This window comes from Thermococcus sibiricus MM 739 (assembly GCF_000022545.1).
GTDB lineage: Archaea > Methanobacteriota_B > Thermococci > Thermococcales > Thermococcaceae > Thermococcus_A > Thermococcus_A sibiricus.
The window spans coordinates 396090-1304030 of record NC_012883.1; the positions used below are offsets into that span (position 1 = coordinate 396090).

At 39.7% G+C, this 907941-nt stretch carries 992 protein-coding genes, 19 tRNA genes, 1 rRNA gene, 1 other RNA gene, 16 pseudogenes and 1 riboswitch (2 of these 1030 running past the window's edge); of the genes and pseudogenes, 524 read left to right on the forward strand and 505 right to left on the reverse strand.

Going from position 1 to position 907941, the window contains the following annotated elements:
• Together TSIB_RS02060 and rnhB are read left to right on the forward strand one after the other, a co-directional pair.
• Positions 1-578 carry the 3' portion of a metal ABC transporter permease gene (locus tag TSIB_RS02060; RefSeq protein ID WP_015848698.1) on the forward strand. It extends 244 nt beyond the left edge of the window, so the window shows 578 of its 822 coding nt (coding positions 245-822); its start codon lies off the left edge, out of view; it ends in the stop codon at positions 576-578.
• A gap of 4 nt (positions 579-582) precedes the next feature.
• The gene (gene rnhB, locus TSIB_RS02065) at positions 583-1257 is read left to right on the forward strand and encodes a ribonuclease HII (protein ID WP_015848699.1); all 675 of its coding nucleotides are present in this window, start codon (positions 583-585) and stop codon (positions 1255-1257) included.
• On the opposite strand, the gene TSIB_RS02070 is transcribed toward rnhB, so the two are convergent.
• Positions 1226-2800, reverse strand: coding sequence for a membrane-bound dolichyl-phosphate-mannose-protein mannosyltransferase (locus TSIB_RS02070; RefSeq protein WP_015848700.1), 1575 nt, complete (start codon positions 2798-2800; stop codon positions 1226-1228). The genes rnhB and TSIB_RS02070 overlap by 32 nt on opposite strands.
• 68 nt (positions 2801-2868) lie before the next feature.
• Between TSIB_RS02070 and TSIB_RS02075 the strand changes: the two genes are divergently transcribed.
• Positions 2869-4005: a class I SAM-dependent methyltransferase gene (locus TSIB_RS02075; protein WP_015848701.1), complete on the forward strand. Its 1137-nt coding sequence runs from the start codon at positions 2869-2871 to the stop codon at positions 4003-4005.
• On the opposite strand, the gene TSIB_RS02080 is transcribed toward TSIB_RS02075, so the two are convergent.
• Entirely contained in the window at positions 4002-4220 is a 219-nt protein-coding gene (locus TSIB_RS02080; protein WP_048160188.1) for a PCNA-inhibitor, read from the reverse strand. The two genes, TSIB_RS02075 and TSIB_RS02080, sit on opposite strands and share 4 nt — an antisense overlap.
• 294 nt (positions 4221-4514) lie before the next feature.
• Between TSIB_RS02080 and glmS the strand changes: the two genes are divergently transcribed.
• The 5 genes from glmS to TSIB_RS02105 all read left to right on the forward strand — a co-directional run bounded on the left by glmS (position 4515) and on the right by TSIB_RS02105 (position 10155).
• A complete protein-coding gene (gene glmS / locus TSIB_RS02085) occupies positions 4515-6320 on the forward strand; it encodes a glutamine--fructose-6-phosphate transaminase (isomerizing) (protein WP_015848703.1) in 1806 nt (601 codons plus the stop codon).
• Between the two features lie 10 nt (positions 6321-6330).
• Positions 6331-9186 (forward strand): peptide transporter, encoded by a 2856-nt coding sequence (locus TSIB_RS02090; protein WP_015848704.1) that lies wholly within the window; start codon positions 6331-6333, stop codon positions 9184-9186.
• A 107-nt stretch (positions 9187-9293) separates the two neighbouring features.
• Positions 9294-9665 carry a 50S ribosomal protein L7Ae gene (rpl7ae, locus tag TSIB_RS02095; RefSeq protein ID WP_048160189.1) on the forward strand — a complete coding sequence of 124 codons (372 nt, stop codon included), beginning with the start codon at positions 9294-9296 and terminating at the stop codon, positions 9663-9665.
• Positions 9666-9733: 68 nt separating this feature from the next.
• A complete protein-coding gene (locus TSIB_RS02100) occupies positions 9734-9946 on the forward strand; it encodes a 30S ribosomal protein S28e (protein ID WP_015848706.1) in 213 nt (70 codons plus the stop codon).
• A gap of 5 nt (positions 9947-9951) precedes the next feature.
• Positions 9952-10155 carry a 50S ribosomal protein L24e gene (locus TSIB_RS02105; protein WP_015848707.1) on the forward strand — a complete coding sequence of 68 codons (204 nt, stop codon included), beginning with the start codon at positions 9952-9954 and terminating at the stop codon, positions 10153-10155.
• 82 nt (positions 10156-10237) lie between these two features.
• Here TSIB_RS02105 and dnaG read toward each other — a convergent pair whose 3' ends face one another.
• Entirely contained in the window at positions 10238-11647 is a 1410-nt protein-coding gene (gene dnaG / locus TSIB_RS02110; RefSeq protein ID WP_048160190.1) for a DNA primase DnaG, read from the reverse strand.
• A 6-nt stretch (positions 11648-11653) separates the two neighbouring features.
• A pseudogene (locus TSIB_RS02115) lies at positions 11654-12050 on the reverse strand (toprim domain-containing protein); the annotation flags it as partial.
• A gap of 318 nt (positions 12051-12368) precedes the next feature.
• Here TSIB_RS02115 and trmBL2 point away from each other — a divergent pair.
• On the forward strand, positions 12369-13163 hold the full coding sequence (gene trmBL2 / locus TSIB_RS02120) for an HTH-type transcriptional regulator TrmBL2 (RefSeq protein WP_048160191.1): 795 nt from the start codon (positions 12369-12371) through the stop codon (positions 13161-13163).
• On the opposite strand, the gene TSIB_RS02125 is transcribed toward trmBL2, so the two are convergent.
• From TSIB_RS02125 to TSIB_RS02135, 3 genes are read right to left on the reverse strand one after another with little or no spacing between them, the layout of a single operon-like run.
• Complete coding sequence (locus TSIB_RS02125; RefSeq protein WP_015848711.1) at positions 13160-13372, reverse strand: hypothetical protein; 213 nt, start codon at positions 13370-13372, stop codon at positions 13160-13162. The two genes, trmBL2 and TSIB_RS02125, sit on opposite strands and share 4 nt — an antisense overlap.
• Positions 13362-13688, reverse strand: coding sequence for an Sjogren's syndrome/scleroderma autoantigen 1 family protein (locus TSIB_RS02130; RefSeq protein WP_015848712.1), 327 nt, complete (start codon positions 13686-13688; stop codon positions 13362-13364). Before TSIB_RS02130 ends, TSIB_RS02125 begins: the two co-directional genes overlap by 11 nt.
• Before the next feature lie 2 nt (positions 13689-13690).
• Complete coding sequence (locus TSIB_RS02135; RefSeq protein WP_048160192.1) at positions 13691-14419, reverse strand: arginase family protein; 729 nt, start codon at positions 14417-14419, stop codon at positions 13691-13693.
• A gap of 131 nt (positions 14420-14550) precedes the next feature.
• Between TSIB_RS02135 and hxlAB the strand changes: the two genes are divergently transcribed.
• The 12 genes from hxlAB (at position 14551) to TSIB_RS02195 (ending at position 25444) form a co-directional block, all read left to right on the forward strand.
• A complete protein-coding gene (gene hxlAB / locus TSIB_RS02140; protein WP_015848714.1) occupies positions 14551-15771 on the forward strand; it encodes a bifunctional 3-hexulose-6-phosphate synthase/6-phospho-3-hexuloisomerase in 1221 nt (406 codons plus the stop codon).
• Between the two features lie 5 nt (positions 15772-15776).
• Complete coding sequence (locus tag TSIB_RS02145; protein ID WP_015848715.1) at positions 15777-16532, forward strand: FtsZ/tubulin family protein; 756 nt, start codon at positions 15777-15779, stop codon at positions 16530-16532.
• A 1-nt stretch (position 16533) separates the two neighbouring features.
• Positions 16534-17193, forward strand: a complete 660-nt coding sequence (locus TSIB_RS02150) for an HAD family hydrolase (RefSeq protein ID WP_015848716.1) — start codon at positions 16534-16536, stop codon at positions 17191-17193.
• Positions 17177-17356, forward strand: coding sequence for a hypothetical protein (locus TSIB_RS02155; RefSeq protein ID WP_015848717.1), 180 nt, complete (start codon positions 17177-17179; stop codon positions 17354-17356). The genes TSIB_RS02150 and TSIB_RS02155 overlap by 17 nt, the downstream gene beginning before the upstream one ends.
• A gap of 3 nt (positions 17357-17359) precedes the next feature.
• Positions 17360-18169 (forward strand): DUF4392 domain-containing protein, encoded by an 810-nt coding sequence (locus tag TSIB_RS02160; RefSeq protein WP_015848718.1) that lies wholly within the window; start codon positions 17360-17362, stop codon positions 18167-18169.
• 5 nt (positions 18170-18174) lie between these two features.
• The gene (locus tag TSIB_RS02165; protein ID WP_048160193.1) at positions 18175-18789 is read left to right on the forward strand and encodes an HD domain-containing protein; all 615 of its coding nucleotides are present in this window, start codon (positions 18175-18177) and stop codon (positions 18787-18789) included.
• A gap of 203 nt (positions 18790-18992) precedes the next feature.
• Positions 18993-19502 carry a KH domain-containing protein gene (locus TSIB_RS02170; protein WP_015848720.1) on the forward strand — a complete coding sequence of 170 codons (510 nt, stop codon included), beginning with the start codon at positions 18993-18995 and terminating at the stop codon, positions 19500-19502.
• 21 nt (positions 19503-19523) lie between these two features.
• Positions 19524-20840, forward strand: coding sequence for an aspartate--tRNA(Asn) ligase (aspS, locus tag TSIB_RS02175; RefSeq protein ID WP_015848721.1), 1317 nt, complete (start codon positions 19524-19526; stop codon positions 20838-20840).
• 61 nt (positions 20841-20901) lie between these two features.
• On the forward strand, positions 20902-23037 hold the full coding sequence (locus tag TSIB_RS02180) for a COG1361 family protein (RefSeq protein ID WP_048160194.1): 2136 nt from the start codon (positions 20902-20904) through the stop codon (positions 23035-23037).
• A gap of 55 nt (positions 23038-23092) precedes the next feature.
• Complete coding sequence (gene pth2 / locus TSIB_RS02185; RefSeq protein WP_015848723.1) at positions 23093-23449, forward strand: peptidyl-tRNA hydrolase Pth2; 357 nt, start codon at positions 23093-23095, stop codon at positions 23447-23449.
• A gap of 10 nt (positions 23450-23459) precedes the next feature.
• Positions 23460-24728 carry a tRNA pseudouridine(13) synthase TruD gene (gene truD / locus TSIB_RS02190; RefSeq protein WP_015848724.1) on the forward strand — a complete coding sequence of 423 codons (1269 nt, stop codon included), beginning with the start codon at positions 23460-23462 and terminating at the stop codon, positions 24726-24728.
• Positions 24729-24739: 11 nt separating this feature from the next.
• Positions 24740-25444, forward strand: coding sequence for a phosphoglycolate phosphatase (locus TSIB_RS02195; RefSeq protein WP_015848725.1), 705 nt, complete (start codon positions 24740-24742; stop codon positions 25442-25444).
• Here the strand turns inward: TSIB_RS02195 and pyrF are convergent.
• Genes pyrF through pyrB form a run of 6 tightly spaced genes read right to left on the reverse strand, consistent with a single transcriptional unit; the run spans position 25441 to position 30441 of the window.
• Complete coding sequence (pyrF, locus tag TSIB_RS02200) at positions 25441-26193, reverse strand: orotidine-5'-phosphate decarboxylase (protein WP_015848726.1); 753 nt, start codon at positions 26191-26193, stop codon at positions 25441-25443. The genes TSIB_RS02195 and pyrF overlap by 4 nt on opposite strands.
• Complete coding sequence (locus TSIB_RS02205; RefSeq protein WP_015848727.1) at positions 26183-27112, reverse strand: dihydroorotate dehydrogenase; 930 nt, start codon at positions 27110-27112, stop codon at positions 26183-26185. The genes pyrF and TSIB_RS02205 overlap by 11 nt, the downstream gene beginning before the upstream one ends.
• Positions 27097-27804, reverse strand: a complete 708-nt coding sequence (locus TSIB_RS02210; protein ID WP_015848728.1) for an iron-sulfur cluster-binding protein — start codon at positions 27802-27804, stop codon at positions 27097-27099. The genes TSIB_RS02205 and TSIB_RS02210 overlap by 16 nt, the downstream gene beginning before the upstream one ends.
• A complete protein-coding gene (locus tag TSIB_RS02215; RefSeq protein ID WP_015848729.1) occupies positions 27797-29062 on the reverse strand; it encodes a dihydroorotase in 1266 nt (421 codons plus the stop codon). Before TSIB_RS02215 ends, TSIB_RS02210 begins: the two co-directional genes overlap by 8 nt.
• Before the next feature lie 9 nt (positions 29063-29071).
• Positions 29072-29524, reverse strand: coding sequence for an aspartate carbamoyltransferase regulatory subunit (gene pyrI, locus TSIB_RS02220; RefSeq protein WP_015848730.1), 453 nt, complete (start codon positions 29522-29524; stop codon positions 29072-29074).
• Entirely contained in the window at positions 29521-30441 is a 921-nt protein-coding gene (gene pyrB / locus TSIB_RS02225) for an aspartate carbamoyltransferase (RefSeq protein WP_015848731.1), read from the reverse strand. Before pyrB ends, pyrI begins: the two co-directional genes overlap by 4 nt.
• Before the next feature lie 84 nt (positions 30442-30525).
• Between pyrB and pyrE the strand changes: the two genes are divergently transcribed.
• Positions 30526-31080, forward strand: a complete 555-nt coding sequence (gene pyrE, locus TSIB_RS02230) for an orotate phosphoribosyltransferase (protein WP_394295182.1) — start codon at positions 30526-30528, stop codon at positions 31078-31080.
• A gap of 1 nt (position 31081) precedes the next feature.
• On the opposite strand, the gene TSIB_RS02235 is transcribed toward pyrE, so the two are convergent.
• Entirely contained in the window at positions 31082-31360 is a 279-nt protein-coding gene (locus tag TSIB_RS02235) for a hypothetical protein (protein ID WP_015848733.1), read from the reverse strand.
• Positions 31361-31415: 55 nt separating this feature from the next.
• Between TSIB_RS02235 and rlmD the strand changes: the two genes are divergently transcribed.
• The 3 genes from rlmD to TSIB_RS02250 all read left to right on the forward strand — a co-directional run bounded on the left by rlmD (position 31416) and on the right by TSIB_RS02250 (position 33265).
• Positions 31416-32675, forward strand: a complete 1260-nt coding sequence (gene rlmD, locus TSIB_RS02240; protein ID WP_015848734.1) for a 23S rRNA (uracil(1939)-C(5))-methyltransferase RlmD — start codon at positions 31416-31418, stop codon at positions 32673-32675.
• Between the two features lie 51 nt (positions 32676-32726).
• The gene (gene lrpA / locus TSIB_RS02245; RefSeq protein WP_015848735.1) at positions 32727-33152 is read left to right on the forward strand and encodes an HTH-type transcriptional regulator LrpA; all 426 of its coding nucleotides are present in this window, start codon (positions 32727-32729) and stop codon (positions 33150-33152) included.
• A gap of 35 nt (positions 33153-33187) precedes the next feature.
• Positions 33188-33265: transfer RNA gene (locus TSIB_RS02250), tRNA-Gly, on the forward strand.
• 264 nt (positions 33266-33529) lie between these two features.
• On the opposite strand, the gene TSIB_RS02255 is transcribed toward TSIB_RS02250, so the two are convergent.
• From TSIB_RS02255 to TSIB_RS02265, 3 genes are read right to left on the reverse strand one after another with little or no spacing between them, the layout of a single operon-like run.
• Complete coding sequence (locus TSIB_RS02255) at positions 33530-34654, reverse strand: cation:proton antiporter (protein ID WP_015848736.1); 1125 nt, start codon at positions 34652-34654, stop codon at positions 33530-33532.
• Between the two features lies 1 nt (position 34655).
• Positions 34656-35798 carry a cation:proton antiporter gene (locus TSIB_RS02260; RefSeq protein WP_015848737.1) on the reverse strand — a complete coding sequence of 381 codons (1143 nt, stop codon included), beginning with the start codon at positions 35796-35798 and terminating at the stop codon, positions 34656-34658.
• 18 nt (positions 35799-35816) lie between these two features.
• Positions 35817-36323 carry a CBS domain-containing protein gene (locus tag TSIB_RS02265; protein ID WP_048160790.1) on the reverse strand — a complete coding sequence of 169 codons (507 nt, stop codon included), beginning with the start codon at positions 36321-36323 and terminating at the stop codon, positions 35817-35819.
• 236 nt (positions 36324-36559) lie between these two features.
• Here TSIB_RS02265 and TSIB_RS02270 point away from each other — a divergent pair, with 236 nt between their 5' ends.
• Positions 36560-38014, forward strand: a complete 1455-nt coding sequence (locus TSIB_RS02270) for an NAD(P)/FAD-dependent oxidoreductase (protein WP_015848739.1) — start codon at positions 36560-36562, stop codon at positions 38012-38014.
• Between the two features lie 46 nt (positions 38015-38060).
• On the forward strand, positions 38061-38969 hold the full coding sequence (gene ttuA, locus TSIB_RS02275) for a tRNA-5-methyluridine(54) 2-sulfurtransferase (RefSeq protein ID WP_015848740.1): 909 nt from the start codon (positions 38061-38063) through the stop codon (positions 38967-38969).
• A gap of 11 nt (positions 38970-38980) precedes the next feature.
• Here the strand turns inward: ttuA and jtg are convergent, their stop codons facing one another.
• The 3 genes from jtg to TSIB_RS02290 form a co-directional block, all read right to left on the reverse strand.
• Positions 38981-40960 (reverse strand): 4-alpha-glucanotransferase, encoded by a 1980-nt coding sequence (gene jtg, locus TSIB_RS02280; RefSeq protein WP_015848741.1) that lies wholly within the window; start codon positions 40958-40960, stop codon positions 38981-38983.
• A 143-nt stretch (positions 40961-41103) separates the two neighbouring features.
• The gene (locus TSIB_RS02285; RefSeq protein ID WP_015848742.1) at positions 41104-41724 is read right to left on the reverse strand and encodes a diacylglycerol/polyprenol kinase family protein; all 621 of its coding nucleotides are present in this window, start codon (positions 41722-41724) and stop codon (positions 41104-41106) included.
• The gene (locus TSIB_RS02290) at positions 41702-42394 is read right to left on the reverse strand and encodes an HAD family hydrolase (protein WP_015848743.1); all 693 of its coding nucleotides are present in this window, start codon (positions 42392-42394) and stop codon (positions 41702-41704) included. The genes TSIB_RS02285 and TSIB_RS02290 overlap by 23 nt, the downstream gene beginning before the upstream one ends.
• A gap of 79 nt (positions 42395-42473) precedes the next feature.
• On the opposite strand from TSIB_RS02290, the gene TSIB_RS02295 reads away from it, so the two are divergent.
• From TSIB_RS02295 to mfnA, 3 genes are read left to right on the forward strand one after another with little or no spacing between them, the layout of a single operon-like run.
• Positions 42474-42719 (forward strand): TIGR00304 family membrane protein, encoded by a 246-nt coding sequence (locus tag TSIB_RS02295; protein WP_048160196.1) that lies wholly within the window; start codon positions 42474-42476, stop codon positions 42717-42719.
• 1 nt (position 42720) lies between these two features.
• Positions 42721-43899, forward strand: coding sequence for a cation:proton antiporter (locus TSIB_RS02300; RefSeq protein WP_015848745.1), 1179 nt, complete (start codon positions 42721-42723; stop codon positions 43897-43899).
• Between the two features lie 43 nt (positions 43900-43942).
• Positions 43943-45097 (forward strand): tyrosine decarboxylase MfnA, encoded by a 1155-nt coding sequence (gene mfnA / locus TSIB_RS02305; protein WP_048160197.1) that lies wholly within the window; start codon positions 43943-43945, stop codon positions 45095-45097.
• A gap of 118 nt (positions 45098-45215) precedes the next feature.
• Here the strand turns inward: mfnA and TSIB_RS10365 are convergent, their stop codons facing one another.
• The 9 genes from TSIB_RS10365 to TSIB_RS02350 form a co-directional block, all read right to left on the reverse strand.
• Entirely contained in the window at positions 45216-45380 is a 165-nt protein-coding gene (locus TSIB_RS10365; protein ID WP_187146413.1) for a hypothetical protein, read from the reverse strand.
• Positions 45381-45701: 321 nt separating this feature from the next.
• Positions 45702-47042 (reverse strand): bifunctional hydroxymethylpyrimidine kinase/phosphomethylpyrimidine kinase, encoded by a 1341-nt coding sequence (locus TSIB_RS02315; protein WP_015848748.1) that lies wholly within the window; start codon positions 47040-47042, stop codon positions 45702-45704.
• Positions 47039-47524 carry an energy coupling factor transporter S component ThiW gene (thiW, locus tag TSIB_RS02320; RefSeq protein ID WP_015848749.1) on the reverse strand — a complete coding sequence of 162 codons (486 nt, stop codon included), beginning with the start codon at positions 47522-47524 and terminating at the stop codon, positions 47039-47041. Before thiW ends, TSIB_RS02315 begins: the two co-directional genes overlap by 4 nt.
• The gene (thiE, locus tag TSIB_RS02325; RefSeq protein WP_048160198.1) at positions 47521-48144 is read right to left on the reverse strand and encodes a thiamine phosphate synthase; all 624 of its coding nucleotides are present in this window, start codon (positions 48142-48144) and stop codon (positions 47521-47523) included. Before thiE ends, thiW begins: the two co-directional genes overlap by 4 nt.
• The gene (gene thiM, locus TSIB_RS02330; RefSeq protein WP_015848751.1) at positions 48134-48940 is read right to left on the reverse strand and encodes a hydroxyethylthiazole kinase; all 807 of its coding nucleotides are present in this window, start codon (positions 48938-48940) and stop codon (positions 48134-48136) included. Before thiM ends, thiE begins: the two co-directional genes overlap by 11 nt.
• Positions 48937-49590, reverse strand: a complete 654-nt coding sequence (gene tenA, locus TSIB_RS02335; RefSeq protein ID WP_015848752.1) for a thiaminase II — start codon at positions 49588-49590, stop codon at positions 48937-48939. The genes thiM and tenA overlap by 4 nt, the downstream gene beginning before the upstream one ends.
• A gap of 6 nt (positions 49591-49596) precedes the next feature.
• Complete coding sequence (gene cytX, locus TSIB_RS02340; RefSeq protein ID WP_015848753.1) at positions 49597-50877, reverse strand: putative hydroxymethylpyrimidine transporter CytX; 1281 nt, start codon at positions 50875-50877, stop codon at positions 49597-49599.
• A gap of 188 nt (positions 50878-51065) precedes the next feature.
• Positions 51066-52067, reverse strand: coding sequence for a TIGR01177 family methyltransferase (locus tag TSIB_RS02345; protein WP_048160199.1), 1002 nt, complete (start codon positions 52065-52067; stop codon positions 51066-51068).
• Positions 52068-52091: 24 nt separating this feature from the next.
• On the reverse strand, positions 52092-52832 hold the full coding sequence (locus tag TSIB_RS02350) for an ATPase PP-loop superfamily (RefSeq protein ID WP_015848755.1): 741 nt from the start codon (positions 52830-52832) through the stop codon (positions 52092-52094).
• A 110-nt stretch (positions 52833-52942) separates the two neighbouring features.
• On the opposite strand from TSIB_RS02350, the gene TSIB_RS02355 reads away from it, so the two are divergent.
• Entirely contained in the window at positions 52943-53698 is a 756-nt protein-coding gene (locus TSIB_RS02355; protein ID WP_048160200.1) for a molybdopterin-binding protein, read from the forward strand.
• Here TSIB_RS02355 and pyk read toward each other — a convergent pair.
• A complete protein-coding gene (gene pyk / locus TSIB_RS02360) occupies positions 53695-55122 on the reverse strand; it encodes a pyruvate kinase (protein WP_048160201.1) in 1428 nt (475 codons plus the stop codon). The genes TSIB_RS02355 and pyk overlap by 4 nt on opposite strands.
• A gap of 91 nt (positions 55123-55213) precedes the next feature.
• Between pyk and TSIB_RS02365 the strand changes: the two genes are divergently transcribed.
• Positions 55214-55414, forward strand: coding sequence for a TIGR04140 family protein (locus tag TSIB_RS02365; RefSeq protein WP_015848758.1), 201 nt, complete (start codon positions 55214-55216; stop codon positions 55412-55414).
• Here the strand turns inward: TSIB_RS02365 and TSIB_RS10370 are convergent.
• On the reverse strand, positions 55411-55578 hold the full coding sequence (locus TSIB_RS10370) for a hypothetical protein (protein ID WP_015848759.1): 168 nt from the start codon (positions 55576-55578) through the stop codon (positions 55411-55413). The genes TSIB_RS02365 and TSIB_RS10370 overlap by 4 nt on opposite strands.
• Positions 55579-55699: 121 nt before the next feature.
• The gene (locus TSIB_RS02370; RefSeq protein WP_015848761.1) at positions 55700-56752 is read right to left on the reverse strand and encodes a radical SAM protein; all 1053 of its coding nucleotides are present in this window, start codon (positions 56750-56752) and stop codon (positions 55700-55702) included.
• A 271-nt stretch (positions 56753-57023) separates the two neighbouring features.
• Here TSIB_RS02370 and for point away from each other — a divergent pair, with 271 nt between their 5' ends.
• Positions 57024-58889, forward strand: coding sequence for a tungsten-containing formaldehyde ferredoxin oxidoreductase (gene for / locus TSIB_RS02375; RefSeq protein ID WP_015848762.1), 1866 nt, complete (start codon positions 57024-57026; stop codon positions 58887-58889).
• 26 nt (positions 58890-58915) lie between these two features.
• On the opposite strand, the gene TSIB_RS02380 is transcribed toward for, so the two are convergent.
• Both TSIB_RS02380 and TSIB_RS10375 read right to left on the reverse strand, forming a co-directional pair.
• Complete coding sequence (locus TSIB_RS02380; protein ID WP_048160203.1) at positions 58916-59257, reverse strand: hypothetical protein; 342 nt, start codon at positions 59255-59257, stop codon at positions 58916-58918.
• 73 nt (positions 59258-59330) lie between these two features.
• Positions 59331-59468, reverse strand: coding sequence for a hypothetical protein (locus TSIB_RS10375; RefSeq protein WP_015848764.1), 138 nt, complete (start codon positions 59466-59468; stop codon positions 59331-59333).
• A 247-nt stretch (positions 59469-59715) separates the two neighbouring features.
• On the opposite strand from TSIB_RS10375, the gene TSIB_RS02385 reads away from it, so the two are divergent.
• Positions 59716-59946, forward strand: coding sequence for a MoaD/ThiS family protein (locus TSIB_RS02385; protein WP_015848765.1), 231 nt, complete (start codon positions 59716-59718; stop codon positions 59944-59946).
• Here the strand turns inward: TSIB_RS02385 and TSIB_RS02390 are convergent, their stop codons facing one another.
• Together TSIB_RS02390 and TSIB_RS02395 are read right to left on the reverse strand one after the other, a co-directional pair.
• Entirely contained in the window at positions 59947-60597 is a 651-nt protein-coding gene (locus TSIB_RS02390; protein WP_015848766.1) for a glycosyltransferase family 2 protein, read from the reverse strand.
• Positions 60575-61228 (reverse strand): zinc metalloprotease, encoded by a 654-nt coding sequence (locus TSIB_RS02395; RefSeq protein WP_015848767.1) that lies wholly within the window; start codon positions 61226-61228, stop codon positions 60575-60577. Before TSIB_RS02395 ends, TSIB_RS02390 begins: the two co-directional genes overlap by 23 nt.
• Positions 61229-61298: 70 nt before the next feature.
• Positions 61299-61374, forward strand: a riboswitch (Fluoride riboswitch).
• A 23-nt stretch (positions 61375-61397) separates the two neighbouring features.
• Between TSIB_RS02395 and TSIB_RS02400 the strand changes: the two genes are divergently transcribed.
• The 6 genes from TSIB_RS02400 (at position 61398) to TSIB_RS02425 (ending at position 65840) form a co-directional block, all read left to right on the forward strand.
• The gene (locus TSIB_RS02400) at positions 61398-62243 is read left to right on the forward strand and encodes a prenyltransferase/squalene oxidase repeat-containing protein (protein ID WP_015848768.1); all 846 of its coding nucleotides are present in this window, start codon (positions 61398-61400) and stop codon (positions 62241-62243) included.
• Between the two features lie 24 nt (positions 62244-62267).
• Positions 62268-62639, forward strand: coding sequence for a fluoride efflux transporter CrcB (gene crcB / locus TSIB_RS02405; protein WP_048160204.1), 372 nt, complete (start codon positions 62268-62270; stop codon positions 62637-62639).
• Positions 62640-62643: 4 nt separating this feature from the next.
• Complete coding sequence (locus tag TSIB_RS02410) at positions 62644-63024, forward strand: DUF190 domain-containing protein (protein ID WP_015848770.1); 381 nt, start codon at positions 62644-62646, stop codon at positions 63022-63024.
• A gap of 97 nt (positions 63025-63121) precedes the next feature.
• Complete coding sequence (locus TSIB_RS02415; protein WP_015848771.1) at positions 63122-63697, forward strand: DUF835 domain-containing protein; 576 nt, start codon at positions 63122-63124, stop codon at positions 63695-63697.
• Between the two features lie 49 nt (positions 63698-63746).
• Entirely contained in the window at positions 63747-64964 is a 1218-nt protein-coding gene (coaBC, locus tag TSIB_RS02420; RefSeq protein WP_048160205.1) for a bifunctional phosphopantothenoylcysteine decarboxylase/phosphopantothenate--cysteine ligase CoaBC, read from the forward strand.
• 63 nt (positions 64965-65027) lie between these two features.
• Positions 65028-65840: a mechanosensitive ion channel family protein gene (locus TSIB_RS02425; protein WP_015848773.1), complete on the forward strand. Its 813-nt coding sequence runs from the start codon at positions 65028-65030 to the stop codon at positions 65838-65840.
• A 200-nt stretch (positions 65841-66040) separates the two neighbouring features.
• Here TSIB_RS02425 and TSIB_RS02430 read toward each other — a convergent pair whose 3' ends face one another.
• Positions 66041-66868: a translation initiation factor eIF-2B alpha/beta/delta subunit family protein gene (locus TSIB_RS02430; protein WP_015848774.1), complete on the reverse strand. Its 828-nt coding sequence runs from the start codon at positions 66866-66868 to the stop codon at positions 66041-66043.
• A gap of 122 nt (positions 66869-66990) precedes the next feature.
• On the opposite strand from TSIB_RS02430, the gene TSIB_RS02435 reads away from it, so the two are divergent.
• Positions 66991-67674 carry a TBP-interacting protein gene (locus TSIB_RS02435; RefSeq protein WP_015848775.1) on the forward strand — a complete coding sequence of 228 codons (684 nt, stop codon included), beginning with the start codon at positions 66991-66993 and terminating at the stop codon, positions 67672-67674.
• Positions 67675-67720: 46 nt separating this feature from the next.
• Here the strand turns inward: TSIB_RS02435 and TSIB_RS02440 are convergent, their stop codons facing one another.
• Positions 67721-69598 carry a threonine--tRNA ligase gene (locus TSIB_RS02440; RefSeq protein ID WP_015848776.1) on the reverse strand — a complete coding sequence of 626 codons (1878 nt, stop codon included), beginning with the start codon at positions 69596-69598 and terminating at the stop codon, positions 67721-67723.
• 243 nt (positions 69599-69841) lie between these two features.
• Here TSIB_RS02440 and TSIB_RS02445 point away from each other — a divergent pair, with 243 nt between their 5' ends.
• Genes TSIB_RS02445 through TSIB_RS02460 form a run of 4 tightly spaced genes read left to right on the forward strand, consistent with a single transcriptional unit; the run spans position 69842 to position 71784 of the window.
• The gene (locus TSIB_RS02445) at positions 69842-70441 is read left to right on the forward strand and encodes an exosome complex RNA-binding protein Csl4 (protein WP_015848778.1); all 600 of its coding nucleotides are present in this window, start codon (positions 69842-69844) and stop codon (positions 70439-70441) included.
• Between the two features lie 10 nt (positions 70442-70451).
• A complete protein-coding gene (locus TSIB_RS02450; protein ID WP_015848779.1) occupies positions 70452-71081 on the forward strand; it encodes a DUF2067 family protein in 630 nt (209 codons plus the stop codon).
• Complete coding sequence (locus TSIB_RS02455) at positions 71071-71358, forward strand: DNA-directed RNA polymerase subunit L (RefSeq protein WP_015848780.1); 288 nt, start codon at positions 71071-71073, stop codon at positions 71356-71358. Before TSIB_RS02450 ends, TSIB_RS02455 begins: the two co-directional genes overlap by 11 nt.
• Before the next feature lie 36 nt (positions 71359-71394).
• Complete coding sequence (locus TSIB_RS02460; RefSeq protein WP_015848781.1) at positions 71395-71784, forward strand: ribonuclease III family protein; 390 nt, start codon at positions 71395-71397, stop codon at positions 71782-71784.
• On the opposite strand, the gene TSIB_RS02465 is transcribed toward TSIB_RS02460, so the two are convergent.
• Entirely contained in the window at positions 71781-72587 is an 807-nt protein-coding gene (locus TSIB_RS02465) for a sugar phosphate isomerase/epimerase family protein (protein WP_015848782.1), read from the reverse strand. The two genes, TSIB_RS02460 and TSIB_RS02465, sit on opposite strands and share 4 nt — an antisense overlap.
• A gap of 86 nt (positions 72588-72673) precedes the next feature.
• On the opposite strand from TSIB_RS02465, the gene sppA reads away from it, so the two are divergent.
• From sppA to TSIB_RS02480, 3 genes are read left to right on the forward strand one after another with little or no spacing between them, the layout of a single operon-like run.
• Complete coding sequence (sppA, locus tag TSIB_RS02470; RefSeq protein WP_015848783.1) at positions 72674-73681, forward strand: signal peptide peptidase SppA; 1008 nt, start codon at positions 72674-72676, stop codon at positions 73679-73681.
• Positions 73682-73685: 4 nt separating this feature from the next.
• Positions 73686-74159: a PH1570 family protein gene (locus TSIB_RS02475; protein WP_048160206.1), complete on the forward strand. Its 474-nt coding sequence runs from the start codon at positions 73686-73688 to the stop codon at positions 74157-74159.
• Between the two features lies 1 nt (position 74160).
• Positions 74161-75150 carry an AI-2E family transporter gene (locus TSIB_RS02480; RefSeq protein ID WP_015848785.1) on the forward strand — a complete coding sequence of 330 codons (990 nt, stop codon included), beginning with the start codon at positions 74161-74163 and terminating at the stop codon, positions 75148-75150.
• Here the strand turns inward: TSIB_RS02480 and TSIB_RS02485 are convergent.
• Complete coding sequence (locus tag TSIB_RS02485; RefSeq protein ID WP_323145374.1) at positions 75147-75374, reverse strand: DUF4870 domain-containing protein; 228 nt, start codon at positions 75372-75374, stop codon at positions 75147-75149. The two genes, TSIB_RS02480 and TSIB_RS02485, sit on opposite strands and share 4 nt — an antisense overlap.
• A 333-nt stretch (positions 75375-75707) precedes the next feature.
• Here TSIB_RS02485 and TSIB_RS02490 point away from each other — a divergent pair, with 333 nt between their 5' ends.
• From TSIB_RS02490 to TSIB_RS02505, 4 genes are all read left to right on the forward strand, one after another.
• The gene (locus tag TSIB_RS02490; protein WP_048160207.1) at positions 75708-75938 is read left to right on the forward strand and encodes a FeoA family protein; all 231 of its coding nucleotides are present in this window, start codon (positions 75708-75710) and stop codon (positions 75936-75938) included.
• Positions 75938-77983: a ferrous iron transport protein B gene (gene feoB / locus TSIB_RS02495; protein WP_015848788.1), complete on the forward strand. Its 2046-nt coding sequence runs from the start codon at positions 75938-75940 to the stop codon at positions 77981-77983. The genes TSIB_RS02490 and feoB overlap by 1 nt, the downstream gene beginning before the upstream one ends.
• An 18-nt stretch (positions 77984-78001) precedes the next feature.
• Positions 78002-78241, forward strand: a complete 240-nt coding sequence (locus TSIB_RS02500) for a FeoC-like transcriptional regulator (RefSeq protein WP_015848789.1) — start codon at positions 78002-78004, stop codon at positions 78239-78241.
• A gap of 100 nt (positions 78242-78341) precedes the next feature.
• Entirely contained in the window at positions 78342-79583 is a 1242-nt protein-coding gene (locus TSIB_RS02505) for a sugar phosphate nucleotidyltransferase (RefSeq protein WP_015848790.1), read from the forward strand.
• An 11-nt stretch (positions 79584-79594) separates the two neighbouring features.
• Here the strand turns inward: TSIB_RS02505 and TSIB_RS02510 are convergent, their stop codons facing one another.
• Complete coding sequence (locus TSIB_RS02510) at positions 79595-80395, reverse strand: DNA integrity scanning protein DisA nucleotide-binding domain protein (RefSeq protein ID WP_015848791.1); 801 nt, start codon at positions 80393-80395, stop codon at positions 79595-79597.
• 132 nt (positions 80396-80527) lie between these two features.
• Here TSIB_RS02510 and TSIB_RS02515 point away from each other — a divergent pair, with 132 nt between their 5' ends.
• From TSIB_RS02515 to cyaB, 3 genes are read left to right on the forward strand one after another with little or no spacing between them, the layout of a single operon-like run.
• The gene (locus TSIB_RS02515; protein WP_015848792.1) at positions 80528-81061 is read left to right on the forward strand and encodes a UbiX family flavin prenyltransferase; all 534 of its coding nucleotides are present in this window, start codon (positions 80528-80530) and stop codon (positions 81059-81061) included.
• Position 81062: 1 nt separating this feature from the next.
• Positions 81063-81545: an Lrp/AsnC family transcriptional regulator gene (locus TSIB_RS02520; protein ID WP_015848793.1), complete on the forward strand. Its 483-nt coding sequence runs from the start codon at positions 81063-81065 to the stop codon at positions 81543-81545.
• 1 nt (position 81546) lies between these two features.
• Positions 81547-82065 (forward strand): class IV adenylate cyclase, encoded by a 519-nt coding sequence (cyaB, locus tag TSIB_RS02525; protein ID WP_015848794.1) that lies wholly within the window; start codon positions 81547-81549, stop codon positions 82063-82065.
• On the opposite strand, the gene TSIB_RS02530 is transcribed toward cyaB, so the two are convergent.
• Positions 82052-83245 carry a redox-regulated ATPase YchF gene (locus tag TSIB_RS02530; protein ID WP_015848795.1) on the reverse strand — a complete coding sequence of 398 codons (1194 nt, stop codon included), beginning with the start codon at positions 83243-83245 and terminating at the stop codon, positions 82052-82054. The genes cyaB and TSIB_RS02530 overlap by 14 nt on opposite strands.
• A 9-nt stretch (positions 83246-83254) precedes the next feature.
• Positions 83255-84307, reverse strand: a complete 1053-nt coding sequence (locus TSIB_RS02535; RefSeq protein WP_148206148.1) for an aminopeptidase — start codon at positions 84305-84307, stop codon at positions 83255-83257.
• Between the two features lie 130 nt (positions 84308-84437).
• Here TSIB_RS02535 and TSIB_RS02540 point away from each other — a divergent pair, with 130 nt between their 5' ends.
• The 4 genes from TSIB_RS02540 (at position 84438) to TSIB_RS02555 (ending at position 87403) form a co-directional block, all read left to right on the forward strand.
• Positions 84438-84668, forward strand: coding sequence for an LSm family protein (locus TSIB_RS02540; RefSeq protein WP_015848797.1), 231 nt, complete (start codon positions 84438-84440; stop codon positions 84666-84668).
• A 17-nt stretch (positions 84669-84685) separates the two neighbouring features.
• Positions 84686-84874 carry a 50S ribosomal protein L37e gene (locus tag TSIB_RS10145; RefSeq protein ID WP_081432773.1) on the forward strand — a complete coding sequence of 63 codons (189 nt, stop codon included), beginning with the start codon at positions 84686-84688 and terminating at the stop codon, positions 84872-84874.
• 96 nt (positions 84875-84970) lie between these two features.
• Positions 84971-85978: an ABC transporter substrate-binding protein gene (locus TSIB_RS02550; RefSeq protein WP_015848799.1), complete on the forward strand. Its 1008-nt coding sequence runs from the start codon at positions 84971-84973 to the stop codon at positions 85976-85978.
• 60 nt (positions 85979-86038) lie between these two features.
• Positions 86039-87403: an MATE family efflux transporter gene (locus TSIB_RS02555; protein ID WP_015848800.1), complete on the forward strand. Its 1365-nt coding sequence runs from the start codon at positions 86039-86041 to the stop codon at positions 87401-87403.
• On the opposite strand, the gene TSIB_RS02560 is transcribed toward TSIB_RS02555, so the two are convergent.
• From TSIB_RS02560 to TSIB_RS02580, 5 genes are all read right to left on the reverse strand, one after another.
• Entirely contained in the window at positions 87404-88543 is a 1140-nt protein-coding gene (locus tag TSIB_RS02560; protein WP_048160208.1) for a tRNA (guanine(10)-N(2))-dimethyltransferase, read from the reverse strand.
• Between the two features lie 32 nt (positions 88544-88575).
• Positions 88576-88839 carry a 50S ribosomal protein L35ae gene (locus tag TSIB_RS02565; protein ID WP_015848802.1) on the reverse strand — a complete coding sequence of 88 codons (264 nt, stop codon included), beginning with the start codon at positions 88837-88839 and terminating at the stop codon, positions 88576-88578.
• A gap of 62 nt (positions 88840-88901) precedes the next feature.
• A tRNA-Phe gene (locus TSIB_RS02570) sits at positions 88902-88978 on the reverse strand.
• A gap of 573 nt (positions 88979-89551) precedes the next feature.
• The gene (locus tag TSIB_RS02575) at positions 89552-90082 is read right to left on the reverse strand and encodes a flavin reductase family protein (protein ID WP_015848803.1); all 531 of its coding nucleotides are present in this window, start codon (positions 90080-90082) and stop codon (positions 89552-89554) included.
• 299 nt (positions 90083-90381) lie between these two features.
• On the reverse strand, positions 90382-91023 hold the full coding sequence (locus TSIB_RS02580) for a DUF257 family protein (RefSeq protein ID WP_015848805.1): 642 nt from the start codon (positions 91021-91023) through the stop codon (positions 90382-90384).
• A 281-nt stretch (positions 91024-91304) separates the two neighbouring features.
• On the opposite strand from TSIB_RS02580, the gene TSIB_RS02585 reads away from it, so the two are divergent.
• Positions 91305-91811 carry an Hsp20/alpha crystallin family protein gene (locus tag TSIB_RS02585; protein ID WP_048160209.1) on the forward strand — a complete coding sequence of 169 codons (507 nt, stop codon included), beginning with the start codon at positions 91305-91307 and terminating at the stop codon, positions 91809-91811.
• A 104-nt stretch (positions 91812-91915) separates the two neighbouring features.
• Positions 91916-94348 carry a CDC48 family AAA ATPase gene (locus tag TSIB_RS02590; RefSeq protein WP_015848807.1) on the forward strand — a complete coding sequence of 811 codons (2433 nt, stop codon included), beginning with the start codon at positions 91916-91918 and terminating at the stop codon, positions 94346-94348.
• Between the two features lie 76 nt (positions 94349-94424).
• Here TSIB_RS02590 and pfpI read toward each other — a convergent pair whose 3' ends face one another.
• Positions 94425-94925, reverse strand: coding sequence for a deglycase PfpI (pfpI, locus tag TSIB_RS02595; protein WP_048160210.1), 501 nt, complete (start codon positions 94923-94925; stop codon positions 94425-94427).
• Positions 94926-95071: 146 nt separating this feature from the next.
• On the opposite strand from pfpI, the gene TSIB_RS02600 reads away from it, so the two are divergent.
• The 5 genes from TSIB_RS02600 (at position 95072) to TSIB_RS02620 (ending at position 97579) form a co-directional block, all read left to right on the forward strand.
• The gene (locus TSIB_RS02600) at positions 95072-95488 is read left to right on the forward strand and encodes a YhbY family RNA-binding protein (protein ID WP_048160211.1); all 417 of its coding nucleotides are present in this window, start codon (positions 95072-95074) and stop codon (positions 95486-95488) included.
• Between the two features lie 2 nt (positions 95489-95490).
• On the forward strand, positions 95491-95943 hold the full coding sequence (locus TSIB_RS02605) for a 30S ribosomal protein S19e (RefSeq protein WP_015848810.1): 453 nt from the start codon (positions 95491-95493) through the stop codon (positions 95941-95943).
• A gap of 74 nt (positions 95944-96017) precedes the next feature.
• Complete coding sequence (locus TSIB_RS02610) at positions 96018-96356, forward strand: DNA-binding protein (protein WP_015848811.1); 339 nt, start codon at positions 96018-96020, stop codon at positions 96354-96356.
• A gap of 7 nt (positions 96357-96363) precedes the next feature.
• The gene (locus TSIB_RS02615; RefSeq protein WP_148206149.1) at positions 96364-96633 is read left to right on the forward strand and encodes a hypothetical protein; all 270 of its coding nucleotides are present in this window, start codon (positions 96364-96366) and stop codon (positions 96631-96633) included.
• A gap of 46 nt (positions 96634-96679) precedes the next feature.
• Positions 96680-97579, forward strand: coding sequence for a transcription initiation factor IIB (locus TSIB_RS02620; protein ID WP_015848813.1), 900 nt, complete (start codon positions 96680-96682; stop codon positions 97577-97579).
• A 31-nt stretch (positions 97580-97610) separates the two neighbouring features.
• Here TSIB_RS02620 and fen read toward each other — a convergent pair whose 3' ends face one another.
• A complete protein-coding gene (fen, locus tag TSIB_RS02625) occupies positions 97611-98633 on the reverse strand; it encodes a flap endonuclease-1 (RefSeq protein WP_015848814.1) in 1023 nt (340 codons plus the stop codon).
• 268 nt (positions 98634-98901) lie between these two features.
• On the opposite strand from fen, the gene acs reads away from it, so the two are divergent.
• On the forward strand, positions 98902-100290 hold the full coding sequence (gene acs, locus TSIB_RS02630) for an acetate--CoA ligase alpha subunit (RefSeq protein WP_048160212.1): 1389 nt from the start codon (positions 98902-98904) through the stop codon (positions 100288-100290).
• Between the two features lie 33 nt (positions 100291-100323).
• Here the strand turns inward: acs and rgy are convergent, their stop codons facing one another.
• Both rgy and TSIB_RS02640 read right to left on the reverse strand, forming a co-directional pair.
• Complete coding sequence (rgy, locus tag TSIB_RS02635; RefSeq protein ID WP_015848816.1) at positions 100324-103968, reverse strand: reverse gyrase; 3645 nt, start codon at positions 103966-103968, stop codon at positions 100324-100326.
• 163 nt (positions 103969-104131) lie between these two features.
• Positions 104132-104671, reverse strand: a complete 540-nt coding sequence (locus tag TSIB_RS02640; protein ID WP_048160213.1) for an SWIM zinc finger family protein — start codon at positions 104669-104671, stop codon at positions 104132-104134.
• A gap of 119 nt (positions 104672-104790) precedes the next feature.
• On the opposite strand from TSIB_RS02640, the gene infB reads away from it, so the two are divergent.
• Positions 104791-106584: a translation initiation factor IF-2 gene (gene infB, locus TSIB_RS02645; RefSeq protein WP_015848818.1), complete on the forward strand. Its 1794-nt coding sequence runs from the start codon at positions 104791-104793 to the stop codon at positions 106582-106584.
• A 20-nt stretch (positions 106585-106604) separates the two neighbouring features.
• Positions 106605-107216, forward strand: a complete 612-nt coding sequence (locus TSIB_RS02650; protein ID WP_015848819.1) for a DUF7411 family protein — start codon at positions 106605-106607, stop codon at positions 107214-107216.
• Here TSIB_RS02650 and TSIB_RS02655 read toward each other — a convergent pair.
• On the reverse strand, positions 107207-108928 hold the full coding sequence (locus TSIB_RS02655) for a glutamate--tRNA ligase (RefSeq protein WP_048160214.1): 1722 nt from the start codon (positions 108926-108928) through the stop codon (positions 107207-107209). The genes TSIB_RS02650 and TSIB_RS02655 overlap by 10 nt on opposite strands.
• 98 nt (positions 108929-109026) lie before the next feature.
• On the opposite strand from TSIB_RS02655, the gene ndk reads away from it, so the two are divergent.
• The 3 genes from ndk to TSIB_RS02670 all read left to right on the forward strand — a co-directional run bounded on the left by ndk (position 109027) and on the right by TSIB_RS02670 (position 111361).
• Positions 109027-109497, forward strand: a complete 471-nt coding sequence (gene ndk, locus TSIB_RS02660; protein ID WP_048160215.1) for a nucleoside-diphosphate kinase — start codon at positions 109027-109029, stop codon at positions 109495-109497.
• A gap of 104 nt (positions 109498-109601) precedes the next feature.
• Positions 109602-110852, forward strand: a complete 1251-nt coding sequence (locus tag TSIB_RS02665; protein ID WP_015848822.1) for a C69 family dipeptidase — start codon at positions 109602-109604, stop codon at positions 110850-110852.
• A 41-nt stretch (positions 110853-110893) separates the two neighbouring features.
• Positions 110894-111361, forward strand: a complete 468-nt coding sequence (locus tag TSIB_RS02670) for a COG2426 family protein (protein ID WP_048160216.1) — start codon at positions 110894-110896, stop codon at positions 111359-111361.
• Between the two features lie 12 nt (positions 111362-111373).
• On the opposite strand, the gene TSIB_RS02675 is transcribed toward TSIB_RS02670, so the two are convergent.
• The 4 genes from TSIB_RS02675 to TSIB_RS10380 form a co-directional block, all read right to left on the reverse strand.
• On the reverse strand, positions 111374-112699 hold the full coding sequence (locus tag TSIB_RS02675; RefSeq protein ID WP_048160796.1) for a TldD/PmbA family protein: 1326 nt from the start codon (positions 112697-112699) through the stop codon (positions 111374-111376).
• Positions 112700-112704: 5 nt separating this feature from the next.
• Complete coding sequence (locus TSIB_RS02680) at positions 112705-114123, reverse strand: TldD/PmbA family protein (RefSeq protein WP_048160217.1); 1419 nt, start codon at positions 114121-114123, stop codon at positions 112705-112707.
• 162 nt (positions 114124-114285) lie between these two features.
• Complete coding sequence (locus TSIB_RS02685) at positions 114286-116109, reverse strand: DUF4350 domain-containing protein (protein WP_052293217.1); 1824 nt, start codon at positions 116107-116109, stop codon at positions 114286-114288.
• Positions 116102-116260: a hypothetical protein gene (locus TSIB_RS10380; protein ID WP_187146414.1), complete on the reverse strand. Its 159-nt coding sequence runs from the start codon at positions 116258-116260 to the stop codon at positions 116102-116104. The genes TSIB_RS02685 and TSIB_RS10380 overlap by 8 nt, the downstream gene beginning before the upstream one ends.
• A gap of 127 nt (positions 116261-116387) precedes the next feature.
• Between TSIB_RS10380 and TSIB_RS02695 the strand changes: the two genes are divergently transcribed.
• Complete coding sequence (locus TSIB_RS02695; RefSeq protein ID WP_015848827.1) at positions 116388-116903, forward strand: cob(I)yrinic acid a,c-diamide adenosyltransferase; 516 nt, start codon at positions 116388-116390, stop codon at positions 116901-116903.
• A 5-nt stretch (positions 116904-116908) separates the two neighbouring features.
• Positions 116909-117595: a cysteate racemase gene (locus TSIB_RS02700; RefSeq protein ID WP_048160219.1), complete on the forward strand. Its 687-nt coding sequence runs from the start codon at positions 116909-116911 to the stop codon at positions 117593-117595.
• A 242-nt stretch (positions 117596-117837) separates the two neighbouring features.
• On the opposite strand, the gene TSIB_RS10385 is transcribed toward TSIB_RS02700, so the two are convergent.
• Positions 117838-117981: a hypothetical protein gene (locus tag TSIB_RS10385; RefSeq protein ID WP_015848829.1), complete on the reverse strand. Its 144-nt coding sequence runs from the start codon at positions 117979-117981 to the stop codon at positions 117838-117840.
• Positions 117982-118055: 74 nt separating this feature from the next.
• Between TSIB_RS10385 and TSIB_RS02705 the strand changes: the two genes are divergently transcribed.
• Both TSIB_RS02705 and TSIB_RS02710 read left to right on the forward strand, forming a co-directional pair.
• Positions 118056-118994, forward strand: coding sequence for a ribonuclease H-like domain-containing protein (locus TSIB_RS02705; protein WP_052293218.1), 939 nt, complete (start codon positions 118056-118058; stop codon positions 118992-118994).
• 69 nt (positions 118995-119063) lie between these two features.
• The gene (locus TSIB_RS02710; protein ID WP_015848831.1) at positions 119064-119648 is read left to right on the forward strand and encodes a hypothetical protein; all 585 of its coding nucleotides are present in this window, start codon (positions 119064-119066) and stop codon (positions 119646-119648) included.
• A gap of 130 nt (positions 119649-119778) precedes the next feature.
• On the opposite strand, the gene TSIB_RS02715 is transcribed toward TSIB_RS02710, so the two are convergent.
• Positions 119779-119855, reverse strand: a tRNA-His gene (locus TSIB_RS02715).
• 143 nt (positions 119856-119998) lie between these two features.
• Here TSIB_RS02715 and taw3 point away from each other — a divergent pair.
• Entirely contained in the window at positions 119999-120610 is a 612-nt protein-coding gene (taw3, locus tag TSIB_RS02720) for a tRNA(Phe) 7-((3-amino-3-carboxypropyl)-4-demethylwyosine(37)-N(4))-methyltransferase Taw3 (RefSeq protein ID WP_015848832.1), read from the forward strand.
• Here taw3 and TSIB_RS02725 read toward each other — a convergent pair.
• Positions 120607-121575 (reverse strand): ribose 1,5-bisphosphate isomerase, encoded by a 969-nt coding sequence (locus TSIB_RS02725; protein WP_015848833.1) that lies wholly within the window; start codon positions 121573-121575, stop codon positions 120607-120609. The two genes, taw3 and TSIB_RS02725, sit on opposite strands and share 4 nt — an antisense overlap.
• A gap of 265 nt (positions 121576-121840) precedes the next feature.
• On the opposite strand from TSIB_RS02725, the gene TSIB_RS02730 reads away from it, so the two are divergent.
• Together TSIB_RS02730 and TSIB_RS02735 are read left to right on the forward strand one after the other, a co-directional pair.
• Positions 121841-123094: an aminotransferase-like domain-containing protein gene (locus tag TSIB_RS02730; protein ID WP_015848834.1), complete on the forward strand. Its 1254-nt coding sequence runs from the start codon at positions 121841-121843 to the stop codon at positions 123092-123094.
• Between the two features lie 144 nt (positions 123095-123238).
• Positions 123239-123967, forward strand: coding sequence for a helix-turn-helix domain-containing protein (locus tag TSIB_RS02735; RefSeq protein WP_015848835.1), 729 nt, complete (start codon positions 123239-123241; stop codon positions 123965-123967).
• On the opposite strand, the gene TSIB_RS02740 is transcribed toward TSIB_RS02735, so the two are convergent.
• The 3 genes from TSIB_RS02740 to TSIB_RS02750 form a co-directional block, all read right to left on the reverse strand.
• The gene (locus tag TSIB_RS02740) at positions 123964-124752 is read right to left on the reverse strand and encodes a 4-phosphopantoate--beta-alanine ligase (RefSeq protein ID WP_048160220.1); all 789 of its coding nucleotides are present in this window, start codon (positions 124750-124752) and stop codon (positions 123964-123966) included. The genes TSIB_RS02735 and TSIB_RS02740 overlap by 4 nt on opposite strands.
• 45 nt (positions 124753-124797) lie before the next feature.
• Positions 124798-125259: a hypothetical protein gene (locus TSIB_RS02745; protein ID WP_015848837.1), complete on the reverse strand. Its 462-nt coding sequence runs from the start codon at positions 125257-125259 to the stop codon at positions 124798-124800.
• A gap of 265 nt (positions 125260-125524) precedes the next feature.
• On the reverse strand, positions 125525-126013 hold the full coding sequence (locus tag TSIB_RS02750; RefSeq protein WP_148206150.1) for a hypothetical protein: 489 nt from the start codon (positions 126011-126013) through the stop codon (positions 125525-125527).
• A gap of 123 nt (positions 126014-126136) precedes the next feature.
• Here TSIB_RS02750 and TSIB_RS02755 point away from each other — a divergent pair, with 123 nt between their 5' ends.
• Positions 126137-126514 (forward strand): hypothetical protein, encoded by a 378-nt coding sequence (locus tag TSIB_RS02755; protein ID WP_048160221.1) that lies wholly within the window; start codon positions 126137-126139, stop codon positions 126512-126514.
• Positions 126515-126622: 108 nt separating this feature from the next.
• On the opposite strand, the gene TSIB_RS02760 is transcribed toward TSIB_RS02755, so the two are convergent.
• From TSIB_RS02760 to TSIB_RS02790, 7 genes and pseudogenes are all read right to left on the reverse strand, one after another.
• Entirely contained in the window at positions 126623-129247 is a 2625-nt protein-coding gene (locus tag TSIB_RS02760) for an AAA family ATPase (protein ID WP_081432774.1), read from the reverse strand.
• Entirely contained in the window at positions 129244-130398 is a 1155-nt protein-coding gene (locus tag TSIB_RS02765) for a metallophosphoesterase family protein (RefSeq protein WP_015848841.1), read from the reverse strand. Before TSIB_RS02765 ends, TSIB_RS02760 begins: the two co-directional genes overlap by 4 nt.
• Complete coding sequence (locus TSIB_RS02770) at positions 130395-131027, reverse strand: hypothetical protein (RefSeq protein WP_015848842.1); 633 nt, start codon at positions 131025-131027, stop codon at positions 130395-130397. The genes TSIB_RS02765 and TSIB_RS02770 overlap by 4 nt, the downstream gene beginning before the upstream one ends.
• A 33-nt stretch (positions 131028-131060) precedes the next feature.
• On the reverse strand, positions 131061-132659 hold the full coding sequence (locus TSIB_RS02775) for a helicase HerA-like domain-containing protein (protein ID WP_015848843.1): 1599 nt from the start codon (positions 132657-132659) through the stop codon (positions 131061-131063).
• Positions 132625-133923, reverse strand: a complete 1299-nt coding sequence (locus TSIB_RS02780; RefSeq protein WP_228359822.1) for a DNA double-strand break repair nuclease NurA — start codon at positions 133921-133923, stop codon at positions 132625-132627. Before TSIB_RS02780 ends, TSIB_RS02775 begins: the two co-directional genes overlap by 35 nt.
• Before the next feature lie 96 nt (positions 133924-134019).
• Positions 134020-134169 (reverse strand): annotated as a pseudogene (locus TSIB_RS10390) (EVE domain-containing protein); the annotation flags it as partial.
• A gap of 110 nt (positions 134170-134279) precedes the next feature.
• Complete coding sequence (locus TSIB_RS02790) at positions 134280-134954, reverse strand: aspartate/glutamate racemase family protein (protein ID WP_015848846.1); 675 nt, start codon at positions 134952-134954, stop codon at positions 134280-134282.
• 231 nt (positions 134955-135185) lie between these two features.
• On the opposite strand from TSIB_RS02790, the gene TSIB_RS02795 reads away from it, so the two are divergent.
• The 17 genes from TSIB_RS02795 (at position 135186) to TSIB_RS02870 (ending at position 145788) form a co-directional block, all read left to right on the forward strand.
• Positions 135186-135545, forward strand: a complete 360-nt coding sequence (locus TSIB_RS02795) for an Lrp/AsnC family transcriptional regulator (RefSeq protein WP_015848847.1) — start codon at positions 135186-135188, stop codon at positions 135543-135545.
• A gap of 257 nt (positions 135546-135802) precedes the next feature.
• Positions 135803-136129, forward strand: a complete 327-nt coding sequence (locus TSIB_RS02800; RefSeq protein ID WP_015848848.1) for a transcription factor S — start codon at positions 135803-135805, stop codon at positions 136127-136129.
• A gap of 11 nt (positions 136130-136140) precedes the next feature.
• The gene (locus TSIB_RS10395; protein ID WP_187146415.1) at positions 136141-136311 is read left to right on the forward strand and encodes a hypothetical protein; all 171 of its coding nucleotides are present in this window, start codon (positions 136141-136143) and stop codon (positions 136309-136311) included.
• A gap of 2 nt (positions 136312-136313) precedes the next feature.
• A complete protein-coding gene (locus tag TSIB_RS02805; RefSeq protein ID WP_015848850.1) occupies positions 136314-137063 on the forward strand; it encodes a DNA polymerase sliding clamp in 750 nt (249 codons plus the stop codon).
• A gap of 28 nt (positions 137064-137091) precedes the next feature.
• A complete protein-coding gene (locus tag TSIB_RS02810) occupies positions 137092-137652 on the forward strand; it encodes a DNA replication complex subunit Gins51 (RefSeq protein WP_048160222.1) in 561 nt (186 codons plus the stop codon).
• 24 nt (positions 137653-137676) lie between these two features.
• Positions 137677-139560: a molybdopterin-dependent oxidoreductase gene (locus tag TSIB_RS02815; RefSeq protein ID WP_015848852.1), complete on the forward strand. Its 1884-nt coding sequence runs from the start codon at positions 137677-137679 to the stop codon at positions 139558-139560.
• A 49-nt stretch (positions 139561-139609) separates the two neighbouring features.
• On the forward strand, positions 139610-139942 hold the full coding sequence (locus TSIB_RS02820) for a hypothetical protein (protein WP_015848853.1): 333 nt from the start codon (positions 139610-139612) through the stop codon (positions 139940-139942).
• 5 nt (positions 139943-139947) lie between these two features.
• Entirely contained in the window at positions 139948-140319 is a 372-nt protein-coding gene (locus tag TSIB_RS02825) for an iron-sulfur cluster assembly protein (protein WP_015848854.1), read from the forward strand.
• A complete protein-coding gene (locus TSIB_RS02830) occupies positions 140297-141133 on the forward strand; it encodes an aldo/keto reductase (RefSeq protein ID WP_015848855.1) in 837 nt (278 codons plus the stop codon). The genes TSIB_RS02825 and TSIB_RS02830 overlap by 23 nt, the downstream gene beginning before the upstream one ends.
• A 38-nt stretch (positions 141134-141171) precedes the next feature.
• Complete coding sequence (locus TSIB_RS02835) at positions 141172-141411, forward strand: LysO family transporter (protein ID WP_015848856.1); 240 nt, start codon at positions 141172-141174, stop codon at positions 141409-141411.
• On the forward strand, positions 141408-141995 hold the full coding sequence (locus TSIB_RS02840) for a lysine exporter LysO family protein (protein ID WP_015848857.1): 588 nt from the start codon (positions 141408-141410) through the stop codon (positions 141993-141995). Before TSIB_RS02835 ends, TSIB_RS02840 begins: the two co-directional genes overlap by 4 nt.
• 140 nt (positions 141996-142135) lie before the next feature.
• On the forward strand, positions 142136-142414 hold the full coding sequence (locus tag TSIB_RS02845; RefSeq protein ID WP_048160224.1) for a 50S ribosomal protein L44e: 279 nt from the start codon (positions 142136-142138) through the stop codon (positions 142412-142414).
• A 17-nt stretch (positions 142415-142431) separates the two neighbouring features.
• The gene (locus TSIB_RS02850; protein WP_187146423.1) at positions 142432-142623 is read left to right on the forward strand and encodes a 30S ribosomal protein S27e; all 192 of its coding nucleotides are present in this window, start codon (positions 142432-142434) and stop codon (positions 142621-142623) included.
• A gap of 85 nt (positions 142624-142708) precedes the next feature.
• Positions 142709-143536: a translation initiation factor IF-2 subunit alpha gene (locus TSIB_RS02855; RefSeq protein WP_048160225.1), complete on the forward strand. Its 828-nt coding sequence runs from the start codon at positions 142709-142711 to the stop codon at positions 143534-143536.
• Complete coding sequence (locus tag TSIB_RS02860) at positions 143533-143712, forward strand: RNA-protein complex protein Nop10 (protein WP_015848861.1); 180 nt, start codon at positions 143533-143535, stop codon at positions 143710-143712. The genes TSIB_RS02855 and TSIB_RS02860 overlap by 4 nt, the downstream gene beginning before the upstream one ends.
• Entirely contained in the window at positions 143709-144494 is a 786-nt protein-coding gene (locus TSIB_RS02865; protein ID WP_015848862.1) for a proteasome assembly chaperone family protein, read from the forward strand. Before TSIB_RS02860 ends, TSIB_RS02865 begins: the two co-directional genes overlap by 4 nt.
• A 28-nt stretch (positions 144495-144522) precedes the next feature.
• A complete protein-coding gene (locus TSIB_RS02870; protein WP_015848863.1) occupies positions 144523-145788 on the forward strand; it encodes a TIGR00375 family protein in 1266 nt (421 codons plus the stop codon).
• Here the strand turns inward: TSIB_RS02870 and galT are convergent.
• A complete protein-coding gene (galT, locus tag TSIB_RS02875) occupies positions 145785-146765 on the reverse strand; it encodes a galactose-1-phosphate uridylyltransferase (protein WP_048160226.1) in 981 nt (326 codons plus the stop codon). The two genes, TSIB_RS02870 and galT, sit on opposite strands and share 4 nt — an antisense overlap.
• Positions 146766-146810: 45 nt before the next feature.
• Between galT and TSIB_RS02880 the strand changes: the two genes are divergently transcribed.
• The gene (locus tag TSIB_RS02880) at positions 146811-148082 is read left to right on the forward strand and encodes a glycoside hydrolase family 1 protein (protein WP_015848865.1); all 1272 of its coding nucleotides are present in this window, start codon (positions 146811-146813) and stop codon (positions 148080-148082) included.
• Here TSIB_RS02880 and TSIB_RS02885 read toward each other — a convergent pair.
• The 3 genes from TSIB_RS02885 to TSIB_RS02895 are packed head-to-tail and all read right to left on the reverse strand — an operon-like array spanning position 148068 to position 151542.
• Positions 148068-149396, reverse strand: a complete 1329-nt coding sequence (locus TSIB_RS02885) for an MFS transporter (protein WP_048160228.1) — start codon at positions 149394-149396, stop codon at positions 148068-148070. The two genes, TSIB_RS02880 and TSIB_RS02885, sit on opposite strands and share 15 nt — an antisense overlap.
• Positions 149383-150477 carry a glycoside hydrolase family 57 protein gene (locus tag TSIB_RS02890; protein WP_015848867.1) on the reverse strand — a complete coding sequence of 365 codons (1095 nt, stop codon included), beginning with the start codon at positions 150475-150477 and terminating at the stop codon, positions 149383-149385. Before TSIB_RS02890 ends, TSIB_RS02885 begins: the two co-directional genes overlap by 14 nt.
• Positions 150478-151542 carry a galactokinase gene (locus TSIB_RS02895; RefSeq protein ID WP_187146424.1) on the reverse strand — a complete coding sequence of 355 codons (1065 nt, stop codon included), beginning with the start codon at positions 151540-151542 and terminating at the stop codon, positions 150478-150480. It lies immediately after the preceding gene.
• Positions 151543-151617: 75 nt separating this feature from the next.
• On the opposite strand from TSIB_RS02895, the gene TSIB_RS02900 reads away from it, so the two are divergent.
• From TSIB_RS02900 to TSIB_RS02960, 16 genes are all read left to right on the forward strand, one after another.
• On the forward strand, positions 151618-152553 hold the full coding sequence (locus TSIB_RS02900; RefSeq protein ID WP_015848869.1) for a thiamine-phosphate kinase: 936 nt from the start codon (positions 151618-151620) through the stop codon (positions 152551-152553).
• A gap of 184 nt (positions 152554-152737) precedes the next feature.
• Positions 152738-153091, forward strand: coding sequence for a nucleotidyltransferase domain-containing protein (locus TSIB_RS10150; RefSeq protein ID WP_266105276.1), 354 nt, complete (start codon positions 152738-152740; stop codon positions 153089-153091).
• A gap of 103 nt (positions 153092-153194) precedes the next feature.
• Positions 153195-153329, forward strand: a complete 135-nt coding sequence (locus TSIB_RS10675; protein WP_266105284.1) for a hypothetical protein — start codon at positions 153195-153197, stop codon at positions 153327-153329.
• Positions 153287-153463, forward strand: a complete 177-nt coding sequence (locus tag TSIB_RS10540; RefSeq protein ID WP_266105277.1) for a HepT-like ribonuclease domain-containing protein — start codon at positions 153287-153289, stop codon at positions 153461-153463. The genes TSIB_RS10675 and TSIB_RS10540 overlap by 43 nt, the downstream gene beginning before the upstream one ends.
• Positions 153464-153511: 48 nt before the next feature.
• Positions 153512-154177: a helix-turn-helix domain-containing protein gene (locus TSIB_RS02910; RefSeq protein WP_015848872.1), complete on the forward strand. Its 666-nt coding sequence runs from the start codon at positions 153512-153514 to the stop codon at positions 154175-154177.
• Positions 154178-154233: 56 nt separating this feature from the next.
• Positions 154234-154503: a hypothetical protein gene (locus TSIB_RS02915; RefSeq protein WP_015848873.1), complete on the forward strand. Its 270-nt coding sequence runs from the start codon at positions 154234-154236 to the stop codon at positions 154501-154503.
• The gene (locus tag TSIB_RS02920; RefSeq protein ID WP_015848874.1) at positions 154472-154924 is read left to right on the forward strand and encodes a type II toxin-antitoxin system VapC family toxin; all 453 of its coding nucleotides are present in this window, start codon (positions 154472-154474) and stop codon (positions 154922-154924) included. The genes TSIB_RS02915 and TSIB_RS02920 overlap by 32 nt, the downstream gene beginning before the upstream one ends.
• 88 nt (positions 154925-155012) lie before the next feature.
• Positions 155013-155864 carry an ABC transporter ATP-binding protein gene (locus tag TSIB_RS02925; protein ID WP_015848875.1) on the forward strand — a complete coding sequence of 284 codons (852 nt, stop codon included), beginning with the start codon at positions 155013-155015 and terminating at the stop codon, positions 155862-155864.
• Positions 155861-156562, forward strand: coding sequence for a fluoroquinolone export ABC transporter permease subunit (locus TSIB_RS02930; RefSeq protein ID WP_015848876.1), 702 nt, complete (start codon positions 155861-155863; stop codon positions 156560-156562). The genes TSIB_RS02925 and TSIB_RS02930 overlap by 4 nt, the downstream gene beginning before the upstream one ends.
• Positions 156559-157263 (forward strand): permease, encoded by a 705-nt coding sequence (locus TSIB_RS02935; protein ID WP_015848877.1) that lies wholly within the window; start codon positions 156559-156561, stop codon positions 157261-157263. Before TSIB_RS02930 ends, TSIB_RS02935 begins: the two co-directional genes overlap by 4 nt.
• 64 nt (positions 157264-157327) lie before the next feature.
• Positions 157328-157471 (forward strand): antitoxin family protein, encoded by a 144-nt coding sequence (locus TSIB_RS10155; RefSeq protein ID WP_148206152.1) that lies wholly within the window; start codon positions 157328-157330, stop codon positions 157469-157471.
• Between the two features lie 52 nt (positions 157472-157523).
• Positions 157524-157721 (forward strand): hypothetical protein, encoded by a 198-nt coding sequence (locus TSIB_RS02940; RefSeq protein WP_015848879.1) that lies wholly within the window; start codon positions 157524-157526, stop codon positions 157719-157721.
• 38 nt (positions 157722-157759) lie between these two features.
• Positions 157760-157963, forward strand: coding sequence for a PIN domain-containing protein (locus tag TSIB_RS10545; protein WP_228359824.1), 204 nt, complete (start codon positions 157760-157762; stop codon positions 157961-157963).
• Positions 157964-157973: 10 nt separating this feature from the next.
• Positions 157974-159020, forward strand: coding sequence for an AmmeMemoRadiSam system radical SAM enzyme (gene amrS / locus TSIB_RS02950; protein ID WP_048160229.1), 1047 nt, complete (start codon positions 157974-157976; stop codon positions 159018-159020).
• A 1-nt stretch (position 159021) separates the two neighbouring features.
• The gene (locus tag TSIB_RS02955) at positions 159022-159846 is read left to right on the forward strand and encodes a hypothetical protein (RefSeq protein ID WP_015848882.1); all 825 of its coding nucleotides are present in this window, start codon (positions 159022-159024) and stop codon (positions 159844-159846) included.
• A 293-nt stretch (positions 159847-160139) separates the two neighbouring features.
• Entirely contained in the window at positions 160140-161639 is a 1500-nt protein-coding gene (locus tag TSIB_RS02960; protein WP_048160230.1) for a hypothetical protein, read from the forward strand.
• Positions 161640-161703: 64 nt separating this feature from the next.
• Here TSIB_RS02960 and TSIB_RS02965 read toward each other — a convergent pair whose 3' ends face one another.
• Entirely contained in the window at positions 161704-163449 is a 1746-nt protein-coding gene (locus TSIB_RS02965; RefSeq protein WP_048160804.1) for a radical SAM protein, read from the reverse strand.
• A gap of 90 nt (positions 163450-163539) precedes the next feature.
• Here TSIB_RS02965 and TSIB_RS02970 point away from each other — a divergent pair, with 90 nt between their 5' ends.
• Together TSIB_RS02970 and TSIB_RS02975 are read left to right on the forward strand one after the other, a co-directional pair.
• A complete protein-coding gene (locus tag TSIB_RS02970; RefSeq protein ID WP_015848885.1) occupies positions 163540-164088 on the forward strand; it encodes a ferritin-like domain-containing protein in 549 nt (182 codons plus the stop codon).
• 205 nt (positions 164089-164293) lie between these two features.
• Positions 164294-164833, forward strand: coding sequence for a ferritin-like domain-containing protein (locus TSIB_RS02975; RefSeq protein WP_015848886.1), 540 nt, complete (start codon positions 164294-164296; stop codon positions 164831-164833).
• Here TSIB_RS02975 and rsmA read toward each other — a convergent pair.
• The 5 genes from rsmA to TSIB_RS03000 all read right to left on the reverse strand — a co-directional run bounded on the left by rsmA (position 164823) and on the right by TSIB_RS03000 (position 168308).
• Complete coding sequence (rsmA, locus tag TSIB_RS02980) at positions 164823-165644, reverse strand: 16S rRNA (adenine(1518)-N(6)/adenine(1519)-N(6))-dimethyltransferase RsmA (protein ID WP_015848887.1); 822 nt, start codon at positions 165642-165644, stop codon at positions 164823-164825. The two genes, TSIB_RS02975 and rsmA, sit on opposite strands and share 11 nt — an antisense overlap.
• Positions 165645-165646: 2 nt before the next feature.
• Positions 165647-166273: a DUF655 domain-containing protein gene (locus TSIB_RS02985; RefSeq protein WP_048160231.1), complete on the reverse strand. Its 627-nt coding sequence runs from the start codon at positions 166271-166273 to the stop codon at positions 165647-165649.
• Positions 166274-166350: 77 nt separating this feature from the next.
• Complete coding sequence (locus tag TSIB_RS02990; protein ID WP_015848889.1) at positions 166351-166713, reverse strand: RNA polymerase Rpb4 family protein; 363 nt, start codon at positions 166711-166713, stop codon at positions 166351-166353.
• A 5-nt stretch (positions 166714-166718) separates the two neighbouring features.
• Positions 166719-167012, reverse strand: coding sequence for a 50S ribosomal protein L21e (locus tag TSIB_RS02995; protein ID WP_048160232.1), 294 nt, complete (start codon positions 167010-167012; stop codon positions 166719-166721).
• Positions 167013-167135: 123 nt separating this feature from the next.
• Positions 167136-168308, reverse strand: coding sequence for a tRNA pseudouridine(54/55) synthase Pus10 (locus TSIB_RS03000; RefSeq protein ID WP_015848891.1), 1173 nt, complete (start codon positions 168306-168308; stop codon positions 167136-167138).
• Between the two features lie 45 nt (positions 168309-168353).
• Between TSIB_RS03000 and TSIB_RS03005 the strand changes: the two genes are divergently transcribed.
• The 5 genes from TSIB_RS03005 (at position 168354) to TSIB_RS03025 (ending at position 173239) form a co-directional block, all read left to right on the forward strand.
• Positions 168354-168647, forward strand: coding sequence for a transcriptional regulator (locus TSIB_RS03005; RefSeq protein ID WP_015848892.1), 294 nt, complete (start codon positions 168354-168356; stop codon positions 168645-168647).
• A gap of 64 nt (positions 168648-168711) precedes the next feature.
• Entirely contained in the window at positions 168712-170031 is a 1320-nt protein-coding gene (gatD, locus tag TSIB_RS03010) for a Glu-tRNA(Gln) amidotransferase subunit GatD (RefSeq protein WP_048160233.1), read from the forward strand.
• Entirely contained in the window at positions 170031-171920 is a 1890-nt protein-coding gene (gene gatE / locus TSIB_RS03015; RefSeq protein WP_015848894.1) for a Glu-tRNA(Gln) amidotransferase subunit GatE, read from the forward strand. Before gatD ends, gatE begins: the two co-directional genes overlap by 1 nt.
• A gap of 57 nt (positions 171921-171977) precedes the next feature.
• On the forward strand, positions 171978-172601 hold the full coding sequence (locus tag TSIB_RS03020) for a hypothetical protein (RefSeq protein ID WP_015848895.1): 624 nt from the start codon (positions 171978-171980) through the stop codon (positions 172599-172601).
• Positions 172602-172666: 65 nt separating this feature from the next.
• Positions 172667-173239: a hypothetical protein gene (locus tag TSIB_RS03025; protein WP_228359825.1), complete on the forward strand. Its 573-nt coding sequence runs from the start codon at positions 172667-172669 to the stop codon at positions 173237-173239.
• Here the strand turns inward: TSIB_RS03025 and hmgA are convergent.
• The 3 genes from hmgA to TSIB_RS03040 all read right to left on the reverse strand — a co-directional run bounded on the left by hmgA (position 173236) and on the right by TSIB_RS03040 (position 175565).
• A complete protein-coding gene (hmgA, locus tag TSIB_RS03030; RefSeq protein ID WP_015848897.1) occupies positions 173236-174459 on the reverse strand; it encodes a hydroxymethylglutaryl-CoA reductase (NADPH) in 1224 nt (407 codons plus the stop codon). The two genes, TSIB_RS03025 and hmgA, sit on opposite strands and share 4 nt — an antisense overlap.
• A gap of 28 nt (positions 174460-174487) precedes the next feature.
• On the reverse strand, positions 174488-175246 hold the full coding sequence (locus TSIB_RS03035) for a MinD/ParA family ATP-binding protein (protein ID WP_015848898.1): 759 nt from the start codon (positions 175244-175246) through the stop codon (positions 174488-174490).
• 112 nt (positions 175247-175358) lie between these two features.
• Complete coding sequence (locus tag TSIB_RS03040; protein WP_048160806.1) at positions 175359-175565, reverse strand: TRAM domain-containing protein; 207 nt, start codon at positions 175563-175565, stop codon at positions 175359-175361.
• Positions 175566-175795: 230 nt separating this feature from the next.
• Here TSIB_RS03040 and tdh point away from each other — a divergent pair, with 230 nt between their 5' ends.
• From tdh to truA, 4 genes are all read left to right on the forward strand, one after another.
• Positions 175796-176839 carry an L-threonine 3-dehydrogenase gene (gene tdh / locus TSIB_RS03045; protein ID WP_048160234.1) on the forward strand — a complete coding sequence of 348 codons (1044 nt, stop codon included), beginning with the start codon at positions 175796-175798 and terminating at the stop codon, positions 176837-176839.
• Positions 176840-176927: 88 nt separating this feature from the next.
• Positions 176928-178439 carry a phenylalanine--tRNA ligase subunit alpha gene (gene pheS, locus TSIB_RS03050; RefSeq protein WP_015848901.1) on the forward strand — a complete coding sequence of 504 codons (1512 nt, stop codon included), beginning with the start codon at positions 176928-176930 and terminating at the stop codon, positions 178437-178439.
• A 6-nt stretch (positions 178440-178445) separates the two neighbouring features.
• Complete coding sequence (gene pheT / locus TSIB_RS03055; RefSeq protein ID WP_015848902.1) at positions 178446-180128, forward strand: phenylalanine--tRNA ligase subunit beta; 1683 nt, start codon at positions 178446-178448, stop codon at positions 180126-180128.
• 328 nt (positions 180129-180456) lie between these two features.
• Positions 180457-181257, forward strand: coding sequence for a tRNA pseudouridine(38-40) synthase TruA (truA, locus tag TSIB_RS03060; RefSeq protein WP_015848903.1), 801 nt, complete (start codon positions 180457-180459; stop codon positions 181255-181257).
• Here truA and TSIB_RS03065 read toward each other — a convergent pair.
• The gene (locus tag TSIB_RS03065) at positions 181244-182608 is read right to left on the reverse strand and encodes a DEAD/DEAH box helicase (protein WP_048160808.1); all 1365 of its coding nucleotides are present in this window, start codon (positions 182606-182608) and stop codon (positions 181244-181246) included. The two genes, truA and TSIB_RS03065, sit on opposite strands and share 14 nt — an antisense overlap.
• 156 nt (positions 182609-182764) lie before the next feature.
• On the opposite strand from TSIB_RS03065, the gene TSIB_RS03070 reads away from it, so the two are divergent.
• Complete coding sequence (locus TSIB_RS03070; RefSeq protein ID WP_015848905.1) at positions 182765-184033, forward strand: UbiD family decarboxylase; 1269 nt, start codon at positions 182765-182767, stop codon at positions 184031-184033.
• 11 nt (positions 184034-184044) lie between these two features.
• On the opposite strand, the gene proC is transcribed toward TSIB_RS03070, so the two are convergent.
• A complete protein-coding gene (proC, locus tag TSIB_RS03075; RefSeq protein WP_015848906.1) occupies positions 184045-184827 on the reverse strand; it encodes a pyrroline-5-carboxylate reductase in 783 nt (260 codons plus the stop codon).
• 219 nt (positions 184828-185046) lie between these two features.
• A complete protein-coding gene (glyA, locus tag TSIB_RS03080; protein ID WP_015848907.1) occupies positions 185047-186324 on the reverse strand; it encodes a serine hydroxymethyltransferase in 1278 nt (425 codons plus the stop codon).
• A gap of 109 nt (positions 186325-186433) precedes the next feature.
• On the opposite strand from glyA, the gene cobB reads away from it, so the two are divergent.
• The 4 genes from cobB to TSIB_RS03100 are packed head-to-tail and all read left to right on the forward strand — an operon-like array spanning position 186434 to position 188889.
• Positions 186434-187201, forward strand: a complete 768-nt coding sequence (gene cobB, locus TSIB_RS03085) for an NAD-dependent protein deacetylase (protein ID WP_015848908.1) — start codon at positions 186434-186436, stop codon at positions 187199-187201.
• 8 nt (positions 187202-187209) lie between these two features.
• A complete protein-coding gene (locus TSIB_RS03090; RefSeq protein WP_015848909.1) occupies positions 187210-187605 on the forward strand; it encodes a DUF3783 domain-containing protein in 396 nt (131 codons plus the stop codon).
• Positions 187606-187640: 35 nt separating this feature from the next.
• Entirely contained in the window at positions 187641-188360 is a 720-nt protein-coding gene (locus TSIB_RS03095; RefSeq protein ID WP_015848910.1) for a TIGR02253 family HAD-type hydrolase, read from the forward strand.
• Positions 188326-188889, forward strand: a complete 564-nt coding sequence (locus TSIB_RS03100; RefSeq protein WP_015848911.1) for an ASCH domain-containing protein — start codon at positions 188326-188328, stop codon at positions 188887-188889. The genes TSIB_RS03095 and TSIB_RS03100 overlap by 35 nt, the downstream gene beginning before the upstream one ends.
• Before the next feature lie 6 nt (positions 188890-188895).
• Here the strand turns inward: TSIB_RS03100 and TSIB_RS03105 are convergent, their stop codons facing one another.
• Positions 188896-189348 (reverse strand): Lrp/AsnC family transcriptional regulator, encoded by a 453-nt coding sequence (locus tag TSIB_RS03105; RefSeq protein ID WP_048160235.1) that lies wholly within the window; start codon positions 189346-189348, stop codon positions 188896-188898.
• A 120-nt stretch (positions 189349-189468) separates the two neighbouring features.
• On the opposite strand from TSIB_RS03105, the gene TSIB_RS03110 reads away from it, so the two are divergent.
• Positions 189469-190632, forward strand: coding sequence for an OBG GTPase family GTP-binding protein (locus TSIB_RS03110; RefSeq protein ID WP_015848913.1), 1164 nt, complete (start codon positions 189469-189471; stop codon positions 190630-190632).
• Here the strand turns inward: TSIB_RS03110 and TSIB_RS03115 are convergent, their stop codons facing one another.
• The 3 genes from TSIB_RS03115 to hypD (TSIB_RS03125) are packed head-to-tail and all read right to left on the reverse strand — an operon-like array spanning position 190633 to position 195106.
• Entirely contained in the window at positions 190633-191538 is a 906-nt protein-coding gene (locus TSIB_RS03115; RefSeq protein WP_015848914.1) for a glycyl-radical enzyme activating protein, read from the reverse strand.
• A gap of 11 nt (positions 191539-191549) precedes the next feature.
• Positions 191550-192596, reverse strand: coding sequence for a proline racemase family protein (locus TSIB_RS03120; RefSeq protein ID WP_048160236.1), 1047 nt, complete (start codon positions 192594-192596; stop codon positions 191550-191552).
• Positions 192597-192646: 50 nt separating this feature from the next.
• Positions 192647-195106, reverse strand: coding sequence for a trans-4-hydroxy-L-proline dehydratase (gene hypD, locus TSIB_RS03125; protein WP_048160237.1), 2460 nt, complete (start codon positions 195104-195106; stop codon positions 192647-192649).
• A gap of 184 nt (positions 195107-195290) precedes the next feature.
• Between hypD (TSIB_RS03125) and TSIB_RS03130 the strand changes: the two genes are divergently transcribed.
• Positions 195291-196856, forward strand: a complete 1566-nt coding sequence (locus tag TSIB_RS03130; protein WP_015848917.1) for a sodium-dependent transporter — start codon at positions 195291-195293, stop codon at positions 196854-196856.
• Positions 196857-196986: 130 nt separating this feature from the next.
• Here TSIB_RS03130 and TSIB_RS03135 read toward each other — a convergent pair whose 3' ends face one another.
• Together TSIB_RS03135 and TSIB_RS03140 are read right to left on the reverse strand one after the other, a co-directional pair.
• On the reverse strand, positions 196987-197982 hold the full coding sequence (locus tag TSIB_RS03135) for a proline racemase family protein (RefSeq protein WP_015848918.1): 996 nt from the start codon (positions 197980-197982) through the stop codon (positions 196987-196989).
• 45 nt (positions 197983-198027) lie between these two features.
• Positions 198028-199008: an ornithine cyclodeaminase family protein gene (locus TSIB_RS03140; protein WP_015848919.1), complete on the reverse strand. Its 981-nt coding sequence runs from the start codon at positions 199006-199008 to the stop codon at positions 198028-198030.
• A 187-nt stretch (positions 199009-199195) separates the two neighbouring features.
• Between TSIB_RS03140 and TSIB_RS03145 the strand changes: the two genes are divergently transcribed.
• The 12 genes from TSIB_RS03145 to pfdA all read left to right on the forward strand — a co-directional run bounded on the left by TSIB_RS03145 (position 199196) and on the right by pfdA (position 209317).
• Positions 199196-200680 (forward strand): FAD-dependent oxidoreductase, encoded by a 1485-nt coding sequence (locus TSIB_RS03145; RefSeq protein ID WP_015848920.1) that lies wholly within the window; start codon positions 199196-199198, stop codon positions 200678-200680.
• Between the two features lie 4 nt (positions 200681-200684).
• Positions 200685-201824, forward strand: a complete 1140-nt coding sequence (locus TSIB_RS03150; RefSeq protein ID WP_015848921.1) for an NAD(P)/FAD-dependent oxidoreductase — start codon at positions 200685-200687, stop codon at positions 201822-201824.
• Between the two features lie 170 nt (positions 201825-201994).
• The gene (locus TSIB_RS03155; protein WP_015848922.1) at positions 201995-203428 is read left to right on the forward strand and encodes an FAD-dependent oxidoreductase; all 1434 of its coding nucleotides are present in this window, start codon (positions 201995-201997) and stop codon (positions 203426-203428) included.
• Positions 203425-203931 (forward strand): 4Fe-4S binding protein, encoded by a 507-nt coding sequence (locus TSIB_RS03160; RefSeq protein WP_015848923.1) that lies wholly within the window; start codon positions 203425-203427, stop codon positions 203929-203931. The genes TSIB_RS03155 and TSIB_RS03160 overlap by 4 nt, the downstream gene beginning before the upstream one ends.
• Positions 203928-204209 (forward strand): (2Fe-2S)-binding protein, encoded by a 282-nt coding sequence (locus TSIB_RS03165; RefSeq protein WP_015848924.1) that lies wholly within the window; start codon positions 203928-203930, stop codon positions 204207-204209. The genes TSIB_RS03160 and TSIB_RS03165 overlap by 4 nt, the downstream gene beginning before the upstream one ends.
• Positions 204199-205362 (forward strand): NAD(P)/FAD-dependent oxidoreductase, encoded by a 1164-nt coding sequence (locus TSIB_RS03170; protein WP_015848925.1) that lies wholly within the window; start codon positions 204199-204201, stop codon positions 205360-205362. Before TSIB_RS03165 ends, TSIB_RS03170 begins: the two co-directional genes overlap by 11 nt.
• Before the next feature lie 351 nt (positions 205363-205713).
• Positions 205714-207189 (forward strand): sodium:solute symporter family protein, encoded by a 1476-nt coding sequence (locus tag TSIB_RS03175; RefSeq protein ID WP_015848927.1) that lies wholly within the window; start codon positions 205714-205716, stop codon positions 207187-207189.
• A gap of 225 nt (positions 207190-207414) precedes the next feature.
• Positions 207415-207570, forward strand: coding sequence for a 50S ribosomal protein L39e (locus tag TSIB_RS03180; protein ID WP_015848929.1), 156 nt, complete (start codon positions 207415-207417; stop codon positions 207568-207570).
• 6 nt (positions 207571-207576) lie between these two features.
• The gene (locus tag TSIB_RS03185) at positions 207577-207837 is read left to right on the forward strand and encodes a 50S ribosomal protein L31e (RefSeq protein ID WP_015848930.1); all 261 of its coding nucleotides are present in this window, start codon (positions 207577-207579) and stop codon (positions 207835-207837) included.
• A 41-nt stretch (positions 207838-207878) separates the two neighbouring features.
• Positions 207879-208565: a translation initiation factor IF-6 gene (locus TSIB_RS03190; protein ID WP_048160809.1), complete on the forward strand. Its 687-nt coding sequence runs from the start codon at positions 207879-207881 to the stop codon at positions 208563-208565.
• 6 nt (positions 208566-208571) lie between these two features.
• Positions 208572-208808, forward strand: coding sequence for a 50S ribosomal protein L18Ae (rpl18a, locus tag TSIB_RS03195; protein WP_015848932.1), 237 nt, complete (start codon positions 208572-208574; stop codon positions 208806-208808).
• A 62-nt stretch (positions 208809-208870) separates the two neighbouring features.
• Positions 208871-209317 (forward strand): prefoldin subunit alpha, encoded by a 447-nt coding sequence (gene pfdA / locus TSIB_RS03200; protein ID WP_048160238.1) that lies wholly within the window; start codon positions 208871-208873, stop codon positions 209315-209317.
• An 88-nt stretch (positions 209318-209405) separates the two neighbouring features.
• On the opposite strand, the gene TSIB_RS03205 is transcribed toward pfdA, so the two are convergent.
• A complete protein-coding gene (locus TSIB_RS03205; RefSeq protein WP_015848934.1) occupies positions 209406-210332 on the reverse strand; it encodes an SDR family oxidoreductase in 927 nt (308 codons plus the stop codon).
• Positions 210333-210583: 251 nt separating this feature from the next.
• Between TSIB_RS03205 and TSIB_RS03210 the strand changes: the two genes are divergently transcribed.
• Positions 210584-211603: an adenylosuccinate synthetase gene (locus TSIB_RS03210; RefSeq protein WP_015848935.1), complete on the forward strand. Its 1020-nt coding sequence runs from the start codon at positions 210584-210586 to the stop codon at positions 211601-211603.
• Here TSIB_RS03210 and TSIB_RS03215 read toward each other — a convergent pair.
• Positions 211600-212391, reverse strand: coding sequence for a DUF5700 domain-containing putative Zn-dependent protease (locus TSIB_RS03215; protein ID WP_048160239.1), 792 nt, complete (start codon positions 212389-212391; stop codon positions 211600-211602). The genes TSIB_RS03210 and TSIB_RS03215 overlap by 4 nt on opposite strands.
• A 207-nt stretch (positions 212392-212598) precedes the next feature.
• Positions 212599-212775 (reverse strand): annotated as a pseudogene (locus TSIB_RS03220) (alpha/beta fold hydrolase); the annotation flags it as partial.
• Between the two features lie 220 nt (positions 212776-212995).
• On the opposite strand from TSIB_RS03220, the gene TSIB_RS03225 reads away from it, so the two are divergent.
• The 5 genes from TSIB_RS03225 (at position 212996) to TSIB_RS10290 (ending at position 215479) form a co-directional block, all read left to right on the forward strand.
• Positions 212996-213319, forward strand: coding sequence for a hypothetical protein (locus tag TSIB_RS03225; RefSeq protein ID WP_015848938.1), 324 nt, complete (start codon positions 212996-212998; stop codon positions 213317-213319).
• Positions 213320-213533: 214 nt separating this feature from the next.
• Entirely contained in the window at positions 213534-214256 is a 723-nt protein-coding gene (locus TSIB_RS03230; RefSeq protein WP_015848939.1) for a hypothetical protein, read from the forward strand.
• Between the two features lie 10 nt (positions 214257-214266).
• Positions 214267-214611, forward strand: coding sequence for a hypothetical protein (locus tag TSIB_RS03235; RefSeq protein ID WP_015848940.1), 345 nt, complete (start codon positions 214267-214269; stop codon positions 214609-214611).
• Between the two features lie 2 nt (positions 214612-214613).
• Positions 214614-215015, forward strand: coding sequence for a hypothetical protein (locus TSIB_RS03240; protein WP_048160240.1), 402 nt, complete (start codon positions 214614-214616; stop codon positions 215013-215015).
• Positions 215016-215212: 197 nt separating this feature from the next.
• The gene (locus TSIB_RS10290; protein WP_148206153.1) at positions 215213-215479 is read left to right on the forward strand and encodes a hypothetical protein; all 267 of its coding nucleotides are present in this window, start codon (positions 215213-215215) and stop codon (positions 215477-215479) included.
• A 5-nt stretch (positions 215480-215484) separates the two neighbouring features.
• On the opposite strand, the gene TSIB_RS03250 is transcribed toward TSIB_RS10290, so the two are convergent.
• The gene (locus tag TSIB_RS03250) at positions 215485-216750 is read right to left on the reverse strand and encodes an adenosylhomocysteinase (RefSeq protein WP_015848944.1); all 1266 of its coding nucleotides are present in this window, start codon (positions 216748-216750) and stop codon (positions 215485-215487) included.
• A 69-nt stretch (positions 216751-216819) separates the two neighbouring features.
• Between TSIB_RS03250 and TSIB_RS03255 the strand changes: the two genes are divergently transcribed.
• A complete protein-coding gene (locus TSIB_RS03255; protein WP_048160242.1) occupies positions 216820-217392 on the forward strand; it encodes a cyclase family protein in 573 nt (190 codons plus the stop codon).
• A gap of 3 nt (positions 217393-217395) precedes the next feature.
• Here the strand turns inward: TSIB_RS03255 and gcvT are convergent, their stop codons facing one another.
• Positions 217396-218589 carry a glycine cleavage system aminomethyltransferase GcvT gene (gene gcvT / locus TSIB_RS03260; RefSeq protein ID WP_015848946.1) on the reverse strand — a complete coding sequence of 398 codons (1194 nt, stop codon included), beginning with the start codon at positions 218587-218589 and terminating at the stop codon, positions 217396-217398.
• A gap of 94 nt (positions 218590-218683) precedes the next feature.
• On the opposite strand from gcvT, the gene TSIB_RS03265 reads away from it, so the two are divergent.
• Positions 218684-219526 carry a universal stress protein gene (locus TSIB_RS03265; RefSeq protein WP_048160243.1) on the forward strand — a complete coding sequence of 281 codons (843 nt, stop codon included), beginning with the start codon at positions 218684-218686 and terminating at the stop codon, positions 219524-219526.
• A 145-nt stretch (positions 219527-219671) separates the two neighbouring features.
• On the opposite strand, the gene TSIB_RS03270 is transcribed toward TSIB_RS03265, so the two are convergent.
• Together TSIB_RS03270 and TSIB_RS03275 are read right to left on the reverse strand one after the other, a co-directional pair.
• Complete coding sequence (locus tag TSIB_RS03270; protein ID WP_015848948.1) at positions 219672-220541, reverse strand: type I restriction endonuclease; 870 nt, start codon at positions 220539-220541, stop codon at positions 219672-219674.
• A 118-nt stretch (positions 220542-220659) separates the two neighbouring features.
• A complete protein-coding gene (locus TSIB_RS03275; RefSeq protein ID WP_015848949.1) occupies positions 220660-221397 on the reverse strand; it encodes a Rossmann-like domain-containing protein in 738 nt (245 codons plus the stop codon).
• A gap of 56 nt (positions 221398-221453) precedes the next feature.
• Between TSIB_RS03275 and TSIB_RS03280 the strand changes: the two genes are divergently transcribed.
• The gene (locus TSIB_RS03280; RefSeq protein WP_048160244.1) at positions 221454-222248 is read left to right on the forward strand and encodes a class II glutamine amidotransferase; all 795 of its coding nucleotides are present in this window, start codon (positions 221454-221456) and stop codon (positions 222246-222248) included.
• On the opposite strand, the gene folP is transcribed toward TSIB_RS03280, so the two are convergent.
• Positions 222238-223062: a dihydropteroate synthase gene (gene folP / locus TSIB_RS03285; protein ID WP_015848951.1), complete on the reverse strand. Its 825-nt coding sequence runs from the start codon at positions 223060-223062 to the stop codon at positions 222238-222240. The two genes, TSIB_RS03280 and folP, sit on opposite strands and share 11 nt — an antisense overlap.
• A 54-nt stretch (positions 223063-223116) precedes the next feature.
• Between folP and TSIB_RS03290 the strand changes: the two genes are divergently transcribed.
• Complete coding sequence (locus TSIB_RS03290; RefSeq protein WP_015848952.1) at positions 223117-224088, forward strand: beta-ribofuranosylaminobenzene 5'-phosphate synthase family protein; 972 nt, start codon at positions 223117-223119, stop codon at positions 224086-224088.
• A 65-nt stretch (positions 224089-224153) separates the two neighbouring features.
• Here the strand turns inward: TSIB_RS03290 and TSIB_RS10055 are convergent, their stop codons facing one another.
• Both TSIB_RS10055 and TSIB_RS03300 read right to left on the reverse strand, forming a co-directional pair.
• On the reverse strand, positions 224154-225197 hold the full coding sequence (locus TSIB_RS10055) for a DUF835 domain-containing protein (RefSeq protein ID WP_015848953.1): 1044 nt from the start codon (positions 225195-225197) through the stop codon (positions 224154-224156).
• A gap of 144 nt (positions 225198-225341) precedes the next feature.
• Positions 225342-227117, reverse strand: coding sequence for a ribosome biogenesis/translation initiation ATPase RLI (locus TSIB_RS03300; protein WP_048160245.1), 1776 nt, complete (start codon positions 227115-227117; stop codon positions 225342-225344).
• A 467-nt stretch (positions 227118-227584) separates the two neighbouring features.
• Between TSIB_RS03300 and TSIB_RS03305 the strand changes: the two genes are divergently transcribed.
• On the forward strand, positions 227585-230269 hold the full coding sequence (locus tag TSIB_RS03305) for a DEAD/DEAH box helicase (RefSeq protein ID WP_015848956.1): 2685 nt from the start codon (positions 227585-227587) through the stop codon (positions 230267-230269).
• 29 nt (positions 230270-230298) lie between these two features.
• Here TSIB_RS03305 and TSIB_RS03310 read toward each other — a convergent pair whose 3' ends face one another.
• Genes TSIB_RS03310 through TSIB_RS03325 form a run of 4 tightly spaced genes read right to left on the reverse strand, consistent with a single transcriptional unit; the run spans position 230299 to position 232099 of the window.
• The gene (locus TSIB_RS03310) at positions 230299-230694 is read right to left on the reverse strand and encodes a hypothetical protein (protein ID WP_015848957.1); all 396 of its coding nucleotides are present in this window, start codon (positions 230692-230694) and stop codon (positions 230299-230301) included.
• Positions 230672-230998, reverse strand: coding sequence for a hypothetical protein (locus tag TSIB_RS03315; protein ID WP_015848958.1), 327 nt, complete (start codon positions 230996-230998; stop codon positions 230672-230674). Before TSIB_RS03315 ends, TSIB_RS03310 begins: the two co-directional genes overlap by 23 nt.
• Positions 230985-231824, reverse strand: coding sequence for a DNA-3-methyladenine glycosylase family protein (locus tag TSIB_RS03320; protein ID WP_015848959.1), 840 nt, complete (start codon positions 231822-231824; stop codon positions 230985-230987). The genes TSIB_RS03315 and TSIB_RS03320 overlap by 14 nt, the downstream gene beginning before the upstream one ends.
• Complete coding sequence (locus TSIB_RS03325; RefSeq protein WP_015848960.1) at positions 231812-232099, reverse strand: protein kinase family protein; 288 nt, start codon at positions 232097-232099, stop codon at positions 231812-231814. Before TSIB_RS03325 ends, TSIB_RS03320 begins: the two co-directional genes overlap by 13 nt.
• Before the next feature lie 97 nt (positions 232100-232196).
• On the opposite strand from TSIB_RS03325, the gene TSIB_RS03330 reads away from it, so the two are divergent.
• From TSIB_RS03330 to TSIB_RS03350, 5 genes are all read left to right on the forward strand, one after another.
• On the forward strand, positions 232197-233543 hold the full coding sequence (locus TSIB_RS03330; protein ID WP_048160246.1) for an NfeD family protein: 1347 nt from the start codon (positions 232197-232199) through the stop codon (positions 233541-233543).
• A gap of 5 nt (positions 233544-233548) precedes the next feature.
• Positions 233549-234346, forward strand: a complete 798-nt coding sequence (locus TSIB_RS03335) for a slipin family protein (protein WP_048160247.1) — start codon at positions 233549-233551, stop codon at positions 234344-234346.
• A 204-nt stretch (positions 234347-234550) separates the two neighbouring features.
• Positions 234551-235333, forward strand: a complete 783-nt coding sequence (gene minD, locus TSIB_RS03340; RefSeq protein WP_015848963.1) for a septum site-determining protein MinD — start codon at positions 234551-234553, stop codon at positions 235331-235333.
• Complete coding sequence (locus TSIB_RS03345) at positions 235330-235575, forward strand: hypothetical protein (RefSeq protein WP_015848964.1); 246 nt, start codon at positions 235330-235332, stop codon at positions 235573-235575. The genes minD (TSIB_RS03340) and TSIB_RS03345 overlap by 4 nt, the downstream gene beginning before the upstream one ends.
• 87 nt (positions 235576-235662) lie before the next feature.
• A complete protein-coding gene (locus TSIB_RS03350; RefSeq protein WP_015848965.1) occupies positions 235663-237174 on the forward strand; it encodes an AMP phosphorylase in 1512 nt (503 codons plus the stop codon).
• On the opposite strand, the gene TSIB_RS03355 is transcribed toward TSIB_RS03350, so the two are convergent.
• Positions 237171-237545, reverse strand: a complete 375-nt coding sequence (locus TSIB_RS03355; RefSeq protein WP_015848966.1) for a DUF2095 family protein — start codon at positions 237543-237545, stop codon at positions 237171-237173. The genes TSIB_RS03350 and TSIB_RS03355 overlap by 4 nt on opposite strands.
• A gap of 102 nt (positions 237546-237647) precedes the next feature.
• Here TSIB_RS03355 and TSIB_RS03360 point away from each other — a divergent pair, with 102 nt between their 5' ends.
• The 3 genes from TSIB_RS03360 (at position 237648) to TSIB_RS03370 (ending at position 239982) form a co-directional block, all read left to right on the forward strand.
• Complete coding sequence (locus tag TSIB_RS03360; RefSeq protein ID WP_015848967.1) at positions 237648-238112, forward strand: GIY-YIG nuclease family protein; 465 nt, start codon at positions 237648-237650, stop codon at positions 238110-238112.
• Positions 238090-238857 carry a geranylgeranylglyceryl/heptaprenylglyceryl phosphate synthase gene (locus TSIB_RS03365; RefSeq protein ID WP_015848968.1) on the forward strand — a complete coding sequence of 256 codons (768 nt, stop codon included), beginning with the start codon at positions 238090-238092 and terminating at the stop codon, positions 238855-238857. The genes TSIB_RS03360 and TSIB_RS03365 overlap by 23 nt, the downstream gene beginning before the upstream one ends.
• A 282-nt stretch (positions 238858-239139) precedes the next feature.
• A complete protein-coding gene (locus TSIB_RS03370) occupies positions 239140-239982 on the forward strand; it encodes a M55 family metallopeptidase (protein WP_048160248.1) in 843 nt (280 codons plus the stop codon).
• On the opposite strand, the gene TSIB_RS03375 is transcribed toward TSIB_RS03370, so the two are convergent.
• On the reverse strand, positions 239979-240218 hold the full coding sequence (locus tag TSIB_RS03375) for a hypothetical protein (protein ID WP_048160249.1): 240 nt from the start codon (positions 240216-240218) through the stop codon (positions 239979-239981). The genes TSIB_RS03370 and TSIB_RS03375 overlap by 4 nt on opposite strands.
• 252 nt (positions 240219-240470) lie before the next feature.
• Entirely contained in the window at positions 240471-242789 is a 2319-nt protein-coding gene (locus TSIB_RS03380) for a DEAD/DEAH box helicase (RefSeq protein WP_015848971.1), read from the reverse strand.
• Between the two features lie 96 nt (positions 242790-242885).
• On the opposite strand from TSIB_RS03380, the gene TSIB_RS03385 reads away from it, so the two are divergent.
• Positions 242886-243254: a DUF134 domain-containing protein gene (locus tag TSIB_RS03385; protein ID WP_048160250.1), complete on the forward strand. Its 369-nt coding sequence runs from the start codon at positions 242886-242888 to the stop codon at positions 243252-243254.
• Between the two features lie 329 nt (positions 243255-243583).
• Entirely contained in the window at positions 243584-243775 is a 192-nt protein-coding gene (locus tag TSIB_RS10400) for a Fe-S oxidoreductase (protein ID WP_015848974.1), read from the forward strand.
• Here the strand turns inward: TSIB_RS10400 and TSIB_RS03395 are convergent.
• On the reverse strand, positions 243767-244654 hold the full coding sequence (locus TSIB_RS03395) for a nucleotide-binding protein (RefSeq protein ID WP_015848975.1): 888 nt from the start codon (positions 244652-244654) through the stop codon (positions 243767-243769). The two genes, TSIB_RS10400 and TSIB_RS03395, sit on opposite strands and share 9 nt — an antisense overlap.
• Positions 244655-244659: 5 nt before the next feature.
• Complete coding sequence (locus TSIB_RS03400; RefSeq protein ID WP_048160251.1) at positions 244660-245520, reverse strand: P-loop NTPase; 861 nt, start codon at positions 245518-245520, stop codon at positions 244660-244662.
• A gap of 71 nt (positions 245521-245591) precedes the next feature.
• Here TSIB_RS03400 and TSIB_RS03405 point away from each other — a divergent pair.
• A pseudogene (locus TSIB_RS03405) lies at positions 245592-246001 on the forward strand (NifB/NifX family molybdenum-iron cluster-binding protein).
• A gap of 61 nt (positions 246002-246062) precedes the next feature.
• Here TSIB_RS03405 and TSIB_RS03410 read toward each other — a convergent pair.
• Positions 246063-246482, reverse strand: a pseudogene (locus tag TSIB_RS03410) (Rossmann-like domain-containing protein); the annotation flags it as partial.
• Positions 246483-246650: 168 nt separating this feature from the next.
• On the opposite strand from TSIB_RS03410, the gene TSIB_RS10405 reads away from it, so the two are divergent.
• The 3 genes from TSIB_RS10405 to TSIB_RS03420 all read left to right on the forward strand — a co-directional run bounded on the left by TSIB_RS10405 (position 246651) and on the right by TSIB_RS03420 (position 248700).
• Complete coding sequence (locus TSIB_RS10405; RefSeq protein ID WP_187146416.1) at positions 246651-246797, forward strand: phospholipase D-like domain-containing protein; 147 nt, start codon at positions 246651-246653, stop codon at positions 246795-246797.
• Positions 246798-246925: 128 nt separating this feature from the next.
• On the forward strand, positions 246926-248014 hold the full coding sequence (gene corA, locus TSIB_RS03415) for a magnesium/cobalt transporter CorA (RefSeq protein WP_015848978.1): 1089 nt from the start codon (positions 246926-246928) through the stop codon (positions 248012-248014).
• Between the two features lie 254 nt (positions 248015-248268).
• Positions 248269-248700, forward strand: coding sequence for a pyrimidine dimer DNA glycosylase/endonuclease V (locus TSIB_RS03420; protein ID WP_015848979.1), 432 nt, complete (start codon positions 248269-248271; stop codon positions 248698-248700).
• Positions 248701-248757: 57 nt separating this feature from the next.
• Here the strand turns inward: TSIB_RS03420 and TSIB_RS03425 are convergent, their stop codons facing one another.
• Complete coding sequence (locus TSIB_RS03425; protein WP_015848980.1) at positions 248758-249399, reverse strand: class I SAM-dependent methyltransferase; 642 nt, start codon at positions 249397-249399, stop codon at positions 248758-248760.
• Between the two features lie 132 nt (positions 249400-249531).
• Between TSIB_RS03425 and TSIB_RS03430 the strand changes: the two genes are divergently transcribed.
• The 13 genes from TSIB_RS03430 (at position 249532) to TSIB_RS03485 (ending at position 259070) form a co-directional block, all read left to right on the forward strand.
• Complete coding sequence (locus TSIB_RS03430; protein ID WP_048160252.1) at positions 249532-250485, forward strand: radical SAM protein; 954 nt, start codon at positions 249532-249534, stop codon at positions 250483-250485.
• A gap of 88 nt (positions 250486-250573) precedes the next feature.
• Positions 250574-251185 carry a NifB/NifX family molybdenum-iron cluster-binding protein gene (locus tag TSIB_RS03435; RefSeq protein WP_015848982.1) on the forward strand — a complete coding sequence of 204 codons (612 nt, stop codon included), beginning with the start codon at positions 250574-250576 and terminating at the stop codon, positions 251183-251185.
• Between the two features lie 31 nt (positions 251186-251216).
• Positions 251217-251423: a hypothetical protein gene (locus TSIB_RS03440; RefSeq protein WP_015848983.1), complete on the forward strand. Its 207-nt coding sequence runs from the start codon at positions 251217-251219 to the stop codon at positions 251421-251423.
• A gap of 54 nt (positions 251424-251477) precedes the next feature.
• A complete protein-coding gene (locus TSIB_RS03445) occupies positions 251478-251918 on the forward strand; it encodes a NifB/NifX family molybdenum-iron cluster-binding protein (RefSeq protein ID WP_015848984.1) in 441 nt (146 codons plus the stop codon).
• A gap of 62 nt (positions 251919-251980) precedes the next feature.
• Positions 251981-252889: a hypothetical protein gene (locus tag TSIB_RS03450; protein WP_048160253.1), complete on the forward strand. Its 909-nt coding sequence runs from the start codon at positions 251981-251983 to the stop codon at positions 252887-252889.
• A gap of 3 nt (positions 252890-252892) precedes the next feature.
• Positions 252893-253714, forward strand: coding sequence for an MBL fold metallo-hydrolase (locus TSIB_RS03455; RefSeq protein WP_015848986.1), 822 nt, complete (start codon positions 252893-252895; stop codon positions 253712-253714).
• Between the two features lie 42 nt (positions 253715-253756).
• Positions 253757-254548 carry an SDR family oxidoreductase gene (locus TSIB_RS03460; RefSeq protein ID WP_015848987.1) on the forward strand — a complete coding sequence of 264 codons (792 nt, stop codon included), beginning with the start codon at positions 253757-253759 and terminating at the stop codon, positions 254546-254548.
• Positions 254549-254995: 447 nt separating this feature from the next.
• Positions 254996-255430 (forward strand): transposase, encoded by a 435-nt coding sequence (locus tag TSIB_RS10550; RefSeq protein ID WP_228359826.1) that lies wholly within the window; start codon positions 254996-254998, stop codon positions 255428-255430.
• 90 nt (positions 255431-255520) lie between these two features.
• Positions 255521-256012, forward strand: coding sequence for a transposase (locus tag TSIB_RS10555; RefSeq protein WP_266105278.1), 492 nt, complete (start codon positions 255521-255523; stop codon positions 256010-256012).
• 133 nt (positions 256013-256145) lie between these two features.
• Positions 256146-256718 carry an SMC-Scp complex subunit ScpB gene (gene scpB, locus TSIB_RS03470; protein WP_048160254.1) on the forward strand — a complete coding sequence of 191 codons (573 nt, stop codon included), beginning with the start codon at positions 256146-256148 and terminating at the stop codon, positions 256716-256718.
• A 117-nt stretch (positions 256719-256835) separates the two neighbouring features.
• A complete protein-coding gene (locus tag TSIB_RS03475; RefSeq protein ID WP_015848990.1) occupies positions 256836-257897 on the forward strand; it encodes an OB-fold nucleic acid binding domain-containing protein in 1062 nt (353 codons plus the stop codon).
• Position 257898: 1 nt separating this feature from the next.
• Complete coding sequence (locus tag TSIB_RS03480; RefSeq protein ID WP_015848991.1) at positions 257899-258270, forward strand: Replication factor A complex, RPA14 subunit; 372 nt, start codon at positions 257899-257901, stop codon at positions 258268-258270.
• Positions 258267-259070 (forward strand): OB-fold nucleic acid binding domain-containing protein, encoded by an 804-nt coding sequence (locus tag TSIB_RS03485; RefSeq protein ID WP_015848992.1) that lies wholly within the window; start codon positions 258267-258269, stop codon positions 259068-259070. Before TSIB_RS03480 ends, TSIB_RS03485 begins: the two co-directional genes overlap by 4 nt.
• A gap of 25 nt (positions 259071-259095) precedes the next feature.
• On the opposite strand, the gene TSIB_RS03490 is transcribed toward TSIB_RS03485, so the two are convergent.
• From TSIB_RS03490 to TSIB_RS03500, 3 genes are read right to left on the reverse strand one after another with little or no spacing between them, the layout of a single operon-like run.
• Positions 259096-259476, reverse strand: coding sequence for a hypothetical protein (locus TSIB_RS03490; RefSeq protein ID WP_015848993.1), 381 nt, complete (start codon positions 259474-259476; stop codon positions 259096-259098).
• A 4-nt stretch (positions 259477-259480) separates the two neighbouring features.
• The gene (locus tag TSIB_RS03495) at positions 259481-260320 is read right to left on the reverse strand and encodes a geranylgeranylglycerol-phosphate geranylgeranyltransferase (RefSeq protein WP_015848994.1); all 840 of its coding nucleotides are present in this window, start codon (positions 260318-260320) and stop codon (positions 259481-259483) included.
• A gap of 47 nt (positions 260321-260367) precedes the next feature.
• A complete protein-coding gene (locus TSIB_RS03500; RefSeq protein WP_015848995.1) occupies positions 260368-261438 on the reverse strand; it encodes a Clp1/GlmU family protein in 1071 nt (356 codons plus the stop codon).
• A gap of 152 nt (positions 261439-261590) precedes the next feature.
• On the opposite strand from TSIB_RS03500, the gene TSIB_RS03505 reads away from it, so the two are divergent.
• A complete protein-coding gene (locus TSIB_RS03505) occupies positions 261591-262055 on the forward strand; it encodes an Lrp/AsnC ligand binding domain-containing protein (protein WP_015848996.1) in 465 nt (154 codons plus the stop codon).
• Here TSIB_RS03505 and engB read toward each other — a convergent pair.
• Positions 262027-262599: a GTP-binding protein EngB gene (gene engB, locus TSIB_RS03510; protein ID WP_015848997.1), complete on the reverse strand. Its 573-nt coding sequence runs from the start codon at positions 262597-262599 to the stop codon at positions 262027-262029. The two genes, TSIB_RS03505 and engB, sit on opposite strands and share 29 nt — an antisense overlap.
• A 73-nt stretch (positions 262600-262672) precedes the next feature.
• On the opposite strand from engB, the gene TSIB_RS03515 reads away from it, so the two are divergent.
• A complete protein-coding gene (locus tag TSIB_RS03515) occupies positions 262673-263332 on the forward strand; it encodes a hypothetical protein (protein WP_048160255.1) in 660 nt (219 codons plus the stop codon).
• On the opposite strand, the gene TSIB_RS03520 is transcribed toward TSIB_RS03515, so the two are convergent.
• Positions 263329-263499: a preprotein translocase subunit Sec61beta gene (locus TSIB_RS03520; protein ID WP_048160256.1), complete on the reverse strand. Its 171-nt coding sequence runs from the start codon at positions 263497-263499 to the stop codon at positions 263329-263331. The two genes, TSIB_RS03515 and TSIB_RS03520, sit on opposite strands and share 4 nt — an antisense overlap.
• Positions 263500-263961: 462 nt before the next feature.
• Between TSIB_RS03520 and TSIB_RS10560 the strand changes: the two genes are divergently transcribed.
• The 7 genes from TSIB_RS10560 to TSIB_RS03555 all read left to right on the forward strand — a co-directional run bounded on the left by TSIB_RS10560 (position 263962) and on the right by TSIB_RS03555 (position 272508).
• Entirely contained in the window at positions 263962-264153 is a 192-nt protein-coding gene (locus tag TSIB_RS10560; RefSeq protein ID WP_015849000.1) for a hypothetical protein, read from the forward strand.
• Positions 264154-264265: 112 nt separating this feature from the next.
• Complete coding sequence (locus tag TSIB_RS03530) at positions 264266-265657, forward strand: MFS transporter (RefSeq protein ID WP_015849001.1); 1392 nt, start codon at positions 264266-264268, stop codon at positions 265655-265657.
• Between the two features lie 376 nt (positions 265658-266033).
• On the forward strand, positions 266034-266414 hold the full coding sequence (locus TSIB_RS03535) for a 30S ribosomal protein S6e (protein WP_015849002.1): 381 nt from the start codon (positions 266034-266036) through the stop codon (positions 266412-266414).
• A gap of 145 nt (positions 266415-266559) precedes the next feature.
• Positions 266560-267792 carry a translation initiation factor IF-2 subunit gamma gene (locus TSIB_RS03540; protein ID WP_048160257.1) on the forward strand — a complete coding sequence of 411 codons (1233 nt, stop codon included), beginning with the start codon at positions 266560-266562 and terminating at the stop codon, positions 267790-267792.
• 29 nt (positions 267793-267821) lie between these two features.
• Positions 267822-268229, forward strand: a complete 408-nt coding sequence (locus tag TSIB_RS03545; RefSeq protein WP_148206154.1) for a type II toxin-antitoxin system VapC family toxin — start codon at positions 267822-267824, stop codon at positions 268227-268229.
• 75 nt (positions 268230-268304) lie between these two features.
• Positions 268305-271838, forward strand: coding sequence for a chromosome segregation protein SMC (gene smc / locus TSIB_RS03550; RefSeq protein ID WP_015849005.1), 3534 nt, complete (start codon positions 268305-268307; stop codon positions 271836-271838).
• A gap of 10 nt (positions 271839-271848) precedes the next feature.
• Positions 271849-272508, forward strand: coding sequence for a segregation and condensation protein A (locus tag TSIB_RS03555; RefSeq protein WP_015849006.1), 660 nt, complete (start codon positions 271849-271851; stop codon positions 272506-272508).
• A 150-nt stretch (positions 272509-272658) separates the two neighbouring features.
• On the opposite strand, the gene TSIB_RS03560 is transcribed toward TSIB_RS03555, so the two are convergent.
• From TSIB_RS03560 to TSIB_RS03570, 3 genes are all read right to left on the reverse strand, one after another.
• Positions 272659-272766: transfer RNA gene (locus TSIB_RS03560), tRNA-Met, on the reverse strand.
• A gap of 51 nt (positions 272767-272817) precedes the next feature.
• Entirely contained in the window at positions 272818-273573 is a 756-nt protein-coding gene (locus TSIB_RS03565) for a bifunctional fructose-bisphosphatase/inositol-phosphate phosphatase (RefSeq protein ID WP_015849007.1), read from the reverse strand.
• Positions 273574-273575: 2 nt separating this feature from the next.
• Positions 273576-274382 (reverse strand): DUF63 family protein, encoded by an 807-nt coding sequence (locus tag TSIB_RS03570; RefSeq protein WP_015849008.1) that lies wholly within the window; start codon positions 274380-274382, stop codon positions 273576-273578.
• A gap of 95 nt (positions 274383-274477) precedes the next feature.
• Here TSIB_RS03570 and TSIB_RS03575 point away from each other — a divergent pair, with 95 nt between their 5' ends.
• Entirely contained in the window at positions 274478-275518 is a 1041-nt protein-coding gene (locus TSIB_RS03575) for an NAD(P)-dependent glycerol-1-phosphate dehydrogenase (protein WP_048160258.1), read from the forward strand.
• A 24-nt stretch (positions 275519-275542) separates the two neighbouring features.
• Positions 275543-275971, forward strand: a complete 429-nt coding sequence (locus TSIB_RS03580) for a UPF0179 family protein (RefSeq protein ID WP_015849010.1) — start codon at positions 275543-275545, stop codon at positions 275969-275971.
• Here TSIB_RS03580 and TSIB_RS03585 read toward each other — a convergent pair whose 3' ends face one another.
• From TSIB_RS03585 to TSIB_RS03595, 3 genes are read right to left on the reverse strand one after another with little or no spacing between them, the layout of a single operon-like run.
• Entirely contained in the window at positions 275972-276973 is a 1002-nt protein-coding gene (locus TSIB_RS03585) for a 5-oxoprolinase subunit C family protein (protein ID WP_015849011.1), read from the reverse strand.
• The gene (pxpB, locus tag TSIB_RS03590; RefSeq protein ID WP_015849012.1) at positions 276970-277662 is read right to left on the reverse strand and encodes a 5-oxoprolinase subunit PxpB; all 693 of its coding nucleotides are present in this window, start codon (positions 277660-277662) and stop codon (positions 276970-276972) included. The genes TSIB_RS03585 and pxpB overlap by 4 nt, the downstream gene beginning before the upstream one ends.
• A gap of 4 nt (positions 277663-277666) precedes the next feature.
• Positions 277667-278434 (reverse strand): LamB/YcsF family protein, encoded by a 768-nt coding sequence (locus TSIB_RS03595; RefSeq protein WP_015849013.1) that lies wholly within the window; start codon positions 278432-278434, stop codon positions 277667-277669.
• A 62-nt stretch (positions 278435-278496) separates the two neighbouring features.
• Between TSIB_RS03595 and TSIB_RS03600 the strand changes: the two genes are divergently transcribed.
• Both TSIB_RS03600 and TSIB_RS03605 read left to right on the forward strand, forming a co-directional pair.
• Positions 278497-278982 (forward strand): type II toxin-antitoxin system VapC family toxin, encoded by a 486-nt coding sequence (locus TSIB_RS03600; RefSeq protein WP_015849014.1) that lies wholly within the window; start codon positions 278497-278499, stop codon positions 278980-278982.
• A 111-nt stretch (positions 278983-279093) separates the two neighbouring features.
• Complete coding sequence (locus TSIB_RS03605) at positions 279094-280203, forward strand: AAA family ATPase (RefSeq protein ID WP_015849015.1); 1110 nt, start codon at positions 279094-279096, stop codon at positions 280201-280203.
• On the opposite strand, the gene TSIB_RS03610 is transcribed toward TSIB_RS03605, so the two are convergent.
• Positions 280193-280639, reverse strand: coding sequence for an HAD family hydrolase (locus tag TSIB_RS03610; protein WP_015849016.1), 447 nt, complete (start codon positions 280637-280639; stop codon positions 280193-280195). The two genes, TSIB_RS03605 and TSIB_RS03610, sit on opposite strands and share 11 nt — an antisense overlap.
• Before the next feature lie 56 nt (positions 280640-280695).
• Between TSIB_RS03610 and TSIB_RS03615 the strand changes: the two genes are divergently transcribed.
• On the forward strand, positions 280696-281232 hold the full coding sequence (locus TSIB_RS03615) for a flavoprotein (RefSeq protein ID WP_015849017.1): 537 nt from the start codon (positions 280696-280698) through the stop codon (positions 281230-281232).
• Here TSIB_RS03615 and TSIB_RS03620 read toward each other — a convergent pair.
• The 3 genes from TSIB_RS03620 to TSIB_RS03630 all read right to left on the reverse strand — a co-directional run bounded on the left by TSIB_RS03620 (position 281196) and on the right by TSIB_RS03630 (position 283252).
• The gene (locus TSIB_RS03620) at positions 281196-281891 is read right to left on the reverse strand and encodes a hypothetical protein (protein ID WP_015849018.1); all 696 of its coding nucleotides are present in this window, start codon (positions 281889-281891) and stop codon (positions 281196-281198) included. The genes TSIB_RS03615 and TSIB_RS03620 overlap by 37 nt on opposite strands.
• 23 nt (positions 281892-281914) lie before the next feature.
• Complete coding sequence (locus tag TSIB_RS03625) at positions 281915-282850, reverse strand: hypothetical protein (protein WP_148206155.1); 936 nt, start codon at positions 282848-282850, stop codon at positions 281915-281917.
• A 66-nt stretch (positions 282851-282916) separates the two neighbouring features.
• Positions 282917-283252 carry a hypothetical protein gene (locus TSIB_RS03630; protein WP_015849020.1) on the reverse strand — a complete coding sequence of 112 codons (336 nt, stop codon included), beginning with the start codon at positions 283250-283252 and terminating at the stop codon, positions 282917-282919.
• An 88-nt stretch (positions 283253-283340) separates the two neighbouring features.
• Between TSIB_RS03630 and nikR the strand changes: the two genes are divergently transcribed.
• The 3 genes from nikR to TSIB_RS03645 all read left to right on the forward strand — a co-directional run bounded on the left by nikR (position 283341) and on the right by TSIB_RS03645 (position 286505).
• Positions 283341-283757, forward strand: a complete 417-nt coding sequence (nikR, locus tag TSIB_RS03635) for a nickel-responsive transcriptional regulator NikR (RefSeq protein WP_015849021.1) — start codon at positions 283341-283343, stop codon at positions 283755-283757.
• Between the two features lie 43 nt (positions 283758-283800).
• Positions 283801-283877 (forward strand) — tRNA-Thr (locus tag TSIB_RS03640).
• A gap of 765 nt (positions 283878-284642) precedes the next feature.
• Positions 284643-286505 carry a transglutaminase-like domain-containing protein gene (locus tag TSIB_RS03645; RefSeq protein ID WP_015849023.1) on the forward strand — a complete coding sequence of 621 codons (1863 nt, stop codon included), beginning with the start codon at positions 284643-284645 and terminating at the stop codon, positions 286503-286505.
• A 347-nt stretch (positions 286506-286852) separates the two neighbouring features.
• Here TSIB_RS03645 and TSIB_RS03650 read toward each other — a convergent pair whose 3' ends face one another.
• The gene (locus TSIB_RS03650) at positions 286853-287230 is read right to left on the reverse strand and encodes an integrase (protein ID WP_081432777.1); all 378 of its coding nucleotides are present in this window, start codon (positions 287228-287230) and stop codon (positions 286853-286855) included.
• A 149-nt stretch (positions 287231-287379) separates the two neighbouring features.
• Positions 287380-288912, reverse strand: a complete 1533-nt coding sequence (locus TSIB_RS03655; RefSeq protein WP_015849024.1) for a Kelch repeat-containing protein — start codon at positions 288910-288912, stop codon at positions 287380-287382.
• Positions 288913-289212: 300 nt separating this feature from the next.
• On the opposite strand from TSIB_RS03655, the gene TSIB_RS03660 reads away from it, so the two are divergent.
• Positions 289213-290448, forward strand: coding sequence for an Nre family DNA repair protein (locus TSIB_RS03660; RefSeq protein ID WP_048160262.1), 1236 nt, complete (start codon positions 289213-289215; stop codon positions 290446-290448).
• A gap of 207 nt (positions 290449-290655) precedes the next feature.
• Here the strand turns inward: TSIB_RS03660 and TSIB_RS03665 are convergent, their stop codons facing one another.
• On the reverse strand, positions 290656-290985 hold the full coding sequence (locus TSIB_RS03665; RefSeq protein WP_015849026.1) for a hypothetical protein: 330 nt from the start codon (positions 290983-290985) through the stop codon (positions 290656-290658).
• A complete protein-coding gene (locus TSIB_RS03670; protein ID WP_015849027.1) occupies positions 290975-291757 on the reverse strand; it encodes a ParA family protein in 783 nt (260 codons plus the stop codon). Before TSIB_RS03670 ends, TSIB_RS03665 begins: the two co-directional genes overlap by 11 nt.
• An 871-nt stretch (positions 291758-292628) precedes the next feature.
• Between TSIB_RS03670 and TSIB_RS03675 the strand changes: the two genes are divergently transcribed.
• The 6 genes from TSIB_RS03675 (at position 292629) to TSIB_RS03695 (ending at position 296176) form a co-directional block, all read left to right on the forward strand.
• Positions 292629-293030: a hypothetical protein gene (locus TSIB_RS03675; RefSeq protein WP_015849028.1), complete on the forward strand. Its 402-nt coding sequence runs from the start codon at positions 292629-292631 to the stop codon at positions 293028-293030.
• Positions 293031-293125: 95 nt separating this feature from the next.
• Positions 293126-293461 (forward strand): hypothetical protein, encoded by a 336-nt coding sequence (locus TSIB_RS03680; protein ID WP_148206158.1) that lies wholly within the window; start codon positions 293126-293128, stop codon positions 293459-293461.
• A gap of 649 nt (positions 293462-294110) precedes the next feature.
• Positions 294111-294284 (forward strand): hypothetical protein, encoded by a 174-nt coding sequence (locus TSIB_RS10410; protein WP_015849030.1) that lies wholly within the window; start codon positions 294111-294113, stop codon positions 294282-294284.
• A 36-nt stretch (positions 294285-294320) separates the two neighbouring features.
• Complete coding sequence (locus TSIB_RS03685) at positions 294321-294779, forward strand: 6-carboxytetrahydropterin synthase (protein ID WP_048160263.1); 459 nt, start codon at positions 294321-294323, stop codon at positions 294777-294779.
• A gap of 71 nt (positions 294780-294850) precedes the next feature.
• Positions 294851-295273 (forward strand): PPC domain-containing DNA-binding protein, encoded by a 423-nt coding sequence (locus tag TSIB_RS03690; RefSeq protein ID WP_015849032.1) that lies wholly within the window; start codon positions 294851-294853, stop codon positions 295271-295273.
• Positions 295274-295381: 108 nt separating this feature from the next.
• Positions 295382-296176, forward strand: coding sequence for a gamma-glutamyl-gamma-aminobutyrate hydrolase family protein (locus TSIB_RS03695; protein ID WP_015849033.1), 795 nt, complete (start codon positions 295382-295384; stop codon positions 296174-296176).
• 6 nt (positions 296177-296182) lie between these two features.
• Here TSIB_RS03695 and TSIB_RS03700 read toward each other — a convergent pair whose 3' ends face one another.
• On the reverse strand, positions 296183-297025 hold the full coding sequence (locus tag TSIB_RS03700) for an SPL family radical SAM protein (protein ID WP_015849034.1): 843 nt from the start codon (positions 297023-297025) through the stop codon (positions 296183-296185).
• Between the two features lie 59 nt (positions 297026-297084).
• On the opposite strand from TSIB_RS03700, the gene TSIB_RS03705 reads away from it, so the two are divergent.
• Positions 297085-297483: an OsmC family protein gene (locus tag TSIB_RS03705; RefSeq protein ID WP_015849035.1), complete on the forward strand. Its 399-nt coding sequence runs from the start codon at positions 297085-297087 to the stop codon at positions 297481-297483.
• Positions 297484-297516: 33 nt separating this feature from the next.
• The gene (locus tag TSIB_RS03710; RefSeq protein WP_015849036.1) at positions 297517-297801 is read left to right on the forward strand and encodes a family 4A encapsulin nanocompartment shell protein; all 285 of its coding nucleotides are present in this window, start codon (positions 297517-297519) and stop codon (positions 297799-297801) included.
• Here the strand turns inward: TSIB_RS03710 and TSIB_RS03715 are convergent.
• From TSIB_RS03715 to TSIB_RS10295, 5 genes are all read right to left on the reverse strand, one after another.
• On the reverse strand, positions 297791-298681 hold the full coding sequence (locus tag TSIB_RS03715; protein ID WP_048160819.1) for a triphosphoribosyl-dephospho-CoA synthase: 891 nt from the start codon (positions 298679-298681) through the stop codon (positions 297791-297793). The genes TSIB_RS03710 and TSIB_RS03715 overlap by 11 nt on opposite strands.
• Before the next feature lie 5 nt (positions 298682-298686).
• A complete protein-coding gene (locus TSIB_RS03720; RefSeq protein WP_015849038.1) occupies positions 298687-299559 on the reverse strand; it encodes a DUF4097 family beta strand repeat-containing protein in 873 nt (290 codons plus the stop codon).
• Between the two features lie 3 nt (positions 299560-299562).
• Positions 299563-300006, reverse strand: coding sequence for a PspC domain-containing protein (locus tag TSIB_RS03725; RefSeq protein ID WP_048160264.1), 444 nt, complete (start codon positions 300004-300006; stop codon positions 299563-299565).
• Positions 299981-300211 carry a PspC domain-containing protein gene (locus TSIB_RS03730; RefSeq protein ID WP_015849040.1) on the reverse strand — a complete coding sequence of 77 codons (231 nt, stop codon included), beginning with the start codon at positions 300209-300211 and terminating at the stop codon, positions 299981-299983. The genes TSIB_RS03725 and TSIB_RS03730 overlap by 26 nt, the downstream gene beginning before the upstream one ends.
• Positions 300212-300556: 345 nt before the next feature.
• On the reverse strand, positions 300557-300700 hold the full coding sequence (locus TSIB_RS10295; protein ID WP_187146417.1) for a hypothetical protein: 144 nt from the start codon (positions 300698-300700) through the stop codon (positions 300557-300559).
• Between the two features lie 139 nt (positions 300701-300839).
• Here TSIB_RS10295 and TSIB_RS03735 point away from each other — a divergent pair, with 139 nt between their 5' ends.
• Complete coding sequence (locus tag TSIB_RS03735; RefSeq protein ID WP_048160265.1) at positions 300840-301241, forward strand: M67 family metallopeptidase; 402 nt, start codon at positions 300840-300842, stop codon at positions 301239-301241.
• 2 nt (positions 301242-301243) lie between these two features.
• Here the strand turns inward: TSIB_RS03735 and mobB are convergent, their stop codons facing one another.
• Positions 301244-301981, reverse strand: coding sequence for a molybdopterin-guanine dinucleotide biosynthesis protein B (gene mobB, locus TSIB_RS03740; protein WP_015849044.1), 738 nt, complete (start codon positions 301979-301981; stop codon positions 301244-301246).
• A 5-nt stretch (positions 301982-301986) separates the two neighbouring features.
• Positions 301987-302208 carry an LSm family protein gene (locus TSIB_RS03745; RefSeq protein WP_015849045.1) on the reverse strand — a complete coding sequence of 74 codons (222 nt, stop codon included), beginning with the start codon at positions 302206-302208 and terminating at the stop codon, positions 301987-301989.
• A 59-nt stretch (positions 302209-302267) separates the two neighbouring features.
• Here TSIB_RS03745 and TSIB_RS03750 point away from each other — a divergent pair, with 59 nt between their 5' ends.
• Positions 302268-303089, forward strand: a complete 822-nt coding sequence (locus TSIB_RS03750; protein ID WP_015849046.1) for a hypothetical protein — start codon at positions 302268-302270, stop codon at positions 303087-303089.
• On the opposite strand, the gene TSIB_RS03755 is transcribed toward TSIB_RS03750, so the two are convergent.
• From TSIB_RS03755 to TSIB_RS03800, 10 genes are all read right to left on the reverse strand, one after another.
• Entirely contained in the window at positions 303073-303396 is a 324-nt protein-coding gene (locus TSIB_RS03755) for a hypothetical protein (RefSeq protein WP_048160266.1), read from the reverse strand. The two genes, TSIB_RS03750 and TSIB_RS03755, sit on opposite strands and share 17 nt — an antisense overlap.
• A 31-nt stretch (positions 303397-303427) precedes the next feature.
• The gene (locus TSIB_RS03760) at positions 303428-304417 is read right to left on the reverse strand and encodes an AIR synthase family protein (RefSeq protein ID WP_015849048.1); all 990 of its coding nucleotides are present in this window, start codon (positions 304415-304417) and stop codon (positions 303428-303430) included.
• Positions 304418-304462: 45 nt separating this feature from the next.
• Positions 304463-305968: a glycerol kinase 5 gene (locus TSIB_RS03765; RefSeq protein WP_015849049.1), complete on the reverse strand. Its 1506-nt coding sequence runs from the start codon at positions 305966-305968 to the stop codon at positions 304463-304465.
• A complete protein-coding gene (locus TSIB_RS03770; RefSeq protein ID WP_015849050.1) occupies positions 305969-306334 on the reverse strand; it encodes a DUF1667 domain-containing protein in 366 nt (121 codons plus the stop codon).
• Positions 306318-307574: an NAD(P)/FAD-dependent oxidoreductase gene (locus tag TSIB_RS03775; protein ID WP_015849051.1), complete on the reverse strand. Its 1257-nt coding sequence runs from the start codon at positions 307572-307574 to the stop codon at positions 306318-306320. The genes TSIB_RS03770 and TSIB_RS03775 overlap by 17 nt, the downstream gene beginning before the upstream one ends.
• Positions 307574-309280 carry an NAD(P)/FAD-dependent oxidoreductase gene (locus tag TSIB_RS03780; protein ID WP_228359828.1) on the reverse strand — a complete coding sequence of 569 codons (1707 nt, stop codon included), beginning with the start codon at positions 309278-309280 and terminating at the stop codon, positions 307574-307576. The genes TSIB_RS03775 and TSIB_RS03780 overlap by 1 nt, the downstream gene beginning before the upstream one ends.
• A gap of 56 nt (positions 309281-309336) precedes the next feature.
• Complete coding sequence (locus tag TSIB_RS03785; protein ID WP_015849053.1) at positions 309337-310491, reverse strand: (Fe-S)-binding protein; 1155 nt, start codon at positions 310489-310491, stop codon at positions 309337-309339.
• Positions 310492-310493: 2 nt separating this feature from the next.
• Complete coding sequence (locus TSIB_RS03790; protein WP_228359829.1) at positions 310494-311912, reverse strand: FAD-binding oxidoreductase; 1419 nt, start codon at positions 311910-311912, stop codon at positions 310494-310496.
• A 175-nt stretch (positions 311913-312087) separates the two neighbouring features.
• Positions 312088-313257: a pyridoxal phosphate-dependent aminotransferase gene (locus TSIB_RS03795; RefSeq protein ID WP_048160267.1), complete on the reverse strand. Its 1170-nt coding sequence runs from the start codon at positions 313255-313257 to the stop codon at positions 312088-312090.
• Positions 313258-313336: 79 nt separating this feature from the next.
• Complete coding sequence (locus TSIB_RS03800) at positions 313337-314938, reverse strand: carbamoyltransferase family protein (protein WP_015849056.1); 1602 nt, start codon at positions 314936-314938, stop codon at positions 313337-313339.
• A gap of 60 nt (positions 314939-314998) precedes the next feature.
• On the opposite strand from TSIB_RS03800, the gene TSIB_RS03805 reads away from it, so the two are divergent.
• Together TSIB_RS03805 and TSIB_RS03810 are read left to right on the forward strand one after the other, a co-directional pair.
• Positions 314999-315343 (forward strand): cupin domain-containing protein, encoded by a 345-nt coding sequence (locus TSIB_RS03805; RefSeq protein WP_048160268.1) that lies wholly within the window; start codon positions 314999-315001, stop codon positions 315341-315343.
• A 74-nt stretch (positions 315344-315417) separates the two neighbouring features.
• Complete coding sequence (locus TSIB_RS03810) at positions 315418-316293, forward strand: AEC family transporter (protein WP_015849058.1); 876 nt, start codon at positions 315418-315420, stop codon at positions 316291-316293.
• Here TSIB_RS03810 and TSIB_RS03815 read toward each other — a convergent pair.
• The 12 genes from TSIB_RS03815 to TSIB_RS03870 all read right to left on the reverse strand — a co-directional run bounded on the left by TSIB_RS03815 (position 316283) and on the right by TSIB_RS03870 (position 327399).
• Positions 316283-316921: a DUF257 family protein gene (locus TSIB_RS03815; RefSeq protein ID WP_015849059.1), complete on the reverse strand. Its 639-nt coding sequence runs from the start codon at positions 316919-316921 to the stop codon at positions 316283-316285. The genes TSIB_RS03810 and TSIB_RS03815 overlap by 11 nt on opposite strands.
• A 5-nt stretch (positions 316922-316926) precedes the next feature.
• The gene (locus TSIB_RS03820; RefSeq protein ID WP_015849060.1) at positions 316927-318864 is read right to left on the reverse strand and encodes a COG1470 family protein; all 1938 of its coding nucleotides are present in this window, start codon (positions 318862-318864) and stop codon (positions 316927-316929) included.
• Positions 318861-320573: an archaellar assembly protein FlaJ gene (gene flaJ, locus TSIB_RS03825; protein ID WP_015849061.1), complete on the reverse strand. Its 1713-nt coding sequence runs from the start codon at positions 320571-320573 to the stop codon at positions 318861-318863. The genes TSIB_RS03820 and flaJ overlap by 4 nt, the downstream gene beginning before the upstream one ends.
• 6 nt (positions 320574-320579) lie before the next feature.
• Positions 320580-322205, reverse strand: coding sequence for a type II/IV secretion system ATPase subunit (locus TSIB_RS03830; RefSeq protein WP_015849062.1), 1626 nt, complete (start codon positions 322203-322205; stop codon positions 320580-320582).
• A 1-nt stretch (position 322206) separates the two neighbouring features.
• Complete coding sequence (locus tag TSIB_RS03835; RefSeq protein ID WP_048160270.1) at positions 322207-322902, reverse strand: ATPase domain-containing protein; 696 nt, start codon at positions 322900-322902, stop codon at positions 322207-322209.
• Positions 322903-322912: 10 nt separating this feature from the next.
• Positions 322913-323350 carry a flagellar protein G gene (locus TSIB_RS03840; RefSeq protein ID WP_048160271.1) on the reverse strand — a complete coding sequence of 146 codons (438 nt, stop codon included), beginning with the start codon at positions 323348-323350 and terminating at the stop codon, positions 322913-322915.
• Positions 323351-323360: 10 nt separating this feature from the next.
• The gene (locus tag TSIB_RS03845; protein ID WP_048160272.1) at positions 323361-323876 is read right to left on the reverse strand and encodes a hypothetical protein; all 516 of its coding nucleotides are present in this window, start codon (positions 323874-323876) and stop codon (positions 323361-323363) included.
• An 11-nt stretch (positions 323877-323887) separates the two neighbouring features.
• Positions 323888-324712 (reverse strand): FlaD/FlaE family flagellar protein, encoded by an 825-nt coding sequence (locus tag TSIB_RS03850; protein WP_015849065.1) that lies wholly within the window; start codon positions 324710-324712, stop codon positions 323888-323890.
• On the reverse strand, positions 324709-325194 hold the full coding sequence (locus tag TSIB_RS03855) for a flagella accessory protein C (RefSeq protein WP_048160273.1): 486 nt from the start codon (positions 325192-325194) through the stop codon (positions 324709-324711). The genes TSIB_RS03850 and TSIB_RS03855 overlap by 4 nt, the downstream gene beginning before the upstream one ends.
• A gap of 54 nt (positions 325195-325248) precedes the next feature.
• Positions 325249-325905 (reverse strand): flagellin, encoded by a 657-nt coding sequence (locus TSIB_RS03860; RefSeq protein ID WP_015849067.1) that lies wholly within the window; start codon positions 325903-325905, stop codon positions 325249-325251.
• Between the two features lie 200 nt (positions 325906-326105).
• On the reverse strand, positions 326106-327068 hold the full coding sequence (locus tag TSIB_RS03865) for a class I SAM-dependent methyltransferase (protein ID WP_048160274.1): 963 nt from the start codon (positions 327066-327068) through the stop codon (positions 326106-326108).
• A gap of 10 nt (positions 327069-327078) precedes the next feature.
• On the reverse strand, positions 327079-327399 hold the full coding sequence (locus tag TSIB_RS03870) for a helix-turn-helix domain-containing protein (RefSeq protein WP_015849069.1): 321 nt from the start codon (positions 327397-327399) through the stop codon (positions 327079-327081).
• A gap of 328 nt (positions 327400-327727) precedes the next feature.
• On the opposite strand from TSIB_RS03870, the gene TSIB_RS03875 reads away from it, so the two are divergent.
• The 7 genes from TSIB_RS03875 (at position 327728) to TSIB_RS03900 (ending at position 333077) form a co-directional block, all read left to right on the forward strand.
• Positions 327728-327916: a hypothetical protein gene (locus tag TSIB_RS03875; protein ID WP_048160275.1), complete on the forward strand. Its 189-nt coding sequence runs from the start codon at positions 327728-327730 to the stop codon at positions 327914-327916.
• Entirely contained in the window at positions 327885-329177 is a 1293-nt protein-coding gene (locus TSIB_RS03880; protein WP_015849071.1) for a sodium:solute symporter family protein, read from the forward strand. Before TSIB_RS03875 ends, TSIB_RS03880 begins: the two co-directional genes overlap by 32 nt.
• Positions 329178-329278: 101 nt before the next feature.
• Positions 329279-329962, forward strand: a complete 684-nt coding sequence (locus tag TSIB_RS03885) for a DUF257 family protein (protein WP_015849072.1) — start codon at positions 329279-329281, stop codon at positions 329960-329962.
• A gap of 172 nt (positions 329963-330134) precedes the next feature.
• The gene (gene eno, locus TSIB_RS03890) at positions 330135-331427 is read left to right on the forward strand and encodes a phosphopyruvate hydratase (RefSeq protein WP_048160276.1); all 1293 of its coding nucleotides are present in this window, start codon (positions 330135-330137) and stop codon (positions 331425-331427) included.
• 79 nt (positions 331428-331506) lie between these two features.
• Entirely contained in the window at positions 331507-331638 is a 132-nt protein-coding gene (locus TSIB_RS10170; protein WP_015849074.1) for an AAA family ATPase, read from the forward strand.
• 313 nt (positions 331639-331951) lie between these two features.
• On the forward strand, positions 331952-332554 hold the full coding sequence (locus TSIB_RS03895) for an AAA family ATPase (protein WP_048160277.1): 603 nt from the start codon (positions 331952-331954) through the stop codon (positions 332552-332554).
• 10 nt (positions 332555-332564) lie between these two features.
• Complete coding sequence (locus tag TSIB_RS03900) at positions 332565-333077, forward strand: hypothetical protein (RefSeq protein WP_015849077.1); 513 nt, start codon at positions 332565-332567, stop codon at positions 333075-333077.
• Between the two features lie 2 nt (positions 333078-333079).
• Here the strand turns inward: TSIB_RS03900 and TSIB_RS03905 are convergent, their stop codons facing one another.
• Both TSIB_RS03905 and TSIB_RS03910 read right to left on the reverse strand, forming a co-directional pair.
• On the reverse strand, positions 333080-333760 hold the full coding sequence (locus TSIB_RS03905; protein ID WP_015849078.1) for a fibrillarin-like rRNA/tRNA 2'-O-methyltransferase: 681 nt from the start codon (positions 333758-333760) through the stop codon (positions 333080-333082).
• A gap of 5 nt (positions 333761-333765) precedes the next feature.
• Entirely contained in the window at positions 333766-335010 is a 1245-nt protein-coding gene (locus tag TSIB_RS03910; protein WP_048160278.1) for a C/D box methylation guide ribonucleoprotein complex aNOP56 subunit, read from the reverse strand.
• Positions 335011-335199: 189 nt separating this feature from the next.
• Between TSIB_RS03910 and TSIB_RS03915 the strand changes: the two genes are divergently transcribed.
• From TSIB_RS03915 to TSIB_RS10745, 4 genes are all read left to right on the forward strand, one after another.
• Positions 335200-336252: a hydroxymethylglutaryl-CoA synthase gene (locus TSIB_RS03915; protein ID WP_015849080.1), complete on the forward strand. Its 1053-nt coding sequence runs from the start codon at positions 335200-335202 to the stop codon at positions 336250-336252.
• Between the two features lie 10 nt (positions 336253-336262).
• A complete protein-coding gene (locus tag TSIB_RS03920) occupies positions 336263-337420 on the forward strand; it encodes a thiolase domain-containing protein (protein WP_048160279.1) in 1158 nt (385 codons plus the stop codon).
• A gap of 2 nt (positions 337421-337422) precedes the next feature.
• Positions 337423-337830, forward strand: a complete 408-nt coding sequence (locus tag TSIB_RS03925; RefSeq protein ID WP_015849082.1) for a Zn-ribbon domain-containing OB-fold protein — start codon at positions 337423-337425, stop codon at positions 337828-337830.
• Between the two features lie 66 nt (positions 337831-337896).
• Positions 337897-338226, forward strand: coding sequence for a DMT family transporter (locus tag TSIB_RS10745; RefSeq protein ID WP_353797151.1), 330 nt, complete (start codon positions 337897-337899; stop codon positions 338224-338226).
• Positions 338227-338338: 112 nt separating this feature from the next.
• Here the strand turns inward: TSIB_RS10745 and TSIB_RS03935 are convergent, their stop codons facing one another.
• Positions 338339-338899 (reverse strand): GNAT family N-acetyltransferase, encoded by a 561-nt coding sequence (locus tag TSIB_RS03935; protein WP_015849084.1) that lies wholly within the window; start codon positions 338897-338899, stop codon positions 338339-338341.
• 81 nt (positions 338900-338980) lie between these two features.
• Here TSIB_RS03935 and TSIB_RS03940 point away from each other — a divergent pair, with 81 nt between their 5' ends.
• On the forward strand, positions 338981-339511 hold the full coding sequence (locus TSIB_RS03940) for a multiprotein bridging factor aMBF1 (protein WP_048160281.1): 531 nt from the start codon (positions 338981-338983) through the stop codon (positions 339509-339511).
• On the opposite strand, the gene TSIB_RS03945 is transcribed toward TSIB_RS03940, so the two are convergent.
• Entirely contained in the window at positions 339512-339895 is a 384-nt protein-coding gene (locus TSIB_RS03945) for a DUF356 domain-containing protein (RefSeq protein WP_048160282.1), read from the reverse strand.
• Positions 339896-340009: 114 nt separating this feature from the next.
• Here TSIB_RS03945 and TSIB_RS03950 point away from each other — a divergent pair.
• The 4 genes from TSIB_RS03950 (at position 340010) to TSIB_RS03965 (ending at position 344841) form a co-directional block, all read left to right on the forward strand.
• Positions 340010-340087 (forward strand) — tRNA-Val (locus tag TSIB_RS03950).
• 877 nt (positions 340088-340964) lie between these two features.
• Complete coding sequence (locus TSIB_RS03955) at positions 340965-341903, forward strand: ABC transporter ATP-binding protein (protein ID WP_015849090.1); 939 nt, start codon at positions 340965-340967, stop codon at positions 341901-341903.
• The gene (locus TSIB_RS03960) at positions 341896-342684 is read left to right on the forward strand and encodes an ABC transporter permease (protein ID WP_048160283.1); all 789 of its coding nucleotides are present in this window, start codon (positions 341896-341898) and stop codon (positions 342682-342684) included. Before TSIB_RS03955 ends, TSIB_RS03960 begins: the two co-directional genes overlap by 8 nt.
• Positions 342685-342687: 3 nt before the next feature.
• Positions 342688-344841 carry a COG1470 family protein gene (locus tag TSIB_RS03965; RefSeq protein ID WP_015849092.1) on the forward strand — a complete coding sequence of 718 codons (2154 nt, stop codon included), beginning with the start codon at positions 342688-342690 and terminating at the stop codon, positions 344839-344841.
• 2 nt (positions 344842-344843) lie between these two features.
• On the opposite strand, the gene TSIB_RS03970 is transcribed toward TSIB_RS03965, so the two are convergent.
• The 7 genes from TSIB_RS03970 to TSIB_RS04000 form a co-directional block, all read right to left on the reverse strand.
• Entirely contained in the window at positions 344844-346529 is a 1686-nt protein-coding gene (locus tag TSIB_RS03970; RefSeq protein WP_015849093.1) for an acyl-CoA mutase large subunit family protein, read from the reverse strand.
• Positions 346530-346644: 115 nt separating this feature from the next.
• Positions 346645-347217, reverse strand: coding sequence for a glucose-6-phosphate isomerase (pgiA, locus tag TSIB_RS03975; protein ID WP_015849094.1), 573 nt, complete (start codon positions 347215-347217; stop codon positions 346645-346647).
• A 102-nt stretch (positions 347218-347319) separates the two neighbouring features.
• Positions 347320-347895: a site-2 protease family protein gene (locus TSIB_RS03980; RefSeq protein WP_015849095.1), complete on the reverse strand. Its 576-nt coding sequence runs from the start codon at positions 347893-347895 to the stop codon at positions 347320-347322.
• Between the two features lie 9 nt (positions 347896-347904).
• Positions 347905-348084 (reverse strand): KH domain-containing protein, encoded by a 180-nt coding sequence (locus tag TSIB_RS03985; protein ID WP_015849096.1) that lies wholly within the window; start codon positions 348082-348084, stop codon positions 347905-347907.
• Positions 348085-348140: 56 nt separating this feature from the next.
• The gene (locus tag TSIB_RS03990) at positions 348141-348602 is read right to left on the reverse strand and encodes an NYN domain-containing protein (RefSeq protein WP_015849097.1); all 462 of its coding nucleotides are present in this window, start codon (positions 348600-348602) and stop codon (positions 348141-348143) included.
• 113 nt (positions 348603-348715) lie between these two features.
• Positions 348716-348937, reverse strand: a complete 222-nt coding sequence (locus TSIB_RS03995; RefSeq protein ID WP_015849098.1) for a hypothetical protein — start codon at positions 348935-348937, stop codon at positions 348716-348718.
• Positions 348922-349281, reverse strand: coding sequence for a cupin domain-containing protein (locus tag TSIB_RS04000; RefSeq protein ID WP_015849099.1), 360 nt, complete (start codon positions 349279-349281; stop codon positions 348922-348924). The genes TSIB_RS03995 and TSIB_RS04000 overlap by 16 nt, the downstream gene beginning before the upstream one ends.
• Before the next feature lie 220 nt (positions 349282-349501).
• Here TSIB_RS04000 and TSIB_RS04005 point away from each other — a divergent pair, with 220 nt between their 5' ends.
• The 5 genes from TSIB_RS04005 (at position 349502) to TSIB_RS04025 (ending at position 356533) form a co-directional block, all read left to right on the forward strand.
• On the forward strand, positions 349502-351580 hold the full coding sequence (locus TSIB_RS04005) for a hydantoinase/oxoprolinase family protein (RefSeq protein ID WP_015849100.1): 2079 nt from the start codon (positions 349502-349504) through the stop codon (positions 351578-351580).
• 5 nt (positions 351581-351585) lie between these two features.
• Entirely contained in the window at positions 351586-353325 is a 1740-nt protein-coding gene (locus TSIB_RS04010) for a hydantoinase B/oxoprolinase family protein (RefSeq protein WP_048160285.1), read from the forward strand.
• Positions 353326-353329: 4 nt separating this feature from the next.
• On the forward strand, positions 353330-354427 hold the full coding sequence (locus tag TSIB_RS04015) for a M24 family metallopeptidase (RefSeq protein WP_015849102.1): 1098 nt from the start codon (positions 353330-353332) through the stop codon (positions 354425-354427).
• A 25-nt stretch (positions 354428-354452) separates the two neighbouring features.
• Positions 354453-355751, forward strand: a complete 1299-nt coding sequence (locus TSIB_RS04020; RefSeq protein WP_048160286.1) for a purine-cytosine permease family protein — start codon at positions 354453-354455, stop codon at positions 355749-355751.
• A gap of 257 nt (positions 355752-356008) precedes the next feature.
• Positions 356009-356533, forward strand: a complete 525-nt coding sequence (locus TSIB_RS04025; protein ID WP_015849105.1) for an Lrp/AsnC family transcriptional regulator — start codon at positions 356009-356011, stop codon at positions 356531-356533.
• Positions 356534-356569: 36 nt separating this feature from the next.
• Here the strand turns inward: TSIB_RS04025 and TSIB_RS10415 are convergent, their stop codons facing one another.
• The 4 genes from TSIB_RS10415 to TSIB_RS04040 form a co-directional block, all read right to left on the reverse strand.
• The gene (locus tag TSIB_RS10415) at positions 356570-356746 is read right to left on the reverse strand and encodes a hypothetical protein (protein ID WP_015849106.1); all 177 of its coding nucleotides are present in this window, start codon (positions 356744-356746) and stop codon (positions 356570-356572) included.
• A gap of 10 nt (positions 356747-356756) precedes the next feature.
• Entirely contained in the window at positions 356757-357458 is a 702-nt protein-coding gene (locus TSIB_RS04030) for a TraB domain-containing protein (protein ID WP_048160287.1), read from the reverse strand.
• Positions 357436-358356 carry a ribonuclease Z gene (locus TSIB_RS04035; RefSeq protein ID WP_015849108.1) on the reverse strand — a complete coding sequence of 307 codons (921 nt, stop codon included), beginning with the start codon at positions 358354-358356 and terminating at the stop codon, positions 357436-357438. Before TSIB_RS04035 ends, TSIB_RS04030 begins: the two co-directional genes overlap by 23 nt.
• 222 nt (positions 358357-358578) lie before the next feature.
• Positions 358579-359565 carry a hypothetical protein gene (locus tag TSIB_RS04040; RefSeq protein WP_148206160.1) on the reverse strand — a complete coding sequence of 329 codons (987 nt, stop codon included), beginning with the start codon at positions 359563-359565 and terminating at the stop codon, positions 358579-358581.
• 111 nt (positions 359566-359676) lie between these two features.
• Here TSIB_RS04040 and TSIB_RS04045 point away from each other — a divergent pair, with 111 nt between their 5' ends.
• Together TSIB_RS04045 and TSIB_RS04050 are read left to right on the forward strand one after the other, a co-directional pair.
• Entirely contained in the window at positions 359677-360636 is a 960-nt protein-coding gene (locus TSIB_RS04045; RefSeq protein WP_015849110.1) for a tetratricopeptide repeat protein, read from the forward strand.
• 23 nt (positions 360637-360659) lie between these two features.
• On the forward strand, positions 360660-361553 hold the full coding sequence (locus TSIB_RS04050) for a GNAT family N-acetyltransferase (RefSeq protein WP_015849111.1): 894 nt from the start codon (positions 360660-360662) through the stop codon (positions 361551-361553).
• Here the strand turns inward: TSIB_RS04050 and mobA (TSIB_RS04055) are convergent.
• From mobA (TSIB_RS04055) to TSIB_RS04075, 5 genes are all read right to left on the reverse strand, one after another.
• Complete coding sequence (gene mobA / locus TSIB_RS04055) at positions 361531-362118, reverse strand: molybdenum cofactor guanylyltransferase MobA (RefSeq protein WP_015849112.1); 588 nt, start codon at positions 362116-362118, stop codon at positions 361531-361533. The genes TSIB_RS04050 and mobA (TSIB_RS04055) overlap by 23 nt on opposite strands.
• Positions 362115-363236 carry an ATP-NAD kinase family protein gene (locus tag TSIB_RS04060; RefSeq protein WP_015849113.1) on the reverse strand — a complete coding sequence of 374 codons (1122 nt, stop codon included), beginning with the start codon at positions 363234-363236 and terminating at the stop codon, positions 362115-362117. Before TSIB_RS04060 ends, mobA (TSIB_RS04055) begins: the two co-directional genes overlap by 4 nt.
• Positions 363237-363275: 39 nt before the next feature.
• Positions 363276-364787 carry a potassium channel family protein gene (locus TSIB_RS04065; RefSeq protein WP_048160288.1) on the reverse strand — a complete coding sequence of 504 codons (1512 nt, stop codon included), beginning with the start codon at positions 364785-364787 and terminating at the stop codon, positions 363276-363278.
• A 14-nt stretch (positions 364788-364801) separates the two neighbouring features.
• Positions 364802-365200, reverse strand: a complete 399-nt coding sequence (locus tag TSIB_RS04070) for a ParB/RepB/Spo0J family partition protein (RefSeq protein ID WP_015849115.1) — start codon at positions 365198-365200, stop codon at positions 364802-364804.
• 243 nt (positions 365201-365443) lie between these two features.
• The gene (locus TSIB_RS04075) at positions 365444-366118 is read right to left on the reverse strand and encodes an adenylate kinase (protein ID WP_015849116.1); all 675 of its coding nucleotides are present in this window, start codon (positions 366116-366118) and stop codon (positions 365444-365446) included.
• A 58-nt stretch (positions 366119-366176) separates the two neighbouring features.
• Between TSIB_RS04075 and TSIB_RS04080 the strand changes: the two genes are divergently transcribed.
• The gene (locus TSIB_RS04080; RefSeq protein WP_015849117.1) at positions 366177-366626 is read left to right on the forward strand and encodes a single- stranded DNA-binding family protein; all 450 of its coding nucleotides are present in this window, start codon (positions 366177-366179) and stop codon (positions 366624-366626) included.
• A 5-nt stretch (positions 366627-366631) separates the two neighbouring features.
• Here TSIB_RS04080 and TSIB_RS04085 read toward each other — a convergent pair whose 3' ends face one another.
• Positions 366632-367156 (reverse strand): TIGR00288 family NYN domain-containing protein, encoded by a 525-nt coding sequence (locus TSIB_RS04085; protein WP_015849118.1) that lies wholly within the window; start codon positions 367154-367156, stop codon positions 366632-366634.
• A complete protein-coding gene (locus TSIB_RS04090; protein WP_048160289.1) occupies positions 367107-367658 on the reverse strand; it encodes a TIGR00288 family NYN domain-containing protein in 552 nt (183 codons plus the stop codon). The genes TSIB_RS04085 and TSIB_RS04090 overlap by 50 nt, the downstream gene beginning before the upstream one ends.
• Before the next feature lie 123 nt (positions 367659-367781).
• Here TSIB_RS04090 and TSIB_RS04095 point away from each other — a divergent pair, with 123 nt between their 5' ends.
• From TSIB_RS04095 to TSIB_RS04130, 8 genes are read left to right on the forward strand one after another with little or no spacing between them, the layout of a single operon-like run.
• On the forward strand, positions 367782-368387 hold the full coding sequence (locus TSIB_RS04095; RefSeq protein WP_015849120.1) for a monovalent cation/H+ antiporter subunit E: 606 nt from the start codon (positions 367782-367784) through the stop codon (positions 368385-368387).
• A complete protein-coding gene (locus tag TSIB_RS04100; protein WP_015849121.1) occupies positions 368363-368638 on the forward strand; it encodes a monovalent cation/H+ antiporter complex subunit F in 276 nt (91 codons plus the stop codon). The genes TSIB_RS04095 and TSIB_RS04100 overlap by 25 nt, the downstream gene beginning before the upstream one ends.
• The gene (mnhG, locus tag TSIB_RS04105) at positions 368635-368949 is read left to right on the forward strand and encodes a monovalent cation/H(+) antiporter subunit G (protein WP_015849122.1); all 315 of its coding nucleotides are present in this window, start codon (positions 368635-368637) and stop codon (positions 368947-368949) included. The genes TSIB_RS04100 and mnhG (TSIB_RS04105) overlap by 4 nt, the downstream gene beginning before the upstream one ends.
• Complete coding sequence (locus TSIB_RS04110) at positions 368930-369160, forward strand: hydrogenase subunit MbhD domain-containing protein (protein WP_048160290.1); 231 nt, start codon at positions 368930-368932, stop codon at positions 369158-369160. The genes mnhG (TSIB_RS04105) and TSIB_RS04110 overlap by 20 nt, the downstream gene beginning before the upstream one ends.
• On the forward strand, positions 369157-369402 hold the full coding sequence (locus TSIB_RS04115) for a hypothetical protein (RefSeq protein WP_015849124.1): 246 nt from the start codon (positions 369157-369159) through the stop codon (positions 369400-369402). Before TSIB_RS04110 ends, TSIB_RS04115 begins: the two co-directional genes overlap by 4 nt.
• Positions 369399-369821, forward strand: a complete 423-nt coding sequence (locus TSIB_RS04120; RefSeq protein ID WP_048160291.1) for a Na(+)/H(+) antiporter subunit B — start codon at positions 369399-369401, stop codon at positions 369819-369821. The genes TSIB_RS04115 and TSIB_RS04120 overlap by 4 nt, the downstream gene beginning before the upstream one ends.
• A complete protein-coding gene (locus TSIB_RS04125) occupies positions 369814-370107 on the forward strand; it encodes a cation:proton antiporter subunit C (RefSeq protein WP_015849126.1) in 294 nt (97 codons plus the stop codon). The genes TSIB_RS04120 and TSIB_RS04125 overlap by 8 nt, the downstream gene beginning before the upstream one ends.
• The gene (locus tag TSIB_RS04130) at positions 370104-371633 is read left to right on the forward strand and encodes a monovalent cation/H+ antiporter subunit D family protein (RefSeq protein WP_015849127.1); all 1530 of its coding nucleotides are present in this window, start codon (positions 370104-370106) and stop codon (positions 371631-371633) included. Before TSIB_RS04125 ends, TSIB_RS04130 begins: the two co-directional genes overlap by 4 nt.
• Here the strand turns inward: TSIB_RS04130 and TSIB_RS04135 are convergent.
• Positions 371613-372020: an ACT domain-containing protein gene (locus TSIB_RS04135; RefSeq protein ID WP_015849128.1), complete on the reverse strand. Its 408-nt coding sequence runs from the start codon at positions 372018-372020 to the stop codon at positions 371613-371615. The two genes, TSIB_RS04130 and TSIB_RS04135, sit on opposite strands and share 21 nt — an antisense overlap.
• A 92-nt stretch (positions 372021-372112) precedes the next feature.
• On the opposite strand from TSIB_RS04135, the gene TSIB_RS04140 reads away from it, so the two are divergent.
• The 4 genes from TSIB_RS04140 (at position 372113) to speE (ending at position 375315) form a co-directional block, all read left to right on the forward strand.
• Positions 372113-373249, forward strand: coding sequence for a cation:proton antiporter (locus TSIB_RS04140; RefSeq protein ID WP_148206161.1), 1137 nt, complete (start codon positions 372113-372115; stop codon positions 373247-373249).
• A gap of 205 nt (positions 373250-373454) precedes the next feature.
• Complete coding sequence (locus TSIB_RS04145) at positions 373455-373931, forward strand: pyruvoyl-dependent arginine decarboxylase (RefSeq protein ID WP_015849130.1); 477 nt, start codon at positions 373455-373457, stop codon at positions 373929-373931.
• Between the two features lie 61 nt (positions 373932-373992).
• On the forward strand, positions 373993-374367 hold the full coding sequence (gene speD, locus TSIB_RS04150; protein ID WP_015849131.1) for an adenosylmethionine decarboxylase: 375 nt from the start codon (positions 373993-373995) through the stop codon (positions 374365-374367).
• Between the two features lie 93 nt (positions 374368-374460).
• On the forward strand, positions 374461-375315 hold the full coding sequence (speE, locus tag TSIB_RS04155) for a polyamine aminopropyltransferase (RefSeq protein ID WP_015849132.1): 855 nt from the start codon (positions 374461-374463) through the stop codon (positions 375313-375315).
• On the opposite strand, the gene TSIB_RS04160 is transcribed toward speE, so the two are convergent.
• Entirely contained in the window at positions 375281-375634 is a 354-nt protein-coding gene (locus tag TSIB_RS04160; protein WP_015849133.1) for a helix-turn-helix domain-containing protein, read from the reverse strand. The two genes, speE and TSIB_RS04160, sit on opposite strands and share 35 nt — an antisense overlap.
• 96 nt (positions 375635-375730) lie before the next feature.
• Here TSIB_RS04160 and TSIB_RS04165 point away from each other — a divergent pair, with 96 nt between their 5' ends.
• The 7 genes from TSIB_RS04165 (at position 375731) to TSIB_RS04195 (ending at position 381039) form a co-directional block, all read left to right on the forward strand.
• On the forward strand, positions 375731-376534 hold the full coding sequence (locus tag TSIB_RS04165) for a UbiA prenyltransferase family protein (RefSeq protein ID WP_015849134.1): 804 nt from the start codon (positions 375731-375733) through the stop codon (positions 376532-376534).
• Position 376535: 1 nt separating this feature from the next.
• Complete coding sequence (locus tag TSIB_RS04170; RefSeq protein ID WP_228359831.1) at positions 376536-377459, forward strand: lysylphosphatidylglycerol synthase transmembrane domain-containing protein; 924 nt, start codon at positions 376536-376538, stop codon at positions 377457-377459.
• Positions 377440-378576, forward strand: coding sequence for a glycosyltransferase family 4 protein (locus TSIB_RS04175; protein ID WP_015849136.1), 1137 nt, complete (start codon positions 377440-377442; stop codon positions 378574-378576). Before TSIB_RS04170 ends, TSIB_RS04175 begins: the two co-directional genes overlap by 20 nt.
• A gap of 11 nt (positions 378577-378587) precedes the next feature.
• Positions 378588-379301, forward strand: coding sequence for a creatininase family protein (locus tag TSIB_RS04180; RefSeq protein WP_048160292.1), 714 nt, complete (start codon positions 378588-378590; stop codon positions 379299-379301).
• Positions 379298-379957, forward strand: a complete 660-nt coding sequence (locus tag TSIB_RS04185) for a hypothetical protein (protein ID WP_015849138.1) — start codon at positions 379298-379300, stop codon at positions 379955-379957. The genes TSIB_RS04180 and TSIB_RS04185 overlap by 4 nt, the downstream gene beginning before the upstream one ends.
• A 68-nt stretch (positions 379958-380025) precedes the next feature.
• Positions 380026-380838 (forward strand): hypothetical protein, encoded by an 813-nt coding sequence (locus TSIB_RS04190; protein WP_048160293.1) that lies wholly within the window; start codon positions 380026-380028, stop codon positions 380836-380838.
• Positions 380839-380892: 54 nt separating this feature from the next.
• Positions 380893-381039: a C2H2-type zinc finger protein gene (locus TSIB_RS04195; RefSeq protein WP_015849140.1), complete on the forward strand. Its 147-nt coding sequence runs from the start codon at positions 380893-380895 to the stop codon at positions 381037-381039.
• Positions 381040-381136: 97 nt separating this feature from the next.
• Here the strand turns inward: TSIB_RS04195 and TSIB_RS04200 are convergent, their stop codons facing one another.
• The gene (locus TSIB_RS04200; protein WP_015849141.1) at positions 381137-382162 is read right to left on the reverse strand and encodes a DUF7343 domain-containing protein; all 1026 of its coding nucleotides are present in this window, start codon (positions 382160-382162) and stop codon (positions 381137-381139) included.
• 33 nt (positions 382163-382195) lie between these two features.
• The gene (locus TSIB_RS04205) at positions 382196-382873 is read right to left on the reverse strand and encodes a metal-dependent hydrolase (RefSeq protein ID WP_015849142.1); all 678 of its coding nucleotides are present in this window, start codon (positions 382871-382873) and stop codon (positions 382196-382198) included.
• 274 nt (positions 382874-383147) lie between these two features.
• On the opposite strand from TSIB_RS04205, the gene TSIB_RS04210 reads away from it, so the two are divergent.
• Together TSIB_RS04210 and TSIB_RS04215 are read left to right on the forward strand one after the other, a co-directional pair.
• Positions 383148-384350, forward strand: coding sequence for a proteasome-activating nucleotidase (locus tag TSIB_RS04210; RefSeq protein WP_015849143.1), 1203 nt, complete (start codon positions 383148-383150; stop codon positions 384348-384350).
• A gap of 134 nt (positions 384351-384484) precedes the next feature.
• Entirely contained in the window at positions 384485-385024 is a 540-nt protein-coding gene (locus TSIB_RS04215) for a hypothetical protein (RefSeq protein WP_015849144.1), read from the forward strand.
• Positions 385025-385027: 3 nt separating this feature from the next.
• Here TSIB_RS04215 and TSIB_RS04220 read toward each other — a convergent pair whose 3' ends face one another.
• A complete protein-coding gene (locus TSIB_RS04220) occupies positions 385028-385588 on the reverse strand; it encodes a CBS domain-containing protein (protein WP_015849145.1) in 561 nt (186 codons plus the stop codon).
• A 172-nt stretch (positions 385589-385760) separates the two neighbouring features.
• Here TSIB_RS04220 and TSIB_RS04225 point away from each other — a divergent pair, with 172 nt between their 5' ends.
• Genes TSIB_RS04225 through TSIB_RS04235 form a run of 3 tightly spaced genes read left to right on the forward strand, consistent with a single transcriptional unit; the run spans position 385761 to position 387284 of the window.
• Positions 385761-386261, forward strand: a complete 501-nt coding sequence (locus tag TSIB_RS04225) for a hypothetical protein (protein ID WP_048160294.1) — start codon at positions 385761-385763, stop codon at positions 386259-386261.
• A 9-nt stretch (positions 386262-386270) separates the two neighbouring features.
• Positions 386271-386519, forward strand: coding sequence for a hypothetical protein (locus TSIB_RS04230; RefSeq protein WP_048160295.1), 249 nt, complete (start codon positions 386271-386273; stop codon positions 386517-386519).
• A 9-nt stretch (positions 386520-386528) separates the two neighbouring features.
• Entirely contained in the window at positions 386529-387284 is a 756-nt protein-coding gene (locus TSIB_RS04235; protein WP_015849148.1) for a 7-carboxy-7-deazaguanine synthase QueE, read from the forward strand.
• 411 nt (positions 387285-387695) lie between these two features.
• Here TSIB_RS04235 and TSIB_RS04240 read toward each other — a convergent pair whose 3' ends face one another.
• Positions 387696-390137 (reverse strand): tRNA(Met) cytidine acetyltransferase TmcA, encoded by a 2442-nt coding sequence (locus TSIB_RS04240; protein WP_015849150.1) that lies wholly within the window; start codon positions 390135-390137, stop codon positions 387696-387698.
• Between the two features lie 114 nt (positions 390138-390251).
• Between TSIB_RS04240 and TSIB_RS04245 the strand changes: the two are divergent.
• Positions 390252-392162: pseudogene (locus tag TSIB_RS04245) on the forward strand (S9 family peptidase).
• 82 nt (positions 392163-392244) lie between these two features.
• On the opposite strand, the gene TSIB_RS04250 reads toward TSIB_RS04245, so the two are convergent.
• Together TSIB_RS04250 and ppcA are read right to left on the reverse strand one after the other, a co-directional pair.
• Positions 392245-392706 carry a DUF1931 family protein gene (locus tag TSIB_RS04250; RefSeq protein ID WP_015849151.1) on the reverse strand — a complete coding sequence of 154 codons (462 nt, stop codon included), beginning with the start codon at positions 392704-392706 and terminating at the stop codon, positions 392245-392247.
• Between the two features lie 123 nt (positions 392707-392829).
• Entirely contained in the window at positions 392830-394260 is a 1431-nt protein-coding gene (gene ppcA / locus TSIB_RS04255) for a phosphoenolpyruvate carboxylase (RefSeq protein ID WP_048160296.1), read from the reverse strand.
• Between the two features lie 145 nt (positions 394261-394405).
• On the opposite strand from ppcA, the gene TSIB_RS04260 reads away from it, so the two are divergent.
• Positions 394406-395887, forward strand: a complete 1482-nt coding sequence (locus TSIB_RS04260) for a DUF2139 domain-containing protein (RefSeq protein WP_048160297.1) — start codon at positions 394406-394408, stop codon at positions 395885-395887.
• Between the two features lie 24 nt (positions 395888-395911).
• Here TSIB_RS04260 and TSIB_RS04265 read toward each other — a convergent pair whose 3' ends face one another.
• Positions 395912-396184 carry a DUF3213 domain-containing protein gene (locus TSIB_RS04265; protein WP_015849154.1) on the reverse strand — a complete coding sequence of 91 codons (273 nt, stop codon included), beginning with the start codon at positions 396182-396184 and terminating at the stop codon, positions 395912-395914.
• Complete coding sequence (tes, locus tag TSIB_RS04270) at positions 396181-397941, reverse strand: tetraether lipid synthase Tes (protein ID WP_015849155.1); 1761 nt, start codon at positions 397939-397941, stop codon at positions 396181-396183. The genes TSIB_RS04265 and tes overlap by 4 nt, the downstream gene beginning before the upstream one ends.
• Before the next feature lie 503 nt (positions 397942-398444).
• Between tes and TSIB_RS10565 the strand changes: the two genes are divergently transcribed.
• From TSIB_RS10565 to TSIB_RS04295, 6 genes are all read left to right on the forward strand, one after another.
• Positions 398445-398879, forward strand: coding sequence for a transposase (locus TSIB_RS10565; RefSeq protein ID WP_228359826.1), 435 nt, complete (start codon positions 398445-398447; stop codon positions 398877-398879).
• 90 nt (positions 398880-398969) lie between these two features.
• Positions 398970-399461, forward strand: coding sequence for a transposase (locus TSIB_RS10570; RefSeq protein WP_266105280.1), 492 nt, complete (start codon positions 398970-398972; stop codon positions 399459-399461).
• Between the two features lie 80 nt (positions 399462-399541).
• Positions 399542-399913 (forward strand): hypothetical protein, encoded by a 372-nt coding sequence (locus TSIB_RS04280; RefSeq protein ID WP_015849156.1) that lies wholly within the window; start codon positions 399542-399544, stop codon positions 399911-399913.
• A 4-nt stretch (positions 399914-399917) separates the two neighbouring features.
• Positions 399918-400481: a type-4 uracil-DNA glycosylase gene (udg, locus tag TSIB_RS04285; protein ID WP_048160831.1), complete on the forward strand. Its 564-nt coding sequence runs from the start codon at positions 399918-399920 to the stop codon at positions 400479-400481.
• A 332-nt stretch (positions 400482-400813) separates the two neighbouring features.
• Positions 400814-402412: a Na+/H+ antiporter NhaC family protein gene (locus TSIB_RS04290; RefSeq protein WP_015849158.1), complete on the forward strand. Its 1599-nt coding sequence runs from the start codon at positions 400814-400816 to the stop codon at positions 402410-402412.
• 70 nt (positions 402413-402482) lie between these two features.
• Positions 402483-403547, forward strand: coding sequence for a saccharopine dehydrogenase family protein (locus tag TSIB_RS04295; protein WP_015849159.1), 1065 nt, complete (start codon positions 402483-402485; stop codon positions 403545-403547).
• On the opposite strand, the gene TSIB_RS04300 is transcribed toward TSIB_RS04295, so the two are convergent.
• Entirely contained in the window at positions 403532-404323 is a 792-nt protein-coding gene (locus TSIB_RS04300) for a dimethylarginine dimethylaminohydrolase family protein (RefSeq protein WP_015849160.1), read from the reverse strand. The genes TSIB_RS04295 and TSIB_RS04300 overlap by 16 nt on opposite strands.
• A 108-nt stretch (positions 404324-404431) precedes the next feature.
• Between TSIB_RS04300 and TSIB_RS04305 the strand changes: the two genes are divergently transcribed.
• From TSIB_RS04305 to TSIB_RS04325, 5 genes are all read left to right on the forward strand, one after another.
• Positions 404432-405346 (forward strand): pantoate kinase, encoded by a 915-nt coding sequence (locus tag TSIB_RS04305; RefSeq protein ID WP_015849161.1) that lies wholly within the window; start codon positions 404432-404434, stop codon positions 405344-405346.
• Positions 405343-405576 (forward strand): hypothetical protein, encoded by a 234-nt coding sequence (locus tag TSIB_RS04310; protein ID WP_148206162.1) that lies wholly within the window; start codon positions 405343-405345, stop codon positions 405574-405576. The genes TSIB_RS04305 and TSIB_RS04310 overlap by 4 nt, the downstream gene beginning before the upstream one ends.
• A gap of 42 nt (positions 405577-405618) precedes the next feature.
• Positions 405619-407301, forward strand: a complete 1683-nt coding sequence (locus TSIB_RS04315) for an ATP-dependent DNA ligase (RefSeq protein ID WP_015849163.1) — start codon at positions 405619-405621, stop codon at positions 407299-407301.
• Between the two features lie 140 nt (positions 407302-407441).
• A tRNA-Ala gene (locus tag TSIB_RS04320) sits at positions 407442-407519 on the forward strand.
• Between the two features lie 13 nt (positions 407520-407532).
• A tRNA-Val gene (locus TSIB_RS04325) sits at positions 407533-407610 on the forward strand.
• 282 nt (positions 407611-407892) lie between these two features.
• Here the strand turns inward: TSIB_RS04325 and TSIB_RS04330 are convergent.
• From TSIB_RS04330 to serK, 9 genes are all read right to left on the reverse strand, one after another.
• Positions 407893-408468 carry a Holliday junction resolvase-like protein gene (locus TSIB_RS04330; RefSeq protein ID WP_015849164.1) on the reverse strand — a complete coding sequence of 192 codons (576 nt, stop codon included), beginning with the start codon at positions 408466-408468 and terminating at the stop codon, positions 407893-407895.
• 170 nt (positions 408469-408638) lie between these two features.
• A complete protein-coding gene (locus tag TSIB_RS04335; protein ID WP_015849165.1) occupies positions 408639-409103 on the reverse strand; it encodes a type II toxin-antitoxin system VapC family toxin in 465 nt (154 codons plus the stop codon).
• Complete coding sequence (locus tag TSIB_RS04340) at positions 409090-409287, reverse strand: antitoxin AF2212-like protein (protein ID WP_048160298.1); 198 nt, start codon at positions 409285-409287, stop codon at positions 409090-409092. Before TSIB_RS04340 ends, TSIB_RS04335 begins: the two co-directional genes overlap by 14 nt.
• A 164-nt stretch (positions 409288-409451) precedes the next feature.
• Positions 409452-409862, reverse strand: coding sequence for a hypothetical protein (locus TSIB_RS04345; protein WP_015849167.1), 411 nt, complete (start codon positions 409860-409862; stop codon positions 409452-409454).
• 56 nt (positions 409863-409918) lie between these two features.
• Entirely contained in the window at positions 409919-410065 is a 147-nt protein-coding gene (locus TSIB_RS10420) for a hypothetical protein (protein ID WP_015849168.1), read from the reverse strand.
• Positions 410066-410444: 379 nt separating this feature from the next.
• Complete coding sequence (locus tag TSIB_RS04355; protein WP_048160300.1) at positions 410445-411110, reverse strand: HAD family hydrolase; 666 nt, start codon at positions 411108-411110, stop codon at positions 410445-410447.
• Positions 411111-411364: 254 nt separating this feature from the next.
• The gene (locus TSIB_RS04360; protein ID WP_015849170.1) at positions 411365-412330 is read right to left on the reverse strand and encodes a threonine/serine dehydratase; all 966 of its coding nucleotides are present in this window, start codon (positions 412328-412330) and stop codon (positions 411365-411367) included.
• Positions 412331-413458 carry an aminotransferase class I/II-fold pyridoxal phosphate-dependent enzyme gene (locus TSIB_RS04365; protein WP_048160301.1) on the reverse strand — a complete coding sequence of 376 codons (1128 nt, stop codon included), beginning with the start codon at positions 413456-413458 and terminating at the stop codon, positions 412331-412333.
• A 109-nt stretch (positions 413459-413567) separates the two neighbouring features.
• The gene (gene serK, locus TSIB_RS04370; protein ID WP_015849172.1) at positions 413568-414299 is read right to left on the reverse strand and encodes an L-serine kinase SerK; all 732 of its coding nucleotides are present in this window, start codon (positions 414297-414299) and stop codon (positions 413568-413570) included.
• Positions 414300-414629: 330 nt separating this feature from the next.
• Between serK and psmB (TSIB_RS04375) the strand changes: the two genes are divergently transcribed.
• Genes psmB (TSIB_RS04375) through rpiA form a run of 5 tightly spaced genes read left to right on the forward strand, consistent with a single transcriptional unit; the run spans position 414630 to position 419640 of the window.
• Positions 414630-415253 carry an archaeal proteasome endopeptidase complex subunit beta gene (gene psmB / locus TSIB_RS04375; protein WP_015849173.1) on the forward strand — a complete coding sequence of 208 codons (624 nt, stop codon included), beginning with the start codon at positions 414630-414632 and terminating at the stop codon, positions 415251-415253.
• A gap of 18 nt (positions 415254-415271) precedes the next feature.
• A complete protein-coding gene (locus TSIB_RS04380; protein WP_015849174.1) occupies positions 415272-417218 on the forward strand; it encodes a beta-CASP ribonuclease aCPSF1 in 1947 nt (648 codons plus the stop codon).
• A 30-nt stretch (positions 417219-417248) separates the two neighbouring features.
• Complete coding sequence (locus TSIB_RS04385) at positions 417249-418580, forward strand: pyridoxal-phosphate dependent enzyme (protein ID WP_015849175.1); 1332 nt, start codon at positions 417249-417251, stop codon at positions 418578-418580.
• Between the two features lie 49 nt (positions 418581-418629).
• Positions 418630-418953: a hypothetical protein gene (locus TSIB_RS04390; RefSeq protein ID WP_015849176.1), complete on the forward strand. Its 324-nt coding sequence runs from the start codon at positions 418630-418632 to the stop codon at positions 418951-418953.
• Between the two features lie 3 nt (positions 418954-418956).
• Positions 418957-419640, forward strand: coding sequence for a ribose-5-phosphate isomerase RpiA (rpiA, locus tag TSIB_RS04395; protein ID WP_015849177.1), 684 nt, complete (start codon positions 418957-418959; stop codon positions 419638-419640).
• A gap of 27 nt (positions 419641-419667) precedes the next feature.
• On the opposite strand, the gene TSIB_RS04400 is transcribed toward rpiA, so the two are convergent.
• Positions 419668-420879, reverse strand: a complete 1212-nt coding sequence (locus TSIB_RS04400; RefSeq protein WP_015849178.1) for a transglutaminase-like domain-containing protein — start codon at positions 420877-420879, stop codon at positions 419668-419670.
• A 232-nt stretch (positions 420880-421111) separates the two neighbouring features.
• Between TSIB_RS04400 and TSIB_RS04405 the strand changes: the two genes are divergently transcribed.
• The 7 genes from TSIB_RS04405 to TSIB_RS04430 all read left to right on the forward strand — a co-directional run bounded on the left by TSIB_RS04405 (position 421112) and on the right by TSIB_RS04430 (position 425732).
• A tRNA-Leu gene (locus TSIB_RS04405) sits at positions 421112-421199 on the forward strand.
• Between the two features lie 312 nt (positions 421200-421511).
• Positions 421512-422105 carry a type 2 periplasmic-binding domain-containing protein gene (locus TSIB_RS10680; RefSeq protein ID WP_266105274.1) on the forward strand — a complete coding sequence of 198 codons (594 nt, stop codon included), beginning with the start codon at positions 421512-421514 and terminating at the stop codon, positions 422103-422105.
• Positions 422092-422667, forward strand: coding sequence for a TRAP transporter substrate-binding protein DctP (dctP, locus tag TSIB_RS10685; protein ID WP_052293223.1), 576 nt, complete (start codon positions 422092-422094; stop codon positions 422665-422667). Before TSIB_RS10680 ends, dctP begins: the two co-directional genes overlap by 14 nt.
• A 21-nt stretch (positions 422668-422688) precedes the next feature.
• Positions 422689-423171 (forward strand): TRAP transporter small permease subunit, encoded by a 483-nt coding sequence (locus tag TSIB_RS04415; RefSeq protein WP_148206163.1) that lies wholly within the window; start codon positions 422689-422691, stop codon positions 423169-423171.
• 6 nt (positions 423172-423177) lie between these two features.
• Positions 423178-424488, forward strand: coding sequence for a TRAP transporter large permease (locus TSIB_RS04420; RefSeq protein ID WP_048160302.1), 1311 nt, complete (start codon positions 423178-423180; stop codon positions 424486-424488).
• A 99-nt stretch (positions 424489-424587) separates the two neighbouring features.
• A complete protein-coding gene (locus TSIB_RS04425; RefSeq protein WP_015849183.1) occupies positions 424588-425172 on the forward strand; it encodes a hypothetical protein in 585 nt (194 codons plus the stop codon).
• Positions 425169-425732, forward strand: a complete 564-nt coding sequence (locus TSIB_RS04430) for an aldolase (protein ID WP_015849184.1) — start codon at positions 425169-425171, stop codon at positions 425730-425732. The genes TSIB_RS04425 and TSIB_RS04430 overlap by 4 nt, the downstream gene beginning before the upstream one ends.
• A 1-nt stretch (position 425733) precedes the next feature.
• On the opposite strand, the gene TSIB_RS04435 is transcribed toward TSIB_RS04430, so the two are convergent.
• Together TSIB_RS04435 and cobO are read right to left on the reverse strand one after the other, a co-directional pair.
• On the reverse strand, positions 425734-425994 hold the full coding sequence (locus TSIB_RS04435) for a UPF0147 family protein (protein ID WP_048160303.1): 261 nt from the start codon (positions 425992-425994) through the stop codon (positions 425734-425736).
• Between the two features lie 89 nt (positions 425995-426083).
• Entirely contained in the window at positions 426084-426623 is a 540-nt protein-coding gene (gene cobO / locus TSIB_RS04440; RefSeq protein ID WP_015849186.1) for a cob(I)yrinic acid a,c-diamide adenosyltransferase, read from the reverse strand.
• A 123-nt stretch (positions 426624-426746) separates the two neighbouring features.
• On the opposite strand from cobO, the gene TSIB_RS04445 reads away from it, so the two are divergent.
• A complete protein-coding gene (locus TSIB_RS04445; protein WP_015849187.1) occupies positions 426747-427835 on the forward strand; it encodes a DmpA family aminopeptidase in 1089 nt (362 codons plus the stop codon).
• 9 nt (positions 427836-427844) lie between these two features.
• Entirely contained in the window at positions 427845-429041 is a 1197-nt protein-coding gene (locus TSIB_RS04450; RefSeq protein WP_015849188.1) for an aminotransferase class V-fold PLP-dependent enzyme, read from the forward strand.
• Here TSIB_RS04450 and TSIB_RS04455 read toward each other — a convergent pair.
• From TSIB_RS04455 to TSIB_RS04470, 4 genes are read right to left on the reverse strand one after another with little or no spacing between them, the layout of a single operon-like run.
• Complete coding sequence (locus TSIB_RS04455) at positions 429031-429876, reverse strand: TIM barrel protein (RefSeq protein WP_015849189.1); 846 nt, start codon at positions 429874-429876, stop codon at positions 429031-429033. The two genes, TSIB_RS04450 and TSIB_RS04455, sit on opposite strands and share 11 nt — an antisense overlap.
• Positions 429877-429930: 54 nt before the next feature.
• A complete protein-coding gene (locus TSIB_RS04460; RefSeq protein ID WP_015849190.1) occupies positions 429931-430992 on the reverse strand; it encodes a coiled-coil domain-containing protein in 1062 nt (353 codons plus the stop codon).
• A complete protein-coding gene (locus tag TSIB_RS04465; protein ID WP_015849191.1) occupies positions 430967-432088 on the reverse strand; it encodes a DUF373 family protein in 1122 nt (373 codons plus the stop codon). Before TSIB_RS04465 ends, TSIB_RS04460 begins: the two co-directional genes overlap by 26 nt.
• A 13-nt stretch (positions 432089-432101) precedes the next feature.
• Positions 432102-432290: a thiamine-binding protein gene (locus tag TSIB_RS04470; protein ID WP_015849192.1), complete on the reverse strand. Its 189-nt coding sequence runs from the start codon at positions 432288-432290 to the stop codon at positions 432102-432104.
• A 213-nt stretch (positions 432291-432503) separates the two neighbouring features.
• Here TSIB_RS04470 and TSIB_RS04475 point away from each other — a divergent pair, with 213 nt between their 5' ends.
• Together TSIB_RS04475 and TSIB_RS04480 are read left to right on the forward strand one after the other, a co-directional pair.
• Positions 432504-433115 carry a TIGR00296 family protein gene (locus tag TSIB_RS04475; protein ID WP_048160304.1) on the forward strand — a complete coding sequence of 204 codons (612 nt, stop codon included), beginning with the start codon at positions 432504-432506 and terminating at the stop codon, positions 433113-433115.
• Positions 433116-433238: 123 nt separating this feature from the next.
• Positions 433239-434306, forward strand: coding sequence for a choice-of-anchor L domain-containing protein (locus TSIB_RS04480; RefSeq protein ID WP_015849194.1), 1068 nt, complete (start codon positions 433239-433241; stop codon positions 434304-434306).
• A gap of 4 nt (positions 434307-434310) precedes the next feature.
• Here the strand turns inward: TSIB_RS04480 and TSIB_RS04485 are convergent, their stop codons facing one another.
• The gene (locus TSIB_RS04485; RefSeq protein ID WP_015849195.1) at positions 434311-435663 is read right to left on the reverse strand and encodes an RsmB/NOP family class I SAM-dependent RNA methyltransferase; all 1353 of its coding nucleotides are present in this window, start codon (positions 435661-435663) and stop codon (positions 434311-434313) included.
• A 79-nt stretch (positions 435664-435742) separates the two neighbouring features.
• Here TSIB_RS04485 and TSIB_RS04490 point away from each other — a divergent pair, with 79 nt between their 5' ends.
• Positions 435743-440152: a DNA polymerase domain-containing protein gene (locus TSIB_RS04490; protein ID WP_015849196.1), complete on the forward strand. Its 4410-nt coding sequence runs from the start codon at positions 435743-435745 to the stop codon at positions 440150-440152.
• On the opposite strand, the gene TSIB_RS04495 is transcribed toward TSIB_RS04490, so the two are convergent.
• The gene (locus TSIB_RS04495; RefSeq protein WP_015849197.1) at positions 440142-440714 is read right to left on the reverse strand and encodes a dephospho-CoA kinase; all 573 of its coding nucleotides are present in this window, start codon (positions 440712-440714) and stop codon (positions 440142-440144) included. The genes TSIB_RS04490 and TSIB_RS04495 overlap by 11 nt on opposite strands.
• A 33-nt stretch (positions 440715-440747) precedes the next feature.
• Positions 440748-442922: an ATP-dependent DNA helicase gene (locus TSIB_RS04500; RefSeq protein WP_048160305.1), complete on the reverse strand. Its 2175-nt coding sequence runs from the start codon at positions 442920-442922 to the stop codon at positions 440748-440750.
• Positions 442923-442980: 58 nt separating this feature from the next.
• Here TSIB_RS04500 and TSIB_RS10750 point away from each other — a divergent pair, with 58 nt between their 5' ends.
• Positions 442981-443571, forward strand: a complete 591-nt coding sequence (locus TSIB_RS10750) for a hypothetical protein (protein WP_015849199.1) — start codon at positions 442981-442983, stop codon at positions 443569-443571.
• Here TSIB_RS10750 and TSIB_RS04510 read toward each other — a convergent pair.
• The 3 genes and pseudogenes from TSIB_RS04510 to TSIB_RS10425 form a co-directional block, all read right to left on the reverse strand.
• Positions 443535-444510, reverse strand: a pseudogene (locus TSIB_RS04510) (ABC transporter ATP-binding protein). The gene TSIB_RS10750 and the pseudogene TSIB_RS04510 sit on opposite strands and share 37 nt — an antisense overlap.
• Positions 444511-444519: 9 nt before the next feature.
• Positions 444520-445221 carry an ABC transporter ATP-binding protein gene (locus TSIB_RS10690; protein ID WP_394295183.1) on the reverse strand — a complete coding sequence of 234 codons (702 nt, stop codon included), beginning with the start codon at positions 445219-445221 and terminating at the stop codon, positions 444520-444522.
• Between the two features lie 75 nt (positions 445222-445296).
• On the reverse strand, positions 445297-445875 hold the full coding sequence (locus TSIB_RS10425; RefSeq protein ID WP_015849202.1) for a peptide ABC trsnaposrter substrate-binding protein: 579 nt from the start codon (positions 445873-445875) through the stop codon (positions 445297-445299).
• Between the two features lie 268 nt (positions 445876-446143).
• Here TSIB_RS10425 and TSIB_RS04525 point away from each other — a divergent pair, with 268 nt between their 5' ends.
• Positions 446144-446383, forward strand: coding sequence for an Lrp/AsnC ligand binding domain-containing protein (locus TSIB_RS04525; RefSeq protein WP_015849203.1), 240 nt, complete (start codon positions 446144-446146; stop codon positions 446381-446383).
• A 5-nt stretch (positions 446384-446388) separates the two neighbouring features.
• On the opposite strand, the gene TSIB_RS04530 is transcribed toward TSIB_RS04525, so the two are convergent.
• The gene (locus TSIB_RS04530) at positions 446389-446697 is read right to left on the reverse strand and encodes a signal recognition particle protein Srp19 (protein ID WP_048160307.1); all 309 of its coding nucleotides are present in this window, start codon (positions 446695-446697) and stop codon (positions 446389-446391) included.
• 55 nt (positions 446698-446752) lie between these two features.
• Between TSIB_RS04530 and TSIB_RS04535 the strand changes: the two genes are divergently transcribed.
• From TSIB_RS04535 to TSIB_RS04545, 3 genes are all read left to right on the forward strand, one after another.
• Positions 446753-447370, forward strand: a complete 618-nt coding sequence (locus TSIB_RS04535) for a DUF257 family protein (RefSeq protein WP_015849205.1) — start codon at positions 446753-446755, stop codon at positions 447368-447370.
• 13 nt (positions 447371-447383) lie between these two features.
• Entirely contained in the window at positions 447384-448145 is a 762-nt protein-coding gene (locus tag TSIB_RS04540) for a tRNA (adenine-N1)-methyltransferase (protein WP_015849206.1), read from the forward strand.
• Positions 448146-448353: 208 nt separating this feature from the next.
• Positions 448354-449106: a class I SAM-dependent methyltransferase gene (locus TSIB_RS04545; protein ID WP_015849207.1), complete on the forward strand. Its 753-nt coding sequence runs from the start codon at positions 448354-448356 to the stop codon at positions 449104-449106.
• On the opposite strand, the pseudogene TSIB_RS04550 reads toward TSIB_RS04545, so the two are convergent.
• The 5 genes and pseudogenes from TSIB_RS04550 to gcvPA form a co-directional block, all read right to left on the reverse strand.
• Positions 449096-449448: pseudogene (locus TSIB_RS04550) on the reverse strand (DUF7132 family protein). The gene TSIB_RS04545 and the pseudogene TSIB_RS04550 overlap by 11 nt on opposite strands.
• 46 nt (positions 449449-449494) lie before the next feature.
• Positions 449495-450796, reverse strand: a complete 1302-nt coding sequence (locus TSIB_RS04555) for a TldD/PmbA family protein (RefSeq protein WP_048160308.1) — start codon at positions 450794-450796, stop codon at positions 449495-449497.
• Between the two features lie 557 nt (positions 450797-451353).
• Entirely contained in the window at positions 451354-452721 is a 1368-nt protein-coding gene (locus TSIB_RS04560) for a TldD/PmbA family protein (RefSeq protein ID WP_015849212.1), read from the reverse strand.
• Positions 452722-452792: 71 nt separating this feature from the next.
• Positions 452793-454292 (reverse strand): aminomethyl-transferring glycine dehydrogenase subunit GcvPB, encoded by a 1500-nt coding sequence (gene gcvPB / locus TSIB_RS04565; protein WP_048160309.1) that lies wholly within the window; start codon positions 454290-454292, stop codon positions 452793-452795.
• A gap of 10 nt (positions 454293-454302) precedes the next feature.
• On the reverse strand, positions 454303-455658 hold the full coding sequence (gcvPA, locus tag TSIB_RS04570) for an aminomethyl-transferring glycine dehydrogenase subunit GcvPA (protein WP_048160310.1): 1356 nt from the start codon (positions 455656-455658) through the stop codon (positions 454303-454305).
• Between the two features lie 131 nt (positions 455659-455789).
• Between gcvPA and TSIB_RS04575 the strand changes: the two genes are divergently transcribed.
• From TSIB_RS04575 to TSIB_RS04610, 8 genes are all read left to right on the forward strand, one after another.
• Positions 455790-456461 carry an HAD family hydrolase gene (locus TSIB_RS04575; protein ID WP_015849215.1) on the forward strand — a complete coding sequence of 224 codons (672 nt, stop codon included), beginning with the start codon at positions 455790-455792 and terminating at the stop codon, positions 456459-456461.
• Positions 456462-456535: 74 nt separating this feature from the next.
• Positions 456536-457216 carry a metallophosphoesterase gene (locus TSIB_RS04580; protein ID WP_015849216.1) on the forward strand — a complete coding sequence of 227 codons (681 nt, stop codon included), beginning with the start codon at positions 456536-456538 and terminating at the stop codon, positions 457214-457216.
• 80 nt (positions 457217-457296) lie between these two features.
• Positions 457297-457995, forward strand: coding sequence for a PrsW family intramembrane metalloprotease (locus TSIB_RS04585; RefSeq protein ID WP_048160311.1), 699 nt, complete (start codon positions 457297-457299; stop codon positions 457993-457995).
• 4 nt (positions 457996-457999) lie between these two features.
• The gene (locus TSIB_RS04590; RefSeq protein WP_015849218.1) at positions 458000-458209 is read left to right on the forward strand and encodes a hypothetical protein; all 210 of its coding nucleotides are present in this window, start codon (positions 458000-458002) and stop codon (positions 458207-458209) included.
• Between the two features lie 342 nt (positions 458210-458551).
• The gene (locus tag TSIB_RS04595; protein ID WP_015849219.1) at positions 458552-460291 is read left to right on the forward strand and encodes an OPT family oligopeptide transporter; all 1740 of its coding nucleotides are present in this window, start codon (positions 458552-458554) and stop codon (positions 460289-460291) included.
• 10 nt (positions 460292-460301) lie between these two features.
• A complete protein-coding gene (locus tag TSIB_RS04600; protein ID WP_048160312.1) occupies positions 460302-460808 on the forward strand; it encodes a cell division protein in 507 nt (168 codons plus the stop codon).
• An 86-nt stretch (positions 460809-460894) separates the two neighbouring features.
• A complete protein-coding gene (locus tag TSIB_RS04605; RefSeq protein WP_048160313.1) occupies positions 460895-461773 on the forward strand; it encodes a hypothetical protein in 879 nt (292 codons plus the stop codon).
• An 87-nt stretch (positions 461774-461860) separates the two neighbouring features.
• Positions 461861-462643 carry a hypothetical protein gene (locus TSIB_RS04610; protein ID WP_148206165.1) on the forward strand — a complete coding sequence of 261 codons (783 nt, stop codon included), beginning with the start codon at positions 461861-461863 and terminating at the stop codon, positions 462641-462643.
• Positions 462644-462868: 225 nt separating this feature from the next.
• Here the strand turns inward: TSIB_RS04610 and TSIB_RS04615 are convergent, their stop codons facing one another.
• The 3 genes from TSIB_RS04615 to TSIB_RS04625 form a co-directional block, all read right to left on the reverse strand.
• On the reverse strand, positions 462869-463171 hold the full coding sequence (locus tag TSIB_RS04615; protein ID WP_015849223.1) for a hypothetical protein: 303 nt from the start codon (positions 463169-463171) through the stop codon (positions 462869-462871).
• Positions 463168-463917, reverse strand: a complete 750-nt coding sequence (locus tag TSIB_RS04620) for a ParA family protein (RefSeq protein ID WP_015849224.1) — start codon at positions 463915-463917, stop codon at positions 463168-463170. The genes TSIB_RS04615 and TSIB_RS04620 overlap by 4 nt, the downstream gene beginning before the upstream one ends.
• A gap of 209 nt (positions 463918-464126) precedes the next feature.
• Positions 464127-465854 (reverse strand): endonuclease/exonuclease/phosphatase family protein, encoded by a 1728-nt coding sequence (locus tag TSIB_RS04625; protein WP_015849225.1) that lies wholly within the window; start codon positions 465852-465854, stop codon positions 464127-464129.
• A gap of 145 nt (positions 465855-465999) precedes the next feature.
• Between TSIB_RS04625 and TSIB_RS04630 the strand changes: the two genes are divergently transcribed.
• From TSIB_RS04630 to TSIB_RS04640, 3 genes are read left to right on the forward strand one after another with little or no spacing between them, the layout of a single operon-like run.
• A complete protein-coding gene (locus tag TSIB_RS04630; protein ID WP_015849226.1) occupies positions 466000-467004 on the forward strand; it encodes a phosphorylating glyceraldehyde-3-phosphate dehydrogenase in 1005 nt (334 codons plus the stop codon).
• A 34-nt stretch (positions 467005-467038) separates the two neighbouring features.
• Entirely contained in the window at positions 467039-467869 is an 831-nt protein-coding gene (locus tag TSIB_RS04635; RefSeq protein WP_015849227.1) for a PhzF family phenazine biosynthesis protein, read from the forward strand.
• Between the two features lie 33 nt (positions 467870-467902).
• Positions 467903-468259: a hypothetical protein gene (locus tag TSIB_RS04640; protein ID WP_015849228.1), complete on the forward strand. Its 357-nt coding sequence runs from the start codon at positions 467903-467905 to the stop codon at positions 468257-468259.
• Here the strand turns inward: TSIB_RS04640 and TSIB_RS04645 are convergent.
• The 6 genes from TSIB_RS04645 to TSIB_RS04670 all read right to left on the reverse strand — a co-directional run bounded on the left by TSIB_RS04645 (position 468250) and on the right by TSIB_RS04670 (position 473560).
• Positions 468250-468534, reverse strand: coding sequence for a DUF167 domain-containing protein (locus TSIB_RS04645; RefSeq protein ID WP_015849229.1), 285 nt, complete (start codon positions 468532-468534; stop codon positions 468250-468252). The genes TSIB_RS04640 and TSIB_RS04645 overlap by 10 nt on opposite strands.
• A gap of 95 nt (positions 468535-468629) precedes the next feature.
• A complete protein-coding gene (locus tag TSIB_RS04650) occupies positions 468630-469139 on the reverse strand; it encodes a DUF402 domain-containing protein (RefSeq protein WP_015849230.1) in 510 nt (169 codons plus the stop codon).
• A gap of 65 nt (positions 469140-469204) precedes the next feature.
• The gene (glyS, locus tag TSIB_RS04655) at positions 469205-470911 is read right to left on the reverse strand and encodes a glycine--tRNA ligase (protein WP_187146426.1); all 1707 of its coding nucleotides are present in this window, start codon (positions 470909-470911) and stop codon (positions 469205-469207) included.
• A gap of 119 nt (positions 470912-471030) precedes the next feature.
• A complete protein-coding gene (locus TSIB_RS04660; protein ID WP_148206167.1) occupies positions 471031-472656 on the reverse strand; it encodes an acyl CoA:acetate/3-ketoacid CoA transferase in 1626 nt (541 codons plus the stop codon).
• A 124-nt stretch (positions 472657-472780) separates the two neighbouring features.
• Positions 472781-472857, reverse strand: a tRNA-Ala gene (locus TSIB_RS04665).
• Positions 472858-472903: 46 nt separating this feature from the next.
• Positions 472904-473560, reverse strand: a complete 657-nt coding sequence (locus TSIB_RS04670) for a metallophosphoesterase family protein (RefSeq protein WP_015849233.1) — start codon at positions 473558-473560, stop codon at positions 472904-472906.
• A gap of 81 nt (positions 473561-473641) precedes the next feature.
• Between TSIB_RS04670 and TSIB_RS04675 the strand changes: the two genes are divergently transcribed.
• Together TSIB_RS04675 and TSIB_RS04680 are read left to right on the forward strand one after the other, a co-directional pair.
• Positions 473642-473971, forward strand: coding sequence for a hypothetical protein (locus TSIB_RS04675; protein ID WP_015849234.1), 330 nt, complete (start codon positions 473642-473644; stop codon positions 473969-473971).
• A gap of 48 nt (positions 473972-474019) precedes the next feature.
• Positions 474020-475033, forward strand: coding sequence for a deoxyhypusine synthase (locus TSIB_RS04680; protein ID WP_048160317.1), 1014 nt, complete (start codon positions 474020-474022; stop codon positions 475031-475033).
• A 13-nt stretch (positions 475034-475046) separates the two neighbouring features.
• Here the strand turns inward: TSIB_RS04680 and TSIB_RS04685 are convergent, their stop codons facing one another.
• Both TSIB_RS04685 and TSIB_RS04690 read right to left on the reverse strand, forming a co-directional pair.
• A complete protein-coding gene (locus TSIB_RS04685; protein WP_015849236.1) occupies positions 475047-476387 on the reverse strand; it encodes an ATP-binding protein in 1341 nt (446 codons plus the stop codon).
• 119 nt (positions 476388-476506) lie between these two features.
• Complete coding sequence (locus tag TSIB_RS04690; RefSeq protein ID WP_015849238.1) at positions 476507-477613, reverse strand: hypothetical protein; 1107 nt, start codon at positions 477611-477613, stop codon at positions 476507-476509.
• A 47-nt stretch (positions 477614-477660) separates the two neighbouring features.
• On the opposite strand from TSIB_RS04690, the gene TSIB_RS04695 reads away from it, so the two are divergent.
• Complete coding sequence (locus TSIB_RS04695) at positions 477661-478506, forward strand: rhomboid family intramembrane serine protease (protein ID WP_015849239.1); 846 nt, start codon at positions 477661-477663, stop codon at positions 478504-478506.
• Positions 478507-478520: 14 nt separating this feature from the next.
• On the opposite strand, the gene TSIB_RS04700 is transcribed toward TSIB_RS04695, so the two are convergent.
• The 3 genes from TSIB_RS04700 to TSIB_RS04710 all read right to left on the reverse strand — a co-directional run bounded on the left by TSIB_RS04700 (position 478521) and on the right by TSIB_RS04710 (position 481742).
• Positions 478521-479711, reverse strand: coding sequence for a molybdopterin molybdotransferase MoeA (locus TSIB_RS04700; RefSeq protein WP_015849240.1), 1191 nt, complete (start codon positions 479709-479711; stop codon positions 478521-478523).
• A gap of 43 nt (positions 479712-479754) precedes the next feature.
• Positions 479755-480264, reverse strand: coding sequence for a MogA/MoaB family molybdenum cofactor biosynthesis protein (locus TSIB_RS04705; RefSeq protein ID WP_048160318.1), 510 nt, complete (start codon positions 480262-480264; stop codon positions 479755-479757).
• Between the two features lie 95 nt (positions 480265-480359).
• Positions 480360-481742: an ATP-binding protein gene (locus TSIB_RS04710; RefSeq protein ID WP_015849242.1), complete on the reverse strand. Its 1383-nt coding sequence runs from the start codon at positions 481740-481742 to the stop codon at positions 480360-480362.
• Between the two features lie 169 nt (positions 481743-481911).
• On the opposite strand from TSIB_RS04710, the gene TSIB_RS04715 reads away from it, so the two are divergent.
• Entirely contained in the window at positions 481912-482661 is a 750-nt protein-coding gene (locus TSIB_RS04715) for a class I SAM-dependent methyltransferase (protein WP_015849243.1), read from the forward strand.
• A 192-nt stretch (positions 482662-482853) separates the two neighbouring features.
• Positions 482854-485514, forward strand: coding sequence for a valine--tRNA ligase (locus TSIB_RS04720; protein ID WP_015849245.1), 2661 nt, complete (start codon positions 482854-482856; stop codon positions 485512-485514).
• A gap of 57 nt (positions 485515-485571) precedes the next feature.
• Here TSIB_RS04720 and TSIB_RS04725 read toward each other — a convergent pair whose 3' ends face one another.
• The 5 genes from TSIB_RS04725 to TSIB_RS04745 form a co-directional block, all read right to left on the reverse strand.
• Positions 485572-486624, reverse strand: a complete 1053-nt coding sequence (locus tag TSIB_RS04725) for an AAA family ATPase (protein ID WP_015849246.1) — start codon at positions 486622-486624, stop codon at positions 485572-485574.
• A gap of 62 nt (positions 486625-486686) precedes the next feature.
• On the reverse strand, positions 486687-487817 hold the full coding sequence (gene trm10 / locus TSIB_RS04730) for a tRNA (guanine(9)-/adenine(9)-N1)-methyltransferase (protein WP_048160843.1): 1131 nt from the start codon (positions 487815-487817) through the stop codon (positions 486687-486689).
• Between the two features lie 59 nt (positions 487818-487876).
• Positions 487877-488884 carry a hypothetical protein gene (locus tag TSIB_RS04735; RefSeq protein ID WP_015849248.1) on the reverse strand — a complete coding sequence of 336 codons (1008 nt, stop codon included), beginning with the start codon at positions 488882-488884 and terminating at the stop codon, positions 487877-487879.
• Positions 488885-488959: 75 nt separating this feature from the next.
• Positions 488960-489838, reverse strand: coding sequence for a zinc metalloprotease HtpX (htpX, locus tag TSIB_RS04740; protein ID WP_015849249.1), 879 nt, complete (start codon positions 489836-489838; stop codon positions 488960-488962).
• On the reverse strand, positions 489829-490383 hold the full coding sequence (locus TSIB_RS04745) for an adenylate kinase family protein (protein ID WP_048160319.1): 555 nt from the start codon (positions 490381-490383) through the stop codon (positions 489829-489831). Before TSIB_RS04745 ends, htpX begins: the two co-directional genes overlap by 10 nt.
• 137 nt (positions 490384-490520) lie before the next feature.
• On the opposite strand from TSIB_RS04745, the gene TSIB_RS10695 reads away from it, so the two are divergent.
• On the forward strand, positions 490521-490649 hold the full coding sequence (locus tag TSIB_RS10695; protein WP_015849251.1) for a hypothetical protein: 129 nt from the start codon (positions 490521-490523) through the stop codon (positions 490647-490649).
• 1 nt (position 490650) lies between these two features.
• Here TSIB_RS10695 and TSIB_RS04750 read toward each other — a convergent pair whose 3' ends face one another.
• On the reverse strand, positions 490651-491868 hold the full coding sequence (locus tag TSIB_RS04750; RefSeq protein ID WP_048160320.1) for a methionine adenosyltransferase: 1218 nt from the start codon (positions 491866-491868) through the stop codon (positions 490651-490653).
• A 293-nt stretch (positions 491869-492161) separates the two neighbouring features.
• On the opposite strand from TSIB_RS04750, the gene TSIB_RS04755 reads away from it, so the two are divergent.
• Genes TSIB_RS04755 through TSIB_RS04775 form a run of 5 tightly spaced genes read left to right on the forward strand, consistent with a single transcriptional unit; the run spans position 492162 to position 494722 of the window.
• Positions 492162-492782 (forward strand): translin family protein, encoded by a 621-nt coding sequence (locus tag TSIB_RS04755; RefSeq protein WP_048160321.1) that lies wholly within the window; start codon positions 492162-492164, stop codon positions 492780-492782.
• A complete protein-coding gene (locus TSIB_RS04760; RefSeq protein WP_015849254.1) occupies positions 492772-493335 on the forward strand; it encodes an endonuclease V in 564 nt (187 codons plus the stop codon). Before TSIB_RS04755 ends, TSIB_RS04760 begins: the two co-directional genes overlap by 11 nt.
• Positions 493322-493957 (forward strand): DUF120 domain-containing protein, encoded by a 636-nt coding sequence (locus TSIB_RS04765; protein WP_015849255.1) that lies wholly within the window; start codon positions 493322-493324, stop codon positions 493955-493957. Before TSIB_RS04760 ends, TSIB_RS04765 begins: the two co-directional genes overlap by 14 nt.
• Positions 493954-494478, forward strand: coding sequence for a hypothetical protein (locus TSIB_RS04770; protein ID WP_015849256.1), 525 nt, complete (start codon positions 493954-493956; stop codon positions 494476-494478). Before TSIB_RS04765 ends, TSIB_RS04770 begins: the two co-directional genes overlap by 4 nt.
• Positions 494479-494512: 34 nt before the next feature.
• On the forward strand, positions 494513-494722 hold the full coding sequence (locus TSIB_RS04775) for a PRC-barrel domain-containing protein (RefSeq protein ID WP_048160322.1): 210 nt from the start codon (positions 494513-494515) through the stop codon (positions 494720-494722).
• On the opposite strand, the gene TSIB_RS04780 is transcribed toward TSIB_RS04775, so the two are convergent.
• Positions 494719-496182 carry a DHH family phosphoesterase gene (locus TSIB_RS04780; RefSeq protein WP_048160323.1) on the reverse strand — a complete coding sequence of 488 codons (1464 nt, stop codon included), beginning with the start codon at positions 496180-496182 and terminating at the stop codon, positions 494719-494721. The two genes, TSIB_RS04775 and TSIB_RS04780, sit on opposite strands and share 4 nt — an antisense overlap.
• Before the next feature lie 117 nt (positions 496183-496299).
• On the opposite strand from TSIB_RS04780, the gene TSIB_RS04785 reads away from it, so the two are divergent.
• From TSIB_RS04785 to topA, 6 genes are all read left to right on the forward strand, one after another.
• Positions 496300-497976 carry a hypothetical protein gene (locus TSIB_RS04785; protein WP_015849259.1) on the forward strand — a complete coding sequence of 559 codons (1677 nt, stop codon included), beginning with the start codon at positions 496300-496302 and terminating at the stop codon, positions 497974-497976.
• Between the two features lie 195 nt (positions 497977-498171).
• Positions 498172-499041 carry a DMT family transporter gene (locus TSIB_RS04790; protein WP_015849260.1) on the forward strand — a complete coding sequence of 290 codons (870 nt, stop codon included), beginning with the start codon at positions 498172-498174 and terminating at the stop codon, positions 499039-499041.
• Between the two features lie 352 nt (positions 499042-499393).
• Entirely contained in the window at positions 499394-499873 is a 480-nt protein-coding gene (locus TSIB_RS04795) for an Lrp/AsnC family transcriptional regulator (protein WP_015849261.1), read from the forward strand.
• A 151-nt stretch (positions 499874-500024) separates the two neighbouring features.
• Positions 500025-501200, forward strand: coding sequence for a pyridoxal phosphate-dependent aminotransferase (locus TSIB_RS04800; RefSeq protein ID WP_015849262.1), 1176 nt, complete (start codon positions 500025-500027; stop codon positions 501198-501200).
• Between the two features lie 53 nt (positions 501201-501253).
• Positions 501254-502633, forward strand: a complete 1380-nt coding sequence (locus tag TSIB_RS04805; protein ID WP_015849263.1) for a sodium:solute symporter family protein — start codon at positions 501254-501256, stop codon at positions 502631-502633.
• A gap of 151 nt (positions 502634-502784) precedes the next feature.
• A complete protein-coding gene (topA, locus tag TSIB_RS04810) occupies positions 502785-506471 on the forward strand; it encodes a DNA topoisomerase I (RefSeq protein WP_015849264.1) in 3687 nt (1228 codons plus the stop codon).
• Between the two features lie 11 nt (positions 506472-506482).
• Here topA and TSIB_RS04815 read toward each other — a convergent pair whose 3' ends face one another.
• The 3 genes from TSIB_RS04815 to surR are packed head-to-tail and all read right to left on the reverse strand — an operon-like array spanning position 506483 to position 508575.
• Entirely contained in the window at positions 506483-507664 is a 1182-nt protein-coding gene (locus TSIB_RS04815; protein ID WP_148206207.1) for a geranylgeranyl reductase family protein, read from the reverse strand.
• Between the two features lie 8 nt (positions 507665-507672).
• Positions 507673-507876 (reverse strand): DUF362 domain-containing protein, encoded by a 204-nt coding sequence (locus tag TSIB_RS04820; RefSeq protein ID WP_015849266.1) that lies wholly within the window; start codon positions 507874-507876, stop codon positions 507673-507675.
• A 24-nt stretch (positions 507877-507900) separates the two neighbouring features.
• Positions 507901-508575 carry a sulfur metabolism transcriptional regulator SurR gene (gene surR, locus TSIB_RS04825; protein WP_015849267.1) on the reverse strand — a complete coding sequence of 225 codons (675 nt, stop codon included), beginning with the start codon at positions 508573-508575 and terminating at the stop codon, positions 507901-507903.
• Between the two features lie 150 nt (positions 508576-508725).
• On the opposite strand from surR, the gene pdo reads away from it, so the two are divergent.
• The gene (pdo, locus tag TSIB_RS04830; RefSeq protein WP_015849268.1) at positions 508726-509400 is read left to right on the forward strand and encodes a protein disulfide oxidoreductase; all 675 of its coding nucleotides are present in this window, start codon (positions 508726-508728) and stop codon (positions 509398-509400) included.
• A 65-nt stretch (positions 509401-509465) separates the two neighbouring features.
• Here the strand turns inward: pdo and TSIB_RS04835 are convergent, their stop codons facing one another.
• Positions 509466-510713, reverse strand: coding sequence for an amidohydrolase family protein (locus tag TSIB_RS04835; RefSeq protein WP_015849269.1), 1248 nt, complete (start codon positions 510711-510713; stop codon positions 509466-509468).
• Positions 510714-510961: 248 nt separating this feature from the next.
• Between TSIB_RS04835 and asnS the strand changes: the two genes are divergently transcribed.
• From asnS to TSIB_RS04865, 7 genes are all read left to right on the forward strand, one after another.
• Positions 510962-512254, forward strand: a complete 1293-nt coding sequence (gene asnS, locus TSIB_RS04840; protein WP_048160844.1) for an asparagine--tRNA ligase — start codon at positions 510962-510964, stop codon at positions 512252-512254.
• Between the two features lie 70 nt (positions 512255-512324).
• Positions 512325-512401, forward strand: a tRNA-Arg gene (locus tag TSIB_RS04845).
• Between the two features lie 277 nt (positions 512402-512678).
• Positions 512679-513113 (forward strand): DUF6544 family protein, encoded by a 435-nt coding sequence (locus TSIB_RS04850; RefSeq protein WP_015849272.1) that lies wholly within the window; start codon positions 512679-512681, stop codon positions 513111-513113.
• Positions 513110-513577 (forward strand): NUDIX domain-containing protein, encoded by a 468-nt coding sequence (locus tag TSIB_RS04855; protein ID WP_015849273.1) that lies wholly within the window; start codon positions 513110-513112, stop codon positions 513575-513577. Before TSIB_RS04850 ends, TSIB_RS04855 begins: the two co-directional genes overlap by 4 nt.
• Before the next feature lie 97 nt (positions 513578-513674).
• The gene (locus tag TSIB_RS10430; RefSeq protein WP_015849274.1) at positions 513675-513842 is read left to right on the forward strand and encodes a hypothetical protein; all 168 of its coding nucleotides are present in this window, start codon (positions 513675-513677) and stop codon (positions 513840-513842) included.
• A gap of 400 nt (positions 513843-514242) precedes the next feature.
• On the forward strand, positions 514243-514932 hold the full coding sequence (locus tag TSIB_RS04860) for a nucleotidyltransferase domain-containing protein (RefSeq protein ID WP_015849276.1): 690 nt from the start codon (positions 514243-514245) through the stop codon (positions 514930-514932).
• Between the two features lie 25 nt (positions 514933-514957).
• A complete protein-coding gene (locus TSIB_RS04865; RefSeq protein WP_048160324.1) occupies positions 514958-515743 on the forward strand; it encodes a TIM barrel protein in 786 nt (261 codons plus the stop codon).
• A 246-nt stretch (positions 515744-515989) separates the two neighbouring features.
• On the opposite strand, the gene hycI is transcribed toward TSIB_RS04865, so the two are convergent.
• The 9 genes and pseudogenes from hycI to TSIB_RS04910 all read right to left on the reverse strand — a co-directional run bounded on the left by hycI (position 515990) and on the right by TSIB_RS04910 (position 525503).
• Positions 515990-516463 (reverse strand): hydrogenase maturation peptidase HycI, encoded by a 474-nt coding sequence (hycI, locus tag TSIB_RS04870; protein ID WP_015849278.1) that lies wholly within the window; start codon positions 516461-516463, stop codon positions 515990-515992.
• Between the two features lie 21 nt (positions 516464-516484).
• Positions 516485-517210: an Mrp/NBP35 family ATP-binding protein gene (locus TSIB_RS04875; protein ID WP_015849279.1), complete on the reverse strand. Its 726-nt coding sequence runs from the start codon at positions 517208-517210 to the stop codon at positions 516485-516487.
• Positions 517207-517623, reverse strand: a complete 417-nt coding sequence (gene hypA, locus TSIB_RS04880; protein ID WP_015849280.1) for a hydrogenase nickel incorporation protein HypA — start codon at positions 517621-517623, stop codon at positions 517207-517209. The genes TSIB_RS04875 and hypA overlap by 4 nt, the downstream gene beginning before the upstream one ends.
• A gap of 78 nt (positions 517624-517701) precedes the next feature.
• The gene (locus TSIB_RS04885; RefSeq protein WP_015849281.1) at positions 517702-519078 is read right to left on the reverse strand and encodes an acetyl ornithine aminotransferase family protein; all 1377 of its coding nucleotides are present in this window, start codon (positions 519076-519078) and stop codon (positions 517702-517704) included.
• A 46-nt stretch (positions 519079-519124) separates the two neighbouring features.
• A pseudogene (locus tag TSIB_RS04890) lies at positions 519125-520671 on the reverse strand (alanine/glycine:cation symporter family protein).
• 166 nt (positions 520672-520837) lie between these two features.
• On the reverse strand, positions 520838-521956 hold the full coding sequence (locus TSIB_RS04895; protein ID WP_015849282.1) for a tungsten cofactor oxidoreductase radical SAM maturase: 1119 nt from the start codon (positions 521954-521956) through the stop codon (positions 520838-520840).
• Entirely contained in the window at positions 521957-522205 is a 249-nt protein-coding gene (locus TSIB_RS04900) for a ubiquitin-like small modifier protein 1 (RefSeq protein WP_015849283.1), read from the reverse strand. It lies immediately after the preceding gene.
• A 35-nt stretch (positions 522206-522240) separates the two neighbouring features.
• Positions 522241-524058: an aldehyde ferredoxin oxidoreductase family protein gene (locus TSIB_RS04905; RefSeq protein WP_015849284.1), complete on the reverse strand. Its 1818-nt coding sequence runs from the start codon at positions 524056-524058 to the stop codon at positions 522241-522243.
• A gap of 167 nt (positions 524059-524225) precedes the next feature.
• Positions 524226-525503 carry a bifunctional L-myo-inositol-1-phosphate cytidylyltransferase/CDP-L-myo-inositol myo-inositolphosphotransferase gene (locus TSIB_RS04910; RefSeq protein ID WP_015849285.1) on the reverse strand — a complete coding sequence of 426 codons (1278 nt, stop codon included), beginning with the start codon at positions 525501-525503 and terminating at the stop codon, positions 524226-524228.
• A 178-nt stretch (positions 525504-525681) separates the two neighbouring features.
• On the opposite strand from TSIB_RS04910, the gene TSIB_RS04915 reads away from it, so the two are divergent.
• Positions 525682-527187: a carboxypeptidase M32 gene (locus TSIB_RS04915; RefSeq protein WP_015849286.1), complete on the forward strand. Its 1506-nt coding sequence runs from the start codon at positions 525682-525684 to the stop codon at positions 527185-527187.
• A gap of 14 nt (positions 527188-527201) precedes the next feature.
• Here TSIB_RS04915 and TSIB_RS04920 read toward each other — a convergent pair whose 3' ends face one another.
• Both TSIB_RS04920 and TSIB_RS04925 read right to left on the reverse strand, forming a co-directional pair.
• Positions 527202-527534: an ASCH domain-containing protein gene (locus TSIB_RS04920; RefSeq protein ID WP_015849287.1), complete on the reverse strand. Its 333-nt coding sequence runs from the start codon at positions 527532-527534 to the stop codon at positions 527202-527204.
• 8 nt (positions 527535-527542) lie between these two features.
• Positions 527543-528670, reverse strand: a complete 1128-nt coding sequence (locus tag TSIB_RS04925; RefSeq protein ID WP_015849288.1) for a geranylgeranyl reductase family protein — start codon at positions 528668-528670, stop codon at positions 527543-527545.
• A gap of 51 nt (positions 528671-528721) precedes the next feature.
• On the opposite strand from TSIB_RS04925, the gene pcp reads away from it, so the two are divergent.
• Positions 528722-529324 (forward strand): pyroglutamyl-peptidase I, encoded by a 603-nt coding sequence (pcp, locus tag TSIB_RS04930; RefSeq protein ID WP_048160326.1) that lies wholly within the window; start codon positions 528722-528724, stop codon positions 529322-529324.
• Here the strand turns inward: pcp and proS are convergent.
• Positions 529321-530787 carry a proline--tRNA ligase gene (gene proS / locus TSIB_RS04935; RefSeq protein ID WP_015849290.1) on the reverse strand — a complete coding sequence of 489 codons (1467 nt, stop codon included), beginning with the start codon at positions 530785-530787 and terminating at the stop codon, positions 529321-529323. The genes pcp and proS overlap by 4 nt on opposite strands.
• Positions 530788-530895: 108 nt before the next feature.
• On the opposite strand from proS, the gene TSIB_RS04940 reads away from it, so the two are divergent.
• The gene (locus tag TSIB_RS04940; RefSeq protein ID WP_015849291.1) at positions 530896-531897 is read left to right on the forward strand and encodes an NAD(P)-dependent oxidoreductase; all 1002 of its coding nucleotides are present in this window, start codon (positions 530896-530898) and stop codon (positions 531895-531897) included.
• A 52-nt stretch (positions 531898-531949) separates the two neighbouring features.
• Here TSIB_RS04940 and TSIB_RS04945 read toward each other — a convergent pair whose 3' ends face one another.
• The 3 genes from TSIB_RS04945 to TSIB_RS04955 are packed head-to-tail and all read right to left on the reverse strand — an operon-like array spanning position 531950 to position 534451.
• On the reverse strand, positions 531950-532864 hold the full coding sequence (locus tag TSIB_RS04945; RefSeq protein WP_015849292.1) for a D-2-hydroxyacid dehydrogenase: 915 nt from the start codon (positions 532862-532864) through the stop codon (positions 531950-531952).
• A 2-nt stretch (positions 532865-532866) separates the two neighbouring features.
• Entirely contained in the window at positions 532867-533514 is a 648-nt protein-coding gene (locus tag TSIB_RS04950; RefSeq protein ID WP_015849293.1) for a TIGR00153 family protein, read from the reverse strand.
• Between the two features lie 34 nt (positions 533515-533548).
• The gene (locus TSIB_RS04955) at positions 533549-534451 is read right to left on the reverse strand and encodes a 2-dehydropantoate 2-reductase (protein WP_015849294.1); all 903 of its coding nucleotides are present in this window, start codon (positions 534449-534451) and stop codon (positions 533549-533551) included.
• A gap of 144 nt (positions 534452-534595) precedes the next feature.
• On the opposite strand from TSIB_RS04955, the gene TSIB_RS04960 reads away from it, so the two are divergent.
• The 5 genes from TSIB_RS04960 (at position 534596) to hflX (ending at position 538635) form a co-directional block, all read left to right on the forward strand.
• Positions 534596-535336, forward strand: coding sequence for an RNA methyltransferase (locus TSIB_RS04960; protein WP_015849295.1), 741 nt, complete (start codon positions 534596-534598; stop codon positions 535334-535336).
• Positions 535323-535850 carry a methylated-DNA--protein-cysteine methyltransferase gene (gene otg / locus TSIB_RS04965; protein WP_015849296.1) on the forward strand — a complete coding sequence of 176 codons (528 nt, stop codon included), beginning with the start codon at positions 535323-535325 and terminating at the stop codon, positions 535848-535850. The genes TSIB_RS04960 and otg overlap by 14 nt, the downstream gene beginning before the upstream one ends.
• A complete protein-coding gene (locus TSIB_RS04970; protein WP_015849297.1) occupies positions 535838-536869 on the forward strand; it encodes a tetratricopeptide repeat protein in 1032 nt (343 codons plus the stop codon). Before otg ends, TSIB_RS04970 begins: the two co-directional genes overlap by 13 nt.
• Before the next feature lie 63 nt (positions 536870-536932).
• Positions 536933-537274 (forward strand): nascent polypeptide-associated complex protein, encoded by a 342-nt coding sequence (locus TSIB_RS04975; RefSeq protein ID WP_015849298.1) that lies wholly within the window; start codon positions 536933-536935, stop codon positions 537272-537274.
• Between the two features lie 86 nt (positions 537275-537360).
• Positions 537361-538635 carry a GTPase HflX gene (gene hflX, locus TSIB_RS04980; RefSeq protein ID WP_015849299.1) on the forward strand — a complete coding sequence of 425 codons (1275 nt, stop codon included), beginning with the start codon at positions 537361-537363 and terminating at the stop codon, positions 538633-538635.
• On the opposite strand, the gene TSIB_RS04985 is transcribed toward hflX, so the two are convergent.
• Positions 538636-539043: an RNA-binding domain-containing protein gene (locus tag TSIB_RS04985; protein WP_048160327.1), complete on the reverse strand. Its 408-nt coding sequence runs from the start codon at positions 539041-539043 to the stop codon at positions 538636-538638.
• 93 nt (positions 539044-539136) lie between these two features.
• Between TSIB_RS04985 and pepQ the strand changes: the two genes are divergently transcribed.
• The gene (gene pepQ, locus TSIB_RS04990) at positions 539137-540180 is read left to right on the forward strand and encodes a Xaa-Pro dipeptidase PepQ (RefSeq protein ID WP_048160328.1); all 1044 of its coding nucleotides are present in this window, start codon (positions 539137-539139) and stop codon (positions 540178-540180) included.
• Positions 540181-540242: 62 nt separating this feature from the next.
• On the opposite strand, the gene TSIB_RS04995 is transcribed toward pepQ, so the two are convergent.
• The 4 genes from TSIB_RS04995 to TSIB_RS05010 all read right to left on the reverse strand — a co-directional run bounded on the left by TSIB_RS04995 (position 540243) and on the right by TSIB_RS05010 (position 543883).
• Positions 540243-541517: a tRNA (N(6)-L-threonylcarbamoyladenosine(37)-C(2))-methylthiotransferase gene (locus TSIB_RS04995; RefSeq protein WP_015849302.1), complete on the reverse strand. Its 1275-nt coding sequence runs from the start codon at positions 541515-541517 to the stop codon at positions 540243-540245.
• Positions 541518-541648: 131 nt separating this feature from the next.
• Positions 541649-541840, reverse strand: coding sequence for a hypothetical protein (locus TSIB_RS05000; protein WP_015849303.1), 192 nt, complete (start codon positions 541838-541840; stop codon positions 541649-541651).
• Positions 541837-542751 (reverse strand): MBL fold metallo-hydrolase, encoded by a 915-nt coding sequence (locus TSIB_RS05005; protein WP_015849304.1) that lies wholly within the window; start codon positions 542749-542751, stop codon positions 541837-541839. The genes TSIB_RS05000 and TSIB_RS05005 overlap by 4 nt, the downstream gene beginning before the upstream one ends.
• Before the next feature lie 67 nt (positions 542752-542818).
• Positions 542819-543883 (reverse strand): DUF835 domain-containing protein, encoded by a 1065-nt coding sequence (locus TSIB_RS05010; protein ID WP_015849305.1) that lies wholly within the window; start codon positions 543881-543883, stop codon positions 542819-542821.
• A gap of 113 nt (positions 543884-543996) precedes the next feature.
• Here TSIB_RS05010 and TSIB_RS05015 point away from each other — a divergent pair.
• Together TSIB_RS05015 and TSIB_RS05020 are read left to right on the forward strand one after the other, a co-directional pair.
• Positions 543997-544074, forward strand: a tRNA-Arg gene (locus TSIB_RS05015).
• A gap of 194 nt (positions 544075-544268) precedes the next feature.
• Entirely contained in the window at positions 544269-544523 is a 255-nt protein-coding gene (locus TSIB_RS05020) for a hypothetical protein (protein ID WP_015849306.1), read from the forward strand.
• Positions 544524-544824: 301 nt separating this feature from the next.
• On the opposite strand, the gene TSIB_RS05030 is transcribed toward TSIB_RS05020, so the two are convergent.
• Positions 544825-545925 (reverse strand): hypothetical protein, encoded by a 1101-nt coding sequence (locus TSIB_RS05030; protein WP_148206171.1) that lies wholly within the window; start codon positions 545923-545925, stop codon positions 544825-544827.
• 312 nt (positions 545926-546237) lie between these two features.
• Here TSIB_RS05030 and TSIB_RS05035 point away from each other — a divergent pair, with 312 nt between their 5' ends.
• From TSIB_RS05035 to TSIB_RS05060, 7 genes are all read left to right on the forward strand, one after another.
• Complete coding sequence (locus TSIB_RS05035; RefSeq protein ID WP_015849308.1) at positions 546238-546654, forward strand: hypothetical protein; 417 nt, start codon at positions 546238-546240, stop codon at positions 546652-546654.
• 52 nt (positions 546655-546706) lie between these two features.
• Positions 546707-547270 (forward strand): hypothetical protein, encoded by a 564-nt coding sequence (locus TSIB_RS05040; protein WP_048160333.1) that lies wholly within the window; start codon positions 546707-546709, stop codon positions 547268-547270.
• 102 nt (positions 547271-547372) lie between these two features.
• Positions 547373-547753, forward strand: coding sequence for a hypothetical protein (locus TSIB_RS05045; protein ID WP_015849310.1), 381 nt, complete (start codon positions 547373-547375; stop codon positions 547751-547753).
• A 56-nt stretch (positions 547754-547809) separates the two neighbouring features.
• On the forward strand, positions 547810-548499 hold the full coding sequence (locus TSIB_RS05050; RefSeq protein ID WP_048160334.1) for a hypothetical protein: 690 nt from the start codon (positions 547810-547812) through the stop codon (positions 548497-548499).
• A gap of 33 nt (positions 548500-548532) precedes the next feature.
• Positions 548533-549009: a hypothetical protein gene (locus TSIB_RS05055; protein ID WP_048160335.1), complete on the forward strand. Its 477-nt coding sequence runs from the start codon at positions 548533-548535 to the stop codon at positions 549007-549009.
• Positions 549010-549199: 190 nt separating this feature from the next.
• Positions 549200-549346: a hypothetical protein gene (locus TSIB_RS10435; RefSeq protein WP_187146397.1), complete on the forward strand. Its 147-nt coding sequence runs from the start codon at positions 549200-549202 to the stop codon at positions 549344-549346.
• Entirely contained in the window at positions 549333-549842 is a 510-nt protein-coding gene (locus TSIB_RS05060) for a DUF257 family protein (protein ID WP_015849313.1), read from the forward strand. Before TSIB_RS10435 ends, TSIB_RS05060 begins: the two co-directional genes overlap by 14 nt.
• Before the next feature lie 189 nt (positions 549843-550031).
• Here TSIB_RS05060 and TSIB_RS05065 read toward each other — a convergent pair whose 3' ends face one another.
• The 3 genes from TSIB_RS05065 to TSIB_RS05075 form a co-directional block, all read right to left on the reverse strand.
• Positions 550032-550211 (reverse strand): hypothetical protein, encoded by a 180-nt coding sequence (locus TSIB_RS05065; protein ID WP_015849314.1) that lies wholly within the window; start codon positions 550209-550211, stop codon positions 550032-550034.
• 3 nt (positions 550212-550214) lie between these two features.
• Positions 550215-550400: a hypothetical protein gene (locus TSIB_RS05070; RefSeq protein ID WP_015849315.1), complete on the reverse strand. Its 186-nt coding sequence runs from the start codon at positions 550398-550400 to the stop codon at positions 550215-550217.
• Between the two features lie 165 nt (positions 550401-550565).
• Positions 550566-551714 carry a DEAD/DEAH box helicase gene (locus TSIB_RS05075; RefSeq protein WP_015849316.1) on the reverse strand — a complete coding sequence of 383 codons (1149 nt, stop codon included), beginning with the start codon at positions 551712-551714 and terminating at the stop codon, positions 550566-550568.
• 261 nt (positions 551715-551975) lie between these two features.
• On the opposite strand from TSIB_RS05075, the gene TSIB_RS05080 reads away from it, so the two are divergent.
• The 3 genes from TSIB_RS05080 (at position 551976) to TSIB_RS05090 (ending at position 555730) form a co-directional block, all read left to right on the forward strand.
• Positions 551976-553706, forward strand: a complete 1731-nt coding sequence (locus TSIB_RS05080) for a metallophosphoesterase family protein (protein WP_015849317.1) — start codon at positions 551976-551978, stop codon at positions 553704-553706.
• Positions 553707-553811: 105 nt separating this feature from the next.
• On the forward strand, positions 553812-555038 hold the full coding sequence (locus TSIB_RS05085; RefSeq protein ID WP_048160336.1) for an inorganic phosphate transporter: 1227 nt from the start codon (positions 553812-553814) through the stop codon (positions 555036-555038).
• Positions 555039-555043: 5 nt separating this feature from the next.
• Complete coding sequence (locus TSIB_RS05090; RefSeq protein WP_048160337.1) at positions 555044-555730, forward strand: TIGR00153 family protein; 687 nt, start codon at positions 555044-555046, stop codon at positions 555728-555730.
• A 176-nt stretch (positions 555731-555906) separates the two neighbouring features.
• On the opposite strand, the gene TSIB_RS05095 is transcribed toward TSIB_RS05090, so the two are convergent.
• The gene (locus tag TSIB_RS05095; RefSeq protein ID WP_048160338.1) at positions 555907-556134 is read right to left on the reverse strand and encodes an Lrp/AsnC family transcriptional regulator; all 228 of its coding nucleotides are present in this window, start codon (positions 556132-556134) and stop codon (positions 555907-555909) included.
• A 409-nt stretch (positions 556135-556543) separates the two neighbouring features.
• Here TSIB_RS05095 and TSIB_RS05100 point away from each other — a divergent pair, with 409 nt between their 5' ends.
• Positions 556544-557194: a serine/threonine protein kinase gene (locus TSIB_RS05100; RefSeq protein ID WP_048160339.1), complete on the forward strand. Its 651-nt coding sequence runs from the start codon at positions 556544-556546 to the stop codon at positions 557192-557194.
• Here TSIB_RS05100 and TSIB_RS05105 read toward each other — a convergent pair.
• Complete coding sequence (locus TSIB_RS05105; protein ID WP_015849323.1) at positions 557180-557488, reverse strand: hypothetical protein; 309 nt, start codon at positions 557486-557488, stop codon at positions 557180-557182. The two genes, TSIB_RS05100 and TSIB_RS05105, sit on opposite strands and share 15 nt — an antisense overlap.
• Positions 557489-557551: 63 nt before the next feature.
• Here TSIB_RS05105 and TSIB_RS05110 point away from each other — a divergent pair, with 63 nt between their 5' ends.
• On the forward strand, positions 557552-559453 hold the full coding sequence (locus TSIB_RS05110; protein WP_015849324.1) for a S9 family peptidase: 1902 nt from the start codon (positions 557552-557554) through the stop codon (positions 559451-559453).
• A 68-nt stretch (positions 559454-559521) separates the two neighbouring features.
• Here the strand turns inward: TSIB_RS05110 and TSIB_RS05115 are convergent, their stop codons facing one another.
• Both TSIB_RS05115 and TSIB_RS05120 read right to left on the reverse strand, forming a co-directional pair.
• Positions 559522-560214 carry a 6-hydroxymethylpterin diphosphokinase MptE-like protein gene (locus TSIB_RS05115; RefSeq protein WP_015849325.1) on the reverse strand — a complete coding sequence of 231 codons (693 nt, stop codon included), beginning with the start codon at positions 560212-560214 and terminating at the stop codon, positions 559522-559524.
• A gap of 64 nt (positions 560215-560278) precedes the next feature.
• A pseudogene (locus TSIB_RS05120) lies at positions 560279-560539 on the reverse strand (RNA-guided endonuclease InsQ/TnpB family protein); the annotation flags it as partial.
• 169 nt (positions 560540-560708) lie between these two features.
• Between TSIB_RS05120 and TSIB_RS05125 the strand changes: the two are divergent.
• From TSIB_RS05125 to TSIB_RS05145, 5 genes are read left to right on the forward strand one after another with little or no spacing between them, the layout of a single operon-like run.
• The gene (locus tag TSIB_RS05125; RefSeq protein ID WP_015849327.1) at positions 560709-562280 is read left to right on the forward strand and encodes an ABC transporter substrate-binding protein; all 1572 of its coding nucleotides are present in this window, start codon (positions 560709-560711) and stop codon (positions 562278-562280) included.
• Positions 562281-562340: 60 nt separating this feature from the next.
• A complete protein-coding gene (locus TSIB_RS05130) occupies positions 562341-563360 on the forward strand; it encodes an ABC transporter permease (RefSeq protein WP_015849328.1) in 1020 nt (339 codons plus the stop codon).
• A gap of 10 nt (positions 563361-563370) precedes the next feature.
• The gene (locus tag TSIB_RS05135) at positions 563371-564219 is read left to right on the forward strand and encodes an ABC transporter permease (RefSeq protein ID WP_015849329.1); all 849 of its coding nucleotides are present in this window, start codon (positions 563371-563373) and stop codon (positions 564217-564219) included.
• A 5-nt stretch (positions 564220-564224) separates the two neighbouring features.
• On the forward strand, positions 564225-565184 hold the full coding sequence (locus TSIB_RS05140) for an ABC transporter ATP-binding protein (protein WP_048160340.1): 960 nt from the start codon (positions 564225-564227) through the stop codon (positions 565182-565184).
• Between the two features lie 5 nt (positions 565185-565189).
• Entirely contained in the window at positions 565190-566176 is a 987-nt protein-coding gene (locus TSIB_RS05145; protein ID WP_048160341.1) for an ABC transporter ATP-binding protein, read from the forward strand.
• Here TSIB_RS05145 and TSIB_RS05150 read toward each other — a convergent pair.
• A complete protein-coding gene (locus tag TSIB_RS05150; protein WP_015849332.1) occupies positions 566173-566646 on the reverse strand; it encodes a Mut7-C RNAse domain-containing protein in 474 nt (157 codons plus the stop codon). The two genes, TSIB_RS05145 and TSIB_RS05150, sit on opposite strands and share 4 nt — an antisense overlap.
• Before the next feature lie 84 nt (positions 566647-566730).
• On the opposite strand from TSIB_RS05150, the gene TSIB_RS05155 reads away from it, so the two are divergent.
• The gene (locus tag TSIB_RS05155; protein ID WP_048160342.1) at positions 566731-567477 is read left to right on the forward strand and encodes an MBL fold metallo-hydrolase; all 747 of its coding nucleotides are present in this window, start codon (positions 566731-566733) and stop codon (positions 567475-567477) included.
• Positions 567478-567486: 9 nt separating this feature from the next.
• On the forward strand, positions 567487-568062 hold the full coding sequence (locus TSIB_RS05160; protein WP_015849334.1) for a nitroreductase family protein: 576 nt from the start codon (positions 567487-567489) through the stop codon (positions 568060-568062).
• Positions 568063-568064: 2 nt separating this feature from the next.
• Here the strand turns inward: TSIB_RS05160 and TSIB_RS05165 are convergent, their stop codons facing one another.
• Complete coding sequence (locus TSIB_RS05165; RefSeq protein ID WP_015849335.1) at positions 568065-568514, reverse strand: protein-tyrosine phosphatase family protein; 450 nt, start codon at positions 568512-568514, stop codon at positions 568065-568067.
• Positions 568515-568586: 72 nt separating this feature from the next.
• Here TSIB_RS05165 and TSIB_RS05170 point away from each other — a divergent pair, with 72 nt between their 5' ends.
• The 3 genes from TSIB_RS05170 (at position 568587) to TSIB_RS05180 (ending at position 571571) form a co-directional block, all read left to right on the forward strand.
• Positions 568587-570173: a hypothetical protein gene (locus TSIB_RS05170; RefSeq protein ID WP_048160343.1), complete on the forward strand. Its 1587-nt coding sequence runs from the start codon at positions 568587-568589 to the stop codon at positions 570171-570173.
• Between the two features lie 170 nt (positions 570174-570343).
• Positions 570344-570733, forward strand: a complete 390-nt coding sequence (locus TSIB_RS05175) for a hypothetical protein (protein WP_228359793.1) — start codon at positions 570344-570346, stop codon at positions 570731-570733.
• Between the two features lie 40 nt (positions 570734-570773).
• Positions 570774-571571 carry a hypothetical protein gene (locus TSIB_RS05180; protein ID WP_015849339.1) on the forward strand — a complete coding sequence of 266 codons (798 nt, stop codon included), beginning with the start codon at positions 570774-570776 and terminating at the stop codon, positions 571569-571571.
• Position 571572: 1 nt separating this feature from the next.
• On the opposite strand, the gene TSIB_RS05185 is transcribed toward TSIB_RS05180, so the two are convergent.
• The 8 genes from TSIB_RS05185 to TSIB_RS10090 are packed head-to-tail and all read right to left on the reverse strand — an operon-like array spanning position 571573 to position 577076.
• Entirely contained in the window at positions 571573-572358 is a 786-nt protein-coding gene (locus TSIB_RS05185) for a DODA-type extradiol aromatic ring-opening family dioxygenase (RefSeq protein WP_048160850.1), read from the reverse strand.
• A 5-nt stretch (positions 572359-572363) separates the two neighbouring features.
• Complete coding sequence (gene thrC, locus TSIB_RS05190; protein WP_015849341.1) at positions 572364-573506, reverse strand: threonine synthase; 1143 nt, start codon at positions 573504-573506, stop codon at positions 572364-572366.
• Positions 573507-573509: 3 nt separating this feature from the next.
• Positions 573510-574367, reverse strand: coding sequence for an agmatinase (gene speB / locus TSIB_RS05195; RefSeq protein ID WP_015849342.1), 858 nt, complete (start codon positions 574365-574367; stop codon positions 573510-573512).
• Positions 574368-574697, reverse strand: a complete 330-nt coding sequence (gene metG / locus TSIB_RS05200; RefSeq protein ID WP_015849343.1) for a methionine--tRNA ligase subunit beta — start codon at positions 574695-574697, stop codon at positions 574368-574370.
• A gap of 46 nt (positions 574698-574743) precedes the next feature.
• Positions 574744-575136: a hypothetical protein gene (locus TSIB_RS10580; protein WP_228359794.1), complete on the reverse strand. Its 393-nt coding sequence runs from the start codon at positions 575134-575136 to the stop codon at positions 574744-574746.
• Positions 575137-575165: 29 nt separating this feature from the next.
• Positions 575166-576044, reverse strand: coding sequence for a hypothetical protein (locus tag TSIB_RS05205; protein ID WP_052293226.1), 879 nt, complete (start codon positions 576042-576044; stop codon positions 575166-575168).
• Positions 576045-576773, reverse strand: coding sequence for an ABC transporter permease subunit (locus TSIB_RS10080; protein WP_081432781.1), 729 nt, complete (start codon positions 576771-576773; stop codon positions 576045-576047).
• An 18-nt stretch (positions 576774-576791) separates the two neighbouring features.
• Positions 576792-577076 carry a hypothetical protein gene (locus tag TSIB_RS10090; protein WP_052293229.1) on the reverse strand — a complete coding sequence of 95 codons (285 nt, stop codon included), beginning with the start codon at positions 577074-577076 and terminating at the stop codon, positions 576792-576794.
• Positions 577077-577376: 300 nt separating this feature from the next.
• On the opposite strand from TSIB_RS10090, the gene TSIB_RS05215 reads away from it, so the two are divergent.
• The 8 genes and pseudogenes from TSIB_RS05215 to TSIB_RS05250 all read left to right on the forward strand — a co-directional run bounded on the left by TSIB_RS05215 (position 577377) and on the right by TSIB_RS05250 (position 585867).
• Complete coding sequence (locus TSIB_RS05215; protein ID WP_015849344.1) at positions 577377-577946, forward strand: flavodoxin family protein; 570 nt, start codon at positions 577377-577379, stop codon at positions 577944-577946.
• A gap of 35 nt (positions 577947-577981) precedes the next feature.
• A complete protein-coding gene (locus tag TSIB_RS05220; protein ID WP_015849345.1) occupies positions 577982-578803 on the forward strand; it encodes a GNAT family N-acetyltransferase in 822 nt (273 codons plus the stop codon).
• A 516-nt stretch (positions 578804-579319) separates the two neighbouring features.
• Complete coding sequence (locus tag TSIB_RS05225) at positions 579320-580258, forward strand: pyridoxal-phosphate dependent enzyme (protein WP_015849346.1); 939 nt, start codon at positions 579320-579322, stop codon at positions 580256-580258.
• On the forward strand, positions 580233-581324 hold the full coding sequence (locus TSIB_RS05230) for a DUF1611 domain-containing protein (RefSeq protein ID WP_015849347.1): 1092 nt from the start codon (positions 580233-580235) through the stop codon (positions 581322-581324). The genes TSIB_RS05225 and TSIB_RS05230 overlap by 26 nt, the downstream gene beginning before the upstream one ends.
• The gene (locus TSIB_RS05235; RefSeq protein WP_015849348.1) at positions 581302-582759 is read left to right on the forward strand and encodes a hypothetical protein; all 1458 of its coding nucleotides are present in this window, start codon (positions 581302-581304) and stop codon (positions 582757-582759) included. The genes TSIB_RS05230 and TSIB_RS05235 overlap by 23 nt, the downstream gene beginning before the upstream one ends.
• Entirely contained in the window at positions 582734-583180 is a 447-nt protein-coding gene (locus TSIB_RS05240) for a GNAT family N-acetyltransferase (RefSeq protein ID WP_015849349.1), read from the forward strand. Before TSIB_RS05235 ends, TSIB_RS05240 begins: the two co-directional genes overlap by 26 nt.
• A gap of 161 nt (positions 583181-583341) precedes the next feature.
• Positions 583342-584508, forward strand: coding sequence for an MFS transporter (locus TSIB_RS05245; protein ID WP_015849350.1), 1167 nt, complete (start codon positions 583342-583344; stop codon positions 584506-584508).
• Between the two features lie 173 nt (positions 584509-584681).
• Positions 584682-585867 (forward strand): annotated as a pseudogene (locus TSIB_RS05250) (MFS transporter).
• Here the strand turns inward: TSIB_RS05250 and TSIB_RS05255 are convergent.
• The 4 genes from TSIB_RS05255 to TSIB_RS05270 all read right to left on the reverse strand — a co-directional run bounded on the left by TSIB_RS05255 (position 585849) and on the right by TSIB_RS05270 (position 590915).
• Entirely contained in the window at positions 585849-587594 is a 1746-nt protein-coding gene (locus TSIB_RS05255) for an ABC transporter ATP-binding protein (RefSeq protein WP_015849352.1), read from the reverse strand. The pseudogene TSIB_RS05250 and the gene TSIB_RS05255 sit on opposite strands and share 19 nt — an antisense overlap.
• The gene (locus tag TSIB_RS05260; protein ID WP_015849354.1) at positions 587584-589323 is read right to left on the reverse strand and encodes an ABC transporter ATP-binding protein; all 1740 of its coding nucleotides are present in this window, start codon (positions 589321-589323) and stop codon (positions 587584-587586) included. Before TSIB_RS05260 ends, TSIB_RS05255 begins: the two co-directional genes overlap by 11 nt.
• 252 nt (positions 589324-589575) lie before the next feature.
• A complete protein-coding gene (locus tag TSIB_RS05265; RefSeq protein ID WP_015849355.1) occupies positions 589576-590136 on the reverse strand; it encodes a nicotinamide-nucleotide adenylyltransferase in 561 nt (186 codons plus the stop codon).
• Between the two features lie 2 nt (positions 590137-590138).
• On the reverse strand, positions 590139-590915 hold the full coding sequence (locus TSIB_RS05270) for an SAM hydrolase/SAM-dependent halogenase family protein (protein ID WP_015849356.1): 777 nt from the start codon (positions 590913-590915) through the stop codon (positions 590139-590141).
• Positions 590916-590970: 55 nt separating this feature from the next.
• On the opposite strand from TSIB_RS05270, the gene TSIB_RS05275 reads away from it, so the two are divergent.
• The 3 genes from TSIB_RS05275 to pgsA are packed head-to-tail and all read left to right on the forward strand — an operon-like array spanning position 590971 to position 593670.
• Complete coding sequence (locus TSIB_RS05275; protein ID WP_015849357.1) at positions 590971-592581, forward strand: transglutaminase-like domain-containing protein; 1611 nt, start codon at positions 590971-590973, stop codon at positions 592579-592581.
• Positions 592578-593120 (forward strand): tRNA (cytidine(56)-2'-O)-methyltransferase, encoded by a 543-nt coding sequence (locus TSIB_RS05280; RefSeq protein WP_015849358.1) that lies wholly within the window; start codon positions 592578-592580, stop codon positions 593118-593120. The genes TSIB_RS05275 and TSIB_RS05280 overlap by 4 nt, the downstream gene beginning before the upstream one ends.
• A complete protein-coding gene (gene pgsA / locus TSIB_RS05285; RefSeq protein WP_015849359.1) occupies positions 593110-593670 on the forward strand; it encodes an archaetidylinositol phosphate synthase in 561 nt (186 codons plus the stop codon). The genes TSIB_RS05280 and pgsA overlap by 11 nt, the downstream gene beginning before the upstream one ends.
• Positions 593671-593723: 53 nt before the next feature.
• On the opposite strand, the gene TSIB_RS05290 is transcribed toward pgsA, so the two are convergent.
• Positions 593724-594434 (reverse strand): TIGR02253 family HAD-type hydrolase, encoded by a 711-nt coding sequence (locus TSIB_RS05290; RefSeq protein ID WP_015849360.1) that lies wholly within the window; start codon positions 594432-594434, stop codon positions 593724-593726.
• Between the two features lie 180 nt (positions 594435-594614).
• Here TSIB_RS05290 and TSIB_RS05295 point away from each other — a divergent pair, with 180 nt between their 5' ends.
• On the forward strand, positions 594615-594893 hold the full coding sequence (locus TSIB_RS05295) for a hypothetical protein (RefSeq protein WP_187146398.1): 279 nt from the start codon (positions 594615-594617) through the stop codon (positions 594891-594893).
• Here the strand turns inward: TSIB_RS05295 and TSIB_RS05300 are convergent.
• Together TSIB_RS05300 and TSIB_RS05305 are read right to left on the reverse strand one after the other, a co-directional pair.
• Positions 594888-595457 carry an ASCH domain-containing protein gene (locus TSIB_RS05300; protein ID WP_015849362.1) on the reverse strand — a complete coding sequence of 190 codons (570 nt, stop codon included), beginning with the start codon at positions 595455-595457 and terminating at the stop codon, positions 594888-594890. The two genes, TSIB_RS05295 and TSIB_RS05300, sit on opposite strands and share 6 nt — an antisense overlap.
• Complete coding sequence (locus TSIB_RS05305) at positions 595438-595800, reverse strand: ASCH domain-containing protein (protein ID WP_015849363.1); 363 nt, start codon at positions 595798-595800, stop codon at positions 595438-595440. The genes TSIB_RS05300 and TSIB_RS05305 overlap by 20 nt, the downstream gene beginning before the upstream one ends.
• Before the next feature lie 101 nt (positions 595801-595901).
• Here TSIB_RS05305 and TSIB_RS10185 point away from each other — a divergent pair, with 101 nt between their 5' ends.
• Both TSIB_RS10185 and TSIB_RS05310 read left to right on the forward strand, forming a co-directional pair.
• A complete protein-coding gene (locus tag TSIB_RS10185; RefSeq protein ID WP_081432783.1) occupies positions 595902-596069 on the forward strand; it encodes a class III signal peptide-containing protein in 168 nt (55 codons plus the stop codon).
• A 9-nt stretch (positions 596070-596078) separates the two neighbouring features.
• On the forward strand, positions 596079-597206 hold the full coding sequence (locus tag TSIB_RS05310) for an A24 family peptidase C-terminal domain-containing protein (RefSeq protein ID WP_015849364.1): 1128 nt from the start codon (positions 596079-596081) through the stop codon (positions 597204-597206).
• A gap of 76 nt (positions 597207-597282) precedes the next feature.
• Here the strand turns inward: TSIB_RS05310 and TSIB_RS05315 are convergent, their stop codons facing one another.
• The 5 genes from TSIB_RS05315 to TSIB_RS05335 are packed head-to-tail and all read right to left on the reverse strand — an operon-like array spanning position 597283 to position 602054.
• The gene (locus tag TSIB_RS05315) at positions 597283-597915 is read right to left on the reverse strand and encodes an HAD-IB family phosphatase (RefSeq protein ID WP_015849365.1); all 633 of its coding nucleotides are present in this window, start codon (positions 597913-597915) and stop codon (positions 597283-597285) included.
• A 1-nt stretch (position 597916) separates the two neighbouring features.
• On the reverse strand, positions 597917-598582 hold the full coding sequence (locus TSIB_RS05320) for a protein-L-isoaspartate(D-aspartate) O-methyltransferase (RefSeq protein WP_015849366.1): 666 nt from the start codon (positions 598580-598582) through the stop codon (positions 597917-597919).
• 51 nt (positions 598583-598633) lie between these two features.
• Positions 598634-599239, reverse strand: a complete 606-nt coding sequence (locus TSIB_RS05325) for an HVO_0476 family zinc finger protein (RefSeq protein WP_048160345.1) — start codon at positions 599237-599239, stop codon at positions 598634-598636.
• Between the two features lie 47 nt (positions 599240-599286).
• Positions 599287-600216, reverse strand: a complete 930-nt coding sequence (locus tag TSIB_RS05330) for a helix-turn-helix transcriptional regulator (protein WP_048160346.1) — start codon at positions 600214-600216, stop codon at positions 599287-599289.
• Positions 600168-602054: a phosphoadenosine phosphosulfate reductase domain-containing protein gene (locus tag TSIB_RS05335; protein WP_015849369.1), complete on the reverse strand. Its 1887-nt coding sequence runs from the start codon at positions 602052-602054 to the stop codon at positions 600168-600170. Before TSIB_RS05335 ends, TSIB_RS05330 begins: the two co-directional genes overlap by 49 nt.
• 203 nt (positions 602055-602257) lie before the next feature.
• Between TSIB_RS05335 and TSIB_RS05340 the strand changes: the two genes are divergently transcribed.
• Together TSIB_RS05340 and TSIB_RS05345 are read left to right on the forward strand one after the other, a co-directional pair.
• Positions 602258-602335, forward strand: a tRNA-Lys gene (locus TSIB_RS05340).
• Between the two features lie 68 nt (positions 602336-602403).
• Positions 602404-602640 (forward strand): hypothetical protein, encoded by a 237-nt coding sequence (locus TSIB_RS05345; protein ID WP_015849370.1) that lies wholly within the window; start codon positions 602404-602406, stop codon positions 602638-602640.
• On the opposite strand, the gene TSIB_RS05350 is transcribed toward TSIB_RS05345, so the two are convergent.
• Complete coding sequence (locus TSIB_RS05350) at positions 602637-603959, reverse strand: DUF4139 domain-containing protein (RefSeq protein ID WP_048160347.1); 1323 nt, start codon at positions 603957-603959, stop codon at positions 602637-602639. The genes TSIB_RS05345 and TSIB_RS05350 overlap by 4 nt on opposite strands.
• Positions 603960-604092: 133 nt before the next feature.
• Between TSIB_RS05350 and TSIB_RS05355 the strand changes: the two genes are divergently transcribed.
• The gene (locus tag TSIB_RS05355) at positions 604093-604791 is read left to right on the forward strand and encodes an acetate--CoA ligase family protein (RefSeq protein ID WP_015849372.1); all 699 of its coding nucleotides are present in this window, start codon (positions 604093-604095) and stop codon (positions 604789-604791) included.
• A gap of 32 nt (positions 604792-604823) precedes the next feature.
• Here TSIB_RS05355 and TSIB_RS05360 read toward each other — a convergent pair whose 3' ends face one another.
• Genes TSIB_RS05360 through eif1A form a run of 9 tightly spaced genes read right to left on the reverse strand, consistent with a single transcriptional unit; the run spans position 604824 to position 612693 of the window.
• Positions 604824-605621, reverse strand: coding sequence for a GTP cyclohydrolase IV (locus tag TSIB_RS05360; RefSeq protein ID WP_015849373.1), 798 nt, complete (start codon positions 605619-605621; stop codon positions 604824-604826).
• Positions 605622-605663: 42 nt separating this feature from the next.
• On the reverse strand, positions 605664-606428 hold the full coding sequence (locus TSIB_RS05365) for a DUF4129 domain-containing protein (RefSeq protein WP_148206173.1): 765 nt from the start codon (positions 606426-606428) through the stop codon (positions 605664-605666).
• A 3-nt stretch (positions 606429-606431) separates the two neighbouring features.
• On the reverse strand, positions 606432-606821 hold the full coding sequence (locus TSIB_RS05370) for a DUF1699 family protein (protein ID WP_015849375.1): 390 nt from the start codon (positions 606819-606821) through the stop codon (positions 606432-606434).
• A 5-nt stretch (positions 606822-606826) separates the two neighbouring features.
• Positions 606827-608077, reverse strand: coding sequence for a DUF530 family protein (locus TSIB_RS05375; RefSeq protein WP_015849376.1), 1251 nt, complete (start codon positions 608075-608077; stop codon positions 606827-606829).
• Positions 608074-609219 (reverse strand): DNA topoisomerase IV subunit A, encoded by a 1146-nt coding sequence (locus TSIB_RS05380; RefSeq protein ID WP_015849377.1) that lies wholly within the window; start codon positions 609217-609219, stop codon positions 608074-608076. Before TSIB_RS05380 ends, TSIB_RS05375 begins: the two co-directional genes overlap by 4 nt.
• A complete protein-coding gene (gene top6B, locus TSIB_RS05385) occupies positions 609212-610912 on the reverse strand; it encodes a DNA topoisomerase VI subunit B (RefSeq protein WP_015849378.1) in 1701 nt (566 codons plus the stop codon). Before top6B ends, TSIB_RS05380 begins: the two co-directional genes overlap by 8 nt.
• Positions 610899-611561, reverse strand: a complete 663-nt coding sequence (locus tag TSIB_RS05390; RefSeq protein ID WP_015849379.1) for a KH domain-containing protein — start codon at positions 611559-611561, stop codon at positions 610899-610901. The genes top6B and TSIB_RS05390 overlap by 14 nt, the downstream gene beginning before the upstream one ends.
• 1 nt (position 611562) lies before the next feature.
• Positions 611563-612339, reverse strand: a complete 777-nt coding sequence (locus TSIB_RS05395) for a serine protein kinase RIO (RefSeq protein ID WP_015849380.1) — start codon at positions 612337-612339, stop codon at positions 611563-611565.
• Between the two features lie 6 nt (positions 612340-612345).
• The gene (gene eif1A, locus TSIB_RS05400; protein WP_394295178.1) at positions 612346-612693 is read right to left on the reverse strand and encodes a translation initiation factor eIF-1A; all 348 of its coding nucleotides are present in this window, start codon (positions 612691-612693) and stop codon (positions 612346-612348) included.
• A gap of 172 nt (positions 612694-612865) precedes the next feature.
• On the opposite strand from eif1A, the gene TSIB_RS05405 reads away from it, so the two are divergent.
• Complete coding sequence (locus tag TSIB_RS05405; RefSeq protein ID WP_015849382.1) at positions 612866-614029, forward strand: hypothetical protein; 1164 nt, start codon at positions 612866-612868, stop codon at positions 614027-614029.
• A 131-nt stretch (positions 614030-614160) separates the two neighbouring features.
• Here the strand turns inward: TSIB_RS05405 and gdhA are convergent, their stop codons facing one another.
• A complete protein-coding gene (gene gdhA, locus TSIB_RS05410) occupies positions 614161-615420 on the reverse strand; it encodes a glutamate dehydrogenase (protein ID WP_015849383.1) in 1260 nt (419 codons plus the stop codon).
• Positions 615421-616017: 597 nt separating this feature from the next.
• On the opposite strand from gdhA, the gene TSIB_RS05415 reads away from it, so the two are divergent.
• Together TSIB_RS05415 and TSIB_RS05420 are read left to right on the forward strand one after the other, a co-directional pair.
• Positions 616018-617586 carry a sodium-dependent transporter gene (locus TSIB_RS05415; RefSeq protein ID WP_015849384.1) on the forward strand — a complete coding sequence of 523 codons (1569 nt, stop codon included), beginning with the start codon at positions 616018-616020 and terminating at the stop codon, positions 617584-617586.
• Positions 617587-617743: 157 nt separating this feature from the next.
• Positions 617744-618472, forward strand: coding sequence for a hypothetical protein (locus tag TSIB_RS05420; RefSeq protein WP_015849386.1), 729 nt, complete (start codon positions 617744-617746; stop codon positions 618470-618472).
• A 15-nt stretch (positions 618473-618487) separates the two neighbouring features.
• On the opposite strand, the gene TSIB_RS05425 is transcribed toward TSIB_RS05420, so the two are convergent.
• The 7 genes and pseudogenes from TSIB_RS05425 to TSIB_RS05450 form a co-directional block, all read right to left on the reverse strand.
• Positions 618488-618805, reverse strand: a complete 318-nt coding sequence (locus TSIB_RS05425; protein WP_048160349.1) for a P-II family nitrogen regulator — start codon at positions 618803-618805, stop codon at positions 618488-618490.
• 49 nt (positions 618806-618854) lie between these two features.
• Positions 618855-620854 (reverse strand): annotated as a pseudogene (locus TSIB_RS05430) (1,4-alpha-glucan branching protein).
• Positions 620855-621060: 206 nt separating this feature from the next.
• Entirely contained in the window at positions 621061-621222 is a 162-nt protein-coding gene (locus tag TSIB_RS10445; RefSeq protein ID WP_187146400.1) for a hypothetical protein, read from the reverse strand.
• Positions 621223-621249: 27 nt separating this feature from the next.
• Positions 621250-622254, reverse strand: coding sequence for an aspartate-semialdehyde dehydrogenase (gene asd / locus TSIB_RS05435; RefSeq protein ID WP_015849389.1), 1005 nt, complete (start codon positions 622252-622254; stop codon positions 621250-621252).
• Entirely contained in the window at positions 622251-623429 is a 1179-nt protein-coding gene (gene thrC / locus TSIB_RS05440; protein WP_015849390.1) for a threonine synthase, read from the reverse strand. Before thrC (TSIB_RS05440) ends, asd begins: the two co-directional genes overlap by 4 nt.
• Complete coding sequence (locus TSIB_RS05445; RefSeq protein WP_015849391.1) at positions 623420-624298, reverse strand: homoserine kinase; 879 nt, start codon at positions 624296-624298, stop codon at positions 623420-623422. The genes thrC (TSIB_RS05440) and TSIB_RS05445 overlap by 10 nt, the downstream gene beginning before the upstream one ends.
• Complete coding sequence (locus TSIB_RS05450; protein WP_015849392.1) at positions 624267-625301, reverse strand: aspartate kinase; 1035 nt, start codon at positions 625299-625301, stop codon at positions 624267-624269. Before TSIB_RS05450 ends, TSIB_RS05445 begins: the two co-directional genes overlap by 32 nt.
• A 760-nt stretch (positions 625302-626061) precedes the next feature.
• Here TSIB_RS05450 and rqcH point away from each other — a divergent pair.
• From rqcH to TSIB_RS05465, 3 genes are read left to right on the forward strand one after another with little or no spacing between them, the layout of a single operon-like run.
• Positions 626062-628014 carry a ribosome rescue protein RqcH gene (gene rqcH, locus TSIB_RS05455; protein WP_015849394.1) on the forward strand — a complete coding sequence of 651 codons (1953 nt, stop codon included), beginning with the start codon at positions 626062-626064 and terminating at the stop codon, positions 628012-628014.
• Entirely contained in the window at positions 628011-628451 is a 441-nt protein-coding gene (locus tag TSIB_RS05460) for a hypothetical protein (protein ID WP_015849395.1), read from the forward strand. The genes rqcH and TSIB_RS05460 overlap by 4 nt, the downstream gene beginning before the upstream one ends.
• Positions 628452-628490: 39 nt before the next feature.
• Positions 628491-629573 carry a radical SAM protein gene (locus TSIB_RS05465; protein ID WP_048160351.1) on the forward strand — a complete coding sequence of 361 codons (1083 nt, stop codon included), beginning with the start codon at positions 628491-628493 and terminating at the stop codon, positions 629571-629573.
• A gap of 76 nt (positions 629574-629649) precedes the next feature.
• Here TSIB_RS05465 and ileS read toward each other — a convergent pair whose 3' ends face one another.
• Entirely contained in the window at positions 629650-632862 is a 3213-nt protein-coding gene (gene ileS / locus TSIB_RS05470; RefSeq protein ID WP_015849397.1) for an isoleucine--tRNA ligase, read from the reverse strand.
• Between the two features lie 318 nt (positions 632863-633180).
• Here ileS and TSIB_RS05475 point away from each other — a divergent pair, with 318 nt between their 5' ends.
• On the forward strand, positions 633181-634371 hold the full coding sequence (locus TSIB_RS05475) for a TIGR00529 family membrane protein (protein ID WP_015849399.1): 1191 nt from the start codon (positions 633181-633183) through the stop codon (positions 634369-634371).
• Between the two features lie 20 nt (positions 634372-634391).
• Here TSIB_RS05475 and TSIB_RS05480 read toward each other — a convergent pair whose 3' ends face one another.
• Both TSIB_RS05480 and TSIB_RS05485 read right to left on the reverse strand, forming a co-directional pair.
• Positions 634392-635459 carry a DUF1464 family protein gene (locus TSIB_RS05480; RefSeq protein WP_015849400.1) on the reverse strand — a complete coding sequence of 356 codons (1068 nt, stop codon included), beginning with the start codon at positions 635457-635459 and terminating at the stop codon, positions 634392-634394.
• Positions 635456-635725, reverse strand: a complete 270-nt coding sequence (locus tag TSIB_RS05485) for a hypothetical protein (protein WP_148206174.1) — start codon at positions 635723-635725, stop codon at positions 635456-635458. Before TSIB_RS05485 ends, TSIB_RS05480 begins: the two co-directional genes overlap by 4 nt.
• A gap of 72 nt (positions 635726-635797) precedes the next feature.
• Between TSIB_RS05485 and TSIB_RS05490 the strand changes: the two genes are divergently transcribed.
• Together TSIB_RS05490 and TSIB_RS05495 are read left to right on the forward strand one after the other, a co-directional pair.
• Positions 635798-636868: a DUF835 domain-containing protein gene (locus TSIB_RS05490; RefSeq protein ID WP_148206175.1), complete on the forward strand. Its 1071-nt coding sequence runs from the start codon at positions 635798-635800 to the stop codon at positions 636866-636868.
• Positions 636869-636917: 49 nt separating this feature from the next.
• Positions 636918-637532: a DUF116 domain-containing protein gene (locus TSIB_RS05495; RefSeq protein WP_015849403.1), complete on the forward strand. Its 615-nt coding sequence runs from the start codon at positions 636918-636920 to the stop codon at positions 637530-637532.
• Here the strand turns inward: TSIB_RS05495 and TSIB_RS05500 are convergent.
• Entirely contained in the window at positions 637529-638362 is an 834-nt protein-coding gene (locus TSIB_RS05500) for a DMT family transporter (RefSeq protein ID WP_048160854.1), read from the reverse strand. The genes TSIB_RS05495 and TSIB_RS05500 overlap by 4 nt on opposite strands.
• A 115-nt stretch (positions 638363-638477) precedes the next feature.
• On the opposite strand from TSIB_RS05500, the gene TSIB_RS05505 reads away from it, so the two are divergent.
• The 5 genes from TSIB_RS05505 to TSIB_RS05525 all read left to right on the forward strand — a co-directional run bounded on the left by TSIB_RS05505 (position 638478) and on the right by TSIB_RS05525 (position 641986).
• Complete coding sequence (locus tag TSIB_RS05505) at positions 638478-639029, forward strand: 4Fe-4S dicluster domain-containing protein (protein ID WP_015849405.1); 552 nt, start codon at positions 638478-638480, stop codon at positions 639027-639029.
• Positions 639030-639034: 5 nt separating this feature from the next.
• The gene (locus TSIB_RS05510) at positions 639035-640909 is read left to right on the forward strand and encodes an aldehyde ferredoxin oxidoreductase family protein (protein ID WP_048160352.1); all 1875 of its coding nucleotides are present in this window, start codon (positions 639035-639037) and stop codon (positions 640907-640909) included.
• Positions 640910-640980: 71 nt separating this feature from the next.
• Positions 640981-641412 (forward strand): OsmC family protein, encoded by a 432-nt coding sequence (locus TSIB_RS05515; protein WP_048160353.1) that lies wholly within the window; start codon positions 640981-640983, stop codon positions 641410-641412.
• Positions 641413-641454: 42 nt separating this feature from the next.
• On the forward strand, positions 641455-641781 hold the full coding sequence (locus TSIB_RS05520) for a hypothetical protein (RefSeq protein WP_015849408.1): 327 nt from the start codon (positions 641455-641457) through the stop codon (positions 641779-641781).
• A complete protein-coding gene (locus TSIB_RS05525) occupies positions 641765-641986 on the forward strand; it encodes a MoaD/ThiS family protein (protein WP_015849409.1) in 222 nt (73 codons plus the stop codon). Before TSIB_RS05520 ends, TSIB_RS05525 begins: the two co-directional genes overlap by 17 nt.
• Here the strand turns inward: TSIB_RS05525 and TSIB_RS05530 are convergent.
• Complete coding sequence (locus tag TSIB_RS05530; protein ID WP_015849410.1) at positions 641983-642267, reverse strand: hypothetical protein; 285 nt, start codon at positions 642265-642267, stop codon at positions 641983-641985. The two genes, TSIB_RS05525 and TSIB_RS05530, sit on opposite strands and share 4 nt — an antisense overlap.
• A gap of 55 nt (positions 642268-642322) precedes the next feature.
• Between TSIB_RS05530 and TSIB_RS05535 the strand changes: the two genes are divergently transcribed.
• Complete coding sequence (locus TSIB_RS05535; protein ID WP_015849411.1) at positions 642323-644122, forward strand: polysaccharide deacetylase family protein; 1800 nt, start codon at positions 642323-642325, stop codon at positions 644120-644122.
• Here the strand turns inward: TSIB_RS05535 and cca are convergent.
• The 6 genes from cca to TSIB_RS05565 form a co-directional block, all read right to left on the reverse strand.
• Positions 644119-645468 carry a CCA tRNA nucleotidyltransferase gene (gene cca / locus TSIB_RS05540; protein WP_015849412.1) on the reverse strand — a complete coding sequence of 450 codons (1350 nt, stop codon included), beginning with the start codon at positions 645466-645468 and terminating at the stop codon, positions 644119-644121. The genes TSIB_RS05535 and cca overlap by 4 nt on opposite strands.
• A gap of 11 nt (positions 645469-645479) precedes the next feature.
• Entirely contained in the window at positions 645480-646037 is a 558-nt protein-coding gene (gene thpR / locus TSIB_RS05545) for an RNA 2',3'-cyclic phosphodiesterase (RefSeq protein WP_015849413.1), read from the reverse strand.
• Complete coding sequence (locus tag TSIB_RS05550) at positions 646015-646494, reverse strand: phosphoribosyltransferase (protein ID WP_015849414.1); 480 nt, start codon at positions 646492-646494, stop codon at positions 646015-646017. The genes thpR and TSIB_RS05550 overlap by 23 nt, the downstream gene beginning before the upstream one ends.
• Positions 646495-646580: 86 nt before the next feature.
• Positions 646581-649274, reverse strand: a complete 2694-nt coding sequence (locus TSIB_RS05555) for an adenosylcobalamin-dependent ribonucleoside-diphosphate reductase (protein WP_015849415.1) — start codon at positions 649272-649274, stop codon at positions 646581-646583.
• Between the two features lie 185 nt (positions 649275-649459).
• Positions 649460-649900 carry a ferritin family protein gene (locus tag TSIB_RS05560; RefSeq protein ID WP_015849416.1) on the reverse strand — a complete coding sequence of 147 codons (441 nt, stop codon included), beginning with the start codon at positions 649898-649900 and terminating at the stop codon, positions 649460-649462.
• 7 nt (positions 649901-649907) lie between these two features.
• A complete protein-coding gene (locus TSIB_RS05565) occupies positions 649908-650768 on the reverse strand; it encodes a cation diffusion facilitator family transporter (RefSeq protein WP_015849417.1) in 861 nt (286 codons plus the stop codon).
• Positions 650769-650925: 157 nt separating this feature from the next.
• Here TSIB_RS05565 and TSIB_RS10450 point away from each other — a divergent pair, with 157 nt between their 5' ends.
• The gene (locus TSIB_RS10450) at positions 650926-651093 is read left to right on the forward strand and encodes a hypothetical protein (RefSeq protein ID WP_187146401.1); all 168 of its coding nucleotides are present in this window, start codon (positions 650926-650928) and stop codon (positions 651091-651093) included.
• Positions 651094-651121: 28 nt separating this feature from the next.
• On the forward strand, positions 651122-651949 hold the full coding sequence (locus TSIB_RS05570; protein ID WP_048160354.1) for a radical SAM protein: 828 nt from the start codon (positions 651122-651124) through the stop codon (positions 651947-651949).
• On the opposite strand, the gene TSIB_RS05575 is transcribed toward TSIB_RS05570, so the two are convergent.
• Positions 651942-652868, reverse strand: coding sequence for a calcium/sodium antiporter (locus TSIB_RS05575; protein WP_015849420.1), 927 nt, complete (start codon positions 652866-652868; stop codon positions 651942-651944). The genes TSIB_RS05570 and TSIB_RS05575 overlap by 8 nt on opposite strands.
• 95 nt (positions 652869-652963) lie before the next feature.
• Between TSIB_RS05575 and deoC the strand changes: the two genes are divergently transcribed.
• Positions 652964-653623, forward strand: coding sequence for a deoxyribose-phosphate aldolase (gene deoC / locus TSIB_RS05580; protein WP_015849421.1), 660 nt, complete (start codon positions 652964-652966; stop codon positions 653621-653623).
• 153 nt (positions 653624-653776) lie between these two features.
• Here deoC and TSIB_RS05585 read toward each other — a convergent pair whose 3' ends face one another.
• The 5 genes from TSIB_RS05585 to TSIB_RS05605 form a co-directional block, all read right to left on the reverse strand.
• Positions 653777-654379 carry an ECF transporter S component gene (locus TSIB_RS05585; RefSeq protein ID WP_015849422.1) on the reverse strand — a complete coding sequence of 201 codons (603 nt, stop codon included), beginning with the start codon at positions 654377-654379 and terminating at the stop codon, positions 653777-653779.
• 110 nt (positions 654380-654489) lie between these two features.
• Positions 654490-655833 carry an acetyl ornithine aminotransferase family protein gene (locus tag TSIB_RS05590; protein WP_015849423.1) on the reverse strand — a complete coding sequence of 448 codons (1344 nt, stop codon included), beginning with the start codon at positions 655831-655833 and terminating at the stop codon, positions 654490-654492.
• A 156-nt stretch (positions 655834-655989) separates the two neighbouring features.
• The gene (gene trxB, locus TSIB_RS05595; RefSeq protein ID WP_048160355.1) at positions 655990-656985 is read right to left on the reverse strand and encodes a thioredoxin-disulfide reductase; all 996 of its coding nucleotides are present in this window, start codon (positions 656983-656985) and stop codon (positions 655990-655992) included.
• A gap of 66 nt (positions 656986-657051) precedes the next feature.
• On the reverse strand, positions 657052-657585 hold the full coding sequence (locus tag TSIB_RS05600; protein WP_015849425.1) for a metal-dependent hydrolase: 534 nt from the start codon (positions 657583-657585) through the stop codon (positions 657052-657054).
• Complete coding sequence (locus tag TSIB_RS05605; protein ID WP_048160356.1) at positions 657585-658787, reverse strand: ATPase; 1203 nt, start codon at positions 658785-658787, stop codon at positions 657585-657587. Before TSIB_RS05605 ends, TSIB_RS05600 begins: the two co-directional genes overlap by 1 nt.
• 64 nt (positions 658788-658851) lie before the next feature.
• On the opposite strand from TSIB_RS05605, the gene TSIB_RS05610 reads away from it, so the two are divergent.
• Positions 658852-659346, forward strand: a complete 495-nt coding sequence (locus TSIB_RS05610; protein WP_048160357.1) for a THUMP domain-containing protein — start codon at positions 658852-658854, stop codon at positions 659344-659346.
• A gap of 166 nt (positions 659347-659512) precedes the next feature.
• On the opposite strand, the gene queC is transcribed toward TSIB_RS05610, so the two are convergent.
• Both queC and TSIB_RS05620 read right to left on the reverse strand, forming a co-directional pair.
• Positions 659513-660232 (reverse strand): 7-cyano-7-deazaguanine synthase QueC, encoded by a 720-nt coding sequence (gene queC, locus TSIB_RS05615; protein WP_048160358.1) that lies wholly within the window; start codon positions 660230-660232, stop codon positions 659513-659515.
• Positions 660233-660268: 36 nt separating this feature from the next.
• Positions 660269-660694 carry a hypothetical protein gene (locus tag TSIB_RS05620; RefSeq protein WP_048160359.1) on the reverse strand — a complete coding sequence of 142 codons (426 nt, stop codon included), beginning with the start codon at positions 660692-660694 and terminating at the stop codon, positions 660269-660271.
• 322 nt (positions 660695-661016) lie between these two features.
• Here TSIB_RS05620 and TSIB_RS05625 point away from each other — a divergent pair, with 322 nt between their 5' ends.
• The 3 genes from TSIB_RS05625 to TSIB_RS05635 all read left to right on the forward strand — a co-directional run bounded on the left by TSIB_RS05625 (position 661017) and on the right by TSIB_RS05635 (position 661925).
• Complete coding sequence (locus TSIB_RS05625; RefSeq protein ID WP_015849430.1) at positions 661017-661361, forward strand: hypothetical protein; 345 nt, start codon at positions 661017-661019, stop codon at positions 661359-661361.
• 94 nt (positions 661362-661455) lie between these two features.
• Positions 661456-661680 (forward strand): hypothetical protein, encoded by a 225-nt coding sequence (locus TSIB_RS05630; protein WP_015849431.1) that lies wholly within the window; start codon positions 661456-661458, stop codon positions 661678-661680.
• A gap of 35 nt (positions 661681-661715) precedes the next feature.
• Entirely contained in the window at positions 661716-661925 is a 210-nt protein-coding gene (locus tag TSIB_RS05635; protein ID WP_015849432.1) for a hypothetical protein, read from the forward strand.
• Positions 661926-661989: 64 nt separating this feature from the next.
• On the opposite strand, the gene ffs is transcribed toward TSIB_RS05635, so the two are convergent.
• From ffs to cutA, 3 genes are all read right to left on the reverse strand, one after another.
• Positions 661990-662302: signal recognition particle sRNA (ffs, locus tag TSIB_RS10195), an RNA gene on the reverse strand.
• Between the two features lie 97 nt (positions 662303-662399).
• Positions 662400-662987, reverse strand: coding sequence for an endonuclease dU (locus tag TSIB_RS05640; RefSeq protein ID WP_015849434.1), 588 nt, complete (start codon positions 662985-662987; stop codon positions 662400-662402).
• Positions 662984-663289, reverse strand: coding sequence for a divalent-cation tolerance protein CutA (cutA, locus tag TSIB_RS05645; RefSeq protein ID WP_048160858.1), 306 nt, complete (start codon positions 663287-663289; stop codon positions 662984-662986). Before cutA ends, TSIB_RS05640 begins: the two co-directional genes overlap by 4 nt.
• Before the next feature lie 82 nt (positions 663290-663371).
• On the opposite strand from cutA, the gene TSIB_RS05650 reads away from it, so the two are divergent.
• Complete coding sequence (locus TSIB_RS05650; protein ID WP_015849436.1) at positions 663372-663647, forward strand: acylphosphatase; 276 nt, start codon at positions 663372-663374, stop codon at positions 663645-663647.
• Here TSIB_RS05650 and TSIB_RS05655 read toward each other — a convergent pair.
• Complete coding sequence (locus TSIB_RS05655) at positions 663644-664237, reverse strand: hypothetical protein (RefSeq protein WP_015849437.1); 594 nt, start codon at positions 664235-664237, stop codon at positions 663644-663646. The genes TSIB_RS05650 and TSIB_RS05655 overlap by 4 nt on opposite strands.
• A 126-nt stretch (positions 664238-664363) precedes the next feature.
• On the opposite strand from TSIB_RS05655, the gene TSIB_RS05660 reads away from it, so the two are divergent.
• Entirely contained in the window at positions 664364-666352 is a 1989-nt protein-coding gene (locus TSIB_RS05660) for a DUF460 domain-containing protein (RefSeq protein ID WP_015849438.1), read from the forward strand.
• A 280-nt stretch (positions 666353-666632) separates the two neighbouring features.
• Positions 666633-667646 (forward strand): radical SAM protein, encoded by a 1014-nt coding sequence (locus TSIB_RS05665; protein WP_015849440.1) that lies wholly within the window; start codon positions 666633-666635, stop codon positions 667644-667646.
• On the opposite strand, the gene TSIB_RS05670 is transcribed toward TSIB_RS05665, so the two are convergent.
• The 6 genes from TSIB_RS05670 to TSIB_RS05695 all read right to left on the reverse strand — a co-directional run bounded on the left by TSIB_RS05670 (position 667633) and on the right by TSIB_RS05695 (position 671603).
• Positions 667633-668598 (reverse strand): TIGR00269 family protein, encoded by a 966-nt coding sequence (locus TSIB_RS05670; protein ID WP_048160360.1) that lies wholly within the window; start codon positions 668596-668598, stop codon positions 667633-667635. The genes TSIB_RS05665 and TSIB_RS05670 overlap by 14 nt on opposite strands.
• Positions 668599-668767: 169 nt before the next feature.
• On the reverse strand, positions 668768-668977 hold the full coding sequence (locus TSIB_RS05675) for a hypothetical protein (protein ID WP_225807886.1): 210 nt from the start codon (positions 668975-668977) through the stop codon (positions 668768-668770).
• A gap of 2 nt (positions 668978-668979) precedes the next feature.
• A complete protein-coding gene (locus TSIB_RS05680; protein ID WP_015849443.1) occupies positions 668980-669273 on the reverse strand; it encodes an ArsR/SmtB family transcription factor in 294 nt (97 codons plus the stop codon).
• 60 nt (positions 669274-669333) lie between these two features.
• Positions 669334-670008: a DUF2202 domain-containing protein gene (locus TSIB_RS05685; RefSeq protein ID WP_015849444.1), complete on the reverse strand. Its 675-nt coding sequence runs from the start codon at positions 670006-670008 to the stop codon at positions 669334-669336.
• Positions 670005-670634 (reverse strand): translation initiation factor IF-2 N-terminal domain-containing protein, encoded by a 630-nt coding sequence (locus TSIB_RS05690; protein ID WP_042699193.1) that lies wholly within the window; start codon positions 670632-670634, stop codon positions 670005-670007. Before TSIB_RS05690 ends, TSIB_RS05685 begins: the two co-directional genes overlap by 4 nt.
• A 96-nt stretch (positions 670635-670730) precedes the next feature.
• Positions 670731-671603, reverse strand: a complete 873-nt coding sequence (locus tag TSIB_RS05695; RefSeq protein WP_015849446.1) for a DUF2202 domain-containing protein — start codon at positions 671601-671603, stop codon at positions 670731-670733.
• 409 nt (positions 671604-672012) lie between these two features.
• On the opposite strand from TSIB_RS05695, the gene TSIB_RS05700 reads away from it, so the two are divergent.
• Complete coding sequence (locus TSIB_RS05700) at positions 672013-672747, forward strand: RAD55 family ATPase (RefSeq protein WP_048160361.1); 735 nt, start codon at positions 672013-672015, stop codon at positions 672745-672747.
• On the opposite strand, the gene TSIB_RS05705 is transcribed toward TSIB_RS05700, so the two are convergent.
• From TSIB_RS05705 to TSIB_RS05725, 5 genes are all read right to left on the reverse strand, one after another.
• The gene (locus TSIB_RS05705) at positions 672740-673252 is read right to left on the reverse strand and encodes a TIGR00725 family protein (protein WP_015849449.1); all 513 of its coding nucleotides are present in this window, start codon (positions 673250-673252) and stop codon (positions 672740-672742) included. The two genes, TSIB_RS05700 and TSIB_RS05705, sit on opposite strands and share 8 nt — an antisense overlap.
• Positions 673253-673256: 4 nt before the next feature.
• A complete protein-coding gene (locus TSIB_RS05710; RefSeq protein ID WP_048160362.1) occupies positions 673257-674390 on the reverse strand; it encodes a site-2 protease family protein in 1134 nt (377 codons plus the stop codon).
• Between the two features lie 139 nt (positions 674391-674529).
• Entirely contained in the window at positions 674530-675279 is a 750-nt protein-coding gene (locus TSIB_RS05715; protein WP_048160363.1) for a lipoate--protein ligase family protein, read from the reverse strand.
• 37 nt (positions 675280-675316) lie between these two features.
• Positions 675317-675829, reverse strand: a complete 513-nt coding sequence (locus TSIB_RS05720) for a signal peptidase I (RefSeq protein ID WP_015849452.1) — start codon at positions 675827-675829, stop codon at positions 675317-675319.
• Positions 675808-676359, reverse strand: a complete 552-nt coding sequence (locus TSIB_RS05725; protein WP_048160364.1) for a DUF531 domain-containing protein — start codon at positions 676357-676359, stop codon at positions 675808-675810. The genes TSIB_RS05720 and TSIB_RS05725 overlap by 22 nt, the downstream gene beginning before the upstream one ends.
• Positions 676360-676432: 73 nt before the next feature.
• Here TSIB_RS05725 and TSIB_RS05730 point away from each other — a divergent pair, with 73 nt between their 5' ends.
• The 4 genes from TSIB_RS05730 to TSIB_RS05745 all read left to right on the forward strand — a co-directional run bounded on the left by TSIB_RS05730 (position 676433) and on the right by TSIB_RS05745 (position 680455).
• Positions 676433-677503, forward strand: a complete 1071-nt coding sequence (locus TSIB_RS05730; RefSeq protein ID WP_015849454.1) for a hypothetical protein — start codon at positions 676433-676435, stop codon at positions 677501-677503.
• 15 nt (positions 677504-677518) lie between these two features.
• A complete protein-coding gene (locus tag TSIB_RS05735) occupies positions 677519-678454 on the forward strand; it encodes a dipeptidase (protein WP_015849455.1) in 936 nt (311 codons plus the stop codon).
• A 47-nt stretch (positions 678455-678501) separates the two neighbouring features.
• Entirely contained in the window at positions 678502-679341 is an 840-nt protein-coding gene (locus TSIB_RS05740) for a class I SAM-dependent methyltransferase (RefSeq protein ID WP_015849456.1), read from the forward strand.
• Positions 679342-679468: 127 nt separating this feature from the next.
• On the forward strand, positions 679469-680455 hold the full coding sequence (locus TSIB_RS05745) for an AIR synthase family protein (RefSeq protein ID WP_048160365.1): 987 nt from the start codon (positions 679469-679471) through the stop codon (positions 680453-680455).
• On the opposite strand, the gene TSIB_RS05750 is transcribed toward TSIB_RS05745, so the two are convergent.
• A complete protein-coding gene (locus TSIB_RS05750) occupies positions 680456-681550 on the reverse strand; it encodes an mRNA surveillance protein pelota (RefSeq protein WP_015849458.1) in 1095 nt (364 codons plus the stop codon).
• 131 nt (positions 681551-681681) lie between these two features.
• Here TSIB_RS05750 and TSIB_RS05755 point away from each other — a divergent pair, with 131 nt between their 5' ends.
• From TSIB_RS05755 to TSIB_RS05765, 3 genes are all read left to right on the forward strand, one after another.
• Positions 681682-682266 carry a 50S ribosomal protein L15e gene (locus TSIB_RS05755; protein ID WP_048160367.1) on the forward strand — a complete coding sequence of 195 codons (585 nt, stop codon included), beginning with the start codon at positions 681682-681684 and terminating at the stop codon, positions 682264-682266.
• Positions 682267-682475: 209 nt separating this feature from the next.
• Entirely contained in the window at positions 682476-683408 is a 933-nt protein-coding gene (locus TSIB_RS05760; RefSeq protein WP_148206176.1) for a hypothetical protein, read from the forward strand.
• A 2-nt stretch (positions 683409-683410) separates the two neighbouring features.
• Positions 683411-684925, forward strand: coding sequence for a hypothetical protein (locus tag TSIB_RS05765; protein WP_148206177.1), 1515 nt, complete (start codon positions 683411-683413; stop codon positions 684923-684925).
• A gap of 90 nt (positions 684926-685015) precedes the next feature.
• Here the strand turns inward: TSIB_RS05765 and TSIB_RS10200 are convergent.
• Positions 685016-685687 (reverse strand): annotated as a pseudogene (locus TSIB_RS10200) (DDE-type integrase/transposase/recombinase).
• Between the two features lie 204 nt (positions 685688-685891).
• On the opposite strand from TSIB_RS10200, the gene TSIB_RS05775 reads away from it, so the two are divergent.
• Both TSIB_RS05775 and TSIB_RS05780 read left to right on the forward strand, forming a co-directional pair.
• Positions 685892-686347, forward strand: coding sequence for an RNA-binding protein (locus TSIB_RS05775; protein WP_048160370.1), 456 nt, complete (start codon positions 685892-685894; stop codon positions 686345-686347).
• Positions 686344-686988 (forward strand): Ribonuclease P protein component 3, encoded by a 645-nt coding sequence (locus tag TSIB_RS05780; protein ID WP_015849464.1) that lies wholly within the window; start codon positions 686344-686346, stop codon positions 686986-686988. Before TSIB_RS05775 ends, TSIB_RS05780 begins: the two co-directional genes overlap by 4 nt.
• A 2-nt stretch (positions 686989-686990) precedes the next feature.
• Here TSIB_RS05780 and TSIB_RS05785 read toward each other — a convergent pair whose 3' ends face one another.
• Together TSIB_RS05785 and TSIB_RS05790 are read right to left on the reverse strand one after the other, a co-directional pair.
• On the reverse strand, positions 686991-688112 hold the full coding sequence (locus TSIB_RS05785) for a DUF835 domain-containing protein (protein WP_015849465.1): 1122 nt from the start codon (positions 688110-688112) through the stop codon (positions 686991-686993).
• A complete protein-coding gene (locus TSIB_RS05790; RefSeq protein WP_015849466.1) occupies positions 688113-689171 on the reverse strand; it encodes a hypothetical protein in 1059 nt (352 codons plus the stop codon).
• A gap of 130 nt (positions 689172-689301) precedes the next feature.
• Here TSIB_RS05790 and TSIB_RS05795 point away from each other — a divergent pair, with 130 nt between their 5' ends.
• The gene (locus tag TSIB_RS05795; RefSeq protein ID WP_015849467.1) at positions 689302-690573 is read left to right on the forward strand and encodes an AMP-binding protein; all 1272 of its coding nucleotides are present in this window, start codon (positions 689302-689304) and stop codon (positions 690571-690573) included.
• A gap of 355 nt (positions 690574-690928) precedes the next feature.
• Positions 690929-692179 (forward strand): HD domain-containing protein, encoded by a 1251-nt coding sequence (locus TSIB_RS05800; RefSeq protein WP_048160371.1) that lies wholly within the window; start codon positions 690929-690931, stop codon positions 692177-692179.
• Here TSIB_RS05800 and TSIB_RS05805 read toward each other — a convergent pair.
• On the reverse strand, positions 692172-693128 hold the full coding sequence (locus TSIB_RS05805) for a transcriptional regulator (protein ID WP_048160372.1): 957 nt from the start codon (positions 693126-693128) through the stop codon (positions 692172-692174). The genes TSIB_RS05800 and TSIB_RS05805 overlap by 8 nt on opposite strands.
• Positions 693129-693320: 192 nt before the next feature.
• On the opposite strand from TSIB_RS05805, the gene tiaS reads away from it, so the two are divergent.
• Positions 693321-694607, forward strand: coding sequence for a tRNA(Ile2) 2-agmatinylcytidine synthetase TiaS (gene tiaS, locus TSIB_RS05810; protein ID WP_048160863.1), 1287 nt, complete (start codon positions 693321-693323; stop codon positions 694605-694607).
• Between the two features lies 1 nt (position 694608).
• Here tiaS and purB read toward each other — a convergent pair whose 3' ends face one another.
• Positions 694609-695964 carry an adenylosuccinate lyase gene (gene purB, locus TSIB_RS05815; RefSeq protein WP_015849471.1) on the reverse strand — a complete coding sequence of 452 codons (1356 nt, stop codon included), beginning with the start codon at positions 695962-695964 and terminating at the stop codon, positions 694609-694611.
• 185 nt (positions 695965-696149) lie between these two features.
• Between purB and albA the strand changes: the two genes are divergently transcribed.
• The 8 genes from albA to TSIB_RS05855 all read left to right on the forward strand — a co-directional run bounded on the left by albA (position 696150) and on the right by TSIB_RS05855 (position 703566).
• A complete protein-coding gene (albA, locus tag TSIB_RS05820; RefSeq protein WP_048160373.1) occupies positions 696150-696425 on the forward strand; it encodes a DNA-binding protein Alba in 276 nt (91 codons plus the stop codon).
• 112 nt (positions 696426-696537) lie between these two features.
• The gene (locus TSIB_RS05825) at positions 696538-697137 is read left to right on the forward strand and encodes an ArsR/SmtB family transcription factor (RefSeq protein ID WP_015849473.1); all 600 of its coding nucleotides are present in this window, start codon (positions 696538-696540) and stop codon (positions 697135-697137) included.
• A gap of 57 nt (positions 697138-697194) precedes the next feature.
• Positions 697195-697731: a CBS domain-containing protein gene (locus tag TSIB_RS05830; RefSeq protein ID WP_048160374.1), complete on the forward strand. Its 537-nt coding sequence runs from the start codon at positions 697195-697197 to the stop codon at positions 697729-697731.
• Positions 697732-697827: 96 nt separating this feature from the next.
• The gene (psmB, locus tag TSIB_RS05835) at positions 697828-698427 is read left to right on the forward strand and encodes an archaeal proteasome endopeptidase complex subunit beta (protein ID WP_015849475.1); all 600 of its coding nucleotides are present in this window, start codon (positions 697828-697830) and stop codon (positions 698425-698427) included.
• Positions 698428-698456: 29 nt separating this feature from the next.
• A complete protein-coding gene (locus TSIB_RS05840) occupies positions 698457-699548 on the forward strand; it encodes an eCIS core domain-containing protein (RefSeq protein ID WP_048160375.1) in 1092 nt (363 codons plus the stop codon).
• Positions 699549-699715: 167 nt separating this feature from the next.
• Positions 699716-701059, forward strand: a complete 1344-nt coding sequence (locus TSIB_RS05845; RefSeq protein WP_048160376.1) for a cyclic 2,3-diphosphoglycerate synthase — start codon at positions 699716-699718, stop codon at positions 701057-701059.
• Positions 701060-701228: 169 nt separating this feature from the next.
• Positions 701229-702458 (forward strand): MFS transporter, encoded by a 1230-nt coding sequence (locus TSIB_RS05850; protein ID WP_015849478.1) that lies wholly within the window; start codon positions 701229-701231, stop codon positions 702456-702458.
• Between the two features lie 364 nt (positions 702459-702822).
• Positions 702823-703566 carry a CPBP family intramembrane glutamic endopeptidase gene (locus TSIB_RS05855; RefSeq protein WP_048160377.1) on the forward strand — a complete coding sequence of 248 codons (744 nt, stop codon included), beginning with the start codon at positions 702823-702825 and terminating at the stop codon, positions 703564-703566.
• A gap of 361 nt (positions 703567-703927) precedes the next feature.
• Here TSIB_RS05855 and TSIB_RS10205 read toward each other — a convergent pair.
• Positions 703928-704108: pseudogene (locus TSIB_RS10205) on the reverse strand (IS982 family transposase); the annotation flags it as partial.
• 77 nt (positions 704109-704185) lie between these two features.
• Between TSIB_RS10205 and TSIB_RS05860 the strand changes: the two are divergent.
• Entirely contained in the window at positions 704186-704464 is a 279-nt protein-coding gene (locus tag TSIB_RS05860) for a methyltransferase domain-containing protein (RefSeq protein WP_015849481.1), read from the forward strand.
• An 18-nt stretch (positions 704465-704482) separates the two neighbouring features.
• Positions 704483-705652, forward strand: a complete 1170-nt coding sequence (locus tag TSIB_RS05865) for an aldo/keto reductase (protein ID WP_048160378.1) — start codon at positions 704483-704485, stop codon at positions 705650-705652.
• Positions 705653-705690: 38 nt separating this feature from the next.
• Here the strand turns inward: TSIB_RS05865 and TSIB_RS05870 are convergent, their stop codons facing one another.
• Together TSIB_RS05870 and TSIB_RS05875 are read right to left on the reverse strand one after the other, a co-directional pair.
• Positions 705691-706467, reverse strand: a complete 777-nt coding sequence (locus TSIB_RS05870) for a GNAT family protein (protein ID WP_015849483.1) — start codon at positions 706465-706467, stop codon at positions 705691-705693.
• Positions 706467-707285 (reverse strand): hypothetical protein, encoded by an 819-nt coding sequence (locus TSIB_RS05875; protein ID WP_048160379.1) that lies wholly within the window; start codon positions 707283-707285, stop codon positions 706467-706469. Before TSIB_RS05875 ends, TSIB_RS05870 begins: the two co-directional genes overlap by 1 nt.
• Before the next feature lie 199 nt (positions 707286-707484).
• Between TSIB_RS05875 and TSIB_RS05880 the strand changes: the two genes are divergently transcribed.
• Entirely contained in the window at positions 707485-707670 is a 186-nt protein-coding gene (locus TSIB_RS05880) for a PLDc N-terminal domain-containing protein (protein WP_015849485.1), read from the forward strand.
• On the opposite strand, the gene TSIB_RS05885 is transcribed toward TSIB_RS05880, so the two are convergent.
• Positions 707667-709598: a helicase C-terminal domain-containing protein gene (locus TSIB_RS05885; RefSeq protein WP_015849486.1), complete on the reverse strand. Its 1932-nt coding sequence runs from the start codon at positions 709596-709598 to the stop codon at positions 707667-707669. The two genes, TSIB_RS05880 and TSIB_RS05885, sit on opposite strands and share 4 nt — an antisense overlap.
• A gap of 68 nt (positions 709599-709666) precedes the next feature.
• Between TSIB_RS05885 and TSIB_RS05890 the strand changes: the two genes are divergently transcribed.
• Positions 709667-709930 (forward strand): hypothetical protein, encoded by a 264-nt coding sequence (locus TSIB_RS05890; protein WP_015849487.1) that lies wholly within the window; start codon positions 709667-709669, stop codon positions 709928-709930.
• A gap of 3 nt (positions 709931-709933) precedes the next feature.
• Here TSIB_RS05890 and TSIB_RS05895 read toward each other — a convergent pair whose 3' ends face one another.
• The gene (locus tag TSIB_RS05895) at positions 709934-710980 is read right to left on the reverse strand and encodes a M42 family metallopeptidase (protein WP_015849488.1); all 1047 of its coding nucleotides are present in this window, start codon (positions 710978-710980) and stop codon (positions 709934-709936) included.
• Between the two features lie 87 nt (positions 710981-711067).
• Between TSIB_RS05895 and sfsA the strand changes: the two genes are divergently transcribed.
• Complete coding sequence (sfsA, locus tag TSIB_RS05900; RefSeq protein WP_015849489.1) at positions 711068-711760, forward strand: DNA/RNA nuclease SfsA; 693 nt, start codon at positions 711068-711070, stop codon at positions 711758-711760.
• Here sfsA and TSIB_RS05905 read toward each other — a convergent pair.
• Positions 711757-713007, reverse strand: a complete 1251-nt coding sequence (locus TSIB_RS05905; RefSeq protein ID WP_228359795.1) for a glycosyltransferase — start codon at positions 713005-713007, stop codon at positions 711757-711759. The two genes, sfsA and TSIB_RS05905, sit on opposite strands and share 4 nt — an antisense overlap.
• Before the next feature lie 150 nt (positions 713008-713157).
• Here TSIB_RS05905 and TSIB_RS05910 point away from each other — a divergent pair, with 150 nt between their 5' ends.
• Together TSIB_RS05910 and xerA are read left to right on the forward strand one after the other, a co-directional pair.
• Complete coding sequence (locus TSIB_RS05910) at positions 713158-714003, forward strand: toprim domain-containing protein (protein ID WP_048160380.1); 846 nt, start codon at positions 713158-713160, stop codon at positions 714001-714003.
• 28 nt (positions 714004-714031) lie between these two features.
• Positions 714032-714868, forward strand: coding sequence for a site-specific tyrosine recombinase/integron integrase (gene xerA / locus TSIB_RS05915; RefSeq protein ID WP_015849492.1), 837 nt, complete (start codon positions 714032-714034; stop codon positions 714866-714868).
• 80 nt (positions 714869-714948) lie between these two features.
• On the opposite strand, the gene pfkC is transcribed toward xerA, so the two are convergent.
• Both pfkC and TSIB_RS05925 read right to left on the reverse strand, forming a co-directional pair.
• Complete coding sequence (pfkC, locus tag TSIB_RS05920; RefSeq protein WP_015849493.1) at positions 714949-716334, reverse strand: ADP-specific phosphofructokinase; 1386 nt, start codon at positions 716332-716334, stop codon at positions 714949-714951.
• Positions 716335-716466: 132 nt separating this feature from the next.
• Positions 716467-717180, reverse strand: coding sequence for a maleate cis-trans isomerase family protein (locus TSIB_RS05925; protein ID WP_015849494.1), 714 nt, complete (start codon positions 717178-717180; stop codon positions 716467-716469).
• 96 nt (positions 717181-717276) lie between these two features.
• Between TSIB_RS05925 and TSIB_RS05930 the strand changes: the two genes are divergently transcribed.
• Complete coding sequence (locus TSIB_RS05930; protein WP_015849495.1) at positions 717277-718155, forward strand: MEMO1 family protein; 879 nt, start codon at positions 717277-717279, stop codon at positions 718153-718155.
• A 106-nt stretch (positions 718156-718261) separates the two neighbouring features.
• Here TSIB_RS05930 and TSIB_RS10300 read toward each other — a convergent pair whose 3' ends face one another.
• Positions 718262-718552 (reverse strand): hypothetical protein, encoded by a 291-nt coding sequence (locus TSIB_RS10300; RefSeq protein WP_148206178.1) that lies wholly within the window; start codon positions 718550-718552, stop codon positions 718262-718264.
• Between the two features lie 90 nt (positions 718553-718642).
• Between TSIB_RS10300 and TSIB_RS05935 the strand changes: the two genes are divergently transcribed.
• From TSIB_RS05935 to TSIB_RS05985, 11 genes are all read left to right on the forward strand, one after another.
• Positions 718643-719020 carry a nucleotidyltransferase domain-containing protein gene (locus TSIB_RS05935; RefSeq protein WP_015849497.1) on the forward strand — a complete coding sequence of 126 codons (378 nt, stop codon included), beginning with the start codon at positions 718643-718645 and terminating at the stop codon, positions 719018-719020.
• Positions 719017-719439 carry a type VII toxin-antitoxin system HepT family RNase toxin gene (hepT, locus tag TSIB_RS05940; RefSeq protein WP_015849498.1) on the forward strand — a complete coding sequence of 141 codons (423 nt, stop codon included), beginning with the start codon at positions 719017-719019 and terminating at the stop codon, positions 719437-719439. Before TSIB_RS05935 ends, hepT begins: the two co-directional genes overlap by 4 nt.
• Positions 719436-720437, forward strand: coding sequence for a mevalonate kinase (locus TSIB_RS05945; RefSeq protein WP_015849499.1), 1002 nt, complete (start codon positions 719436-719438; stop codon positions 720435-720437). The genes hepT and TSIB_RS05945 overlap by 4 nt, the downstream gene beginning before the upstream one ends.
• A gap of 171 nt (positions 720438-720608) precedes the next feature.
• Positions 720609-721373 carry a hypothetical protein gene (locus TSIB_RS05950; protein WP_148206179.1) on the forward strand — a complete coding sequence of 255 codons (765 nt, stop codon included), beginning with the start codon at positions 720609-720611 and terminating at the stop codon, positions 721371-721373.
• Between the two features lies 1 nt (position 721374).
• Positions 721375-723309 carry a prenyltransferase/squalene oxidase repeat-containing protein gene (locus TSIB_RS05955; RefSeq protein ID WP_015849502.1) on the forward strand — a complete coding sequence of 645 codons (1935 nt, stop codon included), beginning with the start codon at positions 721375-721377 and terminating at the stop codon, positions 723307-723309.
• Entirely contained in the window at positions 723248-724030 is a 783-nt protein-coding gene (locus TSIB_RS05960; RefSeq protein ID WP_015849503.1) for an isopentenyl phosphate kinase, read from the forward strand. The genes TSIB_RS05955 and TSIB_RS05960 overlap by 62 nt, the downstream gene beginning before the upstream one ends.
• A complete protein-coding gene (gene fni / locus TSIB_RS05965; RefSeq protein WP_015849504.1) occupies positions 724024-725148 on the forward strand; it encodes a type 2 isopentenyl-diphosphate Delta-isomerase in 1125 nt (374 codons plus the stop codon). Before TSIB_RS05960 ends, fni begins: the two co-directional genes overlap by 7 nt.
• A gap of 136 nt (positions 725149-725284) precedes the next feature.
• Complete coding sequence (locus TSIB_RS05970) at positions 725285-726607, forward strand: RNase J family beta-CASP ribonuclease (RefSeq protein ID WP_015849505.1); 1323 nt, start codon at positions 725285-725287, stop codon at positions 726605-726607.
• Between the two features lie 6 nt (positions 726608-726613).
• Positions 726614-727639, forward strand: a complete 1026-nt coding sequence (locus tag TSIB_RS05975) for a polyprenyl synthetase family protein (RefSeq protein ID WP_015849506.1) — start codon at positions 726614-726616, stop codon at positions 727637-727639.
• 201 nt (positions 727640-727840) lie between these two features.
• Positions 727841-727917: transfer RNA gene (locus tag TSIB_RS05980), tRNA-Thr, on the forward strand.
• A 268-nt stretch (positions 727918-728185) separates the two neighbouring features.
• Positions 728186-730081, forward strand: coding sequence for a S16 family serine protease (locus TSIB_RS05985; RefSeq protein ID WP_015849507.1), 1896 nt, complete (start codon positions 728186-728188; stop codon positions 730079-730081).
• 88 nt (positions 730082-730169) lie between these two features.
• On the opposite strand, the gene TSIB_RS05990 is transcribed toward TSIB_RS05985, so the two are convergent.
• Positions 730170-731297, reverse strand: coding sequence for an alanine racemase (locus tag TSIB_RS05990; protein WP_015849508.1), 1128 nt, complete (start codon positions 731295-731297; stop codon positions 730170-730172).
• Positions 731298-731418: 121 nt separating this feature from the next.
• Here TSIB_RS05990 and TSIB_RS05995 point away from each other — a divergent pair, with 121 nt between their 5' ends.
• From TSIB_RS05995 to TSIB_RS06025, 7 genes are all read left to right on the forward strand, one after another.
• Positions 731419-732117, forward strand: a complete 699-nt coding sequence (locus TSIB_RS05995) for a SagB/ThcOx family dehydrogenase (RefSeq protein WP_015849509.1) — start codon at positions 731419-731421, stop codon at positions 732115-732117.
• A 1-nt stretch (position 732118) separates the two neighbouring features.
• Positions 732119-732298, forward strand: coding sequence for a hypothetical protein (locus TSIB_RS06000; protein ID WP_015849510.1), 180 nt, complete (start codon positions 732119-732121; stop codon positions 732296-732298).
• A gap of 40 nt (positions 732299-732338) precedes the next feature.
• The gene (locus TSIB_RS06005) at positions 732339-732707 is read left to right on the forward strand and encodes a cupin domain-containing protein (protein WP_015849511.1); all 369 of its coding nucleotides are present in this window, start codon (positions 732339-732341) and stop codon (positions 732705-732707) included.
• 122 nt (positions 732708-732829) lie between these two features.
• On the forward strand, positions 732830-734113 hold the full coding sequence (locus TSIB_RS06010) for a uracil-xanthine permease family protein (RefSeq protein WP_015849512.1): 1284 nt from the start codon (positions 732830-732832) through the stop codon (positions 734111-734113).
• A gap of 6 nt (positions 734114-734119) precedes the next feature.
• Positions 734120-734818: a uracil phosphoribosyltransferase gene (upp, locus tag TSIB_RS06015; protein WP_015849513.1), complete on the forward strand. Its 699-nt coding sequence runs from the start codon at positions 734120-734122 to the stop codon at positions 734816-734818.
• 44 nt (positions 734819-734862) lie between these two features.
• Entirely contained in the window at positions 734863-735354 is a 492-nt protein-coding gene (locus tag TSIB_RS06020) for an Lrp/AsnC family transcriptional regulator (protein WP_015849514.1), read from the forward strand.
• Between the two features lie 6 nt (positions 735355-735360).
• Positions 735361-737865: a DUF5814 domain-containing protein gene (locus tag TSIB_RS06025; RefSeq protein WP_015849515.1), complete on the forward strand. Its 2505-nt coding sequence runs from the start codon at positions 735361-735363 to the stop codon at positions 737863-737865.
• 195 nt (positions 737866-738060) lie between these two features.
• Here TSIB_RS06025 and TSIB_RS06030 read toward each other — a convergent pair whose 3' ends face one another.
• From TSIB_RS06030 to TSIB_RS06040, 3 genes are all read right to left on the reverse strand, one after another.
• Positions 738061-739461 carry a hypothetical protein gene (locus TSIB_RS06030; RefSeq protein ID WP_015849516.1) on the reverse strand — a complete coding sequence of 467 codons (1401 nt, stop codon included), beginning with the start codon at positions 739459-739461 and terminating at the stop codon, positions 738061-738063.
• A 63-nt stretch (positions 739462-739524) separates the two neighbouring features.
• On the reverse strand, positions 739525-740625 hold the full coding sequence (locus tag TSIB_RS06035; RefSeq protein ID WP_015849517.1) for a radical SAM/SPASM domain-containing protein: 1101 nt from the start codon (positions 740623-740625) through the stop codon (positions 739525-739527).
• A gap of 289 nt (positions 740626-740914) precedes the next feature.
• Complete coding sequence (locus TSIB_RS06040; protein ID WP_048160382.1) at positions 740915-741706, reverse strand: DUF63 family protein; 792 nt, start codon at positions 741704-741706, stop codon at positions 740915-740917.
• Positions 741707-741810: 104 nt separating this feature from the next.
• On the opposite strand from TSIB_RS06040, the gene TSIB_RS06045 reads away from it, so the two are divergent.
• On the forward strand, positions 741811-742185 hold the full coding sequence (locus TSIB_RS06045) for a hypothetical protein (RefSeq protein ID WP_015849519.1): 375 nt from the start codon (positions 741811-741813) through the stop codon (positions 742183-742185).
• Between the two features lie 40 nt (positions 742186-742225).
• On the opposite strand, the gene TSIB_RS06050 is transcribed toward TSIB_RS06045, so the two are convergent.
• From TSIB_RS06050 to TSIB_RS06095, 10 genes are all read right to left on the reverse strand, one after another.
• Positions 742226-743257, reverse strand: coding sequence for a DUF5305 family protein (locus TSIB_RS06050; RefSeq protein ID WP_015849520.1), 1032 nt, complete (start codon positions 743255-743257; stop codon positions 742226-742228).
• Between the two features lie 55 nt (positions 743258-743312).
• The gene (locus TSIB_RS06055; protein ID WP_015849521.1) at positions 743313-744233 is read right to left on the reverse strand and encodes a COG1470 family protein; all 921 of its coding nucleotides are present in this window, start codon (positions 744231-744233) and stop codon (positions 743313-743315) included.
• On the reverse strand, positions 744230-745300 hold the full coding sequence (locus TSIB_RS06060; protein ID WP_015849522.1) for a signal peptidase I: 1071 nt from the start codon (positions 745298-745300) through the stop codon (positions 744230-744232). The genes TSIB_RS06055 and TSIB_RS06060 overlap by 4 nt, the downstream gene beginning before the upstream one ends.
• Entirely contained in the window at positions 745297-745803 is a 507-nt protein-coding gene (locus TSIB_RS06065) for a DUF1102 domain-containing protein (protein WP_015849523.1), read from the reverse strand. The genes TSIB_RS06060 and TSIB_RS06065 overlap by 4 nt, the downstream gene beginning before the upstream one ends.
• A 57-nt stretch (positions 745804-745860) precedes the next feature.
• On the reverse strand, positions 745861-746400 hold the full coding sequence (locus TSIB_RS06070) for a DUF1102 domain-containing protein (RefSeq protein WP_048160383.1): 540 nt from the start codon (positions 746398-746400) through the stop codon (positions 745861-745863).
• Positions 746397-747011, reverse strand: coding sequence for a DUF1102 domain-containing protein (locus TSIB_RS06075; RefSeq protein ID WP_048160870.1), 615 nt, complete (start codon positions 747009-747011; stop codon positions 746397-746399). Before TSIB_RS06075 ends, TSIB_RS06070 begins: the two co-directional genes overlap by 4 nt.
• A gap of 124 nt (positions 747012-747135) precedes the next feature.
• Positions 747136-747609 (reverse strand): DUF7344 domain-containing protein, encoded by a 474-nt coding sequence (locus TSIB_RS06080; protein WP_048160871.1) that lies wholly within the window; start codon positions 747607-747609, stop codon positions 747136-747138.
• Positions 747610-747635: 26 nt separating this feature from the next.
• On the reverse strand, positions 747636-747866 hold the full coding sequence (locus TSIB_RS06085; protein ID WP_015849527.1) for a hypothetical protein: 231 nt from the start codon (positions 747864-747866) through the stop codon (positions 747636-747638).
• A 415-nt stretch (positions 747867-748281) separates the two neighbouring features.
• Complete coding sequence (locus tag TSIB_RS06090; protein WP_048160384.1) at positions 748282-749040, reverse strand: energy-coupling factor transporter transmembrane component T family protein; 759 nt, start codon at positions 749038-749040, stop codon at positions 748282-748284.
• On the reverse strand, positions 749037-749825 hold the full coding sequence (locus tag TSIB_RS06095) for an energy-coupling factor ABC transporter ATP-binding protein (protein WP_015849530.1): 789 nt from the start codon (positions 749823-749825) through the stop codon (positions 749037-749039). The genes TSIB_RS06090 and TSIB_RS06095 overlap by 4 nt, the downstream gene beginning before the upstream one ends.
• Positions 749826-749965: 140 nt before the next feature.
• On the opposite strand from TSIB_RS06095, the gene TSIB_RS06100 reads away from it, so the two are divergent.
• A complete protein-coding gene (locus tag TSIB_RS06100) occupies positions 749966-750481 on the forward strand; it encodes a biotin transporter BioY (RefSeq protein WP_015849531.1) in 516 nt (171 codons plus the stop codon).
• Here the strand turns inward: TSIB_RS06100 and mobA (TSIB_RS06105) are convergent.
• On the reverse strand, positions 750478-751071 hold the full coding sequence (gene mobA, locus TSIB_RS06105; RefSeq protein ID WP_048160385.1) for a molybdenum cofactor guanylyltransferase: 594 nt from the start codon (positions 751069-751071) through the stop codon (positions 750478-750480). The two genes, TSIB_RS06100 and mobA (TSIB_RS06105), sit on opposite strands and share 4 nt — an antisense overlap.
• A gap of 123 nt (positions 751072-751194) precedes the next feature.
• On the opposite strand from mobA (TSIB_RS06105), the gene TSIB_RS06110 reads away from it, so the two are divergent.
• From TSIB_RS06110 to TSIB_RS06135, 6 genes are all read left to right on the forward strand, one after another.
• Positions 751195-751809 (forward strand): hypothetical protein, encoded by a 615-nt coding sequence (locus tag TSIB_RS06110; RefSeq protein ID WP_148206181.1) that lies wholly within the window; start codon positions 751195-751197, stop codon positions 751807-751809.
• Positions 751793-752161: a Mov34/MPN/PAD-1 family protein gene (locus TSIB_RS06115; RefSeq protein WP_015849535.1), complete on the forward strand. Its 369-nt coding sequence runs from the start codon at positions 751793-751795 to the stop codon at positions 752159-752161. The genes TSIB_RS06110 and TSIB_RS06115 overlap by 17 nt, the downstream gene beginning before the upstream one ends.
• Positions 752162-752272: 111 nt before the next feature.
• Entirely contained in the window at positions 752273-752599 is a 327-nt protein-coding gene (locus TSIB_RS06120; protein WP_015849536.1) for an ArsR/SmtB family transcription factor, read from the forward strand.
• Positions 752600-752628: 29 nt separating this feature from the next.
• The gene (locus TSIB_RS06125; protein WP_015849537.1) at positions 752629-752931 is read left to right on the forward strand and encodes a MazG nucleotide pyrophosphohydrolase domain-containing protein; all 303 of its coding nucleotides are present in this window, start codon (positions 752629-752631) and stop codon (positions 752929-752931) included.
• Positions 752932-753052: 121 nt separating this feature from the next.
• Entirely contained in the window at positions 753053-753502 is a 450-nt protein-coding gene (locus TSIB_RS06130) for an Lrp/AsnC family transcriptional regulator (RefSeq protein ID WP_015849538.1), read from the forward strand.
• 92 nt (positions 753503-753594) lie between these two features.
• Entirely contained in the window at positions 753595-754296 is a 702-nt protein-coding gene (locus TSIB_RS06135) for a DUF92 domain-containing protein (protein ID WP_015849539.1), read from the forward strand.
• Between the two features lie 77 nt (positions 754297-754373).
• Here TSIB_RS06135 and TSIB_RS06140 read toward each other — a convergent pair whose 3' ends face one another.
• Genes TSIB_RS06140 through TSIB_RS06155 form a run of 4 tightly spaced genes read right to left on the reverse strand, consistent with a single transcriptional unit; the run spans position 754374 to position 757142 of the window.
• Positions 754374-754976, reverse strand: a complete 603-nt coding sequence (locus TSIB_RS06140; RefSeq protein WP_015849540.1) for a 30S ribosomal protein S3ae — start codon at positions 754974-754976, stop codon at positions 754374-754376.
• A gap of 16 nt (positions 754977-754992) precedes the next feature.
• Positions 754993-755238 (reverse strand): KEOPS complex subunit Pcc1, encoded by a 246-nt coding sequence (locus TSIB_RS06145; protein WP_015849541.1) that lies wholly within the window; start codon positions 755236-755238, stop codon positions 754993-754995.
• Positions 755228-756655, reverse strand: a complete 1428-nt coding sequence (locus TSIB_RS06150; protein WP_048160386.1) for a DHHA1 domain-containing protein — start codon at positions 756653-756655, stop codon at positions 755228-755230. The genes TSIB_RS06145 and TSIB_RS06150 overlap by 11 nt, the downstream gene beginning before the upstream one ends.
• A 31-nt stretch (positions 756656-756686) precedes the next feature.
• The gene (locus TSIB_RS06155; RefSeq protein WP_015849543.1) at positions 756687-757142 is read right to left on the reverse strand and encodes a 30S ribosomal protein S15; all 456 of its coding nucleotides are present in this window, start codon (positions 757140-757142) and stop codon (positions 756687-756689) included.
• Positions 757143-757357: 215 nt separating this feature from the next.
• Between TSIB_RS06155 and cas6 the strand changes: the two genes are divergently transcribed.
• Positions 757358-758092: a CRISPR-associated endoribonuclease Cas6 gene (cas6, locus tag TSIB_RS06160; RefSeq protein WP_015849545.1), complete on the forward strand. Its 735-nt coding sequence runs from the start codon at positions 757358-757360 to the stop codon at positions 758090-758092.
• Here cas6 and TSIB_RS06165 read toward each other — a convergent pair.
• Entirely contained in the window at positions 758064-758960 is an 897-nt protein-coding gene (locus tag TSIB_RS06165; protein WP_015849546.1) for an MraY family glycosyltransferase, read from the reverse strand. The genes cas6 and TSIB_RS06165 overlap by 29 nt on opposite strands.
• Before the next feature lie 75 nt (positions 758961-759035).
• Between TSIB_RS06165 and TSIB_RS06170 the strand changes: the two genes are divergently transcribed.
• Together TSIB_RS06170 and TSIB_RS06175 are read left to right on the forward strand one after the other, a co-directional pair.
• On the forward strand, positions 759036-760358 hold the full coding sequence (locus TSIB_RS06170) for a glycosyltransferase (RefSeq protein ID WP_048160387.1): 1323 nt from the start codon (positions 759036-759038) through the stop codon (positions 760356-760358).
• A gap of 5 nt (positions 760359-760363) precedes the next feature.
• Positions 760364-760750, forward strand: a complete 387-nt coding sequence (locus TSIB_RS06175) for a DUF2304 domain-containing protein (protein ID WP_015849548.1) — start codon at positions 760364-760366, stop codon at positions 760748-760750.
• On the opposite strand, the gene TSIB_RS06180 is transcribed toward TSIB_RS06175, so the two are convergent.
• The 4 genes from TSIB_RS06180 to TSIB_RS06195 form a co-directional block, all read right to left on the reverse strand.
• A complete protein-coding gene (locus TSIB_RS06180) occupies positions 760725-761267 on the reverse strand; it encodes a deoxycytidylate deaminase (protein ID WP_015849549.1) in 543 nt (180 codons plus the stop codon). The two genes, TSIB_RS06175 and TSIB_RS06180, sit on opposite strands and share 26 nt — an antisense overlap.
• A gap of 123 nt (positions 761268-761390) precedes the next feature.
• Positions 761391-762173: a M48 family metallopeptidase gene (locus TSIB_RS06185; protein ID WP_015849550.1), complete on the reverse strand. Its 783-nt coding sequence runs from the start codon at positions 762171-762173 to the stop codon at positions 761391-761393.
• A 6-nt stretch (positions 762174-762179) separates the two neighbouring features.
• The gene (locus tag TSIB_RS06190) at positions 762180-762545 is read right to left on the reverse strand and encodes a BlaI/MecI/CopY family transcriptional regulator (RefSeq protein WP_015849551.1); all 366 of its coding nucleotides are present in this window, start codon (positions 762543-762545) and stop codon (positions 762180-762182) included.
• A gap of 103 nt (positions 762546-762648) precedes the next feature.
• Positions 762649-762726 (reverse strand) — tRNA-Lys (locus TSIB_RS06195).
• A gap of 102 nt (positions 762727-762828) precedes the next feature.
• Between TSIB_RS06195 and TSIB_RS06200 the strand changes: the two genes are divergently transcribed.
• Positions 762829-762916 (forward strand) — tRNA-Leu (locus tag TSIB_RS06200).
• Positions 762917-762964: 48 nt separating this feature from the next.
• Here the strand turns inward: TSIB_RS06200 and TSIB_RS06205 are convergent.
• Positions 762965-764188 carry an aminotransferase-like domain-containing protein gene (locus TSIB_RS06205; RefSeq protein WP_048160388.1) on the reverse strand — a complete coding sequence of 408 codons (1224 nt, stop codon included), beginning with the start codon at positions 764186-764188 and terminating at the stop codon, positions 762965-762967.
• A gap of 73 nt (positions 764189-764261) precedes the next feature.
• Here TSIB_RS06205 and gyaR point away from each other — a divergent pair, with 73 nt between their 5' ends.
• A complete protein-coding gene (gene gyaR, locus TSIB_RS06210) occupies positions 764262-765266 on the forward strand; it encodes a glyoxylate reductase (RefSeq protein WP_015849553.1) in 1005 nt (334 codons plus the stop codon).
• On the opposite strand, the gene TSIB_RS06215 is transcribed toward gyaR, so the two are convergent.
• The 29 genes from TSIB_RS06215 to TSIB_RS06355 all read right to left on the reverse strand — a co-directional run bounded on the left by TSIB_RS06215 (position 765244) and on the right by TSIB_RS06355 (position 782545).
• Entirely contained in the window at positions 765244-765963 is a 720-nt protein-coding gene (locus TSIB_RS06215; protein WP_015849554.1) for a DUF72 domain-containing protein, read from the reverse strand. The two genes, gyaR and TSIB_RS06215, sit on opposite strands and share 23 nt — an antisense overlap.
• A gap of 23 nt (positions 765964-765986) precedes the next feature.
• Positions 765987-766445 carry a 4Fe-4S dicluster domain-containing protein gene (locus TSIB_RS06220; protein ID WP_015849555.1) on the reverse strand — a complete coding sequence of 153 codons (459 nt, stop codon included), beginning with the start codon at positions 766443-766445 and terminating at the stop codon, positions 765987-765989.
• 1 nt (position 766446) lies between these two features.
• Positions 766447-767415 carry a respiratory chain complex I subunit 1 family protein gene (locus TSIB_RS06225; protein ID WP_015849556.1) on the reverse strand — a complete coding sequence of 323 codons (969 nt, stop codon included), beginning with the start codon at positions 767413-767415 and terminating at the stop codon, positions 766447-766449.
• Entirely contained in the window at positions 767412-768650 is a 1239-nt protein-coding gene (locus tag TSIB_RS06230; RefSeq protein WP_015849557.1) for a hydrogenase large subunit, read from the reverse strand. Before TSIB_RS06230 ends, TSIB_RS06225 begins: the two co-directional genes overlap by 4 nt.
• Positions 768643-769203: an NADH-quinone oxidoreductase subunit C gene (locus TSIB_RS06235; protein ID WP_015849558.1), complete on the reverse strand. Its 561-nt coding sequence runs from the start codon at positions 769201-769203 to the stop codon at positions 768643-768645. Before TSIB_RS06235 ends, TSIB_RS06230 begins: the two co-directional genes overlap by 8 nt.
• A complete protein-coding gene (locus TSIB_RS06240) occupies positions 769200-769646 on the reverse strand; it encodes an NADH-quinone oxidoreductase subunit B family protein (protein ID WP_015849559.1) in 447 nt (148 codons plus the stop codon). The genes TSIB_RS06235 and TSIB_RS06240 overlap by 4 nt, the downstream gene beginning before the upstream one ends.
• A 1-nt stretch (position 769647) precedes the next feature.
• Positions 769648-769989, reverse strand: coding sequence for a hypothetical protein (locus tag TSIB_RS06245; RefSeq protein WP_015849560.1), 342 nt, complete (start codon positions 769987-769989; stop codon positions 769648-769650).
• Positions 769986-771539 carry a proton-conducting transporter transmembrane domain-containing protein gene (locus TSIB_RS06250; protein ID WP_015849561.1) on the reverse strand — a complete coding sequence of 518 codons (1554 nt, stop codon included), beginning with the start codon at positions 771537-771539 and terminating at the stop codon, positions 769986-769988. Before TSIB_RS06250 ends, TSIB_RS06245 begins: the two co-directional genes overlap by 4 nt.
• Positions 771536-771901 (reverse strand): sodium:proton antiporter, encoded by a 366-nt coding sequence (locus TSIB_RS06255; protein WP_015849562.1) that lies wholly within the window; start codon positions 771899-771901, stop codon positions 771536-771538. Before TSIB_RS06255 ends, TSIB_RS06250 begins: the two co-directional genes overlap by 4 nt.
• Entirely contained in the window at positions 771891-772358 is a 468-nt protein-coding gene (locus TSIB_RS06260; RefSeq protein ID WP_015849563.1) for an MnhB domain-containing protein, read from the reverse strand. The genes TSIB_RS06255 and TSIB_RS06260 overlap by 11 nt, the downstream gene beginning before the upstream one ends.
• The gene (mbhE, locus tag TSIB_RS06265) at positions 772355-772630 is read right to left on the reverse strand and encodes a hydrogen gas-evolving membrane-bound hydrogenase subunit E (RefSeq protein ID WP_015849564.1); all 276 of its coding nucleotides are present in this window, start codon (positions 772628-772630) and stop codon (positions 772355-772357) included. The genes TSIB_RS06260 and mbhE (TSIB_RS06265) overlap by 4 nt, the downstream gene beginning before the upstream one ends.
• Complete coding sequence (locus TSIB_RS06270; protein ID WP_015849565.1) at positions 772627-772890, reverse strand: hydrogenase subunit MbhD domain-containing protein; 264 nt, start codon at positions 772888-772890, stop codon at positions 772627-772629. The genes mbhE (TSIB_RS06265) and TSIB_RS06270 overlap by 4 nt, the downstream gene beginning before the upstream one ends.
• Positions 772887-773237 carry a monovalent cation/H(+) antiporter subunit G gene (mnhG, locus tag TSIB_RS06275; protein WP_015849566.1) on the reverse strand — a complete coding sequence of 117 codons (351 nt, stop codon included), beginning with the start codon at positions 773235-773237 and terminating at the stop codon, positions 772887-772889. Before mnhG (TSIB_RS06275) ends, TSIB_RS06270 begins: the two co-directional genes overlap by 4 nt.
• Complete coding sequence (locus TSIB_RS06280; RefSeq protein WP_048160389.1) at positions 773234-773509, reverse strand: monovalent cation/H+ antiporter complex subunit F; 276 nt, start codon at positions 773507-773509, stop codon at positions 773234-773236. The genes mnhG (TSIB_RS06275) and TSIB_RS06280 overlap by 4 nt, the downstream gene beginning before the upstream one ends.
• Positions 773506-774009, reverse strand: coding sequence for a monovalent cation/H+ antiporter subunit E (locus TSIB_RS06285; RefSeq protein WP_015849568.1), 504 nt, complete (start codon positions 774007-774009; stop codon positions 773506-773508). The genes TSIB_RS06280 and TSIB_RS06285 overlap by 4 nt, the downstream gene beginning before the upstream one ends.
• A 280-nt stretch (positions 774010-774289) precedes the next feature.
• Complete coding sequence (locus tag TSIB_RS06290; RefSeq protein WP_015849569.1) at positions 774290-774859, reverse strand: 4Fe-4S binding protein; 570 nt, start codon at positions 774857-774859, stop codon at positions 774290-774292.
• Positions 774856-775845 (reverse strand): respiratory chain complex I subunit 1 family protein, encoded by a 990-nt coding sequence (locus TSIB_RS06295; protein ID WP_015849570.1) that lies wholly within the window; start codon positions 775843-775845, stop codon positions 774856-774858. The genes TSIB_RS06290 and TSIB_RS06295 overlap by 4 nt, the downstream gene beginning before the upstream one ends.
• Complete coding sequence (locus tag TSIB_RS06300) at positions 775842-777134, reverse strand: hydrogenase large subunit (RefSeq protein ID WP_015849571.1); 1293 nt, start codon at positions 777132-777134, stop codon at positions 775842-775844. The genes TSIB_RS06295 and TSIB_RS06300 overlap by 4 nt, the downstream gene beginning before the upstream one ends.
• Complete coding sequence (locus TSIB_RS06305; protein ID WP_015849572.1) at positions 777131-777655, reverse strand: NADH-quinone oxidoreductase subunit C; 525 nt, start codon at positions 777653-777655, stop codon at positions 777131-777133. Before TSIB_RS06305 ends, TSIB_RS06300 begins: the two co-directional genes overlap by 4 nt.
• Positions 777652-778122: an NADH-quinone oxidoreductase subunit B family protein gene (locus TSIB_RS06310; RefSeq protein WP_015849573.1), complete on the reverse strand. Its 471-nt coding sequence runs from the start codon at positions 778120-778122 to the stop codon at positions 777652-777654. The genes TSIB_RS06305 and TSIB_RS06310 overlap by 4 nt, the downstream gene beginning before the upstream one ends.
• 4 nt (positions 778123-778126) lie before the next feature.
• Positions 778127-778474 (reverse strand): hypothetical protein, encoded by a 348-nt coding sequence (locus tag TSIB_RS06315; RefSeq protein WP_015849574.1) that lies wholly within the window; start codon positions 778472-778474, stop codon positions 778127-778129.
• Position 778475: 1 nt separating this feature from the next.
• Positions 778476-780062, reverse strand: coding sequence for a proton-conducting transporter transmembrane domain-containing protein (locus TSIB_RS06320; protein ID WP_015849575.1), 1587 nt, complete (start codon positions 780060-780062; stop codon positions 778476-778478).
• Positions 780059-780421 carry an NADH-quinone oxidoreductase subunit K gene (locus tag TSIB_RS06325; protein ID WP_015849576.1) on the reverse strand — a complete coding sequence of 121 codons (363 nt, stop codon included), beginning with the start codon at positions 780419-780421 and terminating at the stop codon, positions 780059-780061. Before TSIB_RS06325 ends, TSIB_RS06320 begins: the two co-directional genes overlap by 4 nt.
• Complete coding sequence (locus TSIB_RS06330) at positions 780418-780873, reverse strand: Na(+)/H(+) antiporter subunit B (protein ID WP_015849577.1); 456 nt, start codon at positions 780871-780873, stop codon at positions 780418-780420. Before TSIB_RS06330 ends, TSIB_RS06325 begins: the two co-directional genes overlap by 4 nt.
• Positions 780870-781163, reverse strand: a complete 294-nt coding sequence (gene mbhE, locus TSIB_RS06335) for a hydrogen gas-evolving membrane-bound hydrogenase subunit E (protein WP_015849578.1) — start codon at positions 781161-781163, stop codon at positions 780870-780872. The genes TSIB_RS06330 and mbhE (TSIB_RS06335) overlap by 4 nt, the downstream gene beginning before the upstream one ends.
• Positions 781160-781426 (reverse strand): DUF4040 domain-containing protein, encoded by a 267-nt coding sequence (locus TSIB_RS06340; RefSeq protein WP_048160390.1) that lies wholly within the window; start codon positions 781424-781426, stop codon positions 781160-781162. Before TSIB_RS06340 ends, mbhE (TSIB_RS06335) begins: the two co-directional genes overlap by 4 nt.
• Entirely contained in the window at positions 781423-781788 is a 366-nt protein-coding gene (gene mnhG / locus TSIB_RS06345; protein WP_015849580.1) for a monovalent cation/H(+) antiporter subunit G, read from the reverse strand. The genes TSIB_RS06340 and mnhG (TSIB_RS06345) overlap by 4 nt, the downstream gene beginning before the upstream one ends.
• Positions 781785-782048 (reverse strand): cation:proton antiporter, encoded by a 264-nt coding sequence (locus tag TSIB_RS06350; protein WP_048160391.1) that lies wholly within the window; start codon positions 782046-782048, stop codon positions 781785-781787. Before TSIB_RS06350 ends, mnhG (TSIB_RS06345) begins: the two co-directional genes overlap by 4 nt.
• The gene (locus tag TSIB_RS06355; protein WP_048160392.1) at positions 782045-782545 is read right to left on the reverse strand and encodes a monovalent cation/H+ antiporter subunit E; all 501 of its coding nucleotides are present in this window, start codon (positions 782543-782545) and stop codon (positions 782045-782047) included. Before TSIB_RS06355 ends, TSIB_RS06350 begins: the two co-directional genes overlap by 4 nt.
• A gap of 386 nt (positions 782546-782931) precedes the next feature.
• On the opposite strand from TSIB_RS06355, the gene TSIB_RS06360 reads away from it, so the two are divergent.
• From TSIB_RS06360 to TSIB_RS06375, 4 genes are all read left to right on the forward strand, one after another.
• Positions 782932-783147: a TRAM domain-containing protein gene (locus tag TSIB_RS06360; protein WP_004066496.1), complete on the forward strand. Its 216-nt coding sequence runs from the start codon at positions 782932-782934 to the stop codon at positions 783145-783147.
• Between the two features lie 158 nt (positions 783148-783305).
• Positions 783306-784124 (forward strand): undecaprenyl-diphosphate phosphatase, encoded by an 819-nt coding sequence (locus tag TSIB_RS06365; protein WP_048160393.1) that lies wholly within the window; start codon positions 783306-783308, stop codon positions 784122-784124.
• Positions 784121-785383, forward strand: coding sequence for a bifunctional sugar-1-phosphate nucleotidylyltransferase/acetyltransferase (gene glmU / locus TSIB_RS06370; RefSeq protein WP_015849583.1), 1263 nt, complete (start codon positions 784121-784123; stop codon positions 785381-785383). The genes TSIB_RS06365 and glmU overlap by 4 nt, the downstream gene beginning before the upstream one ends.
• A 3-nt stretch (positions 785384-785386) precedes the next feature.
• On the forward strand, positions 785387-786493 hold the full coding sequence (locus TSIB_RS06375) for a DUF835 domain-containing protein (RefSeq protein ID WP_015849584.1): 1107 nt from the start codon (positions 785387-785389) through the stop codon (positions 786491-786493).
• A 6-nt stretch (positions 786494-786499) separates the two neighbouring features.
• Here the strand turns inward: TSIB_RS06375 and TSIB_RS06380 are convergent, their stop codons facing one another.
• The 4 genes and pseudogenes from TSIB_RS06380 to TSIB_RS10590 all read right to left on the reverse strand — a co-directional run bounded on the left by TSIB_RS06380 (position 786500) and on the right by TSIB_RS10590 (position 789723).
• A complete protein-coding gene (locus tag TSIB_RS06380) occupies positions 786500-787672 on the reverse strand; it encodes a CBS domain-containing protein (protein WP_015849585.1) in 1173 nt (390 codons plus the stop codon).
• A 97-nt stretch (positions 787673-787769) separates the two neighbouring features.
• Entirely contained in the window at positions 787770-788393 is a 624-nt protein-coding gene (locus TSIB_RS06385; protein ID WP_323145378.1) for a hypothetical protein, read from the reverse strand.
• Between the two features lie 55 nt (positions 788394-788448).
• A pseudogene (locus TSIB_RS10585) lies at positions 788449-789213 on the reverse strand (S8 family peptidase); the annotation flags it as partial.
• Between the two features lie 39 nt (positions 789214-789252).
• A complete protein-coding gene (locus tag TSIB_RS10590; RefSeq protein ID WP_228359796.1) occupies positions 789253-789723 on the reverse strand; it encodes a S8 family peptidase in 471 nt (156 codons plus the stop codon).
• A gap of 201 nt (positions 789724-789924) precedes the next feature.
• Between TSIB_RS10590 and TSIB_RS06395 the strand changes: the two genes are divergently transcribed.
• The 9 genes from TSIB_RS06395 to TSIB_RS06435 all read left to right on the forward strand — a co-directional run bounded on the left by TSIB_RS06395 (position 789925) and on the right by TSIB_RS06435 (position 799637).
• Positions 789925-790539 carry an energy-coupling factor ABC transporter permease gene (locus tag TSIB_RS06395; protein WP_015849587.1) on the forward strand — a complete coding sequence of 205 codons (615 nt, stop codon included), beginning with the start codon at positions 789925-789927 and terminating at the stop codon, positions 790537-790539.
• Entirely contained in the window at positions 790536-790784 is a 249-nt protein-coding gene (locus TSIB_RS06400; RefSeq protein WP_015849588.1) for a PDGLE domain-containing protein, read from the forward strand. Before TSIB_RS06395 ends, TSIB_RS06400 begins: the two co-directional genes overlap by 4 nt.
• Position 790785: 1 nt before the next feature.
• On the forward strand, positions 790786-791442 hold the full coding sequence (locus TSIB_RS06405; RefSeq protein WP_015849589.1) for an energy-coupling factor transporter transmembrane component T: 657 nt from the start codon (positions 790786-790788) through the stop codon (positions 791440-791442).
• Complete coding sequence (locus TSIB_RS06410) at positions 791439-792227, forward strand: energy-coupling factor ABC transporter ATP-binding protein (protein WP_015849590.1); 789 nt, start codon at positions 791439-791441, stop codon at positions 792225-792227. Before TSIB_RS06405 ends, TSIB_RS06410 begins: the two co-directional genes overlap by 4 nt.
• 90 nt (positions 792228-792317) lie before the next feature.
• A complete protein-coding gene (gene malP, locus TSIB_RS06415; RefSeq protein WP_015849591.1) occupies positions 792318-794813 on the forward strand; it encodes a maltodextrin phosphorylase in 2496 nt (831 codons plus the stop codon).
• A gap of 63 nt (positions 794814-794876) precedes the next feature.
• Positions 794877-795554 (forward strand): UMP kinase, encoded by a 678-nt coding sequence (pyrH, locus tag TSIB_RS06420; protein WP_015849592.1) that lies wholly within the window; start codon positions 794877-794879, stop codon positions 795552-795554.
• Positions 795555-795606: 52 nt separating this feature from the next.
• Positions 795607-796926, forward strand: coding sequence for an NAD(P)/FAD-dependent oxidoreductase (locus tag TSIB_RS06425; RefSeq protein ID WP_015849593.1), 1320 nt, complete (start codon positions 795607-795609; stop codon positions 796924-796926).
• A gap of 252 nt (positions 796927-797178) precedes the next feature.
• On the forward strand, positions 797179-798462 hold the full coding sequence (locus TSIB_RS06430) for a sodium-dependent transporter (protein ID WP_015849594.1): 1284 nt from the start codon (positions 797179-797181) through the stop codon (positions 798460-798462).
• Positions 798463-798587: 125 nt separating this feature from the next.
• Positions 798588-799637, forward strand: coding sequence for a pyridoxal phosphate-dependent aminotransferase (locus TSIB_RS06435; protein ID WP_015849596.1), 1050 nt, complete (start codon positions 798588-798590; stop codon positions 799635-799637).
• 43 nt (positions 799638-799680) lie between these two features.
• Here TSIB_RS06435 and TSIB_RS06440 read toward each other — a convergent pair whose 3' ends face one another.
• The 3 genes from TSIB_RS06440 to cgi121 all read right to left on the reverse strand — a co-directional run bounded on the left by TSIB_RS06440 (position 799681) and on the right by cgi121 (position 801707).
• On the reverse strand, positions 799681-799944 hold the full coding sequence (locus tag TSIB_RS06440; protein WP_015849597.1) for a TMEM165/GDT1 family protein: 264 nt from the start codon (positions 799942-799944) through the stop codon (positions 799681-799683).
• A 33-nt stretch (positions 799945-799977) separates the two neighbouring features.
• Positions 799978-801153, reverse strand: coding sequence for a pyridoxal phosphate-dependent aminotransferase (locus TSIB_RS06445; RefSeq protein WP_048160394.1), 1176 nt, complete (start codon positions 801151-801153; stop codon positions 799978-799980).
• Between the two features lie 131 nt (positions 801154-801284).
• Positions 801285-801707 (reverse strand): KEOPS complex subunit Cgi121, encoded by a 423-nt coding sequence (gene cgi121, locus TSIB_RS06450; protein WP_048160395.1) that lies wholly within the window; start codon positions 801705-801707, stop codon positions 801285-801287.
• A 210-nt stretch (positions 801708-801917) separates the two neighbouring features.
• Between cgi121 and TSIB_RS06455 the strand changes: the two genes are divergently transcribed.
• A complete protein-coding gene (locus TSIB_RS06455) occupies positions 801918-802109 on the forward strand; it encodes a ribbon-helix-helix domain-containing protein (RefSeq protein ID WP_015849600.1) in 192 nt (63 codons plus the stop codon).
• Between the two features lie 20 nt (positions 802110-802129).
• A complete protein-coding gene (gene ftsZ, locus TSIB_RS06460) occupies positions 802130-803374 on the forward strand; it encodes a cell division protein FtsZ (protein ID WP_015849601.1) in 1245 nt (414 codons plus the stop codon).
• Between the two features lie 52 nt (positions 803375-803426).
• Here ftsZ and TSIB_RS06465 read toward each other — a convergent pair whose 3' ends face one another.
• The 22 genes from TSIB_RS06465 to TSIB_RS06565 all read right to left on the reverse strand — a co-directional run bounded on the left by TSIB_RS06465 (position 803427) and on the right by TSIB_RS06565 (position 817201).
• Positions 803427-803873, reverse strand: coding sequence for an adenylyltransferase/cytidyltransferase family protein (locus TSIB_RS06465; protein ID WP_015849602.1), 447 nt, complete (start codon positions 803871-803873; stop codon positions 803427-803429).
• On the reverse strand, positions 803870-804382 hold the full coding sequence (locus tag TSIB_RS06470; RefSeq protein WP_015849603.1) for an RNA-binding protein: 513 nt from the start codon (positions 804380-804382) through the stop codon (positions 803870-803872). Before TSIB_RS06470 ends, TSIB_RS06465 begins: the two co-directional genes overlap by 4 nt.
• A gap of 18 nt (positions 804383-804400) precedes the next feature.
• A complete protein-coding gene (locus tag TSIB_RS06475; protein ID WP_015849604.1) occupies positions 804401-805000 on the reverse strand; it encodes a DUF4443 domain-containing protein in 600 nt (199 codons plus the stop codon).
• Positions 805001-805053: 53 nt separating this feature from the next.
• On the reverse strand, positions 805054-806196 hold the full coding sequence (locus TSIB_RS06480) for an RNA ligase (RefSeq protein ID WP_015849605.1): 1143 nt from the start codon (positions 806194-806196) through the stop codon (positions 805054-805056).
• 126 nt (positions 806197-806322) lie between these two features.
• A complete protein-coding gene (locus tag TSIB_RS06485) occupies positions 806323-807048 on the reverse strand; it encodes a tRNA-binding protein (RefSeq protein WP_015849606.1) in 726 nt (241 codons plus the stop codon).
• On the reverse strand, positions 807032-808102 hold the full coding sequence (locus TSIB_RS06490) for a hypothetical protein (protein ID WP_015849607.1): 1071 nt from the start codon (positions 808100-808102) through the stop codon (positions 807032-807034). Before TSIB_RS06490 ends, TSIB_RS06485 begins: the two co-directional genes overlap by 17 nt.
• A gap of 5 nt (positions 808103-808107) precedes the next feature.
• Positions 808108-808440 (reverse strand): hypothetical protein, encoded by a 333-nt coding sequence (locus tag TSIB_RS06495; protein ID WP_015849608.1) that lies wholly within the window; start codon positions 808438-808440, stop codon positions 808108-808110.
• Positions 808441-808444: 4 nt separating this feature from the next.
• Complete coding sequence (locus tag TSIB_RS06500) at positions 808445-809425, reverse strand: DHH family phosphoesterase (protein ID WP_015849609.1); 981 nt, start codon at positions 809423-809425, stop codon at positions 808445-808447.
• On the reverse strand, positions 809403-809711 hold the full coding sequence (locus TSIB_RS06505; RefSeq protein WP_015849610.1) for a DUF3194 domain-containing protein: 309 nt from the start codon (positions 809709-809711) through the stop codon (positions 809403-809405). Before TSIB_RS06505 ends, TSIB_RS06500 begins: the two co-directional genes overlap by 23 nt.
• Before the next feature lie 31 nt (positions 809712-809742).
• Positions 809743-810096: a prefoldin subunit beta gene (locus TSIB_RS06510; protein ID WP_048160396.1), complete on the reverse strand. Its 354-nt coding sequence runs from the start codon at positions 810094-810096 to the stop codon at positions 809743-809745.
• A gap of 60 nt (positions 810097-810156) precedes the next feature.
• The gene (gene pcc1 / locus TSIB_RS06515) at positions 810157-810399 is read right to left on the reverse strand and encodes a KEOPS complex subunit Pcc1 (protein WP_015849612.1); all 243 of its coding nucleotides are present in this window, start codon (positions 810397-810399) and stop codon (positions 810157-810159) included.
• Entirely contained in the window at positions 810396-811028 is a 633-nt protein-coding gene (locus TSIB_RS06520) for a ribosomal biogenesis protein (protein WP_015849613.1), read from the reverse strand. Before TSIB_RS06520 ends, pcc1 begins: the two co-directional genes overlap by 4 nt.
• Positions 811029-811096: 68 nt before the next feature.
• On the reverse strand, positions 811097-811246 hold the full coding sequence (locus TSIB_RS06525; RefSeq protein WP_048160397.1) for a DNA-directed RNA polymerase subunit P: 150 nt from the start codon (positions 811244-811246) through the stop codon (positions 811097-811099).
• 27 nt (positions 811247-811273) lie between these two features.
• Complete coding sequence (locus TSIB_RS06530; RefSeq protein WP_015849615.1) at positions 811274-811531, reverse strand: 50S ribosomal protein L37ae; 258 nt, start codon at positions 811529-811531, stop codon at positions 811274-811276.
• Positions 811532-811778: 247 nt separating this feature from the next.
• Complete coding sequence (locus TSIB_RS10595) at positions 811779-812138, reverse strand: DUF835 domain-containing protein (protein ID WP_266105269.1); 360 nt, start codon at positions 812136-812138, stop codon at positions 811779-811781.
• A gap of 16 nt (positions 812139-812154) precedes the next feature.
• Positions 812155-812745 (reverse strand): ferritin-like domain-containing protein, encoded by a 591-nt coding sequence (locus tag TSIB_RS10600; protein ID WP_015849617.1) that lies wholly within the window; start codon positions 812743-812745, stop codon positions 812155-812157.
• Between the two features lie 174 nt (positions 812746-812919).
• Positions 812920-813729, reverse strand: a complete 810-nt coding sequence (gene rrp42 / locus TSIB_RS06540; protein ID WP_015849618.1) for an exosome complex protein Rrp42 — start codon at positions 813727-813729, stop codon at positions 812920-812922.
• A 1-nt stretch (position 813730) separates the two neighbouring features.
• Positions 813731-814474, reverse strand: coding sequence for an exosome complex exonuclease Rrp41 (gene rrp41 / locus TSIB_RS06545; protein WP_048160398.1), 744 nt, complete (start codon positions 814472-814474; stop codon positions 813731-813733).
• Positions 814471-815226 (reverse strand): exosome complex RNA-binding protein Rrp4, encoded by a 756-nt coding sequence (gene rrp4, locus TSIB_RS06550; RefSeq protein WP_015849620.1) that lies wholly within the window; start codon positions 815224-815226, stop codon positions 814471-814473. Before rrp4 ends, rrp41 begins: the two co-directional genes overlap by 4 nt.
• Positions 815223-815933 carry a ribosome assembly factor SBDS gene (locus TSIB_RS06555; RefSeq protein ID WP_015849621.1) on the reverse strand — a complete coding sequence of 237 codons (711 nt, stop codon included), beginning with the start codon at positions 815931-815933 and terminating at the stop codon, positions 815223-815225. Before TSIB_RS06555 ends, rrp4 begins: the two co-directional genes overlap by 4 nt.
• An 11-nt stretch (positions 815934-815944) precedes the next feature.
• Positions 815945-816727 carry an archaeal proteasome endopeptidase complex subunit alpha gene (psmA, locus tag TSIB_RS06560; protein WP_015849622.1) on the reverse strand — a complete coding sequence of 261 codons (783 nt, stop codon included), beginning with the start codon at positions 816725-816727 and terminating at the stop codon, positions 815945-815947.
• A gap of 111 nt (positions 816728-816838) precedes the next feature.
• On the reverse strand, positions 816839-817201 hold the full coding sequence (locus TSIB_RS06565; RefSeq protein ID WP_015849623.1) for a ribonuclease P protein component 2: 363 nt from the start codon (positions 817199-817201) through the stop codon (positions 816839-816841).
• A gap of 73 nt (positions 817202-817274) precedes the next feature.
• Between TSIB_RS06565 and TSIB_RS06570 the strand changes: the two genes are divergently transcribed.
• The gene (locus TSIB_RS06570; protein ID WP_015849624.1) at positions 817275-818432 is read left to right on the forward strand and encodes a DUF763 domain-containing protein; all 1158 of its coding nucleotides are present in this window, start codon (positions 817275-817277) and stop codon (positions 818430-818432) included.
• A gap of 150 nt (positions 818433-818582) precedes the next feature.
• On the opposite strand, the gene TSIB_RS06575 is transcribed toward TSIB_RS06570, so the two are convergent.
• Positions 818583-819107: an HNH endonuclease gene (locus TSIB_RS06575; RefSeq protein ID WP_048160399.1), complete on the reverse strand. Its 525-nt coding sequence runs from the start codon at positions 819105-819107 to the stop codon at positions 818583-818585.
• A 165-nt stretch (positions 819108-819272) separates the two neighbouring features.
• Positions 819273-819350 (reverse strand) — tRNA-Val (locus TSIB_RS06580).
• Between the two features lie 153 nt (positions 819351-819503).
• Here TSIB_RS06580 and TSIB_RS06585 point away from each other — a divergent pair.
• From TSIB_RS06585 to pyrG, 3 genes are all read left to right on the forward strand, one after another.
• Positions 819504-819791 (forward strand): DUF357 domain-containing protein, encoded by a 288-nt coding sequence (locus tag TSIB_RS06585; protein WP_015849627.1) that lies wholly within the window; start codon positions 819504-819506, stop codon positions 819789-819791.
• A 5-nt stretch (positions 819792-819796) separates the two neighbouring features.
• A complete protein-coding gene (locus TSIB_RS06590) occupies positions 819797-820189 on the forward strand; it encodes a DUF555 domain-containing protein (RefSeq protein ID WP_015849628.1) in 393 nt (130 codons plus the stop codon).
• A 129-nt stretch (positions 820190-820318) separates the two neighbouring features.
• On the forward strand, positions 820319-821917 hold the full coding sequence (pyrG, locus tag TSIB_RS06595; protein ID WP_048160400.1) for a glutamine hydrolyzing CTP synthase: 1599 nt from the start codon (positions 820319-820321) through the stop codon (positions 821915-821917).
• Here pyrG and TSIB_RS06600 read toward each other — a convergent pair.
• Positions 821914-822810: a hypothetical protein gene (locus tag TSIB_RS06600; RefSeq protein WP_015849630.1), complete on the reverse strand. Its 897-nt coding sequence runs from the start codon at positions 822808-822810 to the stop codon at positions 821914-821916. The genes pyrG and TSIB_RS06600 overlap by 4 nt on opposite strands.
• A gap of 144 nt (positions 822811-822954) precedes the next feature.
• Complete coding sequence (locus tag TSIB_RS06605) at positions 822955-823989, reverse strand: PLP-dependent cysteine synthase family protein (RefSeq protein ID WP_015849631.1); 1035 nt, start codon at positions 823987-823989, stop codon at positions 822955-822957.
• Between the two features lie 648 nt (positions 823990-824637).
• Between TSIB_RS06605 and TSIB_RS10605 the strand changes: the two genes are divergently transcribed.
• From TSIB_RS10605 to TSIB_RS06620, 3 genes are all read left to right on the forward strand, one after another.
• Entirely contained in the window at positions 824638-825174 is a 537-nt protein-coding gene (locus tag TSIB_RS10605; protein WP_052293231.1) for an arginase family protein, read from the forward strand.
• 10 nt (positions 825175-825184) lie between these two features.
• Entirely contained in the window at positions 825185-825577 is a 393-nt protein-coding gene (locus TSIB_RS06615; protein ID WP_048160403.1) for a 30S ribosomal protein S8e, read from the forward strand.
• Between the two features lie 64 nt (positions 825578-825641).
• Positions 825642-826535: a zinc ribbon domain-containing protein gene (locus TSIB_RS06620; RefSeq protein ID WP_015849634.1), complete on the forward strand. Its 894-nt coding sequence runs from the start codon at positions 825642-825644 to the stop codon at positions 826533-826535.
• Here TSIB_RS06620 and TSIB_RS06625 read toward each other — a convergent pair.
• The 3 genes and pseudogenes from TSIB_RS06625 to TSIB_RS06635 form a co-directional block, all read right to left on the reverse strand.
• On the reverse strand, positions 826498-827553 hold the full coding sequence (locus tag TSIB_RS06625) for an NOG1 family protein (RefSeq protein WP_015849635.1): 1056 nt from the start codon (positions 827551-827553) through the stop codon (positions 826498-826500). The two genes, TSIB_RS06620 and TSIB_RS06625, sit on opposite strands and share 38 nt — an antisense overlap.
• 189 nt (positions 827554-827742) lie before the next feature.
• Entirely contained in the window at positions 827743-829062 is a 1320-nt protein-coding gene (locus tag TSIB_RS06630) for a TldD/PmbA family protein (protein WP_048160404.1), read from the reverse strand.
• Between the two features lie 5 nt (positions 829063-829067).
• Positions 829068-830416 (reverse strand): annotated as a pseudogene (locus TSIB_RS06635) (metallopeptidase TldD-related protein).
• A gap of 197 nt (positions 830417-830613) precedes the next feature.
• Here TSIB_RS06635 and TSIB_RS06640 point away from each other — a divergent pair.
• Complete coding sequence (locus TSIB_RS06640; protein ID WP_048160405.1) at positions 830614-831492, forward strand: ADP-dependent ribose-1-phosphate kinase; 879 nt, start codon at positions 830614-830616, stop codon at positions 831490-831492.
• Here TSIB_RS06640 and TSIB_RS06645 read toward each other — a convergent pair.
• Genes TSIB_RS06645 through TSIB_RS06655 form a run of 3 tightly spaced genes read right to left on the reverse strand, consistent with a single transcriptional unit; the run spans position 831489 to position 834062 of the window.
• Complete coding sequence (locus TSIB_RS06645; RefSeq protein ID WP_015849638.1) at positions 831489-832310, reverse strand: ABC transporter permease; 822 nt, start codon at positions 832308-832310, stop codon at positions 831489-831491. The two genes, TSIB_RS06640 and TSIB_RS06645, sit on opposite strands and share 4 nt — an antisense overlap.
• On the reverse strand, positions 832297-833100 hold the full coding sequence (locus tag TSIB_RS06650; RefSeq protein ID WP_015849639.1) for an ABC transporter permease: 804 nt from the start codon (positions 833098-833100) through the stop codon (positions 832297-832299). The genes TSIB_RS06645 and TSIB_RS06650 overlap by 14 nt, the downstream gene beginning before the upstream one ends.
• Positions 833097-834062, reverse strand: a complete 966-nt coding sequence (locus tag TSIB_RS06655; protein ID WP_048160406.1) for an ABC transporter ATP-binding protein — start codon at positions 834060-834062, stop codon at positions 833097-833099. Before TSIB_RS06655 ends, TSIB_RS06650 begins: the two co-directional genes overlap by 4 nt.
• Positions 834063-834325: 263 nt before the next feature.
• Between TSIB_RS06655 and TSIB_RS06665 the strand changes: the two genes are divergently transcribed.
• The 3 genes from TSIB_RS06665 to TSIB_RS06675 all read left to right on the forward strand — a co-directional run bounded on the left by TSIB_RS06665 (position 834326) and on the right by TSIB_RS06675 (position 836036).
• Positions 834326-834607, forward strand: a complete 282-nt coding sequence (locus tag TSIB_RS06665) for a hypothetical protein (RefSeq protein ID WP_015849642.1) — start codon at positions 834326-834328, stop codon at positions 834605-834607.
• Between the two features lie 147 nt (positions 834608-834754).
• Positions 834755-835270, forward strand: a complete 516-nt coding sequence (gene tfe, locus TSIB_RS06670; RefSeq protein ID WP_048160408.1) for a transcription factor E — start codon at positions 834755-834757, stop codon at positions 835268-835270.
• Positions 835271-835304: 34 nt separating this feature from the next.
• Positions 835305-836036 (forward strand): DUF2110 family protein, encoded by a 732-nt coding sequence (locus tag TSIB_RS06675; protein ID WP_015849644.1) that lies wholly within the window; start codon positions 835305-835307, stop codon positions 836034-836036.
• 24 nt (positions 836037-836060) lie between these two features.
• Here TSIB_RS06675 and TSIB_RS06680 read toward each other — a convergent pair whose 3' ends face one another.
• From TSIB_RS06680 to TSIB_RS06720, 9 genes are all read right to left on the reverse strand, one after another.
• Complete coding sequence (locus tag TSIB_RS06680; protein WP_015849645.1) at positions 836061-837440, reverse strand: hypothetical protein; 1380 nt, start codon at positions 837438-837440, stop codon at positions 836061-836063.
• Positions 837441-837670: 230 nt separating this feature from the next.
• Positions 837671-838552, reverse strand: a complete 882-nt coding sequence (locus tag TSIB_RS06685; RefSeq protein ID WP_015849646.1) for an Mrp/NBP35 family ATP-binding protein — start codon at positions 838550-838552, stop codon at positions 837671-837673.
• Positions 838553-838662: 110 nt separating this feature from the next.
• A complete protein-coding gene (gene porB / locus TSIB_RS06690) occupies positions 838663-839610 on the reverse strand; it encodes a pyruvate synthase subunit PorB (RefSeq protein WP_015849647.1) in 948 nt (315 codons plus the stop codon).
• Between the two features lie 10 nt (positions 839611-839620).
• Positions 839621-840805, reverse strand: a complete 1185-nt coding sequence (gene porA / locus TSIB_RS06695) for a pyruvate synthase subunit PorA (protein WP_015849648.1) — start codon at positions 840803-840805, stop codon at positions 839621-839623.
• A gap of 10 nt (positions 840806-840815) precedes the next feature.
• The gene (porD, locus tag TSIB_RS06700; protein WP_015849649.1) at positions 840816-841133 is read right to left on the reverse strand and encodes a pyruvate synthase subunit PorD; all 318 of its coding nucleotides are present in this window, start codon (positions 841131-841133) and stop codon (positions 840816-840818) included.
• Positions 841134-841196: 63 nt separating this feature from the next.
• Positions 841197-842132, reverse strand: a complete 936-nt coding sequence (locus TSIB_RS06705) for a 3-methyl-2-oxobutanoate dehydrogenase subunit beta (protein WP_015849650.1) — start codon at positions 842130-842132, stop codon at positions 841197-841199.
• Between the two features lie 5 nt (positions 842133-842137).
• Positions 842138-843319: a 2-ketoisovalerate ferredoxin oxidoreductase subunit alpha gene (porA, locus tag TSIB_RS06710; protein WP_015849651.1), complete on the reverse strand. Its 1182-nt coding sequence runs from the start codon at positions 843317-843319 to the stop codon at positions 842138-842140.
• A 9-nt stretch (positions 843320-843328) separates the two neighbouring features.
• The gene (locus tag TSIB_RS06715; RefSeq protein WP_015849652.1) at positions 843329-843646 is read right to left on the reverse strand and encodes a 3-methyl-2-oxobutanoate dehydrogenase subunit delta; all 318 of its coding nucleotides are present in this window, start codon (positions 843644-843646) and stop codon (positions 843329-843331) included.
• 40 nt (positions 843647-843686) lie between these two features.
• Positions 843687-844244: a pyruvate/ketoisovalerate ferredoxin oxidoreductase subunit gamma gene (locus TSIB_RS06720; protein ID WP_048160878.1), complete on the reverse strand. Its 558-nt coding sequence runs from the start codon at positions 844242-844244 to the stop codon at positions 843687-843689.
• A 299-nt stretch (positions 844245-844543) separates the two neighbouring features.
• Here TSIB_RS06720 and TSIB_RS06725 point away from each other — a divergent pair, with 299 nt between their 5' ends.
• Entirely contained in the window at positions 844544-845506 is a 963-nt protein-coding gene (locus TSIB_RS06725) for an inorganic phosphate transporter (protein WP_048160409.1), read from the forward strand.
• Between the two features lie 15 nt (positions 845507-845521).
• On the opposite strand, the gene TSIB_RS06730 is transcribed toward TSIB_RS06725, so the two are convergent.
• The 8 genes from TSIB_RS06730 to TSIB_RS06765 all read right to left on the reverse strand — a co-directional run bounded on the left by TSIB_RS06730 (position 845522) and on the right by TSIB_RS06765 (position 852363).
• Positions 845522-846799, reverse strand: coding sequence for an ABC transporter permease (locus tag TSIB_RS06730; protein WP_015849656.1), 1278 nt, complete (start codon positions 846797-846799; stop codon positions 845522-845524).
• Positions 846796-847545: an ABC transporter ATP-binding protein gene (locus TSIB_RS06735; protein WP_015849657.1), complete on the reverse strand. Its 750-nt coding sequence runs from the start codon at positions 847543-847545 to the stop codon at positions 846796-846798. Before TSIB_RS06735 ends, TSIB_RS06730 begins: the two co-directional genes overlap by 4 nt.
• A gap of 26 nt (positions 847546-847571) precedes the next feature.
• Positions 847572-847769 carry a helix-turn-helix transcriptional regulator gene (locus TSIB_RS06740; protein WP_015849658.1) on the reverse strand — a complete coding sequence of 66 codons (198 nt, stop codon included), beginning with the start codon at positions 847767-847769 and terminating at the stop codon, positions 847572-847574.
• Positions 847770-848138: a DUF2178 domain-containing protein gene (locus tag TSIB_RS06745; protein ID WP_228359798.1), complete on the reverse strand. Its 369-nt coding sequence runs from the start codon at positions 848136-848138 to the stop codon at positions 847770-847772.
• Between the two features lie 138 nt (positions 848139-848276).
• Positions 848277-848540: a hypothetical protein gene (locus TSIB_RS06750; RefSeq protein WP_015849660.1), complete on the reverse strand. Its 264-nt coding sequence runs from the start codon at positions 848538-848540 to the stop codon at positions 848277-848279.
• A 163-nt stretch (positions 848541-848703) separates the two neighbouring features.
• Positions 848704-849009 (reverse strand): PRC-barrel domain-containing protein, encoded by a 306-nt coding sequence (locus TSIB_RS06755; RefSeq protein WP_015849661.1) that lies wholly within the window; start codon positions 849007-849009, stop codon positions 848704-848706.
• A 73-nt stretch (positions 849010-849082) separates the two neighbouring features.
• Positions 849083-851593, reverse strand: a complete 2511-nt coding sequence (locus TSIB_RS06760; RefSeq protein ID WP_048160411.1) for a CDC48 family AAA ATPase — start codon at positions 851591-851593, stop codon at positions 849083-849085.
• Positions 851594-851598: 5 nt separating this feature from the next.
• Positions 851599-852363, reverse strand: a complete 765-nt coding sequence (locus tag TSIB_RS06765) for a hypothetical protein (protein WP_015849663.1) — start codon at positions 852361-852363, stop codon at positions 851599-851601.
• A 180-nt stretch (positions 852364-852543) separates the two neighbouring features.
• Between TSIB_RS06765 and TSIB_RS10455 the strand changes: the two genes are divergently transcribed.
• From TSIB_RS10455 to serS, 3 genes are all read left to right on the forward strand, one after another.
• Positions 852544-852708, forward strand: a complete 165-nt coding sequence (locus TSIB_RS10455) for a hypothetical protein (protein ID WP_187146404.1) — start codon at positions 852544-852546, stop codon at positions 852706-852708.
• Positions 852709-852788: 80 nt separating this feature from the next.
• Complete coding sequence (locus TSIB_RS06770) at positions 852789-853991, forward strand: molybdenum cofactor synthesis domain-containing protein (RefSeq protein ID WP_015849665.1); 1203 nt, start codon at positions 852789-852791, stop codon at positions 853989-853991.
• 77 nt (positions 853992-854068) lie between these two features.
• Positions 854069-855436: a serine--tRNA ligase gene (gene serS, locus TSIB_RS06775; protein ID WP_015849666.1), complete on the forward strand. Its 1368-nt coding sequence runs from the start codon at positions 854069-854071 to the stop codon at positions 855434-855436.
• Between the two features lie 2 nt (positions 855437-855438).
• Here the strand turns inward: serS and TSIB_RS06780 are convergent, their stop codons facing one another.
• Positions 855439-855801, reverse strand: a complete 363-nt coding sequence (locus TSIB_RS06780; RefSeq protein WP_015849667.1) for a ribonuclease P protein component 4 — start codon at positions 855799-855801, stop codon at positions 855439-855441.
• A 9-nt stretch (positions 855802-855810) separates the two neighbouring features.
• Positions 855811-857358 carry a hypothetical protein gene (locus tag TSIB_RS06785; RefSeq protein ID WP_015849668.1) on the reverse strand — a complete coding sequence of 516 codons (1548 nt, stop codon included), beginning with the start codon at positions 857356-857358 and terminating at the stop codon, positions 855811-855813.
• Between the two features lie 55 nt (positions 857359-857413).
• On the opposite strand from TSIB_RS06785, the gene rrf reads away from it, so the two are divergent.
• A 5S ribosomal RNA gene (gene rrf, locus TSIB_RS06790) occupies positions 857414-857535 on the forward strand.
• Between the two features lie 71 nt (positions 857536-857606).
• Here the strand turns inward: rrf and mce are convergent.
• Genes mce through TSIB_RS06805 form a run of 3 tightly spaced genes read right to left on the reverse strand, consistent with a single transcriptional unit; the run spans position 857607 to position 859443 of the window.
• A complete protein-coding gene (gene mce, locus TSIB_RS06795) occupies positions 857607-858008 on the reverse strand; it encodes a methylmalonyl-CoA epimerase (protein WP_015849669.1) in 402 nt (133 codons plus the stop codon).
• Positions 858005-858964, reverse strand: coding sequence for a methylmalonyl Co-A mutase-associated GTPase MeaB (meaB, locus tag TSIB_RS06800; RefSeq protein ID WP_048160412.1), 960 nt, complete (start codon positions 858962-858964; stop codon positions 858005-858007). The genes mce and meaB overlap by 4 nt, the downstream gene beginning before the upstream one ends.
• A 44-nt stretch (positions 858965-859008) precedes the next feature.
• Positions 859009-859443, reverse strand: coding sequence for a cobalamin B12-binding domain-containing protein (locus TSIB_RS06805; RefSeq protein ID WP_015849671.1), 435 nt, complete (start codon positions 859441-859443; stop codon positions 859009-859011).
• A 139-nt stretch (positions 859444-859582) separates the two neighbouring features.
• Between TSIB_RS06805 and TSIB_RS06810 the strand changes: the two genes are divergently transcribed.
• Positions 859583-860230 (forward strand): PHP domain-containing protein, encoded by a 648-nt coding sequence (locus TSIB_RS06810; protein ID WP_015849672.1) that lies wholly within the window; start codon positions 859583-859585, stop codon positions 860228-860230.
• Here the strand turns inward: TSIB_RS06810 and TSIB_RS06815 are convergent.
• Positions 860225-860782 carry a Maf-like protein gene (locus tag TSIB_RS06815; RefSeq protein ID WP_015849673.1) on the reverse strand — a complete coding sequence of 186 codons (558 nt, stop codon included), beginning with the start codon at positions 860780-860782 and terminating at the stop codon, positions 860225-860227. The two genes, TSIB_RS06810 and TSIB_RS06815, sit on opposite strands and share 6 nt — an antisense overlap.
• Before the next feature lie 101 nt (positions 860783-860883).
• Complete coding sequence (locus tag TSIB_RS06820; protein ID WP_048160414.1) at positions 860884-862692, reverse strand: PINc/VapC family ATPase; 1809 nt, start codon at positions 862690-862692, stop codon at positions 860884-860886.
• Between the two features lie 99 nt (positions 862693-862791).
• Here TSIB_RS06820 and minD (TSIB_RS06825) point away from each other — a divergent pair, with 99 nt between their 5' ends.
• From minD (TSIB_RS06825) to TSIB_RS06850, 6 genes are all read left to right on the forward strand, one after another.
• Positions 862792-863505: a cell division ATPase MinD gene (minD, locus tag TSIB_RS06825; protein WP_015849675.1), complete on the forward strand. Its 714-nt coding sequence runs from the start codon at positions 862792-862794 to the stop codon at positions 863503-863505.
• A gap of 168 nt (positions 863506-863673) precedes the next feature.
• On the forward strand, positions 863674-865119 hold the full coding sequence (gene asnB, locus TSIB_RS06830) for an asparagine synthase (glutamine-hydrolyzing) (RefSeq protein ID WP_048160415.1): 1446 nt from the start codon (positions 863674-863676) through the stop codon (positions 865117-865119).
• Positions 865120-865263: 144 nt separating this feature from the next.
• The gene (locus TSIB_RS06835; protein ID WP_015849677.1) at positions 865264-866427 is read left to right on the forward strand and encodes a cell wall-binding repeat-containing protein; all 1164 of its coding nucleotides are present in this window, start codon (positions 865264-865266) and stop codon (positions 866425-866427) included.
• A gap of 34 nt (positions 866428-866461) precedes the next feature.
• Positions 866462-867565: a glycosyltransferase family 4 protein gene (locus tag TSIB_RS06840; RefSeq protein WP_015849678.1), complete on the forward strand. Its 1104-nt coding sequence runs from the start codon at positions 866462-866464 to the stop codon at positions 867563-867565.
• Entirely contained in the window at positions 867495-868520 is a 1026-nt protein-coding gene (locus tag TSIB_RS06845) for an L-threonylcarbamoyladenylate synthase (RefSeq protein ID WP_015849679.1), read from the forward strand. Before TSIB_RS06840 ends, TSIB_RS06845 begins: the two co-directional genes overlap by 71 nt.
• A 114-nt stretch (positions 868521-868634) precedes the next feature.
• Positions 868635-869819, forward strand: coding sequence for a hypothetical protein (locus TSIB_RS06850; RefSeq protein WP_015849680.1), 1185 nt, complete (start codon positions 868635-868637; stop codon positions 869817-869819).
• On the opposite strand, the gene TSIB_RS06855 is transcribed toward TSIB_RS06850, so the two are convergent.
• From TSIB_RS06855 to TSIB_RS06870, 4 genes are all read right to left on the reverse strand, one after another.
• Complete coding sequence (locus TSIB_RS06855; RefSeq protein WP_015849681.1) at positions 869806-870012, reverse strand: winged helix-turn-helix domain-containing protein; 207 nt, start codon at positions 870010-870012, stop codon at positions 869806-869808. The two genes, TSIB_RS06850 and TSIB_RS06855, sit on opposite strands and share 14 nt — an antisense overlap.
• A gap of 384 nt (positions 870013-870396) precedes the next feature.
• Positions 870397-871107 carry a hypothetical protein gene (locus tag TSIB_RS06860; RefSeq protein ID WP_015849682.1) on the reverse strand — a complete coding sequence of 237 codons (711 nt, stop codon included), beginning with the start codon at positions 871105-871107 and terminating at the stop codon, positions 870397-870399.
• Positions 871100-871531: a DUF6884 domain-containing protein gene (locus TSIB_RS06865; protein WP_015849683.1), complete on the reverse strand. Its 432-nt coding sequence runs from the start codon at positions 871529-871531 to the stop codon at positions 871100-871102. The genes TSIB_RS06860 and TSIB_RS06865 overlap by 8 nt, the downstream gene beginning before the upstream one ends.
• 333 nt (positions 871532-871864) lie before the next feature.
• Positions 871865-872284 (reverse strand): hypothetical protein, encoded by a 420-nt coding sequence (locus TSIB_RS06870; protein WP_048160417.1) that lies wholly within the window; start codon positions 872282-872284, stop codon positions 871865-871867.
• An 84-nt stretch (positions 872285-872368) separates the two neighbouring features.
• On the opposite strand from TSIB_RS06870, the gene TSIB_RS06875 reads away from it, so the two are divergent.
• Positions 872369-873076: a nucleotidyltransferase domain-containing protein gene (locus TSIB_RS06875; protein WP_015849685.1), complete on the forward strand. Its 708-nt coding sequence runs from the start codon at positions 872369-872371 to the stop codon at positions 873074-873076.
• A 57-nt stretch (positions 873077-873133) separates the two neighbouring features.
• Positions 873134-873211, forward strand: a tRNA-Gly gene (locus TSIB_RS06880).
• 93 nt (positions 873212-873304) lie between these two features.
• Here the strand turns inward: TSIB_RS06880 and TSIB_RS06885 are convergent.
• The 6 genes from TSIB_RS06885 to TSIB_RS06910 form a co-directional block, all read right to left on the reverse strand.
• On the reverse strand, positions 873305-874813 hold the full coding sequence (locus TSIB_RS06885) for an NHL repeat-containing protein (RefSeq protein ID WP_015849686.1): 1509 nt from the start codon (positions 874811-874813) through the stop codon (positions 873305-873307).
• Positions 874814-875139: 326 nt separating this feature from the next.
• Entirely contained in the window at positions 875140-875466 is a 327-nt protein-coding gene (locus tag TSIB_RS06890) for a cupin domain-containing protein (RefSeq protein WP_015849687.1), read from the reverse strand.
• 45 nt (positions 875467-875511) lie between these two features.
• A complete protein-coding gene (gene mtnP / locus TSIB_RS06895) occupies positions 875512-876312 on the reverse strand; it encodes an S-methyl-5'-thioadenosine phosphorylase (RefSeq protein WP_048160418.1) in 801 nt (266 codons plus the stop codon).
• A gap of 42 nt (positions 876313-876354) precedes the next feature.
• Positions 876355-877401 carry a tetratricopeptide repeat protein gene (locus TSIB_RS06900; protein ID WP_015849689.1) on the reverse strand — a complete coding sequence of 349 codons (1047 nt, stop codon included), beginning with the start codon at positions 877399-877401 and terminating at the stop codon, positions 876355-876357.
• 141 nt (positions 877402-877542) lie between these two features.
• The gene (locus TSIB_RS06905; RefSeq protein ID WP_015849690.1) at positions 877543-877752 is read right to left on the reverse strand and encodes a hypothetical protein; all 210 of its coding nucleotides are present in this window, start codon (positions 877750-877752) and stop codon (positions 877543-877545) included.
• 82 nt (positions 877753-877834) lie between these two features.
• Positions 877835-878680, reverse strand: a complete 846-nt coding sequence (locus TSIB_RS06910) for a damage-control phosphatase (RefSeq protein ID WP_015849691.1) — start codon at positions 878678-878680, stop codon at positions 877835-877837.
• A 612-nt stretch (positions 878681-879292) separates the two neighbouring features.
• On the opposite strand from TSIB_RS06910, the gene TSIB_RS06915 reads away from it, so the two are divergent.
• The 5 genes from TSIB_RS06915 (at position 879293) to TSIB_RS06935 (ending at position 882566) form a co-directional block, all read left to right on the forward strand.
• Positions 879293-880639, forward strand: coding sequence for a signal recognition particle protein Srp54 (locus TSIB_RS06915; RefSeq protein ID WP_048160419.1), 1347 nt, complete (start codon positions 879293-879295; stop codon positions 880637-880639).
• Positions 880636-880875: an Lrp/AsnC ligand binding domain-containing protein gene (locus TSIB_RS06920; protein WP_015849694.1), complete on the forward strand. Its 240-nt coding sequence runs from the start codon at positions 880636-880638 to the stop codon at positions 880873-880875. Before TSIB_RS06915 ends, TSIB_RS06920 begins: the two co-directional genes overlap by 4 nt.
• A 12-nt stretch (positions 880876-880887) precedes the next feature.
• Positions 880888-881412, forward strand: coding sequence for a YkgJ family cysteine cluster protein (locus TSIB_RS06925; protein ID WP_015849695.1), 525 nt, complete (start codon positions 880888-880890; stop codon positions 881410-881412).
• A 63-nt stretch (positions 881413-881475) separates the two neighbouring features.
• Positions 881476-882189, forward strand: a complete 714-nt coding sequence (locus tag TSIB_RS06930; protein ID WP_015849696.1) for a phosphoribosyltransferase family protein — start codon at positions 881476-881478, stop codon at positions 882187-882189.
• 26 nt (positions 882190-882215) lie between these two features.
• Positions 882216-882566, forward strand: coding sequence for a hypothetical protein (locus tag TSIB_RS06935; protein WP_015849697.1), 351 nt, complete (start codon positions 882216-882218; stop codon positions 882564-882566).
• Here TSIB_RS06935 and TSIB_RS06940 read toward each other — a convergent pair.
• Entirely contained in the window at positions 882555-882998 is a 444-nt protein-coding gene (locus tag TSIB_RS06940) for an Lrp/AsnC family transcriptional regulator (protein ID WP_048160420.1), read from the reverse strand. The two genes, TSIB_RS06935 and TSIB_RS06940, sit on opposite strands and share 12 nt — an antisense overlap.
• Positions 882999-883115: 117 nt before the next feature.
• On the opposite strand from TSIB_RS06940, the gene TSIB_RS06945 reads away from it, so the two are divergent.
• Together TSIB_RS06945 and TSIB_RS06950 are read left to right on the forward strand one after the other, a co-directional pair.
• A tRNA-Arg gene (locus TSIB_RS06945) sits at positions 883116-883193 on the forward strand.
• A 108-nt stretch (positions 883194-883301) separates the two neighbouring features.
• Positions 883302-883505 (forward strand): MoaD/ThiS family protein, encoded by a 204-nt coding sequence (locus TSIB_RS06950; protein WP_048160421.1) that lies wholly within the window; start codon positions 883302-883304, stop codon positions 883503-883505.
• 93 nt (positions 883506-883598) lie between these two features.
• Here the strand turns inward: TSIB_RS06950 and TSIB_RS06955 are convergent, their stop codons facing one another.
• The 4 genes from TSIB_RS06955 to dapA all read right to left on the reverse strand — a co-directional run bounded on the left by TSIB_RS06955 (position 883599) and on the right by dapA (position 887373).
• Complete coding sequence (locus TSIB_RS06955; protein WP_048160422.1) at positions 883599-884792, reverse strand: pyridoxal phosphate-dependent aminotransferase; 1194 nt, start codon at positions 884790-884792, stop codon at positions 883599-883601.
• Positions 884793-885084: 292 nt separating this feature from the next.
• A complete protein-coding gene (hypD, locus tag TSIB_RS06960) occupies positions 885085-886194 on the reverse strand; it encodes a hydrogenase formation protein HypD (RefSeq protein WP_015849702.1) in 1110 nt (369 codons plus the stop codon).
• A 2-nt stretch (positions 886195-886196) separates the two neighbouring features.
• Entirely contained in the window at positions 886197-886421 is a 225-nt protein-coding gene (locus tag TSIB_RS06965; RefSeq protein ID WP_048160423.1) for a HypC/HybG/HupF family hydrogenase formation chaperone, read from the reverse strand.
• 76 nt (positions 886422-886497) lie between these two features.
• Complete coding sequence (gene dapA, locus TSIB_RS06970; protein ID WP_015849704.1) at positions 886498-887373, reverse strand: 4-hydroxy-tetrahydrodipicolinate synthase; 876 nt, start codon at positions 887371-887373, stop codon at positions 886498-886500.
• A gap of 54 nt (positions 887374-887427) precedes the next feature.
• On the opposite strand from dapA, the gene TSIB_RS06975 reads away from it, so the two are divergent.
• The 3 genes from TSIB_RS06975 to TSIB_RS06985 are packed head-to-tail and all read left to right on the forward strand — an operon-like array spanning position 887428 to position 889145.
• Positions 887428-888282, forward strand: a complete 855-nt coding sequence (locus TSIB_RS06975; protein WP_048160424.1) for a carbohydrate kinase family protein — start codon at positions 887428-887430, stop codon at positions 888280-888282.
• Positions 888275-888808, forward strand: a complete 534-nt coding sequence (locus TSIB_RS06980) for an NUDIX domain-containing protein (protein ID WP_048160425.1) — start codon at positions 888275-888277, stop codon at positions 888806-888808. The genes TSIB_RS06975 and TSIB_RS06980 overlap by 8 nt, the downstream gene beginning before the upstream one ends.
• The gene (locus tag TSIB_RS06985; protein ID WP_015849707.1) at positions 888792-889145 is read left to right on the forward strand and encodes an Mth938-like domain-containing protein; all 354 of its coding nucleotides are present in this window, start codon (positions 888792-888794) and stop codon (positions 889143-889145) included. The genes TSIB_RS06980 and TSIB_RS06985 overlap by 17 nt, the downstream gene beginning before the upstream one ends.
• Here TSIB_RS06985 and TSIB_RS06990 read toward each other — a convergent pair.
• Together TSIB_RS06990 and TSIB_RS06995 are read right to left on the reverse strand one after the other, a co-directional pair.
• Positions 889142-890617, reverse strand: coding sequence for a hypothetical protein (locus tag TSIB_RS06990; RefSeq protein WP_015849708.1), 1476 nt, complete (start codon positions 890615-890617; stop codon positions 889142-889144). The genes TSIB_RS06985 and TSIB_RS06990 overlap by 4 nt on opposite strands.
• 9 nt (positions 890618-890626) lie before the next feature.
• Positions 890627-891388 carry an ABC transporter ATP-binding protein gene (locus TSIB_RS06995; RefSeq protein WP_015849709.1) on the reverse strand — a complete coding sequence of 254 codons (762 nt, stop codon included), beginning with the start codon at positions 891386-891388 and terminating at the stop codon, positions 890627-890629.
• A 122-nt stretch (positions 891389-891510) separates the two neighbouring features.
• On the opposite strand from TSIB_RS06995, the gene TSIB_RS07000 reads away from it, so the two are divergent.
• Positions 891511-893025 carry a dihydropteroate synthase-like protein gene (locus TSIB_RS07000; RefSeq protein ID WP_048160882.1) on the forward strand — a complete coding sequence of 505 codons (1515 nt, stop codon included), beginning with the start codon at positions 891511-891513 and terminating at the stop codon, positions 893023-893025.
• Between the two features lie 29 nt (positions 893026-893054).
• Here TSIB_RS07000 and TSIB_RS07005 read toward each other — a convergent pair whose 3' ends face one another.
• From TSIB_RS07005 to TSIB_RS10700, 5 genes are all read right to left on the reverse strand, one after another.
• Positions 893055-893351: a DUF3216 domain-containing protein gene (locus TSIB_RS07005; protein ID WP_015849711.1), complete on the reverse strand. Its 297-nt coding sequence runs from the start codon at positions 893349-893351 to the stop codon at positions 893055-893057.
• A 6-nt stretch (positions 893352-893357) separates the two neighbouring features.
• Positions 893358-894119, reverse strand: coding sequence for a YchF/TatD family DNA exonuclease (locus TSIB_RS07010; RefSeq protein ID WP_048160426.1), 762 nt, complete (start codon positions 894117-894119; stop codon positions 893358-893360).
• Positions 894120-894191: 72 nt separating this feature from the next.
• Positions 894192-894455 (reverse strand): DUF504 domain-containing protein, encoded by a 264-nt coding sequence (locus TSIB_RS07015; RefSeq protein ID WP_015849713.1) that lies wholly within the window; start codon positions 894453-894455, stop codon positions 894192-894194.
• Complete coding sequence (locus TSIB_RS07020; RefSeq protein ID WP_048160427.1) at positions 894452-895141, reverse strand: MBL fold metallo-hydrolase; 690 nt, start codon at positions 895139-895141, stop codon at positions 894452-894454. The genes TSIB_RS07015 and TSIB_RS07020 overlap by 4 nt, the downstream gene beginning before the upstream one ends.
• A gap of 199 nt (positions 895142-895340) precedes the next feature.
• A complete protein-coding gene (locus tag TSIB_RS10700) occupies positions 895341-895472 on the reverse strand; it encodes a hypothetical protein (RefSeq protein WP_266105270.1) in 132 nt (43 codons plus the stop codon).
• 286 nt (positions 895473-895758) lie between these two features.
• Here TSIB_RS10700 and TSIB_RS10610 point away from each other — a divergent pair, with 286 nt between their 5' ends.
• The 7 genes from TSIB_RS10610 (at position 895759) to TSIB_RS07060 (ending at position 905191) form a co-directional block, all read left to right on the forward strand.
• Positions 895759-898683, forward strand: a complete 2925-nt coding sequence (locus TSIB_RS10610; protein WP_015849716.1) for an NHL repeat-containing protein — start codon at positions 895759-895761, stop codon at positions 898681-898683.
• 221 nt (positions 898684-898904) lie between these two features.
• Positions 898905-899294 (forward strand): hypothetical protein, encoded by a 390-nt coding sequence (locus TSIB_RS07035; RefSeq protein ID WP_148206183.1) that lies wholly within the window; start codon positions 898905-898907, stop codon positions 899292-899294.
• Between the two features lie 42 nt (positions 899295-899336).
• Entirely contained in the window at positions 899337-901406 is a 2070-nt protein-coding gene (locus tag TSIB_RS07040) for a hypothetical protein (protein ID WP_015849718.1), read from the forward strand.
• A complete protein-coding gene (locus tag TSIB_RS07045) occupies positions 901399-902607 on the forward strand; it encodes a hypothetical protein (RefSeq protein WP_015849719.1) in 1209 nt (402 codons plus the stop codon). Before TSIB_RS07040 ends, TSIB_RS07045 begins: the two co-directional genes overlap by 8 nt.
• Before the next feature lie 82 nt (positions 902608-902689).
• Positions 902690-903076 (forward strand): hypothetical protein, encoded by a 387-nt coding sequence (locus tag TSIB_RS07050; protein WP_048160887.1) that lies wholly within the window; start codon positions 902690-902692, stop codon positions 903074-903076.
• A gap of 126 nt (positions 903077-903202) precedes the next feature.
• A complete protein-coding gene (locus TSIB_RS07055; RefSeq protein WP_015849721.1) occupies positions 903203-904255 on the forward strand; it encodes a M20/M25/M40 family metallo-hydrolase in 1053 nt (350 codons plus the stop codon).
• A 6-nt stretch (positions 904256-904261) separates the two neighbouring features.
• Positions 904262-905191: an alpha/beta fold hydrolase gene (locus tag TSIB_RS07060; protein WP_015849722.1), complete on the forward strand. Its 930-nt coding sequence runs from the start codon at positions 904262-904264 to the stop codon at positions 905189-905191.
• On the opposite strand, the gene TSIB_RS07065 is transcribed toward TSIB_RS07060, so the two are convergent.
• Positions 905192-907941, reverse strand: the 3' portion of a protein-coding gene (locus TSIB_RS07065) for a DEAD/DEAH box helicase (RefSeq protein ID WP_015849723.1). Its footprint extends 1 nt past the window's final position; 2750 of the gene's 2751 nt are visible here — the last part of the coding sequence; only part of the start codon is in view: it crosses the right edge, with 2 bases visible at positions 907940-907941; the stop codon is at positions 905192-905194.

Here is a 907941-nt window from a genome sequence, read left to right on the forward strand (position 1 = left end):
AAGAAAAAGGTTTTAGTAGTGATACGGCAATAGGAATAATAGCGAGCTTCATAGCTGGATTTACAGTTTTGGCCTTTGGGATTTTGTATAAAGTCATGGCCACTAGGCCTTATTTTGCTCTCTCCCAAAGCATAGTTTCTTACCTCACAGGGGAGCTTTTCTTGATCACCATTAATGACCTTCTTTTCTTGGTTTTAGGAGGAGCATTGATATTTTTTGTCATGCTGTTGTTTTATAGGGATTTCTTATATGTGAGCTTTGATGCTGAGGGCCTTGAAAGTTATTCTGGAAATGCAAAGCTCTATCTTACTCTCCTTTACATAATAGTCGGAGCTACAGGAGCGTTGATAGTTAGGACTGTTGGATTAATTACCCTACAAGTTATCGCTGTTTTACCCGGTGCAATAGCGTTAATGCTTAGTAATGATCTTAGAAAGATTCTAGGAATTAGTTTAGCTTTAACACTCTCCATTCAAATACTTTCCATAATATTGGCATATCTTACAAACATTCCACCAAGCGGAATAGCTACAATAATGCTTGGATTTGTTTATGGGGGTTTGGTTCTCAGGAGGTAGGAATATGAAACTTGGAGGAATAGATGAAGCTGGGAGAGGGCCTGTAGTAGGGCCACTTGTTATAGCTGCTGTAGTTATTGATGAATCAAAAATTGAAAAGTTTGAGGCCTTGGGGGTTAAGGACTCAAAGAAGTTGAGCCCAAAGAAAAGGGAGGAACTCTTTGAGAAGATAATAGAACTTGTTGATGATTATTTCATACTTGAACTATCTCCGGAGGATATAGATAAGAGGGAAGGAACAATGAATGATTTTGAGGTTGAAAACTTTGCTAAAGTTTTGAACTCTCTTAAAATTAAGCCTGATCTTGTTTATATAGATGCAGCTGACGTGAACGAAGAGCGATTTGGGATTGTTGTAAGGGAAAAACTCTCTTTCTATCCAAAAATAATAGCGGAACATAAAGCAGATTCTAAGTACATCCCCGTAGCTGCTGCTTCAATACTCGCTAAAGTTACAAGAGACAAGGCAATAGAAAGACTCAAAGAAATTTATGGAAATATAGGTTCAGGGTACCCGAGTGATCCCATTACAAGAAAGTTTTTGGAAGAATACTACAAAGAACACGGAAGCTTCCCTCCTGTGGTGAGGAGAAGCTGGAAAACATTGAAAAAGATTGAAGAAAAGTTACAAAAAGAAAAGAATCAATCTAACCTCTTAAATTTCTTAAAAAAGTCCTAAAACTTCCAATCTTATCCCATAACCATATTAAGATCTCTTTTATCCACTCCCAGTAAATTCTGAGAGAGTTCTCAAAGTACTCCCATTTTATTATATCATAGGCCATTACTCCCAAAGTAACTGCTCCTGCTGGCACTAATGGCGTTGCATAGAAGCTAAATTGAGTTTTACCTCCCAAAAGCCATTGTAAACCATAAAAAGCTATTGTGCTCCAAAAGATTCCGAAGGGTATTAAGAGTTTTTTTCTTCTTATGGCGGCATATGGGATTGCAAATATGAACACTGCCATGGAGAGCATTAGGATAGGATCAGTGACTGCAAAGATATCTGGATTATAATGGAACGCAAAAGGCCTTAAGCTTATAAACCATTCCCAGAAGGGTGAATTTGCCGGATGACTGCCTTTGTAGCTCAGGTGCCATCCAAAACTTCCAATAAAATCTGAAAGCCAGGGAAAGAAGCCTATGCTAGCAATTATGGGAATCTGCGGAATTAAGAATCCTGTTACCGGGAGGAGAAATAGCGAGGTGAATAGCTTTTTAAGTTCGATTTTGGATTTTAAGGTTTTTATTAGTATAATTGGATAAGAAAATGCTCCATTCAATTTTGTAGCTGCTGCAAGGCCAATAGAAATACCACTGGAATTGTATTTTTCTGAAATTAAAAGATACATGAAAAGGGTTGTAAAGAATGCTACGTGAATATCAAGCATGCCTGTTAAAGATGTGGCATATAATAGAGGATCAAAAGCGGAGAATACTAATGCTATAAAACTTGCTAAATAGCTTCTTGCTATTCTGTAGGTTGCTAGGAGCACGAGTATATTTATTATGACATGTTCTATCAGGCCAGGCAAGCGCCAAAAAATGGGTTTGTCTTCTATGAGCATTCCCAACATTATAATATCTTTTCCTAGGAATGGGTGTTCTGTGTTGAGGTAGTTTTGGATGTTTTCTTTGTCTGGATAGCGAAAGCCCTTTACAATATCAACTCCATCAATCTTCTTCACTTCTTCTATAAAACTCTCAATATTCTCTTTTGGAATTTCATAATAAACCCCCGGAAAGTTAGAATATGGTTTATAGTAAGTATAATTGTATTTCCTAGCTATCGGTTCAATTTTAAACTTAATTTGATCAAAATCTGAGGCCTGAGTTCTGTTTAAGGGTATGAAATCAAGTTTTATCCCAAGTTTTGATAGAAGGGGAGGGGTTTGAGGATTCACATTTCTTGTATAGGGTCTTTCAAATTCGAATCCAAGTACACTAACTTTTACGTACCCTTTTATTATTGTTCCTGTCGATATGATGTTTATACCTTCTGAATTTGTTGTTTTGTTTACATAATGTAGCTCGATTCCAAGGCGGTGAAGGACGTTTCTAGCGGCTGGAATGTACCATACTTCGTCTCCGATATAATCATGAAGTTCTGTGCTTGAAGCTTTTTCATATGAATACCAGAAAGTTCCAAGTATTATTAGGGCCACCAATGCAAAGTAAAGCTTTTTCTTCATTCCCATCATTTTTATCCCACTAAATTTCATTCGAACCTCCTTAAATTCTTTTGCACAAATCTTTAAAAATTTAAGAGATAGGAAACAACGGTGGGAAAATGGAAGAATATATTGAGCAGACTGTAGAATTGATAAAGCGAGGGTTCGATGAGAAGAAAATAAGAGCGAGACTTCCGAGAGAGCAGGCTGATGAAATAATTGAAATAGCCAGAGCGAGAATAAAAGCAAAAAATAAGTTTTCAAGAAGTGATTTATGGATGGACTTAGAAGGACTTAGATACGCGACTCATGAAATAGTGGCTGATTATAGGGCAAAAAGAGTAAACCCTGAGAGCATAGCAGATGTAAGCTGTGGAATTGGGATTCAACTTATATTCTTCGCAAAATATGCTGATAGGGCTTATGCAGTAGACATTGATGAAAAGAAGCTTTTCTATGCAACGAAAAATGCGGAGAAGTATAGAGTTAAGGATAAGATAACTTTCATTCATGGGGATAGTTTGAGTAAAAATGTTGTTGATAGAATTGATGCTGATGTAATCTTCTCTGACCCTGCTCGACCACCAGAGATGCCTGAAAGAAGGCTTGAAGACCTTTTGCCGAGTCCACTTCAGATTTATGAAGCTTACAAACATAAAACCGATGCGTTTATCTTTGACTTGCCCCCTCAGATAAGAAGAGAAAAGGTACCGTGGAGCGGTGAATTTGAGTATATAGATCTCTATGGAGTACTTAACAGGTTAACCTTTTACTTTGGACCTCTCGCTAAATCAGAGCGTTCTGCAGTTATGTTGCCTAAAGGCCTTAGATTGGAAAGCAATCCTTCTCTTGAGGATATTGTGGAATGGTGTGAAACGCCTAAAAAGTATCTCTACGAAATTCCACAGAGCGTGGATTATGCCGATTTAATTAATGAGCTTTTTCACGAAGTTGATCAAAACATTTGGATGTTAATTAGGGAAAAAAGACGGACACTAGCTACTAGTGAGGAAGAGATAAAAAGCGATTATTTCAAGAGACGCTATATAGTTAGGGGTATCCTTGGGTTCCATCCGGTAAAGATTAATGATTTTCTAAAAAAGGAAGGCTATGGAAGGGTGACACTCAAGCTCTTTATACCTGATAATGAATACTGGAACTTTAGAAGAAAAGTTGAACAGGGTCTGAATGGTGATAAAAGGGCTTATCTTTTTAGATTTAAGGACAAAGCAATAGTGGCAGAGGGAATGGATTAATTCTTTCTCCTTTCGATTGGGATTTCGAGTATTTTCATTCTTTGCACTCTCTTTGAGCCTATGCGAAGGGCCTTGAAGTATTCAACTTGTTCATTGGGTAGGAATCGATCTAATCTTGTAGATTTGAGCTTTTTTTTACTGTTTTTGTGATTCGATGGCCCTTTTCCATTGATTTTAATACTCCCATTAATGAATTCATCAAGAGTCTTATTCATTAACCCACCCAAATTAATACCCACAAACCAATATATAGGTTTTTTGGAACTAAGTTTTCATGCACCTGAAGACTCGTTGGATAGTTAAGAGTAGCTTAAATGTTTTAAAAGGTGTTATTTAGAATGAAATATGCTTTTGAGGCCCAAAAAAGGAATTGAAATTGTTTTAAACTGTTAGGGCCAAAAAACAACTTTTTAAACTGAAATTACGCATACTATTTCAAAGATTTTAGGGAAACCCTTTTAATTTGTTTAGAATCTTACTATTTACAGTACAAACAAGGAGGCAGTAAAATGTGTGGAATAATAGGGTACATTGGGGAGAGAGATGCTGCTGAGGTTCTTGTTGATGGTCTCAAAAGACTTGAATATCGTGGTTATGATTCGGTTGGGTTAGTGACAGAAGAAGGAAAGCTCTTTATAAAGAAAGGGGCTGGGAAAATAAATGAGCTTAAAGAAAAATTGGGCCTCACCAATCTTCCTGGAAGGAGGGGAATTGGACATACAAGATGGGCAACTCACGGAATTCCCAACGACATCAATGCTCATCCGCACACTGATTGTAGTGGTAAGATAGCTATTGTCCATAACGGAATAATCGAAAATTATATCGAACTTAGGGAGAAACTCGAAGGGAGTGGTCATGAATTTAAGAGCGACACTGATACTGAAGTCATCGCTCATTTAATTGAAGAGGAGTTAAAAAGTTCAAAATTATTTGAAGACGCTTTGAGAAGGGCACTTCTACAACTTAAAGGTTCTTTTGCATTGGGAATTATATACACAGATGATAAGGAGCATTTATATTTTGTGAGAAATGAAAGCCCTCTAGTTCTTGGGGTTGGTAATGGGGAGATGTTTGCTGCTTCAGATATTCCTGCTTTCCTTCCATACACAAACAAAGTCGTTTTTTTGGATGATGGAGAATACGCAGTAGTGGGTAAAGATTCATTTTATGTGAAAGACCTGAAAACGGGAAATATAAAAGACAAGAAGATCCATGAAATCAACTGGACATTAGAGATGGCAGAAAAACAGGGTTATGCTCATTTTATGCTTAAAGAAATTCATGAACAAGCAAAAGCGGTAAAAGATGCAATATATGGGAATCTCAAGACGATAGACAAGGTAGCGGAGGAAATTGCAAATTATGAAAAAGTGTTTGTAGTGGCTATGGGGACATCTTATCATGCTGGAATTGCTGCCAAATACTTCCTTCAGCGATTGGTCAATAAAGTTGTTCTTGTAGAAGAGGCGAGCGAATTTAGATATGAGTTTGAGGATATAGTTGATGGGAATTCCCTCGTGATTGCCATAACTCAAAGTGGAGAGACGGCAGATACATTGGCAGCAATAAAACTTGCCAAAAGGAAAGGGGCAAAAGTTCTAAGTGTTGTAAACGTTGTTGGGAGCATGGCCACAAGACTGAGCGATCTTGTTTTATATACACATGCTGGGCCAGAAATAGGAGTAGCTGCTACTAAGACTTATACAACACAGCTCACGGTTTTAGCAATGCTCGCAATAGCGTTGGCGAAGAGACTGGGCACAGGGGATAAGGGGTATATCAACTTCCTTGAGGGTCAACTTCAGGATCTTCCGAAATATGTTGAGGCTGTTCTTGGATATGAAAATAAGATAAAAGCCCTTGCTGAAGAACTAGTGAATAAAAAAGACTTTTTCTACATAGGGAGAGGGGTTAGTGTTGCAACTGCTCTTGAGGGTGCTCTAAAACTTAAAGAGATAAGCTACATTCATGCAGAAGGGCTATCTGCTGGGGAACTCAAGCACGGGCCCTTGGCCCTAGTTGAAGATGGAGTTCCAGTAGTAGCGATTGTCCCAACAGGGAAAACTTTTGATAAGATGGTTTCTAATATTCAGGAAGTAAATGCTAGAAAGGGCCTTGTAATCAGTTTGGGAGATAATGAAGAGCTAGAAAAAGTTAGTCAAGTCTTTTTGAAAATGCCAAGAATAGATGAACTTTTAAGCCCCGTTGTGTATATAGTACCACTTCAATTGTTAGCATATTATTTAGCAGTACTTAGGGGTAACGACCCGGATAAGCCTAGAAACTTGGCAAAATCCGTTACTGTGGAGTGAGGTGATTAAGATGGTTGGGACTAAAGCTAAGGAGAAAAACAAAGAAAAATCTATATCCTCTTTTGATTTTTCGAAGATTAGAGTATATATACTTCCTTTAACAGTAATTCTCATCGCCATTATTGGTTACAAAATTAGGGCTGCAACTGGCCAGACTAGGTATTTTATAGATCCAGATACGTTTTATCACTTTGAAATTTATAAACAAGCAGTTCAAGAATGGGTTCCCAAGTATTATCCATTAGCCGATGCCCCATTTGGTTCTCTAATTGGTGAACCTTTGGGCCTTTACATAATCCCTGCTTTACTCTATAGGTTCTTATCTGTACTTGGGCTTGAAGCAATTGAAGTCTTTAAAATGTGGCCACCAATTGTTGGATTTTTCAGTATAATAGGAGCTTATTTCCTTGGAAGAAAACTCCACTCAGATTGGGCAGGAATCTGGGCAGCATTAGTTATGATGTTTTCAGTAGCTCATTGGACAAGAACTTTCTCTGGAAACGCTAGAGGAGACGGCCCATTCTTAATGTTCTTCCTCTATGCAGTGTTGTTCATGTTTTATTACCTTGAAATAAACGAAATCAAAAGGAAAGCAGTGTTTGGAAGTCTTTTTGTAATCTCGGGAGTACTAATGCTTTCAGTTTGGAATGGTTCACCATTTGGCCTCATGGTTTTGCTCGGATTTGCGAGCCTTTATGCAGTTGGAACATTTATCTTTGGAAAAGTTGAAGATGTTAAGAAGTTTGCCAAGGAATTTTATCCATCATATCTGGCAATATTGCTCATTGGGTATGCTCTCACTTCAAGTGGAATTGTAAAAGTTGGAGGACACATAAGATTTGCCTTTGAGGTTTTTTTAGGCCTAGCATTGCTTACCTTAATAATGCTCTATGGTGGCAAGTATCTTAACTACTCTGACAAAACCCATAGATTTGGAGTTGTCGCAGTTGTAGTTCTTTTGGGCTTTACTGGAGCTTACCTTTACGTGGGCCCCAAGCTATTCTCCCTCATGAGCGGCGCTTATCAATCAACACAGGTTTATGAGACTGTTCAGGAGCTTGCAAAAACCACATGGGAAGACGTGAAAAGATATTACTCAGTAAGAGGTACTGATGGTTTATTGTTCTTGCTTTCGCTTTTAGGGATTGCAATAGTAATATTTAGGTTTTTAAAAGCTCTAAGTCAGAATAAAGTTGATGCAAAGAACTTATTTCTCTTGGTATTCTATGGACTCTCAGTATACCTTATGTGGACAGCTGTTAGGTTTCTATTCCTTGCTTCGGGTGCAGTTTTGTTAACTTTTGGAATTTTTGTAGGGGAGTTGTTTGGAATAGTGGAAGCCATGCAAGAGAAAGTTTCAACAAAAGCTCTTTACGCCACATTGCTGATACTTCTCTTCATACCAATTCCAATAGTGGGAGCAAACACTACCTACAATTCAGCGAAAGTTAGCGGTGAGGCAGTAACCCCAAGCTGGGAAGAAACCCTCAAGTGGCTCAGGGAAAGCACAAATGAATACGACACTGCTACTTCTTGGTGGGATTATGGCTACTGGATTGAAAGTTCTCTCCTTGGAAACAGAAGGGCAAGTGCGGATGGAGGACATGCGAGAGATAGAGATTATATAATAGCTCGATTCCTTGCAAACGATGGAAATCATAGTGAAGTTGATTTTGAGAGCTGGCAGCTCAATTATTTCATCGCATGGATTCAAGACTGGGCTAAGTTTAACGCCATAAGCTATCTTGGTGGAGCAATAACAAGGTATGAAAGAGATAATCGGGGCATGATACTTCCCTTTGATCAAAAAATTGGAGAAAATTCGTATTACAGCAGATATGCTGGCATTCAATTCCACATAATTGAACAGGAAGGTAAGAAAATAGGAGTTATTGTAGCAGGAAACCAACAGGGAGAACCAGTCCAGACAATAAATATGCAAACAGGTGAAGTTATTCCTGGAAGCGGGAACTTCCCATATGTTGTTTATGCGTTCTCAAATTACGCAGTGGCAGTTTATTATAAAGTGGCAACGAGTAACTTCTTAAAGCTTGCTTTTGGCATCCCTATTAGTTCTGAAGCAGAGTTTAGTGGCAAGTTACGTTCAAACTTTAGAATAGTTAAGAGCACTGGAGATTTATCCACATACGAATTTGTTCCATTTGGACTTTATAGAATTGAAATTTATGAAAACAATACCTGGAAATCCGTCTCAAAGCTCATTCCCGGGAATTACAAAGCTAGGCTCTACATCTCGGCATTTGGAAGGGATGTTAAAGATGCAGTCATAAAGCTTAGGGCTTATGATGGAGATAGGATTGTAAGCGAGCAGGTTATAGCTCAAAATGTCAACATTAATCACTTAAATGAAATCCCTATAGAAGTAAGCCTTGAGGTTCCAAACGCTACAAGGTATCAGCTGGTCCTCATACAAGAAGGCCCGGTTGGAGCGCTTACAGAAGCTCCAAAGTTAAACGGTAATCTTGTTAGTCCAATAAGAATCTTGAACGATGGACAAAGCGGAGAGCTTGAATTGAAAGCCGGATTCAGAAGGGACTATTCCAAGATGGACCTTTATCTCAGAGCTACGGTTATATACTTGGTAAGAACCCAGGGAGAGAACAGAGATGATCCAAAAGCTGCGTTTGAGCCCCACATGGATATAATCCACTATGAAAAAGTTGCTGGTGGCTTAAGTACCACCAATAAGGAACTCTACTTTAAAGGTCAAGTTTCGTTCCCCGAAGTTATCCAGCCCTATATAGAGAAACTCAATGGCGAATACGGAGATAAAGTGGAGGTAAGGGGAATAAGGGTTGAGCCGGTGTTTATAGCAGATAAGGAATATATTCTTTATGAGGGGTGATGGGGTTCTCTTTTCTTTTCTCTCATTTCAAAAGGAAAGATTTAAAAAGCAAGCATCCTTCCCTAACTTGATGACTCGATGAACGATGAAGTTTGGAGGGATGTGAAATGGCAAAGCCAAGTTATGTAAAATTTGAAGTTCCAAAGGAACTTGCTGAGAAAGCCCTTGAGGCTGTTGAGATTGCAAGAGACACCGGAAAGGTAAGAAAAGGTACAAACGAGACAACAAAGGCCGTTGAGAGGGGTCAAGCTAAGCTTGTGGTAATTGCCGAGGATGTTGATCCTGAAGAGATTGTTGCTCACTTGCCACCCCTCTGTGAGGAGAAAGAGATACCCTACATTTATGTTTCAAGCAAAAAAGAGCTTGGAGCTGCTGCCGGTATTGAGGTTCCATCTGCAAGCGTTGCTATAATTGAGCCCGGTAAGGGTCGTGAGCTTGTTGAGGAAATTGCAATGAAAGTTAGGGAGCTTGCTAAGTGAGCTCCCTTTTCCACAACTCATTAAATTGGGCGAGCTTTTACATTTACAATCATTTAGAGGTGTGAGGAATGTCAGATGAGGGATATCCAGCAGAGGTTATTGAGATTGTAGGAAGAACAGGAGTTACTGGTGAGGTTACTCAGGTAAAGGTTCGTGTTCTTGAGGGAATGGACAAAGGGAGAGTTATCAGAAGAAACATCAAAGGCCCAGTTAGGCTTGGAGATATAGTAATCCTCAGAGAAACCGAAAGGGAAGCTAGAGAAATTAGAGCAAGAAGGTGAGGGACATGGCAAGGTGGAACGTTTGTTCATACTGTGGAAAAGAATTCGAGCCTGGAACGGGAAAAATGTATGTTAGAAATGATGGAAGAGTGTACTTCTTCTGTTCAAGGAAATGTGAAAAATACTTTTTCATGGGCAGAAATCCAAGAAAGCTTAAGTGGACAAAAGCATTTGAAGAAGCAAAGCTTCAAAGAGCAAAGAGGAAGTGACCTCTTTATTTTTTCTTTGCATGATTAGATTTACTCTACTTTTTGAAGATTAAGATTTAATAAGGAAATAAAGAATAGAAGTTTACTCAGCGAAGGTCAGTATTTTGAGATTTATTGGTCTTCTTACAACGTTGCTCTTTCTTGCCCCAATCAGGTATTTAACACCTTTCTCACTCACTGTATCAATGAGGCGCTGGGTTATTATTCCATTGAAGATTATTGCATGAATATTCTCTTTATTGTTTAACGAATTTGATAGGTCTCTTATTGGTATTTCTGCTAGGATGCTTTCGTTTTCATCTAGGAGGATTGCTTTTGGGTCTCGTTTAACTTCTTCAATCCATTTACTGAATTTATCAATCTCTGATAGTTTAGGGGGTCTTATCGGCTTTATAAACCTCTCTTCTTTTTTCTCAACTTCAACTTTTACCTCTTCTATTTTGGGTTCTTTTTCATGGATTTCTTCTTGTACTTCTGTTTTACTCTCCATTGGTACTTCTTCAACTTTTTCAATAGGCGTGGGGGGTTTTTGTTCTCTTTCTTTCATGAGTTCATAGAAGCTCTTCCCTTTTGCAAACAGCTCATTAATAACTTGTTCTGCAGGCACTTTACTTCTTAATGATTTGATTATTTCTTTCTTTGTAAGCTCCTCAACTTCCTTTCCTTCAGGCGCCCTAGCCACATAATCGATGTCGGCCACTTGAAGTAGCTCTTTAAGAATTAATTCTCCTCCCCTGTCCCCATCTGTGAATGCTGTAACGATTCTCTCTTTGCTAAGTTTTATTATGGTTTCTGGAATCGATGTACCTTCTACAGCTATGGCATTTTTTATTCCGTGTTTGAGGAGATTAAGTACATCAGCTCTTCCTTCTACTATGATTATTGAGTCTGAAAATGGAATATGTGGTCCGGCAGGGAGTTTTTCTGATCCATATTCGATTAGTTCTTTAGCTCTTACCTCTTTTTTGACTTCTTCAGTAATCTCTTGTGTTTCGGGAATTTCTTCTTCCATAAGGGTTTCTAGGATTTCTTTGGCTCTTTCAATGATGTATTTTCTCTTCGTTGCTCTGACATCCTCAATTCTCATTACATTTATCCTTGCTTCTGAAGGGCCTATTCTGTCTATGGTCTCTAAGGCCGCTGCTAAAATTGCCGTTTCAACTCTATCTAGGCTAGAAGGGATTGTTATAGTTCCATAACTCTTTCCAGCTCTTGTGTGAACATCAACCTTTATCCTTCCGATCCTCCCGGTTTTTTGGAGTTCTCTTAAATCTAAATCATCTCCGAGTAAACCTTCTGTTTGCCCAAAAATAGCACCAACCACATCTGGTCTTTCTACGATTCCACTTGCTTCAAATTCTGCGTGTATAACATATTTAGTCGTTCCAAAATCATCCTTTGCAGCCATGCTATCACCTTCTATCTCTTTCTTTTTTAACATTCTTTGCTTATCAAGCAAAATTTGCTGGATTGTAGTCTTTTTCCTCTTCAATCCATACCCCTCCTGTTGGGGGTCAGAAACGGAGACTTTTAAACCGCAAATATAGTCCATATAGATCTTCAATGCCTTTAATGTCCTTCTTTGCTATTTTTTTGAGTTCTCTTCTTGTGTTTGTATCTACTCTACACTTATATCCTTCTAAATACTGAGTTAATTTTTTTGCCAGATCTTCACCTTTTCTGTCGAAGTCTGTTAATATCATTATATCATGATAGTGAGAGGCTGTTAGAGCGATCTCCGCTAATGGAAAGCGGGAGAGCTTAATTATCTCCGTTTCGACCCCCAATTTTCGTAAAGCCACCTCGTCTCGCATTCCTTCTACAAGGATAACACCATTAAACTCTCGCAATTTGTCTATAAGTTGCTCAAGTCTTTTATAATTTTCGGCATACATCTTGCCTTCATAGGGATGGACGTAGAGGATATTATAAAGTTTTGGGAAAGTTTTTATTATGAATAAGTCCTATCTAGTTGAGGCATTTTATCCTCCTGGAAGACCCCTTCCGAAAGGGGGGTAGTTCACTTTAACAATTCGCATTATGAATAGCATGCTATATCAAACATGGCGGATTTTTAATCAACAGTAAGAGTAGCAAAATTGCACTATTATACATTTTAAATAAAATTGTCATGTAGAAAAAGAGCAACTAAGGATAATAAGAAAAATTTATATAGATGGTCAACTTTTTATAAATAAGTAGAGGTGGTTAGAATGGTAAAAGAGAAAATTGTAGAACTTCTACAGGAACACTTCGAGTTGAACCTATATGAAGCTAGGGCGTATGTTGCCTTAGTTGGTTTTGGGGTTCTCACACCAGCAGAGCTTGCTAGTGTCTCTGAAGTGCCGGCTCCAAGAACATATGATGTTTTGAGAAGTCTTGAAAAGAAAGGTTTTGCATTAAGCCAACCTGGAAAAGCCAATAAATATAGGCCAGTTCACCCCAAGAATATTCTTGAGAAATTCATAGAAGAATGGCAAGATAGAGTGAAAGAGGAGCTTGAGGCGAAGAAAAAAGCAAAAGAGGAACTCATAGAATTAATGACACCGTTGATAGAGACAGAGATCCCCAAGTATGGGGTTGAAAGAGTATGGATAGTAAGGGGTATCCGGAACTCTACGCTAAAAACTCAAGAAATGTTAGAAGGCGTTGAAAAGGAAATACTCCTCGCTGACAATGGATATGTTGCAGCAAATCTTGATACGGAGATAACGGCTGCAGTTGATAAAGGAGCTAAGGCAAAAATATTGGTCTTAAAACAGATCTTGCCTAGACTTGAAACATCAAAGATTATGGATTACTACAAAGCTGGAAAACTTGAACTTAAGACACTTGACAAAATAGAGTTGCCGATGTTAATTTGTGACGAGGAAGTATTTTTTGCTTTGGAAGATTTAGCAGCAAGATACTTTAATTATGAGACACAAGTTTGGGTCAAAGATTTCAGAGTTGTTGAATTATTCAAGAGCAAATTCAATGAATACTGGAAGAAAGGGAAAAAGGTTTAGAGATATTTGAACCTCTCTTCAGTTTTGTTCTTTTCTTTAATTTTCCAGAACAATTTTCCATCTTTTTCAAGACTCTCTATCTTTCCTTGGGCCAGGAGCCTTAACAAAAGCCTTTTCGTTTGAGCTAGGGTTATTTTTGTTTCATGTGCGATCTCTTCTGCTGTTTTCTCTTTAGTTCTTACAACATCTAAAATTTTCTCATGTTTCATTGGTTTTCTCCCTCCGTTTGTATTTTTCTAGCAAGGTTATTATCATGTCCATGACCTCTAAGTACTTCTTTAACTCATCAATGTCATCTGGAAGAGTGTTTGCAAGCATGTTAAGTTTTTCTATTAAGCTTTCTTCAACACCTTTTAGCTCAGATTTTCTAAGTTTTTTTCTATGTTCACATACAGGACAGAATATTTTCCCATTTAGTTTAAATAGGGGAGATCCACACTGGGGGCAGTGTCTATCGAGCATTTTTGCTCCAGAAAGCAAGAGTGGTGTTATTATTTCCTTGATTTCTTTGTCGCTGAGAGCCATTATTATCCCTCCGTGAGGGCAATATAAACCTCAATTAGGGCTTTTTTTCCAAGTTTAGAGCGCTTTATTTTATCTGAGACCTCAGCTATATCACAACCAATTATGTTGAAATTCTTTTTGATTTCGTTTATAATATCAAGCAGTTCACTTAAACTTAGTTCCCCGTGTTGGAATCGGGATATTTTGTATTCTGGCGATAGGACGTCTAGATCAACGGTTAAGTAGACATCTTTACCTAAATATTTCTTTATATCTTCAATGATTTTCTCAATGGAGGATGTTTTCAGGCTTTTATATGCTTTCCATGATCCTTTAACCCGTCTGCTTCTTGGGAGGGCAGGGAAAATTTTGACTCGTCTAGTCCATAAGCTAGTTCTTTCTGTTGTGGGTATCATCAAAACAGGCCCAACTATACTAGCTCTCTCAATGATCTTTTCTTCCAAAGTATATGCAAGCCATGAGCCGTGATCAAGATAGTCGTGCATCAAATCTGTATGGGCATCAATACTTATTAAAGACCTTGTTTTCACGCGTTTAAGCACACCGTAGGTTGCTAGGTGGTCGCCTATGATATAACACTTATCTATTGGAAGTCTGTCTGCTAGGAGTTCCACATTGCTTGATTCGACTATTACAAAATCTTCTATTATTCTATTCCTTTTGAGTAACTCAAGAGCGTACATCACACCATCTCTATTGGGTTTTTCTCCAAAGGGAATAAAAGTCACCATATTCTTCACGAAGCCTATTTTGAGGTTATTATTTTTAAATTTATAGGATGGACATATTCAAGAAGAAAGAGTTAAAGTTAAAAACAACCCTCTTGAAGTTAAGTTTGAGAGTTATTGGGGGGTAAATCAAGATGATCTTACAAGTAGCTCTTGATGTAACGGATATAGAACATGCTATTTCTATAGCGGAAAAAGTGGCACGTGGAGGAGCCCATTGGCTTGAAGTTGGAACTCCACTAATAAAGAAGGAAGGAATTAGGGCAGTAGAGCTTATGAAGAGGAGATTTCCGGATAGAAAAATAGTGGCTGATCTGAAGACAATGGATACTGGAGCTTTGGAAGTGGAAATGGCTGCAAGACATGGAGCTGATGTCGTTTCCATACTTGGAGTTGCCGATGATAAAACAATAAAAGATGCAGTTACCGTTGCTAAGAAGTATGGTATAAGAGTTATGGCGGATTTAATCGGGGTTAAGGATAAAGTAAAAAGAGCAAAAGAATTGGAAAATATGGGTGTTAATTACATTTTAGTCCATACGGGGATAGATGAGCAAGCTCAAGGAAGAAATCCTCTAGAAGATCTAGAAAAAGTAGTAAAAGCTGTAAAAATCCCGGTTGCAGTTGCCGGAGGTTTAAACTTAGAAACTATTCCGAAGGTTATAGAAGCAGGAGCTACAATTATTATCGTTGGAGGAGCAATAACTAAGGCAAAAGACCCTGAAAATATTACTAGGAGGATACTTGATCTATTCTGGGCCGAATATATGCAAACAATCGTAAAAGTTATTCAGGATATAACAGACCACATAAAAACAGTAGCTACATCACTAAAACTAGAGCAGGTTAGAGGGATGGTAGACGCAATGATTGGAGCAAATAAAATATTTATCTATGGCGCTGGAAGAAGTGGTTTAGTAGGGAAGGCATTTGCAATGCGTCTAATGCACCTTGATTTCAATGTTTATGTTGTTGGGGAAACCATAACTCCTGCTTTTGAAGAGGGGGACCTTCTAATTGCAATCAGTGGGAGTGGTGAAACTAGGACTATAGTTGACGCTGCGGAAATTGCTAAAAATCAGGGAGGAAAAGTCGTAGGAATAACCTCCTATAAGAATTCAACTCTTGGGAAACTTTCTGATGTTGTCGTAGAAATTCCGGGAAGAACAAAAGCAGACATTCCTACAGATTATATCGCTAGACAAATGCTCACCGAATACAAGTGGATGGCTCCAATGGGAACACTCTTTGAAGATTCAACAATGCTACTCTTGGATGGGGTTATAGCTCTATTAATGGCCACATTCCAGAAAAGCGAAAAAGATATGAAGCGGAAGCACGCTACACTAGAGTGATCTATATGCCCTCTTTTCCTCATATTTTTATTGGCATTGGCAGTAATGGGAACAGAGTTGTCCAAAATATTAATATAGAAAAGATTTCAAAACTTTCTATAAATCCCTCCTATTACCTACTTGGCAAATTCCCATTCCGTCAAAAACTTAGAGATCTTTTCCAGAAAGTTCCAAATGATGCAATATTATGGGTCGTGTTTGAGAATAAGCCAATAAATCTGGAAATACTGAGTGTCCTCTTGGAATATTTACCTGAGAACCCATTGAAACTTGCATACGTACTTAGTCCTGAAAAAGAATTGATTCACGACCAAAAACCACCATGGGCCCAAGAGTTTGATACAGTCTTTTATGATTCTCTCTGGGAATCCCTGCATGATTACAGGGATGCTTCATTGGAGATGGCTTTCCAAATGGCTACCCAAAACATAGGGACCATGTTTACTAGACTTCATTACTACCTTGAAAACCAAATGCTGGTGAATGTTGATTATGCAGATTTCTTCAACATGGTTAGGGGTAATAACATTGGGATTTTACGGTTACTATCCAAAGTTAACTTTGAATGGCATTGGGGGGTTTGGGATAAAGGCCTGATAAACATCTTAGTAGGAGAAAATGTGCCGTTAAGTGATGCTCATAGGATACTCTCTAATTTTCAGAAGTTTTTGAAGGAAAAGGATATAATATGGGGTATAAAAATGGAAGAAGGCCTAAATGATCACATTGAGATTCTCTCCCTTTTAGTGAAGAGGTGGTAATATGAAAGCTGTTTTTTTCGATATAGATGGAACCCTTCTGACAGAAAAGCCCTTAATAATGCTCCTTCTTCCCCAAGTATATGATAAGCTATCAAAAAAGTTCGGGATTTCTAAAGGCGACGCCCGATTAAGATTTCTTAGAGAAATATCTGAAAGAAAAAACACTTACGAATGGCATGATTGGGATTTCTTTTTTGAGAGTTTTGGGATTGATTTTAAATATGAGAATTTAATAAAGACATATCCACACAAGATTCAAGTATTTCCCGATGTGATTCCCACTTTAGAGTGGCTGAGAGGGGAGGGATATAAATTAGGAGTAATAACCAGTGGCCCCGAATATCAGAGATTAAAACTTCGAATAGCTAAGTTGGACAGGTACTTTGACGTGGTTGTGACGAGGGAAGATGTAAAAACTGTGAAACCTGATCCTAAGATATTTTTATATGCATGTGAGAAGGTAGGAGTAGAACCAAAAGAAAGTATAATGATAGGAGATGACTTAAATCAAGACGTTTATGGCCCTAGAAATGTAGGTATGCTACCAATTTGGATAAACCGGGAAGGAACGGAGGATTATAACTTTGCTGACTTTGAGATTAGAAGCCTTCATCAACTTAGAAGTATCTTAGGGGGGTTTAGAGATGAAAGAGATATTTAAGAGGGAAGGGGTTTTTGTAGAGTTTGAAGAAAAACGAGTGAGACTTGAGAATGGAGATGAAGTTGTTCACAAGCAAGAACACCCTACAGAACTCTGGTGGGGGCTTAAAGAGACTATAAAGGGCAAAAGAGTTAGATTAATTGTATACGAGATTGAGGAATGAAAAATGATCGGGCATTTGATTAATACTGATATCTATGGTAGGGATATCTTAAAAGTATATTTAGAGTACAGAGAGAAAAATTTCAATTTTTTGGAAAAGGCCAAGAACCTTTTCATAGAAAATCTTGATAATGTTCTTATTGTAACATGCTTTCCAATACCCCCGATGCAAATAGCAGAAACTGATGGTCCACCAGGAGCTGTGGCTTTATATAGGGCTATTGAGAGACTTGGGGGGAGAGCGGAGATACTAACATGTGAAAAAATAAGTTCTGCCCTTAGAGGATTTAAAATCAATTTTGCAAAGAAACCACGAGTTAATCAATATTCTTTGTTAATAAGTGTTGAAACACCAGGGAGAGCAAAAGATGGCAAGTATTATTCCATGAGCGGGTTAGAAATTGAAATGTCACCATTTGATGAGTTATTCTTCCAGGCTAAGGAACTTGGGGTTCCCACAATTGGTATCGGAGACGGAGGGAATGAGATAGGGATGGGGAATATTGCGGAGATCGTGAAGAAGTACGTTAAATTTGGGGATAAAATAACCAGCATTGTAAAGGTTGATGAGTTAATACTCTCAGCAGTCTCTAATTGGGGGGCTTATGGTCTGATTGCTCAAGCTTCCCTTGAAGTTGGAAAAAATCTCCTGAGAGATTGGGACGAAGAAAAGGTTCTAAGAGCTTTAGTCTCTGAGGGGGTTATAGATGGCGTCATTAAAAAACCTCAGCTTAGTGTTGATGGCATTCCACTTGAGGTTCACAAAAGGTTCCTAAACCTGCTTAATTCAATAATAGAAAGTAAAATTAGGTGAGAAGTATGAGGATTGAAGATTACATAACTGATGAAATTAGCCTAAAACTTATTAAAAAAGCAGAGGAGTTTGCTAGAAATTTTTTTGAACGAGAGGGAACCCATGGATTTTCACATGTAAAGAGGGTCTTCAACCTTTGTATGCATATTGGTAAGGCTGAGGGGGCGGATTTAGAAGTTTTAGCATTAGCGGCTTTTCTTCATGATGTTGCAAGGCCCTTGGAGGACAAAGGAATCGTTGAGGACCATGCTAAAGAGGGTGCAAAAATTGCCTACAGATTTTTGACTTCGCTCAAGTATTCCAAAGTAGACGAAGTGGTTCATGCAATAGAGGCCCACAGGTTTTCAAGGCCACCAGACCCAAGAACACTTGAAGCAAAGATTCTCAGCGACGCTGATAAGCTTGATGCAATAGGAGCTATTGGGGTTGCAAGGGTTTTCATGTACTCTGGAGAGCATGGGAGAGATATAGAGTTTTCAATTAAACATTTTGAAGAAAAAATTCTGAAACTTAGATATTTGATGTATACACATACGGCTAAAAAGCTTGCCGAGGGAAGAAACAAATTTGTAGAAGAGTTTATTGACAGACTGGTAAGGGAGATTGAGGGAGAGCTTTAGGAATGCTCTCTCTTTATCCTCTTGGAAGACCCCTTCCGAAAGGGTGGGGTAGTTCACGGTTGCCCATCCAATAGTGAAGTTCTCTCTTGGAGGAATTGTTAGCTCATTTTGTTCTTTTCTGGATAGGATAAGGTTTTTAAATAACCTCCTCAAAAGAATGTTAGCTTATGTTCATTTTTTGCAAATAACTGGGAGGTGAGCTAATGAAAGCGCCAATCTGTGAGGTGTGTTTAAAAACAGAGGATATTTTGTGCCCGGCGGATGAAAAGAAACTTCAAGATGGTGTGATTTCTGAGCTGGATGTTAAAATTTCGAGGATGCTTTACAAGCTCCTAGGCGATGCTGATGTAGAGTTCAAGAAAGCCGTCGAAGCCGGAGACCTGGTAGTCATAATGGTTGGGGAAGGGAATGTTCCGCTTGTAATTGGTAAGGGTGGTAAAAACATCAAGCTCCTTATGAGGGAGCTTGGCAAGAGAGTGAGAGTAATTGAAGGCTTGGAAATAAAAGGGACAGATGAAATCAAAAAACTTGCTACTGATCTCTTGTATCCAGCAAGTGTTTTTGGGGTTAACGTCGTATACGCACCAAGTGGCCAATATTACAAAGTCTTGGTAATTAGAAGGGATCAACAAAAGCTTCCTGCAAAACATGAAACTCTGGAGGACATTCTTTCCAAAATAATTGGTTCGGATGTAAAGATATCTTTTATTTAATTCCATTTTGGAGGTTTAAACATGTATAGAACGCACTATTCGGGCCAAATAACTGAGGAGTTAAATAATCAAAAGATAAGAGTTGCAGGATGGGTGCATGAAGTTAAGGATTTAGGCGGAATAAAATTTCTGTGGATACGGGACAGAGAGGGAATAGTTCAAGTAACCGCCCCAAAGAAAAAAGTCTCTGAGGAAGTTTTCAACCTCATCCCAAGTCTTCACAATGAGGATGTGGTATCTGTTGAAGGAATTGTCAACTTCACACCTAAGGCCAGATTAGGATTTGAACTTATACCGGAGAAAATAATACTCCTTTCGAAAGCCGAAACACCACTCCCCTTAGATCCCACAGGGAAGGTTAAAGCTGAACTGGATACAAGGCTTGATAACCGTTTTATGGATCTTAGAAGGCCTGAAATCATGGCAATATTTAAGATTCGTTCAAGTACTTTCAGAGCAGTTAGAGATTTCTTTCACAATGAAGGGTTTGTGGAAATCCATACACCCAAAATAATCGCTACAGCTACAGAGGGTGGAACTGAACTTTTCCCCATGAAGTATTTTGAAAAAGATGCATTTTTGGCTCAATCTCCCCAGCTTTATAAACAAATTATGATGGCCTCGGGGTTGGACAGAGTATTTGAGATAGCCCCAATATTCAGAGCTGAGGAACACAACACAACTAGACATCTAAATGAGGCTTGGAGTATTGATGGAGAAATGGCTTTTATAGAAGATGAAGATGAAGTAATGAAGCTTCTTGAACATCTTATAACTTATGCAGTCAATTATGTCCGAGAGAATAATGAAAAAGAACTTCAAACTCTCGGTTTTGAACTTGAAGAACCAAAACTTCCCTTTAGACGTGTTACATACACTGAAGCTCTGGAGATTTTGAGAGATCTTGGAAAAGAGATCTCTTGGGGGGAGGATATAGATACTGAAGGAGAAAAGCTCCTCGGCCAGTATATCAAAGAAAATTATGATGAGGATCTTTACTTTATATATCAGTATCCAAGCAGTGCAAAGCCCTTCTACATAATGAGGTATGACAACAAACCAGAAATCTCGAGGTCATTTGATCTTGAATACAGAGGGATAGAAATAACATCTGGAGGTCAAAGGGAGCACCGTTATGAGAAACTTAAGGCACAAATAGCAGAACAGGGATTAAATGTGGAAAGTTTCGACTTCTACCTAAAAGCATTCCGTTATGGTATGCCGCCGCATGGAGGTTTTGGTCTAGGGGCTGAGAGGCTCATCAAGCAGATGTTGAACTTGGGTAATATCCGAGAAGTTATGTTATTCCCAAGAGACAGAAGAAGGTTGGAACCATAAGAGCTTTATATTCTTTTACCTTTTTATGAATTTAGGAAACAAGTTGGTGGAGGAGAAAAAGATGAAAAAATTACCTCTGATTATGATGGGGTTGTTGATTTTATCATTTATGCCCTATGTGGAATCAGCTAGTGTTGGAAAAGCTAGTATTGATCAAATAATGCTTGGTTTAGGGGAATCAGTGACTTTTGGAGATTATAAGATCCAATTTGCCGATGTTGATCAAGCGTGGAGTCAGGCTTTAATAAAAGTGTATGCCAAGGATGGAAGTGTTGTGGCTAGTAAAGTACTTCCAACGGGTTATTCCCTCCCAGTTCCAGACAATCAAAACACTCTATTTTCAGTTAGACTTTCATGGATATTGGCAAGCAACCAGAAGATTTTAATCTCACTGGGGTCTGATCTTGAATTAGTCGAAGGCGATGTACAGATTAACAAAAATAATGCATATAGCCTGCCCTACAAGTTTAACGATGTGGTAATCCCTGCTATAAAGGTGAAGGTCACAAACACATATGAAAATAAAGCAGATGTTCAAATAACACTACCATATGAAACCGTAACTGCTACGATTTTTGAAGGTGATTATTATGCGGTCCCGTATAAGTTAACCACTGACTTTCAATACTCGCCCTACTTATATCTCTACCTAAAAAATGCAACCACAAGCTATGCAGTTTTTGATGTTTATCTTCCAAAGTATCCAACAACAGTTTTCCAATTGAGTGGGGGAGGCACTGGTGGCACTACACCAACAGAACCGATAGTTGAACCGACAAAACTTGTGTACAATACTCTTCCTGAACTTTATAAAGGAGAGGAGCTTTTAATCCATGTTAATGGAACAAAATATAAATTACTTCTTGGCAAAGTTGAAGGGAAAATTATTTCTGAGGATCTTGTTGAATACTCTGCATACTTTACTTTGTTTAGAGGAGATGGCTCAAATGAACCATTAGAAACATTTAAGGTGTCTGCTGGAGGCAGTTATCTCGTAAAAGGAATTCCAATTAGAGTAAAGATTCCAGTAGGTGGTATCAATTTAGATTATAACAAAACGAAGTTAGAGTTGTATGTTCCAGAAGATGTAGAAGTGGAGTTTCCTAAAAGGGAAGCAAATCTAATGATTAATTTTAGGATTAACTCTGATAAGATCTTGATAAACGAAGATCTAGTGGTCATGGTGGATGTGGAGAATAGAGGTAGAGGGGCAGCTATTGCAGCTAATGTTGAGTTGAAGTTTCCCGAATCGGGATTTAAGCCTTATAGCGGAACTTGGTCAGTTGATGTGATAGACCCATTTAAGAAATTGCCTACAATAATCTATATATTAAGAGCTACAGAAATTGGGACTTATGAGATTGGTCCAGTTAATGTGAGTTATTACAATCCCAATGATGAACTAACAGATAGTCCATCATCAATGTCCTCTAACCAATTGAAAGTGACAGTCTATGCAATTCCAAAGCTTTCTGTAATGGGAGAAGCCTTCAACGGAACTTGGAGTACTTATGTGCACACTCAAGAAAAAACTGCCAAATTAAAATTCACGATTTCTGCGGAAGGCAAAGATCCAAAGTATGAATTTATTAAAAATGCTACCCTCCAACTGATAATCCCTGATACTCTTGATGGAGAGACAAAACTTTACGTTGGAGATATCAAGGCAGGGGAAACGAAGACTCTTGAAAGTGATGAAAGTGATTATGCAATACTAAAAGCTAGCAATTCTATAATAAGTGCAAAACTCGTATATCAAGATCCCGTAGGAAACTGGCATGAAGAGAACTTTGAAAACCTTGTTGTAGTTAACTCACTTCCACCTGCAGTGGAAATCAAGGAAGTGAAAGTTTATCCAGAACCAGAAGAATTGCCATCCTATGTAAATACAACACTTGCTAACTTAGACAATGAAAGCAAGGTTGAACTCGCCGAGGCCCTAAAGAACATAAGTGTTTCATACCTACCACCCGAAACTGGTGTCAACTGGTGGCCAATCATTGCAATCCTCTTCATTTTAGTATCAGCAGTTTTAGGGTACAATTATGTGGGTCTAAAAGCAAAATACGATAAAGCCCTTAAAGAACTTGGAAGGAAGAAGAGGAGACCAGGAGGACTCCCAAAGAAAGAAGAACCCCAAGTACTAAAAGTCGAAGAGACAGAAACTACTGAAACCAAAGAAGAACAACAACTTTGATCATTTTCTTAACTTTTATATACTCTCTCTTCTTTTGCTTCTCTTGGGATGAAAGATGTTCAAGTATAAACAGGTCATGATAGTTAGGAGTGATTTAAAACTTAGTAAGGGAAAACTGGCTGTCCAGGTAGCTCATGGTGCAGTGACAGCAGCATTTAAAGCATACAAAGAAAAACCTGAATGGTTTAAAGGATGGTTCAATGAAGGCCAGAAAAAGGTCGTAGTTAAAGCGGAGAGTGAACGTGAGTTATTTGAACTAAAGGCAGAAGCAGAAAAACTTGGGATTCCTAATTCGTTAATAAGGGACGCTGGGTTGACGGAAATCCCTCCAGGGACGATAACATGCCTAGCGATAGGTCCGGGGCCAGAAGAAATTGTTAATAAGATCACTGGGAATCTAAAACTTGTGTGAGTGGGAGAAAATGGATTATAAACAATTTTTTTCGAATTTCAGGTACTTAAGTTCATCTAAGGGGATAGGGGGAAAAATCAAATCTAAACCAGAGGATTTTATTGTTAGAGAGGTTATTCCGAGGAGTGTGTTTAGGAGTGACCAATGTCTGATATATCTTATTAAAAAACAAAATTGGGAAACAATGGCAGCAATAAAAGAGATTGCTAAGCGTATAGGGATTGATTATAAGAATGTAGGATTTGCAGGGACAAAAGATAGGCATGCTATAACTTATCAGTACATAAGCATATGCTCTGAGAATTTGGAGAGTATAAAAGAGAGTATCGCATCGTTAAATATTGAGGGAATTTCTTTGAAGTTTGTTGGACGTGGTAAACCATTAAAACTTGGTATGCTCATTGGGAATCATTTTCAAATCATTTTGAGAGGTTTAGAGGATCCAGAAAGGGCCCTAGAGAGAACTAAAAAGATTTTGAAAGAACTGAAACTTAAAGGGGGATTTCCAAACTATTTTGGTTCCCAACGCTTTGGTGAAAGGAGAGTTATTAATCATGAAGTTGGAAAGCTTTTACTAAAAGGAGACTTCGAAGGAGCAGCTTTGAAGTTTTTGGGCGAGTATACCGGTGACATGACGGGAGATGAAGCCCGTAAAGACTTCTTAAAAACCGGAGATGTGGAAAAAGCTTTAGAGGAATTTCCTAATTTTCTGAGATATGAGAGGGCAATGCTCTACAAGTACAGAGAAACTAGAAGCTGGAAAAAAGCCTTTGCGGTTCTTCCAAGGCCTATAGTTAGGATATTCATACACTCTTATCAGTCTTACCTATTTAATAAAGCCCTTTCTAGGAGGATTGAGGAGGGCTTATCTCTTAACGAGGCCCTTTCAGGGGATATAGTTTGTCAAGTGAAAAAAGGACTTCCAATCAGAAACAAGACCTTTAAAGTAACAGAGAGGTCTTTGAAATTTGTCAACGAGAGAGTTAAAAGAGGAGAAGCCATGGTGACTGGCCCAGTTTTTGGTTTTGCTTCAAGATTGGCCGATGGGCCAATGGGGAAAATAGAGAGGGAGATCCTAGATGAAGAAGGAATAGATTTAAACGGATTTAAAATGAAGCAACTACCGATCTTGGCCGAAGCTGGCGGTAGAAGGGAGCTTCTGATCAAACCTAGAGGGTTTAAGTATAAATCATCTGAAGAAGGCCTGATATTTAGATTTTTCCTCCCGAAGGGAGTTTACGCCACAAGTGTTATGAGGGAAATAATGAAAGACCATTAAGGTGAGTTCTCATGATTAAGGCAATTTCAATAGATATAGATGGGACAATAACATATCCAAATAGGAGATTACAGGAAAATGCAGTAGAAGCTATAAGATTAGCAGAAAACCTTGGAATTCCTGTCATGCTTGTTACTGGAAATAGTGCATGTTTTGCTTATGCTGCCACCATTTTGATAGGTACTACCGGCCCATTCATCGCTGAAGATGGAGGAGTAATAGGAGATAAAAGCAACAATCGTATCTTTTTGGGTGATATGGGGGATTCAATGATTTTGTGGAGTGAGCTAAAAAAGCGTTATCCCAATGCTGAGATGAGTGATACAATGAAATATGGGGAGAGACGGGCAGGCTTAGTAATAAAAAGAACAGTGCCAGTGGAAGTGGTTAGGGGAATAATTGAGGAGTTAAATTTGGATTTGATTGCTGTGGATAGTGGATACGCGATCCACGTAAAGCAGCCTCACGTTAACAAAGGTGAAGGAATAAGAAATGCATGTCAGAAACTTGGAATAACTCCTGAACAAGTTGCACATATTGGAGATGGGGAAAATGATCTTGATGCGTTTAAAGTGGTTGGGTATAGGGTTGCAGTGGCTCAGGCCCCTGAAGTTTTAAAAAGAGAAGCAGACCATGTCACGACTAAACCCTACGGAGATGGAGGAGCTGAAGGGATTATTCATATTCTAAAAAAATTTGGATACTTAGAGATCTAACCGAAATAGTATTTATCTAAGAGATCCTTGAATTTTTCTGCGCTTTTTTTAATGTCTTCAGCAAAAATAATTGCTCGTGAGACATTTACCATAACATCTTTGCCTTTTAAGTCCCTAAGAATCTCTGGATTCCCTCCTTGGGCCCCGATTCCGGGGATTAACCACGAAAGGTGCCCACTTTTTTTGGATATCCCCTCTATAAACTCCTCTTTTGTGGCCCCAACTACGATACCAACTTTTTTAGGGTATGCGAGTTCAAGTTCCTTCGAAAGTTCAAGAACCCGAGAATACACTGGCACTTCAATTTCATTAGCCGATTTGTTGCTTGTTAAAAGAAGAATAAAAGCATGTCCTTTTTTTAAAAAGGGAATTATAGCATCTCTACCCATGTAGGGATTAACAGTTACAGAGTCTACCTTTAGTTTCTCAAAATATGCTTCTGCATAGGCCTTTGCGGTGTTCCCTATGTCTCCTCTTTTGGCATCTAAGATTATGGGCACGTTAGTTTTTTGTTTTATCAGTTCTATGGTTTCTTCCATGACTTTGTATCCCTTCCATCCAAGTTTCTCATAAAATGCAATGTTGATCTTATAGGCACAAACAAGATCTGCAGTTTCATGCACAATATGTTCATTGAATTCCAAAATATCCTTGAATCTCTTAGGAATCTTATCTATATCACTATCTAGTCCCACCACTAGGATTGAGTTGTTTTTTTCTCGGGATTTTCTATATTTATTAATGAACATTGAGGCCACCTTTGTGTGCTACCCCGATGATCTTATTAAAACTTTCAATTTTTTTACGCTCAAGAAATGCTTTAATTCCCTCTATGATTCTGACAGGAGCTTCTGGATCAACCATAACTGCTGTACCCAGCCCTAGAAGCGATGCGCCCGCCATAGCATACTCGATGGCATCTTGCCAGTTCATGATACCGCCAATTCCTATTATTGGAACGTCTAAGGCCTCTCTGGTTTTGAAAACTTTTGCAAGGGTTATGGGTTTTACTGCAGGCCCGCCAAGACCTCCCGTTTTGAGCTTGAGTATAGGTAATCCAGTTTCAACGTCTATTCTCATGGCTTGGGCCCCGTTTCCTATAGTTAGACCATCTGCACCAGCATCTACTGCGGTTTTTGCTATCTCTACTATATCTGTCACATCTGGTGCCAATTTTGCAATTATTGGTTTGCCTGTCAATTTTCTTACAATTTTCACGACTTTCTCTGTGAGTTTTGCATCCTCTGCCCACCTTCGTTTTCCTTTAACATTGGGACATGAGAGGTTGATCTCAATAATCTTGATTTCCTTTATTTTATCCATTTCTTCCCCTAAAATTTCCCATTCATCCATACTAAACCCCGCAATGCTCCCGATTTTGATGGTTTTGAGTTCCTTAAGGCGTGGAGCAATTTCCTCTACAAATCCTTCTATTCCGGGGTTTTGGAGTCCGATAGAGTTAATAACTCCCCCATGTGAATCTACCAGTCTTGGAGGGGGATTTCCTTCTCTTGGCTTGAGAGTAACTGTTTTCAAAGTTATTGCACCAATATTTGAAAAGTCAAGATAGGGCATGAGTTCAAAACCAAATCCAACAGGTCCAGAAGCCAGTATTATTGGATTCCTGAACTTTATTCCAAATACATCGATGCTTAAATCCACTCCCATATTATCTCCTCCTTTCTGAATAGTGGCCCATTTTTACAGACAAGCTTCACGCCTTTTTTGGTCTTTACAGCACAGCTTTTACAAGTACCTATTCCACATCCCATCATAGCCTCAAGCGATACATAGGAAGTTGCAGGCAGATTCTTTAACATCGGCACCGGCCCACATGCTAAAATTCCGATTTCTTCTGAATATACATCTTTTAAAACATCTACCACTGTTTTTTCACTTTCCTCTTCGATTATTAGATTCTTCTGTTCTTTTTCAGTAAATAGTTCCCGTATATAACTTCCTTTAAATCCATAGAGCTTTTCATAAACCATGGCCGGATGAAGTTCGGAGAAAAAGTTTAATGGGGCTACTCCACTTCCACCCCCAACGAGTATATATTGTTTTTCACCGTCTATTAAGTCAATATAGGGATTTCCGTGGGGCCCTCTTATGTAGAACATCTCCCCAATTGGGCTTGAGAAGATTTTGCCTGTTAATCTTCCCACTCGTTTTATAAATAATGTGAGTTCTCTGTTCTTGTAGGAGTAGATAGAAAATGGTTTCGCTAAAATTGGTTCATCTGAGGCTTTAAGCATCACAAATTGACCAGCCTCGGGATTTTCCAGATCTCCATAAAGTTTGAACGTGAAAAAACCATAATCCTTGGATATTTTTTTCTCTTTTAGTTCAGCTTCAATCAACGTTATCACCTCTGTATACTATTTTGCCATTTTTAATAGTTAATTCAACAACTCCTGGGAGAGTTCTGTTTAAAAATGGAGTGTTTTTTCCTTTAGAGAGGAGGCTCTTCTCAGTAACTTTCCATCTTTTGTTTGGGTCAACTATTACAATGTCCCCAACATAGCCTGGGGCAAAATCGCCTCGAAGGCCTAAATTAAAAATTTTTGCAGGCTTCCAAGTGACCTTCTCCAGAAGGGATACGAATGATATTTCATACATCTCTGCTATAAGAAATAAAGATGAGAGAAGGGTTTCAATACCACTTATCCCAAATGGAGCGCTCTCTATATCTGTAGACTTCTCTTCTTTTGAATAAGGCGCGTGATCTGTAACTATTATGTCTATTGTACCGTCTATGAGTCCTTTAACTAAGGCTTCTTGGTCCTCTTGTGTTGGCAGTGGAGGATTAACTTTTTTGAAAGGAGAGCGATCCTTTAAATCTTCATCAGTAAAGAGTAGGTGGTGGTGAGTTACTTCTCCCGTAACTGGAATTGTCCTTTTCTTTGCGTTTTTCAAAATCTCTACAGATGCCTTTGTAGATAAGTGCTGTATATGAATATGGGCCCCAGTATAGCGGGCAACTTCTATATCACGTGCAACGGCAATGGATTCAGCTATATCTGGGATTCCACTTACCCCATACCTCTTTGAGAATTGCCCCTCTCTCATACTTCCTCCTGAAAGTTCTTTTATTTCCGCATGATCGGCAATTGGCTTTCCAACTGCTCTGGCAAATTTTGCTGCCTCAAGGAATATTTTGAAACTTTGAGGAGTTGTGCCATCATCACTGAATGCTATCACATGGCTAGCTAAGCTTTTAAAATTTACAAGCTTATTTCCTTTCCGTCCTTCTGTTATTGCGCTTGTTGGAAAAATATCTATGAGCCCAACTTCATGGGCCCTTTGTTTTACATGTTCAATAATCCGCGGGCTATCTAAAGCAGGGTTTGTGTTGGGCATTACTGCCACAGTAGTGACGCCTCCATGAATGGCTGCTTTAGATCCACTCTCTATTGTTTCCCTATGTTCGTAGCCGGGTTCTCTGAAATGAGCATGCATATCTATTAAACCTGGAATTACAAGTTTATCCTCAGCATCTATATAGTCTTTTCCTTCTTTGGGTTTATCCTGTTGAACTTTTTTGATTAGCCCGTTTTTTAACACAATATACCCTTTTCCCTGGTAGCTATGTGAAAGTATTTCTCCCTTAATTATCATAATCGTTCCTCACAAAAGGTTCTTAACCACCATGTTCTCTTCCATAGTTCTTTCACAGTAGTGACATTTTAATTTTAGGGGTTTTTTAGAAATCACCTTGAATTTTGGCTTTACTTCTTCATAATTGGTTATGCAATTCGGATTTGCACATTTGATTATTCCCACTATTTCATCTGGCACTTCGACGTTTCTCTTCTCTACAACTTCCCACTTATCAATGATATTTACTGTGGCAGTAGGTGCTATGAGTGCTATTTTGTTTACTTCATCCTCGTTCAGGATTTTTCCTTCTACCTTTATGATGTCTTTTCTTCCCAGTTTTTGGCTCTTAACATTGATTGCAACAAGAATGGTATTATCCTCAGGTAAATTGAGAATTTCAAGAACCTTTAGCCCTTTTCCCGAAGGTATATGATCTATAACTGTTCCTTTGTTGATTGCTGAAACTTTGAGCTCTTTCATTCTACCACCCCCAACACAATGCCTAAGAGGGCCATTCTGACCGGAACTCCGCTCCATACCTGCCGGAAATATGCGGAGTATTGGGTCTTATCGACTTCATATGATATTTCATCAACTCTTGGCAGAGGGTGCATGATTTTAAGAGTCTCTTTTGCTCTCTCTAAAAGCTTTAAGTCGACTCTATAAGAGCCTTTGATTTTGTTATATTCTGCTGGATCAGGGAATCTCTCTTTCTGGATCCTTGTGGTGTATAATATATCAACTTCTGGAATAACACTTTCCAAATCATTGGTTTCTGTTATTTCTAACTTATCTGAGATTTCTTCAACAATATGTCTGGGCATTTCTAGGCCTTGAGGAGCTACAAAGTAAAGCTTGACATCATAATAAGAAAGCGCTTTTGCAAGGCTGTGTACAGTTCTTCCGTACTTTAGATCCCCCAAAAGGGCTATTTTAAGTCTATCAATTCTCCCAAACTCTTTCTTGATAGTATAAAGGTCAAGAAGTGTTTGAGTAGGGTGTTGATTTGCCCCATCTCCAGCATTTATTACTGGAATCTCTGCAATCTCTGCAGCTAGTCTTGCTGCCCCCTCTCTTGGATGCCTTATCACGATTACATCTGCATATTTTTCCACTGTTCTTATAGTATCCATGAGACTTTCGCCTTTTTTGACACTGCTACTCGAAGCCTCGGCAAACCCTATTACTGAGCCTCCGAGTCTGTGCATTGCACTTTCAAAGCTAAACCTCGTTCTGGTCGATGGCTCAAAGAAGAGGGTTGCTAGGATCTTCCCTTTTGCATATTGTAGTATTTTTCTTTCGTTAAGTTCGTTTTCAAGTCGTTTTGCAGTTTTTAAAACATATTCGATCTCTTCTTTCCCAAAATCGTTTATACTAATCACATCTTGGAACTTCATAAAGCCCGACCGAATTAAGTTCCCAAAGATTTATAAATTTTTTGTTAACATATCTGTGCGGATATAGAGGTGGTTTACATGAAAATGTCAAAGGAAAAGCAGCTTTTAATTGAACTTATCTTTGAGGAGAAAGCAATTGAGTTTGGGCATTTTATTCTCAGTTCTGGAAAAGAAAGTAACTATTACATTAACATTAAAAAACTTATAACGAATCCCAAAGCATTAAGGCTCATTGCGTCCCTTATGAAAATCAAGATAGATGAGTTTGCTCTTGAATATGACAAAATAGCAGGGCCGGAACTTGGAGCGGTCCCCATAGCAGTTTCTTTGGCTTTAGTGACTGATAAGCCTCTGCTAATAGTACGAAAGAAGAAAAAAGAATATGGAACAGGGAGGCAAATTGAGGGTGAAGTGAAAAAAGGTGAGAGAGTACTTCTTGTAGAAGATGTTACAACTACTGGTGGAAGTGTTCTCAGGGCAGCGAAAGCTTTGGAAGAGGAAGGTGCCAAAATAGTTGGGATAATGGTAGTAGTTGATCGGGAAGAAGGTGCTAAAGAAGCTTTAGGAAAAGAAGGTTACACCCTGATTCCGCTGGTAACAGTGGGAGATCTATTCAAATATAGAGAAAAGAGAGAATAAATCAAAAATAATCTTCAAGGGTTTTTGCTTTAACCATTATCATTGCCTTTTCGTTTCCATAGAAGATTTCAACAAGGCCTTCTGATTCTAACGTTTTTAACATGCGTAAAAGCCACGGCATTGGTGTTTCAAGCTCTTCACTTAACTTTTGTAAAGAAGTAGCCCTCTTTTTTGTTACCAAGAGTTTGTAGATAACATTTTTCCTAGCAACCATTCCAAGAACACCAAATGTTATATTGTCTTTGATTCTAATAAACGTTTCTTGGTATACTATTGACATTGTGACAAATCCACTTAACCAGCATCTTTTTATATGCTCCCTCTAAACATGACACATGCGAGTGGAGATAGAAAAACTAAGTTCTGAAGGTTTTGGAGAAGTAAAAATTAACGGTAAAAAGTTATTTATTCCATTCACGGCTCCTGGGGATATAGTTGAGGTTAGAAAGTGGCGTAAAGAAAAGAAGAAACGGGTGGCATATGAATATGCAATACTTGAGCCTTCCTCCATTAGGGTTAAACCAGAGTGTAAGCACTTTGGTGTATGTGGAGGATGTTTGCTTCAGCATATTCCTTATGAAGAACAACTAAAATTTAAGGAGCAAAAACTATCTGAACTTCTGGAAATGAACGTTGAAGTGCTTCCATCTCCAAAAATCTATGATTATAGGAACAGAATTGACGTGGCAATAACTACAGGGGGAATTGGCTTTAGGCGAAGGGGTACTTGGTGGGATGTTATAGATGTGAAAAACTGTAGAATCTTCGGTGATAAGAGTGAGAAAGCCCTAAGGTCAGTTAAAGACCTTATCGAAGATCTTAATCTAGTCCCATGGGACTTAAAGAAAAGTAATGGCTTTCTAAGGTATGTAGTCTTGCGGGAAGGCAAATTTACGGGAGAATTCATGGTGAATCTGGTAACATCTGAAGGCACCCTTTCCAAGGAAGTCACTGAATACTTTGATTTTGCAACTTCTCTCTACTGGAGTGTTAACAGCACTAAAAGCGATGTGTCATATGGGGCCCCTAGGAGATTTTGGGGGGCAGAATTTATTAGAGAAAAAATTGATGATGTTACTTATCTTATTCATCCGAATTCATTTTTTCAAACAAATTCTTATCAAGCCGTTAATCTTGTAAAAAAGGTTGGTGACTTTGTTGAAGGCGAGAAGGTTCTTGACCTTTACTCCGGTGTAGGGACTTTTGGAATATATTTGGCAAGAAGAGGATTTAAAGTGGAGGGAATTGAGGTAAATCCCTTTGCAGTAGAAATGGCGAATAGAAATGCAAGAATAAATGAAGTAAATGCGGAGTTTAAGGTGGGGGAAGATAGAGAGGTGAGGGACTTAGGGGTTTATGATACCCTCATTGTGGATCCTCCAAGAGCGGGTCTTCATCCGAAACTTATAAAGAAACTACTCAAGGATCCACCTGAAACGTTGGTATATGTATCCTGCAACCCAAGAACATTTTCAGAAAATTTGAAAAAACTTAAAGAGGGATATGCTATTGAGGAGATAGTGGCTCTTGATATGTTCCCCCATACTCCTCATATTGAAATTGTTGCAAAACTAGATTTGAAGAACAAAATATAGAGTTCAAAAAGTTAATATACTCGGTTAATAAAACAATTATGGGGTGAATGTATGTTAGACGAAAGAGACAGGATTATAATTGAGATGTTGACAAGAGATGCAAGAACGCCCTTTACTGAAATAGCAAAGGCTTTGGGCATAAGTGAGACAGCTGTAAGGAAAAGAGTCCGATCATTGGAAGAGAAAGGGATTTTAAAACAGTATACTATTAGAGTAGACCCTCAAAAGCTTGGTTACAATCTGGTAAGTATCACAGGGGTGGACACAACACCAGAAAGACTTTTTGAAGTTGCCAGTAAGTTAAAGGAGTTTGAATTTGTAAGAGAGCTCTATCTATCAAGTGGTGATCACATGATAATGGCAGAAATATGGGCAAGGGATGGTGGGGATTTAGCAGATATTATGTCAAATAAAATAGGAAAAATTGATGGTGTTACCAAGGTTTGCCCGGCTATAATTTTGGAACGGTTAAAGTAAAGCTTTTAAACCTTTTTTGTATTATCTTTCGTTGAGCGGTGGTAGTCTAGCCTGGTCTAGGACACCGGCCTCCCAAGCCGGTAACCCGGGTTCGAATCCCGGCCACCGCACCACAGATTTTTACACACTTATTAGTTAGATGTGTGATCTGAAAACCTTTTTTGTGATGGGGATGAAATTATTCAATTATTTCAATTGTAGGTTCTCAGTCTCAAATACACAATAATCGTAACTCAATGATTTTTTCGTTGTCATGTACAGTCCCTAAGCTTCATAAACCTTGTATTCTTCTCTTCTTTCTTTGAGAAGCTTCTTTGTGGCCTGTAATATTCACAATCGAAATACTAAGAAATGTATGTAAAGAAATGTTGTTTGTACTATCTTTTGTAAACCCATTTCAGTAGCGGAGGTGTCAGGATTGTGGTTGCAAATACCATAGAAATGGCTATTGTAAGGCCCTCTGGCCCAATTACACCACTTGAGAGAGCTATTGTAAGCATTGCAAGCTCAACACCGAGTCGTGGAATCATTCCAATACCAATCCTTAGAGATGATTTGAGATCAAAGCCAGCTAAATATGCTCCTGCTCCACACCCAAGGATTTTGCTTATTATTGCTGCAAGAGTGTATAAAATTGCAAAGAAACTTGCATGTAAGATATAGCTGATTTCGATTCTCATACCGACCTCTACAAAGAAGAGGGGAATAAAGATGGAGTAACCAAGGATGCTTATGTGATTTTCAACCTGTTTTCTGTAGCTAGTTTGTCCTATTGTTAGTCCTACCAAATATGCCCCTAGAATAGATGCGAGGTTTAGATGCTCTGCCATATAAGCAAAAATTATCAGAAAGATTATTGCAAATGATGTCGTGGACTCGGGCAAGTCTATGTGTGAAATTCTTTTGAATGCTTTCTCTGCAAGGACTGGCCCAAAATACAAGAAAACTGCAAGAAAACCACTCACTTCTACGAGAATCTCGAAGATTGTAATGTAATCTATGCTCCCTTCCCGAAGAAGGGAGATAATAACAGTTAAAAGAAGAATCCCCAAAACATCATCTACAACTGCGGCAGCTAAGATTGTTGTACCCTCCGTACTCCTAAGTTTTCTGAGTTCCATTAGTACCCTTACAGTTATACTAACACTTGTTGGTGTCATTATAGCACCATAAAGGAGGGCCTCATGAAAATCTACGAACGGATAAGCTACTAAAAACCCGAATACAAATGCAAATATTACACCAACACCAGCTACAGAAATACTTGGTTTTCCCACCCGTTTAAATTCTGTAAGATCACTTTCAATACCTGCCAGGAATAGAAGCAAAAGAACGCCGAGGTTTGAGAATTCTCTGATTATTTCGTTACTCTCCACAAAAAGCCCTATCATCAAACCTCCCAAAATTTGTCCAAGAACTACTGGCTGGTTGAGTTTTTCGAATACCCATCCCAGAAGCTTTGCCATTGCCAACATCATGGCTATCATGATAAGTGTTTCCATATTAATCCCTCGAGAATATCCATTTCAGTAGGGGAGGTGTTATAATAGTTGTGATTATTACCATAGTAACGGGGATCGAGAAAATTCCCTTATCAAACACATTTTCTGTAAGTGCGACGTTTGCCATAATTAGAGCCACTTCCATTCTGGGAATCATTCCAATACCAACTCTAAGTGCTTCTTTTGGTTTGAACCTGGCTAATAGCGCACCAACACCGCAACCTACTATTTTTCCTATTATCGCTATCACTGAATAGAGAATTGCAAAAGTTCCTGCATGGAGAATGATGCTTATGTCTGTTTTTATACCAATTCCAACAAGAAAAACAGGAACAAAGAGAGAATATGAGACGGTTATCATTCTGTTACTTATTCTTTTTGCTTCGTCTGTTTGTGCTATCAAAACTCCTGCTAGATATGCTCCGGTTATTCCAGCTATTCTAAACTGCTCGGCTATATACGCAAAGATAAGAGTTATAGCGAGGGCAAATGCTGTTAATGTCTCAGGCAAGTCAATTCTTTCAGAGAGAGATAAGAATTCTTTCACAATAGGTTTTCCAACAAGCCAGCTCACTACAAAGAATACAGCTACTTCTCCAATAAGAATTCCCACATCTTCTATGTAAACATGCCCTTTTCTATACATGGCAATTAGTGTTGTGAGAAGTATAATTCCAAGGATATCATCAACAACCGCACCGGCTAAAATGGCCGTTCCCTCTTTTGTGCGAAGTTTTTTCATTTCCATTAAGATACTTACGGTTAATCCAACGCTTGTGGCAGTTAAGATTCCTCCCAAAAACAAGGCTTCAGTTCGCTCATATCCAAACCATTCAGATAGGAAGTATCCCATCACAAAAGGGATTGCAACTCCCCCAAGAGCGATAAGAAAAGAGGGTACACCAACTCTTTTGAATTCTTCAACATCCGTTTCAAGGCCAGCAAGAAAAAGAAGTAAAACCACACCTATCTCGCTTATTAAATGAACTCCCTCAGAATAACTCACTATGTTTAGAATAGAGGGTCCAATAAGCATCCCTCCAATAAGCTGACCGAGAGCTCCAGGCATCTTCGCTTTTGTAGCAATATAACCAAATAGCTTAGCCACTATCAGGATCACTGCAAGTTCAAGGAATACATCCATGCTTTCATCTCCTGCTGATTATAGTGTCACAATTCTAATAAGCCGAATAATGTCATTGACCTCTAACAAGCCATGAACTTTTTTTTCGTCATCAATAACAGGAAGATGATGTTTTCCAGTTTCTATCATGAGTTTAATAGCATGTCCAAGGTTATCCTCTATGTGGATGGTTATTGGCTTTGTTACCATTATATCTTCTACCATTGAAGCACGAGTTATTGTGTATTTTTTTAATAAACCTAACCCCACAACAGAGTATCTTTTGGGAGTTGTGAAAAATTGAAGGAGGTCTTTCATTGTAATAAATCCTAAAAGTCTCCCTTCATCGTCAACTACTATGGCGGAGGTTTCCTCACTAGTAAATTTTCTTATAAGATGAGTTAGGGGATCCTGAGGATGAACGGTCAAGAAATCTTTGTCCATGACTATTTTCACAGGAACCTTTGAAATATACCTGATATTGTGACTTAGCTCTTCCTTCCTTTGAAGCATTAAATGGCGTTTTTTTCCGGTAATTATTGACATTTTTTTATGTTTTGCATTTTTGGGTTTATTTGGAGGTGGTAAATATTCCACGTTTATCCCCTATACTCTTTATCTAGTTTCCACTTAAATTTTTCTCTTATATGTAACGTTTTCAATTTGAGAGAAAGAAAATCTACATCTACATGGCAAAAATTGGAATGGTGATGTGATGCATTAAGCTTATATCAAGCAAAAACTTTATAAGAGAATTATGCCCAAACATCGGTAAGGGAAATATGGTTTTTGAAGAAAAATTTGATGTTGTTATAATTGGAGCAGGCCCTGCAGGTCTTTTTTCAGCCTATGAGCTCGCTGAAAAGAGTGATTTAAAAGTTGCAGTGATTGACGAGGGAGGAGACATTGAAAGCCGTGTATGCCCCATGGACGAACTTGGCTACTGTATTGAGTGCAAGCCTTGCCACATAATGAGTGGTGTTGGTGGGGCTGGTGGACTTAGTGATGGAACCATAAATCTAAGGCCGGATATTGGAGGAGACCTAACAAAACTTACAAGGGATGAGAATTATTCTTGGCAGCTTATTTGGGAAGTTGACCAGGTTTTTCTAACACATGGAGCTCCTAAAGGGGTTTACAAGGGGCACGAGGATGAGATACGGAAATGGGAAAGAAGAGCGGCCCAAGCAGGGGTGAAATTCATACCTATAATTCAGCGGCATATTGGCTCAGATCACACTAAAGGAGTTATAAAGAGTATTAAAGACTACTTGGAAAGCAAGGGTATCAAGTTTATCCTCTGGACAAAGGTTGAAGAGTTTAGAAAAGGAGAAGTTGTTGTTAGAAAAGGAGTTGATGTTTTCACGATAAAAGCACGTTATATAATAGTGGCACCAGGCAGAGGAGGAGCAGAATGGTTCCATGATGTTGCTCAAAAAATAGGTTTGAAGTCAAGTCATGGTCCTATTGATGTTGGAGTTAGGGTCGAGGTCCCTGCAATAATAATGGAGCAAATAACAAAAATAAATCATGATCCCAAGTTCCACATCTATACTGAAACTTACGATGATTTTGTGAGAACTTTCTGTGCCAATCCAAATGGATTTGTTGTTGAAGAGAAATATGATGGTTATGTGGGTGTAAACGGCCATTCAATGAGGGATAAAAAAAGCAACAACACCAATTTTGCATTCCTTACAAGGATTGAACTTACTGAACCAGTGGAAGATACCACAGCCTATGGTAGAAGCATTGCTCAGCTTGCAACTACAATTGGTGGAGGAAAGCCAATACTTCAAAGACTTGGAGACTTAAGAAGGGGAAGAAGGAGCACGTGGAGCAGGATAAAGAAGAGCGACGTCGAACCCACTTTAAAGCACGTTACTCCAGGAGACATAGCAATGGCACTTCCTCACAGAGTTGTTACAAACATTATTGAGGGCCTTGAAAAGCTTGACAGAGTAATTCCCGGAGTTGCAAGTGATCATACTCTCCTCTATGCTCCGGAGATAAAATATTATGCAATGCAAGTTGAGGTTAACAATCTCCTTGAAACCACAATCGAAAATATTTTCGCAGCTGGGGATGGAGCTGGATTGAGCAGGGATATTGTTAATGCTGCAGCAACAGGGCTTTTGGCTGCGAGGGGTATATTGATCAAAGAGGGCCTTTATCAGGAGAGGGATTTCAAAAAATCTGGCAATTGGAAAAAGGTCGTCGAGAGTTTGGAAGCATAAGGGTAAGATTTAAATTTTTTAGCCTTTTCTCATTTTTGGTGAGAGTATGAAGTGCAGGTTCTGCGAGAACAGGGCATATATAAAGCTCCACTACCCAAAAATGTATCTATGTTCCAATCACTTTATCGAATATTTCGAAAAAAAGGTCAAGAAAACGATTGATAAGTATAAACTTCTTAAAGCTAGTGAAAAAGTACTCGTAGTCATCAGTGGAGGGAAAGATTCTGCTGTAACAGCTTATGTCCTCAAAAAGCTTGGCTATGATGTAGAATGTCTGCATATAAATTTGGGTATTGGGGGATACTCAGAAAAGAGTGAAGAGTATGCAAAAAAGCAGTGTGAGTTAATGGGGGTTCCCCTTTATGTAGTTAGAGTTAGAGAGCTTTTAGGAGCTGGTATTGGGGAAGTAAGAACTAGAAGACCTGCTTGCTCTTATTGTGGCCTTACAAAGCGTTACATATTCAACAAATTTGCTTATGATAATGGATTTGGTGTTATTGCCACGGGACATAATTTGGATGATGAGGCCAGCTTTATCTTTTCTAACCTCATGAATTGGAATACAGAGTATCTGGCCAAGCAAGGCCCGGTTTTACCAGGAGAAGGTACCTTTGTAAAGAAAATTAAACCGCTTTATGGACTCACAGAGAGAGAAGTAGTGGCATATGCTCTTGCAGTTGGTTTGGAGTACATTATCAATGAATGCCCGCATGCGAGAGGAGCAACCACAATAGAATACAAAGAAATTTTAAATAAAATGGAAGAAAAGAGACCTGGAACGAAAATAAATTTTGTCAAAGGTTACTTGAGGAAAAAACACTTATTTGAAGCCGAACTAGAAGAAATAGAACTTAAAAAGTGTAAAATTTGTGGAATGCCGTCTCAAGACGAAAAATGTTCATTCTGCAGATTCTGGGGCTTGAAAGAGCCCTTGGTCTTCAAAGTGAAAAGTTAAAAGAGAGAAAATCAGAGTTCCTTGAATTTTATTTTAAATTTTATTTCCTTTTCAATGGGAAAGAGCAAGGTATAACTTACCCCTTGCTGTATAAAGTCCCATCCTGCTTCACTTTGGCTTAGAGTTTTTATCGGGAACTTCCAGATCTTTGCCTGTTTGTCAGTTTCAATCTTCACCCTTCCAAGTCCGTATGGATCATTTACCTCAAATTCCTTTTCATCAAATTCTCCTGGAGTTTCCATGACACTGTGCACCGCTAGGTTCAGCTCGACTCCAAAGAGAATCTTAAAGGGCTTTTCAAGTGAGACCCTGTAATGGGCTACAAAGCCTTCTTCATTTAATTCTATCTCCTTTTCAACTGTAGCAGGTATTTTTTCTTTTGCATAAATTCCTCCATTGCGCCATAGTTTGACTTTGTTACCCCTTAATATATATTCGTAAGGCTGATTAACAAAATCCCCGAATTCGTGATATTTTACGAGTCTGTAGTTATCGAGTGTTTCTTCCGGTTTAATGAAGTGATCTTGGAGGATTGCTCTTAACTGCCAATCATAAGCCAGTTCCCTCTTAATTTCCTCAGGGATTGCTTTTCCAAGCTCGTGTATGCTTGCAACCCCATCCTTGTTTTCTTCTTCTGGAACAGCTGCCTCAGGAACTTCATGGTAGTGTTCCCATCTCCTTGGAAGCACATCGTTGTAGTTGACAGCCTTTCTCTTTGAGCTAAGCTCGAAAATGCTTCCACCGTAGTGGGGTTTTAGGGTAGCTATAAAGTTGTCATTCTCTAACATTATCTCTTTTCTTCCATCAAAATCTATATCTAGGACTTTATTTTCTGGGTTCAAGTAGCTTTGTGCTTTTATGATATTTTCCCATACGGTTCTCCTTAGGTGGGGAAGGTAAACTCCTCCAAAGACACCATGCCAGTAAGCGTCATTACACTGGGCCTTGAGAATGTAGTGTCTTGCCTCCGGGTTTTCTCTCACAGCTTTGCTGATCATGAGCATTCTTTTGTGCATGAAGTTGCTCTCGGGATATTTAAAAAAGAAGTTTTTCCAAATGCCACCTCTTACAAAGACACGGTATTTCTCAAACTTGCCTTCCTTTTTCAGCTGTTCCGCAAATTCTACAAAGAGTTTTGCCTGTTTGGCCGGTAAGCTCCATTCGCTCATCTCAAAGTAAGAAGCAATTGGAAGATACACTAAGCCTCTTGGTGTGAATTTCCCTAGGTATTCTGTGTAGGTCATCAGGTTAATTTTCTCATTGCTTGTAATTTCATCAAAGAACTTTCTAAGCCATCCTTTCTCGTATACCCATTCGTGAGTTCCAGGCCATACTCCAAATTTCTCACCATCGTCGTGGAAAACAGCAACTTTAGAGGGGTTGTTATCTACGAGGCCTTCTAAATATTCGATAACCTTTTCCACCGGCCGGAAGGGGATTAGGTACCTTAGCTTTTCATCAATAGGAAATACTGTTACAATCTCTCCGCCATCTTCGGTGTAATACGGCCAGAAGAGCTCCTCTTTGCTCAACCCGGCGCTCATGAAATGATAATCATCAACAACCACATATTCAATTCCTAATTCTTTAAGGGATTTTACAAGTTCTGGTTGCCATACTCTTTCGGTGAGCCATACGCCCTTGGCTTCGAATCCTAACTTTCTTGCATATTCTTTAAGCATTTCTATTTGTGCTATTCTATCTTCCTTAGGGATGGCTGCTAGAACAGGTTCGTAAAATCCTGCGACTACTATTTCAAGCTGACCATTTTTTACAAGAGACTTTAAAAGATCAATATAATCGGGTTTATTTTCTTCAATCCACTCCAAAAGAGGGCCACTAAAGTGGGCATTTACTTTCATCATTGGGAATTCTTCAAGAATCTCCATGAATGGTCGATATGAATTGTTATAAGCCTCTTCAAAAACCCAGCCAAAGTTTCCAAGAGGTTGATGGTTGTGAATGCCAAATATGAAGTTGATTTTTTTCATTTTTACACCTCCATGAGCATTATCACTAAGAGTGATAGTAGTGAGGAGTATATAAATATTTTATGCATGGTACGTATATCAACTAGTAGTGAAAATATCACCGAGATTTCGTAAGAATCGAGTTAGATGAAGTCTCTTCCTGTTTAGAAGAAGATCTTTCTGAAAACGTATATTATAATAGCTACGGCCAATTGATTAGAGAAATTATCATCGGGGGGTAACTCATAGAATTCTGCCAACATCCCGGCTAAGGCCCCGATGAGGGCATGTGGTAAATCTATCAGCACGAGAAGTATTAGAAAGGCTGTTAGAAAATATGCCAAGCTGCCCTCAATACTTTTACCGTTTTTAAATCGATGCTTTCCAAAAGGTTTTCCTATTATCGCAGCTATAGCATCACCTAAAGTTGCAACGGTTATGGCACCTATTGCAATGTCTTTTGGGAAGAAGCTTATTATTATTAAAGCTCCGATTGTGAAGTATATGTGGGATCCGATAGAATACTTTTCATGTTCCCTAGATATGGCTTCAAGTTCTCGTTCGACAAGGGCAATTACATCTTCTCTTACATAAAGACCGAGTTTTTGTTTTAATTTATCTCTCAATTCTTCAACTATTCTAAAAGGTTCTAGTATTATAAAAACAATTAGCGCTGTTGCAACGAATCCTATTGTTACCTTTTGGCCAAAGAGAAGGTAAAGTAGTGGGACAGTCAATCCTGTTAAGTGCAGTGCTTTTCTCTTAACCTCGCTTTTTATGCTCATGCTTTATCACCTCTAAGGCCTCTTTAAGGTCTTTTACTATGTAATCGGCGTGTTTTGGCATGAGAGATTTGAAATAGCCCCTCCTGACTAGGATTGTTGTTGCACCTATTTCTTTTCCACCTCTCATATCGGTGTCGTCTCTATCTCCGACTACGTAAATTTCCCTCTCTTTTGGGAACATTCTTTTCGCCAGCATAAAGTTATAGGGCTCAAGTTTACTGTAACCGGTTTCTCCACTTATTATAAGGGAATCAAAGTAATTTTTCAGGTTTAGGTGTTCGAGTTTTTTCCTTTGCCACTCAGAGGAGGAATCGGTTATTAGCACTATTTTTGCTCCAATCTCTTTTAATCCCTTTAAAAAGTCAATTGCATCGGGATATACTCTTAAGTTTGAAAAGAATGTCGTGTCAACTAATTCGAACATCTCTTTCAGATCTTTTTCTGATGTGCTTTTATACACCCTTTCCATAAAGTTTCCCACGAGTTCATCCAAATTAAGTAAGTGAAGCTCTCTTGATTGTTCTAACTCTTTATACCGCTGTGTGAGGATATAAAGCAAAGCCTTGAATTTTCCTTTTCTGATTAAATGGGGCAGAAGACGAAGAACACTCCATCTAGCGGCCTCCCATGTGTTGCATAAGGTATCGTCTAAATCCACAAGTACAAGCATGTACTGAGTGTCTGTTTGGGTATTAATAACTTTAACGTTAAAGCTTTAAAACCTAGGATGTAGTTTTTCATGAGGAGCCATGAAGGGCGAATTGCTAGTATTCATGGGAATGGGTTTGATATTTATTGGTTTCATGTTGATCTTCTTGGGAACTTTAATGAGTGCATCAAGTGGGGAAACCAATGTAGAAAGTGGAGGGGTTATAATGATAGGCCCCATTCCAATAGTTTTTGGAACAAACAGAGGTGTCACTTTAGCAATGATATTAGCAGTTCTTTTAATGGTTCTTTGGATAGTTGGTGCTTTGATCAGCAGGAGGGTGTGAATTGGAGTACATTCTCGACCTTTCTATACTTCTCGTCCTTGCAAAGAGCCTGGAATGGCTTTTTGAGAAGAAGGAGATCCATCCGATAATTGCACATATACTTACTGGTATGATACTTGGGCCGTTTTTTCTTAATGTAGTGGTTCCTTCAGAGCCTTTAAAGGTTCTCTCCGAATTTGGTCTTTTGATGATGATGCTCTATATGGGACTTACGAGTAACTTTTCGTCCATAGCTTCCAATAAAAGCAAGGCAATTTTGGTAGCTGCTTTGGGCGTAATATTTTCCTTCATTCTTGGTTTTTTGACAGTTTATGCCTTCGGCAAAGGATTAGCAGCAGCAATTTTTGTTGGCGTGACTCTTGGAAATACTGCAATTGAAGTCACTAGTGGCGTGCTTCTAAAGGCTAGGATTCGGAAAGAACTCTCTTCAATATTAATGGGCGCTGCATTTGCAGATGATATCATGGCAGTTTATTTAATTGGTATAATAACTGCTATGACGAAGGGAGAGCTAGCATTCTCTCCCCTTGTTGTACTAACAATTAAGATCGTCCTTTTCATAACAGCGGTGCTCCTTGTCTCTGAGTATATCTTTAAACGCTCCTCACGCTTTTATAGTATTTTGAGGAACTTAAACATCTTCTTCACATTCACGATAGTCTTGACATTCTTCTTGGCCATGATTGCGGAAAGGGTAGGTCTTCATCAGATAATTGGAGCCTACCTTGCAGGTTTGACAATTAGCAGATTGAGAGAGAGAAGAGACCCCCTTGTAATTAGTAAAATAAAACTCAACGAACTTATAGGGGATTTGCAAGTAGTTTTAACAGAATTTTTCATTCCTTTGTTCTTTATATATGTAGGTTTGATGTTTAACCCCTCTTTAAATGAACTTAGCATTGTGTTGATAGGCCTTCTCTATTTGGCAGCAGTTATAGGGAAGTTTTTGGGCTGTGGGTTGGGGATGAAACTCTTTAAATTCGATTGGAAGTCAGCAGCACTAGTAGGCATTGGAATGGGGGGAAGAGGTAGCTTAGAGCTTGCTATCCTAAAATTTGGCATTGAGGAAGGGTTAATAGATCAAAGTCTCTTTGCAGCAGTGGTAATAGTTTCAATGTTAACAGCCGTGACAACACCACAATTCTTTAGGCTTTATTTGAGACACCTTCGAGAGGAATAACAAAAGCTTAAATTAGATGTGAACAACTTTGGCTGGTGAGAGCATGATACCAAATAAAGGGATAAGTGAAGAGGAGCTTTTTACTGAACTTGAGAAAAGGCTTAAAATCGATCTAACGTTTGATTCTGGTAAAATCTTAGGTTCTATGTGTACTTATCCACACCCTCTAGCTCAGAAAATAATCCAAAAGTACATAGATAGGAACTTGGGGGATCCAGGCTTGCATAGAGGGAGCAAAGAAATTGAGGAAGAAGCGGTCCAAATGTTGGGAGAGCTTTTGCACTTAAAAAGGGCTTATGGAAATATAGTAAGTGGAGGTACAGAAGCCAATGTTTTGGCCGTGAGGGCTTTTCGTAACGTCTCTAATGTTGAAAAACCGGAGTTAATCCTGCCAGAGAGTGCACATTTTTCTTTTTTAAAGGCGAGTGATTTGTTAAAAGTGAAATTGGTCTGGGCAGATCTTAATAGAGATTATTCTGTCAACGTAAAGGATGTAGAGAGTAAAATAACAGATAATACCATTGGAATTGTTGGAATTGCTGGAACAACTGGTTTGGGGGTTGTGGATGATATTCCTGCTCTTTCGGATATTGCTGTTGATTATGGAATTCCCCTACATATTGATGCTGCCTTCGGTGGTTTTGTAATCCCTTTTGCGAAGGCATTGGGTTATGAATTACCGGATTTTGACTTCAAGCTCAAAGGTGTACAAAGCATTACTATAGATCCCCACAAGATGGGAATGGCCCCAATACCCGCTGGAGGGATAGTTTTCAGAAAGAAAAAGTATATGGATGCCATTAATGTTTTGGCACCTTATTTGGCTGGGGGAAAGATATTTCAAGCTACAATCACAGGAACAAGGCTTGGAGCTAATGCAATAGCTGTATGGGCCCTTTTTAAACACCTTGGCTTTGAAGGATATAAGAATGTGGTCAAAGAAGCTATGGAGAACGCCCTATGGTTTGCAGAACAGATAAAGAGGTTGGATAGAGTGTACCTGATAAGGGAGCCCATGCTGAACATAGTTTCCTTTGGTTCTAAAAGGCTCAAGAAGATTGAGGCAGAACTTAAAGCAAGAGGATGGGGAATAAGTGCTCACAGGGGGTATATCAGGATAGTTATGATGCCACACGTGAAAAGAGAACATTTAATGAACTTTTTAAAAGATCTGAGAGAGATTTTAAGAAGAGTTTGAGATTTAATTTTGTATTTTTGTTTTCTGAATCTTTCAAGAGTCCTTTTGGATAATTAACTATGGGAGATAAACCGCTACATTCATGTTTTATTGGCTTTGTTTAAAAATTAAAGGATTTTTAAATCCAGCACTGGTGTTCCGGCTTGATATTACTGTAAAATCTTATAAATTTTCTATTTTCTTTTATTTCATAAAATCCTTCTGGTAGGTTTTGGAGCAACTTTTCTAAAACTTTGCCTCTCCTAACAATTTCGCCTGTAGATAAATTTATGACCTCGTACATTTTGATTACCTCACTATAAATATTCATCGGAGAAATATAAACTTTACTGAATATTTTTCGCTTATATCTGTTATTGACTGTAAATTTTTCCAAATTTAGATAACATAGTTCTAAATGCCACTATTAAGTGCCCTTTCAATTCTTTTAAAGTCTTATCTCTTTCTTTTGAAAGCCTCGTCCTTCAGGGCGGGGAGGAAGTCAGTTGATAGCAACTTCTGGTTTTTAAAGACTTCCAAATGCCAAGAAAAACCTTAAATTCAAAAACAAGAATTTTAAAAAGAGAAAACCAAAAAAACAACGCCTAAAAACGAGTACCGAGAATTATTCTATGAGCATCTTAAGCTTTCTCAACACAATCTCTGGATTTTCCCCGAATATCAAAAGCATTGGCTCTTTGCCCCAGTCTCCGAGGTGATATATTATATCTGGCTTGTCATTTATCCTCTCGATCGCGGTTTTTACTCCCCATGGAATGGTGCCGCCCTCTTTGGCTTTTATTTCTTCTGGTTCCTCCCTTCTATCGTAGAAGGACACTTTAAGCCCCAAGCTGGAAGCTTTTTTGATAAGCTCCTCACTGTATTTCAAATTCAATGCACTCCTGACTTCAGGAAAGAACTCCATGAACGTTAAAATCGCTCTCGTCAGATGATCGGAAGCTCCGAATTCTACCCATCCTACAGGTTTTATCTTATTTCCAAATTTTACTATCCTTCCTTTTACTCCAGCAACATCTTCTTTACTCCTTGCATAAAGTTTAGGTAAAGCGTAAATGAAGTTCATACCAACTTCTGGCGCGTGTTCATAAAGATTATCTATTGACATGAGCTCCTTTAAGGCATTACCTAAACTTTCATAAACTCTCCACTTTTCGGCTGGAATATCTATCCAGGCGTTCTGATTAACCGGGCAGTGGCCATGGCCGATTCTTGGTCCATAGTAAATTCCCATCGTTATAAATTCCTTTGCTATTCTAACGGCCTCTTCGAGCTTCTTCCCTTTTGCCAAATTCGCTGTTATCGCTGCAGAAAAAGAGCATCCTGTACCATGGGTGCAACCTTTTACAAAAGGTGCCCTATACTCCCTAAATTTTTCGTTAAAATATAACACATCCACGGCCTCACTTAGGCTGAGGTGTCCTCCCTTTACTATTGCCCCTTTAGCACCTAGCTCCTCAACTATGATTTTCGCAGCTTTTTTGGCGTCTTCAAGGCCTTCAATTTTCATTCCACTTAATTTCTCCGCTTCTGATTTGTTGGGTGTTACAAGTGTTGCTAAGGGAATTATCTTCTCAATCAAAGCCTCCATTGCATCTTCCCTTAGCAATGGAGCCCCGCTTTTGGCTATCATGACCGGGTCAACCACAAGAGGAAACTCATATTTCTTTACGGTCTTTGCAACGGCTTTGATTATTTTGGCATTACTCAACATTCCAGTCTTTGCCGCATCCACTCCAATATCTTCTACAACAGCCTCTATCTGTTTTGCAACAACCTCTGGAGAGATGTCATAAATGGCCCTAACCTCTTGGGTGTTTTGGGCTGTTACAGAGGTTATTGCAACCAATCCGTGAACCCCAAAAGCGGAGAAGGTCTTTAAATCCGCCTCTATTCCAGCTCCGCCCCCGCTATCGCTCCCGGCAATTGTTAAAGCTTTCCTAATCACTCTATCACCTCCATTCTTCTTAGGGCTTTGAGAATCAAGAAGCCAAGAGTTGTTCCAACAAGAGTGCTAGGAGCAAAAGCTACCCAAAACCACACAACTCCTTTTTGGATGTTTATCAAGGGGCCAAAAAGGAGGGAACTCAAAGTTCCTCCTATAAAAACTGTAGCCAATGGTTCGCTAAATGCTGCCCAGTCATTCTTTACTATTTTATACATTAGGCCAACTGTAAACGCTCCAGGAATTCCACCGGGAATTGAGAATATTGTGCCCACTCCTAGGGACATTCTTAGGGTTCCTATGAAAAGGGCCGTCAAAGAGGCCCACCAAGGGCCAAGCAAGACTCCAGTTATGACATTTATGAAGTGCTGGAAGGGTGCGACTTTTGTTGGACCAACTGGAAATGAAATTGTACCAAGAATGACCCCTAATGCCGTAAAAATACCGACATAAGCGAGCTTTTGCGTCCTTGTTTCGAGCTTCACCTGAGAACCTCCTCTATAATTTTTCTCATTTCTTCTGTGGCTCTTTTTACATCTTCTGCCCCCATTATTGCAGAAATTATTGCGATTCCATCTACACCAGTCTTAAGGACATCTCTAGCGTTTTTGTGATTTATTCCTCCTATTGCCACCACTGGAATTTTCACCGACTCTACTATTCTCTTAAGACCTTCTAGACCAATAACTTTGACATCTCTTTTTGTAGGCGTTGGAAAAACAGAACCTGCTCCTAAATAATCAGCTCCTTCTTTCTCTGCTTTTAACGCTTCCTCTAAACTGTAAACAGAGGCTCCGATGATGAGATTCGGTCCTATTTCTTTAGCAAGTGAGATGGGCATATCCTCTGGACCCAGCTGAACTCCATCTGCGTCTGTTGCCAAAGCCACATCTAATCGGTCATCCACGAAATAAAGGGCATCATATTCTTTTGTTAGCTCTCTAATCTCCTTACCAATCTTTATCATCTCCCCTGTTGGAGCATTTTTTATCCTAAGCTGAATTGAGGTTGCACCTCCCTCTAAGGCTTCTCTGACACTTTCAATCTCTGACTTTAGTCTTCTATCCGTTATCACATACAGCTTGAGCTTTTTTCTAAGGTTCAACTTCCCTCACCTTGGCTCTTTCTTTTATTATCTCCACATCTATTCTGTAGAGCCAGTCGTAAAGCTTTACATGGAAGGTCCCGGGGTAAGATGCTTCCTCTACTGCCTTTTCTGCCGCGATTTCAAATGTCGTTAGTCCAGCAATGGTGGCTCTAAGCGGTTTTTCGACTGCCAAGAAAGCTCCTATTATGGAAGTTACCATGCAACCAGTTCCCGTAACTCTCCCAAGCATTGGAGTTCCATTTGCTACTCCATAAACCCTTCTGCCATCACCAACGTAATCCACTGGGCCTGTAACTGCCACGACTGTGTTGAACTCCCGTGCAGCTTCTTTGGCTATTGTTTTTGCAATGTTCTCATCATATGTTGCTGAATCAACTCCTCTTGTTTTTCCATGTTCTCCAAGAAGAGCAGCAATTTCTCCAAAGTTGCCCCTGACAACGCTTATGCTTCCTAACTCCAGAAGCTTCAGTGATGTTTTAGTCCTCAATTTCGTTGCCCCAGCGCCAACTGGGTCAAGGATGACGGGCTTCCTGAGCTCCTTGGCAATCTCAACGGCCTTAAGCATTGAGTATATTTTGTGCTCATCTAGGGTTCCAATATTTATTACGAGCGCATCAGCTAAGCCAATCATCTCTTCGAGCTCCTCTATTGCGTGAGCCATAACAGGTGAAGCCCCTATAGCTAGGAGAGCATTTGCTGTGGTGTTCATGACAACATAATTGGTTATGTTGTGTATTAGAGGTCTTTTTTTTCTGAGCTTTTCTAATGCTTCTCCAACCCATTCTACGTTCATATGGGCCACCTCTCCATTTTATAGGCCATATCCCAAAACATGTATTCATATTTGCTTGCTCTTTCGAAAACGCTCTCTAGTCTATGAAATTCAGTGTTATTGGTTTTATCCAGCAGCTCTTTCAGGTTCTCCACTAGCTCGATATATTCCTTGGAGAGATACACCTCAGCCCAGTTTACATAGAGAGAATTTTCGTTGGTTTCCAATAACTTTTCATGGTGCCTGGCTATCTCCATATAACTCCAGAAGCATGGCATGATGGTAGCGAGGCCTTCATAAGGAGTTCCTAAAAATGCTGTGAGATTCATGAAGTTCATATATGCATAATTGGTGGGGCTGGGTTCTTCTTTGATTGCATCTTCGATTGTGAGTCCTAATTCTTCTAAGAGCCTTTCATAGTTGACAAGTTCAGTGCTGGCTTCCTCTTGGGCCAGTTTTAGGATCTTTCTCATGAGATCAAAATCGCTTTTAGAGGCAATTATCGTTAAAGTTCTCGTTAGTCCCACAAGATAGTTGTAGTCTTGGAGCACGTAGAATTTGAACTTTTCAATTGGCAATGTACCTTGATATAATTCGATTACAAAGGGATGGTTTAGTATTCTATGCCAGATATAATCTGCTTTTTGTCTTAAAGCATCGCTAATCTTCATTTTTCTTCACCTTCCGAATATGTAATAAAGAACGCTTACAAGGATGAACGTTGGAATGCTGGAACCTAATCTAAAGCCGAGTTCGCTTAATAGCGGGATATGGATTCCAAAAAGGCCTTCTATAGCTAGGCCCATGTAAAATATGAACCCTATACTCCAGATTATTATTGCTTTGGAATTATATCCAGCAAATGGGCCATTTTCATCGAAAAGTGCCTCTGCATTGTAGCCTTTTTTAACAAGGAAGTAGTCAGTTATCATTATTGCTGCTAGAGAGACAAAAGCTCCTCCAATAAGCAGTAAAAAGCTTTCATACTGTTCCATTGGAAATACTAAAGCTAGGATAACCCCTAATGCACCAACAAAAAGCACTTGTTTCTTTGCATCTGCCTTTGGAGAGATGTTTTTGTAGGTTATTGCGGCTGAGTAGACATCGAGGAAGGTTGTTGTGACTGTTGAGAATGTTATTATCAACATTGCTGGGATTCCTATACCATAAGCTGCTACAATTTCTATAGGATCTCCTTCTCCAATCGCCATGTTGGTGAGCGCTCCTACAAAGTAAAACAGGCTTGATGAAATGAAATAGCCTAAATAGGTTCCCCAGAAGGCTGAATTTTTATTTTTGGCAAATCTTGAGTAATCTGCTATCAATGGGGCCCATGAGAGGGGCATTGCTATCACTAGGTCTAGGGCCAACATAGCACCAATTTCTCCAGTGCCGGGTTTGGTGAGAAGATCACTTAAGGGAAATTTCTTGAGCGTAACATAAGTAAGCCATAGGCTTAGTGCAAGTAAGAGTAAAGCAGCGATCTTTTCTAGTTTCTCCCAGTTTTTTGGACCGATGTATGTCCATAATGTAACGAGAACACCTAGCAAGAGGACCCACAATGGATAACCCTCAAAACCAAAAGTTTTCGAGACTGCATTCATGGCATTGGCTCCAACTATAAGCATTATAGCTGTCCATCCTATGAGCTGGAGGTAATTCAAGATCGAAGGTAGAATTGAACCTTTAATTCCTAATGAGGCTCTTGAAAGTACCATAGTGGGTAGGCTCGTTTCCTCACCTTCGAGGGCTATCAGCCCCATGATGGCATTTCCTAGTAGATGTCCTACAATAATCACTAGTATTGCCATGCCCAATGAGAGTGCTGGAGTCAACAACGCTCCTGCCCAGAACTCCGCTATACTTATCCCTGCTCCAAACCATATTGCAAGTAGTGTTATAAGTGTAAAAGTTTTCTTGCTTTTCTCAACTGGCTTTATTTCGTATCCCTCATGCATTTCCTACACCCAGGCTAATTTCTATTGTGAAATTTTATAACTTTTTTGTTAAAAATAAAAACCAAGTTATAAGAAGTGATAATGTCCCTATTCAAGTGGAAAAGCAAAATCAAGTTAGAATCCTCCAAAAATACATCATACAGGTATCTTGGCCCTTATTGGTTTGGAAGTGTCTTTTAATGTGTTTGTTAATTACGCATAATGTAGAAATATCTATCCAGAGAAGAGTGAACTCTCTGGTAATATTTCTCCAAAACTTCAAATCCAATTCTTTCAGCTACTTTCTCAGCTTCAAAGCTTGTTGGGAATGCAATGCTCAAGTGGCCATCTAGGACTTCGTATATACTTTCTAATGCCTTTTCATAGAGTTCTTCTCTCACCTTTCCACCGAGCGTTGCAGAAGTCCCATAGGGAGGGTCCGTGACAATTGCTTCAAATTCTTTGTCTGGAAAAAGTTTCCCTAGTTTAGTGGCATCTCCTTTTTTTAACACATAGTTTTTTATTCCATAATGTTCGAGATTTTGTTTGGCTCCATCCACCATGTCTTTTCGGAGATCAACACCATAAACCTTCAAACCGAGAAGGCCAGCTTCAATAAGTATTCCACCGGTACCCATAAATGGATCAAGAACTTCTTTTTTTGCTCGTGCTAGATTTATCATTGCTCTTGCGAGCCGTGGAGGTAGAGCTATAGGTTTGAAAAATGGTCTTCTATCTGCTTTTCTTTTTTCAAATGATTTGGCCGGGAATGTTTGCTTTCTTATTCCAACCCAGAGTTTTTGCCCGCAATATACCCTGACTAATGTGTCAGGACTTGTTAGATTTACTTTGAAACCCTGTCTTACTATAATTGCTCCAAGTTCTCTTTCTAGGTTCTCTACATTGTAGCGGCAGTTCAACATTGTTTCTCTGTCTACTTTAAAGCTCCCTGCTATGAAGTTTCCCCATTCAAGATTCTCTGCCTTCAAATAGAGCTCTTCAAGGCTCTCACCAGAAAAAAGTAAGTTCCCATACTCATGGGCCATTCCAAGCCTTTTAAGGTAGGAAAAAGCGCTCTCATTCGCTTTTAATGCCAGAAACAGATAGTCTTTTTCAAGTATTGTGAATCCTGGATTACTAAGCTCTAGTAAAGCTTTAACCTCTCCTTCAGCCATTTCGGGTAAATTTCCAAGAATTTCGACATAAAGCAATTTGTTCCCCTCCATTCATCAGATTCAGTTCCTTAGTATATCTTTAATCAGGGCTTTTGCGATTTCCTTGTCTATTGCTCCTGCCCTGAGTTCTCTCAACACCCTTTGGATACCAAAGCGTTTTAAAATCGGTGTAGTTTTGGCGGCGCTTTTCCAGAGTGAGCAGCCAAATCCAAGGGCATATCTCTTTCCAAGCACTTTTATAGCTTCCCTTTTATCAAGGGCTAAAAAAGCTGGAAAGTTTAAGTTTATTAAATCTTCTTCTTTGTATATCGAGATACTCCCAATACTAAGGAGATCTCCAGAGGCTACAATTTTTATTCCTTCTTTCCTTGCATGCCCCTTTACGGCGTCCATTACCATAGAGTGGCATTTACCACATATAGGAGCTCTTTTCCGTATCTGGGAGTTTATAATCTCCATATACGCTGGAACTTCAACAAAAACCGCTCCATAACTCTTGGCCCTAAAAAAGACAACATCGTTCATTTGGGGAAGTTTTACCATTACTGGAACTACATCAAAGCCTGCCCATTTAAGGATTAAAAGTGAGGCCGTGCTATCACTCCCCATTGAAAAAGCTAAAGCTATTTTTTCATCAATTTTACTTCTCTCAAATTCTTCTCCGTAGAGTCGGTAGTGAATAAGGGCTTTTAATCTTTCATAGGTCTCTTCACTAATCTCTCCTCTGACCCTTTCAAGAGCTTCGAGACTTTGCTGCAAACGGTAAGTTTTAATGAAGTTGCCTTCTACTTTTTCTATCATCGAAGATGATTTGGAAATGAGTTTTAAAGGGTTTCTGTGAGGTTTATTAGAGATGGACTTTCCAGAAAGGTTAAATTTTTGACGATATTAATTATTTAGGGTGGGTGGGAATGTTCGCTGAGATAATAACAATAGGAGATGAACTTTTAACTGGTAACACTGTAGACAGCAACTCTGCTTTTATAGCTCAAAAGCTCACAGAGAAGGGTTATTGGGTGAGGAGGATAACAACCGTTGGAGATGATGTGGAAGAGATAAAAACTGTTGTAAGAGAAGTTCTCTCAAGAGAACCAGAGGTTTTGGTTATAGCCGGTGGATTAGGGCCAACACATGATGATGTAACAATGCTTGCAGTTGCCAGAGCTCTCAATCTCGAACTAGAACTTAGAGAAGATATCCTCAAGAGAATTGAAGAATTCTACTTAGAGTTATATAAAAAGGGTTTTGTGGATGATCCGAAAATTAATGAAGCACGGAAGAAGATGGCGTACATCCCAAGAGGGGTTGAAATTCTCAACAACACTGTTGGGGCAGCTCCAGGTGCTTTTTTAATCTATAAAAACACAAAAATCTTCGTTCTCCCTGGAATGCCAAGAGAAATGAAGGCAATGTTTGAAAATGAAGTGTCTCCCAAACTTGGAAAAGGAAAATTTATCCAGAGAAAACTTCTTGCAGAGATAACAGATGAATCAAAGCTTGCTCCTCTTTTAGTTGAGGCACTGAATAGATTCAACATAAAGATACACTCCTCCCCAAAGGGCTTTGGAAAATACATTGGGATAATACTCTTTGGGGAGTCTGAGGATGAAATTGAAAGGGCTAGAAGATTTATAGAAGAAAGAGGGATAAAATTTGAGGAAGTTTAAGGAATTTGGAAAATACGTATCGTATTTGTCCCTATAGTCTTTCCTATTGGTTTTCCTTCTGTTAAGAGAACTGTATCATCTTCTTTGACTATTCCCAACCCCTTTACTAACATTATCATGTCCTTTTCATTGAACTCTTCTTCCATGCAGAATGGGTAAACTCCATAGGAAAAGGCTAAGCTGTTACAGACTCTTTCGTTATTTGAAAAGGCTAAAATCCACTGTTTTGGTTTAAAACGTGAGATGAGCCTTGGAGTTAATCCTGTTCTTGTTGGGGTTAGGATGTATTTTATGTCTATGGCACAGAGGGCATCTATAACGCTCTGTGTTATTGCTTCTTTTATCGTGCTCCTTTTTGGCAGTAAGTCAATCCAAGCGCGTAATCTGGAGTGTCCTAGGGATTCTCTATATTCCTCTGTTGTCTTGGCTATTTTAGCCATCATCTCTACTGATTCCACAGGGTATTTCCCTATGGCAGTTTCTTCAGAGAGCATTACGGCATCTGTGCCATCAAGTATCGCATTTGCAACGTCTGTGACTTCTGCTCTCTTTGGTATTCTCTCTGTGGTCATTGAAACAAGCATCTGGGTGGCAGTTATTACAGGCTTTGCAGCTAAGTTGGCCTTTTTTATAAGTTGTTTCTGCATTATGGGGAGTTTTTCGATTGGCATTTCTACTCCTAGGTCTCCTCTAGCTACCATTATCCCATCAGCAGCATTTAGAATTTCATCAAAGTTCCTCACTGCATCCGGCCGTTCTATTTTTGCTATTATAAAATTATTGCCCTTTTTCTTTTCCAGGAAGCTCTTTACCTTGAGAACATCGTAGACAGAGCCTACAAAAGAGAGGCCTATAGCATCTATTCCCTGTTCAATTGCGAATTCGATTATCTCAAAGTCCCTTGGAGTTATTGCTTCGATTGGAAGGTTAGCCTTTGGGATGTTTATTCCTTTATGAGAGAACAATGTACCTCCGTTCACCACAACACATTCGACCTCGTTCTCCCTAACTTCCTCGACCCTTAACATTATGTAACCATCACTTAAGTATATTACATCTCCTTTTGACACCAGCTTTGGAAAATCTTTAAACTCGACGGGAATAGTTGTTTCATCTCCTTCAACGTCCCTTGTTGTGAGTACAACTTTATCTCCCTTTTTTAAGGTTATGGAGTCTCCTTTTATCTTTCCAACTCTCATTTTTACCCCTGGCAGATCGCCCAGAATTGCAACTATCTTTTCCAATTTCTCGGCGGTTTTTCTTATCAGCTCAATGGTCTTTGTGTGCTCCTCAAGGGTTCCGTGAGAAAAGTTTATCCTTGCAACGCTCATTCCAGCTTTTATCATCTTTTCTATAGTTCCCGCATGCCTTGAAGCCGGGCCGATTGTGGCAATTATTTTTGTTTTGTGATCGGGAAGCTCCATTTCTCTCACCATTTTGCTCCTTTCTTTCAAGATTAATTAACTTTTCTAGAAAATTCGAAAATATTTTAAACTTCTGCATTTACGTATTTTCATGAGAAAAAAGTTGATAACAGCGATTCCTCCAGATGAGGTTCTTAAAATCAAGGAAATCTCCAAAGCTAAGGTTGAGATAAAAATCCGAGAAGTGGGGCTCTATTTTGGGATGCCAAGATGGATGGTGGTTATTGATGGAAGTGATGAGGAAGTTGAAAAGTTTATGGGCGTTCTAATGAGATCCAGAGCGGGCGGCTAATAAAGCTCTCCGATATTTTCCTTTTCTTTGAGCTCCTCTTCTTTTTTCTCAAGGTATCTTGAATACCAGGTTGTGAAAACACGAATAAGCAGGTAACCGAATATTACGCTTATTATACTTCCAATGAATGTTTTATCGGTAATTCCTCTTGTGGGGATAGGCATTTTCGCCACCTTTTTTTCTTTCCAAATATTCTTCTACGAGCGTTTTTAAGCCAAAGAGTATAAAAAATAACAGAAACAAAACCAAAAGCCATTTTGTAGAGACTCCTGAAGTTACCTGCATCTATCCCACCAGCGCGTTTTTTAATCCAAACTCCTTTACAAGCTGGGCTGCTTTGAGCATTTCATCATTCGTAAGCCTTCTATCAATTTCGGGGTATTCATGAGCCCTGTACTCCGGCCGATATTGAAACATCACGTTAACCCTCACGTTCCTGCCAAGATTTTCGCTTATCCATTTCAAAATCGGCTTTGTACAACATTCCAGATGACCGGGGATTAGGAGGTGTCTTATTAAAAATTCTGCTTTGTAATGTTTTTTAGCAAGTAAAAAGTTCCTTGTAGTGATTTCCCAGTATTTTGGGGCACTGGAGTATTTTAGTGCATCTTCATCGTTGCCCCACTTGAAATCTGCGAGATAGAGATCGACAACTCCATCTAAAAGAGCCATGCTCTTCTCGCTCATGTACATGTTGGAGTTCCAGATCACGGGAATTGGAACCCTTACGTATCTCAAACTCTCGAGAATGAAGAGAAGGTTTGGAGTGGGTTCACCGCCGACGAGGTTAACGTTTTTAGCACCTTCCGCATAAGCTACCGCTATTTTAGCGGCCATATCTTTTGGAGAATACATTAGACCTACACGGTGTTGACTTATATCCCAATTTTGACAAAAGACGCACCTGAAATTGCACCCTGAGAAGAAAATCGTATAAGATGGAACTAGCTCCGGTTCTTCCCCTATGTGAAGGAAAGTGCTTGCAACTAAGCTCTCTTTAACCCTGCAGTAGCCCATTTCCTCAAAGCGGTTTGTGTGGCACTTGAACTCACACAGTTCACATCTTTCAAGCATTTTATGTGCTATTAGAGCTTTTAAGTCAAGAAGACTTTTTTCTGGATTCTCCTTTAAATTGTTTTTCCTCAGCCTTTCCATACCTTCTTTATGTATCTCCCACAACTCCTCAAGATCAGTATCTTCTTTGAAATTAACCTCTACCCGATTTGTGTAAAAGAAGTTGGGCCTTTCCTCTCCACTTAAAATTGAAAAATAATGCTGTAGAGCTTCTTTTGCCCTTTTAATCTCTTCAACTTCTACCCTTCTAAACCACATGATCATCAATTAAAATAGCACAGAAGATATTAAAAGTTTAAACCTTTTTGGAGTTAGGTACCTCTGGCATTGTAAATATTCCGTTCATTGAACAGGCAATTTTCGATAGTATTCAGCTCTTTTCAAAGATTCTTCGAAGAAACCTGCTAAATAAAAAAGCTTATTTCAACGATAGCCGTTAAATAAAGTTGTTTTCTTGCTTTATATCAATTAAACTATTTTATGAACCCAAAACCTTTATTAAAATTCAGACATTAATGAACTCTGGTGGTCTTTTATGAAAGGTTGGTGGGGAAGGATACTTAGAGTTGATTTAACGAACAACAAAGTATGGGTGCAAGAATACTCTGAAGAGGTCGCAAAGAACTTTATTGGTGGTAGAGGTTTAGCTGCATGGATTCTTTGGAATGAAGCCAAAAACGTAGATCCTCTCGGTCCTGATAACAAATTGATCTTTGCAAGCGGTCCGTTTAACGGTCTTCCAACCCCAAGCGGTGGAAAAATGGTTATCGCTGCTAAGAGCCCAATAACAGGTGGTTACGGCGATGGTAACCTTGGAACAATGGCCACTGTGCACCTGAGAAAAGCTGGTTATGATGCTCTTGTTGTTGAAGGAAAGGCCAAAAAGCCAGTCTACATCTATATTGAGGATGATAACGTTAGTATCTTAAGTGCTGAGGGCCTTTGGGGCAAGACTACCTTTGAAACTGAGAAAGAACTTAAAGAGGTCCATGGTAAAAATGTTGGTGTTCTCAGCATAGGTCCTGGTGGAGAGAATCTTGTCAAATACGCAGTAGTAATTTCTCAAGAAGGAAGGGCCGCTGGAAGGCCTGGTATGGGTGCAGTGATGGGAAGTAAGAAGTTAAAGGCAGTTGTGGTAAAGGGTACCAAAGAAATTCCTGTTGCTGATAAGGAGAAGCTTAGGGAGCTTTCACAAGAGGCCTACAATGCAATTCTTAACTCGCCAGGTTATCCATTCTGGCATAGACAAGGAACAATGGCTGCACTTGAATGGACCAATGAAAACTCGGCTCTTCCAACAAGAAACTTCAGTGACGGTAGTTTTGAGTTCGCTCGTTCTATTGATGGTTTTACAATGGAAGGTATGAAAGTTAAGCAAAGAGGCTGTCCATACTGTAACATGCCATGTGGAAACGTGGTTCTTGATGCAGATGGCCAAGAGAGTGAGCTTGACTATGAAAATGTTGCTCTATTAGGTTCAAACCTTGGACTTGGGAAGCTCAATGAAGTCTCAGTCCTTAATAGAATTGCCGACGAGATGGGCCTTGATACAATATCCCTTGGAGTATCGATCTCTTATGTGATGGAAGCCAAAGAGAAGGGTCTCATAAAAGATGAGAATGCTCCCGAATTTGGCGACTTCAAGAAAGCCAAGCAGCTTGCCTTGGATATAGCTTACAGAAGGGGAGAGCTTGGAAACCTTGCTGCTGAAGGTGTCAAAGGTATGAGTGAAAAACTCGGTGCTAAGGACTTCGCAATGCACGTAAAAGGTTTAGAAGTAAGCGGTTACAACTGTTTCATCTATCCAGCAATGGCTTTGGCATATGGAACAAGTGCCATTGGAGCTCACCACAAGGAAGCATGGGTCATCGCATGGGAAATTGGAACAGCTCCAATTGAGGGTGAAAAGGCTCAGAAGGTTGAATATAAAATCTCTTATGACCCAGAGAAGGCTGCAAAGGTCATTGAATTGCAGAGGCTCAGAGGTGGTCTCTTCGAGATGCTCACGGCATGTAGGCTTCCATGGGTTGAAGTGGGACTCAGCTTGGACTACTATCCCAAGCTTATTGAGGCTATCACAGGTGTTAAGTATACATGGGACGACTTATACAAAGCAGCTGATAGAGTTTATGCCCTCATGAGGGCCTACTGGGTAAGAGAATACAATAGCAACTGGAGCAGGGAGATGGACTACCCACCAGAGAGATGGTTCAAAGAAGGCCTTAAGAGTGGACCTTATAAGGGACAGCACCTTGATAAGGAGAAATATGACGTGCTACTCAACGAATACTACAAGCTCAGGAGCTGGGATGAGAGAGGTATTCCAAAGAAGGAGACCCTCAAAGACCTTGGCCTTGAATTCGTTATTCCAGAGCTTGAGAAGGTTACAAAGCTCGAGTGATTTTTCATTTAATACATTTTTAACTGCTATCTCCTTTTTCTTGAGTACACCCATACGTGGTATATGAAGGTTAACACTACAAAGCTCAGAGTTATTATAAATGGTTCCTTTGCAGTAGTTTTAGGGTTTTGCACCCAACAAAGTACCAAAATCCACAAAAGGAAGAATGTTACCAGTATCAGCGTTTTTAAAGATATTTTTCCAAGCTGGTGAAGGCTTTCAAGGATCATTATAGCACTCAAGAAATAATAGAAATAGGCCCATGATTTGGACACTCCCCATTCCATAAATGAGAACACTAAGGTGATTGTGGCCAAAGCGATAAGCCCCTTATAAAAATAAATGCGTAGAGTGACTGTTTCTTCCATTATTCTTCAGCCCTCCGCAGTATCTCTTTTACCAGTAATTCTTTCGAAATGCCTTCCAAAGAATTAATAGTTACTACTTGGCCACTAACTCCGCCACAGGGTTTTTTGAACTTCTCTCTAAAACTCCATACGAGTAGCCTGTTGCTCTGAAAGAGGTCACACCAACTAACAAAACTATAACAAATATGGCCAATAATGCTCGCTTCTTCATTCACCCTCCCCCGATTGGAGAATTACATGTTATATTAAGTCAATAGTTATATATAAAATTCTTTGATTAATTATGAAAAGATATTCAGCAATGACTTTTTAAAGTTAGTCCACTTTATTATTATTAAAATTTTTGTTTAAAATTAGTACACTTTAAAATAGTGAACAGAGGGTTTATGACCCTAAAACTTATTAGTAGTATGTACTATGAGAAAATAGCAAAATAAAAACCGAAAAAGGTGATTAAGATGGTGAAAATCAGGCTTATGGGGGCTTTTGCTCATCTGGCCAAGGCGAGAGAGCTCGAAGTTAAACTTGAAGGTCCAAAAACTGCTAACGAAATTCTCAGAGAAGTCATCCCACGATATGACGAATTCCATGATAAAATAATATTTATCAATGGCAAACCAGCGAAAGGGGAGGCAATTGTGGAAGAAAATGATGAAATAAAAGTTATGCCAGTTTTAAGTGGCGGCTGATTAGTACTTAAAAAGAACTTTCAAAAATCTTATAACATCCTCAAATCGGAAATGTCCAGTTTCAATCCCATATATCCTTTCTACAGGCACTTCTTTAACTCTTGCACCTTTTTTTACAGCTTTTATTAAGAGCTCGGTTTCTACTTCATATCTCTTGCTCTCAATTTCGGGTAAAAATTCACGTTTAAGAGCTCTAAATCCACTTTGTGTATCCTTCACGTTAATTCCAAGTTTTAGCCTTATTAGAGATGTACTTAGAAAGTTGCTGACCTTTCTAATAAGGGGCCTTTTACCTTGCACTTTTATTAATCTAGAACCTATCACGAAATCAGCTTCATCCTGTAGTATTGGTTTGAGAAGTTTAGTGATTTCCTCAGGGTTGTGTTGTCCATCAGCATCAATAAAGACTATGATATCTCCAGTGGCTTCTTTCATGCCTGTATTCATGGCAGCACCTTTGCCTTGGTTTTCTTTTAATCGTATAACTTTCGCTCCATATTTCTTTGCTACTTCGGCAGTGTTATCTTTGCTTCCATCATCTACCACTATAATTTCGTCAGCAAAATCAGGAATTTTTGAAAGGACATTACCAATTCTTCCTGCTTCGTTGTAGGCAGGGATTATGATACTAATCTTCTTTCCACTTAACATTTCTTTTCAGCTCCACAAAGCACCTTTCACAGAAGTCGTCTCTTCTCAAGTCCCATTCACCAATAACTTTTGGAGGATTCATTACGCAATCCTCTTGGCAATGATTTAATCCAAAGGCATGCCCTACCTCATGTAAGATTCCTTTAAAAAGCCTTTTTTCAAAAACTTTCTCGTCATTGTCTTCAAAAGGTTTGATGGATAGTACCATGACTTTTAGTTCATGGAAATCTTGTTGGATTCCTAAGAACTTCTCATAAAAGTCTAAATAGGGATTTCTGGAGACTATGGGAAAATTCAATATACCAAATATTTTGTTCATTTTTGATACGTTGTTGTTTTTATTTTCATTTTTTTCCTCACGTGTTTTTCTCTTTTCCATAATTTCCTCTTGGGTGTGAATGAGCTTTGCATGGAGAAGTTCAGTAACGCCCTCTAAAGGGTATCCTTTAACATTTCCATTTTCTGTTTGAATATTTACAAGATAACCGGGCCCTAGTTCAAGCTCTCCTAAATAAACTAGCCTTATTGGAAGGTTTTTTGATTTGAAATATGCATTAACCCTCTTATAGACTCTAGCTATTAATCTTTCATTGAACGTATTGCTCACATGAACAAATCCTACGAGCTCCATGTTAACTCACACTAGCTTAGTTGCTATTATTATCTTTCTAAAGGAAAAGCTTATAAAATTACCTAAAGATTTGCCGTTGGGCGATGGCGTCCGCCCGGGGCTTCGGGCCCGAACCGCCCACAAGGGCTGATGACGCCTGTTCTCCGCTAAAACTTTAGGAGGCGGTAGAATGGGCTCGAAGCTAGGAGATTATGTAAAGCTTAGAGAGATTTTAAAGTATATTGAAGAGAGGAGACATGAAGATGGAGGTTACTGCTTTGTTTCCCTCTTGAATGAGACAAACATAAATGACACTTACTATGCGGTTAAAATCTACGACCTCCTAGGCATGAAAGTTCCAGAGCAAGAGAAAACTATAGGATTCCTTTACGACTCATTAAAGCCACAACAAGCAGTTGTTGCGGTATCTATGGCAATTGAGGGGTTGGCGATTTTAGGGGCAAAAGACCTCGCAAAGGACGGCCTTTCGCTGGTCTTTGAAAAATATGATCCTCTCCAGGGTAAGTTTGCTGTAGGTCTTGGAGGGAGCGAGGAATTTGGGACTGCAACTCCACTTGAAGCAACTTACTGGATGCTTAGAGCACTCAAGGCAACAAATCACAAAATCTCTCCAGAAGAAAAAGAGAAAATAAAAGAGTTCATCGAAAGCTTTAGAAAAGGGGACGGCTACGGATTAAAACAAGCTACAACCACCATGACTTATCAGGCAATATATTCGCTCAATTCTTTGGACTACAAGATACCAAAAACAAGCCACTTTCATAGATGTGAGGTTTACGGGGGCTTCACAGAGGTGCCCTATTCTCTCCCACCCTATCTGGAGCCAACGTTTTATGCATTAAGAGGGCTAAAACTGCTCGGTGAGAGGCCGCGATATGTGAAGGAGCATATAAACTTCATAAGAGCCCTTCAAAACCCTAACGGGGGCTTTAGAAGGAGTCTTGAAATGGGCATCTCAAACTTTCAGAACACTTATAGAGCTTTGAGGGCACTTGATGACCTTTTGGGCTTTTAACGTCGGAATTTGGGGGCAGGAAAAATGAACGCTAAGGTTCTCCTGGCAGTTGGCGTTGGAGGAATGCTTGGTGCCATAATGCGCTACAGCATTGCAGGTCTGCTTCCCGTTTACAAAGACTTTCCTGTAGGAACCCTCTTGGTAAACAGCATAGCAAGTTTTCTGCTCGGCTATCTCTACGGCTTGGTTTTCTTTGGTTACGAGGTCTCTCCCAATTGGAGAGTTTTCTTCGGAACTGGATTCTGTGGGGGATTAAGCACGTTCTCGACTTTTTCATATGAAACGTTTAGCCTTTTGCGTGAGAGGGAGCATTTTCTTGCCCTTCTAAATATCTCGGCAAACATTATAATAACTGTAAGCTTAGTATTCTTAGGGTTTGTTCTTGCAAGGAGGTGAAAGTATGGTAGAAATCGAGCACTGGAATACTTTAAGAATGACAATTTATATAGGAGAAAACGATACTTGGCATGGAAGGCCGCTCTACAAAGCAATAGTCGAAAAACTGAGAGAAATGGGACTTGCTGGGGCAACTGTTTATAGGGGTATTTATGGGTTTGGAAAAAAGAGCAGAGTGCACTCAAGCGACGTTTTAAGGCTTTCCACGGATTTGCCAATAATAATTGAGACCGTTGATAGGGGTCATATGATAGAGAGAGCTATAAACGAAATAAAACCCATGATAAAGGATGGTATGATAACTGTCGAGCCGGTTATAGTGGTGTGGGTCGGGACTAAAGAAGAGATGAAGAAGTTCGAGGAAGATGCAGTAAGGGAAAAATGAGTATTGTTTGGTATTTGTTACTTCTTCAACTTGTTGGAAATTTATAAGCAATAATTTTATAAAGAACATACTTCAATAATACAAATGTGAGAGTGGCATGAGTTGGATTAATTTTATGAATCCACCTCTTGTTTTGGGGCAGAAACTTTTAGAAGGTTACTTTATTCTCTCTTCTCTTCCCTTTGCTTTGGGAGTATTAGGAAATTTTCTCGGGATTCTCAATACAAACAAAAAACCAAAACAACAAGAGGCTCCTCTTTCTCCTGGAGCATGGGCTTATCCATCGTTGGATGTGGATTATCTTATTGCTAATCTTTTAAAGGATAAAAAGCTTGTTGGTATTGTCAGAAATCATCATCTTTTTGAAAAACATGATTTCCCATGCTTGTGGATAAGCAAAATCGAAAAAGAGAATTCAGTTAGACCGACACATCTTGAGAAAATTCTTCATTGGGTGACCAAAACGATTACACATGATCATGGTCTAATTTTTGATGGAGTAGAGTATCTTATCTTAGAAAATGGGTTTGAGCCGACTTTTAAATTCCTTCTTAATTTGAAAGATCATATTTTGCTGAGGGATTCGATTCTTGTTCTTGTTGTGGATGAAAGGACTTTTGAGGAAAGACAGCTTTCTCTCTTGTATAGGGAGTTTAGGAGGATTTCCCCATAAAACAGCAACCTTAAATATTCTCTTTTCCAAGTCTACCTTGGTGAAGAAAATGCTTCATCATGTCAAGCTGATATATGCGACAAAGAGCAGGAAGCTTGTTGGGAAGAAAATAGTCCTTGCTATACCTGGAAGTATAGCGGCCGTTGAGTGTGTAAAGCTCGCAAGGGAGCTCATAAGACATGGAGCTGAAGTTCATGCCGTTATGAGCCCAAGTGCCCAAAAGATAATCCATCCCTATGCTATGGAATTTGCTACTGGCAATCCGGTTGTCACAGAGATCACGGGATTTGTAGAGCATGTTGAACTTGCTGGAGAGCACGAAAACAAAGTAGATTTGGTCTTGGTCTGTCCTGCAACGGCCAATACTATATCGAAAATAGCCTGTGGAATTGATGATACACCAGTTACAACTGTCGTAACGACTGCTTTTGCCCATACTCCAATAATGATTGCTCCAGCTATGCACTTCACAATGTATGAGCACCCGATAGTTAAGGAGAACATAGAGAAGCTCAAAAAGCTCGGAGTTGAATTTATCGGGTCTAGATTCGAGGAAGGAAAGGCAAAGGTGGCAAGCGTTGAAGAAATTGTTTATCACGTAATTAAAAAGCTCCACAGAAAAGATCTGGCTGGAAAGAGAGTCCTCGTAACTGCTGGAGCAACGAGAGAATACATTGACCCAATAAGGTTCATAACAAACAGGAGCAGCGGCAAGATGGGTGTAGCATTAGCAGAGGAGGCGGAATTCAGGGGGGCAGAGGTTACTTTGATAAGAACCAAGGGGAGTGTGCCAAGCTTTGTGGAGAACCAAGTTGAAGTTGAGACCGTTGAAGAAATGCTTGAGGTAATAGAGAACGAGCTGAATAGCAAGAAGTACGATATTGTTATTCTGGCTGCGGCCGTAAGCGATTTCCGTATTAAGGATAAGGTCAGTGTAAAGATAAAGAGCGGAAAAGCTTTAACGCTTGAGCTTGAACCTACGCCGAAGATAATAGACAGAGTTAAGGAACTTCAACCAGATGTTTTCCTCGTCGGTTTCAAAGCTGAAACAGGCCTCAGCGAGGATGAGCTAATTGAAGCCGCGAGGAAGCAAATCGAAAGGGCTGGAAGCGACATAGTCGTGGCAAACACACTCAAAGCCTTCGGCAGCGAGGAGAACGAGGCCATACTCGTTGGAAAAGACTTTACAAAGAAACTGCCGAGAATGAACAAGCGCGAGCTTGCGGAAAGACTCTTTGATGAAATAATTTCGATGATTTCCGGTTAGCCATAAACTTTTTATGCTTGTACTCCCTATATACATATTTAGAAACTCTCTGGAGGTGATTGCATGGTAGTCTTGGACAAGCCCTTGCCTTACGTGGGAATAACCCCTATGCAAATAATCACGGCTGTGTTAGTCCTGATAGTGGGCTTTATAGTGGCCAAAATAATCGTGGCCTCCTTCAAGAAGGGGTTAAAGAAGACAAAGCTCTCGGGGCTTGTCATTGAGTTCCTCGCAAGGTTCCTAAGTGCTCTTCTCTACGTGGCAGTAATCCTGCTGGCGGTCAGGGCACTCGGAGTGGAGGTCGGCTCCGTCGTCCTCGGACTCTCAGCTGTGATAGGCCTGATACTCGGCTTTGGAATGCAGGACACCCTCACAAACCTTGCGGCCGGAGTGTGGCTCGCCGCCTTGAGGCCCTTTGAAAAGGGGGACGTGGTAACCATTGCCGGCCAGACTGGAAAGGTCGAGGCCGTTGGAGTCATGAGCACCGAGCTCCTAACGCCAGACAACGTCCTCATAACGATACCGAACAAGCTCGTCTGGGGGAATGTCATAACCAACTACACTAGGATGCCAACTAGGAGGGTTAGCGTTGACGTTGGCGTGGCTTATGGCACTGACCTCGATAAAGCAGTAAAGCTCGCCATGGAGCTCATGAAAAACCATCCGAAGCTGCTGAATGACCCTGAGCCGAGCGTTATAATAACGGGCCTTGGAGATTCCTCTATCAACCTGCAGCTCCGCGCTTGGACCAAGACCGAGGACCACTGGGCAGTCAAGGTAGACCTGACGAAGGGCATCTACGAGCTGTACATGAAAGAGGGCATTGAGATACCGTTCCCGCAGATGGACGTCCACATTAAAGAGATGCCGAAGTAATTGCTCTTTGATCTTTTCTTTATTTATTAAACCATAAGGGGGTTCTTTTTTAAGAAAAAGGTTAGATCAATTGAAAAGCCCCAGCTCATGGGCAAAAGAGAGCTTGCGGAGAAGATATGGGATAAGAGTGTAGATATGCTAGGATGAAACTAACTCTCTCTGCCTTAACGAGTTAAACTTTTAAATGTTGTTTTTTATTTTTAGATCTCTTTTGGTGGCACCAAAATACCCAATTCTGTGATTATTCCCCTTATGTATTTCCAAGGTGTTGCATCAAAGAGATAGTTTCGTATTATTATATGATCTCTCTTGAATTTTCTTTCGATGATCTTAATGTCCTCTGCTCTTGCCTCTGGATGGATTTTAAAGGTCTCAGCGGCCACGTAAAACGGAATACCATTGTCATTACATGCCAGAGCTAGTAAATATGTCCCGGCTTTATTGAATACATAGCCGTCTTTGGTGATATTATCGGCTCCAACTAAAGCCAAAGTCGCATTCTTTGCAAAGAGGCCCAACTGTGCATCTGTTATAACTTCAAATGGAATTTCAAACTCTTCAAGTTTTTTGGCAAAAAATAGTCCCTCATAATCAGGTCCACTTTCGCTTATAATTACTTTAAAGGCCTTTCCTTTTTCTTTGGCTTTTTTTAAGATTTCAAGAACCGTTGAAGAATAAGAATGAGTGATTATAATTTCATTCTGGTCTATAAGTTCACTTCCAATGTTTCCGATCTCACGTTTTGCCTCTTCACTTAATCGTATGAACTCATTGGCTTTTGCAGCTACGAATTCAGGATTATCAATTATTGGAATGAATCTCACTAGATTGTAAAGGGATGCCATTGTTGGATTCACATTGAGGATCTCAACTCCGAGATCTTTTAATCCGTTAAGAAATTCTTCTCCTTCAAGAATCTCAGCAAGCCTTGCGTAAGCTTTAGCACCCATCTGTGCAAGGTAAGAAGCTCCCCGAATTCGCTCTTCACTCATTTCTCTTATGAGTTCTTCTACTTCTTGTGGAAGCATTGTATCACTCCATATCCTTCTATTCTTTAGACTTTAAAAGATTTTTTCGCTATTGTAACCCTTTTTAAATTTTTCCGGGAAAACTTATTAATTCTAAGGATGAAATCTTGACGGTGGTGTGAATGAAATACAGTGAGCTGAATGCAGATGTGAAAAGGGTTTATGCAAAAATAAGGGCATTAGATGATTACCACTGGCACATTTATGAAGACACGATTATAGGACATCACAGGAAAAGTGAGCTTCCTATAAGAATAAGTGTCGTAGGAAGCAAAGAGAAGGCTGAAAAACTAAGTGAACAAAAAAACGGGCCAGGAATCGATATTGCAGTTATCCCAAACAACAACACGTTTTATATTAAAAATGGTGTTTTCATACTTTCTGAGAGATTTTTAAAGGCCACTCTCATGGACATTAACGATCACATAGTATGGAGCGGGTTTAGAGTTATTGAGAGAGATGGAAGACTCGTGCAGGAGGACACCTATGAATATTTGGGGGGTCCTTTGATAAGACATCTCAAAAGCAACATGATGAATGGACAGGATTATGTATTCTGGCAGTTCTACAAATGTGAAAAATGCGGAAAATATATTGATATAGAGAGCGTTCCAGAGCATCTTGCCAAACATAACATCAGTGTTGCAAAAAAAGACAGTGAAGAGTACGAGATCTTTGAGCTGAATTTCCTTGAAGGGAAAATCTTCAACAAATTTGGAGAGGAAGTTTCCCAAAACAAGTTTGCCCCAGAAGCACAGACTTTTCTGAAGGAGATGCTCGGTGGGCCAAAGACTCAAGAGGAATAAATCTCTTCTTTTTCTCCTTAATTCAAAAATAAAATTAAGAGGGAGATCACCCCCTGAACTTTGGTCTCATACTTACCAGTGGAGGTAGGGGTCTTGGTTTGTATGGGAACCCTTCTGTCTTCTGTCTTATCTCTTTTATCAAATCTTCAACCTGTATCTCGTACTGCTTGTTGTCTTCCCTCTTTCTAACTGTGATAACTCCCATTCTTTTCTCGTTCTCCCCCACCACGATTATATATGGTATCCACTCCTTCTCGGCTTCTCTAATCTTCTTGTTGAGTCTCTCGTTTCTATCATCTACATCTGCTCTTATCTTTGCACCTTCCAGTTTCCCTGCAATGTAAAGGGCATAGTCCAGATACTTCTCACTCACCGGAATAATCCTTACTTGAATGGGGCTGAGCCATAGTGGATACATTGGTTTTTTGCCTTTTTTCATAATTTTTGCTTGTTTTTCTAGTATTGCATACATAACACGTTCTATTGCACCACTGGGGGAGCAGTGAAGGAGCAGTGGGTACTTTTCTTGCCCTTCCTCATCATAGTAGGTGATCCCAAATCTTTGAGAGTTTTCGACATCTATCTGGACTGTACTTAGGGCTGCAGCTTTGTCGAGATTGTCTACAAAGTTAAATTCAAATTTTAGTATGAAATAGAAAAATCTCTGTTTCCACATCTCTATAAGGACCGGTTTGCCAATTATTCCGGCGAGATCTACTATGAAATCCTTATTTTCATTCCAAAAGTCTTCTGTAAACCTTATTGCTACTTCATAATCCTCAGGTGTTAGTCCAACTCCTTTAAGCACTTCCATACTCAGTTTGTACTGCTTCTTAAACTCTTCCATGGCCTGCTGTAGGTTTTTAGCAACCGTATGCATATCGGGCATTGTAAAGGCTCTAAGTCTTCTAAGACCACTTAACTCTCCGCGTTTTTCTCTTCTAAATGAATATCTTGTGAGTTCATACATTCTAAGTGGCAGGTGGCGATAGCTGATTGTAGCGTCTTTCTTTATAAGGAACTGACCAAAGCAAGCTGCAAACCTTAAGAAGAATCTTTTGTCTCCGCTCTTAACTACATACTGTCTTGCAGGAAATCTGTTTAGATATTTCTCTAGGGCAGGATGTTCAAAATCATACATAATAGGTGTCTCTACTTCCATTGCGCCATATTCAATGACTTTATCTGTAACATAGTTTTCCAGAAGGGACTTGATTAGTCTTCCCTTTGGGTAGTACCTGAGGTTCCCTGGGTCACTTCCCTCTTCATAGTCCACAAGTTCCTGCTCAAGCATTATTTTTACGTGGGGAGGCTCTTCTGTAACGAGCCTGCTCTTATTTATCTCATAGTTTGCAAACTTTTTGAGATTTTCATATCCGGAAAAGTCAAACTTATCGACCTCTACAAGCTCCCCCTCAGGTGTCAATATATACCAATAACTAACGAGTTCTTCTTCCTTCTTAAGAGCTTCTGGGACTTCTTCTTCCTTCTTGGCTTCACCAGGAACAATTGTCCTTGAAAGCTCTGCTAGAGGATGGCCTTTGCAGCTAAGTTTGAATGCTTTATAATAACCAAATGGGGCCCTTCTAACGTTATAACCCTTGTTTTTGAGCTCATTTTCTATTTCTTTTAGTATCCTAAGGGCTACATCAGGAGAGCCAAGTTCACTGCTTAAATGAGCAAATGGGTACACAAAAATGTTGTTTGTTTTCACCTGAGAAACAACTTCCTCTATTTCTTTTACAGCTTTTTTCACGATTTCTTCAGGGTTTTGTTCATCAACTTTTTCAACACTCATAAATACAGCTAAAACCTCATCAAGCCTTCCCTTTTTTTGATTCTCGCTTATTTCTTCTGGTTTTTTTAAGGCCTTATCTTTAACTTCGTATTCAAGGTAGTCGCTATGTATCAGCAATATTCTCATTTATATCACCACCTAATCCTAACTTAGATAAGCTACATAAAAGTTACTATTAACCTTTTTATGTATTTTGAAAACCTCTCGTTTGAGTTAAGGAGAGAGCTAGTTGGTATTGCATACAGGTCTTGGATTTTACTTTTTCTTTTGAAAGCCTCGCCCTTCAGGGCGGGGAGGAGGTCAGTTGTGCCGTTTCCTTATCCATAAACTTAAAAGTTTAATTGGTTTAAGATTAGTGGTGGTGGAAGAATGGTTGAACCTAAAAAGAAAACGGTAGAAAATGGAGAATTGGTTCTTCCTGGTGATTATCTTGGTGTTATTGAGGAATTTCTTCCAGGTGAAGGGGTAATTGAAGAAAATGGAGAACTCTACGCCGCAAGAATGGGGAGAGTTAAGATAGATTTAGAAAAAATAGAGATTTCAGTAGAACCAGTAACTGATGTTCCCCCACTTCCGCAGGTGGGGGATATTGTGATAGCTAGAGTTCTGGAGGTAAAGTCTCAAGCAGCGATAGTTGAATTGCTTAAAATTGAAGGAAGGAAAGGATATAGAGAAATAGCGACTTCAAAATTGGCTGGGATTCATGTGTCTCAAGTTAAGGATGGGTATGTGGAGTCTATGAACAGTGAATTTAAAATTGGAGACATAGTAAGAGCGAAAGTTTTGACAAATAACAAGAGTCCAATACAGCTTACAACAAGAGAGCCTGATTTGGGTGTAATTTATGCGTTATGTTCTTCATGTAAGGTATCTCTGGTAAGAAAAGGAAATGCGCTTGTTTGTCCAAAATGTGGGAGAAGTGAATCTAGAAAATTATCAACTTATTATAGAAAACTGAGACTGGAATAGGGTGTGAGGTATGAGAGCTAAGAAAGTCATAGTCATTCATGTCAAAGATGATTTGGAAAAAGAAGAGCTAATGAAGGAGCTCCAAAAAATTGAGTTACCTGCCTTCATTTATGTTCATGGCAAACTGAACTCCCTTAAAATCAATATTCAGGGGACAAAAGATGAAATAAGAGAGGCTATGGAGAAAGTCAGGGAAATACATTACAGGGTTAGATCCCGTCTCTATCCTGATAGGAAGGGCTTCTACCAATACAATGTTAACGATATCTTCAGAGAGGCCGGAGTTAGCATTTCAATACCTACATTAACAAAAACCCTTGAGCTTTTAGGGGAACATGCTGATCTTAAAGGGGATAAGCTTATAAGCTCTCTTTCTTGGGGTGAGATAGTAAACCTGGTTAAAAAGCTTGGAGAGGTCTTAACTGATATCTCTCTCCAAACAACAAGACAAATAAGGGAGGTAATTGCCCCCATATCTGTTACTCTCAATATTGATCCACAGGAAGTTTTGGAATTAGCCGTTGATTTTGGTGTTGCAGAGTATAAAGAGGATAAATTTAAATATGAACTTGTGAAGAATAAGGAGCAAGCTATGGAAATTATGCTCAAAAAGTTGGAGGGTGGGGGAAATGAAGATTGAAGTTATAAAGCGTGATAAAAACTTGCTTGAGTTTTATCTGGTAGGAGAAGATCATACATTCGCCAATTTGCTTAGTGAGACACTTCATGAGAACAAACATGTTACATTTGCAGCATATACTATAGAACACCCAGTACTAATGGCAAGAAAACCAAGATTTAGGATATCCACGGATGGTAAAATAACTCCAGAAAAAGCTTTAGAAGAAGCAGCTCAAAAAATATTCGATAGGGCTAAAGATGTCCTCGAAGTTTGGGAAGGAGTCATAAAAAAATGATTTTTCATATTCTTATTTGTTCGGTAAGTGGTTGTTATGATAAAATATTCTAAAGATTTCACTGACAAAAATCTCTCTAGGTTCGGAGACTCTCTCGTCAACTTTATTTTTTCCCTGGCGTTAAGTAGATATCTTGGCTATCCAAATGCTGGTAGAGTTCCCAATGCTTCTCTCACAATAGGTCTTGAAAAGGCAGGCCTTTTGCATTGTGTTCCTCCAAGGACAGATAAACATGGGAAAGGGGATATAGCGGAGGCTATAATAGCTTATGCTTGGTTCGAGGGAGAGATGAGCATAGATGAAGCGGTAGATATTCTTTCGAAAAACTTCTCTTCTGATATTACCCATCCGTCCAGAAAAAAAGAAGTAATTGGGAATGCCTTTGGAGAGCTTTTAAAAATTATAAAAGAAAGATTAGCCCTTTAAATACTGGTCAATAGTTCTATTAATCCTCTTTTGGTTGGTAGGTTTGCGAAGGTCTCAGGATTCTTTATTTTTAGTAAAAGAGGGACATCTCCAAATAACCTAAGGGTTTTTCCAAATGGGATTTTTCCTTCTCCAGGCATTAGGTGAAGGTCCCCTACTCCGTAAGCTAATGCATCAATGGGGTCGACTTTTGGAAAGAACTTTCCAAAATTATCATGAATCATTAGAATTATTGTTTTTTCTGTTCCTAGTTTCACATCTTCTAAGAATTTGTTTTCATCACCTTGGGCACTAAGAAACGCATGACCAAGATCAAGTGCGAAACCCAAGTTTTCCTTGTTGATGCTTTCAACTACATAGAGGGTATCCTTAACACTATATGTGTTCTCTAAAGCAATTTTGATTCCAAAATTTTCTGCCATTTCAGCAAGTTGTTGGAGGGCCTCTATTTCCAAGTCTAATCTTCCAGTACGGCCACTCTGCATAACAACTATCTTAGCTCCAAGCTTTATCGCAACATCAATTACGGCTTTAGCTACATTGAAATGCCTGCTATAATAGGTATTATCTCTAAGATTCACTGAAGTGGGCATTCTAATAGTATACTTTACTCCCACTCCTTTTAGAGCATTTTCTATTGATCGAAGACCCTTTTCCACAACTTGACCATTTTTTATTAGTCCAAGCGCATGTGGGAATATCTGGACAAAATCGTAATCTTTAATTTTCAAATCTGCTAGAACGGATGGGAGGGTTTTCCCATTGTTTAAAAACTGTGGATATATGTTGACTCCTATCTCCATATTTTTACACCTTTCACTTTTTGATAAAGATTATGAAAACACCAAATTTAAAAGTTTCCAAAGTTATTTCATTTTAGGTGATTCTAGTGGAGAGGGAGATATGGAAATACCTGAGTTTTATTCTCACATTGCTTTTAGCATTAGCGATAATTGGAAATGTTCTCCTTTACATTAATAATAATGAGCTTCAGAAAGCCATACAAGAGAGAGGCAATGTCACAGTAGTTTATAATGGGACAGTAAAAGAGGTTGAGAGTAATGCCACTATAGCTCTTCAAGCAAAAATAGAAGAACTCCAAAAAGAGTTGGAATACATAAAAGGACAATTAAGAACCAATAGAACTGAGAAAGCAAATGTTACAATAGCTATTCTTCCTGTGGTGGGGCCTATTGATGAAACCGCAGCCTTTGATGTAATATCCAAAATAAGAGAAATAAGAAATGATGATAATATTGGGGGAGTTGTCCTCTGGATTGAAAGTCCTGGAGGGTACGTAGGGCCGGTGATAACCATTTACAAGGAATTAAAGAAACTTTCTTATGAAAAACCTATAGTGGCTTATACGGGGGGTATGGCAGCTTCTGGAGGATATTTGATAGCTTGTGCTGCAGATAAAATAATAGCAGACCCACTTGCAGAGGTAGGTAGTATAGGAGTTCTCTATGTCCACTATGATCTTGAGCAGAATTATGCTCAAAATGGAGTAAAAGTAAACGTCTTTAAAACCGGTAAATACAAAGATACTGGTGCTGAATGGAGAGATCTAACAGAAGAAGAAAGAGAGATGATAAAAAACGAAGTTAACACGTATTTTGAGTATTTCCTTCAAGTTGTGGGTGAAGGGAGGAATCTTGATCTGAACACCACAAGGAAATATGGAGATGGAAGAGTGTGGTTTGCAAGTGAGGTTAAAGGAACACTGGTGGATGATACTGGAGATTTGGACTTCACTATAAGTGCGCTGGAAGAAATTTTGAACGTAAAAAGTGCCAACGTTGTGTTATATAGCACGCAAAAAGTAGATTTTGGAATTTATCAGAGTTCCTCACTTTATATGCCTCCAAATTATGCCCTATCCTATATTAGGAGGTGAAGTGATGAAATGTGAAGAACATCTTAATATATTTGAAAATGGATTTGAAGATGGCAAGTTTAACCTGAAAATTGAATATTATGGAAAAAATGCTAGGAGAATATTGCTTGCTGTGATATTTGAGCTTTACTCTCCAATTTATGGTACTGAGTATGTTTATCCATTTGAATGTGCCAAAGAATTCTGGGGGGTCTATATGGAGTCCAGTGAAATTGTTCCAGAGAACCTGGATTTAAGTAGGCCCAAATTTATTACAAGAGCCTTAATAGATAAGGCAAAATCTTTGCTAAATGAAATAGAAGTCCCAGAAGAAATTAAAAGGTCACTTGATATAGAAACTTCTGAAATATACAAATTCAAGGACGGGTTGTTAGTAATTGGGAGAAACTTCCTGATTGATGGGGGCAAGAAAATCCTCTTTGTATTTAATAAGCCTCATGCAAGGGAGTTACTCATTAAGTATTTGGGGAGAGGATGATATGAGGACTGAACATGTTATATGGTTTGTGGTATCGATTATTATTCTTTTTGTAGTCTGGAAAACCGTTGAGCCATTAATAACATCGATCATTTTCGCCTTAACTGTTGCTTATATTCTTCACCCGGCTCATACAAGGCTTGCTCAGAAAATTGGATCAAGAGAGTCAGCAATTGTGTTTTCAGCTATTATGAGTCTTTTGCTCGTAGGGTTTATTTTTGGAGTAGCTTTGTGGTTCAGAGATGTTACGGGATCTCTTGTGAATTATATAAACGAATCCCTTGAATGGTTCATAAGTCTTGATCTTCCTCCTGATATAGCAAAATCAGCTACAATTTTATTTGAACGGGTTTCGGAGAAATTGAGTGAATATCTTTTGAGTTATACTCTTTCAATTCCAAAGTTACTCTTACAAGCGATTATTTTTATAGTGGTGTTTTATGGTATACTGATTCATTCTCATAGCCTTTCAGCTGAACTTTATAGCCTCCTTCCGGAAGAGAGGAGGGATCTTGGCATAGAGTTGATTGAAAAAGCAAGAGATACCTTAAATGCCATCTTGAGAACATGGCTCATGTTAAGTGTTTCTAAGGGCATTATATTAACATTGGGCTTTTATGTATTCAGGGTTGCAGATTTAAGCGGATCAATCGCTGCAGGTATTGTCTGTGTGGTGCTTGAACTTCTCCCTGTTATTGGTGGGTGGTTGGTATGGTTAGTGGGAGCAATATACCTCCTTACGCAAGGACAAATATTTGCAGGAATAATGTTTGCAATTTATGGAGCCCTTCTCATATCCCCCGGACCGGACATCACAATTAGGCCAAAATTAGTCGCAGAAGGGGCAAAAATGAACTCTGCACTTGCATTGATTGGAATCTTTGGAGGCATAATGGCATTTGGAATAAAAGGAATTGTCATTGGACCAGTAGCATTGGGTTTATTATTAACTTTGCTAGAAGAGTGGAAGGAGCAAAAGAGAGAAGGCTAGATGTTAAAGTTCTCTACTTGTTTTTCCGCTATTTCTCCTACTATTGGGAATTTGTAGTATTCACCTTGGTAAGCCTTTGCCATGCCGGGTATCCAAAAGATAAGTCCAACTAATGTTACTAGTGAACCTAGTATCCACCCAAAAAATGGAATTGCTCCAAATATTATATCAATTATTGTTATCGCAAGGAATGTAATTGTTGATTGCATTGCATGGAATCTCACAAAATAACTCTCCTTTTCAAGCAGGAGAAAGATTATTCCTGTCAGTCATCCCAGAAGATATGCAAGTGCTCCTTCAACATTTTTCATCAAAACCAAGAGATGTTTTCTTTTCTTCCTCCACTTTTTGTGTTCTCCTTTGAAATGATTTAATAACTTTTTGTATTTTATCCTTAAATGCTTTCTATTATGTAATAATGAGACCTTTTAAGAACAAACACTGGAACCATCTCTCTTTGATATTCAAACTTCTTTAGGATTTTAGACTCACCAAATCTTTTTAAGGCAATCTATGCATTTCATAAATGAAATTAGGTTTGCCTAATGGTGATGACCATGTATGTACGATTAAGTCAGATGCGAGAGGGGGAAAGGGGGACTGTTGTTAATGTTCAAGGGGGCCATAGGGTTAGACAGAGGCTTCTGGGAATGGGGATTGCTCCAGGGACAAAAATCGTAGTTATAAAGGCTGGTTTTTCAGGCCCGTATATTATTGCTCTTGGTAGTACAAGGCTTGCTTTGGGTAGAGGGATTGCAGAGAGAATAATTGTTAGGAGGGAGCGGTAATGAACGAGTGTCATGACTTCAAGGATATCTCTAAAAACAAGAAACAAGGGTTAAAAGTTATAGCCTTGGCAGGCAACCCTAATGTAGGGAAAACTACTATATTCAATGCTTTAACAGGGCTGAGACAACATGTAGGAAATTGGCCGGGTGTAACGGTCGAGAAGAAAGAGGGAATATTGAAGTATCACAATAAGGAATTTTTGGTTGTAGATTTGCCAGGTACTTATTCTCTTACTGCTAATTCTATTGATGAACTCATTGCAAGGAATTTCCTGCTTGGTGGTAACGCCAATGTGGTAGTTGATATTGTGGACTCATCATCTCTTATGAGGAATCTTTTCTTGACAATGGAAATTTTTGAAATGGGAATTAAAAATGTGATAATTGCTCTTAACAAAATAGATATTGCAAAAAAGAGAGGAATAAGCTTTGATGTAAAGAAAATGGAAAAAGTTATTGGGGTTCCAGTGATCCCTATGAATGCTAAAAATGGGGAAGGGATTGAGGAATTGAAAGCAATGATATCTGAAATGGCAGAGGGAAAAGCAACCACGAACCCAATTACTCCGATTTATGATGAACCTATAGAACGGGAGATAGGACATATATCTGGTATTTTAAATGAAACCCCTTTAGCTCAATGCTATAATGTTCGTTGGCTTGCCATAAAACTCCTTACAAGAGACCAAGAAGTAATAAAGCTTGTTTTGAATTATTTAGGCTCTAAAAAAATGGATGAAATACTTATCCACATAAGCGAGTTAGAGAAATATTACAAGCATCCTTTAGATATAGTCATTGCCAATCAAAAGTATGAATTCATTGACAAGTTAATGCACCAATTCGTTATTCATTTTGGAGAAGTTCATGAAACCTTTAGCGATTATATTGATAAGATCCTCACTCACCCATTATATGGTATTTTTAGTCTTTTTGGGGTATTTTATCTCTTATTCAGATTTGTATTCACTATCGGAACGCCTCTGCAAGAATTTTTAGATAACACCTTTGTTTCATTCGGTCAACTTATAGCTCCCCATATTGGAAATGAAGCCCTTAGAGGGCTTATTGTTGATGGAATTATAGGTGGAGTGGGCTCAGTGTTGAGCTTTTTCCCACTAGTCTTTCTACTGTTTGTTGCAATGTCAATACTTGAGGATAGTGGGTACATGGCAAGAGCTGCCACTGTTATGGAACGGATCATGCGTATATTCGGGCTTCCAGGTAAGAGTTTCATTCCAATGGTGCTTGCTTTTGGGTGTAATGTCCCAGCAATAATGTCTACACGGACACTGGAAGATGAAAGAGATAGAATACTCACCATGCTTGTTAATCCTCTCGTGCCTTGCAGTGCGAGGATGGTTGTAATAACTTTCTTGGCTGGAGCATTCTTTAGTGAGCATAAAGCATTGGTGGCCGTTGGAGTATATGCAATCTCACTTTTTCTTGCTCTACTCTCAGCACTAATACTTGGAAAGTTTGTTATTAAAGGAGAGGAAAATCCCTTTGTGATGGAACTTCCGGAATATGCTATACCATCTTGGAAAATTGCTTTAATTCACTCTTGGGAGAGAAGTAAGGAATTTTTGAGAAAAGCAGGGACAGTAATACTTTTTGGCTCAATTGCAATATGGTATCTTAGTAGTTATCCTCAGGCTATAGGAAGTGGATTAAGTTATGCAGAGAAACTTGGAAGAGTTTTTGAGCCCTTCACAATGCTTATGGGACTTGATTGGAAAGCAGCTGTGAGCCTGATTTTTGGAATAATTGCTAAAGAGAACGTTATTGCAACTTACGGTGTAATTTACGGTATAGGTGAAAATGAAGAAGCTTTGATAATGCTGATGCGCGCTGCAATGACATCGTTGCAGGCATTTGTATTAGCTTTAGTTACTACCCTTTATATTCCATGTATAGCTACTATTGGAGCAATAAGAGCTGAGGGAGGAAATAAATGGGCCACAGTAGCCGTGATCTATAACTTATTGCTCTCAAGCGTTATTGGAGTTTTAGTCTATAATATTGGGCTATTCCTGGATCTTTAATTATTGCTGGTGAGGTGTATGGGAAAGCTGGATGATGTCTTGGAGTTGATAAAAGAGGGTGTAAGAACCTCAAAAGAGATAGCTGAGAGGTTAGAGATGTCTGTAGAAGAAGTGGAGGGAATTATAAAGATTCTTGAGAGTTTGGGATATGTTGAAAAAATAGAAATAGGAGAATCATGTGGGAGTTGTCCTCTGAAAAAGATTTGTCCAGGGAGCTGTATTGTTTTTAAAGGCAATATATATCAGATGAAAAAATGAAGGTGTCTAATGTACATGGTTCAAAACATGTTCACTGAGGGTATATTTAATCCACGTAAAATATTTAAGGCCATGACTCTAATGTATTATTGGTGATAATATGAAGGCAGTTATTCTTGCTGGCGGTTTCGGAACAAGGTTAAGGCCACTCTCTTCAACTAGACCCAAACCAATGATCCCAGTTCTTGGTAGGCCGAATCTTCAGTATATCCTTGAAAATTTGCAAAAAATAAGTGAAATTGATGAGGTCATACTTTCAGTTCACTACATGAGGGGCGAGATTAGAGAATTTATTGAAGACAAGATGAGTGATTATCCCAAGGACATCCGTTTCATTAACGATCCAATGCCTCTGGAGACAGGCGGGGCGCTTAAAAATGTTGAAGACGTAGTAAGTGACGAATTTTTGGTAATTTATGGCGATGTGTTTACCAATTTTAACTTTGAAGAGCTTATAAAGGCACACAAAGCAAATGATGCCCTTATCACAGTAGCCCTCACAAAAGTCTACGATCCAGAAAAATACGGTGTGGTAGTAACTGATGAAGAAGGAAAAATAGTTGATTTTGAAGAAAAACCTTTAAGGCCCAAGAGCAATCTGATAGATGCTGGAATATACATGGTTAACAAAGAGATTCTTAACGAGATACCAAAAGGCAAAGAGATTTATTTTGAGAGGGAAGTTCTTCCGAAATTTGTTGCTCAGGGATTAGCACACGGTTATATGATGCCTAGAAATAATTACTGGGTAGACTTGGGAACTCCAGAGGATTTCTTCTATGCCCACCAGCTTATTCTAGACGAAATCGCTAAAAATAACGGGTATTATACGGTTAAAGAGGGTACTGAGGTTCCAGAGGATGTGGAGATCCAAGGGCCTGTCTATATAGATAGTGGAGTCAAAATAGGGCATGGTGTCAAGATTAAAGCGTATACATATATTGGTCCAAATACCGTTGTGGAGGACAAAGTGTATCTTAAAAGATCAATTCTCCTAGGTAATGATATAATAAAGGAGAGAAGCGAATTGAAGGATTCCATACTCGGAGAGGGCGTTGTAGTTGGAAAAAATGTTATTTTGAAAGAGAATGCAGTAGTTGGAGACTACGCTAAAATCTACGACAACCTTGTTATATATGGTGCAAAAGTGCTTCCATGGAAGAAAGTGGAGGAGTACGAGGCATATCTGAGGATAAAGCTCGATCCAACAAAAGTTAGACCGGAACTTACACCAGAGAGATGTCCTTTGGGACTTCCAGAGTGCATTTATACAAAGTTTAAAGCTATCGCAGCAGAAAAACCACCATGTGATGAATGTATTGAAAATCAATGGCTCTTCTGATCTTTTTTCTTTTAGTCCAACCTGGGATTGTATTCAAAAATGATTTTTCCGTTTTTAAATACTCTAACAACTCCACTTTCTGATACTGTGATTGCAATAGCTTTTGTTAACTTTGATATTCCTGCAGCTGCTAAATGTCGACTTCCTAAGCCCGAAGGGATTCTTACAGCTGTTTTTTTAAGATCAATATCTAAGTATCTTCCTGCACACAAGACTCTACCCGATTTATTTATAACAAAAGCTCCATCCAAGAAGGCAAATTCCTTTATTATTTCTCGCGTGCTTCGGTCCAAGATGTTTATCTTGTATCCTTTGAATGGATTTGGTACCATCTGGTAAGAGTGGCGGATAACATTCCTTGTGTCTCCTATTACAAATATTGTGCCCACGGGCTTACCTTCTCTTCCTTCTAGACTTAGTTCTATGGCTAACTCAAGGACTTCTCGGAATATATGTTCTATTTGTAAAAAGAATTCATCTTTAGCTTTAACTGTTTTTTCAGCTCTACGAATTCCTAAAGAAGAAGGAGTCACATAAACAAAAAGGTCTTTTTCATGAATTATCTCGTTGGTGATCATAAAGCTTGAGGCTAAGTTCACGAGATTTTTTGTTCCTAAAGAAAGGGGCAACCGGAGATAATGGAAATTAGCAGGTTTTTCTTCTGCTTCGTTTCCGATTATAACCACTGGAATCTTCATTTTAAGCAAATTTTTGGGTTGGATCCCAATTATGACTAGTGCTTTAGTATCTAACGTATTTATCAATTCTATAGCTTTCTTGAGTAGTATTGCACTGTATCCATTCTCTTTCATGCTTTTCCCTAATTAAAGTTATAAGCGGTGGATATTTATAAACATTTTTAAGTAATGGAGTAATTAGTGACGAGCTAATAAGTGTTTTAAACATTAAATTCAAACATCTTCTTAAGAGGAGAGGTGTAAAACATGAAAGTTGTCGTTGCAATTACTGGAGCAAGTGGTGCAATTTATGGCATCCGTTTAATAGAGGTTTTGAGAAGTTTGGGTCATGAGGTCGTCTCTATCGCATCGGGAACTGGTTTAAAAGTTGTTCAATATGAATTGGGCATCGAGTTTGAACCTGATTTTCATGAAAAGGATTTATCGGCCCCAATAGCCTCTGGTTCATACAAGTTTGATGCTGTTATAGTTGCCCCATGTTCAATGAAAACCTTAAGTGCCATAGCAAATGGATTTGCTGATAATTTAATCACACGAACAGCTGATGTGGCCTTAAAGGAACGCAGAAAATTAGTACTTTTAATTAGGGAGACGCCATTGAACTTAATCCACATCCAGAACATGTCGAAAGTTACCCAAGCTGGAGCAATAGTTATGCCAGCATCTCCAGCGTTTTACCCTCAACCTAAAAGTTTAGACGATATGATTAACTTTATAATTGGAAAAATTTTAGATATTCTTGGACTACCTCATAATTTGTACAAACGATGGGGGGAGTAAGGTGGTATATCTTGACGATTTAGATAGAGAAATTCTGAAGCTCCTTCGAGAAGATGCTCGTCTAACGATATCAGAAATGAGTGAAAGGTTAAATAAACCTGAGTCCACCATACATTTCAGAATAAAGAAACTTATAGAAAGGGGAGTTATAGAGAGGTATACAATTGTTCTGGGCAAAAGTGCGAGACCTAACGAGATAGCGTTTGTTGTCTTGGAATTAGAAAAACCAGTCATTGAAGACTTTTTAGATAAATACCTTGAATATGTTTCGAGAAATTTGGCCATGTTGCCCAATGTTCTTCTGGTTGGAAAAACTGAAGAGGAAAGAATAATTGCGTTAGTTGGGGCGGATAGTAAAGAGGAGCTTTTGAAATGCATTGAGGAAAACATTAAGAGCATACCCAGTGTAAAAAATGTTTCAGTTCACTATATCAAAGATTTTAAAAAGGGAGAAGAGATTAAAGGTCTTTTAATGGGGATCTAGAATGGAGGTTGAGGTTAAATTTAAAGTAGATTTTAATGAAATTGAAGGTAAAATAAAGGCTCTTGGAGCAACATTTATTGGAGAGGAAGTACAGGAGGATTTATATTTTGATCTTCCTCTTCCTGATCTTCTCCGCATTAGACATATTGTTAATCTCAATAAAGTAATTTTGGGATATAAAGAGATTAAAGACGAGAAGAATGAGGAATTTGATGAGATAGAGGTCGGAGTGGAAGATTTTAATAAAATGAAGGAAATTTTAGAGCGACTTGGTTTTAAAGAGGATGTCTGGGTTAAAAAGTATAGGCGAGTTTATAAACTTGGAAACATCACCTTTGAACTTAATACAGTAGAGGGGCTTGGTGATTTTTTGGATATTGAGGTTATAAGTGATAATGTTAATGAAGCCAAAGAGAGGATATGGGAAGTAGCGGGAAAGCTGGGATTAAAAGAGAAAGATATCGAATCAAGACTTTATCAAGAACTAATAAAGGAAAGGGAAAAAACTACCTTGCAGTAGCGACTATTTTTATTATATCGTTATACTGGAGCTCGTAATCTTCTCCTATCCTTCTATGAGTTTTTGCATTAACTGCATAGAGAAAGCTCTTACCTAGATCGGTGTGTACTTTATACGCTAGATCTCTGGGGGTTGCACCTTTTTTCATCAGGAATACATGAGGTAAAACATTTCCAAACTGGTCCGTAAGTTTATGCTCGTCTTCAACTGGATAAACAGGAACAAGTTGAAGAATGTCGAAAATGGCCCTGTTTATGACCTCTTGAACTCCAGTTGATCCGAATCTATCTAGAACCTTCTCTCTGATGAGATCAAGGCCGTGTTTTTGTTTTTCATTGAGGGGTTTTATCACTTTAAAATCCTTTGCGCCGGGAATATAATCAATGTAACCAGCGTTTGCTGCTTTTCTTAGAGTGAGTTCTGCAGCTGCAGAGGTTGGAATGACTGTATATCCCCTTTTCTTTCCTTCTTTTATAATACGTTCAATATCTTCATCACTTGCGGCATCGGCTTTGTTGGCAGCTATTATTAGCGGCTTGTTTATTTTTCTTAACTCTCTGACAAAATTAAATAAGTCATTGTCACTCCATTTGGTGGGGTCATCGCTTAGTTCGACTTTGTGCAGTGCTTGTAGCACGTCTTCTTCACTAACACCTATCCCCGTAAGTTGCTCTGCTATTGCTTTTGAGAGCTTCAAACCTTGTAGCTTTATTCTCTTTGAGAATTTGTCCCAATTTTTCTTGAGAATGCTATGGATCCAGTAATCTATCTCTTTTTCTAGGAATTCTATATCCTCCACAGGGTCGTGATACTCTGTGGGTTGTCCCTCAACGTCAGTTTTCCCTGTGACATCAATAATATGAATAAGGGCAGAGGCCATTCTTAAGTCGTCTAAGAACTTATTCCCTAGTCCTCTTCTTTCATGGGCCCCTGGAACAAGACCTGCAACATCTATCATTTTTATTGGAATCAATGACACTCCATTTCTATATTCATAGTTCTGTGGGTTAGGTACACATCCAATTTCTTTACAAGGATGGACTGCAGTTGCATAGCTCACTCCGATATTTGCATCTATGGTTGTGAAAGGATAATTAGCTATCTGAACGTCAACGAGAGTGGCCGCAGCAAAAAAGGTTGATTTTCCAACATTTGGTTTTCCTACAATACCTACTTCCATTTTATCACCTCAGAATATTGTGAAATTCCCCTTTTCCATAATCCTTTCTCCATCAACTTCTACAGTAGGATGCCATACAAGACAATCGTAGTGGTTTAATGCAGGGGCATCATTGTCATAATTAGCTCCAATGGCTATGTGGATGGTTTTTCGGATCTTCTCATCTTCTAAAAGTTTTCCTGACATTTGAGCTTTTGGATTTAACCCTATTCCAACCTCTCCAAGGTGCCACGAGTTTTTGGCCTCTTCTAACTTTCCTATCTCAATAGCCATTTTTTCTGCATCTTTTATTGCTTTTTCTAGCTTTTTTGCAGCTTCTCCACCTTCAATTCTGCTTAAAAAACCATTCTCTACGTAAACTTTAACGGGCTTTTCGGGAATAATATTCTCTCCACCTAGGCCCAAGGTTCCATCAAATACTATAACTCCTTCACTTTTTCCAACTGTGGGGGAGATGAAAACTTCTCCGGCAGGAATATTTCCACCACTTCCGGCCTTTCTAAAGTCACCATCATCTTTTAATGGCTTTCTATTTCGTATATCTACCATGAGATCTGTTCCCTTTTCCGTGGTTATATGGATTTCTTTCCCATGGTTTAGAATTTTGGAAATGATTGTGACCTCGTCTCTAAGTTTTGCGTAATTTATGGGAACACTGCGAAGGTAGATCTCTTTTGTAATTCCAGGGCTCCAAAATCCCCTGATTTTCTTGTCTCCTCTCAGAAGCTTTTCAAATATATGATTGTATTTTTTATGATCTCTACCAATATAACCGATATTGATACCATGAGCGTCTTTTCCAAGTTTTTGCTCACTAATGGAAATTACAATGTCCGGTTCTGACTTTATGGCTTCTATAACTGCTCGCTCAGCATAATCCAAAGTTCCCTTGGTCTCTTGAACAACTATTGTGGGCCTTGCTTTGAATTTCTTTGCAGCATTAAATAGACTTAAAGAGATTTCAAAGACCTCTCCTGGGTTGGTTATTATTAATATCTCCTCTCCATCTTCCACGCTTAATACATCTTTCATGACTATCACAGATGCATCAATTAAGTTCACTTTTCCACCCCTTAGTCCATTTATTTTCACCCCCTTAATTAGAGTTGTGCTTGGTAAGGGAAAGAGTTATAAAGCAAGCTTCCCGTTATCAATGTGAACTCTATCTTTGATTATTTAGGAGGGAAGAAAAATGGCGGAAAGACCACTTGATGTTATACACAAGTCACTTGACAAAGAGGTTTTGGTAATCCTCAAAAGAGGAGCTGAATATAGAGGAAAGCTCATTGGTTATGACATCCACTTAAATGTAGTCTTGGCTGATGCTCAGCTTATTGAAAATGGCGAGCCCAAGAAAAGTTATGGTAAGATCGTGATCAGAGGAGATAACGTGTTGGCTATCTCTCCAGTCGAGATAGAATGAGTGAGAGGTGAAGTTTCGTGGGAAGTGGAACAGCCCCTCATGGAAAAAGGAACAGGACTCCTACTCACATAAAATGCAGGAGATGTGGAAGGAAATCTTTTAACACTAGAAAGGGTTATTGTGCTGCATGTGGCTTTGGGAGAAGCAGAAGGCTTAGAAAATACAATTGGAGTCACAAGTGGAAGAAGGCAAGAAGTGTTCTTTAATTTTCTTCCTCTTTTCCCAAAGTATATGAACTACTCCCCTTTTGGAAAGAGTTTCCTACCCAAAAAAGATAAAATACATTGTTCTAATTAATTTTCATGAGTGCCAAAGAGAAGATTTTGGCTTATCTAAAAGAGAGGGGTCATGAAGGTGCTTTTCAAAGTGAGCTCTATAATCTTAATTATTCCAGATCTACGATAGCCGAGGCTATTGAAAGCTTAGAAAGAGATAGAAAGATTCTTAGGAGAGGACTTGGAAAGAAGACATATAGAGTTTGGATTGTTGAGGAAGCTCCATTTCCGATAGAGGGAACTCTTAGACTTGGTCTGTTGAAGGCTTTGGAGTATCCTCACGCTCTTTTAAGCGCCAAGGATCTTGAGGGCAAATATGATGTGAGGGTAGTAGTATATGATAGCGCTCTGGAACTTACAAATGCATTGAGTTTGGGAAAGGTGGATTTGGCCTGTTCCCCATTGATTACTCAAGTTCTTTTTGCACTACTCACTAAGAATTTGAAAATTGCTGCGGGATGTGGATTTGGGGGAGGCGGTGTTGTTGTAAGAGAAAACCTTAAAAAAGGTATAAAAATTGGTTCTTCGGAGCTTTCCACAATGGAGACTATGTTAAAACTATTTCTTGAAAAGCACAATCTTATAGGGAGGGTTCAGGTGGTTTATTTCAAAAAGCCCGAAGAAATTGTAAAAGCGTTTTTAAAGGGTGAAATAGATGCTTTGAGCATATGGGAACCATATTTGAGTGAATTAGAAAAATTAGGCTTTAAAACTTATAGATACGTACAAACGTTTGGTCTTTATCCATGTTGTACACTTGGAGTAAACTATGAATTTTTAAGACTTAACAAGGAACTTTTCTATAAATTCATAGAAAGTTATAAAGAGAACACTGAAAAACTTGAGCAACGGAGAGAAGAGGCTATCAAACTAATGGAGAAATTTTTTGGATTTAGTTCGGAACAGATAAGAAATGGCTTCGATGGATTTTTATATGATTATAAGCTTACTAAAGACCAAATAGAAGTGACTTTGAAGTTTTTTGGAGTAAAAGTATTTAATTTGGATTCTCTTCTTTTGACAAAAGGTTTTTAATATCTTGAGTTCTCTTATACTTTGCCTCTAATCGTTAAGACAATAATCTAAGTGAGAACTATGAACGGAGAGTTAAGAAGAAGACTCTGGGCTCTCGCATGGCCTGCAATTCTAGCTAATATAGGCCAAACGCTGGTTAACTTAGTGGACATGGTAATGGTAGGCCAGCTTGGATCCCTTGCTATAGCAAGCGTTGGTCTAGGTGGCCAGTTTTCCTGGTTTATGATGCCCCTTATGTTTGCAATCTCCACTGGAACCCTCGCGTTGGTCGCTAGATTTGTGGGGGCTAAGGACATTGATATGGCTGAGAAAGCTCTTGAGCAGAGTGTGTATCTTGCATTTTTCATGAGTATTCCAGTGATGTTATTTGGTATCTTCTTTGGGGATGATGCTCTTAAAATAATGGGGGCCAGTGAAGATGTCATAAAAATTGGATACTCATATATTAGGATGTTTTTCTTATTTTATCCCGTAAATTTTATGTCGTTTGCCGCTTTCAGCGCCCTTAGGGGTGCAGGAGACACAAAAACGCCAATGAAACTGACTCTACTTACAAACGGTGCAAACGTTTTGTTGAACTACGGTTTAATCTTTGGAAATTTTGGATTGCCGAGGTTAGAAGTAGTGGGAGCTGCTTTGGCTTCTGGACTTTCAATCCTAATTGCCTTTATTGTAGGGTTAGTATTATTCCTTAAAGGTGCACTGATTTTGAGATTTAGGCCTTCTTTTAAACCTGATTGGGAAGTCATAAAGAGAATTTTACGGATTGGTGTTCCAGCTACTGTTGAAAGAGTCATCTTTAGCTTTTATAACTTCCTCTACATAAGCATTGTCACACGTTTTGGAACTATAGCATTAGCTGCCCATCAGGTCGGTTTAAGGGTTGAAAGTATAGCATATATGCCTGCTTTTGGCTTTAATGTTGCTGCTTCAGCTTTAGTTGGTCAAAGTCTGGGAGAAGAAAATCCAGAAAAAGCCGAAAAAGTAGTCTACGAGGCCCTAAAAATGGTCTCCGTGTTCATGGGGATTATGGCAATAATTTTGGTGGTTTTTCCCAAATACCTTGTCATGCCATTCGTGACTAAGAGTGACCCCAATTATGCTGAGGTTCTCCGATTGGCCAGCATTTATCTTATAATCGTTGGTATAAGTGAGATTCCCCTTGGATGGACATTCGTGTTAAGTGGTTCCCTTAGAGGGGCTGGAGATACGAAAAGTCCAATGTACGTAACTGCCATAAGCAAGCTTTTATTTAGAATAATACCCTCGTATATCTTGGGCTTTGGATTTTCCTTCTGGATGATTCATATAGAAGGAATGGGAGTTGTAGCTGCATGGCTTGCGATGACGTTGGAAACTTTCACAACGGCAGCATTTTTCTGGTTTATTTTCAAACGAGGAAAGTGGAAGTATATAAAAGTATGATCACTGGAGAGCTTTTAAGGCCATTAATGCCTCTTCAAATGGAGCATCTGTTTTTATTGCAGTTGGGGAAAAATGAGTTCTGCTCACTTTGTAGCCCTTCTCTTGGAGTATTGCACCTATTTCAGAGAGTTTTCGTACTTCAAGAGAGTTTCTTCTTGCAAGAGCATGAGTATCGTAGAAGAATGGCTCATCTAGTTCCTTGAGGAGAGTATTCAAAAAGTTAAGAACTTTCTTCTTTTGGGCCAGCTCACATTCTTCACTTTTCAATATCATTTTTTCAATGAATTTTTGGTCTTTAAGTGGCCCTAACCACAACGGGCCGAAGGCATTGAGCTTACTTGGAAGGAATCTTTTTTCGATTTCGAATTTTCCATTTTTGGTATCGAAATAGACATAGCCCAAGTTCATAAGGGACTTGTCTCCTTCCTTTGCCCCATCTTTGAGTTGTAAGAATGCTCTGAAATAATGGTCTTTATAATATGCAACGAGAACTTTGATTCCTAGGTCATATTTTGCGGCATATCTTGCAACAGTCCCTATTAGAATTCTTAGCCCGCTTTCATGGCAGAGTTCTCCCCTCAAAGGTATTGAGTTATATCTTCTAACACATGCCTTTGAGTGCGCCCCACATAGAGGAGCAGTATCTGTAGCGGTAATTGCAATGGTTCCTTTCCTTTTAACACTCCTAAGCGCTGAATCGAGGAATTCCATTGGAGAACCAAAAGGATCAAGATCAATGAAATCAAAGTATCTAAACTTTTCAGTCATCAAGAGATTAGCGTCTTTGTTTGTTGCAATTATCTTTCTTTCTCTAGTTATTATTGCCATTTCCCTTTCTAGAATAGGTTTCTCACCAAAATTATTCTCCAGATTTTTAATAATAAGTTCAAAAGCACTTGGGTTTATGTCATTTAACCATGCTTCTTCAGCTTCAGTTTCGAGAGCATATCGTATTCCTCTTACCCCTGTTGCAGATAAAGCATCTAGAACTTTTTTAGAACCCAAGGCTTTCAAAACGAGAACACTCAGATCTCTATTAAGAGCCATGATGGGGTTATAAAAGACAGGGGCGTCATAAATACGCTCAGCTTTAGGTATGAAGATCTCAGCCATGCCTTCTTTGATTTTGGTAAGTTTCATCAAGTTACCTCCAAAAAGAAGAGAAAGGAGGATCACTTTATTTCAACATAACCGCCTATTGCTTGGCCAGGTAAGGCTTTTTTAAATATTGCTTTTACTTCTCCTCTAATTCCATGGGTTCTTGTAATTTTTCCCACAAGAAGCTTTCCACTTGGGCTTTTCCATAGAACTTTCTTGCCAATAAGAGTTGCAGCTTGTTCTTTGCTTTCAATTCCTAGTGGTTTGATAATCATGTGGTTGTTGTGTTGGTACTCTTTACTTCTCATGTAACTTAACACGATGCCCTTCATTATCATCACCGGAAATCACTATGGAAACTGGTTTTTAAACTTTTACGTTGTCGAAGAACAGGAAAACATGGTGGGGCGAGGGGGATTTGAACCCCCGACACCCGGATCTTCAGTCCGGCGCTCTCCCAGGCTGAGCTACCGCCCCACGCTGAATGAGGAATCACAACCAAATAAAGGGTTGGTTTGAGATTCTAAGGCACTTTAAGGAGTTTTTGCACTTATTCGTGAGGCCATATACGTATCATCTAATTTGGCTTAAAAACTTTACGCTCAAGTAACTCTTACTGTCAGGATAAGCATTAGGAGGTTAGGTTTAGGTTAAGTCTTGGGGCTTTTAACCCTGCTCTTAAATCCTTTAAGGACCTTAGCGTAAACGCTTAGAATATACACTCTAAGGATTTTTAACACTTTTTGAGAAAATGAAGAAAAAGATGGAAGAGGCCCTTAATAATTATGCTAAAGAATAAAATTAAAAAGTCAAATCCTCTAATAATATCCTCCCTTAAACTCTATAATTTCTCCAGTGTTTGGACTGGCTTTATTTAATGCTGCTATAAAACAATAAGAACAAAATAGGTGAGGAGGTCAATTTTCTATTTTTATTTTGGATGTCTAGAGTGTCCCTTTAATCATTATTCTTTTGAAAGCTTCACCTTCAGGATAGGGTAAGGTGTTGGTTTACTTAATGTTCTTAAGGGTGGATGTATTATGCAAGGTCTCATAAGTCTTTAGTATCCCATCTATAAATCTCTCTTCCAAATGTCACGAAATCATTTGTTCCAGGAGCCAAGTGAGCCATGAACTTGAACTCTATGTTAGGTTTATTATTTTTAAAAGCCTCTTCCTTTTGAGTGTAATCAACTACCTCCGCAACAAAGAATGTATAATTTCCGTAATTCCTCTCATCAATAACTTTGCATTCTAAATTAGCTAGAGCCTCTTTTATGCTTGGAGTCTGAATCCTTTTTGAAGGCAGTAGTGTTATGCTCATGTGTTTAAGCTTATCTGGCCCACTTTTTCTTCCAGCAATTAGTACATCTTTCAATATTTCAATGCTCGGAATACTAATTACGAACTCTTTGTATTTTTTGATCAAATCGTGAGTATAGCGGTGAGGGTTGATAGAGACGCCCACAATTATTGGTTTAGTTGATAAGTACGTTAGCCAATCGGCTGCCATTATGTTGACCTCTTCACCTTGGCCTGAAACTATTAAAAAAGTGCGCATCGGATATAGTAAGTGCCACATACCTTTCACCACCTGTATTAGACATGTTAATTTATAAAAATATACTTCAATATCCTCTAACTTCCTCGAAAATGGTTATTAACTCTACTTCTATCTTAACACCTTTAGATAGGTTAGCTATCATAACTAATGATATTACAGGCTTTTAATGCCAAAAGTGACCCTAATAGATCTTGTTAAACTTTCCGAAGTTGTATATATCATCCAAATAAACATTCACTTTAGTAACACTGTCCACAGTTGCTCCAGTTGTTATGACAGTATAAAATTTCCGAAGATAAGAAATAAGGATAGCCATCTCAAGGCAGAGTAAACTCGAGTCCCAAGAGGTTATTGTTCACGGACTTCACTACAGAGAACTTGTAGAGCTTTCCTTCTATATCAACCTTAAGTATCGTGCTTGCCAACTCTTCAAACAGTGGCAAAGCTTCTGGAGCAGTACTCTCCAACACGTCACTGTTGATGAAGTAAAGCGCAATCCTCGGTTTCTCGCCAACAAAAGAGAGAGTTTCATTCATGAGATTCAAAATGTCTGCCTTGGACTCTTGGAGCAAGAAGATCTTCTCAAAGCCCAAAACAGGATTAACTACTGTCTTCCCCTCCTCCAACAGAGGACCAAAAAACTCCTTATACTTCTGCTCTCGAATCTCCGGCCTTTCAATGTGAAGCCGCCCAAAAATTTGACCAACGTTGAACCGGCCGCCAAATTTTATGACTTTTAAGTCATTCAAGAAGCTCATGTTCGCGCCAACTAACTCCAGCTGTACCTTGTACAAGTAAAGCGTATCCAAAATGTCATCAACTACCGCTGAGTATCCTTTCTCTTTGGCCCAATCCACTAACTCAGAGAAGAACAAAATGGGTGCCACTTTGGAAGAGTATTCTATTAGCACGGTTTCGCCGAGTTGGATGTTATCCAAAATATCCCTAACACGAATCATTTCACACACCTTATAATAAAAATTCCCCTAATAAGATTTAAAGCTTATGTTAACTCATGGCTCCGTGAGTTAGTATGAATTAAATACTAAGTAAAATCGTGCCCAAACGATCCAAAACCTTGAATTCCAGACTTTGAGCTTTTTTAGGTCTATTATCAGCAGATTAAACCTGATTCCTTACTATGTGTCCTTTGAGTATGGGATACTAAAATCGAAAAGTTTATAAAGAAAGATTATTTTAATAACTATTGGTAACCAAAATATGTAAGGAGGTGATGAGAATGGTGAGAAGGTGGAGGAGAGATATTTGGGACCCCTTCGATATAATGAGAGAAATACAAGAAGAGATTGATGCAATGTTTGAAGACATATTCAGGGGGCCCAGACTATGGAGTTACAGAAGATTTAGCGAGCCAAGAGGAGAATTTGAGATGAGAAGTGAAGGAGTTTGGAGAGAGCCATTCGTTGACATCTTTGACACTGGTGAGGAGTTTGTTATTACCGCTGAGCTTCCAGGAGTCAAGAAAGAGGATATTAAAGTCAGAGTGCTTGAAGATGCAGTTTACATCGAAGCACAAGTCAAGAGAGAACAGGAACTTGAGGAGGAGGGCGCAATAAGAATTGAAAGATATTACAGTGGTTACAGAAGAGCCATTAGACTACCAGAGGAGGTTATCCCAGAAAAGGCAAAGGCCAAATACAATAACGGTGTTCTTGAAATAAGGGTTCCGAAGAAACATCCAACAAAGAAAGAAGAGAAGGGAGGATTTGAAGTTAAAATAGAGTGATTTCTTGATTTATTTTTATTTTTAAAGTTAAAAGGCCAAATTAAGTAAGCAATCTAACTTTACGATCATCTGCTGTTGATAATAAAAAATGGGGGTGGTTTATAATGGCAGATAAAAATGAAATCAAGCTTAAAGTCGCTTCCGCTTACCAGAGAGATGTTGGTAGGGGGATAGTCAGGGTTGATAGAAATGCAATGAGGAAAATCGGTGTCCAGACAGGGGATATTGTAGAAATTATTGGTACTAAAAACACGGCTGCGGTAGTTTGGCCAGCTTATCCAGAGGATGAGGGATTAGAAATTATCCGAATGGATGGCACGATAAGAAAGAATGCTGGTGTTGGTCTTGGAGATGAGGTAACCATAAGAAAAGCAGAAGTTAAAGAGGCCCAAAAAGTAGTTTTAGCCCCAACAGAGCCGATTAGATTTGGCCATGATTTTGTTGATTGGCTCCATTCAAGGTTAGTGGGTAGGCCAGTAGTTAGGGGAGATTACATTAGGATTGGTGTCCTCGGGCAAGAACTCACTTTTGTAGTCACTGCAACTACCCCTTCGGGGGTTGTTCAGATAACAGAATTCACAGAGTTCACGGTCTCAGAGAAAACGGTTAAGGAAGTGACTAAGACTCCAGCTCTTGGAGTCACCTATGAAGACATTGGTGGCCTGAAGGATGCAATTCAGAAGATTAGAGAAATGATAGAACTTCCATTGAAGCATCCAGAAGTATTTGAGAAGCTTGGCATTGAACCGCCTAAGGGTGTTTTGCTTTACGGACCTCCTGGTACTGGAAAGACTTTATTAGCTAAGGCCGTTGCTAATGAAGCTAACGCTCATTTTATTGCAATTAACGGGCCAGAAATCATGAGTAAGTATTATGGAGAAAGCGAAGAGAGACTTAGGGAGGTATTCAAGGAATCGGAAGAGAACGCTCCAAGTATTATATTCATCGACGAGATCGACGCTATAGCTCCAAAGAGAGGAGAAGTTACTGGAGAAGTTGAGAAAAGAGTAGTAGCTCAGCTATTAACCTTAATGGATGGTCTAAAAAGCAGAGGAAAAGTGATAGTCATAGGTGCAACTAACCGGCCTGATGCTTTAGATCCTGCCCTTAGAAGACCAGGTAGGTTTGATAGAGAGATAGAAATAGGAGTTCCAGACAAACAGGGAAGAAAAGAGATCCTCCAAATTCACACAAGGGGAATGCCTATTGAGCCGGATTTCAGAAAAGAGGAAGTTAAAAAAGTCCTTAAGGAACTTAAACAAGACGATAGATTTAGAGATGCTGCTGAAAGAGCTCTTTATAAGATAGAAGATCTTGCTGACAAGGAAGAGATTATCAGAAGAGCCATAAGAGATATCGATGATAAACTTTACGAAGAAGTGAAGCATAGGTTGATTGATCTTCTCCTTGAAGAACTTGCAGAGAAGACTCATGGATTTGTTGGAGCTGATTTGGCAGCATTGGCAAGAGAGGCAGCAATGGCTGCTTTAAGGAGGTTGATTGAAGAAGGCAAGATAGACTTTGAAGCAGAAAGCATTCCAAAAGAAGTGCTTGAAGAGCTCAAAGTAACCAGAAGGGACTTTTACGAAGCATTGAAGATGGTTGAACCATCCGCCCTTAGAGAAGTGCTTCTTGAGATTCCCAATGTTAGATGGAATGATATTGGAGGCCTTGAAGAGGTTAAACAGCAATTAAGAGAAGCTGTGGAATGGCCACTTAAATATCCAGAGGCATTTATGGCTATGGGTATTAATCCACCCAAGGGAATACTCCTATATGGCCCACCGGGTACTGGAAAGACTTTACTAGCAAAGGCCGTTGCTACTGAAAGTGAAGCTAATTTCATTGGTATTAGAGGTCCAGAAGTACTCAGCAAGTGGGTGGGAGAGAGTGAGAAAAACATAAGGGAAATATTTAGAAAAGCAAGGCAAGCAGCTCCTACAGTAATCTTTATTGATGAGATTGATGCTATAGCCCCAAGAAGAGGGAGTGATGTCAACCGAGTTACGGACAGACTTATCAACCAACTCCTCACAGAAATGGATGGTATTGAGGAGAATAGTGGTGTGGTTGTTATTGCAGCTACAAATAGACCAGATATTCTAGATCCAGCATTACTAAGGCCTGGAAGATTTGATAGGATAATCCTAGTTCCAGCACCAGATGTAAAAGCAAGATTGGAAATATTCAAAGTACATACGAGAAACGTTCCACTAGCTAAAGATGTTAACTTAGAAGAGCTTGCAAAGAGGACTGAGGGATATACAGGGGCAGATATTGAAGCAGTAGTCAGAGAGGCCGCATTTAATACCATGAGAAGAGCCATAAGTGAAGGAATAATAAAACCAGGTACGAGGGCAAGTGACATTAGGGAAAGAGTTAAGGTTACAATGAGGGATTTTGAGGAAGCTATGAAGAAAGTAGGTCCAAGTGTAAGCGAGGAAACTATGGAATATTACAAGAGAATTGAGGAGATGTTCATTAAAAAGAAATCTGAAGTAAAACCAACAGAGGGGAGAGATAGAACAATCTTGTGATCCCCTTTTAGTTTTATTTTTGTAGGGTTGCTTCCATTAGATAAGAAGCAAGAACGAATATCAAAAAATAAAAAACTCACTTCAAAAGTTTTACAAACTCTCTCATCCAAGCGTACAAATCTCCTGGATGTCTTGAACTTACCCAGTTTCCGTCTACAACAACTTCTTTATCAATGTACTCTGCTCCGGCGTTTATAAGGTCGTCTTTTATCGTTACAACACATGTTCCTTTTCTTCCTTTAAGAACCCTTGCAGATATCAAGATCTGAGGGCCGTGACATATACTTGCCACGGGTTTTCCAGCTTCAAACATCTTTTTAGCTATTTCCACTGCTTTGGGGTATATTCTTACAATTTCAGGTGCTCTTCCTCCAGGTAAAACTAGAGCATCGAATTCATCTGGATTCACTTCATCAAAGACTAGATCAACATTTACGGAATAATTGTGTTTTCCTACTATTGTACCCTTCTTATTGCTTGCAATATAAACCTCATGCCCCTCTTCTTTCATCCTGTAGAGTGGGTAAAAAAGTTCCAAATCTTCAAATGTATCTGCTGTTAAAAACAGTACTTTCATTGCAATCACCACTATATCAATAAAGACTAAAACTTAAAAGGATTTTTACTCAAAGGTGTGTAGCAATTAGGGAAAATTTAAAAAGCCCTTCTCCTAAAAACCTTCACGTCCGAAGTGGGGCGAGACTTTGGAAAGAGGTGAGAGAGATGGAGAAACGCTTACCCGGAAAGGTGAGAAGAGCCATAAGGGCCAAATATTATGATATTGAACCTAAAGCATGGGTTGGAAGAAAGGGGTTGGAAGAAAGTGTGATCAGTGAAATTGCTACCCAACTAAAAAAAGATGGTATACTAAAGGTAGAAATAAGAAAAGGGGCATTCACCTCTACAAATATGGATAGAGAATCCATAGCAGAAAAAGTTGCAGAACTTACTGATAGTGAGCTCATTGATGTAAGGGGCAAAAGGTTTATATTGTTCCGTCCCAGAGAGGGATGGGAAAAGTATTTAAAGAAGCTTAAGCTTAAGGAAGTCTCGAAAGAGAGACGGGAAGAAAAACCCGTTAAAAAGGTCAAGCTCGATATTGCTCAATTTAGAAAGAAGTTTAAGAAAGGGAGGGAGTGAAAATGGCGACAGTTTATGATGTTCCTGGTGATTTACTCGTTGAGAGGGTAGCCCAAAAATTAAAGGAATTTCCTGAAATAAAACCACCTGAGTGGACATTATTCGTTAAAACTGGCAGGCACAAAGAAAGAGTACCAGACCAAGATGATTGGTGGTATTATAGAGTTGCTTCAGTTTTCAGGAAGGTCTATGTTGATGGTCCAGTTGGTATTGAAAGATTAAGGACATGGTATGGTGGAAGGAAAAACAGGGGTCATGCACCTGAGCACTTTTACAAAGGGAGTGGAAGTATTGTTAGAAAGGCCCTTCAACAGCTGGAAGCTGCAGGACTCATCACAAAGATCCCCGGAGAGGGCAGGGTAGTCACACCAAAGGGGAGAAGCTTTCTTGACAAAGCTGCCACAGATCTCAAGAAAGAGCTTGAAGAGGCAATTCCAGAACTTAAGAAGTATTGATGTTCTCTCATCTTTTGCCTTTAATCAGTATTTTCCAATAACCTTTTAAAATAACTTTTGTTGAGGGTGATAGGATGGCTGAGGATATAGAGGAAATTAGGAGGAAAAAACTTTTAGAGCTTCAAAAGAAACTTGCTGAGCAAAAGAGAGCAGAAGAGGAACAAATAAGACAGGAGATGGAATTGGAGGCCCAATTACAGGCCATAATGAAACAAATTCTTACTTCAGAGGCGAGGGAAAGATTGACAAGGGTTAAGCTGGTTAGGCCAGAACTTGCAAGACAAGTGGAGTTAATACTTGTTCAACTTTACCAAGCTGGACAGATAACTGAAAGAATTACAGATGAAAAGCTTAAAAGGATTTTAGCCCAAATTGATGCTAGAACAAGAAAAGAGTTTAGAATTAAGTGGTGAAACAAAAGTGAAAATTAGAGAGATAATCAAGAAACTCAATGATAAGGGAGAAGTGAGTTTGGATATTTGGAAACCTTTATCAGCTAGAAAAAGTAGTGATGGAACCATTGACCTTCTTTACTGGAATCGTGTTGTTGGGAGCGAAAAAGATCCAGTATTCCTGTGGATTTATGTGAATATTGTTAATGAAGATGTCAAAGTCCTTGAGAAGATTACCTTTAAAAAAGAGCATGTAAAATGGATAATGAATTCAATCATTACGCTTGAAAAAACTTGAGGTTTATATATAGATTGACAAGGCTACTGACCGTGGGGGTGTAATTGTGACTAAGCATAGGGTTTGCCCAGTTTGCGGCTCCGATAAGTTTGTTTACGACCCGGAAAGGGGTGAAATAATCTGTGCAAACTGTGGATTTGTAATTCAAGAGAATATAATTGACATGGGCCCTGAATGGAGAGCTTTTGATGCTTCTCAAAGAGAAAAACGCTCCAGAACTGGTGCACCAGAAAGCATTTTGCTTCATGATAAAGGTCTTTCAACAGATATAGGCTATGACAGGAATGTTAAGGGGTTAATGAGAGAAAAAATATACCGTCTTAGGAAATGGCAGAGCAGACTTAGGGTTAGTGACGCCGCGGAGAGAAATCTTGCGTTTGCCTTAAGCGAGCTTGATAGACTTGGTGCGAGATTAAATCTCCCAAAACACGTTGAAGAAGAAGCAGCCCGTTTATATAGAGATGCCGTTAAAAAAGGCCTTATAAGGGGAAGGTCAATTGAGAGCGTTATCGCAGCTTGCGTTTACGCTGCTTGCAGGTTGCTAAAAATCCCCAGAACTCTAGACGAAATCGCTGACATGGCTAAAGTTGATAAAAAAGAGATTGGAAGGAGCTTTAGATTTATCGCGAGAAATCTCAATCTTACTCCAAAGAAACTTTTTGTCAAACCAACAGATTATGTGAACAAGTTTGCTGATGAGCTTGGTCTTAGTGAAAGAACTAGAAGAAGGGCAATTGAGCTTTTAGACCAAGTTTATAACATGGGTCTTACAAGTGGAAAGAGTCCTGCGGGGTTAGTTGCGGCTGCATTATATATTGCAGGACTTTTAGAGGGAGAAAAAAGGACTCAAAGAGAAGTTGCAGAGGCAGCAAGGGTAACTGAGGTAACAGTGAGAAATAGGTATAAGGAAATGGTTGAAAAGCTTGGATTAAAGCTTCCTATTTAGTCTTTTCATTTAAATTTTTAAAGAGAAAAAATCATTTTTTGAACCATGTATCTAACGTGAATTGTTTTCCAGTTTTTGTTACCTTTTTGAGCCTTTCTAGGCCATTCTTTACTCTTTCTTCGCTAAAGTCGTGTTCATCACAAAGGAATTTTATAATGCTCTCTTCGTCGGGTAACTTCCATTCCAATTTGTAATCATTTGTTGTAGGTGGGTTCAGAAAGAATTCTTTTATTGCATAGAGGTCAACCTCGCTAGTTTTTTGGTATTTTGATAGGGGGTCTTTGGAGTATTTCACTATTTCAAGGGCCTTTTTTGGTCCAAGTCCTTTTATCCCCCCTGGGTTGTAGTCAGTGCCAACAAGTATCGCTAATTCAATGAGTTTTTCTCTTGTTAGTTTCAGTTCTTTCAACACATCTTCAAGGAGTATTAGCTCAGGCTTGACTTCAATGTAAACATCTTTTCCGGGCAATTTTCTCTTTCCTGTGATGGTAAGGTTTCTCACAAGTTTTGGTGTTCCAAAGAGCAAAGAATCGTAATCTTGGCTTGCTGAGGCCCAAACATCTCCTTTTGAGGCCATATAGGCGGCTTGGGCCTCCCCTTCACTCGGGGCCTGCACCCAGGGAATTCCCATAAGTTCTAGAAGTTTTTTGGCGTCTTCAATTAGAATTTCATTTATCTTTGAGGCCCGTTGGGCGTATTTTTTGGCCTCTTCTAATTCCCCTCTGGCAAGGGCGATTTCCCATTTTTCTAGTGCTTCTTCTCTCGTCTCAGCTCTTTTTTCAAGCTCTTTTTTCTTGAACTCTGGAGGTTTTCCATCAAACACATACGCGGGCTTTATTCCGGCCTCCATTAGGTTTATGGTTCTATAAAAAAGTCCTGAGAGATGTGAGGTTATCCTGCCTTTGGAGTCCATTAGAGGAGTGCCATCTTTCTGTCTTATTGTTGAGAGGAACTGGTAAATAGCGTTAAAAGCATCTATTGCAACCTTTCTTCCATTCAGGTTTTCTAGCTCAAGCTCTTTTTTGGGTAAGAGTTCACCAATAGGGACTCCCATCACTTATCACCTATCCTAATATATATGAACCAATATAAAAAGCCTTTAGCAATCGTAAAGAGATTCTGAGACATCATCGTTGTCATTATATTGACGAGATATGATTTAAGCTTTTAGTTTAGTTGTATAATGTGAAGATTTCTGAATTTATGGTTCAAAACCATTGGTTTCTTTAACAAATGCCGATACCTAAGTCGTCAAATAGATAAGGGAAAAGTTATAACTTCTTTCTCGCATTAACCTTTGTAAAGTTCATGAGGTGGAGGAAATGAGCATAGAAGCACTTTTCAAACCTAGGAGTGTAGCTGTTGTAGGTGCTTCCGGAAAACCTGGAAAGATAGGATATGCAATTATGAAGAATCTCATTGAGTACGGCTATGAGGGCAAAATATACGCTGTTAATGTCAAAGGTGGAGAAATAGAGGTTAGTGGAAGGAAGTTCAAGGTTTACGAGAGTATTCTTGATGTCCCCGATGAAGTGGACATGGCTGTTGTAGTTGTTCCTGCTAAGTTTGTCTCACAAGTTGTGGAAGAGTGTGGAAAGAAAGGAGTCAAAGTTCTTCCAATTATCAGTTCAGGGTTTGGAGAGCTTGGAGAAGAAGGCAAAAAAGTTGAAGAGCAGTTAGTTGAGACAGCTCACAAGTATGGAATGAGGATTCTTGGACCTAATATCTTTGGTATTGTTTATACTCCAGCAAAGCTCAATGCCACATTTGGTCCAACTGATGTTCTGCCAGGAAAGCTCGCTTTAGTATCCCAGAGTGGTGCCCTTGGAATAGCTCTTATGGGATGGACAATTCTCGAAAAAGTCGGCCTCTCAGCTGTAGTTAGCATTGGAAACAAGAGCGATTTAGATGATGCTGATATGCTTGAGTACTTTGAGAACGATGAGAACACAGGTGCTATCTTAATTTACATGGAAGGTGTTAAAGACGGAAGAAAGTTCATGGAGACAGCAAAAAGGGTTTCAATGAAGAAGCCTATCATCATCATAAAGGCAGGCAGGAGTGAGAGAGGTGCAAAGGCAGCTGCATCCCACACTGGTTCACTTGCGGGCGCTGACAGTATTTATACAGCTGCATTCAAGCAAAGTGGTGTTTTAAGAGCCTTAACCATTGGTGAAGCTTTCGATTGGGCGAGAACTCTGAGCAATCTTCCAGAACCAGAAGGAGAAAACGTTGTCATAATCACAAATGGCGGTGGAATAGGCGTCATGGCTACAGATGCTGCAGAGGAAGAGGATCTAAAACTCTATGACAATTTGGAGGAACTTAAGGTCTTTGCAAACCACATGCCGCCTTTTGGTTCGTATAAGAATCCAGTTGATTTGACAGGTATGGCAGATGCTAAAGCCTATGAAGGGGCAGTTAGGGACGCACTTGCAAATCCAAACATGGATGCAGTAGCAGTTCTCTACTGTCAAACAGCTGTTCTTGATCCAAGAGACCTTGCAAAAATAGTTATTGAAGAATATGAAGCAAGTGGAAGGAAGAAACCACTCGTGGTTGCCATAGTTGGTGGAATTGAGGCTAAAGAAGCTATTGATCTGCTTAATGAAAGGGGCATTCCAGCATATCCAGAACCAGAAAGAGCAATTAAATCTCTATCAGCTCTCTACAGATGGCACAACTGGAAAATGAAACATAAGAAAGAGTGATTCTTTTTTTCTCTTTTAAAATTTAAAAAGAGTTCAAGCTGTATATTTTTTAATTTCCTTGTATAACTCAGTAAGAACCTCTTGATAGTCTATCTTGTCTTCTTCTATGAGACCCATAAGCTCTTCGAGCTGTTTTGTTCTTTCTTCACTTACAAGGTCTTTGTACTTGGTTATAAGATAGTGATAGACCTTGGTACCGAGTTCGGTAGGCACGAGTTTCTTCCTTCCCTTGGTTTCTATTACATAGTGTCTATCGAGAAGAGTTTTAACTATCTTTGCATACGTTGAGGGTCTTCCAATCTTGTGCTCTTTCATCAGTGCTATGATATCTCCTTGGCTGAAGAGTGGTACTTTTGGAGCCTTCCATTTTTTAGTTTCTTTGACTTTGATTTTTTGTCCCTTTTCGAGTTTTGGAAGTTTTTTCAAGGGCAGATTTCTGAGTTTTGTCCATCCTTCATAGAGAATCTCCACATAACCCTCTACTTCTGCTTTTGCGATTCTTGCATCGATTGTTGCTTTTTCATAAAGTACTTTTGTGGCTTTCATTTGAGAGGTCATAAATCGTTTGAACACCATATCATAAAGTCTAAAGTGGTCCCTTGTTAGACCTCTTGCAAGGGTGATGACACCATCTCTTAGGAGTTGCATTAATCTTCCGGTATCTATGGGCCTTGTGGGCCTTATACACTCGTGGGTCCCCTCTTCACCCCATTTCCGTGGGACGAAGTATTCTTCACCTATTTCATCGGTTATGTATTCTTTAGCCACCTCTATACCAACGTTGCTTACATGGGTTGAATCTGTTCTTATGTAGGTCAACAACCCGACTTCGAAAAGATCTTGGGCAAGCCTCATCGTATAGTCGGTTGAAAACTTTAAGAATCTCGAGGCGTCTTGGAGCATTGTGTCTGTGGTGTATGGGGGCAGGGGGTTGATTTCTTTTTCTTCGAGGTGCACATCTTCTACAACAACCTCTTCAACTCCATCTTTTACATCTTCCAATACCACACTTAGATCGTTCTCAAGGGTTAATTGGACAAAATTAATTTCACTTTCTACGAATTCTTTGTACCTTTGGATGATCCAGCTGAGTACAGGTGTTTGGACTCTTCCTGCCGAGAGATAAGGGTTCTCAAAAACTTCCCAAAGTTTTTGGCTTAATTCAAAACCTATCCATCTATCTTCGATTCTTCTCACAATTTGAGCGTTTACTCTTCCTTCATTTATATCTCTCGCTTCTTTTAGGGCCTTTAGAATAGCAGGCCTTGTAACTTCATGGAATTCAATTCTCTTTATTGTCGGAGTGTATGGAGATAGAACGTTCCTTATGTCCCACGCTATTTTTTCTCCCTCTGTATCAGGGTCGGTTCCAATTAGTATCTCATCAACTTCTTGAGCAATTTCTCTCATGGCTTTCACGTTTTCAAGGACGTCTCTCACATCGTTGGAACCACATCTTGGACACACTCCTTTACTCTCCCAATCCACAAACTGGTGTCCACATTCTCTACAGCGCTTTAAAGTGTCATATATTGGAATAAAATATAGTTTTCCCTCTTTTTCCTTTATTAAAACGCCGTGATAATTATCGTTAGTTATGAGATCAAACATATGGCCCCCGCTTGCGAGGATCGTTAACATCAACTCACCAATGCTCACTTCATAAGCAACCAAGTCCCCAATGCGTCTCTTACTCGGGTGTCCAAAGAAGTTTGCAATTGTTCTTGCTTTGTTTGGTGATTCAACTATCATAAGGGCAGATTTGACCAGGTCTTTTGTTTTTTCTGCTATTTTTCCTTCCAGGAGGAATTTAACCTTTTCTCTATCTGCATCAATTTCTTGAAGTAGTTTTTCCAATTCCAGTTCATGGAAAGGTCTCATTTCAAATTCAGCAAACCGCCACCGCATCTGTCTCTTCAAACCATTGAACACTTTTTCATTATCCACAATTATTACGCTTAGTCCTTTGGTTATACCACCAGCAAATAATCTTGAAGTCCTTCCGGTGGCCTGTATGTATGTTCTAACATCTGGTATTTCTATATACCATTTGTTTTCTTCTTTTTTCAGACTTATAAAGGGGTCCTCTTCAATTCTCTTGAGAACATCTTCTTTCTTTAGTATCATTCTTAAAAATTGAACAGCCTCTTTGAACACTTTAAGTACATGGTTTGAGAAGCCTTCTAGTGGTAATCCCTCTGCAAGTGCTTCCTCTATTTTCAAAATCTCAAACTGGGGAATGTTGCGTATAAGTCTCCTTATTTGGGCATGGAGCTTTTCTGCATTTTTTCTATCTTCATTTTCTAAAAAGTCCATGACTTCACTCATAAGGCCCAAAACTCTGTAAATCGTTGGTTGTTCTAGATCTATGCTAAAACGGAATTTAGGAATTCCTGTGAAAATAGCATATCTTATCAAATGTGGGATGTCTAGGCCTCTAACAATAGATCCATAGTATGTGGCAACACCTACCAGATAATCCACTTCCCCATTCTCAAACCTCTGGAGGCCCTTTTTGTTCCTTGCGGATATCAATTCTACCTTGAATCCTAGATCTTGGAGATAGTTTGTCAATCTTTCTGCATATGCTATCCCCTGATCGATTGGAACGAAAATAAGGCCCCCTGGCCCTAAAACTTTTAAAAGTTCTTTAACATGCTCTTCAATTGAATTTTCAGGAAATAAGTAACTATCTACGACGTTTCTTAATGCAGATCTTCCACTTCCAACTTCAAAGTCAAGGAGCTCACGATAAAGTTTTATTCTATCCCCTCTAGCACTCCCTGTTGCAGAGGCAATGATTAGAACACCAATTTTGTTTTTGTCTTTGAATTCTCTAATCTCCTTTTCAATTATATTTATTTGTTTGTTCAGTTCTTTTAGTTGCTCGTTCTTGTCTTTTCTATTCCCATTCAAGTACTTTGCCATCAGTTTTTTTAGTTTAATGATTTCCCATGCTTTTTGGATCATTTCTTCATTAAAGCCCAGTAAAATAAGGGAGCGGTCTATGTTTTTTGAAGCTTTTAAGAAAGCATCAACATCGTCTACAAAGATAAAATCAAATTTTTTATCCTTTATGAGGTCAAAATTTCTAGCCAAATACTGGCCAGATGTTATGAGGATGTCAAAATCTCCTGTTTGAATCTTTTGTATCATTTCTTCCTTTTCTTTTTTCTTCATGTTCCCATGATAGTATGCAAGATTTACATCTATTCCAGTGTTTTCAGCAAAGGTTTTAACTCTTTTTATTGTTTGGGTGACCAGAGGAGTCGTGGGTAAAATTATATACGATTTTTTACCATATTTGGCATAATAAATTGACATAAAAGCTCCAAAAACGCTCTTGCCCATACCAGTAGGAGCTATAATCGAAAAACTCTTCCCTTTCACAAGACGTTTTACCCATGTCTTTTGGGCACTCCAAAATGTGAACCCGGTGGCATTTTTGAAAAGTGTCTCCGCTTCAATAAGCTTCTTTTCAAGAGAATACACTCCTTCCCATTGTTTTATTCTGTTTCTAACCCTTAGGCCCTCACGTATCCCACTAATGAGATCAAAATAGGTATCGGAGGTGATTTCATCCTCCAGACATATCTCACATGGATGTTTTTTGTATAATCGTTCATCGCTTATTTTATCTTCACAATTTGGGCACATGCCCTTATATATTGCCTTCATTTTATTCACCCTCTAGTGTCTTTTTAGAGTATACGAACTTTATAAGGCTTTTTTTGAAATAGGTTTGATGCAATATAATAACAAAGAAGCTTAAAGTGAGCTCGAATTCCTCCTTTTAGGGCCTTGTTCTTTTAGTAGGGAGCATAATGCCTTGAGAGAAAACTCAAAGAGAGCAATCTTTTGTAGCCTCTTCAATCTCTTTTTCAAGGTCTTCTGTTAGATTGTAATCCGAAAATACTCTTTGAAACTCCTCAAAAATATCTCTGAGCTGGAAGCCAATTTCTTTTGAGGGGGAGAGTGGGAAAAGTTTTAGGACTTTCCTGATAAGTTTTGCAACTTCACTTCCACTTTCATCGTTGTTCATCTGATAATGAAGCTCTTTTAGTAGTGTTTCCAAACCGAGTTCGGGATTTTCTTCGAAGAAATATTTGTCGATAAAAGATTCAGGTGAAAATTCGGAAAGGGGGTTTGTACTTTCTACATAAAATCCCTCTTCAAATGCGCTCAAAGCGGCAGCGACATGTTTGCAGTCTTTTCCTTGAGGACATGTGCATTTATTAGAATTTTTGGCCAAATCTATCTCTACGTAGTAGGGATAAGTCCCCAAAACCTTGGAAAAGAGCTTTTCTTTATGTTTTAGAACCCACAAGACTTTACCTTTCTTGTAGTAGCTCCTTCCTTTCTGTAGGATTTTCTTCTCCATAATAACCACTGAATGTGGTAAGTGTAGGGATTTTTAAGGTTAACTCCCTAAACCTTTAAAAAGCAGGTGTTTTAGTTAATCCCGTAACGATTATCAAAAGTTTTGGGGAGAGTGAGAGCATGAAAAAGATTAGACAGCCAATTATAGCTGTTTTAGGTCACGTTGATCACGGTAAAACGAGTTTACTTGACCGTATACGTAATACTCACGTAGCGGAGAAAGAAGCGGGTGGGATTACCCAGCACATAGGAGCTACTGAAGTCCCTATCGATGTTGTTAAACAACTGGCTGGTCCTCTTTTAAGCCTTTGGAAAGGTGAGATCAAGCTTCCAGGACTGCTTTTTATTGATACTCCTGGTCACGAGGCCTTCACAAGTTTAAGAGCAAGAGGAGGAAGTCTGGCAGATTTAGCAATTCTTATTATAGATGTGAATGAAGGTTTCCAACCACAAACTTTGGAAAGTATAGAGATTTTGAGAAAGTACAAAACTCCCTTTGTTGTAGCTGCAAATAAGATCGATCGTATAAAGGGATGGAAAGTAGTAGAAAATGAACCTTTCTTAGTCAATATCAAAAAACAAGATCAAAGGGCCCAACAGGACCTTGAGACAAAACTTTGGGAGTTAATAGGTAAGTTTTATGAACTTGGTTTCCAGGTTAATAGGTTTGATCGTGTTAAGGATTTCAGGAAGGAACTTGCGATAATACCAATTTCAGCAAAGTATGGCATTGGGGTTCCAGAATTATTAGTCCTCATTTCGGGGTTGGCTCAAAAATATCTGGAGGAAAAGCTCAAAATAGAGGTTGAGGGGCCTGCAAGAGGGACCATACTTGAAGTTAGAGAGGAAATTGGCTTTGGAACAACAATAGATGTGATAATCTACGATGGAACTCTAAGGAAAGATGACACTATAGTAGTTGGTGGAAAAGATAAGGCCATCGTTACGAAGATAAGGGCCCTTCTTAAGCCTAAACCTTTAGATGAGATAAGAGATCCAAGATACAAGTTTGACCATGTGAATGAGGTTTCAGCATCAGCGGGTATTAAAATAGCAGCACCGGATCTGGAAGAGGCCCTTGCAGGTTCTCCTGTGATTGCAGTGAGAGATGAAGAAGAGTTGAAAAGGGCCAGAAGAGAGATTCTTGAACAGATAAAGAGTGTTATCATAAGCACGGATAAAGTGGGTGTTATAGTAAAGGCAGATACAATTGGGAGCTTAGAAGCCCTAAGCAAGGAGCTTCATGAAAAGAATATCCCCATTAGAAAAGCAGATGTAGGGAATATCAGCAAAACTGATGTTATGGAGGCCCTTAGTGTAAAAGAAGAGGAACCATTCTATGGCGTGGTTATTGGATTCAATGTAAAGGTTAATGAAGATGCGGAAGAAGTTGCAAAAGCGAAAAATATTCCGCTTTTTGTGAACAACATTATTTACAAACTAATTGAGGATTACGAGGCATGGATAAAAGCAGAGGAAGAGAAGAAAAAGAAAGAGATTCTAGCAAATACTAAGTTCCCTGGTGTTATTAAACTCTTCCCCGATGAGCGGTATGTTTTTAGAAGGAGCCATCCAGCTATAGTAGGAATAGAGGTGCTTGAAGGAAGAATAAAACCAGGATATCCTTTAATAAAGCAGAATGGAGATAAAGTAGGGGTAATAAAATCAATTAAGTCCAAAGAAGATTTTCTCCAAGAGGCTAAGAAAGGAGATCAAGTGGCTGTGGCAATAGAGGGAGCTATTGTGGGAAGACACATACATCCAGGGGAAATCCTTTATGTGGATATAAGCAAAGATGATGCAATAAGGTTAGTGAAGGAACTTAGAGACATGCTTGATGACACCGATATAGAAGCTTTGAAAAACACGGCAAAAGTAAAGGCCCAAAAAGATCCATTCTGGGGTGCCCTTTAATTTTTCTTTTGGTGGTATTTATGGAGGTTTATCATCTTTACAGCGGCGGAAAAGACTCTTCACTGGCAGCATATATTTTGAAAAGACTAGGTTATGAAGTTAAACTGGTCACTGTTAATTTTGGAGTGCTTGACAGCTGGAAATATGCTAGAGAAACTGCACAAAGCCTTGGGTTTGAACATGAGGTGCGTTTCTTAGACAGGAAAATCCTTGAAAAAGCTACTGAAATGTGTATCAAGGATAATCATCCAAACAATGCTATCCAGTTTATTCATGAAATGGCATTAGAGGAGATCGCCAGATGTGAAGATGTAGAAAGAATAAGTGATGGAACTAGAAGAGATGACAGAGTCCCATTACTGGATCAAAGGAAAACAAGAAGTCTTGAGGATAGATTTAACGTTCAGTACATACGGCCTCTTTTGGGCCTTGGATATAAGACAATAAGAGAACTTACAGATAGACTTTTCATAATTGAACTCAAAGAGAGTGAAAAGCTCGAAAAATCTGACTATGAAATGGAAATCAGATATCTCTTAAGAGAAAAAGGTATAGATCCACTTACAATTTTCCCGAAGAGACATTTACAGTCAAGAGTACTGGGATGGAAAAAAGAAAAAGCTCACTTATGAGCAAAGATTGCTGTTACTTTTTCTCCTTCTATATTATCTATTCTCACAAAGCCAAAGCGCTCAAATTGTACGATGTCATTGACTTTTAGGTTTGCATCCATTTCAAGAAGGCCGTTTTTCACAATAAGTTCGTCCCCTTCTGGTACTAAGACCTCACATGGCTTTCCTTCTGGAACCCAGTGTATCATTCTCCACCTGTTTTCTCTGGCCTTTTCATATTCAATGCTATCGAATTCGGCCGCAATTCTCTCTTCACTAACTTCTAGGATTTTTACATTGAAGAGATCCTTAAGTCTAACATATTCGCTGCTCTTTAGGAGTTCGAGATCGTCTCTTGATACATACACTGGTTTTTCAGGAGTGAATTTAAGCTTTCTAACACCTCTTTCAAGATGATCGGGATGGAGAGGTACTTCTGCTATGAACTCTTCATTGTAACCTCTAATCTCCATTGGTATTGGGTCGGCAACAAAGAAGTATCTGTTTGCAATAGGTTCAATTAGTCTTCTATTTATCGCTGCTAAGTTATCCCAGCTTATGGTTGTGTCGCTCTTCTTAAGACCAACTTCAATTATGAGCTCTTTTATAGCCTCTGGTTGAATTCCTCTTCTTCTCAGTGCTCTAATTGTTCCAAGTCTTGGATCATCCCAGCCGAGGTATTTGCCTTCTTCAACACCTTTTCTTGTCTTGGATTTACTTAGTATAACTCCTTCAATGCTCAACCTTCCGTGATGCACTGTTTCGGGGTATTCCCATCCAAGGTAGTCGTACATGTAGCGTTGTCTTGTTTCATTCTCTGCATGCTCTTGGCCTCGGAATATATGAGTCACTCCAAGTTCATGATCATCTACAGCTGAGGCGAAGTTATATAAGGGCCATACACGGTATTTGTTGCCGGTTCTTGGATGGTTTGGGTCATCTATTATTCTAAGAGCGGGCCAGTCTCTTACCGCTGGATTTGGATGCCTTAAATCAGTTTTAATCCTAACAACTGCTTCCCCCTCTTTGTATTCGCCGCTAAGCATTTTCTTCCATTCTTTGAGCTGAACTTCTGGTGGAAGCTCTCTGTGGGGGCAGGGTTTTCCTTCATCTCTGAGTTTTTTGTACTCTGCAGGATTACAAGTGCACACGTAGGCCTTTCCCATCTCGAGCAGTTTTTCTGCATAGGAATAATAAATCTCCAACCTGTCGCTTGCGTGGTGGATCTCGTCTATTTGAAAGCCAAGCCATTTTAAGTCCTCAATAATCCAGTCGTAGAATATCGGTTCAGGTCTTTTGACCTTTGGATCTGTGTCATCGAATCTCAAAATGAATTTCCCATCGTATATCCTCGCATACTCATGGCTTAAAATAGCAGCCCTAGCATTCCCAAGGTGGAAGGCCCCATCAGGGTTTGGAGCAAACCTTGTAACGACTTTTCCTTTCTCAGCTTTGGGTAGTGGTGGGAGGCCCTTCTTTTCTTCTTTTTTCCCTTTTTGCTCTTCAAAAAACTTGGGATATATCTCTCTAAGCTTTGCTTCCTGTTCATCCATACTCATAGAATTAACCTCTTTGACAATTTCATTAACGGCGGGTATAACTTCCTTAGCCTTTGGTCTAAGCTCCGGATTCTCACCAAGGATTTTCCCTATCACGGCCTTGGGACTCGCTTTTCCATCGTGCTGGATAGCATTGATGAGCGCATATTTGAGTATAGTCTCCCTTATCTCCATTTTCTTCACCAGAGTGAGAACGATAGGATGAGTTATAAATCTTGTGCGAGATTGAAAAGAATTTTAAATCTCTAATGTTATTCTTCTCGGTGTTGCCAATGAACAAGGTGGAGAGAACGCTGGTAATCATAAAGCCTGATGCTGTTGTTAGAGGTCTTATAGGCAAAATTATAAGCAGATTCGAGAAGAAGGGCCTTAAAATCATCGGAATGAAGATGATCCACATTGATAGAGAATTAGCTGAGAAGCACTATGAGGAACACAAGGGAAAGCCCTTCTTTGAGCCTTTGATAGATTACATAACAAAAGCTCCAAGTGTGGTAATGGTTCTTGAGGGGAGGTGTGCTATAGGCGTCGTTAGGAAGATGTGCGGTGCAACCGATCCAAAAGATGCAGAACCGGGGACTATAAGAGGTGACTACGGTCTTGATGTGGGAGATGCAATATATAACGTTATCCATGCCTCCGATAGTGAAGAAACCGCAAAGAGGGAAATAGCACTCTATTTCAAGGACGAAGAGCTCTTAGAATACTTTAAGGCAGCTGAATGGTTCTATCACTCTCATTGAAATAAGGAGATGTATACTTGAACTCTACAAACTGCCTGAATCTTTGATTCTTTTTTTCTAAATTGTTAAAAACTTAAACTCTCAATCTGTTTTAGGTGTTTAACATGTGTGATATTCTTGTTGCGACCCCCAAAGTGACTAGAGATAATACAATGCTGTTTGCTAAGAACAGTGACAGAGATCCAAATGAGGCTCAGATTCTTGAGGTTATTCCAAGACAAAAACACGAAGAGGAGAGTGTTAAATTAACGTATGTTGAGTTTCCTCAAGTTAAGGAAACCTATGCGGTAATTCTCTCGCGTCCTTGGTGGATCTGGGGAGCTGAAATGGGCGTTAACGAATTTAATCTTGCCATTGGGAACACAGCGGTTTTCACTAAAGAAAAAATCCCGGAGAGAGGTATATTGGGGATGGACATGATAAGACTTGCCTTGGAAAGAACAAAGACTGCAAAGGAAGCTATGGAATTCATAATTAATATAATCGAAAGTTATGGCCAAGGAGGAAATGGGAGTTATGAGCACAAAATGCTTTACAGCAACTCATTTATAGTTGCAGATCCAAAAGAGGCTTGGGTTTTAGAAACAGCAGGTAAAAACTGGGTTGCAAAGAAAGTTGAGAGCGTATACTCTATTTCAAATGCTCTAACTATTGAAGACGATTGGGATTTAGTCTCGGAGAGTGTTGAGAGGTTAGCTAAAAAATCAGATTTTAGCTTTGCAAGGCATTTTTCTGATTGGTTCTACACCCATTTTGCTCACGGAAGAGACAGGAGAGCTTTTACCTACCGGAAGCTTGAGGAGAATGAGGGAGAGATAACACTTGAATACATGATGGAAATCTTAAGATCTCATAGTTCTGAGCCTTATTCCCTAGAAAAAGGCTCCATGAAAGATATATGCATGCACTACGGTGGATTAACAAGACCCTCACAAACAGCATCTTCTCAAATATCGGAGCTTGGAAAAGGCATGCATTGGTTTACCGGAACTTCACTTCCATGTTTGAGCATCTTTAAGCCGATATTTTTTGAGACACCTCTCGAGTTAGGAGAAAGACCCACAAACAAATACAACCCAAAAAGTTACTGGTGGTGCATGGAGAGATTTCACAGAGTTTTCCAGACAAACTATAGGGAATACATAAGAGAGTTCTCAAAACAAAGAGATGATCTCCAGAGGGAGATAATAGAGAGAGCTAGAGGACTGCAAGAGAAGAAAGAGTTAGTAAAATGGGCCTTTGAAGTGGAAAAAGAGTTCGTGGAGAAATGGGAGAATTTAATTGTTCCTGGCAGGTTACCTTTCTTGTACGGTATGAAATGGAAAAAAGTTAATGAGAGTGCACGATTGGGATAAGTTTTTAACCTCTCTTCATTTTCTCTCTTCTGGTGCTTGGAATGGATGGAATGCTCGAAGTATTTTTGCTCTCACTCCTCCCAACCTTTGAGGGGAGGTATGCTATAGTCTATGGTATCGGCAGGGGGTATCCTATCTCCAGCACTTTGATTATGGCATCGATTGGAGTGGTCCTCCTTTCCCTGACTTTACCTCTTCTCTTACCTCTGATAGACTGGGTAATGCTCAAGCTTGAAAACACTTTTCTGGGGGATGTCGCCCGTCTCTATTTGAAATATGTTGAAAGGGTGAGAAAGAAAGCGCATCCGTATGTGGAGAAGTGGGGGTTTTTGGGCCTTGTAGTGTTTGTTGCAATTCCTCTTCCGGGAACGGGGGTATGGACCGGAAGCTTAGCCGCATATATCTTTGGGATAAAAAAAAGAAAGACAATTCTCGCTTTGATTATTGGGGGGCTCTTGAGTATTATGATAACTCTACTTCCAAGTTTAGGCTTGGTAAAAATAATTTAAAAAGAAGAGACTTTACTTTGTGGCTTTTGTTATTCCCACGTCTTTCACAAGCACGTAAGGAGTAAACACGGGTGTGTTAACCTCCCACCAGTGGATGTGGTAGAGATCTTTCCCTAATGCTTTAATGCTCTCCAAAATGTGCTGGAAGTTGTCACTTACCCTTATGTTTCTTATGGGCTTAACAATTTCACCGTTTTCAATTAGGAATGCTCCATCCCTTGGTATTGTTGAGAAATCTCCGGTAACGTAGTTCTGGAACCTTGTGTACCATACGTTGGTAATGTAGATACCGTGCTTAACTTCGCCAAATATTTCATCTTTTGAGTAATCACCGGGTTCGAGATAAATATTCCACGCTTCGGGCATTAGTAAACCAGCATTTGCTGTAGTCTCAGTCTTGTACTTTCTTGCAAAGCTCGTGTTGAGGAGGTAAGTTTTGAGTTCTCCATTTTCAATTATAGTGGTTTCTCTTGTCGGAACGCCCTCATCGTCAAATTTTCTCGTGCCATAGGCATTCGGCATGTTTCCAATGTCCTTAATTGTCACGTTCTCATTTGCAACTTTCTGCCCCAGCTTGCCCACTAAGAAGCTAAACCCTGCCTCAACTGCAAAGGCGGAGGTCATAAAGCTCATGTAACTGAGAAGGTTTGCAAATGCCAGCGGATCGAAGACAACCTCAAAAGTTCCTGCTTCTCCTTGTATTGGATTGGTAGCGAGTTTGGCTATTTCTCCCGCTTTTCTTCCAGCACTTTCGGGGTCAAACTCCTTGAGAATTCTTACGGAGTTTGTACCATGTCCACTTTCTTCGTCGCCTATGAATGCCCTAACACTTATCTCTATCCCAGTTCCTTCGTCAAAAGCTTCAACACCGTTGTTTGTGGTAAGGTAGAGCTTGTTATGCTCTGTGTAAAGAACTCCTGCAACCCTTTTAGCACCCTCCTCAAGCGCAGCGTTTATTGCAACCTCTACGTAGTCATTTGGCTTGTCTAATTTTACTATCGCTTCATCAAATGTCTCTGGAATATCTTTATACTTAAATGGGCCTTCTGCTATACCATAATAATCTTCTTTAGCCGCGAGGTTTTTAACACTCTTCATCAGCATCTGTAGAGTCTTTTCTATTGTGTTCTCATCTAGGGCAGTTAGTGTTGTGGATGCCAATCTTTTTTGATACTCGACGAAGAGCTCGACCTTTTGTGTGTGCCAGTTCTTTGCAACTGTTATCTCATTGTTGGCAAATCTCACCTGTCTTCTGTTTTGTTCATGGGCCAATACGACGACATCGCCAAAACCAAGTTCTTTTGCTTTTTTCAAGATTAATTCGTTAACTTCGAACATCATTTTCACCTCCTCAAAACGACCTCCCTAAGTCTCGCAGGTGCTCCACCCATCCATACTGGAACTCCCTGTCCAGGTTCTCCTTTTCCGCATGTACCGGGGTAGAATTCGATTTCTTTTCCAACAGCATCGACGCTGCTCCAGAGGCCTTTGGTGGTTATTTCAAGAATCGGTTTTCTTACGGGATGCTTTATTTCGCCGTTTTCAATGAGGTATGCCTCTCTCCCAATGTATCTCTGCTGGAATCTTCTGTCATCAATGTTCCATTCATTAAAGCTTACCATGTAAACACCCAACTTCACGTCTTCGATGAGTTCTTCGAAAGAATGATCTCCGGGAGCGAGGTATGTATTTGCCATTCTCACTATGGGCTCGCGGTTGTAATTTATTGCTCTAGCTGATGCGTTTGACTTCATTCCAAGGTATGCAGCATACTCTCTGTTCATTAAGAACTCATTTATTATCCCATTTTTAATGAGATATCTAGGCCTTGCCTTGACACCTTCATCGTCGTAGAGATAGAATCCCCAGCTGTTTGGAACAGTGGGATCTTCAATAACTGTCACTAATTCACTTCCAATCCTTTCTCCAAGCATTTCTGGTTTAACAAAGCTCTCTCCAGCTTGAGCAGCTTCTCTTCCCATTATTCTGTCTAGTTCGTATGGGTGTCCAACGCTCTCATGAACAGCTATTCCAGCTACTTCGGGACTTATTACGACATCAACCTTTCCTTCTGGTGGTTTTTGTCCCTCTTTTATTAGTTTTTGGAGAGCTTTAGCATCTTTGGCGGCCCATTCCCATGGTTGATCTTTCTCAATAAGTTCAAGACCTCCAGAAAAGGCCCTTTGAACGAAAGGAGCCTGTTCCATCTGTCCTTCTTCAAAGACAACGAGGTTATATGTTACGGAAACTCTTGGGATAAAACTCGCAACAAATGCACCTTCATTGTTCATGAAGATCTTGTGCCACATGAAATCTCCATACCTTAAAAAGCGCATTGGTGTGGTCACACCAGTTTCTTTTACTTTTTCTTCAATAAGTTTCAAATAATTCATCTTTTCCTCAGCACTGATGTCTCTAAAGTCTTTTTTCATTTTCACTTCATAGGAGACTTGGTGAAAGGTCTCCTCACTAAACTGAATTGGCTTGTTTCTTATTTTTGCGGCAGCTTTTGCAAGCTTCACAGCTTTTTTCACGGCTTCGCTCACGCTTTCTTTCGTTAACACGTTTGTGGAGGCAAAACCCATTCCCCCCTCTACAAGAACTCTGATCCCAATTCCCCTGTCGGCCAAAATTCCAAGCCCTTCAGGATTGCCATTTTTCATAACGATTTCAGTCCCATTTTTCTCCTCAAACCTTGCCTCGGCATAGCTGGCCCCCATTTCCTGGGCCTTCTCAATGGCAAACTCAACAAGCTCATGCATGTACATCACCTCGAATTAATGCATATTAAAGTCCTTCTTTGAAGTATAAAATCGTTTCGTTTCGATGGATGTTGAAGCGAAAATAATTGTCTTTTTATTTGAAATCTTATCCTTTAGATAAGGGATAGTGTCTGTTTTAAAAGAAGAGAAAGAGAAAAAAACTCAAATTTCCCCTGCCAACCATAGTAATACTCCTTTCAGGAATGGCCAGTTGCTATCTATGTATCTTCCATAGTAATCATCACTGATTGCTTTGCTTGATCCATAAGCCACAATTTTTCCGTTTTCAACTTCAACAGCAGCTGCTACGATTGGTTTTGAGCCTTTTTCTTTTGAAATCTCATTATTTTCACCCTCGGCATAGGAAGTTTCATATCCTCTAATGAGCCATATCGCGTTTCCGCTCACATCTAAGGTGTCGCCATTATAGTAGAGTTGAGAGCTCTCGTTGAGGAATTTCATTGCTGGATGGTTAAGATTGAATTCACCTACTAGTGGAAAGTAGGGTCTACCCGTATTTCTTTCATCGTCCATAAGTTCATCATCGTTGAATCTGATACCAAACTCCTCAGTAACCTTGTTGAGGCTTCTGTAATAAACGAAGGCGTACCAATCGCCGGTAATAAGTAACCCTCCTCCATTTTCAACCCATTCTTTGATTGCTTGGGCTTCTTCGTCCGTAATGTCGGATCTTGGATTTGTAATGATCAGCACATTATAGTAGGAGAGAGTTTCAGGTGTTAACTTCTCATTGTTCACATCCACCATCCATCCTAGCTCATCTTCCATTTTAGTTATTAGTTTTTGAAGTCTTTGGTCATTATAGTGCTGTCCGTGGCTCGAGTCAACAAGGACTCTCACTAAGGAGATTTGAGTCTGGTTTCCAGGTGATTCTTTAGCTCTAATAAGAGTCTCATTGAGAATAGGCATTATTTCATTTATTCTGTTAATGGTTTCTCTTGTCAATAAGAATGCATTTCGTATATATGACATCAGGGGGTAAGGATACAAGGGTCTTATGTACCTGCCTTTGATTTCTAGGTATTCTGAGTAATATTCTTCTATAAGCAGCATGCTGGCGTCTATAGCTCCTATCTTGTCTTTGAGCGGCCCAAGGTCAACCCCATATTCTTCTAACTCTGAAATGATATCTAAATATGAGGAATATTTCTCATCTAATAGAGGTTTGAGATAGGTGACGTATCTAATATCATAGAATGTTGTGAGTCTGCTCATTATATCCATTGGGTGTTCAACCACTTTTATAGTTGAGTACTTAGTGTCATAATCTCCTAGTTCGGCTTTTATCTGGTGTGTGCCAAGGGTTTGGAGTGTGTATTCATAAGAAAGTTCTTTTGATGAATTAGCCTTCATTAAGATGGTTTCATTCTTGAAAAGTTGGCCATCCACATAAATTAGAAAAGTGACATTTTCATCAAGGATTTTGTTATTTTGGAGTATTACCTTTATTTTGAATGGCTGGTTTCTAAAGGCAGACTTCGGGACATTAAGGCTGGATATACTGATAGGAGACCGGTAGACAATTTCAAGGTATGGTTTTTCATCTGTATATGATGTCTCCTTTGAGGCAAAATAGATGTAGTCTTTAATAGGTTCATGACTTAAGTTGGAATGAAGCATGAAACTAACTACTTTATCTCCCTCCATCTCACTCTTGACGAAATCTGTTACATTCCATGAATACCACTTGTATACACTCTTTCCTAACTGCCAATCCAGAGCATTAGTAAGGTTTTGAGGCTTATTGGTCCAATTTATGGTATACTCATTCCAGTTATCAGCGACCCCATAGACCGTTATATTGTGGGTTTTACTTCCCTCGTGATAATAGGCATACAAGTTAAGAGTTACACTTATAATAAATTCTGGTGGAATCCCGAGTTCACTTAAGTTGAACTTTAGATATGCTCTCTCCTCGCTTCCATAATATGTGCCCACTCTAAGCCTGTATGCCTTATTATCCACGTATCCCCCCCTCATCAATCCATCTATCGTCGGTGGGGGTTATGCTTACTGTATGTTGGAGCGAATTATCGCCTTTAACAAAGCCCATTGAAGTTCCTGGCACTAGACTTAGTAATAAAACTAGGATTAAAAAGAAGCTCCACTTCTTCATGATATCACCGAAATATGTAATGTACATCCATGTTATTAAATTTTCTCTATTAAACATGAGTGAACATGTATCATCCACGAGAACAAATTTAATTAGGTAAAATACCAAAGATAAAATTGGTGATTGCATGAGCATAACAACCAAAACCGGAGATAAAGGAACCACGGGAATATTCACTGGAGAGCGAATAGTCAAATTTTCCCCAATAATCGAGGCTAACGGCACTATAGATGAGTTGAGCTCATTCTTGGGAGAAGCGAAGCATTATGTTGATGATGAACTTAAGGAGATTCTGGAAAAAATCCAGGTTGAGCTTTATTCCCTCATGGCCGAAATTGCGAGTAAAGGGGAATACAAAAAGGTTGGAGAAAAGGAGATATCCCACTTGGAGGAGCTCATCAGAAAGTTTGAAGAGGACGTTAAGCTTGAAGGCTTTGTTATCCCGGGCTCGACACTGGCGAGCGCAAAACTTGACGTATGCCGGGCAGTGGCCAGAAGGGCAGAAAGGAAGGTTTCTAAGGTGGTTCTGGAATACGGAATTGCCGAGGATGCTCTAAAATATCTCAACCGTCTGAGCGACTTGCTTTTTGTAATGGCCCGTTATATTGAGCTCAAAGAGGGAAAAATCAAATATGCGAAGTGAGGGATATGGAAAAGATTATTGGCATACTAGGTGGAATGGGCCCGCTTGCAACAGTTGACCTATTTAGGAGAATAGTTATGAAAACACCAGCGAAAAAGGATCAGGATCATCCAAGAATCATAATTTACAATAACTCCAAAGTTCCGGATAGAACAGCATACATTCTCGGTAGAGGAAAAGATCCCCTTCCAGAGCTCTTAGATAGTGCGAGAAAGCTTGAGAAGTGGGGGGCTGACTTTATAATAATGCCATGCAATACGGCCCATTTCTTTGCAGAAGACATTCAAAAAGCCATTAATATACCCCTTATAAACATGATTGAAGAAGCTGCCGAGCACATAAAAAATTTGGGCCTAAAAAAAGCCGGACTTCTGGCAACAGAGGGAACTGTGAAAGGGTTGGTCTACCACAGAGCGCTCTTGAAGAGGGGGATTGAGATAGCAGTGCCAAATGAAAAAGATCAAAAGGCGCTGATGGATGCGATCTATGAGGGCATAAAAGCTGGAAATCTAGAATGGGGAAGGCAGAAGATGCTCGAAGTTGCCAAGAAGCTTGAAAAAAGGTGTGATGGGTTGATAGCAGGCTGTACTGAAGTAAGTGTAGCTTTAAGGCAAGAAGATTTTGAAGTTCCTTTCATAGACCCCATGGATGTTATAGCTGAAAAGGCTGTGAAACTTGCTTTAGGCCTATAGCCATTCTCTTTTAGGGACGACTTCTTCCGGGAGGGAGGGATCCAAACATTCTAAAGGTGAGCACCGAAAGGTTTAAATACTCTTGCTAGTAGTAATAAGTGGTTCGAAAATTTGAAAAGTAGCCTCCGATTCCGGGAGGATATGGGGTAGTGGCCGTGTGAACCGGCCGGTGAGAGTGAGGTTACTGGCAACAGGATGCCGGATGAACTCTCACGAAACCCCACCAGTAAGGTCGGGGTAGTTCACAGCCACTCTTTTCTTTTGAAGTAGTATAACATTCCGAGGGCTATTGCAAGCATTGCTAGGATGATAAGGGTTGACCTCCTCCCCGCCCTAAAGGGCGAGGCTTTCAAAAGAAAAAAGTAACCTATTAGTTTTTCATTCAAGGATAACCCTTGGAGGCATTTAGCAAAGCAAAGTATTTAACATCAATTGCTTTGTTTATTACTAGGTAATAATGTTGATAGAATGGAATGATTATTTTGTGAAGGAGCTCAAAAGGCGGTTTATGGAGAAGTATGGGGAGAAGCCCCTAGAGGAGGCCTTTCCTGTAAGAGATACGAAGAAGTGTTGTTTAATAGAAGAAAGGGAGAGAATTAAACTGGAGTTGCCAGATGTTGAGAAGGTAAAATGGAATCTTTTATCCTCCCTATCATTATTACCTGGAGTTGGACCTCGCACAGAGATGAAACTCAAGGAGAGAGGTTATTCCACTCTAAAGGACCTTATGAAGCACCCCAGATTTGAAAATGAGGCTTCTAGAATATTGAGGCTTTTAGAGGAACGCCGAATTCATGAAATTGTGGAATATATAGGGAGAAGGTTCAAAATGTCACATCCTCTCATTCTTCACTGTGCCGCTTTCCACGATCTAGAAAAGTTTCTTGTTGTTGATATCGAGACATTGGGCCTTTTTAATTGTCCAATAATTTTAATAGGAACAGGAGAGTTTAGAGGTAATGAATTCATCGTAAAACAGTATTTTGCGAGAAATCTGAGGGAGGAAGAATCTATAATTCGGATGTTTCTCGATGCAGTTAGAGAAAAGGAGGCCCTGATAACCTTCAATGGGAGGCGGTTTGATGTTCCATTCATTCAGGAGAGATTACAGCATTATGGAATTGAAGAGAAGCTTGAATTGCCGAACTATGATATTTATCTCTTTTCTAGGGGCCTGGTTGTGGGAGTTCCTGATCATAGGCTACAAACTCTTGAAAGGTATTTATTGGGGATTGAAAGAGAAGATGATGTTCCAAGTGCTCTAATACCTGATTTCTATTACTATTATTTAAAAACTGGAAAGGCTGCTCTGGCAATCCCAATAATAAAGCACAATGCTTTGGATATAATAACAACTGCAAGGCTTTTTGATATGTTGCTTAAGACAATTAGAGACTGATATATTCCGCCTTAAAGGGGCAAAGCTTTTAAATAGTAAAAATTTTAAACAACATAAGAGGTATAGAAGATGAAAAAATGGAAAATAGTGGCAATTTTTCTTGTGTTTATTCTATTAGCTTTCTACTTTGGAAGTTTTGGCTTCGGAAAATCAGAAATACACTCCTCAACACAGGTAGGAGCGGCATCCACAAAAAACGCTACTTTCAAAGAGGGGTTTTGTGTGTATCCCGATTCAAAGTTTGGAAGGGTTGTTGCTGAGGAGCTACAGAATAGGGGATACGAAATCTCGGTTATTGGGTCTCCTGCAGAATGCAATAGCCAGTTCCTCGCTGTTTGGGTTGAGGAGATAAACACAACTTATTCTCCTTTTGTGGCAAAGGGGGCAATTAAAGTGAAAGCAGTTTATTCAAGCCTCGGTAAGCCAGATCACTATCTTAAGTATTTGAACGCCACCGATAAAGAGCGGGAATTAATAACCTTTATTTCCAATGTCGACGGAGAAATGCAAGGATATCTAGTTGCCTATGTAACGGATTCTTCTAAAGGCCTTATGAGCTTTAGATGGTATCAGGAACATCTTATGGAGGAAGTCGCGAAGAACCTGATTAATTCTTTGGTTAGTGCTATTGAGAATGCCAAAATAAGGAAATGATGAAGTTGTAAAGAATCCCACAATTGCAGTTTTGTCTGGTACTCTATGATTATTCATGGGGAACTCCTAGTGGTTGTGAAACTGCTTGAGAAAGCTTTGGAAGTGTTTTATTTTGGGAGAAGTGTTGTTCTGGGGCCGGGGCCGGGATTTGAACCCGGGCTAGGGGATCCACAGTCCCCTGTGCTAACCAGGCTACACCACCCCGGCCATGTCCACTTTAGCTATCTGGGATATATTTATAAACTTTTCGCCAAAATACCTCCAAAAAAGGCTAATAAAGGGGCGTTAGTGGATTAATCAATTTAATTTCCTCCATATTCATCAACTTGATTTGAGGGGGTGAATAAACGATGAGGGCAAAGCGAGAATCATTAAAAATTCTCATCAATGCCATTAAAGAGAACAAGGTTGATGATGATATAATTGACCTGCTCTTTCTGATAAATTCCATAAATGGGGTTTATACTACAAGCTCATGTTCAGGAAGGATGGGTGTGATAGAAGAACCTGGGATAGGGGTCAAACCTCTCGCAAGATGGTTGCTTAAGGAGCACAGGCCCGTCACTTTTGAAGAGGTCAAAGAGAGCTTAAAAAACGCTCAAAACGGCATTATATTTCTAAAGGTTCAACCTCCAATCTTTCATGTCGTTGCGGAGAGCATGGAAATAGCAAAGAAGATTCATGAAATTGGATTGGCCTCTGGCTTTAAATACACCACCTTCAAAGCTCTCAATAAAGGAAGGATGCTTGTGGAGATAAATGGGACCGAATACCTAACAGTCCCTCTGGGAATGGATGGAAAGACTTTGATAAGCGATGAATACCTTGAGTTTTCGGTTAAATTGGGTAACAAAATGCTTGAGCGGAGTAAGTCTCGACTTCCAAGACTGGAAGAAAACTTCAAAAAATTAAAGGAAGTACTTGGGGAGGATGAGCTGTTCCACGAAATAGTGGAGGATTAATCCTCCCAGGGCTCTGTGTACTTAAGGGCCCATCCAAATTCTTCTTTTAGGATGTCTATAGCAGCATATGGGGGTATAACTGACTTTTCAGTGATTATCACATCTATATACTCTGGTGGAGTCACATCAAAGGCCGGATTCTTTACAACAATGTTTTTCGGCCATGTTTCGAGTTCTTCCTTTGGAACCACTTCATACGGATCTCTCTCTTCAATTTCTACTAACTGTCCCAGAAGAGTCTCTGGGTGGAATTTATATGTCTCAGCAGCGATCATTACCCAGACACGATGTTCTTTTGCTGTTAAGGCTAGTAAAGCTGTTCCTACCTTGTTAATCACCGCACCGTTGGCAGTTATTGAATCTGCACCCATTACCACTTTGTCCGTCATTTTCATATAGTGTCTTGCTGCACCATCCACAACATAGATGACAGGAATTCCAGCTTCTGCTAACTCTTTGGCGGTGAGTTTTCCTTGATAACGGGGCCTAGTCTCAGTAACGATTACTTTGATATCTTTGCCATCTTCCCAAGCTCTTCTCATCACACCAATTGCTGCTTTTGAGTGACAGTGTGTCATTATTATATCTCCATCTTCAATTCTCTTTGCTCCAAATTCTGCTATTCTTTTAACTGCGTTTTCCGAGTTGTGTATGAACTCCTTCGCAGAGTTCATGATTACAAACTTAAGTTCTTCTAAGCTTGCTCCGCCGCTATATGCGGCTTTTGCACGATAAGTGACATATCTTAGTGCATTTGGGAGAGAAACAGCGGTGGGTCGTGTATGGTATAATAGTCTAGCGGCCTCTTTAGTTTCATTCCAGAGTTCATCAGCAGTCTGTGCTTTGCTTTTTTCAGCTTGAATTTGTAAGGCTAAAGCTGCCGATCTAGCTATCTTCCCAGCACCTCTTATTTCCATTGTCTTTATTTTATCTGCGATATCTAAAACGTCTTTGACTATTTTCATCTTAGTCCCTCCTTAGACTGGTTTAATATTTGGATGTGAAGATTTATATATCTCACCCCTACATTGCGGAATTTCTGTGCATTGACGTTTTTATATGTCCTTTGATGTACATAAAATAATGTGGTATTGTGACTTTACAAATATAAAGGGCATTTCCGACCAACGCCGAAAGCTTTATATTTAATTGTCACAAAACTATCAATGCATAGAATAGACCATGTGTTCATTTCAGTACATTAAATAAAGGATTAGGGAGGAGAATAGGATGGAGCTTGAAAAAAGACTTAAAGAGAAATTAGAGGCCCCAACCTTGGATTATGAAAAATACTTCTCAAAAAAGGCGCTTGGAATGAAGGCTTCAGAGATTAGAGAGCTCTTGAAGCTTGTAGAAAGTTCAGATGTAATTTCGCTGGCGGGAGGACTCCCAGCACCTGAGACATTCCCTGTTGAAATAATCGAAGAGATTACAAAGGAGGTTCTTAAGGAGCATGCTGCTCAGGCTCTTCAGTACGGAACTACCAAGGGATTCACCCCATTAAGGCTCGCTTTGGCAGAGTGGATGAGGAAGAGATACGAAATCCCAATCTCAAAGGTTGATATAATGATTACTAGCGGTTCACAACAGGCCCTTGACCTTATTGGAAGAGTTTTCATAAATCCGGGAGACATTGTTGTTGTTGAAGGGCCCACTTATCTGGCAACTCTCCAGGCCTTCAAGTATTATGATCCAGAATTAGTCCAGATTCCCCTCGATGATGAAGGTATGAGGGTAGATCTCCTTGAAGAGAAATTGGAAGAGCTGGAAAAGGAGGGTAAGAGAGTAAAGGTAGTTTACACAATTCCAACGTTCCAGAATCCCGCTGGAGTCACCATGAGTGAGAAGAGGAGAAAGAGGCTCCTTGAACTAGCATCCCAATACGACTTCATAATAGTTGAGGACAATCCTTATGGAGAGCTTCGCTACTCTGGAGAACACATAAAGCCAATTAAAGCATGGGATGAAGGGGGAAGGGTACTTTATCTGGGAACCTTCTCAAAGATTCTGGCCCCAGGATTTAGAATTGGGTGGATAGCTGGAGAGCCCCACTTCATAAGAAAATTGGAGATAGCAAAGCAGAGTATTGATCTATGTACTAACACCTTCAGCCAAGTAATAGCTTGGAAATATGTTGAGGGAGGCCACTTGGATGCTCATATTCCAAGGATAGTTGATTTCTACAAGCCTAAGAGGGACGCCATGTTAAAAGCTTTGGAAGAGTTCATGCCCGAGGGAGTTAAGTGGACAAAGCCTGAGGGAGGAATGTTTGTCTGGGTCACACTACCAGAAAGCATTGACACAAAGGCAATGTTCGAAAAGGCTGTTAGTAAAGGCGTTGCATATGTCCCGGGAGAGGCATTCTTCGCTTATAGGGATGTGAAAAACGCCATGAGGCTTAACTTTACCTACGTTTCTGAAGAAAAGATTAGAGAAGGTATTAAACGTCTTGCAGAGGCCATAAAAGAGGAAATGAAGAAGTAGCAAAGGTTATTAAGAAGGACTTCCAACTCTCACTGCCCGGGGAGTACCGCCGAAGGCGGAGTCGATGAACTCGGGCGGGTTATTACCCCTTTTTTATAGTCAATTGCCGAAAAGCTTATAATGTATTGGTGTGAGGAATTAACTATGTTGGAAAAAGAGAAAGAAGCTCTGGCGAAAAGAATTGCTGGAGAAATTACGTTATCCTCTGACCCTGGAAAAACAATGAGAAAATGGAGAGAGATATTCGGTATAAGCCAAACTGAGCTCTCGAGCGAGTTAGGTGTTTCATCTTCGGTGATCAGCGATTATGAAGGTGGGCGAAGAAAGAGTCCGGGTGCTTCCACAATTAGAAAGTTTGTTGAGGCCCTTTTAGATATAGATGAAAAGAGAGGGGGCAATGTTATAAGAGCTTTTAGCAGGACTATTGGCAGTGATTTACCAACTAATGCTATTCTTGATATAAGAGAGTTTGCCTTTCCAGTCACGATTAAAGACCTTTTGGAAGCGATTAAAGGTGAAGTTACTGCCAATGAGGATTTGCTTAGTAGGAAAATTTACGGGTACACTGTAATAGATAGCATCCAGGCCATACTCGAGATGAGCAGTGAGGAATTCCTAAAACTCTACGGTTGGACTACAGAAAGAGCTTTGATATTCACAAAGGTAACCACTGGGAGAAGTCCAATGATAGCGATAAGAGTTCAGGGCCTGAAACCTGCAGTAGTTGTTCTTCATGGTGTGAAGAAACTTGATGAGCTTGCCGTAAAAATAGCCGAAAGAGAAAGGGTGCCATTGTTACTTTCGCATGCTAAAGATGAGAATGAGCTTATCTTAAGCTTAAGAATGCTTGTAGAAAAAAGTGAAAAAAGCTAAAATGGGAGTTCTTTTTTTCTCCAAATTCCTTCTTGAGATAATTTTTTTAGTCTGGAGTTTATATGTAGGAGTGTCTCACTTAAAATCTGACCGTTGTCGTACTCACTTATTATTTTTTCAAGCTCTTCTCTTGAGAGTTTTTTCATTTCTCTGGCAAGTTCGGTCATTCTGGGGTAGGCTCTAACGATATTGTCAACTATTGTTATATCGGCCATCCTTGCGCTTCTGGAGAGGGGATTGAGGTCAATCGTTATCACGAATTTGCCCATGGCAACCAATGCTTCAGTCCTATCGCCATCTTCAAGGGGGACAACCACGACATCCGCTTTCCATATGCCCTCTTCATCGACTTTTCCTCTCTCACTTTCCAGATTTGGAATCTTCTTGGTGGGATTTATGCCGAGAAGCTCTACATTAGGATCATATTTTTTCAATTCATCCGCTATTGCTTTAACTCTCTCCTCTGTTCTGTAGAAAAGGTTTATTTCCAATTTCGCATCCAAGGCTTTTGCAAGCTCCATGGTTTCCTTAGGGACAAGAGCCGCCACGTTACCATTTACTGAGACCACCGGATGTTTGGCTAGTAGGAGTTTTGCAATTGCTGCCTTCATGGCCTTCTCTGCGGGTTCTATAGTTTTTTCTCCAATTAAGTAGTCGAAGGCTTCTCCCCGTCCGTGGGCTATTAAACCTGCTTTGGCAGTCATTCCTTTTTCTAGGCCCTCAATGACCTTTTCTCGGTAATATAAGCTCCAGTATCTTGGATGACTTTTAGGTATTTTTACCATTTTTTCCACCAGTGGGAGAATAGACTGGAAGTATAATAAGGTTAACTACCATTGTTTTTTCCTATCTCCCAAAAATACTTTCATAAATCCGGAGAACTCCTCTCTTCTAAAATCTTCGTAGAGTTTGTTGGTTTCCTCCTCGTTCAGCCACTCTAAATCCTCTGGAATTCCTTCAAAAAAGTCGTAGTATATTTCTTCCCCTTTTCTGGCCACGTTTAGGGTGTATATTTTTTTCTTTAGTTCCTGAGCAGTTTTTATTTCTCTCACAACCAATGAAGTAAATTTACCAACTATGCCAATAGCGACAAAGATCTCGGCATCTTTTATCATATGCTGGGTAGGTTTTAGTCCATATTCAGAGGGTAGTATGAAATTGTTGGAGTTCAGTCTCTCCTCTATGATTTTTAAAATGGCTCTTTCGGTCTGGGTGTGATAAATAATGGTGGGCTCGCTTATATATATTGGAACTCCATGCTTTTCCTTCCTTCTTCTTAAAAACTCAAACATTGGATCACCTCAGGTGGGGATAAAACGTCGTCATCATTCGGCTGGGATGACACTCATCATCGGTTCGCAACTCAAAAAGCCCTATTAGGGCTTTGTTTCCGAAATTGGGCCCAATTACGTGACCGAATATCATCGGTTTATCCCCCATGTCATCCCCCACTTTTCAAACTTAATTTCAAAGGAGCCTTAATAAGCTTTTGCTCTCAAAATAAAGAAAATCCTAGAAAGTTTGGTTTATGTCATCGGTTTACCTGTCGAGATGAAACTATGTCTTTTCTGTTTTCATTAACTCGTGTTTCAACTGGACTTGCCTCTCAAGAATTTTAGTACTTAAGTCCTTAAACTGAGCTTCATCAATTAGAGATCTGTAGGCAAACAATAGATCCGTAGCCGCCTCAATGTGTCCATCATCTAACAAGATTTCGATAACATCAATAACAACCTTCCTCACGTTTTCATCTTTCGAAGATTTCCTTAGTATTTGTTCGCGATATTCCTCCACCAAAGAGTCCAAAATATTGACAGGCTCTCCTCGCTTTCTCTTGAGACGCAACATTTTAGCTGCATTGCCAATATTCCGCACAAGAATTGGATCTTGTTCTAAGAACACTTTTGTAAAGACCATCCCAACTGCTATTAGATCTGCATATGTTACTTTATCATTTCCGAATATTTTCTTCAAATTATCAAGATAATTGTATTCATCAATGTTAACTCTAATAATCTTGGACTTCTCTTCTCCCATAATAGTCACCAATTTCAGTTTACTCTATTACCTTAAAAGTTTACTCCTAATGACATACCCCGTTTAACTCAATATCCTTCGTCACTATGTTTTTAAATTGCGATTTACAATATTTTATTGGAGGGCATGAGCATGAAAATAATTGTTTGGTACGTTATGGAATCAAAAACCCTCCGGTACATAATTGCCGAGAACATTCAAATAACAAGAAGAAACAACATTGATTTGATTGAGCTTCCAAACGGGGCAAGCAGTGTGATAAGTTCTGGAAGAATACGCACAAATGCGAGAACAGAGGACGTTCTTATTGAGCTCTGCCTTGCTGGTGTTGGAGAGGTAGTACTTCTTCGTGAGGCAGGCATTGACAGAATAGCATTCATCTATGATGATTTCGAGCTAGATCGAGTGTTCACAGAGGTTCCAGAGCTGAGAACTATCGGTCTTGAAAATAAAGATATTGACCCAGTAGAACCAACGCCTCAAAAAAGTTCCTCGCCTATTGAACATTGAAACAAAGGGATTTTTGCCCGATAATCTTTTTGTTTGGGAAAATGAAAAAATAATGTAAGATTGGAGGATACATCAGGGAGAAAAAGAAATTTTGCAGAGGAATGGGCTTTAAAGCCTACTTTCCAAACTTTCCACTTCCTGCACTTGGGAAACACCGGCTACGTTTCTGATGAGATAAAGAGTGTCAGCTACTGTTTCAAGTTCTGGATGGTGAGTAACTATCACAACCTGTGGAATGGCTCCTTCCGACTTAAAGAACCTGTCCAGTATCTCCACAAGGTCTTTTCTACGCTCTTCGTCTAAGTGAGTTGTTGGTTCGTCCATTATGACTATCGATAGACTTTTCGAAAGGGCCCGAGCTATTGCTAGCCTTAACGCTAGTGCAACGGCGACTTTTTCACCACCACTTAAGGTAGATATTGGAACTTCCACAGAGTTCTTTACAACAGTTATGTCAAAATCTTCGCTTAAATAGATGTCTGTGATGTCCATATTAAAGTTCTCGATGTATCCCGTTGCTAACTCGGAGATAATTGGGGCTATTTTTTGCCGCAGGAGTCTTTGAACACCGTCACGATGATAGGCGCGCCTAATACGCTCTAAATCATTTAGGAGCTTTTTAATCTTATCTAGCTCTGCCTTGAGATTATTACGTTTTTCTTCGAGCTCTTTTATTTCCGCTTCCACTTCAGTTAGATCTTTTAAGTTCTTTTCTAATGATTTAGTCTTCTCTTCGAGTTCAGTTTTAGTACTCTCAAATTTTCTTAATAGTTCTTCGTGTTCTTTTCTAACTTTCTCATGGTGTTGCTTATCGTATCCAAGTTTTTTAATCTCTTCTTGGAGCTCATGTTTCTTATTTTCTAGTTTTCTTAGTTTTTCCTGTGCTTCTTTGATATCTTCGAGCAATTTTTCATATCTATCTGCGATTGGCTTTAGCCTATCATATTCTTCCTTTTTCTTTCTTAATTCCTTCAGTTCATTTTCCGGATCTTCGGGCTTCTCTCCGATCTCTTCAATAAGCTCATTGAGCCTCTCCTCAATCTCTTTTATCTCCGATTCGATCTCTGAAATTTTTGGTCTGATGTCATTTTCGAGATTATTAAGTTCCGTTATTATTCCTTCCAATTCTGTGTAATGCTTCGCAAGTTTTTCTTTCATCTCCTCTATCTCTTTTTGTAATTGCTCAATGCGCTCTACGTTTATTTTAGATACACGTTCAATTTCTTCTTTTATTGTCCTCTTTTGATTCTCCGCTTCCTCAATTTCTCTTCTAATTTGTTTCACTATTTCTTCTAAAGATTTTATTTCTTCCTCCATTTCATGCTTTACTCTATCTCTATGTTCCGGGGTTAGTTTTGTTTTACAAACGGGGCATGCCTCTGATTCACCGAGCATGTCCAATGCTTTTCTTAAGTCATTTATTCTTCCCGATACTTCACCGAGTTCTTTCCTTAGGCCAGATACAATATTTTCTAGCCTTTTCTCCTCCTCTTTAAGCTCCTTCAATTTCTTCTCTTTAGCTTCAATTGTTGGCTCGGGTAAAAACTTTAGAGCTTCAGAAATCAATTTTTCAAGCTCTTCTGTGTCCTTCTTTATTTGGGCTACAGTGCTTCTTACTAGTGTGGAAATTGTTGTAGTGGATTTTTCAATCTCTGATAAGTCTGTTGGTACCTCTATGAACTCCTCGCCAACTTCTATGTATTCAACATACACCTTACACGATTTCATTGCCTTATTAGCTTCCTCTCTTATGGCTGATATTTTGTTCAAATCCTTCTCTAACTGTTCTTTTTTTGTATTTAACTCCTTGAATTTGTTAAACTGTTTAATGTACTCCTCCAAAAGAGGTATTTTTCTTATTTCTCCCTCTAATTCCTTCAATTTCTCTTTGGCCTTTTTGGATTCATTTAGGTCTTCTTCGAGTTTCTTAATTTGTTCCTGTACTAATCTTATGCTTTCAATTATTTTGGTTAACTCTAGCATTAGCTCATTGTATCTCTTTTCTTTCGCATTTAATTCGTTCAACTCTCGTTCAATAGCACTAAGTTGTTGACTAAGGCTTTTTAATTTTTGTTTAAGCTCTTTTATTTGCCTGTTTAACTCTTGTATTTCTTGTTTGAGTTTGTCTCTCTGTTCATATTTACTCTTTAATTTTCCTTCAATTTCTGCGATCTCTTTTTCCAACTCATTTTTAACTTGTTCAAAGTAGTAAATTACTTCTCTCATAAACTGCCAGGCTTTCTCTAACTTTTCTAACCCTAGCAGTCTTCCGATGACCTCTTTTCTTTTTGCCGGTGCTTGGTCTAGTAAAGAAGTTATCTCTCCCTGCCTGATCAGAATGGAGTTAATTGCCGAATCTCTATCGAGGCCAGTTATTGCCTTGAGTTGTGTTTGGACTTCGTAGACCCCTTCGGCTATTAATATTCCCTCATCGGCTCTGTAAAGTTTGTAAACTGGAGCTCCATCTTTTTTTCTCTCCCAGAATATGCGGTAGGGGACTCCTCCCTCTTCGAACTCCAACTCAATTCTAGCGCGATCACGGCCTCTACGGATTACGTCATTCCAGTTTTCACCACGTGGCCTGTGATTGAACAGTGCCACAAAGATTCCATCAATTATTGAGGTTTTGCCAGCCCCATTCGGGCCCATAAAAACTGTAACTCCCAGTGGAAATTCAACTGTGGTGTTATTGTGTGAGAGGAAGTCGTTAAGAGAAATGCGTTTGAGTATCATTTGTCTTCCTCCTCCAAGTATTTTCTGCAAACCTCAATACTTCCCTCCAGATCATTTATCCAGAGATGAGAGTATAGTTCGAAAGCCAAATTACCAAGCTTCTCGTCTCCAAGATACTCAACGAAGAGCCTCCTAAGGTCTCCTATCTCCTTGATGTTATTTGGTGTTAAGTTTGTAGGAACATTAGTTCCAATAAAATGAATGTCGTATCGTAAGATCCTATAAGGAACAAGCTTTTCTAGTATCTCACGTATTTTCTCAATCAACTCGGCTTTCCTGATAATATCTCCTTGGACGTTTATTTTTAATATTGGCGCTTTTGTTACAGAGGTTCCTTCCCCAATAATGTCTTGGAGAAACGCTCCCAACTCATTGATAATATCTTTCTCTTGAGTGTAGGATACTTCAAATTGCGGTCGTATTGATTCTAGGTCTATTTTGTGAATTTCAGGCAGGTCCCCATCAAGGTCAACAATGTAAAACCCCTTACCTTTGTCTTTCCAAGAAGAAATTTCACTCTTTCTCATTATCTCTGTAGAACCAGAATACGCCAAGTAGCTTCTTCCAAATGATTCTACGGTTCTCGAATGTATGTGGCCGAATGCATAGTAGGAAATTTCCCGAGGTAGGTCAACCATTTCGAGCTCATAAGCTCCTTCAAAAGGCAAGAATTTCTTAATTGCTTGATGGGCAATTAGTACACTCTTGTTGTATTCCTTGGCGAGGTGATCAACTTTTGATAACTCTTCCTTCAGTAAATCAACTCTTCTTCCTTTGAGGTTAGATATTCCAAAGAACGCGACCCCGTTAAGAACCACTTTTTGAACTTTTCCAATCCCAAGGATGGGTAAATCCAAGAGCATTTGGGGAGGCATTGCTTTTCTCCGGGGTGTGTCGTGTTCTCCGAGCACTGTTAATATCTTTATGTTGTGTTCTCTCAATTTTCGGATCCCCTCTTTTGCCACATAGAGAGCCTTTATTGGAGGTCGGGGAGAATCAAAAAAATCGCCTGCATGGACAAAAACATCAACTCTTTCTTCAATCATTTTTTCAACGGCTTCATTGAATGCTTCGTAAATATCGTTTTCCCTCTCCTCGAGGTTGTATTGTCGGTAACCAAGATGAGTGTCGGCTATGTGTGCTATTCTCATCGGGTTCCCTCCACTGTAAATACAATTCGTGATGCAACTTCTTTAACATCAAATCTAACACCATTTCTATGCAAGAACTCTATGATGGATTCCTTGAGTCTTGGCTGTGCAACTATTACTCCTGAATAATATTCCTCTAAAAACTCTTTAATCGCATCAAGTGCATCTTCATATTCATCTCTTTGGAACTCCGGTACATCCAGAACTCCAAATTCTTTTTTTGGTAATTCATCCCCTGCTTTCCTTAGATCCTCTTTTATTCTTTCCTTCACGTACTCAATGGGAACTCCAACTCGTGGAAACTCATTGAATTCTCTTAGTTTTATTATCATCTTCTGAGTTTCTATTTCAAGTTTCTCGAGTAGTTCTCTAGCCTCAAAAACATACTTCTTTAAATCTTCTGCGATATCCTCTAACTCCTTCAATTGTTGTAGTGCTTCCTTTCTGGATATTAATCCTTTCTTGTAATCTATTATTATCTGATCTTTATCCTTTTTAAACATCCTAGCTATGCCCTCTTCTGTAAGGAGGGAAGGAACAATTTCCTCTAAGCCCCTTGACGTTCTTCTGATCTGGGCATTCATTTCTTCAAGCTCAATCAGATTTTTTACAAGAGTAGGCCTTCGCATTTGGTCTCACCTCCTACTCCTTCAGGCAAAAAGCTACATATCTAAAATATCTCTTATCTCTTTTATTTCTTCTCTTATTATTTCATCCTTACTTTCTTCATATTCTTTGGCTTCTTTCAAAGCTTCCGAAAGTCTTGTAACAATATCAATGTCTGCCCCACCTTCTTTGGTCTTTCTCTCTCTTATCTTGACCATGACGGGCATCTTGGTCATCTCCCCAACAATAACCGCCTCACCTACATTCAATCCAGGTAAGTCATTAAGTAAGTCCTCGCTTACTTGCTCTGCACTAGCTCTAACTGCCTTCTGGTCTTCTGGATTGGTCATTCTCATGATTATCTGGCTGTTACACTGGCTTAGAACGTCTTGGTCAATTTTCTGAGGTCTTTGGGTGAGTAGAATTAAGAATACTCCAAATTTTCTCCCTTCTGCAGCTATTCTCTTTGCTATGCGCTTTGATAGAGTGTTCTCCTTCTTGGGGATAAACCTATGAGCTTCCTCTACTAAAACAAATACGGGATACTTGTATTTTCCATGTTCTCTCTGATAATACACCTCAGACAAAATTTTGTATGCAATGTAATCCGCTACATGGTCACTTAACCCCGAGAGATCCATGACAGAGATGTGTTGTGGCTTAAGGAGGTTCTCTATTGGTGTGGTCACTTCTCCAAAGACTTTTAGCCCTTTGAGCTTTTCAATGTATTTTATGGCTCTTAATGAATCATTGCTATCCATAGACTCAAGTTTGTTTATTAAGTCTTCAACTGTGTATCTCCCGGGTTTTTCGTTCTTTAACTCCTTAACAGCATCTCTCACAGCTTTCTGAATATTTAACCACTCATCCCTAATGCCAGTAATTGTGAATATTTCGTCTGGAGAAAGATCTGAGAACTTAATCTCAAAAGTTTCCATGTGTCCAATATCTTCTTTCGTGTATCTTCCAGTACTCTCGCGAGTTCTGAAGACATCAACTCTTGGCAATATTCTTTTTCCGTCTTTACTCTGTGAGATGAAAACATAGTCTGCGTGGGGATCTAGAACTATTACGGTAGCACCTTTATCGTAAAGCTCCTCAAGCAACACTCCTGCAGTGTAACTCTTACCAGCTCCCGTTTGTGCGAGAATTGCGAGGTGTCTTCTGAATCCACGGATCGTCAACTGGACTTTAACTCTGGGTCTAGTTATTAGATGTCCTATGAAGAGTCCTTCTTCATCGGGATATGAGTAAACTTGGGAGAGAACGTCATCTGGGGCAAGGTAAACGTCTGTTCCGGGATAAATTGTGCGTCTTGGCATTAAGACTTTCCCACCCACTGTAAAACCAAGAACCTTAACTTGTGCGAAGTTTCGTGGTTCTATTATTTCAGCGTCTTTGAGCTTTTCTGCTACTGGATAGGGAGTGTACTCACTTAAACCTGGAGAGTATGAAGTTATTGCAACTATTTGGCCTAAGACTAGTACATCCTTCTCAGTTCCATCTACGACTTCTTTCGAGCGGACTACTACATAGTCCCATATTTGGGGTGTTTTTGTGTCCTCTATCGCAAAATAGAATTCCGAATGCGTTGTTTCGCCTACTACAACTCCAATTTTCTCAAACGAACCTAACTCTCCTGTAATCTCGGGCATTTAGGTTAACCCCCACAAGCTCTTTGAATTTAGAAAGGTACATTTCATCAAACTCCCTTCTGTGGAATTTTACCTCTCTGTCTACTTTCCATAGCCAGATATTATGGTAGTCCAGTCCTCCATATCCCGTGGCCACAATACTCAGCACTTCGGAAATGTCCTCGTCTATTGGTTCGGGCCATCCAACATCTTGGAACTTCGTTGACGATCCTATGCAAAACGCTGGCACGTCTATTCTGAGAGGGGAGTCTCTTTTATCTGGTAGGACGTGGAACGAGACTATTGCAGGGAGTTCTTTGAGGCGGTTTAGAACGACTTTTGCGTACTTCAAGAAGTCTTCATTATTTGAGAGGATAGGAAACTGAGTTTTCAGATAACCGATGGGGTCCATTTCTATCTGTTTTATTCTCCTAACCCACCTCGAAGATGGGCCGAGAAGTAGAGGGACTGTGTACCCCGGTTCAGTTATGGAGGCCTCGATTAGTTGATAATCCGGTCTAGGAGTCGTCAATTCCTTCAAAATTTCTTCTAATAAGCCAATATTAGAATACTTCAACTTTAATTGTTTCACATACTCAAAAGCTTCCCGTTTTCTATCCAGTGATGTTGAGATTAGTTTCTTCGCTTCTTCGTCAGAAACCTCACCCCGCACTTCTGGTAGGGTTATTATTTGTTTTATCAAAAAGTCGCGGAAGAACTTACTTCCACTTTCCTTACTGATTCCAATTACTAGAACATTGTTTTCTTTAGCCAGCTTGAAAAGCTTCATAACTTCTTGGTAATACTTAATGAAAAATTCTCTGTCATTACTTAGAGGACTTTCTATTATTAGGTGGGAGATTCTCCCGTACAGAGACCCATCGATAAGGACGACTCCATTAAATCCATCGGATATTGCTTTTCTTGCAAGTTTAATTTCAAGGTATTCCATCTTTCTCTGTATGATACTTGTTACTTCATGAGCAGAACCTTCAGTGTAATCAAAATCTGCTTCCAGTTCCCGATGTTCGTTTTTCCCATTTAGTCCCAATGCTCTGACCACATAAAAGAGTCCGCCGTTTTTTAGACGCTCCATTTGGTAACTGCTGTCTATTGCCAGAACATTGAAGTCATTAGGCTTTCTTTCATAAGTTTTAATAGAAACGGGGATCCACCACTTTTTATTTTTAATTTCTTGTTTAATCAATGATCCAATGCCGGCGGGTGGTTTGTGATATCGATTTATCCAAATATCTCGTTTCTCACTGATTTTCTTAGAGAACATATCATAAAATCGTGGCATAAGACATCAGAAGTTTTATCGCGGAAGTCATTAATAAATATTTCTTTTGACAAAGGATAAAAGTATGGATTCCCCCAACTAATTTAGCAAGCCCTCAATCAGATTGTAGTCCTCTTCTGGGATTTCTCTCATTGCTTTGCCCATCAAGTGGCCGCTCCACTTCTTCTTGTTCGTTATGAATTTTAATTTTGGAATTAATGGTTTGAAGTCAACTTCTCCAAGCTCGATAGCGAGTTTTGCATGCTTTAATCCGAGTTTTAGATCTCCTCCACCTCCACCACCAAAGAAAGCCCCACCAAGAACAGCAACTTCAGCAAGTTTTTCATCAACCTTTATTTTCATCTGACGTCACCCCATACGTCTAATCTTCTGAGAGCATGAAGAGTCACAGCCCCCGCCGCAATTACCGGGTCAATAACTGGGATGCCAACTTCTTTTTCGAGAATAGGAGCAATCATGATTGTGGACATCCCAGTACAGCCCAAAACTATTGCCTCGACTCCTTTTTCTTTTAATCTCCTTGCAGCGTTTATTGCTTCTTTTCGTCCCCAATCTGTCATCAAATCAAGAGTATTTGAGACTCCCTCCGGATGATCCTCGGCAATCAACTTGTCGCCAAGAACTTCTTTTATTACCCTTGGAGTTTCCTCAGTTAAATTAAGAACACCAATTTTCCTAGCATATGCTAAGGCCAGTGCAGAAGCAGAGGATCCAGCTCCAATCACTGGAACCGAAACTAATTTCCTAGCTTCTTCAACAGCAGGGTCTGCCGCACAGCTTATGATTATAGCATCAACCCCTTCGTTTTCAAATTCTTTTGCCAAGCGCAAAATTTTTGGTTTTGCTTCTTCCTCGGTTTTTTCATCATATATGCCCTTTGGCTGGTCTTCGATGCATCTGCTAATTACTTTCAGTTCTGGAAATGCCTTCTCGATTAATTTTCCATGGAGATTTAGGAGTTCTTCATCCTGGATTGTCAATACTCTTATTAGTCCAACTGTGTATTTCTTCATTCATGACACCCAAAAAGTTGAGATAAGTAGCAGTATATATCCATTGTTAAACCAAAATTGTAGTGATACACTGGTTACTTTGGATTGTGCTTAGGAAATATTTATGGTCTAATGAACTAAAAATTTATTAAGCTGTTTTCATGATAAACAAAAATTGAGGGGACAAAATGAAGAGAAGATTATCAAAAAAAAGATTGGCAAATTATAAGGCTTTTGAAAGAGAATGCTCGAATGAGTGACGCAGAGATTGGGAGAAGAATCGGGCTTTCAAAATCAGCCGTTAGATGGAGAAGAATAAACTTGCAAAAAAGAGGATGTCTCTTTATATCTGCCTATTTAAGGTTTGATAAACTTGGCTACAATTATGCGTTCGTACTTATTAAGCTAAAACCTGAAATTCCAAAGGAACAGATCATTCAATTTAAGAAGAAGCTCATGGAACATGAGCATACATTTGAAGTATACGAAATATGGGGAGATTACGACATCCTAGTAGGAACGTTTGGGGAAGATATCTCAGATCTTAGAAAAAGCGTTGTAGAGATAATACAAGGGGAAAATTGCATAATTATAAAGTACTATTTGATGTGAAAACCTTGAAAGGTCTCGAGGTATCTTTCAAGGACGCACTAACTGATTTTTGAAATGAAAACGAAAAATTGGTTTCGAATGCCCCTTTATCTGGAATTTTTGACACTTCTTTTTCGAAGAATCTACAGAATAGAACCCAAAGGGTTGAGGAGAGGCATCTTTTCGGTAACATACAGCCGATCACATGAACGAAGATAATGGCAAAGCTTTTTATTTTAATACCATCAACTCTGCCCTAGGCTGGAGGTGAGAGAAAAATGAAATTCTGTCCAAAATGCGGGAATATAATGCTTCCAGATAAGAAAAGGGGAGTTTTTGTATGCAGAAAATGTGGCTACGAGGAGCCTCTTGACCTAGAAACCGCAAGCAAGTATAAAATAACTCAAAAAATTAAACACGATAGAGAAGATATCCCGGTTATTGAACAGGATGTAGCTACACTTCCAAAAGTAAAAATAACCTGTCCAAAGTGCGGTAACGATGAGGCATACTGGTGGGAATTGCAAACAAGGGCTGGAGATGAACCATCAACCATCTTTTACAGATGCACAAAGTGCGGGTACACATGGAGAGGTTATGAATAATGGTGGAATTTATGAGTGAATTTGAGCTAGAAGTGCTTAAACGCCTTGCAGAAAAAGCTTTAAAGGAATTAGACGAAGCTTATAAGAGGGCACCTGATGTGGATAATGGAAAAACTTATTTATTGAGAGGTAAAGAAAGAGTTAGATTAATAGCTAAAATTCTCAATAATATGGAGGGGTGAAGATGCCATTTGAGATAGTTTTTGATGGGGCAAAAGAATTTGCGGACTTGATAGACACAGCAAGCAATTTAATTGATGAAGCTGCGTTCAAAATCGCTGAAGAAGGTATGTCAATGAGGGCAATGGACCCTAGTAGGGTGGTTTTACTTGACCTCAATCTTCCCGCTAGCATTTTTAGTAAATATGATATTGATGGGGAGGAAACGGTAGGAGTTAACATGGATCACTTCAAAAAGGTTCTTAAAAGAGGAAAGGGTAAGGATATCCTTGTTTTGAGGAAAGGTGAGGAGAACTTTCTTGAGATCACTCTAGAAGGCACTGCAAAAAGAACTTTCAGACTCCCATTGATTGAAGTCGAAGAGCTTGAACTCGATCTTCCAGAGCTTCCATTCACAGTGAGAGCAGTTATACTTGGAGAAGTTCTGAAAGAAGCTGTAAAAGATGCTTCTCTTGTTAGTGACAGCATAAAGTTCATTGCGAAGGAAAATGAGTTCATTATGAAAGCTGAAGGGGAAACCCAAGAAGTTGAGATTAAACTCACTCTTGAAGATGAGGGGTTACTTGATTTGAATGTTGAAGAAGAAACCAAGAGTGCATATGGTGTCAGTTACCTGGCTGATATGGCCAAGGGAATTGGAAAAGCGGATGAGGTTGTACTCAGGTTTGGAAATGAAATGCCCCTTCAAATGGATTATCCAATAAGGGATGAAGGAAGACTCACATTCTTGTTGGCTCCTCGTGTTGAGGAGTGATTTTTTAACATCTTTTTAGGTGGTCAGCTTGGATCTAGCGAAACTTAGAGAACTTCTAGAAATGGAACTATCTTCAAATGAATTAACGGACTTAGATGAGGAATTCTACGAGGAATTTGATAGCCTAATGAAAGCTTTAAAGATTAAGGCAGAGTCCTCTAAAGAAAGAGGGGAGGAGATTGAGCAGCAGTTGTACCTTTCAGAATTAGGCATTGCAGAAAAATTGGCTAGGGAAATCATTAGGGCCAGACTTCATAAAATAGTTGACATGGCCGTAGAAGGTCGTCCATTCAATCTTGTTGGGGATGAAAAGAAAATCTTTTCCATCATAGCAACGTTTATTCACAGAGAGGAAATACCTGTACTTGAGGAAGAGATTCAAGTGAAAGAAACGGAGGAAGTCGTTTTTAAGACCGATAAAAGAATCTTTACCGCTTATCTAATGCTTCAAGATATTCCAAAAATTTTGGATGAGCACCTGAGAGAATACGGTCCATTTAAGGCCGGTGACCTTGCAACCCTTCCCAGGACATTAGGGCATATCCTGACTCAGAGAGAAGCAGCTAGGCGAGTATCAATATCTTATTAGGTGGTTAGTATGTTTAACGTTTGTATGAGGGACTGTTATGATACCTGCTCGATAATAAGTGAACTTAAAGAGGGAGTGTTGAGGGTTAAAGGTAATCCTTCACACCCGATAACTCGGGGCTTTTTATGTCCCAAAGGGGCCCTGCTCTCTAAATGGTTCCACAGCGAGGAAAGATTGAAAACTCCCCTTGTTAGGGAGGATTTAAGGGAGGACTTTAAAGAAACCGGATGGAAGGAAGCAATAAATTTTGTTGCAGCTCGTCTAAGTGAAACCATCCAAAAACACGGGAGTGAAAGTGTTCTTGTGTATAACTATGCAGGTGATAGAGGTGTCGTTAATTACGCTTTTCCACTTCGGCTGTTTCATTATCTCAACGCTTCAATGCTCGATTATGGAATATGTGACAGGGCAGGCCAGGAGGCCCTGAGGGACGTTTATGGAACTGCTGTGGGCATGGATCCGGAAGATCTAAAGAATCAAAAGCTCATAGTTTACTGGGGTGTAAATCCTTTCTGGACGAATCTACATGGTTTCATGCTTGCCAAGAGGTATGGGCTTGAAAAATGGGTTGTTGACGTGGTGAAAACTGAAACCGCAAAGAAGAGTGAAAAATTCTTCCAAATAAGGCCCAACACAGATGTGCTCTTTGCTTTGGGAGTTGCAAGGGTCATTGTGGAAAGCAACATTTATGATAGGGAATTTGTTGAGAAAAATGTTTACGGGTTTGAGAAGTTTGTTGAATACCTTTCAACCATTGATCTGGATTTTGTGGCTAAAGAGACCGGAATCCAAGGAGAGAAGATTGAAGAATTTGCTTTTGAATACGCTGAGAAAAAAGGGGTTATACACATAGGATACGGCCTTCAGCGATCTTTTATGGGTGGGGAGGCAGTAAGAGCAATTGCAATACTTCCCACCCTTGTTGGTCATAAATTTGGCTTTATCTACGATATGAAAACCATAGATAAGAGTTATGCCGAGGGGGAGTTCCTCCGGACAAGGCCTGTTAAAAGAATACCCCAAATGAAGCTTGCAGAGTTCATTGAAAATGGAGATATTAAGTTCCTCTATATCTATAATGCAAACCCATTGGCGTCTCTCCCAAATCAAAACCGTTTGAGAAAGGCAATAATGAAAAATGATGTCTTTGTAGTGGTTCATGATATATTCCTTACTGACACGGCCCTTTATGCACATGTGGTTTTGCCTGCCAGCACATTCTTTGAACGCCTGGATATTGCGGATTCTTATTATCACCGCTACGTAGCTCTGAATGAGCCGGTAACACAGCTTTGTGGAAAAAGCAACAGTGAAGTAACAAGGTTGCTTGCCAAGGCTTTGGATATAAAAAACCCCTGTCTATACGAAAGCGATGAGGATGTCATTAGAAAAATCTTGGAGAAAAATGGGTTAAGTTTTGAAGAGCTTAAGGAGAGGGGATTTGTAAAAGTTGAGGAAAAGGAGAGGTTTTATAATACTCCAAGTGGAAAGGTGGAATTTTATTCGCAAAGGGCCGTTGGCAGAGGCCTGCCGCCCTTCCCGCAATATAATCCATTGAAGAGAAAAGGTCTTCAGCTCTTAAGCCCCACTTGGAAGTTAACCATAACCAGCCAGTATCACAACACATACAATATAATTGATCCTTATCTTCACATTAGCCCTCAAGATGCTGATGAAAGGGGAATAAAGGATAATGATGAAGTGGAAGTTTTCAATGAATATGGAAACATAAAAACAAGAGCAAAGGTGTCAGAAGATGTTCCAAGTGGAATTGTGGTCCTCTACAAAGCTTTCTGGCCAAAGCTCCTTGGGTGGAATGTAAACTTCCTCACAACGGATGAAACTGTAGAAAAGTACGGTAATGGATCGGCCTATCATTCAACTTGGGTAGAGGTTAGAAAGATTTAGTAGTCATATTTGTCCAAAAACGTTTTTATATGCTCCTTCCAACTTTAAAATGGTGAGTAAAATGAGAATTTACAGAAAGGATAGGGAATATCCGGAAGAATATAAAGATGTTCTTGAAGAGCTTAGCACTGTTATCGATCCAATAAGTACAATGAACATTTTAGATGCTGGCCTTTTAGCGGGATTTAACGTTGAGGAGGATAAGCTTGAGCTGTGGCTAGCCGTTGAGAGCAACGCTTACTACAACATGATTGGAGGGGCCGCAATAGCACATTCCAAAATAATAGGTGATATAATGGAGAAATTTGCATTGGTAAAGTTTTCAAAGGTTTATATATATGATATGAGGAATAACATACTTGCAAAATTTGAGAAGAAGTGAATAAGATGAAATTTTTAAACTTTCTTAAGGAAAAGGCCCCCGTAGGCACCAAAGAATTTCCACCTGAGGTTAGGAGAGTAGTGGAAGAGCTCAAAAAAGTTAAGGATCCTGAAACGGAACTCAACATTGTTGAAGAGGGCCTTGTTTATGGGGTAACGGTTGAAGGCAAAAAAGCTATGGTGTGGTTGCTTTTAGTTAAATCCACACCAAGCTGTCATTTTTGTCAGGCCTTAGCAATGAACGTTCAGAAAAGGATTGTTAGGGACATTATCAATGTTTTGAAGGAAAGTGGATTTGGCATTGTTCAGGTGTATAACGAAATGGGTCTTTTACTTGAAGAGTGGAGGGAGAAAAATGAAGAAAGTGCAACCTTTTAATGATTTTAAAAAAATTGGAGACGATAAAGTTACGGCAATAGGAATGGGAACCTGGGGAGTCGGAGGGCGGGAAACGCCGGACTACTCAAGAGACGAGGAAAGTATAGATGCCCTAAGATACGGACTTGAGCTTGGAATGAACCTTATAGACACAGCAGAATTCTATGCCTCTGGTCACAGTGAAGAACTTGTTGGTGAGGCGATTAAAGAGTTTGAGCGAGAAGATATTTTCATAGTAAGTAAAATCTGGCCCGTACACTTTGGATATGAAAGTGCCAAAAGGGCAGCAAGGGCAAGTGCGAAGAGACTTGGTACGTACATAGACCTTTATTTGCTCCACTGGCCTACTGACAATTTCGGAAGGATTAAGGATACACTTCACGCATTGGAGGATCTTGTGGATGAGGGCTTGATAAGATATATAGGCGTGAGTAACTTTGACTTGGAACTTCTAAAAAAGAGTCAGGAAGTTATGAGAAAATACGAAATTATGGTTAACCAGGTTAAATACTCTCTTAAAGACCGTAGGCCCGAACATAGTGGCCTCTTGGAGTACATGAGAAGAGAGAATGTAACCCTTATGGCATATACTCCGCTTGAAAAAGGAAGTCTCGCAAAGAATAGGTGTTTAAGCGAGATAGGGATTAAATATGGGAAAACTGCTGCACAAATTGCGTTGAACTGGCTAATATGGAAAGAAAATGTTGTTGCCATCCCTAAGGCCACCAATAAATATCACATAAAAGAAAACTTTGGTGCAATGGGATGGAGGTTAAGTGAAGAAGACTATGAAGCTGCTTTGAGGTGCATCTAGCGTTAACTTTATTACTATTATGTACTTTAGGTTAACTCATGAACATCTTCATACCACTCTTAGCAGGGGTTTTAACAGGTTATTTGCTTAAGAATAAGGCTAAAATTAGCATGGACAAACCTATGACTGTGGCCCTATTACTATTGATCTTTTTTATGGGAATAGAAGCAGGCAGGGTTGAAATAAATGCTTTTAAGCTTCTTTTATATTCCATAGTGTTCGCTTCTTTTACGATACTAGGGAGCTTGTTTGTGGCTCTGCTGGGGGTGAGGAGATGAGTCTTCTTTATCTTGTCCTGGTTACCTTGGTCTTGGGAATGCTGGTTGGAAAGACTACAACCTTTGACTTTGGGAACTTCTATGAGTTTATGCTTTACCTGTTGATATTTATAATTGGTGTTGATATAGGAAAGAGTAAAGGGCTTGGGGAGGAGCTTAGAAAGCTTGGTAAAATGGCCCTTTTGCTACCAGTAGCAACTATAATAGGTTCACTTATTGGGGGGTTTTTTGCCTCAATGCTTTTAGATGTGTCCTTAAAATGGGGATTGGGGATTGCGGCTGGTTTTGGATGGTATTCTCTTACAGGTCCACTTTTGGCAGCTTATTCACCTATTTATGGTGTTATTGGATTTCTTGCAAACTTAACCAGAGAAATTCTTACCATAATCTTTTATCCTATTGCCATAAAGAGAATTCCAAAGGAAGTCGGGATTGTAATGGGAGGGGCCACAACGATGGATACCACCCTCCCGATAATTGCAAAGTTTGGGGGAACTGAGATAACACTTTTGGCTTTTGTACACGGGTTTATTCTGACCGCTATAGCACCATTTTTGATTCCGTTGATCCTTCAATTCTTTTGAAATACTTTGGATGTTTGGGCCTTTAAGACCCTTCCAAAAACGTTTTAAAGGGTTCAACATAAGGGTTCTCGAACTGTCATGAGTTCATGCTCGGGGGTCTCCGTGAAGGAACCTACCGGGCGTACGAGGGAGGTGGAAAAATGAAATATCCAAAGCAGATAAGAACATACTGTCCATTTTGTAAGAAGCACACAGTTCACAAGGTCGAAAGGGTAAAGAAGAGGCCAAGAAGTGAGCTTAGCGCTGGTCAAAGAAGATTCAGGAGAATTCTTAAGGGTTACAAGGGTTTCCCAAGACCAAACCCAGCTGGAAGAGAGAAGCCAGTAAAGAAGCTTGATTTAAGATACAGATGTACAGAATGTGGAAAGGCCCACACAAGAGGCCAAGGATTCAGAGTAAAGAAATTTGAGCTTGTGTGAGGTGGGTTAAGATGACAATGCCAAAGGATTTAATCTCCATGCCAAAATCAAAGTTCCTTAGAGTCAAGTGTATTGACTGTGGAAATGAACAGATTGTTTTCAGCAACCCCGCTACAAAAGTCCGCTGTTTGGTCTGTGGCTCAACTTTAGTGGAACCTGCTGGCGGCCGAGGGATTATAAAGGCCAAAGTACTCGAGGTCTTAGAGTGATCTCTTTTCTAACTCTTTTCTCCAAAACCTTAAAAACTTATGACTTGTACCAATTAATAGGATAGAATTTAGGGAGATGATGAAAATGCCGAGGAGAGCTAGAGAATTTCCGGAAGAGGGGGAGTTTGTTGTTGCAACTGTTAAAGATATTCATAATTATGGAGCATTCTTGTCCCTTGACGAGTACCCAGGGAAAGATGGTTTCATGCATATAAGCGAAGTGGCCCCGACTTTTGTTAGAAACATTAGGGATTACCTAAAAGAAGGACAAAAAATCGTAGCCAAGGTCATAAGGGTTGACCCAACCAAAGGCCACATAGACTTGAGTCTCAAAAGGGTTAAGCAACAGGAGAGAAAGGCTAAGCTTCAGGAATTCAAGAGAGGCCAAAAAGCAGAGAATCTCTTAAGAATAGCCGCTGAAAGAGCGGGTAAGGATTTTGAAACTGCTTGGAAAGAAGTTTGGATCCCATTGGAAGAGGAGTATGGAGAAGTGTATGCAGCTTTTGAAGATGTTGCTCAAAATGGAATAGAAATCATTAAGGGCCTCATTCCAGATGAATGGCTCCCTGTTCTGGAGGAGATTATAAAGAGTTATGTTGAAATCCCCACGGTTACGATAGATGCGGAATTTGAGATCACAGTCCCCACTCCAAATGGTGTTGAAGTTATTAAGGAAGCCTTGATAAAAGCTAGGGATACAGCAAACGAAGAAAAAGGTGTTGATGTTAAATTCAGTTATCTTGGAGCTCCAAGATACCGCATAGACATCACGGCACCCGATTATTATAAGGCTGAGGCAGTATTAGAGAAAATTGCCGCTGAAATATTGAATGTTATAAAACAAGCTGATGGAGAGGCCTCTCTAATAAGGAAGGAAAGAAAAATAAGGAAAATTAAGAGGAGAGAGGCATGAGGTTTAAGATTAAAAAATGTCCAAAATGTGGAGAGTACACCTTAAAGGAAACCTGCCCACTATGTGGTGAAAAAACAAAGTTAGCTCATCCTCCAAAGTTTTCCCCCGAGGATCCTTATGGGGAGTACAGGAGGAGACTTAAAAAGGAAACGCTTGGTATAGGGGTGAAAAAATGAAAGAAAGTATGATAATTGTTTATGAAAAACCCGAGGTATATGATCCTATATTCATAGAGGGCTTACCAGGAATAGGATTGGTTGGTAAACTTGCTGCAGACCATTTGATTCAAGAACTTAAAGCAAAGAAATTTGCCGAGCTTTATTCCCCTCGTTTTATGCACCAAGTTATAGTAAAGAAAGACTCAACAGTAGATTTAATGAGAAATGAGTTCTACTACTGGAAAAGCCCGGATAAAGAGCATAGAGATTTGATAATTGTCACTGGAGATACTCAAGTTCCTCCAACTGACAGTTACGGCCACTTCGAAGTTGTTGGAAAAATGCTTGATTTCGTGGAGCAGTTTGGCACAAGAGACATAATAACAATGGGTGGTTATCAGGTCCCAGAACTGGATGGAGAACCCAAAGTATTGGCCTCATTTACAGATCTAGAGACAAAGGAAAAATACAAAGAATTACCGGTGGTCATCAGAGAAGATGAAGGAGGGGCTATTGTCGGAGCAGCAGGTCTTCTTCTAGGCATTGGGAAACTTAGGGGAATGAAGGGGGTTTGCTTCTTAGGAGAGAGTCTTGGTTATATTGTAGATGCCAAGGCTGCTAAGGCCGTTTTAAGTGTGGTTGCTAAAGTTCTCAACCTGGAGATTGACATGAGTGCTCTTGATGAGAGGGCCAAGGAGACTGAGGAAATACTGAAAAAGGTCCAAGAGATGCAGAGGGCCATGTTTGAACAGCAAGTGCCTCAAGCACCACATGAAGAAGAAGATAGAGGATACCTCTGATTTTATTTTTTCATTTTGAGGTGTTCTCATGTTCATTGATGCAGATCTGCATATTCATTCTCGATACTCTAAAGCAGTCTCAAAATTAATGACCTTTCCCATTCTGGCGGAGAACGCAAAGCTCAAGGGGCTTGGAATCGTTGGAACAGGAGATATTTTAAACCCGAAATGGGAAGGTGAACTCCTTAAATATAGTCAAAAAGTTGATGAGGGTACTTATGAAATAAAAGGAATAAAGTTTCTCCTTACAGCGGAGGTGGAGGATAATAAAAGGGTACATCATCTTCTTATTTTTCCCAACATTGAGACAGTAAGAGAGCTTAGAGAAAGGCTTAAACATTATTCTAAGGATGTTGAAAGTGAAGGGAGACCACATTTAAGTTTAAATGCATCCGAGATAGCAGACCTCTCCAATGAGTTTGATGTATTAATAGGCCCGAGTCATGCATTTACACCATGGACAGCCCTCTATAAAGAGTACAATTCCATAAAAGAGGCCTATGGTAATTACAAGATCCATTTTCTTGAGTTGGGACTTTCTGCTGATTCATATATGGCTGATAAGATTAAAGCTCATCACAACCTCGTGTATTTGTCAAATTCTGATGCTCATTCCCCACAGCCACATCGCCTTGGAAGAGAGTTTAACCGCTTTGAAGTAGAAGATGCAACTTTTGAAGAGATTAAGAAAGCTATCTTGAAACGGGGTGGAAGAAAGATTGTTCTTAACGCTGGTTTAGATCCAAGACTTGGAAAATATCACCTGACTGCATGTTCAAGGTGCTATACTAAATACCGTCTTGAAGATGCAAAGAGACTGGGATGGAGATGTGAACTCTGTGGGGGAGTTATAAAGAAGGGCGTTCACGATAGGATCCTTGAGCTTGCAGATACGGATGAAAGGCCCAAAGATAGGCCTCCTTACCTCCACCTTGCACCGCTGGCTGAAATAATTGCAATGGTTCTAAACAAAGGAGTTGAAACTAAGTCTGTAAAGAGTATATGGGAACGTCTTCTGAAAGAATTCGGGAGTGAGATCAGAGTTCTTGTCGATGCTCCTGTAGAGGCTATAGCAGAGCTTATTGGGGATGAAATAGCGAAAGCAATCTGGGCTTTCAGGAATGAGAAACTTATTATTGTTCCTGGTGGAGGAGGAAAATACGGAGAGATAAAACTACCTGAGGAAGTCAAAAGAGCAAGACTTGAAGATCTTGAGAGTATTGAGGTTAAGGGTGTGGAAGTGTATTATAGGCCCAAACAAAGTTCTTTGTTGAGTTTCATAAAAAGAGACTAAACACATTTCCCTCTCATGTCTATTTTGTCCTTAATCTTTTTGCAAGCATTTTTGAGTTTTCGAGCGTTCTCTTCTGGGATTCCATCGTAGGTGAAGTCCCATGTACCCATTTCTATCCCAGCAGCATATTTTAGTTTATCTTTTTCCCTGAGGAGTGGATAAAACTCAATGTGCAGATGATAGAAGGGGCACTCTCCTTTAAAGGGGGCCTGATACACGGTCATCACGTATGGCATTTGTCTTTCAAAAAGAGAATTAAGGGTGCCTGTAGTCACTCTTAGGATATCTGCTAAGTTGAGGATTTCTGCTTGGGTTAGTTGAGTGAGCCATTGGATGTGTCTTTTTGGATAAATATGTACTTCAAAAGGCCAGTTTGCAAAGAAAGGTAGGAAGAGAATAAAGTCATTATTTTCGTAGATCAACCGCTTTCCTTTTAGCTCTTCATCTAATATCTTGCAGAATAGACATTTCTTAAACCGATTATAGTACCTTCTAGAATTCTCCATCTTTAATCGAACCTTCAATGGTATGAAGGGCAGAGCGTACAATTGTCCATGGGGGTGGGTTAAACTCACACCTATTTCTTCACCCTTATTTCGAAAAATTGATAGATATGCAATATGGGGGTTGTTTTTTAATTCTTCTGTGATTTGCTTCCAGAGCTGGACAACCTTAGTCATCTGCTCTATGGAGAGTTCCTCCAAGTCTTTCAATCCATGCTCTGGGGTTTCCACTATAACACTGCATTGACCAAGAGCACGAGCTTTTTTATAAAAACCCTTACTTTCAGGTTTAGGGGCGTTGAAAGAAAACATTGGGAAACGATTAGGAAGTAAGAGCACTTCCCATCCATAACCAGTCTCTTCACCTCCTGGGCAGAAAGGGCAGAAATTTTTAGGCCTCCAAGGTCGGTTCTTTCTCACAGCAGAGACCATGATCCATTGTCCGGTTAAGGGGTTATATCGAAGTTCACGCATAACCATCACAATAGATTTAAGACATAACCACAAATAAATAATTTGGTGAATGCTGTGATTGTGTTTCCCAAGTCCTTTCTTTTTGGAACTGCCACATCCTCTCATCAGATTGAAGGCAATAACAAGTGGAATGACTGGTGGTACTACGAGCAAATAGGAAAGCTTCCCTACAAGTCTGGAAAGGCCTGCAACCACTGGGAACTTTATAAAGAAGATATATCACTGATGCATTCCCTTGGCTATGATGGATATCGTTTTTCTATAGAATGGAGCCGCATCTTTCCAAAGGAAAACGAGATTGATGAAAATGCATTAAACAGGTATCTGGAGATTATTGAGCTTCTAGTTAAGAGCGGCATAACCCCGAATGTAACATTGCATCATTTTACTTCCCCCATTTGGTTTATGCAGAGGGGAGGGTTTGCAAAAGAAGAGAACCTAAAATACTGGGAGCAATATGTTGAGACAGTTGCTGGGATTTTAAAGGATGTTAAACTTGTTGCAACTTTTAATGAACCCATGGTCTATGTTATGATGGGTTACTTAACTGCCTATTGGCCTCCTTTTGTAAAGAGTCCATTCAAAGCATTTAAAGTCGCTGCAAACCTTCTCAAGGCACATGCATTGGCGTATGAAATTCTTAGTAGCAGGCTTAAAGTTGGGATAGTAAAGAACATACCCATAATGCTCGCAGCAAGTTATATGGAAAGAGACAAAAAAGCAGCAGAAAAGGCTGATAATCTTTTTAATTGGAATTTCCTCGATGCAATATGGAGTGGCAAGCTTAAAGGTGTTCTCAGCACTTACACTGTTCCTGAGAGCGATGTCGATTTTATAGGGGTCAACTATTACACGGCTAGCGAGGTAAAGTACAGCTGGAACCCAATTAAATTCTTTTTTGAGGCGAAATTAGCAGATTTGAGTGAGAGAAAGACCCAAATGGGGTGGAGCGTTTATCCTGAGGGTATATACAAAGCAATAACTGCAGTTTCTCGTTATGAGAAGCCAATGTACATCACAGAAAATGGCATAGCAACACTGGACGACGAGTGGAGGAAAGAGTTTGTTGTCCAGCATCTTCAATACGTGCAAAAGGCCATAGATGAGGGGTATGATGTTAGAGGGTATTTCTACTGGTCTTTTATGGACAACTACGAGTGGAAAGAGGGATTTGAGCCCAGATTTGGACTGATTGAGATTGATTATAAGACATATGAAAGGAAACCGAGGGAAAGCGCTTATGTTTATGGAGAAATAGCTCAGAAGAAAGAAATAAGCGAAGAATTAATCAAAAAATATGGATTAAAAGGCCTTTGATAATTCAATGGCTCTCTTTTTTAATGTTTCTTTTACCATATCTCTATCTTCTGGATAGCTCTTCCTTATCCAAAGCCATACTGCTGCACAGGGTATCCAAAAGAGAGCTCCGATTAGAAGTGTGTATTCATATGCCAATGCATCTGAATAGCCAGCACTTCTCAGAGTTTCTATTAGAAAACCCCCGAATAGGGGCCCTGTGGCCTTTCCCACATTGTCCAGTATATTGAAAAGTCCAAAAACTGTCCCTCGATCTTCAGGGAGATTTACTTGAGATACTATTGCTCTCACGTTTGGGCCGGCATAGGAAACAAACTGAATTAAAACAAAGGAATATATCATTAAACCAATCCAGTGAATTAAAGTCAACTCGCTGGGGAGAGGGTAGATGATCATGCCTATAGCGGCTATCATGCCCAAGAAAATTGCCAGACCAGTTATAATGGCTCTTCCTCCTTTTTCTCGTGCTTCAAAGTAGTCTCCTGCGAATCCTCCTAGTAGGCTACCTATGACTGTGGAAAGGCCAACTAGCAGGAGTACAAAGGTAGCTGTGCTTTTTTCCATTCCCCTTGTAACTATAAAGAATGATACAAGCCAGTACATTATGATACCCCATGGAACTGTCCCTATTATTCCCTGGATGAATATGAGGATATTAGTTCTCGTTTTAAGGGATTTTTTGATAACTTCCTTATTCAGTCGATACGTGTACTCATAGCCTTTTTCCAGAACCTTCTTAAGCTCTTTTTCCCCTTCTCCTCTTCTTGGCTCTTCAGCCACGATATAGAAGAGCGGTGCAAGGATAAAGTTTGGTACAGCTGCAATTATGAAAGGTGGTCGCCAGCTGGTTATAAGCCCTGCCACTATCATACCGAAGAGAGTACCAAATCCAAAGGCTGTCTCGATATATGCATATCCCCTCCCTCTCTTTTCTTCCTCGAACATATCCGCTATTAGGGAGTACCCTATCGGAATTATGGAACCTATTCCGATACCAGTTAAAAACCGCATTGCCAGTAGCTGATAGTAGTTTTGAACATAGGCCGTTAAAAAGCATGGAATTTCTCCGAGAAGGACTCCAATAACAAGGAGCTTTTTTCTCTGTCCTATGTCAGATAAGAAACCCCAAACTATTGTTATCAGAGCACTTGTGGCCACAAAAATCGTTGAAACAAGGCCCATTTGAGTTTCAGTGATCCCGAATTCTGCCATTATCTGCTGATAATTTGGAGGTAGAAGATTCTGATCAGCCATTAAAAAAGCTGCCATCAGTACGAGCAATACAATTGAGATTTTCCTTCTAAGATTTCTCATCCTCACCCCTCCAAGACTTATAAATTGCTTTGAATGCATCTAACCTCCTCTCAGGAAGAGGTTCCCACCCTCTGGCGTCACTATTCTCTGCAAAGAATGCTAATTCTCCCTCCAATCCTATGGAAAGCATATTCAATCGTGCATTGCCTTCATCTTTGGTCCATATGTCCAAACTCTTGTCGGGGGCCCAGCTTGAGGTTCTTAGGTAGAGTCTTCTTCCGCTGTGCTTAAGTTCCGAAGGCAGGCATACTGTATCATTGAGATGATCAAGGAGCATTAAGAGACTATCAATATTCATTTTATAGCCTGCAATATCGCGGTAGCCAAGAAACTCTATGTCTGTGCCATACAGAAGTATTTCATCCTTTTCCTTTATCCAGGAGGCTGCTTTCTTTGGGTTCATTAATGGGAAGTTTCCAATTCCAAGCATTATGGTGGTATTTATGGCCACCCATACTGGAACTGCATCGATCTCTTTAACTGCTTCAAGGGCCACTTTACCGCTAAAAGCTAATTTAACTGCTCTTTTCAGCTCCCGAATACCAAGAAAATAATTTAGATACACAAACCCCTCTCCCCGTTGAGCTCGTATGAGGTGGGGATAAAGCGGTTTTATATGTCTTATTGCAGAATTTAGATGGTTTGAGAGCAACATTGCTTCACCGTCTGCAAATAGGTACTCATAACTATTGTCCTTTAATATAGCTGGAATCAGTGGATCATATGCTAACTCCGGAAGCCAGAAGCCTTTTGGAGAAGTGTCTAGGATTTTTTCCTTAACTTCTTTGTCTTTTTGCACCTGTGCTTCAACTCTGTTAAGAGGAAGAAGGGGCAAAATTGCATGCGTGTAACTGGTTCCAAGGATTTCAATTAAACCAACTTCAATGCCTTCTTTGATTAGAGAAATTATTTCATTGGGGAGGATTTCAAGGGTATAACCAGTTACATTAAGACCGAAGGGAATTTCAGCTTTAATTAACTTTGATATAACGGGAAAATATGCTTTCTCAATGACTGTTGGAATTTCATTTTTTGGAATCTCTGCATATTGTAAATTCCCGTGGAAAACCAATGCTCTCACTTACTTCACCCCATCGGAAGGCTTTACGATGAAGTATTTTGCATTCCATGAGAACTTCTTTTTGTATTCTTTTAGGATGACCTCTCCGAATTCTTTTGCTTTTTCCTCTTCAACTAAGGCTATTGCAGAACCTCCAAAACCAGCTCCTGTGAGCCTTGCACCATAGGCCCCGAGTTCGATAGCTTTATTTACAAAGAAATCAAGCTCTTCACAGCTTACACCATAATTTCTTGCAATATCTCTGTGGGCCCGTGTGAGAATTTCACCCACTTCAATAATATCTCCTTTTCTCAAAGCTCGTCTAACCTGTATAACTCGCCTGTTTTCTCGTATAATGTATCCAAAGAGGCGACGATAAAATGAGGGGAGGTGTGTTAGGTCGCTCTCATTAACTTCTTTGGAGGTTCTCTTGCCTAAAATCCGCAAAACCTCCTCTGCAATTTGTCTTCTTTCTGCATAGGCAGAAGAGACCAGTTCTCTTTTGATACCCGTGTAAAATACCACAACACTAACATCTTTCGGGAATGTAATGTACTCGTACTCTAAAGTGTCAGTGTCTAGAAAAATTACATGATCCCTTTTACCAAAAGTAATTGCAAACTGGTCCAATATTCCGCATGGGACTCCAACAAACTTGTTTTCTGCTTCTTGGGCCATTAATGCCATATCGCGCGGGGGAAGGTATAGGTCATATGCTCTGTTTAAAAAAGCCAGTGCTGCTAATTCAAAACTTGCAGAGGAACTTAAGCCAGCTCCAAGGGGCAAATTTCCATAAACTCGTCCTTTAACACCTTGAATTTCGTATTTTTTCTTCAGTAGTATCCAGTAGATTGCTTTGATATAATCTATCCAAGAATTTTCTTTTTTAAGCTCATTAAGTGTAAAAGAACGCCATTCTCTAAAATAATCCGAGTAAATGTTCACATTTTCGTCTCTTTTTCCTTCAAGAACAGTGTAAAGATTAACCGCCATAGGCATTGCGTAACCAAGTGTATAATCGGTGTGCTCTCCTATTAAATTAACCCTTCCTGGGGATTGTACCCGCAACATGGTTATCTTAGAGATTTGGTGATTCATCTATAAATCTCTTTCTCCGAAGGTTTTTAATGGGGATAGAATGTACTATCAAGGGGGATCGATGTGGAGCGTGAGATAATAGAACTCTTCATGAGACACCTTAAACTTCAGGGAGATTTACCTTTAGGAGACGATGCTGGTGCAATAAAATGGAAAAATGAATGGTTAGTGGTCACAAATGACATGTTGGTGCGAACTACAGATGTTCCTGATATAATGACACCTGAACAGGTAGGATTTAAGGTCTTCACAATGAATGTTAGTGATGTTGCAGCTATGGGTGCAACGCCAATAGGTTTTCTGTTTTCCATTGGAGTCCCAAGAGATTTTGAGAGGGATTATTTAGAAGGGATTTCAAGGGGAATTGCTAGGGCATCTGAGTTTTATAGAACGCCAATAATAAGTGCTGATACAAATGAAGCCTGTGACCTAATAATTGATGGAATAGCTGTTGGAAAGACTAAAAGATTACTTACGAGAAGCGGTGCAAAAATTGGGGACTTGGTCTGTGTTACTGGAGATATTGGGAGAGCTCTGGCCGGGCTTAAAGTGTATTTTAGGAATCTTAAGATAGGAGAGAGGACAAGAAAGGTGCTTTACGAGAAGCTTTTGGAGCCAAAGGCGAGGATTAAAGAGGGTCAGGTTTTAAGCAAATATGCAAATGCAGCGATAGACATAAGCGATGGCATGAGCAAAGAACTGCACTTAATAGCAGAAATGAGCAAAGTAAAGATAATAATCAATGCGGAAAAGCTCCCTATAAGGGAGGAGGTTTTTGAAGTTGCTGAGCTCTTGGGCTTAGACCCTATTGAGGTTGCCTTAGCTTCTGGAGAAGAGTTTGAGCTCATCTTTACGATTCCTGAGGAGCACTTGGATCAGCTTGACTTTGATTTCGCAGTGATTGGAAGAGTCGAAAAGGGAGAAGGAGTTTACCTAAGGAGGAATGGAAAACTCGAAAAAATGCCAGTTTTGGGGTGGGAGCATCTTTCGAAGTTTTAAAGCAATGTAGGGAACGCCTTTTTGCGCGCTAAATTTCCCTTCAGACTATGAGGAAGTTTAAATGCTTGCCCCTCTATACCAAAACTTTTTATCTCTTCTGATTTTATTTATCTAATGGTGAGGTTATGGACATTTTCCTCGACTGAAAAAGGACTTCAAAGATTTCAAAACCTCCTGCTTAGCCATAGTTCTTTATGGTTCATATGCTAAAGGCTCACCTACAAAAAGGAGTGATGTAGATATCTGCCTGATTAAACCAAAAGAAGGTGTATATGAGAGGGTACTGAAGAAGCTTGGCGAGAAATATGATATAAAAGTTTTTGAGGAACTTCCGCTTTATATTCAAATTGATATTATAAAAAACCATAAGGTAGTTTATGAGAATGAGCTTGAACTTTCCGAATACTTCTACCAATTTAGAAAGCTCTGGAAAGATATGGAGCATCGCATAAAAGAAAATCAGTTTTCAAGTGTTAGGGAAAAGATAGATTTGAGGAGGAGAGCAAATGAGAAGGCAAAGATACTTAGAAAAACTTGAAAAGTTTGAGGAAGAATATCGCTTTATTAAACGACATGAGATGAAGGATGAAGTGACTCAAAGAGCGCTCTTATATTCTCTCTAGCTCTGTGTGGACATAGCTATGGATGTTGTTGCAATGTTAACCAAAGATTTGGGAATAACTGTTGAAGATGACTATACAAACATTAAAGACTTTTGGAGAATGGAATTCTCTTGGAAAAGGAAGCAGGACTTCTTAGGCAATTTAACGCTGTAAGAAACGCAATTGTTCATAAATACGACAGACTAAATTTGAAAATCATAAACGAAGCCCTTAATAGGGTCGATGAGCTGTACAACATTGTTATAAAATTGATTGAGAGTTATGAATCTTTGGTCTCATTGCAATAACTGAGCGAAATCCTAATAACTTCCCTCCCCAACTATCTCTGATGCATTATGAAGAGGATAAAGTTTAGGATTCCGATTGACAAAGTTAATTATGAATTTTTCAATGCCTTTAAGTGGTTCATGGATCTGGTTGAGTGGGGCTATGGAGATACTTACTTCTTCCTCGGAAGCGACGTGGTGAAGCTTGTGGAGATTAAGTTCAAAGAAGACTTAAAAGCAGAAGAAATTGTTAAGAAACTCCTTGAAATCCCTCACGTTAGAGATGCCAAGCTTATTCCAAAGAACGACCACTATCTCCTCTACGTGAGAGCCAACATTTTTGAGGCACCTTTTCCCAAAAACGTCCTGGAGGTTTTTGATATTCAAAAGAAGGGCGTAGTGGTGTTCGAAAAGGGCACATTCACATCCAAAGAAATTTATTTATACGTGATCTGTGAGGATGAGCTTGTGGGGGACGTTATCTCAGTGGTAAAGAAAGTGTATGGCGGGGAGCTGGTAAGCATAGAGGAGTATTCTCCAGAAGATAATCCCCTCTCAAAGCTCACCGGAAAGCAGCTTGAAACATTGCTCCTGGCATATAAGAGCGGTTATTTCGATGATCCTAGGAGGATAACCCTTAGGGAGCTCGCCGAGATGCTGAACCTGAGCCCTTCAACTGTGAAGGAGCATTTGAGGAAAGCCCAGAGAAAAATCTTTGAGGAGCTTATAGGCTAATTTCTTACCGAAATCTTTAAATCATCTTTTCGGTAATTACCTATAGAGGGAGGCCTATGGGAAAAATCAAAACCAGCATTTATATTGATGCCGAACTATGGTGGGAATTAAAGAAAGATGCTGCTGAAGAGAAAAAGGATTTGAGTAAACTTCTTGAAGAGATTATTTCAGAGGAGCTTCTTTTAGGCGTGGAAGATTCTTTGAGAGGGATGATCAGAGAATTTGAGGAAAAAATTGAATTTGAACCTGTTATTGCGAAAGAAAGTGTTAGTGAACTCGTAAGGGCGATGCGGGATGAGCGGGAAGACAGTATACTTGGACAGTAATGCCATAATTAAACGCTACGTAAAGGAAAAGAACAGCGAAGAAATCATTAAACTCTACAGAAAAGCGTATAATGGAGAAGTTAAGCTCTCATTCAGTCTCTGGAATATAGGTGAGGTGTTAGGGGTTCTTGATAAAGCAAGAAGGCTTGAAAGGCTTGATATAGAGAGTTATGAGTTAGTTAGGGCCAGATTTCTCTCTGAAACTCTTAGAATGAAGCAATTAGGGATATTAAGGCTTATTCCTGTGCATGCGTCAATACTTGAAAAGAGCTGGCAGCTGATAGAAAAATATCACATATATCAAGCTGATGCCCTCCAGATCCTCTCATCAAAAAGGATAAATGTGGATGAATTTTATACCGGGGATAAAAGATTGAACGAAGTTGCTATCTCAGAGGGATTGAACTCGGTTATTGTTTGAGTTATATTATGTAACCTACTCAAATGTCCCGCACATGTGCGGGGTTAACTATAACTACTTCTAGCGCCTATTTTAAATTGGTGAAAGCATGCCTGTGATTGAAGTTAAGAATGTTAGGAAGTATTACGGCGATGTTAGGGGTGTAGAGAATTTAAGCTTCGAAGTTGAAGAAGGGGAAATCTACGGCTTTTTGGGGCCAAATGGAGCTGGAAAGACAACAACCGTTAAAATTCTTGTGAAGATCATCAAAGACTACACCGGGGAAGTCAAGGTTTTTGGCAAAGACTTGAGAAAATGGGGTAAAGATTACTACAACAAGATCGGTGTATCATTTGAGTTCCCTGCCGTCTATTCAAAGCTCACTGCTCTTGAAAACCTTCAGTTCTTTGCAAGCTTTTATAAGAAGCATCTCGATCCAATGAATGTCCTAAAGATGGTTGGTCTTGACAAAGAAGCAAATCAGCTCGTTGCCGGATTCTCCAAGGGTATGAAGAAGAAGCTCGATTTGGCAAGGGCCTTACTACCTGACCCCGAAGTATTCTTCTTAGATGAACCCCTTGAAGGTCTTGACCCTGCAAGTGCAAGAAAAATAAAAGATCTGCTCCTTGAAATGCGTGAAAACGGAAAAACAATCTTTTTGACCACTCATAACATGTATGTTGCAGATGAGCTGTGTGATAGGGTAGGGTTCATCGTTGATGGTGCTGTAAGACTGGTAGACAACCCAAGTGAGCTTAAGGTAAAAATGGGCAAACGGCTTGTTAGAGTGGAATACGTTGCTAATGGTGGCGTTGCAGTGAAGGAGTTTCCACTGGAGAACATCGGCCAGAACGAGAAGTTCCTCAAAATCATCCAGGAGCACGAGGTAAGAAGAATAAACACGGAGGAGCCTACATTGGAGGAGATATTCCTAAAAGTGACAGGGAGGAGGCTTGTATGATAGGGAACATAATCAGGACAAACCTTGTCATTGGAGTGAGAAGCTATGTTTACCCAGTATACATATTAATAGGATTAGCATATGGTCTCATGCTTATGGTCTTTCCCGAGCAGTACCTCCCGACAATGGTGCCGATCTTCCTCCTCTTTGAGCCGGGACTTGTTGGTTTTATGTTCGTAGGAACAGAGATATTCGCCGAAAAGAAGGACGGTGCGATAGGTGCTTTAGCAGTCACGCCGATAGAGTGGAGAAGCTATATCTTAGCTAAAACACTCCTTTTGAGCGTGCTATCAATCATCGGAGCCATACTTATAATGGCAATTGGTACCCGCTCCCTCAATGGACTTCCATATGTGATCGTGGGAGTCTTCTTAGTTTCCATAGTTTACACACTCCTCGGTATAGGAATCTCGGCAAAGTATCACGATTTGGATGACTACTTTGTTCCGATAATGGGGGTTCTGGTAATTTCACTCCTCCCATTTGTCCATTATCATGGCTATTTGACGAGTGAAATCTGGAAAGTCCTTTATGCAATCCCAAGTTATCCCGGGCTTTACTTCTTCAAGGCACCCTTCGAGGAAATCTCTAGGGACGCAATGACATGGTCCGCTGTGGCTTTAATTGTTTGGGCAGGTATAGCATATTACATAGCTAGAATAAGGTTTTACAAATATGCTGTGGAGGGATTGAGATGAGTTTTGTGAAAAAGTTTGGGGCTATCTACAAGACCGACCTTAAGCTTCTTCGCAGAGACCCCATGCTTCTTTACAGTGTGACAATGATACTAGTGCTCCTTCTCATTGTCCGCTACTTCAAGGATCGCATCGGCGTTTACTATCCGATACTGGCGCTCCTTGTAATGGTATTTATCCCCATGATACTGGGGATGATACCCGGATTCATGATGGCCGACGAGAAGGAGGACAAAACCATACAGGCCCTTCAAGTAATTCCTATCTCAAGTGAAGCTTTTTTGACATACAGGCTTACATGGACCTCCATCACTACCGCCGTACTAACAGTTATATCTCCAAAAATTCTCGCCATAGAGTTTTCGCAAAAGGGGTTTCTGGCTTTAGGGGTTCTCTTCGTCTTTGAGGTTTGGATTTATGGGTTGCTGATCACAGTGTTTTCAGAGTCTAGGATGCAGGCTTTGACGGTTTCCAAGGTTCTCGGATGGTTCTTAATGCTGCCACCGCTGATAAAGCTCGTCGTCGTCTGGAGAAACCTCTCAATGGACTGGAGCAAGTTCACGGCATTCTTGCCGACCTACTGGCTCTACAAAGTATTTGAAGGTATCCCACTTAACGACTACAGCGACTTTCCAATAGCAATTGGTGTCCACTTGGTGTGGCTTGTTCCGCTAGTCCTTCTTTTTAGAAAGAGAGTTCTTTGATCTTTTTTCTTTTTGAACCAAAAACTTAATTTATGTTCATACTTATTCTAGAATGGGGAGTAGAATGAGCGAGATAATTGAGGTAATTTATGAAAAAGGTGTTTTAAAACCTTTGAAAAAGCTCCCATTCAAGGATGGAGAAAAATTAATTGTTGAGATTAGAAAACGGGACAAAAAAAGCTCTTGGATGAGCTTGAGGGAAGCATAAGACTAAAAAAGAAGATAAAACTCGAGGAAATCCTGGAGCTGGAGGATGACCTATGGTTATCTACATAAATGTAATTGTCAGCTATCTGCTTTATACCGAGAGAACAAAAGAGGCTCGAAAAATTCTTGAGCAGGAGGAAGCATTTGCTACAACAATAAACACGCTAGAAGAGGCAATGTTTATTGGAATGAGATTGATTTTTGAAGAGCATTATGGAGATTATAAGCTAAAAAAGCTCAAAAAACCTTGAAGCGGGAATTCACAATTTATCAAAAATATTTGAACAACTTGAATAGATTAATTTCTGAACTGCCAGTTCTCCTTTTACCCCCTCCGTCAGACTTGAGTCAGTTAATTGAGATTATGGAAAGATATTCTCTCCTCCCTAATGATGCTTTAATTGTGCTCGCCTGCAAAGCCCATGGGATTAACAAAATAGCAACTTTCGACTCTGATTTTGAAAATGTTGAATTTCTTGAAAAACTTCCTTAGTGGTGGGATTATGAGAGAAGCAATGTATTGGGAGCCCCTTGAGGGGAATAGGGTGAGATGCCATTTGTGCCCTTTGAATTGCATTATTAGTGAAGGGCAAAGGGGATCATGTAAGATTAGAAAAAATATTAATGGGAAGCTGTATGCACTCAATTATGGGAAAATTTCTTCCATGGCTGCCGATCCAATAGAGAAAAAACCTCTTTATCATTTTCACCCCGGTTCATGTGCTTTTTCAATTGGCACGGTTGGTTGCAACATGCACTGTATTCACTGCCAGAACTGGGAGATAAGTCAGAGCAATGAGACTTTCCCCTACTTAGAGAATGCAACCTCTGAGGCCATAGTGAGATTGGCCAAACACTATGCGTGTGAGAGCATAGCCTACACTTACAACGAGCCCACGATATGGTATGAATTTGTTCTCGAGACTTCAAAACTTGCCAAAGAGGCCGGCCTTAAAAACATACTTGTAACAAACGGCTACATAAACGAAGAACCTTTTAGGGCCTTGGCCCCTTACATTGATGCCATGAACATCGATATAAAAGCATTCAGGGATGAGTTCTACAGGAAAATTTCAAAGGTTCCGGGGGTTGAGCCGAGCAAAAGAACGGCCATCATAGCCAAGAAAGAGTTTGGAATCCACGTAGAGTTGACTTACTTGATCATTCCAACTCTCAACGATAGTGAAGAAGAGATAAGTGCCTTTGTGAGATGGGTAGGGAAGGAGCTTGGTGATGATACACCAGTACACTTCTCCCGCTTCTTCCCGCACTATCAGCTTCTCTCTTTGCCACCAACACCAGTCGAAACCATTGAAAAAGCCTACCGCATAGCAAAGGAGGAAGGTCTAAAATTTGTTTACGTTGGCAACGTTCCCGGCCATAATGGAGAGTACACATACTGCCCAAAATGTGGAAAACCTTTAATAGTCCGGTGGGGGTTTACCATAGAGGAGTATCACATAAAGAATGGAAAATGCGAATACTGCGGTGAACCAATACCGATAATTGGGGAATATAAGAAAAAACATTACAGAGGGCTGTGGTGGTAATATGACGACAATGAAAGTTAGATTTTATATCGAAGGCCTTTCCAATGATAAGAAAGCTTTGGAAAGAGCTGTTGAGGAGATAGTAAAATCACTCAAAAACGAAGATACTCTCAAAGTTGAAAATATAAGGGCTGAGGAGATTCTAGAGAATCCTGATGATGACATGTTAAAATACTCAATGATGGTAGAGGCAGACCTCGAGGGTTCTTTTAAGGACATAGTAAAAGCAACAATGAAATATGCTCCAGTGGTTGTTGAAGTGATATCCCCCGCAAAAATGGAGATGGAAAGGAAAGAGTTAATGAAAATTCTGGGAGAGGTCTCTCTTTTCATAGGGGAGCTCATGAAGAATTTTGGCACTCTAGCTGTTTATCCTAGACTTGATGAACTCCCAGAACCAAGAATTGGTTATAGCAGAGAGGAAATAGAGGACTTTATAATAGATGACAGAGAAATTCTCTATCGCTTTGTCGTTGAGGTATTTGGAGAAGATCAGAAGGCTATTGAAGACGTTTTAAAGAAAGCATTTGACTATGAAGGTGCTAAAATAAACAAAATTGTCAGTAAAGTCCAAGAAGAAAAAAATGGAAAGCTTCGCATATTGGCTGCTGCAGAATTGATCTCTTCATTTGAGAACCTTTTCCAACTTACAGGAAAATTTGCTCCTGTTGCGATCTCTATAATGGAACCGGAAATGATTGACGTGAGTGCACCGGAACTTCAGAATGTCTTAACGGACTTGGCGAGTTTTGTTTATGAACTCATTCATAGACCCATCAAAAAGAAGCTCATTGAGCATGACACGTTTAAAATTAAACTTTCTTGATTTTTGGATCTTTTATTTTTAAAAATGGAAATGCTTATAAATTATTTTACATAGCAGAGGATTAATGAGCCACTTAACATTTAAATTTTGGTTAAGATATTATCGGCAAAAGGCGAATTGAGTGTAGGCATTAGGTAAATGCCATTTTTGGTCATTAGAGGAAAAAGAAGGCTTTTCTAATCGTTAGAAAGGGTCTGAAAGCGAAAAGTATATAAACCCCAAGGCACCTATAGGTAATGAAGAATACCATAGTTAGGGGTTTAACCCCTACGAGGTATTGGAGGTGTGAAGATATGAAAGCAAGAAAAATAATTGCACTGGGTGTCGGCGCCCTTGTAGCAGGGGGCCTTGGAGCAGTAGCTGCTCAAAACGAGAATGTATATGCTGGTCTTAATATTGAAAAAGCCGTAATTGCCTTCCCAACAACCGCAGAGGTTGACGGACAGGTTGTCCACGTTAAAGAAGATGGATTAGCAGCTGCAAGGCTCGCCTTGACACTATTCCAAGACTCAATCACATCAACAGAGGTAGAAGTAAAAGCCAAAGACACACACATGACAGAAGCATTTCAAGATGATGACAATGGATGGTGGTTCAATGCAGCTGAATACGTTCCAGACTTTGAAACATTCCCCTACTCAATAGAGGTTCCAAACACTACAACGCCTGCTGGTGAAAATATAACAATCTGGTTTGACTGGTCTAGGATAGATGCAAACACAACTGAAGAGACTTTCACAATTAACAGCACCACAGCAAACCCAGCAATAAAGATCTACTTTGGAGAAGATATAAGCCCATTCCCAGACTTCCCTGGAAGTGCCGTTTATTTAAATGATACTGCATACTTCTATGACTCAGACTCTTCAGAGCCACTCCAAACCTATGAAGTTGGCGTCCCCGTTACAGACATAGAGAGATGGGACATACAATTCATCGACTATGAGCTTACAACCCCACCAAGAGCTCTTGTACAAATCAAAGGCCCAGGTGCAGACAGTGCAGACCTCGTAATCATGAACAGGAGTGTTGACTACTTCTTGTACGTGGATGAAAATGGCAACAACGTGATTAAGACATTGAGTGAGTTAGAGAGTGACTACGGTGTCACAGGGGTAACAAACGTAACTAAGGAACTAGAAAAGGACAAAATTGAGAACTTCGTACACATGAGAATCGGTGATACATTCTTCGGTGTCCTTGGAAGCCAGTACATCTACGTTGACTGGGAACACTACTGGTTCACAGATGAAGTTGAAAAGGGAGAGCCAGTAGTAGACAACTGGTTGCTTAACTGGACAGGGGAAGGAGATTCAGTTTGGGTTTACTTTAACGGTACAGCAACCCTTGACTTTGGTGAAGGCTTTGAAATTGCAGATCTTGATGTCTTCCTCACTACAGAGGATGGAACAGACTACCGCCTTGTCTGGTACACAGAGAGAGTTGTTGACACCTACACCCAATACATGATCCCATCAATCGACCCATACGCAGTTGCAGTTCCAGACTATGAAGTTGACTTGACAGAGTTCAACGTTGCTGAAAACACCAAGGATGTCTACATCATCGGTGGATGGGTAAGCAACAAGGTCTGGGCTCAACTTGAAGAGGTCTTCGGCGAAGAGAAAGTTGCAGAGTGGAAAGAGGATGTCATGGACGAGGACGGCTACGCATTAATCGTTGAGCCACTTCCAAACGACCCAGACAACTACGTCATCATAGTTGCAGGACAAGACTACATGAAGACAGCCGAAGCAGTTGACGAACTCATAGACCTTATAGAATCAAACTGAAGGCTTTAGCCTTTTCTTAATTTCTTTTTAACTTTGTATTTTTATAGAACCCTGATTTGGATTTTTAGATTTTTGTAATCTTTTTGTAGAATTCCCTTTCTCTGGGATCTAACAGTTTTAGAAATTTTTCCTTGTTTTCAAAGGGCCTTTGTGCGAGAATCTTAATTATTTTCTTCTTGCCGAGTCCTGGAAGATAACCAAGCACTTTGGAACTTTCTCGATTCACGTTTATGGGAATCGGAATTCCCGTTATGCTTCTAAATCCATGACCAACTATCACAACATCGTAGAGCTTATTGAGCTCTATCTCCTTCGGAATTCCCACTATAAGGGGGTAACTTCCTATCTGCCGGCCGTAAGTTAAACCATTATCAAAAACTTCTGCCCTGACTTCTCCCAAAATCGTACCCACAGGAACCAAGCGTTTGAGCATTGGATAATCTATCTCATGTCTTATTTTGTATTTGTAGTGGTGGATGAGTTTTTTATGCTTTTCAGTCTTTATTTTTTCTCTCATGTTCCATAATGGAGTTCCTGGAAACACCACCACCTGTCGAATGTTTATCCTTCTTATTAGAAGACCATCATCAAGAATTTTCTTTAAAAACTCGTAGGTAAGCTCATAGGTTTTCTTAGTCTCTCCGGGCAGGCCAAAAAGAATGTTGATTCCCGGTAACAGCAAGGGCATGCCATTGTAACCCCTTTTTGCTCCCACTTTGTTTAAGATTTTCACAGCTTCGTAAGTTTCCTCAGGGGTTGAGTTTAGGTTATTAAGTCTTGCTACCTTTGGATCGGCAGTTTCAAGGCCAAAGGCAACAACATTCCCGGGGGTTCCATATTCAATCAGGGCCTTTGCTATCCTGATACTTTCCTTGGGATAATTTGCTATTATGGCCGGGTTTGCGTTATCAACGTGGAGTGTTTTTATTTTCGGTGCAACAGCCCTTATACCTTTAAAGAGTTTCTCAATGGCTTCAGGATTTGGGATGGGCACTCTGCTATCTGGCTTCGCCATATATGAAAAGATACAGCTCTGCCTTCCTATTCTGAAGTGCTTCACACCCAAATTGTAAAGAATCTCGACTTCTTTTACAATATCCTCAATTGGCCTATCTTCAATTGTTTTATATCTCACAGGCTCAGTGCAAAAACTGCATCCCCCTATGCCAGCGGCCTTTGGACATCCCCTTTGGCTCTCGATTTCCACTATAACAAACTCTGGATAGTCTGGGAACTGCTTTACGACCTCAGCTCCAAGGAGGGCGTAGTCCCTCAATTCCGAATAACTCCTGAAGCGGAAGGGGTTTGCATCTTTGGGATTTGTGAGGAAATCATAGAGGAAGGCCTCCAAGTCGCCGTAAACTATGTGATCGAAAACATTCTGGGCAAGCATGAGTTCTCTTGAGCTTATCCTAGTTCCTCCTTCATGAGCCGAACCCATAAAAGCCGGCCCTCCGAGGATTTTAACGCCTCTAAAGGGTTTTATGAACTTTGCAACCTCCTCTACCTGGGAAGGAACCGCAGAAAGGTATTTGCCCGGGGTGTGCAAGCCGCCAATGTAAACAATCACATCGGCCTTCTCGAGGATTTTACCTGCCTTTGCAACATTGGGAGTTTTGTTCTTGGTTTTTATCCCTTGCTCGCCCTCAAAGGTAAAGCGTAAGTCGTCGATTGTCAAGTAGAATACCCTAGCATCTTTTCTGGCCTTTTTTATTGCCCCATAAGCGTACCTAGGGTAGATTCCCAAATAGGGTGGCACTCCAAGCCCCGCTGGTTCATCAGTGTAGCCATCTATTATCGCAACTATCATCATGGATGAGTCTGCCATGTCTTTTAAAAACCAATCGCATGTCAAAAGGTATAAATGCTAGGACTACCATTATATACATAGGTGAACTATATGATGCACCAGCGTTTTAAAACCAAAGAAGAAAAGTCCAAATTCAAACAAATTTTGGAGGCTATATCAAAGCTCGGCACTAAGGAACTCCTTGTGTACTGGATGGATCAGGAGGTAAAGGAAGCGGAAATGTACCATAGGCTTTACGCAATAAGTAGTGAGGTTAACTGGGATGAGAAAGTTTCAAAGCTTTTCTTGGATATGTACAACGATTGTCTGGAACACGCTGAGACACTGCTAAAGCTTTATCGTACGATGTATCCAGATGAGGAAGTTATTAAGGTCGATCTCCCTGCCTTAGAGGTAGAGCTGTCCGAGAAACGCTTGAGGGATTTGGTGTATCAAGGGAGACTTCAAGAGATCCTCGAATACCTGATGGGTACGGAGAAAATCGCACACGACGTTTATGAATACTTGGCGAAACAAACTACCGATGAAGAAGTAAAGGCGATCCTCAAATGGCTGGCCGAAATTGAAAATGGACATTATGAAAGGCTGAGAAGCCTCTACGCGGAGCTTTTCGGAGAGAACCCTGAAGAAGAAAAGTGAGAGAGTTCACCGGATGATGTGTTTACCCTTTAGGTAAGCCTCTATTTCCTTAATCTCTTCAGGAGAGAGTTGAAAGACCCTTTTGTTGGCATGAGGGGTCCTCCCAATAAGAGGTTTAAGTTTCTTGAGCGTATCTTGGAGGATTCGTTATGTTTGGAAGCTTAATGTTTTTAAATTTCAAAATCCAATTTTTAAGGGTGATATAGTGTCGGAAGTATTTTCCTCTGTTAGTCGTATTCTCCAAAAGTGTCTCGAAAAGCTCCCACAAATGACCCCTGGAGAATTGCTCTCATACAAGATAAAAGCTGAAGTTGAAGAAGCTGAGGTATATTATCGGCTGTACGAGCTGAGTAAAGAAATGATCTGGAATGAAGAGATCCCTAAAATTTTCTACCAGCTCTATCAAGAGAACCTTGAACACGCAGAGAAGCTTCTTGAATTTTACAAAAAGATCTTTCCAGGAAAAGAACCTGTCCCAGTCGATCTTCCGTCCATAAAACCTGTTTTAACTGAAGAAACATTAAAAGATTTTCTTGAAAAGGCTAGGCTTGAACATCTTATTGAAATTCTGATGAAAAATGAAAAAATGGCTAAAGAAATTTGTGAATATGTCTCCACTACAGCAGAAAACCCAGAGGTAAGGGAACTTGCTCAATGGTTAGCGAAGAGAGAAGAAGAGCGCTACAACAGACTCAAAATAATTAAAAAATTATCCGCTGCTAAAAGGGAAGTTTCTAATCAATAAGGCTCTCATTTCGGAGGAATTCTTCAATGTCTTTTATATCTTCTATAGATAATTGGAAAACTCTCTTGTTGCTATGGGGGACGCGCTCAATAATGGGTTTGAATTTTTTGAAATCTTCCCTTGTTAGCCCCAGCATGTGATAGGAATCTTTCAAAGCTTTGCTTGCCAGTTTTCTTCTGTGCTGGAAGAGGGCTTTCACGAGGTTTTCATTTAGCTCGATCTGTTCATCTTTGGGTTTGGGCTCCATCACTATTACTGCAGAATCGACTTTTGGCTTTGGATAGAATGCTCCCCTGCCAATCCTCTCGACGAGATCAACGTTCACTTTGGCCTGCACCATAACTGAAAGGCGGGAATAATTTTTATCTCCCGGTTTTGCCACCATTCTCTGGGCAAATTCGAGCTGATAAATGAGCACAGCCCTCTCAAAATCATACTTCAAAAGCTTAAAGGTTATTGGAGACGAAATCTGATATGGTAGATTGGAGACCACCTTATTAAACTCTGGGAATTTAATTTTTAGAGCATCTCCTTGCATGATCTCCACATTACTCCAGTTGTACTCCTTCTTTAGGATTTCAATTATCCGCGAGTCCTTCTCTATGGCGTAAACTTTTCCAGCCCTTTTGGCAAGTTCGTCGGTAAGTACACCTAAGCCGGGCCCTATTTCAAGAATAGTTTCGCTATTTTTTATTTCTGCCCTTTCCACCTCTCTTTTGATGACATCTCCCACTATCAGAAAATTTTGCCCGAGATCAGAGTTCGGCTTTAGGTTGTATTTAGAAATTAAAGAAAAGACCTTGGAGTACATCTCTACTCCCTAAATATCCTTCTTGAACCAACAAAAAGTCTGTAGCGGTCCTTGTTTTCAAGTTCGTCCAATATTCTTTTCGCTATCATCTTCACTGGGTCTGCGAGTCCCTTTACTCTGTGTTTCAGATCATCAAAGCTTTTGAACGGCTCTCTTTGTCTCTCCTCTAAAATGTCCCACATATGCTTCTTTCCTATTCCCGGAAGCAGTTCCAAGCTGTGAAGTCTGTTAGTAATTGGTGGGGCAAGGTTGAAAAACTTCACAAAACGCTCCTCGTTGTTCTTTACAATCTCCTCAAGGATATATGGAAGTTCAGCCTTTGCAGTTGGAGTTAGATTATCGTAGTTAAGTTTTTTGGATATCATGAGCACCTTATCTCTCTCCCCCTTTCCAATGAACACCCTTTCGTAGAGCATGAGATCCGTTTTGGGTATAACTTCCAGAAGGGTAAAGGCTTTTTCCCCCACAACCTGAGCTATAGGTCGTTTCTCCCTAAAATTCTGATGTTCTAAGTCCAGATAGCCTGTGGGAAGATAATCTAATACATATGCATACTCCTCATACTCAATGTTATGTCTCTTTTTATCTACACTTGAAGCATAGGAATGCCTTTTATGATAATAATCCATTGTCTCTCCCCCCAAGAATATACGCTCTAAGGGTTTTTAACACTTTTTGAGAAAATGAAGAAAAAGATAGAAGAGGCTTACTCTCGGTATTTATCTAAAATCTCAAGTATTTTTTCTGCCTCTTCTTTTGTGGGTATGTGTTCTTCTTTGGCAAAAACTATTTTAATGTCGAAATAATCTTTCGGCATTATATCAATGATTTTTGTGGCGGTTCTTTCATCTAACCATTCAAATAAACCAATAAGCTTTTCTCTTAGTTCTTTTGCCTGATCTGCTGAAAGTTTTGAAAATCTTTCAGCATGCTCTAGACTAATCCTTGCTTCGTAAAATATGGGTTCCTCTGGGTTTTCTTTGGCACCTTCTTCTTTCCTTTTGAGTAGTAACTCCTTCGCTTCTGGAATTGAAATGTATTTTTCTTTTATCTTTTTACGGCCTATCATAATCCTCACTTCTGTGGCCTTAAATGAACGGGATGGATGAAGAATGTTTTTACTTTATCTCCATCTGCGAGCTGAACTATATAAGCGTCTCCTCTCTTGCCAATCACTGTCCCTGTTTTCCCGTGAAATCTAGGATCTGGCATCCCCTTCTGATAACTTGGCTCAATAACAATGTGAACCTTCTGTCCAGTTTCAAACTCTTGAAGGAACTTTGTGAGTGCAGGGAGTCCTTTTCTTCTTGGTGACTTGCTGAGTTTACCTCTAGTTTTTCTTCTAATAGTATGGGCTTTTTGAACCATCTCAATCACCTCTCAAAGCTTATATGGAACTTTTAATAAATCACGCGTTTAGGAACGATCTTTTTTCAACTACGGGTCTTTCCCAATATCATAAGCTCATGCGTGCTACCATTTATAAAGTTTTCACTCTCCATCTAGGATATTGAGAACATCAAGCTTTTCACACCATGCATTTTTCCTTAATACCTCTTTGACTGAGGGAATTGTCCTACCTCCATCTCCAGAAATTAGCTCTTTAATATAAAGCCCACCGTCAGTTATTAAACGAAGTTTAAAATGTTTTTCGTCTATCAGCTCTCCCTCAATCTCGTGGATCCTTCTTATTCTCACTAAATTGACTCTTCTACCCAGGACTCTTCTTGGCGTCATTTGATGTATCTCAGCTCTTTTTAACGCTTTAACAACGTTCTCAACTTCTTCTCTGCTAATACCCTCCTCAACACACACTAAGGCTTCATATTCTTTCTTATGGTTTGGTGTGAGAACCTTTTCGGCTTTTTTCGCGCTTATACATTCTAGATCTAAAACCTCTACCTTTCCACTTCTGTTAATCTCTTCAGCAATTTCTTTGAGGTTGATTTTTCTTTTTATCGGTCTTTTTACTTCTACGACAAAGGGTCTTCCATTTCCAAGCATCCTGACATCGATGTCTTCTCTCCCAGCGCCATGAAAAACACATTTTCCGCCTGTGGCCTTTGAGAAAGGCCTGCATATTATTGATGCAACGCTTTCTTTAAACCCTTTTAATGGGGTCTGAGGAATCCCCCTTACAAGCTTTCTATAGCGGCCATATACATGAAGCGGCTTTATTTGAAGCTCTATTCTCTCGGTATAAGGTTCAATTATAAAAACCACATCTGGATTTTCCTTGTTCACCTGTTTTTGTAGAATAATTTCTAGAATCTTTCCAATCTCTCGATTTAATTCTCTGTTGATGGGTTCAGCGTATTTTAAATCAAATTCATTCATTATCTTTTGTTCTTTTTCGAGTATCCCTTTTGGAAATCGTGAGCCTACTAGAAATGTCTCAAATTCCAATCCCATCTTTGAAGCCTTTTCATAGCACATTCTCGCGAGATGATCGACTTTTTTGAAAACCCCTTCACAAAGTTCACATTTTGGAGGTTCAAGAATTGGGCTCTCCCCATTAATTTCCCTCTCCATGTTTAAAATTAATCTTATGGATTTGCCCCTAATGTAGTTTTCACTTTTTCCAAGAAGTCCAAACATTCTCCCCAGGCAGTGATCACAGATTTCATGATTTTCAAGGAGTTGTTTCGCTTTTTCTATTATCATCCTTCGCACCCTTAAACTTTTTAATGCTCTTTCAAACTTCTCTCTATGATGACCAGAAGACAGAAGATAATAAAGCTTTTGGAAGAGCGGGATTATAGTGTGAGTGAACTGGCACTCATGCTTGAGATTAGGGGTAAGGGAAGCAAAAAAATTATTTTAGATGACATAAAAGCAATCGCAAACGTTGTAAAACGTGAAGGCAAAATCCTCTTAATCCAGCCAGCGCAGTGTAAAAAGTGTGGCTTTATATTTAAGCCAGAAATAAAGGTTCCGGGTAGATGCCCAAAATGTAAGTCGGAATGGATAGAAGAACCAAGGTTTAAGATTGGGCTTAAGTGAGAAGATTTATATCTACTATATCAAACTCTCCTTGGCTAACAATTATCAAATGGGAGGTTTCATAATGAGGAAAATTGATGTTTTTATGAAAGAAAAGGGATTAAACATTGGAGATTATGTTGAAGTCATTGAAAAAGAGAATGGGGTTGCAGTTACTCACAGAGGAATTTTGATGCCACCATATGAGCTTTCAAAAGGAGAAACCCTCACAATAAAACTGGATAACGGTTATAACATTGGTGTCCTTATCGATCAGATAGCAGAAATTAGAGTTCTTGAAAGGGCCAAGCCGAAGGAAGAGATTTCATTCAAAGAGGTTCTCCCTAAAAAGCCTGAGCTTCCAAATGTGACCATAATAGGAACAGGTGGAACAATAGCAAGCAAAATAGATTACAAAACCGGAGCAGTACATGCTGCTTTTACAGCTGAGGAGCTTGCAAAAGCTGTGCCGGAGATTTTTGAGATAGCAAACATAACGCCAAGACTTCTTTTCAACATAATGAGCGAAGACATGAAGCCCGAATACTGGAAAAGAATGGCCCATGAAGTTGCAAGGGCCTTGAACAGTGGAGAAGATGGGGTTATAATAGGACACGGAACCGATACTATGGGTTACTCGGCAGCAGCCTTAAGCTTCATGCTTCGCGACTTGGGAAAACCGGTGATTTTTGTTGGTTCTCAGAGAAGTAGCGATAGGCCGTCAAGCGATGCTGCCATGAATTTAATATGTTCCACTAGAATGGCGGTTGAGAATTTTGGAGAAGTTGCTATTGTCATGCATGGAGAGACTGGAGATACTTATTGTTTGGCCCATAGGGGGACAAAAGTTAGGAAAATGCACACCTCTCGGAGAGATGCCTTTAGGAGTATAAATGATGTTCCAATAGCCAAAATATGGCATGATGGGAGAGTTGAGTACTTGAGGGAGGACTATAGAAAGAGAAGCGATAGTGAAGTTTGGGTGGATGACAAGCTTGAAGAAAAAGTTGCACTCATAAAGGTCTACCCGGGTATAACTGGAGAAATCATAGACTTCTTTGTTGATAAAGGCTACAAAGGAATTGTTATAGAAGGTACTGGCTTGGGCCACGCGCCAAATGAAATAATTCCAACAATGGAAAGAGCAGTTGAAGAGGGAGCTATCATTTGTATGACAAGTCAGTGTCTCTATGGAAGGGTTAATCTCAATGTTTACTCCACTGGAAGAAAACTCCTTAAAGCCGGAGTTATCCCATGTGAAGACATGCTTCCAGAGACAGCTTATGTGAAACTTATGTGGGTGCTGGGACATACACAGAACCTTGAAGAGGTTAAGAAAATGATGCTTACAAATTATGCTGGGGAGATAACCCCTTACACAAGGTTTGACACTTATCTGGGGTGATGAAGGTGGAGTTTGATTACAAAAGCTTGGGACTTAAGGTTGGTCTTGAGATTCACAGACAGCTCGACACGAAAAAGCTCTTTTCTGCAGTACCTAGTCAACTTCACGATAACGTTGACTTCACATTTGAGAGACGATTGAGGCCCACTATGAGCGAACTTGGGGAGATTGATCAAGCTGCCCTGGAAGAGTTCAAAAGAGGCAGGGCTTTTGTCTATGAAGGCAATTATAAATATACTGATTTAGTGTATGTAGATGAAGAACCACCCCACATGCCAGATGAAGAGGCTCTAAAAGTGGCCCTTCAAATAACTTATCTTTTAAATGCTATTCCTGTTGATGAGGTTCATTTTATGAGGAAAATCGTTATAGATGGTTCCAACGTCTCCGGCTTCCAGAGAACTGCTATTGTGGGGATGAACGGTAAAGTGGATACTCCTTGGGGGAGTGTTGGAATTCCTACAATCTGTCTTGAGGAGGATGCATGTAGAATTATAGAACAGGGTGAGAGGAAGGCAATTTACAGGCTTGATCGTTTGGGAATACCTCTGATTGAAATTGCAACAACTCCGGATATCCATCACCCTGAGCAAGCAAAGATTGTGGCCAAGTTTATTGGAGATGCACTTAGAGCGACCCGTAAAGTGAAACGTGGCCTTGGAACTATAAGGCAGGATTTAAACGTCTCAATTAAAGGTGGGGCAAGAATTGAGATAAAGGGTGTGCAAGAGCTTGATATGATTCCAGTTATCATAGAACGTGAAGTCCAGAGGCAGCTGAATCTCTTGAAAATTAAAGAAGAACTCCAAAAGAGAGGAGTGAAAGAAGAGGATCTAAAGGAAGAATTCTATGATGTGACTGATATCTTCAGTGGCACTGGTTCTAAGATAATTGCTAGGACTTTAAAGAAAGGCGGGAAGATCTTGGCCATTAAGCTCCCCAAGTTTAGAGGCCTTATAGGCTTTGAGATTCAACCCGGAAGAAGACTTGGAACTGAAATGGCAGACCGGGCAAAGAAATACGTAAAGGGCATATTCCACATAGACGAACTCCCCAATTATGGAATAAGTCAAGAAGAAGTTGATAAGGTTGTTGAGAGGCTCAATCTTGGAGAATTTGATGCATTTGTTCTGGTTGCTGCGGAGGAAGAGATCGCTAAGAAGGCCCTTAGAGAAATTCTTCAAAGGGCCAGAGAGGCCATTAGTGGAGTGCCTGAGGAAACTAGAAGAGCTCTTCCGGATGGGAACACTCAATACATGCGTCCACTTCCTGGAAAAGCCAGGATGTACCCAGAAACGGATATCCCTCCAATATTCATGAGTGAAGAGTTAAAGAAAGAAATTCTCGAAAATCTTCCGGAATACCCACAAGCGAAAGTGAACCGGTATGTTAAAGAGTATAAGATCGATAAGAGTCTAGCACAGACGCTTGTTGATGATGAGAGAGATGAACTCTTCGAAGAACTAATAGCAATGGGTATTAAACCTTCTCTGGCAGCTTCAATTCTTGTGGTTGTGCTAAAAGGCCTCAAAAAAGAGGTCTCCACTGATAACATCACAGAGACTCACATAAAGGATGCCTTCAAACTGCTTCATGAGAATAAGATTGCAAAGGAAGCACTTGAAGAAATATTCAAGGAACTTGCATTACATCCAGAAAAAACAGCTCTACAGGTTGCAGAAGAAAAAGGCCTTACTCTTTTAAGCGAAGGAGAAGTTGAAAAAATAATCGAAGAGATCGTCAGGGAGAACATAGATGTAGTAAAAGAGAAAGGGATGGGAGCAATGGGAATGCTCATGGGAAGAGCAATGGCAAAACTTCGTGGTAAGGCCGATGGAAAACTTGTGAACCAGCTTGTAAGGAAGAAAATTCAAGAGTTTACCTCTTAATTTTCCTTTCTCAATAACTTTTTAAAATTCCATGTTGTATTCTAATCGGGAATCAACATGAGATTTATTCCAGGCCCTATAATAATACCCCGGAAATCCAGAAAGGAAAAACCTGAAAGGGAAAAGAAGACTAAGCCAGCTAAAAAAGAAAAGAAGTTAGTTTATGTATTAATCAAGGTAAAACCGGATCAGTTAATAAGCGAAAAGGCTAGAGAAGTTGAGGAAGTCTTCAAAGGAAAAACCTTCAATAGAGTAGTAAATCCGGATGGGTATACTCTTCTAATGAATGCCCAAAATTTATTTTCCAAGTCAAGTAGGGTTTATGTGGTTGAACTCACAGATGAGATGAATCGCTGGTTTTATTTAGTTCCAAGCGAGGAGAGGATCAAGTTCAAGAACAAGGATAAGTACATGGTATTTTTAATTAAGAAAGATTCTGCCCTTGAAGAAATTGCCAATAAAATTGTTGAGGGGAAGTTAACTAAGAAAAGTACGTTTGAATTGGTTCTAACAGCAATAGAAGTGGCTTTAGGTCTTTTAACCTTTGTAGCAGGATATTTGGCATTTGAAAACGTCATTGATATCTCACAGCTCAGCAACATTGTAGCCTTTGTGTTATTTTTCATCTTCGCACTTCAAAGCATTAAAAAGGGTTACAGAAAGAGGGATTGGGAGGATTGAGGGTCTTACCTCACTATTTCCCAAGCTCAAAGTCCGAAAAACCCACAAGATGTGTCTATTCTGTGGTGTCGACTTCTTCTCTTGCAGAAACCTCAAAAATTCTTGAAAAACGCTTCTCATCTCTCGGAATAAGGCCCGTTAGACTCATAGATCCGGAGTGTTATACTTTGGAAAGTCTTGCAGATTCTCTGTATGGAAGTGAGCATATTGGAATAGTGGAGGTGAAAGGAGAGCTGAACAGGGTGTTCTATCTTTTCCCGGAAAGGATCGAGCTTGAAGATGCTCTTGAGTTCGATGTTTTTGCCCCTGAAGGGTTAAAGTATCTCCTTAAGCTCATATGCAAAGGTAAAATAAATCCAAAAAAGCATAAGAGGTTTCCCGTGGTGACTTTTCTGATTTCTCTAGGCATTGGAGCAGTTGCACCCCTGTTTTTTGAAGCTAAGAGCTATTGGGATTACCTGCTGTCTTCAATCCTAATTGCAGCGCTGGTGCTCTTGGTGACACTCTTAATAGATTATCCTTTCCCAATTTTGTCGTTTAAAGGAGTTAAACCAGTAGAAAGGAAAAAGAAAATAATTACGAAAAATATCCTGCCCTCAGCTTTGGAATCGCTAAAAAAGAAGGAAATAAAACCCTAGCGTCCAAGCTCTTTGTGTGCTTTTGCTAAGTGCTTCGCTGCTATGGCTGCCAATAAAGAAAGTTCTCCTGCTAATACTGCACTCGCAACAATCTCTGCAAACTTCTTTGCATTAGTTCCCGGTGGATTTCCACCGCCAGCAACACCCATAATGCTCAATGCCTCCCTTTGCGTAGGAACTCTTGTTCCCCCACCAACTGTTCCAATTTCAAGGCTAGGCATTGTTATGCTTATGTAGAGATCTCCCTCTGGAGTGACCTCTGCGAGAGTTATTCCGTGGGAACCCTCGGTTATTTGAGCCTCATCTTGACCTGTTGCTAAGAATATAGCCCCCACAATATTCCCAAAGTGAGCGTTAAATCCATAGCTACCTGCTTGTGCTGATCCCACAAGGTTCTTCCTGTAGTTTACCTCCGCTATAAGTTCGGGTGTTGTCTTGAGCTTCCTTTCAACAATCTCCCTTGGAACAACAGCCTCAGCTATAACGGTTTTTCCCCTTCCGTTGATAAAGTTCATCGCATTGGGCTTCTTATCAACGCAGAGGTTGCCCGACAGGGCGAGGTACTTCACATCTGCGAAGTGCTCCTCTATTACCTTCATTATCTCTTCGCTCGCTATCGTGACCATGTTCATACCCATAGCATCTCCCGTTTCAAACTCAAAACGCAGGTAAAGGTTGTTGCCAATGATGTGGGGTTTAACCCTCCTAAGTTTTCCGTGTCTGGTCACTTTAGAAACTGCTTTTTCTTGGAGATATTCGAGGTTTTCTTCAACCCATTGGGCAACCTCTCTCGCTCTCCTTGCATCTGGACATTTCAATAGGGGTGCTCTTGTCATTTTATCATCAATTACTGTTGTTTTAACACCACCAGCAGCAGTCAAAGTAGAGCATCCTCTATTTACTGAAGCAACTAAAGCCCCTTCAGTTGTTGCCAATGGAATGTAAAACTCTCCTTTGGCATATTCCCCATTTATCTTGAGAGGCCCTGCAACCCCCATGGGTATCTGTACAGCCCCTATCATATTCTCAATGTTTTTTCCTATCACTTGGCTGGGGTCTATAGAATAGTGGCCAATGTTTTTTAGGCTTATATTGAATCTCTTTTCTAAGGCCTTTCTTCTAACTTCCGTGGCCAGATGTTTATCATTAGTATATTTTTCTACTTGGTGTAACTTAATCTCTCCTTTAGCGACTTTTTCAATGAGTTCTTCAATGTTCATATTATATCCCCTCCAAAAAGAGATTTTTTCAGACTTTTTTAATCTTTTTAAATATCCACTCTTCAAGGATTTCTCCAGTCTCATAAAACGCTAACGCTGCATCACTTTTTGGCTTGTATCCAAGAATAGGGATCCCCACGTTAATGGACTCGGGGACGTTTTCATCAAATGGGATGATACCTATAACAGGGAGACCAACATTCTGCTCAATCTCCTCCACTATATGCTCAATAATATCCCCTGATTCCATCACCTTATTTAAAACAACGCCAATTTTTAGTCCATATTCTTCTCCAATCATTCTGAGTTTGTTAATTTCATTTTCTACCATTGCTTCAAAGGAATGAATTGGTGATCTCTCAACTTCAACAACTATTATTTGATAATCAGCCACTTCAAATGTTGGTAACGTATCGAAGGGTATTCCTGTAGGGGAGTCAAGAAATAGTACAGGAAATTTGTATTTCATCAGTTCAACTATTTCTCTCAGACGTTTGGGAGAGATTCCTACAACATCTTGCAACCTAGTGCTACCGGGCATTACATTAACAGCAGTTTTTTCATGCTTGTATATTGCCCATTCAGGATCTACATCGGGATTTTTAAGAATGGAGTGGAGTGTGTAACTAACGTTTTCTAGGGCAAAATGAAAACCTAGATTGGGCAAAAAAAGGTCTCCATCTATTGCGAGGGTTCGGTAATCTTTTTGGCCAAAATATACACTTAAATTTGCAGTAGTTGTAGTTTTTCCGGCTCCACCTCTTCCGGTAACGATTATAACGGGCATTGTATTCACTCCTGTTATAGTAAATGCTGATGAGTTCAGTATACAAAGTACTTAACCTATGTATGTAAAGGAAGAAATATAAGATTTTCCATAAAATAGAATGAAGAAAAAATCAGCTTATGAGTTCCCCAAACGCAAATTTCTGTTTCACACTGTTAATGACGATTTCCACTTCATCCCCCACTTTTGTATTAGGGACAAAGACCACAAATCCCTTAATTCTAGCTATTCCATCTCCACCCTTCCCAAGAGCTTCGATTTTCACCTTGTATCTTTCCCCAACTTTTACTGGGGGAAGTTTTGGGGCCCTCCTATCCATTTTCCTCTTTCCAACCTTTCTATCTTCCAATTCAGACACCACCAAACAAGTATCTGCAATCTTATGGTGATAATAGGGGTACTTAAGGTTTTTGGTGTTTAGAACTTAATTTTCAAATCTTTTTATTGTTCAGGTGAGTTATCATACTCTAAAGGGCAAGGTTTTGACAAAAAATTTATATCAAAGATAACCGAGGTATTAATGTTAAAAAATTCATGGAGATGATAACTTTGAACGAAAAAATGCTTGGAATAATGAAGACTAAGCCAGCTTATGGTGCAGAACTTGTTGAAGTTGATGTTCCAAATCCAAAAGAGGGGGAAGTTCTTATTAAGGTTCTTGCGACAAGCATTTGCGGCACTGACCTACATATTTACGAGTGGAATGAATGGGCCCAAAGCAGGATCAAACCTCCCCAGATAATGGGACATGAAGTGGCGGGCGAGGTAGTGGAAGTAGGTCCAGGAGTTCATAATCTCAAAATAGGGGATTATATTTCTGCGGAGACCCACATAGTTTGTGGGGAGTGTTATCAATGTAGGACTGGCAATTACCATGTATGTCAGAATACGAAGATATTTGGTGTAGATAGCGATGGTGTTTTTGCCGAATATGCAATTGTTCCAGCACAAAATGCTTGGAAAAATCCAAAGAATATTCCACCAGAGTATGCAACTCTTCAAGAACCTCTTGGAAACGCTGTTGATACAGTTTTGGCCGGGTCTGTTGCTAGCAAGACTGTTCTAATTACTGGAGCTGGTCCATTGGGTCTTTTAGGAATCACTGTTGCAAAGGCAAGTGGGGCATCCCTTGTCATTGTGAGTGAGCCAAGTGAGTTTAGAAGAAACCTCGCAAAGAAAGTGGGTGCTGATGTTGTCATAAACCCAATGGAAGAGGATGTTGTCAGGGAAGTGAAGGATTTGACTAATGGTAACGGTGTAGATGTTTTTCTTGAATTTAGCGGTGCGCCAAGAGCCCTTGAGCAGGGCCTCCAAGCAGTAACACCTGCTGGTAGAGTCAGTCTTTTGGGATTATTCCCAAAAGAGGTTACTTTCGATATAAACAATTTAGTCATCTTCAAGGCCCTAGAGATCCATGGAATAACTGGAAGGCACTTATGGCAAACCTGGTATACAGTTTCAAATCTTTTGAAAAGTGGAAAGCTTAACTTGGATCCAGTCATAACTCACAAATACAAGGGATTTGATAAGTTTGAAGAGGCTTTTGAGTTAATGAGGGCCGGAAAAACAGGAAAAGTTGTTTTCATTCCATAAAGATATTGGTACGTTTTTATATTTTTTTGTTTATTTTCCACCGCAATTTTTAAGTAACTCTTGTAAGATTTCTCTCGGGGGGTTGATAATGGAGTTAAGTTACCAGGAAAAAGTCACTCTCATCAAGCTTAGAGAGTTGAAAAAAGCAAGCTTTGATGAATTAGTGAAAGAAACAGGTTTGGATCAAGTAGCAGTCATGAGGGCCATTCTATGGCTCCAGAGCAAGGGGCTTGCAAAGCTTCATGAGAAACAAAAGAGAGTTGTAAAAATTACTGAATTGGGAGAAAAATATGCAAAAATAGGCCTTCCAGAAAGAAGGGCCTTGAAACTTCTCGTAGAAAAAGGTAAGGTAACTTTAGAAGACCTAAGAGAAGTTCTTAGTGAAGATGAACTTAGACCTATAATTGGAATTCTTAGGAAGGAGGGTTGGGCAACTGTTAGGAAGGAAGACGATGTTCTTACCCTTGAGCTTACAGAGAAGGGTAAAGAGGCCCTTACCAAAGAAAGGCCCATTGATATTGCATTGAAAGTTCTTGCAGAAAAAAGAGAAGTAGAGGCCAGAGAAATTGAAGAATTGCTTTCATTAAAAGAACTAAAGACCAGAAAAATCGGTGAAGAAGATGCAAAAGCCGAAAGGGAAGTTGAAATTACAGATGAAGGGTTAAGAATTGCTAGTGAGGGACTTGAGCTTAAGGAAGAGGTTTCTATTCTAACTCCAGAGTTAATAAAGAGTGGTGGATGGAAGAATGTAGAATTCAAACATTTCAACATCCATGCTCCTGTAAAAAGACTTTATCCAGGTAAAAAGCAACCTTATAGAACTTTTCTTGATAAAATAAGAAGAAAACTTATAGAGATGGGCTTCATTGAAATGACAGTGGAGAGCTTAATAGAAACACAGTTCTGGAATTTTGATGCTTTATTTCAGCCTCAAAATCATCCTGCAAGGGACTGGACTGACACGTATCAACTTAAATATCCAAAATATGGGTTCCTTCCGGATGAGACACTCGTGGAGAGAGTTAAAGCTTCCCATGAGCACGGTTGGATTACAGGCTCAAGAGGATGGGGATATAAGTGGGATCCAAGAACCGCTATGTTGCTGATGCCAAGAGCTCACGCAACTGCATTAAGTGCAAGACAACTTGGAAAGGGCGTTCAAATTCCGGGGAAGTACTTTGCTATTCAAAGAGTCTTTAGGCCAGATGTTCTTGATAGAACACACTTAATAGAGTTTAACCAGGTGGATGGCTTTGTAGTTGGAGAAACTTTAACTTTCAAACATCTTCTTGGAATATTAAAACGATTTGCAGTCGAGATTGCTGGAGCGAAGAAAGTGAAATTCCTTCCTGATTACTATCCATTTACGGAGCCAAGCGTGCAGATGAGCGCTTACCATGAGGAGCTCGGATGGGTAGAATTTGGAGGAGCGGGTGTATTCAGAGAAGAAATGACCAAACCCCTTGGTATTGATGTTCCAGTAATAGCTTGGGGAATTGGAATTGACCGTTTAGCAATGTTCAAACTTGGGATAGATGATATAAGATACCTCTTTAGCTATGATTTGAAATGGTTAAGAGAAGCAAAGCTGGTGTGGTGATGAGAAATGCCGAAATTCGACGTTGCCAAGCATGATTTAGAGAGACTGGTTGGGAAGGAATTCACAGTAGATGAATGGGAGGATCTCTTCCTATACGCTAAGTGTGAACTTGATGATATATGGGAGCACGAAGGTAAAATCTACTTTAAGGCGGATGCTAAAGATACTAATAGGCCAGATCTATGGAGTGCTGAAGGAATAGCCAGACAGGTTCGGTGGGCTTTAGGGATGCTAAGGGGTTTACCAAGGTATAGCATTGAAGAAAGTAATGTCATGGTTTATGTTGATGAGAACCTCAAAGATATAAGACCATATGGTGTTTATGCCATAGTTGAGGATCTTGAATTAGATGAAGAGGCCTTAAAGCAGATAATTCAGCTTCAAGAAAAGGTAGCATTAACACTTGGCAGAAAAAGGAAAGAAGTTGCTATTGGAACATTTGACTTTGATAAGTTGAGTCCTCCTTTCTATTATAAAGCTGTTGAGCCTCAAAAAATAAAATTTATCCCCTTAAATTGTGAAAGAGAAATGAGTGCAGATGAAATACTTGAAGAACATGAAAAAGGAAAAGAGTATGGTCATCTAATTAAAGGCAGACCCTATTATCCGTTGCTTGTTGATAGTGAGGGGAACGTTCTATCAATGCCCCCAGTCATTAACTCCGAGACTCATGGAAAAGTTACAGAAGAAACAAAAAGCATTTTTATAGATATCACGGGATGGAATTTAGAAACAATTATGCTAGCGTTAAACGTGATCGTGACGGCCTTGGCTGAGAGAGGAGGAAAAATAAGGACTGTTAGAGTGATTTATAAGGATTTTGAATTAAAAACCCCGGATTTAACTCCCAAAGAGTTTGAGGTTGACCTCAACTACATTAAAAGGCTAGCAGGCGTTGAGCTTACAGATAAAGATATCAAAGATCTCCTTGAGCGCATGATGTATGAGGTCGATTTTGTCGATAGAAGAGTAAAACTAAGGTATCCAGCCTTTAGGAATGATATAATGCACCCGAGAGATGTTTTGGAAGATGTGCTTATTGCATATGGTTATAACAACATTGAACCAGAAGAACCAGAGTTAGCAGTTCAAGGAAAGGGGGACGACTTTGTAGATTTCGAAAATGCAATTAGAGATCTAATGGTAGGATTTGGTCTTCAAGAGGTCATGACTTTCAACTTAACTAATAGAGAAGCACAGTTTGATAAGATGAACATTCCAGAGGAGGATATAGTTGAAATAGAGAATCCAATAAGTCAAAAATGGAGTGCCCTTAGGAGATGGCTTCTACCAAGCTTAATGGAGTTTTTGAGCCAGAATACTCATGAGGAATATCCCCAAAGGATTTTTGAAGTTGGCAAAGCCACTTTGATTGATGAGAGCAGGGAAACTAAGACTATAAGTGAAAGCAAACTTGTAGTTGCTATAGCACACCCAAAAGTCACTTTCACTGAAGCTAAGGAAATTCTTGACAGCGTGCTTCGCCACTTGGGTGCAGAGTACACGATTAGAGAGATAGAGTATGGTTCTTTTATTCCAGGAAGAGCCGGAGAAATAATAGTGGAAGGGAAGAAAGTAGGTATAATAGGTGAAATCCATCCCCAAGTATTGGAGAATTGGGGGGTGGAGATGCCAGTAGCAGCATTTGAGATCTTTTTAAGGCCGTTCTATAAAGGGAGTTTTCTCTGATTTTTTCCTAATTATTCCTGTTATTGAGGCATTTTTGCATAATAAAGTTTAAATAGAAGAGTTCTCATTTAGGAATCTCTTTATAAGGATTAACATGATTTCAAAGTTGATTAGAGACTCTTGGATTTCGATATCCATTTCCATCATCATTTCATACCACCAATTTTTCTAAATGAATAAAGGGTTTTAGCCTTTACCCTTTTTTTGTTGTCAAAATTCCAAAAAGAAAGGGCCCAAAAATATCATAAATAGGCATATTGACTTTGCTATTTGTAAAGTAAGCCCAATCTCAAAATCCTTTTATATTCTCCTTTACAAAGTACTCAATATGAGAATAGCCCTAAAGATAGCGTACGATGGAACTAAGTTTTATGGATTCCAACGGCAGCCAGATCTTAGAACTGTAGAAGGAGAGTTAATCAAAGTATTAAAAAAGTTGGGAATAATTGAGGATGTTAAAGAGGCCAATTTTAAAGGTGCTTCAAGAACAGATAGAGGGGTTTCAGCTCTCGGAAATGTTATTGCATTTAATACTGCCAAGCCGGAGCTTGCTGAAGCACGAATTTTAAATCACCATCTCAGAGATATATGGATTCTAGGAAAGGCTGAGGTTCCTGAGGATTTTCATCCAAGATTTTGGGCGAAAAATAAAATATATCGTTACTATCTTTTTGATGAGGGAATTGATGTAATAAAGCTAAAAGCATGTGCTGAAGCGTTTTTGGGTAGACACGATTTTTCTAATTTCGCCCGTCTTGAGGAATTTAGAAAGCCTGTAAGAGAGATAAACAGAATTGATGTATTTTCTAGGGGTAGGATAATTGTAGTGGAAATTGAAGGGAAGAGTTTTCTGTGGGAGATGACAAGAAGAATAATTACAGCACTCAAGCTCTGTGGTTTGGGTGTTCTTTCAATTGGTGATGTAGAATTGATGTTGAAAGAAAAAGTTGATAAAAAACTTCCTCCTGCCCCCCCAGAAAACCTTGTATTGTGGGAGGTTGGATACGAGGGGATAAAGTTTGAGGTAGATGCTTATGCAATTGAAAAAGTCAAAAGAGAGTTTTTAGAAAGATTTAGAAAGTATTTAACAAAATCAGCTATTCTTGAAGACTGGCTTATTTCTTTATGATTTTTTCGAGCTCTTTATCATAGTACTTCCCATAATACTGCCTCAATGCTTTCTGCCTTTCTATAAAGTGAGTGAATAGTAGTGGATCATCGTCTTTGACGTCCACTATAACGGCATGACTACGTCCTTTGGGTCTTAAAGCTCTCCCTATAGTTTGAATTGTCATTATGTCACTTTTTCCTCCACCAGCAAGAATTATAGCAGAGATTTCGGGAATATCTACACCCTCCTTCAGGAGAGTGGATATGAGCACGTTAATTTCCCCATTTTTAAACTTTTCAAAAATTTCCCATCTATTTGGGCTTTGAGAGCTTAGAAATTCAGCCTTTATTCCTTTCTTTTTGAACATTTCTATTAATACATTTCCATGCTCAATCCGTTTTACATCAATTAATACTCGATGCCCTTGTTTTGCAAGTTTGTATGCAATTCTCACTATTGCTTTGTTTCTCTCTTTATTTTCCATTATTATCTCTTCATAAAGTTCCTTATATCGTTCTGCAAGTGGCGGCATTGATGATTCATATTCTATTATCATAAACCGAGGTTTTGCCAAAAACTTCTCCTTAATCAAATCTTCGGCTTTTATCTCATAAATAATCGGTCCGACGATCCCCTCAATTTTCAGTTCTTCTCCTCTTATCCTTCTCCAAGGAGTAGCGGAGAGACCAAACCTAAGTTTTTGGGTAAGACTAATTCCAAGCTCATAGAATTTTTCAGCAGCTGAGGTTCTGTGACACTCATCAAAAAGAAGCACAGCATATGGTTTCTGGAGTTTGTCAACTCCTCTTGAAAGCAAAGTTTGTATCATAGCCACGGTCACGGGTCTTTCGTCCCAATTGTTATCCCCAACAAGGCCGGGTTCTATTCCTAAAACTTCTCTTATATTATCGGCCCATTGATAAAGGAGCTCTTTTGTGTGTACTATTATTAAAGTGGATAGGTTAAGTTCGTAAATTAATCTCAGCCCAATTATCGTTTTTCCGCTTCCTACGGGAAGTGCTAAAACTCCCATATTTGTCTTTAAGGCTTTTTTCAATGTCTTTTGTTGATATTTCCTGAGTTGGTATTTTTCATTCCAAGTGGCATTTATTTCAATGCCTTCTATTTCCCTTTCATCAATAATCCTTACCCTATATCCTTTGGAGTTAAGGAGACTTTTCACTCTCGGGATTAGTCCTACAGGGAATGATTTTGTATGTGGATTGTAAAGGCTTTCTGGTTTTTCCCATTTACCAAAACTCTTCCTATAAGTTAGCTCTTCATATATCATAAAGTATACTCTGGGATCAGCTTTTTCCACATAAACCAATGCTGATTTATCTGGGATCCTCAATGTAACTACCTTCATTGCCATTCAAATAGAACTTTTGGAAGTTCTCCTTTATATCTTTTTCTTCCCAAACTTAACCCTTCAGGGCGAGGTAGGTAACAGCTTTTTCTCTATCTATCTGAAAATTCCAAAAAGTTTATCATAAGTCTGGGTCAATTTTGAAAGGGTGATAACATGCTTAGAGAGATACTCACTCAATTTCAAGATGAAGTGATTCTTATTGAGGAACCGGTAAGTAAGAAATTTGAGATAAGTCATTATATTCTCCAGTACAAGGATAGGCCCATTCTTTTTAAGGATGTGGATGGTTGGGAAGTTACGAGCAATGTGTGGAGTACGAGAGATAGAATAGCTAAATATCTTGGTATAAAAAAGGAAGAAATTACCCATTTCATGATGAATGCAATGGATAACCCAAAGCCATACATAAGTGTAGAGAAAGCTGGATTCTTTGAGAATTCCACAAGGGACTTTTCTCTCAAAGAACTTCCAATTCCCCAGTATTTCCCAAAGGATGGAGGGCCTTATTTTACTTCGGCTATATACATAGCAAAAGATGATAATGATTTTGTTAACTTATCATACCATAGAACCATGGTAAGAGATGAGAAAAGCGCAACGGTAAGACTTGTTCCCCGCCACTTATATGCAATGTGGAAAGAAAAGGTAGAACATGGAGAAGAGCTCGACGTTAGGATAATCGTTGGCAATCCAATCCATATCCTTTTAGCAGCGGCTACAAGTCCTCCCTATGGAGTGAGTGAGCTTAACATAGCTTCATCTATGAGCGAGATGGCCTTTGGAAAGGCCTTGGAAGTCGTTAATGTTAATGGTATTCCTGTACCAGCTGAAAGTGAGTTTGTCTTTGAGGCAAAAATTTTGCCGGAACTTGACAAGGAGGGTCCCTTCGTTGACATAACCGGAACTTATGATATCGTAAGAGAGCAACCAGTTGTTGTTTTTGAAAAGATGTATCATGTTGATAAGCCAATCTTCCATGCCCTCTTTTCAAGTGGTTATGAACACTACATGCTTATGGGCCTTCCTAAAGAACCTCAGATATACAAGAGCGTCAAGCAGGTGGTTCCAAAAGTACATGGGGTTCGCCTGACAGAAGGGGGATGTATGTGGCTTCATGCAGTGATTAGCATCACAAAACAACATGAGGGCGATGGGAAGAACGCTATTTTGGCCGCTTTCACCGGGCACCCAAGCTTAAAGCATGTGGCAGTGGTTGATGAGGACATTAACATTTATGATGATAGGGAAGTTGAATGGGCAATAGCTACGAGATTTCAAGCTGATAAGGACTTAATTGTTATTCCAAAAACCCGTGGGTCTTCTCTTGATTCCTCCGGGGAGAAAGGGTTTACAACCAAATGGGGCATTGATGCTACAAAGCCTTTGAATAGAAAGGAAGAATTTGAGAGGGCGAAAATTTAACTTCTTCTCTTTTATTTTATCTCAAGTGATAGAATCTTTGACTTCTTTGTTGCGGCCTCTACGGCTTTCATTATTGCTGTCCTGAACCGGCTATCTTCAAGCTCAAAGATACCGTCTATTGTGGTTCCTCCAGGAGTTGTTACCATCTCTCTTACTTGGGCCGGGTGGAAGTCAGTTTCAAGCAAAAGCTTTGCTGTACCTAAGAGAGTCTGAGCAGCTGCTAAGCGGGCAATATCCCTCGGAAGGCCTACTTTCAACCCACTATATATTAACGCTTCAAGAAACACAGAAGCATAAGCCGGCCCAGAACCGCTCAACCCAGTTATGGCATCCATATATTCTTCCTCAACTCTAATACACTTACCAAAAGCACCAAATATCCTCTCAACAAGTTCGATTTCTTCTTTATCTAAATCATCTGTTGTATACGCGGTAAAAGACTCTTTCACAAGAACCGCTATATTTGACATTGCTCTCACAATTTTTGCTCCTGTTAATCTCTTTAGAAAGTTTAGTGAGAGGCCCGCGGCAAAGGAAATAAGGATTTTTCCCTCAACAGCAGGTTTCACTTCTTCAAGAACTTTTTTGACTTTGTTTGGTTTTACTGCAAGAATAACTATATCCGCTTTTTCTGCAGCGGCTTTGTTGTCGTTTGAAACCTCCACCCCATAATCCTCAAGCCACATAACCTTGCTGGTTTTTCTCCTTGTCGCTACTACTTCATATCCCTCTTCAGCCAAGGCCTTTGCAACAGCACTCCCTATAGTCCCAGCACCTATCACTGCTATTCTCATGATTAATCACCCAGTATCAACTTAATGGTGGCATTTTGCTATAACTTATAATATTTTTCAAAATGCTTTTGAATTTTTGGCAATATTATAGAAATCTTCGTGCAAGATCTTGATAAAGTGCCAATTCTTTAAAACTTTTTGAATAATCAAAGAAAAAAGATTGACCTTCTCCCCATCGTAAACGGCGAGGCTTTCAAAAGAAAAAGTAAGGAAATGGAGTCACTCCTTCATTGGAAGACCATAGTCGAAGGAGTAATAAACCTTCTGGAACTGCTTCCTGAACTCGAAGACATCTTTCTCAACTTTCTTTGGATCCTCCTTGTCAAGGAGGACTCTTCTCATGAACCTTGCTATCTCTTTCATGTCGTCTTCCATCATTCCTACTCTTGTCATCTCTTGTACACCAATCCTTAGACCGCTAGGTGCATTGACCTTCTCAAGTGGATCCCACGGAAGGAGGTTCTTGTTGAGAATTATACCGGCCTCTTCCAAGAGTGGAGCGGCCCATCCTCCACCAGCTTCATGGAGTTCGCTTACGTCAACTATTACTTGGTGGCTCTTGGTGTATCCCTTGTCCTCACCAATGACTTTGAACCCTTCTTCTGCCATTGCTTCAGCTAGGGCCTTTGCGTTCTTGACTACCTGCTCTGCATAGGCTTTACCAAATTCAAGCATCTCTGCGGCAGTGACGACTTTTCCAGCCATGTGGTGCAAGTGGTGATTGCTCAGGACACCTGGGAAGATTGCCCATTGTAGTTTTGCTGTGGCCTCACCAAGGTCTTTGTAGAGTATAACTCCACCCTGTGGGCCTGGGAAGGTCTTATGGGTTGAGGAGGTTATTACATCGGCCCCTTCTCTAAGTGGGTCTTGGAACTGGCCTCCACCTATTAATCCCAAAACGTGTGCGGCATCGTACATTACGAAGGCTCCAACTTCCTTTGCCACGGGTGCGAGTTCCTTAACTGGGTGTGGGAATGGGAATAGTGAACCACCAAAAACAACTATCTTTGGCTCAAGTTCTCTAATCATCTGGGCTGCTTTCTCAACATCGATGTTAAATTCGTCGTTATCAAAAGGCCATGTGTGAACTTCTAGTCCCCTCATACCAGCAGCTCCAAATGGCATGTGGCTTATGTGCCCACCATGAGAAGTGTGGAGGACAATTGCTTTGTCACCAGCTTCAGTGAGGCCAAAAAATGCAGCTTGATTTGCATTAGTTCCGGATATAGGCCTTAAATCTGCAAAATCGCTCCGGAATAACTTACAGAAGAGGTCAACACCAATAAGCTCAACTTCATCAACATACTTACATCCTTGATAGTATCTTTGTTTTGGCCATCCCTCAGCATACTTATGCATAAAACCACTAGCTATGGCTCTTACAGTGCTTGGGGATGTTACATTTTCACTTGCAATCAAGTTTATTGTGGAGCTCCTCCACTTTTCATGTCCCTCAACAAATTCCAAAACTTTGTCCCTATACATTTGGTAGCTCATAGTATCACCTCATCGTATTTTGCGTGAGATATTTTATACTAATATAATTTAAATCTTGTCGTTGGAATAGTTTTAAAAATTTCAAGGGAGAAATAAAGGCTGATGTCCTATGATAGAGGAGGCACCAAGAATTATTGCTCACTCCCGCTTTTTAATAGCCTTTACTGGAGCCGGAGTTAGTGCAGAAAGTGGAATACCGACTTTTAGAGATCGAGGTGGCCTATGGGAAAATTACAGGATTGAAGAGGTTGCTACACCAGAAGCCTTTAGAAAGGATCCAAATCTTGTATGGAGCTTTTATAAAATGAGAATGAAGATTATGAAGGGTGCAAAACCTAATAATGCCCACTTAGCTTTAGCTGAACTTGAAAAGATGGGAATTCTAAAGGCCGTTATAACTCAAAACATCGATAACCTTCACAGAGAAGCAGGAAATCAGCATATCGTAGAACTTCATGGGAACATATATAGAGTCAAATGCACAAGATGTGATTACATGGAGAATCTTTTAGAATCTGGAAAGCTTGAGGACTTTTTAAAAGAAAAGAATTTACCAAAATGCCCTGAATGTGCTTCTTTACTTCGACCTGATGTAGTATGGTTTGGAGAGCCTCTCCCACAGGAAGCCCTTCAAAAGGCTTTCAAGCTCGCTGAGAGGGCAGATGTTTGTCTGGTAGTTGGTACTAGTGCTCAAGTTTTTCCGGCAGCCTATGTTCCTTATATTGTAAAGGATAATGGTGGCTCTGTAATAGAAATCAACACTAAAGAGAGTGGCATAACTCCAATAGCCGATGTATTTATTAGAGGTAAAGCAGGAGAAGTTATGCAGTCCCTTTTAGTAAAAGTTAAAAGGTGTTTAGAGAATAAAAAGTGTTAGGTGATTGCATGATACTTGTTATAGGTTTTGAAAAAGAGGAATTTTTTAAACTCAAGAACATTCTGAGTGAATTCAAAATCTACGGGGTACCTGAATACTGTCGTGATTGGGTAGTGGAGGAAGTGATTGAGAAAGCTCCCTCCTTCAAAGCAAATACCAACTGGCATTGGAGGAAATTTATCTTGATGCATGGAATTCCCAATGAAAAGGTAAAAGAAGTGATGAAAAGAATTAAGCTACTGGGGATTCCGGATGTTATTTTTGCCACTACAACCCCTACTTCTTTAACGTGGAAGCTTGAAGATCTTCTCAATGAACTTATTCGAGAGGATGAATATTTTCGAAAGCTGAAGGAAGAAAAACAGAAAATGAATACTTTTTACCTGAAGATAAGGAAAGATTAAATAACTTGTAATCCTTTAGTTGAGTGGGATGAGTGATGGTGGAAGTCATATTTTTTGATTTGGATGATACCCTTGTGGATACCTCTAGACTAGCGGAGCTTGCTAGGAAGAATGCTATAGATAACATGATCCAGCATGGGCTACCTGTTGATTTTGAAACCGCTTATAATGAACTTCTTGAACTTATAGCTGAATATGGGAGTAACTTTCCTCATCATTTTGACTATCTCTTGAGGAGACTGGACTTGAAATATAACCCGAAATGGGTAGCAGCGGGGGTGATAGCTTATCATAATACTAAATTTGCTCATCTGAGAGAAGTTAAAAATGCGAGAAAAGCTCTTATCAAACTAAGAGAAATGGGTTATAGACTTGGGATAATAACTGATGGAAATCCAATAAAACAGTGGGAGAAGGTTTTGAGGCTGGATATCGATGATTTCTTTGAGTATGTTGTAGTATCTGACTTTGAAGGTGTTAAAAAACCACATCCAAAGATTTATCAAAAAGCACTAAAAATATTTGGGGTAAAAGCTGAAGAAGCTGTTATGGTAGGAGATAGGCTGTATTCGGATATATTTGGTGCTAAGAGAGTTGGGATGCATACTGTATGGTTCCGTTATGGTAAATATGCCAATAGGGAGCTTGAATATGAGCAACATGCTGACTTTAAAATAGATGATCTTTTGGAGCTCCCCCATGTTGTAGAGGTGCTCAAAAATGGTTCAAATAAGGAGGTTCATACTAATAGATAATGTTTACAAATCGAAAATTCTCAAAGGAAAAAAGACGAGCACCATAAGATTTGGAAATTATGAGGCAAAGCCGGGTAGCGAAGTATATCTTGCTATAACTCCCAGTGATAGCGTTATTGCGAAAATTAAGATAACAGACATAAAGAAGAAACGGGTCAAGGAGCTCACTTTGGAGGATGCAAGGAAAGATGGTTTTAAGGAACTTAACGAGCTTATAAACGCTTTAAACAAAATATATGGGACACTTCATGGGGATGATGAGGTAACTATAATTGAATTTGATGTTATTGAGAAGTTTGAAGAGGCTATCCCTCTTAAATGGCTTAAAGCTCTCAACTATAGAAAACCGGAAGAGATAGCAAAGCTATATGTGGAGAATGATTTAAAAGAGTCTGCGGATGTGGATTTGATTATTAAAAGGATCTATTCTGAGGGTTTAAAGAGTGCTGTAAGGAAATATGGGCCAAAAAAGGTCAAAGATTCTCTTTTAAAAGCATATCATAAACTGTATGATGAAGGAAAAATATAGAAGAAATCAGATAGGGAGTTCTGTTGTCTCTTTGTGAGTTTTCAATACTACCATTGTATGAGTTGCCACGACGCCATCTATTTCTCCAATTTTATTGAGGAACTCATTTAGTTCTGTGCTGTTTCTGGTCCGTATTTTAAGTATCATATCATAGTCGCCTGTGTTTTCGTATATTTCAACAATTTCGGGATATTTAACAAGTTCTTTTGCGACATCTGCGTATTTTCCCGCTCTAGCTTTAATGAGAATAAAGGCCAATAAGTTAAAGCCAAGTGCTTCCGGATCTGGGATGATTGTGAACTTTTTTATCACTCCTTTTTCTTTTAGCTTTTTTATTCGTTCATATACTGTTGATTCGGCTAGACCAACACGCTTAGAGATCTCTCTTAGGGGGGTACGGCTATTTTTTTGAAGCACCTTTAAGATTTCTTTATCGGTCTCATCTAAAATCCCTCTCATACTCTCACCATCCAAAAATTTTTCGAGAAAGTATATAAATTTGATGACGCTTTCCTTACCATAAATTTATAAAATTCTTCTTTAACCTTAAAACGGCGAGAGAGGAAGAGGTGAGTAGAAATGCCAACTAACGTAACAGCAGAGTACTTAGCAGCAGAGGAAGAATATAGGCAAGCAAGAACTATACCAGAGAAAATTAGAGCTCTTGAAAAAATGTATGCTACTGTGCCAAAGCACAAAGGCACTGAAAAACTTAGACTTCAAATTAAACGTAAGATTTCAGAACTTAGAAAGGAATTTGAGAAACAGCAGAGTCAGAGAAAGGGTGGAGGTTATTCATTCAGTGTTAAGAAAGAAGGTGCATCACAAGTAGTTTTGGCTGGATTACCCAATGTTGGAAAGTCTTCCCTCTTAAAGGTTTTAGCTGATGTTGATATAGACATAGCTGATTATCCATTCACAACAGTTGAACCAATTCCCGGTATGATGAATCATAAAGATGTCCAGATTCAGCTCGTGGAAGTTCCGGGTTTAATTGAAGGGGCCGCATTAGGTAAAGGCATGGGAACACAGCTTTTGAGTGTTATAAGAAATGCCGATGCCATAGCTATCGTTGTTGACCTTTCTCAAGATCCAATAAAGCAGATGAAGATAATATTAAAGGAATTTGAACGTGCGGGGATAAAGATAAACAAAAGAAAGCCAAAGGTGGAAATAAAGAGAATGCCTATGGGCGGGATCGTAATCAACGGTCAGCATTTGATCCAGGGAGACATAGGTGAAGTTATGAAAATGCTCAGGGAAGAAGGTATTCATAGTGCAGAAATTACGGTAAAAGAACCTGTTACACTTGAAGATTTCTCAGATGCTTTGGATGATAGTCTCGTATGGAGAAAAGCAATAATAATAGCAAACAAAGGGGACATCCCAGGAAGTAGAGAAAACTATGAAAGACTCGTTAAGACATATAATGATAGATTTAAAATAATACCAGTATCTGCTAAAAAGAAAGCAAACATTGAGGTATTAAAAGAAGAACTATACCAACTGGTGGATATAATTAGGGTGTTTACAAAATCCCCAGGGGAAGACCCCGCTTATCCTCCGATTGCTCTTAAAAAAGGTTCGAAGGTTTTGGACGTGGCAGAGAGAATTCACAAAGACTTCGCAAAGAACTTCAAATATGCGAGAGTATGGGGAAAAAGTGCAAAATTCCCCGGACAGAGGGTAGGGCCTGATCACGTGCTTGAAGACGGGGATATAGTTGAAATCCACGCCCGTTAATTAACCCCCTATTTTAACTCTTAGGCCTATGCTCTCAAATTCCTCTTTTATCCATTTCAATATTTCATCTGGGGGCCTATGGTGAATTGTCATCTTATATTCTCTTCCTATCCTTCTAAACTTCTCTGATACATCATGAAAAGGAAGTAAGTCTATCTCGTTTATTCCTTTAATTTCTGAAATAAAATTTGTCCAGCCTTTGACATTCTTATCTGTATCTGTAATCCCTGGAATTATGGGAAAACGTAGTATGACCTCTTTTCCTTGCCCTGTGAGGAATTTTAGATTTTCTATTATGATATCATTAGGAACTCCAGTATATTTTTCATGTTCACCACTATCGTAGAGCTTAATATCATATAAAAATAGATCTGTGTGGGGTAAGATTTGCTTTAAAACCTCTTTGGGTGCATAACCCGAAGTATCTACAGTAGTATGAATGTATCGTTTTTTTAGTTCTTTTAAACTCTCTACTAAGAATTTGGGTTGGGATAATGGCTCCCCTCCTGAGAAGGTGACTCCACCGCCAGAATCATCGTAGAGTTTAATATCTTTCTCAATCTCAGTTAGAAGCTCTTCAACAGTTATAACTCTTCCCACAAGTCTTAAAGCGCTTGTTGGACAGGCGCTTGCACATACCCCACAGCCAGTACACTTTTCTCTGTCAATTTGCTGAGTCTCATTCTCATCAAAGCTTATTGCATTCTCCGGACACACTTTAACACAAGTGTGGCAGTGTATACATTTGAATTCAAAGTACATTAGTTCTGGTTTTGGGGAGACTCCTTCGGGATTGTGGCACCACCAGCAACTTAAAGGGCATCCTTTCATAAATATTGTAGTTCTAATTCCGGGGCCATCGTGAATTGCGTACCGTTTTATGTCAAATATGATTCCACTTATCAACTTTAGACCTCCTAACGAAGGAAAAATCCATATTTAAGCGGATCTTCAGGATCTATTATAAATGTGTTTTTGGCAGTTATGTGTGCAGTTCCTCCTACTTCAGGAACTATAGCCTTGTGGGGCCCATATTTGGTTTCTTCTACAACCTTTCCAGTGAATTTTGTACCTATTATACTCTCAATTGTGACTTCATCTCCAATGTCGATCTCTCCTTTTTCATATAGAATTGCAAGACGACCGCTTACTCCCGTCCCGGTTGGACTTCTGTCCACTTCACCATCTGCGAATATACAAACATGTCTGCTGTGTGAATCTTTGTCATGAGGGGGCCCTATAAATATTGTTCCATACAAAAAGCTTAAATCTTCTTCAAAAGGATGTTTTATTTCTTTTTCAGCTATTATTGCTCTCTTGATTTTCATTCCGACATCTATGAGCTTTCTGTAGTATTCGGGCGTACACTTTAAACCGAGGTCTTCAGCATTTACAAAAGCATAGAATGCTCCACCATAAGCAAGATCGTATTTTACTCTGCCCAATCCTGGCACTTCAATCTCTTCGTCTTTGTACAAAACAAAAGAAGGGACGTTGTGGAAATAAACTTTTTCTGCTTTTCCATTCTGTGTTTGCACATAAATTTTGATCAGGCCAGCTGGGCTGTCCATTTTTATCTCCGTTATAGGTTCTTTGGGTTCAACAAGTCCACACTCTACGGCGACCTTTCCAAGGGCTATAGTTGCATGGCCACACATGGTGCTGTACCCTTCATTGTGAAGGAATATTACCCCAAAGTCGGCATCTTCACTGATTGGTTCGGTTATTATGGCCCCATACATATCAGCGTGTCCTCTGGGTTCCCACATTAGAGCTGTTCTTAAATAATCCAAGTTTTCTCTTAAATACCTCCTTTTTTCGAGAATAGTTTTTCCTGGAATTTTAGGGAAACCACTGAATATGATTCTTAATGGTTCTCCGGCAGTGTGTGTATCGAGAGTTTTTATTACTCTCCAGTTTTGGGGAGGTTCCCATTTTTCCAATTTTTCGAGTTTTTTAAACATTTTTCTCACCCAAATAGCGATTCAGAAATAAATAGAAATTAAAAAAGAGATTAGACCTTTTTGTGTTCTGTTCTTGCTATAATTTCATCTTGTAGTCCTTTGGGGAGATTCACGAAGTAATCACTGTAACCTGCAACTCTAACCATCAAATCTTGAAATTCTTGGGGCCTTTTTTGAGCTTCCCTCAAAAGCTCAGCACTTATAACGTTAAACTGCACGTGATGCCCTCCAAGTCTGAAGAATGTCCTTATAAGCTGAGCTAACTTCTTGATGTTCTCCTCGTTGTCGAATAAGTCGGGGGTTAGCTTTTGGTTTAGGAGTGCTCCACCCGTTTTATCCCAATCACACTTCGCAACACTCCTGAAAACTGCGGCAATTCCTTTCCTATCCATCCCCTGCACTGGGGAAATACCCTCCGAAACTGGGAAGCCAGCATCTCTTCCATCGGGTGTTGCACCAGTGACCTTCCCAAAATAAACGTGAACTGTTGTTGGAAGGAAGTACGCCCTTTTTGAGGCCTTTCTTACTGGTGAAGGTGGATAGGCCTCAATTAGGTCAACAACAGTATCTACAACCTTTTTTGCTATTTCATCAACGTATTCATCATCGTTTCCAAACTTTGGAGTCTTTTCAGGATTGCGAAGAATCTCCCTCATCATCTCGTATCCTTTCCAATTATTCTTCAAGGCATTCAGGAGTTCTTCCATGACGAACGTTTTCTTGTCAAACACGTGGTATTTAATGGCTGCTAAGCTATCCGCTATTGTTCCCAACCCGACAACTTGAATGTACTGGGTGTTGTACCTTGTTCCTCCACCGTTGTAGTCCTTTGCATTCTTTACACAGTCCTCTATCCATAGTGACATGAAGGGAACCGGCAAGTACTTTGCGTAAAGCGTTTCAATAATGTCATTACCCTTCATTTTAATGTCCAAGAAGTGGTTGACCTGTTTAACAAATGCATTCCATAACTCTTCAAAACTCTTGAAATTCCGTGGATCACCAGTTTCAATTCCAATCTTCTTTCCAGTTCTTGGATCGATACCATTGTTGAGTGTTATCCCCAAAATCTTCGGCAAGTTGAAGTAGCCTGTTAGAATATAGGCTTCCTTTCCAAATGCTCCCGTTTCTACACAACCACTGACTCCAGAAGTTCTTGCATCCTCAAGAGTTTTTCCCTGTCTGAGCATTTTCACTATAACTCCATCAAAGTTAAAGAATGGCGGCTCGCCAAACCCCGGACCTACTACTTTTAAGGCTTCTATTAAAAACCTATCAGGGTTCTTATTGCTTATCAAAACAGCAGTGTTGGGTTGGAGGGTTCTCATCTCGCTGAGAACTTCCAATATAAGGTAAGAAAGTTCATTGACCCCATCAGAACCATCCTTTTTTAATCCACCAAGATTAAGCTTTGAAAAGTCATTGTATGTGAAACTCTCCTCGGCTGTTACTCCCACTTTTGGAACTGCTGGTTGATTGTTAAATTTAAGCCAGAAGCATTGTAAGAGTTCCTTCGCTTTCTCCCTAGTAAGTCTTCCCTCCTCAAGGTCTCTCTTATAGAAGGGGTATAAATGCTGGTCTATTCTCCCTGGATTGAAAGAGTCCCAGGGATTTGTCTCATAAGTTACTCCAACGTGAACGAACCAGTAATGTTGTAAAGCCTCCCAGAAGGTTCTTGGAGCGTGAGCTGGAACTCGTTTGCATATTTCTGCCATTTGTTTAAGTTCCTTTTTTCTCTTGGGATCTTTTTCCTCTTCGGCCATTTTTTCAAGCTTCTCAGCGTAACGCTTAGCATAAATCAGGATGGCTTCTGCTACAATATCCATTGCTTTTAGCTCTTCCATCTTTTCATAGTACTCCGGATTGCTTGGGTCGAGTTCTCCCATTTTCTTTTTGATCTCTTCTTTAATGTCAAGAACGCCCATTCTAAAAATTCTACCTCCTCCAGCTGTGTGTCCTGGAGATCTCTGCTCCATGAACTCTGTCCAAATTCCAGCTTCGTAAGCATCAATCCACTCTTGCGGGAGGGTTTCGAAGATCATGTCCCTCATTGCTCTCCCTTTCCAGAAGGGAATTATCTCATTTTTGTAGAGTTCTCTAGTCTCTTCATCAACTTTGTAAGGCATGTTTTGTCTGGAGTTAAGAATTTCAAGGTCTTCCATACTATGGACACAAATCTCAGGGTAAGTGGGCACTTCTTTAACCCCAGTACCCCTGAGCCCCACGATTAATTGACCTTCTTCAATTGGCAGACTGCAGTGTTCGAGAAGATATTTGAAGGCAAGAGCTCTTTGAACGGGGATTGATTTTCCTTTTGGAATTTCACTCTTGTAGAATTCAGTTATTAACCTAGCCCTTTCAGATGAAACTTTAACTTCAGTTTCCACACTCTCTTTTCTGAGATTTGCAACTCTCTCATTTATTGGTTTTATAGAAGACTTACGTCTCTCCAACTCCTTTTCTATTTTTTTCTTAACCTCGGGGCAGGATTGGGAAATAGCTTCACTCATTATAGTCACCATAAAAAGTGAGGGTTATATCTTTAAATATTATTCTATGTTATACTAGTTACTGCACTAGAGCACGGTAATAATCAGAAAAGTATAAATATGTGGAATGTTTACATTCCTATGTTATCTATTGCCCCATTGAGGGTTTGGTGTTTCGTTGGAGAACTTTGTCGGAGGTTTTAATATGGAAAGGACTGAAACCGGTGAACACTGGGGAACTCGATTGGGATTTATTTTTGCCATTATAGGTGCAATGGTCGGCAGTGGTAACATCTGGCGTTTTCCAAGAATGATGGCAATGTACGGGGGAGGAGCGTTTTTGATTCCCTACAGTATTGCACTGTTCACTGTTGCAATACCCCTCTTGATTTCGGAGGGAATAATCGGTAGAGAAACCGGAAACAGCACAATACTTGGATTTGCTAAATACGCAGGAAAGAAATATGCATGGCTTGGCGCTTGGGTCGCTTGGGTTAACATAGGTATAATGTTTTACTATGCTGTGGTTAACGGATGGGCACTTGCCTACTTCGTCAAGGGACTCACTGGCCTTTATGCAAGCTACGCACCAGGGAAGGGTCTGGAAACCTGGAATGCATTCATTGGTGGATGGCAGCCATTATTCTTTACATTGCTTGTTTGGGTATTTACATGGTATGTCATGGCAGTTGGTGTCAAGAGAATTGAGAAGGTCGCAACTTTTATGGTTCCATCGTTGATACTCTTCCTTGTAGTGGTTATCATAAGAGCGGTAACAATGCCAGGTGCTGATGTTGGACTTACTTACATGTTCAAATTTGATACAACAAAGCTCTCTAACGCAGAAGCATGGCTTCAGGCATATAGTCAGGTATTATGGAGCACTGGAGCAGGATGGGGTATTTACTTAACTTATTCATCCTACCTAAAGAAAAAGGATGACATTAACCTTAACTCCCACATTACAGGATTTGGTGACACAAGTGCGGCACTTTTAGGTGGTTTGGCAGTCATTACCACAGTAGCGGTTACCGCACCCCTTATCGGTCTTGATCCATTCAAAGTGTATGCAGAGGGTAACGTAGGATTGACATTCATATGGTTGACTGAGCTCTTCCCCAAGGTACCGGCTGGATTTGCAATAGGAACATTATTCTACTTGGCATTGTTCTTTGCAGCATTCACATCACAAATTGCAATTACTGACGTGTTTGTGAAGAACGTGGTAGACTTTGGAGTTCCAAGAAAGAAGGCTGCTACATACGTTGCTATTATTGGTTTGATTGCAGGTATTCCGGCTGCAATAAAGATTGGCTGGCTTGACAACCAAGATTGGGTTTGGGGTGTAGCCCTATTGGTTAGTGCAGTTGTGATATCATTCGTCATGCTCAAGACTGGCTTAGAGAAGAACAGAGAGGTTGCTAACAGAGGTTCAGATATCAAGATCGGCAAGTGGTGGGACATAATGATCGGTTATGTCGCTCCACTAAGCATCATAGTTGTCATGCTATGGTGGATCAAGCAATCAATTGACTGGTACCCAGAAACATGGTGGAAACCCACTGAGACCTTCAGTACTGGAACCGTTATATTCCAGTGGATCAAGCAATCAATTGACTGGTACCCAGAAACATGGTGGAAACCCACTGAGACCTTCAGTACTGGAACCGTTATATTCCAGTGGATCATAGCTGCCATTGCTATCTGGATTATAGTGAATAAGATGCTTATGCCAAAGATTGAAGCAAAACTTGCCGAGGAGGGAGCGTAAATGGAGGGTTCAGTTATAGCCTCAATGATAGTAGTTCTTGGGTTTTACTGGGGATTAACATTGTACTTTGTTAAACTGGCCTTGGAAAAGGAAAAAGAAAAGGCGCAAGCTTCCTGATTTCTTTTTCTTTTTACCTTAGCAAAAAGCCCTTCCAAAGAGGATCGTTTTTTGTGATTATGTCTTGAGAAATCTTTGTTATGTATGCACTTCCTGTTATCTCTGGCACTATTGCTGTGTAATCGCCGATTTTTGTTGTTCCAACGATTCTTATTTTAAACTGAGTCCCAAGTATACTCTCATGAACGAAGGTGTCCCCTTCTTTTAGAATTCCTTTTGAATATAGAGTAGCAACTCTAGAAGCACTCCCAGTTCCGCAGGGACTTCTATCTACACTCCCTTCTCCCCATATGACAACATTTTTGCCATCCGAATCCTCCCTTTCAGGCTCGTCAGTAAGCATTGCCAAGTTTATTCTGTTTTGAACACCTTTCCTTGGGTGTTGTACTTTTATCTGCTCATTAGCGACTTTAATGAGTTTTAACGCAGCTGGAATAAGCTCCTTTATGTATTCTTTTCTGACTCTGAGTCCCATCTGCCGAGCATCCGCTATTACGTAAAAGTTCCCTCCAAAAGCGACGTCTATCGTTATATTTTCGATATTAGGATAGTTAATTTCAAACTCTCCTACATGGAAGCTGGGTACATCTACAACTGTGACCTCTTTAACAACCCCGTCTTCTACTTTTGCCTTTGCCTCTACCGGACCAGCAGGGGTTTCGAGTTTTACTATAGTATAAGGCTCTTTAGCTTCCACAATTCCCAGCTCAATTAAGGCCGTGGCAACTCCCATGGTGGCATGACCGCACATATCCAGATACCCGGCGGTGTCCATATAGATAACTCCAAAGTCAGCCGTATCTGAAGGCACCAGAACAGCTCCAAACTGGTCTCCATGACCTCTAGGTTCCCATAAAAGGGCAGTTCTTATCCAATCATAGTGCTTTTTGAAATATTCTCTTTTTTCTATAATGTCATTCCCCTCTACTGGTAGACCAGAAAGTAGTATTCTAGTGGGTTCTCCTTCGGTGTGGGTGTCTACAACATAAAAAGTGTTTTTCACAAACATAAGTGTTCACCCATGAATATGAAAAAACAAATAAGTATATAATAGTTATTGAAGTTCCACTTTTGTTCCTATTCCCAGTTCCAAGGCCGTTTCATAGGCCAATTTAGCCGTAATTGCATCTTCTATTGCAAGTCCAACACTCTTAAAGAGTGTTATCTCATTATCATTTTCTCTTCCTCTCTTGATTCCAGCCACAATTTCGCTCAACTCTGCATAAATGTGAGTTTCGTCAATTACACCTTCTTTTATGGGGATCAGTATATCACCTGATTCATTTAGGACTCCTTCCTTTGAGTCAACGACCAGTTTGGACTTTCTTACTGTTTCGGAATCGAGTTCTCTGGCATCTTTTCCCATCCACCCTATAGAATTTATGTGCGTGCCTTCTTTGATCCATTCTCCCTTAATCACGGGTTCTTTTGCAGTAGTTGCCACAACTAGAACATCAGCATTCTCAGCAATCTCTTGGGCCGTGAGTGAAATATTTATTTCTATTCCAATCTTCTTAGCCATCTCCTCTGCAAAGACCTTCGCTCTTTCTTTATTCACGTCATACACTAAGGCCTTTTCGATATCTCTAACTTCAGAAATGGCCCATAACTGGGTTCTGGCTTGCACTCCAGCTCCTATTATTCCAACAATTTTTGCATCTTTTCTCGCAAGGTATTTTGTGGCGACTCCACTAGCAGCTCCAGTTCTCATTGCGGTTATATATGTCCCCTCCATAAGTGCTAAAGGTTTTCCAGTTTCGGGATCATTTATTAAGATAGTTGCCAATACACTGGGAAGGTCTTTTTTTGGATTTTGGGCATATAGAGAGACTACCTTAATTGCTAAGGCCTCGCTCTCTTTTAGGTAGCTTGGCATGTACAATAAAAAGCCATTGTGTTTTTCGATTTCTATTATTGTTCTTAAGGGAACCTCTGCTTTTTTATGATAAAACTCAAGAAAGGCTTTTTCTACTGCATCTATAGTTTCTCTCATGGACAAAACTTTCTTCAGGTCATTTCTGGTAAGGAGTAACATAGTAATCACCGTTTTTCTATTTTTGTGTTTTTGGTATAAATACTCTTTGCAAATTTCCTTAAATTTCTATAGGCTACCAAAATTTCTGAAACTTCAATAAAAGGTTTAAAACTTTCTTATTTAAACAAAAGATTTAAATATTTTACATACATAAAGGAACTGAGAAAATGTATACTTGGGTGATAAAATGCGGCCATTAGATCTTTATGAGAAAGACCCTTCTAAGAAAGTTACAATCTATTTTGAAGGCAAACCACTGGAAGCATACGAAGGGGAAAAACTGCCGGTTGCACTGCTTGCCAATGGGGTTTTCTGGATAACCACAAGCTTGCAGGGTAGAAAAAGAGGCGCCTTTACTTTTGGTCCATTACCTGTTGTGGTAAATGGAGTTAAGAATATAGATGGAAGAAAAACCCTTGTAAAAGATGGGATGAGAATAGAGCGACAGAACTATGGTGAATTTCAAGAAGCAGTGGAAATAGATGGAAGTAAGGAGGTTCTCAGGGAAGTCGTTGATGTGGCCATAATCGGTGGTGGCATAGCGGGCATCGGGGCGGCTCTTGAGCTCCAGGAGCACTTAACCGTTGCTTTAATCGAGGAGAAGGGATGGCTCGGAGGTCTGGTGTTCGTCGAAGGAACTCCTCAGGAAGGGTTTGAAGGAGAGCCCAAGAAGGTCATCAAGGAGCTGACCTCGAAGTTCAACGAGAACGTGAAGGTGTTTAAAGGGACTATGAACCTTGGTGTTTTTGATGAAGGAGAGTACTTCTTAGTTCCAGCTGTTAAAAAAGACCAGCTGATAGAGATAATGGCTAAAAGGGTAATACTCGCAACTGGAGCGGTAGAAAACATCCTCCTCTTCGAGAACAACGAATTTCCGGGTGTCTTTAGATTAGACTTTGCTCTCGAAGTAATGAATAAATGGGGAGTTGCTCCGGGTAAGAAGGTCGCAGTGGTTGGAAGGAAGCCTGAGAGGATAATTCCAGAGCTCGAAAAATGGGGCATCGAGTACATAGTGGTGCCAAACCCGAAGCGTGTTGAGGGTGAAGAAAAAGTTGAGAGACTAATAGACATGAACGGAAACGTCTACGAGGTCGATGCGGTCATAGTGAGCGATTACAGCCTGCCTGATATAAACCCGATCACACAGGCCGGAGGAAAGCTCAAGTTCAAACATGGCTATTACGTCCCGGTTCTCGACGAGCAAAACCGCATTAGGGATGGGATCTACGTGGCCGGAAGCTCGACTGGGATAAAATCTCACTACGCAAACTATCTCGAGGGCAAGCTCGTGGCGACTTACATCCTCAGGGAATTTGGCTATGAAGCCACTCCAGCCATTTACAAAGAAAAGCTTGGGGAATTTGAGCCCGAGGCAATGCCTATACAGAGGATAGAGTTCAAAGACATGAATTTAGAAGACGTGCAGATATGCGGTTGTGATGTTAACTTAAGGAAGGTGGACGATGTAGTAAAGAAGGGCATCACTGATTTGCAGATCGTGAAGCGTCTTACTCATTTGGCAATGGGGTTCTGTCAAGGAAGATTTTGCCTTTTCAATGGAGCACTGCTTGTTAGTCAAAGAACTGGAATAGACATGGGAAAAATAGATCTTCCAGTTGCAAGGCCACCTCTTAAGAATGTGAGAGTGAAGGCTCTTTCAAAGGGAGAGTGATACCATGAAAAGCGATATCGTTATTATTGGCGGAGGGATAGTTGGTATCTCCTTGGCTCATGAACTTGCCAAGAGAGGCGAAGATGTAACGGTTCTTGAAAAGAGGTTCATTGGCTCGGGTTCGACGTTTAGATGCGGTACTGGTATAAGACAGCAGTTTAATGATGAAGCCAATGTTCAAGTCATGAAACGTTCCGTAGAACTCTGGAAGAAATATAGTGAAGAATATGGCTTTCCATTTGAACAGACTGGTTATTTATTTTTGCTTTATAGCGAGGAAGAAGTCAAACAATTTAGAGAGAATATCTCCATCCAAAACAGATTTGGTGTTCCTACAAGGCTTATAACACCAGAAGAAGCAAAAGAAATAGTGCCTCTCCTAGATACAAGTGAGATTATAGCGGCTTCATGGAATCCTACTGATGGAAAGGCAGATCCCTTCCATGCTACAACGGCATTTGCTCTTCATGCTCAAGAGATGAGTGCCAAGATATTAGAATATACTGAGGCCAAGGATATAATTATTGTAGATAATGAGATTAAAGCGATAAAAACAAACAACGGTATTATTAAGACAGGTATAGTTATCAATGCCACAAATGCTTGGTCAAAGCTCATTAATGCAATGGTAAAGCTTCCAATAAGAATTCCAATTGAGCCTTATAGGCATCAGGCAATAATTACCCAGCCTATAAAGAAGAATGCAATAAATCCAATGGTAATTTCTTTCAAATACAAAGATTCCTACCTAACTCAAACTGATCATGGAGGGGTAATCGGGGGGATAGGATATGAAGTTGGACCAACATACGATTTGACCCCCGCATATGGATTTCTCCGTGAGGTCACAACATATCTTTCCAAGATAATTCCTGCGTTGAGAGAATTGCTAATATTGAGAACTTGGGCCGGGTATTATGCAAAGACTCCCGATAGTAATCCTGCAATAGGCAAGATAGAGGAGATAAGCGATTATTACATTGCAGCTGGCTTTAGTGGGCACGGCTTCATGATGGGACCAGCAGTGGGTGAGATGATGGCGGATTTAATCACTAAAGGCAAGACTAGTTTGCCTGTAGAGTGGTATGATCCATACCGTTTTGAAAGAGGAGACTTAAGACAAAAAGCTTTACAAATGGGTTGATTTTTGTAAACTTTATTTTTATTCCTTTTTGTTATAAGATTGAAGAATTTTAGGAAGCTCAAGAACTTTTTAGGCTTTTTCATGAAGTCAATTTCAACCAAAAGTGAATAACCTTTTTATAAAAAAATCTTTAAAGTGGAGGGCTCTTTATTTTACATTGGTGAAATTTCATGCGTCTTAGTGAACACCCTATTTTAAATTTCGAGAGGGTTCGTGGAAGAGAAGTTACAATCTATTTTGAAGGAAATCCAATAAAAGCACATGAGGGTGAAACAATTGCAATGGCACTCCATGCTGCAGGGATAAGAACATACCAATACTCAACAAAAAAACACAGACCTCGGGGGTTGTTTTGTGCAATTGGAAAGTGTTCCTCTTGCCTAATGAAGGTTAATGGTATTCCAAATGTCAGGACATGTATAACTCTCGTTGAAGATGGAATGCAAATAGAAATGCAGGAAGAAAAACCACTACTACCAGAAACTAAAAAGCCACCAAAGTGGAAAGAGCCGCCTAGAATTGAGGCAGATGTTATTGTGGTGGGTGGTGGCCCGGCTGGAATGATGGCAGCTATAAACGCAAGCGATGGTGGAGCTAAAGTAGTCCTCCTAGATGAAAATCCAATGCTCGGAGGACAGTTAGTTAAGCAGACGCACAAGTTCTTTGGAAAGAGAGAGCAGTTTGCTGGAGTTAGAGGAATTAAAATAGCTGATATACTTGAAGAAGAGCTGAGAAAACGAAACATTGAACTTTTCTTAGAGACCTCAGCAATAATGCTTCTTCAAAATGGGGAAGATAAGCTTGTGGTGGGGGTCAAGAAAAACAAGGAACTGATTGAATTTAAGGGGAAGGCTGTTGTGGTTGCAACAGGAGCAATGGAAAGGATGATCCCGTTTGAAAATAATGATTTACCAGGAGTATATGGGGCTGGTGCAATTCAAACCCTTATGAATACTTATGGAGTAAAACCCGGCGATAGAGTTCTGATCGTTGGAGCGGGCAACGTTGGATTGATCTTGGCTTATCAACTCTATCAAGCCGGAGTAAAAGTGGAAGCAATAGTGGAAGCAATGCCAAAGATTGGAGGCTACTTTGTTCACGCAGCCAAGGTTAGAAGGCTTGGAATTCCGATACTAACAAGACATACAATTCTTAGGGCTGAAGGGAATGAAAAAGTTGAGAAAGCGGTTGTGGCTCAGCTTGACGAGAAGTGGAATGTTATCCCCGGGACAGAGAAAGTCTTTGAAGTTGATGTGATTGCTTTGGCTGTTGGATTAAGGCCAAGTATAGAGCTTCTTCATCAAGTAGGATGTCAGATAAAGTATGTTCCCGAGCTTGGAGGGCATGTGGTGATAAGAGACTCAAGAATGGAAACGACGGTAAAGGGGATCTTTGTTGCCGGAGATTCGGCAGGAATTGAGGAAGCAACCACAGCAATGCTTGAGGGGAAGATAGCAGGGATTGGAGCCGCTTTGATTGCAGGAGTGGCCTCTCCGGAGTGGCTCAAAGAAATAGAAAAAGCTCAAAAGGAGCTTGAAGTGTTCAGAAGCGGTCCGTTTGGAAGGAAGGTTCTTGAAGGCCTCAGGAAGGTGGTGGTAAAATGAGTGAAATCCCCCAGTATTTGAAAGAGGGATTTTTAAGCGTTGAAGAACTAAAAGAATACGTTAAGTTACCGGATGAAGATAGGCTAAGGCAGCGGCCGGTAGCAATTCCGGAATGCCCGCAAGAAATTCCGTGCACGCCGTGTGCAGAAATTTGTCCAACAAACGCTGTTCTCATGGAGCATCCGAATGCTCTTCCCGTCGTTGAATATGAAAAATGCATTGGCTGTTCTCTCTGTGTTCAAATTTGCCCGGGATTGGCGTTTTTCATGGTGCATTACATTGGAGAAAAGGCAAGGGTAACAATGCCACATGAAATTCTCCCGGTTCCGAAAGTTGGAGAGGAAGTGATCTTGCTCAGTAGAGTAGGCGAAGAAGTTGGGAAAGGAAAGGTTGTAACAGTGATTCCAAGGGAGAAGAGCAAGGGGGACACGCCGATAATAACCGTGGAGATGCCTCGTGAACTGGCTTGGGATGTTAGGGCCGTAAAGGTGGTGAGAGAATGAACGAAAAAGGCGAGAAGATAATCTGCAGGTGCAATGAGGTAACTGTAGAAGAAATTGAAGCCCTTATTGAACAGGGAGTTGAGGACATTGAAATGATAAAAAGGCTTCTCAGAATAGGCATGGGGCCATGTCAAGGGAGAACCTGTCTTCCAATGGTAATCAGTATATTAGCAAGGAAAACCGGCAAAAGCCCAGATGAAATAAAGCTTCCTGCAACGAGAATCCCAATTAGACCTGTTCCAGCAGGAGTTTTGGTGGGTGAGATGGATGAAGAGTAAAGCGGAAGTAGTTGTTATAGGAGGAGGAAGCACAGGTACCTCAATAGCTTATCACCTAGCAAAGCTTGGAGTTGATGTTATTCTTGTTGAAAAGGGTTACATAGGAAGTGGTTCAACCTTTAGATGTGCTACTGGAATTAGACAGCAGTTCACTGATGAAGCCAACATAAGACTTCAAAAGTATAATGTTGAAAGATGGAAACGGCTAAGTGAAGAGTTGGAATATGATGTGAATTTCAAGCAAACTGGGTATCTTTTCCTTGCCACAACGGAGGAAGAAGTTGAAGCTTTTAAGCAAAATATAGAACTTCACAATAAGTTTTATGTCCCCACGAAGCTTATAACACCGGAAGAAGCGAAAGAAATAGTGCCCTTACTAAATGCTGATGAATTCTTAGCAGGTCAATGGAATCCTACAGATGGAAAGGCCAATCCATTTAAAACTGTTTTTGCCTTTGCAAAAAAGGCTAGGGAGTTGGGTGCCGAGATTTATGAATACACAGAAGTAACCGGTGTCATCGTTGAGAATAAAGAAGTCCAAGGAGTAAAAACTAACAAAGGTATTATAAAAGCGGATGTAATAGTAAATGCAGCCAACGCATGGGCCCCCATAATAAATGAAATGGTCGGTTTGGGTAAGGAATTCATTCCAATAAAACCCTATAAACACCAGCTTGTAAAGACTGAACCTCTTAAAGAAGGCCAAATTGAACCCTTAGTATGCCCACCAGCATGGAATGATTCTTATGTACTTCAAGACGGGGAAGATGGTGGAGTTCTCTGCGGAACAGGAATAGAATATGGCCCCACTTATGACATGACACCCACTTATGACTTTCTGAGAGGTGTGCTTAAATGGGCCACTCGTATAATCCCAGCACTTAAATATGTGCACATATTAAGACAGTGGGCAGGTTTTTATGCAAAAACGCCAGACAGCAACCCAGCAATAGGAAAAATTAACTACATAGATGGCTTTTACATTGCCGCTGGATTCAGTGGGCACGGCTTCATGATGGCGCCAGGAGTAGGCGAGGCCATGGCAGAACTTATAGTTAAAGGAAAAAGCAAGGTTCCTCTTGACTGGAACTGGTACGATCCACACCGCTTCGAGAGAGGGGAGCTTAGAAGTGCAGCTTTCCAGATAGGGTGATTTTTATTTTTTCTTTGAAACTTTTTAATTTAATTAGAAAAAGTGGTTTTCACATTTCTCTCTTGAAATTGAGGGGAATTTGATTGGTTATCACACGATTTTAATCCAAATCTGGAGATTAAGATCAACCTTAAAGTTTTCTCAACTAGAGTCTAATTTTCAGCCTTGTATATTCTTGTGAAATATTTTTGGAGTTTTCAATAATAAAAGTTGATTTTTTAAAGAAATTGGCAATTCTTCGAATTATCATAATGAAGAGAGCCATGATTAAAAAGAAAGACTTAAAATTTCTATTGTTCAACAATTATGGATAATTCAAAGAAATAAAGCGATAAACAAGGAGGTGCAAAAATGGAGATAACGATCCAGTTTATTATTGTAATTGTATATTTTGTTTTGATTATTGGTCTGGGAGTTTTTGCAAAGAAGTTTGTGAAGAGTTCAAGAGATATATTAGTTGCGGGCCGTAATTTAGGGTTAGCATTGACTACAGTAGCAATAGCGGCGGAGTGGCTTGGTGGAACAAGTACTGTTGCAGTTGGTCAGTGGGCCTTTAAATATGGTATTAGCCCAATTTGGTATAATATTTCGACTTCTTTTGGAATGTTTCTTTTTGGTTTAACTTGGGCTGCTTTATATCATAAAATGAAAGTTTATACAATTCCTGAGATGATTGAAAGAGTATATGACAGGAGAACAAGGTTAACTTCAGCAGCCTTTTTCATAATTGCCTACCTTTTGCTTTCGGCAGTCCAAATCGGAGCTATAGGTGCTTTGTTTAGTGGGGCACTGAGAATGGATATAAACACGGCTATTATAATTGCAGGTCTTGGAATTACGATCTATACCTTGGCTGGAGGAATGTATAGTGTTGCCTTAACTAACTTTGTCCATGTTTTTGTAATTTGGATTGGAATTGGTGCAGCTTATCTCTTTTATATGTCGAAGGTTGGGTGGTATGATGGAATTGCAAGGGCTTTAGACCAATGGGTTGCTCAGGGGGCAATAACACTAACAAGTGAGAAAGCGTTAGATCCCTTTGGTATGGGGTATTCAACAGTTCTTGCATGGATTCTAGGAGGAATAACAGGAACTTTCGCTGCTCAAGCAAGTGTACAGCCTATTTTTGCTGCTAAAGACTGGAAAACTGCCAAAAGAGCTGCTTTATTAACTCCCTTGATAGTAGCTCCCTTAGGGATTCTGGTTACAAGTATCGTTTTAGCCACAATAGCATTGCACGGGAATTATGTTGGAACTGATACGAGACTGGCCTTTCCATTAGCCTTGATGATGATTCCAAATCCGATTTTAAGTGGTATAACAATGGCGGGAGTTTTTGCCGCAATAGCTTCAACAGAAGCACCAATTCTTTTAGGAATGGCAACAATGTTTGTTAGGGATATCTATCATACAAAATTACGGCCAAAGGCAGATGATGATGAGATAGTGAAGGTTACTCGTTTAGGGACATTTATAGCTGGTATTATAAGCATAATTATGGCTTTGGCTATTAAGGAATTACCTATAGCGACCTATGTTAATTATGCAATGAGAGGCTCGGTCTTCATACTATTAGCTTTAGCAATTTACTGGGCAAAACCCTCACCAAAAGCTGCGATAATCTCAATTTATTCTGCCTTAATTACAGCAGGGATTTGGTATGCTTATTATATGCAAAACAAAGCATACCCATATGGAATTCACATTGTTTATGCCACTACAGTAATTTCATTCGTGGTTGCAATATTAGCTACGTACTTAGTTCCCGGAGGAAAGAGAGATACAACACCAGAAGAACTTTTGGTGCCACCAGAGGAAAATGTATAAAAATAAGGGTAAAAACCCTTTCTATTCTTCTTTGCTAGGGTTCTTTCTATCTTTCTGAAATTCCTCACTGACTTCAGAGAGTGGACTGGGGAAGAAAAGCATCAAAAGCTTTTTAACCTCATAATTTTTGAATGTGAGTGAAAGCAAAAATTTAAATAAGCTTGTGCCAAACCGGCCATTAGTCTGGCATATTTTCACGTTCACAAATTTAGGAGGGAGTTAAAAATGGCAAGGAACAAGCCTATAGCGAAAAAACTTCGTTTGGCAAAGGCAGCTAAACAAAATAGACGAATACCCGTCTGGGTTATTGTTAAAACTAATAGAAAGGTTTTAACTCACCCTAAGAGGAGATATTGGAGGAGAACAAAGCTTAAGGAGTGATGAGAGATGGCAGAAGAGAGAGTTTACGTTATCCCAATTAGAAAAATCATAAAGATAGTTCCAAGATGGAAAAGAGCACCAAGGGCCGCTCACTATGTTAAAGAGTTTATAGCAAGGCATACAAAAGCAGATGAAGTACTTGTGGGAACAGATGTTAACGAGAAGATCTGGGAACGAGGAATAGAAAAACCGCCCAGCAAACTTCGTGTTAAAGTTACTATCGAAGAAAGAGAAGGAATTAAGGTGGCTGAGGTCCACCTTGCTTGATTCTTATATTTTCCAATGAGGGAAAGACCGAGGGTGTGAAAATGCATATCGAGAGACTTGACTTTGAAAATTCACCGTACCTTGGAGTTTTTGGACTAGCCACTGATAAATTTGCACTGGTTAGGGAAGGCCTTCAAGAAAAGAAGCTCAATGTGCTGAGAGAAGTCCTGAAAGTCCCTCTTATAGAAACAAGCATAATGAAATCTAGGATAGTAGGCATATTTGCTGCAGCTAATTCGAGAGCAATTGTGGTGCCTTACTATATATGGGATGCAGAGCTTGATAAAATTAAGGCTTCCCTACAGGAAAATGGATTAGATGTCACCATTGAACCAGTCTTAAGCAAGTTAACGGCATTTGGGAATCTTATACTCGTAAATGATAAAGCAGCATTAGTCAGTGCAAAGTTCACAAGGGAGGAAGCAAAGCAGTTTGAGGACATCTTCGATGTTGAGGTAGAGAGAGGCATAATAGCAAATTATCATGCTGTTGGAAGTGTAGGAGTAGTTACTAACAAAGGTGGCTTGATTCACCCTGAAGCAACTGATGAAGAGCTTGAATGGCTCGAAAGTCTCTTTAAAGTTGATTTCTATGTAGGAACCGCCAACATGGGTGTGCCCTTTGTGGGTTCGTGTATGATTGCAAATTCATTTGGTGTTGTGGTTGGCCACCTTACGTCTGGTCCTGAGATAGTTAAGATCGAAGAAGCGCTTGGATTTTTGGGGTGAGGAGCAATGGAGGTTAAGATATTCCGTGTTAAAGGAACATTTGAAAAAGGAGGGAAAAAATTCAGGTTTACCAAAGAATACAGAGCTTTAAAGCCAGAAGACGTTAGGGAACTTGTTTTCTCAGACATTGGAAGTAAGCATCGTGTTAAGAGGGCAAAGATTTTCATTGAAAGCATTGAAGAGATAGAACCCGTGGAAGCCGAAAATCTCGTTGTTAAGAGGCTTAGCTTGGAACTCGCTTAGTTTTTTTCTTTTTTAACCAACACCCTTAAAAACTTCTTTAATTATTCTTTGTGGTGGTGGAAATGAGTGAAAGGAATGAGCAACTTGAGAGATTAGCTTATGAATATCAACTTTTACAGGGACAGGCCCAGCTCTTGGCTCAAAACCTCGAGCTTTTAAACCTCGGGAGAAACGAATTTCAAGCTGTTAAGGAAACTCTTGAAGGCCTTAAGGATGTCGAAGATGAAAAACCAGAGATTTTGGTACCTATAGGTGCAGGGTCTTTCTTAAAGGGAAGGGTAGAAGATAAGAACAATGCTATTGTTAGTGTCGGCGCTGGTTATGCAATTGAGAAGAGTTTAGATGACGCTATAGCCTACCTCGATGAGAGAATCAAGGAATATGAAAGTGCCATTGCCAAGACCCAAGAGGCACTTCATCAGCTAGAGCACAAGCTTCAGGATTTGGCGGAAAAAGCCCAAAAACTTCAACAACAGCAGGCCATGGGGTTTAAGGTTCCCAAGAAGTGATTTTGCTTTTCTCTTTTCTGAAAGTATTCCAATTTAATACTTTCTTTTATTACATGAAAGCTTGGAATCAGGAGCTAGGGTTATTTTTCTAATCGAGTTCTCCCCTATACCATTCCACCGTTTTCAGAAGACCTTCTTTAAGAGAATACTCCGGTTTAAAACCGAGCTTCATTATTTCGCTTATATCCGCTTGGCTGTGCCTTATATCTCCCGGCCTTGGTTTATCAAAGATGATTGAGCTTGAAGAACCTGTTATTTCAATGATTTTAAGGGCAAGCTCCAAAATGCTTGTTCTCTCTCCCTTTGCAACGTTGAAGACCTTACCGTTAGCTTTACTGCTCTCAGCTGCGAGTATATTGGCCTTGACAACATCCTTAACGTAGATGAAATCTCTAGTCTGCTTTCCATCACCGTAGATAATGAGAGGCTCTCCTTTAAGGGCCCGATTGATGAAGATGCTTATCACGCCGGCATACTGATTATACCCCTGTCTCTCCCCGAAGACGTTGAAGTATCTCAAGCTTACGGTTGGAACTCCATAGAGCTCATAAAAGACTTTGCAGTAATACTCAGCAGAGACTTTTGTTATCCCATAGGGTGAGAGAGGTTTAGGCTTTTCACTCTCTTTTAGGGGTAGGTTCTGGTTATCCCCATAGACAGCTGCGGAGGAGGCAAAGATAAACTTTCCATGCCCTTCACTCAGGGCTTTTAAAACATTTAATGTGCCTAGGACGTTTATTTCTTCTGTTAAGAGTGGCCTTTCCACACTCTCAACCACACTTACAAGGGCCGCTTCATGAAAGACGTAATCTGCTTGAGAAATCAGCTCTGCCATGCTTTTGTAATCCCTAATATCAGCTCGAATGAACTTTACATTTGGTGGAATATTCTCGATTTTACCAGCATAAAGATTATCAATAATGATAACATCATTATCTTTGCTAAGCTCCTCGGCAATGTGTGAACCTATAAAGCCAGCTCCTCCTGTGACAACAATGAGTTTGTTTTTTATCATGGCTTCCCCTCACTCTAAATTCTTCTTGGGGAATTTATAATTTATGGAACCTATCCAGATAGTTGTTAAATAAAATGAAAGGAGAAACATTTTTTTGTCTTCTGAAAACATTATCTTTAAGGGTGGGGTAGGTCACAATAGATCTTCAGAGGTATATTAGTGATTTTTTGACATATTTCTGTTAATTTTCACCATTTGTCTATCCGAAACTGTTTTAAAGATGTTATTCTCTTAACTATGGGTAAGGAGCCATGCCAAGCTACATAGTTGTTGGCGGTCAATGGGGAGATGAAGGAAAAGGTTCAATAATCGCTTATCTAGCGATACACGATAAACCGGAGGTCATAGCAAGGGGCGGAGTAGGAACAAATGCTGGACACAGCGTTTTTATAAACGGGAAAAAATATGCAGTAAGACAACTTCCTACGGGATTTATGAATGAAAACGCAAGACTTTTAGTTGGGGCTGGAGTTTTAGTTGATCCTGAGGTTTTCTTCCATGAACTTGAACACTTAAAAGACTTTAATGTCAGGGGAAGAATAGGCCTTGACTATCGTTGTACTGTAATTGAACCAGGGCATAAAGAGCTTGACCGGAGTAATGGTTATCTCCATGGGAAAATAGGAACTACCGGCTCTGGCTGTGGGCCTGCAAATGCAGATAGAGCATTAAGGAAAGCTAAGCAGGTAAAAGACCTTAAAGAACTTGAACCTTATCTAACAGACGTTGCTCAAGAGGTCAACGAGGCCCTTGACGAAGGCAAGCTTGTTTTGGTTGAAGGGACACAGGGATTTGGATTAAGTCTCTATTATGGAAGCTATCCCTATGTTACTTCTAAAGACACTTCGGCCTCGGCCATAGCAAGCGACGTTGGAATAGGGCCAACGAGGGTCGATGATGTAATAGTGGTCTTCAAGAGCTTTCCAACGAGGGTTGGTGCAGGGCCATTCCCCACAGAGATGAGTGAAGAAGAGGCAGAGCGCATGGGGCTGGTTGAATACGGCACTGTTACGGGAAGGAGAAGGAGAGTAGGATGGTTTGACTTTGAGTTTGCAAGGTACTCCGCAAGGATTAATGGTGCGACAATGCTGGCAGTAACGATGCTTGACAAATACGACAAGGAGGCTTTTGGAGTGACTGATTTTAACAAGCTCCCGCAAAAAGCAAAAGATTTCATTGCAGAAATAGAGGAAAAAGTTGGAGTGCCGGTGGCTCTCATAAAGACAGGGCCCGAGCTTGAGCACATAATTGACTTAAGAGAAAATATTTAGCAAAGAAACTCCAGAATTTTTCTTTTAACTACTTCTTTTTCTACTGCTGCAATATTTTCTAATGAATACTCCTGTTCAATCCAACGGATGAATTTGTATCCAAGATAGTAGCCCAAGTACTGCTTTCCAAAAAGGGTGTACCAGGAACCGAAGAATGGATTTAAAGGCTCGTTTTCTTTAACTCTTCTTAAAAATTCCCTTTTGATAATTCCTTCATTCCTTTCACACCACTCAAACCAACCCGGTTCTTCGAGATGCCAAGGTCTCCCGCTTATTAAGTCCTCAATCCTCTGGGCAAATCCTTCCGTGTAAATCCACATTATCTGCTCGTCTTCAAGCTTCTCTATATCCTCTCCCCTTAACAGCCAGTGAATTAAGTGACCAAACTCGTGGGCAATTAATCCCTTGAGTTTATTGTACCACTTAAGCTCGGCAATTGCTTCAAGGCCGAAGAGGATTGAAGGCTTTCCTTTAAATTCCGTGACCCATCCGGCCCCATTTTCAAGCCCGACATAGATGACAATGTTATACTCCGAAACATCAAATAGCTTCTTCACTTTTTCTTCCACCTTAGGAAGAACGTTCAGAAGATTCTCGTAGGCAAGCTTCAGTTCATCGACACTCCTTTTAGAGAGGAGTTCTAAATACTCACGCCAGTCTATCTTATAACGCTCATAGTCCCACTTTATTTTCTCGAAGAGTTCTGGGTAGTTTTTAATGTACTCAATCCATGAATCTTTACTCCCATCCCAGTACTTTAGGAAACAGGGAAAAGTGTCGATCAGCATTAGATTTCCCACCTTTCTCCCTCTTTAATCTCAGTTTTGAATTTATCTGGGGCTATTCTTATCTTATAGGTTTTGGTAGCTTAAATGTGGCCTCCGATTTATGTCACTGTTCTGCTAATTGAGAAGCCAGCAAACCTTCTTTATATTGGCTACGAGCTTGAAGTGTCTCATGTTTTGCATGTTGGACAAGCCATTCAACTATCGTCCTGTGGAACTTCTCTCCCCACTCTTTCCGTGTCCCGGCCAATCAAAAGTGTAGACGGCAAAGCCTTGCTCGTTTAACATCTTTATAAGCTTTCCATACCTTCCGCTATGCTCTCCAAGGCCATGAACCAGAACTACCCATCCTTTTTCAGGTGTTCCGAACTTGGCTCTGTATATCATGCCCAGCACCTTAAATAAATGGAAACGAAAACTTAAATCTTTCCTGGAAAGTTAGCTTTCGGCTTTTTGATTTTTAATAATCTTCGCGCTATAAATGGCAATGAGAGTTGTCCTTGAGCGAGTTGCAGAAGTTTGAAGCAACTTTTATATGTTTTGAAACTTTATATACTTTGAGTGCTTAATATTTGATGAAAGTTTCCTCATATTTGAGGGGGGGCGAATGAAGAGAAAAATTGCATTTGCAAGTTCGTTTGTATTAGTTCTAGTTTTAGGAATAGCAGGAATAACGGGGCACGTTAAGTACTCATTCTACACGCTTTACCTTGTGCTCTTTCTGATCACGCTGTCTGCAATCGTAAGGAAAAACATGCCCATCAGCACGGTTGGAGTCCTCTTGAGCATCCCCTTAACGTATTTGGCAGTTGAAAACGTCAAAAAGCTTCCTGCATTAACGGTGCTTTTAGTAGCATTTGAACTAGGCTTAATTGCCATGTACGTCAAAATGGTTTGGAAGATAAGATGGAGAACTCAATATGCCAAGTAATTTCATAGGGAGATTTATTCACACCATTTCAAGAACTTTGTTTTTAAAATGCCGCTTTCCCTTTTCCTGAGTGAAATTAAGATAACCGAGAAACTAAACACAATCCCAACTAACAATAACTAACCAAAAACATTAGAATAGAAGTAAGTTTTATATACTTTGAGTGCTTAATATTTGATGAAAGTTTCCTCATATTTGAGGGGGGGGGGGGCGAATGAAGAAGCATATGTTGAGCATGCTCATGGTTTTGCTTTTGATTGGAGCGTACGCAACTTATGCAGTAAGTCAGCCCAAACTTCCGGAAGTTAAGGGGTGCGTGAATCCTTTTAGGGAAGTTAAGCCCTTAGAAAGAAAAGCCGAGAACTGGTCTTCGGTGCACGTTTTTGCAAAAGTTCTGGCAAGCAAGGACATTAGGGGTTTAGCTAAGCCATGGGAGATTGATTATAAGAACGTGAAGGTTGCAAAGCATACTGTGGAATATAATGGTGAAAAGATTGAAATGCTTGCAATGGCTTTGCCACTTAAGGATGGCAAGCACTTGATAGCTTACTACGAATTCTCAAAACCGGTGCAGGGAGTTAAGACAAGAAGCTATTTGTTAGAATTCACAATTTCAGAGGACAACAAAAGAATAGCAACTAAAGCTATAGGTACAAATGGGGAAGTAACACCTTTAAGCACCTGTAAACACGAATGTTCCACTGCATCTGACTGTGGATATTTTGGGAGGTGTATATCTTATTGCTGTGATCGTGACTGGGGATGCGTAGTATATTGTTGCGGTGATTGTTTATTTTATTGCGGGAGTTGTGCAAGAGGCAGCTTAGGAGGATGTGCAGCTTGCTTGTATTGTGTTCTAGTATCTTGCCCATATTGTTCTGTAAATTGCTGTGAAGAAGAAGGTACGTACTGTGATTACTTAGATCCAGGGCCATGAGGTGATGTGAGTGCTACCCAAAGATAGAAAAATTTATTTCGTTTTTCTAATTTCTTTAATTCTCACGGGCTTAGCTGTATTCGATGGGACGCCTCTCTTTGTAGCCTTAGCAACAATTATGTTTCCTATTATTGCCAGTTATGGACTTATTGTTAAGTTTAAAATTTTTCCGGGAGTGATATTTGCGACAATTCTGTGGGCGTTATCTATCTTTGTGAGGGACTTGTTGATTGGTTCACTAACCTTTGAGACAGTAAAAACCGTGAGCGTGAAGTTATCGACAGTAATTATATTTGTAGTAGTCTATCTTTTTGATAAAATACGAAGAGGTGAGAGAAAATCAGCGGAGCAATAAAAATGTTCCCCAAGATACCTCCGAAGACAGCAGTCCTCAGCATGCCCTTCCTCCTTTCTGCTCCTGCTTGTTATGGGATCACAAACTCCACCAATATGAAGCTTCTGCTTCTTAGGGCGGTAGCTGTGTGGATTCCAACTATTAGAATAAAAAGAAATCCAATGTTAAATGAAAGAACTAAAAATGCTGATCTTTCGAGAATGATACTCAAAGTTTCTTTGCTGAGAATGCTTGTATTACGCGGGGCTTATCCACGGTGTTTTTTGTGGAGGATGCCTTTCTGGAAATATACCAGCTTGCTTAGCATGTCTTCTTGCTGCAGGGATTTCTCCTTGGAGATGTTGCGAAGAATGGGAGCAGAGATGTGGACAAAGAATGTTGTCTCCCGGTCCCTAAGGGGGTGAAAATGTGAAATCCCTCAAATATCTTAAATATTTAGTTTTTTTGGTGGGCCTTCTTTTGATCTTTTTCTCATTTTATCTCAAATGGAACAAAGTTTTGCTTAGATACTTTGGGATTGTACTTACTGTAGCAGGGGGATCAGATATTCTCTGGGAGCGTCTAAAGAAGACCCAGATCCATAATTAGGGAGGTGTTCACGGTGAAGTATTTAAACCGTATAGGAAGGTGTCTTCTTGCAGCAGGGATTCTCACACTGCTATTCAGAAGTACCCTATCTTTGGAACCTCCTTATTTATTTTTATGGTGGTTCTTTGTGTTTTTGCTCTTTGATCTGTCCATTTCCGGATTTCAAAAACTCTTTGAACTAAAATACCCCAAGCTCAGGACTGTTGGGGTACCAGTTGGTGTAGTTTTTAGTGCAGTTATTATCTGGATCATTGGGAGCTGGGTCTTTAGGACAAAATAAATTAACTAAGTCCCATGCTCCCAGCTTTCCAAATATTTCCTCTGCTCTTCGGTTAGCTGCTCAATCTCGATGCCCATGGATTTGAGCTTAATCTTGGCTACCATTTCGTCGATTTCTCTTGGCAAAACGTAAACTTTGGGCTCAAGCTTCTCGTGGTTGTCCTTGATGTATTCCGCCGCCTTAGCCTGTAAGGCAAAGCTCATGTCCATAATCTCAGCCGGATGGCCATCCGCTGCCGCCAAATTCACCAAGCGCCCTTCCGCAAGGAGGTACAATCTCCTTCCGTCTTTGAGCTTGTACTCCGTAATATTGGGTCTTGGATTGTTTATCTCAACAGCCAAGCTCTCCAAGTCTGGCTTGCTTATCTCTACGTCAAAATGTCCAGCATTTGCCATTAGCACTCCGTCTTTCATGACCTCGAAGTGTTCTCCCCTAATACAGTTTATGTTTCCTGTTGAAGTAACGAAGATGTCTCCCACCTTTGCAGCTTCTTTCATCGGCATAACCAAGAATCCGTCCATTCTCGCCTCTAAAGCCTTAATTGGGTCTACTTCAACCACTATTACTGTAGCACCCAATCCCCTAGCCCTCATGGCTATTCCTCTTCCGCACCAGCCGTAACCAACAACTACAACGTTCTTACCAGCAACGAGTAGATTTGTGCTTCTAATTATTCCGTCCCAAGTTGATTGACCCGTTCCGTAGCGGTTATCAAAGAGGTATTTTGTATAGCTGTCGTTTACCGCTATGATTGGGAACTTCAACACTCCATCCTTCTCCATCGCCCTTAATCTTATCACACCCGTCGTGGTTTCTTCACTCGCTCCCCATATTTCCGGAATGAGTTCTTGCCTCTCCTTTAAGACTGTTGAGACCATATCCGCACCATCGTCTATGATGATGTTCGGCTCAATATCGAGGGCTTTGTGCATGAATTCATAGTATTCCCCCCTGCTTTCCCCTCTTATGGCATAAACTTTCACTCCGTTTTTGGCTAAAGCGGCAACAACGTCATCTTGAGTGCTTAAGGGATTGCTTGCAGTTGTTGAAACTTCTGCTCCAGCAGCTTTGAGCGTCAAAAGTAAAAACGCAGTTTTCATTTCAAGATGCAACGTTGCGGCAATTTTAACTCCTTTGAAGGGCTTTCCCTTTTCAAATTCTTTTCTTATGTGTTGGAGAACAGGCATAAAACGAGAGACCCAATCTATCTTCTTCTCTCCTTCGGGTGCCAGATTAATGTCTTTTACGCAGTAATCCTTCGTGCAGTCCATATCATCACCGCTTAAGGATGGAATTAAAAGGTTAAAAATGTGAGCGTCCTATTGAAGGTGGTGAAAGAAATGATAATAGATCTAACTATGGAGCTTAGTGAGAAAACCCCTGTTTATCCTGGTGATCCCAAAATAGAAATAAAAGAATGGACTGACGTTGAAAAAGATGGGTATCAAATGAATACTCTCTTTCTTGGAGAGCACAGCGGAACGCATGTAGACGCTCCGGCCCATTTCATCCCGGGCGGAAGGACAATAGATGAAATGCCACTGGAGAAGTTTATTGGAAAGGGCATAGTGATAGATGTATCTCAATTGGATAGGAATATAGAACCCAGCGAAATGTTAAGAGTAGCCGAGATAGTGCTTTTCTATACTGGAGGGAAGGCTATTTATCTCAGCGAAGAAGGAGCCAGATATTTAATTGACCTTCGGGTTAAGGCTGTAGGGATTGATAACTCCACTATAGGGGACTTTAAAACGCATAAAGTATTGCTTTCCAATGAGATTTCAATTTTTGAGAACCTTACAAATCTTGAAAACCTCATTGGAAAAGAGTTTACTTTTATCGGAGTTCCATTAAAAATCAAAAACGGCTCGGGCAGTCCAGTTAGGGCTTTTGCAATAATAAAAGAAAAGTAGGAATCACTCCTCTCTAAATGTGCCATATTTCTTGGGATCATAGAATGGTGGAGCTACTGTTAAGGCCTTCTTCTTTTGTTCTCTTACTTCAATCTCAATCTCTACCCCCGGTTTAGCGTACTCTGGTTTAACAAATGCTACCCCTATTCCAATGCCCAATAGAGGCGAGAGGGTTCCACTTGTGACTTCACCGATTTCCTTGCCATCAGCATAAACTTTGTAACCTGCTCTTGGTACCCCTCTGTCAACCATTTTGAAGTGCACCATCTTGCTTGGAAGGCCCCTCTCCTTTTGCTTTAGAAGTGCTTCTTTCCCGATGAACTCCTTGTCCCAGAAGATCGCAAACTCGAGGTTTGCCTGCAGGGGAGTTACTTCATCAATGTCGGTACTCAAGAGTTGGAGCTCCTTCGTTTCATTGCCATAGAGGGTGTATCCAGCTTCAAGTCTTAGGGTGTCTCTTGCTCCCAATCCGGCGGGTTTTATACCGTATTTTTGTCCAGCTTCAAGAATCTTTTCCCATACGTAGAGGGCTTTCTCGGGCTTTCCGTGCTTGCTTTCATCGGGATGATACGGATTTACATCTTCGAAGTAAACCTCAAAGCCGTTCTCTCCAGTGTAACCGCTCCTTGAGAGAAGCATCTTTATGCCATCAAGCTCGACTTCTTTGGCTTGGAACCACCAGAGCTGGTTGATGTCAATTCCAAAGAGCTCCATGGCCAAATCTTTGGCCTTAGGACCTTGGATTGAGAACATAACATAGTCATAAGTTTTGTTCTCTATTTCCAAGTCAAGCTCGGTATACTGTTCAATTGCCCTTTTAATTGAGGTAAACCATGCATAGAGTTTTTCAAAAGCATCGCTGTCACATACCATCATATATGTATCGTTGCCCATATTAAACACGAGGGTCTCGTCCTTAACGGCCCCTCTTTCATTAAGAACAAGACTGTAGGTACCGCTTATTGCTGGTGGTCTTGAGATATCGTTTGTTGTAACATACTGGAGAAACTTGAGAGCGTCTTTTCCTTTAAAGAATACTTCCCCCATATGAGAAACATCAAAAATCCCTACACCATTTCTAACGGCCAAGTGTTCTTCTTTTATGCTTGAATACCAAATTGGCATTTCCCATCCTGCAAATTCTTCCACTTTTTTTGCGTGCTCTTTATGCCAGTCAAAAATGTGCACCCTCTTCATAGTACCACCACAGTAAAATATATCATTTTAAATATAATGTTTTCTTTCCTAAAGACCTAAATACTCTAAGGTACATAATATATTTGGTGGTCACATGTTTGAAAAGGTGTTGTTTCCAACGGACTTCTCTGAAGTGTCTATGCATGCCCTTAGGGAGTGTATTCCCCAGCTGTTTGAAGTAGGAGCTAAGAAATTATACTTGGTTCATATAGTTGACATAACTGCCACTGATATAGAGGCAGTGGAGTTAATGAAAATAGATGAAGAAGAGCTTAACCGTATTGCCGAGGAAATTAGGGCCAAAGGAATTGACGTTGAACCTATGGTAAAAATTGGTATCCCCTCACTTGAGATAGCGGAGATTGCTCAGGAAAACAATGTTGATCTAGTACTTGTTCCATCCAAGGGAGAAAATATTCTCAGACAGATGCTCCTTGGAAGTACAGCGTCAAATCTCGTTAGGGCTACTAAGAAGCCAGTTTTACTTGTCAAATATGAGTGGGATGAAGAGGAAGAAAAAATTAAGTGTCTTTCTAATTGTAGAGAGATTTTTAAGAGGCCTATAGTTGCACTGGACTTTTCAGAGTGCTCAGAAAAAGTTTTAAATGTTGTAAAGAAGTTTGAAGAACTCATTGAAGAGATTACACTTATTCACGTGGTTGATTATGGAAGAGCTGAAGAACTCGAAAAGAACATTGAGAATGCTAAGGCAAAATTAGAGGAATTTAGCAGGCTCTTTAAAGCACCGGTGAAAAGTGAGGTTCTTGCTGGAATTGCCTCTCGTTCAATTTTGGGCAGTGCGTTAGCTAGAGATTCATCAATCATAGTAATGGGTAAAAAAGGCAGGAGTGTCATAAAAGACCTTTTGCTCGGAAGTACGGCAGAAAGAGTTGTCAGGGACTCAAAGCTCCCTGTGTTATTAGTCCCATGTGAATAACCTCAGACTGGAACGGCTTCCACATCAAATTCGGTAGCTACCCTGTTGCCATCATCGGTCATTATTTCTTTTTTTCCTGAGTTTAAAAACCTTTAGAGTTATGAAAAATACACAAATAAATGGAAGAAAGACTTGAAAAATGACCTTATATCTCCAAGCCGATTTTAACTCCTTTTTCTTTTTCCAGTTCGCGGAGGAGGTGCATGATTTTATCCCTAGTTAGTGGAATGTTTCTTAGCTGTTTGTATGCTACAAGAATCTCATTTCTCTCTTTTTCAGATGCTTTTTCTGCTAGGTACAGGAGCAGGGAGAGTAAAACTCCTTTAAGGTTTTTCTCAATCAGTGGGACACCTTTCCAACCGTTGTCATACACATAGAGGCCTCTGGGGACTTCGCTTCCATCCAAATGATCCAAGAGGAGGAAATTTGATTTTGTTGGACCGGCTAAATATAAAATGAGAATATCCTTGGGATAACTTTTTTTGAGATTTTCAAAACCCCATGTAAAAGCTTTCAGATAGAGGGAGTAGTCTTCTAATCTTGTGATTTTATTCTTTGATAAGAAGCTCAGTTTCAGTGCAACACGTTCAAGAGGCTCATTTAGAAGGTCAATTCTTAACAAGATCCTATCTTCGAGAGTAGAATTTTCTTCAAAGGCCTTCACAATTTTCCATTGGGCCCCGTTTGTGATTATTCCATATTTAACTCCACGAGAAAAGCAGTATCTAGCAAGCTGCCTTAAAGCTCTCTCGTTTTTTAAGACATTAATTCCGAGATTCTTGGCTTCAACATAAGCAACAACCTTATCTTCAAGCACTAGGGCATAGTCAGCTCTTCCATCCTCTGTTCTTTCCTCTGGTCTAACCTCTCTTGGGTTTTCCCAGTCCCAGCCTAGTGTTCTAAAGATTTCACCTATCAGGTGTTGTTTTACAGCCTCTTCATTTTTTTCATAGAGCAGCCTGTGCTCACGCACTTTTCTGGTAACGCTTATTATAGTCTCCTGAAGTTTTAGCATTTTAGACCCCTTTGAAAGTTAAAAGGAGTCGATAAAAAGCTTACTGTATTGGGGCCTTTTAGCAGTGTATTTTCGTCCTGAATGTTCTGGATTTTATTGATTAAGGACAATAAGGGTTTTAGACTTCAATTATATATTTTCTGCTTTGTTCACCAAAGCCTCTGAAGATTCCCATTTTTAGGTTTAAAATGGCTTTTTCCACATCGATAACTTTTACTGAGGCCAGATGGGTTACTCCACTTCCCTTCAAGAATTCTGGAAGGACTTGAGCAGTTGCTCCGGTTAAAATGACTTTCTTGGCCTTTTTGCTTCTTTCAACTATCATGTCAAGGGTGCAGTTTATCAGAGCAGATCCGCTTACTATTACTGCGTCCATTTCTGGAAGCAGATAGTACTCGAGACTATCGCTTAGAGTCTCTCTATCCCACAATTTGGGATTTCTTTCGAATACAAAAATCTCTTTTCCTTTTTCTTTCAAGCTTCTAACTATTGGAGGCATATTTCCGATAACAGCTATCTTTTTGGCGTCATCTACGAGGTCAGTAGCATCTTGAGAAGTAGCTTTGCTTAAGTCAATATAGTATTGAGAAATAGCATTGATTGTTGCTATCCCAAGAGTTCTTTCTATAATGTTTAAGCTGTCTGTTTTATCAATGAACTCTTTTAAGCTAGGTGACTTAAAAGATGTCTTGTATTCTCCTATATCTTCAGGGAGTGTCATTGCTAGGCCAATAGCTTTTCCCTCGGGCCCTTCTAAGACAACATAAGTATAAGGCAACCCAAATGAAAAATCCACTATTCTAAAATCTTCTTTTATTTTCTTCATAGCTTTCTCTTTGAGTTGTTTAAGGATCACCTTTGTCCCTCCAATATTTTTAAAACTTCTTTGTCTAAAAAGATTTGGTGAGTAAAATGTGTAGAGTGCTTTTTGCAGTTGGGAATGGAAGTGAAATGAGGGAGTTTGTAAATGCCTTGGTAAAATCCTCCGAGAATGACATTTATAAAGTGGCATTTGGAAAAAATCCCTATCACAAGGATGGCTGGGGCTTTGTGTGGATTAGTAAGGATGGTTTAGACTATTATAAAACATCTAGGCCTATTTTTGAAGACACAAAAGGTGTAAGAAAGTTTTTAGAATCCCTTGATGGTTTTGGTGTTCTTCTAGCCCATACAAGAGCTGCTAGCCAAGGAACTGTTAATCTTTTCAATGCTCATCCTTTAGTCTATTCCTCTCCAGAGGGTTTTAATTTCTGGTTTTATCATAATGGAGATTTGGATAAGCAGATACTGATAGATATGGCTGGATTGGACAATGAAAAGCTTAAAGATATTTCTGACAGCTATGTACTCGGCCTCTATTTGCTGAGTTCATTGGGGTCTTTCTCGAAAGATATGATCTTAAAAAAATTCAGGGAAATTGTCCCTGTGGTTAGAACAACGCTTAACACTGCCAGCTTATTTATCACACCATCCGAAATAAAGGGCTTTGTAACTGCTTATATGGTGAGGGAAAGAGAAAGAGATTCATTATATAAACGGTATTCGCGCCTCTTAAAAGTAGAAAGAGAAAATCTCTTTGCGATAGTCTCATCAACATTTGAAGTTTATTCAGAATTAAGTTTTGAGGAAGTTAAAAATAGAACTGCTTTTTACTTGACTATAGACCTCGAAAATGAAAAATTTGAAATAGAAGAGCTTACTCTCTAAATCTTTTTATAAAGTGTGTAATCTTAATCGCGTCAAGGGTCTCCCTAACGTCATGGGTTCTTATTATATTTGCTCCATTCCAGACTGCTATAGCGGTTGCTCCCAAGCTTCCGGCTAGTCTTTCCGTTGGATCTCTTCTGCCTGTTATTGCACCTATAAATGATTTCCTTGAGACTCCAACAAGGATTGGAAGGCCAAACATCTTAAGCAAATTTAGATTGGCAATAACTTTTGAATCCCACTCGTACCATGGGGGATATTTGGGCCTTAAAAATCCAATTGCTGGGTCAATGGCAATTTTCTCTTTCTCAATGTTGTTTTTGTAGGCTATTTGTAGACTCTCTTGAAGGGCGTTAATTACTTCATGAACTGGGTCACTGAAATCTTTAACATCCTTATGAGCGCAAAGGATAAGAGGGACATCGTATTCTCTGGCAACTTCTACCATCTTTGGGTCTCCTTTAAGGCCGCTTATGTCATTTATTATATCTGCGCCAACTTTTATGGCCTCTTCCGCAACTTTTGCGTTTGTGGTGTCAATACTTATGGGAACATCAACGTTGTCTCTAAGAATGCTTAATGTCCAAACCGCTCTCCTTATTTCTTCTTCCACAGGTATTTGATTTTCCAAATATGGGGCGGTAGATTTGGCTCCAATATCTATGAAAGACGCACCATCTTCGAGCATCTTTAGGGCTGTTTCTATTATTTCATCCTCTCTTTGCCTGATGCTACCTTTAAAGAAGCTTTCCGGGGAAACATTAATTACTCCCATGATTCTAGGCTCTTCTAGACTGATGCCAGCGAACTTCATGCCACCACCGAAAAATGTTTTAATGCTTAGAATATAAAAAGTTGGGGTGAGAGGATGCTAATCGAAACACCAAAAAGACTTCATCTGGGATTGATAGACCCATCAGCCTCTTTAGGGAGACGTTTTGGGTCTTTAGGATTAGCTTTGGAGGAAGGTTACAGAATAAGGGTAATGCCGCATGATAAACTTGAAATAAAAGCGAATGAGGAGGATGCAAAGACAATAAGGTTTGTAATAGACAAAATGAATCAGGAATTTTTAACTGGTTTTAACTACTTGATTGATGTGGAAAATGCAATCCCTCGGCATGTGGGGTTGGGGTCAACCACTCAACTGACTCTCGGTGTAGGGTTGGCACTAGCCAAGCTTAATAACATTAGAGTAGAGATTGAAAGGCTTGCCTCTCTTCTTGGTAGAGGTAATAATTCTGGAGCCGGCATTTACGCATTCAAATATGGAGGATTTGTTATGGACAGTGGCGTTAAAGGAGGTATTCCCCAACTCATAATAAGAGAAGATTTCCCAGAAGATTGGGGATTTCTCTTGATAATCCCTCATGTCAAGCGAGGTTTTGATGAGGAGGAGGAAAAGCCTATAATGCAAAACTTACCAGGCAGGGTAGAAATTGCAGAGAAAATTTCCCATAGAATTCTCCTTGGCCTCTTGCCGGCACTTAAAGAGAGGAACATTGAAGAATTTGGAAAGCATCTAACTGAAATCCAGATGCTCGTTGGAAAGCACTTTGAGGAGTATCAGGGTGGAGAGTTTAGAGAAGATGTCAAGTTTATGTTGGAATTCTTGAAGGAGAATACCTATGGTCATGGCCAGAGCTCTTGGGGCCCAACTCTTTATGGGTTGATAAAGAAGGATGATTATGAAGTAATTAAAAGAAAGGCCCAGAACTTTTTGAAGGAATTGGGAATTAATGCTCATGTAGACATTGGAATTCCCAGGAATAACGGTGCCACAACTGTGGAGGAGAATACGTACATTCTAAGACTTATTAATAAAGTTGCCAAAAGTTAGTTTCCTTTATTTACTTGTTGGGGCCCTCTAGTTTTTCTTTTCATGCTATTGTCTATTTGGGATAGTTATTCTTCACCCAGAATTCGTCTTAAAGTTGCCCATTCTTTCTTATCCCAGGCACTTTCCTCCGCAAATACTATTAGAGTACCATTGTTAAGAGTCGCACAATCTCTCACATTGCTCAACATTTTTGCCACAGCATCGAAATCATTATACAGCTTTAGAAATTCTAGACCTTCTATTATTGCTATTCCTTTTGTACCTTTTTGTTGAGCCTCTTTAAAGTATTTAGTACTTATTTCGGTGATTTTATAGAGGTCAGTTGGATAAAGGGCTTTAGGCATCTCTACAGTGCTCAATAAGTAGGATATCCAACCTGGAAATGGTTTGAAGTTTCGAAGGAATGCAAGCGTTGGGTAGAGGCCTACTTTATCTTTAACATCTTCAAACTCACTTGGTGGGATAATGTGAGTGCCTTCGATTTTTAGGGCTGAAGTTTCCATACTTTGAGGCCATTTAAAAAAGCGCTCACTATATATAATTTTAGAATAGAACCAAAATTGTGGTACTATAATTAACCATGCTGCGATTGAGGTTATTAACATGTTGGGTGGTTTCTGGTAAAACATTGGGTAAAGAGTACTCATAATTCCAGAAAGTGCTAGGGAAATGCCCAATCCTTTTGCATTTCTCTTATAATAAGCGCTTAGGCTTTCAATAACTATCAAACCTGCAATGAATTCAAAAATGCCGTCTATTAGATACCCCTCATCAGGGATACTCTTAATGAGGCTTGTGCCTACTCCCGTAACAGCTAATGCAAGTGGCACTGCGATAGTAATACTCTTGGGTAGGGAGATTATACGTTCTTCTTGGATTAATCTAAAGACTGCGAGAAGTGTAAATGCATAGGCTAGGCTTATCATAGCGTTCTCAACTCTTATATCAACAGCGCCGAAAGTGGCAACAGGGATTGATAGGAACCAAGCGAATGAAATGAGGAGTGTGGAGAATCTTCTAGTCCTTAGATAAGCGATTAAGAACAAGAGCCCTGCTAAGAGCTTGATAAGGGTGATTGAAATTATGTAAACGCTAGGTCCGTATTCCATTACGTTCTCCTTTCTTAACTTGTATTTGTTCTATTTAAATTTTTAGTTGTTTTGTTATGTATCGCCTTTAAAATTTGGCGAATTTATATAAAAACATACAAAAAATTTGAAAAATTAGAAAATATTGTTAAAGATGTATAGAATTCACTCAATTGTATAATAGTACTCTCCGATCTCTTTTTGCTCTCTATCTTTGACGCTTCCCTCTTTGTTTGCCCTTGGTCTTCCAGTGTCTGGATCTCTTCTGAAGGTTATACCAACATTGGATAAAAACCGGTTCATTCCATCCCTCATTCCCATTGGGGGTAGGGCCTTACCATGTTTACCAGGTTCACCTTCGAAGACCATTATGCGATCGCTTATGTAGTCGATCATCAACACATCGTGTTCAACTACAAGAGCCGTCTTTTCATTCTTCTCCATGAGGTGTCTTATGGCCCTTGAAACGGCCAATCTTTGTTCAACATCTAGATAAGCGGAGGGTTCATCAAGGAGATATAAATCAGCGTCTCTTAGAAGGCAAGCTGCTATAGCCACTCTTTGTAATTCTCCCCCACTTAGATCATCTACTTTTCTCTCATAAAGATCTGGAAGGCCTAAGGGGTTAAGTAACTCTGTCTTGTAAAAGTTGCTCAAAAGTTTAGCAGGATCTACCTTGCTCAACAATTCATAAACGGTTCCTTCATAGTCCACCTTTATATATTGGGGTTTGTAGCTCACTTTAAGTTCCCACTCAACTTTTCCTTCACTTGGTTCTTCAACCCCAGCAAGCATCTTGACGAAAGTGGTCTTACCTATACCATTTGGTCCCACAATGCTGACGACTTCACTTTTGTAAATTTCTCCACTCTCGACTTCAAGTTTAAAGTTTCCATAATCCTTAATTAATGAGGGATATTCCACCAGCACATCTCCTGTCTGACTATGCCTTTCACTCAGTTTTGTGAATCTTATCTGATATGGCCTGAATCTAACGTTCTCTTCTGGTAAATAACCCTCTAGAAATACATTCACTCCTACTCTAGTACCTTTAGGCATGGAAAAGATACCGTAGGCCCCCGGTTTACCGTAAACCACATGAATAATATCACTTAAATAGTCAAGAACTGCCAAATCATGTTCCACAACCATAACTGATTTCCCTTCCTCAGCAAGCTTTCTAATGGCTTTTGCTACTTTAAGTCTCTGTCTTATGTCTAGATAGGATGAAGGTTCATCAAAGAAGTAGAAATCTGCATCTCTTGCCATGGCTGCTGCTATAGCCACTCTCTGCAATTCCCCGCCGCTCAAATGTTGAATCTCTCTATCCAAAATGTTTAGAAGTTCAAGTTCCTGAACAAGCTTTTCTAAAACTCCTTTTTCATCAGCCCTCGTGAGTAGATCTCTGACTTTGCCTTTCACCACTTTGGGGATGAGATCAACGTATTGAGGTTTCACCACTTTCTTTATATTGCCTTCTTTGAGCTTTTCAAAGTAATTCTGGAGTTCGTTTCCTCTAAACATTCTTATAACGTTATCCCAGTTATCATTGGAACCACAAAGGTTTGGTAAGATCTCTCCAGAAAGTATTCTAACTGCTGTAGTTTTACCGGTACCATTTGGCCCCAAAATACCAACAACCATTCCTTCCTTAAGTACGGGAAGTCTATAAAGAGCAAAACCATTAACTCCATATCTGTGCACGCATCCTTCTCTTAACTCTTCAGGCAGGTTTACTATGGTTATTGCGTTAAATGGACATTTATGAACACATATTCCGCATCCAGTACAGCTGGCCTCCTGGATTATTGGCTTGTACTTATCCTCATCAATAATTATAGCTTCTCCCCCCATTCTATTCACTGGACAAACTCTCTCACATAGGAAATGGCCACACTTATCAGGATTACACTTGTCATAATCGATGACCGCGATCCTCATAACCCTCACCGCAATACCCTTTTTGAAAGGTCTTTAAAAAGTTGTTGAAGGGTAGGAAGAAGTGTCCGTTTCAAAGTTCTAGGTATCTCTGTAAACTTGCTCTCTATTTGTTAGAATTGTTCATTTTTGACCAGTATTTCCTTGTAGTTTGAGCGTTCTATTAATTATTGGTGATGTGTGATGTTTGGTTTCGAGAGTTTGAGAAGGTTTTGGGAGAAGGAGAGGAAGCCTGAAATTCAGAGAGAGTACGCGAGATACGAGGCAATGAACTTCCAAAGAAGAAGCTGCTGATTATAGAATCGAAATAAGAGACAGCTAATAAAGTTGAAAAATGGATGCAGATATTTTTAGCTTTTTTGTTTTATTTTTATTTGGTGTTCCCCTCTTATAAAACTCATGTCTTTTCCAAAAAGGAGGTTTGATAGTACAAATAGAAAAACACTTTAACTCTAAAAGGTGAGGTTATCATGATGGAGATTTTCAAGGAGATAGCAAGTGAGATTGTAGTGGTGAAAGACTTCAGGCCTAAAAGGGGTAGACATGCTCATTTTGAGTTTAAAAATTCTGAAATAAATCGTCTTATTGAGGAAATGGGATTTAAACTCTACAAGCATCAGGTCGATGCTTTAGAGGCCCTTTACTCAGGGGAGAACATCGTAGTAACGACTCCAACGGCCTCTGGTAAAAGCGAAATTTTCAGGTTGGCAATATTTGATAACTATCTTTCAAATCCTCAAGACACCTATCTGCTTGTTTACCCAACAAGAGCCTTGATAAATAATCAATATGAAAAATTTAACATCGAAAACTTCCACTTTTTCCGGATAACTGAAAAGATGTTTAGCGCGAAGATTTTGACTGGAGATGTCGACTGGAGTGAGAGAAGAAAACTCATCCGGGAAAAGCCGAGGGTGGTTTTTACAACCCCTGACATGATTCACTATAACATTTTGAGAAACAAAAGAGACTATGATTGGCTTTTGAGAAATATTAAGTACCTTGTAGTTGATGAACTTCATATTTACAGGGGGGTTTTTGGTACAAATGCATCTTATCTCTTCAAGAGATTGCTAAAAGCCTTGGAACGCTGGGGCAAAAAGCCTCAAATAATAAGCTTATCTGCAACATTAAGGAATCCAAAAGAATTTGCTGAAACATTCTTTGGAAGGCCATTTAAAGCTATTGCAAAGTCCACAAATCCTTTTCCAAGAAGATACCTTGTAATGTTTGAGCCAAGAAGATTAAATGAAATGCAGCTCCTGAGAAAAATTGTTGAAAACCTTGCTGAGAAGGGCATAAAAACGCTGGTCTTTTTTGATTCTCGAAAAGGGACGGAAAAACTCATGAGATTCTTATTAACTTCTCCTGCTATATATAAGACGACAACTTACAAAGGAACTTTACCTAAAAACATTCGCTGGGAAATTGAGAAGGAGTTCAAAGAAGGAAAGCTTCTTGTCTTGTTAACTACTAATGCTCTAGAATTGGGTATTGACATTGGAGATTTAGACGCCGTTATAAATTATGGAATTCCACCAGATGGGTTATTCTCATTAATTCAACGTTTTGGAAGAGCAGGGAGAAAAAAGGAAAGGGAAGCGATAAATGCAGTAATTCTAAGAAAGAATGGTCTTGACTACTACTACAAAGAACATGTGGATGAGTTTGTAGAAAAACTTGAGAAGGGGATAATTGAATACATGCCGATAAACCTTAGAAATAGGCTTGTTGTGAAAAAACACCTTCACTACATGTTAAGTGAGCTTAAGATTCTTGATTGGGATGAGCTTAATGAGTTTGAGAAAGAGCTTGCAATGGAACTTGTAGAGGAAAAGAAGGCCAAAATCTATGACAATCCACTCACAAGTAAAAAAGAAATACGAATTTTGCGTCCATCTTTCAATTACTCCTCTATAAGAACAGCTAGCGATGAAAGTTACTTTTTAGTGCTTGATGAACCTTGGATAAGGTATAAACTTGGGGAAAAATCTAATATTGGAGAGCTCCTCCGTTTTATCAACTGGCTTAAGCTTAAAGGTTATGTGATAGAGGAGGTTGATAAGCCAGAGTACTATCGCTCCCTTCTACCTGGTATGGCGTATTTTTCGAGAGGGGGCCTTTACATTGCTAGAGACAAACTGAGTGTTGGAAAGTTTCATTTTGTATTTGCTAATCCTCTCAATAAGTTCTGGGAAGTTGATACCTTCCCATCTAAAAGGGAAGAGGTGGAGATACTTGACATTTATACTAAGAAAGAATACAAAGGTGTTGAGGTGTATATGGGTCGCTTGAGGGTTAAGCATCATTACTGGGGTTTTGCTGTTAAAGGAAAAGACACGCCTCTTTATTCCCAAGAGCTTTTAAAACTTAAAGAAGAGGGGATTTTGAAGGGGGGGATATATTACCCAACTTTGGAGATAAAAGGTGAGAAAGAGAATTTGGAAGAAGGGGAAGAATGGAGCATCCTCAGCTGGGAGAAGTTTGCAAAAGTGGAATTTGATGAGCCAGTAACGTGGGAATTTGAAACGGATGGCATCTGGCTTATTTTCCCAGAAAAGGTTAGAAAAGTATCTGATGAAGAGTTTCATGAGTTTTTTAAGGTTACAACGGAAAAGAATAATGAAGATGTTGCTTTTGCTCTTTACGAAAGATTGGAAAGAAGATCTCTTTTTCCAGAGCTCCTAGGGGCGACCACTCATTATTTAAGGAACTTTATAAAAGAGACCTTAAAATCTTCAAAGATAGAAGATGAAGAACTCGCGTTTGCAATAAAAAAGATGATAGACAGTAAGGATGGTATAGGCTCTGCCCTTCACGCAATAGAGCACAATATGATCAAAATAGCTCCAATTTTTACCTATGTGGACAGCAGAGAGCTTGGGGGATACAGTTATGAGAGTTTTCCAGGACCCCTTTTCATTGGAAAACCTATAGTATTCGTGTATGATGGAAATGAAGGTGGATCTGGCCTTGCAGAGATACTTTACACGAATGTTGAGACTCTTATGGAGAAGAGCATGGAACACTTAAAGAACTGTAATTGCAGCGATGGTTGCCCGTTGTGTGTTTATTCACCAAAGTGTGGGACTTTCAATGAGTTTCTTGATAAATGGCAGGCAATGAGAGTGTGGGAAAAGATATTTACCTCGTGAAAGCCCCGCCGTTCACGGTGGAGAGAATGTTAGCGGAGGTAATACTGAATAAGCTTTCTTAATTCTAGGTTTTTATCTATTTTTTTCCTTAAAAATCGTTTTAACTGTGAATTCTCGGCTAAAAGCCCACTGAGTTCAATGGCGAGAAGTTTATTGTCCTCACTAACTCCATATGCTTTGTATCTTAATGGGGCCCATTCTTTTTCCAAGATCCCTACTTTCTTTTTAAGTTCTTCAACACTATTTTCAAGAGCTTTCAAGTCACCTTTGGGTTCTTTGAAGTTCTCTGATATTGCTATTTCTAGGATTTTCTCTTCAGGAACCCTGTAGTGTTCACTGAGCTCCGCTATCTTTTCTAAGAGTTCTTGTGGAATTTCCACTTCTATTTTTCCAAAGCCCTTTTTAGGTTTTATTACTAATTTCAAGCTTTTTCTCCTCCAATTCCTTTTTGAGTTCTTCATTCTCTTCTCTTAGCTTTTCTCTAAGTGTAAGCATAAGTTCCTTATCTTCTGTGGCTTTTTGATAGAAGACTTTTAGTTCTTCTAATTCTCCCTCAATTTCCTTTAATTTTTCTTCAAGTTTTTTCTTTTTTTCAAGAAGAAATACTTCTCTATCGGCCTGTAGGGTTTTTTCGACTTTGGGAAGATTTTTCTCTATCAGTTTTATAACATCCATGTTTTTCAACGCTTTGAATGTTTCTCTTTCAATCTTTATTTCAATTTTTTCCACGTTTTTTCACCGTTTCCGTTTTTCTATCATAGCAAAGGATATAAAATGCCAATAATGACTTCCACTTTCCATAGGGTTCAATAATTTCTCGTACATCCTTTTCTTTTACTTCTTTGGGATTTTTTCCGAATATTTTGGCTATTCCCCTTTTCATGCCCAAGTCGCCAGCAGGGTAAACGTTTTTTCCAAGGCCATAGGCCAGAAATAGTTCTGCGCTCCATCTCCCGATTCCCTTAAATTTAGTTAAATACTTTATGGCCTCTTTTTCATCAAGCTCTTCGAGGTCCAAATTTAGGTTCCCTTCTAGGTATTCTTTAGTTAAATGTCTTATATAACCTGCTCTATATCCAAGTTTTGCCTCTCTAAACTTTTCTTCACTTAGATTCAAAATGCTCTGGGGGGTTGGGAAGATATAGAGGTTTTCTAGCTTTTTTCCAGCAAGTTTCACTAGGTTTCTAATGGTCTGCATTGCGAATTCAAAGCTTACCTGTTGCTGGGCTATGGTTTCAACTAGTGCCTGATATTTATCAGGAGCTTTGGGGATTGTTAGGCCATAAAACTCTTTGATCAAAAAGGCAAATTTTGAGTCTTCTATTTCTGAATAAAACTTCTCTAAGTCAGTGTTAAGGCCTAAAACAAATTCGAGCTTCTTTTTAGCTTCTTTCTGCTGTTTTCGGGAGAAATAGCCTGGGAAATAGAAATTTTCCCCATCAAAACCTATTATACCATCACCTAGGGCGTGTCTAAATACTCCGTTTTTAAATTCCCAAGTGCCATTTTTTATCATTTCGTGGGTTATTTTGTTAAGGTCTATTACTTTAACCATCGATCAAGCTTAATGGGATTGTCCTTTATATCTTTTAGTGTTGATACATACAACCTTTTTCCATCGATGGATCGGTGCAGTTCCAGTTCACCAGCTTCTTCTAAGAAACGCATGATTTCTTTAACATCCTTTTCTTTTATTCCGAAGTTCTCTTCCAAAAATTTCCAGAAGGGGCCACTATGGGAGAATTTGGCAATCTCCCTAATCAGCTTCCATGCAACTTTAACTCTTTCATCACCTTTTGTGATTTTGAACCTTTTTATCTCTGTTTTCATGGCTACCTGAATAGTTATGTTTCGAATTCTTATTAACTTTTCTTGCAAGAGAAAACTTAATTAGGATTAGGAACTATATTTATACAGGGTGGTAGTCATGAGGAAAATTCTCATTGCAGCCTTTCTTTTCATCTTTCTAACTCCTGCCTTAGCCCAAGCCAGTGTAGTGTATGTGGCTCAAATAAAAGGTGAGATAACCCCTTATACTTATGATCAGTTTGATAGATATATTTCTGAGGCAGAGAGAGCAAATGCAAATGCCATCATAATCCTTCTTGATACTCCTGGAGGCAGAGCGGATGCAATGCAAAATATCATAGAGAGAATAAAGTCGGCTGAAGTGCCAGTTATAACTTATGTATATCCTCCAGGAGGAATGGCGGCTTCTGCAGGTACTTATATTGCCCTAGGCTCTCATTTAATAGCTATGGCACCAGGGACAAGCATTGGTGCATGCAGGCCTATTCTAGGTTATTCCCAAAATGGAAGTATTATAGAAGCTCCTCCAAAAGTCGTTAATTTTTATGCATCATACATAAAGAGCCTTGCAAAGGCCAGTGGAAGAAATGAGACTATGGTGGAGAAGTTTATAACTGAGGACCTGGCAATAGATCCGGAGGAAGCATTGAACTCTGGTGTAATCGAGGTTATTGCAAATGACGTGAACGATCTTCTGGAAAAAGCACATGGGATGAAAACAAAAGTGCCGGTAAGGGGGGAATATGTGGCGTTGGATTTAGAAGATGCTGAAATCAGGTATCTAGAACCAAGCCTAAAAGACAGAGTGATACCATATTTAACTGATCCGGCAGTTGCATATGTTCTCCTCACACTAGGTATATGGGCCCTTGTTCTAGGATTCTTGAGTCCAGGTTGGCATGTTCCGGAGACTGTAGGAGCAATAATGATAGTTCTTGCCATAATAGGGCTCGGATACTTTGGTTATAGAAGTGCAGGATTGCTTTTAATTGTATTAGCAGTAATCTTCTTTATAGCAGAGGCTCTCACACCTACATTTGGGCTATTCACAGTAGCTGGCTTCATAACATTTGTCTTAGGAAGTATAATGCTATTTGGTGGAGGTGGTGAAGTGGACTATTTAGTTTCACGGGAGGTCTATTCCCAAATTAGGCTAATAATCATAACAATAGGAGCACTGCTTGCTCTGTTCTTCGCTTTTGGAATGGCTGCTGTAATAAAGGCACGTAGAAAAAAGGCCCAAACAGGAAAAGAGGAGATGATCGGACTCTTTGGGGAGGTAGTTGAACCACTGAGTCCAGAAGGCATGATTAGGGCCAGAGGAGAGTTATGGAGAGCAAGGAGTAAGGATGGAAAATCCATAGGAATTGGTGAAAAAGTGCGGATTGTTGAGATGGAAGGACTTAAACTTATTGTTGTTAGGGAAAAAGAAAAATACCCTAACGAAGAAAGTAAGATGAGGTGAAGGAAATGGCCTTTGAATGGATTATTTATATAGTAATTTTGGTTTTTGTGCTGGGGTTTTTGGCATCGGCCATAAAGATAGTGAAGGAATATGAAAGAGCAGTAATCTTTAGACTTGGTAGGGTTGTGGGAGCAAGAGGTCCTGGATTGTTCTTCATAATCCCTATTTTCGAAAAGGCAATAATAGTTGATCTAAGAACCCAAGTTTTGGATGTTCCAGTGCAGGAAACAATTACAAAGGACAACGTACCTGTAAGAGTCAACGCTGTTGTTTACTTTAGGGTTGTGGATCCAGTAAAAGCGGTGACTCAAGTCAAGAACTTTATCATGGCAACTTCTCAGATATCACAGACGACTTTGAGAAGCGTTATAGGTCAGGCACATTTGGATGAACTCCTTAGTGAAAGAGAAAAACTTAATCGAGAGTTGCAGAGGATAATAGACGAAGCAACGGATCCTTGGGGAATAAAAGTTACAGCAGTGGAGATTAAGGACGTTGAATTGCCCGCTGGAATGCAAAGGGCAATGGCAAGACAAGCAGAAGCAGAGAGAGAAAGGAGAGCTAGAATTACACTTTCGGAGGCAGAAAGACAGGCCGCTGAGAAACTTAGAGAGGCCGCTGAGATTATATCTGAACACCCAATGGCATTACAGCTTAGAACTCTCCAAACAATAAGTGATGTGGCAGGAGATAAGAGCAATGTCATAGTCCTGACACTTCCAATGGAAATGCTAAAATTGTTCAGAAGTTTGTCTGAAACTGCTGTGGCCTTTAAAAAGAAGGTAGAAGAGGAAGAGAAGTAATTTAGCCTTTTATTTTTTGAGTTCTCTTTTTGATATTTTTCTTTGTTAACTCTTGCTATCCATATTGGGAGTTCAATTTCTTAAAGCGGTTGGGATCACACAAATATTGAGTTAAATATAAAAGACTAGACATCGAAGATATAACAGTTGCGTTACTTATAGCTTTCAGACATTGTTGTCAAAAATTCAAATGGAGGGACAGAAGTGGGGAGATCTATTGTTTTTGCTTCTGGAAAAGGGGGTACTGGGAAAACAACAGCAATAGCTAATGTGGGTGTTGCTTTAGCACAATTTGGGAAAGAAGTTATAGTTATAGATGCAGATATTACAATGGCAAATTTGAGTTTAATTTTAGGAATGGAAGATATCCCAATAACGTTACATGATGTACTTTCAGGAGAAGCAGAACTTAGTGATGCAATATATGAGGGACCGGCAGGTGTTAAAGTAATACCCGGTGGGTTGAGCTTAGAAAAAATTAAAAAAGCAAAAAACCCTGAACGTTTGAAAGAGCTTATGAGAGAAATATCTTCATTGGCAGATTTTATTTTGATTGATGCTCCAGCAGGACTTGAAATGACTTCTATAACTGCATTACTTATAGGAAAAGAGCTTATTCTCGTTACCAATCCTGAGATATCCGCTATAACTGATTCTCTAAAAACAAAACTTGTTGCAGAAAAGCTTGGTACTCTTCCTTTGGGAGCTGTATTAAACAGAGTAACTAATGAAAAAACGGAATTGTCTAAGGAAGATATTGAAACGATTTTGGATGTTCCAGTGTTAATGATAATTCCAGAGGACCCAGAGGTAAAAAGGGCGAGTGCGTATGGTATTCCCCTTGTTATCAAAAATCCTACTTCTCCAGCAGCTATAGCATACAAACAACTTGCTGCTAAACTCGCTGGGATTAGGTATACCCCACCACAGCCTGAGAGTCCAATCAAAAGAGTGTTTAAAGCCTTATTTGGAGGGAGCAGAAGATGAGTCTTTTCACAACGATCCTTGTAATATTCCTTTTGTTCATGAATATCTTTCTAATAATACTATATCTATCCGAAAAGAGGTCCTCACGCTATGTAGCATACGATGAAGAAAGCAGAAGTACCCTCAAAAGGAGGGTGACCCACTTAAAAGAGGAGCTGGAGTCTGAGCTTGTAGATTTTGACATCGAAGAATGGGAAAAAGCTCTTGAAGAGTCCCTTGAAGAAGAGATAAAAAATCTTTAAACTCTTTTATTTATATTTCATGGTTTGGGAAAAGCTTAAGTATTTTTATAACATATTGCATTTTCCCCCAATTAAGAGGTGAAAAATATGAAGGCAAAAGTGAGAATACTTGATATTGAAACTGGCAGGTTCTTAGCTTTTATTAGCGAGGAGGATGCAAAAAATGCAAAACTTCATCCTGGAGACTTGGTTAAGATAGAAACAGCTAAGAGAACCATATATGGTGATGTTGTTATAAGCAAAACGATTAATCCGGGAGAAATTGGGGTTACAAAGGATATTTTGAGGTCTTATACTTTTTCTGAAGGAGAAGTAGTAAACTTGGTTCCTAGTGAAACTCCTGAGAGTGTTCGTTATATTAGGAGAAAAATGAATGGTCAAAAACTAAAAAAAGTTGAGATAGAAGCAATAGTAAAGGATATTGTAAATAGAAAGCTTAGAGACATCGAGATAAGTTCTTTTGTAACTTCACTTGAGATAAACGGTCTTGATATGGATGAAATAGCATGGTTGACCACTGCTATGGCAGAAACAGGTGATATGCTGGATATTGACAGGAAGCCCATTATGGATGTTCATAGTATCGGAGGCGTACCTGGAAATAAAACTAATATTCTTGTGGTTCCCATTGTGGCTGCTGCAGGGTTAACAATTCCAAAAACCTCCTCTAGGGCAATAACAAGCGCAGCTGGAACGGCCGATGTAGTGGAGGTCTTGGCCCCAGTAACACATTCTTTGGATGAAATCAAGAGAATTGTGGAGAAAATTGGGGCCTGTTTAGTGTGGGGAGGAGCTCTTAATTTAGCTCCTGCTGATGATTTGACAATAAAGGCCGAAAGAGCATTGAGCATTGATCCAAGAGGTCTTATGCTTGCAAGTATAATGTCAAAGAAGTACGCAATGGGCTCACAATATGTATTGATTGACATTCCAACTGGAGAGGGGGTTAAAGTTGAGAAAGTAGAAGATGCTAGGTCTTTGGCAAAAGATTTCATAGAATTAGGAAAACGACTTGGCCAGTATGTGGAGACTGCAATAACATATGGTGGGCAACCGATTGGGCATACTGTGGGACCAGCTTTAGAAGCTAAGGAGGCTCTAGAGACGATAATTGAGGGTAAAGGACCAGGAAGTCTTGTAGAAAAAGCGACCGGGTTAGCAGGAATATTGCTCGAGATGGGAGGTGTGGCTCCAGCAGGAATGGGCAAAAAAATGGCTAAAGAGATTCTAGAAAGTGGCAAGGCTTATGAAAAGCTTAAAGAGATAATAGAGGAGCAGGGTGGGGACCCTAATATAAAGCCAGAAGATATTCCTATAGGAGATAAAACCTACACATTTGTGGCCCAAACTTCAGGATATATAACTAGAATTGACAATAAGGCTATAACGGCAATAGCTAGAGCCGCCGGGGCCCCTGAGGATAAGGGGGCAGGAATAATGTTACATGTAAAGGTAGGAGAAAAAGTAAAAGAGAGAGATCCACTGTTCACGGTACATGCAGAAAGTGGAACCCGACTGGATCAAGCTATAATACAAGCAAGAAGGATGGAACCGATAAGAATAGAAGGAATGGTATTACAGAGAATTGGAAACATCTAACGTTTCCTATGTCTCTCATACCAACCCCATTCTTTCTTGCTTCCAAAACTCCTTACTCCTTCTTTGGTAAGTTTTATACGGAGTTCTTTGGCGAGTTCATGGGGGATCTCACCATGATCTTCCATCCAATTGATAATCTCTAGGGCTTCTTCATCAGTCTCACATCTTCTTATGAAATCTATTACAGTGGGATTGTAACCTGAAAAGTCCATAACTTCTTCCTCTTCTTCTTTATTTTTATATCCTTCAATAACAACTTCAGGTCCTTTTTCTAACTCTTTTGTAAGATTGGGGTATTTCTCTTCAAATTCTCTCTTGTCATATTCTTGCCAAGGAAATTCATCAATCGGACGTTTTTTCTTTTTGTCCATATTAAGCACCTCTCTTCGGATTTTTCTCTGAAAAGTTGTTTATATACTTTATCTTTTGCTCTTTACAAAGCGCTTATATAGTTGAGATTCTATTTTCTAACCATGAAGGGGGCGTATTTCTTGGTAGTCTTCTTGGAAAAGGATCAGGAGATAAAGACTAAAGCAAAGAAGTTCGTCTTGAAAAGAGGATATTATGTCTATGTAGGATCTGCCATGAATTCTCTTGAAGGGAGAATTTTGAGACATTTCAGACAAAAGAAAAGATTTCACTGGCATATAGATTATCTCCTCGATAAGGCTCGGATTATTGAGGCATACTTAATTCCAAGTAATGTAAAACTCGAAGAGGATCTTTCTATGACATTGGATTCTCAAGCAGTCGGAGTTGATGGTTTTGGAGCAAGTGATGTTTCTACAAAAACAAATTTATATTACTTTGGAAATAATCCGCCTGGTGAGATATTGTATACCCTCTTAAACTCAATGGGGCTTAAATGGAAAAGGATTAAAAACCCCCAAGAGATTATGGAGTGGAGGGAAAATGATGTTGAAAATTGGAAAAGTTGAATCATACATACATGAGAAGCTCAAAGAAGAAAAACTTCATTTCGTACTTCTCGATCCAGAGGACGTTTCACCTAGATTAGCTTCAAAACTTGCCAAAATAAGTGAGGAAGTAGGTGTTGATGCTATAATGGTGGGTGGGTCTACAGGTGCCGAAGGAGAAGTTCTTGATGGGGTTGTTAAGGCTATAAAAGAAAATTCAAGTTTGCCGGTGATACTCTTTCCAGGTTCTCATGGAGGCCTGAGCAAGTATGCTGATGCGGTATTTTTTATGAGTCTCCTAAACTCTCGTAATCCATTTTTTATCGCTGGTGCTCAAGCTCTTGGAGCCTTTAGGGTAAAACATTATGGAATTGAACCCATACCGATGGCATATCTTGTAGTTGAACCTGGGGAAACTGCTGGATGGGTAAGTGATGCAAACCTAATTCCAAGACACAAACCGAAGATAGCTGCTGCTTATGCTTTAGCTGGTCAGTATATGGGAATGAGGTTAGTTTATCTAGAAGCAGGAAGTGGAGCACCAGAGCACATCCCTAATGAGATGATTAAAGTTGTTAAAAGCGCTATTGATGTTCCGCTCATAGTGGGAGGAGGAATAAGAACATATGAAGATGCAAAAGAGGTTGTTCAAAGTGGGGCGGACATAATAGTGACTGGTACAGCAATAGAAAAGGCTGGTTCATTAGAAGAATCAAAGAAGCGCTTGGAAAGCATAATAAATGGAGTTAAAGAAGTTAGCCCTTGATGCTACTTTGTTTTTTCATTTGTCGTCTATAGGCCCTAAAAGGTCATTTACTAATTCTGAAAGGCCTTTCTAGAATCCTTGAAGAAACCATAGAATAAATATAATCACAATAATCCAGACTAAAATTCCTAGGATTATTTTTAGAAGCTCAATTATTGCACCCATTAGTTCTCCCTTATTTAAATGAGTACATTCAAGGTATTTATTATTTTTGAGTGGTTGCTTTTTTCATTCAAAAAAGCTATTTAAACATTGAGATCAAATTTTTAACTGGTGATTTCAATGCGCGCCTTTATTTCTGTGGATTTGGAAGGTATGCCGTTTGTGGTGAGTTTGGAACATTTGGTTGAAAAAGGGACTCTCTACAAGGAGGCTAGGAAGATAGCAACCGAAATAACCTTAACTGTCGTAGAGGCATTACACAATGCAGGATTTGGTGAGATCGTAATAGCAGATAGCCACGGCCCGATGGTTAACCTTCTTCCAGAAAAACTTCCAGAGTATACTTATCTTGTTAGAGGGTATCCACGGCCAATGGCAATGGTCGTTGGAGCTGAGAAATGTGACGTTGCTCTGTTTTTGGGATACCACGCAAAAGCTGGGACTCCATACGCCATTTTCGATCACACTTACAGCGGTGCAAACGTTGGCAAGCTTGAGTTAAATGGAATCGAGGTCAGCGAGTTTCTCTTGAACGGTTATGCAGTGGGTCATTATGACATCCCGGTTATTTTAGTGGGTGGGGATAAAAAACTGCTTGAAGAGGATGTGAAAAGGTTTACTCCTTGGGCAGAGAGAGTAACATTTAAGAAAGCATTCTCTCGGTATTCTGCTATAAGTCCAAGCTTAAGGAGAACGAAGAAGGATCTCGAAAATGCAGTTTTCAAGGCCGTTGAAAGGTACAAAAATGGGGGAACAAAACCTTTAAAGCTTGAATATCCGGTAAAAGTGAGGCTCACCTACAACAACAGTGGCATGGCCGATGTTGGAGAACTCCTTCCAGATGCAAGGAGAATAGATGGAAAAACGATAGAATTTGAAGCGAAAGATATAATAGAGGCATACAAGGCATTTCAACTTCTTGTATTTGCTGCCACAGGGGTTACTTCAATACTCAGGCGTTAAGCTTCGCTAAGGATTTTAAATGTTACTTTTTCGTCTTTTACTATTCTTTTGAGTTTTGTGAGAAGTTTTTGCACATTTTCCTCAACGACTTCCATTCTTATTTCACTAATTCCTTGGTTGGTGGGGGGTAGAAAATGGATGTCCTTAATTTTCCCTCTAACCTCATTCAGAATTTTCTTTAATATTTTTCCTCTTTTTTCATATGGCATTTTAATGTTGATTTCAACAATTTTCATAGTTTTCACCATCTTATTTTAGAAAACAAGCCCTATATAACCTTTTTCATGAACAGAAGTAATCCTTTGAATGAGCTTTTATTCCTCACAGTTATAGAAAAATTTTTGGTTTTCTGTCATAATGACTAATGCCCAAGGAAACCGGGGGAGATGAGCTGGAGGCGAGCTGTGAATCTCCTTCGCTCCCTTGGGCTACATTAATCTATTGGTAAATACAAGCATATTTAGTTTACAGATCTTTTTTATTTTTTGCTATTTTTCTTCTTCGTAGGGTGAGGTGATAACTCTTCGTATTTCTTTTGCTATTTTCTCTCCTATTCCTTCCACCTGTATCAATTCGCTCTCTTTTGCAGTAAATACTCGTTCAACATTTCCAAAATGTTTTAGGAGTCTTCTTGCAAGGACTGCAGAAACATTGGGTAAACCCTCCACTATCAAACGCTGCCTATCTGCTAGAGTTAGTGCCTTTTTCTCACTCCTAACGGCTACTTCTTTCTTTCTCTCCTCCTGTTCGCGTTTGGCTATTAGGTATATATAATTTGCAACTTCGGCAGCATCTTTGGCGAATAAAACTGGAATGTCCCAATCCACACTTAAAGCGGTCAAAGCCCCTCTAATTGCGTTGGGGTGGATATTTCTGATTCCATAAAGCTCTCCTTCAATAATGATTATTGGCTTCAAATATGCTTCTTTCAGGCGTCTCGCCTGGTCAAAGAGCCTTCCATCTATTATGGACTGGATGAAGTCGTTTGCTGCTTTTCTCTCTACGACAACATCCTCGCTCACTATGTAATCTCCAATGTCGAGAGTTTTAACTTCTAAATGTGCTCCAAGTTCTTTCAGGATTTTGGGGACTTGGCTTTTGAGCTCACGCGAGTCAACATAAATTACAATCCCATGAGGCCTTCTCACAAAAATTGGTTTTATGGGGAGCTTTTCATAAACTTCCTCTTTTGGAACTTCAACTTTCTCTTCAATTTTTTCTTTAATCTCTTTGATTTTTCCTTTCTCTTTCTCCTTTGACTTTACAAAACCGAGAAGAGAAGCTTGTTTTTCTTTTTTAACCATATCCTCCACCTTCTCTAAAATGGAAATCATTTGTTTTTCCTTATGGCGGGAACTCCAGTAGTAAATCTCATCACGCGTACCCTTGGCCATTAGAATGACAACTCTACCAGGTTTGTGTCTTCCTGTTCTCCCTTTTCTTTGGATGCTTCTTATGGCAGATGGTACAGGCTCATAAAAGATTACCAAGTCTACCTCGGGAACATCAAGGCCTTCTTCACCTACGCTAGTTGCTACCAAAACATTAAATTCTCCTTGGGAAAATAGGTTTAAAACCTGTTTTTGCTTTTTCTGGCTTAGGCCTTTATCGTTTTCTTTGCTTGCCTGACCAACAAATCTCACGGCCTTTATGTGATCTTCTAGGAGTTCTTTCACTATTTTCTTTGCAGTTTCCCTATAATTGGTAAAAACTATTATTTTTGAAGAGGGTTTCTTTTTTAACTGGGATCTTATAAGCTCTTTTAGCTTATCGAGCTTTGGGTGATCAAGACCAAGTTCTTTTGCCTGAACTAGAAGTGCTACTGCCTTTTTCATTCTTGGGTCTTGAATGAGTTCCTTTGTAGATTTCGCTCTTCCTTTCTTCGATTCTTCATAAAGTTTTTTCAAATAAGCTCTTAGTGCTGAAAGTCCTTGGGTTTCTAGGAGTTCTATTGCATGGTGAAGCTTTAATGCTTTTGCTTGGTAGAGCATGAGTTTTCCGATTTCGTAGTTCCCTTTGGCCATTTCAGCGTTTATCACTTGTCCTACTTTTAGGACATCTTTTTTTGGGATATCTGGAGAGGAGTCATCTATTAGTCCTGCCTCAGCAAGAGGCTTTAAAGAATCTCTAAGCATTTTACGTAAAAGCTTTCTAATCTCTTTATAGATTTCAGGAAGTTCAACTTTAATCCACTCAAACCTTATTCCCTGGACATAGGGCCGTACATCGGGAGAATTTTCATTTCTGACCTCAATGTGCTCAATGAAGAGATTTTTAACAATAGATCTTATTTTAGCCTCGTCACTTCCAGGAGAAGCAGTTAAGCCAAGGATAACTGGGTGTTTTGCCTGTCTCATATACTCTTTGGCAATGTAAACATATCCATAGTTCCCGACTGCCCTGTGGGCCTCATCGAATACTAATAAAACAACGTCTTCTAAGGTTATTCTGCCCACCACAAGGTCATTTTCTATTGTTTGGGGCGTTGCAGTTATTACAACGCTCTTTCTCCAAATTTCAGCCCTTTTTTCGGGTGGGATCTCACCAGTTAGTGTATTTATTCTCTCATCCGGGATGTTAAAAAGCTTCAAAAAACTCTCTCTATGTTGGAGCGCTAGGGGCTTTGTAGGAGCAAGCATCAATACTTTTCCGCCATATTTTGAGAGTCGATAATCTGCTATTAACTGGGCTATTAAAGTCTTTCCTAACCCTGTTGGTAGAACAACTAGGCTGTTTTTGTCTTTGCACTTTGCGTAGATTACCTCTTGATAAACTCTTGGTTGGATAAGGTCCTTTCGCAAATACATTGGGATATATTTAGATGATGAGGTTTATAAATCTAATAGAAGACACACATCGAAACTCCTATAAACTTCTTTAACAAAGGTCATTTAGGTGTTAAAATGCCACGTGGAATGGGATGGGGGAGAGGGAGAAGACGAAAAATGCGTTTTATAGGATTTATCCCCGAGGTTAGGCATTTTTATCCAGCTAAGCCACCATTTGGCCCGCCTCAACCCCCCATTTTCATGAGTTATGAAGAGTTTGAAGCATTAAGGCTGGTTGATTATGAGGGCCTGACTCAAGAGGAAGCTGGCCAGAGAATGGGTGTCTCAAGAGGAACAGTGTGGAGAGCATTAACATCAGCGAGGAAAAAAGTTGCTCAAATGCTTGTTGAAGGGAGGGAGCTCATAATCCTTGCTCAAGGGAATGAAATTCCTAAGGATAGTTCATCTGAGGAGCCAGGGGTTTCCAATAATGGAGAAGGATAGAAAGGTCTCATAAGGCCTTAAGACTTGATAAAATTCTTGAAGGAATGCTTGAGTTTAGAAAAGAGTTCAAAAGCAAGCATGTTATAGAAACAATGCTCATAGATAAGATAAATTATAGTGAATAATTCGAGAAAATTGCTCCTCTTTAAGGGAATTAAAGCCCGAAATCGCTTATATAGCAGTTCCCACCAGGCCCCCTGGGAAAAGTGGGTAAAGCCCACTAGAGAAGAAATTATTAACATGGCCTTTCAGGCCTTTGCTGAGGCCATTGGGAGGAGAAGGTTGAGTATCTAGGATATGAGGGAAACATCTTTGCTTTTACCGGAAACATGGAAGAGGACATACTGAGTATTACTGCGGTTTGTCCAATGCGTGAAGATGCTTTAAAAGAACTCTTGAAAAAAGCGAATGTTGATTGGGCCACTGTGGAAACGCTTATAGAGGAAGGAAAGTTGATAGAACTTGAATATGGTGAAAAGAGGTTTTATATGAGAAAACTAAAAAGCAGAGAATTACTTTAAAATCTGCTCTTTGACAACTTCTGCAATCCCTTTGAGGGCTTTTGAGGATTTTGACTCTGGGAATGCCTCTACTACAGGTTTAAGCATTGTCATACTCCTTGGAATTGTTCTGTCGTAGGGTATTTCGCCGATTATTGGTATGTCTTCCTCCTTTGCAAATTCATATAGGCCTTTGAATCCTGGGTTCAAGTCTAATTTATTGATAATTAAATAGGCAGGCTCTCTAAAGTGTTGGACAACTCTGTAAACCCTCTTTACATCGTTTAGGGAAGCTGGAGTCGGTTCTGCAACGAGGATTGCCACATCTGCACCACCAAGGCTTGCTATAACTTGACATCCAATGCCAGCAGCTGAATCAACTATCATGTGCTCTATTCCTTTCTCTTTCATGATTCTTTTGGCCCACTCTTTTTCTTCTGTAACAAGCTTTCCGCTGTTTGGTCTCCCTACGTCAAGCTGTGCTGAGATCAAGGGAAAGCCGTATTTAGTAGTTGTTTTTCTGATCACGCCGGAACGAACTTCTTCCAAGGTGATTACCCCATTTACAGGGCACACGAGTCTGCAAACTCCACAGCCTTCACATGTTAGCTCGTTAACTACATAGTTTTCGTCAAGAATCTTTATGCAGTCATAGGGGCATCTCTCGGCACATATGCCACACTTTATGCATGTTTCACTGTTTATTTTTGCGACTTTTGCACCTACGAGTTCTTTTTCTTCTTCCCATCTCTCAACACCGAAGAGAAGGTCAAGGTTTGGCGCATCGGCATCAGCGTCAACCGCTATTAAAGGATAATCATCTTTGAGTAGGTATATGAGCGCTGCAGCTACGCTTGATTTTCCAACGCCACCTTTTCCACTTGCTATTGCGATTTGCATCTTAATCACCTCAAATAATTGACTACTCTTTCGGCAAGCTCCTTGAAAATTCTCGCTTCTTTACTCTCACTTAAAATTATTGGCTCTCCTTTAATGTAGCTTCTGACGATATCTTCGCTGTAAGGAATTTCCGCAACTATCTCGGCATTGTATTTTTGTGCTATCTCCTTCACTCTCTTCTTTTCTCCAAGATCACTTCTGTTAATCACAACCCAAGCTTCTATGTTCATGAGCCTACCAAGCTCTAGGATGAGGGTTAAGTCATGGAGGCCCAATGGAGTCGGTTCAGTAACCGCTATGAGGAGCTTTGAATCTTCTAATGCTTTCGAGACGGTATTGCTTGTACCAGCGGCAGTGTCTACAAGCAGGAGTCTCCTGTCAAGGGATTTTGCTCTCTTTTTTGCCATGGTTACAATAGGCATGGCTCTTTCTTCTCCTTCTAACAGTTTTCCAGTAACTAAAGGAAACCCGTAAGGAGTCTCAGTAAGATATGTATGTCCCATGAGTTTTTGGCTCTCCAATATTGCCCCTGTAACAGGGCAAATTATCTCACAAGCCCTGCATCCAGAGCACAGAGTGGGTATTAGAAAAGGTGTTCCATCCTTCATTGTGATTATTGCCTTTTCTTCACAAACCTCTGCACATTTTTTGCACTTGGTGCACTTTGAATAGTCAAAGCTGGGCATGAACATCTTCACTGGTTCCTCGTTTTGTAATTCAATTCCAAGAAGGAGGTGATCATTTGGCGCCTCAACGTCCAAATCTGCCAAAGTTAAGTTGAAATAATCCTGTAAGGCTATTGCAAGGTTGATTGCTACCGTTGATTTTCCGGTTCCACCTTTACCCCCGCTCACGGCTATCTGCATCTCGTCACCACCAGAATTAGGGAAACCTAAAACTTTAAAAATTTTGTGCATATGCTACGATGGGGATAAAAATGAGGTGCCTCAAGGTTGCGTTCGGAATGGAGGACGATGAGACGCTCACAGATGCACACTATGGTGACTCTGAATTCTTCGTTATATACAAGGTCTGCGAAGACGGAAGCGTTAAACTCATAGAAAAGAGACCTAACAAGGCCAAGGACTTTGAGGAAAAAAAAACGATGACCACGGCGATCTGAGGAAGTTCAAGGTGGTTGTGGGCCAGCTCCTCGACGTTGACGTTTTAGCGGCATTTAGGATGGGCCCGAACTTTTTGAGGATCAGGGACAGGACAAACAAGGTGGCCTTCTTCACGAGGACGAGGGACTTAAAGCTCGCCCTCCAGAGGATCATCAAGAAATTCGACGACCTTTGGGGGCAGGTGCAGGCTAAGAAGGCCGAGAAGCCGCCGATTGAGGAGTGAGTTGGAAATTAAAATGGTAACACGCTCATTCCACCTCAACCACGTACTTCCTGTTCCCTTTTTAGAAGCCCCTGAAAGAGCCGAGCCTTAGACCGAGAATGGCCTTTTGAAAGTCGACCACCTTCATTGCGGCGAGGTGCGTAACGCGCGTGCCCTTGAGGAACTCTGGCAGGAGCTGTCCCGTCGGTCCAGTTAGAACGAAGAGCTTTGCCTTCTTTGCCCTGTCAATCAGCATGTTCACCGTGCCGTTCACAAGGCAGGTCGCGCTTGCTATGACCGCGTCCATCTCGGGGAGCAGGTGATACTCAAGGGCGTCGCTGTAGGTGTCCTTGTCCCAGAGCTTTGCGTTCCTCTCGAAGACGTACAGCTCGTAGCCCCTCCCGCGCAGGACCTCGGCCAGAGGGGGCATGTTGCCCACCACTGCGACCTTTCCAGCGTCTTCCGGGAGGAGCTCAAGCACCTCGACCCACTCCGCTTCGCTTCGTGACACACTGCGCTCTCCTCCTTTCAGTCGTCGGGAGACATAAAAGGGCTTAAATGGAAATGCCTCAGCTCGGCATTTTCCTAAATTGCTCGCCTTTGGCTCGCAACTTCGTTTAAGCCCGATGTTAGCAGAAATTCCACACGCCGCTCTTAGAAGGTGGATAACATGAATGATAAAATTGCACCAAACATAATAGATAATAGCTCAAATAGGGAATTAATCAGAGTATTGAAAAAATCAAAAGAAGCTAAATTTGCTATAGGATATTTCTTCCTGAGCGGACTTTCTCCTTTTAAAAATAATTTTTCATAATTTTTCAGAAAATTATAAAAGGGTAGCATTCTTAAAATTGTGACGGGATACGGAACTATATATAAAAAAAGAGGAAACGGTAAAAGGATATACTCTTATCGAAATATTTAAACAAAGAGGGATAAAAAATGACAAGATCTAAGAGAGGCAGGCGAACAAAACCTTATAGCAGCACGGATAAAGCAGGCCTACCCCCCGGGTCCATGATCTTCATCGGCGAACAAAAAATGGAATCTGCCCGTATTGATGTTATCGACTTTAACGAAACCGAATTGAACGAACTGCACAATGTTGCTATAGGCCGATGCGTGGAAATGGCTAGAACCCCCGACACTGTAACGTGGATTAACGTAACTGGTCTTCACGACATTAATTTAATCAAGAAGTTGGGTGAGCCCCTCGGTCTACATCCACTGACCCTGGAGGACATTGTCAATACCGCTCAGCGGCCAAAAATCGAGGAGTTTCCGGGCTATGTTTACATGGTGCTTAAGATGATACACTACGATCTTGCCACGAACCAGATAGAAATGGAGCATGTAAGTCTAATCATTGGTGAAAGCTATGTCGTATCCTTTCAGGAAAAGGAAGGGGATGTGTTTGATCCAGTGCGGGAGAGAATTAGGGCTTCAAAAGGCCGCATCCGCTCCATGAAGGCCGATTATCTCGCCTATGCGCTTATGGATGCTGTTGTAGATAATTATTTTTTAGTTGTTGAGCACATCGGCGACCAAATCGAAGACCTTGAAGATCGGGTCCTCGCTGACCCGAATCCCACCATTCTCCAAGAGTTGCACCGGCTCAAAAGAGACCTCTTGACTATTCGTAAAGCTGTCTGGCCTTTGCGTGAGGAAATTGGAGCTCTAATAAAGAGCGAATCTGCGTTGATCCGTGCAGAAACGAAGGTGTATTTACGCGATCTTTACGATCACATCATCCAGATCATCGACATGGTGGAGACTTTTAGGGACATTCTAGGTGGTATACATGATCTCTATCTGTCGAATATCAGCATCCGCATGAACGAAATCATGAAAGTCCTCACTATCATTGCCACCATCTTCATTCCGCTGACATTTATTGTCGGTGTGTACGGCATGAACTTCGAATACATGCCTGAGCTTAATTGGAGGTGGGGCTATTTTTCCGTTTGGGGGGTTATGATCGTCATTGCTATCGGCATGGTTATCTATTTCCGAAAAAAGAAATGGCTATAAATGCTGTGCCACAGTGTCAAATGTGAATTTAATGCAAGCAACAGGGTTCTCTATGAACCTGAACTTTTATTGGCGAGAGGTAAGATAAAATGATGCCGCCGATCTGAACTCCCCGCTTGCTACGGTGCTTCGGTCAACACGTGGATATGTGGCTTTGCCTTCGGCTACACCAAAATTTCGCCTTACGGCGAAACTTCACATCTCTCCAAAACATTATAATATGAGATTCCTATTCATAAGCTTGAGGTGTACTCATGAGGCTCTGGTCTCTTCACCCGCAATACTTAGATGCTAAGGGTTTAGTTGCCCTTTGGCGGGAAGGTTTGTTGGCTAAGGCCGTTCTTGAAGGGAAGACAAGAGGCTATACTGCCCACCCACAGCTCATACGATTTAAAAAGCAGGAGAGGCCGCTGGATGCCATCAATGTGTATCTGCAGGCAGTCCTTCAAGAAGCTCAAAGACGAGGTTATCACTTTGATTCGAGCAAGATCGACCTGAAGGCCACACATCCGAAGATTCCGGTAACCAGCGGTCAGCTCGCCTATGAATGGAAACACTTGCTCGGCAAGCTGAAGGTGCGAGCTCCTGAGAGATTTCAAAAACTGAAAGCCCTGGACGGGCTGGAGCCGCACCCTCTGTTTGTAAAGGTGAAAGGCCCCGTTGAGCCCTGGGAAGTGGTGAAATGAGCAATAGATTTGGAAGAGAGCATCGTCATCCTGTTCCCGGCCATTTAGGGTTTTCAATCAGGAGTGTGACCCCTTGAAGACCTTTATTACCACAAAGCTTCCCTTGCCGTAGCCCGGCTTGACGGGTTCGACTTCTTTGATCTCGTCAAGCTTGTGGAAGAGGGTCTGGATCATCTCAAACTTCCTGAAGCCGACTTTCCCGAGCAGTTCTAAGAGTTCATCCGTGGAGAAGAACCTCGCCTCGCGGTAGAAAACGCTTTTTTCTTTGTTTCGCTCGTATTCCTGCCCGATTGGACTGTTCCTGTCAACAAAGCCTATTATGAGTGCCCCTCCATGTTTTAGGACGCGGTATGCCTCGCGTAAAGCCTTTTCAGGGTCGTCAACGAAGCAGATGGTTGTAACCATCAGGAGGTAGTCGAGGCTTTCATCCGGGAAGGGGAGGCTTTCGGCAACCCCCTCGATGACCTCTATGCCCTTCTCTCGGGCTATCTCGGCCATTCCCTTGGACGGCTCAACCCCAAGTTTTATCCCGAGCGGTGCCGCAAAGCGGCCGGTTCCGACACCTATCTCTGCCCCCTCTCCTTCTTTTGGTAGGAGTTTTCTGATAGCTTCAAGCTCCGAAAGGTAGACATAGCGATGCCTCTCAAACCAATCCTCATATCTCTCCGTGAACTTCTCAAAGGGTTCGATTTTTGGCATTGTACTCCCCTAAAGATGTTTGGACACAATCTGTTATTAGGTTTTCCTTCAAGGAGGAACGCTGAAGGTTATCCTCCATGGTATATTCAAAAACCTTATACGCTTTTAGGCTTACCTAATTTCGGTGGTGACATGATAGCATTTGGACCGGTTCCCTCAAGAAGGCTCGGAAGGAGCCTCGGAGTGAACAATATCCCGAATAAAGTCTGCACATACGCCTGTGTTTACTGCCAAATTGGGAGAACTTTAAGGATGGAAATCGAGAGAAGGGCCTTCTACGATCCGGAGCTGGTATTTAGGGAGGTCTCTGCGAAAGTCAACGAAGCCATAGAAAGGGGAGAGGAAATTGATTACATAACCTTCGTCCCCGACGGAGAGCCAACGCTCGATGCTAACCTCGGAAAGGAGATAGACCTCCTTAGGCAACTCGGGATAAAGTTAGCCATCCTCACAAACTCCTCCCTAATCTGGCGCCAGGACGTGAGGGAAGACCTCCTAAAGCTGGATTTTGTTTCGTTGAAGGTGGATGCAGTCAGCGAGGCTTTGTGGAGAAAGATTGACAGACCCCACAAGAGCCTGAGTCTGGGGAAAATCCTTGAGGGGATGCTTGAGTTCAGGAAGGAGTTCAGAGGAAAGCTTGTTACTGAAACAATGTTAATCGACAACGTGGAATACGACGATGAGTTCGAGCGGATAGGGGACTTTTTAAGGGAACTAAAGCCGGACGTAGTTTACATAGCCATTCCCACCAGACCACCGGCCGAGCCCTGGGTGAGGCCCGCGAGAGAGGAACTCATTAACAGGGCCTTTCAGGCCTTCAGCAGGGCCCTCGGCGAAGACCGTGTGGAGTACCTCATAGGCTACGAGGGAAACGCGTTTGCATTTACTGGAAACGTTGAGGAAGATTTGCTTAGTATTACTGCCGTCCATCCTATGAGGGAAGACGCCGTGAAAGAATTTCTGCGGAAAGCGAACGCTGACTGGAACATTATCGAGAAACTGATTCGAGATAACAAGCTCATAGAGCTGGAATACGAAGGAAAGAAGTTCTATATAAGGCGGTTGAAGAGCAGAGAAACACAGTAAGGCAACCTCTTCTTAATGTTAGGGCAATCGAAAACTTTAAATATTGTGCATATGCACAAAATAATAGAGCAAAAGTGAGGTGGTTGGTATGAGGATCGCGATACCAACGAATGGCGGAGGAAGAAACGATACTGTGGCTCCAGTTTTTGCACGTGCTCCAGCGTTCTACATAGCTGATGTTGACGAGAACGGAAACATGATTAGTGAAAAGGTTATACAGAACACTGGCGCCATGGCAGGGGGTGGGGCCGGACCGATGGCCGTCCAGACCCTCATCAACGAGGGCGTCGAGGCAATAATAGCACCGCAGGTCGGTCCGAACGCACTCGGCACAATCCAGGCGGCTGGAATAAAGCTCTACCAGGTAGCGGCTGGGACTCCAGTTGAAGAAGCCATAAAGGCTGTGGTCAGCGGAAGTATTGGTCAATTCACGGCTCCAGTGCCACCTACCCCAACAACACCAACAGCACCGGCTCCTGCCTACGGACCGTACCCAGCAACACCTGCCTACCCTGCCTACCCCGCATACGGCTACGGCCCTGGTTGGGGTTGGGGCCGCGGTGGTGGTTGGGGAAGAGGCAGAGGCTTCGGCCGTGGAATGGGTGGCGGAAGAGGATGGGGAGCAAGATTAGGTTATTGTCCATGGACAGGAATGCCCAATAGAAGAAACTGGTTTGCGAGATTTTTCGGCTGGTGGTGAACTTTTCTTTTAAATTTTTGGAGGATTTAAAATGCCACGTGGATTTGGAAGAAACTATGGAAAGAGAAGCTTGCTAGGTTATCGGTTTGGAGGGTTTTATGGCCTCTTGGATGCACTCCTCCTAATCGGGATGCTCTATTTTTTAGTAAAACTCCTTTTAGTGGCTTTACCCTATGCGCTAGGTCTTTTGGTCATTTTTATTATCCGAGGGTTTTTGAGGCCAAGGATAGTTTTTTGAGCTTATGCAAAATTTTTTAAATTCGGTTTTCCTAATTTATTTGGAGGTGGGAATATGAGGATAGCTGTTGCAACCGTGAAAGGAGGTCTGGACGATTTTGTCAATCAACACTTTGGAAGAACTCCAACTTTCACCATAGTAGATGTTGAAAATGGGGAGATAAAGAATGTTAAAATAGTCTTAAACCCAAGTGCAAGCTCTCCCAGAGGTGCTGGGGTCCAGGCGGCTCAATTTTGCATAAACGAAGGAGTAGAAGTAGTAATAGCCGGTCAGTTCGGGCCCAACTCAGCGGGAGTACTTCAGGCCGCAGGCATAAGAATGATCTCGGCCCCGGCCACGATGACCGTCAGGGAAGCGGTTGAGACTTTCCTTAGGGGTGAGCTCACCCAAGCCGTTTTCAGCTCCGAGGGCGGTAGGAGCTACGGCGGAGGCATGGGTAGAGGCATGGGCCGTGGAATGGGTGGCAGAAGAGGAGAGGGAAGAGGTGAATGGTAAACTCTTTAATTTTGAGAGAAAACCGTTTATACTTCTTCCCCCTATTATTTTCGGTGGACTTTATGAAGTACAGCAAACTTGCTGTGAAGATTTTGAAATATGAAGAAAAAGAGATATACTATGACCCAGCCTATCATGGCAGAACTTTGAAGATTTTTGGCATCGATGATGACCCTGCGAGGGTTATCGAGTACATAGGAGACCAATTTCTTGAAAAGGACTACGGACTGATTTTCTTTGACACAAAGGGAAAGTATCCCAAGGAGAAATTTGACACTGTGATAAGAATAGAGGATAACAAGCCCACAGGCCTTGATCCCATAAAGATGGTCGAAAAGGGCCTCTTAAAGGACTTTTATACTGCAGCCACAATAATTCAAACTATATATGGATTGGATCGCTCTCTCACAAATAAGCTCTATGCTGACATTCTAGAGGGCAAAGTTAAGAGTGTAAAGGATGCAGCTAAGTCAGAAGAGCACTATGGAGAAGTCATAAGAGAAGCTTACACCTCACTCGACGATGTCTTCTTTGAGGGTGAACCTCCAGAACTCGGTAAGAGCATTTTAGTTGACTTTGGAAGAACATATAACATAAGTATTGCTGGAATGGCATTTTTAATTCTCGCAGCGGCTGTTAAAGATAGGAGAAGCACGTTGATTGGAATCGACGATGCAGCAGTTCTCTTCTACACAACTCCAGGGATTGCTGCTCTTCCCCTATTGACCCAGCCCATGAGGGGAAGGGTTACGGTTTTGGGCTCAAGATACGTTGTGGAGAATATTCTCAACATACCTGGGCCAACTTTAGTGCTGTACAACGATCCCGATTTGCAGAGCATGATCTACGAAGCGAACGGCGCTCCTCAGGGTGATATGAGAAAGCACGTTCTTAAGGGAGAGGGTGCGTTTATATGGAGAACAACGCAAACCTTAGAGGTCGAGTTTGGAAAGCTCCCGTTTGAGGGGTAAGGAATGAAAATTACCGTGCTTTTTGAAAATCACGCCGGGTTTAAGAAGGGCCTCTTTGGGGCCCATGGATTTTCAGTTTTAGTTGAACACAAAGGAAAGAATATTTTGGTAGATGCCGGAAGTGATGGAAAGGTTTTGCTCCATAATATAAAAGCCCTTAACATTTCACCCGAAGAAGTTGATGTAATATTCCTCACCCACGGCCATTACGACCACACTGGTGGGCTGGAAGAGTTTTTAAAGGCGAGAAAAAGCTCCATAGACATCTATGCTCATCCTGACGTATTCTTGAGAAGGATCGCATTGAAACCCAAACGCAGGGAAATTGGAATCCCCTTTTCGCAAGAACATTTGGAAAAAATTGGCGCGAACTTTATACTAAAAGAGAAGCCCGTTAGGATATTTGATGAAATTTATACGAGCGGTGAAATAGAAAGAAGAACTTGGGATAGAGCAGTTGGTTACATTATAAGCGGAAAAAAACTAGTAAAAGACCCGCTAAGAGATGATATGGCATTGTTCATTGAGCTTGGAGATAAAATAGCCGTTATAAGCGGATGCGGCCACAGCGGTATTCTAAACATAGCGGAGCACTCATGGAAGGTGATGAATAAGCCGATTTTTGCCTTGGTAGGCGGATTTCATTTAAGCGGGGCCAAGAAAAATATTTTGGAGGATGCAGTTAGAGGTATTAGAACTTTTGGAGTTGAAAAGCTCTACCCTGGCCATTGCACCGGGTTTGATGGAATTTGTGCATTTATGAATGTCTTTGGAGACAAAGTGGAGCCTCTATATGCGGGAAAAGAGGTCAAATTTGTCCAGTAATCTTTTTTATCCTTATCTTTCTATCTAATTATGGCGATTCGCATGTTGAGTATAGACCTATCTGGAAGGTTGGCCTTTACTACGGCATCGAGCAAGGGCATAGGCTTTGGTGTGGCTAGGGTTCTTGCTAGGGCTGGAGCTGATGTAATACTCCTTTCCAGAAACGAAGAAAATCTCAAAAAAGCCAGAGAGAAAATAAAAGAAGAAAGCAACGTTGATGTGAGCTATATAATTGCGGACCTTATGAAGAGAGAAGAGCTTGAGAAAACGGTTAAGGAGCTGCAAAACATAGGAGAGCCAGATATGTTCTTCTTCTCCACTGGTGGGCCTAAGCCGGGCTATTTCATGGAAATGAGCATGGAGGACTGGGAAGGGGCCGTTAAGTTGCTCCTTTACCCGGCTGTGTATCTAACCAAGGCACTCGTCCCCGCAATGGAGAAGAAAGGCTTTGGAAGAATAGTTTACTCCACAAGCGGAGCCATAAAAGAGCCTATCCCAAACATAGCCCTCAGCAACGTTGTGAGGATTTCAATGGCAGGTCTTGTAAGAACTTTGGCCAAGGAGCTTGGACCGAAGGGCATAACTGTTAATGGCATTATGCCCGGCATTATAAGAACAGATAGAATGGTCCAGCTTGCAAAAGATAGAGCGAAGAGAGAAGGAAAGAGTGTTGAAGAGGCCCTCCAAGAGTACGCAAAACCAATACCCCTCGGTCGTCTAGGAGAGCCAGAGGAGATAGGTTACCTTGTAGCTTTCCTTGCCAGCGACCTTGGAAGCTATATAAACGGTGCAATGATACCCGTTGATGGCGGGAGATTAAACTCTGTGTTCTGATGTTTTTTCTTTTTATAGTGGAACTGAGAAGTAGCTCTTGAAAGTGGTGTAATGAACTTGATGAAACGCTCTTTATCCTCTTGGAAGATCCCTTCTGAAAGGGAGGGGATGCAACCACTCTAAGGCAATATCGAAAGATTTAAAAGTTTTTACTATTGGTGTATGTAATGAGTGGCACAAATGCACCTCACTCAAAAGAACCACTTGCGAGTGGGCAAGAAGACTTACAAGCTCCTCCGCATACTCACTCACCTATCTAAAGACTTGTATAACTTCACCCTATACGTGATTAAACAACACTACGAGTTGAACGGTTCATTCCTCCCATATGCCAAAGCTTATCACTTGGTCAAAAACAGTGAACCTATAAACTATTACCAAGTCAAGTGGCGCAGCAAACCATGAAAATTGTCGAGAGGAACTATCACTCCTTCTTCAGGCTTCTAAATGAGAGAAAAAAAAGGTAATTACAACAAGCCGATTCACCCACCAAAGTTTTTACCAAAAGATGGTCACTTTGTCCTAATCTTCCCGTACCAATCCTTCAGGGTGAAGGAGGATAAGGTTATTCTCACTCTCGGGCGAAACTTTGCGAAAAAATTTGGTGTAATGCACCTTGAAATCCCCCTCCCCAAGAACATTAAAGGGCACAGGATAAAGGAAGTCCGAATTTTACCAAAGTATAATGCCCTCTGGTTCGAGGTTGAGTACGTTTACGAAGTGCAATCAGAGAAGAAGGATTTAGACCATTCAAAGTATTTGGCTATTGATTTGGGCGTTGATAATTTCGCCACTTGTGTAGAAACCATCGGGACGGCCTTCATTATTGAAGGCCGGTGGTTGAAGAGTTTTAACCGGTGGTGGAATAAAGAGAAGGCCTAAATTCAAAGCCAATACGATAGGCAAGGAATAAAGTTTGGGAAGAAAATGGCTTTGCTTTTGAGGAAGAGGAAAAATGTAATGAATAATTTCATGAATCAAGCCGTGAATTACATTATCAAGTACTGTTTGGAGAATAAAATCGGGAACATCGTGATTGGAGAGTTGAAGGAGGCGAAGCAAAGGGTTTTCCTAGGCAAGGTGAATAATCAGAACTTCCAATTCATCCCCTATGGGCTCTTCAAGCAAAAATTAAAGGCAAAGTGTGAATATTATGGGATTAACTTCATTGAAGTTAATGAAGCCTATACTAGCAAGGTTGATGCTTTGGCCTTGGAACCACTAGAGAAGAAGGAGGAGTATTGGGGGAGGAGGGTCTGTAGGGGTTTGTATCAATCCTCCACTGGAGTTTTGGTTAATGCTGACGTGAATGGTGCTTTAAACATTTTGCGTAAGGTAGCCGGCGATTCCTCCATTAGGGGGATAGCCGGTAGTGGCCGTGTGAACCGGCCAGTGAGAGTGAGGTTACTGGCAACAGGATGCCGAATGAACTCTCACGAAACCTCACCCGTTAGAGTGGGGTAGTTCACGAGAAATAACTAATGCGAAACCAATGTGGCCTACCCCACCCTAAAGGGTGAGGTTTTCGGAAGAAAATATATAAGAGGCAAAGGTTAATAATTCATAACTTAAAAATTATTTGCTTCGGGTGATGATCATGGGCTTAATTGAGGACAAGGCTCTAGTTGAGAGTGCTTTATTTGTATCTGGTAGGCCAATCAGTGTGAAAGAGATTTCAAAGGCTTTGGGAATAAAATCCCTTGATTATATCGAGAAGCTCATTGAGCTTATAGCAGCGGAATATGCAGAAAGGAACAGTGCTATAGAAATTGTGAGAGTTTTGGGGGACAAATATGTAATGCAGGTTAAGCAAGAGTATTCTCAAAGAGTAATTCAGTTAATGCCAAGGCCAGACCTGAGAACAGGGGAATTAAAGACTTTAGCCCTAATAGCTTACTTACAACCAATAGAACAGAGCAAACTTGTAAATCTTAGAGGGAGTCAGGTATATGAACATGTAAAACGTCTGCTGGAAATGGGCTTGGTATATGCGGAGCCCTATGAAAGAACAAAAATCCTTGGGACAACCCAAAAGTTTGCTGAGCTTTATGGGTTTCCCGAAAATGATCCATTGATAATAAAAGAGGCTTTCAAGAAAGTTGTACACGCAGAGTATTCTGATTTGATATCTAAAATTGAAAAGGAAAAAGAAAACAAAAACACTGGGTAGTAATCTTTTATGTTGCTTCTTTTTCCTTTTCAGTAATATAGAGAAATTTTAGAGGTTTATCGTGGATTCAAAAACTTTAAATACCTGTTCTATTAATTACTATTTAGGTGAGTGTATATGACGGTTATAACTAAAGAAGAGATTGTAGAAAGAATAAGGCAAAAAACAGGCATGAGTAAGGAGGAGATAGAGCATAAAATCAGAGAAATAGCAAAAGTTAATGAAATATCCGAGCATGCTGCTGCTCTTTTGTTAGCAGAGGAATTTGGAGTAAAAACAGATGATGAAGGAGCTCCACTTATGCATATCTCCGAATTAGTTCCAGGTATGAAGGGTATTAATATAGTCGGAAGAGTTCTTCGAAAATATCCAGTAAGAGAATATAAAAAGAAAGATGGATCTCAAGGCAGAGTTGCGGGTCTCTTAATCTATGATAATACAGGAAGGGCAAGGGTTGTTCTTTGGGATCCTGAGATTTCAAAATATTATGATGATATTCAAGTTGGAAGCGTGATCAAGATAATAAATGCGGATGTGCGGGAAAGTCTCAGAGGCCTTCCAGAGCTTCATGTGAGTTTCAGAAGTAGGTTAATAATAAATCCTGATGATCCAAGAGTAGAAGAGATTCCCCCAATTGAGGAAGTTAGGAGCTATAACTATACCAGGAAGAATATTGGAGAACTTATGGATGGAGAGAAGTTTGTTGAGATCAGGGGGACAATAGCCAAGCTTTATAGGATCATTGCTTATGATGCCTGCCCTCAATGTAGAAGAAAAGTTGACCATGATTCAGCAACAGACACTTGGATTTGCATAGAACATGGGGAAGTAAAACCAATAACAGCTACTATTCTTGATTTTGGGTTGGATGACTCAACCGGATATATTAGAGTTACTCTATTTGGAGATGATGTTGTGGAGATCCTCGGTGTTGAACTAGAAGAAATAAGTGAGAAATTTAAAGAACTTATAAAAATGGGCATGACAGCACGGGAGGCAGGAAGAAAGCTGGCAGAAGATGAGTTCTACCATGTTCTTGGCAGAGAAATTTTTGTTAGGGGAAATGTGGTTGAAGACAGGTTCTTGGGCTTAATACTGAAAGCATCTTCTTGGGATGAGGTGGATTATAAAAGGGAAATTGAAAGAGTTAGAAAAGAACTTTTAAGGGAGGTAGAGTGATATGGAAGAGGCACCTACTCAGATTAAAAGACGTAGACCTGCTGTAGAGAAGAAGATTTCTGAGATTGCCCCTGAGGATCTTAGAGTTTCGCTCATTGGCAAAGTGGTCAAAGTAGATAAAATAGATTACATCTTTTGGCTTGATGATGGAACAGGAGTTGTTGCAATAGAGTGCGAGGAGAACGTCTTACCAAAAGTTGGACAGGTTGTAAGGGTAATTGGCAGAGTTATTAAGAATGAGGAAATCCACATATATGGTGAAATAGTCCAGGATTTTGATACTGTGAATCTGGAATATCTTGAAGAGATTCAAGAACTTGAGAAAAAACTCCTCCCAAAAATTGAAAATGCTCTTGCGTGGTGGTTAGAATGAAAAAGAGGTTGCCTTCTACTAGGGTCTATATAAAAGACATACTCGAAGGATTTTACGTAAGAAGTGAGGGGGACTTTGAGCCCAATTATCTGATCACGAAAGATGCTAGGAGAGTTTACAGAGCAAAGATTGTAGGCACTGTAGTTAGAGAACCGACTATTGCAGAAGATGAAACTTATGGTAAATTTCAGATTGATGACGGAACTGGAGTAATATGGGTTCTTGGGTTTAGAGACGATACCAAGTTTATTCGACTGGTGAAAAGAGGAGACATTGTTCAGTTAATCGGTAAAGTTGGAGAGTGGAGAGATGATAAACAAGTACTTGTTGAAGGGGTCACAAAAGTAGACCCTGAGATGTGGATACTTCATCGATATGAGACTTTAAGAGATAAGCTAAACCACATTAAAAACGCAAAATTGGCATTTGAAATTTACAACACATATGGTATTACGGCAAAAGCAAAGGTAATAGCTAAGAACAAGGGGGTACCCGAGGATTTACTTACAGCTATTGATGAGCTTTATGCAGTAATAATGGAACAGAAAGCTGAAGAATCAGTGTTAGAAGAAGAATTATTTGAAGAAGAGACTAAGGAGGTTAAGGAAGGGATTGAAGAAGCTAAAAAAGCAGTTTTAGAAATTCTTAGATCAAAAGGAACAGCTGTATCTTTGAAATTCATTCAGAGAAAATTACAAGAGAAGTACGACCCTGAAACCATTGAAGAAGCCGTTAGAGCGCTTCTAACAGAAGGAGAGATTTTTGAACCTGAAATTGGTTATTATCAGACTCTTGAGTGACCTTTCTTTTAAAATTTTAAAAGGGTTAATACTGCCCTCTCATGGTTCTTATGATAGGATCATAGATCAGAGTTGATGTGATTCCATCCACTAACCGATAAAACTCACTTTTGCCCTTTTCTAGATCCATGTTTTCAATTCCGAGGAGTTCACATTTCCTTCCCAATATCCATCTACCTAAGACGATCTTTTCTTTTTCATCTTGCGTGATATCTATCCTAATTAGGCCATATGGGATGTCAGCAGTCCACCAGTTTGCTTTGAAAGTAACTGTCCAGCCTAGTTCTTCAAGGGTGGTTGCTAACTTGTCCATAGTTTCACCAGGCCCATAAGGAGTTTTAAATGTGATCACAGCCCAGAGTTTGGGATTATCTAATTCTTTCTTAATCTTGTCTTTAAACTCCATATTCTCACACTCCTTTCGTTATAGATCCCAATAAAAAACTAAATACTGCCAAGTATATAGCAATCTTCAACTTCTTTTGAACCCTTCCAGCAGTTTTAGGAGAAGGGTTTTTTAAAACTTCGTAAGCGGCCCATAAAATTATTCCATCAACGATTATTATAGGGAAATATCCAAGGCCGATTCCGGCTTTAACAGGAAGTAAGGATGCAATTATAGTGGCAACGCTGAATATAACCCCAATTTTAGAGGAGCTTTCAATACCCCATACAATGGGGAGAGTTTTTGCTCCTTGGGCTTTATCTCCCTCAATATCTTCAATATCCTTGAAGATTTCTCTGGCAACATTTACCAAAAATGCACATAGAGCAAGATATCCAGCAAGTCCGATTTTACCAACAGCAATTGCTCCATATATTGGAGTAATCCCAGTTAAGGTTGCCACAACTAGATTCCCAATAAATGGTTGGGGTTTGAGTTTTCGTGCATAGAGATACATTAACAAATAAGCACCCAAGGCAAAGATAAATGCTTCAAAATTTATTAGGTAAGCGATAAGAATGGCCACCCCTCCAAGAGAAATGCCATATACAAGAGCAATATTCTTGGAGAGGGCCCCTCGAGGTAGAGGCCTATTTGGCCGGTTGATTTTATCTATTTCATAATCAAAATAGTCGTTAATGATGTTTCCCCAACTACATTCCAAGAACACTACTAAAAAGATCAATAGGCTGGTTTTTATTGGGGGCAAATGGCCTAAAGCAACGGTAGCACCGAGAATACCAACTAAACCAGCGATGAGACAATTTATAGGTCTTAAAATCTCAATAAAGCATTTGAGTTCCATTCGGAACACCTAATACCTAAGAGCATTGGAAAGTTAAAAAGGTTTTCCTAAAGGGCTTCTCGAGAAAGCAAGCCAAGTTCTTCACCATCTTCTCTAACTCTAATTCTACCAAATCTTAGTTCCACGACATTTTCAAGATCTTCCTTTTTTAATGGGGTGATTATTTGGGCCGTAAACTCTCTGAAATTTATAAATTTAAGGATTCCTAACCCTAGGCAAAATCCCTCTTTATCGATAAATCCAACAATAAGATTGCTCAAATTCTCAAAGTCGCAAGTCAGCAATGTGTTCTTGTTAAAATTTCGTGGAAAGTTTCCTATATCAGCTTTTACCACAAAATACTTGTTGGAAACTTTTCTTCCATGAAAGATAATCCATTTAAAGAGGTTTTCCAACATTTCTTTTTCCTTTTTTGTAACTTCTTCACCTTGGAATATCCACGTACCACTTATCATCATATTCTGCAAGCTGATTGTGTATTCCTGAGCTTGTTCGAAGTATTTTCTCCATTTCTCCCTTCTTATTCGTCTTCTTTCTTCTCTTGTATGGAGTTTGGCGTTTTCACTGATCTTTAGTCGGAATACTTTTGCTTTCTTTTCAAATGGCCGAATTATATTTTCAAGTTCATCCTTTTTCTGAAGTGCAATGATGATTTCCGGCTGAATAACTTCGATTTTCATTCGTTTTAGCTCAACACCTGGGCCATGAATTAGGCCTGTAGTGTCGATAATCAAAACATCTGCTGTATCAAGGGCCTCATTTACCAGAAGTTTCACTCCCGTAATCATCTCTCCAAAAAATTGGTTTGGAGTAATAGTCCCAACAAAATAATGTTTTTCTGCTTTTATTTCTTCTAGTGAATTAAAAACTTTCTCAGGGAATCCAAGACTTATGAGACCCGGAGGAAGTATTCCTTTTTGCCCTACATCACTGTCAATTACTCCTACTTTAAAGCCATTTTTTAATAGTTCATTTGTTAAAAAAACTGCTAAAGTGGTCTTTCCACTGTCCACTCCACCTAGTATCATTACTTTAACTGGCTTCTTAACTTCTTCAATGACTTTGATAACTTCCCCTCTATCTTCTGGAATTTTGTTGGTATATCTTGCTTTGTTCATAGTTAAGATTAAAAAGGGATTAATTAAAAACCTAACCCTAGACGGCATTTGGAAATAGATTGAAGTATTGGTTTACAAAGACCAAAAGATTTATTAATGTTCTAAACATATAGGTTTACGATAGCAAAACAAGTACTAAGAGGTGGTAGGAAATGAATAATGAATCTAAGCTTACATCAAGACAAATGGATTTGCTTAGAAAACTATACCAAGAAGGAAAAACAATAGAAGTGCATACAGTTGAGAAAACTCAAGATGAAATTGCGGATGAGTTAAGCATAACTAGGCAAGCTTTGAGTAATCACCTTAAGACTCTCAAAGAGCTTGGATACATAAGAACTGGAAGAGGATTTATTGATCTTACAGATAAGGCATTAGAATTTTTAGGAGAAAAGAAGGGAGATGTCTTTATTTTTGTCAGAATTGAACCGACCAAGAGAAAGCAGGTTTATGAATCAATTAGAAAGCTTAAGATCAAGCGCATTCACAGAGTTACTGGAGACATTGATCTTATTGTTGAGGCTGACAAGACAAGGCTTGATGAGATACTTGAAGAAGTGGCTTCTCTTGATGGAGTCAGGGAAACTATCACTCATGTAGTTCTTGAGACTTTTTGATATTTTTTTCTATTAATTTTCTCAATTCTTGTATATTTGTGCCAAACTTTGCGGAAATTGGGACAAATATATCTTTGTAATCTTCCCAAGTACCCAAGAGTCCAAATTTTTCTATGAGTCTATTTATTGTAAGGTTGAGATTCTTTATTTTATCCATTTTGTTAACAGCTACAATAATAGGTATTTCCAATTCTTGAAGAAACTGGAAAAACTCAACGTCTATTGGAATTTCTCCCCTCTTTTCCCATCTTTCAATAATCTCTAAGGCACTCTTGCCATCTATAACAAGAACAGCAGTTTCTATTTTATCTGCATTATTCTCTATGAACTGCACTATTTCAGTCTTTATTTTCTCTTGGATATACTTTGGAACTCCACTCATGAACCCAAATCCAGGCATATCAACTATGGTTTTACCCCTCCAGCCAATTTCAATAGGTTTCCTAGTTATTCCGGGTCGTTTTCCCCTTTTAACATATTTCCCTGTGAGTCTAAATATTAGAGTACTTTTTCCGACATTTGAGCGACCGACAAAAATTATCATAAATTTCACCTTCTTTTAACCTCGAGAAAGGCTTAAGTATGTTAACCTCAAAAATCTTTCTTAGGTGAATGCCATGGCTGAGAGTCAACAGGCAAATCAACTTGTTAATAAGTTTGTGGTATCTTTGACCGATGGTCAGATACTTGGCTATGTCACAGATATCAACGTTGAAGTAGACCACGACCAGTTTTATTTTATCTTCAAAATCAAAGCCATTGAGAACCTAGCCAAGACAGGTGAAGTTCAGTCAGGGATGTTTTCAAGTGAGAAGAGAATAAAAATACGCCCTACAGATATAGTAAACGTTGGACCAGATGTTATAATTCTTGGAAATGGAAAAGTTCCGTCTCTACGAGAAATTGAGCAACTCCATAATATTGCTTCAGAGTATAACACTTTAGTGAAGGAACTTGAGCACAAGGAGAGGGTAATTACAGAAATGAAAGAAGAAAATTCAAAATTACTAAAACAGATAGATGAGCTTACAAGAGAGTTAAAGAGGCTTCAGATAATTAAAGAGGACTTTGAGCACTTGAAAGAGCAGTTAATAAAACAAGAAGGTCAACTTGAAATGGCAAGGGAGTATATCAAACTCCTTGAAGGACTAAGGCATGATATAGATCAAATAAAGGCAGATGTTGAGACCCTTCTCAAAGGCTACATAGAAGATGCTATTAAAAGAATAGTAAACGAAGAGTTAAATGCTAGGGGATTAAAGAAAACTCTCCTTTAGCCGAAGATTTGGGTGCCAAAGACATTTAGTAATATCTCAATGGCAATGAAGATTAGCACTATTGCTATTGCCCCCTTGGGGCTTATTTTTATTGCTCGTGTGTCCTCATCGAAAAACCTCATTAAACCTGCACCAGTTGGTGGTAGAGTTGTCCTTTCCTTTGCCATCTTTTTCACCTCTTGTTAAAAAGGTAAAGTGAAGGTATATAAAAAAGTTTTGATATTAAACTGAACCATTCGAGAGTTCTTGGTATTGTGTAAGTTTCTAAAGATTTAATAATGAATTTATTGCTATAAATAAAAATTTAATGTTACTTAACTCCTAATTTAATTATGAAAATCTTTAAATATAACAAAAGCACTATCCATAATTAAAAACTCAGTTAGGAAGGGGAGTAGGCAGTTAATTGGGGCATCAGAAAAATCTTGTACAATTCTTCCTCCCCTTGTATGCTCCCTATAACACGATGAGAGGTCTTAGGAAGTTATTTTGGAGGTGTAAAAAATGCCAATGTATGTTATAACCCACAAGTGGGCTCTTGAAGAGCTGAAAGCGCACTGAAGGAAGCCACCAGATTCTTTGAATCCGTTTTAGTTGATGGTGCAAAACTTCCCGACGGAGTAGAATTTTTGGCCAGTTATAACTTCGCTGATGGTATATACACTATTTGGAAAGCGCCAAACAAGGAAACACTTGAAAAAATAATGGAAGACTTTCCAGTTTTCAAAAAAGGGATAGTTGAAGTTGTTCAGAGTTACCCACCTACCACCGAGTATATTGTGAGGATGTGGGAGATGATTCTTGCCTTCGCTCAGAAGTGAGCCAGATTTTTGTTTTTCTTTTTATTTTCTTTAATTTTCGCAGTTATTATACTTTTTAATCATTGAAGAAAGTTTTATATTACTGAGGCAATTATAAGTTGTAGGGAGTCACATGGATAATAAGTCGAATAATGACAGCGACATTATAAATAAGAGGGTTGTCTTATTGATTGTTACACTCGCTTCTTTCCTCACACCCTTTATGAGTTCCTCAATGAATATTGCACTTCCCTCAATTGGGAAAGAATTTTCGATGAATGTCGTTCTGTTGAACTGGGTTGCCACTTCATATCTCCTGGCTGCAGCAATTTTTCTTGTCCCTTTTGGAAAGATAGCAGATATAAAGGGAAGGAAGAAGGTTTTTTCCTACGGAATATTGATTTATGCCCTTTCATCTTTTCTTTGTGCAATCTCAACATCTAGTGTCATGCTTATTTCTTTTAGAATTTTGCAGGGAATTGGAAGTGCAATGATATTCGGGACAGCTGTGGCGATTCTAACTTCCGTATTTCCCCCAAGAGAACGGGGTAAAGTCCTTGGAATAAATGCTGCGGCAGTTTATTTAGGACTATCTCTCGGGCCATTTTTAGGAGGGTCCCTGACCCAATACCTTGGCTGGAGAAGCATCTTTATTGCAAATGCAGTTCTTGGTTTAATAACAATAATTCTCGTTTTATGGAAATTAAAAGGAGATTGGGCTGAGGCAAAGGGGGAGAAGTTCGATTTTATTGGTTCCATAGTTTACAGCCTTTCTCTTGCGGCAATTATGTATGGCTTTTCTCTGATACCTGCAATGTCAGGCCTATGGTTGGTGCTAGTAGGCGTCTTCATGTTTTTGTTATTCGTTAGGTGGGAGATGAAGACAAAAAATCCCATTTTGGATATAAACCTTTTCAGGAACAACATAACATTTACCTTCTCTAATATAGCTGCTTTAATCAATTATAGTGCGACTTTTGCTGTAGCTTTTCTCTTAAGCCTTTACCTGCAATATATAAAAGGGTTTAGCCCTCAAAACGCTGGTTCGATTTTGGTTGCTCAGCCCGTTGTGATGGCTATTTTCTCACCGCTTGCAGGCAGACTTTCCGATAGAGTTGAGCCGGGAATAATAGCCTCAGCAGGTATGGCATTAACAACGGTGAGCCTTTCGCTCTTTACTTTTTTGAGCGAAAAAACAAGTTTGGAAGTTATTGTAGCCAGTTTAATTCTTCTTGGTTTTGGACTTGCTCTCTTTTCCTCTCCTAACACAAATGCGATTATGAGTTCCGTTGAGCGGAGATTTTATGGAGTAGCTTCAGCAACGCTTGCAACGATGCGGCTGACTGGACAGACGCTAAGCATGGGCATTGTAATGTTAATATTTGCCATATACATGGGGAATGTTCAAATTACGCCTCAATACTACCCAATTTTTTTAACCAGCATGAAAACAGTATTCATCATCTTCGCCCTTCTATGCTTTGGTGGCATATTTGCATCACTTGCAAGAGGAAAGGTTCAATAAGATGTTTGGCGGACTTCTGAACTCTCCGCTTAGCTTTGGTGCTTACGTCCTTGGACGACAGGAGATATATGAGTTGTTATTTTATAATCACCTTCTTTGCGGGCTGGAAGCCTCGTCTTTTACGGTGGGGAGGAGGGCAGCTGGAATAGTTACCTTAATTTGCTTGCTTTGATAAACCAACTAAGTATATAATAGTTTCAGCCTTCATACTTCTTTCTTTTCTGAAGTGCTGTGTGCAACTTAAGTCTGACACCCACTGCTTATCCTGAAAGTATCAACTAAAGCAAAGAAACCTTTTTAAATGAAGATGCTTAGCCCATGGTGGACAAGGGGTTTACCCAATGAATCCCGCTAATGAACGTGGAGGTGGGAGGAAATGGCCACATTTAAACTTGTAATATCTGACACAAAAACTGGTGTTGCAAAACAGATTGAGATTACTGGGGCTGAAGCAGATAAATTGATTGGTTTGAGAATAGGTGACGAGATAGAGGCCAAAGAATTAGGATTCAACTTGAGTGAAATCTTTGGAAGTGAAATTCCTGGCGATGTTAAACTCAAGATAACTGGCGGAACTGATAAAGATGGATTCCCCATGAGACCTGATGTTCATGGTCCAAGAAGAGTTAAAATTCTCATCTCGAGAGGACCAGGATTTAGGCCTCAGGAGAGAGGAGAGAGGCGAAAGAAAACCGTTAGAGGGAATACTATAAGTCCTGAAATCGCCCAAATAAATGTTAAGATAGTCTATCCATGAGGTTTTCTTCCTTTTTATTTTTTTCTCAAAAAACCGGCCTTTAGGAGGATAGGTCACTTAATTTGCTTCTTATCAATTAATTTTAAAAGCTCTTGTGGTAAGGTTAATAAGGGAAGATAAGTCCTTACTTTTGGAGGCGAGGAAAATGGTGAAGAAAAAGTTTAAACAAGCCGAGGTTAATATTGGTATGGTTGGTCACGTTGATCATGGCAAGACAACATTAACAAGAGCTTTAACTGGCATCTGGACTGATACTCACAGTGAAGAGCTCAGAAGAGGTATTACAATCAAGATAGGTTTTGCTGATGCTGAAATAAGAAAATGTCCGAGTTGTGGTAAATATTCTAATTCTCCAAAGTGCCCATACTGTGGAGCTGAAACTGAGTTTGAAAGAAGAGTTTCATTTATCGACTCCCCTGGTCACGAAGCTTTGATGACTACAATGCTTGCAGGGGCTTCTTTGATGGATGGGGCAGTTTTAGTTATTGCAGCAAATGAACCTTGTCCAAAGCCTCAAACAAGAGAGCACTTGATGGCCCTTCAGATTGTTGGTAATAGGAACATAATAATTGCTCAAAACAAGATTGAGCTTGTAACAAAAGAACAGGCTATAGAGAACTATAACCAAATTAAGGAGTTTGTTAAAGGTACCGTGGCAGAAAACGCTCCGATAATTCCAATATCAGCTCTTCATGGAGCCAACATTGACGTATTGATAAGTGCGATAGAGGAGATAATCCCAACTCCCAAGAGGGATCCAAATAAAGCTCCAAGAATGCTTGTTTTGAGGAGTTTTGATGTTAACAAACCTGGAACTCTCCCCGAGAAACTTGTAGGTGGGGTCATTGGAGGATCCATTATTCAAGGAAAACTAAAGGTTGGAGATGAAATAGAGATAAGACCTGGAGTTCCATATGAGGAGCACGGTAGAATAAAATATGAATCTATAACTACAGAGATTACTTCACTCCAAGCAGGCGGAAAATCTGTGAAAGAAGCGTATCCTGGGGGTTTAGTAGGCGTTGGAACTAAACTCGACCCCTTCTTGACTAAGGGGGACCTTATGGCAGGAAATGTTGTAGGAAAGCCTGGAAAACTCCCGCCGGTATGGCAAGAATTACGATTAGAGGTTCATTTATTGGAAAGGGTTGTAGGAACTGAAGAAGAACTCAAGGTGGAGCCCATAAAGAGAAGGGAAGTCCTCCTCCTTAACGTTGGAACAGCTAGGACAATGGGCCTTGTTACAGGCTTAGGAAAAGATGAAGTAGAGTTAAAGCTTCAAATTCCAATATGTGCAGAACCAGGAGAAAGAGTTGCAATAAGCAGACAAGTAGGTTCAAGGTGGAGACTCATTGGATATGGGTTTATAAAGGGATGATTTCTTCTTTAAATTTTGTGGTGAGTTTAATGAAAAAGTGGCTCGTTATCCCTGACACAAATTTCCTTTTGATTCCAGGGCAATTTGGAGTTAATATAGTTGGTGAGCTTCAGCGCATACTTGATGTAAATTTTGAAATAGCAATTCCAAATGTTGTAGTTGATGAATTAGAGGTTATAGAACGCAAAGTTAGAGGGAAGGACTTCATGGCTGTTAAAATGGCCAAAAAGCTTGCCAAGAAGTTTATTGTAATAGAGATTGGTAAATTTGGAGAAAAACCCATAGATCAACAAATACTTGAGTTTGCATCAAAAACATCAAATGTTATTGTATGCACTAATGACAGGGCGTTGAAGAAAAAACTTCGGGAAAATGGAATTCCTGTGGTTTATTTACGCCAAAAAAAGATTTTGGAACTTGAGGGCATGATTTCATAGACCTGGCTTAATGGAGGGATGTATAGAGAAAGATATATAACTATATTTAACCTTAATTCGGTCAGGTGTTTAAATATGCCTTATGTAGAGAAACTTGAAATGAGAGGCTTCAAATCATATGGAAGTAGAAAAATCGTAGTTCCTTTTTCTAGAGGATTCACAGCTATAGTGGGAGCCAATGGAAGTGGGAAGAGTAATATTGGTGATGCTATTCTATTTGTTCTTGGTGGGTTATCTGCGAAGGCCATGCGTGCTACTAGGATTGGTGATTTAATATTTGCAGGTACCAAAGAGGAAGCCCCAGCTAAATATGCAGAGGTTGCAATGTATTTTAATAATGAAGATCGGGGGTTTCCAATAGATGAGGATGAAGTTGTCATAAAGAGGCGTGTTTACCCAGATGGTAGGAGTGCTTATTGGTTGAATGGAAAAAGGACAAGTAGAAGTGATATTCTCGATGTTTTAAGTGCTGCAATGATTTCACCTGATGGGTATAATCTCGTCCTGCAGGGAGATATAACAAAGTTCATTAAAATGAGTCCAACAGAGAGAAGAATGATAATAGATGAAATTTCTGGGATTGCTGAGTACGATGAAAAAAAGAAAAAAGCAATGGAAGAACTTAAACAGGCAGAAGAGAACCTTGCGAGAGTAGATCTCCTGATTAGAGAAGTTAAAACCCAACTGGATAAGCTCGAAAAGGAAAGGAACGACGCATTAAGATATCTTGATCTAAAAGAAAAACTCGAAGTCGCAAGAACCACACTTCTTACAGGAGAAGTTAAGAGGTTGCAGAACCTTATTGCTGAGAGCAGGGCAAGAGATGAAGAAATTGAGGTGGAGATAGAGCGCATAAATGGAGAACTAGAGAATATAGCAAAAACGATAGTGGAAAAAGAGAAAACTCTGACCCAAATAGAGAGGGAACTTGAAGAAAAGAGTGAAGACGGCATACTAGATGTGACAAAGAAGATAAGTGAGGTAGCTTCTAAGATAGAGCTTGCTAAAAAGAACATTGAATTAGCTAAGAAAGAAATAAGTGAAAGCCAAAGACGACTTGCAAAGGCCAAAGAAGATTTGAAAAATGTTTCTGCAGAGATAGAAAAAGGCAAATCTACTATTGAAAGATGGAAAAAACGGAGAGAAAATCTTATCGCTGAAATCCAGAAAAAAGAAAAGGAGAAAAATGAATTAATTCTAAAGCTCGCTGAGATAGATAAGAACTTCACCATTGCAAAGCAAGAGTTGGACAAAGTTGAAGAAGAACTTGAAAATGCAAAGAAAACTCAGTACTTTAAGGAAAGTGAAATCACAAAAATTACAGAAGAAATAGAGCGAATTAAAAGTAAAATTTCCCAGCAATCTACTAGGCGGATTATTCTGAAGAGTAAACTTGAAGAACTTAAGGCGGAAATAAATGTTAAAAAATCTGAACTTTCAGAGATAGATTCAAAAATTGAGAAAGCAAGTGTAAGACTGAGAGAAATTGAAAAAGAACTTGAAAAAGGTCAGGAGAAATTGGAAAAAATTGTTCCAGAGATTAAAAAACTTAATGAAGAGCTCATCAAGGCCGAAGCTAGAAAAGAGGTACATCAAAATAAGACACTTGAAGCAATTAAAAACGCTAACATCCCTGGAATTTATGGTTCTTTAGCTGAGCTCATTAGAGTTAGAGATGATACCTATCTTACTGCTGTGGAAGTTGCTCTAGGATCTCATGCGGACAACGTCGTGGTGAAAGATGATAAGGTAGCGGAAGAGGCTATAAAGTTTTTAAAACGAAATAGGCTTGGAAGACTAACCTTTTTACCCCTTAATAAGATAAAACCGAGAAAATTGGATGGAGTTTCCAAAGGTATCCCAGTTATGGACGTCATTGAATATGATCCACAATTTAAGAACGCTGTTGCATTTGCTGTGGGTGATACCCTAATAGTTAATGATATGGAGGAAGCAAGGGATGTTGGTATTGGCAAAGTTAGGATGGTAACCCTTGAGGGAGAGCTTTTAGAGAGAAGTGGAGCCATTGTTGGGGGATATTACCGGCCAAGAACAAAACTTGCTATCAACACTGATGAGATAAAAATGGCATTAGCTTCTCGTGAGAAGGAGAAAGATGCTTTGGAATCTCAAATAAACGCCCTTAAACTTGAACAAAGGGGACTTGAGAGGGAATTGTTTGAACTTAGAGTGAGGAAGAGTGATGTTTCTAAAGATTTACAGATGCTTCAAAAAGAAATGGATAGGTTTTTGAACGAGGATAAGACCCTAAAGGAAGAGATTGAAACTGCAGAGAATAGGTTAAAGGAGCTTGAGTCCTTCATCCATCAAACAAAGGGAGATCTTGCAAAGCTTAGTGGAAGGGTGGAGCGACTTGAAAAGATAAGAAACAAACTCAGAAAGGCCCTAGACAACCCCGAAGCTAGAGAGCTCAACCAAAAGATAAGAGAGGTTGAACATGAGATAAGCAAGCTCAGAGAAGAGCTTAGTAAAGTTGAATCGAGACTTGAGAACCTTGACATAAGGATTAATGAGGAGCTTATTCCAAGAAAAGCTGACCTTGAAGAGGAAATTGAGGGTATTGTCAATAGAATAAATGCTTTCAAGGCCAGTATCAAACAAAATGAAGAGGACATAAAATCACTACAGGCCCAACTTGAAGAACTTCAAGAAAAGGAACAAGCTGTAAAAGATGAATTAAAAGCTTTAAGAGATGAGAGGGACAGACTTAGGGAAGAAATTTCTCAAATGAGAGAAGAGAAGGAGAAGTTGAGAGATGTCTTGCAGAAACTTAGATTGGAAGCTAACTCTCTCAAGATAAAAATGGCTCAATATGAATCCCAGCTCAGGGAAAAAGAGAGTGAATTAAAGCACCATGATGTTAAGGTTGTTAAAGAAATTCCAGAGGATCTTGAAAAGCTTAGGGAAGAAATTGAACAAATGGAAGATGAGATTCGGGAACTTGAGCCGGTGAACATGAAGGCTATTGAGGACTATGAGGTTGTTGAGAGGCGTTATCTGGAACTTAAATCAAAGAGGGAAAGACTTGAGGCTGAAAAAGACAGTATTATCGAGTTTATAAACGAAATAGAAAACCAAAAGAGAAATGTATTTATGCAAACGCTGAATGCAATAGCCAGAAACTTCTCAGAACTTTTTACAAAACTTTCTCCTGGAGGAGAAGCAAAACTTGTTCTCGAGAATGAGGAGGATCCCTTCAGTGGGGGTTTGGACATAGAAGCAAAGCCCGCTGGAAAAGAAGTGAAAAGAATCGAGGCTATGAGCGGTGGAGAAAAAGCATTGACGGCCTTGGCATTTGTGTTTGCCATACAACACTTTAAACCGGCTCCATTCTATCTCTTTGATGAAATTGATGCTCACCTTGACGATGCAAACGTTAAGAGGGTGGCAGATCTTATAAAAGAGGCCTCAAAAGACAGTCAGTTCATAGTTATTACACTTAGAGATGTTATGATGTCAAATGCAGACAAGATAATTGGTGTTTCAATGCGTAAAGGTGTCTCAAGGGTTGTTAGTTTAAGCCTTGAAAAGGCCATGGAATATTTGGAGAAAGCGAGGGCAAAAAATGCCAATGCCCTCGGTTTGTAGGTGAAATGAGATGGAATACAGGAGAGAAGAGGAGATCACACCAATTGATATCCTCTTACAGCTTGTAACAATGGGAAAAGTTGACCCCTGGAATATTGATATAGTGGATATTACAGAGAAATATATTGAGCGTATAAGGGAAATGCAGGATCTGGACTTGAGGATATCTGCAAGGGCTATTTTAGCTGCTTCAATTCTCCTTAGAATGAAGACCGAGGCCTTGCTTTATACCAAGGAGGACGATGGGGAAGAACAAGAAGAGGAAGAGAGAATAAGAGTAGATGTTGATCCTTACGTCCCACCCCTTAGAAGAGCAGAGCGTTATTACACTCTGGATGATTTGATAGAGGCCCTAATGGATGCTCTTGAAGAAACTGAGAAAAGAAAACCCAAGAAGAAAAAGGAGGTTAAAATTGAAGAGGAGATATTTGTTGTGGATGATTTTCGTGTAGATATAGAAAAGCATGTTAATAAGCTCTATGAAATAGTAAGGGAGCTTTACTCGAATACTAAGGATAAAATAGCTTTGTGGGAGCTTGTTTTTGATCCAAGTCCGAAAATAGTTGCAAGAACCTTCCTTTACCTTCTTTTCCTAGCGAATATGGGCAAAATTGAACTAATTCAAGAGGAACCCTTTGGAGAAATATTTGTTGTCCCCCTAGAGAATTGAGAAATCAGACTTCTTTCCTTCCTCTTGATCACTCGAAGAGTTATAGCTAGGAAGGGTAAAATCAAGTCTTCTTTGTTTAAAAAATCGGTTGACAGTTCTCTCTTTCGCGTGTTTAATGACCAGCATTAGGATACGTAAAAAAGTTTTTGATGGTGCCGGGGGCGGGCTTTGAACCCGCGACCTCCCGGTTTCTCAGGCTCCCCCGAAAGGGAGCGGCCCTATGAGCCGGGCGCTCTGACCAGGCTGAGCCACCCCGGCACTTTCGCATATACCTCTTTGTGTTTTATTTTTAAATCTTTCGCCGTTTTATTAAATGTTTTCAAGGATAAGCTTAAGAAGTTTCTCATCATTTACGGCTATTATGTTTAGCTTTTCAGATGCATTTAGATTGAACTTAAGTTCTCTCCCTTCATCATCGGTTATAATTGCTCCGGCTTCTTTTGCAATTATGTAACCTGCTGCTATGTCTGTAGGTCGAACATAATTTCTTATATCGATTACTCCATCTAAAGAACCCCTAGCAAGATATGCCAGCTCTATTGCAATGGCTCCTAATACCCTAGTTCTCCGAACTTTTTCAACGAGTTTTGCCCCTCTATTTCTGGTGTAAAAACTTATTGAGATAGAATCCTCATTTAAAGGCCTTGTTCTTATCATCTCCCCATTTAAATATGCTCCTTCATTGGGGATACCTTCGTAGACATTTTTTGTAATAAACTCATAAAGCATTGCATATAAAGGCTCATACCCCTTGAAAACTGCAAAACTGAAGCCAAAAACTGGAATGCCATGGATGAAGTTAAAAGAACCATCAATAGGATCCACAATGACACAGTATTCGTTTTCATTATTTATGCTGCCGATTTCCTCACTTATGATATTTACTCCAAGTGGTTTGAGATATTCTAAAACTATGTCTTCGGCCATTTTGTCAACGAGTTTTGTTTTGTCCCCACTGGGGCTAAACCCAATAAACTTTCCGGCCTTTTTTTGTCCGAATAGGGGCATGATTTCTCTTTCAATATCCTTTGCAAGGTTAAGGGCTATTTCATTCCATTCATACATCTTTAAACCCCCATAAGCATTCTTAAAAGGTTTCTAGTCCCCGGGGCAAAGCCAAGGATAAACATGACCATTTTGATAAAGTCCATAAGTTCTTTATCGCTTTCTGTCTCTTGCAAGTATTCCATGAGGTAAAGAGCTACCATTAGTACTGCAAACTTTAGAAAATACATCACGGCAGCGGTTCCTGTAATATCCATCAAGTATCTTGGAAGAACATGCTGTTCCCAATACCCCATGAAGTCAACACCAACAAAGGTTGTCGTTGCATCATAAAAGTGGGCGTAAAAGAGGTAAGAATTCTTTTTAACCAAATGAAGTTTTATTGAAAGCAGATAAATCGTCATGAGAGCTATTGTGGCGAAGGGAATGAAGTATTTTAGGGTATCGAAGTTGAACTGAACTTTTTCGAGATTAAATAGTAAAAGCAGAAGTTCTCCTCCTACAAGGGCCCATCCAAAATAAAGAAACACTTTCCTCCAGTCTTCAAAGAATTTATGGGTTATTAAGAGGGATGAGAAGGTGATCATAAACACAAGGAAATAAATTCCGGGAGTGACTGTGAGGTAACTTTGTGGGATTATAGTTGCGTCGGTCAAAGCTCTTCCAAAGGCCCCTAAAATCATGTATGGTATAAGGGCTCTGAAGAATGCATTATCATATTTTATGCCAAGCTTTTTCAAGACCTTATACACTACAAGGGCCGCTATACCCAAGATAATGGCATATGTAAGGGTGTTAACAATATTGTAGCCTTGATTATACCGTATCGGGTCTATGAAGTATTTTTGAAGAATTTCATAAATTCCCATTTAACCACCTAGGGAAATATTGTAGGAGTAGTTAAAGCTTTTTCTTCCAATTATTTTTTAAGCTTTGAGAACTTAAGAATAAAGTGGTGATGTTTATGCATTTAATGGAGTTACCCAGGGAAGTTCTTCTTGGGGAAGACCTGAAGGATAAAGTCAGTCAAGTGGCCAAAAGATTAAAATTGGGGGAAAATGTATTAATTCTCTATGGACCGAAAACAAAGGAGATTGCCGGAAAAGATATTGAAAAGCACTTGAAAGAGTTTTTCCATGTGAAAAACTTACTCATAAAAGAAGCTTCAATGAAAAATGTTCAAAAAGCCCTAGAAATTATTAGAAATGAGAATATAGACTGGCTTCTGGGAGTTGGAGGAGGGAGCATAATCGATGTGGCCAAACTGGCTTCATTTAAAGCTGATGTCCCCTTCATAAGCTTTCCTACAACAGCTTCTCATGATGGGATAGCAAGTGCAAATGCCTCCATAAGGGATCTTGGGGCCAAGACATCTATAAAGGCCCGGCCACCAGTAGCTGTTATTGCAGATGTTAATATTATAAAAACAGCACCTTATCGTTATCTTGCTGCAGGAGTTGGGGACATGGTAAGTAACCTTACTGCAGTAAAAGATTGGGAGCTTGCCCATAGAATAAGGGGGGAGTACTTCAGCGAATACGCTGCCTCATTGTCTCTTATGAGTGCCAAAATGGTTATCAAAAATGCGGACATTATAAGGTTGAGCAATGAAGAGAGTGTTCGGAAAGTGATAAAAGCTCTAATTTCAAGCGGCGTTGCCATGAGTATAGCAGGTTCATCAAGGCCTGCCAGCGGAGCTGAACATCTATTTAGCCATGCATTGGATGCAATAGCTCCAAAACCTGCATTACATGGAGAACAATGTGGGGTCGGAACAATAATAATGGCATACTTACATGGTCTCAACTGGAAGAAGATTAGAGAAACATTAAAGAGGGTTGGAGCACCAACTAATGCATATGAACTTGAGATCGATCCAGGGTTTATAATTGAAGCCTTGACTATTGCTCACACTATCCGGCCTGAGAGGTATACAATTTTAGGTAAGGACGGCCTAACAAAGGAGGCCGCTGAAAAGGCAGCTAAAATAACTGGAGTAATATGATCATATTTCATAGGAGGTGTTAAAATGACAATCACGTTGGTTGGGGAAAAGCTTGCAAAACCGGGAGTTGAATTCATTTATTATGGGCCAGCTGACCCATGTAAAAGTTGCAGGCTTGCAAGAGTTTGTGTAGGAAATTTGGAGCCAGGAAGGAGGTACAAGGTTGTCCGGGTTAGGAACATAGAGCACTCATGCCCACTGCACGAGGGTAAGGTTAGAGTGGTCGAGGTTATTGAGCCAGCAATAGAAGTAGCAATAGAACCACGGGTTGCAATAGTGGGTTCAAAAATAAAATTAAGTTTTGTTGAATGCAATGACCCTGAAAAACAGAGCCTTACTAGGCCAGAAGGCCTATTTGAGGGTGATATCGTCAAGATTCTTGAAATTTCAGATGATTTTGAATGTGATGAAAAGCACTACAAAGTTGCCCGTGTTATGCGGGAAAAGGAATAATTACTTCTTCTTTTCTATCTTTGTAAATGCTATTATCTCTTCTCCAAAAGTTTTCACTTTATATGCTCTCATCTCTCCACGGAGAAAGAATTTTATTGCTTTCATGAGCTTTTCTTGTCGTATCAAAGTTTCTTGAGCTTTTTCAATACTGATTGCTTTGAATCTAATTCTCTCTCCGGGTCTTTTTTGGGCAACTTTTGGAATATCCACTCTTGCCACGACTCCAATCTTTGCATATCCTCCAGTAGTCTGTCTATCTGCGAGCATTATGATCGGTTTTCCATTTTTTGGTACTTGAATCGAGCCAGGGGGAATTGCATCTGTTATTATGTCCGCTCCCTTGTCAGAGTGCTCTATCTTTGGCCCTTCCAGACGGTAACCCATTCTATCGGATTCGGAAGTCACGGTATATTCTGATGTTAGGAAGGTTTCTATCCCTCTTTTGGTGAAGTGTTCCTCTTGAGGACCAAGGATAACCCTAACTGTATTTTCCTTTTCATATTTTGGAACAAATTCTTTTGGTAGCTGTTTTCCTTCTTTACCAGTTAAAATTGCATAACCAAGTTTAAGCTTATCTCCAGAGCTCAAGGGTTTTCCAAAGTTTGCTCTTAAGTATGTAGAACAACTGCCTAAAATTGGTTCACATGCGATTCCTCCAGCAAACGCTATATACCCATACATTCCTGATTTGAGGATACCTATCTCAAGTATATCTCCTCTTTTTGCCCAATAGCTTTTCCATGCTTCTACTGGCTGGCCATTAAGCTTTACTTCTACATCTCCACCTATCGCAAAAACGGCCGAGGAATGGAACTTTATGGTGGGCCCGTGTAATACGAACTCTAGGAGTGGAGTGTTATCTTCATTACCTACAAGATAATTTGCTAGTCTTGCAGAAACCTCATCCATCACACCACTAACGGGAACTCCAAAACTCTGATAACTATATCTTCCCAAATCCTGAATAGTTGTTAGTGAAGGAACGTTAACAAGTTCTATCACTGCTCTTCACCCCACTCCTGCTTATAGATTTCCCAGAACTTCTCTTCGCCTATGGGTACAAACTTAACGTAATCACCTGCTTTGACTATGCTAGGTGGACTTTTTGTGGGGTCAAACGTTTTCAATGGAGTTCTTCCAATTAGCCTCCACCCTCCCGGGCTTTCTATTGCATACCACCCGGTCTGCCTTCCCGCTATGCCAACGCTGCCTGCTGGAACTTTTAAGCGTGGCTTCTCGAGCCTCGGTGTTGCAATTCTCTCGTTCATACCCCCCAAATACGCAAACCCGGGAAGAAATCCGAGCATATATACCCTATAGAGGGGTTTTGAGTGTATCTCTACGACTTCATCGATGGTGAGATTGTTATATTGAGCAACGAACTCTATGTCTGGGCCAAAGTCTCCTCCATAGACAACGGGTATTTTAACTATTCTTTTTTCCTCTTTCTTAGGTTCGGCTGATAAAAAAGGCTTCAGGGCCGCTACTATCTCAGAGTAGGAAATCTTAATAGGATTATAATACACATAAACGCTTGTGTATGTGGGAACAACTTCAACCAGCCATTCTGGGGAGGCATGTTCTATTGTTTCCGCCACGGCATGCACTTTTTTGTTTATCTCTTCGCTAATTTCACTGCCGAAGATTATAGCTATTGCTGAATCGCCAGCGGGTTTGAACTTAGGGAGCATTTGATCACCGTATCAACTCTCTCATCGAAACTATTTTAATTCCTTCTTCTTCGAGACGTTTTCGTAGATAGGCTGTTATCTCCACGGCTTTTGGATTGTCTCCATGGACGCATATTGTATCTGCTCTGAGCTCAACCCACTCTCCATTGATCGATTTTACTCCTCCATCCTTTACCATGGAGATAACCCTCTCAGCTATTTCCTCTTTATTATGGATTACCGCACCTGGTTTTCTTCGTGAAACGAGGGTTCCATCAGGGTTGTAAGCTCTATCGGCAAAAACTTCATGGGCAACTTTTAGCCCCATTTCTTCTGCAATTTCTAAGGGTTTTGACATAGAAAGTCCGACGAAGATTATGTTTTTATCAAAATCAGCTATTCCTTCGAGAACACCTATTGTAAGTTCCTCATCTCTAACGAGAGCATTATAAAGAGCTCCATGTGGTTTTACATGCTGTAATGTTAATCCTTCAGCTTTTACAAATGCGTATAAGGCCCCAATCTGATACAAGATATAGTTTCTGGCCTCTTCCTTTGTAAGGTCCATGTATCTTCTTCCAAATCCCATAAGATCAGGATATCCTGGATGAGCACCAACTTCAACATTCATGTCTTTTGCAAGTTTCACGGTCTTTCTCATTATTAAGGGATCTCCTGCGTGCCATCCGCAAGCAATGTTGGCTGAGGTTATGTACTTCATAACCTCCTCATCGAGACCTAACTTATATCTTCCAAAACTCTCCCCAAGGTCTGAATTAAGGTCAATTTTCATAGTTTTTCACCACTTCATAGATGAGACGATAAACCTTTAACTCTTTCTTCTAATTAAACCCCATGTTGATTATAGATGCAGCCATATTTATCCAAAGCATTGATGTGGAGGGCATTACAACCCCAAAAGTAATTGAGGAGGTTAAAGACCCAGAATCGAGGCTTTTACTGGAAAGTCTCATTAGTGCGGGCAAAGTTAGAGTCATGGTGCCCTCAAAGGATAGCATTGAAAAAGTTAAAGAAAAAGCTATTGAAACTGGTGAACTTGGAGAATTAAGTGATGCTGATATTGAAGTACTGGCTCTAGCCTATGAGCTTAGAGGAGAACTTTTTACTGATGATTACAACCTCCAAAATATTGCTGCTCTTCTGGGTCTAAAGTTCAGAACATTGAAAAGGGGAATAAAGAAAGTGATAAAATGGCGTTATGTCTGTGTAGGGTGTGGGAAGAAGTTTGAAACTCAGCCTTTGGATAATATCTGTCCCGATTGTGGAAGCAAAGTTAGATTGCTCCCCAAAAAGAAGAGAAAAAGGCGTCAGCGCTCATAGGGCTCTTCATCAATCAGGTTTGATTCATCATCATCCGCTATTGTATTATTCTCATCTTGCCTTTTAACTTTCCCTCAAAAACTTTATAAGTAATGGTACCATTACCAAGTAATGGGGGCATTACCTATGCTGTTTGATCCAAGACCAAAGGAAAAGAGGGAAGACATATTCGATAGGGAACAAGAGATAGAAATGATAAAGAATTCTGCTAAGGAATATCCGATTACCCTTATTCTGGGAATAAGGCGGGTAGGAAAATCCTCTTTACTCAAAGTTGTGTTGAATGAATTGAAAAGCGGTATATACATAGATGTGAGGAAGCTTCATTTTGATTCCGGAGGATGGATAACAAATGAGTCTCTGCTGAAGGCCTTTGAAAATGGATTAAACTCTCTCAGTCATCCCATAAAAAGGGAAGTCTTTCAGTACCTGAAAAGAGTGAAGGGAGTATCAATTGCAGGACTTCAATTAAACTTTGAACCTGAAGTCTCACTCTCAGAAATTTTGGAGGCATTAAATAAGCGCAGTAGGATTATCATAGCCTTTGATGAGGCCCAGTATTTGAGGTTCTATGGACGGAGAGGAGGAAAAGAGTTCTTAACCCTTGTGGCCTACGCATATGATAATCTGCCAAATATAAGTTTTATCTTTACAGGTTCTGAAATAGGGCTTTTGCATGATCTTATTGGCGTTTCAGATTATGAATCTCCCCTATACGGCAGGATATACAATGAGATTACCATCTCTCCTTTTTCCAAGGAACTCTCAATTGAATTCTTGAGACAAGGATTCGTTGAAGCAGGGATAAAAATACGAGAGGAAGAAATAGAACACGCTGCAGAACTTTTGGGTGGAATTCCAGGATGGTTAGTAGAGTTTGGGTACAATTACATAAAAACGAAAAGTTTTGAAAATGCCATAAAAGGGGTAATAAGAAAAGCAGAAAAATTCCTCGAAGGTGAGTTAAGAGAACTTGAAAAGCGGAGTCCTAGGTATATCTTGGTGTTAAGAGCTATTTCAATGGGATTTGATAGATGGGCACTCATAAAAGAATTTTTGGAATCTAGGAGTGGCAAAATACCAAATTCGCGATTGGCTGCCATCTTAGAGGGTCTTCAAAAGATGAGTTGGATTAATGCAGAATATAGAGATGGGGGGAAGAGATATAAAATAATTGATCCAGTTATTGAGAGGGTTATTAAAGAGCGTTTTAACCTCTAAGCGTTGCTATTAGTCGTTTTTCGTTCAGCAGCAGATTAATGGCATCTTTAACATCCTTAACCATCACATCACTCGCCAGCAAAGCCTCAACACTTGCTCCCTCTTCTCCTATTACACAAATAGCAAGTTCAGCGTTTTCAAGCATTCTAACGTCGTTGTTTCCATTGCCTACACCAATGTAAGGCTCATATTTAAGGGCCTTTTGAAGCTTTTCGTTGCCATCTTTTACCAGTTCTATCTTTACATCAAGTTCATTGAATTCATCTTTCAATGTTCCGAATGTATCGGAACTTAATACAACGATTTCATATTTTTCACTAAGTTTTCTCAAAAGTTCTTTAATGTTCTTTCTTACCTTTCCCTCAACTCCCAGAGTTCCATTCAAATCAAATATAACTGTCTTTGCTATTATCCTCCCATAGTTCGGGATCTCCATATTTTCACCACTTAAGGTTTGGCAAAAATACTTAAAACTTTGTTCTCGAACTTTGGATGGTGGCAGCGTTGAGAATTGCGTGGGGGTTCAGTGGTGCAGGACATTTGCTCCTGGAAAGTGTCGATGTACTGGAACACTTAAAGGATCACCATGAGGTTAAGGTGTTCCTTTCTTCAGCGGGTGAAGAAGTAGCCAGGATTTATGGGGTTCTTGAAAGAATAGGTAATTTTCCCCTTGTAAGGGAGTCGAAACAAGGACATGCATTTCCATCATGTGGTTCTTTCAATTTAGGTAAGTTTGACGTTTTTGTAATCTCTCCAGCGACATCTAATACGGTGGCCAAAATAAGACTTGGAATTGCGGATTCTCTTCTTTCATGCTGTGCTTCGCAGGCCTTAAAAAGCAAAGTTCCTTTGATAATGGTTCCTACAGATTCAAAACCTGTTGTCGAGACAAAGGCACCTAATGGTAAGGTTTTCAAAATATATCCGAGGAAAGTGGATCTTGAGCATATTAGGGCCTTGAAAGAGGAAGGAGTGGTAATATTAGAGCATCCCTACGAAGTAGAGAATATTTTGGAACGATTTCTGTGAACATAGTAAAATCTTCCATCTTTTGTAACTGTAACATAGTCTGGCGTGTATTTAGACCCATAATAGAGATTACGTCCATCGAGCCTGTACCATAAACTTCTTGCTGCTTCAAGTTTGTTTAAATCTTCAAGTACGCTTAGGTCCCCCTCTTGTATTTTTTCTAGGAGATCTTGTACATACTCTTTGCTTATGTTAAAAGTTACGTAAGAAGCAAAAAACTCGTAGCCGGTGATGAGTTCTTTCATGAGATTTTTATACGGATATGCAGGAGTTACGCGGAGGTTAAAATGTCTGTAGAATTCTTCAACGGAGACCATATCTGGCCTGTATGGAAGTATTCCAAGAACCAGCATCTCTACAGTGTCATCATAATATGTAGAAAACCAATCAGGATCATAAGGATAGAAGAGATTATCATTCTGGATATAGGGGTCTTTTCCCAATGCATAAATTCCTCTGTAATTGCTTCCTACCAGAAGGGGGATATCCCATATAACAATGACCTCTGAATGATCCAGTCGCCAGCCACTTATACTTGCGGGTACCTGAAGGGCCCATGCTTTTAGATTGAAGTCCAGGAAAAGGTTGTTCATAAGTACTACTTGTGTCTCTCCATCATATCCACAGATGGAGGAGCTCAGGGTTTTTATGTAAGGCATATCATATGAGTGCACATAGCTGTTTACAAAATACACAATATGAAGAGGGTTATTGAATAGAATGGGAGGGGTTTGTGGTAGAATTTGAAAAGATCTCTTTTTGCTTTCTCGTAAAAGAATTCCATTGCACCATCAAATTTCATTTTTCCATATCTGTCAAATCCCAAGTATGGATAAACGATCTTGTAAATCTGCAGAGGCTTGTATTTGGCCGCATAGCGCCACATCTTTGTGAGTTCTTCTTTAGTGTAAGGCTGGGCGTTCTGGAACTCTTCGCCACTCCCATCAAACTTTATTTCGAAGATTTCAGGGTAGTGGGAGAAGTCAATTTTTGCAGAGTGTTTGTTCCCTTTTGCATCCATACCTGTGACTGTTACATTGTATTCTCCCCATTCTTGTTCAAACTCTATGGCACCGATATATGTAAGGGAATTGGTGGAAATCGGAAGAGCAATTGTTTTTGCTCCTATTTTGATGACTATTTCCTTTGGAACATTTACATTGTCTTTTACCGTGAAACTTACTCTGATATTCTCTCCTTCACTTGTTACAACACCCCATATTTTTGGAGGCGTTGTGTCTTTTTGGCGTTCTTGTACAAATTTATCCCAGCTTGTTTCGATATTAGTTGCATCAAAGTGTCTTGAATTTTCAACGAACCATTCTCTAAACGTTTGGTTCATAAAGAATCTTTCTCTAACCGAGTTGAGGCTATCTAAAAACTCTTCTATCTCGTGGGGTTCAAAACCATCTAGAATGCCTTGAGCATTGTCTATTGCTATTATAATGTCGGGTGGAAGTTCATATAGGTTCATGTAGAGCAGCTTTACTATGGCTATATAGTCTTGGAGGCTTTTTACTTCGTAAATGTTTTTTGAGTTCTCTATCCCATTCTTAATTCTCGGGGGTAATTTCTCGTAGGTCTTGAGAAACTCATTTACCTGAGACTTAAATATCATCACCCTGTTTGAGAAGTCCTCAAGGGTATATGGACTCTCGGAGAACAGAAAGCGCACCATGTCATCTCAGAGAGGAAGGGGGACTTTTTCTAATATCTCACTAACTTGTTCGCTTAGATTTGCGAGGAGTAAGGGGTTGTCAGTCTCCACCTCATCAAAAAGACTTGTACGATACTTGTAAAGGGGATAAATCTTGAGCACCACGATTTTTTCCTCTTCGCTTAGCTTATTGTCATTGAGAAAACCAAGTTTTTCGGCAATAAGTATGTTCTCTTGCTCCTCTTCCGGTGGTAGATGGGGAGGTGGCTGAACTGCTCTCATACTCCAGAAGAGAAATACCAAGTATGCTAAAAACAGGATAATAATGAGTTTTCCAGCATCCAGTTTAAACTTTTTTTGCATGTATTACTTTTCCTTAACCTTCCTTATCTATTTTTCCTTTCTCAAAATTTAAATATTAGAGACGATTATTTTACAAAGGTGGTGAAGTATGAAAATAATCCGCTTTGGAGTTTCAATGCCAGAAGATTTATTGGAAAAATTTGACACGATAATGGAAGAGAAGGGATACGCTAACAGAAGTGAGGCCATAAGGGATTTAGTAAGGGATTTCATAGTTAGACATGAGTGGGAAGAGGGGGATAAAGAAGTGGCAGGCACTATAACGATAGTCTACAACCACGATGAGGCCGATGTTGTGAAGGAGCTTTTGGACATGCAGCATGATTATGTGAACGAGATTATATCAAGTCTTCACGTGCATATGGATGAACATAACTGTCTTGAAGTTATCGTTGTTAAAGGAAAGGGCAGCAGGGTGAAAACGATTGCTGAGAGACTAATCAGCTTAAAAGGGGTGAAGCATGGGAAGCTCGTCATGACCACCACTGGCAAAGAGCTGGTATGAAAAAGCTTATAAATTTCCCTATTATCAACACCTCTGGGTGTGTGCCGGGGTAGCCTAGCTCGGTAGGGCGGCGGACTCGTAATCCGCAGGTCCCGGGTTCAAATCCCGGTCCCGGCTCCACAAGTTTGTATTCCTCATAAACTTCACTTCTTCCCCAAAAATAAACCACCTGAGCAGGGCGTTAATAAGTCTGGACTTGTTAAAAGGAAAACTCTCAAGAGCTTCGAACACATCCTCATCTAGAGTCACGTGAGTGCGTGTCTTTCCCTTTTTCTTGTGTGAATCTCCCGAGTGAGAGCCTTTTTTATTAGTGGTCACTTGGTCATTTTTGCCCAGAAGGTGAATTAATAAGAGTTCTTTTTCTATTCCGCTCCTAACATGTACTTCTTCAACCTTGGAGAGACCTACAAATCCTCTATCCTCCACCAACCCTAAAGCGTTGGTCCTGACATTAGTAGTTATTTTCAACCCGCCATACCATTCATCTATAAAATAGACATAAGGGTTTATAACCCACGTTTTGTCCTGCCTCCCGGTACTCCTTGGACATCACCTTTGAGTGAGTTGCCTCTCCGTTAACTCACCAAGTTTTTCATTTCGAGGTCTTCTAGTAGTTGGTTTGGTCCAGCTCTCCTTCCCGAAAGAAGCCAAATACAGGGAGTTCAACTTTATGTGTAGGGAGGAAGTTTTTTGATGATGCGGAGACTTCATTAAACTTACCCTGATTTTTCTTTGTTTTTGATATAAAGTCATCTCCGGGGCGCAATGTTTAGTATTGATAAAGAGGATTAAAATGGCTTCACTATTTCCTTCCTAGGGTTTTGTGTTTAGTGGTTCAAGTTTTTAATGGCACAAAAGTTTAATATACATCTATGTCATTCCTACATGGTGGATATATTGAGGAAAAAACATGCTCTTTTTGTAATACTGCTCGTAACAATGACGCTTCTTAGCAGTGCATGCATCCAAAAACCTGGGGGAGAAGAACCTACGGTTTCTTCCTCAACAAACCCTGAGGATAACGATGGGCTGAGCTTTGATGAAGAGCAGAAATATGGAACTGATCCTTCTAATCCGGATACAGATGGAGACAAGATAATTGATGGGGATGAAGTCCACAAATATCATACAGATCCGCTCAAAGTTGACTCGGATGAAGATGGACTTACGGATTATGAGGAACTTTTTGAATACAACACAAATCCCCTTGACGTTGATACTGATGGTGATGGGCTTCGTGACAATGTTGAGGTAGAAAAAGGTACAGATCCCACCTTAGAAGATACTGATGGTGACAATATAGTGGATGCGGATGAAGTAAATACCTACTTCACAAACCCATTATCGCAGGACACGGATGGGGATGGACTCACAGACTATGCGGAAATATTCACCTACAACACGAGCCCAACAACAGAAGACAGTGACGGTGATGGGATGGATGATTCAGCAGAGCTTGAACTAAAAACGAATCCACTATTAGAAGATACGGACAATGATAGGTTATGGGATGGGGAGGAGCTTGTAAAATACCACACAGACCCGTTGAATCCCGATTCTGATGATGATGGTTTGCTAGATGGGCATGAAATAGTTTTTGAAACTAACCCCCTAAAAGTTGATAGTGACAGAAATTATCTGGTTGATAGCGATGGAGATTATCTACCTGACGGTTACGAGGTAAAGATTGGGACGAATCCAGCACATGATTGGAGGTATAAGTATGAGGAAGAAGCATTCAAAGCGGGATTGAGCAAACTTCTCAGAAAAGAAGTAAGTCCAGTGTCAAAACAATTTATGGAATACAACACCACTTTGGACAGGGCTTGGGCGATTCTTGAATGGATTGACGAGAACATACAATACAACTATACCAAACTTGACCTCATTGAAGAGATGGTATACAATTGGAGCACCCTTTCAGGGCATGAACGCGAGCTTTACAAGAAGCTGACGAGACTCCAAGCAGCCAACGATACTATTTATCGCAAAAGTGGGATTTGTGGTGATTATGCAATCCTGACAGCAGCTCTACTCCTTGAGTCAAATATAAGCCCAGTGTACATGCTGGATATCAACTATAAAGATAAAGAGGTCGGACATAACACCGTGGCAATAAAAATTGATAGCGAATACTTCGTCCTAGATCAGCACCTTCCAATGAAGCCTATTGGGAATTACTACTGGGATTCCTTAAGAGCAGAAATGGGAGAAATCGCCAATGTAACCTTTTACATAATTAAACTTGATGAAAATGGCGAACCGATAATTTACTCTAACTGGATTTGGACTGGGAAGTTCATGAAGAAAAAAGCATACACTATGACGGAGAAAGATATTGACTTCATTATAGAACTCACAAAACAAAAGTTCCTGGAGCTGTACCCTGACTATAGAGAGGATGAGAGGTTAAAACAAAACGCAGAAACACAGTTGAAGTCCATAAAATCGACCAATGAGACTACAAAAATGTCTTTACCCTCTGGTTTTACCAAAGGCTGGACATTGTGGCGGTATTACGAGTATTTTGCACTTTACTATCATCCAGCAATAGGGGAAAAGCTTATAGAGGACTACTGGCCAATTCCAGCATTTCTTAAGGATAACTGGAAAGAGGTAATTGAGCAATGTGACAAGTTTTACCTAATCATGGATGCTGATGAAAACAATGTGATCATTATTAAAGACTCTACGGGGGACGCGTTCAAAATCCCGAGGATTGTAATGGTGATGGAAATTGCAAAATAATCTTCTCCTTTTGTTTTCAATAATGTCCCAATTTTTCACGGTGATAACCCGATCCTAGATTTGAAGCAACTTAAGGAGCCCCACTCATTAGGCTGGAGTATCAAGTCGAGCCTAGACAATGTTATCAGTAGGATTATGATGTAGAACGCTAATCCGGCTGTGAAAAAAATCCAAACCCAAACTTAAACCCCATCGTATTAGCAAAAGCTAAGCCTGAGAATATCACATGAAAGTATGAGAAACTTGCACTAAAAAGATGTAAAGTGTGGCTTAAGGCCTCCCCTCCACAACTTTTTTCAATATCTTCACTATGCGGGACTGCGCTTCATCCGTAAGGGTTGTTTTGTCTAAATAGTGTTTCTCCCAATTCTTTCGGATGCACGACCTTGGATGTAGTCCGCCACGTCTTCAGGAACACCATTCCTTCTTAAGAATGTATAAAACCATTTGCGAATAGTATTTGAGGAGATTTTGCCAAAATAGGTTATCTTTTCTGCTCTGTAATAGTCAATATTAATTCTTTGAGGGTTCAAAGCAAAGTCCAATGGCATGTAGGCCCAAAAGGCCCTTTTCTTCCCTCTTGAGAACTCTTGCATTGGATAGCGAGCTGTCCTATTGTTTATCCTTTCGAGCTTTGTAGAGTCAAAGTTATTCAAGAGCCTCACCGCTTGAGAAAACCGTAAACCACTATAAACTAAGAGTTTGAAGAGGCTTACAAGTTCCATTGGGAGTATCTTTTCTTCACTCAAAAATGTTAAGAACGAGCGGAGGGCATTGGCATATTGAGTTAACTTTTAGTTGACTCACTCTTCTGGAGTTTTTGTTTAACTCACGTGCATAAGATAAAGAAATTAGAAAGGTAAGGGAGATCTTACTAGCATTTTTCACCTTTAATTCTGGTAACAACTCCACCAATGAGGACAAAGACAAGGAAAGTTGCTGGGCCGCAGATGTCACTGTTTTCTTCTTCGGTAGTTTCAGTGGCCTGCTCTTGGCTGGTAGTAGTCGTAGCCGTAGAAGTTGTAGTCTCAGTAGTGGTCGTTGTAGTTGTTGTTTTAAGAGTCTCCAGCTCTATTACTTTAGTGATAATGGCTTTAGAGTTCAACACAATAGCATTAGAATCCATTACTCTAGCTTCAGAATCAGATATTGTGGCATTTGAGTTGCTCTTTTGAATAGCCAAATTCCAGATGATGGCTTCAGAGTCCATCGAAAAACCGGGAATCAAACCATCTGGGGGGAATCTGAGAACCCAAAAATCATCTTTACCAGTGCCAGAGCTGTTAGTGATACCCGCTACGATAATGTCACTATTCAGAGCGAGGGCAATTGCAGTAGCTACATCAAGGTCACTTCCCCCATAGGCCTTCTGCCATTTCACATTTCCATTCTCATCAAGCCTAAGAACCCAAGCGTTTGGATAATCTGGAGTGCCAGTGCCGAAGCTTGCAGTGGCGCCTGCCACTATTATATCGCCATTTTCAGTGAGGATAACCGTGTTAGCCCCATCTAGGTAGCTCCCGCCATAAGTCTTCTGCCACTTGAGATTCCCCTCAGCGTCAAGCCTGAGAACCCAAACGTCACCTTTACCAGCACCGAAGCCAGCCATACCCGCTACGATAATGTCACCATTGTCAGCCACAACAACTGCATTAGCTACCTCAAAGTCACCCCCGCCGTAGGTTTTTTGCCACTTGAGATTACCGTTCTCGTCCAGTCTGAGAATCCAAAGATCTTGTGCACCACCACCAAAGCTCGCAGTGGATCCTGCTACAATTACGTCATTGTCTTCACTTACTGCAACTGTTGTAGCGTCGTCATAGCTACTCCCGCCGTACGTTTTCTGCCATTTCACGTTCCCATTCTCGTCCAAGCGGAGAACCCAAAAATCATTCTCACCAGCACCGAAGCTTTCAGTGTAGCCTGCCACTATAATGTCACCATTCGGAGCAATTGCAACCGCGGAAGTCACATCAATGAAACTTCCACCGTAGGTTTTTTGCCACTTGACATTCCCGTTCTCATCTAAGCGAAGAATCCAAGCGTCAGTTTTACCAGTGCCAAAACTCCAAGTCAAACCCGCCACTATAATGTCACCATTCGGAGCAACTGCAACTGCATGAGCTCCATCCCCGTCACTCCCGCCACACGTTTTTTGCCACTTAATATTTCCCTTCTCATCCAAGCGGAGAACCCAAACATCACCTTTACCAGCGCCAAAGCTTCCAGTAGCGCCTGCTACAATTACGTCACCGTTTGGAGCAACAGCAACTGCATTAGCTACATCAAAGTCACTTCCACCATAAGTTTTAACCCAGTAAAGGTGTTCCTCGATACTCACCTTTTCGGCTGGAATCAGCGTTCCAAGAAAGATGAGGAGCCAAAGGAGGATTAATATTCTCTTCATGGGACCACACCTGATACTAGTCCCTAGGTTATAATAAGTCATAATTCTTAATAATGGTTATGTAAAAGCCTCTCCTAACAGTGGGATGTAGGTGAGAAAGACATATATATGTAGGCTCCTCTTAGATATGTACTTCATTTAGCGTTTTTTGGATTTCTACAGTTTTTATGGAATATCAAAAGTCAATGATGGATTCAATTTCGTCCGATACCTATTGATGGTTTAAGTAAAGGCTTTTTGAGTGAGGAGGCAACCTTTAATTATCCCTTCAAACCTATGAATATATGGGTAATTGACTCGATGAAGTTAGATCCAAGTTTATGTATACTGTGCAGGGGCCGAGGATGGTGTGGCCTTGCGTATTGCCCCGTGATAGCCAGAGCTAGGGCCACTTTGAGAGTTAGGCGAAGTGTTTCATCAAAAACCATAGAGGGTTCCACTCCACCGTCGATTTTTATAGGTAGGGTAGGCTACCCCTACGTGAGGATAGGCCCTGCCACGCCACCTTTAATTGGAGACACAAAGATTTTTGATTTTCCGGAACTGTGGATTAATCATAAGATAGAGGATATCCTTGAGTATCGATGGAGCCTTATAACTGGCATTAAAATAGCAGATGTGAAAAAACCTGAAGATAAACTTATCGATGAGTTAAGGCTTTTGGCAATGAGCTCCAAACCTGTGGATGTTGAGATCATTCTAAAAAAGCCTCCACGGCCGTTTATGACGTTCAATGAGCATGAGCCGCCACAGGGCCCGCGCTCTCCACTCAACAACATGAAGATCCTTGGAAACCCATCCATTCCAAGGCCCGTGGAGAAGGCCCACGATGACACCGATTTACCAGCATTTGAAGCGGTTACGTATTTATATGAGTCTGGTGTGCCGGTTTCACATATACAGAAGGTATTTAGCACTGGTGCATTTGGTGTTAAAGGTAGGAGAAGACTTGTCCCCACAAGGTGGAGCATCACCGCAGTAGATAGTATGCTTTGCAGAAACCTGATCAAGGAGATAAAAGACTACGAGCCCTTGAACGAGATTTTAGTTTTCAGATATCGCCTTCATGATAATTTGTTTATCGCAATACTGTATCCGGCCAAATGGAGTTACGAATGGATGGAAGCATGGTGGCCTGGATCCACATGGAACCCAAGCGCAGACAACGTGGTTATCGAAGGTGACCATGAGGGGTATCACGGAAGGACAACTTACCCAGGTATAGGGGGATGTTATTATGCAAGCATGCTCGCAACACTTGAGTATTTAAAGAGAATAAAAAGACAAGCCACCGCTATACTCCTTAGGGAGATTTACCCCGGATTTAAAATTCCTGTAGGGGTTTGGTTTGTTAGAGAAAGTGTTAGGGCCATGTTTAATTCTCCACCAGTTTTAAAGACAGACACCTTGGACGAGGTCATGGAACTTTTAAACATGGAAACAAAGCTTGGTAGTGGTAAGTGGCTTTCATCTTCGGCCCTTTTGAGGAGGATAAAGTTTACAAAGACTATAGATGAGTTTCTGAAGAAGGAATGAGAGCTATAGCATATTCTTGGAGAAATTGCTCTGTGAACATGGGAGCAAAAAGCTAACTGATGAGGCCTGTAAGGCTTTCAATGATTATTTTATTATTGTATTATTTAGGCCCCTTGCCTTAATTTATAACAATTCTTTGTTAAAAAGGAGAATTGAGATCACTCCCAAAATTAAAACCAATGATAAAATAATTATTGCATTATTTAATCACTTAAACTCAAGCCGTCGCTTTATCTTTTCGATTTCCTCCTTCTCGGCCAGTTTTACCAATCTCCTAAACCCCTCCTCCGGTAAAACTTCCCGGAGGCTCCAATAAAGCCGTATGGCTTTCTCAAAGATTTCATTCTGCTTCCCTTCTCCCTCTGCATATAATGTTCTCAGTAGTCTATCTGCCTCTACGCTTATATAGAGAGTTTTCATCTTCTTTTCGGTCTCTTTCTTTATCTTTGGCCTGTTATTTGGTTCTTCCGTTAGGGTTTTCACGACCTCACTGCTCATGGACGGGAGTTTTGGTAAGCTTTTCTTTTTACCTGACATTTTTTATCACCTTCTCCGCAAGTTGTAGGAATGCTTTTGATACTTTGTTTTTGGGATCAAACTCAAACACTGGCTTACCTTCTCCTTGAGACTTCTCAACTGCAACTGCTCTCGGCAAAATGGCCACTACAGGTAAGTCGGGATAGGTCTCTTTCAGCTGATCCAACCTCACCTGGGGGACTTTGCTCTGGCGTGTAAATTTGTTTGCAACAATACCCATGATCTCTAAGTCTGGATTGAGTTCGGTGGATTTTATCTCCCTGATAACATCAAGTGTTAGCTGTACCCCCATGACACTGAAATACCCTAATTCAGTTGGGATCAAGACATAATCCGAGGCCCCAAGGGAGTTTATTAAGAATATTCCCAGGCTTGGAGGGTTATCGATGATTATAAAGTCATATTCGTCTTCAATTTTTTCTAAAACCCTTTTAAGTCGCTGTTCGCGCATGTATGCTGTCATAAGTAGCCTCTCAATTGCAGAAACTTTTAGATGAGAGGGTATGAGTGATAGGTTCTCCTCTATGGGTATAATAGCATTCTCGATTTGAGTCTTTTTCACTGCATTCTCTATTAGAAGTGTCCCGATGTTGTTGTCATTGCGTTTTATGATATCCATACCGATTAAAGCGAATGTGAGATTGAACTGAGGATCAGTATCAATTATTAGGGTATCATACCCCTTTTTGGCCAGTGCATAGGCCAAATTGAGGCTGATTGTAGTCTTTCCAACACCACCTTTTTGATTAGCAATACTGATTATAATCGCCATTTGATCACCATAATTAAATAATGCAATAATTATTTAATAACCTTACTGAATATTGGGCTTCTTTAAAAGACGTTTCTTTCTTGTCGGGGAGAATGTTGTCATGGGCCTGTTTTGTTGTTAATAACTATTAAAGGGCCTCTATTATTCAGTTAAAGGCTTAAAAGAGCGTATTTGTTTAGTCTGTTTAGATGGCTATCTAATCGTTTTATATTAATAAAATAGGTTGTGTTACTTTAACTCTCAAACTTTGACTTAATTTTTTACTAAAATGAATGGTCATGATATTATTACTAATAAAAATTTTTAATTACAAAATAGGATTTTTTCACGATTATTATATCTTATAATTTTATTTTCAAAAATAAACTAACATAATATTAATAATAAAATTGTAAATAGTAAAAAATGTCAAATTATTATGATATTAAATAGTAATATTATTTCACTGACTTTTAAATGATCTCAATAACAGGTAGGGCTCCAGCAGGGAAAGAGAGGTCACATAATTAAATAATTATTGTATTCTTTAATTATTTTATTAATTTATTATTTAAGAAAAAGAGCAAAAATGGTCGTTGAGAGGTGATTAAATAATAGATAATGGTCTTGATTGTAGATTCTATCCTTGAAATGTACATAGAGCCTTTTGTCGATAATATAAATCAATTTAGATCTATTTTAAATAACAGAAAATGCAATAATTATTTAATTATTTTATTAATTTATCCTCATGGTGATGGGAAGTAGTATATGATCCATTTTCGCCTGAGTAACAAGGTGCAATGATATTTTACTTTTCAGAAGGGACTTGAAGTATTAGATACTCTTTTAAACTTTGGTGTTGTTATTAGTAATATATGGTGATCAGCCAATGTTGGATGTTATAGGATTCCTGGTATATGTTGAGGCTTTCTTAACAACCCTACTTACAGCGATGTTTTCGGATGGCCCAGCGAGATTACTTGGATTTCTTGCGGCTTTTGGTTATTTGCTTTTGACTTTCTGGTCAATAGACCAAATAAGCTCGGATATAGTGCCAAAGAGAGATGCTGGGGGAGTTAGGGTTATGTTCTTTTTGAATATAATAGCATTTGTTTTTGGTGTGGTATCTTTTTACATGTATACTGAGAATGTTGTGGCACCTATAGTGCTCTTAGGACCAGGGTTTATCATTGGCTTCTGGAAATCTGTGAAATATGTCTGGGCTTTACGGACTTTCCATATTTTCGTTCTTGATATTTGTGGGGTTTATGATGTATGTTATTGTGCATGAGTTTTAGATATAAGGCTTATTATATGACAATTATGTATAGTGGTAAAATCAACACATTTAAAAACACGTGTGGTCCATTAATTTGGGGTTCAAATATGAGAGGAGAAGATACTATTAAATATCCTTCACTCCTGTCTCTTTCGAGGGAAATACTAATAGCAAAGCTCCAGCAGGCAGTTCTTGAGCGCAGTGATTTAAGGCCTTTTTTCAGGGAAAATCAGAAAAATGATAAATTGGAGTTTGTAATTCCCATTAATTGTCTCTCCATGCTGGAAAAATGTGTATTAGATGAACTTAATTATCCAAAAAAGTCTGTGAGGATTGAGAATAGGTTCGTTAAAGCGTTCGTAATAATCCCTGGGTATATTCAAAAAAGTGATCCCGGGTTAGCCGAAGATATGATTAAGGCCTATAATAAACTCCTGAAATAATAGTTTAATGAAGCTTAAACCGATAATAAAGGTGGTCTAATCTGATTAAAGCTTTGTAGATTTGATTCAATGAATATATCCGATTTTAAGAAAATATTTTGTCAAAATGTCCCCTCAGCTGTTCTTAATATTTTTTGATTTTGGATGAACTTGGGCTAGTTGAATATCCGAAATCCTCTTAATCTCCGCCGTAAGTTATATATCTCATCAAGAATATGGAATAACTGGCAACAAAGCATGGATATCCTTTCTAATTATTACCACCTAGGATTGTAATAGAAAAAATTGGTGCAGATGCCGGCTTATGCAACTACAACTCTTCAACTTTTGCAAGGATGGCTCTTATTGCGAAAACCTCTCAAAGGTCTTGATTGCCCATTTATACTACCTAATCTCGTAAAAAATGACAGTTTTATAATTTAGTATTATAGTAATTTTTACCATTATTATAACTTTTATAAATTAATATTTCTTTATTTTTAATAATGAGCAATTTCATTTAATATTAATATAAACGACATGAAATTTTAAATAACATAAATAGATTCTATCGTAATTAATTCAAGTAAAAGTTGAGAGATGGAATTGAGTACGTTGCACTATCCAATACTACTGGATAAAGTAAAAATATACAGAGAGTATTTATATCATGGCCACACTACATTCTTTTGGTGGAAGAAGCATGGAAAATGGTCAAACATTTGTATGCCCATTCTGTGGATACAAGGCAAAAAGCCTTGAAGAACTAAAACAGCACATACTGGAGAAACATACGTTAAATAGGGAAGATATAAAAGGTATAAGACATGGCCAAAAAGATTAATAAGCTTGTTTCGATTCTTATTTGGGGGTGAGGCCAATGAAGTTTAAGATTACTGAGAGAAAAATAGGGTGGCATAAAGAATTTGACAGCTCTCATTTTTTGGTCTTGCCATATGAGAGCAAATGTCTTAGGATTCACGGGCATACTTACAAGGTTGATGTTGAGGTTTGGGGAAAGCTAAACGAGAATGGAATGATTTTTGACTTTAATCACTTAAGCAACCTCATAAAGCTTCTTGATCACAAGATGCTAGTTAGTGAGGATTGGGTGAGTGTTAAAGGAGACGGGAGCGTGGTTGTTGAAAAGAATGGCAAGCATTTAGAGTTCCCTAGGGATGAGGTTGTCATTCTTAACAAACCCAATGTAACCGCTGAACTAATAGCCGAGTGGTTTGCAGAGAGAATAGCTGAAAAAGCCGGGCAAAATATTAAGAAAATCAGAGTAAAAATATGGGAAGATCCAAGGAGTTATGCAGAGATTACTTTAGAACGCTAAATCATTGTATTTTTGTAATGACCTAAAAGGTTAAATTATCCCCCGCTCATATTTAGTTTTAGGTGGTTAATATGAGGTTTTCCAAAGGTAGGACATTCCTCTTTAGAATACCCGAGGGAAAAGAATTCCTAAACTCTGTGACAGAGTTTGCTAAAAAGCACAATATCCTGATTGGCACCATTAGTGCGATAGGCACACTCAGAAATCCGAAGATAGGATATTTTGAAGAAGAGACGAAGCAATACAAAGTTATTGAACTTGAAGGGACTTATGAACTTATTTCTGCTATAGGCAACTTAAGTCTCAAAGACAACGAACCATTTGCCCATATCCACGTGAGCTTGGGTGATGAAGAAGGCAAAATGTTTGGAGGCCACTTGGTGGAAGGTGAAGTTTTCGTTGCAGAAGTGGTTGTTCAAGAACTATTAGGCGAATTGTTGGAGAGGAAACTCCAGGAAAATGGATTAGCATTGTGGGATGTGGAGGAGTTTTAGCTTGTATATCAATGTTTCTGTTCTTAGTCCCATTATCAGGATATTTGTTCAAGATTATTTAGAAAACTATTTAGGTGGTGTTGGCTACTTGAAACAGGGGTGTGAAATATGAAGGCGATTATTGGTATTGTTGCATCATTTAACTGGGAAACTGGTGCTCTCACAATAAACGATACTTACGTCAGGAGAGTCAAAGAGGTCGGGGGGATTCCTGTTGCAATCCCACCACTTTTAGAGATAGTAGATGTTTTGGAAGCTATAGATGGTATTATCCTCCCTGAAGGGCCAGATATTCACCCAAAGCACTATGGAGACACACTATCTGAAAAAATAGAGTGCCTTGATGTTGAAAGGGATGAATTTGAGCTGGCATTAGTCAAGGCTGCTTTAGAGAAAGACCTCCCAATATTGGGAATTGGGAGGGGAGCCCAAGCAATAAACGTGGCCCTTGGTGGGAGTCTTTATCAAGATGTTAACGAGATTCCAAAATCCATACAGCATAACTGGATTAGAAACGGAAAGTTTCTGGTCCATCCGTCAACAAGGGTTCATGAGGTGAGAATAAAGCAAGATTCTATGCTTTTTGAAATTCTCAAGGAGAATTTGAATTTAGAGGCTAATGGGGAGGCATTTATAGATGTGAATAGTTTTCATCATCAAGCGATTAAAAAATTGGGCAACGATATAAAACCTGTTGCTTATGCTGAGGATGGCATCATAGAGGCAGTGGAAGTTGAAGGGCGATTTGCCATTGGGGTTCAGTGGTGGGCAGAATATTTGGATGAAATGGAGCCACTTTTTAAGGCTCTTGTAGATAAAGCCTCTGAGTATAAAAAGAAAAAGTCCGGCTTGGATGATCCGGCAGAAGAGATTACAAAGAGCTTTCAAATCCATGAACTGTGAGTTCCTTTATACTGGGACCAGATGGGAGCCATCACAGCTTGGATATGAATAATAACCCTCTCTACAGGAACCAAAGGTTATTCCTCTCCCCTCGATTTTTTTACGTGCTTCTTCCAGGATTCTAAATCTCAAGCTTTTTAGTAAGTAATGGTAACCTCCAATTTTCTCTCCTCTTTTGTACAGTGGCTCAAGCTTCTTCATTAGTTCGGGGAATTTTAGTTCCATTCTTCTCCATGAATCTGGCCTCAGTTTTAATGTTGATACTGTTATGTGAGATACAAAACTCAGCTCTTCAAGCGTTTCATCAAACTCTTTCCAGGTGTAGAATGGGATTATTGGATCAATTCTGGCATACACAGGGATTCCCTCTTTCTTTGCTTTTTTCAGAGCTTTAATTCTCTCTTGTGGAGAGGGTGCATTAGGCTCTAGAAGACCTGCTTTTTCTTCATCTATGGTTGTAACTGTGATTCCAATGGCACATTTTAAATTCTTTAAAAGATCCAAATCTTGTTCAAATAGGTTGGATTTTGTTAGAATAAGACATCTGACATTGTATCTCTTAAAAAGTTCAAGCACTTTTCTGGTTATTCTCAAATCTTTGTCTATTGTGGGGTAAGGGTCGGAAGAATAGGAGAGGGCTATTATGAAGTTTTTATTGAATCTTTGGAGTTCTCTTTCTAAGTTTGGGAGAAGGTTCTCTTTTATTCGGATTTTAAAGGCTTTGGGAATGTAGGAGGTTATGTAACAGTAAACACACGCATGATCACATCCTGTATAGACGTTAAGGGTATACTTAAACGGGCATGTGCAGAGTTTGGATCTCCATGGATCAAAGGGTCTTAAGTACATACACCTTAGGTTCACAAAATACATTTAAAAATTTCCTGCCATTGTAAGATGGTGGTTTTATGAAGGGGACAGTTAAATGGATGGGCAATGAGAAATTTGAAGCGCTTACTGAAGAGGGTGGAAAAATAATCTTCGGTGAAAATGGCATATCACCAATGAAAACTCTACTCCTAAGCGTTGCGGGGTGCACATCCATAGATGTAGTCATGATACTGCAAAAAATGCGTGAGCCCATAGAGGGCCTGGATGTTGAAATAAGTGGTGAAAGGAGAGACGAGCATCCCAGAATTTATACAAAGATCCACTTACATTACAGGATATATGGAGATGTAAATGAAGAAAAGGTTAAAAGAGCTATAGAGCTTAGTCAAGAGAAATATTGTTCGGTAGGGGCTCATTTGAAGCTTAGCGGGGCTGAAGTAACTTATTCCTATGAAATTATTAGGGAAAAAGTTTAAGTCTCCCTTATCTATATTATATAGGTGATTTCGATGAGGGGAGAACTTATTAGGATTCTAGGTTCTGTTGAAGAAAAAGCTAATGAACTTAAGTTGGATGGCTTTGAGCCCGATGTTGTCTTGTTTGGGAAGGAGGCTTATGAGTTTTTGAAGAATCAGGTTAATCAAGAGTTTGGAGGAGAAGATTCTGTTTCCGAGATTTCTGGGCTTAGCATAAGAGTAGTGGATGAGTTTGGCAAAGATGCTGTTGTTGTCGACTCAAAAGTCTTGGGTCTTGGCCTTGGAGGGGCCAAAAGGCTTAAAGTGATCAAAGATTGAATTTATAGCCATCCAAGATAAGCAAACTCAGGGAGATTGCCATTATATCAGCCAAACTTCCTGGGTTTCTTGAGTCTTTCTTTTCTCTCAGGATTTTATCGAATTCCTTAAGATCAAGTTTTTCTGTTAATACTTCTTTTGCTTTCTTTTTGACAAGCTCTGCTTCCTCAAGGCCCGCTTTTCTTATAATTAAAGTGTCCAAATGGTTCGCTAAGACCTCAAGGAACATTTTTAAAGTGGCCTGTTCAAGAGGAAGGGAAGAGGTTAACTCTTTAAGTCTATGAAAAGTAGAGTAGCTCAATTTGTAACCGTTCAACCATTCCTTGAATATGAGTTCTCTCCCGCTTGAAATCTCAGCAAGCTTTTTTAGGTTTATGTTATCTCTTACAAGCTCATCAAAAGAAGAATCATCGTAAACGTCGTACGTTACTCCCTTCTTAACCCCTTTTGGATTTGCAATTCTTATGGCTTTGTAGAAGTCTATACTGTCATACGGGCTGGATGCCGAGATGAGAAGCTTAACTTTTTCTCGGGCCAGTTCGATATTATTCGCCCATCCAAATGCCACAGTGAGGGGAATTGCGAGGGTTATTATCCCAAAGTTGGGGTTTGAATTTTGGACTTTTTTGGAGTTTCCAACAGCTTTTTTTATAAGTTCTCCGAGTTTTGCCTCTTCTGGCTGAAGTTTTTCCTCTCTTATGAGCTCACCTCTATGAGTGGCTTCAAAGAGGACATCAATCACAGAAGTGTTGGCAAAGAGAAAATGGTAGAGGGTAAGATCCTCAAAGTCTCTATATCTGTTTACGTTGCCGGGCTTGGGTATTGCGACTTCAAGCAGAGATCCAAGGGTAAAGGCCTTTACGATCTCCCACTTGTCCATGTCCATCATTCCACGACTATTTTTCCGATGAAGCTTTTGACTGTTAGTTTTAATGTTTTCTCCCCAGTTTCAAACTCCTCATCAATGGTAACCGAAGTTAAAGAGCCTTCAATTTGAGGTGTTACCTTAACGTTTTCTGGGATGTGGATGTCAATATCTCCGCTTCCCCTATATATCTCAATTTGAGAGCAGTATCCGTCGATCTCTGTCTCGGGACAGTTTTCAAGGGTCACTTCCATGTCTCCTACAAAGTCTGTGACGATGAAAGAGCTGAATACCCCAGAGGCACTGATGTCCCCCACCACATTGTCTAAGGTAACTGATGCAACCTCTCCCAATTTGAGGTCAACGTCACTCGCACTGTTTCTTAAGGTTAAAGAAACAAGTTTAACCTCGTTTCCAACTTGTATTAGGAGTTTTCCGTTTTCGTATTTTTCACACTCGGAACATGAAAGCTTTAAAGTTTCGCCATCACTTACTTCCACTGGCAGATTGCTAAGGACGTTTATAGTATTTCCTGGTACTCGTTCTATGGTCACTTTTGCGGCAATATTTTCTATTGCTATCTCGGAAGCGCTGAAGTCACCGATTTCCTTTACCTCTCCAGCATCTCTGAAGGAAAACCTCCATGAAGAATATGAGCTCGGAGTTACAAGAAACAGCACTAAGTACAGGATGAAGATTACTGCTAGAGCAGTTCTTGCGGTTTTGTCTTTGATCAGCACGTATAGGCCTGCGATAATGAGGATTACTCCCCAGAAAGCTCTTCTAACGTAAGGTGCATAGGGGAGGAGGTAATCATATAGCTCTGGTCTAAGGCTTTTTAAAATGATCAGCAGCCCCAAAAATGTTAAAAAGAGACCGAGGAGTCTTTTCATTTTTCATCCCCTCGCCACTAAGTATAAGCCGAGCACAAGTATAAGGACGGCCACAATTTCCCTAAGCCCGAGGAATGGAAGTTTAATGAGGTCTTTTAAAAGCAACAGAGCTCCTAAAAGAACAAGGGCGATTCCAAAAAGCTTCGTGTCATCTTTCTTCTCAACTACCGGGGCTTTTTTGACAAGTTTCTCTACTTTTTCTCCGGCCTCTTCAGCTAACATTCCAACCTTTTCTGGAATCTTTTCTGCGGTTATCGTTTCTTCCTCTTCTTCTGGCATGACAATGGCCATCAAGAAATATGCTAGGATAAACACTGGTTCAACTAGACATAGCAGTATGAACAGGATCCTAATTATCGTGGGATCAATTTTCAGATATTCTGCAATTCCTCCCAGTACTCCTAAGAACACTTTATTCTTTTTACTCCTCTTGAGTCTCGTCTCCACTTGTTTCACCCCTTTCTTCAGGCTCTTCCGGCATTACAAGGGCCAGCAGGAGGTATAACAGCACTGCAGTTCCTACACTTGCTATGAGGAGTATTATGAACAATATCCTTACGAGAGTTGCATCTACGTTAAAGTACTCTGCAAATCCTCCACAGACACCAAATATTATTTTGTTTTTTCTACTTCTATACAACTTTTTTTCCATCTAAATTCACCTCTCCTTTGAATTAGTATTCTTTGTTACACTTAATATACTTTGCGTGTTTCAATATTTACTCTGCGGTCATGATATATCTTAGTGCCGATCATTTTTGGCCAGAAAATAGTGTTTTGCTTGAGGTTAAATTTTACAGAAAAAGAAAAGGAGTTCATTCTTTGGTGTCAATTCTCAGTTCTTTTATTACTCCTCTTTGGTTATTGTGGGATCTTGTAACCTTAGGGACTAAAAACAAGTTTTATCTGGAAAATATGTACTAATTGAGACATAAAAAGGGTAAACATAATAAAAGTTCGCTTATAGAATAAAAAAGGGAGAAGAAGGCAATCGCGACTAAATTTCCTCAATCTCAAATCCGATAGTGTCTCTACCTAAGTTTTTTCTCGCTATCTCAATAGCTTTTTCAATCTTATTAACAGCTATTATTTTTTCTTCAGGGATTGTACTGTTTTTGTAATAAACTATTCTTGCAAGCATTTTTGTCACCTCATCAAATTCAGTATGAGCGTACATCTTGGAGGTTTGACATTTGTAAATTAAAAATATAAGCTTTTTTGTACAACTAAGTACACCAATGAACAGAAAATATTTAAGGATAAAATGTAGAGAAGCCATTATGAAGTGTCTTTTTATAAAACATGTACATCTAAACAACATATTGAAAAGGGCTCGTGAAGAAAATATAGAGATATGTGGATTTTTAGTTGGTAGGGATGAGGGAGAGAAGGTTTTCGTAGACTACATTGTTTTCGAGAAAAATATATTAAAATCTTCTCATGAATTTGAAATAGACCCTTTAGAAACTCTTAAAGTCCTTGAAAGCGCTGAAAAAAAGAATAAAGATATAGTGGGTATCTTTCATTCTCACGTTAATTTTCCGCCCTATCCTTCACAAAAAGATTTGAAGGGAATGAAAGCTTGGCGCAATGTTTGGTTAATAGTGAATAATTTGGGCCAATATGCAGCTTTTATCCTTAAAGATGGAGGAGTTGAAAGAATAGAAGTGAAATTAGAGTGAACTCACTCATTTTTTATAACAATTTCAATGATTTTTCCTTCTTTATAACTCTTCATAGCAGAAAGCATACCTTTGATAGTTTTTTCTACAAGTTCCTGAACCCAATCTTTCATTGGAAGCTCTTTTCCATCTATCTTTACCATTACTCGGGGCTTTGAGTTTAAGACAGAACAGTCTTTGACACTCTTCTCGCCATTTACAATTAACTTCGCCATTTTATAGCAGTCAAATCCACACATACGACAGTTGATATTCGGCAATATAAACCCTTTTTCTTCCACTAAATCGGCGATTTTTTCTGGAGTTTTTAGAGCATTGATAACGGGGAGACCATTTATCTTTTCTATACCTTTGTTTGCAATGATTCCACTTATCCCTATGGCCAAACCATCATTAAGTTCCTTGACTTCATCTTCAATTTTGGCGCAGATTATTTTGGGGATGTGTTTAGCATCTTTGAATCCTTCTAGAAGGAGGAAATCAACTTCTGGCATCATTGAAAGGAGGGAATTTAGGTCTCTTGCGTCAAAAAGGAGCGCATCGGTTTCTTGGGCCCTCACAACTACATAATCCGCTATTTTTTTGAATTTCCATGTATCGCTATCTTTTTTGTCAAAGTTGACGTGCATGCTTTTTGCTATTCCAACCTTGTAACCTCGCTTTTTCAATTCTTTAGCAACATTCTCAACCACTGCAGTTTTTCCACTCTTTTTGAATCCAACAAAGGCCATGGCCCTCATTTTAATCACTCCAAGAGCATTATCCAGTTGATATCGTCTATTTTAACTATCAAAGACTTTCCTTTATTTCCAACAACATCCATAACGTTCTTAAGAAGAATAATCTCTTCATCAAATTCCTCGAGGATTCCTGTAAAGGAATGATCTCCTCCAACTGCAAGGGCAACCTTTTTCCCCTTCCAATTTTCTAGTGTTTTTTCAAGTAATGGGGGACTTTCTTCACTCATCTTTTCACCTATACAAAAAGACTATAAATGGCTTTTAGCTTTTTCCATCTGGTGATTGCATGAGGTTGATCACAAAGAATGAAATGATAAAAGAAGCATTTTTGGACGAGCTTAAAAGAGAAAAAATAAAATTCTCAGTTAAAGAAAGACTTGGATATGAGGCATTTGTAGGTTACATGATTGAGGGCACATTGGAAGAGATTGGAAACACTATAAATTCAATTCAAAGTGATGAAAAAGAGGTTATTCATCAGGGTTTTTTGGGATTTAAGGAGCAGATTAATCACGCTCTTGAACATCTTAAAGATGGGGAAGACATAAACAGGCTACTCCAAGAAGGATATTGGATGGGCGATGTGCTTGATCAGCTATTTAGAAATGATGTCATTGTTGTTGAGGAGAATAAAGCAAAACTAAAAGAGGATATCGATATTAAAAAGTTAAGATTCCAGTTCCGTTTTCCGTATCAACTTGCAAAGGATTTGGAGAGTATTGAGAAGATAGCGAAGCAGTTTGCTTTTGTAGATTTGCTTCCAGAATATGAGATCGAAATTAAAGAACTTGAAATAGAAAAGATCAACAGGGCCTTGCACATAGCGGCAAAATATTTTGAAGAAGACATGGTTATGGGGGTTTATTTTGCCTTGATTTCCCGAGGAATAGTGGCTAATGAGTTGCTGAATGCTGTTGCTAGTGATAAAGTTCCAAAAGATGAGCTACTTAAAGCCTTTCTTAAAGCCATGCCAATGGAAATACCAACGGAAAAGGGCAAGATGATAATAAATGTAACACATGCAAAGGCCCTTGAAGAGATCTTTAGAATGCTAGAAAAAGAGGGTCGTATTGACATAAAAGGTGGGAAGATCAGGAGGTTGAGGTAAGGTCTTTTGAGGGTAGTAATATCAAGCCAAGCAGCATTAAAATTCCCCCAACCCTGCTGGTTAAGATAAGGGCGATTATCGCTGGTATCAGAAGTTTGTCTTTTGCTTTTTTGTACTCTCCATTTTCAATGAATTCAGTACATTCTTCGGTTCTTTTGTATATCCAGTAGCCAAGGATTGCGAATGGTATTGCGAACAAAATTCCTATCACTGTGAGCAGAAGGAGAACTGCTATAACGAATGGCTCTATGACACTTAAAATCCCTCCAACTTTTATGAGGGTTCTTGCCATTTCCACATCGGCCATTATGACCACCATATATAGTAAGAAAAAAACTTTAAAAGAGCTTCCAAATTTCGTCCGTTTCAGGTCTTTTTAGAGGGATTTCTTTTCCATCTTTTACAATGACTTTTACATTATTGTCCTCCAAGAACTCTCCCACTATTGCAACTTCGATTCCTTTCCTTCTTATTGCCTCCACAACCTTTTCAGCTTTTTCTGGTGGCGCTGCAATTAAAAGGGAGCCCGAGCTTATTAGGGCGAGTGGATCTAGCTGGAAGTGTTCGCACAACTTTCTGGTTTCTTCTGCTATAGGAATTTTCTCATAGTAAACTCTAAAGCCAACTCCGGCAGCGTCGGCCATTTCGTGGAAACCATTTGCAATCCCCCCCTCTGTGGGATCATGCATAGCGTGAACTCCGATCTTCGCTGCTATTAGAGCTTCCTTTACAACACTAATCTTTTGTAAGAACCTTTTGGCATTTTCAACAAGCTCTTTTCCAAAGACTTTCTTTAGTTCTTCTTCATTTTCGGTTGCTATTATTGAAGTCCCTTCAATTCCAGCCCCTTTTGTGAGTATTATTACATCCCCTGGCTTGGCCCCATTTGAAGTTACAAGCTGGTCTTTTTTGACTTCCCCAAGCATCGTGCCTATGACTATTGGCCTGTTTAGGCCTACTGTAACTTCAGTGTGACCCCCCACTATGGAGATACCTAACCTTTCAGCACTTTTATGCATATCTTCCATGATTTTTTCGAGGAGCTCTTCATCTGCATTTTCAGGAAGAAGTATTGTCACTAAGAACCATTTCGGTTTGGCCCCAAAAGTTGCAACGTCATTTGCATTCACATTCACAGCGTAAAATCCAATATGCTTCTCAGCCCCGGTAATGGGGTCACTTGTGGCGACCAGAACACTGTCTCCGAAGTCGATTGCTGCAGCATCAATTCCCACACCAGATTTCATGATAACTCTCTCGTCATTAACTCCCAAACGGTCAAAGACGATTTTTTCGAGAACTTCTGGAGGAACTTTTCCCGGAAGCATTTTTCATCCCCGACTTTTTTTAGAAGGAGAAAATATAAAGGTTGCTCAATAAGCTTCGATCACAGTTTTTAATCTCTTTTTCCACTTTTTCTTGAATTCGCTTCTTTTATTCATGGGTCGGAAAATTTTCTCAATTTTGGGAGGTTTCCACGAGGCTATGACGTCTCTTTGGGAATAAACAGCTTCCGAAAGCAAATAAGCACCGTAAGCTGAGGCATTTAAATACTTTGGCCTCATTATATCCTTGGATGATAAGTCAGCCACACTTTGGAGGAACTCATCGCTTTTCGAAAGGCCTCCATCGGCTATTATCCTTTCAATCTTTATCCTGGAGTTTGATTCCATGTGGTCAATTATTTCTGCACACCTCATGGCTATTCCCTCTATCATCCCTTTGACTAAGTCAGTTCTTTTTGTCCCTCTTGTAATATCAAAGAGTGTTCCCTTAACATTTGGCCTGATATGGGGGGTGCCAAGACCAGAAAGTGCAGGTATGAATATCACTTCATTTTCACTCTCTGCAAAGGCAGTTGATATCTCAGAATAGTCTTTTATAAGGCCCACATCTACAAGCCACTCCACTGCAGAGCCGGAAGTTATTACAGATCCTTCAAGAAGATATAAAGTGTGTTCTTTTGTGCCCAAAGCAACCATTGGATAGAGGCCAAGAGCTCCTGGGAGAGGCTTTTCACCAACATTGATGTCGATGAAGGTTCCAGTTCCATTTGTCATTTTTGTTGTCCCTTTTGAAACTCCAGCTGCGTAAATAGAGGCTTGTTGGTCTGCTATTACAGTTAGTAGGGGAACATTGTAGTCTTTGATCTCTCCAATTGGAGTATCATTTGGCACTACTTGGGGAAGAATTTTCTTTGGTATTTCGACTATTTTAGTAATATTATCACTCCACTTTAAATAGAAGGGGTCAAAGAGTCCGGTAGCACTTGCGTTGGTGTAATCTGTAACATGTTTTCCAGTTAGATTCCATGAAATCCATGAGTCAACTGTCCCAAAAATTGCAGAATCTTTCTCCATGGCCTTTTTAGCTTCTGGAACATTTTCCATAAGCCACCGAAGGTGCATTGATGAATGCGTTGTTCCAAATTGGACATAGGCTAGGGTAATTATATATGCACCCTTTCGTGTATCTCGGATGAACGGAAGACCTTTGGAGAGAATATTAAGTACTTTTCCAAGCGTATTCCCAAATCTAACCATGAATTTTGAGGAGAACTTCTCAATAATATCTTCTGTCCTAGTATCCTGCCATGTAATCATATTATATAATGGTTCTCCGGTCTCTTTATCCCATAAAACAGTACTGCTTCGTTGGTTTGTGAGTGCAACGCCTAGGGGTTTGCCAAGCTCTTCTTCGGCCTTATCCAGAAGTTTGTAAACAATCTCAATGACCTCCTTGGGGTCTTCTTCCACCCATCCGGGGTGGGGGTAGTAGGGTTTAGGGCGTTCTTCAAAACTTGCTACCAGCTCTCCTTGGGAAAATGCTAACGCCTTTATATTGGTTGTTCCCACATCCAAAACGAGGAAATAATCCATTTATACCCTCTCCATATCTCTTTCAGCAATCACATCTACTCCTGTGTTTCCAACATTTTTTAGAATCACCTGGCCCATTTTAACAGGGGCCTCAACTACAACCTCTTTTAGAGCATTGATAACATCTTTTATTCTCTCTTTGGGTACTGGTTCAGCAGTTCTAACAGGTAATCGTGGGTATTTGGCATTTAGAATCCTAACGGTGGATGTTACTATTCTTTTTGGATTTTTAATTTCTTCAATTCCATATTTTTCCCCTACTGGGCAGTCATTCCCTTCTACAACTATTTCGTCGTCTCTGACTGTTACCGTGAGCATACAGCCTTTTGGGCATCTTATGCAGAGTATCTCAACTTTCTCCGACATCCAAGACCACCTTTTTAGTTCCTTTCAATATTTCTCGTGGGATTTCTATTCTCTCAAGTGTGGAAGGTCTTATGTACCGGCGGAAATATCGTTTGAGCAAGGTGCCCTTTTCATCTCTAAGCTCTACATATACATTTTCTTTTTCTAAACCGGGCCGGAAGAACGCGACAATATTTCTTTCATCTTTCCATTCAATCACATGTGGAGTGAGAGTCCTTATGCTCTTTCCGGGGGTTAACTCTATTCTTTCTCCCTTTGGCTCTGCATTTAGGTATTTTTCCACTCCTTCAGCAGCCATGAATGCGCTCTCAACTGCATCATCAACATAATCGAATATCTGAACAAGATTTCCTACGGCGAAAGTTCCATCTACAGTGGTTTCAAAGAACTCATTAACAACTGGCCCTTTAGTTTTTGGATCTATTTCCGCCCCGATATTTTTGAGTTTTCTTGAGTATGGAATGAGGCCGACGGAGAGTACTATAGTGTCGCATGGATAAAATTCATCTGTCCCAGGGATTGGTTGCCATTTTTCGTCGACTTTTGCCAGTATTGCCCCTTCGACTCTTTCTTTTCCAACTATCTCTTTTACAATTGTGCGGGGGCGGTAAGGGATTTTAAAATCCAGCACACACTGTTGCACGTTTCTTGGCAACCCAGCAAAGCGTTCTTCTGGGAATACTATGAGAATGCTTTCTGCTCCCTCCAGATGGAGGTGTCTTGCCACGATCATTCCCACGTCTCCGCCACCAACAATGAGAATATTTTTCCCCGGAAGGATTCCATAGAGATTGACAAGTCTTTGAACCATTCCTGCGGTATAAACCCCTGCAGGCCTTGTCCCACCGATTTTTATTTCGAATTGGTGCCTTTCTCTGCATCCCAAGGCGTATACTATAGCCTTTGCCTTAATTTTCTTTACTCCTTCGGGGCTTATGGTGAGTATTTCCTTTTTGTTTTTGTCAATTCTCATGTCCTTTACATAGGTGTTTAGGTGTGTCTCTATGTTGCTTGAGTGTACTTTTTGTATGAAAAATGCTGAGAATTCCAGGCCTGATAGTGTCTTTTTGAAGATCTTGGTTCCAAATCCATCATGAATGCACTGATCTAAAATACCCCCGAGTTCCTCTTTTCTCTCTACAAGACCCACAGAATAACCTTTTTCTGCAAGCTTCGTAGCTGCTGCGAGCCCTGATGGTCCACCCCCAATAACAATAACATCATACTCATAGGTTTTCATTAGTCTTCACCTCTAACGGGCCCGTTGAAGAGTTTGCCTTTCTCCTTTAGAACTTCTCGTAGAGGTACATTGAGTTCTCTTGCGAGAATCTCTGCTATCTTGATGGTGCAGTAGCTCCCTTGGCACGTTCCCATTCCGGCCCTTGTCCTTCTTTTTATGGCATCCACTGTTTGAGCGCCTCGTTTAATGGCTTCAACAATTTCTGCCTCAGAGACCGTTTCACAGGTACAGATAATGTTTCCCCACTTTGAATTCTCTTTAATCATTTTGTTGAGTTCTTCTACCGGCAGTTCTTCTGTTCGTGGTATTGAGCTTCTTTTTGGGTTGAATTGTGGCTTTTCTTTTAATTTTAGTCCCATTTTTCTGAGCTGTTCTATAGCATACTTGGCTATTGCCGGTGCTGAGGCAAGTCCCGGTGATTGTATCCCTGCAACGTGGAGGAAGTTTTTCACCCATTTAGCGGGTCTTATTATGAAATCCTCTGTAAATGTTGGAGCCCTCACTCCTGCGAAATAGCGTATAAGCTGATCTTTTGGAAATTCTGGGATTATAGTGGAGTATTTCTCTAAAATGAATTCTATTTCTTCTCTTGTTACTGAAACATCCTCTTTGTCTGGAACTTCAACTGCAGTTGGGCCCCACATTATGTTTCCATGAACAGTTGGGTTTAATCCTCCTCCCTTGGTGGTTGGGTGTTGAGGGTAGAAAAGCTCGGAGATGCAGTGGTTAACTAAATGACCAGTATCTTTATGGAACATCAGTTCCACACCTTTTCTTGGATGTATTGTGTATTCCCTCGCTCCAGCAAGCTCTGCTATCTCATCTGCATAAATCCCAGCCGCATTAACCACATATTTGCATAAAAAAGTCCCTCTATCTGTTACAACACCCTTTATTGAATTGTCCTCTTTTAAGAATCCAACAACCTCTGTTTTCAAGTGGATTTCTACTCCATTCTCTTGAGCATTCTCCGCAAGTGCTATTGCGACTTCATAGGGATCTACAATACCTGTAGAGGGTACATACACAGCTGCCACTGCATCCTTGGTGACATAAGGTTCCATGTCAAATATTGTTTTTCCGCGGATGATTTTAATCCCTTTTACACCATTCCTCATCCCTTTAATCTTTACGAGCCATGGGAAGATGTATTTTAGAGTCAAGGTGTAGAGTGGCCCGGGTAGGTATTTCCTATATTTTTTAAGGGTTCTGGGGGTTATCAACCATAAACTCCCAACTCTCCTGAATTTGAAGCCCAACTCGTCGGCCCACTTATCATAAAGTGCATTTCCTTTAATGTTGAGTTTTCGTTTTAGGGTGTTCTTTGGAGGGGCCACTCCGGGATGTATCATGCCGTTGTTAGCCTTTGTAGCCCCAGTAGCAACATCGGGCGCTTTTTCTAAGAGTGCTATTTTCAAATCATAGCGGGAGAGTTCTCTCGCAATGCCAGCACCTATAATTCCTCCCCCAATTATGACGACATCATATTCTCCGAGGATTTTTTCCTTGTTTTCCTTGAATATTCTTCTTCTGTGTTCTTCTTTTGCTTTGGTTTTCTCCTCTGGGAAGTCTTTCCACTTTATTTTGTTTACCACTCCTTCAACCTCTTTGATTTTGCCAATTGAAAGCCCTATTTCTACCCATTCTTCATATTTTTCCACTTCTCCATATAGAAAGACTATTTGGTCTTTTATTTCAAACGACAAGTTATAGGGATATTTTTTCAATATTTTATTCACTTTGGATTCGAGTGAGACCAAATTCACCCCTCCAGAGCTTCGTATAGGAGTTCCACAATATCAAGGACTTTGCCATCGTTGGAGTTAAAGGCAAGCTTACAAGTGGGGCATGCTGTCACTATGAGTTCGGCCTCCTCTTGAAGCTCTTTGAGGCGTTCCCGTGCTATTTCATCCGCGAGCTCAGACCTTAGGCGAGATACGGTACTTCCACCGTAACCACAGCAAAAAGTCTCTTTTCTTTTCCTCCGAGGTGCCTTAATCTCAAGTCCTTCTATCTTTGAAAGAATCTCTTCGAGAATTTCAGGTTTATTGAGCCCTATGGCCAGCTTACATGGCTCATGGAAAGTTATGGTATCTTTGAGTTTCAGGTTTTTCAGTTCATTTAATTTTTCTTTGACAAACTCTGTGATGTGTAGAACCTTGGGCTTGATCTTTACCCCATATTCTGGGTAAATAACTCTGTAAGCGTATGCACAGGAAGGGCATGAGGTCACGACAACTTCCGCTCCTGAGGAGTTTATTATCTCCGCCTGCTCTCGTGCTAGTTTCTTAAAGAGTTCGATGTTTCCAATATTATAAGCAGGAATTCCACAACACTTCTCATTTATAATAAATGCGTCTTCTCCAAGGCTGTTGAGCACTTTTATAGCTTTCTTTTCGAGTTCAGGATACTTCTCCCTAATGGTACAGCCCCTTAAGTACAGGATGTTCCCACTTTTTGCTTCCTCTTGGGATTGAGGTTTTCCATAAACGTATCCATAACGTTCAAGGTTCTCAAGAACGTCTTTAAACTCGTTAAATACCACTCCTTTTTGAATGGCTTCCTCTTTTATGGGTCTTATTAAATCAGCCACAGAGAAGTTGAAGGGACACCATTCGCTGCATGCATTACATGAAAGGCACATATAAAGTGGTTCAAGGTTTTCTAAATTTAGCTCTAACTTGCCTTCTCTTATGAAGAACGCAGTTCTGGTTTTTCCCGTTGGAGACGTGGTCTCTTTTCCATCCACGATACTTATGGGACATGCATGGCGGCACATATTGGGACAAAGGGCACATTTTATGAGATCATCTGGCCCTTTAAACTTCCCGCTTATGAATCTAAAGATTAACGGTGCACTTCTCAGCAGCTCAATTCCTTTAATTTCATCTCTTAACCAGTCCCACTTTCCGGGCATTTTCAAACCCCCATATTTCCGGGATTCATGATTCTTTTTTCATCAAGGGCATCTTTTATTCTTCTGAGAACTTCAAAGGCATTTCCAAGCTCTTCTTGGAGCCATTCTCTCCTCTGTCTCCCGATTCCGTGGTGGTGACTTATTGCACCGCCCACATTTAGCGTGGCTCTCATTGTAGCATCCCAGACTTTGTTGTAATATTCCGTTGGATCTCCTTTTGGAACACCTGCAAAGGTGAAGTAGAAACACACTCCTTGGGGGTAGAAGTGAGACGCATGAGCTGAGGCAAAAAGAGTCCCTTTTACAGAGCGCATAGCTTTAGAGACCTCGTTATACAATTGTGTTGCTTTACTCCAGTTAATTGAGACTTCGATGGTATCGAAAACTACCCCCAATGGGGCGAACTCTGAGGCCTCTTTAACGTTAAACCTTGTCTTTAACCAGTGGTCAACAGGACCCTCTCCTATAGGTGTCCCTTTAAACTCTTCCCCTACTATCTTTTCTTCTGCTTCCACTGTTCTAGTGTCTCCTTCGAGTATCATAACTGTGGCTACTTTTCCGTATGCTTTCTCAAAGTTATAAAAGTGCCTTTTAGTTTCTATGGTGTCGTATATTCTCACAACCGCTGGCTTGGCACCTCTCCTTAGTATTCTTCTCACTGAGTCTAGGGCATCATTAAGGTTCTCAGAGGCAAATGACAGGTTTACCCTCTTTTCTGGGTAGGGCCATATTTTAAGCCAGGCCTTTGTCACTATTCCAAGTGTTCCCTCACTTCCAATGAAGATTCCCTTTAAGTCAGGCCCGGTGGCACTTCTTGGGTGGGGTTTTAGCTCAATGCTCTCTCCCCAGGGGAGAACAACATCAAGACCTAGGACCATGTCTTCTATTCCACCATATTTTGTGGAGAACTGGCCGGTGGCTTTGGTTGCTATCCAACCGCCTACAGTTGATGGGTAGAGGGACTGTGGAAAATGGCCCAGTGTGTAGCCTTTCTTATTTAGGTATTTTTCTAGATAGTATCCGTTAGTCCCAGCCTCTACTTCCACTAGAAGGTCCTCTTCGTGGAGCTTGATAGAGCGCATTCTTTTCAGATCTACGATTATTCCTCCCTTTTCTGGGATTGTCCCTCCTAAAACTCCGGAGCCCCCTCCATAGGCATAGATAGGAATGGAGGTTTCGTGTGCTATCTTTACTATTTCCTCAACTTCTTCCTTATTTTCAGGCCAAACTACAGCATCTGGCAGTGCTGGTAGTTTTCCTTTGAGCATCCAGTGAAGGGTTATTGGCCAGTAATCTCTGCTATAAGTGAGAAGATCGACTTTTTTGGTGGATAGTCGGTCTCCCACCACTTGGCTTAAATGTGCCAGAACTTTTGATGAGAGTTTGTGATCATATTTCATTACGATATCAAAATCGGTCAAAGTATCACCTCTAAGTAAAAGTTTATACTCTTGAAATTAAAAAACTTTTTAAGGATCTTAAAAGCAGTTAGGAGTAATAAAACCCATCAAGGTCTGATAAAAGTTTGATCTTCTTGATTACATGTTCCAGTGAATGAGATTTTCAAAAGAAAATATAAGGGGAGAATGGGTAGTTTTAAACGAGTTTCTTTTCTTTTAGCACCTTTTCCATTCTGTCCATGGCTTCTTCAAGCTTTTCGTAACCTGTGGCATAGCTTATCCTAACATAGCCCTCTCCAGCCTTTCCGAAGGCACTCCCTGGGACTAAAACTACTTTTGCTTCTTTTATCATTAACTCACTAAACTCTCTGCTCGTTAGTCCAGTGTCTTTAATTCTTGGGATTATGTAGAACGCTCCCTTAGGCTTAACAGTCGGCAGTCCCATTTCGTTTAGCCTCTTCCAGACGAGGTTTCTTCTCCTTTCGTATTCCCTGCGCATCTCTTCCACAGCTTTCCAGCTCCTTTCGTCTCTTAGGGCCTTTGCAGCTGCGTATTGGATGAAAGTCACTGGACAAGTTGAGTTGTACATCTGGAAGCGAACCATCTTCTCCACTACCCATTCTGGAGCTGTTAGGAATCCTAAACGCCATCCAGTCATTGCAAAGGTCTTGGAGAAGCCATTCATTGTTATTGTCCTCTCAAACATGCCATCTAAAGAAGCAATGCTGTAATTTTTAACACCATCATAGACAAAGTATTCATAAACTTCATCGCTTAATACCATTAAGTCATGCTCAACTGCAAAGCTTGCTATCTCTTCGAGATCTTTCTTGGCTAAAACAGCACCGGTGGGATTGTTTGGTGTATTTATAATTAGTGCTCTTGTCTTGGGGGTGACATGCTTTTCCAGTTCCTCTACAGTTAATCGGAATTCATTCTCCTCGTATGTGGGTACTTCGATAGGTTTTCCTCCAGCTAAAACAACTGCTGGGGCATAGCTAACAAACATTGGGGATGGTATGAGGACCTCTTCATTATCTTTTAGAAATGTTGCAAGTCCCATCAAGATTTGCTGGTTAGTGCCGACAGTTATCATTATCTGGGTTTTTGGATCTGCCTCAATTCCGTTGTCTCTTTTAAATTTTTCTGCAACTGCTTCTCTGAGTTCCAAAACTCCGATGTTTGGACTATAATGAGTCAATCCCTTGTCAAGTGCTTCTTTTGCATACTCTTTTATATGTTCCGGTGTGTCAAAGTCAGGCTCTCCAATCCCAAGTGAAATTATTCCCTCAATGCCTTGAGCAAGGTCAAAAAGCTTTCTTATCTCAGAAGGGTTCACCATATCGAGTCTATCACTTAGGGCCATCAGCATCACCAAGGGGAGTACTCCTTGATGTTTATAATTTTACCTACATAAAATAGTTTACAATAGTGGATAAAAAAGATCATTGGTAGACAATAAAGTTCTCTAGAACTAAGAGATCAAGCTTGGCGGTTTTGAAGGTTTTTAAAGCGTCTTCTGGTGAACAAACTATTGGTTCCCCATGCATGTTGAATGATGTGTTAAGGATTGCTCCAATACCTGTCTCTTTCTCAAACCGCTTTATTATGTTATAATATCGTGGATTGTCCTCTTTCAGGAGTGTTTGGGGCCTTGTCGTCCCGTCAACATGAACAACTGCTGGAGCATCTTTTATCATTTTTTCCGTTGCCGTGTAGCTCATTGTCATGAACTTGTTTGGATAGGGGTCTTTAAGATACTCTCCAATTCTCTCCTCAAGTATTGAAGGAGCAAAGGGTTGGAAGACATCTCTATTTAATGTTGCATTTAATTTTTTGACCACTCTCTTGTCTCTGGGATCCGCAATAATTGACCTGTTACCTAAGGCTCTTGGGCCGTATTCCATTGCCCCTTGGAAAATCCCAAGTATTTTATTCTCTATTAGGCTCTCAGTGACAAAGCCTTCTATGTCCTCACGGTACTCAAAGTTGAGGCTGCTTTCTTTTAAGATATCTTCAATTTCGCTCTCATCATAGGAAGGGCCTAAATAGACATGTTTCAATTTGAAAGGTCTCCATTTTCCATCAAGTCTCTCAAACTGGGCCTTTACAAAAGCTGCAGCACCAAAGGCCAACCCGGAATCATCCATAGCGGGAAAAACCCATAAATCTGGGAAATGTTTCCTCAAGACTGCATTTGCCTTTACGTTCTGGGCCACTCCTCCAGCATAGGCGAGTTTTAAGTTGTAACTTCTAAGTTTTAATCCAAGCTCATTGACAATCTTTTCCAGATGTGTTTGGGCACTTGCAGCTATTTCTATTGCTTTTTGTGTTATTTCTCCATCCAATTTTCCTTTTTTCATTTGCAGGGCGATATCTTTGGCTTTTGAAAGAGGATAGTTAAAAAACTCTGCAAGCTTTTTTGTGGCTTCAAGCCCAACAACTCTTAGATTGTTTTCAAAGCTTAAACCGTTCAACTCTATTATATTTGACAGATCATAAGTTGGCCTGCCATAGGCAGCTAAGCTCATGACCTTCCCTTCGTGTCTCATTGGCCTAAAACCTAAAAGTTCAGTAATTGAGGCGTAAAAATCTCCAAGAGAGTCTAGATAAGTACTCTGTGCTATCCTTATCATCTCTCCATCTCTTCCGAGGTAGATGGAGGAGCTCAACCCATCTCCAGTGGCATCGATACTGAGGGCTAGGGCTTCTTTCCATCCTGAGGTGTAATAGGCCGAAGAGGCATGAGCAAGGTGATGTTCCACAAAGAGAACTTTTTTCTTAAAGTCTTTGCCGAAAACTGATTCAAGGCCTTTTTCAAGTTTTAACAATCGAGAATGCTTTCTAAAAAGTCCTGCTACTGCTATTACGTCGACTTCTTCTGGATTAGCATTCCCTCTTTTAAGGACTTCCCTTATGCTGAGCTCTGGAAATCCTCGGTACTTCTTTATTCTATTTAACCTCTCTTCATTTACAGCATAGATTTCTTCTCCCTTGAAGAGCACTGCTCCAGAGTCGTGTCCATCATGCACTCCGAGTATAATCATATGTGAGGATTGAGTGGATGATTTTTAAACATAACTTTGAAATACAAAATGGGGATTGAAATGAAAGGAAAGATTGAGGAGTTTGTTAATAAGGGAACATATAGAAAAGCACCGTTGTTTGAAGGTGACCTCCCGGAGAGAAGCTATGCTCAAATAGTGGAGATAAAGCCTAGACAGAGAGTTCCTAAACATTATCATGAAAAACAGTATGAGCTTTTTTACATAATTTCTGGGGAGGCCAAGCTTGGGATCGGTGAAGTCGAATATGATGCAAGGCCTGGAGACATTTATCTTGTAAAACCACAAACAATTCACTGGGTTATTAATGAGGGAGAAAAGCCATTTAGACTTTTTGTTGTTAAGTTGAACTACTTTGGTGATGATAGTGTATGGTTAGGCGATTGAGATGGGAGGAGCACGAAGTGGTTTAAAATTCAACTAAGCGAAAAATTATTTAATCCCCCATCTTATCTCAAAGCATGAACATCTATGAAATGTTGGCTCTAATCACCACCGGGTTTGCTTTGAAGAGGATAATAAAATCAGACAAGCCATTTATTTATCTTAATAAGATTGCAGTGGAAGCCCTCTTGACGTTTTACATCTTTTCAAGTGTGGCAGCGAAGGATCTTGAATACCTTATCGAAATAAGACTGGTTTTTATTTATGTCTTCTTGATCATCGGGCTGAATCTTCTATCTTCATATACTTATGCACGGTTTTTTGTGAATGATGATAGATGGAAAGGAGCCTTGATTATTCTTTCTACGTATCCGAACACTGTGGCCATGGGCTTCCCAATAGCCAGCTTATTTTTAGACGATCTAACTCCCGTATTACTCTATGCTAGCATACACACACTAATAATCATTCCGCTGGCCACATTTTTGGCTGCTCATTACTCCAGTGGAAAAGCTTCATTAAAAGACAGTCTTTTAAAGGCATTAAAGTTCCCACCCACGAGTGCTAATCTTCTTGCCCTTGCTTTTGTATTTTTGGGCATTAAATTACCCAATGCTCTGTTAACAGTTATGAATCAGGTTGGATGGTGGTGTATCCCTCTAACCTTGATCTACTTTGGTTCTCGGATAAACCTTCAGAAATTTGAGATAAGGAAGCTTTTAGAAGTCGCTACATTTAGAACAGTCTTGCCATTTATCTTTGTTTTTCTAACTTTAAAAGCTCCGTCAGACATATTTTATGCAGTTCTTGTAGAAGCAACAATGCCTCCTGCAATAATAGGTAATGCGATTTTGGCCCATTATAGGCTTAGAGAAGAAGAAGGGATAGGAGTTACGATTGTCTTAACTTTGATGGTTTTAATAATCTTTTTAGTCTTTAGAGTTATTGTTTGACCATTTGAAATGCTTTCCATAATCTATTGTTTGTAGATTTTATGATTTTGAAAGTTTTCTCGTCGTCTTTATAGATTTTGATCACAGTGCTGGCTAGTTCTTCCAATAATGGAATCACATAGGGGATGTTATTCATTAGTACATCAGTGTTAATGAAATAAAAGGCAGTTCTTTTCCTACTTCCAGCATATCTAGCAATTGTATTTACTAGGGCTAGAATCTCCAGCTTGGATTCAGCTAGTAAAAACAGTTTGTCGAGTCCAACTATGGGGACTGTTGCGTGTTCTATTCGAGAGAGGATATGCTCATAGTTCATTTCAAATTCTTTTGTTAATGATAGTATATCACTAACCTGAAACCGTGTTATGACGTTCCCTACTTCTAACCTTCCCCCAGTTTTAAGCACTTTTATGTTGTCTAATATTTTGGAGTCTATACCTGCAAGTTCCATCTGACTCTTGTATGTGTAGAGAGTATCGAGAATGTCTTCAATAACCAAAAAGTAACCTCTTTTTTTACTCCAAGCTGTTAACTCAGCAAGCTCTTTGTATGGAAACATCAGGGAGTCATGTTCTAGAAGCACAGTCTCTCCAAACTTTAGTGAATCCCAAATAATATCTGTTTTCATATCTCTTACCTCCTACTCCTTTCTTCAAGTTTTGCAGCAATCCAAGCAAGGAGGAGTATAAAGGCCATACCTCCTGTAAATCCAGCTCCACCAAAAAGAAGTTTCTGTTTTATTGGAAATACTGTTATTGTGGAGTTTAGGACTTTTGTGTGAGTCACTGTCGTTGTAATGGTTTCTTTAATAATTTTTGGTGCAGTGGAAGTAGAGGTTTCGTCTGTAGAATTCCCAAAGTTCTCTTTTTCTATGGGTGCTGGAGTGGTGAAAATCTCCACAACTGTAGAATTCTTGATAATATACTCTCCTTTTTTCAGTGCTGCTAGTATCTCGAATTCTCCTTCTTGGTTAGGTATGAAGATTAAGGAATATGTTTTGTTCTCCTTGAGGTTTAATGAATCTTCAAAATAAACAAATCTCCCTTGGAGGTTTATGTTTTCCCCGATTATGGCAGATCTTTCTGGAAGTGCTATTGTTATTGTAAACGGCCCTTTAGTGTTCCCCATGTTTACAACAGTAAGGTTAAGTTGAGTGCTACTACCTACTGTGCCATTTTGGCTGTTTAGAACAAGTTTGTATTTTGGAGTTGCATTGTCCACATTTATCCAACGGGTCTCCGAAGAAAATGAGATTCTAGCAAAACCATCACATGAAAGTTGGTATGGAACATTTGCCTGGATTTCAATGTTTCCCAGTTGTAGAAACCCTCCTTTCTTTGGTTCGATTCGGACGTTAAACTCTATCTTTTCCCCTACCCCAAGTTCTGGAATATATAGTGGATATGAGCTTATGATTTTGAATTCTTCAGAAAGCTTTGGGACTATTTCAATATGCTTCAAATCAATGTCTCCTGTGTTTTTTATTACAATAGTGCTGTTGAATGGTTCAAATTGAAGAGCCATTGAGGGAGTTAAAAAAGAAACATTTGCAAATGCGTATTCTCCGACTTTTGGTATTTCTTTTTCGTCTAAAAACCCTATTATTTTTGCTACTTTTTTGGTAGCCATGTTACTTATTTCAGTGACCCCTATATGCAAACCTCCGTGTGATACTAATGTTCCAATTTTCCCTAAACGTATCCACGCGCTCTTAAGGGTCATTCCACACGTGTTTTTAATAGATATATAGACACCATCAGAGAATATTTTTTCGAGTTTAACAATATAAGGCCCTATTTGAGTATCTTTGCCTTCTTCCAGCTCTTTATATAAACTCGGAGAAATAGAGAGGGACACGTAAGCTCCGTTTATTTTTATCGCTGTCTTCAAGTACATTGAACCAATCAACTCCTTAGTTTCAACAATAATTCCTTCGGCTTTCAACGTGTCCCCTACTTCTATCCAGTACTCCTTGTTGTTAATAGAGATCTTTGCAAATTCTTTGAGTTCTCCGTTGATTTCAGTAATATTATAATCTTCAAGCTTTATCTGCCAATCTTGAAGGTATTTGGTACTTCCTTTGTGAAGATACCCATCAAAAAGAAGGGGCATTATAGAAAGTTGGGCTGTTAATCCATTGAATTCTATCTTACCTCCATTATATATGAGTTCTTTTTCAATGTCATTATACCTAAGCCTAATTTTTGCCCTATTTTCTTCTATTGAGAGAAGTGTGAGGGCATAGTCTTCTGCTAAAAGAGTTTGGTTTTCTAGGAGATATGGAAAAGTAATGTTAAAAATAGCATAACCTCCATTTTCTTTTAAGAATACCGAATTCATGTAAACCGAATAAAAACTTGTGTTCAGTAGCGATTCTGGTTTCAGAATGTATTCTCTATTATTGAGTTCAACAAGCAAAGAACCTTCGGTTGGTGAAACGTCCCTGACCTCTAAGGGGTAATCTTTTATCCCAATTCTAGAGGGTATTTCTACCCATCCTGTTATGATAGAGTGTGCAGTTACATATGGGAGTAGAATTATTAGGAATAAGAGAGAGATTAACTTTTTCATGTTATCACCCCCAGCAGAGGAAGTAAAATGCTTGAAAACGTCATCATTTTACCCATTATGAATTCCCCAAGATAGATACCTATTGCGGACATCCATGTAAGCATAACAAAATAATAGAGGGCTATTCCTAGGTGCCCTCCATCTGCAATTTTTATTGAGAATGCTGAAATTAAGGAGTGAACTAGAAGAATAGAAATAAGGATGTAGTTTGTTAGTTGGAGCCCTTCTGGGCTTGGAACAAAAAGTATGTCTTGAATGAACTCTCCTTGTAGCTGGACACTTGAGAAAAGGTGAGTCATGTAAACTGCAACTTGAAATGCTGCTGCGACAGAAAAGGCAAAAGCTCCAGTAACTCCATAGATAACCCCTTTAAAACTGGCCACGTTCTGTTTTCTCTTTCTTCTAAGTCTTAGAAGTCTCTCAAAGTTACTAGAAATGACTTTTCCTACATAATCGGGGTCCGCTCCTAAGTGTAGACTCTTTCTAAAGATGTCTGAGAAGATATCTATGAGCCAGCTTCCGGTCTCTGAAACGAAGTATTTCCATGATTTGGTATCGTCTATCTTGAGGGAAATTCTTTTGTTCAAGTTTCGGATATCTTTAGTGAGGCTTCCAAAATCGTGAGAGCTCAAATATTTTAGAACTAGTGCCATAGATACTCCACTAGCTGCTAAAGACGAGCTTAAGCTCCTCATAAACGATGGAAAGCTCTCATCTTTTACCAAAATCTCTTCCTCTTCTTTTGAAAGAACGTATCCAATGTATGCTATCGGAGTCAAAAACAAAGCGATGGCGATTTCTATTGGCACATCAAATCTTACTCTTATTACAAAAAAGTATAAGATTCCAACAGCGGCCGTTCCAGCGATAGAGAGTAGGATAGCTCGTATTAATTTCTCTTTTCGTTCTGGATTCATTGCATTGTGGGCCCATATATTATCTTCCGGCATTTTATGTTTTATCAAAATCAAGACTCCCATTTCCACGACCATAACAAGTATAAATGTAAAAATTGTAAGGGTTACTAAATCTTGCCCGGTAATAATCGGCCCTATAATAATAAAGGTCACCATAAATACTACAGAAATTATTAGAGAGCTATATACCTCCTTAAAGACGTCCAAGTCGTAGAGTGCTCCCTCATAAAATGTCTGATAATCATCCATCACAATTTTCTGCTCTTGGAGTAGATATTCTCTTAGCTCCACACCACTATCCAATGAATATGCGAGTCTTTCTAGAAAGTCTGAGAAGACCTTACTTGGTGTTCTCTTAACCAAAAATCTAAACGCTTCAGGCATTCCACGATTAAACTTTGCTATTAAATGGTAGATTTTTTCCATATCTCTTGAAATAGGCTCTAAAACCTTCTCCTTTGCTAATGTGTGTATAAGCTCATTTCTTCCAACTTCACTAGTGGAAAGTACCGCAAAATAGGTTACAAAATAAGGGATTTTTGAATTTATTTTTACTTTTTTCCCACTTGCCATTGAGTAAGGGTGCATGATTGCGTAAACCAGAGGAAGAATGGGAATCGCATAGAGAGCAATCCGAATTATCCGTGAAATTGTAGTAAACCTGGGAACAAGTGAGAAAACTATGAAAAGAATGATACTCCCAGCTATGCTGGGCAATAATACTTTTCTTGCATACCTCTTCACATCCAAATCAGCTTGGATAAATATGCTGACTTTTTCTCTTGGCATCATATTCACCTACAATCTAAAGCTTAATCCTTGAATGCCCTTTTCATAGAAGTTCTTTATCTCTCTATAGACATCCCAATAGTTAGTTATTCCAAGTTCTGCCATTCTCTGGATTATCCTAGCTCTTAGAAATAGCTCGTTGTAAATGTCCTTTGGATCTTCATAACCAGCAACTTCAGCGATTTTCCTCTCAAGGATATATGAATTGTTCATACCTCTGAATATATGTTTATCACCCACAGAATCCCATTCAAACACACTCCTTGTTGCTACTCCTCCAAGCTCCTCATAATAACCTTCAATCTCAACAACGTTGAGGATCCTTCTCAGGAATCTTCCCTTAACATATACGGCCTGCTGAAAGAGAGCAATATTCAAATTATCTATAAAAGTCACAGGGACGTTTATTGGATGCCCGGTAAAACGTTGTATCATCTTCTTTATATCGCCGGCATGAAAAGTTGCCATGACTGGATGGCCCGTTTGCATGGCTTGAAAAGCAATTGCACCCTCTGCACCTCTGATCTCACCTACAATGATATAATTTGGTCTTGATCTCAGTGCCGCTTTCAAGAGATCAAAAAGTGTAACTCTGCTTTCCTCAGGTCCTCTTTCTCTTGTTGTAAGTCTTTGCCAAGTAGGATGAGGAACAACAACCTCTGGAGTGTCTTCAGCAGTAAAAATCTTTGATTGAGGCTTGATGAAAGGAACGATAGAGTTTAAAGTGGTGGTTTTTCCACTTGCTGTTTCTCCACATACGAAAACACTCATACCATATTCTAATGCAAGCCATAAATATGCCGCGACTTCTGCAGAAAATGTATTCCACTTTACAAGTTGGACAACACTTAGGGGAGTAGTGGAGAATTTTCTTATTGTAGCTGAGGATCCTTTTATACTAACATCTGGGCTGTATATTATGTTGATTCTTGATCCATCTGGAAGTGTTCCATCAACAATGGGGTTTTTGTCACTAGCAGGCCTTCCAATTCTTTCACTTAAGGCCTTGAGATAATCGGCCAATGTAATATTACTCTCAAATTTTATATTGGTGGGTAAAGCATCAAAGATCTTGTGAATTAAAGACACATATTCGGCACCCAATATGTGAATATCTTCAATATATGGATCTCTAATGAGAACCTCTAATGGCCCAATTCCTACAATATCTCTTTTTATGAGATATCTAAATTTCTCAATTTCTATTTTTGTTATTTTAACGTTTTTTCTAGAGAAAAAACCCCTATTGTTAATCTTCTGGAGGGCCTCATTATACAGTTGATCTAGGAATATTTCAAATTCCTCCCTGTTTTCGGGTATTGTCTTTGAAGGAGCAAGTTCAAGAATTTTTTCTTTGACTAGTTCGTATTTTACTCGCTCTTCTGTGTTCTGAATTCTGGGCTCTATTACTATGTATTTTCTCTCTGTTTTTGGGTCTCCGTAAATGTGAACAAAAAGAGGGTCTCCGACTGGATATACTATGTTGGGATACTTTATTTCTTTCAGATCTCTGCTCAGTTGAGTGTAGAATTCTGGAACTTTTCCATATTTTTTAGTAAACTTTTCAACGTATTCTCTTAAGTGTGGATTTCTTGCCATTGCGGTTTCTAAGGTTTCTCTGCTAATCTCAGCCATTCTACACCACCGCAGCTATCTCCACTATAAATCCTGCCTTGGGTTCTACTCTAAATGGAATTACCTTCTGAAAAACTCCCATAGCATTGTTATACTTCACGATAGTGGCAGAATTTTTCAAGTCTCCTCCGAATACTTTGACCTGCAATCTTATGAGCATTGTAGTTATTTCTTCTAAAATCGAGAGTACAGAAGAATCGAGATCACTTGGGTTTGCTGTTAATATTATGGCCTTGTTAAGAGCACTTAATTTTTTGAGATGTTCTGTAAACTTTCTCAAAGTCTCCTCATCTATTTTTGGAGGTAAAATGGAAGGCAGTGAATCTATGATAATAACATCTTTTTCCCACAATCGTTCCTCGCTCAAGAATCTTGGTAAAAACCTTCCTCTTTTAGAAACACTGCTCAAAAGAGGATATAACGACACAAAAAGAAGTTTTCGTTTTGTCAGAAAGGGGATTACGCTATATCCTAGTGATTCCATTTGATTTATAAATTCAGGGGTTGTGAGTTGGGTAGAAACATAACTAACTTGAATGTCATTTTTTAGAAATCCATAAGCAAGCCTCTGGGAGAATATAGACTTTCCAGTCCCTCTGTCTCCCTCTATAAATATTAAACTCCCAGAGGGTATTCCTCCACCTAATCGTCTGTGAAGCTCATCATTTGGGATTTGCATTTTAAGTAAGCGAGTCATGGTGTTCACCTCAGATTTTGAATATAAATTCACGCTGTTTTCCATTTTCAATGACCACAACAAGTTTGTGATAGCCGGAGGAAAGAGTAGTACTTATTCTCAACTCGCCGATATCATATGGATAAAGGGTAGATGGTGTCAGCGTGAGATTTGAAGGAGGAATGAGATTCCCGTCAATAAAGACAATAATAGTGCTGCTTGTAAAGGAGAATTCCTCACTCCCAGTGTTTTTGATATAGAACACATAAGCTCCACCCAAGAAAGGAATATTCTCTGGATCATTTATTATTGTGAAGTCCACTCTGAGATTTTGGGCTATTATTGTTCCTCTAGTGCTTATACTATCTGCTAAGTCCTGGGTCACTATATAAAGACCTCCAGCTATTGTTCCTGCGACAAGGAGGGAAACAATGAAAAGGATTATTTCTGAAATTACTGAGCTCGCCATTAGTATCACCTTAGGAGCAGTACCAAGCTTTTCCAACAATAGAAGGTTGACCAATCGTTTGATTTGGATCAAGCCATATCCATTTCCATTCTATTTTCAGAGAACACCCCGTTTCAGTTGCTACTATCAGACTGTGGATAATTTGATCCTTCACTTCAGTAGTTCGTATTAGTATGGATTCTCCGGGAAGTAAATACGCTTTATCCTCCACTATGAGTGTCGATCCATCGGGCTCCTTTAGTTGTCCATCACGAATAAAATCCCAATATCTAGGGGATAGGGTGGAGCCATTATTGCTAATATTGAAAGTTATTGTATAGATGGACACATCACTTCCAGGATTGATGTGAGAGACATCTTGTAGAGCAAGATATGACGTCTGGGATTTTATGAAAGTTTCTTTGTACGTTTCAACGGACTCAGCTATTGAAGTATAAGTATTCTCGAGAGAGATATAGAGAGTGCCAAATGCCATTATCGACGCAATGAATATCACTGCAAAGCTTGCTGAAACGCTGAATCCCATACCCTATCCCCTTAAACACCATATACATGTTCAAGAATCTTATTCATCATCTTGAGTTCTCTTTCTAGAGAGTTCAGGACTTCTGGGGTTATTTTAGTACCTCTTAGGCGCTCAATGAACAGGAGTGATATTAAGTGATCTTGAATCGTAAGTTTGTCATCTGGTTTCCAGTTTGGTTCTCTCTGGTGAGGTCTGGTCCCGTTTGCATACTTCAATAGGCTTTCCAATACTTCTTCGGAGATCCACCCTATTGTATAGTAAAACTCAAGGATGTTTTCTAGATTCAGCACTCCTGCTCTGTCGATGAGGAAACCTAGCCATTTTAGTGCTATCATTGTTGAGGCAGTGTCATTTGGGAGATGATCTAATCTTGCCCTCATTTTTGTTGGGTTTATTAGGGCTTCTCTCACATCTTTCGGAATTTGAAATTCTTCAGTCAAGATTTCTTCCTCCCCACTCATATTATTTTCAATTAATTCAATCTTCGGGGGATCATAACTTTTAATTCCCTCTTGGTGTTCAACTTCAGGAATTCTCTCTGGAACTCTCTCGGACTTTTCATTAAATTCTTTATGAAGTGTTGTTTTGTCCATTAAATGTCTTCTTATTTCCTCTAAGTATTTCCCAATCTCTTCTACTCTTTTGTCTAACCTTCTGAGCCTTTCTGCTTGACTTGAATAGTTCTCGAGGACCTTGTTTATGATTAGATCCACTTGCTCTGGTGTTAAGATGTCTATTTTTGAAACTAATTTGTTTTTTAAGTCCTTGATAAGGACATTAGGTACTTCCCCCTGTAGCTTCTGAAGTTTACTGTCTATCTCGTTCTCGGTTATCATGTTTCTCCCTCCGAGATTGCTTCGTATATTATCTTGTCGAGGTCTACCCCGTGATAGGCAAGGAGTTTCAAATCTCCTCTTATCTGTGCTATTTCTTTTCTAATATCTTCGAGATCTTGCTTTAGTTCATGTATTTCTTTTACTATTGGGTTTTCACTATCCAGATCCCTAAAGGGGTTTATCTCTTGTGATACTACTTCATAGAGCATCATGACATCTTTGATAGTTTTGTCAAGCTTTTCTATTTCATCTCTTAGTTCTTGGATTTGAGACTTCAAAGTGTCGATGTTGACCTTAATTCTTGGTAGCTCATTTTCGATTTCATTAATTCTGTTCATTATGAGGGTAATTTTTTCTTCATCTTCTTTCTGCTCTTTTGGGTTTTCTTGAGTGTTTCCTTCACTTAGAGCAAGTTCTAGTTGCTCGATTTCATCTTTTTCTGATTTTTTCTTGAACTTCTCTTTCAAATAACTGAACGACATCCCTGTCCCACCCAGGAGTTGATTGAAAATTGAAAAATAGAAAGAATTGAAGCATCACTTGAGCTCTATAATCTTGTAGGTTCCGTAGCTCGGTGGGGTTATGACCTTGGTGTAACCCGGTGCTCCAAATTCTGGCCTGACCTCAATAGCGATTTCCGTTCTTGTTGGGATTTCACTACCAAATACATCCTTTGCGTCTACGGTCAGAATCACTACATCTCCAGCGTTTATTGTTGGTGTGTCAGCGCTGAGTGAGTTATCAGCATCTTGAATCACAAGTATTCCAAAGTGAGTTCCATCGACGTTTGTGCTCCAAGCTCCTGATAATGTGGTATTGTCGAATATGTTGTTGGTGACTGTTTTGTTAAAGGCTCCAGATCCATACTCTAATACTGCGACTGTATTTCCATCGTTTAAGTAGAGTTTTGTCTGGGTGAGATCAATTGGTTCGCTTCCTGCATTGAGTGAGATATATATTGCAAGCATGTCTATTCCACTAGTACCTACATGACCAACTACCTTGTCTATCTTTAATCCGCTGGCAACTTCTTTTGTTGTTTGTCTTCCTGTGGCTTCTGCTCTTTGTTGCAAGTAGCCGCTGGTGTTGATGAGTACTGCTGCAGCTACTGCTGCCACTAGAACCATGGCTATAAACACAATCAGGGTACCAATACCAACAGCACCCCTCTTCTTACCAAAAATAGGCTTCACCTTTTGACACCTCCATTGGAAATTCTGCAATAGGATATAAGGTTCTTTGACTATAAATCAATTTTTTGTTTTTACATTAATCTTTACACATGTAAGTACATATGTAGGTATATACTAACATTTGGTAGTAATTTTTAGAATTTGAAGAAATATGATAAAATTGGAATAAAGCCAAGATAAGATAAAAGAACAACAAGATGTTACAATATTGGCTCAAGAACAAGAACAGATTTTCCATATTCACTTATTTTGGCATCCTTCCCATAGTATTCTAATGCATCAAGAATCTCAGATTTTTTTGGAAATCTTCTGAATTCTTTTGTGAGTTTTTCGAAAAATTCCCATGCAGCTATGTTTTCAAAATTCTCTCTAAATGGCTCTACGATTATTAGTTTCCCTCTTTCATCCACCAAATTCAGAGCCTTTATAATGTTTCTGTGTACTTCAGGAAGATACTCGAGAACAAAACTCATTATAACTAAGTCATACTTTCTTTTAGGTATGGCATTTGTTATGTCAAGCTCTCTTAGGAACACCCAATCCATACCAAGTTCTCTTATTCTTTGTTGGGCTATGCTTAGTAATCCTGGGGAAAAGTCAATGCCGATATACTCTCCATTTGGACCCACATGTTTTCCGAGTTCTATCGGTGAGACCGAGCCGCAACCAAGATCAAGGATCCTCATTCCATCTCTAAGTCCACCAACCCTAACGATTATTTCTCTATATAACTTGTTTAGGGGATTTGAAAGTCGAATGTCCCAAAAGTCCGAGTCTTTGTCAAAGTCCATCATCACTTTAGAATTCTCGAAAGATAAAAATGCATAATTTGCCATTCTGACGATCTCATCTTGTATGTCAATCCATTCTGGAATAATATCTCGTAATCTCTCATATTCAAGGGTAAAAGTACGTAAGAACCTTTTAGGGCTTAATTCAGTCCCCTTAGCTTCTAGAATTCCTAACTCATAATATGCACTTAGTAGTGCTCTTAAGTAGGCTTTATTTTTGACATCTATTAAGTTTAAAATATCTTCAAGGGTTTTAGTTTTGTCCAGTTCCTTAAAAACGCCTAATCCCAATCCAATTTTGACTGCATTAAAGAACGAAAAGTCAATAAGAGTTGAGAGATTGAAATCGAACTGTTTTATTAAGTCATCCATTTTTTGCACCTCACATAAATCTACTATAATATGATTGATAAGTTTTTAGGAATCCAACAACTTTTTCCCCGTGCTCAGTAAGTTTGTAATATTTAAACCCATTTTGAGTAATCTCCTCTACCAAGCCAAGATGAACTAAGGAACTATCTCCATTATAGCGGTTTCCCATGCCGACTAGGGCCCCTTTTACATTGGAAGGATCTGATCTGACGATTCTAGCAATCTCGGAAAGGTATGTAGGAGAGGGGTAAATCTCATGTAAGTAGAAAAGAATCTTTTTTCTTAGTTCGCTCCTGTGTAATGATCGTAAGATGTGAGGATCAATTACCAACCTTGTCCCCCCACAAAAATCTAGACATGTTAATCTAAAACTTAGTAATACTAGACGTTATATTATATTTAAATATTTCGGTTTTATGTTATAAATTATCTAGTTATTTGCGGTAGTTCTTATAAATTACACAGTTATGATTTACAATTGTTAATAAGTTTACATTATCCACTGGATATATATGCATAGAATCTATGATATTTTTCTAAAATGAATGAGTTCATTAGCCCTCTTTTATCGGATAGTTATCATTTTGACAAAAAATCTGTCAAAAACTTTAAATAGCATTCAAGATTTATTGGGTTGTACTTTCAAGAGGTGCAGAAAAATGGACGTAGTTTGGACTACACTTGTTTTATACATGGGAGCAATGCTAGGAATTTCAGTATATGCCAGAAAATACATTAAAACCTCGGCCGACTTTTTGGTGGCCGGGAGAAGACTAGGGTTAGCACTAACCACTGCAACTTTGGCAGCCACTCACTATGGTGGTGGCTTTCATCTTGGGAGGAGCTAGCTGGGGAGCCACCTATGGATTAGGAGGAATCTGGTACGGTTTTGCCTGTGGTCTGGGGCTTCTTCTCTTGGGTCTGACTCTTGCAAAGCCCATGCGCGCTTTAGCATTATACACAGTCCCAGATGTTTTGGAGATGCGTTACAAGAGTAAGGCAATAAGACTTCTAGCTGCAATGCTTTCGCTTCTGGCCCTTGTAGGTATACTTGGGGCGCAAGTATGGGCAGCATCAGCAGTCTTTGAAGCTATAGGCCTTCCTGGAACTGCAGGAGCGGTATTTGCCACGCTTATCTTCATAGCCTACACGGCCTTTTCTGGATTGTGGGCAGTAGCTTTGACGGACTTTATCCAGATAATACTTGGAAGCATTGGTGTTTTAGTTGCAGTAGTTCTCGGTTTGAATAAGGTGGGGGGCTTTGAAGGGCTTAGAACAAGCCTTTCAGCGATTCCAAACCTACCACAGGCAGGTGGAGAGTATTTCAACTTCATGTCTTTGGGCATTTCCCTATTTGCTCTAACGTTAGCAGCAACAGTAATGTACACTTTGATAGGCCAAGATTTCTACCAGAGGCTTTTTGCATCAAATGATGAGAAAACGGCCAGAAAAGGTGCGATTTACAGTGGGGTACTGCTTATGGTACTATCTTTCCTCCCAGCCCTTGCGGGAATGCTTGCATTAACCCTTTCTAGCGATCCACAGGCGATAATCGATTCACCAAAGACTGCAGTACCAAAATTGATAATCACAGTATTTGGAAGTGGTGTTGGAGCGATATTCGTGGCCGCAATCCTTGCGGCGGTAATGAGCACGGCCGATTCACTTTTATCAGCGGCAACTTCTCACGTGGTTAAGGACTTATACCAGAGCTTCATAGAACCTGAAGCAGAGGATAAAAAGTTACTGAATCTCTCAATAGGAACCACAGTAGCTATAGGGGTTTTAGCACTTGTAGCAGCACTTACTATTCAGGGGATAATTGAACTTCTCATATATTCCTACGACATCTATACTTCGGGGGTCTTTGTACCACTGTTGCTTGGAATCTACTGGAAGAGGGCCACAAAAGAGGGTGCTTTGCTGGGAATGATAGCGGGCTCATTGGTTGCTGTTGTAGGGATAACAGGGTTAGTGAGCTTCAGCTACTGGGAATACATATACGTAAGTGGAGCTCTTGTTTCGGCAGTGGTTATGGTGCTTGTTAGCCTTTTAACATCACCAGAGCCTATTGATAAAGAGCTTCAAAAGGTGTTTGAGCTCTCTTGAGCTTTTTTTCTTTTTCCAATTAATTTTGACTCAATATCGTATTTTCTATCCGAACATAAAACTTTAATAGATGAATTGCAAAAAAACAAAGGGGACCCTATATGAATGAAAGTAAGAGAGATCTAACACTTGACTCAATATTGCTTGGAATCAAGCCGGGGGAAACTGTACTGGTTGAATACACTCCCATATCATCTCCTGAAATCCTATTGTATCTTATGATAACTAAGTGCATGAAAAGAGGTGTTCCGGTTATAATTGATGATATCGCCGATACTTTTTCAGAGTATATCACAAGGCTTAAAATTTTGGGAGTTCCAACTGAGGATCTCTTAAACGCTCCAGTTATAAAAATCGGTGGAGATAAAAATGTTGGGAAAGTTCTAGGAAACGTTGAAATTAGAAGGTACTCTTTAGACTTTGTTGCGTATAGTGAAGTTTACGAGAAGGTCGCTCCAAAGGAGATTGTTTGTAATCCGGTTTTGGGGATCCACAAACTTTTTGTATCCCTTGATCTGCAGGATGCCAGAGGGCTTGTTCGCAATATTGCAAGCTTTGTGGGGAATGAAACTCGTTTTGCGGTGTACTTTATAAATCGGGAAATACTAAAAGAAAAATCGTTAGAAATCCTCGGTCTTCTTGAAGAGATCTCCACAAGCGTGTTTAGGTGGGAACTCCATAAGGAGGTTTACAAGCTAAGCGTCATCAAATCTCCCAATCCTGATATCTTAGGATCAGAGTTTTCTTTCTCAGCTGCAGATCTCTCTAAACTTATAAAGCGATAAAAAGAGAGGCCCCATTATTCTTTTCATTGAAGGGTTGTCTTATCGTGCTTTATCCCAAATGTAGCTTGGAAGCTTCTTTGTCATTTATAATTTTCTGCAAGCTTATCTCGGGTGTCTCCTCATGTGAAAAAGCTTTAAAGAGAAACCTCAAATATCACCCGAGGTGAAAGCAATGGAAAATCCCTTTGAAATTACCGGAATCTTTGCAAGGGAAATCTTGGATTCGAGGGGAAACCCAACAATTGAGGTTGATGTATACACTCCTGTCGCAATGGGGAGAGCAGCTGTTCCAAGTGGGGCTTCAACAGGAATTCACGAGGCCTTGGAGCTTAGAGACGGTGGAAAGAGATACCATGGAAAAGGCGTTAAGAGGGCCGTTGAGAACGTCAACAAGATAATTGCCCCGGAGCTTCTTGGTATGGATGTCACACTCCAGAGGGACATTGATATGTTCATGCTTGAGCTTGATGGCAGTGAAAACAAGAGCAATCTTGGTGCAAACGCTATTCTCGGAGTTTCATTAGCAGTTGCAAAAGCAGCAGCAAATGCTCTTGAAATACCACTTTACCGCTACTTGGGCGGGGCAAACGCTTACGTTTTGCCTGTTCCAATGAGCAACGTTATCAACGGTGGAGCCCATGCAGGCAACGATTTAGACTTCCAAGAGTTCATGATCATGCCGGTTGGTGCAAAGAGCTTTAGGGAAGCAATTCAGATGGTAAGCGAGACCTACCACACCCTAAAGAAGATTCTCATTGAGAAGTACGGCAAGTTAGCGGTCAACGTTGGTGACGAAGGCGGTTTTGCTCCCCCGATGAAAGAGGTCACTGAGCCTTTGGATGCTCTTGTGAAGGCAATTGAAGAGACCGGCTACAAGGTTGGAGATGAAATAGCATTCGCCCTTGATGTCGCTTCAAGCGAGTTCTATGAAGAAGAAAAGAATGTGTACATTGTTGGGGGCAAGGAATATACAAGAGAGGGGCTCATCGACCTTTACAAAGATCTTGTTTCAACATACCCAATAGTTTCTATTGAGGATCCAGTTCAGGAGGAAGACTTTGAGGGCTTTGCAATGGTTACAAAGGAGCTTGGAAAGAAGATTCAGCTTGTTGGCGATGACATCTTTGTTACAAACGTGAAGAGACTTAAGAAGGGCATTGAAATGGGGGCTGGAAATGCACTTCTCCTCAAGGTAAATCAGATCGGAACTTTAAGTGAAGCAATAGACGCTGCTTATCTGGCCTTTAGAGCAGGCTATGGAGTTGTTGTTTCTCACCGCTCAGGTGAAACGGAAGGTTCAACAATTGCCGACATAGCTGTTGCATTAAATGCTGGCCAGATCAAGACGGGAGCACCAGCAAGAAGCGATAGAAATGCTAAATATAACCAGCTCCTAAGAATTGAAGAGGAACTTGAGGGCGTGGCATACTATCCGGGTAAGAAGTTTAGAAATCCACTACTTTGATTTTTCTCTTCTTTGTGTATTCTTTCTCTGGAGATATCTTTAAATATTCTCATAACTTAGATAAAGATGGTGAAAACTTATGCTTACAAAAATGCTTATTAAGAATTATAAATCAATCAAAAAAGCAGAGCTGGAGTTCTCGAAAATTAATGTTCTCGTAGGCCCAAATGGAAGTGGAAAACATCTATTTTGGAATGTGCCGAGGTTCTGAGGAATCCATACATATACGCTAGACATATAACTCCTACTCCACCTATTTTTGAAAGAGACGTTCTTGAAAACTTATTTGAGATTAACTTCTTTGATGAAATAGTCCATGCCCACGATGTTTCTAAGACAATTCACATAAATGCTGATTTTAAAGACGTAGAAATACTAAAAGTTGAGGTCTCATTGTCAAAAGAAAAAGGTACTAGAAGACTAACTGGCAGTCATTCCTCCAACAGAGACTTAAAAATGGAACTTTCGCGAATACTTCATATTCTAAAAACTAACCGTAGAGTAGGGCGAAGATTGGGGGAGTTTTGGCAAATACATCCGCTGTTGATACATCAAATTCTCATGCAATTTTTTATTATGCTTGTTATCGTTCAGAATTCCAGGAAAATATTAGAATCATTCGTGAGTTTTATACAAAATATGGTCTCCAAAATCTCAGATGGGTGCCAACAGAAACACAAGGCCAGTACGAAATTATTGCAACGACTCCGGGAGGAGTTGACATAAATCTCACAGATGCAGGTGCAGGATTAAATGCGCTTTTCCCAATAGTAACAGCTCTGGCATTTTATCCCAAAGGAAGTACAATTTTCATTGAACATCCAGAAATGCATCTTCATCCAAAACTTCAGTATGAACTTGCTGAGTTCTTCTTAATGGTATCAAAGAAGAGAGAGTATCAACTGATAATTGAGACTCATTCGGAGCACTTGCTATATGGGTTGTTAAATGCCGTAGCCTCGAGACGTTTATCGCCAGAGGAACTCGTTATTTACTCATCACAGAAAGAGCAAGAAGAGTCAGTCTTTAATAGGCTTATTGTTCATGAAGACGGAAGTGTTGAAGGGGATCTTCAAGACTTTTTTGAAGCAGATATAGATGTATTCCTTGATTGGCTAAAAGCATGAGGGGAAGATAATGATTGTCATTGTGCTTGATACCAATGTGCTTAGAAGAGCTCTTGAAGAAGAAAAAGGTCTAAAAGGTGATGAGGGAACTAAACTTGCATATGAAATCATTACAGAGTTGATTAAAATTAAACATGAAGATACCATTTTTGTAATTAATGAAGATACCGCAAGTGAGTATTATCGTCATTTAGAGGCTCTTAAGAAGCGACTCAAGCAGTCAAGAATCACCCCACAGTCTTTCAAATTGCTTTCCTCAATACTACGAAAAATGAGAAAAGTTCCAACAGAAAATCATAAGTTTGAGATAGAAGGGGAAGCCATTGGGAGAAAGGACTATTATTTGCTAAATTCTGCAAAAACAGGGGCCTTAGAGTTCAAAGTTGAAGATGCATTCGTTTTAACTTTTGCCCAAGATGTTTATAGAAGCAAGAGGGCCAAAAATGGCCACGGGGTTACTATCTACTTAATCAATCTTAAAGATGAAAAAGAAAGAAAACTTCTTGCGCAAAGGATTACTTAAATTTAAGGCTTTCTGACAACTATCAAGGCGTGGTCTTTCTCGTAGGGCTCTAGTGAAATTCTTTCAACTACCTCAAAGTATTCACTGAGTTCTTTTTCAACTTCTCTAAAAACTTCTTCAGGTTCTTTTGTCACGTCTATGCTTCTGCTCTTAATTGAAATCATTCCATATCCGCCGCTCTTCAAGTAGGCCTTTGCGTTATCAATGAGTATTTTGGCTTGTGTTGGCTGGGCAACGTCCTCAAAAATTACATCCACTTTTGTAACAAGGGCCCTATACTCTTCAGGTTTTGTTGCGTCACCTAAGATGGGTACGATATTTCTTCTCTCTTCCACAAGGGGAACTAATTCTCTAAGGACTCTCGGTGAGAACTCAATACCGAAGATTTTTCCTTCCCAGCCTATGATGTCGCTTACGTGTGAAGCCGTAGTACCGCTTGCTATTCCCAGGTAAAGGACAGTAGTTCCGGGCTTTATTGGGAAATTTTTGAGGTCGTTGAGAATTGCCGCGGCAAGCTTTGACCTGTTTGGATTCCAGATTCTATATTCCTCGCCTTTCCATTTGACTATTCTCTCTCCATAAACCTTTTGACCGGGCACTAGATTTTTAGTTGCTATTCTTTCACTTCCGTCATCTTCAATAACAGTATAGACTCCAGGGAATTTATGCTTTTTAACGTTCATTTACCTCACCTCCTCCTGGCTCTCTCTCCTCCTTTCTTTTGCTTTTTCTCTTTTCCTCTGAATTTCTTCTCTTTCCCTTTCTTTTTGAATTTTTTCTTCTTCTCTTTCTTCACTGGTTTTTCTTTTCGTTTTGGAGGGTTTGGATACTTCTCTTTGATCTCCTTTATTCTAATCTCGATCTCATTTTTGAGTTCTTCTGCTATATATTCGCCGGAGAAGTAGTCCACTCTAGCAGCAATGGCTAATTTTCCAGCCAAAGCTCTTGCAATTTTTCCCCTCTGCCACCAGGGAGATTTGTTAATTGCAGGATACTGGTAGATAATACCATGCTTTGGAGGTTTAGCACCGCTCCTTAAGTGCCTGAACAATGCTTTTTCTGCACCTAAAACCTGAATAGTAGAGGATGGCATCAGGGCCAGTTCTTTCAATCCTCCAGCCAAGCTTATTAACCTGGCTCCAAGCTTTGCACCTACTAGAGCTTTTAGATTGGGCGCGACGTCATCCATAGCTCTCTCAATGTAATCTTCTATCTCACTTCTTAGTTTGTATAAATCTTCTATTTCTTTAGCGAGGTTTTGGATAACTGTGATATCTTTTTGGTCCATCCAGGCACCCATTGTTTTTTCTTTGACTTCCAAAACTCTTGCTATCTTGTTTTCACCTAGACCAAAAGATTCTAGGTTTTCCCTCGTGATATTTTTTCTGTTTCCAATTTTTTTAATAAAGGCAACATATTGTGGGTGCTTGGGCAGAATCTCATCGATTTCGGGGAAGTGAAGTGAGTACCATTCTCTAAGTCTTGAAACTAGGAGGTTAATGACTTTATCAATATCATCCAGCGCCTCTATGGCTTGAATTATCATTTTATCTCTTGCACCACTTTGCTCTTGTATCCTAGCTCTTGTGAGATTTATACTTGTTTTAAAGTATTTTTCAAACCAATCTGACCCTAAGAATTCTTCTGGATTTTCTCTAAGCTTCTCCCCTGCCAGGTTTGGAAATTCCACATCAACGTCAAACCCAGCTTCTCTGACTTTTCTACTTAGTTCAGGGTGCTCGACAGCAAACCTTGAATATCCATTTTCTTTCAATTCTTCCAAAAGATCAAGGAGGTCATCAATGATTTCTCCCTTAAGTAGTTTGTCTAGTGCGGCTTCTGGACTCTCTGTGAAGATTCTCTTTCCAATGAGATTGCCACCCTCATCAAAGGCATAAATCCCCTGTACATTTTCGCTTATGTATGCTTTCATGAGCATCACCTTTTCTATTCTTTGCTAAAGAAGTATAAAAGAGTTGGGCTTTTAAAGGTACGGAGCTGATAAACTTTATAGTCAATTGTCGAAAAAATATTACACATTTACCGAAAGACTTTTATAAGAGCCATACTTAACCTTCGAGAGAACACAGTCAAGTTCATTTAAAAAAGAAGGTGATGCCCAATGAGACGGCTATTAAAACCAATTAAGGATGTAGGGATTGTTGGGTATGGTGCATATGTGCCAATGTTTAGAATTAAAAACGAGGAAATTGGTAGAGTATGGGGTGTCAATGGGTTCCCCATACAAGAAAAATCTGTAAACAACTTGGATGAAGATGCAATTACTATTGGAATTGAAGCTGCGAGAAATGCTCTTAAAAGAGCTCGTATAAACCCAAGAGAAATTAGAGCACTTTGGTTTGGTACAGAATCGAAGCCTTATGCTGTTAAACCTTCTGCAACCGTGATAGCTGAAGCAATTGGAGCAACCCCTGATTTGGATGCAGCGGATTTTGAGTTTGCATGTAAGGCTGGAACTGAAGCCCTTCAAGCTGCAATAGGTTTTGTTGGGAGCGGAATGGCTAAATATGCTATGGCAATAGGAGCTGACACTTCTCAAGGAAGGCCCGGAGATCACTTGGAATTTACTGCATCGGCCGGAGGAGCCGCCTATATTGTGGGAGAAAAAACTTCTGATACATTAGCTTATTTTGAAGGAAGTTACTCTTATGTAACTGACACGCCAGATTTCTGGAGAAGGCAACACGAACATTATCCAAGACACGGAAATAGATTTACTGGAGAACCAGCTTATTTCCACCAAATAATAAGTGCTGCAAAAGGTCTAATGGAAGAACTTGATTATTCTCCAAGTGATTTTGATTTCGCTGTTTTTCACCAGCCAAATGTCAAGTTTCCCCTCACAGTAGCAAAAATTCTTGGGATTCCAAAAGAGAAAGTTCTTCCAGGGTTGCTTAGTGGGATAATAGGGAACACATACAGCGGTGCAACCCTTGTGGGTATTTCGGCTGTTTTGGACATAGCAAAGCCGGGAGATAGAATTCTTTGGGTAAGCTTTGGAAGCGGAGCAGGAAGCGATGCATTTAGCCTTATTGTACAAGATGCAATTGAGGAGAAGAGAGAGCTAGCACCAAAGACAATGGACTATGTTAACAGGAAGAAATATCTTGATTATGCTCTATACGCAAAGCACAGAGGTAAGTACATCTTGTGAGGTGGTTAAAATGAGGAAGCCAGTGATTATTGGTGTGGGGCTAACTCCGGTTGGAGAACACTGGAGACTTGGTCTTAGGGACCTAGCAGTTGAAGCATTGCTCAATGCCATGGAGGATGCAGGCATTGATAAGGTGGATTCCCTCTATGTGGGAAATATGGCCTCAGGTTCATTCGTTGAGCAAGAAAACCTTGGTGCATTAATAGCTGACTGGGCAGGTCTTGGAAATATTCCAGCGGTTAAAGTCGAAGCTGCATGTGCTTCTGGAGGAGCTGCCGTTCAAGAGGGAGTAAAAGCAGTTATGAGCGGCCTTGAAGATGTTGTTGCCGTTGTAGGCGTTGAAAAGATGACCGATGCATGGCCAAGCGACGCTACAAGGTACCTCGCTTATGCTGCGGATGCAGAGTGGGAGCTCTTCCACGGGGTGAGCTTTGTTGCTTTAAACGCTCTCGCCATGAGGCTCTACATGAAGGAATACGGCTATACCGAAGAGGATTTGGCGCTATTTGCGGTTAACGCTCACACAAACGGTGCTAAAAACTCATATGCAATGTTCAAAAAGCCGATAACAGTTGAGACCGTTATGAAGAGCTCCTATGTAGCTGATCCGATAAAGCTCTTTGATGCTTCCCCAATAGCCGACGGGGCTGCCGCGGTAATAATAACCACTGAAGAAAAAGCCAAGGAATTCGTGGATAAGGCGAAGATAGTCGAAGTTGCCGGAATGGGGAGGGCAATAGATACGATAAACCTAGCAAACAGAAGGGAGTTCCTATTCCTCAAGGCTGCAAAGGTTGCTGCTGAGAGGGCATACAAAATGGCGGGAATTAGCGTTGGTGACATAGACTTCTTTGAGGTTCACGATGCCTTTACTATAATGGCTGCCCTAAGTTTGGAGTCAATAGGTGCTGTAGAGAGAGGAAAAGGCGCAATGCTTGCAAAAGAGGGGCAGATAGCCATAGATGGAGACTATCCGATTCAAACTTTGGGTGGACTGAAAGCAAGAGGGCATCCGGTAGGAGCAACTGGAGTTTATCAAACTGTTGAAGCAGTATGGCAGCTTAGGGGAGAGGCTCCAAATCAAGTGCCAAATGCTGAGATAGGATTGACACAAAACATAGGTGGAACTGGTTCAAATATAACTGTAACCATATTAAGGAGGGTCTGAAAATGGGAAGGCCAATGCAAGTTTCTAGATATTGGAGACACTTTAAAGAAAAGTATCGCCTCATAGGTGGTAAATGTAAGAACTGTGGTCATGTTCACTTCCCAAAGAGGCCCATATGTCCCGAATGTGGAAGCCAGGAGATAGAGGACTTCCAGTTCAGCGGGAAAGGTAAAGTAGTTAGCTGGACTATAGTGAGAAACCCACCAAGCGGTTATGAGTACTACAAGCCCTATCCAATAGCCCTAGTTGAGCTTGAGGAGGGGCCGGTGGTTTTGACCCAGCTCACAGATGTTGATCCAGAGGAAATATACTTTGGAATGGAAGTGGAAATGGTCACGAGAAAAGTAAGGGAGTTCGAAGAAGACGGAATAATCTTGTATGGTTATAAGTTCAGGCCTCCGATAAAGTGACTTTTCTTCCATTTATCTATTTTTTGAATTAGTAGTTTTGGTTTACATAATTGTTTTAAACTCAATGTGAGCTATTACCCTTATGAACATAATACTTGGTGTAGTGCTGGTGATCTCAGCGGCTTTTTCATTGGCTTTGGCTCGGTGTTTTCTAAAATACTGATGAAAACTATAACTCCCTTTGCCATAAATATCATTAGGCTTATAATAGGTGGCGTTTTTTATTTTGTGGCACTTTTGTATCTTGGATTTCCTTCTTTTAGTCGGGAAGTATGGGCTATCTTAATCCTTTCAGGAATTTTAGGGTTCACTGTGGCAGATTGGATGTTTCTTGAGGGAATAAACTACCTTGGGGTTTCGAGGGCCTCCCTACTGCTGACCTCATCCCCGCCCTAAAGGGCAAGGTTTTCAAAAGAAAAAGCAATTCTATTAAAAGAGAGATTCTCAAGAAGACTATTGTATGCGCTGATTTTAACATCTTTGGGTGTCTACTAATTGCTCGCTGGGGTTAGTTTTTGTACTGTTGCTTTTGTTGGTTTTCTTTTGTTTGAGAATCTGATTCTCTCTTTAGATCTTTTACCATCCTCACCCAGATCCCACTCTTGCCGACAACTTTAAAGCCAAGTTTCTCGTAAAATTCTATTGCTTTTTTGTTCTTTTCTCCGACCCATAGCTCTATTCTGTTGTTGTATTTGCTTAGGTGTTCTAAGCACCTATCCATCAATTTCGTTCCAACATTTTTCCCTTGATAACCTTTATCAACTACGAACTCATGAATAGCTCCCACAATCTTGTTTTCATACCGACTATGCCAATCATTATCGCATACAATAAAACCCACTACTCTGTCTCTGTCCTTTGCAACAAAGAATCCATCACTGGCCTTGCTCCAGCACCAGCGAAGGTATCGCTTGGCATAACTTTCTCCTTCACCGCCGTATTCCCTCATCCCTTCGTAACCTCTCATATAAATCTCTACGAGGGTTTCAAGAGTCTCCTGATCCATTCTCTTGAGCTTCTCTATCTTGATTTTGTTGTTATTGTTCTTGTGCTCCTCTTCTGCATCCATATCTATCGGGAATAAATTTAGCAGATGGGTTTATAAAATCTAACCTTCAAGTCAGAGTAGAGTGAGTTGAAGGTGGTTTTAATGGCAAAAGCCAAACCAAGAATTTGTGAAATCTGTGGAGCAGAAATAGGAGGTAAAGGCCATACAGTGAAAATAGAAGGTGCTGAGCTTTTAGTGTGCCACAGATGTTATGAAAAGTATGGTAGGAAAAAACCTGGCACTTGGAGTCCAATGCCAACGGGAAGAGAACCTAGGAGGAGATACGCTTCAAAACCAAGATCTAAACCAGCTCCAACAAGACGGAAACCACTGTATACAGAGGATATAGTGGAAGATTATGCGGATAGAGTGAGAGAGGCCATTCAAAAAAGCGGGTTAAGCTACGAAGAGCTTTCCCATATGGTGGGCCTTTCTACGAATTTAATTAGAAGAATAGCACATGGAGAGTATATACCCACCATAGACGAAGCGAAGAAGTTGGAGCGCTACTTTAAAATAAAGCTCATTGAAAGGGTCGAAGAGGAAGTGAAGGAGAAAGCGAGTATACCAAAGGATTACGAGCCAACACTTGGAGATATTGCTAATATCAGAGTCAAGAAGAAAAAGAAGTAGCTATTCCTCTTCAATTTCCTCTTCTTGAACCTTCTTTGGTGGATAAAAACCTTTCAATACTTCAAATGTCCCCCATAGTTTAAGGAGTTCTTTGTGAACGGGAGTATCTGGAGGAATTACGATTATATGAGCAGGGGGGTGTATCTCCCTTAATCTCCCTATGGCCTTGGCAGGTGGTAGATCTACTTGGGCCACAACATGAGCCCGATATTTTTTCTTGGGTTCTTCTCCTACAATTTTTTCAACGGCCCAATCTGAAAGGGCTGGGGGTATTATCTTCGGCTTACCCCGTATTTCCATCCCAGCATATCTCACTAAATCAGCCAATGCTATTAGAGCCTTGTCGAAGTTGTCTGTCCTTATCAAAACCATCGTGTTTAACATGTTCTCACCGAGAAAAGGTAAGTTGAGAGGTATTTAAAGATATAGTATTGTATTTTTATAGTGAGGAAAAATTTATAAGTACAGGTCGGAAGAGATATGAGTGTCTTTTCGGGCGGGCCCGTGGTCTAGACTGGTTATGACGTCGCCCTCACACGGCGAAGGTCCGGGGTTCGAATCCCCGCGGGCCCACCATAGGGATTTTATGAAGTTCATAATATCATTCTCCCCAAAGAGGCCTCTTCTGAGCAGGATATTAATGGACTTAGATCTTTAACCTAGTTCCTCCCTCCACCTTAAAGGCGATGCTTTTTTGGTGTAAATACATTGTCTAGGTTATCATTAATGAATATAATAACCGGTAACTCCAATTTGAAGTCTTTTGAGTAAACTTCAGTGTACTTAATTCCAGAACCAGTATTGTATAAGGAGTATTCTTTTGTCTCTATCAATATTTCCCTTATCAAGCAGTTGTTTCAATCCTGTTAAGGTTGCACCACCTTCTGGAAACGCAAACATGCCTTCTCTCGCAAGTTCTTTGAAGCTTTGAGGAGTTTCTCATTACAAATCCCTCAACATCAGTAGAAGATTGTTTTCCTTAAGTTTTTCTATAACTCTTGTTTAATATTGCCGGTCTTCTTCTAAAGCATGAGATTTGGAAAAGAAAAAAGTCAAAATATCTAGATAACCATCGTTTAGGCCCTTCGCTCTTGGAGGCTCATTATCAAATATTCTTGATCTTTTACATTTTTCCTCTGAAAGCCTCGCCCTTTTGGGTGGGGAAGAGGCCAGTTTATGAATTAGCATACCATTTTTTGGAAGTTCATTGCTTCATATTTTGCATACTCTTTCTGAACTTCAGGCTTTCTTTCTTTTCCCCAAAATCCTCTTAAATTCTTAAAACTTATCATTCGTCTCACCAATTAATAATAGAATGCTCAAACTACAAGGATATATCGATCAAAAATGCTCAATAGGGATAGAAATTCTAGAAGCGTTTCAAAAGATATTTAAGTCTCTTTAGATTATCATTTGTTAGTTGAAATGAACATTTACGTCGATGGTGTTGAGTATGGAACATGTGATTGAAACTAAAGACCTCACCAAATTTTTCGGAAAGAGGAACATAATCTATCATCTAGATCTCAAAGTTCCTAAAGGAGTGGTTTATGGCTTCTTAGGGCCCAACGGTGCTGGTAAAACCACCACCATCAAAATGCTCACGGCTGCTCTAAGGCCTACCTACGGAGAAATAAGAATTTTTGGTCTCGAAATACCCCAGAAGAGAGTCGAAATTATGAAAAAGGTTGGTTACATGCCGGAAATTCCGATAGCGTATGAAGACATGACGATTGTGGAGTTCTTGACTTATATGGGAAGACTTTCGGGGTTAAAAAAAGAAAAAGCAATGGAACAAACGAAAGAGCTAATGAGGTATGTAGGTGTAGGAAGGCTGGCATTAAACAAGATAAAAGAACTTTCTTCAGGTCAAAAACAACGGGTGGCATTTGCTTCAGCGTTGATTGCAGATCCCGAGCTTTTAATACTTGATGAACCCACAGCTAATCTTGATCCATTAGGAAGAATTGAATTTATAGGGAAGATAATTTCTCTTGCAAAAGAGGGAAAAACGATTTTTGTAAGCTCTCATATAGTAAGTGAAGTGGAGAAAATGTGCAATTATGTGGGCCTTATAAATCAGGGCCGTTTAATAGCCCAAGGGAGAGTAAGCGAACTGACGCAAATCGAGGAAACCGAGTACGATATAATAACTTCTGACAATGGAAAAGCATGTGAATTTTTACGAGAAAAACCGTATGTAAGAGAAATTTGGGAAGAAGAGGGGACTATAAGAGTTCAAGTGGATCCCAGATTCTTAGACGAATTCTTTCTTCAATTTCCAAAATATTTAACCTCTCAAGGCATTCGTTTAAAGTTGTTCAGGCCTCACACAAGTCCACTTGAAAGAATTCTCATGGAAAAGTTCAATATAGGTGAGGAAAGTGATTAGTGTTTTGTACCAAAACGAGGTTTATAGGCTTTTGAAATCCAGAAGATTCAAAGTAATGCTTGTTCTGATGCTCCTACCGGTTGTAATCTATTTTTTCACTCATGAGGAAATAACTGAGTATAGTGCAAAAGCTCTCAAGATATCATTCCAGATAAATATTTCTCAATTTCTAATAAATTTTTGGGCGAGTGTAATTGGCCAACTCATTGTGATAATTATCATGAGTGACTTACTGGCCAGTGAAATAGACAGAGGAACAATAAGACTTCTTTTGGTGAAACCAATAAAGAAAAGTGAAATAGTCTTTGGTAAATTCTTTTCGGGAATCACAACTGTGAGTTTGATCTTCGGAATTCCATACCTGGTGATGGAAATATACATGGTACTTCTCTACAAATCGGGGTTTGAAGGGTTTACAGCGACATTTGATGACTTTTTGTATGCTCTAGGTGTTACCATTCTTGTGCTTGGAAGCTTAGGTGCGGTTTCGATGCTACTTTCTGTAATTCTTTCAAGACCACTCTATGCTTCATTAGCGAGTTTTGGCCTAGTCTTCACAGCCCAGTTTATACTTCCTCAGCTACCATTTTTTGACAACCCTGAACGCTTTAATTTAAGCTACCAGATAGGTGTTCTCCTGAAGAGAGGGTTTACACTCCACACCGGGTTAGACACATATAAAGGAGATGCAACTATGAGTGCCCTGTTTTTCCTTAGTGTTATTTTACTTTCCTTAACTTTTACTCTGTTAGGTCTTTACAGAAAGGAGTATGAGGGATGAGCCATGAAGAGGTTCTTAACAATCTTTATCCTGCTTCTCTTTGTTCAAAATGCTCTTGCTCTCTCAGTTGAGCTTGGAATAGATGAAGTATTGGTGGTTGACAACACTACCGTAACATTTGATGTTGCAGAGAATAACCCAGACTTGGTTTTCTTAATCTTGGAAAGTGGAAATGAAAGTGTTCTTAAAGCTCTTCATTTTGGAGAAAGCATTTCTTTTAGAGTGGTGAATTATACAGTGGGCAGTCTTGATGTTGAGACTCTCACCCTTAAGCTCCATATCCTTGGAAATTACTCTAGAATTGAAGTTGTGAAAAGAAAAGATATAGACATTACTCTGTTAGAGGCCTTTGATAAGTATTTAAAAGTGAAGATTAGGAACACCGGATATTATGAGATTAATGATACTTTATTGATTTCTTCTCAGGGCATTGTCATAAGAGAACAGGAATTGTATTTGAGGCCCGGTGAAGAGGTGATTGTAAAAATAATGCCTCCCTACAATCAGTTGACCTTCACCTTGGAGGAGGCAAAAATCTCGAAGAGTATTGTAATCTCTTCTTTAGAGAGTCTTGTGACAATTGATAGGATATGGAGGGACGATAAGCTCCACGTGGTTCTTAAAAACCCTGGAGATGCTGTTAATGCTACAGTCAAACTACTCTTTAGTGGGATGACCATTGATAAGAAAGAGGTTACAATTGGTACTAATGAACAAAAAGAAATTATTTTTGAAAAGGATGTTACTCAAGGTACAATAGTTGTGGATTATGGGGTTATAACTCAGGAAAGCTTTTACTTTGAAGCGCCGATGATTTCCCTCGTAAAAACAGTGAAGGAAGGAGAAAAACTTCAAATATGGCTGAGAAATGAGGGTGACCAAAAATTTGAGGGAAAAGCTACTGTTTATCAAAATGGCGTGATAGTGAGTGAACCATATTACCTTGATGTAACCATTCCTCCAGGGGAAGAAGTTTCGGTGGAATTTATTGTCCCTGAAGATGCCCAAATCTTGACAATTGGATTAACAGCTCAATCATATTCGGCCACTTTCCCGGTTTCAATTAAGACCGAACTGGAGGCAAAGGCTGTAAACTCCTATGCCAATGCCATTCTTGGAGGAACAACAAGCTATGCTGTTGTTATCATTGGGAACGGAAAAGTGCAATTTGGGGTTGAGGGATTACCGGAGTCAATAAAAGCATATTTCTACTACGGAGATACCCAAGTTAGAGAGCTAGATGTGGTTCAGAACGCTCAGGTATCTCTTGTCCTGAAACTTCCAAATCTTCCGCAAGGCTTTGTTTTGAATGAGCCTATAGAGTTCAATGTGACTGTAAATGATATTAAAATTCCACTGAAACTTGAGGTTACCGGAATGGGAATTTTGTCGGTTTATGGTGATAATTGGCTGGCAAAGCTTAATTACACAAGTGAATATCATCATGCAGGATTACCATACAGGTTTGCAGGAAATGAGATAACTCCACCATTTGTTTTTGAGCCATTGGATGGAGAAAAGATTGCAATAATTTATGGGAGATACATAAGGCAGGGTAAAGATGTAAGAATTCATCTTTTAGACTCTTCAGGGAAAATAGTGCAATCTTCAACCCAAGAAAGGGGTAGAAGTGACTTCCTTATCTTTAACCTTAATAAATTCATGCTAATGATTGAGGGTGAAAACTACTTTGATGGGGCATTATTAGTTGCAGATTACTTGAGAGAACTGAAGAACATAAGTTTTGAACTTAAAAAAAGAGAATTTGGAGAAGGTCTGAGAACATTTATTATAAATGCGACTTCACTCAGAGGCCAAAGATTGCAGTTTTCTCTAACTTCTGATAAAGATGTTGAGCTAAGGGCCTACTATTTTACCCTTAACAATGAAAAAGAGAACTTTGACCCACTATCTACAAACTTTAAAGGGGTCTTCAAAGATAAAAGAAAATCCATTAATGGGGAGATTGGCATAAGGAGCTACGAAGACTTCGTGGCCATAGCTCTTATCGGAGAGGGGAACGTTACTTTAGAGTTTAAAACCACAAGAGGAGGTCCTGAGGTTAGTGAATTAGCATCGAGAGAAGTTTATCTCTTGATCTTGGGCTTAATTGCCCTCTTGGCACTGGTAATATATTTAGAAAAGAAAATGGGGTGAGTTCAGAAGATCAATGGGGCCCTGTACTCGCCCCAAACCTCTCTTAGAACGTCCGTAACTTCTCCAAGGGTTGCAAGGTGTTTATGGGCCTCTATGATGTATGGCATTAGATTCATGTCTTCGCTTTCAGCAGCTTTTCTTAGCTCGTTTAAAGCTTCTTCTACTTTCTTGTTGTCCCTTTCACTTCTTAGCTTCTTAAGTCTCTCAATTTGCTTGTCTCTGATGCTTGGATCGACTTTGAGAATCTCGACATCTAGGGGTTCATCAACAATAAACTCATTTACACCCACTATAATTCTCTTCTTCTCTTCCACTTCTTTCTGGTACTTGTAGGCTGAGTCTGCAATCTCTTTTTGGATGTAACCCCTTTCGATGGCCTTCATCATACCACCCATGGCCTCAATCTTCTCGATGTACTTCATGGCCTCTTCTTCTATGTGGTCGGTGAGCCACTCTATGTAATATGAACCTCCAAGCGGGTCAATAGTGTCAACAACTCCGCTCTCGTAGGCAATAATTTGTTGTGTCCTTAAGGCAATTCTAACGCTCTTCTCCGTTGGGAGTGAAAGAGCCTCATCATAACTGTTAGTGTGAAGTGATTGAGTACCTCCCAAAACTGCAGCGAGAGCTTGGATGGCAACTCTAACTATGTTGTTTTCAGGTTGTTGGGCCGTGAGCGTTGATCCACCAGTCTGAGTGTGAAACCTCAAAAGCATTGATCTCGGATCCTTTGCATTGAACTTCTCTTTCATTATTCTGGCCCATAATCTTCTGGCTGCTCTAAATTTTGCAATCTCCTCTAAGAAGTTGTTGTGTGCATTGAAGAAGAAGCTTAACCTTGGAGCAAATTTATCGACGTCCATGCCTCTTGCAATAACTGCCTTTACGTATTCAATACCATCGGCGAGGGTGAAGGCAACCTCCTGTACAGCGTTTGCTCCAGCTTCCCTAATGTGATATCCGCTTATACTTATTGAATTCCACTTTGGAACATGCTCTGCACAGTACATTATGATGTCTGTTGTTAATCTCATTGACGGCTGTGGCGGGAAGATGTAAGTTCCCCTGGCAATGTACTCTTTTAGGACATCATTTTGTACGGTTCCTCTCAGTTGATCTTGTGGGACTCCCTGTTTTTGACCCACAAGAATATACATAGCTAAAAGGTTGGCAGCTGTAGCATTAATTGTCATTGAGGTGGAGACCTTATCTAGGGGAATTCCATCAAATAGTATTTCCATGTCCTTAAGAGAATCAATAGCTACACCAACTTTACCAACCTCACCCTCTGCCATGGGGTGATCGGAGTCATAACCAATTTGTGTTGGCAAATCAAAAGCGACACTTAAACCAGTTTGTCCTTGCTCCAAGAGGTATTTGTAACGCTTGTTACTCTCTTCAGCAGTCCCAAATCCAGCGTACTGTCTCATTGTCCATAATCTTCCTCTATACATTGTGGCATAAACCCCTCTTGTGAAGGGATATTGACCTGGGAAGTTAAGCTTTTCCAAGTAATCCCAGTGCTCGAGATCGGCAGGTGTATAAGTTCTTTTAATTTCAAAACCATCATCAGTCATGAATTTCTCTTTTCTTTCTGGCCTTTTTGCAATAAAGGGTTTTACAGTTTTTTCATTCCACTCCTCTTCAGTCTTTTTAATCTCCTCTATCTTCTTTTTATCGAAAGTCATTAGCACCACCGTAGGGAGTTATGCTTTAAGCCTATAAAAATCTTTTACATATTCAAAGGGTTTGCTTTCTATTGGACATTTTATCCAGCCTTTAAAAAATCAGGAAAAAAAAGAGTTAAGCTTTCCACTTTGGATTGTCCTTGACGACTACTTTTCCTTTCTCATCAACCACTATCTTGGAAAATCCCTTTTCTGCAATTGTTCCATAGTCATGGCCAGCATCTGCAGGATATAGTGCGAGGAATATGAAGGGTTCCTTGCCAGTGTTAATCGTCCTGTGGGCCCAATAGGGAGGTACATAAACTATAGTACCAGGTTTCATCGGTATCCATCTTGCTTCTCCTTCTGGAGTCTGAAGCAGCATTCCTCCTTTGCCTTTAAGACCAAAATAAACCTCAGCTCTGTCTATTTTTGAGTGGTAGTGACCTTTGGTCATGAAGAATTCATTTCCAACTTTTCCAGGATATAAAACAGTAGTCGCAAAATTTAAGTCGCCTTCTTTTTCCTCTTGTTCAATAGCGTAAACTTCGTAAATTATCGGATCCCCATCTTCTATCATTTTTTTCCATGCCTCTTCATCTATGAAATATCCTTTCATGTCGCTGAGTCTTCTGATGCTTTTCTTTGCGTTCTCGATAATTCCAGTTTCAAAATTAAGTTTGACACCAAATGGCTCTTTGTACTCCATATTCCCACCTCTATCCTCAGCTATATGTTTTCATTATTTAACTTTTCTCATTTATCTAAACTCTTCTCTGTCTTTTGGATCAAAGCCTCGAAAAGAAAAACTTTATAGAAGAGATTGAAAGAGAAATGAAACTCCTATTGCAACTGCCCAGTAACCTGGATTCCATCTAAATACTTTATAACCATCTAAGGGAGGAATTGGGAGGAGGTTAAATAGAGCTAACAAAAAATTAACATAGGCAGTATAATAGAGGGAGACTCCCAGTATTCCCGAGATTTTTCCAAGAGTTAATAATGCTAGTGCAAAAATCCCTACTGTGATATTCGTGATGGGACCTGCTAGACTAATCTTCCCATAAATTTCTCTATCTTGCCATCCTGCATAAAGAGAATAAACTTGAACTGCTCCTACAGCAGCGAAGATGAATCTCAACCCTAGGAGTTTATTTATTATACCCGCAAAGAGTGCAAGCATGATCCCAGTGTCCCACCGTTTGTAAATCGCGTAGTATCCATACTTCCTAGCAACTTGTCGATGGGCAATCTCGTGGAAAACAAAGGCTGTAAAGATTCCTAAAGCTACATAGGGGATTGCAGTTAATTCAAAACTGGAAAAAACAAGTGTAAGGACGATAAAAGAGATGGTTAGGTCTTCAAGTTCTTGCTTTTTAAGTTCCATAGGCATTCTTCATCTACCTCTAATTTCGATTTTCTTTCCTAAGACTAGCTCTGCAGCTCTTACAGCACTCCCACCGCTTCCTACTGCTATCCTAACCTGGTCTTTTGGAACATAGACAATCACTTTATCTCCTTCATATTCGATCTCAAGTATGTCTACCTTAAGCATGCGTTTTAGTTCTTCCCTCATCTTCGACCCCATTGAAAATTGGAAGAGGAGAATATAAGTTTTAGGGAGTCAAAATACTAATCAACTTTTACCTTATAGAGGGTTGTCGTTGGTTTTGGTGGTAGAAGCTCTATTGTTTTGTCGGCAATGTTTTGAAGTGCTTCACTTACTTTTTTTTCAGGTGCAATAACTATTACATCTTTTCCCATTCGTTTAGCTTCAAAAACAAGGGGCATGAAATGAGCATCTCTGGTGGCCAAAGCTAAAACGTTTATTCTTGGGTTGTAAATTATTTTCATTCCCTCAACTGCTACAGCAACATCAACGCGACCATTGACCATAACAGACTCTAAGCCACTATCAATGATGCTCTTGAGTAGATTTGAGGAAAATTCATAGTTTATCACAACTTTCCCCACAACAATTCTTCCAATGTCATTTAAAGCATACAAAATATCCTCTAGACTAATATCAAATTTGCTTAGTAGAATATTGGGACCATTAATAACAAGGCCGATTTGTGGGTATTTGTCCTCCATTGACAGCACCACCTCAACAAAGGTTCATTGAATATTTCTATTATGGGGATTCCTCTTTTTTCTAAGAATTCTTTATATCACTATAAGCGTAAACGTGTAGTCTTCTTACTTTATTATTCCATTTTCAGGTAGTAATTCTTGATGTCTTCTTTGCCAATTTTCAATAAAGTTTCTACATTTTTTGAAATATTAACCGGAGGTTTTATTACTTTATAAGTTAAAACATAGTTGTATTGTTGATCTCTATATTGTTTAAATTCTTCAAGGCAGGAAATGCACTGTCCAATTGTTCTGTTTTTAACTGTGTAATATCTGGTTATTATTTTGATTTCCAAATCACATCCTCTAATCTAGGTTTAGTTGGAAGTAAAAACCATAAAATCTTTGCAGGAATGTTCGAGATGTTTTTGGTGTAGTGAGGAGTACCGGGTTTGTTGTACATAAAGTCTCCAGCTTTAAGGGGAGTCTCATCTGAAGACGTTCCAAGGATAACTTCTCCCTCAATTATATAAGCGAACTCGTGGAAATTTTCATGGACACTAAAGCCCGTTTCCGGCAGACGACTGTTTGGATTTAATAGCAGTATTCCCACTTGAATTTGGTCATTTTTGAAGACCTCAAGTGCCTTATTTTCAGATATGCTCCACATGCTATTTAAATGGTGTATCCTCCCCTTCATGCGAGTCACCGACATTTTTATACATGAATGTCCTTTAAAAGACTTGTGTGTATGTTTTTGTCTTCTATGTAGTGCAAATTTAAACATAATATTGCTAGTTATTTTTTAGTTAATCCCAAAATAATGTAAAAATTTAACTAAAAATGTTTAAATATTTATTATTCAATGTATTGCTGACTAACTGCGGCAAATAGTGACAATTTCCATAGGAGGGAAAAGCATGGGATATAGATTAGGGGTAGACATTGGAGGTGCATTTACTGATTTAGTTGGATATAATGATGAAACTGGAGAACTTCTATGGGTAAAAGGAGAAACAACTCCAAAGAATCCAGCTGAAGGTGTTCTTAACACGGTTAGAAAAAGTACACTGAACATGTCAAAAGTGGACATGGTATTACATGGCCAAACCTTAGTAATAAATTCCATTATAACTCGCAGTGGAGCAAAAGTTGGTCTTTTGACAACAAAAGGTCATAGGGATGTTCTGATTCTCCAAAGGGCTAACAGAAGAGATATCTACAACTTTAGATACAAAAAACCTGAACCATTTGTTCCTAGGGGTCTTACCGTAGAAGTAAGAGAAAGAATTGGTGGAGACGGGAGCATTATAGAGTCTCTCCATTCTGAAGACGTTAGGAAGGGTCTTGAGAAACTTCTAAAAGAAGGAGTGGAATCTATATGTGTTAGCTTCTTGAACTCATATGCAAATCCTATTCATGAAATAGAAGCTAAGAAAATAATCCAAGAAGAACTAGAGAAGAGAGGGCTTGAAATACCGATAACAACATCTCACGAAATAACAAGAGAATGGTATGAATACGAAAGAACAAATACTGCAGTATTAAATGCCTTTGTAAAACCTAAAATGAAAACTTACTTAGACACTCTTGAAAAAGAGATAGCAGGCATGGGATTTGAGGGAACGTTTTATTCAATGTTATCAAACGGAGGAGTGGCGTCTTTCAACTTTTTGAAAGAATATCCAATCTACGCTGTAGAATCAGGACCAGTTGCAGGAGTTATAGGGGGAATTGCAATAGCTGAACTTATTGGTGAAAAGAACGTGATAGTACTTGATGGGGGCAGTACAACAACCAAAGCTAGCCTTGTAGAGAACCTAACTCCAAAAGTGCATAGTGAGTATCATGTGGGAAGAGACAAGTTTAATCCTGGTTACCCAGTAAAAGTTCCTGTTATTGAAATTGAAGAGGTGGGTAATGGTGGAACAAGCATTGCATGGATAGATGCAGTTGGGAACCTAAGAGTAGGTCCACAAGCTATGGGTGCCGATCCGGGACCGGCATGCTATGGAAAGGGAGGGGATCAACCAACAGTAACTGATGCATACGTAATAAATGGTTTAATAAATCCCAATTACCTCCTCGGCGGAGAAATGAAAATATACAGGGATTTGGCAGTAAAAGTAGTGAAGGAAAAGATCGCAGACCACTTTAATATCTCTGTGGAGGAGGCCGCTGAAGGAATAATCAAAATAGCTAACGAAAACGCTGCAAACGCAATAAGAATTATCTCAGTACAAAAAGGGTATGACCCGAGAGAATTCACTCTAATAGCCCACGGTGGTTCAGGCCCAATGTTCGCTCCATTCATCGCTCAAGACCTCGAAATAAACAAGATAGTAATTCCCGCAATACCCCCAGGAGTCTTCTCTGCTTGGGGAATGCTTCTGACAGATATAAGACACGATGCCCTTATTACTCATGTAGTTGAAGTCAATTCTGAAAATCTAAAACTCATTAATGAGTTGTTCTCAAACGCAGACAGAAGATTATTCGAAATCTTTGAAAAAGAAGAGGGAATCCCAAAAGAAGAAGTAACGATATTCCACTACGCTGATATGAGATACAAAGGACAAGAGCATACTGTAAAAGTTCCAGTAAAAACTGGTGAGTTGACAGAAGATGACGTACCGAGCCTCATTGAGAGATTCCACCAGTATCATGAGAGGTCTTATGACTTCAGACTTTCGGAAAGTCCTGTCCAAATAGTGAACTTACACAGTGTGGGCATTGTAAAAGTCAAGAGACCTAAAATTTACGAGAGCATAGTCGACAAGTATAGCGTCGAAGAAGCTATCAAAGAAGATAGAAAAGTGTTCATAAATGGAGACTATACGACACTTCCAGTATTTGACAGACAAAAAATCCCAACTGGTGTAAAAATTGAGGGTCCTGCAATTTTAGAAGATCCAACCTCAACTGTTCTTGTATTAGACTTCCAAGAATTCGTGAAGGACAAGTATGGTAACATTACGATATCCACTAAGAGGAGGTGAAAGTAATGAGTGTTGATCCCTTTACTTTAGAAATAATAAAAAATGGACTAGTTGTGGCTAATGAGGAGATGTTTTGGGCATTTGCAAGAACTGCAAAAAGTCCTGTAATTTATGAGGTATATGACTTCGCAGTTGGAATGACTGATGCTGAGGGAAACCTTGTAGCCCAAGCTCCCGGAGTTCCAGCATTCTCTGGAGTACTGGATTTTGCAGCTAGGGAAGTGCTTGAAAAGTGGGGAGACGAGATTTATCCAGGAGACGTTTTTGTGAGCAATGTTCCATATAACTCTGGAACTCACTTAAACGACGTTACCCTAATAATGCCTATGTTCTATAAAGATGAACTCATAGGATTGGTATTAAACAAGGGGCACTGGAGCGAAGTAGGAGGAATGGCTTTTGGAAGTTGGAACCCCAACGCAACAGAAATCTACCAGGAGGGACTGCAACTTCCATGTGTAAAGCTATATGAGGAAGGAAAACCTAACAAGAGTGTAGTGGACATAATCCTCGAAAATTCCAGATTACCTGATTATACATATGGTGACATGGAAGCCCAAGCAGCCTCTATGAGAGTTGCTGCAAAAAGAGTTAAGAATCTTATTGAAAAATACGGCCTTGAAAATGTAAAGCTTGCTATGAAGAAAATACTAGAAGACGGAGAAAAATACGCAAGATTTAGATTAAAAGAACTTCCTAAGGGCGAATTTGAGGCTGAAGATTATATTGATGCAGCAATCGCAGGTACTGATGAGCCATTATATGTTAGAGCAAAAATCACAATTACGGATGAAAAGTTTATCGTTGACTTTACAGGAAGCGCTGAACAAGTTATGAGTCCAATAAACTCTCCGTTTCCAGCAACTGTTTCTGGAGTAAGAGAGGTTTATATGGCTATTATGGATCCTCATGCTTATCCAACTGGGGGGTTCTTTAAGCCGTTAGAGATAATTGCTCCGGAAGGCACAGTTTTCCATCCAATTAAACCAGCGCCCACTTCTACTGACTGGGAAGGAATAGCTTTTGCAACTGATTTGGTTTGGAGAGCCCTTGCTCCTCATGTCCCAGATAAGCTAACAGCTGGACACTTCCTCTCAATTATAGCTACAATTGTAGGAGGTATCAACGATAAAACTGGGGAACCATTTGCAATAGTAGAACCTCAGCCAGGGGGATGGGGTGCAGGATATGATATGGATGGAACAAGCTGTTTGGTAGCATGCGGGGATGGAGAAACATACATTGCTTCCACGGAAGTTTATGAAAGGAATTTCCCAATACTGGTAGAGAGATATATGGTTAACACTAAAGACGGGGTAGGACACGGAAAATTCAGGGGAGGTTTTGGAGTCATTAGAGATTACAGGATCCTCAATAGCCAAGCTTTGGTTACCATTCAGGTCGGTAGACATGATTTCCCGCCATGGAGTGTTGATGGAGGACTTTCTGGCCCTGGCAACAAGGTAATCATCTACAAAGACGGGAATGCCCAAGAGGTTCGTAGGATCTCTGCAGAAGTGTTCAAGAGAGGAGACTTGGTAAGCATTAGAACATCAGGTGGCGGTGGATGGGGGGATCCCTTAGAGAGAGATCCAAAGCTGGTACTCGAGGACTACAGAAATGAGTTGATAACCTTAGATGTCGCAGAAAAGATTTATGGCGTCGTTATAGATCCGGAGAAAATAGAAATTAACTGGGAAGCTACGGAAGAGTTAAGAAAGAATCTACGTCAGGAGAGGGGATAATTTGATGGATTACAAGAGAAGGATTCATAAGTTTCAGGCTCACTTTGGAAAGAAAGGCTTTGAAGGGGCACTTGTAGCCCCTGGTTCTAATTTCTATTATTTAACGGGTTTTAACCCACTTGGAACTCTTGAAAGGCTTTTTGTACTTATTCTACCGTCGGAAGGGCTTCTGACAGCAATTGCGCCGAGGTTGTATGAAAAAGAGCTTGAAGAATTCAATGGGGAGGTAGTACTCTGGAGTGACAGCGAAAACCCATACAAGATTTTTGCAACCAAGATTAAGGAGACTTTCAAAGAAGGTGAAAAGCTCTTGATAGACGACACTATGCCAGTTGGTGTTTTCCTAAAGGCAAAGGACATCTTTGATAAATACTCTTTACATCCTATAAGCCCAGTAATTTCAGAATTAAGGGAAATAAAAGACAAAGACGAAATTAAAGCACACAAAAAAGCGGCTGAAATTGTCGATAAAGTGTTTTATAGGTTCATAGAAGGAAAACTCGAGGGGAAGTCTGAGAGGGAGCTAGCAAATAGGATAGAATACATGATAAAAAATGAGTTCGGAGCTGACGATGTCTCATTTGAACCGATTGTCGCTTCAGGACCAAATGGAGCAAATCCACATCATAGACCATCACACAGAAAAATTCGAAAAGGAGACGTCGTTATTTTTGACTATGGAGCAAAGTATCTTGGGTACTGTTCTGACGTCACTAGAACAGTGGTAGTAGGACCGCCCTCCGAGGAGGTCAAAAAGGTTTATGAAATTGTCAAAGAAGCCCAAGAAACGGCTGTCCAGAAAGTTGCTGAAGGAATACCTGCGGAGGTTGTAGATGCCACAGCAAGAGGGATTATATCAAAATATGGCTACGGCGAGTACTTTATCCACAGAACGGGGCATGGGTTAGGAATAGATGTTCATGAAGAACCCTACATCTCTCCAGGGAATAAAAAGATTCTCAAAGACGGAATGGTATTTACAATTGAACCAGGGATTTATCTGCAGGGAAAATTTGGCGTTAGGATTGAAGATGATGTGGCCTTAGTAGATAAAAAGGGGATAAGGTTGACTAATGCGGATAGGGAATTGATCACGCTATAGTGTTTGGATGTTTGGGGGTGAAAAAATGGGAGAAGAAATGGGTTATGACGTACCTACAAAACCTATACCCTTAGAGAAGAGGGAGTCTTGGCTAAGTCCTGCAATAGTATATGCAGGATGTGAATTTACACTATCAGTTGTGATGGTTGGAGCAGGATTAGTAGGAGCCTTTACTGTGCAGAAAATAGCATTGTTACTAGCTGTAGCTCTCTTGGTGACTTGGATAGGAAATGCGATTAACTCATACATTGGTTCAAAAACAGGGCTTCCTGCTGGTGTTATTGCAAGACAGAGCTTTGGTACCATTCAATCAAGAATACTAATTTCACTAATACTAATAATCTTAGGACTAGGCTGGTGGGCTATACAAACTGCTATAGCAGCAAATGCTTTTTGTGCCGGGTTTGGTATTGATTATACAACAGAAAAACTTCAATGGGCGCTGATGGTAGTAGCGCTAGGAATTGTGTTCATGCTTCCCGCAGTGTTAGGATACACCTCTATAAAGATAGTGGATTATCTGGGAGTTCCAGTCGGAATGTTGATTTTTGGGATGGGAATCTACCTTGCTATCAAATCTTATGGAGTTGAAGGTATACTTAACTGGGTACCAACTGAAACTATGCCAATAAGCACCGCCCTCTCTACAATAATTGGAGTAAATGTTTGCCAGTGGGTCATGATTTCAGATTATGCAAGAGTTGCAAAGCCAGGTTGGAAAAATGCAATTTTAGTACCATCCCTTGTGATTCTAGTTGGATTTATCTTAATGTTGACGGGAGCAATAATGGCAGTTGGTGTAGGTTCATGGGACATTATTCAAGTGATGGTTCTATTGGGTTACCCATTTTGGGCATACTTCCTAACTTTCCTTGCACAGTGGACTACACAGTTAGTAAATGTATACAGTCCTGCATTAGCTATAGGTAATACGTTCAATGTTAAAGAACGCAGAAAGCAACAGATTCTCACAGTATTCGTAGGTATTGTGGGAATTATTTTGGCATTGGCAGGTATTCTTGAAAGGTACATGAACTGGTTACTTTTCATGTCGCTGCTTTTCCCACCAATTGCAGCGATTATGGCAACTGATTTCCTAATCTTAAGAAAGGAAAGATGGAATGAAAAATCAGGATGGAATATAGTAGCTACGATAACGTTGATCTGTGGTTTACTATTTGGTTATTACAACCAAAAAGTAGCATTTGGGATACCCCCAGTACAGTCATATATTTTTACAACAATACTTTACTATGTTCTTATGCTCCTTAAGGCAAAGATTGCACCAGATCAATTTACACCAAAACACTGGCTTAGCAACTAGTAAAGAGCATAATAATGCTCCTTTGTTTTTACTATTTTTGCTTGTAGGATAACCTGTGATCTAAATTCAAGAACCCACGAGCTTGTGCTCACACCTAATGGAGAAGTTAGTTGAAAATATAGAGAGTCTATGCACTTTTTTATTTTCATCGTTGTTAGGTTCCCTTTTACATTAAACTTCAGCAATTTGTTGATTCTGGAAAGAGACTTACAAAATTTTAGCGAAATTTTTTAATACTTTTTTAGTAATCTGACATCATGTTGAACGAACTTATGTATGAGGAAGAAATTGCAATTTTAAAAAATATCCTTAAAGGTAAATTAGATGATTTGGATATCAAAATATACCAATTATTGCGGGAAGACGGAAGAATGAGCGATACTAAAATTGCGGAAAAACTTCAAGTCTCAATTACCACAGTTAGACGACGACGCATGAGGCTTCAAGAAGAAGGGATTTTGCAAATAATAGCATTAATTTTGCTTAGAGCAGCTAATGTTGCATATGCTGATGTTTTAATTAAATTTAAGCAAAATGTTAAGATGGAAGAGATTAAAGAATTTATTAGCAGAGCAGTGTTTAATCCGAGGATATATGAAGCAACTGAGTACTTTGGGGGAGAATACGATTTATTACTAAGATTTTTTGAATCTAATCCTGAGAAACTCAAATACCATATAGACAAGTTCCTCAGAGAGGTAGATATCGTGGAAATATACAGAATATTCCCTGCAATTGGAAGTCCCAAAGCATGGTATCGCAAATTTACGTTAAAATTCTAAAAAAGTAAAGTAATGAATAACTTAGAGTCTACGAGCTCAGTCGAAGTCCCATATTGTCCTTCCTTTGTAAAACATCATTACATAGCCACAGCTCTCACAGATTGCGATTTTCACCTTATGAGCTGTGAAGCCCCATTTGCTATCTAATTTCCCGTCTTCAAATTTAAAACTGGTTCCTCCACAAAGGGGGCATGTAAGTTGTCTTCTTTCCATAAAATCACCATTATAAGTTTGTTTTGGACTTAATAAATCTTTGCTCTTTGTAAGAGTTTAAAATTCTTTCTATCCCTTTTTTATGGCCCAGTCCAACCACGGCAATGACTTTTGGTTTTTTAAGTCCCATCCTTTTTAAGTCATCAACGATTTTTTTGAGGTTTCTTGCCATAATCTCATTTCGTTCTTCTACCAGAACTTTAAAGAGGTAGGGATATCTAGTTTTGAATTGTTGCATCATTATTTTGTAGTTTTCCGTGATATCCTCCGAGTTTTCTTCCCTACTGGGAGCTATAGGGAGAAGCACTAAAGCACTTTCAAGAAATAGAAACACTTTTTCCCTAAAAGGCGCTTTCAGAAGTTTCTCCATAATGATCCTAATGTCTTCGTCGATTAGATAAAGGGGGACACCGAGAAGTCCAGACATATAAATAGCTTCTTTCATTTCTTCCCCAGGTTTCATACCGAACTCTTCTCCAATTTTCTCTTCCACCTTCATTAGAATATATGTCAGAAGTGCACTCTTCCCAAGTTTTAAGGCCTCTTGGAAGGCGAGTTTTTTGGGAGATTGAATGGCATAAAAACGCTGTTGGTCTAATTCAATAGCTATCGCATTGGGTCTTTCTTTTAGGATTATTTCCCTTACTTTTTGCCTGCTTTTTGGTGAAACATGCATTGTACCTATGATTTTAACGTAGCGAAGATAACTCATACTTCTCACCAAGCCTAACAACATCAAAATCTTGAGGAATTATAAACTTATACTCACATATCTTATTTGCCTCTTGGACATATTCCTCATATTTATACCTTGGTGCTCTGTGGAAAAGTGCCAAAAGCTCGACTTTAGCCCTTTTTGCAGTCTCACAAGCTTCCTCCACCGTGGAATGATAGCTATCTCCCTTGTCCTCTCTGCTTAAATATGTTGCCTCGTGGATCAATAAGTCAGCTCTCTCCGAAAAGAGCTTTATCCTTTCACACTGCTCTGTATCACCCGTGTATACGATCTTTACACCTTTCTTTGGTTCTCCGGTAACATCTTCCAGATATATCAATTTTCCATTGATTTCTATTTTTCCTTTAATTTCGAGCTTTTTCATCCAAGGGCCAGGTTTCAATCCAAGTTCTCTGATTTTTTCAACATCAAAATTCCCTCTTTTGTCATTTTCCTTGAAAACGTAGCCTAAGGCCGGGATACCATGGTCTACTTTGAAGCTCCATATTTCATAGTCTTTGAACTTTAGTCTTGTCTCCCCAAGCTCGTGGATATGGATCTCAAAACTTGGTCTAAAAAAGCCGCTCTTAAGATAGTTCTGAATGAACTCGAAGGTATATTTGGGCCCGTAGATGTAGAGTGGGCGCTCTCGCTTCCAAAGAGTCATCGTTTGGATAAGACTCATTAATCCTAAATAGTGATCGCCATGGAAATGAGTTATAAAAATTTTTTCTATCTTCATTGGGCTCAATTTCGTTGTATCTAACTGTCTTAGTGTACCTTCCCCGATATCCCACAGAATTATCTCGCCTCCATACTTTAAGGCTATGGCTGGGACGTTTCTCTCTTTGGTTGGCATAATGCCTCCAGTTCCAAGGAAGATTACTTCAAGCATGATCTAAAATCCACATGACAATTTAAAAGGTATTTCCTCTGTGGATTATTTCCTCTTTTCGTGTATCCATAGAATGACACTAAGTATTAACGCCAAGGTTGAAATACCAATGGCAAAAGACTATTATCTACTCAACATCCTTAGGGAATAATGCCAAGGTTATCTTGACAGTATCACTTTCATTTATCTACTTCTGTGGAATAATTGGATAAGTGTAAATCTTTACTTCCTCATTTTGATTCCTATTATAAGTGCAATAAAGACCGCTATGGCGAGAATAAATCCTCCATATGTTTCTTTCCTTGTGTAAAAAGTTTCTGATGGGTCCCCTTCAACACCATAAAAAGTAACGTTGTATATGAATGCGTGAGAACATGGAGCGCCTAGAGATGCTAAATAAAGGGGATGTTGAACTTGGACAGTTTTTTCAAACGCGATTCCATTTTTAAATAGTTTGACAGACAAATTGCCCTCTTGTAGCTTTAATTTTGCGTTGTAAATCCCGGGAGAAATATTAGCTGAGCAATAGCTGGTACAGTAATCCTTGGCTAGGCATACCTTTCCGTTATATATATTCAATATAGGGCAGGGTTCACTTTTCCACCCGTTTACAAGATCAACATCGCTACCATCGTAGAGGAATGTGAAGTTCAGCTCAAATTCTCTCCAGTAGGTTTTGTTTGCAAACTCTAATGCACCGACCTTTGATTCTTTTACAGGACACGAACTGGATGGTATAAGAAGTAAAGGAAGCTCATTTGGCTTAATTTTTGAGATTATGAAAGTAAATTCTTTTACTATGACTTCGCATTCCCTAACTTTTAGGCTGATATCAAGGACATAAGGCCCGCGGTCCAGATCATGGTGATGTGAGTATAAATCTGGTGTGAAAATTGGCAGATAAGAAACCCCGTTCATTCTTCCCGAGGTCCCATAGGACATATAAAAGGACTCTCCTTTTTTGTCCCTTAGCTTGATGTCACTGCTCAATGTACAGTTTCCTATTCCAGAAAGAAGTATACCTGCCCAATAGAGGTATCCTGTCGTGTTTAACTCGTATCCCTTCCATTCGAAGGTTGTACCGCTGCCATCTGCCCATGCGAAGGTAGGGTCTCTTATCATGGTGTAAACATCTGAGGAGAAGTTGAATGTATAGGCAGAGGCAAATGGGGCAAGGAACAAGAGGGCCAGCAAGCCGACATTTTTCATACCTATCCCCACCAATGACAGTTATCTAAATTACTATTGACAATTATATTTTAAAAAGCTTATGCGTAAGGTTAAAATGTTATCTTGCCTAAATTTTTTGAGGTGCGTTAAATGGAGGAACTCCTCAAAGCAATTCAGGAGAAAGACTGCAAAAGATTGGCAAGTTTGCTCTATTACAAGGTGGATGAGCTGAGTGAAGAGGACTTAAAGGAGGTTCTTGAGAGGGCCGAAAAACTGGTCCTTGAGTGTAAAGACTATGAGCTGTATAAGCTTGTTGTGTATTACTTCCTCGAATTCTTAAACATCGATAAGATTGAAGAGTTTGAGAAGCTAGCTGAAAAGGAAGATAGCTTCGAGGTTAAATATCACCTTGCCGATTTGTACTACCTTATAGGCGAATTGGAAAAAGCACTTGACCTTTACAGAGGTCTTCTTGAGGAGGAGACAGAAAAAGGGAACCTTGAAAATATTGCAAAAATCTACTACAACATGGGACTCATTCACGAGGAGCTTTTGGAATATGAGAAAGCTTTAGAACTTATGAACAAGGCTGAAAAAGTTCTCGATGACCTTGGAAAAGAAGAAGACGTCGTTCAGATTGGGATACACAAGGCATACATCACATTTGAAATGGGAGAACTCTCAAAAGCAAAGGCCCAATTAGCTAGAATACTTCCTCAAGTGCTTGATAATAATCGTTTGAGGGCCCAAATACACTTGGTTTTTGAAGAGATATTCGAGGATAAAGATAATTATGAGGCAGCATTACATGAGTGTCTTTATGCAATGTTACATGCAAGGGACACGGAGTATTTCGATGTAGCGTTTGACTCATTGATTGATGTTTTATGGCAGATGATGATGGAAGACCAGTTTGAGACGGTTTACAACAACATGGACATGTTTACGAATGTATTTGAGGATATGAGGGAATTCTTTGAGGGTGTAAAAGCGGTGGCTCTATATAAGGATGGAAAAATAGGGAGAGAGGAAGTGAGCGAATACATCACTAAGATCGATGATAGAAGGCTTTTGGATCTTCTTGAATTTCTAAGTGAAGCGGAACTCTGATTTTCCTCTTTTTGGTGATTTTTATGGTGGCGGTTAGGATAGCAACACTTGAAGATACTGAAGAGATAGTTGATGTTCATTGTTCAGGAATTGAGAGATGGTTTAGAAAGAGTGAAAATCGAGAAACCAGTTATAAAGAGTTGAGTATAAGGGAACGATATTTGCATGGAGGCCCTTGGATGAGTATTGAAACCTGTGCAATCCATTTGAATTATCTTCTCTTGGAAGGCCAAATCCCCCTTGTAGCAGAAGTGGATGGAAAGATAATAGGAAATGCTGAAGTACTGATAAGCGAAGAACCGATAAAAGGGGAGATAATGAAAATAGCTCACATAGATGTTCTTGAAGTTCATAAGAATTTCAGAGGGGAAGGAGTGGGACGAGAAATTATTAAATTTGTTGAAGAACTTGCTAAGGAGAATGGATGTGAGCTTGTAACTGTTACTCCAGAAAAGTCGGCAGTTGGTTTTTATAAGAAAGTTGGTATTGAGGAGATTATACATAAGGCAAGTTTTGTCGAATTTGATTTGGAGCAGTTTTCAGAGGAAATTGAACCGGAACTCTTTAAGTTCTCATGGAATGAGATCGAGGGATTAGAAATGGTTGCCGGAAAGTTCCAGACTTCTTACCATCATTGGTTTACAGCCTTTAAAGACAGAATTGCTGGAATAGACGATAAGAATTATCTTGAAAGTGGCAGAATTCGGGGATCTTATTATGTTCTTGAAGAATCTTTCTTCGATAGATCTCTTGTTACCGCCTATCTATGGGGTAAAAAGGAGGATCTAATCCTCTTGCTTAGCAGAGCAGGAAGTTTGGGGTTTAGGAAACTTCGAACAATAATTGAAAAAGATTTGGTGGAAAAATTCGAACCAAAAACACTGGATAGTGTCGTTATACTTGCAAAGCGCCTTTAATCTTTTTTAAATCACTTTTTGCGTTTATATTGAAAAGACTCTCTTGCCATTCCAATGGTAGGGACTCTATTTTTATGTAACAGGGGCTTGAGGCCCTTATTGCTTTTCCAAGCATATATTCGCCTTTTTCTATTTGTCTTTTAATCATTTCTAGAAAATCTTGGGAATAAGCGGCGTGAAGGGGTTCAAGATATCCGTTTTTCCATTTTGGCACACATACCAGAGTGTTAGACTCATGAAATTTTTCTACAATCCAATCAACGAATTTGGGGTTTATGAGGGGCATGTCACCTGCAACTACAAAAACATCTGCAAAGTGGGATATGGCAGTATAAACTCCCCCTATTGGGCCTATTTTGAGTTTATCAACAACGACACTAAAACCAAGCTTTTCAAAGCTTTTCATTTTTTCTTTAGAGGTTACTATAACAATTTCTTCTATCTTTTTGGCGTTTAACACTCTCTCTATTGTGTGAAGTATCAGGGGTTTCCCATTAATTTTATAGAGGAGTTTTTCTCCTCCAAAACGACTTGATTTGCCTCCAGCTAGGACTACACCTATCATATTACTTTCACCATTCTCTCAGCCCAGGGGGATATTCTAACTTTTATATACCCCCTGAGTTTTTCATCCACTTCTCTTTCCCCGGTATAAACTCTTATTGGCCTTCTAACCTTGGCCGGACTAGCCACTACTATAATATTTTCCTTGGGGATTTGACTTAAAATTTTTGGAGAAAACTGCTGGTTTCCCCTGCCAAAGAGAAAGTTAAGGCCCCCTACAATGGTTACTATTATTTTTGGGGCTTTATCAATGTATTTGAGCAAATCCTTTTCTTGAGCATCTTTTACTACCAGTTTGGCTTTTCCATCTTTGATTTCAACTATGTCAACTCCTAAAAGTGTTCCATTGATTCCAAGCCTGTCTTTTATCTTTTTTATTGTAGAACCCGCTCCTAGGAAATAGATTCCATCCTCAAGCTCTTCCACCAGAGTATTGGCTATGGCCTCAAGTTCTTCCTCCTCATCAAGTGGAGTGGCCTCTTTGGCACTTTGTACAAGCGTTTCAACATAAGGTACAAGGCATTTTCCGTAGAGCTGGGCCTTTACTTCATCATGCCTGTATGCATTTTCATCCAGGTCAAGAATTTCCTTCTCAATTAGTTTTGCATTTCCTTTTGTGAATTCAACTAAAAGCCTCGCTGCATCCTCTGGAGATGTAGCAAAGACTCCTGAAAACATCTTAACGCCGGTTGGAATTCCCAATATTGGCTTTTTTTCGTCTATTGCTTCATAAATATCTCTTGCGGTCCCATCTCCGCCTGCGAATACAATTATATCAACATCTTTGCTCATGAACTTTGTGAGTGTTTTTGTGTCTTCTTTGTTGGTATTCGGGATTTTAACACCTAAAATTTCCTTTTCTCCAATTTTTCTATGCTTGATGACGTGATATGGAAATTCAAACTCTTTGAGGGCGTCTTCCCCTAATCCATCGGGGCCTGTGAAAAACTTGATACTTACATCATAATGGGAGAGTTCTTTCAGAAAAAGCTTCGTAAACTCGATTGCTATTGGTTCAGCCCCTCTCCGTATAGCTTCTTCCACTACTCCGTCAGTTCCTTTTAAAGCGACTCTTCCCCCCATTCCAGCTATTGGATTTACTATTAATCCAGCTTTCATTTTTATCCCTCTTTTACGTTATGTGCATTTAAATTAAACTTAACGCATGTATTTCCTTGCAAAAACCGTCAGGAAAACTGCCCACATAAACATCCCGAAGAGAGCTTCAATGGAAGCGAACACTCTTCCAATTCCAATAGGATGTAAATCTCCATAGCCTAGAGTTGTTGCTGTTACCACACTAAAGTATTCATAATCTAAGAAGCTCTCTAAAGGAACACCAAAACTTGTTACACTTCTGGTAATATAGAAAATCGTAGGAAAAACAAAATTAACCATAGCTATCCAGATCAAGATCGGTCTTTTCCAATCTGTTCCGTATTTGCATGTTAAATCTGCAAAAAACCATTCAAAAAGACCTTCTAAAAGGTGTATGTAGTGTTTCATTTTGGTTTTGGCCTTTCTAAAAGGAAAGGCTGGCAATTTTATACTAATCCCAAGTTTAGGCAAATAAGTCATATACCTTCCCATTTTTTGTTTTCTCTGTGCAAGCATTTCTAAATAGTAGTACTCATCTGCTTTCTCTTTATCTCCACTTTTTTCCCATGTGATTCTTGCTAATCTGTAGAAAAACTCTTCCATTGTAGGATTATTAAAACTGCAGTCTTCAAGGATCACAAATCCTTTTACACTTAATTCTGCTGGGAGATTTGGAAGCACGGTTAAGTTCCATGTCGTGTCTCCGTAAAAAGCAGTCCCTCTAAACACTAGGTTGTTGTGAATGAGCGTGTGAATGAACTCGGGGATCTTTAGCCTTCCGCCTCTAATCTCAACATGGCCTAGAACTTCAAGATTCTCAAATTGAAGGGTTCCATTAAAGTTTCTAATAAAAATTCTTACTTGTCGCTTGAATCTTGGATTCGGATCAAACTCTATATTTTTTATGAGAAGTACTTTTGCTTTTACGTGTCTTTTCGATATCTTGGAGGGATTTACCCCATATTCATCTAAAATCTCTTTAAGCAAAGGATAGTGGGAGTTTATCCCTATTTTTCTAACTTTTTTAAGATCAGAGAGTTCTATTCTTCCATGAATGCTTTCTTTTTCTCCATATTCCTCTTCACCCTTTATTTTCTTCTCAGAGTGTTGCACAGAATTCATCATCAGATACCTAACTGCACTGTTTTTTAGGGAGATTGAATTTTCGAATTCAATATCGAGGGCATTAAATCCATAAAGGGTTGAATTTTTTATCCATATTGTTCCTATAGATGAACTTACTAATATAACCCTTTCAATTTCAGAATTGAAGAGAGATAAACCCTTTAAATCAGAATTCTCGACAATGAGACTTTTTATTTTTGAGTTCTTGAATACAAGAGGATTTTTAATTGTCATATTTGAAATATTGGCTTCATACAACTGAACACCTTCAAAATATCGGATTCCTCTTTCTAGTTTTCTTTCAAATGCTCTCTTTTTAATCTCTTTTAATCTTTCTCCATAAAGTAATTCTCCCTCATCAATAGGGACATGGAGTGAGCAATACTTTGAACCAGCTAGAGCTTTTGTTTTACACTTCTCACCATTTTCAAAAGTGTATTCACACATGTATATCACCAATATTATTCTTTAACAATCACGATATCGTCTAAACTGTTTAACTTTGCTTTTTTTGTAGACTTCTCGATTTTTGTTGGAATATCCCGAATGGGCCTTAATATTATCGACTCGACTTGCGAGAATCCAAGTTTTTTCCTGGCATAAGCCCGATGGTGCCCGTCTAAGATGTAATACTTCCCTTTATGCTCCAAAACAATTACTGGAGCATCATATCCATGTACTATCTCTTGAAGTACCACTAATAGTTTTTTCTCGCTCAATTGCCACTGGGTGGGGATTAGAACATCAGTAGGCAGATATTTATGTTCTGACTCAAAAGGTGTTCCATAAAGAATCTCATTTTCTCTCTTTATTCGCTCAGCCCTCTTAAATGCTTCTTCTCTTGTTATGAGTCTAATCACTTTTAACTCCCCTAATAACTATAAAGGCTCCAAAGTTCTTTAGCTTATCGCTAAACTTTTCACCAAGCCTTTCGCTAATATTAACAAAGGGGAAAAGAGGGGGAGATAAATAATTCCTTTGCTTTTAATTTCTTTAAACCTGCATTACAGCTTCTCCTATCAGGTCTGTTGAGCTGACCTCCTCCCCGCCCTAAAGGGCGAGGCTTTCAAAAAGAAAAAGTAATATTTATCAAATTTTGTATTTTATTCGAATTCTTCCTTTTTCTTCTCCCGATTCCATATGTAATCTAAAAGAGGTCTGATTCTTTCCCAAACTTCTTCGATTCCTCCGTGACCATTTATCTGCACATACACCCCTTGGCCTTTGTAAAACTTGATAATTGGTTCCATGTTGTTGATATAAATATCGTATCTCCTTGATACTATCTCTGGTGTGTCATCTTCCCTTTGAATAACCTCCCCACCACAAATATCGCATTTCCCAGGAACTTTGGAGGGATTGTATTTTATATGGTAGACTGCTCCGCACTGTCTACAGATTCTTCTTCCGGAAATTCGTGTTATACTCTCTTCTTTTGAGATGAAGATATCAATTGCAAGTTTTATTCTAATTCCATGATCGTAAAGGAAATTTTCTAAAGCTAAAACCTGTTCGGCTGTTCTTGGATATCCATCGATAATAAAGTTCTCTCTTTTTTTCCTTAGTCTTGAGAGGACTAGAGTGTTTATGACAGTATCGGGTAAAAGGTCACCCTTTTCTATGTACTTTTTCATTTCCCTTCCAAGAGCATTCCCTTTGTTTATCTCTGCTCTTATTATATCCCCTGAGGCTATGTATTCTAGGTTATATTTTTCAATGATTCTCCGTGAATGGGTGGATTTTCCAGAACCAGGAGGGCCAAAAATCAAGATGTTCATTCGACCACCAATATAGATATATATTTAATAGTGCATTAAAGCATTATGGTGATGCCTGATGCCCAGGCTCTCGACTGGTTTTGTTAGGGCAAATGGATATGCCAACAAGGTTAGAAAGGTTCTATTTGCTTTAACACGAGGTAAAATTGTACCAGAAAATGTTGTGAGGGCCTCTGCTCAGCTAAACCAGTACTTGTTTGATAAACTCCAAGAACTGAATGTGAAAAAGGAAGATGTTGTGAGGATTTCAATAGGCTTCAGTATTAAAAGTGGTGAGATAGAATGGAACTATGATAGCTTGCAAATTGAGGTTTATAAGAAAGAGGAAGAAGAAAAGCTCGCTGAGGCCATGGAAGAGGTTGAAGAAAGTGAAAGAGCCTTAGAAGCTATCATAAATGAACTTAGTAATCTTTCAGAAAAACTGAAAGAACTTAGTGAAGAGGTCTCCCAAATAGTTGAAACACTTAAAAGAGAACACACTTCACTAAAACTGGAATTTGAAAAATAAGGTTGTTATTCTTCATAGTCTTCGTTCTCTTCACTTTTTCCCTCCATTCTTATAACGTAATCAGCAGCGTTTTGAAGAGCAACACTAAAACCAGGTTCTACGCCAATAACAACTGTCTCCTTTCCCTTTCTTTTTCCTTCATTTATTATTGGGAGAAAATCAGCGTCTCTCGTAGCAAACCCTATTACCTCTATGTCACTGTTGTAAATGAGCTCCATTGCCTCAATAGCGATTCTTACATCGGTATCTCCAGCAACAATTATTGGTTCAAATCCTTGATTTACTACCGCTTCAATAAGCCCTTGAGGAGCGTATTGGTTTAAAACAACTTTAGCAACTCTGATATTTCCGATTTTCTCTAGAGCTTCTTTTATATTTTCAAGTTTTATTCCAAATTCTTTTCTCAGGATGTTTGGGCCGTCGATTATAAGTCCTATGGTCTTTGGGGGCCCTTTATGGATTTCTTTCTCTTCTTTTTCTTTAGGTTTTCTTTCTTCTCTTTTTAGTATCCTGAATAATGATCTCCTCATTATCTTCACCTCTTTCGAGGGCTATTACATAATCAGCAGCATGTTTCAGAGCAGCACTAAATCCAGGTTCAATACCGATAATGGCAGTTTCTTTTCCTTTCTCCTTTGCTTTCAATATTATGGGCAAAAACTCAGCATTTCGCGTGGCTAAGGCGATTATATCTATATTTTGGTTATATATCTCTCTCATAGCCTCTACTGCGAGTTTTACCCCTGTCTCTCCAGCAACAATTATTGGTTCAAATCCTTGATTTGCAATGGCTTCAATAAGCCCTTGAGGAGCGTATTGGTTTAAAACAACTTTAGCAACTCTGATATTTCCAAGTTCTTCCAGAGCAGCTACAATATCCTCAAGATGTACATTGAATTCTTTTCTCAGGATGTTTGGGCCGTCAATGAGTAGGGCTATTTTTTTACCTCTTTGAATTTTTTGTTTAATCATTCCGATACTTTTTACTCCTCCTTTTGTAATCGAGACTATCTTTTCCCAATTGCTGGGCATCGTTATCACCACATTGTTGATATAACTTAAAATCTCTAGTAAAAATTATGATTTTAGACTATAAAAAAGTTGGGCAAGAATGCAACAAAATGGTTATAACTATTGAAAAACCAAATATAATACATGAGTAGGGTTCCTTTTTATTTAAGAGAGCGTCTTGATGATGTTAAGCAAAGGGTACTATTTGAGACTTATGAAGCACAAAAGCTCCCAAAATGGGAGCAGGTAGTTTTAACTTGGATTTTGCTCTTTTCTTTTTGGACGATTATAAGTGCGAACTTGAAAGCAGAGAACCTTCTTATTGGCGGGTTAGCAACTTTGGTAATATCTTCGTTTATGCATGAAATGCTCACCGAAGATATAAGGAGAAGCGGTCATATACTGGAAAAAATCCTCTATATTAGTTTCTTTGTCATTCCACAATATTTATTTATCATGGCATTTAGGTTAATTGAGAGCAACTTTAAAGTAGCAAAGCATGCAGTGTTTATGGATATAAACCCGGGTATAGTAAAGATAAAAACTGAATTGCATTCAAATACTGGAGTAACTATTCTTGCCAACTCCATAACTCTGACTCCAGGAACATTGACTCTGGATGTTAACAAAAAATTAGGTGAAACTTATCTTTATGTGCATTGGATAAGTGTAGAAGCACTCAATAGAGAGAAAGCGGGTGAAAAAATCAAGGGGGACATAGAAGGATGGTTGAGGAAGATCTTTTGGTAAACCCCTTTGGGTGGGGAGTTTTAATCTTGATAGCCACTTCCCTGATACTATCTTATAGAGTTCTTTTTGGGCCCACTCTAGCTGATAGAATAGTTGGTATAAATACAGTGACCACGAAACTTGTCGTAATTTTAGCAATTTTTGGATTTATAATGGAAGAGTACTTTTTCCTTGATCTTGCGATAGTGCTTTTGATGGTAAATGCGGTAGGAGGGTTAATACTGGCAAAATACATGGAGGGGGCGGGATGATAGAGTATTTTCTCCTTCTCCTTGGGGAATCGATAATGATATTTGGAACGCTTGGGATTCTCCGCTTTCCCGATGTGTATACAAGGCTTCATGCAGCAACGAAATGCGATACCGGTGGAGCGATGACCATACTAATGGCTTTGGCTATTGCTTCGGAAGCTTCCTTATTGATCAAGCTAAAATTTCTCGTGCTGGCGTTTTTAATAGCCCTAATAAACCCCATGGTTTCTCATGCAATTGCTAGAGGGGCTTACAAATATGGGATAAAACCAGAAGTCGTGGTGGATATGTATGCATGGGATAATCCTTGAAATTTTATTTATAATTATGATACTTCTCTCAATAGCTGTGGTTGAAGAAAAGAACTTAGTTAATGCTGTGGTTAAATATGCTTTCCTAAGTCTAACTTTTGTGCTGGTACTTGTATTGTTAAAAGCTCCGGATGTTGCGTTGTCTGCTATTGTAGTTGGAGCAATTATTATTGGGGCTTTTCTTTTCACCATTAGGGAGGTAGAGAAATGAAGAGGATAATAGCATTTTTAATAACCTTTGGTTTGTTAGTCATTTTTACTTCCTTAGATTATTCTCGGGTTGAAGGGGGAAGTTACGAGTATTACATTACTCACTGGGAAGAGGTAGGAGTCCCAAACTTGGTTACTGCAATTTTGGCCGATTGGAGGGTTTATGATAGTTTGGGAGAGGCTACTTTGTTGTTCACTGCAATCGCTGGCTTTTATTTGCTTTTGGGAGGGAAGAAGAAGTGAAGATGAGTCTAATAGTGAGAACAACAACAAAACTTGTGAGTCCATTTCTGGTGGTTTATTCTACTTACTTGATGATGTATGGTCATTTAAGCCCAGGTGGAGGTTTTCAAGCTGGAGTCATCCTTGCAGTTAGTATTATTCTTTTGATAACTTCACATGGATATAAAAAGGTAAGAAAAACTTTCAAATTTTGGGAAGTTCAACTTATTGAGGGGGTTTCTGGAGTATTTTTAGTCTCTTTAGGGATTATTAGTTTGCTTTTTGGGGGATTTTTCTTCAATTTTCTGAGAGGAGGCTCATTTGGATCACTTTTAAGCGGAGGTATTGTTCCTTTGTTTAATATAGGCGTAGCTTTGAAGGTGGGTGCTGCTTTTACATTTATGTTTTATATCTTGTTGAGGTGGGTAGAACATGATTAGTGCAGAATTCACTGGGATTATAATTATGCTCATTGGCATGTATGCTCTCATGACAAAAGAAAATCTAATCAAATTGGTTCTTTCTATAAACTTGGTGTCTATTGGCCTTGTATTATTTTTTATTGGCACCGGTTATATAGAGGGGGGAGATGTTCCGATACTTCCAAGGAGTACTGTTGTAGATCCATTGCCAGCAACCCTAATGCTCACGACCCTTGTAGTCGATGTTGCTATTACTTCCCTTGCTCTGGCATTAGTTCTAAAGATTAGGAGGGAAGAAGAATGATTCCGCTACTTGTAGCCAGTCCTTTACTTTTTGCATTTATTATTTCCCTCTTACCAGCATTAGGAAAACAAAAGCTTTCTAAGTATTTGTTCTTAATTGGAGCTTTTTCTCCTTGGCTTTTTATTTCTTCTATAATTCAAAAGTTGCCTCTCGGTGAAGTTGTTGGAGGATGGGAAAGAATTTCGGGAATTGAGGTTATTATAGACTCATATAATCTTCCATTTTTAGCCGCTGAACTACTCCTCTTCACTTTTGTAGCGTTCTATGTTTACGGCGATTACTATCCGAAAAAAAGTGAGAATAAGGTTTATGTGGTTCTTCTTCTCCTTCACGCTGGACTTTTGGGAGCTTTTATAAGTAGAGATCTTTTTAATTATTATATTTACATGGAGATAGCTTCTGTTTCCAGCTTTGCTTTGGTGGCAATTTCTAAGGAGAAAGGCGCTAAAAAAGCAGCCTTCAAATATGCTCTTTTTTCGCTACTGGCTTCTTACATATTTATCTTGGCAATTGGAATAATCTATCTGAAAACAGGCTACCTAAATCTTTTTTTAATAAAGGAAAATTTAGTTTTTTCTAAGGAGATAAACGTGGCGTTAGTCTTGGCATTTTCATCGCTTATTTTAAAGATTGGTGTATTTCCTCTTCACTTCTGGCTTCCAGATGCTCACTCTAAAGCAGATGCTCCAATAAGTGCTCTCCTCTCGGGTTTGGTTGTTAAAGCTCCTACATATGGAATGATTCTCCTCATATTAACATTTCCTATTAGTACTTTGATGCAAAGTATTCTCATTACCACTGCATTCCTTTCAATGTTTTTTGGCATAGCAATGGCATTAATCCAGAAAAACTCTGAAAGACTTTTAGCATACCATACAGTTTCTCAAATGGGTTACGTTCTGCTGGGTATAGGTCTATTAAATCCTCTAGCTGCTGCTTATTATGCTATGGCCCACTCTCTCTTTAAAGGAGGGCTCTTCTTGAGTGTGGGGACTATAGCTGAGCATTATGGCACTAGAGATTTAGAAAAGTTATCCTATCGGCATAGTAAGTTTTTGATGGTTGCAATCGTCCTATTGAGCCTTGCTATTGGAGGCATTAGTCCTTTCGTAGGAGCATTTGGGAAATTCATGCTAGTTAAAGAAATTAATGGTCTTCTGAAGTATGTGTTTTATGCGGGTGGAATTGGTACATTAACCTCATTTATAAAACTCAATTATTATCTTCTAAAAAGAGGAGAAAGGGTCCCATTTACATTTAAAAAAGAGATGGTGTCTCTATCTGTTGGTTTGCTTACGTTAATTACTGGAATATATTTTTATCCACACTTACAGTTGGTAAGGGACCTGTCATTTATTTTTATTGGTTTTGGGTTGTTTTACGTACTCAAAAAACTTGGCCTCTTTGAGTTCCAGCTATCCCCTCTTTTCCCAGATACCGTCTCTGAACTTGGAAGGGAAATAAACGTATACATGCTCTTTTTAGGAGCGTTTTTGTTGTTTATCTTATTCAATTCTATTTATTGAGACTTCCATCACTTCCTCTATTTCTTTAAGCTCTTTTAAGAGTTCCTCCAAGTTCGTGTCTATTTCACTTATATCAACAACTGCTACGATCGCTCCTAGGCCTATCCCTTCCATTTCTTCTGCTTCGCTAAAAAGAATATTAATTCGGTGTTTTCCTAATAGCCCCGTTATTTTGGCTAAAACACCTGGTTTATCTTTTACTACAAGTTCAATTTCCATAAGTTGCTTTCCGGGTAAAGCTATTCTTTCTAAATGAATCTCATTCAAATCAGTGTCAATTTCTACTAGAAAATAGGCATCCTTTATAAGTCCAACTTCGTAGGCCCATTCTAGAGGAATCTTAATCTTTCCATTTTCGACTATTTTTAAAATTTCGTAGTGTCGCATAAAAAAATTAAGGAGTTACTAAAATAAAAAGCTTCTGCCGTTTCAGAAACTTTTTTAATTAGACATACAACATACCTTTGGGAGGTGCAACATTGGGGCCATACGGAGTAATTGGGTATGTATTTATCATAATTGCGCTTGCACGGATTTTGGCTGAGATTTTTGAACGTATTGGTTATCCTGGGTTCCTTGGAGAGATTTCTGCTGGTTTATTCTTGGGAATAGTTCTTACTTCCATGCCCAAGGAAGAGCTAAATCTTCTTGCAGAGTTTGGCATATTTTTTCTCATGATGTATGCAGGTCTTGAACTTACTCCAGAGGAAGTCCACATTGGTGGGAAGAAAAGTATTCCTCTTTACATCCTTACTTATGCTCTTATGACCTTTGTCACGTTGCCTTTTACAAATTACACTCTCTCCCATGAAAACATTATTGTAGGAGCTATATTATCAGTGGCCTCAGCTCCCATAGTTTTACGGCTCTCAAGATTCTTTGGAGATGATTTTCTCCATGTTGCTCTTTCTTATGCAGTAATAAGCGAGATTGGTGCCATTGTCAGCTTATATATCCTAGTTAACTTTGAGGTTTCTCATTTGAGTTACATAGGCCTGATAATGGAACTTGTAAAAGATGGGATATTTTTGGGGACTTTGTTTGGAATAAATTATCTCCTCAACGTAAAGCATAAGGCATTAATTATTAAAGGGCTTAGAAGCCTAAAAAGTGATGAAGCAGTCTTTGGATTAGTGATGGTTCTATCAACTTCAATAGCTCTTTTAAGTGAAATGATAGGTCTTCACTTTAGTATTGGTGCGTTTGTAGTAGGTCTCTTGCTCCACAGTGACTTGATAGGTACTAAACAATACAGAAGAGTTCACACAATAATCTCAGGAGTTACTTATGGCATCTTTGCCCCTATATTCTTCGCTTGGCGTGGTATTAACTTTGAAACTGAGTTCTCAATGGAGGTTGTTTACTTCTTCATTCTTGTGTATATTCTTAGAATCCTACTTACAATGGGCTTTACTTGGGGTAAGGATCCTCGGAAAACTATTGTTAGAGCAAGTGGAGTAGCAAGCTTTGGTGTTCTTGGCCTTCTTGTGGGTGAAATAGGATACGAATATGGAGTCTTGAGCGAACATCTCTATGCTCTGGCCTCGTTGGCTAGCATATTGGGAATGTTTATCTCTACAAGTATTGGAAGATTTATATCAAAAAACAATTCTTGAGTTAATTTCCTCTGATTAATAATATTTTAAATGTTTGTCACTTTTTTTATCGGTGTAAAATGCTTGTATTTATTTTTCAAGTGAAAGCGAAAGGCTTATAAGCAAATATGTTGGTAACCTCAAATTGATGGCGAAATTCTTGATCAAATAATCTCAAAATCAAGATTAATTAGATAATATCCGAATAAAAAGGAGGTAGGCAGAAATGAGTTGGACAACCCCTAAAAAAGCCATTTTGCTTGCTGCAAGTGCTGAGGGAAGTACAAAATTAAATGCTTTTGACAATGCTTTACTTAAAATGGGGATTGGAAATGTCAATTTGGTAAAGCTCAGCAGTGTTATCCCTGCATATATAGAGTGGATAGATGAACTTCCAAAGAATATTCCAGTAGGCATGCTCCTTCCCACAGTCTATGCTCATATAGAGAGCGATGAACCAGGATCAACAATCACCGCTGCTTTGGGCGTTGGAATAAGCGAAGGAAATGAAGGTGGCCTTATATATGAGTACAGTGGCTATTGCACAAAAGAAGAGGCTGAAAAGATGGTTCATAAAATGGTTGAAGAAGGCTTTAAGGTCAGAGGCTGGAAGCTTAAAGAGTTTAAAGCCGCAGTTGCTGAGATAACGGTTAAAGATAGGCCTGTCGCTGCAATTGCTGCGGTTGTTATGTTGCCTTATTGAACTTTTCATTTTCAACTTTAAAGAAATAAGGAGGTGTGGTGTATGGAAGGGGGTGACGTTGATGGTTCAAGTAGTTGTGGACAACCCAATAGGAATGCATGTAGTTTTAGATCTTTACGAATGCGATCCTCAAATATTAGACGATATAGAAAGGATAGAGGAAATCCTTACTGAAGCCGCAGAAGTAGCTAATGCCACTGTTATAGATAAGCGTTTCCATAAGTTTTCACCACAAGGTGTTTCTGGTGTTGTTGTCGTTTCTGAGAGTCACATTGCAATTCACACATGGCCCGAACACGGCTATGCTGCCGTTGATGTTTATACATGTGGAGATCATACCATGCCTCTTAAGGCAAGCGAGTATATAATCAGGGAGTTAAAATGTAAAAGACCAACTCTGGTAAAACTGGATAGGGGGCTTTTGTTTAAGGGATAAATCCCCCCTTTATAATTATTAGAGGGTTGAAATTCGTTATAAAAGCAAAAGTTTAAAAGATATTGTCGAAGCTTTCATCGAGGTGGCGAAATAATGGAGTTTGTTGAGTGGTATCCGAGAGGTTACGGCGTGGGATTTAAAATCACTTCGAAAATCCTTGAGGTTCAAAGCAATTATCAGAAGATTGAACTTTATGAGACTGAAGGGTTTGGAAAGTTGTTTGTTATTGATGGTACAGTCCAATTAGTTGAGAAAGGAGAAAGGAGTTATCATGAACCCCTAGTTCATCCTGTAATGTTATCTCATCCGAATCCCAGAAAAGTTCTTGTGATTGGAGGAGGGGATGGAGGTACCCTGAGAGAAGTCCTGAAACATGAGAGTGTTGAAAATGCTATCATGGTGGAGATAGATGAGAAGGTAGTTGAGGTATCTCGAGAGTACTTGAAAATAGATGGGGGCCTGTTGGAAAGACTGATAAGAGGGGAGGAACCTAAAGCAAAATTAATAATTGGTGATGGTGTGGAATACATGAAATCACATAAAGAGCACTTCGACGTTATAATTGTTGACTCTACAGATCCAGTTGGCCCAGCAAAACTCCTATTCAGTGAAGAATTTTACAAAAATGCATACGATGCTCTAGATGAGAAGGGGCTGTATATCACCCAATCAGGTAGTGTTTATCTCTTTACAGATGAGGTCTTGGGGGCTTACAAAAACATGAAAAAAGCGTTTGACAAAGTATACTACTTTACCTTCCCAGTAATTGGCTATGCATCACCATGGAGCTTTTTAGTTGGAGTAAAAGGAGATATTGATTTCATGAAAGTAGACCTTGACAGGGCAAAAACTCTTGATTTAGAATACTATGATCCAGAGAGACACGAAACCTTGTTCCAAATGCCCAAATATGTTAGAGACCTCCTTGAGGGAAAAGGTGGTTCTTAGAGTATTTTTTGTATTCTTCTTCTAAAAGTCCTAAAAGCTCCTCCATTTTGGAAAATACTGATTTTAGGGCTTCTTTTGGATTTTTAGCTCGGTAAATATAACCCAACCATCCTTGTTTTATTAGGTTCCGTTCAATCAATCCCAATTCGAGGAGGTGTTTTAATTTTTCCCGGACTATTCTTTCAGACAAACCAACTTTTTTTGCTATTTGTCTTGGGGTCAACTCTTCTTTTAGAAGGAGAGAGTATATTTTAATTTCAGAATGTGTTAATTCAAAATTTTTGATTTTCTTTGTGAACAGTTCGAGCACCTCTTCCATTTTAATCACTATGAAGTATTTTTTTCATACCTCTTCACAGTTCTGTGAAAAGGTTTATAAATATTTTTCCTGAGACCTTTTAGTGGAGGGATTTCAATGTTACGAGTTATAGCTAAGAATACAAGGATAATTGATGGAAGATCATTTATTGGTATGGGGCTTCTTGGAATGGTTATAAGTTTCAAAAATAATCCTGAGGTTTTTGAAGCCCTCTTATTGGCGATTTCACTCATATTGTATGTTGGTTATGCCTTCGCTATAAATAACTGCTTTGATGTTGATACTGACTTATTAAACCCTCGGAAAAAGCATAAAAACCCTGTTGCAAGTGGGGAATTAAGTTTTAAAGTTGCTCTTTTCACATCTCTAACTACAATACTTCTTGGAGGTATATTAGCATATTTCATCTCGAAGCCTGCTTTTGTTATTTATATTACGATGAGTTTTTTGGCTACCATCTATTCAGCTCCACCAAGGCTGAAGAGTATACCCATAGCAGATGTATTCTCTCACGGCCTTTTCTTTGGAGCGCTTCCCTTCATTTATGGTGGTTATTTTGATGGAGTGCTTAGTGACACTGAAATATTCATTGCATTATCCCTCTTTGTATACTCTGTTGCTATGGAACTTAGGAATCATTTAGAAGATTATGAAAGTGATCAAAAGGCCAATTTAAAAACAACGCCGATAATAATCGGGAAAAGCACTTCAGAGGCTCTGATTAATATTCTTTCTCTGCTCTCTCTGACTCTCCTGTTGAATTTATTATACTCTCCTTTTGGGATAGTGGGTATTTTAGGAGTTGCAACACGAAATAGAAGGATAAGTTATAGAATTTGGGATAGTGCAATGGTGTTATTTCTGCTTGTACACGCCTTAAAGGTTATAATAGGTGTTTAAAGTGAAAAAGAAAGTTTTAAGGATGCTATTTAGTGCTGTAGCTTTTTTAATCTCTTTAGCATATTTATATAAAAGTATTGATTTCAATGAGCTCTCAATTGCTCTGAAAGAAGCTAATTATGAATACCTATTCCTTGCAATCCTTTTGTCATTCCTTACCCTTTTTTTCGCAGCTACTAGGTGGTATCTTGTTTTAAGAAGGGTTCAAAAAACGAGTTTTAAACGGACAATCCAAGCTTTTGTTAGCGGGTACTATCTTATGGCGATTCTACCTCCCACCGTAAGCCATATAGTAAAAGTTAAACTGGTTGGGGGAGATTATTTTGCAGCTTTGTCATCTCTTGCCTTCGGGATGGCAATGGAAATTGTGATTATACTCTCATTTGGATTCATCTTTTTGGGGTTTACAAAACTGGGTCTTATTGGGATAGCTCTAATTTTACTTGCCTTCTTGTATGATAAGGTTTTTCACAAAACAGCGTTAGCTTTTTTCAGATTTTGGGAAACTCTCGGTGCAAAAAAGATTCCTGAAAAGCTAAGGGATTGGTGGAACAGGGGATACGCAGGATGGAACATTGCTCGGAAAAATAAATCTGGATTTTTATCAGTGTTCTCAATCTCTCTTGTGGTGATATTTATTCAGATTTTGGGGTTGGTGTTAGTAGGAAAGGCATTCTCTCTTGAAATTTCTTTTAAACAGGCCCTTTATGCATTTTTAATGAGTGTTATTTTTGCATCTTTAAGTGGAATTCCATCGGGAATAGGTGCAAATGAATTTGGCATTCTTGTAGGGATCGGTTCATCCACAAAAGCAGCCCTTACTGCGTTTCTGTATAAATTCATCTTTCAGTACATGTACTCAATTGCAGGTGCTTTTGTGTTTTACAGACTCTTAGGTGGTCATCATGAAGATAGCACTGGTTAGTGATTGGTACTATCCAAAAATAGGGGGAGTAGCATCTCACATGCATAACTTAGCCTTGAAATTAAAGGAAAGAGGTCATGAAGTTGCTATAGTGACTAATAACTGGGAAACAGGGAAAGAAAGTGAATTAGCTGAAAAAGGCATTGATTTGATAAAGATTCCAGGGGTAGTTTCACCAGTTCTTGATATTAATTTAAGCTATGGTCTTAAATCCTCTGAAGAACTTAATGAGTTCCTACATGATTTTGATGTTATTCACTCTCATCATGCATTTACTCCCCTTGCATTGAAAGCTGCCAAAGCAGGAAGAATAATGAATAAAGCAACGTTACTTACAACCCATAGCATATCTTTTGCCCATGATTCACGCCTTTGGGAAGCTCTAGGATTGACAATTCCAGTATTTACATCCTACCTGAAATATCCGCATAGGATAATTGCAGTTAGTAAAGCAGCTAGGGCATTTGTTGAGCATTTTACTGATTCACCAATATCCATTATCCCAAATGGTGTTGATGACAAGCGATTTACCCCTCTGAGGAATAAAGAAGAGTTAAAGTCCAGACTTGGGATTGAGGGGAAGGTTGTCTTATACGTTAGTAGAATGGCTTACCGAAAAGGCCCGCATGTTCTTTTGAATGCGTTTTCTAAAATAGAGGATGCAACCTTAGTAATGGTTGGAAATGGGGAAATGCTCCCTTTCCTTAAATTACAGGCAAAATTCCTTGGAATTGACGAAAAAGTTGTTTTCATGGGGTATGTGGAAGATAATAAACTTCCAGAACTCTTTGGAATCGCAGATGTTTTTGTCTTACCTTCGGTCACAGCAGAGGCATTTGGAATAGTTGTTCTTGAGGCAATGGCTGCAGGAGTTCCAGTGGTAGCTACCAGTGTTGGTGGAATCCCGGAGATTGTGAAAGAAAATGAAGCAGGGATACTTGTACCGCCTGGAAATGAACTTGCTCTTAGAAATGCCATCCAACGAATCTTAACTGATCAAAAACTTAGAGAATGGTATGGAAGTAATGGAAGAAGGGCCGTAGAGGAAAAGTACTCATGGGATAAAGTGGTTCTTAAAATAGAAAAAGCTTATGAGGAAGTTCTTTTGAGTAAATGATAGTGATTCCAATGAAAATGGAAGAACTCACTTGGGAAGATTTTGAAAAAATAAAGACGCGGGTAAAAGGCCTCATACTTCCTGTGGGCAGTGTGGAAGCTCATGGAAAACACTTACCTTTGGGTACGGACGTTTTTGCACCTCTTGAGATATCAAGAAGAGTTGAAGAAAAACTAAAGGATAGGGGGATTGATATACTCATTGCTCCTCCCATTTGGTATGGACATAGTTTTGTTTTGAATGTGTACCCGGGGACAATAAATGTAAAATCTGGGACATTCCAAAAGTACGTGCAGGAAATTCTAGAGGAATTTGCTAAAGAAGGCTTTGAGAAAGTTATAATCTTAAATGGCCATGGGGGAAACATATACCCCCTTATTGGAGCTGCTGAAGAAGTTGTCGAAAAATATGATGTGGAAGTCGTACTAATAAACTGGTGGATGGATTTCAAAGAGGAGATATCGAGGATATGTTCCTCTCAGGGGCATGCAGGTGAAGATGAAACCTCCGTAATTCTTGCAATAAATCCAGAACTTGTAAAAATGGAAAAAGCCATAGGGGAGAGAAGAACCCGACCCGTCAGGATAATCAAAAAGGACATTGGACTTGATATCTTTCCAAATGGGGTAAATGATAATCCCCATAACGCTACTGCGGAAAAAGGAGAGGAGATATTGGAAGTAGTTAGTGAAAAAATAACAAACATTTTGGTGGAGTTGCTATGAAAGAAGTCTTGGAGGAAATCGAGACTAGAATTAAGCGACTTGAAGCTGAGATAGAGCTGATAGAGGAGAGATTAAAGTTTCTTGATAGAGTAGGAGCCACTTCAAAATATCAAATTCTCCAAAGACGAACAAAAACAGGCGAGTTATATATCATGTTTTTCGTAATTTGGGGTTTCATGGGACTGACATTACTTCTTTACTTAAAATATAAATATTCTGAAATATTGCCCTTTTCTTTGACTCCATATATTGGGGCTATGATGGCTTTTATAATAATTCCATTTCTTTACTACTTCTTTCTTTCCAAACAGAGTGAACCAGAGAACCCTATAAATTATCTTGAAAAGAAAGAAAGAATGGCTCGTTTGGCATTAAATCGGTTTTATATCCCACTAAAAGAAGCATTGAAAGAGGAAGATCATGAAAAATTGAAAGAAATTGCAAATAGGTTGTTACAAGGTGAAGTGGCGGATGCCATAACAGAACTGAATGAAGGGGATCCCAAAGTGATGGCATATGCTCTTTATCTATATTTAAACAGAGACTCAGTCCGCCCAAGTGAGATAAATGAAGTTGTGACATTGTTGAAAAACAAACCTCTAAAAAAACTTCTTCTTACCATATCTGAAGAAAAAGTCTCTTCTCCTCACACCTGAGTGAGAGACTCTAGACATGGTCAAGGTTTATAACTGAAGAGACTTTTTGTGTTTAATGAGGGATGATCATGAGATTAGAAGTATTGAGTAAAGAAGATATGATATCCCTATCAAAAGAACTTAGTAAAGAAGGGGTAATGAATAAAACTCAGGAGAAGCTTAGTTGGGAGCTTAATCATTTTATGGTTATTAGAGGTAAATTTGGAGAGTTGATCAAGAGATCTAAAGGAATAACACCTGTTATTGATGACACGTTAGATGAAATACAAGTTGCATTTAACGTTTTAATGTCCAATTGGAAAGTGGAAGAAGAAAGAGAGTTTGAAGATCTTTTTGATGAGGTGGATATTGCTAAAGTCACTTTGATAGCAGCTTTAATAGAAGGAGGTTACGTTGCTGGTGAAGAAAAACTCAAATTGCTTGCTAAGCCACGACTGGAAGAATTAGAAATTGAGCTTAAGTTTAACATAGATGATCTTGAAAATGTGCTTGAAGAAGTAGAAGGGAAACTAGATGCAACCCTTACAACAGAACTCTCTTTTGTGAGAAAGTATTTTGTAGAAATTCTAGAGATTGAAGAAGAACTAATAAAAAAGGCTTTGGAAATTGCAGAGGAATATGTCACCGGAGAGTCTCTTATTGAGGCAATGTTTGTTGGTATTGGAAAAGCAGTGCTTGCTCAAATGATTCTCTCATTGGCCGAGGAGAAAACTACAAAGATTGACCTTATAGAGGCCCTTTTAGAACACGAACCAATAAGCATTGAAGGAAAACGAGAGAAAATAAGTATCTATTTTGATGAGGGAGCGCTGGAGGACTTTTTGAAAGAGCTTCAGAAAATGGGGTATATTAAAGTGAAAGGAAATCGAATATGGGTGTGAAAGAGCAAAACTTAAAAATTCAGTGTTGGGATTATTCCACGGGGGTGGAGGGAGATGGCAGTGTTAAAGGCAATTAAACTTATGAATAGGGACAAAGAGATAGTTTTTAAATGTCCCAGATGTGGAAGGGTATTTAAAAAGAGCAAGGATTACACAAGACATGTAAATAGAGCGCATGGCCATCTTTTTAAAAAGGCATGATTTCTTTTCTCTTTAAATTTAAAAAAGGATGAAATTGGTTTCGATTTTCTTCTATCGATGAGGCCAGAGTTTTAAAAGAAATGTAAGGGATCTTTGGTCATTCTTTCAAGTCTATCTCCTTGACAAGTTTGACGATAAAAGTCTTGCCCACTTTTTCTCTTTCAACTAACTGCTTCTTTTCTAGCTCTTGAATTATTCTACTAACAGTGGGCCTAGAGTACCCCGTAAGTTCAGGAAGATCCTCTTGTTTTACTTTGCCCCCTTGGTCTATTAGTGCTTTTACCACGATTCTTTCTTTTTCTGTAAGTACTTCTACTGGTATTTTGTTGGAATACCATCTCTTCTTTGCCCAATAGAGCACAACAGGTACGGTGATGGCTAAAGCCAATACTGCACCGATAAATGAATATGTATATGGTGAGGGTTCTTTAGGGGGCGAAACAGGTGGTTTTTCAACCGTTCTACCCAGCCAGTAGGTTTGATACCCCATACTGTGGAGTTTTGTTTCTATTGTCTCGTTTATTCCAGTGCCGACGATTATTACAAGATCTGGATTTAAACTCGATAACCCTGCAATTGCGTGCTCAGATAAGTCATTTTCGAGTGTTAGTAACATTGGAAGCTCATACTCCATGGCAAATTTTGATGCTGCTAAGGCCGATCCGTAATCTAGAGCACTTGCTATTACAACTGTCTTTGAGCCAGTTGGGTAAAAATGAATCGCTAATTTTTCTGCAGTTTCTGTTCTAACATCACCACCTATTCTGGTAACGCTATAACCCATTTTAAGGAGCTCATCTTCAACTTCCTTACTTACAGCATTTGAATTTCCAACTATCAGTATTTTCTTCCATCCCAGCTGGACATAAGAATACAATTGGGCCCAAGTTTTTTCATCTAATCCTTGGGGGTTAACAGGAAGGACAGGAATATCAAGAAGTCGTGCATAGGGCTGAACTGTAATATAATCAATCAGATCATCATTTCTAACAATTATTAGGTCGTATTCTGGCCTATTGGTACTTTCTTCTTGTGCATATACTAAGATACTCATAAATGACCCTATAATCAATGCTATAATTAGTGTTGTTACTGTGAATCTTGTCTTCAATCCGGTCACCACATAGAAGCTAAAGAAGAAAGTTTAAAAGCTTTTTCAAAGCTCAAAAACCTCTCCAGGTTTCAATATAATGACTTCTGCCTTGTCTCCAACAAGTGCTTTAAACTCTTCGGGGTTCTTGGCTATTGGTGGAAATGTTCCATAGTGCATTGGAATAACGTATTTCGGCCTAAGGAATTCAACAGCTTTTGTAGCTTCCTTCGGTCCCATTGTGAAGTGGCCTCCTATTGGAAGCAATGCTACATCTATTCCGTAAAGTTCTGCAAAGAGTTCCATGTCTTTAAACACGTAAGTATCCCCGGCATGATATATTTTTATTCCCTCAAATTCCATGATGTATCCACATGCATTACCTATGCTGTATCCTCCAGCACTACTTGAATGCCAAGCTGGCACTTGGACTAGTTTAACACCATCAACTTCGGTGGGACCATAGTTCATCCCTACTGTAGTTATCCCTTGGTTTTCTTCCACGAGATAGCTGGCTATATCATACATCGCTACTATCTTTGCTCCAGTTCTTTGAGCAATTTTTACACTATCTCCTATATGATCTCCGTGAGCATGGGTTACGAGAATTAAATCTATTCTCTCAAAATCCTCTGGTTTTGCAGCTGCGGTAGGGTTTCCACTCAAAAATGGGTCAATGAGTATCTTCTTTCCTTCACCTTCTATTTCAAAAGCAGCGTGCCCTAAAAATCTAATTCTTACCATTCTGCTCCACCTCCATAATATTCAAAATTTAATACTAACAAAACATTACTTAAATCTTTCGAAGGAGCACAGCAAATTATTCTGGGCTTTTCTTTAGATTTAATTAAAAATGGTTTATTTAGCAACGTATTAAATAAAAAAAGGTGGAATATTTATTGGAAGTTCCTTTATAATCCAAAAGTTTATAAAGCTCTCACTCAGTTACTTTTGGGGAGAGTGAATGAGTAGATTAATAAGGTTCTTCTACATAATTAAATTGTAGGAGGGGGAAATTATGAGTGATGTTAAAGATGTCAATGTCAAAAGTCATGAAGAAGAATATGACGATTACGTTTACTATCTCAAACGTAGAATAAGGCAACTTGAACTCCAAGTGAGAACACTTGAAGCAGATAAAGAAAGGCTCGAGAGAGAACTCTCTCGCTTGAGGATGGAGATGTCAAGACTCAGACAGCCACCGGCATTTGCTGGAACTCTAATTGAACTCTTGGATGAAGATAGAGCAATTGTCCAAAACTACAATGGGCCAAGATTTGTTGTGAGAATTGCTCCTTGGATAGAGAGAGAAAATCTCAGGCCTGGTTCAAGAGTTGCTTTGGATCAAAGAACAATGGCAGTAATAGAGCTCTTACCATCCCAGAAAGATCCATCTGTCCTAGGATTTGAAGTTATTGAAAGGCCCACGGTGACATACAAGGACATTGGTGGTTTAAAGAAGCAATTAGTAGAGCTTAGAGAAGCTGTTGAATTACCTCTGAAACATCCGGAGCTTTTTGAGAAGGTAGGAATCGAGCCTCCAAGGGGTGTCTTACTGTATGGGCCACCGGGTTGTGGAAAGACTTTAATGGCTAAAGCCCTAGCTCATGAAGTTAATGCGACCTTTATAAGAGTTATTGGAAGTGAACTTGTGAGGAAGTATATAGGGGAAGGAGCGAGATTAGTAAGCGAACTCTTTGAGCTTGCGAGAGAAAAGGCTCCATCAATAGTTTTCATTGACGAAATAGATGCAATAGGTGCCAAAAGACTTGATGAAACAACTGGTGGAGAAAGGGAAGTTAACAGAACATTGATGCAATTATTGGCCGAGTTAGATGGGTTTGATCCAATGGGTGAGGTAAAGATAATTGCGGCAACTAATAGGCCCGATATCCTAGATCCTGCATTACTAAGGCCTGGAAGATTTGATAGATTGATAGAAGTTCCATTACCAGACTTCCGTGGAAGACTTGAAATTCTTAAGGTACATACGAGGAAGATGAATCTCAAAAAGGTTGATCTGAAAGTAATAGCTGAGATGACAGAGGGGGCCAGTGGTGCCGATCTAAAGGCCATTGTTACAGAAGCAGGAATGTTTGCAATTAGATCTAGAAGGGAATATGTGACACAAGAAGACTTTCTAAAGGGAGTTGAGAAGGTTCTTGGATCAGAGGAAAAGCTGGCACAGCAAATGGCCGCACATGAAGTTATGTACGGTTGATCTTTTCTTTACATTATTTGAGAAGGAGTTCTTAAGTCTTTAGTTTCAGTACTCTTTGTAAAAAAGTAAGTTTTGAAAATTCTTAAATAGTTTAGCTCAAATTATCATATACTGAAATTTATTGGGGTGATAAAATGAGGAGAATAGTTGTATTCTTAATACTGGGATTTTTAATTGGAATGTCTATTCAATACACCACAGCAATCCCAGAAGAAATGCTTTCTAAGGCCAGAATCTACGTGGGTTGGGAAGAGGGGTATTTGGAATCAACCCTAATGCCAGAAAGTACTTGGTTAATTGTCAAATGGTCAAAGGACTGGGATTTACCGTTTGGCTTTAACATTCCAGAAGGAGCCTGGATGGCAAGTCATTTTATTTGGTATACTAATAATATTAGCAAAGGCTTCTTCGGGTACAATGAGACTTCACTTGTCTCTTGGGGAGATCCAGACATCATTCCAGAGGCCGAGTATAGGGTCGAAGAATATGTTAAAATAGTGATATTAAACGAGAACGAGAATAAAAAGTATAAAGAAAAAGGTGCATTCAAAGCTTCCGACTTGGGATATCCATTCCCAGAAAATGCATATGTTGTCCACTACACCGTGGAAGTCTACAATGCCACAACCAACAGTCTTCTGTTTGAATACACACTTGTGCCGTTGTCTCCTTAGTTTTTACTTTATCTTGAATAGATCCGATCGAGTTATTATCCCTTCTGGTTTCCCCTCTCTATTTTGCACTATAATTGCTGGATGTTCCTCCAGTAAGTACTTCACGACTTCTATACTCTCATATTCATTCACTATAGGAAACGGTCCGTCCATGATTTCCATAACCTTTTTGGAGAGCAAGTCTTCATACTCAAAACTTTTTCGCACAAGTGTCTTTTCTGTTATAGAGCCCACCACCTTGTTTCCAGCAATCACGGGCACTTGAGATATGTTGTATTCATTCATAAGTTTAACAACATATTCAACAGTTTCGTATGGTTTAACCCCTATTATAGGAGAAGACATGAGTTCTTTTGCTGTAAAACGGCTTTTTTTACACTCTTTTAAGGCTTGCAGAATTCGATTAAAAGTTGATAACCTCGGATCAACCTTTCCAGTCTCCAGTTTTGCTATATATGCTTGGGTGACCCCCGCTCTTTGGGCAAGCTCTTCTTGCGTTATTCCTAATTCTTTTCGAAATCTCTTGATTTCTTTGGGGTCAATAGGTTGAGGAATAATTACCATGTATAACCACCGGTTATTAGTTTTTAAGTTACAGTTTAAAAACTTTCGCAGAGGTCTCAGATATTCTGTGTTATTACTTGAAAGGTTAGCCCTTTATGGTGAGGAGCTATGTGAAAACACCAAATCATTTATTAACTATTAGAACTTGATGAGTTTCAAGGTGGGGGAATTTATGGCCGGTACGGTGAGTAAGATTGTAATCTTTAATGACGAAGAGGAGTTTGTAGCGGATATGGAGGAAGCCATGGAGAGATTTACATATCTTGCGAGCAAATATGGTGTCAATGTTATAGAAGGCGTTTTGTTATGGGATTACATTGGAATTAGAGATGATGAAGGCATCAAAGTCTTTAGAATTGGAGAATTTCCCTATATTGAGGGAATATTAAAAGTTGATCTTGATATACTAAAAATTCTTGAGCAATATTTTGATGAAATGGAAAGCAGATGGGAAGATTTAACAACAGATGAGATAAACTATTTCGTTGAGATGTTAAATGATGCTCTCGGAGAGCATAGAGTTTACTATGAAGCCCATGAATTGGGACTGGAGCGAAATGAAGCTTACATCATACTTAACATCAAAGGTCTTTATTATCTTGAAAATGTGGTGGATAGTGAAGATAGGCATGTTTTGGATGAGGCTGTTTCAATTTTAACAAAATATATGTAGGTGGTAGAAATGCTGTTCAAGAAAAAGGGTCTCTTTACGGTTAGTGATGCCCTGAAAGTTGTGGAAATGGCAAGCAAGAAAGACCCAAGGGAGATCATAATAATGTGCGAGGCAATTGATGAAGATGCAAAGAGAAGACTTTGGGACTACGCAAAAGGAGTGGAACTAATGGCCGATTTAACTGGAGAAAAAAGAAATGTCAAGATTGAAATACTCGAAGGTTATGTAAGTGACAAGGTAAAAGGAATTGAGCTCTAAGGTGAGTGTATGTTTCTGGTAGAGATCTTCAACAGCTGGCAAGGAGAAGGGGGAAGCGTAGAAGGCAGTGCCTTTGGTAGGAGGCAAATTTTTGTTAGATTTGCGGGTTGTGATCTTAAATGCTGGTGGTGCGACTCTGCAAATTACATAATAGCTTCTAAAGTTCCAAAGTGGCGTTATGAGGTAGAACCTTTTACTGGAAAATTTGAATATAAACCAAATCCGGCAAATTTTGAGGAGGTGGTTAGTGCCATCCTTCACCTTGATACTGGTGATATACACTCTATAAGTTACACTGGAGGGGAACCAACTTTACAAACAAGGAATCTTTCAACGCTTATGAAGAAGATGCATGAATTGGGATTTAAGAACTTCTTGGAGACCAACGGAAGTAGACCGGAGAGAATAAATGATATTGCTCATCTAGTAGATTATGCAAGCGTTGATATTAAGGATGCGACTGCAAGAGCTACAGAAGACTGGAAAAATCTTGTCCTCAAGGAGGTAGAAAGCATTAGAATCCTTAAGCGATCTGGAGTAAAAACTTATGCAAAGCTTGTGGTTACACAAAATACAAAGGAAGAAGATGTTAAGTGGTATGCTAAACTTCTAAAAGGGCAGGCCCCAATAGTTATCCAACCCAGAGAGCCCATTGAAATGTCTCAAACTCAGTTGATGAGGCTATATAATACTGCAGCTAAAATTATGGGGCGGGAAAACGTTGGATTGAGTTTTCAGGTGCATAAGTATTTGAATGTTCTCTAAGATGAGTTTTTAAATATTCTGTACTATCCTCCCTTAGGCAATGATGTAGATTGGCCTTTGGGGTATTGATGCCCGAGATCGACGAAACTGAGCCTGTTATTATTTTTTCATGGCTTTATTGCCAGGCTTGTTCATTTTTGACCATCATCCCCTTGTAGTTTGACCACTCTATTAATTATTGGTGATGTGTGATGTTTAGTTTCGAGAGTTTGAGAAGGTTTTGGGAGAAGGAGAGGAAGCCTGAAGTTAAAAAAGAATGGGTGAAACATGAGGCAACGAACTTCCAAAGAAAAGTAATCTGATGCTATTATCCTCCAATTCCGAGGGGTTAAAAAGCAATTGGAAGAGTTCTGGTCTGCTCTATATTAAATTATAAAAATAGTAGCAAAACGAAAAAACAGATGTTTGAGCCTATTTGATCACGTGCTTGTAATAATACCAGAGCCCCCTTATTATATCTCTAACTTCAATCATCGTGAACATTGGGCTTCTGTTGATAAGCTTGGCCGTTTCTTCCCACGTGTGGGATTGAAGAACACGGTAAATGAGTAGATGTATTTGTCTTTCATCGAGGTATGGTTTCATCCATCCATCAAGGAAATAAAGCTTAACTATTGGCTTTACTGCATCTAGAACGGTGTCATAAGTTAAAACTTTCCCAACAAACATTTCAAGACGCTTTTTCTGAACCTCTGTGATGTTCAATGGATAGTCAACACTCTCCCCAAAAGGAGTCTCAAACAACCACCTAGCTATTTCTGGTTCCAGGTCTTTGTGCGTGTCCCCTAACCACTCTGTAAATCGTATTCTAAACTCGTCATTGGCTTTTTTGACTATTTCTTGAGCTTTTTTACTTATTGGTTTTATCACTATAGCTGTGTATTCCCCACTTACGGGATTTCTTGAAGGGCTTAAATGAACAGGGGCAAAACCATTTCTGATCCAGAATCTTATCAACTCTTCACTTGCTCCAAATCCACTTCCTACCCAGTCAAAGTTCTCCTTATCAGCTTCATATATTAACAATTCGAGAGCTCTGCTTCCAAGCCCCATATCCATAGCATCTGGATGGGTTGCTATTCTCACAACTCTGTATCCTTTTAGTCGTGCAAACTCCTTCGAATAGTGGTGCTTCACCATCATGTCTGGTATTATGTTGCCTCTCGGTTTGTATCCCTTAGCCATTTTATCTATGTCCTTCTTTGGGATTCCTCCCTCTTTGGCGATCTGTACTGCACATACTATCTTTCCATTCTTCAAGCGAAGGACCCTTGCTTCATGATGAGGAGCATCGGCCAAAAGTGCAACGTCGCTTGGCTTATTTCTGTAATGGGCAAGAACATAGATACCAACAAAGTGTCTCAAATCTTCTCTATCATTTTCAAACCAATCATCAAGGTCTGGCTTTTCAAAGTAGACTTCTTTCTTTCTAATAAACTCATAATCTTCTTCTGTAAGCGCTACTGCTTCTGCATCGAGGAGAAGAACATCAAAGAGCCATCTCTCAATGGGGTCGTTGCTTTCATATCTGATTGGGACTGAGAGATGAATTTCTTTAAATTCTCTCTTGTTTCTCGCCTTCTTGAGAAATTTAACAGAGAATCCTCTCCCGGCTCCTTCATATCCATGTATTGTTGATGAATAGATAACTTTTGGCTTATTTAGGTATTTATGGAGGATTGGGACATGAATTCCAGCGGCCTCATCAATAACGTAAACATCGGCGTTCATATTGTATCCTTGAGTTGGAGGATAATACCTCAATCCGATACCCTTAGCGTATATTTCTTTTATAAGACTATTTTCCTCAATCACTTTTGGTTTATAGCCTAGTTTTTGGAGACTCTTTTTTGCAAAACGGAAAAGACTTTGAACATTTTCAAGTTCTGGGGCTGTTACTACTATTCTAACACGCTTCTTCTTGGATTTAACTGCCAACCCAATAGAGCCTATGCCTACGCTGACACTTTTTCCCCTCCCTCTATCTGCAGTTAGGACAATCATACCGTCTCTTTCTATGAGGTTTTCGAGATTTTTAAGAACCTCAACTTGACCATTTGTGAGACAAAGCTCATAAAGTTCTCTTGGAAACCTCATTTTTCCTGGTATTTCAATTTTCTCTCTTTCAGGAAGTTTTGCTTGGCTTTTTCCTTCTTCTGGCCCTTTTACGATCTTTTGTGTATCTGCATCTAGGATGTAGACTCCCTCTTGCTCTTCGAGTTTTCTGATTAGTCTTCTGTTAAAACGCTTTTTTACATCATCTATCGTATACGGAGGAGTAACGAGGCTTTTGTGGAAACCGGTCCACATCTTTTTCCATTTCTCAAAGGGGTTCGCAAGAACAAAAATTAATCCCCCTCCTCTCACAGTCTCAATTATTCTACCAAGATCATTTGGAGAAAAATCGTAGCTGAGGTCAAGAACAAGAAGATCGTAAGTTCTTCCCAGAATGTCCCGAGTATATTTGAATGTTACAGAAGTTACATTCACATTGTCCCCTGCCAGAATATCAAAGTGTTTTCTGAATTCTTCATATCTCATTCTCCCAAAAGTCTCTGGTCCAAGGGCATCGGTGGCATATAACATTTCCACCTTATCTTCACTTTCATCTCTAAGCTTTTTTTTCACAAGTTCCCCCAGAATTGAAGAGATTATTTTAGCAGAGGCCCCTCCAAGAATTCCAGCCAATGTGGCCTTTTTCATTGTATCGCTTGCAAGAACTATTATTCTCCTGTGGAATCCTTCAATAGATTCAGCAAGGGCTGTTTCGGTGAGCTTCAGAGTTGAGTCTTTAATACCCTCGCTCTTGGCGTACTCTCTCACTTCCTTGTCAAATCTCACTTTCACAGTCATTTCTCATCCCCAGAAATGAAAAAGTTGGAATCTTTAAAAACCTATACTTCATTAAGATGCTAATTTAAACGCTAAACTTTTATACGAAAAGGTCCTAATTAGTACGGTGATCTTATGAAGAAGCTTGATGCAAAAGATTTGGCTAACTTTAAACTTGTGGGTGGACTTGATATATACAAGAAGAAAGTTGCATTTACAGTAAGTGAAATAAATGTGAAAAAGGATGAGTATTTTTCAAGAATTTACCTTTATGATGGAAGAAAAGCTGTGCAGTTTACCTCTGGGCCTAAAGACTCAAATCCTCGCTTTTCACCTGATGGAAAGTTAATAGCGTTCACTTCAAAACGAGAAAAAGAGAGCAAAGAGGCCGAACTTTATTTGATTCCCACCGCAGGAGGAGAAGCTAAACTCTTAACGAGATTCAAATTTGGAATAAACAACTATGAATTCTCCCCAGATGGCAAAACTCTTGCTGTGATTACTCAAGTAGAGCCTGAGAGAAAGAAAAAAGGAGAAGATGTGCACTTAATTAAGGAAGTTCCTTTTTGGTTTAATGGGATAGGATGGGTTTATGGAAGGAGGGGCCACATTTATCTCGTTGATGTCGAAAGTGGAAAGAAGAGGAAACTCACTGGGGGAAATCTTAATGTGCAAACACTCAAGTGGAGTAGAGATGGAACCCGGATCTACTTTGTGGCACAGGAGGATAGAGAAAAACAACCAAGGATAAGCGATCTATTTGTAATCAATGTGAAAACTAAGAAAATTAAAAAACTCACTGAGTCTAAATGGCGTATCGGCGATTTTGTTCCTCTTGATGATGAAACATTTATTCTAAGAATGAATACTCTTGAGAGAGGAGGAGCAACTAATACGCACATTTATCACTTTGATTCAAAAACTAAGAAAATAAAAAAGCTCACAGCAAAACTTGATCGCTCAGCGTATAATTCCCTCAATTGCGACGTTAGAGGCCCTTCAAGAAACCCACTCATTTACAAAGATGGGTGGATCTATTACATAGCGACCGACGGCCCAAGGGCAAACCTCTTCCGTGTCAATTTGAAAGGGAAGATAGAACGAGTTGTGAGAGGATACAAGAGTGTGGAAACCTTTGGCATCGGTGATTACATAGCCTTTATTGCCCAAGATGCTAAAACCCCAACGGAGCTCTATATTTTGAAAGATGGTAATGAGAAGAAGGTTACAGCCTTTAATGATTGGATTGAGGAGTACAACCTCTCAGAACCAGAACATTTTAGGGTTAAAGTCTCCGATGGCATGGAAATTGATGCCTGGATAATGAAACCTGTTGGGTTTAAGAAAGGAAAGAAGTACCCTGCCGTCCTTGAGATCCATGGAGGCCCTAAAACTGCCTATGGTTACTCATTCATGCATGAATTTCATGTTTTAGCTGCAAAGGGCTTTGTTGTGATATTCTCCAACCCAAGGGGAAGTGACGGTTATGGAGAGGATTTTGCCGATATAATGGAACACTACGGAGAGAGGGATTATCTGGATTTGATGGAGGTTGTTGACGAAGCGATAAAGAGGTTTGACTTTATAGACCCAGAAAGGATTGGAGTAACTGGTGGTTCCTATGGTGGTTTCATGACGAACTGGATAGTTGGGCATACAAATCGGTTTAAGGCAGCTGTAACCCAGCGTTCGATATCTAACTGGATGAGCTTTTTTGGAACGACAGATATTGGCTAATTCTTCGCCCCAGATCAAATAGGTGGAGATCCTTGGAACAACACCGAAGGCTATTGGGAAAAGAGCCCGCTGAAATATGCTCCAAACGTCGAAACACCTCTTCTCATAATCCACTCAATGGAAGATTATCGCTGTTGGCTCCCAGAGGCGTTGCAATTCTTCACAGCTTTGAGATATCTTGGGAAGGAGGTGCAACTTGCTTTATTCCCAGGTGAAAATCACGATCTCTCAAGAAAAGGAAATCCAAAGCACAGGATGAAGAGACTTGAACTTATAGTGGGCTGGATGGAAAAGTGGCTTAAGGGTTGATAATTCCTAGCCCTTACACTTTTTAACTCTATTTTTATGGAATTTTTGACACAGCAAGAGAAAAGAAAAGGAGAATAAAGCCTCAAAGTGTGTAGTCCAAAACCTTTTGAGCTTCCTCAATATGCTCTGGATAGACATTTCTTATCTCCGGGTGAAGGGCCTTGATAATTCTCCCAACGAGCACAAAGAGAGTTCCCACTATTATAGGAAGCTCGTTGACTAACTCCTCTTCAAGTGGGACCTCCACAGGAATCCCCCTGAGGATAAATTTTCTAATGGGGTCAATTTCAACGCCTTCACTTTCTATGACGGCCCTGAAAAGGTTCATAGAGTTTTTAAACCCTTTTGTGAGTGGTAAATGTCTGAGTTTTATTGTCTCACTTCTTTCACTCATTGCGTTTTCATAGGCAACTTCAAATAAGTCAGTAAGCTTCCTTTCAACGATTTTCATCATTTCCTCAGCTCTTGGTTTTATAAGGGCTAGTTCACAGGTTTTTTCGAGAATTTTCTGGAGTTGGGGGAAAGGTATTATCATCTCTCTCATCCATCCTCACCCCTACCTCCATTTTCACTTCAGTATACATTTAGTTACAATAAGTATATAAATTTTTCTCAGACATTGAATAGAATTCATCATGCTAAGAGGAGTATATATGAAAAAGGCCTTTTAACCGAGGAAACCTCTTATGTCCGCAGCCTGCACAATAACACTTTCTTCAAATTTTCCAGATATTATCTGGGAGGTAAGTGTTTGGTGTCTTTCTTCTGCTTCTATTCCCATTTCCTTTTGCAACTTCACTATTTTGTTTAAAAATTTGAATTTTTGACTAGTTTTCGGATTGAAAAACTTTAAGGCAAACTCCAAATCCCTATAAAGGCCATAGTAGTATTCAGCAAGCTCTTCAATATCTTTCTCACTTAACGTACTTAATCCAAGTAGTTCTGGTGGTACCCCAAGAGAGTAGAGTGAAGCTGTGAATTTTATAGCTCTTGGAAGGACCTCACCGTTTATTTTTCTGGAATATCCAAAGAGTCCTATGTGAAGTTTTCTTTTTCGCCTTGAAGGAACAAACTTTGCAATTTCTCTTATGTAGGGTGCGAGGAGTTTGAGCTCTGCTGTATACTCTTTTTCATATTTTTCCAATATTTTAAAAACACCTTCATCAACAGAAGCACTCTTTTTTCTTTTTCTCTCATTTACTTTTTCAATAGCTCTAATGACTTCTTTGGGGTCATTATCATACTTAAAGGAACTTTGTACAGTGAAAGTCTGAACGTTTGGATATTCTTTGATGGTATTTTCTACATTCTCTGGAATGAAGTGTCCTCTAAATGGAGCACTTCCAACACCAATTATTGGATAAATTGGAACACTTAATTCTTCTTCAAGTTCTTGGATGTTAAATAAGGCGTATTTGTCATATATTACCGCACTTATAAGGCCGTAGTTCATTGCGGGGTCACTTCTGGCTAAAAACACTCTCTGGTACTCAAAGTTTTTTCCAGTTAAATATTCTTTCAGAATTTCATGGGAATTCAGGATGGCCTCTTTTGTTTCAAATAGTGGAATGACATTTATCTCTTCCGGATAGAATTCTCCAATCCATTCATAGATTTTGATATCGTACACCCTTTTGTACTGCTTCCCAATAATGTATCTCTTGTAAAGTTCATACACTCTCTCGATCTCCTTCGAGGAGGTTGTCATTGGCAGAATAACCTCAAAAATTGGAGCAATTTCTTCCCCATAAAACAACTTTGCATAGTCAGCTGATCGAGGAATGCTTTCGAGTGTTTCAAGTAAGAGTTTAGCTTCAGCTTTTTCCACACTTGGATTTGGTACACGGGGAGTAATCCTTATATCCCTTCCTAGTTTTTTCTTTTTGAAGAACTGCCCGTATTTTTCCAGTAACTTTTTTATTACAAACTCGTCTACTTCTTTTCCTTCAAAGTCCCACATTTGTTCTTGTACTCCCAAGACACTAAAAGCATAAAATGCTTCTAAGACTTCATCTTCTCCTCCCAAAGAACTCTCATGTGCAAAAAACGGAATATAGACGTTGTCAGGATGTTGAGTGCTCATAGTTCTAGGTATCATATAATCCACCAAACTAACAAATATCATGAAAAATTTAAGTTTTTTTGATATTTAATTGACTATATGACAGAAGATCTCAAGGTATTTCTTTGTTCTCTTGCACAATGTTTTAATCTTTCAAATGCAATTTTTAATGGTGATGCAAATGAAATCTCTAGAAAAAGTTCACAGGTTTCCACCACGATATGGCCCTGAGTGGGGAAGTGGTGGGATATTTGGATTGAGGTATCACAACGGTGTTCTCTATTTTACCTTGGCATTTGAGGCCCAAGCACACTTTATAAGAGAAGATTCGAAGAAAATCTATGAATTTGAGCTTGTTGGGGAAAAACCAACATCTGGTGGAGACACGTATAATGCAGTTGAGACTGTGGATGAATTTATTTATTTTGGGGGCTGGGTACACGCTCCTGCAGTTTATGAAGGAAAAAACGAAAAGTCCACAATAAGTTTCGTGAACAAGTATTCTCACGTTCATAGTTATGATACAGAAAACGATGAGGTAAAGCTCCTCTGGAAAGACTCTATTCACCATAAAACTAACTGGGCTGGTGAGGTCAGCGATATAATCTACGATCCTTATGAAGACAAACTTCTTCTCGCTAGAGAGGACGGACATGCAAATCTAGGAATTTATGAGGCTGATAGGAAAAGTGGAGAAGCGAAATGTTTAAATGAAAGTCCAAGTCTTAAAGGTGCCCTCGTTCACGATGCTATCTTTTTTGGAGTTGGTAAGAACTTTGAGTTGGGAGTGCAAGAGCTACATGTTTTGGATCTGATAACTAGGAAATGGGAGCGTTTTTCAATTCCCAAGAGTGCTTTAGATGGCCATCCAATCATTAGGCCGGTTCTCGGGGACATGGAGAGTGCTTACAATAGAGTTTTTGCTTTTACTAGGGGTGGGGTTTTTGTGGGGAACCCTTTAAATGAGGAGGAGATGAAGTTCGCAAGACTCTTTGATTTTCCAAACTTCTATGCGCCTATGAGAGTAAATGCTCTGCCAATAGGAGGAGGTCTGCTTATAGCATACAATGCTCACCATGACGCGGTTTACAAACCCATAGACAAAAATACAAAGCTTATGGCAGAGGTTACAAACACCATAAACGCACCCAGCATTCTCCTTTATGTAACGCCGCCAATGGTAAAGATTGTCGGAGTATTTGGGGCCAGAATCACGAGCATTGAAAAGGCCTTTGGGAAAATACTCCTTGGAACTAACACCACTCCAAATACAGGGGCTCTTGAAGCGACACCATTTGATACAGGAAATAGAGACATAGTTATCCTTGATGAGAAGATACTCCAGGAAAGGCCGCCTTCAGTTACATTTGCTTTGGAAATGGCCTCTCTTGCAAAAGTTGCACAGTTCTTTGGGGAAACAGTGTTTGGGGGAATACCTTTGAGTGGTTATAGAGAACCGAAGGTGATAATAAACGCTAGTAAGGACAATACTTTGAGTATTTATGAATATGACTTAGAACTCCCTCTAAATGGTGCGTGTGAAGAGACGATTAAAATCGATCCAGGGAGGAATGTAATTGACCTCTCATCGTTTGGAGGCATTGTCTCATTTAAATTCGAAAAAATGGATCCAGCAGGCAAAATGAAAATAAACCTTCTTTGATTTTTAATTTTAAAAATAGAAAAATCAAGCAGCTGCAATGTTTTTCCAGCTTAAGCTTTCTATTATCAGCTCATCAGGTGTCAATGTTTTTTCCCTGATTATTTCTGGTTTGAATTCTTCAAGCATTTGGAGTATCTCCTCTCTGGAAAGTTTGCTCTCATCGAAAATTATGTAGCCACTCTTGGAATATCCATTGAGGAAAACCCTGTAAACTGCTAAATTGATTGCAAGTTTGTATTGCATGCGTCTAGCCTCTTCTGGAGTTATGTTGTCAAATTTGAAGTCTATTCTAATCATTGCTCATCACCAAAGTAGTTCTTTATATCGATGTAGGTTTTTCTATAGAGTTCACTCTTCTTCATCTTTTCAACGAACTCCTTGGTTCTCACGTATTTGTCCTTCCGGTACTCCCAGTCTGGATGTAGTTTCTTCCACTCCTCCCAGGTATAGCTGAACTGGGCTTGGGTTTTATCCCTGTAGAGCTCTGGGATTACGTTAAAGGTACAGAATGGAACGATTCTTCCGTCTGGCATGGCGTAGTGAATGACACAACGCTCAACCCTCTCGACATCATAGTTGTACTCATCCATAAAGTGCATCATTCCAAGGAAGAGACTTTTATAGTGGAACTCTCCAAGGGCTTCATACGTTCCATGGGTAAATGCTTCTCTCATGATTTTCAGTATATCAAAGCTTTTTGGAGCATATTTGTCATCATAGAAGCTCTTGAACTTGAGAAATACTTCTGCTCCAAGCTTGAGTTTTTGAAGTCTGCCAAGATGATGCCATTTCCCGAATTCCTCTGCTTTCTCTTCTAGGAATTCTACAAATCCTTCAATATCAAGAAATCTTGAGATCGGAATTACCCTCTCTTCATCAAGGAACACGTAAGTTGCTGCACCACATCCAAAGTGTGATGTCATGTAATACCTTTTACCTGCAAATGCTTCGAAGAACTTTGCTATGTGCCCCGCTATTGGTATGGGATACCAGTCATCCATTGCTATGACTCCGTTTGTTTGGTCCTCTATCTTCTTTATTGCTCCGGGGATTGTTATCCTAAATCTCTGGCGCTCCTTCTTTGGTACTCTACCGACGAGAGAAATTGGCTGGAAGTTCACTGATCTAACGATGTCCAAATGATTAAGACCAAAGTTTATTATTGCACCTGTTTCATGGTCGTTTACGTTTCTTATCAAAGTTGGTACCAAAACAATTCCTGGCCCACCGGCCTTTCTGACATTTTCAAATATTAGTGGAATTTCCCAATGGTTTTTCCAATTTGTTTTTGGTGTAACACCATCAAAGCTTAAGTAGAAGGTGTTTACACCAGCTTCTCTAACCCTTTTAACTAGTTCGGGCTCGAATGCAAATCTTATGCCATCTGTGTTGAATTGAATGTGGTCATAACCTTCCTCTTTTGCAATTTTTATTATTTCTATGATATCATCTCTTAATGAGGGTTCTCCACCAGTGAACTGGACGGCATTTGCACCAATTGGCTCTTCGCTCTTTGCGTTACGGAGCATCATGCGTATCTGCTCGAGGGTTGGTTCGTAGACTGGTTGTCCCTCTTTATGGTAGAAGAAACAATACCAGCACGATAAGTTGCAACGATTAGTTAAAACTATGTTCAGAAGGTTCGTGTGAGAGCGATGTCTTGGACAAAGACCGCAATCAAAAGGGCAGTTTACACCTGTATTTTCAATGTTGTAGCTCTTTATCTTAAAATCATACTTCCATTCTTCAAAGCGTTTATACATTTTGGCATCTTCATAATAAACATCAGTAATCATACCTTCAGGACATTTCTTTGTTATCCAGACTTTTCCATCTTTTTCCCAGACAACTGCAGGAACTACATCACGTGTTTCTGGACAAAGGGACCATGTCCTATGAGGGAGAGGGCCCCCATAGTTTCTACTGGCATTGCTGAGGAGCTCGTGAAATTCTTCCTCAGTTATCTCGGGGTATTCGATAATATCGCGAAGGTTTTGGGTTAATTCTTCAAATTCTTTCTCTCCACTTGGAGTTCCCTCAGGTACCTCTTCCATACTTCTCACCTCTAAAAGTTTTTACAAATATTGAATATAAAAACTTTTGCGTAAATATGAAAATTTAATTTCACAGGTGAACCAAGAGATTTCATCTCAGTCTTATTTATACCTAATCGTTAAGGTATTTATCCTCTTGGAAGATCCCTTCTGAAAGGGAGGGGATGCAACCACTCTAAGGCAATATCGAAAGATTTAAAAGTTTTTACTATTGGTGTATGTAATGAGTGGCACAAATGCACCTCACTCAAAAGAACCACTTGCGAGTGGGCAAGAAGACTTACAAGCTCCTCCGCATACTCACTCACCTATCTAAAGACTTGTATAACTTCACCCTATACGTGATTAAACAACACTACGAGTTGAACGGTTCATTCCTCCCATATGCCAAAGCTTATCACTTGGTCAAAAACAGTGAACCTATAAACTATTACCAAGTCAAGTGGCGCAGCAAACCATGAAAATTGTCGAGAGGAACTATCACTCCTTCTTCAGGCTTCTAAATGAGAGAAAAAAAAGGTAATTACAACAAGCCGATTCACCCACCAAAGTTTTTACCAAAAGATGGTCACTTTGTCCTAATCTTCCCGTACCAATCCTTCAGGGTGAAGGAGGATAAGGTTATTCTCACTCTCGGGCGAAACTTTGCGAAAAAATTTGGTGTAATGCACCTTGAAATCCCCCTCCCCAAGAACATTAAAGGGCACAGGATAAAGGAAGTCCGAATTTTACCAAAGTATAATGCCCTCTGGTTCGAGGTTGAGTACGTTTACGAAGTGCAATCAGAGAAGAAGGATTTAGACCATTCAAAGTATTTGGCTATTGATTTGGGCGTTGATAATTTCGCCACTTGTGTAGAAACCATCGGGACGGCCTTCATTATTGAAGGCCGGTGGTTGAAGAGTTTTAACCGGTGGTGGAATAAAGAGAAGGCCTAAATTCAAAGCCAATACGATAGGCAAGGAATAAAGTTTGGGAAGAAAATGGCTTTGCTTTTGAGGAAGAGGAAAAATGTAATGAATAATTTCATGAATCAAGCCGTGAATTACATTATCAAGTACTGTTTGGAGAATAAAATCGGGAACATCGTGATTGGAGAGTTGAAGGAGGCGAAGCAAAGGGTTTTCCTAGGCAAGGTGAATAATCAGAACTTCCAATTCATCCCCTATGGGCTCTTCAAGCAAAAATTAAAGGCAAAGTGTGAATATTATGGGATTAACTTCATTGAAGTTAATGAAGCCTATACTAGCAAGGTTGATGCTTTGGCCTTGGAACCACTAGAGAAGAAGGAGGAGTATTGGGGGAGGAGGGTCTGTAGGGGTTTGTATCAATCCTCCACTGGAGTTTTGGTTAATGCTGACGTGAATGGTGCTTTAAACATTTTGCGTAAGGTAGCCGGCGATTCCTCCATTAGGGGGATAGCCGGTAGTGGCCGTGTGAACCGGCCAGTGAGAGTGAGGTTACTGGCAACAGGATGCCGAATGAACTCTCACGAAACCCCATCCGTAAGGCCGGGGTAGTTCACATTTACTTCCTCATATGTATGGTCTATTGAAAAGTGTTAAAAATAGAGTCGTGCCACATAAACTGGTGGTGAAAAATGCCTGCAAGGGAAATGAGAATGGAAATGTTTCTTAAAGCTCTAATGCGTGGAGATTATACTAAGGCCAAATCTCACATTGATAAGCTTGAGAAGATAGTCGGCGATGATGAATGGGGAAGAGGATATAGTCGGGCTATAAATGGCTTTCTTTCAGCTTTAAAAGACAATGATACAGATTCCTTGATAGTTCAGCTTATAAAAGGCCCAAATAATGAAAATGCTCAACAACTCCTTGAAAGTTTTGAGGATATACTTCAGCATGAATTTAGGGATGATTATGAAAAAGGATACTATACTGCGTGGAAGGAGCTTTTAACAGCTTATCTCTCTCAAGAAAGGTTGGGTGTTAAAAGTGACAGGAAAAAGTGAGTCAATGAAGAGGCTTGAAGAGAGGATAATAAAATGCAGGAAGTGTCCTTTAGGAGAACTTAGAACAAATGCCGTTCCGGGGTCTGGGAGCTATGAGTCCAAGGTAATGTTTGTCGGGGAAGGTCCAGGATATTGGGAAGATCAGGAAGGTCTTCCATTTGTGGGTCGGGCTGGAAAAGTTCTAGATGAACTTCTGGAAAGTATTGGGTTGACGAGAGATAAGGTATATATTACAAATATTGTAAAATGTCGCCCCCCGAACAATAGGGACCCTACTGAAGAAGAAGTCAAAGCATGTTCACCATATTTAGACATGCAGATTGATTTAATCAGACCCAAGATCATAGTCCCTCTAGGAAGGCATTCGATGGCTTACATTCTCAGAAAATTTGGGTTTGATCCAGAACCCATAAGTAAAATTCATGGAAAAACATTTGAAGCAAGAACACTTTTTGGCAAAATTGTCATAATGCCAGTATATCATCCAGCAGTTGCTCTTTACAGGCCTCAACTTAAAGAAGAACTACAACAGGACTTTAAAAAGCTTAAAGACTTTTACAGGAATTAGAATAATTTTACAATGAATTTTGAAGTCTTTTTGTTGTTCTTTATATCTATCCTAATAAACTTTGAATTATCTTTTAAAATTAGTAAAAAATCTCAGGAAAACGTTTTTATGTAATAAGAGCGTTAGTGTATAATGTTAAACACAATGTGCTATATATCTGCAGTATAGCGCATAGATTTGCAGCAATCCACACATAAAAAATTTCGGTATTTAGGTACATCTTGGCAAAAAAATTCTAGCAATTGTAGCAAATACAAGAAAATTTCAGAAAAACTTATAAAAGGCTCTAAAAAGTTAGAGTCGCAAATGTATATGATGGAGGTGTTTAGGGAATGTCGGATTTCGGGATCTTATCGTTGTTGCCTCCTTTGGTAGCCATTGGATTAGCCGTATTAACAAAAAGAGTATTGTTTGCTTTGTTTATTGGTGTCTGGGTAGGCGCATTAATGGTAGTTGGAGGTAACCCAATTTCGGCCACTGTACAAACTTGGGACTGGATTATTGGAAATGCCCTTGATGATTGGAACCAGAAAATATTGCTGTATGACTTCATAATTGGTGCAGCGTTTGGATTGGTTTATAAGTCAGGAGCAGCTTCAGCATTTGCCCGAGCAATAACACGAAGAGTCAAAAGCAGTAGAGCAGCTTCTGTCCTTGGATGGGTATTAGGTGTTGCAATATTCTTTGATGACTATGGAAACACAGTCATAGTTGGAAACTCTATGAGGCCTATTACTGACAAAACAAGGGTCTCAAGAGAAATGCTTGCTTATATTGATGATTCAACTGCCGCCCCGGTAGCAACAATAGCTTTAGTCTCTTCGTGGATAGGTTATGAAGTGGGACTTATCCAGGATAGCTTTGACAGCTTAGGTATTGAAATAGGTTCTTATGCTGCTTGGCTCTCGGCATGGCCCTACAAGCTTTATTCAATATTGGCGATTGTAATGGTCCTATTGGTAGCTTATACGCATAGACACTATGGAGCTATGTTAAAAGCTGAATACAGAGCAAGAACAACAGGAAAAGTACTTAGGGACGGCGCACAGCCTATGATGGCAACTGAGAGTGACTTAGGAATCCCAATGGAAGGAGGCACTATCCATGCATTCATATGGCCAATTTTAGCCCTCATCCTAGTTTTCCTATATGGGATGTGGTACACAGGAGGAGGAAGCGAAGTATATGCTGCTGAAGGCATAAAGGGTGTTATGTCCAACGCAGATACAGCTTTAGCCCTTCTCTGGGCTGGTTTTGCAATGCTGGTCGTGGTAATGTTTATAATTCTAGTTAAGAAACAAATGAGTCTTGAGGACATAGAAAAAGGTATAGTACAAGGCATGAAACAAATGGTAATGGCTAATGCAATCTTATTACTTGCATGGAGCATTAAGAGTGCAACTGATGCCGTTGGTACGGCAGATTTTGTTGTAAATGCTGCAGTAGGTGGCGGTGTTCCAGGTGCAATAGTTCCTCTTATTATCTTCCTATCAGCAGCATTTGTGTCATTCACCACTGGAACATCTTGGGGAACTTTTGGTGTTATAATGCCAATGGCGATTCCTCTAGGATATACCCTTGGTGGAGGAGTAGGCCCGATCCTTTATGCCAGCATGGGAGCAGTACTTGCAGGAGGTATTTTCGGAGATCACTGCTCACCTATTAGTGATACAACAATTATGAGTTCAATGTTCTCAGGAAGCGACCACATAGACCACGTGAACACACAGTTACCCTATGCCGTGACTGTGGCTGCACTTTCCGCATTTTTATACATCTTGTTTGCTGTAGGACTAAGGAACGGCTTTGTATTGCTTGGCTTAGGAATTGTCTTGTTAATAGTAATCCACCGCGTGCTTAGTGCATGGTACGGAAAGAAACTAGGAATACCTAACGGAGAAGTACCAGTATATGTTTCTGAGGAAGCTTGATTTCATACTCTTCTTTTATTTTTACTTCAAACAATAAATTGGTATTAAAATTTATTTTGGAGGGACGAGCATGAAAATTTGTGTTTTAGGTGCTGGGGATGTTGGTAGATTAATAGCATACGACTTGAGTAAAGATTACGAAGTCTCTATCGCTGACAAAAGCAAAGAACGCCTAAAATTGGCCGAGAATTTTGCGACAACTTATGAGCTGGATGCCTCAAAATTTGAAGATCTAGTTGAATTCATGAAGAAGTTTGACCTCATTGTTGGGGCTCTGCCCGGAAGATTCGGATTTTCTACACTAAAAGCCGCAATAAAAGCAAGGAGAGACATTGTAGATGTCTCTTTCATGCCGGAAGATCCATTAGAGTTGGATGACCAAGCCAAAGAAGCTGGAATTAGAATGGTTGTGGATGCAGGGTTTGCTCCAGGCCTTAGCAACATTTTAATGGGCCACATACAAGCGGTTCTTGGAAAGCTTGATGAAGGAGTTATAAACGTAGGAGGACTCCCAAAAAATCCCCAGCCACCTCTTTATTATAAAGTTGTGTTTTCTCCATATGATTTAATAGAAGAATATACGCGTCCTGCTAGGATTATAAGAAATGGCCGTCTTGTAAGGGTGGATCCATTGGAAGATATTAAACAATTGAAGATCAGAGATTTCGAGTTTGAAAGCTTTGTTAGTGATGGGCTGCGAACCCTTTTAGCCACAATTGAAGCAGAAAATCTATACGAGAACACACTCCGGTGGAAAGGCCACTTAGAAAAGATGAAAGTACTGAAGGAACTCGGCTTTTTCAATCCAGAAAATATTGAATTCACAATGAAAGTTATCCTGCCATTAATGCAGTTTGAAAGTGACGACTTTTCAATAATGGAGGTTTATGGAAAGAGTGGAGAACAGGAGATGAGGTACTTCATGTACGATGAGGCCCAAGGAGGTTTTACCTCAATGGCAAGAAGCACAGGATATATAACAGCAATAACAGCACGTCTAGTGTTGAAGTACGAATTCGAACCGGGGGTAATTCCACCAGAACTCTTTGGGATGGAAGACGACCTTTTTGATGAAATAATAAAAGAGGTCAAAAAGAGAAATATAGTCTTGGAAGAGTATCACAAGGGCTTATAGAACGGCAGATTTAGGCAAGTTACGCCACCATCTCCCTTCCAGAACTCGGAAACGTTAGCTAACACTGGTTTGAAGCCTTCTCTTCTTAATTTTTCTTCGGTTTTTGGATAACCTTCTGGCAACAGTACTTTCTTTTCTCCCAAATATAACATATTGTTCGCATAAAGTTCATCCTCGGGGATTGTTATGAACTTGAATCCCTTGAAATACTCAGTGTCAACTACATGAGGGGAGATGGCAACTGTTTTATTCCCCAGATAATTTATCCCAGAGAGTAAGTGGAAGATTTTTGATATTGGAACACCTACAACTTTCACGTTGGGAAAGAACTGGGCCAGTTGCTTTATGCCCTCAGTGTTGGTTCTTTGAGAGAGGCCTACAAAAACAATACCTTGATCTGTTACTAGGACATCTCCACCTTCAATTGTTCCAGGTTCTTTAATGTGCTTTATCTCAAAACCCTCTTTTTTCAGAACTTCTTTAATACTTTCCTCTTCTCCTCTTCTGCTAGGCTCTCCAAACCTGCTAAGCACTGCGAGGTTTGAGTTAACCCCAACTATAGCAGTATCTTGAACAAAAACACTATCAGGATGGTTTTCAAGTGGTTCGAGTTCAATAACTTCAATCCCATTTTCTTTAAGAATCTTTACGTACTCCTTATGCTGCTTTTTGGCCAAGTTGACATCTATACTTCTGTGCTCAGGATTTGTGGAAACACAGCTTTTGTAGTTTTCTCCGGGACGCCTTACTATAACAGTATCAAAAAGTCTGTCCAATTATTTTCACCCTCTTTTATTAGATTCCCTGTTTTAAAATATTTTCTGCTTTTTTAAGGGCTCACATTTAAAAACATGAGATGCAAGTGTTTAGAAGGAGGTGGATAAATGCTGATAAGAGCATTCGTTCCAGCCCACATTACTGCATTCTTTGTTCCTGTATTCAATGAGAATCCTCTTTTAGCTGGCTCTATTGGGGCAGGTATTAATCTGGAAAAAGGTACAAATATTTTTGTAACCACAGAAAACGGACCAGAGCGACATATCCATATCGCCTTTAATGGAGAACCTGTGGAGAGAAATAATGCCATAATAAGTTATTCAGTTGCCGAAAAAATGATACCTAAAGACTTTTCTGGAGAAATTGAAGTTTGGCAGTACTTTGATTTTCCAAATGGTTATGGATTTGGAAACAGTGCTGCTGGAGCTTTAGGGACGGCCCTTGCATTGGCTTTTAATTTTAAAGAAAAGACCTTTCTACAGGCCTCTCAAGTAGCTCATAAGTATGAAGTGCTTTATAAGGGTGGCCTTGGGGATGTCATAGCCCAGTTTTATGGAGGTATAGAACTCAGAATCAAACCCGGAGCTCCAGGAATTGGAGTCGTGGACAACATATTTTTTGAGGGTTACAAAGTTCTCACACTGCCTCTGGGAAGGATCTCAACAAAAGAAGTGCTTGATAGTGATGTCATTAAACTAATTGAAGAGGAAGGCAAAAGATCCTTGGAAGAAGTATTGAAGTATCCAAGAGTTGAGGTTTTAATGAAGGCCGCTAGAGCATTTTCCGAGAGAACAGGGTTGCTCACTGGAGAATTGCTGGAAATTGCCATAGAACTTGACAAAGATTTGAGATTGCCTTCCTCAATGGTAATGCTTGGTAAAAGCCTCTTTGCTCTTTTAAGAGAAGATGAGATAGAAAAGATAAAAGCAACGCTGACGGATCTCACTATAGAAAGGTACCACATTTGTGAGGTTTATACTCAAAGGCCGAGTGTTGAAAGATGGATGGGGGGAAGTTTATGAACACTCTTTATCTTGCACTCACAATTGTTGGCTTGTTCATTACAATATTTTTGAACAAAAGTGGTCGAAGAGAAATTGGTCTTATAGCGGCCGGGTTTACTGGAGGCTTTGCTTTTTTGGTTGCTTTTGAGGACAGTGGTTATCCTGTTCCACTAATATTCGTTGGGGGCTTCATAGCCACGGTATTCTTTGAATACATAAGGTTTAAGCCAAGACTTAAGGAGGATTAACCTTTTTATCTTTTAATGCACTAGTTCAATTTGGTGGTATGAATGCTTTATAAGGAACTGGTTGAATTATATAAAAGACTTGAAAAAACTACACTTAAAACTCTTAAAACAAAGTTTGTATCTGATTTCTTGAAGTCAGTCGAAAAACCTGAACTTCTGGAGGTAATCCCTTATCTGATTCTTGGGAAGGTTTTTCCAGACTGGGATGAAAGAGAGCTTGGCATTGGTGAAAAACTTCTAATAAAGGCCGTGTCTATGGCCACTGGAATAAACAGTGAGGAGATTGAAAACTCGGTAAGAGACACGGGAGATTTAGGAGAGAGCATTGCTCTTGCCTTGAATAAGAGAAAACAAAAAAGTTTCTTCTCTCAACCACTTACAATAGAAAGGGTTTACAATACCCTTGTTAAAATAGCCGAAGCTTCGGGAGCAGGAAGTCAAGACAGAAAGCTCAAGTATCTTGCCAATCTTTTCATGGATGCCTCCCCTGATGAGGGTAAATATCTTGCAAGAACAGTTCTTGGGATAATGAGAACAGGAGTTGCTGAAGGTCTTTTGAGGGATGCCTTGGCAGATGCATTTAAAGTAAGAGTAGAGCTTGTTGAGAGAGCTTACATGCTTACAAGTGATTTTGGTTTTGTAGCCAAGGTTGCAAAGCTTGAGGGTGATGAAGGGTTGGCCAAAGTGAAGATACAGGTGGGGAAACCAATAAAACCCATGCTGGCTCAAATGGCTGCAAACGTTAGAGAGGCCCTGGTGGAGATGGGCGGAGAGGCAGAATTTGAGATTAAATACGATGGTGCCAGAGTTCAGGTGCACAAAAATGGAAATAAAGTTCTCATTTATTCAAGGCGTCTTGAAAACGTTACTAAGTCAATCCCGGAAGTTGTTGAAAGAGTGAAAGAAGCTCTAAAACCTGAAAAAGTTATAGTAGAAGGCGAACTGGTTGCGGTTGAAGAAACTGGCCGACCCCGACCCTTCCAGTATGTTCTTAGAAGGTTCAGGAGGAAATACAATATAGAGGAAATGATAGAAAAAATACCTCTCGAGCTTAATCTTTTTGATATTCTTTACGTGGATGGTCAAAATATGATAGATACTCCATTTATGGAGCGGAGGAAGGTTCTTGAGAGTGTTGTAAATTCAAACGAATGGATAAAATCTGCAGAGAATCTCATAACAAAGAGTCCAGAAGAAGCAGAAGCTTTTTATCACAAGGCCTTAGATTTGGGCCATGAAGGTCTTATGGCCAAAAGATTGGACTCAACCTATGAACCAGGGAACAGAGGAAAGAAATGGCTTAAAATTAAACCTACAATGGAGAACCTGGATCTGGTCGTACTTGGTGCAGAATGGGGAGAGGGCAGAAGAAGCGGCGTTCTTAGTTCGTTCCTTCTTGGGGCATATGATCCGGTGAAAGGTGATTTTGTCCCAGTAGGTAAAGTAGGGAGTGGATTTACTGATGAAGATTTGGTAGAATTTACGAAAATGCTTAAGCCGCTCATAAAGAAGGAGCATGGCAAGGAAGTGGAATTAGAACCCAAAGTAGTTATAGAAGTGGCCTATCAAGAAATCCAGAAGAGTCCAAAGTATGAGAGTGGCTTTGCCCTTAGATTCCCGAGATATATAGCACTTAGAGAGGATAAAGGGCCAGAAGATGCTGATACAGTTCAAAGGCTTGCTGAACTCTATCAATTCCAGGAGAGGTTAAAAGGCGGTAGGTGAGAGGAACCCTACAATTTAGAATAAACTCTTCTTTCTCTGTTTTTACATTTGTCAACAAAAGCTTAAATGGAGTTGGAAAATACCCACGATAATTACCGAAAGCTTTATAAAGTAGCTAGAACCCCTATATTTTGGCGTGTGGGCCGGTAGCTCAGTTTGGGATGAGCGCTGCCTTGGCAAGGCAGAGGCCCCGGGTTCAAATCCCGGCCGGTCCACCAAAACTTTTCGGGCGGGCCCGTGGTCTAGACTGGTTATGACGTCACCCTGACAAGGTGGAGGTCCGGGGTTCGAATCCCCGCGGGCCCACCAAAAAGAATTTCTCCCGCACAAAATTCTTCTTTTGAAAACTCCAGTTCTGAAATATCACCGTTGTCTTTCAAACCCTCTTTCCTGTCATTAATCTTTCGTGAATTATCACTGGGTTGTACAACTGGTTGTACAACTCGGCTCTCTTCATCCACATGGATCACTAAAGCCTTCCTTCCATCAACAACCTTAAACTCGATTTCGACTTCCCTGCCTATCAACCACTCGTACTCTCTGGGTAATCTTTAAAACCGAATATCTAAACCTATCCCTGCTTTTGCTACCCTAACTCTCCTTTTCATACGAATCAGCTTCTACTGGTATATCTATATTTATCTCTGCCATACTTGGTTTGTAGTGAATCTTTTCCCAAGAGACCTCTCTTTTCTCTACTACGACTTTCACTTGCTTCTCTCTACTCGTTAAGCCTCCGGTTTTCCCCGTTTTCACTTCAACAAAAACGATCCTTTTAATGTCTCCATCAGTCATGCCATCAAACACTATAAAATCAACCGGCGTTCCAATGAATCTTACATCCTTAGGGTTATACTTAAAGTCTGGAAAATACGGTATCAAGTGCTCTGTAACTTGACCCATTATAACCGCCTTGCTTTTTTTAATTGCATCTTCCCTAATTCTCTTTTCCTCCTCCAACTTCCACTTTTTGAATTCTGACTCGTAATTCTTCCTAATGCCTTCTTCTAAAACACGCTTTTGAGTCTCTAACTCCTTGCTCCTCCATTCTTCAAAAAGTTCTCGTGCTTTCCTCTCCATTTGTCCTTTTAGTTCAGAGTATTTGTACCATAATATAAACACTAAAACAATCAAAACTCCAACTATAATCCACACCATTTCAGGCATTTTCCAACCCCCTTTGCGGTTAAATATCAAAAAATAAAGACCAAAACTTCTTCAAACTTGTAGCCTTTTTATTACTCATCTACGCCACCAGTCTAACTTAACTGGTATTTATCATTGCCCTTTACCTAAAAGAAATATTTAGCATTTTTGTAATCATGATTCCAAATTTATTATGGAGAATCAATAACTTCAAGGAAGTCAACTTTCCTAAAATCCTCATCAAAAGTTGCTATCTTCTTTATCCCAAAGTGTTTACATGTAGCGGCTATTATCGCGTCGTTGGTCAAAAGGGCGTATTCCTCTCCAATTTTTGCAGATAACTCAAGTATTTCCCAGTTGACTTCGACAACCTTTAAAAGTTCATTTTTTATTAGTAGTGCAATTGACTCTTTAACCTTCCCATAAGTCCAAGCATATTTGTCTAAATGCTTTTTTAGATCATGAACTCCCTTTAATCCATCCTTAAGGGCCAGAGTAAACATAACTTTATACGCTGTTTCAGAGAAAACTATGGGATTTATAATTAGGATGCATCCCCTTTCTATGAGGGATTTCACAAGTTCTTTTGCTTTCTCGTCTCCGAGATTTAAGCCAACCAGCACAGAAGAATCAATAAAAACCTCAGAGGGACTCATAATAAGCCTCCTTGAGCTTTTTGTAATCGATATTCTCAATCTTCTCAATAACCATTGAGTTGAGAAGTTTATCAAGCTCCTCCTCGTCTATTATCTTGATGATGACTTTTGAGTGCTCTTTGAGCTTCAATTTTTTCAGGGGCTTTAACACCCCATTCTCATAAACGGCCTCAATAACCTGCATAACTCTCACCATAAGAAATTTTATTTTTGAAGAATTTAAGGTTTTGGTGTTGGTTTTTGAATCATATATTAACAAGGGAAGCAAAAGGTGGGAGATGTGTTAATGGATCAATAGAGGGGAAAAATTATAGAGAATTGATGTTAGGGATGTAATGATCTCTAAATTCACCATAGGAATGTCTTTGCCACTATTGTCCCTAAAATTGTAGCTAATGCGGAAGCAAGAACATAAACAAGAATCTTGCATGTTGTAACGGCTTTTTGGAGTTCTTTGCAACTAATTTTCATTTCATAGAGTTTATACTTGTCTGCTGCTAGTTGTAATATTGTCTCGAGTCGTAAATCAAGGGCATCAAGTTCTTTCATTTTTTTGAAGGATGTACTACACATAAATGATGGCACGTTTTTTATGTCAATTTCGGCTTTCATCCTGAGCTCGAGGTATTTATCTTTAATCTGTCTAATACTTGAAGGACTTAGGCCTGTCTCGGATTCACTGACTTTTCTCTCTATATACTCCACGAACTCTGCTATTTCTTGGAGTTCAATAGGAGTTTTAAGAGGATCTTTACTCAACTTTCACCCTCCTTCTTCCCGTTAGCAAATCTTTCATCAGCCCACGCTTAACGCGTTCAAGCAAGAGATGTATTTTTAGCAAACTCGATAATTACTTTTTCTTTTGAAAGCCTCGCCCTTAAGGGCGGGAAGGAGATCAGTTCCTTAAGCTTTCCCCTAATTGTTTGTCTTGCTAGGTTTCCAATTCTATGAGCTGCCGCCACATGAGAACTAGAAGGTCCTCTCATAATCGGCCCGATTACATCATTAGATATACTTGAGGCAACTTTGCCATCTGCTTCGCCTCTTCTAATCTTTATTTACAGAAGTATAGGGGGTTTCTCGTTAAATAGATTTAGCATGAAATGTGGCCCGCCCGTAACGACCGCTCTCATTGAAGCCATAAGGCACTCTCAAGCGGCTTAACCCAGGCGGGCCAGAATAGTGTACTCGGCCAGGGTTTCCCACGGTCATTGCGCTCCGTAACGCGGAAGGCCCTTCCGTGGGGACCTCGCTATGGCCGAGCTGTTGCCCCCGCATCGCCCCCACCTTCATTATTTGGGCGGGTCCTCGCGCAGGGGCATTATAAATTAGGGTGTTCCTTTATAAATCCTTATCTATTAGCGAACGTACCAATTGGACGAGCTCGTTCAAATTTTCTACATAGTAATCAGCACCCTCTATCTTTCCAAATCTCATTACCTGCACGGCCTTAGCTCCAGCTCCATGGGCGGCCAAAATATCTGAAAGCGAATCGCCTACTACAAGGGCCTCTTTGGGGGAAACTTCTAGTGCTTTGAGGGATTTTTTGATTAAATATGGGTTAGGTTTAGCACCATCTAAATACTTGTAGTCCTTCCCAAGAACAACATCAAAATACCTTTTTAGGCCAAAAAGGTTTAATACAAATTCTGTGCAGTCTTGAGAGGCATTACTCACCGCTGCCATTTTTAAGCCCATCTCTTTGAAAGTCTTTAAGACATCAACATCCAGAAAAGCCTTTATTAAACCCTGCTCCGCGGCCCACTTTCTGTATTTAAGTTTCGCCCTGTCTATGGCTTTCCAGAATTCCACATGATCTACACCGAGGTTCTCGACCCAACTTCGTGGCAGTTTTCCCTTTACCATCTTTTTGTATGTTTCAAAATCTACGTTGGCCTCAAGATTTTTTATCTCCCTTTTAGCCCACTTTTCAAACCATTCCTTACCATCATAGCTCTCATAATACACGAGGGTCTCATCAACATCAAAGATTAGAGCTTTTATCATCTTATCCTCCCTCAAAGGATTTAATCCAATCTCCTCACTAGCCGGACCACATGATCATTACCGGCTATCTCCGTAACAGACGAATCACCGGTTACTTTGCACTTAGTCCATTACGAACCTTCCAGCCGTTGGGCTGTTCCAAATTGTTATTATGCTGTATTTTGAGATATTTAAATCTTCCTCACTAGCTTTCCCTCACGTATCCTCCACTTTCACAAGGAGTCTTGCGAGCAACAAAAAGATAAAGAAGAAAATTAACCAAACGCCTTTAAAATTTTTCTAAGTCTGTCCAAACTTATCCTGCATCCACTGAGTATAAGAACAACATTCTTGCCCTTAAATCTTGGGGCCTCCTTTAAATAGGCCGCTACTGAAAGCGCAGCTGCCCCTTCAATTAACATGTGATGTTTTTCCAGCATTAAGAGAATGGACTCTGCAATCTCTTCCTCGGAGAGTAAGATAAAGTCATCCACATACTTTCTGCATAGTTCAAAAGTTATAGAATCTTTTTCAATTCCTCCGGCAGTCCCATCCGCTAGCGTTGGTTTCGACTCTAGCTCAAGAATTTTCCCCGCCTTTATTGAGTAATACATTACAGCAGAGTTCTCCGGTTGAACTCCTATTATTTCCACATCTTTCATTTTCTCCTTCAGGTATCCTGCGATTCCTGAGATTAGGCCTCCCCCACCTACCGGAACCAAAACGGCATCAATTTTCCCAAGCTGCTTTTCAAGTTCGACCCCTATGGTTCCCTGTCCTCCTATGACTTTTGGATCGTTGTAGGGAGGCACGTATATCATCTCTTGTTCTTCGGCGAAATTTCTGGCAAAAATCTCTGTCTTGACAGTATCATTTCCATAAAATCTAAGCTCTACATTATACTGTTTTATATCTTGAATTTTTGCTGGGGAAGCATTTTCAGGTAAGAATACAATTCCATTGAGGTTAAGGAAGTTGCTGGCATAGGCAAATGCGGCCCCGTGATTCCCACTGGATGCAGTTACTATCCCTCTTTTCTTCTCTTCTTCACTTAGTGAGAGTAGCTTGTTAAACACGCCTCGAATTTTAAAAGATCCGGTTAGTTGAAAGTTCTCCAATTTTAGGTAGACATTAGCATTTCCTTTTTGACTTAAAAAGGGAGAATAGTCCAGAGGAGTTTCTCGAATGTAGTCTCTAATTCTCATTTCTGCATCTAAAACTTCCTTGACAATCTTAATCATTTAATTCTGCCTCCATGAGTCTAAAAACTCTTTAAAGCGTTTTAGTCCTTCTATCATAACATCAACAGGATTTCCATATCCTATTCTAAGATGATTTTCGATGCCAAAGCAAGATCCGGGGACAAGGAAGGTACTCTTCTCTTTTATGAGCCTTATGGCAAGTTCTTCTGATGGGATTTCAAGGTTATACCTCAAAAAAGCAACGGTTCCTGCTTTTGGAGGAACCCAATCCACCAATGGTTCCTCTTTGATCCATTCTTCAAGGAGTTTAAAGTTTTTGCGAAGTATCTTCAAGTTGCGCTCGTATATTTTCTCTGCATGTTCAATTGCAAGTGCAGCAAGCTTTTCTATGAGTAAGCTAATACTAATTGTTGTATAGTCCCTATGAAGAGTTAATTCCTTAGCAACCTCCTCGCTTGAAGTTGCTATCCATCCGAGGCGTAGACCTGTTAGAGACAATGGCTTTGAGAAAGAGTTCGTTGCTATTGCTCTATCTGAGATATCAACTATCGAGGGGACCCAATCTTCTGGGTTTATATAAAGTCCTCTATACGATTCATCGTTTAAAACGTAGGCGTTTGCATCTTCAGCGATCTCAGTAATTCCTCTCAGCATTTTTTCATCTAAAAGTGCACCTGTGGGATTATTAGGGCTGTTTACTACTATTAGTTTTGTTTTCTTATCTACCAGTTCATTGAGCTCATCAAGGTCAGGCATCCAGTTATTCTCTTCATGGAGATGCCAAAGCTTTATCTTAGCTCCAAAGGATTCGGGAACACTGTAAAGCTGTTGGTATGTGGGGAAAATCGAGATAACAGTATCTCCGGATTCAACTAAGCTATAAAAAACCTGGAAGTTTGCATCTATTGCCCCATGGGTTGTGAATATGGTATCTGGCTTTACGTTCTTGTAAAATCCGCTTAAACCTTTTTTCAGTTCTGGAAGTCCTTCAACATATCCGTACGTGAGTTGCAAGTCTTTGATTTTTTCAAGAAAATCTGGTTCCCCAACAAATTCTAGGAACTCCCCAAGGGTGAATGGCTTTACACAGGTTTCAGCTATATTTAATTCGACATTATGTTCGTACTCTCCCATAAATCGCTCGACGAGAAATGGTTTCACTTTCACAAATTTCACCCAAGCGGTATTTTTAGACTAAAATATATAAAAGTTGCTTGAAGTACACAATCAAAAGGATTTAGAGTAGAGTGAAACAAAAAAGGGAGATAGAATAAAACTAAAACAGATCTTCAAGTTTTACATCAATCTTATCTGGGATAAATGGCAACACATGTCTTGTGGTTTTTGGAGAGTATACCTCTCCTCTTTTTACAAGTTCCATAACCTCTTCTTTGCTTGGAGCCTTTCTTATGAAGACGTAGTCAATTTCCCCTTTCTCCATGTCTTCTCTTGCATCTTCTTTAAGGCCGTAATAAATGAGTTCAATTTCTCCTTCGACACTCATCTCGTCCAAGACTTTACTAACCTTTTTCTGTTCATTAAGGGCTCCAGGGATCGTAAAAGTCTTCTCTTTACCAACTAAAGCAAAGGCAATTTCTCCTCTCTCGGCTTTCTCTTCAGCTTCTTTATCTTCAAGCACTTCAAGCCCCTCTGCTTTTAATCTTTCAATGACCTTGTTAAGATCGCCCTTGAAAGCCGGGTACCAAGTATAAACTTTGACATCATCACTAAAGTAGTCAAGAATTACTGAAGGAGCCTTCTTAGCACCAAGTTTTTCTAACCCAGCCCATCTGTGGTGACCATCCACTATTAGGTACATGTCTTCTCCGGGAACTTTGGCTAGGAGCATTGGCTTCCAGAAAACACCGGATCCTGTTACACTCTCAATAAATGCTTCAAGCTCTTTTTGGACAAGTTGCTCGTGAGGTTTCATTTTATCGAGTTCAATAAAAACATATTCAACTTTTTTCGTTGGAATGTTGTATTTTGGAACCTTCTCGACACCCATTCTTCATACCCCCTAAGATTACATTATTGGAAAACATTTCATGAAATAAAAGCTTTTCTTATATCCGGAGACGTGTCATTTCATGTAGTGATGAAGGTAAGCTTAGTTGATCTCTCTGCTGCCCTAAAGCTAGGAATTTGTGAGTATAATTGCTTGTTCTTAGTTTTTACCACCCCTTCTGAAATCTCGCCCTTTAGGGTGGGGTAGGTCACATCTCAAACTTTAGAGGGGAAAAGCTAACATTTTTGCGAAAACTTTAAATACTACCGCAATAAAAGCCCAACTGTAGCAGTTGTTTCTATTCTCAAGCTAAGAAAATATTCCTAAGGGGTGTGGGCTTTGGACAAAATTAAAGGGACAACAACAGTAGGCATTGTTTGTAAGGATGGAGTAGTCTTAACTGCAGACAGGAGAGCTTCATTGGGTAATATGGTCATTTCAAAAGGAGTTACTAAAATATTCCAGGTGGATGACCACTTGGCATTGGCAGGAGCAGGAGCAGTAGGTGACATATTGAGCCTTGTTAGAGCACTCAGAGCAGAATCAAAGTTGTACAGAGCGAAAGTCGGTAAGGAAATGAGCACAAAAGCATTGGCAACTCTAACTTCAAACATTCTAAGTGGTAGGAAGTACCTTCCATATTTTGGTTGGTTCTTAATCGGGGGTTATGATGAAAAGCCGAGTCTTTATTCAATTGACATGGCTGGAGGAATTACCGAAGATAAGTATGTTTCTGCAGGTTCGGGTATGGAGTTTGCATACTCTATTTTAGACAATGAATATAGTGAAAAAATTACTCTGAATAACGGGGTTAAGCTTGCAATAAAAGCCATAAACGCTGCTATAAAAAGAGATGTTTTTACTGGAGATGGGATAATGGTGGTTACCATAGACAGAGAGGGTTACAGAGAGCTTTCTAAAGAAGAAGTGGAGAAACTCCTCAAAAAGCTTTAGTTCTGAGAGGTGATTAGCGTGATAAAGAGAGAAACGAACGTTGAAGAGATCTTAAAGGAAATTAGAGAGATCATAAATCAGATGGTACCTAGAGAAGCTAAGATAAGTGATGTTGAATTTGAAGGCCCTGAACTTGTTATTTATGTTAAGAATCCTGAAGTTGTAATGCAAGATGGGGAGCTTATAAAAAATCTTGCTAAAGTTTTAAAGAAGAGGATTAGTGTCAGGCCGGATCCTGACGTTCTTTTGGATCCTGAGAAGGCTGAAGAGCTAATTAAAGAACTAGTGCCTTCTGAGGCTGAGATCACTAATATAAGTTTTGATCCTTCTGTTGGAGAAGTCATAATTGAGGCCAAAAAACCAGGGCTTGTTATTGGAAAAAATGGTGAGACTCTCAGAGAAATTACACAGAAAGTTTATTGGGCCCCTAAAGTTATTAGGACACCCCCATTACAATCCCAGACCATATACTCCATTAGAGGGATTCTTCAATCAGAAAGCAAAGATAGGAGAAAGTTCCTGCGGCAAGTTGGAAGAAACATATACAGAAAGCCGGAGCTTAAAAGTGACTGGATAAGGATAACAGCTCTTGGAGGATTTAGAGAAGTTGGTAGAAGTGCGCTACTCCTTCAAACAAATGAGAGTTTTGTGCTGGTTGACTTTGGAGTCAATGTAGCTGAGCTTAATGACCCTAAAAAGGGCCTGCCACACTTTGAAGCTCCAGAATTCACCTATGTTCTCAAAGAAAGACTTTTGGATGCAATAATAGTCACTCACGCCCACTTGGACCACTCCGGATTGTTGCCATATTTGTTTAGATACAATCTATTTGATGGGCCTATTTATACTACCCCTCCCACGAGGGACCTCATGATTCTTCTTCAAAAAGACTTTATTGAAATTCAGCAAAGTAATGGGGTTGAACCTCTCTACAGGATGAAAGACATTAAGGAGGTTGTCAAACACACCATTGCTTTGGATTATGGAGAAGTTAGGGACATCTCTCCAGATCTCAGACTTACTCTACACAACGCAGGTCACGTCCTTGGGTCTGCAATAGCCCATCTACACGTTGGAAATGGGCTCCACAATATAGCTGTTACTGGAGATTTTAAATTCGCCCCTACACGTTTATTTGAGCCTGCAAATTCAAAGTTCCCCAGACTTGAAACCCTTATCATGGAGTCTACGTATGGTGGTAGTAGAGATTACCAAATGCCCAGAGAAGAAGCAGAAAAGAAGCTCATTGAAACCATCATGCACACAATAAAGAGAAAAGGGAAGGTCTTAATACCTGCCATGGCAGTGGGAAGATCTCAAGAGATTATGATAGCTTTAGAGGATTATGCCAGAGTGGGAGGGTTTGAAGTCCCAATTTACCTAGATGGAATGATTTGGGAGGCCACGGCTATTCACACAGCATATCCAGAGTACTTAAGCAAAAACCTAAGGAACCAGATATTCCATGAGGGTTATAATCCATTCCTAAATGAAATATTCAAACCAGTGGCAAATGCTAACGAAAGAAAAGACATTATAGAAAGTGAAGAACCGGCTATAATTATAGCCTCATCTGGCATGCTTGTAGGAGGGCCAAGTGTTGAGTATTTCAAGCATTTAGCACCTGACCCGAGAAATTCCCTCGTTTTCGTAAGCTACCAGGCCGAGGGTACACTAGGTAGACAAGTTCAGAGAGGTCTTAGAGAGATTCCAATGATTGGAGAAGGAGGAAAAACTGAAGCTATTCAAATAAACATGGAGATTCATACAATAGATGGATTTTCAGGTCACGCTGATAGAAGAGAATTGATGAATTATATTTCAAGAGTAAGACCAAGGCCAGAGAGAGTAATCACTGTACACGGTGAACCTCAGAAATGTTTGGATTTGGCTTCTAGTATTCACAAGAAATTTGGCATTTCTACAAGGGCTCCAAACAATTTGGACGCAATTAGACTTAAGTAATTTTCTTCTAATTTTCATTTGGTGAGTACCATGATAAAATGTGTTAAGTGTGGAAGAGAATATGACCACTTTTTTCCTCCTAGGTGCATATGTGGTGCACTTCTTGAGATCGGATATGATTATTCATCTGTAGATATTACTAAATGGAAAACTCGAGAAAGGGGGGTATGGAAATACAAGGAACTTTTGCCTCCAGTCAAAAAAGTAATCTCCCTCAAGGAAGGAGGGACGCCATTAGTCAGAGCAAAAATTGGTGAAAAGCTCGGTTTTGCAGTTTTTATTAAGGATGAAACTCGAAACCCTACTGGTTCATTTAGAGATAGATTGGCAACTGTAGGGGTTTCTTATGGTCTATCTCATGCTAACAATGGTTTTATTGTTGCGAGTGACGGGAACGCAGCGGCTTCTCTAGCTGCTTATGCAGCAAGGGCAAACAAAGAGGCCTTTGTTGTGGTCCCTAAAAAAGTGGATCGGGGAAAACTTATTCAGATGATTGCATTTGGCGCAAAGATCATAAAATATGGAGATAGTGTGGATGAGTGTATTGAATATGCATCAGAACTCTCCCGGCTAAATGGTCTATATGATATAACTCCGGAAAACAATATAATTGGACTTGAAGGGCAAAAAACTCTTGCCTTCGAATTGTGGGAGGACATCAATCCAACTCACGTCATTATTCCTACTGGGAGTGGGAGCAATTTATACAGTATATACAAAGGCTTTAAAGAACTTTTAGAGGTAGGGGCCATAGAAGAGCTTCCAAAATTGGTAGCAGTACAAACTGAAAATTGTTCTCCGATTGCATCAGAGATATTGGGTTTAACATCAAAAAAAGACTTCACAAAGGCCTTAGGCCTTTATGTCAAAGATCCTGTTAATAAGGAACTTGCAACAAATGCTGTGAAAGAAAGTGGAGGGACTGCAGTACTTGTCAGGGAAGAGGAGCTTGATCTTGGAGAAAAGGAGCTTGCAAAGGAGGGAGTCTTTGCTGAATATTCATCAGCAGTTGTTATTCCAGCTTTGTTGAAGTTGCATGAGGAGGGATATTTCGAGAAAGATGATAAAGTTGCATTGGTTGTAACAGGATCAGGTCTCAAAAGCTATTATGCGGAAGAAAAAGAACGTTTTTCAATAGGTGGAACAAAATTAAGTATCCTCCGCTTATTGAGAGGAAGGTCCATGTACGGTTATGAACTTTGGGAAAATCTAGAAAAGCCCATGAAATACCAAGCAGTTTATCAGCATATAAGAGAGCTTGAAAGTCTCGAGTTGATAGAAGAAGCTTATAAACGTGGTAGAAGAACATACTACAAACTCACTGAAAAGGGACAAAGATTACTTGAAAACTTTGAGGGATAATGGAAAGTATTTTAAATGAATCTTTAAAGTAAGTTTTAGGTGGTAGAAGGTGAACGCTGAAAATAAAATGTCAATCATATTTTATGGAATCGGTGCATTAGCAGGAGTGATTAGTGGCATTTTATCTACTCAGGCTCCAATGGGCTACGTTGCCGGTTTGTTAGTCTATTTAATCTCACCCAAGGTAGTTATGGCCGTTGTTAAAGACCTTCCCGAAGAACTTAAAAATGATAGGGTTCTCCTGAGAAAAGGTATATGGGGCTTCCTTTTGTTCTGGTTGTACTTCACACTGTTTAGTTATAACTTAATACTCCAACCAGAGCCAAAATTTTACTCAAATCAATCACTACTCTACAACATAACGAAGGGATGATGGATGGAAGAGCTGAAAAAACTAGCTGCAAAAGAGGCTTTGCGATATATAGATGATGACATGATCATTGGTTTAGGTACGGGATCAACTACTGCCTACTTCATTCAGATGTTAGGAAAGAAGCTGATGACTGAAGAACTTGAAGACGTTTATGGGATCCCCACTTCTCATCAATCTAGACTTTTGGCCCTTGAAAGTGGTATTCCGGTCGTAACCCTTGATGAGGTTGATGCAATAGACATTGCTGTTGATGGAGCTGATGAAGTTGATCCGCATCTTAACCTGATTAAAGGAAGAGGAGCAGCATTAACAATGGAGAAGATTATTGAGTATAGGGCCGGGACTTTCATAGTTCTTGTTGATGAGAGCAAATTAGTGGAGTATCTCGGCCAAAGAGTACCGGTGCCAATTGAAGTGATCCCCGCCGCTTGGAGGGCCATCAAAGAAGAGTTAGAAGTTTTTAACGCAACGGCTGAGCTTAGAATGGGAGTTAAAAAAGATGGCCCGGTGATTACAGATAACGGGAATTTTATTCTCGATGCGAAATTCATAAAAATTGAAGATCCTCTGGACATGGAAATTGAGCTCAACAATATTCCCGGGGTTGTGGAAAACGGGATCTTTGCAGATATTGCTGATATTATTCTGGTAGGCACAAAAGAGGGTGTCAAAAAGTTAGAGAGATAAATTCTTTAAATAAACTAAATAAAGAATTTAACTTTCTATTCTTTCTGCCAAGTTCAGCACGATTCTAAGTGTATTTTGATCCCTCTCCACTCGGATCCATAAGCGGTTAAATTCGGATAAATCTTTGACAACTTTCGGGTTTTCTGTGAATCTTCTGTAAAAATACTTCACAAATTCTCTGTGAAATGTGAGGGTATAATAATCAATGAAATTAGGCAGTTCAAGCTTCCAAGTGCTTCTATTTGCATAACCATATGGAAGATGGACTTTTTTATCAATATCGGAGATGTAGAAATCCTTGCTTAGATTTGGGTAATTTTCGAGAAATAATTCCATCAGATCGTTTGCCATTACTGCCAGATTTGCTGATGTGAAGTCATAATTTCTATTCTTGAAGTCTTCAGCAGGCATTATTCCAATTATCTTTATTGTGAGGCTTTCACCGCTTTTCTGTATTTCATACACTGTAGCATTTGAAATGAGCAGTTTTTCTTCCCTATAAAGGGCCCATTTGTTGTAATATGTGCCCAGGTCCATGGGGGGCAAATTTTGATCCAAAAGGAAGTATTCGTCATCGATTTTAATTGCTGCTGTCACGTGTTTTGTATTTGAATTTTCGAAGCTAATTTCAAATGCATATACTAGGGAATAGTCCATTTCTAGCATTAGAGCTAGCGTTAAGATTGTGTAATCTGTACATATTCCTTTCCCTTTTTTGATAGTCTCATATGGGGTCTGGATTTCTGTTCCTTCTCCTCCTGTAATCCCGATAATAGTTCCATTTTCAGAAATTTGTATTGTTGGAGCTGGGAGGGAGGCTTTGTAACTGTCATATTCGATGTTATTTTGAAGCCATTCTAGAATGTTCCACACACTTTCCTGTATAGTTTGCCCTTTTAACTCTATTGCAAGATAGGAGATCTTTGTTAGTTCATTTGAACTTAATCCATATTTTAGGGCTTCTTTGAATATGTATCTCCAAGTACTGGGGCGGGTACTCTCGGGTAAAGAAGTAGTAGTTTCTATAGCAGTTGTAATGGTAGTGGTGCTTGTGGTTTCTGTAGTAGTTTGGAATGGTGTGGTGGTAGTGGGAGAAGGTTTTGAGGTTGTTGAGGTTGGCAGCAGCTCTTTTGTCTCATCTTTTGTTCTAGTTGTAAAGTACCATGCACTGAAAGAGAGAAGAATCAATAGGATAAATAATCCTGCTATGAGTTTTATTTTTGAAGTATCCTCAGACAAAGTGGTTGCCCCCTTTATTATTCATCTTATGGTGTTAGGTATTCTTTTTATTTAACAATTTTGTATAGTGTTATGAAAAATGAAATATTCTGTCTCCTTAGCTCTATTAAAACCACCATCTTAGAGGGAAAATAAGCTAAAGGTTAGAAGTTTTTATATAAAACACATGATTATGAGACCATAATCTTTTTAAAACCAGTGAAATGTATAAAAAATGAACCCCATAAAACGTGCGGGGGTTGCCGAGCCTGGTCAAAGGCGGTGGACTCAAGATCCACTCCCGTAGGGGTTCAGGGGTTCAAATCCCCTCCCCCGCACCAGAAAAATTTCCATCCTTCTTCTAGGTCATTCAAAGCCGTTTGTCATATTTACAATATTCAGATATTTATGGAATATTTTCGAGTCATTGAAAAATTTAAAGAGAATTTTTTCAAAAATATATTGGGGTTTTAATATGTTACCTATTTTTTAAACTTAAATTCAATTTATCTTGATTTTTACCAAATAGTGATGCCACATTAAATACTTTGCAAAAATACTGATAATTTCTTAAAATAGGCAGGATTCAATCTTGTCATTATGGCAACTTAAAATGGAAAAAGAGTTAAATAATCAGTAACTCCCACAATATGATGAAAAATCCATTGGAGGTTTTAAATATGTGGCAAAAACTTGATTTTAGAAAAAGTTTTGTGCTAGGGATGATTGCTTTGGTAGTTTTGTCTTTTGTGGCAGGATGTATTGGAGGAGAAACCCAAACTCCAGGAGCCCAAACTAGCGCCCCTGCAGAGACTTATGAACTTAAAATGGCCACTTTTTATCTAGCCGGTGATCCAGGATTTGAAATAGCCCAACATTTTGCTGATGAAGTTGAGAAAATGTCAAATGGTAGAATAAAAATTGAAGTCTATCAAGCGGGAGAACTTGGTTTCCCAGTAACTGAGATCGTAGATTCAACAGCTAATGGCGTAGTTGATATAGCAATATTTTACAGCAGCTACTTGGCTTCTCAAGATCCAGTATTAGCTCTTGCTGGAGGTAAGCCAGGGCCTATTTCAAACCCATACGAACTCTTCTACCAAGTCAAAACCGTTGAAGACTTGATTCAAAAGAGCTTTGAGAAGTTTGGCGTGGTTTATATCGGTCCTATGATATATGGAGAGCCAGAAATCCTTGTTTCTCGAGTTCCAATCAACAGATTGAGCGATTTAAATGGTAAAATATAAAATATTAAGATCTTCCGGTCTAGCTGCAGTGTTTTACAACACCCTTGGCGCTCAGGCTATGATGATGGCTTCTGGAGAACTTTACCAAGCCCTCCAACTTGGGACAATAGATGGTCTCGAGTGGACAGATTATACTGCTGACTATAAGATGGGGTTCCATGAAGTTGCAAAATACGTTTTAGAGCCTACTCCTGGTGTTAACCTGCACAGTGAAGCTGCAGTACATGCATTCTTGATTGTAAACCCTGATTTGTGGAACAAACTCCCAGATGATCTTAAAGAAATCATTAAAGTGGCGAGCAGGGAAAGTTATCTCTGGGGTAGCCACTATGTTAACACGTTAAACAGAGAATACAGACAAAAGTGGATTGAGGCTGGAGCAACACTCGTCAAATTGCCACCTGAAGACAATCAAAAGATAATTGAAACAGCAATACAACTTCACGTAGAGTATGCTAAAAAGAGTCCAGAAGCTCAAGAATATATTAGCAGACTTGTTAAGGTCTGGAGAGACCTAGGTCATGATGAGTGGGCTGATGCATTGGAAGCTGCTTTAGGATAAGCCCGGAAGGGGTGACTAATCTTGGACCCAATAAGTAAATTTAATTCCAAACTTTCTTTTTTTATTATGTATGCTACTCTACTCATAACCCTCGTCGTGGTGTATGAAGTAAGCACAAGGTATTTCCTCAATATGGCAGATTCTCGTGCAATATTTGTTTCAGTATGGCTTTATGGAATACTCTTCACATTAGGCGGAGCATATACTTTGCGGGAAGGGGGCCACGTTTCAGTGGACATAGTTTATAGAAAGGTGCCAGAAAAAGTTAGGAAAGTGCTTGATGTCGTGGACATTGGGATAGTTACACTTACGGGAATAATCTTGATTCTAGTAGGAACACCAATTGCTTGGAGATCTTTCATGATCAGAGAAGTGGATTCTAGCTTGGGGATAGTTTTTGCACCACCTATATGGTGGTTTAAGTGGATTGCAGTAATATCTGTGGTTCTAATAACACTTCAGACTATTCCGATGATGTTAGAAAAGACCAGACAATGGAGGTGAGTTAACATGGCTAGTACCCTCATGCCATTTGTAATGTTTATATTCCTCTTTGGGCTCATATTGTTAAATATACCTGTTGCTTTTGCACTGTTCTTCACTTCGATAGTATTTGGATTGATCTTCTGGGGTTGGAATGGTTTATATGTCACCTTTCAGGGTATATGGAGTTTAATGAATAACTGGGCGCTTGTGGCCTTACCTCTGTTTGTTTTCATGTCTGCAGTTCTTGAGAAAAGTGGGATAGCAGATGAGTTGTTTACTACCTTCTACAAGCTTTTGGGTAGAATCAGAGGATCTTTAGCTGTAATAGCAATCATTTTGGGATATACAATTGGAGCGATGTCAGGAGTGATAGCAGCGGCAATAGCCAGTTTGGCACTAATTATATACCCTCTTATGGTTAAGCATGGATATGATAAGAAACTTGCCATAGGTTCAATACTGGCAGCTGGTACATTACCCCAAGTTGTACCTCCAAGCTTTAACATGATCGTTTATGGTTCTGTGGCTGGAGTATCTGTAGGAAAACTTTTCGCTGGAGGGCTTGGAGTAGGTACGGTAATGGCCATAGTGTTTAGCATCTATGTACTCGTATGGAGCCACTTAAACAAAGATAAAGTACCAGTATTCGAGGCGGGAAAAATCTCCCTTGGAGAGAAAATAGCTTCACTTAAATATCTTATCGGGCCTCTTACAATAATATTTGGTGTTTTAGGCTCGATATTTACAGGAATAGCAACACCAACAGAAGCCTCCGGTGTTGGAGCGTTTTTAAGTTTAGTCTATGTCCTCCTGAGAGGGAAACTAACCAAAAAGGTCTTAGATGAAGCTTTGGTAGTCACTTTAAAAGTAACTTCAATGGCCTGTTGGATAATGGCGGGTGGTTCAGCATTTAGTTCAGTTTTTAGTGGGATCGGTGGGAAGAAATTGGTGGTTGATCTCCTAATGTCCCTCCCAGCGGCGAAAATCACAGTGCTAATATTTTCATTAGCTCTAATATTCTTCCTCGGCATGTTTGTAGACCCGGTTTCTATCATCATGATCATGACTCCAATATTAACTCCAGCAGTCACAGGGTTAGGTTATGATCCATTGTGGTGGGGTGTGGCTTTTACATCAATGCTTTTGGTTTCATACCTAACCCCTCCAGTAGGACTTGGTTTGTATTACTTTAAAGGAGCTATTGACGAGGTTTCAATGGATGATATCTATCGTGCAGTGCTACCATTCATTGTGTTACAAGTTATAGCAATAGTCATCATAATCCTAGAGCCGGACATAGTGCTTTGGTTTATAAGAGTTTTATTTAGAAGTTAGTTCAATGCTCTTTTATTTCAATTTTTTTCTGTTCTCTTAGCACCACAACTTAATAACAAAGGCTAAAAAGGGAGAGATCTACTTTTTAAGGGTGGCGGAATGATAATTTACGAACCGGTGATGCTTGCAATTCCTCTTGCAGAAAAAATTAAAGATTATATCCTCAAAACTAAAGAAATGCCTAGGGTAGATGAGTTAAAAGAAATACTAAGAGAGTTAAACCTTAAAAATCTCTATTTAGACCGAGGTTTTGCTTTGTATAGGTCCAAACATGTTTTCGCCCTTCTTATATCTTTCAAGGAGTACATAACTATTGACATAATCTCTTCAAGTGGGGACTTAAGCGATGCTATGGAAATCATGATTTATCATGACAAAACCCTTGATTCGTATATTGTTGAAATAGTTCCTGTGAATGAGCTTGAATTTGAAGGAAATATAGGGATTGAACCTGTAATAATTGATGCTAAGACATTCGAATTAAAAAGCAACCCTGTTTTGGGACATTTTGAGAAGGGGAATGGAGAAGTTTTTCTTGTAATAGATGAAAGTACGTATAAAAAATGGGAGGAAAGCAATAAAACGGATCATTGTCCTATTTGCGGAGCAAAAGAGTTGACATGGCATGAAAAAGTGGCTTATTGTGATTCCTGTGGGTTTGGAGTAAAGGTGGTGAAAGAATGAGCAAACTTGTAAAGGATATGCTTGTTAAATACTCAAAATTGGCCCATGAGCGAGGGCTTACTGCGGCTTTTGGGGGAAACTTCAGTATTTTATTCAATGGAAAGATATTCATAAAGTCCACGGGCTCCATAATGAATGAGCTCACTAGAACTCAAATTGCAATGATGGATTTTGAAGGTAATTCTTTAAGCTCTATAAGGCCATCTTCTGAATGGAAACTCCATGTGGAAGTATACAAGCTGAGGAAGGATATTAGAGCAATTGCTCACTTGCACCCTCCTTATTCTATAGTGGTCTCAACCTTACTCGAAGAGGAACTTCCGATAATAACGCCTGAAGCTGAGGTATATCTGAAGAAGATACCAATAGTCCCGTTTAAACCTGCAGGGAGCTGGGAATTAGCTAGAGAAACAGCAAAATATCTAGAGGCTTATGATGCAGTTATTATGGAGAATCACGGGGTAGTGACTGTAGGAAAAAGTTTGAGAGAGGCATATTATAAAACAGAATTAGTAGAAGAAAGTGCAAAGCTATGGTATCTAAAAGAAAAAGGCATTTGAATTACTTAACCTGTTCTAAAGCCCCTAGGACTTCCCATATTATTGTTCTTGTGTGCATTGGCATATTAGGATCTTCGCTAATTTCTTCAAGAATGACAATCGCATCAGCAGCTCTTACAGTCGGATCCTTGCTAGTATCCATTAAACTTTCTATGGCCCTTTCAGCGGCCCTTCTTATATTTCTGGGGACGATAGTATCTTGAACAACTTGTTCCTTCAGAACTTGGATAATTTGTTGAATCCTCACTTCTACGTCGCTCATTTTCTCCACCTCCAATTTAATAAGAATCAGTAACTAAAATCTTTCCGAGAATATATTGAATCTTGACTATTAAAACCTTTTCGGTGTTTTTAGTATTCAATACCTTTTCTAGCCAATATACCCTTTTGATATGGATGTTTGACTTCTTTCATCAATGTTACATAGTCTGCAAGTTCAAAAAGTTCTTCAGGACAGTAGCGCCCTGTTAAAACAACTTCTGTGTATGGGGATTTCTCTTTTAAGATTGCTTTAACATCTTCAACATCTATCATTCCAAATCCTAATGCTACACATATCTCATCAAGGATTACAAGGTCCCATTCTCCATTTTTAACGATCTCTCTGGTTCTTTCCAAGGCCTTTCTAGCGACTTTGATCTCCTCAGGATCTGGTTTTTTGTGGACAAATTTTGGCAATCCATAAGACTCTACTACTATCCCGCACTCTTGGGCTTTCTTTTGTTCTCCGTAAACATTAGGCGACTTTAGGAACTGAATCATGATGACTTTGCCGCCGTTACCCAGCATTCTTAATCCTAAACCCAAAGCAGCGGTTGTTTTCCCTTTTCCATTACCAGTGTAGATGTGGATCATACCCAACTTCTCTTTCCAACCTTCTATTTTAGTCACCAGCTGAGAATTTCCCTAGAAGGTACTTATATTTTTCTTTTGAAAACTCGCCCTTAGGGTGGGAAGACAGTTGTTGTGGAATAGTTTTTATTTTGATCCAACCAACTATTTTTGGTGCAAATTATGAAGGCCCCTGACCTTGGTATTAAGCTTGGCGTTTTTAGGCATGGAAAGAAGAACTCAATTGCCGATGTGAAAGGAGTAAAAGTTGGACATGTAAGTCTAATCAAAGGGGAAGGAAAGCTTATACCCGGCAAAGGCCCGGTAAGGACTGGAGTAACAGCTATACTTCCTCATGAAGGGAACATATACAAAGAAAAACTGTTAGCAAGTGTCTTTGTCATGAATGGTTATGCAAAGCCGATTGGGCTAATCCAGGTTAGAGAGCTTGGAACTCTAGAGACTCCAATAATCCTTACCAATACACTTGCCGTTGGCACTGCTACAGATGCTCTTATAGAATACATGCTTGACCAAAATGAAGATATCGGAGTTTCCACAGGTTCTGTTAACCCAGTGGTTATGGAGTGTAATGATTCATATCTAAACGATATTAGAGGAAAACATGTGAAAAAAGAGCATATTTTTGAGGCACTCAAGAACGCCAAAGCGGATTTTGATGAAGGTGCTGTTGGAGCTGGAACAGGAATGAGTGCTTTTGAGTTCAAAGGCGGAATTGGTTCTTCTTCAAGGATAGTGGATATAGAAGGAAGGAAATATACCATTGGTGCTCTTGTTTTAAGCAACTTTGGCAAGAGGGAAGATTTGACAATAGCTGGAGTTCCAGCAGGTCTAGAGTTAAGAAACTGGCCGGGAAAAGGTGGAGAAGGAAAGGGAAGTATAATAATAGTCATTGCTACAGATGTTCCTTTAACAGCAAGACAGCTTTACAGAGTTGCCAAAAGGGGAGCCATAGGACTGGCCAGAACTGGGGGTTATGCATATAATGGAAGTGGGGATATAATTTTTGCCTTCTCAACTGCTCAGAGAATAAAACATTACCAGAAAGAAATTATTGACATAAAAAGCACTCCTGATGATGTTTTGTCCCCTCTTTTCAAAGCAACTGCTGAAACCGTTGAGGAGGCGATAATCAATTCTCTCCTCCAGGCAAAGGCGATGACGGGGAGAGATAATCACATTCGCTATGCTTTACCAAAGGAGGACTTATTGAAGATAATGAAGAAATATGGAAGATTAGAGAAAGGTTGAGGTGGAAAAATGAATGTTAAACATTTGTTCCCTGGCTTAAGGAACTTTAGGGCATATCTAAACACTGCAAGTGCAGGATTTCTGCCACTAACAGCCCTTAAACGAAGCATGGATTTTCTATCATATCTTACAGATTTTAGAGAAGGTGTTGATTCAGTGGATTTTCTGGACAAAGAAATCATGGAAAACGTCCTTGATGAAGGAAAAAGACTCCTACGTACGAAGAGAGAAAACCTAACGCTAACGATTCAAACGACGGAAGGTTTAAGGAGGTTACTTCTTTCCATAGAACCGAAGAAAAGTATGAATATTATCTCCTTTGACATGGAATTTCCTTCTCTCTCTTGTCTTTTAAAAAGTTATGCCCAACGATACAATCTTGAACTTAGAGTCATCAAGAACAGAAATGGCTGGTACTATCTTGAAGACATGGAAAAGCTAGTAGATGATAATACCTTTGCGATAATCGGAAGCAGTGTTCAATGGATCTCCGGCCAGAGGATGAATCTGAGAGAGCTCTCCAGAATTGCTCATGAACATGGAGCTTGGGTTATAGTTGATGCTGTGCAGCATCTGGGAAACCTGACCCTCTATCCGGAGAAGGAGGGTGTTGACGCCGTGATTGCAGGAGGAGAAAAGTGGCTCTTAAATCCCTCCGTAGGCTCTGGACTTATGTACGTTTCAAATGCTCTCATAGAAGAAGCCTCCCCAATAGCAGGTTTGTTAAACATGAAATCCCCAGTGGGAGAATGGTCTTCATGGTGGGGCATGCCCGAGAAAGATCCGTGGGGCAACTTTGACTTTAGAAATGATGCTAGAAAACTTGATTTTGGAGGTGGGCCACCGTATCTTCTTGCCACTACGTTGTGGGGAGCTTTGGAGGTTATAAATGAAATCGGCATTGAAAAAATTGAGAGACACAACACTAACCTTGCAGGAAGAATCAAAGATGAGATCTTGGCCCTTGGCCTGGAAATTATAGGCGGAGAAGACTGGGAGAAGTCAGCAATAATAACAATCAAAACCGGTTTAAGTTACGAAAAAGAAGAGGAGATTTACAAGAGGATTCTTGCAGAAGGAATAAAAGTCAGTCATAGAGGTGCGTTAGGACATTATGGGATAAGGGTATCACCGCACTTGTACAACGAAATGAAAGATATTGAAATATTTTTAGAATTCCTTGTGAACTCTCTTTCTAGACTTTAATTTTTTCATATTTTCTCTTCATGAGTATGGCGTCTCCTTCTATATTTGGACTTTCACTTATTACGACACCTTTGACCTTGAACTCCTTAAGAACTCTCAGAAGGTCTTTCCATTTCATATCACTTTCTTGAAGGTTTAAGTGATTCTTTTCTCCTTTATCAGAGTATTCTATGCCGCTTATGTGTATATGCATATTATTCAAAGCATCCCGGCCTAATCCCTCTTCGAGTAATGAAAGCATTTCCCTCCATTCCTCTGTGCTGTTGTACTTCCCTTTATTTCTAGCATGGCAGTGTGCAAAGTCTATTGCTGGCAAGACTTGTTCTACTTCTTGACTTATCCGTATAAGTTCGTTTAGACTTCCAAATTGAGTTGGTTTTCCAGTAAGTTCTGGCCGAATCCACACATTGACCCCTTTATCCTGTAAGGTTTTTACGATATCTCTTATCTCACTTTTTATTGTGTCGTAAACTTTAGAGGGCTCTTGCTTAAGGTAATATCCCGCATGGAATACCACACTCCATCCTCCAGCTTCATGAAGCCGTTCGGCACTTTGAATTATTCTATTTTTACTTGCTTCTCTCTTAGCTTTCTCAGTTGCATTTAGATTGATATAATATGGTGCATGTGCTGTTAGAAGAATGTCGTTTTTTTGGGCCACATATTTAATTTTTTTTGCCATCTCCGGTTTTAGATTTACTCCTCTAACAAATTCTAGTTCCATAGCATCCAATCCAAGCTTTTTAACTTGTTCTATCCCTGTGAGGGTGGAGGGTTTGGGGGTTGAGATTGGAATTCCCGCAGTTCCAAACCTCAAACGATCAACCTTTTTCATACTTACCACCTGAATTAGGTCTACCTAAAAATATAAAAAGTTTGAGCCTAACACTTAATATTCTATCTTCTCTCCAATAATTTCTTCGAGTTCTAAAAGACTCTCTTCGAGTTGCTTTTCTATTTTTTGTAATTCTTCTTTAAGAGATTTTATTTTCTCCTCTTTTTTGTTTATTTTCTGCCTTAGTTTTTCTATTGATTTGTGGAGAGACTCTTCCTCAGTCTTGAAACGAGATAATTCTATCTCAACTCCTGCCAACTGTCTCTTAAGCTCTTTAAGTTTTTGAGTCTTTGTGGGAATGTTCTTTCTTGTCCATTCAATAGTATTTTGATACTTTTTATCTAGCTTATCACTGATTTCCTCAAGAAGTTCCAGAAATTCATGAGGGTGTTCAAGAGCATAAGCACTATCTTTTAAAAACTCTCTTGCACGATTATCTGGCAATCTCATCCTTTTTATTGGTTTTTGGAGTTTGGAGACCTTAGAACGTAGGTTAAGCTCTTCTCTTGAAATTTCTTTTTTGAGCTTTCTTTCATTTTCTTGTAAAGCAATGAATTCAGAAGATTCTTCTAGCTTCTTTTTCCTTTCATTAAGTTCACTTAGCATTTCAACAAGGTCTTTTAGTTTCTGCTCCTCTTCGTTTATATGCTTTTTGAAATCTTGGATTTCCTTTAATAGTTTTTCTGCCATGATTTCTTTGGGTTGTAATTTTTCGATTTCTGAAACATAATTGGCATATTCGTTAGACAAGCTCTTTAAGAGGTTGTTTATTTTGTAAACATCTTTTTCGAATGTTAGAAGCAGGTGTCTGCCATGAGCAACGTGTAGTCGAGATATTTCAGGTAATATTTTTTCTACATCTTCGATGTCTTTTATTTTTCCAACCATATTTTGAAGAGCCCTGACATAAGTTTCTCTCTCCATTTTTACGATTCTCGCAAGTCTAGGATCCACTTTTTTTGGGATTTCTTTTTCTTTGAGTTCCTGTAATAACTTTAAAATATCTAAAATCATGTGCTCTACCCTTTTTGTATACTCTTGTGAGAGTTTTGCCATTTCTTTTTTGGATCTCTTTTGTATTTCTTCATATTTATGCAGTGCTTCCCTCAGCTTCAACTTTTCCCCATCCTCTTACTTTATCTCTTAAGTACATTCCCACTAGCGTTGCAAGTGCTATATCTCCAAAAGCAATTATACCTTTTCTAAGAAATTCCATGGAGTAAAAAGATACTATGGAGAGAGCATAGAGAGTGGTAACATCAATAGTAACCCAAAGTGCTGGAAGAAGGAGAAGCCCGCTTATGTAATACCATATGCGGTGATCTCTTCTTAAATAAGAATGAATAACCTTGCCAATCATTAACACTCCCAAAGCTGCAACAAATGATGTGTTTATACCATTTAAAAATATTACAACCCCTAAAAGCTCTGTGCCTGGGTATCTCCCGATTAGTTCTAGTGCTATACTCTCTAAGTTCAGATAGGCATTCACCGCCCCAGCAAAAAGAACGAATAGTGCAGCTACTATGGACACAAATTGTATGAATCCCTCGGTAAAGAAATGGCTTAAAACTTCTTTTACTTTAAATGCCTTTACGAAGAAGTAAGCGCCTATAAGGAATAGAATAACACCAGTAACTGTGGATGAAATAATAGTAACACTCTGCTGGTACTTTATGGAGAGCAGTCTTGCTATACCGTAGATGAGAAGTATCATTCCTGGCAACCCAAAGAATATTTTAGCAGCTTCTGGATCACTTAAAATCTCTTTTAAATAACGATAAATTATGTAATACGTTGTTTCTATACTTTCGCTCTGTTTCACAACAATCCTTTTTGTACTTATAATAGGAACTTTTGAAGTGATTATTGGAAAAATTTGCTCGTCTTCAGCTCCATCTGTAACAGGTATTATACCATCAGCCGGAAATTGAGCAAGGACTTTTTCCAATTGCTTGTTTAATTCTAAGTCACTTTTAACTCCCACTTCCGGGTGGCCCGTGATGAGGGCTACCTCTATATCATCAAATTCCGCGCGCTTTTTAAGTTCATCATATAATTTCACAGCAGCATAGAGAACATTGGCATCACTATCTTCGGGATCAGCTAAACTCAGCTTTAGTGCTGCATCCACACAAGCATCCCTACCAATAATTGGGCCTTTAACCCCAGCTTTCTTGCCAAAGTCATCATCTCTATCAATGGCGAGCACTAATGCCTTAATCTTAATCCCCCCAAATTTTTTCAAAAACTGATTTGAATTTGTTTTTCATATCTCTATCTTTATTCCTTTTGTTATCAATTCTTATTGTTGCACTCAATCTTTTTGCATCTACTCTAAACATTAGTTCATGGGGTTCTTTTATTATTTTAAAGCCTTCACCCAAACTGGTAGCTTCGATGAGTGTTCTCATGATAATCAATTAATGTTTTACTTTTTTCTCCTCTAAAAACTTTACTACGTGAATAGCATATCTACTCAAGCTTTCCTCTTCCAATGTAATTATGACGGCTTTACTATGATGTTTATATTCGACACCTGGCTAAATTATGCTCGACAATTTTTTTAAGCTTAACGGTGGAAAAACCTTATTTGTTGTTAGACGAAACTATTCTTGGTGAGACTTATGTATAAGATAAAAGATGAATGGGGAGTATTCTTAATAAAACTAGCTAGAACAGCAATAGAAGAATATTTAAAAAATGGTAAAGAGCTTGAACCCCCTCAAGATACTCCACCAGACCTCTGGGAGAAAATGGGAGTATTCGTTACATTAAACCGATATAACGTGCCTCCTCAACAAGCATTAAGGGGATGTATTGGATTCCCCTACCCAATTTACCCATTGGTTATAGCAACAATAAAAGCAGCAATCTATGCTGCTGTAGATGATCCACGCTTTCCTCCACTCAGTATTGAAGAGCTGAACAAGATCACGATTGAGGTCAGTGTTCTAACCCCTCCTGAACCTGTGGAAGGCCCTCCCGACGAGAGGCCCAATAAGATAAAAGTGGGGAGGGATGGATTAATCGTTAAAAAAGGGATTTATAGTGGGCTCCTCTTACCACAAGTTCCTATTGAGTGGAACTGGGATGAAGAAGAATTTTTAAGTGAAACCTGCTGGAAAGCTGGTTTATCACCTGACTGTTGGTTGGATGAAGACACAGAGGTCTATCGATTCACTGCTGAAATTTTTGAAGAGGAACATCCCAATGGTTCGATAAAACGAAAGCTTTAGCTACATTATTTCTCCCATTTTTCTCAATTTGGGATTTATAAAGAAAATCTGGATTTCTAAGGGGTAATGACCCATCACCTAAATACTCTAAGATTCTATGTAAATTAATAGAATACATAGAAGGTGTTGATATTGAAAAAATTAATAACTCTAGGGATTGTATTTTTGTTTTTGGCTAGTTTAGGAAGTTTTGCAGTTAGTTCTCCTGCGTCCAGAGATTCAAAACAAGAAGCCCTTGCTATTTTAACCGAAGATTCTAAAGACGCGCTTATAAGTGCTACTTTTGAAGGAGGGGATGGGCAAGTTTATATATCTACTGTTGAGGCTATAGGATTTCCAACAGATGGGGACTCTTATGTGATTTTAAGTTCAGGGATTGCTAGTGAGGCTGTAGATGGAAGTATCGGATCAACGGGAGGAATCTCAATCTCTAATGGACATCCAGTGTTTGGAACCGAAATAAACGATGTTGCAACTTTAACAATTAAACTAAAAGTTCCCACTAATGCCAAAACTTTGTCCTTTAAGTGGCTTTTTGGTTCAAATGAGATTCCAGAGTATGTGGACGAATATAGAGACCTCTTTAGAGCATATGCAATCTTGCCAGATGGTTCTACTAAAGATATGGCTCTTTTGCCTAATGGGAATATACTGTATGTGGGGGATAGAATTCAGAACTATACGGCTTCAGATCAAAATGTTAGTATTAATGAGGTTACATCGGCATATACGGCAACTTTGGATGTGAGCAAGTATAGAGGAAAAGAAATAACCCTTATATTCCAAATAGCTGATGAAAGGGACGATAGTGTCGATACTTTTGCGTTTATTGACGAGTTAAAATTTGTCAGAGAAAGCAGGGAAAAGGCTGATAGAAGAAGCTACATAATGATGATCCAGATTTGGAGCAAGTATTTTTTCAATGAATATGACCAGTTCGCAGCTCTTTATGCAAAAGCCGAAGAAATTGGAGTTAGCAATGAAACCTTAGAAAAGGCCTTGGAATTGCATCTTAATGCAACTGAACAGATACTTTATGCTTGGCATACCGATGATCTTGAGAGTATACGGATAAAGATTTGGAAACAATACGTCCCGCTACCTAGAGTCTATGCCATAAGACGTGCTTACCTATATGAAAGGGATGCAATAGAGCTACTAATGAGTGCTATCGAAGAAATAGAATCTTGATCTTTTATCTTTTCAATTTTGCAATGAAAAAGCTATTGCAATCGTGTAAATGGGTAAAGCTTCTGAAAACCATCTCTCCAATCTCAGTGAATCCCCGTTCCCCCCAGCTGAATGGATAAGTAACTAGGTCGAATCCTACTTTTTCTAATGCATACTTTACATTCTCCTCGTTTTCATCAATTCTTATTGAACATGTCGAGTAAGTCATTTCCCCTTCATCTCTCAGGTTCTTATAGGCATTTCTAATCATCGCTTTTTGTACTTGGATAACCTTCTTTATTTTCTCTTTGTTAAATCGCCATTTTACTTCAGGGAACTGCCTGTAGGTCCCAGAAGAAGAACATGGGGCATCAAGAATTATTTTATCGAATTTTCTCATATCTTTGAACTTCATGCCATCAGCATGCACGAGTTTGACATTTTTTACACCTAGAATTTTCATTTTAGTCTCCATTTTTCGAAGTCTTTCAAGAGAATAATCCACAGCAATTATCTCTCCAGTGTTTTCCATCAATTGTGCGACATGAAATGTTTTACTACCTGGAGCTGCAGCTAAATCAAGAACTCTTTCTCCTTTTTCAGGAGAAAGGACATGAGCAACATAAGCACTCGCTAAATCTTGTATTACAAAATATCCTTCTTTATACCCTTCGAGATGAGTGATTGGGGTTTTATATTCCAAAACTTTTAAAATATCATCGACTGGAGTTCTAGTAACTCTGACTCCATGTTCTTCTAAATAGTCTGATAAAGAATCTATATCAGTTTTCAATGGATTTACTCTTATATAGTACCTTTGGGGTTTGTTGTTGCTTAGTAAAAGCCTCAATCCCTCTTCATACCCCAAAAGATCTATCACATATTCCACATACCAACGAGGATGTGAGAATTTTATACTTAGATACTCTATTTTGTCCCTCTCTCTTAGAGCCTCGAGGGCTTTTCCAACATCAAAACTTTCCACGTCCCTCAGAACAGCGTTGATAAACTTTGCCCTACTCAAATCGTATTTATCTTTTACGGCTCTCACTATTGAATCTGTAGCTATTGCGGGGACTACTCCTTTGAACTTCATTTCAAATATTCCGATTCTAAGGAGGTTAGCCAGATAAGGATCGAGTTCCTCTATCTTGATTCCCTTGAGAACTGAATTTCCAATAAAGTCTATTTTTCTTTTCCATTTTTCAATTTCAAAGATGTAAGCATGAGCTAGACCTCTTGCCCTCTCCCTATCTTTACCCCTAACTCGCTTGAAAGTTCTTTCTAGCGCATTTTTTGAGGAAAGTTCTCTCTCTTCTATAAGGCTTAAGATATCAGCAATCAATTCATGAAAGTTTATTTTGTAAAATAATTCCATGGTCGTGGATTTGATAGCAGGTTTAAAAATTTGGCGGAAATTTTATTTAATTTGAGTTCGAATTTATATTGGTGAGTTTATGATATTGGGTGCTGATTATATAACCAAAGATGGTAAGCCAATAGTCCGAATTTTTAAAAAAGAAAATGGAGAGTTTAAAATAGAGCTGGACCCTCATTTTCAGCCCTATATTTACGCTCTTCTGTCTGAAGATTCTGCAATTGATGAGATCAAACAAATAAAAGGAGAGAGACATGGAAAAACTGTAAGGATAGTTGATGCAGTAAAAGTGGAGAAAAAATTCCTAAAAAAGCCGGTTAAAGTATGGAAATTGATATTAGAACACCCGCAAGATGTACCGGCAATTAGAAACAAAATACGTGAACATCCCGCTGTCCAGGATATTTATGAATATGATATTCCTTTTGCAAAGCGATATTTAATAGACAACGGACTAATTCCTATGGAAGGCGACGAAGAGCTTAAAATGCTCGCTTTTGACATAGAGACATTTTATCACGAGGGTGACGAGTTTGGAAAAGGAGAAATAATAATGATAAGCTATGCCGATGAGGAAGGAGCAAGAGTTATTACCTGGAAGAATATTGATCTCCCATACGTAGATGTTGTCTCTAATGAGAGAGAAATGATAAAACGCTTTATTCAAATAATCAAAGAAAAGGATCCTGATGTGATTATAACTTATAATGGGGATAACTTTGATCTTCCTTATCTCATAAAAAGAGCAGAAAAATTGGGTCTCCGTTTAATTTTGAGTAGAGATAACGAGAATCCAGTGCCTAAAATACAAAGAATGGGAAATAGTTTTGCTGTAGAAATCAAAGGGAGAATACACTTCGATCTTTTCCCGGTAGTGAAAAGAGCAGTAAATCTTCCCACTTATACGCTTGAAGCAGTTTATGAAACGGTTTTAGGAAAACATAAGAGCAAGCTTGGAGCAGAAGAAATAGCCGCCATCTGGGAAACTGAGGAAGGTCTGAAAAAATTGGCCCAATATTCAATGGAAGATGCAAAAGCAACTTATGAACTTGGAAGAGAGTTTTTCCCCATGGAAGTAGAGTTGGCAAAGCTTATAGGACAAAGCGTTTGGGATGTATCCCGCTCAAGCACAGGAAACCTTGTAGAATGGTATATGTTAAGGGTAGCTTATGAGAGGAATGAACTTGCTCCAAATAGGCCCAGTGATGAAGAATATAAAAGACGTTTGAGGACAACATATCTCGGAGGTTACGTTAAAGAGCCAGAACGGGGTTTATGGGAGAATATTATTTATCTAGATTTTCGTAGCTTGTACCCTTCAATAATAGTCACACACAATGTCTCCCCGGACACTCTAGAAAGAAAAGGCTGTCAAAACTATGATGTTGCTCCGATAGTGGGGTACAAATTTTGTAAAGACTTCTCTGGATTTATTCCTTCTATACTGGAAGACCTCATAGAAACAAGACAGAAAATAAAAAAAGAAATGAAATCTACAATTGATCCAATAAAGAAAAAAATGCTCGATTATAGACAAAGGGCAGTTAAATTACTTGCAAATAGCATTTTGCCCAATGAATGGTTGCCAATAATCGAAAATGAAGAAATAAAATTCGTAAAAATTGGCGAGTTTATAGATCGCTACATGGAAGAACAGAAGGACAGAGTTAGAACAGTGGACAATACTGAAGTTCTCGAAGTGGATAACCTGTTTGCATTGTCACTCAATAGAGAAAGCAAAGAGAGCGAAGTCAAAAAAGTCAGGGCCCTCATAAGACATAAGTATAGAGGAAAAGTTTACGCGATTGGTCTTAATTCTGGTAGGAAAATCACCGTAACTGGTGGCCATAGCTTGTTCACAATTAGGAAGGGAGAAATAAGGGAAGTCTCCGGGGCAGAGATAAAAGCAGGCGACCTTATTGTAGTACCTAAAAAAGTCAAGCTCAATGAAAAAGAAGTAACCATTAACATTCCGGAGTTAATTTTACGATTACCTGATGAAGCTACAGCTGATATCGTTATGACAATTCCGGTTAAGGGGAGAAAGAACTTCTTTAAAGGCATGTTAAGAACTTTAAGGTGGATCTTTGGAGAAGAAAGTAAAAGAATTAGAACATTTAACCGGTATCTGTTCCATCTTGAGAAACTCGGTTTTGTTAAACTACTGCCTCGTGGATATGAAGTCACCGACTGGGAAGGGCTAAAAATATATAAGCAACTTTACGAGAAGCTCGTAGAAAGCCTTAGATACAATGGAAACAAGAGAGAGTATTTGGTGATGTTCAACGATATCAAAGATGTCATATCTTCTTTCCCCCAAAAGGAGCTCGAAGAATGGAAAATTGGAACGCTTAATGGCTTTAGAATGGATTGTATTCTCAAAATCGATGAGAATTTCGGAAAACTCTTAGGTTACTATGTCAGTGAAGGCTATGCAGGAGCACAGAAAAACAAAACGGATGGGATTAGCTACTCAGTAAAGCTCTATAATGAAAATCCCAACATCCTTGGAGATATGAAAAATGCTGCGGAGAGGTTTTTTGGTAAAGTTAGAGTTGGCAAGAACTGTGTGAGTATATCAAAAAAGATGGCATACTTGCTTATGAAATGTCTCTGTGGAGTAACAGCCGAAAACAAAAGAATTCCTCCTATTATATTCAACTCCCCTGAACCTATACGGTGGGCATTCTTGGAAGCATATTTTGCAGGTGATGGTGATGTCCATCCATCAAAAAGGCTTAGGTTGTCCACAAAAAGCGAACTCCTTGCAAATCAGCTTATATTTTTCTTGAATTCCTTGGGAGTTTCATCTGTAAAAATTGGTTTTGACAGTGGGGTTTATAGAGTTTACATAAACGAGGACCTGCAATTCCTAAGAACTTCGAGGGAGAAAAACACATACTATTCTAACCTGATTCCCAAAGAAATCCTTGAAGAGATATTTGGAAGAAAATTCCAAAGGAACATAACGTTTGAGAAATTTAAAGAGTTTGTTGACTCTGGAAAATTAGATAAAAGAAAAGCTAAGCTCTTGGATTTTGTCCTCAATGGAGATATTGTCCTTGACAGAGTAAAAAACGTTAAAAAAAGAGAATATGAAGGATACGTCTATGACCTAAGCGTTGAAGGCAATGAAAACTTTCTTGTTGGTTTTGGATTGCTCTATGCACACAACAGCTATTACGGCTATATGGGTTACCCCAAGGCGAGATGGTACTCAAAGGAATGCGCTGAAAGCGTTACCGCATGGGGAAGGCACTATATAGAAATGACTATAAGAGAAATAGAGGAGAAATTTGGCTTTAAGGTGCTATATGCGGACAGCGTTACGAGCGATACAGAGATTATCGTTAAGAGGAACGGAAGAGTTGAGTTCGTTCCGATTGAAAAGCTCTTTGAACGCGTCGATTACAGGCTTGGGGAAAAAGAATACTGCATTCTTGAGAGTGTTGAAGCACTGACACTCGACAACAGAGGTAGGCTCGTCTGGAAAAAAGTCCCATACGTTATGAGGCACAAGGCGAAAAAGAAGGTCTACCGCATCTGGATTACCAACTCATGGTATATTGACGTTACTGAGGATCACTCTCTTATAGTGGCTGAGGATGGTCTAAAGGAAGCCAAACCAATAGAAATCGAAGGCAAGAGCCTAATAGCGACCAAAGATGACCTTTCAGGGGTAGAATATATCAAGCCTCGTACCCTCGAGGAAATACCCTATGACGGGTACGTTTACGACATCGAAGTGGAAGAAACCCACAGGTTCTTCGCAAATGGGATACTTGTCCACAACACTGATGGATTTTATGCCACAATACCGGGAGCAGATCCTGAAACAATCAAAAAGAAAGCTAAGGAATTCTTAAACTACATAAACTCCAAACTTCCCGGCCTGCTTGAGCTTGAGTATGAGGGCTTTTACTTGAGAGGATTCTTCGTCACAAAGAAACGCTATGCAGTTATAGATGAAGAAGAGAAAATCACCACAAGGGGTCTTGAAGTCGTTAGACGGGATTGGAGTGAAATAGCTAAAGAGACTCAGGCAAGAGTATTAGAAGCAATTCTAAGAGAAGGAAGTGTAGAAAAGGCTGTTGAGATAGTTAAAGAAGTTGTTGAAGCTATAACCAAATATAAGGTGCCTCTTGAGAAGTTAATCATTCATGAACAGATAACAAGAGAATTGAGAGATTACAAAGCTGTAGGGCCGCACGTAGCTATAGCAAAGAGACTTGCTGCAAAAGGAATAAAGATAAAGCCTGGAACCATCATAAGTTATATCGTTCTTAGAGGAAGCGGAAAAATAAGTGATAGGGTTGTTTTGCTCACTGAGTATGACCCTAGAAAGCATAAATATGATCCAGATTACTACATTGAAAATCAAGTTCTTCCCGCAGTTTTAAGAATTCTTGAAGCTTTTGGATACAGGAAAGAAGATTTAAAATATCAGAGTTCAAAGCAAACTGGATTGGAATCTTGGCTCAAAAAGTGAAGTACTTCTTTTTTATTCCTAATCTCTCCGCTAACCTTTCTATTTTCCTCCGATATTGAGTTAGGTGGCTTTCATTAACTATTAGATAGTCTGCTAGTGCAATCACATTGCCCAGTCCAAATTTGAGCTCTTTCCAATCCCTAGCTTCAAATTCACTCCAACTCTTTGGATCATCACTCCTGCCTCTCTTGCTGAGCCTTTCAAATCTCTTTTGGGGTGAAGAGTGAACGGCTATTATTATGACCTTTTCTTCTGGAAAAGCATCTTTAAATGCTTGGATCTCGTCTAATGATCGTACACCTTCTATTATAACGGCTTCATGTGTTTTTAAGAGCTCTCTAACTTTTGGTATTGCAAGCTTTGCAACTGCATTGTCACCAAGTTCCTGTCGTAACTGGATGCTTACGCTGTTCATACCTTCCGGGGTTCTTGGAACTCCCCTTCTGTCAGCTTCTTCTCTTACAATGTCTCCCATAGAAACATGTGGAATTCCATATTTTCCAAATATCCTCACTATTTGCCCCTTCCCTGAGCCTGGCATTCCAACAACACAGATTATCATTAACCACACCTCACTAAAGTTATTACTATTTAATTATTTGAAAAACTCATCCAAGGTCCCTTTTTTTACTTTTTTCTTTTTCTCATTCGTTGGGAGTTCCACTCCAAAGTGTTGATAAATCTTCTCTATCACTCCAATACCAATTCCTTCCACTTTGAGGAGCTCACTTGCTTTTGCTCTAACAATATCGTCTATTCCCTTAAATCCAGCGTTATATAGAGCCCTGGCCCTTTTTCTTCCTATCATGGGTAGGGTAATGAGCTCTAGTAGTTCCTCTCTTACTCCATGCTTGACTCTTATGTGTAGCTTCTTTAGAAAGTCAAGAACTTCTGGTTTTGGATCAAACAGTTTGTAAAGCTCTATTAGGGAGTACATAAGCCAGTCCACAAGCTCTAGGATTCTATAAAGATCTCCTGTGTCAATTTCATAAGTTTCTAAAATTTTCACATCATTTACTTCGTTAATCCAGTCAAGGAGAAGTTTCGCGGTTTTCGTTTCCCCTAAGAACTTCTCAAATTTATAGTCTTCCCAGTAAGGAATATTTTGGTATAAATATTCTTCCATCTCATATGCATAATCTAAAAGATCTTCCTGTTCTTTTCTCTTTACCCTTAATGAACTCATATCAGGTGTTGATGCCAAAAGTTGGAAAATGCCTAAAGGATTTGGATTCTTTTCGAGCTTTTCAAATGCATCTTTAAATTTCTTAGCTGTTACTGGGTCGAGATAAAGTTGGGAAGTTCTGATCCCGAGGGGAAGTGGCATGAACTGATCATTTAAATCAATATCTATAAACTCATTTTCAAAAAGAAAGTAAACAATACTTTTTGCTTTTCCTTCGAGAGCTTCCAGGTTTTTTCTTTGGTGATAATAAAATGTTCGTTCCAAGAAATTTACAAGTTCTTTAAAATTACCAACTCCAAAGTTCGTTATCAACGCAAGCACCTGGCTTCTAAAGGAAGCTTCATTCGAAAGCATTGAGAACAGTTTTTCTGGCTTGCCTAATACATAACGCTTCATTAAATCTTCAGGTTTTTCTGTTTTTGCAATTATTATTGCCTGGCCCTCTATATCATATTTGGGCCTTCCTGCTCTTCCCATCATTTGTTGGATCTCCAAGACAGGAATATCCACCCACCCAAAGTTGGAGTATCTCTTTGTGTCCCGTATAATAACGCGATATGCAGGAAGATTCACACCAGCACTCAAGGTTGGAGTTGCCGTAATTACCTTGATGAGACCTTCTCTAAAAGCATCCTCTATTATCGACCTTTCTGTTCTTCCTAAACCAGCATGGTGAAATGCCACTCCTTTTGTCAATGCCTCTTTGAGTTTTTGATTGGTGGGTGTGGTATCCAATCCATCTGCAAGTTGCTTTAGCTTTCTTTCCTCAGGTTTAGTCAAAAATCTTTGAATCTTTCCTGCTAAGAGAAGGGCCTCTTTTTCAGCACTTCGACGGGTATTTACAAATACAAGTGCTTGCTTACCCTTTTTCAAGGCGTCAATAACTAAAGAGTCCCATTGAGTTGGAAACCTCTCTATGCTTCCATCTTCCCAAAAGAGTTCTCCATGATAGAAAACACCTTTTCTCAAAGCTACGGGCCTCCATTCACTCATAACTAAGTCTGCATTTAACCATTCTGCAACTTCTTCTGCATTTCCAACAGTTGCACTTAAACCTAAAATTTGTGCTTTATCGTCCAAATGAGCAAGAATCATTTCAAGAGTTGCACCTCTATCATATGATCCCAAAAGATGAATCTCATCAGCAATCACGAGATTAATGTCTTTTATCCACGGTGATTTGTGTCGTAAAAGGGAATCAAATTTCTCTGATGTGGCTATGATAATATCGTATTTTCCAAGCCACTCTTCAGTACTATCATAATCTCCAGTTGTCATGGCAATTCTAATACCTAATTTTTCCCAGAACTTGAATTCTTTATATTTTTCTTCTGCAAGGGCCTTCAATGGAACAAGGTATACTGTTTTCCCACCTTCCCGAAGAATTTTATTGATCATTACTATCTCCGCTACGAGAGTTTTTCCAGAAGCTGTAGGAATTGCTAAGACAAGATTTTTTCCTTTAAGCACTTCAGTTTTCAGAGCATCTGCTTGCGGAGGGTATAATTCCTCTATGCCCCTCTCACGTAATAGGCGTAATATTCTTTCATCTACTCCGAGTGATTTGAGTTCATCCACTTTCATACTCATCACCATGCCTAAGAGAAAAGCGTTTATATAGCTTTTTAATTTATTAAGCTTCATGAAAGTGGAAATACCATATTTGGTGATTGAAGTTAATAGAAGGCTTTTCATGATAGATGCTTATTTTTCCAAGAAGGTTGAGAAAATTGAACATGTCAGTGTTCTCATTAAGAGATTCAAGAGAGACCTGCCCAGAGAGGCTCAGAATCCTCTTCCAAGCTTAATAACAGAAAATGAGATAAAATTTTTCCTTAAGAATGTTTTTAGTACTTTGCATGAGTTTTCAGGAAAAAAAGTTGATGAGAGACTTAGACATATGAGAAAGTGGAATGTTCACAGGTTTTTGGGAATTCCTAGTGGATTTAAACGACACAAAGAAAAAGAGGAAGAGCTCGCAAGACAAAATAGGGAAATTCTCTTAGCATTGGCCCTGCTTCAAGAAGTTTTAGGAATTAAAAGTCCCAAGGAATTTGAAGAAATCAACATAAAACCAGTGGGGTGGAGGTACTATACTATCAAAGTCAGAGAAGATGGTATATACAATGAAAAAGGAGAGAAAGATGCAATTTATACTGAACTTTTGAGGATAGATAAAGGCTTTATGCAATCTATTCATGCTTTGGAATATAACCAACAAGCCACGTGGTGATCTTGTTCCACCTCTATTAAGGGCGGCTCTTCTTTTCTGCATATATCTTTTGCATATGGACATCTTGGATGGAAACGACATCCACTTGGTGGATTTATTGGGCTTGGTGGTTCTCCAGAGATTTTTTTCTCTTTTTGCCTTTAGCTCCGCAGCAAGCTCTGGATCAGGAATTGGTATTGCAGAGAGCAGGAATTGAGCATATGGATGCAAAGGATTCTCAAAGATTCGTTCGGCCGGCCCCACCTCTACTAATTTTCCTAAATACATCACGCCCATTTTGTGACTCATGTATTTAACCACTCCAAGGTCATGGGAGATAAATAGGTATGTGAATCCAAACTCTTTCTGAAGATCCTTTAACATATTCAAGATGTTAGCTTGTACAGAGACGTCAAGAGCAGAAGTAGGCTCATCTAACACAATGAATTCCGGTCTCACTGCTAAGAGTCTTGCAAGTGCTATTCTCTGCCTCTGACCGCCACTGAATTCATGAGGATAACGATATAAGTGCATTTCATTTAATCCCACACTTTCTAGAAGCTTAATCACGAATTCTTCCGGGTCATCAACATGAATCCCATGAAATCTCACTGGCTCCATGATAATCTCAAAGACAGTCTGTCTGGGATTAAGTGAAGAATAGGGGTCTTGAAACATTATCTGAGCTTCTTTGCGGAACTGTTTTAATGCATCCCCTTTAAGTTTGGTAACATCTTTTCCTTTGAATATCACATTGCCGCTGGTAGGCTCTATAAGTCTTAAGATTGCTCTGCCTGTCGTTGTTTTCCCACAACCACTTTCTCCTACTAATCCAAAAGTTTCACCTTTGTAAATTTCAAAGCTTATATCATCTACAGCTTTTACATACCCTTTTGTAAAAAATAACCCTTTAACTGGGAAGTATTTCTTTAAATGCTTAACTTCAAGTACTTTCTCCATGTTCTCACCTCAATAAAGGTGGCATGCAACAAAGTGACCATCTTCTACCTCAACCAACTCAGGAGCTTTTTGCTTACAGATCTCCGTTGCATATGGACATCTTGGGTGAAATCTACACCCTTCTGGAGGAGTTATTAGGTTCGGCACTGTGCCAGGAATAGCTTCTAAACGTTCACTCTTTACCATTGGGTTTGGTACGGCTTTTAAGAGACCTTTTGTGTATGGATGTAATGGATTTTTGAATATTTGGCCTACACTTCCAATTTCAACAATTTTTTCAGCATACATGACTCCCACTCTGTCCGCAGTTTCAGCAACGACACCCAAGTTGTGAGTAATTAAAATAACTGTTGCGTGATATCTTTCTTTAAGTTCGTTGATTAAATCCAAAATTTGGGCTTGTACAGTCACATCAAGTGCAGTAGTTGGTTCATCGGCTACAAGAATTTTTGGATCGTTTGCAATACTTGTTCCAATGACAACTCTCTGTTTCATTCCACCGCTGAGTTCATGCGGATAGTTTTGAACTCTCTTTTCTGCGTCTGGGATTAGAACAGATCTTAAAATTTCAATAGCCTTTTTGATACCTTCTTTTATGTTCTTAATCCTCTGATGGACCTCCATGCCCTCGGCTATTTGATAACCTACAGTGTATAGTGGGTCTAAAGAAGCGTGAGGGTCTTGGAATATATAGGCAATTTCATGCCATATCTCCCATCCAAATGTTTCATATGTCCAAGCTGGATCAAAGCTCTCCGGCCATCCGATGGTGCCTATAACATATGTTTAAGCGTCGTTCTTATAATCTCCAATTCCAATAGGAACACTTGGAGCATTGGGATCTTCGGAAATTAAATCGTACCTTTCTGGGAAGGTTGGGTGGTAGTACCTGCCCTTAACCCACTCCCAGTATGTACGGAGCTGTCTGTTTTGGCCAAGGATGACTTCTGGCACAAATTTATTTCCAAGAATATAAATGGCCTTGAAGAGTTCAGTTCTTACTTCTGGGTTAGTTTCTCTTCTTGCAGCAATTACAAGTGCATCAACAGTAGTATCCCTGAAAAACGCAGGATTTATTGCACCAAAACCTTGTCCTGCTTCCATTAGTTCTTGGACAGATGGAGTGTTAGCTTCATCAACTACATAAGTAACTTTGATTACCTTCTTTCCACTTGGTAATGAAGCCGGCATTTGAGCTCCTTCTGGGCCTACCAATACAACACTTTCATCTGTTTCTATTACTTCATAGGTTGCTCCAGATGGCTGAGTCTCGGTTGGAGAAGAAGTTGTTGTTGGAGTTGTAGTGGTTTCACCACCGATACAGCCGCTTGCAACTACGGCAAAAATCAAAACACTTAGTACCAATATTGCTGTTAGTTGTTTCTTTATTTACACACCTCCACAAAGTATAGCATTAATGATTTCATCGTAGAACTTTAATAAATTTTTCTACATTCGAGAATCTATCTGGCAGTAAATAACAGAATATAACTTGGTTATCTCTCTGTATTGAGCAATATGTCTTGACAACATGACGAATAATTTTAAACATCAAAAGTTAGCATAATAATGCGAAAACCTTAAATTATATAACACCTTTAAAAGAAAGTGACAACAAAATTTGGTGATGTAAATGGTAAGAGCATATGTTTTGTTAACAATTGAAATTGGAAAAGTAGAACGAGTGATAGGAGATATCAAGACCATTTCAGGCGTTATAAAAGCCGACGCCGTAACAGGACCATATGATGCAATAGTGGAACTTGAAGCCTCAGATCTAGGGGAACTTACTAGAAAAATCCTCCACGATATTCACAACATAGATGGCGTAATTGATACCACCACAGCAATAGTGGTAGAAACAGAAGAATAGAGAATTTATTTTTTTCTATGTAATTTTCTAAATTCCCTGACCTTTTGAGTTATTAGTTTTAATGTTTTTGACTTTCCATGATTGCTCTCTACTACAATGCGTCCGTTGACTCTGAGATTTTCATCTAGAGCTGATACTCGTGGATTTAAAGCTTCTCGATCTATATTTATGATATTAAGTCTTAGGGCTTGAGCAGCTTCAAGTATTTCCTCTAGGCTTGGTCTATCTACTGCAAGATTCTTTGGAACTTCTCTTCCATATTTTCTCGGTATTCTGGCGTCTATTTCATTTACCCATATTACAAATCTCTTCACTTTGAACACCTAAAAAGTTTAAAAGACTTGAGATTAAAAATCCTTTGGTGAGATCATGGAGATAGGTTCAATCTCAGAATTCTTAGAAAAGAACGTAACTTTGGGGGATTTTGTCCTCATAGAGTATCCATCTTCATATTCCATCACAAAATTGCTTTGGGGAGAGCTTGTGCCCGAAATCTCACAAAAGGAGGTATTAATAGACGACTTCTTTGGAATTGGTGACCTTCTTTTTAGGGGATACCTAAGAAAAACACCTCCTGAAGAATACAAAAAAGCAATGGAAATAACAAAAAACCTCCGGGCAATAAGGATAGGCGTAGGAAGAACCAGTTATACATCTATAGCAGAGGAAATTCCGATTACATATGAGGTCTCAGAATTTATGAAGAATTATTACAATGCATTAATGAAGCTCTTTTCAGTCTCTACTAAAGTAGAATATTCCATAACACTCGGAGTCTCTCAATATATTTATTTTGGGGGAGAAAAAGCATTGAAGGCCATCCTATTCACGAGAAGCACCCTACCTTTTGAGGATTGGACTTCAATCTACTTTGTGAATAAGGATATCTTGGATGAGAGACAGCTAGCAATATTGAGAGAACTAGCTAACTGGCGTCTAAAAATCAAAAGAGAAGAAAGCGCTTACAAGATGGAAATCGAAGAATAATCCGGTGATGTAAATGATTAAATATGGAGATAAAATCGTATTGCTTGACCCAAGAGGAAAAAGATACTTAGTGACGATAAAAGAAGGAGAATTCCATACTGATCTTGGTATAATAAATCTCTCCGATTTGATAGGTAAAGAATTTGGAGTAGTCATAAATTCCCATACGGATTATCCTTTTAGGGTCTTGAAACCCAGAATAGTTGATTATATAGACAAAATGAAACGTGGCCCGCAAATAATCCATCCTAAAGATGCTGCTCAAATAGTAGCTTTCGCAGGAATATCTCCGGGGGATATCATAATTGAAGCAGGAGTTGGAAGCGGTGCTTTGACCCTATTTCTAGCCAATATTATTGGGCCCAATGGCAAGATAATAGGCTATGAAATCCGGGAGGATTTTGCAAAACTAGCATGGAGGAACGTGGAGTGGGCAGGCTTTTCTGATAGAGTTGAGATAAAGTTGAGAGACATCTATGAGGGTATTGAAGAAGATAATGTGGACCATATAATCTTAGATCTTCCTCAACCAGAGAATGTTGTCGAGCATGCAGTTCAATCTTTAAAACCAGGAGGATTTCTTGTTGCATACACCCCATGCATAAACCAAGTTGATAGATTTTATAAAAAAATAAATGAATACAAAAAACACTTTACAAGACCCAAAACCATTGAGTGTCTTGTTAGAGAGCAGGAAATTAAAAAAGAATGTATAAGACCAAGAACTACCATGTTGGCCCATACTGGTTATATAACTTTTGTTAGAAAACGTTGATCATTTTCATGCAGTTGTTAAACCGTTATTGGGGGCAAGAAGCATTCCCTCGCAGCTCTAGGATTTATAATAAATAGCTTTATAACTTTCTGTCCCAAATAAAAACGGGCAATGAAGAACTCTAGGGTATCTGAACTATGTATGATGATGGTTAAAACCTGAGCCGCTAAACGTATAAGCTTTTGTTTCTAATTATTTTTGAAGACTTATGAGTTTGGAAGAGATGCTAGAGAAAGAGGATTTAGGAATCGAAATCCTTCATCCCGGTGGGTTGGAGATCACTAAGGACTTAGCAGAGCTATGTGGCATTAACGAGAAATCCAAAGTTTTTGATGTGGCATGCGGTACCGGAGAAAGCGCTTGCTTTTTGGCAGAAACATTTGAATGCGAGATTGTAGGGGTTGATGCCTCTCCAATAATGGTAGAGAAAGCAAAGAAAAAAGCAAAAGAGCGGGGATTAGAGGGGAAAACTACTTTTATACTCGCAGATGCCCACAAACTGTCCTTCCCCGATAATACCTTTGACGTTGTTATCTCCGAGTGCACCCTCTGTCTTCTCAACAAAGAAGCCGCGTTGAGGGAAATGGTTCGTGTAGTTAAGCCGAACGGCTGTGTTGGCATACACGACGTTGCCTGGAAAGAGAACACACCTAGAGAGCTAAAGCTGAAGCTTAAGGACATTGAAGGAGAAGAACCCGAAACCATTGAGGGATGGAAAAGGCTTTTTGAGAAAGTTGGTCTCGTAGATGTCGTTGTAGTTGACAAGTCCCACTTAATCCCTGAGTGGATGAAAGAGATGCGGAGACAAGTAGGTCTCTGGGGAGAGCTGAAAATATTCCTGAATATACTAAAAAAAGAAGGACCAAAAGGCCTGAAGAACGCCTGGGAATCCATGAAGATTTTTGAAAGCTCCCATACTGGTTACGTGATTGTAGTCGGGAGAAAGCCCTCTAAAGAGTAGTTTTCTCTTCTTCCTCCTCTTCGATTTCTTCTAGTATGTGCTCAAATTTCTTGAACTCACCAGTCTGGGCGACCAGTGTTATAAACTCATCTATTTCCTCCTTTTCAAGGAAAGACCCTACAAGTAGTCTTCCAGTGTATCGGTTGTTCTTGATTTCCCAGAACATGTAGAACTCCGGGAACTTGTTCTTTATTTTTCTATATGCTATCCATATTTTGAATCTTTAAGAGGGTTCTGCTCAAGGAAGAAGTGGTTCTTTGAAATTTCTATCATATGGAGAATAGCACCTCTTCTAGTTCTTACAACTTTTAACTTGATTGGCTTTTCTTCTATTGTTCTCATGTTATCACCAAATAAAAAGTAGGATTAGGAGAACTTAAACCTTTCTTTATACTATTTTTCCCAAGCCAAGCACTCTGGGAGATACAAAAGCCCCAAGCTCCTCCTTTTTCTTTCCCACAGCAACTATAGATTTTATGAACTCAAATATGTTTCCAACAAACATGTTGTCCTTGAAGGGGGTAAGTTCACCGTTTTTAACGACGTAACCAAGCCCCACGGTTAGCGAGAAGTCTCCACTGATCGGATTCGCAGTGTGTTCACCAAAGACCTTCTTTAGTATAACTCCTTCAAAATCTTCAAGATTTTCTTCTTTTCCCTCTACAATTATATTGCTCGTGCCGATGTGTGGTGGGGTCCTAAAGTCCCTTACAGCGTTCCCCGTGCTTTCCATTCCCAAGAGTCTTGCATAGGTTTCATCTAGGAGGAAATTCTTCAATATTCCATTTTCAACTAAGACAGTTCTTTGGCCAGGGTTTCCTTCACCATCAAAGGAATAACTTGCTATTTTGCCCTCCAACGTGGCATCGTCTATGAGAGTAAAAGAATCACTTGCTACACTTTCTCCAACTGTTGTGAATTTGCTTCTCTTGTGATATACGTTATCTCCCCTTAAGTTTGAAATAAACAGCCCGAGGATTGATGCAACCGCGTGAGGCTCTAAGACAAGCTCTCCCTCAAATGAATTTAAGGGCTTTGCATTGTAGCTGAGTTCAGTCTCTTGGAGGGATTTTTCAAGTCCTATATCCAGTTCTTTTTCAAAATTCATCAGTATCCGGGAGGCCTTATAATAATCCCCGCTTCCAACTTTCCCATCTTTTTTGACTATATAAACACTAAAACTCATTGCTGTCCCTTCTTCCGTTATTTCAATCCCATTTGAATTTGCTATGCCGTCTTTTGCCACACCAAAGGCCAGCCTTCCCGAGAAGATATAACTTGTTCCATATTTTTCTCTCAGCTCGCTCTCCTTTTGGGATATCTCCTTTCCCACCTTTAAAGCTTCTTCAAACTCTAGCTCAGCTATCTTTTTATCGTAAATTCCATTAACCTTTCTAATCGGCTTTTTGTCGGGAAATCCGTAGAATTTCACCTGTCCAACCTTGGCAAGTTTTATGGTTCTCTTAACAAACTTCTCAAGCTCCTCCTTTGGATGATTAATTCCTGTTATGTATGAGAACCCCTGCTTCCCATTGTACCCAACTCTGAGCCCTATCCCAGAATGATATTTTCTTTGAGCCCTCTCAAGCTCACATTTCTCAATTTTAAAGGAGCTCCCTCTCCCAATCTCCCAGTAAATTTCCCACTCAATATTCTCGCGGTTTAAGATCTTAATTAGTTCATCTATCATCTTCCAACCCTTCTTCACTAATCTATGCGAAATTAAAGTTTTTGGTAAAATATATATCTCTTTTGCTGGGATTATTTCTAGGTGGATGGGTTGAGATTAACAGCTGTGGTTTTAATTTTAATTATTCTCTCAAGTGGATGCTTGGGAGTGAACTCAACTCTGTCTCCTTCTAAAGAGGAAGAGGTCTCGTGACTCAGGCTCGGGTATGGAGAATTTAATGCAGGAAATATATTGCTCAGTTTAACCGATGAGTATGAGTGTTTAGAAGAGAACTTGATATTCCTTATGTCACCCAACAGAACCATTAAAATCAAAGGCCTTATCTTTGCCAAAAAATACAGCATAAACCAGAGGGTGTTATTACAAGGAAAATCGAAAATATAAGCGTTGAAATAGTCCCAAAAGAGACTATCATATCTGAAAACAAAAACGCAACTTTTGAAGTAATAATCAAGACAGAAAACGTAAGTGTCGATGAGACTTACTACATCTATATTGTTGCATTTGGAGAAGATGGATGGAAGGCGTGGACCAGGATAGATGTGAAAATCTGGGGGTTAGAGAAGTCCTCCCACTAATGCCCGTGTTAAAATATGAGGGCCCCCATCATCGACCGACACCCACTGTCCTTTTCCACAATAGCCGGGAAACTCGATTTTAAGGTCTTTTCCAATTGCCCTTATATTTTTGAGAACCTCCAGAATCTTGCCCGAAAGCGCAACATCTCTTATTGGTGTTTTTATTTCTCCGTTTTCGATTATATACCCTTCCTTAGCACCGAACGTAAAGGTGCCGTTAGCTATATCCACCTGTCCACCTTTATCCCCTATCAAATACAGTCCATTTTTAACCTCTTCAAGCATCTCTTCAAATCTCCAGTCTCTGGGCTCTATGTAGGTGTTGCTCATTCTAACTAGGGGTTGATAGTTATAATTTTGGGCCCTTCCATGGCCATTTGGTTCTAAATTAAAGAAAGCAGCAGTCTCTCTGTCTAAGAGGTACTCATTTAAAACTCCATTTTTTATAATTTCAACTCTTTTTGATTTAACCCCCTCATCGTCATAAAGATAAGAACCAAATTTTCCTTCTAATGTTGGATCATCCACAACCGTTAACTCTTCTACCGCTATCTTTTTCCCAAGTTTGTTCTCAAATATGCTCTCACCATTTTTAACAGCATCCCCTTCAGCTGCATGACCCAAGGCTTCATGGATAAAAACTCCTGCAAGTTCAGGATCTACAATAACGTCAAATTCTCCGGAGGGAGGCAGGCTAGCATTTAAGAGATTTTTAGCTTTTTCTTTTACAAAAGAGGTCCAATGTTCAATATCTATCTTTTCTATAATCTCCCATCCGGTTGTTCCCCCAAAAATTTTCCAATAAGTTTGCATATCGCCATTTTTCTTCGCTGTAACTGAGAAACTTAAACGGATCCTTGGAGTTAGGGTTTTAATCTCACTTCCCAGAGAATTGAAATAAAGTTGCTCTTTTATGCCATCACCATAAACGATTCTTCTGTTTGGAAGAGCATCTCCCTTTAGGAGAGAATCAAGAGAAGTTAAAAAGGTCATTTTCTCCTCAAGATCAACATCTAGAAACGATTTTTGCACTTTTATTTCACTCTCGTCTCTAATAAGATCTCCAAAATAGATTTTTGCATTACCCGGACTTGTTTTGGCAATTTTCATTGCAATTTTGATAGCGTCTTCAGCTCTCCTCATATCATTTGCTGATGAAAACCCCCATGAACCGCTAAAAGCTCTTACTCCGATGCCAATCTCTACATTTGAAGACACGTCTTCAAAATGAGAATTTTGAATTTCGATATGTGTCGCATTTATTTTATTTATTCTAATTTCATAATATGGAATTTTGTACTTTCTAGCAAGTTCTTCAGCTCTTTTGAATAACTTTTCCACTTCCATGGAACCTCCCAAAAAAGAGGATCAAAGGTTGCTTATATTCTTTTTGGAAATCCCAAAATAAAAAAGAAAGATCAGTAGTCAATTTCTTCCTTTTCCTTGAGTTCTTTATACATCCGCCATGTGATTATGGGCCTTTTAGCTGCTAAGACATCATCTACTCTCCTTACTGTAGTATTGTGGGGGGCAGTTTTTACCAATTCAGGAGTAGTATAAGCCTCCTTACTGATCTTTTTAAGAGCCTCCACATAGGCATCTAAGTCTTCCTTTGTGACCGTCTCAGTAGGCTCTATCATTAATGCTTCGTGAACTATCAACGGGAAGTATATTGTAGGAGCATGCAATCCAAAATCAAGCAGGCGCTTTGCCACGTCTAAAGTCTTCACACCAGTATCCCGTTTCATTGGTTCGGCAGAAAAGACTACTTCGTGCTTTCTAAGTTCTTTGTGTGGTAATTCATATCCTTTAGTTCCTTTTAGTTTCTGGGCCAAGTAATTGGCATTAAGTACAGCGACCTCTCCGACTTCTCTGAGACCGTCCCTTCCCATCATCTTAAGATATGTTAACGCCCTTACCAATACTGTAAAGTTTCCGTAGAATTCCTTTACTTTTCCTATGCTTTTTGGGAGGTCATAGTTCAAGTAATACCTCTCTCCATCAAACTCAACGAGAGGTACTGGGAGATAATCGATTAAGTGTTTTTTTACACCTACAGGACCACTTCCAGGCCCTCCTCCACCGTGAGGTGTAGAGAATGTTTTATGCAGGTTTATGTGAACAACATCAAATCCCATGTCTCCAGGTCTGGCTTTACCAAGAATTCCATTCAGATTTGCACCGTCGTAATAAAGTAACCCACCAGCGTCGTGGACTATTTTCGCTATTTCGAGGATATCTTCTTCGAATATTCCAAGAGTATTGGGATTTGTTAACATTATCCCCGCTGTTTTTTCACTAACTGCATTTTCCAATGCTGCTATATCGACCATACCTTGTTCATTAGAAGGTATCTCTACAACCTTGAAACCGGCCATAGCAGCGCTTGCTGGATTTGTGCCATGAGCAGAATCTGGAACTATTATCTCATTTCTTTGTGTTTCTCCATGGTCTAAATGATAGGCCCTTATTATCATCACTCCTGTAAATTCTCCATTTGCTCCAGCAGCAGGCTGTAAAGTGAAACGATCCATTCCAACGATTTCCTTTAACCATTGTTCAAGCTCCCACATTATCTGCAATGCCCCTTGAACTGTTCTCTCATCCTGATAAGGATGAATAAATGCAACTTCCGGATGATTGGCCAGTTCTTCATTAATCTTGGGATTGTATTTCATAGTACAGGACCCTAATGGGTACATTCCATTGTCCACACCGTAGTTCATTTGACTAAGTCTTGTGTAATGTCTAACCACCTCAGGTTCGCTCAATTCAGGTAATTCCAGATTTTTTCTCTTTAGATGCTGGGGAATTTGAACGTCAATGTCTTCGATCGGACTTGGGAGTGTGAATCCTATTCTACCCGGCTTAGAGAGTTCAAAAACAAGAGGTTCTTCCCATTTCGCCTGTCTGAACATCTTTCCCACCTCACAACTCTGCTTCATTTATTATCTCTCTCATGTTTGTCACGAGCGCGTCAATCCACTCTTTTCTTGTTGTTTCAGTTACTGCGAGTAAAGCACTTTCCTCTAACTCTGGGAAGTGTGGTTTCAAGTAGAACCCTCCATGAATGTTTCTCTTCAGGAGCTCCTCGTGAATCACGTCATAGGGGATCTCAAATTTGACAACTACGTCTTTGAAATTAATGCCATCAAAAGGAATTTCGGCCACTTCGCTTATACGCTCCTTGAAGTATTTGGTGTTCTTTAAAATGATCTCTCCTAATTTCTGTAGGCCTTTCGGCCCAAGTGTGGCCATGTGAATTGCTGCAGCAACTGCTACAAGAGCTTCATTTGAACAAATATTGGACGTTGCTTTTGCTCTTCTGATGTGTTGCTCTCTGGTTTGTAACGTCATGACAAAGGCCCTTTTTCCATCTGCATCCTTTGTCATCCCTATTACTCTTCCGGGCATCTGCCTTAATATCCTTCTTTCATTTTTAACAGCGAAAATTCCTGCTCTAGGTCCACCAAAGTTCAACGCACTGCCCAAGAAAGACGCTTCTCCAACTACTACATCTGCCCCAAGTTCACCTGGCGCTTCTATTATTCCAAGTATTGTTGGATCAACGCCCACCACAAACAACGCTCCACTTTCATGAGCTATTTCTCCGATTTCCTTTATCTGTTCTTCAATTAATCCAAAAAAGTTCGGAACCTCGAGATAAATCCCCGCTGCATCTGTGGCCTTTTCCTTAAGGTCTTCAATGTCTACTTGACCGTTTTCATTCCACTTTACATATTCGATTTCAAGGCCGGGTCCTGCTGTGTAGGTATGAAGGATTTTCTTTCTCTCAGGATGTAAATGTCCTGGCACTATGAATTTCTTTTTTCCTGTTACACGAGCACTCATTAAGGCAGCTTCGGCCATTGCTGTGCCCCAATCATACATAGAGGCATTAACTATTTCTAATCCAACAAGCTCCCCAATTAGACTTTGATATTCAAATAGTGCTTGGAGCATTCCCTGGCTTATTTCCGCCTGATAAGGAGTATATGAAGTTATAAACTCACTTCTTTCGATGAGATACTTCACATGGGCTGGCACATAGTGAAAATATGCCCCAGCACCTAAGAAAGTTGGCATTTCTAAAACACTCTTGTTTTTGTTGAGTATTTCATTCATTTCAAGAAAAACTTCATATTCACTTTTGCCTTCTGGAAGGTTGAATTCCTTTACGAAGTCCTCTGGAACATCTGAAAAGAGATCGGCAATGCTTTTGAAGCCAATCTCACGCAGCATTTCTTCCTTGTGGCCTGAGTTTGGGATATAGTGTCTTGCCATTTTTACCACCCTTTTGGAATCATCATCTAGACATTTCACTCTACTAAAATATATGCTTTTTGGAGAGCAAAACTTAAAGGGAAACAATGTGTGGTTAATGTGGAGAATCAAAAATATGGGAGGAACTCTTCATGATAATTGGCTTTGACTTTGATGGTACATTGATAGATAGCTACTCTGTTATAGAGGAAGCCTTTAGCCGGGCTCTAAAAAAACACTTTCCATGGCTTCCATTTAACTCTTTATGGGCTAAACTCCTTACTAAAGCAGAGTTACACTTTGAAAGGCCTAGATTTGGAAAATATTCCGGTAAAACAAGGCAACCAGCATTCTTTAAAACAAAATTTGCCCGTACGTGGTTTGAGGAAAGGGCAAAGTTATCAAAGCCTATTGACGAGTCAAAAAACCTTCTAAAAAAGCTTAGAGAAGAAGGACATAAGGTAATTTCCTTTTCTGCTGAAGACTTTTTGACCGGGATGAAAGAATATCGTTTAAAGGTTGCAGGATTTTATGAGTTATTTGATGATATAATAATCTTTGGTGGTAATATGAGCCTTTGTGAAACTTTTCAGATTCTCAGAGAGAAATATGGAGATGAGGTATTCATATGGGTGGATGACAAGCCCTGGAGATTTGTAGGAAGGGGAGATGAGAACACTGAATATGTATGGTATTATTTCCCTCCAACGGCAAAATATGTTACCAAAGAGATTTTAGATCAAATCCCACACCTTCACGTTATCCATGATCTTTGGAGTATTTTCGATGTAATAGAGCGGGTTAAACAAGAAAGAGGTCTTTAATTATGTTTAAATATTATTACCACTAACTTACCTCGTGAAAGCCCCGTCCTTAGGGTGGGGAGGGGGTCAGTCTCATGAAATTTGAACTTCTCCCTCAGAAGGCCATCAAAATTGGGGATGACTTAATAATAGCAGACCTCCATCTAGGATACGAAGAGAGTCTGGCTCGGGAAGGAATTTATTTGCCAAAAGCATTCGATCAGATGATAACCTCACTAAAAAGTCTGATAGAAAAAAATCATTTTAAACGACTTATTATAAATGGTGATCTAAAGCACTCTTTTGTCCCATTCAAGCGAGAAAAAATTGAGCTGGAAACATTCTTTAATAAGATCTCCCCGCTGGTTGAGGAGGTAATGGTCATAAGGGGCAATCATGATGTTGGTATGTCTTGGATAAAAAGTTTAGGAGTTGAGATTTTAGATGAACTTGAAATTAGAAATTGGAAAATTGTTCATGGTCATAAACTTGTAGAGGGGGATAGATTTATTATAGGGCATGAACATCCTGCTATAAGACTACGAGATGAAGTAGGAGCTCTGATAAAGGTGCCAATATTTTTAAAAAGTGAAAACCTAATAGTCATGCCTGCCTTTTCCCCGTGGGCCTATGGAAATGACATCCTCAGAGAGATTGTGTCTCCTTTCTTAAGAAGCTTGGATACCACAGCATTTGAAGTTTTTGTTCCATTAGAAACAGAAATGTTAAGCTTTGGAAAATTGACGGAATTAATTCGGGCCATTCAAAAAATATAATATCTCTATCTTCACAAGGCAAGACCCTAAAAATCACAAAAGTTTAAAATTACATGGCCCTAATTCTTTCTGGTGATAAGATGGACATCTTTAGTACGATAATTTTCTTTGCTTATGCTCCTGCTTTAGCAATATTATGGTATTTCTATCATGAGGATAAATATGAACCTGAGCCCAAACGATTTGTGATTGGTACCTTTATTTTAGGTGCAACACTCTCAATAGGTATAGCTATGATCTTAGAAGCTTTTTTAGTGCAAGGGGAATTTGGATATGCCCTCTTACCAGCAACTGCATTTTATATGGCGCTTGTGGCCGGCATTGTGGAGGAACCCGCAAAAACCCTTGCCATTCGGTTTCCATTCAAAGCTGGTCAAATGGATGGGATCATGGATGGAGTAGTTTATGGAGTAGCAGCAGGATTAGGATTTGCAGCCACCGAGAATTTCTTATATGGGATCGGCTTTGGAGTTGGCACCACTATAGTTAGAGCTTTTTTAACTCCATTCGCCCATGCAACATGGAGTGCAATAGTCGGGGTTGGATATGGCCTAAAAGCTGAAGGAAAAATTCAAAGTGTTTCTGGATACCTTAGTTTAGGAATACTACTTCACTTCCTTTGGGATTACTTCGCATTTCTAAGCATCGCCACACCTGCATATTACATCTTCACAATATTATTGATCTTTATCAACATAGCCATAATCAGATACTTTATAATGGTTGGTCAACGGGAGGATTTAGAGAAAATGTGGTGGTATTGGTTTGGTAGGAGGTAATAACATGAAGGAAAAAATAGAACAGGCCCTTTTTGAGGTGAGACCCTACATTGAGTATTACGAAGAACTAAAGAAAAGGGTCGAAGAAATTGCTTCAACAACCGACGAGGAGGGCCTCTTTATCAAACTCTTGGAAGAAGAAATTAAAAAATCAGAGGAGCCCTTTAAGACGGATCTAAGAATATTTCTCCAGAAATTTACATCTTTCCTTTGAAAGACCTCACTATCTAATTCGAAATTTCTTTCTATTTGAAAATTTCTTGAGCAACCACCTGTTCTGTGAAAAATTTTTGGAAATTTTGTATAATAATGAGCGACCATGATTGATGAATTTACATTCAAGTAATTTTTTCATGGGCTGTGTGCATTATACATGGTTCATGATAGAAGTGCAACATAATTGAGCCTTTTATGGTTTTATTGCTTCTTACTTCTCTGTAATGGCTTTAAACAGACTGAAAAACTTTATATGTGCAAAAAAGACAGAATGCCTTGCTTTTGTATCTTTAGTATAGATAATAAACCACATGTACAAAAATATACAGGGGGTTGAAAAATGGAGAGATATGCTGGACAGAGTGTTACAAAAGGAGAGGAAAGTTATAGAGAAGTAACACCTGCTGCAGTAGTTTTGGGTGTTCTTTGGGGTGCTTTCATGGCTGCAAGTTTTACTTACGCCGGGATGATAATGGGATTCACATCTGGAGGTTCTGCCATTGCAGCAATTGTTGGTTGGGGAATTCTTAGAGGTATCCTAAAGAAAGGTACAGTAGTAGAAAACAACATTGTCCAAACTGTCGCTTCAGCTGTTAACATTTCAGTATCTGGTGTTATCTTTACAATTCCTGCACTCTACATAATGGGACTCCACCAGGAGATAAATACAATGTACTTCTTCCTAGCGACAGCAGCTGGTGCAATTTTAGGTATAACCTTCATAATTCCCCTTAGAAAGCAAATGATTGAAATAGATAGACTTAGATTCCCTACTGGAACTGCAGTTGCTACTATCCTTAAGACTCCAGGAAGTGGGATAGAAAAGGCAAGACTTCTTTTCTTTGGGATGATAATCAGTGCTGTGATTTATCTTATTCAGCAATTCCCAATCTTTGGATTACCACATGTAATTCCCGAGACCGTCGATTTAGGAGCAATGCTCCACCTTCCAGCCTGGATCAACCTCACGGTAGCCTTATCACTCATGGTATTTGGTATGGGTTTAATCACCGGAAGAAATGGTTTAATAGTTCTCGCTGGAGGGGTACTTTCCTACTACATTATAACCCCAGTGGTTAAGGCCCTTGGATGGATCCCAGCTGATGTTCAGGGAGGCGCAGTAAGCGGTTACGTTTATAGTACAATGACAAGGCCTCTGGGCATAGGGATGCTCCTTGGAGGCTCAATAGCAGGATTGATACTTTCACTCCCAGTTATTGCAGTTGCCATGAAAAGCCTTGCACAGGCAAGCAAAGTAAAAGACAAAAATGGAAACAATGAAGAGCTTCCAATTTACTATTTGGTTGGCGGGGCAATTTTAGCATTTGTTTTACTCTTAGTAACCGCGTACAAACTCGGGGATCTTGGACTTGGTAGGAGCCTCCTCACAGCTCTTATAGGAGTTGCATGGATCTTTATAGCCTCACTCCTCGTAGCAATGTCCACTGGAATGACTGACTGGAGTCCAGTGTCCGGTCTCTCCTTGGTGTCTGTGATGATCCTTCTCTACTTAACTCACAAGAACATCCCACTAACAATATTGATGGGAGCAACAGTTGGTGTAGCCATTTCAGGAGCTGCAGACATGATGCAAGATCTTAAAACGGGCCATATGGTTGGAGCAATTCCTTCAAGACAACAAAAGGTTGAACTTTTAACAGGGTGGCTTGGTCCAATAATCGCCTTGACTGTAGTAGGCCTTATTTGGAACGCTTATGGAATCGGAAACGACAAAGTTCCAGCTCCTCAAGCAATGGCCCTCAAGTCAATGGTAGAGGCAGTCCTTGGTGGAAGTGTACCAGTAGACAAGTTCATAGCAGGAGGTCTTCTTGGATTCTTGCTTTCTCTTAGTGGAGTTCCAGGGCTTGGCGTCCTCATAGGCCTTTCAATGTATCTTCCAATGCTCTACATAATTCCCTATGGGCTTGGATGTGTAGTTAATGAAATCACAAAGAGAAAGAAAGGCTATGAATTCATTGTTGAGAAGGTCCTCCCATTTGCCGCTGGATTAATGGTCGGAGAAGCCGCAATGACATTACTCTTTGCAGTACTCACTGTAGCTGGAGTACTCCATCCATGAGGTGATGAAAATGAAAAAGCTCATTGGAAATATCATGCTCACAACCGGTTTGATTGGGGGAGCTATAGCTTCAGCTAGAAACCCTCCACTTTGGGTAGTGGTTGGTGGCGCTCTTGGTGTCATGGCTCTCGGAATACTCTTCAGGAGACAGGGAGAAAGAGAAGAATTACACAAAACAGCAGCCCATGGGAAGGGCGGAAAAGAAGAACTCAAGAAAAGCCTAGAAGATGCCCTTAAAGAAATCGAAAAAGTGATGGAAGAAAAAGAGAGAGACATTGAAAAGGCTAGAGAAAAACTAGGAAAAGTGCTTGAAGCATTAGAGAATTTTGCAGAAAAGGCCCAACCCCTTAGAATCGAAGGAATTAGAGTGTATGGAGAAGTAATGACAAGCTTCAGCAAAGCAGAAAGGCATTTAAATAGAGCTTGGAGCGCATATGCAGATGGATATATAAGGGAAGGGAATGCTTACCTCGAATCAGGATACGCCCAACTAAGGGAGACTTCAAAAATCCTATAATTCAAGAATTGATTTTTCCTTTTTTCTTCTTGTTTATGGCAAAATAAATAAATAGTCAAAAAACCAAGATACTTTTGGTGAACAACGTGAAGAGATTCATTAGCTTGATATTAATTCTCATTATAGCTGTTAGTGTTTCTGCATGTGTTTCAAAAGAAAGTTCTACACCCTCCACAAGCCCACCACCTGCCTCAACCCCAGTAACCATAGATGAAAGTACCAGCACTTCCAGTACCTCATCAGAAACCACTACAACTGAAACAACGAGTATAAACAAGGCAGATATAATTGAAACTATTGAAAAAGTTGAAAAATACGAATTTGCTGCTCAGTATTCCGCAATTCCAGAAAAGGATATTCAGGTAACCTCCAAAGGAGGTTTTGATTATAGCAAAGAAGAGGCTTTCTGGGAAATCATTAGTAAAAGTGGAGATTTTGTAACGTATTCTAATGAAACGGTATGGGATGACTCCATTTACTACTCGGCTCTTGTTAAGCAGAATAACAGGGTAGTTCAAAAAGGGGAAGCAACTTTAACACTAGATGAATACCTTGAAAAAGTCCTCAAAGGCCGTACAGAGATTGCAACTTCTGAAAAATTTAAACAACAACTTTTCAAGGGCCCGGACCCTACACGGAATCCCCTTTATTACATCAGAGATATTCTTAGCAATGCAGACTCATTTACAGCAAGCCAGGAAGGAGACAATTACCTGCTAACCTTCACCTTTACAAAAGAGGAGCAAATAACCCTTAATTCTGTACAGAAAGTTGTAAAAATCCAAGGGACTGGAAAGTTATGGATTCGGGGGGATAAGTTACCAATAAAAGGGGAAATAGAAATCACAAAAGCAACAAGCTATGCAGGATTAGAAGAGAGTACCACAACCTCAAATGCCGAAATAACATTTGAAATAATGTATGAATACCAACCCCCAGAGTGGGTAACTAAAATTACTAAATGATTTTCAAATTTTTTAACCGAAAACTATAAGTATTAACTGTCATAATTTACTTTGGTGGGAAGCTTGGGGAGGACTTTTGCTCTAAGCTTGATTCTCATAATTATGGTTAGTTTTTCTGCGTGTATTCAAAAGGAGCCAACCCCCCAAAATCTTGCCAATGAGATTGAGGATGTTGATAAGTACATGTATTCATTGGAATACCACCTAAAATCCCCTTATGGGAATAGTAGCATGTATTACAGGGGTGGTTTTAATTATGACAAGGCTGAAGCATTCTGGGAAGGAAAAATAATACATAGTAATGGGGATGTGGTTTACATCAATGAAACAATTATTGAAGATTTTATGTACTTCTCCTACGCCACAGAGAGGAATAACAAAATTATTAACAGCTACATAGCAAATATGACAATTCAGGAATATTTCGAAAAACTCAAGGATCGTCTCCCGCCAAATATCAAAACGGTGGAGGATTTAAGGTATGAAATTTTCAAAAGAGCAGATTTAAGGAGTAACCCACTCTATTATATCCGAGAAGCACTCAACAATGTTACAAACTTTGAAACTACAAAGGGAGATGGAATTTATCTGGTGGCGTTTAACTTTACTAAAATATATGAGATGCCAATCCCTGAAAATATCAGTGCAGCCGAGATGGGCTACTATGAGAGCATAAAACACGTTACTATAACAAAAAGCTTTATGAGGCTTTGGGTTAAGGACAATCTTCCTATAAAGGGCGAAATTGAGGGAATAGAAATATTTAAACTACTTGCAGAAAATATCACCTCGACAAGAGAATTTAATGCCAAATTTGAGATTACACCGGATTATAAAAGACCAGAATGGCTCAAGAAGGTGCTTCAATAAAGAGAACAATTTTCTTTTAAGCCTTGCTTAATTTAATTTTGAATTTCTGAGTTCATTGGAACAGAAGATAACCTTCATACCTTAAAGAAGAATTTAGGGTGAAATTCTGCCTTCAAGAACCAAGAGTAACCTCTTCCGGGCCGTGAAGAGTTGACCTTTCGGCATGGATCGAGATTGTTTCTTGCCAAAAATAGTAGTTACAACTTAAAAGTTAAAAGGTAGAAGTTATTCAACCTTTTTCATATGCTTTTCAACGGAGCTCCATATCTCTGGATATTTCTCCTTTATTGCTTTTTCTAGAAGCTTACTTGCTTCATTTGAAATACTAAATTCTGGGATGGTTTTTCTTAGATATCTAAGAACTGCAGCTGCTTCTGGTGACCATAATGTTATTCTTGGATTCTTTAGGGCCTCATGGATACTTAGCATTAATACTTCTTCGTTAAGTTCCTCTTTTGGTTTTTCTTCAATTGGGAGTGGCTCCGAAATAAGGGCTTCTAAACCTCTTCCAAGGGCTTTTTTCTTCATTTTCCATCGACCTCCTCGGCCAGCTTCATATATGCTTTAGCGCCTCTACTATCAGGAGCATAAAGGAATATTGGTCTTCCATAGGAGGGAGCCTCTGCAAGCCTAACGTTTCTCGGTATCATTGTCTTGAAGACCTTTTCTCCAAATGTTCTCTTTACTTCCTCTCTAACCTCCTTGGAAAGATTGGTTCTTTTGTCGAACATTGTGATTAAAAACCCTTTAATTTCAAGTGGGATGCCAAGTCTATCCCTCACCAACCTTATTGCTTTTAAAAGCAGGGCAATTCCTTCAAGAGCATAGTATTCTGCTTGTATTGGGATAATCACTTCATCACTTGCTACTAATGAGTTCATAGTAAGCACTCCAAGAGAAGGAGGTGTGTCAATAATAATGTAATCGTAATTCCTTTTAAGCTTTGAAAGCTTATTTCTAAGTATGTATTCTCTTCCTATTTGACTACTCAGCTCGATTTCAGCACCGCTTAATGCTATGTTACTCGGAACTAAATGAAGGCCATCTATGGGGGTCTTTACGACCACTTCTTCTATCTCTGCTTCATCTATTATCACATTGTAAATGGTTGGTGTTGCTTCTCTGAGACCAAGGCCGATTGTGGTGGCCCCTTGCGGGTCCATGTCTACAAGAAGGACGTTTTTCCCTTTTAGCGCCAATGCTGCTGATAAGTTTATTGCGGTAGTGCTCTTTCCTACTCCACCTTTTTGATTTGCAATACTTATTACGGACATGATAGCCCTAAGGTAGTTAGAAGTTATAAATCTTGAGAATTATAAGTTCTAAGTTATAAGTTCTACTCCAAACAGCCAAAAGAATAATAACTTATTTCTTGAAATCCTTGCTCTTCAGGGTTAGTAAGGGGTTAGATTCTCTGTATTCTCAATGATAACCTTGCAGTTTGTTAGAGGGAGTGATACAAAAGGAAAAGATATTCTTTATTTTATTCTTCTGACATCAAAATGTAAATTGGCCGGTGATCTGAGACTTCCACATCTAAGAGCCATCCATAATCCTTAACCTTTAAAGCACTTCCTCTCTTTATCATAATGTAGTCAATGTTTTCTATATCCACATTGCCCCAGTTGAAAGTGTATGGAGGTCTTTCTGGGAATGCATCATAATACTCCATAAGAAGTATCTCTATCGCTTTTTCGTGCAGTTCCGCATTTGTATCACCTAGGATTATTTCAGCTACTGGATCTTTTAGTGCCATTTCTAAAAGTTCTTCTGCCTGTAATGCCCTTTCTTCTGGATAAAGGCCCATGTGAACATTTATAAGAACGAATCCATTACTCAACACCTTGACTTTTTGAGCTGGTCTTGCCTGCCCAAGGCTTTTAAGGTTCCTTTCTTCTATGGGCTCTAGTGGCCACCTGGAAAATGTTGCGACTCCATAAGTACCTTCAACAGCAGGGCTATATTCATAATAATACCCAAAATATGCTGACAAAAGAACGGGAACATCTTGGTAACCATTCCCTATCATACCACCAACTACTTCCTGACTTGCCATAACATCTGGACTGTAGGTTTTTAGAAGTTTTACCAGCTCGTTTCCATTGAAGGCCCCTTTATATGGGGCAAAACCTTGATGAATGTTATAACTCCATACTATAATTTCATCTTTGGTTTCTACGTCTACTGGACGGACATGAAAAGCGGAAACTACGACGAGAGAGGCAATTATCATGCCAGCTATTGGAACTCCCATCTCTCTCATGTTGGGCCGCTCAACAACCAAAGGCCTAGAAGATAGAGTATAGATCACTGTACTGAAGAATATTAAAACTTCTAGATGGTCTTCCATAAAGGGGATTCCTATGTCTCTCCCCACATAAGCTCCAATGGCAAGTACTGAGACAATTACAAAATATAGTGCACCAATAACTCCAAAACGGCCTTTTTTCACACTTTTGAGCAATGCAAGAGCTGAAGTGAGTGCGATGGGAATTCCTACAATGCCAAATGGTGGAACAAAGAGAGTAAACACGCTAGCAATCAATAATAGAGGGGTAAATTTGTTGCCTGCTAGATATGGTGAAATAAGAATGGCCAGGGTCACTACAAATGAGTATCCCACAAAATGAAGCAAATAGTATGTTTCAAATCCTGAATAGCGCATTATTGCGTTTGGGTAGATAAAACCCAAGTTTAGTAAGGCAGCAAAGGCATAAATACCAAATCCGGGGCTTTTTAATTGGCCTTTCTCTTTCCATAACACATATGAAGCGCCTAAAATACAAATCACAAGCAAAATCCTTGTATGAATAAAATCAATTGGTTCTCCCCCAACTGCAAGCACCCTGAGTGCTAAGTCCATCACAAGCCCGAGAATAATGTACTTTACTTTAACCTCTTTTACGAGAGATAGAGCTACTGGCAATGCAAAGGCTGCTATTAAGTGAATATACTCCGTGGCATCAGTTGTTAAAGAAGTTATTGCATAAGCAGTTACTATAATTGCACCTGTCTTTCGCTGCATCTTACCAACAATGAAAGAAGCAATCAAAAATAAGATTATTCCAAGGGCTGATGGGAACGTGGCTCCATAGAAAAAGGTTTTTTCAAGACTTGCATATGCCCCTGAAACAAAAATTCTCATAGAAGAGGCCAGTAAAACACCAGCTCCAATTCCTAAGATCATGTTTTCTTGTTCTGATAATTTCATAATATTCACCAGAATAGCGAATACACGTTAAAGGATTTAAATCTTTTTCACTTTAGTGCTTCAGTCTACTGCAGTTCTTATTCCTCACTTTCAGTGAAAGCAATCTTTAAGTATTTCACATATATAAAATAATCTGGTGATTAAGATGAAAGTTAAGGTGGGAATTAACGGTTACGGTACTATAGGAAAAAGAGTGGGTTATGCAGTATCAAAACAGGCTGATATGGAATTAGTGGGTGTTGCAAAAACAAAACCAGATTTTGAGGCTTACCGAGCTAAAGAGCTTGGGATACCCGTTTATGCCGCATCGCCTGATTTTGTTCCAAGATTTGAGAAAGTTGGGTTCGAGATTGTTGGAACCCTTGAAGATCTCCTCGAGAAAGTGGATGTAATTGTGGATGCTACTCCCGGAGGGATGGGCGAGAAAAACAAGGCCCTCTACGAGAAAGCAGGAGTTAAGGCAATATTCCAAGGCGGAGAAAAGGCAAGTGTTGCTGAGGTTTCATTTGTTGCTCAGGCAAACTATGAGAAAGCTTTGGGCAAAGACTATGTTAGAGTAGTTTCTTGCAACACTACAGGTTTAACAAGAACTTTGAATGCAATAAAGGACTACATTGACTACGTATATGCTGTGATGATTAGAAGGGCCGCAGATCCCAACGACATCAAAAGAGGTCCCGTTAATGCCATAAAACCCAGTGTTGAAGTTCCTTCCCATCATGGACCAGATGTACAGACCGTAATTCCAATAAACATTGAAACAATGGCCTTTATCGTACCAACAACCCTCATGCACGTCCACAGTGTAATGGTGGAGCTCAAAAAGCCCCTTACAAGGGAAGATGTTATTAAGATTTTTGAAAACACTACAAGAGTTCTGCTATTTGAGAAGGAAAGGGGCTTTGACAGTACAGCCCAGTTGATAGAATTCGCCCGTGATTTGCACAGGGAGTGGAACAACCTCTATGAGATAGGAGTGTGGAAGGAAAGCATTAGCGTAAAGGGTAACAGGCTATTCTACATCCAAGCGGTTCATCAGGAGAGTGATGTGGTTCCAGAAAATATTGATGCAATAAGAGCTATGTTTGAATTAGCGGACAAGTGGGAGAGTATCAAGAAGACTAACAAAAGTCTCGGTATTTTGAAGTAGAAAACCTTTTATATTTGCTTTTTGACCTTTTTTGGTGGATGTTGTGAAATGTAGGGTATTTAAATTAGATGCTTTTACTAACCAAGCATTTAAAGGAAATCCTGCAGCAGTTGTTCTTGATTGCCCTGAACTGGATGCAGAAATTATGTTGGCAATTGCTGGTGAGCTTAATCTTTCAGAGACTGCTTTTGTCTGGCCTGAGAAAAAGGGATTCCGAGTGCGATTCTTCACACCCGGGGACGAAATTCCTCTTTGTGGACATGCAACCGTTGCGACATTTTATTTACTCTGGCGTTTAGGCATGGCTAAAGAAGGCATGAACAAAATGATTTCTAAGGTCGGAGAGCTTGACATCCTTATCAAAGATAAGAAAGTATGGCTCAAGCAACTGCCACCAAAAATTATTGGTGAACTTAATATAGAAGAGCTAAAGAGTATTCTCGGTGTTAAAGAGCTTGTGGGCCCTGCCCTAGCTATGACGACAGGAACACCCGAAGGTATCGTTGGCATTCGGACGTTTAATGAGCTTATGAACATCAAACCAAACATGGAGACATTAGCCGAGTTTTCCAAAGAAAACGGAATAATTGGAGTTTACGTTTACACACTCGACTCGAAATTTGATGCAGCTGGAAGGTTTTTTGCTCCTGCAGTTGGTGTTCCTGAAGATCCCGTAACGGGAACGGCTAGTGGAATTCTCGCAGGTTACCTTAGGCTCACGGACAAGCTAACGAAAGATAGCTACATCTTTGAGCAGGGGCATGCTCTAAAGAGAGAGGGAAAAGCATACGTAAAGTTTGAAGGTAATTACCCTTGGGTCGGAGGAGAGGCCAGAATAATCCTTGAAGGACAGCTTGAATTCTAAAAGCTTTTTAACCTTCTTACCTAATCTTTTATCATGGAAATTGAGGAATATCTCATTGTAGTTGGGTTGCTTTTGGTACTTGGCTTCTTTATTTACCCGAGTGAAAGCCTATCTAAAACTTTCTGCGAAGGAAGCTTTGGAACTCTTGGAAGTTATGAAATAAGCGTTCAAGGAGGCTTTCTAAAAGTTTATCATAAAGGTGAGGAGGTATTCACTGTAAAAGAGGAACAGATCTTTGTTAAAAAAGTGAACATAAACTACTCGTATTCTGAGGGATGTTATACGGTCATAATAAGAGAAAAACCTGAAAAAGCGCTGTATCTCTTTATTGGAGGCATGCTTTTAATCGGAGTTGCGTTTTACTACATGGCGTTTCTGCGTTATCGATAAATTTTGAGTTTCTTTTTAACTTCCTCTATGCTGATCCCCCTTATCAAAAGGTCTTTTTCTCGTGAGGTTTCTCCTTTGATGAGGCTTGCCTCAGCTCCAAGGAGCTTGGAGAAAAACTTCACAACTTCTTTATTCGCTTTTCCTTCAACAGGTGGGGCTTTGATTTTGACTTTAAGTCTGCCACGCCACTCATCAACGCCTTCAATTTCGTTCGTATTTGCCTTCGGTTGCACATAAATTTGAAGTATTACACCTTCTTTGCTCTCTTTTATCATCCAACCACCATAAGGTATTTTAGATACGTGCCTATTTAAACGTAAGGGGGCTCAATGAGGGCCAAATTCTAGCGGTTCTGGCCATTTTAATAACTCTATGAAGGAGAAAGTGAGTACTCCCAAACTACATCCGGAGGGAATGTACCCTCTCTAAATTTTTTAATGATTTCTTCCGCTTTTGAATAGGCAAAGTCAAATGTTTCCTTATCAATCAATCCATAGTTAAGGGCCATTTCCAGTTCTTCTTCATCAAGAAGGAATGCTTCTCCATTTGGGAAAATAAAAATATCCAAAAACAGATCCAGCATCTCCAGATTATCGCCTTCTCTTTTAGTATACGCTAGAACGTCAATGTAAATACCCTTAAAGTTACCTTCTCTGTCATAAACTTTTAGTATATCATACTTCTCTCCAATAAAGGCAAAATAGATCATTTTGTAACCATTATCAATGACTTTGGCCCCGTTAACAAAAAGTGGAGTAATCATCCCCTCAAATTTTGATTTTGCCACAATTATATCACCTAGATCTGCTATGAGTTCATCTTCTCTCTCAAGAATCCTATTTGGAATGCGCCTGTAAATGAGGTGAATTTTTCTAACCATTGGTAATTCACTACATTTTGAGATATATTAATCCTTCGGTACAAGACAATGAAGAAAAGAGGAAATCATCCAAATATAAGCTCCCTTAACTTCTCTGGAAGCTCCTCTATTTTCACCCTAATCTGCTCTCTCGTATCTCTGTCTCTGATTGTTACAGTGTTATCTTCAGGGGTTTGATTATCTATTGTCACACAATAGGGAGTTCCTATCTCATCATACCTTGCATATCTCCTCCCAACGGTGTCTTTTTCATCATAAACTACTATGAATCCCTCTTTCTGTAGTGTTCGAAAGATCTCATAGGCTATGCTCGTAAGAGGTTCTTTTGCTACTAATGGTAGAACTGCAACCTCAATTGGAGCCATATCCTTCTTTATCTTTAGATAGACTCTACTATCTTCATCCATAACTATTGAATTCTCCAAAAGGAGATAGAAAGGCCTATCAATACCAAAGCTTGGTTCCAGCACGTGGGGTACTAACTTTTCACCATGTACTTTTTCTTCCACTTCTTTGATTATGAAGTCCTCTTTTTCAAGCTCATAGCCATCTAGAAATACTTTTCCAATTTTTTCAAGGCCTTCAAATATCTTCTTAAGCTCTTCTTGAGTCATCTCTTGTAGCTTCTGGTTGATCCTCTTTGCATCTCCTTTGAGTTTGGGCCCAACTCTTTTCATGTTAAGGGAAATTTTGAGCTTCTTAATTATTTTAGGTTCCTTGTAGTGTATCATAACAGTTAAGTCGGCCCCACTTTCTTTTACATGCCTGCTCAAATCATAGTTGCCTCTGTAGGCTATACCCACGCACTCTATCCATCCAAATCTTTCACTGTGAATCTCCACATCCCATGTATCACTTGAGTAGTGGGCCCTTTCCTCCGGTAATTGCTGTCTGAATCGTATTTTATTTGCTGGAATACCAATATCAAGAAGGATTCTTTTAACCATGGCCATATAGTAAGCAAAAAATGTGTTCATAACATATCCTTTCTTAACTGCCTCGTCAAGTGTGAGTTCAATCATTCCGAGGTTTTTAAGTTGATTCTCTATTGGATAGAATCTTAAAACTTCGTCTTTAACTTCTTCGAAATGTGGATGCTCCTTTTGTTTAGGATCAAAGAAAATCTCCACTTCTGCCTGAGAAAACTCTCTAAGTCTTAACATCCCCTGTCTAGGAGAAATCTCGTTTCTATAAGCTTTTCCTATCTGGAAGACCCCAAAAGGTAATTGATTTCTGGCGAAGTTGTTTAAGCGTTTGAAGTTTACAAATATGCCCTGAGCAGTTTCAGGCCTAAGATAACCTTTTTTATCTTTATAAGGTCCAATATAAGTCTCAAACATCAGGTTGAAGTACCATACATCAGCCAATTCTCCCCCACACTCAGGGCATTTTATATCATGTTCCCGGATTAGTTGAGTGAGATGTTCGGCGCTTAGTCCTTCAGTGTCAATCCCAAGTACCTCTTCAACAATGTGATCTGCTCTAAACCTTGACCCGCATTTTTTACACTCAGTCAAGGGATCTACAAACTTGTCCACATGACCAGAAGCTATAAAAACCTCTTCTGGAGTGATATCAGGAGTCTCAATCTCAAAGAAACCCTCTCTTATAAAAGCCTCTCTAATCTTTTTCTCAATTTTCCTTTTTATTATAGCTCCAAGAGGACCATAATCGTAAAAACCTCTCGCTCCACCATAGATTTCAAAACTACTCCATACAAAACCTCTCCTTCTCATTAAATCTTGAAGAGCCTCATACTTGTCCACCATTATCACCACCTTAATCCATGAGGGTGAATCATCTAAAAAAGTTTTGCCCCAATCTTTGAAAAAATGATAAAAGAGTTGAGCTCTCTCAAGATAAAACCAGACTTTTCAGTTTGGATATCAGCTCAAATCGTTTTTATATCCTCTTTTAATCCCATAAGACCCTTCTTAAATAGTCTTTCATCCATTTCGTCTAGTTTTCTACTAATTTTGGGTTGGAACTGCATCCTATCTAGGATGTCTTTGTCTACATCAATTCCCGGGGCATACTCCTCAAGAACAAGCCCTTTCTCTGTAAGTCTAAAAACTGCTCTTTCTGTAATGTAAATAACCTCTTGCCCTTTTTCCAATCCAAGTGCCGCATTATACACTATTTTATACACATTTTTAACAAACTTCTCAATCTCTCCATCCTTCACTATTTTGAGCTTTCCATTTCTTATCTCCAACTTCTTTTCACCTGCTGTAAAGTGGCCGGCAAAAAACATTCTTGGCGAACCATATGAAATTACAGGGAACCCTCCTGGACCCGGTAACCTACCAGGGAGCAGAGAGGGATTTACATTTCCCTTTTCATCTACTTCCATAAACCCTAGACTCGCTGCATCAATTACTCCCCCCTCATAGTTGGCAAATTGATCGGGCTGAGAAATTATGGCAAAAGGCCCAATAGAAGCTCCAAAGTCTGGTCCTTTTAGTGCAATCCCTCCAAATGGCCCAGATTCAACTGTTGTTAATACATACTCTTGAAGTCCTTCTTCTGTTGCAATTTCAGCAACTTCAGTGGGTATTCCTATGCCCAAGTTGACCAAAATTGGTTTTCCAAGCTTTTTCACAAGGTTTATCATTTCTAATAGAACCCGTCGTGCGATAACCTTCCGAGTATTTAACGGAGATTTTAAAGCCGGGTTCGAAGTAATTGGAGGAATGAGCTCTCCTGAGACTCTAGGATCGTAATGAATATTTGCACTTTGCATGTGGAACTCAGGAGGAGCCACAACAACATAATCTACAAGAGGGCCGGGTACTTTAATGTCTTGAGGATTTAAAGAGGGATATCGGGCAATTCTTTCCACTTGAGCGATTACAATACCTTTATTTGGTTCAGCTTTTGAAGCTTGAGCTAAATTAAGTATCTCCGTGAAACTTCCCTCTTTTTCTGTTGTGATATTCCCAAGTTCATCTGCTGTCGTACCCCTAATAAGAGCTACGGTTGGCTTGGGGGCCTGGTATAGCAGATATTCCCTCCCCTGAATGTTAACGACCTCAATCTTACACCTCTTTCTCTTTTTGGCCAATTCATTCAAATATCCTCCGTCCTCTCTTGGATCAAGAAATGTTCCAAGTCCAACCCTAGTTAATACACCAGGTAATCCCCTTGCAACTTCCCTGAAAAACCAAGAGGCTGTTCCAATCGACCAGGTGTACCCTTCGATTCTATTTTCTTGGATCATCTTTTGTAGTGTTGGAGACCAGCCAGGATAAGTAACCAAGATTCCGGACAAAAACTCTTGGTCAGGATCGTTGTATAGCTCTGTTGCGATCTTATCAAGAACTCTCCCTGGAGCTGTTGGTATTGGATTCACTTCAAGGAAGAGGCCTTTTGGATGGCCTGTTTGTTTATACCTCTCATAAAGTTTTAAAATGAGGTATTCCGGAGCCACTAAAAGGTTAAAACCTGAAATCGCGACTACTGAATTATCCGAAATTTTTTCAACGGCTTCTTCACTTTTTAGTATTTTTCTCATCATCCTTAATTCCTCCATAAGATGATAAACAACTGCTGAAGATGGTTATAATATACGCCAAAAGGAGTTTATATATTCATCCTTTAAACTCTTCTTCCAAGGGTTGAGAAACATTACCAAAAGAATATGGTGGACCGGGCGGGATTTGAACCCGCGGCCTCTGGCTTGCGAAGCCAGCGCTCTCCCAAACTGAGCTACCGGCCCATCCCGATTTTTATCTTTAAGGCCAACTTAAAAAGTTTTCCATCCATTAAAACCTCTCAAGAGTTATATCCTTCACTCTTTTCTCATTCTCATCAAAGTCTATTATAGCATAATGTCCTCTTGATAAAGGCCCAGGGTTTACAATAAGGGTTCTTCCGATCTCATCTATACCCATGGCCTCATGTATATGCCCACATATAACCAGTGGAGGGTGCTTCTCTTCAATAAACTTTCTTAAGGATTTGCTTCCTGCATGAGTTCCAACAAAAGTTTTGTCGACTTTAGTGTTCCTAGGTGGAGCATGGGAAAGTACTATGTCCCCGTCTTGGTAGTTTTCAACTAAGATTTCCCAGATTTCGTTTTCACTGAGTTCCCATATCGTGGAAAAGGGCGTTATGTTTGAGCCGCCTATTCCAGTAATGCCGACGCCGTTGAACTCTATCCTTTTGCCATGGAGATTTACATTGAGTTCCTCCAGCAGTTCGAGTGTATCTCTGCCATCGCAGTTCCCCATGACGGCATAGAAGGGTTTTTCAAAGCTTATGAACTCTTTTAAGATATTGTAAGCCGCTTCTTTGCCCCCAAAATGGGTTATGTCGCCGGCTATCAGGATAAGGTCAAACTCTTCGCCTTTAAGATGCTCCAAGATCTCTTTAACTTTATTCGCTCTGCCATGGATGTCTGTTATTGCTATTATCTTCATTCCACCACCCTTACAAAATACACGGAGAGGCTTAAATGTTTGGCGGTTAAATTTAAAACTTGAATTCCAATTCATAAATGTATGAGTGGGTGGAAAGAAATCCTAAAGAAAGAGGGAATTCTTGAGGTAGGGGATTTTATAATTGAGGTTAGCATAGAGTCCGAATGTCCATGCAAAGACGATAGTATTTATCCAGCAGTTCTTATATATGACATCAAGAACGAGGAAGTTTACTATCTTGATGAATCCTTCGAGCCCGTAAGCAACTTCAAAGAGGCCCTTGAGCAGGTCTTTGAATGGTTTGAACGGTATATAAATGGAGAGAAGCCTTTAATGAAGAGAAGCCCCAAGAAGAGCGCTCCGAAAGAGGTTATTCATAGATTCATGGAAGCCATAAAATCACTCAAGTAAAGAAAAAACTTTAAGTTCTCATAAAAATCCTCACTGGAGGTGCAAAATTTGGATCCAAAAAAGTCCGTTCTTAAAGAATCATCCACAGAGGGAATTGAGGAAATCCCGGTTGTTGGCCCGTGGCTTGAAGATGTGAGCAGTTTGGAGGAGGTCATCGATTATTATGAGAGAATAGGATTTCAGGCTACTCATTTAGGAAAAGCTATTGAAATCTGGAAGAAGGTCGAAGCAAAAAGGGCTAAAGGGGAGGAAGTTAGGGTCTTTTTGGGATACACTTCCAACATAGTTTCTTCCGGCCTGAGAGAGATTATAGCATACCTCGTTAAGCACAAAAAGGTTGATGTAATAGTAACAACGGCTGGAGGAGTTGAGGAGGATTTCATAAAGGCCCTAAAGCCGTTTATCCTCGGTGAATGGAGTGTGGACGATGCGAAAATGAGAGAGAAGGGAATAAACAGAATCGGCAACATATTCGTGCCTAATGATAGATACATCGAGTTCGAGAAGCACATGATCCCATTCTTTGAGAGACTTTTGGAAATCGAGAGAGAAGAAAAGAGGGCTTTAACTGCAAGTGAGATTATCTATAAGCTCGGAAAATACATGGACGAGAAGCTTGGGAAGGAAAAGGAGAAGAGCATCTTATACTGGGCTTACAAGAATGACATTCCGATATTTTGCCCGGCTTTAACCGACGGTTCCTTTGGAGACATGCTCTACTTTTTTAAGGAAGAAAGAGGAGACAGGGAGCTTATTATAGACATTGCCAACGACATAGTGAAGCTCAACAACCTTGCAATCACGGCAAAAGAAACCGCTTCAATAATCCTTGGTGGCTCTTTCCCAAAGCATGCCATAATAAACGCAAACCTCTTCAGAGGAGGAACGGATTATGCTATCTACATCACTACCGCTGTCCCGTGGGACGGTTCGCTAAGCGGTGCACCGCCAAGTGAAGGGGTAAGCTGGGGCAAGATAAAGGCAAAAGCAGACTACGTTGAAATATGGGCCGATGCAACGCTGGTCTTCCCAATTTTGGTGTGGAAGGTTATGAAGGGGTAATTGCAAGCTCTTTTTAAACTTCTTTAAAGTCCTTCAAGTCCCACACGAGCAAGCCTTCGTTTTTTAGCTCTTCTTTCCCTTTTATCCTTTTTGCCACAAGCCCATAAAAGTTCTCCCACTCTTCAAGCCCAACCAGTTTTGCTTTCCTCTCCAGATCCTTCAAAATACCTCTGGCTTCTCTCTCGCTTAGTTCTTTCCACTTAACTTCAACCAGCAAACCCTTCCTCTCGCGCTCGTTCAGAGCCAGCAAATCGACTTCCTCACTCTTATACCACCAGCGGCCGATTTTCATAAAGCGGAAAGGCAACTTTTTAGCTTTGTTCAGCTCAACAAGGAACTGCTTTGCAATCTTCTCGAAAACAGGACCGAGGTAGTGGTTGTAGTCCCGCTGTATCTCACTTACATCAAATACGCCCTCCTCTATGAGCGAGAGGTTTGGATAGATGAAGCGAAACCAGAAGGCGATGAAATTATCTGCAACGTAGTAACGGCCCCGCTTGGAGTTTGGTTTTTCCGTCAGGGGTACTTCTCGCACAACTAGACCAGTCTCGATTAGATTCCTGAGGTATGGGGTTATCTCCGAGTGCTTCATCCCCGTGAAGTCCCTTATCTCTTTGGGCGTCGTCTTGCCGAGGGCTATGGCTTCGAGTATTCTCCTGTATGTTTTTGTCTCCGTGAACTCGTACCTCAGCAGGAAATCGACCTCGTCACGGAAGAAGCTCACGGGGCTCTTCAGCTCCCGGTCGAGCCACTCCCAGAAGGGAAGTCTGACCTGTGCTATGTAGAAGGGAATCCCATCCGTCATGCCGTAGACCTCTACAAGCTCCTCCCAGCTTGCGCGGGGAAAGAACCCCTTGAGGTGGAAGAACTTCAGCGGTTTGAGCTTCATGGAGCCCGTTCTCCTGCCGTAGAGGGGGCTTTTGTAGCTGAGGACTTTCTCCGTCATCATACTCACAGAAGATCCTAGGAGGATGAGCTTCGTGTTTGAGTTAACCAGTTTGGTATCAATGACTCTCTGGAATATGCTCAAAACTGCGGGGTTTTCATTTATGAGGTTTGGGAACTCATCTATGATAATGATTTTGTCCCTTAAAGCGTGAAGAAGCGCCTCCCAATCCTCATGGACATACCTTATCTCCGGAAAGACCCTTTCGGCGGTTTCCTTGAAGTGCCTCAAGTTGTCGCCTTCAACGGCGAGATAATAAACGTGGGGAAAGTCTCTCACGGCTTCAAGGACTAAGCGAGTCTTCCCAACACGCCTCCTGCCGTAGATAACGATGAGTTCAAACCCATCGCTTGAGAGCCTCTCTTTAATTGCCTTGAGTTCTTCCGTCCTATTCACGAAGTTAGCCATATGATAATCACCATTATGATAATTGATATTATCATTTTAAACCTTTTGCTAAAGTGATAAGTGGGATTATGATAATTGTGATTATCATGTTGTAAAAACCTGCAGAACTCTTTTTATTCTTATTCTGTTTTTTCTTTCTCAGAAGGAGCACTACTAGTTTTTTCTTGAGCTTCAGTTATGACCCGAGTTTGTTCTTGTTGGAGAAGCCAAGATTCATATTTAGGATTAGGCTGGAATTCGTAGAACTCCCAGAAGTGCTTTTTAGTCTTCTTAATAGTAATCCATGCAAGTATTTCCAAGAATTTTTGACTATACTCATCTATTTGTAATTTCTCAGATTTGTAGCGTAGTTCATCAGCAAGCTCAAGAAGTTTGTACAATTGAGTTTTCAAAATATTGCTTGCTTCATGTTTGTTAGAGTACGGGATAAGCCATAAAAACACTATAAAATACACAGCTGCCATGACTATAATAGCAACACCAACGTTACTATTGTTTTTAAGATTCTGGTAGGTTATGCGGAACCATAGAAAAAGACCTATCGCGAGGAGGATTGTTGAGATGCCCAACAGCAAGTTTACTAGGGATTTGGATCTTACTACTGGCTTACTCTTATGGGCTTGATTGGGAGAGAGCATGTCTGAAATTTGATATCCAACGAAATATCCTTGTATGGCACCTAATATATGGATACCCACCACAGTAAGGATGTACCATTCAATAAGTCTTTTGACTTCATTTTGGCCAGTGACCAACAATGCAAACACTATCCCTCCGAGAATCACACTAATAGACAAGTATAACAAAGAAATCCACTTGATTGGAACTATGAACTGAAGTTTGTTAAGGTCCGAAATGAGTTTCTTGTATCTTTGAATGGAATTTCTACGTTCTTCATTACGTAAAGATACATTAATGAGGTCCTTCAAGAGTATTATGGAAAATACGAGATAATAAAGGAGCATCGCAGCTAGAATTGATGTCAATACGTTTAACATGTTAACTACAACCTGAAAATTCGCCATGAACGGGGCAATAGATATTAGAGTTGTGATGAGTGTTATCAAATACCGGTTGGGGCTCTCCGTTTCAATGAGCCGAACTTTTAGAGAAAGATAATGAATTTCTTTTTCAATTTCGGCTAACAACTCCTCTTTCGTCATGCTCAGGCAAGGCCTGTTCTCTATGTCTGTTCGTTCGTTTAAGTCGATTTGTTTCCACCCCATACCTTTGTATATAAACCCTTATAAATCCTTTACGCTAAGGTTTAATTATGTCCATACTTAGCAGAGAAAGACGACACTTTGTAATCATGTACCTTATGATACTTCTTACGCTTATCTCTCTGCACTTAGCTCCTTTTACTCTCCAAGAAAAGCTTGTAATGAACTACCAAGAGTTCTCTTTTTCAAATCCAGGAGACTGGATTAGATTATACACAACGCACTTTGTTCATGTGAACTTTGGTCATTTGCTAGGAAATTTAATCATATTCATAGTGATCTTCCCAACTCTATACTTCTTGGCCGAAGCTGGAAAAGATGTAGGACTTTTCAAAAGGTTCTTAGTTTTCGTTTTTCTAATCCTCCCCCCAATACTCTCTATTGTCGATTTGCTTGTAATGAGACGATATGATCTCCGCTATGGAATGGGATTTTCAGGGATAGATTCTGCACTGATTGGGGCTGTTCCATATTTTTCATCAAATATGCTGAGTAGGAAATTCAACTTCAAACTTCCACCATTGATGTTCTCAAACTCGTTTATGCTCATTACAGGTGGTTTAATCTCCATCATCTACTCCATTTTTGTGATCGGTATTCCACTGCTTATTGGAGGCATCCTCTTGTTAGTTTATACTGTTTCAAAGGCCTTCAGGGAGTACGATTGGAATTCCTTGGGCAAAGAAGCTCAAAAGAGAAAAGTTGTTATTAGAAATTTCATTCTGGCAATCTCTCTCTTGATCGTCGGAGCAATATGGGCAGCATTCCCAAGAAATCTACTCGGAGAAGCTGGCTTGGTAAATATTTTCATTCATTATCTTGGATTAGTGAGCACTCTCTATCTGTTTCCGGTAATAGAGGAACTCCATACTAAAAACTTAATAAAAAGGAGCTGAATGGATAGTGACTTTCAGTACAACACCACCCAGACCTCTTCCCCTTCTTTGTATCCTTCGCTGTCCTCGGGGATCTCAAGGTAGGCGTTGCTCTCAACTAGTGCGCTCATTATTCCGCTTCCCTTCTTTTTGATAGGCACTGCCTCGCCGTTTTCATAGTAAACCTTCACGAATTCATGTCTCCCGAGAGATGACGGGACTTTTTCTTTAAGTCTCGCCTTAACTTTCGTAGGTTTATAGTTTGCTCCGGAGAGCTTTGCAAGGGCATATTTAACGTAAAGGTGGAACTGGGCAAAAACCGCTGCCGGATAGCCGCTCATCACGAAGATCCTCTCGCCGTAGCCTATTGGTCTTCCCGGTTTTATTGTCGTTCCGTGGAAGAGCAGGTTAACGAATTTATGGGCATAATCTTTTTCCCCAAAGGCGCTGCCCCCAGTTATGAGAACGAGGTCGCATTCACATTTTGCCCTTTCGAGAGTTGCTCCAATTAGCTCTTCATCATCTGGTATTACACCATAAAAGATGGACTCGCCGAAATACTGTCTAATAAGGGCCTTCAGCATCGCAGAGTTGCTCTCTAGGATTTTTCCCTCGTTTAAGGCCTCTTCATCGGGTTCTTCAATAAGCTCATCGCCCGTTACTATTATTCCTACTTTGGGCCTCCTTTTTACTGTGACCCTCTTAATTCCAATCCCCTTTAGCAAACCTAAGTCTTGGGGTCTTAAAATCTGGCCTTTCTTGAGAACGACTTCTCCTTTCTTCACGTCTTCTCCTTTGAAAGCAACGTTTTGTCCCGGGGCCACGGGTCTAAGAACGTAAATCTTATTCCCTTCTCTCTTCACCTTCTCCTGCTCGATGACCGCATTGGCCCCTTTTGGCATTTTGTTGCCAGTCATGAGTTTTACCGCTTTTCCATTGCTAACTTCTTTTTTGCTTTCCATTCCCGCTGTTATCTCGTCAATAACTTCAAGTTCTACAGGAGAATATTCCCTGGCTTGAAAAGTATCTTCTGCCCTAACTGCATACCCATCAACTGCAGAGCGATCAAAGGGAGGTAAGTCTATCAGAGAAATAACGTCCTCAGCAAGAACCCTCCCAAGAGCATCGTCAAGGGGAAGTTCTTCGATTTCCTCAATCTCCTTTATGTCGTTTAACATCATCTCAAGAGCTTCTCTGTAGGGTGTTAGCTGTTTAAATTCCCTCATACCATCACCTTCTAACTTTTAAGTTATAAGTTAAAACTTCCAACTATTCCCTTGCATGCTTTAGAATATGGTAAGCTTCTCGTTTTATTATCTCAAGAGCAGTTTTCACAGCATTTAAACTTCCTGGGAGGCAAAAAACAATTTTGCTCTCCTTGTCTCTTATTATTCCAGCTGTTGCTCTACTTAGCACTGCTGCAGTTCCTACCTCTTCATAACTTTTCAATCTAAAAATCTCACCAAAACCCACAAATTCTTCATCAAAAAGAGGCCTCAAAGCCTCAATTGTAATATCCCTTCTCGTTATCCCTGTTCCACCAGTAGTTATCACAATGTCGGCCTTTTCTAGGGCTTCAATTACGGCTTTTATTATCTTGAGCTTCTCATCAGGGACAACTGCATAGTAAACGTTATCATTTCCCTCTTTTTTCAATTCCTCAATTATGTAATATCCACTCAGATCCTCTCTCTTTCCGAGGCTTGCCGTGTCGCTGACGGTTATAACAGCAAACTTAAACTTCTTAGGGGCCTTTGCCTTGTGTTCCTCATGAGACATTTTTACACCACCGTTTAACATTATGCAGAAAGTTTAATAATCTTTTCACATTGGATTGCTTCTTGAAAACCTCACCCATTAAAGTGAAAAGCAAATCAGGTCCTAATCAAAGCTTCAAAATCTTCCAAATCCCAAACAAACCATCCTTCACTTCTTAATTTGTCTTTTTTCTCAATACTTCTTCCAACCAGTCCATAATCCTCCTGCCAATTTTTTAAATCCAGAAGTTGGGCTTTTTTTGTTAACTCTTTCAAAATCTTCCTGGCCTCACCTTCACTTACATCCTTCCATTTAACCTCAACAAGCAAAGCCTGTCTTTCACGTTCATTTAGTGCAACAAGATCGATTTCCTCGCCCTTATACCACCACCGACCAATTTTAGTAAAGCTGAGAGGTAACTTATCCATCTTGTTAAGCCTAGCTAAGAACTGTTTCGTGACTTCTTCAAAAACTACGCCGAGATACTGATCAATATCCTCCATGACTAATTTTACTAATGCATTTCCCTGTTCCATCTCAATCAAGTCAATATTGGGCTGAACATAGCGGAACCAAAATGCAAAGTAGGGGTCGTTTATGTAATATTTTCCTTTCCTGCTCTTCCAGCTTGCTGTTACTGGTACTTCCCGCCTCACAAGATCGAGATCGATGAGGACTGAAAGATATTTCCCCACAATAGCCCTATTAAGTCCAGTTTCACTCATAATTTCTCCAAGTGAAGTTTTTCCTTTTGCTATTGCTTCCATAATGGCAAAATAATTTCGAGGTTCATCAAGCTCTTCCCGTAGAATGAAGGGGGCATCTTGATATAAGAAAGAATCACTTCTGAAGTAATTTAGGAGATTCTCTTCAATGCTCTTCTTTCCATCAAACTCGAGCAAGTACGCAGGACTTCCTCCAAGTACCCCATAGGCCCTCAAAAAGTTCTCAGGAGAATATTTGGGCAAAAATTCTCTCGCATTGAAGAAATCCATTGGCTTGAGCTTAAGTTGGGCAGTTCTCCTACCATATATCGGGCTCTTATAACCAAGAAGCTTCTCCATCATGCTTACAGATGATCCACATATTATCAGAAAAATCTTGCTTTTGGAGAGTTTTAAATCCCAGTATTCTTGAAGAATCGATGGGAGGGCTTTGTTGCCCTTTACAAGATATGGAAATTCGTCTATAGCAACAATGATTCTTTCTTTTGACTTTTGATGCAGGTACTCAAAGAAAGCATCCCAACTTTGGAAGGGATTTTTTCTAAGAATATCATCATTAAAGTAATTCGCTAGTCTATCAGAAAAACGTCTCAAATTCTCAGTCTCACTTGTCTCTCTCGCTAGGAGATAAATTCCTCCATATCGTCGGATCAGTTCTAAAATAAGTGCAGTCTTACCTATTCTTCGTCTTCCATAAAGCACCACAAATTCTGCCTTGTTACTTTTTACTCTATCGGCAAGAAGTTTAAGCTCTGCCTTCCGATTTATGAACATTATTTACTCACCAGTAATTTACTTGTAAGTAAACTATTTAAAAGTTTCTATTTTTCTGAGTCAACTAGAGCTTAAAATTCTAACTCTTCTCGTCGTGAAAGGTAATGACTTCAAAACGAGAAAGTAAGTCTTTTAAGCAATTAAAACCTCATAAATTAAAGGTGGTTCTATGCATGAGCTTTATACTGTTTTAGCTGAGTACTACGACGCCATTTACCGAAGACGGGCCGAGAGAGTTGGAGACGAGATTGACTTTGTTGAAGAAATATTCAAAGGGGATGCCAAGCGAGAGGTGAAGAAGATTTTAGATCTGGCCTGTGGTACAGGAATCCCAACACTGGAACTTGCTAAAAGAGGTTACGAAGTTGTAGGCATGGATCTGCATGAAGAGATGCTTGAAGTTGCAAAGAGAAAAGCCAAAAGAGAGGGATTAACCATCGAGTTCATTCAGGGGGATGCCCTTGAGGTAAATTTTGAACAAGAATTTGATGCAGTGACAATGTTCTTCTCCAGCATTATGTACTTTGACGAAAAGAACCTCAAAAAACTGTTTAACTCAGTGATCAAGGCCCTTAAGCCCGGAGGGGTCTTTGTTGCAGATTTCCCCTGCTGGTTCTATGGAGGGAGTGATGGCCCAATAGTGTGGGACGAGAGCACAGATGAGGAGAAATTAGTGATCACAGACTGGCGAATAGTCGAACCAGGACTCCAAAAACTACACTTCAAGCGGCTTGTCCAAATACTCAAGCCAAACGGAGAAACCAAATCATTTTTTGTTGATGATATACTCAACATATACACTCCAAGGGAAATAAGGCTACTTGCTAAGGAATCCTTTAATGATGTCAAAATCTATGGCCACTTAAAAAGAAGACTTGATCCAAATGACAGAAGGTATTGGCTTATTGGAATAAAGTAAACTTTTTAAACTTCAAACTCTCTTTATTTTCTGGTGGTGCATATCGTCAATCAGTACATCTATTGTTAAATTTACTGAAAAAAGATTCTTGTTTTTCTGGTTAGTGAACTTTTTATCAGCACCACCAAGAGGATTAACCTTTTTAAGGCACGCTTTTGATAGGTTAAACATCTTCAAAAGAGGTGAAAGAAGATGCTTTCAAAGAGCTATGATCCAAATGAAATAGAGTCTAAATGGCAGAAATTCTGGCTTGAAGAGGGAATATACAAATACAGGCTCGACGAAAAGAGGCCGGCCTATTCTATAGACACTCCTCCCCCGTTCACGAGCGGAACGCTGCACCTCGGGCACGTGCTTAGTCATACGTGGATAGACATAGTAGCTAGATACAAGAGAATGAGAGGTTATAATGTCCTCTTTCCGCAGGGTTTTGACAACCACGGCCTTCCAACGGAACTCAAAGTAGAGAAAGAGTTCGGAATAAGCAAAGATCAACCCGAAGAGTTCCTTAAGAAGTGTATAGAATGGACCTGGCAGGCCATTGAGGCCATGAGAAATCAGTTCATCAGAATAGGTTATTCAGCAGATTGGGAATTAGAATATCATACGATGGATGATGAGTACAAAGCTTTAGTGCAAAAGTCCCTTCTTGAGTTCTACAAGAAAGGCCTTCTTTACCAGGACAAACATCCCGTTTATTGGTGTCCAAGGTGTAAGACAAGCTTGGCAAAGGCTGAAGTAGGGTATGTGGAAGAGGATGGTTACCTTTACTACATCAAGCTCCCAATTGCCGGGGAAGAAGATTACATTCCAATAGCTACTACAAGGCCCGAGCTTATGCCGGCATGTGTGGCTGTCTTTGTCCACCCAGAAGATGAGCGCTATAAGAATAAAGTGGGTAAAAAGGTAAAGCTCCCAATTTTTGAGAGAGAGGTACCAATAATAGCTGATGAAGACGTGGATCCTGAATTTGGTACCGGAGCCGTTTATAACTGTACCTATGGTGATGAACAAGACGTATTATGGCAAAAACGTTACAACCTGCCTGTGATTATAACCATAAATGAAGATGGCACTATGAATGAAAATGCCGGCAAGTATAAGGGACTAACAGCAGAACAAGCAAAAGAAGCGATAGTGAAAGATCTGGAAGAAATGGGCCTCCTTTATAAGAAGAAGCAGGTGCACCACCGTGTTCTTAGACACACTGAAAGAAGTTCATGCAGGGCCCCTATCGAACTATTACCCAAGAAACAGTGGTTTATAAAAGTAAAAGAGCTTACCGATGAAATAGTGAAGGTGTCAGAGCAAATAAGGTGGTACCCACCAGACATGTTCCTAAGACTAAAGGATTGGGCCGAGAGTATGGATTGGGACTGGGTAATAAGCAGACAGAGAGTTTTTGGGACTCCAATTCCATTTTGGGTATGTAAAGACTGTGGCGAGATAATCCCTGCAAGAGAGGAAGACTTACCAGTGGATCCAAGATTCAACGGAGCACCTGTAGATAAATGTCCCAAATGTGGAAGTACCAACCTAGAAGGGGTAAAAGACGTTCTTGATTGTTGGGTGGATTCATCTATAACCCCGCTTGTAATAAGCAAATGGCAAAAAGATGAAAAATGGTTCAGTCACAACTTCCCCACATCCCTAAGACCTCAAGGGACAGACATCATACGAACATGGGGTTTCTATACAATCTTCAGGACTTACATTCTAACTGGAGAGAAGCCTTGGGACGATATACTCATCAATGGTATGGTGGCAGGCCCAGATGGAAGGAAAATGAGCAAGAGTTATGGAAACGTGGTTTCACCGGAAGAAGTGATTCCAAAATATGGTGCTGATGCATTAAGACTTTGGACAGCCCTGGCCCCACCTGGAGAGGATCATCCATTCAAGTGGGAAATCGTGGACTACAACTACCGCTTCCTCCAAAAGTTATGGAACATCTTCCGTTTTGCAGAAAGACATATCAAAGACTTTGATTACGAAGAGTACAAAGATATAGAACTCGAACCCCTTGACAAGTGGATACTCTCTAGACTTCACCGTTTAATAAAATTTGCCACCGAAGAACTCGAAAAGTACCGCTTCAACCTTCTCACTAGAGAATTAATGACCTTTGTATGGCACGAGGTTGCAGATGACTACATAGAGATGATAAAGCACCGCCTATACGGAGAGGATGAGGAGAGCAAGTTAAAGGCCAAGATGGTTCTCTACGAGCTCCTGTACAACATAACACTGCTCCTCGGACCCCTTGCACCCCATATAACGGAAGAGCTCTACCAAGAGATGTTTAAAGACAAGGTCGGAGCCAAAAGCGTGCACCTCCTAGAGTGGCCAGAATACAGAGAGGACAGAGTAGATGAAGAAGCAGAGAGGATCGGAAAGTTTGCCAGTGAGATAATTGGAGCAATGAGAAGATATAAGAACTCCCATGGACTGGCTTTGAATGCTAAACTCAAACACGTGGCAATTTATGCAACGGACAGCTACGAAATATTGAAAGCCCTCGAAAGGGACATTGCTGGAACAATGAACATCGAAAAGCTCGAAATAATCAAGGGCGAGCCAGAACTTGAGGAGAAGATTGCCGAAATCAAGCCGAACTTCAAGACCGTTGGACCAAAATACGGAAAGCTCGTGCCAAAGATAACAGCTTACCTCAAGGAGAACGCCGAGGAGGTTGCAAAGGCTCTCAAGGAGGTAGGAAAGGTAGAGTTCGAGGTCGACGGACAAAAGGTAGAGCTTGGCAAGGATGACATCGTGCTCAGGAAGGCAGTGTTCAGTGAAGGGGAAGAGGTAGAGACCGCGGTAGTAGAGGACGCGGTCATAGTGTTCTTCTGAACCATACTTTTTTATTTGGTGGTACTGTAAGTAGCTTACGGGGGCATAAGTCAAGGGTCAGCTTTTCAACATGGTCGCCACAACGGGATCCGCTATTTTGTATCTCTCATCTTCTTCAACTATCCAGCTCATCTTTTTTAAATTCTCAATAAGCGCATACAACCGGGGATCAGATATGTTGTCCCCCCTAACCTTTAAATAGTCCCTTATGAGGCTCCATCTGTTGTAGCCGAGGGCTATGCTCTTCAAGATCTCAACATACCTGGGACTTCTTTTCTTCAGTTCCTTTAGTTCTCCAACTACAAGGCCTCTTGCGATTTCAAATGTTCTCTGAATGGCCTTTTCAAAGTTCCCATTTTTTAAGTATTCCACTCCAAAGATTACGAGCCAGCCCGGTACCCCATCCAAAATCTCCACGGCTTTTTTTATTTCCTCTTCATCAATCTCAACTTTGGCTTCGTTAAATCCATACTTAAGGAATTCGATGGACGTTTTTTTGTCAAATGGCTTCATTATAATCTCTCCGCCGGGTCTTCCATAAAGGGAACTCTCATAGTTAGTTATACTGAGGAAGTCATGAAGAAGCCCGATTTCTGAGCCTGTTAGTATAAGTCTCAAGTTTGGAAGGTTATCATATGCGTAGGCAAACAATGCTAAAAGTTCTCTTCCACCCCTCGATCCATAAAATCGAAGGTATTGAGCCTCGTCAAAGGCTATTATGAATTTCCCTGTTTTTTCTCCAATTCTGTTTAACTCTTCGAAGATCTCTCTTAAAGAAAGCTCTCCGGGCTCTATTGTTAAGAACTTCAAGTTAACTGATATTTTAAATTTTGATGTTATCTTATTTAGCAATCCTGCTTTTGATTGAAGGTTTCTTATGAGATCTTCCTTCGTTAGATATCCGCTTTCTGCGTACAAATTTCTGCAGTCAATTAAAATTCCGGGATTTTCATTGAGATATGCTCGCAGAATAGAACTCTTTCCAACTCTCCTAATGCCCAATATGATAGTCATTGGATACACTTCTACGCTTTTTTCGAGATCTTTAAACTCTTTTTCTCTATCAAATATTTCCTCTCTTCTGTTCTTTGGTCTCAGATCAAACAACACTTACGCCACCGTAAGTAACTTACGGTATCATAAGTTATAAATCTTTCGAAATTTACATGTAATTAACAGTTATAGCAGAGCATCATAGCTCTTTTCAGCAGAATAACCCTGTAAAGCTTGCCGTTGATTATCCTAGGGCTTGAAATCTTGTTTAGTTGCTGGATTCTTTTCCTCTCAAGGGCTACGAAGTTGAGCTCCCTTAAAACCTGGACAAAATCTTCCCACCTTATGTTGAGCCACTTTGAGTATTCATTGAAGAGCTCCTTTTCAACGACCAAGAACTTCTTTCCGTCTATTAAAAACCTTTTCTTGTGTTTTGGCAGCTCTTTCCTTAACCTCCACTTTGCGTGAAGTGGTGACTGGACTTCCAGAACTGCATCATCCATGGGTTTACCCTCCAGAATCATTTTGAGAACAATCTCGAGAATGAGGTTTATTCTATCGGGGACACCAATTATATCCCCCCTCAGCGAAATCTTTCTTCTCAGGACTTTTATTCCCCTCTTTTCAAGCTCTTCTCCTATTTTAGGCGTGGTTTTCTTCTTTGTTCCCCCGGTATCGACAATTCCCCCAATTATAAATGCCTCAGTGGAGAAATCGTTTTCACTAAGGTCTTTGTCAGCCCATGGGTCGAGGAGAACAACCCTCTCTATTCCTTCTTTTTTGAGAAACTCCCACGTTGCTCCCTCGTAGGCGGTAACCTTCTCTAAGGGGAAGTTTGCTAGTTCCTTAAATTCCTCGTTAACCCATGTAAGCGCTAACCTGTCTCCCCACAGGTAGTCTCTTATTATACCATAGCTTTGAGATGCTTGAAGGGCCACTTTCTTCTTTTCTTTCTCTCTGTGCTTTTCCCAATGCATGAAGTCAATTATAAAATACGGCCACTTTTGCTGGCAAAGTCTTTCTCTGAGGTCTTTACCTTCAACAACAATTTCAAACTTTTTTAGATGCGAGGAATTTAATGGCAGATATGCAAAAAGAGCACCTTTTGTTGGCTTTCCTTCCAAATCCCAGGCTATCGTCGTTGGCTCATTTACCTTCACGATTACGCCTTTTCCCTCAAGAACCGCTATGGCTATCTCTTGCAGTGGTCTGCTGGAGTCTCTCTTGGGGATTCTCCTCGATAGGCTTCCGACCTTGTCAATTCCCTTTTCCTTGAGAAGTTCTTTGAAAACATCACTGAGCTTTTTCATGGCCATCGTTTTGAGCTTGGAAGAGAGTTTTTAAGGCTTTCTCTCGAAAGGTTGAATGACTATTCATTCCTTAACACTATTGCCTGAACGTATTCTCCAAAATCTTCTTCCACTTTTTGGAGGGTCTCTCTGCTGAAGTTTGGAACGTAAATAAATACCAGATGTTCTTCCTCCTCTGCAAGGTACCCTTTTTCCTTTGCAATTGCCAAGATTTCCTGATTAAGCCTCGTCTGGTTATGTCCATACTTTTCAAAAAACTCCCATGGGTAAAGGTAAACGTAAGGGCTGCCAATCACTTCGAGCGCTTCTTTTGGAGGAACCGCATAAAGAACCTTAACCCAACCATCTCTGTAAATATACATCTCTTCTCTTTTCTCGGAGTCTTCGTGAAGAACCCAGAGAGGCTTGTGAGAGAGGTCAAAGGTATATACACCTGTTCTTTTTCCGGTCCAGCTATCTGCCAGAACGGTTACCTTAACTCTTTGGTAGTCTTTCAAAAACTTGATTTCAAATTTTGGAAATGTAAGATCATCGGTACACATAACGGATGCAGGATTGCACTTCCACAGCTTAAAGGTGAGCTTTAGCTCCTTTCCTTCTTCTTCACACGCCAGCAGCTTGAGATAGTACATCCCGCTTGTTCCAAAGCTTGTGTGTATTATAACATCTCCATTAATGGTCCCGGCCCGAGTGTGAGTATAATTAATATGGCAAGCAGGTTCAGGAGCCGTGAAATCCTCGTCGTATTCTCCCCGGACTTCTATTTTAACGGCCTCTGGAGGAATGCCCATCTCTTCAATGGCTTTCATTAAAGCTTCTTTGTCTCCATAGGGGCTTATTGCAATATGAATGTAATTGTCTCCTGCAAGGCTATCCTTCCCGAGCCATATAGCCCCGATTCCATAGCTCGAATTCGCCGCTAAACGTTCAATCTTCACCCTCCAGAGAGCAAGATCATTCTCGTCCCACGATTGAGAGGTATTATTATCAGTGAAAAATTCCCTAACTACATAGTATGCCGGGAGAAGGAGCAATGCTAAAATGACTACCAACACCAATCGTTTCATTGTTCATTCCCAAGCGAAAACTCTCCTTCAAAATATAAAGGGATTTCGATGGCTTCAAGAAAATTAGAAATGAAATCAGAAGGCAATTCCCATGTTTTCTGCAATCTTCCTAAGCCTTTCAATTCTTTTCTGTGTTGGTGGGTGTGTGGAGAATAACTCTGCAAAGCTGACTCCTCTGAATGGGTTTATTATAAACATGTGCGCCGTTGCTGGATTACCGTTTTTGATAGGCCTCATTGAAACAGCATGTTCAATCTTCTCAAGGGCCCTTGCCAATGCCCATGGTTTTCCACTTATCTTTGCTCCTGTTTCATCTGCCAGATATTCTCTTGCCCTGCTTATCGCCATCTGGATGAGCATTGCTGCTATTGGAGCCAAAACTATTAGGAGTATTGCACCTAATGCGCCGCTCGCATCTCTATCTCTATCTCTTCCTCCAAACCCTCCGAGCCAGAGCATCCATCCGGCCCATCTTGCTACCATCATTATTGCCCCGGCCATAACAGCGGCCAAAGTTTGAATCAAGACGTCCCTGTTTTTGATGTGACTTAACTCGTGAGCTATAACTCCTTCAAGTTCATCTCTGTTTAATATCCTCAAAAGCCCTTGAGTTACTGCCACCACAGCATTTTTTGGGTTTCTTCCTGTGGCAAATGCATTTGGTGTTTCAGTTGGTACAATTGCAATCTTGGGAGTGGGGATTCCAGCTTCCTGAGCCAATCCTCTCACTATCTCATAAAGCTCAGGAGCTTCATCTTCCTCTAAAATTCTTGCTCGATACCAAGTTAAGACGATCTTGTCACTATACCAGTAGCTGAAGAAATTCATCACTAATGCGAACATGAAAGCAAACATCATACCAGTTTCGTTACCCAGAACATACCCTATCGCCATTAAGAGACCGGTTAAAAAGGCCATAAGCACTCCGGTTCTCAGCCACATGCCTAGACCCATTCATCATCACCTCCAAGATTGAGATATGGGATTATATCATCATAAACTTTACCCCAGTCCACAATACCTATTTTTCTTTTTATTCCTCTTTCCAGTAAACTCAAGATCTCATTAACCACTTCCTCGGGGGTTTTGTTAGTAGTGTCCACTTCTATAATAGCTTCATTCTCATCAAGGGCTTCTAAAAGGCACACATCAACAAGTTCAGCTTCCACATTTTCACTTATCTTCTCCTTGGTGTATCCTCTTTCTTTTAACCGCTCTCCAATGAGTTTGGGATGTGCCCGGAGTATGATAATCTGATCTACTGGCATTAAATGGCTTAAGTGTCCGTCTAATACAGTGTTCCGATTTTTTAGTTTTTCCTTCACATAATATGCAAGTTTATCGAACTCGATCTCCAACTCATCTCCTCTTATCTCGCCAATTCTATGCTTAAGAGCAAATTCTCTCAAATCAACGTAATCATAACCCATTTTTTCTGCAAGGAGTTTTGCCACAGTGGTCTTTCCAACTCCCGGTGTTCCACTCACGGCTATGAGCATTTTCTCACCTCCCACCATAATTTATTAACTTAAGGTTTTTAAAGATATGCTTTTTTACGTTAATTGCCGATTATTTGATAGGCATTAAACGAAAAATTTTTAAATGATGAATGCATATATCTTCTGGTGACTGCTTGATGAAAGATGACAAATTGCTGCAAAAAAAGCTTGAAATTATTAAAAAACAAAAGGAGAAACTAATGCTTGAGGAAGCTAGGATCTTGAGAATCCTTATGCAGAAAAAGATGAAAGGAAGCATAAGTTAAATCAGAAGACGTTGATTTTGTCTTCCAATATCATTTTTTGGATTTTTGTTATATTTGCTAACCACTCATCTGCTATCTCGTATGTCTGTCTTTCAAATTGTTCAACTTTGTAACCTGGTTTTGGAATAGCTTGTATACTTGCCACAAGAGGTTCGTCAATAGGTTTCCCGATCTGGCTGAGAATCCTCACATATACTTCTTGGACACCTTCAACCTCTTCTGCAATATCCCTTGCTATTAAGTTGGCAAGAATGTTGTATATTTTACCCACATGGCTAACTGGATTCTTGCCACCTGCTGCTTCCATACTCATGTGTCTGTTTGGAGTTATTAGACCATTAACTCTGTTACCCCTTCCAACGCTTCCATCGTCGCCGGCTTCTGCGGAGGTTCCAGTTACTGTTATGTAGTAAATATCCTTATCTGGATCATCCGCAGTATTAACGTATATGTTCACGTCTCTATTCGTGTATTTAGAAGTTAATTCTTTAATAGCATTATATATACCCTCTTTAACTTCCATATATTCCTGTGGATTCTGAACCTCACTATCAACTATTGCAGCCGCTATTGTGAGGTCAATCTCTTCTCCCTTCCTAAGGCCCATAACCTTAATGTCTTCTCCAACAGCTGGCCACTTCTTCTTAAACTCCTCACTGTTTAGTAACCTTTCAGTTTCGAGTACTATCTTCTCAGTCTCACTAAGAGGAGCATAACCTACCCCAAATGAGGTATCATTTGAAAGAGGAATTGGATTTTCCTTAACCTTATTAAAAACTCCAACTAAATCCACACTCCCCTGACCAATCCTCGAATCGATTATTACATGATTATCAACGTCCAAATGTCTAACTCTCTTCTTGAGGTAGTTCTTCGCAGCCCTAATAGCAACTTCATGAACAGGGAACATTTCTTTATCAACAAATTCCACAGCTCTACCCGATAGAAGGATATATATCGGCTTTATTACCTCTCCGCCTCCAAATCTTGGATAGGCCCTTCCACCAACAACTTCCACTTGATCTGTGTTGTGGTGGAGAATAATTCCATATCTTCTTATATATTCCCTTGATAGGGCCCTACTAACAGCCTCAGCAATTCCATCGGCAATACTATCCGGGTGGCCTATTCCCTTTCTTTCTACAAGCTCCACCTTTTGCATTTCAATTGGAGTCCTCACAAGCTCTTCAACAATGATGTTTCTATTCTTTTTGACCATGATCATCACCTCAATGGATTCTTCTGTGCATAGCTCTGAAAGTTCCTTTATATATTTTTCGGCATGATATCAGGGCAAATATATAACTGTTAGTTATTTTCTCACAGAAAGCAAATTTTGAAAAGTTGATTATGGATCTAATCTGCCTGTTTCTGTGAGTGAACTATCCCGCCCTTTCGGAAGGGGTCTTTCCGCCCGATGATGAAAATACCTCATAAGAGGAGGATAAGACAAGCTACATTCACAACTGAAGGTTTTTATTCCTCTATGTTTAAAATGTTTTGGTGATGCTAATGAATATTTCTGAAATAATCAACGAAATAAGAAAGGTTCTAGATGAAAAAGATGAGATGCGAGAAAAAGCACTCCGACTCACTAGGGATATTGTTAGGCTAAGTGGTGATTGTATAAAGGCCCTTCACCGAGGAGATCTCGAAATCGCTGAAGAAAGATTGAAAATGGCTGAAAAGTTGGTGAGTGAATTGAAAGAGATACTCACAGAGCATAAAGATCTTTATTTCACCGGTTACGTCCAAAATGCCCATCAAGAGTATGTAGAAGCCAATCTCTTCTACCACTATCTTCTGGATGAAGAATTCCCACATCCAAAAGAAATCGGAATTCCAGAGACAGCTTATGCCTTAGGTATAGGAGATTTCATTGGAGAGTTAAGAAGGTACTTTCTAAATCTTTTGTTGAATGACAAAATCGAGAAGGCCCAAGAAGTGTATGCATTCATGGAAAAACTCTACGACGAGCTTGCCACGCTGGAATATCCGAAAGGATTAGTGAATATAAGGCAAAAACAAGATCAAGCTAGATATATTCTCGAACGAACTCTCGAAGATCTTACCCGTGCCAAAATTAACAAAAATTTAGAGAAAAAACTCGAGGAGTGGAGAAATGAACCTTAAAAAAATTGCAGAGGTCCAGAGAAAGCTAAGTAAAAGAATCGTGGAGAAACCTCAGGATATTTCAAAAATTAAAACTATTGCTGCAGTTGATGTGTCATATAAGGGAAATAAAGCTAAAGCTGCATTTGTTCTCTGTTCCTTCCCTTCTTGTGAAGTTTTGAAAACAAAGACCATTGAAACAGAAGTCGCCTTCTCATATATTCCAACTTATTTTTTTCTAAGGGAAACTCGGCCGATTTTGTTATTGTTAAAAGGAGAGCAGTTCGATTTACTAATTGTGGAAGGACATGGAAAAGCCCATCCCCGCGGATATGGATTAGCTTCCCATATAGGCCTCCTAATTGGGAAACCAACCATTGGAATTGCAAAAAGGCCCCTTCCAAATTCGATAGGGGAATGTGTTAAAATTGGAAAAGCTTATGTAAGTGTTGGCAACTTAATTGACTTAAACTCTGCGAAAGAGATAGTGAGAATAATAAATGAAGGGGACTACCCAAAACCCTTAAAGATTGCAGATAAATTTTCCAAAGGTGCTGGAGATGGAGGAACTTAAACTGCTCATATCAATTGCAAAGCGGGGAGGCGTTGGGGAGAAGGTTAGAATAACCTTGAGGGAACTTTCTCAAGAAATTGGAACTTCACCACAATCAGTTATGCGGAAGCTTGAAGCTTTGGAAAAAGAAGGATATGTAATCAAAGATACTTCCGGAAAAAGAACGCTTGTTGAAGTAACTTCTTCAGGAATTCAACTTTTGGAATCTATTTTTGAAGAAATAGGCAAGATACTCTATGGAAACTACATTGTTGGAGAGGTAGTGTCCGGAGTAGGTGAAGGGAAATATTATGTAGAACAATATAAAGAGAGAATAAGGGAATACCTTGGCTTTAGGCCATATCCTGGAACTTTGAACATCTTAGTGGTTTTCCCCAAGACGATTTATGAGGCTCTTTACAATGTTGAGCCCATAACAATACCTGGATTCTCAAAAGATGGAAGAACGTTTGGAGATGTAAAGGCATACAAAGTAAGAATAAATGGGATTGATGGGGCAATAGTGGTTCCTTCAAGAACAATTCATCCTCCTAAAGTTGCAGAAATTATCGCCCCCGCATGCCTTAGAAAAAAACTCAACCTAAAAGATGGTTCCAAAGTTAAAGTGGAGGTTATAAAGTGAGAAAAAGGATTCTCTCATCTTTTAGGTATAGCGGGCTTGGTTTAACCATAAGTTTCTTGATAATACTCCTTATTTATCCCCCTTATACCTCCACAAGAGAATTACTTCCAATTTATGGATTAGGTCTATTCTTCGGTGCACTCTTTGGCCTTTATAAAGGAAAGGCAAATGCGGGGAGGTATGCTTTTATAGTTGGATTTATTCTGACCCTCCTCCTTCATGTACTATGGATCAAAACAGAATTTTCTTTAACATATTCTTTCTCACTTCTCGTGGTAGTAGTCTTTGTTATGGGACTTATTTCGCCGGAAGATTCTTTAGATATCTCCATTGTGCCATTTGCATATTTTGGTGGTTTTATACTTGCCAATTTGTTATTTATGAATTTTAACATGTATGCTATTGATGGAGCCGTTCAAAGCATAATTCTCACCGGAATCGCTGGAGCCGTAATTGCAACAGTGGTGATTTTTTTGAAATCATTCCTCGAAAATACTGCAAAACTCAGTGCGAAAATTTAAAAGGATAAAGTACGAATTTTAGATGGTGGGCAACATGGTAATGAGGTTATCAAAGATTTATGGAAAGCAAATATACAACACTGCTGGATATTACATAGGTTACGTTGATGAAGTGCTTATCGAAATAGAAGCAGGAGAAAGTAGGATCTTGGCATTAGGACTGCCAGGAGAGAAAGTTGGAATTCCTTATGAAAGAGTATCTGCCATTGGGGACATAATATTAATAGAAGCAAAGAGAACCTAGGCCTCTTTCACGTTAAGTGCCTCTAGGAACTTCTCTGTTATTGCTTCTTCTACTAATTTTAAGAGGGAGTTTTTATCCTTGGCAAGTTTGAATATTCCAAGATGAATTCTAGCTCCTCCTGATTGTGCATGGCCGCCAGCACTTCCGATGTCTGTAAAAGCTTCTTTCAAGACTTTTCCTACATTGATCCTTATATCCCGTGTCCTAGCAGATATTTCAATCCTGTCATCAACTATTCCAAATACTAGAACTGTATTCACACCCTCAAGTCTGAGCAGAAAATCTGCCGACTCTGCAATGGCATCTCTATCTGTTATAAACCCAACATTCGAAATAATAACGTTTTTAAAAGTCTTTCTGTTTATGATAGCTCTTGCCAGAACCTCTGCAGTCTCTACAGAAATGTCAGGATACTCTATTCTTTCCAAAATTTCATAATCTACCTTTCCTGCTAGGAATTCCAGTGCATCAAGATCTGCAGTACTAAATTTTGAAAACTTTTTGGTATCTGTGTATATACCATAGAAGAGGCTGGTTCCTAAAGTACCATTCACCTCCATGTTAAGGCTTTGAAGGTATTCTGCCATTATAGAAGCTGTGGAATTAACGTCAGGGCGTACATCAACAAATGCATCTCTAGGAAGCATTTCTTCCAAATTTTGCAAAAGTTGGTGGTGATCTATTAATATCTCTACTTTTTTCAGGTCCTCATCATCCAAAATACTAAGATTTCCATTTGGTTGACAATCAACTAATGCTATCGTAGAATGCCTTTTGACTTCATAGGAACCAGGAGAAACTTTTCGTATATCTAAGCCAAGTAGGTTAACAAATGCCCTATTCTCATGATGAGTTATCTCACCACCATATACTATTGTACTTTTAAGTCCTGTATTTTGAGCGATAACTTGAAGAGCAACAGCACTGGCCATTGCATCTGGATCGGGATTGTCGTGCATCACTATTAAGAGAGAATCACTTTTTTGTTTTATTTCTGAGAGTTTTTTAGATAATAAGGTTGCATTTTTCTTTTTACCGAGATTCTTAACTGTGTCCACTATAACTTTAATTGTGGCTGCTTTTGGGGAAACGGCATAATCAATCTTAACATCTGTTTCAAATTCTTTCTTTATCTGGGATATAATCTCCTTTACAGTTGTATCATCCGGGATTAAAACAAGTATTGGAACTTCAGAATTATTATTTCTTATTGCCTGAATGGTCTTTTTTATTCCATTGACATCCATTATAGTTATCACAACAAGATCTACTTTTTCAATTCCGGCCTTCAAAAGGGAAGCTGTGTATGAAAAATCACCTTGAATAACGTGAAATCCGCTTTCACTAAGAGATTTTGCTCGAATTTCATTTTGTTCTATGATAATAACTTCGAATTCACCTTTCAGAGCCTGTGCAACACTTCTCCCTATACTTCCACCACCTAAGATCAACACCCTCATGGCACTCACCTTATAAGGACAATAATACTTAAATACATGCTTGAATGCAACATTAATAATAGGGGTCTCTCTAAACTTTATTCGACTTTTGATATATATATCTAATGGTGGTGAAGAATGGAACTTCCAACGATTACACCCATAGAGGAAAACATTGTGTGCACAAGAAAAGAGGAGCTTTTAAAATTAATGCGGAATGCTCTATCGAATCAGGCTTTTAGTGGCCTATTTTTGAAGATATTCGCGAAAGATAAAGCTGAAAAGTACTATGTGACTTTGCTAATGGATAGACGAAAACTTTTGGCCTTAGAACTCCTACTATTATCTTCCCAGAAAAAAGTAATAGGTGATGAAACGCTGAATATCTTGAAAAAACTTTTGAATTACCCTCTAGTCGTAGACATTTACGGCCTAGATGAAATAGAATTGAAGACCTCTATAACAGATAACATAGAGATATATAATACTACACCGAAAGTTGAGATAAATGAAATTTTTGAAGAGAATATTGTTGAACATGAAGAAATCATTGAAAAAGAGAGGATCTTAGAAAAGATCCTTAAAACAGAAGAAGCGAAAGTTGAAGAAACACATGAAAAACCAAAACCTCAAAAGAAAGAGAGAGCACCACCAGAAAAAAAAGAAGTTGAAAAAGAAAAGAAACATTTCAAACCAGAAATTATAGTAGAAGTAACGGGTGGAGAGATCTTCAAGCCTATCCTCGAGGAATATGGAAAAGAAGTCCTAAAGGAGGTGCAGACACTAGAGGATATCTCCCCTGAGCAAGTTAAAATAACCGGAGAAGTCGGTTCTGGCGTTATATACCTTCATGTGGACTTCTATGGGAGGAGTAACAAAGATCCCACCACATTCCAAACAGCGGAGAGGCAAATATTGTACTTTATAAACAAACATTTGCCAATCATCTGGAGAAAGGCAGGGCTTAAACCCATCCTCAGCAGTTCTCACGCAAAGATATCTACCCCTAAAGGATCCTTTGAAAGTGAAGGAGAACCTACAACCTCTAAAAAACAAATTATTCCTCAAAAAACTGAAAGTAACATAACAGTTGAAGCTCACGAGAGTATTAAGCCATACTTTGCTACGTATGCCAAAGCAATTCTCAAAGATATAGAGAATGGAGGAATTGAAGTCAAAAAAATGCACCTTGATATAAAAGGAAGAAGCGAGCATGAGATTAACTTAATCCTATGGGGCAATGCACCCGGAAAAACCAATGCTCAAGTAAGGGCCCTAGTTGAAGGTATTCTAAGAACACACACCAGAGAGATATCTAAAGCCCTAAATAAGTACATAACTATTCACCGAGTAGAAATCAACTTAGAAGAAGCTGAAGAAGTTTCAGAGAATGTAAAACAGATATTATCAAAGAAAGAGGAGCTAGAAAAAGAAATAGAAAAACTCCTTCAAGAGATGGGAGTAGATGACTTGTCTGCCTTAACTGAGGAAAAGAGAAGAGAAGTTGAAGAGAGTCTATTAAAGTCCAAAGTTGAACTAGCAGTAGAAGATTTAAGAAGACGAGTACAAGAGATGTTTAAAAACCTTCCAAATTCCGTATTTAGATGGATGAGACTGGATTGGGAACTTCAGAGAAATGAGATTCTAATAAGTCTAGAAGCAAGCTTTGACAAGAGAGAGAGCTTAATAAAAGCAGTTTCAGACGATAGAATCATAGAAGATGCCCTTCAAATGCTTAATATGAGCATTCAAGAAATATCCAAGGAACACAACATTCCAATCAAAATCAAAAAGACAAACATTAATGTGAGATGACCTTCGACCCCCCATAAGGATAAGAGTTTCAAAAAGTAACCTCAGTACTCAAGATCTTCATCATGGCCAAGCTCAGATCTGCCGAGATCATCACCATTTAGATTTTCATCATTGAATTTTTAAGTGCTGCGGTGATGACATTCAAATCTTTTTCGAAACGTTAAGTTTTTAAATTGAATTTTCATTCCCACATACATGGATACCTTAATAGGAGCTCTGTTAGCATTGATAGCTGCATTTGGATGGGGAACTGCTTCAGTTCTGATAAAGCTTGGAATGAGAAATAAAGGTGCTATTACTGTCAATATTATCAGACTTTATATTACAACATCTGTCTATCTCTCAATTTTCTTAATCGCTGGCAAGTATAAAGGGATACTATCCCTTTCTCCTGAGATAATTTTGGTAACATTTATTTCGGGCCTCTTTGGTTTTGTTATAGGGGATTACTTTTATTTTAACGCGCTTAAGCTTATGGGTGTTTCCAAGACCGTCCCAATTACTTCGTCATACCCACTTTGGACAATGCTTTGGGCGTGGATGTTCTTTGGAAAGAAAATCACCACTCAAACTCTCCTTGGAGCACTTTTCATATTTCTGGCAATTGTTATTGTCAGAAAGGGAGGATTAGAGGAACGTCTTAGCCCTAAAGGATTTGTATATGCTATTCTAGCGCCGATTTCTTGGAGCATTGCGATAGTTCTACTTGATTTCTTGTCCTTATATATTGATCCCTTTTCACTTGCAGGGCTTAGAATGATATCTGCCGCAATAGGAATCAGTGTCTTCTTACCAAAGCATTCAAAGGAACTCAAAGTGGTAACTAAAAATGAAATAGGGGTTCTTTCTGGAGCTGCATTGGTCGGATTAATAATTGGACAATATGCTTTTGTAAAATCCGTTAGTTTTGTTGGTTCTCATATTTCAACACCTATCAGCGCCATAAATCCAATCATATCTTCTCTTCTGGCAGTTACGCTCCTAAAGGAGCCACCAAACAGCAAGATTTTTGTTGGATTAATATTGGCAGTTGTGGGGGTCGTTTTAATAAGCACTGTTCATTAAGACAAGGATCAAAAAGGGTCAGCTTTAGTTTCTTTTATCATTATTTGTTAGAAATGTTATCAGGATGAAGTAAATGAAGAAAGCTCTGAAGCTACCCTTAAAAATCTGATAAACAGCGTAAAGAATTTAAGGTATTGGGTTCTATTATATATCGCCGACAGTGAGGGGACAATTAGTCTCCTCGCATGGGCTCGGTATACCCGCCTTCGCAAGGTATCGGGTTCTATGAGCGAAGTGTGCTCACACCGAGCCCACAGGGCCGGTGCATCCACCCGCGCGAGAAATGAACGCGGGCCTCTGTTGCCGGCCTACAAGTTTTTTATTACAGCTGAAGATACTAGGTGAAAAAATTATGAAGACTAAAATCGATCTTGATAAAATAGATATCAAACTTCTCTCCATGCTACAAGAGGATAGTAATATATCTATTCGAGAGTTATCTAAAACTGTTAACTTAAAAATGTCAGAATTACACAAACGAATAAAAAGATTAGAGGAAAATGGAGTAATTAAAAAATTCACAGTACTTTTAAATCCCGAAAAATTGGGATTTAATCTGACTGCGTTTATGTTAGCGAAAATTGAAGGCAAGAATAGTAGTTATGTTATTAACAAACTTATAAAAAATCCACACGTGTTAGAGGTTTATAAAGTGACTGGGGATTATGACATGCTTTTAAAAGTTAAATTTAAATCCATTAACGAATTTCATGAATTTCTCGATACCATTGCAAAGATAGAAGAGATTGTAGATAGTACCAGTATGGTTGTTTTAAAAATTCATAAAGAGGTTGTAGAAATACCCCTACGGTCTGAGGAATTCAAATTATAATTCTCGAGATCTTGGACATAAGTAAAAGCATATCTAGCTAAATATATCCTTTACATATCTAATTTTCCGAAGAAATCTATTGAACAAGCCCAAATTAACCGTAGAAAGGTTTAATTATAATTTTACGAAATCAAATAAAGGGGTATTTTATATGACTAAGCTGAATAGTTTTGTACTCTCTAAACGATCCAAAGAGACTCCGCCATCTGGAATTAGGAAAATATTCAACAAAGCAATGTTTCTAGAGGATGTTATTCATTTAGAAATAGGTGAACCCGACTTTGACACTCCCCAATACATTAAAGAAGCTGGTTGTAAGGCGATTTTAAATAAGTATACTCATTATACACATAATGCCGGACTTTTGGAGTTACGAGAAGCCATAGCTGATTATTACAGATCAACTCAAAATGTTGATATTTCGTTAGAAAATACCTTAGTAAGCATTGGAGGTACTGGAGCATTATTACTTTCCCTATTAGCCATTGTGGATATTGGGGATGAAGTTCTACTCCCAAATCCTGGCTACCCCCCATACACCTCCATGGTCAAAATGATAGGAGCTATCCCAAAATACTACTCACTAAAGGAAAACGAATCTTTCCTACCAAATATAGAAGAGATAGAAAATATTATCACAAATAACACAAAAGTCATTATCATAAACACTCCTAATAATCCAACTGGTATAGTATATCCCTCAAATATTCTTAGGAGAATCTCAGAACTAGCTGAAGATTATGATCTTGTAGTAATTTCAGATGAAGTTTATGAAAGGTTGATTTTTGACAACCTCAACCATTACAGTATATTAAAATTCAGTGAAGAAGGAAATGTGATAGTGATAGGAAGTTTCTCCAAGTCATATGCCATGACCGGTTGGAGAGTAGGCTTTGCGGTGAGTAACAACGTTAAAATCATCAAATCCATGACCGAATTGCAAGAACATGTTGCTATATGCGCACCTGCAATGGCTCAGAAAGCTGCTTTTGTTGCCTTAAGCGAATCACAAGAAGAAGCCGAAAACATGGTTAAACAATACGAAAAACGTCGTAATTTGGTAGTTTCCCTTTTAAATGAATTCCCAAACGTATCCTTTGTTAAACCTCAGGGTGCATTCTACTTATTTCTAAATATCTCTCATTATTCCAAAGACTCGTACAAATTTGCAGAAGAATTACTCCTAAAAAAGAAAGTGGCTGTTGCTCCGGGTGCAACATTTGGTTCATTAGGAGAGGGATACGTGAGGATTTCATTCGCAAATTCTGAAGAAAATATAGAAGAAGGAGTGAAAAGACTAAAGGAATTTTTAATGGAGCTAAAATAGTGAATATAACTCACTGCAATCTTTGTTATCTAACCTTTTGGAGGTGAAAAATAGTGATAGATGAAGCAATATTTGCTCTATATATGCTGGTGCTTTTGGGAATAGGAATTTGGACATACACAAGAGCTAAAACAGTCGAGGAATTTTTTGTCGCTGGTAGGAGACTAAAAACATGGTTAGCTACTGCAACAATCGCTGCTACTTGGATTGGAGGAGGAATCACCATTGGAGTCGCTGCTAAGGCATATGCCGGTAAAGGTATTTCCCTATGGGCAACCACACTTGGTCTTGGGAGTACTTTGATTCTCGTGGGTCTGTTTTATGCAAAGCCTTTGAGAAAAATGAAGCTATTAACTCTTGCGGATTTCTTTTCCGAGAGATTTGGAGGCAAAAAAGGTCTTAGCGGAACTGTAGGGTTCATTCTAGCATTGGCATACATTTTTGCTATCACTGCCCAAATAGTTGCCGGAGCTAGACTCATTCAAGTGGTTTTAGGATGGGACTATAAAACAGCAGCTATAGTCTCAGGGTTGATTGTCACGTTTTACACTATTCTAGGAGGACTTTGGTCAGTATCGCTAACAGATTTTATCCAGTTGATCCTAGTCTTCGTAGGTGTCTTTGGTGCACTCATAATAGGAATTAATGCAGTCGGATTTGAAGCAACAGTTACCAAAGCAGAAGAGCTTGGGCTATTAGACTTTGGAAAAATAATTTTAGCATTTGACTTTTGGGCTCTTTTCATAGTGTTTGCTTTAGGAGATATTCCCGCGCCAGACTTAATGCAAAGGATCTTTGGATCAGATAGTGAAAAAACTGCTCAAATATCCTCCCTTCTGGGTGGAATATCATATTATGTGATGGGTATTCTCGCATTGTTGTTAGGTTCAATAGCTGCAGTGAAATTCCCAAACCTAAGTGATCCAGAACTTGCATTACCAATGCTTGTAAAATCTATGCTACCAGCGGGCATATCGGGCTTGGCACTTGCTGGCCTAATGGCAGCTGTCATGAGTAATGCAGATAGTATGCTCCTAGCCCCAGGAACTTTAATTGCAAAAAACATATACAGAGACATTATTAATCCTCAAGCTAGTGATGAAGATGTCCTAAAAGTTTCTAGAATTTCCTTACTTGTCATAGGGATCTTTGCACTTATTTTATCTACTACAAGGTCAGGAATAGTAGAGTGGCTATATTTAGCATGGGACGTCATATTTGCTACAGCTTTCTTCCCGCTGACTCTTGGTCTCTGGTGGGACAAAACCACATATAAAGGAGCATTTGCAGGAGTAGTAGGAGGAGGTATTGCAAGAATTATCTTGGAAGCATTGACTCTTTCAGGTGCAATCTCACAGTGGTGGGTCGCAAGTTTAGGAGCCCCATTAATTAGCTTGGTTCTTACAATAGCCCTTTCGTTCACTTCTGAATGAGATTTACTACTGTCTTGCCTTTTAATTTTGTTTTTCCATGAAATTTGAAACTATTAATCTAAAACTTCAATCAGGCACATGTATATGCAAAAGATCATCAATGCAAAAATTCTTATACTCACTCTTCTAAAGCATTTTAGAGAGGGATACCATGACTACACTAATAATCGCAGAGAAACCCAATGTTGCCAAGAAAATTGCATATGCACTTGCTGAACGGAAACCAATTCGAAAAACAATTGGAAAAGTGCCCTATTATGAGCTTACTCGAGACGGGAAGAAAATAATAGTTGCTCCTGCAGTGGGCCATCTTTTTTCTCTCGCTCCAAAAGAGAGAACTTATGGATATCCTGTCTTTGATATTGATTGGGTACCAGTTTATTTAGCAGAGAAAGGGAAAAGCTATACAAAGGATTACATAAAAGCCCTCAAAGAACTAGCCAAACAAGCAGATGAGTTTGTGATTGCATGTGATTATGATACAGAGGGTGAAGTGATCGGTTACACCGCATTAAAGTATGCGTGTGGGGTTGAACCCTCAAAAGCAAAAAGGATGAAGTTTTCTGCTCTAACCAAACAAGACCTTCTAAGAGCTTGGTATAATCTCGAGCCCACAATAAACTTCGGAATGGCTGATGCAGGGATAACTAGACATATTTTAGATTGGTACTGGGGTGTAAACCTGTCAAGGGCCTTAAGTTCTGCTATACGGAAGAGCAGTGGGAAATGGCATGTTCTCTCTACCGGTAGAGTCCAGGGCCCTACTCTCAAATTTTTAGTGGATAGAGAAAAGGAAATCGAAAACTTTGTCCCCACTCCTTACTGGGTCATAAAAATGATTCTCGAAAAAAATGGGGAACAATATACTGCAAATTATGAAAAAGATCGTATTCTAAACGAAGAAGAAGCCAAAAGAATTGTTGAAGAGGCTAAAAAAGGCCCTGCCTTTGTAGAGAAAATTGAGATTACTCAACAAAAGAGAAGCCCTCCATATCCATTTGACCTAGGGACCCTTCAAAGAGAGTCCTATTCCGCCTTTGGTTATAGCCCCAAAAAAACATTAGAGATAGCACAGAAGCTCTATGAGAAAGGTTACTGCCTTCACCCAGATTCGCTCATACCAACTCCCAAGGGAGTGAAAAAAATCGAAGAGCTACCCAAGGAAGGTGAAGTCTTCGCCCTTGACTTTGACCTCAAGTTGTCAAGGGCACGATACAGGCTACTCGAAAGGGATGCAGACGAGCTCATGTATAAGGTTACCCTTAGCGATAGAACTGAGCTTTATCTAACAGGGGATCATCCAGTTCTGGCTTATCGGGATGACAGGCTAATATTCGTGCCCGCTGAGGAACTCAAAGATGATGACCAGGTAGTGCTTCTCATAAACCCTTGGAAGTTCCAGAGTGCGAGCGAAACTCCAAAGCTGTTTGATTTTATCCTCAAAAACGCCTCCTCCATGAAGGATTACATTCTCTATGATCAATCATTTGGTTCCGTTATAAGGAATAGGATAAAGAAAGCTGGATTGAAAGTGGAAATCCTGTGGAAGTTCAAAATTAAGGAACCTACATATTACAAATATCTCAGAGGCAAAATGCCAGTTCCTGTATTTAAGTTCCTTATAGAGAGAGGGGTAATCTCAAAGGAAGAAGCGAGAGAAGTTTTTAAAGGATTCTCATACAGTACCTCATTATCTGCGGTTTCGTTTGAGTTCAATGAAGACTTCTGGTACTTGTATGGCTTTGTAGTTGGGGACTGCCATCTTGATAAAAGGGGTCAGATAACAATAGGCGCCAGGGATAGAACAGAAGAAACTATAATGGCTATTCAGGAAGTTGCGAATTCTATAGGTGTTCGATTTGCTTATGATTCAAGATACAAGATAATACGCCTCGGTAGCAAGTCTCTGGTGAGACTGTTTGAACTCCTTGGCTGTCCATATGGAAACAAAATGAAAATATTTGAGATTCCCGGTGAGGTAATGGCAAAACCCGGATGGATGGCTTCGTTCTTAGCTGGCTACTACGATGCTGATAGTCACATTGGAACCAAGTCAACAGGCGGTAGAAAATCACTGTCTCCTCAAATCGTTTTAACCTCTAAGAACAGAAGAGCAATATACACAGTTAAACTCATGTGGCAGTTGCTCGGTGTTGGCACCTATCTGTGGGAGAGAAAAGACAAAAATGGGAATCTCATGGCCTACGAGCTTAAAGTGTATTCGCGGGATTCTCTCAAGTTCTATGAGATTATGAAGGACCACCTACGAGTGAAAAGGTGTGATTTGGAAAAGGTTCGAAATGCTGCGATCAGGAAGAGAAAATCTTATTCCCATCACTACAGTGTGCTGAAGGTTACAGACTGGAATGGCAAGCTAAAGAGCAATAAAAAGCTTTGGAAAGAGTTTGACATTTCCAACCAAACAGCTCACGGGAGGGGGATAAGTCTCGACAAGCTCAGAAGGATCAGAGATTACCTGACCGATGAAGACCTCCGCAGGATTGCCACGGGGGACGTTTACATTCTTGGGATAAAGTCCATCGAGAAGTTTCACTATTGTGGTAAGGTCTACGACCTTGTCGTTGAGGATTATCATAACTTCATCGCCAATGGTGTCGTCGTTCACAACTGTTCCTATCCGAGGACAAGCTCTCAAAAGCTCCCAAAGAACCTAAACTTCCGCTCTATAATCCAAAACCTGGCAAAAATTCCAGAGTATAAACCTCACGCTCATGAGCTCTTAGGAAAAGGAATTTTAAAACCAGTTGAAGGCAAGAAAGATGACCCTGCCCATCCAGCCATATACCCAACAGGTGAAGTACCAAAGCCAGGAGACTTAAACAAAGACGAACAAAATCTCTATGATTTGATTGTTAGACGATTTCTTGCAGCATTTGCAGAACCAGCGATTAGAGAGAGTATGAAGATTATTATAAATTCAAACAAGCATCATTTCATTCTTAACGGCTCAAGAACAATTAAAGAGGGATGGCTTAAGATTTATGGAAAATATGTAAAGTTTGATGAAGTTATTCTCCCAAAATTTGAGAAAGGAGAAAAAGTGAATGTCATTCAGATAAAAAAAGAGAAAAAGAAAACCAAACCTCCTGCAAGGTATTCTCCTGCTAGCATTATTAAAAAAATGGAAGACTTGGGAATCGGAACAAAAGCAACAAGAGCTCAGATTCTGGAAACTCTTTACTCCAGAGGATACATAGAGGGGAAAAAGAAAATAAAAGTCACTCCTCTTGGTATAAAAGTCATTGAGGCCCTAGAAAATAATGTCCCAGATATCATAAGTGTTGAACTTACAAGGGAATTTGAACAAAAAATGGAAGAGATTATGGCAAGAAAACTAAAAAAAGAGAGGGTAATTGAAGAATCAAAAACAGCCCTAATCAAAGTACTAAAAGAGTTCAAAAACAAAGAAGGTGAGATCGGAAAGAAACTCCTTGAAACTTTCCTCGAAAATGAGAAAAACAAGAAGAGCAAAAGAAAGAATGTAAAAGAACTAAAGCCAGAGGAAGAAAAAGTCATACAAGTGGAAGCGGATTTTGAGAACAAAGGAAAAGAGAAGATAATAGTGGGGAGCTGTCCCAAGTGTGGAGGGGATCTGGTTGTTAGATATAACAGGAGAACTGGAAAAAGGTTTGTAGGCTGTTCTAATTGGCCAAATTGTAATGTGACATACCCCTTACTTCAAAGGGGGCAGATAATACCAACTGGAAAAACTTGTTCAGAATGTGGAAATGCACCAATAATAAAAATCAAGGAACGTAATAGGGAATATGAAGTCTGTCTTGATATGAACTGCAACAAAAATAGGAAAAAGAAATGAATTAAAAGAAGTTAGAGAAGCTCTTTAAGAAGTGCAATTCTTCTTGGACTCATTAACACTTTTGGGTGTTTAAGCAGTGTTTTAATGACCTCCGAGTAGCGGCCTCCTGCAATTTTCTCCGCATCTATACCACTGAGTGTTTGTATAAAAACGTCTAGATCTTCATCTGTTAGGTGTTCTACCACCTTTCTAACTCTTAAAACGCGCTCAAGACGTTTTCCATCTTTTTCCCACCATTCTGTGGTATAGTTCTTTAGAAGCTCAAAGTTTTCTTCTTTTAGAGCCTCAACTATCCATTTGCTTGCTATTGCTCCGGCTTCCATAGCCTCCGCCATGCCCCCACCATGCATTGGATTTACCTGTCTTGCTGCATCTCCTACTACTAAAACATTGTTTTTGACAAGTTCCTTCAAGAAGCCTCCAACTGGAATGACTCCAACGTTTACTTCAAGGATTTTCTTGAATGGTATGTTATTCTCTTTAAGCCACTTGTCAAGGTAGTATTTTGCAGTCATTGGGTTGTCAGAATTGATTCCAACACCAACGTTTGCTCTATCTTCGTCCTTTGGAAATACCCATACGTATCCTCTAGGAGCCACATTATTTCCAAACCAAAGGTGAATTAAATCAGGATCAAACCCTTCTATAAGCATTTCATATTCATAAGCAGAATCAAACTCATGCGGAGGAGCATAAGTGTTAATCCCTGCCTTTCTGGCTATAGTGCTTTCAACACCATCGGCTGCTACTAATATATCTGCACGTATCTCTATTGGTTCCCCTTCCTTCTTAGCCTTTATCCCAATTATTTTCCCATCTTCTCTTATAACATCAGTTGCCTCAGTTCTGGGAAGTACGTCTGCTCCAGCCCTCGCAGCGTAGAATGCAAGCATCTTGTCGAAAACCTTCCGTTCTAGGATAACCCCACTAACTCTACTGTACCTCATTTCAAGAGTATAACCGCTTGGAGAGTAAAGACGTGCCCCATAAATTTCACGATTAATGAAACGCTTATCATAGGGAATGTTATGTTTTTCAAACACACCTATATTAATGCCCTCAGCACACTGTTTTGGTGCACCTATAGCGGGTTTTTTATCTATAAGAAGAACGGAGTGCCCTTCTTTAGCAACGTTTCTCGCTACAATGGGCCCTGCTATTCCTGCACCAACCACTACTACATCGTATTTCATTATTTCGCTCATGTTTTCCCCTCCACTACTTCAGCTTCTAATGCTCCAACGGGACATGCTGTTACACATATTCTGCATGAAATACATTTATCTTGAAAGAACTCCCATTTGGAAGAGCTTACTTTTATTGCAAGTGAAGGGCAGACCCCCGCACATCCCCCACATAGGTAGCACTTATCCTCATTTACAATGATTCTAATCTTCTCTGTCATGAAGAACCCTCCGCTCTATTTCTCTTATAGCGCTTCTTTGTCAATCTTAATTATATTCTTTTTTATGATTATCGGTACTACCTTAGAGAGTTCTTCAACTTTTTCTCTTACCTCTCTTTCTTTGAGGTTTAATACATCGCTTAGATCCTCAACAGTCGCAGTGTCGTAAAGCAAAAGATAATGGAGGATTGCAAGCTGTGTCATGTCCCCCACTTCTTTTAGATATTTATCCTTAAGGTTTTTCATAAGGTTATTTCTATAGCTTTCAATATTTTTCAAAGCTTCAATAACCTGTTCGAGTTTTTTGTTTGCATTAATGAACGCCTTTATCATAGAATGAAGATCCTGTGGAAACTTTTCAAGCTCATTGAGTTTAATTTCTAATTTCTCAAGTTTCTCTGGTTCATCTAAGTCAAGTCCCTTATACCAAAAAATATTTGGGGTGATTGTTACTAGGAAGGTTTTGGATACTGCTATAGAATAATATTTTCGTGTGGGACCAATAAACCCTTCTTCTTTTTCATAAGATTTTAGAACTCTTTCTCTCTCCATGATTTTTAAGTGTCTTGAAACTGCTGTGGAAGAAACATTAACCTTGCTACTGAGCAAGCTGAAATAGCACTCCGTACATGTTAAGTGACTGAGCAAGTCCCTCCTCACCTTGTTGCCCAAGATGTAAAATATATCTGGTTCAGACATGTTGCTCACCTACCCAAATCTGTATCGTAAAGTTTATATACTGTCATCTTAACCTCTGGTTGAAAACCCTAAATTTGTAAAGCCTTCGTATGTAGGTTGCACCCGAAGGTTAAAAAGCTTTAGTTTGAAACTGGTTGGAGGTGTGTAAGAATGGCACTCATTAGTGATGGAGATAAGAAGATAATTAAGGAGGAATTCTTTTCAAAGCTTGTTAATCCAGTTAAACTACTGGTATTCATAGGAAAAGACCACTGCCAATACTGTGATCAACTAAAACAGCTTGTTGAAGAGATAAGTGAGTTAAGCGATCTTGTAACATACGAACTTCATGACTTTGACAGTGAAAAAGAATTAGCAGAAAAGTACAGAATAGACATTGCTCCTGCAGTTGTAATGACACAAAATGGAAAGGATCTTGGCGTCAGGTATTTCGGGCTTCCTGCCGGCCATGAGTTTGGATCCTTCCTTGAGGATATCGTGGACGTTTCAAAAGGTGAGACTGATCTTTCAGAAGAAACCAAAGAAGCCCTTAAAGAAATAAACAAGGATGTGCAGATCTACGTTTTCGTTACTCCAACATGTCCATACTGTCCAATGGCAGTAAGAATGGCACACAAATTTGCAATTGAGCATGCCCTTGCTGGCAATGACAGAATACTTGGTGACATGATAGAGGCCATTGAATTTCCCGAGCTTGCCGAGCAATATGGAGTTATGGCAGTGCCAAAAGTTGTTATCAAAGTAAATGGTGAGGACAAAATCTCATTTGAAGGGGCCTATCCCGAGAAAATGTTCCTCGAAAAGCTTCTTGAAGCTCTCGAATGAAATCTGTTCTTTTATTATTTTATTCCAAAGAAATAGTTATAGAAAAGAAAATTTTCTAAAATAGATCATTCGATATCCAAGATTTTCCTTAACTCATCAGTCTTTAGAAATTTTCCATTGTCGTATATTAACTCTCCACCGACGAAAACTTTTTCTACATCACTTCCTTTAGCTGAATAGACAAGATGAGAAAGCATATTCTCCCTTGGCAAAAAGTGGAGTTTTCTTGTGTTTATGAGCACCAAATCAGCAAGATATCCATTTTCTATAAGGCCTGCTTTTAGGTTTAGAGCCTTGGCTCCTCCTAATGTCGCCCAGTAAAAGACATCCTTTGCAGTAGGCATTATCGGATTGTTATTTTTCACTTTATTTAAAATAGCTGCAAATTTCATCTCCAGAATCATGTCCATGGAGTTATTAGAAACTGCACAATCATTTCCGAGAGCTATTTTACCACCGAGTTTCCAGATGTCAAGTATGGGCCCAACATAACCTTCCAGTTTTGCTAAACTTACAGGACAATGAACCAAAGTTGCATTACTCTTTGCATAGAGTTTAACTTCTTCTTTAGATAGATAAATCCCATGAACTCCAATAAAATTGGCTTTTAAAGTCCCTGTGTTTTTTAAGTATTCGACCGGTGAAAGGCCTTCTCTTTCTTTAACTCTAAGTACTTCTTCCCTACTTTGGGAAACATGCATATGGATTAAAGCCTCTTTCTTCTCTGCCAGTTCTTTGGTTTCCATTAAAAGGTCTTTCGACACTGTATCGGTTGCGTGAGGGGCCAATGTTGCATTTATGAGACTATCTTTATCCTTCCACTTCTCGAAGAATTTAAAGCCAAGTTTAGGGTCTGCAATTGGCATGTCAACAAGATCCATCATTGTCTGACCGATAAAGGCCCTAACACCAAGCTTTTTAGCAGCTTTCGCTATTTGCCATGCAAAGAAATAATGATCATTTATAGTTGTAGAACCATTTGCGATAGCTTCGGCAATTCCTATTAGGGCCCACTTATAAATTTCCTCTTCATTCCATTCCTTTTCCATAGGCCATATTACATCATTAAGCCACTTATCCAGGGGCATGTCATCTCCAAAGCCTCTAAACCTATTCATGGCCACGTGCGTATGAGCATTCGCCAGACCCGGAATTAAAAGGTATCCTTTACCTCCATAAACTTCATCAACATCAAATTCCCCTATATTTTTTGAAGAGATTATGTTGACTATTATATCCCCTTCTATTAAAACTGCCACATCTTTTTTGAGTCCATTGACATCAAGAACATAATCAGCAACAATTGCCTTCATTTTTATTCCCTCCTGGAAATTAACTTTTGAATGGCAATATATTTAAATTCTATGCCAGACTGACAATTCTAAAAGCGAAGGTTTTAAATATGATTTTACAAGTTAGTGTTGTGATGAATATGCCGTTAATATTTGAAGTAAAGGGCAGAAAATTCCTTGCAAAAGTTCTCTGGAATAATTGACTCTCTTCTGGGATAAATTAATAAAGTCAACAATGAAAATTCAAGCAAGATTGGAGGTGTTTTATGATGATTGAAAAAATTTATTGCATGGATGTAAAGCCTAAAATGGAAGGAGAAAGAGTTAAGCTTGCAGGCTGGGTTTATAGAAAAAGAGAAGTTGGTAACAAAGTGTTTATAGTATTGAGAGACTCAAGTGGAATAATTCAAACCATATTTATGAAAGACTTGAGTGAAGATGCATATGAAAAAGCAAAGCAAGTGGGAATAGAATCAAGCGTTATTATTGAGGGAACTGTAAAAAGTGACTCCAGAGCCCCAACCGGAGTTGAAATTCAAGCAGATAAAATTGAAATACTCCAAAACGTTGAATTCTTCCCCATCACAAAGGATGCAAGCGATGAGTTCTTACTCGACGTGAGGCATTTACACTTACACTCACCAAAAGTCGGGAGTGTAATGAAGGTCAAAGGCACTTTAATGCAGGCTGCAAGAGAATGGCTACTCCAGGATGGATGGTACGAAGTCTTTCCCCCAATCCTAGTTACTGGAGCCGTTGAAGGAGGAGCCACACTCTTCAAACTGAAATACTTTGATAGGGAGGCCTATCTCAGCCAATCGGCCCAACTCTACCTCGAGGCCGCAATATTTGGCCTCGAAAAAGTTTGGAGCTTAACACCAAGCTTTAGGGCTGAAAAGAGCAGAACAAGAAGACACCTTACCGAGTACTGGCATTTAGAACTTGAAGCCGCTTGGATGGATTTATGGGATCTCCTTGAGGTGGAGGAAGAACTTGTAAGCTACATGGTTCAAAGAACGTTAGAACTTAGAAAGAAAGAAATTGAAGAGTTTAGGAAAGACTTCACAACCCTCAAGAACAGTGAACCACCATTCCCGAGAATAAGTTATGACGAAGCTATTGACATTTTACAAAGCAAGGGAGTTAAAATCGAGTGGGGAGAAGACATGGGTGCGGATGAGGAGAGGATTCTAACACAAGAGTTCGACAGGCCATTCTTCGTCTATGGTTATCCAAAGCACATAAAGGCATTCTACATGAAGGAGGATCCCGAAGACTCAAGAAAAGCATTAGCTGCGGACATGCTGGCCCCAGAAGGCTATGGTGAAGTGATTGGGGGATCTCAGAGGGAGGATGATTATGAGAAGCTTGTTCAGAGAATACTCGAGGAGGGCATGGACCCAAAGAACTACGAGTGGTACCTTGACCTTAGGAAATACGGTAGTGTTCCACACAGTGGTTTTGGTCTTGGGCTTGAAAGATTGGTAGCTTGGGTTCTCAAGCTTAACCATATTAGATGGGCCACACTATTCCCAAGAACACCATCCAGAATTTACCCCTAAAACCCCTTTACTTTTAAATTTTCAAAAAACCGTAAGATTTATAAATGCAACCGAGCCCAATAAACTCCGAGGGCCCGTAGCCTAGCAGGATAGGGCGCCGGCCTTCTAAGCCGGAGGTCCCGGGTTCGAATCCCGGCGGGCCCGCCATCAACCACCCATAGATATCTTCTAACTTTTCAAAAACTCTTCTTGTTTTTGGGGCGTTTATTTTAGAGGCCTTTGGAACTTTTTGGAGCGCAATCAGAGATTCTTCACTCAACTTTGTCTTTGATAAACTTCCGTATTAGAATATATTAAGTAAAATTCCCGTTATCAATTTGAAAAAGTTTAATTGGGAATATTTAAAAGAGGAAATGTACTAATTAACAATAGGTGATAAAAGTGAAAAAATGAAAAATCGTCAGCTGTTCTAGTCATTTTGGGAATGGTCCTTGCTCTGATGGTATCCTCTTATACTCTCGGCAGTCTCATGTTTACAAAAAAGGTAAAAGACGAAGCAAAGGAAATTTTTAGTGATAGTACAGAAATAAAACCAGAAGTTGTTACTGAGAAGGATATCGAAGGATTGCCAGAACCAGTTCAAAGGTACTTAAAATACACTCAAATTATAGGCAAGGAGAAAATCAAAACTGTCAGGCTGAAACAGGGTGGATATTTCCGGATAAACGAGAATAAGTGGAGTCCAATACAAGCAGAACAATACTTTAATGTTGATGGTGTTGAGTTTATCTGGGTGGCAAAGACAAAATTTGCCCCACTGTTGTCAATATATGCAAAGGATGAATTTATTGATGGCGAGGGAAATTTGGTAGTCATGAGTTTATACCTGCATCAAGCTGAATGTGAGGGAATGTTATGAAACATAGGATAAGAGTCGCAGCCATAATTGTTAGAGATGATTCAATATTGCTTGTTAAGCACGTTCATCCAGAAACAAAATATGAATGGTGGGTACCGCCTGGTGGAGGAGTCGAAAATGGAGACAATTCTATCTTTGATGCCGCCAGAAGAGAAGTTTGGGAGGAAACTGGTCTAAATGTAAACGTGATTCCAGAATTTAAGTACATAAGAGAGTTTTTTGATAAGGAGAATAATACCCTAAATTTAGAAATATTTGTTGAAGCTGAAATTATTAGCGGAGATTTAACAATTAAAAATGTTTGTGGAAATGGCAAAGATGAAGATTATATTAAATCAGTAAAATGGATCTCAAAGGAAGAAGTAGGCGAATATGAGATATTTCCAGAAATAATAAAAGAAAAATCATTTTGGGTGAAAAGACAAAGTAAAGTTACTAAGTATCTAGGAAGGCAGACGAGTTAAGAGAGCAAAAGACCTACAAACCCTCAGACGAACACATCGGAAGCACTAGAAACTTTTTTAAGATAGAATTTACATGCTATAGGAGGAGGTGATTAAAATGATGCTACTTGTTACGTACATTATAATCTTGTTGGGAATATTGTTGACTCTATTTGGTGCTTTAAAAAGAAAAGAAACTTATGGAAAAGTTCTATTAGGCGTAGGAATAACAATTACGATATTAGGCATATGTTTTATTTATGTAATTACCCTACCTTTAAGGTGAAGAAATGCGACGAAATAGCAGACGAGATATCTAAGACCGCTTTTTCTCAAGGATATGCTCCAATAATAACGGATAAAAAGCCTCACTATAATACCCAACTTTATCTTTGACAAACTTCATGCATTCTTTGAACATTAATAAAATTCTTGCCATCACATTGGAAAGATTTAATTGGAAAGATTTAAAAGGAGAAAATTTACCAATTAAACAATAGTGAAACTATCTGCAAGAAGATAGTTGGAATGGGCACGCAGAAATCAGATAACGCAGCATATACGCTACGAGCTAATGCCATTGCCCTTCGGGATATTGCTCACTACGATCGCAACGTCATATATGCTGGAATGTTATACACTATTGCTTCAATTCAATTTGCATTAAAATACTTGAGGGTTGGAAGATGAATGTAAAAATAGAGGAAACTACAAATCATATTGAATATGTTATTAAAGATGTTCCGTCTCAATATCATGATACATTAAAACATTACTTTTTTACACAAAATGAAGATCAATTTGTAAAATCATATAGAAAGGATACATTTATGTTTCCACACAATATTAGTGAAATAGAGTCAAGATTTTCGAAACATCTAGTAGAAATGTTGGAAATAACAAATGGCAATAAGTCTATGGATTGGGAACTTTCGCTTAGTAGAACTATAGAAATATTAGATGAAAAGAATATCAAATGGTGGTTAGCAGGGAGTACAGCCTGTGCAATAAGAGGGATTAATATAAAACCTCGAGATATAGACATTATGACATATAAATCTGAGATTTCTAAAATTAAACATGCTTTTAAAAATTATATAATAGAACCTTTTCATTATATTAATGACTGGGTCGTGAGTGGGTTTGGTGTAGTCTTTATTGAAGGACGAGTAGACATAGCTTTTGATCCAGTGGAAAGTTGTGATGATAATGGAAGACTAGATTTTGGATACTATGCATCAAATAATTTAGAGACTATCCAATGGAAAGGTAAGCAGATTAAAGTACCACCAGTTGAATTACATATTAAATCAAATGAAATACGGAGAAGAACTGAAAGAGTTAAGTTAATTAAAGAATACATAGAAAAAAGGTAGAATCTTTTAAAAGGAGGATTTGTACTTGCTAAATTCGATTTCAATCTGGAATTTTATTGATGAAGAGAATGACATAGTTGATTTGACAATTCTCTTCACTGAAAATGGTTTTGATGCTGTTTCTTTTACACCTGAATCAATTTTTAGATTGAGTAAATCTAAGATTAGCAAATTGAAATCAGTTATTGATGAGAAAAGGATACCTGTTACTATTCATGCAGATTTTAACATATCAACAAATGAAATTGATAAACTTTTCGATATATTCGATAATTCACTAAAATGTATTTCATTAGATCCGAGATGTAAAATAGATCAGGACGGCAATTTTTTTGAATCTTTAAATGTAATAAAAACTTTAGAGTATCTTATTGATAAAACTGAAAGTAAAGGGATTTTGTTTGGACTAGAAGATTTCCCATTAGATTCAAACGCATTAAAAAACCATTCAAATCAAATGCAAAGAATATTAAAATGTCCGAGATATGGTATATTATTAGATCTAGGCCACATGAATTTAAGAATAAATAATCATGCATATTTTAAAAATAAAGGAATAATCAAATATATAACGGATATTCCCGTTAAAATTATTGAGTTACATGTACATGATAATGACTCATTAGGAGATAAGCATATGCCTCCTGGTAAAGGCGTATTGGATTATAATACCGTAGTTAATACATTGAAAGAATTAAAATTTAATAGTATTGCAACACTTGAAATAGCTCCAAAAAGATATAATTCTACACCAACAATGGAAATAGAATCAGCTATTCAAGGAGTTCAATTTTGGAGAAACATGTATTAAATATTGTAGATAAAATTCGTTAGGCGAAATTGGTTAATTGAACAGGAGTAGTTATAGGGCTTTAGTGGAAATACACGAGATGAATGATACAGACGAATCCTTTGTTGGAACATGTACACATGTCAATGATGATCTAAAGGTCTCCCTGGGTAAATATGCTGAGCTGGACCCGTTACTGAGCCTTTTGCTTTGATACCTTAACGAAAAAACAGAACATAAATGAAAACTCCATATTATTGCCAAACCTCAAATCTCCGCCAAAATTCTTTCCAAAATGTTAACGAGCCTTTCTGCACTATCCTTAAGCTCTCTGCTCATCTCAACAAAAAGCCCGGTTTGCTTTGGCTGGGCTCCTATTAGAATGAACCTGGAATTTATGTTTTGCTTTAGATAACCAACCAGAAGCTTTAGGGGCATCTTGTGGGTTGAAAACGCCTCTCCGAGAGTTCCCTCGGGATCGGCCAAAACTATCTCACCCGGCTTTCCCTCAAAGTGCACTGCATCTATAAAGACCACATGGGAGGGATTTTCCCTTATTATCTTACCAGCGTAGCTTTCCGGCATTTCGCCACAGTTCAGAAAAACCACTTTTTGATTAGAAATCCTTTCTTTCAATTTTTCAACAACATAAACTCCAAAAGCATCATCTCCTCTAGTATCGTTTCCAATCCCACAAATCAGAACCCTCTTAGCATCTTTAAAAAATTCCTCTAACTCCATTCAAACCACCATAAATAAAGATTAAAGGGAATCAGCAACTCTTTCAATCTTTTTGGAGAATTCACTTTTCAATAGCTCCTCAACATTGCCGACTTTCTCGTCCAAGTCTTTGTAAAGAGGAATTCCAACTAAATAAGGAACATTGAACTCATTGGCAATTTCCTCAATGTCTTTTTCTTCATCCAGCTTTAAATTCTCCACAAGGCCAACTATCTTGAACTTCTGCTCTTTTAAGAGTTCAATTAGTTTTTTAATCACATTAATGGCAAGCTTTGAAGGGGTTGCAACAACTATGAATTCTCCCTCCTTAAGAAACCTCAAAATATCTAAAAATTGATCTCCCATTCCTGGAGGCATGTCAATGACAAGGAAATCAAGCTCATCCCATCTTGTTATTGCCAAAAGCTCTATTAAAGCATCGCTTATTTCCATTCCTCTCAATGGGGTGGGCTTATCCTCAGAATAATAAACAATGCTCATAAACTTAATTCCATGAACTTCCGGGGGGATTACTCCTCTATCTTCCTCTGGAAATTCTTTGGGTTCAAAGCCAAGAATGACATGGTCACTGGCCCCATGGAAGTCCAGATCAAGAAGACCAACTTTATAACCTTTCTTTGCAAGAACTAAAGCCAAGATAGTAGAAACCATTGACTTCCCTACCCCCCCTTTTCCACTCACTACTGGAATAATCCTGTTTACCTTTTCGAGCCTTGCTTCAATGGCCTTTATCCTTGGGTCAATCATTCATCATCACCCTCAACTTTTATTGCTGCTAAGTAGACTCCTCTTCCTTTTGTAACTTCAAAGTCTCTACTTCCACAGTTTGGGCAAGCCAAAAAGGCGTGAACAACTTCTGGTATGAAATGAATATCCTCCTTTATTGTCTCGTTAAAGCTTTCTTTTACATCTTTAAGCTTCCATTCATTTCCACAGTTTCTACACTTGAATTCTGCTTCTTCAATAATAAATTCGAGTTCTGCTTCCTCTGCAATCGTTCCCTTTTTTATCTCGTTAATAGCAAACTCTAATATTTCCTGATTAACATCTTGAAGTTCCCCAAGAGATATCCTCATTGCAAGTACTTTTTCTTTCCCATGTTGTCTTGCAAACTCGATTGCAGTCCTAACTATACCATCAGCAAGTGCCCATTCGTGCATTCTATCTCCTCCAAAAGAATCTAAACAAGGGGGTTTATAAATGGTGATGTTTTGAACAAAGTGTTAAAAAGAAAAAGATCAGTGCCACGTAATAGTTTTGTGCTTAACCTTCCCGGCAAGGGCATCCTTTAATGCTTGCTCCATAATCTCCAAGCCCTTTTCTGCAATTTTTTTCGTTATTACAAGCGGCGGCGTTATTCTTATAACGTTTCCAAACATACCATAACTCGGCAAGATAAGACCAAGTTCAAATGCCCTCCAGCATATCTTCCCAGTCAAATCCGGATTGGGAACCTTGGTATTGGGCTTCACTATTTCTGCACCTATCATCAGGCCCTTGCCCCTAACATCTCCAATGACATCGTAGCTCTCCTTCATCTCAAGTAGGCGTTTCTTTATGAACTCTCCAACCTTCAGAGCGTTCTTAAGGAGGTTTTCCTCTTCTATTATTCTAAGGGTCGCATATGCAGCTGCTGAAATGACCGGGTTAGCGGCTGGAGTTAACAGTGCAGAACCGCTTGTCATCTCCATGAGGTGGGCTTTTCCGATTACTCCGCTAAGTCCCATTCCACTGGCCACGCCTTTTCCAAAGGAAATAAAATCGGGCTCTACTTCAAACCACTCACTTCCAAACCACTTCCCTGTCCTTCCAATTCCTGTCTGCACCTCATCCATTGCCAAGAGAATTTCCCTCTCATCCAACACTTTTTTGAGCTCTTTGAAGAAGTTATCCGGTGGGACTACTATTCCAGCATCTCCTTGAATAGGTTCAGCTAGGAGGATACTCACTTCATCTGGGGGTATAACGTGAGCAAAAACGTAATTCTCGAGATAGTCCAAGAAGGCATTTATTAACTCATCAGGCTCTTCATATCCATCGATATTCCAGACATTTCTATAAGGATTTGGGTATGGGATCCAGACTACATTTGGAACTAACGGGGAGAAGCCTCTTTTTTGTGAGCTCTGGAAAGCAGCCACCGAGGTTGCTCCATAGGTTTGCCCATGATATGCTCCAATAAACGCTATGATCCATGGTTTTCTTGTTGCAAAGCGAGCGACTTTCATGAGCAGATCAATGGAATCGCTCCCACTTAATCCAAAGAGGATTTTTGGGTTCTCTATTGGAGATTTCTCGGCCAAAATTTCTGCAACTTCTATCGCTCTTTTGCTGTAAGTGTAGCCGATCATCGAGTGCTGTATTTTTGAAACCTGCTCCTGCACTTCTTTAACCAACTTGGGATGAGCATAACCTGTTGAAGCTGCAGCGGCTCCAGCTAAAAAGTCTATGAAAACATTGCCATCTACATCTTCTATCAAAGCCCCATAACCCCTCTCGGGCACAACGGGAAAGAGTTTAACGCCCAAACCTTGAGAAATCACCCTTTTTTCTCTTTCTACAAGCTCCTTGGCTTTTGGCCCAGGAGGAGTAACAACCAGCTTTGGATACTCCATTTAGATCACCTCATAAAACAATAAAAAGTTAAAAAGTGGGAAGAAATCATGGGTTTGTGGAGAGGAATTCGTTAGTGTATCTCTTGATAACCGTCGCCAAGAGCAAGAGACCAATGAGGTTTGGTATTGCCATAAGTCCGTTCATCATATCTGAGAATGTCCACACGTTCTCAAGAGCTGTTGTGGCACCTATGAAGATGAAGACGACAAAGAGCAGGTTGTAAACTAAGTGGAGCTTTGGATATAGCTTTGCAAACTTCTCTGGGTCTCCCTCAATCCACTTTGCAAGGTACATGACATTTTGTCTACCGTAGAAGGACCATGCGAGCACTGTAGAGTAAGCGAAGAATATAACGCCTATAACCACCATAACTTCACCTATGTGACCAAATGCTCTAGCAAATGCTTCCTGAGTTAGTAGAGTGCTGGTCTTCCCGGTTTCCCAAGCTCCAGTGGCAACAATTGAAATACCCGTGAGGGAACAAATAATAATGGTGTCGATGAATGGGCCGAGCATTCCTACATGAGCTTGTCTTGATGGGTGGTCTGTTCTTGCAGCAGCATGTGCAAGTGTAGCAGTTCCAAGACCCGCCTCGTTGGAGAAGAGACCTCTTGCCACACCCCATCTTATAACAGTACCAACTGCACCACCGGCGACGGCCTTTCCTGTGAATGCATCTCTAAAGATAAGGGCAATTGCGCTTGGTAGCTGTCCCGCATATTTTATCCATACACCAATTGCGAAGATAAAGTAGATTATTGCCATAAATGGAACCAGTGCTTCTGTAACCTCACCGATTCTCTTAATTCCACCAACGATAACTATGAATGTTATGAATGCAAAAAATGCTCCAGTTACCCAATAGGGGACATTGAAAGCCTGTTCCATTCCCAATGCTAAGGAGTTTGCCTGCGTCATGTTTCCAATTCCAAATGCTGAAATTGCAGCGAATATTGCAAAGAGAATCGCAAGTGTTTTTCCAATGCTTGGAAGAGAGCGTCCTGAGAGAAGATATAAGGCTAGTATTAAGAACAAGATTGCAATTATTGCTGCAAGGATCATAAGTCCTCCGCCTAGCTTTGTAGCTTCATAACCTACAAAGAGTGCAAACAGTATTACAAATATCCCAGCTATCGTTCTCCAAGTTGGCGAAATTTCCTCTTCAGCAAGCCCTCTTTCTAAGAAGTTGAAAGTCCCACCTATCATTGTGCCATCTGGCAGTTTGCCTCTAAATGCTACACCTAAAAGAGCCTCTGAGTATCTCGTGGCCATCCCTACTAAAGCTGTTACCCACATCCAAAATAGAGCACCAGGCCCTCCTGCGGCTATAGCAGTTGCCACACCTGCAATGTTTCCTATACCAACCGTTCCGGCAATAGTTGCTGTTAAAGCTTGGAATGGTGTAACGTCACCTTCACCTTGCTTTTTCTCCCCTCAAAGAGGGTAAACTTTATTGACCATCCTAGTCTCCGGAACTGAATCCCCCCTAGATACAAGGTCAATAGCAGGCCAGTACCTACCAGCAAAACCATTATTGGGGGACCCCAAACCATGCCATCCAACCAGTTTATAAAGTCCATAATGGCACTCATCTTAGCACCTCCAAAGAGCACTGTACAGTGCATTATAGCATTAGGAATAATGTCAAAGAACTATTTAACCCTTTCCCAACATATTTGTAAAGTTAAGGAATAAAATCAGAGAAGAGAGTGCTATTAGTGAATATATCTTCAAAAATTTGTAAAACTAAATAAAAGATTACCAGAACTTTCCGTGTTCTTCTCTGGGTATTGGACATAGAACTATCCTTCTTGCCCACAAACAATCCCCACAACTTGGCACGTTTCCCCAGCAGTCCATTTTTGAGCCCTTTGCATAGTCACATGCATCAACAACCGGACAATCAGTACAAGAGGGATAAAGGGAGTTCCTAACGCTGAATCTAAACCATGTGTATTCCCTGCTGGTCCATATTTCTTTCAAGGATTTTTCTTTTACATTGCCGAAGGAATAAGCCTCAACTTTTTTATGCCGTCCAAAGATGTATTCTGGATATGTGTGAAGGAACCGATAGCAGGGAACAACTTCACCGTCCCACCTAACCACTGCAACATTGTTTTCAACAAAATCGCAATGTCTTTCGCTTCTAAGTTTGAATTCCGCTATTTTAACAGGAAATCCACGGTATATTTGGGGATAAAGCTTAGAGAGTGCCTTGCTTATATCAACACTTCCGTCGTAGATTATCATCTCGGCATGCTCCGGTGTAATTGGCATTAGGTTTGAGAAAAGTAGGGCGTCTATGTTAAACTTAGAAAGATACTTCACAAGCTCTGCCATTTGAGTGTAGTTCTCTTTTGTCAAAACTACCTCAACCCCCACGTGTGGGATCTCTGTATTCTCCTTTCTCTTTACTTCGGCAAACTTTTTGAGCCGTTCAACTGTAACGCTGGGCATTACGTGTCCTAATCTCGTTGGCTGCGTTGGAATGGCATCTAGCGAAATATATATCAAATCAACTCTAAGCTTCACGAGCTCTTCAATTAGTCCCTCGGTAAGAAGGAAGCCGTTTGTTGAAATACCTACCGCATATCCTTTCTTTTTTACTTCCTTTACCATATCCATAAAACGAGGATGCACAAGAGGTTCGCCGATACCACCAAAGTACACCATCTTCAAGTTGGGAAACTCTTCTGTACCATCCAAAATCTTCAAGAAAAGGTTGTAATCTATATCTCCCTCCTCATCCTCCCAGTACTGCTTAAAACACATCTCACATCTCAAGTTACAGCGATTCGTTATTTCAACATAAAGATACTTCATATCCAGGGCTTTAGGTATAAGAATCTTGGCGTTGTCCCAATGGAACTCGTGCATTCAACCGCCTCCAACTGGGGGAAATATACTTACCAAGTCTTCATCTTTGAGTTTGGTATTGAGTTTCTCCAGGTGTTCAATGTTCTTTCCATTAACTAGGATAACGACCCCCTTTTCAAGTTCTTTTTCTATTTTAGGATATTTGCTGTATAACTTTTCCAATAGTTCCCCAACAGTGTTGGCCTGGAGTTCCAGTTCGTTCTTTCTAACAATGTTCCTCAATGTAGCAAAAAATCTCACCCTGACCATTTTTACTCACCCAAAAATAAATAGTGAAAGAAAAGTTAATAATACTTATCCAAGTCAAGCCCCTTAAGCTTCTCCTCGGTTGGATATCCTTTCTCGTCCCAGCCTCTGAGCTTGTAGTATTTTGGAAGGATTTCATGGAGCTTTACAACATGTCCTTTGTTTGGTCCCTCCGGCATTGGCTCTTCCAAGAACCTCTTGGGTAGGGTGTCGTCCTTTTCTGGGATTAGACCGGCTTTGAGGTTGAAGATTCTCTCAAGGTTCCATACTCTTTCTCCTGCCTTAAGCCACTCGTCGGTTGTAAACTCAAAGCCTGTTGCGGCGTTTAACATTTCCGCGTAGTCATCCGCTCCGAGTGCAAAGCTTGTGAAGAGACACAATCCAGCGGAGTCTATGACTGCAGTTAAGTCCTGGAATATCTTAACCCACTTGGCTTTCTCTTCACTCACATCGTGCGGATCGAGCTTTACTGGGACACCAAGGATTTCTGGGCTGATCATGTAACCCCTAACGTGACATCCACCTCTGTTTGAGGTAGCGTAGGTAACACCATGGCCCTCTGCACCTCTGGGATCATATGCCGGAAGCTCTTGCTTTTTAACGCTCATTGAATACTCCGGGTGTCCATAGCTTTCAGCTAAACGGTAGCTTCCTTCAGCGAGTTTGTCACCAAAGCCCTCTCTCTTCGCAATCTTCTCAATGTAATAGTGGAGTACTTCACTGTTGCCAAATCTCAACGGTGGTGCATCCCCAAGTTCCTCCTGCTTTATGATGCCCTTCTCATAAAGCTCCATAGCCGCTGCAAGTGTTCCACCTGTTGATATGGTATCAAGCCCGAACTCGTCACAGAGGTGGTTTGCAATTGTTATGCTCGCCAGATCGTTTATACCGCAAGTTGCACCGAGCGCCCATATGCTTTCATATTCGGGCCCCTCGGTAACTCCTACAGCTGGGTGATATGAGACTCTTCCACACCCAATTGGACATGCAAAACACGAATGGTTTCTCACCAAGTACTTTGCGACCAAAGCCTCACCGCTCTGCTCGTAGGCGTACTTGAATACTCCGGTCTGGAAGTTGTACGTTGGATAAAGACCGTTTTCGTTGATTATGTTTACCAGAACTGCGGTTCCATACTGTGGAAGTCCTCCCCCGGTAATTGGGTTCTCCTTTATCTTCTTTATCTTCTCTTTAACTACGCTCATAAACTTTTCTTTGTCAGCAAGTTCTACCTGATTTGTTCCCCTGACCACAACAGCCTTTAAGTTCTTGCTTCCCATTACTGCTCCTACTCCACTTCTTCCAGCTGCCCTGTGTTTGTCGTTTATTATATTGGCAAGTCTAACCAACTTCTCTCCCGCGGGGCCTATACAGGCAACTCTCGCCTTTTTGTCACCAAATTCTTCAAGAAGTTTATCTGTGGTTTCCCCAACTCTCTTACCCCATAGATGAGAGGCGTCTTTAATTTCCACGTCATCGTCTTTTATGCTTATGTACACTGGATGATCTGCTTTCCCCTCGATAATGAGCATATCATAGCCCGCAAACTTGAGTTCCGGTCCAAAGAAGCCGCCTGAGTTGCTTGAAGCTATGAATCCCGTTAATGGGGACTTTGTAATTACCATATACCTACCGCCTGTTGGAGCTGTTGTTCCGGTCAAAGGTCCGGTGGCAAAGATTAACTTGTTCTCTGGGCTGAAGGGGTCAACTTTTGGATCTATTTCTTCTAGAAGGAATTTCGATGCAAAACCCCTGCCACCGATAAAGTTCTTTGCGTCTTCCTCCTTCAGTTCTTCTACTTTTATTTCTCCCGTTGTTAGGTTTACTCTCAATATTTTTCCCATATACCCAAACATAGACTAACACCTCAAGACAAATATCAATATATAATTGTTTATAAAATTTGACGAAAATAAAACAATTTTCAAAAGAGGAGAATGTTAAACAATAATGTTCACAAAAGGGCGTTATGTTGAATAAATTTTCATCAATAAACCTTTTCCAATAAATGTATGTTCACCAGTTATGAGTTTCTACTTTTTCGCACCAAATGTAATGTAATAAAAACTCTAACATTGGTTACTACTGCCAGTGTCAGGAAAATCCACTCTATTTTTCCTATCAGACAAAGAATCATTGTTATGAATGTCCTTTCATCCCTCTTTCCGAAAAGGTATTTCATTCGGGGAATTGTTTTATATATGTTAACAAAATATTCACCTTTGTAACGCTCTGTTGAGTAGCTTACCATAGTGGATCCGAAGAGAGCCAAGGATACTATCGCCCACCCCCATATATCTGGATTTAAATGGAGGGCGAGTGCCAACAGTACGAAAAAGTCAACATATCGATCCAAAATAGAATCAAAATATCCTCCAAACTTGCTTGTTTTCATTGCAGCTCTCGCTATCTCTCCATCAACTCCATCGAGGATTGAATTCAGCTGATACAACACTCCACCGAGAGGGGGACTAAAGAAAGCAGCAACAGCCGCAACTATACCCACAACAAAGGAGAGCATCGTCATGTGAATCGGCTCAACGTAATCAACGAGAAGTTCACTAATCTTTGTAGATATCCTTCTGTTTAAATATCTAGATACAATCCCATCCCCACTACCTTTTACGGCATTTTTTATCAAGAACTTCTTGGCTTTTTTGATGTCCTCCGGCGTGTCAATGTCCATCCAGAAGAGACCGCTTACTTCACTTACTTCCAATTGTGCCTCTTTAACGATTTCAGATAATTCTAAGCTCTCTTTTTCTTGAAGTAGTTTTTCGATGATATCAAATATTTCCGCTTCAAGGACAAAGAATCCAGTATCCAAAGCATCATATTCCTCTAAGGTCTTTCCAATGTCCGTTACCCTTCTGTTTTCTATTTTTACCTTTGTGGCTTCTTCTCTATTTGTGAAACTCCCCTCTTTATCAACCACAAGTCCCTTACCTTTCAAGGCTTCCTTCATAAATACCTCTTCATAAATATGGTCGCTCATTACTAAAACGAACTTCTCTGAAACGTGCAAACGAGCAAGATACAAGCTATATCCATTTCCCTTTTCAGGGAAATTGTTAATCACAAGCTGATATCTGAAGTTGTTTTTCCTTAAGAATTCCTCAAACTTCTCTTTGTACAGCGGGTTAGTAACAATCACAAATTCCTCAATTCCTTGCTTTTCAAGAGTTTTCATAGTCCTGTAAAGTATTTCCCGTCCCGCAACCTTCATTAAGCCCTTGGGAAGTTTACTGCTAAGTTTTCCCATTCGAGTTCCAAGTCCGGCTGCCAAAATTACTGCTTTCATTCTGCATCCTTAATATCATCTTCCTATTTTCTAAAAAGCTTTAGTATTTTCAAGCAAGTTTTTTACGTTAAGATGTATATCAAAAGAATTAAAAACATCATGGACTTAAGTACAGAGGGCTGACCTCCTCCCCGTCCTAAAGGGCGAGGCTTCCAACCCGCAAGGAAGGTGAAGGAAGATGAGTGATGAAATATTTCAAAAGGAGACCATAAAACAAATTTTGGGACATTATAAAAAGATATGGGCAATAGGGCATGCCCAAAGTGTTTTGGGATGGGACATGGAAGTTAATATGCCCAAAATGGGAATAACAGAAAGAAGTGTAGCCAGAGGGGAGCTTTCTGTTTTAAGTCAGAGTTTAACGCTGGATCCAAAGTTCCTTGAGCTGGTTGAAAAAGCCGCAGCTTTGGAAGATTTAAACGAATACGAAAAAGGTGTCGTAAGAGTTCTTCAGAGAGACATAAAAATCGCAAAAGCTTTCCCACCAGAGTTCGTTAGGGAACTCAGTGAAGTAAGAAGCAAGGCTACAATGGCTTGGGCCGAAGCTAAAGAAAAAGATAACTTTAGAAAGTTTGAACCTTGGCTTGACAGGATAATCGAACTCTCAAAGAAAGCTGCGGAATACTTAGAGTATGAAGAATATCCATATGATGCTCTCTTAGACCTCTACGAAGAGGGACTTAGAACAAGATATCTTGAGCCTATTTTTTCAAAACTTGAGAAAGACCTGAAACCAATATTGGATAAAATTCTCGAAGAAGGCAAAGTTCCAAAAGAACATCCATTAGAAACAGAAAAATATGACACTGAATCAATGAAAGAGGTCAACTTGAAAATCCTTGAGCTCTTAGGATATCCATTAGGCGTAAAAGGAAGACTCGATATCTCACCCCACCCCTTCACAACCGAATTTGGAATCCACGATGTTAGAATAACAACAAGATACGAGGGCTTTGATTTCAGAAGGACTCTCCTCGCAGTAGTTCACGAATTTGGACACGCCCTTTATGAGTTACAGATAGACGAAAAGCTCATGTTCTCGCCAATAGCAGGTGGAGTTTCTCTTGGGGTCCATGAAAGTCAAAGCAGATTCTGGGAAAATATAATCGGGAGAAGCAGAGAATTTGTAGAGCTTATTTATCCAGTTTTAAAAGAAAAACTGCCTTTCATGAATAAATACTCTGCAGAGGATCTCTACACATATTTCAATATGGTAAGACCAGATTATATTAGAGTAGAAGCTGATGAAGTCACATACAACATGCACATTCTCCTTAGATACAAACTCGAAAAAATGATGGTGAATGAATCTGTAAAGGCCAAAGACTTGCCAGAACTCTGGAACGAGGAAATGGAAAGACTCCTTGGGATAAGACCTAAGAACTACAAAGAAGGAATCCTTCAGGATATACACTGGGCCCATGCCACAGTAGGTTATTTCCCCACATACAGTCTTGGAACATTGTTAGCAACCCAAATCAAAAGTTATATATCAAAGGATATGCCTGACTTCTATGAAAAAATAGCAAGAGGAGAATTCGGCCCAATAAGAGAATGGCTCAGGGAGAAGGTACACAAGTATGGAAGCACTTACCCACCAACTGAGCTCTTAGAGAGGAGCTTTGGAGAGAGTGTAAACCCAGAGTACTTCATCAAATACCTAAAAGAGAAATACTTGGATTGAGCCCTCTTTTCTTTTTATTCTTCGAGAATCGGCTCAATTTCAATAGCAACTACACCATATTTTTTCTCTTCTTCTTCAGTGTAAAATTGACGATAGATTTTCACTCCTTCTTCAATATTGTGAACTCCTGGCAAAACTCGTTCAATTCCTTCTCTTTCAAGCATCTCCTTAAAGGAAGGATATTTCTTGATAGATTTAACCTTCACCTTCAACTTCCCCTCAAAAATTATCACATCTCCAGGATTTATCTGTCTCCGCTTTTCATCGTAAAGCCTTCCCTCGACCTTCTTTTTTCCATTTCTGATTAGGTCTAAATACTCTTCTTTAAGGCCCATTTCCCATTCCATGCTCTCACCTATACAAGATATCTCAAAAGCATTGGGAAAACCCTTAAACCTCTAGCAAGGAGCTTGGGATTTTTCACAATAGCACTTATGGTCTTTTTATGATCATCAAAGTCGGCATATGTTTCAATAACGTTTTTGGCTTCATCGCTGGAAAATATCTCAAAGAATTTTTCAATCTGATCCTGATTGAGAGCTTTGAAAAGTCGTCTAATCCTAAGGCCAAAGGAAATTTGTTTCTTTATATCCTTGCAGAGATCTTCATACATTTTTAGATTTCCTCTTCTAATTGAGTATCTAAGAGCATGAGAGCAAAGCATTCCGTAAACAATTCCTCCTGCAGTTAATGGCTTTATTTGAAGTGCTGCATCTCCCACCAGTGCAATATTTCCCTTTACCCAAGGTTTTCTAAAACCTAAACCTACATTGCCTGCTTTTATCTCCACAATATTGGTTTCTTTAAGAAGTTTAAGTTTCAAAAACCGAAAGAGACGGTCATATGTACCAAAGGTTCCCAATCTGGCATTGAAGTTATTTATAGGGGCTAACCACATGAAGAATTCGTTATTAATCTCTTTGTTCACCCATATTTCCACAAAATCCGTTCTATTGAAATCTCCAACAACTTCGACTTCGTATCCACTTAAAAACTCAGCATCGGTTCTCGCTCCAATCTCTTGAGCCACCTTGCTATTTAGTCCGTCAGCCCCCACGTAGAAATCGGCCTCAATTTCAAACTTTTCATTGAACCTCTGGACAATGGCCTTTCTATTCTTAAATCCTAAAAATCTAGCCCCCATATAATACTCTGCACCATGTCTGATAGCGTTTTCCGCAAGTTTTCGTTCTAATAACTTTCTATCTACTACATATGCTTGAGGAGTTGGTCTTTCTATCTCAAAGCTCTGTATTCTCGAATAAAATACTGCTCCTCTTAATTTGTTAATAATAGCTTCTTTAGGAAGATTGAGCTTTTCATAGTTTTCCGCTCCCATAATTCCAGTACAAGCTTTTCCTCCAAAAGAGTTCTTTGCCTCTAAAACCACAACTTTGAACTCACTTGCAAGAAGATTTGCTAGATAATTACCCACAGGACCTCCACCAATTATTGCAACATCATATCTCATGAGCTTCACCAAGGAAGTGTAAGTTTTAAATCCTAATTAAACTTTTAGTTTTTGGTGATGCATGTGAAAGTTTTAGTTACAGGGTTTGAGCCTTTTGGGGAAGAAAAAATAAACCCTTCTTGGGAAGCTGTTAAAAATCTCTCAAAAGAGATCAACGAGGCCGAAATTATCAAAAAGAGACTTCCAGTATCATTCAAGGCCATCAAAAAGAAACTACCAAAAATTATTGATGAATCCATGCCCGAGGTAATAATTTTAACCGGGCAAGCTGGAGGTAGAGTGAATATTAATGTCGAGAGAGTTGCCATAAATGTAATGGACTCAAAAAAAGAAGATAATGACGGATATAAACCAGAAGATGAACCAATTTTTGAAAACGCTCCTGCAGCATACTTTTCCACTCTACCAATAAGAAGGATCGTAAATGCGCTCAAACACAATAAGATTCCCGCTACAATCTCAAATACTGCTGGAACTTATGTGTGTAACACAGCGATGTATGTTGCTCTACATCACACCACATTAAATGGGTTAAATGCCAAAACAGGCTTTATTCACGTACCATACATCCCTGAACAGGTTTTGGAAAAAACACAACCCTTTATGAGCCTTGAAATGATAGAGAAAGCAATAGAAATAGCAATAAAAGAAAGTATAAAAAGCTAATAGGTTCTTGCAAATCTTGCTACATACTTTGCATCTTTTCCACAGTTAGCACATTTCTTTCCTTCGATTTTTGCCGTTTCTTCAGGGTATGGAATCCCCAACATACTGGCATCAAGTATTTCTTCCATTTCTACACCACAGCCTTTTTCACCACACCATGGTAATTCCACTACACCTCTTCTGTCTTCAAAGAGCTTTTTAGCTTCCTCCAATGTGTCTACTCTCTTTATGTGAGTCTCTAAGAATTCCCTTGCCCTATCGTAGAGATTCTCTATGATTGCATCAAGGGTCTTCCTGGCCTCTTCAACGAGGTTCTCTCTCTTCACTGTGAACTTTTCAAACGTGTCTCTTCTAGCAAATACTGCTTGGTTTTCCTCGACATCTTTTGGACCGACTTCGATTCTCAGTGGCACTCCTTTGATTTCCCAATCATAGAACTTTCTTCCGGGCCTTACATCCTCTCTATCATCCACATGAATTCTCAGGCCCGCAGTTTTGAGCTCTTCTGCTATTTCTTTAGCATATGCATTTACATCGTAGGGTGACTCTTTCATTGGAATTGGAATTACCACTACCTGCACAGGAGCTATGGTTGGAGGCAATACAAGACCGCTGTCGTCTCCATGAACTCCCATAATGGCAGCCACAAGTCTCTCACTCATACCAAATGTTGTTTGATGTACATACTCATGTGTCCCTTCCTCTGTCTCATATGTAATCTCATAGGCCTTAGCAAAATTCTGTTTGTAGTGGTGCATAGTACCAATTTGCAGGGTTCTCCCATCTGGCATTATAACTTCAGCCCCAAGTGAATAAAACGCACCAGGGAACTTATCCCAGTCAGGCCGCTTTGAAACTATATATGGCAGCGCGAGGTTCTTGGCAAGATTATCAAATATTTCTAGATCTTCTCTTATTTGTCTCTCAGCGTCCTCAAAGCTATCATGTGCAGTGTGAGATTCGAAGAACCTACTTATTTCCCTAACTCTGATTAAAGGCCTAGTGTGTTTTGTTTCATAACGATACACATTAACTATCTGGTATATTTTAAATGGCAGATCCGCATGAGACCTAATCCATAAATTAAACATGGGGTACATGGCGGTTTCGCTTGTGGGTCTTAGAATTAGTTTTACATCAAGGGGTCTTTCACCAGCATGTGTGACCCATAAAACTTCTCCATGAAAACCCGCTATATGTTCAGCTTCCCTTTCAAATTCACTTTCAGGGATTAGTGCTGGGAACAAGACTTCATTGTGCCCAGTTCTCACCATTTCCATATGGATTAAGTTTTCTATGTTCCTCATGATCCTAAGGCCATAAGGTAGCCATACGTTCATTCCCTTCACTGGATATCTCTTATCTTGAATCTCTGCAAGTTCTATCATTTCGTTGTACCATTCACTAAACTCGTTCATCCATCTTTCTCGTTTTACCTCTGTTACTTTGTTAACATTTTCCATAAAATCACCACCTATCCATTAAAAACCCCCAATATTTTTTAATCTTTCGCAAATAAAATTAGGAAGATTTATTAACATGTTTCGATAAGGATTTTAAAGGTGAAGTCTATGAAGCCAAAAGTGTTAGTATTGTTTAACATGAAAAGTAATGCCATGAAACTCCTAAAAGAATATTGTGATGTTGATGTTATGGTCTATCCGACCAAGGAAGAAGTGCTGCAAGTAATAGGAGCATATGATGGGTTAATAGTCTCTCCACTAAATCTTGTAGATAAGGAAATCATAGAACATGGCAAAAAACTTAAAGTGATAAGCACCCAGTCAGCAGGCTACGATCATATAGATATTAATGCAGCTACTGAAAAGGGTATATACGTTACCAAAGTTAGCGGGATTCTAAGCGAAGCAGTTGCGGAGTTTGCTGTTGGATTAACAATAGCACTTCTAAGAAAAATAGCTTATTCAGATAGATTTATCAGAAAGGGTCTCTGGGATTCCCACAAAACCATATGGGGATGGTACAAAGAAATGGAAACCTTACATGGCAAAAAAATTGGAATCTTAGGAATGGGATCCATTGGAAAGGGGATAGCAAGAAGAATGAAAGCAATGAACACAGAAATCTATTACTGGAGCAGGACCAGAAAAGAAGACATTGAGAAAGAAGTAAACGCCAAATGGCTTCCGATTAATGATGTATTAAAAGAAAGCGATATAGTGATATTGGCACTCCCATCCACTCCTGAAACTTATCACATAATTAATGAGGAAACGCTTGAACTTTTAAAAGGGAAATATCTGGTGAACGTGGGTAGAGGTAGCCTCGTAGATGAGAAAGTCCTCATAAAGGCATTAAAAGAAGGGAATCTTAAAGGATTCGCTACAGACGTTTTTGAAAAAGAGCCCATTCAAGAAAGTGAACTTTTCGAGATGGAGTGGGAAACAGTATTAACTCCCCATCATGCTGGGCTAGCACAAGAAGCTATGGAAGACATGGCACTCCAGGCGGTTAATAATTTGCTTGAAATCTTAATGGGGAATGTTTCCGAGAACCTCGTAAACAGGGATGTGTTAAAAGTAAGACCAATAGAAGATATTAAGATGTTCTAACTTTTTACTTTTAACTTATAAGTTATAACTAAAAACAAAAAGAGAAGAGCGACTAACCTACAAGAACCTTGACAACCTTCTCTGCAACTTCCATGCCTGCTCTCGCTTGAGCTTCAACTGTAGATGCACCTATATGTGGAGTAAGTATTACATTGTCAAATTTTGTCAATGGGTGATCCTTTGGAAGAGGTTCCTCCTCAAAGACATCTAAGGCTGCTCCGGCAATCCATCCTTCTTCAAGTGCCTTTACTAAAGCATTAGTATCAACAATTGGCCCTCTTGATGTATTTATAAGCACTGCAGTGGATTTCATGAGCTTTAATTTCTCTTCATTAATCAGGTGGTAAGTGCTCTCCAAGAGAGGAACGTGGATTGTAATGACATCACTATTCTTTAAGAGATATTCAAGTTCAACAAACTCTGCTCCTATTTCCTTTGCTCGTTCATAATTTTTGTATACATCGTAGAGAAGAACGTTCATCCCTATGGTCTTTGCGATTTTCCCAACATTGTATCCTATCCTTCCAAAACCGATTATTCCAAGGGTCTTGCCTTCAAGTTCAAACCCCATGCATTGCTTCTTGGGCCATGCTCCTTCTCTTATCTTCCTATCAGCAAAGGCCACTTTTCTTGCAATGTTAAACATTAATGCCACGGCCAATTCAGCAACACTTCTACTTGAGGCCGTTGGGGCATTGACTACCTCGATTCCTTTGCTCTTTGCATACTCAACATCTACATTATCTAGGCCCACCCCTGCCCTTGCTATCACTTTAAGACTTGGAGCAGCATCAATAATTTCCTTTGTTACTTTGGGCTTACTCCTAACTATTATTCCGCTAACGTCTTTAACAAGTTCTTTAAGCCTATCTTGATCGGGGTATTCTTCATAAACAACTTCTAATCCAGCATTCTTTAAAACCTCGATTGCTTTTTCGTGTAACGGTGCAGCCACCAATACTTTCATTTTCAACCCCTCCTTTTTAATGCAATCAACAATACCTGGTCGGAGGCATCTTCAGCCCTATCAGCTATGTCTCCGATTTTAGTCACCACTTGATTCCATATAAACTTTGCAAAAGTTGTTATACTTTCGCTTTCAAAAACTTTTCTCAAAAGAGTATACTCAATTTTATCCGCGTCTTCTTCTGCAAGTTCAGTTTTTTTCGCATACTCAATAGCCCCATCAACATTAGTATTGAGCATCTTCACTGACTTTTCCACTAATTTATATGTCTCCAACGAGGCATTCAATAGATCTAGAATCTCTTTCTTTAGGTCTGGGGGTGTCTTAGGCTTAGCTAGAATTAATGCATGGGCAGCACTCTCTGCTGCATCTGCTACGCTATCTATAAGTTCAGACAATTTAGCATAATCTCCTCTATTCACAGGTAGAAAAGCTCCCTGATAGAGCATTGCTTCAATCTCTCTTCTAAGCTCGTCAGCAACCCTTTCTTGATTTTCAACTTCTTTCATTAAAACTTCGGCCTTTTCGATGTCACCCGCCAAATAAGTCTCCATCAGTTCATATAGTTTCTTTATTGTAAGTCCAACAGCCTCGAGATGTTCATCTATAGCTTTAAAGACATTATCCTCCTTCCCACCAAATATTGGCATTTTTTTCCCCCGGGATATAATACCAATCAAGTCTTTATTTAGTTTGTGGAATCTCCTTGGCTTTCACCATGCTCCAAAGGGCAAAGTTCAATGGCACCTCTAGTCCAATTTTCCTGCCATATTCGATTATTTTACCATTTATAAAATCTATCTCCGTCTTTTTCTTTCGTCGAATATCTTGAAGCATGGAGTTATAATTTTCTCTCGTCTGTTCGAGGGTTTCAATTAAGAGTTCCATTGGATGTTTCTCAAACTTTACTCCGAGTTGGGTTGCGACTTGACATCCCTCTTTAACAACCTCCTTAGCCAACTTAAGCAGGTATTCATTTTCCAAGATCTTCACATTCTTAACTTCCATAATAGCGCCAATCGGATTTATTGCGGAATTCACTATGGCCTTTGACCACTTCCATCCTTCAATATTTTCACTGAGCTCAGTTTTTAATCCGGCTTTGTTGAAAATCTCTATTAATTCGGCGGTAAACGGACTTATTCCCCTAGGATAATCCCCTATTATCGTGATCCCCCTTCCAACCCACTTAACAACCCCCCATCTTTCTATCATGGCCCCATTAGTCGTTATTCCACCCAAGACATTTTTTGTATATCTTAAAGCCTCTTCTTCATTTCCTAGACCATTTTGTATGCTTAGTATCCATGTATTTTTCCCGATACTCTCTCGAGCACACTCAAGAGCATATTCAGTGGAATGTGACTTTGTTGAAAGGATTATTAAATCAGGGGGCTCGGAAGGCATGCGAGTGAGAGCTTCCGGATAAACTGTGAATTCCTCAATCCCAACTATCTTAAGGCCATTCCTATTTATCTCCTTCACATGCTCTTCTCTACCTATCAATATCACATCTTCACCAACTCTTGACAAAAGGGCCCCAAAAAGGGAGCCTATTGAACCTGCTCCAAGGATGTAAATCTTCATATTATCACCTCAAAAAGATGGGAGTTGCTTAGGACATAGAGAGAAAGTGCAAAAACTACAAGGTAAATTAACATTTCAAATTTTTTTCTCTCCATCTTTCCACCGTAATCATTTTAATACTTAATCCTTAAATATCTTGTAGTTATGAAGCTAAAGGTGATACTTGTAGAACCAGAATACCCAATAAATTTGGGGGCCATTGCAAGGGTCATGAAAAACTTTGGGGTTACCGATCTCATTCTTGTTAATCCAAAAGTTAGCCCAAACAATAAAATAGCTAGGACGTTTGCAGTTCATGCTGTGGACATTTTAGAAAATGCCAAAATACATGAGAGCCTTGAAGAAGCATTAAATACGGTGGATTTAGCTATCGGGACAAGTGGACTTGCTGGAGGTGATTACATCCCAGAAAGAGCCCCCATATCTCCTGAAGAGTTTGCTAAGCGTCTTTCTATATATGACGGTGAGATAGGGTTAGTCTTTGGAAGAGAAAGTAGGGGATTAGACAATGAAGAGCTTAAAAAGCTAGATTTCACAGTCACCATTCCTACAAGTGAGGAATACCCAATAATGAATTTAAGTCACGCAGTTGCCGTGATACTTTACGAAGTGTTCAAACAAAAATTAAAGAATAACCCAACGGAAGTTAAGCGAAGATTGAGAAAATCAACAAGGCAAGAAAGAGAAATGTTGGTGGAGTTTTGGGCAAAGTTCCTTGACACTCTTGAATATCCAAAGGATTTGGAGAAAAGAAGATTTTATGTTCTAATGTTCAAGCGTTTTTTGGGCAGAGGCTTTATATATGCAAAGGAAGTTCATTCTTTATATGGGCCTTTGAGAAGGGCCATTAAGCTTCTTGAGAGGTGTAAAAATGATATCAATTAAATCCTTCCAAATAGGGGAGAAGGAGATAGTAATAGCCATATTATTTGACAAAAAAATACAGGGTATAACTTTCTCTTTTGATGGAGAACAGTTCCTCCAAGAAAGAGTAAACGCTCTTGTTGAGCACCTCACCAACAGAGGAGTCAAAGTTAACCTTGAAGAAAGAGATAGTGAATTACCAGCCTTAGTTTACAAGATTCTTATTGGAGAAATCAGGAATCAAGATGGCTTGGAATATCTCAGCTTTGAGGGGACTACTCCTTTTGAGAAGAAAGTTTACGAAACACTTACAAAAAAGGTTAAAAGAGGGGAAGTCATAACATATGGTGAGCTAGCTAAAATGCTTAGGAGCTCACCAAGAGCTATTGGTGGAGCCATGAAAAGGAACCCTTACCCAATAATAGTTCCCTGCCACCGAGTGATTGCTTCAAATAACATTGGAAATTATACACCAAAAAGAGAGTATAAAAGATTCTTACTTGAAACTGAGGGGGTGAAAACGTGGACAAGTTGAAGGCCTACATAATAGGATTTGTAATATTGGTCATCGCGATAGCAGTTGGGATAATTTACAAATGGGGCTTTTGGATGCTGGTGAGAATTGTCCTGGGACTAGGATTTTTAGGCATGACACTGATGCTAGGATTTTTCTTAGCACTAACCCTTTATGCAGAAAGCTGGAAGTATGCAGGATTATTAGTCATTCCAACAGTGCTTAGTGCTTATGCGACATACTTGAGTATTACATGGCAAAAGCTCAAAATAGTCGGAGGGATCATACTATTATTCGCTTTAGGCCTAGTTTTTGGGATTTGGTATATAAGCGAACCAGACTTAAGTTTAATGGATCGATTCAGAAGTGCCGAAAGCCTTGAAAAGTCTGGAAAATACAAAGCGGCCGCAAGAAAGTATGAAAAGAAAGGGAACTACTCAAAGGCTGCGGAGATGTATGAAAAACTTGGCTGGATGGAGAGTGCAGCTTGGGCATACGAAAAGGCCGAAAAATACGAAAAAGCAGCAGAAATCTACGAACAGCTTTATGAAAAGGAAAAAGATACCTATTACCTCAAAGAAGCTCATGAATACTGGAAAAAAGCCGGTAACATGGAGAGGGCTGCAAAAGCCTTGGAGAGATATGCAAATGAAGAACCTTGGTTCTGGGAAGACGTAGCGAAGCTTTATGAAGAGTTAGGTAATGAGGAAAAAGCCAAAGAAGCCTGGGAAAAAGCCCTAGAATACTACAAAGGTGAAGCCCAAGAGGAAGGAGTTTTCTGGGAGGATGTCGGCAATATAGCAAAGAAACTTGGAAATGAAGAGCTCGCAAAGGAAGCCTATCAAAAGTTCCTTGAGTATTGTCTAAAAGAGGCCGAAGAGGATCCAATGTGGTGGAAACACATTGCTGAGGCTTACGAATATCTTGGAGAAAAAGAGAAAGTCGAAGAAGCCAAAAAGAAATACGAAGAATACAGGCAGAAAATAATGAAGAGCAACGAAGAAACTTCAAATTTCCCAGAAGAAACGGAGGGATCTTAATAACATTTTCATTTTTGGGAAACCGTTATATATTCTTTTCTTGATTCCTTTCTGGTGGTAATTATGATGCCAATGAAGGGTATGAATCCCAAACAGATGCAAAAACTCATGAAACAACTTGGAATTAAGATGGAAGAGCTTGAGGGAGTTAAAGAAGTTGTAATAAAGCTTGAAAACAAAGAAATTATAATCAAAGACGCCGCAGTAACTGTAGTAACTGCAATGGGAGAAAAGAGCTATCAAATAGTGGGCAAAGAGGAAGTTAGAGAAGTTCTCAACATTCCCGAAGAGGACATAAAGCTTGTCATGGAGCAGACCGGCGTTGATTATGAAACCGCGAAGAAGGCACTGGAAGAAACGAAAGGCGATTTAGCGGAGGCAATAGTAAAACTCCAAGAGTCTTAACCTCTTTTTTCATGCTCATTTTCAGCATCCTCATTTTTATAAAATTATCCAAAAAGATATAAACCCTAAAACTTTAACTCTCCTCGATGAAGGCTATTGGAATAATAAGGCACTCCCCAAATAAAAGGGTCAATAGAGAGGAGTTTGAAGAGCTTTTGAGGAGTGCTGGCTACGAGATTCTCGCAATAGTTGAACAGGTTAGAGAGGAACATCCAAAATACAACATCGGCCCCGGAAAGCTCCAAGAGGTAAAGGAACTAATAAAAGAGCTTAATCCGGATAGAGTAATATTCGCAAATCCCTTAACACCGTCCCAGTCATTCAACATAACCAAAGAGCTTAGAATCGACGTAATTGACAAATGGCAGCTTGTTCTTGAGATATTTGAAAAGAGGGCACATTCAAAAGAGGCAAAGCTACAAGTAGAGTTTGCCAATCTTCAATATGAACTCCCTCTAGTTAAAGAAGCCATTAGGAGAATTAAACTTGGGGATAGGGCAGGTTTCAAAGGTATGGGGGAATACCAAACACAACAGTACCTCAAACACATACGCTACAGGATGGGGAGAATAAAAAAAGAACTAGAAAAAGTAAAGGCTGATAGAGAAGTTAAGCGGAAGAGAAGAGAGGAAGTTGGTTTCATATTGATAGCACTAGCTGGTTATACAAACGCCGGTAAATCGACACTTCTCAATACCCTTGCGAATGAAGAGATAGAAACCAAAATGCAAATGTTTACAACTTTAGATACAACAACAAGAAGATTTATGATGAACGGGAAAAAGACCTTAATAACCGACACCGTCGGATTCATAGATGATCTTCCACCGTTTATAGTAGAGGCCTTTCATTCAACTCTGGAAGAGATCATCAAAGCAGACATCATTTTATTAATCCTTGACATCAGCGAACCCTGGAGAGAAATAAAAAGAAAGTTTTTAGCATCGATTGAAGTCTTAAAAGAGCTAAAGACATTAGACAAGCCACTCATAATAGTTTTAAATAAAAAAGATCTAACCTCCAAAGCAGATGTAGAAGACAAGAAAAAGGCTCTTGAAGAGCTTATAACCAGAAAAGGAATAATTGCACACAGTATTATCCCAATATCAGCAAAAGAAAATGATTTGGGTGAGCTTAAAAACTCTTTGGAAGAAGTAATGTTCACACTACCAAAATACAGGCTTTTTGAAGTTCTAGTAAGGGACAAAGAGAAAGTTCCCAAGGTCATGGCAATGATAAATTCAATTGGGGAGATTTTAGACATCAAATACGGGGACACTACAAAAATTTTTGCTTATATCCAGATTGGTATGATAAAAAGTTTAACAAAAATGGGTGTAGAGTTAAAGCACCCGAGCTAATTACTCTATCGGCACTCCATCCTTTGTTCTTGGTGCAAGCCATTTCATAAGTCTCTGGGGTTCTTTTGTTCGTATTATAATTGTTATTGGGCCCAAAGGCGATTCTTCATTGAAGTTAACTTTTCCCACATATGCTACCTGTTTGTGTACTTTGATTATTATTTCCTCTCCGAAGTAACCCTCTTCAAGCATGGCTCTAGCAGTGTCCAAAATTTGTTGACCTCTAAAGAGCTCATAGAGCTTCTGTAAAGCTTTTTTGTCTTTAGTCTTCCCGAGTAGCAGTATGTATTCCCCTTTATCAAAGGCATGGAATTCAAGAGGAGATACCAGATTGAGCATTGCCTCTTTGACTTTCTCTATATCCTCCGTGGGATAAACATGAGCTTCAACTTCCACTTCTTCAAACATCTCACTCACCAGAGGTAGTTGGAAAGTAGCTTTTTGAAGTTTTTGACCAAAAACATTTTATTGTTATCATGCTCATCTCAATTGGTGAAACTCATGGAAAGGATTAAGGGTATTAGAAATTATATTCAAAAAAATGAAGTCGATGCTGCTTTAATAACAAGCGCTCCCAATCTTTTTTACTTTGTGGGAACCGCACCTCTTATTGGTGGATACCTTGTTGTGACCCCCGAAGAAGAGATTCTCCTCGTTCCAGAACTTGAATACGAGCAGGCAAAAGAAGAAGCCCACGTTGAAGTTGAGAAGTTCAAGAAAACGGACGAGCTCTATGAGTACCTTAAGCGTTTTAAATCACTTGCCGTTGAGGGTACAATAAGCCTATCTTTCAACAACACCTTAAAAGAGAAAGCTCAGATAGAAGAATTCAAACTTCTGGACGATATAATAAAGGAACTTAGAATGATAAAGACTGAGGAAGAGATAAAACTCATTGAAGACGCATGTAAATTGGCCGATATAGGCGTAATGACCGCTATAGAGGAGATAAGAGAAGGAAAGCGCGAGAAGGAAGTTGCCGCTAAGGTTGAATATGTTATGAAAATGGAAGGTGCCGAAAAGCCTGCTTTTGACACGATAATTGCAAGTGGTCATCGTTCCGCTCTACCCCATGGGATTGCAAGCGATAAGAGAATTGAAAAAGGTGATCTTGTGGTCATGGATCTCGGGGCACTCTACAGGCACTACAACTCTGACATAACGAGGACAATAGTAGTGGGAAGCCCAAACGAGAAGCAGAAGGAGATTTACGAAATAGTTCTTGAGGCACAGAAAAAAGCCGTTGAAGCTGCAAAACCAGGAATGACAGGAAAAGAACTGGACAGTATTGCAAGGGACATAATAACGGAGTATGGCTACGGAGATAAGTTTATCCACTCACTCGGCCATGGAATAGGTCTTCAGGTTCACGAGTGGCCAAGAGCTTCTCAATATGATGAAACGGTCCTAAAAGAAGGTATGGTAATAACCATAGAACCGGGCATATACATTCCAAAGTTCGGTGGCGTTAGAATTGAGGATACTATAGTTATCACGAATGATGGCGCAAAAAGGTTAACAAAGACTGAAAGGGAGCTTATTTAAACTTTGCTAAAGCCCGAAGGTTTTTCATCTTTTATATTCTCTCCCTCGACTTTTAAACAATTTTAATCCACAAGTTCACCCAGAAGATACGTTGAAGTTGTCTTCGTGACTTTTACCTTCACAAATTCTCCAACCGGCGCTTCGGGGAGGATTATGTCCTTGTAGTTCATAGTCCTTCCTTCTATTCCTCCTTTCTTCCCTTCACCGTGTGTCAAAACCTCCATCTCTCTCCCCAAGTATCTTCGGTTTATCTCATAGCTTATCGAAAGCCTGAGCCGGTGTAAATAGCGGGAGCGCTCCTTTACCCTCCACCCCACTATTTGATCTTTCATCCTTGCCGCTACCGTTCCCGGTCTCGGTGAGAAGCGCGAAACATTTATCTTGTCTGGTCTAACCCTCTTTATGAGCTCCACTGTGTTTTGAAATGCCTCCTCACTTTCTCCAGGAAAGCCGACGATTATATCGGTGTTCAGGTTAAGGTCTTTGATATGCTTTCTAAACTCCCTAACTATCTCTTCAAACTCCTCAACCGTATAAGGTCTTCCCATTCTCTTCAAAATCTCGTTGTCACCACTTTGCACCGGCAAATGCAGAAATTTGTAGATTTTATTATCCTTGTAAGCCTCTATCAGTTCGTCGAGTACTTTGACGGCGTTGTTAGGGTTCATCATGCCAACCCTTATCCTAAACTCGCCTTCTATTGATGTGATCTCATCCAAAAGCCTTGCTAAGTTCGTACCTATGTCAAATCCGTAGCATCCTGTGTCTTCGCTTGAGAGCTGAATCTCTTTGTATCCCTTGGCTACAGCTTCCTTCACCCACTTCACAATAAGCCCGGGCTTGTAGCTCTTCAAAACCCCTCTTGCAAATCTTGTGGCGCAGTAGGTGCATGCGTTCAGACAGCCTTCGCTTATCGGAACTACGAAAACAACTCCTCCCTTCCACACCCGGGGGATTTCAAGCTTGTCAATGCTTCTCTCTCTCCATCCTTCAACGTTGATTAACTTTTCTCCTCTTTCGGCAAGTTCAATTGCTCCAATAATTCTATCTATGCTTTTGACTCCAAGAATCCCTGAAACCCTCTCATCTATTGCGCTGGGATTAACATGAGGCAAACAACCGGTAACTATTACCCTTTTTCCGCTGTCCAAGAGCTCTTTAATCCTTCTTGCCATGTGCTTTTCTGTTGGATCTTTAACGGCACAGGTATTCATGATGACATAGTCTGCGCTATCCAAGTCAACTACCTCATAGCCAGCTCTGAGAAGCAGAGCTTCCATCATCTCGGCGTCTGCTTTGTTCCTTGTACATCCATAAGTTTCTATGTGAACCCTCATCGCACTCCAATCTCTTAGAGCATTTAAAAAGATATGGTAGCAAAGATAGGTATTTAACCATCCGAGGAGGATGGGTGATGTAACATGAAGGCATGCATAGTCCATGACTCTACGCATGGAACAGCGAAATATTAGATTCTTGACCTTTTGTCTAAGAGCCATAGGACAAGCCCTACCAGGCCAACAAAGAGCACGATTCCGATCATTGTTATCAAGATGTTAGTGTAAGTTGCAAGAATTCTCGTGAGGATTACCAGGAAGGCCATTGCAAGAGCAAGGCCCACAATTAGAAAGAGAGTCCCAAATTCTTCCAGTATCCTCATAAATACCACCCCACGTCAAACGGCACTTCCGCTTCTTCTCCTTTCTCAATTTTGTGCAGTTCTTTTCTATAGGCTTCCAACGGTCTGTCTTCCTTTTTTAAGAAGCGGGCAAATGTTAAGGCCTGTTTCTCAAGCTGCTCCAAGAATTCCGGATATCTTTTATCTCTAATAAGGTGGTGATCCAAGATAACCTCCGCATTAGTCTCCTTTATTATTTCATTAAGATTCTTAAGCCCTGTACTCCAAGCTTCTTTAACTCGATATCCTTCAAGGTAAGTCGGGGGGCCACCAGTGATTAACAAATCGGGCATCTGTTTGATTATCCATTCCTTGGAGGCCCGATTCAAAAGCTGGATATCACTTGCATGGATCAACCTTTGTTTTCCATCATCCACCATAACCATCACAACAAAGCCAAGCTTTGAGCCTTCACTTCCATGCGGGACGGCTGGAGAAAATTCCATGATAAAGTCACCAAAATCAAAGAACTTTCCATCGGCATGCTCAATTTTTTCCACTATTTTTTCTGCCTCCTTGAGGAAAGCCCATGCCCTCTTCTTCTGACTGAAGTTTATGTTCTCCCTGGGGTGCTTTATAAAAAGGGTTTTCCTGCTGTAAATATCCTTCGCTTTTTCAGGAGAAGAGCTTTCATAAATCCCCTCAAAGAATGGAGTGTGGTGATCGTAATGGTAGTGAGAAATTGTTATTATCTGGGCTTTTCTTGAATACTGTTGTATTTTTTCTCTTGCTTTTTGTAGGGCTTCAAGCTCTGCTTTGGCCGGAGAGAGGGAATAGCGCTTTGGACCTAACGCTGCCCCTGGATCGATAAGAATTCCTATCTTTCCAATCTCCAAAAACGTTGCAAGACTCCTAACACCAAGACTCTCAGATGCAAGTGGAATAAGCTTCATAAGGTCACCTTAGGTTTTAAGCTTCTGAGTTTCTTAAACTTAACTTTGAAGTTATAACTTAAAAGTTCTAACTAAAAATGCGCCTTAGAATTGCAAGCTGATGTTTGTTCCAAGCCCCTTCCTCAATAACTACAAGGAGCACGCCACTGTTTATCAGTGCAAAATCATTTAATGCAGCTAAAAATTTCGCAATGGACTCAAAGCCATTGTACATCGACAGATACTCCAGACAATCTATTATCACAACTCCTTCGAGGCCTTTTTCCTTTGCCTCTCTAAAGTACTCGCTTGTAATCTGGGCCATGTACGCAAGATTTGTTGGGGAGAGCCGGCCTTCTCGCTCTTCAGTGCTCAAATAGTAAACTTTCCACTTTTCCGGAGCGTCTAAACTCCTAACAAACGCCAGTACGGGATAATCCTCGAAGTTTGTCTTTATCTTTCTATACTCCTGTGAGGTTATAAGCCTAGCACCGGGCTCCAAAACAACTTTTATTTTGACGGGCTCCTCAAAGAATAAAAACTCCCTGGAAGTTACAATCTTTATCATGAAAAAGGCCATACCTACGGAGAGCGCAGTGCCAAGGATTGTCCACACAAAATGAAGTTGTGGAAGACTCAGCCTTACTGGATAAAGAAGAACGAATATGCCAAACACAATCATTAAGATGCCGAGATAAAGGCTATTTCTCTGCTTTTTACTCATTGTTAGGAAAACTAAGCCAGAAAATAAAAAGAATATCCCAGAAAGAACAGCAAAAGGCACTTCAACAGAAGAAAAACTGTACGGAAGGTCTAAATGAATTAAAAGCATTCCATAAAGGGCAAAGAGAGGAGGAATAATTCCTATTGTCTCAGGCTTTAGTAACGTTTTGATGTCCTCATGCTCCTTGAGATATGTCAAAACCCCGTATATCATAGTCCCCGAGAAAAGGGAATAAAAAAGTGCAATCTCTTCTTTATTTTCCGTATAAAATGCTACCTGCATTAGTACGAAAAACATCCAAGCGGCGGACCAGCAAAAGAGGGGTTTTATCTTGTGCTTTAAATATGCATAAGCAAGTACTCCAAAAGTTCCAGTAGCTATAAAAATGCTAAGAACGCGGACAAACAATTCTAGATATTCTTCGTTCATATGACCACACTCACATCTGAGGTCATATTTAAATATAACCGTGAGAACTAATAAAGTTTTCTTGGTCAGGAGGGAAAAAGATTTTTAATCTCATTTTCTCTGGATATTATCGAGGGCCCGTGGCTTAGTCGGGATAGAGCGTCGCCCTCCGGAGGCGAAGATCGCGGGTTCAAATCCCGCCGGGCCCGCCATTTCGAGCTTTTTTGCATGTTTGCTTTTTAAAAACCCAGGGCTCATTTTTTGCGCGTTTACCTGTACTCGAGAAAAAATTTATCAAACGTTAGTGAGAATGTCTTTTGTGGAAGGGTTAGTGTGTGGTTTGCTTTTGTGGATGAGAGTGGGAAGCCAAAGTTTGGTTCTAAAGATGTGAAGCAAGAACCAATATATGCAATTGTATTATGAGATTGAAAAAGTTAAATATTCTGCTCTTCCCGGGATAAAACGAAATCTTGAGATTCATGCTAGTGAGATTGTTCATGAAAATAAGAAATGTAGAGGAATAGATTTAGACAATAGGATTAAACTTATGAATGGTATTTTTGGTGTTATCCGTGATTTTGATGATCTTAGCCTTGTTGCTGTTGTTATTGACAAAGAAAAGGTTTTGGAGAATAAGTTTTTGAGGAATACAATCAGATAATGTTTCGTTGTCTTAAATCGTCATAATGATCTACATGTGTATAGGTACACTCAAGATAGTCATCGAAGAGCTTCTTGCTTTTGAATTTTAATTCTCGAGAAATTTTGCTGAGATAATCATCCGAGAGTACACGATATTTCCTACCCCTGCTTATTTTTGTTCTGATCTGTGTATATACTTTGCCTGTATACGGATCAGTGAAATAGAGCCAATCATGATCGCGATTTAGTTTATCATCCACTTGTTGGAAGCCCTTACTTATTAAAATCGCGATTAGTTTTCTTCTTTTTATAGGCATTGCTCACCCCTCCTTTATTGGTAGGGGCTTCACGACAACCGGTTTATATTTGTGAGAAAAGTCGTTCAAATCTAGGTACTTGGAAAGTTCCTTTTTTATTCTCTTTGCAGACTCGGCTAATTGTTCGTCTTTGAACGCTAAGAAGCCTACGATTAATCCTTCAAGACTGTCTTCTAAGTCTTTTAAAGCCTCCTTGTAGGTTTTTCCATACCCTTCAATGGATAGTGTTTTATGCTTCAGTATCCAGAGGTTGCCTTCCATGTCATATTCCATCTCAATTAGGATAGGTTCTTTGAGAAGAAACTTTCCTATTTTATCTAGAGGGATTTCTTTCTGTGGGAGTACTTCTTTAAGTTCCTTCATCTCTCTACTCCTTGCCTTTTTTGCCATTAAACCTTTAATCTTCACGGGGACTGTCTTATAGTACTCTTTAATCTGAGGTTCCAACTCGGGAGGTATGTACACTTTGATACGTTCTCCTGTTGTAGTATCTATAACAAAGTAGCGTGGATCTTTTCCGTGAAGATCTGTGATAATCCCTATGAATTCAACAGTTGCCTTTTGTTGATATTTATTCTTCATCTTTCTGACAAATTCCCTCTGCTTTGATTTTAGTCGTATTATTTTTTCGGAGGGGTCTTTACTTATGCCGATGAAATAATTTTCGGTTGGAGGAATAACATCTTCTATAGATGTAAGTAAGCGATATCCATACAAGGGATCCTTAAGAGATTCAATGATGGTTTTGTCCAGTGTTTTCTCATCTTCTTCTTGAATAGCTTGATAAACTTGATGGTGGGTTTCAGCAACCCAATTTTGGAGTTCAGTCAAAGTGGGACTTCCTGAAAACTCCAAAGTTGCTTCTACACTCCCTTCTTGAATCTCCGCAAGGAAAAGTCTGAATTTTGGTTTTATTGTCTTCCCATATCGTGCTTCGGCTATAATGTTGACTTGTTTTTGAATTTGAATTAGCAATTTTCCAAACGTGTGAGCATCAACCTTGTGATCTTTGACAATTTTTCGACCATCTAATCGTATCCATATCCTTGGAGGTGTCACAAAGATCACCAAGATAATTGTTGTCACAGTTAATATGAGTATCATAAGTTGTTAATGTTTTATACATTTTAAAGGTTATCGTATTGACATACATTCTACTCATGTGATCCTAGAACTGGAATTGTGCAGTGCTAACATATATTATCCAATTTGCGAGTTAAGAAATGGGTAGGCCAGAAAACCCAAAGTGGTGGTTACATGGAAATAGTTCATGGAACGTGCACGAGTAAGGATTTTTAAGTTTTGCTCCCGTGGCGAAACTTTATTGATTACTTTGAATAATCGTGAACAAGGTAAAGTTTATTTATTGTAAATGCAATAGTTAGTCATGAAATTAATCCATCGGGAGGATATATGATGACAAGAGTTGAAGTATTTGAAGATTTAGAGAGAGTGAAACAGATTTTGCTTGAGGATGGGTTTAGGAATACTATTTTACAAGTCATCAAGCCAGGTCAGGTTTTTGGTCTTGTAAAAGAGCTAAATCATCCGTGGGAAATGCATGTGAGAGGTTTTGAAGATGGCCATTTAGAGGCCGAGATAGAGATCTCCAGAGAGTACTTGGAACATTTAGATAGCGGATACAAGAAAGAAGCAACGATGGAACTTACAAGGATTCTTGATAAATATGGCATTATATATACAGTTAAAGGAGACATGTCTGGAGTTGACCTGCAACTGAAAAAACCAAATACTTTAACGCCTTGGAAGCCAATAGCATTAGTTGTGACTCTTATTGGGGTTGCATATCTTCTATCAAAGAAAGAGACCTGAAAAATAAAAATTGATGACCAAGAGATTGACAAATTGCTATAAGGTGGAAAAAATGCCTCTGCCTTCTTCCATTTCTATTCATATTAAAATGCCACGGATATGTCGTATTGGAGAAAAAGTTCCTGTCACAGTATATGTTGAAAATTATGCTCGTAGTCCATACCCTACAAAAGAAGAGGAATATCTTATAGTTGAATCATGGGCTGAAATGATTAAGTATCAACCAGGCAGGGGATATCCTAAACTCAATACTGTTTTTTCAGAACCCTTTAAACTTACCCCCTATGAATCTAAGGAAATAAAATTCTATTTTAGGCTTATGGAATCTAGTCAATATAGGATAACAACAAGGCTTAATCTCATCAACATAGTTGAGGTTAGAGGTAATCCTAAGTGGGGGAAGTGGAAAACTATTACTGGAGGACGTGGAAGGATAGGAGAAGAGGTGACAATATCTTTCGAAGGAGGAAATGTTCGTTTTAAAATTCTTGACATAAAAGAAACTAACGAACTGAAAAGTTGTATGTCGCTTTATGACCTCATGCTTTTACTAGGTTCAATTGGCGCACTCATAGCAGCTATAACGGGAGTTATATCTATCCTCTTATGGATTTAATAAGGCACCAATTTGTGTCTGTGTTTGTCTGTATGAATGGGAAACGTTAATAATTTTGGAGTAAAATAATTCATTGAAAACATTATATGGGAGAGGTTGGAGATGGGGGGTTTTTTGAAAGGATTTGATGAAAGTATAAGTGAAGGTGTAGAGGGGCTATATGCTGCACTATTTATGTCTATTGTGGGTGTCATGATATCTGTTTTCAGCACATTGCCGAGTGGAGACTTTGTAACTAACTATTTAATATTATTTCTTGTTATAATGGGGATGACTGATGTTACGATGATTCTTGCAGTGGCTCAAGAGGCTCTTGAGGCCTCAATTGGGTATATCGCAGGTAGGGTGGTAGGATTATTGTTAATGATATATCTCGGAAGAATGATTGGAGTTTCGATGACACCTTATTTGATCAGCCTTTTAGTTCTCCTTTTAGTAGTGGTTGTGAAGATTGTATGGACTTTGCAAGAGATAAGGAGATGATATGATGAAAATGGCTTATGAGAGAAAGTTAGGCGATCGAATGGGTGGGTGATAATGTGAACACCAATATAAAAACAATAATAATGATTTTTGCCATTGGAATGTTTGTTCTTGTTGGAGGAATTACAGCTGTGGTTGGTGCTAAAACAAAAGATGACACCGCTTTACAATTTGCTTTAGTTATGGCAAATATCGTAATGGTGAGCATCATTGCTCTTCAGGCAATAGCTACTGCAGAGGCTGTAGAACAAGCAAAGAAACAAGCTGAACTTATGAATCAAAGTCTTCTTGAGATGAAAAAACAGCGATTGAATATTGAGGAGTTTAAAAATTCCCTCATGCCGTATCTCAGAAGTGTTATTCTGACTTTAGAGGCAAATTCTAAGAGAAAAGATTATGATATAATTACTGATCCATATTTATACGTTCTTCAAGGATACCGCCGTGGAACTAGAGCAAAATATCTTTCCCCTGCAGAAGAGGGTTTGGTGTGGAGGATTTCAGTATTCATTAAGAAATTTTTAGAATTACGTGGCCTCTCTTGGCAGAGATTTGAAGAGTATAATAAACTGGTTTCTAAGTTTAAGGATTCTAAAACAAGCCAGAGTGAAAAACCAGGACTTGCAACGAGAATCAAGGAAAAATCTAAGGAACTCTTGAAAACTGTGGAGAGTATTTTTGATGAGGTAGAGAAAATGAGTAATAAAGAATTAGAGGAGGAGATTTTGAAAATACTCGAAGCTTAATCCTAGATTGTCGAGTTGTTGAGAGGTGATATGATGGATAATATGGTTTGGATAACTTTTTTCCTAACACTTCTTGCTGGTGCTATTACTGCCCTAATAGGAGTTCATATCCAGCATTGGTATTCTTCAAGAAAAACTCGAGAACGCCTGATTAATACATTAAAATCCGAATTAAATGCAAACCGAAGGCTAATTGAAAGTAATCTTAACTCTCTCAAACAATCCTCTGATGGTCTACTTATGTTTCCTTTAAAAAGTAGGGCTTATGAACACATTTTATTTGAGTACCCTTCTTTATTCCGGGAATGTTATGAAAAAGGAAATGAAATGGAAGAAATCATAGCTGGAATATACTCGGCTATCGACTCTTTCAATTTGTTGCAACAAGCGTTGACTTACAATTTTGTGGCATTAACAGACAAAAATAAGGAATCTATGGAGGATCTACTAAAGAGGATAGACTCCCTTATTGAAAGAATCATTAAATTAATAGAAAAAGAAAAGAAATAAAGAAAAAATCAATCGACCACTAATCCCAAAACTTGCGCTTGCTCGATTGACACTTCTTCAACCTCTACTATCTCCACGTCCCCTTTCGGCAGATTTTCTTTTTTGATGTATTCTTTCACTAGTATTTCAACCTGGCCTTTAACATAACCTTTAAATCTTTTGGAGGGAAATTTGTTGTGGGGTGTATGAAATGAACTCTCCCAGAATTATTTGGGATAATGTCAAGCTTGGTGAGGCTGTGTTAATAGAGTATCCTTCCACAGCAGGGCCGTACCAATGCCTCGAGGGGATAGTGAAATGGGTCAAGGAGAAAGGGGTACCGAGTGGCCATTGTTGACTTTCTAGACACCCTCTACTTGTACAAGGCGCAGCTAGAGTTGGCTGGTGAAGACACGAGTTTCTTGAATGATGTTAAAGTCATAAAGGTTGGTGGCAGGTTAAACGTTGGACAAGTCATTGAGCGGCTTCGCGTTAAAGATGAACCTATTATCCTAGCGCAAGAGTACACAAAGATTCTTAACTCCCTGGTGAAGGAGGGGGAGGTAGCAGTTGTTCTTGTTCTAGGCATTGAGAAGTTTGCCCCAATACTTGAACTTGAAAAAGTGTTGACTGGTATAAATGCCCTACTTTCCTTTGTTGGTGATGAGCGTAGGATCATGTTTTACTTCATCAATACTGACGTGTTGGAACGGGCTATTCCAGAGGTTTTGCCCTTGCTTGAAGACATAGGAACTACCGTAGTTAGGATTAATGTGGTAGAGAAGAGCTACACGTTCTCGGTAGTAAAAACTATTAACAGAAAAATCTTGGGACTCAAAGTTACCTACTCTTGATGCAACTTGGTTCTTAATACATTATAAACTGATTATGAACTTTGGATTAGTGTGCATTACAGGTAGAGATGCAGTTATTACAATATTAACTCTTAGATTGGCAGTAGAGATTCTCTTAAGAAAAAGAAAAATATAGATTGCGCCCGTATTCTGTGCCCATTAACTCCCACGCTTCCGCTAATTTCTTTTTCATTTCTTTTTTCTTAAAAGAGCTTTTTGCATTAAAGGATATACATTATAACCTAATCCAAATCCAATAAATAGCATGCCAATAAGTTTATTGCTATTTAAAAGAGCAATTCCCACTACAACCAAACCAGCTCCTAATGTCTGGAAACCGGTTCCTGATGCATTGTCTTGAATTTTCATTCTTCAAAAAAATTCTTTTCTGATTAATATTCCTAACACACTACCCATAAGAAATAATATTAATGGGCCAACATCCCCTCTGGATAGCAATATTCTAATTACCGGAAACGTAGAAACAATACCAATAAAAGCGTTTCTTGGAATTGTTATAGATTCTTTTTTGGATTTTTTATTTATTTCTTCACTCATATATATAGTTCCATTTACTAGTATATAAACCTTTGTTAAAATAATTCTGTGACAGTGAAAAATATATGTCTGAAGGACTAGAGTCCCCTATTCCTAAAAAAGAGATAAGGAAAGCAAGTAAGGCGGGTTCGAATTCTACCAAACCCCCAACCTACCAAACTAAAATCAAGACACCATTGGAATGTCTCTTTTTCTCCTTCCATACTCTGTTGGGTACGCCATTTCTTTTATTTTTACTCTAGCTACTCTTTCTATATCTCTTAGTTTCGGAGATTCCCAAGGGGCGACAAATGTTATGGCCTTCCCTCTCTTGCCTTCTCTTCCAGTTCTACCAATTCTGTGAACGTAAGCTTCCGGGTTTTGGGGAATTGAATAGTTTATCACGTGCGTTAGATCCTTGACGTCTATTCCCCTAGCTGCAACGTCGGTTGCCACTAGGACTCTAATTTTGCCCTTCCTAAAGCGCTCTAAAATCCTTTCTCTTCCCTTTTGTGGAATGTCACCATTCAAAGCCTCCACACTGTACCCTTTAGTCTTAAGTTTCGATGCTAGCTCCCTCGTTTCTCTTTTCGTCTGGCAAAAAACTATTCCATAGAAATCTTTTTCATCCAAAATACTGCATAAAAGGCTGAACCTCTTGTTCGGGCGTACTTCAAAGTAAATTTGCTCAACCAACTCCGGAGCAAGACTCCTATCCTGTATTCTAATCACTTCATAGTCCTTTAAATATCTCCTCGCCAACCGAAGTATCTCTCTAGGAATTGTAGCAGAAAACATCAAAACTCTCTTTTCCTCGCTTGTGTGCCTCAAAATTCTTTCGATGTCTTCTATAAAACCCATATCCAGCATTCTATCAGCTTCATCCAATATGAAGTAGCTCACACCATCCAATGAAAGTGTGCCCCTCTCTATGTGATCAATTACTCTTCCCGGAGTTCCAACTACTATATGCACTCCCCTTCTTAAATTTCTGATCTGGGGCCCTATTGGTTGACCTCCATAAACGGGAAGAACATTTATTCTCCTTTTTCCTCTCAAAGACCTTATTTCATCCGCAACCTGGATTGCAAGCTCCCTAGTGGGTGTTATTACTATTGCCTGAACCTCTTTTATTTCCTCATCTATAAGTTCTATTAACGGAAGCGCAAAAGCTGCAGTTTTGCCTGTTCCAGTTTGAGATTGGCCGATTATATCGTTATCTCCTCTTAAAAGCCTGGGAATAACTTCTTTTTGAATATCAGTTGGTTTTTCAAACCCTTTTCTTCTTACAGCATTTAAACTGTTTTCTGAAAGTCCTAATTTTTCAAAACTCATTTTGCAGTCTCCTTGAATTTATGGGCATTAGAGAACAGAACAGCAGATTAATGGTGAATTTCTGACGTTCCGGGCTCTAATTAAATTTTCACAAACTGATTACACGGATTGGGTTTATAAACGTTTGCAAATATCAACGTCTCAATCTCAGCTGGGCTCCTCCCCGGCCTAAAGGGTGAGGGTTTCAAAAGAAAAATGTAAAAAACATGGGAAACTCAAAAATAATTTTAAGGAGTGAGGTAGATTATAAGCGGTGAGAATATGAAAAAAATATGGGTAGTTATTTTGATAGGAGTTCTCATACTTGCGAGCGGTTGTGTCCAATCGCCCACTAGCACTGAGAGCGTGAGCACTCCAACAACAACCTCTCCCACGAATTCTTCCCAAACCCAAATCGAAACCAGCCCTAGCCCCTCGCCAACTCAGACTACAACCACAACTTCCTCAACGGTACCCAGTTCTACCTCCACCACTCAAACAACATCTCAAAAACCAGGTATTGACTTTAGCTCATACAAAAAAGGGGAAATTCTGCAGAATTGGAGCAATATATTCGATACACATGTGGCGTATGTGAGTAAAGGGTATGAAGACTTGGCAAGGCATTATTTCCCAAATGCTGAGATAAAGAGCAAAGATGCATTTAGAGGGGGAATAGCTATTTTATCCCCTGCAGATGCCAGAGAGCTTTTGAAAGGAAAACCAATCGTGATCACCGTTAGAGAATATTTTGGGTACGTTCTCTACAAAGTCGGGACTAAATTTGTCGGAGAAGATATAGGAACAATAATAGCCTACAAAGAAAATGGGGAAGATAGATTAATCTTCACAGGAAATGGAAAATCCGGAATTGGGGCCACTTTAGAATTCGCAAAGGAACTGGATGAGGGCAGAAATGTTGATCCATCACTTGTCCTAAGAAGAGGAGAGTTTGAGGGCATAGTTATAAAAGTAATAGGGGATAACAACTGGAATGGGATAAAAGAAGACGATGAGTTCTGGACACTCCAAGAAATCTATGTGGAGGAACCCTTTATTTATAACTGGAGAATCGTCAATGGAGAAAATATAACAGTTAGCGGTGGATTCATACGACTGGTAAATGGTTCCAAAGTTCATATAACCGCTTTGGGCTTCAATGTAAGCGTTAAAATTAGAGATCCAAAAAATGTCCAAATAACATATGTGATTGAAAATATCAACCCCTCATTTGTCGAGTACCCAGAGGAAGCCAAAATAGGCAGTACTTGGATAGAACTCACAACATCCAAAGGATTTTCAATAACACCACGAGATATAGACGGCTTTACTTTCCTAGCATTTGGAGATCACAGACCTGGAAGCGGAACCGAACAACCAGAAGTATTTTTTAAGATTAGGGACCTCATGAACCATGATGAAGGAGCATTTATAATTAACAGTGGGGACTTGGTTTATTCGGGAAAAGTGGAAGAATGGGCCGAGTTATTAAAAGAGTGGACATTTAACAAGCCAGTGTTTGTTGTTCCAGGAAACCACGAATATAGAGGGGAAGGAAAAAACATTTATCACAAGTTCTTTGGGCCGACGGATTATTCCTTTGTTCTTGGGAAGTATTACTTCATCTTTACTAACAATGTTGAAAACGATTACAGATTAACCTCAAGTCAGTGGGCTTGGCTCGAGAGCGAACTAGAAAAAGCAAAAAGGTTGGGGAAGATCCCCATTATATCAATGCATGCACCGCCAATAGACCCCAGGCCTGAGGGGGATCATGCTATGGATACCAACCACGCTAAAAAGCTTTTAGAGCTTATGAAAGCATACGATGCTTTTGGGCTCTTTGGGCACATTCACATATACTGGTACGGAGAAAAAGATGGTGTAGAAATGGTGATAACCGGTGGCGGAGGAGCACCATTGTATGCAAAGCCAGATGAAGGGGGATTTTATCATTATGTGAAAATAAACGCATACGATAGTTTAACGGTTGAACCTATAAGAGTTGATTGATTCTCTTTTCTCTCTATATATTTTATATAGATCAATGTAGTGAACCATATTCTACTATGATAAAGTATTTATATCCACCACAAATAGTCCCACTCGGTGGGAAAAATGATCGAGCTACTTAGCAATCCATGGATGTTCATTACAATTGCTGTTGGCCTTTTTATGGCCTGGGCAATAGGTGCAAATGACGCTGCAAATTCTATGAGTACTGCTGTCGGTGCTGGAGCAATAACTCCAAAGCAGGCAGTTTTAATCGCGGGTGTGCTTGAATTTATCGGTGCTTATCTTTTCGGAAAAAGCGTTACAGAAACGGTAAGAAAGGGAATAATTGATGCCTCTCAAATAAGTGATCCCAATGTTATTGTTTACGGTTCTATTGCTGCCCTTCTCGCAGCTTCCTTATGGTTGCTGTTTGCCTCGAAGTTTGGACTGCCAGTATCAACGACCCACTCAATCATAGGTGGTATTGTCGGTTATGGTATAGCATATGCTGGAACTTCAATAGTAAATTGGAGTAAAATGGCCCAAGTTGTTGCAAGCTGGGTGCTCTCTCCATTGTTCGGTGCAGTAGTAGCGTTTGTCATCATAAAACTTGTCTCCAAAACAATACTCCAGCAAAAGAATCCAATAGAGAGCGCCAAAAAATGGGCGCCTGTGTGGATAGGGCTTGCATTTGTCGTTATAGGCTCAATGTTTCATATCAAAGTCATGCATGGAAATTCCCTTCTTATTGCCCTGAGCAGGTATGGAGTGACAGCTGGAATAGGAGCTTTCTTGATAAGCTATGCACTTTTAAAGAGAAACTTCCAGGCAACCGATCCGTATTGGGGGGCCGAAGCAATATTTAGAAAAGTTCAGGTGCTAACCTCTGCCTATGTTGCCCTTTCTCACGGTGCAAATGATGTTGCAAATGCAATTGGGCCGGTCGCTGCAGTTTACGCAGTAGCAACTATGGGTCTAACTGGAATGAAAGTCCCAGTGCCAAGGTGGATTTTAGCTATGGGAGGTTTAGGAATAGCGATAGGAGTGGCAACTTATGGATACAAAGTTATGGAAACAGTTGGAAAGAAAATTACCGAGTTAACAAACACAAGAGGATTTAGCATAGATTTCTCCGCTGCTACTGTGGTTTTAATAGCCTCTTGGTTAGGACTGCCAATTTCAACCACACATACAGTTGTGGGAGCTGTTATAGGTGTGGGACTGGCAAGAGGAGTAAAAGCAATAAACAAAGATATCGTTAAAGATATAATAATCTCGTGGTTTGTCACAGTACCCGTTGCAGCTATACTTGCGGGAATCATGTTTAAAATATTAATGATCGTGGGGTGAAGATAATGCAGGTTTGGACAAAGTTATTTGCCAAAAGTCCTTTTAAACCTCTGATAAAGCATGCGGAGGTTGTTTTAGAAACTGTGGAGACTCTTGAAAGGGCTCTTGAAGCATGGGAAAATGGAGATTATGAAAACATGAGAAAGTATGCAAAAAAAGTGGACGATCTTGAGGACTTTGCAGATAAGATTAAGGAGGAAATCAGAGACAGTTTAAGTTCAAAATTATTTATGCCTGTTGACAGAGAGGATATTTTAAGATACCTTCAGAGACAAGATAAAATAGCAGACGCTGCTGAAAATACAGCGAAATGGCTCTTAGTTAGGGACCCCAATGACATTCCTGAAGAGATCAAACATGAAGTGAAAGATCTTGTGATAAAGATGAGTCAAGAAAGCATTAAGGCTGCAAAACTCGTTTACGATGCAATAGTTCAAATGGATACGGTCATAGAGAGTGGATTTGGGGAGAAAGAAATTGAGGAAGAATACAGGTTAATCAAAGAAATAGGAAGTGTTGAACACAAAATCGATGAGCTCGACACAAAATTCATGGAGATAATCTTTAAAAACTCTAGTAAGATGGACTGGGGTCTCGGAATGTATCTTCTCAATATCGCAAAAACTTTAAGTGGGATCTCAGACATGGCAAAAGATGCAGCAGAGAGGATAAGGCTAATGATGAACAAATAATCCTTTTGTTTTTTAAAGCTTTTTATCTCTCATTTTTAAAATTCCCCATACTGCAGAGAAAGTTCATCTGGAATATTTATCAATGAACTTTTTCATCCTAAAATAATTTCAAAGGCTCATTCTATCCTGTCATTAGAAAATTAAGAAAAAAGCTATGATTTAGAAAAAGAGAGACTTCAGATAGCTATCATTGTTGAAGTCATCTGTATTTCTGGCATCTTTCTTATTCTTTCCGTTATGAAATGATCTAAATCTTTTAGTGTCTCAGTTTCGACCTTAACTATGAGATCATATTCCCCATAAACCACATAAGCCTCTTTTACCTCCGGGTAAGTAAGAAGTTTCTCCATAACTTCCCTTTCCTTTCCAGCTGCTGTCACCATCAAAATAAACGCCGTCACCATAGCTTACCACCAGTAATATTTGGTTTTTTGAGTATTTAAGCTTATCGCCGCCAATAAAGAAAAAATGACGAATTAGGAAAAGTTAATTATTCTAAAGATAGGACCTTCAAGACATCCTCTGCCGAAATGTGCTCCTTTGGAATTGTAATTCTGACCATCTTTTGGATCTACCAGCTGGCCTATCTCAACGTTCAAAATAAAGATTCAAGCATGTGACCTACCCTGCCCTGAAGGGTGAGGTTTTCAAAAGATAAGCCCCCTCAATAAACATGAGTAGGTATCTGCCTCATCAACTGAGTGAAGGTTCAGTTCAAACACAGAAACTCGTCTGGACTTATCTATGAATATCATAACACACCAGCAGATTTAAAATACTTAAGCAATGTTAATTGAACTATTGGGGAGAGAAATGCACAACTATCTTATAAGTCAAGAAGAACTTGAGAGGTTCAAAGGATTTCTTGAGAAAAGAGGAATTAAGGTTGAGAAGTTTTATTCAAAGGGTACTACAAGCTTGATATTTCTCGGCAAATGGAGGAATAAAGAGGTTATTATAAAATTAGAGCGACCTGATACTCCCAGAAAAAATCTCCAGAAAGAAGCTAACATTTTAAGAGTCCTCAAAGGACATGAGATTAGCCCTCTCCTAATTGACTATGGCATGTTTGAGAATAGAGAGTTTTTGGTTAGGGAATTTGCAATAGGAAAGCCTTTACTTTACACAACCCCAGAAAAAGATCATCTCTTGCAGATTCTTGAAGAGACTTATAAATTGGATCTTCTTAGAATAGACCACGGGCAAATACAGGGTGGAAAACACATCATAATCGGTGATCGCGTATGGATAATTGACTTTGAGAAGGCAAGTCTGAGAAGGAAACCAAAAAATGTAACCACTGCAATGGCCATGATATTTCTAAACAACAATGTTATCTCCAAAAGAGTTCGAGAAAAGTTTAAAATCAACCCCATGTTTTTAGAAACTCTTAGGAAAGAGCTCAAACAATACAAAGAAACCAAAAACATTGAAAAGATTAAAGAGCTGTTATGTAGCCTTTAATCTACTCCATGCCCATATGGCAAGAGGAATTAAAAATGCAGCCAAAACCAAACCTATTCTAGGATCTAACAAATATTCAAAAATCAATATCACGATTATTGTTATCCCAATCATTATGAATAGATCCTTATCAAATATTCTCGATCTTACGAGGATATTCCTCTCTCTGGAAATATAAGCAAGATAAAGTGGGATGCCCAAAGCTGCAAATACAACGCCCCAATAACTTTTAGAAGCTGTTGAAATTACGAGGCCCATCAAAAGTATCCCCAAGACAGCGTATTCTTCTTTCATACTATACACTTAGTAATTAACTTTAAATAATTTAGGGGGTGATTATATTTAGGTGATAACGCTATGAATAAGATCGAATGGAATGAAAACACATTTTCTAAGTTTGCATACTTAAGCGACCCAAGAATATCAAGAGATGGAAAGAAAGTTGCATACGTCTTAACAAAGGCAAATCTGAAGGACAACAAGTATGAAAACACCATAGTCGTTGAGGAAGTAGAGAATGGTGAAAGGAAATTTATCGAAAATGCTTCAATGCCTCGATTTTCTCCAAATGGAAAGAAAATAACCTTCGTAAGATCAAATGAAGAAAAGAAAACTGCAGAAGTCTGGCTTTACGATTTAAGCTCAATGAGCGGAAAGAAAGTCCTTGAAGCAAAGAATATCCTTGACGTGAGCTGGAACGAAGACGATAGGAGGATTTTGATAACCGGCTTCAGAAGGAGAGACGACGAGGACTTTGTGTTTGAAGACGATGTTCCGGTATGGTTCGATGCAAAGGGCTTCTTCGACGGTGAAAAGACAACATTCTGGATAGTGGACACCGAAAGTGAGGAAATTCTTGAAGAGTTCGAGGCAGAAAGGTTCTCCTCTGCAATATGGCACGGAGATAAGGTTATCTACAACGTCCCCCATAGAATGGACGGAAATCTCCAGTTTTTCAAGTTCTATGATATCTACATCTACAAGGATGGAAAGAGCGAGAGGATCTTTGAAGGAGTCTCATATGCAGCCGTTGATTCCAACGGAAAGGCCGTTCTTCTCTATGGAAAACCGAAGAAAGAGAAGAGGAGTGAACATAACTTCCTTTATCTCTGGGACGGAAAGGAAGTCAAACCTTTAACAGACCGCTTTATCTACAACAACGGCCAGGGGAAGCTTGATGAGAAAGGAAATGTTTACTTCACCATGGCAAAAGAAGGTAAGATAGGCCTCTACAAGCTGAATGATAATGAGCTAATCTCAATAGTAGAGGACAACTCGTGGGTGATGGGGTTTGACGTGAGCGGAGACGGAAAAATCGCTCTTCTCAAGGAGACTGACACAAAGTTAAGAGAACTCTACCTCTGGGATGGAGAACTAAAGCAGATAACCGATTACAACGGCCCAATATTTGCAAAACTTGAAACAAGACCGATAAATCACTTCCACTTCAAGAGCCTTGATTTGGAGCTCGATGGATGGTACATAAAGCCCGACATCAAAGAGGAAGAAAAGGCCCCGGTAATAGTATTTGTCCACGGCGGGCCCAAGGGGATGTACGGCTACTACTTCAAGTACGAGATGCAATTAATGGCTGAAAAAGGCTATTACGTGGTTTTCGTTAACCCAAGAGGAAGCAACGGATACGACGAAGGGTTTTCCTCGAGAGTTCTTGAGAGGACGGGCTTGGAGGACTTCCAGGACATCCTTAATGGGGTAGAGAAATTCTTTGAACTTGAACCTCAGGCAGATAGGGAAAGAGTCGGGATAACTGGCATAAGCTATGGTGGGTTCATGACGAACTGGGCGGTAACGCAAAGCGACCTATTTAAAGCGGGAATAAGTGAAAACGGCATAAGCTACTGGCTTACAAGCTACGCGTTTTCGGACATAGGGCTGTGGTTTGATAAGGAGGTAATAGGCGACAATCCGCTTGAGAACGAGAACTACAAGAAGCTGAGCCCGCTCTTTTATGCCAAGAATGTTAAGGCTCCACTATTACTCATCCACAGTCTCGAGGACTACCGCTGTCCCCTTGACCAGAGCGTGATGTTCTACCACGTGCTCAAGGATTTGGGCAAGGAAGCGTACATTGCAATCTTCAAGCGCGGTGCCCATGGACACAGCCTAAGAGGTTCCCCAAGACACAGGGCAAAGAGATATAAGCTCTTCGTGGAGTTCTTTGAGAAGAAGCTCAAGAAGTACGAGGAAGGTTTTGATGTGGAGAAAATCTTAAAGGGATGCAGTGAGAAAAATGAGTAACGAGGCATCTTTAGAAAGTGATGAGACTTTAACCAGCTGAATAGTGATGAGTACGGGAGTGTCTGAGCTTAAAGTTTTGTTATCTCCGCCCTTCCATTCTTTTTAAGCCATTCCAGAAGGGCTTGTGCTATTTCAAACTTCTTCTTCTTGCTTTCCCATATTGGACTGTGCTCCTTCAGATACGGCTTGCTCCACTTTCCAACGATTTCTCCAAAATCAAAGCCAATTAAAAATATTTCCCTTGCTCCAAGTTCCTCTGCTAGGAAAACTGCTCTATCTCCATCGGTAAAGCCACCGAAATTGTAAACAATGTCCAAGGGCTCTGTTTGACACGTTCCCATAACGTTCTTGAGCTTTGGGACATAAGCTTCAAGTTTATCCATGTTGTCCCCGTGGGCATGAACAACAACGTAAGCGCCAAGATCATTTGCCTTCTTTATATCCTCAAAACATCCATCCAAATCCGTGACGATAATATCGGGTATAATTCCCTGTTCCAGCAGAGCTGAAGTTGAACCATCGGAGGCTATTAAAGTTCCACTGAATTTCCCCTTCTTGAGCTTTTTATCCAAGCTTGGTCCGGCTCCAAAAACGTAAACTCTTTCTTTGATTCTCTCTTTAATAGTTTCAGCCAAAATGTAGTTCTCATTCTCCCGCAAGAGTCTCCTCAATAAAAGCGCGGCTTTCCTGTCTTCCTCTATTTCGTACCCCATCTTACTGACGATTTGGAGGTAAAACGGTTTCCACTGCTGCCAGTTCATGTAAGTGCTTACATCATTTTAACTTATAGATGTTTTGTTCTGACCTCCTCCCCACCCTGAGGGATTAACCCCTCGCCATTGACGGGAAGGTTTGAGGGGTTCTCATCAGGGGAACAGTTAAAACGGGTTCTTCGAACCCCTCCGGGAGGGTCTTTCCCCAATTACCCCTACCTGCCGTTAAGGCGGGAAGGCTCGGGGTTATCCTTTTTACAACATTTTTCAAGATGTTGAAAGCACCAACCAAATCAGCATTCATTACAAGCCCCTCTGCGGGACACTTAAATAATCCCCTAACGAAGCGGGCCCCCTCGTGGGGCTTCCCGCAGGTGTAAGGAAAGAATGATTTTGAACTAATTTTTTACCTATATCTGTTTGAATAACAGGCAAGTTTTACAGAAAAGTAAAATTTCCTCCAATTTGACGATTTTGCCATTTAAATGATTACAAAAATTTTAAATACACTACACCTCTTAAATACACTTTGGTGAATCTCTATGAAGAATAAAGTACTATCTCTAACATTGCTGACCATTTTTGTTTTTAGTGTAGCGGCCAGCGGATGTATAGGAGGAGAAGAAACTACAACCCAAACAGGGCCACAATATGCAGAACAAATAGTAATAGGTGTGACAGACAAAGTAACTGACCTCGACCCTTCAAATGCATATGACTTTTACACTTGGGAAGTTCTAAACAACGTAATGGAGGGTCTCGTAAAATACAAACCGGGAACTCTTGAGATAGAGCCCGCTCTTGCCGAAAAGTGGGAAGTAAATGAGGACTCTACAGTCTGGACATTTTATCTTAGAAAAGACCTTAAATTTGCGGATGGTACTCCTCTGAAAGCCCAAGACGTTGTGAGGAGTATCGAAAGAATAATGACAATCCAAGGTGACCCCGCTTGGCTCGTCACCGACTTTGTAGATAAAGTAGAAGCTAAAGATGACTACACTGTTGTTTTCTACCTCAATCAACCTACTGCCTACTTCTTGGCACTCTTAACAACACCACCATACTTCCCAGTCCACCCAAACTACTCTCCAAACGAAATTCAAAGTGACCAAACTGCAGGTGGAGCTGGTCCGTATAAAATAACCAAGTGGGTTAGAGATGAAGAGCTTGTTTTAGAAGCAAATCCAAACTATTATGGCGAACCTCCCAAGACCGGGAAGATCATAATCAAATTCTACAGAGACGCCTCAACCATGAGATTGGCACTACAAAACGGTGAAATAGACATTGCCTGGAGAACCTTAAGACCAACGGACATTGAAAGTCTAAAGAGCGAAGGGAAGTACTCAGTTATAGAAGTCCCTGGAGGATTCATAAGATACATTTGTCTCAACACAAAGTCTGAACCAACAAATAACGTGAAAGTAAGACAAGCCCTCGCAGCAGTAATCGATAGACAAGAAATTTCAAACAAAGTCTTCAAAGGTACAGTAGAACCATTATATAGCTTGGTTCCAAATGGAATGTGGTCCCATATTGATGTATTCAAAAATAAATACGGAGACGGAAACATTGATCTTGCCAAACAATTACTTAAAGAGACCGGCTATGATGAGAACAACCCATTAAAAATACAACTTTGGTACACTCCAACCCACTACGGCGACACTGAAGCAGATCTAGCTCAAGTATTGAAAGAACAACTAGAAGAAACCGGCGTTATACAAGTAGAAATAAAAAGTGCTGAGTGGGGAACATACGTAGACTACGCAAGAAACGGCCAGATGCAATTCTATCTCCTTGGATGGTACCCAGATTATTTAGACCCTGATGACTATACAACCCCATTCTTAAAGAGCACTGCAAACAGTTGGGCAGGAACTGGGTATGCAAATCCAACAGTTGACGACCTCTTAACCAAAGCTCAATCCCTCACAGACCAGGATGAAAGAACTAAACTCTATGAACAAGTACAGGAGATCCTTGCAGAAGAAGCCCCATACATACCACTTATCCAAGGAAAACTATTTGTTGTAACCGACCCGAACGTAAAGGGAGTTACTATAGGCCCAGACATGATATTCAAGTACTCTACAATTTACAAAGAAGGTTGATTTTCCTTTTTTTCAGTTTTTCTTTAGCTTTTAACTAGATAAAACAATGGTGGTGATTAAATGGCTCGTGGGATCGGCCAATATATAGTAATTAGGGGTCTCATGATAATTCCAACAATTTTAATCCTTTATACAATTGTTTTTATCTTTCTGAGAATTTTACCTGGAAATCCTGTCTTAGCTGTTGTTGGTACTAAAAATATTTCTCCTGAACAATTACAACACTTAATGGAGATGGCAGGGTTAGATAAGCCTCTATATGTCCAATATTTTGATTATCTTTGGAAAATGGTACATGGTGATTTTGGTGTGACTTTGGCATTCCCAATGGGGAAGCCTGTTGTAGAGTATTTAAAACTGAGATTCCCCGCTACATTAGAGTTAACTCTCTTTGGGTTTAGTATTAGCGTTCTCCTTGGTCTATTAACCGGGACAATAGCAGCTGCAAAAAAAAGCACTAAAATCGACACTGGAATGAGACTCTACAGTATAATAGCCTATACTTTATTTATTCCATGGTTCGGAATGATGCTTCAGTATGTGTTTGGAATCCATTTCCATTTACTCCCAACGTCAGGAAGAATCGATCCTGGAATAGAACTACAAAGAATTACTGGACTTTACGTTCTTGATAGTCTATTAACTGGAAATTGGGAGGCATTTAGCAGTGCAGTAAGACATGTGATTTTACCAGCCACAACCTTGGGGATAGTACTAAGTGGAGCATATACAAGACTTGTTAGGAATAACATGGTAGACGTCTTGAGTCAGGACTTTATTCGATCTTACTATGCAAGAGGTGTAAAGGATTGGAAAGTTATGTGGTATGCACTAAAAAATGCATTTATTCCTGTGGTGACTTTAATGGGCCTCCAATTTGCAATCCTGCTCGGAGGGGCTGTTTTAACAGAAACAACCTTTAACTGGCCAGGTATGGGTACTTTTATAGTTGATAGAATTGATTACAGAGATTACAACGCCATACAGGGAGCAGTGGTATTCTTCGCATTCTTTGTGGGATTGATTAGTTTGATAGTAGACATCGTGTATGCGCTGCTTGATCCAAGGGTAAAATACTGAGGTGATTCAAATGGAAATAATAACCAAAATCACAAGATTTATCTTTGATAGAAAGCCCGGAAGAGGCCTTTTACTCTTTGGTCTTGCTATTGTGATACTGGTGATTATAATGGCAATTTTCGCACCGCTTATCGCACCATATGACCCTACCAAAACCACTGAGGATAGCTTTGCTCCTCCTAGCAAAGAGCATCTCATGGGGACCAATAGATTAGGTCAAGACGTTTTCTCAAGAATAGTCTGGGGATCAAGAATAGTTCTTTATGTAGTCTTTATAGCCACCCTACTCTCCATGAGCATTGGCGTCCCCCTCGGTCTTATATCAGGTTATCATGGTGGGAAAATAGATAGAGGATTAAGTGTGATTATGGACAGTATCTATGCATTTCCAGCCCTTATTTTAGCAATAGTTATTGCAGTGGTTCTAGGTCCGAGCCCAGTAAACACTGCTATTGCAATCTCCTTTGTTTATGTGCCCACTTACTTCAGAATGGTCAGAGGACAAACACTAAGTTTAAAAGGCCAACTTTTTGTAGAAGCTGCCAAAGCCTTGGGTTCAAGGAACAAGGAAATAATGCTCAAATATATCCTTCCCAATTTGGCCCCAACAATTTTAGTCGTTTTTACTCTAAGTGTTGCTGATGCTATCCTAACAGAAGCAGGTCTAAGCTTTTTAGGCCTATCAGTAACTCCACCAACTCCTGATTGGGGGTATGACCTAAGAGTAGGCCAACCATTTTTACTAGATGGGTACTGGTGGCTAGTTTTCTTCCCAGGAATCATGATAATGTTGCTGGCAATGGCATTTGCTCTCATAGGAGAGGCTCTAAGTGAAAGAATTTCTCTTGGAACGAGGTGATAAAGATGTTGCTAGATGTCAAAAATCTAAGTATTTACTATTATACTCTTGCAGGTACTGTAAAGGCGGTTGAAAACGTGTCCTTCGCAATCGGAAAGAGAGAATGGGTAAGTTTTGTTGGAGAAAGTGGAAGTGGAAAATCTACTGTAGCTTACGCAATCTTAAATCTCGTCCCATCCCCAGGACAAATTATTAATGGAAAGATAATTTTTGAAGACAAGAACATTCTGGAGTTAACTAACGAAGAGTTGAGAGAAATTAGAGGAAAAGAGATCAGCATGATCTTCCAAGATCCTATGACCAGTTTAGATCCTTTAAGAAAAATTGGTGATCAAATAGCAGAAGTGATGATAGAACATGGGATTGAAAAAGAAGAAGCCTATGAAAAGGCCAAGGAACTGTTAAAGAAAGTCAACCTCCCAGAAGATAGGATAAGTTACTATCCCCACCAGTTAAGTGGAGGCCAGCGGCAGAGAGTTGCTATAGCTATTGCAATGGCGTTTAATCCCAAGCTCCTTATTGCAGACGAACCTACTACAGCTCTAGACGTTATAGTTCAAGATGCAATTATGGATCTCATCGGAACTTTAAAGGATGAAGGAACAAGTATATTCTTTGTAACCCACGACATTTCCCTTGCTGCGGAAAGAAGTGATAAAATCGCTGTTATGTATGCAGGAAAACTTGTAGAGTTTGGAAGAGTAGAACAAATCCTTGAAAATCCACTTCATCCATACACACAATCATTGCTTGCTAGTGTTCCCGATTTGTGGAGTGAGAAAGAGATCAAGGCAATTCCTGGGTATCCTCCAGATCTCAGAAATCCTCCAAGTGGATGTAGATTCCACCCAAGATGTCCTATATTCAAAGAAAAACCAGCTTTAAAGGGTATTTGCGATGTTACTGAGCCTAAGGCCATTGAAATTGAAAAAGAACATTTTGTAGCTTGTCACTTACACAGGTGATAAAAATGAAACCCCTGCTCAAGGTTGAAAATCTTAAGAAATACTTCCCAGTTAAAAGAGGGATTCTAGAAACTCTTAGAAAGGAACCTCAAAAATACGTCAAAGCGGTTGATGGAATAAGCTTTGAAGTACAAAAAGGTGAAACCCTTGCTTTGATTGGAGAAAGCGGGTGTGGAAAAACAACCGCAGGAAGGGTCATTTTAAGACTAATTGAACCAACTGATGGCAAGATAATCTTTGATGGTGTAGATATAACAACTCTCAGTTATGATGCTTTGAGACCTTATAGAAGAAGAATGCAAATGGTATTTCAGGACCCTTACGCAAGTCTAAGCCCCAGGATGAAGATTGGTGATGCTATCGCACATCCCCTCTTAATTCATAACCTCGCCACAAAGGAAGAAGCTAAAGAGATGGCATTGAAAATGTTACGCAGAGTTGGTTTAACGCCCGAAGACGAATTCTATGAACGATACCCTCATCATCTAAGTGGAGGGCAAAGACAAAGAGTTGTGATAGCTAGGGCAATGATTCTGAAACCAGAATTTGTAATTGCAGATGAAGCAGTTTCAATGATAGATGTGTCAATGAGGGCCTCCATCTTGGAACTTTTAGAAAGTTTCAAGGAAGAATATAATCTAAGCATGCTCTTCATAACTCATGATATAGCAGTTGCCAAACTCATAGCAGATAGGATAGCAGTCATGTATCTCGGGAAAATAGTGGAAATTGGGCCAACTCAAGAAGTGTTAAATAATCCTGTCCATCCATATACTCTTGCTTTAATCCAAGCAGTCCCATCCTTGAGAAAGAGAGAAAAGAGAAAACAGATAGAAATCACAGGAGAAGTTCCAAATGCAGTCAATCCACCCAGTGGATGTCGCTTCCATCCAAGATGTCCATTTATGACAGAAGAGTGTAGGACAAAAGAGCCAGAATTAATAAAAACCAACAAAGGACATTACGTAGCGTGTTATCACCCTCTAGTTTAACTGACTTTAAAATTTTTCAACTTTCTATCGATTTTTACCATTTCTCTCCACTGCCTTCCGGGCCAATAGATTTGACCGCACTGAGTACAGATGTAGAATTCATCGTAGTCTTCGTAAACACCTTCCAGAACTTTTCCCCTGATTTCTTCTTTTTCTGCTCTTCTTATAAGGCCGTTGCATTTCGGACATCTTGCATTTTCAGGGAATAGTTCATCAAACTCAAAGCCTAATTCCATAAGCTGCTTTACCTGCTCTTCAAATTTGTTGGATTTTATTAAAATACTATCCTCCAAACGTTTTGCTAGAGTTTCATCTCTAGTAAGAAGGATCCTATTTTCCTCCCTTGAAATTCTTAAAATCTCGTCATCATCTTCTATCCCGTAGACTGTATCATAGCCATACAATCGAAGCCACCTTGCCAAACGACCAAGCATCATATCCGCAATGAATTTTGCATTTTTCCCTTTCATAAAACTTGTCTCGAAATAAGACAATAAAGCTCTTTTGGAAGAAAACTTATAACCTCTATTACATCTTTAAAGGTGGTGAGAATATTGATAATCTACTTTATTGGTACCGGAGGGAGTGAAGGAATTCCCGCTCATCTATGCACGTGTGAAACATGTGAAGAGGCCAGAAAACTCGGCTTCGCCCAAAGAAAACCTTCAACCCTAGCTATAATCACCAAAAACAATAAAGCCGTCCTTATAGATGTCGGGACGGATATTAGAGATTTGTTGCATGTCCCGTTAGAAGCAATTCTCCTTACTCACTGGCACCATGACCACATCTATGGGCTTTACAAGCTTCGGTGGATAGCCAAGAGAACAATTCTTTATGCCCCGAACGGAGACGCTGATTGGCTTATGATCAATGACCCTAAAAATATCGAGGTGAAGTTCATTAAAGCTGGAGATGTTCTAAACATCGATTCTCTCAAAATAACTGCTTTAAAACTCAATCATCAAGTAGAGACACTGGGTTATCTAATAGAAGAAGACGACAAAAGGGTGGCAGTTCTTTATGATACCAAAGGCCTACCAGAGGAGACCTTTGAAATTTTAAAGGAGAAAAAGCTTCGCCTTGTTATTTCAGATGCCACGTATTCCCCAGAGATTAATGATCCATACCACAACAATGTTGATGAAGGTGCAGAAACAGGCCTTAAACTGGCCGAAAGAACTCTGTTAAGCCATATATCTCACAAAAACTTGCCTTTCTTAAAGCTTGAGGAATATGTGAGGAGAAAGTACAATGGAAAAGTTCTAGTGGCTTATGATGGAATGCTCTTCTATGTGTGAGGTGATCAAATGATACAAAATCTCGCAAAAAGAAGAAAGACCGTAAGAAAATTCAAGAAAGAAAAACCCCCTATTGAAAAAATTCTAAAGATTATAGAAGCTGCAAAAGAAGCTCCCTCTGGGATGAATGCTCAGCCATGGCACTTCATCATTATTGAAACACCTGAGAGAAAGAGAGAGATTCGAGGCCTCTGCGAGGAAGGAGAAAAGAAATTCTATGAAAAAATGAAAGGAAAACTTGGAAAATGGTTACAAGATAAAGGCTTCACGTGGAAGAAGCCATTTTTAAGTGACGCTCCATACCTACTTCTTGTATTCACTGATGTTAGAGCACCATTTGCAGTACAGGCAACATGGCTGGCAATAGGGTATTTACTTCTTGCCCTTGAGGAAGAAGGCCTTGGCACGGTAACATATACTCCCCCCAATCCCAGAGAAATTGAAGAGCTTGTGAATGCCCCCAAACACTACAAACTGCAAACAATACTCCCAGTGGGTTATCCCAACGACGAAAAGCCAAAATATGAAAGAAAAGCTCTTGAGGATGTTATCAGCTTTGAAAAATTTGAAAAGAATGAATACTAATCTCATGTTCGTTTTAAGTAGTTCTCCAGATCTTTCAGAATCCCTATTTGTTCCTCTGTTTCAACAGCTGAAGGTTTCAAAGAACGTACCCGGGCCAAGGCATCTCTGAAAGAAAGGCCCTCAGAGTACATGAGATATGCTGTAACTATGGTACCACTTCTTCCTTTGCCACTAAGACAGTGTACCAGCACCTTTTTCCCATTTCTGGCCTTTTTTTCTATCCATTTAACAATCTCAATTAACTCTTCTAATGGAGGAACGCTGAAATCCTTTATTGGAGAATAAAGTACCTCAATTCCATTTTTAGACAGTTCTTCTAAGTCGTAATAGAGGTCGTGCTCGTAAATAAGTACAACGAAAGCATCAAACTCCTTGGCAAGCTTAGGTATGTCCTCTGGATATGGCACCGACGAAAAAGCTACTTTATCATTAACAAACTTTGGATAAACCATACTTTCCCCTCAATTGTAAATCAACGAATATGTTATAAAGTCTTTCGATGAGCTTAAATTGAGGTGAAGAAAATGAAGAAAGAGGATGTTAGACTTTTTCTGCCTTTCTTGGTGTTTGCACTAATAATATGGCTTTTCAGACCCTGGTTTCACGGAATAATTATGGGGTTTTACCGAAACCCAACAATAATATATATCTTCATTGCTTTAGGAGCTATCTTGGTGTACGCCTCTAAACAAAAACTCACAGAGGGATATACACGAAAAAACGCTTCTATTAGCGGAATTTTCGCTCTCATTATCTTATTGCTTGTAGTTCTCTCAGTTCTCACAGGAGCCCTTTCAAACACTGCTCTATACAAAGAATACCACCCTACTCAAGTCTCAAGTGAACTTGAGCTCTCAAGTAGCAAAATAAGGATTCTCCCCAAGCTAACTGCCTACCGTTATGCTGTTGATACTATAGAGTACGCCAGATATACCTTAGGGTGGTCGCACTTAACTATTAGAGATGGAACACCAGTCTGGGGGTTCTTTATAGTTCCAGATGGAGCATGGAACGCAATAAGGCTCAAAGATAAGGGACTTCTCTTCGTTGATATGAACACGACTGAAGCAAGAATGGAAAGAATTGAAAACGAACTCCAAGTTGGCCCCGGAATGCAGATTTTTGACAACCTTGAGTGGAACCTTTACAAGAAACACTATCTTATAGACTTAGATATTCCTAGAACGCTCTACTATGATGGCAGAACCTATATTGTAGTCCCCTACATATCATACAGCTTCCGTGTTATTTACACAGTGCCCAAATGGGGAGGTGTTTTTATAGTAGATGAAGACGGCAACATAGAAGACTTAACTCCAGAAGAGGCTCTTAAAGATGAACGCTTGAAAGACTTTCCGATATTCCCAGAACTTTTAACTAGGAAGATAGTCAATAGTCAGAACTACTGGAAGGAAAATGTTTTCTCCAATATAAAGAATCTCTGGCTCCACCACGAAAATCAGATAGAACTAATAGATGTAAGTGAGCAAGGGAACAGACAGCCCTTCTTAGTCATATCAAACGATGGAAAAGAATACTGGATGATAGCCGTAGAACCCTATGGAAGGGCACACGGACTAGCAGCAATATACCTAGTAGATGCTCAAAGTGGAGAGATGAGTCAAGTAAAGTTTGAAACTCCATTAACTGGGCCCGTAAAAGCCATAGATTATGTTAAAAAGGCCTTACCAATGTTCGATTGGAGCCAGTTTATGGCCGTTGAGCCAATACCAATTTTCCTGAATGGAGAACTCTGGTGGAGGATTGCGATAATTCCCGGAAGCGGTTCTGGTGTTGCAAAGATAGCCTTTGTAAATGCAGAAACCAAAGAGGTGCAGATTTTTGAAAATGAAGATGAAGTTAGGACATTTCTCCTCTATGGACAGGTGGAAGTTAAAGTTAAAGAGGTCAGCGGAGTTATTGAAGGAATTTATTCCTATATTAAAAACGGGAACACCCACTGGGTGCTAATAATTGGGAACGAAACTCTCTATTTAAGCTCAGATCAACTGAGCGACGAACTCATCCTTAAGGTACTCAACCTAAAAGAGGGAGACAATGTAACCGTGAAAATAAGTGAAGGACGGCTTGTGGAGATTAAGAAAAGATAGTGACGCTTATGAGGAGGCTTCTTTTTGTTTTTCTTCTCTCTTTGGTTGTTTTAACTTCCCTATGCGTAAACCAATCCCCTTCCAAATCCTCTTCTCCCACACGTTTAATGCCAGAGGTTATTTCTTTTTTAAATAAGGCTAATGAAAACCTCAATAAATGCAACAACACCTTGAAGTCGCCTTTAAACCCTCAAAGCGACCCAGCATACCTAAATATGACCATACTAAATGAAACAACCCTTAGACTAAAGGGAGAATTATATGAATATGCCGTTTTGGGTGTTGGAGAGATTAGCTTCTCAGGAGAAATATCGTTTAGAGGTTATCAGATAGTATGGAGCACTCCCAAAAACCTTACAACCACAGGAGGGCAGAGAATAGATTTTAGAATCCAAAAGGGAAACTCAATCGTTGATTCATTTACGTACTGGTATATTCCGTTTCAGCTTGACTCGTATTGTGCCTCAATCTGCACTAAGGAACTCCCTGAGGAGGGAATAACTTTTGTTTTCATCCACACAGAGGGGAAAGATTTGTGGATGGTCTTAGCAAATAAATAAATATCAGTAGAACTATATTAATTCGAGAGGAGGGAGCACAATGAAGCGCCAAACTCTTGCCATGATTTTAGTTTCCATAGTCCTTTTGCTTCTCTTAATCCCCATAAGCATTGCTGTAATGATATTGCTCGACATAAGCGACATTTCCAAGCTTTTTCCGTATAGTGTCTCCTCTTTGATAATAACTGGAATCGGGATTGTCCTTTCTGCGCTTATTGTGGGGTTTTTGGCTAAAATTGCGGCGTTGAAGATTTATAAAGAGGAAAAATCTGCAAAAGTAGCCTTTTTAGCAGTCTTTTTTATCGCAGTTCTTATTTCTGCATATAGTATCAATATCCCCCGTATTGGGCCGTCACCGCAGAAAGTTATCTATTACACCCTCTACGAAAACGAAGTCTACGTCAATCCCTATTTTGGAAAGATCTCCCTTCCATTTGAGGAAAAGGATTGGACAAAAGAACATGGGCTTAGGCCTAGTGGATACCTAAAGAGAGAAGAAGGAATAGTTAACGGAAGCAGTGGATTTGTATTCCAGAACATAACGGGCGTTTACATAGGGATCTTCGTCTATCCAAATTCCCAAGAAAGCCCAAAATGCGAGAACGCCCTCCAAGACTTGGAAGAGAGGCTCAAAAACAGAGGATGGCAAGAAGTGGAAGTCCCTCCCGAGGCTCTGGAAAAGAGAAATTTCATTGGAAGGCTCATTAACGCCAAAATGCTCCAGCAGGGCAGTAAAGCCGTATACTTGGAATGCTCTGATGTAATGGCTTACGGAAGGCTGATAATCCTCTATGGAGAAAAAAAAGAAGTTATCGAGTTGGCTTCAATTTTGAGTTAACCTATTTCCGCACGAACAAAGCCGCTCCCATGCCAAAATATGTTGGGCATACATACGCTGAAAGTTTAAGCTTCATAGGGGCCCTCTTTAGAACTCCATAGAGGACGAGGAGCTGCCAGTAGCTATCAGGCAAAGCTTTGTTTATCAGTTCATCTGATATTTCAAGGAGCTTTTCAAGCCTGTTCTCTTTAATTATCCTCATAATGAGCTCATCGTATTCTTTAGCTTCCGGTGCATGGCCATAGGGCCCATTGCCATGTGCATGTGCATGATCAGCACTCGCAACGAAAGTCACCTTTTTGTCATATTCTTCAAGGACTTCTCCAATCACTTCCCCAAATTTAACGAGAGTATCTCTTGAGACTTTTCTTGCAGGAGTTAAAAGCACTATCGGCCTCTTTTCTAAAAAGTGGAGGGGTATGAGCTCTCCCCAGGTTAAGGGAAATCGAGAGTACTCCCCACCCAGTGATGCAAAGTTTATATCAACTACGGGTAGGCCTTTAACCTTTGCTCTTTGATATATCTCCTTGGCAAGCTCTTTCTCGGTTTTGTATTCTCCTGGAAGGTGCACTCCATCAAAGCCAAGCCATGAAATTAGGTTTTCGACCATTATAACCCCAATGGCTTCACTCATGCGGACGTTGTGAGGGCTTATGATGACATACGCCTCAGCCTTTGAGAATTCCCTCCCGATTTCCTTAAGAGCCTCTGCGAGCTTTCTCGTCTCTTCATCTTCGGGTTTTAGAACGGGGTTTCCGTGGGACATTATCGCAGCTCCGATCAACATTACTTTCACCCCATACATTCTTCAAGGCTCTCCAAGCTGCACTCCATAACTTTGACCGCTTTCATTTGGCTATGGGTTTTCAGTCCGGAACCTGTTAGAATGCTCACAACCTTTGTGTCCTCTTCTATTCTCCCTCTAAGCTTTTTTATTGCAGCTATTCCCGTTGCAGACGCCGGCTGGACAAAGATACCTTCTCTTCCAAGGTCTTGTTGAGCCTCTAAAATCTCCTCGTCGCTAACGGCAACGCAGAGCCCTTTGAGTTCATTCAAAAGTCTTAAAACTGCGTTCCCGCTTGGAGGGTAGGGGTTCTCTATGGCGTGGGCTATGGTATGGGGATTCTCAAATCGCTCAATTTTTTGCCTGCTTTCATTAAAGGCTTTGCATATTGGAGAGCACCCCTCAGCTTGAACGGCAACAAAAGTTGGGAGGTCTTCTATTAGCCCACTCTCTTTGAGCTCCAAAAATCCCTTCACAATGCCTCTAAAAAGTCCGCCCGAGCTTGTGGGGATTACGACGTAATCGGGCGTTACCTCCTCAGCAATTTCAAAGCCTATGCTCTTGTATCCCTCAACCCTGAACGGGTCGTCAGAGTTTATGAAATATATGCCCTTTCTTTGCCCAATTTCAAGGCTTCTGTAGTAGAGCCCCCCATAATCCCCCCGAACTTTAATGACCTTTGCCCCATAAACCTCTAGAGCTTTGAGTTTTTCCTCTACTATAGTTGATGAGACTAGGATGTATGTTTCAAGTCCAAAGCGCGCCCCATAAGCAGCAACACTGGCGGCCATGTTGCCTGTTGAGACCGTTCCAATTTTATTAAAGCCAAGCTCCAAAGCTCTGTGAATACCTATAAACGTTCCTCTATCTTTAAAGCTCCATGTTGGGTTGAGAGTTTCATTTTTAAGGTAAAGTTCAACTCCAAGCTCTTTTGAAAGACGCTTCGCTTTCGTGAGGGGAGTATCACCTTCACCGAGGCTATACTCCAAATCGAGCTCAAAGGGGTAAAATTGCGAAAACCTCTCCCAAACCCTCTTTCCTATGCCTGGAACACTCTTGAAAAGCTCCAGCTCTAAAGGTTCACCACATTCGCACCTCTGGTAGGGTTTTCTCAAGGAATACTCCCTTCCGCATGAAGTGCACTTCAGCATAGCTTAACCCCCAGCATGCAAAGTTAACTCATTTTTTGCAGTTTTTCCTAAAATTTCTCTAACTATCTTTGCGGCAGCGAAAGCAGTTATGCCTTTGTAATCATAACTTGGGTTGAGTTCAACAACATCAAAGGCAACCACTTCCGTTTTTATGCTCTTTATAACCTCAACGAGCTCTCTTGTGGTTAATCCCCCAGATTCGGGGTTACCAACTCCGGGAGCAAAAGCTGGATCGAGAACGTCCATATCGAAGGAAAGATAAGCTTTCTTAAAAGGCACATCTACTTTTTGACAACGATATATTTCAGAGGCCGAAATTATTTTTATCCCGTGCTCTTCTGCAAATTCAATTTGCTGTTTGGTGGGAGCTCTAACCCCTATTTGGACTACGTCTTTTCCTTTCACAAGATCCTCTTCCACAAGCCTTCTCACAGTACATGCATGGGAATATTTATCCCCCTCGTACTCAGGATAAAGATCTGGATGCGCATCGAAGTATATGAGACCAAATTCCTCCTGAGACACTTTTTTCAACGCCCGGAACGTTGCATAGGTTATTGAATGATCGCCTCCAAGGAAGAGGAAGAGTTCTCCGGTGTAATGCCTTTTAACGAGGTCATCAACCCTTTCAACAAGCTCTTCAAAGTTTTCTACTTTTACATCCCCTAGATCCTTGTAGCGCCAGTGTTCAGCAAGGTTCACAAGACTCTCGTTGAAGCTGTTGTAAAGTTCCTCAGATGTTGCTTCTCTTATAGCTTCCGGGCCCTTATCACAGCCTCGCCTATAAGAAGATGAGTTGTCCCAAGGAATTCCGAGGATGTAAAGGTTCGGCTTTTCAGAGGGAGGAATTCCAAAAAGCATTTACCACACCTTCGTCCCTATGGGCACTTCATCTGGAACAGGTAACAGGTAGACCTTACCGTTCTCATTTTCAGCTACAATAAGCATTCCTTGGCTTTCCACGCCAGATAGCTTCTTGGGCTTTAGATTTAGGACGAAAACGAACTTTTTCCCTTCAAGATCTTCTGGAGAATATTGATCTGCTAAGCCAGTTACTATCGTCCTTTGTTCCTTTCCAAAGTCCACTTCAAGTTTTATGAGCTTTTTAGTCCTCTTCAGCTTTTCAGCCCTCTTAACGAGGCCAACCCTAAGGTCAAACTTCCAGAATTCATTAACATCATAGAGTTCCATAACTAACACCAGAATTATTATGATTGGGAATATTTAGAGTTTTCCCTTAACTCAACCACGCTTCTATGCCCTCTTCTTCATAACTAGGGCTCAAAGCTAAGAGGGTGAATCCCAAACTTAAAAATGCCATTGCAGCACCAGGCGAGATAATCCACCACCATTTGCTTCCATATAATGCACCTTGCTCCATTGCCTCAATCATGAATGAACCCCAATTAGTCCCAGGGATCATTCCAAAAAACCCAAAGAGAGAAATCAAGGCAACAATTCTGGGCATTAAAAATGTGAAATGCCTCAATGCGTGTTCTAGAATAACTGGCCCTATGTGCCTTCTTAGAATATAAACTCCACTTGCCCCTAGAGACACCTCAGCCATTATATACTCCTTGGCTTTCTCTTTTATTGTGATCATTCTTATCGTTTTAGCGAATTTTCCCATTAAAAGAAATGCCAGAATTAACATAAATTTCAGAGGAGGTACGCTAACTTTTCCCCCATTCCTTGAGTTGATATTACCCATGTTACAACAATTAGAATAGGAAGCACGGGGAGTGCAGTGAGGACTTCAAGCAGAAATGTAACAAATTTGGAAATCCCATTGTCAAAATATCCTGAAACAGAACCTATCAAAAACCCTAAAACAACAATAATTACGGAAGTAACCAAAGCAAGATAAAGTGTATTTCTCATGCTTTTAACAAAACCAACCCATATGTCCCTTCCGTAATTGTCAGTTCCCAGGAAACCATAAGCTTCTCCCTGAACAATGACTTGAGGAGGTTTACCACAGTTGCACAGCACTTCTATTTTGTAAACTCCTTCTAATGTTGCAAAACTGACATCTTTTGCGAATAAAATCTTCATAGGAGTCAAAATAGCCTTATCTTCCTCTTTAAGATTTAGATGTTCCCTCATAGCTGAAAATATTTGCATACTCATTTTAGGCTCAGTATTTAAATTAACACTCTCTTTAAGTTCATCATCATAGATTCTTATTTTAATGCCATCTGGGCGTGTAATTTCGATTATATAATACCCCTGATCAATTCTATCGAACACTATATTATTCGGGGGCCTAGAATATTGATGGAGGTAAACATAAGTAAAAAGGTAATATTCCTCCCCAACTTTACTCACTTCTGAAGGGGAAAGTACAGTGGTGGGCACTTGTTCACGAAAAATAGAGAACCATATCGGGTTTGCTTTTTTGGGATATTTGTCCCAATATAATGGATTTTCCCAATTGTTGATTTCTGTTTTGGATACGCTTAGCTCACTGAACAATACAAAAGCAATGAAAAGAATTAAAATGACAATTCCACCTTTCTGGTGTCTTTTTAACTTCATTTAGGTCACCCTCGGATCAAGTGTTCCCTTTATCAGTTCAATGACCAAAGAAATACCAAAAAACAATGTGGCTATAATTATTGTAAGCGGAAAAAACAGATATGGTCTGAAGTTAACCACGACCCCCACGTTTGGGATGACCTCTCTAACGAAACTGTTTTTCAATAACAAGCCCAAACCTTGAAGTGAGAAAAAAGCATCCAATACCAGATAATCCGTAAGCATCTCCCCAAACTTCTGAGCAGTAAAAGAACTCAGGGTTATCCCAATATTTTTGAGTATATGTTTCCAATAGATGACCGTATTTGGAACTCCTTTAGCAATTTCAGTGATTATATAAACCTCTCCAAATTCTTTTTGAGTTTCCCTAGCTACTATCGCTATAAACTCCCAAACAAAAACAGAAACTATTGTAGCTATCGGCAGAATTAAATGCTTTAATATATCGAGGGCTAAACCAAAACCATCTTCAGGTGGCATGCTCATCAACCCACTTGCAGGAAAGATATTGTATTTGATAGCAAAGAGGAACACAAAAAGAACAGCAATCCACCAAGAAGGGATTCCATTGAAAAACCTAGCAAGGCTCTCTATGAAGTTTAAAAAAGAGGATTTTGTTGCTATTTTCATTCCAACCGTAATACTTATACAAAGTATCAGAAGAAGAGAGGCCAGCAACACTCCCAGAGTGATTAAAATTGCCCTTCCCAGCTGAACATTTTTCGCCATTTTCAGCTCATCCCAACTTTATTTAAGAAGTTGGATTCCTCGGATGAAAACGTTTGTATTAAGTCCTTTTGCTTCTACTAGCTTTTCATAGTAGTATTGAACAACAGTTTTATTTTCTTTTGTGGCGTTTTCTCTTAAGAGTTCATAAAATGCAGGATTTCTAAGTTGTAGAGTAATCAAATCTTGCTCAGCTTCCATTTTGGCTAATTTTCCAGTAGCTAATCCTGCTGTGGTGGTTATTATAATCAATACACAGACAAAAATAGCAAACAATCTAGCAACAGTCTTGTAAGGGAATTTCATAGCTCTTCCAAGATGGTATGTATATAATATTATAAGCTTTGCTTTTTCAAAAATACCAATAATATAACTAAAATTTATCCAAATTTTTCAGCATTAGTACATTAGGCGCACTCTTCTTTGACTTCCATATCACTCACCAGTTGGTTGGTATAATTCACGGCAATATCTGTGAAGATTACTTGAAGTAAGCAAAAGTACAATAACAAAAAATAAAATGCCTCCTTTCATAAACCCCCTCAAATTTTAACCCACCAATAGACATTTAAAACCATTTGTGCTATACTTTTTGAGGGTTAATCAATGAAAGTTTTAGGCATAGCATTCAGTGCAAGGAAAAATGGAAACTCTGCAAAACTTTTACAATATTGCCTTGATAATCTTGAAAAGCGAAAGTTCGATACCGAACTTTTGGAAGCTCATGACTTTCAGCTCACGCCATGCAGCCACTGCAACTATGAATGCTTCTCGGGGGAGTGTCCAATCAAAGACGATATACCCTTATTCTACGAAAAGGCCATGAAAGCCGATATTCTAATCTTTGCCGTGCCGACTTATGGAGGGCACGCATCAGGCCTTTACAGGGCTTTCTGCGAAAGGGGTCAAGCAATATTTAAGAGCTACGATGAGTGGAATAACTTTGCAAGAAAGCTAAACTTCATCTTCGTAGGAAATCTCTCCTCCGGGGGAGATATGGCGCTCCATGAGGTGCTCTATGGAATTGCAACACCAGAGTACTGGCCCGAAGCAATGTTGATGTCTTCAAATGAATATATGAAAAGCTCAGTTAAAGGGGACCTAATTGAGGAAGATGAAATCAGAAACCGGATAAACAGATTTGTGGAGAGAATAATCCAAAAGTTTGTATCTTAACTAATAATGTAGAAAACTAAAAATAAGGTGATATTATGGAACCAATAATAAGGCTCGCTCACAAAGAAGACAAACCCTTCATCGAGGAGATAGCCCGCTTGACTTGGGAAGGCGAAGACTACCTCGCGAGTGTCTTCGACGAGTGGCTTAAGGATGGGAACTTCTACGTGCTCGAACTGGATGGAAAGGTCATCGGTACGGCGAAGCTGACTTTTCTCCCCGGGAAGGTCGGCTGGCTTGAGGGTCTTAGAGTTCACCCCAGTTACCAAAAACGAGGTTTTGGAAGGCTAATCCAAAACTTCATGCTTCATAAAGGGAATGAACTAGCAGAAAAAGGTATTATTAATGCCTTGGAATTCTCAACCTACTTCCTCAACAAAGAAAGCATTGCAATGGCAAAGAAAGATGGATTTAAGATTGTAGAGCGGTTTTACTATATTCAAAGAGCGCTTGGAGAGGAAGAAGAACCAACTCTTTCAAGAATCAACTCTTTAGATGAGCTCGATTATGAGGGATATATCCCCTATAGCTGGAAGTTCTTGCATAAATGTGAGGAAAGCCTTAATTGGTTAACCAAAAAGGCAGAAGTTAGGGAATACAAAGCCTATAAATTCTTTTATGCTTTAATACATGAAAATGAACCTACATTTACCCCCTTCAAGCTCTCAATTGCGGCCATAAAAAACATTTTACCTGCAATGAGCTTTGAGACCAGAAACATAGGCTACGACAGCATCGACATAATGCTTCCTGAAGAGAAGCAAGATTTAATTGAGCTCTTAAAGGAGCTCGGTTTTAAGAACTGGACAGATTTTAAGGAACCTGATGTTTTGGTGTTTAGGAAGGAGCTTGTTTGATATGCAAAACGGATAGAACCAAAGGAGGAGCTCCAGAGGATTGGTAACAGACTCTTGAAAAGAAGGGTTTTATTAGGTTGCTTGTATACATATCTAGATTGGCGAGAAATCCTGCTTTGATTTTCTACAGTAATTAAAGAATAACAAAAATCACCAGCCATCCTTATCCCATTTTTCTTCCTCGAAGAACTCTTCTTCAGATCCTTCAACCTTCTTCTTTTCCTTAGGTGGTTGCATGTTTGATACTTCCCACCCACGAGGGATGATTATATGTGCAAAACCCTAGCTTATAAACTGTATAATGGCATTACATAAATCAATACCAAGAACTAAAAAATTTAGGTACCATTAACAAAGTTAAGGGCTAATAACAAACTCACCTGGGAGAAAGATTTATATACCCGTAACATAGTTTAGAATAGCCAACATCAGATATACTGTGAAAAATCATGTTGGTTAAAAAGTTAAAGGTCAGATATCACTTTAATGAAAAATTAAAGATATTTGGTGTCAGAGATGGAAGATGAAAAAAGCTCCGATGATGATGGTGGCCCACCCCTGATAAGGGCTCAAAAGCTCGAAGAGTACTTGGGCATATCCAAAATATACATTAAACTCGAAAGCTTTAATCCGACAGGCACTCACAAGGACAGAATAGCAAGAGTTCACGTTGAGGAGGTTAATAAGCTCGGGTTTTCTGCGATAACTACGGGAACATGTGGAAATTACGGCATTTCTATAGCATACTTTGCACAGAAATACGGATTAAAAGCTCATATATTTATTCCCAGAGCTTACAGCAATATTAGACTTAAGGAACTAGAAAAATATGGAGCTGAGGTTGTTTTTATCAACGGAAGCTATGAGGAGGCGGTTTTCGAAAGTAAAAAGTTTGCAAAAGAAAACAACATATACGACGCAAATCCTGGGAGCAAACCATGGATAGACTACGAAGGATATGCAGCAATTTCCAGAGAAATAGCAAAGAATGTAACGCCTTATGCGGTTTTTGTACCCGTTGGAAACGGAACTACCCTCGTGGGAATATACCATGGCTTCAGGCAGCTTGGGTTTACCCCCCACATGATTGGCGTAACAACAAGCTTCGGAAATCAAGTTTTGAACGCGTTTTACACAAAGAGCTTTGACGAAGTTAAAGATTTCGCAGAGACAAAGTTCAATGAACCCCTTGTTTCATCAATCTCTTTTGACTTCGATAATGCTCTGGAGGCAATTTATGACTCTGATGGCTACGTTTTTGGTTTTGCTGATGACGTCTCTTTCAAATACGCTTATCTACTTGAAAGATTCGAAGGGATAAAAGCTTTCCCTGCCTCAGCTTTGGTTTTAGCAGGATTGGTAAAGTTCGTGAAAAAGTTTGGAGTTAATGGAAGAAATTTCGTGCTTATCCTTACTGGAGGGTTAAAAGATGGAAAAAGCCCTAATCTTGGCTGAAGGAAGATACAACACAAGTGATGGAAAAACCGCTCACGGTTTGGTTAGATACTCTCAAAGATACCAAATAGTTGGAGTTGTAGACTCAACTCTAGCGGGGAGAGATGCTGGAGAAGTCTTAGATGGAGTCTATAGAGGCATCCCGATATATGGAAGTTTTGAGGAGGCCATTACGGAGAATCCCGATGTAAAATACCTGATAATAGGTGTTGCTACTCCCGGCGGATATCTTCCATCGGTTTATCGTGAGATAGTGAAGAAAGCGATAAAAAGGGGATTGAACATCGTAAGTGGCCTTCATTACTTCCTGAGTAGTGAATCCGAATTTGCACGCCTTGCAAAGAGATACAAGGTACAGCTGATTGATGTTAGGAAGATTTTCAGGGAGCTTAAAATACCATTCAGCGGAAAAATCGAAGAAGTTAATGCGATAAAAGTAGCCGTTTTGGGAACCGATGGTGCAATAGGAAAAAGAACAACAGCTATAATGCTCCACGAAGCTTTCAATAGGTTTGGGAAGAAAAGTATCTTCATTGCTATGGGGCAAACAGGATGGATGCAGGGATTTAAGTATGCAATAGTTATGGACTCTATCGTCAACGACTTTGTAGCTGGAGCAATAGAAGACGTCATCTGGAGAGCCTGGAAGGAGGAAAACCCGGATGTCATCGTTACCCACGGTGAAGGTTCGCTTTTACATCCTGCTTATCCCGGAGGATTTGAGCTGATAGCCTCTGGAAGACCAGATTATATAGTCCTCCAGCATGCTCCTGCGAGAAAATACTTCGATGACTTTCCACAGTACGAGATCCCCCCTTTGGAAAAGTACATCCAACTAATCGAACTCCTCTCAGGCAAAAAGCCAATAGCAATAACTATAAACTCCGAAAACCTCTCAAAAGAGGATGCCTTCAAGATCGCAAGAGAAATCGAGAGCACTTACGGAATACTAACTAAAGTTCCTCTTTACGAGAGTATTGATGAGATAGTCAAGCTCATCCTAGAGGAAAGGATGAAGATAAAACAGATGGAAGTGGAAGCAAGTGTCGAATCTCAAGTGCTTTGATTATATTATAATTGAAGATCCAAAAATAAGCTCAAAGAGAATCTCGAGTATTTACCGGCTGAGCCTGGACAATGAGGAAAAGGTATTCAAGTTAATTCACACCTACAAAGAGAGGATTCCAAAAAAGGAGAGTAAAACCTTCGCAAAGCTTATGAGCATTGTTCCAGCAATTAACTATGGCCTATTCACTCCCCTCATTTATTTTGACTTCCCAATCGACAAGAGAGATTTGAAATTCTTTAAAGACATGATGGAGATAACAGCTAAGGATATCTTCGTTAACAGGATAATTAAAAGAACAGGCTTCGTAAGGGAAGAGTTCATACCAAAGGAGGTTAAACCTGATTTAGCCAGACCCATAGCGAAAGTTAAAGCTAAAGAAGTCATAAAGGAAGACGTGAAATTTAATGCAGACTACAATAAGTGTGCCGTCATGCTCAGTGGCGGAAAGGAGAGTCTTTTAACCTACGGATTACTAAAAGAAATTGGTTGCGATGTTTATCCCTTCTTTTTCAACGAATCCGGTGGTCATTGGAAGGTTGCTTTGACTGCCTATAAATGGTTTGAGAAGAACGAGTCCAACACAAAAAAAGTTTGGAGTAACGTTGATAGACTTTATAACTTTATAGAATCCAATATGAAGATTTTACAGGATGTCAATAAACCTAAAGCAGAGGTTTATCCAATAAGACTGTTCTTCTTTGAGCATTACATTTTCTCCTTCCTACCGCTGATTTATAAATATAACATTGGAAATGTGCTATTAGGAAATGAATACGATGACCCCAGAAACCTCAGCTATGAACAACAAGGGATTCCTCACTTCTACGCAGTTTTTGATCAAAGCCAATACTTTGACAAGTATATGAGTCAATGGTTTGCCAAGAGGAGTTTAAAAATAAGACAATGGTCAGCTGTTAGACCATTGAGTGGCTTAATTGTTGAGAGAATACTCCATAACCGCTATCCTGACCTCTTCATGCTTCAAAGAAGCTGCCATTCTGTTCATAAAGAAGGAAACGAATATGTTCCCTGTGGAACGTGCTTTAAGTGCAATGGCATTCAAACGTTCCTCTTAGCTAACGGGATTGATCCCAAGCTCATAAAATATAAGGAAGAGCACATAAAAGGGCTTGCAAAGAGAATTAGGGACGGAAAAATACGGCTTGATGAAGATGAACTCCTGCACTCCCTCTATTTAATCAAGATGCACAATCCAGAATTCGAGCTCAGCGGAGAGGAGAGAGAACACGTTGAGATGCTTCATTTTGACGACAGGAACTCACACTTCGATAACATCCCAGTGGAGTTTAGGGAAAAACTTTATTCTATATTTGAAGGCTACACAAAGGGGTATCTCTACCTGAAGGACAATGAATGGAAAAGGATAACCCGGGAGGAGGCTTTGAATGGAGTTTTACGTAACCGACGGTGAGGACTACCTTGACGAAATAATAGCCTTCGATAAGTTGGTCAGCTATAATTTCCTCAAGTTTCCCATTCCATTCGACGAATATTCCGAGAGATACGAAAAGCTCATTAGAGAGCTCCTATCCAGAGGGGAGCACAAGTTTTTTGTCGCACTTGGCAAAAATGGCAAATTTCTAGGCCACGTATGGCTCTGCATGACATTAGACACCGTTGATTACGTGAAGATAGCCTACATCTACGACATTGAGGTAAAGCAAAAAGGGGAAGGGATTGGTTCCGCACTCCTCAAGAGGGCAGAAGAGTTTGCAAAGGAAAAAGGCGCCAAAAAGGTAGTTCTAAGAGTTGATTTGAGCAATCCTGCTTTGGAATGGTATAAGAGGAAAGGCTACACAGAAAGAGCTGTGATCGTGGAGAAGGAGATATGAAAGCAGTGCCAAGGCTAAATTAAGTGGCTTAACGCTCCTAATTAACCCAACAGCCTTTTTGTTTAAGTATAAATTCTCTCTTTTGTTTCTTACTAAAGTTCACTTCATAGCCTGAGGGCATGTCCATAAATTTTTAAAAACCATTTTTCCCATGGGGATTTATGAAGCAGAGAATTTACTTTCTCCTATTGCTCACTACGGTTCTCAGAACCATCGGGGATGCCATCGAGAACATAGCTCTGCCGTGGCACCTCTTAGATGAAACCGCATCACTCCTCAGCGTGGCGGGCTATTCTTTAGCTTCCATGCTTCCCTGGGTTATAGCACCACCTTTAATGGGTCGCTTTCTTGATAAGACCGAGAAAAAAGTTAGACTGGCTTTTATCGCATTGTTTATTCAGTCTTTCCTTGCCCTGGCAACAATAAAGTTTGCTTCAAATATTTGGGCGTTTTATATTCTAATTTCACTGATCTCAGCTCTTGATGTTCTTCACAGATACTTTGGCTTTACGCTTATAGCTTCCATGACCCTTGAGGAGTCTGAGCTTCAAAAGCTCAACGCAAAAGTACAAACCGTTGGAGAAGCAACGTCTCTTCTTGTGTTTCCCATCGTGGGTTATCTTGCTTACCTCTTCGGAGTCAGGCTTATGCTCTTGGATGCAGTTTTTCTCTTAATTGGAGCTCTACTTCTCATTCCATATATTAACATTCCAGTGAGACAAGAAGAAAGAATTGAATACGAAAGCAAATCTGCCCAATTCGAAGTTTCCCGCAGAATTGTTTTTGTAGGAATTGCATTAGTCCTGCTCTTCAACTTTGCAATAGCACCAGCCAGGATTTTTGTCTTCAGTGCTCTCAATGATGTAGCCATTGGGGAGATCGTTTATGGTCTGCTTAATTCCGTTGGGACTTTAGGAAGCTTGATTGGCGCTGCTGGAATAGCTATCTTTGCCCGTAAGTATAAAATCGGAATCTCAAAGCCACTCGTCATAGGAATGCTGCTTGAAAGTTTGGCGATTTTGATTTTGGGCTTACATTCGTTGCTTCTGCTCTTCGCTGGAATTTTAATCTTGAACTTTGGAAGACAGATCCTAAATATTTCCTTTGACAGCCTGTTTCAGAGAGTAATCCCGCTTGAAAAGCTTGGTACTTACAAAGGAGTTTTTGATGCACTGGCTACCCTTATAATTCCATTATCACAGCTGAGTTTTGCATGGTTAATTGAGCAAGGCATTAATGTTTCAATTCTGGCTGTTGGAGTGTTTGGACTTGGTGTTTTGACTGCAGTGGGCTTTTTCATTTTGATAAACAGCATCAAAAGGGAGTAGAAGCTCCGGAAAAGTTAAGATGCCTCAAAGAGAAAGATTGAATAGCTAAGAAGGTGACGTATTTAGGGTTAGGCTTCATTCTTCAAGGCAGAGAAAAGAATGGAACATTTTCTATAGAATCCTATCCAAAGGTATTTGAATTTCGATTTACAAATTTCAAGAAGGTGCTTTTGATGAAGTGGAGCGAGATTCCAAGAGAAGCTAAAGCCTACATGCTCTATCACACGCTAATCGCACCGGGCCTGATAGTCTGGATACTCTTTCCGCTTTATCTCATGATGACGGGATATTCTGTCCTTCAGGTAGGAGCATTCTTCAAAGCCATCAATATTGCCTCAATCCCCCTCTACATATCTTTTCGGCAGATTTTTCAACCGCTGGGACATCAAGAAGGGGCTTATTGCGATAGACGTTTTGGATGGCATCGCTTACGTTTTGTATGGCCTTGCTAAGGGTGTAATAGCTCCACTAATGCTCTTCGCAGGAAGGGTTATTGAAAAGCTCTCAACCATGCTCTACCCCCTCTACCAAGCCTATGAGCAAGTGATCTATCCCGAAGATAAATACGAGGAAATCTTCGCTTGGCACCTCCGCTTACCTGAGATAGCAACTATAGTGAGCTTCCCTGTTATAGGCTATTTCCTCGACTACGTTTACAACAGACCGGAGCACTATCGTCTGGTTTTTCTCTTTTCCGGTCTCTTCTCGGTCGTGACAGTTGCTTACCTTGGGTTTTTCCTACCCTCTGTCGGCAGAGAGGAGCGTATTAGTCCGGAGGGCTTCACGTTTAAGGTGGGGGAGTTCAAGGTTCTCCTCACTTTCGAGGCTTTACTAACGCTAGCGTGGGGTCTGGCCCCAGAATTTATTCTCATTAACTACGTCGTCTTCGTGCTCCACAAGACAGTCTTTGAAGTGACGCTGATAGCAGTTGCTAGTAGTTTAATGAGGATAATAGGTACCTACGCAAGCGAGAGAGTTCCCAAAAGAAAGGGCTTCTATGCTATAGCTTTTGGAATGTTTCTCAATGCCTTCTATACCTTAACGATGGCACTCGCTCCTCCATTCTGGCTCGCTCTAACTGTTTATGCTATTGGAGACTTCGGCAACGCTCTTTGGTTTCCGTTCTACCGGTCTTGGATATTCAAGATAATCCCCAAGGAAAGGACGAGTGAGTTTCATGCAGCTATATCAAGCTACAACAGACTTATTGGCCTCATCACCCCGTTTGTGGCTGGTGCTCTGGCAAGTATCCACGCAACGCTCCCATATGGGGCTAGTTTGGTGCTGTTTTTGATGGCAGGGGCGATGTTCTGGGTGTTGCCGAGGATGGGAAAGAAAACTCAGGCTTCCCCCATCTGAGAAACGTAAAATCTGTAAAAGTGGCCCCTTCTCTCGAGGAGCTCCTCAGGAGAACCTTCCTCGATTATCCTACCATCCTCAACCACAACTACTTTATCGGCGAAACGCGTGATTCCAAGCCTGTGGGCGATTATTATGCTGGTCCTGCCTTCCATCAACTTAAGCATGGCATCCTGAACCAGCCTTTCAGTCTTGGGGTCAACACTCGAAAGGGCCTCGTCGAGGATTACTATATCCGGATCCTCTAGGAGGGCCCTAGCAAGGGAGATCAGCTGCCTCTCGCCGACGGAGAGAAGCTTTCCCGCCTCACCAGCGGAAGTATTGTAACCCTTAGGTAAGCGCATTATGAAATCTTGGACACCGAGCTCTTTACAAACCCTAATGACATCCTCCTCGCTCGCCTCAGGGTTCGCCATGAGAATGTTCTCCATTATTGTGCCCGGAAAGAGGTAAGTCTCCTGCGGGACGTAGCCAATCCTTCTCCTAAGGCTTTTTCTACTTATTCTCTTCCCATCAACGCCGTCGTAGAGAACTCTCCCCTCAGTGGGATCATAGAAGCGCATTATTAGGCCGGCTATGGTGGTTTTTCCGGCCCCTGTTCTCCCAACTATTGCTATCTTTGATGCCGGTGGGATTTGAAGGTTTATCCCCTTGAGAGCTGGTATGCCTTTCTCATATTCGAACCACACATTATCAAATTTAATTTCACCTTTAAGTCTCTCAACGTGGACTCCTTCGTAATCTTCAACACCTTCATCGTCAAAGATTTCATATATCCTCTCCAGAGCAGCCAAGGCGGATTGAAGGCTGTCGTAGAGGCCTATGACCTCATTGATTGGCCCACGAAAGCGCTGTGCATACTGGATAAAAGCTATCACAACACCGATACTCATCGCCCCTTGATATGCCAAATAACCGCCATAGGCTATGACAATTATCACCGAAACAAGGCTCGTGATGTTCATGAGAGGCCAGAAGAGGCCCATGTAAACAGCAACACGGAGATAGGCCTTTATCGTTTCTCTTGAGACCCTTGAGAATTCTCTCTCGACTTCCCCTTCCTTGCCGAAGGCTCTTATGGTCTCAACTCCTGCAACGCTCTCCTCCACCACGCTCGATATCTTTGCTATCTTCTGCCTCGTCTCCCTATAAGCCCTCCTCATCTTCCCGCCGAAGTAATAGGCTACCAAAATCATCAGCGGGATGCTCGCGAGGGTAACAAGGGTGAGCTTAACATCCAAAAGAAACATTGCAATGATTATGCCAATGAGACTGAGAAGGCTTCCAAGGCTCCCGAAAAGGCCAGAAACCAAGACATCATTAACAATCCCAGTGTCGTTCACTATTCTCGACACAAGGTCACCGGTAGACTTGTCCTTGAAGAACTCAAGCCTTGAACGGAGGACTTTCTCGTGTAACCTTGCTCTAAGGTCGCAGAGAACCTTCTGGCCAAAGACCTCTATGTAGAAGGTCTGAAGGGTAGCGAAGAACCACTGGGCTGTGAGAGCACTAAGGTAAAGAAGGGCGATAAACCAGAAACGATTGTAATTACCGGCGAGGATGTACCTATCAATCGCCACGCTTAGAATGTATGGTGGGGCAAGTGTCGCTAGGGCTGAGCCAATTATACTAACAACAACTATGATAAGAGTCTTTCTGTGGGAAACTGCTTCCCCAATAAACCTCTTGAGGAGAGAAAGTGATGATCTTTGATTTTTACTGTCCACTCCAACCACCTCTGCCAAGCATCTCGCTGAAGAGCCCTCCTTTTTTTGCAAGCTCTTCTGGACTTCCATCTTCCACTACCCCTCCATCTACCATCACAATTACCCTATCAGTTAGTTTAACCATTGAGAGCCTTTGAGAGACTATCAAAGCAGTCTTACCCTCGAGTATATCCTTGAGGTCTCCAACAAGCTTTTCTTCCGTCTCAGCATCGAGGTTTGAAACTGGATCATCGAGGAGAAGTATTCTAGGCTCAAGGAGGAGCGCCCTCGCCAGAGCGATCCTCTGTCTCTGTCCACCGGAAAGTGTTACACCCTTCTCACCTACAACTGTCTCATATCCTTCCGGAAGAGAAGCTATAAAGTCGTGGATTTTTGCTATCTTAGCCGCCCTAATGATTTCTTCCATGCTTGCATCAGGTTTTGCAAGGGCTATGTTCTCCCTTAAGCTCCTATTGAAGATAAATGGCTCTTGTGGAATGTAGGCGACTGTTTTTCGAAGGCTTGAGGTCTTTATTTTCCTCACGTCAACATCGTCAACCAGAACTTGTCCTCTTTCGGGCTCATAAAAGCGCGCTATCAATTTCAAAAGGGTGCTCTTTCCAGAACCCGGGGGGCCCGTTATGAGAATCCTCTCACCAGGCTTTATTTTGAGATTTAAGCCCTTGAGCACGGTCTTTCCGGTGTGGTATGTGAGGTGAACGTTGCGGAACTCGATTTTTCCCCTCGGGTTCTTGAGCTCCACAGCATCCGGGGGATCAACCTCAGCCGGGGCCGAGTCTATAACCTCAAAGAGCCTTGAAGCAGCGGCCAGACTCCTCTGGATGTCCCCAATTGTGAAGCCCAAAGCTCTCAACGGCCACGTCATCGTTAGCATATATGTGAGAAAAGCTGTCAGTTCACCCACTGTTAGAGTGTTAGCCATTATTGCCCTCCCACCGTAATAGAGCATGGCACTCATGGCCGTTCCCATTATGAGAAATGGAGCGTTGCCGTAGAGCGCTGTGATTTTCGTTGCCTCTACATTAAGGGAGTAGAGCTCCTCGTTCTCCTTCGAAAACTTTCCCTGGATGTTTTCCTCTACGGAGAGAGCCTTTATCGTCTTGACCCCCGCTATACTGCCCGTTGATACAGAAGCTATAACGCCCGTCTGATGTCTCACCTTATCGTAGATGGGCCTTACTTTTCTTGCATAAGTGGTGTTGAGAGCCACGACAACAGCTATTGTGACGAGAGCAACACCAGTAAGTGTCACATTCATCATGATCATGTAGTAGAGCGAGACAAGGATAAGAAAGATGGAATACACAAACATCCTCACACGGAAGGAAAGAAAGCGTGTTATTCTTTCGGTGTCGTTTGTTATACGGCTTATAAGCTGGCCCGAGTAGGTTTTATCAAAAAACTCCATCTGGTGCCTCTGGATCGCCCTAAAGGCATCCATGCGGAGGTGGTAGACCGCATACTGTGCCGCTTTGACTAGAAGGTACCTCCCGCCGAAGCTGAAGACCCCATTTAGCACAGCCACCAGAAGGACGATAAGGGCGTAGCGAACGGCTACATGGTACTCTCCAGTCGTTATGCCTCCATCTATTGCCTCTCTTATGAGAACGGGGATTATTCCATTCGTGTAAGACATGAGGAGAACTATGGCTAAGCCGGTAATAAAATAAAGCTCATTATCCCTAAGATAGCTCAGGAGCCTTTTGAGTTGTTTTAGTGAGTTACTCATAGCGGAAAAATATACGTTCGCTACTATAAATATTTACCGGTTAAGATGTCTATCTGATGAAAACTTTCAACATGCCTAAAGCTTAAGCATCAAAACCAATGTAGCTGGAACCACGTAATAATAGTCAGAAAAATTTCAGCGGGGTTTTTCTTATGGTATCTGCGTTGAGGAGGGTAAGTTAAGCCAGCTAATGGTGAGAGAAAATAAAAATCTATGAAGAGAGGGCAAGCCACCTTCTTCACAAATTCTCACTTAAAACTCCGGAATCCTCAATGGTGTTTGAAGTTCCTTCTCATTTTTCTCCAAATCTGTTGCTAACATCTTTATTCTTTCTACTCCCTTAATCTCCTTTATATACTCCACCACGCTCTTCGGCACTAATTCTTCCCAAGTTTGATCTTCTATCATTCTCCTTCTTATCTCTGTGGCGGAAAGAATGTCCTTTCTAAACATAGGCTGTACTATGACCTTGTAGCCTCTCTCTCTGAAGAGCTGCGCGACAAGCGAATTACCTGTGAAAACGATGTCAAACTTCGGCACTATTGCCTCAACATAAGGAGCCCAGATTGAGTTGAAGTTTATGTCTGGCAGAGCAACGAGAAAGTATTTCCCCCTTGGAATTCCCTTTTCGTCTAAAGCTCTTATGAGCATCTCCATTCTTTCACTCGTTGTGAATGGGTTTTTCAATGTATGGCTCACCTGAGCGCTTCCAATCCCGATTATAACCTCTTCAACTTCTTCAAAAACATATTCAAGGGCTTTTAAATGGCCATTATGAACAGGCTGAAACCGACCAACGAAGAGACCTCTCATTTTTATCCCTCCTCGTATATTAATTTAACTTCCACCTCATCTCCAACTTTTAGACCAAGTACATCTGCAGCTGAGCCTTGATTAATCGCTATCTCAAGATAATCATGACTCCCAGGTAGAGCCAAAAACTCTCCGATATTTACTTTGCCATATGTTTCAATGTATGGAATCCTCCTCCCTAAAACCTCAACATATTTCGGCTTTTCGTAGTTTTCAAGGTTTAAAATCACATTCCCAAAATCATCAATGTAGATAACACTTAAAATCCAAGAGTCTTCTTCCTTTTTGGGTTCTAATTCAAGTTTGATAACTTTTTCCAAGTCAATTTCTTTTCCAAACCTTGAGGGCTCGTAGCCTAAGCTGAGCAACGCACCAGCTGGTCCAAAAACATCCCTTCCATGAAATGTCGAACTTATTTTCCTCCCTATAATGGCTTCCATCTTTTGAAGATCTATTTCATATGCACTTTTTGCATCTATCCACTTAAGAGGAAGTGTGGCGATCCCATTATCTGGAACTACCAAAAATTGGTGTCCCTCTATTATAATGGCCCTCCTTCTTGTACCTACTCCTGGATCAATGACACCCACATGAATCGTATCTGCCGGGAAATACTTTACAGCTTGTTCCATTACAAAAGAACCTTCAATAATACTGTGTCTTGTTATCGAGTGAGTAATGTCAATTACCTCCACTTCTGGATTTATTGCTAGAATAGCACCTTTCATCTCTCCGACGTAAGGACCCTTGAGGCCAAAGTCAGTTGTCAGGGTTATCACTAGTACCACCTAAAAATTATTAAGGTTCATCCTTAAAAGAACTTTGGGGAGAAACATGAAACATCTGAAGCTCATCTCAATTGCACTTATTTTCTTGATATTTGTTTCGGGGTGTTTAGTTAAAGAACCAGCTAAAGTTGATATAACAGTAGATAAAAGCGTTGTTAAGGAGGAGAATGTTTTCCATCTCATTGTTAAAATAAACAACACTGGAAAAGTTGCAATAACTGGAATAAACCTCTATTTAAATGATCCAAGGTTTAAAATTTCTCAAAACCCTAAATTTGACGCCCCCTTGGGAGTAGGGCAAGCTAGAGAGTTCATATGGATATTAACGGCCCCTAAAGACGCAGGTAGATACTTTCTCAAAGTTTCTGTTGAAGTGATTGATGAACTACAAAGAACCTGGGGCGGCTTTTATAAAGAGTTTATCATCAACGTGATTGAAAAAGAAAATGAAATTCCATCTCTAGGAATCCTGAATGCAATAATAACCTCTCCGACAGAGGTCATGGGTGGAAATGACTTTCAACTCCAAATAACTCTACAAAATGTTGGAAATGGGCCCGTAAAAATTAAAGGTATCTTTGTCTACCCCTTAGAGGGCATGGAAGTGACAAAAACTCCCTCCCTTCCAAATGATATTTCCCCAGGGGAGGTAATTAAGTTGAATTACACAATTAAAACACCTTACATGCCAAAGACTGGTTACTTAACCATTTCAATAGTTTACATGGAAGGAGACATAGAAAAGAGGGAACTCAAAAATAAATTTGTAAAAGTAATTTGGACGCCCTGGGATTATGGGGAAGAAATACTTAAAATGGCGTATGGGGAGGAGTACTACTGGATCAACCTCCAATACCTTGTAGACGAATACTGGAAAGAAAAATTCAATTCATCTCCTATTGTAGATAGAGATGTTCTGAGAAATACTTTTTTAAAAGTTATCAATGGAGCCCAATCGGAAAAAGAAGCAGCTCAAAAAGTCTATAACTTCATCACCAGCAAGTATTCACTAGGAAATAACACGACTTCATTGAACCTCACAGAAATAATGTCCAAAAAGGAAATAAGCTATGAAGAAGCTACGCTCCTGTTTACTGGAGCTTTACGATCACTCAACATCCCCTCCAGGGTTATCTCATTGTATAATGGCACAGATTGCACACAAAATGTTATTTCCGAGTTTTATTCTGCTGGGCTATGGTACGTTGTCGATTTCAAGAGGGGATTCCTCGGGAGTAGAAAAGAGTATTTATCAACTCCTTACTTCCCCAAGACCTATCAAATGCTAACCCAAGGAGCGTACAATCTGGTGGCCCATTCTCCCGAAGAATTCGAAGGGCATGAGCATTTAATTGTAACCCCAGAGTATTTAGTCAACATTGAAAAAGACCTCACTGAAGTTGTGATGGATAAGCTCTCTCCTCTATCTAAGCCGAGACTTTCAATGGTGCTTGCGGATATGGGTAAGAACGAACGAATATTTGCTCTTTTCCTTTTTGCCTCTGCACCTGAGGATGAACTAAACTTAATTTTTGAAAAAACTACACCAAAAAACCTTGCAAAGAATACAAACGCACTATACAGCTTTTATAAAGACAATCCATGGCCAGAAGATTTTAGAAAATACTGGAATATCCTAAAGGAGGTGTATGAATGATAGTAGTGCTTAGACTTGGACACCGGCCAGAGAGAGATAAGAGGGTAACAACCCACGTAGCTTTAACTGCAAGGGCCTTTGGAGCTGACAAGATCATAATAGCAGCAGAAAGAGATGAACATGTATATGATAGTGTTATGGATGTTGTAACACGGTGGGGAGGGCCATTTGAGGTCGAATTCAATCCTCACTGGAGACAAGTCTTGAGGGAATGGAAAGGAAAGATAGTGCACCTCACAATGTACGGGATTCATATTGATAAAGCTCTTCCAGAAATAAAGGAGGCTCTAAAAATTGAAGATATATTAATTGTTGTTGGAGCAGAGAAAGTGCCAAGAGAAGTCTATGAGATAGCCCATTACAATGTTGCTGTTGGGAATCAACCACACAGCGAAGTTGCAGCGTTAGCAGTCTTTTTGGATAGAGTTCTAGATGGGGAGGGTCTAAGAAAAGACTTCAAGAATGCAAAGGTTAAAATTATTCCCCAAGAGAGAGGAAAGAAAGTAATATCTCTGGAGGTTAGTCAAAATGCTGAATAAATACCGCTCAAATGTTAAAGGTTACTTAGAAATCCTCGTTAAACCTTTAGCCAAAATGGGCCTTACTCCAAATCAACTCACTCTCATTGGCTTGCTGATATCTCTAACTGGTGCCTATTTTTTTGCTCATGGTTCTCAACAAATAGCAGCTTTAGTGCTTCTTTTTGGATCACTTGTAGATGCTCTTGATGGGACTTTAGCAAGAGTTACGAGGAAAAGTTCACGATTTGGGGCTTTTTTAGATTCTACCTTTGATAGAATAAGTGATGGTGCAGTTTTGTTTGGAATCGCATACGGTGGATTAGTAAAGTGGGAAATTGCCGTAATAGCATTAATAGGATCTTACCTTGTAAGTTATGAAAGATGTAGAGCAGAACGGGAGGGAAGTAGTACATTAGCAGTCGGCATAGCTGAAAGAGCAGAAAGACTACTCATAATAATTATAACTGCCCTCTTCAAAAGAGTAGATATAGGAGTTTATATTGTAGCAGTCTTAGCATGGATTACGGCCTTCCAAAGACTGCGGGAAGCCAAAAAGAGATTAAGTTAAAGAGAAACGGGATGATGAGAATTTCGCTAACGGATTTGTGAAGATCCCTGCCGTTACTGACCGTTTAGCTCTTCAAGTATGACTAATACCTCTCTCAAATCACTTATAACGAACTCACATTCTTTCCAAAACTCTTTTTTGTCACCTTTTTTGTTTAAAAGTACACTTGTCATATCAACAGTCCTCGAACCTACACAGTCTTTGAGAGGATTATCCCCAACGTATATTGCTTCTTCTCCTTTCAAATTGGCTTTTTGAAGTGCCAATTCAAACATACGCGGGTGGGGCTTGTAAAAACCAGCTTCTTCGCTTGTAGTTATGCTATCAAAAAATTCAAGAATCCCTAATGCTTTAAGTTGGGCGTGGAGGTAATCATTATCGGAATCGGTTATCATTCCTATATGATACCCATTTACTTTTAGGGTTTTAAGAACCTCAATAGCTTCATCATAAAGTTTACCATATTGCTGATGCATTTTAAGATGAATTTCCCAAAAATCATGAGGGACTTCAAACTCATACTTCTTTGCAATTTCTTCCACAATTTCTTCCTCAAGCACTCTAATTGGTTTGTAAGGCTTGCCTGCATATTCCTTAAATTTCTCGCTTGTAAGAGCCTCGTATTCTTCCCAAACTTTCAAAGGATCTACGTTTTCTGCTTTTACTCTGCGTAGAGCTTCTCTTATTATGTTTTGATGGGTAATATCTTCAAATTCTTTGCTAAGTAGTGTACCAACAAAATCAAAAAACACTGCCTTTATCATTCTCCATCACCAATAAGAATTGAATTCTCTGTTTAAAAAGGCTTTTAGTTTAGAAGTTAGAGACATATTTAACATAAAGACAACATTTTAGCTTTTTTATTATCACATATGGTCAATTTAACATAATATCTTGAAAAATGCATTTATAGGAAGAATATGCCAAGAATAACAAATAAGGTGGTGATTGGGCTCAAAGCAGTTTTGATAATATGGTGTATAAAAGAGGATATCTTAGAGAAACTTACCATAGAAGGTCATTGGGCCTATGGAGAGTATAATTTTATATCAATCTTGGACTTTGATAACAGTAGAGAACTGGAAGAGTTTAAAGAGAAACTGCGGCATTTAATTGGAGATGAAAAATTTAAGGTATATCTAGTCAAGTATGAGGCTAAAAATGGAATTGATCTCAATGATATTTCAAATGACTTCACAGTTAAAATGAAGCATAAGCTATAATTTCGGTTTCATGAGTCCCATCTTTTTAAGTTCTTCATAGGCCTTTCTTAAGATCTCTCTGATTTTATATCTCTTATCTAAACCTCCTAGTTTGTAAGCAGTCTTCCTAAGGCTACCTGATTGCAAGAATAGTTTTAATAGCACAACTTCCTCAAAACTTAGATTATTTAAATGCTTTAATGCGAGTTCCGCTATTTCAATGGGATTATTCCCTTCATAAGGAAAATCCGCTGAAAGTACAGGATTATCAAGCATTTTGACAAACTCAAATTCAATCAATGTCACTTCTGCATCTGGTTTTATATTTTTATAATGATCTCTAAGAGCTTCCATGAGTTTCTCCCTATCCTTGAATCCATCTAATTTAGCATCTTCATCTGTAAGTTCAGAAACTTTCTTTTTCTCAACCCTCTTAACTTTAGCCTTGCCAAGAACGTAACCAGCTGAATGTATTAAAACTTCATCCCCTGGCGCCATGTTAACTTTTCCGAATCTTATTGTGGCTCGTTTTTTTCCATTAAGGAGTAGTTCTTTGTATTTCCCATCAAACTTCAGATTCTTCACCTTGCTCCCTCCTTGACCGTAGAAGGCGGAACTTTATTGCAAGTACTCCATATCTATTCTCTTTCCATTTTGGATACATATTATGAAATCTCTTTACGGCCTGTTCAAAACTTGGCTTATCAGGAAATATTCTCTCAACTGATTCCTCTCTTAGAACCTGTCTAAAGGTTTCATACCGTTTTATAGTCAGAACTTCAGCAGGGATCGTGTTATTAAAGATTATTTTATCCTTTGGTTTAATGTTCCTAAGTTGTGGGTATGCCACTCTAACCTCTATGTCTTTCTTCCCACTCTCAATCATCTCTAGATATTCTTCCCTCACATAAAGCTTGTAGATTTTCATGGTTCCTCAAAAGCTGTAGGGGAAAGCATTTAAAAAGATTGCACAGAAAAATGAAAAGCTTTAAATCATTTGACATCTAAATGTAATTAGGTGTGATAGGAATGCTAAGAAAAGCTCAAAGTGCGCTTGAGTACTTATTCATATTAGCCGCAGTTCTTATATTGGTTACAGTTACTATAAGAGTTATTTTCAGCAGTGTTCAGTCCATTAACTCATCAGTCACCCAATACGTAGAGACCATCAAGAATAAACTTCTCGAGACACTGTGAGGTGGTTTAATGGAACTTCTCTTAATACTCTTAGGGGTTATTATGGGAATTCTTACATCTTATACGGATATCAAAACTGGTTTTATTGATGACAAACATGTCTTTCCAATTGCAGGATTGGGTATTTTGTATTACCTCTATATGGGGTTTTTTATAAAACATAATACAATTTTCGCTTTATCCGGGATAATTGGCCTTGGAACCGGGTTTTTGTTAGGTTATTTTCTTTATATGATGGGCGGCTGGGCAAGCGGAGATATAGTAATTTTAATGGGTTACTCAGCTCTTCTTCCATATGCCTCTAGATATGCAAAAGTCATACCTCCATACGCCTCAAAATATCCCCTTCATTCACTAACTCTCCTATTAAACAGCATCTTAGCTATTTTTCCCTTCATCTTTATTTATTCATTAGCAATGCTCTTAAAAAATAAGAAAATGGATCGATTGAAACAAATTTTCACTGAGAAGTGGTTCAGGCCATTTGAATTTGCCCTTTGGGTATCAGGAGCATTTGTAGTTCTCAGATTACTGCAACAATTCTCGATTTCCGACAATCCCCTTTTTAGTTTTTTAATATGGGTGATTACAATAGCTCTGATGGCAAAACTTAGAAAAGTCGGAGACTTAATTGGGGCTGGCCTTTTAATTTATGATATTATCTTTAACACCCCTCAGGTAATTTACAGTTATCTAAAAATCGCCTTGACATTCTATCTCTTCAAAACATTTTTCTCTCTTGTAAGTATTATGCGAGTAGAAGTGCTCACAAAAAAGGTTAGCGTGAACGAACTCAAAGAATGGGATATCCTTGGAGAGTGGATATACGAAAAAGATGGAAAAATCCAACGGGATCGAGAAGGATCATTTGATAAGCTCATCCGGGCCCTAAAAACATTGAATGTAAATGCTCTAAGAGTATATTATGACAAATTGATAGCTTACCCAACTGCCGAAGGCCTCACAAAAGAAAACATTGAAATACTGAAAAGACTCGTGGAGGAAGAAAAGCTTGAAGATGAGTTTCTGGTTAGGAATGCAATGCCCTTTGCCCCTGCACTCTTCCTAGGCTTCTTAATCTCTGTGCTTTATGGGGATTTGTTCTGGACCTTGTTAACAAAAACCAACGGCCTTTAAATTTTTAAAACTTCGGGACACTTTTAAACATGGGATGATGAGCTTTTGCTTTGCTGAAAGATGAAGAACACGCCCTTCACTGACCGCTTTCCTTTAAAATTTTCTCAATTATTTCTTTTACCTCGTAGAGGTCCTTTGCCAAATAATCCCCTTCCACTCCCTCATGAGGATTTATAGCTATACTAACATCAGCAACCTTGAACATGGCAATGTCATTATGGCCATCTCCTACAGCTACCGTGAGTTTAGGCTTAAGCTTCTCCTTGAGTTCAAGCAAAATATCGCCCTTATTCCTGAAGTCTACCCAAGAGAGAACATCTCCAGTGACTTTTTCTTCTTCATCAAAGAGAAGCTCATTAGCATAGACAAAATCCGCTTTGAGTTCTTTTCCAATTCTCTCTGCCAGACATTTAAGACCTCCACTAATTATGGCTATTTTAAACTTATTCCTTTTTAAAAACTCAAAGAGTTCTTTAACTCCTTCAAAATATTCTACAGACTCTACCCATTCCATGATTTCCTTTCTACTTTTTCCCCTCCATAATGAAGCATCTAACTTTGCCCATGTTGCATAATCAAATTCACCTTTGAAAAAACGTTCTGCATATTCCTCTCCTTTATCCCATGTCCCAAATCTCTTGTGAAGTTCCACCCAGCTTGATTTTGATTTCACTAATGTGCCTTCCAAGTCAAATGCTATTAGATACATTTTACTCCCTCCAACCATGCTCACCAATTAATGGAACAAATGCTACTCCTCCATGATTTTTTATTTTTGTGTTATTATCTTCATCTAGCTTTATAACTTCAAGAAGCTCTTGCCATAAATGATAACTCCCAACAGGGATCAAAAGTTTTCCGCCGACTTTAAGCTGCTCTATTAGAGGTTCTGGAACTTTAGGAGCCCCAGCAGTTACGATAATTCTGTCGTAGGGGGCATTTGGAGGATAGCCCTTGCTTCCATCACCCCAAATAACATGAACTTTATCTTTATATCCTGCTCTTTCAAGGTTTTTCCTTGCAAATTCTACAAGATCAGATACTCGCTCAATTGTATACACTTCTCTTTTTACAAGTTCATAAATTAAAGCAGCGTTCCATCCACTCCCTGCCCCTACTTCAAGAACATTCATACCCCCTTCAAGTTCAGCGAGTTCAAGCATTATAGCTACCATATGAGGGGCACTTATTGTTTGCCCAGCAGGAATAGGGAGCGGTTCATCTACATGTGCATATTCTTTGTATCTATCAGAAACAAACTTATACCTGGGAACTCGAAGAAAAGCTCTCTTAACCTTTTCACTTTTAATTATGCCCTCTCTCTCAAGGTTTTCAACAAGCCTCATCCATTTCCTATAGAGGTCACTTTCATCCATAAGGCTCACAAATAAAAATGTGTAAAAGAGAATTTTAAGTTTATTGGGAGGCTAGTTCTTTCCGTATCCTCTATAAATTTCCAAGTTTCTACTTGCTCTACCACGTATAGGACGGCCTATTATCCTAACTATCTCATCGGCCTTTGCTCTTCCATCCTTAAGCATCTTACCCTCTATCTTTATCTTGTCTATCTTGAATGTATAACCTCCAACCTCAAGCACTTCCCCAATTGCAAATTCTTCTTCTCTGTCAACTTTGACCTTGAATGACTGTGTAATTCCTTTGGGGAGATATATTGAAACTCCTATAACCTTGGGATACGCCAAGCTTTCCCCCCACAACACCTTTACATCCTTTATCTCAGCTTTTTCGACTCTTTTATTATCTTCAAGCTCGATACTGCTTATTCTCACCTCATCGTCTTCAAGCTCTACAATGTCTCCTACTCTTATTTCTTCATCAACCGGTAGTTCGACAGTTTTCTTAAAGCTTTTCTCATGTTTGCTAACTATTATGGGCACTTGAATCATTTTGCCCACTATTATCTGCCAAACATGACCACATTCGGCACATCTTAAAGTTAGATCTCTCCCTCGTTCTTTAATTATCTCAACGTCCTCACTTTTACATTCAGGGCAAACAAAATATTCTTCCATTTCTTTCACCTCGCTTCTTTGGGCTAGTATATTCACTTTATAAAGCTTCACATCTCTTTTAGTTTAACAAGGTATGTTCTACCATCTTTAACCCGTTCTATTAACCCTCTCTTCTCCATATTCTTTAATAAAAGGCTAACTTTTGCTTTTGAGAATCCCAACCTTTTTACAAGCTCACTTTGATACATCGGTCTCTCTCTCAAGATTTCAATAACTTTTTCTTCATCCGATCTTAGGTTTATTCCACTTCTTTCTTTGCCCTTATAGAGAATCCCAGCAAAAAATCCCCCTACAAAGGCTATTAATATAGGAATTACAAAATACATTAGTGGAAAAGTGTTGTTTAGTTCTCCAGAAAAACCAACTATGAAATAAAACTCTTCTCCTGATCTAACTTCTTGTTTTTTCCATTCCATTAAAAGCGCATCTCCACTGCTTTCAACTTTGTCGGGAGATGGAACAATGGGAGAGAGAATTGCATAACCTCTAGGAATGTATAACCTTGCATAAAAGTAACCCACTGGTTGTTCAAATTTTAGATAATATGAAAACTGCTTTTTACCATTGATATCTTGAAGCATTCCCTCAGAGTAAAAGCTTATTCGTATTTTCAAGTTGTCCCCTGAGGATACCTCAGAAAATCCTATGTAAATTGCATTTATGTCTCCTACAACCTTAGAAACACTAACATTTGCTATTTGGGTTCTACCATTTATCTCAACTATTGCTTCGGGATTTTCAATGGGATACTGTGAGTAAAACGTGTATCTCGATAATGGCACGTTTGGAGAAATAGTAATCTCTATGGTCTCTTTAACCCTTGTCTCATCCAGTATGTCAAAATATAGAGAGTAACCATCTATATTATACTCATACTCCTCCTGGGATCTCACGGGTTTGAGAAATAGGAGAATAAATATAAGCAGAATTAAAGCTGACTTCCTTCTTGTGGATTTTTTATTTTTAACAATGGGCATACTTCCACACACTCCCTACAGTGAATACACTTCTCCCAATCAACCTCTATCTTTCTTGTATTGGAGTTTATTCTTAAAGCATTTTCTGGACACCTTCCAACACACACACCACACCCTACACATTCATAGGCTCTTTTTATCAGATAGTAGGCCTGCATGATTTCATTTTCATCACTTGCCCTCACTTCATTTTCCGTGAATATTATATTGCTCGCCTTAAGGAAGTTTTCTCCTTCAAAAACTGGACCAAGTATCGGAGCCACTTCTTTCATCCTATTAAGAACAATTTTTGTGTTTATTTTAAGGACAAATTCTTCATTTTCTTTTTTGATAGTATACCGTATTGGTTCCCAGATCCTTTTTTCAGGAATTTTGATCCCAAGTTCTCTCGCTACAGCCTTCTGTCCCTTAGTAAGTTCCCTCCATCTCCAGAAACCATATTCTATCCATGCTTCAGGCATTCCAAAGCGTTTTCCCCATTTCCTCAGTTCATTTTCCCAATTTTTCCAAATTTCTGGCTTTTCCTCTTTTAAAGTCTGAAATTCCGCTAAAGATGAACTTGGACACATGAAACACCCAATTCTATCGACTCTGTTTTCATATAAGGGGTTATACTTTAACTCACGGGAAAATATGTAAAGCCATACCTCAAGAGCATTCCAGTGAAAGATAGGAGATGCTCCAATTTCATTTGGCACCCATGGGTTCTTCCAAACTCTGGGTTGTTTATACCGTTGTATACTTTCATATTTCCTCTGACCCACAAACATTAGAACTCCATCAGGATAATACCTTTTTATTGTCAAGGTAATCGGCCCAAGTTTTGTAACTTTGCAACACCACCGATAATCTCTTCCTGGAGGAGAAAAAATACTTAAAGCACGCCAAAAAGCATCTTTTGCGTCTGCAATGATGAATTTTATGTTCTTCTCCTTTAAGTTCTCTTTCACCATATCTATATACTCAAGTGTCTCTGGGAATTCTATTCCTGTATTATTAAAGAAAACGAAGAAGTTTTCTCCAAATTCTTCGAGCATGAGCCCCAAGACCGCTAGGCTGTCTTTTCCACCACTAAAAGCCACTCCTACTGGTCGGTTTATATTTTCGAAAGTTTTTCGCATAAACTTTCTGGCTTCATTTACCTTTTCTTCCAGAGCAGATTTGTTAGCCTTTATCACGTCCTCCATCTTTGCCCTTCTGCCTTCTCTATAAATAACCACCTTTTGATGACGTGTCTTTACCCCTGTACCTCTTTCATTCTTATCAATTAACTTCTCCCAGCCTTTCTTTGCTATTCCTGTGGCAATAACATCACCATCTTCGCTAACCACTACTACATCGTCACCAACTTTAATACTGGCCTCTGCCTCAATAATTCCAACCGGAAGGACATTTGCTCCATTTTTTATAGGCTCTTTTGCACCCTTATCCACTATAACCCATTTTTTCATTTCTTTTCCAAAATGTTTCCAAAGGGCAATTGCTCCCTCAACCTTTAGGCCTGGATTCCATTTAAGTTTTATAGGATCAAACCGAAGCCACCCAAAAATGTACCCATCCAAAATAATCTCATATACATCGTCTTCGCCTGGAGTCTTATTTAGAAGAACTATCTTCCCATTAATTATCTCTCCTATATCAACCCCGTAATGCCTATTAAATTCTCGTTTAATGAAATCTAAATCTTTTTTAAATGCAAATCGAACGTCCGCTGGCGGGGTAAGATTTAATCTAAAGCCCTTTCCATGAATATCACACTTCTCACTTATTAACGGAACATTGCACTCTTCACACCAGTAAATGTGAGCTTTACCAAGAAATACAGGACCTTTCCTCATCCTCTCACCTAACGGGAGAAACAAAGCAGAGTTTATAACTCCTTTGGTTAGACTTTTCTGTATCTCAAAAAGAAAATAACCAGTATGCGAAACTTGTTGATAGAAAGTTCATTAAAAGTCCAACAGTTCTCCCCCACAAAATGCCTCTAATCTTGGAATAGACCAAAAACTTTATAAGCGCATCATAATCTCTAACTTATCGAGGGCCGGTAGCTCAGCCTGGTTAGAGCACCGGGCTTTTAACCCGGTGGTCGCGGGTTCGAATCCCGTCCGGCCCGCCATCTCACAACTTTTCTAAAAATCGAAAGAGCTTAAAGTCTTGAATACTAATTATTTCTGGGGTGATGAGATGACAGATGTTTTTGAACTAGCTAGAAAATATCATAGTGAATTAGGAATAAAAGAGCCAAGCTTTGCCACTCTCGCAGCTGAACTTTTTGGAGATTTAGGCCTTAGCGTGATGAATCACTTACAAAAAGAAGGCTACTCGTTAAAGGGAACCAGATTCTTAGATTATGAAAAAAGCCTTGTGCTGGAAGTAGTAAAAGAAAATAAAAACTATGAGATTCTCTTAAGAAGACTCTAATATCTAACTTCGTAATCGAATATTATCTCTTCCTTTTCCCCTGGATTAACTGTTACTTTGAACTCTACGTAATCTGCCGTTTCGTTTATGGGGCTTATTGAGCTTTCTAGTATTTTTCCACGCCACTTGTAATGTCTCACAATTACCTCTTTACTCTCCTCTCCAAAATTCCTCAGTGTAACTCTAATCTTGTAGTATCCGTAGTGATCATCATGTCTTTCTTCTAGAACCTCCGTGGTTCCTTTCAAGTCAATATCCCTTCCAAGTTTGAGTCGTAGTGTATCTCCTTTCGCTGTATGATCAATCATTTGTTCGCCAATTAAAACGTTTTTATCTTCCATCTCTTTGTAAATTTCCACAATACCTTTTGGAAGAACATCATTTGTCTTCAGAGAAATTATTTCGTAGATGTCTTGGGCTCCACCGTAAGGGTAGCTCTCATAGAGATACTCCCTAATAAAGTCAGTCTTTTGGTAAATGTATGGAATCATTTTCGTTTCAAATGCTCCTATATCTACCGTACCGAGCTTATAGAGATAGAAGGCCTCTATTTTTGTCTGCTGAATTGGCTCTTCTGGAACTTCCTTTCCTACCATTGACTCGGTTGCATAATATTTGTCAAAGATTACTTGAAGAGGTTGATAAAACTGGACATCTCCTGAAACCAAGAGAACTTCCGTATTTTCAAATGTTTTGTTTGTAGGATTGTTAATTAAAATATACCCATAAAACTCTGCATTATCACTTAAATACAACTTGTACCTTGAATTCCACCCTATTCCTTTAACCCTGTAAATAAGTTTGAAGAAATACTTACCATCTTCATCAGCATTTATCAAAGCATAGGTGTTTGATATGCTCTCCTCTCCCAGAGTGGCTGTTTTTATATATTCAATCTCTGTAGGTTCTATGAGGTAGTATGCGTTTCCCTGAACGGCCACTTTTCCATCGTGATACCCCAAAAATTTCCCACTTATAGTCTCACCACTTTTGAGTTTTATTGTTATCTCTTTCCCAATGTTCGCCTCTATAAGATCTTTCCCTGTAACTTCCTTGTTTATGATTCCTAAAACCTTAACTTTTTCATCTAAGGGTTTTAATGTTATTTGGCCAACATCAAGGCCTTCTAAAACGTCTAATGGTACTTCATTTATCCCTTGCTTTAATTCAAGCTGGAGAGTTTTTTCCACTACTCCAATTTTCGCAGAGTCGTAGAGGGCAATACTTGTTTGATCTTCTTGTGCCTGTGTTTGGTGGAAAATCACCATGGCCAGAAGAACAAAACTCACCAAAATTCCCCCAATAATTTTCTGTTTCATATTTTTCACCATCTATATATTAGTGCCCGTTCTATTTATACTAATCGACAGCTTCAACCTGATTCAAAATGGAAAGACTTTTAATATTGTCAACATAACTGAAACTGTCATCATTATAATCGAGGTGGTAGATATGGATAGAGTTGCAAAAGCTAAGGAAATAATCGAAAAAGCAAAAGCTGAGAATAGACCACTTGTAGAGCCCGAAGCAAAGGAAATTCTTCAGCTATACGGAGTTCCTGTTCCCGAGTTCAAGGTTGCTACAAATGAGGAAGAGGCCGTCCAATTTGCAAGGGAAATAGGATATCCCGTAGTTATGAAGATTGTCTCTCCACAAATTATCCACAAGAGCGATGCGGGTGGTGTTAAGGTCAACATAAAAAGCGATGAGGAGGCTAAAGAAGCCTTTAATACCATTATGAAGAACGCCAAGAACTATAAACCTGATGCTGACCTTTGGGGGGTTATTATCTACAAGATGCTTCCACTTGGAAAGGAAGTCATCGTGGGTATGATAAGAGACCCACAATTCGGACCGGCCATCATGTTTGGTCTTGGTGGAATTTTTGTCGAAATCTTAAAAGATGTTAGCTTTAGAGTTGCTCCAATAAGCAAAGAGGAAGCACTTGAAATGATAAAAGAGATCAAGGCCTATCCAATCCTTGCTGGGGCAAGGGGAGAAAAACCAGTAAACATTGAAGCTCTAGCTGAGATCATCATGAAAGTTGGAGAGCTTGCTCTAGAGCTCCCAGAAGTAAAAGAATTAGATATCAATCCAGTATTTGCCTACGAAGACACCTCTGTTGCTGTCGATGCAAGAATACTTCTTTAATCTTTTTTCTTTATAATTTAAAAAAGAGGATGTTAATTCCATGTTTCTGCAATTACATCGTGTTTGTGGATACTTTCATGACTTAAAACTCTTACATGAATATTTCCCTTAAATCTCTGCCTTGCCTTGAAAATAATTTCTCTAGCTACATCCTCCACGAATTTAGGATTAGAGTACATGGCTTGGACCACTGCATTTTCATCTGCAGTTTTCAACAAAGTGTAAGTTGGAGAACTAAATGACTCCTCAACAACATCTATCATGTCCTCCAATGGGATTTCTTCATCATAATCAGTTCTTATTTCAAGAGTTGCAATTGCCCTTTGAATATGTGTCTTTCCCTGATTATTTGCCATAGCATGTGGACAGGCCGTGTTACCAATAGCTATAACTTTTAAGACTTTTTCAACTTTCTCGGGTTCTTTTATTACTCCTACCTCCACATCATATGTTTCAAGGGTTACTTTTTTGCTGGCCGGAGTTTCTCTTTCCATAATCAACTGTGTCTTGATCCAAGCTTCAGCCCTTCTGTGAGGATGCTTCTTCTCCAAACGCCTTATTATAGCAAGCCCAAGCTCCTCCAATGAGGTATGGGCCTCTTTTACTTCCTCTTCCACTGCTTCACTCATCGTCTCAGTGATACTTTCCACAAGACGACTCATATGAATACCTTTCTTCTCTTCGGGTACATCTATAGTTATCTCAAATGTTGGAATGAACGTGTAAAATTTTCCTTTCCAATTTATCCTTGCAATTGTTCGTAAGTTAGTTATCCCAACCCTATGAAGTCTCTCTCTGATTTCCGGAATTTCTTCTTGAGTTTCGAACATTTTCTCACCACCATTAGGGAAACCTAAACACTTCTTTTAAACTTATCTCAAAAAGTGCATCAGCTTTTCATAACTCTCCCTAGCAATTTTAATGTCTTCTTTATCCAGTTTGTATCCATACTTTGCCTTTTCAAAAACTCTTGTAATATTGTCTAAGTCTTCCAAATCCTCAAAGATGTCTTTCAATTTATCTTCGTGCTCCCAATGAGTCCAACTCTTTTGATAAGGATATCCTCTTTTTATAAGGCCTGCAACAACATTTTTGTACATTTTAATTATTCTCTCTTCAGGTGACCCTTCAATTGTATCGAAAGTTATCTCGGGATCAAATTTGGTAATTTCAATTTTTTGAGGTTCTTTTTTTCTATAAAAGAGCAGAACGGCAATAATAACAATAAACACGAAAATAGGAATAAAATAAGCATAATCCGGAAGAGGTTCGTAGGTAATTGTAAAAGTGTCGTTAGAAAAGCCAAGCTTGGGATATTTTATCACCGGAGCCTTAATACCTCTATAAGGCTCTACTCTTTTGCTAAAAAGTGCTCTAAGTGCTATAACAATTGCTAGGATTATAATCAGTTCCCTCAAATACTCTCCCTTGGTTCGTTTACGTCTCTTTACTGACATTATTGGTATTCCTTTTTTAAAGAGAAACCATATAGCATATCCAAGAAATCCAAAAAAAAGAGTTGCCCATGCAAGATATAGAATTTCAATGTTGAACGAACTTTGTCCATGTTCTACGGTAGCTCTAAAGAGCATTGTAATGAAAAGCAACAGTATCATAAAAGGTACCAATCGCTTCATCTGTTATCGCCCGTTAATTATGTAATAAACTGTTCTCAGTGGAATTTTTAGCTCTTGACTTATCTCTTTGGGAGTTTTGCCCTTCCTCACTAACTCCTCAATCTGCTTTATAATAGCAGCATCATATTTTTTAGGCCTTCCACGGGAATGATTTGCTGGAACTAGCTTTATTCCCATCTGACTGAGGGCCCTTATGATTTTCTTAGAAACTTTAGGGTAAAGACTTGAGGGACATTTAATAATCTTGACATTAGGAGCCCTTTCTAATATTTTCACAAGAATTACCTTGGTAGGACGGAGATTTATGTATACTTCAGTAACTTCTCCGTTTAATGTTTCGTCTATTTTTTTCAAGAGTTCCTCATTATTTCCCGCCTTTATCTCCACCTTCATCCTACTCACCCTTGGAGGAGTTCCAAAAATTGTTTGGCCTTATCACTCTTAGGCATGAATTTCTCAAATTTTCCTACATCTTCAAAAAGTGATATATGGAGCCCAGAAAGAACGAACTTCTCTATGGCATCTTTTAATTCAGTCTCATCAATCTGGAGGAGGTTACTGACCTTCTTCTCATCAAATGAACTAACACCATATAGAATAACCCCTCCCAGGAGATAATTGGGAATATTTGAGATCTCACTTCTTCTTCCACTCAAAAAGCTTTCTATCTCACATTTCTTGATAATTAACATGCTTCCAAAGCCAGTTCGGAACTCTGGCTCATTCATAAAAGGAACATCAAAGATTGAATAATGACAATCGATACAAGGCTTTATCTGAGGATAAAGGCTGATAGATTCTCTTTCTTTTTCGGAAGTGAGATAATAATACCTGAAAAAGTCAAGAGCAAGAGCTTTAACACCTTTTTTTGGATATGTTGAGGCATATGCCAAAGCAATGTTATCAACGGTGTAATGACTAGTTATTAGAACTCCCTTAGTTTTGACATAGCTTAAAACTCTCCATCTATATTTCTGTCCAAAACGTTTTCTTAATTCGCTATCTATATCTGCTTCTACCGGAAAATCTAAACGTTCTTTCTTTAATCTGCCCTCTTGCCAATACTCTACTTCAATTCTTATACCTTTCTTCCTTATCTGCCCTTTTTCTTTGAGTTTCGATTTTATTTCCTTAAATGTGTCTCTTACCTTGTTATCTTGCTGACTAAGAATTTTAAGAACATCTCCTGAATATGCAAGGTGTGGAAGAACTTCAAGTCTTCCAAGTTTTATGCTCTTTTCAGCCACCTTTAACTTCTCAAGATCTCTCTTGTTTGTGATATTTTTGATATCTACTCCTTTTTTTCCTTTGTAAAAAGTATAATGGGAGTCTATCGTAGCAAGGGCAATTTTATGGGCAGTTATGGCTATTCTAAGTCTCTCTAGAGTTAGCATTCGGTAGTGATTTCTTAAGAAAATTCTACGAATATGGGGATCTCTTTCTTTTTTGCCCAAAGACCCCACATAGATATGAGCTTCACCAACTCTACGGGAAAGCTCATCTTCCATGTTTTTGAGGATCATAAGGTTTCTATTTAAATTAAAAGCTAAATAACGAGGATCGAAATTTTCAAATAACCTGTTTATATTTATCCTTATATCATCTAAACCCCTGTTAATTTGAGCTATGAGCTCCTCCGTTGTTGTCATGGAAGCAATTCCTCGTTACCGATTTTTTCAGGAAGGTACTCTTTAGCAACGAATTCTAAGCTCTTATTGGCTAGAGCCTGCTGCTCAATCCTAACTCCCCATTCAAGGGCCAATTTAAGTTGTCTTTGCCACTCTTTGTTCTGGAACCAAGGATAGTTCATCTCCTCTATGATACGTTTGTAATCTCCTGTGGGGCCGCCTTTTTTGTTGGGGGGAATCCCTTTAAGTTTTTCAGTTACATTCTCAAGGCCGTATTTCTTTATATCGTCCATTGTCATTCCTACAAATTTTGCTTCTGGGGTAGCAAGTTTTTCACTAAGGTACGCCAAGTTTATTGAACCTTGTTTTATTGTGGAATAAATGTACCATCCATATGGATCCCCATCAGTAAAGACAATTATTGGAAGGCCTTCCTCATAATGAAGCCTATGTATTAAACGTCTAACACCACGAGAAGCCTGTCCTTGGGTGGCAACTACTAATGCTTTCTCCTTCTTTGGATATTTTTCTTCAATCAACCTATCTGCCATAGCAGCAGTCTCAACCACCAATACATAATCAACATTTATTTCTGGAAACTCTATGTGCTCCACTGTCCCAGGTACTGCCCATCCACCCATACCAAGCTTTGAAGCATTAAACTCATCTTCGCCATCCTTGATGACAACATCTCCATAAATATAACCTCTCCTATCTGCTGTGATATGCATTTCTTCTCTAAGAACACCAAACATACGCTCCAAATCCTCTATAATCGGATCGCTCTCACTTTGATCTTCAAATGTGTTTTCCTTACTACCAGGAATGGTGTGCTTGTTCGCATAATATGCTTCTCTCAAACTTGCATGTTTTCCTTCACTTACAAGCCGTTTTATGTAGGCCGATATCAAAAGAGTCTGCATAAATTTTCTAGCATGAGCAACATGGAAGAGATACCTTCTCGAAGTTTTATCCCCCATTTTAATCAAACGATCCCTCTCATCAAAGTAAACGTTACTGAGCCCCCTTGTAGGAACATCTATGAATGGATTCCTTCCTCTAGTTATTTCTTCCAGAACTTTTTTTCCAAACCTTTCCAATTGTTGGAGAACCTTTTTAGGATCATAGCTAAATCTTTCTTTTGGTTTTTCACGTTTAAGCATCGCTCTCAGCCTCCACTGCTTCGTCTATACTCTCAAACTTTTTCTCGATAATTGTTACCAACATTTTCTTAATCTCACCTTCCGGGAGACCTGTAAGTATGCTTAAAGCTCTTGAAACTTCAGGAACGTACTTTTCAAGCGTCTTTCTTCTTTTAACTTGGTAAAGTTTGCGGTGTTTTCCACCTAAGTACTTTGCAAGCCTTCTTGCAACATCCATCACTGCAAGCCTTATCTCCTCATATATTTCCTCTTCATTTGCAACGCTTTGCTTCCCAGTAGATGTATAGGGAACATGAACACTGACTACATTAACTAGAAGTGCTAATGGCGCTCTGTCAACGTCATCAACTCTATAACGTTTCCAATCAATATTTCTCGCTGCAGAGGTTATCACACATGAACCTGCATCAAAGAGCAATGGCACTCTATTCGCGTATCTTAAGAGATCAAAGCCACTACTTAGCTCTCCACCAAAGGCAAGCCCTACTTCAACTTGGAATGGAATGCCGCCCCTATAGACCTTCGGTGGTCTAGTTACAGAAGTTACAAATTCTGGCCTTAAAATTCCAGTGAGTCCTTTTTCTATATTCTCCTCTCCAATAGGCCTTAATCCGTGAGTAGGGGGTGCCAAAAACGTCATGTATTTAAATGCCTCAACAATTTCTTCTGCCTCGTGCCACGTTAGTTTTTTTGGAGGTTTTTCCATTATCTTTCTGACTTCTCTAAGAACTTTTTTTCCCCTTTTTCCAAAGCTTGCGATTATTTTATCTACTTCACCATCTACAAGTCTCTTCATGAGCTGCTCTTTTACATTTTGCTCTTCTTCCTCTTTTATAAGCCTCAATGCAGTTATATACTGTACCAGCTCATCTATTTTTTTGTCACTTATTCTCGAAAATTCTCCTATGAGAAAAGTTCTTACAGTCGTTCTCGTTGTTCTTTGGGCCATCCGATAAATGTCATCAGTTATAATTCCCTTAGGATGTGGTTTCATTTCCTCTGGAGGTTCTGGAAGCTCCTCACTGCTCCTTGAGAAAACTATGAGTTTACCATCAGGTTCTATAAACTCTATGTGTGCATGAGGATTAGCTATCGCAGTAAGCTTTAGATACCAGTAAACACCTTGTTTTGAGCGAATGTAACGAACATCCTTAACTTCCATCTCTATTCTTGTTCCTCTCCATCCTGTTGGGTTTGGATGTTTTATTTTCTTGAAGATCTTGCCCTCATTTTTATCTACATCAATACCTACCCAAGCTTCTATTATCTCCTCCTCACCTGTGGAAGTGATAATTCTAGTGGCTTTACCACTTGTAATCTGAGCAAACATCACGGCACCGCTAATACCTATACCTTGTTGTCCCCTACTTTGAATATTTCTGTGAGCCTTTGTACCTGCAAGCATCTTACCAAACACGTGTGCAATAAACTTTTCAGGAATTCCAGGACCATTATCTTCCACTATTATCTTATAATGTTCTGTACCAAGTTCCTCTATTTCAACTCTAACATAGGGAAGTATTCCAGCCTCTTCACAAGCATCAAGAGAATTTGTCACTGCTTCATGAATCAGTGTTGTTAATGAACGCAGTTTTCCAGTATAACCAAGCATTGCAGCATTTCTTCTAAAAAATTCACTGACACTCTGGATTTTAAACTCTTTAAATAGTTTGTCTGCCTCAGAATTCGCCATAATACATACCTCCTTCGAGTTCTAAGTCTTTCTTTCTTCTCTCTAGATACTTGTAAACGGTTCCATGAGGGGAACCTTTGACAAGTTTTTCAATAGCAGTTTTCGCCACTTGGACTTGAAGGGGATTTCCAATAATTGCAACAGTTTTTCCATAAACACTTATTTCCGTTCCACTCATTTCTTCAATGATTTCTCTAGTTCTCCCTTTTCTTCCAATAATCCTCCCTCTAACTCGTGGGAGAGCATTTCTTTCATTGCCTATAATAATATCAGTCAACTCCACAACTTCAAGAACTTCTCCCTCATTTAGAAGCCTAAATGCCCTTTCTGGAGAAAACCCTCTTCCAATAGCAAGAACTATATCTCTGGCTTTCCAAACTGCTAATGGGTCTTCTGTTTCTTCAGTTGAAGTGATGAACACTTCTCCCGTGTTACTATCAATATCTATTTTAGTCTTTGTAGCATCTTCAATTTTTTTCTTTGTCTCACCGTTCTTACCAATGACTACTCCAATCCTCTCTTTAGGAATTCTCACAAACTCTTCTTGCTCACCAACTACCACAAACTCTTCAACCTCAAATGGATCTTTTCCACTCTCTTTTTTATCCAAATATTCATACTTTTTCAACTTTTCTTCAAACTCGTCCATATTAATCACCTGCAAGCTCTCTAAACTTTTCATCAGGGTTATCAACTTTGATTCCTTTTTTAGCGAAGTAATTAGTTATATTTCTTAAATCCCTATAAAGCAGTGTTAAAGCCATCCTGTTTCTCCTTACAGTCGCTTGAGACCAATCAATTATTACGGGCTTCTCCCAAATTAAAATATTATATTCACTTAGGTCACCATGAACCATGTCCCCTCTTTTCCAGAGTTTTTCAATCGATTCCATTGCAAATTCATAAAGCTCTTCAAATTCTTTTTTATCTAAATCACGTTCAACATCCTTTAATCTGGGGGCTGGGGATTCATCCCCTATGTACTCCATTATTAGGACATTATTACTAAATACTATTGGTTCTGGGGCCCTAACTGCATATTTCATAGCTCTTTGGAGGTTTTTAAACTCTCTTCTTGTCCATACAAATACCATTTTTCGTATATCCTTTGGCAGGTAACTTATTCTCGGATCTGCTGCCAAATATTCCCATATCCTTCTAAACTCAGTGGTATAAGTACGATAAACTTTAATCGCTACATAATTACCATCCTCGTCAACACCCTTAAACACATTCGCCTCTTTTCCAGTGGAAATCACGCCCAATAGACGCTTTATTTTTCCTCTTTTATGAAAGTACGCAAGGGTGTCGATCGTTGTTTTATCAAACACTTCGCTAAATACTTTATAGAGCTCATTATCCCTTTCTCTACGTTCATCTAATCCTAAAATCTGAAAGATTTTCTTATCAAGATCCTTAGGGTTCATTGTTCATCACAGGGTTAAACCGCCGCTAAGAAACTCTTGTGTAATTTTTTTCTTTCTTAAAAGCCAATCTATCTGGGTTTTTGTATAACGATACACAATATCTCCTCTTTCGTCACTTTGAACTTCCCAAGGCTCTACTATTACCACGTCCCCGATTCTAATCCACATTTTTCTCCTAAGTCTACCAGGAATTCTGCATCTTCTTATCTTATTATCGACACATCTAACATCCATCCACCCTGATCCTAGTGCTTGTTCTACTACTCCAAATACTTGGTTATTCCTTGGAAGAGGAACTCTAATAACCTCTTCACCCTCAACACTCCTATTTTTATCGTTTCTTGGCATGAACATCACCTCAGGTAGTTTATTTAATACCTTTATAAGTCTACTCTTTTGCAAATATTTTCTACTATCAGTTGTTAGTGCTACTTTAAAAATTTTTGCATGAGTGCATTTAAACATCCAAAAAGTTGAAAAAGAAAAGAGGCTAAATTCCAATTACGGAAATTAGGAGGTACTACTTATGAAAGAAACAGTTCTTCTCACAGGCCCTCCTTTAAATGGGCGAGATGAATACACAAAGGAGGCCTTAAGGTTAGCAAAAAATGAAAATTTCCAATATTATCATGTCTTTGATTATCTCAAGGAAATTGGAAGAGAAAAAGGAGTCAAAATAACCAGAAAAAATGTCTTGGACTTTGCAATAAGCCATCCAGATCTAATGAATACTATAAGAGATGAAGCTTTTAAAAGAATAAGAGATGAAATTGACAGGAGTGACAAGAGCTTTCACCTAGTATCTACTCCTGCCCTTTTTAGATGGGGAAGTGGAAGTGTTTTGGGCTTCACTTTAAGCAACTTGAAACTTCTAAAGCCAAGTAGGGTAATAATCGTTCTGGATGATATTCTGAGTGTAAGAAGAAGAATAATACATGATGAAGAGTGGTTTGAACGCTTTAGAAGAAACGAGGAAAACATAAAGCTGACGACCCTCGTGATGTGGCGTGAAGATGCTATAAATCATGTAAAAACCCTTGTACACGAGTTGAATAAAGAAGAGATTCAGGTTCGTTATGTCCTCCATTTTGGCATTAGACACCCCCATCAAACTTTCATTGACTTAATTTTCCATGAAAATGAAAAGCCCCTTATTTATCTCAGCTATCCCATGACCGGCCATGAGGAAGAATATTACCATAAAGTTAGAGGATTCTACAAAAAGTTGAGCAAATATTTCACCATCTTAGACCCGGGAGCACTTGATGATTGGTGGATTGTTGCTGAGTATGATGCTCAAGTGGAGAAGAATCCGGAGATACAAAAGATAAAGATAAAAAATATTTTCGATGGAGAGGAAATAGAAGAGCTCGATAGGGATGATATAGAACAAGCTACCGACATTTTGAGAAGACAGCTTGTTGAAAGGGATTTCAACTTAGTGGATGTCAGCAAAGCCATAGCAGTCTATCACTATGCTCAAGGAGTTTCTGCAGGGGTTATAAGCGAGATGGCAGAGGCTTACAGAACTTTGGGAGCAATTTATCTCTATTATCCTTTTAAGAAGAGGCCAAGTCCGTTTATGGAATTCTACGGCATGCAAAACCCTTCAAGGAGAACCATGTTTAAAGATGAGGATGAGATGATCCAAGCAATGGTGGAAGAGAAGGAGTACTGGACAAAAGCCTAGGGCAGATTGTACTCTTTAAGACTCCAGCTACCTTTACTTATACTGAGACAAAGAGATAAAATCTTTAACTTTACAAAAATCCAAACTTCAGAATTTATTTATGAAACTAAGAGAAAAAGAAGGAAAAGAAATCACTTCTTGACCCATCCGCGGGCCTTCATAGCTTCGTATACTCTGCTAACTGCCCTTACATAGGCAGCGTCTCTCATGTGAATATTCTTCTCCTTATGAATGTTGTAAACACCCCAGAATGCTTCAGTCATCTTCCTATCGAGCTTCTCTCTCACTTCATCTTCTGTCCAGTAGTAGCCCATCAAGTTTTGTACCCACTCAAAGTAGCTGACTGTAACACCACCAGCGTTACAGAGGAAGTCTGGGATCTGGAGGATGCCCTTCTCGTGGAGTATATCATCTGCTTCTGGAGTGACTGGACCGTTTGCAACCTCAGCGACTATCTTTGCTTTCACTTTGTCAGCATTATCTTTGTTTATTACCCCTTCAATAGCTGATGGAGCAAGAACCTCCACTTCCAACTCAAGGAGTTCTTCATTTGTTATGTTTGTAGCACCTGGGAAGTCCTTAACTGATCCGTGCTCTTCTTTCCACTTGAGGACTTCATCTGGGTCAAGGCCGTCTGGGTTGTAAATACCACCTTTGCTGTCGCTAACTGCAACTACCTTCATGCCTAATTGCTCTTTAGATAGTTTGGCCATGTAATAACCAGCATTACCATAACCTTGAACTGCAATTGTCTTTCCATTTAGATCAATGCCCAAGGCCTTTGCAGCTTCTCTAACTGTGAAGACAGCGCCTTGAGCAGTAGCAGTGCCTCTTCCTAAAGAACCGCCAACTATAACTGGCTTACCTGTGATGATACCGAAGGATGGGACCTTCCTCCTTGAGATTGCTTCATACTCATCCATCATCCAAGCCATGATTTGTGGATTGGTATATACGTCAGGAGCAGGAACATCAGTATATGGGCTTATTATGTCGTAAATAGCCCTTATATAACCTCTAGCGAGTTTTTCCTTCTCTCTATCACTGAGCTTCTTAGGATCAACTATTACTCCACCCTTACCTCCACCATAGGGTAATCCCAAAGTAGCACATTTCCATGTCATCCAAGTAGCCAATGCCTTGACAGTGCTTAGGGTTTCTTCAGGGTGCCATCTAATACCACCCTTTGTTGGACCGAGAGCCCAGTTGTGTTGAACTCTAAAACCAGTGAAAACCTTTACAGAACCATCGTCCATCTCAACTGGAATGCTAACTTCAAGAATTCTTTGTGGTTTCTTAAGGAACTCAAGGGCCTCTTCACTTATCTCCATATATTGAGCAGCCCTTTCCAACTGCTTAATTGCCATCTCAAATGGGTCTAGCTCAACCATGTTCATCCCTCCAAATTAGTTGATTAGCGATACAAATTTGAGCAATAGCCTATATAAACTTTTCGTTAGAAGGGGTTAGAGAACCGATATTTTTAAACAAAAGGTTGTGTACACACATTTCCTTATAAATAAAAAGTTTTTAAAAAGTTTTTAACAAAAATGACTTTGGAGGTTCTTTTTAACATGCATCAATGTATAAAACAGAGTATTGATGTATGGAAAAATTTGTATTTGTCAAAGAAAAATATAATAACCCTCAGCGAGAAGTCGGTCATCACAACTCAGCTCACTCTTGTTCCAATCATCGGGTTATGTATAATAACATCAAAATCCTTTTTAAATTCAAGGGTGACAGGAAACTCAGATATTATTCAGTTAATCTTTAATCCTTGACAATTTTTCAAAGTATGTTTTTGTAACTCTTTTTTGTGCTGTCACATTGACAAATACCAAAATCTATGTTTTAAGTCCATGTAAATCGTCTTTTGTCGAAATAGGGCAAGAGAAAAGTTTATTAACCCTCCAAGACATAGACACAATTGCTGATATTTGTACATCAGCATAGTTTTTAGTACAACACTATACGAGGTGAAATGAATGGAGCAAAGAGATAGATGGGCAACCAAATTGGGTTTAATCTTAGCGATGGCAGGAAACGCAATAGGTCTAGGAAACTTCTGGAGATTCCCATACCAGGCCGCTGTGAATGGTGGCGGTGCATTCATGATACCCTACTTTGTTGCATTGTTCCTCCTCGGAGTCCCCATCATGTGGGTAGAGTGGGTCACAGGTAGATATGGAGGTAAGTATGGGCACGGTACTTTAGGCCCAACATTCTACCTAATGGCTAGAGAAAGCTTGAAACCAAGAAGCGCTGTTATCTTTGGTATGATCGGTGGTATGTTAGCATTCTCAGTCACAACACTGCTTAACAGCTATTATCTGCACATTGTAGGATGGTCAGCAGCTTATACCTACTTCAGTATAACAGGAGCATACTTTGGAAAAGACTCCGTAGAGTTCCTTCTTGGCTATCTCAGCAACAATATGCAAGTGTTCATATTCTGGGGCCTTTCAGTTGCACTCCTTGGTATCGCAGTAGGCCAAGGTGTTAGCAAAGGTATTGAGAGATGGGTCAAGGTTATGATGCCTGCATTATATGTGGCAGCTATTTTATTGGTTTTAAGATCTCTCACTCTCGGTTCACCAGTGAAACCAGAGTGGAGTTCAATTAAAGGATTTGAATTCCTATGGGAGCCAAGATTTAGTGAAGTGACATTTAAGTCAGCTCTAGCAGCAGCAGGACAGATATTCTTCACTCTATCACTTGGTATGGGTATTATACAAAACTATGCTTCTTACCTAGGCCCAGAAGACGATGTAGCCCTCTCAGGCCTTGCAACAGTCTCACTTAACGAGTTTGCTGAAGTTATCCTCGGTGGTTCAATAGCCATACCAATAGCCTTCGCTTACCTAGGCCCAGAAAAGGCTATAGCAGGTGGTGTCGGTTTAGCATACATAGCATTACCAAACGTCTTTATGAGAATGCCTGGTGGACAGCTCTTCGGTGCTGTATGGTTCCTACTATTATGGTTCGCAGGATTCACGTCAGCTATAGCAATGTACAACTACCTAACAGCGTTGCTAGAGGAAGATCTTAAGATAAACAGAAAAACCGGTGCAGCAATTGTGTTCATACTCTACTTGATCCTTGGTCTTCCAGTTGTCCTTGATCCAACAAAAGCAACACTTGACCTCTATTACCTAACAGAGCTTGATAACTGGGTTGGTTCATACTTGCTCGTCGTGCTTGGACTCTTCGATATCATAGTTGCAGTGTGGCTCTTCAAACCAGACAACTTCTGGGAGGAACTTCACAAAGGAGCGTACATTAAAGTTCCTGGCTGGATCAAACCTATTATTGTGTACATAGCTCCAATTTACACAATAATACTTCTATTAGGAAGCACAAGAGACTACTACAAAGCAGGCTACTTCAAGGCAGTGCCTGGTTACGTTGGTGCACCAGAATATGCTAACTGGGTCTGGTTTGCAAGAGGTATGATGCTATTCATCCTCATCATTGGTGCCATTGAAGCATACTTTGCTATCAAGAAGAAGTACGCCGAAGAACTAGAAAAGAACGAGGTAATAGTAAAGCTTTGAGGTGATAAAAATGAAAGGAAGTGCTTTAGCATTTATGGCCCTTGCATGGGGCATAATATTCATCTGGATGTACTTGGCAGTAAGCAAATTGCTCAAGGCAGAGCAAAAATCTTAAATCCTTTTTCTTTCCTTTTAATATTTAGAGGAGGTGTTTTTTATGAAAAGTCCAGACCTTCTTAAAGAAACTGCAGAAATTTTAGAAGAAGTTGAAGAAAGGATTAGAAATCTAAATTCACTCTCACCGAGGAAAAAGCAAAATGCTTTAAACCAAATAAGAGAGGCAAAGGAAAATTTTAGAAAAATGGCAAGTGAGGTTGTTATTGACAATGATGAACTCGCCAGTTTCTTTTTAAAACGTGCAAATAAATTGAAGAACAGCACAAATGATAAAACAATAGAAAAACTTGGCGAAAAAACTTATATGAAAGACGTAGAAGCCATGTATAAATATTCCAAGGCCGCCCCATATGATTTTGCGGGATATATGAAATATGTAAATAGGGGATATAAAGCCTATGTGTGGGGAATGGTAAGCTTTTTTGTTGTAACAGCATTCTTGCCGTTGGAATTCAAGATAACCTCCCTCATTCTGCTCATTCCAATAATCCTCTCTCTATTAAGCTTGAGAAAGAGAGGTTATAGTGGCCTTATGTTAGCATTTGCTGCAATCCCTATACCACTAATAACTGGTGCTCTAGCTCTCAGGGCATATATGGAAGTTTTTATAAATCCCACTGCACTTCAAGAAGCTGCACAAGGTTTAGGAGTCTCTACAAGTACTGCTCAACTCATTGCAGGCGTAATGGTACTCTTTGGAATTGCAGAGGTATTCCTCTTAAGCTACGCCATTTACATGTTCTATAAGCACAGGCACGCTTTCCTTTGAAAAAAAAGAAAGCCCTCAGTAAAGGGCTTCGTTTCCTCTCTCCTCCGTTCTTATCCTTATTGCTTCATAAACCGGTAGAATGAATATTTTGCCATCCCCCGGGATGCCCCTTCTTGCATTCTGGATTATCACATTAACAACCTTCTCAACATCTTCATCCTTAACGACAATCTCAATTTTCATTTTTGGCATAAGCTCATAAGGGGGCACCCCTCCTTGTACACCCCTACCTTTAACTGGATAAGCTGTCATAGGGACTATACCCATTTGTTTTAGGGCCTTATGAACCCTATCAAACTCCTCTTCCCTAACAATTGCTTCAATTTTTTTCATAAATTCCACCAAATATAATAGGGCAGAAGAAAAAATAAACTTTTCTAAATCAAATCGAGAGATATTTTAATGCTTTTTCAAGTCTCTTCTTTGGAATTCTAGTTTCTTTTGCCAGCTTTGTTAAATCAACATTTTTAAGATCTTCAACACTTCTGATTCCGGCTTTTTTCAGTTTTTCAACTGTCTTTGGCCCTATTCCCTTTACGGCCAAAAGCTTTTTCTCAAAGTCTTTCTCCTCTTTTTCTAAATCTCTTTCCTCTTTTGTTGTTTTTTCAAGCTGTAGAGTGGCCTTACTGATTTCCCACTTTCCCTCTAACTTTTGAGCACTTGCGATGCTTATATTTTCTCTTACTTCTTTTTTATTTCCTTTAATTCTTTTGATTCTTCTAATGGAGCCTCAGGTGGCTCGATATACTCCGAAACACTTGGAGATTCTTCACTTACATAAACATCAATGTCTATGGAGCTAAACGGGTTGTCTTTTTCTTCAATTTCTTCCAAGAATTTCATATCCTTAAATTCTCCGCTTTGGAAGTACTTCTCCAGAGCATTTGCCAAGTGATGGAAACTGTTTGCGTGTTCCAAAAGGCGCCTCTTCCCATACTCTTTTGCCTGACTCGTGGTAACAAGGAATGGCCAATCACTGCTTTCAATAAGGAGCAATTCTCTTCCAAGTTGCTCTAAAACTCTATCGCCAAATTTATCCTTGTGCAAGTATTTACTCGCAAGAGCTACCATTCTTCTCTCCGCAAGATGTATATGCTCCCACATCCACTCCACTTCTGGATTCCACCAGGTGTAATGGGTTCCATACATCCCCCAGGATCCTTCTGGAAGCTCGATCTCATATCTTTCTCCCTGGTAGTTCTCTAAGAACTTTGAAATTGTTATAGTTTCTATATTTTCTTCTGCCATTAACTCCAGCACTTTTCCAAGCCATTTAACACCCTCAAACCACCAGTGGCCGAAGAGCTCTGTGTCGTAAGGTGCCACGACTATTCCCTTAGCTCCATGTTCTCTCTCGTATTCCTCTAAGAGGGATTTAACTAAACCTACAAAATGTTTTGCATGCTCTTCCACTCTTTCTAAAGCCTTCTCAGGAACATAAGGCTCTTTTTCTCCTAAACCAATAGCCTTGGATGTAATTCTCCAATATTGGCCGCCACTTTTCTCTGCTTTTTTGTGGAATTCTCTATACCAAAAGTCTCCTGGATAGCCTATGTCTGCACTCCACACTTGAAGACCAGTCTCTCTGTTCCTAGCGAATACAGCTATATTAGTTCCTTTTATGAAGTAGGGCCTCAGTGTGGACTTTTTAGTTTTCGCAGGGAGTATTTTTCCATAACCAAAACTTGCTGGACCTTCATCTATCAAATGACTTTCAACAAAGAAAAACTTCAACCCGTGCTTTTCCAGAAACTTCTCGAGTCCTTTTCTCCACACAATTTCTCCACTGCTTGGACTTTGCCAAAGCCCCTCTGGTCTATATGCACACTCCGGGAGCCATATTCCTTTTGGTTTTCTTCCAAAATGTTTCTCGTAAGTAAGAATACCATTGGTAATCTGTCCTTCAATTGCCTCATCTCTCTCCAAAAGAGGCAGATACCCGTGGGTCGCGGCGGAGGTAATTATCTCAATGTATCCCTCATCTTGAAGTTGCCTAAAAACTCCCAATATGTCCCCGTTTATGTTTTTCCAATATTCATAAACCTCCATAAAGTACTTGATCATATACGAGATTGCGTTTTTAAGTCGTTCATCGTCATATTTCTCTAGGTCTTCTTGCATGGCCTTAAGCTTTCTCTCCATATATTGCTCAAATTCTTTCTTCATGTACTCATCTGCAAGTTGTTCTGCTAATATCGGTGTAATGCCGATCATCAGTTGAAACTTCACCCCTTTTTTCTTGAACCTTTCAAACTCCATCAAAAGGGGTATGTAAGTCTCCGAGATTGCCTCAAAGACCCATTCTTCACCAAAAGGCCATTTGCCATGCTTCCTTACATAGGGAATATGGGTGTGAAAAACAAAAGTAAAGTAACCTTTCATCTAGTATCACCGGGAGTGTTATTGTATCCAGAGTATTTAAGATTATCCCAAACAGAGTTGAACTGTAATTGATTACGACACAGGTTAGTTTTAAAGGAAAAAGGAACAATCCAAGCCCAGAAGAGACTGGTTAAAGATCTGGTGTTTGGAATAGAGAGAAACCAGTGACAGTCTCAATAAAGGGCGTACTTCTCATGAAAGCCAACTCAAAATGTTACAAATGCTAATTCTTCGAACTCAGCAAAAACGAATTCGTCCTTGCAACTCAAATAAAGGGTTTCATGGTATACTTCAGGATGGAAGCAAGCAAAAACTGGATGAAGAAGTCTACCCAGAACTCTTGAGAGCTTTACTCGAATATCCCACATCCCACTCCTACTAACCCTCTTTCTTTTTTAGATATATCCCAGTTTCTTTGCCAGTTCTGCATTGAGCAGAGACCCTCCCGCGGCCCCGCGAACAAGGTTGTGACCGGTAATCACGTACTTAAAAGCCGAGTCACTCCCCTCCACTCTTCCCACGGTTACGGTTAACCCCTTTCCTCTCTCACGGTGAAACCTCGGCTGGGGAACTTCAGTGTAAACAAGGGGTTTTTCGTAGCTCGGCAGACTGAGACTTTTCAGCGGATCAAAGGACTCAAAAGCTTCCTTTATCTTCTCAGTACTTCCGTGCTCAAGTTCTATAAAAACGGCCTCCGTGTGGCCATGCAGAACTGGGACACGTGTCGCTATTGCAGAGACTTCGAAGAGCGCTGGTTTTATCCTTCCATTCTCAATCTTTCCAAGAATTTTTCTGCTCTCGTTCTCAATCTTCCATTCCTCGCCACTTATGAAGGGAATCACATTGTCGTGAATTGCCAGCGCTGAAAGGCCGAAAAATCCTGCACCGCTTATGGCTTGCATTGTAGCCACGTGAACCCTTTTTATCCCAAAATCTCTGAGAGGAGCGAGAGATACGGCCAAGATCGCCGTGGAACAGTTCGGGTTCGTTACTATGAAACCATTCCAGCCTTTCCTCTCACGCTGAACCTCGGTAAGCCTCAAGTGCTCTGGGTTGACTTCAGGAACCAGTATCGGCACGTCGTCGTCATAGCGGTGAACCCTCGCGTTGGTAAAAATGGGAATGTCTTTAGCGAGTCTCTCCTCAACATCCCCAGCCAGAGAAGCCGGAAGAGCATTGAAAACGAGGTCAACTCCCGGATCTTTGAGGAAGTCTTCCAAGGAAATGACCTCAAAATCTCTGAACTCCTCTGGAGAATCCTCGACCAGTTCACCATATCGAATTCCTGCCGAACGCTCCGATGCTACGAGTTTCTCAACTTCAAACCATGGATGGCCCTCTAGAAGTTTCACGAAGGTTCTTCCAACCATGCCAGTCGCTCCAAGAACAGCTACCTTCATCGTATCACCTCTTTAAACGCATCAAGTGTTGGTTCTATTGGCTCAGGAAGTGTGAACCTGTTGAGAACAACATTTGGATCCTTCAACCCGTGACCTGTCGTTATGAGAACATAGCTTTCACTTCTATCAACCTCACCTATCTCAAGAAGCTTTATAAGTCCTGCCAGTGATGCAGCGGATGCGGGTTCAACAAACAGGCCTTCTTTACTCGCCAGTAGTTGTTGAGCCTGGAGTATTTCCTCGTCGCTTACGCTTTCAAATAGCCCCCCTGATTCTTTGACGGCACGCCATGCCTTGGGCCAGTTGGCAGGGTTGCCTATTCTTATGGCGGTTGCAACGGTCTCCGGCTTTTCGATAGGTTTAAACTTCTCCCCTGTTTTCCAAGCCCTCACGAGAGGGGATGCGCCTTCTGCCTGTATCCCCATCATTCTCGGGAGTTTCTCCGTTATTCCTTTCTCGTAAAGCTCCTTGAACCCCTTCCAAATTGCCGAGATGTTACCTGCATTTCCAACGGGTAGGACGATGTTGTCGGGTACGAAACCGAGTTGGTCATAAATCTCTAGTGCTATTGTCTTCTGACCTTCCAGCCTAAAGGGGTTTATGGAATTGAGCATGTAAACACCAAGCTTTGCGCTCGCTTCCACTACAACTCTGAGTGCATCGTCAAAGTTGCCTCTTACAGGTACAACCCTGGCTCCGTAAATTATAGCCTGTGCAAGCTTTCCAAGAGCTATCTTTCCGCTAGGCACTAGGACATAAGCTTTAATCCCCGCCCTCGCTGCGTAAGCTGCCAAAGACGCTGATGTATTGCCAGTGGATGCACATATCACCTTGTCCATACCGAGTTCTAGGGCTTTGGAGACGCCAACTGTCATCCCTCTATCCTTAAAAGAACCCGTAGGGTTTGCTCCTTCGTTTTTGGCATATATTTCGACACCAAAGCCCTTTTCAAGGTTCTTGAGCTTGTAGAGTGGTGTTCCACCTTCATTCAGCGAAACCCTGCTCTTAACTGGTAGCCAACTCTTGTATTTCCACAGCGTTACATTCTTGCCGTCGAAGACGTCCTCTGCTCTATCGAGGTCCGTGACGACCTCAAGTAGCCCACCACACTCACAGCGGTAGCGGAGGTCATTTTCGTCATATTTTCTTCCACACTCAATACACTTCAAAACCATATGGCACCCCTTCCAACTTTTGTAACATAAACATCAGCCTTAATATCCATTCCGCTGAAAGTCTCAGCTATGACCTTCCCTATTTGGGCCACATCCTCTCCTATGGCAAACACTGCTGGGCCGGAACCGGAGACTGAGAAACCGTAAGCACCTGCTTCAAGTGCGGCCTCTCTTACAGTTTCATACCACTGCATGAGCTGTTTCCTGTATGGCAGGGCTATCCTGTCATCGAGAAGCCTCCCAACAGTCTGAAGGTCATTTTCCTTTAGAGCGAGGATTAGAGATGCTGCTAGGGCGAGATTTCTAATAGCATCTTTCCTTGGGATTTTTGATGGAAGAATCTTTCTCGCCTCGCTCGTCGGAATTTCGATCGCGGGAAGAACCACCACAACTTCGAAGTTCACTGGAATTCTCCAGATCTTCAGTGGCTCGTAGGATTCTATAATCGTGAAGTCGCCATAGTAAGCTGGAATCACATTATCTCCGTGGACACTGCCCGAAGCCACTCGTTCTCCCTCCATTGCCGCCCGAAGTATCATCTCATCATCCTCAACACCAAGAACCTTTGCCATCGCAAGCGCTCCGGCCAGTGATGATGCTCCCGAGCTTCCAATCCCACTTTTGGGCCTTATCCCCTTGGTAAGTTTCATTTCTAAGGCGGTCTCCTCTCCCACCATTGCCGCGAGAGCTTTTGCCGAAACTATGGCAATATTGTTGGAATTCTCCGGTACTTGGTAGCCCTTGACTCTCACCATCCATTCATCTGATTCCTTGAAGCTCAGCTCGTCGTAAGGCTTCCCTACACCTACACCAAAGACATCAAACCCTGGTCCAAAGTTAGCTATAGTCGCATGAACTCGTACTTTCATCAAAGACCACCTCATGGATTTCTCTAAGGGCGGGAACAAGCTCCTCCTTCTCGATGGTGAGTGAGAAGTACCCCCTTCCTCTTCTGCCTTTCCAACCTGGAAGTTTCTTCACACCGACAACTGCTATCCTAGCAATCTTCCCTTCGACACGGTGAACAACTATCGGCCACTCCTCCCCGAATTCAGAGACAAGGGTCCCCATGTTCCAGTCTTCAGTCTTTCCGAGTATCAAGGGGATTCCTTGGAGCGGCTTGAGGGCTTCCGGGTGGAGAGCCTTCATGCCAAGCCTTGCCGCCAGCATGGCTCTGTCTCTTGATATGAAGTGAAAGAGTCTTGCCTCAGGTACAAGTCTCGGATCGGCAGTGTAAATACCCTCCACATCACTCATTATCAGCACGGCCTTCGCTTTAAGCATCGCCCCTAGAGCAGAAGCAGTATAGTCACTTCCACCCCTGCCAAGCGTTGCGGTTCTTCCGTTAAGGTTACCTATGAATCCAGTAACAACTGGAACTACCTTCTCTGTTAGTTCTCCCAGTTTTTGAACGTGAGGTAGGCTTGCTGAAAAATCAATTTTCGCATTTCCGAAGCTTCCACGAAGCATCAAAACCTCAGTAGCATCCAGAGAAAGTGCTGGAACCCCCTCATTCTCTAAGGCTTTTGCAAAGAGGGCTGCTGAGAGCTTTTCTCCGAAGGAAAGAATATAGTCTCTCCATGCAAGGTCATGGCGACGCTTGGTAATTGCCTTCTCTAGGTCGCTTAGAATCGGCTCTATATCCACCCCAAGCCTGTTAGCCATTTTTGAATGTTCTAGAATGATGCTTTCAAAGATACCCAAATCGGACTGCTCTGAAAGCTGTATCAACTTCTCTGTGACACCCTTAAGAGCAGAAACGACAACTACAAGCTTGCTTCCCTCTAGGAGATATTCAACTAACTTCAATGCGCTCCAAAACGAGTTCTTCACTGAGCTTCCTCCAAACTTTACTACTCTGAGTTTCTCCATCACCCATAAATAATCACCACAGCTTAGGGAGTTTTTTAGAAGATATAAAGTTTTCCCGATTTTTTTCAGATTGATGGCAACAATTCCCAGTCTTTGATAGGAAATTTACAATGACTATGTGGAAATCTACCTCTCCAGTTGGATAGCTGACAGTACCCTAGAGATGTTTGTTCTACTGCTAACTACCTCCCAGTGTATCGTGTTAAGGACACTCACATCCCCGAACTCTCTCTCCCGAGAAGGGGGCCGAGTTACTGGGCCTTCATCTATCAAATGGTTTTCAACAAAGAAAAATTTTAGCCCGTATTTTTCCAAAAATTTTTTCTAAGTCCGTTCTTTACAAAACTTCACCAGTACCTGAACGCTACCTACCATTAACTATTAAAAATTAAAGTTTTTGTAAATCTCCCTCTCATCCCTACCTTAAAAGGCGAGGCCTTCAGTTGTAATCATCTGCAAGTTGCTCTGCTAAAATTAGTGTTATCCGAAAAGGGGTATGTAAGTCTCGGGTATACCCTCAAAAACCTACTCCTCACTAAAAAGCCATTTACCATGTAAGGAATATGGATATGAAGTGCAAAAGTAAAATTACAACCAAGTATTTAACATTTTTGCCCTTTTTGAAACAGTTTTGAGTCGACAAAATGATCTACAAGAATAAAATAGACTTTAATGGAAGAATTCTGTTTTTTGAGCAATTAATATTTCATAGAAAAAGGGTTTAAAAAGTATCCCTCTAATTACACCAGGTGAAAAGAGAATGAAACAAGAAATGAGCAGTGTCGACATAAAGTACATAGTGGAGGAGCTAAAAACCTTGGAAGGTGCTAGAGTCGATAAAATATACCAAGACAAGAACCGAGTTAGAATTAAACTACATACAACGGGAGAGGGGAGAAACGATTTAATCATAGAAGCCGGTAAAAGGATTCATTTAACTACTTACATAAAAGAAGCTCCCCAGCATCCATCTTCATTCACAATGCTGCTCAGAAAGTATTTAAGCGGATCACGAGTGGAAAAAATAGAACAACACGATTTTGATAGAATTGTAAAGCTAAAAATTGGCAACTATACTTTAATTGCAGAACTTTTCCAGAAAGGGAATATAATATTAGTTGATGAAAACAACGTGATAATCTCTGCCATGAGATATGAAGAGTTTAAAGACAGAACAATAAAACCACAACACGTGTACCTACTCCCGCCTGCAAGAGAGAATCCAGTTGACATCTTATGGGAAAACTTTAGGGAACTTATTTCCTCTCAAGATGTGGAGATAGTAAGAGCACTAGCAAGAAAACTCAATATGGGCGGACTATATGCAGAAGAAATCCTCTTAAGGGCCGGAATAGAGAAAACAAAACGAGCCAATGCTCTTGATGAAAATGAGCTTAAAGTTATATTTGAAAAAATAAAAGAGGTCTTCAATGCCCCTAAAAAGGCCAATATCATATACAAAAACGACAATCCTATAGACGTCGTACCTATCGAGCTTAAATGGTATGAAAGTTATAAGAAAAAATTCTTCACTACCTTTAGTGAGGCACTTGATGAATATTTTGGAAAGATTCTTCTTGAGAGTGCAAAGATAGAAAGAACAAAGAAACTTCAGAATAAGAAAAGACAACTCGAAGCCACTCTTAGAAAACAAGAAGAGATGATAAACGGATTTAAGAACCAAATACAAGAAAATCAAGAAATTGGAGACTTGATATATACCAACTTCGCCTTTATTGAGAATCTACTGAAAGAGCTTTCAAAGGCTGTAGAAAAACTTGGATGGAAAGAATTCAAAGAGAGAGTAGAAAATGGCAAAAAATCTGGGAATAAAATTGCTCAGATAATCAAAAACATAGACGCTAAAGAGAAGGCAGTCACAATTGAACTTGATGGAAAAAAAGTAAAACTCTATTTAAACAAAAGTGTTGGAGAAAATGCAGAAATCTACTATGAAAAAGCCAAAAAAGCAAAACATAAACTCGAAGGGGCCCAAAAAGCCCATAAAGAAACACTAAAGAAAATCAAGGAAATAGAAAAACTAATAGAAGAGGAGGAGAAAAAAGAGCTTAGCGTGAGGAAGCTCGAAAAAAGAAAGAAGAAGTGGTTTGAAAAGTTTAGGTGGTTCTTAAGTAGTGAAGGATTCTTAATAATAGCTGGAAAGGATGCCACAACGAATGAAATTGTAGTTAAAAGATATATGAGTGAAAACGACCTCTATTGTCATGCTGATATTTATGGTGCCCCCCATGTAGTAATAAAAGATGGTAAAAAAGCTGGAGAAAAGACACTATTTGAAGCCTGTCAGTTCGCCGTTTCAATGTCAAGAGCTTGGAAAGAGGGATTATACTCCGGAGATGCTTACTGGACAGACCCCAACCAAGTTACAAAAAAAGCCCCAAGTGGAGAATATCTTGGCAAAGGAGCATTCATGGTTTATGGAAAGAGGAACTGGATGCATGGCTTACCCGTAAAGCTCGCTGTTGGAATAGTGCAATACGAGGAAGAGAAACTACCTATGTGCGGGCCGGTGGAAGCGGTAAAAGCCCATACTGACAAATACATTATTATTCGTCCAGGAAGAATGAAAAAAAGCGAATTTGCAAAAAAGTTAGCGAAAATTCTAGAGAGATGTGGATACAAAGTTGATCTTGATGAGCTTATGCAAATTCTTCCTCCTGGCAATAGCGAAATTGTGGAGGTGATTGAATGATAACACTCTATGCAATAGCCCAAAGGGAACTTGCGAAAGACCTGCTTTTTGAAATAGATGATGAAGTCGTTACCTTATCTGTTAAAGGAATTATGATAGCCAAAAGTGTTTCAAAAACATACAACTTCTCTTTTGTGGAAGTTACAGATAATGAGTTTGTTCTAGCAGTTCAAATGAAGGGGTATGTGATCTACTTGGGACTTGAAAGTGATGAGATAATAGATGAAGATGCGTATCCTGAACTGGTAAGAGCCTTAATAAATCATCTCTTGTCTAGTCTTCATAACCTGGTTAGAGAAGCTGAAAAAGAATATCAAGGAAAGGCTGACTTGCTTTTGGATGACAATATGAGTGCGGAAATGAAAGAGTTCTTCTATGAGCTACTTCTCAAACATCAACGGGGTTTACCTACTCACGAACAGGTCGATGTGGCATGAGCAAAGGATTTTTAAGCCTCAGGAGTGAGGAGAAGAAACATGAAAGAGACAAATTACTATTCATACGTTGTTGGTGAGCTTCCAAAAGGATGTAAACTCTGTGTCAAGGGCACAAAATTAGTACTATTCACCACCGGAATATGTCCTAGAGAGTGCTTCTATTGTCCTCTTAGTCCCTGGAGGAGAGAAGATGTTAGTTATGCAAATGAACGGCCGATAAAAAATGTCAATGACATCATAGAAGAAGCAAAAATCCAGGAAGCGTTAGGAGCGGGTGTTACTGGAGGGGACCCACTCTCAAGAATAGATAGAACTGTCAAGTACATTAAAACACTGAAAGAAAATTTTGGAAAGAAATTTCATATTCATTTATATACAACCGGCCTTCTTGCAACAGAGGAGAACTTAGGAAAACTCTACGACGCTGGTCTTGACGAAATTCGATTTCATCCAGATATTTTTAATCCAAACTCTAATATCTTTCAAAGGGAAATAGAACACATAAAAGGCGCCTTTGACTTTGAATGGGATGTTGGAGGGGAAGTTCCTGCGTTTCCGGGACAAGAAGAGAGAATAAAGTGGTATGCCGAATTTTTAGATAAACATGGGGCAAAATTCCTAAACATAAATGAGCTTGAATTTAGTGAAACTAATCTTGAGGCCCTGCTATCAAGAGGATTTAGGACAGTAAGTGATGAGAGTTCTGCAATAAAAGGAAGTTTAGAATCTGGATTGACAATTCTGCAATGGGGTGAAAAGAATACGTCTCTGAATTATCACCTCTGTACAGCCAAACTTAAAGATGCAGTACAACTCAAAAATCGGCTTAAAAGAATGGCAAAAAACGTCGCCAGATCCTACATGGAGATAACCCAAGATGGGACACTTAAATTTGCAGTGGCTGAGTATGAGGACCTTATGGAGCTCTATGATCTCCTCGTAAATGAGGCAGAGGTTCCAGAAGAATGGCTCTACCTAAATCTGAAAAAAAGAAGGATTGAAATGCCCATAGAAGTTGCAGAAGAACTTGTCGGCGCTGTAGAAGGGGATGTAAAGTTTTATGTGGTTGAAGAATATCCCACATGGGATAGAATTGAAGTCGAGAGAATTCCGTTATCATAATCTTTTTCCTGACCTTCCTTAATGATCATTCAAACATCTATAAAATAACAAAATGAGATTATAAAAAAGAGAAGATTCATCCAACCTTCTCTATACCTATTTTTGCCTCCACTTCTGGCCACTCGACTACATATCCCCTTGGCTCTTCAAACTTAACTTCAATAGCCCGTGTTTCTCCCTTTATGTAATCAAGCATCTCTTCGAGAAGTTCTTTGTTTTCCTCCGTTGTCTCAACGTAAGCCATTATCCTATCATTTACGTCTAGATCCAGTTGTTTTCTCATCTCCTGAATTCTCCTTACAAACTCCCTCGCTAAGCCCTCCGTCATTAATTCCCTAGTGATGATCTTGTCAACAAAGACTTTTCCATGATCAAATTCTTCCCCTATTAAGAACTCTGGAAGCTCTTCTTCCATGATTATGTGTTCCTTCTCAATCGTAAACTCCTTATCTCCTACTTCTACCTTGAGCTTTCCTTGCATAAGTCTCTCATAAAGTTCTTTGCCATTCTGCTCACTTATCCACTTTGCAACTACCTTTGCATCTCCCTTGAAATGAGGTCCAAGTTTAGCAAAGTTGGGCTTTACTTTTATTTCCCTCTCAATTTTTGCCACTTTGACCTCCTTAGCATTCAATTGATCTCTTAAAAGCCGGTTGAGTCTCTCTACAGCTTTCTTAGTTATTTCATCTTCAGTTTCTACTATTACTTGCTTTACAGGGTAGCGAAGTTTTATTTTAGCTTTTTGTCTTGCTGCTGAGCCAGCTTCTACTATCTTTCTAACTATTTCCATCTCTTTTTCAAGATCTCCATCCACCCAGCTTTCATCTTTTTTCGGCCAATCTTCTAAATGAACACTTTCTTTATTGCTAAATGGCCTTATTAGGTTTTGATAGATTTCTTCAGTTATGTACGGTGTAAAGGGAGCCATTAGCCTGAGCAAGACATCAAATATTTTCCAAAGAGTCCAGTAAGCCGCTAATTTATCAGGATCATCTCTTTCAACCCATAGCCTTTTTCTTATGACTCTAACATACCATCTGCTGAGATCCTCTATAATGAAGTTTTCTATTCCTCTAGTAGCTTTTGTTAGATAGAAACTCTCTAGGCCATCTTCCACAGTACTGATTAGATTATTAACCTTCGAAAGTATCCACTTGTCTTCCTCTCTAAATGGAAGTTCCTCGGGATTAAGTTTAGTAGGATCAAAGTTATCCAGGCTCATGTACGTTGAGCTCAGTATATAGACATTCCATAGTATGTTGAGCATTCTCTTAACTTGGGCCAGACCTTTCCAGCTGAATCTAAGATTCTCCCATGGAGTAGTTGCCCAAAGCATATAGAACCTAAACGGATCTCTACCATCTTTTTGAATAACATCCTCAGGCCTTATTATATTCCCAAGGCTCTTACTCATCTTGTCTCCTTTTTCATCTAGGACATAACCATGCATTGCCACTTTTCTGTAGGGGACTGTGTCAAAAGCCACAACTGAAGCTGCCTGCTGGGAGTAGAACCACTTTGTAACCTGATCTTCTCCTTCTACAATGAAGTCTGCTGGCCATAGCCTCTCAAATAGATCTTTTCTCCTTGGATAATCTAAAGATGCCCAACTTGCTATTCCACTATCAAACCATACATCGAGCACATCTTTGACACGTTTCATTTCCTTGTTGTTTACTTTTATAACAAAGGCATCAACGTATGGTCTGTGAAGATCCTCTGGCCCTAGTTTTTCTTCTATGACTCTAAGCTTTTCGTCATAACTCTCTGGAAGTTCTATTCTCTCACCATTAACTTCAATGGCTACTGAAAGCTCAACAAGTTCTTCAAAAGTACCTACTATGTATATCTCCCCATCTTCACTACTCCATATTGGGAGGGGTATTCCCCAATATCTTTGCCTTGAGATACACCAATCACCTGAGTGCATGACACCGTTGTCATACCTTATCTTTACCCAATCGGGATACCAAGTGACTTTTTTGTCATTTTCTTCTATTATTTTGTCCTTAACTTTGCTTATCTTAAGAAACCATTGATCAGTGGCCCTAAATATGAGGGGTGTTTTACAACGCCAGCAGTGCGGATACTTGTGTTCTATTGTTCCTGCTTTGAGGAGAAGGCCCTTTTCTCTTAGGTATTCTACTATCTCTGGATCAGCATCTTTAACGAATTTGCCCTTCCACTTTCCTTCATAGTACCTTCCTTCATCATCAAGGGGTGAATAAATTGGAATTCCATACTGTTTTCCTATTTCAAAGTCTTCTTCACCATGGCCTGGAGCTGTGTGAACTAATCCAGTACCCTCTCCAAGAGTTACATGTTCACCGAGTATCAATTTATGGGCCCACTTGTATTTCTCTCTAAATTCTTTCTGTCTTGGATATTCCTCTAAGAATGGATGCACATAGCGGAGCCCTTCCAGTTCTTCACCCTTGAATTCTTCCACTATCTCCCCTTTAGCTCCAGTTTCTTCGAGAATTCTCCCAACAAGTGCCTTTGCTACTATCCAATATTCTTCTTTCCCTTCATGAGATACCTTCACCTTTGCATACTCATATTCCGGATGAACTGTAACGGCCAAGTTGGCTGGAAGAGTCCATGGCGTAGTTGTCCATATTAGAACATATTCGTTATCTTTCCCCTCTACTGGGAATTTTACATAGATACTAGGATCTTCTCTTATTTTGTACTCTCCTCTTACTTCATGCTCTGCTAAAGCCGTTTCACATCTAGGACACCAGTGGAGAACCCTTTGGTCTTTTTCGAGAAGACCATTTTCCCATGCCCTCTTTAAAGTAAACCATGCAGATTCTATATACTCATTTTTGATTGTCATGTACGGATTATCCCAATCCATCCAAACTCCGAGCATTTTAAACTGCTCTGTCATGATTTTAAGATTAGTTAAAGCAAAATCCCTACACTTCTTTATGAAGTTCTCAACTCCCACCTTCTCTTCTATATCTTTCTTGTATTTCAATCCTAGGGCCTGTTCAACTTTAACTTCTATTGGAAGGCCATGCATATCAAACCCTGGTTGTCTTCTAACATTGTACCCTTGCATGCTTCTGAAACGTATGACCATGTCTTTTATTATTTTGTTCCATGCAGTACCTAAATGAATGGCACCACTTACATATGGGGGTCCATCAAGGAAATAATAATCAGGGCCAGTTTCTCGGGCTTTTTTTACTTTATTGTAGATTTCATTTTCCTTCCAGAGCTTTTCTATTTTTTCTTCTAAGACCTGTGGATTATATTCTTTCATCTCTGGCTCTTTTATCATATCAAAAACCTCCTACAGTTTATAGAATAGACTATGTTAGTAGAATAGCCCAAGGAATCATGGGCAAAATGCAAAGCAAAGGATAAAACACTCCCCCCTCATGGGCATCGGTCAAAATTGTGGGGTTTTGTTTATAAATCTTTTGCCAAAACTTAACAACAAATAATGAAAAACAAGCGTAAGTATTCGCTTCTGTAAGTCTCTCTTCTTCGGGCCTCCCCCTTAACTTCAATATTAACTCTTTGGTGTTAAAACTGGAGATAATTTTATAAACCTCGCTAAGATACTCATCTACACTTTAATATCTCGGTGAAAAGCATGAATGAGATCCTTTATCTTTTGGTATCATTTGGAGTTATCATCGGATTCATCAGACTAAGGATAAACATCGGGATATCAATACTTCTAGGATCTCTCCTTTTGGGAGTTCTTTTTGGTTTAGGTCCCAAAAAACTTCTCACTTCTCTTTATATTTCCTCAACTGAATGGTCTACAATGCGGCTTATTATAATTATAGTTTCTATAACGGCTCTAACTGGCATCTTTTCTCAAATAGGATACCTAAAACTAATGGAAAAGGCCACAAAAGATCTTTTCCCAAATGAAAAATATTCTCTAGCCGCCCTTCCTGCTTTAATAGGATTACTACCAATGCCTGCTGGAGCCTTAGTTTCTGCCCCTATGATAGAAACCATCGCTGATAAACTTAATGTCTCACCAGAGAGAAAAACCATCATCAATTACTGGTTCAGGCACATTTGGGAACACTCTTGGCCCATGTATCAAGCGATAATAATCGCATCAGCCATTTTAGATATAAGTGTTAGAGAATTTAGCACTAAAATGTTTTTGTTAACACTAGTTATGGTCTTAATTGGATACCTTTTTTTCCTGCGACCAATAAAATCACAAGAAGATAAAAATAAAAATACAAAAAAGGGATTAAAGCTATTTCTTAAAAGCACCTACCCCATTATGGTAATAATCCTCGTCTCCATTGTTTTAGGTTATGATATGGTCTATGGTGCCCTTATTGGATTCTTATCCGCTTTAATACCTCACTTTAATAAGATAAACCATAAAGAAGTCGTGAAATATGCACTTCAACCAAAAATAATATTTCTCCTGTTTTCCGTTATGTATTTCAAGAAGCTCCTAGAGGTCACCGGAGCTGTTGAAGCCCTACCCAAAACAATCATAGAATTAAATCTACCTGTTGTACTTGTAATAGCGTTAACTCCATTTTTGATAGGATTAATGACGGGAATTAGTTTTGCTTATGTTGGTATGGCCTTCCCCCTCTTGCTTCCTTTCTTCACAAGCTTTGATAAGATAGCCCTTGCCTACTTAAGCGGGTATATGGGGATGCTCTTTAGCCCGATTCACCTATGTTTAGTATTTTCTGCAGAATATTACAACGCAGACCTGGGTAAAGTTTACAGAGAGATGCTGCTCCCAGGGTTAGTTCTTTTCCTTTTAGGAGTGGCTTATATTTCCTTCCTCCTCTAAACACCAAATGATGCCTTAATTCAGAGACCCAGAGGGAACTTCACGTAGTCAAGAATGCTCCCCCTGCTCTTCCTTATCTCCACGTGCTCCACGAGCTCTTTAAATTCCCCGCCAGCGAGGCCGTCCGCTATTATCGCACTTCCTTGAGCGGCCTCTTTAGCTTTACCTTCAAGACCCCTCTGCTTGACGACTGGAAGACCAAAAAGCTCCTCAAAGGTGTCTTTGACATCCTTTCTCAGCTCCTCTATGCGCATCAATCTGCCCGATAGGACTATTTCTCTGGGGTTGCGTACAATGGCTAGCTCAGCTGCGACTGCCTTAATGAAACCGTCCTTCATCGCCTCCCAGGCTCTGGAGAAGGACTCCTCATCGAGCCGTTTGGCGAACTCCTCTGGGGGGAGGATCTCGTTGGCCGCTATCACTGTGGCCCCGCCCCAGAAAAGGTGCCACTTCTCCACCTTCCCTAGTAAGTAAGCAACCTCACCGTCGAGGGCACCGCTGTTCACGTAAGCCGGGCCGGGGAATATTGTCCCCCCGATGCCGTCAACGATTTTCCCGCCCTTAACACCTCCAGCGTAGTTGTAGCCAAAACCAACTTCGAGGAGGACGAAAGAGACATCGTTATACTCAACGCCAAGTCTCTTTGCCTGGTCGTATATGCCGAGCACAGTTATCGCCATCTTGTCCGCTGTTCCCATATCGATCTTATTGTACTTCCTCCACTCCGGAACCGTCGGGAGGTGAATAACGCCCGGAATGAACCAGACGTTCATGTCCTTCTCTGCCATCTCATCTACCATCTTCTGCAGCCCTATGAGAACAGGAATTTTTTTCATCTCCTCCCCTCTCACGAGCGTCATCTCGAAGCGGTCTTTATCCGTCAGCTCGCTTATGTGCTTTAGCGGGACCCCATAGCCAGAGGGCCCGATTATAAGGTTTGCATCGAAATTTTCTATCACCTTAACTATCTGCTCCGGTTTTTCCGCAACTACCTCGCTTGGAAAAGTTAGATCAAGCCTTATCCTCCCATCCTCAAGCCCGATAACATCAAAGCTCTTTGTCCCTGGATCAACGCCTATGACCCTCATGAAAAACCACCACTCTGGATTTTGGCCTTATTAAGAAAGGGAATGGTGTATTTAAAAACTTTCCCGCCGCCCTTGTCCTTCTCGAGCTTGCTGACGACGATGAGATTATCGATCCTGAGGATCAACTTAGAGCGGAGGAAGAGCCCTGGCTGAGTGAGGAGTACATTGAAAAAATCGTGACCATAGTGAACGAACAGGGGAGGCACTTCAAGGCCAAGCTGAAGAGACCGGAAGAAGAGGTTGAAAATCTTCACTAAATTATGCACTACTCAAAAACAGTGCCAAAGAGACAAAAAGTTATTATAACAGTTAAGCTATAATACTAAAAGGGAAATGCAATGAACCAAATGGTGCTCCTCCTTGGCCAATCCCTCAGCCTTTCGGCAAAAATAGTGGGAGCTTTATTTCTCGCCTATACTTACTGGAAACACAAACGAGAACCTGCCCTTTATTGGTTTCTTTCTTGGGTTGCCGCTGCTTCTTCGATATTTGCCGACATAAGTAGGAATATATACATACTTTCGCTATCAGGAGCCTTTTGGGCAACATTCTTGTTTTATGGAACACTCATCCTCCTAGAGGAAAATGAGATTGTAAGTGGGAAAATAAGAGGCTGGTGTTGGAAAACACTATCAGCAATTCCTGTTGCAACGAGCTTATACGGGATTCTAATCGGTGTTATAGGCTATTCTTCTGATTGGTTTGCCCTTCTAGGCCTGCCTTATGCAGTTTCAGCCCTTTTTATCGTAGTCTCGGGACTCATGATATTATCCGCTAGAGAATTTTACAACAATAAGGCTCTTTATCTGGGAGGCATTCTCTTCGTTTATGGACTTCACCAGCTCGACTTCCCAATTTTGAGGCTCGTGGAGTGGTTTGCCCCGATCGGATTTGCCCTTGGGTCGATATTTACGGTTCTCTCTGCCTACTTTATGATAAAATTCGTCTTTGCAGAGGAATTCATAAGGGTTGAAAAACCCTCTGTGGAAATTTACTTCAAGCCAGGAGTGATGATAATCAAGCCTCTGGAATATACTACAATAAAAGAGAAGCTCGAAAAAGTGTCAGCGCTGGCATTTGTTAGGGACTTAAAGGCCCCAAAGACATGGAATACATTTTTCGTCTCAACTACAGAGGTAAGAAACTCCGTATCTCCCACTAACTTGGCTTTCATAATTGATACCTCTGTTAGATACCTCAAAGAAGCCAAAAACAAAGGATTTGGAGGAGTTATTATTATAGACTGTCCGGAGTACCTAAAAGCATACAATGGATTTGAATCATTGGCAAAATTCTTTGCTTCATTAAAAGATTTCACGATTTCATATGAAGGAACTCTTATATTAGTGATTGAAGAAAAGGCTTGGGATGAAAGAGAACTACAAATCCTAAAGAGAATACTTGTATGAGTCCAAAAGTTTATAACTTTAAATTCCGTGCATTCCAAAAGGTGAAAAAATGGGAATTGAAAACATAATAGCAAAATTGGCCTCAATTGGGTCCGACCTAAGCACACGAAATGCAGTTAGAATGGCCCTATCCCTAATAAGCGAGGATGAAGAACTCACCGATCAAATTTACGTCGAGATAAAAAATAAGGCATACAAAGAGGACTTCACAAGAATACCTATCGAAAAACGTGCCGTTTTCATTCCACAGTGTCTAAGGAATGTAAAAGAATGCCCTGCTGAATTTGGCGAATATGGTTGGGAATGCACAAAATGTGGGAAATGCGCTATAGGTGAGATAATCGAATACGGGGAAAAGCTCGGCTACAAGCATTTTTACATAGTTCCTGGAGGAAGTTTAGTTAAGAAAGTACTCAAAGAGAAAGTTCCAAGGGGTGAAATAAAAGCAGCAATTGGAATAGCATGCTGGCCCGAGCTGGCCGAGGCCAGTGAAAAACTTTCCATCTTAAAGATTCCCCTCCAAGCTGTTCCATTACTAAGAACAGGATGTATAAACACGATAGTGGATATCAAAAGGGCCAAAGAAGTTCTGGAAATTGGAACCAACCTAAAAGTACAAAAACCACTAACTTCCCCCGATACAAGTCTACAGATTAGCTTTTAACCAATATCCCCTCTTATTTCATTCCATATTGCAACTAGAATTAATATTGCCCCTAGATACCCTCTTAAACTCAACACTTCCCCTATAGTCAAAAATGAAGAAATATGTCCAAATATAGGTTCAGCTGAATAAATCAATGCTGCTTTATGGGCTTTTGTTTCTTTTTGATACTTTATCTGAAAAGTAAAGCCAATTACTGTTGCTAAAACTGCAGTGTAAAGTATTCCAACCAATGGGGCTGTTTCTCTTGAGAAAGCGAATCCTTCTACAATTAAGGCATAACTCAATGAAAATACAAAATTCCAGAATATTTGCCAGAATGCCAAGCTTAAATAATCCTTTTCCTTAAACTTATGGACCAAGACTATCTGAAATGCAAATGAAATTGCACAAAGAACTGTTAATAGATCCCCATAATTAAAGTGGAGTGTTGCATCCGATATCAAATATAAACCAACTATAGCAGCACCCAAAGATAGAAAATCCTTACCCTTCAACTTATCTCCAAGGAGCCCATAAGCCACGAAAGGAGTAAAAACAACGTAGAGAGAGGTTATAAATGCAGAATTCGATGCAGAGGTATACTTCAACCCAACGATTTGAGAGGCATGTCCAAAAAACAAAGTAGACCCTAAAACAAAACCCTCAAAAAGTGTTTCTTTTTTCAGAACCGTTCTACCAAAAAATAGTAACATAAGAAGGGAAGCAACGCCAAAGCGATATGTCAAGAAAAGAACTGGAGAGAGATATTCAAGACTAACCTTCATGACCGGAAAGGTAAGCCCCCATATGACTGTAATTCCTAGAAGGACCAGTTCTGCTTTTTTCATGTCTCTTTTTACAAGAATTAGGATTTTTAAATGTTTCATTCAGAGATTAGTTTGAACGCTCTAATTTGCATAATCTTTATATAAAAAGAAAACATAGAGTATTTTTGGTGATATTGTGAGTGAGAATGAACCCCAACCCCCCCAGCATGAAACTTTCGAGAGAGTTTGGATTTTAATAACCCCTGATAAATGCAGTGGCTGCAGGCTATGTGAAATAACATGCTCTTTAGAACATGAAGGAATTATCTGGCCAGAAGCATCAAGGATAAGAGTTTTTGAGCTCTTGCCTGGCGTTAATGTGCCTCAAACTTGTGTTCAGTGCCCCGACTATCCATGTGTAAAAGCCTGTCCGGTGGATGCTTTAAGTGTAAATGAAAAAACAGGCGCGGTTCTTGTTGATGAAGAGAAATGTATAGAGTGTGGTGCGTGCATTACAGCATGTCCAGGAAAAGTTCCGAGAATTCCAACAGACAAAGGGAGCGTAGTTATATGTGATCTCTGTGGAGGAGAACCCAAGTGTGTTGAAGTCTGTCATGAGGCCGGTCATGATGCTCTAAAACTAGTTAAAGGAAACTACAGATCTGTTTTCAAGACCTTTGCAAAAGAGCCCATAGAGAAAAGCTTTGAGATTGCAAGAAAAATGTACGGAGAAGAATTTTTAAGGTGATGAAAATGAACGGTTATACCGGAAAGCTTCTTGACATAAATTTAACAAAGGAGAAAATAAAAGAAACTAAACTTGATGAAGAGATTCTTAAGAAGTTCTATGGAGGCAGAGGGTTAGGTACCTACCTTCTCTGGAAAGAGCTCGGAGATAGATGGGAGACTGTTGACCCTCTTGATGAGGAGAACTTGCTCTTGATTCTAAGTGGGCCTCTAACTGGTTATTATCCCGGAATGAAGACTGCTGTTATTTCCAAATCCCCAGAAAGCAACGGTGTTGTGGGGAGTGTACTAAGCAGCGAAGTCGCTTTGGAACTTAAAACTTCGGGCTATGATGGAGTTATAATACGGGGAAAAGCTAAAAGCCCCGTATATCTTTTTGTCCACAACGATACCGTGGAGATAAGGGATGCAAATAAATACTGGGGTATGGGAGGAACTGAACTCTACAAAACCCTTCTTAAAGAAGTTCACGAAGAGATAAAAAAGAAAGAAATGCTGAAAGGAATCCCAAAAGAGCCTGCAATGATGTATATAGGACGAGCTGGAGAGAACCAAGTGCGTATTGCTGCCATAATGACAAAACTTATGCATGCGGCTGGCTATGGCGGTTATGGAGCCGTTATGGGAAGCAAGAATCTCAAAGCCATACTCGTAAAAGGAAGCAAAGCCCTTCCAGAAGTTTATGATAAAGAGAAAGTAAAGATCCTTTTAAGGGAGTTTTGGAAAAAATCATTCTTATCAACCACATTTAGAGAATGGGGGACTGGAGCTGGAGGTTATAGTGTTGGCCACGATCGCTCAAGTGAACCTATAAGAAACTGGCAAGAAGAGTATCACAATAACGAAGAGATAAGCGTAGTTAATTTCGAGGATAGAGCTTGGATAAAGAAATACTGGGCCGACTATGGATGTCCGATTAATTGTATGAAGATTTCATACCTTCGTTACGGCCCATACAAGGGAGCAATTACAGATGCACCTGACTATGAGCTCCAAGCATACATGGGGAGTAATCTTGGAATATTCGAGCCAGAAAAAATCGTTTATCTATCATACCTTGTGGATGAACTCGGACTAGATGGTATAAACGCCGGAAATACTTTGGGATTTGTGGCTGAACTTTACCAGAGAGGAATTCTAACGAAAGATGATATTGGTTTTGAACTTAATTGGGGAGATGAAAAAGCTTTTGCAAAACTTTTGCACTTAATAGCCAATAAAGAAGAGATTGGTGAGATATTAGCAGATGGGACATATAGGGCCGCATTAAAAGTTTCCAAAATAAAAGGAATAGATGTCACAAAATACGCTGTCCACGTGAAAGGAATAGGTATCGGAGCACATGGAATAAGAAGCGAGCTTGATTACACAAAAGATATCAGTTATGCAGTCTCAGTTCAAGGTGGGGATCACACTTCAACAGCAGGCTTGCCAGCTAAAAGTTATGAAGGCGAAATGGTCAACACCTTCTATGACTCAGCTGTAATATGTTTCTTCGTCACACAACCAGGCTTCGAGAATATCCTAGAGTTTGGAAACGCAGTAACTGGTTTTAACATAAGTCCCGAACAGTGGCTGAATGAAATCGGAAGAAGAATAATACATCTCCAAAGGATCCTTCTCCTCCTAGGGGGCCCGGATGTTTACTGGGATCCAAGAAAAGATGACGATAACCCCCCAAGGTTCTACGAACCATTGCCAAGTGGACCCATGAGAGGAAAAGCACCAAGCGAGGAAGAGATAAAAGCAAAAGTGAAGCAGTACTATGAGGAGATTGGCTACGACGAAAACGGCATTCCGAAGGAAGAGGTTCTTGAAGAACTTGGGCTTGGCGAGGCAAAGAAAGAAATCAAAAGAATCAAAAGACACTTGAACATTTAACGTTTCTTTCTAAACTTTTAGTTTTGGTGAATCTTTTAAAGCACTATACCCAAAAATTTAACGGTGATGTTATGCCTGAGTACAAAGATATGGTTCTGAAGGTCGTGGGGGAAAGGCTCTCCCCGATGAAGATGAAGGTCAGGGCCGGGAATTTTGAGATGGTGATGGACAAGCTCGGTGGGGAGGCCCCGAGCCCGATAGAGTACGTCCTCGCCGCCCTTGCCGGCTGCATAAACATAGTCGCGACCCTTGTTGCCCAGGATATGGGGATAAACATCGAGGACTTAAGCGTTGAGGTTGAAGGTGTCTTTAATCCAGCAAAATTCCTTGGCCAGGAAAATGGAAGAGCAGGCTACAAGGAGATTACGGCCAAGATTAAAGTAAAGACCGATGCTGACGAAGAGACTCTTAAGAAGTGGCTTGAACAAGTTGAAGAGCGCTGCCCAGTTAGCGATAATTTATCAAACCCAACTCCAATAAAAGTTGAATTTGAAAAATGCTGAAGATTTTTAAATTCTCTTTTCTATTCTTTTCTGGTGAGATTAATGTGGCGTGAAAAACTAAGACAAGGCTTTCTTGAAAATGATAAAATCATGATTGAGCTTAGCATAGGAGGGGAATGTGGAGAATGGTTCCCGAGCCTAGCTTTATATGATAAGGGGAAAGATATGTGGTATTATTTTGATAACGACATCCTCCCTGGAGCAACTGAAGAGGAAGCATTAGAGAATGCAATTAGGTTCTTTGAAAAGCTAATTATAGGCTTAGAAAAACCTAAAATAAAGAGTTCACCCTTAAAAGAAGCTCCCGAGGAGGTATACACAAAGCTAAGGGAATTATTGGAGGAGCTTAAGAATGAAGATAAAGGTTAGGCTCTATGGGGAGCTCGCTCTAAAACACGGTGCAGAGGTTGAAATAGAGATTGAAAAAGAAGCAACCGTTGGGGATATACTTAAACTCTTGAGAATAAGCGAATCAGAGCACCATTTAATTCTGAATGAAAAGAAAGTTTCGAAAAATCATCCACTAAAAGAGGGTGATACTTTAAAGGTACTCTCGGTAGTTTACGGTGGTTAACTCTCTCCCAAACCCACGTCTTCTCCAAAGGTGAGCGTTAGATAGAGCTCTACAACTCCTTTTTTGATATTTTCTAGGATTTTCTCTTCAAATCTTTCTATCTCTTCAGGAGAAAGATATCTACCTTCCTCTAGAACCTTTATTTTCTGGTTCTGCCTGTCAAATACAATTGTTCTTTCCTCAATCACAAGGGGAACATACCTTATTCTAACACCATAAAGCTCTTCTGCATAACCCGCTTTACGACTTATATGCTCCAGATATAATTTTAGCCTTTCCATAAAATCACCGCAAATCTTAATACCTCCCTCTCCTTTAAACCTTTAAGGTGGTATAATGTATCAGAAGTTTGGTTATCATTTTCATGGATATCAACCAGGTGATATTATATATATCCACGATGGTTCTGGATGGGATCCAATAAAGTATTCAGAACGTTTAAGCCCTGTTTCTTTGAAAATAAGAGACATAGAAGTAAATTCCAGAAACTGGACAAGAACAGTTATTAAAGCATATGAATATACTAGTGATGCTTTAGGATCCTTAAAGCCCCACTCAGTAAGCGTCGATTTTGAGCCGTTTACTCTCTATATGATTCTCAGATACAAGCCGAAGATATATGGAGAAATAGTTGATCTGCTCATGAATAAAGTCGAGCCTGTTCCTACAACATCTTTTCATCCGATAATGCCTCATCTCAGTACTTTCGAACAGGAGATCCTTGCAAAAATTTCTTTTGATTTTTATGAGCCTTTTATCAAAGATAAGAATGTTGTTGGGTACTGGCTTCCAGAAAATGTTATAACAAAGGAAACCGCCAAAATTGTTGCTGAATCCACGCAAAGGGAGGTTTTATTCCTCTTGGATGAGAGACAGTTCGTTGGTCTTCACTTTCCCCAAGCAAAGTTCTCTTGCAACACCTACAAATGTGACGACAAAATAGTCTACGTCTTTGGAAGGGATCACCAGCTGAGCGATGCTTTTGCATTTAACACACTTGACGCTAATGGTCTTGTAAGAGCCGTTGTAGAGGGAAAGGTAGATGTCTTCAAGGAGAACTCTGGTATCCCCTACTTAGTTTACTTAGCGAGCGACCTTGAAGCCTTATTAAGCAATCCACAGCAACTGGATAAGTTCTTAAGCTGGATATCAAAACTCGAAGAAAGAGAAGTTGAAGTAATCAACGCGGTGGATTTCATTAGAAAAAAGAAAAATGGAGAGTTCCAAAAGCTAGAAGGAGAATGCAGTGAGTACTTTAGAATCAATATCAAAGATTACTCAAGCTGGAGCGATTATTACGATTTAAGTGTCGATGGAAGAACAAGTGACATAAGATGGCTTGGTATGAGAAGGGAAGACGGAAGAGTAATTAATCGCATCTATAAAGATAGAAAAGTTTCACAACTCTGGAAGTTTGCCTTTACAAAGCTGTTCAGAGAGCTTAACAGAAGTATACGCTTTGGTGTAATTGACCTAGTCCGTAAATATCTCCCAGAGGCAAGTATAGAGAATATAAAGGAATTTCTAACAAGATATGCAAGGATATTTTTCAGAGAGCATTATGAGTACTTTGAAATGGATACGACAGTTGAGTACGTAATGGAACCTCTAAAGGGCATCGACCCAACGTTGGCTCTAAAACTTGGAAGAATATACTACATAATGCTTCTAGCAAACCATTCAGATCCTAGATTCTGGGAAAATATAGATACAAGAGTAACCTTTGGAAACGTTTCCGCAATCAGCAAGGCTCTAATAGAACTCATGAAGGTCTACATCGAAGAAAACATGTACGAAAAAGCCAACTATCTCTTCCTGGAATATATGAAACTCCTTGCTTTCCCACAGCTTTATTACGATTATGAACTCTTCAAAATGCCAGGACTGGAAGGATGGGAAACTACAGAAAAAGCATGGTTCGACAGCCTGAAAAGCGAAGTTCCAAACTGTGATTACAATGTGATAACAAGAGGTGCTCTTTATGTTGGAAATGAAGATCTTCCTGAAGACATAAAAGGGGCTTTAGAAGTGCTTTACGACTTAAAGAAAGCTGTAGCTGACACTGGACACATTTCCGGAGAGATGCACGGCGATTGGGAGAATAAAAAGTGGTGTGAACATCGGGCCAGAGTTTAGGCCTTTACATTCCACTTTTCTTTGCTTAAAAAGAGATATGCTTCTTCCTCTAGTTCATGAGGCACAAAGTTTATTAAAATATCTGCATTTTTTACGCTCTCTCTAATATTCTTACCCAATGAAATCTGATCTTTAGCAAAGAGATTTTCAATGACCTCCACCACTCCTTCTTCAACAACTTTCTCTGAATAAAGTCTTTTCCCTCTTATCCATACTTTCTGGTTTTTTCCATAAAAATCTAAAGCTCTATTAGTAAGAAATTCTGGGCCTAGTTTTAGTTTTGTCCTTGGCCGGTTTATCCTATCAACCTCGAGCATGATGAAAGCTTTATCTTTATATCCCCAGTTCAAATCAAAAACTTCAAAGCCTTCTTTTTTCAAGCTTTTTTCGAGGCCTTTTGCACTTCTCTCAAGCTGAGGAATGAGAACATCGTCTACGAGCTCGGGTTTTGGAAAGAGAATAACAATTAAGTTTGTACCTTTCTCTCTAAGCAAGACTTTGTAATCCCCAATTTTCTTTTTTGACGGGAAGAAAAACTCGAGTTTTAGATTTTCTTTAAGTTCCATTGCCTTAAAGTAAAACACTCCAAACTTTTCCCAACTTAATGCAGAGGCAACGTTCCTTCTAGGATCTACAGGATCTATAACTACCAATGGCTTTTCTCCTTCTCTTTCTATGGTTTTGTACGCTATTTCTGGTTCCTTCTTAAGCCACCCTTCCAAGTCTATTATTTTGATCTTCCCTAAAAATTCGATGTTTTCCATTAACTTCAAAAAAGAGCCATATTTTATTATCAAAAGCTCAGTCAGATATCCCGAGAATCCTCTTACATAAACTTCACTACCATAAGCATTTATCCCTTTTAAAAACCGCTTTAATAACCTAACTTCATCGTTTCTGCCGTTTAAATGCTCAATTACCCACTTTGTATGAAGTATTGATCTATCAACAGCAGTTCTAACCTCTTTCCAGCTCTTCACATTATAACACGGGACAATGTCAACGTCAAAACCTTTATAGATGGCCCTTACATAGGGATGCTCAGCATAAGTAACTTCATAATTTTCAAAATGGTTCCCGATGGCTTTTGCAAGCTCCAATCCTCTTTTTCTTAATTCTTCTAGAGAATAATCAAGAGGAAAGGCTAAGAAAAGATCAATATCATGGTCTCCAGAAAGATAAGTATCTTTGGCTATTGAACCCACAAGATGAAGAGTAACCTCACTCTCAACTTTTTCTATTTCGGCTTTTGCAATATCTACTACTTCACGTATTACTTCATTAATTAATCTCCTCTCTTCTTCGGAGGGTTTTATCATTCCTAAAACTTCCTCTAACAGCTTCATCAAAACTCCACCTAATCTTGCAATTCAAATCTTGCAAGAGTCTCATATATTGGACCCTTTGGTGTAAGAGTGCTCTTTTTAAGTTCTATTGCCTCAACTTTAAACTTCCCAAACTCTTCATTAGATAGCTCCTTTAATACCAACATGAGCCCCACTTTGTCTTTTACGAACTTTACTCTACCTATTGTTATATGAGAGACAAAATTCTTCTCTCGTTTAAACCCGAGTTGGAAAAGGGCATTGTCTATTTCTTCCGCCATCTTCTTTATCTCCTCATCGTTATCCACTCCAGCCCAGATGACCCTCACATAGTTATAATTTGGGAAAACTCCTACTCCTTTTGCATTCACTTCATGCTTTTTGTGATTCTTTGCTATAGATTCAAGAATTCGTTTAATATCTTCAGCCTGTTCTTCGGTTATCTCTCCCAAAAATTTCAACGTGATGTGGATGTTTTCTGGTTCTACAAACTTGATTTTTGCAGACTTCGTCCTATCTATCTTCTCCTGAATCTCAACTAATTTCTTTCTAACTTCATCATTAATTTCAACGGCTATAAATGCCCTCATCTCTAACCACCACAGGGAATTCTTCCCACGGAAAAACTATCCATTTATCTGTTCTAAATACATAAAAATCCGGTACCACTAAAGTCCAAGGTTTCATGGCAAGGCAAGCAACTTTAATGTCCTTTGCACCTTTTTTCTTTACTTCATCGATGACAACTTGAAGAGTCTTTCCGGTATCGCTAACATCGTCAACTATAACTACTCTTTTCCCTTCCAAACTCCCATGAATGGGGATCGTTATTTTGGGTTCTTCTGCTCTCTCATCGATTCCCTTATAAAACTTAACATCAATAACCTTAAAATCAACATCTCCAAGGATGTGGCTGAGTCTCACTGCAGGGATTAAGCCCCCTCTAGAAATACCTACAATAGTATCAGGATTGTACCTTCTTAAAACGTCAGCCAGTGAAAATATAGCTCTATCCACCTGCCACCATGTGAGATAAACTTTGTCCATTTTCTCACCCTCCTTTATTATATGGTAGAGTAGAATAGTTCGAGTTTAAAAACCCAGCGTTTTATGAAGAAATTTTAAAAAAGAAGTTAAGAGATAACACACTTACTCCAGCCACATTTAGGACATGTAGCACATCCACTCTCCATTCTGAGTTCTACCAAAGCACCATCTTTTTCATAACAAATTGGACAATATACAATTCCAATGAGATCCTTTATCTTTCTTTCGTTACTTGAATTTTCTTTTATTGCAGATGCTTTTCCACTTGGACTCAAAGAGAAACTAGGAATTTCCTTTCCATTAGTCCCATCAATTATTGCTTCAATGTCAATGAGCTTGTTAATCCACGGTTCCCTTTCAACTATTTCTCTAAGTATTTTCTTTGCATATTCACTTGGTTTTGCTGAAATACGTTTTCTTTTTTCTCCTTCAACGTTATACACCTGGATACTCAAACTTCCATCTCTATAGACTGTGACACCTTTACATCCAAGTGCATGTGCCAATAGGTAGGCGGCTTTTACATCCTCCACTGTAGCATCATTTGGCATGTTTATGGTTTTACTGGCACTATCTGTAAGCCAAAGCTGGATACTTGCTTGAGCCAAAAGATGATCAAACCAGTGAATATCCATAGCAGTGACAAAAATCTTTTGTACATCTTCAGGGATTTCTTCTAACCCTTGAACGCTTCCATAATTATCACTTATTTTTTGAAGGATTTCATCGGTATAAAGGCCACGCTTCTTAAGCTCAGCTTCAAAGATTGGGTCAACGTAATAAAATTCCCCCACAGTAACACTTTTTTTGTAAACCAGAGCAAATATTGGTTCTATTCCACTAGATGTGTCTGCGATCATGCTTACACTTCCTGTTGGAGGGCATGTTGTCACCATTGCATTTCTAACTCCATATTTTCTGAGGTCTTCTACAAGTTCATCCCAAGGGAGATTCCATATTTCCTTGTGATAGTACCCTTCTATTGGTAGTTTCCCTTCGGGATATTCAGTTTTATGATACAATGGGAAAGGCCCCCGCTCTTTCGCTGCTCTTATGCTGTATTTATAAGCATAGAAGGTTAGATACTCTGTGGCTTTTCTCATGAAATCATACCCTTCCTTACTGTTATATCTTATGCCAAGTTTAAAGAGTGCATCTGCCAGACCCATAATGCCAACACCGATTCTTCTTGAGAGCTTGGTGTTGTAGTCGATCTCGGGTAATGGGAATTTATTAACATCTATAGCATTGTCAAGATACTTCGCCACTTTCATTATAACCTTAGCATACTCATCCCACTCAAAGTATGGTTTTCCTTCATCATCGTATTTTACAAATTTCGCAAGGTTTATGGAGGCCAGATTACATGATTCGTAGTCGTAGAGAGGCTCTTCTCCACATGGGTTGGTTGCACGGATTTTTTCACCCTTAGCGGGCACCAAAACGTTTCTTTTGTTTATTACATCAAAGAAGACCACACCTGGATCAGCCTTTGCCCAGGCCATATATGCTAACTCTTCAAAAAGACTCCTAGGATCAATTTCCTTTACTTTCTTTCCAGTTCTTGGGTTAATTAGGGGATATTTCTTTCCTTCTTTAAGGGCCTCCCAGAAATCGGCCCACATACCAACACTTATGTTAAAGTTACTCAAAATATTCGTTCCAACATTCTGCTCTTTTGCGTGGATGAATTTTTCAATATCTGGGTGCCAGACTTCAAGGATGCCCATGTTTGCCCCTCTTCTCACTCCACCCTGTTTTATCACATTGCTAACAGCATCTATGAGGTGCATGAAGCTAATTGGTCCGGAAGCTGCCCCAGTTGTCGTTCCAACTAAATCTCCTTCGGGACGAATTTTTGAGAAATTAAGACCAGTCCCCCCACCCATTTTTTGTATTATAGCTACATCATGGGCAGCTTTCATTATACTCTCCATATCATCCTCTATTGGAACAACAAAGCATGCAGAAAGCATTCCCAAGGGCCTTCCTGAGTTTATTAAAGCAGGAGTATTGGGCATGAAAACCTGATTTACCATTAGATTAAAGAATTCCTCAATGACGCCCTCGTATTTGTCAAACTCGCCGTTTTTAAGCATGTTCAAGAACTCGTCGATACTTACCTTCATTTTTCCTTTTTCTGCCAACTCTCTGTAGAGGTTTACCATTCTTTCGAATTGATACTTGTTGAGCTTAAAGCGGCCTATGGTATAAATACTGTCAAAATTCTCAAAGTTCTGTAGATAGTATTCAACTCTCTTCAAGTCTTGGATGTAAGTTCCTTCTTTAGAGAACATTCTCTCGTCATATAGGAGATCTGGGATTGCCGCTAAAATAGCTACCCTCTCAAAGAGCTCTTTGGGAGTTTCAACGATCTTTCCTTCCTCATTCTTTATGAGATATCTGCTTGCCAAAACCCTCAAACCATTTATTGAAAAGCGCTTGTCTATTTCGTCAAGCTTTTCTTTGTTGAGGATTTTTCTTTTCTCCTCTCTAATTTCTGCTTTTTTCTTTCTGTAGATTATGTAAGCTTTGGCAACCTCAAAAAGGCCATTTCTCATTAATTCAAGCTCCACTATATCCTGAATGTTCTCTATGTGGGGAACCTGCCCTTCATAAAGCTCATTGATCCTATCAATAACATCCTTCACAACCTTATCGAGAAGATTATCATCCCTAACCCCAACTTCCCACATTGCCCTTTGTATAGCCCATCTTATACGGCTCTCATCGAAAGGCACGATTCTACCATCCCTTTTCATCACTTTTTCAATTGCCATATAAACACCCCTGTCACTTTATTTTAGTATTTGTGATACCTTGTATAAGTATCAGTATAAGATAGTGAGTAACAAAGGTAAATATATCTTACTCCACTATAGATTGCCAACATGACAAACAGTGAAAATTAATTCTGTCGGAATAATAAAAAATAGAAAATGAAAAAGTCGGATATTTTATCCAACTACTTACCCAAACTTTCATATATTATCTTCAATCTGTAAGCATGTTTTAGTTCTTCCTGACTCATCATTCCAAAGATTTCTTTTAAAGAACCTTTCATTATTTCACCAAGCTTCTTATATAACTCATAACTATGTTTTTCTCTGACTAATGCCTCTAAGATCAGATCCTCAATACTTTCTGGCTCTGCTCTAGTGTCTTGGAAATAAGGTTCTAGACTTAAAGTTTCCAAGTAATCTACAACTGGTGTATTCTCAAGACTACCACTTTTAAGAAAGTTTTCTATTGTTTGTCTATGTCTTAGTTCCTCACTAGCAAGCCATTGAAAATGTTCAATCAAAATAGGATTTTCATACGTAGCAAACGTTTCTCCAAGCTTATATAAATTGTAAAGTTCATTTTCCTGGTGAATTATGTTTTTGAGGAGTTCCTCAACTTTCATGCTCTCACTACTCCGTTATTCCCTTAATATCAACATGAACAAATGCCAATTCAACTTCTTCAAGCCTTTCAATACGTTTTTTGACAGTTTCACTTATATCATGGGCCTCTTTAAGTGTGAGCTCAGGAGGCACTTCTATATGAAGCTCAACATGGAGCCTCGGTCCTACATAATGGGCCCTCAGATCATGAACGTCTACAACTCCAGTAACACTGAGTGCAGCATTTTTAATTTCCTCTAGAATCTCATGAGGGGCAGATGTACCTGTTAAATAACCTACATTTTTGAGAACAATTTCAACAGCAACTTTTCCGATTAAAATAACTACAACTACGCTCGCTAAAGCATCACCATACCTGAATCCAAATCTTTGAAGTCCCAATCCTACTAAAACTGCCACGCTACTCAATGCATCGCTTCTATGATGATAAGCATCGGCTATGAGGATCTGATTATTTAGTCTTCTTCCTACCTTCAAAGAGTATTGAGTCATTGCCTCTTTTGAAAATATTGAAAGGAGTACCACCCCAATCATAATAGCATTTACTTCAATTGTGGAGTCCCCAAAAATTCGTTTTATAGCATCCTTCCCTATCTCATAAGCAACCAAAAAGAGTGCCATTCCGATAAAAAATGCAAAAAAAGATTCAAATCGTGAATGACCGAATGGATGAGTCTGATCTGCAGGTTTTGACGCAATTTTTGCTCCAAAATATCCAAAAATACTGGTTATAACATCCGAAAGAGAATGTACACCATCTGATATTAAAGCTAGACTAGAGTATAGGACTCCTACAGTAATTTTCACAATAGCCAAGACAATATTTCCAAATATGCTCACGATCAAGGGTCTATAAATTATTTCCATGATATCACCACAATTGAATCCCTCAGTCCGTCACTCCTTCATCACAAATCAGGTAAGGCTGAACTCCTCATTGGGTGTTATAAAATTCTTCACATGTTTTTAAAGGTTTTTTCAAAAGGCTTTTATTATTAGGTCTCCAGTATCTGATGGTGAAAGGATGACAAACAATCCAATATACACTATAAGAGAATGCATGGGGGCAAAAGATGAATATATTGCTCTAAACTTGTGGGAAACCCACACTGATGAACATGGCAATTTTAGACCTGCCAGATTTCTTCTTGAAAACGAGGAAGAAGAAATTCTAGAAAATGTGGAAAAATAGAAGCAACTGTTAATGAGGAGTGATTCATGTGAAAAAGCTTAAAATTTATATTCCCGGAATCTCCTTTCCCTCCCTTTCACTTACAGGGAATTACTGCACACTAGACTGTGCTCATTGTGGAAAACACTATCTTGAGAGTATGAAAAAAGTCGAAAAATCAAACCTTGTAGATTACTGCAAGAACTTAGAAAAAGAAGGATATAAAGGGTGTCTCTTAAGTGGGGGAATGGATTCGAGACTAAAAGTACCTTTAGACATATACACTGATGAGATAAAACAAATAAAAAAAGAAACAAAGCTCAAGCTCAATGTCCATGTGGGGTTCATCGATGAAAGTGACTTAGAGTGGTTAAAATACGTTGATGTGGTTTCTCTAGACTTTGTTGGTGAAGATGATGTCATCAAAAGAGTGTACAAAATCAAGAAACGAGTTGAAGATTATCTTAAAATAATTGAGCTATTGACATCAAATGGAATTAAAGTTGCTCCTCATATAACAGTAGGCCTTGATTTTGGGAAAATTTGGTGGGAGTATAAAGCTATTGAATTACTTGCCCACTATCCAGTTGATGTTCTTGTTCTTGATGTTCTAATCCCTACTAGGGGTACTGAAATGGAAAACACAACCTCCCCTTCTGTAGACAAATCCTTAGAGGTTGTCAAATATGCACGAGACACGTTCAATGGAGAGCTAAGCATTGGATGCATGAGGCCCCCTGGGAAATGGCGTTTAGAATTCGACAAGGGAGCCATATTGATAGGGGTTGACCGAATAACAAATCCACCAAGAAAGGTTATTGAATGGGCAAAAAAAATAAGAGATGTGGAAATTATTTATGAGTGTTGTGTTATTTGAAGTTAGCATAAAGAAAATACCCATAAAGGATCAGAAGCACGGCACTTGTTTTTCTCCCTACTCTGTTATTCAGCTTTAAGGAGATTGCCAAAACCATCATCACAACCAAAGTTAAGGGTACAGTGAAAGAATAAATTCCAGAATCTACTTTTATTGGATTTATCAAGGCAGCTATTCCGATTACCATTAAGATATTCAGGATATTGGCTCCAACAATATTTCCCACACTTATATTAGGTATTTTCTTTAATGTGGCGGTTAAGGAATTTGCAAATTCTGGAAGAGACGTTCCTATTGAAACTAGAGTTAAACCTACCACCACCTCTGGAATCCCTAAAGCAATGGCTATTTTTACCGCACTATCTACCACCAACCTCGCCCCAACTACTACAATCAGCCCACTTACAAATAGAATAACTACATCTTTCTTAGGATTTTCCTTTCCTTCCGAAGGTTCCTCCAAAGTTACATGTTTTCTATAGAGGTAATAAAGGAAACCACCATAGATTAAGATTAGAGACCCTCCTTCTATTCTGGAGATTGTTAAATCCCCCATCAGAAGCCATGCGTAAAGCGTGACAGCAATCATGAAGAGAGAATTTTTCCATGCTATTTCATCAACATCTAAAGGCATTATCATGGAGGATACTCCTAAAATCAAGGCAATATTTGCTAAGGCGCTTCCAACAGCGTTTCCAAGCGCTATACCACTAAGCCCTTTATATGAAGCTATTGCAGAGGTTGTAACCTCTGGAAGCGTTGTGGCTATACTCGCTAAAACCAGAGCAATTATGAATTCGCTAACCCCAAATCCCTTGGCAACTCTCGTGGCTGCCTCTACAAAAAGATCACTCCCCTTGATTAGTATCACCAGCCCCAAGATAAAAAGACCAAACGTTATAATATATTCTGCTGTCATTTTGCCTCCCGAGAGTATTAAAGGGATGAGATTTTAAAATCTTTGGGTAAAAAGCTAAAATATATTGAAAGCAAAAATTTTCCAGAGGTGAAAAAATGAATGTTGCCAAATATATAGATCACACAAACCTAAAAGCATATACCAGCAAGGAGGACATAATAAAACTTTGTGAAGAAGCAAAAAAGTACAACTTTTATGCGGTCTGCGTGAATCCATATAGAGTAAAACTAGCAAAAGAGCACCTCAAAGGTACAGATATCAAGGTAGCAAGTGTAATAGGGTTCCCTCTCGGAGCTACCCCTACCGAAGTAAAAGTGTTCGAAGCAAATAAAGCTCTCGAAGATGGAGCAGATGAGCTTGACATGGTGATCAATATTGGAGCATTGAAAGATAAAGACTACGAATATGTCAAGAAGGATATAGAGGACGTTACTAAAGTAGCACATGAAAAGGGGGCAATAGTGAAAGTAATTATTGAGACATGCTATTTAACTGAGGAAGAAAAAGAGATAGCATGCAAACTTGCAATGGAGGCTAGAGCAGACTTTGTTAAAACGTCTACTGGTTTTGGAACTGGAGGGGCAACAATCGAAGATGTAAAGTTAATGCGAAGAGTTGTAGGGGATAAACTCGGTGTGAAGGCAGCTGGTGGGATAAGAACTTACGAAGATGCATTAGCAATGATAAATGCGGGTGCAAATAGGATTGGAACATCAAGCGGAGTAAAAATCATTGAAGGGGCAAAAAACGAGTGAACCTTTAAAGCTTTTGAAAACCATCATAAAAGAGATATAAGACGACAATTTTTCAACCGAGAGTCGCTTAAAAAAGGCCTCAAGGAGAATCCCACTTGAAACACTCATAGAAGAGAAGGAATTTCATGGAGAAATAGGAGAAATCAAAAACCTCTAAACCCGGAGTGAAATTAAAACATCTTTTATTCTTCTTTTTATTACGTGTCCTACGCCACCCCCGACTACAATGCCAGTAACTGCTTGGAGAATGTTCCCCGGAACTTCTGCCACAGCTCCTCCCCATCCATAAACATAAATTTCAATCATAAAGTAGCCAAGAACCATCAACGCTCCTCCAAGGATTGTTGCCAGAAGCACTGTTGTGAAATCATCTTTTTTAGAGGTAATATATCCTACAACAAACCCTTCTACACCTTTTATTACTAAAGTGAACGGTGCCCAATGAGCGTAACCTGTTATTATATCTGCCATTCCAGAGCCAAAACCCCCTGCAAATGCTCCTATTGTCGGGCCAAAGAGCACTGCAACAAGCATTACCATGCTATCCCCTACGTTAATATACCCACTGGTTAAAGGGGTAGGTATTTGAATTGCCATTGTAACAACTGCCACCAAAGCTGCCATTACTCCTGACAAAGCTACCCCCACTGCGGCCTCAAAAATCTTTTTCTTGAGTATGAATAGATAAGCAAAATAAAGTATTGCAACTGCTATTATAATCCATTTAGCATATGGAGCCATCGTTTCTATTGCCACTATTATCCCTCCGCTTTATTCATTTTTCAAGTTAAAACTTGAAATTAAAGTTTAAAAGATTTTCTCTCAGAACATAAACTAATGAAGAAAAGATGGTAAAATAAGAGAAGTCAACCAACAACCGTTTTAATAGCCTCTTCAAGGATGTCAAGACCTATCTTGGCTTCTTCTTCATCTATTGTAAGTGGTGGGATCAATCTCAATGCACTCTTTCCACACCCAAGAGTTGCAAGACCCCTCTTGAGAGCCTCAACGACAACTTTATTCCTCTCGTTGCTTGCGTATTCCTTAGTCTTCCTGTCTTTTACAAATTCAATTGCCCAAGCAAGGCCAAGACCTCTCACGTCACCAATAAGCTCATACTTATCATACATTTCTTGGAGTCTCTCTTTAAAGAGTGGTTCAAGTTTCTGAGCATTTTCAATTAGTCCATTTTCAAGCTCGTCAATAACTGTTAATGCTGCCACACATGCAAGAGCATTTCCTCCATAAGTATTGCTGTGGACACCAGAGATACCAAAATCAAGATCCTTCCTGAAAATTGTAGCTCCAATAGGAACTCCACCACCCAAGGCCTTTGCAAGACTTATTATATCGGGGGCTACACCGAAATGCTCTATTGCAAACATTTTGCCAGTTCTTCCCATTCCCATCTGAACTTCGTCATCCATTAACAAAATTCCATGCTTATCTAACACTTTCTTGAGTTCCTTGAAGAAGTTCATTGGTGGAACCACATACCCTCCTTCTCCTTGAATTGGTTCTGCTATTACCCCAGCAACTTCTTCAGGGGGGACGTAGTGTGCAAGTAGATAATCCTCAATGTATTCAAGAACCCTGTTCACAAGCTCATCAGGCTCTTCATAACCATCAATGTGCCATGGGTTCCTATAGGGGTTAGGATATGGAACATGCTCAACGCCAGGCATTGTTGGGAACATTCTTGACCTGTGAACGGGTTTGCTTGCAGTTAAACTCATTGTTCCATGCGTTCTTCCGTGGAAAGCTCCAATAAACGCTATGAAGAGTTTTCTTTTTGTTGACCATTTGGCTATCTTTATTGCAGCCTCATTAGCCTCAGTACCGCTGTTTGATAGGAAAGTCTTCTTCTCAAAATCACCCGGTGCAATGCTATCAAGTTTCTCAACCAAGGCAACTTGATATGGATTGTAATAATCTGTTCCAGCGCCATGAATCAGTTTGTCAAGTTGCTTCTTCAGCGCTTCCACTAATCTTGGATTCCTAAGGCCCGCATTTAGAACGCCTATTCCAGAAGAGAAATCAAGGATCTTATTCCCATCCACGTCAATCCAGTAGTTTCCTTCAGTTCTTTCTATAACTAAAAAATACTCATTTGGATCATTTGTTGTCGTGGCCATGTACTTGTGGTGCTTTTCTATTACTTCTCTAGCCTTTGGTCCCGGAATTTCCTTAACCTGAGGTCCCTTCACCATATTCGCTCACCAATGTATAAAACATTTTGTCTCTATATAATTTTATGCTCATTAAAAGCTACTTTTGGTCGAAAAAGTTTCGGAAATAGTAGAAAAGAAAAGATACTTTTGCAAGAAAATTGAGAAAAGAAGTTGCAGAATAAGTCCTAGACAAACTCATTCCTCATTCATTTGAGATTTCCAATTTTCCAAAATATCCTTTGCTGAATTCGCTGCTATAGCTCCTTGCCCTACAGCTACTGCAATTTGCTTGAAGACATTCGTTATATCACCAGCTGCAAAAAGGCCCTTTATATTAGTTCTCATGTACATGTCCACAAGTATGTAACCTTGTTCATCCGTAATGCCCAAGTGTTTGACAAAATCAGTTTTTGGCTCATAACCTATGAAAACAAAGACTCCATCAACCTTCTTTTCAAATATTTCCCCCGTTTTAATATTTCTTAAAAGAACACTTTCAACTTTTTGATTACCTTTAATCTCCACAACCACATTGTTTAATAACACAGGGATTCCCGCTTTTTTGAATCTCTCCTGAAGTATTTTGTCCGCCCTAAATTCTTCCCTCCTGTGTACGAGTGTTACATTGACTCCGATTTCATTAAGATATAAAGCTTCCTGAAGAGCCGTGTTTCCGCCGCCTACTACTATCACGTGCTTGCCCCTAAACAATGGACCGTCGCAAGTTGCACAATAGCTAACCCCTCTTCCGTAGAACTTATCCTCTCCTGGAACCTTGAGTTTCCTTGGTTCTGCTCCTACAGCAATTATAACGCTCCTAGCTTTGTAAACTTTGCCATTCTTTGTTTTTACTTCAAATTTACACGGACCCTCATAATAAGCACATTCTGCTGGATCTACCCTTTCCACTTCATCAAAGACTATAGGAACATTAAGCTTCTTTACTTGCTCATGCATTTTATTGGCTAGTTCAGAACCTTTTACTCCTTCTGGGAATCCAGGATAGTTTTCAATGATATCTGTAAGGGCAACATTTCCCCCAATATCTTTTGATATTATAAGTGTATCAAAGCCGTATCTAGCTGAATATATAGCTGCCGTAAAACCCGCTGGGCCTGCTCCAATTATCAAAATATCCCAAGTTTTTGTCTCATCAATGCCACTTTGTGAGAGACTCCCCAAGCTAAACATTTCTTTCACCTCCAGTTTACAACTTTTGGTTGAATATTTAAAAACATTATGGAACAATTTTGAGAACTATATCAACTTTACCTCCTTATCCTCTACTAAATGAAGGGTATAACCCAAAAAAGCCATAAAAGCTACAAAAAAAGCCTCTTCGAATCTAAAAATAAGTCCATATCTGCATAAAGCAAAAATAGACAATCCATAAATACTTGCAAACATAAGAGAGTGCACTACTCCTCGATGTTTGGGTATTACAGCACCAAATGCATACCAAGCCCCAACCGCAAAAAGAGCCCCTATTGCCCATGATACGCTTCCATCCATCCAAGTATCATTTCCAAATGATATGGAATCTCTGATTTTGACAACCACTACACTACCCACCATTACAGAGACTATAGGTTTTATACCTCTATGAATCAAAGCCTCTGGATGATCCAAATCGGGCAAGTCCGATCCAAGTACATAGACTGCATAACCAAAAATTGTAGCCATCAAACTCATTTTAAATGGAATACCTGCATATTGTTTTAAAAAAGAGGCAAATAAAACTGCTAAAGGATAAGTTAAAAGGCCACTAAGCACATGGCCATTATAGTCCATTAAGCCTCCTCCACTTCCTGCTCTTCAAGGAATTTTCTGACATAATCTGGGACTTTGTAGTTTCCTTTTGGATCCCCAACCAAAAACCCCAACCTTATTAACTCCTCTAGGTGATCGTAGACTTGAACTCCTGGCTTTTTAACTTCTTTAGCTATCTGAATATAACTTGCAGGGCCACCATTGAACTGGTATACTATAGTTTCTACTAAATCCCTGTAATCTTTTGGTATTCTCATCAAATATTCTTCCAAGCTCTTGGGTTCCTCCAGTATGGTCGTTACAACATAGTCATCTATTGGGTCAAACTTATGCTTGCTGGCCTCCCCCAACACGTAGTGGAAAAGCCTCAGAATTTGTCTTGGATTTCCTTTTGCAAGTTGATGAATAAGCCTTACTGCTTCCTCCGTGAAGGGGTAAATAGGATCGTCTGTATCTCTGATTCTAACTTGATTAAGCCTCTTCTTAACAAGTTCAAAAGTTTCATCAAGACTCATGGGCCTTAGTTTGAATTCATAATGAAGCCTCATGAAAAATGCAGGGAAAATCTTTGAATATTCCTCATATGCATCAGGTATACATGCAAAACCAACTATACAACCCCTTGGCATGTTGCTTATAAAATGTCTTAACATTTCAAAAAAGAGTATCTTCTCCTCCTCACTTGCCGTTTGCATATTTTCCAACTCATCAAGAAGTACTGTAGAGTATGGGTATTTGCTTAATTCCTTCGTTAGCATCTCCGCTATATCCCTTGACTTATACTCCTTAGTTGAAGACAACATCTTCTCAAGACGATCTATAAAACCGAGTTTTTTTGAGAGATTTTCAAAGAAAATGTTTGTCCTAGTCTTCGGCGGTTTCAGTCCATTAAACATGTCCCTTGTGAGTTTTAAAATGTCATTTGTGTCCACTTTAATATAAATCGCTTTACCTCCCTGCTCTGATATTGTCTTATAAATGGTCTTAAGTCTCTGGGTTTTACCCATTCCCAATGGGCCGACTAAAGAAAACGCTATTGAACTTTGGTTACCAATTATTTCTGAAATCATCATGGATAATCGCATATCGACCTCTTGGTAAACATGTATACTCTCTACGTCTTCTATTCCTTCACTTGCCAATTGTTCAAAAGGATTTTTTGCTAGACCATATACTTCATAAGATGGAGGGGAATAAACTTTAAGTGTGCTAGGCCTTTCCATTTTACCCACCAAGTTTAAATTTTAAGTAGGAGGATATATAAACTTGTCCATAGAGGTGAAGAAAATGACCACACTGCTTGTAACAGTACCCGGTGGAAGAGAGGGTGATGCTACTCTCGAGCTTGAATGGGCTCTTGGAGATGCAAGAGTTAGACGTGCAAAGTGGAGAGGAGTGTTAATAGTCAAAACACGTCTCGAAAAGGATGACGCATTGGAAAGGATAAAAGAGTTTGACACTACAGCTATTTTTAAAGTTCTACCTCTAGAGAAACTAGTCATGAGTAAAAAGGAAGTAATAATGGAAGAGGGCTTCGCAATGGCTAAAGAACGTATTAAAGAAACCGAGAGTTTTGCAGTTAGGTGTAAAAGAAGAGGTAACTGGATATCTTCCGGGAAAGAAATAGAAATTGAACTTGGAGCAAAAATAAAGGAGACTATAAACGCCAATGTTGATCTCACTAATCCTGATTGGTACGTTTGGATTGAGGTTCTTGGAAAGCAAACAGGTATAAGTGTCATTAGGCCAGAAGAAATAATAAAAAAGAGAGTAGAGTTTTAAAAGCCCCCTGAAGATCTGCTGACCTTCCTTTCACCCTAGGAGAAAATTTCGGCTAGCAGGATGCTGGACCGTATAAGTTATAACTTACAAGTTACAACTTTTCATGACACTTTTAGTTTTTAGAAAATTTAAAAGTTAAAGGAGATCCAAACGTATCGCTAAGCTCTTAGATCCTTGGCTGCACTCTATAAACTGTCCTATCCTCTCCTATACTATCAACAAGACCACGATGTCTCCTTATACAGCTTTCACATTCCCCACAATGAATCGGTTTTCCATCTTCTGTAAACCCTTTAGGCATATAACAGGAATTGGAATACTCATACTTCGCACCAAATTCTTTCAGAAGTCTTGCTATTCCTTTTTTGCTCAACCCTATTAATGGCGCAACTACTTTGACATCACTCATTGACCCATATTTTAACATATTGTTCATTTTTTCAACGAATTCAGGAGTGTTATCTGGAAATGTCATACCCTCTTCCGCGTTGAAGCCCACTATAATATCTCCTCCACCAAGAGCATCCAAAAGTGAGGCGGCAACACTAATTAGCACAAGGTTCCTTGCCGGCACCCAAACACTCTTTGCAGTTTCCTGGGCTTTCTCCGTGTTTTCTAAATCCTTTGATGTAACCTTTGGAGTTTCCCCACCAACTAAAGTTGTCCCTCTAAGCTTTGAGAACTCCTCTAAAAAGTCTAGGTGGATTATTTTAAGTGGAATGTTAAGCTCCTTTGAAAAGAACTCCGCGATTTTGTTTATGACTTTTTCCTCGTTGCTCCCATAGTTTATGGTGAGCATGATAACTTCATCATAATTCTCTTTTGCCCAATAGAGGCAAGCAGTGCTGTCAAGGCCTCCGCTAAATAATACCACGGCTCTTGTCATTTTCATCCCTCCAATTCTTTGATGGTCTTTAGTAGGTTATGAACTTTTCCAAAGAGAAAGCAATAGAAGAAGGCCTGGAGGTAAAAGAGCTGCATGGAGAAGGGCAAAGATTGTAAAGATATTGGGTTCAAATTTTCCCGCTAAGACAGTGTCTCCCAAAGCCAGTAGCGAAAGAGTGCCCCATGCAATAGTTGGAAGGAGCACAAAAACTATCGGAAGTTTGTTGTTTTTAATGTCGGAGTCAGGTAAAGATGAATACAATAAAATCAACGTCCCCCAGAGTGTCCAGAACATTCCATCATTTCCTCCCACATCGTCCCAATCATATACAAACTCATCGTACTCCCAAGTAAGCTTCACATAGTAAGCATGGGTTAAATAAGACAACCCGATTAAGGTTTGGAAGACTCCTATAAGAAAGATCAGTTTTTGAACCTTTGACCTTTTAGAGAGATTAAACATCATGTTCCCCTATGTTGTATTATTCTGTTAGTGAATCTTAAAAACTTTTAGATATTATTAATCGCCACTTAAAGGATAGATTCTAATCATTATATTAAAGTTATGAAAATATTTTTAAATTTTGATTACAGTATTCTAGTGGTGGCCTCTAATGAAGAGGTACTCAATGAATTCTAAAAAAAGTTTTTATTAATGATAGTTTTTTATTGTCTTTTAGTGTGGCGGTTCTAGCATATTATCCAGATCCAACAAGAAAGCCATATAGCCGGTTAGTGGGCCAATTGAATTTGCTGATACTTATCCTCTCACGGGGTGATTGGATATGAAAAGGTTAATCGCCTTAACTCTTTCCATACTTCTCTTCACAAATGTTGTCCAAGCGTTAACCCTCGTGGAAAATACCTCTTGCGAACCTTACAATATTGAAGCATATACTGATGGAGAAAAAACCATAGTGCTCTTCCTCTTCAACCCGGACTTTTATAACTTTACTTATCGGAACGCGTATGTGGGATTTGAAATAAAATTTGATCGAAAAATACTGAAATGCAGGCGTGACATTGAAAATAAATATGGGCTTTCGTATAGCGTTGGCACTCCAGAGATAAGGACAGAGAAGATCTTAAAAGTACCAGCAGAAGTCCGGCACCTTAGATTCTCTGCTTGAGATTTATTTAAAAGCAGACCCAACAGAAATCGATAAAAACGCCTTAATTAACGAAGTTCTGACAAACAGACCCCAACAGAAGATTCTCCTTGTTGTGAATCCTGCAGAGGCAGTGAATATTAACACCACATACTACAGCAGAGAACTCATAAAACTGTTCTTTGGAGAAAAGTTCTGGGAAGAGAACATCAAAGAACCCACTGATCTTACTCCCTTAATTGGTGCAATTGGACATGAGCATATAATCTATGGGTACGTCCCAGTGACGATAAACCTCGAAGAAGCCGAAAAAAGGCCCAAGCTGAAGGAAAAAGCTTAGAAGAGGTCATAAAAGAAGTTATTGATGCCATTAGGATGGTAATACCCGAGAATGTAACGATTGTTGTTCCCGTTGAAAAACCCGTAACGGCAACGCCCTTAGTTGGACTTCCCGAGGAGAAGAATAACCAAGAAACTCTCCCAGAGACTGATAAGGGGACTGAAAATAGTGACCAAAGTACTGCCATCTGTTTACTACCAATAATTGCTCTTATAGCTTTCATATTACTAATTAAAAAGCGATAATTCTTTCATTTTTTCTTGTTCCTTTATAGAACAGCACCACAAAGATTACATTTAATTTTTACGGCGGCGGACACGCCCGAGGGTGGGAACCCTCCTCCAGCGGCTTCCACCGAGACTTGCTCGCCCCCGCTACCCCACGAGCGCCGAACGTCCCACCTACCGCTGCTCCCTTCCGGGCCTTGCGGGGTTCAGCGGACAAAGGGAGTTAGCGGAGCCCTTCAGCTCCGCCTCTCCCACCGTCAGCCCCGTGGGACAGGGGCTCATGGCTCCTCTCGGCTTCCGCAGCTGGATTTGGGAACCGCCCCTCGGGCTTCGGCCCCCGCATATCGACGGTTTCGGGTTCCAGGGGACGCCGAACCCCCCAGCCTAGTCCGCCGCCATTCAATTATACCTATCAATGAATATATAAAGGTTTGGTATCTTATAATCAGAGAGGATATACCATTTGATTTATCTTCTTACCAAAAAAGAGCCCTATTCCTTTTTGGATTCCCCACTCATAACTGCAGATGCTATCATATGAGCCAATCTTAAAGGCTCAGGAATTAAAGAACTTTTTTGAGTTAATCTTATTATCTCTTCGGCTTGATCATAAGAAACTCCAATAGCCTGATAATACAACTTCCCGGGGATTAACTCTTTTATTTTGCCTGCTTTGTGTAAGAGGCTTATTTTCTCCTCAGCATCTGAGAAATGTTTCTTTAAAGCCTTCTCCATAGCTTGCAAGTCAGGTTTTTTTCTTATCACTATTATTACAGGCATTCGCGTCTCTCTGCTCAGCTCTTCAACATCAACTACGTTAAACCCTGCATAAGTTATTCCCTTGAGCATTATAATTCTCAGATCCTTAAAGCGGGAATTGTGTATGGCCTCGATCATTTTTTCCGTTGCATCTCTTCCATCAACTTCAATCCATCTTGTTACAACTCCAACAACATCTTGAGAACCTTTCATAACAACTCCAACCAGAATAGTCTTATCCCGCTTGATCTTGGATTTAAAAGAAAAAGTGCCGTCATCAAAGCCAATGACTCTTATTTGGGGTTTTATTTTTCTAATCATTTCGTTACCTCTAACAGCCAGTTTAAGTACTCTTTATTGACGTGATCGACATCTATTCTTATTATAGCAGGAACAGTGTATGGATGAAGCTCTCTCAAAGCATCTTTAAGCTCACTCCAGAGGTCAACTTTTGTCTTTAATAGTGCTCCAATCTCATTGTCATTTTCAATTTGTCCTTGCCACCAGTAAAAGGCTTTGTGTTCCCTGAGATTTGCACATGCAATTAATCTCCTCTCTAAAAGCTCTTTTGTGATTCTCTCAGCACTCTCCCAATTAGGAAATGTTGTATAAACAAGTATCATCTCACTCATGTCCTTCCCCCAATGAGGATTAGCGTAAGATAAACTTAAATTTTGTGCTGGTTATTCTTAATGGGGGGAATGAATGGAGATAGTAAGAGCACATCTAAGAATATATGGGCGGGTCCAAGGAGTCGGGTTTAGGTGGAGTATGCAAAGAGAGGCAAAAAAACTAGGTGTCAATGGATGGGTAAGAAATCTTCCCAACGGTAGTGTTGAGGCTGTCATCGAGGGAGAAAGAGAAAGGGTAGAAGCCCTCATTGGATGGGCCCATCAAGGCCCTTCATGGGCAAGGGTTACGAGAGTTGAAGTCGGCTGGGAAACGCCAAAAGGAGAAAAGGGGTTTAGAGTTGTGGGTTAATTTTTCACATTTAACCCTTCAACAGCTACTTTCTTGGGACAATACTTTACTTCACAATAGCTACAAACTACTCTTTCCTTGCTTTTCTCAGGAGTGTGAAGAACCAGTTTCTTAAACCCGGGTATATCTTTTATTTTCACAAATACGTCCACAGGTAAGATCCCATCTATAATTATATATGCCTTGGCGTCTTCTTGTCTCAAATTTCTACTAAAGATCTCCATAATCGGCACATTACTCTCGTGAAGATACCTCAAGAGTTCAGAGAGAGCAAATGAGTAATCTGTCTTCTCAAGTTCTATTTCTAGCACTTCCCACCCCATAATCGGTGCCATGGTTACTAAACTTGGGAGGGGATTTAATTTTTCAAATATCATCTTTAGTGGGTAGGTTTTTTCTATGTACTCAATAGTGTGGTAGATTATCTTTCTATTAACCCCAATTACACGAGAAAGTTCACTTATTGGAACTTCCACTTCTCTCAAATATATCTTACCATTTTTTACACTTAAACCAGTCTCAAAAAGGAATTCCGCAACCTTCCTTCTTGCTGGAAAATTCTTAAAATAAGAATCTAGTATGAGCATCATCTTTGGTCACCTCTTATACAATATTGTGTACAAGTGAATATTTAAGCTTTTCTATAACCAAAGTTTGCAACAAGCTTTAAAACCCTTTTTCCAAATATGAAACAGTGCGAAAGTCTCCAAAAGGTGATGCCTATTCTAGTCGTTGGTATTGATATAATCAGTGAAGAACCAAAACGTTTTGCCGTGGTTAGTTGGTTTAATGGAAAACTCGTCAAACATGGAGAGTTTACTTTCTATAGACTTATCAGGTTCATAAGAACCAAAAAACCAGATATAGTTGTCACAGACAATATACACGAGCTTGGAGAGTATTTAAGAAAATTCATACACGCTATTCCACAAGGAACGAAAATCGTGCAAATAACTGGTAGACCTGGGGAGCAGAAACCCTTATGGGGGCTGGCCAAGGAACATGGAATTAGAGTTGGAGATAAGTTTAATCCTTATGAAGAAGCAAAAGTATGTGCCCTCCTAGCCGCCAGGGGGATCGGTTATGAGGTCTTGGCCTTCGAAGATGAGGTCATTATTAAAGTTTCAAGAGGGAGAAGTCAAGGGAAAGGTGGTTGGAGCCAAGATCGTTATAGAAGAAGATTGCATAATTTGATACAAAATAAAGTGAGAGAGATTGAAGAGACCCTAAAAAAAGCCAACATTCCCTTTGATATAGAGATCAAAGAAAAAGATCAAGGGTTAGAAAGAGGGGAGTTCCGAGTATATGCATCTAGAGAAGAACTTGCAGGATTAATAAAACCCATGCGCGGAGGAGATATTGAAGTCCGAATACGACCTGTTGAGAGAAAAACCTTTGAGTTTGTCCCACTAAAAAGCGAACGTGCAATAAGAGAAAGAAAAAGTGTTATAGTCGGGCTTGATCCAGGTATAACAGTAGGAATTGCTGCCCTAGACCTCAATGGGCAGGTATTGATGACATATAGTGAGCGAAACATGGCTATAAGTGATGTGATTAAGTTTATAAGTGAAATCGGACACCCCATAATAATTTCTACTGATGTAAATCCAGCTCCGGGATTAGTAGAAAAAATAGCCCGATCCTTCAAGGCCCTCCTTTTTGTACCAAGAGAAAGCCTAAAGGTGGAGGAAAAGAACGAACTTTTAAGAAACCTCGGAGTAACTGTGGAAGATGATCATCAAAGAGACGCCCTAACAGCGGCCTATAAGGCATATCTACGTTTAAAACCGAAACTTGACCATGTAGACGCAAAACTTAGAGAATTAGAGATTGAAGGAAAAGGAGAAGAGATAAAAGCCCTTGTCATACAGGGGTATAACTTGGGAGAGGCCATATTAAAGGTCAAAGAAAAAGAAAAACCAAAAGAAGAAATCAGAGCAGCAGAAGAGAAAGAGGCCTCTCTAGATCTTGGTCCATATCTCGAGAAAATAAAAGAACTTGAGAAAACCATCGAATTTCTAGAGAAAGAAAACCAAGAACTAAGAGCCATGATTGAAGAACAACGAAAAATCATTGAAAATTTAGAAACTAAAATTGCTACATACGATGAGAAAATTAGAGAAAAAATACTCAGAACCAAAGAGATAGAAACAAAAGAAAAGAGAATAGCATATCTCGAAAAAGAATTAAGAGAAGCAAAATCAATCATAGAAAAACTAAGCAAAGATCTAGTTCTAACAAAGAGGATGCATCTTCTCGAGCTTAAAGGAAGCGCTGTGCCAATTAAGGTCATTGAAAACTTAACTTGGAAAGAATTAGAAGAGTTAGAACGCTCTACTAGTATCAAAAGAGACGATGTCCTTTACATTATTAATCCCGCCGGTGCTGGCAGAAGCATAGGAGAGTATATATCAGAAAAAAGAGTAAAAGCTATAATAAGTGCAAAACCTCTACCTAATGTTATTTATGAAGTATTAAAAGAGAATAAAATTCCAGTTCTCTATGAAAGTGAAATTGAAGTAAAAAGAGTGGATGAATTCGCCATAGTAGATAGAAAAGAGCTTGAAAAAGTTATAGAAGAAAAACTAAATCAATGGAAAGAAGAAGAGAAACAAAAAGAAGTTCAAGAGTTCCTAAGACTTATTGAAGAATACAGGTTGAAAAGAATTAAAGAGCTTAAGAAAAAGGCTGATGAGGAACATTAGAGTCCATTTAGAAGCTCTTGAAGCAATCTAAAATAATTTCCATTACTGCAAACAAATCCTTAAATAAAACTGAGTTCCGGGAAGGGGTAAAACATTATAGGCAATCTAATGGGATTTCCAAGCATATGGTCTTTTACGAGTTCTTTTATCCACTTGGAGAGGTCCTCATCCGTAAGGGTGGGATAGTTCACAATCTTTGAATAATATATCACCTCTATAACATGATATTTCTCCGAATTTCAGAGAAAACCTTAAGCTGATTAAACTCAAAAACTCCTCGATGAGATTTGAAAACCTTTGTGAAAAATACAATGAGACTATTAAGTGTCTCGTTTGTGAGAGAAGATGCTCGATAAAAGAGGGCAAAAAGGGAATATGCAGGAACTACATTAATTTAGAGGGAAAGCTAGTGCATATAGGATATGGAAAGATAAGTACAGTTGAAAGCAGGCCAATTGAAATAAAGCCCTTCTTCCACTACTACCCAAATTCAACTGCATTAACTTTTTCTGGCTTTGGGTGTAATTTTTACTGCCCATGGTGCCAGAATTATCATTTAAGCTTCTCCAAGCTGCCGGAGAATACTAGAGAAACCCCTCCAGAGGAACTTGTAGACTTGGCTCTAAGAAGCAGGAATGATGGCCTTTGTGCGAGTTTTAATGAGCCCACTACCCTTTATACTTATCTCCTTGATACCTTTGAGTTAGCAGGGAGGAGAGGCCTCTACAGTTGCCTAGTAACGAATGGTTATTTTACCACTAAAGCCCTAAGAAGACTTATAGAAAGCGGGGCTTCTGGTTTCAGCATAGATATCAAGGGCTGTCCCAAAATGAAGGTTTTAAGTACTGTAGATCACAGAAAGGTCTTTAGAAATGCAAAAGAGGCCTTAAACTTAGGTGCCCACGTTGAAATGGTTTACCTCACGATTACAAGTACCAATAATTTCGAAGAATGCTACCATTGGATATTCAACATGCATTCAAAAATTCTTGGAGAAGACGTTCCCCTTCATATAAACCGTTATTATCCAATGAATTACTGGAAAGAACCACCTACAGCTGTAAAAAAATTGTTAAAGTTAAAAGAAATCGCACAGAAGGAATACAACTTAAACTATGTGTATGTTGGGAATATCGGTTCAGTTAAGCACGAAACCACATATTGCCCTACATGTGGTGAAAAGTTGGTAATACGCTCAGAATATAGAGTGCTAAAATGGAATTTAGAAAAAGACAATAGATGCCCAAGATGCAGTCAAAAAATTCCAATTTATGGGAATATCACTCGGTTCTAAAGCTAATCCCCCTTTCCTTTGCCGTACTTTGGACCTGAAGCTTAAAATTGCAGGCCTTGCATACTTCCCCTGTTGTAGGTTGGTCACAGATTTTGCATCGATTAAGGTCTCTGTTGGCATAGGCCTTAGCTAGTAATGGGAACATTTTATCATAACTCCTCAAGATCTGATACTTGGTGCCCGGATGCTTCTCTTCCATTTCATTTATCCAATCCCTGATCTCAGCTCTAAATGCCTCCACTGCGTAAGGACACTCGCTGAAATCTACTTCGATGTTATTTAAAATAGCATAAAGCACTATCTCCTTTTCTGGCACTTCTCTAAGAGGCTTTATCCTCGGCACAAGGCCTTCATGAATAACCTCATAATAGGGGCCAGTTCTTCCCAGCCTAGCCACATCCCCACGCATTACGTTCATAAGGAACATCTGCACTTCATCATCTAGATTGTGCCCAACAGCTAGTTTGTCGGCTTCTAAATCTTGAGCTGCATAGTTTATAAGCCATCTCCTCCATACCCCACAATAAGAACAGGCCCCCACACGCTCTCGCTTTTCAAAGCTCCCCATTATGCTAACAGTTTCATCCAGAGAGAAGCCAATGTATTCTTTAAATGAATAGATTTTATGCTCAATTCCAAGTTTCTTTGCATTCCTCTTTGCTATCTCAACACTCTCAGGCCTGTACCCTTCTATTCCCTCATCTATGGTTATTGCGATTATCTCAAAAGGAAACTTCTGGCTGAGCTTGTGAAGGATGTGGAGAAGAACAACACTATCCTTTCCACCGCTCACTCCTACCGCTATTCTATCTCCTCTCTTGATTAGCCCGTATTTTCTCACAGTCTGCTTTACTTTGCTCTCAACCATTTCATTGAAATGTTTATGACAATAAAACTTACCTTCATATCTCGCATGATATACTGCCTCTCTTCCACACTTCGTGCATTTCATTTTCCTCGCCTCAGTGAAGGGAAAGAACATCCCTTAAAAAGCCTTTCCTTTGAATTCTCTTATCTCTTTTCTGAGAGGCTTGTCGCGACCCCATTATAATGGTTCCGATAATAATTTACCTGATCGTGAACACGAACAATAATGAAAAAGAGTTAAAGCTGTTGAAGGGTTAAATCTCCTCCAGCTTTTTCTTTACCTCTTCTGTGTTTTTCCGCGTTTCTTCCAGAGCGTTCTTGAGTCTCTCAATCTCAACCTTGAACTCATTTAGAGTTTTGTTCAGCTGATAGAAAGCAAACACCAAAACAACGAGGATTATTAAGCCAAGGATTATGCTTATCCATCCGCTTGGAGTTGACATATACACTCCTCCCCAGGGCATTTTCATCCCTCCAGATTTACAATCACATCGTTGTCTATAACAAGTCTGAACTGCCTTGCACGGTAGTATTTCTTGGCCCTCGGATCATCCGGCTCAAGCCTAAGTTCACTCTCGACGAGGCCGGCATTTTCAAGCTTTTTGAGATGGAGATAAAGGAGCTGTCTTGATATTTCAAGTTCTTTGGCAAGCTCGTAAACGTACCACTCTTTTTGGCAAAGTAACTTAAGTATCTTAATCCTAACTGGATTAGAAAGTGCCTCGCATATCTTTGCAAGTTCCTCGATGCTCTGAACCATGATCAACACCGCTGATTGGGCCTGAAGAAAGTAGGAAAAGGAGAGATAAAAGCTTTCCGGTCAGTCCACTATACTTTCGTATTCCTCTTCACTCAATACCTGCGGCGTATAAACAACACCATAGTTCTCTCGGAGCAGTCTTGTGAATGCCCGCAGGTGGTTTTCACTCCCCATCCTCAGACTCCCAAATACCGCTTTTATGTCCTCATTATCTGTTCTTTTGAGCCACTCGTCAAGGTCTTTGATGTCAATTTCTTCTATAAGCGCTCCCACCTTAAGGGCCTCTACTTCGCCTTCGCTCCCTTGGGCAACAAGCCTTTCATAGAGCTCCTGCATCTCTGTGCTGTTAAACTCCCCGATTCCCATCCCCTCAAGGGGGTCGGTCAGGTTGTACTTCTCTATAAGGCCAAGCACCGCATCCATGTGAGTCTGTTCACTCTTCGCTATGTTGTTGAATATCGAAAGGCCGGTCTTGTTGTAGAGTACGAGGTATACGTCCCTTGCGAGCTTCTCTTCTTCCCTCATGTAGAGGATTGCTTCAATCTCGTCCGGGCTCAGTTCCTGAACGGGGTACGTGGAGACGTCTACACTCGCTCCCTCGCCATAACCTCCATCTTCGGGAGGGCCTCTTGTGCTGGAGCCCTCTGTGGTGCTCTCATCAGTACTCGTTATACATCCTGCTCCAACTGTTGCCAGGAGTACCAAGACAACGAGCAGAAAACTTATCTTTTTCATTCACTTTCACCCCGTAGTTCGGTTATAATTTCCTCCAACATGGCCTTGAACTCTTCATGGTCCAGGCCATAATTGTACTCAATCTCGGCCAGGGTATCATCGGGAGAGGCTTCTATTCCGTTTTTGCTGAGCTTCTCAATAAGGTCCGTTACTTCCACGTTGAACTCATCGGCGAGCTGCCGGACGATGTAGTACTTCATCATGGTGCCGGTGATGTAAACGTCCCCCGTGATCTCGGAAGTGTACTCAACGTCGACGGTGGATGTGTCCTCCTCTCCGCCGTACCACGCGAAAACCGGGTAACCTGCGACGAGGAGGAGTAAAGGGACAAAAACCGCAGCCACAGTCCTGAGTTTGGACTTCCTAAATCCAGATTTTAGCATTACCAGCATGCTATTGAACCCAATGACAAGGTGAACCATAACCAGCCCTGCCATCGCAAAGCCGAAGTACGTGTGTATCAAATCGAGAGTATCCTTATCAAATCCCAGAAACGTCCAGCCTATGGTCTCGGCTATTCTCCCGCTAGGTGCGAGGTAGAGGCCGATGCCCGTGAAGAGCTCTGCTACGAAAGTCACCACTAGTAGAAGGTCTATAACACCCCTTACGAGAGCCGAAACTTTCATGTGATCACCTTCGGTAGACATTTAACTCTCCAGTCTATCTCCGTATAAAAGTTCCGCTCCATATAAATCGCCTCCTCATCAAGAAGAAAAGGGAGATCATGGAGACACTCCGACTCCCCTAGTCCCTTTGCCGGAGCCCTTCATCTGGCCCCAGGCGTGTTTGAAGGCTTGGGCGAGCCCGTCTCCATCAGCGGTTCTGCCCTGTGATCCTGCGTTTCCGCTGCAGTCGCCTGTCCTGCTCCTCATGCCATGTCCGTTGTCAGCTCTCTCTGTGGCTCTTCCCATGCCACCCATCCCGCGGGTCGGGGCTGAGCTTAGTATCTCATCAACCTGCTCCTGGGGGAGCACCTGGGCAGTGTAGTCCACACCAAGCCTTTCTAGCTGGCCGACAAAGGCCCTGAGGTGGTTCTCCGAGCCAGCCATGAGGTTGGTGTACACGGTCTTGATGTCCTCGTTGTCGGTCTGGACTATCCAGTCCTCGAGGTCTTTTATGTCGGTCTCTTCTATCAGTGCACCGACCTTAAGCGCCTCCTCCAGGCTTGCACTTCCCATCTCAACAAGCTGGTCGTAAAGGGCCTGAAGCTCCTCGTTCTGGAAGACTCCGACCTGGTCGAGCGTGTCCGGAGCGGTCAGGTTGTACTTCTCTATAAGGCTAAGCACTGCGTTCATGTGCGTCCCCTCGCTCTCCGCTATGTTGCCGAACACCGGAAGGCTCCACTGCTCGTAGAGCGTCAGATAGACATCCCTTGCGAGCTTCTCCTCCTCAACCATGTAGAGCAGGCCGTCTATCTCTTCCTGGCTGAGTTCCGCGTAATATGTCGCTAAAGTGCCGTTGAGCATGGGTGCTACAGAGTTTTGGTCTGCATATGGGCTCTTTCCAGGAGTTCCTTGCCATGCTACTACACTTCCCAGGGTGAACCCTAAGGCAGCCAACATCAATAGGGCGATACCCCAAATTTTTTTCCTCATGTTAAATCACCTCTCCATATGTAATTCTAATATTACATATGTATGTAAAGTTTATAAAGTTTTTGGTCAGGCAATTCATGGTACTAAAATAATAGAGACATCGTTTCCAGAAGCCATTCAACTACATCGGCAGATGATTTACCAAAACCAAGAATTTTGGTGGGCAAAATAGCGGTATTCTCTCATGAAGATACTTGGAAAAAGTATAAAATCAAATCCTATGAACGCAAGCTTCATTTCCCAAAACATTAACATAACGAATGAACCTTACAATACTCATTTCTCGTTAAATATCATCATCAAAATCCTAAACCTAACCTTCTACTACTCATTCCCCTTACAGTATAAACTGAAAAATGAAAAAAGCTTAAATAAATAAATCCATATTGTTATTTGTATGGTGGTTATCATGGAACTCATAAAAACTAAGATTCCACAACTTGATGAAGCCCTTGGAGGGGGTATCCTAGAAGATAGTATTGTTTTAATAACATATGACACTTATTCGCAAGGTTGGACACTTGCTTTCGAGATTCTACGAAATCGAATAGAAGATGGAGACTTTGGAGTAATAATAAATTCAGTTGTTCCTATATCCATGCTCAACTTAGAATTGAAGAGGATTAACTTTGATCTCAATGAAAAAGGAGAAAATGGAGATCTGGGAATTATAGACATTTTTGCATCATTTTATGGGATAGAATACGAGCAACCATACATTTATTATGAAAATATGGATCAGGAGACTTATCTTCCAAAATTTATGGCTCTTTACAGGCAGATGCTAAAAGAGAAAATAAAAGATAGAAGACCCATAGGAATACAGGTAACCGCAGATGGGTTTGCATTTTTATTAGGAGAAGAAAGAGAGCTTAGAACTTTCCAAAAGAACCTGGCTGAAAAGGAAAATGCCTTAATTCGCGAAAAAAGGAAAAGACCAATAAATATAACCCTCCTCAATAGACACAGAGTATCTCAAAGGTACCTATCGTGGCTTTCCCTCTACAGCCAGTACCAAATAGATTTTAACTCACAAGAAAGCCAAATGGAGGAGAAAATGCTCATTAGAAAATCTCCCCTACCCAGCTTCAAACCAACCAAATTAAATTTCAAGATAGAAAACGGAAAAGTACTCATCACTTAGCGAGTTCTAATGCAAGTTTAGCTGCTTCTTTCCCACTTTTGGTGAAATGGACTTGTACCAGCTTTTTATGATCAAAATACCCATTTGAAGCTAAAAGTTCAAGGCGGTCACTTGGATAGCCCGTATCCGTAACAACAACAAGTACCTTTGAGTAATCATAGGCCATAAGGGCCTCTACCATGGTACCAATTCCACCCCCAAGAACAACCAAGACATCAGCAGAGTTAATCATGATTGCACTTCTCTCGGCAAAGTCCATACCTGTTTTTATCCTGATTGTATTGAACTCATTTCCTTTTTGTCTTTCTGGGAGTATTCCTACCACTAACCCCCCAAACCTTGCAAATTCCCTACTTGCTATTTCCATAATACCTCCTCTACCCCCAGTAAGGAGAACCACGGTATCCTTATATTTTGCCAATTCTTTGATAAATTCCTTTGTCTTTTCTACAGCTTTAGGAAGGGGCTCAGTATCGCTGGAACCAGCAATAGCTATTTGAATCATGCAATCACCCCAAAAGTCCTTTTAAGGCCGGAAAGAGATTAACGGCAAGCAGAAAGATGCCTATCCCAATGAAAAGATATGTAATTGACTTTGCAACTCTAGATGGAAGGAAAGCCTTTAAGCTATCATCCAGCATCTTCCCTCCATCTAAAGGAACTATTGGGAAGAGATTCATCAAACCTATGCCTAAATTAAGCATGTATATCCAGTAGAGAGAGAAAGATACTGGAAGGACAATGTTGTCAAAACCCACCTTTGAAATTATGTGCTGAGCTGGATAAACCCCTAAATACCCCTTTTCAGGGTTATCAGGATGTGAACCCAAGGGGATGGTAAATTTCAATTTATTACCATTTCTAAGAAGTTCAACTTCTATAATTTGCCCTGCAATCGTCTTGTTCATTATATCAAAGAATTCTTCAACAGTTTTGATTTCATGTCCATTTATTCCAATTATAATATCACCCTTTTGCAGGTAATCTCTAGCAGGCCCACTTTCAGCTAAATTTGAAACTTCAACCCCAGCAGGCTGTATAATAGGTGTCAAGACAAAACTTAACAGTAAAAGTGCTACAATTGCAGTTACAATATTCCCCATTGACCCCGCAGCATAGACCCTCAAACGACTTAACAATGGCGCCTTATTTAATGCTTCCTCATCAGGCTCAACAAACGCTCCGGGAATTACAAAAAAGAGTACAAGACCTACAGACTTTAAAGGTAAGTTTTCAGCTCTCGCAACAAAACCATGACTGAGTTCATGAACAAACATAACCACGATCAGACCAATTAATCCATACCACAAAGGAATTGTAACCCCGGGAATCACTAATTGGACTCCAGGAGTTGCCACTTTTGTTCTGAGATTTTGTAATGCGAGACTAAACAATGTGTAAAACACATATGCCATTCCTACGAAACCCAACCCTATGGCCAGTGTAGAATAGCCCTTCCAAAAAGTTCTAAATCTTGTACCCACTCTATCTATAAAATCAACAAACCGTTTGGTTCTCCATAAAGCAACGAAAAAATCAATCTGAAGGCCTTCTTCTTTCTCTTCCCTATATGCCCCCCCAATAAGGTAAAGTATGCCCCAAAAACCAACAATCACTGCTAGTACTGTAATCAAGTTCACCATTCTTCTCACCTGATTTCACTTCTAAAAGGACTTTAAAAAGATAGTGCATACTCTTAAAAAGAAATGATTCCAATATGAAAATGCGATGATGATTGATGGGCGAACCGAAAGATGAGGAAGGAAAGGTGATCGCTGAGCATCATCTTTGGAAATTCCATTCTTCTCTACCATACTTCTCTTCTAATAATTCCTCTGCAAGTTCAAGTTCATAATCAGTTAGCTTCCCTTCCTCAAGAGGGAATTTTTCAAAAAATTTGTCTCTTAAAATGTTATAAACTTCGTCTCTAGAGAGTTTTATTCCTTCACGTTCCAGTGTCGTGACTCGTTCCCATATGCTCCTCACTCCTTTATCCTGGAGCTTCTTTTGGGAAACCTTAAGAACTGAGGCAAGAATATCAACCCGAGTAGCGTACATAAATGTACCATGCTGTAAAATAACCCCTTTTCTCCTTGTCTGTGCAGAACCACTTATTTTCTTTCCATTGGCTATTATGTCATTTAAGCCGGAGAATCCTCCATTTAAGCCAACTTCTCTTAAAGCCTCTACAAGTGGACTTGCAATGGTTCTATAACTTTCCTCCACATTTTTCAAGCCTTTATAAGAATCTTCCCCTATAACAGCACTATAAGTGATCTCTCCATATTGATCATGGAAAACGCTACCCCCTCCAGTTATTCTCCGTACAACTGGAATTCCAAGTTTTTTACACTTTTCTAAGTCCACATCATATTCAACACTCTGAAATCTACCTATTGTAATGGAGCTTGGCTTGAAAACATAAAGCCTAACTGTATCTTCAACTTTTTCTTCTATCCTAGCTATCATTACAGCTTCATCTATGGCCATTTGAACTTCTGGCCTTGCAACAATTAATGGTATGAATCTCATTTCCACCACCTACTTAAACTACAACGTTAAGCGTTGCTCATCCCAAACCAAGTCTTTCCCTAATTACCAACGGAGGATATCCTATTTTAGGGAACACTAACAAAGCTTTTGATTCAATGGCCTCCTCCGGAATACATGGAAGCACATCCCCTTCCGCTAGAGGGAGGTAAGTTTTCAAATATGGAAATTCCTTCAGATCAAGAGGATAAAAATCATGTATCCAGTTATTATCCCCCTGTATAACAAAACACCGTTTTCCATTGTATTCCATAACGTTTTTTACCCTGTGAATTATCGGATATCTTGTATACGGCCGTCTATATACCACAACATTTCCGGGCTTTATTTCATCGGGTAGAACTCCCTTAAGAAGTACTACATCACCTCTATAGAAAGTAGGTTCCATGGAGCCACTTATCACAATAACAAGGGGGGACTCTGTGTGAAGTGCAATCTTTAATCCAGTATGAACTACAAAAACCACTATTAAACTAATGATCAAAAATACAATGTCTCCCTTCCATCCTTTTAACAACTTTTCTTTGGCCATTTTAATGCCTCCATAAGTGTTCTAATTTTTGTTGGTATCGAACCAATCGCAGTACACGTCTCCAAGCTGATCCTCTTCCCGTCAGTTATATCCAAATGGTATTTAGCCAACTTAAATATTTCCTTTGGCAAACCGTGCCTCCCAAGACCAACTACCAACATAAAGCTTTCCCCTCTAAGGGCCCTTTCCGCAAGTTGAAGTGAGGATATGTTCTTATTCTCGTCTGGTTTTCTTGTGGTTGCAACTATCTGCCCAAATTGTGGAGGAAAGCCAAGTTTTGGAAAATCAAGAAGATGAAACTTGTTAGTCTTCGCCAATTCTAAAAGGTATTTCCCGCTCTCTCCTATAGTAGTGCTTTTAGATATCTCACTACCAATTTCAAGAGGTTTCTTAGTTTCAAATGGGAATCCCACAAGTGCAAGATGAAAATCAAATGCATAACAAATAGGTGCAGCCCTTGCAATCGCCCTCAAGTGGGCTTCATGTAGCTTCTTTGGATCATACGAATTATATAACGATAAAGTAAGCATTTTTGCATCCCTACCAAATAAAAACTTAAGCAATGTTTATTAAGTTGTTTGTCCAACATAATTTTTGGTAATTATGGTTGAAATTGAAGACTTAATATACCTAGCAAGAAACAAGAGGTATGAAGAAGCTTTAGAGTTAGTCCACCAGTTAGAGGGAAACCTAGAGAAAGCTCTAACTCTAGGAGCTATGGCCAAAGAAGTCTTCCACATAGATGAGACAATAGCGTACAGCCTACTAGAAGACGCTGAGTATTTTTCTGAAAAAATAAAGAACAAAAAAGAGAAAGCAATTGCTCTTGCAAATGTAGCATCAGTATATGTCCTGATGAGAGACGTTGACTATGGTATGGCACTCTTTGAAAAGGCTCTGAAGGAAACAGAAAAAATAAAAAATGCAAAGGAAAAAATAAAACCTCTGATAGAGATAGCATATTATATGGGTATTTCTGGGTTAGTGGAATTTTCTTTCGACCTGTTTGAAAAAATCTTTGATATAATCATCAACCTTAAAGTCAACTACGTGAAAAAGACAGAGTATTTGCTTGATTTAGGGGATATGATGGAGAAAGTAGGGGATGAGTTGGTTTCTCCAGAGGCCTTGACATTTTATAAACGAGCCCACGATTTATTTGAAAAACTCCATGTGCCTGCAAAAGTTGCCACACTTGAGAAAAAAATCGACTTAGCGAAAACACTAAACACCGTGGGTATTCCGGAAATTAGAAATGCAGTAAAAGAAGGCAAGTATATTTATGCTACAAAACTTCTCATTAGATCTTTCGACGAGGAAAAAATGATAATTGGCCTCCTAGAAATAGCCCTTTGGATGAAAAAGAATGCCACTCTTGGTTATAATCAGATTGTAAACACTGCTCTTAAATATCTCAAAAATATCCAATTATCCCCCGACTCAATAGAGTACGTTATTAGGCTCTTAATAGAATTAGAGCGCTTTAAGACAGCTTTGGCACTTTCTATGAAAATAGAAGATGTATACTTACGTTCAGAATTTATGGGGGAAATTGCTATAGGAATGATAAAAAGTGGAGAAATTGACGGAGCTATGAAATTGGCCGAGAGAATTCCAGATGAGCACGTTCGCCTTAGCACCTTAATCGAGTTGAGAAAAATAGTTAAATACTAAAATGGAGGAATAAAAATGATTTTTGATGCTCACTGTGACTTGCCTACATATATTTATGAAAAACGAAAAGAGGGTAAAAATGCAGTTTTAGAAAATGAATTCGCCAAGTTTTTTGGCAAATACATAACTTCCAGAGTGATGGCCGTATGGAGCAGACCAGAAAAGAGGGCCACAGCTCTGAGGTATGCTCTGGAAGTGGTGAACACTCTTCACAAAGATATCATTGAGAGTCCAAGTTTCGCTTTCGTAACAACCACTGATGAAATGCGAAATGCTGTTAAGAATGGTAAAGTGGCTCTCTGGTTAGGATTAGAGGGCGGGGAACCGATAGAAGACAGCTTGGATTTACTTGAAATCTTTTATAAACTTGGAGTTAGAGTCCTAACACTAACTTGGAATTTAAGAAATGCTATTGGCGATGGAACCTTTGAACGGACAAAGGGAGGTCTAACAAACTTTGGTGTAGAGGTTTTGGGAAAGGCAGAAGAACTTGGAATACTCATAGACGTTAGTCATTTAAATGAGCAAGGCTTTTGGAATGTAATTGAAACAACTGCATTCCCGATAATTGCATCCCATTCAAATGCGTATTCCATTTGCGAACATGTAAGAAATTTAAAAGATGATCAAATAAAAGCGATATCAGAGAGAAAGGGAGTTATCGGAGTTAGCAGCATCCCAGCATTTGTTGACAAGGAAGCTCCCACCCTTGAAAAAATGGTCAACCACATAGAGTATATAGCGGATTTAGTTGGCTACAAATATGTTGGCTTTGGCTTTGATTTTGTTTATTATCTAAGCTGGTGGAAAGGGGAAAGTGTAAAGGGGTTTGAAAATGAAGAAAGAATTCCGGCCTTATTGGCCAAACTGGATGACTTATTTAGTAAAAAAGAGATTGAAGCAATAACCTTTGGAAATTTTGAAAGAGTTTTCGAAAGAGTTATTGGGTAACTAAAAACTTTTTAAGCCCTTTTTCTTTTCTCTACGTTGTGAGAATTATGAACGAAGTTTACTTTCTAACCTTCAGAGAGGCCAGGATGATGCTACTCCGCAATGGAGAAGTGAGGTTAAATTTAGATTTGAGAAAGACAAACAGAATTCATAAAGTGATAGTTAAAGAAGATAAAGTGGTTTTTCCCGACGAAAGTGAGATTGAGAAGGATATTCTCAAAAAGATAGCCAAAGATGAGAATACTGTGTATTTCTTAAAAGATTCCCACATCTATAAAGCCGCAATAGCCCACGGAGGATTCTATAAACTTGTACCTACAATTCCACCAACAATCGAGATAAACGGCATCAGAATGCACCGAACTAAAGACACAAATCCACTAAAAGACACACGAAGCAAAGTGGATACTGTAAATCCACGAGAGAGTGAATTTGTCTTAGATACATGCATGGGGCTAGGGTACACTGCAATAGAAAGTGCTAAGCGTGGTGCTTATGTAATGACAATTGAGAAAGACCCTAATGTCATCGAACTCGCCCGTCTAAATCCATGGAGCTGGGAAGTCTTCAATTCTCAAAATATTCAGGTTATTCAAGGTGATGCCTCCGAAATTATCAAAAAATTCAACGATGAAACTTTTAATGTGATCATTCACGACCCTCCAAGATTTTCTCTCGCTGGACACCTCTATAGCGAGGCTTTCTACAAAGAGCTGTTTAGAGTTTTAAAACCCAAGGGTAGACTTTTCCACTATGTAGGTAACCCAGGGGCCAAATACAGAAAGAAAGATCTACAAAAGGGGGTTATAGAACGATTAAGAAATGCTGGATTCACAAAAGTCAGGAAAGTTGAAGAAGCTCTTGGAGTTGTAGCAACAAAACCTTAAATTTTTAAGCCTCCAAAGAAATCTTTCCTCATGCTTTCAATGATCCTAGATCATACCAAAAAGAGTGATAATACTCTATAAAAAACAGCAAACAATATTGGTGAGAATTTCAAATGGGGGGTTGCTGATGCTACCATTTGGAAAAATTCGGAGTGAGGTTTTAAATAATATAATTTTAAAAAACATAAGTGTTAATGATCCCAAAATCGTTTTTGGGCCCAAAGAAGGGTTTGATGCTGCTGTCCTTGAATATGATGAGAAAAATTATTTAGTAATTGCAACTGATCCGATTTTAGGTGTTCCAAAAGAACATTTTGGGTTTTTCACATATCACTTTGCCTCAAGTGACGTGGCAGTTTTTGGGGCCATACCTAAATGGTTGATAGTTAACCTTCTCCTCCCTAATGGAACAACAGAAGAAGACCTCAATTCTGTTATGAGAGAACTTAATGAAGAATGCAAAAAGTATGGAACCTCAATTATTGGTGGACATACGGGGGTTTATTCTACCACAAGAAGCTTTACTGCCACAACAACAGCTATAGGCCTCGTAAAAAAGGACGAACTGAAGCTTCCTCTTGCAAAACCCGGCGATGATATAATAATAACTAAGGGAATTGCAATAGAGTTTGCAGTTGGTGCTGCATGGTTCAGAACAGAAGAACTCAAGAAAATTCTCTCTCCCTCTCAAATTTCCTCCCTTCGAGAGATGTACACGCTTGAGACCGTCGTTAAAGATGCATTATTGGCAAAAAAATTTGCACGGGGGATGCACGATGTAACAGAAGGAGGATTAACAACACTACATGAAATCGCTGACAATTCAGAGGTTGGATTTGAAGTTTATTATGAAAAATTGCACATGCCTCCTCTGGTAAAGAAAGTCGTGAAATTTTATGGAGTAAACCCGCTAACGGTCTCTTCAACGGGGACCTTGATAATAATCTCTCCTCAAGAAAATACAAGCAAGCTGATCAAAGCCCTTCATTCACATGGAATAAATGCTTCCACAGTTGGAAAATTCACCGAAGAAAAAGAGAGGGCCCTAATAAAAAAAGGCAGAAAAGAAGAGTTCCCAAAGTTTGAGAAAGATGCATATGCAGAAATGTATTGATTATTTTATTTTATACCTTAAGAGTGCAGCTATTCCTCCCAAAGCTTTAAGCTTCTCTCCTCCTTCATGTTCTGAACTAACTATCAAAACTTCTCCGCGTGTTCCTCTAACAAACTCCATTATCTGCTCTATTTTATCTTTGTACTCCCCTTTCATGAGTTCATCTATAACCAAAAGTGTTTCTATAGCTCCATAACTTGCGGCCTCTTCAACTTCTTTTAATCCATATACAACCAATTTCCCTCTTGATATCTCCTCAATAACTTTCTCCACAAGCTGTACTTCCTTGGCAACTCTGTTCTCGTGGTAGACCTTATCAACTGTCCCTCTTCTGATAACCTCGTATATGCCAGTACTGCCTGTAACACTCGTATCCTCTATAACAACCTTCTTTGCCAGATCAGGGTAATTTTCACTCAAAAACTTGTAAAAGTTTTCCTTTGTAAATCCCGGACCTGCCACAATAGCCTTGTCCACCCTTTCTCTCTCCATTATTTCAAGCATTGTCTTTGAGAGATCGTGGAAGAATTTCTTCTCCTCACTCTCCCTATCAGCATTGTATCTCTTCCCTCCAAGGTTGTGGGTTATATTTGCAATGTGTTCGACCCCATACTCTCTTACTACGGCAATATCCGCTTCTCCTTCATCAATCACAGTTATCATGACCCTAGCTCTTTGGGAGGCTTTTACTGCTTCCTCTAAACGTTCTATATGGTGTCGTTTCCACTTTTCCTTCTGGATCGTGATTGTATTATTCTCCTCAATAGCCAGGGTATGATATTTGCCAATAGGGACTTCTTCCCTTGAACTGGAAACTATAGGGCCGGTTATTCTAAGGGAATTTGCGAATTTGTGAAAATTAACCTTTTCAACCTTTATCCCCAGAAATACGGGAATTGTCTGAACTTTTTCTGGCCTTAGAGAATCACTTCTCTGACTTTGTTTTCTAAAGGTTTTGGCATAAACAATATCCCCCTCTTCAATAACATGATAAAGATGCCAGAGGTCATCAAGAGTTTCTACCTTTACCTTGATTTTACCCTCTTTAGGGTCCTGATGAATTATCTTCACTCTCACCACCAACTTGAAATTCATCACTCACTTTTTAAATATACAGCGCAACTTTTAAAAAGCAACCTTGTTTATTCACCTTGACTAGGCGGTGAAAACCGCGGGATGTTCCGCTCTACGGAGAACCATAAACAGTGAAAGACGAGGTGAAAAAAATGGGAATGTACAAATACATTAGGGAAGCTTGGAAGAATCCAAAAAAGACATATGTAGGAGACCTATTAAAACAGAGGATGATTAAGTGGAGAAGGGAACCGGGCATTGTGAGAATTGAAAGACCCACCAGACTTGACAGGGCTAGAAACCTGGGATACCAAGCTAAACAAGGTTATGTTCTTGTAAGAGTTAGAGTGAGAAAAGGTGGAAGGAAGAGACCAAGATGGAAGGGTGGAAGAAAGCCCTCTAAGATGGGTCAGGTTAAGTATTCACCCAAGAAGAGCCTCCAATGGATTGCCGAGGAAAAGGCAGCTAGAAAGTTCCCCAACCTTGAGGTTCTTAACTCCTACTGGGTTGGGGAGGATGGTATGTATAGATGGTTTGAGGTCATACTTGTTGATCCACATCACCCAGTTATAAAGAGCGATTCAAAAATAGCGTGGATTGCCGGAAAGGCCCACAAAGGTAGGGTCTTTAGAGGACTCACAAGCGCTGGAAAGAAGAGCCGTGGCTTGAGGAACAAGGGTAAAGGTGCGGAGAAAGTTAGACCAAGCATCAGAGCCCACAGAGGAAGGGGTAAGTGAAAACTTTTAGCTTTCTTCTTGTTCCCTTTCTGTTAGATTTTATGCGTTTGATTCTAATTTCTAATCATCAATTCATTTTGTGACTTTTAAGTGGTTAAGCTAAACCTGAATAACGAAGTAAAATTTCATTAATACTAATAAGAGTGTTAAAAGTCGAAAAACTTAAAAAAACATCATGAATAACTACTAATTGAGGCAATACCGTGGTGTTGGGGATACCTTACTCTAAAAAGTGTTATGTGATAGTGGAAACTCCTCAAAATCCATATAACACAGAGGATCCAGTAAGTGTTAGGGAGACTCTCCAGAGTTGGGATGTTGATGGAGCATTTTTAAGTTATAACCAAGGATTTGGAGAAAGAGACAGATTTTATGAATATTACTCAGCTTTGGAAGACTATATAGAAAATTTGGGATTTATTGTAAATACATTTGGACGATATTTCTCTGATTATACAACAACAGCCTGCACTACTGGAGAGGATATTAGTGGGTGGATCAATCCTTATTTGATCTACAAAAATGGGATAAACTTCGACAGTCAATATAAAAATATGCTAGATAACCTAATAGAATATCTAAATAGATATCCTTTGGGAGAAGGAATGGTTTTGTTTGATCACGTAAGATATCCGCAGGGAAATAGTTATTGTCCAAATTGCTCTGTACAAACATGGCAAAATAGAATTTATAATATAACTCAAGCCACAAGTATCGTGAAAAGTTATATTTCAAACAATGCTAATATTAGTACACAAAGCTTTGGAGGAGTTTTGCATCCGCAAAGAAATCCAACAAATAACACTTGTTGCCAAGCTTGGAATGTTGGACAAGCATATGATGATACAAAGGGTATCACAAGGTACCTTGGTTTTGTAGCTGTAATGTTGTATACCATTCTAAGGGAAGATTACATTCAATGGATGTTCAACCTTGCAAAAAATGGTGACAGTTATTCTGGCTATTCCACAACGGGAACGAATAAAGAATTGTTAATTTTGCTTTCTACGTATCCAACAACTTACAACTACTATGATGATCTTCAAATAGTTATAAATGACGCACTGAATTATTTTGAAGGGGTTGTCTTTTGGGAATACCAATCATTGAAGAACAACTTTGGAGGTATAGAGAGGTATTAAAGATGAAGTTGGAGTCCAGGATGAAAATCTTTGTAGTTGTAGTTCTTGTGCTTTTACTTTCTCTTCCTTTTTCATTAGCCCAAAGTGTCTCTGTGGAAAAAGATTACCAAATGAGAACACTCCACTCTTACGCTAAAAATTATGGAATCTCAAGCTACAGTTTTGTTAAAGAGAGTGATGAGTTATATTTATCGTGCCTTAAAGTTATAGCCCTAGCAAGAAGCAGCTTTCCAAAGGATTCTCCAGACTTTCAGAGGCTGGTAGAGGAGATAAAATCAAAGCAATTAAAGGACGGCTCGTTTCCACCGATAATAACTGACGATTATCCAAAAGAAGAAGGAGAGTGGTTTTACTGGGAAAAATCTAAAGCCGCTGGAACTGCTCTTGCCTTGCTTGCTCTTCTTGAAGCTGGGGAAAGCCCAAACTCCGAAGTTGTAACCAAGGGAATTAAATTTCTCTTGGCCAACAAAACAGAGGATTATTGGACGTCTACAGTTTACATGGACTGGGAAAAGACAGGCATTAAAAGAATTGGAGAGTTTTCAAGCTTAGTGGCAACAGCTTATGCTACTGCACTATTGCATAAACTTGGCTACAATGTTACTGATTCTTGGGAGTGGGTTAGGGTTAACTTGAATGCAAAGAACTTAACTAGAAACTATAGCTTTGGTAACTTTTTTACGGGTTTTCTCTTTCCACAGCCGTATAGGGATTTTAGAATGCCCTATGAAAGTTTAACTTTACCTTTACTCTATCTAACGGAGGAGGGCTTTAAAGTTGATAATGAACCTTTAGAATTTCTTATTTCACTCTTTAAGCAATCTCAGTACTCAGAGAATGCAACACTACTCTTCACTTTTTATGAGAATTACACCACTAACTATGAACTTAAAATCCTCCGTTTTTCATTGACAAAAGGAGGAACATGGGAAAAGGAGAGGATGGTTCAAGGGGTTACTGATGATAAAATTAAACTCCCGATAAATCAGAAAGAAGGCATTGTGGTTTTAAAGGTGGAAGGTTTACGGAAGATAAACTTCCAAAAATCGGGTGTTTTCTTGGATTTGCAAATAATTAAGAGAGGAATGAAAATCTACGCTGAACTGCCCGTAAATTACATCGATTTTCGTTCTTATGTTAATTCTCAAATAGTTCAGTTCTCCGAAAGTAATGAGACATATTACATAATCTTTCTTCCTGAACTGGATGGTTCATGGAATCACGATGTATATTCGACTTCAATAGCACTAATTTGGTTATATTTAGCAGGTGAAACCGATTATAATGGATTTAAGAAGGGAATTGAATTTTTGCTCCGTAATGATAGGAGTTTGGACTTTGACGGTTATGCTTATGCTTTGATTGCTTTAAGCTTGTATGGTGGAGAGTGGGAGAAGAGCAAGCCAGAGATTAATGCCATTGTTTCTAATGAGGAAGAGAGTATTAAATACTCAGCTTACATTCTCGCGATAATTATGATATTTTCAATAGGTTACTTTTGGAGAAAGCGTAAATAAGATAATTTACGTTAAGTGAGAAGTCAACAAAACAACTTCAGACAGTTTAACGGAGTAAAATGTTGTTTATACTTTGTAAAGTAGATACTGTCAGGATAACTGGGGCATCAACTCCTGAAACCATTCAGCAACATCACCTTAGCATTAAACCGAGAATGAACCCGAACAAAATTATACCAGAAAGCAAACAGAAAAACAAACCCCTGAACTTTCCTCCAATCCCTACTCCTAAAATTATTCCAGAAATCTTCATCCTCCTTAACAGTCCTAAACCAACGCTCAACACTATTCCTCAACCCGAAAGTCACACGAACAAAATCCAACCCCAAACTCTTAAAAGCAGACTCATACCACCTTACCCCAGCAACCAGAAAAACAGGTTGATCTTCACTGGATTCTAAGACAACCAACAGGAAATTCCGAACAATTAACCAGTTCCTAGTTGTTGTAATCCAGACTGCAAGAACTTTCCTGCTCTCAACATCAATGGCAGCCCATAGAAATCTCCTCTCCCCATTGATTTTATCACAGTCTCGTCAACTGGGATGAGGTTCTTCTGTTTTTGACTGCGAGGAGTTTTGGCTGGTAATGAGTTGTCTCCCAGACCGTTGTCTGGGTGATTCCTAGGATTTCTGCGACTTGTTTGTAGCTGAGGCCTTTCAGGTATAGTTTTGCTGCTTTGATTTTCTTTTCTGGTGAGATCTTGTTCCGACGAAAAGGTTTAAGGCTAAACAAGCAGTATATAATGTTTTCAGCCTTCATGTTTTCCCTTTCTTTTCTGAAGTGTTGTCAGTAACTTAAGTCTGATGCCTACTCCTTATCCCGACAGTATCTGATAGTCATTAGACTTATGGCACTTATTGTAGTGATATTACTAAAGATTTGCAGTGAGGTTTAACTTCTCCAGATATTTTTGGCCGTTAAAGCTTTTAAACCATCTTCTAAAACTTCAACAGGGTGAAAAATATGGCAAAGCTTCAGGCTCATCATATAAGGGTATCAACCTTTGGTCATGCAACAGAAGATCCAGAAAAAGTCCTCGAAGCCATGGGGACTTTTTTTCCCGAGGACATTCCGTCAGAAGACATAGAGTTTGAGATAATCGAAACCGAGGGATATTTTGGAAACCCAATAAAAGTGATAAACGCCGAAGTGAAGAGGAGCAGAAGCGTAAAAAAGATGCTGGAACACATTAAAAACCTCCTGAGTGAAGAAGATAAAGAATATCTCCTGGAAAACTTGGAAGAGAAAGTTGATGAGGCCGGGACTTTCTTTATCCGCTTCAGCAAGCAGAGGGCGTACTTAGGAGAGGCAGTAATAGGGGAAGGAGAAGACGTTATCCAGGTCAAGATAAAAGTTAAAGCCTTCCCAATGAGAAAGGAAACAGTTGTAAAGTCAATTAAGGAGTGGCTGAGCGAATGAAGTGGATTGAAATGGACGTTAGAAGTGAGGAAGCTTACAATCAAGCTAAAGAATGGTATGATGAAGTAGTTTTTACAAAGAAGGTATACCTAAGAGATTCCCCAAATTTTGGGGAGCTCAAAAGTGATGTTAAAGGTCTTAAGGAAAAATACGGAAAAATTGCTTTGCTGCTCATCACAGAAAAGCCTTCTCTGATAAGGGAAGTAAAGAAAAGGATTCCAAATGCACTCATTTACGTGCAGGGAGGCAATCTAAGGGTTGTTAGATTTGCGATAGAGAACAAGGTCGATGCAATAATCTCTCCAGAATATGGGAGAAAAGATTCCGGCCTTGATCACGTCCTTGCGAGACTGGCAGCAAGCAACGATGTTGCGATAGGCTTTTCTCTTTCCCCCCTTCTAAGAGCAAACTCCTACGAGAGAGCCAATATTCTGAAGTTTATGATGAGAAACTGGAGGCTTGTTGATAAGTACAAGGTGCCAAGGTTTTTGACTTCCTCCGCTGAGTCCAAATGGGAAGTCCGATCTCCAAAAGATTTAATGAGCCTTGGGATAAACATTGGTATGGAAATTCCGCAGGCAAAATCCTCCTTAAGCTTTTACCCGGAAAGAATTTTAAAAAAGAAAAACTGTGAAGTGTAGCGTTATTGTGCCTTTTCAAGCAAACGCATTAGGAGAGCCCATTGTTGATCCTCAAAGGCCTCTTTTTCCACAACGATTATAAGAGTCCCCTTATAATGCATGACAAAATCCTTAATTTTATTTAGAAACTTCATTACACTACTGAAATCATTATACATTAACAAGTACTCCACACAATCAAGAACAATAACTCCTCTACTTCCTTTTTCCTCCATCATTCTCAGATATCTATACGAAAGCTCTGTAATTCTCTCTAAATTGGTTGGCGAGATAAAGTTATCCTTGCCTTCTTTAGTGATTGTGGTTATGAAATAGCGTTCCCAAACATCAGACGCTTCTTTTAGATCTCTAACAAATGCCAATACTGGAATATCTTTTAATTTTTCTTTTAGAATAGCATATCTTTTCTTGTCTACTATTAAAACTCCAGGTTCTATCCTAATTTGAGGAATTTCTAATGTTTTCAGCCTACTGAATTCATCAGAATACATTAGTTTTATTGTGAGAGCCGTTAAAAAGACAATCAATACTGCTGATGTTGCATATCCAATTATTGGATACACCTCTTGAACACGTGAAGGGAGGCCATAAATTATTGGAATCGGAAAGAGGTGAAGTCCAAAAAGCACCAGCCCAACGAAAAGATATCTCGCCTTTCTGCTATATATTTCCTCAATGCTCTTAATAGAAAATCCTGCCAACAGGAAAAACACTCCAGCAGTTGCATGAGTTCCTGCCATTATAATGAACCCACTTGTTATGTTAATCATTCCTATTTTTGCTAGAATTCCCAAGCCAATAAAGTATAAAGCAAGCAATGGTGCCATTAAAGGAATTGGGAATATTTTCAACAGTGCTACGGCTCTATCTTCTTCTTTGCATAATTCTAAAACACCATAAAACATCAACATAGAGACCATGCTCAAGAAAAATCCAACCGCATATGGGTTTAACCCAGTATAACTGATTACTGTTAAAAAGTCAAAAAACCAGGCCAATGAAATAAACATTGCAGATCTACGTTTGGTCTTTTGATAGACACGCAGAATAAGAGCAAACGCCAAGAGATCTGCTATTATCACAATCATCCCTTGAATAGTGGAGAACATTGAATAGTCTATCATTCAAACCACCTTCTTGCCACGTCTTGGGTTTCCAAATCCATCCCACTCAAATGGGGGCATTGGAGGAACTCTACTCATGTTCTCATCTTCTATCTTCACTATAAGGAGTTCAGGTCTTGCTATTATTAATCCCATTTTCCCTCTTTCTCCATATTTGACTATTTTGTATTGGCCCTCTTCTTGAACTAATGGAAATATTATTGTAAAGGGATAATTTGGGTAGTATACAACCTCATTATTTTTAAGCATTCCTATTATATCTCCAAACGCATAATACCCGTAGAGGGGGATGATAGTCGAATTTGTAAAAGTTTTTTGAATTTCTTTGAGAGAGTTAACAGTGATGCCGAGCCCACTCAAAATTATGGTCTCTATGTTTTCCGTCTCTGGAACAAGAGCAAGCATCTGCGGGCCGGTTCTAATCGTGTTGATTCTATCTTTTTCAAAAATCCTTTTAGTATATCTTGCCAATGGACCTAATCTTCCTTCCAATACCTCTTCTAATCTTTTTTCCTTAAGTTCTTGTTTTATTCCGTCAGTCTCCACCCCAATAAAGTATAGCAAACCACCATAAGACCATACCAGTTCACTTATCTCTTCCTGATACCACCCATATGGGCCATGGACTATTGCTCTCATCTTGTGATCTTCATTGTATTTTTTATCCAATCCATAAATCTCATCAAAGGAAACTCTTAGATATTTCACAAGAAGCTTTAAATACTCATAGCTCCAATGACCAATTGCTCTTTCTCTGGTTGTACCTGATGATTGGTAGAACCGAATCCTACCATTATAGTTTTCTGGGACAAAATCCAGCCAGTTATTCCGCAAATAATCCTCATCAACCGCCAACTTAGCGTTAAATATCTTCTCAAAAATCTCATTCAACGTTCCTTCAAAAATCTCGTTTAAATCTATTTTCCCTTTCATTTTTCTCCAATAGGGGGTGCTGTCAAAGTGATGTTCAAAAACTCTTTGAAGATACTCTACTGTCTCTCTTTCACTGATATTTAATGGATTCCCATACTCCTCGATTATATCCTTATATCTTAACATTTACAATCCTCCTAACAACTTTCGAAAATATAATATGTAAAGTTATACAAGAAGGTTATTAATTTTTTCCTTATGCCCCAAAAACTAAATGGTTAAATAGTAGAACTGTATTATTGAAAAAGGTGGTCTCATGACAGGGATGGTACTTGGGAATATTGACACCAACGATTTGAGATATACAGCCGAGAAAGCACTTGAAACAACGGAATTCTGGAAAGAAAAATTCATGGAAACAAATATTGATGAATTAACTCCCAACAGCTTGCTTTCAGCTACTGACAAAGTTTTCATAACTCCTCACGATTTGTATGATATAGATAAACTGTGGCCCACGTATATAAAAAATTTAGAAATCTTCCACGGGGTGATGAGAACAAGTGGAACTACTGGGGATCCAAAAAGAGTAGCCTTTACACATGATGACAAAAAAAGATATCGTCGTCAAGCTCGTTCTTGGGCCCTAGAATACCTAGAAGGCTCTATTATGGCCTCGTTTACTGCTCCATTACCATCTTCATCTGGAATTCTTGCGATTGAAGGATTTTCAGATGCAAATATTAGGTATCATCAAATTCCCATCCAATATCTACGAATGAGAGACGCACTAATAAAGGAACTACGGGGGATAAAGGCCACAGGAATATTTGGGTTAACTGCTGCAATATACAATCTTAGCCTGACTCTTCCAGAGGATATAAGAAATGATATTCAGCTCATAATTATGGGTGGAGAAACACTAACAAAAGAGTTAGCAAAAGTAGTTCTTGATAACTTTCCAAATGCAGTAATTTTTGATGTATTTGGAAACACAGAGGATGGGCTAACCGGCTATAGATTAATCACAAAGAAAAAAGTAACTCCATTTACCTTTTCAGACTCTCTAATAGTCCTTAAACAGACCAAAGACGAAGGGTACAAAGAATATCATGAAATTTATATAACAAAAGTTATGAAAGAAGGAGAACTTACAGGGTTGCCACTGTTTAACTACAAGATCGGAGATTTGGCAAAAGTCGTTGATGACAGAGTCGTGAACATAATCAGGGTAAAAGACGTTATAAGCTTATCTGGAGCAAAACTCCACATAGACCAGGTTATGGACATAGTTCATAGATATCCCTCCCTAATAGACTTCGTGATAATCTATCACCCGCTCTCCCCAGAAAATCCAAAACCAAAAGCTACAATAAGGGTAGGATATATAGGAGAAAAACCAGTGGGCGTAGAAGATGAGATAAGAGAGTTGATATATGAGGCAAATAATCCAGTTAGATATGAGGTAGAAGAAGCTAAATCATCAGAGCTTATAATAGAGGCTGTTCCAGCGGAAGAGGTTAGAAAGAACTTACCTCAAAAACCAGGAAAAACTAAAAGAATTTTCATTGTTGGAAGAGATATCTGACTTTTCTATTTCTATCTTTTTGTTGCTTGCAGAACTCCTTCCGACAGGAAAGGAATGTTGGACGGCTCTTAAGGGCTGGTGTGCAAAGTAGCCCCGAATCCATAAGGATAGGAAGTATTGGAGGTGTGGCCCGGCCTGTGAGAGTGAAGCAATGATGAACTCTCATGAAGCCCACCCACAAGGGCAGGGTAGGCCATTCCTTCTAATACCTATTCTATGTTATATATTCCCTAGTGAACTACCCCGCCCTTTCGGAAGAGGACTTCCCGCCCGATGAGTTAAAAGGACAAGTTTTCAAATAAAAAATGCAAAATTATTTAACTTCTTTTCCTAATTTCCAGTACAGGTGAAGAAAATGAAACCAAAGATAATTCATGATCCCATACATGGGAGTATGAAAATAAGTGGACTAATTTTAGATCTCATCAAAACCCCAGAATTTCAAAGATTGAGGAATATAAAACAACTTGGATTAGCATATCTCGTTTATCCAGGTGCAAATCATTCACGATTCGAGCACTCTTTAGGTACTTACAACATTGCAAAAAGACTTGGTCAAGAACTAGAATTAAGTGAGGAAGAACGGACAATCTTAGAAGCAGGAGCACTCTTGCATGATATCGGTCATGGCCCATTTTCTCATACTTTTGAACAAATATACGAGCATTATGTAAGAGAATACGACCATATGCATCTGGGACAAAATATAATCCTTGGAAAAATCGATATAATAGAGGGAGAAATAGAAGAAAGACAATTCATCCCGGAGATATTGGACTTTTATGGCTACAAACCAAAAGAGGTTGCTGACCTTGTTTTAGGCAAATATCAGAAAAGATACCTTGGACAGGCCCTCCATGGGGATGTAGATGTGGATCAGATAGATTACCTCATCAGAGACGCTCATTATACTGGCGTGGCACATGGAATAATTGATCTCGAAAGACTTCTTAAAATACTTAGAATACATAACAATGAACTAGTAGTGGACGAGAAAGGAGTAGAAGCTGTTGAGGGAATGATGGTTGCTAGATCTCTGATGTACTCAAGAGTCTATTTCCACCATACCGTAAAAATAGCTGAAAGTATGCTTACACGAGCCCTCGAGTTTGCCCTTGAGGATGGCTATTTATGGGAATTCTGGAAAATGACAGACTGTAGGGTTCTTGTTGAACTTGAAGACCTAGAAGGATATCCAGCAGAAATTGTAAAACGTGTTAAATACCGTGACCTGTTTAAGGCTGCTCTACTTCTGAACGCTGATGAGTTGACTACTGAGGAAAAGAGAGAACTATTGAACGTATATAAAGACATCAAAAAAAGACAAGAGCTTGAAAGAATACTAGCAAACGCTGTTGGTGCAAGAGAGGGAGAGGTCCTCATAGAATTCTCCACAGCAGATTTAATGTTAACTGAACCCCGTTTGAAATCAACAGAAATTGGAGTATTAATGCATAATGGAGAGATAAGATCACTTACTAAAGTCACCCCCCTTGCAAATGCTCTAAAAAGAAGACAAACACCAAGATGGGCTATTCTAATTGCAGCACCAGCCAAGTATGTAAAGAAAATAAGAGACGTCTGGAGGAAAGTTATCTTCAGCTGAATATCTTCCTCTTTATCTCTTTTTTAAGCTCTTCAATCATTTCCATTAACTCATCTGCATCTTTGATTTCATCAAGCTTGTTCTTTGGAATTAATGGTATCTCTCCAACCACTTCAGTTTTTGTTTTTTTGAGGATAAAAAGACCATCGCTATGAATGATCTTACTCACTTCATTTACCATTTGAGCTCTTTTGAGTGTTGAAGTTGTTCTTCTCTCACTTATACCAGTAAGAATCTTTAATCCTTCTTCTCTGGAAATTGCATCAAACGGAGCTTTTTTAATCTTAACAACTCTCATTCCAAATGTCTCCAAGCGATTAAAAATCTCCTTCTCCAATTCAGTCTCCGGTTCCACATTCATTTTTGCTTCTACTTTTGAGTTAAGAATATCAATAGGTTTCGCTACAGGAGCATCAAAAAGTTCCTCTAACCTAAGAGCAATTTCAAGACTCATAGCCTGCTCTCCTTTTTCATAGTTTTGAAGACTTTTTCTCGAGACTCCCAGCAATTCGGCCAGTTCTCCAACACTATATCCATGACTCTCTCTAAGCTCTCGTAGGTATTTTCCATTAACCTTAACATAAAATCCTCCTCTTTCAGCGAAAATTGCTGGGAGTTCATTCTCTACAAGAGCATTATAAAGTGTTTGAGGGTTTAAAGCATGAATACCATGCCTTTCATATACAACCCCTTCCTCAAGTTCCTCATTTTTTGACCTAAAGCCTACAATTAGGGGAGAGGCCTCGAACAGCTTTGCCAATCTCTTTAAATCTTCCGCCTGTTCTTCAGTGAGAGAATCAATATTCTGAAGAATCTTCACAAACAAGAGCAGAAAAAGCCTACTAGCGGCTAAATCAAAGCATGACCCTCTAAATTCCATTCTAGCAACTTTAAATCCAGTGCCTTTGAAGATACCTTCAACAATCCGCAATAATCTTTCTTTTTCCATCATCTCATTTATGATTAATATAAAGGAGTTTAAAAGTTTTTATAGTCTCAAATATGCTGGCAAGTCTAACTTCCCTCCTCCCAAGGAATGTGATGTGAAAAAGTATCACCTCTTGAGAATTACGACACTTCCATTCATAAAAATTTAAAACCTAGAGGTCTCACCCTTTAAGGTGGGAAGGAGGCCAAGATGGTGAAACTCCACATAGGCATCGACGATACAGACTCTCCAAAGGGCATGTGCACCACATATTTGGGAGCTTTATTATATAGAGAGATCTCCAAGATAGCGGAGCCTTTAGACCTACCAAAATTGATCAGGTTAAATCCCAATGTGCCCTATAAAACCCGTGGGAACGGGGCTGTTGCAATGAGTTTTGATGCCAGGGAGGAAGATATACTCAAAATAAAAAATCTCGTGTTGGAAATGGTAAAAAAACTTTCAGAATTTTCTCATCAAAACACTAACCCAGGTGTCGTTTTTATTGAAGGTGACATTCCTGAAAAGCTAGAAAGATTTGCATATAAGGCTATTTGGGAACATCTAAATATAACGGACGCTGAAAATATTGCAGAAGAGCTAAATGCTGAAATTCATAAATTTAGATTAGGAAGGGGGATAATAGGAGCATTAGCAGCCATCGGCCATCCACTCAAAGTTTTTACTTATGAACTCCTTGCTTATCGGACAAGAGAGTTTTGGGGAACTGCTAGAAAAGTGAATAAAGAAAGTGTCTTCGCGGTAGATCATCTTACTTATCCATTTACCTATGACAACGTTGACTTATCCAAAGGCAGTGTCTTAATAACCCCCCATGGTAAAGACCCCGTGCTGGTTGGAATTAGAGGAATAGATAAAAACAAAGTCATTTGGGCCTTTGAAAATATTACTTTTGAAGAACCCATTGACTTCTTCCAGATTTACAAAACTAACCAGAACACAGATGATCATCTAAGATTCAAAAAAATTGCGGAGTTAAAACCCTTAGATAGTGCTATAGTGAGAGGAAAAGTGATAAAAAAATACTGGGAAAAAGGACGCCATGTATTTTTTGAGATAAGTGATGACACTGGAAAGTTGAGAGTAGCAGCCTTTGAGCCTACGAAAGGATTTAGAAAGTACGTAAGAATGCTCATTGAGGGAGATGAAATAATCGCTGCTGGTGGAGTAAAAGAATTCAACGGTGTGTTAACCCTCAACCTCGAAAAGTTTTACCCTATAAAGCTAACTGAAAAAATAACATATGAAAAACCAAAATGTCCAAAATGCAAAGGAACTATGAAGAGTAAAGGGGAGTATCTAAAGTGCAAAAAGTGCGGATACAAAATGAAAAAAGTCTTAATCCCCAAAAGAATTCCACGAGACCTTAAAAGAAAGATCTATGAGGTACCTCCAGATGCTCGAAAGCATCTCTCTCGACCATTGGTCCTCCCAATGGCAGAGAACAAGATCTTAGATGTGTTAAAATTAAAAAGGTAGTTTAGGACTCTTCAGTTTTCTCTTTTTCTTCTACGTAAGCTATGACATTGTCAACTATCCGAGGAGCCATGCCAATATAGTTTTCAGGCTTTAACGATGCTAAGTCATCGTCTGTTAAATATTCTCTTGCTTCTTTACTTTCAGATAACACTTCCAATAGGTCCCTATTTTCCTTAAAAGCCTTCATTGCAAGCCTCCTTACGAGTTCATGAGCCTCCTGCCTTCCCATACCTTTCTCAGTAAGCTTTAACATCAATGGTTCAGCCATTATTAAGTTCTTTGTAAGGTAAAGGTTCTTTTTTATGTTCTCTGGGAAAAATTCCAGGCCCAAAAGCACTTTTTTCATGTTTTTGAGCATCTCGTCTAGAAGTACAAATGTTTCTGGAAGTATTACTCTTTCGACGGAAGAATTTGTAAGATCCCGCTCATGCCATAGTGAATTATTCAAGAGTGCTGGAATAACATTTGAATAGATAACTCTCGCGAGCCCACTAATTTTCTCACTTCTTATTGGATTCCTCTTATGAGGCATTGTGGAAGAACCTACCTGTTTTTTTCCAAACGGCTCACTAATCTCTAAAATTTCAGTTCTCTGAAGATTCCTTATTTCAAGGGCAATTTTATCAAGAGTAGATGCTATAATGGCCAAAATACTCATAAGTTCTGCATACACATCCCTCTGAATTATTTGATTACTTATTAGAGCAGATTTTAGACCAAGATCTTCCATCACTAATTCCTGGATTTTTAAGCCCATTTCGCCAAAAGACGCCATTGTACCCACAGCACCACTCATTTGTCCAACCAAAATTCTCTTTTTTGCTTCTTCAATTCTCTCTATGTGTCTTTGTGTTTCATCAAGCCATATTGCAAATTTCATTCCATATGTCGTTGGAACTGCATGCTGGCCGTGAGTTCTTCCTATGCACACGGTATACTTATGTTCTTTCGCAAGACTCTTCAAAATCGTTCTCAACTCTTTTAAATCCTTTAGGACAATCTCCAAAGACTCTTTAATTAAGAGGGCATTTGCAGTATCTATTATGTCATTGGAAGTCGCCCCGAGATGTATGTATTTCCCATGTTCTCCACAAACTTCACTTAAAGCCTTAACGACTGCCATTATGTCATGATGTATTTCCTCCTCAATTTCGTTGACCCTTTCGACTTTTACCCAGTTAGTATTGGCCCTTTCACTGATTATTTTTGCACTTTCTTCAGGGATATTACCTAGTTGTGCGTGAGCCCTAGCTAAAGCAGCTTCAACATCAAGGAGTTTCTGAAGCTTATTTTCCTCATCCCAAATACGTTTCATTTCCTCACTACCATACCTATAATCGATTGGGTGAATGGCCATAATATCACCAATTTCTTGTTATAATCTGGCTTAAAAAAGTTTTCTAATCAACACAAACATGTTAAAATCAAAACCCAACTTTTTGAGTTTTTAGAGAGTATTTGGAAACTTTGCTATTTAACCGAAAAGTATTTAACCATATACCCAAAGTTTGCTATTGACAAAATTTTCGGAGGGTGTCAAAAATGGCAGAGGAACATGTTGTCTTCATAGGAAAGAAGCCTGTTATGAACTATGTTTTGGCCGTAATAACCCAATTCAACGAGGGTGCTAAGGAAGTTAGTGTCAGAGCAAGAGGTAGAGCCATCAGCAGAGCTGTTGATGTTGCAGAGATCGTCAGAAACAGATTCCTTCCAGAGGTTAGGGTTAAGGAGATAAAGATCGGCACAGAGGAACTCCCAACAGCTGACGGAAGAACTGCAAATACTTCAACAATTGAGATCATCCTTGAGAAGCCATGAATTTAGCTTTTCTTTCCTTTTCATAACTTTAACAAATTTTTGGTTTCAATTCCTTTTGAAGTAAAAACAAAGGTTTTAATATCAATATCTCCAAGTTTTCTTGGTGTGATAAGTGGAATTTGAAACTATTGATATCAGAGATGAAAAGGCCCGAGAGCTTGCCCAGATCTTAGCCAATGATACAGCTCTTTCTATATTAAGTCTTCTTCAAGAAAAAACTCTCTCAATGTCGGAAATAGCCAAAGAACTTGATATTCCGATTTCTACGGTTTCATATCACCTGGACAAAATGATTCGTGTAGGATTTATTGAAATTGCAGGAAAAAAATATGGAAAAAGATTACAAGAAGTCAAATTATACCGGGCCTCTTCAAAACCGATAGTGCTTCTTCCAAGAAGAATGCCTGTTAAAAAGCGCCTATTAAGAGTTTTTGAAAAAGTACAGATAATAAGTTTGGGCATAGCGGGATTGTTGGCATCTGGTACTTATTTAGTTTTGGAAAAACTTGTAAGTGAAAGAAGTATACTTGGATTGGAAAACGCCACAAGACTCACCAAAGAAAGTCAAACCCCCCTTGTAATTGAATCAGTGAACAAAACTGTTATGCAAGGGCCTAGTGAAGGATCTCTTATCCCCTATGTTTCTGCAATTTTGATATTTATAGTTGCATTTCTGATTCTCTCCCATTATCTCACAAACAAAAATATCTAACCCCAAAACATTTTTAAGCCCCTTCCCATAATTCATTACGAACTAGGAGGGATGACAATGATGCCAAAAATAACTGTGGAGCAGATAGTTAAAAGAAAAGCAATTGTTATTAAACCAACAGAAACAGTGGAAAGAGTCGCAAAAATCCTTGCAAAAAATAAAGTTAGCAGTGCAGTTGTGATGGAGAAAGACGAGATTATAGGCATTGTTACAGACAGAGATATACTTAACAAAGTAGTTGCTAAAGGGAATGATCCCAAAGAAGTCAAAGTTAGCAGTATAATGACAAAAACCCCAATCACTATAGAATACGATTATGACATTCAAGACGCTATTGAACTAATGATGGGAAAAGGCGTTAGAAGACTTCTTGTCACAAGATTAGGAATGCCAATGGGCTTTGTTACAGCTGCGGATTTACTTGCTGCTTTAAACACATACAATCAGGAAGAAGAAGAGGAATCAATAGAGGAAGCTGGAGAAGTCTACGGAATCTGCGAAGTCTGTGGACAATACGCTCAGTTGCACAGAGTTATTCGTGAAGGTTATGAACGCTGGGTTTGCGAGAGCTGCAAAGACATGCTCGAAAGTTGAAAATATCTTCGCTTGTTTTTAAATCTGTTTAACCTAGTGTACATTCCCAAAGGTTTAAAACTTTTCTACAGAATACAACTCTAGAGGTGAGAGAATATGGAAAAGAAAACTGGAACAACTACAGTTGGAATCAAATTAAAGGACGGAGTAGTGTTGGCTGCAGATACTCAAGCTTCTCTTGATCATATGGTGGAAACCCTTAATATAAAGAAAATCCTGCCCATAACTGATAGAATAGCTATAACAACAGCCGGTAGTGTTGGAGACTTACAAGCTTTGGCAAGGATGCTTGAGGCTGAAGCAAAATATTATCAGTTCACATGGGGGAAACCCATGACAGCTAAGGCTATGGCAAACTTACTCAGTAACATACTAAATGAAAGTAAATGGTTCCCCTACATGGTACAAATAATAATCGGAGGCTATGTCGAGGAACCAACGCTAGCAAGTCTTGATCCCTTGGGAGGCCTGATTTTTGACAACTATACCACAACTGGCTCAGGAAGTCCCTTCGCTATAGCAATCCTCGAAGACGGATATAAAGAGGATATGAGTATTGAAGATGCCCGAGAACTCGCTATAAAGGCAGTAAGGACAGCAGGTAAGAGAGACGTATACACTGGAGAAAGAAAAATTCAAGTAATCACAATAACAAAAGAGGGTATGAAAGAGGAATTCGTTGAGTTTAAAGAATGATTCTTCCATTTTCCCTTTCGGTGGCTCTAATGAAAAATAAGCGCCTTTTCGGGATTTTGGTAATAGTTTTTTTCATTGTTGCATTCTTTTATCACAATTACTCTTATCCAAGTGAAGACGAGCAAAAAGTTCTTGAAATTTCCCTCAACATTTCCAAGGAAGTAGAAGATATTAGAAACCTCCATTTTAAAGAGAAACCAAAAATAGAAGTTCTTACCCGAGAAGAAGCCTTAAAAAAATGGAGTCCAAGTAAAAAAGGTTATAATGAGATCAAAAAATGGGAACTCATCTATAAAATGACGCTCCTGGTGTCTTTGGATTATAACCTAACAAAAACCGAAACTCAAGAGATAGCTTCTTGGATAGCTGCAACCTCAGGAGATAAAGTTTACATTATCTCAGAAAATTTCTTCAAAACGGGAAAAACCTCTCAAAGAGTCTTAGCACATGAATTCACTCATGTTCTTCAAAAACAATATTTCGATCCAGAATATCCAGAAACCCTTGATGGAAACTTAGCAGTTAGGGCCCTAGTAGAGGGGGATGCAGATTTAACTGCTGATATTTACTGTAAAACCCACAATATTAAAATAGAGAAAATAACATCCCTTTACCTAACGAACCCTCCATTAAACTTTGGATACTTCCCCTACGTGTTCGGCGACCGTTTTGTTGAATACCTCTATTCCATAGGCGGATGGGATGCCGTTAATAATGCTTACGTGAACCCTCCTAAAACAACCCAACAAGTAATGCATCCTGAGTTATATTTAAACAAAACACTCCCTAAGGATCTTACCTTCAGTATTGACGGGAACTACAGGATAATCCATAGGGACACGTTAGGAGAGTTCTACTTTTATCTTCTTATGCTCATAAACAACGTCCCCTCAGAAAAAGCCATAAAACTCACAAGTGCTTGGAATGGAGATGCTCTTATCCTAGCAGAGAACTCTACCCACTATATTCTTGTCTGGAAAAGTTCTTGGAAGAAAAAAGAGAACTTAAATTCACTCTACAAATTATTTCTCAATAAATCTAAAAACCTCAATGGCCCAAAAATCCAGATCAGCATGTACAAAGATGAGCTAACATTTAAAAGTGTGCTTCCAAAACAATAAGTGGAGACTTATGTCTAGTTTTGTTATGCCCTTACCGAAATTTCTTTTCAATACTTAAATTCAAGGTGAAGATTTTTGGTCGAAAAATTTCATTAAGCAACAAAAATAGTTATAAATGCCAATATCCAAACATTGATTGCAAAGTTAAGACATTTGAGGTGATAAAAATGGCCGAAAAGAAAAGGAAGAGGGTAGTCATTCTCGGAGCAGCCGGAAGAGACTTCCATAACTTCAACACCTTCTTTAGAAACAACCCTGAATATGAGGTAGTAGCATTTACTGCCACCCAAATCCCAGATATTGAGGGTAGGATTTATCCTCCAGAACTTGCCGGTGAGCTTTACCCCAATGGCATTCCAATATGGAGTGAGGACGATCTCGAGAAGATTATCAAAGAGCACGACATTGACATTGTTGTTTTCGCTTATTCTGATGTTTCACATGAGCATGTAATGCACCTAGCTTCAAGAGCACACTCAGCAGGTGCAGATTTCTGGCTTTTAGGGCCAAAAAGTACTATGATAAAGAGTACCAAACCAGTTGTGGCTGTTACCGCAGTTAGAACAGGATCCGGAAAGAGTCAAACCTCAAGAAAGGTGGCCCAACTCCTTCAAGAAATGGGCTACAAGGTGGTCGCTATCAGGCACCCCATGCCCTACGGTGACTTAAGGAAACAAATTGTCCAAAGATTTGCAACTTACGAAGATCTCGACAAGCATGAATGTACCATTGAAGAGAGAGAAGAATACGAGCCATACATAGATAGAGGAATGGTCGTTTATGCGGGTGTTGATTACGAAAAGATCCTCCGTGAAGCAGAGAAAGAAGCGGATATAATCCTTTGGGATGGAGGAAACAATGACTTCCCATTCTACATTCCCGATCTTTGGATAGTTGTGGCCGATCCACACAGACCAGGTCATGAACTCAAGTACCACCCAGGTGAAACAAACTTCAGAGCAGCTGATGTCATAATCATCAACAAAATTGACACTGCCAACAGGGAAGATGTTCAAAAAGTTAGAGAAAGCATTGAAAAAATAAACCCGAAGGCTATTGTAATTGACGGGGCTTCACCACTCTATGTTGACAAGCCCGAGCTCATTAAGGGCAAACGCGTTCTTGTTGTTGAAGATGGCCCCACACTTACCCACGGGGGTATGAAGTACGGTGCAGGTTACGTTGCAGCTAAGAAGTTTGGAGCAAGGGAAATAATTGATCCAAGGCCCTATGCTGTAGGTTCAATCATTGATACATACAAGAAGTACAACCACCTCGATGTAATTCTTCCAGCCATGGGTTATGGCGCCAAACAAATCAAAGAACTTGAAGAAACCATTAACAGAGCTGATGCTGACTTAGTTGTAATAGGAACCCCAATCGATCTCAGACGCGTTATGAAACTCAACAAACCTGCTGTCAGAGTCAGGTACGAACTTGAAGAAATTGGCGAACCAAAACTCAAAGATATTCTCAAGGAATTTGTCGAGAAGCATGTCAAAAAAGAGTGAACTCTTTCTCTTCTTTTATCTTCCGAAAACCTTATCCTTAAGGGTGAGGTAGGTCATATATCTCTCAAAGAGAACCACTATGCATTTTTCTTGATATACACATGGTCACTACTGACCACAAACATAATTGCAATTGACCATTGTTTATTATAAATCGGGGTATATAAGAATGTTCAACAAAAACTTCTGGCTCTATGCAGTTGGCAGATGGATATCTCAAGCAGGGTGGGTGATTCAAGACATAGCAGTCCCTCTCTATGTCCTAGACAAAACCGGTAGTGGAACAATAATGAGCATTTTTATAATAGCCGAACTGATTCCAAGACTTCTAGTAAACCCAATAGCTGGTGTAATTGGTGATCGTTATAATCGAAAAAATCTAATGGTATGGCTTGATATAGCGAGAGGAGTGCTTCTTTTTGGAGTTATCGCCTTTAATCTCTTAGATATCCAAAGCTTGCTTGCAGTCCAAGTTGTGATGAGTATTATGGGAGCATTTTTCTCAGCAGGGATCTCAGGAATGTTTCCCGATCTTGTAAAAAGAGAAGAACTTGCTCAGGCCAATTCCCCACTTCAGAGCGGTGGTCAAATAATAAGAATCGCCGGGCCTATATTGGGGGGAGTAATCTACGCATTTGGTGGACTTAAACTTGCAATCCTAATAAATGCGGTGAGTTTCTTTGGTTCTGGGCTCTTTGAGATGTTAATAGAGTACAAGTGGGAAAGCCGGAAAATTTCAAGTCTCAACGAAGTATGGGAGGACATGCTCGAAGGCTTTAAATTTATAAAAGATTCAAAGAGTTTACTCGTTCTTGTTAGCCTAGCAATAGCCCTAAACACTCTTCTAAACCCGATTTTTGCGGTTATCCTACCCTATCTGTCACGGGTCATTTTAGGATTTTCCTCCGTTCAATTCGGGAGTATCCAAACCGCCACCACAATTGGAGCCTTGGCAGGAAACGTCCTCATAGCGGGGAAACTCAAAGAATCCTCTGAGAATTTACTATTTAAAGCTCTTTTTGCCCAGCTTATATGCTTGCTTCTGCTCTCAGTGATTGTACATCCTCTAATTAGGCCTGTGGCTTATCCAGCACTACTCGGGATTTTTATGATGGGTGGCTTCTTCAACATTCTTGTTAATGTCCCCCTCATTACTAAGCTTCAAAAGAGTGTCCCCAACGAAGTCCGTGCCAGATTTTTCTCGGCATTCGAGACAGCCATAATGGCTACAACTCCACTTGGGATGGCAGTTGTCGGACCTCTTTTGGACATCATCGAGGTTTCAACCCTTGTGATTACCTTAGTTACTCTCAGTCTCCTTGCATCAATATACTACTACATCAACTTTAAGGAGACTATCATGAATATTGGTGCTGAAGTAGGGGAAATGATTGGGTAACCTATGAAAACTCAAATTCAGGGATAGGCGTTGTTTTTTTAGATTATTCTCTATTTTTTAATCCCACTAAGAGCAAATAGTGAGGAAGGCACTCTAAATTGGCAATTTCAAAGTCTTCTCTGTCCTCTCTATCTTCATGAAGTGCTATAAACTCAATTCCTTAATGCCCCAAAAGTTGAACTCCATCATGAGCTCAGTGCTGCTATGGTTTATCTTCCTCTTTGAACCGGGCTCGGTTAGAGTAACATCCTAACCCCTACAACTTGAAATTCAACATGAAAAAGCCAACAAGCCTCTGGTGAGCAAAGGTTTTTATATTGCCAAGAACAATTTGAGTTTACTCAAACGCAATGAGGGAACCTAGATGCAGACATCTCTTCAAATGGCACTTGGTGCCTTCGGAACAATCCTCTTTGTATTCCTTGCGCATAAAAAGATTGAAGGTTATCCTTCCCCCCTGCCAAAAAGCGAAACTCCAACAATGGAGCTTTTTGAAACTGTTACCATCTGGTTGATTAACTTTGTATCAATCACATACATCGTGCTTTTTGGCTCTGAGTCCTATCCAAGTGTAGCAATAGGTGGAATTAGATTTTCCGCACACTTCTTCCTCGCCCTTCTACTCCCCTTCCTAGTTGAGGTTGTGATCCACAAGAGAGGCGCAAGAGAGCTTGGCTTTAGAACTCCCATAGCATGGAAGCCCGCAGCTGCATTGGTAGGGTTTGGCATGTTTTTTGGCTTTTTTGCGTTCCTCTTTGAGGGTTCTGTATCTAAAGGTGTGGATAAGCTGATAATTGGATTCCTCTCTCCATCCTTCAAAGAGGAGTGGTTTTACCGTGCCACACTTCAATCAAAGCTTGAGAGAGCATTGGGGCAAAACAAAGCCTGGTTCTTTGGAGGATTGCTTTTTGGATTAGCACATATCCCGACAAACTTTTTTGGACCTTTGTGGGAAGCTTCAGGATACAGCATGGCTGCAGCTTTATTTAGGCTCCTTGGGCAGTGTGCATTTGGCTGGCTCTGGGGGATCCTCTATATGAAAAACCGCAGCATCTTCCCGGCAGTGATTGCCCATTATTTCGCCGATTTTCTCCCGGGGTTAGTGTAACATCACCTTTTTGATGAAAATATTTGGGAGGCCTTTATAACGCTAAAGAAATACAAAAGACTCCAAAATTGTCCAGTTTTGACCATTAAAATATTGTAATTTGAGCATTTTAAGAGATAGTGAGGTGGTCTAAAGTGTTCGACTTTGAGAGTTTGAGGTTTTTGAGGAGAGTGAGCAAAGAGGAGAGCAAAGTCGTGAAAGAATGGGCTGTTAAAGAGGCATGGGGATTCAGGAACATGATGTGATGTAAAAGACTATGATAGAACAGAAGAGAGTAAAGAGAAAACAAACTACGCCAGAAACCATCTTTCTCTGGCACATATTATGTTTAAAACATCAATTCCCAAACATTGCTCCTGAAAATTTCTTCGATTAGGACTCTGTAAGCGCGTTTGTAAACTCCGTTAAAAGTGTAAGTGTGGTAGTATCGCGTGTTATGTGTAGAGGCTGATTACTTCCCTGTGGGGGTTTTTCAGGTAGTGTTTGGTGATTATTGAGTAAATTTCGGATTTTATTATCAGGATTTTACAACCACAAATCAACCAAAAAACTTAAGTGCTTATAACTCTAATACCCTAAAGGGAAGTAGAGTTTAATCATAAAGAGTGGAGGGAATTTAGTGAATAAAGAGCATTATAAAAGTGAATACGAAGGCTTTTTCGCTGAGTTTTATGATATTTTGCAGCCTACTGTACATGATGCACCTGCATATGTCAAGTTCGCAAAAGAATTTGGGGATCCAATACTCGAACTCGGTTGCGGAACTGGCAGATTACTCATTCCAATTGCCAAGAAAGGCTTTAAAATAACAGGAATAGATTCATCAAGGGAGATGTTAGCGATTTGTCGAAGTAAAATCCTAATCAAGGCTGCTTTAGATGTTTTAATATCGATTTAGCTTATGGAGGTATTATTCATGAAATACCGAAAGCATAAAGGTTTGAAAATTTCTGAAATTGGTATCGGGACCTATGCTCTGAGCGGTGCATACGGAAGAAAAGATTTAGAAGAGTTCAAAAGAATGATTAACCGTGCTTATGAGCTTGGAGTCAACTTCTTTGACACTGCAGAAGCCTATGGAAATGCTGAACAGATTTTGGGAGAGATTATAAAATCCTTCCGTGAGGATGTTTATATAGCTACAAAAGTTGGGGTTAAGGAGGGTATAAAACCAAATCTCTCCAAAGAGTACATCAAAAAAGCCTGTGAAGAGAGTCTCAAGAAACTCCAGACTGATTATATCGACCTCTACCAAGTCCACTTTCATGACCCAACCACACCAATAGAAGAGACCATTGAAGCGCTGGATGAGCTCGTTGAGGAGGGGAAGATCCGATATTATGGAGTTGGCCATTTACCTTTAGATGTCACGGAGGAATACTGCAGGCTTGGAAAGCCTTTCTCGATCCTTGCAGAGTTTAGTGCAGTTGCAAGAGAATCCTATGAAAAGCTTTTGCCGCTTTACAGAAAATACAATTTGGGAATTATTGCTTTCAGCACAACGGGAAGAGGTCTGCTCACAGGGAAGTTTAAAGAAAATCAAAAGTTTGAACCCGGAGATATACGCTATTTAGACCCACTTTTCCAGAGGGAACGCTTTCAATACGGCTTGAGAATAGCCAAAAAGTTTGCAGAGCTGGGAGAGAAATATGGTAAAACTCCAGTGCAGGTTGCCATCGCTTGGGTTCTTGCCCATGAGGGGGTAATATGCGCCCTAACCGGACCTTCAACAGTAAAGCATTTAGAAGAGAACGTTGAAGCGAGCGGATGGGAGATCCCCAGAGAAGATTTAAGAGAGCTGGAGGAGTTTTTTAAGAGAGAAGATGAGTGGCTAAGGCAGAAGCAGAAAGAATCCATAAAACAAATTCTCACTGAACCCCTTCAAGAACCTCACAGAGCTTTCGTTGATTTAATATATGCCATTGAAACTGCAGTTTCTCTCGGTATTATCGAGGAAAAGGAGATACTGCCAGTTTTCTATGAAGTCTATGGTTTGAGAAAGGAGCTGGATAAAGAAGATGTTAACAAAAAACTAAAGGACATCCAAGCCCAGCTGAAAAAAGTAATCCTACTAGATGCTCTTTGACCTCTTTTTCAAATTTTTCCATGTTTATCCCTTAGTTTTTAAGTTTTCAGTGCATTCTTAAGTTCTTCCTTAAACTTCTCCTTTTCTATAGGGAGTGATTTTATTGGAATGCCGTTCACTAACATCCAATTCCGTCCTCTGGACACAAACTCTTCCGGATGCTCCCACCCATTCAACATTCTTGTCTCCAGTTCCGGAGCAATTTCCTTCACTATTTCTTTAGCTCTGTATGCCCAGAGATAGGAAAAAGGACATACTGGCTCGTAGAATGTCATGATTCTGCCGATATCTTCATCACTCCTCCTATATTCTTCTCCCTCTTTCCAAAAACCAGAATAAGATTCTTTAAGCTCCCTTCCGCTAAACGAGTAGTAAAGGTCTTCTTTAGTCATCTCTCTGAAGCCTGACCTCTTAAAGAACTCTGCCTGTGACAAAAACTCTCTTGTATCAAATGCATGAGTGAGCAAAAATTCATATTTTCCCCTTACCTTTTCAATGAGTTTCTCGACCATACTCCTTGCTATTCCCTTTCCTTGGGCTTCTACAAGAGGATTGTATATGCAGTTGACAACTAAAACATTTTCTCGCTTCAGACTTGTCGGGTCTGCTTTTTCAGGATATGTTAATAGCTGAGCGGCGGGTTTTCCATTAAAATACGCAACAAGGCCGACATCCCCATACGTTCTCAGCATCTCGAGAAGCCAAATCCTCTTGATCTCGACGCCTTTCTTGTACGCCTCACTTATGATAGGGGGATCGCACACCGAAATCATGTCATCTATATTAGTTTCATCAACTTCTCTAATCTCAATCATCACCTCTCATACCTCCAGTGAAGTATAGTCACAACAAACCAACCAAATAAGAAGTTCGATAAAAGAACCTCCACAAAGTGCGCTCTTCTTATGACGTCGGGCATATATGGATTGGGAAGTAAGAGGAGACCAGCCATGAGTACTGAGTAGAGCAGAGCCACAGCCAAGCGGGCTTTCTTCCATTCATCAATCATCTTGACTATTGGGATTGCCAAAAGGCCCCATACTATCCCCCTTAAGATTTGAAATGGAAGTATCCATGCTGGCATCTGCAGGTTAGCGTAGTATTCATCAAAGGCTTTCCCTGCTAAGGGTTTGAAGACCAAGGCCCCAAAAACAGTGTAAATAACCATGTAAGCAATTCCGATTAAAAGCAATTTCCAAATCCAAGTCTTTAGAGGGAGAGAAAATTCTTTGGCAGGTCCTTGAGGAGTTTCTTCCATTTTATTGTGAAGTGCCACTGCTATCGGAGAGAAAACCGCTGCGACAATAAATCCTTCTACAAAAAGCTTTGGAATCATCTCAGTAGGAATTATCTCTTCAAAGTAGGTTAGAAATACAACGGTCTCTATCTGGGTCAGAAACGTCGTTATCCCATAGAACACTGCAAAAGTTGCTAAAACAAGCTTCCAACCGCCCCACTTGGAATTAACTATCATGTAGCTCAACACTAATACATCAAGGAACGCAACTAAGAACCAGTACATTAAGTTCCCAGCCTCTGACGATGCTCTTATCCCCGGAATAGGGAGCCAATACAGAAGAGCTAGAATTAGTGTTAAAGAAATAACCTTCAACAAGAAATTTTGCAAATTCATTTCCATCAACTCCTTAAAGTTTTTTTATGAAGTTTTTTCTATATTTTTAAATCTAAATACGCAATAGGTGGGAGTATTTAAAAAAATTTCTAAAATAATTAAACTCCCGTGTATGTAAGGAGAATACTACACCATTATTACTATATATTATTGAAAAAATTTATAAAGGCTTATAGTAAGCAAGTTATGAGGTGAAATCATGGCATGGACATGGTGGACAATGAGTTTAGTTGTGGGGCTCTTAAGTCTCTTGTGGGTGGTTTATGATATTATCAAAAACCAAAAAGACATGAGTACAGCTAGAAAGGGCTTTTGGATAGTTTTAACACTCCTATTCAGCCTGATAGGAGCAGGTGCATATTACGTTGTAGAGAAGAGGAGTTAATCTTTTTCCACTTTAATTTTTTCTCCTCTATAAAAATCTATAAGATGCCGCTTCATTGAAGCCAAAGTCACAGGTTTTATTGTCTCTTTCATCCAATCTGGTAAATCTTTTCTAACGTTGCTCCACAATAAACGGTAATCCAACACTACAACTGCACCCTTCTCTTCCTCACTTCTATGAACTCTACCTGCGGCCTGAACGAGTTTCTTGTGAGCTGGTAAAACATATCCATAATACCTTCCCTTTCTGGGGAATTTGTTTTCAAAGTACCTTATCTGGGCCTGAACTTTTGGAGTTGGCCTTGCATATGGAATACCAACTAAAATTACACCATTCATCTCATCGCCACTGTAATCCTGGCCCTCACTGTTTCTCCCGCCCATGACTCCAAGAAGAACAGCCCCATCCCTCTTAGCCTCTTCCTTAAATGCCATCACAAGAAGATCGTTTTCTTTGGAAGAAGCGCCTCTCTTCTCTATGAATACTTTCTTTCCACTAACCTCCTGAATCTGAATATCCACATTTGCAGACAAAAGACCCTCAAGAACCTCATAAGACGCCGTAAAAACCCCAACATTCTTTGGGATGAGCTTTACAGCTTCCACAATATATTTAGCCATTTTTTTATAGAGCTCCAAACTTCTTTCATCACCCCGTGTAGAAACATCTTTAGCAACAAGAACAATGGCATTCTCTTTTTTTACAATTCTTGGGAACTTCTTCAGCTTCCCCTCTATGCCCATAATATCAGCAAAAGCCTCCAATGGCGTCATGGTTCCAGACATGAAAATCGCTGATTGAACGTTCTTAACAAAACTCAAGGCCTTTGAAGGATCAAGAGCTACAAGTTCCAGGGAAAATCCTTTTTCTCGACTCATCAAGAACAGATAATCCTCCTTACCAATGAGTGCAAACCACAACAATAAGAACTCTCCAACCCTACCAACATAGCTCCTCGGAGGAAGGCTTCTCTCAATTTTGTCTTCTCTTATTGCATCACCCGCCTTCACCATTTGATCCAAAATCCTAATCAATTGTTTTTCATTTATTTTTAAAACATCAAAAACATGGTAAAATATACTCTCTGGAATTATTGGGACTTCATCAATTTTAAGATCTCTCAATTTTTCTTGATACAGATTTTCCAGCCCTTTTAAGAATATACTAAGGAAGTTGGCAATTTCATGTTCTTTATACTCATCGGCTTCTTTTATAGCCCTGTTAATACTATAAACACTTAATCTATCACTTAAAGCATTTATGGCCTGATTAGGCAAATTATGGGCCTCATCAAATATTACAATGAGATCAGAATAGTCAAAGTCAAAATATGCCATAAAGTTTTCTCTAATAGCTGGATCAATCATGTAAAGGTAACTAGCTACGATTACGTCGGAATTAAAGGCTATTTTTCTAGTAAGCTCATACGGACAGAAGTCAAGCATTTTTGAATGGGTTAATATCATCATAGGTTCAGCAGGTTTTTGTACGAAATACTGAGCAAGTTCATCAAATTCTTCCTTCTTTTTCTTCAGGTTTTCAAAAAACTCACATTTTCCAAGTTTTTTAAGGTTTTTACAAACAATCATTGCATTATATGCATCCGGAGCAAAGTTCTGGACGTATTGGTGGAGACAGAGCTCTTTCCTACTTCTAAACTCAACACCACTTACCTGAGTTTTGTTACTTATGGCTTTAAGTTCCTCAATTACCCGGTCCATTTGCTTGTGTGTCCTTGCGAGATAGATAATCTTGTACCCCATCTCTTTGGCATACGGCAATGCTCCTGCCAGCACACTTATTGTCTTTCCAAAGCCAGTGGGGGCCTCAATAACCAGGTTTTCTCCATTTCTAACGACAGTATCCACCAACTTAATGAAATCCTCTTGATTGGGCCTCAAGGATTGATATGGGAAATATTCGCTCATGTTCACTCATCAAAAAGGTTATTAATGAGGGTTTTTAACTTTTCCTAAAGCATCAGTGAGGGTCTAAAATGGAAGAATATCAAAAAAAGTTATTGGAGAGTGGAATTGAAGGGTTTATAATCATGATACTTGCATACTTCTTTTACTATCAGAATTACCTTCTATACAAATGGCACTGTGGCCTGCCCCTACCCTCAAAGACACCATTCCTAATTGCAGGTATTTTAACGGGGACCGCATATATTCTTTACAAAGCCTACAAAATATACCCTGAGATTCAAAAACATAAAATCGCCAATGTTTTAAGAGAAGAAAAATTGGAAGAAATTTGAAAATCAAATTTCTAACTCGTCTATGTGCTCAAGAACTTTTACCATCAGTTTAACGCTTGCATCAACGTCTCTTTCATCAACTACTTCTGTGTTTGAGTGAATATATCTTGAAGGAATGCTTATGGCACCGGTTGGAACACCTGCTTTGTTTAAGTGGATTGCTCCAGCATCTGTTCCTCCACCGAGAAGTATATCCCACTGATATGGAATCTCGTATTTTTTCGCAAGCTCTTCCATCCATTTAACTATTGTTGGGTGACATATAACGGAGCGATCCATGATTTTTATTGCAGTTCCTTTTCCTAGTTGGGTTACTTGTTTGTGCTCAGGGGTGCCTGGAACATCAGCAGCTATGGTAACATCTACGGCAAACCCATAATCAGGTTCAATTCCAAAAGCACTCGTCCTAGCACCTCTAAGGCCTACCTCCTCTTGGACTGTTGCGACAAAGTATATGTCGGCATTGCTCTCTTTCAGTTGCCTTGCAGTCTCAACAAGGGTATAAACAGCTATTCTGTCATCAAAAGCAATGCTGACAAACCTGTGCTTGCCTAGCCTCTCAAGCCTTCCGTCCCAAGTGATAACAGTTCCAATTTTAACTCCAATTTCCTCTGCCTCTTCCTTTGACTCAGCACCTATGTCAATGAAAATTTGATCCCAGTCTGGGGCTTTTTGTCTATCTTCGGGCTTTTGGATGTGTGGGGGAACGCTTCCACCGACACCATAAACAAATTTATCCTTATCAACCCAAACCTTAAATCGCTGAGCAATCAACGTTCTTGGGTCAATTCCACCTATTGGAGCAACCCTCAAGAAACCATTTTTTTCGATGTGTGTTACCATAAGACCAATTTGATCCATGTGACCGGCTAGCATAACTTTTGGCCCGTCACCCTTCTTGTGAGCAATGACGTTTCCAAGCTTGTCAACTTTAATTTCATCAACGTATGGCTTTAGAGCCTCTATAACAACGTCTCTAACTCCCATGAACTCATAGCCCGTGACTCCAGGAGCTTCGACTATCTTCTTTAATAGTTCATAATCTACCATCACTACCACCTCGTTTAGATATTCGTTTTAATGTAGGATGAATAATATTTAAGGTTTTAGGTCGAAATTTACCCGGGAGGAATCAAAATGCTGCTAAAGCTTCCAATAATCGAGTGCACTTTTATAAAAAGGCTAAACAGATTTTTAGGAGTAATAGAAGTCAACGGGGAGCTTAAAAAGGCATTGATAACAAACACCGGCAGATTGGAGGAGTTTATGATCAGAGGGAGAAAGGCGTTTTGCATTCCCAAGCAAGAAGGGAAGACGAACTTCGTCCTAATCGGATTTCTGGAAAATGAAGGAAAAGGAGCGATTATAGACACAAGAACACAAGCAAAGGCCTTTGAGAGGGCAATAGAGTTGGGTCTAATTGAGTGGCTTAAAGGGTGCAAAATCAAAAAAAGAGAAGTTAAGGTTGGTAATTCGAGGCTTGATTACCTCTTGGACTGCAATGGCGAGGAAGTGTTTGTGGAAATGAAGAGTGCTGTTCTGAGAGAGGGAGATTATGCAATGTATCCCGACTGTCCGAGTTTGAGGGGACAAAAGCATATAAAAGAACTCATACGCCTGAGGGAAAATGGCAAAAGAGCAATGATAGTCTTTATAGGCGCTCTGCCCGGTGTTAGGAAGTTCAAATCCTATACACAGGGAGATCCTGAGATAGCGAGGCTTCTTAGAGAAGCGGACAAAGTAGGCGTTGAAATCCACGCACTGGGCATTTCACTCCTGCCCGATGGGAAGGTCGTCCTTGAGAAGCCGAGCCTTGAAGTTGAACTCTAAACCGCCGTCCTGGGGGTCTTGTACCAAACTTTCTTGGCCCTTCTGGCCTCCCACAGGCCGGCCAGCGAGATAAGTATCCATATCTGGGAGTACGTGTGGTACATGAGCAGCGCGAGGAGCCAACAACCGGGGCTCTTTATCTTCCCGTCGTAGAGGCCGGCGAATATCTCCAACAGGAAGGCTAAGTAAACGAAGCCCAAAACAGACCACGTAAACCACGTTACGCTTCCAGAGGTTAATAAGAGTGCTACAAAGGCCACATCTGCCACTATCACAGCCATTGCCAGGAGATAGTACACCATCAGCGTGAGGAACAGGTCAAAGCGCAGGCCCCAGCTGGGAATTTCCTTGAAGCGTTTTACGTACTCTTTCACGGTGTGGACGTTTCCTGCCGCCCAGCGCGTCCGCTGTCTGAACCAAACGCGCAGGCTCTCGGGCTCCTGCTCCCAGGTGACGGCGAGCGGGGTGTAGGCTATCTTTTTGCCCGTTAAGATTATCCTGAATGACAGCTCCAAGTCCTCGGCAAGGGCCTCTTCGTCCCATCCACCGAGCTCTTCGAGCAGTTCTTTCCTGATAACAAAGTTCGTCCCGGGAAGTATGGCAGTTTTGTAGAATTTGCTCTTTCCGGCCTGGCCGGCCAGCTGGAAGTAAAGGTATTCCATGCATATGAATCTCGTGAGGATGTTCCTGTTCCAGTTCATAGTCTTGACTTTTCCGGTTACAGCTGGCGTCTCGTCACTCAGCATCGCCACCAGATCCTTGAGCGCCCCGGGCTCGGGCCTGTTGTCGGCGTCGTATACCGCTATGACCTCACCCTTCGCCAGCTTTAGGCCGTAGTTCAGGACGTAGCTCTTTCCACTACCCCCGCCCTCAACGCGGATCACTTTGATAAACGGATAGTCCTTAGAGACTTCCTCAGCTATCTTCGCCGTGTCGTCGGTTGAACCATCGTCTAGAAGGAGAACTTCCAGTTTATCCTTTGGATAGTCAAGGTTTGCCATTGCCCTGAGGGTGTCCCTTATCACCAGTCCCTCATTTCGGGCCGGGATGAGGATGGTGACGGAAGGAAGCTCCTCCGGAATCTCGGGCCTCTTGAATCGCGAGTTGTACCTGAGCCCAGCTATGGTCAGGACTATGTAGTAAACGAAAATTGGGTATATCACCGCAGCCGAAAACAGCCAGATATAGCGGAGGACGGATAATATGATATCTACGGCACCGGTTAACGATTCCATGCTCCAGCCCATAATTATTACGTTTCGTTTCTTATAAGTCTATCCCCAACGAAGATGTCGTCTTAGAAAATGATGAGCTTGTAATTGAAGTTTAGCCCAAAGGCTTTTATAACGCTCACCCAATAAAAACTCGGGGGTAACACCCCCGTGGAGGTGTTGGGAATGACTATTGTAGATGTTAGGATTCTGGTAGAAGGAGCAAGTGATGTAGAAGTTGTAAGTAAAGCCCTTCAAGGCTTAGCTCTTGGTAGTGAGTACAACATAACGATCTCCGCAATAATTCCAACAACGAACTTAGAAATAGCTAAAAGCGCTGCAGCTGGGGCAGATCTGCTAATAATAGCCACCGACGCGGACAGAGTTGGCAGAGAGTTGGCAGAAAGAATGTTTAGGGAACTCGGGGAGTTAGTAGGTCAAGTGGAAAGAATGAAAATCCCAATGGGACATGACCTAGAGCATATAGATGTGGAGCTGGTTAGAAAAGAGCTTAAAAATACCCTAGTAAGGGCGGGACTAAAAAGTCTCCAAGTTCTTCCGGAGTATATGGCACTAAGAAATCAATTATTTGACTTGAAAGGAAAACATGAAATGTTAATGCAAGAAAATGAAGAGCTCAAGAAGAATTATCAAGAGCTTGAACAGAAATACGGAGAACTCTTAGAGGAATACAGCCAAGTGCTAGAAGAAAACAATAGACTCAAAGAATCATTGAAGAAGAGGGCCAATGTATTCAAGTTAACAGATATCTGGAAAGAGTTATTTGGTGAAACTACACCTCCTGATGAAAGGTATATTGCAGAAGCTGTGGAAAAGCTAAACCTTGGAGGGAAAATAATAGTTGGACAAGGCCATATATACTCTGAAGATGAGGATCTCATAGTTGAGCTTCTCAGAATCGTTCATTTAAGCCTAAGTATGGCCAAAACACAAAAGGAAGAACCTCAAGTAGAAGAAGAAAAAACCCCCGAAGAAATCGAAGAACCAGAGATAAGATTTGAAGACTTTTAATCTTTTATAATTTATTTTCGTGATCCTTATGAACGATGGAATAGAAGAGTTTAAAACCTATCTTGAACTCGAGGGGAAAAGCCCTCAAACAGTTAGAATGTACACCTACTACGTAGAGAGGTTTTTAAAAGATGTTGAAAATCCCAATTATCGTTCTGCACTTCGTTTTCTTGCCAAATTAAAGAAAGAAGGCTACTCCAATAAAAGTCTCAATCTCGTTGTTCAGGCTTTAAAATCATATTTCAGATTTGAAGGCCTTGATGAAGATGCTGAAAAGTTAAAATCCCCCAAGGTCCCAAGAAGCTTGCCAAAAAGCCTCACAAGAGAAGACGTTAAAAGACTCCTCAACGCAGTCCCACCTACAAGAAAGAGAGATCGACTCATTATATTGCTCCTTTATGGAACAGGCCTTAGAGTAAGTGAAGTATGCAACCTCAAGATAAAAGATATTGACTTCAATAGAGGTGTTCTAACTGTAGAAGGGGGTAAAGGAGCAAAAGATAGAATAGTACCACTTTCAGGATCTCTACTTAAAGAAATAGAGAAGTATCTAGAAACCAGAAAAGATGGGAGTGAATATCTGTTCGTGGAAATCAGGAGAGAGAAAAAAGATAAAATCTCTCCAAAGACGGTATGGTACCTATTAAAGAAATATGGGAACAAGGCCAATGTAAGTGTAACCCCTCACATGCTCCGCCACAGCTTTGCAACACACATGCTGGAGAGAGGGGTTGACATAAGGGTGATTCAAGAAATTCTTGGCCACTCAAGCCTTTCAACGACCCAAATTTACACCAAAGTGACTGTTGAACACCTAAAGAAGGCTCAAGAGAAGGCCAAACTTATTGACGAGCTCATTGAATGATACCATTTACTTCCTAGTTATAAGTTAAAAGTTAAACGTTATAACTGAGAAACTCTCCAAGTAAAAAAGAATGACAAGCATTAATATGCACCTTTTCTCATGAGCAGACTCAAATAACTTGCAAAGGCCCCTGCGGAGATTGTGTCTCCAAGACCTACTGTAGAGACAGGATTTTTAACAATCCTTGTAGGAGTTATGACTATCTTGTACTCCCTTGTTCTCATTTTACTCAGCGCTTCCTCTAGTCTAAGCTTCACGTATTCCCCTTTCTCATTAAACGGAATATTAAGACCAACTTTGACATCTTCTGGCCGTTTAATATCTCCTAAAAGTGCCCTAGTGGCCGCCAGTGTTGTGCCAACTTCAAGCGATTTTAACAGATCCCCTTCGCTCAATGGATTATCGCGGTGAGTAATATACATAAGATAATAGATGGTGTGGATCTGGAGAACTTCTAGATTAAGCTCATCAAGAAGAATCTTCGCTCCTAAAATTGTATCCTCAATTCTATTGTAGGTGAAAATCCGGTCGCTTAAGTCTCTATAACCCAAAACACTTAATATATGAGCAATCTCAGCTTCATCCATACCTACACTATCCGCAAGAGGAAAGATGTTGAAGATTACTTTTTTTCTTAGGTCTCTATCTTGGATCGAGGCAAACTCCACATGAATCTTAACATCTTTTTTCTTTTTGAGAAGTTTAATATCTTCTTTGGCCTTTCTTAAATAATAGTTCGCATTTTTTCCATCTGTATAATGGTTTCTTATTCCCTGATATCCAGAGAGGATTGCTCCATCAACCATTTCTCCTATCTCAGGAAGATATGGCTTAAAGTTAGAAGAAGTTTCTACCCTCGCAAACTCCTCAGATCTACATGCAACAATGAATCTCCCAGAATAGGGAACTTCAATCACTTCATTGCCAAGGTTAAATCTCATACCTGCTCTGAATTCAAAAATTCTGTTAATCTTCACTGGATCGTCTTCTTTATATGCCTCTAAAGGTTTTTTTAGGATCAATTTTCCATTTTCGACAACAGGATATAAAAGATTGTCCCTTCTAACAAACATTTCAGCCTGTTTTTTCCCTAAAAGAGGAGAATAAGCTATAACTTTCTTGAAATCAAGATTAGCAAGAAGATTTGCTATGATACCCACCTGCCCCCCAATTCTCTCTACACCATGCTCAAAACGAGAATTAAACCATTTATCTACTTCATAACTCATCAAAGGGACAGATTGTGGTTTCCCGGTTTTGAGAGCATGAATTAATCTAGCAACAAAATCCAGTGGTTCGTTTATCTCCCTTGGATACTCTTGCATCCTCTTTTTAACGTTCTCTGCTCCAAATTCCTTTATGAGAGTCTGGATATGCTTTTCGTTTAAGTATATTATAGCATCAACGTTTGTATTATATGCCAAGTACATGCTCATGTTTTGGAAGTCTCTGAGAAACTCTATCATACTTATCACCTTTGGTGAGTACTAAGGATGGCGTAGATGAAATGTCTTAAAAATGTTTTCATTAAAAAGAGAAGAGAGTGACCTCCTCCCCTCCCTTACGAACGGATCCTTCTTAGCGACTGGGTAAAAATCTCAATATTCAACAAAGAGTCTTCCAAGCCATGGAATCTTTTCTCCAACATCTAACTCTCTTAAAGCAAGCCAAAGAGAAGCTTGGTTGCTTGTGACAACTGGAATCCCAAAGTCATCTTCAAGAAGCTCAATAATCTCAAATGTTCTGAAGTTTGTGCAGCTTATAAAAACAGCATCTGCCTCATCTGTGAATAGTGCCTTTATCATTCTGTAGGCCTCATAGGGTTCAAGTCTCCCTATCTTTGTATTGTCTACAATACCAAGGCCCCTAATGTCAATTACTTCCAATTCATTTGCCTCTAAAAATTCTCTTTCTCTTTGATTTATTTCATCTGTGTAAGGAGTGACTACAAGGATTTTTTGGGCGTCTAAAATTTTTAACGCCTCAAGAATTGCTGTACTCGTTGTTATTACTGGGAGCTTTACTTCGTCTTCTATCCTCATGGATAGCTCCTTATCAAATTCCCCTCCCCCTATAAAAGAACCACTGGTACATCCATAGAGGATTAAATCTACATCAGCATCTTTTAAAAGCTTCGCACTATCAATTGCAAGACTACTCATTGCCAATAACTCCTCTTCAGTGACATTTCTTAGTGGCATTCTCGCAGTGTATAATGAGACGCCCTCTGGCAAAGCAGAGTGCAGTTCCATTTCCATCGTTGTGTTCGATGACGGTACTATCAAACCTATTCTCCCTCTCCACCCGTACATGCTTTCACCTACAAATTGATATGAGGGGGAGTATATTAAGCTTTTCTAACCAAATCCTAATAAATATCAAACTCGCTATCAATTCTGGTGAGCAATATGCTTAGATATCCCACAGTCGCTGGTAGTTTTTATCCTACTGGAGAAGAATTAAAAATGATGTTGAAAGAGTTTTTCAGGGACCTTGGAGAGCTTGGAGAGGAGAGAAAAATTACTGCTGGAGTTGCACCTCATGCGGGATACGTGTTCTCTGGATTTACTGCTTCGAGAACGTATAAAGCTATTTACGAGGATGGTTTACCAGAAACTTTTGTTGTGATAGGGCCCAATCATACTGGCCTGGGTTCACCAGTGGCTATTTATCCAGAAGGAAAGTGGATAACTCCAATGGGAGGAATTAAAGTTGATGAAGACCTCGCCAAAGCCATAGCAAGACATTCAGGAATAGCAGATTTAGACGAGCTTGCCCACAAATATGAACATTCCATAGAAGTGCAGATACCTTTTATTCAATACATCTCCCAAAAAGCTGAAGAAGAGGTAAGGATTGTCCCCATAACCCTTGGTCTCCAAGACGAAGAAGTGGCTGAGGATTTGGGAAAAGCAATTTTCGAAGCAAGTCAAGAGCTTGGAAGAGACATCGTTGTTATAGCAAGCACGGACATGATGCACTACGGCTACGCTTATGGCTATGTACCTTTTAGAGCAAGGGGAGATGATTTGCTTGGAAGAATAAAGGAGTGGGACTTCAGGATAATTCAGAAAATCCTTGAATTTGACCATAAAGGAATGTTTGATGAAATTAGGAAGATGAACCATACGATGTGCGGCCCTGGAGGAGTGGCTACTGCGATAGTGTTTTCAAGGCTTGCTGGAGCTGTTGAAACGGAGGTTTTGCATTATACCACAAGCTTTGAGGTAAGCAGAAGTACGGATGCAATAGTTGGCTACGTTAGCATCGTAATGAGAAAAGCATGAAATTGGAGGGAGGAGAATGGCACAAGTAACACAAAAGCTGATTCAATGCACAGGTGTGTCTCTCCTCATTTTAGCTGCACTATACCTTGGTGAGCTTTTATTTAACCTAGAAAACCCTCATTTTAACTATGCTGACGTAATAGAGCTCATTGTAAAGTCTGCTATGTTCTTTTTCCTGCTGGGAGGAGATTAATAGCATTTTCGGTGTTTTACCCTGAAGTCGAGAAAACAACAAAAGTCCTAGTGTAACAGCCCTCTTAACATTAACAGCTCTACTGGGATATGCAATTGGTGTTGAAAGCTTCAAAAGATGTCTTTCTTCGTGCAGCACATTTGAGATGCACTGGATTGTGAACGTGGTGGGCGTCATAATCTTTGCGCTTTCCATTGCTGACATAATCTCTGTGCTGATGCAGTTTCTAAAATTTGCAAAAGTTTCATAGCTCAAGACCAAAAGAAAAATAAATTCGGAAGTATACTTTAGATCATGAAGATTGAAGATGCAGTAGAGAAAATACTCTCCCTTGACAGAGAGAGAAAAGTCAAGTTCATAATCCTTTACGGCTCTCATGCAAGAGGAAAAGCTCGAAAAGACAGCGACATTGATTTATGCATCTATTACGACGGCACAAAAAGGGAAGCTTTCCAGTTTAGAATGAAAGTCCTTGGAGAACTCCCAGACAACTATGATATCCAGATTTTCGATTTGCTACCTGTTTTTATTAGAAAAGAGTGCTTGAAAGGAGTTATTCTATTCTGCAAGGACTGGGAGTTCTTGTACGATGTTGCATACAAGACCATAGAAGAGTTTGAAGACTTTAAGAGGTATTATTACGATTACCTTGGATTGGAGGCGATAGAATGAGGACCGAGATAATTAGATCAAAAATTGAAGAAATTCTGGAAAGTCTAAAACTCATCGAAAAGCATCTCCCAGATGATGTGGAAGATTTCAAAAAACTAGGACTGATTAAGGATGGAATATACAAAAGAACAGAATTCGCTCTTCAAAACGTGCTCGATATATGTGCCATCATAAACACAGACCTAAAGCTAAGTTTGCCCGAAACTGAAGATGACATCTTGGAAACTCTCAGCAGAGCTAGAATAATCTCAGAAGAATTAAAAAATAAACTCAAACTCATGAAAGGTTTTAGGAATATCCTTGTTCACAGATATGGTCGGATCAATGATGACCTAGCTTTTAGCGTACTTCGTGAAAACCTTAAAGATATCTACACTTTCATTGAAGCTATCGAAAAATTCTTGGAGGGACAAAAATGAGGGTTCTTGCTTCAGCACCGGCTAAAATCATTCTCTTTGGAGAACACAGTGTTGTTTATGGAAAACCAGCAATAGCTGCCGCAATAGACTTGAGAACTTATGTAAAAGCGGAGTTTAATGAAAATGGGAGAATTAGAATAGAAGCAAAGGATATAAGGACTCCTGGCCTAACAGTTTCTTTCTCAGAAGATCAAATCTATTTTGAAACCGATTATGGAAAGGCCGCAGAGGTTTTGAGCTATGTAAGAGAGGCTATAAACCTAGTTATGGAAGAAGCAGAAAAGCAAAAAGGAGTAACAGTTTCAATAACTTCTCAAATTCCTGTTGGCGCTGGCCTTGGAAGTTCAGCCGCTGTTGCGGTAGCGACGATAGGAGCTGTATCAAGGCTTTTTGGTTTAGAACTTACGCCTGAAGAAGTGGCAAAGCTTGGCCATAAGGTTGAACTCCTCGTGCAAGGTGCGTCGAGTGGAATTGACCCAACGGTTTCCGCTATTGGTGGTTTTCTTTACTACCAAAAAGGCTCTTTTGAGAGCTTACCCGTGGTTGAATTGCCAATAGTGGTTGGCTACACAGGCTCAAGCGGCTCCACAAAAGAACTGGTTGCAAAAGTCAGGAAAAACTATGAGGAGATGCCTGAGATAATTGATCCAATACTCAATTCGATGGGCAGGCTCGTGGAAAAGGCCAGAGAGGTAATTCTTGCAGAATACGATAAGGAAATCAAGTTTAAACGCCTCGGGACGTTAATGAACATAAATCATGGCCTCCTTGATGCCCTTGGTGTCTCAACAAAAAGCCTGAGTGATTTAGTGTACGCTTCAAGGGAAGCTGGAGCTTTGGGGGCCAAGATAACCGGTGCTGGTGGAGGAGGGTGCATGTACGCTTTAGCTCCAGAAAAACAAAGTGAAGTTGCAACAGCAATAAAGATTGCCGGAGGAATGCCAATAGTAACAAAGATAAGCAGAGAAGGGCTCAGAATTGAAGATATCGTGCAATAATGTTCGTTTTTGTTCGCTCTTTCACTCTTGCTTCTTTTTATTAATGGAGTCATTAAAAATGCAGTTGGAAAGTAATTATTTACTAAAAAAAAAGCGTAACAAATTAAAACTAATAAAAGGAAAATTTATAAGTTTTGAAGTCAAAGGTATTATTGCAATATTTGATGGGAGGTGCAAACAATGAAAAGAGTACTTGCACTACTTGTTGGATTGCTAATAATCGGAACAACAGCAGAGATTGCAGGGGCTGCAAATACTACAACGATTCCAGAAGTTAAAGCATATACACTTTATGTGGAAGGAAAACCTGTGAAAATTATAGAAAAAGGTGGTCTAGTTACAGTTAGGGAAACACCGGGATTAGATAGGAAAAAAGTCTTTGAAGCAGTAAATGCTTATTTTGTTAGGAAACACAAACTAAACAAAATAAGATTCACCACTATAGATGTAACTCCCACGAGCCTTGTTGGTGAGAATAGTGATTATAGGGAACGGAAAGTTTTTAGTATACCTGATGAAGGTGATGTGTACATATCAGCATACGCATATTGTGATTTCGAATATGATTCGTTCAGTAGAGTAAGTGTGGGTGGATATTCTGCAGCATATAGTTGGATAGATCCTTACGACTACTGGTGGACACAAGAATATAAAGCAGATAAATTAACATTATCCATAACTTTGAAGTTTGTTGGAGTTGGGATATCTCTTAGTATCCCACCAGGGATAGGTTTCACTGGCACTTCGGATACTGCAAGCTTCTCTGAGACAGAGTATTATACCGATTATCTTGGATACGATTTCTCGGGTATAGAAGCAGCAAGCCTCGGTGGAATTTGGAGAATAGAAGACCACACATCCGGCACATTTAAATTTAGCTACACTGGGAATTATTACACCCAAGGTGCTACTGTAATTCTTCACAGGGGGTCATGAAATGAAAAACTCTCTTTCAGCAATTTTTTTGATATTTTTAGTTTTTGCTGCAGGATGCATCTCAGATTTTTCACAAAATGGATTTAAAAGTACAAGTTCCCAAGAAAGATCACAGATAGGATGCATCGAAAATTTTGATGTTACCAATTTCTTAGGAGAAACTTGGATTAACTACACTTTAAAGCGGGTTTATCTTGCTCAAACACCAGATGGAGGTTTTACAGAGATCGTTGATAATGTAATACCCGATATCCTATCAACTTACTACTTTACCAAAGCATTAACTTTAGTAAATCAGACCCCATATAATAAAGTCCAAACTATAAAATGGTTACATGAGGAGGAGAAAACTTTCTTTAGAAATTCTACCAAGACAAATATAAACGATTTTCTTAAATTGTATTTCGGAGTTATGAGTTTGTCCCTACTTAATGAGACCCCTTCCAATAGGGAAGACATCATCAGCTTAATTTTATCATACAAACAGGACAATGGAAGTTTTATTGATGATGATGGTACAGATATGACAGAAAAAGCATTAGAGATGTTAAGTGCTTTAGGGTATAATGTTGCCGAGCTTAATGACACAAAAATGCATGTTTTAAATGAATGGAGTAACTTGACCCCACCAGACGTTGATAACTTTGGATCTGTTGTAAAATACATAAGCATGTTTAACATGTACACCAACATGTTGCAAATGCTGGGAATTGATTATAGAGATCTAGAGGACTACGATCAAAAGGTATACCCTCTTATCTGGCTTTCTCAGAACGCTTCTTTCTTTCTGAAAAGACCCCTTCCACTATTTTTGATGGTCCCTATATTGGAAGCCCTTAAAAAAGAAAACTTATTGACAGATGAAATCAAATCAGCTACTTATAAAATCTTAATGGAAGAGAAGCTCTGGGATGGGGGGTTCAATCTCTTCGGATTAGATTATGGGGAACCTCAGGGAACATATTACGCTGTCGAAGCTTTGATATTAATTGGGAAAATGCCAGAGAGGGATACCATCAATTTTATCCATGAAAGAGAAACTCCATTAGGAGGGTTCATTTTCTGCTATCAATCGTTTGGAGATCCTTTGTCAACATATATGGCGGTTCACACAAGCAAACTGCTGGGAGGAGAGATAAACAAGACTAGAATAAAAAACTATCTCAGCAGAGCAGTCTATTATCGAAAACCATATTCCAACGATGAGCTAGCTCCCCTCTACTTTGTATACTTGACTTATAAAGAGCTCGGCATTACTATGGACAATGAGACTTATAATTATATCAGAAACGAAACTGCCAGGCTTTTCAATCTTTATCTCACTGAGAAAACTGACAACATTGTAGAGGATGGAAGCTGGATAAGTCTAATAAAACTTGGAAAAGAGATTGGCGTTGTTTTGGATGAAAAAACAAAGAATCAACTTATTGAAAAAATCCTGGCCCAACGAAATCAAGATGGAACATTTGGAAATCATTCGGGAAATATATACAAAAAACTATTATACACCTCACATGCGGTTCTTCTCTTAGAAGAGTTAGGGTACAAATATCGTGATGAAAGAACTGTTGAATTCCTTTTAAATTCCCAAACAAATGGTGGATGGGGCGCTCCGGATCTCTACACAACTTACTATGTTGTCAGAGCCTTAAGAACTATAGGAGTTTGCCCAAAAGACGTTGATGGACTTTTAAGTTTTTTAAAAAGAGTACAGTATCCATACGGTGGATTTAATTTCTATGAAGGGCAAGAGAATGCCTATGGTGGTTTATATGAGACATATCTTGCACTAAGGATACTGGAGCTACTTTTCTCTCATAAATTTTTCAAAACTGCTATAAACCTTAGTCTGTATTGCATATTTGGTGTGCGTGATGATAATAATCAAACTCGGCGGAAGTGTAATAAGCGACAAAAATACACCCTATTCGTTTAATAGAGAAGTCGTTGAGGAAATAGCTGAAGAGATAGCTCAGTTTTATCCAAAAGAGAGCTTTATCCTTGTTCACGGCGGCGGGAGCTTTGGACACCCAAATGCAAGGGAATACAAAATCCGAGAGGGATTAATTGGAGATGTAAAGCGCAAGAGGATAGGCTTTTCAAAGACCCATCAAGCAATGCTCAAACTCAACAACCTGATAATAGAGGTTTTCCTTGAAAAAGGACTGCCAGCTTATTCTGTTTCCTCATCATCGATTTTTCTTATCGAGAATGGAGAGATTATCTATGGAGAGCTTGAGATTCTGAGGAAACTTTTGGAAAAAGGCTTTATTCCAGTTCTCTTTGGAGACACCGCAGTTGCCCTCGAGAAGGGAATAGACATTCTCTCCGGGGATCAGATAGCGGGTTACCTCGCAAAGATACTCAGAGCAGAGAAGGTAATCTTCCTGATGGACGTTGATGGGATATACGACAAAAATCCAAGGGAAAAAGGCGCAAAGCTCATCACAGAGCTCACCAAAGAAGGGATTGAACACCTGCTGGAAAGCTCAGAATCAGCAGGGATAGATGTTACCGGAGGCATTGGGAACAAGCTCAAAAAAGCCCTTGAGATTGCTCACTATTCAGATGTTTATTTCATAAACGGAAAGGTTAAAGGGAACCTTACAAAAGTCCTCCAGGGGGAAAATCCTGGGACGGTTATTAAGAGGTGGTAAAGGTGGATAAGGAAGAACTCACAGTTATTAGGAAGTTTGAACACATAGAGCACTGCTTAAAGAAGCAGGTTGAAGCCCATGTAAGCACCCAGTTTGAGAACATACATTTTGTTCATACATCCTTACCTGAAATAGACAAGGATGAAATTGATTTAAGCGTTGAAGTCCTTGGAAGGAAGTTTGATTACCCAATAATGATAGCCGGAATGACCGGAGGAACAAAAGGCTCTCAGCTCGCTGGAAAGATAAACAAAACCCTAGCTAAGGCTGCCCAAGAGTTAAACATCCCCATGGGTGTTGGAAGTCAAAGGGCTATGATAAGGAAGCCCGAAACCTGGGAAAGTTACTATGTTAGGGATGTCGCACCAGACATTTTCCTCGTTGGCAATTTGGGAGCACCTCAATTTGCTGAGAATATGCCAAATCGCTATGGTGTTGAGGAAGCCTTGAAAGCTGTGGAAACAATTCAAGCCGATGCTCTTGCTATTCACATGAACCCTCTCCAGGAGAGCGTCCAGCCGGAGGGAGACACACAATATAAAGGAGTCATAACCGCTTTGGCAGAACTTAAGGGTGAGCTTTCATATCCTATAATAGCCAAGGAAACTGGGGCCGGAGTCTCAATGGAAGTTGCAATAAAATTGGAGAGCATTGGAATCGACGCAATAGATGTTGGAGGTCTTGGAGGAACATCATGGAGTAGCGTTGAGTACTACAGAGCAAAGGACGAGAAAAGCAAAAACCTAGCTTTGAAGTTCTGGGACTGGGGAATTCCAACTGCTTTAAGCGTTGCTGAAGTTCGCTACGCCACAGGACTCCCAATAATCGCCACAGGTGGAATAAGAGATGGCATAATGATTGCAAAGGCCCTAGCTCTTGGTGCAAACTTAGCGGGAGTTGCTTTACCTCTGTTGAAACCAGCGGTCAATGGAGATGTTGAGGGCGTGATCAAGATTCTCCAGCAGTACATAGACGAGTTGAGAAATGTAATGTTCCTCGTTGGGGCAGGGAGCGTTAAGGAGCTTAAAAAAGTACCTATCGTGGTTACAGGTTTTGCAAGAGAATGGCTTGAGCAAAGAATTGATTTATGGGAATTTTTAAGGGATAGAAGACTTTAAAGCTTTTTCTTTTCTAATGCACATATTTTTAAACCCTTGAAGATAGTATACCTTAACCCGGTGGAGTTCTGCTCCACCAGCCAAAGGGCCGAGGCCGACAAAAAGTCCGCCTCAATAAAATAGTGGAGGAACCGAAATGATAAAAGTTTACACAATAGGCGGTTATGAAGAAGTAGGTAAAAATATGACTGCTATAGAATATGAAAATGAGGTTATAATAATTGATATGGGAATTAGACTTGACCGAGTTCTTATTCATGAGGATGTTAATTTCCAAAAAATGAGTTCGCGAGATTTGAAAAAATTAGGGGCGATTCCAGATGATACAATAATAAAAAATAAGAAAGTTGTGGCAATAGCCCTTTCTCACGGTCATCTCGACCACATAGGAGCTATAGCAAAACTCGCTCCTCATTATTCTAATGTTCCTATCTATGGGACACCTTATACTATAAAACTCGCAAAAGGAGAGGTTAGAAGCGAACAGTATTTCGAAGTCACAAACCCTATGTACGAAACCCAATACGGGGAGATAGTTCAGGTGAGTGAAAACTTGACCATAGAGTTCGTCCAAGTAACACACTCAATCCCTCATTCCTCTATAGTCGTAGTACATACTCCAGAGGGAGCCGTAGTTTATGCCTGTGATTATAAATTCGATAATCACAACCCGCTGGGAGAAAACCCCGACTATAAGAGGCTTAAGGAGATAGGCCAAGAGGGAGTAAAAATTTTGATACCAGAATCCACAAGGGTCGCAGAAGCTACGAAGACACCCAGCGAAGCATCTGCAAAGCTTCTCCTAGAAGACTTTTTCTACTATGAAGGGATGGAAGAAAAAGGACTAATAACGACAACCTTTGCCTCCCACATAGCTCGTCTTCAAGAGCTAATAGAGATAGCAAACAACATGGGGAGACAGGCTGTTCTTATAGGAAGATCACTGGCCAAATACACCGGCATAGCAAAACAACTAGGTCTCATAAAGATGAAAGGGGCCAAGGCAGTTAAAAGCCCAGCTGCAGTCCAAAAAACTCTTAGAGAAGTCTCTCAAGCCAGAGAAAACTACCTTCTCATTGTAACAGGCCATCAAGGTGAACCTGGAGCAGTACTTACAAGAATGGCTAATGGAGAACTCTATGATATTGGTAAGACTGATACTGTTATATTTTCTGCTGGAGTCATCCCCAATCCCCTCAACATTGCCCAACGTTATGCTTTGGAGACTAAACTTAGAATGAGAGGAGTTAGAATGGTAAAGGATCTACACGTATCTGGCCACTCAAGTAGAGAAGATCATAGGTACTTGATTAAACTTTTAAATCCAGAGAATATGATTCCTGCTCATGGAGAGTTTAGGATGCTCACTCATTATGCCGAACTTGCAGAGGAAGAAGGGTACTTAATTGGAAGAGATGTTTTTGTATCAAGGAACGGTTACAAAGTTGATGTGAGGTGATAGATAATGAAATTTGATCCTTTATTTGAAGCATTAAAAGAAAAAATCAAAATAGTTGATGAGGTCATTTTTGAACTTATACCTGAAAAGGAACCCAAAATTATTTATGATGCTGCAAGGCATTACCCCCTAGCTGGAGGAAAGAGAATTAGGCCGTTCATAGTTTTAACCTCTACCGAAGCTGTTGGAGGAAATCCAGAAAAAGCTGTTTATGCAGCTGCTGCTGTAGAACTGCTCCACAACTATTCCCTAGTGCACGATGACATAATGGACATGGACGAGAAAAGAAGAGGCAGGCCGACGGTTCATAAAGTTTGGGGGGTAAACATGGCAATTTTGGCTGGAGATCTGCTCTTCTCAAAGGTTTTCGAAGCAGTTGCAAAAATACCTGTTGAAGCTGAGAAAGTCGTGAAGGTTCTGGATGTTATCTCAAAAACATCAAACGAATTATGTGAAGGGCAGGCAAGGGACTTAGAATTCGAAAACAAAGAAACTGTCACCATAGACGAGTACATGAAGATGATAAGTGGAAAAACTGGTGCGCTAATAGATGCCTCTGCTACGATAGGTGGCCTCATAGGGACAGAAAACAATGAATACATTCAGGCCCTCTCAAAATATGGAAGGAACGTTGGTATAGCATTCCAGATCTGGGATGATGTTCTTGATCTTATAGCAGACGAAGAAAAACTTGGAAAACCCGTGGGGAGCGATATAAGAAAAGGCAAAAAAACAATTATTGTGGCTCACTTCTTAGAGAACGCAAGTGAAGAAGATAAACTAAAGTTTTTCAAAGTATTCGGCAAATATGCTGGAGACGTAAAAGGAGAGGGAATCATTGAGGAGGATATTCAAGAAGAAGTCAAAAAAGCAATTGATCTCCTAAAGAAATATGGAAGTACGGACTATGCAGCCAACCTTGCAAGAAAACTCATTGAAGAAGCAAAAGAAGCTTTGAAAGCACTGCCAGAAAGTGAGGCCAGAAAACATCTGGAACTTTTAGCAGATTTCATAGTAGAAAGGGAGTATTAATCTCTTAGAAAACATCCCCCTTTTACATTTCTTCTCGATGTATCTAACGAGACTGGCCTTAACATTTAGTTAGGAAGGTATAACTTCTAAGTTGTACGTAATAACTCAAACTACATACTTTATAAGCAAATACTCTTATAGATTTTTGAGAATCCCAAAGCGAAAAGTTTATATAGACAATTTTGGCTTCTTTCTTTCGGTGCCCCGGTGGCTCAGCCTGGTGGAGCGGCCGCTTGGTAAGCGGCAGGTCGCGGGTTCAAACCCCGCCCGGGGCTCCAAAATAGGATCTCTGTTTTGAGAATCGTACCAAAAAGTGTTAAACCCCCAATATTATCTTGTTCTAATATACCATGGGCATCAGAGAGAAAATTTTAGAGTACATCACAAAACTTCCGACCTATTAAAGAGGAATAAAAGCCCATGTCACTCCCCATAACCGTTTTGACGGGAGGTTTAAAAAGACTTTGGTTCAATCCCCAATTTTTGGACATGTGAACCATAAAAGATATTAAAGAACAAGAAAATTCAATCACTGGAGGTGAGAATATGAAGAAAATACTATCGATATTAGCGTTGATCATTTTACTCTTGCCTTTTGCAAGTGCTCAATGTCCAGAAAATGGAAACACCGTTATCTTAAAAGCTCCAGCAGTCTCGAGGACATCTAGCGGCGAGTTAATAGGTGTAGCAACAGACTTTGTAATAACAGTTGCTCCCGGAAATGGACACGTTTATGTGGAGACTTGGCCATTAGCTGAAGTAGACATGCAGGCATCTGCAAGATTAGCCGCCCAAATAGCTGGAAAAGTTCTTGATGTGGACATGAACAAGTATGACGTTTTTATTCAAGTGAAATCAGATGCTCCAATTATTGGAGGCCCTTCTGCTGGAGGAACAATGACTGTCGGTATAATAGCCGCTTTAGAGGGATGGGAAGTAAGAAAAGACGTGATGATGACAGGTATGATAAATCCAGATGGAAGCATTGGACCGGTTGGCGGAATCCTGGAAAAAGCTTCTGCTGCATACAGTGTCGGGAGCAAACTCTTTCTAATTCCTGAGGGACAAAGAATTCAAATAATCCAAACAACAGAACAAAAGCAAATCGGCCCCATAACCCAAATAACAAGCAAAGCTGAACGAGTAGATGTGGTAGAATATGCCCGGGAGAGATGGGGATTAGAGGTAAAAGAAATTAAGGATATATACGATGCTGTTTATTATTTCACCGGAAAGAAAATAGAAAAACCTTCTGTACCGGCGAATTTAAATGTAGATACCTCTTTCTTAAAAACAGACGCTCTCAATGACTACGATAAAACTTTAAGTTACTATGAGCAAGTTGAGAACAAACTTAAGACCAGCAACATGGGTTATACCACATATTCTTACCTTAAAGAAGCTTTGAATGAAGCAAAGAGCAGATTGGACGAAGCCAAGAAGGCCCTAGAAGATGGCAGATACTACACAACCCTAAGTCTCAACTTCCAGGCTAGAATTACAATACGTCATGTAGACTGGTATCTCAGCGTAGAAACTGATGCTGATCTAGAAAACTTATTAAAAAACGTGAACGATGAAATAAAAAGCACCGAAAATGCCATTTCAAACCTCACGATCAGAGGCATAAGTATGTTGCAAGCAGTTGCAGCGAGTGAAGAGAGAATAGAACAAGCCAAATCACTCTTGAAAGAGGCATGGTCAGACTACTATGATGCAAACTACTGGGATGCTGTGAGTAATGCTGCATTTGCCTATGAAAGAATCCAAACAGCAAAATTCTGGGCTTCTTTAGGAGAGAGATATGCTAAAGGAGACGTTATTGAAAGGGAATCCCTGAAGGAAACTGCAAGAGATTACTTGGATAACTCAAGATTAATAATAACTTACATAACTTCCATGTTTGGTGAGGTAAACCTTCAAGAATTGATCAATCTAATGAACGAAGGAGAAGGATATTATCAAGATGGAAAATATTCAGCAGCCATATTTTCGGCTATGGAGGCAAGAATACAAGCAGAGATAATCTTAGACACACTTGGAATTGATAATGAGACAATCCTAATGGACAAGCTACAGAGAATGAAAGAAAATGCAAAGGTAGCAATTGCCCAGGCCCAGAAAGAAGGCATTTACCCAGTCCTAAGTTTCTCATATTATGAATTCGCTCAGAGTTATGAAAATCAAGGAGGCCTAGATAACATCCAAAATGCTATGATGTTCTATCAGTACGCTAAAGAAACCTCCACCGTCTTTTTAGAGACTGCTTCCCCACCAAAAATAATTGAAGAACCAACCACTACCATACCAACCCAAACTACAACACCTCAAGCTACCACTTCCCCCACCCAACCAGAGGCCACTAAATCATACATATCGCTTATACCATTTGCTTTCCTCGTTGGTATCGTTCTTGGGTTTATAGTGGGAAGGAAATCCTGAGCACCAACCTTTTTTAGTCTTATTTTTTCTTTTTAGAGACTCTCTTCCGGATAAGTCGAGATTATGAAAAATTTAGAAAAAATAAAACTCAAAGGAAAAGTCCATTCATATTGCTCCCACTTCTAGCAGTTACTTTAATAATTCTCCTTACAATACCCTTTCTGTGGCCTATGATATAGCTTGTAGCATTATTTGAGAAGCATGAATGGTTTGGGATTACGTTAATTTTCTCACCAACTTTAACATCCGGTTCATTCGTTACATCAATTTTTCCAACTTCCTGTGAGAGCCCAATCAATTTAGCCCTCGGATACTCAACTGCTTGTCCAAAACTACCAAGAATTTCATGGCCTCTTTTATCAAAATATAGGCTTCCAGCATTTATCAGGCCAAACCTTTTTCCACATCTCTCTGCTATTGAAGTTACTGTTACAAATATCGTGAGAGCGCATCTTTCCAAGTTTGCTGAACCAAAAATAAGGGCCTGTTGTCTATCGTAATAAACATAGTTGCCCGGGAACAGGTGAGTGTATATCTCCTCCTCGATGTCAAATCTAAATGTAGGTGTTGATCCAATCCCCACGATTTCTGGATTCATGTTCCATTGCCTCAGAGACCTTAAAGCAATTTTCATACCCTTTGTTGCTTGCTCGGCTATTGCCTTAACCTCCTTAGGGTTTGTGGCATTATACACGTGTCCAGGGTGCGTTGTTATCCCAACAAACTCTAAGTTACTATATTCTTTCACCCTTTTCGCAAAGTTTCCCACTTTTTCAGGCTCTATACCATATCTAACTCCCCCGGTATCCACTATGATAGTGAATTCTGCTCTTAAACCTCTCTTTTTGAGTTCTGCATCTAGGAATTCTGCGGCATCAACGCTATCAATTCTGAATATCACTCTCAATCCATCCTCAATAAGTCTTGCAACCCGAGAGAAATTTTCTTTATCCATTATTGGATATGCAAGCATTAGAGTTTCTCCTAAACCTGCTTCAGCCAAGGCCTCAGCTTCATCTATTGTACCACACAGAAACCCTCCTGCTCCTGCTTTTTTCTGAAGATTCGCCACATAAACTGATTTATGGGTTTTAACCATTGGAAAAAGCTGTTTGTTGTGTTTCTTAGCTTCTTTTGCAACCTCTTTTATGTTAAACTCCAATTTATCGAGATCAACCACCACAAGTGGAGTTGGCAGTTCTTGAATCGAAAGCATGTTCCCACCAACCTAAACCCACTCCAATTTTCACTCTTTCAAAATATAAAATTGATTAATTATTATCCTTTAGCCCATCAAAATAATAAAAGCTAAAATAGTTGAAGAACTATACACAAACATGGACTATCGAAAAGTAGCCTTATTTATTGTGGTGCTGGTAGTTTCCTTTTCACTTCTGTTAGCATTAAAACCCTATCTCCTAGAGAAAAGAGGTGAGCTCACATACGAAGGAGAAAAAATACTCCTGCCAGAACCCAATTTAAGAGGAGAAATGAGCGTTGAGGAAGCTATTGCGAAGAGAAAAAGCATCCGAACATACAAAAACCAACCACTTAAGCTGGAAGACTTATCCCAACTCTTATGGGCCTGTCAAGGAATAACTCATGACAAAAAAAGGAGTGCTCCAAGTGCTGGAGCCACTTATCCATTCGAAATTTTTGTTGTAGTTGGAAGTGTAGAAAGACTAAAACCTGGCATATACCATTACAACCCATTCGAACACAGTATAACATTAGTTAAAGAGGGAGATTTTAGGAAAGAACTCCAAAAAGCAGCTCTAGACCAAAAGTGGGTTGGGGATGCTGCTATAGATATCATACTCGTTGCATTTTATGAGAGAACAACAAAAGTTTACGGGGAGAGGGGAATAAGATACGTCCACATGGAAGCTGGGCATATAGGACAGAATATCTACCTCCAAGCCACAGCCTTAAACTTGGGAACAGTAGCTATTGGGGCTTTTTACGATGAAGAAGTTGCCGAAATTATTGGAACAAACGGGGCCCCTCTTTATATATTCCCCGTAGGGAGGGTTTAGTATGGTAGTTTTGGATCATTACACCCTTGGATACATAACCTTCGGCCTTATGAACCTCTCAATGCTTAGTGGAGCTTTTATCTTCCTTTCTAAAAAGAAAGGCCTATGGACAAAACTCCACATTTTGATAAGTATCCTAGCTTACATCCTTATGGTCTGGACAATATGGATAGTTAGATAAACTTATTAATGCTTTTTTCCATATTTTATCGGTGATAACAATGTTCGTTAGCCATTACCAAGATGTCGAAGAAAAAGAAGTCACGATGGAAGGCGTTGAAAACACAACAATCAGATGGCTTATCTCTCCGAAAATTGGGGCTAAAAACTTCGCAATGAGATATTTCGTCATTAAAAAGGGCGGGAAAATTCCTATCCACCAGCATGACTGGGAGCATGAAATATTCATCGTAAAAGGAGAAGGTTACATAACAAATGGTAGGAAAACCATAAAAGTTGTTCCAGGGAGCTTTTTGTACGTTCCACCGAACGAACCGCATGCATATGAAAATCCAGAATCAGAGACCTTTGAATTCTTGTGCCTCATTCCAGTTAAAGAGGAAAATGTCCCTCCAGAGGAAAAAGATTAAACACTTTCACTTTCTTTTTTCAGTTTATTATTTAAATTATAATGTTCTGTGAACCAACCCAGGCAATGCAACATAACCGAAATCTTTAAAAATCGCATGCAACATAGGTTGAGCGGGCTTTAATGGCAAATGGAATTAAAATCGGAATTGAAGAAAAAGTAGAATCGAAGAAAGTTATTCTTTTAGGATTTCAACATGTCCTTGCAATGTTTGGGGCAACTGTTACAGTGCCTCTTGTTGTTGGAACAGCAATTGGACTTAATGGAAGAGACATTGCCCTCTTAATTCAAGTAGTCTTGCTAGCCATGGGAATAGCAACTCTTTTACAGACAACTATAGGATCCAGATACCCAATAGTTCAAGGATCCAGTTTTGCCTTTATTCCGGGGCTCATAAGTATAGGAAATAACTTAGGATTACCTGCCGTAGAAGGAGCTTTGATAATTGGCGGATTAATAGAAGCTACAATAGGGACCTTTGGAATCATTGGAAAACTCAAAAAGCTCTTTTCACCTGTTGTTACTGGGGTCACAATAATGCTTATAGGATTTTCACTTGCTCATGTAGCCGTAAAGTACACATTTAACTTCTTTGCTGACCCAAATGGGACAAGTATTCCAAAAGCATTCTTTATAGCACTAATAACCTTTGCAACCACTATGTATATAGCACTTAAAGGAAAAAGGTCATTGAGAGCAATGCCTGTAATCGCAGGAGCGTTTGTGGGTTATACAGCAAGTATAATTTTGGGAATGGCTGATTTCACACTTGTAAGGGAACTTCCACTTATAAATATTCCAAAACCTCTTCCATGGGGAACTCCAGTATTTAATGCAACTGCAATAATAACCCTTCTCTTTGCTTTCATGGTGAGTATCATAGAAAGTGTAGGAGATTATCATGCGATTTCAGCAATAGCCGAAGCCCCAATAACAAACAAAAACATCAACAGAGGAATCATGAGTGAAGGATTGGCATGTTCATTAGCTGGAATTCTTGGAGCCTGCGGGACTACAAGTTATTCCGAAAATATTGGACTCGTAGCTCTAACAAAAATTGCAAGCAGACAAGTAGTCCAAGTAGGTGGGGTAATACTAGTACTCCTAGCTATGATTCCCAAATTCTCCGGAATTTTGGCCTCAATGCCTCATCCTGTACTTGGAGGCCTTACAATAGCACTTTACGGTATGATAAGCGTCACAGGGCTTAGATTAATAAAGGATAAAGTTGAGTTAAATGATAGAAACATGTTCATAATTGCAAGTGCACTAATAATCGGGTTGGGCGCTCCTCAACTACCTCCTGAATTCCTTGAACATTTCCCTCAAATTGTTAGTAGTATTTTAGAGTCAGGAATGGCTATTGGGGCTCTAACTGCCATACTACTTGATCAGATTTTGAGGTGATGAAAAATGATAAAGGATGAAAGATGGGAGAAAGTTTACTCATTTGACGACTCTCCATATTTGATGGAAATTTTAACAGAGCTAAGGAATAAAGACACTGATTCAATCGCCTTTAGAAAAGGCCTTGTAAAACTTGGAAGATATATGGGATATGAAATTATTAAAACAATGGATGTTGAAAAAATAAAGATAGAAACCCCCTTAGAAGAGACCGAAGGTATAATAGTTAAGGACAGGAAAAACGTGGTTATAGTGACAGTGCTAAGAGCTGCAGTCCCACTGATGGAGGGCCTTGTAAAAGTCTTTGAACATGCCAGGATTGGAATAGTCTCAGCTTCAAGAGGAAAAGCTCCCAAGTTTGAAATAGAAATGAATTACGTTAAAATTCCTCAGATAACTCCAGAAGATACTGTGATAGTCGCAGATCCAATGATAGCCACAGGCTCAACGCTAATAACAGTCATGGAAGAAATTAAAAAATATGGAACACCCAAACGTCTTATAGTCCTTGGTATCCTCGCTGCACCAGAGGGAATAAACAGAATAAAGGAAAAGTTCCCAGAGGCAGAGATATTCGTCACACAAATAGACAGGGGGCTTAATAGCAAAGGCTACATCTTACCAGGTCTTGGAGATGCAGGTGATAGGGCATTTGGTGCACCAATCAAAATCCCCACTCTTCCTCAGGTTCACACAATCGATTAGCGAAAACTTAATAGCTTATCCCTCTTAATATTTTTCTGATCACTATGGCAAGTGTTGATGAAATAGACAAGAAACTTTTAATAGAGCTTAGAAAAAACGGAAGGGCCACTTTGACTGAATTAAGTAAAAAATTGGGCCTATCTGTTGCTAGCATAAAGAATAGGGTAGACAAACTCGAACGGGTTGGTGCCATAAAAGGTTACTCCACTCTTGTCGAGCCTACATTTCTTGAAGAGTATCTTCAAGCTTTAATAGAGCTGGAACTTTTGGTGGAGGATCCAAGAACTGACTTAACTTTGCATGAAATCGGAAAATTAGATAATGTATTGGGAATTTATAAAAAAACCGGGGAATTTCAAATCTTAATACGGGCCAATTTTAAAAGTATGGAGGATTTAAGAGAATTTTTGGATCTTCTTTCCAAAAAATATCTACGCAAAAATCTACGACGCTGGCGAGTCACCATAGTACTAGAGGTACTTAAAGACGGAGGTGTCTCACTTTCCAGAGAAAACCAACGTAGAAACTCTAGGTGAACAAAAATGCTTTTTGTAATTAGAAAGGGAAAAAAAGAAGACGAGCTTGAAGCATTTTACATTGAAAATGAACCCGAAAAACTTTCCCAGGTTCAAAATTTAAAAGCGGAGAGAATTTTCAGGTTGATAATGCGAGATAAACGGCTTTTCAAGGTCTTGGAAGGGAGCAAATACCAAAATCCAAAAGAGATTGAAAAGATGCTGAGAACTGCAAAAATTGTTTTAACTTCTGATGCAGCGGGATGGGAGGAATATTTTAAAATCAGGCTCCAAAACAAAAAAGTAGGGAAAGCAGAGCTTTGCAGACTTTGTTTTTTAAATGGAAAAATAACCGTGCTAACTGAAGGAAACAGGATAAGATATCACCACGAATTTATCTGTGAGAGCTGTGCAGAGGAAGAACTAAAGAATGAACTCCGCTACAGATTTAGAAGTCTCGGAATGTTTGATCAAGCGAAAAAACTCCTCGAACGATTTAGGGATTTGAATAAAGTAATGGCTATTTTTGATCCCCGTTTTGATCCAACAAAGAATCCAGATGTTACGAAATGGGATGAACTAGAGCCAAAGCATATCAAGGTTAAAGAGCTATCCATAGATGAGATAAACATTCCCGAGGAGTTCAAGCGAGTTTTAAAAGAAGAAGGCGTTTCAAAGCTCCTTCCAGTCCAAAGTTTGGCCATAAAAAACGGTCTTCTTGAGGGAGAGAACTTACTGGTAGTTTCCGCCACGGCAAGTGGAAAGACTCTCATCGGGGAACTCGGGGGAGTTCCCAAGGCTTTCAATGGGAAAAAACTCCTCTTTCTCGTTCCCCTTGTTGCTCTGGCAAATCAGAAGTATGAAGATTTTAAGAAGAGGTACTCTAAATTGGGACTTAAAGTTGCCATAAGAGTGGGAATGAGCAGGATAAAGACAAAAGATGAACTTGTTGTTGTAGATACCGGAATAGATGCCGACATAATTGTTGGAACTTATGAAGGCATTGACTATCTCCTCAGGGCAGGAAGAAAAATAGGGAACGTTGGGACGATAGTCATAGATGAAATACACATGCTTGATGACGAAGAGAGGGGAGCCAGGCTCGATGGTCTTATTGCAAGGCTCAGAAAGCTCTATCCAAATGCCCAGTTTATTGGGCTTAGTGCCACCATTGGAAACCCTCAAGAGCTCGCAAAAGAACTTGGATTAAAGATTGTTCTATATGATGAAAGGCCCGTTGCACTTGAAAGGCACGTCATTATTGCTAGAAATGAGAGTGAGAAGTGGCGCTATGTAGCTCAGCTGTGCAAGGCTGAAACAATGAGGAAATCCCCCCAAGGGTTTAAGGGACAGAACATAGTTTTTACTTACTCAAGAAAGAGATGTCACGAACTTGCGGCGTTTTTAACGAGTAAAGGCTTGAAGGCAAAGCCCTATCACAGCGGCTTGCCCTACCACCAAAGAAAGCTTACCGAAATGGAATTCCAAGCCCAAATGCTCGATGTGGTTGTAACTACAGCCGCATTAGGAGCCGGAGTGGACTTTCCAGCATCCCAGGTAATATTCGAAAGCCTCGCAATGGGTAACAAATGGCTTAGCGTTAGGGAGTTCCACCAGATGCTCGGAAGGGCCGGAAGACCTTTATACCATGATAAGGGTAAAGTTTACCTCATAGTCGAGCCCGGAAGGAACTATTCCTCACAGATGGAAGGGAGTGAAGACGAAATAGCGTTTAAACTACTCACCGCACCAATAGAACCCGTTTACGTAGAGTGGAGCGATGAAATGGAGCAAGATCAGGTTTTAGCTCACTCATGTGTCTTTTCATATTTGGACGATATAGAAGAAGTCCAAAACATGTGTTTGGGTGCAAACCAAAGTGCCGAAAAAGTTCTTGAAAAGCTTGAGGAGTTTGAATTTGTAAAGTTGAGGGGTAAGCTTGTAAACGTTACACCCTACGGAAGAGCCGTTAGTATGAGCTTTTTACTGCCAAAAGAAGCTCAGTTCATAAGAGAAAACCTCTTCAAGAAGCATCCAAGGGAGATTGCGATTAAGCTGCAGCCATTTGAGAACGTTTATCTTTCCGGAGTTATTCAGAGAGAGCTTGAAAATGCCGTTAGAGGAAGGCTGAGCAGCAACATCTTTTCCCCAAGCTTTGCTTCGATTTTAGAGGAGCTTGAAAAAGTTCTGCCAGAGGTTAGTCCAAATGTGCAGGATAAACTGTTTTTAATTTACCAAGACTTCTTCATGTGCGAGGAAGAGGAGTGCACCGAATATGCCATGGAGAGAGTTTCATCGCTTGTAATCGAGCTCAGAAGGCAGGGAAAACATCCGACTCAAATAGCGGAATACTTCAGAAGGCAGTACTCCCTTGTGGTCTACCCGGGAGACGTCTTTACATGGCTCGACGGCACAATAAGGAAGCTCGAAGCCATTGAGAGAATTACAAAGGTGTTTAGAGCCAAGAAAGCTGAATTCGAGGCAAGAACCTTGAGAAGAGAGCTCGAAGAGGGAAGAAAGTTAAGAGATTAAAACAGCGCACCTTTTTGTTACAATGTTATACATAAACCAAAGTTCCGATGAGGTTTTGAAAAACTCAAATAACTTTTTTCCTTACACTCCTTCCGAGTTTTACTAAGGTTACATAAGGTTTCCAACATCCAAACTCTGTGTTCTTAGCCTTATTATCTCATGGAAACTTTCTGCATCATTAGACAGCCTTTGATACTATTCATGTCTTTCGTTTCTGTAGCGAAGATGTTGCTCAAATCTTTCGAGCAACAAATAGTTTAGTTTCAATATCAACCAAAGAACAAAAGTGCTTATCGTTCCTACAGTCAAGACAAATAGGGAGTACCTCATAGTGATTAACCCCATTATCGCAGCCAAACCAACGAAGAAAAGGACGGGAGCTAACAGAAATCCAAAGAGGGTGTGTTTTCTATATGTTGCAAGCACTATAAGCGTCCAGGCTATGTAAATCTTAAACATGACTTGAGGGGAAATATCATCAATCGTGGGATACAATACTGCGATTGCTCCAATAGAGCTCACTAAGCTGAGTATAAGTTCTCTCTTTTTAAGCCGTGATATGTTTGGACCAATCAACACTATACTAACAGCGACCAGAAGAGTAAATATCCCCCTTTCGGTAACGAAACCTCTCCAGAGATTAAGTGGGCCGACATATTCCCATAACATGATCAAAATCGAATCCCTTGGAACATACGCATATCCATTAATCTTGGGTAAAACTATTTTATCCAGGTGGTCTAATTCGCCGTAGGGAATCTGTTTGAAATAATTACCAGCTTGCCCAAATTTAAATGCTGGATCTCCCAAAACTACAACTTTTGGAGAAATGCCAATCTTCATAAAGTATGCATTGTTTATTTGTGCGAGTTTTCCTATTGTGTAGTTTGAAATCCAGTATTCTGGAGGAAAATACGAAACCCCACCGGAGTCCACAGATGCCACTATTGCGAGAGAACCATTTCCCAAGAGGGAGAGAGCTATCGGATTCGTTGTGAGCCATATCATTCCCACGCTACATGATTCAAATACAAATACCTTTTCCCTGACATCTCCCATATGATCCTCGTCAAATCTCCAGTAACCTAAATCTACTCCAGAAGGATCACCGTGCCCGGCGATCCAAATTAATGAGGCGTCTTTTGAATATTTCAAATAATTCTCATATGTTGCATATCTACCGTGTAAGTAATACATGCTCCCATTAAGCCTTATTTTGGAGGAACAATGAGGACAGACGAAGAGAGCACGAGGATTCTTATTTCTGTGTGTTTGTATCACAGCGTTTGTCCATTCCTTAAACCGTATATAGCTGTCTACAGGCAAAAATCCTATGACTGGGTCATAAATTCCATCCCCATCATAATCAAGTTTTCTATAGAGGGAATACACTAATTCACTGTTAAATTCTGAGCTGTTAACTACAAACAGCACGGTGTCATCACTTCCCAAGAATGTCAAATTTGAGTAAGAGATATTCACCATTATAGCGGTTCCATTATGAATCTTCGTAACACCCTCAGCTAGCTCTGATAGAGATGACAAAGAAGAATCAAGAACTACATAATATTCTGCCAAAGCTGGAGGTAACGTCATGAAGAATAAGGACACCACTAAGAGTAAGCAAATAAAATATCTCTTCACTCACTCTCACCTTCCTCACATTCTTTGTTTTTTATATTCATAGTATAAAGTTAAAAGTTCCTTGATATTGTGTTTAATCGAAGGACATTGGGGTTTGCCATTCTCCATCGCAATCATTGGACAGCTCCCTAGACATACAGGCAAAATATCACAATGTTTACATTCTTCATGCTCAAAAGGAGTATATGCAAGCCACTTATAGACTTTGTGGTTCAGATCTTTCTCCAAGTGGCCAATGCACCTTTCCTTTAAGCCGATATCATGCCAACATTTGTACAAATATCCTTCGGGATCTAAGCTAAAATGGGTTGGAGAAAGAGCACCACAAGGAAGCAACTTAGGCGAGGGGAATATACTATAATTGAACCCCATCTCAATGAGTTTCCGATAAAGGGTACCTTCGATTTCGGCAAAGTTAATAGTATCAAGATATCCCAAATCAGGACATGAATTAGCATATCTAGTCAATTTTGCAAAATAAACACTAACATTCTTTTTAGTTGCACCTATCTCTTTCAATCTATCGAGGAGATTAGGAATACTCTCATAGTTTTCCGAACTTACGTTTATCCTAACAGAAATCTTTACATCATGCTCTAGCAGTAGTCGAAATTTTTGAAACACCTGGTCAAATGTTCCTTTTCCATTTGGATAAACACGAGTTTTGTCATGATGGGGTTTATCTCCATCAAAAGTTATTTGAAACTGTGACATATTAAATTGTAACAAATTTTTCAAGAGTTTTTCAGTTAGTAATGTTCCATTTGTTACTATTGACGAAGTGTATTTAAGTCCATATTCATCGGCTATCCCCATAAGCCTTTTACTTAGAGATAAAACAACATCACTCGCTAATAGGGGTTCTCCTCCATACCAAGTCACTCCGATAGCTTTGATCTTCTCATGTTTTTTAATCTGGTCTATTGTAAACAGTATTAGGGATTCTTGAACTTTTTCCGGCATAATCTTTATCGACTCCTCAAATTTGTCGCGAGGTTCGTAACAGTATGGACATCTTAAATTACAATTGAGAGTTGGTGCTATTGTTAGGCCTAGAGAGTTATAATTCCACTTACTATTTTCGAATCTAACTTTTATGACGTCTAACTCTTCCAAGTAATCAGGTACTATAAACCCTCCTCTTTTGAGGTTTTTTATAAACTCTCCATCTATACATTTGAGGTTTTCTTGGATATTTTTTAACAGAGAAATTTCACTTTGACTTAATTTTACAAAAGCTCCAGTTTTCCGTTGAAAACCAATTGAGCATCATCTTCATAATTAATGCACACGTTATATTTCGAAAGTTTCACATTTCTCACCTCCAGGTGTTTCTGAATATACTTTCATGTATATTACGCAACAATTACTTATAAAAATTAGGATTTAAGGAAGAATTAAACTATTAACCCACAATCTGCAAGACCATCTGCGCTGGATCCCTTATCGCTGGTCCCAGTCCAAGGATATAAATAGCCAGATACCAGTATTTCCTTTCTTCCTCATCGGGCACCAAATACCTCAACCCGTAATAGACAACAACCAATATGAACACTATCCAAGGGTAATAAACAAACGCCCCGAACTTTTGAACAAGAATGTTCTCAAGCCAGTGGACTTCTCGGTAGCCGTAATAATGAATAGCAACCACCGTCGAACCTATATCGAAGATATGGGCAGATATAGGGAGAAGATATAACTTCTCAAAAGGCCTGAACTTATAATAAACCAAAATCGGCAGGAAAAAGACTACTGTATAGAAAAGCGTCAGCTCATATGGCTCCCAGCTTTTAACATGTGTTATAAGAAGATAGTTTGCATAGAGAGCCAAAATTGTTCCCCATCCAACGGTTATTTTTGGATAAGTTTTTAGCCTTGAATCTGCAAAGAGAGCCGGTAAGATCAAGAAAAATGCTGTGAAAAATATTCCGGGAGTCAAGATGAGGGGGTGAGGCTCTAAAACTCCTCCATCAATAAGTGCCCTAACGGTTGCTCCAAAGACAGTCATTGGAGTAACGGCATAGAAGAGCTTTTCATCAACCTTTATCTTTAGGGGCTTTATTATCCACCTGTACGTGTAGATAATCGCAAGTCCAAGGATGATAGCATAAACAAGGGTGTTGTACGGATTATAGCCCTCTCTGGTATACATGGGCCTTATGAAGTGCTCCCATAAAAACCTCTCTACTGACTCCATTTTACATCCCCAGAAGGCTTCCCTTTGTTCCCTTAAAGCTTTTTCTCTTTCAAAAACGGAAAGTTTAATAAGCAATGCAATTTGAATAACTCAAGGGGACTACAATGCCAATGGGACCACCAATTATTCCCGGACTTTTTGCTGCAATGGGATTTATGGCAGTGCTAGTAATTTTAATAGCCCTAATAATTGCGGGATTTTTCCTGATGATTGGAGCCAAATTCGCTGGAATAGAGGATGTGACACTTGGAAAATCCATGATAGCAGTAGTTGGCGGGGGAATTTTGGCCCTGCTTATAGGATGGATACCGGCAATAGGGTGGATTTTGGGAATCATAGCTTATATATGGGTCATAAAAACAGTTTTCAACACAGATTGGGGAAAAGCAGCAATAGCTTGGCTCATGACAATAGTAGTAGAAATAATAGTAATGTTTGCTTTTATGGTACTCTTAGGCATTAGTGTGGCACTCTTTTGATTTTTAATTTTTATTGCTAAGTAAAATAAGAAAAGAAAAGTCAGTTGCTCTTCTTATGTCTGTATTCGTATGCTATGCCACCGTCGATTATGACATAAATGTCCTCTCCACCTTCTGTGTAGTGGAGAATTGGTTTGTCTAAAAGATCAAAAGTCTTCTTCAGATCATCTTTTGTAGCCAGGATAACTCTCTTCTCCACTTCAACAGGGGCCCCTTCTGTAATGTAGGGAGCTAAATCCTTAAATTCATTCTTTGGTCTTTGGCTTTTAATAGTATAAACGCCTCCTATCACTGGGGTCAAGAACAAAAGAGCCAACAATGGTATGACTTTCTTCGCAGTATCAGCATACATTGTTACACCATATTTACTAACTCTTGTTCTTTGGGCCTGTCTCTCTATTATTGATTTTTGAACACTTTCTTTTTCATTCGTGAAATAGTATAAACCACTCCCAGTATCTTTAATTAACGTAGATACATGTCCAAAGTTTTCATTTATCTCCTTTCCGAAGGCTTTACCCTCAACATGAACATTTGTTGTGAACACTATTTCCCTATTCAATCGTTTTAACCCAAGCTGATCCATTATTTCGGCCGTTCTCCTATCAAGTTCAGTTAAGTTCAAATTGTATTCGGTAATGAATTTACCATCTTTTAATTCTCCAGAGTCTTTAAACAGCATGTCCTCCCAAAGAACAATTTCTTCACTACCTCTATTCACACTGTATTTCACTATTCCCCAAGTCCGATATGTACCCTTTATTTCCGTCATGGGAGTAAATCGATAGCTGTAAGTTAAAACAAATCTTTCAACCAGCGGAATTGGATATTCCGCTCTTCTGAGGCTTTCTCCATACAGAGTATTATTTTGCAAAATAGCCACATGAATCAACTCACCCTCTTGGGTGTATTTTCCAAGTACGTTCTGGGTAGTTACTGTTGAACTAACCCCCAGAAGTTTCACTGAGTAAAATGCAAAAAATAGGAAGAGCACTAGTGATATGGCTAGAACCTCTCTCCTAGTTACTAATTTTTTTAAGTTTTCTACATTAATCATACTTTTAATATCCATCTAAATTTCCTCCACTACTTAACAACATTTTTTGCTAGATCCTCCATAATCGTGTTCAGTTTCCGCTGTCTTCACAATCTACATCGGCTACAACAGTAATACTGTTACTTGTAATATTGTATCCTACAATTTTCGCACCCTCGTTTAAGGGGTAAGTTCCACAAGAGGTAAACTCCCATTTTCCATCCTTTCCGGTTTCTACCCATCTTGTAGAAATTGTTATGTTCATGTGGGCACTTTCTCCTGGATCTAATTCAACATTCCATTCCAATTGATCTGACTTTCCATGCCTAGTAAAAGTATAGTTCCCTTTGCTTGCGCTTGTTCTGTTTAGATCTACATCAAACTCCCCCGGGATTACATCTTTTATTGTCAAATTCTGGGCAGTTCCCGAGTTTGTGACCTCTATCTGGAACACCCACTCTTGGTAAGTTTTTAGCGGAATATCAGTCGTATTACCGCTCAAGAGAATCTTTCTAATCTTCGGCCCGCTCAGGATTACCACTTTTATTGAACAGGTTTCTATTACTGCATCCCCTTCATCCCAAGTAGCATAGAGAGTTATAGGAACTTCATAAGTCCCCGGATCCGCATTTCCAACGCTGATGTTGCCCCAGAAGGTGTAGTATTCCTGGGAATCAATCGGTCTTGTTATGCCATCTTCACTCTCTATCCACATTTCGACACCACTTGGAAGGTTGGAGTAATCCGGGTCAAGCCAGATATTAACGGTTTTAAGTTCATTTAAGTAGTTGCCGACTGTTAATGCATCAAAAGTAAGTTCGCTGTTCTGGTCAATTATTACCGTAGCTGCGTATCCATCGTAGCACATAAAGCTTATGTATTCCTCGTCATGAGGAACAACTGCAACTTTTACCTCTCTTTCCGCATTGAAGTAGATGAAAGTCCCACTTGAACCGATGACTATCAGCGATGAGAAAAGCATCAAAAGTATAACTGGAATAAGTTTTCTCATCTTCCAAACACCTCCATTTTGATTTGCCTTAATAAGCTGGATTTTTTATTTCTGATTTTCAACACGTCCTCATTCCCAATACCCGAGATGAAGTATAGAACTCCAAGAAATGCCGAAATCTCAAAGAGGATTGCAAAAACAGGCAACGTAGGATTTACTCTGTATAAGGAACCTATAATCGATTCGGGAAGAAGTGGAATGTAGGCGTTTACCCTAACCTTATCTGTGAACAGGGAAGTTTCCTCGGGAGCGCTTATTGTAACTTTAACCGTCTCTTCCTCTTGGGGCCCCAATTCGAGCTGGGTCTTTGATATGCTTGAAATCCCCCCTGTTTGGGGCTCAAGGTAGTAAATCATCGGGTAGAAGTTCCCATTTTTGATTGTTATTTCTCTCTCAAACGTAGAACCTGGCAAAACCCATCCTTCTCTCTGCCCCCCAGCTGAAGTAACCGCGTATTCCATTGGGAACATCTGCCAGGAGATAAATATTGAAAGTGAGAACATTATTAAGAGAAACGCTGAGGCAAGTATATAGAGGGTTTTAAACTTCACTCTGATAAACTTGGGCCTCTTTTTCCTGTGTTTTGGGCCTTCTCCGGTAAAAGCTAATGCACCTACTATTATCATAAGTGCAGCAAGCAACATTTTATTCCTCCCTGAGATCTCCTTCTGGATGTAAGTGCCCAGTTGTGGGATTTTAAGGGGAGAACTACCAATAGTAATGAGTTTTCCCGCTATTTTATCTTTTGAAACTGGGCTTGCTCTACCTTCTTGCTGATCGGTGGCAACGTTGTTGTCACCCTTAGTAATGTAACCATCCTCAACAATTGCCACAACCCTATGGACAGTCCAGCTGCCTCTTAAATTAAAAACTATTACATCTCCAACATCCGCACTCCTTGAGAAAGGATTTATGAAGAACAAGTCACCCTTATTCAACGTGGGAGTCATGCTATCTGAAGAGACATAAGACATGAAGACGGGCCTATCAAGAAGAGCCCCTACGATAGACCCGACAACAAAAGCGGTAATCGCCAGAATTAGGAAATATTCAATAAACTTCTTCATTCGCAAGAGCCTCCAAAAGCCTGTATCGTGATGTTTTGATTGTAATCTCCCAAGGGCAATCCTGTAGTGTCGAACCGCATTCCCAAATTTACGCTCTGGTTTGCTAGGACTTCAAACTCTATACTTTGATTCCAAGTCCCAGTATAAGGACTTACAAATAAACCAATGACCGAGACGGGTGAACTTATAACCACACATATTTCGCTAAAACCGGTCTCGCTTTCGTTGTTATATATCTCGAAGACATTATTAAAGACATAAACTGAGTTCGGGGATAGACCCTCTCCAAAACCCGGATAAAGGGGACTTTGATTGCTTATATCAATTTTCAAATATCCTCCACTCAGATAAGCATATGGCGGAAGAGGATTTTCAATAGAAACTGAGACACTATCATCAACAGCAAGAACAACGGGAATCGGCTTCACAACAAAAACTCCCCAGGCAAAAAACATCATGACTAATATGATCGGCAGGACAGTAAATTTGAATATTTTTCTCACGTTTTTCTCCCCCTAAATTTAGATAAAAGGAGCAAAGGCTCCAAGATGGAAAGTTAATCATCCCACCACTGGACATTCACCGAGTTTTGCATCGAAGTTTAAAGTCCCGCTTAACGCATCACCATCGTCCAAGCCTTCGCTGTCAATGATCATTCCGATCTCTGCAGTTTCTCCTGGAAGAATAGTAACGTGGAGCGTATCTACTCCAACAGTCTCGTTTGTGTATTCTCCTTCAAAGAAGCTAATTGCTCCACTTCCACTGTACTCAATGTTCATACAAATAGTGACGTTTTCCCAAAGGTGGTTGCTCACGCCAAAAACATGCTCAAACACGTAAATTGAGTCTGGGCTTACACCTTCTCCAAGACCTTCTTCCCAGTTCCCGTTGGCTGAGCTCAAATCAATTACGAGCATTCCATTGGAGTTTATGTACGCATAAGGCTGGAGGGGTACTAAGTCTATTAGCTCATTGTCATCTGGAACAATTGCTAAATGAATCTCTCTGTCCGCCTCAAAGTATGCAAAGCTTGCACTGCTGGCTGTAACGGCAATGACTATTCCTGCAATCAACATAAAGATTCCTAGTATCTTCTTCATGTTTTCACCCCACACTGAATTGGTGCTTCTCCTAATGGCCATGCTTTAATCGTCACGTTTCCATAGAAGTCACCGCGCTCTCCGCCTGCTATTTCCATCCCAACACCGAGTTCTTCTCCCGGTTGCAAGACGAAACAGACGTCTCCATCTGCAGTATCTGAGTTGTACGGCTTAGTTGTAGTACCCGTTACGTACATATTCTTGGTGTTGTCGTAGAATGAGAATGTACCCGGGTCAGATGAAATAACCTGAACAACTATAGACGTTTGTTCCCAAAGGTGATTGCTTACATAGAACACGTGATCAAAGTTGTACCTTGATTGTGGACTTATTCCAAGACCTCCTGTCCAATTGGGGATGTAGTACGGTGAGTCTATATATCCCGGCCAGTTTGGATTTTCGACAGAGAAGTCTATAACGAGCTTTCCTCTATCATTTATGTAAGCATATGGTTGGCCCGGATGCAGATCAATAAGCTCAACATCATCTGCAACTACACTAACGTGGACACTTCTTTGAGACCTGTAGTCTCTGAACGTTGCACTAGTGCCAAGGGCCATTGCAAAGGCCACTAACAGGCCTAACATTCCAAGTGCTAAAACTTTTTTCAAATCTTTCGCCTCCAATTTTTCAAAGGGTGTCTCACCATAACAATGAGACACTCACCTCGTCCTTACCCCTTGAAGTATATAGTTAATTCCGAATTACTTGAAATTATACATGAGTAACCATCCATTACTCTTCACTGTTTCCAGAGCTAAACACTTTGTAGGTTTTGAAGTGCTGGATTATCGAGAGAATTAGATAGATCCCGGATACTATCACCAGAGGGATATTATTAAACCATAAACCAGTAATACCAAATATTACAGAAATTGCTGCATAAAAGGCACTCCAGCTTATATCGTGTTTTTCCACCATTTCCATATACACATCGACATTTTCAGGAATCTTCAACAATGTGACAACGTGGTGGTCAAATCTGATCATCCCTGCTCGCTCCATTTTTGGAATGTGTGTTTGAACTAAGCTGACATAAACACTCTTTCTATGTCTTCTATCAACTTTTCCTTCTTCCTTAGCTATGAAATCGACAATATCCCTTAAATCAGCCTTACCATCACAGCTCTGGAGGTATCTTACAAGAAGCATCCTCCTTGCATTGCCCAATATCATTGAAGAAGGAGTCATTGCGTCACTACTTTTCATTTTAACTCCTCCTAGCGTCATTGTCATTACTCCATCAACCGATAATGTCTTCTATGATTTCCATTCTTGTAGAAAAATTCTACAAGACCTGCAATAAACATTTTTTCCAATGTTTTTTCAACTTTCTGCCTAGTGCACTCAACGCCTCTCTCATTTAAGAAACGAGTTATAAAAGCAACCGTAAGCTCGTCTTTCTCTTTTAAGAGTTTCAAAATTTCCTTTTCAATAGAAATCTTCGCCTTTTCCACCACAATCATCTCCCTCAAACCAGTTTAAGCTAAATATACCATGTTCATTGATTTCAGAATCGTAAAATCATTATTCAACTTACAATTCACATTCAGAACTTGTTAGACCTTATTATATTTAAACGTTTTGGAAAAGTTCGATTTTCGCTTTTTCTTGGATAAGCTAACTACAAAGCACCATAGGAGGGGAAAAGATTACAAAACCATGAAAAGAACCCCCTTCAGATTTTCAATACATCTAGACACTTCTTTAGATATTGGATAATTTTTTGAAAATTTTACAGTGTCTTGTTAATAACGCATTCATAAAAAGAATCATGAAAATTTATGTGCAAAAATTCTAAACTAACAACTTACTTCAATTTAAACCAATTAAAAGACTGAAAAATTTCCAAATTATTACTTGACAAATGCAAAGAGCTCTCTAAAACAGTTTGACATAGCCTATTTCAAGGTAATACCTCACATAAAGTGCGAAAAGAAAGAGTACAATAAGAACTCCAAAAGATATATAATCTTTCATCTCCATTTTGATGTCGTAAAGAAAAGTCCTCCGTTTACTGGCACCAAAAGCTCTGCTTTCCAAGGCTATACTGAGCTCATGAGCCGTTTTTATTGACGCAACTATCAATGGGATGAGCACCGGTACTGTGTTTCTGGCCCTTTGGAAGAAGTTACCCTTCTCCAGTTCCAGGCCCCTCGATTTTTGAGCATCCATTATTGTCTGGGTAAGCATGTAGAGTGTGGGGATATATCGGAGAGCTATTGTAAGCGTTAGGCCAATCTCATAAGGCATTCCCATTCTAATAAAGCCCAGTACAAGGTCCTTTTGTGAGGTTGTCATTATAAGGCCCAAGGTAAGAAGAGCCACTGAAAGTAACCTAATACCATATCCAGCCCCTATAAAAAGACCAAAATACCAAGGCTTTAAGATAAAAGGCCATATGATCATGGCAACTATTGCTATAGGGATGAGAGGCTTCAAAACAGTGAATATTTCTCTAATATGAATCTTCCCAATTAGAACAAGAGTCAAGACAATCGTTAAAAACAACACAAACAACAGACTTGGAGAGTTAAACAATATGAAAGCGATTATTCCAAGGAAAGAACCAATTATCTTAACCCTAGGATCCAGTTTATGAAGAAAAGAATCTCTATCCAAGTAAAGAGTGTACATCATGGTATCATCCTCAAGGTGTTTATGAACTCATTAATATCCCTCAAAAATCCCATACCCAGTTTTTCGCTTATATGTAATAGTTTAGGTTTGTCTAAGTCATATGCTCTCAAATCAAGGGCAAAAAATTCCTTTACAGCACCATCGAAAAGCTTCTTTCCTTTATATAGAAGTACAACCCTCTCAGCAAGCTCAAGAACAAGATCCATTTCATGAGTTATCAAAAGAATACCATGGCCATCAGAATAGAGTTTCCTAATTATACTCTTTATAGCCTCCGCATTTTTTTCATCGAGGCCTGTAGTGGGCTCATCCAAAATAATATACTTAGGTTTCATGGCCAAAATACATGCAATGGCCAGCCTTTGTTTTTCTCCCCCACTAAGAGAATAGGGGGATCTGTCTTCATAACCCCCAAGATTTGTTTCTTTCAGTGCCCATCTAACCCGGGCTTCAACTTCATCCTCTGATAAACCCAGGTTCTTGGGTCCAAACGATACTTCCTTGAAAACATTTTCTTCAAAAAACATATTCTCAGGATTTTGGAAAACATAACCCACCACTCTGGCTAGCTCTGCAACACTGTATTCCCTTGTATCCATTCCATCAACAACAACATTGCCCTTTGTGGGTTTTAAAAGACCGTTAAGGTGTTTTGCTAGAGTAGTTTTTCCCGAACCATTGGGCCCTACTAATGCAACTATTTCATTTCCAATAGTAAGGTCTACCCCTCTAATGGCTGCTTTTTTTCCATTGTAAACGTGCCAGAGATTCTTTACTTCGATCATCGTACACAATTTACACCAACACTTTAAAAGATTGTCTTCAAAACTTCACGGATCTAATTATCTATGAGACAATCTAACTCTTCAATCTGTTAATCATAAAAATTTAAATTCACTTATACGAAGACACAAAAGGTGAAAAAATGAAAGCAAAAGATATTGCATATTCAGCTTTATTTGTAGCATTAACCGCAGTTGGAGCCCAAATCTCGATTCCAATTGGGACTGTTCCGATAACCTTTCAACTACTCTTTGTATTATTAAGTGGTCTTATTTTGGGGCCCCACTTGGGATTCTTGAGTCAATTAATATACGTATTCATGGGTGCTATTGGTCTCCCAGTGTTCGCAAGCTTCAGTGGAGGATTTGCATATATTTATGGGCCAACAGGAGGGTATCTAATGGCTTTCCCCATAGCAGCCTATCTAGCCGGTTTCTTCAGTAAAAGAGAAGAAAATATTTTAAATTACATATTGGGAACATTTTTAGCAATTTCTGTGGTTTATTTACTTGGATGGTTCAGGTTAGGCCTCTTCATGGGCGGAGACTTTAAAAAAGCATTTATAGTCGGAGTTGCACCTTTTGTATTAATAGACCTTGGAAAAGGGGCCCTATCAATATTGATTGCAAAGAGAGTTAAAACTGCGGTTAAAATTTAAAGTCCATTCTTCAAATTTTCTTCTGCAAATTTCACATCAAAAACAGTTCTTACCTTAAAAAAGCTTAATGTAACTTTAGGATTTCTCCTGCTCAGTTCTTCTATGCTAATCTTCTTGTAATCAAGATGTGTAGCAATGCAGTTCAAGTTTCTTTCATTTTCAAGTAGACAAACTTCAATTGCATTCTTTAAAGCCTTTGAATCGTAAAATCCATGAGTGACTTCAAGAGTTCCATCAGCCCATCCTGGGATTAATGCCTCATACTCTAACTCATAAAACATCGTGGAAAGATAATTTACTAGAAAAGGCATTATCAAAGGCATGTTACCCTCAACAAGGAAGACTTCACCTGAGGAGGGTAAAGCTTTATAAAGAGCCTCAAGCTTGTTTTTCGCATCTAGAGGTTTAAGATTAGAAGTATGCAGGGAAAATTTTTTCAGCTCATTTTTTCTGATGAGCATAATCACTTCGTCAATTCTCTTTGATGCTAAAAGCCTTCTTTCAACTATCCGCATCATTGGCTCCTCATTTATTGAAAGCAAATAGTTTTCCCACTTTCTCTCTGGAAATGCCAGCACATAAGATCGCATGCTTTATCCTACAAGGGGACCCTTAAAAAAGTTCTGGCTGTTTTTTGTTATTCAGATTATAACCCCTAAACTAACAGTTATGTTTAATAACATAATAAAACAAAATATAAAGTAGGGATGGGAATGAAAGAGATAAGCCCAGCAGTTACGGTGTTATTGTTTCTTGAAGATTTCGCCCGAGAGAATCCCTCAATTAGAAAAGGAGCTAAATACTTTACATGGCAAAGGAGATATGATAGTTACGAGGTAGCATACTCCATAGTGGGAGCCACAGTTTTAGAACTTCTAAACGGAGGTTACATTGATCTAGAAGTGAAAAGAGGGCTCCTAAGAAAGAGTGTTCTCTTCACAAGGAAACGAATGATACCAAAAAAATACGGCGTTATGGGAAGAGGGTTTAATGCAATAAGTGAATACAACCCCACCCCTCTTAATTCGGCCCTCTTTTTAATATTCCCCATATCACGATTTCCGGCTGCGTATTTGGGAACTTACATTCTCGAAAAAGAACTTAAAGATAAAGATCCAGAAGAACTTAGAAAGGATAGTGAGATGATAAAATACAAGGAGGAGCTAAAAGTGCTTTTAGAAGACCTCAAACGAAACCAACCAGAGCTATGGGAGGGAATAAAAAAAGAAGTTGACAAAGCATGTCAGTTAGTCAGGGGGAAACAAGGTTATACCTTGTACTCACCCTTAGACATGTTGGAGGATAAGAAAAATGAAAATAAAAATTAGAGGAGAACTACTCGACTATCTCATCCAGTTAGCGAAGGACTTTTATCCTAATGAATTTGGGGGATTTCTAAGAGAGAAAAATGGGATTTTTGAAGAAGTTCTTATAATTCCAAAGGGATACTTCGGGAAAGAATCAATATATTTTGATACGTGGCTCCTTCCTCATGATGAGAATATAAAAGGAACTGTCCATTCACATCCTGGGCCCTCTCCAAGGCCCTCCCAAGTAGATAAAAAGTTTTTCTCCAAATTCGGAGGTGTTCATCTGATAATTGCATACCCATTTGAAGCATGGAATATTAAAGCATACAACAGTGACGGCCTTGAGGTCAAGATAGAAATTATCGATTAGGTTATATTCATGTGAAAATTTTTATAAATGGTTTTTATTATAAATAAGTGGTGATCAAAGTGAAGGTTAAAAAAACTTCTCGAGGAGCTTAATGAAAAACAGAGAAAGACTGTGCAAAAATGTCTAGCTTCCTGTGAAATACTTGATCTAGAAGAAGAAATAGAAACTGAGATTTCTCCCGAACTTACAAACTTCATCAAGGTTCTCTCAAATCCAATAAGAGCGGGGATAATAAAAATGCTCAAGAAAAGATGGATGTGCGTATGTTTAATAGCAAAAGCATTGAACCAAGACCAAACTCTCATAAGCCATCACTTGAGGACATTGAAAAACATGAATTTGTTACACGAAAGAAGAGAAGGCAAATTAAGATTCTACAAAACAAATATGGAAGAACTTAAGAAATACCTCTCTATATTGGAGAAGGAATTATTTTAACCGATTTTCATTTCTTTTGGTGAGGGAAAATGAAAAACCTCCAAGAAAAAGTTGATAGTCTCATAAAAGAATTTGGTGGATATTGGGAGCCTTTTGCAATGCTTGCTGCAGTTATAGAAGAACTTGGAGAGCTTTCTAATGAGATACTAAAACTAGAAGATATAAAAACTTCTAAAGAAATCCCCAAGGTCGAAGAAGAACTTGGAGATGTGTTATTTGCCCTCTTCTGTATTGCTAATTACTACAACATTGATGTAGAAAAGGCTCTTAATAAAACAATTATTAAATATTCTTCCAGAGATAAAGAAAGACGAAATTTTTCCACCCCATAAACTCCCTCTGGAAATGCATAACGTTTTACCAATCCTATTGAAAAAGTATCACTCATTATGTTAGATAATTTTCGAAATATTTATATAAATTGATAGCTAAAAAATATAAGGTGAGTTGTATATGAAAAACAAAATCGATAAATTCGATTTACAAATTATGAGTGTGCTGGCAAAAAATGCCCGTGTAAATTATAGACAACTTGCAGAACTTCTAAATACAACTCGACAGAGGGTCGCTAGGCGCTTAGAAAGACTCGAAAGAGAGGGAACAATAAAGAAATACACTATAATTCCTGATTTTGACAAATTGGGTTATCTTTATGTAGCTATTGGAATTTCAATAAAACCTGGTACTTCAATTGAAAAGATTATTGAAACCCTAAAAGAAGATGATGATGTTAAAGTTATCCAAAGAGCCATTGGATATCACCAATTAATAGTTCATATAGTAGCTCCTAAAAACATGAAAGAAATTGAGAAAAAGATCCACGAGCTTTCTAAAAAAGTAGAAGGATTGGAAGGTATGGACATGAGTTTTGTAACAGATATAGTGAAATTCGAGCTCGTCTAAATCTTTTCTCTTTTTCGACAATAAGTGAGGGAAAACCTAATAAAAGCAACAGTAATAAGGAGTCCAGAAGTTAAGTTTCAGTGGTGACAGTAATGGACACAATAATCATAGCAATCATCGGGATTCTTGGAGTTATGGCCTACAAGTTTAGAGCATTGGATGGAAAAGGGACATTAGCAGCTGCCTTCTTAGGAGTGTTCACTCTAGAATTAGGGGGTATATACCCATTCCTTGCTCTCTTAACCTTCGTGATTTTTGGGATACTGGCCACTAAGTATAAGTTCTCCGAAAAAATTAAAAAAGGGATCGCACAAGAAGGCAAAGGAATCAGAAGCTGGAGAAATGTTTTTGGGAATGGTCTGGCTGCATTAATATTTTTGATAGTCGAATACTATACAAAACAAGATATTTTCTGGGCCGCCACGTTCTCTGCAATAGCCACTGCAAACGCTGATACCCTTGCGAGTGAATTAGGGAAAATTTGGGGAAAGCATCCAAGAATCATAACGACTTTAGAACCAGCTTTACCGGGAGATGAAGGAGCTGTATCTCTCCAAGGAGAAGTAGCAGCTTTAATCGGAGGGTTTGCTATAGCACTCTTTGCACTCTTCCTCACTCAAAATAAGACTGAAATATTTGTAGCCGTAACTCTTGGAGGGTTTTTGGGTTGTAATATAGATAGCGTTATAGGGGCAACACTTGAAAGAAAAGGACTTGTAAATAACCACCATACAAACTTCTTGGCAACCCTCTTAGGAGGAATTGCTGGAGCACTAATTTTCTTCTTGTTGTGATCCAATAGCAACTCCTCATGCTTAAGAACGCTTTTGAACGAAAGATAAACTCCTGAGAAAAATTAAGAAAGGAAAAATCATGCTTCAGGTTCAGCGAGCACTTTTATCTTCCTTATCTCAGCCCTTTTAAGTGGATAGATCTTCTTTGCCTCTCTTGCTAATTCAGCACCCATTTTTCCATTAACTGCCTCTAAAACAAATTCAGTGAACGTTAATTCCTCAGCTTTCTTACGAATCAAATCCTCCATGACTTCTCTAACTGCTCTCTCCTGGCTGCTTTGGATTCTCCTTATAGCAATGACCATGCCCATAACTCTAAGCTTGTAACCATCTTTAGTCGTGACATTAAAGATACCATCTATTCTTGTAGTTCTCCTTCTCACAAGACTCCTTATGTAACTCCTGGCAAGCTTATGTCCTTTAAACTTGGTGTATGCGTTTTGGCCTTTAACATCGTGAATTCTGAAATAAAGTTTAACATGACCCTTTGTAAAATCCCCAGTCACATCCCTTAATGTAGTTTCAATAATTCTGCCCTTGACCTTTTCAGGTTCATCTGCTGGAGTAAGTCCTATTTCGACATTTCCAAAAAATTCTGGAGCATATACAATATACCAGTCCTTAAGCTTCCACTTATCTTTTGCAGCAGCAGCTCTTTTTCTTGGGTTAACCTTTGCCATCTTAACACCTCCAATTTCACTTCTTTATGACATCCTCAGCGATCTTGATTGAAAACACTAAATCATCCAGCGCCACTATCAAGCTTTCAATCTCACCAAGGTATTTAACTTTTGTTATGACTCTATTATCTTCGCAGTGAGTTTTAAATTTAAAGTTTTTTGGTAAATTTAGATTATCGACATCTACCGCCCCAGCTATAGCCCGGGCGATTTTCTCACTTTTATATTCCCACACTATCTCCGCCTTGGCCTTAATTTCCATTGTTGTCACCACTTGAGTTTTGCTGCCCAAGGAGCTTATCTATAAGTTCAGTGAACTCATCTAGCTTATCTTTTGGAATTCTTATCCCTGCAGCTATAGCATGACCTCCACCTTCGCCTCCCAGTACTTCTGCAGCCCTTCTTAGGGCCTCTCCAAGGTTATAGCCCTTTTCAATTCCTCTTTTTGTTGTTCTAGCTGACCCTTTAATAAGCCCATCTTCCTCACTATCTGCTAAAACTACTACTGGTTTTTCTGGATTTGTTAATTGGGCATTTATTGCTATTGTAGCAGCTATCCCCACCATCGTATCTTTGATGTTCTTACCTGCATAAAACACGTAAGCATGATCTTTCTCAATCGCACTGTTCCAATTTTGGATGAGGTATTTCCTCATTTCTATTTGTTCCTTCTTGTACTCCTCCACAAGTTTTAGTGCATCTCTAAATGCTTTTTCATCTCCTAGACATATTGCAACTCCTAAAGCTCCCATGTTGAGCCTCCCAGTCGCATTTAGTAAAGTAGCAAACTCCCTTGCCTCATGTCTTGGATCACCTTCGGGATATTTTCTAATCAAAATCACGTCTCCTATGAGCCTATCTATATCTTCTTTGGATGCATTGTTTTTAATCAGATGAATTACTAGTGCATCATGCAATTTCCTTTTCTCCTCTTCTTTGAGCTGCCAGTAATTCACGTCAGGATCAAACCCCTTACTCCGTAGAAATTCTATGGCATTCCTCAAATCTCCTGTTATCCCAGGTAACTCTGGATTCGATGCATATGCAAGCATTTGAGCCAAAGTTCGAGTTTCTCTTCCAAAAAGACGTATTTCTTTACGCAATTCTATTAATTCAAGTTTCTTTGCATCATCTATTATTTCAACGTTTATCCCGTGAAACTGACCATCAACTTCTTGCATATCCCCAACTGCTCCAACCAAAGCTAAGTAACTCAAGTCTTTGTTTTTCTCATTTAGTGCCTTTGTGATGAAGTAAGCCACCCCTGAACCACTAAGATCTCTAACACTATCTGCTCCAAACTGGGTAGGGTTCACAATAACATGATTTTCTTGTTCAATCTCTCCATCTTCGGGGGGATGATGATCAGCTATTACTACAGTAGCATCAGCTAGATATCTCTCAATAAACCTTATGGAACCACTTCCGAGATCACTGAAAATATATATCTTTTGATCTTCTTCGGCAAGTTCTTTTATAAGATCCTCACTAAGCTGTTTAACGATGCTTAAATGAAAATCTGCACCTTCTCTTGCTATAGCTTTGGCTAGGATAGCTCCCGCAGTGATACCATCAGCGTCTCTATGGGAGATTATACGTATACTATGACCTAACTCAATGTGCATTTTTATTAGTTCTGCTCCTTCCCTAACCTTTTCTAAGAATGCATTTTTATCCATCATACCACCTTAATAATAAAAAGGTGAAAAATCAGCGCACAAGCAATTTTGCTTGCTCTGGATCATATCTCCAATTGGCTGGTAACCTTCCAGTTTCTCTGTAGTACTTAACAAGTCTTCTGATTTTGCTTTCTGTGAGTTGAAGTCCTCTTCTTGAGTGAAGATCTTTTGGATGTTGCTCCAGATGTTTCCTTAATTTAACTGCCTTTCTAATGAGGAACATCAAATCCTCCGGTAACTCTGGGGCAAGATTGTTTTCTTCTAGAATTTTGGTTATCTTCTTTCCAGTAATCAGCCTAACACTGGGGATACCATACTGGTCCCTCAGGATAGTTCCTATCATAGCAACACTATGACCATCCTTCCTAAGCTTAACAACGAGATTCTCCACTTCTTCAGCTGTATAATCCACCCAAGTGGGTGGTGCTGTCCTTGGTGGCTTTTTTGATCCAGATTTTCCCCTTTTCCTCGCATGTAACCTTGCCATTTATAACACCTCCTGGTGACGGCCAGCTTCAGCCAACCGTCCCTCATAAGATTGCCAATAGGTGGTGAGGGGAGGAGTTTAAAAAGTTTGCCCTTAACAGGAATTTTATCGTTCTCCCCCTTACTTCATTTAAAAATAAGCCAAAAGACAATTTCATTTCGAAATTCTTATTAATCCCAAAAACAAATATAACATTTGACCCGGAGGGGAAATTAATGAGAATTGAAATCAAGCTCAAGCCAGAAAATAAGAATCTGATAGTTCCATTCAATTACAATGATGAAATCCATGATCAGTTGTTAGAAAAAATCTTCCTTGCAGCGCCTGACTTGGCCAAAATATTACAAACAGAGTACAAAGATTATTTTACATTCTCCCGGATAATGATCAGAGAAAGAGAAATAATCCCCGAAGAGGGGATAAAAGTTCTTTCAGATGACGTCTCACTTTATATTTCTTCATCACTAAATGAGATCATAAAATCCATTGCAGAAGGCTTTGTTTCCAATCCTATCCTCAAAATCGGTAAAGCTACCTTCTCAATGGTAAAAATTGAAATACTCAGAGAACCCCCAATATCCGATGGAACATTATTCTCAACCTTAAGTCCTATTGTCGTTAGAACTGCCAAGTTTGAAGATAACAAAGTAAAAATCTGGGATTTATACCCTAACAATGAGGGGTTCCAAGACAAACTTCGAAAGGTAATGCTCACCAAGTTCTCAGAGATATATGGAAACCTCCCGGAAGACACAGATTTTCATATAGATGTCATAAAATTCAAACCAGTTAGGATAAAAGTAGGCAAAAACTATTATCGAGGCTCACTTATGGTATTCAGATACTATGGATCAAAAGAAATAGGGAAATTTGGCTATGAAAATGGATTTGGAGACAAAACAAGCTATGGATTTGGAATGGTTAAAGTAATTGATGAAGAAGAAGAATGACCCCTAAAAAGGTTTCTATCCCCCACACTATTGCGACAAGCTGGTATTCTTTCACTTTTTTCATCCTCATTATGATACCTAGAAAACTTAAGTAGGGAGGGGCCTTAAGGGTCCCATCTTCAAAAACTTCAGTTTTACCCAAAGGCCTCCCTTTGAACCTGATTCTTGTTTTTAAGAGGAAATCTAAGAAGTGAGGAAGAAGAAGTATAGCAGTAAAGAGCTCCACTTTCCCTAGAATTCCTACAACTCCTATCAAAGCTCCCAATGACAATGTACCAGTATCCCCTGGGAAAACCTTTGCCGGGTATTTATTCCACCATAAAAAGCCTAGACCCACTGCTACCCCAGTAAATGCCAAAACTTGAGCGTCTCCAGAAGTAGTTAATCCTAAAAAGAAAAGGGCTATTACTGATGTTCCTACTTCTAAACCATTAAATCCGGCCAATAAGTTCACTAAGTTTGCAGCCCCCGTTACAAAGAGAATTGAAAAAAGATAATAAAGAACTCCCAGTTCAATTGAAAACAACAAAAGATTCACTTTAGTATCCAAAGGAAGAGCTAAAACGCCAAGTGATACCAACAGAGATAATATCACTTTGTGAGACTGTTTCAGATTGGCTATGTCATCAAGTACTCCAATGACTCCAAAAGCCAAAAAAACTAGAAGAGCCTTAGCCAGGTCTCCATTCAAAACTACAACTAAACTAAGCGGAAGGGAAATCAATAAAGATAACCCTCCCATTTCCGGGACTTCTGGCCTATCGAGTTTATGAATATCCCTACCTACAATCCCTGCTTTTCTCATTAGGGATGCAATATAAGGAGTTAAGACCAAGGAAATGAGGAACCCAATAATCGCCGTTATCATTATAATCCCTTATGCTAGATTGGGGAATAGATTAATAACTTTTCCGATAGTATCTAAATAAGGTCGGTGGAAGAAATGGATGTGCAGTTGGTAGTCTTTGATCTCGATGGAACCCTCATAGGTGCTTCGATGGATTTCACAGAAATAAAAAGGAAACTCCGAAATAAACTGTTAGAAGAGGGAATACCAGAAGAACTAATAGGTGATTTAACACCAATGTATGAAACCCTTGTCCAAATCTCCCAAAAAACAGGAATATCTTTTGAACATCTGCACTCATTTCTTGTTAACCTTGAAGTGGAAAGATCCAAAGAAAGTTACCTTTTTGAAGGGGCAAGAGAACTTCTTGAGTTCTTGAAGGATAAAGGGTTGAAATTAGCACTAATGACAAGGAGTTCACGAAAAGCTACTGAATTCACTTTAAAAAAACATAAGATCAAAGAGTTCTTCAATCTCATAATTACACGAGATGATGTCTCTTGGAAAGACGTAAAACCAAATAATGGTCATCTCAAGGTCATTTTGGATTACTTTAGGATTCCTTCTACAAAAGTAGTGGTAGTTGGAGATCATGGGTACGATCTGATTCCTGCAAAAGCTTTAGGCACACTAAGTGTCCTTATAACATCTAACGAAAGTGGTAGAATGAGCTTTAAGATAGATGAAGAAGCCACTTTTGAAGTAAAAACAATAAAAGAAGCAATTGACCTCTTCAAACGTTTGCTTAACACCTATGTTGTGGTCCCAGCCTATAATGAAGAAAAAACTATTGGAAATGTCCTTGAAGATCTTTTGAAATACTTCAAAGAAAAAGAGATTATTGTTGTGAATGATGGAAGCAAAGACAGAACAAAGGAAATAGCGATAGAAAAAGGAGTTGTAGTGTTAAGCCACCTAGTTAACAGAGGCCTTGGAGGTGCATTAGGAACTGGGATACGATATGCGCTCTTAAAGGGGGCCGAAATCATCATAACTTTTGATGCTGATGGTCAACATTTGGTAGAAGACGCATTGAAGGTTATGAAACCAGTTATTGAAGGAAAAGCAGATTTTGCTATTGGTTCCAGACTAAAGGGGGATATAAGTCAAATGCCCTTTGTAAAGAAAATTGGAAATTTTGCACTCGATTTTATCACTTTTATATTTGCGAAGAACTATATTGCAGATTCACAAAGTGGATTACGGTGCCTAAATCGCCAATGTGCATCCAAAATAAAGATCACTTGTGATCGATATGCAGTTTCAAGTGAAATACTAATAGAGGCCTCAAGACATAAATGCAAAATTATAGAAGTACCTATAAGAGCAATTTATACAGAATATACCAAGAAGAAAGGAACTAACGTGTTAGAAGGTGTTAAAATAGCATTTAACTTACTCTTAGATAAACTGAGGTGATAAAAATGTATGCTATACAGTATATTGCCCTCCTAATAATTTCCGGCCTTATAATTTACTTAATAGGGAAATATGGGAAGAAAGAGCTCGACTGGCAAGATTTGATACTTTGGGAAAGCTTATTGCTGATCATGTTAGTTATTTCATTAAAGCCCATAGAAATATCTATGACCATAAAAAGACTCTTAGGACTTGGAAGGGGCCTAGATGCACTTTTTGTAGTCTCAATCGGGTTAAGTTACTTAATATTATTTAGGTTGTATATGACAATTGACAAAACAGAAAGAGAAATAACTGAACTCACCAGACAAATAGCAATCGAATTTCAAGATATTAAGGAAGAACTTAAAAAGCTTGAAAAACAATCTACTCCTCCAGAAAATTCTCTTTAAACAACTCCTCCAAAAATAATTTGACTCTCTCTTTAGGAACTTTGAACTGTCTTATTTTTACAATTCCTTTTTCTTGTGCCTCTTTCAAAAGAAGCTCAGTGGCTTTGTTTGGATAAATGTCCTCATAGATTATTTCCCTAATCCCAGCGTTTACCAGCAATTTAAAACATGTGTCACATGGAAAGTGAGTCACGTATAGTGTTGCACCTTCCAAGCTTATTCCTTTTCTAGCGGCCATCGCTATGACATTTTGTTCAGCATGAACCGCCCTGTGACAATGTCCATCAACTACCAGACACCCCACATCAATACAATGGTCCATATTCCTCGGAGCCCCATTATAACCTGTTGCTAATATATAACCATCCTTAACAGCTACAGCCCCAACCTTGAGCCTTGGACATGTGGCCCTAAGTCCCACAAGCTTCGCAATAAGCATAAAATACTCATCCTTTGTTGGGCGCACCTTTTTTATATTCTCTGCTTTTTCTTTGTTTAGAATTATCTCCACTTCCATAAACTCCCCCTCCGTTATAAGAAAACAAAGAAAGTTTAAAAGAATTTCCAGCTGATATCTCGTGAACTATCCCTCCTCTCAGAAGGGAGACTTCCCGCCCGATCGCTCAATGGAAACAAATGACTAATTAAATATCCTTTCATTCAAAGTCATTATATCAACTTCTGCCATTATTCTCCAAATTCTCTCATCATAACTTGGATGAGTAGCGAAAATAGGATTATGATATTTCCTCTCAATCCCCGGCTCTATCGAAGGTACTTCTGAGACCTTTACATTTATTCTCAGATCCTCATAATACCTTAACTCCTCAAGGGCCTCTTTTAGGGACAATGGCCTTGAGACTAAACGTAATGCAGTGTCATCTGCTTTAAATTCTCTTTTTCTTAGGTAGTGTACCCTTTCAACCTCATAAAGGATGTAAAGCATAACCGATGCCAGAGCTACCATTAAACTCTTAGAAAAGAGAGCATTCAATACCACCATAGGTATCATCAAATACCTGATGTATGAAACCAGCGGGAAAATGACAGTATCTCTATTCTTTATGTGACCTATCTCATGAGCTGTCACTGCTAAAATACCGTCTTCGTCAAGTACCTCAAACAAACCCAATGATAGTACTATGGAGTTTCCGAAAGAATACGCATTTGGTATATAGTCATCAAGAATATAAATGTCGGGAGTTGCTATTCCGGCCTTATTTGCCATCCGAACTATGCCATCATAAAGCCATGGCATCTCCTCAAATGATAGCAAATTTTGATTCTTTCTAAGGAATTTTCTGGTTGTCCACAGGTACAGAATCATAAGGGCAAAAAAAGTGACTAGAATAATAACTAACCCAAATTTACCAAGATACAGCAATGTCATCAACAGTTGGGCCAGAAATATCAATCTAAGCATTAACTATCACTTCTTTATTTTTGATAGATAAGCCACAGTTGCCTCTTTAAAGTTGTTCATGAGAGAATTGAGTATACTTTCAACCACTTTTTTCTCAAACTCTTCTTTGCTCGTAGCTACACTATATACGTACTTCATACCACCTCTTCCAGTATCTACTTTTCTTTTCAGCAGCCCTCTTTCACATAACCTGTTCATCAATATGCTTACTGTAGAACGTCTCAGGCTTTCATGTCTTTTTTTAAGATGATCATAGACTTCTCCAGCAGTAGCCACTTTAACTCTCCACATATACTCCATTATTTCTGCTTCCATCGGAGGAAGAATCGCTTTTAAACCTTCCTCATTGATCTTGAATTCGTGAGGTTCCATTAGGCATCTCCTCTCAAGATTAATTCTCATAACTACTACTAACTATGCAAACAACCCTACATAAATTTTTTGGATGTTTGAAGAGATTTTAAAAAAGCCCTTTTGGCGGGCCGGGGGGGATTCGAACCCCCGACCTGCGGATTAAGAGTCCGCCGCTCTAACCATGCTAAGCTACCGGCCCAAGCCCAATCCAATAAGGATTAAAGGCTGTTTATAAAGCTTTCGGTTAGAGTAAATAGAAAAATTTATAAGCAGACCGAGAAGAGAAATAAACGGCGCTCTTGCGGGGGTTGCCGAGCCTGGTCAAAGGCGCGGGATTGAGGGTCCCGTCCCGTAGGGGTTCCGGGGTTCAAATCCCCGCCCCCGCACCAAGAATAGAATCTTCTTAAAAGCTAAAACGAAAATAAAAAAGGAGTTGTTTATTCACCAAACTTCTCTTTGTAAAGCTTGGCCAGTTTTTCAATTCCTACTGGAATGTCTTCTTTGCTTGGCCTTGAGAAGTTCAGTCTTATAGCATTCTTTCCGGACTCATCCGTATAGAATGGTTTACCCGGAACAACCACAACCCCCTCTTTCTCCATTAGCTCACTTGCAAATGCTATTCCATCTGCTTCTTCAGGCAAGAAGAGCATAACGAACATTCCTGCTATAGGCTTTGTAAACTTAGCATCTGGTAAATTCTCCTCAAGGGCTTTTAACATAAGATCTCTTTTCTCTTTGTAACCCAAGAGAGCACTGTTAAGGTGATACTTTTCAAAGTACCCTCTTCTCAAGTATTCCAAGGCTATGTACTGAGATAGTGCCGGGGCACAGAAGTCAATTGGTTGCTTTTGCATGAGCACCTTCTTGAGTATATCTCCTTCAGCGATTATCCATCCAACTCTAAACCCTGTTCCAAGGACTTTGCTAAATGTTCCTGCAACAATTACCCTTCCTTCATTATCAAGAGCCTTTAGGGGTACTATATCTCCCCCCTCGTAGCGCATAGCGTTGTAAGCAGTATCCTCAATTATCAAAAGGTCATACTTGGAGGCCAGCTCAAGAAGGGCCTTTCTTCTATCCATGCTCATTGTAACGCCCATTGGATTCTGACCGGTTGGAATTGTGTAAATGAACTTAATTTTCTGCCCTTTGGCTTTAAGTTCCTTTATTTTTTCTTCGAGAAGATCAACTCTCATTCCTTCATTATCCACTATAACTCCTTCAATTTTTGCCCCAAGCTGCTCAAAAGCCAATAATGTGTTTATATATGAGGGGTTCTCTGTAATAATAACATCACCAGGGTCAATTAGGACTCTTCCAAGTAGATCCAAAGCTCCAGTTCCACCTATAGTCAGAACAATATTCTCTGGAGAGACTTCTAGATTATCATATTTCTTTAAAAATACTGATATTTCTTCTCTAAGTTCAGGAATTCCATTTGCAGGAGTATACATGACGGATTTTGGTTGGTTTTGGAGAACTTCTCTTGCTATTTCTCCAAGGACTTTTCTTGGAATTAAATCTGGATCCGGATCACCCGCCGCCAAGGAAACTAATTTCATCCCTTTCTTTTGGAGCTCAGAAGCCTTCTTCATTACTTCTGCTAAAGCAGAACCTTTAATCCAATTGGCCCTTCCGGCCAAATATTTTGCATAATCCATGCCTATCACCAATAAGTTAATATCCACAAAAGATATTTATACGTTTTGATTACCATCTTACAAGGGGATTTTAATGAGACCCAAAGTTTTCATAACACGGGAAATTCCAGAAAACGGAATCAAAATGATCAAGAAATTCTACGAGATAGAGGTATGGAAAGATCAAAAAGCACCCCCACGAGACGTACTTTTAGAAAAAATTAGAGACTTCGATGCCCTAGTAACCCTCTTAACAGAGAAAGTTGACAAAGAGCTTTTGGATAGCGCTCCCAATCTAAAGATAATCGCCCAATATGCTGTGGGATATGATAACATTGATGTGGAAGAAGCTACAAAAAGAGGAGTATACGTTACAAACACACCTGGAGTTCTTACCGATGCTACTGCAGACTTAGCATTTACTCTTCTGTTGGCCACCGCTAGAAGACTAATAGAAGCGGATCAATTTGTAAGGAGTGGAGAATGGAAGAAAAGCGGTGTTGGATGGCATCCATTGATGTTTTTGGGATATGGGTTAAAAGGAAAGACACTTGGAATAATAGGTCTTGGAAGAATAGGACAAGCAGTTGCAAAAAGGGCCAAAGGATTTGGGATGAAGGTTCTTTATTATTCAAGAACTCGTAAAACTGAAGCAGAAAAAGAAATTGGTGCAGATTATGTGGACTTTGAGACTCTCCTCAAAAAAAGCGATTTTATAAGTATTCACGTTCCTCTCACAAAGAAAACCTATCACATGATAGGGGAAAAAGAACTCCAGCTTATGAAGCCCAATGCAATACTTGTCAATACGGCAAGAGGAGCGATAGTTGATACCAAAGCTTTAGTCAAAGCATTAAAAGAAGGCTGGATTGCTGGAGCAGGCCTGGATGTATTTGAAGAAGAACCGTATTATGATAGAGAACTTTTCAGCTTAAAAAACGTAGTTTTAGCTCCCCATATAGGGAGTGCAACCCACGAAGCTCGAGAAGGAATGGCCAGACTGGTTGCAGAGAATCTGATTGCATTTGCTAGGGGAGAAATCCCACCAAATCTCATCAATATGGAAGTTACAAAGATCAGAAAGCCAGGGTTTGAATGAAGCTCCTTGCATCCTCACACATATAGGCATTATTAAAGTAAACATAGCTTTCTTTTTTATTCCACTCTTTTACTTTCTTTGCTATTCCTTGCAATTCCTCTTGGGTGTATTTATGCTTGTAAATTATCCTTCCCTTTTGATAAGCACCATGAAGACGATAATAATTGATCTTCCCAACGTGAAGGGGCTCTCTTACCAAAGGGTCTGTAACGTCAATGAGATTAAACTCTCTAACAAATTCTTTTATCCCTTTTTCACTCCATCCTCTTAGCTCCACCACAATCGTGAAGTCTCTTTTTTCAATTTTAGAGAAGAACTTTTCTGCATTATTGAAGCTTTCCTCGGTTTCCTTAAAACTTTTGGGAAGCTGAATAAGAACAAATTTCGCCCCTAAGATCTCTGCTTCTCTAAGAGTTAACTCCCAATACCTAAAAACGTCTGGGGTTGGTCTTAAGAGGCCCACTCCTGGAGTGGGTTTTACATTGCTTCGTCTCCAAGTAGGACTAGTGGGGGGATGGGTCACGCCTTGAAAAGCCTTTATAGAGAATATAAAATCTTTTGGAGCCTCTTGTTCCCATTTCTGAAGAGTCTTATCTTGGATAAGCTTGTAAAAAGTTTGTTGAACCTCTACAGTGTTAAAATCTCGGAAATACTTCTTTTTTGCTTCACAAAATCCACATGTACCCACAATTATCATGATAAATAATAAAATAAAAGAGGTTAAAGACCTTTCTCCTTAGCTTCAGGTGGTTCTTCTATTAAATTGTCACTATATTTGTCATAGTCTGCTAGTAGGAAGTCCTCACTTATCGAAAGAGCCTTTACTGACTTTTCCTCTCCCGGAAACTTCTTACCAGGGCAAACATCCACACATAAAGCACAGAACATACATCTTGAAACATAATGTCTTATTTTCCTGAGTTCAGGTATCCACTCCATAGCATTTGCTGGGCAAACAGTGATACAGAGCCTGCATCCGATGCATCTCTCAGGATCATAATGAATCTTCCCTCTAAAATCCTCGGGAATTGGAACTGGGGGATGAATCTGCACTTCTCCCTTCTGCACCTTCTCAATAAGTGCAGTAACATTTACAGGGGCATGTTTTACAGGGAAAGGATTGGTGAAAGGCTTTTGAAGTGCCTGTTTTATCATAAGAAACACTGCTTTTGTTGGCATTTCACATCACCTCCAACCATATTAAGAGCAACCCAAGCAAGCCTATTATGTTCACGTAAACCCAGAACAACCTTGAAGCTTGTTCAATTCTGAATCTCGCAAAAGACGTTCTAACTAATGTCACTGCAGATACGTAGAATACTAGTACTTTGAAGAGGAACCAAAGTGCTTCAACTATGTAAAGCGTTGCTCCCGAGAGATTTAGACCAAACAAGTAACTTAATGTGAACGGTATGAATAGTACTACTTCTATGGCCATCATTGCAAAGCCTCTTACTGCATCTGAAAGGTAGAACAAAGCCAAGTTCCTTCCACTGTATTCTGCAAGCATACCCTCAGCTATTTCTGTTTCTGCTTCTGCTATATCAAAGGGAAGTTTTGCAAGTTCTGCTGGCGTTACTAAGAGAAATGCTATTAAAAGCAAAAAGATCCCTATGCCCCCTAATGGACCTACAATAGTCCATACAGGTGTTGAAGCTATAGTGCTCAATGAAAAGCTCTTGTATATTAGTGCAAATCCTGTTATTACTATTGCAAAAGGCATCTCATAACTCATCATTAAGACCATTTCTCTCTGTGCTCCAACTGAGGAGAATGGACTTCCTGAGGCAAATCCTCCAATTGCCATTGCAAGGGCCTGAAGTGTTAAGAGGTAGAGTATTACCACTAAATCCCCATAACCTTCCAAGGGTGCCTTAATGATACCAAATGGAATATAAAGGAGGAGTGTCATTGAAGACGCTAATGCTAATATCGGCATTGCATTGAAAATCCACTTTACAGCATTCGCTGGAACTATGGTCTCTTTAAGGAGTAGCTTCCCAACATCCCAGAAAGGCTGTCTTATTGGTGGCCCTATTCTAGATGTCATTCTGGCAGAAACTCTCCTATCGATACCTTTGTAAACTAGTCCAAGAAATACTCCAATGATAGGCATTCCTACCGCATAAAAGATAGTTTCAGGGGTCATTTCATCACCCCCAGCTCTTTTTCTAGTGCTCTTGTTTTTTCAACAGCTTTCCTGTGAAGGATGGAATAATCCAGTATTTTACCTGTTGAATCTTTTACAACCGCTACTCTATCATTACAGCACATACATGGATCAATGTATGCTACCACAACTGGGATATCTGCTACTTCAGCACCTAGGAGGCAATACCCCCAGCTGTTGATATTGTTGTAACTTGGGGCTATCACCTTCCACACTGCAGGACCATCCCTTGTTCCATCATATCTAAAGTAGTGTACAACCTCGCCTCTTGGAGCTTCATGAGCACCTATTCCCTCTCCTTCTGTTTTCTTGATTTTGTTCAAAAGGGCAATATAGTTAGGAATGGCCAGTATCTTTCCTTCAGGGAGGTTGTCAATACAGTACTCTATTATATCAAGACTCTGCTCTATTTCATAAATTCTAACCATAGTAACGTCATAAGCATCTCCTCTAGCTTCACCCACAATGTCCTGCGGCACCACTGCCTTCACATCTATATCTGCATAAGCGTCGTAGGGAATATCTTGTCTGATATCCATCCTCAACCCAGCAGCCCTCGCTGTTGGGCCCACGAGATTCAATTTAAGAGCTACATCCTTTGAAACTTGTGCCACTCCTCTAGTTCTCGCTTTATAAACTGGATCAGATAGGAAAACTTCTTTCATATGCTCAGTGAACTCCCAATAATATGTTATCATATCCTTGAGGACCCTAATGTGACTCTCCTTTAAGTCTCTCCTGACTCCACCTATCATGTACATGGAGTAATTTATTCTGTTCCCTGTAATAGCTTCTAAGATATCTAACACTTTTTCTCTTCCTTTCCACGTCCAGAAGAGTAGAGAGTCAAAACCTATTTCGTGAGCTATGACTCCAAGCCAGAGGATGTGAGAGTGGATTCTCTCGAGCTCAGCTATTATTGTTCTTATGTACTGGGCTCTTGGAGGCGCTTCAATACCCAAAGCCTTTTCGCTACCAATAACGAATGCATAAGGGTGCGATATTGAACATATCCCACATATTCTTTCAGAGAGATATAGAGTTTGTATCGCATTCCTTTTCATTCCCATGTACTCAATTCCTCTGTGGGCAAACCCTCTCTTGACGTCAACCTTCACTATCTTTTCTCCCTCAACCTCAGCCTCCACTCTTATTGGCTCCTTTAATGCAGGATGAATTGGACCAATAGGGACATAGTAAGTTGTTTTAGCCATTCTGCTCACCCCGCTCTTCTCTTATATCTTTAACGCTTTTGTGAGTGTGTTTAATCATGTCATCAACACCATATTCATCTCTTCTCCAAGGATACTTTCCTTCCGGCCAGTCGTCCGGCAAGAAAAGATGTCTTTTGTTCTTAAGGCCATCAAATTCAACTCCTAGCATTTCCCTGATTTCTCTCTCGTTAGTTTCAGCTCCCATCATAAGATCCGTTATTGTAGGTAGGACAAGCTTGTTCTTTGGAAGGTCAAATTTTATAACTATGCTCACCTCACCCCAAGGGTGCTCATGGAAAAGTCCAAATGAATAAATCATTCGTATGGATTCTCCAATGTCCTCACCAGTTATGAAGTGTAAGTGAGGATACTCTATCTTGAATATTGCTTCAATTGCCCTCCTGAAGGCATTCTTATCTATTTCCATCCAAATCTCTTTGTAGGTTCTGGGCTTTTTGACTCCCATTTTATATTCTTTGAATTCATAGTTTAATATAGCATCTCCAAGTTCCTCTTTTAGTTTATCAAAGACATTCTCAGCAGTTAATGTCATTCTTCCTTCCCCTCCAATTGTTTTTCAAGTTTTTCAAGTTTAAGCCACGCTTTCACAACTGCATCCACTATGGCCTCTGGTCTAGGAGGACACCCCGGAACATAGACATCTACTGGGATTATTTCATCTATTGGACCAGCTATATTGTATGAGTCATAGAAAACTCCTCCACTGGTCCCACAGTTCCCTATCACTATCACTGCTTTTGGATCTGGCATTTGCTCATAAATCCGTCTTAACTTGTCAGCAAAGTCTTTAGGGATCGCTCCTGTTACCAAAAGCACATCAGCGTGCCTTGGGCTCCCAACAAGTTTTATTCCAAACCTTTCTGCATCATACCTAGGAGTCAATGCTGCAATTATCTCAATGTCACATGCATTGCATGATCCCCCTGAAGCATGAAAAACCCAAAGAGAGCGCTTAAATGAAGTTAATTTTCCCACGTTACACCCCTCCAATTAGTATAAATGTTATTATGGCTCCAACACCTAGGTACCAGAGGATGTAGTCCCTTATATCTCCAGTGTGGATAGCTTCAAGGACCTTGTAATAACCTTTTAAGGCCTCTATGAATCCCCAGTAAATATCACCTGCTTTTACCTGGACTTTTTCCTTTGTTGGTTCGATGTTACCACTCAAATAAGGTTTCACCTGATCGCTTTCTTTCTTGTATGATGGATTACCCCTCAAATAGATCAAGTACGATATTAGTCCAAATAACGCTAGGAATATTACCCAAAACAGGGGATTCCAAAATCCTGATGGAGTAGTTAATGTGAAGCTCATGCCAGACCACCCCAGCTGTGATATTGAGCAAAGTTGATTAAGGCATCAACCGCTGGATAGACAAGTTTATCCAGTACTACGTTCGGGAAGAGACCGAATAGTATACAAAGAGCTGCTAGGATAAGCATTGCCACTATCATTGGCTTAGGCACCTCTCTCTTATTCTCAAACTTTTCTAATGGCGGGCCTAAAAACGCCGATGCAAAGACCTTGACGAATGATGCAAGTGTTAGGACACTAGTAACCATGGCGAATACCGTAAGGAGGGGATTTAGCCTGTATGAAGTTTCATATATCAAAAATTTGCTTGCAAAACCGTTGAATGGAGGCAGGCCAGATATTGCTGCCGCTCCGACCATGAAACTTATGGTGGTTATAGGCATTTTTCTCGCTAGTCCTCCCATTTCATTAAGGTTTCTGGTTCCAGTTACATAGAATAACGCTCCAGCTGTCATTAGAAGCAAACTCTTATAGATAATATTGTTTATTATGTGAAAAACTCCTCCTGCCATTGCATCCCTTCCAAATTCTGCCAGTTTACTGGGATCGTGCAACACTGTCAATCCAACGCCCACACCCAATAACATGTACCCTGTCTGAGAAATAGCATGATGGCTCATTAACCTCTTGACATCTTTTTGTATAAGGGCCATTGTAACTCCAATGAACATTGTAAGCACTCCGAGAATTGACATTATCCACCCTACTCTAGCTAGGTCTATTACAACATTTGCGAATAGGGTGAAGCTTACTCTGAATAGTGCATAAAGGCTAGCATATGTCGCTACAAGCAAAGGTGGGTTTATTCCGGCTGGGACTTCCGTATAGGCATCCGGTACCCAGTAATGCATTGGCACAGCACCGCATTTCATTGCAAATGACGTAAATAACAACCCAAGAGCTATCATGTCTACCATATTAAAGGATACATTTTTTGCTATGTAAGCCAAATTCAAGTTTCCATACTGACCATAAAGTATAGAAACTGCAAATAGAACCATAAGAGAAGCTACAGCACTAACGATAAGATATTTTATTCCAGCCTCACTTGCTTCCCCACGGTAGTTCCTAAACCCTACTAAGGCCGAACCTGCTATTCCCGCTATTTCAAGGAATACAAAGAGGTTAAACAGGTCTCCAGTAAGTACCATGCCCAAAATTCCAGCTTCTAAGAGCATTAACAGTGCATAGTACTTTTCCAAACCTGTATCTTTTTTAACATGACTATAGGAATAGATAGCTCCGATGAAACTCATTAAAGTAGCAGAAATTGCCATAAATGCTCCCATTGCATCTACTTCAAACATAATTCTTATAGGAACAGCATAACCGGAAGGCAACACTAATGTTGGTTTGTCTGCACCAAAGACGTACATTATTATTCCGTTAGTAACTACCTCCTTCGTCAGCAGGAGGGAGAGTACCACACTTATACCAGTTACAAAGATAGCCCAGATTGAGACTCCTTCATGGTGCTTTTTGAAAAGTGGTGCTATAAATGCTCCAAAAAGCGGAAGCGCTACCATCAAAGCGGGCAAGTGTTCAATCATCCTCTCAACCTCCTTACTCTTGTAACATCTAAGGTTCCATAGTGTCTGTAAATGTTAACTGCAAAAGCTAACATCAAAGCAGTTACAGCAACACCAATAACAATGCTCGTTAGAGTTAATGCTTGAGGTGTCGGCAGAACCATTTTTCCCACTGCTTCTTGTGGGGCTTGGGTATATATTGGTGTATAACCTCCCTTTACATATCCTAAAGCCACAATAAACATGTTCACTGCTCCTTCTAAGATCTCCACTCCAATGACCACTTTTATGAGATTTCGCTTAAAGCCAATTGTATAAAATCCTAGTGCAAGCAAGAGTGCAACTACTATGAAAGGAAAGTTTACAAAGAGACTACCATTCATCTCTCTCCCTCCTTAGGATTAAGAAGAAGATTAGTATGATGCTAGTAAGGCCTGCCAAGACTTTTGTTCCAACAAAGATGTTGAGATATGACAATGTTCCACCTGTATTCAAATATCCCGGGTTTATTCCTTGAGGTGTTGTACCTCCAAAGAGGAATCCACTGTTCGCTATTGCATTCTTTAGGAAAGTGTAACCCATTAGGCCCAAGAGACCAATACCCAAAAACCCAAGAGCACCAAGACTCTCCAGCTGGGTTAATGGAGTTTTTTCAAATAATTCTTGAACTTTATCCCTAGTATTGGCCACTATCAGTAATATTAAACCACTTGCAAAGACAGCTCCTCCCTGGAAACCACCACCTGGAGTTAAATGTCCGTGTAGGATAATATATGATCCAAACACAAGGATTAATGGGGCTAAAAGCCTAGTAGTTGTTTTTATAATTGTAGTTGTCATTTTTCCTTCCCCCCATAATGTCTTAGTGCCATTAGAACTCCAGAAACTGCAGTAAACAGAACTGTGGCTTCTCCCAGAGTATCAAAACCTCTGTAATCAAACACGACACTCGTAACAACGTTGTTAGCTGAAGCTTCCTCCTGAGCATGTTCTATGAAGTAAGAGTCCATCTCTGCATGTGGGGGTTCTCCAAAAGGCCTTAAACTGATAGCAGCTGCAAACAAGAATAGCACAAACGCTAAAAACGCAAAAAGGCCTAATTCTTTTCTCATTCTACCACCTCCTCGTCGGTGGTATTTCTTATAGCCAACAGGTACATTGCTGTTGTTAGTCCAGCCCCTACACCGGCCTCTGCTATTGCTACATCTGGTGCCTGTAGAATATAGAACTCCACAGAGAGTGCTAAGCTAAAAACAGCCATTGCAATCACTGCTGAGATTAAGTTCTTGAATCTAATGGCTGCTATTGAACTTCCAAGTAAAGCTATAGCAATTAGTACTTGAATAGCCCAGAAAAATGTTTCATTGATCATAGTCTTCCCTCCAATTCATCTATTACCGCACCATATGGCCGTATACCTGATTTTCTGGCAGCTCTACCCAATGCATGAGCCCCTACCGGATTTGTTAATACCAGGAATATTACTACTAGTGCGGAATGTATGCCCATTGTAATCCATGCAACGTCATGAGTGAGTCTCCAATTGTATGCTGAATAAATAACTGCAGCAAGAACTATGAATATGGTTCCAAATGTTGTGCACTTTGTAGAGGCATGAATCCTTGTATAAACATCAGGAAATCTCAGAATGCCAATGCTTGCTAGAAGATTAAATGAAACTCCAATTGCGAGTAAGACTAACAATAGCCACTCAATCATGCCAATCCCACCCTCTTCTTTACTAGATATCTGGCTATGTAAAGGGTTGCAATATAACTAAGAACTGCGTAAACTAGAGCAACATCAATCATGACTGCCTGTTTTGTGATAATTCCATAAAGAACCATGGCTCCAGCAGTTGTTGTTGTTAGAGCATCCAATGCCACTGCTCTATCAGGGATTGTTGGTCCAATCAGCATTCTTATCATGGTTAGCGTGGCTGAAATGAAGAGAAGTACCATCGCAGCCATAAATATACTTTCAGGTGTCATTCTCCAATCCTCCTTGCCCATTTTGGCAAATATCCACAAAGTTCTTCAGGAGTTGGTTTTTCTTTTCCGGGAGGTACATTAATCCAATGAACATAGAAATTACCCTCTTCATCGATCTCTAGAGTGAATGTTCCTGGTGTTAGAGTTATTGAGTTTGCTAAGAGTGTTCTGCTTTCATCTCTAGTTAGGTTTGGAGAAATTTTGACAATCCCTGGTCTTATCTTACCGGTGATAACTCTATATGCGACGTCGAGGTTTGCTCTTGCCATAGCAAGGAAAAATGGTCCTAAAGCATATATGATAAAAAGCACCCACCTCTTTGGATTAAAGAAATAATCCAGTCTTTCACTCATTATATTCCTCGTGGCATAACCTATTAGTGCTGCTATCACAATACCAGCTATTAGCTCTTCTGGACTCCATAGTAAAACACTGCCCGAACCTGCAGTCAAGACAAGGTACACAATTAACGACCAAAGGAAAGATGTTGTAAAGGACATTTTCTCACCTCAGCTTTAGGTTCTAAACCTTTTAAGAGCATATTTCAAGTTAATTCCATTATTCGCTTATCCAAATCCCATTAAATATATTTCTTTAACGAAAGGTTAAAAACATGAAATTTGACAAATATAAAAGTAACAAATTTTTACATAAAATGAAACATGTTCTAACAACAATGAACTAAATTGAGCAGTAAAGTAAGAAATCATAAGAACAATAATCATAAATGTACACAAATTAAGGACCACATGAAAAAATTAACATAAATAAAAGAAAAAATCACTCTTCGTACTCTTCTATTGCACTAAACTTACATATTGTAGCACAAATACCACATCCAATACACTTCTCGGGATTAATTTTATGAACTACTCTAGGAGCCCCCTCAATAGCATTTTGAGGGCAGTTTCTTGCACACAAGGTGCAACCTTTACACTTTTCTGCAATTATCCGATATTTCTTTGTTTTCCCACTCTTTTGAGCGATCATCTCTTCAATTTCTTCATTTTTGAGCCACCTTAGGTTGTCATCATACTTATCATAAGTAGCCAATAGGAACTCACCACTCATCTCTAAAGCATTTACAGGGCATACATCTACACACTGCTGACAGAAAACACACCTCCCTAACCAAAGCGTTACTTTCTTTATTTCTGGGACGTATTCAAATACTCCTGCCGGGCATACGTTCATACACAATTTACAGCCGATACACTTGTCAACATGATATACAAGTTTTCCCCTGAAACCTTCAGGAATGGGAACAGGCTCACTTTTGGGAAATGCGTTTGTAGCTGGGCTTTTAAAGAGGTTTCTTAAAACTACTGAGAGTGTTGGAGGAACTTTCATCCAATCACCCCCAAGATGTCTATCGCTAATAATATTGCCCCTATCATACTTGCAGGCAGTATTCTGCTCCAGAATAAATTAACAGCTTGAGTCACTCTAAGTCTTCCTGTAATGGCCCTGAATAGACTCATGCTAACAAAGAGTATCACAAAGACTTTTATTGTGTGAAAGACTAAATCCACCAGCATAGCTTCTATACCACTTATTCCTAAGTACTGACTCAGCCCCCACGGGAAGAACACTGCCACTACTAAACTGGCACTTGCATACTCTTTTAATGAATTGCTTAGTTTAAACAATGCCAAGTCTCTACCACTGTATTCTGCCATAGGCCCTTCTGCAACCTCCGTCTCTGCCTCAGGAATATTGAAATAACCAACTTCAATCTCACTTGCGAGCCAAAAGATAAACACTATTAAAAGAACTAAACTGCCTACAATTGTCAATGGAGTTCCAATTTCCCATATATTGTGCTGGTAAAGTGTTTCAAGGCTAAAAGGTTTTTCTACATCAAGTTTGGCCAAACGCCACAATATTGCAAAGAGCCCAAGCATCATTGGTGCTTCTCTCGACGCTAGCATGATAACTTCTCTTTGAGCCCCTATTTGAGCATATGGAGAGCCTGAGCTTACTGCACCAATTACTCTTATGAAAGCTATTAATGCAAGTAGATAGATAAATACAAGTACATCTCCCTTTGTAGCAAGAATTGGGCCAAATCCAATCGGAGTGTATGCTAAAAGGGTTATTGATGCAGCTAACGCTAGGATTGGAGAAGCTTCAAACATCTTATTGGAATCCCTTGGGATTATTGATTCTTTACCAACAAGTTTTAAGAAATCATAGAAAGGTTGAAGCAGAGGAGGGCCCACCCTTCTTTGCATTCTGGCAACTAATTTTCTGTCCAATCCATCCCAGACAAGGGAAACGAAAGAGACGTAAATATAAACAGCAATTAACCCCACAGTAGTATAAAGAACGCTCATAGTCTCACACCTCCACACGTACCCCCTACTGGTTCAGGCTTTACCTTTATATTTGGATTAATTTCTTTTGTCTTTTCTATTGAGGCTTTAAGCAAATCCTTTTCAGTCAATACTCTCTTTTTGCCTGTTTCCGAGTCTATGATAGCAACTCTATCGGTACAGCTCAGGCATGGGTCAATTGATGCTATTGCTACTGGCACGTCTGCAAGCTGTTCTCCAACCAAAGCTCTTGCAACTGCAAACAAGTTCGGAAAAGTGGGTTCTCTTGCCTTCCATTTTGCAGGTGTATCAGTTCCAGGATTTGCCCTTACATAGTGAATAGTTTCTCCCCTAGGAGCTTCATATCTGCCAATTCCAGCTCCTTCAGCTTTTTTCAATTTAGTTAATGTTACGTTGTCCTTAGAAAACGTTTTTATTTTACCCTCAGGCATTTGATCAAAAGCTTTCTCTATGATCTCCATGCTCTGCCAGAGTTCACCAACTCTAACAACCATCCTGTCAAAAACATCCCCCTTAATTACTCCCGTAAACTCCTTTGGAGTTATGGGCTTAATTCCCAACTCTGGGTAAACACCAAGGCGCTCATTATACCTCACATCTTTTTTAATACCGCTCCCCCTTGCTGTTGGCCCTTGGGCACTATACTCAAGTGCAATTCTCTTTGGAATAACCCCTGCATCTCTCAAACGAGCTTCTACTGTAGGATCATAAAGGAAGATTTCCTCTACCTTTGGCATTACTTCCTCGCGGTAATGCTTTATCATATCAAGAATCATTCTTTTGTGTTTTTCTTCTATATCTCTTCTAACCCCTCCAATAGTGTTCATAGCATAGTTTACCCTGTTCCCACCAATTGCCTCTAAGATGTCCATTACTCTTTCTCTAGCAAGCCAGCTTAGATGGAGAACCGTGTCATACCCTATTGCATGGCCAACTACTCCAAGATTGAGCAGATGTGAGTGGATTCTCTCCAACTCTCCAATAATTGCTCTGATGTATTCTGCCCTTTCAGGCACTTCAATACCTGCCATTTCTTCAACAGCTCTGGTGTAAGTATGGTTGTGAGAAAAAGAACATATTCCACAAATTCTTTCAACTAAATAAAGCAGTTGGATATAGTTTCTTCTCATAGCTATCCATTCAAGGCCTCTCAAATTATAACCAAGTTTAATATCAACATGTATAATACGCTCACCGTCAAGGGTTATGATGAACTTCTCTGGCTCCTCCAGTGCTGGATGAATTGGTCCAATAGGGATTTTAACCCAATATTCAATTCTACTGTTCATTTTAAACCCTCCTTTTTAATTTTGTAGGGATGACCTGCATTTTTCACCATTTCTGGCATTATTCCCTTTTCATCCAACCTTAGTGGATAGATTCCTTCTGGAAAATCATCTGGGAGGAAAAGTCTTCTTGAGTCTGGTATACCTTCAAATATTATGCCAAGAAACTCCTGATTCTCTCTCTCATATGGAACTGAACTTGGAAACACATCTCCCAGAGATGGTATCTTAGGATCTTCTTTTGGACATGAGGTAATTACTGCAACTGAAAGGCTCGGACTATTTTCACAGAAAAGTTCCAAATGATATGTAGCACTTAAATGATCTCCTCTATCCTCCCCGATTATTATTGAAAACTGGGTATGAGGATCTATTTCTTGGAAATATTTCATAAGTTCCTTAAAGTCATTCCTACTAATCTCGATCCAAATTCTCTCTCGTGGATGAGGAGTTTTAGTTTGTGAAGTGTAAATTTCAACTTCAAATCTCTCTTTAATCCTCTTAATTAATTCCTCTGGAGTCATTTTTTCTCACCTTCTATCTTCTTTATAAACTTCTCTAGGCCCAATACTACCCCATATAAAACTGCCTCGGGCCTTGGAGGACATCCAGGGATAAAAACATCTACAGGGATATGTCTATCAAGAGGAGCATTCGTGAAGGGACTCTCAAAGAATACACTCCCTCCCGTAGGGCAGGCCCCAATAGCAACCACAACTTTGGGATCTGGAGTCTGTTCATAAATCAACTTAACTCTCTCAAGACTTTGGTCAGTTATTGGGCCGGTAACGAGTAAAATGTCTGCATGCCTTGGCGTACCTACCAACTTAATACCGAACCTTTCGGCATCATATCGTGGGGTTAATGCGGCGATTATTTCAATGTCGCATCCATTACATGAACCGCTGTTAACATGAAATACCCATGGTGACCTTCCAAGATATTTACAAAGCTTTGATATTCTTTTTTCAAGAATTTCTCTCTCGCTCATCTACTCACCCCCAAATAACCATGGCCCCCAGCACTATCGCTACAGTGATCAGTAGGTAACTAACATAATCTGTCAATAATCCAGTGTGTTCCCTTCTAAATGTCAAGAACATCTTGTTTATTCCTCTAATGAATCCCCACATGACATGCCTTCCTGTGAAATATCCTTGAAGGTGCTCAAATTGAGGAATAACCTTGTCCTGATCTTCACCACTTATATAAATCTTAGATCCATCCCCTTCCTTCCTAGTACCAACGCTTACCTTCTCAGCCCATTTCATTAGTAAATAGCTGATTAATAATCCAACGATAAAAGCATAAATGAAGTATAAGGCATCCCAGTAACCAAACACATCACCCACCCCCTATGAACTTTAAAAGTGCCATTATGTATTCCCCATTGAGCTGCTCTAGCATTTTTGCCGTGGGTAGCATTATCTTGTCACTTATTTGCCACGAAAAAATGCCCATTACAAGTATAATTATAACTAACACCAGCATTGGAACAATCATTGCAGTTCCAGGCTCTTTCACCATTTTAACCTTCTCACTTTCGACGCCTAAGAAGGTAAACAACACCCTTGTGTAAGCTATCAATGAAAACACAGTGCCAATTACTGCAACCACCGCCAAGATTGGATTATACATTGCAGAACTCTCATATATGAGCCACTTACTTGCAAAACCATTTAATGGGGGAAGTCCTATTATCGCGGTTGCTCCTATGATAAATGAGATAGTCGTGAACGGCATTCTCCTTGCCAATCCACTGAGTTCATTTAAGTTCTTTGTCCCAACTTGATGAATAACAGCCCCAGCTATGAAAAAGAGCAGACCCTTTATGACAGCATGATTAACTATATGGTACACAGCCCCAGTCAAAGCAATTTCTCCTATTTTGTCCCCGTATGCCACTATACCAATTCCAAATCCGAGAAGAATGTATCCAATTTGACCCACACTTGAAAAGGCAAAAAGTCTTTTCATATCATTCTGAACCACTGCCATTGCATTTCCAATAACCAACGTCAAGCAAGCAAAGAATATTATTATCCATCCAAGAGTGTTCAGATTAAAGGCAGGCATACCAAATGTTTTAAGATAACCATGTAATCCCGGATTAAAGATTCCAAAGATTATCCTTGCTATGGCATAAACACCACCTGCCTTTATAACAAGCCCAGAAAGCATTGCTGAAATAGAACTTGGAGCTGCTGGATGAGCATCAGAAAGCCACATATGGACTGGAACTGCACCACTCTTGAATAATAACCCTCCAATCAAAAAAGCAAGAGCTACCTTGCTTATAAGGGTTGGATTTTCCGCTATTTTCATTGCCAAGTAAGCCATCGTAAGTGTTCCATACTGTCCATACAAAAGAGCAATTCCAAGCAGAATAAAAGAACTTGCAAGAGAGCCTACAAACATGTATTTAACTCCTGCTTCAATTCCTTCCCAGGTATCATTTCTAAATGCCACTAATGCATAGCTAGCTATGCTCATTATCTCAAGGAACACGTAAAAGTTGAAGATGTCCCCAGTAATCACTACACCAATCATTCCAAGTTCCAAAACGAGCGTTAAGGTATAGTATTTGTCCAAGCCAGTATCATGCTTCATATACTCTAAAGAGTAGAGTATAGCTAGAAAACTAACAAATGTTACTGTTAATGCAAGCAACGCCCCAAATAAGTCTACTTCCCATATGATTCTGATTGGAAACTTGACACCATTCCCAATTGGATTTGTGTCTCCTAAAGTGTAAACGAGTATTTCATTACTCTTCCAGACAGTGTAGAAAACTTTTGCAGCAATTCCCAATGTGAGCCCACTCACTATCACTGCCCAGTATTCTCTAAATTTCCCTCCCAATAAACTGATTACTGGCATAGAAAACGCTCCAAATAATGGGGTTATTATGAGCCACGGAAGGACATTCATCCTCTCAACCTCCTTAGTTTGCTCACGTCTAAGGTTTCATAGTGTTGATAAGCATTAATCGTCAACGCCATTGCGAGGGAAAGTACACAAACCCCAATAACAATGCTAGTAAGTACCAAAGCCTGTGGGATTGGGCCTACCATTGGAGTACCCTTTAAAGTCTCGTATCCTGTATATATTGGAGCTGTTGGAAGGAGACCATTTTCCAAGCGATATCCTAAACTTATGAGCAATAGATGAATCCCCGCATCCACTAAGTTTAATGCCAAGATCAACTTGATGAGGTTCCTTTTGTACAAAAATGCATAGATCCCCATGAAGATCATGAGGAATGCAGTCACAAACTGGAATGCTATCACTTTTTCCACCTCCTAAACAAGGCAATCGCGAATAACGCACTAACTAATCCAGTATATACTTTTAACCCAACTGCAAGGTTCATCATTGATAAATAGCCTGCTGAAAGAAGGGTTCCGGCCTCACCGTTAAAAACTGGGCCCTTGTGCCACAGTATGTTGTAGAAAAATGCTACGCCAAGACCAAGCATTCCAGCTGCTAAGAATACTAAGCCGCCAATACCTTCCAACACTGAATAAAAATTCTTATTAATCTTCTCTTTTGCCTCACTGAGCCCGAATGCTACAAGGAAAAGGACTCCAGCTCCTGCTATAGTTGCTCCACCTTGAAATCCCCCACCTGGTGTTATGTGACCATGAGCAATTACATAAGCACCAAATATTCCAATTAAAGGTATAGTGGCCCTTGCCATCGTCTTGACTATAAGTCCCATATCAGAATTCTGGGCCCTCATTCCTCCCCCCTCCATTTCCTAAGTAATGCAACTGCACCTGCTATTGACGTAAAAAGAACAGTGGCCTCTCCTAAAGTGTCGTATCCTCTGTAATCAAAGACAATATCGGTTACAATATTGGTCCCACCAACTTCTTCAACCCCATGTTCTATGTAATACTGGTCAGTGTACCTATACTCCTCCCAATTTCCTTCCCCTAAGCCAAATTTCAAACCATAATTCGGGTTAGCAACTACCAAGAGGACACCCAAAATAAAGACCAATGAAAGTGCCCCAAAAGTCGTTTTCATGGCCCTTCACGCTCCCATCTCTCTGTTTTTGATATCCCATAAACAACTATTGCAGTAACTACTCCCGCCCCTACTGCAGCTTCTGCTATTGCCACATCAGGAGCATGAAGCATGTAAAACTCTAAGCTAAGAAGAAGACTCATAGCAGTAGATGCTAAAGCTGCTGAGAGTAGATCTCTTGTAGTTATCATCCAATAGGAGGAAATCAATATGCCAACTAACAAAGCCACCTGAATCATCATGTCAACAGTAAGTACATTCATTGCACCTCACCTCTAGCTCTCAGCTCATACGCATCAATGACAGCTTTGGCAGGCTTGGAACCACTAAGATGAGCAGCTTTTGCTATTGCATGAGCACCGGTTGGGTTAGTTAACATCAGCGCTATCAGCGCGACCATACTGTGAAGAGCCATTTGAAGGTATTTCGGATCATTTGTTTCTCTTAACTGCCAAATAGAATGTAGAACAACAGCAAATACTGCAAATATTGTTCCAAATGTAGTACACTTCGTTGCTCCATGGAGCCTCGTATACACATCTGGAAATCTGTGAAGGGACAAACTTCCCAGTATGTTGAAGGTGATGCTTACGGCAAGGAAAGCATAAATAATAATCTCAATCATTCTAATCCCCCCTGGAGGTATTTAGCAATGATCAAAGTCCCTATATAGCTGAGAAGAGCATAAACTATTGCGATATCAATGTAAATTACTCTATCATAAGCCACTCCTAGAAGTATCATTCCTGCTACTATGAGGGTATTTAGAGTATCCACCCCAACCACCCTATCTGGAACACTTGGACCCAACATCACACGGGCCAATGTTATAAATCCTGCAAGAGCTACCCCTATCATCCCATAAAAGAACTCAGGGAAAATCATTTTCCTAACCTCCTCGCCCATTTTTCAAATGAACCTGCAATAATTTCTGAGGTTTTTGGCTCTTCTTCCGTCACATGTATCCAATGAACATAAAGAGCCTTTTCCTCAGGACATGCATCAATCGTCAACGTACCTGGAGTTAACGTAATTGAATTGCTTAGAATAGTGTATTGGGCATCATTCTCCAAGTCCACTGGGACTTTAACAATTCCTGGCTTTATTTTGCCAGTAATAACCCTGTAAGCCACGTCAAGGTTAGCTTTCACCATCCCCCAGAAAAGGGGGCCCATTGCATACACTACAAAACCAAGCCATCTGACAGGGTTTAAGAATCTCGTTGTTTTCTCACCTATGATGTTTCTAGTAGAGAATGCAACAATTGAAGCAAAAATACTCCCTGCTATAAGCTCTTCTGCACTCCAAAGCATTCCCTTTGTACCTGCAGTAAGTACAAGCCAGAGCACAAACGACCATATGAATGCAATAATGAAACTCATTTTTCCCACCCCAACTTTTAGTTTAAGTCTAAATTCTCACTTATTTTTGCCATTACCAATATATGATCCAATTTTTAGTTTTAAAAGCCTTTTGTAAAGAATTAAATTAACAACAAAGGTACAAAAAACCTTGTTTTTAACTAAAAGTTATGTAGAAAGTTGATTTTTAGTGATGTATTAGCCACAGCAGTACAGAAATAATAACCCCAATGTCTAATATGAGACATTAACGTTTATTATCTTTCAAAATGACATTCCTCCTTTTTGAATAACAATATTTGAAAAAAGAAAAGTAAGCAGTAATACAAACCTTTATAAACCTAAGAAAAGAACTCAATTTGGCGCTCTTCTCAGAGTGCTGAAAATTTGAAAGGAGATTGTTGAAAATGTATGGAGATAGATTTGGTGGAAGAAGGTTTGAAGCCCCAGTTAAAGTTGGGGAAAGATACAAGGTGAAAATTGAGAGTATCGGCCAAGGCGGAGATGGAATAGCTAGAATTAAAGGATTTGTAGTATTCGTCCCAAACACAAAGGTTGGAGACGAAGTAGAGATTGTCATTAACAGTGTGAAGAGAAAATTCGCCTTCGCTGAAGTTATTTGATAATATTCAAGTTTTTGATCACTCAAAGATCCAAATTTTGGACTCTTTTTCTTAATTTTTACTTGTGTTTTTGAAAGGCGAATCATTTCGAGCTAAGAAGAATCAAATTACGAAAGATTTATTTATCAACACTTTGGTTATTTTTATTAGTGATACTCATGGATTACTACCAAGCCATTTTTATCGGAATGTTTCAGGGTATTGCAGAGTGGCTACCAATAAGCAGTTCTGGACAGGTGATGTTACTGTTCATCAACTTCCTGAAGATTACCCCAGAAGAAGCTTATTCTTACTCTTTACTTTTGCACTTAGGGACTTTAATGGCTCTGTTTTTTAAATTCAGATACGAACTGGGTAAAATTCTGTTTAAATTCATTTTATTTCAATGGGAAGAAAAAGAAAAGTTCTTGTTTTATTCCACATTGTTCACAGGCTTAATAGGTTTTCCTCTTTATAAGGCATTTAAAATGCTTGCATCTTCATTTAATGCTGAGGCAATAAATGGGGTAATTGGTGTGGCCCTCATTTTGACTGGGATAATTTTAAAGAAAACTCGAGAGTCTCCATTGGAGAGGCTTGAAAAGGGCCTTAAAAAAGAAAAAGATGAAGTCACAATATTCGATGCAATAGTTGCTGGAATTGCTCAGGGAATTTCAGTCGTTCCTGGGATATCCAGATCTGGAATGACAATAGGAAGTCTGCTACTTTTAGGGGTAAAGCAGGAAAAAGCTGTAGAACTTAGCTTTTTAATGGCGGTGCCGGCTATTCTTGGGGCATTGTTCTTGGAATTACCTGAAGTTTCAAGGAGTTCTGAAGACATATCTCTACCTTTAATATCAATATTCAGTGCATTTATCGTAAGTTTGCTTATGATTGACGTTATGCTAAAAATTGCCAAACACCTTAACTTTTCCAAATTTTGCATATTATTTGGATTTATAGCATTAATAGCCTCTATCTTGGGGGTGTTAATGTGAAAGGTGTCATACTTGCCGCAGGCAAAGGAGAAAGACTAAACCCCCTCACAGATGATAGACCAAAAGTGATGCTAAAAGTTGCCAATAAGGCGATAATAGACTATTTACTTGAAAATCTTCACCCATTTGTAGATGAATTCATAATAATTGTACGATACCAAAAAGAGAAACTGATGGAGTACTTAGGAGATGAATACAAAGGAAAGCCAGTAACTTATGTGGAACAAGTGGAGGGAGAAGGAACAGCTAAAGCCATATATTCTGCAATTGAATACATAGAAGATAAGGAATTTTTAGCAGTCAACGGAGACATATACTTTGAACGAGATGGGATAAAAGACCTATTACAAGCCTTTAGAAAAAGTAATGCAGATGCTGCCTTACTTGTAAAAGAATTCAAAGATCTGAGTCACTTTGGCATGATCAAAGTTAAAGGAGACTTAGTAGAAGAAGTAAAAGAAAAACCAGGAGCAGTTTCAGGATACGCAAACCTAGGAGCTTATCTCTTCAAGCCAGAAGTTTTTAAATTCATAGAAAACACTTCTCAAAGCCAACGAGGTGAGTATGAAATAACAGATACAATAAACCTCATGATCAAAGAAGGAAAAAAAGTCACCTATGCAGTTTATGAAGGTTATTGGAACGATATTGGAAGGCCTTGGAACCTTTTAGAGCTAAATGAATACATCCTCAAAAATCATCTCCGGCACAGCATAAGGGGCATTGTGGAAGAAGGGGCCACAGTTCTTCCTCCCGTAGAAATTGGAGAGGGAACAGTTATTAGGAGCGGAGTATACATCATAGGGCCCGTAAAAATTGGAAAGAACTCAAAAATAGGCCCTAATTGCTTTATAAGGCCATACACAAGCATTGGAGATAAATGCCACATTGGGAATGCAGTCGAAATTAAGAACTCAATAATAATGGATCACAGCAATGTACCTCACCTAAACTACGTAGGGGATTCTATCATAGGGGAAAACAGCAATCTAGGTGCCGGAACAATCACTGCCAATTTACGACATGACAATAAAAATATAAAGGTTGAGATAAAAGATAAACTCGAAGATAGTGGAAGAAGGAAACTCGGAGCAATAATAGGCCACAACGTAAAGACTGGAATAAACGTCACAATATATCCTGGTAGGAAAATAGGAAGCAATTCCTTCGTCGGCCCGGGAGTGATAGTTGACAAAAACATCCCCTCCAATGTATTGGTTATCACAAAACAAGAAAAAGAGATTATTGAAAGGCGATGAGGGATGGACTTTATTCCCTACCTAAATTTTTTATCGAGATGGTTACTCTTTCTCGCCGTAGCCTATAAAACAACTAAAACCCGAGAAAAGAGATGGGGATTAATAACTACTGCTTTACTTATAAATGCTCTTGATGTAGAGAGCTATATCCTAACTCCTCTCGGTGTTTCTATTAAGTCAGGAGCATATGACGTCGCCGCCAAAATTCCAAACTTTCTTATAGCCGGCCTGCTGGTTTGGGGAAGCATTCAGTTAAAAAAGGAGAGAAGCGATTTTAAAGACGTTACAATTTTGGGAATATTCGTTGTTGCTGCGTATATATGGCTCTTCTTATTGGCAAGTGAATTTTTTGATAGATTTGAACATTCGTTTACAATTAAATCCTTGTTTCCCAGCTTTGCCTTTGGAGCATCTTTTATTTACCTCGGATACACGTTAAGGAGCTATGTAATCTCCAAGAAAACTCTCGAGGAACTCTTTCCCATAGGCCTCATCCTATTAGGAGCACTAAACCTCACGTATCCATTTACAAGAAACATTCAAGCTATTGCACCAGCAATGTTTCTGCTGGCAGCGATCTTCCGATTAATGGCTGTAATTGGAGCGTTGAAATTTGCAATATACCCTGCAGCAATATTTGCAAAACCAAAAGAACAAATGCCATCAAAAATTAGAGGAACATTTATGTTCAAGAGCAAAGAAGAGCTGAAAAAAGCAATCCCAAACTTCTTTGATCAAAATGTCATTATGATAACGAGGGAGCTGCCAAAGGATAAAGTTCCGGAAAATATGCTGGTTTACTGGCTCACAAAAATGGAAGAAGACACTATAAAAGCGGACGGAAAGATTTATCCGATATCACCAACAAGGATAGACGTTCTGCTCCACCTCCTAACTAAGAACCTTGAAAGCGGATACAACGCAGTTTATATTGATGGGTTCGAGTATTTAATGATAGAAAACGGCTTCGATATTGTTATTAAGTTCCTACTCGATCTAAAAGATAGAGTATTAAACAAAGGTGACGTTATAACCCTAATAATAGATCCAAGAATCCTAACTGACAAGCAGATGGCCCTTCTAGAAAGAGAATTTGGCAAGGGAAGGTAAAAAAGCTCAGAAGCCAAGGTACTCTATAAACCTTCTGGTATGCTTCGTCTCTCTTTGAAGCTCTACTTTTTGAAGTATTTGCCTTTCTATTGCTCTAATAGCATCATGAACAGCTTGTATTGCCCCCCAGGTCTCTCCTGTGGCCATAAATTGGCCTTTATCCGTTACCAACCTCATTCTAGCTTGGTATAAGTGTACCCCTCTGAGTTTTTCCGGGAAACGCCTAATGTTTAGATAGATTATCCCCTCGTTTCCAAGCACTTCTTCATATCTATCCACAAACTTTCTAACATCCTCAATTATTCTTTCTCTGCTGAAGTCACTCAGATATTGGGCATCTCCCCCAAGTTGTAAATAGAATTTAGCCTTCTTTTCTACCATCCTTGAAATTGGAAGCAGAAGATCCTTTACAGTCAATACTCCCTTCACAACATTCTCTTGGTTTATAATCACAAGTCCATCAATATCATATTCTTTTATTAGACTGATGGCTTCTCTAACCATCGTTTCTGGGTATACCGTAATTACCCCTTTAATCATCACATCTCTCAGCTGCATTGAGAATGGAGGTATTTTTTCTCCTGCAACTTCCCCAAATTGAGCCCTAAATCTTGGCTTTATAAAACGAATTATCAAGTCATGTAATGTGACAAGGCCTTCTAGTTTACCATTTTCATCAACAACAGGAATTCTGGAAATTGCATAATCCCTCATTGTTGCAAGGGCTTTTGCCACGGTGTCTGAAGATCTAAGGGTAACAACGTCTTTTGTCATGAAATCTTCAACCTTTTTTTTCCCGAATTCTTCTTTAGCAATCCTTTCCAGAAGGGTTATATCACTTATTACACCTAAAATTGTTTTTTTATCCTTTCCAACAGGAAGTGAACGCAAATCAGTCTCAAACATAAGTTTGGCTGCAATGCTTAGGTCCTCGTCTAATTCTAAAATCGGAGCGGTTTTATAAACATCCTTAACCTTAGCTTTGGTTGGGTCCCACTTCAAGTGGGAGCGAATTATCAAATCTTGGGTTAGGACACCCTTGTATATTTTCCCATCAAAAACTACAATTAAGTCTGGATCTTCCTTCTCAAAAATTCCAATCGCCTCAGAAAGCGGGGCGTTTATGTCTATTTTTGCAAATTTTTCTGTCATAACTTCCTGGACAGAAATCCCGACCATTCTTGACACCTCCTTCAATTATATATTGGTTTTTATTCCATTTAAACCTTTCCGAGATAGATTTTATTTACATTAAGTTAATAAAGTTTTCGACCCTTTAATGCCTCAAATTTATCTCAAATGGATACTTTCTTTTTAGAACTAGGTACAGGGCAGATAATCCTCCAAGTGTGTTCATAATACTATCCCTTACTTTATTCACAGTACTTTCATGAATAAACGAGATCTCGCTCTCACTAAGCTTTTCAACGACTTCCCATCCAAAACTTAGAAAGAAGAGAGCTAAAAACGAATAAAGAATTAGCTTTCTTCTTGCTAAATTTAGATACTTCTCATTTGACAGGTTAAGGAGGATTTCAGCTGTAATGACCCAAACAACCATGCCTCCAAGAAAGTGACTCACCATGTCTGCGTTTCTCCACTCTTTATGAAAAAGGTCAATTGTAGTAAAGGGAACGTTTACGAGTGAAACATGCACCGCTATGAATATGCCTAAGAGTGCCATTGTTTTTCTATTGTAAAGTGGGGCTAAAAAAGACCTGAGTTTGTGAGGTGGATTGGGAAAATACTTCTCAGCCATACCGGGGATGTAAAGGCCCATTAACGCTACAAAAGTTCGATATATATGGTCAACCCTTCGATAGAAGAGAGCTGTGATAAGTCCAAGAAAAACGATGAACCTGCTTATATTGAGCACTGTCTTTGATTCTATAGAGATCACCAAAATAGTAATATGAGAACATTCCATTTAAAAGTTTCTGAAAAATAAAAAGAAATCAGTTGAGAACAGCCTCAACAGCCAAGTCTGCTCTAACTATGCCATAACCATAGTTGGGATCCCAGTCTGCTGGCCCTATGTCATCTGCGGTTATGTGAAGGATACCCCTGACAGTCCTCTTGTCTGTGTCGTCAAAGGTCCCAACTGGAAGGACGGTGCTATATTTGGTGTAGTATACCGCTTGAATTAGCGCTACAACTCCGCTAACATGCGGACATGCCATGGATGTTCCGCTCATTGTAGCGTAGGTGTCGTCAGGATATGTGCTCAATATGTCAACACCAGGAGCGCTAACATCTACCCCTCTGTTGCTCCACGAGGGTACTTCGTCATTAATGTCAATTGCACCAACGGCTATAACCTCTGGATACGCGGCAGGATAACTTGGACTTGATGCGTATTCATTTCCAGATGCTGCCACAATAACGACTCCATAATTGTATGCTTCTGTGATCGCATCGTGGAATGATTGAAGATCACTCGAACCGCCAAGACTCATGCTTATTACTTCTGCAGCATCATCGTCTGGATCGCCCACTATTATCCCATCTCCCTCACTGTCAAGGACTCCATCAGGTCCTAGTAATGCCTGTTCTATTCCAAGGATTATGTCGCTATACGATCCCCTACCACTTGCATCAAGAACCCTAACAGCATATATTTCTACAGCCGGAGCAACTCCTACCACTCCAATGTCATTATTGAGTGCTGCTATGGTTCCTGCAACGTGGGTCCCATGCCCATTTTGATCCTTGTAATCCTTGGGCTTTGTTGATACCTTCCCTCTAAGAACACTAACTCCCTATGCCAGATTAGCTTTTAAATCTGGGTGATCATAATCGATTCCTGTGTCAAGGACTGCAACCTCAATTACTCCTTCACTTGAACCATCGGCTATACTCCACACATTCGGGGCTTTTACCTTTTCAATTCCCCATGGAGTTTCTTGAGAGGGCTGTGAGGGCTTGGGCTTACCTACTCCCGGTGGCTTACCTAAAACATGGGCTTCAGCGTCATACTCTACTCTCACAACACCTTTTGCATTCTTTAGCCTCTCAACGGCTCTAGGTGGTAGCTCTGCAACAACAATGGGAAATATTCTTCCTTTTCCAACAATGTTTCCCCCAATTGCAAAGATAGAGTTCTCGTTAAATCCCTTGTCTATTGTTATTATTACTCGAACTTTCTCAGCGGGAACCGCCCCGACTATTCCCGCTGTAGCTTCAAAAATAACAAAAACCAACAGCAGAGAAAAAACTTTGTTAAATTTCATGGCCTGTTCATCTCATATTTGTAAATTGTTATGTTTCTTTATGTTTTGTTTTTAACCTTTAAACTATTTAATACTTTGGGTGTTCTATTTGAACTAATTAAAGAAACCTCTAGTTGAAAAAGGGAGGTTCTAAAAAAGCTTTTATTTGGTGTTACTTTACCAAGTAATAGTGTTATCAAATAGTTACGGGAGGTGAATTCGGTGCACATTCCTGATGGGCTATTGAGTCTTCCAGTAATAGCGATAACATACGTGCTGACGATTGGAATCCTTGGGTATTCTCTAAGGAAGCTAAAGGACTTCCCAGAAGAGAAGATCCCTCTCCTAGGGCTATTTGCAGCTGGAATATTTGCTGCCCAGATGGTGAATTTCCCAATTATAGGGGGAGTAAGCGGGCATTTACTTGGAGCGGTACTTGCGGCGGTACTTTTGGGCCCATACGCAGCAGTTCTTATAATGACAGCAGTGCTACTAATTCAGACCCTCCTCTTCGGGGATGGTGGAATAACAGCCATAGGGGCCAACATATTGAACATGGGGATAACTGGAGCTTTTGCTGGATACTGGATATACTCAAAGCTCAAGAACTTTAGTGAGGCATTTGGAATAGCATTAGCTTCCTGGTCGGCAGTAGTTTTAGGTGCCTTCTTGGCTTCAGTAGAAATAGGTGTAAGCCACAGTCTGCCTTTTGGAAAAGTGCTGGGCCTAATGGTTGGCTACCATACTGTAATAGGCATTGGAGAAGCGTTAATAACTCTCTTTGTGGTAAATGCTCTCAAGTCTAGACTCCCCGAGATAGGAGGTGTTCCAGCATGAGAAGCATCGTAAAGGGGTTACTCATAATCCTTATCCTACTCGCTATAGCCTTACCTTTTGCATCTGATAATCCGGATGGGCTTGAAGCAACAATGGAAAAAGTACACCTAGAGGAATCCCCAGTTTACAGTGCTCCTCTCGACTACGGCGAAACATGGGGACAAAGCTTAATAATGGGAGCAATTGGAATAACCCTAGTGTTTGGTGCAGTTTATGGACTTGGAAAACTAGTAAAAGGTGCCTAAATTGCATCTCATTTTCATTTTCATCTATGCCTTGGTAATAGTTACAAGAACAAGCTTAGCTGAGCTGTTTTACTTTCTTCCGATATTGATGGTATTAATATTGCTTTTCAAACCTAAAAGAATGCTTTTTAAACACTTGGGATTCCTCTTAGGCTTTGAAGGGTTTCTGTTTATTCTAGCGTTGTTTACACCAGGAGATCCCCTGGTGACAACTCCCCTTGGAACAATAACCTCCGAGGGCATTCAAAGATTTTCCCTCTTACTTGGGAAAGCGTTTCTTTCTTCTTCTGCCGTTGTTGTAATCTCAAATTCTCTTGGATTTCCATACCTATTAGGTGAGATGGAGGCCCTTCGCTTTCCCCGAATACTGGTGCTAACTCTTGCATTCACCTACCGGTATCTCGAGCTTTTTGAAGAAGAGGCTCTTCGGATGAAAAGGGCACTAGACTCCAGGGCATTCAACATTGGAAAAATAGAGTACTACAGAAAGCTGGGGGCACTCATAGGAGAAACGTTTGCCAGAGCATACATCCGGAGTATAAAAATACACTGGGCAATGCTCTCCAGAGGTTTTGGAGAATTTCCCAAAGTAACTAAGGAAAGAAGAGTTGAACCCCTAATTCTAACCTTAATTGCATTGGGGGTGGCGTTGCTTTGATAGAACTTGTGAATGTCCATTTTTCATACAACAACCGAGAAGTTCTGAAGGACATTTCACTTAAGATAAACGATGGAGAAGTATTTGGAATCTTAGGCCCAAATGGAGCAGGAAAATCGACATTGATACTGCACTTGAACGGAATACTGAAACCCAAAGAGGGAAAGGTCATAGTAAACGGTATAGAGGTTAACAAAAAGCCAAAGGAAGCTAGAAAAATAGTGGGAATAGTATTTCAAGACCCAAATGACCAGCTCTTCTCTCCCAAGGTATTTGATGACGTTGCCTTTGGTCCATATAATTTAGGCTTACGTGGAAGGGAGTTGGAGGAGAGAGTTGTAAAAGCTTTGAGGCTTGTTGGCATGGGAGATTACATATACAGAGAAACAAAAGAACTTAGCTTTGGAGAAAAAAAGAGGGTAGCGATAGCAACGGTGCTTGCAATGGAACCAGAGATTTTAGTGTTTGACGAGCCCTTCGCTAACCTTGATTTTCGAGGAAAGAAAATGCTAAGGGAGTTAATTGAAAAATTCAGAGGAGAAAAGACCATAATTTTATCTTCCCATGAAGCTGAATATCTTACACTCTGTGATAGGATAGTCCTTCTAAGCGAGGGGAAAATTGTAAAGATTGGGAGCCCAGAAGAGATTTTAAGGAATGCTGGACTTCTCAGAGAGCACAATTTAGATGTGCCCTCTTTGATAGATTTATTCTCAAGTCTTGGGCTAGAAATACCCCGAAGCCTGGAGGAAGCTAAAAGAAAGCTTAAAAAAGTTTTAAGGTGAATTTTATTGCTGTTCTCTTTTTTCTCCAAAATCCTTATAATGTATCACTGCGAATGAGTAACAAAATCTTGGCACTCACGGGGTGATGATATGGAGGCCGTTATTAATCAGATAAAATCAAAACTCCCGGAAAATTTAGAAGGGCTTTTGGACTTAGGATATAATTACTGGTGGAACTGGAATAGAAGGGCCACAAAACTTTGGGAAAAAATAAATCCTGAACATTGGAGAGAATATAAGAATCCCGTCAAGCTTCTTCTTGATACTCCTGAGGAGAGACTAAAAGAACTTTCAAAAGACGATGATTTCATAAATCTGTATGAGCTTGTTATTGATCAGTTTAGACACTATATGGAATCTGAAAACACTTGGTTATCAACGAATTGGCCCAAATGGGAAGAACCTGTTATATACCTGTGCATGGAATACGGAATAAGTAAAAGTCTTCCTATATACTCTGGTGGACTTGGAATACTCGCAGGAGACCATTTGAAAACTGCAAGCGACTTAGGGCTTCCTTTTATAGGTATTGGTCTTCTTTACAAGCATGGATACTTTAAACAACAAATAGATAAAAATGGAAACCAAATAGAGGTATTTCCGGAGTATGACCCTCATGAAATGCCAATAAAACCCTTAACAACAAAAAAGGGAAATCCAATTCTCATAGAAGTTCCAATAGAAGATAGAACAGTTTATGCGAGAGCTTTTGAAGTTAATGTTGGTAGGGTAAAACTTTATCTTCTTGACACAGACGTTCCTGAGAACTCCCCAGACGACAGGACAATTTGTGATTATCTCTACAATGCCGAAATTGATAAACGAATAAAGCAAGAAATTCTCCTTGGTATTGGTGGGATGAGGCTCTTGAGAGCATTAGGGATTGAATCAGCAGTGATCCATCTAAACGAAGGACATCCCGCCTTTGCAAATTTCCAAAGAATAGCATGGTATATGGAAGAAGGTTTGAACTTCTTAGAGGCTCTAACTATTGTAAGAGCAACTACTATTTTTACAACTCATACGCCGGTACCAGCTGGCCATGATAAATTTCCCATAGTAGAAGTGGAAAAAAGATTGGCTAAATTCCTTGAAGGAATTCCAAAAGAAGAATTTCTTAACCTAGGTCGTGAAGGTGAAGAATTCAATATGACTCTTCTTTCGATAAGAACTTCAAGCTACGTGAATGCCGTAAGCAAACTACACACTGCCGTCACCAAAGAAATGTGGAAAGAGCTCTGGAAAGGCGTTCCTCCTGATGAAATGCCTGTAGAGGGCATTACAAATGGAGTCCATACAAAAACATGGCTACATAATGAAATAAAGAAGCTCATTGATAGATATATCGGAAGAGTTTGGAGAGATTATGCTGAGTTGGAGGGCCTTTGGTATGGCGTAGAGAGAATTCCCAATGAAGAACTATGGGAAGCCCACCTAAAGGCAAAAAAAGAGCTCATAGACCTCATCAAAAGAAATATGAAAGAAAGGAACAAAAGACTTGGCATTGAAGAGCCTATACCAGAAATAAACGAAAATGCATTGTTAATTGGCTTTGCAAGGCGTTTTGCAACATACAAACGCGCAACAATGATCTTCAATGATTTAGAAAGACTCAAAAAAATAGCAAACAATCCAGAAAGGCCGGTATATATAATTTTTGGAGGAAAAGCGCACCCAATGGATACTTCAGGTAAAGAATTTCTAAAAAGGCTCTATGAAGTTTCCCAAATGCCAGAATTTAAAGGCAAAATCATAATATTCGAGAATTATGATATGGGTTCAGCTAGGGCCATGATATCGGGAGTGGATGTATGGCTCAATACTCCCCGACGACCTTTAGAGGCTAGCGGAACGAGTGGAATGAAGGCAGGCCTTAATGGTGTCCTCAACCTAAGTGTTTACGATGGCTGGTGGGTTGAAGGATATAACGGTAAGAATGGCTGGATTATAGGAGAGGAGAGCATTGAACCAGAAACTGAGGGAGATGATATAACTGATGCAGAAAGTCTGTATGAATTACTAGAAAATGAGGTTATTCCCACATATTACGAAAATAGACAAAGATGGATTTACATGATGAAAGAGAGCATAAAGAGTATTGCTCCACGCTTTAGCACACACAGAATGCTTAAAGAGTATGTGAACAAGTTCTACTCAAAGGCTTTAACTAATGCCGTTCTCCTAAAAAGAGACAAATTCAATACAACTAGAGAGATCGCCACATGGAAAGCAAAGGTGCTTAATTCATGGAACAAGGTTAATATAGAAAGGATTATCACTCATGATGCCATTGCTACTGAAATAATAGTAGACTTAGATGAACTTGCTCCCGAAGATGTAAAAGTTGAAATCTACTATGGGGTTAAAGCAGAGGGATATGCTATAGAAAAGCCGTATATAATAGAACTCAAACGTCCTCAACACCTAGGAGATACAAAATGGCTCTACAGATACAAAGGGAATGCTCTCAAGAACCTTGGAAATCCGTGCTGGCACTATGCAGTGAGGGTTTATCCATACCACGATAAATTGCCCCATAAATTCTTGCTCGGTCTTATTAAGTGGAAGGGTTTCTTTGACTTTTAACCCTCCAAATCTATTTTTGGAAAACGTTATAAAGCAAAGTTCTTCAATTTAAGGAGGGTTATCATGAGAATAGTATTTGATATAGGTGGATCTGTTCTAGTCCCAGATGAGCCTGATGTAAAGTTCATAGAGGAAATTGCCTACCAACTGACAAAAATCAGTGAAGATCATGAAGTAGCTGTTGTAGTCGGAGGAGGAAGAGTTGCAAGAGAATATATTCAAGCAGCAAAGTCTTTCACACCAAACGAAACTTTCAAAGATTATATTGGAATCCACATAACAAGAGCCAATGCCATGCTCTTGATTGCAGCTCTCAGAGAAAAGGCATACCCCTTTGTTGTAAGTGACTTCAGAAAAGCTTGGGAAGTTATGCAGCTCAAGAAGATACCTATAATGGGAGGAACTCATCCAGGACACACCACAGATGCTGTAGCAGCACTGCTGGCAGAGTATCTTCAAGCAGATCTCTTAGTAGTTATAACAAATGTTGATGGAGTTTACGACAGCGATCCAAAAAAGAATCCAAATGCAAAAAAGTTGGACAGAATTTCAACTGAAAAACTTGTAGAAATAGCAATGCAAAGTGAAAGCAAAGCTGGAGGAAGTGGAGTCGTTGATGCATTGGCAGCGAAGTTCATTCAAAGAGGAGAGATAAAAACCCTAATTATTGGTAAAGATGATGCAAGAACTCTTTTTGATGCAATAAAGGGCAAGCACAAGGGGACATTGGTTGAACCTTAATTTCACAACCTTTTTATATTTATTAAGGTTTCTCTTATATGGCGATGTTACAATGAAGATTGTAGTGATTGGTTCTGGAACAGCCGGGAGTAATTTTGCACTCTTTGCAAGAAAGCTTGATAGAAAAGCGGAAATCATTGTAATAGGAAAAGAAAAAACAATGCAGTATTCCCCCTGTGCATTACCATTCGTTTTAAGCGGAAAAATCCCAAAGCTAGAAGATATCGTTGTATTTCCCAATGAATTCTATGAAAAACAAAAAATTCAAATGATGCTTGAAACCGAGGCAAAAACCATAGACAGAAAGAGAAAGGTTATAATCACAGATAAAGATGAAGTCCCATACGACAAACTTGTATTAGCTACAGGCTCCAAAGCATTCGTTCCACCAATTAAAGGTGTTGAAAAGAGAGGAGTCTTCACATTAAAAGAAATGAGAGACGTGAGAGAAATACAAGAATACATAAAAGAAAGAAAGCCAAAAAAAGCCGTTGTAATAGGTGCGGGCTTAATAGGGCTTGAAGGGGCCGTTGCATTTAGAGAACTTGGAATGGAAGTTCTCGTTGTTGAACTTCTCGAGCATCTACTTCCAACAATGCTTGACAAGGATATAGCCTCAATAGTACAATCCCATCTAGAGGAAAGGGGAATCCAATTCAGATTTGGAGTTGGTGTGAGTGAGATTATCGGAGATCCAGTAACGGCCGTAAAGATAGGAGAAGAGAAAATTGAATCTGATATAGTCCTTGTAGCAACTGGTGTAAGAGCGAACGTGGATCTTGCAAGAGAAGCTGGATTGGAAATAAAGAGGGGCATTGTTGTTGATGAATATCTGAGAACAAGTGATCCAGACATATATGCTATCGGAGACTGTGCTGAAGTCTATGATGCCGTGACTGGAGAGAGAATACTAAGCCAGCTAGGTACAACAGCTGTTAGAATGGCAAAAGTAGCTGCTGAGAATGTTTTTAATAAAAACGTGAAGTTTAAACCAGTGTTTAATACAGCCATAACAGAACTTTTTGATCTGGAGATAGGCACTTTCGGAATAACACAGGAAAGAGCAAGGAAAGAAGGGATTGAAGTGGTAGTAGGCAAATTCAAGGGATCAACTAAGCCAGAGTATTATCCTGGAGGAAAACCAATAACCGTGAAATTGATCTTTAGAAAAGATAATAAAAAGCTAATAGGAGCCCAAATAGTTGGTGGAGAGAGAGTATGGGGAAGGATAATGGCTCTAAGCTTTGCTGCCCAGAAAGAGGCTACAGTTGAAGATATTGCCTATGGAGAAACAGCTTATGCACCCCCAATAAGTCCGACTATTGATCCAATAACTGTTGCAGCAGAAATGGCTCTTAGAAGATTTAAATAACATTTGCTCTTTTTCCTTCTTTTTTGACTCTTTTTTTGATTCTAAAGGACAAGAGTCAACTTTTTGTCATAATGACAAATAAGGTTGGAAAAGATTTTTATAGATGTCCTCCATTCTAATACGTTGATGCACTATGATATTCAGGAGTGAGGGTTTTTGGGAGTATAGTTGGTGAACCTTTTCTATACGTGGGTTATTTAGTAGTCCCTAACTCTAATTTCGACGTTTCAAAACTGTTTGGAGGTGTAGTTTGTGGCCAGAGAAACTTGGGGAAGTAGAGTAGGTTTTGTTGCAGCATCTATAGGAAGCGCAGTAGGTTTAGGAAACATCTGGATGTTTCCAATGAGAGCCGGCCTTTATGGAGGAGCTGCGTTTTTAGTACCCTATTTGGTATTGCTATTTACAGTAGGAGTTGTAGGACTTACTGTAGAATGGACTTTAGGAAGATCAACCAAAGGAGGCCCAATAGAAGCGTTCGCCAAAGCACTACCCGGAGGAAAGTACCTTGGAATACTTGTCAACATAATAATGATAATGATATTTGCCTTTTATTCACTAGTACTTGGATGGATACTTAGATACTTTATCGCCACCCTTACAGGAGAATTAACAAAAGCTAATCCAGGTGCATTCTTTGATGCTCTTGCCTTTAGTAAAGAGGCACTTCTGTGGCAGTTTATAGTAATAGCAATAACCGTAGGTATAGTGGCAATGGGTGTTCAAAAGGGAATTGAAAGAGCCAACAAAATCATGATGCCAGCCCTTTTTGTGCTTCTTATCATGTTAACAATAAGAAGCGTTACACTTCCCAACGCCTATGAAGGACTCAAATTTTACCTTTTACCTGACTGGAGCAAAATGATGAGCGGAAAAACATGGATGATAGCACTATCACAGATGTTCTTCTCTCTGAGTGTTTTGGGTACTACAATGGTAGTTTACGGAAGCTACCTGAAGGAGAGCGATGACATTCCTCTATCAGCAATAGCAACAGCTTTCGGGGATACAGCGGTAGCAGTCACAGCGGGTTTCTTAATATTCCCTGCAGTATTTTCCTTTGGAGTCGAACCCACAGCAGGACCAGGACTAGTTTTTGTAACACTCCCCATGGTATTCCAAAAAATGCCTGGTGGAATATTCTTTGGGATGTTGTTCTTCCTCTTGTTGATATTCGCTGGATTGTCCTCAACAGTTTCAATGCTCGAAGTCTACGTTGATTCAGCAATTACAAAGCTCAATATGAGTAGAAAGAATGCCTCGGTTCTCCTAGGTCTGGCGACCTTCCTAGTTGGAGCCCCCTCTGCACTAAGCCCCTCATACTTTGATTGGATCGCAAACATCTCTACTGTTTATATAGGCCCATTAGGAGCCTTAATAGCAGCTTTAGCATTAATAAGGCTTGGAATAGAGAAGGCCTATGAAGAACTCAGAAAGGGGGCCTTAATAGAAGTCCCAGAAGCCTGGAAACCTTGGGTAAAATACCTTTACCCAATAGTGATAATAGTCATATATATCTCACAGTTTGTACTGGGGTGATAAAATGGACATAGTCTACCTCATAGCAATATTTGTAGTATTAATAATATACGGTCCCTTGATATGGGCTCTCTACCGGCTTTCAAAAGCTTCCACCTCTTAATTTCTTTTTTTGGTGAGTCCCTATGGCAATAAAAGACGTTAAAAATATGGGAAAAGATTATGGAAAGGATTTGCCAAAAGGAGACTACTTAGACTGTGCCCTCGCACATAACCCATTTGGATGCCCTACGCTGGTGATTGAAGAACTCAAAAAGCTTAGTTTTCATGATATACACTTGTACCCTAATAATGATGAAAAACTCAAAGAAGCTCTTGCAGAATTCTGGAATGTAAAAAATGACCAGATTTTCCTCGGCACAGGCTCTATGGGATGTCTTCAGAAAATTAATAAGCTTCTCACTCCTGGTTCAGTTGTTCTTGGCTATTCTCCTCAGTTCCTTCCTTATATTAACGACGCCCGTTTGAACGGAGCGGTTTACCACTATGTACCCCTACTGAGGGAGGAAGATTTTACTATAGATGTTTCCAGAATAATTGCTCAAATCGATGAGAGAACGACCTTCATCTACGTGGATAACCCAAACAATCCTACCGGCCAGATCTTCAAGCTAAAGGAGATTGAAGAACTTGCGGAAGAAGCTGGAAGAAAGGGGGCTATTCTAATCGTTGATGAAGCATTTGGAGAGTTTATGGAGAAAAGGAATTCCGCAATAAACCTCGAATATCCAAACGTTGTGATCACAAGGTCATTCTCAAAGGGCTTTGGGCTGGCCGGCCTGAGAATCGGATACTGCGTGGTAAAGGGCAAGGAGATGAAAGAGTTGCTTTTTAAGGTCGATTTTCCATTCTCAATCACAAACATCTCAATACGAGCCGCTCTAAAAGCGCTTGAGGATACAGAATTTTTAAAGAAGACTATCAAGAAGACCAAAAAGAGCAAGGAGAAAACCATGAAGGAGCTTGGAAGAAGGTTTCATATAGCAAAGACCCACAAAACAACCCCAATCTTCCTGTGTGGTGGTCAAAAAGATACATATGGCTATTTTCTTCAGAAAGGAATCCTCACAGTCCCAGGAAGTGAATTCATGAACCTTGATGATTCGTATGTCAGAATAAGAGTGCCGAAAGATGTAGATGAGCTTCTAACAAGAATCAATCTTCCATCACCATAAAAAAGAAGAGCAACACAGGAGGTTTAATCTTCATTTTTCTCACCTAAAGCTTTCCGAGTAGCATTAATATTCCAAAGAGGATAAACAGCACTCCTGCTCCCTTGTGAATAAGCTCAAAAGGTAAGGCATCACCTATTTTGTCCCCCAATATTGCCCCGATCAAATTAACGGAAACCAACCCTAAAACCGCTCCTAGAAATGCCTTTACCCATCCATATTTAGAGGCAAAAGCAATTGTCGCTAGCTGGGTCTTATCTCCCAGTTCTGCAAGAAAAATTGCTACAAACACATAAAGAACTTCTTTCAAAAGATCCCCTCCTTTAAAAAGATAATTAAAAAATCAAAGCTCCTCAAGAGCTTTTTTCATCCTTGCCATTGCTTCCAATAAGTTCTCTTGGCTTGTAGCATAGCTGATTCTTATGTAACCCTCACCGGCGGGTCCGAAGGCAGTTCCTGGGATAACTACTACTCCAGCCTTATCTAAAAGCCACTCTGCAAACTCCTCACTCTTCATTCCAGTTCCCGTTATGTTTGCGAAAACATAGAACGCACCCTTGGGTTCAAAAGCTTTTATATGAGGCATTTCTTTCAAATGCTCTAAAACCAATTTCCTTCTCTTCTCGTACTCTTTCCTCATCTCCTCTACAGCCTTCCAGCTTGCTTCTTCTCTAAGTGCGGCCACTCCGGCAATCTGGACAAATGAAGCAACGTTTCCAATGATGTAAGCATGGAGCTTTATCATGTCTTTGACGACATCTTCAGGAGCGATTGTAAAACCTAATCTCCATCCGGTCATTGCAAAAGTCTTTGAGAAACTATTCGCCAATATAGTGTTATCTGGAGCGTATTTAATCATCGGCACATGCTTTGCTCCATCATAAAGGAAGTGCTCATACGGTTCATCACTAAGAATGTAGATATTATAATCCTGGGCGATGTCTGCCACAGCCTTAGCAACTTCCTCATCCAAAGTTGCACCAGTTGGGTTATTCGGGTAGTTTAAGACTATCATTCTAGTTCTCTTTGTGATTAACTCTAAAAGCTCGTCTGTATCTGGTTGAAATTCATTCTCTTCTTTTAATGGCAACCGAATGTACTTTGCTCCAGAAACTTTTGCATCCTCAACATAGCACACAAATGCCGGGTCAGGTATTATGACTTCATCTCCTTCCTCGAGCAAACTTTCAAATGCAAGATAGGTAGCTTCATAAGCTCCAGCCGTTACAAGAACATTCTGGGGTTGAATTCTCATCCCATAGTGACTGACATAATATTCTGAAATTGCGTTTCTTAGCTCTGCAATTCCAGCATTTGGGGTGTAGTGTGTCCATCCCTCATCAAGAGCTCTTTTTGCAGCTTCCTTTATATTTTTAGGTGTATCAAAATCAGGTTCTCCTATTCCAAGTGAAATGACATTTTTCATTTTTGATGCTCTTTCAAAAAGCTCCCTAATCTTTGACCTCTGGATTAGATTTATACGATCTGCAACGAAATATTTATGCTTTTTATAACGCATTATCCATCCCCCCAATAGCACTTATGAATGATGGAGATATTCTTATAAATTTATCGAGAAACGTTCAAAAACGAAGACAAAGTACAAGAATTCTTCGGGATTTAAACAATGAACCAACAATTTGAGTAATGTTAAAGGACATCAACCAGAGCAATCTGTTCAACGGATTCCTTCACTTTCTCTTTCTCACAATTCGTAAGCTGGAGTTCCTTTGCACCAATTTTCAATAGAACTTCCGCCAAATCCTTCTCAGCATTTTCACCAAATGCTACTATGAAGTTTTCACCCTTCTTTGCCCCAACCAGATTAATAGCATCCTTTATTTGAAGATTACCACTAACTCTTAAGAGAATTTCTCCCCTGATAGTTTTGGCTTTGTTTGTACCTCTTTCGAAAGATTTTAATGCCAACACTGTAGCAAATACCACTTTTTCCCAACATTCCACATTCAATATTTGAACGTTATTAGGAAGTATCTCAAAGATTTGAGTAATGTTCTCAACTAAGATTTTTGCAATTGCAATTCTTTTGTTATTGTACATCAATACTCTCATTACATCTCCCCTAAGTGAATTATTCGTTATTTATTAAAGTTTTTGCGTATATAGAAGTATGCGTTCACTTAAAATATTTGAGTTTCTCTCTATTTTTTTAAAAATTCTTGGATATTAATAATATCATGATATTAAATCAAAAACAAAAAGTATTTAACTAATTAAAACAACATATTCATTAGCTACGCTCGTATATATGGTGAAACCGCCATGGCCAAAATGAAGATCATTAGTGTACAGCTACCGCAAGGACTCATAAATGCCCTTGATGTATTAGTTAGAAGAGGGGTATATCCCAACAGGAGTGAAGCGATTCGAGAAGCTATCAGAGAACTGGTAAAAAGAGAACTTTATGTCATGGAGTCAGAAGAAAGAGAAATTCCAGAATACGTGGTGAAATAGGAGTGTCGGAGGGATTAGGAATGGTGTTTAAAATATTAGAACAAGCCGGTATTGATTTAGATATAAATAATAACGGAAATAAAATTCAGGAAACTCTCAGTGATCTTGAGACTTCTAAATCTGTCATTAAAATCGCAATAATCGGCATTGGAGGTTCAGGAAACAATACAATTACCCGACTCTATGAATTGGGTGTTGAAGGAGCAGAGTTAATAGCAATGAATACTGATGCCCAGCACCTAGCCCGGACAAAAGCCCACAGAAGAATATTGCTTGGGAAAAATATAACTCACGGTAAAGGTTCTGGTGGGAACCCAAGAATAGGGTATTTGGCTGCAGAGGCCAGTAGAGATGAAATCGCTGAAGTTGCTAGGGATGTTGATCTCGTATTTCTAACTGCCGGTATGGGCAATGGAACTGGAACTGGAGCTGCCCCTGTAATTGCAAAGATCATAAAAGAAGAAGCAAGAAACAGAGGAAGAATTCAAGAACCACTCATTATAAGTGTTGTAACATATCCTTTCAAAAATGAAGGCACCAGACGAATTGAGAAAGCAAAAACAGGAATACAGGCATTGCTCAAATACTCTGACACTGTGATAATAATAGAAAACGACAAACTTCTTGAACTTGTACCCAAATTGCCAATATCTGCCGCATTTAGATTCGCAGATGAAATAATAGCCAGGATGGTTAAAGGCATAACAGAAACCATAATGCTTCCATCAATGGTGAATATCGACTTTGCTGATGTTTATAGTGTAATGAAAAATGGTGGGGCAGCCTTAATTGGGATTGGAGAGAGCGACTCCAACAGAAGAGCTGTTGATGCGATAAACAATGCATTGACCAACAAAATGCTTGAAGTGGAGTTTGGAAGTGGTGAATCAGCATTGGTTCATTTCACTGTCGGCCCAGATGTGAGTCTTGGAGAAATAAACGATGCAATGCAAATAGTCTACGAAAAATTAGGAGCAAAATCGGAGATAAAATGGGGTGCAAGAATCGATAAAGAGCTTGGGAAAGTAGTTAGAGCAATGGTTATAATGACGGGAATTAGATCTCCTCACATTCTCAGCAGTGATGTACATGCCCTTAAGGAGGAAGACAATATTATTATATCCAATCCAATTCACAGAAGAATAAACAAAGACTCAGAACTTGAAAATCTCTTTGATAAAGTCTCGGGAGAAAATAGAAACTCTATGAGAAATCCAATTGCCGAGAGGATTTTAGATAGTGTCATAGATTACGACTTAAGTTAAATCTTTACCTCTTTATAATCACTTAAGTTTGGTAAAATCAGATTGGCTTAAATCATTCACAAAATGTTTCCACTATTTTTTGAATTATTTTGCTGGTTTTAGCAACATCGCTTTTATATGCATATGGAATTCTTATAACTTCGGCATTAATATTTTTTTTCTTAAGTTCTTCCTTAAGAGCACTTACATCAAAATTTTGATCTGGCCCTAAAGCAATGATATCTGGATTTAGCTGTTTAACAATCTCAAAACTTATACAATTTGGTTCTCCAATGACAACCTCATCTACCATTTTAAGAGCTTTTAAAACTTCTGCACGCTCATACATAGAGTTTATAGGCCTCCTTCCTTTTCTTTCCTCAACGGTTTTATCATGAGCCACTATTACTACGAGCTCATCTCCAAGCTCTTTTGCTTGTTTCAGAAAATGGATATGTCCTACATGTAATATATCAAAAACCCCTCCTGTAACTACTCTAATTTTCTTTTTCTTAGTCATAGCGCTGTCAACTCCCAAATTTTATCTTTTGCATGATGTATCACTTTCACCGCTTTTCCTTTTTTCTTTTCTTTCATGGTTTTTCCATCTAATAAAGCTATTCCAATTGCCAATGGTCTGCCATATTTCTCTTCAACAATAAAAACAAAGTCTCCCTCTTTAATTTCTTCGTCTACATCCACTATCCCTGGAGTCATTACATCCGCACCATTTAAGATATAAGGCACTGCTCCTTGATCTACCACGACTCTACGTTTCCAAGTTCTCAAATCCTCTAGAGTAGAGATTTCATAAAGAGCTATGACTAGCGGAAAAATCAAATCTTCTCGTTTTATAAAACGAGGCTTTTTATTAACAAAGAGTATTTGGGTCTTTTTATCAAATTCACCTATTAGAACCTGATCACTCTTAGATATCAACTTTTCTGCCACTTCTTTCCCAAAGATTCTCTTCATATCTTCCATTATCTGTCTAACCTCTTTTTTACTCAAAGGATGTTTTATCTTCATTGTGGACACCTTAAACTTCTACTCCTCTAATTTCCTAATTTCGACTGGTATTTGCTCTCCTTTCAAAACCAATGCTACATGAATAGCACTTTTAACTGCATCAATGCGATTTTCTGCCCAAGTTATAACAATAAGATCCCCATCTTCAAGAGGTAGTTTCTCTAAATCCTCAGCGATTTCAGGAAGTGTTTCTTTAAGAGGCCTGTTATCCTCAGGGAATATAACTTCCCCATTAAGGTAACGGAGAATCATCGCCCCTCTTGCGAAGAACCTAATGGCTTCATCCCTTAGCTCTATACTTTTAAATTGGGGGGGATCTTTCACGACAATAGCATATGCCAGAAAATCTTCTATTGAACAGACTTCTACGGGTTCTGAAAAGAGGTCTAAAATTGCCTCCACGACTTTAAAACCCTTTTCACTTAAGGAATGACCCTTTTGTTGGGATTTAATCAAATTTAAAGCAGCTAACTTCTTTAAAAGGGTTCTAATAGTGCCTTCTCCAAGATTTAATTCCTCAGAAATCTGTTTACGGCCTTTCGGAGTCTTTAGCAAAAAGAGTGTGACAAGAATATCTTCTATTTCAAACTCTGGATACGCACCTCTTTTCCAGTCCATTCTTTCACCCCTACTTTGAAATGCAGTACGGAATATAAAAAGTTTAAGGAAGATTAATCCACGAATGCATGACCATTCCATAGCTCCAGAATTTCCCTTGTTGCCTCTGGATAAACTCTTTTGAAACTTATTCTCCAGTAATCATTAGGCATTTCTTCAATTTCTTCAATATGGATTTTTAATCCCAGGCGTTCAAAATGAGAGACCATTTTATATGCTGTTTCTATGTGCTTTACCCTAACTGTAAAGACCTCTGCTATCTCTTCACCACCACTTACATCCCATATACTCTCAACAAAGGGTTCTAAAAGAGCCTTTCCAAGAGCAGTGGCGTATTTCTCAAACTCTGCATCTCTAATTTTTTTCTCTGATAAGTAGAATCCTAGACGCTTAATCCTTTGCATAAAATATCCATGAGGAAGTTCAAAAAAGACTCTAGCACCTATGCGGATATCATTTATATTTGCATAAGGTGTGACGTACTTTATTATCCTCTTCATGTCAAAACTTTTCATCACAATTCCTTCTCTTCGTTGCTCCCTAAGATTTTCTATAAGCTCTCTAAGGTCATTTATTTTAGAAATATCATAAATGCCAAAAATCTCAACACTTGGAATTCCATACTCTTCTGCTATTTTTACCCTTTCTTTTACAGGGAGGGACTTTCCGGTCCTCTTTTCTTGAATATCAAAAAGAAAGAACTTAATATCTTCCTTTACGTATGGTGGACCCTCAACAAGATAAGGACTTTCTGGGCCTGCCATTTCTCCACAAAGCACCAAATTGGGGTAATCTTTAAAGAATTCCATATTAACGAAGTCTTCAATCCGCTCTGTAGTAAATGGACATATAAAGCCGCCTCTAGTAAAGGCAAACACTCTCCCCTCAATTTGAGCAACCCTGACATTATACCCATCCACTTTTTCCTCAACATAAAAAGGTTTTCTTTTAAATACTCTTTTTACACCATTTTCCAGCTGTACCACCCTCTTTATGTGGGGAAATCCAAGTATAATATTATGAAAATCAAAGAGCACCGTCCCTCTTCTTAGGTTGGCTACCGAATCTTTAAACCTGAGATACCTAATGCCTTCAAATTCATCTTCAACTATCCCTCCTTTCCCCTCAAGTATCTCAATTCGCTCTTTGTTGATTCCGAGATCAAGAAGAAGGCTCTTAAAATATGAACTCACCATTTGCAGCACCAATAAATAATACTCTTTCGTATAATTTATAGTTTTTGTGAAATTGATTTCCCTAGTAATCAACAAATTTTAAAACCAATCTCCCCAAAGTGGTCATTTCAAAAAATGAAAATAAAGTCACTCCTTCAAAAATACTTCCACCAGATTTCTGGTTTCCTTCAAAGCATCCAAAGGAATTCCCTTAGGGAGGCCCCCAATCTCTCCATTAACATCCTTCAAAACTCCTTCACTGGCTCCAAGAAACATTCCCTCACTAGTTATCCCTCTGAAGTTTACAGGTGGAAGTAGTGCAACAGCAACTCTATGGCCCTCTTTCACACTCAAATCATTTGTAACTACTGTAATAGCCTTATCCCCTATATTCACATTGCACACAAGGAGTTTGTCTGCATTTGGATGCTTGCCAGCACTCATAACCTCTCCAACTTTTATATCAACACCAATTACTGGGTCATTTATCTTTCCAAGCGCCAATCTTTTGTCCAAATTCATTATCGTATTCAAGAAAAACCTAACTTTTGCAATGGACTCTTCAAGTTTCTCCCTTTCATGTCTATCAGCCAATTCTAAAAACCTAACATACCACTCTTCCCCACCAAGTGCCTCAATTATTCCTTCAACTTTTTCTTTGAGATCTTTCATTTGAGGAGTTTCAATGAGCTCTGAAGGCTCTAGATAAGAATAGCGCAGAGCCTGAAGTTCAGGGATCATCCTCTTGGCAAGTTGTACGGCTCTTTTCTTATCCCATTTACCTTTGAATTTTGCTCCCTCAATTGTTTTTAGGAAAAGTTCTATCGCTTTTTCTGCAACAAGCAAACGATAGTCATTACTGGTGTCCCACATCCTCATCACCCTCAATCGCTTTTAGAATCTCTTTCTTAACGTTTTCGTTAGAGATTGCCTCGGCCACAGTAACGGCTTTGAGTTTATCTCCCTTCCTAGCATAAGCCAAGGCTATTCTAGCAAATACCTGAGAAGCGATCTCCTTGTTAGTTATTATGGCCGCTATAGTTAAGGCATCTTTAATCTGGCCTATTTTTAGGAATTTAAACGCAATATCTCTAAGGGAATCATCATCAGGCTGGAGTTTTCTTTCAACAACCATCCTAAATGCCTCTTCTACTAAACTATTCCCTAAACCTTTTTTATCATGAAGAACAAGCCAATATGCTACTTCTAGCAACGCTAAAACTTTTTCTTCCTCTGACAAGTACTTGATAACAAAAACTGCACTTTCTAAGTCCCTTCTCTCAAGAAAATCTGAGACCACCTTACTACCCATTTGTGTTGCAGCTTCTATAAGTGAGGCCTTTTTCCTCAGCTCTCGTGCAATAAGATTTCGTCTGATATTCTCATAAATTTCTGCTGCAAGCTCATAGAACTCCCTAGCGTTTGGAGACCTTATTTTATCTGCACTCTCAACTATTCGCTGAGCTAAACTGTAGAGAAAAGAAAGAACTTTGGAATATGGTTCAGAGGAGCTTACCACACTTTCATAAGAAACATTATAATAGTAGAAAGCATCGCTGTATTTTCCACTTAGAGCCATGTAATATGCTAGGTATCCATACCCATCAGCCCTCCAAAGGGTAGAATCAATAGATTTAACAAGTTGATAATCTTTTTTAAAGAAGTAATCTCCTTTACTATCTCCTGAGGCCAAAAGAGTATAACCAATCAATGCCAAGGCCCTAGCTTTTTCCAAGGACTCCTTTAAAGAATCCACTGTTTCAAGCATTCTTCCTAAAACCGCTTCCATGTATTTAGCTTCTTTTACATAAAGGTAAATATATGAAAGTGCTTCAAGTCGTGGGAATGGTTCTTTGATTCTAAGAGCTAAATCCAAAGCACTCCCAAAATCACCCCTCTCCATAAAATCCGATATATCTTCCATCATAAATATCACCGACTGTTCTTAACTCGCTTATCCCATTCCTCAAGCATTAGATCAAGGGCTAACAAATTGGTAAGCTTTAGTCGTACTTTATTATTCTCATAATCAATACTACCATTGAATTCGTTAAGGAGTTCAAAAACCTTGCTGGCTTCATTCTGATTTAAATTGTTTCCATAGAATTCCTCACCACATTTTGGGCATTTAAACGCAAAACTGTTTAAAACAGACAAGAAAGAGTCCTTATCTTTAAGTAACTCTTGAAAATTATCCACTACTAGCATTTGTTCCACAAGATCTTCCCATTTAATTACCTCGCCACAAAGGGGGCACCTACTCATTGAATCACCCCAAGTTCTTTAGAAAAGTTTCGATTTCTTTCACTAAAAACTTAACGGCCTCATCAAGATTTTTCTTTCCGTTTGCTCCAGCTGCCCCAGAATGTCCTCCTCCAGAACCATCTATAATCGGGCCCACTTTTTCCATGATTTTGCCTAAATGAAGTCCTTTTTTAATTAAATGCTCTTTTGCACGAGATGAGATTCTAACTCCATTCTTTTCACTCCCCACAATCGCAACATCGGCCCCCAACTGGAGAAAAGTCTTACAAGCCAGCGATTCATAAGAAGAAACCTTTGAAATCGCAATTATATAGTTTTTCACCTTTTTAATTTCCATTCTCTGGCAAGCTTTCAAAATTGCCATTCTCTTCGCCTGATCGATGTTTTCATCTGTAACTGGAACTACAAGATTGTATATCTCCCCCATCTGTATTTCAAACATTTTTAAGATCTCAGAAACGGTTTTAAATGTTTTTACGTTGGCGTATCTAAAATTCGCAGTATCAGTGATAATCCCGGCCAAGATAGCTCTCACCGACATTTCATCGCGAAACCCCAGATATTTAAAAAGATCCCACACTATCTCCGCTGTAGATGTCCTAGATGAATCCACAATCTTGATATCCGCCTTTATAGGGTTCTCTTTTTCAACATGGTGATCGATAACTATAACAATCTTTCCTTCGGGAAGATTAATGGGGTCAAGTTGTTCAAGAGAGGATGTGTCAAATATTATTATCACATCCTCCTCAACTTTTGGATTTTTTTCTACCTCAGCAAATTGAAGAAGCCTCTTTGCATAAGAAGAAATACTCTGAGCAACCCCAATTCTATTTTTTAGTCCCATGCTTGTCAAGTATCTTGAAAAAGCAATAGCACTACCCAATGAATCAGGATCTGCATTGTGGTGACACAAAAGCATGAAAGAATAATTATTTTTCTTTGCTTTATTTAAAAACCGCTTAAGTTTTATTTTTCCTTGCAATTTCTATCAACCTTCCCTCAACTTTTTTGTATGCCTCTTCAAGAGCCTTTTCAACTAAATTATCCACATCCACTTTCACGAATATTGGAACTTCCAAGTAAATTTCAAGTTCCAAATCGAGAGTATCTCCCTGGTTTAATTTTGTTGTTACTTCAATATCCTTTACTTCACTTCTCGTTAAATGAGCAAAAATATACTCTATCGCTGTTTCTTGAGCAAGTTCTCCGAGTTTCACGAGTTCCTCTTCATTCAGTTCCGGAAGGCCTATATGAATAACCCTCTTCATATATACCACTCACAAAATTTAAAAAAGAAATTTAACCGGCTACCCCTCCTCTAAGAGCACTTTGTATCTGTTGGGTAAGTTCCTTAATCTTTTCATTAAGTTTCTGCTCTTGCCTTTCTAAGGCCTTCAAACGCACTTCAAGTGTCTCAACTTTTTCTTTTACCTCTTCCAAGGCCTTTGATTTTGTTGACTTTACAATTAATGTACCTACTGTTTTGTAGATTGGGGTTCCTTCTTCTGTCTTTTCAATCTCTTCAAGGGCTTTTTTGGCATCGTTAAGCTCTACCTGAACTCTTTGCTTTTGTTGAATAACAAGTTGGATCTGCTGTTGGTAACTCTCCAACTGGCCTAACAATGCTTGGACTTGTGGTGGAATGTTCTGCATAGCAACACCTCCATAATCGTGATTCCGAGCTATACTCTCAGAGAACATTTAAATAGTTAACTAAAGCTCAGCAACATCGAGGGCAACTTTAATCCATCGAAGGTAAGAATTGATAGTGCCCCTTAAAGCGGAGTTATCCTCTGCAGTGAATCTCATTATTATTTTGGAACCCTTCAAAGAAAAATCCAACCTGCTTCTCCTATATGGAACACTTTTGTGCTCAAAAAGAACGCTTTCATAAACAATCTTTGCAATTTCTTCGTTTGGGAATTCTAGTTCAATTGAACCTTTTATCCGGCTCATACTTCCTCGCTCCTCTTGATCCCGAGCTTTTCCTTGTAATCCCATCTCCGGCCATCTTCCATTATCCATATTTTAACACTTATCAAGGGGCCTACTGGATTCTCTTTTGAAACATCAAAGCGATAGAAGTTTACCGCCATACCCCTAGGATGCGGCTCTACAACCCCAAGAACGTCTGTATTATATTTATCGGCTATATATTGAAGAGTTCTTCCATCTCTCGGAACAAACTTTCCATTTGTGAGCTCGGCAAAGACCTGTCCAAATGTAACATGATCAAGTCCCACATTTTCAGCCGTTGTAATTATGAATGTCATTTCCTCCCTAATCGGCCTAATATTTCTAAACCCCATTTCTCGCTGAAGTTTAATACCGTGAAGGTAGAGATAGCCCATATAGGCCCAATCTTCTGGAGAAACCTTAATAAAAGTCATTTTAAGAGGATTACCTTTCCAAACGTTTATAACCAAAAGCCTTTCGTATCCCCTGTCGTATGCTTCAACAAGAAGGTCTTGCACAGTCTTTTTACCTCTAGTCAAATAGGTCGAGTTTGGAAAAATACGCTCTAAGTCATGTCCAAAGCTTCTTGTCCTCCTTGTAGGTCGATGGGAAGTGGTTATCAGCATCATTTCTGATCACTTGTGAGTTTATCAAAAATAAGTTATAAAGCTTTTTGAATGTTTTAAAAAAGCAGAATTTAGATGGCTTTAACTCTTCTCCCCACTTTAGGCCTAGGCTTGTAAATTATCTTAGCTCCGCAGTAGGGACAGCGAATCTCCCTAACCACCGCCAAATCCATTTTGAATTCTTTCCCACATTTTGCACACTTATATAATACTTCCACCATAGTTATCACCAAAAATTTTTAAGGGGCTCATGGACTTGAGATGCCCCTCTTAGCAATTCTCCCGGCTGGTGTGGCTGGTAAATAAGCTCCTCCCGCGAAAGTTGCGCCACATTTCTGGCATTGCCATATCCCTGTGCTTATTCTCCTAACAGCCTTTCTGCCACATACTGGGCAGGTATGCTTCTGTCTCATTTTCTCCTCTACTGCAGCTACTCTTCTTCTAATCTTGAGACCGTATCTTGGACCAAACCTTCCAGCGGATCCTACTTTTTTAGTTCTTGGCATGATCATCACCTCTAATGATTATGACTGAAATGAATTTTAGGAAGTCATTTAAAAGCCTTTCCTTCGAGTTAAGCCAGCAGATAGTGAAGCTACTCCCTTTATAAACTTTTGCTAATAATACGTGATGATGTCGTTTTCCCTAAATCCGAGGTTGAAATAATACGTGTTGAGATTCTTCTCGGATACTATAATCCTCTCGCAACTTCGAGCTTGATGAGGACAGAAAGACCGTGTGGTAATGCAGACACTAATCGAGCTTTTCCATTTCTGAAGTTAGCATTGCCCACATCCTCGGCGTAAAAGCCTCTTTCTCTCCCTGCAAGAGAATGTAACAGTCATTTTGGATTGCAATATCCTTCATGGTCATTAATGCTTTTGCAATTTCCCTCTCATCGAACTCCACGAGAAGGGATTCAATGGACTCCAAGAGCACTACCTTGTAGCCTTCCTGGAAAAGATCTCCACAGAGAGTCTCAGGCGATTCAACGATAAAGCGTGGTTTTAGGGTTATAATCCCATTTTTTGCAGCTTTGCTGGTGATCCAAACCACAGGGATGTTTCTTTTCATCCAACTCCTTATCTCTTCCGGCGGTTTGCGAGAAAACACTATCCCCTTGCCTTTGCTAAGGAAGTCCAGAAAAGCATAGCGCGCCTTCAACCGATCTTCGAATAGATAACCTCCAGGAGATAAGCTCGGTTATCGTCTTTTTCTTATCCATGAAACCCCCTATAAATTCATAGGCTTTTCTTATCCTGAGATAGTGATCTCGTTCCATCAGTGCCAGCTGGGAAAATATTCCCCTTGAATCCTCATTTTCAGCATAAGAGATGAGCATCTCGTAGACCTTCTTAGCGAAGAGCTCGCTCTTCATGCAGTACTCCAGAGCTTCGAGGTAGTCATTGGCTTTCTCAAACTCCGAATAGTACGGAAATACTTCCACGGGCGGCGCATCGACCTTAACGGGTTCCTCATCAGTATAAAGCTTTTTGAAAAGCCGGTATAACCTGTCCCGGTGTTCCTTACTTTCATCACTCATCTGAATAAAGAGTACTTTGATGCTATCTCTCTTGACCCTCCGGGCAAGCTCCTCATAGTACTTTGTCTCCTCATCCTCGTTGAAGATGGCGTAACTTAGAACTTCCTTCGGGCGGAGACACTTAAGTCTCTCGATTACTGACGAAAAGTATTCATCAAGGTCTGTAATATTCGGCACCCCCAATAGTTTTATATTGATGTTTGATACTTAACCTTTTCCCCAAAACACTGGGTATAACTCGTCTTCAAGAACACCACTAATCAAAGAAAAACCTTGAGTAAAAGAATGAACCAAAAAATGATCATTAATATATAAGCAACTAATTTCAAAGAAAAAGAAGATATAGGAGGATTACTCCTCTTTAATGGCACCGAAGACTACTTTTCTTACTTCTTCTGCCTTTTTGTATGCAAGATCAACTGCGTAAACTACTTCCTCGAGCTTAAAGCTCCCACCTTCGCTTTTTTGAACTGCTGAGATGTACCCATTTTCATCAGTTGTTATTGTTATCTTCCCATCCATGACTTGTTCTTCTTCAAAGTTTGGATCTACGACTAAGTTGCCCCCAATTTTTGCGAGAGTTACTGGGATTGGAATCCTCTTTACTGGAAGTTTTTCATACTCTTCCAGCATTACTACTTCCTCAATTTCTTCATTGTAATCTACTTTTGGAATTTTCGTGCTTAACAATGCTGCAATTGCACCTATTCCCGATGCATCCAAGAGGTTTCCATCGTGATCCAAAACGTGTACATCTATGAAAATCACTCTGACCAACTTTCCTGGAACTATAACAAGTTTCTCAAGATCAATTGCCTGACTTTCTCTTATTCCTCTATCGATAATTCTTGCAAGCTCTATGGCGCTCTCATCTGGTGGCCCTGGTTCAAAAGTTGGTGATGCCAAGGGAACAAACTCAACGTTGGTTGTTATCACGCCCATGTCTGGCAAATCTGGGAAGGGCTCCCCTAACTCAACTTTTATACCAACCAGAACCTGAGTATTCCCAAGTTTTACTAAAGCGGACCCCTCAGCTTTTTCTATCACATTCGTTTCGACTGTTAGAGGTCTAAAATCCTCTAAACCTCTGCCATCTATTCTCTTGTCCTCCTTGAGTAATTGCAAGATGTGATCTTTTATTATTGAAGCCATTATTTCCATTTCACTCACCTACCTCTTCTACTATTTTGAGATACTTTTCTCTCAAAGCCTCTCTTTGCTTCTGATAGACTGCCTTTGCTCCTTTTATTGCAAGTTTCACTGCTTCGAGGAATTCTTCCTTAGTTAGATAACCATCCATTTGAAGTAGAGTTATATCGTTCTTTATTGGCATTATAGCTACTGGAACATCCGCTTCTCCATAATTATCCTCTTCCTTATTGAGATCAAGGACTATCTCTCCATCTATTTTCCCAGCTGCACATGCCGCAACAAGATCCTTCATAGGGATTCCAGCATCGGCTAAAGCCAAAGAAGCTGCTGTGATTCCAGCCACTCTTGTGCCAGCGTCAGCTTGGAGAACTTCTATAAAGATGTCTATTGAAGTTCTCGGAAATAGTTCAAGAATAACTGCTGGTTCTAAGGCTCCTCTTATAACTTTGCTTATCTCAACACTTCTTCTATCCGGCCCGGGTTTTTTTCTCTCTTCAACACTAAATGGGGCCATGTTATATCTTACTCTCAAAATGGCCCTATCTGGTTTTTGAAGGTGCTTTGGATGAATTTCTCGTGGACCATAAACCGCAGCCATTATCTTATTTTTACCCCACTCAACATAGGCAGAACCATCGGCACTTTTGAGCACTCCAACTTCCATTTTTATTTTTCTAAGTTCATATTTCTTTCTTCCATCAACTCTATACCCATTTTCATCAATAAGCTTGAGTCCTTCAGGCTTTCCCATCATTGTCCTTCACCCTCTTCTAATTGAGGAATCTCTTCAATAATTCCCTGTTCTTTAAGCTCGTTTAATCTTTTAACAAGCATTTCCCTAACGCGATCTGTCAATCCTTGGGTATGACTTTCTCTGTTGACCTTGAGAATAGCTTCTATAGCCAGCTTTTCAAGTTCTTCTTTTCTTCCACTAACCCATACCCATCCATTTTGGCCAACAATAATTCTAGTCCCTGTAAGATTCTTTATCATGTTTATCATTGAACCGCCTTTTCCTATCAAACGAGGAACTTTTGATGGAGTTATCTTTACTAGCTGGCCTCCTTTTAATGGCCCTCCATTGAATGGCATTCCCTTGGTAATCAAATCAATCTGATTAATCTCGTTATATGCCTTTATTTTTGCGTAGATTATATCTCCTATGTCAAATATCTTCCTTAAATCCGTCTTTAATACATCTACTCGTCCTTCTATCACATCTTGTACCCTAAGTCCAGCTTGATAAGGAGCTCCTATATCAACTATCCAGTTTGAGAATTTTACATCAACTATTTTGCCAATTACTGTATCCCCAACTTCTGGGATGTATGGACCTTCTAATGGAACCACCGATACAGTGTCATTTGAAACCCTGACTAATCCAACAACACTTGAGTAAAGTCTGTTCCCTTCTTTAAAAGTTCCTCTTCCATTTTTGAATGATCCTTGTGCCAAGAGTGTCCCTGGAACCACTAAATCCCTATTTTTTACAAAAATCTTTTTCATAGTCCCTTCCTCTCTATAAGTTTAGTTACAACCGTGCCCTTTGTGAGGGCATTCAGTTTCTCATAAAATTCTTCTTCAATTCCACCTGGAATCTCAATCAAAAACATCCAAGACCCGTCACTCGCCCATTCTTCTCTTTTTATATTCCCAAATGTTCTTACCTCTCCATAAGCCTTTCCACTGTACTCCGATGGTATCTTTACAGCAATTACCTTTGTTTCAATTTTTAACGGTAAGACCCTTCTCAAAGCTTTTATTATCTCTGGAACTTGGGCCTGTGCATCTTTGAATATATCCACTCTTACTCCTACCTCTTCCATTGCTTTGAGAATTCTATCAGGGGGGTGAGGATAGCCACTTCTCGGGTCAACTGCATTCCGATGAATTATCATGGCTATCTGCTTTTTCTTATCTTCAAGCATCTGCTTTCTCTGTTCCGCTGTAAGCTGAACCTCTCCCTTTCGGAGAATTATCTTTGCGATTTCATAAGGGTCATTTGTTCCAAAAATCTTTTCCATTTCATGTTCACTTGCCTTATCCCCTTTATGAGCATCTTTAAAAATATAAGGGGTGGCAAGAATTTCTTCAACAGGGAGTTCTTTGCCTTCTTTGAAGTCTCTAGCCAAATATGGATCTACTAGTATTTCAAAAATTTCTCCATGTGTCTTCAATCTGGCAATAACTGCTTTATCGATACTCACTGGCATAGGTATTCACCTCAGTAGTTGCTGTCTAACTCACTATAGTCTTCTTCTTTTTCGGGAACTTCTTCAGCTTCGACCTCTTTCAAAGCCTCTTCAAGACATTTGGCCACTTCTTCTGGAGTAATCTTTTTGAATTTCTTTTCTTTTACTGAAATTACTGCAACTTCAATGCTCTCAGGGGAGGGTTCTTCCATGATTTTTGACAAAGCCAAAACCGCCAGCTTGATTGCCTCTTCCAATGTCATTTCGTCTCTATATTTTTCTTCAAAGATTGCCATTGCTGTGTTTCTCCCACTTCCTATTGCAACGGCTTTCCATTCAAAATATGCACCACTTGGATCGGTTTCGAACAATTCGGGCTTTTCATTTACGCCGGCCATCAAAAGAGCAGCTCCAAATGGCCTGACACCGCCGTATTGGGTATGCATTTGTTTTAGATCACAGATCTTTTTAACTAGAACTGTTAATGGCACTGGTTCTCCATAAGTTAAACGATAAATTTGGGCCTCTAAACGAGCTCTATCCACAAGAACCCTCGCATCAGCTATTATGCCGCTTGAGGCCGCCGCTATGTGGTCATCAATTTGGAAAATCTTTTCGTAACTCTCTGGTTCTATAAGTTTACTTGTTACCCTCTTTTCTACAGCTAAAACGACGCCATCCTTACACTTTACTCCAACTGCAGTGGCACCTCTCTTAACAGCTTCTCTTGCATATTGGACCTGGAAAAGCCTTCCATCAGGGCTGAAAACCGTTATTGCCCTATCATACCCGGCTTGTGGTGGTACAAACGCCATTTTCCATCACCTCTAAAGTTATCGTAATTTTTTATGTTAGGGGTTTCTTTACATCCTTTATATACTCTCCGCTGTAGATAGTCAGCAAAGGGATAATTAAATTTTTCCCAATTACTTCCATCCAAACTCTTTCAAAAATTTCATTTTAAGTCTTTTTATCGTTCCAGACACTCCAAGTGTCCTCACAATAGCTTTTGAACCATTTATTTCAGTTATCAACGTTAATACAAATCGGATTTCCTCTACATATTTCCTATCACATCTTACAATTCCGGTTTGGGTTTTTTCGTCAAACTTTATGAACCAAGGTTTCGCCCTCGCAGTTCCCAGTTCGCCCAAAGTTTTAAGAGAGACATCCCAAATGGCCTTCTTTATCATTTCTTTTTTGAAAGGCCTCTCTCCAGTAACCTGAAAAGCTATGTAACGATTTTTGTCTCTTAGGGTAGGGGGCAATGTTTTTGGTTTCCTTCTCATGACAAGAAATCCTTTGTAGAATGGATTTATTAAATTAACCCAAATCTTTTATAGAAGGGGCATCCAAGATTCTATGATGAGGAGAGGTATTGCAGAACTCCCCTTACATGGGGGACATGTCCCGAGATGGCTCGCCCTTAGAATGAAACGGTTAGCTGATCTTGTCATAAAGCTTCTTGTGGACGAATATGGCACTCAGGGCGTTCTTGAGAGGCTGGCCGATCCAGTGTGGTTCCAAGCACTAAACAACTTAATTGGGATGGATTGGGACTCTTCTGGGAGCACTACAGTCACTGCAGGGATGGTAAAAGATGTGCTTTCTAAAGAAGACCTTGGAATCAAAGCTGCAGGCGGTAAAGGGACCAAGAGCAGGAAAACTCCCGAAGAATTAAAGCAAATAAGCGAAATATACGGCCTCGATGCAGATGAATACATAAAAACTTCAAAACTAGTTGCCAAAGTTGATACAGTGGCCTTACAAACCGGGTACCAGCTTTATCATCACGTCTTCTTTGTTGACCAAGATGGAAGGTGGACCATCGTGCAACAGGGCATGAATCCGAGCATCAAGCTTGCGAGAAGATATCACTGGTTCTCTGAAAAAATTGAATCCTTTACTTTGGAACCACATAAGGGAATAAGCGGGATAAAAAGTGATTATAGCCTGAATACAATTGCGAAAGAAAGCAAAGAGTATCAAAAAACTCTCCTAGATATAATTTCAGAAAGTCCCACAAAAATCGAAAGAGAGGTTAAGAGCATAGAGGCCCTATCAAAAGGTTACACTCCACTGTTCTATAAGCCCTATGAAAAAAGGGAAGTCTTACCAATAGTGGAACGCTATCAGAGCTTTGGAAGATTTGAACTCAATAAAAAAGCATTGGAACTAGCAAGAGAACTTAGTGTAAGCAATTATGACGAGCTTTTGCTGATTAAGGGCCTAGGCCCAAGTACGTTAAGAGCATTGTCTCTCGTTCTTGAGTTGGTGTATGACGTTCATCCCTCCTGGAAAGACCCAGTTACCCATCCTCCTGATCCATTCAAATTTGCCTATGCTGTTGGTGGAAAGGATAAGGTGCCGTTCCCTATTGAGAGGAGTACTTATGACGATCTGATTTCTTTCCTCGAGAAGCTTCTTGAAAAGGGCAAAGAAGAGCGAGAAGTTGTTAAACAGGTCACAAAGATAAGTGAAAAGTGGAAGTTCCCAGAGGAGGAGAAGAGAGCTACTTAGGCCCTTTTATGAAGGAACGCACGCACAATAATCCTCCCTGTGGTACTCCCAGCTCCCTCACTATTGGCCTGCACTTGGCCTTTAGGAGGTAGAAGCCCTTACCGTCCTCCCTCTCGCTCTTCTCACTTGTTGAGATAGGACTGGTAGGGGTTAAAACCACCACTTTTTCTTCCGTTTTTTCTTTTTGAAAGTTCCGAAGAGTTCATCCTCTATACTAAAACTAGGAAGTTCTAGGTCAAAAGAATTCTTATTTTTCCGTCCACGTTTCTTTTTGGGTTCAACAAGGAGATTGAGTTCAGATATCCCCAAATCAAATTGTTCTTTAGATTTTGTACTAGATGATTTTCCAGATTTGTTTCGATTTAGAATACGTCTGATAGAATCTTGAACGTTCTTTGATCTACTCCTAACTTTCTCTTTAAGTTCCTTTCTACTGATTATTGCATTGTCCGCGTTTCTATGGCAAGTGCCACACAGTACTATAATGTTGGAGGGAGTTGTCTTACCGCCTTCTCTGATTGGTTTAATATGATGAATATAACCGGCAGTTGTACTTACTCGTCTTCCACAGTATTCACACTTTCTCCCCACAACTTCAATGATATCCCTTCGCATAGCTCCTGTTATATTCCTCTCACCAGTGACCCTATCAAGTTCATCAGACCAGGACATCATAGTGAACCCCATAGAATTTTTGTTCTTCATTCTAATATAGGTTATGTTGCAATAATTACAGTTATGACAAGCCAAAGGGTAAGTGTCGAGTTGAAGGAGGAGTTGAGGAAGATTGGCAGAATGGGAGAAACGTATGAGGATGTGATTAGAAGATTGTTGGTTTGCTGGTGGGCCCGCGGGGATTCGAACCCCGGACCTCCACCTCGTAAGGGTGGCGTCATAACCAGTCTAGACCACGGGCCCGCCCAAAGCATTAAAGTAGAAGCCCAAATATAAACCTTTCGCTTAAGAACAAGGCTTTAACTCAGCCCTTACCCTTCCAAATAAGTAGGATTTTTAAATGGAAAAGCTAAGATTTATAAGGATTCCAAAATATTTCCAACCGAGGCGAGACTGGTGGAGAGGGAGATCACCGAAGAAAAACTTAAGAAGTACTTCGAAATCACAAAACAAGCTCTTGAGAGGCTAGAAATTGCAGTACATGAAAAAAGCCTTCTCTTTTCTGTAGCGCAAGACTTTTTAACTATGGCAAAAAGCTACTATAGCGACGCTGAATACTACTACAAAAAAGGGGATTATGTCACAGCGTTTGCAGCTTTAAACTATGCCCATGGGTTTATTGATGCCGGAGTAAGACTTGGAGTGTTTGAAGGAGAAGATGACAGACTGTTTGCATTCGGGTGAGGAAAATGGGAGACTATATCGTTGTCCTTGAGGCTCCAATAATAGTGAGAGAGGTTGAAAGTGCAGACGATGCAATAAACGTTGCTGTTTCAAAGGTTGCAAAGGCGTTAAATAAGGAAAAACTGGACTTTGTAAGGGTGGAAATAGGATATTCCCAGTGCCCGGTTTGTGGTTCACCATTTGAAAGTGCTTTTGTGATTGGGAATGTGGGTCTGGTTGGAATTTATCTTACCCTTAAAGTGTTCAATGCCCAGAGTTTGGAGCATGCTGAGAGAATAGCAAAAGCCGTTGTTGGAAAGGCCTTAAAAAAAGTCCCATTAAAAGTTTTTGAGATAAAGGAGTTCCACGATGGAAAAGAAGAGGGTATTGAACTCAATAACCACAAAAATGAGTTTTGAAAATTTTAATTAATTTCTTCTTTTTTTGTTGGGATTTATAGTTTGGAATTTATCATTTTTAGCTTTTTCTAAACAAAACTTTTAAGCTCTTTCATGTCAACAAACAATATAACTTTTGGAGGTTTAGACATGGCAAAGATCATCTTTGTAACCGGTGGAGTAGTGAGCGGCCTTGGAAAGGGAATAACGAGTGCCTCACTCGGAATGCTCATGAAATCGAGAGGCTTGAAAACCACAAACATAAAAATCGACCCCTACCTCAACTACGATGCGGGGACGATGAGCCCTTATCAGCACGGTGAAGTTTTTGTACTAGACGATGGAGGAGAAGTTGATCTTGATCTGGGGAATTATGAGCGCTTTTTAAACACAAGTTTAACCTTTGATCATAACATAACTACCGGAAAGGTATATTCTACTGTTATAGAAAAAGAGAGAAGGGGAGATTATTTAGGAGCCACAGTACAGGTCATCCCTCATATAACAAACGAAATAAAAGAACGTGTAAGGAAAATTGCAGACGAATATGATGTAGTTGTTGTTGAAATTGGAGGTACTGTTGGTGACATAGAGAGCATGCCCTTCCTTGAGGCGGCCAGGCAAATGCAACTTGAGGAAGGCAGGGATAATGTAGCATTTGTTCATGTAACTTATGTTCCAAAGCTTAAAGTTGTAGGAGAGCAAAAGACAAAGCCGACTCAGCACAGTGTCAAAGAGCTCCGATCATTGGGAATCCAGCCTGATGCAATAATAGCAAGGAGTGAGGACCCACTTGAAGAGAATGCAAAGAAAAAGATAAGTCTCTTCACAAACGTACCTACTGAAGCCGTGATTTCTGCTTATGATGTTGAGGATACCTATGAAGTGCCCCTATTGCTTGAAAAAGAAGGATTAGGCAAATACCTTACAAAAAGGCTCGGAATCGATGATAGGGAACCCGATCTGAAGGCCTGGAAGGAGATGGTTAGAAAGTACAAAGAAATAAGAGATGAGGTGGAAATAGCAATCGTCGGTAAATACGTTAAACTCGCTGACTCTTATCTAAGCATTAAAGAGGCCCTAAAGCACTCAAGTGTAGCTAATGAAGTGAAAGTCAGAATAAGGTGGATTGAAGCCGAAGATCTGGAGAAAGAAGGAGTTAAACTCCTTGAGAATGTTGATGGCATTATAGTGCCTGGAGGATTTGGGGCTAGAGGTAGTGAAGGAAAGATAATGGCCGTGAAATACGCAAGAGAAAACAACATTCCCTTCTTGGGAATTTGCTTTGGATTCCAGTTAACAGTAGTAGAATTCGCACGGCATGTGTTAGGCTTTAAAGGAGCGAACTCCACAGAGATAGATCCCCATACTCCTTATCCAATCATTGATCTCATGGAAGAGCAACGTGACCTTGATAAGCTTGGTGGCACAATGAGACTTGGAGCATACCCAATAAAAATAAAGAAAGACACACTTGCTCACAAACTCTATGCTAAGGAACTTATCTATGAGCGCCACAGACACCGCTGGGAAGTAAATCCCGATTTTATTAATGAACTCGAGAAAGCAGGTTTGGTTTTCAGTGGTATAGCTGGCGACGATGAGAGGAGAATGGAAATCCTTGAGCTACCTGATAAGCACTACTTCATAGCAACACAATTCCACCCTGAGTTCAAATCACGGCCCATGAATCCAGCTCCAGTATTTAAAGGCCTGGTAAAAGCAGCAAAAGAGAGAAGATATGGTTAAATACCAAATTCTTCAGTTATCTCTTCTTCAAAACTTTTCCTCTTTGCTATCAATTCAAGGTACAGCATTAAACCACCTATAGCAATTAAAGCCTGCATTACTGCTTGAAATGGTGCTTGCAAAATATTGGATACTAAATTGGCCATGAAATCTGTTCTACCCAAAAAGAGAAGACCAATAAACGATGCTGGAATTGCCAGCAATAGGAATATTGAAACTAACAGCAATGCTGCAAAACCTATGGAAGAGAGCTTATTCTTAAATGCAATTGAGAAACAGCTTAAAGAGGCCCCTATAGAATTAGTAATAACGTATATTGGCACGGCCATGGAACTGGCCGACATCAACAACAAAGCAAGGGGTATCTCCACAGCCAAAAGAAGAACAACCAATGCAGAGACTCCTGTAAGTGCCATGAGTATTCCAAAGAAGAAGACAGGGAGCAAAAGGACTCCTGCACTTAGAATTGCCACTACAAGATTAACCAAGAACACTTGAAATGCATGATAAACACCCTCGTACAATAAATCCACGAGAGTGTATTTCTGGTTATTTTCTGCCATTAAAGCACCTTTAATAACCGCATACTCGCTTAAAGCCTGAAGCAATAGGGAAATAAGCACGAAGATCACAAGAAACTTAAGAAATTCTACCATCTCATTAATAGCCTCTTCAGAAAGTCCTCCTCCATACTCTTCAAAGATTATGCTCCCATTTTCCGGGGAGAGAGTCCCTTCAGAAAACCCCTGAAAAACAGGCACTTCTTTAAGTAGATAAGCAGATAAGGGACTTAAAAGAAGCGAAATTATTAATGGGATTAACAAAAGTCTTGGATTTTTTGTGATGGTAATTATACCTCTAGCAAATGCGTTTACTGCTCCCACAAACACCACCAATAAAAATAGAGGAGTAATGTTTTAAGGGTTTTGGGAGAAAAGTACATTTGGAGGATATTCTTCCCCACATTTTGAACATACAAGTTTCTCTACAAATATAAAGGGCCTCCCCAATAGGATAATAAGGTGAAAAGAAGAGATTTAATCCTCCCTGGCCAGTTCTAGCATTCTTTCGTGCTCTTCTGTTCCTAGTCTCCTCTTTAGGAAGAGTCTAGTGCTAAAGTATCTCGCCGCATAATCAGGGAGAATTGTAACAACTCTATCCCCTTCTCCAAAGTTGTGCCGTTCTGCAAGTTTTATTGCTGCTACTACATTTGCTCCTGATGAAATTCCAACTCCAAGAGCTTCCCTCCTAGCTATTCTTCTTGCCATTTCAATTGCTTCATCACTACTCACAGTAACCCAATCATCAATATATTGCTTGTATTTTTCAACCAAACTTGGAACAAACCCATCACCAATCCCCTCAACTTCATGCCTTCCCCAAGCTCCTAACTCCCCACTTTTGAACCATCCTTCAGCCGTTGGACACTCTGCTGGCTCCATTCCCGCAGTTATTATCCTAGGGTTAGCATCTTTCAATCTCTTTGCAATCCCAACAAGTGTTCCTCCTGAGCCAACTCCAGCCACGAAGCCTTTAATATTCTCTGCTCCCAGCTGCTCTATTATTTCTCTTCCCGTGGTTTCGTAATGGGCCTTGAAGTTTGCCTCATCATCCCACTGATCCAACACCACATATTTGTCAGGATTTTCTTTTTCAAGCTTTTTCGCGTATTCTAATGCTCCCATAGCGTCGCTTTCTCCCCCGGGAGTATAGATTAATTTAGCACCAAAGAGCATGTCTAAAAGTTTCCTCTCGTAGCTCATTTCCTCAGGCATGACTATTAAGACATCATACCCAAAGTAAGAACCCCAAGCAGCAAATGCTATTCCAGTGTTCCCGGTCGTGGCTATCGCTATGGTCATTCCTGGTTTCAATTTTCCCTGTTTTTCGGCCTCTTTTATCATGTAATAAGCCATTCTATCTTTTACACTACCAGTGGGATTCATAAATTCACACTTTGCCCAAATTTCAAACGGATAGTCTTTATCTATTTTGGAAAGCCTTACTATTGGTGTGTCTCCAATTAATTCTACACTACTATTAGCTAGCTTGCCTGCCATCTTTATCACCATTCAGACTAAAGATATCTCCAAATATTTTTACAATTTTTCCTTGAAGATAAAAGAAATTAAACGAAAAAATACTTAAATAATTTAAGAAAAAGTTCCAAAAAGGTGAACGAGCTAAATGACTTTCTCCACACACTCGGGAATAATTATCCAGAAATCGAAAACGTGATTACTCACGTGGTTTTGGGTAGTTGTGAACTATCCCACCCTTTCGGAAGGGGTCTTCCAGGAGGATAAAATTGATATTATCCAAAATAGCTGATTTAAAATTTTAGATTGTTAATTTCAGGATTAAAAAATGATAAAAATACTAATGAACAAGAAAATATAGATGATCTAGGAAGTGAAGAAAATGGGAAAATATAAACCACTTGATCCTCTGGAAGTGCCAAGGTTTGCAGGCATTAGGAGTTTTTGGCGCTTACCACACTTAAGCTAGATATGACCAGAAGCAATTAGGAGCCAATCACTTATATTAAGATCTCACAATCCAGTTTTAAATATAAGCCCCTTTGAATATTGCCCAGGAATTGATTATGGAGACATAAAAGTTATCTCTGGATTTATAGAGCATTCCTACGAAACAATTGAAAAGGAGTATCGCTCAATAATAGACAAGGAAGTAACCCAATAGCCTTGGGGGGTGATCATTTGGAAGAGGGTTTGTTTCTTACTGAGCATTCTATTCAAATTGGGAAAAGAGGTTCTACATACTCCAAAGATGAAATAGATAAAGCAAGAGAGCTTGGGTTTGAGATAGTAACTGCCGAAGAAATGTTCAAACTTGGAATTGACAAGGTAGCGCAGATGATTCAAGAGCGCGTAGGCTATGTTAAAGTCTTTGTAACGTTTGACATTGATTTTATTGACTCGGCATATGCTCCAGGAACAGGAACACCTGAAGTAGGTGGTCCTACTAGCAGAGAGGCACTAGAACTAATAAGAAAAGGACTAAAAGGATTAAATTTTGCAGGCTTTGATTTGGTGGAGGTTTATCCTCAATACGACCCAGGCTTTATTACTGCACTCTTGGCTGTAAACATTGTCTTTGAATTCATTTCATTAATTGCTTCGAACAAAAAGAATACATTAACACTGCAATCAAGCAGACCATTGAAAGTACTTGCCCTATGGGAAAAGATTTATAAGCAAATTTTTAAAATGCCCATAGGGTTAAGATCATCATGAGGTGAGAGTTATGGCTATCTGGCAAGGAAGATCACTAAAAAAACCTTCAGGTGGAAGAATCATATTCACAAGAAAGAAGAGAAAAAGAGAGCTTGGAAGAGAACCGGCACTAACTAGGGTAGTTGAAGAAAAGGAAGAAAGAAAAATCATAAGGACGTATGGAGGCAACAGAAAGGTTAGACTCGTCAAGACCATCTATGCAAATGTTTTCGAGAATGGAAAGGGTAAAAAAGCAAAAATAATCAGTGTAGTGGAAAATCCGGCTAACAGACAATACGTTAGGAGAAATATAGTCACAAAGGGCGCAATTGTCCAGACAGAGATTGGAAAGGCCTTAGTAACTTCAAGACCAGGTCAAGATGGCGTTGTAAATGCAGTCCTTCTAAAAGAAGAAAGCGCTTGATTTTTCTCTTTTTCTGCGAATTGCTTATATACTTCAGTGTTTATTTTATAATGAGGTGTAAGTAGTGGAATATTCACGGCTTGAAAAAATATTAGCAAGTTTGTTTGTTGCATTCCTTCTTTTAGCGAGCATAAATTTTCTGAGAGAGCTTGAAAATATCCCTCAAAGACCAGATTATACATACTACCAAGAAAAATATGGGATAACACCTCTTCTTGAAAATCAAAGTCGTCTAATGGAACTTGATAGGGAGCTTTATGAGGGATATAAAAAGGCTGAAAGTAATCTTACGGAAGCTGAGAGGGTTTATCTCTTCAAAAGGGAGGAATACAGAGTTGCACTTGAGAGTGGAAATGCAACAAAGGAGCTTGAACAGGAATATTTGAAAGCAAAAGAGGAATATGAAAAAGCTTATTTAAAATATCTTGGAGCAAAAAGCGCTTATGATGATGTTCACAATAAGCTACAGGAGCTGAGCTCACAAATTCAAGAGTTGATGCAAAAAGCGAATGAAGAATACACCCGAGCGTATCAAGTGTACAGACTCAAGGTTTTAATGCTTAAACTTGCATTTGTTCTGCCAATTTTTGTGATGTCACTACTCCTTCTCAGAAAGTACAAAAACATTTACACCTCATCGTTGATCGCATATTCAGCATTACTTCTCCTCTACCTGACAATCTCGGCAATATGGAACATAGTTCATATCATAGGTATTAGTCTATTTGGAGCTGTGGCAACACTTGCAGCCCTTTACTATCTCAGGAAGGAGTATTTCAAGCCTGAAAGAGTTTATAAAAGGAGAATTGCCCAAAACAAATGCTACAACTGTGGATTCCCAATAAAGGACGACTACCTTAACTGTCCTAATTGCGGAGCAAAGTTAAAAGAAAAGTGTGAGCATTGTGGAGCTCTTAAGCCTATTCACCTTCAGTTTTGCCCATACTGCGGGCAATAGCTTCCATTTCCGGTTTTATTATTTCTATTACCTTGCTCTTTAGTTCATCTATTCCAATCCCCTTTTCTGCTGCAATTCTCAGAGATTTAATCCCCCTTCTCTGTAAGAACTCTTCAACCTTTCTTATTTTGTCTTCACTAGCTATATCTGTCTTATTTAACACCACTATGAATGGAAAATCTCCAAACTCTTCATATATCTCTTCAAAAAGGTGCATTTGATCCTCTATAGGGTAACCACAGTACTCACTTGGATCAAAGATGTAGATAACTAACTTTCCAAGGTGCCTCAAGGCCAAAATCGCCTGTTTTTCAATTTCATTTCTCTCACTTATTGGCCTGTCCAGAAGACCTGGAGTGTCTATGACTTGGTATTTCAACCAATGTTCTTCGAATTGGCCTACATTTATCCCCTTTGTAGTGAAAGGATATGTGGCAACTTCCGGTTTAGCGTTTGTAAGCTTTCTCAAGAGTGTAGACTTACCCACGTTTGGATGGCCTGCAATAACTATCGTGGGAAGAGTAAGGTCAATTACTGGCATGTCCTTTAAGACGTCTCTGGCCTTGTTCAAATATTCAAGGTTATCATTTATGTCCTTCAAAATACTCGCTACCCTGCCGTAGAATTCCCTCCTTAATTTTGCAATCTCCTTTGGATCTCTTGAGTATCTTATTTTCTCTACGTATCTCTCCTCAAGACCTCTAATGGTTTTTATCGCCCAATTTATTGATGCTAAGGCCTTATGAAACATTCTTTTGTCCACGAGAGTATCAAGAAGCTCCTGGTAAAAAGGAGGAAGGGTCGAAACCCCGGGTGTTCTATCAAGAACTTTCCTAAGACTGTCCCTAGTAACATTTGAAACAGTCCTCACTCTAAGCTCTTCCCTTTGTCTCGCCTTACTGATTATGTTGCCCCTTGGGGTAAAAGCAGAAGCTGCTTTTTCAGCCCGCCTAAAAGCTTTATCAATGATCTCATCTGCCAAAAGGATAGTAGGCATTTTTTCAAATGGATTCCTCATTTTCTCTCACCTTTTCTCACTTTTCCTTTTTCTCGCCTTTAGTGGATTCCACGGTGGGTTTTTAAAGATGTTGATTAAAGAGAAATCTTCAGACAGCATATTGATTCTCTCAAGAATAGTTGAAATCATCCAACCTGAAAAAATTGTTAAAAATAAAAATAAATCCACCAAAAATAACAAAATAACCCTCTATTTACCTGCTATCCTCACGTTCTCAAAAGCCATTGCTGGCACAACCATGCTGCCTCCAAAAGGAAGTACTCTCTGCTCTTTACTAACCTCATAGAGAGTGGGTAACAGCTCGTAGATATTTCCGCTCATCATGAAAACCGTTGAACCTGTTACCTCTCCATCTTTTATCAGAAAGGCCGGATTAGCCACTACTGCAAAGTTTCCATTGTCTGGGTTGCTCGAATGGGCCCCTTGAAATCCATCCACTAAGTAGCCGTGATCTATCTCACCCACAAGGTCTTCTAGTGACTTCTTGCCCTTTTCAATGATAACATTGTGGAAGCCTATGCTTATCCCCCCAGTATTTAGGCTCCTTTTTGCATTTCCGGTGCTTTCGAGTCCTTGTAGCTTCGCCCAGTAATTGTCCCATATGAAACCATTGAAAATTCCCTTTTCAACTAACACATTTTTCCTAGTTGGGACTCCTTCATCATCTGCTATAACAGGATTTATGCTGAGTTCATGGAGTGGGTCATCATAGATCGTTAGGAGTTCATTTGAAATACTTTCATTTACCTTACTGGCTAATGGGGTGGTGCCTTTCACGAGTTTTTCACCGCTGAATGCTGGGAACAGAGCATAGGTTAAAAGACTTGAAATGGGCTCTGGCTCCAGAATTACTTTTGCTTCCTCTGTTTTACTTTTCTCAACATTGAATGCCCATTTAACTTTTTGAAGAGCTTTTCTAATAACTTCTTCAACGTTGAGATTAAGAGAAAGCTTTGCATCAAAGTCAAAAATACCGGGAGTTACTCTGCCTTCTTTCATCCCAACAAGCTCAATGTAGAAGAAAGCTCCTCCCCCCTCTTGAGACACATTAATCCCATGAGAATTTATTATCAAGCTTTCTCTCCATTCTGCTCCTCCTCCACCACCAGCTACCACTATGCCTTCTTCCCTTGCAAGCTCTATACCTTTTCTCGCAAGTTCCACAAAGTAATCTGGGGAAACTTCTTTGAGCTCTTTATCAACTTTTCTCGGCTTCCTGTATTTTCCTGGTTCTGGGAGTGAAATCCACTTCTCATCGGGCTTGTTGAGCTTTGCCATCTTGTATGCCCTTTCTATGGATTCTTTGATTTTTTCTTCATCTGCAGTATCAACTATCGAAACCCCAAGCTTTTTATCCTTAACACCTCTGACAACGGTAACAACCCTTTCCCTTAAAGCTGAAGTAGAAACCTCGTTGAGTTCTATGTTAACGCTTGCATCTCTATTTTTGTAAATAGCAATCTCAAGTTCATCGAAGAATTTTTCTCCAAAACGAATTAGGTTTTCCATTTTCATCACCCTATTATTATTCCTCCATCAAAGCGCATGTGCGGACCACCAGAGCTGACAAAAGCGGTCTGTCCCTTTCCGCATCTTCCCATTTCGAGACCAAAGTCTCTTCCTACAGCGCTTATCTTCTTTAAGGCCTCAATTGCAATTCCGCTTATTGAAGTGTCCCTTATTGGCTTCGTTATTTCACCGTTCTCTATCATATAACCTTCTTGAACTCCAACTTGGAATGCCGAATTAAGCTGTGCTTGGCCCCCTCTGAAATCAACCACGTAATAACCAAACTTAATTTCCAGTCTCTGGGTTCAAAAATAGTATTGCGCATTCTTATTATTGGAGGATATGTGTAATTTTCGGCCCTTGCATGGCCGTTGGGTTCCATACCCCATTTTTGAGCATATTCCCTGTTCAGCATTATTTGCTTGAGAGTCCCATTTTTAATTATATGAATGTTCTTAACTGGTACTCCCTCATCGTCATATCTATCATTACCAAATCCACCTTCAACTATGCGCTCACTCATGGTAACATGTTCAGGGGCAATCTGCTTACCAATTAGATCCTTAAACGGCGAATTTATAGTTAAATCTGCCTCAGCCAAGTGCCCAAGGGCCTCATGAGCTATGATACCAACAACTATAGGGCCTGCCACTATTGGGAACTCTCCTCTCTTGGGAACAACTCCCTGAAGCTGAGCATGAACCTTTCTGACAACCCTTTTGGCAACCTCCTCATTTGGTTCTCTCTCCTTAAAGAGCTCCCAGCCATGTTCAACTGCTCCTACTTCGTCCCTTGCTGCAGCAAGTTTTTCTCCCTCTTTACCTGTGGCCCAAACATATTGCCAAACATAGTTAAGATCCCACTTTATCTTTGTACCTTCATTTGTCAGAAGAATCTTTTCACCGCTTGCATCCTCATAGCGAAGCCAAGTTGATTTTATAGCTTTGTCTTCTTTGAGAAGAGCCTCCAAATCCATTAACCTCTCAACCTTCTCTTCTATTGGAACTTCTTTGGGTTTTACTTTCATTTTACTTTTTACGATATCTTGATGGGCTTTAACCTCTGCAAGCTGAATTTTCTCTTTTTTGGCCTTTGCTGTCGCCCTTGCAAGTTTATATGCACTTTCTATAGCATTTTCAAGCTGTTCAAGTCTGTTTGTTGATGCAAATCCCCATGCGCCATCTGCTAGAACCCTAATGGCAACTCCCATTTGACCTTTGCCAGCGAAAGTCGTAAATGTGCCATCCTTGAGCTCAAGTGTATTTTTGTTTATATTTTCATGTCGAATTTCAATATAGTCTGCTTTAAATTTCTCTAGAGCCCAATTAAGGGCATTTTCTAATCTATCTTCCATTCATATCACCCACAATCTAAATGTTTAGAACATCATTTGAATTTGACTATCCAAGTATAAAAGCATTTCTTTGTTCACTAGTGCACACAAAAAAAACAGTGAAATAGAGAAAAGGGGTAACTACCCTTATGGAAAAAGTCTCCCCACCCGAAAAAAATAAATCTATTGACCTACAAAAAAAGAGCGAGGTGGGGAAGGTGTTTGATATAGTTGCAATTGGTAACCTTAACTATGATGTCACTCTTTTAGTAGAGAGATTTCCTGAATTTCATGAAAAGGTAATCGCCAAGAAAGCCCATTTTGGATTAGGTGGAGCTGCAGGCAATACTGCCTCCTGGCTCTCTCAAATGGGCCTTAAAGTTGGATTTATCGGTGCTGTGGGCAATGACGAGATTGGAGAGGCCCATATAAGTTACTTCAAAAAAATAGGAGTTGATGTAGAAGGAATTAAAGTGGTGAACGAGCCCTCTGGCATAGCAATATCCATGATAAAGAACGAAGATAAGAGAATCGTCAAGCATCTGGGAGCAAACGCCCACAGAGAAATTGATCTGGAATACTTATCGAGAGCGAGATACATTCACATGTCTTCAAATCCAAAGGAGATTATAGAAAAGACAGCGAAATTCGCCCATAAGAGGGATATACCTGTTTTTCTTGATATAGGGGAGGCAGAGCTTCCCAAATCAGTTGAAGATAAGATCACCTACCTTCTGATGAATGAAGATGAGTTCAAACGAAAGTATGGAAGTTTAGAGAATCTCCAAGCTGTAAAAAGCAAAAATTTAATAATAACCCTGAATGGTGGTGGTGCCTTGCTCCGAAATGAAAGAGGAGAAATCTTCAAAGTTAAAGGATTAAGCGCTAAAGTCATCGACTCCACGGGGGCCGGAGATGCCTTCGATGCCGGATTTATTTACGGTATAATAAAGGGATGGAGATTGAAAGAAGCCGCAACTTTAGGAACTTTTCTAGCATATTTAAGTGTCCAGAAAGTAGGGGCCAGAACCGCAATAATAGGCATTGAAGAAATTAAAAAGAAAGCCAAGGAACTTAATATAGAACTCCCATTTTAATAGCTCTTTAATCCCACAGTTCTGGCTTGTTTTTCACTCCATTTATAAGATAGGTAACCTATTATTGCATAAAACCCAGAAAGGAGCACTAGATATGATATCTCATTAACAGAGGCAGTGTACCCATAAGCCACGATCTTTCTAACCGCTTCGCTGGTCGGAGCGTATGGTAAGGCCTTTGCCAATATTTGGAGACCCATAGGGAGAATAGAAATTGGATACATTGCTCCACTCAATGCAAATACAAGCATCTCAAGTATTGTTATAAATGGACCTGGATCTTTTAAGTAAAGCACTAACCCTGCTGCTGCCATTCCAAGACCAATCATCCCTACTGCACCAACCAAAAGGAAGGGAAGGGCTTTCACAAAATTTAGGAAGTTAAACCGCACATCAAAGAGCAAGATAAAAATAGGAACATAAACACTCATGTAAAGAAAAGATAGAAAGAGTCGTATGAGTACATTCCCCATGAAGAAGGTTATCCTTCTCATTGGGGCTGCAAAGGAATACTCAATGGTACCTGCATACAGTTCCTCAACTACGCTCCACACAAATCCACTTAAAAATGTAAGTCCAAATCCAAGAACCATAAAACCAAGAACTGCGAAGGTCACATAATCCGCATACCCTGTGATCTGTTGGAGAGCTAGAGAATTCCTCTCACCAGTTAATCCAATTCCTATCAACAGGGCCTGACCAACGAAAAAGAAGCCCATCATCACATCACTAACCAACCAAAGTTTATAGCTTGTGAAAATACGCCAGTTTTTCACTGCAACTCCATACAGTGCCCTAAGCTCATTAATAGCCTCCATATCCAATCACCCTCGTAATCCTTTCGGCCCATTTAAAGAGTAAATAACCAATTCCCCAATAAATTGGAATCAAGACTAAAAGCCAAGCTACCTCCCCCCAAACTTCTAGGTACCCTCTACCAACAAAGAGACTTCTTACAACAGCGGCAGCATGAGTTAATGGGAAGAGTTTTGAAAAAGCTATCATGGCTTCAGGCATGACATTTAATGGGAAGAACACTCCCGAGAAGAATAGCATGGCAAATTCAAATATCTGAGCAAACGGCCCTATGTTTTTTAACATCATAACTAGTCCCGCAAATACAAAGCCAAATCCCAAAAAAGCTATCAATGAAGCAACCACAATTGGAAGGGATTTTAAAATGATTAAAAGGGTAAGAGGAATATCAAAGATCACTACACCAATTGCAAAAACTATCATCATAAGAACAGAATCCATAAGAAGCCAGCTAATGGCCAGTCCAGATAACAATTCCACAATTTTTGTTGGGGAAAGAACGTTCATTTCAAATGTTCCCCTCTGCAGTTCTCTCCTCACCCCCCAGACATAAGCCTCCATTGGAGACACAGAAACCCACCATAGCACATATCCTATTAATGCATAAGTAGGATAATCCCCCATGCCAGTAGAAACTTCCAATAAAGCAGAATAACGTCCTCCGAGAACAGCTTGCCCAAAAAAGACAAACTGTAAAAGAAACACTATACCAACCAGTATAGAGCTTATAACCCTGAGAGGATATCGAAAGAACATTCGAAACTCCTTTTCTACGACTGCAGAGAGGATCAATCCCTCAACCCCCTGCCTGTGAGTCTTATAAAAACATCCTCTAGAGTGGGCTCTTTTTGTTCAACACTTATTATCTTCGCTTTTCTCCTAACCAACCATTCTACAACTTTTGGTAACTCTTCTTCATCTACTGTGCCTCTAAGAACCGTGAAATTACTTTCTACGTCTCGTTCGACAATTGCTAGTCTCCAGGGGATCTCCTCAGGCACGTTTCCTTTAAGACGAATTTCAACCACGTCTTCATCCATAACCAGCTTTTTGAGATTATCCGGAGTATCAAGAGCTATTATTTTTCCATGGTCAATTATAGCAATCCTGTCACAAAGTTGTTCCGCCTCAGCCATATAGTGGGTTGTTAAGAGGACTGTCTTTCCCTGCTCATCAACAAGTTTTCTCACGAACTCTCTAACGAAAATTGAACTTTGGACATCCAACCCTAAAGTAGGCTCATCCAGAAAAAGTACCTCCGGATCATTCACCAAGGCCTTTGCTATCGCTAGTCGTTGCTTCATTCCCCGGGAGTAGTTCATTACTAAATCATTGCGCTTTTCCCATAATCCTACAAGTTTAAGGAGAAATTCAATCCTCTCCCTTTCCTCCTCTTTAGATACATAGTATATTCTCGCAAAATATTTTAGATTTTCATAACCGCTTAAACGCCAGTAAAGAGTTCGTTCTCCCTCAGCAACGAGATTTATCCTTCTTCTAATTTCCCGTGTATTTTCTCTTATGTCATAGCCCAAAATTCTTGCACTGCCATCTGTTGGCTCCAAAAGTGTGGTAAGCATCTTTATTGTAGTGGTCTTTCCAGCACCATTTGGGCCCAATAAACCAAATAATTCACCTTTTTTAACCTTAAAGCTTATCCCTTTAACCGCCTCAACCCATTCTATCTTCCTAAGTGGAAAAGGAATCTTTTTGGGATAATATTTTTTTAAGTTATTGACTTCAATGGCATACATTGTGCTTCCCCTGAACTTATTCATACAAAAAACACAAATAAAGATAATGGTTTTTACTTCCCTGTTGCTTGCAAGACCCCTTCCGAAAGAGTGGAGATACAAACACTCTAAACTAGTGGAAGTGGTTCTGATGAACTCTCACAAAGTCCCGCCCTTCGGAGTGAAACAGATTATTGGGCAAAGGCTTAAAAATGGTAAAAGAGTAAACAATAGAAAGAGCAATAAGCACCCTAAATGGCAATGATATCATGGAGGTGGCTTAATTGGAAATCACAATCGAAAAGTTTAAACCTAAAGTTACAAGACCATTCAAAAGGAAGAATGAGTACTGGGTTAAGCTTATCGATGGAAGTGGAGAGTATATAATGAAGTTTAAGACTCCCCTCGAAGCTGAGGATGCTATTTATGGCCTTCTTGACTTACAGGTGTATGGTGGGAAAGTCAAGCTCACCCTTAGAGAAGGAAATGTTATAGAAAATATCAAAATTCTGGAACTTTACAAACCTTCAGCAAAAGAGCTTGTTGATGAATATTTTACCGATTAAATTGATGCTCTTTTTTATACACTAACCCCCTCTTTTCGACAAAAATCTATATATAGGATTAGACTCATAATTATATAAGTAGAATTACCAAAAGAGGCATAAAAACCAATTCTTAAATTAAAACTCATTAATTTGGAGGGTTTAACAATGGCAAGAAGAAAAAACAAGGAACTCCTAAAGTTCGTGGAGGAAATTGGAGGGGAAGAAGCTAAAGAAGTAATTAAAGCCCTAGAGAAGAAAGTCGAAGCTACTGATGAAGAGCTCGCAGAGATAACGGGGATAAGAGTAAACACAGTACGTAAAATTTTGTATTCCCTCTATGATAATCAGTTGGCAGAGTTTAGGAGAACTAGAGACAAGGATACAGGATGGTATTACTATTACTGGCATCTCGAAACAAAAAGGTTATCAGATATAATAAGAAGCAAAAAAATGCAAGAGCTAAAGAAACTCAAAGAAGCCCTTGAAGAGGAAACTAAAGAAATCTACTATCATTGTGGAACTCCAAGTCATCCGAGGTTGACTTTTGATGAGGCCATGGAATATGAATTCAGATGTCCCTTATGTGGAGAAATGCTTATGCAATATGATAACAGCGAAGTTGTGAAAGAACTTCAAGAAAGAATAAAGAAACTTGAAAAAGAACTCGGAATTAAAGCTTGATTTTTAAGTACTAATGAACTGCGGGGATGATAATATGGAAATAATTATTCTTGAGAAAATTTACGGAGATCGAAGTGGTTTTCAGAAACTTGATAAAAAACTAGATTCTCTTATTGGAGATTTAGAAGTTTCTTGGAAAATAGGAATAACTCAAAAGCAATGGGTAAAAATAACACTCGAGGGAGAAGATACGGAAATTTCCACAAATCTCATTAGAGAAGAATTTGGAGAAGTTCCATATAAGTTAAACAGCATTAAAGAAGGGGAGACATATAAAGGACGCTTTATAGATCTAGGAAAAGTTGGATATGGAGTATATACAGATATAGGTGTCTTTTCACCTACTCCAAAAGATGCCCTCATTCCTCTTTATTATCTTAAATCCATATTTGGGGAAAAACCAGTTCGACAGATGATAAGAGAATTTGGATGGGTAGACTACCTTCCTATTGAAATTAAGATAAAAAAAGTAGAGTTTGGCACAAGAGAAGTCGAAGCAGAATTTACAGAAGAGCAGATTAAGAGAATAGAGAAATGGTTGAGCGATGGTCACGATAAAATTTTCGTCACCGGCACTATAAGTGAGAATATTGAAAAGGCCCTTCTAGAAACAGGGCATTCCAGGGATGTTATACGCCTGGAGGAGCTTGGATTGATGGAAACTTTGTTGATTCTTAAAAAAGGCACTCAAGCCCCAGGGATAATAAAAGAGATTGGGCCCTATGTGAGGTCAGCCACTTTTGGTGCAATTAAATTCTCTGAATAACTTTCTTCTTACTTTTTAATAAAATTAGAGTTCCTGCAGATTAGCCTCTCCTCCTAAGGAAGAGGCTTGGAAAAGAAGGATTAAACGTACGACAAGACCTGATGATACCAAAATAAGGGCCGGAAAGATTTCTGGAATAACAGGCAATAAAACCAACAAACTGAGGAATAAATAAAATAGAAGGGCTTTACCCCCTCTCATCCTCATTATCAATGTTTTAAAATTAAATACGACATAAATGATTAAAATGAGCTGGATAAAGGCCTCTTTTACAAACAGTATTAAATAATCAAAGTTCGCATCTAATGGCCATTTAGGAAAAGGTATTTTGAAGTAAAGACTTCCAACAAGAAGCCCAATTACCGTGAGACCTAAGTATAAGTAGTTCCTCATAGATTTTGTCGGAAATGCCAAAAACATGAAAAAAGGTATTAAAACAAAATAAGGCCGTATTAAAGCCCCAAAAATGGTGATAAACGATAAAACCCCGGTTCGTTTTATTGATTTAGTGGTTTCTTCAGTAAACATTGCATTCAAAATTATTCCCAACACAATTACAAGGATAAATACCTCAAATAGAGATTCATTAAAATTCTCAAGGGAGTGTCGAAAAGTAGGGGATGCGAAAGTAAGGCCGAAAACCAGAAAACCAAGTTCCCTGTATGACTTTGGAGCAATAAAAAATAATAAAGTTGCAATCAAGAATAACAAGAATAAATGAAGGATAAAAAGGGCCTCTTCACTGGGAGAGTAGATACTGAAATAGAGGCCAAAAACCCATGTTAAAGGGGTCCTCTCCTTACCCAATAAAGCATCTTGAAACGTTGATCTTAAAAATCCTTCATCAATCATAAACAAATTGGAATTAAAAAACCAAAGAACAATGAGAGCTACTGTTGAAATATAGAAAAAATGAGTGTAGACGCCATTTTTTGAGAAAATGAAAGTAAATAAAATCACTAGCAAAATACCAATCAAAAAACTCCCATATACTTCCTGAGTTCTAAAGGCGTATTTTTGAGAGAAGGCCCTTTCAATCAAATACATATTCTCCTCACTTCCAGTGAAAAACACCACATTATCAAGAACAATTACTGAAGGTTTCAGTGAAGCTTCATAAGGAAGACCCGTTAAATGCCAGAATTCCATCATTTTTGAGTTTTCATACACGTTTCCTACAAGAACAATCGTATCTTCACCCTTTTCCTTGAATCTCGAGAGTTTTTCATCCAAATATTTGGCCCAAGCCTTAGAATATTCACTTTCACCTGGAAGTACATGGTAACTCCTTCCATTATCAAGAAAACTTTCAAAAGCTTTTTCATTTGGATAAAAGTCTAACTCTGCCGCTAAAACCGGCTGGAACATCAGCATCATTAGTAAGATTAGTAAAATCTTTTTCATTTACGTCACCAAATCAGAGTATACCACCTTCACAACCCTGTCAAGGAATAAATAAAAATAAAAGGATTTAAGTTTTGCCCTCAAGCTTTAGGCTCATTGTGATATGCCCCCCACCGTGAATAGCGGGGCTTTCAAAGGATAAGGCTTTCTATCTCCCCTCCCTGCTGTATCCCCCGTTTCCACCAAGGAAGACTTAGCAGCAATGAAAATTAAAGAGCAAAAACCCAATTTTACTCGCTTTTTGCTCTTTCTTCAAGTTTTTTAACAAGGTTTTTGGCAATTTCCATAAATGCCCTTGCTGCTGAAGTATCTTCATAAAGCACTATGGGTACTCCATTGTCACTTGCTTCTCTTGCCTTGGGATCAATGGGGACTTTCCCAATGAAGTCGACTCCTTCCTTTTCTGCGAGTTTCTCTCCACCGCCTTCTCCAAAGAGATCAATTTTATTCCCACAATGCGGACATATAAGGTAACTCATGTTCTCAATGACTGCTACATACGGAACCTGCATTTGCTTCATCATGTTAACTGCTTTGCCAGTATCAAGTAAAGCAACTTCCTGAGGGGTGGTAACTATTATTGCTGCTTCCAAGTTTAAAGTCTGAGTAACAGTCAAAATTTGATCACCAGTCCCAGGTGGAAAATCTATTATCATGAAATCTAAATTACCCCACTTAACATCTCCAAGAAGCTGTTTAATGGCCTTTGTAACCAATGCCCCTCTCCATATAATGGGTTGATCCTCAGGAACCATGAACCCCATACTCATGACTTTAATAGGGGTTGTCTGACCTAAAAAGTCGTTCATGGGAGGTATCATTTCAAAATGACCATCTTCAAGTTTTTCAGCTAAAACTTCAGCTTTGTCTACACCAAGCATCTTGGCCACATTAGGTCCATGAACATCAGCATCAAGAACTCCTACAAAATATCCCTGCTTTGCAAGGGCCGCTGCAAGATTTACTGCTACTGTGGACTTGCCTACACCACCTTTTCCGCTTAAAACTGCAATCTTATATTTCCATTGCTTCGCCTTTTCTTTTATTCTTTGTGTAAGTGGATCCACGCCCAATCCCGGGACATTAATACTCGGTGGAGTTTTTATCGTCATTTTTTATCACCTCAAATTTTAGGTTAATCTAAGAAAAGGTTCTCACTCTTATAAGCTTTGTCCATAAAATATACAGTGTTATACAAAAATGAATAACAAAAAGAAAAAGCTCAAAGAAGTTCAACTTCTTTGCCAAGTATTCTCCATACCTCTTTAATCTGGTTCTTGAGCTCTTGGATGGCTTCTGGCCTCTTGAAAAGGTGCTTAAATCTGCCTTGGATTTTGAGGTAATCCTCAATTGGTTTCTTGAACTTTCCATCTTTCGGGAATCTCTGGAACTTTATGTTGTAGAAATCACCATTTTCAATCTCAAATAATGGCCACAAACCACTTTCAATTGCTAGTTTTGCAATTTCGACAGTTTTCTCTGGCGGAGTCCTCCATCCTGGAACACATGGAGCTAATACTTGAACAAATGCCGGGCCATCAACACTTGCAGCTTTCTTCATCTTCCTGTAGAAATCATATGGGTCTCCAATGCTTGCAGTGGCCACATATGGGACTTGATGAGCCGCAGCTATAAGAGCAACCCACTTCTTTGGCTTGTCTTCGCCAATTGAGTACTTTCCTGGAGGTGACGTGGTTGTCCATGCTCCGTATGGTGTTGATGAAGACCTCTGAATGCCAGTATTCATGTAAGCCTCATTATCATACATAAGATAAACTACATTGTGTCTCCTCTCAAGCATTCCTGAAAGGGCTTGGAGACCTATGTCTGCTGTACCACCATCTCCACCAATTGCAAGAATCTTTCCTTTTCTACCAAGTTTCTTCCATGCGGCTTCAACACCACTTGCCGCAGCTGCAGCGTTTTCAAATGCCACGTGAATCCATGGGGCTTTCCAAGCTGTATATGGGAATACAGCAGAAACAACTTCCATACATCCTGTGGCTTGGGCAATAGCAAATGCGTTTGGATCACCATATTTTTCTTCCATAGCCTCACTAAATGCCTTTGTGGCAAGCTTCATCACTATAGCAGGGCCACATCCAGCGCATGCGGCATGACCCGGTGCCCAGTATTCGCGAGTTGTGATAGGGGGCTTTCTAACTGCCATCGTAATCACCTCACAAAATCTCCTTCCTCAATCCTATCCAGTTGACTTCTTCAACTTTCTCTCCATCAAGTGCCTTCTTTGAAATCTCGACAACATCTTCAAGGTTTTCAAAGGTGACATCTCTTCCTCCAAGGCCAATGATAAAGTCAAGCAATATTGGTTTCTCTTTCTCATTTACAAGAGCTCTACCTGCATCTGCAAATACTGCTCCACCAATTCCAAAGCTTATATCCTTCTCAAGAATTGCCAAGACCTTTGCTTTCTTTGCTAATGCCCTGAACTCCTCAATTGGGAATGGCCTGTAAACGGTCATCTTCGCTGCACCGATCTTTAATCCCTCTTCTCTCTTCTTATCAATGAACTCCTTGAGTGTTCCAGCGAGTGAACCCATTGTGAGAAGAATTATCTCAGCATCATCAGTCTTGTACTCCTCAATCATGTGGTATCTTCTTCCGAACTTCTTCTCAAACTCGTCAAATGCCTCTGCAATTACTTGTCTCGCGTTCTCCATAGCTTCCCAAACGGTGAACCTTGCTTCCATATAGTGAGCTGGGAACCCAAGAGCACCTTGAGTAATTGGCTTAGCTGGATCGAAGTAAGCATGTTTTGGTACATATTCCCCAAGGAACTCATCAACTACCTCTTGATCCGGTATTTCAACTGGCTCAACTGTGTGGGTCAATATGAATGCGTCAAATCCAACCATAGCTGGAAGCAAAACGCGTTCATCTTCTGCAACTTTGAAGGCTATCAATATCAAATCTAGTGCTTCTTGGTTATTTTCAGCATAGAACTGCATCCATCCGGTGTCTCTCTCACTTATTGTGTCTTGCCAGTCATTCCAAATATTAATTGGGGCACTCAACGATCTGTTACCAATCGCCATAACAATTGGAAGCCTCATTCCAGCTGCAATGAAAAGGACCTCATGCATTAAGGCCAAACCTTGGGAAGCTGTTGCTGTAAAAGCTCTCACTCCAGCAGCACTTGCACCAACACATGCAGAAATTGCTGAATGCTCACTTTCAACTTTTATAAACTCAGCATCCATTTCTCCATCAGCAACAAATTCACTAATCTTCTCAGGAACGAGAGTTGATGGCGTAATAGGGAATGCAGCTACGACCTTAGGCTTTGCAAGTTTTGCTGCCCATGCAGCGGCTTCATTACCTTTCATAACCTTTCTCATTGGCATTTATACCACCTCATTTGGTTTCTCTAACCATTTCAATTGCCTTGGTTGGACATTCATTTGCACAAATTCCACAACCCTTACAGTAGTCGTAATCAAAAACTGGATAACTCTCTTCATCCAAATATATAGCAGGTTCTGGACAGAGTGTATAGCATATGAAACATCTAATACACTTGTCTTTGTCAAACTTGGGCATGAAAACTCTCCATCCACCTGTCTTGTTAACAACGCTACTTCCGGGAATGTAAACTATTGCACCTGTTGTCATCTTTTCACTATATTCCTTTTGGACTTTCTCAATATCAGCTTTGAATGGATTTTCCGCCATACATACCACCTCAAATGACTTACACTCTATTTCCCCCAAATCTTTTTATAAAAAATCTAAAAATCAGCCGAAGATCTCGGCCTTCTTCTTAAGCTCTTCCCATTCCCTAAGCACCCACTCTTGGAGTATTTCCATGTCTTCCTTTGTCATGTACTTAAATCTTCCTTGGAGCTTGAGGTACTCTTCAAGAGGCTTTGGCTCTTTCTTGGGCGAAGGCATGTTTAGCTTGTACTTTCCGTTTTCGTATTCGAAGAGTGGGAAGTATGCTGTCTGGACTGCTAAGCGAGCAAGTTCAATCGTTTTGTCTGTTGGGCTTCTCCATCCTGTTGGACAAGGTGCAAAGAGCTGAATGAATGAAGGGCCTTTAATTGTCTTAGCCTTTTTGAGCTTTCTCATAAAATCTTCTGGGTATGCAACGCTCGCAGTTGCAGCATAAGCTGGCTTGTGGGCTATAACTATATCAATAACCTTCTTCTTTGGCTTTCTCTCAAGGAAACGCTTCTTTCCGCCAGGAGTATTAGTTGTCCATGCTCCGTATGGTGTTGATGAAGACCTCTGAATACCAGTATTCATGTAAGCCTCATTATCATACATGATGTACAATCCATCGTGACCTCTCTCAAGGAACCCACTTAATGCTTGGAGACCAATATCTGCTGTACCACCATCTCCAGCCCATCCAACGACCATTACACCATCTTCGCCCTTAACTTTATATCCTTTTGCTTTCAGAGCAGCTTCAATTCCACCTATTACTGCACCTGTGGTTTCAAAAGCTGTGTGGAATAGGGGAGCGTTGAAAGCGGAGTAAGGCCATGGCCCAGCTATGATTGTTGAGCAACAGGCCGGAATTGTAAATATTGTCTTATTTCCATATGCCTTAAGGACGTATCTCAATCCCAGAGCTGCACCACATCCTTGACAAGCTGTGTGTCCAGCATAAAAGTGCTCTTCAGCAGGAATTGTTAACTTCTTTTTCACATCAGCAGGAATTTCCATCGTTTTCACCTCTTCAAATGGTACCAGTCAATTTCTTTATCAAGCTCACCCTTTTCAATTATCTTTTTCATGTTGCTAGCAATTTTTCTCACATCGTTTACTGTTAAGTCTCTTCCCCCAAGACCAACGATGTAGTTCTTCATTATTGGGTTTGCGTCAGTGTTGTAGAGAATACCTTTAGCTTCATTGAAGAGAATTCCCTCCTGTCCGAATGAGAAGTTCCTATCAAGCACTGCGATTCCTTCTACACTCTTGGCTAGTTCATAAAGCTCTTCTCTTGGGAATGGCCTGAACCACCTTACTTTTGCAGCACCAACTTTGTATCCTTCACTTCTAAAGATATCAACAGCCTCTTTTACTGTACCCATAAGTGAACCCATTCCCATGAAGACTATATCAGCGTCCTCAGTCTTATAGAGTTCTATCATTTGACTGTAATCTCTTCCAAATTTCTCTCCAAATTCTTTGCCCACTTCTTTGATGATTTTCTTGGCTTCTTCCATGGCTTTTGCAATTTTATACCTAAATTCATAATAGTCAGCGGGCGTCCCTAATGCACCAATGGAGAATGGGTTATCAAAGTCTGTCAATGAATATAGTGGCTTTCTTGGTGGAAGGAACTCATCTACCTCTTCCTGCTCTAGCATGTCAACTATATCATAAGTGTGACTAAGAATAAAGGCACTTTCAATAACCATCACTGGAAGATTAACCTTCTCATGTTCGCCAATTTTGAATGCCATTAAAACACCATCATATACTTCCTGATTATTTTCAGCATAGAATTGAAGCCATCCGGTGTCTCTTTGGGCTAGAGAATCAGTCTGGTCATCCCAAACGCTCCATGGTGGTGCCATTGCTCTGTTAACATCAACCATAACCACTGGAAGTCTTGCTCCAGCGGCCCAGTGAAGCATCTCGTGCATTAAAGCAAGACCCTGGGCTGATGTAGCTGTGAAAGTTCTTGCTCCAGCAGCTGATGCCCCTATACAAGCAGCCATTGCAGAATGTTCACTCTCAACTGGCACATATTCAAGATTCTCAACTTCTCCATTAGCTATAAACTCAGCTATCTTCTCAATGATTGAAGTTTGAGGTGTAATGGGATAAGCGGCTACAACCTCAACTCTTGCATGTTTGGCAGCATAAGCAGCCGCATAATTACCACTTATAACTTTCTTAGGCATTGTATCACCTCACTTTTCTTCCCTTACCATGCTTATTGCCTTGGTTGGACATTCATTTGCACAAATTCCACAACCCTTACAGTAGTCATAGTCTACTGCAACGTATCCATCTTCCTTAATGTAAATTGCTGGCTCTGGACAGAACTTCCAGCAAATATAGCACTTTATACATTTACTTTCATCTACAACTGGCATGAAATTTCTCCAGTCTCCAGTGAAATTTGAAAGTGTAGTTCCAAGTGTTATTGGTGCTTCTGGATATTCATCAATAGATTTAAACATGATTTTTTTTGCATTTGCCTTCTTCTCCCTGAATAGAGTATTCAAGATAATTCACCCCTTAAATGGATTTTAAAGGAAGGAAAAATCAAAGTTCATAAACAACAGTCTTTTCGAAAGCTTCTCTTGCAGCCTTAGCGTTCTTTTCTCCAAGCTCTCCAGAGAATGCCTCTTTGATAGCCTCTTCTACACTTTCAATCTTAACAATTCCCGTGGCCTTTGCAACTGCACCGAGGATTGAAGTGTTTGTAATTGGCAATCCGAGAATCTCTAAAGCTATTGTAGTAGCATCAACAAGGGCCAACTTAGCTGGTTTCTTTTTAAGTTTCTCAAGGACCTCTTCCTTGGTCTTTTCAGTGTTTACAATTACCAGTCCACCCTCCTTAAGACCAGCAGTTACATCAACTGTGTCCAAGAGGGAAGGATCAAGAACAACCACTACATCTGGCTCATAGATTTGGGTCTTAATTCTAATAGGCTTTTCATCTATTCTTGTAAATGCTGTAACTGGAGCTCCTCTTCTTTCAACCCCAAAGAATGGAAATGCCTGTACATATTTGCCTTCTAAGAATGCTCCCTCTGCCAAGATGTTTGCAGCTGTAACTGCACCTTGTCCACCCCTACCGTGAAAACGAATCTCTATCATCATCTCTTCCTCCCAAGTTTTATCATTATCATTTTGGTCATCGCATTTATTTAGTTTTCGGTATGACAAGAGGTCATTTTCGACATATGTCTTTGAGTAAAAGTGAACAATTTATATGTTTAATGAATAAACTAATACACCAAAAGACACAAAATCTGTCTTTATATTTGTAAAGAAGATTAATTCCTCCATCTTTTCTATAATGACTAAAATTATCAAAAACCCCAAGTGACGAGAAAGCTAACTTTTTAATTTAAAATAACCATACAGACTACATAATGAGCAAGAGGTGGGACCCTATGGAGACACTGATCTTAGCAGCAATCGCAATAGGCTTTTACATTGCTTGGAACATTGGAGCCAATGATAGTGCGAATGCCATGGGCACTGCTGTAGGTGCAGGCCTATTGAGTTTCCGACAGGCAACCCTTACCATCACAATATTCGTGGTGCTTGGAGCTTATTTAAAAGGATCAAAAGTCATGAAAACCATAGGAAAAGGCATTGTCCCTCCAGAGTACTTGTCATTAGAACTCGCAATAATAGCTCTTCTTGCTGCGGGAACATGGGTAACGATAGCTACCATTAAAGGGCTTCCCGTCTCAACGACTCAATCAATTGTGGGGGGAGTTGTGGGAATAGGAATAGCAACTAATGCCCCTATAAAATGGGAAACACTTGTTAAAATTGCTGGTGCTTGGGTATTTTCTCCAATCTTAGCAGCACTTTTTGCCCTTATTCTGTTTAAATTCTATGGAAAACTTGTTAATGATATAAAGAGCCTAGGAAGAATTGAATTTCTTTATAAATGGCTTGCTGTTCTTGGAGGCTCTTACATGGCTTTTAATTTCGGAGCCAATGAAGTTGCAAACGCAACAGGTCCCTTAGTCGGAGCCGGGTTCTTTGACCCTAAAACTGCTGGAATGTTTGGCGCTCTCAGTTTGGCCCTTGGAGCGTTTACCTTTAGTTATGCTGTTATATACACTGTGGGTAAAAAGATAACGTCTTTAGGGCCTATATCTGCATTCTCGGCCCAGTTTGGCTCAGCCATAGCAGTTAGTTTAGCAAATATCTTCGGTCTTCCTGTAAGTTCAAGCCAAGCCATAGTGGGAGGAGTTATAGGTGTTGGGATTGCAAGTGGGATGAAAGTGGAAAAAGGAATTATAAAGGATATAGCCATTGGATGGATAGCTACTCCTACTACCGCGCTCATAATAGCTCTTGTGATATTCAAATTGTTCCAAATTACTGGACTGCTCTAAAAATTAAAATGAAGATTATCTTTTCCTTCTGAACCTAAGCTTTGCTGTAAGGAGCTTTTCTGTTGTGAAGAACCTTGCGGTTATAACCAAAGTCACTGTGCTTAGTATCCCCAGATACAGAACACTAACATACATGCTGGAATACTGGCCCATCAGCATAGCTCTTGAAGCCAATATTGGATGGCTAAACGGTAGTGCAAGTAGGAGATATTTGATAGCCAGAGGGAGAGTCTCTATATCCGCAAACATGAGTATAAAGGTGGGAAAGGCTAGGGGCATTATCCCTGCGCTCACCACGGCGTTTGCACTTTTTGTGTCCTCTGCAAAGACTGCAAGCAACATTGCAAAGCTTAATGCGAACGTGATTGCAAGGAACATTATAAGGACAAAAAGCGCCGCTCCTTGAGGAGTAACTGTCAAGCCTAGGTCTTCTAGAGAAATTCCAATCTCGCCGGATGAAGATATCATGTTACCAAGATAGCTTCTCATGCCTATCATATAAGTTACTGCCGCTATTATTCCTATGATAGCCGTCCCAACCATTTTTCCGGCAACAATCGTTATTCTTTTCACAGGTAGGGTGAGCAGGGTTTCAAGAGTTTTGTTTTCCTTCTCCATTGCCATACTTCCTGCCGACATCTGGGCAACCATTATTATCATTATGAATATTACGATTGGCATGGAAAATGATTGTGAGGTTATAAGGCTCGCCACTAGAGAAGGTGGAACAGGAACAATGCGACCTCTAATTACAGTATAGCTCCTTGCATCTATTGGTCTCAAAATAGCCTCTGGATCTCCTTCCATATTCTGCTGGATCTTCAATTTTGCAAGATAATCATTAATGACAGTTAAAATGGCATTAACTCTACCTTCGCTAATCGATTCTCGCATTCCTCCACTTATGCCCTTTACTATCCCATAAATCTCAACTTGAGCTTTTTGATTGCTCTCTATCGATTTAGAGAAATTCTTTGAAATAACTACTATCATGTTGTAATCCTCTTCTTGTGCTTTTTTGAGAGCTTCGTCTAAATTCAAGGCCTCTATTATAGTAACCGTAACATTAGGAGCTGCTTCCAGAGTTTTTATAAGCAAATTACCGTAATCACCCTCATCAAAATTCACAAGAACTATTTTAGTCTCTTCTTGGGCCTGTTGAAAACCTATTTGCATCATTTGACCTAATGCAGGATAAAGTATGAGAGGAACGACGATTATTCCAAATATTAATCCTTTATCCCTTAAAAGATCCCTGAGTTCTTTCTTAACAATTATCCAGAAATCGCTCATCCAAACACCTCCACTTTCTGCTGTCTTCCGACTATGGACATAAAGACCTCCTCAAGATTTTCTGCCTCATATTTCTCCTTAAGTTCCTTTGGAGTTCCGATTTCCACGATTACTCCTTTGTTAATTAGTGCTACCCTATCGCAAAGAAATTCAACTTCAAGCATATTATGACTCGAGACCAGAAATGTTACTCCTTTCTCTCTTGCAAACTGCTTTATTGTTTGTCTTATTGAATAAGCGTTGATTATGTCCAGTCCACTTGCAGGCTCATCTAAGATAGCTAGCTTGGGTTCAACCATCAAAGCTCTAGCAAGCAAGAGTTTTCTCGTCATACCCTTGGAATAAGTGGATATTTTATCGTTTAACCTATCTCCAAGTCCGCTCAGCTTAACACCAACTTCTAGCATCTCTTCATAACTCTTTCCAGTCTTTGCATAAAGTTTTGCCATAAACTGAAGGTACTCAATCCCCTTAAGATTTTTATATGCACCCGCTTCCTCTGGGAGGTAGCTTATGAGTTTTCTAACCTCATCCCCGTCTTTAACGACATCATGACCAAAAACTTCCGCTCTTCCTCCCGTTGGCGTCAATAAGGTTGCCAGAATCTTGAGAGTTGTGCTCTTTCCAGCACCATTTGGGCCTATAAGCCCGAATATCTCGCCCTCCTTTATCTCAAAGCTTATCCCCCTAAGGGCTTTGACTTTACCATAATCCTTTTCAAGAGCTTCAACTTTTACGGCTGACAATTTTCCACCTCCAGTGGTTTAGAATTTTATTGATCCTCGTATATGAATATGTCTTCAATCTTAACTTTAAAAAACTTCGCTATTTTGAATGCTAACCTCAGCGATGGATCGTATTTCCCCTTCTCGATGGCTATGATGGTCTGCCTCGTGACACCTAATGTCTTGGCTAAATCTTCCTGTGTAAGGCCCTTCAACTCCCTCAGCTCGCGCAGGCGGTTCTTCACTCAGATCACCCTCGAATAGTAGTGTCTGAAGAGGAGATGAAGCGTCAACATGACCGCCAGCACGAGGCCGGCCGTTAGGAAGGCACCTTCCATCTTTGGGTCCGAGAGTTTTCCCGACAGCAAGAGCATGGCAACGGCAAGGCTTATGCTCGTTATCTGAAGGGTTCTTCTAGATGCAATTTCGTTTATTCTCAGGGTTCTTTCGTCTTCGAGAATAAAGCCCTTCTTCTCAAGGTACGAGAAGTAGAGGTTAACGAAAATTGCAGTCAAAGCAAAAGCAATTAAAGAGAGCTCACTTTTTCCTGAGTTCGTGACCCATCCCACTATCCAGCCAAGAGCTACAACCGCGAGGAGCGCAGGTAATAACATTTTCTTCTCCTTCATCACTCCCACCATGTAAAGTTTCCTTTACGTAAAGTTTACTTTACATCCTTATAAACTTTTTGCATTAATCTCCCAACATCCCAAAGATACTCTAAGCTTCAAGCATCTCAAAGAACCCATTCTCTATTTTTTAAGCCAATGATAAAGCATCGAAATCAGATGTGAATATATTAGGAGTTGCACTGCAACAGAAAAGTATCTACTGAGGAGTTCAAACTCTTTTGTTCCATAACTGTTCGCTAATTTCCACACGGAAAATGGTACTATTATTGGAAAAGAGATCTCAATGGTCAAAGTTAAAACTTTCATTTCCTTAATTTCCTCTTCTTCGCTTTTCTCAATCCCTGCAAGTTTCATTCCTAGATATATAGAAAAGAAAGCTAACATCACAGAGATTACTGCCCATGTAGAGTTTTTAGACCTCACGAAATAAACTGTGAGTAAAGCAAACAAAACTATCAAGCTAAAGACAATAAGTCAGACAGGCCAGCGCTTAACCTCCATATAACCATCACCAAAGGATTACTCAAAATTAGAGGAAGCAGGAAAATCAAGACCCTTGGAGTTTTTCTTTAATAATCGAAATCCTCCTAAGCTTTGATTTGACTGCGAGCTTGTTGTGATCTACAACTATGAACTCCCCAATGCTCTTAACAGCCTTCATGGGTATCAAAAGAAGACCCTCATGATCGGTGACAAATTCACTTGTGTCCAAATTCTCATCTGGTTCAGCAACTATCACTAAAACTTCTCCGGTATCTTCATCAAAGCTTAAATCATAGAGCCACCCAAGTCTTATTCCGGTATCAGTTATAATCTCCATATCCCTAAGTTTTGATGCTTTAACCTTTACCATTTTATACCCCCCAGCTTTTTACCTATATTGAAAATCAACTTTTTTATATAAAATCTTTTCTAAAAAATTGAAATCAAAGTGTGAAGTAATCAACCTCTCTGCGTTCCTCTCCTTTAACACCTTTTCTGCTTTCTTCAAATGTTTTGTAATAATCAAGCATGTACCTCGTTATGCTAGGCTTGACCTTCTTCATCGCGTCCTCAAAATCCCCCTTTGAGACTTTAAGCTTTTCTAAAAATTCCTCTGCTTGATCCTCTACAAGATCTCTCGATGTTATCGAAACTGCTCTTCTAAGTGCTACAAATGCTGCCTCTCTAACCAATGCAGCCAAATCGGCCCCACTATAACCTTCAGTTTTCTTTGCAAGTTCCTGTAAGCTTACATCACTAGCAAGTGGTACCCTCCTCGTATGAACCTTTAATATTTCCAATCTTGCCTTCTCATCCGGTGCTGGGACTAAGATTAACCTATCAAACCTTCCAGGTCTTAATAAAGCAGGATCAAGAATGTCGGGTCTGTTTGTGGCAGCAATAACCACCACACCACTGTTCTCCTCGATACCATCCATCTCGGTGAGGAGTTGGTTGATAAGTCTATCTGTGACTCTATCACCTTCACCTCCCCTCATGGGAGCTATTGAATCAACTTCGTCAATAAAAACCACTGTAGGAGCTGCTTGCCTTGCTTTCCTGAATATCTCTCTAATCCTTTTCTCGCTCTCTCCAACCCACTTGCTAAGTACTTCTGGACCCCTAATACCAATGAAGTTAGCCTCACTCTCATTTGCTACAGCTTTGGCTAAGAGAGTTTTACCAGTTCCAGGAGGCCCATAAAGAAGTATTCCCTTAGGAGGAGTGATCCCAAGTCTTTGGAAGGCTTTGGGATATTTTAAAGGCCACTCGACAGCTTCTTTTAACTCTTGTTTTACGTTTTCAAGACCCCCAATATCATCCCATCTAACGTTAGGGACTTCAATAAGCACTTCTCTAAGGGCTGACGGTTCTATCATCTTCAAGGCTTCATAAAAATCATTCTTCGTAACTTTAAGTTCCTGAAGAACCTCAGGAGGTATCTTCTCTTCCTCTGGATTGACCTTACCCTCTGTAATGAGTCTTCTCAACACCACCATAGCTGCTTCTCTCGCCAATGCTGCCAAATCAGCCCCAACAAACCCATGAGTCTTCTCTGCAAGTTCCTCAAGCATACTATCTATCAATCTGGCCCTTACTTCTTTGTATAGCTCCCCATCCTCCTTCAAAGTAATCTTGATATCACTTTCCTCTTTTGCATTCTCGATTTTCTGAATCATCTCTTCAATTCTTTCCTTGTCAAATGCCTCTCTATTCTTAAGGCTGTTTAAAACTCTCAAGACGCTCCTCTTATCATATTCCGGCTCAAGCGGCATTCCTCTTGTGTGGATTTGAAGGATCTCTTTTCTTCCTTGTTTATCAGGAACACCAACTTCAATCTCCCTATCAAACCTACCCGGCCTTCTAAGGGCAGGATCCAAAGCATCAGGCCTGTTAGTTGCACCTATGACTATCACTTTTCCTCTGCTTTTCAAGCCATCCATTAATGTAAGGAGCTGTGAAACCACCCTCTTCTCGACTTCTCCAGTAACCTCTTCCCTCTTTGGAGCTATAGCGTCAATCTCATCAATAAAGATTATGCTTGGAGCATTCTCTTCTGCCTCTTTAAAGATGTCTCTTAACCTCTCCTCGCTTTCTCCATAGTACTTGCTCATAATTTCTGGGCCATTAATTGCAATGAAGTGAGCATTAGCCTCATTAGCAACAGCCTTAGCTAATAAAGTTTTACCAGTACCAGGAGGCCCGTAAAGCAAAACACCCTTAGGCGGTTCAATTCCCAATCTCTCAAAAAGTTCCGGATGCTTCAATGGGAGTTCTACCATCTCACGAATCTTTTGAACAGCGTCTTTAAGGCCACCAATGTCCTCGTAAGTAACTTCAGGAACTTTCTCTTCTCTAACTTCTACCGCCTGTGGAAGAACTTCTATTTCTGTATTATACGTTATCTGAACTATGCCCTTGGGAGCAGTATTTACTACAATAAACTTTAGTTCACCAAATCCCAATGGCAGACTTTCAAAGAAACCCCTGAAGAGCTCATCAAATGGGGAACCTGCATAAATCTCCGTTTCTCTTCCGCTCGCTACTACTAAGTCCCCTTTGGTGACTGGCCTACCAAGAAGGTTCCTCTTAACCAGTTCACCAGGAATTTGGAGATATACTCCTCTCTGTGCCGGGGCTAGAACAACTTTCCTCGCCTCTTGAACTTCAGCTTTTCTTAAAATAATATAATCCCCTATGCTTACCCCGGCATTTCTCCTTATATAACCATCCATTCTTATTATGTCAAGCCCTTTATCATCCGGATGAGCATTTTCAGCTATTGCAGCGGTTTTTCTCTCTCCTTCGAGCTCCACTATATCACCTGGTTCAATTCCAAGTTGTCTCTGATACTTTCTATCGATCCTAACTACTCCTCTACCAACATCTCGCTTAAGAGCCTCAGCAACCCTTAACTTTATTTCATCTTTTACCTCGTCCTTCCCAAATATCATTTCTATCACCTTTTTTTCTTTTTATGAATTTCAATAGCCTCTTCTAATGTTAAATTCCCTTTTGCAACTTCTCGGGCAAGTCTAGATGAAATAGTGATCATACCATTACTTAATTCTCGACTTCTTGTTTTTATATAATCAATTTCTCCTTTAGTGGGTTCACCCACATGCATCAATTCCCCAATTGTAGTTTCTCTCCCATCTCTTAAAGCTATGTTGATAGATGCCACAATATCCTGAACCTGCGATGCCTCAAGCCCACCGATCTTTGGAGTAGTCCTCCGTTCATTAACCAAAAAAATTGGAAAATCTTCACCAAGGATATTTGCGAGATTTTTAAGCATTAAACTTCTATATCTCTTTGCACCATGCCCTATCTTAACTCTTGCTCCTGGATATTTTTCCAACAGGTTAAGGATAACATCAATATCTTTCGGACTTTTTAAATGATGTACCTCAATAACCCTATTATCAGCAACAACTGCTACTCCAGGCCTTTCTCCAGGGTCTATAGCTATGTATATGTTTTTAAATCTCTCCCTTCCCTCAAGCTTGTTTAAGAGGGAATCTATAAAATTTTCATTCACAACTGCTATCTTAACCGGAAAGTTAATCGCATTATATTCCTCTTCACTGGTCAAAACAACTTCTACATCAAAAGGAATCTCATCCCTAAGTCTAAGACTGTAAAAAGGTATCCCATAATCTCGCAAAACCTTTGTGGCCATATAATAGACCCTCGCATTTTCAGTGACAATTGCTACCCTCATGTTCAATGATTTGAAAGATATAATTAAAAAGATTAGGGAAATTTAGATAAAAGTACAAAAACGTACCGGAATCATTTAATTTCCCTATAAACAGCAATATTCACAAAAAATTTTGAATAAACTTTATAAACCCTTGATACTCAAATAAGAATGCCCCAGAGTAGGGCAGGGGTGAGGTCTATGCAACCTCCAAAGAAAAAGAAAGTTGAAGACTTTGAAGAAGAGGAAGAAATCTTAGAAGAAGACTGGGAAGATGAATTTGATGAGGACTGGGAGGAAGACTGGGAGGAGGAAGAAGACTGGGAGGATGAAGACTGGGAGGAAGAAGACGAAGACGATTGGTAAACACCTCCATCCCATACTTAACCTTTTCACCTTTCCAAATCTTTATTAACCCTCTTCTACTTTTTTACAATGGTGGTTGGATGGCATTTTTGAAAGTAGTTCCTCTGGAAAGGGCCTTAAACATAGTAAATTCATTGCCATTAAATGCAAAAATAGAAGAGATACCTCTTGAAAATGCCCTTGGAAGAATTTTAGCGGAAGATGTAACCTCTCCAGTAAACGTGCCCCCTTTTGATAGGGCCACTGTAGATGGATATGCCGTGAAAAGTGAAAACACGTGGAATGCAAATGAGAGTAACCCAGTCCGATTGAAAGTCATTGGAGAAGTTCATGCCGGCGAAGAGCCCAATATAGAGATAAACAGTGGTGAAGCTGTCTACATATCCACTGGAGCTGTTCTTCCCAAAGGAACAGATGCAGTTATAGAATTCGAGATTGTGGATAGGGAAGGAGATGAAGTGTTAATCTACAAGCCGATTTATCCCCAAGCCGGGGTCATGAAAGCTGGAACAGATATCCCCAAAGGAAAACTTCTTCTAAAAAAGGGAATGAAACTTGGATTTAAAGAGACAGCTTTGCTGTCTGCAGTAGGTCTTGAAAAGGTAAAAGTGTTTGCAAAACCTAAGATCGCAATAATCAGTACTGGGAATGAGGTAATTTTGCCTGGAGAAGAATTAAAACCCGGTAAGATATATGATATAAACGGAAGAGCCCTCAATGATGCGGTTAAAGAACTTGGAGGCGACCCACATTTTCTCGGAATAGCAAGAGATAATGAAGAGAGTCTAAGAACCAAGATCCTAGAGGGTTTGAAATATGATATAGTTCTGCTAAGTGGTGGAGCCAGCGGCGGGACTAGAGACCTCACAGCGTCAATAATAGACGAACTGGGAGAAGTAAGAATACATGGGATTGCAATTCAGCCCGGAAAACCTACAATAATAGGTGTGATAAATGAAAAGGCTATTTTTGGACTGCCAGGTTATCCAACAAGCTGTTTAACGAATTTTACGCTTTTAGTAGCTCCTTTAATAAGAAAACTCCTCGGTGGAGAGTTTAAAATAGAGTACACAAGGAAAAGGCTCACCCACAAAGTGTTTTCCGTCAAAGGTAGAAGACAGTTTTTACCAGTTAAAATCAAAGAAGAAACTGCAATACCAATAATGAAAGGCAGCGGCGCTATTACAAGTTTCATAAACGCAGACGGTTTTGTGGAGGTTCCCGAAAATGTTGAAATTTTAGAAGAAGGAGAGGAAGTCAACGTAATTCTCTTCAAGTTCTAACTTGATTTTCTGGTATCCCCCCTTTTCCCGGATAAACTTTTAAATAACTCTCCCGTTATTAGGGTAGGTGAAGAGAAATGATTGACATAAAGCTCATTCGTGAAAATCCCGATCTCATAAAAGGGGATCTTATAAAGCGTGGAGAGCTTGAGAAGCTCCGATGGATTGATGAAATCCTTGAGCTAGATAAAAAATGGAGAGAAAACCTAAAAGAGATCAATAATCTCCGAAGAGAACGTAATAAACTAGCTATTGAAATAGGTAAGAGAAAGAAAAGCGGAGAAGCTATAGATGAGCTCATAAAAAAGAGCGATAATATTGCAAAGCGCATCGAAGAGATTGAAAAAGAGAACAATATTATTAGGGAGAAAATTGATTATTACCTATGGCGACTTCCAAACATAACTCATGAAAGCGTTCCAATTGGAAAAGATGATACCGAAAATGTTCCAATTCGCTTCTGGGGTAAAGCAAGGGTTTGGGAAGGGCATTTAGAAACTTTTCTAGAGCAAAGCCAGGGAAAAATGAAATATGAAACTATCACCTGGAAACCTGAACTCCATGCAGATTTATTGCCTAAAATCGGTGGCGCCGATCTAGAAAGAGCTGCAAAAGTTAGTGGTGCAAGATTCTTCTATCTATTAAACGAGCTAGTTATTTTAGACCTTTCACTAATAAGATTTGCATTAGATAAACTCATAGAAAAAGGTTTTATCCCGGTGATCCCCCCATATATGGTGAGAAAGTATGTGGAAGAGGGAGTCACCAGTTTCGGGGACTTTGAAGATGTCATATACAAAATCGAAGGGGAGGATTTATACCTAATTCCCACTTCAGAACATCCCCTTGCAGGAATGCATTCAAACGAGATTCTCGATGGACACAACTTGCCTATTCTTTATGCTGGCGTAAGCCCTTGCTTTAGAAAAGAAGCTGGGACTGCAGGAAAAGACACTAAAGGGATCTTCAGAGTGCACCAATTCCATAAGGTGGAACAATTTGTGTATGCAAGGCCGGAAGAAAGCTGGGAATGGCATGAAAAACTTCTCCAAAATGCGGAAGAGATATTCCAAGCCCTTGAAATCCCATACAGGATTGTAAACATATGCACCGGAGATTTAGGGTACGCTGCAGCCAAAAAGTATGACATTGAAGCATGGATGAGTGCACAGGGTAAATTTAGAGAAGTGGTAAGCTGCTCAAATTGCACTGAATGGCAGGCCAGAAGATTGAACATAAGGTTTAGAGACAAACCGAATGAGAAACCTCGCTTTGTTCACACTCTCAACTCAACAGCAATAGCAACTTCAAGGGCAATAGTGGCGATTATAGAAAACTTTCAAGAAGAGGACGGGACTGTTAAAATACCAAAGGCTCTCTGGCCATACACTGGCTTTAAAGAGATTTTACCAGTTGACAAAAGAGAAAAGTGTTGCCAAAGCTAGTATTATTGTTTTTTGGCCTTTCTCCTCTCTTTCTTCTCCCTTAGGTACGGATACCGCATGATATGCCCACATTCGAGGCACTTTATAACCACATGAGGCATCCTTTTCTGTCTTAGTCTAACTCTAGCATTAACACCAGGAACAAGAAAAGAGTGACACTTTTTACAATATCTTCTCTTCCATTTTCTGGGCATTCTTACCTTGGCCTTTTGTTGCACAGCCAGTGCTATTTCAACATATCTATTGGCAAGCTCTTTATCATAAGCAAAAACTCTCTCTGCTAAATTAAAAAGGATATCTATTCGCTCCAAGGCAATTTTTTTCTTCTCACGTTGCTCTTTTCGTCTAGAGAACTTTTTTGACATATTCCCACCTTACCATTCTATAGACCTGAGCTTTCCTGAAACAGGTTCGTAAATATAACCTGCCAATAGGAGCTTCTCAACTGTTTCCTCCGCATCTTTATACTTAAAACCTCTGCGTAGCAGTTCATTTATAAACTCTTCCCGTGTAACCTCTCCAGTAACACTTGTTGCAGATAAATCCCGAAATATGTTAAGAGCCCTTTGTGTTCTTACATCTCCTGTCACATATTTTTCATAATCCCTTTCCAATTTCATGAGCAATTCAGGATGATCCTTTATAACCACCGCCCAGTCATTAAGTATTGCCTCATTTACTTCCCTAACTTCCCTAGCTATGCGCCTTGTAGGCTTACCATAGAACCTTGCAGCTGCTCCAAATACTCTTGTATTAAGATAATATCTCCTTTTTATATTGAAAAGGCCTTCTGGAGTTCCACTTAGTGGCCCAAATGTCTCTGGATACTCTCTCCTACCTTCTTCAATCCACTCCATAAACTCTTCCCTTAGAGGAGAAAGCTTCCCCACATTCATGGATTTAAGTATCTCCCGATTAATGAATATTGTCACAATAAGATTCGGAATTAACTGCATGAACTCTTTATTATTTTCAAAATATGGTTTTTCTTCTTCTGGAATGAGAACAAAGGGAGTTTCTGAAATTTTTGCTAAAATATCAGTAGGATCCGGCTCTTTGTTTTCTGGGAGAAGCCCAATTAACTCTTTATTGCTTATACTACTTTCAACTTGCTTTGGCAGCTTAGAGAGTTCCTTTTTATTCCGGGGAATATAATATTTCATCCCCCTATTGTTCGGACTTCCAAGCCTAAAATCTAGCCCTAAAAGAGGGTCATCAACTTTAAGAACAACTTTTTTATTCGAATGAAACCGAATTTCCCATGGAAGATTAGAGTAGAAATATCTGAGAGCTTCCCAGAGGGCCAGCAGCCCAGAATCCTCCTTGTATTTATATACAGTAAAGTCGAAACCCTCTCCCCATTTACCAAACTGTGTATCTAACTCCACTCCAAGAATGTATGGAACTCCATAAAGAGAATATAAGAGTGCTTTTTGCATCTCATTTCTAAGATAAATTGTTCTCTCAAATAAGCTAACAATCTCTCTCCGGCTTAATGCAAATTCTTTGTAATTTTTCCAGTATTCGGAGTAATCTCTTCCCTCAATCTCCTGTACGTGCACCATCCGTAAAGTGCCAAACGGATACGCATCAATTATACCCTTGACAACTACATAACTTCCCGGCTTAACTTCTCCTGAAATTTTAGTAGTTTCTGGTGTAATTCGAAGTACCAGATACGTCCTAAAATCATTTGCATTCAAATTCACAAGTTCAGAAGGAGGAATAGGAGATAAAATACAGTACATGGCATCTCTAGGAGCATTTGGAGGTTTTCTGCCAATGAAAAACCCAGAAATTTCTATATCATCACCATTTTTTGCTGCTTGTAGTTTCATCTGGAAACCTCTAACCCTCTTACCCGGCTCCAATGCTTCCCTGATTTTTTCCATTCGAAGAAGTTCGAGTATCTCAGGCCTCATACAAAAAATTATAGACCGTAAAGTTTATAAAGGCTGTGCTGAGAGTTAGTATCGGTACGGCGGTCATAGCGGCGGGGTCACACCCGGACTCGTTTCGACCCCGGAAGTTAAGCCCGCCAGTGATCCCGGCGGTACTGCCCTCCGAGAGGGGGCGGGAAACCGGGGACGCCGCCGGCCACTCAACAAACGTCTTCTGTAGTCAAAACTCAAAGAAGAGAATTTTCAACATAAATTTAAAAAAGAAGAGATCATTCTTCTCTTTCACATAGTTCTAAGAGAACTCCACCAACACTTTTTGGATGTACAAAAGCTATTTTTGCCCCACCGACACCTATTCTAGGTGTCACATCAATTAACCTAAAGCCATTTTCTTTTAGTTTTTGTAAGTGTTCTTCAATATTATCAACACCAAGAGCTATGTGATGAATTCCCTCTCCTCTCTTCTCTACAAATTTTGATACAGGTGAATCTTCTGTCGTCCCCTCTAAAAGCTCAATCCTCGTTTCACCAGCGTGGAATATTGCAGTTCTAACCTTTTGATCCGGTACCTCTTCAATTTCCTCAACTTTTAACCCAAGGCTTTCCCAAATCTTAATGGCCTCTTCAAGATCCCTAACAGCAATACCAATGTGGTCAACTTTCTTTATCATACTTTCACCCCCAAGGCTTTTTCCAATACAAGGTCCGCAGCAGAGTAAGGATCAATTTCCCTTTTAGCAATCATTTCAATTAGAACTGCTATGTCATCTTCTCCCATTTTCTCTCCAATTTTTCTCGCGATTTTGCTAGAAACAATAGCCTTAATTTCTTCCCCTACTCTAAACTTCCTCTTCTCCTCAATCTTACCGCTGTTCAATAAGAACTCTCTGTGTTCGTTAATTGCTCCCCAGAGCTCGTCAACTCCTTTGTTAGTAAAAGCAATCGTCGAAACTACCGGTGGCCTCCATCCGCTCTTTTGCCATTTATCTTTTTCTAAATCAAGCATGAGTTCAAGCTCGAACATTGTAGCCTCTGCACCCTCTTTATCGGCCTTATTGACTACAAATATATCCGCTATTTCCATAAGGCCCGCTTTTATTGCTTGGATATCATCCCCCAATCCCGGAACGGTTACCAAAACCACTGTATCAGCAGTCTTTACAATATCCACTTCTATCTGACCAACGCCAACGGTTTCTACAAAAATAATATCACAACCATAAGCGTCGAGTATTTTTATTGCATCATTTGTAGCCTTGGCAAGGCCTCCAAGAGAACCTCTAGTGGCCATGCTTCTTATGAAAACCCCCGGGTCTGTAGAGTGTCTTTGCATTCTTATTCTATCTCCAAGAAGTGCACCACCAGTAAAGGGAGAAGTGGGATCTATTGCAATAACTCCAACTATATTGCCCTCATCCCTAGCTTTTTTAATAAGCTTATCAACAAGTGTTGATTTTCCAGAGCCCGGAGGACCTGTGATTCCGATTATGTAGGCTCTTCCGGTCTTAGAGTAGATTTTCTTAACTATTTCTCTGGCTTTTTCTTCATCGTTTTCTACCAGGGTAATTAGTCTTGCAGTTGCTCTTTTGTCCCCTTTAAACATTCTTTCAATTAAGTCATCTATCATGTTTATCACTTGGATTAATTATCCAAAGAATAAAATATAAATCTTTAGCTTTCCTCTCTGAACTTCTTCAACTTCGGCACGTTTTCATCAATAAATCCTATAATTTCCTCAATTGGACTTCCGGGGCCAAAAACTCTACCAACACCCATTTTTTCTAGTTCTTGAGCATCATCTGGTGGTATTATGCCTCCTGCAAGGACAAGAACATCTTCATTAGCTTTTATCCCTTTTTCTTCCAAAAGCTTAAGGATCTTGGGTATGAGAACCATGTGAGCTCCAGACAGAATACTAAGACCCAGAACATCTATATCCTCCTGAACCACGGACTCTGCAATCTGTTCTGGAGTTTGTCGTATCCCTGTATAGATAACTTCAAAGCCAGCGTCTCTAAGGGCCCTTGCTATAACTTTTGCTCCTCTATCATGACCATCTAATCCCGGTTTGGCTATTAGAACTCTAACCTTTGAGCGCTTAACCATATTCACCACCAGCTTTCATTAGAGTGGAATAGTATTTAAACGTTGTCAAACCTAAAGGTTAAAGTTTACATTGGATATTTTATCCATATAGTGCAAGACTTTTAAATTCTTAAAACCCAATACACTGAGAGTTAAAATGATGGACCTTCACACCCATACCCGATTTTCCGATGGAATTGGAGATATAAGGGACAACATTGCCGAGGCAGAGAGAAAAGGCCTAAGAATAGTAGGTATAAGCGACCATATCCACTTTTTTACTCCTCATGTTTTGAACTCATACCTTTCTTTAATAAACCAAGCCAAAAAGGACAGTGAAACAATTGTACTGGCAGGCATGGAGGCTAACATCCTCCCAGAAGGGGTGGATATTACCGATGACCTGCGGAAAAGGCTCGACTATGTAATAGCCTCAGTTCATATGTATTTTAATCCCGGGAGTCATCATAAATACCTAGAGCTTGTGAAGACAGCTATCCAAGATGAAAACGTTGATATAATCGGCCACTTTGGAAATGTTTTCTCGTATATTGGGCATCCTTCGATAAAAGATTACAAAGAAATAATCGACCTTGCTGAAGAGTATGGGAAGGGTTTTGAGATAAGCACGCGTTATAGGGTTCCCGAGTTAGATTTTATAAAGTTCTGCATAAAAAGAGGAGTAAAACTCGTTTTTGGAAGCGATGCTCATCAACCTAAAGATGTCGGAAACATCAATTGGGGCCTGAAGGCCTTTAAACGGGCCGGAGGCAAAAAGGAGGACTTAATATTTTCTGAACTTTTATGAAAAACTAAACCCAAGCCTCTCAAGTTCCACAATTATCTTCATTGGGAATCCAATGACATTATAGTAATCCCCTTTTATCCACTCGACTAAAACCCCACCTTTGCCTTGAATTCCATAAGCCCCTGCTTTGTCGAGAGATTCTCCCGTAGAGACATACCACTCTATTTCATCTTTATCAAGTTCCCTGAACTTTACTTTGGTAACTTCATGTCCTAAGATTTCCTTTCCTTCGTGTATTATACAATACCCGGTTATTACTTCGTGGACTTTCCCACTGAGAAGCCCAAGCATTTGTTTAGCTTCTTCTGGAGTTTTTGGTTTACCCAATATTTTGCCATCGAGCGTTACTACTGTATCGGCTCCTATAACAGTGCCATCATGTTCTTTATAAACATCCCAAGCTTTCTTTCTCGCAACTTCGATTACATGCGCTATAGAATCTTGAAAGTTAGATTCTTCACTAATCTGACTTGGGATTACATCAAAGTCTCGGAAGAACCTTCCAAGAATCTCCCTTCTTCTTGGACTTTGAGAGGCGAGTATAAGCTTCATCAAAAGGCACTTAAAGTATAAAGATTATAAAAATTTCGGGCGATGAGGATAATTTCGCTAGCTGAAGAATGATGACTACCCTCGCAGCTGAGCCAAAAAAGTCAAGGAGAGGCCCAAATCTCTATTCCGGCTTCTAAAACCCTTTTAAGCTCCCTACCAATAGGGGTATTCTTATTAACCTTAACTAGACCCTTTCTAGATGGGGTTGCAGTAAAGATGTACTGTTCATCTGCAAAGAACTTAAGAGGCTTCTTTGCAAAATCTGGTGAGACTGTAAGCACTATTTGCTTTTTCTTTTCTTCTATTTGAACTGATATTCTCTCTGTTGGCATTTCAGCCATTTTTTCATCGAAACTTCTGACATCAATGCTTATACCGAGCTTTTTCTCTATCTCTGTTATTCTCTTTCCTTTTTTACCGATAATCGTTGGGATATCAAATTCATCTGCATATATTATAGCTTTATGCGGGCTTGCAAGTTCTACCTCCGCATAAACATCTGGAAGGAATTTTTTGATTTCCTGTTTAAGTCGCTTTTCAGCTAATTTCATTGCAGGCGGTTTTTCTTTTTTCTTAACTGGGACAACACTTATCTCTTCACCGTAGGTGTATATCTCATATTCAAGCTCATCGGTCATGAAATCTCTGACTTCAATCACAGGTCTTGCCAAATCTTCCTCCGTCATCCCCGTGGGGACTTTAACCTTATACTCCAAAGTAAGAACTTTATCTACATTTCCAGCCTTGATGAATATCACTGTATCAACTATTTGTGGGATCATTCCAAGCTCTACTCTCCCAATGAACCTCTGGACAGCGTCTATAGGCTTTGTAGCATGTACAACACCTACCATTCCTACCCCGGCCAACCTTAGATCAGCGTAAATCTTAAAGTCGCTTGTTTTTCTCATTTCATCGAATATCGTATAATCTGGCCTTACAAGGAGGAGTACATCCCCTGTTTTTTCCATTCTCCCACCAAGTGCAGTATACTGAGTTATTTCCTCACTTACTTGGAGGTCTCGTGGCTTTTCCATGGTTTTGACGATCTTGCCCGTAGAAGCGTAGTATTCAGCTAAAGCCTGTGCAAAAGTTGTCTTTCCTTCTCCAGGAGCACCCGCTATTATTATCCCCTCTGCTTTGTCGGTTAAGCGTTCCAAAAGTTTTTCTGGGAGGTCATAATCTTCAATACTCAGCTTGGTTATTGGCCTGACTGCAGTAATTTCTATCCTATCAGCAAATGGAGGTTTTGCTATGACTATGCGGTAATTCCTTAACTGCACCACTGTTGCCCCCGGTTCATCAAGCTCTATAAATGACTCCGGATCTCTCCTAGCTCTTTCAACAATATCATCAGCAATTTTCTCAAGTTCCTCATCCACAAGCGCCTCATCTCTAATAGGGACAAGCCTCCACTGACCAGGTTTTCCTTTTTTGGCTAATGGCATTATACCTCCCTTTAGATGGACACTCATAGTATACTCATCGAAAAAGTCTTCAAGACGGTGTTTTATCTCTTTTTTAGCTTCAAGATAAATTACCTCAACGCCCTTCGCTATTGCAACATCCCTCTGTACTTGATCACCTGTTATGAGAGTAGCATTTAGTTCTCTGGCTACTTCTCTTATTATATGGTCAATTTCTCCCGATTTTGCTCTCCTGATTTGCCAGAGGTCTGGTCTCTCGCCATAAAATTCCAGAAGAATTCTCTCATTTTCAGCTAAATTTCTAAGCTTTTTTAATTCCTCTAATCCAGTATGACCAATAGCCTTCCCCTCATTAGCCTGATGTTCTATTTCAGCCACAACAGCTTCTGGAATAACCACCTTAACTTTCTCATTAATTCCATCTAAATACTGTGTTAGCCTCCCATCCACTATTACACTCGTATCAACAACAAATACTTTCATTTTTCTCACCCCTCACGGCGCCTCAACTTAACCTCTCTGTTTATAACCTTTTGGTAAAAGTTCATAAAGGTTTAGGAGAATTTTATTAGGGGGACAATCATGAGAAGAATTATTGCAGTAGCCTCCGGTAAAGGTGGAACAGGAAAAACAACATTAGTATGCAATTTATCGATAGCTTTGGGCCTATTGGGAAAAAAAGTCTGTGCTGTGGATGCAGATTTGACCATGGCAAATCTAACCTTATATTTTCGCTTAGAGGACACAAGCAAGACTCTTCATGATGCTTTAATGGGAGAGATAGAGATTAATGAGGCAATTCACACTACCAGATATGAATTCGTGTATTTAATTCCTGGAGCCCTTGACTGGGAACACGTGGCCAAAGCTGATCCTCGAAACTTCCCTGAAATCATTCCTAAAATAAAAGATGATTTTGACTATGTAATCATAGACTGCCCTGCAGGATTGCAAATGGATGCTTTGAGTGTTATATTTGGCGGGGAAGAGATAGTGCTAGTAACAAATCCAGATATAACCAGTATAGGCGATGCAATGAAAGTGGGAGCGATCCTAAAGAAAGCCGGCAAAAAAGTTTTGGGATTTATTTTCAACCGTTATGAATCACAAAAAAATGGTATCTCTCCCGAGTTAACAGAAGATCTAATGGAGTTTCCCCTTTTAGGAGTTATTCCAGAGGACTCAACAGTTAGAGAAGCAACTCTAGAGGGAGTACCAGTTGTAATATATAACCCAAAAGCAAAAGCAAGTCAAGCAATAATTGAGCTTGCACAAAGATTTGAAAGAGGAGAATGAATTTAAAGATCTCATGAACATTATCATACCTGTGAATTAATCCAAATTCAACAAATCTCACTTCCAACAAATTTCCGTTCATTCATGAATTGCAAAAATGAACCCTTTTACAAGGAGAAACAGGGAAATTTTTTAGCTTCTTCTTACCTAAAAAAGCCGGTGAGAAAAATGTGCCTAATAGCGGGAGGACGAGACAAAAATATAAAATCCAAATTAATAACGATGATAAAATCAGGCCAACATAGAGGAAGAGATTCCTTTGGGGTTTGGACTAATAGAGGAATATTAAAAAGTGAAGACTTTTCTGAAGTGAATGAAATACCCGACGGAGATATTGGGCTATTGCAGTGTCGTCTTGCTATGACTGGCTCGAAATCCTTCACTCAACCTTTTTACAATGAATTTATCCTGATCCATAATGGCGAAATCTACAATCACAAACAGATGAGAGGATTTCTGGAAAGTAAGGGAGTTGAATTTGAAAGCGATGTGGATACTGAGGTGATTTTACGTTTCTTAGAGTTTTTGATTGAGATGAATAAACCCATATCTCAAGCCGTAAGTGAATTAATGATAGCTCTTAACGGTGACTATGCAGTTGCCTTTTCCGATAAGGAAAATATTTACCTCTTCAGAGATCCAATGGGAATTAGGCCATTATATTATTCCCCAAACGGTTTTTTTGCCTCTGAAAAGAAAGTATTATGGAAAATAGGAGAAACCGCAATTCCCGTAAACCCCGGCACACTTATAAAAATTTCTGCAAACAAAATCGAGGCTTTTGAGCTTTTAAGTCCTTTAGAACTAAAAGGAAAATTATTCAATCATGAAAAAGCCAAACTAGGCATCCAAAAGGGCTTAGATTATTCCACGAAGCTAAGAAGTAGTAAAAGGGTGAGAGTACTATTTTCTGGAGGCCTGGATAGTTCCTTAATTGCCCTCCTCGCGAAAAAGTATTCAAAGGAAGTTATACTTTACACTGCGGGGGCTGAGGGAAGTCCTGACTTAGAATGGGCTAGAAAAGTTAGTGAGCAACTGGACTTAACACTAAAAGAATATGTATTTGATCTAGAGGAGGTAAAAGAAGCTCTTTATCCTGTTATGTTCGCAATAGAAGAACCAAATGCCATGAACCTTGCAATAGGAATCCCAATGTATTTTGCAACAAAACTTGCAGCTGAAGATAGGATAAAAATTCTTCTAAGTGGCCAAGGGGCCGATGAACTTTTTGGTGGATATGCGAAATATATCACTAACCCTTCACTTATGGAAAAAGATCTAATTAAGATGGGGGAGAAAAACCTTGCGAGAGATGATAAGATTGCCATGCTTAATGGTGTAGAAGGGAGATTTCCTTTCTTGGACCTTAACTTAGTTAGAGCCGGCCTCAGAGTGCCTAAGAAATATAAAATCAACAATGGAACCAGAAAAGCAATTTTAAGAGAAGTTGCTCTTGAACTTGGCCTTCCCAAAGAAGTTGCATACAGGGAGAAAAAGGCCTGCCAATATGGCACTAATGCCCAAAAACTCCTCACAAAAATTGCTAAACAAGAAGGGTTCAAACTTTCCCAATTTGCTGAAAAGCTTTTTAAAGAAGTATTTGAACAAAGATAAACGATTTTAAACCTTTCTTAACTTTCTTAACACTAAAAAGTTTTCCCAGAGGAGATAAATGAACAAACAAAAACTAAACAAGACGATTTCATGAAAAAAGCTTAAATAGTAGTTATTCATTAATTATAACTGAGGTGATAAGCCATGATGGAGAAAAAAGTATTAGTATGGCTGTTTAGTGCTTTGCTTTTAGGTAGTATAATACCATTATCACAGGCACAGAGCACTTCAATAGTAATCTTGGTAAGTGACAACGAAGCAGATTCAGCGCTTGCAGAGGAACTTGCCACCTTGCTGAATGCAAGCGTAGTAGTAACAACGTGGGGAGTTTACGACCCCAATGTAACTGCAGAAATAATGATTTACGGTCCAGATAAAGTCATAATCATAGGCGGCCCTGATGCTGTTCCAAGAGATTACGAAACTGACTTGAAAGAGCTAGGAATCATTTATGTAAGATGGTATGGTGGGGACAGGTATAGGACTAACCTTGATGTCATCCAAAACGCATTGGAAGAGTACCCAGAACTCTTTGAAAACGTTAAAATAATTATTGCACATGGAAGAGATTTAGGAGCAATCAAACTGGCAAAGGGCATAGAAGGAAAGAAGTTCATCATATACGTGGACAACAACCTGACGAACACAACTGAAGTACTCGGAACTCTGGTCAAAACCAGGAACGTTATAATACTCAAGAGCCAATTAATGAACAATGGGACTGCCGAAAGGATAAGGGAGCGCATTAGAGAAAGGGTCAGGGACGGAAACATTACTGAAGAGAACTTAGAAGTAACACCAGAAATGGCGTGGCAAGCAATAGAATTTGCGATCAACAGGACAGAAACTGCAAAAGAAATGCTTGACAACCTAACCATTCCTGCTGCAACAAAGCTTTTAGAACTCGCAGAAGAGAAAATACAAATAGCCAACGAAAGTTACAATGAAGGTAACTACGGAAAAGCCTACGGACAGGCAATAGCTGCAAAAGCCCATGCAGAAGCAATAATCAAACTGGCCAGTAAAGAATGGAAGAACGTTTTGCATGCTAGAGTAAACACTCAACTTGAAAGAGAAATCCACAAACTCGAGGTTAAAATCAAAGTCCTTGAAAAAGCTGGAATAGATGTAACTGAAATAAAAACCAGATTAGAAAGTGCAAAAAACGCAATCCAAAGCGCAGACTATGAAACAGCCAAGGAACTCATTGAAGAAGCCAAGAATATGCTCAGGGATGCATTCATACAGGGAAGGGGAAAGATAAGAGGGATGAACCTACCCGGTGGAACGGGTAGAGGCCGACCATAGAAAGGCTTTTTACTTCTCTTCTATATTTTTATTCATGAAAATTTTGATAATTGGACATTATCCCCCACACAAGGGTGGTGTTGCTAGCCATACTAATAACTTAGCTAAAGAATTAAGAAAGAAGCATGAAGTTCACATATTGACTTATGGACCAATCAAACCTCGAAAATTTGAAAGAGAATTTGTTCATCAAATAAAAGTTCCTCAAATCTTTGGTTTGAGAGGCATTTTGTTTACTCTCCTGGCAGCGCTCAAAATAATCAAACTGCAAAAGAGAATTAAATTCGATGTTATTCACGCCCACTATGTTGGAACCACAAGTTATGCCGGAATTCTTGCAAAAGAAAAGTTAAGTGTGCCTGTGATTGTTACAGCCCATGGAAGTGACCTTGATTTTATGTCGAACCTACCTCTCGGAAGGTACTTTGTTAAAAAAAGCCTATCAAAAAGTGATTTAGTAATAGCAGTAAGCCACCATCTTCAGAAAAAAGCAATATCAATGGGAGCAACAAAGATAAGAGTAATCCCCAATTCTATAAAAACCATAAAAAAAGAAGATGCCAAAAGGGAGTATATAACCTTTATCGGTGCCTTGACACCATATAAAGATCCCCAAACATTCATAAAACTTGCTAAACAGTTTCCTCATGAGAAGTTTCTTGTTGTGGGAGACGGTCCATTAAGAATGGATCTTGAAAAACAAGCCCCAAAAAATGTCAAATTCTTAGGGTATAAAGAAGATGTCGGAGGTATTCTATCAAAAACCAAACTTCTAGTCGTCCCCTCCTTAAGAGAGGGTTTTGGACTGGTGATTATAGAAGCCAACTCTCTTGGAGTGCCTGTTATTGGAAGAGCTGTTGGAGGTATAAAAGAACTCATTCGAGAAGGCAAAAATGGATACACTTTCAAAACTTTTGAAGAACTTGTAGAAAAAGTTGAGATTTTATTGTCCAATAAAAAAGCTTTAAAAATGGGAAAAATAGGGAAAACCATCAGCAGCCAATATAGTTGGGAAAGAATCAGACATCTCATTGAAGAGAGTTATAGAAAAGTATTGGGTGAGAGAAATGACAATTGTAATAAACATGCGAGAAAAGGTAGATTGGAAGAAAATCAAAGTAGCTGCGAGATTTATTAAAGAATCTAAGCTGGTGGCATTCCCTACAGAGACTGTGTATGGGCTTGGAGCTGATGCTCTCAATGAAGATGCCGTAAGAAAGATATTTCAAGCCAAGGGCAGACCTCCGGATAACCCGCTTATAATACACATAGCCAATTTCGAGCAAATTTATGAACTTGCACGAGAGGTACCTGAAACAGCTAAAATATTGGCCCAGAGATTCTGGCCAGGCCCTCTAACACTAGTGTTACCTAAAAAGGACGAAGTACCATACGTTACCACAGGAGGATTGGAAACTGTAGCGATAAGAATGCCAGATCATGAAATTGCTCTTGCTTTAATACAATCAAGTGACCGACCGATTGCTGCTCCTTCTGCAAATATTAGTGGAAAACCAAGTCCTACTTTAGCAGAACATGTCGTTGACGATTTCTATGGAAAAATAGAGTGTATAATAGATGGAGGAGAAACCAAAATTGGAGTAGAATCCACTGTGGTAGATTTAACCACACATCCTCCAATGCTCCTGAGACCTGGTGGATTACCCCTTGAGGAGATAAAAAAGGTTATTGGCAAAGTTAATGTGCACCCAGCAGTTAAGGGAAAGCCCATAAAATTGGCAAAGGCTCCTGGAATGAAATACAAGCACTATGCCCCAGAGGCCCAGGTAATAGTAATCGAAGGTGAGCGTGAACAAGTCACTAAAAAAATCAAAGAACTCATTAAGGAGTATAAAAAACAGAAAATACGTGTGGGGGTCATGGCAACAGGAGATTTCTATGAAGCAGATGCTTACTTCAATATTGGTGAAAATGAAGAGGAAATAGCTCGTAATTTATTCAAAGCTTTAAGAGAACTCGATAAGAGTGGAGTAAATGTAATATTGGCCGAAGGGATAGAAGAGAGAGGTTTAGGCCTTGCTGTGATGAATAGACTCAAAAAGGCTGCAGGTTACAGAATTATTAAAGTATGAACTGTTGGAAATTCTTCAATCATTAAAGTATTCATTTGTACATGGGAGAAATTGTTAAATATCTTAAGGTAGAAAAGATTATGCTAAATCAGAAACTATTTCGGGGGTGTCCCTTTGATCCCAGGTATAATAAGATCTAGTCCGGGAGAGCTGGAATTAGCAGGAAAAACTATGATAACTAAAGGAGAGTTCAAAAAGGGAATAAATCTTCTAATAAAATCAGCCAGAGAATATGAATTTCAAAAACGGTTTTTAGATGCTGCGAGGATGTACCGGTATATTGGAGACCTAATCCTTAATGTTAATCCCCAGGATCTAAAGGATGCAAGGCCTTTTCTTCTTAAGAGTGCCTATCATTACTTGGATATCTTAGAACGAGAAATTGAAGCAGATAATCCCAACCTAGAGCTTTTAGATGAGTTTTGCTCTAATGTCTTAAGAGTATTTGAGATCCTTGGAGAGAAAGAGAAATTTGAGAAATATGCTAAAGAATTTGGGGTTATGTACAAAAACTTAGGAGACACCAAATTAAAAGAAAAGAACATTCAAACGGCCATAATGTCTTATGAAACTGCTCGAAGGTACTACAAAATAATCCACTACAAGGAAGGAATTGAAGAGACAGTTAGTATCCTACTCGATCTTTTTGGAAAGGGGGCCGAAATCTTTGTAAGTAAAAAAGAATACCAAAAAGCGGGGGATACCTTTTTTAAACTCGGATTCATTGTAAAGGACGTCTTCGGATACGACTCCCATTTTATGGAGCTAATGGAAAACGCTGGAAGAAACTATGAGCGGGCCAGTAAAGAATGGTACAGTAAAGGAGATCTTTATACTACAGCTAAAATGCTTCTAAATGCGGAATACTCCTACTTACTAGCTGATAACGCTAAACGAGTGAAATTAGTAGGATTAAATGCAAGTAAGATGTTCTATCAGCTTGTAGAAGAGTATAGAAGAGCAAGATTTGTAAATGAACTTGGAGAAGCATTATTAATGCTATCTGAGGCTTTATTTGGCATTGATAAACTATTAGATGGCCTTAAAACGTACAAAAGCCTCATGATAGAGTCCGAAGTAGGTTTAGAATATAAATATCATATAAGAAGAGCCCTCATGTTGTATCTGGCAGCAAAAGAAAAAAGCAAGAACTACTTAGAGTTCGTGGAGCAGATGGAATTCTATGCAAAAAGGGAAGCTTATGCACAGGCAATTGAGATAGCAGAACTTGTCTTCGAAACGAGATATCCTGAAATTAAAAAAGGCCTTCAAAAGGTGGAAGGCCTTAGTCCGGAATGAATTTCTTTCGCCTATACCCTCTCTTTCGGGCATCTCTTAAGAAAAATATCTCTTCAACAAGTTCATTTTCCTTCAGAATTTTCAATGCATACCGAACAGTTCTTTCGGAAAGGCTTGTTTTTCTGGCTAACTCTTTAGACGAAATCGGTCTATCATCTAAAGCCCTAAAAACCTGAAGGGCTGACCTTGGCAAAGCAAAGTAAATCCCCCCTCATCACGACCACCAAAAAATGGTAAAATAACAGCTTTATAAGTGTTTTGAAAGAGGCAATGAGACTCTTAAGATAAGCTTGGCATCACCTCCAGAAAATTATAAGCCGCAAAGAAGCTTTCCGACAGCTTTGGACACTTTATTATTAAGTTTCTTTTTATTCTTCATTCTTCTTCTTTTGAGGCTTTTATTGGTTCTCTAAATCAATCTTGAAACAGAACAAGATATCTCACTTAACATTTAGCGGTATGCGAAGCCCATAAGGGCTTTGGTGAGCGAACCACATATTCACTGTTAGCAGACCCGAAGGGCAAGGTGCGAGGCATCGCAGAGTGTCCACCGTCGACACAGTTCATAATCATTTTACTACCTATTTTTAACCCAAGTTTTAGTTTTTCTGATCAGTTTTTCAATAACTGGCATATCTTCCTCGGTTATCCCTTCTGCGTTAAGATGCTGTATAATCCACAATCCTGATGTCCGTATTTCTTTCTTTGGTGAATAATTACCAAGCCAATTCATTGATGGTTTACATATTGTGCATTTGGACACAGTACCGATAAGTTTGCTTTCAAGTCCTTTGCTTCCAATTCTTTCCTTTTCGTCTTCAATAATTATGAACCTAAAAAAGAAATTTTTTCTAAGTATTTCTGTAATCTGCTTCTCAATAGATTTTTCTTTTTCTATGTCTCTTAAATGACTGTATTTGTCTCTATTGGTTCTAGGTGTGAAATCTATTTCCCATACTTTTAAGTAAGGGTCTTTATTTTTATTGAGCAGAGCTCTTCCTATATTCTTTCTAAAAATGCTTCTATCGGAAGGTTTTGGATTATTTCTGCCAAAATCCATTTTTTTCTCATTGATTAAAAAATGCTCTGCTATTCGATTTCTGAAATTATTTCCTTTATGTGTGCCTATGCGAACTAGTCTTAACTTTTCGCCACCATGACCCCATATTTCCCCTTTTTCATAAAAGAAATAAATCCCATTAAGAGGTAATGATTCTAATCTAAATGGATATTTAATTAATGGTAGCTCCTCTAGTATTTCATGTAGCCACTTGCATTCTTCACTCATTTTTTGTCACCTGATTAATTTCAGATAGATGCGTAAATAATTTCACATTTAATCCCTTACTCCCTACTTCTTCTATCAATTTTTTATACAATTGATGGAACCGTCCAGGATTATGATAAAACCAGATTTCGTCGTATCCTGAAAGCCGTTGGATGAAATTATTAACTAAAATTTGAAATTCTTCTGGTGTTACCTTACTTGGGTGCTTGTCGTACCACTCGATTTTATCTTGTGGGAGAACTATACCGTATTTGTCGGAAAATATTGCCCAGTCAACTCCTTTATCTTTACATTTTTTAACAAAACGCTGAAGTGGTATTGCAGTATATAGCCTATCAGGAGTAACTTTCTTTTTTGTTCCACGAAGAGAATCATCTTTTTTAGCTGAACAATGAGTAATATATATTCTTTTTCTTTTACTCATTTTTAGCCTCCCCTCAAACCTAATGGACTCTTAATCTTACTCAAACCTTTCATTAGTAATGTAACTATAAATCTTTTTTGTTTTTAAATTTTGATACTGTCAGAACAACTGTAGTCCTACCTTCCCTGCTTTCAACACCACCTCGTAAACCAAAAATACCACTATCCCGTCAATTGCGATGAAATTTCTCTGTTTTTGTTTGGGTGAAAAGATTTTAAGGCTAAAACCACCCAGTATATAATGGTTTCAGCCCTTATTTTCCCTCTTTCTTCTGAAGTATCATCAGAGGTTTAAACCTACCCCCCACCGCTTATCCCAAAAGTATGGAGAAATTCAGGATTGTTGTCTTAGAGCAACCCTAGGCAAGGGGATAGGATACGGAATCCTCATTTCCTTTGAAACAACCATTATCAATGGAGTTATCTCATTTGTGATAAAGTTTACTATCTCTGCGAACATTTCTGAAGGAATCCTTTTTTCTTTCTCCCAACCATCGAGTATTTCATCAATTTTTTCCTTTTGTGGTGGAAGGTAAAAGACAGCTCCACTTACAGACGCTCGAGCAATTTCTGGGTTATAACCTATTTGATACGTGAAAAGAACCTCTATACCATTTACTTTACCTGAAGGAGTCTTTATCTCACCCAATCTTACCTCTTCAACCTTTGGTGAAAGATTAATCTCTACTTTACCTGCAACTCCTCCTTGCTTTTCTATTTCAACTTTGGTAATGTTAACACCAAACACAGGCATTTTTACACCTCCTTTTCAACAATCACTGTGAAGTTATTAAAACATATCGGTGAGACTTAAAAGGAGATATGCAAATCATCAACCATGCCAAGAGAAAAAGTTGTTAGAGTGTGGGATGAGAGGGAAGTTGTTTATTCTCTCAAAAAATGGAGAATTCTAAAAGAAAAACGAGAGAAAGCGTTGCAGATTATGAAAAAGCTGGCCCAATTCGATCCTCATGTTTATGGGAGCGTTGCTCGAGGAGATGTGAGAAAAGACAGCGACATAGATATTGTTATTCCTTACAAAGTGCCAAGTTTTCTGATTGAACACGCTCTGGAGAACATGCCTTTTCAAAAGAAGAGAATCGTGATGGCCACTCCATGGCATTTGATAAAGGGTCACATTGAGATTGATGATGAAACAGTAATAACTTTCCCTTTGATTAATCCGAATGATAGAGAGATTGAATTCTACAAATGGGGTGGAATGATAGATATTAGAGGGATTCAGACAAATTCAAGGGTTCCAGGAGTGAATAAAAAGTTAATCCTTATAATACCCAGTGAAAATGGCCACATAGAAAAAGAAGTGATGGGAAGAGAAAATGAAGTGGCAAAGGTTCTAGGAGTCAGTATTAAGCTTGTGCAAGAGAGAGTCAAGATACTCACAAGAAGAGACTCCATTGGAAGAACAGGAATCTATCTCAATGAAGAAGTTCCGGATTGGATGAGCTTTGAAGAGGCCTTGAAAAGAATAGCCGATAGAGACCCCAACATCAGAAGAAAGATCAAAGAAAGCGGCGGGATTTGAAAATATCTCAGCGAAAGATTTATAAAGCGTCTGCAATTGATTATCTACCGGACTTGTGCGGTGGTAGTCTAGCCTGGTCTAGGACAGCGGCCTGCCACGCCGCGGGCCCGGGTTCAAATCCCGGCCACCGCACCACAATCTGCTTCTAAAGCTTTTTCATTACCCAATGTCCAAAAAACTAACATTTGGCCATTTTATGCATAATATGAAAAATACAAGAAAAAAGAATCAATAGAGCTGTAACTCATTTATTGCATCTTTTAAGATATCTATTGCCTCTAGCTCCATAAGAAATGCTTTCCTAATATTGTAGAGCTTCGGCATAACCCCTAACTGCATCCTTCTGAGGATTTCCTCTAGACTATCGCATCTCCAAGCATCTAAAATCAAGTCCGTAGCATTATTATGAAGTTCCAGAGCCATCTCTAGAGTTTCGTTATCAACATCCAAAGACACTGCAGTGCTGTAAAGCTCTTCAAAAATGTCATAATACATGAAAAACCAAGATGTCCATGTATGGGCCATTAAAATATAAGGATTCCCCGTAATTGGTAGAATAGGTCCAAACTGAGGTTCAGGTATTTTTATTGCCATTAAAAGAATATCGCCACCTGACCATCCAGCCACTACGATATTTCCATTTGGTACAACATCAACAGAGTGAGCAGCATCGTAAGAGCCTCCATCGTAGATGTAGTTCCATTTCACATTTCCTGAACTGTCTAGGACTAAAACCCAAGCATCCATGTTTGATGCACCAAAACTATTAGTGTAGCCCACAAGCACAATGCCTCCATCGGAAAGAACTGTAATTGAATTAACCCCATCTTCTCCTGATCCTCCAAATTGCTTTTGCCATATTATGTTCCCATTGCTATCAAGACGGATGACCCAAGCGTCATTATACTCTCCATTTTCCGTTTGACCTGCAACCACAATGTCCCCATTAGGAGCAACTGCCACAGCATAAGCTATATCCTCATTATTTTTATCGAATGTCTTCTGCCACTTTAAGTTGCCATTCTCATCAAGCCTAAGAACCAAAAAATCCTTGGCATAATCGTTCCCCGAATCTCCAGCTACTATGATATCCCCGTTAGAGGCCATTGCAACCGCCCATGCTTCGTCATTTTGGCTTATATCATAAGTCTTATTCAATTTTACGCTAGCGTTTTTGTCAAGCTTGAGAACCCAAACGTCTTCCTCAGGTAATTCCTTACCCCCATACGTTTGTATTTTACCGACGACTATGACGTCTTCGCTGGGAGTAATAATCGCGTCTAAAACGACATTTGCATCAGGCACAGAGTAGTAATAATGTTCCAAATCATTTCCTTCACTGTCAAATCTCGAAATTGTTAAGCTATCTGGATAAAGACCCATGAATGCGTAGCTGTATCCTACTGCCAGGGTGTCCCCATTTGGAAGGACCTTAACTGCGTAAGCAACATCGCTATATGTCAAAGTCCTGTTCCACTTGAGAGTTCCATTCTCATCGGTTTTAAAAATCAAAAAGTTCGAATGCCACCAATCAAAATACGTATGTCCTGCAACTATAATCTCTCCATCTGGGGTAACATCTACCAAACTGCCACCACTTGTACTGCCAAAAGTATAAGTTTCATGCCAAAGGACTTCATAATCATTCCCTGCTTCTACTTGAGGCATTCTGCAAAAAATTCCAAATAACAAAGCCAATAAAAATAAAGCCCAACACCTCTTCACTTTTCCTCTCATGTTGAGACCTCCCGCTTCAGCTTAAGAATCACTATTAACAATACCTCTACCAACCCCCATCCAGAAGAGTTAGTAGGGATAAGTTAATAATGACATTTACTGTTATGTAGCTTGAAATATAAAAACCTTTGTTATTTGTCCAAATTATATTTACAAATTTCCAAGATATAGTGTGAATATTCTTTCATAAATAATAAAAAAATTATAACACCAATAACTAAGATGAGAGCTTAAAAGGCATACATCCTAAGGTATTACAAAAATTATAATCTAAGCCTTCCCATATCTTGAGTGAGTATATTAATGTCCAAGATTCTCACTGTAATTTAATCTCCTTTACTCTTCAATACTGCAGGTTCGAACATCAGCACATAGGAAGGTTCTAAGGCCTTAGGACAGTGCTCCACACCTCTCGGTACAAGGGCCATTTCTCCTTCATGTAGAACTATATCCGGAAAATCCCTTAACTGAATAACTATGCTCCCCCGGTATACGTAGAAAAGCTCATCTTCATTTGTATGCTTGTGCCAGTGATATTCACCATTAAAGAGAGCCATTCTAATTACATACTCGTTAATCCGCGCCACCTCAATTGGAGACCATGGCTTTTCAATTTCCTTGAGTTTATTATCCAGATTAATTTTGGGAATCATGATATCACCCCTAACTGGAAGCTAAAGTAAAAAGGAAATACAAAATCAGCCTGTAGCTCCTTTCAATGCATCTTTACAAGCACATCTTCTAATCCTTGGAATGTGCTCTACAGCTTTCATCAAAAGGAGCTTAATCTCCTCGCTCTTCTGCTGCATAAGTTCAACAACTTCTGAATGAGTAAGCTTAGTTTTGCTTATCCCTGCACCGTAGTTAGTCACTATAGCAACGCTAGCATAGCACATTTCTAGTTCTCTAGCTAAGATGGCCTCAGGTGATTGTGTCATCCCTACTACATCGGCACCCAATATTCTCAAGGCCCTAATTTCAGCCCTTGTTTCAAACCTAGGTCCTTCCATTGCAGCGTAAGTTCCCCTTGGATGGTAGCTGAAGCCAAGCTCTCTTGCAGCTCTAATTAAAGAGTCCCTAAGCTCTGGACAGTATGGATCTGTGAAATCCACATGGGCCACAAAATTCCTCTCATGAGGCGCATCTTCGCCATCATAGAATGTGTACGTCCTATTCTTGGTAAAATCTATCAGTTGATCCAGTATTACAAAATCCCCAGGTTTCATGGCCTCATTCACCGAACCAACTGCAGAGGTTGCGAGGATCCTTTCCACGCCAAGCTCGTGCAGACCCCATATGTTCGCACGGTAATTTATTTTATGTGGGGGAACACTATGTTTCTCTCCATGTCTTGCTAGGAAAGCTATTTCCTCTCCTTTATATGTACCTATTTTGACCTTAATATTTCCATAAGGAGTCTTTATCATCTCTTCCCTTAGGTTTTCTAGAAGTCTTGGATCATATACACCTGAACCTCCAATTATAGCTATCCTTGGCATTAAAACACCACCAGAAATAGTTAAAATAAAGAACATTTAAACCTAATGTTGCTCCTCCAAAGCCTCTTCTATTGCCAACCTAAGGATCTTGACTAAAATCTCTTCCAAAAGCCTTGAGTTCCACTTCGGGTCCTTTACATTCATAACGGCATCTATTGCTTTATCAAGATCTCCCTGCCTCAGATATCCCATAGCAATTTCCCCAAATGCCAATGAGGCCAAATAATCGTCTTTTATCTTGCTAGCCTGCTCAATTGCCTTTTCTCTCCTCCCGATTCGATTGAAAAATGCTACCACTTTTACCTGAACATTCTCATCTGGTACTTTTTCAGCAATTTTTTCCACTAAATCTGCATATTCTCCACTCGGAGACTCGATCAAAAGACCCAACAACTCCCTCGATACTGCCTTTAATTCTTCTTCTCTTAATGCATCAAGAAACTTGGAGAGATACTCCGGGAATTTCATAAGGTCTTCAGCAATTTCCATGATCAGCTTCTCTCTATCTCCTTCTATGGTGTTAAATATTTCCAGGGCATTTTCAATTTCCTCTCTTTTTATATGAAACTTCAAAATCTCTGATTTCGCTTTAGAGCTCCAAGGCTCGTCAAGAAGTTCTTTTGAAATTTGAATGGCATCTTTAAGAATTCCTGCAGATAGATAAGCCTTAAGAATCGAAAGTAAAGTTTCATTTCTTATTCTACTGTCATCAATTAACAACGCATAGGAAAGCGCCGGCTTAAGAATTCCGAGTCTCAACATTGACTTTATCATTTTTTCCAAATTTCTATCTCTGCTTTGTGGAGGTGCCCCTTCAAGAAGCTCTACTACTCGAGCAAAGACCCGAGCAGCAGAATTCTTGTTTGCTCCCCCTATATATGTTCCTACATTTATAAGGAGATCAACAAGTTCATCTAGGTCTTCAATAGCCTCAGCACCCGCTAAAGACTTTCTAAACGCTTCCAAATACCTAGGATCCTCTATGCGATAAAGTTCCAAACCAATACGAGCATAAGTAAGTGCCCTAATCTTCGGATCTGTGATGATCTCCACCAAATCGAAAATACTTTTAATAGTCTCATCTTCCATAACCCATCATCAAATAGAATTGCATAGAAAAATATTTAACACTTTTGAATTGGACTTGACTGCATCCCAAAGAACGAACAAAAACTTATAGTTTTATGGCTATAAAATAAATGTCGTAAAAAAATACGTCAAAAAACGAAATCAGCTAAGGTCGTCATATACTACACTAACAACTTCTCCGTCATCCAAAGAGACAAAGCTGACTTTCATTTTTTTACCTGTCTTAGGGTCAACTACAACGAAATCAGGGTTCTTAAGATATTCACTAGAAGGAACATGCCAGACATCGTCGTAATGAAGTTTTAACTCCTTCATAAACTTCCTCAAATCTTTCTTAATCATAGTTGGCATAGATATCACCATTAAAATATACAACTCTAAGGTATAAAAGGTTTTCTAATCGGTTTTTGTCAAGATTGATATCGTCAAATGTCTATATACATAGCATGGCTCCCTGCGGAACCCGCAACTCTCTTGAAATGGGCATGCACTTTGCTTTTAAGAGATAAAATATTCTTCTGTCATTACTTTCGTTCAAGGTCTCAAAGTTGGCCTGCCCCTTTGCTATAATTACATCCGCACTATCAAAAATCTCTTTGAATCTCCCCGAAATCCTATCCAATGGAACTCCCACAACTCCAAAACCCGTAGAAATTATCTCTCCAACTTCTTGAAGACCAGCTACTCTTAACTCATTCACTGTAGCATCATTAATAAGCGGTTGCTCTTTCCCTGCGATATATATCTCCAAATCAGGAAAACTTTCTTTAATTTTCTTCAAAAAGAGTTTATCAAAATATATCTCTCCACAATTATCAGTGAGGTATAAAAGCACTCTTGCATTTTTAAGTGTCTTAAAAAGCTCTTCTGAGTTATCCACATATAAATCCTCGTTAATTAAGTGTATAATGTCCCGCTCTATTTTTTCTGGAGAATAGCCTACTGCAAAATCAATGATATTCCCAACTATTGCTAGTTTAAGGGCAGTCTTGAGATCAATTTCTAGATTTTTTGTAATATTCTCCAAAATCTTTTTTGCAATCTCATTTGATCTTTCCTTGTATTCCTTAAAAGGGTCTTCAATTCCCAAGAACTTATAAAGTTCAGAAATTATTTCACTAGCAACTATTCCAGAGATTGAATCTTCTTTAAGTTTGCCCATAAGCTTTGCCGAGAAAACCGCTGCTGTTTTCCTCTTTTCTAAGTCGTCAGTTGTCATCTCAATTATTCTTTGACACTGGTTGGCAATGCACATAAAACATTCGTAATGAATTCTCATTTCTTATCCTCCTTAAATCTAGATTGTTACAACATGTTTAAAAAAGTGTTTATCAAACATTTGTTCGGAGAATCAAAAATGAAGCTGCCTTTCTTGCAAGGGAGAGGCTTCCATGCAGTAATAGCAATTACATCAATCATCAGTGCTTTTAATGTTCTCATATTGGGAAAAGAGAGAAGAGGAATAAAGTTAACTCAATATAAGTGTTCAATATATGAGAGTTCTTCAATTACTGGCTTTTTCTTTTTCCTTTCAAATTCTCTAAGATAGAGGTAATCATAAAGTCTTGAAATAATCTCCATTTCTCTCACCTCCAAACCCTTTTCTTTATTTTCTCAATCAATATTAGCGTTATTGAGCTTAAAAACGTTTTCAGTTCTATTATGGTCCTAAATGAACAATAAAATCCAAAATTCTCAGAAAAAAAGCTAAATGAGTGGATTTAATCTTCAATGTACAAACTTGGAGAAGCAAAAAGGTTTCAAAAGTGTTTTTTTAGACAAATGCATACATTTTTTGCTTTTGGAATATTGTCACTTAAGATACTTATATGGATCTTACTGTTTCAAAAGAGATATAAACCCACATACACCTTTTATGTATGGTGGGAAAATGGTATTGGATAAACTGGGACAATCATTGAATAATGCATTGAAAAAACTTGCACGTGCCAGTACTGTGGATGAGGCTCTTGTGAGAGATGTTGTTAGAGATATTCAGAGAGCACTAATAACAAGTGATGTTAATGTTCGTCTTGTTCTTGATTTAACGAAAAAAATAGAAAAACGGGCCTTAGAAGAAAAACCTCCTGCAGGTGTTTCTAAAAAAGAGCATATAGTGAAAATAGTCTATGAAGAACTTACAAACTTTTTGGGGAAAGAGGCCAAACCTGTCGAAATAAAAGCAAAACCAACTGTTCTTTTAACTGTAGGAATTCAAGGATCCGGAAAGACTACGAGTGTGGCAAAGCTGAGCCGATATTTCCAAAAACATGGATATAAAGTCGGAGTAGTATGCTCAGATACATGGCGTCCTGGTGCATACCAGCAACTTAAACAGCTTATAGAACCATACGGAATTGAGGTATTCGGAAATCCGGAGGAAAAAAATGCCATAAAACTCGCAAAAGAGGGTGTGGAATACTTCAAAAAGAAAGGAGTAGATGTAATAATAGTTGACTCTGCAGGAAGACATAAGGAAGAAAAAGGCCTTATTGAAGAAATGAGACAGATAAGCAACACTATAAATCCCCATGAAGTAATCCTTATAATAGATGGCACAATTGGACAGCAAGCATACAACCAAGCTCTGGCTTTCAAAGAGGCCACTCCAATAGGGTCAATAATAGTCACAAAACTTGATGGCTCTGCAAAAGGTGGAGGGGCCCTATCCGCAGTGGTCGCCACTGGAGCACCCATAAAATTCATAGGAGTAGGGGAAAAGATAGATGACCTTGAGCCCTTCGATCCAAAAAGATTTGTTTCCAGACTTTTAGGACTCGGAGATATTCAAGGATTGTTAGAGAAATTTGAAGAATTGAGTAAGGAAGTAGAGTTCAAAGAGGAAGACATGGAAAAATTCCTCAAAGGAAAATTCAATCTCAAAGACATGTACGCCCAGCTTGAGGCCATGAAAAAAATGGGGCCTCTGCAACAAATTCTAAAAATGATCCCCGGAATGGGATATTCCCTCCCTGATGAAATGGTAAGAATGAGTGAAGTCAGATTAAAGAAATTTAAAGTCATAATGGACTCCATGACGGAAGAAGAGCTTGAAAATCCTGAAATAATAAACTATTCACGAATAAAAAGAATAGCCCGAGGATCAGGCACAACTACGAAAGATGTAAAAGAATTGATTAATCAATACAATCAAATGAAAAAGTTCTTTAGGAGTATGGACAAAAGAAAATTGGCCAAGATGGCCAAGAGGTTTAACATGGGAGGGTTTGGTATATGATAGAGGTTTTCGTCTTGATTATTGTTAAACCCGGAAACGAAGACGTAGTATACGAGAAGTTAAGTAAACTCCCTCAAGTTAAAGAAGTCTACAAGGTCTATGGAGAATATGACATCATAATTCGAGTTGAAGTAGAGAACATTAAGGGCCTTGATGAGTTTCATGACAATGTACTAAGGCGAATAAACGAAATAGAAATGACTGAAACATTAATAGCTAGCTCCTACGGGAGCTGAGGTGATAAAAAGGTGAAAAAAAGATGGGTAGCTACGGTATATCTAGACACCCTTCAGATTGAAAGTGATCCTTCTTTTAAATTTACATGCCTACCAAAGTGTGCTAGGTGTTGTATTGAATTCGACATTCCACTAAGAGATGAAGATATTGCCAAAATAGAAGAGCTCGATTATAATGCATGGGAGTTTGTAGATTATGAGAAAATGTTCTACCGGGGCGACAAGTTCTTGGGATATGGATTGAAAAAACGGCCATTTGATGATGGTTGTGTCTTTCTTGGAGATGACTACAAATGCAAGATTTACTCTCATCGCCCCCTTGCATGCAGACTTTATCCATTTGTTTTAATCAGACATGGTATGAACCTAGAGATATATGTTAAAGAAGATTCCTTTTGTAAAGGTATTAATAATCCTAATGGGGAATCAATTACGGGCAATTTTATCATTCAATACTTTGGAAACGTCATTGAAGAATATAGACACAAGTTAGGCATTTCAAATAACCATTATAAACCAAAAAATCTTATAATTTGAGCTCTAACCGAAACATATTTATACATTTTTCTGTCAATACTATATACCAACGGGGGTGAGAACTTGAGTCAAATAGAGTCTGTCAAAGAAAAACTCCGAGTTATTAGGGTTCTAAGGCTTTTGAAAAAGAATTATACTTATGAGGAACTATCACGAATCACCGGTCTTCCTATTACAGTCTTAAACAGGTACGTGAGAGGAAAAGTTCTCCCGAGCACACAAAGGACGAGAGAACTGATAAAAATTCTCTCACCCTATATGAATCTAGAAGAGGAAGTAAAACGTAGAATAATATTCGATAAACACGGGCTATTTGACAATTTGAAAATTCTTAGTGACAACGATCTAATGAACCTTATAGCAGAGAGTATTGCTTCAAAGTATAGAGACAAGAAAATAGACAAGATACTTACAGCAGCTACAGATGGTATTCCCCTGGCAATTCATATTGGAAATGAACTTGGAGTTGACGTTGTATATGCCAAGAAAAAGAGAGAAGTGGGTGTAGAAAAGTTCTATGAAGTAAATTATGTCTCAAGTTCCTCAGGAAGTATTATGACACTCTATCTACCTCATTGGGCCATTAAAAAAGGAGAAAATATACTCATAGTTGATGATGTAGTGAGAAGTGGAGAGACTCAAAAAGCTTTGCTAGAGATGTGTAAACAGGCCAATACTACTCCAGTTGGGATGTTCTTCCTTATAAGCGTCGGTAACGTGATTGATAGAATAAAAGAGGAATATAAGATTCCTGTAGATGTCATGATTCACCTTTGAATTTATTAATTTTGGAGGACCACGTTATGGAACCCGAAAATATTCACAGAGAAGATAGATTTATGATATATAATGTAATGGGAAAAAGCATAATGGTAGAGACATACCTAAATGAGAAATTTAAATTCATCTGCCCAATTGAAGAATGTGGAGAAAACATAGAAATTGAGGGAGTTATAAAAATAGTATCTTTGGAAGAGTATAAGCAAGTTCTTAAAGAAACTGTCAAAAAGAATAAAGAATTCGAAGTAATAAAAACTCTAAACCCTACTCCACTAATTTTTGATGGAACAGTGAATGGAAAGAGAGTGAAACTTCCAGCGGAGAGTGTTCAAAGTCTTGCTAAACGTTTTGTAGATACCTTCCTAAACCTCTAACGTGAAATCCTCTTTTACCACATCCATGGCAACATGGGTGTAGGTTTTTTCCACACCATCTATTCTGAGAAGCTTTTTTACAAATTTGTTCATATCTTCTCGTCCTCTAAATTTTGCAATCACTATTATGTCATATTCACCAGTTACATCATATACACAGGCCACATGAGGATCACTAGCTATCTCCTTCTCAATTTCAATTATTCTTTTCCCCTGAGCCCTGACCCCTATGATTGTTGTCAAATCGTATCCCAACTTATTATAATCAAGTTTTGGTGCGAACCCCAGGATTACCCCTTCCTCTTCCAGCTTTTTAAGTCTGTTATAAACTGTACCAACAGCAATGCCTAACTTCTTGGCTATTTCCCTGTAAGACAACCTAGCATCTTTTTGAAGAATTGAGATTATCTTTCTATCCAGTTCATCTACCATTTTCCCTCCCACCAGAGAAAAATTTGAAGAATACTTTAAATACTCTTGGATTTTTGTTAAACAGAAAAGTTTAACACAAGATTTATAAGAGAGGATGGAAGGATAGAAAACGGGAGTGGACCGGTAGCCTAGCTAGGATAGGGCATCGGCCTCCTAAGCCGAGGGTCCCGGGTTCAAATCCCGGCCGGTCCGCCAGAACATCTTTTCTGCTACCTTGAACGTGAATACAATTACCTGCTCTCTAAACAAGAAAACCTCGATAAAGTTAAAAGTCTCCCCATGCATTCTCTCTTGGTGATGCTTATGATCAAGATTAAGGTCATTGGAAGAAAAATCGAGAAAGAGCTGGAATACCAGAAGGGCATGAAAGTCAAAGACATTCTCAAGGCTGTGGGATTCAACACAGAAAGTGCCATAGCAAAGGTAAACGGAAAGGTGGCTTTAGAAGATGATCCTATTAAAGACAACGATTACGTTGAAGTCATTCCAGTCGTGTCTGGAGGTTGAATCGGCCTCTATATTCCAAACCTATTCCTAATCCTTCCAAATTTTGGAGAATTGTTTCCACCAAAACCATAAAATGGTTAAAAAAGAGAGAAATCATCCAAGCCTTTCCTTCATAAACTTCTCTAAATTGTCCATGGCCTCTTCTAATACTGGCACTGGCGCTAAGAATATTGAGCGGAAGTGCATTTCTCCACCTTCTCCAAAGCCAGACCCGTGAACAAAGAGCACATGAGCGTTGTGGAGCACATCAAGGACAAACTCCTTGTCGCTCTTCCATGGCCCCTCTTCAATCTTGGGGAAGATGTAGAATGCTCCTTGTGGTTTTTGTGTGCTTATTCCAGGCATTTCGTTGAGGCGTTTATAGATGTAATCTCTTCTTTCTTTAAGCTTCGCCATATACTCTTCTAGGTAGTCCATTGGACCTCTAAGCCCAGCTATTGCTGCCTTTTGGGCCGGAGTGTTTGGACAGAGCCTTATCCTTGCGAGCTTCCCTATTGCTTCTCTAACTTCAGCAAGTTTGTTCTCTGGATCTATGAAACACATATAACCTAATCTCCATCCCGTTGCGAAGTAAATCTTCGAGAGACCGTTCATGACGATAACGGGAACGTCCTTGGTCAATGAGCTCGGAGAAACGTGTTTTCCTTCGTAGGTCATGAAGTCGTAGATTTCATCGCTTATTATCGGTAGATCATACTCTCCAGCGAGGTCAATTATCTCTTGGAGAGTCTTCTTTTCATAGAGCGCTCCAGTTGGGTTGTTCGGGTTTATAACAGCTATTGCTTTGGTCTTGTCAGTTACCTTCCTTCTCATGTCATCTACATCTGGTTGCCATCCTTCTTCTTCGATGGTTTTGTAAGCCTTGGGAACACCCCCATAAAACTTAACTAAGCCAACATATGGTGGATAGCTTGGCCCGGGAATTAGTATCTCTTCCCCACCGTCTATAAGGGCACCAAAGATAAATTGCAAAGCTTCCGTAACAGCCGCTGTAACTTGAACATCTTCGGGAGTTATATCTACACCATTTTTCTTTTTTTCCCTTTCAACAATAGCTTCTCTAAGCTCCTTATCTCCTTCACTATCACCATAATAATTGTGGCCTTCCATTATTGCTTCACAATAGGCCTTTTTCATGTGTTCTGGTGGCTGAAAATCAAACTTTACCGGATCGCCGATGTTAAGTTTTATAATTTTTATTCCCTGCTTTTCGAGTTCTCTTGCCGGGAGAACAACATCTCTAATGGCATATTCAATGCCCATGGCCCGGTTTGATGGTCTAATCATAACAACACCTCCACATAAATCATGAGGATATTGTTTTACAACCATAAAAATTTTTCCTAAATTACAATTGAGTTTATATTTTGGAGATAGCTTTAAAAGAAGCAAAACATAGCTACTTCAGGCGATGACGATTAGCAAGCATGCTGAGAAGTGATGACGTGAACACCCTCTGAGCCTTTGTATTTCTCTTAGAGAAAATTTATCCAATATCCGCACTTTTTTCTAAATTGGTTAGAATGGATGTCAATAGTAAAAACTCTCATTAAAAGAGAGGCAAAGAAACAAAAACAGCTTAAAATAGCGCGCCGTATTTGTAAAATATTTGACAAGTACCCTCGTAGGAAACCATACACGGCCCAACAGGATTTCTCGGCGTGCACTTCTTTCCAAACAGTGGACATTGCGTTGGCAATGCCAGTCCCCTAAGCACAGCTCCACATATGCATCCCTTCTCCAGATCAGGCAGCTCTGGGGGCTCGACCTTATAAAATGTCCTTATTTCAAAGTCTTTGTACTCATCCTTAATTTCCAAACCGCTTTTAGGTATTATACCCAATGCCCTCCACTTTGCATCAACGGTATCAAAAAGCATTTCCATGGTTTTTTGGGCCTCAACATTCCCCTCATATTTTACAACTCTTGTGTACTGGTTCTCTATTTTCGTTTCGCCTTTTCTTATTATTCTCAGAAGCATGAATACGGCCATAAGAAAATCCACAGGCTCGAATCCAGCCACAACCTGGGGAACCCCATATTCCTTTGTTATATACTCCCACCCCTTTACACCTATTATCGTAGAGACGTGGCCCGGATCAATAAGTCCATCAAAAACCGTTCCCTGTTTGATTAAAGCCTCAACGGCTGGAGGAGTTAAACGATGAACAGAATATATCTTAAAATTACTAACGTCTTTCTCGATCACTTCTTTTAATACTCCAGCTGCTGGTGCTGTTGTAGTTTCAAATCCGGGAGAAAAATGAACCACAAGGTGGTTATTTTCTTTAAGGGCCATCTTATATGAGTCATATATCGAATAAACAACTCTAACATCAAAATCTTCGCTTTTTAAATCTGCAAAACTTCCAATTGCGGTCGGGATTTTATACATATCCCCAAACGTAGTTAAAATTATCTCTTCGCCTTCTTCTCTTGCTCTGCGCATTATTTCCATCATAACCGCTATGTCCTCTGCTGGAGTTATACAAACGGGACAGCCCGGCCCACTCATCACTTTGACATTTTCAGGCAGAAGGGATCTTATTCCGCTTCTAGTTACCGTGTCCTCGTGAGTTCCACAAACATGCATTAACTTCACTTCTCTCCCGATTTTTTCTGCTTCTCTCCTTATACCCTGCAGTATTCTCTGGGCTAAGTCTTTATCATGAAAAATTGAAAATTCCATGATCACTCCTCCATTGCTTTCATAACCTCTTCCCAGGCCTTCAAGCTTTCTAAGGCTGCCTTTTCATCCATCTTCTCAATTGCAAATCCAGTGTGCACTATAACATAATCTCCCACTTTAGCGTGTGGGACAAAATCTATCCTAACCTCTCTCTTAACTCCACCAAAATCAACCATAGCAACGTTATCCTTAATTTCAATAATCTTAGCAGGGATTGCCAGACACATTTTTCTCACCTAATCGGGAATATAAAAAAGGTTTTTAATTCTTTTTAAAACCATAAGTTGTTCACAAAATTGAGTATCATATGAGGCCAATTTCTATCAGAGTCTTTTCTATGTCCTCCAAGGCCTTCTCATCAAGAGGGAGTGCTGGCATTCTGGGATATCCAACCTCAAGGCCACGCATCCTCATTGCCTCTTTTATGGCACTTATCTGGTTATACTTCTTAACAACAACCTCGTTAAGATAGTTTACCATGAGCTGAAGCCTTCTTGCCCGTTCGTATTTTTGTTCGCGAAAAGCATTGTATAATTCCACGCAAAGTCTTGGGGCAACGTTTGCTACTGCCACTACTGCACCATGTGCTCCTAAAACCCAAGAAGGATACATGAGGTCAGCAGTTCCTGCTAAAATACTAATCTTTCCCCCAACTCTTCTTATAAGTTCTGCAATTCTGCCTATTGACCCACTTGAGTCTTTTATCCCAACTATATTAGAGTGTTCTTCCACAAGCTTTTCCACAACATCAATATCTATATTTATTGTTGTGAACTTGGGGACATTATAGAGCAAAATTGGAGCCTCAACTTCATAGGCAATCCGGGAATAGTGTGCAAAAAGCTCTCTTACATTGGGTTTAAAGTAATATGGGGGTGCTATAAGCAACCCATCAACCCCTATATCCCAGGCTTCCTTTGCAAGTTTTATAGTTTCTCTCGTTGAATTTTCAGCAACCCCAGCTATAACAGGAAGCGATGACTCTTCCCTTACAATCTTCAGAACTTTTAATTTTTCTTCAAAATTAAGGTATGGAAACTCACCGTTACTTCCCAAAGTAACTAGTCCATTAAGCTTAGCATCAACAAAGTAATGGACAAGCTCACGAAGCATTTCTTCATTTATTTTTTCTTCTTCATCGAAAGGAGTTATATGAGGAACAAATACACCTTCAATCATGCAGCATCAATTTAAAAAAGGCCTTTACCTAATTAAAGTTTACGGGTGAGAAAAATGGATTGCTTAGTGGTAGGCCACATGACACATGACATAATATTAAGAGGAAGCAAGAAGATTGAGAGGGCCGGTGGTGGTGCTTATTATTCAGCTCTTGCTCTTTCCAAGTTTTGTAATGTACTGGTTCTAACGAAAGTGGGAAAGAGTTTCCCCATATCCTGGTTGGAAGAGCTTGAGGCCCGAGGTGTCTCCGTTATAATAATTCCATCGGAGAAGAGCACAGTATATAAATTACATTATACAAGCGAAAATGGGAGAACTCTTGAACTTTTATCAAGAGCAGACCCCTTCTATCCGGAGGAACTCCCCAAAGAGAAATTCGATATGGTTCTACTGAATCCTGTTGCAAATGAAATACCTCTGGATGCTTTAAATAGCTTTAAGGATAAGTATCTCGCTATAGACGTCCAAGGATTCATTAGAGAAATAAAAAACATGAGAGTGAGGCTAAAAAATATAGATGCAAGTTTCTTAAAACCAGCAAACATTATTCATGCGGATGTTAATGAATTCCAGCGCCTAAAAAATATGAATCCCAAAGAATTTGAAGTTTTATTAATATCCAATGGACCTGAAAGTGGAATTGCATACCACAGGGGGGATAAGTACATATATAAACCCCTGAAAAAGAAGATTAAAGAATCTACCGGGGCCGGTGATGTATTTCTGGCTGTTTTTTCCTACTTATACAAAAAATACTCTTTTATTCAGGCACTAAAAATGACCAATACATTTACAGCCACGTTTTTAGAGAAAAGAGATTTCAATTTTTCTCTTGATGAAGTTGCAGAAAAGTCTAAATTCATAGAGGTCAAACGGATAAACGATGAAGAAGGTGAACCCCATGGATAGATACATCCTCCTTGTGAAAACACCACAAGGATATAAAATCGATTCACTAAGAAATGAGATCGAAAAAGTTGTGAAAGAGAACTATCCTCTAGTTAAAGTAGAGATGCACCGATGCATTGGATTGACTGTAGATCTGGTAATTTTATACAAAGGTGGCATAGTGCTGATAAAACGCTTTAATGAACCATATAAAGACTATTGGGCCCTTCCTGGAGGATTTGTAGAGTATGGGGAAAAAGTAGAAAATGCTGCTATAAGGGAAGCTAAAGAGGAGACCGGGCTAGATGTGGAGTTAATAAAACTCATTGGAGTTTACAGCGATCCAAAAAGGGACCCAAGAGGCCATACTGTCACCACTGCATTCCTAGCCAAAGGAAAAGGTGTACTAAGAGGAGGCGATGATGCGGGGGAAGCCAGAGTTTTTAGTTTTGAGGAAATTAAAGAGATCAAACTTGCTTTCGATCATGGAAAGATAATAAAAGATGCGTTGAGAAGTTTGGGGGAGAAAAATGATAGAGGGTATTGAATTTGGAAGAATAATTATAAACGGACAGAAATATAAGCATGATATCGTTATTTATCCCTCCGGAAAGATTGAAAAGCGCAAAAAATGGCTTTCAAAAAAGAAGCATGGGACAAGCCACAAACTTGATCCAGATGAACTTAGAGAATACCTAAAAGAAGATTTTGACGTTCTTTTAGTAGGCACCGGCATTTATGGCCTTCTTTCTCTCCTAAGCGAGAGTAAGGCACTAGTAAGAGACAAAGAAATCCTCGAAAAGCCTACGAAAGAGGCTGCCGAGCTTTTCAACGAACTTAAAAGCAAAAAGAGAGTTCTTGCGATTTTTCACATCACTTGTTAGTGTTTTTTTGCCATAATAAACAAGATAAAAAGTATTCCCAACGCAATCCCCTGACTTACAAAGAGGTGTTTTAACCCAAACACAAGAGGGGCTGCAATAAGTGCAAAAACAATCCCCACAATTATTATCATAAAAATCATGTACAGCCAACTAAGCTCTGGTATACCTATATCCTCCCCGGTGTAACGGAAAAGATAAAGCATTGTTATGGATGCTGAGATCAGAGGAAGCATGAAAGCATAAGGTAACAACAAAAGAGAATCAACATCATAACGTGCCCCAAAAATCACAATTAAAACTCCAATCGTTATTGGAACTATCGTCATGGAAAGTATTTTTGATAGCATGAACTCTCTTTTCCTTATTGGAAGTGTTTTTAAGAGCTCAAGAACATTTCCTTCAACTTTTAAGACTGCATCTGCCCCAGCAACTGAAAAAAGGCCTATCATGAACAAAACTACCAAAACATTAAGCAGTGAAAGTTGACCCTTTCTAAAAGCATCTACGATCGTCGGAAGAACCATATAGAGGGGAATTAGAAATGCAACCAGCATAGCCGGTTTTCTAACAAACATCCGAAAGTCCTTCAAGGTAAGAGCAAGGAGTTTATTTGTAATCTTTGCTTTAAACTTAGAAACGAAAATCTTCTCCGAAACCACTGGAGGTTCAAGTATTTTCTTCCAAACCGCTCTTAAAGTTAAATAATAAACCGGTGCAATTATAGCAACGTATACCATTAACAACCCTGCACTTCTAGAAGGTTCAAAAATCGATGCTACAGAAAAGGGATAAGCAATGAAATACTTTCCAATGATCCTTGCAACTTCTTCTGAATGCTCCCTTATGTAGTACTGAAGGTAATTCATCGCCATGAACATTCCAATAAACAATAGGAAAAATACTGCTTTGACTAGACTCTTTAACGTATGCCCTTTTCCGGCTCTCTGGTGAACCTTAAGAGCAAAAAAATTCACTATAACAAGTCCCAGCGCATGGCCCAAAAACAGGCCTATGAAAACCCATAAAAGGGCCAGTGTACCTTCAAGTGGATATTTTGCCATTATAACGAATACACTTGGTAGAATTACTCCCAAAGCAGGTGATATCTCAAGAAATAAAAGTCCACTGAGGTACTTGGAACCCAATCTTATAGGCAAAGCCTCCAGAGGTTTAAAGAGGCCTATGGAAAGCACATAAGAAGCTTGAATTGCAGTTACATACATCGCAAAGACAAACGGAAGAAGGGCTAGAGAAACCATTAAAGATGCTAAAACAAGCCTATCATTTGTGAAAACAAATGTGGATGCCATCAAAAGGCCGAATGGAATAAATCCGAATGTTTGTACTCCCAAACCTCTTTTTAGGCTCATGGCGTTTTTAATAGCCTTTTTAAATTGTTTTTCATCATTCACAACTAGAGGGTTCCGTTTGGCAATTTGATAATGAAGCTCGCGATAGAGAATCCTAATCATCAGACCCACCTAAAGTGTACCTTTTAAGGCCTGTACAATGTTGTAAACTTCATCCTTACTCTCAGTTAGCTTAAGGAAAATATCCTCAAGATTTTCCTCATGGGCCCTTTCTTTTAGCTCCTCCATGGTGCCCTCTACTATAATCTCCCCTTTATATATGAGTCCAATTCTGTCGCATATCATCTCTGCCAAAGGGAGAATATGAGTTGAGAAAATTATGCTCCTACCCTCTTTCTTAAATTCCAGTAACAATTCCCGTAAAATTCGAGCGCTTTTAGGATCAAGGCCATTCATGGCCTCATCCAAAATTAAAACCTGCGGATCATGGAGCAAGGCAGATATAAGGGAAACCTTCTGTTGGGTCCCAAAACTCAGTGTCCCTATAAACTGATCCAGATATTCTTCAATACCAAAAGCTTCAACAAATTGACTTACTCTCTCTTCAAGTTCCTCTTTGGGGATCCCTCTAACACTCCCTATGAAATTAAAAAACTCCCCTGGAGTCAGGCTTTCATATAACACTGGTATCTCAGGAACATACCCTACCATTTCTTTAACTTTTATTGAGTCTCTTGTGGGATCAACACCATCTACCAGAACTTGACCAGACGTAGGCCGCACTATTCCCACTAAAATTTTCATAGTAGTAGATTTTCCACTTCCATTTGGGCCTAATAATCCATAAATCTCCCCATTATTGACTCTAAAACCAATACCATTAAGTACAATTTTCTCTCCAAACTTTTTTAGAAGTCTCTCCACCTCAATCATATTATTACACCTTGTTAAGAAAGAAATACTTCCACTTATAAAGTTTTTGAAGGAGATCTGTAGACCATTTTAAAAGAAAAATTTTGGAAAAAAATATAACCCCCAAAGAGAAACGGGATAACATGAAAATACTTCTTGTTACTGGAAGGGTAGCAGAGCCAATCGTGCGAAAATATGGAAAAGGGTGCGATGTTTTTGTGTGCCCTATTAGTGTTGCAGCCTTTTTAACTCCTAAAATGATAGCAAATTACCTAATAAAGGGCAACATAAAAGGTTATGACCTAATTTTGATCCCAGGGCTTGTTAGAGGGTCTACCGAAGAAATTGAAGAAGCTACAGGTATACCAACATTCAAGGGGCCCAAATACGCTCATGACATCCCCCAAACTCTTGAGGCCATTAAAAATGGGTTTAAACTAAGCAAAAAGGTTCCTGCAGATGAGCTCTTTCAGATGAATGCCCTAAAGAAAGTCGAAGATATCAGAAACAAGACAAAGAACAAGAATTACATTGAAAATGCCCTTAAAAAACCATATAACCTTCTAATTGGAAACCTGCCTGTTGGGTTTGACTTCCCCCAAAGAATAGTGGCAGAAATTGTTGATGCTCCAAAGCTTAGCGTGGAAGAAATTGTAAACAAGGCCCTTTATTATCTCAAAAGCGGTGCAGATGTAATTGACATAGGAATGATAAGTGGGGAAGAAAACCTTGATTTCATTGATTTACTCCCTGAAATAAGGGAAAAAATAAAAGAGAATGGCTTTGATGTCCCGATTAGCTTTGATTCCTTGAATGAAAAAGAACTTGAAAGGGTCTCAGAACATGCGGACCTATTGCTAAGTATTGATGGGAGCAACCTTGAGAAACTTGTTACAAAGACTCCGGTAGTTTTGATTCCCACAAACCAAAAGACCGGGTATTTCCCCCAAAAACCTGAAAATAGAGTTAAATTCCTGGAAAAGCTCAAAGAAAATGCTATCCAGCTCGGCTATAAAAATATTATTCTGGATTTGATCTTAGAGCACGTGCCATACTTAGGCCGCTCTATTTCGGCTTTTCAACTTTACCGTGAGAGAAATCCAAATGACGTTCTTTTAGCAGGAGTAGGAAATGTCGTAGAGATGATAGATGCTGATAGTGTTGGAATTAATTCCCTTCTAGCTGGAATCACTGGTGAGCTCAAGGTATCCTTGCTTTTAACCACCGAAGTAAGCCCAAAATGCCAAGGCAGTGTTAAAGAGCTAAGACGGGCCATAGATATGATGCTCTTCAATATTCCTAAAGATCTGGGCTTTGACCTGCTCATCCTCAAAGAGAAAAAGCGTGAAGAGATCACATATGAAATAAACTCTCCCATCCTGGAAGCTAAGCAACGAGAGATTAAGCTAGAGGATATTTATTTCCGCATTTTCATTAAAGAAGGTAAAATATGGGTTATAGCACACAGAGGTACAAAACAGGTGTTGACAATGGTAGGGGAAAATCCAGATGCAATAATTGATACGATTCTTGAGCACTTTGAGATTTCCCCACGGCATGCTTTTTACCTAGGAAGAGAACTGGAAAAAGCAAAAACGGCCCTCAAACTAAAACGAAGGTATCTACAGGAAGGTGAACTCTTTAAAGACTTTTACTAAGAATTCAGGAGTCGAAATGCTCAGTACTCTCAATCCACATTCTCCTCAAAGAGATGAATTTCGGGTTTTCTGAACTTTTCTTCAAGCTCCGCTCTTTTAGTTCTTATCAGTTCAAGAAGGCCCTGAATATCCTGGTTTTGTGGATATTTTTTTCGAAGGCTCACTAACATCCCCTCAAGAAAGCCTAAAATTGCTACATTTACAAAGTCTTCTCCTTTTTTAGTCGAAAGTTCTCTTTGAAGGATTATAAAGGAGTCTATGGTTCTCAGAAGATCTTTCTCCCCAAGTTTTTCACATAGAGCTTTAACTTTTTCAGCTTCTTCCATGACTTATCACCTCAAATCTATCCCAAAGAACATTAAAGTGTTTTTATCTGTTACACTTTCCACCTCTTCAACCCCCACACCTTTTATCGCTGCTATTTTTTCAACAGCCACTCTAACATAAGTAGGCTTGTTCTTTTCACCTTTAAACGGACTCATGTATGGGGCATCTGTCTCCACAAGAATATTCTCGATATCAAGAACCTTTGCAACAGTTTCAACTTCAGGAATGAACGTTACACCAGTATTTATCCCGACTAAGTGAGAATTTTCGACAATTTCTTTCGCAGTTTCCACATCCCCACTATAAGAATGAAAATATGCCACAAGGCCCTTTCTTTGAACCATTTCAAAAGCTTCTCTTTCTGCATCCCTAGCATGTATAACTACTGGTAAATTAAGATCCTCTGCAAGGGTTAAAAAATGGTCAAATATTGCCTTTTGATTTTCTCTTTCCTTTTCAGTCCCAGCATAGTAATAATCAAGGCCTATTTCACCGATAGCCACTATTTCATCCTTTTTGGCCCAAATAAACTCTTCCACCTTCTTAACCCTTTCCCAGTTACCCCTTTTCGCTTCGTTAGGCGCAAATCCTAAGGTAGGGAATATAAAGCCAAAATAGGGCTCCAGAAGTTCCCAGCTTTTCCATACACGGAACTTTCTATACTCTGTTATAGAATCCACTATCGCTTTCAGTTCTTTTTTACTCTCCTCTACAATAAGAGGAACATTTTTCTTAAACATCTCTACATGTGCGTGAGCATCTATCATCTTTTGCCCTCCTAACGCCATAGGCTAACTCATAGAAAAGTTTTTCTATTTAACTACACTAACAAATAAAGGTTAGAATTTGAATTCGTCTCCTAAACCTCTCTTTTTCCATACCACTTTTCCATCTTTCTTTATAACAGCTAAAATCCTATGATAGGGAATTTGTGTATCTTCAATGAAAAAATAACCGTGGCCGAGGGTTATCATTTTCACCGGTATCTTTTTTATGTTGCCATAAGTCCCTCTATGCTCAATGACGATGTAATAATCCTCTTCATTTTCTCGTGCATCATATTTAATTTTGGATAATACTTCCTTCACGAAACCTTTTCTCACCTAAGAGCCCCCAATACTTTTTTAATTACTTCCAAGTTTTCATGCCATTTCATTATAACCTTGCCATGACCAGATAAAGCCACATCAACTTCAAAAGTGCTTAGTACATTTATGGAATTTATTAACTCCTCAAAGTTGCCCGTTGGTAAATCAGTTCTCCCCACTGTTCGGTTAAATACTGTGTCTCCTGTAAAGAGAATTCTCTCCTCAGGCTCATAGAGACAAATACTCCCAGCAGTATGACCAGGAGTGTGGATAACCTTAAGTTTTTTCCTCCCTATCTGGAGTTTATCACCGTCTTCTAATTTTAACTCAACTGTCTGGGGCTCAAAACGCCTTCCATAGGCATAAGAAAGAACCACGTAATCATCTCCTTTCTCTAGAACATCTGCAGCAATTCTATGAGATGCAAAAATAACACTAACACCCATCTTTTCGAGGAATTCTTTAAATCTTTTATTTCCCCCAACATGATCAAAGTGCTCGTGAGTGTTAAGGATAGTAACTTTTTCAAGGCCTTCAAGATAATTCTCCCTCTCAAGTATCTCAAAATACCTATGCCAATAAACTCCAGTACCCGTATCCACAATAAGACCCTCATTTTCATCCCGAAAGAGGTAAATATTTGAATCGTATCCTATGCCTGTAAGCATGAGAGTATTAGGGGGTATCTCTATAGGAATCATGTTCTTCACCTCAAAAAGGCTCAAGGGGGGACCGCATCCTCATCCGAGGGTTTGTCCCGTCAGGAGGGATGAATCTCTTCATCGCCTGGGAGTTGGGAATGTCTCCTTTAACTAAATATTCCAATTTCAAATGAGTTTTACCATCGATCATTTCAATATTTCATCTGCCTATTTATAACAATTAACCATTAATTTATCCTCACACATATCCATCATGCAATATTGCTACCAACCATTTATTTTTTACTACTACTTTTTCGTCGGGCTCAAGGTGCCTCCTCACAGATTTTGAAAGCTTAGGGTTTTCCATAACATTCATATTTTTACACATACTTCTCTTCGGGGTTTGTCTTATATTACTCTTTCCATGCTCTATAGCATCATCGGATAGCCATAGCGAACGTTGAGACTCTGGAAGAGGTGAGCTCCCACATTATCATGATGGAAAATTTTAGTGATATCTTCTTCTCGAAGTACGTGACAAAAGCACAAATTACCTTTTCTATCTGATTTATATTTATGCCTTATTTTAGTCAAGTTTTTTTAGTCAGAATATAAACCGAAATTTTTAAATAAAATAATGACTAATCTTGCAAAATTAAAGGAGGTTTTACGTCATGAGTAAAAAACATAAAGTTAAGTTTGAAGAAAAAATAAAATCCCCCGTTATTATACTCTGGATTGTTTTGCTTTTTGGGGCGCTCACAATAATACCAAAAGAAGCGAAAGCCGAAAATACGAACTGGTGGGTCAAAACATACGGCGGGAGTGGAAATGATTATGCTTGGCCAGTTGCAATTGCTCCAAACGGGGACTTGATTGTAGCAGGCTACACTCAAAGTTTCAGCGATTCTGATTGGGGTGACGTTTGGGTTCTCAGGCTTGATGCTAATGGTAACGTGAAATGGCAGAAGACCTACGGCGGGAGTGACGTGGATTCCCCTGTCGCAGTTGCCATAACTCAGAATGGAAATATCGTCGTGGCGGGCTATACTAACAGCTTCAGTGATGGCTATAGTGACGTTTGGGTTCTTTGCTTGGATGGAAGTGGTAATGTGAAATGGCAGAAGAGTTATGGGGATTGGCACGACGATGAGGCCACTATGATTGCCCTAACTCCGAATGGTGACGTGATTGTAGTGGGCTTCACTGTCAGTTTCGGCGCCGGTTCCAGTGACTTTTGGGTTCTTCGTTTGGATGAGAATGGTAACGTTAAGTGGCAAAAAACTTACGGCGGAAGTGGTGAAGAGGAAGCTGAAGCTGTTGCAATCACTCTTGATGGAGACATCATAGTAACAGGCTGGACTAACAGCTTCGGTGCTGGTTATGAGGATATTTGGATTCTCAGGCTCGATAGCGGAGGTAACATTAAATGGCAAAAAACCTACGGCGGAAGTGATGATGAGAGGCCCGATGCGGTTACCATTGACCCAAATGGTGACATCATAGTGGCAAGTTATACTGGCAGTTTCGAGAATGGCGATTTTTGGGTTTTTAAACTCGATGGAAGCGGCAATATCAAATGGCAAAAAACTTACGGTTTGTGGGGCGATATGGGAGTTTGGGCAATTGATAAGATGAGTCCAAATGGTATTGCTATTGCCCCGAATGGAGACATCCTACTGGCTGGATGGGATTTGCTGAGGTTAAGTCCCAATGGAGAAGTCAAGTGGGCAAAGGACATAGGTGGTGGGGGTATTAAAGTCCTCTCCGATGGAACAGCAGCGTTGGCAGGCACTCTTTGTAAAACAACAGAAGATCTTGATGTCGATTGTGATGTCACAGCCGTCTGGTTTAATGTTGATGAAGTTCCCAACTACTCAGGCGAGATATGGGATCAGAATATAATCGTCGAAGTCTACGAGATCAATGCTGTAGTACAAACAACTAATGCCGCAGTGAAAGACTCAAACGCCAAAATCCAAGACACTAATGCTGACGTTTATGATACGAATGCGGAAGTAGAAACCCTGTGGTCTTACACTCCTATAAACCCCTCGACAACAAAAACCACCACTACAACAGCTACCACGACAACGTCCACTTCTTCAAATGAAAAAACAAATTGGTGGGTCAAAACATACGGTGGAAATGGAGTTGATTGGGGCAATGCAGGTGGCCTTATTCCAAACGGAGACGTGATAGTGGCCGGAGGAACTGAAAGCTTCGGTGTCGGTTACGAAGACTTTTGGGTCTTGAAACTTGATAAAGGAGGAAACGTTAAGTGGCAGAAGATTTACGGTGGAAGTGGAAGTGAATGGGCCATATCTGTTGCAACTGCAGATAATGGGGACAGCATAGTGGCAGGTTTCACCAACAGCTTCGGGGCTGGCTATGATGACGCTTGGGTTCTTAGACTTGATGCAAACGGTAACGTTAAGTGGCAAAAAACCTACGGCGGAAACGACGATGACTTAATTCGTGCAGTTACTACCGCACCAAATGGAGATATAATTGCAACAGGCTACACTTACAGCTTTGGCGCTGGGTATAGTGACTTTTGGGTTCTTAGGCTTGATGAGAATGGGAACGTGAAATGGCAGATGACTTACGGTGGAAATGATGAGGATTATCCAGTCGCCATTGCAGTTGCTCCAAACGGTGAAATAATCGTAACAGGCGCGACTTTAAGTTTTGGCGCTGGGGGAACTGATGTTTGGGTCCTTAGACTTGATGCTAATGGTAATGTTAAGTGGCAAAAAACCTACGGAGGAAGTGCTGATGAAGAAGCTTACGCGGTTGCTGTCGCTGAGAACGGGGATATTATAGTGGCAGGCGACACTATGAGCTTTGGCGCTGGTGGGGCTGATTTTTGGGTTCTTAGACTTGATGCAAACGGAAACATAAAATGGCAAAAAGCTTACGGTGGAAGTGGAGATGAAGACGCCTGGGCGATTGCAATCGTTGAGAACGGCGATATAATTGTTACAGGCGAGAGCAACAGTTTCGGTGCTGGTTACTACGACGCTTGGCTTCTTAGACTTGATGCAAATGGTAACGTTAAGTGGCAGAAGACTTACGGTGGAATTGATAATGACGACATAGCTCGTGCAGTTTTAATCGCTGAGAACAGCGACTTAATTGTAGCAGGAGCTACTTACAGCTTCAGCGTTAGTGAAGCTGATGGTTGGGTTCTCAGACTTCCACCTGATGGAAACCTGCAGAACTGTGAGTTCTGCAGGGATTCAAACGCCCAAGTGTCTGAAACGAGTGCTGAGGTTTCTACCTCTGCTGCAGTGGTAGGTCAGAGTAACGCTGTTGTGAAGGATACAATTGCTGAAATTTATGATACGAACGCCAATGTGAAGACTTTGTTAGCTTATGCTCCTCCTAAAGATACAACTACGTCCAGCCGGACGACCACTAGTTCGACCATAACTTCTTCAACTAGTACAAGCCAAGGGTATGGTACTACAACTACTGAAACTACCGAAGAGGGGGATGGCTTTGAAGTGTCAGTAACATGTGGTCCAGCGGCTTTCCTTGTCCTCATCCTCATTGGTGGGGCTGTTGCCAGGATTAGAGGAAGAAGAGACGATTGAGGGGCGTTTTACACGCTCCCCTACTCAATTTTAGTAGTATTCAAGATTTGAATAGTAAAATATTTCTCAATAATCGAAAAGTTTATTAATAATATTACGTAACATGTCAAAAGCAAAGCCTGTCCCGCTTTCCTTTTCTGCGAGATGGGTTTGCCTTGGTGGTGCATATATTGAAAAAATACTACCTTGCGGGCATAGTGATTTGGATAACAAGCCTGCCTTTGGCGTTATGCCAGGATAGCGAAGACTATCTGACGGGGTTTAGTGTAGAGGGTCCTTTTGTAGGTGTTGTGCTGATAGGTGCACTTCTCTTACTGCTCTGGCTAATCAAAAAATACTTGATCAAGTTACTCCTAGCCTCCATTGTGGCCGTGACCCTTGGAGGCGTTGGGTATTTGATCAGTTCAATGTTCCTCCAGGAGCTTGCAGTTCCGTTAGCGGTGGGATTCTTCATTCTTGGCCTCGTAGTGTCTCTGAAGATGCCTAAGGCTAAAGGCACGAGTGTTGTTAGGACATCGCTTGGAGGCAGTGACGACGAGGACTGGTCCTTTGATGATGAGGAAGACGAAGATTATGAATTTGATGATGAGGAATGGGACTGGGATGATTGAGAGGGTGGAGTTTAGTTTGAAAATGAAAGGAGGAGGGATTTTATGAGAAAAAGTAAGGTTTACCTGGTTGTATTAATCCTTTTGACCTCGGCATTTCCCATTGGCATGGTTTCGGGTTCAGAGCTCCCCGACTACGCGCCAACGCCCAGTGAGCTTAATGCAATCGGTATTGAGGTTACAGATGTTGACCGAACTCCTGATGGAGTTACATTTGAGGGAACTTTCCAAGTAAATAATCAGTATGAACCGCAGACGACCGAAGTAAAAATAGCAATCTTTGAGTACGAAAACCCTGAAAAAGCTAGAGAAGAGTTTAAAAAGTCCATAAATACCCTCATAAGTGGTTGTTATGAAAACAAGAAGATCCACTGGGAAGGAGAGATGGCGAACCATGAGTGGGTGGACGGTACATTTATCGCAAAGCACGTTGAGAAATACGGAACTTCTAACAGTTCTACATGTTACATGTTCTTTATACTCAAGCATGCGAGATCCGGCTATATTTTCGGGGCAGCAACGAACCACGAAGCTCTCTACACGTATGGGAAGTACGTTATCTTTGTGGGAATATACGGAGGATGGAATGACTATGACTCAATCCTCACTAACCCCCAGAAGAGCTACATATATGTGGTTTGCTCTGAGAGCGAATGTACGGGTGCTGTGGACGAAGCTAAGTACCAGGCGTATATGAATCTATTAGAAGAACGTAACAAAGCTGTAAAGCTCAAGGCAGAGAGGCTTACCAAGAGCGTGGTTGATTTAGTTTTGAAGCATATAGAGAGTACCTCCCCAGAAGGCGGATATTCCGTTAGGATAACATCACCCCGGGACGGGGCGACGCTCAGGCAGCTCTTCGACGGCTACTTCACAATGTCCCTTTGGGCGGACGTGGATGGGAGCGGTGCCGAGAATCTTTACGCGGTGGTTACCCTGCCAGACGGCTCGAAGAAGAGGGAGAACGTGATGGGCGGGAGCATAGTCGACATCATAGAGATCAGCGACCCAACGGTGAAGGGTGGTACCGTTAGGGTCGACCTCTACGGCACGATGAACGGCTCTACGAAGCTCCTCGCATCGGACTCAGTGAAGGTGGGCTTCGTCTCCAAGGAGGTTCCCGGGGACAACATCGACAACGACCTCGACGGTCTGGTTGACTGTGACGACCCCGACATTTTCGGCTGTCAGGAGTGCATCCTCCAGAAAAAGCTTGAATTTGCCGAGAACATCTACAAGAGGCATGTTGACTACCTCAACAAAGTCATAGAGCTCCACCCGGAGGACAGGTCAATTTACGAAGTCTACCTCGACGACCTGAATGAAATCCACGACGACTACCTCGACGACCCTGACAGAATGGTCTCCGAGATGAACGCGTACATGGAGAAGAAGGTCTACGCCAACCAGAAGATCAACTCGTACCTCTCGATCTTCAAGGACGACCCCGAGAAGAGGTACCAGCTCAGACAGATAGCGATAAAGTACCGCTACGACCCAATAATGCGCGACATCAAGATGAAAGACTTCATCTACAAAAACGCCCAGAGCGCTGCGGAGAGTAGCGCTATTGCCAACGCGATAATAGCTGGGATCATCGAGCCGCCTCAGTGGCTCGTCGGCGGGCAGTACGGTTCCGGTGGGGCCCTCGACTGGGCGCACTTCATTGCTTCCAACTTCGAGAAGGTCGGGGACACGGTGAAGTTCAAGGGGAACGCCAAGGTGAAGATGCTCAGAACGCCCGCGACGGTTTATCTGGTTGCACTCGACGCCAAGGCGCTGATGGACCACGCCAGGGAGCTGCAGAACATGAACCTGCCGGAGAACACCAGGGTTTCCATAGTGGTTCTCGACGGAGCAACAAAGATAGGCAAACTGCTCGACCCGACCGGCTACTTCGGCAACATGGCAGATGCAACGGTTGGAGCGCTGATAGACCTGCGGAAAAAGATAGAGCAGAGAAACCAGGGGTGGTTCACGTGGAACGGTTACGTCCTCCACGAGACCTCAACCCCGGGCATTTACGAGGACTATGAAACGGGCAAGAAGTTCAGGCGCGTAGGCGGCGGCTGGCTGAGCTCACCGAACTTCGTGGAGGTGAAGGACAATGGGTAAATTCACAGCGTTTCTATTGATCCTCCTCATCCTCGGGGGCCTCTACTACATCTACAACAAAAACCCCGACTTGATAAAGGACATCATAGACGATACCAACAACGGGGGATCCTCCGGCCAGCTCTCCGATAACACCGGAGGCGGAAGCAACGGGGGAAGCTTTTCCAGCGATAACGGCGGGACTGCCTCCGGAGAGAGCGGGTGGAGCGATACGGACGGGGATGGGGCCCCGGATATCTATGTGAGCACGGGTTTTGGGGCGGTAAGTATCAACGGGAGCTATATTATAACCAAGGACAGGAACGAAGACGGTGTAATAGACGCGATATATCTCGATACTACGGGAGACGGAGATTTCGACACCTCTTACCTCGACGAGGACTACAACGGAAAGACCGACACGTGGATTACAGCCTTCAACGGTGTCAAAAGTTATGCGTGGGACTTAAGCGGGGACGGCATTCCGGACGTTTACGACACCAACGGAGATGGCAAGGTAGATGCATGGGATTTGAACTCCGACGGAGTTATAGACGAGAAGGACGTGGATTACGATGGAACCCCTGATTTGCATGACTATGACTTCGACGGAATTTTCGATGAGTTTGAAGGCGGTGCAAACATAGTACCACCTGAAAACACGAGTGAGAGCTTTACGTGCCCACCAAGTCAAGAAGAAGCCTACGAACTCTTTGTACAGGCATACAACAATGTTACCTCCCTGATGGGCTCAAATGCCTCGCAGGAAGAACAGGAGGAAGCTTATGCAAAGTACTTGGAGGCCAAGGCGTGCTATGAATCGTCCCTAAACTCAGGAACTTCAATCTCCCCTCCAAAAGAGGGAACCTTTGGAGAGATCTATGAAGTTACTCTTTCAACGCCTACCGCAATGATGTTGGACTTTTCAACAGGAGATGTTGGAGGTGAAGATGGGGACATAATGCTTGAACCCTGGTGCGTGGACTATCCCGCCATATTGGGTAATTATGCTGAAACCAATCTGATAAGCTTGGAGGATGTTACTGTTGAAGATATTCCGAGCTCTGGGTACACGAACGAGGATGCAATGGAAATCAAAATAGGGTACGTTTATATAAACAGGAACTCTGACGGCTCGTACACGGCTTTTGTTGTAGTGACCCACGAGAAGATAGGGGAATGTGATCACAAAGTAACCCTGAGATACAGGACACTTGGATGAACGGTGGTGGAATAATGGAAAAGTTGTGTTGTTTCAATTTTAGATTGGCACATTTAAACAAATTAAAAGGAGGTGAAAAATGATGGGATTAATAAAGAAGCTCATAGTAGGATTCTTTGTTCTTCTAGTCGTGGGAATTGCATTTGTATTTGGGACTTACTACTACACGCTGGCAACTCACGAGAAAGAACTGATCGTAGAGCTGAGCGAGACAGTTACGGGCCCAGTTTACTATACTTCCGATGTAATACCTCCAGGAAAATACCTTATAACAGCAGAAAGCTCGGGAGTTGTTGAAGGCATGCAAATACTCAAAGCCGATACGGACGAAGTTGTGACAGAATTTGAAGGCGATAACGTTATATACAGTTCAGAAACTCCTTTTAGGGTCCGCATTCAATACAACGCACCAAATCCAAATGAAGAGTACACAGTCTCTGTTAAGATATACCGGCTTGTGAAAAAGTGATCTAGGAGTTTTGGTTTTTGTTTATATTTCTCTTTTTGTTATCTAATATTATACGAGCTTTGTGAACTTTTCCTCAACCCAAAGTGTTTATAAGTAAGAAAATCCTATCTCACTTAGGTGACCCAAATGAAAGCCGAACGGGCAAAAGAAATCTTGGTAGATTTATTAAAAATTCCCTCTCCCTCAGATCATGAAGATCGCCTTGCCTTACATATAATGGAATTCCTTCATAAACTTGACTATGAAGTCCATATAGAGAGTGATGGACGAGTAATTGACCTTGTTGTGAATCCAGAAGCTGATCTTTTTTTTGAAGTGCACATGGATACGATAGATATAAGGGCCGAGCCTTTTGTTAGAGGCAATATAGTTTATGGAACCGGTGCTAGTGATGTTAAAGGAGGCCTAGCAAGTGTACTTCTCATGATGGAGAGCCTCAAGAGAGGAAACCAAAACCTTAATGTTGGTGTTGTATTTGTGAGCGACGAAGAAAAGGGAGGAATGGGTTCAGCATTATTCATGGAGCGCTATAAGCCAAAGATGGCTATCGTAATAGAACCCACTGATCTCGAAGTGCACATAGCCCATGCTGGAAACATAGAAGCATATTTTGAAGTTGATGGAAAAGAGGCCCATGGGGCCTGTCCTGAAAGCGGTATAAATGCCATCGATCAAACTTATAAAATGATAGAAGAACTTAAGAGCCTAGAACCATTTAAACAAAAAGGCAAGTATTTTGATGCTTACATAGGCCTACAGGAGCTTATATGTGAAAACCCCTACTACTTAATTCCTGCTCTCTGTAAAGGGAGATTGGAAGCACGGCTTCTACCAACCCAAGAGGTTGAAGATATTTTAGACCTTATAGAGCCTATTCTGGAAGAATATACACTTAAATATGAATATACTGAGATATGGGACGGTTATGAACTTGATGAAGATGAAGAAATTGTCCAACTTGCGAAAAAGGCGATGGATGAAGTCGGAATTGAAGATTTCGGAGGAATGCGGAGCTGGACAGATGCTATCAACTTTATGTACAATGGGACAAAAACAATAGTCTTTGGACCCGGAAACCTTGATATTTCTCACACAAAAAGCGAGAGGATAGACGTTAGAGATGTTGTGGAGGCAAGTGAATTTCTAAAGAAAATCAACGAAATCTACGGCCGGAGTTAGAGAACAATGAAAAGGCTCTACAAATTTTTTATTGGAGTCTTTCTCTTCTTAATAATCCTCTACTTAATTCCAATACCTAGTACCGGTCACAATGTAGAATATATAGCTCTTCCAGAGAGCAAATTCATTAAAGTGTGTGGGTTAAAGGTTCATTATGTAGAAAAACCAGGTGAGGGGAATTTACTGCTTTTACACGGCTTTGGGGCCAGCACATTTTCCTGGAGATATCTGCTCGAGGGCAATTTAAGTGAGAGAGTTGTTGCTTTTGACAGGCCCGGTTTTGGACTCACGGAAAGAAAAAATCCTAAAGGGCTACTATGTAACCCTTACTCTCCTGAAGGAGCTGCAGAGTTGACTTTAAAACTAATGGATGAATTTGGAATGGAAAAGGCCACCTTAGTTGGCCATTCTGCAGGTGCGGGGGTAGCACTCTTAGTTTCGATTAAAGCCCCTGAAAGAGTTGAAAAATTGATTTTAGTGGCCCCTGCATGGGGATCAAGAAACCAAAGCACTTTTCAAAAACTCATTTTCTCTCTTCCATGGACTGAGAAGTATTTTCCACTAATACTTCGTTTTTCAGTTGGCAGGTTAGAAGGAATCCTTGAGAATGCGTGGTATAACCAGAGCAAACTAACTGAAGAAGTTTGGGAAGGATATAAGAGGCCTTTAAAGGCCAAAGACTGGGATAAAGGCCTTTTTTGGGTAACTAAATATGGAGAATACCCCAATATAACGGAAGAACTCAAAAATCTAAATATTCCTACTCTGATAGTCCACTGCAGGCAAGATAAGATAGTACCTCTAGAAAGTGGAAAAAAACTACACCAAATTATTCCAAACTCTCAGCTGGCGATAATGGAAGAATGTGGTCATTTACCCCATGAAGAAAAACCAAGTGAATTCCTTCAAATTTTAAGCGACTTCTTGAACGAATAATCATTCCTTCCAAAACTTTCTTGTTCTTATGTATCTTCTTTCGGCCTCAAGCAGTGCAACAAGAAGAGCTTCCCCCTTATACTGACTTAGAATCCTTGCAGCAGTATCGGGTCCTACACCATAACTCGCAAGTGCCAAAACCGCATCAAATCCATAAACCTTAAGGAGATCACTAGCCTTTATCAACCTTCTATATGCGCTCTCCTCCTCTTTTTCAAGACCCTCTTTTCTGTTGAGTTTCTTCAACGCTGAAACAAATAACTCAGCATCTATTGGATGGGCCACCGTGACCATAAGAGAGGAGCACTTTGGACATTGTAAATGTTCAAGCCTATTCTTTAAGCGTGAGACCCTTGTAGTGCTTTTCCACCCACAGTTTGTGCATATTAAAGCAACTTCAGTATTTAGAAGGCGCTCTTTAAATAACATAAGAATCTCATCTTTCTCGAGTTCTCCTCCTACAAGAAATTCTCCTCCAATATTCAAATTAATGACTGCAAGAGGGGAAGGCTCCTTCCTTAGAACTGCTTTAATCCTGACTCTACCCTCCTTCAAAAGTCTTAAAACCTCCTCAGCCCTTTCAACATCAATTTTATCATGGAAGAGTTCATTTAAAGTCTCTTTCTCAATAACTGTCCCTTCAAAAAGCCTCTCTACTTTTCTTATTTTAGCCTCCCTTCTTAGAGCCCCCATTCTCTTTGCAACATTCAACATTCTCCACCTGTAAGGTGAACTCCCTCTCAATCCCCTGGAGATGACAAATTCGAGAACCCTATGATCCTGGAGAAGATATTCCTTTACTTCTTTGGGGTTAACCTGAAATGGAGTCCGAATAACTATTGCATGAGCCTGAGCCTTCATTACAAAGACTTTTCCATATTTTGCTGCCAAAAAAGCCATTAAAAATCTGCCAATAGCTTCATTAGCTTGATTACCAAAATCTGCATGAATAATCAAGGCCTTCGGGACGGATTCTAAACCTATGTCCCTATCAGTCCCCAAGGGTTTTTGCTTTTCCAGAATATTCTTTATAAGTTTTAAATCCTCTTCCCGAAAATCTACAAGTGAGATTGACCTCTTAGCAGAATTAAAATCAAATAAGAGTTCTCGTTTGAGTTTTCCAACTTCTAACGCAACCTCAAATGGGACAGGGATCATTTCTCCCTCCCAACTTGGTACAGCACTCTGCAAACTCTTACTCTCCCTAACTTTAAGAAGCCTAGATTCCTCATCGACTCCAAGCAATATCCAGCTTCTTCCGTGCATAATAAATTCCATACCATCTTCTAAATCCATTACAAAGCTCTCATCTAAACGACCAACAATTCTTCCACTCTTAACGTCAAAAACACGGTAGCTAATCTCATCGGGAATCGTGGAAAGGTTTTCATAGTAGTACTGATACGCTCCTCTTCTCAGGTATAAAAGGCCACTATCTTCATCATAACCAATTAAGTTTGCATCACTTAACATGTGGAGAACTGTCCCGTAATCTTCCCATGTTAAGTCTCTATAGGGATATGCTCTCTTAGCAATCTCAAATGGAACCTCCTTTGGCAGTCTTCTGTGTTCCATTAAAAGCCCAACTATAAAATGACCCAAAACATCAAGGGCATTCTTATATGGCTTTACTGCCTCAAGTTTACCTTCCAAAGCCCTTTTAGCGATAATCAAGCTTTCTAAATAATCTTCTACATTGGTAGTAATGATATAACCCTCACTAACCTCTCCGACCCTATGTTTTGAACGCCCGATTCTCTGGATAAGTCGATTAACCTGTCTTGGGCTCATATACTGGATAACAACATCCACGTCACCTATATCTATCCCAAGTTCCATCGAAGAAGTACAAACCAAAGCCTTAATACTCCCTTCTTTGAGTGCTTTCTCAGCTTGAACTCTGGCCTCCTTGGAGAGACTTCCATGATGAACTTCAACCGGTTTTCCCCAAGCTTTAAAACGATGGGCCAAGATTTCAGCAAATTGTCTGGTATTTGTGAAGACTAAGGCCCGTTCATACTTTTCAATTATTTCCCACAAAACCCGTAAACGGGTGGCAACGTCTAAAGGCACGCTTAATTTCCTAGAGAGCTCAATGTCCCTTTCATCCGGCTGAGGAAAGAGGACATTAACTTTATATCCTTTTTCTATCGGTGGTCTAACTACTACATCAACCTTAAGCCACGTCTTAATCTCTTCCTCATTTCCCACAGTTGCAGAAAGGCCGACTCTTTGAAATTCCGCAATTTCGGCAAGTCTCTCAAGTGCTAAACTGAGTTGTGCTCCTCTTTTGTTATCAACGAGCTCAACTATCTCATCAACCACCACAAATTTAACATTTGAAATTGCCTTACGGAGAGATTTCATTGTAAGAATGATTCCAAGAGTTTCAGGAGTGATAATGAGAACATGTGGAGGTTTTTTTACCTGTTGGGCTTTCCTATATGCAGAAGTATCCCCATGTCTAACCTCCACATTAAGGTTTAACTTTTCTCCCCACCAGAGCAATCTATCTAAAAGATCCCTATTAAGGGCCTTTAAAGGAGCTATGTAAAGGGCAGAAATTGGTTTTAGGCCATCTTCTAAGATTGCATTAAAAACCGGCAACAATGCCGCTTCAGTTTTTCCACTTCCGGTAGGAGCCACTATTAAAACACTCTTTCCAGAGCTAACCTCCTCAAAAGCCTTCATCTGAAGCTCATTAACCCCTCCAAATTTTTCCTTTATAGCTTTTTTCAGGAGAAAGTGCA

Coding starts and splice junctions, on each gene's coding strand:
- rnhB (WP_015848699.1), top strand. CDS start 583: ATGAAACTTGGAGGAATAGATGAAGCTGGGAGAGGGCCTGTAGTAGGG.
- TSIB_RS02070 (WP_015848700.1), bottom strand. CDS start 2,800: ATGAAATTTAGTGGGATAAAAATGATGGGAATGAAGAAAAAGCTTTAC.
- TSIB_RS02075 (WP_015848701.1), top strand. CDS start 2,869: ATGGAAGAATATATTGAGCAGACTGTAGAATTGATAAAGCGAGGGTTC.
- TSIB_RS02080 (WP_048160188.1), bottom strand. CDS start 4,220: ATGAATAAGACTCTTGATGAATTCATTAATGGGAGTATTAAAATCAAT.
- glmS (WP_015848703.1), top strand. CDS start 4,515: ATGTGTGGAATAATAGGGTACATTGGGGAGAGAGATGCTGCTGAGGTT.
- TSIB_RS02090 (WP_015848704.1), top strand. CDS start 6,331: ATGGTTGGGACTAAAGCTAAGGAGAAAAACAAAGAAAAATCTATATCC.
- rpl7ae (WP_048160189.1), top strand. CDS start 9,294: ATGGCAAAGCCAAGTTATGTAAAATTTGAAGTTCCAAAGGAACTTGCT.
- TSIB_RS02100 (WP_015848706.1), top strand. CDS start 9,734: ATGTCAGATGAGGGATATCCAGCAGAGGTTATTGAGATTGTAGGAAGA.
- TSIB_RS02105 (WP_015848707.1), top strand. CDS start 9,952: ATGGCAAGGTGGAACGTTTGTTCATACTGTGGAAAAGAATTCGAGCCT.
- trmBL2 (WP_048160191.1), top strand. CDS start 12,369: ATGGTAAAAGAGAAAATTGTAGAACTTCTACAGGAACACTTCGAGTTG.
- TSIB_RS02125 (WP_015848711.1), bottom strand. CDS start 13,372: ATGAAACATGAGAAAATTTTAGATGTTGTAAGAACTAAAGAGAAAACA.
- TSIB_RS02130 (WP_015848712.1), bottom strand. CDS start 13,688: ATGGCTCTCAGCGACAAAGAAATCAAGGAAATAATAACACCACTCTTG.
- TSIB_RS02135 (WP_048160192.1), bottom strand. CDS start 14,419: ATGGTGACTTTTATTCCCTTTGGAGAAAAACCCAATAGAGATGGTGTG.
- hxlAB (WP_015848714.1), top strand. CDS start 14,551: ATGATCTTACAAGTAGCTCTTGATGTAACGGATATAGAACATGCTATT.
- TSIB_RS02145 (WP_015848715.1), top strand. CDS start 15,777: ATGCCCTCTTTTCCTCATATTTTTATTGGCATTGGCAGTAATGGGAAC.
- TSIB_RS02150 (WP_015848716.1), top strand. CDS start 16,534: ATGAAAGCTGTTTTTTTCGATATAGATGGAACCCTTCTGACAGAAAAG.
- TSIB_RS02155 (WP_015848717.1), top strand. CDS start 17,177: ATGAAAGAGATATTTAAGAGGGAAGGGGTTTTTGTAGAGTTTGAAGAA.
- TSIB_RS02160 (WP_015848718.1), top strand. CDS start 17,360: ATGATCGGGCATTTGATTAATACTGATATCTATGGTAGGGATATCTTA.
- TSIB_RS02165 (WP_048160193.1), top strand. CDS start 18,175: ATGAGGATTGAAGATTACATAACTGATGAAATTAGCCTAAAACTTATT.
- TSIB_RS02170 (WP_015848720.1), top strand. CDS start 18,993: ATGAAAGCGCCAATCTGTGAGGTGTGTTTAAAAACAGAGGATATTTTG.
- aspS (WP_015848721.1), top strand. CDS start 19,524: ATGTATAGAACGCACTATTCGGGCCAAATAACTGAGGAGTTAAATAAT.
- TSIB_RS02180 (WP_048160194.1), top strand. CDS start 20,902: ATGAAAAAATTACCTCTGATTATGATGGGGTTGTTGATTTTATCATTT.
- pth2 (WP_015848723.1), top strand. CDS start 23,093: ATGTTCAAGTATAAACAGGTCATGATAGTTAGGAGTGATTTAAAACTT.
- truD (WP_015848724.1), top strand. CDS start 23,460: ATGGATTATAAACAATTTTTTTCGAATTTCAGGTACTTAAGTTCATCT.
- TSIB_RS02195 (WP_015848725.1), top strand. CDS start 24,740: ATGATTAAGGCAATTTCAATAGATATAGATGGGACAATAACATATCCA.
- pyrF (WP_015848726.1), bottom strand. CDS start 26,193: ATGTTCATTAATAAATATAGAAAATCCCGAGAAAAAAACAACTCAATC.
- TSIB_RS02205 (WP_015848727.1), bottom strand. CDS start 27,112: ATGGGAGTGGATTTAAGCATCGATGTATTTGGAATAAAGTTCAGGAAT.
- TSIB_RS02215 (WP_015848729.1), bottom strand. CDS start 29,062: ATGATAATTAAGGGAGAAATACTTTCACATAGCTACCAGGGAAAAGGG.
- pyrI (WP_015848730.1), bottom strand. CDS start 29,524: ATGAAAGAGCTCAAAGTTTCAGCAATCAACAAAGGAACAGTTATAGAT.
- pyrB (WP_015848731.1), bottom strand. CDS start 30,441: ATGAAGTTCCAAGATGTGATTAGTATAAACGATTTTGGGAAAGAAGAG.
- pyrE (WP_394295182.1), top strand. CDS start 30,526: ATGTCAAAGGAAAAGCAGCTTTTAATTGAACTTATCTTTGAGGAGAAA.
- TSIB_RS02235 (WP_015848733.1), bottom strand. CDS start 31,360: ATGTCAATAGTATACCAAGAAACGTTTATTAGAATCAAAGACAATATA.
- rlmD (WP_015848734.1), top strand. CDS start 31,416: ATGCGAGTGGAGATAGAAAAACTAAGTTCTGAAGGTTTTGGAGAAGTA.
- lrpA (WP_015848735.1), top strand. CDS start 32,727: ATGTTAGACGAAAGAGACAGGATTATAATTGAGATGTTGACAAGAGAT.
- TSIB_RS02255 (WP_015848736.1), bottom strand. CDS start 34,654: ATGGAAACACTTATCATGATAGCCATGATGTTGGCAATGGCAAAGCTT.
- TSIB_RS02260 (WP_015848737.1), bottom strand. CDS start 35,798: ATGGATGTATTCCTTGAACTTGCAGTGATCCTGATAGTGGCTAAGCTA.
- TSIB_RS02265 (WP_048160790.1), bottom strand. CDS start 36,323: ATGTCAATAATTACCGGAAAAAAACGCCATTTAATGCTTCAAAGGAAG.
- TSIB_RS02270 (WP_015848739.1), top strand. CDS start 36,560: ATGGTTTTTGAAGAAAAATTTGATGTTGTTATAATTGGAGCAGGCCCT.
- ttuA (WP_015848740.1), top strand. CDS start 38,061: ATGAAGTGCAGGTTCTGCGAGAACAGGGCATATATAAAGCTCCACTAC.
- jtg (WP_015848741.1), bottom strand. CDS start 40,960: ATGAAAAAAATCAACTTCATATTTGGCATTCACAACCATCAACCTCTT.
- TSIB_RS02285 (WP_015848742.1), bottom strand. CDS start 41,724: ATGAGCATAAAAAGCGAGGTTAAGAGAAAAGCACTGCACTTAACAGGA.
- TSIB_RS02290 (WP_015848743.1), bottom strand. CDS start 42,394: ATGCTTGTACTTGTGGATTTAGACGATACCTTATGCAACACATGGGAG.
- TSIB_RS02295 (WP_048160196.1), top strand. CDS start 42,474: ATGAAGGGCGAATTGCTAGTATTCATGGGAATGGGTTTGATATTTATT.
- mfnA (WP_048160197.1), top strand. CDS start 43,943: ATGATACCAAATAAAGGGATAAGTGAAGAGGAGCTTTTTACTGAACTT.
- TSIB_RS10365 (WP_187146413.1), bottom strand. CDS start 45,380: ATGTACGAGGTCATAAATTTATCTACAGGCGAAATTGTTAGGAGAGGC.
- thiM (WP_015848751.1), bottom strand. CDS start 48,940: ATGAACGTAGAATGGGTTGGAGAAGCATTAGAAAAGCTCAGAAAAAAA.
- tenA (WP_015848752.1), bottom strand. CDS start 49,590: ATGAAGATTAGCGATGCTTTAAGACAAAAAGCAGATTATATCTGGCAT.
- cytX (WP_015848753.1), bottom strand. CDS start 50,877: ATGCATGAGGGATACGAAATAAAGCCAGTTGAGAAAAGCAAGAAAACT.
- TSIB_RS02350 (WP_015848755.1), bottom strand. CDS start 52,832: ATGATAGAAAAAGTAGAAGGCAACTTCATTAAAACTTACCGTTTGCAG.
- TSIB_RS02355 (WP_048160200.1), top strand. CDS start 52,943: ATGTTCGCTGAGATAATAACAATAGGAGATGAACTTTTAACTGGTAAC.
- pyk (WP_048160201.1), bottom strand. CDS start 55,122: ATGGAGCTTCCCGATCACAAAACAAAAATAATTGCCACAATCGGCCCG.
- TSIB_RS02365 (WP_015848758.1), top strand. CDS start 55,214: ATGAGAAAAAAGTTGATAACAGCGATTCCTCCAGATGAGGTTCTTAAA.
- TSIB_RS10370 (WP_015848759.1), bottom strand. CDS start 55,578: ATGCCTATCCCCACAAGAGGAATTACCGATAAAACATTCATTGGAAGT.
- TSIB_RS02370 (WP_015848761.1), bottom strand. CDS start 56,752: ATGATCATGTGGTTTAGAAGGGTAGAAGTTGAAGAGATTAAAAGGGCA.
- for (WP_015848762.1), top strand. CDS start 57,024: ATGAAAGGTTGGTGGGGAAGGATACTTAGAGTTGATTTAACGAACAAC.
- TSIB_RS02380 (WP_048160203.1), bottom strand. CDS start 59,257: ATGGAAGAAACAGTCACTCTACGCATTTATTTTTATAAGGGGCTTATC.
- TSIB_RS10375 (WP_015848764.1), bottom strand. CDS start 59,468: ATGAAGAAGCGAGCATTATTGGCCATATTTGTTATAGTTTTGTTAGTT.
- TSIB_RS02385 (WP_015848765.1), top strand. CDS start 59,716: ATGGTGAAAATCAGGCTTATGGGGGCTTTTGCTCATCTGGCCAAGGCG.
- TSIB_RS02390 (WP_015848766.1), bottom strand. CDS start 60,597: ATGTTAAGTGGAAAGAAGATTAGTATCATAATCCCTGCCTACAACGAA.
- TSIB_RS02395 (WP_015848767.1), bottom strand. CDS start 61,228: ATGGAGCTCGTAGGATTTGTTCATGTGAGCAATACGTTCAATGAAAGA.
- TSIB_RS02400 (WP_015848768.1), top strand. CDS start 61,398: ATGGGCTCGAAGCTAGGAGATTATGTAAAGCTTAGAGAGATTTTAAAG.
- crcB (WP_048160204.1), top strand. CDS start 62,268: ATGAACGCTAAGGTTCTCCTGGCAGTTGGCGTTGGAGGAATGCTTGGT.
- TSIB_RS02410 (WP_015848770.1), top strand. CDS start 62,644: ATGGTAGAAATCGAGCACTGGAATACTTTAAGAATGACAATTTATATA.
- TSIB_RS02415 (WP_015848771.1), top strand. CDS start 63,122: ATGAGTTGGATTAATTTTATGAATCCACCTCTTGTTTTGGGGCAGAAA.
- coaBC (WP_048160205.1), top strand. CDS start 63,747: ATGCTTCATCATGTCAAGCTGATATATGCGACAAAGAGCAGGAAGCTT.
- TSIB_RS02425 (WP_015848773.1), top strand. CDS start 65,028: ATGGTAGTCTTGGACAAGCCCTTGCCTTACGTGGGAATAACCCCTATG.
- TSIB_RS02430 (WP_015848774.1), bottom strand. CDS start 66,868: ATGCTTCCACAAGAAGTAGAAGAACTCATAAGAGAAATGAGTGAAGAG.
- TSIB_RS02435 (WP_015848775.1), top strand. CDS start 66,991: ATGAAATACAGTGAGCTGAATGCAGATGTGAAAAGGGTTTATGCAAAA.
- TSIB_RS02440 (WP_015848776.1), bottom strand. CDS start 69,598: ATGAGAATATTGCTGATACATAGCGACTACCTTGAATACGAAGTTAAA.
- TSIB_RS02445 (WP_015848778.1), top strand. CDS start 69,842: ATGGTTGAACCTAAAAAGAAAACGGTAGAAAATGGAGAATTGGTTCTT.
- TSIB_RS02450 (WP_015848779.1), top strand. CDS start 70,452: ATGAGAGCTAAGAAAGTCATAGTCATTCATGTCAAAGATGATTTGGAA.
- TSIB_RS02455 (WP_015848780.1), top strand. CDS start 71,071: ATGAAGATTGAAGTTATAAAGCGTGATAAAAACTTGCTTGAGTTTTAT.
- TSIB_RS02460 (WP_015848781.1), top strand. CDS start 71,395: ATGATAAAATATTCTAAAGATTTCACTGACAAAAATCTCTCTAGGTTC.
- TSIB_RS02465 (WP_015848782.1), bottom strand. CDS start 72,587: ATGGAGATAGGAGTCAACATATATCCACAGTTTTTAAACAATGGGAAA.
- TSIB_RS02475 (WP_048160206.1), top strand. CDS start 73,686: ATGAAATGTGAAGAACATCTTAATATATTTGAAAATGGATTTGAAGAT.
- TSIB_RS02480 (WP_015848785.1), top strand. CDS start 74,161: ATGAGGACTGAACATGTTATATGGTTTGTGGTATCGATTATTATTCTT.
- TSIB_RS02490 (WP_048160207.1), top strand. CDS start 75,708: ATGTATGTACGATTAAGTCAGATGCGAGAGGGGGAAAGGGGGACTGTT.
- feoB (WP_015848788.1), top strand. CDS start 75,938: ATGAACGAGTGTCATGACTTCAAGGATATCTCTAAAAACAAGAAACAA.
- TSIB_RS02500 (WP_015848789.1), top strand. CDS start 78,002: ATGGGAAAGCTGGATGATGTCTTGGAGTTGATAAAAGAGGGTGTAAGA.
- TSIB_RS02505 (WP_015848790.1), top strand. CDS start 78,342: ATGAAGGCAGTTATTCTTGCTGGCGGTTTCGGAACAAGGTTAAGGCCA.
- TSIB_RS02510 (WP_015848791.1), bottom strand. CDS start 80,395: ATGAAAGAGAATGGATACAGTGCAATACTACTCAAGAAAGCTATAGAA.
- TSIB_RS02515 (WP_015848792.1), top strand. CDS start 80,528: ATGAAAGTTGTCGTTGCAATTACTGGAGCAAGTGGTGCAATTTATGGC.
- cyaB (WP_015848794.1), top strand. CDS start 81,547: ATGGAGGTTGAGGTTAAATTTAAAGTAGATTTTAATGAAATTGAAGGT.
- TSIB_RS02530 (WP_015848795.1), bottom strand. CDS start 83,245: ATGGAAGTAGGTATTGTAGGAAAACCAAATGTTGGAAAATCAACCTTT.
- TSIB_RS02540 (WP_015848797.1), top strand. CDS start 84,438: ATGGCGGAAAGACCACTTGATGTTATACACAAGTCACTTGACAAAGAG.
- TSIB_RS02550 (WP_015848799.1), top strand. CDS start 84,971: ATGAGTGCCAAAGAGAAGATTTTGGCTTATCTAAAAGAGAGGGGTCAT.
- TSIB_RS02555 (WP_015848800.1), top strand. CDS start 86,039: ATGAACGGAGAGTTAAGAAGAAGACTCTGGGCTCTCGCATGGCCTGCA.
- TSIB_RS02560 (WP_048160208.1), bottom strand. CDS start 88,543: ATGAAACTTACCAAAATCAAAGAAGGCATGGCTGAGATCTTCATACCT.
- TSIB_RS02565 (WP_015848802.1), bottom strand. CDS start 88,839: ATGATAATGAAGGGCATCGTGTTAAGTTACATGAGAAGTAAAGAGTAC.
- TSIB_RS02575 (WP_015848803.1), bottom strand. CDS start 90,082: ATGTGGCACTTACTATATCCGATGCGCACTTTTTTAATAGTTTCAGGC.
- TSIB_RS02580 (WP_015848805.1), bottom strand. CDS start 91,023: ATGATTCGTGTTAGGGATATTTTGGATAACATCCAACTCGGCGAAACC.
- TSIB_RS02585 (WP_048160209.1), top strand. CDS start 91,305: ATGGTGAGAAGGTGGAGGAGAGATATTTGGGACCCCTTCGATATAATG.
- TSIB_RS02590 (WP_015848807.1), top strand. CDS start 91,916: ATGGCAGATAAAAATGAAATCAAGCTTAAAGTCGCTTCCGCTTACCAG.
- pfpI (WP_048160210.1), bottom strand. CDS start 94,925: ATGAAAGTACTGTTTTTAACAGCAGATACATTTGAAGATTTGGAACTT.
- TSIB_RS02600 (WP_048160211.1), top strand. CDS start 95,072: ATGGAGAAACGCTTACCCGGAAAGGTGAGAAGAGCCATAAGGGCCAAA.
- TSIB_RS02605 (WP_015848810.1), top strand. CDS start 95,491: ATGGCGACAGTTTATGATGTTCCTGGTGATTTACTCGTTGAGAGGGTA.
- TSIB_RS02610 (WP_015848811.1), top strand. CDS start 96,018: ATGGCTGAGGATATAGAGGAAATTAGGAGGAAAAAACTTTTAGAGCTT.
- fen (WP_015848814.1), bottom strand. CDS start 98,633: ATGGGAGTCCCTATTGGTGAACTCTTACCCAAAAAAGAGCTTGAGCTA.
- acs (WP_048160212.1), top strand. CDS start 98,902: ATGAGCATAGAAGCACTTTTCAAACCTAGGAGTGTAGCTGTTGTAGGT.
- rgy (WP_015848816.1), bottom strand. CDS start 103,968: ATGAAGGCAATATATAAGGGCATGTGCCCAAATTGTGAAGATAAAATA.
- TSIB_RS02640 (WP_048160213.1), bottom strand. CDS start 104,671: ATGGAGAAGAAAATCCTACAGAAAGGAAGGAGCTACTACAAGAAAGGT.
- infB (WP_015848818.1), top strand. CDS start 104,791: ATGAAAAAGATTAGACAGCCAATTATAGCTGTTTTAGGTCACGTTGAT.
- TSIB_RS02650 (WP_015848819.1), top strand. CDS start 106,605: ATGGAGGTTTATCATCTTTACAGCGGCGGAAAAGACTCTTCACTGGCA.
- TSIB_RS02655 (WP_048160214.1), bottom strand. CDS start 108,928: ATGGAGATAAGGGAGACTATACTCAAATATGCGCTCATCAATGCTATC.
- ndk (WP_048160215.1), top strand. CDS start 109,027: ATGAACAAGGTGGAGAGAACGCTGGTAATCATAAAGCCTGATGCTGTT.
- TSIB_RS02665 (WP_015848822.1), top strand. CDS start 109,602: ATGTGTGATATTCTTGTTGCGACCCCCAAAGTGACTAGAGATAATACA.
- TSIB_RS02670 (WP_048160216.1), top strand. CDS start 110,894: ATGGATGGAATGCTCGAAGTATTTTTGCTCTCACTCCTCCCAACCTTT.
- TSIB_RS02675 (WP_048160796.1), bottom strand. CDS start 112,699: ATGTTCGAAGTTAACGAATTAATCTTGAAAAAAGCAAAAGAACTTGGT.
- TSIB_RS02680 (WP_048160217.1), bottom strand. CDS start 114,123: ATGCATGAGCTTGTTGAGTTTGCCATTGAGAAGGCCCAGGAAATGGGG.
- TSIB_RS10380 (WP_187146414.1), bottom strand. CDS start 116,260: ATGAAGAAGTGGAGCTTCTTTTTAATCCTAGTTTTATTACTAAGTCTA.
- TSIB_RS02695 (WP_015848827.1), top strand. CDS start 116,388: ATGAGCATAACAACCAAAACCGGAGATAAAGGAACCACGGGAATATTC.
- TSIB_RS02700 (WP_048160219.1), top strand. CDS start 116,909: ATGGAAAAGATTATTGGCATACTAGGTGGAATGGGCCCGCTTGCAACA.
- TSIB_RS02710 (WP_015848831.1), top strand. CDS start 119,064: ATGAAAAAATGGAAAATAGTGGCAATTTTTCTTGTGTTTATTCTATTA.
- taw3 (WP_015848832.1), top strand. CDS start 119,999: ATGAGGGCAAAGCGAGAATCATTAAAAATTCTCATCAATGCCATTAAA.
- TSIB_RS02725 (WP_015848833.1), bottom strand. CDS start 121,575: ATGAAAATAGTCAAAGACGTTTTAGATATCGCAGATAAAATAAAGACA.
- TSIB_RS02730 (WP_015848834.1), top strand. CDS start 121,841: ATGGAGCTTGAAAAAAGACTTAAAGAGAAATTAGAGGCCCCAACCTTG.
- TSIB_RS02735 (WP_015848835.1), top strand. CDS start 123,239: ATGTTGGAAAAAGAGAAAGAAGCTCTGGCGAAAAGAATTGCTGGAGAA.
- TSIB_RS02740 (WP_048160220.1), bottom strand. CDS start 124,752: ATGGTAAAAATACCTAAAAGTCATCCAAGATACTGGAGCTTATATTAC.
- TSIB_RS02745 (WP_015848837.1), bottom strand. CDS start 125,259: ATGTTTGAGTTTTTAAGAAGAAGGAAGGAAAAGCATGGAGTTCCAATA.
- TSIB_RS02755 (WP_048160221.1), top strand. CDS start 126,137: ATGAAAATAATTGTTTGGTACGTTATGGAATCAAAAACCCTCCGGTAC.
- TSIB_RS02760 (WP_081432774.1), bottom strand. CDS start 129,247: ATGATACTCAAACGCATTTCTCTTAACGACTTCCTCTCACACAATAAC.
- TSIB_RS02765 (WP_015848841.1), bottom strand. CDS start 130,398: ATGAGAATAGCACACATAGCCGACACTCATCTTGGTTACCGACAATAC.
- TSIB_RS02770 (WP_015848842.1), bottom strand. CDS start 131,027: ATGCGAAGGCCTACTCTTGTAAAAAATCTGATTGAGCTTGAAGAAATG.
- TSIB_RS02775 (WP_015848843.1), bottom strand. CDS start 132,659: ATGCCCGAGATTACAGGAGAGTTAGGTTCGTTTGAGAAAATTGGAGTT.
- TSIB_RS02780 (WP_228359822.1), bottom strand. CDS start 133,923: ATGTTCTCTAAGAAAATCAGTGAGAAACGAGATATTTGGATAAATCGA.
- TSIB_RS02790 (WP_015848846.1), bottom strand. CDS start 134,954: ATGAAGAAATACACAGTTGGACTAATAAGAGTATTGACAATCCAGGAT.
- TSIB_RS02795 (WP_015848847.1), top strand. CDS start 135,186: ATGAGTGACGCAGAGATTGGGAGAAGAATCGGGCTTTCAAAATCAGCC.
- TSIB_RS02800 (WP_015848848.1), top strand. CDS start 135,803: ATGAAATTCTGTCCAAAATGCGGGAATATAATGCTTCCAGATAAGAAA.
- TSIB_RS10395 (WP_187146415.1), top strand. CDS start 136,141: ATGAGTGAATTTGAGCTAGAAGTGCTTAAACGCCTTGCAGAAAAAGCT.
- TSIB_RS02805 (WP_015848850.1), top strand. CDS start 136,314: ATGCCATTTGAGATAGTTTTTGATGGGGCAAAAGAATTTGCGGACTTG.
- TSIB_RS02815 (WP_015848852.1), top strand. CDS start 137,677: ATGAGGGACTGTTATGATACCTGCTCGATAATAAGTGAACTTAAAGAG.
- TSIB_RS02820 (WP_015848853.1), top strand. CDS start 139,610: ATGGTGAGTAAAATGAGAATTTACAGAAAGGATAGGGAATATCCGGAA.
- TSIB_RS02825 (WP_015848854.1), top strand. CDS start 139,948: ATGAAATTTTTAAACTTTCTTAAGGAAAAGGCCCCCGTAGGCACCAAA.
- TSIB_RS02830 (WP_015848855.1), top strand. CDS start 140,297: ATGAAGAAAGTGCAACCTTTTAATGATTTTAAAAAAATTGGAGACGAT.
- TSIB_RS02835 (WP_015848856.1), top strand. CDS start 141,172: ATGAACATCTTCATACCACTCTTAGCAGGGGTTTTAACAGGTTATTTG.
- TSIB_RS02840 (WP_015848857.1), top strand. CDS start 141,408: ATGAGTCTTCTTTATCTTGTCCTGGTTACCTTGGTCTTGGGAATGCTG.
- TSIB_RS02845 (WP_048160224.1), top strand. CDS start 142,136: ATGAAATATCCAAAGCAGATAAGAACATACTGTCCATTTTGTAAGAAG.
- TSIB_RS02850 (WP_187146423.1), top strand. CDS start 142,432: ATGCCAAAGGATTTAATCTCCATGCCAAAATCAAAGTTCCTTAGAGTC.
- TSIB_RS02855 (WP_048160225.1), top strand. CDS start 142,709: ATGCCGAGGAGAGCTAGAGAATTTCCGGAAGAGGGGGAGTTTGTTGTT.
- TSIB_RS02860 (WP_015848861.1), top strand. CDS start 143,533: ATGAGGTTTAAGATTAAAAAATGTCCAAAATGTGGAGAGTACACCTTA.
- TSIB_RS02865 (WP_015848862.1), top strand. CDS start 143,709: ATGAAAGAAAGTATGATAATTGTTTATGAAAAACCCGAGGTATATGAT.
- TSIB_RS02870 (WP_015848863.1), top strand. CDS start 144,523: ATGTTCATTGATGCAGATCTGCATATTCATTCTCGATACTCTAAAGCA.
- galT (WP_048160226.1), bottom strand. CDS start 146,765: ATGCGTGAACTTCGATATAACCCCTTAACCGGACAATGGATCATGGTC.
- TSIB_RS02885 (WP_048160228.1), bottom strand. CDS start 149,396: ATGAGAAATCTTAGAAGGAAAATCTCAATTGTATTGCTCGTACTGATG.
- TSIB_RS10675 (WP_266105284.1), top strand. CDS start 153,195: ATGGATGTTGTTGCAATGTTAACCAAAGATTTGGGAATAACTGTTGAA.
- TSIB_RS02910 (WP_015848872.1), top strand. CDS start 153,512: ATGAAGAGGATAAAGTTTAGGATTCCGATTGACAAAGTTAATTATGAA.
- TSIB_RS02915 (WP_015848873.1), top strand. CDS start 154,234: ATGGGAAAAATCAAAACCAGCATTTATATTGATGCCGAACTATGGTGG.
- TSIB_RS02920 (WP_015848874.1), top strand. CDS start 154,472: ATGAGCGGGAAGACAGTATACTTGGACAGTAATGCCATAATTAAACGC.
- TSIB_RS02925 (WP_015848875.1), top strand. CDS start 155,013: ATGCCTGTGATTGAAGTTAAGAATGTTAGGAAGTATTACGGCGATGTT.
- TSIB_RS02930 (WP_015848876.1), top strand. CDS start 155,861: ATGATAGGGAACATAATCAGGACAAACCTTGTCATTGGAGTGAGAAGC.
- TSIB_RS02935 (WP_015848877.1), top strand. CDS start 156,559: ATGAGTTTTGTGAAAAAGTTTGGGGCTATCTACAAGACCGACCTTAAG.
- TSIB_RS10155 (WP_148206152.1), top strand. CDS start 157,328: ATGAGCGAGATAATTGAGGTAATTTATGAAAAAGGTGTTTTAAAACCT.
- TSIB_RS02940 (WP_015848879.1), top strand. CDS start 157,524: ATGGTTATCTACATAAATGTAATTGTCAGCTATCTGCTTTATACCGAG.
- amrS (WP_048160229.1), top strand. CDS start 157,974: ATGAGAGAAGCAATGTATTGGGAGCCCCTTGAGGGGAATAGGGTGAGA.
- TSIB_RS02955 (WP_015848882.1), top strand. CDS start 159,022: ATGACGACAATGAAAGTTAGATTTTATATCGAAGGCCTTTCCAATGAT.
- TSIB_RS02960 (WP_048160230.1), top strand. CDS start 160,140: ATGAAAGCAAGAAAAATAATTGCACTGGGTGTCGGCGCCCTTGTAGCA.
- TSIB_RS02965 (WP_048160804.1), bottom strand. CDS start 163,449: ATGATAGTTGCGATAATAGATGGCTACACTGATGAACCAGCGGGGCTT.
- TSIB_RS02970 (WP_015848885.1), top strand. CDS start 163,540: ATGATGCACCAGCGTTTTAAAACCAAAGAAGAAAAGTCCAAATTCAAA.
- rsmA (WP_015848887.1), bottom strand. CDS start 165,644: ATGTACTCCAAGGTCTTTTCTTTAATTTCTAAATACAACCTAAAGCCG.
- TSIB_RS02985 (WP_048160231.1), bottom strand. CDS start 166,273: ATGGATTATTATCATAAAAGGCATTCCTATGCTTCAAGTGTAGATAAA.
- TSIB_RS02990 (WP_015848889.1), bottom strand. CDS start 166,713: ATGATAGGCCGTAAAAAGATAAAAGAAAAATACATTTCAATTCCAGAA.
- TSIB_RS02995 (WP_048160232.1), bottom strand. CDS start 167,012: ATGGTTCAAAAAGCCCATACTATTAGAAGAAAAACTAGAGGTAAACTC.
- TSIB_RS03000 (WP_015848891.1), bottom strand. CDS start 168,308: ATGATAATAGAAAAAGCGAAACAACTCCTTGAAAATCATGAAATCTGT.
- TSIB_RS03005 (WP_015848892.1), top strand. CDS start 168,354: ATGATGACCAGAAGACAGAAGATAATAAAGCTTTTGGAAGAGCGGGAT.
- gatD (WP_048160233.1), top strand. CDS start 168,712: ATGAGGAAAATTGATGTTTTTATGAAAGAAAAGGGATTAAACATTGGA.
- gatE (WP_015848894.1), top strand. CDS start 170,031: ATGAAGGTGGAGTTTGATTACAAAAGCTTGGGACTTAAGGTTGGTCTT.
- TSIB_RS03020 (WP_015848895.1), top strand. CDS start 171,978: ATGAGATTTATTCCAGGCCCTATAATAATACCCCGGAAATCCAGAAAG.
- hmgA (WP_015848897.1), bottom strand. CDS start 174,459: ATGAACATTGAAGAACTCATTGAAAAAGTCGCTAAAGGAGAGATTAAG.
- TSIB_RS03035 (WP_015848898.1), bottom strand. CDS start 175,246: ATGCCCGTTATAATCGTTACCGGAAGAGGTGGAGCCGGAAAAACTACA.
- TSIB_RS03040 (WP_048160806.1), bottom strand. CDS start 175,565: ATGGATAGGAGGGCCCCAAAACTTCCCCCAGTAAAAGTTGGGGAAAGA.
- pheS (WP_015848901.1), top strand. CDS start 176,928: ATGGAGTTAAGTTACCAGGAAAAAGTCACTCTCATCAAGCTTAGAGAG.
- pheT (WP_015848902.1), top strand. CDS start 178,446: ATGCCGAAATTCGACGTTGCCAAGCATGATTTAGAGAGACTGGTTGGG.
- truA (WP_015848903.1), top strand. CDS start 180,457: ATGAGAATAGCCCTAAAGATAGCGTACGATGGAACTAAGTTTTATGGA.
- TSIB_RS03065 (WP_048160808.1), bottom strand. CDS start 182,608: ATGAAGGTAGTTACATTGAGGATCCCAGATAAATCAGCATTGGTTTAT.
- TSIB_RS03070 (WP_015848905.1), top strand. CDS start 182,765: ATGCTTAGAGAGATACTCACTCAATTTCAAGATGAAGTGATTCTTATT.
- proC (WP_015848906.1), bottom strand. CDS start 184,827: ATGAGAATAGCAGTGATAGGTGCTGGGACTATAGGGAGTGCTGTTGCA.
- glyA (WP_015848907.1), bottom strand. CDS start 186,324: ATGAGCTACCAAATGTATAGGGACAAAGTTTTGGAATTTGTTGAGGGA.
- cobB (WP_015848908.1), top strand. CDS start 186,434: ATGATAGAGGAGGCACCAAGAATTATTGCTCACTCCCGCTTTTTAATA.
- TSIB_RS03090 (WP_015848909.1), top strand. CDS start 187,210: ATGATACTTGTTATAGGTTTTGAAAAAGAGGAATTTTTTAAACTCAAG.
- TSIB_RS03095 (WP_015848910.1), top strand. CDS start 187,641: ATGGTGGAAGTCATATTTTTTGATTTGGATGATACCCTTGTGGATACC.
- TSIB_RS03100 (WP_015848911.1), top strand. CDS start 188,326: ATGGTTCAAATAAGGAGGTTCATACTAATAGATAATGTTTACAAATCG.
- TSIB_RS03105 (WP_048160235.1), bottom strand. CDS start 189,348: ATGAGAGGGATTTTAGATGAGACCGATAAAGAAATCTTAAAGGTGCTT.
- TSIB_RS03110 (WP_015848913.1), top strand. CDS start 189,469: ATGCCAACTAACGTAACAGCAGAGTACTTAGCAGCAGAGGAAGAATAT.
- TSIB_RS03120 (WP_048160236.1), bottom strand. CDS start 192,596: ATGTTTAAAAAACTCGAAAAATTGGAAAAATGGGAACCTCCCCAAAAC.
- hypD (WP_048160237.1), bottom strand. CDS start 195,106: ATGAGTGAAGCTATTTCCCAATCCTGCCCCGAGGTTAAGAAAAAAATA.
- TSIB_RS03130 (WP_015848917.1), top strand. CDS start 195,291: ATGGAAAGGACTGAAACCGGTGAACACTGGGGAACTCGATTGGGATTT.
- TSIB_RS03135 (WP_015848918.1), bottom strand. CDS start 197,982: ATGTTTGTGAAAAACACTTTTTATGTTGTAGACACCCACACCGAAGGA.
- TSIB_RS03140 (WP_015848919.1), bottom strand. CDS start 199,008: ATGTTACTCCTTACCAGAAATGACCTGAAGAAAGTTTTGTCCATGAGA.
- TSIB_RS03145 (WP_015848920.1), top strand. CDS start 199,196: ATGCGGCCATTAGATCTTTATGAGAAAGACCCTTCTAAGAAAGTTACA.
- TSIB_RS03150 (WP_015848921.1), top strand. CDS start 200,685: ATGAAAAGCGATATCGTTATTATTGGCGGAGGGATAGTTGGTATCTCC.
- TSIB_RS03155 (WP_015848922.1), top strand. CDS start 201,995: ATGCGTCTTAGTGAACACCCTATTTTAAATTTCGAGAGGGTTCGTGGA.
- TSIB_RS03160 (WP_015848923.1), top strand. CDS start 203,425: ATGAGTGAAATCCCCCAGTATTTGAAAGAGGGATTTTTAAGCGTTGAA.
- TSIB_RS03165 (WP_015848924.1), top strand. CDS start 203,928: ATGAACGAAAAAGGCGAGAAGATAATCTGCAGGTGCAATGAGGTAACT.
- TSIB_RS03170 (WP_015848925.1), top strand. CDS start 204,199: ATGAAGAGTAAAGCGGAAGTAGTTGTTATAGGAGGAGGAAGCACAGGT.
- TSIB_RS03175 (WP_015848927.1), top strand. CDS start 205,714: ATGGAGATAACGATCCAGTTTATTATTGTAATTGTATATTTTGTTTTG.
- TSIB_RS03180 (WP_015848929.1), top strand. CDS start 207,415: ATGGCAAGGAACAAGCCTATAGCGAAAAAACTTCGTTTGGCAAAGGCA.
- TSIB_RS03185 (WP_015848930.1), top strand. CDS start 207,577: ATGGCAGAAGAGAGAGTTTACGTTATCCCAATTAGAAAAATCATAAAG.
- TSIB_RS03190 (WP_048160809.1), top strand. CDS start 207,879: ATGCATATCGAGAGACTTGACTTTGAAAATTCACCGTACCTTGGAGTT.
- rpl18a (WP_015848932.1), top strand. CDS start 208,572: ATGGAGGTTAAGATATTCCGTGTTAAAGGAACATTTGAAAAAGGAGGG.
- pfdA (WP_048160238.1), top strand. CDS start 208,871: ATGAGTGAAAGGAATGAGCAACTTGAGAGATTAGCTTATGAATATCAA.
- TSIB_RS03205 (WP_015848934.1), bottom strand. CDS start 210,332: ATGATAAAAAACAAACTCATTGTTGTCACAGGAGGAGCTGGCTTTATA.
- TSIB_RS03210 (WP_015848935.1), top strand. CDS start 210,584: ATGCCAAGCTACATAGTTGTTGGCGGTCAATGGGGAGATGAAGGAAAA.
- TSIB_RS03215 (WP_048160239.1), bottom strand. CDS start 212,391: ATGCTGATCGACACTTTTCCCTGTTTCCTAAAGTACTGGGATGGGAGT.
- TSIB_RS03225 (WP_015848938.1), top strand. CDS start 212,996: ATGAAGAGAAAAATTGCATTTGCAAGTTCGTTTGTATTAGTTCTAGTT.
- TSIB_RS03230 (WP_015848939.1), top strand. CDS start 213,534: ATGAAGAAGCATATGTTGAGCATGCTCATGGTTTTGCTTTTGATTGGA.
- TSIB_RS03240 (WP_048160240.1), top strand. CDS start 214,614: ATGTTCCCCAAGATACCTCCGAAGACAGCAGTCCTCAGCATGCCCTTC.
- TSIB_RS03250 (WP_015848944.1), bottom strand. CDS start 216,750: ATGGACTGCACGAAGGATTACTGCGTAAAAGACATTAATCTGGCACCC.
- TSIB_RS03255 (WP_048160242.1), top strand. CDS start 216,820: ATGATAATAGATCTAACTATGGAGCTTAGTGAGAAAACCCCTGTTTAT.
- gcvT (WP_015848946.1), bottom strand. CDS start 218,589: ATGAAGAGGGTGCACATTTTTGACTGGCATAAAGAGCACGCAAAAAAA.
- TSIB_RS03265 (WP_048160243.1), top strand. CDS start 218,684: ATGTTTGAAAAGGTGTTGTTTCCAACGGACTTCTCTGAAGTGTCTATG.
- TSIB_RS03270 (WP_015848948.1), bottom strand. CDS start 220,541: ATGCTAAAACTTCAGGAGACTATAATAAGCGTTACCAGAAAAGTGCGT.
- TSIB_RS03280 (WP_048160244.1), top strand. CDS start 221,454: ATGTGTAGAGTGCTTTTTGCAGTTGGGAATGGAAGTGAAATGAGGGAG.
- folP (WP_015848951.1), bottom strand. CDS start 223,062: ATGAAGTTCGCTGGCATCAGTCTAGAAGAGCCTAGAATCATGGGAGTA.
- TSIB_RS03290 (WP_015848952.1), top strand. CDS start 223,117: ATGCTAATCGAAACACCAAAAAGACTTCATCTGGGATTGATAGACCCA.
- TSIB_RS10055 (WP_015848953.1), bottom strand. CDS start 225,197: ATGGAATACGGACCTAGCGTTTACATAATTTCAATCACCCTTATCAAG.
- TSIB_RS03300 (WP_048160245.1), bottom strand. CDS start 227,117: ATGAGGATCGCGGTCATCGATTATGACAAGTGTAATCCTGATAAGTGT.
- TSIB_RS03305 (WP_015848956.1), top strand. CDS start 227,585: ATGATGGAGATTTTCAAGGAGATAGCAAGTGAGATTGTAGTGGTGAAA.
- TSIB_RS03320 (WP_015848959.1), bottom strand. CDS start 231,824: ATGGTTAAAGTAATAGACCTTAACAAAATAACCCACGAAATGATAAAA.
- TSIB_RS03325 (WP_015848960.1), bottom strand. CDS start 232,099: ATGAAAACAGAGATAAAAAGGTTCAAAATCACAAAAGGTGATGAAAGA.
- TSIB_RS03330 (WP_048160246.1), top strand. CDS start 232,197: ATGAGGAAAATTCTCATTGCAGCCTTTCTTTTCATCTTTCTAACTCCT.
- TSIB_RS03335 (WP_048160247.1), top strand. CDS start 233,549: ATGGCCTTTGAATGGATTATTTATATAGTAATTTTGGTTTTTGTGCTG.
- TSIB_RS03345 (WP_015848964.1), top strand. CDS start 235,330: ATGAGTCTTTTCACAACGATCCTTGTAATATTCCTTTTGTTCATGAAT.
- TSIB_RS03350 (WP_015848965.1), top strand. CDS start 235,663: ATGAAGGCAAAAGTGAGAATACTTGATATTGAAACTGGCAGGTTCTTA.
- TSIB_RS03355 (WP_015848966.1), bottom strand. CDS start 237,545: ATGGACAAAAAGAAAAAACGTCCGATTGATGAATTTCCTTGGCAAGAA.
- TSIB_RS03360 (WP_015848967.1), top strand. CDS start 237,648: ATGAAGGGGGCGTATTTCTTGGTAGTCTTCTTGGAAAAGGATCAGGAG.
- TSIB_RS03365 (WP_015848968.1), top strand. CDS start 238,090: ATGTTGAAAATTGGAAAAGTTGAATCATACATACATGAGAAGCTCAAA.
- TSIB_RS03370 (WP_048160248.1), top strand. CDS start 239,140: ATGCGCGCCTTTATTTCTGTGGATTTGGAAGGTATGCCGTTTGTGGTG.
- TSIB_RS03375 (WP_048160249.1), bottom strand. CDS start 240,218: ATGAAAATTGTTGAAATCAACATTAAAATGCCATATGAAAAAAGAGGA.
- TSIB_RS03380 (WP_015848971.1), bottom strand. CDS start 242,789: ATGTATTTGCGAAAGGACCTTATCCAACCAAGAGTTTATCAAGAGGTA.
- TSIB_RS03385 (WP_048160250.1), top strand. CDS start 242,886: ATGCCACGTGGAATGGGATGGGGGAGAGGGAGAAGACGAAAAATGCGT.
- TSIB_RS10400 (WP_015848974.1), top strand. CDS start 243,584: ATGGAAGAGGACATACTGAGTATTACTGCGGTTTGTCCAATGCGTGAA.
- TSIB_RS03395 (WP_015848975.1), bottom strand. CDS start 244,654: ATGCAAATCGCAATAGCAAGTGGAAAAGGTGGCGTTGGAAAATCAAGC.
- TSIB_RS03400 (WP_048160251.1), bottom strand. CDS start 245,520: ATGCAGATAGCCGTGAGCGGGGGTAAAGGTGGAACCGGAAAATCAACG.
- TSIB_RS10405 (WP_187146416.1), top strand. CDS start 246,651: ATGAATGATAAAATTGCACCAAACATAATAGATAATAGCTCAAATAGG.
- corA (WP_015848978.1), top strand. CDS start 246,926: ATGACAAGATCTAAGAGAGGCAGGCGAACAAAACCTTATAGCAGCACG.
- TSIB_RS03420 (WP_015848979.1), top strand. CDS start 248,269: ATGAGGCTCTGGTCTCTTCACCCGCAATACTTAGATGCTAAGGGTTTA.
- TSIB_RS03425 (WP_015848980.1), bottom strand. CDS start 249,399: ATGCCAAAAATCGAACCCTTTGAGAAGTTCACGGAGAGATATGAGGAT.
- TSIB_RS03430 (WP_048160252.1), top strand. CDS start 249,532: ATGATAGCATTTGGACCGGTTCCCTCAAGAAGGCTCGGAAGGAGCCTC.
- TSIB_RS03435 (WP_015848982.1), top strand. CDS start 250,574: ATGAGGATCGCGATACCAACGAATGGCGGAGGAAGAAACGATACTGTG.
- TSIB_RS03440 (WP_015848983.1), top strand. CDS start 251,217: ATGCCACGTGGATTTGGAAGAAACTATGGAAAGAGAAGCTTGCTAGGT.
- TSIB_RS03445 (WP_015848984.1), top strand. CDS start 251,478: ATGAGGATAGCTGTTGCAACCGTGAAAGGAGGTCTGGACGATTTTGTC.
- TSIB_RS03450 (WP_048160253.1), top strand. CDS start 251,981: ATGAAGTACAGCAAACTTGCTGTGAAGATTTTGAAATATGAAGAAAAA.
- TSIB_RS03455 (WP_015848986.1), top strand. CDS start 252,893: ATGAAAATTACCGTGCTTTTTGAAAATCACGCCGGGTTTAAGAAGGGC.
- TSIB_RS03460 (WP_015848987.1), top strand. CDS start 253,757: ATGTTGAGTATAGACCTATCTGGAAGGTTGGCCTTTACTACGGCATCG.
- TSIB_RS10550 (WP_228359826.1), top strand. CDS start 254,996: ATGAGAGAAAAAAAAGGTAATTACAACAAGCCGATTCACCCACCAAAG.
- TSIB_RS10555 (WP_266105278.1), top strand. CDS start 255,521: ATGAATCAAGCCGTGAATTACATTATCAAGTACTGTTTGGAGAATAAA.
- scpB (WP_048160254.1), top strand. CDS start 256,146: ATGGGCTTAATTGAGGACAAGGCTCTAGTTGAGAGTGCTTTATTTGTA.
- TSIB_RS03475 (WP_015848990.1), top strand. CDS start 256,836: ATGACGGTTATAACTAAAGAAGAGATTGTAGAAAGAATAAGGCAAAAA.
- TSIB_RS03480 (WP_015848991.1), top strand. CDS start 257,899: ATGGAAGAGGCACCTACTCAGATTAAAAGACGTAGACCTGCTGTAGAG.
- TSIB_RS03485 (WP_015848992.1), top strand. CDS start 258,267: ATGAAAAAGAGGTTGCCTTCTACTAGGGTCTATATAAAAGACATACTC.
- TSIB_RS03490 (WP_015848993.1), bottom strand. CDS start 259,476: ATGGAGTTTAAAGACAAGATTAAGAAAGAATTAGATAATCCCAAACTC.
- TSIB_RS03495 (WP_015848994.1), bottom strand. CDS start 260,320: ATGGAACTCAAATGCTTTATTGAGATTTTAAGACCTATAAATTGTCTC.
- TSIB_RS03500 (WP_015848995.1), bottom strand. CDS start 261,438: ATGAACAAAGCAAGATATACCAACAAAATTCCAGAAGATAGAGGGGAA.
- TSIB_RS03505 (WP_015848996.1), top strand. CDS start 261,591: ATGAATAATGAATCTAAGCTTACATCAAGACAAATGGATTTGCTTAGA.
- engB (WP_015848997.1), bottom strand. CDS start 262,599: ATGATAATTTTTGTCGGTCGCTCAAATGTCGGAAAAAGTACTCTAATA.
- TSIB_RS03515 (WP_048160255.1), top strand. CDS start 262,673: ATGGCTGAGAGTCAACAGGCAAATCAACTTGTTAATAAGTTTGTGGTA.
- TSIB_RS03520 (WP_048160256.1), bottom strand. CDS start 263,499: ATGGCAAAGGAAAGGACAACTCTACCACCAACTGGTGCAGGTTTAATG.
- TSIB_RS03530 (WP_015849001.1), top strand. CDS start 264,266: ATGGATAATAAGTCGAATAATGACAGCGACATTATAAATAAGAGGGTT.
- TSIB_RS03535 (WP_015849002.1), top strand. CDS start 266,034: ATGGCCACATTTAAACTTGTAATATCTGACACAAAAACTGGTGTTGCA.
- TSIB_RS03540 (WP_048160257.1), top strand. CDS start 266,560: ATGGTGAAGAAAAAGTTTAAACAAGCCGAGGTTAATATTGGTATGGTT.
- TSIB_RS03545 (WP_148206154.1), top strand. CDS start 267,822: ATGAAAAAGTGGCTCGTTATCCCTGACACAAATTTCCTTTTGATTCCA.
- smc (WP_015849005.1), top strand. CDS start 268,305: ATGCCTTATGTAGAGAAACTTGAAATGAGAGGCTTCAAATCATATGGA.
- TSIB_RS03555 (WP_015849006.1), top strand. CDS start 271,849: ATGGAATACAGGAGAGAAGAGGAGATCACACCAATTGATATCCTCTTA.
- TSIB_RS03565 (WP_015849007.1), bottom strand. CDS start 273,573: ATGTATGAATGGAATGAAATAGCCCTTAACCTTGCAAAGGATATTGAA.
- TSIB_RS03570 (WP_015849008.1), bottom strand. CDS start 274,382: ATGGGAATTTATGAAATTCTTCAAAAATACTTCATAGACCCGATACGG.
- TSIB_RS03575 (WP_048160258.1), top strand. CDS start 274,478: ATGCATTTAATGGAGTTACCCAGGGAAGTTCTTCTTGGGGAAGACCTG.
- TSIB_RS03580 (WP_015849010.1), top strand. CDS start 275,543: ATGACAATCACGTTGGTTGGGGAAAAGCTTGCAAAACCGGGAGTTGAA.
- pxpB (WP_015849012.1), bottom strand. CDS start 277,662: ATGCTCCCTAAGTTCAAACCCGCTGGCGATTCAGCAATAGCTATAATC.
- TSIB_RS03595 (WP_015849013.1), bottom strand. CDS start 278,434: ATGAAAATTGACCTTAATTCAGACCTTGGGGAGAGTTTTGGAAGATAT.
- TSIB_RS03600 (WP_015849014.1), top strand. CDS start 278,497: ATGTTGATTATAGATGCAGCCATATTTATCCAAAGCATTGATGTGGAG.
- TSIB_RS03605 (WP_015849015.1), top strand. CDS start 279,094: ATGGGGGCATTACCTATGCTGTTTGATCCAAGACCAAAGGAAAAGAGG.
- TSIB_RS03610 (WP_015849016.1), bottom strand. CDS start 280,639: ATGGAGATCCCGAACTATGGGAGGATAATAGCAAAGACAGTTATATTT.
- TSIB_RS03615 (WP_015849017.1), top strand. CDS start 280,696: ATGGTGGCAGCGTTGAGAATTGCGTGGGGGTTCAGTGGTGCAGGACAT.
- TSIB_RS03620 (WP_015849018.1), bottom strand. CDS start 281,891: ATGCCTTACATAAAAACCCTGAGCTCCTCCATCTGTGGATATGATGGA.
- TSIB_RS03625 (WP_148206155.1), bottom strand. CDS start 282,850: ATGATATTTAAGTCTCAGGTAAATGAGTTTCTCAAGACCTACGAGAAA.
- TSIB_RS03630 (WP_015849020.1), bottom strand. CDS start 283,252: ATGCAAAAAAAGTTTAAACTGGATGCTGGAAAACTCATTATTATCCTG.
- nikR (WP_015849021.1), top strand. CDS start 283,341: ATGAAAATAATCCGCTTTGGAGTTTCAATGCCAGAAGATTTATTGGAA.
- TSIB_RS03645 (WP_015849023.1), top strand. CDS start 284,643: ATGGTGGATATATTGAGGAAAAAACATGCTCTTTTTGTAATACTGCTC.
- TSIB_RS03650 (WP_081432777.1), bottom strand. CDS start 287,230: ATGGAACTTGTAAGCCTCTTCAAACTCTTAGTTTATAGTGGTTTACGG.
- TSIB_RS03655 (WP_015849024.1), bottom strand. CDS start 288,912: ATGAAGAGAATATTAATCCTCCTTTGGCTCCTCATCTTTCTTGGAACG.
- TSIB_RS03660 (WP_048160262.1), top strand. CDS start 289,213: ATGAAGTTAGATCCAAGTTTATGTATACTGTGCAGGGGCCGAGGATGG.
- TSIB_RS03665 (WP_015849026.1), bottom strand. CDS start 290,985: ATGTCAGGTAAAAAGAAAAGCTTACCAAAACTCCCGTCCATGAGCAGT.
- TSIB_RS03670 (WP_015849027.1), bottom strand. CDS start 291,757: ATGGCGATTATAATCAGTATTGCTAATCAAAAAGGTGGTGTTGGAAAG.
- TSIB_RS03675 (WP_015849028.1), top strand. CDS start 292,629: ATGTTGGATGTTATAGGATTCCTGGTATATGTTGAGGCTTTCTTAACA.
- TSIB_RS03680 (WP_148206158.1), top strand. CDS start 293,126: ATGAGAGGAGAAGATACTATTAAATATCCTTCACTCCTGTCTCTTTCG.
- TSIB_RS10410 (WP_015849030.1), top strand. CDS start 294,111: ATGGCCACACTACATTCTTTTGGTGGAAGAAGCATGGAAAATGGTCAA.
- TSIB_RS03685 (WP_048160263.1), top strand. CDS start 294,321: ATGAAGTTTAAGATTACTGAGAGAAAAATAGGGTGGCATAAAGAATTT.
- TSIB_RS03690 (WP_015849032.1), top strand. CDS start 294,851: ATGAGGTTTTCCAAAGGTAGGACATTCCTCTTTAGAATACCCGAGGGA.
- TSIB_RS03695 (WP_015849033.1), top strand. CDS start 295,382: ATGAAGGCGATTATTGGTATTGTTGCATCATTTAACTGGGAAACTGGT.
- TSIB_RS03700 (WP_015849034.1), bottom strand. CDS start 297,025: ATGTACTTAAGACCCTTTGATCCATGGAGATCCAAACTCTGCACATGC.
- TSIB_RS03705 (WP_015849035.1), top strand. CDS start 297,085: ATGAAGGGGACAGTTAAATGGATGGGCAATGAGAAATTTGAAGCGCTT.
- TSIB_RS03710 (WP_015849036.1), top strand. CDS start 297,517: ATGAGGGGAGAACTTATTAGGATTCTAGGTTCTGTTGAAGAAAAAGCT.
- TSIB_RS03715 (WP_048160819.1), bottom strand. CDS start 298,681: ATGGACAAGTGGGAGATCGTAAAGGCCTTTACCCTTGGATCTCTGCTT.
- TSIB_RS03720 (WP_015849038.1), bottom strand. CDS start 299,559: ATGAAAAGACTCCTCGGTCTCTTTTTAACATTTTTGGGGCTGCTGATC.
- TSIB_RS03730 (WP_015849040.1), bottom strand. CDS start 300,211: ATGGAAAAAAAGTTGTATAGAAGTAGAAAAAACAAAATAATATTTGGT.
- TSIB_RS10295 (WP_187146417.1), bottom strand. CDS start 300,700: ATGCTTGCAAGAATAGTTTATTACAAAAACAGTACAATCCCTGAAGAA.
- TSIB_RS03735 (WP_048160265.1), top strand. CDS start 300,840: ATGAAGTGTCTTTTTATAAAACATGTACATCTAAACAACATATTGAAA.
- mobB (WP_015849044.1), bottom strand. CDS start 301,981: ATGAGGGCCATGGCCTTTGTTGGATTCAAAAAGAGTGGAAAAACTGCA.
- TSIB_RS03745 (WP_015849045.1), bottom strand. CDS start 302,208: ATGAGTGAAGAAAGTCCCCCATTACTTGAAAAAACACTAGAAAATTGG.
- TSIB_RS03750 (WP_015849046.1), top strand. CDS start 302,268: ATGAGGTTGATCACAAAGAATGAAATGATAAAAGAAGCATTTTTGGAC.
- TSIB_RS03755 (WP_048160266.1), bottom strand. CDS start 303,396: ATGGCCGATGTGGAAATGGCAAGAACCCTCATAAAAGTTGGAGGGATT.
- TSIB_RS03760 (WP_015849048.1), bottom strand. CDS start 304,417: ATGCTTCCGGGAAAAGTTCCTCCAGAAGTTCTCGAAAAAATCGTCTTT.
- TSIB_RS03765 (WP_015849049.1), bottom strand. CDS start 305,968: ATGGATTATTTCCTCGTTTTGGATGTGGGAACAACCAATATAAAGGCG.
- TSIB_RS03770 (WP_015849050.1), bottom strand. CDS start 306,334: ATGTCGGAGAAAGTTGAGATACTCTGCATAAGATGCCCAAAAGGCTGT.
- TSIB_RS03775 (WP_015849051.1), bottom strand. CDS start 307,574: ATGAAAACCTATGAGTATGATGTTATTGTTATTGGGGGTGGACCATCA.
- TSIB_RS03785 (WP_015849053.1), bottom strand. CDS start 310,491: ATGCCCGGAAAGTGGGACTGGTTAAGAGATGAAATTAAAGGAATTGAG.
- TSIB_RS03795 (WP_048160267.1), bottom strand. CDS start 313,257: ATGGCCCTAAGTGATAGACTCGATATGGTGAACCCTTCTGAGATAAGA.
- TSIB_RS03800 (WP_015849056.1), bottom strand. CDS start 314,938: ATGATTATACTCGGAGTGCATGATGGACACGACTCTGGAGCAGTGCTC.
- TSIB_RS03805 (WP_048160268.1), top strand. CDS start 314,999: ATGAAAGGAAAGATTGAGGAGTTTGTTAATAAGGGAACATATAGAAAA.
- TSIB_RS03810 (WP_015849058.1), top strand. CDS start 315,418: ATGAACATCTATGAAATGTTGGCTCTAATCACCACCGGGTTTGCTTTG.
- TSIB_RS03815 (WP_015849059.1), bottom strand. CDS start 316,921: ATGAAAACAGATATTATTTGGGATTCACTAAAGTTTGGAGAGACTGTG.
- TSIB_RS03820 (WP_015849060.1), bottom strand. CDS start 318,864: ATGAAAAAGTTAATCTCTCTCTTATTCCTAATAATTCTACTCCCATAT.
- flaJ (WP_015849061.1), bottom strand. CDS start 320,573: ATGATGCCAAGAGAAAAAGTCAGCATATTTATCCAAGCTGATTTGGAT.
- TSIB_RS03830 (WP_015849062.1), bottom strand. CDS start 322,205: ATGGCTGAGATTAGCAGAGAAACCTTAGAAACCGCAATGGCAAGAAAT.
- TSIB_RS03835 (WP_048160270.1), bottom strand. CDS start 322,902: ATGACTCGCTTACTTAAAATGCAAATCCCAAATGATGAGCTTCACAGA.
- TSIB_RS03840 (WP_048160271.1), bottom strand. CDS start 323,350: ATGGCGAGCTCAGTAATTTCAGAAATAATCCTTTTCATTGTTTCCCTC.
- TSIB_RS03845 (WP_048160272.1), bottom strand. CDS start 323,876: ATGGGATTCAGCGTTTCAGCAAGCTTTGCAGTGATATTCATTGCGTCG.
- TSIB_RS03850 (WP_015849065.1), bottom strand. CDS start 324,712: ATGATAACCGAGAACGAGATAGACAGTAAACTTCAGAAGCTACAGGGG.
- TSIB_RS03855 (WP_048160273.1), bottom strand. CDS start 325,194: ATGTCGTTCAGTTATTTGAAAGAGAAGTTCAAGAAAAAATCAGAAAAA.
- TSIB_RS03865 (WP_048160274.1), bottom strand. CDS start 327,068: ATGGATGACTTAATAAAACAGTTCGATTTCAATCTCTCAACTCTTATT.
- TSIB_RS03875 (WP_048160275.1), top strand. CDS start 327,728: ATGGACGTAGTTTGGACTACACTTGTTTTATACATGGGAGCAATGCTA.
- TSIB_RS03880 (WP_015849071.1), top strand. CDS start 327,885: ATGGTGGTGGCTTTCATCTTGGGAGGAGCTAGCTGGGGAGCCACCTAT.
- TSIB_RS03885 (WP_015849072.1), top strand. CDS start 329,279: ATGAATGAAAGTAAGAGAGATCTAACACTTGACTCAATATTGCTTGGA.
- eno (WP_048160276.1), top strand. CDS start 330,135: ATGGAAAATCCCTTTGAAATTACCGGAATCTTTGCAAGGGAAATCTTG.
- TSIB_RS10170 (WP_015849074.1), top strand. CDS start 331,507: ATGCTTACAAAAATGCTTATTAAGAATTATAAATCAATCAAAAAAGCA.
- TSIB_RS03900 (WP_015849077.1), top strand. CDS start 332,565: ATGATTGTCATTGTGCTTGATACCAATGTGCTTAGAAGAGCTCTTGAA.
- TSIB_RS03905 (WP_015849078.1), bottom strand. CDS start 333,760: ATGAACGTTAAAAAGCATAAATTCCCTGGAGTCTATACTGTTATTGAA.
- TSIB_RS03910 (WP_048160278.1), bottom strand. CDS start 335,010: ATGAAAGCATACATAAGCGAAAATGTACAGGGGATTTATGCCTTTGAT.
- TSIB_RS03915 (WP_015849080.1), top strand. CDS start 335,200: ATGAGACGGCTATTAAAACCAATTAAGGATGTAGGGATTGTTGGGTAT.
- TSIB_RS03920 (WP_048160279.1), top strand. CDS start 336,263: ATGAGGAAGCCAGTGATTATTGGTGTGGGGCTAACTCCGGTTGGAGAA.
- TSIB_RS03925 (WP_015849082.1), top strand. CDS start 337,423: ATGGGAAGGCCAATGCAAGTTTCTAGATATTGGAGACACTTTAAAGAA.
- TSIB_RS03935 (WP_015849084.1), bottom strand. CDS start 338,899: ATGGATGCAGAAGAGGAGCACAAGAACAATAACAACAAAATCAAGATA.
- TSIB_RS03940 (WP_048160281.1), top strand. CDS start 338,981: ATGGCAAAAGCCAAACCAAGAATTTGTGAAATCTGTGGAGCAGAAATA.
- TSIB_RS03945 (WP_048160282.1), bottom strand. CDS start 339,895: ATGTTAAACACGATGGTTTTGATAAGGACAGACAACTTCGACAAGGCT.
- TSIB_RS03955 (WP_015849090.1), top strand. CDS start 340,965: ATGGAACATGTGATTGAAACTAAAGACCTCACCAAATTTTTCGGAAAG.
- TSIB_RS03965 (WP_015849092.1), top strand. CDS start 342,688: ATGAAGAGGTTCTTAACAATCTTTATCCTGCTTCTCTTTGTTCAAAAT.
- TSIB_RS03970 (WP_015849093.1), bottom strand. CDS start 346,529: ATGACTTTCGATAAAAAGAAGATAGAGGAGATTAAAAAGACTGAAGAG.
- pgiA (WP_015849094.1), bottom strand. CDS start 347,217: ATGGAGTACAAAGAGCCATTTGGTGTCAAACTTAATTTTGAAACTGGA.
- TSIB_RS03980 (WP_015849095.1), bottom strand. CDS start 347,895: ATGGAACTTAAAAAGCAAGAACTTGAAGACCTAACCATCTCTTTTATC.
- TSIB_RS03985 (WP_015849096.1), bottom strand. CDS start 348,084: ATGAGGGAAGAACTAAAACGCATGCTTAAGGTAGACATACTTGAGATC.
- TSIB_RS03990 (WP_015849097.1), bottom strand. CDS start 348,602: ATGGAGGACAAATACCCACAAATCGGCCTTGTTATTAATGGTCCCAAT.
- TSIB_RS04000 (WP_015849099.1), bottom strand. CDS start 349,281: ATGAAGGGGAGGATACACCATTTAAATAGCATGTGGAGCATATCTGAA.
- TSIB_RS04005 (WP_015849100.1), top strand. CDS start 349,502: ATGGGATATAGATTAGGGGTAGACATTGGAGGTGCATTTACTGATTTA.
- TSIB_RS04010 (WP_048160285.1), top strand. CDS start 351,586: ATGAGTGTTGATCCCTTTACTTTAGAAATAATAAAAAATGGACTAGTT.
- TSIB_RS04015 (WP_015849102.1), top strand. CDS start 353,330: ATGGATTACAAGAGAAGGATTCATAAGTTTCAGGCTCACTTTGGAAAG.
- TSIB_RS04020 (WP_048160286.1), top strand. CDS start 354,453: ATGGGAGAAGAAATGGGTTATGACGTACCTACAAAACCTATACCCTTA.
- TSIB_RS04025 (WP_015849105.1), top strand. CDS start 356,009: ATGTTGAACGAACTTATGTATGAGGAAGAAATTGCAATTTTAAAAAAT.
- TSIB_RS10415 (WP_015849106.1), bottom strand. CDS start 356,746: ATGGAAAGAAGACAACTTACATGCCCCCTTTGTGGAGGAACCAGTTTT.
- TSIB_RS04030 (WP_048160287.1), bottom strand. CDS start 357,458: ATGAGTTATCTTCGCTACGTTAAAATCATAGGTACAATGCATGTTTCA.
- TSIB_RS04035 (WP_015849108.1), bottom strand. CDS start 358,356: ATGCTTGAAGTAATCTTCCTTGGAACTGGAGGCATTATGCCAACCAAA.
- TSIB_RS04040 (WP_148206160.1), bottom strand. CDS start 359,565: ATGAAAAATGTCGGCTTGCTGGCCCTCTTGTTCCTTGCCCCATTTGCC.
- TSIB_RS04045 (WP_015849110.1), top strand. CDS start 359,677: ATGGAGGAACTCCTCAAAGCAATTCAGGAGAAAGACTGCAAAAGATTG.
- TSIB_RS04050 (WP_015849111.1), top strand. CDS start 360,660: ATGGTGGCGGTTAGGATAGCAACACTTGAAGATACTGAAGAGATAGTT.
- mobA (WP_015849112.1), bottom strand. CDS start 362,118: ATGATAGGTGTAGTCCTAGCTGGAGGCAAATCAAGTCGTTTTGGAGGA.
- TSIB_RS04060 (WP_015849113.1), bottom strand. CDS start 363,236: ATGAAAGCTGGATTAATAGTAAATCCAATAGCTGGAATGGGGGGAAGA.
- TSIB_RS04065 (WP_048160288.1), bottom strand. CDS start 364,787: ATGTGTGAATACACTTTTGAAAATGGTGAGAAGTGTAAAACAAAAGCT.
- TSIB_RS04075 (WP_015849116.1), bottom strand. CDS start 366,118: ATGAACATCTTGATTTTTGGCCCTCCTGGTTCTGGAAAATCCACCCAT.
- TSIB_RS04080 (WP_015849117.1), top strand. CDS start 366,177: ATGCCCAGGCTCTCGACTGGTTTTGTTAGGGCAAATGGATATGCCAAC.
- TSIB_RS04085 (WP_015849118.1), bottom strand. CDS start 367,156: ATGAGGAGATCATTATTCAGGATACTAAAAAGAGAAGAAAGAAAACCT.
- TSIB_RS04090 (WP_048160289.1), bottom strand. CDS start 367,658: ATGCCCAGCAATTGGGAAAAGATAGTCTCGATTACAAAAGGAGGAGTA.
- TSIB_RS04095 (WP_015849120.1), top strand. CDS start 367,782: ATGAGTAGGGTTCCTTTTTATTTAAGAGAGCGTCTTGATGATGTTAAG.
- TSIB_RS04100 (WP_015849121.1), top strand. CDS start 368,363: ATGGTTGAGGAAGATCTTTTGGTAAACCCCTTTGGGTGGGGAGTTTTA.
- mnhG (WP_015849122.1), top strand. CDS start 368,635: ATGATAGAGTATTTTCTCCTTCTCCTTGGGGAATCGATAATGATATTT.
- TSIB_RS04110 (WP_048160290.1), top strand. CDS start 368,930: ATGCATGGGATAATCCTTGAAATTTTATTTATAATTATGATACTTCTC.
- TSIB_RS04115 (WP_015849124.1), top strand. CDS start 369,157: ATGAAGAGGATAATAGCATTTTTAATAACCTTTGGTTTGTTAGTCATT.
- TSIB_RS04125 (WP_015849126.1), top strand. CDS start 369,814: ATGATTAGTGCAGAATTCACTGGGATTATAATTATGCTCATTGGCATG.
- TSIB_RS04130 (WP_015849127.1), top strand. CDS start 370,104: ATGATTCCGCTACTTGTAGCCAGTCCTTTACTTTTTGCATTTATTATT.
- TSIB_RS04135 (WP_015849128.1), bottom strand. CDS start 372,020: ATGCGACACTACGAAATTTTAAAAATAGTCGAAAATGGAAAGATTAAG.
- TSIB_RS04145 (WP_015849130.1), top strand. CDS start 373,455: ATGAGTTGGACAACCCCTAAAAAAGCCATTTTGCTTGCTGCAAGTGCT.
- speD (WP_015849131.1), top strand. CDS start 373,993: ATGGTTCAAGTAGTTGTGGACAACCCAATAGGAATGCATGTAGTTTTA.
- speE (WP_015849132.1), top strand. CDS start 374,461: ATGGAGTTTGTTGAGTGGTATCCGAGAGGTTACGGCGTGGGATTTAAA.
- TSIB_RS04160 (WP_015849133.1), bottom strand. CDS start 375,634: ATGGAAGAGGTGCTCGAACTGTTCACAAAGAAAATCAAAAATTTTGAA.
- TSIB_RS04165 (WP_015849134.1), top strand. CDS start 375,731: ATGTTACGAGTTATAGCTAAGAATACAAGGATAATTGATGGAAGATCA.
- TSIB_RS04175 (WP_015849136.1), top strand. CDS start 377,440: ATGAAGATAGCACTGGTTAGTGATTGGTACTATCCAAAAATAGGGGGA.
- TSIB_RS04180 (WP_048160292.1), top strand. CDS start 378,588: ATGAAAATGGAAGAACTCACTTGGGAAGATTTTGAAAAAATAAAGACG.
- TSIB_RS04185 (WP_015849138.1), top strand. CDS start 379,298: ATGAAAGAAGTCTTGGAGGAAATCGAGACTAGAATTAAGCGACTTGAA.
- TSIB_RS04190 (WP_048160293.1), top strand. CDS start 380,026: ATGAGATTAGAAGTATTGAGTAAAGAAGATATGATATCCCTATCAAAA.
- TSIB_RS04195 (WP_015849140.1), top strand. CDS start 380,893: ATGGCAGTGTTAAAGGCAATTAAACTTATGAATAGGGACAAAGAGATA.
- TSIB_RS04205 (WP_015849142.1), bottom strand. CDS start 382,873: ATGGTAAGAATTAGATTTTTAGGGCACGCTGCTTTTGAAATAGAAGGT.
- TSIB_RS04210 (WP_015849143.1), top strand. CDS start 383,148: ATGAGTGATGTTAAAGATGTCAATGTCAAAAGTCATGAAGAAGAATAT.
- TSIB_RS04215 (WP_015849144.1), top strand. CDS start 384,485: ATGAGGAGAATAGTTGTATTCTTAATACTGGGATTTTTAATTGGAATG.
- TSIB_RS04220 (WP_015849145.1), bottom strand. CDS start 385,588: ATGGTAATTATTCCTCAACCTATTGACCCCAAAGAAATCAAGAGATTT.
- TSIB_RS04225 (WP_048160294.1), top strand. CDS start 385,761: ATGGCCGGTACGGTGAGTAAGATTGTAATCTTTAATGACGAAGAGGAG.
- TSIB_RS04230 (WP_048160295.1), top strand. CDS start 386,271: ATGCTGTTCAAGAAAAAGGGTCTCTTTACGGTTAGTGATGCCCTGAAA.
- TSIB_RS04235 (WP_015849148.1), top strand. CDS start 386,529: ATGTTTCTGGTAGAGATCTTCAACAGCTGGCAAGGAGAAGGGGGAAGC.
- TSIB_RS04240 (WP_015849150.1), bottom strand. CDS start 390,137: ATGACTGTGAAAGTGAGATTTGACAAGGAAGTGAGAGAGTACGCCAAG.
- TSIB_RS04250 (WP_015849151.1), bottom strand. CDS start 392,706: ATGAGAGAGATGATAATACCTTTCCCCCAACTCCAGAAAATTCTCGAA.
- ppcA (WP_048160296.1), bottom strand. CDS start 394,260: ATGATACCTAGAACTATGAGCACTCAACATCCTGACAACGTCTATATT.
- TSIB_RS04260 (WP_048160297.1), top strand. CDS start 394,406: ATGAAATCTCTAGAAAAAGTTCACAGGTTTCCACCACGATATGGCCCT.
- TSIB_RS04265 (WP_015849154.1), bottom strand. CDS start 396,184: ATGATTAGAATAGACTTCAAATTTGACAACATAACTCCAGAAGAGGCT.
- tes (WP_015849155.1), bottom strand. CDS start 397,941: ATGGAAGAGGTACCTGAGGGAACTCCAAGTGGAGAGAAAGAATTTGAA.
- TSIB_RS10565 (WP_228359826.1), top strand. CDS start 398,445: ATGAGAGAAAAAAAAGGTAATTACAACAAGCCGATTCACCCACCAAAG.
- TSIB_RS10570 (WP_266105280.1), top strand. CDS start 398,970: ATGAATCAAGCCGTGAATTACATTATCAAGTACTGTTTGGAGAATAAA.
- TSIB_RS04280 (WP_015849156.1), top strand. CDS start 399,542: ATGCCTGCAAGGGAAATGAGAATGGAAATGTTTCTTAAAGCTCTAATG.
- udg (WP_048160831.1), top strand. CDS start 399,918: ATGAAGAGGCTTGAAGAGAGGATAATAAAATGCAGGAAGTGTCCTTTA.
- TSIB_RS04290 (WP_015849158.1), top strand. CDS start 400,814: ATGTCGGATTTCGGGATCTTATCGTTGTTGCCTCCTTTGGTAGCCATT.
- TSIB_RS04295 (WP_015849159.1), top strand. CDS start 402,483: ATGAAAATTTGTGTTTTAGGTGCTGGGGATGTTGGTAGATTAATAGCA.
- TSIB_RS04305 (WP_015849161.1), top strand. CDS start 404,432: ATGCTGATAAGAGCATTCGTTCCAGCCCACATTACTGCATTCTTTGTT.
- TSIB_RS04310 (WP_148206162.1), top strand. CDS start 405,343: ATGAACACTCTTTATCTTGCACTCACAATTGTTGGCTTGTTCATTACA.
- TSIB_RS04315 (WP_015849163.1), top strand. CDS start 405,619: ATGCTTTATAAGGAACTGGTTGAATTATATAAAAGACTTGAAAAAACT.
- TSIB_RS04330 (WP_015849164.1), bottom strand. CDS start 408,468: ATGCCTGAAATGGTGTGGATTATAGTTGGAGTTTTGATTGTTTTAGTG.
- TSIB_RS04335 (WP_015849165.1), bottom strand. CDS start 409,103: ATGAGTCCCTCTGAGGTTTTTATTGATTCTTCTGTGCTGGTTGGCTTA.
- TSIB_RS04340 (WP_048160298.1), bottom strand. CDS start 409,287: ATGCAGGTTATTGAGGCCGTTTATGAGAATGGGGTGTTAAAGCCCCTG.
- TSIB_RS04355 (WP_048160300.1), bottom strand. CDS start 411,110: ATGATAAAAGCTCTAATCTTTGATGTTGATGAGACCCTCGTGTATTAT.
- TSIB_RS04360 (WP_015849170.1), bottom strand. CDS start 412,330: ATGATTAAGATTGTCAAGGAAGTTTTAGATGCAGAAATGAGAATTAGA.
- serK (WP_015849172.1), bottom strand. CDS start 414,299: ATGGGTGTCGAGAAGGTTCCAAAATACAACATTCCAACGAAAAAAGTT.
- TSIB_RS04385 (WP_015849175.1), top strand. CDS start 417,249: ATGATAAAATGTGTTAAGTGTGGAAGAGAATATGACCACTTTTTTCCT.
- rpiA (WP_015849177.1), top strand. CDS start 418,957: ATGGAAGAGCTGAAAAAACTAGCTGCAAAAGAGGCTTTGCGATATATA.
- TSIB_RS10680 (WP_266105274.1), top strand. CDS start 421,512: ATGAAAAATCCATTGGAGGTTTTAAATATGTGGCAAAAACTTGATTTT.
- dctP (WP_052293223.1), top strand. CDS start 422,092: ATGGTAAAATATAAAATATTAAGATCTTCCGGTCTAGCTGCAGTGTTT.
- TSIB_RS04420 (WP_048160302.1), top strand. CDS start 423,178: ATGGCTAGTACCCTCATGCCATTTGTAATGTTTATATTCCTCTTTGGG.
- TSIB_RS04425 (WP_015849183.1), top strand. CDS start 424,588: ATGATAATTTACGAACCGGTGATGCTTGCAATTCCTCTTGCAGAAAAA.
- TSIB_RS04430 (WP_015849184.1), top strand. CDS start 425,169: ATGAGCAAACTTGTAAAGGATATGCTTGTTAAATACTCAAAATTGGCC.
- TSIB_RS04435 (WP_048160303.1), bottom strand. CDS start 425,994: ATGAGCGACGTAGAAGTGAGGATTCAACAAATTATCCAAGTTCTGAAG.
- TSIB_RS04445 (WP_015849187.1), top strand. CDS start 426,747: ATGAAGGCCCCTGACCTTGGTATTAAGCTTGGCGTTTTTAGGCATGGA.
- TSIB_RS04450 (WP_015849188.1), top strand. CDS start 427,845: ATGAATGTTAAACATTTGTTCCCTGGCTTAAGGAACTTTAGGGCATAT.
- TSIB_RS04455 (WP_015849189.1), bottom strand. CDS start 429,876: ATGAAAAAGGTTGATCGTTTGAGGTTTGGAACTGCGGGAATTCCAATC.
- TSIB_RS04470 (WP_015849192.1), bottom strand. CDS start 432,290: ATGAGAACACTCATCGAAGCTACCAGTTTGGGTGAAGGCTTTAAAATA.
- TSIB_RS04475 (WP_048160304.1), top strand. CDS start 432,504: ATGTATAAGATAAAAGATGAATGGGGAGTATTCTTAATAAAACTAGCT.
- TSIB_RS04485 (WP_015849195.1), bottom strand. CDS start 435,663: ATGGAATTATTTTACAAAATAAACTTTCATGAATTGATTGCTGATATC.
- TSIB_RS04490 (WP_015849196.1), top strand. CDS start 435,743: ATGATATTGGGTGCTGATTATATAACCAAAGATGGTAAGCCAATAGTC.
- TSIB_RS04495 (WP_015849197.1), bottom strand. CDS start 440,714: ATGATAATCTGTGTTGTTGGAATGCCAGGCTCAGGGAAGGGGCAAATA.
- TSIB_RS04500 (WP_048160305.1), bottom strand. CDS start 442,922: ATGAAAGTGGATGAACTCAAATCACTCGGAGTAGATGAAAGAATATTA.
- TSIB_RS10750 (WP_015849199.1), top strand. CDS start 442,981: ATGAAAGTGGAAATACCATATTTGGTGATTGAAGTTAATAGAAGGCTT.
- TSIB_RS04525 (WP_015849203.1), top strand. CDS start 446,144: ATGGTAAGAGCATATGTTTTGTTAACAATTGAAATTGGAAAAGTAGAA.
- TSIB_RS04535 (WP_015849205.1), top strand. CDS start 446,753: ATGGAGATAGGTTCAATCTCAGAATTCTTAGAAAAGAACGTAACTTTG.
- TSIB_RS04540 (WP_015849206.1), top strand. CDS start 447,384: ATGATTAAATATGGAGATAAAATCGTATTGCTTGACCCAAGAGGAAAA.
- TSIB_RS04545 (WP_015849207.1), top strand. CDS start 448,354: ATGAGTTTGGAAGAGATGCTAGAGAAAGAGGATTTAGGAATCGAAATC.
- TSIB_RS04555 (WP_048160308.1), bottom strand. CDS start 450,796: ATGATAGATGAACTAATTAAGATCTTAAACCGCGAGAATATTGAGTGG.
- TSIB_RS04560 (WP_015849212.1), bottom strand. CDS start 452,721: ATGGAAGTGGAAAAGTTATTCAAAAGAGCTGAAGAACTTGCTAGAAAG.
- gcvPB (WP_048160309.1), bottom strand. CDS start 454,292: ATGTTCAGACAGGCGAAATGGGAAGAACCTCTTGTTTTTGAACTCTCT.
- gcvPA (WP_048160310.1), bottom strand. CDS start 455,658: ATGGCAAGACACTATATCCCAAACTCAGGCCACAAGGAAGAAATGCTG.
- TSIB_RS04575 (WP_015849215.1), top strand. CDS start 455,790: ATGATAATTGGCTTTGACTTTGATGGTACATTGATAGATAGCTACTCT.
- TSIB_RS04580 (WP_015849216.1), top strand. CDS start 456,536: ATGAAATTTGAACTTCTCCCTCAGAAGGCCATCAAAATTGGGGATGAC.
- TSIB_RS04585 (WP_048160311.1), top strand. CDS start 457,297: ATGGACATCTTTAGTACGATAATTTTCTTTGCTTATGCTCCTGCTTTA.
- TSIB_RS04590 (WP_015849218.1), top strand. CDS start 458,000: ATGAAGGAAAAAATAGAACAGGCCCTTTTTGAGGTGAGACCCTACATT.
- TSIB_RS04595 (WP_015849219.1), top strand. CDS start 458,552: ATGGAGAGATATGCTGGACAGAGTGTTACAAAAGGAGAGGAAAGTTAT.
- TSIB_RS04600 (WP_048160312.1), top strand. CDS start 460,302: ATGAAAAAGCTCATTGGAAATATCATGCTCACAACCGGTTTGATTGGG.
- TSIB_RS04615 (WP_015849223.1), bottom strand. CDS start 463,171: ATGAAGAAAAAAGCCCTTGGAAGAGGTTTAGAAGCCCTTATTTCGGAG.
- TSIB_RS04620 (WP_015849224.1), bottom strand. CDS start 463,917: ATGTCCGTAATAAGTATTGCAAATCAAAAAGGTGGAGTAGGAAAGAGC.
- TSIB_RS04625 (WP_015849225.1), bottom strand. CDS start 465,854: ATGAAATTATCAGAACAAGAAAACATGATCTTAGGAATTGGAGCTGGT.
- TSIB_RS04630 (WP_015849226.1), top strand. CDS start 466,000: ATGAAAGTTAAGGTGGGAATTAACGGTTACGGTACTATAGGAAAAAGA.
- TSIB_RS04640 (WP_015849228.1), top strand. CDS start 467,903: ATGGAAATTGAGGAATATCTCATTGTAGTTGGGTTGCTTTTGGTACTT.
- TSIB_RS04645 (WP_015849229.1), bottom strand. CDS start 468,534: ATGATAAAAGAGAGCAAAGAAGGTGTAATACTTCAAATTTATGTGCAA.
- TSIB_RS04650 (WP_015849230.1), bottom strand. CDS start 469,139: ATGGTTAGAAAAATTCACCTCATTTACAGGCGCATTCCAAATAGGATT.
- TSIB_RS04660 (WP_148206167.1), bottom strand. CDS start 472,656: ATGATGAGAAAAATACTAAAAAGTGAAGAAGCCGTTGAAAAAATTTCG.
- TSIB_RS04670 (WP_015849233.1), bottom strand. CDS start 473,560: ATGAAGATAATAGCAATAACAGACATCCATGGCAGAGCGAATAAAGTT.
- TSIB_RS04675 (WP_015849234.1), top strand. CDS start 473,642: ATGAGTGGGTGGAAAGAAATCCTAAAGAAAGAGGGAATTCTTGAGGTA.
- TSIB_RS04685 (WP_015849236.1), bottom strand. CDS start 476,387: ATGGCTAACTTCGTGAATAGGACGGAAGAACTCAAGGCAATTAAAGAG.
- TSIB_RS04690 (WP_015849238.1), bottom strand. CDS start 477,613: ATGGGGTGGAAACAAATCGACTTAAACGAACGAACAGACATAGAGAAC.
- TSIB_RS04695 (WP_015849239.1), top strand. CDS start 477,661: ATGTCCATACTTAGCAGAGAAAGACGACACTTTGTAATCATGTACCTT.
- TSIB_RS04700 (WP_015849240.1), bottom strand. CDS start 479,711: ATGAGGGAATTTAAACAGCTAACACCCTACAGAGAAGCTCTTGAGATG.
- TSIB_RS04705 (WP_048160318.1), bottom strand. CDS start 480,264: ATGTCTCATGAGGAACACAAGGCAAAGGCCCCTAAGAAGTTTAAGTTT.
- TSIB_RS04710 (WP_015849242.1), bottom strand. CDS start 481,742: ATGTTCATAAATCGGAAGGCAGAGCTTAAACTTCTTGCCGATAGAGTA.
- TSIB_RS04715 (WP_015849243.1), top strand. CDS start 481,912: ATGCATGAGCTTTATACTGTTTTAGCTGAGTACTACGACGCCATTTAC.
- TSIB_RS04720 (WP_015849245.1), top strand. CDS start 482,854: ATGCTTTCAAAGAGCTATGATCCAAATGAAATAGAGTCTAAATGGCAG.
- trm10 (WP_048160843.1), bottom strand. CDS start 487,817: ATGAAAAAGCTCAGTGATGTTTTCAAAGAACTTCTCAAGGAAAAGGGA.
- TSIB_RS04735 (WP_015849248.1), bottom strand. CDS start 488,884: ATGAAACGATTGGTGTTGGTAGTCATTTTAGCATTGCTCCTTCTCCCG.
- htpX (WP_015849249.1), bottom strand. CDS start 489,838: ATGGGTCTAGGCATGTGGCTGAGAACCGGAGTGCTTATGGCCTTTTTA.
- TSIB_RS04745 (WP_048160319.1), bottom strand. CDS start 490,383: ATGCTCATAGCCGTGAGTGGAACACCGGGAGTTGGAAAGACCACTGTG.
- TSIB_RS10695 (WP_015849251.1), top strand. CDS start 490,521: ATGAAAGATGACAAATTGCTGCAAAAAAAGCTTGAAATTATTAAAAAA.
- TSIB_RS04750 (WP_048160320.1), bottom strand. CDS start 491,868: ATGGTCAAAAAGAATAGAAACATCATTGTTGAAGAGCTTGTGAGGACT.
- TSIB_RS04755 (WP_048160321.1), top strand. CDS start 492,162: ATGAATATTTCTGAAATAATCAACGAAATAAGAAAGGTTCTAGATGAA.
- TSIB_RS04760 (WP_015849254.1), top strand. CDS start 492,772: ATGAACCTTAAAAAAATTGCAGAGGTCCAGAGAAAGCTAAGTAAAAGA.
- TSIB_RS04765 (WP_015849255.1), top strand. CDS start 493,322: ATGGAGGAACTTAAACTGCTCATATCAATTGCAAAGCGGGGAGGCGTT.
- TSIB_RS04775 (WP_048160322.1), top strand. CDS start 494,513: ATGGTAATGAGGTTATCAAAGATTTATGGAAAGCAAATATACAACACT.
- TSIB_RS04780 (WP_048160323.1), bottom strand. CDS start 496,182: ATGAGGGTGTTGATCTTAGGTGGTGGAAGTATAGGGAGAAGTGTTGCA.
- TSIB_RS04785 (WP_015849259.1), top strand. CDS start 496,300: ATGGAACTTCCAACGATTACACCCATAGAGGAAAACATTGTGTGCACA.
- TSIB_RS04790 (WP_015849260.1), top strand. CDS start 498,172: ATGGATACCTTAATAGGAGCTCTGTTAGCATTGATAGCTGCATTTGGA.
- TSIB_RS04795 (WP_015849261.1), top strand. CDS start 499,394: ATGAAGACTAAAATCGATCTTGATAAAATAGATATCAAACTTCTCTCC.
- TSIB_RS04800 (WP_015849262.1), top strand. CDS start 500,025: ATGACTAAGCTGAATAGTTTTGTACTCTCTAAACGATCCAAAGAGACT.
- topA (WP_015849264.1), top strand. CDS start 502,785: ATGACTACACTAATAATCGCAGAGAAACCCAATGTTGCCAAGAAAATT.
- TSIB_RS04815 (WP_148206207.1), bottom strand. CDS start 507,664: ATGAAATACGATGTAGTAGTGGTTGGTGCAGGAATAGCAGGGCCCATT.
- TSIB_RS04820 (WP_015849266.1), bottom strand. CDS start 507,876: ATGACAGAGAAGATTAGAATCATTGTAAATGAGGATAAGTGCTACCTA.
- surR (WP_015849267.1), bottom strand. CDS start 508,575: ATGTCTGAACCAGATATATTTTACATCTTGGGCAACAAGGTGAGGAGG.
- pdo (WP_015849268.1), top strand. CDS start 508,726: ATGGCACTCATTAGTGATGGAGATAAGAAGATAATTAAGGAGGAATTC.
- TSIB_RS04835 (WP_015849269.1), bottom strand. CDS start 510,713: ATGAAGGCAATTGTTGCTGATTATGTTCTTGATGTCAATGGACTCAAA.
- asnS (WP_048160844.1), top strand. CDS start 510,962: ATGATTGAAAAAATTTATTGCATGGATGTAAAGCCTAAAATGGAAGGA.
- TSIB_RS04850 (WP_015849272.1), top strand. CDS start 512,679: ATGGTCCTTGCTCTGATGGTATCCTCTTATACTCTCGGCAGTCTCATG.
- TSIB_RS04855 (WP_015849273.1), top strand. CDS start 513,110: ATGAAACATAGGATAAGAGTCGCAGCCATAATTGTTAGAGATGATTCA.
- TSIB_RS10430 (WP_015849274.1), top strand. CDS start 513,675: ATGATGCTACTTGTTACGTACATTATAATCTTGTTGGGAATATTGTTG.
- TSIB_RS04860 (WP_015849276.1), top strand. CDS start 514,243: ATGAATGTAAAAATAGAGGAAACTACAAATCATATTGAATATGTTATT.
- hycI (WP_015849278.1), bottom strand. CDS start 516,463: ATGGAGTTAGAGGAATTTTTTAAAGATGCTAAGAGGGTTCTGATTTGT.
- TSIB_RS04875 (WP_015849279.1), bottom strand. CDS start 517,210: ATGATTGACCCAAGGATAAAGGCCATTGAAGCAAGGCTCGAAAAGGTA.
- hypA (WP_015849280.1), bottom strand. CDS start 517,623: ATGCACGAATGGGCACTTGCTGATGGTATAGTTAGGACTGCAATCGAG.
- TSIB_RS04885 (WP_015849281.1), bottom strand. CDS start 519,078: ATGGAGTATCCAAAGCTGGTTGTTACTCCTCCTGGGCCAAAAGCCAAG.
- TSIB_RS04895 (WP_015849282.1), bottom strand. CDS start 521,956: ATGCACGAGTTCCATTGGGACAACGCCAAGATTCTTATACCTAAAGCC.
- TSIB_RS04900 (WP_015849283.1), bottom strand. CDS start 522,205: ATGGTCAGGGTGAGATTTTTTGCTACATTGAGGAACATTGTTAGAAAG.
- TSIB_RS04905 (WP_015849284.1), bottom strand. CDS start 524,058: ATGTTTGGGTATATGGGAAAAATATTGAGAGTAAACCTAACAACGGGA.
- TSIB_RS04910 (WP_015849285.1), bottom strand. CDS start 525,503: ATGAAAGCAGTAATTTTGGCAGCCGGACTTGGAACTCGAATGGGAAAA.
- TSIB_RS04915 (WP_015849286.1), top strand. CDS start 525,682: ATGAGTGATGAAATATTTCAAAAGGAGACCATAAAACAAATTTTGGGA.
- TSIB_RS04920 (WP_015849287.1), bottom strand. CDS start 527,534: ATGGAATGGGAAATGGGCCTTAAAGAAGAGTATTTAGACCTAATCAGA.
- proS (WP_015849290.1), bottom strand. CDS start 530,787: ATGGAAAATGTTAACAAAGTAACAGAGGTAAAACGAGAAAGATGGATG.
- TSIB_RS04940 (WP_015849291.1), top strand. CDS start 530,896: ATGAAGCCAAAAGTGTTAGTATTGTTTAACATGAAAAGTAATGCCATG.
- TSIB_RS04945 (WP_015849292.1), bottom strand. CDS start 532,864: ATGAAAGTATTGGTGGCTGCACCGTTACACGAAAAAGCAATCGAGGTT.
- TSIB_RS04950 (WP_015849293.1), bottom strand. CDS start 533,514: ATGCCAATATTTGGTGGGAAGGAGGATAATGTCTTTAAAGCTATAGAT.
- TSIB_RS04955 (WP_015849294.1), bottom strand. CDS start 534,451: ATGAAGATTTACATCCTTGGAGCAGGTTCAATAGGCTCCCTTTTTGGG.
- TSIB_RS04960 (WP_015849295.1), top strand. CDS start 534,596: ATGAAGCTAAAGGTGATACTTGTAGAACCAGAATACCCAATAAATTTG.
- otg (WP_015849296.1), top strand. CDS start 535,323: ATGATATCAATTAAATCCTTCCAAATAGGGGAGAAGGAGATAGTAATA.
- TSIB_RS04975 (WP_015849298.1), top strand. CDS start 536,933: ATGATGCCAATGAAGGGTATGAATCCCAAACAGATGCAAAAACTCATG.
- hflX (WP_015849299.1), top strand. CDS start 537,361: ATGAAGGCTATTGGAATAATAAGGCACTCCCCAAATAAAAGGGTCAAT.
- TSIB_RS04985 (WP_048160327.1), bottom strand. CDS start 539,043: ATGTTTGAAGAAGTGGAAGTTGAAGCTCATGTTTATCCCACGGAGGAT.
- pepQ (WP_048160328.1), top strand. CDS start 539,137: ATGGAAAGGATTAAGGGTATTAGAAATTATATTCAAAAAAATGAAGTC.
- TSIB_RS04995 (WP_015849302.1), bottom strand. CDS start 541,517: ATGAGGGTTCACATAGAAACTTATGGATGTACAAGGAACAAAGCAGAC.
- TSIB_RS05000 (WP_015849303.1), bottom strand. CDS start 541,840: ATGAGGATACTGGAAGAATTTGGGACTCTCTTTCTAATTGTGGGCCTT.
- TSIB_RS05005 (WP_015849304.1), bottom strand. CDS start 542,751: ATGAAGCTTATTCCACTTGCATCTGAGAGTCTTGGTGTTAGGAGTCTT.
- TSIB_RS05010 (WP_015849305.1), bottom strand. CDS start 543,883: ATGAACGAAGAATATCTAGAATTGTTTGTCCGCGTTCTTAGCATTTTT.
- TSIB_RS05020 (WP_015849306.1), top strand. CDS start 544,269: ATGCAATTGTATTATGAGATTGAAAAAGTTAAATATTCTGCTCTTCCC.
- TSIB_RS05030 (WP_148206171.1), bottom strand. CDS start 545,925: ATGATACTCATATTAACTGTGACAACAATTATCTTGGTGATCTTTGTG.
- TSIB_RS05035 (WP_015849308.1), top strand. CDS start 546,238: ATGACAAGAGTTGAAGTATTTGAAGATTTAGAGAGAGTGAAACAGATT.
- TSIB_RS05040 (WP_048160333.1), top strand. CDS start 546,707: ATGCCTCTGCCTTCTTCCATTTCTATTCATATTAAAATGCCACGGATA.
- TSIB_RS05045 (WP_015849310.1), top strand. CDS start 547,373: ATGGGGGGTTTTTTGAAAGGATTTGATGAAAGTATAAGTGAAGGTGTA.
- TSIB_RS05055 (WP_048160335.1), top strand. CDS start 548,533: ATGGATAATATGGTTTGGATAACTTTTTTCCTAACACTTCTTGCTGGT.
- TSIB_RS10435 (WP_187146397.1), top strand. CDS start 549,200: ATGAACTCTCCCAGAATTATTTGGGATAATGTCAAGCTTGGTGAGGCT.
- TSIB_RS05065 (WP_015849314.1), bottom strand. CDS start 550,211: ATGAAAATTCAAGACAATGCATCAGGAACCGGTTTCCAGACATTAGGA.
- TSIB_RS05070 (WP_015849315.1), bottom strand. CDS start 550,400: ATGAGTGAAGAAATAAATAAAAAATCCAAAAAAGAATCTATAACAATT.
- TSIB_RS05075 (WP_015849316.1), bottom strand. CDS start 551,714: ATGAGTTTTGAAAAATTAGGACTTTCAGAAAACAGTTTAAATGCTGTA.
- TSIB_RS05080 (WP_015849317.1), top strand. CDS start 551,976: ATGAAAAAAATATGGGTAGTTATTTTGATAGGAGTTCTCATACTTGCG.
- TSIB_RS05085 (WP_048160336.1), top strand. CDS start 553,812: ATGATCGAGCTACTTAGCAATCCATGGATGTTCATTACAATTGCTGTT.
- TSIB_RS05090 (WP_048160337.1), top strand. CDS start 555,044: ATGCAGGTTTGGACAAAGTTATTTGCCAAAAGTCCTTTTAAACCTCTG.
- TSIB_RS05095 (WP_048160338.1), bottom strand. CDS start 556,134: ATGGTGACGGCGTTTATTTTGATGGTGACAGCAGCTGGAAAGGAAAGG.
- TSIB_RS05100 (WP_048160339.1), top strand. CDS start 556,544: ATGCACAACTATCTTATAAGTCAAGAAGAACTTGAGAGGTTCAAAGGA.
- TSIB_RS05105 (WP_015849323.1), bottom strand. CDS start 557,488: ATGAAAGAAGAATACGCTGTCTTGGGGATACTTTTGATGGGCCTCGTA.
- TSIB_RS05110 (WP_015849324.1), top strand. CDS start 557,552: ATGAATAAGATCGAATGGAATGAAAACACATTTTCTAAGTTTGCATAC.
- TSIB_RS05115 (WP_015849325.1), bottom strand. CDS start 560,214: ATGAACTGGCAGCAGTGGAAACCGTTTTACCTCCAAATCGTCAGTAAG.
- TSIB_RS05125 (WP_015849327.1), top strand. CDS start 560,709: ATGAAGAATAAAGTACTATCTCTAACATTGCTGACCATTTTTGTTTTT.
- TSIB_RS05130 (WP_015849328.1), top strand. CDS start 562,341: ATGGCTCGTGGGATCGGCCAATATATAGTAATTAGGGGTCTCATGATA.
- TSIB_RS05135 (WP_015849329.1), top strand. CDS start 563,371: ATGGAAATAATAACCAAAATCACAAGATTTATCTTTGATAGAAAGCCC.
- TSIB_RS05140 (WP_048160340.1), top strand. CDS start 564,225: ATGTTGCTAGATGTCAAAAATCTAAGTATTTACTATTATACTCTTGCA.
- TSIB_RS05145 (WP_048160341.1), top strand. CDS start 565,190: ATGAAACCCCTGCTCAAGGTTGAAAATCTTAAGAAATACTTCCCAGTT.
- TSIB_RS05150 (WP_015849332.1), bottom strand. CDS start 566,646: ATGAAAGGGAAAAATGCAAAATTCATTGCGGATATGATGCTTGGTCGT.
- TSIB_RS05160 (WP_015849334.1), top strand. CDS start 567,487: ATGATACAAAATCTCGCAAAAAGAAGAAAGACCGTAAGAAAATTCAAG.
- TSIB_RS05165 (WP_015849335.1), bottom strand. CDS start 568,514: ATGGTTTATCCAAAGTTTGTTAATGATAAAGTAGCTTTTTCGTCGGTG.
- TSIB_RS05170 (WP_048160343.1), top strand. CDS start 568,587: ATGAAGAAAGAGGATGTTAGACTTTTTCTGCCTTTCTTGGTGTTTGCA.
- TSIB_RS05180 (WP_015849339.1), top strand. CDS start 570,774: ATGAAGCGCCAAACTCTTGCCATGATTTTAGTTTCCATAGTCCTTTTG.
- TSIB_RS05185 (WP_048160850.1), bottom strand. CDS start 572,358: ATGTTGATCGGAGCTGCGATAATGTCCCACGGAAACCCCGTTCTAAAA.
- thrC (WP_015849341.1), bottom strand. CDS start 573,506: ATGCTGAAGTGCACTTCATGCGGAAGGGAGTATTCCTTGAGAAAACCC.
- speB (WP_015849342.1), bottom strand. CDS start 574,367: ATGCTTTTTGGAATTCCTCCCTCTGAAAAGCCGAACCTTTACATCCTC.
- metG (WP_015849343.1), bottom strand. CDS start 574,697: ATGGAACTCTATGATGTTAATGAATTCTGGAAGTTTGACCTTAGGGTT.
- TSIB_RS10580 (WP_228359794.1), bottom strand. CDS start 575,136: ATGGGAAAATTCGCTAAAACGATAAGAATGATCACAATAAAAGAGAAA.
- TSIB_RS05205 (WP_052293226.1), bottom strand. CDS start 576,044: ATGAAGTTAAAAAGACACCAGAAAGGTGGAATTGTCATTTTAATTCTT.
- TSIB_RS10080 (WP_081432781.1), bottom strand. CDS start 576,773: ATGGCGAAAAATGTTCAGCTGGGAAGGGCAATTTTAATCACTCTGGGA.
- TSIB_RS10090 (WP_052293229.1), bottom strand. CDS start 577,076: ATGAAATTCCCTTACAAGACTGTTGCTAGATTGTTTGCTATTTTTGTC.
- TSIB_RS05215 (WP_015849344.1), top strand. CDS start 577,377: ATGAAAGTTTTAGGCATAGCATTCAGTGCAAGGAAAAATGGAAACTCT.
- TSIB_RS05220 (WP_015849345.1), top strand. CDS start 577,982: ATGGAACCAATAATAAGGCTCGCTCACAAAGAAGACAAACCCTTCATC.
- TSIB_RS05225 (WP_015849346.1), top strand. CDS start 579,320: ATGGAAGATGAAAAAAGCTCCGATGATGATGGTGGCCCACCCCTGATA.
- TSIB_RS05230 (WP_015849347.1), top strand. CDS start 580,233: ATGGAAAAAGCCCTAATCTTGGCTGAAGGAAGATACAACACAAGTGAT.
- TSIB_RS05240 (WP_015849349.1), top strand. CDS start 582,734: ATGGAGTTTTACGTAACCGACGGTGAGGACTACCTTGACGAAATAATA.
- TSIB_RS05245 (WP_015849350.1), top strand. CDS start 583,342: ATGAAGCAGAGAATTTACTTTCTCCTATTGCTCACTACGGTTCTCAGA.
- TSIB_RS05260 (WP_015849354.1), bottom strand. CDS start 589,323: ATGAGTAACTCACTAAAACAACTCAAAAGGCTCCTGAGCTATCTTAGG.
- TSIB_RS05265 (WP_015849355.1), bottom strand. CDS start 590,136: ATGAGAGGTCTCTTCGTTGGTCGGTTTCAGCCTGTTCATAATGGCCAT.
- TSIB_RS05275 (WP_015849357.1), top strand. CDS start 590,971: ATGAAACATCTGAAGCTCATCTCAATTGCACTTATTTTCTTGATATTT.
- TSIB_RS05280 (WP_015849358.1), top strand. CDS start 592,578: ATGATAGTAGTGCTTAGACTTGGACACCGGCCAGAGAGAGATAAGAGG.
- pgsA (WP_015849359.1), top strand. CDS start 593,110: ATGCTGAATAAATACCGCTCAAATGTTAAAGGTTACTTAGAAATCCTC.
- TSIB_RS05290 (WP_015849360.1), bottom strand. CDS start 594,434: ATGATAAAGGCAGTGTTTTTTGATTTTGTTGGTACACTACTTAGCAAA.
- TSIB_RS05305 (WP_015849363.1), bottom strand. CDS start 595,800: ATGAAAATCTACAAGCTTTATGTGAGGGAAGAATATCTAGAGATGATT.
- TSIB_RS10185 (WP_081432783.1), top strand. CDS start 595,902: ATGCTAAGAAAAGCTCAAAGTGCGCTTGAGTACTTATTCATATTAGCC.
- TSIB_RS05310 (WP_015849364.1), top strand. CDS start 596,079: ATGGAACTTCTCTTAATACTCTTAGGGGTTATTATGGGAATTCTTACA.
- TSIB_RS05315 (WP_015849365.1), bottom strand. CDS start 597,915: ATGTATCTAATAGCATTTGACTTGGAAGGCACATTAGTGAAATCAAAA.
- TSIB_RS05320 (WP_015849366.1), bottom strand. CDS start 598,582: ATGGATGAAAGTGACCTCTATAGGAAATGGATGAGGCTTGTTGAAAAC.
- TSIB_RS05325 (WP_048160345.1), bottom strand. CDS start 599,239: ATGGAAGAATATTTTGTTTGCCCTGAATGTAAAAGTGAGGACGTTGAG.
- TSIB_RS05330 (WP_048160346.1), bottom strand. CDS start 600,216: ATGCCCATTGTTAAAAATAAAAAATCCACAAGAAGGAAGTCAGCTTTA.
- TSIB_RS05335 (WP_015849369.1), bottom strand. CDS start 602,054: ATGAGGAAAGGTCCTGTATTTCTTGGTAAAGCTCACATTTACTGGTGT.
- TSIB_RS05345 (WP_015849370.1), top strand. CDS start 602,404: ATGACAGATGTTTTTGAACTAGCTAGAAAATATCATAGTGAATTAGGA.
- TSIB_RS05350 (WP_048160347.1), bottom strand. CDS start 603,959: ATGAAACAGAAAATTATTGGGGGAATTTTGGTGAGTTTTGTTCTTCTG.
- TSIB_RS05355 (WP_015849372.1), top strand. CDS start 604,093: ATGGATAGAGTTGCAAAAGCTAAGGAAATAATCGAAAAAGCAAAAGCT.
- TSIB_RS05360 (WP_015849373.1), bottom strand. CDS start 605,621: ATGTTCGAAACTCAAGAAGAAATTCCGGAAATCAGAGAGAGACTTCAT.
- TSIB_RS05365 (WP_148206173.1), bottom strand. CDS start 606,428: ATGAAGCGATTGGTACCTTTTATGATACTGTTGCTTTTCATTACAATG.
- TSIB_RS05370 (WP_015849375.1), bottom strand. CDS start 606,821: ATGAAGGTGGAGATAAAGGCGGGAAATAATGAGGAACTCTTGAAAAAA.
- TSIB_RS05375 (WP_015849376.1), bottom strand. CDS start 608,077: ATGACAACAACGGAGGAGCTCATAGCTCAAATTAACAGGGGTTTAGAT.
- TSIB_RS05380 (WP_015849377.1), bottom strand. CDS start 609,219: ATGCTTAAACGTGAAAAACCAAAAGAAAGATTTAGCTATGATCCTAAA.
- top6B (WP_015849378.1), bottom strand. CDS start 610,912: ATGGCGAATTCTGAGGCAGACAAACTATTTAAAGAGTTTAAAATCCAG.
- TSIB_RS05390 (WP_015849379.1), bottom strand. CDS start 611,561: ATGGACGAGTTTGAAGAAAAGTTGAAAAAGTATGAATATTTGGATAAA.
- TSIB_RS05395 (WP_015849380.1), bottom strand. CDS start 612,339: ATGAACCCTAAGGATCTTGATAAGAAAATCTTTCAGATTTTAGGATTA.
- eif1A (WP_394295178.1), bottom strand. CDS start 612,693: ATGTTCATGCCAAGAAACGATAAAAATAGGAGTGTTGAGGGTGAAGAG.
- TSIB_RS05405 (WP_015849382.1), top strand. CDS start 612,866: ATGAAAGAAACAGTTCTTCTCACAGGCCCTCCTTTAAATGGGCGAGAT.
- gdhA (WP_015849383.1), bottom strand. CDS start 615,420: ATGGTTGAGCTAGACCCATTTGAGATGGCAATTAAGCAGTTGGAAAGG.
- TSIB_RS05415 (WP_015849384.1), top strand. CDS start 616,018: ATGGAGCAAAGAGATAGATGGGCAACCAAATTGGGTTTAATCTTAGCG.
- TSIB_RS05420 (WP_015849386.1), top strand. CDS start 617,744: ATGAAAAGTCCAGACCTTCTTAAAGAAACTGCAGAAATTTTAGAAGAA.
- TSIB_RS05425 (WP_048160349.1), bottom strand. CDS start 618,805: ATGAAAAAAATTGAAGCAATTGTTAGGGAAGAGGAGTTTGATAGGGTT.
- TSIB_RS10445 (WP_187146400.1), bottom strand. CDS start 621,222: ATGTGGGATATTCGAGTAAAGCTCTCAAGAGTTCTGGGTAGACTTCTT.
- asd (WP_015849389.1), bottom strand. CDS start 622,254: ATGAAGGTAGCTGTTCTTGGAGCGACTGGCATGGTTGGAAGAACCTTC.
- thrC (WP_015849390.1), bottom strand. CDS start 623,429: ATGGTTTTGAAGTGTATTGAGTGTGGAAGAAAATATGACGAAAATGAC.
- TSIB_RS05445 (WP_015849391.1), bottom strand. CDS start 624,298: ATGAAAGTACGAGTTCATGCGACTATAGCTAACTTTGGACCAGGGTTT.
- TSIB_RS05450 (WP_015849392.1), bottom strand. CDS start 625,301: ATGGAGAAACTCAGAGTAGTAAAGTTTGGAGGAAGCTCAGTGAAGAAC.
- rqcH (WP_015849394.1), top strand. CDS start 626,062: ATGAAACAAGAAATGAGCAGTGTCGACATAAAGTACATAGTGGAGGAG.
- TSIB_RS05460 (WP_015849395.1), top strand. CDS start 628,011: ATGATAACACTCTATGCAATAGCCCAAAGGGAACTTGCGAAAGACCTG.
- TSIB_RS05465 (WP_048160351.1), top strand. CDS start 628,491: ATGAAAGAGACAAATTACTATTCATACGTTGTTGGTGAGCTTCCAAAA.
- ileS (WP_015849397.1), bottom strand. CDS start 632,862: ATGATAAAAGAGCCAGAGATGAAAGAATATAATCCACAGGTCTTAGAA.
- TSIB_RS05475 (WP_015849399.1), top strand. CDS start 633,181: ATGAATGAGATCCTTTATCTTTTGGTATCATTTGGAGTTATCATCGGA.
- TSIB_RS05480 (WP_015849400.1), bottom strand. CDS start 635,459: ATGAGGGTCATAGGCGTTGATCCAGGGACAAAGAGCTTTGATGTTATC.
- TSIB_RS05490 (WP_148206175.1), top strand. CDS start 635,798: ATGAACCAAATGGTGCTCCTCCTTGGCCAATCCCTCAGCCTTTCGGCA.
- TSIB_RS05495 (WP_015849403.1), top strand. CDS start 636,918: ATGGGAATTGAAAACATAATAGCAAAATTGGCCTCAATTGGGTCCGAC.
- TSIB_RS05500 (WP_048160854.1), bottom strand. CDS start 638,362: ATGAAAAAAGCAGAACTGGTCCTTCTAGGAATTACAGTCATATGGGGG.
- TSIB_RS05510 (WP_048160352.1), top strand. CDS start 639,035: ATGAACGGTTATACCGGAAAGCTTCTTGACATAAATTTAACAAAGGAG.
- TSIB_RS05515 (WP_048160353.1), top strand. CDS start 640,981: ATGCCTGAGTACAAAGATATGGTTCTGAAGGTCGTGGGGGAAAGGCTC.
- TSIB_RS05520 (WP_015849408.1), top strand. CDS start 641,455: ATGTGGCGTGAAAAACTAAGACAAGGCTTTCTTGAAAATGATAAAATC.
- TSIB_RS05525 (WP_015849409.1), top strand. CDS start 641,765: ATGAAGATAAAGGTTAGGCTCTATGGGGAGCTCGCTCTAAAACACGGT.
- TSIB_RS05530 (WP_015849410.1), bottom strand. CDS start 642,267: ATGGAAAGGCTAAAATTATATCTGGAGCATATAAGTCGTAAAGCGGGT.
- TSIB_RS05535 (WP_015849411.1), top strand. CDS start 642,323: ATGTATCAGAAGTTTGGTTATCATTTTCATGGATATCAACCAGGTGAT.
- cca (WP_015849412.1), bottom strand. CDS start 645,468: ATGAAGCTGTTAGAGGAAGTTTTAGGAATGATAAAACCCTCCGAAGAA.
- thpR (WP_015849413.1), bottom strand. CDS start 646,037: ATGAGGGCATTTATAGCCGTTGAAATTAATGATGAAGTTAGAAAGAAA.
- TSIB_RS05550 (WP_015849414.1), bottom strand. CDS start 646,494: ATGGACAAAGTTTATCTCACATGGTGGCAGGTGGATAGAGCTATATTT.
- TSIB_RS05555 (WP_015849415.1), bottom strand. CDS start 649,274: ATGGCAATTGAAAAAGTGATGAAAAGGGATGGTAGAATCGTGCCTTTC.
- TSIB_RS05560 (WP_015849416.1), bottom strand. CDS start 649,900: ATGAAAGTTGAGGAACTCCTCAAAAACATAATTCACCAGGAAAATGAA.
- TSIB_RS05565 (WP_015849417.1), bottom strand. CDS start 650,768: ATGGAAATAATTTATAGACCCTTGATCGTGAGCATATTTGGAAATATT.
- TSIB_RS10450 (WP_187146401.1), top strand. CDS start 650,926: ATGACAAACAATCCAATATACACTATAAGAGAATGCATGGGGGCAAAA.
- TSIB_RS05575 (WP_015849420.1), bottom strand. CDS start 652,868: ATGACAGCAGAATATATTATAACGTTTGGTCTTTTTATCTTGGGGCTG.
- deoC (WP_015849421.1), top strand. CDS start 652,964: ATGAATGTTGCCAAATATATAGATCACACAAACCTAAAAGCATATACC.
- TSIB_RS05590 (WP_015849423.1), bottom strand. CDS start 655,833: ATGGTGAAGGGACCTCAGGTTAAGGAAATTCCGGGACCAAAGGCTAGA.
- trxB (WP_048160355.1), bottom strand. CDS start 656,985: ATGTTTAGCTTGGGGAGTCTCTCACAAAGTGGCATTGATGAGACAAAA.
- TSIB_RS05600 (WP_015849425.1), bottom strand. CDS start 657,585: ATGGACTATAATGGCCATGTGCTTAGTGGCCTTTTAACTTATCCTTTA.
- TSIB_RS05605 (WP_048160356.1), bottom strand. CDS start 658,787: ATGGAAAGGCCTAGCACACTTAAAGTTTATTCCCCTCCATCTTATGAA.
- TSIB_RS05610 (WP_048160357.1), top strand. CDS start 658,852: ATGACCACACTGCTTGTAACAGTACCCGGTGGAAGAGAGGGTGATGCT.
- queC (WP_048160358.1), bottom strand. CDS start 660,232: ATGACAAGAGCCGTGGTATTATTTAGCGGAGGCCTTGACAGCACTGCT.
- TSIB_RS05620 (WP_048160359.1), bottom strand. CDS start 660,694: ATGTTTAATCTCTCTAAAAGGTCAAAGGTTCAAAAACTGATCTTTCTT.
- TSIB_RS05625 (WP_015849430.1), top strand. CDS start 661,017: ATGAAAAGGTTAATCGCCTTAACTCTTTCCATACTTCTCTTCACAAAT.
- TSIB_RS05635 (WP_015849432.1), top strand. CDS start 661,716: ATGGTAATACCCGAGAATGTAACGATTGTTGTTCCCGTTGAAAAACCC.
- TSIB_RS05640 (WP_015849434.1), bottom strand. CDS start 662,987: ATGATTAGAAAAATAAAACCCCAAATAAGAGTCATTGGCTTTGATGAC.
- cutA (WP_048160858.1), bottom strand. CDS start 663,289: ATGATACTTGTTTATACAACATTTCCTAATTGGGAGAGTGCTGAGAGA.
- TSIB_RS05650 (WP_015849436.1), top strand. CDS start 663,372: ATGGAGATAGTAAGAGCACATCTAAGAATATATGGGCGGGTCCAAGGA.
- TSIB_RS05655 (WP_015849437.1), bottom strand. CDS start 664,237: ATGATGCTCATACTAGATTCTTATTTTAAGAATTTTCCAGCAAGAAGG.
- TSIB_RS05660 (WP_015849438.1), top strand. CDS start 664,364: ATGCCTATTCTAGTCGTTGGTATTGATATAATCAGTGAAGAACCAAAA.
- TSIB_RS05665 (WP_015849440.1), top strand. CDS start 666,633: ATGAGATTTGAAAACCTTTGTGAAAAATACAATGAGACTATTAAGTGT.
- TSIB_RS05670 (WP_048160360.1), bottom strand. CDS start 668,598: ATGAAATGCACGAAGTGTGGAAGAGAGGCAGTATATCATGCGAGATAT.
- TSIB_RS05675 (WP_225807886.1), bottom strand. CDS start 668,977: ATGCCCTGGGGAGGAGTGTATATGTCAACTCCAAGCGGATGGATAAGC.
- TSIB_RS05680 (WP_015849443.1), bottom strand. CDS start 669,273: ATGGTTCAGAGCATCGAGGAACTTGCAAAGATATGCGAGGCACTTTCT.
- TSIB_RS05685 (WP_015849444.1), bottom strand. CDS start 670,008: ATGAAAAAGATAAGTTTTCTGCTCGTTGTCTTGGTACTCCTGGCAACA.
- TSIB_RS05690 (WP_042699193.1), bottom strand. CDS start 670,634: ATGAAAGTTTCGGCTCTCGTAAGGGGTGTTATAGACCTTCTACTAGTG.
- TSIB_RS05695 (WP_015849446.1), bottom strand. CDS start 671,603: ATGAGGAAAAAAATTTGGGGTATCGCCCTATTGATGTTGGCTGCCTTA.
- TSIB_RS05700 (WP_048160361.1), top strand. CDS start 672,013: ATGGAACTCATAAAAACTAAGATTCCACAACTTGATGAAGCCCTTGGA.
- TSIB_RS05705 (WP_015849449.1), bottom strand. CDS start 673,252: ATGATTCAAATAGCTATTGCTGGTTCCAGCGATACTGAGCCCCTTCCT.
- TSIB_RS05710 (WP_048160362.1), bottom strand. CDS start 674,390: ATGGTGAACTTGATTACAGTACTAGCAGTGATTGTTGGTTTTTGGGGC.
- TSIB_RS05715 (WP_048160363.1), bottom strand. CDS start 675,279: ATGAGATTCATACCATTAATTGTTGCAAGGCCAGAAGTTCAAATGGCC.
- TSIB_RS05720 (WP_015849452.1), bottom strand. CDS start 675,829: ATGGCCAAAGAAAAGTTGTTAAAAGGATGGAAGGGAGACATTGTATTT.
- TSIB_RS05725 (WP_048160364.1), bottom strand. CDS start 676,359: ATGCTTACTTTATCGTTATATAATTCGTATGATCCAAAGAAGCTACAT.
- TSIB_RS05730 (WP_015849454.1), top strand. CDS start 676,433: ATGGTTGAAATTGAAGACTTAATATACCTAGCAAGAAACAAGAGGTAT.
- TSIB_RS05735 (WP_015849455.1), top strand. CDS start 677,519: ATGATTTTTGATGCTCACTGTGACTTGCCTACATATATTTATGAAAAA.
- TSIB_RS05740 (WP_015849456.1), top strand. CDS start 678,502: ATGAACGAAGTTTACTTTCTAACCTTCAGAGAGGCCAGGATGATGCTA.
- TSIB_RS05745 (WP_048160365.1), top strand. CDS start 679,469: ATGCTACCATTTGGAAAAATTCGGAGTGAGGTTTTAAATAATATAATT.
- TSIB_RS05750 (WP_015849458.1), bottom strand. CDS start 681,550: ATGAATTTCAAGTTGGTGGTGAGAGTGAAGATAATTCATCAGGACCCT.
- TSIB_RS05755 (WP_048160367.1), top strand. CDS start 681,682: ATGGGAATGTACAAATACATTAGGGAAGCTTGGAAGAATCCAAAAAAG.
- TSIB_RS05765 (WP_148206177.1), top strand. CDS start 683,411: ATGAAGTTGGAGTCCAGGATGAAAATCTTTGTAGTTGTAGTTCTTGTG.
- TSIB_RS05775 (WP_048160370.1), top strand. CDS start 685,892: ATGGCAAAGCTTCAGGCTCATCATATAAGGGTATCAACCTTTGGTCAT.
- TSIB_RS05780 (WP_015849464.1), top strand. CDS start 686,344: ATGAAGTGGATTGAAATGGACGTTAGAAGTGAGGAAGCTTACAATCAA.
- TSIB_RS05785 (WP_015849465.1), bottom strand. CDS start 688,112: ATGATAGACTATTCAATGTTCTCCACTATTCAAGGGATGATTGTGATA.
- TSIB_RS05790 (WP_015849466.1), bottom strand. CDS start 689,171: ATGTTAAGATATAAGGATATAATCGAGGAGTATGGGAATCCATTAAAT.
- TSIB_RS05795 (WP_015849467.1), top strand. CDS start 689,302: ATGACAGGGATGGTACTTGGGAATATTGACACCAACGATTTGAGATAT.
- TSIB_RS05800 (WP_048160371.1), top strand. CDS start 690,929: ATGAAACCAAAGATAATTCATGATCCCATACATGGGAGTATGAAAATA.
- TSIB_RS05805 (WP_048160372.1), bottom strand. CDS start 693,128: ATGGAAAAAGAAAGATTATTGCGGATTGTTGAAGGTATCTTCAAAGGC.
- purB (WP_015849471.1), bottom strand. CDS start 695,964: ATGGCCATTCACCCAATCGATTATAGGTATGGTAGTGAGGAAATGAAA.
- albA (WP_048160373.1), top strand. CDS start 696,150: ATGGCAGAGGAACATGTTGTCTTCATAGGAAAGAAGCCTGTTATGAAC.
- TSIB_RS05830 (WP_048160374.1), top strand. CDS start 697,195: ATGATGCCAAAAATAACTGTGGAGCAGATAGTTAAAAGAAAAGCAATT.
- psmB (WP_015849475.1), top strand. CDS start 697,828: ATGGAAAAGAAAACTGGAACAACTACAGTTGGAATCAAATTAAAGGAC.
- TSIB_RS05840 (WP_048160375.1), top strand. CDS start 698,457: ATGAAAAATAAGCGCCTTTTCGGGATTTTGGTAATAGTTTTTTTCATT.
- TSIB_RS05845 (WP_048160376.1), top strand. CDS start 699,716: ATGGCCGAAAAGAAAAGGAAGAGGGTAGTCATTCTCGGAGCAGCCGGA.
- TSIB_RS05850 (WP_015849478.1), top strand. CDS start 701,229: ATGTTCAACAAAAACTTCTGGCTCTATGCAGTTGGCAGATGGATATCT.
- TSIB_RS05855 (WP_048160377.1), top strand. CDS start 702,823: ATGCAGACATCTCTTCAAATGGCACTTGGTGCCTTCGGAACAATCCTC.
- TSIB_RS05865 (WP_048160378.1), top strand. CDS start 704,483: ATGAAATACCGAAAGCATAAAGGTTTGAAAATTTCTGAAATTGGTATC.
- TSIB_RS05870 (WP_015849483.1), bottom strand. CDS start 706,467: ATGATTGAGATTAGAGAAGTTGATGAAACTAATATAGATGACATGATT.
- TSIB_RS05875 (WP_048160379.1), bottom strand. CDS start 707,285: ATGAATTTGCAAAATTTCTTGTTGAAGGTTATTTCTTTAACACTAATT.
- TSIB_RS05880 (WP_015849485.1), top strand. CDS start 707,485: ATGGCATGGACATGGTGGACAATGAGTTTAGTTGTGGGGCTCTTAAGT.
- TSIB_RS05885 (WP_015849486.1), bottom strand. CDS start 709,598: ATGAGCGAATATTTCCCATATCAATCCTTGAGGCCCAATCAAGAGGAT.
- TSIB_RS05890 (WP_015849487.1), top strand. CDS start 709,667: ATGGAAGAATATCAAAAAAAGTTATTGGAGAGTGGAATTGAAGGGTTT.
- TSIB_RS05895 (WP_015849488.1), bottom strand. CDS start 710,980: ATGGTAGATTATGAACTATTAAAGAAGATAGTCGAAGCTCCTGGAGTC.
- sfsA (WP_015849489.1), top strand. CDS start 711,068: ATGCTGCTAAAGCTTCCAATAATCGAGTGCACTTTTATAAAAAGGCTA.
- TSIB_RS05905 (WP_228359795.1), bottom strand. CDS start 713,007: ATGGGCTGGAGCATGGAATCGTTAACCGGTGCCGTAGATATCATATTA.
- TSIB_RS05910 (WP_048160380.1), top strand. CDS start 713,158: ATGACTATTGTAGATGTTAGGATTCTGGTAGAAGGAGCAAGTGATGTA.
- xerA (WP_015849492.1), top strand. CDS start 714,032: ATGAACGATGGAATAGAAGAGTTTAAAACCTATCTTGAACTCGAGGGG.
- pfkC (WP_015849493.1), bottom strand. CDS start 716,334: ATGATAGAGTTTCTCAGAGACTTCCAAAACATGAGCATGTACTTGGCA.
- TSIB_RS05925 (WP_015849494.1), bottom strand. CDS start 717,180: ATGTACGGGTGGAGAGGGAGAATAGGTTTGATAGTACCGTCATCGAAC.
- TSIB_RS05930 (WP_015849495.1), top strand. CDS start 717,277: ATGCTTAGATATCCCACAGTCGCTGGTAGTTTTTATCCTACTGGAGAA.
- TSIB_RS10300 (WP_148206178.1), bottom strand. CDS start 718,552: ATGTCAGCAATGGAAAGCGCAAAGATTATGACGCCCACCACGTTCACA.
- TSIB_RS05935 (WP_015849497.1), top strand. CDS start 718,643: ATGAAGATTGAAGATGCAGTAGAGAAAATACTCTCCCTTGACAGAGAG.
- hepT (WP_015849498.1), top strand. CDS start 719,017: ATGAGGACCGAGATAATTAGATCAAAAATTGAAGAAATTCTGGAAAGT.
- TSIB_RS05945 (WP_015849499.1), top strand. CDS start 719,436: ATGAGGGTTCTTGCTTCAGCACCGGCTAAAATCATTCTCTTTGGAGAA.
- TSIB_RS05955 (WP_015849502.1), top strand. CDS start 721,375: ATGAAAAACTCTCTTTCAGCAATTTTTTTGATATTTTTAGTTTTTGCT.
- TSIB_RS05960 (WP_015849503.1), top strand. CDS start 723,248: ATGATAATAATCAAACTCGGCGGAAGTGTAATAAGCGACAAAAATACA.
- TSIB_RS05970 (WP_015849505.1), top strand. CDS start 725,285: ATGATAAAAGTTTACACAATAGGCGGTTATGAAGAAGTAGGTAAAAAT.
- TSIB_RS05975 (WP_015849506.1), top strand. CDS start 726,614: ATGAAATTTGATCCTTTATTTGAAGCATTAAAAGAAAAAATCAAAATA.
- TSIB_RS05985 (WP_015849507.1), top strand. CDS start 728,186: ATGAAGAAAATACTATCGATATTAGCGTTGATCATTTTACTCTTGCCT.
- TSIB_RS05990 (WP_015849508.1), bottom strand. CDS start 731,297: ATGCTTTCGATTCAAGAACTGCCAACTCCACTTGTGGTGGTTGATCTC.
- TSIB_RS05995 (WP_015849509.1), top strand. CDS start 731,419: ATGGACTATCGAAAAGTAGCCTTATTTATTGTGGTGCTGGTAGTTTCC.
- TSIB_RS06000 (WP_015849510.1), top strand. CDS start 732,119: ATGGTAGTTTTGGATCATTACACCCTTGGATACATAACCTTCGGCCTT.
- TSIB_RS06005 (WP_015849511.1), top strand. CDS start 732,339: ATGTTCGTTAGCCATTACCAAGATGTCGAAGAAAAAGAAGTCACGATG.
- TSIB_RS06010 (WP_015849512.1), top strand. CDS start 732,830: ATGGCAAATGGAATTAAAATCGGAATTGAAGAAAAAGTAGAATCGAAG.
- upp (WP_015849513.1), top strand. CDS start 734,120: ATGATAAAGGATGAAAGATGGGAGAAAGTTTACTCATTTGACGACTCT.
- TSIB_RS06020 (WP_015849514.1), top strand. CDS start 734,863: ATGGCAAGTGTTGATGAAATAGACAAGAAACTTTTAATAGAGCTTAGA.
- TSIB_RS06025 (WP_015849515.1), top strand. CDS start 735,361: ATGCTTTTTGTAATTAGAAAGGGAAAAAAAGAAGACGAGCTTGAAGCA.
- TSIB_RS06030 (WP_015849516.1), bottom strand. CDS start 739,461: ATGACGTTACCTCCAGCTTTGGCAGAATATTATGTAGTTCTTGATTCT.
- TSIB_RS06040 (WP_048160382.1), bottom strand. CDS start 741,706: ATGGAGTCAGTAGAGAGGTTTTTATGGGAGCACTTCATAAGGCCCATG.
- TSIB_RS06045 (WP_015849519.1), top strand. CDS start 741,811: ATGCCAATGGGACCACCAATTATTCCCGGACTTTTTGCTGCAATGGGA.
- TSIB_RS06050 (WP_015849520.1), bottom strand. CDS start 743,257: ATGGATATTAAAAGTATGATTAATGTAGAAAACTTAAAAAAATTAGTA.
- TSIB_RS06055 (WP_015849521.1), bottom strand. CDS start 744,233: ATGAGAAAACTTATTCCAGTTATACTTTTGATGCTTTTCTCATCGCTG.
- TSIB_RS06060 (WP_015849522.1), bottom strand. CDS start 745,300: ATGAAGAAGTTTATTGAATATTTCCTAATTCTGGCGATTACCGCTTTT.
- TSIB_RS06070 (WP_048160383.1), bottom strand. CDS start 746,400: ATGAAGAAGATACTAGGAATCTTTATGTTGATTGCAGGAATAGTCATT.
- TSIB_RS06080 (WP_048160871.1), bottom strand. CDS start 747,609: ATGAAAAGTAGTGACGCAATGACTCCTTCTTCAATGATATTGGGCAAT.
- TSIB_RS06085 (WP_015849527.1), bottom strand. CDS start 747,866: ATGATTGTGGTGGAAAAGGCGAAGATTTCTATTGAAAAGGAAATTTTG.
- TSIB_RS06090 (WP_048160384.1), bottom strand. CDS start 749,040: ATGATGTACACTCTTTACTTGGATAGAGATTCTTTTCTTCATAAACTG.
- TSIB_RS06095 (WP_015849530.1), bottom strand. CDS start 749,825: ATGATCGAAGTAAAGAATCTCTGGCACGTTTACAATGGAAAAAAAGCA.
- TSIB_RS06100 (WP_015849531.1), top strand. CDS start 749,966: ATGAAAGCAAAAGATATTGCATATTCAGCTTTATTTGTAGCATTAACC.
- mobA (WP_048160385.1), bottom strand. CDS start 751,071: ATGCGATCTTATGTGCTGGCATTTCCAGAGAGAAAGTGGGAAAACTAT.
- TSIB_RS06110 (WP_148206181.1), top strand. CDS start 751,195: ATGAAAGAGATAAGCCCAGCAGTTACGGTGTTATTGTTTCTTGAAGAT.
- TSIB_RS06115 (WP_015849535.1), top strand. CDS start 751,793: ATGAAAATAAAAATTAGAGGAGAACTACTCGACTATCTCATCCAGTTA.
- TSIB_RS06125 (WP_015849537.1), top strand. CDS start 752,629: ATGAAAAACCTCCAAGAAAAAGTTGATAGTCTCATAAAAGAATTTGGT.
- TSIB_RS06130 (WP_015849538.1), top strand. CDS start 753,053: ATGAAAAACAAAATCGATAAATTCGATTTACAAATTATGAGTGTGCTG.
- TSIB_RS06135 (WP_015849539.1), top strand. CDS start 753,595: ATGGACACAATAATCATAGCAATCATCGGGATTCTTGGAGTTATGGCC.
- TSIB_RS06140 (WP_015849540.1), bottom strand. CDS start 754,976: ATGGCAAAGGTTAACCCAAGAAAAAGAGCTGCTGCTGCAAAAGATAAG.
- TSIB_RS06145 (WP_015849541.1), bottom strand. CDS start 755,238: ATGGAAATTAAGGCCAAGGCGGAGATAGTGTGGGAATATAAAAGTGAG.
- TSIB_RS06150 (WP_048160386.1), bottom strand. CDS start 756,655: ATGGATAAAAATGCATTCTTAGAAAAGGTTAGGGAAGGAGCAGAACTA.
- TSIB_RS06155 (WP_015849543.1), bottom strand. CDS start 757,142: ATGGCAAGGTTACATGCGAGGAAAAGGGGAAAATCTGGATCAAAAAAG.
- cas6 (WP_015849545.1), top strand. CDS start 757,358: ATGAGAATTGAAATCAAGCTCAAGCCAGAAAATAAGAATCTGATAGTT.
- TSIB_RS06165 (WP_015849546.1), bottom strand. CDS start 758,960: ATGATAACGGCGATTATTGGGTTCCTCATTTCCTTGGTCTTAACTCCT.
- TSIB_RS06170 (WP_048160387.1), top strand. CDS start 759,036: ATGGATGTGCAGTTGGTAGTCTTTGATCTCGATGGAACCCTCATAGGT.
- TSIB_RS06175 (WP_015849548.1), top strand. CDS start 760,364: ATGTATGCTATACAGTATATTGCCCTCCTAATAATTTCCGGCCTTATA.
- TSIB_RS06180 (WP_015849549.1), bottom strand. CDS start 761,267: ATGGAAGTGGAGATAATTCTAAACAAAGAAAAAGCAGAGAATATAAAA.
- TSIB_RS06185 (WP_015849550.1), bottom strand. CDS start 762,173: ATGCTTAGATTGATATTTCTGGCCCAACTGTTGATGACATTGCTGTAT.
- TSIB_RS06190 (WP_015849551.1), bottom strand. CDS start 762,545: ATGGAACCTCACGAATTCAAGATCAATGAGGAAGGTTTAAAAGCGATT.
- TSIB_RS06205 (WP_048160388.1), bottom strand. CDS start 764,188: ATGGATTATGCAAAATATTTGGCCGGAAGGGCCAATTGGATTAAAGGT.
- gyaR (WP_015849553.1), top strand. CDS start 764,262: ATGAGACCCAAAGTTTTCATAACACGGGAAATTCCAGAAAACGGAATC.
- TSIB_RS06215 (WP_015849554.1), bottom strand. CDS start 765,963: ATGATAATTGTGGGTACATGTGGATTTTGTGAAGCAAAAAAGAAGTAT.
- TSIB_RS06220 (WP_015849555.1), bottom strand. CDS start 766,445: ATGCCAACAAAAGCAGTGTTTCTTATGATAAAACAGGCACTTCAAAAG.
- TSIB_RS06225 (WP_015849556.1), bottom strand. CDS start 767,415: ATGACCCCTGAAACTATCTTTTATGCGGTAGGAATGCCTATCATTGGA.
- TSIB_RS06230 (WP_015849557.1), bottom strand. CDS start 768,650: ATGGCTAAAACAACTTACTATGTCCCTATTGGTCCAATTCATCCTGCA.
- TSIB_RS06235 (WP_015849558.1), bottom strand. CDS start 769,203: ATGACATTAACTGCTGAGAATGTCTTTGATAAACTAAAAGAGGAACTT.
- TSIB_RS06245 (WP_015849560.1), bottom strand. CDS start 769,989: ATGAGCTTCACATTAACTACTCCATCAGGATTTTGGAATCCCCTGTTT.
- TSIB_RS06250 (WP_015849561.1), bottom strand. CDS start 771,539: ATGATTGAACACTTGCCCGCTTTGATGGTAGCGCTTCCGCTTTTTGGA.
- TSIB_RS06255 (WP_015849562.1), bottom strand. CDS start 771,901: ATGAATGGTAGTCTCTTTGTAAACTTTCCTTTCATAGTAGTTGCACTC.
- TSIB_RS06260 (WP_015849563.1), bottom strand. CDS start 772,358: ATGACAACTACAATTATAAAAACAACTACTAGGCTTTTAGCCCCATTA.
- mbhE (WP_015849564.1), bottom strand. CDS start 772,630: ATGAGAAAAGAATTAGGCCTTTTTGCGTTTTTAGCGTTTGTGCTATTC.
- TSIB_RS06270 (WP_015849565.1), bottom strand. CDS start 772,890: ATGATCAATGAAACATTTTTCTGGGCTATTCAAGTACTAATTGCTATA.
- mnhG (WP_015849566.1), bottom strand. CDS start 773,237: ATGATTGAGTGGCTATTGTTAGTCTTACTCGCAATTGGAGTTTCATTT.
- TSIB_RS06280 (WP_048160389.1), bottom strand. CDS start 773,509: ATGACACCTGAAAGTATATTTATGGCTGCGATGGTACTTCTCTTCATT.
- TSIB_RS06285 (WP_015849568.1), bottom strand. CDS start 774,009: ATGTCCTTTACAACATCTTTCCTTTGGTCGTTAATTGTGTACCTTGTC.
- TSIB_RS06290 (WP_015849569.1), bottom strand. CDS start 774,859: ATGAAAGTTCCTCCAACACTCTCAGTAGTTTTAAGAAACCTCTTTAAA.
- TSIB_RS06295 (WP_015849570.1), bottom strand. CDS start 775,845: ATGAGCGTTCTTTATACTACTGTGGGGTTAATTGCTGTTTATATTTAC.
- TSIB_RS06300 (WP_015849571.1), bottom strand. CDS start 777,134: ATGAACAGTAGAATTGAATATTGGGTTAAAATCCCTATTGGACCAATT.
- TSIB_RS06305 (WP_015849572.1), bottom strand. CDS start 777,655: ATGACTCCAGAGGAATTAATTAAGAGGATTAAAGAGAGATTTGAAGTT.
- TSIB_RS06310 (WP_015849573.1), bottom strand. CDS start 778,122: ATGAGCGAGAGAGAAATTCTTGAAAAAAGAATATCAAAGCTTTGTAAA.
- TSIB_RS06320 (WP_015849575.1), bottom strand. CDS start 780,062: ATGAATGTCCTTCCGTGGCTCATAATAACCCCATTATTTGGAGCGTTT.
- TSIB_RS06330 (WP_015849577.1), bottom strand. CDS start 780,873: ATGAGGGCCCAGAATTCTGATATGGGACTTATAGTCAAGACGATGGCA.
- mbhE (WP_015849578.1), bottom strand. CDS start 781,163: ATGAAAACGACTTTTGGGGCACTTTCATTGGTCTTTATTTTGGGTGTC.
- TSIB_RS06340 (WP_048160390.1), bottom strand. CDS start 781,426: ATGAATGTACTTACTGTTGACATGATGATTCAGGTGGCTTTGTTAGTT.
- mnhG (WP_015849580.1), bottom strand. CDS start 781,788: ATGATTGAGATTATTATTTATGCTTTCCTTGCCGTAAGCATCACCTTC.
- TSIB_RS06350 (WP_048160391.1), bottom strand. CDS start 782,048: ATGATTTTCCCTGAGTTCTTTTATGGGATGATAGGGGTAGCTCTTGCA.
- TSIB_RS06355 (WP_048160392.1), bottom strand. CDS start 782,545: ATGAGTTTCATTATTGCATTCATATGGTCGTTTGTGCTCTGGCTTGTA.
- TSIB_RS06360 (WP_004066496.1), top strand. CDS start 782,932: ATGTATGGAGATAGATTTGGTGGAAGAAGGTTTGAAGCCCCAGTTAAA.
- TSIB_RS06365 (WP_048160393.1), top strand. CDS start 783,306: ATGGATTACTACCAAGCCATTTTTATCGGAATGTTTCAGGGTATTGCA.
- TSIB_RS06375 (WP_015849584.1), top strand. CDS start 785,387: ATGGACTTTATTCCCTACCTAAATTTTTTATCGAGATGGTTACTCTTT.
- TSIB_RS06380 (WP_015849585.1), bottom strand. CDS start 787,672: ATGGTCGGGATTTCTGTCCAGGAAGTTATGACAGAAAAATTTGCAAAA.
- TSIB_RS10590 (WP_228359796.1), bottom strand. CDS start 789,723: ATGAAATTTAACAAAGTTTTTTCTCTGCTGTTGGTTTTTGTTATTTTT.
- TSIB_RS06400 (WP_015849588.1), top strand. CDS start 790,536: ATGAGAAGCATCGTAAAGGGGTTACTCATAATCCTTATCCTACTCGCT.
- malP (WP_015849591.1), top strand. CDS start 792,318: ATGGAGGCCGTTATTAATCAGATAAAATCAAAACTCCCGGAAAATTTA.
- pyrH (WP_015849592.1), top strand. CDS start 794,877: ATGAGAATAGTATTTGATATAGGTGGATCTGTTCTAGTCCCAGATGAG.
- TSIB_RS06425 (WP_015849593.1), top strand. CDS start 795,607: ATGAAGATTGTAGTGATTGGTTCTGGAACAGCCGGGAGTAATTTTGCA.
- TSIB_RS06435 (WP_015849596.1), top strand. CDS start 798,588: ATGGCAATAAAAGACGTTAAAAATATGGGAAAAGATTATGGAAAGGAT.
- TSIB_RS06445 (WP_048160394.1), bottom strand. CDS start 801,153: ATGCGTTATAAAAAGCATAAATATTTCGTTGCAGATCGTATAAATCTA.
- cgi121 (WP_048160395.1), bottom strand. CDS start 801,707: ATGAGAGTATTGATGTACAATAACAAAAGAATTGCAATTGCAAAAATC.
- TSIB_RS06455 (WP_015849600.1), top strand. CDS start 801,918: ATGGCCAAAATGAAGATCATTAGTGTACAGCTACCGCAAGGACTCATA.
- ftsZ (WP_015849601.1), top strand. CDS start 802,130: ATGGTGTTTAAAATATTAGAACAAGCCGGTATTGATTTAGATATAAAT.
- TSIB_RS06465 (WP_015849602.1), bottom strand. CDS start 803,873: ATGACTAAGAAAAAGAAAATTAGAGTAGTTACAGGAGGGGTTTTTGAT.
- TSIB_RS06470 (WP_015849603.1), bottom strand. CDS start 804,382: ATGAAGATAAAACATCCTTTGAGTAAAAAAGAGGTTAGACAGATAATG.
- TSIB_RS06475 (WP_015849604.1), bottom strand. CDS start 805,000: ATGGACTGGAAAAGAGGTGCGTATCCAGAGTTTGAAATAGAAGATATT.
- TSIB_RS06480 (WP_015849605.1), bottom strand. CDS start 806,196: ATGGTGAGTTCATATTTTAAGAGCCTTCTTCTTGATCTCGGAATCAAC.
- TSIB_RS06485 (WP_015849606.1), bottom strand. CDS start 807,048: ATGTGGGACACCAGTAATGACTATCGTTTGCTTGTTGCAGAAAAAGCG.
- TSIB_RS06490 (WP_015849607.1), bottom strand. CDS start 808,102: ATGATGGAAGATATATCGGATTTTATGGAGAGGGGTGATTTTGGGAGT.
- TSIB_RS06495 (WP_015849608.1), bottom strand. CDS start 808,440: ATGAGTAGGTGCCCCCTTTGTGGCGAGGTAATTAAATGGGAAGATCTT.
- TSIB_RS06505 (WP_015849610.1), bottom strand. CDS start 809,711: ATGAAGAGGGTTATTCATATAGGCCTTCCGGAACTGAATGAAGAGGAA.
- TSIB_RS06510 (WP_048160396.1), bottom strand. CDS start 810,096: ATGCAGAACATTCCACCACAAGTCCAAGCATTGTTAGGCCAGTTGGAG.
- pcc1 (WP_015849612.1), bottom strand. CDS start 810,399: ATGAGCCGGATAAAAGGTTCAATTGAACTAGAATTCCCAAACGAAGAA.
- TSIB_RS06520 (WP_015849613.1), bottom strand. CDS start 811,028: ATGATGCTGATAACCACTTCCCATCGACCTACAAGGAGGACAAGAAGC.
- TSIB_RS06525 (WP_048160397.1), bottom strand. CDS start 811,246: ATGGTGGAAGTATTATATAAGTGTGCAAAATGTGGGAAAGAATTCAAA.
- TSIB_RS06530 (WP_015849615.1), bottom strand. CDS start 811,531: ATGCCAAGAACTAAAAAAGTAGGATCCGCTGGAAGGTTTGGTCCAAGA.
- rrp42 (WP_015849618.1), bottom strand. CDS start 813,729: ATGGAAATAATGGCTTCAATAATAAAAGATCACATCTTGCAATTACTC.
- rrp41 (WP_048160398.1), bottom strand. CDS start 814,474: ATGATGGGAAAGCCTGAAGGACTCAAGCTTATTGATGAAAATGGGTAT.
- rrp4 (WP_015849620.1), bottom strand. CDS start 815,226: ATGAAAAAGATTTTTGTAAAAAATAGGGATTTAGTGGTTCCAGGGACA.
- TSIB_RS06555 (WP_015849621.1), bottom strand. CDS start 815,933: ATGCCAGTGAGTATCGATAAAGCAGTTATTGCCAGATTGAAGACACAT.
- psmA (WP_015849622.1), bottom strand. CDS start 816,727: ATGGCGTTTGTACCACCACAAGCCGGGTATGATAGGGCAATAACGGTT.
- TSIB_RS06565 (WP_015849623.1), bottom strand. CDS start 817,201: ATGAGAAGGAAACCAAAAACATTGCCCCCTACCCTAAGAGACAAAAAT.
- TSIB_RS06570 (WP_015849624.1), top strand. CDS start 817,275: ATGATGAGGAGAGGTATTGCAGAACTCCCCTTACATGGGGGACATGTC.
- TSIB_RS06575 (WP_048160399.1), bottom strand. CDS start 819,107: ATGATGTCCTGGTCTGATGAACTTGATAGGGTCACTGGTGAGAGGAAT.
- TSIB_RS06590 (WP_015849628.1), top strand. CDS start 819,797: ATGGGAGACTATATCGTTGTCCTTGAGGCTCCAATAATAGTGAGAGAG.
- pyrG (WP_048160400.1), top strand. CDS start 820,319: ATGGCAAAGATCATCTTTGTAACCGGTGGAGTAGTGAGCGGCCTTGGA.
- TSIB_RS06605 (WP_015849631.1), bottom strand. CDS start 823,989: ATGGTGATAAAGATGGCAGGCAAGCTAGCTAATAGTAGTGTAGAATTA.
- TSIB_RS06615 (WP_048160403.1), top strand. CDS start 825,185: ATGGCTATCTGGCAAGGAAGATCACTAAAAAAACCTTCAGGTGGAAGA.
- TSIB_RS06625 (WP_015849635.1), bottom strand. CDS start 827,553: ATGAGGAATCCATTTGAAAAAATGCCTACTATCCTTTTGGCAGATGAG.
- TSIB_RS06630 (WP_048160404.1), bottom strand. CDS start 829,062: ATGGAAAACCTAATTCGTTTTGGAGAAAAATTCTTCGATGAACTTGAG.
- TSIB_RS06645 (WP_015849638.1), bottom strand. CDS start 832,310: ATGGAGGCTATTAATGAGCTTAGGGCACTGTATGGAGTTGCAGTGAAA.
- TSIB_RS06655 (WP_048160406.1), bottom strand. CDS start 834,062: ATGTATGCCATTGAAGTCAATAACTTAAAAAAATATTATCCCAAAAAG.
- tfe (WP_048160408.1), top strand. CDS start 834,755: ATGGCAAGAAGAAAAAACAAGGAACTCCTAAAGTTCGTGGAGGAAATT.
- TSIB_RS06675 (WP_015849644.1), top strand. CDS start 835,305: ATGGAAATAATTATTCTTGAGAAAATTTACGGAGATCGAAGTGGTTTT.
- TSIB_RS06680 (WP_015849645.1), bottom strand. CDS start 837,440: ATGAAAAAGATTTTACTAATCTTACTAATGATGCTGATGTTCCAGCCG.
- TSIB_RS06685 (WP_015849646.1), bottom strand. CDS start 838,552: ATGACGATAAAAACTCCACCGAGTATTAATGTCCCGGGATTGGGCGTG.
- porB (WP_015849647.1), bottom strand. CDS start 839,610: ATGGCAGTTAGAAAGCCCCCTATCACAACTCGCGAATACTGGGCACCG.
- porA (WP_015849648.1), bottom strand. CDS start 840,805: ATGCCAATGAGAAAGGTTATGAAAGGTAATGAAGCCGCTGCATGGGCA.
- porD (WP_015849649.1), bottom strand. CDS start 841,133: ATGGCGGAAAATCCATTCAAAGCTGATATTGAGAAAGTCCAAAAGGAA.
- TSIB_RS06705 (WP_015849650.1), bottom strand. CDS start 842,132: ATGGAAATTCCTGCTGATGTGAAAAAGAAGTTAACAATTCCTGCTGAA.
- porA (WP_015849651.1), bottom strand. CDS start 843,319: ATGCCTAAGAAAGTTATAAGTGGTAATTATGCGGCTGCTTATGCTGCC.
- TSIB_RS06720 (WP_048160878.1), bottom strand. CDS start 844,244: ATGATAGAGATTCGTTTTCACGGTAGGGGTGGACAAGGTGCAGTTACA.
- TSIB_RS06725 (WP_048160409.1), top strand. CDS start 844,544: ATGGAGACACTGATCTTAGCAGCAATCGCAATAGGCTTTTACATTGCT.
- TSIB_RS06730 (WP_015849656.1), bottom strand. CDS start 846,799: ATGAGCGATTTCTGGATAATTGTTAAGAAAGAACTCAGGGATCTTTTA.
- TSIB_RS06745 (WP_228359798.1), bottom strand. CDS start 848,138: ATGTTATTACCTGCGCTCCTCGCGGTTGTAGCTCTTGGCTGGATAGTG.
- TSIB_RS06750 (WP_015849660.1), bottom strand. CDS start 848,540: ATGTTAGCTTTCTTTTCTATATATCTAGGAATGAAACTTGCAGGGATT.
- TSIB_RS06755 (WP_015849661.1), bottom strand. CDS start 849,009: ATGGTAAAGGTTAAAGCATCAAAACTTAGGGATATGGAGATTATAACT.
- TSIB_RS06760 (WP_048160411.1), bottom strand. CDS start 851,593: ATGATATTTGGGAAGGACGAGGTAAAAGATGAAATAAAGTTAAGGGTT.
- TSIB_RS06765 (WP_015849663.1), bottom strand. CDS start 852,363: ATGAGGGTAGCAATTGTCACTGAAAATGCGAGGGTCTATTATATGGCC.
- TSIB_RS10455 (WP_187146404.1), top strand. CDS start 852,544: ATGCAACCTCCAAAGAAAAAGAAAGTTGAAGACTTTGAAGAAGAGGAA.
- TSIB_RS06770 (WP_015849665.1), top strand. CDS start 852,789: ATGGCATTTTTGAAAGTAGTTCCTCTGGAAAGGGCCTTAAACATAGTA.
- serS (WP_015849666.1), top strand. CDS start 854,069: ATGATTGACATAAAGCTCATTCGTGAAAATCCCGATCTCATAAAAGGG.
- TSIB_RS06780 (WP_015849667.1), bottom strand. CDS start 855,801: ATGTCAAAAAAGTTCTCTAGACGAAAAGAGCAACGTGAGAAGAAAAAA.
- TSIB_RS06785 (WP_015849668.1), bottom strand. CDS start 857,358: ATGAGGCCTGAGATACTCGAACTTCTTCGAATGGAAAAAATCAGGGAA.
- mce (WP_015849669.1), bottom strand. CDS start 858,008: ATGATAAAGAAAGTTGACCACATTGGTATTGCTGTTAGGGATCTTGAA.
- meaB (WP_048160412.1), bottom strand. CDS start 858,964: ATGATAGATGACTTAATTGAAAGAATGTTTAAAGGGGACAAAAGAGCA.
- TSIB_RS06805 (WP_015849671.1), bottom strand. CDS start 859,443: ATGGTTAAGCGCTCAAAGGTTAGAGTTCTAATAGCCAAACCGGGATTA.
- TSIB_RS06810 (WP_015849672.1), top strand. CDS start 859,583: ATGGACCTTCACACCCATACCCGATTTTCCGATGGAATTGGAGATATA.
- TSIB_RS06815 (WP_015849673.1), bottom strand. CDS start 860,782: ATGAAGCTTATACTCGCCTCTCAAAGTCCAAGAAGAAGGGAGATTCTT.
- TSIB_RS06820 (WP_048160414.1), bottom strand. CDS start 862,692: ATGAAAGTATTTGTTGTTGATACGAGTGTAATAGTGGATGGGAGGCTA.
- minD (WP_015849675.1), top strand. CDS start 862,792: ATGAGAAGAATTATTGCAGTAGCCTCCGGTAAAGGTGGAACAGGAAAA.
- asnB (WP_048160415.1), top strand. CDS start 863,674: ATGTGCCTAATAGCGGGAGGACGAGACAAAAATATAAAATCCAAATTA.
- TSIB_RS06835 (WP_015849677.1), top strand. CDS start 865,264: ATGATGGAGAAAAAAGTATTAGTATGGCTGTTTAGTGCTTTGCTTTTA.
- TSIB_RS06840 (WP_015849678.1), top strand. CDS start 866,462: ATGAAAATTTTGATAATTGGACATTATCCCCCACACAAGGGTGGTGTT.
- TSIB_RS06845 (WP_015849679.1), top strand. CDS start 867,495: ATGACAATTGTAATAAACATGCGAGAAAAGGTAGATTGGAAGAAAATC.
- TSIB_RS06860 (WP_015849682.1), bottom strand. CDS start 871,107: ATGAGTGAAGAATGCAAGTGGCTACATGAAATACTAGAGGAGCTACCA.
- TSIB_RS06865 (WP_015849683.1), bottom strand. CDS start 871,531: ATGAGTAAAAGAAAAAGAATATATATTACTCATTGTTCAGCTAAAAAA.
- TSIB_RS06870 (WP_048160417.1), bottom strand. CDS start 872,284: ATGCCTGTGTTTGGTGTTAACATTACCAAAGTTGAAATAGAAAAGCAA.
- TSIB_RS06875 (WP_015849685.1), top strand. CDS start 872,369: ATGCCAAGAGAAAAAGTTGTTAGAGTGTGGGATGAGAGGGAAGTTGTT.
- TSIB_RS06885 (WP_015849686.1), bottom strand. CDS start 874,813: ATGAGAGGAAAAGTGAAGAGGTGTTGGGCTTTATTTTTATTGGCTTTG.
- TSIB_RS06890 (WP_015849687.1), bottom strand. CDS start 875,466: ATGATTCCCAAAATTAATCTGGATAATAAACTCAAGGAAATTGAAAAG.
- mtnP (WP_048160418.1), bottom strand. CDS start 876,312: ATGCCAAGGATAGCTATAATTGGAGGTTCAGGTGTATATGATCCAAGA.
- TSIB_RS06900 (WP_015849689.1), bottom strand. CDS start 877,401: ATGGAAGATGAGACTATTAAAAGTATTTTCGATTTGGTGGAGATCATC.
- TSIB_RS06905 (WP_015849690.1), bottom strand. CDS start 877,752: ATGCCAACTATGATTAAGAAAGATTTGAGGAAGTTTATGAAGGAGTTA.
- TSIB_RS06910 (WP_015849691.1), bottom strand. CDS start 878,680: ATGAGAATTCATTACGAATGTTTTATGTGCATTGCCAACCAGTGTCAA.
- TSIB_RS06915 (WP_048160419.1), top strand. CDS start 879,293: ATGGTATTGGATAAACTGGGACAATCATTGAATAATGCATTGAAAAAA.
- TSIB_RS06920 (WP_015849694.1), top strand. CDS start 880,636: ATGATAGAGGTTTTCGTCTTGATTATTGTTAAACCCGGAAACGAAGAC.
- TSIB_RS06935 (WP_015849697.1), top strand. CDS start 882,216: ATGGAACCCGAAAATATTCACAGAGAAGATAGATTTATGATATATAAT.
- TSIB_RS06940 (WP_048160420.1), bottom strand. CDS start 882,998: ATGGTAGATGAACTGGATAGAAAGATAATCTCAATTCTTCAAAAAGAT.
- TSIB_RS06950 (WP_048160421.1), top strand. CDS start 883,302: ATGATCAAGATTAAGGTCATTGGAAGAAAAATCGAGAAAGAGCTGGAA.
- TSIB_RS06955 (WP_048160422.1), bottom strand. CDS start 884,792: ATGATTAGACCATCAAACCGGGCCATGGGCATTGAATATGCCATTAGA.
- hypD (WP_015849702.1), bottom strand. CDS start 886,194: ATGGAATTTTCAATTTTTCATGATAAAGACTTAGCCCAGAGAATACTG.
- TSIB_RS06965 (WP_048160423.1), bottom strand. CDS start 886,421: ATGTGTCTGGCAATCCCTGCTAAGATTATTGAAATTAAGGATAACGTT.
- dapA (WP_015849704.1), bottom strand. CDS start 887,373: ATGATTGAAGGTGTATTTGTTCCTCATATAACTCCTTTCGATGAAGAA.
- TSIB_RS06975 (WP_048160424.1), top strand. CDS start 887,428: ATGGATTGCTTAGTGGTAGGCCACATGACACATGACATAATATTAAGA.
- TSIB_RS06980 (WP_048160425.1), top strand. CDS start 888,275: ATGGATAGATACATCCTCCTTGTGAAAACACCACAAGGATATAAAATC.
- TSIB_RS06985 (WP_015849707.1), top strand. CDS start 888,792: ATGATAGAGGGTATTGAATTTGGAAGAATAATTATAAACGGACAGAAA.
- TSIB_RS06990 (WP_015849708.1), bottom strand. CDS start 890,617: ATGATTAGGATTCTCTATCGCGAGCTTCATTATCAAATTGCCAAACGG.
- TSIB_RS06995 (WP_015849709.1), bottom strand. CDS start 891,388: ATGATTGAGGTGGAGAGACTTCTAAAAAAGTTTGGAGAGAAAATTGTA.
- TSIB_RS07000 (WP_048160882.1), top strand. CDS start 891,511: ATGAAAATACTTCTTGTTACTGGAAGGGTAGCAGAGCCAATCGTGCGA.
- TSIB_RS07005 (WP_015849711.1), bottom strand. CDS start 893,351: ATGGAAGAAGCTGAAAAAGTTAAAGCTCTATGTGAAAAACTTGGGGAG.
- TSIB_RS07010 (WP_048160426.1), bottom strand. CDS start 894,119: ATGATAGATGCTCACGCACATGTAGAGATGTTTAAGAAAAATGTTCCT.
- TSIB_RS07020 (WP_048160427.1), bottom strand. CDS start 895,141: ATGATTCCTATAGAGATACCCCCTAATACTCTCATGCTTACAGGCATA.
- TSIB_RS10700 (WP_266105270.1), bottom strand. CDS start 895,472: ATGTGTAAAAATATGAATGTTATGGAAAACCCTAAGCTTTCAAAATCT.
- TSIB_RS10610 (WP_015849716.1), top strand. CDS start 895,759: ATGAGTAAAAAACATAAAGTTAAGTTTGAAGAAAAAATAAAATCCCCC.
- TSIB_RS07040 (WP_015849718.1), top strand. CDS start 899,337: ATGAGAAAAAGTAAGGTTTACCTGGTTGTATTAATCCTTTTGACCTCG.
- TSIB_RS07045 (WP_015849719.1), top strand. CDS start 901,399: ATGGGTAAATTCACAGCGTTTCTATTGATCCTCCTCATCCTCGGGGGC.
- TSIB_RS07050 (WP_048160887.1), top strand. CDS start 902,690: ATGGGATTAATAAAGAAGCTCATAGTAGGATTCTTTGTTCTTCTAGTC.
- TSIB_RS07055 (WP_015849721.1), top strand. CDS start 903,203: ATGAAAGCCGAACGGGCAAAAGAAATCTTGGTAGATTTATTAAAAATT.
- TSIB_RS07060 (WP_015849722.1), top strand. CDS start 904,262: ATGAAAAGGCTCTACAAATTTTTTATTGGAGTCTTTCTCTTCTTAATA.